Here is a 922,746-nt window from a genome sequence, read left to right on the forward strand (position 1 = left end):
ATGAACCAAGAACAACTTTTTTGGCAACGATTTATTGAATTGGCAAAGGTAAATTTTAAGCCATCTATTTATGATTTTTATGTCGCTGATGCAAAATTACTCGGAATCAACCAGCAAGTTGCCAATATTTTCTTAAATCGTCCATTTAAAAAAGATTTCTGGGAAAAAAACTTCGAAGAGTTAATGATTGCCGCTAGTTTTGAAAGCTACGGAGAGCCTCTTACCATCCAATATCAATTTACAGAGGATGAACAGGAGATTAGGAATACTACAAACACAAGAAGTTCAATAGTTCACCAGGTACAGACACTTGAGCCGGCTACTCCTCAAGAAACTTTTAAACCGGTTCATTCTGATATAAAATCCCAGTACACCTTTGCTAATTTTGTACAAGGAGACAATAATCACTGGGCAAAGGCTGCAGCTTTAGCTGTATCTGATAACCTAGGTGAGCTCTACAATCCATTATTCATTTTTGGTGGTCCTGGTCTTGGAAAAACTCATATTTTAAATGCGATTGGAAATAAGGTTCTAGCCGATAATCCCCAGGCAAGGATAAAATATGTCTCATCGGAAACATTCATCAATGAATTTTTAGAACACCTCCGTCTCAATGATATGGAAAGTTTCAAAAAAACCTATCGCAATCTGGACTTACTTCTAATTGATGATATTCAGTCTCTCCGTAATAAAGCAACAACACAGGAAGAATTTTTCCATACTTTTAATGCGCTTCATGAAAAAAATAAGCAGATTGTACTCACAAGCGACCGTAATCCCGATCACTTAGACAATTTGGAAGAAAGACTAGTAACACGTTTCAAATGGGGGTTAACCAGTGAAATCACTCCACCTGATTTTGAAACACGTATCGCAATTTTACGTAACAAGTGCGAGAACCTGCCTTACAACTTTACAAATGAGACGCTATCCTATCTAGCTGGGCAATTTGATTCGAACGTACGTGACCTTGAAGGTGCCTTAAAAGATATCCATTTGATAGCCACTATGCGTCAACTGTCTGAGATAAGTGTCGAGGTTGCTGCTGAGGCTATTCGATCAAGAAAACAAACAAATCCACAAAACATGGTTATTCCTATTGAGAAAATCCAAACCGAAGTGGGAAATTTCTACGGTGTCAGCTTGAAAGAATTAAAAGGTTCTAAGCGTGTTCAACATATCGTTCACGCGCGACAAGTTGCTATGTTTTTAGCACGTGAAATGACAGACAATTCCCTTCCAAAAATTGGGAAAGAATTTGGTAATCGAGACCATACAACCGTTATGCATGCATACAATAAAATAAAAACTCTCCTCTTGGATGATGAGAATTTAGAAATAGAGATTACCAGTATAAAAAATAAACTTCGTTAACCTGTGTATAACTTTTTTAAAAAACTCTGTTTTTTCCACAAGTTGTGAACAAGTTAATTTCCGCAGTTTTATTGGTCTTTCATCACTTTTCCACAGAATACACAGAGACTACTATTACTATTAACCTTATAGATAATAAATAAAGGAGAATCCATGATTCAATTTTCTATTAATAAAAATATATTTCTACAAGCACTTAGTATTACTAAACGGGCAATCAGTACAAAAAATGCTATTCCAATTCTTTCAACAGTAAAAATTACAGTAACTAGTGAAGGAATCACTTTAACTGGTTCAAATGGACAAATCTCGATAGAACATTTTATTTCTATTCAAGATGAAAATGCAGGGCTTTTGATCAGTTCTCCAGGTTCCATTCTCTTAGAAGCTGGTTTCTTTATTAATGTCGTATCCAGTATGCCGGATTTGGTCCTTGACTTCAATGAAATTGAACAAAAGCAAATCGTTTTGACAAGTGGTAAGTCTGAAATCACATTAAAGGGAAAAGAAGCAGAACAGTATCCTCGTTTACAGGAAGTTCCAACTTCAAAACCATTGGTGTTAGAAACCAAAGTATTAAAACAAACAATTAATGAAACAGCATTTGCAGCTTCTACACAAGAAAGTCGTCCTATTCTTACGGGTGTTCATTTTGTTTTAACAGAAAATAAAAATCTAAAAACTGTTGCAACAGATTCACACCGTATGAGCCAACGGAAATTGGTCCTTGATACCTCTGGTGATGATTTTAATGTTGTCATTCCAAGTCGTTCTCTCCGTGAATTTACTGCAGTTTTTACAGATGATATTGAAACAGTAGAAGTCTTCTTTTCAAATAATCAAATCCTTTTTAGAAGCGAGCATATTAGCTTCTATACACGCTTATTAGAAGGTACCTACCCTGATACCGACCGCTTAATTCCAACTGAGTTTAAAACAACTGCAATTTTTGATACTGCAAATCTTCGTCACTCGATGGAGCGTGCTCGTCTTCTTTCAAATGCAACCCAAAATGGTACAGTAAAACTAGAAATTGCTAATAATGTTGTATCGGCTCATGTAAATTCTCCAGAAGTTGGACGTGTGAATGAGGAATTAGATACTGTAGAAGTATCAGGTGAAGATTTAGTAATCAGCTTTAACCCAACTTACTTGATAGAAGCATTGAAAGCCACAACTAGTGAACAAGTGAAAATTAGCTTTATCTCTTCTGTCCGTCCATTTACATTGATTCCAAATAATGAAGGGGAAGATTTTATTCAATTGGTTACACCAGTTCGTACCAACTAAATAATATTAAGAACGGCTAAACTAGCCGTTTTTATGTTATACTAAAAAATAGCACCTAGCTTATTTTTATATATTTAGTGATGGGGAATAAATGACGTTATATATATTAGCTAATCCTAATGCTGGTAGCCATACTGCTGAACATATCATATTCAAAATAAAAGAAAGTTATCCACAGCTTGCAGTTAACATTTTTATGACAGTTGGTCCTGAGGATGAAAAAAGTCAAATAGAGGCTATTTTAAAGGAGTTTGTCAGTAGTGAAGATCAATTAATGATTTTAGGCGGAGACGGCACACTATCTAAAGCTTTGCGTTTTTGGCCAGCTAGTCTACCGTTTGCTTATTATCCAACAGGATCTGGAAATGATTTTGCTAAGGCAATGAATATAACATCGCTATATAGAAGTGTAGATGCCATTTTAGAGAGAAAAACAAGTCGGATATATGTTTTAAACAGTTCATACGGAACGGTTGTAAACAGTATGGATTTTGGCTTTGCAGCTCAAGTTATCAATGGTTCAACGAATTCAATTTTGAAAAAAATTCTGAACAAGGTAAAACTTGGGAAGTTAACTTATCTATTCTTTGGTATTAAAACATTATTTTCAAAACAAGCTATAAACTTAGAATTAACTCTTGATGAAAAATCTTATCAGTTAGATAATCTCTTTTTTATTTCTGTAGCAAATAGTCTTTATTTTGGTGGAGGAATCATGATATGGCCAACAGCAAGTGCTAAAAAGAAGGAAGTAGATATTGTTTACTTCAAAAATGGAAATTTCTACCAACGTCTACAATCATTGTTAGCCTTATTAACGAAGAGGCATGAATCTTCTCATACGATTCAGCATTTAACAGGGGTAGATGTAGTTTTAAAATCAAAAGAAAAATTATTATTGCAAATAGATGGAGAGACATGCACTGCAAATGAGGTAACGTTAACCTATCAGGAAAGAAGTATGTATCTTTAAGGAGGAAGTATGTACCAATTAGGAACCTTTGTCGAAATGAAAAAGCCCCATGCCTGTGTCATCAAATCGACCGGAAAGAAGGCTAATAAATGGGAGGTTATCCGTCTAGGAGCGGATATTAAAATCCGCTGTACCAACTGTGACCATGTCGTTATGATGAGCCGGCATGATTTTGAACGAAAAATGAAACAAGTTCTGCCAAGTGAAGCCTAGTTGACAGTTTGCAACTACTGGTTGCGAATTTTTCCTAAAAAGTGCTAGTCAACTGTTCCTTTCTAAACTATAATAGACTTAGAAAAAAGAGGAGGAAATGATCATGAAGCAGTTAGCACAGCAAATTCGAGTTTTACGCACAGCCAAGAACCTATCCCAAGATGAGTTGGCAGAGAAACTCTATATTTCCCGTCAGGCTGTTTCCAAGTGGGAAAATGGTGAAGCCACACCAGATATTGACAAACTGGTCCAGCTGGCAGAAATCTTTGGTGTCAGTCTGGATTATCTGGTTTTAGGGAAAGAACCTGAGAAGGAAATTGTGGTGGAACAACGAGGAAAAATGAATGGTTGGGAATTCTTGAACGAAGAATCCAAACGACCTCTTACAAGAGGAGATGTTGTCCTTCTCATTTTTCTTGCAGTTATGCTTTTAGGTGGATTATTTATTAAGCATTATTTTTAACGAAGCTTGCCAAACAGCAAGCTTTTTCTCTACTTTTCTGCTATAATAGTCATGATTGAATTTTTAATTGGAGAGTAAAAAAAACATGTCTTTAACAGCAGGAATCGTCGGTTTGCCAAACGTTGGTAAATCAACCCTATTTAACGCAATTACCAAGGCAGGAGCAGAAGCTGCAAACTACCCTTTCGCAACTATTGATCCAAACGTCGGCATGGTAGAAGTGCCCGATGAGCGTCTGCAGAAGTTGACCGAACTCATCATCCCTAAAAAGACAGTGCCAACGACTTTTGAATTTACTGATATTGCTGGTATCGTAAAAGGTGCTTCTAAAGGTGAAGGACTTGGAAATAAATTCTTGGCCAATATCCGCGAAGTTGATGCGATTGTCCACGTTGTGCGTGCCTTTGACGATGAAAATGTCATGCGTGAACAAGGCCGTGAAGATGCCTTTGTGGATCCAATCGCTGATATTGATACCATTAACCTAGAATTGATTTTGGCGGACCTAGAGAGCATCAACAAGCGTTATGCGCGTGTAGAAAAAATGGCCCGTACGCAAAAAGACAAAGATTCTGTCGCAGAATTTGCAGTTCTTGAAAAAATCAAACCTGTCCTAGAAGACGGAAAATCTGCCCGCACAGTTGAGTTCACAGATGAAGAACAAAAAATCGTTAAGCAACTCTTCCTCTTGACCACTAAACCCGTCCTCTATGTTGCCAATGTTGATGAAGACAAGGTAGCAGATCCTGAGGCTATCAGTTATGTTCAGCAAATCCGTGACTTTGCAGCAACAGAAAATGCAGAAGTGGTGGTGATCTCTGCGCGTGCTGAAGAAGAAATTTCAGAACTCGACGATGAAGACAAGGGCGAGTTTTTAGAAGCACTCGGATTAACAGAATCTGGCGTGGACAAATTAACACGTGCAGCCTATCACTTGCTTGGTCTAGGCACCTACTTTACAGCAGGGGAGAAGGAGGTTCGTGCTTGGACCTTCAAACGTGGTATGAAAGCTCCTCAGTGTGCAGGCATTATCCATTCAGACTTCGAAAAAGGTTTTATCCGTGCCGTTACCATGTCATACGATGATTTAATGACCTACGGCTCTGAGAAGGCTGTTAAAGAAGCAGGACGCCTTCGTGAAGAAGGAAAAGAGTACGTGGTTCAAGATGGGGACATCATGGAGTTCCGCTTTAACGTTTGATTGCTAAACTGTCCTTATTCTTCGTTGTTTTACCTTGCCATACCATCAGTATTGTCTGCGGTTTCAACGCCTAGACTAAGAACAGTTTATCGCATCAAAGAGGATGATTACTTGGTTGGAAAGCTTTTTCCAGCCTTTTGGTATTTAAGGAGAAAAAATGACACGATTGATTATCGGTTTGGGAAATCCCGGAGACCGCTATTTTGAAACAAAACATAACGTTGGTTTTATGCTGCTGGATAAGATTGCTAAGCGTGAAAATGTGACCTTTAACCACGATAAGATTTTCCAAGCAGACATTGCCACAACCTTTATTGATGGTGAAAAAATTTACCTGGTCAAACCAACGACTTTCATGAATGAATCAGGTAAGGCTGTCCATGCCTTAATGACTTATTATGGTCTGGATGCAACTGATATTTTAGTAGCTTATGACGACTTGGACATGGCTGTTGGAAAAATCCGTTTCCGTCAAAAAGGCTCAGCTGGTGGCCACAATGGTATCAAATCCATTGTCAAGCATATTGGAACACAGGAATTTGACCGTATCAAGATTGGTATTGGGCGTCCTAAAGGAAAAATGAGCGTTGTAAACCATGTCTTGTCTGGCTTTGATATAGAGGACCGTATTGAAATCGACTTAGCACTAGATAAACTTGACAAGGCTGTCAACGTATATCTCGAAGAAGATGATTTTGATACAGTAATGAGAAAGTTTAACGGATAATGAATATACTCGATTTACTTCACAAGAACAAGCAAATCAATCAATGGCAGTCAGGATTGAATCAATCAACACGTCAGTTATTATTAGGACTATCTGGGACTAGTAAGTCACTTATAATGGCGACTGCCTATGATTGTTTGGCCGAAAAGATTATGATTGTGACTGCCACTCAAAATGATGCTGAGAAATTAGTTGCAGATTTAACAGCCATTATTGGAAGTGAGAATGTTTACAACTTTTTTACAGATGATAGTCCTATTGCCGAGTTTGTTTTTGCATCAAAAGAACGGACTCAATCAAGGATTGACAGTTTAAATTTCTTGACAGATTCTACCAGTTCAGGAATTTTAGTTGCTAGTATAGTTGCTTGTCGGGTCTTATTGCCGAGTCCTGAGACTTATAAAGGTTCTAAAATACAGCTTGAAGTTGGTCAAGAAATAGAAGTTGACAAACTTGTAAAGAACCTTGTCAACATCGGCTACAAAAAAGTGTCTCGTGTATTAACCCAGGGAGAATTTAGCCAACGAGGTGATATTCTAGATATTTTTGACATGCAATCAGAAACACCTTACCGAATAGAATTTTTTGGAGATGAGATTGATGGCATTCGTATCTTTGATGTTGACAGTCAAAAATCCTTAGAAAATCTAGACGAAATCTCGATCTCTCCAGCTTCCGATATCATTTTGTCTTCAGAAGACTATAGTAGAGCTAGCCAATACATTCAGACAGCTATTGAACAATCGACTCTAGAGGAGCAACAGTCTTACTTACGAGAAGTCTTAGCTGATATGCAGACGGAGTACCGGCATCCAGATTTGCGTAAATTCTTGTCCTGTATCTATGAACAATCATGGACATTGTTGGATTACTTGCCAAAGAGTTCTCCCTTATTTTTGGATGATTTTCATAAAATCGCTGATAAGCAGGCTCAATTTGAAAAAGAAATTGCAGACTTGTTGACAGATGATTTACAGAAGGGTAAAACAGTGTCAAGTTTGAAATATTTTGCCTCAACTTATGCTGAATTGAGAAAATACAAACCTGCCACCTTCTTTTCAAGTTTTCAAAAAGGTTTAGGAAATGTAAAGTTTGATGCTCTTTATCAATTCACACAGCATCCTATGCAGGAATTTTTCCACCAGATTCCACTGTTAAAAGATGAATTGACTCGGTATGCGAAATCAAACAATACCGTTGTTATTCAAGCGAGTTCTGATGTAAGTTTACAGACTTTACAGAAAAATTTACAAGAGTATGATATCCATCTTCCAGTACATGCAGCAGATAAGTTAGTAGAAGGTCAGCAACAGGTTACGATTGGTCAGTTAGCTTCAGGTTTTCATTTGATGGATGAGAAACTAGTTTTCATCACTGAAAAAGAGATTTTCAATAAGAAAATGAAGCGTAAGACACGTAGAACCAATATTTCTAACGCTGAACGTATTAAGGACTATAGTGAATTAGCAGTTGGTGACTATGTTGTTCACCATGTTCATGGTATCGGTCAATACTTAGGAATTGAGACTATTGAAATTTCAGGCATTCATCGTGATTATTTAACGGTTCAATATCAAAACTCCGATCGCATTTCTATTCCTGTAGAACAAATTGATCTTCTCTCCAAATACTTAGCGTCCGATGGGAAAGCTCCAAAAGTTAATAAACTAAACGATGGCCGGTTCCAACGAACCAAGCAAAAAGTTCAGAAGCAAGTGGAGGATATTGCAGATGATTTGATTAAGCTTTATGCGGAGCGTAGTCAGCTGAAAGGCTTTGCCTTTTCACCTGATGATGAAAATCAAGTTGAATTTGACAACTACTTTACACACGTGGAAACCGATGACCAACTCCGTTCCATTGATGAAATCAAAAAAGACATGGAAAAAGACTCTCCAATGGACCGTCTGTTAGTAGGAGATGTCGGATTTGGTAAGACAGAGGTAGCCATGCGCGCTGCTTTCAAAGCAGTCAATGATGGCAAGCAAGTAGCTATTCTTGTACCTACGACTGTTTTAGCCCAGCAACACTATGCTAATTTCCAAGAACGGTTTGCAGAATTTCCCGTCAATGTGGATGTTATGAGTCGTTTTAAAACAAAGGCAGAGCAGGAAAAAACACTTGAGAAGTTGAAAAAAGGCCAAGTTGACATCTTGATTGGTACCCATCGCCTTCTATCAAAAGATGTTGTTTTTGCTGATTTAGGTTTACTGGTTATTGACGAAGAGCAACGGTTTGGTGTCAAGCATAAGGAACGCTTGAAGGAACTGAAAAAGAAAATAGATGTCCTAACCTTGACTGCAACTCCGATTCCTCGGACATTGCAAATGTCCATGCTGGGAATCCGCGACTTATCAGTAATTGAGACTCCACCGACAAATCGCTATCCTGTACAAACTTATGTGATGGAAACAAATCCTTCCGTTATCCGAGATGCAATGCTTCGAGAGATAGATCGCGGAGGTCAGGTTTACTATCTTTACAATAAAGTTGATACCATTGAACAGAAAGTGTCTGAATTAAAAGAATTGGTTCCAGAAGCTACTATAGGATACGTCCATGGACAAATGTCGGAGATCCAATTAGAAAATACTCTCTATGCTTTTGTAGAGGGTGAATATGATATTCTAGTGACCACAACAATCATCGAAACAGGTGTTGATATTCCAAATGCTAATACACTGTTTATTGAAAATGCAGATCATATGGGACTGTCAACTCTTTATCAACTTAGAGGACGTGTTGGCCGTTCCAGTCGGATTGCCTATGCCTATCTCATGTACCGTCCAGACAAGTCCTTGACAGAAGTAGCTGAAAAACGTTTGGAGGCAATCAAGGGCTTTACAGAACTAGGATCAGGTTTCAAGATTGCCATGCAAGATTTGTCCATTCGTGGTGCGGGAAATATTTTAGGTGCTGCTCAGTCAGGTTTTATTGATTCTGTGGGATATGAGATGTATTCACAATTGCTGGAACAAGCTATCTTGGAAAAACAAGGTAAGGCAACCCAACGTCAGAAGAGTAATTCCGAGGTCAATTTACAGATTGATGCCTATTTACCAAGTGATTATATTGGTGATCAGCGACAAAAAATTGAAATTTACAAGCGTATAAAGAATATTGACAGTCGTGTCAACTATCAAGAATTGCAAGAAGAATTGATTGACCGTTTTGGAGAGTATCCTGATGTAGTAGCCTACTTGCTTGAAATCGGTCTACTGAAGTCATTTTTAGACCAAGTTTTCTGTCATACAGTTCTTAGACGACAACATCAAGTGACAGTAACATTCGAACCTATGGCTGGTCAAATTTTCCTAACGCAAGATTACTTTGAAGCTTTATCTGTGACAAATTTGAAAGCTCAGATAACGGAAAATAAAGGAAAACTAGCTGTTGTGTTTAACATTCAACAGAAAAAAGAATATGAAATATTAGAGGAATTGATTTCTTTTGCCGAAAAATTAAAAGAAATTAAAGCAAGGAAGGCAGAATAAATTTCTCAAATACCTTGAAAAATGGTAAAATAATGAACTGAGGTAAAGTATGAGACTAGATAAATATTTGAAAGTATCCCGCATTATCAAGCGTCGAACAGTTGCGAAGGAAGTTGCCGATAAAGGACGAATAAAAGTCAATGGGATTTTGGCGAAATCTTCAACAGATTTAAAAGTAAATGATCAGGTTGAAATCCAATTTGGTAATAAACTACTCACTGTAAAAGTACTTGAAATGAAAGATTCGACTAAAAAAGAAGACGCACTGAAAATGTATGAAATTATCAGTGAAAAAAGGATAGAAAAAGATGAAGAAATCTAAAATTCTACAACTGAATAATGCCTTTATTCAGTCGGAGCGTAAAAAAACTCAGCATCAATTGGCAGAACGCCAACAAAAAAATCGTTTTATGGGTGCAATTCTCATTCTAGTTATCTTTCTTTTTATGTTGCCTGCCTATAATCTTGTTGGGACTTACACTAATATTCAGCAGCAGGAAAAGAAACTTGCTGAATTGGAAAAAAATTACGAAGAACTGACCAAAGAACAGAAGCAGGAAGCAGAGATGGTTGCAAAATTGAAAAATGAGGAATACGCAGCAAAGTATGTTCGGGCTAAGTATCAATACTCTAAAGAAGGGGAATTTGTCTACAATATTCCAGGGTTACCAAAATGACCGAATCTATTTTTAAAATTGTAGAGCAATTTTTACAGCATTCTGATGAAAAATTAGAAGAGTTGAATCAAAAGAATAGAGAATTAAAGTTAGAAGAAAATGAATCGTAGAAAGGAGGGAGTATGCAGAAAAAACTGCTCGTATGGTTATTGCCAGTTTTATTTGGATGGCAGGTGGTCGATAGTACAGAAATACCATTTGAACTCACAGCGCAAGAAGAATACGAATTGACTCATACTATCTATGATCAGTATTTTCAAACTATCCCTCAAAACCCAAATGTTTTTCAAACTGAGAATCTTTATTCGGATGAAGAATTGACTATAGCAGGTGGACAATTACAGCCGAACCAACATTTTTCTATTACGGATGTTCTAGTCAATAGCAAAAAAGAATTGGTTTTCCAAATAGATGACAAGGGTTACATTCTTGCAAGTAGGCATCTACTATTTGATGATGTAATTGTTACAGAAACTACTGTTGAGCAAACTTATTGGACAAAAAAAGGTTTCACATTGTTAACCTCACCAATTGCTAACGAAGCTACGGAAATAAAAAATGATTTACAACCCTATCAAGCTGTTATGGTTTCTAAAATTGTGACAACTTCCCTAGGTGATTTTGCCTATGTTACAGATAAAGGTTGGATTGCAGTAAATAATCTTTCTAAAACGGATAATAGAGTAGAAGCCGTTCAAGAGTTGTTGACTAACAAATATTCCAAAGATACTATTGGTATATATGTGAAACAATTGTCAACAGGTCAAACTGCAGGTGTAAATCAAGAGAAACTATTCTATTCTGCCAGCATTGCTAAACTACCAATTCTTTATTACGTTCAAGAGCAACTGAATGCTGGATATATTGATTTGACTACTAAAGTGAAATATACAGCCGAATCTATATCCTTCCCAGGAGCTTATGTTGCTGGAGGAAGTGGTTCACTGTCAAAAACTCCTGACAACAAAGATTATTCAGTGGAAGAATTGATCAATAAGACTGCTAAAGAGTCAGATAATGTAGCTAGTAATTTACTTTCTTATTATGTAGCTAATAAATTCGATTCTAATTTTTATCAAGTAATAACTGCTAAAACAGGTAGTGAGTGGAGTATGGTTACACGTGAAACTTCAGCTGAGATTGCAGGGAAAATGATGGAAGCCTTATATATTCAAAATGGCTATGTGCTAGAAAGTTTGTTATCTACTCAATTTGATAATCAACGTATTTCGAAAGACATCTCAGTTCCAGTTGCTCATAAAATTGGCGATGCAGACGATGTCAAACACGATGTAGCGATTGTTTACGCAGGGTCTCCCTTTGTTTTATCTATTTTTACAGATAAATCAAATTATGATGAGATTACACAAATTGCAAATGATATTTACAGGATTTTAAAGTAAATGAAAGATAGATTTTTAAAAGTGACACTGGATGGTCACTTTTTTGATAAACATAAGAAAGTACTAGTAGCCGTATCTGGTGGGTTAGATTCTATGAACCTATTCCATCTTTTATACGAATGCAAACAAGTGTTAGGGATTGAACTTGGAATTGCTCATATTAATCATGGACAGAGAGAAGAATCTGTCATTGAGGAAAAATATCTTAGACAGTTAGCAGAAGAAAGTAATGTTCCCTTTTATCTGTCCTATTTTGAAGGTGTTTTTTCAGAAGAAGCGGCGCGAAAATGGCGTTATGGATTTTTTGCTACAATCATGGAGAAGGAAGGCTACACTGCACTAGTGACAGCCCACCATGCAGATGATCAAGCAGAAACTGTCTTTATGCGATTGATTAGAGGCGGGCGTTTACGTCACTTATCAGCAATTCAACCGACTCAGCCTTTTGCAACAGGGGAACTTATTCGACCACTTTTATCTTTTAAAAAGGCAGATTTTGAAAAGCTATTTCATTTTGAAGATTGCAGCAATGCAGATTTCAAATATTTTCGAAATAGAGTCAGAAATGACTATTTACCAAAGTTAAAACAGGAAAATCCTAAAATCGAACTTACTCTCAATAATCTTGCAGTTGATACAAATAATCTATTTCAAGCGCTAAGAGATTTGACACAGGATTTATCCGTTACAGATGTGATGAGTTTTCAACAACAGACACCTGCGGTACAAAGTTATCTATTAGAGGAATATTTGGAAAAATTTCCTGATTTACAGCTCTCTCGTCCACAATTTAATGAAGTATTACACATCTTGCGTTCAAAAGCTAACTACTATCATTTATTGAAAAATGATTACATGCTAGAAAAGGATTATCATCGTTTTCAAATTTATAAAATAGGACCAGAGACGGATAGTCAACCAGAAAAAATCATGATAGAATCAGAGGGGATTTTTTCTTACGGTTCATATATTTTTTCTCTCAATCATCCTTTGGAAGAAGCGGATAGTATTTTATATTTTCCTACAGAAAATCCAATTGTAGTGAGGAGAAGGCAGGCTGGGGATACCATTTTAATAAACGGAGTAAATAAAAAACTCCGCCGTTGGTTTATTGATAATAAAATCTCACAGAAAGTTCGACAAAATGCGCTTATTATCGAGCAGAATGGAGAAATTTATGGAATTACGAATCTTGTTAGCAGTGATTTGAGTAAATCAGTAAAAAATGATATAATCAAAGCTACCTTATATATAAAAATGAAAGAGTAGAACAACTATGTTGGACAAAGATATTAAGAAAATTCTTGTTTCAGAAGAAGAAATCGTTGCAAAATGCAAAGAACTCGGTCAAATTCTAGCAACAGACTATGCAGATAAGAATCCTATTCTTGTAGGAATTTTAAAAGGTTCTATCCCATTTATGGCAGAATTAATGAAACATATTGATGCCCATGTAGAAACGGATTATATGGTTGTTTCTAGCTACCATGGCGGAACGGAGAGTTGTGGTACCGTTAAGATTATCAAGGATTTGGACAATAGTGTTGCAGGTCGACATATCATCTTCGTAGAGGATATTATTGACACTGGTCGCACATTAAAAGAATTGAAAGAACTCTTTGCTTTGCGTCAGGCAGCTTCTATTAAAATTGCCACTCTTCTTGATAAACCAGAAGGTCGTGTTGTTGAAATCGAGCCAGACTACACTTGCTTTACTATTCCAAATGAATTTGTAGTTGGATTTGGCTTAGATTATGATGAAAATTATCGTAATCTTCCTTATGTTGGTGTACTCAAAGAGGAAGTTTACACAAAATAGAAAAAGGTTTCCTACTATATTATGAACAATCAACCAAATAAAGGATTTATAAAAAATCCTTTTCTCATTATTCTCGTTATTGCCACTATTGTTACAGCCTTTCAATTTTTTAACGCTGGTCAGCAAGTAGCAACTCAAGAAATCAGTTATTCACAAGTAGTAACTGAATTGAAAAATAATAATGTATCTGAAATTACTTATCAACCAAATTCAAGTGTTATTGAAATTACTGGTAAGTACAAAACAGAACAGGAAGCTAAAGATGAGTTAGCTTCATCTATTAAGTTATTCCAAGTTTCTAGTAAAGTTAAGTATAAAAACTTTAAGTCGCTAATTTTACCGTCAGAAACGAATTTGTCAGAGCTACAAGCTCTTGCAAATGAAAATGGAGTAAAGGTTGCTATTAAACCTGAAAGTTCTAATGGACTATGGTTGAACATTATCTTTAATTTGTTGCCACTTGTTATTGCTGGTGTATTCTTCATGATGATGATGAACCAGGGTGGTGGTGGAGCACGTGGTGCAATGAACTTTGGACGGAATAAAGCTAAAGCTTTGGAACAAAGTAACATCAAGGTACGTTTCTCAGATGTAGCAGGTGCAGAGGAAGAAAAACAAGAATTAGTTGAAGTTGTTGAATTTTTGAAGGATCCAAAACGCTTTACTAAACTTGGAGCACGTATTCCAGCAGGTGTGCTACTAGAGGGTCCTCCAGGAACCGGTAAAACCTTGCTTGCCAAAGCAGTAGCGGGTGAAGCGGGTGTACCATTCTTCTCCATTTCTGGTTCAGATTTTGTTGAAATGTTTGTTGGTGTCGGTGCCAGCCGTGTTCGTTCATTATTTGAAGATGCAAAAAAAGCAGCACCAGCCATTATTTTCATCGATGAAATCGATGCTGTCGGTCGCCAACGTGGTGTCGGCATGGGTGGCGGTAACGATGAACGTGAACAAACCCTCAACCAACTCTTAATTGAAATGGATGGTTTTGAAGGGAACGAAGGGATTATTGTCATTGCCGCAACCAACCGTAGTGATGTTTTAGACCCTGCCCTTCTTCGTCCAGGTCGTTTTGACCGTAAGGTATTGGTTGGTCGTCCGGATGTTAAAGGACGTGAAGCAATCCTTAAAGTTCATGCGAAGAATAAACCACTAGCAGCAGATGTAGATTTGAAATTAGTAGCACAACAAACACCAGGATTTGTTGGTGCAGATTTAGAGAACGTTCTGAACGAAGCAGCCCTTGTAGCTGCACGTCGAAACAAGACTGTCATTGATGCTTCAGATATTGACGAAGCAGAAGATCGTGTTATTGCAGGTCCATCTAAGAAAGACCGTCAAGTTTCAGCCAAAGAACGCGAAATCGTTGCCTACCATGAAGCTGGTCATACGATTGTCGGCCTTGTCTTGTCAAATGCACGTGAAGTTCACAAAGTAACAATTGTTCCCCGCGGTCGCGCAGGTGGATACATGATTGCCCTTCCTAAAGAAGATCAAATGCTTCTTTCTAAAGAAGATATGAAGGAGCAATTGGCTGGGCTTATGGGTGGTCGTGTTGCGGAAGAAATTATTTTTAATACACAGACCACAGGAGCATCAAACGACTTCGAGCAAGCTACACAGATGGCGCGTGCTATGGTTGCTGAATATGGTATGAGTGACAAAATGGGACCAATGCAGTATGAAGGCAGTCATGCAATGTTTGGTGGACAAACAACTCAAAAACATATTTCTGAGCAAACTGCATATGAGTTAGATAATGAAGTACGTGATTTGTTAAATGAAGCTCGCAACAAAGCGGCTGAAATTATTCAGTCTAATCGCGAAACTCATAAACTAATCGCAGAAGCATTACTTAAATACGAAACCCTAGACAGTGTTCAGATCAAATCTCTCTATGAAACAGGCAAAATGCCAGAGAATATTGAACGTGATGATGAAGATGTTCATCCCCTTTCTTATGAAGAGGTAAAAGAGAAAATTAATACGAAAGAGTAGTATAAAAATACTCTTGGCAAGACATTCCCTCACTCTCAACCACTAAAATAACCACAAAGCCTTCGCTAAGTACATAATCTTGGCGAGGGCTTTTTTACATGATACACATCAGAAACAGGGCATTTACAAGAAAAACGAATCAATAGTTATTTATCACAATCTTAGAACTATACCAAATCACTCCCTTCAGAAGCAGAATGCAATATTTGCCATAGAGTATCAATAGCAAATGTACTTTAAAAAAGAAAAATCAAATAAAGTATGCTAGACAAAAATGTCCTGTAGAAAGACAGCACTTTTCGATAAACTTAAACCATCAACAAAAGGAGATTAAGTAATGGAATTCGAAAAAGTGTACGCAAGCGTCAAAGGTATTGTAAACAAGGCTCGAAAAGAGTTTTACATTAAACTATGGGATCGAGATGATTGGGAACAAGAAGGAATGATGACCTTGTTTGAATTGTTGGAAGCTCAACCGTGGCTAGTTGATGAACAAGTTCAATTATATTGTTATTTTAAAGTCAAGTTCAGAAATCGAATCAAAGATCGTATCCGCAAACAGGAAAGTCAAAAACGCAAGTTTGACCGTATGCCACATGAAGATATTTACGAATTATCTCACGCAATACAATCACCGGGATTGATAAACGATGAATTATTAATGTTGAGAGGTGCCTTGAGAGATTATCGAAAAAATCTGAGCAATGATCAACTTGATAAATACGAAAAATTAATTAGCGGACAATGTTTTAATGGTCGCCGTGAAATGATACGTGATTTACAAATTCATTTGAAAGACTTTCGCTAAAGCTAGTTACTAACATCACGTTAATCGAATTAAGAAATTGGGCAGAAGCACCATAAAAAGTTCTGTTCAGTTTCTTTTTAGATAGGTTATAGCACAGGAAGAAGGAATAGGAGAAAAAACAAAGTATCTACATAGAACTTTCAGTGTAAAAAATCCCAAAAAACCGGTTGACAATTGCCAAAGTAGATGATAGAATAAATGAGTTGTCTCTTGAGGGACTAGTTAACAGAGGAACGAAAAAAGTTTCGAAAAAGTGTTGACAAGACCATCAGAAGATGATAGACTAATGGAGTTGTCTCTTGAGGGACTGGTTAACAGAGGAACGAAAAAAAGTTTCAAAAAAGTGTTGACAAAGTTCACAAGAAATGATAAACTAAGATAGTTGTCGCGAGAGCGCGATAACGACAAGACCTTTGAAAATTAAAGAAGACGAACCAAACGTGCAGGGTGATTTATCTAAAGATAAATCGTCAATGACAAAACAAAACAATAAAACGGAAAGCTAGCAATAGCTTGAGTTTGAATCAAAACTTTTTATGAGAGTTTGATCCTGGCTCAGGACGAACGCTGGCGGCGTGCCTAATACATGCAAGTAGAACGCTGAAGTCTGGTGCTTGCACTAGACGGATGAGTTGCGAACGGGTGAGTAACGCGTAGGTAACCTGCCTCATAGCGGGGGATAACTATTGGAAACGATAGCTAATACCGCATAACAGTATTTACCGCATGGTAGATATTTGAAAGGAGCAATTGCTTCACTATGAGATGGACCTGCGTTGTATTAGCTAGTTGGTGAGGTAACGGCTCACCAAGGCTTCGATACATAGCCGACCTGAGAGGGTGATCGGCCACACTGGGACTGAGACACGGCCCAGACTCCTACGGGAGGCAGCAGTAGGGAATCTTCGGCAATGGGGGCAACCCTGACCGAGCAACGCCGCGTGAGTGAAGAAGGTTTTCGGATCGTAAAGCTCTGTTGTAAGAGAAGAACTGTGAGAAGAGTGGAAAGTTTCTCACTTGACGGTATCTTACCAGAAAGGGACGGCTAACTACGTGCCAGCAGCCGCGGTAATACGTAGGTCCCGAGCGTTGTCCGGATTTATTGGGCGTAAAGCGAGCGCAGGCGGTTTGATAAGTCTGAAGTAAAAGGCTGTGGCTTAACCATAGTACGCTTTGGAAACTGTCAAACTTGAGTGCAGAAGGGGAGAGTGGAATTCCATGTGTAGCGGTGAAATGCGTAGATATATGGAGGAACACCGGTGGCGAAAGCGGCTCTCTGGTCTGTAACTGACGCTGAGGCTCGAAAGCGTGGGGAGCGAACAGGATTAGATACCCTGGTAGTCCACGCCGTAAACGATGAGTGCTAGGTGTTGGGTCCTTTCCGGGACTCAGTGCCGCAGCTAACGCATTAAGCACTCCGCCTGGGGAGTACGACCGCAAGGTTGAAACTCAAAGGAATTGACGGGGGCCCGCACAAGCGGTGGAGCATGTGGTTTAATTCGAAGCAACGCGAAGAACCTTACCAGGTCTTGACATCCCGATGACCGCCCTAGAGATAGGGTTTCTCTTCGGAGCATCGGTGACAGGTGGTGCATGGTTGTCGTCAGCTCGTGTCGTGAGATGTTGGGTTAAGTCCCGCAACGAGCGCAACCCCTATTGTTAGTTGCCATCATTCAGTTGGGCACTCTAGCGAGACTGCCGGTAATAAACCGGAGGAAGGTGGGGATGACGTCAAATCATCATGCCCCTTATGACCTGGGCTACACACGTGCTACAATGGCTGGTACAACGAGTCGCAAGTCGGTGACGGCAAGCTAATCTCTTAAAGCCAGTCTCAGTTCGGATTGTAGGCTGCAACTCGCCTACATGAAGTCGGAATCGCTAGTAATCGCGGATCAGCACGCCGCGGTGAATACGTTCCCGGGCCTTGTACACACCGCCCGTCACACCACGAGAGTTTGTAACACCCGAAGTCGGTGAGGTAACCTTTTAGGAGCCAGCCGCCTAAGGTGGGATAGATGATTGGGGTGAAGTCGTAACAAGGTAGCCGTATCGGAAGGTGCGGCTGGATCACCTCCTTTCTAAGGAAATGGAAACCTGTACGTCAGTCTTCTTTAATTTTGAGAGGTCTTGTGGGGCCTTAGCTCAGCTGGGAGAGCGCCTGCTTTGCACGCAGGAGGTCAGCGGTTCGATCCCGCTAGGCTCCATTAACAACGGAAGTTGTTAAGATTTTGTCCATTGAAAATTGAATATCTATCAAACATTCCTAAACGTATGTAAAAGTACGTATAGAAATAGTAACAAGAAAATAAACCGAAAACGCTGTGAATATTTAATGAGTTTTCTAATTTTTGAAAAAATTAGGTTAAAACAAGTTACGAAGACGTTAAGGAAAACGTATGATTTTAGGAAATCATCGCAGTAGTCTAAGGACTACAAGAGGATTTGTCTAAATCACTAGTTCTAGTCTGAGTACGATTATAAGGTTAAGTTAATAAGGGCGCACGGTGGATGCCTTGGCACTAGAAGCCGATGAAGGACGTGACTAACGACGAAATGCCTTGGGGAGCTGTAAGTAAGCAATGATCCAGGGATGTCCGAATGGGGGAACCCGGCAGGTAATGCCTGTCACTCACTACTGTTAAGGTAGTGAAGAGGAAGACGCAGTGAACTGAAACATCTAAGTAGCTGCAGGAAGAGAAAGCAAAAGCGATTGCCTTAGTAGCGGCGAGCGAAACGGCAGGAGGGCAAACCGAGGAGTTTACTCCTCGGGGTTGTAGGACTGCAATGTGGACTTAAAGAGTATAGAAGAACTACCTGGGAAGGTAGGCCAAAGAGAGTAATAGCCTCGTATTTAAAATATTTTTTATACCTAGCAGTATCCTGAGTACGGCGAGACACGCGAAATCTCGTCGGAATCCGGGAGGACCATCTCCCAACCCTAAATACTCTCTAGTGACCGATAGTGAACCAGTACCGTGAGGGAAAGGTGAAAAGTACCCCGGAAGGGGAGTGAAATAGAACCTGAAACCGTGTGCCTACAACAAGTTCGAGCCCGTTAATGGGTGAGAGCGTGCCTTTTGTAGAATGAACCGGCGAGTTACGATATGATGCGAGGTTAAGTTGAAGAGACGGAGCCGTAGGGAAACCGAGTCTTAATAGGGCGGATTAGTATTATGTCGTAGACCCGAAACCATGTGACCTACCCATGAGCAGGTTGAAGGTGCGGTAAGACGCACTGGAGGACCGAACCAGGGCACGTTGAAAAGTGCTTGGATGACTTGTGGGTAGCGGAGAAATTCCAAACGAACTTGGAGATAGCTGGTTCTCTCCGAAATAGCTTTAGGGCTAGCGTCGACATTTGAGAATCTTGGAGGTAGAGCACTGTTTGGATGAGGGGGCCATCTCGGTTTACTGATTTCAGATAAACTCCGAATGCCAATGATTTATGGTCGGCAGTCAGACTGCGAGTGCTAAGATCCGTAGTCGAAAGGGAAACAGCCCAGACCACCAGCTAAGGTCCCAAAATAATGTTAAGTGGAAAAGGATGTGGGGTTGCACAGACAACTAGGATGTTAGCTTAGAAGCAGCTATTCATTCAAAGAGTGCGTAATAGCTCACTAGTCGAGTGACCCTGCGCCGAAAATGTACCGGGGCTAAAACAATTTACCGAAGCTGTGGATAACACTTTAGTGTTATGGTAGGAGAGCGTTCTATGTGTGAAGAAGGTATACCGTGAGGAGTGCTGGAACGCATAGAAGTGAGAATGCCGGTATGAGTAGCGAAAGATGTGAGAATCCCATCCACCGTAAGACTAAGGTTTCCAGGGGAAGGCTCGTCCGCCCTGGGTTAGTCGGGACCTAAGGAGAGACCGAAGGGTGTATCCGATGGACAACAGGTTGATATTCCTGTACTAGAGTATGAAGTGATGGAGGGACGCAGTAGGCTAACTAAAGCGGGCGATTGGAAGTGCCCGTCTAAGCAGTGAGGTGTGATATGAGTCAAATGCTTGTATCTGTAACATTGAGCTGTGATGGGGAGCGAAGTTAAGTAGCGAAGTTAGTGACGTCACACTGCCGAGAAAAGCTTCTAGCGATGTATCATACTCTACCCGTACCGCAAACCGACACAGGTAGTCGAGGCGAGTAGCCTCAGGTGAGCGAGAGAACTCTCGTTAAGGAACTCGGCAAAATGACCCCGTAACTCGGGAGAAGGGTGCTGGCTTAAAGTCAGCCGCAGTGAATAGGCCCAAGCAACTGTTTATCAAAAACACAGCTCTCTGCTAAATCGTAAGATGATGTATAGGGGGTGACGCCTGCCCGGTGCTGGAAGGTTAAGAGGAGGGTTTAGCGCAAGCGAAGATCTGAATTGAAGCCCCAGTAAACGGCGGCCGTAACTATAACGGTCCTAAGGTAGCGAAATTCCTTGTCGGGTAAGTTCCGACCCGCACGAAAGGCGTAATGATTTGGGCACTGTCTCAACGAGAGACTCGGTGAAATTTTAGTACCTGTGAAGATGCAGGTTACCCGCGACAGGACGGAAAGACCCCATGGAGCTTTACTGCAGTTTGATATTGAGTATCTGTACCACATGTACAGGATAGGTAGGAGCCTACGAAGTCGGGACGCCAGTTTCGACTGAGGCGCTGTTGGGATACTACCCTTGTGTTATGGCTACTCTAACCCGGATAGGTTATCCCTATCGGAGACAGTGTCTGACGGGCAGTTTGACTGGGGCGGTCGCCTCCTAAAAGGTAACGGAGGCGCCCAAAGGTTCCCTCAGAATGGTTGGAAATCATTCGCAGAGTGTAAAGGTATAAGGGAGCTTGACTGCGAGAGCTACAACTCGAGCAGGGACGAAAGTCGGGCTTAGTGATCCGGTGGTTCCGTATGGAAGGGCCATCGCTCAACGGATAAAAGCTACCCTGGGGATAACAGGCTTATCTCCCCCAAGAGTTCACATCGACGGGGAGGTTTGGCACCTCGATGTCGGCTCGTCGCATCCTGGGGCTGTAGTCGGTCCCAAGGGTTGGGCTGTTCGCCCATTAAAGCGGCACGCGAGCTGGGTTCAGAACGTCGTGAGACAGTTCGGTCCCTATCCGTCGCGGGCGTAGGAAATTTGAGAGGATCTGCTCCTAGTACGAGAGGACCAGAGTGGACTTACCGCTGGTGTACCAGTTGTCTTGCCAAAGGCATCGCTGGGTAGCTATGTAGGGACGGGATAAACGCTGAAAGCATCTAAGTGTGAAACCCACCTCAAGATGAGATTTCCCATAACTTTATGTTAGTAAGAGCCCTGAGAGATGATCAGGTAGATAGGTTGGAAGTGGAAGTGTGGCGACACATGTAGCGGACCAATACTAATCGCTCGAGGACTTATCCAAAGAAATAAACTAGAGTCAATATTGACAAGCGATCGGTTTCTTGTTAGAATATAGATATTCAATTTTGAGTTGACAAGACTCAGTAGTTAAGTGACGATAGCCTAGGAGATACACCTGTACCCATGCCGAACACAGCAGTTAAGCCCTAGAACGCCTGAAGTAGTTGGGGGTTGCCCCCTGTTAGATACGGTAGTCGCTTAGCAAATTGGGAGTTTAGCTCAGCTGGGAGAGCATCTGCCTTACAAGCAGAGGGTCAGCGGTTCGATCCCGTTAACTCCCATAGGTCCCGTAGTGTAGCGGTTATCACGTCGCCCTGTCACGGCGAAGATCGCGGGTTCGATTCCCGTCGGGACCGTTGAAACGAATCAATCATATGTTTCAAGTAATATAATTAAGTAAAGACTCGTTAGCTCAGTTGGTAGAGCAATTGACTTTTAATCAATGGGTCGCTGGTTCGAGCCCAGCACGAGTCATATGCGGGTTTGGCGGAATTGGCAGACGCACCAGATTTAGGATCTGGCGCTTTCGGGCGTGGGGGTTCAAGTCCCTTAACCCGCATAGAATGGAAATAGGCCGGCTTAGCTCAGTTGGTAGAGCATCTGATTTGTAATCAGAGGGTCGCGTGTTCAAGTCATGTAGCCGGCATTAGGAAAGATTGCGAACGTAGTTCAGTGGTAGAACACCACCTTGCCAAGGTGGGGGTCGCGGGTTCGAATCCCGTCGTTCGCTTTGAGAGGCCGGGGTGGCGGAACTGGCAGACGCACAGGACTTAAAATCCTGCGATGGCAACATCGTACCGGTTCGATTCCGGTCCTCGGCATGAAGATTATAATAGTTAGCACCCTTAGCTCAACTGGATAGAGTACCTGACTACGAATCAGGCGGTTAGAGGTTCGAATCCTCTAGGGTGCATCACTCGCTTAATGGAGACGTTAGGGGAGCTTTATTTTTAATAGTATCGGGAAGTAGCTCAGCTTGGTAGAGTACTTGGTTTGGGACCAAGGTGTCGCAGGTTCGAATCCTGTCTTCCCGATTATATTATTTTGGCGGTGTAGCTCAGCTGGCTAGAGCGTCCGGTTCATACCCGGGAGGTCGGGGGTTCGATCCCCTTCGCCGCTATATACTCTTGTTTGCTGGACCTTTAGCTCAGCTGGTTAGAGCTCTCGGCTCATAACCGAGCGGTCGTAGGTTCAAGTCCTACAAGGTCCATATATCGGAGGATTACCCAAGTCCGGCTGAAGGGAACGGTCTTGAAAACCGTCAGGCGTGTAAAAGCGTGCGTGGGTTCGAATCCCACATCCTCCTTTTCTACTACCGCGGGATGGAGCAGCTAGGTAGCTCGTCGGGCTCATAACCCGAAGGTCGTAGGTTCAAATCCTGCTCCCGCAATTTCTTTAAGAATTTGGCTCGGTAGCTCAGTTGGTAGAGCAATGGATTGAAGCTCCATGTGTCGGCGGTTCGATTCCGTCTCGCGCCATTAATTTAACTTTGTCCAAGTTTATTATCTTGGGCGCGTAGCTCAGATGGTTAGAGCGCACGCCTGATAAGCGTGAGGTCGGTGGTTCGATTCCACTCGTGCCCATATTATATTGATGGAGAATTACTCAAGAGGCTGAAGAGGACGGTTTGCTAAATCGTTAGGTCGGGTAACTGGCGCAAGGGTTCGAATCCCTTATTCTCCGTAGTGAACGAGATTATCGCTTGATATTCTCGTTTTATTGTATCTTGGTGAGGATATATTATGAATAAATTTTCAAAATTAGTAGTAGTTGTTTCTATCTTTTTATTACTGTCATTTTCTCTTTTGTTTGTGACTTTCTCTAAGGGGTTACAGGTACCATATTTAAATAATATCGTTAGGGTTGTTGTAACGCCAATTCAATCGGTTATTTCAGTACCTACTAGATTTTTTTCTGAGCAGAAAGATGTCTTGACAGATTTGATGAACGCTTACGAGGAAAATAAACAATTAAAGGAAACTATTATGAGCCTTGAAGGGATGGCTGCTGAAAATACTAGCTTGAAAGAAGAGAATGCATCGCTTCGTAGCAGTTTAGGTGTGGTATCTGATTTTCCTGAAAAACAACTTATTCCGGGATCAGTTTTAGTGAGGACTCCTTCATCGTGGTCGGAGCATATTTCAATTAATATTGGTGAGACTAGTGGTGTGACATATAATGCACTTGTGGTTGCTAATGGTGGATTAGTTGGCATCGTGAGTTCATTGAGTTCAGATTCGGCGGTTGTTACCTTATTTACGAATTCGGATGAATTCACGAAGTTACCTGTGAAAATTTCTGTTGATTCTAAAGAAATTTATGGTATTTTATCGGGCTATGATGCAGATACAAATAGTTTTATCATTAATCAGTTGAACTCAGCTGATGAAATTGCAGTGGGTAGCAATGTTGTAACGAGTGATTTGGCTGGTGCGACTCCGGCAAATGTCCAAATTGGTAAAGTTTTATCGGTTAAATCAAATAGTAACAGTTTAAATAGAGAAGTATATGTTGAGCCGACAGCTAGTTTTTCAAACATTTATTCGGTTTTAGTGGTAGGTCAAACAAATGCGCAATAAAATGATAGAAATATTCATGTTTCCCATCTTGTTCTTTATTTTATTACTTGATGGACAGATTTCAACGTTGGTAACAAATTGGTCGGTCGGATTATTTACTATTTCAAGTCATTTGGTACTTATGTTAGCTATTTTTTATGCTAACTATGTATCTCTTGGTTTTTCATTATTCATATTTACTTTGCTAGGTTTGGTATATGATATTAGTTATCTTAATCTGATTGGTATTGCTACTACAACTCTTCCTTTAGTTTTATATTGCATCTATTTCTTCTTTCAAGGTGCTGTCAGCAAGCGAGGAATTAATATTTTGATTTTACTAGTAGCTATTTTTCAATTTGAATTTATTAGTTATTCATTTGCTCGTATTTTTCATATAACAAACTTGTCTGTATTTATCTTTGTTTTTAATAAATTACTTCCAAGTTTACTATTCAATTTGGTCTTATTTTTCGTGTTACAACCATTATTTGAGCGTTTATTTGGAATAACAAACAAGACATAGAAATGTAATAATTGCGTAATATACTTACGCGATTTTTTTGATAAAATGAGAGAGTCAGAAAGTATAGAGGAGTTATGTTCGGATATGAAGAAAAAAATCTTGGCTACAATTATGTTAAGTACAGTCGTTCTATCTAATGCTAATTATGTAGCTGTGATTAGTGCGAATGATGTAGATAGTCAGATTGCAACAAAAAATCAACAGATTAGTGAGTTGACAGCACAACAAGCAGAAGCTCAACAACAAGTTGATGCTATTCAAGGACAAGTTGATGCAATTGTTAGTGAACAGGCGAAATTAACAGAAGAAAATACTCGTTTGGAAGCAGAATCGCAGACATTGGCGGCAGATATTGAGCGTTTGTCAGCTGATATTGTGTCACGTGATGGTGCTTTAAAGGAGCAGGCGCGTAGTGCTCAAGTTGATGGTTCTGCTTCAAGTTACATTAATACAATTTTGGATTCAAAATCAATCATTGATGCTGTTTCTCGTGTTAATGCAATGCGTGAGATTATTTCAGCTAATAACCGTATGTTAGAACAACAAAAGGCTGATAAGGAAGCAATTGTTGAAAAACAAAAGGCAAATCAAGAGGCAATCACTACTTTGGCAGCTAATCGCCAAAAATTGGAAGATGACGCCCAAGTATTGCAAGTGCGTCAGGCTGAATTGGAAGCTGCTAAGTTAAATTTGGCTGTGCAGAAAGCTACTGCTGAAGATGAGAAAAATTCATTGTTGGTGCAAAAGGCAGCTGCAGAAGAAGCAGCTCGTCAAGCGGCAGCTCGTCAAGCGGAGTATCAAGCACAACAGGCAGCTCTAGCACAGCAACAAGTAGCCTCAGTATCAGCACCAGTCGTGTCAACGCTAGTAGAAACTACAGTGACTGAAACGGTTGCAGCCCCTACTCAGACAGTATCACAATCTACACCAACGGTAAGCACACCTACAACGTCTACATCATCAGGTTCAGGTAGTTCAGCGGCAGCAAATAATGCGCGTTATGACGCTTCATCTTACCCAGTTGGTGAGTGTACTTGGGGAGTTAAATCTCAACTTTCATGGGTTGGTCCTTACTGGGGAGATGCTAAACAGTGGTTAGCATCAGCACGTGCTGAAGGTTTTAGTACAGGTTCTACTCCACAAGTAGGTGCGATTGCTGTTTGGACAGGTGGTTATTATGGGCACGTAGCGGTTGTTACGGCTGTTCAATCTTCAACAAGCATCCAAGTTGTTGAATCAAACTACATGGGTCGTCGTTATATTGGTAACCATCGTGGTGGTTATTTCAATCCAACAACGACTTCTGAGGGAGCGGTTTACTACATTTACCCTCCATATTAAGAAATTTTCAAATAGAGCGTGTGGATTTGCGCTCTATTTTTGTTTGAAAAATGAAGGAAAAAGGGTTAAAATAGTAAAGGTAGAAATATATAGGAGGCTGTCATGGCGTTTACTGACTTAAAATTGTTCGCTCTTTCGTCAAATCAGAAGTTAGCTGAACAGGTGTCGAAAAAAATAGGAATTCCTCTGGGAAAATCAAGTGTTCGTCAATTTTCAGATGGTGAGATTCAGGTAAATATTGAGGAATCCATTCGTGGAACTCATGTGTATATTCTTCAATCCACTAGCTCACCAGTTAATGATAATTTAATGGAAATTTTGATTATGGTCGATGCTCTTAAACGTGCATCTGCTGAATCAGTAAACGTAGTAATGCCTTATTATGGTTATGCACGCCAAGACCGGAAGGCTCGTGCACGGGAACCAATTACATCAAAATTGGTGGCTAATATGTTGCAGACAGCGGGGGTCAATCGTTTGTTGACAATTGATTTGCATGCTGCGCAGATTCAGGGATTCTTCGATATTCCTGTTGATCATTTGATGGGTGCTCCATTGATTGCGGATTATTTTGAGCGTCGTGGTATGGTAGGTGATGGCTATGTTGTTGTATCCCCTGACCATGGTGGTGTGACACGTGTCCGTAAGTTAGCACAGTTCTTGAAGACACCGATTGCTATTATTGATAAACGCCGTAGTGTTGATAAGATGAATACATCAGAAGTGATGAACATTATTGGCGATATTAAGGATAAAACTTGTATCTTGATTGATGATATGATTGATACTGCGGGTACCATCTGTCATGCAGCGGATGCTTTGGCAGATGCAGGGGCAACAGCTGTTTATGCTTCATGTACGCACCCAGTATTGTCAGGGCCTGCTATGGATAACATTAGTAAGTCAGCAATTAAGAAATTGGTTGTTCTTGATACAATTGAAATTGCAGAAGATCGCTTAATCGATAAAATCGAACATATTTCAACGGCAGAATTATTAGCGGAAGCGATTATTCGTATTCATGAAAAACGTCCTTTGTCACCTTTGTTTGAGGCAAGTCGTGTTAAATAGGTATGAGAAGAGTCAAATGACTCTTCTTTTTTACATTTATTTTCAAAATGTATTATAATAGTTTTATATGTTTTTGAGGTGGCAGAATGGATTTATTGAATCGTTTTAATAAGAATTTGAATCGGATTGAGGTTTCGATGATTCGTCAGTTTGATCAGTCTATTTCGGATGTTCCCGGGATTTTGAAACTGACCTTGGGAGAGCCTGATTTTACAACGCCTGATCATGTAAAAGAAGCAGCTAAGGCTGCTATTGATGCTGATCAGAGTTATTATACTGGAATGGCTGGTCTTTTGGAGTTGCGTCAGGCTGCAGCTGAGTTTGTGGCTGAAAAATATAATTTACACTACAATCCAGAAAATGAAATCCTCTCTACAATCGGTGCGACAGAAGCTCTGTCAGCGAGTTTAGTTGCTATTTTGGAGGCTGGGGATACAGTTCTTCTGCCTGCCCCTGCCTATCCTGGTTATGAGCCGATTGTCAATATGGTGGGAGCAGACATCGTTGAAATCGATACGACGGCAAATGATTTTGTATTGACACCTGAGATGTTGGAAGAGGCGATTATTGAGCAGGGTGATAAGCTAAAAGCTGTCATTCTCAACTATCCTGCCAATCCAACAGGTGTGACCTACTCACGTGAGCAGATTCAGGCTTTTGCGGATGTCTTGCGTAACTATCCTGTCTTTGTCCTATCAGATGAGGTCTATGCGGAGTTGACTTACACTGGTCAGCCTCATACTTCGATTGCGGAGTTTTTGCCAGAACAGACCATTTTGATTCAGGGATTGTCCAAGTCCCATGCTATGACAGGTTGGCGGATTGGCTTGATTATGAGTCAGGCTCCCATCATCGCTCAAATTATCAAGAGCCATCAGTATCTTGTGACTGCAGCGTCAACTGCTATGCAGTATGGTGCGGTTGAGGCCTTGAAAAATGGTAAGGATGACGCTCTTCCGATGCGGGCGGAGTACGTCAAGCGTAGGGATTACATCATCGAGAAGATGACGGACTTGGGCTTTAAAATTATCAAGCCTGATGGAGCATTTTACATCTTTGCAAAAATTCCTGCGGGTTACAATCAAGATTCCTTTAGCTTCTTGCAAGACTTTGCGAGAAAGAAAGCGGTGGCCTTTATTCCAGGCGCAGCCTTCGGTCAGTATGGAGAAGGCTATGTGCGAATTTCCTACGCAGCAAGTATGGAGAAGATTCAAACAGCCATGGCTCGTTTGAAGGAATATCTAGAAGAAAATGGAACGAATTGAAACCAGGGGATTAGTCCTATATAATCGGAATTTTCGAGAAGATGACAAGCTGGTCAAGATTTTTACAGAGAAGGCTGGTAAGCGAATGTTTTTCGTGAAACATGCCTCTAAATCCAAGCTGGTAGCTTCTATCCAGCCTTTGACCTATGCGGATTTTATCGTTAAAATCAATGATGATGGGCTGTCTTATATCGAAGATTTTCATCAGGTACAGCCCTTTAAGAATATTAACGGTGATATTTTCAAGCTTAGCTATGCTACCTATATCTTGGCCTTGGCCGATGCGGCCTTGCAGGACAAGGTCTATGACCCAGCTCTCTTTGCTTTTTTGGTCAAGACCTTGGACTTGATGGAGTCAGGTTTGGACTACGAAGTTCTGACCAATATCTTTGAAATTCAGCTCTTGGGTCGATTTGGGATCAGTCTGAATTTTCACGAGTGTGCTTTTTGTCATCGGGTTGGCTTGCCTTTTGACTATTCCTACAAGTACAGCGGTGTCTTGTGTCCGCAACACTATCAACAAGATGAGCGACGGGCTTATCTGGATCCAAATGTTCCCTATCTACTTGATCAATTTCAGGCTATTTCCTTTGATGAGCTGGAAACCATTTCCATCAAGCCTGAGATGAAGCGAAAATTACGGTTTTTTATTGACCAGCTGTACGAGGAATATGTGGGGATTCACTTGAAATCCAAGAAATTTATAGATGATTTGTCTTCTTGGGGGCAGATTATGAAACCAAGAACAGAAAATGAGGAAACAGAATGAAACGTATTGCAGTAGATGCTATGGGTGGGGACCACGCCCCTCAGGCAGTGGTAGAAGGTGTCAATCAAGCCTTGGCTGCCTTTCCAGACATTGAAATTCAACTTTATGGTGATGAGGCTAAAATCAAGCAGTATTTGACAGCGACAGAGCGTGTCAGTATCGTCCATACGACGGAGAAAATCAATTCAGATGATGAGCCTGTCAAGGCTATTCGTCGGAAGAAAGAGGCTTCTATGGTCCTAGCGACCAAGGCTGTCAAGGATGGTCAGGCAGATGCGGTCTTGTCAGCTGGAAATACAGGTGCTCTTTTGGCGGCAGGCGTCTTTGTCGTCGGTCGCATCAAGAACATCGACCGTCCTGGTCTTATGTCCACTCTTCCTACTATGGACGGTAAGGGATTTGATATGATGGATTTGGGGGCAAATGCTGAAAATATAGCTCATCATCTCTATCAGTATGGTATTCTTGGCTCATTTTACGCGGAGCACGTGCGTGGTGTCAAACAACCTCGTGTGGGACTTTTGAACAACGGTACGGAAGATACCAAGGGCACGCCAGTTCACCAAGAAGCCTATAAACTCTTGGCGGAAGACAAGTCGATTAACTTTATTGGAAATGTGGAGGCACGTGAGTTGCTCAACAGCGTGGCGGATGTGGTCGTGACGGATGGTTTCACGGGAAACGCTGTGCTAAAAACCATTGAGGGAACTGCAAAATCCATCGTTGGTCAGTTGACTGGCTCAATCAAGAATGGCGGTCTGCGTGCTAAATTGGGAGGCTTGCTGGTCAAACCAACCTTGAAAAAGGCCTTGGGGGCTATGGACTATAAAACTGCAGGTGGTGCTGTCTTGCTTGGTCTGAAAGCACCTGTCATCAAGGCGCACGGCTCTAGCGATGCCCAGTCGATTTTCTATACGATTAAGCAGACGCGTTCGATTTTGGAGGCTGGCATTGTTGAAAAATCAGTGGCCAAATTTTCAGTAGTGGAGGAGAGTCATGACTAGAGAGCAGGTCTATCAGCGGGTTGTTGAATTAATTCAGGATGAAAAGGGAGAAGATTTTCAAGTTCAACCTGAATCTACTTTGGCAGATAATATTGCAGCAGATTCAGTAGAAATCATGGAATTTGTTCTTAATTTGGAGGATGAATTTCATGTAGATGTCCCAGATGCTGCTATTGAGCATTTTGAGGTTCTATCTGATATTGTTGATTTTATTTATAAAGAAGTAAAAAAACGTTCGTAGTTTACGGGCGTTTTTCTTTGTTTTTTCCTAAACAACCGTAAATTTGTTGTGAATGCGAATATTGTGTGTTAGAATAAACGAAAAGACTAGAATATTTCACGAAAGGCGAACATTCTCATGAAAACAGACCTTCTCTATTCAGGAAAAGCCAAAGACATCTACGCTACGGCTGACAGCGACCAGATTGTTGCGGTTTATAAGGATCAGGCGACGGCTTTTAATGGTGGTAAGAAAGAACAGATTGTGGGCAAGGGCCGGCTCAATAATCTGATTTCATCTTTGATTTTTGAAAAATTGAATGAAGCTGGTGTCCCAACGCATTTTATCAAGCGTTTGTCGGATTCGGAGCAGTTGAATAAGAAGGTGGAGATTATTCCTCTTGAGGTTGTTTTGCGAAATGTGACAGCTGGGTCTTTCTCAAAACGCTTTGGGGTGGAAGAAGGGATAACCTTATCTACTCCTATCGTGGAATTTTACTATAAAAAAGATGAGTTGGACGATCCTTTTATCAACGATGAACACATTGCCTTTCTAGAACTGGCTAGTCAGGACCAAATCGCCTATATCAAGGAAGAAACAAGACGAATCAATGAGTTCTTGAAGGACTTGTTTGCTCAGATTGGGCTGACTTTGGTGGACTTCAAACTAGAATTTGGGATTGACTCTTCTGGGCAAATTTTATTGGCGGATGAGTTTTCTCCTGATAATTGTCGTTTGTGGGATGCGGATGGCAACCATCTCGACAAGGATGTTTTTCGTCGGGGGCTCGGGGAATTGACCGAGGTTTACGAGGTCGTATTGGCAAAATTACAGGAAGTGAAATAAGGATTGGAAGATATGGCAAAGCGGATTTTTGTTGAGAAGAAGGCAGCATTTCAGATCAAGGCGGAGGCTCTTCGTAAGGAGTTGACTCATAATTTGCAGTTGACAAGCCTGTCAAGTTTGCGGTTAGTGCAGGTTTACGATGTCTTCAATCTTGAGGAGGACTTGTTAGAGCAGGCCATCAAGCATATCTTTACAGAGCAGGTGACGGACAAGGTTTTGTCGGATGAAGAATTAGGTCTGGAAGGTGCAGTTTATTTTGCTATTGAGGCTTTGCCTGGGCAGTTTGACCAGCGGGCTGCCAGCAGTCAGGAGGCCCTTCTCTTATTGGGCAGTCGTCAGGAGGTGCGTGTCAATACAGGTCAGCTCTATATTTTGAACGGTGATGTGCAGGAAGAAGAATTAGTTGCCATCAAGAATTATTTGCTTAATCCTGTGGATTCGCGATTCAAGGATATGGATGCTCCTTTGGTGGCTCAGGAGTTTTCGGTATCAGATACTGTCATTCCAAGCTTGGACTTTTTTGATAGCTACGGGGTAGAGGAATTTGCGTCTTACAAGCGTGAGGCTGGTTTGGCTATGGAAGTGGAAGACCTGCTCTTCATTCAGGATTACTTCAAGTCAATTGGTCGAGTGCCAACTGAGACAGAACTCAAGGTCTTGGATACTTACTGGAGTGACCACTGCCGCCATACGACATTTGAGACAGAACTTAGGTCTATTGACTTTTCAGCCTCAAAATTTCAAAAGCAATTGCAGGCGACATATGACAAGTACTTGGCGATGCGGACAGAATTAGGTCGGACAGATAAGCCACAGACGCTCATGGATATGGCGACGATTTTTGGTCGTTATGAGCGGGCAAATGGTCGTCTGGATGACATGGAAGTGTCAGATGAAATCAATGCCTGCTCGGTGGAAATTGAAGTGGATGTGGATGGCGTGAAAGAGCCATGGCTCCTCATGTTCAAGAATGAAACCCATAATCACCCTACAGAAATCGAGCCTTTTGGCGGTGCCGCAACCTGTATCGGTGGTGCCATTCGCGATCCTTTGTCAGGTCGTTCTTATGTTTATCAAGCCATGCGGATTTCAGGTGCAGGCGATATTACCCAACCTCTGACAGCTACTCGCTCAGGGAAATTGCCACAGCAAATCATTTCAAAAACAGCGGCACATGGTTATTCTTCATACGGAAACCAAATCGGTTTGGCGACAACTTATGTACGTGAATATTTCCACCCAGGATTTGTCGCAAAACGTATGGAGTTGGGTGCCGTAGTCGGTGCAGCTCCAAAGGAAAATGTGGTCCGTGAAAAACCAGTTGCAGGTGATGTGGTCATCTTGCTAGGTGGTAAAACAGGTCGCGATGGTATCGGTGGAGCAACAGGATCGTCCAAGGTGCAGACAGTCGAGTCTGTGGAAACAGCTGGTGCGGAAGTCCAAAAAGGAAATGCTATTGAAGAACGTAAAATCCAACGCTTATTCCGCAATGGTGCCGTGACTCGCTTGATTAAAAAATCCAATGACTTTGGTGCAGGAGGTGTCTGCGTAGCTATTGGAGAACTGGCAGACGGTCTTGAAATTGATTTGGATAAGGTTCCACTAAAGTATGCAGGCTTGAACGGAACGGAAATTGCCATTTCTGAATCACAAGAGCGAATGAGCGTGGTTGTCCGTCCGGAAGACGTAGATGCCTTTATCGCAGCTTGTCGTCAGGAAAATATCCATGCGGTTGTCGTAGCCAAAGTGACTGAAAAACCAAACCTGGTTATGACTTGGAATGGACAAACCATTGTGGATTTGGAACGTTCCTTCCTTGATACCAACGGTGTGCGCGTGGTGGTGGATGCTAAGGTCGTTGACAGTCCTGTCAATCTACCAGAAACACGTACAACATCTGCCCAAACACTACGAGAGGACTTGAAAGACCTTCTATCAGACCTCAACCATGCTAGTCAGAAAGGTTTGCAGACGATTTTCGACTCATCTGTTGGTCGTTCAACCGTCAACCACCCACTCGGAGGTCGTCACCAGCTGACTCCGACAGAAAGTTCGGTGCAAAAGTTGCCTGTCCAACAGGGTGTGACGACAACGGCTTCGGTCATGGCTCAGGGCTACCATCCTTACCTAGCAGACTGGTCACCTTATCACGGAGCGGCTTATGCAGTCATCGAAGCGACAGCTCGCTTGGTGGCAACAGGGGCTAACTGGTCCAAGGCTCGCTTCTCCTATCAGGAGTATTTCCAACGAATGGATAAGCAGGCAGAGCGTTTTGGTCAGCCAGTAGCGGCTCTGCTCGGTTCGATTGAGGCTCAGATTCAGCTTGGCCTGCCGTCTATCGGTGGCAAGGACTCCATGTCTGGTACCTTTGAGGACTTGACAGTTCCGCCAACCCTGGTTGCCTTTGGTGTGACAACAGCAGACAGCTGCAAGGTTCTATCACCTGAGTTCAAGGCGACTGGCGAGCACATTTATTACCTACCAGGCCAGATTTTATCAGAAGACATTGATTTCACCTTGATCAAGTCTAATTTTAAGGCTTTTGAAAAATGGCAGAGCGATTATGTGATTACGGCTGCTAGTGCAGTCAAGTATGGAGGAGTTCTAGAAAGTCTAGCCCTTATGTCCTTTGGTAACCAAGTCGGAGCAAGAGTTGAGCTTGCCGACTTTGAAACCAGCTTGACAGGTCAACTTGGTGGCTTTGTCTTCACATCGCAAGAAGACATTCCAGATGCTGTGAAAATCGGTCAAACCACTACAGACTTTACACTGGTTGTCAATGGTGTCAACCTTTCTGGACAGGACTTGCAAGTAGCTTTTGAGGGCAAACTAGAAGAAGTTTACCCAACAGAGTTTGAACAGGCGACGGAGTTGCAGGATGTTCCAGCAGTCACAAGTTCAGCGGTTATAAAAGCAAAAGAAACCGTTGAAGTGCCTGTAGTTTACATTCCAGTTTTCCCAGGCACCAACTCAGAATATGATTCTGCCAAGGCCTTTGAACAGGCTGGTGCAAAAGTCAATCTTGTTCCATTTGTGACCTTGGATGCAGAGAGCATTGAAAACTCGGTTGACACTATGGTTGACAATATTGCTAAGGCGAATATTCTATTCTTTGCAGGTGGATTCTCGGCTGCGGATGAACCAGATGGGTCTGCTAAGTTTATCGTGACTATCTTACGAAACGCCAAGGTCCGCTCTGCTATTGACCAATTTATCGAAAAAAGAGGCCTCATCATCGGTATCTGTAATGGTTTCCAGGCCCTTGTCAAATCGGGCTTGTTGCCGTATGGAAACTTTGAGGAGGCGGGTGATACCAGTCCAACCCTCTTCTACAACGATGCCAACCAACACATTGCTAAAATGGTGGAAACGCGGATTGCCAATGTCAACTCACCGTGGTTGGCAGGTGTCCAAGTCGGCGACATTCACGCTATCCCAGTTTCCCACGGTGAAGGAAAATTTGTAGTGACGGACGAGGAATTTGCTACTTTGCGTGATAATGGGCAAATCTTCAGCCAATACGTTGACTTTACTGGTCAGCCAAGCATGGATTCTAAGTACAATCCAAATGGATCCAGCCATGCCATTGAGGGTATTACCAGTCGCAACGGACAAATCATCGGGAAAATGGGGCATTCGGAGCGTTACGAGGACGGTCTTTTCCAAAACATTCCAGGCAAGAAAGACCAAGGACTCTTTGTTTCAGCGGTTCGCTATTTTACAGGAAAATAAATATGACATACGAAGTTAAATCACTCAATGAAGAATGTGGAGTTTTCGGCATTTGGGGACATCCGCAGGCTGCTCAGGTGACCTATTTTGGTCTGCATAGCTTGCAGCACCGTGGACAAGAAGGAGCAGGGATTTTAGCCAATGATGGCGGACAATTGTGTCGCCATCGCGGAACAGGCCTGATTGCAGAAGTCTTCAAAAATCCAGCAGATTTAGAAGCCTTGACAGGAACGGCTGCTATTGGTCATGTCCGCTATGCAACTTCTGGCTCTGCTTCTATCAATAATATCCAGCCCTTCCTATTTGATTTTGCAGATATGCAGGTGGGTTTGGCACATAATGGGAATTTGACCAACGCGGTCAGTTTGAAGGCTGAACTTGAAAAAAATGGTTCCATTTTCTCTTCTTCTTCTGACACTGAGATTCTCATGCACTTGATTCGCCGCAGTCACAATCCAGACTTTATGGGAAAAATCAAGGAAGCCCTCAATACTGTTAAAGGTGGCTTTGCTTACCTGATCTTGTTAGAAGATAAATTGGTTGCTGCCTTGGACCCTAATGGTTTCCGTCCACTTTCAATAGGCAAAATGAAAAATGGTGCCTGGGTAGTTGCCAGCGAAACTTGTGCTTTTGAAGTAGTGGGGGCTGACTGGGTGCGAGATGTGGAGCCTGGTGAAATTGTCGTCATTGATGATTCAGGAATTCAATATGATAGCTATACAAGAGATACGCAACTGGCTGTTTGCTCTATGGAGTATGTCTATTTTGCTCGCCCAGATTCGGTAATTCACGGGGTCAATGTCCACACGGCTCGTAAAAACATGGGTCGTCGTTTGGCACAGGAGTTCAAACATGAAGCGGATATCGTGGTTGGTGTGCCAAACTCCTCCCTATCTGCGGCTATGGGATTTGCAGAGGAATCTGGTTTGCCAAATGAAATGGGGCTGATTAAAAACCAATATACCCAGCGGACCTTTATTCAACCAACCCAGGAATTGCGGGAGCAGGGTGTGCGCATGAAGTTGTCAGCTGTTTCAAGTGTTGTCAAAGGCAAGCGCGTGGTCATGATTGACGACTCTATTGTTCGCGGTACAACTAGCCGCCGCATTGTCCAGCTTCTTCGTGATGCAGGTGCAAAAGAAGTCCATGTGGCTATTGGCAGCCCAGAACTCAAGTACCCGTGTTTCTATGGTATTGATATTCAGACCCGTCGGGAGCTGATTTCAGCCAACCATACCGTTGAGGAAGTCTGTGAGATTATTGGGGCAGATAGTCTGACCTACCTTTCTCTTGAAGGGATGATAGAGGCCATTGGTATCGAAACCGATGCGCCAAAAGGCGGGCTCTGTGTAGCCTACTTTGACGGAGAATTTCCAACGCCTCTCTATGACTATGAGGAAGAATACCTTCGTAGCCTAGAAGAGAAAACGAGTTTCTACATTGAAAATGTCAAGTAAAGACAGATGTGTCAACGTTACTTGACAGACCTGTAAACTGTTGAAAGGAATCAAAATGACAAATAAAAATGCCTACGCCCAATCGGGCGTTGACGTCGAAGCGGGATATGAAGTTGTCGAACGCATCAAGAAGCACGTAGCTCGGACAGAACGCTTGGGTGTTATGGGAGCCCTCGGTGGTTTTGGCGGGATGTTTGATCTAACCAAACTGGATGTCAAAGAGCCAGTCTTGGTATCTGGGACAGACGGTGTGGGCACCAAGCTCATGCTGGCTATCCAGTACGACAAACACGACACCATTGGTCAAGATTGCGTGGCTATGTGTGTCAACGACATTATCGCAGCAGGTGCAGAGCCGCTTTACTTCCTTGACTACATTGCGACTGGAAAAAATGAGCCAGCCAAGCTAGAGCAGGTAGTAGCAGGTGTGGCTGAAGGCTGTGTCCAAGCTGGTTGCGGATTGATTGGCGGTGAAACGGCTGAAATGCCTGGTATGTACGGCGAGGATGACTATGACCTGGCTGGCTTTGCCGTCGGCATTGCGGAGAAATCCCAGATTATCGATGGCAGTAAGGTCCAGGAGGGCGACATTCTCCTCGGCCTAGCTTCCAGCGGCATCCACTCCAACGGCTATTCCCTTGTCCGACGCGTTTTTGCAGATGTTTCTGGGGACGCTCTGTTGCCAGAGCTCAATGGCAGAGCTCTTAAGGATGTCCTATTAGAGCCGACACGTATCTATGTCCAGCAGGTGTTGCCTCTGGTAAAAGCAGGTCTGGTCAACGGCATTGCCCATATCACAGGCGGTGGCTTCATCGAAAATGTTCCTCGTATGTTTGCTGACAACCTTGCAGCTGAAATTGAAGAAGATAAGATTCCAGTCCTCCCAATCTTTACAGCCCTTGAAACATACGGCCAAATCAAACACGAAGAAATGTTTGAAATCTTCAATATGGGTATCGGAATGGTCCTGGCTGTCAGTCCAGGGAAGGTGGAGAAAGTCCGTGAATTGGTAGGCGAAGAAGTCTATGAAATCGGCCGCATTATCACTAAGGAAGACAAGAGTGTGGTCATCAAATGAAACGAATAGCAGTGTTTGCATCAGGCAACGGCTCCAATTTCCAAGTCATCGCAGAACAGTTTGAAGTAGCTTTTGTCTTTTCAGACCGCAGAAATGCCTATGTCTTGGAACGAGCTGAAAAACTAGGTGTACCAACCTTTGCTTTTGAACTAAAAGAGTTTGCGGATAAGCAGGCCTACGAAGAAGCCATTATCCAACTATTAGACCAGCACCAGATTGACTTGGTGGTCTTGGCAGGTTATATGAAGATTGTGGGACCAACCCTGTTGGCTCAATATGAAGGTCGTATCATCAATATCCACCCGGCTTATTTGCCTGAATTTCCAGGAGCCCATGGGATTGAAGACGCTTGGAATGCAGGTGTGGCAGAAAGTGGTGTGACAGTTCACTGGGTTGACAGCGGTATTGACACAGGACAAATTATCAAACAAGTCCGAGTGCCCAGGCTGGCTGATGATATCCTAGAAACCTTTGAAGCTAGAATACATGAAGCAGAGTACCAACTCTATCCAGCAGTTTTGGAGGAGTTAGGGGCAGTGAAAAAATAAGGAGAAATCATGACAAAACGCGCACTAATTAGCGTATCAGATAAAAATGGTATTGTAGAATTTGCCCAAGAATTGACCAAGCTTGGCTGGGAAATCATTTCGACAGGAGGCACAAAGGTTGCTCTTGATAATGCTGGTGTAGCGACTATCGCTATTGACGATGTGACTGGTTTTCCTGAGATGATGGACGGCCGTGTTAAGACCCTGCACCCCAATATCCACGGGGGTTTGCTGGCTCGTCGGGATGTGGATAGCCACTTGCAAGCAGCCAAGGACCATGAAATTGGCCTGATTGACTTGGTAGTGGTCAACCTTTATCCTTTCAAAGAGACCATCTTGCGTCCGGACGTGACCTACGACTTGGCGGTGGAGAACATCGACATTGGCGGTCCGTCCATGTTGCGTTCTGCGGCTAAAAACCATGCCAGCGTGACCGTTGTGGTAGATCCGGCAGATTATCCGACGGTTTTAGGGGAAATAGCAGAGCAGGGTCAGACGACCTACCCAACGCGTCAGCGATTGGCTGCCAAGGTTTTCCGTCATACCGCAGCCTACGATGCTCTTATTGCAGACTACTTTACCAAGCAAGTAGGCGAAGACAAGCCTGAAAAATTAACCATTACTTATGACCTCAATCAGCCTATGCGTTACGGTGAAAATCCGCAGCAAAATGCGGATTTCTACCAAAATGCCCTGCCAACAGACTATTCTATTGCAGCAGCTAAACAGTTAAATGGTAAGGAATTGTCCTTCAACAACATTCGTGATGCGGATGCGGCTATCCGTATTATCCGTGATTTCAAGGACCGTCCAACTGTTGTGGCACTCAAACATATGAACCCTTGTGGTATCGGGCAGGCAGAAACTATCGAGAAGGCTTGGGATTATGCTTATGAGGCTGACCCAGTATCGATTTTCGGAGGCATTGTCGTGCTGAACAGAGAAGTGGATGCTGCGACGGCTGAAAAGATGCACCCAATTTTCTTAGAAATCATCATCGCACCGAGCTACTCGGCAGAAGCGTTAGCTATTTTGACCAATAAAAAGAAAAATCTTCGGATTTTAGAATTGGCTTTTGACGCACAGGATGCAAGCGAAGTGGAAAAAGAGTTCACAGGTGTTGTAGGTGGGCTCTTGGTGCAGGATCAGGACGTGGTGGTGGAAAGCCCAGCGGACTGGCAGGTGGTTACCGAGCGTCAACCGTCCGAGCAAGAGTGGGCGGCCATGGAGTTCGCCTGGAAGTCTTCCAAGTATGTCAAGTCCAACGGCATCATCATCACCAATGACAAGATGACCTTGGGCGTGGGACCGGGGCAAACCAACCGTGTAGCGTCCGTCCGTATCGCTATCGAACAAGCCAAGGATCGTTTAGAGGGAGCCGTTTTGGCGTCGGATGCCTTCTTCCCATTTGCTGATAACGTGGAAGAAATTGCTGCCGCAGGTATCAAGGCTATCATCCAGCCAGGTGGCTCTGTTCGCGACCAAGACTCCATTGACATGGCTAACAAGTACGGCTTGACCATGGTCTTTACAGGAGTCAGACATTTTAGACATTGAGAGTTTTGGATTTAGCTCACTTCGTGTGAGCTTTTTTATTCCCGAACATTACCCTGCTTTTTCTATCAAAACCCGTCTATTTTTGCTATACTATTTATAGAAAATCCGTTTTTGAGGTGTAAAAAATGAAACTTTTGGTTGTCGGGTCTGGTGGTCGTGAACATGCTATCGCAAAGAAATTGTTAGAGTCTGAGCAGGTAGAGCAGGTCTTTGTTGCTCCTGGAAATGACGGAATGACTTTAGATGGTATCGAGTTAGTCAATATCGGGATCTCCGAACATTCTGCTATAATCAACTTTGCTAAGGAAAATGACGTTGCTTGGACTTTTGTGGGTCCAGACGATGCTCTGGCAGCAGGAATCGTTGATGATTTTGAACAGGCGGGACTTAAAGCTTTTGGCCCTAGTCGTCTAGCCGCGGAGCTAGAGTGGTCAAAAGACTTTGCCAAACAAATCATGGTCAAATACGGCATTCCAACAGCAGCCTTTGGCACATTTTCCAACTTCGAAGAAGCCAAAGCCTACATCGAAGAGCAGGGTGCACCAATCGTGGTCAAGGCGGACGGCTTGGCACTGGGCAAGGGCGTGGTCGTGGCGGAAACCGTCGAGCAGGCGGTCGAAGCGGCACGGGAGATGCTCTTGGACAACAAGTTCGGCGACTCGGGTGCCCGCGTGGTCATCGAGGAGTTCTTGGCGGGTGAGGAGTTTTCCCTCTTTGCTCTGGTCAATGGCGACCAATTTTACATTCTGCCGACAGCCCAGGACCACAAGCGTGCCTTTGACGGCGACCAAGGTCCCAACACAGGTGGTATGGGGGCTTACGCTCCTGTTCCCCACCTGCCTCAAAGCGTGGTGGACACAGCGGTTGACACCATTGTCAAGCCGATTCTTGAGGGCATGATTGCGGAAGGCCGGTCTTATCTGGGCGTGCTCTATGCTGGCTTGATTCTGACCGACCAAGGTCCCAAGGTCATCGAGTTCAACGCCCGTTTTGGCGACCCAGAAACCCAGATTATCCTGCCTCGCCTGACCTCTGACTTTGCTCAGAACATCGACGACATCCTCCACAAACGCCCGACACAGCTGACTTGGCTGGATAGTGGCGTGACGCTGGGTGTTGTCGTGGCATCAAACGGCTACCCTCTGGACTACGAAAAAGGCGTAGAGTTGCCAGCAAAGACCGAGGGCGACATCACGACCTACTATGCAGGGGCTCGTTTTGCGGAAAATAGCAGAGCACTGCTTTCAAACGGCGGTCGGGTTTATATGCTAGTCACCACAGCAGACACCGTCCAAGACGCCCAAGAAAAAATTTACTCGGAGCTGAAAAATCAAGATACCACAGGCCTCTTTTATCGGACAGATATTGGAAGTAAGGCAGTAAAATAAGGGATAAAGAAAAGGAAAGACAAGCATGAACATTCCAATTTCCATCATCATGGGTTCTAGTTCCGACTGGAAAACCATGAAAAAAGCAGCCGATATGCTGGACAAATTTGGCGTAGCCTATGAAAAGAAAGTGGTCTCTGCCCACCGCACCCCAGACCTCATGTTCCGTCACGCCGAAGAAGCGCGTGGTCATGGCTTCAAGGTCATTATCGCAGGAGCGGGCGGTGCGGCTCATTTGCCAGGTATGGTAGCAGCCAAGACAACCCTACCTGTCATCGGTGTTCCTGTCCAATCCCGTGCCCTCAGCGGTGTGGATTCGCTCTATTCTATTGTGCAGATGCCGGGCGGCGTGCCTGTTGCGACTATGGCGATCGGCGAAGCAGGTGCCACCAACGCAGCCCTGACAGCTCTTCGCATTCTCTCCATTGAAGATCAAACCATTGCGGCTCAGCTGGCAGATTTTGCCAAGGAACAGGAAAAAATTGCGGAGGCGATGACAGATGACCTCATCTAAGACAATCGGAATTATCGGCGGCGGTCAGCTGGGTCAGATGATGGCTATTTCCGCTATTTACATGGGCCACAAGGTGATCACGCTGGATCCTGCGGCGGACTGCCCAGCCTCCAAGGTCAGCGAGGTCATCGTCGCTCCCTATCACGATGTGGCGGCCCTCAAACAGCTGGCGGAGCGGTGCGATGTCCTGACCTATGAGTTTGAAAATGTTGATGCCGACGGACTGGACGCGGTCATCAAGGACGGCCAGCTCCCTCAAGGGACTGACCTCCTCCGTATTTCCCAAAACCGCATTTTTGAGAAGGATTTTTTGGCAAAAAAAGCTGGCGTGCAAGTCGCCCCCTACAAAGTCGTCACATCTAGCCTAGACCTAGAAGGACTGGACCTCAGCAAAAACTATGTCTTAAAGACAGCCACTGGGGGCTATGACGGACATGGCCAGAAGGTCATTCGAGAAGAGGCGGACTTGGTAGAAGCTAGTCAGTTAGCTAACTCTGCCGAGTGTGTTTTGGAAGAGTTTGTGAATTTCGACCTGGAAATCTCCGTCCTTGTATCTGGCAATGGCTCCGACTACACCGTCTTTCCTGTGCAGGAAAATATCCACCGCAATAATATCCTTTACAAAACCATCGTGCCTGCCCGTATTTTTGACGAACTTGCTGAAAAAGCCAAAACCATGGCCCTGCAAATCGCCGACAAGCTCCATTTAGTAGGCACCCTCTGTGTTGAAATGTTTGTGGCAGGGCAAGAAATTCTTGTGAATGAAATCGCTCCTCGCCCGCACAATTCAGGACATTATTCGATTGAAGCCTGTGATTTTTCACAGTTTGACACCCATATACGAGGCATTTTAGGGGAGCCCCTGCCCCCTATCCGCCTGCTTTCACCAGCAGTTATGATTAACGTTTTGGGACAAGACATGGAAACAGTCCAAACCTTTCTTCAAGAAAACCCTACCGCCCATCCCCACTTTTATGGTAAACTAGAAGCGAAGCACAATCGCAAAATGGGACACGTGACGGTGTTGGGGGAAGATGCGGAAAGTGTGGAGGAGTTTGAAAATTAAGATTGCTTTCTGATTTTTTAGTTATTAAAAAGAGGTTTATGACATGCCATTACCACAAAAAATTCAAGAAGAGATTAAAAGATATTGCAATAATCACTTGCCTAATAATGACTGGTATGAGAAAGAGTTTGATTTTATACATGATGTGAGTCTGAAGAATAGAATTATTAGAGAGTTTAAATCAATTCGGTACGCTTACAAGTTATACGAAGGGATAACGGCTGAGGAGGAACATTTAATTTTTGAAATTCGCAGTCAAATTTTAGCATATGCCTCTATATATGAAGCAGTAGTAGAGTACGTTTTAGAGACATACTATAGTGATACTCAAGTTTATGATGATTTGGTCCATCAAAATAATGTGATGACAAAAATTGACATACCAGAAGAAAAGAGGAAAAAATTAGAAAGAGAATTAATCCATCTAGTAGATAATGGTACAAAAAATATAGAAATACATACATTTTTTTATCAAAGAAAGAGGAAGGCATCAACTTCAATTCGTTTTGATGCAAAGTGTCGTGCAGCAGAGGAATTAAATATAATTTCAAAAATTTATCAAAAAGGAAATAAAGTTGTTGCAGATTTACCATCCGATATTATTGAAATTTATGAGTACAGGAATGCAATCCATTTGATAGCCGAGCAACGTAAAAACATTGACTATGAATTAGAACTTAGTCAACGAGCGTATAGAAGAATGAAACCTTTTATAGAACAAATAAAAGATAGGCTAATTACAGATAATAAATTAATAATAAAAAACACCAAGGATACCTTGACTGACAGCTCTATTAAAAATTGAAAGACTAACTCAATATGATAGGGAGAAGATATTAATTCAGTTGAATAAATAAAAATTTTAGGGAGATATAGGGTGTTAAATAAAGAGTGGTATTTCAAAAATTTTAATATGGTTTCAGAGTTGGATATCTCAGGAGAATTTATATATACTGGTATTTCCATTGTAAATAATATGGATAGAATTGCTCCAGAGATGCCTACGGAATTATTTTTGGCTTTATACAACATTTCTGTAGGAGTCGAAAGACTACAGAAAATAATATTAGTGTTGTGGGAGTTCGATGAGGTTGATTCCATAGAAGACTTTTCTGAAAGTCTAAAGATTCATAATCAAGTTGAATTACATAGCAGAATTGAAAAAGCGATCAATAAAAAGATTTTTAGTAAACAAGAATGCCAATTTTTAGAACTTTTAAAAGAGTTTTATTCTAATGCGAGGTATGATAGATTTTCAGCAGTGGGGAATAGATGGGAATATGAACTTATTAGTAAATTTTTCTCTAATAATCAAATCAGTTATGAAGAATCAGTTTCTGATTCTCAAGTAATTTTAATCAACGATAGTATTAGGAAATTGATAGGGCGAGTGCTCTCTAGAATAGTAAAAAACTACTACCTACTTGTGGAGGAAGGAAGTAATAAATCAGGAACTTATTCATATGAACTCAGAAATGATTCAAAAGCTCAGAAGATATTTTTACATATGGAGAATCGCCGAGGATTAAGTTCCATAAAAATAGATGAACGGATAGCTTTAAGTGAAATTCTTATTTATTTGAGAAATACATCTGATAAATCGTCATATTTAAAATTTATTGAGGGAATATATCCTCTTGATTTTGATAAAATGGAAATTAGTAGATATTTATCAATAATTTTACTAGAGGATAGAATCCCTCAAGACTTAATTGATGAAATTGAATATATTTACGCAGAAAAAGATATTAAGGTAGGAGAGCGAATAGAAAACTTAGATTTATTAACAAAAAATAATATGCAGGTTACATTCGATTATCCTTATTTGAAGGAAGTATATATAATTTTAGAAGAAGTCAAAAAACAGGAAAGTATTAACGATGATACAATAAGTAGGTTAGAGGAGTCTAACTGTTATATTGACGATAGTGATACTCAAGAAATTATAGAATCTATCATTGCTGTTGCTCGCCAATATCGCAATAATAAAATTTTGAAGGAAGAGTTTATTAAAGAATTTAGCAGTCACTACAAAACTTTAGAAGATAATTATACATTAAGTTATATTAGTAACTTGATGCAACTAGAAGTAAGGAGCAAATAAAATGATTGAACGTTATTCCCGCCCAGAGATGGCGGCTATTTGGAGTGAAGAGAACAAGTACGAGGCTTGGTTGGAGGTGGAAATCCTCGCTGATGAGGCTTGGGCTGAGTTGGGTGAGATTCCCAAGGAAGATGTGGCCTTGATTCGTGAGAAGGCGACTTTTGACATCGACCGTATTTTAGAGATTGAAGAGGAAACTCGTCACGATGTGGTGGCTTTCACGCGTGCGGTTTCGGAAAGTCTTGGTGAGGAACGTAAGTGGGTCCACTATGGTCTGACTTCGACCGACGTGGTGGATACGGCTTACGGCTACCTATACAAGCAGGCCAACGACATCATCCGTCGTGACCTTGAAAACTTTACCACTATCATCGCCGACAAGGCTCGTGAGCACAAGTACACGATTATGATGGGCCGGACCCACGGTGTCCATGCGGAGCCAACGACCTTCGGTCTTAAATTAGCAACTTGGTATAGCGAAATGAAACGCAACATGGAGCGTTTTGATGTGGCGGCCAAGGGCGTTGAGGCTGGTAAAATTTCAGGTGCGGTTGGAAACTTTGCCAATATTCCTCCATTTGTGGAAGAATATGTTTGTGGCAAATTGGGTATTCGTCCGCAGGAAATTTCGACCCAGGTTCTTCCTCGTGACCTTCACGCAGAATATTTCTCAGCCCTAGCCTTGATTGCAACGTCTATCGAGCGTATGGCGACAGAGATCCGTGGGCTACAAAAATCTGAACAACGTGAAGTCGAAGAGTATTTCGCCAAAGGCCAAAAGGGTAGCTCTGCTATGCCCCATAAACGCAACCCTATCGGCTCTGAAAATATGACCGGTCTGGCTCGTGTGGTGCGTGGTCACTTGGTGACGGCTTTTGAGAATGTGGCTCTCTGGCACGAACGCGATATTTCCCACTCGTCAGCGGAGCGGATTATCACGCCGGATACGACCATTCTCATCAACTATATGCTCAACCGTTTTGGCAATATCGTTAAGAACTTGACGGTCTTCCCTGAAAATATGAAACGCAATATGGAGTCAACCTTTGGCTTGATTTACAGTCAGCGTGTCATGCTCAGCTTGATTGAGAAAGGCATGACACGTGAGGAAGCCTATGATTTGGTGCAACCAAAAACGGCGCAATCATGGGACAATCAAGTGGACTTCAAGCCCCTTCTCGAAGCGGATGAGCGTGTGACTGCCAAACTCAGTCAGGAAGAAATCGATGAACTCTTCAACCCCGACTACTATGCTAAGCGGGTGGATGACATCTTTGAACGACTTGGATTATAAAAAAATCAAAATTCTTTGGATTTTCCAGAGAATTTTTTTGTTTACTTGCGAATAAATAGGTGAAGGGGAAAACAAGCTCCCTCCGCTAGACAATCATTCGTAAGAGGATGAGCAGAAAGTCCAGCCTAGCTTCTCAGAGTTCGTATCAACATTTCAGCGCAGTGGTTGATTGGCAGATTCGTTCGCGTTTCACGCTCCAAATCTGACCTAATCAACTGTGCGGGGTGGGAAGACGAACTCTTTAGATTGGTCGAGTTCTGTCCCACTCCCAAAATTTTACGAATAGATAAGTGTAGGGGAAGCAAGCTCACAACTTATTCAAAAAAATAAGATTTTTTCAAAAAAAAGAAAACGATTTGCGAATAAGTATAGTGAGAGGGAAAATCCCCCTCAAGGAGATACACACTTGAAAAAAATAAATCATTTTCAAAATGATTTACGAATAAACAAGTGTAGGAAAAATGAAAGGAGAAGAAGGATGAAAAAGAAGTTCAAGATTGTAAACAAACGTACAACGATTGACCTCGGGATTATTAAGTATAGCTACCGTCGTGGTCGTCATACCTTGTAAATCAATCAGTAAATCAAATTGTTAAAGTAATAGGAGGAAATAGAAATGAACAAATTTTTTAAGAAAAATAAACGTGTGACAATCGATCTAGGTATTATCAAATACACCTATCGTCGTGGTCGTCATACTTTGTAAACAGATTAGTAAATCATATTATTTGTAAATTTTTAAAGAAAAAGGAGTAAAAATGAAACAATTATTTAAGAAGAATAAGCGCATCACTATTGATTTAGGTATCATCAAATACACTTATCGCCGCGGTCGTCACACTTTGTAAAAAGAACTTGATAGCTAATTTGATTTAGCTATCAATAAGATGGGAATTTGTTACAGTTCCTATCTTATTGATAAAAAGGGGAAACAATATGAATATGTTTAGGTCAATTTTTAAGTCGGTGATACATCGAAGGGATGTTGCTTTGTTCTATGCTTTTGCGGGTTTGCCAATCTTAGTTCCTATATTGTCCAAATTTTTGGTAGGCGTAAAGGCTGAATATACGGATAATTTTTTAGATTTTCTAGGAGCAGCATTGGCAACACAGGACGGGATAGTGTTACCTGTATTACTGTTATCCTTGATTATTTCAGCAGTCTTTAGGGACGAGATTGATAGTGGCATTCTATTTTTATATAAAGATCTGAATAGAACCCGACTTTTTAATGCAAAAATCATTAGTTTAGTGGTGATGTATGCCTCTTATGTCCTTCTAACAGTGCTGACAAGTGCGATTGCTTATTTTGGCTTCTTGAATGCTTCTGGAAAAGTAGTATCGGATGATTGGAGTAATGTACAGTCCACTTTCCTATCTATTTTTGCAACAATTTCAATCAATGTTATCGGTATTTTATTGGTTTCTACGGTTTCTATCAAAGCCAAATCCTTACAGGCAGTTTTAGCAGGAGTTTTTTGGTCACTGTTTACAACAACTGCACCACTTCTCATTGGAGTTCGTTATGTTGTGCCGAATGGCTATGCTAAGATGAGTCTTGATCAGCCACTGCTTGCATGGTCCTTGGTAGTAGCTATAACGACATTTTATACTGTTGCTACCTATCTCAAAGGTCGTTCGAACTTTGAAAAGCTAGAATTTTAGAGGTGTTTTATGGTAGTGCGCTATATGAGGCCAGTTGCTTTATCGCTTGCTTTGATTGTTTTAGCCTCCATTAGTTATCTTTTGGCAACATCTTTGGTTTTGTTTAGCTCTAGTCAATTTCTACAGCTAGCCTACCTATTTTCTATTATGGTTGGAATGCCAATAGGGTTTATTCTACTTCCATCTATGATAACCAAGCGTTATCAGCTTTGTCAGGAGCTATCGGAAGTGAAGTTCAGTTGGAAAAGCTTTGTTTTGCTGGCTATTGCAATTTTCTTGGTCAATTTCTGGTTTATTCAGAGTGATGAGTATGTGAATCAATTTATTATTGCGACTTGTGAAGAATTCTTGTTCCGTTATCTTATCTATCGTATTCTAAAAAGTGAATATCCTACTTGGCTAGCTATGTTGGTCACTTCTCTCTTGTTTGGAGTTTTGTTGCATATGAATTATTCCTTGCTGGATAATCTAATCATCCGAACTCCACTAGGTTTATTGTTTTCTGTGTTAGCTACTCGTTTTGGCTTGCAGTATGCTATCGGAGGACATTGGATCTACAATCTGTTGGTTTCGAGATTTCCATTTTAATTGTGAGGGTCATGATGATATTTATTCTATTATTGAGTCTATTTTATATTTGTTTAACAGTTGCTAGTTCGCAACTATTGCTAAGTCTCTCTGTTCCTGTTTTATTGTTGTTGACTTATTTGCTACCGCCCATCGTCAATTCAATCTGTATGGGATTACAAAAAGATAAGTCTTGGAAAGCGTGGTCAGCAGGCATTTTCCCAACAATGTCAATGATATTTTATGCCGCTTTTGCCTACATTACGAGTAGCAATGGTCAGTGGGAGCAGTTTGCTCAACTGCATACAGTTTCAGATGATGTCATGAGTGTCGAGCTGGCAGGAGAATTGTTAGTTCCATCACAAATGCTATTTGTTGCCGTACTATATTATGGTACAGCTATTGCCACTTATTTTATTCAGCAGGCAGGTCGTAAGAAAGAAAAAGGAGCTACTTATGCTTAAAATCAATCATTTATCAAAACAGTTTGCAGGAAATGAATTTTACTCACTAAAAGATGTGAGTTTGGAGATCAATAAGGGCGAGATTGTTGGTCTGATTGGAAAAAACGGTGCTGGAAAATCCACGCTTATGAAACTCATGGCCAAGTCCCTAAAACCAAGTTCGGGAACCATTACTTATAAGGGTACGGATATTTTTAGCCAGGATAATTTGTTAGCAGACTTTGGGATTATGATTGATCCAGTATTCTATCCAGAAATGACTGTTATGGACAATCTCAAGTTTTATTTGGACCTGCATGGGAAAAAAGACCTCTATCCAAATATTGAGAAGACTTTGAAATTGGTAGAGTTATGGGATGCTCGCAATCGGAAACCCAAGGGATTCTCGTTCGGTATGAAACAACGGACAGCTTTGGCGATTGCCTTGGTTGCGGAGCCAGATTTCCTGATCTTAGATGAGCCTTTTGTGGGCTTGGACCCGATTGGTGTTCAAAAATTGATTGATATCTTGAAGCAGTGGTCCAGTGAGCGACAAATTTCCATGCTGATTTCGAGTCACCAACTAGGTGAGCTGGAGGCCTTGTGCAGCCGCTATGTCTATATCGAATCGGGAGAATTGGCAGATGCTTTTGAAGGCAAATCTCATCCAAGTGTGCTCGTGCAGTTGGACACGACTAAAAACTTAGATTCTGTGAAGGACTTGCTCAATGACCATGTGGTGCTAGAGGGGGAAGTGTTAGAGATTTCCACTGCCACACCTACAAGTGAGCTAAATCAGATTTTTGGTGTGTTGACTCGTCAAGAATTGATTGTGAAACTAGAAGTGAAAGAGAATCACTTGAAAGAAATCTTTACGAAAGGGTAGTGAGTATGAAGCAAATTTTTCCAGCTGTCTTTAGAACGATTTGGAAGCGAAAGGAGACGCAGGTTTATCTCCTATTCACTTTGTTTCCTTTTATTTATCTAGTTACTTCGTTTATTGAAGGGTCGAATTTTATGCAGATTCATGCTGGTGAGGGCTATAAAGTCAGCCTTGTTGCCTTTACGAATATGATGGTGAGCTCAGCAGATAGTTTCATTCTTCCTAGTTTGACCCTGTATTTCTTGGCTATATCTGTCTTTAGGAAAGAAGTAGATGAACATACCATGTTTTTATACCGGGATCTTGGACGGAAGCAGATTTTCTGGTCTAAATATTTGGGTCTCTTAGCAACAATCGTCATTTTCTATGGTCTCTTCTTTGTAACCTCTGCATTTGTACATTATGTTCGGGTAATCCATCTACCTTTTGGTAGTCCAGCTGTTTTTGAAGCTAGTTTGGCAGAGAGCTTGAGTAATGTATTTTGTATTGTCGCTTATTTGCTAAAAGATATTTTATCGATTAGTTTGGCAACTGCTCTTTGTTTGTATCTGAAAAATATTACCACAATGATCACAGGATTTTTGGTGACGATTACGATGATGATTTTAGCAATTGTTGGCGGTCCAGTTGCGATGCTTTTTCCAACTAGTTATATGACTTTGGCGAGCGAAGGCCTGACAGGAGCGGGGCTTGCTTATTTAGGAGCTATCTGTGTCACAATTATTTACGTACTCGTATTTACTAAAATTGCTGCGAAAAAATTCAAGAATTTGGAGTTCTAGTTATGAATAAAAGACTCGTCGGAGTGTTGTTGAAGTCGCTCAATAAAACGATGTTCTTGTTTGGGATAGTTCTGAGTGCACTTGGGGTTGGAATGGGTTTGTTCCTGCCCCAGTTTATTGGTAAATTGCTAGATCAAACCTATTTGAGCAATCTATTAACACGGCCAGAATTGCTGGCAGGTTTCATCCTTTTCTTTGTATCGGTCTATGCAGTACAGGCTCTATCTAATTATTTCATAGGGCGTAGTGGTAGTAATGCACTCAAACAGTTGCAACAATATATTTATGAATCCTTGTTGACCACATCTGTAAAGGACTTGGATCAGTACCAATCAGGTGATCTTGCTAGTCGTTTGACTAATGATATGTCGGTTGTTCTGAACTTCATCACCGTTATTCTTCCAAATTTCTTGATGAATGGTTTGATGGTTATGGGGTCAATTTATTTTCTGTGGACCATCAGTCCGTGGCTCACGGGTCTTAGTCTCTTCTTGCTTCCTTTGTTGTCAATGGTTATGATTCCGATGAATCAGCGGTTGGAAGGTTACTACTCTGCTTACCAAGAGGGATTAGGGCAGGTTTCTAGTAGAATTAGTCATAAATTTACAACGATTCGTTTGATGAAGGCTTTTCAGGGAGAAAAGCATGAACAGCGAGAGATGGGCAAGTCTTTTCAGTATCTGTCACAAACCTTTGAGAAAATGATTGGACTGTCAGCGGTGCAACATACCTTGGTTAGTAGCTTAATGACGGGATTTATTATCCTGATGTTGCTTATAGCGGGGATAGAAGTAACCAAGGGAGTGATGACCATGGCTACATTGACAACCTTTGTATTGTACATGATGCAACTGATTGATCCAGTCACAGACATTGCTGCTTCCCTAAATGAACTGACGGAGTTTCATGCAGTGTCTAAACGTTTGGTAGAATTGCTGGAACTGAATAAGGAAGAACAGGTAGATACAGAGTTGGTTGATGCTGCTAGTATCCAGTTGGAAAAAGTTCGGTTTTCCTATCATACAGATCCGATTTTGAATGGAGTATCGGTTAGAATTCCTGAGGGAGCTCACGTGGCGATTGTTGGGCCAAGCGGAGCCGGAAAGTCAACGATTTTTGCCTTGCTGATGAAATATTATCAAGACTATAAGGGGAAGATTCGGATTGGTCAACAATGTTTAAGTGATATTTCAACCAAGGAGATGAGAAGATTGATTTCCTTCATACCTCAGGACAATACTCTCTTTCATGGGACGATTAGAGAAAATCTATTGTATGGAAAGAACGAGTCTGTGTCTGAAGAGCGTATTGCTTATATTCTCAAGGAGTTGGGATTGTCTCCTTTAGTAGCTGAGTTGGAAGATGGTTTAGATACTCGGATTTCAGAAAATGGGACAGGCTTGTCGGAAGGCCAAAAACAACGGTTCAGCATTGCAAGAGCCTTACTGCTAGAACATCCGATTTATTTGCTAGATGAGGCGACAGCAAGTTTAGATACTGTCACAGAACGTGTCATTAGCAAAGCGATTGACCGATTAACAGCTGGCAAAACAAGGCTAACCATTGCTCACCGTTTGCATACGGTGCGTGAGGCAGATGCTATTTTGGTTTTAGATAAAAATGGACAAGTAGCTGACTACGGTCATCACCAGCAGTTAGTGGAGAGAAATCATCTGTATCAAGATTTCTTAAGAGGCTTACCGCAAGCCAGTTAGTGAATGGGAGTCAATGGACCGACCAGTCTAAGTCTAGGGTTACCTAATAATAAAATGGAATACTGATGATTACTTGTACAATGAATAGATAGGAGAAGAGAATGAAACAAACAACATATACCTTATCTTTGGGAGGAAGTGACAGAGAGAACTCCAGAGTTTCGAAGATGGAAGAAAAGTTTGAAAAATATATGGAGGGAATCGCAGAGCGGTTACAGCAATCTGGGAAGAAGCGAATTGACAAATGGTTTGTTCATGTGCGAATTGAGGAGTAAAGTAGCTATGACCAAAATTCACAGACGTTTTTATAAATAGTGAAAAATAGAATGAATTCTCTTTTAGTTTCCCTTAAGTTTGGCGAGTTATACTTTATTCAAGCTAGAAATAGCGAGACTTTTACTGAAATAGTTTCAATATCGTCATCCGTAAGAGCTAAAGCTCAAACGGCTGGCATATCTTTTCAATCCTTATCTCTAAGTCGCAAGCGACAAGGACTAGGGATTATATAATCTCCTGAGAATACTGGACTCACTGAGTCTGGTATTTTCATTTTATGCTATAATGGTTTCATGACAAATCGAATTTTAGATATGGAACAAATGCAGGACGAGGAATATGTCGAGCGTACCCTGCGTCCGCAGAAATTAAACGAATACATCGGTCAGGACAAGGTTAAGGACCAGCTCAAAATCTTTATCGAGGCAGCCAAGCTCCGTGATGAAGCCTTGGACCATACCCTTCTGTTTGGACCTCCAGGTTTGGGGAAGACCACCATGGCCTTTGTCATCGCCAACGAACTGGGCGTTAATATCAAGCAGACTAGTGGTCCTGTTATTGAAAAAGCAGGTGACTTGGTGGCCCTTCTCAACGACTTGGAGCCTGGCGACGTCCTCTTTATCGATGAAATCCACCGTATGCCCATGGCGGTCGAGGAGATTCTCTACTCAGCCATGGAAGACTTCTACATCGACATCATGATTGGGGCTGGGGAGGCCAGTCGCTCCGTGCATTTGGAGTTGCCGCCTTTTACCCTGATTGGAGCGACCACTCGTGCGGGTATGCTGTCCAATCCCCTGCGGGCCCGATTTGGGATTACCGGTCACATGGAGTATTACGAACTGGCTGATTTGACGGAGATTGTCGAGCGGACGGCGGATATCTTTGACATGGAGATTACTCATGAAGCTGCTATTGAGCTGGCTCGTCGGTCTCGTGGAACTCCCCGTATCGCCAACCGTCTGCTCAAGCGGGTGCGGGATTTCGCACAGATTATGGGCGACGGCCTGATTGACGATAGCATTACGGATAAGGCCCTGACTATGCTGGATGTGGACCGAGAGGGGCTGGACTATGTGGACCAGAAGATTCTCCGCACCATGATTGAGATGTACGGTGGCGGTCCCGTCGGCCTCAACACCCTGTCGGTCAATATTGCCGAGGAGCGTGAGACGGTGGAGGACATGTACGAACCTTACCTGATTCAGCAGGGCTTCCTCATGCGGACGCGGACAGGGCGGGTTGCGACAGCCAAGGCTTACGAGCACTTGGGTTATCCCTATACGGAAAAATAATGGCAGAGCAGATGAGACAAGCAGCTCGTTTATTTGGAGACTGGCCTGAGACGATTATCTGGACCTGTTTAGAAGGTGTCATGGGAGACATTTATGTTGATGACAGCCAGTTGCCCCAGTCAGCCCTAGCACTCTACGGACGGCAGAGCTTCTTTGGTTTTTTAGCTGGCCAGCCACATCGAGACTTGCTAAAAATCTGCGAAGGTAAGGATATGATTCTAGTCCCTCAAAACCAAAACTGGTCTGACTTGATAGAAGGGACTTACGGAGACGGGATTCGGTCCTTTACCCGCTATGCTACGAAAAAGGACACTGAGTTTGACCTTGGGCATTTACAGAAACTGGTTGATGACTTGCCTGAAAGCTTTGATATGAAACGGATTGACCGTAATCTGTACGAGGCTTGTCTGGTAGAGGAATGGTCACGGGATTTGGTGGGAAATTATATAGATGTGGAACAATTTTTGGACTTGGGGCTGGGCTATGTCATCTTGCACAAGGGGCAGGTGGTCTCAGGGGCTTCGTCCTATGCCAGCTATTCAGCTGGGATTGAGATAGAAGTGGATACCAGGGAAGACTATCGAGGTCTGGGTTTGGCAAAAGCCTGTGCGGCTCAGTTAATTTTAGCTTGTTTAGACCGCGGTCTCTATCCTAGCTGGGATGCCCACACCTTGACATCCTTGAAACTGGCTGAAAAGCTGGGCTACCAATTGGACAAGCCCTATCAAGCATACGAATGGAGATAAGATGACACCGACATTTATTTGGGATTTGGACGGAACGCTGTTGGATTCCTATGAAGCGATTTTGGCAGGGATTCAAGAAACCTATCAAGAATATGTTCTTCCCTTTGACCGTGCAGAAGTAAGAAAGTTTATCCTTCGCTATTCTGTCAAGGATTTGCTGGTGCGTGATGCGGACAAGTACGGTCTGGATAGCGATGAGCTCAATCGTGTGCGTGCGACTTCCTTGAAGGAAAAGAATACGCAGATTCCCTTGATGGCTGGTGCGGTGGAAATCTTAAACTGGACTGCGGAACAAGGTATTCAAAACTTTGTCTATACCCACAAGAGTGACAATGCTTTTCAGGTCTTGGAGGATTTGGGTGTCCGTCACCATTTCACAGAAATCTTGACCAGCGATTCTGGTTTTGCCCGCAAACCAAGTCCAGAAGCTCTGCTATTTCTCATCGAAAAATACGGACTGGACAAGGAAAATACCTACTATATCGGTGACCGTTTGCTCGATGTAGAAACAGCTGTCAACGCAGGAATTCACAGTATCAACCTGCAAATTGATGGTGTGGAGCAGAATTGGAAGATTGTTTCTTTATTGGACATAAAACAAATATTAACAGATAAATCAAGTCATAACAACCTGTGAAAACGGGTGGCTTGTACACCAGCTATAAGCTGTTTCTCTCCAGCGACGTCTAAAGATGTCCGCTGAACTTCGTTCAGGTTAGTGCTATGATTACTTGACTAATGCCCGTAACATCGGGCTTTTGTTTTGTTATGGCTTCAAGCTATAATAAAAATGAGTCCAACCGTCTGTTTTAAGAAGAGCATGATATGGAATTTGTGTAATATATTTGATATAATTTAAAAAGTATATTTGGAGGTGTGGTTTATGAACGATAAGGAATTTGGACAGCGTGTACGTCAATTACGAGAATCTGCTAGTATGACACGTGAACAGTTTTGTGACGATGAACTGGAACTCTCTGTGCGCCAATTAACTCGTATTGAAGCAGGTGCTTCCAAGCCGACTTTTTCAAAGATTCAGTATATTGCAACTCGTTTAGGTATGGGACTTTACGAGCTTATGCCAGATTATGTATCTTTACCCGAAAGATATTCCAAGCTGAAGTTTGATGTGCTTCGCACCCCAACTTATGGTAATGAAGATTTGGCGGAAAAGCGAGATGCCATGATGACAGAAATCTATGACGATTATTATGATGAATTGCCTGAGGAGGAGAAGATAGCAATAGATGCGATTCAATCACGAATTGATACTTTAGAGTCAGGTACAGCAGGCTTTGGAAAAGAGATACTGGAAGACTACTTTGAACAAATTTTTCGCAAACGAAAGTATGAATTGAATGATTTGTTGATTGTTAGGCTCCATCTTGAATATGTTAGGTTATCTAGCTGTGATTCAGAAATATTTAGACAGTTTTTGAAAATTATAGAGCATTTACATGAGCAAATCAATATCATCAACTCAAATGATTTATTTGTTTTACGAGACACGCTATTATCTTGTGTAAATATATTAGGAAGTAAAAAATATTACGAACCAATACCAAAGATATTTGACAGTGTAGATAAGATTATACAGTCGACACAAGATTTTCAGAAAAAGCCCATTGTTAGTGTATTAAAATGGAAATATGCACTTTTTGTGGATAAGGATCGGGATGAGGCAGAAAAGCATTATCTAGATGCGGTGCTATTTGCAAAATTGATAGAAAATAGAGAGTTAGAACAGAAGATTGAAGAAGATTGGAGAGTTGACAATCAATAAAGTGACATTTTTGTCCTGTTGAAGAATTGTGAAATGCATTATACTAAACTCATAAAGATTAAAGGAGATTAGTAACATGTTTAACTATTTGAAATTTTTTGGTCGTCTTGGCGGTAACTGGGGAACATGGGTTGAAGAATAATATTATTAAAAAGGGAGCGGGAAAGACATCCATGATGGCTCCGCCCTCACCCACAGAATAATGAAAACGAACATAAAGCCCTCACTAGGTGTATAATCTTAGTGAGGGCTTTGTGGTTAACGAGTTAATGATGTTAGTCATCGCGGGAAAAACTAACCCACTCTACTGACGAGCACCCCAAAATATGCGATAGGCATGAGTATAAAAATACGACTACAATTCGGTAGATAAGCTCTCTAATTTTTAGAAGGAGGGAATTATCATGGAGGTTCTCTATCAATCTTGTGCAGGTATTGATGTCCATCAAGCCAATATTGTCGTCTGTATCCTACATGGACCACTCACCTCAACTCGTCCAAAGCGTGAGATGGCTACATTTGATACAACGACTAAAGGCCTACGTGCTTGCCACGATTTTCTCAGTCAATTTCATGTGGAAGCTGTTGGTATGGAAAGCACCGGTGTCTATTGGCGACCTGTCTGGCATGCTCTATGTGATGACTTCGAGTTGATACTCGCTCAACCAGCCCACATGAAGGCTATTCCAGGTCAGAAAACCGACAAGAAGGACGCTCACTGGATTGCCAAATTAACACGGATTGGTCTGCTTCCTCGGAGTTTCGTTCCCGATGAAACCATTCAAGAATTGAGGGAGTTGACCAGACAACGAAAACATTATGTGGAAAGTCGCAATCGAGAAACAAACCGTATCCATAAAATTCTTCAGTCAGGTGGTATCAAGCTAACAACCTATATTGAAGATATTATGGGGCTATCTGGTCGCAATCTCCTTCAGCTACTGGTTGATGGGACGCCTATTACACCTCGCATTGTCCATCAATCAGTTTACACCAGCTTGAAGAAGAAAGTGCCGCAGCTTCTGGAAGCCTTGGATGACTATTTTTCTGACCATCACCGCTTTATGTTAAAGCAGTCCTTAGAGATTTATGATTTTTATCAGAAGCAGATTGAGTTGTTGGAAGAGCGAATGAATGTCTATCTATCACAATATGAAAAACATGTAGAAATATTGGATTCCATCCCAGGCATTGATGTCATTACAGCTTCTGTTATCATTTCTGAGGTTGGAGTTGACATGAGTCAGTTTCCGACATTTGGACATTTAGCTTCTTGGGCTGGACTCTGTCCAGGTAATAATGAGAGTGCTGGTAAAAAACGAAGTACCAAGATTCGACACGGAAATTCATATTTGAAGAAATGTTTATGTCAAGCCGCTTTCGCCGCTAGGAACCAGAAAGGAAGTACCCTAGCAGACCGATTTTATCAGATTCAAAGTCGGCGTGGCTCACAAAAAGCAACCATTGCACTTGCGCATCAACTATTAAAAATAGCCTATATCCTTTTAAAAGAACAGATGACTTATCCTGAATTTTTAGCACAAAAAAGACTACTAGGGACGAGCTAGTAGCCTAATATAAAAATTGTTTCACTTTGATTCTATCATAGGGAGGGAGTTTCTGCATTCTTTTGAGTTTTCGTATAAGAACTCGACTGGTCAAAAAGAGTTCGTCAACAAGTCTTTATTTCTAGTTGTTGAGCTGAAACAGTCTATTCCCAGACATCAATTTATGTGAGCTGACTGCCGTCAGCTTATATCTCCCACTTTAAAAGGTCTCCCAGACCTTTTAAACTCCCACCCCCGTATAGCTCCAACAGTCAGAGTAGTGACTGTTGGAGGTTGGAGATAAGGCGAACTCTGTTCGCATCAGTCGTAATGGTCAGATTTGGAGTGTAAAACACGAACAAATCTACCAATCAACCACTGCGCTGAGATGTTGACACGAATTCTGAGAAGTGTGCTGGCTTGAGCCCAATGTCATTAAGTTAAGCATTTAAACAATTAAAGAAACTATTCCCGTCTGAGCAGTTGATGACAAGACGGGAATAGTTTTTGTATTTAGGGCACACAAAAAGGAAGGTTTTTAACCCAATTTTTTAACTATTATGATATTCTATAAGTGAAGCTTACGGGAGCCTGGCTTTTTATCTTTCTTTGGAAGGTTCGATTGGGTCGGATGATGGATAAATGTTTGGCAATGTAGGTTTCTAATTGGAAGGAAGTAAGTTCTTCTCTAAGAAATTTTCGACAGGCATAAACAGCGTCTGAAAAACAAATTTTATAAGTCTGTTTTAACTTTGATGTTTTAATGGTAACGTGTGAGGTTAGCCATTTACAAACATTAAAGTTGATAAAGCGAGCGTAGATTTCTTGCAGAATCCCTTCCTTCTTTTTCGCATGAAAATGAGTCAACCCAATACTGTATTTTAGGTCACGAAAACTGGTCTCTATGCCCCATCTGTAGGCATAGAGATCTTTTAATTTTTCTGGTGAATAATCCGTATTTGTCACCAAAGTCTCAAAGAAACCTGGCTTGATTTCGAGACGCACCATCCGAAAATGAAGGTCATAAAACTGGAGTGGATCCCTTTTTCGGCTAGAGTTTGGTAAAAAGTCAAAGGATGTGTGATTAGGTAAACAGCGATAGTGATTAGGAAAGTCTCGATACAGTTGTTTCATCTCATTGGTTTGTTTTCGACAGATGTTTAGGTCAAATGCCTCATCAAAACAAGGGGTGTCAGGGAGGTTAAATCCTGACTTCATAGAATGATTCCCGACACGAATACGAATAATATAGGACCAATTTCTTTCTTGACAGTGTACCATGACATTGTAGGATTCATACCCCCTATCCATTATCACCAGAGCTTGTTTGAAAGAAGAGGTCTTCAGCATGTCAATAAAAGCTGCTCGTTCATCAAGATTCCTAGTTAGCTGACTTTTCCGACTAAAATCTTTTTTAGGATGAAGTAAAAACTGGTTTGCGGTGGAAACGATGTCGTTAATACTATCAAGTAAATGAGCTTTAATCTGATCTAGCATGACTTTTCCCCTTTTATTTTTAGTGTACTATAGAAAAAACTAACCTACCACAAAACGTGATAGGTTAGTTAACTTAATGACATTGGGCTTTTTGCCCAGCCTCTTTTTTGTTATACTAGACAGTATGTAGGAGGTGGCTATGTTAGAAAATTGGTTAAACACCAAACAAGGTCAGGTGTTTCATTACAAGATGGAAAAGATTGAGTATGCCCTAGAACTGCTAGGGAATCCCCAGTTTGCAGTTCCGGTCATTCATGTCGCTGGAACTAATGGCAAGGGATCGACCATTGCCTTTATGCGCAAGCTATTTCAGGCACATGGTATGCGTGTTGGAAGTTTTGTATCCCCCCACATGGTGAGTGTACACGACAGGATTTGTATTGACAGCCAGCCCATTTCAGACCATGATTTTCAGCACTATTTACAGAAAGTCTACGATTTGGAGCAGGAAATCGCCACTCGTTATGAGCCTTTTCGCTATTTTGAGGTCATGGTGCTCATTATGTTCCTCTATTTCGAAGCTCAACAACCCGATGTGGCACTAGTAGAGGTGGGCATCGGAGGACTTTTGGATACGACCAATGTCGTGGCCCCAGCCCTAAGCGTTATCACCTCCATCGGCATGGACCATCAGGATTTATTAGGCTCGACTTTAAGGGAAATAGCAGAGCAGAAAGCAGGGATTATCAAGGAAAGCGTACCTGTCGTCCTAGGACCGCTTTCTCCAGAAACCACAGCCATCTGTCGCCAAATTGCCCAAGACAATCAAGCACCTGTCTACCAATTTGGTCAGGAATTCACCTATAAAGCAGGACAGTTCAGCAATCCGGACATCGACCTGTCAGAATTGGTTTTGGGTCTGGCTGGCCATCACCAAGAAGAGAATGCGGCCGTAGCCCTACAAACTTTTCTACTCTATATGACCAATATTCAAAAAGACATTCAACCTCAGTTGATTCAACAAGCCCTTGCCCAAACCAGCTGGCCTGGTCGTTTGGAATTGGTAGTTCAAGAGCCAAAAATCTATTTGGATGGAGCCCACAATGTCCCCGCTATCGAACGTTTGCTTGAATTTATTCAGGTTCAAGAAGAGCCTGTCACCATTCTCTTTTCGGCCCTTCGGCGCAAGGACTTTCAAGAAATGCTTGAATTATTAGAAGAAAAATTGCCACATACTCCACTTGTATTAACCAGCTTTGCCTATGATGGTGCCTTGGCTGAGGAAAACCGACAAGGACGAGATTATGTTGAGAATTATCAGCAATTTATAGAAGACTGGCAATCTAGCAAGCAAGGGATTTTGATTGTTACAGGCTCTCTCTACTTTATCTCAGAAGTTCGTCGGATTTTTAAAAAATGAATATCTTTTTGCGAATAAATAGGTATGACACATGCAGAAAAAGTAGCCTTTTTAAAAGAATTTCAAGAGAACAAACGCCATACTTTTCGCCAATTAGAACAGTTTGCAAAAATTTCCAGAACTCCCGATAGGAAATGACATCGGGAGTGCTTTTTGATATAATAAGGAAAGCAAATCCAAGGAGAAGAAAATGACAGAATTAGATGTAGTTTCGGACGTAGTTACTCATCCTGAGGAAACTTATCGGCGTAGTCGTAGAGCATCACGTAGACAGCAAGTGCAACTGAATGGTGAATTTCATGAAAGAGTATTAAAGACAAAGTATTGGCCAGCTCTTGTTTGGAGCTTAGTTTTAAGTGTTTTTAGCGTAGCCAATCCACTGCTAATGCCATTTGCAACCAATATACAAACTCAAAATTTATATGCAGGGATGGCAATGGCAAATGGACAAATCCCTTATGGTGATTTCTTTGGTACAAGCGGGTTATTATTCTACTTACTTGCTTTCTTAGGTCATCTGGGAGGAACTTTCATTATCTTTGGAATCCTCCAGTTTATAGCATTACTGATAGCGGGAGTCTATTTCTATAAGATTGTAGCTTATTTTAGTCAGTCAGAACACCTAGCGATAAGTTCTAGTCATTGGTTCTATGTATTTATTTTTGCACTTGGTTTTGGAGGGATGTATGCAGAAATGTTTGCTCTTCCGTTTCTTTTGACTAGTGTGTGGTTTCTGGTCCGCTATTTTGAAAATGCAGTGCGTGATGAGGCATTTATCCTCTACGGAATTGATGCGGCATTGGTATTTTTAATTTACCCAAAAAGTCTGATCCTTTGGTTAGTTGCGGGTCTAGTTTTATTTATTTTTAATATCCAACACCGCCAAGTTACTCGAGGAATCTATCAATTATTAGCGACCATTTTTGGTTTTCTTCTGATTCTATATGCGGTAGGTTATTATGCTTTTGAGGCGCAGATTCTGGGGACAGCTATTCAACAAACTTTCCTTTATAACTTACAGTTAGACTTTCACCATTCCTATCTATATTTAGCCTTGGCGATTGTGTCTGTATTTTTACTCTTATCTGGATTCTTTAAAAGTTTCATCCAAATGGTGTTTTCTTTCAAACAAGGAAGACATACCTATATCAAAGTTCTCCTATTATTGACTTTCTTAGTTCAATGTGTCTTTATTATTGGGAATGCAAACTTTCAATGGAGCCAACTCATTCTTCTTTTACCGTATGGTTTTGCGATGTCAGTCGTTTACCTGCGTGATGAGGATGTAGAAGATTATAGTGGGTATTTGCGTCGTCAATTCTTTCTTCCGTTAGCTATTTGCTTGGGTATTATCGCTCAACCTGTTTATCTTTATTTGGTACAGGGAGATTTGAGAACTGACCGTGAACAAGTTGCCAATTACATTGATGAACAAACAAAAGATTCGGATAAGATTTATGTTTGGGATAATAGCGCAAGCATCTATCTTTCAAGTCAACGTTTATCTGCTGCAACGATTACTACAGCAGAACCCTATCTGAATACTGACGACAATAAAAATAGCTTGATGTATGACATCAATAAAAATGAGGCAAAATTTGTAGTCGTCAATAAGAATTTGCCAATTCTAGATGAAATCAAGACAAATTTAGAATCACAGTACCAGTCTGTTCAGACAACGGATTACTTTACGATTTATCAAAAGAATGAATGATTGCTCAGGCAGTCATTTTTTCTTTAGCCTATCTGGGAAAAGGAGGGAAAGTGGATATGTGGTATAATGGAAAAATAAGCATTCGGGAAAAATTATTAAAGAAATGTAGGAGAAATGATGTCACATATTATTGAACTACCAGAAATACTAGCCAACCAGATTGCGGCTGGTGAGGTCATTGAGCGACCAGCCAGTGTGGTTAAGGAGTTGGTGGAAAATTCCATTGACGCAGGGGCTAGTCAGATTGAAATTAGTGTTGAAGAGGCTGGCCTCAAAATGATTCAAATTACGGATAACGGTGAGGGGATTGCCCCTGATGAAGTAGCGCTTGCCCTCCGCCGTCACGCCACCAGTAAGATAAAAAATCAATCGGATTTGTTTCGTATTCGCACCCTCGGTTTTCGTGGAGAAGCCCTGCCCTCCATTGCTTCTGTCAGTCATATGATCATTGAGACAGCTACGGCAGACTCTGCACACGGACTTCATTTGGAGGCCAAAGGTGGTGTCATCGAGAAAGAGGAGCCAGTTAGTCGTCCAGTTGGTACGCAGATTACTGTTTCGGATTTATTTTACAATACCCCTGCTCGTCTCAAATATGTTCGCAGTCAACAGGCTGAATTATCACATATTGTTGATGTTGTAAATCGATTGAGTCTAGCTCATCCGGAAATAGCCTTTGTCTTAGTAAACGAAGGACGAGAATTAATTAGAACTGCAGGGACAGGGAAACTTCGTCAGGCAATTTCAGGGATTTATGGGATTGCTTCTGCCAAAAAAATGGTTGAAATTGAGGCAGAAGATCTGGATTTTCAGATTTCAGGTTATGTTTCCTTGCCAGAGTTGACTCGTGCCAACCGCAACTACATTTCCATTTTTATCAACGGTCGCTATATCAAGAATTTTTTGCTTAATCGAGCGATTTTGGAAGGTTACGGCAGTAAGTTGATGGTTGGACGCTTTCCGCTGGCAGTCATTTCTATAGAAATTGACCCCTATCTTGCTGATGTCAATGTGCATCCGACCAAGCAGGAAGTTCGCATCTCCAAGGAAAAAGAACTCATGACCTTGATTCGAGAGGCGATTAGTCAAGCACTTAAAGAGCAGGACTTGATACCAGATGCTCTTGAGAATTTAGCTCAGTCAAGTACTCGACCAAAAGTAAAAGCAGAGCAAGGCACCTTACCACTCAGAGAGCCAAAAATCTATTATGATACGATTAAGCAAGACTTCTTCTTAAAACCAGACGTGGTCGCTGAGGATGTCAAACCTCTCGAAGAGGATAGGCAAGAGATTGTTGAGTCGCCTGTCGAAAATAGACCTACATCTGTTCAATTTGCAGAACGTCAGTCGGTGGAATCAGAAGATCAGGAGCATCCTAATCTAAGTGCAAAAGAATTGGCAAAACTGGCAGATAAATTAGACCGGGAGGAAACATCGACATTTCCAGAGTTAGAATATTTTGGTCAAATGCATGGGACGTATTTATTTGCACAAGGCAAGACAGGACTTTATATCATTGACCAGCATGCCGCACAAGAGAGGGTCAAATACGAATACTACCGTGAGAAAATTGGACAAGTTGACAATTCAGCTCAACAGTTATTGGTGCCGTATATTTTTGAATTTCCGCAGAATGATGCCCTTGACCTCGTCCACAAAATGGATGCCCTTCGTCAAGTTGGTGTCAACTTGGAAGAATATGGATCTAATCAATTTATTCTGCGTGAACATCCTATTTGGATGAAGGAAGAGGAGATTGAGTCTGGCATTTATGAGATGTGCGACATGTTGCTCTTGACGGATCAGGTGTCAATCAAGCAGTATCGGGCAGAACTGGCCATCATGATGTCTTGTAAACGGTCAATCAAGGCCAATCATGCTTTGGATGATTATTCGGCGCGTGATTTATTGAGACAATTGTCTTACTGCCAAAATCCCTATAATTGCCCGCACGGCCGCCCAGTCTTAGTGCATTTTAGCAAATCGGATATGGAAAAAATGTTCCGTCGCATTCAAGAAAATCACACGAGTTTGCGTGAATTAGGGAAGTATTAACATAGTTGAAAAAGTTGACACTTTAGCAAAGGAAGTATATGTACGACTATATTAAAGGAATTTTAACAAAAATAACTGCAAAATACATTGTGGTAGAAACGCAAGGAGTAGGCTATATCTTGCAGGTTGCTAATCCCTACGCCTATTCAGGACAAGTCCAGCAAGAAGTGACTGTCTATACTCATCAGGTGATTCGTGAAGATGCTCATTTGCTCTACGGATTTGCTACAGAAAATGAAAAATCCGTCTTTCTGAGTCTGATTTCAGTATCAGGTATTGGTCCAACAACAGCTCTGGCTATTATTGCTGTTGATGATAATGATGGACTTGTTCGTGCTATCGAGCAGAAAAACATTACCTACCTGACCAAATTTCCAAAGATTGGCAAGAAAACAGCCCAGCAGATGATTTTGGACTTGGAAGGCAAGTTTGTCATGAGCGAAGAAGCGGGTCCTGTTCAACAAGTAGCACCATCCAGTGAAAATATCGCCCTTGAAGAAGCCATGGAAGCCATGGAAGCCCTTGGTTACCGCCCAGCCGAACTCAAGAAAATCAAGAAATTCTTTGAAGGCACCAACGACACCGCAGAAAACTACATCAAGTCAGCCCTTAAAATGCTGATGAAGTAATAAGATACAAAGGACGTAAAGGACAAAGAGAAAATAGACGGCCGAACAGAAATTTTGCTAGAAATTTAGTTGTGAGACCTCCGCAATGACAACTAGGTAAAAGGCGAGTTTTGACAAAGCCTTTTGCCAGATGTCAACTGCGTTATTCGGTGATATTTAGGATTCAGTTTGACAATTTTTCAAAGTATCGTAGCCGTGTTCAACTAACGTACCAGTATGATGGTTAAAAAGTTTTGTTTTGTTACTCAAAGTTTGAGTCAACATTTCAGCGCAGTGGTTGATTGGCAGATTTGTTCGTGTTCCACACATCAAATCTGGCCTAATCAACTGTGCGGGGGCAGGAAGACGAATTCTTTTTCTGCCTGTCGAATTCTTTCCCGCTCCCACTACAGCAATCGCTATTTGCGACTTGCCTAGGTACCTTACTAACTCGCCACAAAAATAATGTCGATTTTTGTGGCTCATGTCGTGTCCAGATACAAAGGGCGTAAAGGACAAAGAGAAAATAGACGGCCGAACAGAAATTTTGCAAGAAATTTCGTTGTGAGACCTCCGCAATGACAACTAGGTAAAAGGCGAGTTTTGACGAAGCCTTTTGCCAGATGTCAACTGCGTTACTCAGTGATATGTAGGATTCAGTTTGACAATTTTGCAAAGTATCGTAGCCGTGTTTCAGTCTGTTTATCCTGATTCGTACTTTAGTTATTCACGAAAAGGAGTTTCTATGTCCCGTTGTGCTTGGGTCAATCCCAACAATCCACTTTATATTGCTTACCATGATGAAGAATGGGGCAAGCCACTTCACGATGAGCAGTCTTTGTTTGAGTTGCTTTGCTTGGAATCCTACCAAGCAGGACTTTCCTGGGAAATTGTTCTCAATAAACGCCAGGCTTTTCGCTCTGCTTTTTTCAACTATGATATTCAAAAGGTTGCGGCCATGACAGATAGCGAGTTAGATAGCCTTCTGACCAATCCAGACATCATTCGTCATAAGGCAAAGCTGTACGCTACCCGCGCCAATGCTCAGGCCTTTCTTCGAGTACAGGAGGAATTCGGTACGTTTGATACGTATCTTTGGGAATGGGTTAACTTTACATCTATCGACAACCCTGTCAAGTCCTTCCGAGAATTGCCGACCAAGAACGACTTGTCTGAGCGGATTTCAAAAGATTTGAAGAAACGAGGTTTCAAATTTGTAGGGCCTGTCTGTATTTACTCCTATTTGCAGGCTGCAGGTCTGTTGAATGAACACGAAGAAACTTGCGAGATTGGAAAGAAATTACGAACTAATTAGATGAGCGAGCAATCGCACCCTAGACAGAGGAGGAATATGAAAGCAGAACTAATCGCCGTTGGGACGGAGATTTTGACAGGTCAAATCATTAATACCAATGCTCAGTTCCTTTCGGAGAAATGTGCAGAGCTGGGAATTGATGTTTATTTTCATACGGCAGTTGGTGACAATGAAGGCCGTTTATTATCAACCCTTGAAGTAGCCAGCAAGCGGAGTAATATGGTCGTTCTTTGCGGTGGTTTAGGACCAACTGAGGACGACCTGACCAAGCAGACCTTGGCGACCTTCTTAGGTAGAAATCTTGTGTTTGATGAGTTGGCTATGGCAAAATTAGACCGTTTCTTTGCCAGTCGCCCAGGTCGTGTCCGTACACCAAATAATGAACGTCAGGCACAGATTGTGGAGGGAAGTCAGGCGCTACAGAATCCAGCTGGTTTAGCTGTTGGTGGTATGATTGAGCAAGATGGTGTAACCTATATTGTTTTGCCTGGCCCACCAAGTGAGCTCAAGGCCATGTTTTCTGAGAGTCTCTTACCTTTACTGTCCCAATCTCAGCAGCAACTTTATTCGCGTGTCCTACGCTTTTTTGGAATTGGCGAAAGCCAGTTGGTGACTGTTTTGGCGGACGTGATTGATAAGCAGACAGACCCAACTCTTGCTCCTTATGCAAAAGTTGGAGAGGTGACTTTACGCTTGTCCACCAAAGCGACCAGCCAAGAAGAAGCAAATCTACGTTTAAATCAGTTGGAAGAAGACATCTTACAACATGACAAACTGGCAGACTATTTCTATGCCTACGGAGAGGACAATAGTTTGGTCAAAACGGTAGCGACTCGTTTGGCGGAGAAAAGACAAACCATCGCTATCGTCGAACAGGGGACAGGTGGTCTCTTGCAAGCTGAATTGAGCCTGGCTTTGGCTGATCAGCCGTATTTTAGCGGAGGAAAAGTCGTCGGTCAGCTAGGGATAGAATCGGGCTGGCTATCAGAGGAAGCTGACTGCATTCGGCAGGAGCTGCAAGCTGATTTAGGTTTGGCTGTGTCTGTGCTTATCAAACCGGAATCAACAGAGGACAACGTACTTGCAAAAGTATACCTCACTTTGGCTACGCCCTCGGGTATTTCCCAAAAAGAGATAGATTTAGGTGGTTATTCGTGGCAATACCTTCGCCAGCTTGCTTGTCTGCAGGCCTGGGATTTTGTACGAAACACTTTGTGAAATAGCAGATATTTGCTATAATAGTTTGACTAAGAAAAGAGGAGAAAATCATTGGCTAAGAAACCAGGAAAAAAATTAGAAGATATTACAAAGAAATTTGGCGATGAGCGTAAAAAAGCGTTGGATGATGCCCTAAAATCAATTGAAAAAGATTTTGGTAAGGGTGCTGTTATGCGTCTTGGTGAGCGTGCTGAGCAAAAAGTTCAAGTCATGAGCTCAGGTAGCTTATCAATCGACATTGCGCTTGGAGCAGGTGGCTATCCTAAGGGCCGTATCATTGAGATTTACGGTCCAGAGAGCTCAGGTAAGACAACTGTTGCTCTACACGCAGTAGCTCAAGCCCAGAAAGATGGTGGTATTGCTGCCTTTATCGATGCGGAGCATGCCTTGGATCCAGCCTATGCGGCGGCTCTTGGTGTCAATATTGATGAGTTACTATTGTCACAGCCAGACTCAGGGGAACAAGGTCTTGAAATTGCAGGCAAGCTGATCGACTCTGGTGCGGTTGACTTGGTTGTTGTTGACTCGGTTGCAGCCCTTGTACCACGTGCAGAAATTGACGGTGATATCGGTGATAGCCACGTTGGTTTGCAGGCTCGTATGATGAGCCAGGCTATGCGCAAACTCGGTGCATCCATCAACAAAACTAAGACAGTAGCTATTTTCATCAACCAATTACGTGAAAAAGTCGGTGTCATGTTTGGTAACCCTGAAACAACGCCTGGTGGACGTGCGCTTAAATTCTATGCATCTGTCCGTATGGATGTTCGTGGAAACACACAAATCAAAGGAACAGGTGACAAGAAAGATCAAAACGTTGGTAAGGAAACCAAGGTGAAGATTGTGAAGAACAAGGTGGCTCCACCATTTAAAGAAGCTGTTGTTGAAATCATGTACGGTGAAGGAATTTCTCGCACAGGTGAATTGATTGAGATTGGTAGCAACCTCGGCATCATCCAAAAAGCAGGGGCTTGGTATTCATATAATGGAGAAAAAATTGGCCAAGGTTCTGAAAATGCTAAGAAATTCTTAGCAGATAATCCAGCAATCTTTGATGAAATTGACCGCAAGATACGTGTTCATTATGGCTTGATTGAAGCAGATGGAGTTGAAGAAGTTGCGACCGAAGAAGCTCCTGTTGTTGCGGAAGAAATCCAAGATGTTATCCTAGATCTTGATGGCGGTATTGAATTAGAAGATTAATTCCTAACAAAATAGATTTAATATTGAACCATTGATGCATATCTGTTATAGGTGTGTATGAAGTTGTTTAGTATAAGAACGAAAAAGTCTGGAGATTCCAGGCTTTTTTCTAATAAAAACCGAATTTTTACCCCAAAATTTAAAGTTTTTTTAAAAAATAGGTCTGCAGACCGAGGGAATTTATGATATAATAGTCTATAATGTGCTTAATAAAATGTAGCAAAGGAGTGACTACATGATTAAAATTTATACTGTATCTAGTTGTACTTCTTGTAAGAAAGCGAAAAATTGGTTAAATGCTCACCAATTATCTTATAATGAGCATAATCTTGCGAAGGAAGCCATTACTAAGGAAGAAATCCTAAACATCTTAACAAAAACAGAGAATGGTATTGCAAGTATCGTATCGTCAAAAAACCGTTATGCAAAGAGTCTGGACTTCGATATTGAAGAGTTGAGTGTGAACGAGGTCATTGATTTAATTACCTCTAACCCACGTATTTTGAAGAGTCCAATCTTGATTGATGAGAAACGACTTCAAGTGGGCTATAAAGAAGATGATATACGCGCTTTCTTGCCACGTGCAGTGCGCAATGTTGAAAATGCTCAAGCTCGTATGAGAGCAGCTCTATAAGATGTACAAAAGGACTCTTTTGGGGTTCTTTTTGCGCATTTTTTGAGAATAATTAAAATTTGTGATATAATGTAAAAAATAGGGAAAGAAGGTGTAAGTATGGGATTTACCGAAGAAACCGTTCGTTTTCGCCTAGATGATACAGATAAACAAGAAATCAGCAAGACATTGACTAGTGTTTATCGTTCGCTGGAGGAAAAGGGCTATAATCCGATTAACCAAATCATTGGCTATGTATTAAGTGGGGACCCTGCTTATATTCCTCGCTATAATGATGCCCGCAATCAGATTCGTAAGCATGAACGAGATGAAATCATTGAAGAATTGGTGCGCTACTATTTGAAAGGGAATGGGATTGACCTCTAATGAGAATAATGGGATTAGACGTCGGTTCCAAGACAGTTGGTGTAGCCATTTCAGATCCGTTAGGTTTCACGGCCCAAGGGTTGGAAATCATCCCAATCGATGAAGAAAAGGGCGAATTCGGTCTGGAGCGTTTGACCGAACTTGTAGAACAGTACAAGGTTGATAAATTTGTTGTAGGCTTGCCGAAGAATATGAATAATACTAGTGGTCCACGTGTGGAAGCTAGTCAAGCTTACGGTGATTTATTGACTGAGCGTTACAAACTTCCAGTTGATTATCAGGATGAACGTTTAACAACTGTTGCAGCAGAACGGATGCTGATTGAGCAAGCGGATATCAGCCGAGGAAAACGCAAGAAAGTTATCGATAAATTAGCAGCTCAGCTGATTTTACAAAATTATTTAGATAGAACATTTTAAAGGAGATTCTAATGGCACATCATCATGACCATGAACACGACCACAACCACGACGAACGTGAATTGATTACTTTGGTAGACGACCAAGGTAACGAAACACTTTTTGAAATCTTATTGACGATTGACGGTCAAGAAGAGTTTGGTAAGAACTATGTTCTCTTGATTCCTGCAAGTGCAGAAGAAGATGAGAACGGAGAAGTTGAAATCCAAGCCTACTCATACATTGAGAATGAGAATGGCACAGAAGGCGATTTGCAACCTATCCCAGAAGACGCAACAGCAGAATGGGATATGATTGAAGAAGTCTTCAACAGCTTTATGGAAGAGGAATAAAAAGGTCCGGGTGGACCTTTTTATCATGAGCATGAAAACAAGAAAGCGAATTAAGGTCCAGTGGACCTTTTTATCATGAGCTGAAAATCAAAGAGCGAATTAAGGTCCGGTGGAGTGAAGCAGTCTGGGGGAGACTGTTTCAGCCCGAGTTAAGAAATAGCAAGGGGAGGAATGAATCATGAGCCAGAAAATCAAAAGGGAGGCCAGATGAAAGATAGTTTTACAGAAAGAAGTAAGAAGCTGAGTGAGGAATTAGAGAGGTGTCTACTGGCTGATAAAAATATTTTGGTCATATTAGACATAATGGATAGACTGAATTTATCAGATTGCTGGCTCTGTGCGGGAACTATCCGTAATTTCATTTGGAATCAATACAGTTTTGATGAAGAAACAGATGTTGATCTTGTGTTTTTTGATGAAAATATTTCTTATGAAGAGACAATGGAAATAGAAAGCAATTTATATCAAAACTATCCAGCCTATCAATGGGAATTAAAAAATCAAGTGTATATGCATATCCATAGTCCGAATACTAAACCGTATCAATCATCAAGGGATGCGATTGAAAAATTTCCAGAAAGATGCACAGCGATAGGTATTTGTCGAACAGAAAGAAATAAATTAGAAATATTTGCTCCTTTTGGATTGGATGACATTTATGCTTACCAAGTACGGCCAACACCACATTTCTTAGCGGATCCTAATCGCATGGAATTGTATCGACAAAGAATTCTTAAGAAACAGTGGAAAAAGAGGTGGCTATCGCTAACAGTAAAAGAGATTTAACTCCCACCAAGTAAGTAGGCCAAAAACAGTATTTTTTATAAACTAAAACAATCAACTACGGGAGATTATGTTATGGAATTTGAAACGGTTTGTTTGAAGGTTAGAAACTTAGGTAGGCTATATTGCTACTTCAAAGTTAAATTTAGAACCCATATCGAGGCTATAATTCGTAAACAGGAAAGTCAAAAATGTAAATTTGATCGTCTCCTCCATGAAGATATTCATAGTTTGATTCAATCACCGAGCTTGGGTAATGATGAGTTGCTGATGTTATGGGGTCTCCTGAGAGATTATCGAAAAAATTTAATCAATGACCGACTTGAAAATATGAAAAATTGATAAGCGGACAGAGTTTTACTGGCAGTCAAAAAAATAATTCGAGACTTACAAGGATATTTGAAAAAAAACGTTGATAGTTAACTCAAATAAAAAATAAGTAATGAAGAATCCTGAAATAAAAGTTTTGGGATTTTTTGAATTTTTGAGTAAAAACTCTTGCAATGGCAAGTGGAATCTGGTAGAATGTTCTAGTGCCGTAAAAATTACGGCTGTAGCTTTGATGCAAGAGGTTGCGACACGCTCGGTTGCATTGCCACGCAACACGTGTTGGTTTTCTTGTGGAGCTAGCCTATTATGTTAAATAGACGAAAAGGAGAAAAAGATGGCAAACAAAAAAATTCGCATCCGCTTGAAAGCGTACGAACACCGTACACTTGATACAGCAGCTGCAAAAATCGTTGAAACTGCAACACGTACAGGTGCTCAAGTAGCAGGTCCAGTTCCACTTCCAACAGAACGTAGCTTCTACACAATCATCCGTGCGACTCACAAGTACAAAGATTCTCGTGAGCAGTTCGAAATGCGTACACACAAACGTTTGATCGACATCATCAACCCAACTCAAAAAACAGTTGACGCTTTGATGAAATTGGATCTTCCAAGTGGTGTAAACGTAGAAATTAAATTGTAATCAAGTCGCGAGCAAAACTCAGAATCTTGATTTGAGCATGAAAAACGCTCGTTAAAAACTTTTTAAATACAAAATAAGAAAAGGAATATTTTTCTCATGACAAAAGGAATCTTAGGGAAAAAAGTGGGAATGACTCAAATCTTCACTGAATCTGGTGAATTTATCCCTGTTACTGTCATCGAAGCAACTCCAAACGTTGTTCTTCAAGTGAAAACAGTTGAAACTGATGGTTATGCAGCAGTTCAAGTTGGTTTTGATGACAAACGTGAAGTATTGAGCAACAAACCTGCCAAAGGCCATGTAGCTAAAGCTAACACAGCTCCTAAGCGCTTCATTCGTGAATTCAAAAACATTGAAGGCTTGGAAGTTGGACAAGAAATTACAGTTGAAACTTTCGCAGCTGGTGATGTTGTTGATGTAACTGGTACATCTAAAGGTAAAGGTTTCCAAGGTGTTATCAAACGCCATGGTCAATCACGTGGTCCTATGGCTCACGGTTCTCGTTACCACCGTCGTCCAGGTTCTATGGGTCCTGTTGCACCTAACCGTGTATTCAAAGGTAAAAACCTTGCAGGTCGTATGGGCGGCAACCGTGTAACAATTCAAAACCTTGAAGTTGTACAAGTTGTTCCAGAAAAGAACGTTATCCTTATCAAAGGTAACGTACCAGGTGCTAAGAAATCTCTTATCACTATCAAGTCAGCAGTCAAAGCTGGTAAATAATAAGGAAAGGGGAAATCAGTCGAAATGGCAAACGTAACATTATTTGACCAAACTGGTAAACAAGCTGGTGAAGTAGTTCTTAACGATGCGATCTTTGGTATCGAGCCAAACCAAGCAGTTGTATTTGATGTGATCATCAGCCAACGTGCTAGCCTTCGTCAAGGTACTCACGCAGTTAAAAACCGTTCAGCAGTCTCAGGTGGCGGACGCAAACCATGGCGTCAAAAAGGAACTGGACGTGCTCGTCAAGGTTCTATCCGTTCACCACAATGGCGTGGCGGTGGCGTAGTCTTCGGACCAACTCCACGTTCATACGCGTACAAACTTCCACAAAAAGTTCGTCGCTTGGCACTTAAATCTGTTTACTCAGAAAAAGTTGCTGAAAACAAATTTGTAGCTGTTAACTCACTTGAATTCACAGCTCCAAAAACTGCTGAATTTGCAAAAGTACTTGCAGCATTGAGCATTGATTCTAAAGTCCTTGTTATTCTTGAAGAAGGCAACGAATTCGCAGCTCTCTCTGCTCGTAACATCCCAGGAGTTAAAGTTGCAACTGCAACAACTGCAAGCGTACTTGACATCGCAAATGCAGACAAACTTCTTGTAACTCAAGCAGCTATCTCTAAAATTGAGGAGGTTCTTGCATAATGAATTTGTATGATGTTATCAAAAAACCTGTCATCACAGAAAGCTCAATGGGCCAACTCGAAGCAGGCAAGTATGTATTTGAAGTTGACACTCGTGCACACAAACTCTTGATCAAGCAAGCTGTTGAAGCTGCATTCGAGGGTGTTAAAGTTGCAAATGTTAACACAATCAACGTGAAACCTAAAACAAAACGCGTAGGTCGTTATGTAGGTCGCACAAACAAAGTGAAAAAAGCAATCATCACATTGGCTGCTGATTCAAAAGCGATCGAATTGTTCGCTACAGCTGACGCTGAATAATCAAAGGAGGAATTAACGTGGGTATTAAAGTTTATAAACCAACGACAAATGGCCGTCGTAACATGACTTCTTTGGACTTCGCTGAAATCACAACAAGCACTCCAGAAAAAAGCTTGCTTGTTGCTTTGAAGAGCAAAGCTGGTCGTAACAACAACGGTCGCATCACTGTTCGTCACCAAGGTGGCGGTCACAAACGTTTCTACCGTTTGGTAGACTTCAAACGTAACAAAGATGGCGTTGAAGCAATCGTTAAAACTATCGAATACGATCCAAACCGTTCAGCAAACATCGCTCTTGTACACTACACAGACGGTGTTAAAGCTTACATCATTGCTCCTAAAGGTCTTGAAGTTGGTCAACGCATCGTTTCAGGTCCAGAAGCAGATATCAAAGTTGGTAACGCACTTCCACTTGCAAACATCCCAGTCGGTACTGTTGTTCACAACATCGAGTTGAAACCAGGTCGCGGTGGTGAGTTGGTTCGTGCTGCTGGTGCATCTGCACAGGTTCTTGGTCAAGAAGGTAAATACGTTCTTGTTCGCCTTCAATCAGGTGAAGTTCGTATGATCCTTGGTACTTGCCGTGCTACTGTTGGCACTGTAGGTAACGAACAACATGGCCTTGTTAACCTTGGTAAAGCAGGTCGTAGCCGTTGGAAAGGTATCCGTCCAACAGTTCGCGGTTCTGTAATGAACCCTAACGATCACCCACACGGTGGTGGTGAAGGTAAAGCACCAGTTGGTCGTAAAGCACCATCTACACCATGGGGTAAACCAGCTCTTGGTTTGAAAACTCGTAACAAGAAAGCTAAATCTGACAAACTTATCGTTCGTCGTCGCAACCAAAAATAATCTATTCTTAGTTACATAGCATTCTATATCATCCGCCAACTCGGTAGGGTTTGTTATGGACTGACTATTCCAGCACCTCAGTTTGATTGAAATGCCAGTTTGACGCAGTGGTTGATTGCAGTTTCTAGTAGCTTAGCTACGTCGAAACTTCTAATCAACTGTGCGGGGGCAGGACAACGAACACGGTAACTGGGGTTCTGTCCATCTCCCAAGCCGCTGTGGTACATATTTTAAAGGAGAAAACACTAAAATGGGACGTAGTCTTAAAAAAGGACCTTTCGTCGATGAGCATTTGATGAAAAAAGTTGAAGCTCAAGCAAATGACGAAAAGAAAAAAGTAATTAAAACTTGGTCACGTCGTTCAACGATCTTCCCAAGTTTCATCGGTTATACAATCGCAGTTTACGATGGACGTAAACACGTACCTGTATACATTCAAGAAGACATGGTAGGTCACAAACTTGGTGAATTTGCACCAACTCGTACTTACAAAGGTCATGCTGCTGACGACAAGAAAACTCGTCGTAAATAATTTAGGAGGAAAACACAATGGCAGAAATTACTTCAGCTAAAGCAACTGCTCGCACAGTACGTGTTTCACCTCGTAAATCACGTCTTGTCTTGGATAACATCCGTGGCAAAAGCGTAGCAGACGCAATCGCAATCTTGAAATTCACACCAAACAAAGCTGCAGGCATTATCGAGGGAGTTTTGAACTCAGCAATCGCTAACGCTGAAAACAACTTTGGTTTGGAAAAAGCTAACTTGGTAGTCAGCGAAGCATTCGCAAACGAAGGACCAACGTTGAAACGTTTCCGTCCACGTGCGAAAGGTTCTGCTTCACCAATTAACAAACGCACAGCTCATATCACTGTAGTTGTGGCAGAGAAATAAGGAGGTAAAAACGTGGGTCAAAAAGTACATCCAATTGGTATGCGTGTTGGCATCATCCGTGATTGGGATGCTAAATGGTATGCTGAAAAAGAATACGCGGATTACCTTCATGAAGATCTTGCAATCCGCAACTTTATCAAAAAAGAATTGGCTGATGCGTCAACATCAACAATCGAAATCGAACGTGCTGTAAATAAAGTAATCGTTTCTATCCACACTGCTAAACCAGGTATGGTTATCGGTAAAGCTGGTAGCAACGTTGATGCGCTTCGTGCTCAATTGAACAAATTGACTGGTAAGCAAGTACACATCAACATCATCGAAATCAAACAACCTGATTTGGATGCACACCTTGTTGGTGAGTCAATCGCTCGTCAATTGGAGCAACGTGTGGCATTCCGCCGTGCTCAAAAACAAGCTATCCAACGTGCAATGCGCGCTGGTGCAAAAGGTATCAAAACACAAGTTTCTGGTCGTTTGAACGGTGCGGATATTGCCCGTGCAGAAGGCTACTCAGAAGGAACTGTTCCTCTTCATACACTTCGTGCGGATATCGACTACGCTTGGGAAGAAGCTTTGACAACTTACGGTAAACTTGGTGTTAAAGTATGGATCTACCGTGGTGAAGTTCTTCCAGCTCGTAAAAACACTAAAGGAGGTAAATAACAAATGTTAGTACCTAAACGTGTAAAACACCGTCGTGAATTCCGTGGAAAAATGCGCGGTGAAGCTAAAGGTGGAAAACAAGTAGACTTTGGTCAATACGGTCTTCAAGCAACTACTAGCTCATGGATTACAAACCGCCAAATCGAAGCTGCCCGTATCGCTATGACGCGTTACATGAAACGTGGTGGTAAAGTTTGGATTAAGATCTTCCCACACAAATCATACACTGCTAAAGCTATCGGTGTACGTATGGGTTCTGGTAAAGGTGCTCCTGAAGGTTGGGTAGCTCCAGTTAAACGCGGTAAGGTTATGTTTGAAGTAGCTGGCGTTTCTGAAGAAATCGCTCGCGAAGCATTCCGCCTTGCTGGTCACAAATTGCCAGTTAAAGTTAAATTCGTAAAACGTGAAGCAGAATAAGGAGAAGACATGAAACTTCAAGAAATTAAAGATTTTGTAAAAGAACTTCGTGGCCTTTCTCAAGAAGAACTTGCTAAGAAAGAAAACGAATTGAAGAAAGAACTCTTCGAACTTCGTTTCCAAGCTGCTGCTGGTCAACTTGAGCAAACTGCTCGTTTGAACGCAGTGAAGAAACAAATTGCGCGTATCAAAACTGTGCAATCTGAAACTAAATAATAGATTGGGAAAGGAGAATTTCAATGGAACGCAATAATCGTAAAGTTCTTGTTGGACGCGTAGTATCTGACAAAATGGACAAAACAATCACAGTTGTAGTTGAAACTAAACGTAACCACCCAGTCTATGGTAAACGTATTAACTACTCTAAAAAGTACAAAGCTCATGATGAAAACAATGTTGCTAAAGAAGGCGATATCGTTCGTATCATGGAAACTCGCCCACTTTCAGCTACAAAACGTTTCCGTCTTGTAGAAGTTGTGGAAGAGGCAGTTATCATTTAATCAACCTGAAAGGAGAAAATTGACATGATTCAAACAGAAACTCGTTTGAAAGTTGCTGACAACAGTGGCGCACGTGAAATCTTGACAATCAAAGTTCTTGGTGGTTCAGGACGTAAATTCGCGAACATCGGCGACATCATCGTTGCTTCAGTAAAACAAGCTACTCCTGGTGGTGCGGTTAAAAAAGGTGACGTTGTTAAAGCCGTTATCGTTCGTACTAAGACAGGTGCTCGTCGTGCTGATGGTTCATACATCAAATTCGATGAGAATGCTGCAGTTATCATCCGTGAAGACAAAAACCCTCGCGGAACTCGTATCTTTGGCCCAGTGGCACGCGAATTGCGTGATGGCGGTTTCATGAAAATCGTTTCATTGGCACCAGAAGTACTTTAATCAAATAGTTTTAGGAAATTTGTTACAAACTAACGAAGTCTGTGACGGGTTTAGTAAACTAGAAAACAAACTAAGTCCCCTGGTTAAATCACTAACCAGGGTGCCCATTAGGGCGTAAGAAATTATAGGAGAAATCAAATGTTTGTAAAAAAAGGCGATAAAGTTCGCGTAATCGCTGGTAAAGACAAAGGCGTTGAAGCAGTTGTCGTAACAGCACTTCCAAAAGTAAACAAAGTTATTGTTGAAGGTGTTAACATCGTTAAGAAACACCAAAAATCAAACAGCGAAAACCCTCAAGGCGCTATCGTTGAAAAAGAAGCTCCAATCCATGTGTCAAACGTTCAAGTTCTTGACAAAAATGGTGTTGCAGGACGCGTTGGTTACAAGTTTGTAGACGGCAAAAAAGTTCGCTACAACAAAAAATCAGGCGAAGTGCTTGATTAATCACGAAGGAAAGGAGAAGTATAATGGCAAATCGTTTAAAAGAAAAATATCTTAATGAAGTAGTTCCTGCTTTGACTGAACAATTTAACTATTCTTCAGTTATGGCTGTGCCAAAAGTTGATAAGATCGTTTTGAACATGGGTGTTGGTGACGCTGTTTCTAACGCTAAAAACCTTGAGAAAGCTGCTCAAGAATTGGCTTTGATCTCAGGTCAAAAACCACTTATCACTAAAGCTAAGAAATCAATCGCCGGCTTCCGTCTTCGTGAGGGTGTTGCGATCGGTGCGAAAGTAACTCTTCGTGGCGAACGTATGTATGAATTCTTGGACAAATTGGTTACAGTTTCACTTCCACGTGTACGTGACTTCCACGGTGTACCAACTAAGTCATTTGACGGACGTGGTAACTACACACTTGGTGTGAAAGAGCAATTGATCTTCCCAGAAATCAACTTCGACGATGTTGATAAAACTCGCGGTATGGATATCGTTATCGTTACAACTGCTAACACTGACGAAGAATCACGTGCATTGCTTACTGGCCTTGGTATGCCGTTTGCAAAATAAGAGGGAGAGAATAAATGGCTAAAAAATCAATGATCGCTAAGAACAAACGCCCAGCTAAGTTCTCTACACAAGCTTACACACGCTGTGAAAAATGTGGACGTCCACACTCAGTTTACCGCAAATTCAAATTGTGCCGTGTATGCTTCCGCGACTTGGCTTACCTTGGACAAATTCCTGGCGTAACAAAAGCTTCTTGGTAAGATAAGATGTGAGAGCGTTTAGCAACCAACGCAAAGATAGGAGATTTTACGACGAAGTTTACTTCTAGGAAAATCTATCTTCTTTGCTAAGCTTGTAGCTCGAACTCAATTAAAACATGATACTAAGGGCGTGACGGACAAAGTGAAAATAGGAACTCTAGCGAAGAACGCTTGCGTTCTAGATAGAGTTATCTTTTTCACACAGGCCGTAGCCCGAGTTCAAATGTTAGGATGCAATAGCATCATACTAGCAAATTCAAACTTTGCATTGCCTATCAGGCACACATTAACTAGCAAGTGATCTAATCAAACTGCTAGTAAGAGGAGAAACAACAAATGGTTATGACTGACCCAATTGCAGATTTTTTGACACGTATTCGTAACGCTAACCAAGCAAAACACGAAGTGCTTGAAGTACCTGCATCAAACATCAAAAAAGGTATTGCTAAAATCCTTAAAAACGAAGGTTTTGTAAAAAACGTTGAATTCATCGAAGATGACAAACAAGGCATCATCCGTGTATTCTTGAAATACGGACCAAACGGTGAAAAAGTTATCACAAATTTGAAACGCGTTTCAAAACCAGGTCTTCGTGTTTACTCAAAACGTGAAGATATTCCTAAAGTTCTTAACGGACTTGGTATCGCAATCATCTCAACATCAGAAGGTCTTTTGACTGACAAACAAGCTCGTCAAAAGAACGTTGGTGGTGAGGTTATCGCATACGTTTGGTAATCTTTTAGCTTCCAATTTCGTCATGTGCCTGTGTTAGAGCGTCTTGACATACTCAAGTATGGTCTGCGTCGCTCTGCCTTGTCACATTTAGAAATTGAAACCTAAAAGCATGATACAAATGCGAGAGGACCAGTTCTTCGTGCGTGTTCAAATCTGACTTACTGATTATTTGGTATCATGCAACCAAACTAGAACAAGATTCACTAATTGAACACGCCTACAACTCTTTGAAAAAAGTGAAAAGTGTTTCAGAAATCCTTACCTTGTTCGTCGTAAACGTCTGAACTTTCTCTGGCCTTCGGTCAGGAAAGTCCTAGTCGTTCTGACGAGGGTGCGTCTGCGAAATCAAAGACTTCGGACTTACCGCTTATTTTTCTTCGAGTTGCTTAACGGCTTTGTATCTTGTTCACCCCGTGAAAACTAGTCGCTTGACGGCTTGATAATTTAACAGGAGAATTAAAAAATATGTCACGTATTGGTAATAAAGTAATTACATTGCCTGCTGGTGTTGAGCTTGCTCAAAACAACGGCGTGGTAACTGTAAAAGGACCTAAAGGGGAATTGACTCGTGAATTCCCAACTGCTATTGAAATCCGTGTGGAAGGTGCAGAAGTAACTCTTCACCGTCCAAACGATTCAAAAGAAATGAAGACTATTCACGGTACTAGCCGTGCTAACCTCAACAACATGGTTGTTGGTGTTTCTGAAGGCTTCAAAAAAGAACTTGAAATGCGTGGTGTCGGTTACCGTGCTCAATTGGCTGGTAACAAATTGACACTTGCTGTTGGTAAATCACATCCAGATGAAGTGGTTGCACCAGAAGGTATCACATTTGAAGTTCCAACACCAACACAAATTGTCGTGTCTGGTATCAACAAAGAAGTTGTTGGTCAAACAGCAGCTTACATCCGTAGCCTTCGCGCTCCTGAGCCATACAAAGGGAAAGGTATCCGCTACGTTGGTGAATTCGTTCGCCGTAAAGAAGGTAAAACAGGTAAATAATAGCTTGCTGAGGTGGCTGGACCACCTGGCTGACTATTTCTCAAATTGTTTCGTAAGAAACAGAATCATACATTAAGAGGTGAATATTGTGATTTCAAAACCAGATAAAAACAAAATCCGCCAAAAACGCCACCGTCGCGTTCGCGGTAAAATCTCTGGAACTGCTGCTCGCCCACGTTTGAACATTTTCCGTTCTAATACAGGCATCTACGCTCAAGTGATTGATGACGTAGCGGGTGTAACGCTCGCAAGCGCTTCTACTCTTGATAAAGAAGTTTCAAAAGGTACTAAGACAGAACAAGCTGTTGTTGTAGGTAAACTCGTTGCTGAACGCGCGGTAGCTAAAGGTATTTCTGAAGTGGTCTTTGACCGCGGTGGATATCTCTATCACGGACGTGTGAAAGCTTTGGCTGAATCAGCTCGTGAAAACGGATTGAAATTCTAATAGGGAGGACACTAAGAAATGGCATTCAAAGATAACGCAGTTGAAATTGAAGAACGCGTAGTAGCCATCAACCGTGTTACAAAAGTTGTTAAAGGTGGACGTCGTCTTCGTTTTGCAGCTCTTGTGGTTGTTGGTGACCGTAACGGTCGCGTAGGTTTCGGTACTGGTAAAGCTCAAGAAGTACCAGAAGCTATCCGTAAAGCAGTTGAATCTGCTAAGAAAAACATGATTGAAGTACCAATGGTTGGTACAACAATCCCTCACGAAGTTCGCTCAGAATTTGGCGGCGCTCGTGTATTGTTGAAACCTGCTTCAGAAGGTTCTGGGGTTGCTGCCGGTGGTGCAACTCGTGCCGTAATCGAATTGGCAGGTATCGCAGATGTGACTTCTAAGTCACTTGGTTCAAACACACCAATCAACATCGTTCGCGCAACAGTTGAAGGTTTGAAACAATTGAAACGTGCTGAAGAAGTGGCTGCACTTCGTGGCATCTCAGTTTCTGATTTAGCATAAGAAAGGAGATACTCATGGCTCAAATTAAAATCACTTTGACTAAGTCTCCAATCGGTCGCAAACCAGAACAACGTAAAACAGTTGTTGCACTTGGACTTGGTAAATTGAACTCTTCAGTTGTTAAGGAAGATAACCCAGCTATCCTTGGTATGGTGAACGCTATCTCTCACTTGGTAACTGTAGAAGAAGTTAAATAATCTAACAAATAGACTAAGTCGCATAGAGAAATCTTTGCGACTTCTAGTCCATTTTACATATTTACATACAGCGAGTTTGTGGAGGAAGACTCTTGTACTTCACAGGCGCTAGCATATAAAAGAGGAGAAATAATAATGAAACTTCATGAATTACAACCTGCTACAGGTTCTCGTAAAGTCCGCAACCGTGTAGGTCGTGGTACATCATCAGGTAACGGTAAAACATCTGGCCGTGGTCAAAAAGGTCAAAAAGCTCGTAGCGGTGGCGGTGTCCGCCCAGGTTTTGAAGGTGGACAAACTCCATTGTTCCGTCGTCTTCCAAAACGTGGATTTACAAATATCAACGCTAAAGAGTACGCAATCGTTAACCTTGATCAATTGAACGCTTTTGAAGATGGTGCAGAAGTAACACCAGTTGTGCTTATCGAAGCTGGAATCGTTAAAGCTGAAAAATCAGGAATTAAAATTCTTGGTAACGGTGAATTGACGAAGAAATTGACAGTTAAAGCTGCTAAATTCTCTAAATCAGCTGAAGAAGCAATCACTTCTAAAGGTGGCTCAGTAGAAGTCATCTAAGAGGTGGCAGCCTATGTTTTTTAAACTTTTAAAAGATGCCTTAAAGGTAAAATTGGTACGTAGTAAAATTCTATTTACTATCTTTATCCTTTTTGTCTTCCGCGTAGGAACCCACATTACAGTACCAGGAGTAAACGCAAAGAGTCTTGAGGCCTTGTCAAACCTTCCGTTCTTGAACATGTTGAGTTTGGTTTCAGGAAATGCTATGCGTAATTTCTCAGTTTTCGCACTAGGTGTTAGTCCTTATATTACAGCTTCCATCATTGTTCAACTTTTACAAATGGATATTTTACCTAAATTTGTTGAATGGGGTAAGCAAGGTGAAGTTGGTCGTCGTAAACTAAATCAAGCAACACGCTACATTTCTTTGGTACTGGCATTTGTTCAATCGATTGGTATTACAGCAGGCTTTAATGCTTTGTCCGGTGCAAAATTGACCAATATGCCATTAAATTGGCAAACATATTTGTTGATTGGAGCGATTTTGACAACAGGTTCGATTATTGTAACCTGGCTGGGGGAACAGATTTCTGAAAAGGGCTATGGTAATGGTACATCAATGATCATCTTTGCAGGAATTATTTCATCGTTACCAGGAACTTTTCACGAGATTTACATTGATCGCTTTGTTAATATTGAATCAAGTCGTTTGGGGGAATCAGCAATCTTTGTTGCTGCACTCGTCGTATTAATATTCTTTGTTGTGTATTTTACAACTTTTGTACAACAAGCAGAATATAAATTACCAATTCAATATACAAAACGTGCACAAGGAGCACCTTCTAGCTCATATTTACCCCTGAAATTGAATCCAGCAGGAGTTATTCCCGTAATCTTTGCAGGCTCAATCACTGCAGTTCCAACTTCTTTGATTCAATATTTCGCAAGTCAAAATAAGAGTGCCGGGTGGTTATTGACGGTTCAGGAATACTTTGATTATTCAACTGCTAAAGGTATGATTGTATATGCAGGTTTAATTATTGCCTTTACATTCTTCTACACCTTTGTTCAAGTAAATCCTGAGAAGACTGCAGAAAGCCTTCAGAAAAGTGCAGCCTATATCCATGGAGTTCGTCCTGGTAATGGCACTGAACAGTTTTTGTCAAAATTATTGACAAGATTGGCAGTAATCGGTGCACTCTTCTTGAGTTTTGTAGCTTTGCTGCCTATCCTTGCGCAAAATCTCTTTGGGCTTTCTTCAAGCATTGCGTTCCTTGGTACAAGTTTGATTATCGTAATCTCTACAAGTATCGAAGGCATCAAGCAATTAGAAGGCTACCTTCTTAAGAGAAAATATGTAGGTTTCTTAGAAATTACAGAATAGAATATAGGTTGACCTAGTCAACCTTCTATTTTGTTTTTAGATAAGTTTGTCAATAATGGCAAATTTATGTGAAAACAAAATAAGGAGTTTGTCATGAATCTTTTAATTATGGGTTTACCAGGTGCTGGTAAAGGGACACAAGCGGCCAAGATTGTTGAGAAATTCAATGTTGCTCATATCTCAACAGGAGATATGTTCCGTGCAGCAATGGCCAATCAGACTGAAATGGGTATTCTTGCCAAGTCGTACATTGATAAGGGTGACCTCGTTCCCGATGAAGTTACTAATGGCATTGTCAAAGAACGTTTGGTTCAGGATGACATCAAGGAAAAAGGCTTTTTGCTTGATGGCTATCCTCGTACGATTGAACAAGCCCATGCCTTGGATGAAAATTTGGCTGACTTAGGAATTGAGTTGCAAGGTGTTATCAATATTGAGATTGATCCTTCAAAATTGGTAGAGCGTCTCAGCGGTCGTATTATTCATAAAGAAACTGGAGAGACTTTCCACAAAGTATTCAATCCACCTGTTGGAGACTACAAAGAGGAAGACTTCTATCAACGTGAAGATGACAAGCCAGAATCTGTCAAACGTCGTTTAGAGGTCAATATCGCACAAGGACAGCCAATCATTGATCATTATCGTGCAAAAGGGCTGGTCCATGATATTGAAGGTGACCAAGACATTGACCTTGTTTTCCAAGCAATTGATACAGTACTATCAAAATTGCAATAAACTAATAGATTTGGCTTGCATTTTTTATACAAAGATGATAAAATAGTCTAGTCTGACTTATAATTGTTACCTCTGTGTTCAGAGGACATCAAATCGATATTTAGAGAGGGGTTACTTTTGCATGGCAAAAGAAGATGTGATTGAAATTGAAGGCAAAGTAGTCGATACAATGCCAAATGCTATGTTTACTGTTGAGTTGGAGAATGGACACCAAGTCCTTGCAACTGTTTCAGGTAAAATCCGTAAAAACTACATTCGTATTTTGGTCGGTGACCGCGTAACTGTTGAGCTTAGTCCATACGACTTGACACGTGGACGTATCACATACCGCTTTAAATAGTCGAAATACTTGGAGGGATTAAACATGAAAGTAAGACCATCGGTCAAACCAATTTGCGAATACTGCAAAGTTATTCGTCGTAATGGTCGTGTTATGGTGATTTGCCCAGCAAACCCTAAACACAAGCAACGTCAAGGTTAAGAAATAGAAAGGAGAAAACATGGCTCGTATTGCTGGAGTTGACATTCCAAATGACAAACGTGTAGTTATTTCATTAACTTATGTTTATGGTATCGGTCTTGCAACATCTAAAAAAATTCTTGCAGCTGCAGGTATTTCAGAAGATGTACGCGTGAAAGATTTGACATCAGATCAAGAAGATGCTATTCGTCGTGAAGTTGATGCAATCAAAGTTGAAGGTGACCTCCGTCGTGAAGTTAACTTGAACATCAAACGTTTGATGGAAATCGGTTCATACCGTGGTATCCGTCACCGTCGTGGACTTCCTGTCCGTGGACAAAACACTAAAAACAATGCCCGCACTCGTAAAGGTAAAGCTGTTGCGATCGCAGGTAAGAAAAAATAAAATAGGAGGTAGAAAAATTGGCTAAACCAACACGTAAACGTCGTGTGAAAAAGAATATCGAATCTGGTATTGCACATATTCACGCAACATTTAATAACACTATTGTTATGATTACTGATGTGCATGGTAACGCTATTGCTTGGTCATCAGCTGGTGCTCTTGGTTTCAAAGGTTCTCGTAAATCTACACCATTCGCGGCTCAAATGGCTTCAGAAGCTGCTGCTAAATCTGCACAAGAACACGGTCTTAAAACAGTTGAAGTTACCGTTAAAGGCCCAGGTTCAGGTCGTGAGTCTGCTATCCGCGCTCTTGCTGCCGCTGGTCTTGAAGTAACAGCAATTCGTGATGTGACTCCTGTACCACACAATGGTGCTCGTCCTCCAAAACGTCGCCGTGTATAATCATACATTCCATACACAGCTTTTCGTTTAAGAGGGAGTAAGAAATGATTGAGTTTGAAAAACCAACAATAACAAAAATTGATGAAAATAAAGATTACGGCAGATTTGTAATCGAACCATTAGAACGTGGTTACGGTACAACTCTTGGTAACTCTCTTCGTCGTGTACTTCTTGCCTCACTTCCAGGTGCTGCAGTAACATCGATTAAAATTGATGGTGTACTCCACGAATTCGACACAGTTCCAGGTGTTCGTGAAGATGTTATGCAAATTATTCTTAACATCAAAGGCATTGCTGTAAAATCTTATGTCGAAGACGAAAAGAAAATTGAACTTGATGTAGTAGGTCCAGCTGAAGTAACAGCAGGAGACATTCTTACAGATAGTGACATTGAAATTGTAAACCCTGACCATTATCTCTTTACCATTGCTGATGGTGCCACTTTTAAAGCTGTTTTGACTGTCAATTCAGGTCGTGGTTATGTACCAGCTGAGGATAATAAGAAAGATGATGCACCAGTGGGAACACTTGCTGTAGATTCTATCTATACGCCAGTGAAGAAAGTCAATTATCAAGTTGAACCAGCTCGTGTTGGTAGCAACGATGGTTTTGACAAATTAACACTTGAAATCAACACAAATGGCACCATTATTCCAGAAGATGCTTTAGGTCTTTCTGCACGTATTTTGATGGAGCACTTAGGTCTCTTCACTGACTTGACTGAAGTTGCAAAATCTGCAGAAGTGATGAAAGAAGCTGAAGTGGCTTCAGATGATCGTATGCTTGATCGTACGATTGAAGAATTGGATCTATCTGTTCGCTCATATAACTGTCTGAAACGTGCAGGCATTAACACTGTATTCGACTTGACAGAGAAAACTGAGCCAGAAATGATGAAAGTGCGCAATCTTGGTCGCAAGAGTCTTGAAGAAGTTAAAGTTAAATTGGCTGATCTTGGTCTAGGATTGAAAAAAGATAAATAATATAGGAGGAAATCATGGCATACCGTAAACTAGGACGCACTAGCTCACAACGTAAAGCAATGTTGCGCGATTTGACAACTGACCTTTTGATCAACGAATCAATCGTTACAACTGAAGCTCGTGCTAAAGAAATCCGTAAAACAGTTGAAAAAATGATCACACTTGGTAAACGTGGTGATTTGCACGCACGTCGTCAAGCAGCAGCATTTGTTCGTAACGAAATTGCATCTGAAAACTATGATGAAGCAACTGATAAGTACACTTCTGCTACAGCACTTCAAAAATTGTTCTCTGAAATTGCACCTCGTTATGCAGAACGTAATGGTGGATATACTCGTATCCTCAAAACTGAACCACGTCGTGGTGATGCTGCACCAATGGCAATTATCGAACTTGTATAAGATCATCAATTTTGTTGAGTGTTATGATGATGGAATCCTATTCTGATTCTTAGTCTAGCTCTGGTCTACCGCTGAGCTTGTCTCAGCGGTAACACTCATCATGTTGATTGGACGCTTGTTTACGAAATTACTCTAAGATAGAATAATTTCGTAAGCAGGCGTTTTTATTTTACTCAAAAATTTTGATATACTGGAGGCATACGAAGAAAATATACAATCTCCGATTAGTATGCCTCTCAGTTTTTCGCCAAATTTCATAAAAAAATCCAAAAAACCGGTTGACAATGTATATAAGTCGTGATAGAATAAATGAGTTGTCTCTTGAGGGACTAGTTAACAGAGGAACGAAAAAAGTTTCGAAAAAGTGTTGACAAGACCATCAGAAGATGATAGACTAATGGAGTTGTCTCTTGAGGGACTGGTTAACAGAGGAACGAAAAAAAGTTTCAAAAAAGTGTTGACAAAGTTCACAAGAAATGATAAACTAAGATAGTTGTCGCGAGAGCGCGATAACGACAAGACCTTTGAAAATTAAAGAAGACGAACCAAACGTGCAGGGTGATTTATCTAAAGATAAATCGTCAATGACAAAACAAAACAATAAAACGGAAAGCTAGCAATAGCTTGAGTTTGAATCAAAACTTTTTATGAGAGTTTGATCCTGGCTCAGGACGAACGCTGGCGGCGTGCCTAATACATGCAAGTAGAACGCTGAAGTCTGGTGCTTGCACTAGACGGATGAGTTGCGAACGGGTGAGTAACGCGTAGGTAACCTGCCTCATAGCGGGGGATAACTATTGGAAACGATAGCTAATACCGCATAACAGTATTTACCGCATGGTAGATATTTGAAAGGAGCAATTGCTTCACTATGAGATGGACCTGCGTTGTATTAGCTAGTTGGTGAGGTAACGGCTCACCAAGGCTTCGATACATAGCCGACCTGAGAGGGTGATCGGCCACACTGGGACTGAGACACGGCCCAGACTCCTACGGGAGGCAGCAGTAGGGAATCTTCGGCAATGGGGGCAACCCTGACCGAGCAACGCCGCGTGAGTGAAGAAGGTTTTCGGATCGTAAAGCTCTGTTGTAAGAGAAGAACTGTGAGAAGAGTGGAAAGTTTCTCACTTGACGGTATCTTACCAGAAAGGGACGGCTAACTACGTGCCAGCAGCCGCGGTAATACGTAGGTCCCGAGCGTTGTCCGGATTTATTGGGCGTAAAGCGAGCGCAGGCGGTTTGATAAGTCTGAAGTAAAAGGCTGTGGCTTAACCATAGTACGCTTTGGAAACTGTCAAACTTGAGTGCAGAAGGGGAGAGTGGAATTCCATGTGTAGCGGTGAAATGCGTAGATATATGGAGGAACACCGGTGGCGAAAGCGGCTCTCTGGTCTGTAACTGACGCTGAGGCTCGAAAGCGTGGGGAGCGAACAGGATTAGATACCCTGGTAGTCCACGCCGTAAACGATGAGTGCTAGGTGTTGGGTCCTTTCCGGGACTCAGTGCCGCAGCTAACGCATTAAGCACTCCGCCTGGGGAGTACGACCGCAAGGTTGAAACTCAAAGGAATTGACGGGGGCCCGCACAAGCGGTGGAGCATGTGGTTTAATTCGAAGCAACGCGAAGAACCTTACCAGGTCTTGACATCCCGATGACCGCCCTAGAGATAGGGTTTCTCTTCGGAGCATCGGTGACAGGTGGTGCATGGTTGTCGTCAGCTCGTGTCGTGAGATGTTGGGTTAAGTCCCGCAACGAGCGCAACCCCTATTGTTAGTTGCCATCATTCAGTTGGGCACTCTAGCGAGACTGCCGGTAATAAACCGGAGGAAGGTGGGGATGACGTCAAATCATCATGCCCCTTATGACCTGGGCTACACACGTGCTACAATGGCTGGTACAACGAGTCGCAAGTCGGTGACGGCAAGCTAATCTCTTAAAGCCAGTCTCAGTTCGGATTGTAGGCTGCAACTCGCCTACATGAAGTCGGAATCGCTAGTAATCGCGGATCAGCACGCCGCGGTGAATACGTTCCCGGGCCTTGTACACACCGCCCGTCACACCACGAGAGTTTGTAACACCCGAAGTCGGTGAGGTAACCTTTTAGGAGCCAGCCGCCTAAGGTGGGATAGATGATTGGGGTGAAGTCGTAACAAGGTAGCCGTATCGGAAGGTGCGGCTGGATCACCTCCTTTCTAAGGAAATGGAAACCTGTACGTCAGTCTTCTTTAATTTTGAGAGGTCTTGTGGGGCCTTAGCTCAGCTGGGAGAGCGCCTGCTTTGCACGCAGGAGGTCAGCGGTTCGATCCCGCTAGGCTCCATTAACAACGGAAGTTGTTAAGATTTTGTCCATTGAAAATTGAATATCTATCAAACATTCCTAAACGTATGTAAAAGTACGTATAGAAATAGTAACAAGAAAATAAACCGAAAACGCTGTGAATATTTAATGAGTTTTCTAATTTTTGAAAAAATTAGGTTAAAACAAGTTACGAAGACGTTAAGGAAAACGTATGATTTTAGGAAATCATCGCAGTAGTCTAAGGACTACAAGAGGATTTGTCTAAATCACTAGTTTTCTAGTCTGAGTACGATTATAAGGTTAAGTTAATAAGGGCGCACGGTGGATGCCTTGGCACTAGAAGCCGATGAAGGACGTGACTAACGACGAAATGCCTTGGGGAGCTGTAAGTAAGCAATGATCCAGGGATGTCCGAATGGGGGAACCCGGCAGGTAATGCCTGTCACTCACTACTGTTAAGGTAGTGAAGAGGAAGACGCAGTGAACTGAAACATCTAAGTAGCTGCAGGAAGAGAAAGCAAAAGCGATTGCCTTAGTAGCGGCGAGCGAAACGGCAGGAGGGCAAACCGAGGAGTTTACTCCTCGGGGTTGTAGGACTGCAATGTGGACTTAAAGAGTATAGAAGAACTACCTGGGAAGGTAGGCCAAAGAGAGTAATAGCCTCGTATTTAAAATATTTTTTATACCTAGCAGTATCCTGAGTACGGCGAGACACGCGAAATCTCGTCGGAATCCGGGAGGACCATCTCCCAACCCTAAATACTCTCTAGTGACCGATAGTGAACCAGTACCGTGAGGGAAAGGTGAAAAGTACCCCGGAAGGGGAGTGAAATAGAACCTGAAACCGTGTGCCTACAACAAGTTCGAGCCCGTTAATGGGTGAGAGCGTGCCTTTTGTAGAATGAACCGGCGAGTTACGATATGATGCGAGGTTAAGTTGAAGAGACGGAGCCGTAGGGAAACCGAGTCTTAATAGGGCGGATTAGTATTATGTCGTAGACCCGAAACCATGTGACCTACCCATGAGCAGGTTGAAGGTGCGGTAAGACGCACTGGAGGACCGAACCAGGGCACGTTGAAAAGTGCTTGGATGACTTGTGGGTAGCGGAGAAATTCCAAACGAACTTGGAGATAGCTGGTTCTCTCCGAAATAGCTTTAGGGCTAGCGTCGACATTTGAGAATCTTGGAGGTAGAGCACTGTTTGGATGAGGGGGCCATCTCGGTTTACTGATTTCAGATAAACTCCGAATGCCAATGATTTATGGTCGGCAGTCAGACTGCGAGTGCTAAGATCCGTAGTCGAAAGGGAAACAGCCCAGACCACCAGCTAAGGTCCCAAAATAATTGTTAAGTGGAAAAGGATGTGGGGTTGCACAGACAACTAGGATGTTAGCTTAGAAGCAGCTATTCATTCAAAGAGTGCGTAATAGCTCACTAGTCGAGTGACCCTGCGCCGAAAATGTACCGGGGCTAAAACAATTTACCGAAGCTGTGGATAACACTTTAGTGTTATGGTAGGAGAGCGTTCTATGTGTGAAGAAGGTATACCGTGAGGAGTGCTGGAACGCATAGAAGTGAGAATGCCGGTATGAGTAGCGAAAGATGGGTGAGAATCCCATCCACCGTAAGACTAAGGTTTCCAGGGGAAGGCTCGTCCGCCCTGGGTTAGTCGGGACCTAAGGAGAGACCGAAGGGTGTATCCGATGGACAACAGGTTGATATTCCTGTACTAGAGTATGAAGTGATGGAGGGACGCAGTAGGCTAACTAAAGCGGGCGATTGGAAGTGCCCGTCTAAGCAGTGAGGTGTGATATGAGTCAAATGCTTGTATCTGTAACATTGAGCTGTGATGGGGAGCGAAGTTAAGTAGCGAAGTTAGTGACGTCACACTGCCGAGAAAAGCTTCTAGCGATGTATCATACTCTACCCGTACCGCAAACCGACACAGGTAGTCGAGGCGAGTAGCCTCAGGTGAGCGAGAGAACTCTCGTTAAGGAACTCGGCAAAATGACCCCGTAACTTCGGGAGAAGGGGTGCTGGCTTAAAGTCAGCCGCAGTGAATAGGCCCAAGCAACTGTTTATCAAAAACACAGCTCTCTGCTAAATCGTAAGATGATGTATAGGGGGTGACGCCTGCCCGGTGCTGGAAGGTTAAGAGGAGGGTTTAGCGCAAGCGAAGATCTGAATTGAAGCCCCAGTAAACGGCGGCCGTAACTATAACGGTCCTAAGGTAGCGAAATTCCTTGTCGGGTAAGTTCCGACCCGCACGAAAGGCGTAATGATTTGGGCACTGTCTCAACGAGAGACTCGGTGAAATTTTAGTACCTGTGAAGATGCAGGTTACCCGCGACAGGACGGAAAGACCCCATGGAGCTTTACTGCAGTTTGATATTGAGTATCTGTACCACATGTACAGGATAGGTAGGAGCCTACGAAGTCGGGACGCCAGTTTCGACTGAGGCGCTGTTGGGATACTACCCTTGTGTTATGGCTACTCTAACCCGGATAGGTTATCCCTATCGGAGACAGTGTCTGACGGGCAGTTTGACTGGGGCGGTCGCCTCCTAAAAGGTAACGGAGGCGCCCAAAGGTTCCCTCAGAATGGTTGGAAATCATTCGCAGAGTGTAAAGGTATAAGGGAGCTTGACTGCGAGAGCTACAACTCGAGCAGGGACGAAAGTCGGGCTTAGTGATCCGGTGGTTCCGTATGGAAGGGCCATCGCTCAACGGATAAAAGCTACCCTGGGGATAACAGGCTTATCTCCCCCAAGAGTTCACATCGACGGGGAGGTTTGGCACCTCGATGTCGGCTCGTCGCATCCTGGGGCTGTAGTCGGTCCCAAGGGTTGGGCTGTTCGCCCATTAAAGCGGCACGCGAGCTGGGTTCAGAACGTCGTGAGACAGTTCGGTCCCTATCCGTCGCGGGCGTAGGAAATTTGAGAGGATCTGCTCCTAGTACGAGAGGACCAGAGTGGACTTACCGCTGGTGTACCAGTTGTCTTGCCAAAGGCATCGCTGGGTAGCTATGTAGGGACGGGATAAACGCTGAAAGCATCTAAGTGTGAAACCCACCTCAAGATGAGATTTCCCATAACTTTATGTTAGTAAGAGCCCTGAGAGATGATCAGGTAGATAGGTTGGAAGTGGAAGTGTGGCGACACATGTAGCGGACCAATACTAATCGCTCGAGGACTTATCCAAAGAAATAAACTAGAGTCAATATTGACAAGCGATCGGTTTCTTGTTAGAATATAGATATTCAATTTTGAGTTGACAAGACTCAGTAGTTAAGTGACGATAGCCTAGGAGATACACCTGTACCCATGCCGAACACAGCAGTTAAGCCCTAGAACGCCTGAAGTAGTTGGGGGTTGCCCCCTGTTAGATACGGTAGTCGCTTAGCAAATTGGGAGTTTAGCTCAGCTGGGAGAGCATCTGCCTTACAAGCAGAGGGTCAGCGGTTCGATCCCGTTAACTCCCATATAAGCGGGTGTAGTTTAGTGGTAAAACTACAGCCTTCCAAGCTGTTGTCGCGAGTTCGATTCTCGTCACCCGCTTTGAACATAGTTCATACCCAAACTTGGTTTGGGCGCGTAGCTCAGATGGTTAGAGCGCACGCCTGATAAGCGTGAGGTCGGTGGTTCGATTCCACTCGTGCCCATTATATGGTCCGTTGGTCAAGGGGTTAAGACACCGCCTTTTCACGGCGGTAACACGGGTTCGAATCCCGTACGGACTATATTATTCGGAGGATTACCCAAGTCCGGCTGAAGGGAACGGTCTTGAAAACCGTCAGGCGTATAAAAGCGTGCGTGGGTTCGAATCCCACATCCTCCTTACTATTATCGCGGGATGGAGCAGCTAGGTAGCTCGTCGGGCTCATAACCCGAAGGTCGTAGGTTCAAATCCTGCTCCCGCAATTTCTTTAAGAATTTGGCTCGGTAGCTCAGTTGGTAGAGCAATGGATTGAAGCTCCATGTGTCGGCGGTTCGATTCCGTCTCGCGCCATTAATTTAATATTATATTTCGGAGAGATAGCGAAGAGGCTAAACGCGGCGGACTGTAAATCCGCTCCTTCGGGTTCGGGGGTTCGAATCCCTCTCTCTCCATACCTTTACGGGCATAGTTTAAAGGTAGAACTAAGGTCTCCAAAACCTTCAGTGTGGGTTCAATTCCTACTGCCCGTGTTATATGGCGGGTGTGGTGAAGTGGTTAACACATCAGATTGTGGCTCTGACATTCGGGGGTTCGATTCCCCTCACTCGCCTATTTTAATATTGGGGTATCGCCAAGCGGTAAGGCAAGGGACTTTGACTCCCTCATGCGTTGGTTCGAATCCAGCTACCCCAGTTCAACTATATGCCGGCGTGGCGGAATTGGCAGACGCGCTGGACTCAAAATCCAGTGTCCGCAAGGACGTGCCGGTTCGACCCCGGCCGCCGGTATAGTTTAAAAGACAAGGTTTCTAAGCCTTGTCTTTTTGTTTTGAGGTTATAAAATTTTCAGTTGAGTTACTAAAAATTACTTAATGTTTTGTTGTATAATAAGTTATATAAGCAAGAGGAGGAGCCATTATATGAAGACACTTTATCATTATACAACAGTTGAAACATTGCTTCTGATATTAAATTATAAAACATTGAGATTCAAAAGTTTACTTTATGTTGACGATCCATTAGAACCTTCAACTTCAGACTTTGGTAATCTAGGTGGATTTAAGTATGTGTCTTGTTGGACTGATACTCCTAATAGTATTCCACAATGGACAATGTATTCTGATAATATGACAGGAGTGTGTATAGGAATTAGTTTTGACAAAGAAACTGATGTCTTTTTAACGGAAAAATTTTCTTTATCTGAATCTTCTGAACCAATTGATATGGTAAATGCATTACATCCTTTAAAATCAGGCTTATTAGTTACAAATAATAAATATGTGCCTTCTTTGGAACAAATAAGGTATACTGATGATATTTCATTGATCACTCCTCGAGTAGTTTCTTCAGATGATAAATCCACAACTATTAATTTAGCTTCAAATGGTATCTATAAGACAACTGATTGGAGTTTTCAAAATGAGCAAAGATTTTCTTTTCAAATTTTTCCATTACCAATAGATTTAGTTTTGGAATTAATGAATGCAAATAAAGGAGATTTGACTGAAATAATTAATAGTTTTATTTCTGTTAAACCTAAAGAATACTTTGATTTAGATTTAAATCCGACTATATTCAGTAATATGACAATTACGTTTGGTAAAAGATGCTCTGCTGAAGATAAGTTGAAAGTATCAAAATTTTTAGAGGATAATAAATTCCATATTCCTTTATTTGATAGTACTGTAAATATAAAGCCTTAAATTAGGTCATCTAATTTATCTGCTAAATCTTTTTGCTTGCTTGGATACAAGTGAGAATAGGTATCGATTGAAGTTGTTATAAAAGCGTGTCCTAGCCTTTCTTTCACAACTAAATAATCTTCCCCTCGATTTATCAATAGAGAAGCGTGTGAGTGCCTAAAATCATGTATGCGTATCTTTTTAAGAGCCGCATCACGTTCAAGAATTTTTTTGTACTGCTTTTCTATTGAATTTTTTGTAATCGTAATGGGACTACTTTGAAACACTGACATCGAACAGACATTAGCTAGAGGGCTGGCTGGACTACAGTTACGAATTGAACAAATTATTCTGGCTCATAACTTACGCTATTTTGAAATGAACTAGCACCACGGGTGGCTTATACCTTTATTAACGTATACAGACTTTGTGATATGAATTGTATTGCTCGAAAGGTCAATGTCTTGCCATGTTAGTGCGAGTGCTTCTCTAAGTCTTAGATCTGTAAAGAATAGGACTGTAAAGAGTAATTTTTATTTACCATTTTCAACTAAACTCTTTAATTCTAAATGTACTTTATTGTTCTCAAGTTCTACCTTATTTTTTCGTCTCAGTCTAGTTTCTAGTTCTCGAGTCAGACTAGTACTTACTTTGAGAATTTAGCTTTTAAATATTTTCCTTGTTTTTTTGTTTTCTATGTGGTATACTTAACAAGTTAATTAAAAGGTTAAGGGGATGCCTATGAATCGTATTGCATTAGAAATTGAGAAGTACCTGCACGAGATTGTTTTGAGTTCGGAGAATCAATTAGAGATTTTGGTTGGTTCTTGTCAAAGCACGGTGAAGTTGACGAATACGCAGGAGCATATTTTGATGCTTATTGAAAAGGCTGCATATACTAATACTGAGATTGCTAAGGAGTTGAATGTTAGTCAGGCTGCGATCACGAAGGCTACAAAGTCATTAGTTGCTCAGGGGTTATTGGTGGCGGTTAGAGATGATAAGGATGCTCGTATTGTTCGCTTTAGTTTGACTGAGGCTGCTAAGCCTATTGCTGCAGAGCATGCTCATCATCACGCGCATACCTTGGAAGCTTATGAAGAGCTTTTGGAAAATTATAGTCTTGAAGAGCAGGAGTCAATTGCTCGATTCTTAAGTGAGTTAGTGGAGAAGATTAGAAAATAGATGAGATATATTACTGTGGAAGACTTGTCGTTTTACTACGACAAAGAACCGGTTTTAGAACATATTCATTATTATCTTGATAGTGGGGAATTTGTGACTTTGACTGGTGAGAATGGCGCAGCCAAGACAACCCTCATTAAGGCGACTTTGGGGATATTGAAGCCCAAACAAGGGAAGGTTTCTATTGCTGAGAAGAGTATAAAGGGGAAGAAGTTGAGAATGGCCTATTTACCTCAGCAAATTGCAAGTTTTAATGCTGGTTTTCCGAGCACGGTTTACGAATTTGTAAAATCAGGGCGTTATCCTCGACAAGGTTGGTTTCGTCGTTTGACAGCTCATGATGAGGAACATGTTCGGATTAGTTTGGAATCAGTTGGAATGTGGGAACATCGGGATAAGCGCTTAGGTGCTTTGAGTGGTGGGCAGAAGCAGCGTGCGGTCATTGCGCGTATGTTTGCCTCTGATCCAGATATTTTTATTCTGGATGAACCGACAACAGGGATGGATGCAGGGACCAAGGATGCTTTTTACCAACTCATGCACCATTCGGCTAAGAAGCATGGAAAGTCGGTTTTGATGATAACTCATGATCCTGATGAGCTGAATAAGTATGCTGATCGAAACATTCACTTGGTTCGTGATCAGCAGTCTCCTTGGCGTTGTTTCAATGTTCATGAAGCGGATGAGGAGGTTGCCCATGTTTGATCTATCTGTATTTCATTATGACTTTATGCAGCGTGCTTTCCTGGCAATCATTGCGATGAGTCTGTTCTCGCCCATTTTGGGGGTCTTCTTGATACTCAGGCGGCAAAGTTTGATGTCGGATACTCTTAGTCATGTTTCGTTGGCGGGGGTTGCATTTGGTTTGGTATTGGGGATTTCACCAACGCTTTCGACTGTTCTTGTCGTTATTGTGGCAGCTGTATTTTTAGAGTATTTGCGGACAATTTACAAGAATTTTATGGAAATTGGGACGGCTATCCTCATGTCGACTGGTTTGGCTATTTCGCTCATTGTCATGAATAAATCTGGTGGGAAATCAGGGCTTAGCCTGGAACAATATCTGTTTGGTTCGATTGTGACGATTAGTCAGGAGCAGGTAATTGCTTTGTTTACGATTGCTGTGATTGTCATCGTGCTGACATTGTTGTTTTTACGTCCGATGTATATTCTTACCTTTGACGAGGATACGGCATTTGTAGATGGGTTACCTGTGCGAGCAATGTCCATTGCCTTCAATGTGGTGACTGGTGTCGCCATTGCCTTAATGATTCCTGCGGCAGGTGCTTTGCTGGTTTCAACAATTATGGTTTTGCCTGCTTCTATTGCATTGCGACTTGGTAAGAGCTTTAAAGCTGTTATCTTTACTGGGATGGGTATTGGCTTTTTTGGAATGGTTATGGGGTTGCTGACTTCTTACTATGCAGAAACCCCAGCGAGTGCAAGTATTACCTTGATTTTCATTAGTATTTTCTTACTGGTGAATGTTGTTCAAAAATTTAAAAAATAAGGAGTTAAGATGAAAAAAGTTGGTTTATTATTCTTGTCTGTCTCAGCTTTGCTTTTGGGTGCTTGTGGCAATAGCACAGCTTCTGAAGATGGGAAGTTGAATATTGTAACGACCTTTTATCCTGTTTATGAGTTCACCAAGCAGGTGGCAGGTGATGAGGCAAATGTTGATCTGTTGGTTAAGGCTGGGACAGAGGTTCATGGTTATGAGCCGTCAGCCAAAGATATTGCTCGTATCCAAGAGGCAGATGCTTTTGTTTATGAAAATGAAAATATGGAAACATGGGTCCATGATGTTGAAAAATCACTTGATACAACAAAGGTTAATGTGATTAGTGCGACGGAGGGGATGTTGCTTTTGCCTGGTGGTGAGGAGGAACATGAAGGTCACGACCATAGTGAGGAGGGGCATAGCCATGCTTATGACCCGCATGTATGGTTGTCTCCTGAGCGTGCCATCACACTTGTAGAAAATATTCGTGATAGTTTGGTAGCTAAATACCCAGAAAAGAAAGATGCTTTTGAAACAAATGCGGCAGCCTATATTGAGAAATTAGATGCTTTGGATGCTAAATATTCTGAAACATTATCTGCTGCGAAACAGAAATACTTTGTTACACAGCATACTGCATTTGCATATTTGGCTTTGGACTATGGTTTGAAACAAGTTTCTATTACAGGTGTTGCTGCAGATGAGGATCCAACTCCATCACGTCTAGCAGAATTGACAGAGTATATTAATAAATATGGTATTAAGTATATCTATTTTGAAGAAAATGCGTCAAAATCTGTTGCAGAAACACTTGCCAAAGAGACTGGGGTTCAGTTGGACGTTCTTAATCCTCTTGAAAGTTTGACGGATGAGGATATGAAAAATGGTAAGGATTATATTTCTGTTATGGAAGATAATCTGATTGCCCTTGAAAAAACAACTTCCCAAGAAGGTTCTGAAATTTTGCCAGAAGAAGGTGCTGAGACTGCGCAAACTGTTTATAACGGTTATTTTGAAGATAGTGCCGTAAAAGATCGTACTCTTTCAGATTATGCAGGTGAGTGGCAATCTGTTTATCCATACTTGCTTGATGGTACACTAGATCAGGTCTGGGATTACAAGGCTAAGATCAAAGGTGGTATGACAGCTGAAGAGTACAAGACTTATTACGATACTGGCTACAAAACAGATGTTGATCAAATTAACATTACAGATAATACCATGGAATTTGTAGTGGGAGATAAGAAAGAAAAATTCACGTATAAGTATGTGGGTTATAAGATTTTGACCTACAAAAAAGGAAATCGTGGTGTTCGTTTCTTGTTTGAAGCAACTGATGCAAATGCTGGTAACTATAAGTATGTTCAATTTAGCGACCACAATATCGCCCCTGTTAAAACAGGTCACTTCCATATCTATTTTGGTGGAGAGAGCCAAGAAAAACTCTTGGAAGAGTTGGAAAACTGGCCGACATACTACCCTGTTGGTTTGACTGGTTTGGAAATTGGTCAGGAGATGCTGGCTCACTAAGAATAATGAGAAGACTGGGCAAGGTGTTCAGTCTTTCTTCTTGACAATTTTTGACTACAAATGTAAACTGAAGTTAGAAAATTATTGTTGGGAGGTGAATGTGTGGAGCAGACAATTTCTGCTGCGGAGTGGCAGGTCATGCGGGTTCTGTGGGCCCATCCTGGTGCGACTTCTCAGGAAATTATTCAGGCCTTGCAGGAAGGCTTTGATTGGCAGGCGACGACTATTAAGACACTTTTAGGGCGGCTGCGGAAGAAAAACTATTTGAGAATGGCTAAGGAAACTAGCAAGTACCACTATTATCCGCTGATTAGTGAAGAGGAACATTTGCAGGGGCAGGTGGAGCTCTTACTAGCTGCCATATGTTCCACAAAACAGGGGCAACTGGTTGAAAAACTGCTAGACACAGGGACATTTTCCAAAAAAAGCCTAGAAAATCTGGCCAGCAAAATCTCGCAGTTACAAAGGACTGCACCTGAGCAAATCGCTTGTCGGTGCTTGGCTGGGCAATGTACCTGCGGGCATCATCATACTCTTCGAAAATCAACCTCAGACGTTGTTGACTTGACTTGATGAGTGTAAAGCTCCTGTGGAGCTTTACAGCCTACTACCTGAAAATGCGAAAGTAGTAGGGTTCTATCTGCTCTTGGAGAAACGAAGACGTTCGCTTTATTTCCAACCTTCAAAGGTTCCCCGAACCTTTGAAGCTAGTCTGAATCTGATTTTCATTGAGTATAAAAAAGGAGAAAGAACATGAAGCAAACTTTGAAATTGAAAAACTTATCGTGCCAAAACTGTGTCAAGCATGTGACCAATCACCTCTTGGACTTGGATGGGGTGGAAGAGGTGAAAATCCAGCTGGAAGAGCAGTTGGCGGAGGTGGCAACCTCTGTGGCCTATGACTTGGAACGGTACCAAGAGGTGCTGGAAGATACTATCTATGAAGTGGAAGAGTTGGTATAAGCGAAAAAGCAGCCGTCGGGCTGCTTTTTATAATGCTTTGAGAAAATGAGTCAGGTCTAGTTGCGCTTGTGCAAGTGAAATTTGGTCCCAGAAGCCGTCTGATCGAAAGCGTGGAATTAGGTGGACATGGAAATGGGTGCCAGCATTAAACAAGCGATCGTTGCAGGCTGTGGTCACACCGTCAATTGCCAATGTTTGACAGAGTTTTTCAGTCAAAAATACTTCCAAGTCCGATAGTTCATAGCGAATAGTAGGTGGGACTTGACTGAGTGTGTCATAGTGGTCTTTGCTGATAATCAACAGATGCCCAGTTTGAATAGGGTCAATGTCCCAGACCACCTTGAAATATTCTGTCTGGTAGAGAATATCTATTTCTTCAATCTGATGGCAAAAAATACAGGTCATAGCTGTTCTCCTATTGATAGAACAAAAGGAAATCATGGTGGATTTCCTTGAAAAATCTTAATAAGTCAACACAGAATACTTCTTCTTCCCACGACGGATAACGGTTAACTCGCCGTCAATCTTGTCACTGTCAGAAAGGGTATAGTCCAAGTCTTGCACACGCTCACCATTGACATAAATGGCACCATTTTGTACATCTTCACGAGCTTGGCGTTTTGAATTGACAATACCAGAGGTAACTAGAAGTTCCACGATGTTAAGGTTGTCTTCAGCCTGTACAGCGTAGTTTGGAACGTTGCTGAGGCCTTGTTTGAGTTCTTTTGCGGATAGGTTTTTGATATTGCCAGCAAACAATTGCTCGGTGATGTTAAGGGCTTGGTTATAGGCTTCTTCACCGTGGACCAATGTCACGACTTCCTTGGCCAAAATCTTCTGAGCCAGGCGTTCATGACGGGCAGCGTCAAATTGTTTCTCGATTTCAGCAATCTCATCTAATGACAAGAAAGTAAAGATTTTCAAGAAACGAACGGCATCGTCGTCCATGACATTGAGCCAGAATTGGTACATTTCATACGGAGAAGTCTTGTCGGCATCCAACCAAACGGCGTTGCCTTCAGACTTACCAAATTTCTTACCTGTTGAGTCGGTGATAAGTGGCACAGTCATCACGTGACCAGACTTGTCAGCCTTGCGGCGAAGCAATTCAGTACCTGCAGTCATATTGCCCCACTGGTCAGAACCACCGATTTGTAGGGTCACATTGTGCTTGTCATTGAGCTCGTAGAAGTCATAGCCCTGCATGATTTGGTAGGCAAACTCGGTGTAGGAAATCCCTGTTTCAATCCGTTTTTTTACAGAGTCTTTGCTCATCATGTAGTTGACCGTGTAGTATTTACCAACATCACGAAGGAAGTCGATAAAGCTGATGTCTGAGAACCAGTCGTAGTTGTTGACCATTTCAGCCTTGTTGTCACCATTTTCAAAATCCAAGAAGCGAGAGAGCTGACCTTGGATTTTTGTTACCCAGCCGTCCACGGTGTCTTTGGTTTGCAAGCTGCGCTCCGCATCCTTGAAGGAAGGGTCGCCAATCAGACCAGTTGCACCGCCAACTAGGGCATAAGGCTTGTGGCCTGCTAACTGCAAGCGACGGCTAGTTAAGATAGCAACCAAGTGCCCCAAGTGTAAACTATCTGCTGTTGGATCGTATCCTGTGTAATAAGAAACCTGTCCTTCTGTCAATGCTTTTACCAAGGCTTCTTCGTCTGTCGTTTGAAAGACCAAGCCACGAGCTTTTAGTTCTTCAAAAATGTTCATGTGGGCTGTCTCCTTTAGGTTTAATATACAGGACCATAAACCATTTTATATGATTTTTGGACCGAACTTCATTTTAAAAAATTCCTCCCTATTATACCACGAAATTGCGGAAAATAAACAAAATTTGGTATAATGGAACGATAAGGAGTTAATATGGCGACTAAATCAGATAAGCAAGATTTTAAAAAGAAAATCAGTGCCCTAGGCTTAGGGGATGTAGTAGGAGTTTTCCTTCGGACGCTGAAATTATTATTCAATTCAGTAGCTGTCTTGGTGTTCCTATTCGGTCTTTTTGGTGCGGGTATAGGAATTGGTTTCGTGGTTAGTCTTTTTGATGACGTTAAGATTCCCAAAACAGAGGAACTGGTAGCGAAGGTTTCAGAAGTTAGTCGGATTTCCACCGTTACCTATTCGGATGGTAGCTTGGTGTCGGAAGTTAATTCAGATCTGCTTCGTGTACCTATTACTTCGGAAGAGGTCTCTAATTATCTAAAACAGGCTGTAATTGCGACAGAGGATGAAACATTTGAAACCCACAATGGGGTTGTGCCTAAGGCTGTTTTGCGTGCGGCACTGGGATCAGTTGGTCTAGGTTCATCTAGCGGTGGTTCAACCTTGACGCAGCAATTGATAAAACAGCAACTTGTCGGAGATGCTCCAACCTTTACGCGTAAGGCTAATGAGATTGTTTCGGCTTTGGCATTAGAGCGGAATATGACCAAGGAAGAGATTTTAACCATTTACTTAAATGTTTCTCCATTTGGTCGAAATAATCAGGGACGAAATATTGCAGGGGTAGAAGCTGCGGCTCAGGGAATTTTTGGTAAACCAGCGAAAGACTTGACTGTTCCTCAGGCTGCTTTTATTGCAGGCTTACCGCAAAGTCCGATTGTTTATTCTCCCTATGCATCAGATGGAACACGTAAATCAGATGAAGATATGGTTTACGGTATTGAACGCTATCAAGATGTTCTCTTTAATATGTATCGGGCGTCATTCTTGACCAAGGAAGAATACGAAACCTATAAAGCCTACGATATTAAACAAGATTTTATTGCTCCAGCTCCTGTAATGGCGGATACGAAAGATTATCTCTATTACAAGGTCATGGAAGAAGCGCAAGAGGTTATGTTTGATTACCTGGTGAAACGTGACAAGGTTTCTAAAAATGACTTGAAAAATGATGAAACAAAGGCATCCTATGAGGAGTTGGCCAAGCAAGAATTGAGCCAAGGTGGCTACACGATTAAGAGTACCGTTGATCAAAAAATCTATGCGGCGATGCAGTCTGTTGTGGCAAACTATGGATCTGTTTTGGATGATGGAAACGAATATGTCGAGACAGGTAGTGTGTTAATTGATAATGCCACAGGGGCCATTTTAGGATTTGTGGGTGGTCGCGACTATGCAACCAACCAAAATAACCATGCCTTTGATACCCTTCGTTCGCCAGCGTCAACCATCAAGCCTCTGTTAGCTTACGGTATTGCGATTGATCAAGGTTTGATAGGTTCTGCCAGCATCCTTTCAGATTATCCAACGAACTTTTCAAGTGGACAACCGATTATGTATGGTTCAGGACGTGGTACTGGTATGATGAACTTACAGACGGCTATTGACCGTTCTGTTAACATTCCTGCTTTTTGGACCTATAAGATGATGAGAAATGCAGGTGTAGATGCCAAAGCGTACATGGATAAAATGAATTATCATATTCCTATGTACGATATTGAAAGTGTACCGTTGGGTGGTGGTGTTGAAATTTCAGTATTGACAAATACCAATGCCTATCAAACTTTGGCAAATGGTGGCGTTTATAACAAACATTACATTGTTGAAAGCATTACTGCCTCTGATGGAACAGTAGTGTATCAGCATGAAGCGACTCCGGTTCAAGTCTATTCTAAAGCAACTGCAAGTATTATGAACCAGCTTTTGAGACAGGTTGTCAACTCTGGTTATACTACGACGTTCAAGAGTCGATTGAGTGGTTTAAACCCACAGGCAGCATCATCTGATTTCGTCGGTAAGACGGGAACAAGTAATGAAGTCAATGACGTGTGGCTCATGCTATCAACCCCTAGAGTAACTTTAGGTACCTGGGCTGGGAATGATGATAACTCAGAAATGTATGTCTGGACAGGCTACCACAATAATTCACAATATGTGGCCCATATGGTTGATGCGCTTTACAATGTTAATGCGGATATGTTCGCAGGAAAATTTGAATTAGACAGTAGTGTTATTGCTTCTAGCGTCGTTGCTTCTACAGGTCAACGTGCAGGGACAACACAGGTAAATGGGCGCCAAGTAACAGTTGGCGGTGCGATGACAACTAGTTATTGGGCTAAAAATGGTGCACCGGTAACGAGCTATAACTTCATGGTTGGGGGGACAGATAGTGATCGAGCACAGGCTTGGAATACAATTATCGGCTCCCAAACGGCAACATCAAGTAGCTCAACCCAACGAAGCAGTTCGACTCGGAGTAGCACGAGTTCTTCAGCTAATAACACGAACCAGTCATCAGAAACGCAAACAGCAACTAGTGAGCAAGCGAATAATGATTCACCTTGATTTTTCCTAGTACTTGTGCTATAATGGTATAAATTATTTGTCGTGTGTCTTGTTTGAAATATTGTCCAAACAAGGCTTGCAGCAGTTAAATCAAACTTTTTCAAAGGAAGATTTAGCTGCTCTTTTTGTGTCTATGAGGAATTTTTTTGAGAATTGTTACCTATTCTTAAAGATTCTAAAAATTCAGAAAAAGGATGAATGTTGGTCATCACATGGCTGTATATAATTGAACTCGGGCTACACTCCTGTAGAACTTTGACTTTGTTTACCCCTTGGCGTCGTAAACGTCTGAACCTTCTTCGACATTCTGTCTAGAAAGTCCTAGTCGTTCTGACGAGGGTGCGTCAACGAAATCAAAGATTTCGGACTTACCGCTTATTTTCTTTTGGAGTGTTAAACGCCCTCGTATCTTTAATTGAACTCGACCTAAAACCTGTGTGAAAAAGTGTATGAAATATTTACTTTGGTTTGTCACTCCCAACGTCGTAAACGTCTGGTCTTTCTTCGACATTCTGTCTAGAAAGCCCTAGTCGTTCTGACGAGGGTGCGTTAACGAAATCAAAGATTTCGGACTTACCGCTTATTCTCACTTTGGTTTTCACGGTCTCGTATCTTATTACAAAGGAGAAAACTTTTGGCAGGACATGAAGTTCAGTACGGTAAGCACCGTACCCGTCGTAGTTTTTCAAGAATCAAGGAAGTTCTTGATTTACCAAATTTGATTGAAATTCAAACGGACTCTTTCCAAGACTTTTTAGATTACGGTTTGAAAGAAGTCTTTGAAGATGTACTTCCAGTTTCAAACTTTACGGATACCATGGAATTGGAATTCGTTGGTTATGAATTGAAAGAGCCTAAATACACATTGGAAGAGGCGCGTGCGCATGATGCGAACTACTCAGCTCCAATTTATGTAACTTTCCGTCTGGTGAATAAAGAAACTGGCGAGATCAAGACACAAGAAGTCTTCTTCGGTGAGTTTCCAATCATGACTGAAATGGGTACCTTCATCATCAACGGTGCAGAGCGTATCATCGTTTCTCAGTTGGTTCGTTCACCAGGTGTCTACTTCAATGATAAAGTAGATAAGAATGGTAAAGTAGGTTATGGATCAACGGTTATTCCTAACCGTGGAGCTTGGCTGGAATTGGAAACAGACTCAAAAGACATTGCCTACACTCGTATTGACCGTACGCGTAAGATTCCGTTCACAACGCTTGTTCGTGCGCTTGGTTTCTCAGGCGATGATGAAATCTTTGACATCTTCGGTGATAGCGAATTGGTTCGCAATACCATCGAAAAAGATATTCATAAAAACCCAGCAGATTCTCGTACGGATGAAGCGCTTAAGGAAATCTATGAGCGCCTTCGTCCAGGTGAACCAAAGACAGCTGAAAGCTCTCGTAGTCTTTTGACAGCTCGTTTCTTTGACCCACGTCGTTACGACTTGGCACCTGTTGGTCGTTATAAGATTAATAAAAAACTCAACCTTCGTACTCGTTTGCTCAACCAAACACTTGCTGAGCATGTGATTAACGGTGAGACAGGCGAAATTGTCTTGGAAGCTGGTACTGTCTTGAGCCGTGACGTGCTTGAAAAAGTAGAAGCACAATTCGATGAGCTCAACTTGGTAGAATACATTCCAAATGACAATGCTGTTCTTCTTGAGCCAGTTCTTTTGCAGAAATTCAAGATTGTAGCTCCTAAGGATCCAGAACGTGTTGTGACGGTGATTGGTAATGCTAATCCTGCAGAAAACGTACGTACAGTAACACCTGCGGACATCTTGGCTGAAATGAGCTACTTCCTCAACTTGGCTGAGGGTCTTGGTCGTGTAGATGATATTGACCACTTGGGTAACCGTCGTATTCGTGCCGTTGGTGAATTGCTTGCTAACCAAGTACGTATCGGTTTGACTCGTATGGAACGTAACTTGCGTGAGCGTATGTCTGTTCAAGACAATGAAGTATTGACGCCACAACAAATCATCAATATCCGTCCTGTTACAGCCGCAATCAAAGAATTCTTTGGTTCATCTCAGTTGTCACAGTTCATGGACCAACACAACCCACTTTCTGAGTTGTCTCACAAACGCCGTTTGTCAGCCTTGGGACCTGGTGGTTTGACTCGTGACCGTGCTGGTTATGAGGTTCGAGACGTTCACTACACTCACTATGGTCGTATGTGTCCGATTGAAACGCCTGAGGGACCAAACATCGGTTTGATCAACAACTTGTCTTCTTATGGTCACCTCAACAAGTATGGCTTCATCCAAACACCATACCGCAAGATTGACCGTGCAACTGGTACAGTTACAAATGAGATCGTTTGGTTGACAGCCGATGAAGAAGATGCTTATATTGTAGCCCAATCAACATCGCCACTTGATGAAAACAACCGTTTCGTTGATAAGATTGTTATGGGACGTCACCAAGGTAACAACCAAGAGTTCCCAGCAGATTCAGCAGATTTCATGGACGTTTCACCTAAGCAGGTAGTTGCCGTTGCGACAGCATGTATTCCTTTCTTGGAAAACGATGACTCCAACCGTGCCCTCATGGGTGCCAACATGCAACGTCAGGCTGTTCCATTGATTGATCCAAAAGCACCTTACGTTGGTACTGGTATGGAATACCAGGCTGCTCACGACTCAGGTGCGGCAATTATCGCTCAACACGATGGTAAGGTTGTTTACGCAGATGCGGACAAGGTAGAAGTGCGTCGTGAAGATGGCTCGCTTGATGTCTACCACATTTCTAAATTCCGTCGTTCAAACTCGGGTACTGCCTACAACCAACGTACCCTTGTAAAATTGGGCGACATCGTAGAAAAAGGCGACTTCATCGCAGATGGACCTTCTATGGAAAATGGGGAAATGGCTCTTGGTCAAAACCCTATCGTTGCCTACATGACGTGGGAAGGTTACAACTTCGAGGATGCGGTTATCATGTCTGAACGCCTTGTGAAAGATGATGTCTATACATCTGTTCACTTGGAAGAATACGAATCAGAAACACGTGATACTAAGTTAGGCCCTGAAGAAATCACTCGCGAAATTCCAAACGTTGGTGAAGATGCCCTTCGCAACTTGGACGAAATGGGGATTATCCGTATTGGTGCCGAAGTTAAAGAGGGCGACATTCTTGTTGGTAAAGTCACACCAAAAGGTGAAAAAGATCTTTCTGCTGAAGAGCGTCTCTTGCACGCAATCTTCGGTGACAAGTCACGTGAAGTACGTGATACCTCTCTTCGTGTACCTCACGGTGCCGATGGTGTCGTTCGTGATGTGAAAATCTTTACTCGTGCCAACGGTGATGAATTGCAATCAGGTGTTAACATGTTGGTTCGTGTTTACATCGCTCAAAAACGTAAGATCAAGGTCGGAGATAAGATGGCCGGTCGTCACGGTAACAAGGGTGTCGTTTCACGTATTGTACCTGTTGAGGATATGCCATATCTTCCAGATGGAACACCAGTTGACATCATGTTGAACCCACTCGGGGTGCCATCACGTATGAACATCGGTCAGGTTATGGAACTTCACTTGGGTATGGCGGCTCGCAACTTGGGCATCCATATCGCAACACCAGTTTTCGATGGTGCAAGTTCAGAAGACCTCTGGTCAACTGTTAAAGAAGCAGGTATGGACTCAGATGCCAAGACCATTCTTTACGATGGACGTACAGGTGAACCATTTGACAACCGTGTATCTGTTGGTGTCATGTACATGATCAAGCTTCACCACATGGTTGATGATAAACTTCACGCCCGCTCAGTCGGACCATACTCACTCGTTACCCAACAGCCGCTCGGAGGTAAGGCTCAGTTTGGTGGTCAGCGTTTCGGTGAGATGGAGGTTTGGGCCCTTGAAGCCTACGGTGCTTCAAACGTCCTTCAAGAAATCTTGACTTACAAGTCAGATGATGTGACAGGCCGTCTGAAAGCCTATGAAGCCATCACCAAAGGTAAACCAATTCCAAAACCAGGTGTTCCAGAATCATTCCGCGTTCTTGTCAAAGAATTGCAATCACTTGGTTTAGATATGCGTGTCCTTGATGAAGACAACAACGAAGTAGAATTGCGTGACCTTGATGAAGGTGAAGATGATGACATCATCCACGTAGATGATCTTGAAAAAGCACGTGCAAAAGCCGCAGCTGACGCAGCCGCAGCCTTTGCAGCAGAAGAAGCAGAAGGCAAAGAATAATTAGAATGGATGGAACAAGTTGGTCCAAACCTCAGAACTGAAAGAGATAAGGGCCAACGGTCTTCCACCGTCTGATTTATAGAAAAATAGCTTACCAGCTATCCATTCTGCTGATTATTGTTCAAGAATTTGAGGTATGGGAATCCATCCTCTCACAAGAAAAGAAAGGGATTATTAGTGGTTGACGTAAATCGATTTAAAAGTATGCAAATCACGTTAGCTTCACCAAGTAAGGTTCGTTCATGGTCTTACGGTGAGGTTAAAAAACCTGAAACAATCAACTATCGTACACTTAAACCAGAACGTGATGGACTTTTTGACGAAGTCATCTTCGGTCCAACAAAAGACTGGGAGTGTTCATGTGGTAAATACAAGCGTATCCGTTATAAAGGGATTACTTGTGACCGCTGTGGTGTAGAAGTGACTCGTGCAAAAGTACGTCGTGAACGTATGGGACACATTGAGTTGAAAGCACCAATTTCACACATTTGGTATTTCAAAGGTATTCCAAGTCGTATGGGCTTGACCTTGGATATGAGCCCACGTGCGCTTGAGGAAGTTATCTACTTCGCAGCTTACGTGGTGATCGATCCGAAAGATACACCGCTTGAGCACAAGTCAATCATGACAGAGCGCGAATACCGTGAGCGTTTGCGTGAATATGGTTATGGTTCATTCGTTGCCAAAATGGGTGCAGAAGCGATCCAAGACCTCTTGAAACAAGTCGATCTTCCAAAAGAAATCGCAGCTTTGAAAGAAGAATTGAAAACAGCTTCTGGTCAAAAACGCATTAAAGCAGTTCGCCGCTTGGATGTATTGGATGCTTTCTATAAATCTGGTAACAAGCCTGAGTGGATGATTCTCAATATCCTTCCAGTTATTCCACCAGATTTGCGTCCGATGGTTCAGTTGGATGGTGGCCGTTTTGCCGCATCTGACTTGAACGAACTCTACCGCCGTGTTATCAACCGTAACAACCGTTTGGCTCGTCTCTTGGAACTTAATGCTCCAGGTATCATCGTACAAAACGAAAAACGGATGCTCCAAGAAGCTGTGGATGCTTTGATTGACAACGGTCGCCGTGGTCGTCCAATTACAGGACCAGGTAGCCGTCCACTTAAATCACTCAGCCACATGCTTAAAGGTAAGCAAGGACGATTCCGTCAAAACTTGCTTGGTAAGCGTGTTGACTTCTCAGGCCGTTCCGTTATCGCCGTTGGTCCAACTCTTAAAATGTACCAATGTGGTGTACCACGTGAAATGGCTATCGAGCTCTTCAAACCGTTTGTCATGCGCGAAATCGTTGCCCGTGATATTGCTGGAAACGTAAAAGCTGCAAAACGTTTGATTGAGCGTGGTGATGATCGTATTTGGGATATCTTGGAAGAAGTGATCAAAGAACACCCAGTTCTTTTGAACCGCGCACCTACCCTTCACCGTTTGGGTATCCAGGCTTTTGAGCCAGTTCTAATCGACGGTAAAGCCCTTCGTTTGCACCCGCTTGTCTGTGAAGCCTACAACGCCGACTTTGACGGTGACCAGATGGCGATTCACGTTCCATTGTCAGAAGAAGCACAAGCAGAAGCACGTATCCTTATGCTTGCGGCAGAACACATCCTTAACCCTAAAGATGGTAAACCTGTCGTAACACCATCTCAGGATATGGTTTTGGGTAACTACTACTTGACCATGGAAGATGCTGGTCGTGAAGGTGAAGGTATGGTCTTCAAGGATGCGGATGAGGCTGTTATGGCTTACCGCAATGGCTATGTTCACTTGCATACTCGTGTTGGTATCGCAACAGATAGCCTCGATAAACCTTGGAAAGACAACCAAAAACACAAGGTCATGATGACAACTGTCGGAAAAATCTTGTTCAACGCAATTATGCCAGAAGGTCTTCCATACTTGCAAGAGCCAAACAATGCTAACTTGACAGAAGGAACTCCTGATAAATACTTCTTGGAACCAGGATCAGATATTAAGGCTGCCATTGCAGAATTGCCAATCAACCCACCATTCAAGAAGAAAAATCTTGGTAACATCATCGCTGAAATCTTCAAGCGTTTCCGTACAACTGAAACATCAGCCCTTCTTGACCGTTTGAAAGACTTGGGTTATTATCACTCAACACTCGCTGGTTTGACAGTGGGTATTGCCGATATCCCAGTTATCGACAACAAGGCTGAAATCATTGAAGAATCTCACGAACGTGTAGAACAAATCAAGAAACAATTCCGTCGTGGTATGATTACTGACGATGAGCGCTATGCAGCTGTTACAGATGAATGGCGTTCAGCTAAGGAAAAATTGGAAAAACGCCTGGTTGAAAAACAAGATCCTAAGAACCCAATCGTTATGATGATGGACTCTGGTGCCCGTGGTAACATCTCCAACTTCTCCCAGTTGGCCGGTATGCGTGGTCTGATGTCAGCTCCGAACGGACGTATCATGGAATTGCCAATCTTGTCTAACTTCCGTGAAGGTCTTTCAGTATTGGAAATGTTCTTCTCAACTCACGGTGCCCGTAAGGGTATGACGGATACGGCCTTGAAGACAGCCGACTCAGGTTACTTGACTCGTCGTTTGGTTGACGTTGCCCAAGACGTTATTATCCGTGAAGACGACTGTGGAACAGACCGTGGTCTTGACATCCGTTCAATCACAGATGGCAAGGAAATGATCGAGCCACTTGAAGAGCGTTTGCAAGGTCGTTACACTAAGAAAACTGTTAAACATCCTGAAACGGGTGCCGTTATCATTGGTCCAAACCAATTGATTACGGAAGATATTGCCCGTGAAATTGTCAATGCAGGTGTTGAACAAGTAACCATCCGTAGCGTATTTACATGTAACACTCGTCACGGTGTCTGCCGTCATTGTTATGGTATCAACTTGGCGACAGGTGATGCGGTTGAAGTGGGTGAAGCAGTTGGTACAATCGCTGCCCAATCGATCGGTGAGCCTGGTACACAGCTTACAATGCGTACCTTCCACACGGGTGGTGTAGCCTCAAACAGCGATATTACGCAGGGTCTTCCTCGTGTCCAAGAGATCTTTGAAGCCCGTAACCCGAAAGGGGAAGCGGTTATCACTGAGGTTAAAGGTGAAGTTATCGCTATTGAAGAAGATGCTTCTACTCGTACCAAGAAAGTCTTTGTTAAAGGTAAAACTGGCGAAGGCGAATATGTGGTTCCATTTACAGCCCGTATGAAGGTTGAAGTTGGGGACCAAGTCGCGCGTGGAGCAGCCCTTACCGAAGGTTCTATCCAACCAAAACGCTTGCTTGAAGTCCGTGATGTCTTGGCGGTTGAAACTTACCTTCTTTCTGAAGTTCAAAAAGTTTACCGTAGCCAGGGTGTAGAAATCGGCGACAAGCACATCGAGGTAATGGTTCGTCAAATGCTTCGTAAAGTTCGTGTCATGGATCCAGGTGACACAGATCTTCTCATGGGTACCCTCATGGATATCACAGACTTTACAGATGCCAATGCGGAAGTGGTTATTGCGGGTGGTATTCCGGCAACAGCTCGTCCAGTTCTTATGGGTATCACGAAGGCTTCCCTTGAAACCAACTCATTCTTGTCTGCCGCATCCTTCCAAGAAACAACTCGCGTTCTTACAGATGCAGCTATTCGTGGTAAACGTGACAACCTTCTCGGTCTTAAAGAGAACGTTATCATCGGTAAGATTATCCCAGCAGGTACAGGTATGGCCCGCTACCGTAATCTTGAACCACAAGCCATCAATGAAGTTGAAATCATTGAAGACACAGTAGCAGAAGAGCTTGCTGCAGAAGCAGAGCTTGAAGCTGTAACTGAATAAATTAAGATGGCACATCTCTCTCTTTGAGGGATGTGTTTTTGATATTCGGAAAGAAACCATATATATGACTTGATAAGGAATTAACAAGCAGAATGTTTTCTTAAATCATACAATTTCGATATAATGTGTACGAAAAAGGAAGTAATATTATGTATCAAGTTATTAAAATGTATGGAGATTTTGAACCCTGGTGGTTCTTAGATGGTTGGGAAGAGGATGTTACCAGTAGGGCTGCTTTTGATCGCTATGAGGATGCACTGAATGCCTTTCAAAAAGAGTGGGTACGGCTATCAGAGGATTTTCCAATGAAGAAAAGTAAGAATGGAACGATGGTGGCTTTTTGGGATGAATCAGACCAGCATTGGTGCGAGGAATGCGATGAATATTTGCAGCGGTATCATTCGCTGATGTTGGTAGAAGCGAGAGAAAATTTACCGGCTGGTTTTATTAAGCAACCTACGCAACCTCGTGTACGCCCCTGCAAATTAAAACAAAATAATTGCGTAAATGAATAATAAAAGAGGATTGACCTTTGCGGGTCAATCCTTTTTAGCTGAATCTGATAGTAAATGCTTCCGCATCAAGTTCAACATGCTCGCCAATCCGAATGGTAAACAGAGGCTGGGTATGGGCAAAGTCCAAATCATAGAGAACAGGGCTGGTTTTGAGAGTAGGGTGCTTGTCCAAAATCGCCAGCAAAATCTCCTCCGTCATCTTGGTCTCTTTAGGAAAACGACCGAAGACAAGAGCCTGTGGATTTGGATAGGCTTGTAAAAGTGCAGTCAAGTGACGAGCGATAATGAGATAATCGTCGTCTTCCGCCTCCTCTAAAAATAGAATATATTCGTCTGGTCTGGGAGCAAACTCTGTTCCAGTCAGTAGGTTGAGATATTTCCACCAATGGCAATACCAGAGGCCTGGCCTGGATTGTAGACTTTCCATTCTGTTGGGTAAAAGGTGCGAGGGGCGTCTGGTAGGTACCAAGCGTCGCTAGACCATTCTGGACTCGGGGTCAAGTCAAAGGAGTCTTGTGTCACAGCCTTGAGCCAGGCCTGAGTCTGGTAATCTTGTCCCTCACGCATCTTAAAGCTGCTATAGAATGGTCCCATGTAAGTCTGTATACCTGTTTTGGCATAGATGGCATTGAGCAGGGCAGTTGTGTCCGAATAACCACAGAAAATCTTTGGATTGCGGGCAATTATGTCAAAATTCAAATAAGGTAATAGCTCATTGCAGTTGAAACCACCAATGGTTGTCAAAATGGCATCGACCGACTCATCCGCAAAGGCTGCTTCCAAGTCCGCAACACGACTGGCAATCGGAGCCGAATCGAACATATCATTTTCAAAATAATGTTCTGAGAAAGAGAGTTTGAAGCCCAGATTTTCTAGTTTTTCCTTGGCGGCAAGATTGGCCTCAAAACCACCAACTCTTTCGATAGAAGATGACGGGCTGACAATGCGAATATGGTCGCCTTTTTTTAATTTTTTCATAGGAAGCTCCAAGCTTTTTTATTATTTTAACAAAAAAGTATGGAAAATCAAGTCTCCTTACGAATTGATAGGGTGAGGAGGTTGTATGATTCAAGAAAAAGCAAGAAAGATGATTGAAGAGGCGGTGGCGGATAGGGTCAGTGACATTTATCTGGTTCCTCGTGGTGAGTGTTACCAAGTCTATCATCGTATCATGGACGATCGGGAATTTGTGCAAGACTTGGCTGAGGAGGAAGTAACAGCCATCATCAGCCATTTCAAGTTTTTAGCAGGTTTAAATGTTGGCGAAAAACGCCGTAGCCAGCAGGGTTCCTGTGACTATGATTATGGGAGCGGAGAGATTTCACTTCGCTTATCAACTGTCGGAGATTATCGTGGCAAGGAAAGTTTGGTTATCCGCCTGCTCTATGACAATGACAAGGAACTCAAGTTCTGGTTTGAGGCGGCCGAGCGGCTTGCAGAAGAAATCAAGGGACGAGGGCTCTACCTTTTTTCGGGTCCAGTCGGCTCTGGTAAGACCACACTTATGTACCATCTTGCTAGGCTGAAATTCCCAGACAAGCAGATTTTGACCATCGAGGATCCTGTTGAAATCAAGCAGGAGGACATGCTGCAACTCCAGCTCAATGAAGCCATCGGAGCCACCTACGACAATCTGATCAAACTGTCCCTCCGTCATCGACCAGACTTGCTCATCATCGGTGAAATTCGGGATGCGGAAACCGCTCGAGCAGTCATTCGAGCCAGCCTGACAGGAGCTACCGTTTTCTCAACAGTTCATGCAAGGTCTATTTCGGGTGTCTATGCTCGTATGTTGGAATTGGGTGTCGGTCCTGAGGAGTTAAACAATGCCCTTCAAGGTATTGCCTATCAACGTTTAATCGGGGGAGGAGGTGTGGTAGATTTTGCAAAGGGAAATTACCAAAACCATTCCGCAGACCAGTGGAATGCGCAAATTGATCGGCTTTTTGCAGCAGGACATATCAGTCTTCGGCAGGCAGAAACAGAAAAAATTACCCTTGGCTCGCCAGCGTAAGGTCATTGAGCTTTTCAATAATCTTTTTGCCAGTGGTTTTCATCTGGGGGAGATTGTTGATTTCCTCAAACGCAGTCAGCTTCTGGCAGATCCCTATACCCAGGTCTTGTCAGACGGGTTGCTGGCAGGCAAACCCTTTTCGAGTTTGCTGGCAGATTTGCGATTTTCAGATGCGGTGGTCACACAGGTGGCTCTAGCAGAAGTTCATGGTAATACCAGCCTGAGTTTGATTCATATCCAGTCCTATCTGGAAAATGTCAGCAAGGTTCGTAAAAAGCTGATTGAGGTGGCGACCTATCCGATTATATTGCTTGGTTTTCTGCTTTTGATTATGCTTGGCTTGAAAAACTATCTTCTGCCCCAGTTGGAGGAAGGCAATGCAGCGACAGTGCTGATTAATCATCTACCGACCATCTTTTTATCTCTAAGTGGACTTAGTTTGGTGGCGGTCTTAGCTGGTATGGTTTGGTTTCGCAAAACCAATAAAATTAAGGTCTTTTCCTGCTTGGCAGCTCTGCCATTTTTCGGAAAACTCATCCAAACCTACCTGACGGCCTATTACGCCAGGGAGTGGGGGAGTTTGATTGGGCAAGGCTTGGACCTGCCGCAGATTGTGGGCTTGATGCAAGAGCAGCAGTCGCAGCTTTTTCGGGAGATTGGCCAGGACCTGGAGCAGTCGCTTTCCAATGGTCAGAGTTTTCACGAACACATTAAGACCTACGCCTTTTTTAAGCGGGAGCTGAGTTTGATTGTCGAGTACGGTCAGGTCAAGTCCAAGTTGGGTAGCGAGTTGACAGTTTATGCGGCTGAATGTTGGGAGGATTTTTTCTCTCGGGTCAATAGAGCCATGCAGCTAATCCAACCGCTGGTCTTTCTCTTTGTGGCCTTAATGGTCGTTCTCATCTACGCAGCCATGTTGCTGCCGATTTATCAAAATATGGAGTTGTAAAATGAAAAAATTAGTTGAAATGAAGGTAAAAGGGTTCACTCTGGTGGAAATGTTGGTCGTTTTAGGGATCATTAGCCTGCTCTTGCTCCTCTTTGTGCCAAATTTGAGCCAGCAGAAGGATGCTATTCAGAAGAAGGGGGATGCGGCTGTTGTCAAAGTAGTGGAGAGTCAGATGGAGCTCTATGAATTGGAACATGACGAGGAAGCAACGGTGGCAGATTTGCAGGCGAAAGGTTATATTACTGAAAAACAAGCAAAACAGTATGCTACGGCGAAAAAATAAGGCTTTTACCCTGTTTGAAAGCCTGCTGACCTTGTTGGTTGTCAGTTTTTTAGCTGTTTCCTTATCAGGAACAGTACAAACGGTCTTTCGGTCTGTTCAGGAAGAAATTTTTCTCTGGGAATTTGAGGCCATCTATAAAGACAGTCAGAAATTAGCAGCCAGTTCCCACAAAAAAGTGAACCTTGCTATCGGTGGACAGGAGGTTACAAATGGTTATCAGGCTGTAGAGGTGCCCAGAAACGTAGAGGTCTTAGAGGAGAAAACTATTCAGTTTGAAGAAGATGGTGGAAATTCTTCTCTGACCAAGATTCGTTTTCACCTTAGTCAAAAAATAGTCACGTATCAATTATATATAGGGAGTGGTCGCTATAAGAAAACAGAAGAATAAGGCTTATATTTTGCTAGAAAGTCTGGTTGCCCTTGCGACTCTAGTGACCATTTGCAGCTTGATTTTATCAGCTGTGGATGCAGGTCGTAGGCGACAGGTTTGGGAATTGGAACAACAGGAGGTTTTCAACTTAGCACAGATGGCTGTCCAGACAAAACAAGATGACCTAGCCTTAAACGGAGTTGCAGTTCAGGTTCAACGAACTGCGGAAAGAGTTGCGGTTTTCCATGAAGGAAAGGAGGTTTTATCGGTTGTTAAAAAGTAAAATTCCTGCTTTTACACTCTTGGAATGTTTGGTGGTTCTAGTCATTCTGTCAGGTAGCCTCTTGATTTTTGAAGGCTTATCCAAATTACTAGTCCAGGAAGCGCATTATCAAGGTCAGACCGTTCAAAAGGAATGGTTGGTCTTCTCTAGCCAATTGCGGTCGGAGTGGGACCAGGCTGAATTGGTCAAGGTTGAAAATGGCAAGGTCTATGTCAACAAAGGTGAACAGGCTTTGGCCTTTGGCAAGTCATGGTCGGATGATTTTCGGAAAACAAATGATAGAGGCCAGGGTTACCAACCCATGCTCTATCAGGTGGATAGCGCAGCCATTTCCCAAGAAAACCAGCTGGTGCGCATCGACTTTAGCTTTAAAAACGGAGAGGAGCGAACCTTTATCTATGCTTTTAAAGAAAAAAGTTAAGGCTGGCATCCTACTCTATGCCCTTTTGATGCTGGCTGTTTTTAGTCTCTTGCTTCAGTTTTATCTCCACCGCCAAGAGGCTGAGAGTCGCTTGGTACAGGTGGCAAGGCAAGAAACGACTGCTTATATCATGGCTCAGATGGTCTTGGACAAGGTCGAGCAGGACCTGCAAGTAGAAAAAATAGTTACGGGAGCGGTAGTGAATGAAAAGGAAGCAAATTTAACCACAGGTTCTAAGCAGAAGGAGAATAGAGGAAGGGTCTCCTTTCAAGAGGGACAGGCTCGTTATCAACTTAAAGGAGACCAACTATTGGTTACAGTTGAGTTAACAAGTGATGGTCTGTATACCTATCAATTTCCTTTTGGGCTATCATCAGAAGGAGGGTGAGTTGACTCGTTCTCCTTTTTAGTGCAAAGTCTGTGAAATTTTGATAAGATAGGAGTATGAATTTTGAAAAGATCGAACAGGCTTACGACCTGCTATTAGAAAACGTACAGACTATCCAAAACCAGCTAGGTACCAATATCTATGATGCCATGATTGAGCAAAATGCTACTTACGTAGCTGGTCAGCATGAGACGGATCTTGTTGTCAAAAACAATCAGACCTTGAAACAACTAGATTTAACCAAGGAAGAATGGCGTCGTGCCTATCAATTCTTGCTCATCAAGGCCAATCAGACTGAGCCCATGCAGTACAATCACCAGTTCACACCAGACTCTATCGGATTTATCCTATCTTTTCTAGTAGACCAATTGGTGCCGACTCAAAAGGTGACGGTTCTGGAAATTGGTTCGGGGACAGGCAATCTAGCTCAGACCATTCTCAACGCCAGCCAGAAAGAATTGGATTATTTGGGGATCGAAGTGGACGACCTCTTGATTGATTTGTCGGCAAGTATTGCGGATGTCATGCAGGCAGATATTTCTTTTGCTCAGGGAGATGCGGTACGTCCGCAGATTTTGAAGGAAAGTCAAGTAATTTTGGGAGATTTGCCTATTGGCTACTATCCAGATGACCAGATTGCTAGCCGTTATCAGGTCGCCAGTCCAAAGGAACATACCTACGCCCATCATTTGCTCATGGAACAATCCCTCAAATATCTGGAAAAAGATGGCTTTGCGATTTTGTTGGCTCCAAATGATTTATTGACTAGTCCGCAAAGCGATTTGCTGAAAGGTTGGTTACAGGAGCAAGCCAATATTGTTGCCATGATTGCCCTGCCACCAAATCTCTTTGGGAAGACTGCTATGGCCAAGTCTATTTTTGTCTTGCAAAAGAAAGCTGCAAGATCGTTGACGCCGTTTGTTTATCCCTTACAAAGTCTTCAAGAACCAGAAGCTATTCAGAAGTTCATGCTCAATTTCAAAAATTGGAAGCAAGAGAATGCAATTTAAGTGAAAATCTGTTATACTAGTTAGGAAAACGCTTTAAAAGAGGTAAGATATGTCAAAAACAATTGCAATTAATGCAGGTAGTTCAAGTCTAAAATGGCAACTTTATCAAATGCCAGAAGAAACAGTATTAGCGGCAGGGATTGTTGAGCGCATCGGTTTGAACGATTCCATCTCAACAGTTAAGTATGATGGGAAGAAAGAAAGTGAAGTTTTAGATATTCCTAATCATACGGTTGCGGTTAAGATCCTCCTAGAAGACTTGCTTAAACACAACATCATTGCTGCTTACGAGGAAATTACTGGCATCGGACACCGTGTTGTTGCAGGTGGAGAGATTTTCAAAGAATCAGTTGTTATTGGACCAAAAGAGGTTGAGCAAATTGAAGAACTAAGTGCTTTGGCACCGCTTCATAACCCAGCACACGTGGCGGCGATGCGCGCATTTGAGGAAGTACTACCAGAAGTTTTGAATGTAGCTGTTTTTGATACAGCCTTTCACACTACGATGCCAAAGCATGCCTATCTTTATCCGATTCCACAAAAGTACTATACCGACCACAAGGTTCGTAAGTATGGAGCGCACGGAACTAGCCACTACTATGTAGCGCATGAGGCAGCAAAAGTTTTGGGGCGTCCAATCGAAGAGTTAAAATTGATTACGGCACATATCGGAAATGGTGTATCCATCACTGCTAACTATCATGGTGAATCTGTGGATACTTCAATGGGCTTCACACCACTAGCTGGTCCAATGATGGGAACTCGTTCAGGGGATATTGATCCTGCTATCATTCCTTATTTGATTGCGAATGTTGAAGAACTGAAAGATGCTGCAGATGTTGTGAACATGTTGAATAAACAGTCAGGCTTGTTCGGTGTATCTGGCTTCTCAAGTGATATGCGTGATATTGAAGCAGGCATCCAAGCTCACAATCCAGATGCAGTGTTGGCCTACAATATTTTCATTGACCGTATTAAGAAATTTATCGGTCAGTATCTTGCAGTTTTAAATGGGGCAGATGCTATTGTCTTCACGGCTGGTATGGGTGAAAATGCACCGCTTATGCGCAATGACGTAGTAGAAGGCTTGTCTTGGTTTGGTATTGAGTTGGACCCAGAAAAAAATGTATTTGGCAACTATGGTGACATTTCAACGGCAGAATCAAGGGTTCGTGTCTTGGTTATTCCGACGGATGAAGAATTGGTTATTGCGCGTGAAGTTGAACGTTTGAAATAAGAAAAACTAACTGGTAGTCGGAGACTGCCGGTTTCTCTTATAGTTTATACCTTTAGAAAGGTATAGTTTTTAGCAAGTGGTCAAAATATATAGTGTGTGATACAATAGACTAGCAAAGAAATTTGCACAGAGTAGATGGTTTGCGTCAAGTGTATGTGGATGGGATGTTGCCACATAACGAAGCTGATCTTTGCTTGCATCTGATGTCTCCTAGAGTAGGAACATTGGATCTGGCTGAGAGTAGCGCGGTAAACCATTGCATCCGCTGTCGAATACACACGACAGCTCCATTTTTTGAAAAGGAGCATTTTTTATGGAAAAGAAGATTCCAAAACTAACGGTGCAGTTGTTGGCTGCTATTGCGATGACTCTTGCCTTGGTCATGATTGCGGAGAACCATTTTTCTGTTCGTCTTTCTGATACCTTGCAGGTCCAGTTTACCTTTATCCCTAATACTATTTTAGGTGCGATTGCTGGTCCTGTTTGGGCTGCTGTATTTGCGGCGATTTCAGACCCAGCTTTTGTCTTGTTTAGTGGACAGAGCATGCTTTTTAGTTTTATCTTGATTGAGGCGGTATCGGCTTTTATCTATGGCTGGTTCTTCTATCGAAAACCGCTAGACACCAAGAACAAGGCTGATTGGCTCTATGTTGCAGGGGTTGTTGTCTTGATTCAGGTTGTGATTTCCTTTATCATGACACCGATTGCCCTCCATTTCCATTTTGGAACACCTTGGATTGTTCTGTATAGCAGTCGCTTGATTAAGGCGGTTTTTGAAATTCCATTACGCATTGTCGTGACTATGCTTGTCTTACCAAGTTTACAAAAAATACCTGAATTGGCTAAGTTAATGGGCATTAAATAAAACAGTATCAAGCAACAGGTCATCCCCCTGTTGCTGCTTTTGTAGAGAGGGAATCATGAATTATCAAGAAACTCGCCGGTGGCTATCTAGTCGTCCTGCATCAGATTTAGAAAATGGCGTTGCACGTGTCAACTGGATTTTGGAACGCTTGGACAATCCCCAGCTTCAAGTGCCGACCGTTCACTTCGTAGGTACAAATGGCAAGGGCTCGACCCTCAACGCCTTACAGTCTATCTTACGGTCTTCGGATTACACCGTCGGTCGCTTTACCTCACCGTCTATCATTGATTTTCGAGAGCAGATTGTATTTGAGCAGGAGATGATTTCGGAGGAAGATTTTGCAAGGATTGTGACAGACTTGCAACCCTTGATTGAGGACTTGGACCAGACGGCTGGACTGGATGCCATCTCGGAGTTTGAGATTGTAGTAGTGGCTATGTTTGTCTACTTTGCCCACTACCAGCGTCCCGACATTCTCTTGGTGGAGGCGGGCATGGGTGGTTTGCAGGATGCGACCAATGTCCTTGCCCCATTGGCAGTAGTTTGCCCGTCCATCGGCTTGGACCATCAGGCTTTTTTGGGAGAGACCCACGCTGCTATAGCCCGTCACAAGGTTGCTGTCTTGCGTGAGCGGGTTCCCCTCCTCTATGCGACCGACCAGTCAGAAGTGGTGGCAGCATTTGAGGATCACGCCAGTCAGCTTCAGAGTCCGACCTATGCGGTGGGACGGGAGATTCTTTTGGAAAATAGCAGAGCAGGCTTTGCTGTTTCAAGTACTCTCGGCCGTGTGGAAGAGTTAACACTGCAGATGCAGGGTCGTCACCAGGAGGTCAATGCAGCCTTGGCAGTGACAACAGCTCAGCTTCTCAGCCCTGATTTTCCAACAATTACCAATGAAACCATCCGCCAGGGCTTGTCCCAAGCCATCTGGCCGGGCCGCTTAGAGTTGATTAGGCCTAATCTCATGATTGACGGTGCCCACAATAATGAAAGTATCGCCGTCCTGACACAACTCTTGGAAGAAAAGTATGCTGACAGGGATATTGAAATCCTCTTTGCGGCCATCAATACCAAGCCAGTGGACCAGATGTTGTCCCAGCTTAGCCAATTTGGACCTGTTAGCGTGACGACCTTTGACGATTTCAGAGCGGTACAGTTAGGAGATTATCCGTCAGGCTATGAACGAGTTCAGACCTATCAGGAGTGGTTGGAGCAGGTGGACTTGGACAATCCCAAACAACTCTACCTGATTACAGGCTCGCTATATTTCATTACCTATGTGAGGAAGTACATTTTAGAAGAACTTGTATAGAAAAAAGGCTTTGCCGGGCATTCAACCCAGCAAAGTCTTTTGTTTTAATAATTTTTAATCAAATCAACCGTTGAGCGGTCTAGTTTTTTAACGATGGTCTGCAAGAAGGCTTGGGCCTCTAAGAAGTCATCCATGCTGTAGAGAGTTTGATGTGAATGGATGTAGCGAGCGCAGACACCGATAGTTGTTGATGGAACACCATGGTTTTTCAAGTGGGCTGCACCGGCATCTGTTCCACCTTTACCACAGTAGTATTGGAATTTGACACCTGCTTCTTCGGCAGTTGTGAGGAGGAAGTCTTTCATGTTTTTTAGCATGATGTGGCCTGGGTCATAGAAACGAAGCAGAGTTCCGTCACCAATTTTTCCTTGGTCGCCATAAATATCACCTGCGGGCGAGCAATCAACAGCGAGGAAAATGTCTGGATTGAACTTGGTTGTAGAGGCATGAGCACCACGAAGACCAACCTCTTCTTGCACATTGGCCCCAGCAATCAACTGATTTGGCAAAGCTTGACCAGATAGGCTTTCTAGTAGTTCGGTCACCATAAGGACACCGAAGCGGTTGTCCCAAGCCTTAGAAATGACATTTTTTCCGTTGGCTGTTAGAATGGTTTCATTTTTGGGAATGAGGACATCCCCCGGACGAACGCCGAACGCCCAAGCTTCGTCATAATTGGCAAAACCAGCATCGAAAATAATATCAGCAATGGCAGGCATGCCAGGAGCGTTAGCCCCTCGTGAAAGGTGAGGTGGTACTGAGCCTGAGATGGCTGGAATGGTACGACCGTCCTGCAACTGAAGAGTGAAGGCTTGGCTAGAAACAACCAGAGGATTCCAGCCACCTAGCTCAACAACACGGAAAGTACCGTCAGGCTTGATTTGGCTAATCATAAAGCCAACTTCATCCATGTGGGCGACCACTAGGATACGAGGAGCATTTTCAACAGCCGTATCCTTGATACCAAAAATTCCACCTAGCCCATCTGTTTCAATGCGGTCTACATGTGGCGTGATTTTCTGGCGGATGTGGTTGCGAACCTGTCCTTCAAATCCCGGTAAGCTTTGTAATTCGGTAACTTCTTTAATTTTTCCAAAAAGAGTCATTCTTCTTCCTCCATGACATGATTACTACTATTTTATCACGAAGAGCTAGACTTGTCTTGAAAATATAGAAAAATATAGAAAAATATGGATAGTATTGACAAGAATGATTGAAGTTTGCTAGGATAGAAATGCCCCTCAAAATAGAGAGGGGAGTGATTGTTAAGTGTGGGAAGCATTTATCGTCATTTAGTTTTTCTTTTATTACTTCGTTAATTCGCCTTGCCTAACTTCAGTTATGTCTGCGGCTCATTGCCTCGTACTAAAAGTAAACTAAAAGACTATATCACAGTTTTTCTTGTATCTTTGTTCGTCAGTTTTCTAACAGTTTTGTTTGAAAGATGGCTCAACAATCGTGACAATAGAGTGGGATTTATGACTTAGAGTTTGTGTCAACATCTCAGCGCAGTGGTTGATTGGTAGATTTGTTCGTGTTTCACACTCCAAATCTGACCTAATCAACTGTGCGTGGGCGAGACAACGAACTCCTTTGTTCTGTCTCGCTCCAAAAGAAAACCCTCAACGCTGGTAACGTTGGGGCATTTTGATTGCCAAGTGTTGACAAACATTTATCACTGTAAGACCATTCTATCTATTTTTAAGTCTTTTGTCAAGTGGTGCGAGTTTGTCTCAACTGTCACAAGTCCAATGGCATTTTTGGGAAAAATCCTGGGAAATATGATAAAATAGTCAACATGAAAAAGAAAAAGACAGCCTTGCTAGCAGGCTTATTGGGGGCAGGTGTGCTCACCGCTAGTGCTCAATTTTACCGTAAAATCCAAGAAGACCGTAAAAAAGCACAGGCCTTGCAGGAGGTGCGTGACTTTTTCGCTGATTTAGGAGAGATTGCCACGGTCTATGTGGATGAAACGGCTTCTACGCAGACCACTCTTATCGGAGGGGTTGTGATGGAGGCAGGACAGGTATTTTTGTTTGAAAATACCAAAGGTTCTATTCAATACAGGGAGGAAGAAAGATGATTTTTCCAACAAATCATGAAGAAGTAGCTGCCTTGATTGAAGATGGCAAGCCAACTGTTTTTCTATTTGTGACGACTTGGTGTGGAGATTGCCACTATATTAAACCGCATGTGCCAGCTATCGAAGAAGCTTTTCCAGATCTCCGTTTTGTGCAACTGGATCGAGATGACTTTATGCCTTTGGCACAGGAATGGGCTATTTTAGGCATTCCAAGTCTGGTTGTTTTGGAAAATGGTAAGGAAATCGGTCGTTTTGTCGATAAGAATCGCAAGACCAAGGAAGAAATCATGAACTTCTTATCTGGACTGGGTAGATAAATTAGCAGAGAAGCTCTGCCATTTCCCAAAAGAAAGGAAAGAACATGAAGAAATCATTAGGAAAAATCCTTCTAGCACCTGTGGTGCTGGGGTTGAGTTTGAGTCTTGCTCCCTTGGTGCAGGCTGAGATTCAAACAGATGTTATCAATGAAAAATGGGGCAAGCCAACACTAGTCTACGGTGGAGGTTTGTCAGATGCGCAGGCGACAGAGGTTAACAATCTATTTGGTATTTCGGATGTCAATAATGTCAGTCGTCAGGTGGTTGTTGGTACGGATATGGACCAATATTTAGGTACATCTGAAGCGGACACAGCCTCCCTCTATTCATCTGTCTTGGTGCAAAAGCAGGACGCTGGCAAAGGGGTTGTGGTGGATATTAAGACGCCACAGAACATCACCTTGATTACCGAAACGCAGTATGCCAATGCGGCTATTACAGCTGGTGCGACAGATGTCTTGATTGATGTAGCTTCTCCGATTCAGGTAACGGGGGAGTCTGCTTTGACAGGTGTTTACAAGGCTCTCGCAGCCAATGGTGAAACAGTTGATACAGCCCGAACTGAAGTAGCCCAACAAGAGCTAGAGACAGTCAATGAAGTGGCGACGGCTCATACAGGTGACACTAATTTTGATAGTTCGGCCTTGGATAAGGCAGTGGCGGAAATCAAGACTGCTCTTGCCGACTACAAAAAGTCCAATGGTCAGGTGGCTTCTGAGGCTGACATCAACACCATCATCAATGATGTTTTGGCCCAAAACGGTTTGGAAAATGTCATCACAGCAGATGAAGTTTCAAAATTAGTTACCTTTGCCAAAGCTTATCAGGAAACCTCTGCTATTGATTCGGCTGAGGTTGCTGCCCAGCTCAACCAGTTCAAGCAACAGGCGGAGCAACAAATTTCAGAAGCCTATAAGAATCTACAAGATTCAGGGATTTTAGAAAAAATCGGTGCCTTCTTTGAAAATCTTTGGAAAGGCTTGACCGGTCTATTTGCATAAAGGAGAAATGAAAAAGAAATGATTTTTACATATAATAAGGAACATGTCGGCGATGTTCTTATGGTGATTGTTGCGGAGGACAAGGGACAGGCTGTCCAGTTTGAACGCAAGGGTCAAGTGGCGCGTGTTTTCCTAGAAGAAACAGGAAAAACAGTGGCCTGGAATATTTTTGAAGCATCAAGTTTGGTTGAACTTGATGGAAATGGTCAAGTTTTCTTGACAGATGAACAAGTTGCGACCTTGAATGCTGAATTGGCTAAGGAAGGTTTTACTGAAAGCTTGGTTAACGACAATGCTCCAAAGTTTGTAGTCGGTCAGATTGTGGAATTGGTTCCTCATCCAGACAGCGACCACCTCAATATCTGTCAGGTCAATGTTGGTGACAAAACAGTGCAAATCGTAGCTGGTGCCCCAAATGCTGCCCAAGGATTGAAAACTATTGTGGCTCTTCCGGGGGCAATGATGCCGAGCGGTAGCCTGATTTTCCCAGGAAAATTGCGCGGTGAAGATAGCTTTGGTATGATGTGTAGTCCGCGTGAATTGGCACTGCCAAACGCACCACAAGTCCGTGGTATTATCGAATTAGACGACTCCGCAGTGGTCGGAGAGGCCTTTGATCCAGCTAAACACTGGAAGGGGTAGAAAAAGAAGAATTGGTCAGGTGGCCAATTCTTTTATGCTGGTTCAATTTTTCCTTCAATAGCCTGTTCGATTTCTTCGGTCGAGGCCTGTTGTGATTTGAGTTGGAAATAAAGACTGGACAGGAAATGCTGGAGATTGAGCCACCGGAAGTAGTCTACTGGTTCTTGATTTGGAAAGTCCAGCTTGCTAATCCATTCCGTCAGCTCTTGGCTTGACACTTTTTCATTCAGCAGGAGGTAGACAGGGATTTGTGCCAGACGGATTTCCTCGCCAGCTGAGAAAACTTTACTTTGTTTAGTTAGACAAGTGACAATAGTTTGCCAGACTTCTTTGCTTTTTTCAGCGGGAAATTGATCATGACAGCTTGTGGCCAGAAGAAAATCTGCTCCGTGGGCAGCGGTATGGATCCAACCGAGTTTTTCATCGTAGCCAGACCAGTCATTTTCAATCGTCAAATAATCCAAGGCCTGCTGGAAGAGTAGCTCATGGTCGTCAGTGCTTAAAAATGCATGATAAATAGACTCTGGCTCATTATCGACAGACAGCAACAGACAGTAAAGTAGGCAAGTAAAACTTCGTTTTTGTGTGGGGCCTTCTAGGGAAAATGGCTTGGTTTCTTGAGAGAATTGCAGTAGCGACTGTGCTTGTTCTCTTGTAATCAAGCCCTCCAAAAAGATATGGCAAAAACTAGCATAGACCAGTTCGTCGCGTATAGTAGGGTCTGGATGGCCGATGTTTTCCAACAACCAATCCAGTTCGGCATTGGTATATGGTTGGGAGGTCTGTATCTTTTCCATCAAAAATTCTTTCATGATTTTCGCTCCTTTTCTAATCCTTCTACGAATAGATAAGTAGGAGGATATAATATGTATAATAAAACAATTTTAATCGGTCGCTTGACGGCCCAACCTGAACTCACTCAAACACCAACTGGCAAAAATTTGACTCGTGTAACTGTCGCAGTCAATCGCCGATTTAAGACAGAAAATGGTGAGCGTGAAGCAGATTTTCTCAATGTTATTTTCTGGGGCAAACTGGCGGAGACACTTGTTTCTTATGGCAGCAAGGGTAGTCTGATTTCTATTGATGGTGAGTTGCGAACGCGAAAATACGAAAAAGACGGCAGCAACCACTATGTGACAGAGATTCTAGGCCAATCTTTCCAATTACTAGAAAGCCGTGCTCAACGTGCCATGCGTGAAAATAATACTGGTGATGACCTAGCTGACTTGGTCTTGGAAGAGGAGGAATTACCGTTTTAAAGCAATATCAGTCCCAAGACCGATGGAGTGTATTGAAAAATAGGCTATACTATAGTCAATCCTAAATATTTTTCATATCTCCTTAAAAACACCGACGAAAGTTGGTGTTTTTGGCTACTTATTTTCTATATTTCCACCATTCTATCAGCATGATAATTAGAGAAAGTAGGAGAACTCCGTAGAAGAAAAAGATGATGTAATGAGGGTGGGAAAAGAGAAGCCACCAGACTAGCCAGAGTAGGTAGGCGAATATCATTTTCCCCCAAAAGCCTAATTTACGTTTTAAAAACCATTCTGCAAAACTTTCGTAGGCTGAAAATCGGCTTTCAAGGTAATCAATTTTTAAATCTCTAAAAAATTTCATGAATACCCCCTAACTTTTTAAAAATAGTATAGCATAATTTAGCGGTAATGGATAGGCAAGTTCTGTCTCGGTCTCAAGATGGATTTTCATGAAAAAGGGATAGAATGTTCTTGACTATTTTTGACCAAGTGATACAATAGGAAATGTGAATTAGCACTCGAATACAAAGAGTGCTAAAAAGACCAGGAGGTAATACCATGTTGAAACCATTGGGCGATCGTATCGCCGTAAAAATTGAAGAAAAAGAACAAACAGTTGGTGGCTTTGTCCTAGCAGGCGCAAGCCAAGAAAAGACAAAAGAAGCAAGTGTCCTAGCGATCGGACAAGGGATTCGGACCTTGAACGGAGACTTGGTTGCCCCAGCGGTGGCAGTTGGAGATACTGTTTTGATTGATGCTCACGCAGGATTGGAAGTCAAAGACGGTGATCAGAACGTTCACATCATCCGTGAAACAGATATTTTGGCAATTGTAGAATAGAGGTAGAAAAATGGCAAAAGAAATCAAATTTGCAGCAGATGCGCGTGAAAGCATGGTCCGTGGTGTCGATATTTTGGCTGACACAGTCAAAGTAACCTTGGGTCCAAAAGGTCGTAATGTTGTCTTGGAAAAAGCTTACGGTTCACCACTCATTACAAACGACGGTGTAACCATTGCTAAAGAAATCGAGTTGGAAGATCATTTTGAAAATATGGGTGCTAAGTTGGTATCCGAAGTGGCTTCAAAAACCAATGACATTGCCGGTGACGGGACAACAACTGCTACTGTCTTGACCCAAGCTATCGTACGTGAAGGCTTGAAAAACGTAACTGCAGGTGCCAACCCAATCGGAATTCGTCGCGGGATTGAAGCCGCGGTTGCGACTGCGGTTGAAGCCTTGAAAGCACAAGCAAGTCCTGTATCCAATAAAGCTGAAATTGCTCAGGTAGCAGCCGTGTCTTCACGTTCTGAAAAAGTTGGTGAGTACATTTCAGAAGCTATGGAGCGCGTGGGAACAGACGGCGTTATTACTATCGAAGAATCTCGCGGTATGGAAACAGAATTGGATGTGGTTGAAGGTATGCAATTCGACCGTGGTTATCTGTCACAATACATGGTAACAGATAATGAAAAGATGGTAGCTGAACTTGAAAATCCATTTATCTTGATTACAGATAAGAAGATTTCTCATATCCAAGATATTTTGCCACTCTTGGAAAGCATTCTTCAGGCCAACCGTCCGCTTTTGATTATTGCTGACGATGTGGATGGCGAAGCTCTTCCTACACTTGTTCTCAACAAGATTCGTGGTACATTCAACGTTGTTGCAGTCAAAGCTCCAGGCTTTGGTGACCGTCGTAAAGCCATGTTGGAAGATATCGCTATCTTGACAGGTGGTACAGTCATTACAGAAGACCTTGGTTTGGACTTGAAAGATGCGACCATTGAAGCCCTTGGTCAAGCTGCCAAGGTTGTGGTCGACAAAGATGGTGCAACCATTGTTGAAGGTGCTGGCAATCCTGAAGCCATTGCCAACCGTGTGGCTGTTATCAAGTCACAAATTGAGGTAACCACTTCAGAATTTGACCGTGAAAAATTGCAAGAGCGCTTGGCTAAATTGTCAGGTGGTGTCGCAGTTATCAAAGTCGGTGCCGCGACGGAAACTGAGTTGAAAGAAATGAAACTCCGTATCGAAGATGCCCTCAACGCAACACGTGCCGCAGTTGAAGAAGGAATCGTTGCCGGTGGTGGTACAGCACTTGTAAATGTTATCGATAGCGTAGCGAAATTGGAGTTGAAAGGCGACGATGAAACAGGACGCAATATTGTCCTTCGTGCCTTGGAAGAACCAGTTCGTCAGATTGCCTATAACGCAGGCTATGAAGGTTCAGTTATCATTGATAAATTGAAGAATTCTGAGCTTGGCACTGGCTTTAACGCTGCGACAGGCGAATGGGTCAATATGATGGATGCAGGTATTATTGACCCTGTTAAGGTGACTCGTTCGGCCCTTCAAAACGCAGCTTCTGTAGCCAGCTTGATTTTGACGACAGAAGCAGTTGTTGCCAACAAGCCAGAACCAGCTGCTCCAGCTATGCCACAAGGTATGGATGGAATGGGTATGGGCTACTAAGAAATAGCAAAATGACACAGCTACTTGGCTGTGTTTTTTTCTTGAAAATTTCAAACATATCTATTTGACAATGGTTTTGGGATGTGGTACTATATTAGACGGTACTTTTTACTTTTGGTCTCTCAAGAGTGTACAGGGACGTGCTGACAAATGTTGCAAAAGTACACACAGATAGGGGTTGTCACCAATGCCCTATCACCAAAAATAAAAAATATATACAGGAGAATGTAGATGCCTACAATTAACCAGTTGGTACGTAAACCACGTAAGTCTAAAGTAGAAAAATCTAAATCACCAGCTTTGAACGTTGGTTACAACAGCCGTAAAAAAGTTCAAACAAACGTTTCATCACCACAAAAACGCGGTGTTGCAACTCGTGTCGGAACAATGACACCTAAAAAACCTAACTCAGCCCTTCGTAAATTTGCTCGTGTACGTTTGAGCAACCTTATCGAAGTTACTGCTTACATCCCAGGTATCGGTCACAACTTGCAAGAACACAGTGTGGTTCTTCTTCGTGGTGGACGTGTAAAAGACCTTCCAGGGGTACGTTACCATATCGTTCGTGGTGCACTTGATACTGCTGGTGTAAACGATCGTAAGCAAGGCCGTTCTAAATACGGTACTAAACGTCCAAAAGGCTAAGAAGGGGGAAATATAAATGAGTCGTAAAAATCAAGCGCCTAAGCGCGAAGTATTGCCAGATCCATTGTATAACTCAAAATTGGTAACTCGCTTGATTAACCGTGTTATGTTGGACGGTAAACGTGGTACTGCTGCATCAATCGTTTACGGTGCCTTTGATCAAATCAAAGAAGCAACTGGTAACGATGCACTTGAAGTATTTGAAACAGCAATGGAAAACATCATGCCTGTACTTGAAGTACGTGCACGTCGTGTCGGTGGTTCTAACTACCAAGTCCCAGTTGAAGTTCGTCCAGAGCGTCGTACAACACTTGGTCTTCGTTGGTTGGTAACAATCGCTCGTAACCGTGGTGAGCACACTATGATCGATCGCCTTGCGAAAGAAATCATGGATGCAGCAAACAACACAGGTGCAGCTGTTAAGAAACGTGAAGATACTCACAAAATGGCAGAAGCAAACCGCGCATTCGCACACTTCCGCTGGTAAGATAGGATATTTTAGCGTTAAACAAATGCTAGCCAAAATAGGAAAATTGACGCAGAAACTTCAGTTTCTAGGAGATTTTATCTTTTTGGCAGACATTTGTAGCTAAAATTCAACTAAGATTAAGATACGAGGGCGTCAAGCAACTCCTAGACAAAATAGGGAAGCGAAGCAGATTGCTGTGCAATCAATGAGGTTCATCTTTTTGTCAGCGAGTTGTAGCCCGAGTTCAATTAGGATGTAAGGACGTTAAGAAAATTCAAGGAAAAATAGGAAATCAGACGATGGACCTTAAGGTCCAAGGAAGATTTATCTTTTTTCCAGAATTTTTAGTTCGAACTCAACTAATTAAGATGTGAGGACGTTAAATCAGTTCTACATAAATCAATTGAGATTATGGTAGCAACTTATCGTTCAACCATCACAAATCGGATTGAGGCTTGCCTCGTCCACTTCACACCATTAGTAAGAACTTAAGCGGGTGGGATTTGCCCACTCGCTTTTCTTAAAATATGGTATAATCAGAATAGAAATCTAAAAATATAGGAGAACAAACCTCATGGCACGCGAATTTTCATTAGAAAAAACTCGTAATATCGGTATCATGGCGCACGTTGACGCGGGTAAAACAACGACAACTGAGCGTATTCTTTACTACACTGGTAAAATCCACAAAATCGGTGAAACTCACGAAGGTGCATCGCAAATGGACTGGATGGAGCAAGAGCAAGAGCGTGGTATCACTATCACATCTGCTGCGACAACAGCTCAATGGAACAACCACCGTGTAAACATCATCGACACACCAGGACACGTGGACTTCACAATCGAAGTGCAACGTTCACTTCGCGTTCTTGATGGTGCGGTAACCGTTCTTGACTCACAGTCAGGTGTTGAGCCACAAACTGAAACAGTATGGCGTCAAGCAACTGAATACGGTGTTCCACGTATCGTATTCGCTAACAAAATGGATAAAATCGGTGCTGACTTCCTTTACTCAGTAAGCACACTCCATGAGCGTCTTCAAGCAAATGCTCATCCAATCCAATTGCCAATCGGTTCTGAAGATGAGTTCCGTGGTATCATCGACTTGATCAAGATGAAAGCTGAAATCTATACTAACGACCTTGGTACAGATATTCTTGAAGAAGATATTCCAGCTGAATACCTTGAGCAAGCTGAAGAATACCGTGAAAAATTGGTTGAAGCAGTTGCTGAAACTGATGAAGAATTGATGATGAAATACCTTGAAGGTGAAGAAATCACAAATGACGAATTGAAAGCTGCTATCCGTAAAGCAACTATCAACGTTGAATTCTTCCCAGTATTGTGTGGTTCAGCCTTCAAAAACAAAGGTGTTCAGTTGATGCTTGATGCGGTTATCGACTACCTTCCAAGCCCACTTGACATCCCTGCTATTAAAGGTGTTAACCCAGATACAGATGCTGAAGAAGAGCGTCATGCATCAGATGAGGAGCCATTTGCAGCTCTTGCCTTCAAGATCATGACTGACCCATTCGTAGGTCGTTTGACATTCTTCCGTGTATACTCAGGTGTCCTTAACAGCGGTTCATACGTATTGAACACTTCTAAAGGTAAACGTGAGCGTATTGGACGTATCCTTCAAATGCACGCAAACAGCCGTCAAGAAATTGAAACTGTTTATGCAGGTGACATCGCCGCTGCGGTTGGTTTGAAAGATACTACAACTGGTGACTCATTGACAGATGAAAAAGCAAAAATCATCCTTGAGTCAATCCACGTTCCAGAACCAGTTATCCAATTGATGGTTGAGCCTAAATCTAAAGCTGACCAAGACAAGATGGGTATTGCCCTTTCTAAATTGGCTGAAGAAGATCCAACATTCCGCGTTGAAACAAACGTTGAAACTGGTGAAACAGTTATCTCTGGTATGGGTGAGTTGCACTTGGATGTCCTTGTTGACCGTATGCGTCGTGAATTCAAGGTTGAAGCAAACGTAGGTGCTCCTCAAGTATCATACCGTGAAACATTCCGCGCTTCTACACAAGCTCGTGGTTTCTTCAAACGCCAGTCTGGTGGTAAAGGTCAATTCGGTGACGTTTGGATCGAATTCACACCAAACGAAGAAGGTAAAGGTTTCGAGTTCGAGAACGCTATCGTCGGTGGTGTGGTTCCACGTGAATTCATCCCAGCGGTTGAAAAAGGTCTCGTAGAATCTATGGCTAACGGTGTTCTTGCTGGTTACCCAATTGTTGACGTTAAAGCTAAGCTTTACGATGGTTCATACCACGATGTCGACTCATCTGAAACAGCCTTCAAAGTGGCTGCATCTCTTGCCCTTAAAGAAGCGGCTAAATCAGCTCAACCAACTATCCTTGAGCCAATGATGCTTGTAACAATCACTGCACCTGAAGATAACCTAGGTGACGTTATGGGTCACGTTACTGCACGTCGTGGTCGCGTTGATGGTATGGAAGCTCGTGGTAACACACAGATTGTTCGTGCTTATGTACCACTTGCTGAAATGTTTGGTTACGCAACTGTTCTTCGTTCAGCAACACAAGGTCGCGGTACTTTCATGATGGTATTTGACCACTACGAAGATGTACCAAAATCTGTACAAGATGAAATCATTAAGAAAAACGGTGGCAATGCATAATTGTCTATCTACACCTACCTTCGGGTAGGTGTTTTTTTGGTACGACGGATATGTCACACATCTGAGCGTGATACTCATACTCTTCGAAAATCAAAATTATCCGTTGTCAACTTGCCTTGATGAACTCCAGTTCTATCTTCGGCTTCGTTTCCTAGGCTACTTTTGATTTTCATTGAGTATCAGTAGTTTATCTTTGATTGCTTCGACGAGCGAGGAAACTTCGTTTCCTTATTTCCAACTTCAAACACTTCACTGGAGTATTTGAACTCGCTTTGTCGTACTTTACAGAAGTGATTTGCGAGGCAAGTCTTATTTCCAACCTAGAACAGCCTTTAGGCTGTTCTAGCAACTTGCAGCTATTGAGACGAACTTGCTTCGCCCTATCTCCAGCCTTCAAAGGTTTCCCGAACCTTTGAAGCGAGTACTAAAAACAAACTAAACGACTACACTATATAAAACAGATATCCGCCAGATTCATTTTGGAAATATACAATGAGAAAGCTACAATTTATAAAAAATTACCCTAATTTAGGTGTGGATGGCTAACAAAAGATCAGGGTTTGCTATTTTGGGATTTCATTGGGTATAAGTTCCTGTTGTCGATGAACTCAACAGTGACTCCCAGGTCCGACTACTGTGAAATAAACGGATTAAAACAGTCTGGGGTTAGACTATTTCAGCTCAACAACTAGAAATTAGGAATTGTTGCCGAACTCTTTTGATCGTTCGAGTTCTCGCCTACTCACACTTAATCAGCTAAAATAAATGTTTTAAATTATTTAGAATTACTTTGTTTGGGAATGGTTATAAAAAATAAGAGAATTAATAGATAGGCTACAGAAGAAAAGCAGATATAAATGTTAGAATCCTTATAAGGTAGATCGATGAAAGAGTAGTTTAGGACCGCTAATTACTAAAGGAGGATGCTTGTATGGTGATGAAATAGTGGTACTAAGCACATTAACAATAAAAAGAAAGGACAGAAACCATGAGAAAAAAACTAAAATTTTTATTAGTAGCAGTCGCCTGTGCGACATTTTTGACAGCCTGTGGCACAAGTAATTCCTCGGCTCCCAAAGCAGGTGAAGCAACACCACAGACGGATTTTCATTCTTATATCAATGCGCAATGGTTGAAAAATACAAAATTAGGTGCCGGTGAATCGCAAATAGATAATCTGAGTCAACTCTCTGAGAAAACGCAAGAAGCGATACAGGAGATGATTGACCAGCTGGATATGGACTATTCCAAGCTGCAAGCTGGTAGTGATGAGAAAAAACTTATTGATTTTTACCGATTGGCAGCCGATTTTGATACTCGCAACAAATTGGGGTTAGAGCCTATTAAGCCTTATCTAGAGGAGATTAAAAAAGCCTCTACCATGGAAGAACTCAACAAGATTCTGGTGGCCCTATACGGCAAAAACATCCGCAATTTGCTTCATATAAACGTTACTCAAGATATAAAAGACAGTAACAAAAACACCATCTACGTTGACCCTCACGAGTTAAGTTTTCCAAAAGAAAATTATGATGGCACAGATGAATTTTCATTGAAAAATCAAAAAGCCTTTAAAGCCTATCTGCAGGAAGTATTTAGCTTGTCAGGAGAAACCTCAAAAGAAGCCTCTTCTAAGGCAGATCTCCTCTTTAATTTGGAAAAAGAGATGGCTGCAGTGCAACGGCCAAAAGAAGAAGCCAATAACTTTGAAGCCATGTATAACGAGAAGACTTGGGATGAGGTCAAAGCACTGGTTCCCAACCTACCGATTGCTGAGTTGGTTTCTGAGTTAGGACTTCAGAATGCCCCAACGACAGTCGTATCAGATCCAGATGCTCTAAAAAAATTAAATGAACTCTATCAAGAAAAGAATTTAGACGCTCTTAAGGCTCTGCTCCAATATCGTGTGATTGCCCATTACAATGCTTATCTGTCAAGCAATTTAATCGAGGCAAAAGCGAAATACGACGGCGTAGCAACCGGTGCGGTAGATACTCCGAGTCAGAAAGAAGTTGCTCAAGCGGCCATTGATGCAAATTTCTCCGATATGATTGGCAAAGTTTACGTTAAACACCATTTTTCAGAAGAATCCAAGGCTAATATCCTATCTATGGTTCAAGAGATTAAAGCGACTTATGCAGAGCGAATCAAAGCAGTGCAGTGGATGTCTGAAGAAACCAAGATGCGGGCCTTGAAAAAACTAGATACATTGGTTGTTAAAATCGGCTATCCAGACCAGTGGAAGGATTACTCACAACTTGCTATCCAATCCAAGGAAGAAGGGGGGAGTCTTCTTTCTAACTTCGATATGGTAAAAACACTTGAATTGCGTGAAGAGATGGGGCAATTTGGCAAGCCTTTTGATAAGTCGCAGTTCGGCATGCCTTCTCACACGGTGAATGCCTATTACAGCCCAACTAACAACGAAATTGTCTTTCCAGCGGGGATTTTACAGGCTCCTCTCTACGATCCAAAAGCTAGTCCCGAAGAAAATCTAGGTGGAATCGGGGCTGTTATCGGTCATGAAATTTCCCATGCCTTTGATAAGGCTGGTTCTCAATTTGATGAAAAGGGGAACCTTGTCAACTGGTGGAAACCAGAAGACCTTGAAAAATTTAATAAAAAGGTTCAACAGGCAGCAGATATCTACTCTAAATTGGAAGTGGCTCCGGGCTACTATGTCAATGGCGAAATTTCAACCGGTGAAATCATGGCGGATCTCGGTGGTTTAACGGTTGCCATTGATATTGCTCAGAAAAAAGGCTACGATACGAAGAAAGTCTTCGAGTCTTATGGTAAAGCATGGCGTGAAGTCACCACCAAAGAATTTGCTATTGCCAACATCAGCGACGAACATCCACCAGCTAAATATCGGGTTAACAACATTGTCAACCAAATTGATCAATTCTATACAGACTTCAATGTCAAAGAAGGGGATCCAATGTATGTGAAACCAGAAGACCGCCTACGAGTGTGGTAAAAGATTATAGAGGTGTCTGCGGTCCAAAATGGGCGGTAGACACCTTTTTAGGTAAAAAATAGAAGTAGCGGTAAACCAAGAATCGGTAAAAAATGTGTCGAGGTATGGCAATGCTATTAAGTTAAGTATTTAACCAGTCATAACCACCCGAGAAAACGCATGGCTATGATTTTTAACTTTTATTTTTTGGCCTTCTATTTTTTACATAAGATGAACCGGTAAGCAGTTGCAATTTTCGGTAAATAGTTATATAATAAAAACGTTGAAAAGATGCTTGTAGGCTTACAAGTTAATATTTTCACAAAAGGATTAAAAGGCTTGCCTTTTAAAATAAAGAACTCGATTTTCATAAGGAGGAAATCATTCATGGTAGTTAAAGTTGGTATTAACGGTTTCGGACGTATCGGTCGTCTTGCTTTCCGTCGTATCCAAAACGTAGAAGGTGTTGAAGTTACTCGTATCAACGACCTTACAGATCCAGTAATGCTTGCACACTTGTTGAAATATGACACAACTCAAGGTCGTTTCGACGGTACTGTTGAAGTTAAAGACGGTGGTTTCGAAGTTAACGGTAAATTCGTTAAAGTTTCTGCAGAGCGCGAGCCAGGAAACATCGACTGGGCTACTGATGGCGTAGATATCGTTTTGGAAGCTACAGGTTTCTTTGCTTCTAAAGAAAAAGCTGAGCAACACATCCACGCTAACGGTGCTAAAAAAGTTGTTATCACTGCTCCTGGTGGTAACGATGTTAAGACTGTTGTTTTCAACACTAACCACGACATCCTTGATGGTACTGAAACAGTTATCTCAGGTGCTTCATGTACTACAAACTGTTTGGCACCAATGGCTAAAGCTCTTCACGATGCATTTGGCGTTCAAAAAGGTTTGATGACTACAATCCACGGTTACACTGGTGACCAAATGGTTCTTGACGGACCACACCGTGGTGGTGACCTTCGTCGTGCACGTGCTGCTGCTGCAAACATCGTTCCTAACTCAACTGGTGCTGCTAAAGCTATCGGCTTGGTAATCCCAGAATTGAACGGTAAACTTGACGGTGCTGCACAACGTGTTCCAGTTCCAACAGGTTCTGTAACTGAATTGGTTGCAACTCTTGACAAGAAAGTAACTGCTGAAGAAGTAAACGCTGCTATGAAAGCTGCTGCTACTGAATCATTTGGTTACACTGAAGACCAACTCGTATCTTCAGATATCGTAGGTATCTCATTCGGTTCATTGTTTGATGCAACTCAAACTAAAGTTATCGAAGTTGATGGCGAGCAATTGGTTAAAGTTGTTTCATGGTACGACAACGAAATGTCTTACACTGCACAACTTGTTCGTACTCTTGAGTACTTCGCAAAAATCGCTAAATAATCCTTAGTGAAAATCGAAGAGGCTTCGGCCTCTTTTTTGTTTTGATTGCTGAAATATAGCTGTTTCCTTATGCTAAGAAACAAGGATGGTATAAGTTGTTTCTGATTTGGCAACTTTAGAATTTGAAAAATCTGATTACGAGGCGATAGTTTTTAGATTTCATAACATTTGTGAAAAAAATATCTTTATGCAAGAAAAAATACAGAAAATATGATACAATGGTAAAGTAAATATAATTTAAGGAGTTCTTATCTAATGGCAAAATTGACTGTTAAAGATGTAGAATTGAAAGGCAAAAAAGTTCTTGTTCGTGTGGACTTCAACGTGCCTTTGAAAGATGGCGTTATCACTAACGATAACCGTATTACAGCAGCTCTTCCAACTATCAAGTATATTCTTGAGCAAGGTGGACGTGCAATTCTTTTCTCTCACCTTGGTCGTGTGAAAGAAGAAGCTGACAAAGAAGGTAAATCATTGGCTCCTGTAGCAGCTGACTTGGCGGCTAAATTGGGTCAAGACGTTGCTTTCATCGCAGGTGCTACTCGTGGTGCTGAATTGGAAGCAGCTATCAATGCTTTGGAAGATGGACAAGTTCTCCTTGTTGAAAACACTCGTTTCGAAGATGTTGATGGTAAGAAAGAATCTAAAAACGACGAAGAACTTGGTAAATACTGGGCTTCACTTGGTGATGGTATCTTCGTTAACGATGCATTTGGTACTGCACACCGTTCACACGCATCAAACGTTGGTATCTCAGCAAACGTAGAAAAAGCAGTAGCTGGTTTCCTTTTGGAAAACGAAATTGCTTACATCCAAGAAGCTGTTGAAACTCCAGAGCGCCCATTCGTGGCAATCCTTGGCGGTTCAAAAGTATCTGATAAGATCGGTGTTATCGAGAACCTTCTTGAAAAAGCTGACAAAGTTCTTATCGGTGGTGGTATGACTTACACATTCTACAAAGCTCAAGGTATCGAAATCGGTAACTCACTTGTAGAAGAAGACAAGCTTGATGTGGCAAAAACACTTCTTGAAAAAGCAAATGGTAAATTAATCTTGCCAGTTGACTCAAAAGAAGCAAACGCATTTGCTGGATACACTGAAGTTCGCGATACAGACGGCGAAGCAGTTTCAGAAGGCTTCCTTGGTCTTGACATCGGTCCTAAGTCAATCGCTAAGTTTGACGAAGCTTTGACTGGTGCGAAAACAGTTGTTTGGAACGGACCTATGGGTGTATTTGAAAACCCAGACTTCCAAGCTGGTACAATCGGTGTAATGGACGCTATCGTGAAACAACCAGGCGTGAAATCAATTATCGGTGGTGGTGACTCAGCGGCAGCTGCGATCAACCTTGGCCGTGCAGACAAGTTCTCATGGATCTCAACTGGTGGTGGTGCATCAATGGAACTCCTCGAAGGTAAAGTGCTTCCAGGACTTGCAGCTTTGACTGAAAAATAGGCGGTAAGTCAGGAATCTATGATTCCGTAGACGCACCCCCGCAAGGCTGAATAGGTTGGTCACAAGCGTAGCAAAGTGAACTGCCATTCAGCTACTGCGTATGAAAGATGAACGATGAAAAGAGTTGGGAGACCAACTCTTTTCTAGTACAAAGGCTAGATTTTCTGTGAACGTAGTGAGTTTAGAAAATCAGCCTAGGTAAAGGCTAAAATGCAACGGATTTCCGTTGCATTTTGTGCATCGCGTAGAGTTTCTACGAAGCTAAGCGAGTTAGAAAGTCTAGCAAGGTGTAAAGTGCTTCCAGGACTTGCGACGGCACGGAGTGCCTAGTGCCATGCCTAGTCTTTCTGGGAAGTGTGACCTAGAAAGACTGGCTAGGTGCTGCCTTGACTGAGAAATAGGCGGTGAGTCAGTTCAACATATCTCCCAGATATGTTGAGGTTAGAAATAGAAGAAACGAAGCTTCTGTCAAAAATGATTCCGTAGATTGTTACTTTGATTTTTCTTGGTGACAACTTCAAATAGTCCACTGGGCTATTTGAACCCCGCAAGGCTGAATCTTGGTCACAACTCCCATTCAGCTACTGCGCTAAAATATAAATGTAAAAAAAGACGTTGTTTTTTGCAGCGTCTATTTGTTTGTCTTACTTCTGGGTTCCTTCTTGCAGCTGATTTAAAGTGGCAGATTATTGGTTTTTCGAAAAGCTGGCGTGAACAGGAGGCTTTTCCAGTCGAGCTTAGGAGAAAAGAAAAGCTGGGCAGGTATTTGCTATTCTATTTTCCGAAATCATGTTAGAATAGAGGCATGTTTAAAAAATATACATTTGATCCAAAGAAATTTCGGTTGGGGATGCGGACGTTCAAATCGGGTTTGGCAGTTTTCCTAGTTATTCTTTTGTTTGGTTTTATGGGCTGGCAAGGGATTCAGATTGCGGCTTTGACGGCTGTGTTTAGTTTACGAGAAGACTTCGATCAGAGTGTCCATTTTGGAGCTTCTCGGATTCTGGGCAATTCTATTGGTGGTTTTTATGCGCTACTTTTCTTTATTTTGGATAGGTTATTCTTAGATCATTTTTGGGTAACTGCGGTTTTTGTTCCGATATTTGTCATGTTAACGATTATGACAAATGTGGCGATGAATAATAAAGCGGGAATTATTGGTGGAGTATCAGCTTTATTAATTATTACATTGTCTATTCCTGCTGGTGATACGATTCAATATGTGTTTATTCGTGTGTTTGAAACCTTTATCGGAGTTTTCATTGCGATTCTAGTTAATTATGATGTGAATGTTATAAAAAAACGTTTTCAGGATAAATGATGTTATAAAATATAACATCACCTATTGACCTCAAAAAAAAATTCTCCTATAATGGTAGGCAGAAAGGAGTTCATTATGAGAGAAAAAGAGTTTCGTCGTTCCTTAGCTATCTTTCCGATCGGTAGTGTGATGAAGTTGACAGATTTAACTGCTCGTCAAATTCGTTACTATGAAGATCAAGGCTTGATTAAGCCCGATCGCAACGAAGGGAATCGTCGCTTGTATTCTCTAAACGATATGGACTTACTTTTAGAAATCAAGGATTTTTTGGATGAAGGTTTGAATATTGCTGCGATTAAGAAGGAATATGCAAATCGGGAAGCGAAAGCTAAGGTCCAAAAACAGCAGAAAACCTTGACTGATGAAGATGTCCGTCGTATCTTACATGATGAATTCAGTCGTCAGGGACGATTTTCAAGTCCTAGTTCCATTTTCCGTTCGTCGTAATTAGCTTTTAAAATAGAGGAGAAAAATAATGACATTCACAGTGGCAGATATCAAGCGCGATATCAAAGAGAAAAACGTTACCTTCCTACGTCTTATGTTTACAGACATCATGGGAGTGATGAAAAACGTAGAAATTCCAGCAACTGATGAGCAGGTCGAAAAGGTTTTGTCAAATAAGGTCATGTTTGATGGTTCATCTATTGAAGGATTTGTTCGTATCAATGAATCAGATATGTATCTTTACCCAGATTTGGATACATGGACTATCTTCCCTTGGGGTGATGAAAATGGCCGTGTAGCTGGCTTGATTTGTGATATTTATACAACAGATGCTAAGCCTTTTGCTGGTGACCCACGTGGAAATTTGAAGAAATCGCTTCGTCACATGGAAGAGGCAGGTTTCTCTTCATTCAACCTTGGTCCAGAACCAGAATTCTTCCTCTTTAAGATGGACGAACAAGGAAATCCAACGCTTGAAGTAAATGATAAAGGTGGTTACTTTGACCTCGCACCAACGGACTTGGCTGATAATACACGTCGCGAAATCGTCAATGTCTTGACAGAGATGGGCTTTGAAGTTGAAGCGAGTCATCACGAAGTGGCAGTAGGTCAGCATGAAATTGACTTCAAATATGCGGATGTCTTAAAAGCTTGTGACAATATTCAAATCTTCAAGTTAGTTGTTAAAACAATTGCTCGTAAGCATGGCATGTATGCGACCTTTATGGCCAAGCCTAAGTTTGGTATTGCTGGCTCAGGTATGCACTGTAACATGTCCCTCTTTGACAAGGATGGAAACAATGCCTTCTTTGATCCAGAAGATCCTCGCGGTATGCAACTGTCTCAAACTGCTTACCATTTCCTTGGTGGTTTGATTAAGCATGCTTATAACTATACTGCTATTACAAACCCGACAGTGAACTCTTACAAGCGTTTGGTTCCAGGCTTTGAAGCTCCTGTGTATATTGCTTGGGCTGGTAAAAACCGCTCACCATTGGTTCGCGTACCTGCATCACGTGGAATGGGAACTCGTTTGGAATTGCGCTCGGTTGATCCAACTGCCAACCCATACTTAGCTATGGCAGTTCTATTGGAAGTTGGCTTGGAAGGTATTCAAAATAAAATTGAAGCACCAGCACCAGTAGAATCTAATATCTATGCAATGTCTGATGAGGAGCGTCGTGAAGCAGGTATCACTGATCTTCCTTCAACTCTTCACAATGCATTGAAAGCTCTTCGTGAAGACGAGGTAGTTCGTGCAGCTCTAGGTGATCATATCTATACGAATTTCTTGGAAGCTAAGAAAATCGAATGGGCAAGCTACGCAACCTACGTTTCTCAATGGGAAATCGACAACTATTTGGATATGTATTAAACAAAGGACCCCGACGGGTCCTTTGTTCACGAGCCGAGAAATTGGAAATCGGGTAATGGTCCAGTGGAGTGAAGTGGTCTGGAAAGAGACTGTTTCAGTCTGAGCTAATAAATAGCAGGGCGAGGGGATAGACATGAGCTTGAAATCTGTCTTTTTTCAAGCTGGGTTATCTTGTTAATATAAAATAAATCCCAGAGGTTTCACCTCTGGGATTTTAGTGTGTTATCGGTCAGGCGTCAGAATCATTGGGATAATGATTGGTTCACGCTCTGTTTTTTCGTATAGGAATGGTCGTAGGGCGTTAACAATGGCGCCGTTGACTGTTTGGATATTTGCGTCTTTGTTGCGCATGGCGATGCGGATAGCGTTGAAAAGGACGCGTTGGCTTTCGCGAATGAGCTCGCCAGATTCTCTCATATAGATAAAGCCACGGCTGAGGATGTCTGGTCCTGCTAATATCATCTTAGAATTAAAATCGACAGTGGCTACTGCAAGGACAACACCATCTTCTGAAAGATCGCGGCGGTCTTTTAGAACAGCTGCGCCGATTTCACCGATGCGGTTTCCATCAACATAGATGTCTTGGGCGTTGAATTGACCTGCGAGACGTGCAGAATCTTTTGTCAGAGCAAGGACATCTCCGTTTTCCATGATGAAGATATTATCTTTGGGAACGCCTGTATCAACAGCTAGGCTGGCATGGATTTTTTGCATGCGGTATTCACCATGGACAGGCATGAAGTATTTGGGTTTGATCAAGCGGAGCATGAGTTTTTGCTCTTGTTGACCACCGTGTCCAGAGGTATGGATGTTGTTGATCTTGCCGTGAATAACATCGACACCGGCTTCAATCAAGATATTGATGAGCTTGTTGACACCTGTGGTATTTCCCGGAATAGGACTGGACGAGAAGATAACCGTGTCGCCTGGCTGGAGTTGCACCTGACGGTGGGTACCGTGGGCGATGCGAGAGAGTGCGGCCATAGGCTCACCCTGGCTACCTGTACAGAGAATCATGATCTCGCTGGCAGGGTATTCTTTGATCTCGTTTGGCTCGATGAAGGTATCCTTAGGCACCTTGATGTAGCCGAGCTCGATACCGTTAACAATGGCTTTTTCCATGGAACGTCCAAAGACAGCGATCTTGCGTCCGGTCTTAACCGCTGCATCAGCCGCCTGTTGGAGACGGAAGATGTTGGAGGCAAAGGAAGCAAAGATGATGCGTCCGTGAATGCCTTCAATCAGCTTCATAATGGACTGACCGACCACTTTTTCCGAGTTGGTGAAGGTTGGGACTTCAGCATTTGTCGAGTCGGAAAGGAGGCAGAGAACGCCTTCTTCACCCAGGGCGGCCATGCGGTGAAGGTCTGCTGGCTCACCAACAGGAGTGAAGTCGAACTTGAAGTCACCGGTACAGACGATTTTCCCTTGAGGTGTATCAACGACGATACCGAGAGGTTCTGGAATGGAGTGGGTGGTACGGAAGAAGCTGACTTTGAGGTGCTTGAAGGTCAACTCTGTATTATGATTGATTTCATGCAAAGTCGCATCACGGAGCAGACCGTGTTCTTCCAATTTGCCTCGAATAAGGGCGAGGGCTAAAGGTCCAGCATAGATTGGGACATTGGCCTGCTTGAGTAAGAAGGGAATGCCTCCGATGTGGTCTTCGTGCCCGTGGGTAATAACCAGACCTTTAACGCGGTCTAGGTTTTCAACGATGTAGGAGTAGTCTGGGATAACGTAGTCGATACCCAATAGGTCATCTTCTGGGAACTTGATACCGGCATCGACGATGAGAATTTCATCCTTATACTCGATACCGTAGGTGTTTTTCCCGATTTCTCCCAAACCACCGATGGCGAAAACGCCAACTTCATGAGGTTTTAGATTGACTGATGACATGGATTAAAACTCCGTAATTTTGAAATCTGCGTGCTCTTTCTCGTATTCAAGATGATTGTCTGATAAGAGGTCGATAAATTCGATATTGTATTCAGGGCGGTTGGTTTCCACCAATTCACGCGCGATAATACGACCTTCCAATTCTGATGCAGCATCGATGTCTAGATAAAGAGCACGTGTCTGCTCGCGACGTGGGCTAATTTTTGATTCTTGATAGAATACTTTATAAATCATGTGTAGTATAGTTCCTTTCTTTTTGACTGGCAACTATGAAAAAAGCCTCAAACAGTTGGGTCTGTCTGGTAATATCTATTCAATTTTCTCGAGTTGTCAATTTATTCAGTCTAAATGTACTCTTCATTATACCATAAAATATGCTGATGGTAAAAGGGTTTGGTAGGAAAATGGAAAAGTGTCATGATTTTCAGAAATTCGGTATTTCAGAAGGGTATAAATCAAAGAAATGAGTTAGGATTCCGAGTGTGTTGGGATTACTAAGACTAAGTTCAATTGTGCTGAGAAATGCCTATCAACTGCCAGATAGTGATGTGACTTACTAGAATGACAAATCGGTTCGATCCATTAACCTACTAGAAATCACACCCCAGTCTTTTCCATTATTTGAAAAAATATCCAAGATAGCTTACAATAGAGAGTAGCATTTAAAAGTCTTTCAGTTTGCTTTTAGTACTAGGCAACGAGCTGCGGGCTGTACTGGAGTACGGCACAGGGAGTTCAAACAATACAGTGTATTGTTTGAAGTGGGAAATACGGAAACGAAGTTTCCTCAAGTGTTGAAGTAATAAAAGCAAACCGAATGACGTAAAGAAAGAGAAACTTATGAAAATACTAGCTTTGGACAGCTCCAATCAGGCCTTATCGGTTGCCTTGGTGGAGGACGGTCGTTTGCAGGCGGAAACCCTGTTGGCTGTCAAGAAAAATCATAGTATCAGCCTCATGCCTGTGGTTGATTTTTTGGTAGCGCAGGTGGGCTGGACACCCAAAGACCTGGATCGGATTGTGGTCGCTCAGGGACCTGGCTCCTACACGGGCCTGCGGGTGGCGGTGGCGACCGCCAAGACCTTGGCCTACACCCTCAAGATCGACTTGGTGGGGCTATCTAGTCTTCAGTCTCTGGTTCCTCCTAGCCTGACGGGTCTGGTGGTGCCTCTCATTGATGCCCGCCGTAACTGCGTCTATGCAGGTGTTTATGAAAATGGCAGAGCAGTCGAGCCAGACCGCTACTGGTCTTTTGAAGACTTGCTTTCTAGCCTGTCTGGTAAGGAAAATATTACCTTTGTCGGAGAAGTAGAAAACTTTATGGAGCAAATCGAACAAGCTCTACCGACTGCTCAGTATCAAGCTAGTCTGCCGTCTGCCTATCAGCTAGCAGTAATCGGTCAAGACTTGCCAGCAGTAGATGTGACGAGCTTTGAGCCCAACTATCTCAAGCATGTAGAGGCAGAAGAAAACTGGCTCAAGGACAACCAAGTTGGCTCAGAAAGTTATATCAAGCGTGTATGATAGAGATTAAACACTACGACGGTCAGGAAAATCTGGCGGAGGCTGTGTTGGCAGTTATGCAGTCCGTCTATGATCAGTCACCTTGGACCTTGGAACAGATTGTTTCAAGCATGACCAGTCAGTATGAGGATTATTATTTGGCCTATGAGGGTCAGGAATTGGTCGGATTTTTGGCTGTGCAGACGGTGCTGGATGAGATGGAAATCTTGCAGATTGCTGTCAAGACTGATTTTCAGAGGCTGGGAATCGCCAGTCAACTGATGGCTGCTGTGATGGACTGGGATGGGGATATTTTCCTCGAAGTGAGAGAGTCCAATAGCGCAGCTCAGGCCCTCTATACACGCCAGCATTTTACCAAAATAGGAAAACGAAAAGACTACTACCGCCATCCTGTCGAGGACGCGGTGATAATGAAGAGAGAACGTGATGAAAGATAGATTGATTTTGGCGATCGAGACCTCCTGTGACGAGACCTCGGTGGCTGTTTTGCGAAATGACGCGGAGCTTTTATCCAACGTCATTGCCAGCCAGATTGCCAGCCACCAGCGGTTTGGTGGGGTGGTGCCCGAGGTGGCCAGCCGTCACCATGTGGAAGTGATAACGGCCTGTATCGAGGAGGCCTTGTTGGAGGCGGAAGTGACGGCAGAGGACCTGACGGCTGTGGCTGTGACCTATGGGCCTGGCTTAGTTGGTGCCCTGTTGGTCGGGATTTCAGCTGCTAAGGCCTTTGCCTGGGCTAACGGTCTGCCGCTCATTCCTGTCAACCACATGGCAGGGCATTTGATGGCGGCGCGGGCGGTCAAGGAGTTGGAGTTTCCGCTCTTGGCTCTTTTGGTCAGCGGTGGGCACACGGAGTTGGTCTATGTGTCAGAGGCAGGTGACTACAAGATTGTCGGTGAAACGCGAGATGATGCGGTCGGCGAAGCCTATGATAAGGTGGGTCGGGTCATGGGCCTGCCCTATCCAGCTGGTCGGGTGATTGACGAATTGGCACATGAGGGGCAAGACATTTATGACTTCCCTCGGGCTATGATTAAAGAGGATAATTTGGAGTTTTCTTTCTCTGGTTTGAAATCCGCCTTTATCAACCTCTACCACAATGCCCAGCAGAAAGGGGAGACCTTGTCCAATGCGGACTTGTCAGCCTCTTTCCAAGCCTGTGTTATGGACATTCTCATGGCTAAGACCAAGAAGGCCTTGGAGCAATACCCTGTCAAAACCTTGGTGGTAGCGGGCGGTGTGGCAGCTAATCAGGGCTTGCGAGAGCGGTTGGCTGCTGAAATTACCGATGTGGAGGTTATCATTCCCCCGCTTCGCCTCTGCGGTGACAATGCAGGTATGATTGCCTTAGCAGCGGTCAGTGAGTACAATAAGGAAAACCTTGCTGGCTGGGACCTCAATGCCAAGCCTAGTCTGGCTTTTGAGAATTTATAGAATAAAAACCTCTTACGTCAAGGATACGTAAGAGGTTTATTTGTGGATTTTTCGCCAGCGATTTGGAGAAATTTGGTAATGTCTTTTAAAAGCAGTTGAAAAATTGAATTGGTTGGAGTAGCCGATTTCTTCAGCAATTTCCTGTAGTGTCTTAGTAGTGTTTTTTAAGAGTTCGCAGGCTTCGCTGAGTCGGTATTGGATGATAAATTGTTGAGGTGAGATGTTCATTTGCTCCTTGAATAGCCGACTGAAGTAGTGGCGATTGAGGTTGCACACTTGTGCCAAATCATCGACGGATATAGCTTTCTCATAATTTCGTTCTACGAAGTTGATAGCTTCTCGTATATAAAATTCCTTGTTTTCATCGTGTTTGCTACTTGTTTTGGTTAGCGAACAGTCAATGAGGCAGGAGATAAAGAGGTAAAGGTGTCCGAGAACTAGAGCGCTTTTTTGATGATGGAGCGCGAGAATTTGTTTCATTTCATGGTAGACAGGGCTAGAGGTGGGCATTTCTCGTTGTGAAAAGATAGGTTGTTCTTTCGAGAGCCCTGCCTGTCTGAGAAAATGCTCAGTTTTCAGACCGTCAAATTCAAGCCAGATATAGGTCCAGGGGTCCTTTTCGTCTGCTTCGTAGCTACAGATGGCGTCTGGGGAGATAAGGAAGCCCTGTCCTGCGGTTAGGTGGTATTCACGTTGGTCGGAGGTATCGTAAAAAGTACCTGAACCAGAGATGATGTAGTGAAACAGGTAGTGTTGTTTCATAGTTGGGCCGAATGAGTGAAGTGGCTTACAGGCTTCCATGCCAAATTGGATGGGGTAAAAATCTACATAGGATCTGTTATTAAAGACGTAAAATTCAGGTTGTATTTTCATCGTATTCTCCATACCAAAAGTGTAAAGGCTTACAATTAGTATAGCATATTTATATGTAAATGTGACATTTTATTTGAAAAAATTAAAAAATATCCCAAAATCATATGGAATATGTCAAATATTCCTATTTGATTATAAAGCGCTTACATGTTATAGTTATAGTAGAAATAACAAAGTTCGTCGACGTATTCGACAAAAGAAAAGGAGTATTATCATGAAGAAAATTGGTCGCTATGTTACCTTGCTTGCGGCTGCAGGCCTGCTGGCAGCGTGTTCTACTTCGACTGAGTCTAGCAAAACTACGGGAGGAAGTAGTTCAGGAAAGACAGAAATATCCTATGCTATTTGGGATTCTGGTCAAGAGCCTGGTTTGAGAAAGATTGCGGATGAGTTTGAGAAAAAGAATCCAGATATTAAAATCAATATTCAAGTATCGGACTGGGATTCCTACTGGACCATGTTAGAAGCTGGTGCGACAGGTGGTTCATTGCCTGATACCTTCTGGATGCATTCAAATGAGATTTATCGCTATGGTTCCAATGAAATGCTATTGCCATTGGATGAATACTTAGCCAAGAGTGAAGATGCCAAACTAGCTAATTTCCCAGATGGTTTGAATGAAATCTACAACATAAATGGTAAGCAGTACGCTATTCCAAAAGATTTCGATACAATCGGTCTTTGGTACAATAAAAAATTATTTGACGAAGCAGGCATTCCATATCCAGATGATACTTGGGATTGGAATAAGTTGAAAGAAGTAGCGAAGAAATTGACCAAGCCAGATGGTAGTCAGTATGGTTTCGGTGCTGGTTTGAGTAACCAAGAGGGCTACTACAACTTTATCTATCAAAATGGTGGTAAGGTTATTACTGATGATTTGAAATCAGGCTATGCTGATCCTAAGACCATTGAGGCTTTGGATTACTACTTTAGCTTTGTCAAAGAAAAAATTTCACCGGCTATTACAGTAGATAAAGAGCGGGCCGAAGCATTCCAAAACGGTCAAGTGGCTATGAGCGTCTTCGGTTCTTGGAATTTATCTGGTTTCACTGCTAATGACTACATTCGTGAAAATGCTGATGTAGCTGTTTTGCCAAAAGGTCCAGATGGAACTCGTGCAACCATCTTTAATGGATTGGGTCATGCCATTGCTGCTACCACTAAACATCCAGATGCTGCTTGGAAATGGGTTGAATACCTCAGCTCAAAAGAGGCACAAGAAATGCAGGCAACACTTGGTGTGGCAATCTCGGCTTATAAAGGCGCGGCAGATACTTGGGTAGATTCAAACAAAAACTTTACTATCAAGAATTATGTTGACATGGTGGATTATGCACAGATTCGTCCATATTCACAAACAACCATCAAGTGGGAAGATAAGGCTTATGAGCTATTGAAACCTGCTTATCTTGGAGAAAAAGCAACTGAAGAAGCTGCCAAAGAAACAGCTGATATGATGAATGCTGAATTAGCAACTGAAAAATAGGTAGGAGGTCTTGGGAAGTTGATTCTTCCCCGGACCTTCTTATTAAAATGAAGAAGGATGGGGATAAGATGTTCCGAAAAAAAGGAAGTTTAAATGAGGCAATTTGGGGATGGGGAATGGTAGCACCGACCATTATTGGATTAATCGTGCTCAATATTATTCCTATTTTCCAAACCATGAAGATGAGTTTTCATAAGAGTGGAGATTTCGGCAAAGGTGACATCTTTGTCGGCTTGGCAAATTACCAACGCATGTTAGGGGATGCGCAAGTGTGGCAGGCGACATGGAATACCTTGAAATATACGATTCTAGTTGTTCCGGCTACCGTTGCCTTGGCCATGTTGCTTGCAGTTTTGCTTAATTCTAAGATTAAAGGTAAGCATATTTATCGAACCATTTTTTTCTTGCCTATGGTGGCAGCACCAGCCGCGGTGACCATGGTTTGGAAATGGCTCTACAATACGGACTTCGGCTTGATTAACTATATCTTGCGTCGTTTGGGACTGGGTGCTGTGAACTGGATTGAAGATCCAAAGATTGCTCTATACTCAATCGCTTTGATTGGAATTTGGAGTACGGTTGGCTATAGTATGATTTTAATTTTAGCTGGTTTGCAAGAAATTCCAACGGATTTTTATGAGGCAGCTCGCATTGATGGAGCTAGTCCGGCCAAGCAATTTTTCTCCATTACCCTGCCATTGGTTTCACCAACCCTGTTCTTTGTTGTGGTAACCAGTGTCATTCAATCCATGCAAGTCTTTGATGTTATCTATATGATGGAGGATGTTCGTAGTCCTGCCTATGATAAGACAGTATCTCTGGTTTATCTGTTTTACAATAATTCCTTTAAATATTCGGATAAGGGCTATGGCTCCACCATTGTCATGTTGTTGTTATTGATTATTCTTGTCATTACTTTCGTTCAGATGAAGGTACAGAAAAAATGGGTGCATTACCGTTAAGGAGGTTCATGTGAAACAATCAGCTTTTAAATCAACAATCTGGATGCATGCCTTCTTGATTTTAGTGGCAATGGGCATGCTGATCCCATTTGTTTGGATGGTGTTGACGTCTTTTAAAACGGTAACCGAATCCACTCAGATGAATCCTTTCCACTTTTTACCAAGTAACTGGATGGTGAGCAATTATACGGAGGCTATTCGGACTAATAATTTTCCGATACTCTATCTGAACACCATTTTGATGATGTTATGGCGTATCTTTAGCTCGGTTATGTTTTCAGCTATGGCAGCTTATGCCTTTGCTCGACTGGAGTTTCCTGGGCGGAATTTCTTGTTTGGTCTGGTCCTCTTTCAAATGATGGTGCCACCTCAGTTATTCGTCATTCCTCAGTATTTGATGATTGACCAACTTGGTATGCGCAATACGATTTTTGCTCTGGTATTCCCAGGAATTGTCAGTGCCTTTGGGACATTCTTGCTCCGTCAATTTTTCATGGGGCTTCCAAAAGAATTGGAGGAGTCTGCGAAATTGGATGGTTGTAATATCGGGCAGACCTTCTTTAAGGTCATGTTGCCATTGGCCAAGTCTGGCTTGATTGCCTTAGCGATTTTTACGGCTTTGTTTGCTTTCAAGGATTTGCTGTGGCCATTGATTATCAACTCAGAGGCTGACAAGGCTACCCTATCTAGCGCACTTTCTAAGATTCAGGGAGCTTACGCTGTTAACTATCCTCAGCTCATGGCTGCAAGTGTTTTGGCTATTTGGCCGATGTTGGTACTGTATGTGATATTCCAGAAGCAGTTCATCCAAGGGATTGCGACATCTGGTGGAAAATTATAGGAGGCTACAATGGGAATTATCTTTCATGAAAAGACAAAGGAATTCCATCTTTACAATGAGTTTATTAGCTATGTGTTGACGGTCTTGCCTAATGGTCATATTGGTAGTTTGTATTATGGAAAGCGTGTAACAGAAACAGCTTCTTATCAGTATGTACGTGAAGATGAGTATCGTGCTTTGACTTCCTTTGTAGAAGACGATGACCGTTTCTTTTCGCTCCAATATGCCAATCCTGAATTTGCTTGTTATGGTACAACGGACTATTTTTCTCCGACTTTTGAGTTGGTGCAGAAGGATGGTAGCAGTCTATCGCACTTTGTGTATCAAGGTCATGCGATTTATGCTGGGCGATCGGCTTTGAAGGGTCTTCCTCATCTCTATCTGGATGAGGAGGGACAGGCAGATAGTTTGGATATTTATTTGTTGGATGAAGATTCGCAGACCCGGCTGGTCTTGTCTTATACGATTTTTCGAGATTATCCAGCGGTGACTCGCTCTGCTCGTTTTGAACAACTCGGAGAAAAATCTGTCTGTTTGAACCGTGCCTTGAGTATGACACTTTGTCTGCCTGATATGGACTATGATTGGTTGCATTTGGATGGGGCTTGGGGGCGTGAGCGGCATCTGCAACTATCGCCTCTTCATCAAGGTTGTCAGTCTATTTACAGTCTCAAAGGGGCTAGTAGTGCGGAGCACAATCCCTTTATGGCTTTGAAACGCCCAACTGCGGATGAGCAACAGGGAGAGGTACTAGGCTTCTCGCTCGTCTATAGCGGAAACTTTTTGGCGCAGGTGGATGTGAGTTCTTTCCAAAAAACAAGAGTGAGTATGGGAATCCATCCTGAGCGTTTTTCTTGGACATTAGATAAGGGAGAAGAGTTCCAGACGCCTGAGGTTGTTATGGTTTATAGCGAGCATGGTTTGAATGGCATGAGCCAAACCTATCACCGCCTCTTCCAAAAACATCTGGTACGTGGCTATTGGCGTGATAGAGAACGACCTGTTCTCTTGAATAACTGGGAAGCCATGAGTTTTGATTTTGATGAGGAAACAATTCTTTCCTTGGCCAAAGAGGCTGCAGGTCTTGGTGTTGAACTCTTTGTCATGGATGATGGTTGGTTTGGCAAGCGAAACCATGACCGAGCAGGCTTGGGAGATTGGACGGTCAACCGAGAGAAATTACCAAGTGGCTTGACAGGGATTATTGACCAAGTTCATGCTATGGGAATGAAATTTGGACTTTGGATCGAACCTGAAATGGTCAATAGGGACAGCGAGCTTTACCGAGCGCATCCAGACTGGATTTTCCATCATCCTCAGCATAGTCAATCGCACGGACGCCACCAATATACGCTGGATTTGTCGAGGGAGGATGTTTATCAAAATATTCATGACCAACTCCATCGGCTGTTGGCTGAGCATGATATTGATTATATCAAGTGGGACATGAATCGCTATATGACAGAGGTCTTTACATGTACACGGGAGGCGGATCGACAAGGTGAGACCTTCCATCGCTATATTCTCAATCTCTACCGTTTATATGATAGCCTGATAGCAGCTTTTCCGACAGTCTTATTCGAATCTTGTTCAAGTGGTGGAGCTAGATTTGATCCAGGGATGCTCTACTATGCACCGCAAACCTGGGTCAGCGATGACACGGACGCCATGGAACGCTTGAAAATCCAATATGGAACGAGCATGGTCTATCCTTTGAATAGTATGGGTTGCCATGTGTCAGCTAGTCCAAATCAGCAGTTGGGGCGTGCTACTCCACTAAACACACGTGCCAATGTTGCATTCTTTGGAAGTTTTGGCTATGAATTGGATTTGTTTGAGTGTAGCCAAGAAGAGTTGGAAGAGATGAAAGAGCAGATTGCCTTTTACAAGACTCACCGTAAGATTTTCCAACAGGGTATTTTCACTCGTCTGAAAAGTCCATTCGATGGAGAAATAACGGCTTGGCAGGTCCAATCCTCGGATGGTCAGCAAGTCATCGTGGGTTATTATCGTCGGTTGACAACGGCTAATCTCTCCTATCAACGCTTGTATTTGCAGGGATTGGAAGAGGAAGCGGTCTATCACCTTGATGGAGAAGTTTATACTGGTAGCCAATTAATGCATACAGGTTTGTCGATTCGACATGGGGACCATGTTGGAGACAATAAGGACTTTACTTCTTGTTTGATGGTCCTTCAGAAACAACAGTAGCATCCCTATTCCTAGGCCCAGCTATCGGCTGGGTCTATTTTATGCAGAAAGTACATCAATAAGGGCAAGACCTCTACTTATACTCTTCGAAAATCAAAATTATCCGTTGTCAACTTGCCTTGATGAACTCCAGTTCTATCTTCGGCTTCGTTTCCTAGGCTACTTTTGATTTTCATTGAGTATTAGATATAAGAATTCTTGAAAAACGGGTTGCAATGTGAGAAAATGAGAGAATAATTCTTCAATCAATTAGTGAGGGGAAGGGAGATAATGAATGAAGAAATATGCTTTTCGTGAAGGGATGCGCGATGCCATTCCCACTGTATTGGGCTATGCCAGTATTGGTCTAGCCTGCGGAGTCGTATCGGTTAATTCGGGCATTTCTACTGTGGAGATGGGGCTGATGAGCCTATTAATCTATGCCGGGAGTGCTCAATTTGTCATGTGTGCCATGATTTTTGCAGGTGCGCCTTTGTTATCCATTGCAGTAACCGTTTTCTTTGTCAACCTGCGTAATTTTCTGATGTGCTTGCATGCGACAACTATTTTTCAAGGAAATCGTTTAGGGTCGAATATCTTGATAGGATCCTTTGTGACGGATGAATCCTATGCAGTTCTTTTGCGTAAGCAGATTGAGCATCATACCATTACTCCAGAATGGATGTACGGAAATAATTTTGCAAGCTATGCCTCTTGGGTTACATTCACGACTCTCGGCAATCTGATTGGTGGTCTCATTCCAAATCCTGAGCAGTTTGGATTGGACTTTGCCTTGGTTGCTATGTTTGTCGGTATTTTTGCAGGTCAGTTAGAGGCTATGGTTCGGACCATTCCGCTGAAAAAAATTGGCTTAATTCTGCTGGCAGTCGGTCTGGCCTATATCGGTCTGTCTATGATGGTGTCGTCCTATGTGGCAGTGCTCTTGGCGACACTACTAGGTTGCTTTGTGGGGGTGATGATTGATGATAAAAACTAACATTTTACTGATTATTCTAATGGCGGCCCTGGTGACCTGGGTGCCACGCGTCCTGCCTTTTGTCCTGACGCAAAATAAATCTCTCCCTCCAAAGTTGGTGAAATTCCTCAGCTTTTTGCCAATCACTATCATTTTTGCATTGACCCTCTCCAGTATTATGGATGAGAAAGTTGGCTCCTTGCCAAGTTTTCTCCCTGTGGAAAGCTTAGCTATTCTTCCGACATTTTTTGTGGTTTTGAAAACAAAAAATATCCTTTTAGCAGTCTTGGTTGGCGTTGTTACAACCGCGTTGTTACGTTTGATATTTTAGGAGGTTTTTATGGTAAAAGAAAATGCCAAAGGTGTCGGACTTTGTTTCCTTTTGGCTTTGGTGGGTCAGTGGTTAGGTCATTTATTTCCACTTGTAGGTGGGCCTGTTTTTGCCCTTCTAATTGGGATGGGTCTGTATCCCTATTTTTCAAGTAAAAATGCATTTCAGTCAGGCTTAACCTTTACTTCCAAGAAAATTTTACAGTATGCTGTGATTTGTTTGGGATTTGGATTAAACTTATCAGCGGTCTTGGCAGTTGGGCGTCAATCTCTTCCAATTATTCTTTCGACCATTAGTTTTGCTTTGATTTTGGCATTTCTGATGTGGAAAATCTTGCCCATTTCATCTCATCTGGCAACCTTGATTGGCGTAGGTACCTCTATCTGTGGAGGCTCTGCCATTGCGGCGACTGCTCCCATTATTCAGGCAGATGATGAGGATGTGGCACAAGCAATCTCGGTCATCTTTCTCTTCAATGTCTTGGCGGCTTTGGTCTTTCCTAGTCTGGCAACTTGGCTTGGGTTTTCGACTGATTCGGGTCAGGCCTTTGGGATGTTCGCCGGAACGGCGGTCAATGACACCTCCTCTGTGACAGCAGCGGCTTCGACTTGGGATAGCTTATATGGTCTAGGCAGTCAGACCTTAGATACAGCAGTGACGGTTAAGCTAACACGAACTTTAGCCATTATCCCGATTACAACGGTTTTAGCAATTTGGCAAACCCGAGGAAAGGGTCTCAAGGCAGACAAGAAGTCCCTCTTGGCAGGTTTTCCGACCTTTATCTTGTATTTTATCTTAGCTAGTCTAATCACAACGATAGCGGGTGGATTTGGTATAGGGGCAGATTGGTTTGCTCCGTTGAAGTCCCTCTCTAAATTTTTCATTTGTATGGCTATGGTGGCGATTGGTTTGCGGACCAATGTGTTTGCCTTGGTGAAAAATGGCAGAGCGGCTCTCATGGTTGGTCTGGTTTGCTGGCTGGGAGTGACGGTGTTGACACTGGTCTGGCAAGCGATTTTGGGGATTTGGTAAGAGAAATGTGAGTGGGAAAGACATCATTTCCTATTTCAAACAATTTTTGAGAAGTAAATCGCAGTGCCGCAGGGCTTTTTGTCGTTCGGTTTTTAGTACCGTTGAACAACTTAAAACTAGTTAGTTTTGTTTAAAATGTAATTGAATTGTCTTTTTAAGTAGGCTGTTTACACGATATTTGTCTTCCTTTATATAAATATGATAGATTTTCAGTAAATTTTTCAAAAAAACCTCAAAAATAACAGATTTTTTCTTGTATCTTTGAGGCATAAGGAGTATAATGGTGACGGTATTCAAGTAGAAATTTTATATACTCTGGATGAAAACATTCTGTCTACTTTAAAATAAATAATCTACTGGGTATCCTTCTGCTAAGTTTTTAAAGCAGGAGGTGTGTTTTTGTACATGGTGTTACAGGAACCAGAAATGATGGCATTCGCCAGTAAAATATAGGAGGATATCATGTCTTATAAAGATATGTTCAGAAAAGAACAACGTTTTTCTTTTCGTAAATTTAGCTTTGGTCTAGCTTCGGCAGTCATTGCAAACGTTATTTTGGGAGGAGCAATCGCAAACAGCCCTGTTGTTCATGCTAACACAGTGACAGAAGCAGAGACAGCTGTAGCACCAGCTAACCAAGACCTTGGAAATGAGACTAAAACGGAAGAAGAACCCAAGGAACCAATCGAAGCAGTTCGCACGGACATGGAAAACCGTGCAGCTGAAATCTTGCCGGAGGCGCTGAATGCTAGTGTAACAAACCAAGCACCAGTTATTCCGACTATTGGAGATCTTCCTAAAGATGCGAGTGGTCAGAATGTTCATGGTAAGGCAACGGATAATAAGATTTATCGTGTTGTATACGTTTTTGGTAATGTAGCAGGGACTACGGAGACAGAAGATGGTAAACAAAATGTTGCTCCAACATTTAACAGAAATGATGCAACTAAAACTTTTCCAATCACAGATCCAGATAGCGACATTCAAACTATTTCATACGAAGTTCCAGCTGATATTGCAAGCTATACCTTGGATGATCCAAACTCAATTGTTACTAATGGCACCTCACCTGGTCCAGTATCTTACTTAGATGGTCCAAATGGGTCAGCCACTCTCACACAAGATGGTTATCTAACAGGAAGTTTCCCTTGGGGAGCAGGAGACCTAGCTGGTCGTCGGATTAAAGTGACGGATGCCACTGGTAATACTACTAAGAGTAATCCGTTCTATATGGTTGCATATACAGTCAAGCCAGTAGATGATAAACCTCTAGCAGTATCAAACTTGACGGAACAGGCTATTTTTGATAAGTTGGTTGTCGATAAGTCTGCTAAAACAACTTCAAATAGCGCTCTTGTAATTGATTCTAGCAACTACAAACATTCAATTGCAGGTTATCGTACCGTAAATTCTGATGGCACAAAAACAGAAACAGTAGAGAAAACAAATCTATCTGATTTCCCAACTGAAGGTAAATACGAAGTTCGAGTAAAAACAACCAATGTTTACGGTCAAACTATCTACAACTGGATTCCTGTAAATGCCTATAAGTTGGACACAGCGAAGGATGCTGAAATTCGGAAGTATACAGACAACCAAGCCCCAATTCATGCTATAATGCAAATTGGTCAAGCTGGAGAAAAGGCAGCAGTTATATTGAAGGATATTCCATCCGATTTCAGTATTGAAAACTTCAATTTGAAAGATGGTGTAGCAGATGAGCTTGCTAAACGTAACTTGGAATTTGTAAGAAATGATGCAGTGGCGACAACTGATACTGATGGAGATGGCGCCAAAGAAGGAATTGTTGGATATATTCAACCAAAAACTGGCGGTGCAAACAGTGGGGTAGCCACTTATACAGGATCAAATAATCTTACTTATGGCTTCACTTACAAAGCTGTTGAGACAAAAGATAAGGCGAATGCCACAGAGGCTAAAACTCTCGAATTAGATTACACCATCTTATTCATAGATACTAAAGCACCAGTCATGACACCTAAATCAGAGTACATCCGTTTTGTTGGTGAAGAGTATACGGTTAGCGTCCCAGGTACGGATAACGCCTTCCTTAATACCGGCAAACTAAATGGAACTCTCTCAATTTTGAAAGATGGAGAGTCAGGTTCTCTTGTATCATCAGACTTAGGTACAAACACTAAGATTACTTCAGAACTGGATCCTACGGGAGCAACTGCAAACCAAGGAGATGACGGTCAATCTTCAACTAAGTTTAACGTTAAGATTACAGGTACCGGACCTGCTACAGAAGGTACCGGCACTTATAAGCTTCGTGTTGGAGAAGATAACTATCCTTTTGGTCCAGAGGGGAAACTTGTTGATGGAAATAAACCAGAAAATGTAGGTTTGACATCTGTAAAAGTTACCTTCGTAAAACATGCTACGGTGTCAACACCAGTTTCTGTTGAAAATCCAGCTAACTTAACGCCAGAAGAAAAAGCCGCAGTTATTGCTCAAATCAAGAAAGACAACGCAGACAACGAAAGATTGAAGGGCTTGCCAGATTCAGCATTTACAGTTAACTCAGATGGTACTGTGTCAGTTGACTACAGTGCCGGTGGTGTCAATGTTGATGGTGCGACAGACATTATTAAGAATGCTACCACAAACTTGGCAGATACACGGAATGAAGCAAAAGCAGAAATCGACACAAAATTAGCTGAACATAAAAAAGCTATCGAAGCAAAACGGGATGAAGCGTTTTCTAAAATTGATGATGACATTTCCTTGAGAGCAGAACAGAGACAGGCTGCTAAGGATGCCGTTGCTGCAGCTGCTGGGGATGCTTTGAAAGAATTAGACAACAAGGCGACAGAAGCAAAAGAAAAAATTGATAAAGCTACGACGGCCTCAGAAATCAATGATGCTAAGACTAATGGTGAGATTAATCTGGACAGTGCAGAAGCAGTAGGCGAAAAAGCTATTAACCAGGCGAAGGAAAAAGAACTGGCAAAAGCAGAAGTTGAAAACAAAGCATTCGAGGCATTGGAAAAAGTTAACAATAATCCAAACTTGTTAGAAGAAGAGAAAAAAGCATACTTTGATGATATTAAAGAATCTAAAGAAGTTGCAGTTGAGAAAATCAATAATGCTGAAAATACTGCTGAAATTACGGCAGCAATTGACGAAGCGGAAATTGCATACAATGAAGATGTTATTAACGCAGCCCAACTTGATGCTTTGAATAAGCTTGAAAAAGATAGCGAAGAAACTAAGGCAGCTATTGATGCTAATCCAAACTTAACTCCGGAAGAGAAAGCGAAAGCTATTGCTAAGGTAGAAGAGCTTGTTAATAATGCTGAATCTGACATTTTGTCGAAGCCTACCCCAGAAACAGTTCAAGCAGTGGAGGATAAGGCTGACAAAGATCTTGCCAAAGTAGAACTTCAAGCAGCAGCAGACGGTGCGAAGAAAGGCATTGAAGCAAATCCGAATTTGACTCCAGAAGAGAAAGATGTAGCTAAGAAGGCAGTAGAAGACGCGGTTAAGGTGGCGACAGACGCTATTGATAAGGCGTCAACTCCAACCGAAGTTGACACAGCGACAAGCGATGGAGTGAAGGCTATTGATGCAGAAGAGTTTAAAGCTACTCAGAAAGATGCTAAGAACAAGATTGCCAAAGAAGCAGAATCAGCTAAGAAAGCGATTGACGACAATCCAAACTTGACTCCAGATGAGAAGGAATCAGCTAAGAATGCAGTGGAAGAGGCGGCTAAGGTAGCAACAGCCGCTATTGATAAAGCATCAACTCCAGATGCAGTTCAAGTAGAAGAGGACAAAGGTGTAGCAGCTATCAATTTGATTACTGCCAAGGCAGATGCTAAAGGTGTCATTGCTGCTAAGTTGGCAGATGAAATCAAGAAGCTCGAAGATAAGCAAGCAGAAGCAGAAAAAGCTATCGATGCGTCAACTATGACTAATGAGGAGAAAGCAATCGCTAAGAAGGCTCTTCAAGATGTTGTAGATAAAGGAAAAGCAGAGCTTGAAGACGCAGCTAGGGTAGCAACAAATGAGATTCATGAAGCTACTACTACAGAAAAAGCGAAAGCGGCGGAACTTGCTGGCGAAAAGAGCTTGACAGACACAGGTAAAGAAGCTAGAGATGCAGTTGAATTGGCTAAGGATAAAGAATTAGCTAAGGAAGCAATCCGAACAGAAGAAGAAGAAGCTACTAAAATAGTAGAGAAACTTGCAGAAGATACGCGCAAAGCTATCGAGGACAATCCAAACTTGTCAGATGAAGATAAGCAAGCGGAAATTAAAAAGCTAACTGACGCTGTGGCAAAAACTTTAGCAACCATTCGTGACAATGCAGATAAGGCTACGCAAGAAGCAGAAAAAGCTCAAGCCCTAGCAGATCTTGAAAAAGCTAAAGAAACACAGAAAATTGCAGATAAAGCTGCGATTGATAGGTTGACTATACTTGTGAAAGATGGTGAGCTTGAAGCTACTAAACAAGATGCTAAGAACAAGATTGCTAAAGATGCAGCCGCTGCTAAAGAAGCAATTGCAAGCAATCCAAACTTGACAGACGCAGAGAAGAAAACCTTCACCGATGCGGTAGATGCAGAAGTAGCCAAAGCTAACGACGCAATTTCAGCTGCAACCAGCCCAGCAGATGTTCAAAAAGAAGAGGATGCAGGTGTTGCAGCCATTGCAGAAGATGTTCTTGACGCCGCTAAACAAGATGCGAAGAATAAGATTGCTAAAGATGCAGCCGCTGCTAAAGAAGCAATTGGCTCCAATCCAAACTTGACAGACGCAGAGAAGAAAACCTTCACCGATGCGGTAGATGCAGAAGTAGCCAAAGCTAACGACGCAATTTCAGCTGCAACCAGCCCAGCAGATGTTCAAAAAGAAGAGGATGCAGGTGTTGCAGCCATTGCAGAAGATGTTCTTGACGCAGCGAAACAAGATGCTAAGAATAAGATTGCTAAAGAATCCGACGCTGCTAAGTCAGCCATTGACGCGAATCCAAACTTGACAGATGCAGAGAAGGAATCAGCTAAGAAAGCGGTAGATGCAGATGCTAAAGCTGCGACAGATGCAATTGATGCTTCAACAAGTCCAGTCGAAGCGCAATCGGCAGAGGACAAAGGCGTAGGCGCCATCGCCAAAGACATTCTTGATGCCGCGAAACAAGATGCTAAGAACAAGATTGCTAAAGAGGCAGAATCCGCTAAGTCAGTCATTGACTCCAATCCGAACTTGACAGATGCAGCTAAGGAAGCGGCTAAATCTGAAATTGATAAAGCTGTTGAGGAAGCGATTGTTTTAATCAATGGTGTTAGAACTTATCAAGAGTTGGAAAAAATCAAACTTCCAATGGCAGCTCTAATTAAACCAGCTGCGAAAGTAACACCAGTGGTTGATCCAAATAACTTGACTGAAAAAGAAATTGCTCGTATCAAGGCATTCCTTAAAGAGAACAATAACCTCCCATAAGGAACAGAGATTAATGTTTCTAAAGATGCTTCAGTGACAATTAAATATCCAGATGGAACTATTGATTTGCTATCACCAGTAGAAGTTGTGAAGCAGGCAGATAAAACTGCTCCTACGGTCGCAAATGATGGCAAAGGTAATATTGTGATTGTACCGTCTGAAAAAGCTGTTGAGCTTGTTGTTTCATACGTAGATAACAATGGTAAGTCGCAAACTGTAGTTGTTACGAAAGGTACGGATGGTTTATGGACAGCAAGTAATACAGTGGTGATTGTGGACCCTGTGACTGGGCAAGTAATCGTTCCAGGTTCTGTTATTAAGCCAGGTACAGTTGTTACAGCATACTCTAAAGACGAGGTTGGAAATAGTTCTGATTCAGCAGAAGCTGAAGTTGTAGCAGTAGACGAAAATAATTCTGCAGCAGGAGTGAAAGTTAAATCAGTTACTACAAATGCTAATAATGTTGAGAAGAAAGCTAAGCAATTACCGAATACTGGTGAGGAAGCAAATTCAGCAACTTCACTCGGATTAGTAGCTCTTGGACTCGGATTAGCACTTCTTGCAGCAAAGAGAAGAAGAGACGAAGAAGCTTAAGATAAGCTCTTCCTCAGAACTCTTTTGGAAGCCGCAATTTTCCTAGAAGATAGTAGTATGATACTCTTTCATAGCAAGGAAATTCCCTCGCTATGATTGGTAGGTATCAGTTATTATCTATCGAACCCCCAAAATCCAAAGTCATTCGACTTTGGATTTTTTTGATACGACATGCTCGTCATACCTAAAAAACAGCCTTCTCTTGCGAGAGGCTGTTTTTCATGCTTTTAATCTAAAAGTCTGCGGAGCTTTTTTCAATAAAATCCAGTAACCGATGCTAACATAGGCAATCATAGCTAGGGAAACCAGCAGGATATAGGTGTGGCTACCTACATTGATTCGGGTGTTGAGATAGGCCACCCAGTAGAGAGCACCGCTAAGAAATTTATAGAGGGGATTGACCACATCCATGTCATTGGTAAAAGGCTGGAGGATATAGTAGATAAAGAGATCGTGGAAGGAAAAGAGAGCGGTCAGACTGATGAGGAGCAGGGCAGTTAGTAGAATGGTTTCCAAACTAAAGGCAAACCGCCCCAGCACCATGATAGCCAAAAAGAGGCTGGTCGCAAAGATGAGATTGAGCTTGCAGGTCTGCAAAAATCGGTAGTTAAAACCAGCGATAATAGTCTTGGCTTCTCGATAGAAGGGATAGTGAAGCATGGAAATATCGCAGTTAACAAAGACCATCTGAGCCACCACCTTGCCCGACGAAGCTACGTACATAATCATGAAGGAAAGCGGTAGGAATTGGAGCAAGTAGGCTTCCGTAAAGGTAAACGGATCTAAAAAGTAACGAATCCCCTCCAGGGCTGCCAGAATCACGACTACTGCCAAGACCCAGTTCTGCACCTTCTTATAGAGGACTTTTTTGTAGCGGTCAAATAGCAGAGCATTTAAGTAGGTCATGCCAGACAGGTGGGACAGGTCCTTTCCTGTTTTCGCATTGAGTTTTGCCTGCATCTGCAAACCCTGGCGAGTGTATTCATTTCCCTTGGTCATCTCAAAAAGTTTCTTATCCATTTGCAAGGACTCGTCCATACAGTAGGAAAGATAGTCTAGGTGGTTGGTTTGTTGCTTCAAATAACCATAGCTAAACCAAATCAGAAATGGTTGGACAAGCAGGATAGGGACTAGCATGCCTGAGGAGAGCTGATTACGGAAGACAATAGCCAAAACATATAAAACAAAAACAAACGCGATCCATAGCCAAGCATGCCACGAATTGCGACGGGAAAAGATACGACGTTCAAAGAGCAGACGATTGAGGGCATGGCCAGCTAGATGACCTGCCAGCACTGTCATCAAACCAATAGGAAAAACTAACCACTCCTTGGTTATCATGCAAAAAATGGTTGAGGCTGGCAGGTAGTAAATAGTGGTCAGGATAGGCTCGATAAAAAGTTGGCTTTGAAGAAAGCTGGATTGTGACAGGCTGAAATTCTGCATAAATTCTCGATCTGCTTTAGAGATAACAGGGTCTAAGCTCTTCCCCAAACGATAGCTTAGTCCGACAAACAAAAGCCAGAACATAAAGCCAAGGAGCCAAGTGTTTGGGAGAATTTTCCAAAAGGTCAGCTCCCCATTGACTAGCATATTCATCCAGAAAGAAGCATGGTAGAAATGAAAGAGCAACCAGAAGCCCTTGATCAGGAAGCGACTGGGGATGGATAAGATGTGCAGGACCAAAAAGAGACTAGACTTAAAGCTGTAAGACTTGAAAATACTCTCTGGAATGCACTTTCCCACAAGCGGCAGTTTCCGAAGATAGTAGAAGAATCCATTGACTGACCGATGGAGGTTATATTTTTCCTGATACCAAGAATAACGTAATATTGTTTTCATAGGTTTCTCCTAATCTGCTGTCAGCAAGGCAACTACTTCCTGTTCGAAGTCAGGATCATGGAGTTTGTCGCTCGGAACTGCTTGCAATTCTTGGTGATGGAGCAAAACAATCTCGTCACAGAGGTCTTGAGCCAGTTGTAAGATATGGGTTGAAAAGATAATAACGGAATCCTTTTTAGCCTCCCGAATCAGCTGTTTGAACTCGTGGGCAGCCACAGGGTCAAAGGAAGTCAGCGGCTCATCTAAGAGAAGGACAGGTGGCTGGACAATCAGGGACAGGAGTAGCTGGACCTTGTTCTGCATACCATGGGAAAAATCCTTGAGCAGACGGTGCTGGTCTTCTTCTCCAATACCGACCAAGTTTAGCCATTCTTCTGGACTGCGAGGAGATTTGAGTTTATCCTTATGAATGTCCATATAGAAGCGGACAAACTCATAGGCTGTCATAAAGGCAGGTAGTTGTGGATAGGTCTGGGTAAAGCCGATGTCCGTATTATCGTAGTCAAGAGTTTCTTCGCCTTTCACAAACTGAATCGAGCCATTATCCAAGGTCAGATTACGGGCAATGCAGTTAAACAAGGTTGTCTTACCAGCCCCGTTCCGTCCTAGCAAGCCGTAAATCTTGCCTTGTTCAAATTGAAAACTGGCATCCTCCAGAATACTCTTGTGATCAAATTTTTTAGAAATAGAAGACAGTTTCAGTTGCATAGCCAATCTCCTTTGTTATATTGTTATGGTTTTATCATACAATAAAAAACAAAAAAATTCAAGCAGTTTTTGCTTGAATTTTTCAGTCATTAAATAATTAGTAGTGTACTACTCAAAGAAAATCGAACTCAGACTAGCTCCAAAGGTTCGGGGAACCTTTGGAGGTTGGAGATAAGGCGAACAAAGTTCGCTACAAAAAGGTTCGGGGAACCTTTGGAGGTTGGAGATAGGGGAACAAAGTTCGTGCCATTAGATGTAGATAGAACGCTGTACCTTTTATTTTCGTGTAGCAGGCTGTAAAGCTCCACTGGAGCTTTACACTCATCAAATCAAGTCAACAACGTCTGAGTTTGATTTATGAAGAGTAGGAACTACCAGCCACCCAGCCAGTCGCAAGGCAGTAGGTAATGTTAAAGCCACCGGTGTGGGCGTTGATGTCCAAGACCTCACCAGCAAAGTGGAGACCAGGCACCTTCTTGCTTTCTAAGGTTTTGGGATTGATTTCCTTGAGGTCAACGCCTCCCTTGGTCACAAAGGACTTGGCCAGGGACATCTTGCCTGTAATCTTGATAGGTAAGACTTTGAGGAGGGTGACCAGTTCAGTCAGGTCTTTTTGGGAAACTTGCTTGACCTTGCTATCGTAGTTTTCAGCGAAAAAGTCTGCTAGACGGTCTGGCATGAGTTCAGAAAGGGTATTCTTAACGGATTTTTCCCTGTTCTTTTCTAAATGTTCAAACAGGTCTTGGTCAGAATGGGTCGGCAATACATCGAGAAATGCGGTTTCGCCGCCTTTGACAAAACTGGACAAGCGAAGAGCAGCGGGTCCCGACAGGCCAAAGTGGGTAAAGAGCAGGTCGTGGGTGATGACGTGCTTGCCGTAGGTCAGGGTGACGTCGTCCAGGGAAATTCCTTGGAGCTTCTTGTGGGGGAAGTCGGTCAGGACGGGGCTTTCAGCGGCTTCAATCTCCGTGACTTCCAGCTTGAAGTGGCGGGCAATGTCGTGTCCAAAACCAGTCGATCCGGTGGAAGGATAGGTCTTGCCACCGGTGGTGACAATCAGCTGGGGAGCTGTAAAGACTTCCTCGCTGGTCTTGACATGGAAGAGGTCATCCATCTTGCGGACGGACACCACCTCAGTTCCTGTACGGATGTCCACGCCATTTTCCAACATTTTCATCTCCAGGCACTTGATAATGGTCTGGGAGCGGTCGGTGGTTGGAAAGACACGGCCGTGGTCCTCCACCTTGAGCTTGACCCCGTTTTCCTGAAAGAAATTCATGATGTCATGGTTGTCAAACTGAGAAAAGACGCTGTACAGAAAGCGGCCATTGCCAGGAATGCCTGCCAGCAAGTCTTCCAGTGTGCCGTTGTTGGTCACATTGCAACGTCCGCCGCCTGTGCCAGATAGTTTCTTGCCCAAACGCTTGTTTTTTTCGAGAAGCAGGGTCTTCTTGCCATAAAAACTAGAAGAAATGGCGGCCATCATGCCAGCAGGCCCCGCTCCGATAATAATGGTATCTACTGTATTCATGCCTTTATTGTATCATATTTTCATCAAGAAAGTAGTTTGAGTCTTTGCTATGATTTGTGGAGTTTTTCCTTGAGATTGCGGAAGACCATTGACGGGTTAGGGGAGTATACTTAAACTAAGGGAAATTAGTTTTTATCAGGAGCCTGTATGTACAAGCAAAGTAATTTTGTGGAAACTGCATTGTGAAACCAGGTTCTAACAACTCCGTCTGTAGCATGAAAGAAAGTAGGTAGAAGAATGGTAACTGAGCAAAGAGAGTATCGTTTTCCAGAAGGTTTTTTGTGGGGATCCTCCACTTCAGGGCCTCAAAGTGAAGGAAGTGTAGCTGGTGATGGAAAGGGGTGGAATAACTGGGATTACTGGTACAGTCAGGAACCTGAGCTCTTTCACCAGCAAATAGGACCGGAACAAACATCGACTTTCTATGAACATTTCCAGTCAGATTTGGATTTGTTGGTGGAAACATGTCATAGTATTTTTCGCACCTCTATACAGTGGTCACGTCTGATTCCGGAAGGGATAGGCGAGGTCAATCCGCAAGCTGTGGAGTTTTATAGGGCTGTATTTGCAGGTATTCGAGAGCGTGGGATAAAGCTTTTGGTCAATCTTTATCATTTCGATTTGCCTTATGTCTTACAGGAAAAAGGGGGCTGGGAAAATAAGGAGATTGTCTGGGCCTATGAGGCTTATGCTCGCCAGTGTTTCAGCCTCTTTGGGGATTTGGTGGATCATTGGATTACCTTTAATGAACCCATTGTTCCAGTAGAATGTGGCTATCTAGGAAGCTATCATTATCCTTGCAAGGTGGATGCAAAGGCAGCTGTGGTCGTAGCGTATCATACGCAATTAGCCAGTTCTTTGGCAGTTCGGGCCTGTCACCAACTACACCCAGACCACAAAATTTCCATTGTTCTCAATCTTACTCCTGCCTATCCAAGAAGTCAGAGTCCAGAAGATTTACAGGCAGCACGGATTGCTGAGCTATTTCAAACGAGAAGCTTTTTGGATCCATCCGTTTTGGGACAATACCCGAGGGAGCTGGTTGACATTCTTGAAAAACACGGTTTACGTCCAGAAACCACAGAGGAGGAATTGACCATTATCAAAGAAAATAGGGTTGACTTCCTGGGGGTGAATTATTACCAGCCCCTGCGCGTGCAGGCTCCTTCAGAAGATGGATGGAACGGAGAGCCTACTTTCCTATCCCAATATTTCCAGCCTTATGATAAGCCTGACAAGAAAATCAATCCCCATAGAGGCTGGGAAATTTACGAAGAAGGGCTGTACGATATTGCTAAAAATATCCAGGAAAACTATGGAAATATCGAATGGTTGGTAACTGAGAACGGCATGGGAGTCGAAGGGGAGGGTGTTTTTGAAGAAAATGGCATGATTCAGGATGACTATCGGATTCACTTCATGGAAGACCATTTGATTCAGCTCCATCGAGGTATTGATGAAGGGGCGAACTGTAAGGGCTATATGGTCTGGACCTTTATTGACTGCTGGTCTTGGTTAAATACCTATAAGAACCGATACGGTTTGGTCTCGCTTGACCTTCAAACTCAGAAGCGTACTGTCAAAAAATCTGGATATTGGTTCAAGCAAGTGAGTGCTAAAAATGGTTTTATTAGATAGAATGTATATTTCGTTTCTGCATAACATTGCATTGAGATAAGATGCTTTTGAGGTTTGTGATTATTCACTAATGCTTGGTAAGAAAATTCCCCTAGATTTGACAGGGATAGGGTTCTGTGGTAATATTTTAATGATACAAACTATGAGAAATGTAAGTACCGAGGATATTATGGGAATCGAAAAAACAGTCAGTGAGTTAGCTGAAATTTTAGGAGTGAGCCGGCAGGCTATGAATAATCGTGTCAAATCACTTCCTGAAGAATTTGTAGATAAAAATGACAAGGGTGTGACCGTTGTAAATCGTGCTGGCTTGATTAAGTTGGAGGAAATCTACAAAACAACCATTTTTGAAGATGAGCCGATTAGTGATGAAGTCAAGCATCGTGAATTGATGGAAATTTTAGTTGACGAGAAAAATGCTGAAATCATTCGCTTATATAGTCAATTAAAAGCTAAAGATAAGCAACTTGCCGAAAAAGATGAACAACTCAAGGTTAAAGATGTGCAGATTGCTGAGAAGGATAAACAGTTGGATCAGCAACAGCAATTGACACTAAAAGCTATGGCCGATAAGGAAGTTCTCAAGTTGGAATTGGACGAAGTTAAAGCACAGGCAGAAGAAGTGCAAGCTAAAGGCTTCTTTGCACGTTTATTTGGGAAATAAAAAGGTCCGGGGGACCTTTTTATCATGAGCTTGAAAACAAGAGAGCGAATAAAGGTCCGGGGGAGTGAAACAGCCTGGGGATAGACTGTTTCAGCCCGAGCTAAAAACTGGAAAATGATATGTGATATAAAAAGATTGGTGGGAACCAATCTTTTTTAGTTTAAGTAGTGAGCACAATTGAATTTTTATTTTTCATTATATTAATTGGGCTCAAAGACTCTAGAAATCAGAAATGAAAAGGGATACAATTAAGACAAGGAGGAAAATATGGTTGATAATCGTACCATGGCGATTCTGATGGAATTGTTTGCGACTCGAAAAGAAAGTTTGTACGAACTTAGTATTCAAACAGGAATTGAAAAGGAGCAGCTACATTCTAATTTGGAACTAGTCAATCAATTGTTGCAAGAACATTCCTTCCCGCAGATACAATACAAAGATAGCGAGTTTGTTATTTCTACGGAGCTTTACAATCAAAAAGAAAGTGTATTTTCGCTCTTTCGCAATCGCCAGATCTATCTTTCGCAAGAAGAAAGACAGCTTCTTATCTATCTTTATACCTTTATCCGAAAAGAATTTGTATCAAACGTTCACTACCAAGAATTATTGAGTGTGAGCCGTAACACAACATTGACGGATATTAAGAATGTAAAGGAACTTTGCTTGGACTTTCAAGTACGATTGGAATATACGAGGGCGAAAGGCTATCATCTAATTGGTCGAGAAGAAGATAAACATCGCTTGGCGCTTTATGCACTCAGTAATTGTTTGCAGTCTTCGATTGGTGTGTGGGCTTTGGATTATATTCTTAAATCTTGGGGTGAGGAAAATCCTATTGAAGAATTGAAAATAGTGAGTCAACAAGCTTGCAATTATTATAAAGTCTCAGCTTTAGAAGAGAGATTGGATGAATATTTGTATTTTTTGATATTTTTATTTATCCGTCAGGCGCGTGTTGGCAACCGTATTAACTGGAATTTTGAAGGAAAGGGAGGGTTTGTAAAAGATTTTCTGCAACGCCTTTGGAAATTATTACGTTTAAAAAGTACTAGCACATTAGAATTAAATGCTGCGACACAAGAGTATCTGTCACATTTACTGCAAGGATGCTTAGAAGGTGAGAGCGGAGAAAAGGATGATCTATTTTACCACTTGACTGTAGAAATAGTGGAAGAGATGGAACGTTTGTCCTTAATTATTTTTGAACATCGCTCGGAAATGATTGAAGGTTTGCAACGTCACCTAATTCCTGCTTACTACCGTTTAACATCTCGTTTGGTAAATGTCAATTCATATACTGAAACCATCAAAGAAGAGCATGCCGACTTGTTCTATCTTGTAAAAAAAGCTTTGCGACCTTTGGAAGAGCATCTAGGTTTTACTATACCAGATAGTGAGGTATCTTATTTTGTCATCCACTTTGGTGGCTACATCGAAGCAGGTCAACAACGTTCATATCGTTATCGGGCCTTGGTTGTTTGCCCAAATGGAGTGAGCTCTTCGCTGATTGTAAAAGAAAATCTACGGCAACTATTTCCTAATATCTATTTTGCCGATACCCATTCCTTACAGGATTGGAAGATGCTAGACATGACAGACTATGACATGGTATTTGGAACTATCAAGCTGAATATAGAGCTACCATTTTTCTTGGTATCCCAGCTGATGACCTCTAATCATAAAAAAGAATTATTTCATTTGGTTAATCAGCATTTCCCAAATGCGGCTTATTTTCCGATTGAGATTGAGCAGTTATTATCACTTGTTGGGAAACATGCAACCATTCATCAGGAGCAGGCTTTAAAATATGAATTGGTGCAGTTTCTCAATCAACGCTCCCATGAGCAAAGGGGAAGGAGTCCTATGTTAGAAGAATTGATTACAAAAGAGACCTTTCAATGGTCTGAGGAAGTTTTAGACTGGCAAAAAGCAGTTGCCCTGGCTGCACGACCTCTGGTAGATAAAGGAGCTATAGAAACTCGATATATTGATGCTATGATAGCGAAGGTAGAAGAGTTTGGTCCTTTTATTGACCTAGGTAAAGGAATTGCGATTCCACATGCACGACCAGAAGATGGGGTTAATGAGGTAGGGATGTCAATGTTGGTATTGGATAAGCCAGTTTATCTATTGGATGACCCTAGTCATGAAATTCGGCTGTTCATTTGTATTGCAGCCGTGGATAATCAAACCCATCTCAGAGCACTCTCGCATTTGACAAAAATTTTGCGAGAAGAAGAAAATATTCAACAACTTGTCGGCACCAAAGAATTCGCCGACGTACAACATTTATTAAAGGAGGAACAGTAATATGTTACGAATTGGAACAGCCTGTGGTTCAGGTTTAGGCTCTAGCTTTATGGTTCAAATGAATATTGAATCCATTTTGCGAGATTTAGGTGTATCAGATGTTCATGTGGAGCATTATGATCTAGGTGGTGCCAATCCGAGTGAAGCAGATGTGTGGATTGTCGGACGTGACCTGGCTGATTCTGCAACTCATTTAGGAGATGTTCGAATATTGAATAGTATTATTGATATGAATGAGTTGAGGGAACTTGTCACGGCTATCTGCCAAGAAAAAGGTTTGGTTTAAATCGTATACACAGGGGATGACCCGCAAAGATAAAATTATAAAGGAGACAGAAAATGATATTGGATTTTCTCATTGATATTGCTAAAACTCCGGCAATTCTGGTTGCTCTCATTGCTATTCTAGGTTTAGCCTTACAGAAAAAGCCTGCAGCAGATTTAGTTAAGGGGGGCTTGAAAACTTTTGTTGGTTTTATTGTTGTTGGTGGCGGAGCGAATATTATTGTTGGCTCGCTTGAGCCATTTGGTCAAATGTTTGAACAAGCTTTCAACTTGAAAGGGGTTGTTCCAAATAATGAAGCTATTGTAGCGATGGCTTTGGATAAGTATGGAACTGCTACATCCTTGATTATGTTGCTTGGAATGGTCTTCAATATTGCTATTGCCCGCTTTACACGCTTTAAATATATTTTCTTGACAGGACACCACACACTATATATGGCCTGTATGATTGCAGTTATCATGAGTGTTGCAGGATTCACTTCTGTCGGCCTAATTGTGATGGGTGGGTTGGCTTTAGGTCTGATTATGACACTCTCCCCAGCCTTCGTTCAAAAATACATGATTCAATTGACAGGAAATGATCATGTCGCCCTAGGTCACTTCAGTGCACTTGGTTACTGGTTGAGTGGTGTAGTAGGCGGTTTGGTCGGTGATAAGTCTAAGTCTACTGAGGATATTAATTTCCCTAAAGGTTTGGCATTCTTGCGTGATTCAACTGTCAGCATTGCCATTTCTATGTCCTTGATTTACATGATTGTGGCTTTGTTTGCAGGCGGTGATTATATTAAGGAAAACCTTAGTGGTGGTACTAACAGCATGATTTACGCCTTGACCCTAGGTGGAACTTTTGCAGCAGGTGTTTTTGTTATCTTATCTGGTGTACGCTTAATTTTAGCGGAAATTGTTCCAGCCTTCAAAGGAATTTCAGAGAAGTTGGTTCCGAATTCCAAACCAGCCCTAGACTGTCCAGTTGTTTATCCTTATGCACCAAACGCCGTGTTGATTGGCTTTATCTCTAGTTTTGCAGGTGGTATTGTCAGCATGATTATTCTTGCCTTGACTGGCGGTGTCGTTATCCTTCCAGGTGTCGTACCACACTTCTTCTGTGGAGCAACTGCAGGGGTCATGGGAAATGCGTCAGGTGGTGTTCGTGGCGCAGTTTGTGGTGCTTTTATGCAAGGGGTTCTCATTAGTTTCTTACCTGTATTCTTACTTCCTGTTTTGGGAGACCTTGGTTTTGCTGGTTCAACTTTCTCAGATGCAGACTTTGGTCTTTCTGGTATTTTCCTGGGAGTGCTAGCTAAGAATGGCGGTATCCTCACAGTTTCGGTTGGTATCTTTGCTGTCTTGGCTTTGATGCTTGGATTGTCATTGGTGAAAAAAGAACAGAAAGAAGGATAATATGACTAGTGGTACAGCTGATTTGAAACGATTTGCCAAAGAAATTCGCTACCATACCTTGGCGACTTTGAATCAATTAGGATTCGGTCATTATGGTGGTAGCTTATCAATCGTAGAAGTGTTGGCTGCTCTATATGGAGAAATTCTGGACATTCGTGTCCAGAATTTCTCTTCTAAGGAGCGGGATCACTTTATTCTGTCTAAGGGACATGCAGGTCCAGCACTTTATAGTACGTTGTATTTGAAAGGCTTCTTTGATAGAGATTTTCTCTTGTCGCTAAATCAAAATGGAACACATTTGCCTTCACACCCTGACCGAAACTTAACGCCAGGGGTGGATATGACAACGGGTTCGTTGGGGCAAGGGATGAGTGTCGCGACAGGTGTTGCTTATGGTAAGAAGATAGAACAGTCACCGTACTATACCTATACTCTGGTAGGGGACGGGGAATTGAATGAAGGTCAATGCTGGGAAGCAGCTCAGTTTGCAGCCCACCACGAACTATCGAAAATGATTCTGTTTGTGGATGACAATAAAAAACAACTAGACGGTCGTACCCATGATATTTGCCAAACCTTTGATTTTGTTGAAAAATTTCAGGCTTTTGGTTGGGAATCAGTGCGTGTGAATGGTGCCGATATAGATGCTATTATAAATGCTATTCTAACAATGAAGTCAAGTAAGTCTCCTCAACCAAAATGTATCGTTCTTGATACTACTAAGGGGCAGGGAGTTACCTTCTTAGAAGAATTAGAAAGCAATCACCATTTGCGTTTGTCGGGTCAATTACGGGAAGATTTAGAGCAAGTAACACTTGTTTTAGCGAGAGAGTTGGAGGTGACGGAATGAGACAGACAAAGGAGATGCGACTGGTTTATAGTGATTTTCTAGCTCAGGTAGGGCAGGAAGACACAACCATAGCAGCTATTGAAGCAGATTTATCCAGTTCAATGGCTACCAACAAATTGTCCTCTGTTCTGGGGGGACGCTATGTCAATGTAGGTATCATGGAGCAGGAAATGGTAGGGGTAGCAGCTGGATTATCTCTTCTAGGATACAAGCCATACATTCATACCTTCGGACCATTTGCTAGTCGTAGAGTCTATGATCAGGTGTTTATCTCTCTAGCTTATGCCCAGCTCAATGCCACGATTGTAGGGTCGGATGCGGGGGTATCAGCGGAGATGAATGGTGGGACTCACATGCCGTTTGAGGAGCTGGGCTTAATGCGGCTCATTCCAAAAGCGCGTGTTTATGAGGTCAGTGACGATGTCCTGTTTCAAGCTGTTCTTAAAGAAACCATCAAGGTAGACGGGTTGAAGTACATTCGTACCATTCGGAAAGCGCCAACGCCTATTTATCAAGGTGGAGAAGATTTTAGCAAAGGCTACTGTGTCCTTAGGCAAGGGGAGGATATGACCTTGCTTGCGAGTGGTATTATGGTAGAGCAGGCATTAAAGGCGGCGGATCAGTTAGAGGCTCAAGGAGTATCTGTTCAAGTCATTGATCTTTTTCGTATCAAACCAATTCATGAAGACATATCAGCTCTATTATCAGGAAGGCCAGTATTAACTGTAGAAAATCATAATCGAATTGGTGGCCTAGGTAGTAGCATTTGTGAATTAATGGCTACAGATTTAACGACCCCAGTACATCGAATTGGTATTGAGGAATCTTTTGGTCAAGTTGGGCAACAAGCTTACTTAATGGATGTATATGGTTTGACAGCAGAATATATTGTTAAACAAGCACAATTAATGTTACAACAATAGTGAGATAGTGATTCGTATTTTATGTAGCCTTTCGATTTACTTTGGCTTGGAAATAGGAAAGCAAATCAAATGTAAGAAATCAAGCTCCACTTAGGAACTTGATTTTTTCTATACTTCATTCATTGCTTTCACAATCTTCCATCCTTGATGAAGGCTTGCAATTCTTGCTAGAATATGGGACACTAGAATCATGAAAAAGATACAACGTGAATTTCAAAAAATATATTACAACTTAGACAAGATTCTCTTGCTCTTCTTTACCCTGTTTACCTTTATGGAATTTGTTTGGATACCGCTCAATTCATGGATTTCTGAGGGACTCTTAGCTATGACAGGGCATGCCTACCTTTCACCGACGAATTTGTTGTCGGTGTTTGCTGAAAATCTGCTCGTGACAGGCTTGTTTATTCTCCTCTTTTTTGTCAACATTGCCATTGCCTATCTAGAATTAGCTCTATTGTTCACAGGGGTTTGGCAACTGTTGGATGAAAAAGTCAAGCACCTCACCGACTATTTACGGGATGTACGAGATAGTATGGTGGCGATTATCCGTCACAGTAGCCTACCAAAGGTTCTATTTCTGCTCTTTTACTCAGTTATTCTTCTTCCATTTTTACGCCGAGTATTAAATATCTATTATTTTAATAAAATCGTAGTGCCCCAATTTATCGTAGATTACCTATCCAACACAGTCTGGCTAGGAATATTGATTTTGATTTTCCTCCTCTTGTTCTTCTGGCTTGCGGCACGCTTCATGTACGCTCTGCCAAACATTTATTTTGAACACAGGGGTGTGAAGGAGTCTATCGCTTATTCTTGGGAGAAGACCAGAGGCAGAAAGCAGATCGGTTCATTGTTCCGTCTAATTTGGTTGGTTACTTTTCCAGTTCTCCTATTTACAGGAGTAGGAGGACTATTCTATCTTGTGCAACTGTTAGCAGAGCATTTTGTACCAAGTGCTTCTTACTGGCTGGCAGTTGTCTGTTACGCACTTCTAAAATTAGCCTACTACGGAGTAGTTGCACTCTTCATGATGGGATTTGTCAGCCTCCTAACAGGAAAACAACTACCAATCTACCGCCGTAAACGCCTCCGTCATCACCTTCGACTAGCCATTTTGCTCGTATCTGGTCTGGTGTTCGGTACCCAAGGAGCGCTTGCCCTCTACTTTCCCTTTGACACTCTGCCGGTTACCATTTCTCACCGAGGTGTCGATGACGGCAATGCTGTCCAGAACTCTATCGAGGCCCTAGAGAAAACCTCTCAGCTCAAGCCAGATTATATTGAGATGGATGTTCAGGAGACGAAGGATGGTCAGTTTATTGTCATGCATGATACGGATTTATTGGCTTTGACGGGCAATCCCGGAGGTACACATGACTATACTCTTGCAGAGTTGACAGGGATGACTGCATCAGAAAACGGCATGGCAGCTCCAGTTCCTTCTTTTGATGAATATCTTGAAAAAGCGGATGAGCTGGGACAGAAATTATTGGTAGAAATTAAAGTGACCAAGGCAGATTCGCCAAAACTCACCCAGAATTTCTTAAAAAAATACGGTCAACGTTTGATTGCCAAAGGACACCAGATGCAATCATTAGATTACCGTACTATTATCGAAATAAAGCAGTATAGCGAGAAATTAGTATCCTTCTTTATTCTTCCGTTCAATTCAATTTATCCGACGACGGTTGCTGACGGCTATACTATGGAGTATACCTCGCTGGATCAAAATTTTATGACCAAGTCTTGGATTCGAGGGAAGTCGGTTTATGCTTGGACACCGAATGAAGAAGAGAGTATGACCAAGATGTTGCTGCTACAAGTGGACGGTATCATCACTGACAACATGACCGACCTCCAAAGTCTGATGGAGGAAATGAAAGAGAATCGACGCTATCCAGACCTCTTTTTCCAGCAATTTCAGTCTTTGATTTATAATTTTGAATAAACAAAGAGACGCGAGGGCCTGGCCCAATCGCGTCTTTTCTGTCTTAAAAAGGTAATTTACCTGCAAAGGCACCTAGTTTTTTCTGAGTTGCCTCGTCAACTTTTGTAAGTGCAGCGTTGACGGCTTGGATTGTCATTTCTTGCAAGGTTTCAAGGTCGTCTGCATCCACAACATCAGCCTTGAAGTCGATAGAAACCAATTTCTTATCTCCAGTAAAAGTAGCAGTAACCAAGTCTTGTACAGAGCTACCAGTAAATTGAGTAGCAGCCAACTCAGCTTGACTCTTCTCCATTTGTTTTTGAAGTTTTTTGAGCTTGGCGCATCATGTTTTGCATGTTCATCATAAGATTTTTAAGATTCCTTTCGTATCAAGGGGTTAGACCCTGTTTGTAAATTTTCCTTGCCTTATGTTAAACTTTTTCAAAGGCAGAGGGGTAGTAAATATTATAACATGTTTTATGTAGATAATGCTACCTTCTTAAAATAAGTTATAGTCAGCAATATCGGATATAAATTTGACATATTAATCTATTTTAAATTGACTTTGAGGGATAAATTCGCTATAATATAAGAAAAACTGGTTATAACCAGAAATCACGGAGGAGGAGCTATGTTCCGTTTAGCAAAAGAAGAACTTGAAAAGTTGGGAGCTATTATTACGGCGACCGAAATTTACCAACAGCCAGGCTTATGGAAGGAAGCGTATCAACTCTATTTTGACCAATTGGAAAAAATCGAGAGTTTTCTAAAATCAATCAAGGAAAAACATGACTTTGTTCACGTTGTTTTTACAGGTGCAGGGACTTCTGACTTTGTTGGGCAAAGTATTGCCAACTACCTCAACCAAGTCAATGACTTGAAACACATTCGTTTTTCTGCCATTGGTACAGTGGAGCTGGTTAGTTGCCCACATGACTATTTACAGGCAGATGTGCCAACGGTTTTGGTATCCTTTGCCCGTTCAGGGAATTCACCAGAAAGTGTGGCAGCAGTTGAAGTCGCTAAGCAATTGGTAGATAAATTGTATCAAGTGACCATTACCTGTGCACCCGAAGGTAAGTTGGCACTAGCGGCTGAAGGAGATGCTGAAAATCTCCTGCTCTTGCAACCGGCTGGATCAAACGATAAGGGCTTTGCCATGACAGGTTCTTACAGCTGTATGGCTCTGACAGCCCTCCTCGTCTTCTCGTCAGCCAGTCAAGAAGAAAAAGCTGCTTGGGTTGAGATCATTGCCCGTCTAGGTCAAGATGTTTTGGACCGTGAAGACTACGTGCAAGACTTGATTAACCTTGATTTTGAGCGAGTGATTTACCTCGGTTCAGGTGGTTTCTATGGTCTTGCCCACGAAGCTCAGTTGAAAATTCTGGAATTGACAGCAGGTAAGATTGCGACCATGTACGAGTCACCACTCGGTTTCCGTCATGGACCAAAATCCTTCATCAATGAAAAGACCTTGATTTTCCTCTTTGCCTCAAACGATGCCTACACTCGTCAGTATGATGTGGACTTGCTTAATGAAGTTCATGGTGATGGCATAGCAGAGCGGATAGTGGCATTGTCGGCTGATAAGTTAGTCGGTACAGAAGCAGCCAACTTTGTCTTGGCAGAAGGCGGAGCAGATCTGCCAGATGTCTTCCTAACCTTCCCTTACATCCTCTTTGCCCAAACGGTATCTATTATGGCAGCCATTAAGTGCAACAACTTGCCAGATACACCATCTCCAACAGGCACCGTCAACCGTGTGGTGCAAGGTGTTATCATCCATCCTTTAGAAAAATAGGCAGATGCATTCAACGATGAAGAAACAGAGCTATTCGGTAGAGTTTTAACACATAAAAAACACATCCGACCACCTGAATATCATGGTACAATAATAATATATAATAAAATATGATTAGGACTTATAGAAATGGAAACTGCAAATAAAAAATTCAGATATAGTATTCGTAAATTTAAAGTCGGCGTAGGCTCGGTGCTGATTGCTACTTGCTTACTTGGTGCGGGAGTCTCGACACCAACCGCTTTTGCGACGACAGAGACTTCAACAGCTACTCAAGTTGAAGCAATGGCGAAAGTTGAAGAAGTTCAGAAGCTTGTGAAAGAATTAGAAAAAGAGCTGGGGGAACTAGATAAGGTTCCAAGTTATGGTGATGCTCAAGATTATTCTTATCAGAAGGCTTTGTGGGAAGAGTTTTTAAGAATTGGAAAAGATAATATGGACTATGCTTCAAAAATGAAAGCAGATGACAAGTTTTTCCATAAGGTTAAAGGGGATTTGAATGATTTTAAATATCAAATAAAAGTGGAAAACTATATCCGTCAGGTTGCAGAATTGCGAAAGAAATACCCTGGTGATAATACAATTGAGGAAGAATATAATGCGCATTTAAAGCAAGACGAAGGCAAGAGTATAGCTAGCCAAGAGGGCGCTACCTTAAGAGACTACGTTGATAGAGAAGCAAGTGAGGCCATGGGCAGAATTAAGCAACGAGTTGCTGAACTGGAAAAATCAAAACAACCCCAGCCAAGTCCCGCAGATGAGCCAGCTCCAGCTCCAAAAGAGGAAGACACTCCAGCTCCAACACCGAAAGTAGAAGATGAAACACAGGAGCCGAAAACAGAAGAGAAGGCACCAGAGACGAAAGAAGAAACTCCAACTCCAACACCAAAAGAGGAAGGGATTCCGGCACCAATTCCAGACGCTCCAGCGCCGAAAGCAGAGGACGAAGTTCCGGCACCAAAAGAGGAAGAAACCCCAGCTCCAAAAGAGGAGGACACTCCGGCACCGGACGCAGCCCCAGCTCCAGCTCCAACACCGGAAGTGGATCCAGCTCCAACTCCAATTCCAGACACTCCAAAGGCAGAGGAAGAGGCTCCAACTCCAGTACCGGACACTCCGGCACCGAAAGAGGACGAAGTTCCGGCACCAATTCCAGACGCTCCAACACCGAAAGTAGAAGAGGAAACACAGGAGCCGAAAACAGAAGAGAAGGCACCAGAGACGAAAGAAGAAACTCCAACTCCAGCACCGGATGCAGAGCCAGCTCCAACTCCGGTACCGGACACTCCGGCACCGAAAGAGGACGAAGTTCCGGCACCAATGCCAGATGCTCCAGCGCCGAAAGCAGAGGAAGAAGTTCCAGCCCCAACTCCAATGCCAGAAACTCCAATGGACAAACCGAAAACTGATAAAGTAGAGTCTGACAAACAGATGCCAGAGGCTAAGCAACCAGAAATGGAGCAACCGAAAGCAGAAGACATGCCGAAGGAGGAAATGCCAAAGTCTGAGCAACCAAAAGCGGAAGACTCTGCACCTAAGACAGCAGTTCCAGAAGTCGCACCAAAAACAGCGGAAAAACCAAAGCTAGACTTCACAACAAAAGAACGCAAGGTAGAAGAAGCTCTCCCTATCAAAGAAGAAATCAGATATGATGCAAGCCTACCGCTTGGCAAATCATACCTTCTTCAAGAAGGAAAAGCAGGTAAAAAAGTATCTGTTTATCAAGATGTCATAGTTGATGGTAAAGTTGTCGCAACCAACCTATTATCAGAAACTGTTGTTGAAGGTCAAAATCGTATCCTTGTAAAAGGTAGCTTGGAAATGAAGAAAGAAGAAGTAAAAACAACTCCTTCAGTACAATCAAATCCGACACTAAGTCATAAGGGCGCACCTTCTGCAAACAAAGCAACCCTACCTGCAACAGGTGAACAGCGCAATAACCTAGCCTTAGTAGGCCTTGGTTTAGCTGGAATTAGCTTGGCGGTAGTCGCTACAGCTATAAACAAAAAATCTAAAGATCAAATCTAAACCATTATGAAATAATAAAGAGGCAGGGCGGAAACGCCCAGCCTCTTTTTAGAACTGAAAATCAATATTATACTCTTCGAAACTCAAAATCAGACGTTGTTGACTTGATTTGATGAGTGTCAAGCTCCAGTGGAGCTTGACAGCCTGCTACCATAAAATAAGAAAGTAGCAGGGGTATATCTGCTCTTGGAGAAACGAACTTCGTTCACTCTATCTCCAACCTTCAAAGGTTTCCCAAACCTTTGAAACTAGTCTGATTTTGATTTTCATTGAGTATTAGTGCGGTAAAATTAACTGTGATTGACTTAAATCAAGGTGGATTTGCCATTGAGAATTATCCCGAACAGTACACTCAAAGTCGGTTGTATAGAGAATCAACTCCAAGACATCGCCTTTTTTCAGCTGATAAATGGTCGGCTGCAGTTTCCAGGTCAGATTCATCCACTGTCCAGGCACCACTTCCTCGACAGTCATCAGGTCGGTGCGGTTTTGCAGGTTCATAAAGCCCTTGGTTACCAAGCGTTGTGGCATCTCCACATAGGGCAACTCCACCAGATTTTCTTGGGCATGGTAACGACCGTTGTCTAGACTCAATCTTGCTTTAGGCGCAGGGATTGGGGCTAGGCGTTTTTTATTTCCCTTGTCCAATAGCTGAGCGGATAAGAGGCCTTTAGCTACACTAGAAGCGACACGGAGTTTCAGCGTGACCTGCCCGTTAAGCAAGAGGCCCTCCGTTACAGGCAGTTCAATGCTGATTTGATTGGCTTTGCCTGCATAGAGGTCTTGGTGGAAGGCAGAGTAGGATTTGCCGTAGCGTTCAAAATCTTCTTGGGTATACTGATTGGCAACGGTCTGGCTTCCAGTACCTAGTGGCAAGACAGTCTCGTTTTCACCGCCAAAGGTGTCCAAGGTCGTCCAAGTTTGCTCACCGCTGTTGTCCTGCCAGATAACCGTTGGCAGTTGGTAGTTGTTCTCGTAGCCCAGTAGTTTCTGACTGAGCAGGGCGTTCATGGACTCGCGGAAGTCGATAGACTGCCAGTTGTTCATATAAACGTGGGCACCGTTGTGGAAGAAGAGGTGCTTCTTGATGTGACTAGGTAGGGCATGGAACATATTCCAGACATGGATTGGCTTGACATTCCAGTCCTGTGAGCCGTGGGTAAAGACCACCTCACACTTGACCCTATCAGCGTGGAGCAGATAATTGCGGTCATGCCAGTATTGATTGTAGTCACCGCTGGTGCGGTCCAGGGCAGCACGCTCGGCAGCCAGTCCTTTTTCGTAGGCTGCTTTATTGCGGAGGAAGTCACCTGCTTGCAAACTCTTGGAGTAGGTCAGGGCGGTCAAGCTGTCCAAATCTTCGCCTGGATAGCCACCAGGGCTGGTCACCAGCCCGTTTTCACGGTAGTAGTCATACCAAGAGGAAATCCCTGCTTCTGCGATGATGACTTCCAATCCGTCCACGCCAGTTGTTGCCAAGGCATTGGACATGGTACCGAGATAAGACAGTCCCGTCGTCGCTACCTTACCATTGGCCCAATCGGCCTTGACCTCAAGCGAGCGAGTGTGGTCTGTGTAGGCCTTGGTGCGACCGTTCAGCCAGTCAATCACCGCTTTATAGCCCTCCACCTGTTGGTAGTCGCCAGATGTCATGTAGCCCGTCGAGCCCAGCGTGCCAACACCAGACACATGGAGGCTGGCAAAGCCGCGAGCGAGGAAGTAGTCATTGAGGGAGTACGAAGTAATGTGCCCCAGTTTTTCAGTAGCAGGGCTGACAGGCAGGTTCCGTTGGTCCAAGTCTAACTTGGTGATGCTGGCCTGCTTGACCTGAATGGTACCGACTTGTTTTTCAGCCAGTTCCCCTTCCATCTTATGCAGAGCCTTATCGCTGGCTACATCGTTAACTCCTTGATGATAAGGACTATTTGTAATCACCGCAGGGATTTTCCCGTCAAAGTGAGGACGGAGGATGGACAGCTTAACAATATCTGTCTGCCCAGTCCCAGCTGTATCAACAGGCGTTTCGACATAGACCACCTCACGAATAAGGTTTTTGGTTGAAAAGGTTGCCATAGATTTGCCGTTGAAGAAGTGGTAGTGATTGTCCTCTGGAATCAGGTCATCGCTGACTAGCTGGTCAATCAAGGTGTTTCCAGACTTGGTGCGAGTATTGAGGAGCTGGTAGAGGTTGTCAATGATGTCCCCATAGACAATCGGGAAGTTGCTTTTCTCCACGAAATCCATGACATCTGTATAATCCATACCAGGCACAAAGCCCAGCAACTGAAAGGCGACTTGATAGAAAATCTGGTCAGTCAACTCACGGTCAGACTGGAAGAAGGTCAGAAGATCTGTGTCCCATTCTGCGATCATGTTTGACAGGGCAAAGTCGGTGTTTGCTGTCAGGAAATGGCACTTTCTGACAAAGGTTTCTAAATTTGTCTTACTACTTGCATCAGGAATCAGTTGAAATCCCAGAGTATCAAGTTCTTGCAAGTAGACGGAGGTCTCTTTTTTTATGAAAGAAAATTGATTAAAGCGCATAAATTCTCCTCTTTTTTAGGATAATAGTCTATAATAGCTATTATATCGGATAAGTCAATGTTTGTCTAAAAATTATCAGTATATATAGAGATATTAATGTATAAAACGACGATACAATTACTTGTAAAATGATGAAAATTTTTATACAATATTGTAGAATGACTGAGGAGTGAAATGTATCGTGTTGAGAAAAAATGAAGCTATAGTCCCTATTTTACGTATTAATAATAGGGCTATTAACCAAGGATTTTTAGAAGAAAATCTAGGAATGAAAACCAAGCTCGAAGATGGTCCTTTTGCTGATTTTGGAGATAGAACAAGTCCAGAAGCGAAGCTCGTTTTGACAGAATCTCCTGGTAATCGCACCCGTGCTGTCGAAGGGCTTAAAAAACTGAATAAAATTGTGATAAAAGTAGACAATGCCTCTGAAATTGAAGCTTTACTGGCGCAAGGGTCACAGTATAGTAAGCTCTACCAAGGAAAAAATGGCTATGGTTTTGAAGCTCTTTCGCCAGAAGGAGACACCTTTCTTTTACACGCAGAAGCATCTGTTGATGACCTAAAAGCAATCCTTCCACCTGTTCCATTTAAGGTGCAGGATGACTTTTCTGGTCTGACCGCTTTTACAGTAGAGTCTGTCTGGATTAATACCCCACAAGCTAGTATTAGTCAAGACTATTATGAGGCTATCCTACCTCAACAAGCCTTTTTGCGTTTTGTTGGAGCAGAAGGTAAGGATTTATTAACTCCTGCAGAACAAGTTTGGGATTTAGAAGGCTTGCGTTTTCCCGTCGAGCAAGACTTTGATTGGGCGCATTTGGAAAGCCGGTTGGAAAGACCATTCTTTAAAGATAAAAAAGCGAGCTTTATCCAAACAGTTGACCCAAGTGGTATTGAATTGTGGTTCGAAAAATGAGACAAGTAATTTTAGACAAGGTTTCAGAGCAGATTGAGCAAGGAGTATATCCTGGTGTCAGTCTGGCTTTTTTTCTGATGGTCAGTGGCAGGAGTACTATCTAGGGACCCAGGATGGGCATACGCCAGTTGAGGCGGGTTTGACCTATGATTTGGCGTCTGTTTCTAAGGTGGTTGGAGTAGGGACTCTTGCGACTTTTTTGGTTAATAGCGGAGCTTTGGAGCTAGATAGGACCTTGCAGTCTTATTATCCAGCTTTTGCGGATAGTGAGGTCACCATTCGGCAATTATTGACCCATACTAGTGGTATTGATCCCTTTATTCCAAATAGGGATAGTCTGGATGCCGACCAGCTCAAGGAAGCGATTTTGAAGATTGCTGTAACGGATAAGAAAGCTTTCCTCTACACGGATATTAATTTTCTCTTACTGGGCTTTTTGTTGGAGGAATTGGGTAGAGACAGTCTAGACCAGCTGATTAGTCGAGACGTTCTAGAGCCCTTTGGTATGTTCCGAACCTCCTTTGGACCAGTCAGTCAGGCGGTGCCGACGGTTCGTGGCGTCAAAGCAGGTGTGGTGCATGATCCCAAGGCGCGTGTCTTGGGCCTCCACGCGGGAAGTGCAGGTCTCTTTTCGACCGTCAAAGATTTGGAAATCTTTTTGGAGCGCTATCTAACTGAGGATTTTGCGGCGAATTTAACGCAGGATTACGGTTTTGATGATAAACGCAAGCGGTCTCTGGCTTGGGATAAGAAGGGGGACTGGTTGTCGCACACAGGCTATACGGGGACCTTTATCATGTATAACCGTCCCTTGCAGAAAGCTGCGATTTTTCTCTCGAATCGTACTTTTGACAAGGATGAGCGCGCCCAGTGGAAGTTGGATAGAAACCAGGTTATGGCCTTGATTCGTCAGGTCTTGGAGGAAGAAGAGGCTATTGACTAATACTCTTCGAAAATCAAAATTATCCATTGTCAACTTGCCTTAATGAACTCCAGTTCTATCTTCGACTTCGTTTCTTAGGCTACTTTTGATTTTCATTGAGTATATATCAGTCATTTAGTTTTTCTTTTATTACTTCGACGATCGAGGAAACATCGTTTCCTTATTTCCAACTTCAAACACTCCACTGGAGTATTTGAACTCGCTTTGCCGTACTCTGCAGGGGGGACTTGCTCCGCAAGTGCTATCTCCAACCTTGCACAGTCACTCGACTGTACAAGCTGTCCGCAGCTCGTTGCCTAGTACTAAAAGTAAACTAAAAGACTATAACTATCCTTCCGCAACACTCAGTAGATTTTTCGACATAGTAAAAGGACCTGCATGTGCAAGTCCTTTTGTGTCTGCTTGATTAAGCTTGACCTGAAACTTCAGCAGCGTGGTCGTCCATTGAAAGAACTTCGTGGAAGACACGTTGAGTCAATTCAGTTTTTTGCTCTTTAGTGAGGTATTTAGTGTTTACGCAGTATCCAGAGATACGAACGATAACATCTTCACCAGCCATGATTTTTTCATAAACGTCGTTCAAGTCCATAACGTTCAAGTTAACGTGTTGACCACCTTGCTCAAAGTAACCATCAAGGATTGTTACCAAGTTGTTTACTTGCTCATCGAATGTTTTACCAAGCGCTTTTGGAGAAACTTGAGTAGTCAATGAGATACCGTCGTTGGCATGTTTGAAGTTGAGTTTAGAAAGGGTATTCAAGTTTTGCAACCAACCACCACGAGCTTTAGAAGTTGGGTTAGCACCTGGTGGGAAGAATTCTACCTTAGTAGTGTTCACAGAACCATCTTCATTGAGGAATACACCACGGTGAACTGGAGAGTTACCTGTTTGTTTAGAGTAAGCAACGTTAGAAGTGATTGTCAAGATAGATACTGTAGCTTCAGCATTCTTGTACAATTTATGTTTGTTCAAACGAGTGAAGAATGCTTCCATGAGCCATTTCGCAATATCATCTACACGGTCATCGTCTTCACCATAGCGTGGGAAGTCACCAGTTACTTCGTAGTCGTAGATAAATCCATCTTCATCACGGATTGGTTTAACTTGTGCATACTTGATTGCTGACAATGAGTCAACAGTGTTTGCGAAACCACAGATACCGAAGCCCATGTTAGCACGAAGGTGAGTTGGCAAGAATGCCATTTGAACTGCTTCGTAGTTGTATTTATCTGTCATGTAGTGGATGATATTCATGGCATCAACATATGTATCAGTCAACCAGTCAAGGGCGATTTCAAAGTTCTTAACCACTTGGTCGTAGTCAAATACTTCAGATGTGTTTGGTTCAACACCGTCGAATACTTTGTAATCTTTGTGAACGTCATCGTAACCGTTGTTCCAGCTTGAAAGAAGGGCTTTAAGGACGTTTACGCGAGCACCAAAGTATTGGATGTTGTGGCGTTGGTCTTCGCTTTCTGGATCAAGTGGAGATACACAGCAAGAGATACATGACATTTCACCATAACCATCTTTCGCCATTGTTGTCACACCTTCATATTGGATAGAAGAGTGTTTGTGGCTCATTGCCATACAGTAGCGACGGAATGAATATGGAAGTTGGTCTGACCAAAGAACTGTCAAGTTTGGTTCTGGAGAGTTACCGATGTTGTCAAGTGTGTTCAAGAAACGGTAGTCCATCTTAGTAACACGGTGACGACCATCGTTACCCATACCTGCCATAGATGTTGTCAAGAATGTTGGGTCACCAGAGTAGATTTCGTCGAAGGCTTTTGTACGAGCGAATTTCACTGTACGAAGTTTCAATACGAAGTCATCAACAAATTCTTGGATTTCAGCCTCAGTAAATGTACCACGAGCCAAATCACGTTCAGCGTAGATGTCAAGTACGATTGGCACACGACCAAGAGAAGTTGCTGCACCGTTGATAACACGACATACAGCCATGAAAGCAATGTTTGTCCATTGGATAGCTTCTTTAGTGTTCATTGCAGGTTTGCGAACATCAACACCATAGTGATCACCTAAGCGTACAACTTGTTGCAATGCTTGGTACTGCATGTTGATTTCTTCACGAAGACGGATTGATTCTTCATCGATTTCAGTAATGGCATTCCAGTCAGCTACTTTTTCTTCCATCAAGTAGTCTGCACCGTAAAGTGCCAAACGAGCGTACATACCGATGATACGACCACGTGAGTATGCATCTGGAAGACCAGAAACGTGGTGTGAGTGGCGAGCACGACGGATGTCAGCGGTGTAGGCACGGAAGATACCGTCGTTTACAGTTGTAGCGTGTTTTGTATAGATTTCATGAAGGAGTGGGTCTGGAGTATAGCCGTTTTCGATAAGAGTTGTTTCAGCCATACGAATACCACCACGTGGCATGAAATTGAGTTTGAAGAGCTCATCGTTTTGGATACCGAAGATGAGTTCGTTCTCTTTATCGATGAAACCTGCTGGAATATCAGCGATAGAAGTAGCACGATCTACGTCCATTGGGAAGCGAGTGTCTTCGTAGCCAGCTTTTGTTTCTTCGATGATTTTTTTGATATGAAGTGAACGCTCAGTTGGGCCTGCGAGGAAGCTTTCATCTCCATCGTATGGAGTGTAGTTGGCTTGAACGAAGTGTGTTACACTTGCCTTATCTTGCCAATCTGTACCTTTAAAGCCTTCCCAGGCTTGGGCGAAAATGTCTTCAGCAACATTTTTTGTTTTAACTTTTGTTGACATGAGGGTTCTCCTTTTATGCTTTTGGGTATCGACTTGCTATCGATACCAACATGTCATTATTATACCATTTGAAAACACTTTCTACAAGACAAAAATACTTGAAAATAAATGAAAAACCTTTCAAGGAATATGAAAAAAATTGAAATATAGAGTTGGTATTTTCAAAATAAATTTCTGCTTGTATTTGTAATAAGGTGATAAGCTGTCGTTTATTGTATTGGTAAGATGGCTGGTTCAACGAATCTAAAGGCTGAAACTTCCTAAGAAATGCGGTATAATATAGCGAGTTAAACTTGTAAACAGGAAGAGGCAGTCATGTTAATTTTTCCCTTAATCAATGATTTATCTAGAAAAATTATTCATGTAGATATGGATGCTTTTTTTGCTGCCATTGAGGTCAGGGATAGCCCTGCTTTGAAGGGCAAACCTGTTATCATTGGGGCTGACCCAAGACTATCTGGCGGTAGAGGAGTGGTGTCTACCTGTAATTATGAGGCGCGTGCCTTTGGGATTCACTCGGCTATGTCCTCAAAAGAGGCTTATGAGCGTTGTCCTCAGGCGATTTTCATTTCTGGCAATTATGAAAAATATCAGGAAGTTGGGCGACAGGTTCGAGAAATTTTCCATCGCTATACTGATTTGGTGGAGCCCATGTCTATCGATGAGGCTTACTTGGATGTAACAGAAAATAAGTTGGGCATCAGCTCTGCGGTTAAGATTGCCAAGCTTATCCAATACGATATTTGGAATGAATTGCATCTGACAGCTTCCGCAGGTGTTTCCTATAATAAATTTTTGGCAAAAATTGCCTCTGATATGGAAAAACCGCACGGTTTGACCTTGATTCTACCTGAAGATGCTGTTGGTATTCTCGCCTCCCTGCCTGTTGAAAAATTTCACGGTGTGGGGAAGAAGACGGTGGAACGCCTGCATGAGATGGGGGTCTACACGGGGCAAGATTTGCTAGATGTACCAGAAATGGTTTTGATAGATAGATTTGGGCGTTTTGGCTTCGACCTTTATCGGAAAGCGAGGGGGATTTCTAATTCGCCCGTTAAAGTGGACCGTGTTCGTAAGTCAAGTGGAAAGGAAAGAACCTATCGCAAACTTCTTTATCGGGAGGAGGATGTCCTGAAAGAGCTAATCAGTCTCTGCCAACGGGTCGCAGCCAGTTTGAAGCGAAATGGAAAAAAGGGTCGAACAATTGTTTTAAAGGTTCGTTATGGTGATTTTTCTACCTTGACGAAACGTCATAGTCTAGAGGTATATACGGACCAGACGGAAACGATTGAGAAAGAGGTTCGTCAACTAATTGAAGAAATTGGGAAGATTGAAAAAGGGATTCGTTTGCTGGGTGTGACCGTGACTAATTTTCAAACTTGAGTTCTGTTTCAGTCTATGATAGACTGAAAAAAAGGAGAAGAGATGCAAATTTCAAGTAGATTTACCATTGCCAGCCATATCTTGGTTCTCTTGGCTCTGGAAGGAGAAAAAGAAAAACAGACCAGTACTAGCATTGCAGGCAGTGTCGGGGTTAATCCTGTCATTATCCGAAATATTTTGTCCCAACTCAAGGAGGCTGGTCTGGTAGAAGTAGCGCGTGGTATTGGAGGTGCTCGCTTGGCACAGGGTCCAGACCAGATTACACTTTTGCATGTCTATCAGGCTGTGGAGTTATTTGGAGAAAAAGGTCAATTATTCGCTTTTCATGAGCAACCGAATCCTTCCTGTCAAGTAGGTCGCAATATTCATCCTCTGCTAGATAGCCGTTTGGAAAATGCTCAGTCAGCTTTGGAAAATGAACTTGCTAAGACAAGGCTTGCTGATCTCTTGGCGGAACTATAGTCGTTTTATTAGGTCAACGTAAGGAGAAACTTTGTTTCCCTATTTCCTACTTCAAACACTCCACTGGACTGTTGAAGTAATCTGTAGAGTGTTGCCCTAGCACTAAAAGACTGGTTAGTGAATCATCCTTGTGATGATTTTTTAAATTTTTGAGTTGTAACAATTGACTTTACAATCAAAAAGATTTATACTTACGTTGTAAATAAAGTTGTTACAACAAAACAAGTGAGGTATCAATATGAAAATTGCTATTATTGCAGCGAATGGTCAAGCAGGTCAAACTATTGCAAAGGAAGCAGTAGAACGTGGTCATCAGGTGACGGCTATTGTCCGTTCTGAAAACAAGAGCGTAGCCCAAGAAGTAATCCAGAAGGATGCTTTTGCTCTTACCAAAGAAGATTTGGCAGGCTTTGATGTAGTAGTTAATGCTTTTGGTGCTTGGACACCAGAAACCTTGCCGGATCACGCCCGTCTTGCTGAGCATCTAGCGACCATACTTGCTGGTAGTCCAACTCGTCTTTTAGTAGTTGGTGGTGCAGGCAGTCTTTATTTAGACGAGAGCCAGACAGCTATGCTGAAAGATACACCAGATTTCCCTGCGGAATACCTGCCAATCGCTGAGGCTATGGGTACTGGTCTAGACCTCTATCGTCAGGCGACAGCGGTCAACTGGACCTATATCAGCCCAGCAGCAGATTTTGATGCAGAAGGTCAAAAATCAGGTGCCTACACTTTGGCTGGCGAGGTTTTCCAAGTCAATGCCCAAGGTGAAAGCTATATTAGTTATGCCGACTATGCTGTGGCTTTGGTTGACATTGCGGAAAAAGGTGGCTACCAGCAGGAACGAATTTCCGTACTTGCATAAAAAATTAAATGGTCTAAAAGATAGCTCCATCGAGGAATTATCTTTTTATTTTTTACTTGCATATAGTATAATAATATAAATAAAAAGAAAAGGAGAACCCCATGATTCACTTGATTTGTCCCAATCCAGCCCTAGACCGCACGCTTCTTGTGGAAAAGATTGAAAAGAATATTCCCCTGAGACCGACGGAAGTGAGGGATTATCCTGGTGGAAAAAGTTTCAACGTAGCCTATGCACTTCGAGAAAATGGAGTGACAGACTACACTATCCATACCATTTTAGGTGGGCAGATTGGTCGCTATATTCAGGAGCTTAATGCTGATGGTGGAAATGCCCTGCGCGTGGTTGAAAATAGCCAGAATACTCGGACATGTAATATCTATGTTGAAACCAGTACAGGCGATGTAGTACTATTTTATGAAAAAGGTTTTGAACTAACAGAGGATTTGCTCAACCAATTCACTCAGCAGATTGAAAATAGCCTGCAAGCTGGCGACATCCTAGTCTTTTCAGGTAGTCTGATGAAGGGGATGTCGGATGATTATATTCAGCGGTTTATTGAAAAATACCCAGAGGTTCTGACCATAGTGGACACCAGTGGACCAGCTTTACGTGCGGCTTATCAAGCTAGACCGGCCCTTATCAAAATCAATAATGAAGAGCTGAAAGATATTTATCCAGAGCTGGATGAAGAAAGTCCTGAAGCTATTTTAGGTATCCTGAAAGAAGTGACTCCTCATGAGAATATCATCATTACCATGGGAGACAAGGGGAGTCTAGCTAAGATTGGTCAGCGCTTCTTCCGTATTCAGTCTCCAAAGAAAGAAACGCGTAATCCTATTGCCGCAGGGGATTTCTACCTGGGCTTGCTAGTCAAAGGAATCAGTCAAGGTCAAGCCCCAGAAATCTTTTTGAAAGAAGCGGCAGCCTTTGCAACAGCCAATTGTTTGAATTATTTTCCAGAGGTTGAAGCAGAGCAGTTTGAAGCGATTGTAGATACAATAGTACTAGAGGAACTGTAGTATTGTATCCCTTTACTCATCGTGCTATAATGGCAAGGAGAAACAAGGTGAGATGGGGGATAGTAGTGGAACAGTTGACGGTTCTTTACCAAAATTTAAAACGGCGATATGGTGAATTTCACTGGTGGAATGATGAAAATCCTATAAAGGATTTGGTATCTATGATCCTTATTCAGCAAACAACGGAAGCAAATGCCAAGCGTGCTTTAGAACAGTTGGAGGGACGGTTGACAATTCATTCGCTTTTAGAGATGCCTGTGGAGGATTTACAAGAATGCATTCGCCCAGCAGGATTCTTCAAGCAAAAATCACTCTACATTCGGTCAGTGGTTGAGTGGGCCAATCAGTTCGATGGAGATTTTTCTCGCCTAGATCGTGTTGAGACAGCAGTACTCCGAAAAGAGCTGCTGAGCTTGAAGGGGGTTGGCAATGAAACTGCGGATGTTATTTTGCTCTATTTGTGTCGAAGAAGTGTTTTTGTGGCGGATCAATATGCTCTTCGGCTATTTAATCGTTTAGGACTTAGCCAGTCTCAGGATTATTTGAGTTTGAGACAGGAATTTACAGAGCAGATAAAAGATTGGTCGGTAAAAGACGCTCAGGAGCTTCATGCACTGATTGATGAACATGGCAAGCAGTTCAGGTTAACAAAGGGGCAGCTTGATGAATCATGGTTGATGATATAGTCATACTCTTCGAAAATCAAAATCAGACGTTGTTGACATGATTTGATGAACCTCAGTTCTATCTGCATTTGCATCGCCTAGCTTGATTTTGATTTTCATTGAGTATCAATTAGTGTATTTTTTATTACTGAAGGGCGAGGAAGTCTCATTTCCTTATTTCCGAGTTTAAACACTCCACTGGACAGTTGAAGTAGCCTGCATATCGTTGCCTTGTACTAAAAGCAAACGAAACGACTATAAAAGAGTAAAACCAGCGGTTCAGTTGGTTGCTCTTTTTTTATATTAATTGGAGTTATTTTCCAAGATAAAATGATTATAGACTGCTAAGGATGCTGCTCCAATTGCACCTCGAAATATATTAAAAGATAAGAATTCAATATCTAAATTATTTTTACTTGGAATAAATTGCAATTGATTGTCAACAAGATTATTAACTTTTTCTGAAAAACCTGGATAATTTAATAACTGGCTATTAATAAAAATTTTTTTTGAATCATAAATGATCAATGTATTTGCGATTGAGGTAGTTAAAAAATCAATCCCTGATTCAATTTTTTCAATAATAAAACCATCTCCTAGTCGGTATGCATTGTATACAACATCTAATGTAATATCTTCTGGTTTTTCAACCAAAGTTTTTATGATAGAACCTTGAACATTCTCAAATAAAAATCTTGCATTATTGATTAACCAAGTATCAGAAATATAAGTTTGAAGGCATCCACGTTTTCCACATTCACAAGAAGGTCCGTTTAAATCAACTACTGTATGACCAATCTCTCCAATATAAAAGTTTTTGTTTTGTAAAATATGTTCACTATCAAAAAATGAACAGAACAATCCAGGTCCAATATGAATAAATAAAAACTGCTCTGGCGAACTTTCGGGATGAAAGAGATATGAACCAATTGCCATGCAATTAATATTGTTCTCTAGAAAAATAGGAATTGAAATACTTTGTTTAATTACGGCAAGATCAAAATAAATCCACTTTACATTATTTGAAATAATATGTCCTGATTTTGAATCAAAGTGACCAGGTACAGCAATACCGAGAGCTCCAAATTCAAGATAGGAAAACTTATCTAGAGTTTCAGTTACTAATTGGATAATTATTTCATTTATTTGTTTGGAATCATATTCTGTAATTTTTATATTGCTATTTGTGATTAGGTTTCCAATAGTGTCTGTGACGGCTAAATAGATTCCATTGGCATTAATCTCGATTCCAATATAATGTCTATATTGAGAGTTTACTGTAATAAGTCGTCTACTACGACCTGATCCAATATAATCTCGAACCTCATCGCCAGTCTCAATAACTTTTTTTTCAGCTACCAGGTAACTAATCATATTCGTAATAGTTGCCGGTGTAATTTTTAAAGATTTAGAAATTCTTGTTCTAGAGCTTTTTTGATGTCTAAATAAAGTTTTTAATATATTTCCAGAAATATTTCGAATGGTTTCTTCTTTTTTTCCCATTTTAGTACCTCACATTGGAAAATAGTATTTTTCAATGTAAGAATAACATATTTTTTATAAAAAATGAAGTAAAAACACTAAACAAATAAATAAATTTCATTTTTTAATTAAAATTTATAAATAAAAACTTGACAATTAAGCGCTTACATGATATCTTTAATTTACAAAATAAAATTAATGGAGGATAAGAAAATGAATGGATTAATGCATTTTCTTGAACATAAACTAGCTCCTTTTGGAACTAAGGTAGGGAATCAACGTCATTTGAAAGCAGTTCGTGACGGTTTTATGATGGCTATGCCTCTTGTATTAGTTGGCTCGTTCTTCCTATTGCTAATCAGTTGGCCGGATCAGGCTTCTGGGGGATTTTCAGTAGTAGGCTTTTTAGAGCAAATTGGTTTGTTGGGGATTTTAAATCGGTTAAATCAATCAACAATGGCGATTATCTCTCTCATAGCTACATTCGGTATTGCATATCGATTATCCGAATCATATGAGACAGATGGACCTTCTGCAGGTGTTATTGCTTTATCATCTTTTATTTTACTTGCGCCAAGATTCTCAACAATGGTTTTCAACGAATCTGGTGAACAAATTAATCAAGTATTTGCTGGAGCAATTCCATTTGGAAGTTTGAACGCAAGTGCATTATTTGTTGCTATTGCTGTTGGATTAGTTTCAGCTGAAATTTATCGTTTCTTTATCCAAAGAGGTATTACAATTAAAATGCCAAAAAATGTCCCAGACGTTGTGGGTAAGTCATTTGCCGCATTGCTTCCAGCATTAACAACATTAATTTTCTGGGCTTGCGTCTTCCAGGGATTAGAAGCTGCTGGTGTTGAAGGTGGACTTGGAGCGGTTTTGGGATTAATTGTAGGTAAACCACTTGGTCTTATTGCAGGAAGTCTCGGTGGAATGGTGCTTGTTGTGCTTGTAAATTCACTTTTCTGGTTTACTGGTGTTAATGGTGGACAAGTGTTAAATGCTTTTGTCGATCCGGTTTGGTTACAGTTTACAGAAGCAAATCAACTTGCAGCCGCCGCGGGAGAAAAATTACCACATATTATTACTTTGCCTTTCAAAGATTTGTTCGTATTTATGGGCGGTGGTGGCGCTACTGTAGGATTAGCGCTTTGCTTACTTGTCTTTAGTAAAAGTCGTACATTTAAGAGTTTAGGACGAATCTCCTTTATTCCTTCTCTCTTTAATATTAATACAGCCATTCTGTTTAGTTTTCCAACTGTTTTGAATCCTATTATGATGATTCCGTTCATTCTAACACCGACAGTTAATGCAATAATTACCTATTTTGCTATGGCAACTGGATTAGTTCCGATGACTACTGGGGTTGTTCTCCCTTGGACGATGCCTCCAATTCTTGGGGGGTTCCTTGCTACTGGCGGCAGTATTCAGGGAGCAATTTTACAAATTATTTTAATAGGTGTCTCATTCATTATTTATTATCCATTTTTCAAAGTGGCCGATAATAAGAATTTAGAGCTTGAAGAATCAGGAGAGTGATCATATGAAATTGACGATTTTTGATAAAGTACAGAATAAGACTTCTCAATTTGCTATAGATGAACTTACATATTACTTGAAAGCCATTTTTGATTTTGAGTTAGGAAAGACAACTGTTGAGGAAGATGCGAATGTTCTTTTGTCAAAAGAATATCTTGACAATAATGATACGATTGGGATTGAAATAAAAAATGGAAATGCAATATTAACAGGTAATTCTGATGTCTCAATCCTTATTGCGGTATATCGTTTACTTAGTGAATTTGGAGCTGTATTCACTAGACCGGGTAGAAAACATGAATTAATCCCCTCATTAACGATAACTGACTGGAATGAGAAAGAGCTTTCTATTCATGAGACTGCAAGTTATAAGCATCGAGGAGTATGTATAGAAGGTGCAGATAGTTACCAGAATACAAAAGAATTTTTGGATTGGTTACCCAAAATTAATATGAATAGCTTTTTTATTCAGTTTGAGAATCCTTATTCATTTTTAAAGCGCTGGTATGAACATGAATTTAATCCGTATGCGGATAAAGAAGATTTCAATACGGAAATTGCACAACAAATGAGCGACCTTTTAGATGAAGAATTATCAAAACGAGGTTTAATACATCATCGTGTTGGCCATGGTTGGACTGGTGAAGTACTTGGATATTCATCTAAGTACGGATGGGAATCTGGGTTAAAACTACCTGAAGAAAAGAAACCGCTAGTCGCCGAATTAAATGGAAAACGTGAGTTATTCAACACAGCGCCAATACTAACTAGTCTATGTTTCTCCAATCCAGATGTTGGTGAAAGAATGTGTGAACTGATTGTAAATTATGCTAAGGAAAGGAAAGATGTAGACTATTTACATGTTTGGTTATCCGATGCACGGAACAATATTTGTGAATGTGAAAAATGTAAACAAGAAATACCCTCAGATCAATATGTACGAATATTAAATCAATTAGATCGGAAATTAAGTGAAGAGGGGCTTAATACAAAGATTTGTTTTTTACTTTATCATGAATTACTTTTTGCACCAAAACATGAAGTTTTAGAGAATCCTGAACGGTTCACTATGATGTTTGCACCAATTACCAGAACTTTCGAAATGAGTTATGCAGATGTAGACTATGAAAACGATGTTCCGCTTCCAAATGAGTATTCAAGAAATAATATTGTTCTTCCTAACTCACTTGAAGAAAATCTCTCATATTTATTTAGTTGGCAAAAAGTGTTTAATGGAGATAGTTTTGTATATGATTACCCACTTGGTCGGGCACATTATGGTGATTTAGGATATATGAAGATCAGTAAAGTAATCTTTAGAGATGTCGTATATCTTAAAAAATTGGGTTTAAATGGTTATATTAGTTGCCAGGAGCTACGCGCTGGTTTCCCTCATAACTTTCCCAACTTTGTGATGGGTCAAATGTTGTGGAACAGAAATTTAGAGTACGATGAATTGAAAGCGCTCTATTTTAGTTCCTTATATGGTTCTGAATGGAAAAGTGTCGTAACTTACTTAGAAAAATTATCAGATTACTCTTCATGTGATTATTTTAATTCAATAGGTGATCGCCAAAATGCAGAATTATCAATGAAATACAATATCTCAAGTAAATTAGCATTTAATTTTATTAATACCTTGGAAGAGAATGTTGCTAAAAATAACGGAATTCAACGTGATGCTTGGCGACAATTAGGTTATCACCGGGAATATGTTGTCAAATTGGCTAATGCCCTTCATCTTATGGCCTCTGGAGACCATCTTGATGGACAAATCCGCTGGAAAGATTTTTTGGATTATATTAGAAACCATGAACCTGATTTTCAACAGTATCTTGATGTCTATCGTATTATTGAAGTTGCTAAGAATTATGCTGGATTCAAATTGTAGTACTGAGTTGTAGAAAAAAGCCAATTCACAATTTATTTTGCGAATTGGCTTGAAGTCTAATATAGATAGAATATTGAATTTATTTGATGTTAATTGATATTTATTTTTGAGAGGATTTTATGAATAAAAAAATTTTTTTAAAATCAGCGATTATTTTGCTCTCTGTCACATGTCTAATTAATGCGATTAAAGCTTTAGATAGTAGTGGTGTGTCATCGAGTACAGGTGAAATAGTAAATCAAGATCGCATATACAACATAACTTTGAAAGTGAAAACAGATGGGGTTTATAATGATCTGGGGGGGAATGTTATTTCGGAAAATAATGTATTGTCAGGAATTAGTGGTACAAAAATAAATTTGAAGGTTAGTACAAATTCAGGATATCGTTTTGTAGGGTATCAGTCATTTTTAGAAAGTGGAAATAGTACAGATGGGTTACTACCAATCGAAAATGATAGTTTTGAAATCTCGGATAAAACGGGTAATGTAACGGTTGTTGCGATGTTTGAGAAGATTCCTATTGATGAGACAATTTATTTTTCGGATGAATTCTCAACTGAAAATATTAATAATTACTTGTTATCTGAAAATCTAATTGGAAAAATTGCGGTAAGTAATGGAAAATTGAACATTCATGCTCCCGGGGTATCATCGATAAAACCAATTCTTTCAAGACAGATTGATGAAAGTTCAACATTGGGGTATGAAATTCAATTTTCCATACAACAAATTGGTGAAGTAAAGCAGTGGAATACTTTTAGAGTAGTATTTAAAGAAAATAGCGATGGATCAGTTTATGCTCTAGAATTTACTGGAAAAGCTGTATCTATAAAAAAACTTTCAAGTATTGATGCACCTAATCAAACTGGTGAAAAATACGCTGAAACAGGCCACAATCTAGGAAGTGAAGAACACAGAATAAGACTTGTAGTAAGAGGGGATACAGTAACTGTTAGTGATAATGAAATTCCGTTATTAAGTTATAGCAGTCCTGAAAATTGGGAAGGTGCAACAGCATCCATTGTTTTTACACCGATTTCAAATAGAAGTGTATCTTTAGACGATATCATTATTCGACAAACACGTGCTTTAAGATCTTTACTAGTTGTGTCTCGTATAGATGGTCAGGAAGTTACAGATATTCAACCCGGATCAATCAGAGGGAATACAAGTCAAGTTTTTGTTGGAGATTCACTTCCTCTGGAGGTCATTGAAAAACCTGGATATCAATTTATTGGTTTTAAAGATGAATTTGGAAATGTGGTCGATTTATCTACTTTCAGTGTTCCTAATGATGAGTCGGATTTGGTTATTTATGCAGACTTTCAGACAGCTGAAGTAGTGAATCGTGAGACAAAGACTTTTTATATTGATAGTATAGAAGGAAATGATACTAATAGTGGAGAAAGTGAGACTAATGCATGGAAAACACTCGAACAATTGCGGAAAAACACACTAATTGCTGGTGATAGAGTGCTATTAAAACGTGGAAGTCGTTTTGTTGGAGAAGATGCGGCATTAACTTTTAAAGGTTCAGGTCTTGAAGATGCGCCTATCCTAATTTCATCTTATGGTGAGGGAGAGCTGCCTTTGCTTGAAGCACAGGGCAAAATTGAAAGTGTAATTAAGTTATATAATCAAGAATATATTACAATTGAAAATCTAGAGATTACAAACTTAGATCCGAACTTTTCAACGAGTTTTGAATTAAATTCAAATAATAACCGTTCAAAAATACTAAGAGGTGTTCATGTTATAGCTGAAGATTATGGGGTAGTTCATGATATCGTTCTTCGAAATATGTATCTACATGATATTAATGGTAATTTGAATTCAAAATGGAATGGAGGTATTTTCTTTGATGTTTATGGAACAACAGTTCCAACCAAATATGATGGCATACTTATTGAAAATAATTATTTAGAAAGAGTTGATAGGTCAGGGATTAAATTGGTCGGGTCCACATGGGCAAACCAAAATCTAAAAAACAACAAAAACATTCCATTAAATTGGTATCCATCAACAAACGTAGTTGTTCGTGGCAATCGTATCGAAAAGGCTGGTGGTGATTCTATAACAGTTAGAGATACAGATGGTGCTTTAATTGAATACAATATCTCGGCTGATGCCAGATACCAAGATACAGGTTATAACGCTGGAATTTGGCCATTTCAAGCTTCAAATACTGTTATTCAATATAATGAATCATTTAGAACCCATGGTGTTCAGGATGGGCAAGGTTTAGATCTAGACCATGTTTCAAATAATTCAGTAATGCAATATAATTACAGTCATGATAATGAAGGTGGTTTCATGTTGATTATGAATTGGTACGAGCAAACATCTCCAACAGTCCGTTATAATATTAGTCAGAATGATAAAGATAAAATTTTTGAATTGGCTAGAGGGGGAGCCCAAGGAACTGCTATATATAATAATACCATCTTCTCCGACTCGAAATTAACAGGGAGAGCTGGCGTTATTGATATGCCGAGTACCTCAGGAGGAACTGGTGTAAAAGATATCTTTTTATTTAACAATATTTTTTACTTTACTGATGGCGAAAAAATGTTTGTAGAAGCAAGCGATGCTGGTAAATATAAAGATAGTATTCATTTTTATAACAATGCATATGTCGGAGTTGAAGTGCCAGATGATCCCAAAGCGATAACTGAAGGTATAACTTTAAAAGGTGTTGGAACTGGACCGACTGAAAATAAATCGATGATTGCAAATGCTGGGAAATTTTTAACAGGACAATTAGATGGGTATAGATTGCCTGAAAATAGTTCGTTAGCTAAGCTTGGTGTGAGCAAAGAGGAAGCAATTTCTTATTTCTATAAAAAACTAGGTGTGCAGCCCACAATTGATTTCCAAGATAATGGCTCCTTAACTATGTCTCCGACAGAAGCTTTTGCCTTGGCTCGTCAAACAAACAGTGTTGACGCGATTGCACGTGTTTATCCTGCAATAGAAGGGGTTACTTATGATACTGATTTCTTTGGAGAAACTTTGTCGAGTGAAAATTTATCTGTTGGTGCAGCTCAAGAGAAAAAATCAGTTTTTGAAGAAAAAATCTCTGATATAGAAATTTCAGATGTGAAAACAGGGATTGGAATGAGATATAAACGTTCAAATCAGCTTGCAGATGTAAATTTAAGTATAAGATTGATAAATAAAGATGAACTTCAATATACTATAAATGCTAATAATCCAACTTTTTCATATGAAATTCAACTTCAAAAAAATTTTGGAGAGTATATGGATTTAAGTGAGAGTGTGACAATCACCATTCCAATTGAGGCGGATAAAAAGATTCTTAATGTTTTGAAAATTAATAAAAATGAACAAACTGAATCAGTGAAAGAACTGCCATATCGAATTGAAAATAATAAAATAATATTAGAAACCGATGAGCTTGGTTCATTTATCATTGAATACCAGATGGAAAAAATTAAAAAAGAAAATAACACAAATGCAACAATAAGTGAAAGTGGAAAAAGTAGTTTAGGGTTGCAAAATAAAGAAAATTCAGATGTGCAAGCTGTAGGCGATAAAGATTATTTTTCTGGTCTTGAACTATCAAATAAAGGTGAAGAGTTAAGTCGTGAAGATTCTAAACTAATGGGGAATTCAATTAATAATTTACAAACAATAAAAGAGTCTGAAAGTATTTTCGAAGGAAATTTGGGTAGGAATAAAGAGTTGAGTGACATGTATCAAAAGTCATTGCCAAAAACAGGAGAAAGTAACCAAGCATATATTGTTTTGATTGGTTTATTTAGCCTCTTCGTAGTCCTAATTTGTCAAATTTTTAAAAAATCAATAGATTAAGGGATTTAGGATAACAAAATGACGAAAAAAATAATATTTATCTTGTTATTCTTCGTAGTTTGTGTTTATTTCTACTCCTTTATTCCCCTCGTTCAGACTGTTCCATCTGTTTTTCAGACACCTTATAGAACATTAGTTCAATCTGAGTTTGAAGCGATATATAAATATAATGGTATTGAAATTTCGGAAAGGAATTTTTGGAATAAACCGATAAATGGTCGTAAACCACAAGATACTCTGAATGAAAAAGCAACGATATTATTTAAAAAATATAATCTTTTAGAAAAAGAAGCGAAAAAACATGAATATAAAAAAGATGCTCTTGATTTCAATAAAGTTGATTGGAAGACAGTCTCAAATCGCTATATTGAATTAAAACAAATTGTTATTGATGAAAAAATTAAAGATATAAATCAAGATGAGATTGAACGATATTACTTAGCAAATACTGAAAATTTTGAACGTCAAGATTTTATAAGCGGTAACATTTCTATATGGAATGATGGGATAATTATTTCTACTGAATCAGTAGATATTACCGAGGAAACAGTAAGAAATATAACTGAAAGATACCCTGATTTAGAATTAGAATTAAAGAATATTGAAGTTGGTCATCAAGTTTCTTGGGGACAGAATGGGGTTTATTATACCTTTACATGTTTGTCGAGAGAAGAAAAGGGAATTATTCCACTTTCTGAAATCACGGATGCGGTTGCTATGCAATGTGCAGAGGAACTTGTTGATAATTGGTTAAATAAAGAAATTGACTCTTTAAAATAATCCTTGATTATTGACAATCTAGAGTTAACAAAAATTTTTTGTTAATTTAAAAGGAATTGGGAATTGTCGTACTGAAAAACTGATTTCAATTATTAAGTTAAGTTTCTTAGTTAAATACTGTAATTTTTGTAGCCATACTAATATATATTTTGTAAAATAGAGTTACATAAATTTATTAAGACGAAACATTTTTTATGTATTTGTAACTATGGGAGGATGAAGATGAAGAGCAACAAAGAACAAAAATATTTTTGGTTGACATTCTCATTGATTGTTGCATTGATGATTTGGTGGTTTTTATCGAATTATGATCGAACCTCTCGTAGTTTTCCAAATATCATTTTGGTTTGGAATGCTTTATTAATCATGATAGACAAAGGATTTATCTTTGAAGATATATTTTCAAGTCTAACTTCAGTTTTCTTCGGGTTCACGTCGGGCTTTCTATTGTCGGCGCCTAATGCACTCTTAATGGCCTGGTATTCACCTTATCGTAATATTGTGAAACCTTGGATACAATTTATCAGAAATATTCCACCTCTTGCATACGTCCCTTTAGTTGTAATTTCAGCTGGGGTTGGGCTATTACCTCAAGTTATTGTAATAGCGATAGCTACTTTTCTGACTATGACTGTAACAATTTATCAAGGCATTATTAATATCGATCCAAATTTAATTAAAGCAGCAAGGATTTTAGGAGCATCAGATTTTGAAATATTTAAAAGAATTTTGGTTCCATCATCTATTCCATTTATTATGACAGCTGTCAGATTAGGTACATCGATTTCTTTAACAACTATCATAGCAGCTGAATCTACTGGTGCAACATCAGGTATGGGAATGAGAATACGGTCCTTAAATAACTCTTTTGATTCCTCGGGAATGCTTTTGTATATCATATTGATTGGAGTGATTGGTTTACTTTTAAATAAGTTAGTTGATTTGATAGAAAGGAAGTTAACTGGATGGCAACAGAAGTAAAAAAAATTAAGGTCAAAATTGAAGATGTTTCAAAATCATTTCAGACAAATCATGGTGAGGTTGTTGCACTAAATCAAATAAATTTAGAAATCTTTGAGAATGAAATAGTTACAGTTGTTGGTCCATCTGGTTGTGGTAAATCTACTCTACTAAACTTGGTTGCAGGTTTGGAACCTGTAACTTCCGGAAAAATTTATTGTGATGATAATGAAATTGTTGGCATTGGAGTTGAGCGTGGAGTTGTTTTTCAACAATATGCATTATTTCCTTGGATGAGTGTACTACAGAATGTAATGTTCGGACCTGAAATGCAAGGAAAATCAAAGTTAGAAGCTAGTGAAATAGCTAACAAGTATATTAAAATGGTTGGATTACAAGAATTTTCCAATCATTATCCGAAAGAATTATCGGGTGGAATGAAGCAAAGGGTTGCTATAGCGAGAGCTTATGCTGTTAACCCGTCAATTCTATTAATGGATGAGCCCTTTGGAGCATTAGATGCACTAACTAGAATTCAGCTTCAAGAGGAGTTGATTGAAATGTTAGGACAAGAACAAAAAACTTGTTTTTTCATAACACATGATATTGAAGAGGCGGTACTATTAGGAAATCGAGTGATTGTTATGAGTCCACGCCCTGGAGAAATTAAAGAAATTGTGAACGTTGATTTACCATTTCCAAGAAATCAGTTGACAAAGTTTGAAAAAAATTTTATGGACATAAAGAACCATATATGGTCACTTGTTTATAAAGATTTTCTAATATAAAAAAGTGAAACAGTAGAATTATTTTGTGAGAGGGTAAAATGGCTAAATATATGAAATATAAAAACTTCATTTGGTTTATTTGCAGCATAATCACTCTGATTTTTCTTTCTTCGTGTAGTTCTATTCAAACCTCCTCTAGTGGCCATTCAGCAAAAGTTGACACAATTAGAATTGCATATATGCCAAATTTTGCAAGTCTTCATGACATTATAACTGGAATAAATTCAGGTATCTTTAAAGAGGAGGGGCTTGAAGTCGAATTGATTGAATTTGCTGATGGTCCGACTATCATTGCATCTTTAGAGTCAGGTTCAATTGATATTGGTAATATTGGTCCGGGTGCCCATAAATTGGCGATTGAAGGTAGAGCAGAAGTTGTTGCATTTAGTCAACTTGGGAATGCTGACGAATTGATTGCTCGGTCGGATAGAGGAATTGATTCAATAGAGGATTTGAGAGGAAAGAAAATTGGAACAGCATCTGGGACATCAGCAGAAACAATTCTAAAGCTTGCTTTGTTAGAAGCAGATTTGTCTGAAAAGGATGTAGAAATTATTGATATGGATGCCTCCGCTATTGTTACAGCAATGTTGTCGGGTTCAATTGATGTAGCTGCAACCTGGTCACCAAATACAACTTTTATAAAGCGAGAATTAAAGGAAAAGGTCGTTGTACTAGCTGATAATTCACGTTATAGAGAACAATCTCCAGCTATTGCTTCATACGTAACTTTTCCGGGGTATTCTGAAAAAAATAATGAAAAAATTTCCAAGTTTTTAAAAGGGTTATATCGTGCAATGGATTATCGAGCTGAACATATGAAGGAAGTTTCAAAATGGGTTGCTACCCAAATCGGTTCAGATATCACAGCTGTTCAAGATCAACTACAAGATGGAGAGTGGTTAACAAGTAGACAAATGATTCAATTGATTAACACTGGGATACTTCAACAGTATTACGAGAAACAACAAAAAAATTTAATAGAATCTGAAATAGTTGATACATCCAGGAACATTAATGAATATGTTCTAATTGATCAAATGAATAGTATATTAATGGAGATTAAATAATTCTTGTGAAACACAATTAGCCATTTTATTTTCAATAAAAGTTACATTGAATCAATAATCATTCATAGTTTTCAAGGAAACATGAGGTAATGCATGATAGAATATTACAATTTTAGTAAAAGTGAATTAGAAAACCATAGTAGAATTCCATTGATTATAAAAAAGAATAATGAGGAAATTTTTATTTCACTTGCTCTAGAAATGGTAGAATTAATAAAAGAAAATAACAAAAAAAATGAGAAAACTGTCATAATTTGTCCTGTTGGACCAGTTGGTCATTATCCCCATTTTGTTAGATTAGTGAATCAATTTAAGATTGATTTGTCTGATGTTTGGTTTATAAACATGGATGAATATTTATCGGAAGATTTACATTGGATAGACGTAGTCCACCCTCTTAGTTTTCGAGGATTTATGCAGAAAACTGTCTACAGTCAAATACATCCAACTCTTATTATGCCTGAAGAACAAAGAATTTTTCCAGATCCTCTTGATATTGACTTGATTTCAAATAAAATCAAAGAGTTAGGTAAAATCGACTTATGTATTGGTGGAATTGGCCTAAATGGGCACATTGCATTTAATGAACCGGATTCAACATTAACAGTTCAAGAATTTTTAAAATTAGAGTCGCGAGTGTTACCTATCTCTGTCGAAACAAAGGTTATGAATTGTTTGACGGAATTAAAAGGGGCTGTAGAAGAAGTGCCTAATTATTGTGTAACAATAGGAATGAGCGAGATTTTTCAAGCGAAAAAAATTCGACTTGCTGTTTTTCGTGATTGGCATCATGCGGTCATACGTAAAACAGTTTGTTCTAAGCCAGATACTGGATTTCCATCAACTCTAATGCAAATCCATACAAATTGTTCTATCTATCTAAATGAATCGTTAGCAAATTAACGGATGTTCAAACACATATGAAACATATATAAGTCTGTTACCCTTTTGATCAGATACCTAATGAGAGAGGATTCTCTCATTTTTTTAATCAAAATCGTTTACAAATGTAATCAAAAAGCATGTGATTTGACTGCAAATGTAGTCAAAAGGAGAGCAGTATTATGAAAACATCCATCTATAATGTCAATGGGATGACTTGCGCAACCTGTGCTCTGACAGTCGAGAAAGCCTTGAATAAGCTAGATGGAATACAAAACGCCAGTGTGAATCTAGCAACGGAAAAAACAAACATTCAGTATGATCCAGCCCATCTGAGCTTATCAGATATCGACAGCTGTTGAAAAAGCAGGTTATAAAGCGGTACTGCCAAAAACACAAGAGTCAGAAGCTCAACCAAGCGGAAAAGAACAACACAAAAATGATTTATGGCGCAGATTTATCTGGTCAACCATTTTCACGCTTCCACTACTCTACATTGCAATGGGACCTATGTTACCAGGTGGGGGATTGCCATTGCCAGCTATCTTACACCAGCCGCTAGTTTTTGCCCTAGTTCAGCTCATTCTTGTATTACCAGTCCTATATGTTGGTCGTGCATTTTATCAAAAAGGGTTTAAAACCCTGTTTGCCGGTCATCCCAATATGGATAGTTTGATTGCCGTTGGGACAAGTGCTGCCTTGTTTCAAGGGATCATTATGACGATTTTGATTGCTACCAACCAAGTAGCCACCCAACATGGACATCCTGAGCTCTATTTTGAATCGGCAGCTGTTATTTTAACCCTTATCACTCTTGGAAAATACATGGAGGCATTATCAAAAGAGCGTACTTCAGAAGCCATCAGTAAACTGATGAATCTCGCCCCTAAAACTGCACGCGTTCTCTGTGAAGGTCAAGAAGTGACCCTCCCCTTAGACCAAGTCAAAGTAGGAGATGTCCTTCAAGTCCGCCCTGGTGAACAGATTCCAGTTGATGGGATAATAGTAGAAGGCCAATCGACAATTGATGAATCCATGCTGACAGGGGAAAGTTTGCCTGTTAAAAAAACATCGGGGATACAGTCGTTGGTGCGACTCTCAATCAACATGGTGCTTTCCAAATGGAAGCGACAAAAGTTGGAGCAGATACCACATTGTCCCAAATTATTCGTTTGGTGGAAGAAGCACAGGGGTCAAAAGCTCCGATTGCGCAGTTGGCTGACCGCGTTTCAGCAGTCTTTGTTCCAATTGTAATGGGATTAGCCGTCCTTTCTGGCCTTGCTTGGTACTTCTTGGGACAAGAGCCCTAGATGTTCTCACTTTCCATTACCATCTCCGTCCTTGTCATTGCCTGCCCGTGTGTCTTGGGCCTTGCCACACCAACCGCTATCATGGTTGGGACTGGAAAAGGGGCAGAAAATGGTCTTTTGTTCAAGTCTGGTCAAACTATTAAAACCCTACAAGGTGTGAACACCATTGTCTTCGACAAGACTGGGACCATTACTGAGGGCAAGCCACAAGTGACAGACATCCACCTTTTGTCTACTAAAAATCGTGAGCAAGTTCTCCAACTGGCAGCAAGCAGTGAACAATACTCCGAGCATCCATTGGCTCAAGCCCTCTTACGTTCAGCAGAAGAGGAATCAATTCCCTTACTTGCCAGCCAAGATTTTCAGGCACTTTCTGGTCGTGGTCTTTCGGTAACAATAGCAGAGCAGACCATCTATCTGGGAAATGAACGGTTGATGCGGGAACAGGGAATTGATGTTTCCAAAGGACGTGCAGTTGCGGAAACATTTGCCCATCAAGCTAAGACGCCTGTTTTCCTAGCCAGCCAGCAAGAATTACTAGCAGTCATTGCCATTGCTGATAAAGTAAAAGAGACCAGCCGTCAGGCTGTCCAGGCTCTGCAAACCATGGAACTAGAGGTTGTCATGCTGACAGGAGATAATGAAAAAACTGCCCAGGCTATTGCCAAGGAAGTCGGCATTGAGCAGGTGGTCAGTCAGGTCCTGCCAGATGACAAGGCCAACCAAGTCAAGTTCTTACAAGAACAGGGCAAGACAGTCGCCATGGTAGGGGATGGCATCACCCTGTCTGATTACTATGACCATGCCTTTGGAAAATCCTACGGTGTGCTCATGCGGGAGTGGAATTTGCTGGCGCGTGCGGTCTTTGTCCTTAATGCCGACAATGAGATCGTCTACGTAGAATACCTAGACAATGTCAACGAACACCCAGATTATAAAGCAGCTTTAGAGGCTGTCAAATAAAAGAATATAACGGTGTTCATCTACTGACTTGCTGGTTTTTATGCTTTAAAAAATTCTTCAATATCTGCCTGTTCTATGCCAATCATGGGGTCGATGGTTAGTAGGTTGTCTACAGTCAAAATGTATTCTGTGGGTTGGGGACTTGTTTTTTCTGGCTGGTCTTGATCAAGAAGGGAGAGTTGTTGGTTGTTTTCTTTGACTACTTTAACCTGTTCTTTTCTGTCTGGCTGAGTAGGGGGCTGGGTTTGCGTGGTTGTAGCTGTTTTGCTTTCGTCTTTTTTAATCAGGCTTTCCTTGCTTTCCTGCTCTGCCATTTCCCCTTGGAAACGTGGGACCAGATAGGTTTTTCGGACGGTGCCGGCGTTTTTGACGGCGTAGTCGAAGGCGGAGATTTCGCCCAGGAGGATGAGCTTGCTCTTGGAGCGGGTGATGGCGGTGTAGACCAGATTGCGCTGGAGCATACGGTGGCTGGTGCGGGTGATGGGGAGGATGACTACCTGAAACTCGCTGCCTTGGGACTTGTGGATGGACATGGCATAGGCCAGGGTAATCTTGTACCATTCGTTTCGGGGATAGGTGACCTCGCTACCGTCGAAGTTGATGGTAATTTCGTCCTGCTTGGAGTCGGTGTACTTGGCAGGAAGGAGGTCGGTGATGTAGCCTAAATCACCATTGAAGACATTGGCCTCGGCATCGTTGACTAAATGAATGACCCGGTCGCCTTGGCGGAAGGCTTGCTCGTTATGCAGGAATTCTAACTCTCCCTCTTCCAGTGGATTGAGCAGGGCCTGGGTCATAGTGTTGAGTTGGTCGATGCCTGCGGCCCCACGGTACATGGGAGCGAGGATCTGTACCTCGTTTGCAGGAATACCTGACTTGATGGCTGCGCCGACAATGCGCTCAATCAGGGCTGGAATTTGTTCATTCTGGGCTTCAAAATAGGAACGGTCAGCCTTTTTCTCACGAAAATCGCTAGGCAGAGCACCCTGTCGAATCTGGCTGGCTAGGGTAACAATGGTCGAATCATCGGATTGACGATAGATACGTTCTAGAGTAATGCTGGGCAGCTTGTCAATTTTCAAGAGGTCAGCAAGTACTTGACCGGGGCTGACAGAAGGCAATTGCTCGGCATCGCCGACAATCAGAACTTGGGTCTGGGAGGAGATATTCTGGAAGAGCTGGTTTGCCAACCAAGTATCTACCATAGAAAACTCATCCACGATGATAAAGTCGGCATCCAAATAATCATCACGGTAGGATTCCTCCTGTCCTTCTACCAGACCGAGATGGCGGTGGATGGTGGCGGAAGGCAGCCCTGTCAATTCATTCATCCGTCTGGTTGCTCGTCCAGTTGGAGCGGCTAGGAGGACTGGGCATTCTTCTCGGTTTCGCGTCAGGTCAATCTTATGCAAGATAGCATAGACTGCGATAATGCCGTTGATAACCGTTGTTTTTCCAGTCCCTGGCCCGCCTGTCAGAATGAAAAGCGGATTGGTAATGGCTTGGACAATGGCTTCTTTTTGAATGTTATCGTAGGTGAGAGAAGATATGCTTTCCAGCTCTGCTATGGCAGCCTCGACGTCTGCGCGTGGGAAGGGCTTGAAGCCGTTTTTTCCCATCAGGCGAGTTAGGTTTGTATGGATACCATGTTCGGCAAAGTAGAGGCTGTTGTCAAAAATCTTTGTGCCTTCTTGCTGTACCTTGTCGTCTGCAATCAGTCCCGTCAATTCTTTGGCAACAGCAGCGGGGTCCAGCTCTGTATGGCGGGATTTTTCCAGCAGTTCAAGGGTTGCTTCCAGCAAGTCTCTGGCCTCCACATAGGTATCGCCTGTTTCCATGGAGCGATGAATGAGACTAAAGAGCATGCCAGCCCGAAAACGTTGGGGTGAATCACTGGCAATTCCTAGATTTTCCGCAATCCTATCGGCAATGGTAAAGCCGAGCCCCTGGACATCTTCGACCAGTTGATAGGGATTTTCTTCAATAATCTGAAGTGTTTTTTCCTTATACTGGTCTTGGATTTGAAAGGCCAATTTATTGGGAATGCCATACTCGGCTAGTTTTGCCAAGATCAACTCGGTTCCATAATTGAGGCGGAGTTTTTCGACAAATGCCTGCATGTTCTTGCTGGATAGGCCTGTGATTTGGGTTAGTTTTTCAGGTTCAGCTAAAATCTTATCAATGGTATCTTCGCCATAGAGCTCAACGATTTTTTCAGCTGTTTTGCGTCCAATTCCCTTGAAATGCTCGCTGGAGAAATACTTGACCAGACCAGCTGAGGTAGGCTTGCTGCGTTCGTAACGCGAAATTTGCAGCTGCTGACCATACTTGGGATGGGTGACCAGATTGCCATAGAAACGATAGTCTTCTCCTTCAATGACATCGGCAATCGTTCCGGTCACAATAATTTCGTAGTCATCATAGTCTGCGTCTGTCTCCTCGATTTCAAGGAGAAGGATTTTATAAAAATTACTAGGATTTTCAAAAATAATCCGGTCAATAGTACCGGTAAAATACACTTCGTTCATAGAGTTTATTTCCAATAATAATGAAAAGGGAGTGGGGAAGAACTCGCATAGACCAAAAAGAGTTCCCCTCACTTCCAAATATGCAGGTTCGGGCTAAAATAGTCCACTGGACTATTTTACTCCCAACCCGCACAGCTCCAACAGTCCAGTGGACTGTTAAACCCAATCAACCACTGCGCTGGGATGTTGACACGAACTCTGAGAAGTGGTGCTGTGCTTTTTGCTCCAAACTTGTTTGTATTAATCAACAGTCCCAATACGGTTGAGAGGCCACATGCGAAAGACAACTTCTCCTTTGATGTTTTCACGGGAAAATGTTCCTACACTACGACTATCTAGTGAGACAAGGCGGTCATCTCCCATCAGGTAGTATTGTCCTTCTGGGACTGTCACGGTAAAGTCTACGTAACCATTGGCATCTTGTGTGAAAGCTTCAGCAGATTGGGCCACAGCTTGGAATTGTTTGTTATAAGAATAGACTTCTTGAAGTTTATCTTTTTGGAATGCAGCTAGATATTCATCTAAGTAAGGCTCGTCCACTTTTTGGTCGTTAACATAGAGGACATCGTTTTCGTAGCGAATGGTGTCACCTGGCATACCAATCACACGTTTGACAATCAGTTTTTCCTTGCCATCGCTGTCTGTTTCGCTGGCTACAACAATATCAAAGCGGTCGATAGAGGATGTTTTGAGCATGATGAGTTTTTCTTGGTGTTGAAGCGTTGGGTCCATGGAATGGCCATCGACAGATACAGGATTCCAGATAAAGTAACGACTGGCAAAAAAAGCTGCCATAAACAGTAAAAAGATGCCCCATTCAGCTAAGAAGGCGACTAGTGGTGAGCGTTTTGTTTTTTGGATTGCTCCCATATTTTTTCCTCATTTCAATAATTTTTGTGCTTTTTGCGTATTGGCAAAGTGGAGTTTGGCAGTTTGGTTGAGACCAGCCATACCATATTGTTTTAAGATGCTTGCTGCGACTTGGTCGGATTTACTGCCCGCACCAGACGGCAGATGCATTCCAACTAGTTGACCAAGCTGGACAAGATTTTCTAAAAACATACTTCTTGCAATAATAGAAGATACTGCCACAGCCAGATACCTGCCCTCAGCCTTTTCTTCTAGAGTGACGGGGTTGGCAAATTGGTTGGCTTCCTTCTTCAAGTACTTTTGATAATTTTGACTGGAAGTGAAGGCGTCAATGACAATCTTCTCAGGCTGGACACCCTTTTGCAAGAGTAGGAAAATAGCCTGATTGTGTAGGGCGACCTTGACAGACACCGCATTGTAGCCTTGCTCGATGACTTCGTTGTATTTTTTCGGTGACAATAGCAGAGCTTGGTGGGGGATTTTCTCTTTTAAGAGAGGGGCGATTTGGCAGATTTTTTGGTCTGTCATTTTTTTGGAATCATCGACACCAAGCGACTTGAGAAAGGAATGGTCTTCTGGGCGGACAAAACCAGCAACGACTGCCAAACCTCCAAAATAAGACCCGTTTCCAACCTCATCGGTACCAATCATGGGCAGGTTTTGACCAGGTATGGTCGCCTGTCCAGAGCTTTCTGGCTCATAGCCCCAACGGCTTGCTTCCTGCTCTGCCATTTCCCCCTGAAAAACGACTTTTCCAGAAGTGTAGATGGACAGGCTGGCACCGGTCAGTTTGAAAAATGCTTCTATGTAAGGATTTTTGCTGGTCTGCCGATAGCGGTCATAGTGAGCCATCATGGCTTGTTTTTGCTGGGCAGATGCCTTTAGTACAACGGTATTCATGTTCTTATTGTAACACAAATGCTAGTTAGAGTGTGCAGAAAAGGGTGGAATTTACTATAATGGTAGAAGAAAGTGAGGTACACTATGGAAGTTCAAATGAAGTATAAATGGGCGACTCTGGGAACAGGTGTCATTGCCAACGAATTGGTTCAGGCCTTGCAGGCTATGGGAGGAAATCTTTATTCGGTAGCCAACCGTACCTATGACAAGGGTGTGGAATTTGCGCAAAAATATGGCATCGAGAAAGTTTATCGAGAAATCGATGAAGTGTTTGAGGATCCTGAAGTAGACATTATCTATATTTCTACGCCTCACAATACCCATATCAATTATTTGAGAAAGGCCTTGAATGTTGGGAAACATGTCCTCTGTGAAAAGTCTATTACGCTTAATTCAGAAGAATTGGCAGAAGCTATTCAATTAGCTGAGGAAAATCAGGTCGTCTTGGCAGAAGCCATGACCATTTTCCACATGCCAATCTATCGACAGTTGAGTGAGGTCATTGCAAGTGGCAAGCTGGGAGATTTGAAGATGATTCAGATGAACTTTGGCAGCTACAAGGAATACGACATGACCAACCGCTTTTTCAATAAGAACTTGGCCGGCGGTGCCCTCTTGGATATTGGTGTCTACGCTCTGTCCTTTGTCCGTTGGTTTATGACGGAAAAGCCAAATCAAGTCCTATCTCAGGTCAAATTGGCTCCGACAGGTGTGGATGAGCAGGTAGGGATTTTGCTCAGCAATGATGCAGGGGAAATGGCGACCATCGCCCTGACCCTCCATGCCAAACAGCCAAAACGGGGTACTATTGCCTACGATAAAGGCTACATCGAGCTTTACGAGTACCCACGTGGTCAGAAAGCAGTCATTACCTATACTGAAGACGGTAGCCAAGAGGTAATCGAAGCGGGCGAGACAGCCAAGGCGCTATCTTATGAAGTGGCGGATATGGAAAAAGCTGTCGCAGGCATCGAAAACACCATGTACCTAGCCTACACCCAAGATGTCATGGAGATCATGACCCAACTCCGTAAAGAATGGGGCTTGGTTTATCCTGAAGAAATGTAGGATCTTGACTAATCCGAAAATAGAAATGAGAGTGAGTTAGTAGCCAATTGTTGGATTACTGCCTTACTCTTATTTTTTACTTATACTCTTCGAAAATCCAGACGTTGTTGACTTGATTTGGTGAACGTTAGTTCTATCTGCATCTGCGTCTCCGAGTCTATTTTTGATTTTCATTGAGTATTATCTAATAATATGACAGTCAGATGACATTTATATTGATTGTGTGACAGAAAAGTCCTAAGATTACATAGTGGAGACAGTTTATTTAAAAGAACGGTTGAAGGCTTGTTTTTCAGATTTAATTTAGGTAAGATAGAACCATCTCAAAAATAATGAAGGAATAAGATTATGAAACGTAAGAGAACAAATAAACCACAACATATGCGTCGCAAGAGAAAAACACCTATCATGAAAAACAATAAGAAGATGTTATACACATCTTCATTGGCTCTTTCCCTCTTTAGTACAGGGATGATTTCGACAAATGTTTTAGCCATCGAATGGGCTCCACGTACTGTTTCTGAAATTAGCCCAGAAATTGTACAAGAAGAAGGAAGGATGACCTATACTGTTCAGTATGGAGATACCTTATCTGCCATCGCCTCAGCTATGAATATTGATATGGACTTGCTGGCGAAAATAAATCAAATTGCAGATGTCAACTTGATTTTCCCTGATACGGTACTGACGACGACTGTTGACCAAAACAATCAAGTGACTCAGGTTGAGATTGAAGCTCCTGTTCAGGGAAACACAAATGAGACCGTTCAGGCAACTGTTGACCTAACAACCAATCAAGTAACGGTTGAGGATACGGTTGTTCCCTTGGATCAAATTTCATCAGTTACCGACTCAGCGCCCGTAGAGGAAGTTGTAGAACAGCCTGTAGCAGAAGCACCTGTAGAGGAAGTTGTAGAACAACCTGTAGTAGAAGCGCCCGTAGAGGAAGTTGTAGAACAGCCTGTAGTAGAAGCACCTGTAGAGGAAGTTGCAGAACAACCTGTGGTTGAGGCACCTGTAGAGGAAGTGGTGGAGCAACCTGTGGTTGAGGCACCTGTAGAGGAAGTTGCAGAACAACCTGTAGTAGAAGCACCTGTAGAACAGCCTGTAGTTGAAACTCCACAAGTGACAGCCCTATCAACTACTACAACAAGTACAAGTGCTTATGATGTCGGTTTGCAACCTCAGGTAGCAGCCTTCCGCGCAGAAGTAGCTAATGCCTTCGGTATTACTTCTTTCTCAGGTTACCGTCCTGGTGATTCTGGCGACCATGGTAAGGGATTGGCAATTGACTTTATGGTGCCTGAGAGCTCAGCTCTAGGAGATCAAGTGGCAGCTTATGCAGTTGCAAACTTAGCTTCTAAAAATATCAACTACATCATTTGGAAACAGCGCTTCTATGCGCCGTATGACAGTATCTATGGTCCAGCCTATACATGGAATCTGATGCCAGACCGTGGTAGCATTACAGAAAACCACTACGATCATGTGCATGTATCTTTTAATTAGACTTACAAAAATAACCGTTTCAGCCTTATCTGAAACGGTTATTGCTTTATATGTAGTAATATAGTCGAATGAATTAACTTTCAGACAAGGAACTGAGGTGCAGGTAGCTAGAACAGCCTAGAGGCTGTTCTAGGTTGGAAATAAGACTTGCGAAACAAGTCACTTTCGTAGAGTACGGCAATCCGAAAGTGACGATGTATCAAAGTTAATTCAAATGACTATAAAAAAAGAAACAACTATCTCCCCCCAGATAGCTGTTTCGTGCGCGAATTACAGTCTAAAATATATTCCTAAAAGAAACCTTAAACCAAGAACTTGCCTTCACAAGTAACCCACTGAGCTGTGAAGGCGGGTTCTAATTTTAGGAAAATTAAAATTGACATGTAGAGTGTTATTTTCGGATGTTTTATCGTTTATTTAACTTGAATCGCCAATGCTTGGTAAGGTTTGAGAATGATTTTTTTGCCTAGTTTGTTGTCAGGATAGTTGCTGATGAGGACTTGGCCGTGGGCATAGTCGTCTGCCAGGTCTAATTCGACCTCTTCTGCAAAGAAATTGTTGAGGACCAACAGTTTTTCGTCATTTAGCAAGCGTTCAAAGGCGTAGACTTTCTGGCTATCCTTGTAGGCTGCCTTGTAGTCCCCTTCTGAAATCAGAGGGAGTTCTTTCCGCAGGCGGATGAGTTCTTGGTAGAAGGTAAAGATTGGGCCTGTTTTTTCCTGTTCAACGTTAATCGTTTGGTAGGATTTGCCAGCTTTCAACCAAGGAGTGCCTGTTGAGAAGCCTGCATTGTCAGAAGCGTCCCATTGCATCGGGGTGCGGGAATTGTCACGGGACTTGGCCTGGATAATCTTGAAGGCCTGCTTAGGCGTGTGACCTTGGTCCAAGAGCATCTGGTAGGCATTGATAGACTCCACGTCCACGTAGTCGTCCATGCTATCGTAGTCAGGGTCGATCATACCGATCTCCTCACCCATGTAGATGTAAGGTGTGCCGCGTGATAGGTGGATAGAGGCTGCCAACATGGTTGCTCCTTCCTTGCGGAAATTCTCCACATCAATAAAGCGGTTTAGGGCACGAGGTTGGTCGTGGTTGTTGTAGAAAAGGGCGTTCCAGCCATTTCCGACGGACATTTCTTCACCCCAAGTGTGGAAGAGGTGTTTGAGTTCTTCAAAGTCAAAGTCCATGATGGTCCATTTTTGCCCGTCCTTGTAATCCACTTTCAAGTGGTGGAAGTTGAAGGCCATGGACAATTCTTTCCGTTCAGGAGCTGTGTAGAGGATACAGTTTTCAATGGTGGTGGCAGACATTTCCCCAACGGTCATGAAGCCCTTTTCACTACCAAAAGTAGCATTGTTCATCATCTTGAGGTAATCGTGGGTAATCGGGCGGTCGGTGTAAGCTGGCTTGCCGTCATTAATTGGGCAATCTTCTAGGACTTCGTCCTTACCAATCAGGTTAATAACGTCGAAGCGGAAGCCTTTGACACCCTTGTCTTTCCAGAAGTTGACCACCTTGAAGAGTTCTTCACGGATATGAGGATTTCGCCAGTTGAGGTCGGCTTGGGTCACGTCAAAGAGGTGGAGGTAGTATTTCCCAGTATCTCCAAAAGGAGCCCAGGCATTGCCACCAAACTTGGACACCCAGTCAGTTGGCTGGTCACGCAGGATAAAGAAATCTTGGTAATATTTGTCGCCGGCAAGGGCTTTTTGGAACCATTCGTGGTCGGTTGAGCAGTGATTGAGGACCATGTCTAGCATGAATTCGATGCCTAGTTCTTTGCCGACAGTCACCATTTCTTCAAAGTCAGCCATGGTGCCAAAATCAGGATTGACAGCTGTATAATCAGAAATATCATAGCCGTTGTCCCGCTGAGGACTTGGGTAGAAGGGATTGAGCCAAATCATATCAATACCTAGCTCTTTTAAATATGGGAGTTTTTCAATAATTCCTCGTAAATCCCCTACACCATTTCCAGTTGTATCCTTGTAAGATTTTGGGTAGATTTGATAAACAACCTTTCGTTTGTCTATTGTCATTTTGCTCTCTCTTTCTTGATTTTTCCTTCTTGCATAAGCAATGATAGGAGGTGCAAGTTACCTTGCGCCCTCCTAGAACATTAATTCTTTGTAACTGTCAGAATAGCTTCGCCTTGTGAGATGGCACGAGGAAGATTTCCGATAACTTGAGTGTCAAAGTCAGTTTGGTTGGTCACGATAACTGGTGTTTCAGCGATGAGACCAGCAGCCTTGATGACATCGATGTCAAAGCTAATCAATTTATAGTTAAATGAAACAAAAACAGTACATTTATGATATAATGTATTTATGGCATATTCATTAGATTTTCGTAAAAAAGTTCTCGCATGCTGTGAGAAAACCGGCAGTATTACTGAAGCATCAGCTATTTTCCAAGTTTCACGTAACACTATCTATCAATGGCTAAAATTAAAAGAGAAAACCGGCGAGCTTCATCACCAAGTTAAAGGAACCAAGCCAAGAAAAGTGGATAGAGATAAATTAAAGAATTATCTTGAAACTCATCCAGATGCTTATTTGACTGAAATAGCTTCTGAATTTGACTGTCATCCAACAGCTATTCATTACGCCCTCAAAGCTATGGGATATACTCGAAAAAAAAGAGCTGTACCTACTATGAACAAGACCCTGAAAAAGTAGAACTGTTCCTTAAAGAATTGAATAACTTAAGCCACTTGACTCCTGTTTATATTGACGAGACAGGGTTTGAGACATATTTTCATCGAAAATATGGTCGCTCTTTGAAAGGTCAGTTGATAAAAGGTAAGGTCTCTGGAAGAAGATACCAGCGGATATCTTTAGTAGCAGGTCTCATAAATGGTGCGCTTATAGCCCCGATGACATACAAAGATACTATGACGAGTGGCTTTTTCGAAGCTTGGTTCAAAACATTCTTACTACCCACTTTAGGTAAACCATCTGTTATCATTATGGACAATGCAAAGTTTCATAGGATGAGTAAGCTAAAAGATTTATGCGAGGAGCAGGGACATAGACTTTTACCACTTCCTCCTTACTCACCGGAATATAATCCCATTGAGAAAATATGGGCTCACATCAAAAAACACCTCAGAAGAGTATTGCCAAATTGCGATACTTTTCTTGAGGCACTTTCGTCCTGCTCTTGTTTCAGTTGACTATATCACCAGCTTTTACCTTGTCGCCTTGTTTGACGTGAGCTGTGAAGCCTTTGCCTTCCAATCCAACAGTATCCATACCAATGTGCATAAGGAGCTCAACTCCGTTTGTAGCAGTGATACCAACAGCATGGTTAGTTGGGAAGAGGACAGATACTTCACCATCGACTGGAGCAACCAAGATACCTTCGCTCGGGTCAATAAGGACACCTTGGCCCATGACACCTGATGCAAATACAGGATCAGTAGCTTGTGACAATTCTTTGGTTTGACCAGTAAGTGGGCTAATCAATTCGATAGCAGCGCCAGTTTCAACAACTGCTTCAGTTGGAGCTACAACTTCTTCAACAGTTTCTTCTTTTTTTGAAAATGCACCTGTACGTTTGAAAACAGCTGTCAAAATCATTGGGACAACAATCGCAACAACCATTGTCATAAAGAATGCACCCCAGTATTCAGCCTTGATAGACAAGATACCTGGAAGACCACCGATACCGATAGAAGCTGCTTGGATGTTGAAGGTTACAGAGAGTAAGCCTGCGATACTTGAACCAATCATAGCAGCTACAAATGGGTAAATGTATTTTACGTTGACACCAAAGAGGGCTGGTTCAGTAACACCAAGGTAAGCAGAAATTGTTGCAGGAAGAGAAACTTGTGCCTCTTTTTCATTTTTACGGTTCATGAGGAAGTAAGCAAATACTGCAGAACCTTGTGCAATGTTAGAAAGGGCGATCATTGGCCAGAGACCAGTACCACCAGCATCCGCAATCAATTGGGTATCGATGGCGTTGGTCATGTGGTGAAGACCAGTGATAACGAATGGCGCATAAAGGGCACCGAATACAGCACCGAAGAGCCATTTCAATGGGCCAGTCAAACCAGCTAATACAACTGTTGACAACCATTGCCCGATTGTCCAACCGATAGGACCAAGGACAGTGTGAGCCAAGATGATTGCAGGAAGAAGTGATAGGAATGGTACGAAGATCATTGAGACCACTTCTGGAACAACCTTACGCCAGAAGATTTCTAGGTAAGACAGTGCCAAACCGGCAAGGAGGGCAGGGATAACTTGCGCTTGATAACCGATACGGGCAATACTAAATGCACCGAAGTTCCAAGACCAGTCGCTGGCAATGGTTGCTGCATCTGTACCAGGTACAGCATAAGCGTTGAGCAACTGAGGAGAAACCAAACAGATACCAAGGACGATACCAAGGATTTGTGAAGTTCCCATTTTACGAGATACGGACCAAGTGATACCTACTGGCAAGAAGTGGAAGATGGCTTCACCTGGCAACCAGAGGAAGTGATTGACACCATTCCAGAAAGGAGAAACCTGAACGATGGTGTTCCATACAGGGTTACCATCAGCATCGAAGACCAACTGCCCATCTTTCATAGCTTGTCCAAGCCATTCCATCTGAACACCTTCCAAGACGTTACGGAAACCGAGAATCAAACCGCCGACGATAAGGGCAGGAATGATCGGTGTGAAGATTTCCGCCAGCATGGTCATGACACGTTGGATGGCATTTTGGTTACTTTTAGCGGCTGACTTTGCAGCTTCTTTTGATACGCCTTCGATACCAGACACAGCTGTAAAGTCATTGTAGAAGATTGGTACATCGTTACCGATGATGACTTGGAATTGACCAGCGTTGGTAAATGTTCCTTTTACTGCTGGAATGTCTTCGATGACTTTTACGTTTGCTTTTTTCTCATCTGCAAGAACAAAGCGCATGCGCGTTGCACAGTGTGTTACTGCATTGACATTCTCTTTTCCGCCAATAGCTTCTAGGAGCTGTTTGGCTTCTTTTTCAAATTTTCCCATATATTTTTCCTTCTAGACGGCTTATGGAATCCGTCACCCTATATTTTTTAGACATCTCTCGAAGCATGTCCTTTTTTGAAATTTGTACGGACAAATTTCTTTTGTGTTATCATTGTATCCGATTTCAAAAAATAATGCAAGCGTTTTTGCTTAGTTTTTTTTAATTTTGAAATGAATTTTGTTATAATGTTGATAGTTGTATGTTATTTGACAGATGAATTTGCGAGGAAATGATGAAAAAATACCAAGAAATTTATAATGACTTAAAAGAAAAAATACGGACAAATGTTTATCCGGCAGAAAGCTCCCTACCGACAGAACAGCAGCTTCAGGAAATCTATGGTGTTAGTCGTGATACGGTTCGTAAGGCGTTGGCGATTTTGACTGAGGGAGGTTTGATTCAAAAAGTGCAAGGGCGTGGTTCAATGGTCCTTAAGCAAGAAATTCTCAATTTCCCAGTTTCAGGTTTAACTTCCTATCAGGAATTGACAAATGTTCTCCAGCTTTCTACCAAGACAGATGTTGTCAGCTTAGATATGATTACCGTTAATAGTAGCCTTTCGCACTTGACAGGCTTTGAGCCGTATAGCAAGGTGTGGAAAGTTGTCCGTACACGTTCGATTGACGGTAAGGTCTCCGTTGTGGATACAGATTATCTTGCTGTCGATGTCGTGCCAGAGTTGACAACTGCTATTGCTGAAAAATCCATCTACGAATACCTAGAAAATAAGTTAGGCCTTGATATTGCTTATGCACAAAAAGAGATTACGGTAGAGCCGACCAATCGAGAAGAGCGTGAGCTAATGCAATCGAAGGATGATTATTTGGTCTTGATTAAATCTCGTGTCTATCTCGGTGATACCCAACAATTCCAATATACAGAAAGCAAGCATAAAATTGATAAATTCCGCTTTGTAGATTTTGCTCGTAGAAAGCATTCTTTATAGGAGAGATTAGCCAAATCAAGTTTTTTACGCTATAATAGATAGAAGAAGAGGTAAGATATGGCAAACTTAAATCGATATAAATTTACATTTGGCGAGAAGCAATTAACTTTGACAACTGAGCATGATAATTTATTCATGGAAGAGATTGAGCGTATTGCACAGGAAAAATACCAAGCCATCAAAGAAAAGATGCCGACGGCGGACCCTGAAACCCTCGCGCTTTTGTTGGCAATCAATGCTCTATCCGTTCAACTAACGCGCGAGATGGCATTTGAACAAAAGGAACAAGAACTTGCAAGCGTCAAAGAAAAGGTTTTGAAAAAGAATGTGACCTTGATTGACTTAGATGAGCTTGAGGACAAGGTATGATTTCATTAGCAATTATTCTCATTTTGGCATGGAGTTTCTACATTGGCTACAGTCGTGGTCTAGTTCTACAGGCCTTCTATAGCATGGGAAGTATTATTGCCCTGGTGGTTGCGACGGCTACTTATAAAAAATTGGCATCCTTCCTTTATCTCTGGGTGCCATTTGCCAATGCTACTCAGGGGAGCTCCAACTACTATTTTGATGAGAAATATCTCTTTGACCTAGATATGGTATTTTATGCGGGATTGGCCTTTCTTTTGATATACGTCTTGGTTTACGCTATTGTGCGTTTCATAGGAATATTTGTCCATCTATTAGAGGCTTTTAATCCTGATACAAAAACGACCAATCTCATAAGCGGCGCCTTGGCTGTCTTGGTGACTTTTATTTCTCTTCAGATTGTCATGGTCTTGCTATCAACTATTCCGTTAGCGATGATTCAAGATAAATTGCACAGTAGTTTTCTTGCCAACATCATGATTCAGTACACACCATTCACTAGTAGCTTTTTAAAATCTCTCTGGTTGAGTAATATAGCAGGGTAAGGTAGGCCTTATCCTTTTTATCGTCATTTATAATACTCTTCGAAAATCAAAACCAGACGTTGTTGATTTGATGAGTGGGAAAGACTATATTTTTATCTTTTATTGTTTTGATAATGAGATAAAGCTAAGGAAAAGACTAAGTAGGAATATATGAATAATAAAATTATTGAAACCCTTGAATTTCACAAGGTAAGACAAAAAATTGAGCCCTATCTCTTGACGGAACAGGGCTTTGAAGAATTACGACAGTTGGAGCCCATGGTGGAAGTCCATCGTATCCAACAGGCCTTCGACGAGTTGACAGACATAGCGCAGATTTTTGTGGAAAATCCCTATTTCAGTCTGGCTGCTACTAGTGACATCGGTCCAGCCATGCGTCGTTTGGAATTGGATACAGACCTCAATATCGCTGAATTATTAGCTGTTAAAAAGGTCTTGGAAGTTTCTAAATCTCTCTTGGATTTTTATGGAAATCTGGAAAATGTCAGTCTTAGCCAGTTGGATAAACTCTTTGAGAAGATTGAGCTTTTTCCACATTTACAGGGCTCCCTCCAGTCCATCAATGATGCTGGTTTTGTAGAGGATTTTGCCTCAGAAAAGCTGGCTCGTATTCGAAGAAAAATCCGTGAAGCTGAAGATCAAGTTCGTCAGGTCATGCAGGATATTTTGAAGACCAAGGGCGACATGCTGTCCGATAGCATTTTGGCAAGCCGTAATGGACGCAATGTCCTTCCTGTTAAAAATACCTATCGCAATAAGATTGCAGGGGTTGTCCATGACATTTCAGCTTCGGGTTCGACCGTTTATATTGAGCCGCGGGCAGTGGTGACCTTGAACGAAGAAATCAGTCACCTACGTGCAGAAGAACGCCATGAGCTCAACCGTATCTTGCAGGAATTGTCGGATATGCTCCGTCCGCATGGTGGCGTGATTCGTAACAATGCCTGGCTTATCGGACATATTGATTTCGTCCGTGCTAAGCATCTCTTTGCGCGTGATCATCAAGCAGTTGTACCCAAACTATCTGAGAAGCAGGATATTGCCCTTCTCAACGTTCGGCATCCGCTCATTGCTAAGCCTGTACCAAATGACCTTTATTTCGGTAGTCAGTTGACGGCTATCGTGATAACAGGTCCCAACACAGGTGGTAAGACCATCATGCTTAAGACCTTGGGATTGACCCATCTGATGGCCCAGTCTGGTTTGCCTATCTTGGCTGATAAGGGCAGTCGGGTAGCTATCTTCAAAGAAATTTTTGCGGATATTGGGGATGAACAGTCGATTGAGCAGAGTTTATCAACCTTCTCCAGTCACATGACCCACACGGTGGAAATTTTAAGAGCAGCTGATCAAGATTCTCTCATTCTCTTTGACGAGTTGGGAGCTGGGACAGATCCGCAGGAGGGTGCGTCTTTGGCTATGGCTATTTTGGATGACCTTCGTCTGCGGGGGATCAAGACCATGGCGACCACCCACTACCCTGAGCTTAAGGCCTACGGGATAGAAACCTCTGGTATTGAAAATGCCAGCATGGAGTTTGATAGCAATAGCCTGCGTCCGACCTATAAGTTTATGCAGGGTGTTCCTGGTCGCTCCAATGCCTTTGAAATTGCCCGCCGTCTTGGTCTATCTGATATTATTATCCAGTCAGCCCAATCTTGGACGGATACAGATAGCGATGTGAACCGCATTATCGAGAAATTGGAAAGTCAGACGGTTGAAAGTCGTCAACGTCTGGATAAGATTCGTGATGTGGAGCAAGAAAATTACAAGATGAACCGAGCCCTCCGCAAGCTCTATGACGAGCTCAATCGTGAGCGGGAAAATGAGCTCAACAAGGCACGCTTGGAAGCCAAGGAAATTGTAGATATGGCATTGGCAGAAAGCGAGGATATTCTCAAAAATCTCCATGCTGCAGCTAGTCTTAAGCCCCATCAGATTATCGAAGCCAAGGCAGAGCTGAAAAAGTTGGCGCCTGAAGTGGTGGATCTGTCTAAAAACAAGGTTCTGAAGAAAGCTAAAATTAAGAGGGAAGCCAAGGTGGGCGATGACATTATCGTTACAGCTTATGGACAACGCGGGACCTTGACCAATCAGCTCAAGGACGGGCGTTGGGAAGCTCAGGTTGGCTTGATTAAGATGACCTTGGCTAAAGATGAGTTTGAGTTAGTCAAGGCGGAAAAGGCAGAGCAGCCTAAGAAACGCCAGGTTCACACAGTCAAACGTGCCAATGTACGAGGACCAAAAGCCCGCTTAGATCTCCGTGGCAAACGTTACGAAGAGGCTATGATGGAGCTGGATGAATTTATCGACCAGGCCCTTCTCAATAACCTAGCCCAAGTCGATATTGTCCACGGTATTGGTACTGGAGTCATCCGAGAAGGGGTGACCAAGTACCTACGCCGCAACAAGCAGATCAAGGAGTTCGGCTATGCTCCACAAAATGCAGGTGGATCAGGCTGTACTATTGTGACGTTTAAATAGCAATCAACCGATGGGAGATTCTTATGATTATCAGAAAATATCAAACCAGTGATGAAAAAGGCTGGGTTTACTGTAAGGCACTCAGCTACCTCTTCTCTCCATTCTTTGATGATAGAGAAACAGAGAAGCCCGAACTAATGACAGACGTTTATGATCATCGTGTGGAATGGGTGGCTGAAGTAGATGGACAAATTGTTGGTCTAATCGACATCGATATTTACACTGAGGAGTGCAGCCAGTCTTATATTTACGCACCAAGTAAGCGAACAGCTTATTTTACTAACCTAGCAGTCCACCCTGATTTTCAAGGGCAGGGCATTGCCCAGGCGCTTTTTGAAAAAGCAGAGCAGGAGTTGAGAGCGCAAGGTGTAGAGAAACTAGCCATCTTTACTCGTGAGGATGATGCAGCCAACCATTTATATCAGAAATGGGGTGGTGAGGTAGTCTGTTCGGATTATCTAGTGGTCGGAGCGCCACAAGATGTTCCAACCTTCCGCTTTGGAATTGATTTAGAGCGAGGTAGATTGTCCTTTTCAGATATGGAAGGTCAGCCAGTTCCCTACTATTTGAGAGAAGGTGTTTATGTAGTCAGCGAAGAAGCTGGCTTGGATCTCTTTGACATAGAAGATGTCTATCAAGAATTAACCTATGTGGTGGATTTAACAGAAAAAAGTTGAAACATTTTCAACTTTTTTCTTTTTGTAAATGAATCTGGTACGTGATTCCCCCCTCGTCCTCCTGCGGTCTAGTTTAGCTATACCTATTTTTTACAACTGAAATTCTTATAGGTACGTTTATCTCATGCTTCATCCCGTAGCAAAAATTCGCTTTCTGTTTTTTTTTGGTGTAGAATGATAGTAGAAAAACAGAAACGGAGAAAATTATGGTTCAAGTTATTACAGATGCAAACTTTGAAGTTGAAACACAAGAAGGCGTAGTCCTTGTTGACTTTTGGGCACCATGGTGTGGTCCTTGTCGTATGCAAGCACCAATTTTGGAGCAATTGGCAGATGAAGTGGACGAAGATGAATTGCGTATTTACAAGATGGATGTTGATGAGAATCCAAACACAGCTCGTCAGTTTGGTATCATGTCTATCCCAACTCTTTTGTTCAAAAAAGATGGACAGGTTGTGAAACAAGTTGCTGGTGTCCACACGAAAGATCAAATCAAAGCTATCTTGGCAGAGATTGGTTAATTGAAAATGAAAGCAAGTGGTGGATCGACTACTTGCTTTTTTTATAATCAGACTTACTTTTGTGATTATTTTCTAATATAGTCTTTTAGTATTTGCTCCAACTATCTGGGAGATAGTGGGAGGTTGGAAATATAGAAACGATATTTCCTAGCTCGTCGAAGTAATAAAAGAAAAACTAAATGACGATATTTGCTAAGATATAAGATTGTGAAGGTTGGCACAAGATGTTATAATAACCTTATCATTGTCATTTTAGAAAGGTTAGATATGTCAACTATTAGTTACAAACCATTAAATCTCTATCGTCAGTTTAAAACAGCGGCTCAAGAGTTTCCAAATGTTGCCATTTATTTTGACAAACCCTACGCATCTTTCCCTGAATTAGGATTGGAAAATACCTATCAAACAGTTTTTGAAGCTATTCAAAAAAGAGCTGCCCAATTTGCAGCAGCAGGTATTGGCTATGGGGACAAGGTAATTCTATATAAGAGTCCAGCCTTTGATACCTATTTGTTAGCAGTAGCGGTAACGGCATTGGGTGCTGTTCCTGTTATGATTTCCTACCATTTGCCATCTTCGAATTTAGATGTGTTTGCGGAGCGATTGGAAAAGTCTTTCATTGTCTACGACCAAGAAACAGAAGAACGTGTAGCAGGAATGACTCGAACTGACCTGGTCACAAAGATATTTTTACCCCAAGTCCTAGTGCAAGAAGCAGTTGCTTTTGAAGAAAATCTCCTGCCAGAAGATGTCATTCAATACATGACTCATACTTCAGGGACGACAGGTGTTCCAAAACTAATCTGCCATACAGCACAGACCATGGGCTGGCGAGTAGCTTGGCAACAAACTATTTTTGACAAGATGACGGAGAGAGGCTTGCTGGCCTTCCATATCTCCCCTGTACATTCACGCTATAATATCGGCGTGTCGTCGGCGATTGGGTTAGGATTCCCCCTCTACCCACTTTCTTCTGCAAGAAAAGATGATGTTGAACGGGCACTTGCTCTTCATCGTCCAAGTGCTCTGGAAACCCATCCTAATAACTTTGTCCAATGGGCAAGATTGGCCAAGGAAAAACCAGAGGTCTTTAGTAGCATTCGTTATTACCATTCAACCTTTGATGCTATCAATATTGGTACGCTTCGCGCCTTCTTGGAGGCTTCTAAAGAGCAAGATCCAGTCTTTATGCAGGTTTATGGTCAAAGTGAATGTGGTCCAATGATTTTACGTTACCATCGCTTGGAAAACCTAGGAACAGTTAGCGGACGAGATATGGGGATTGGTCTGGAAGGTTACACAGAAGCACGTATCACAGATGCCCAAGGGAATCCTCTCCCAGCTGGAGAAAACGGGCATATCCAGTTCCTGTCAAAAGGCCGTGCTGTGACTTACTACAAAGAAGATGCCCGCTTCCAAGATAATGTGTACGGTGCTTGGTGGGATAGTGGTGACTACGGCTGCATGACTCCAGAGGGCACGCTTCTTCTAAAAGACCGTCAGGTTGACCTCATTGAGCACATCGACAGCAACCTTGCCTTGGAAGACTTATTGTTGGATAAATTGGACTTTTTATCAGAAGTCGTGATTATCCGCGATGTCAATGGTGCACCGCAGCCGATTATCGCTCTGGCAGAAGATGCTGAGATGAACTGGGAAGCTTGGTGGGCCATGGTTGCAGACCTACCACTATTGAAAGAGCCCATCTTGATGGCTTATGACGACATTCCACGTACTGCGACTATGAAGGTTCAACGCCTCAAAATGGAAGCAGAAATGAAAGAAAAAAATCTGTAAGAGTGACGAAACCACGCTTGCAGATAAGAAGGAGTTCACATGAAAGAAATTTATCTAGCAGGCGGTTGTTTCTGGGGAATGGAAGGCTACTTTTCCCAGATCGATGGTATTCTTGACACCAGCGTTGGCTATGCCAATGGACAGGTGGAGACGACCAATTATCAACTCCTCAAACAAACAGACCACGCAGAGACGCTCTATCTAGCCTATGATGAGACTCGTATCAATTTGCGGGAAATTCTCCTCTACTATTTCCGCGTCATTGATCCTTTCTCTGTCAATCAGCAGGGACCTGACAAGGGTCGCCAGTATCGGACTGGTATCTATTACACAGATGAGGCTGATTTGCCGACCATCGAGCAGGTCATGACGGAGCAGTCCCAGCTCTTTGGTGGACGCCCCCTAGCTGTTGAAGTGGAGCCACTCGCACATTACATTCCCGCCGAAGACTACCATCAGGATTATTTGAAGAAAAATCCCCAAGGGTACTGCCATATCGATCTTGGGCAGGCAAAAATCCCTCTGATTGATGTTGCGGACTACCAAAAGCCAGACCAGCAAGTCTTAAAAGACAGCTTGACCGACCTCCAGTATCAAGTCACTCAAGAAGCTGCGACGGAAAGACCCTTCGAAAATGAGTTTTGGAATAGTGAACAAGCTGGCATCTACGTCGATATTACGACTGGCGAGCCACTCTTTCTCTCGACGGACAAATTCGACTCAGGCTGCGGCTGGCCCTCCTTTACCAAACCAATCAGCAAAGAAGTTGCGACTTATTTCCAAGATAAGTCCCACGGCATGAACCGTATCGAAGTCCGTAGTCGGGCTGGTCATGCTCATTTAGGTCATGTCTTTGATGACGGACCGCGTGATAAAGGTGGTCTCCGTTACTGTATCAACTCAGCAGCCCTTCGTTTCATACCGAGAGAGGAAATGGAAGAAGCAGGATATGGCCTGTTTTTGGATTTGCTTAAATAAATTTATGAACGCAGAAAGTCTATTCGCAAAGAATAGGCTTTTTGTGTATTAAAATTGTATGTTTAAAAAGATGATTTTGATATAATAATCTATATAGAGATTTTATTTAAGATGTAAATGTACAGAAAGGTTATGAAAATGATTCTTAGTAAACGTTTTAAAAATAGAAGAAAGGAACTTGGCTTTACTCAAAAGGAGCTTGCAGAGGGAATTTGTGAGCAGAGTTTGATTAGTCGAGTTGAAAAATTAGGAGTTGCTCCTACATCGGATATATTATTTGCCTTATCACAACGCTTACAGGTGTCTATGGACTATTTTTTTGATGAAAGTGTATCAGATAAAGCGCCTGATATTACGGTATTTAAACGATTGGTGGACAAAGCTCTGTTCACTCGTTCCTATGATCAACTGGCTTATCTTGTAGAGGCAGAGAAGCAGAAAGAAGCTGTTCATTCGCAGGAAAGCAGTGAATATTTAACTTATCTGGCTTGTATAGTGGACTTTCATCATTATCATAAGGAGGATATTGCAATTGGATGTATGGAAGAACTTAGTCATCGAATCAGTAAGAAATCTAGTTTTTATCTGGATGTATACAACAGCTTGGTTAATTTTTATGCCTTGGCTTCTCGAGATGAGGATTTAGATGGTTTGTATGAGGGGATTTCAGAAAAGCTTAGCCACTTGGATATATCAAACACAGAGTGTTTTCATAAGTATATCAAGATTCGCTACAATCACGCTCACTATCTTTTTAAAAGGAAGAGGCAGTCACAGGCAATTGATGAATTGACAGACCTAATTGAAACATTGCGAGATAAGAAGAGTTGTTATTTTTTGGCAGATATGCTTTGTTTAATCGCAAATGTCGGAGAGGGATTTCTATCAAAAGATGAAATTCTCTCCTACTATAGAGAAGCAGAATGTCTATTCAAATTTTTTGGTCCGCAAAATAGTTATCTCAGTTTAAAAGAATATCTATCAAAGGTTATTTAATAATCAAGTATAGATTCTTTTATAAAAATAATTAAAATGGATTGAAAATCGACTGTTAATATGTTAAGATAAAATAAAAAAGCTATATCAACGAACGTTTGAAAACATGTTGATTTTGGTTACGGGTTCTAATGATAGGGAGGTGGTGGAGTCCACCTCCTTTTTGTGCAAATGGGGTTCGTTATGAAAAAAGTATTTACTTATTTATCTACTTTTAGCGTCTGTCTCTTCTGTATATGGTTAGTGAGTCTGCAACTCGATTCTTTAATTTATCATTACTATCCATCGGTTTCCATATTAAGTCGAGGGGAAGAAGTGACCTATGAAGAAGTGTCGGATGCCCTGACAAATTTAGCTGAAAAGGAAAATAGTCTAATTGCTAAGACAATAACAGAAACAGATGATAGTGGGCGAACTACTACCAGTTATGATGTTTTTGGGAAGGGGGAGCTTCCACAGGGCTTGGTCAAAGCGGATAGGTTAGTAGCTAGTCAGGCCAACTTAGCTGAAAATTACTATGTTGTAAAAGGTAATCTGGACATCAAAGTGGTAGAAAACGTCTTACAGTCACTGGGATTGGTGGATAGCTATATTTATAGACCGACCCTATTAAACAGTTTAAGTCTATTTCTTGGTAGGGGAGCTCCGAGCTTAGGCCTTATTATCTTTATACTCACCAATCTTGCATTGACAGTAGTTGGGCAGATTGTCTACTTGCGGTCGGCAGGTATAGAGATGCTTTCAGGGGTGAGGAGTTGGCAGATTGCTAGTCGTTTTTTAAGAGTGGATGGAAGAGATATAGCATTGGCTACAGGAGGAGCGCTTGTTTTTGGATTAATTGCTATTTTAATTTTGGGTTGGCCAATGGTATATTATCGTTTTGTAGCAATCGGTATCGCCTTTTATGCTTGTTTGCTTTTTTTCCTATCTTTATCGACAAGTATTGGATTCATGATTGCATTAAACATTTCTCAGTTACAAAAGCTAATTAAGGGAGCTTTGCCTCTCAAGGCGATTTTTGCTATTTTACTAGTAGGTCAGTGTTTAGCGGTTTGCATCATCTCTATTGGTGCTAGTCGAACGTTGACATATGTTGGAGTTCTCCATACACTAACGATAGGAGAAAAGGCTTGGCAAGAAAGACAAGATGTTTTTAGTCTGTCTTTGAATCGTGAAGCATTCATAGCTGATGAAGCGATGGCCCAGCAACAAAGAATGGCTTGGTCTCATGTAATTTTAGAATCATATGCGAAAAATAATGTAATGTTAGTCCAGCACCATTTACGGCATAACACAATAAAAGAACATACCATCATTGAATCCAGCAAGGAAATTCCTCTAGAAAGGGTGCTGTATGTGACGCCGAATTATATACAATCAGAAGGTGGACTGTACGATTTCAATCAGCTGGAAGAGATAAAGCAATTAGGTAAAGGAGAAATTGCATTATTATTACCAAAGAGTTTGCAAAATGATGCGAGTGTTTACCAAGCGTATTTTGAGGACATGGTAGGAAAATTGCTTGCGGATGGAGAAGGATCCATAAGTTTGCATTCAAATGTTTATTACATTTCCGATGAGAAGCGATGGTTCATTTACAATCATACCCCGATAAATTATGAGCAATTTTTACAGGCTCCGTTGATTGTTGTTCTATCACCTGAAAGTTTTGAAGAAACGTCCTATTTTTGGGAAAATGCGTTACCAGATTTTGTATTTTTCAAAGATAAAGAGATGCTGGAACAACTGTTGGACAAATACAATTTACAAAACACAATAGGTAGCTTGTTATCTAGCAAGCAACATTACAACACCCTGAGAAAAAATGTTCAACTTGAAATTCTTATGACCCTATCTCCGACAATCCTTGGAATATTCACTTCCATACTATTGTTCAATACGATGAATCTTCTATACTTTGAGACCTTCAAAAGAGAAATAGCCATCAAGCGGATAGCAGGGATGGGTTTTATCGAATTGCATGGTTCTTATCTAGGAGAACAAGTCGGCTCCGCTCTTATTGGGATGGGTTTGGCAATGTTTATGACAAAGTCAGTTATTGTTAGCCTAGGAGTAGTTGTGGCTTTGTTGATAAATAGTTGGATGTTACTGAACAATCAAGCGAAAAGGGAAGAAAAAATCCAGTTGAGTGTATTAAATGGCAGATAGTTAATGAGGTGAAGTTAGAATGAAAGGAAAATTTGTACTTGTATCGACGATCATTCTAGCCGTCTTTATGATTTGGTTGGGCGTCAGTCAAAAGGAGACTATGCTAGTTCATTATTATCCTTCTGTGACTACTTTGTCGGTATCTGAGGACGTGACATATTCAGATGTACGACAGCGATTAGAAGACTATTCTCAACAGACGGATAGTGTCATTGCCAGACGAGTGATTGAGCCAAGTAAATCAGGTGGACGTACCTTTTCTTATGATAATTTTAGTCAATCTCCCCTACCAAGAGGACTAGAGGAATTTCAGGCATCAGAAAAGGTGGAGTCTGCACTTTTAACCAAATATTTTATTTTCCAAGGGAAAGCGACGGTAGAGGAGCTTCGGTCTCTTCTTGTTTCGCTTGGACTTGATGAAGTTCAGATTCGGAAGCCTTCGACTATTGCTACTTTACTCGTATTTCTGACCCAAGGTGGTCAATTCTTAGCCGTACTGGTCTTTCTTATTACGTATATGGCTTTGGTCGTGATTGCTAATGTAAGGCAGTTGCGTACAGCAGGTATCCGTTTGATTGCAGGGGATTCGCGCTGGCATTTATTTCTACTATCTCTACAGGAAAATGCGAAAGAGATAGCTCTAACTATCCCATTTGCGGTTCTTCCAGCAGTTGGACTGGCCTACCTCGTTGGATTAGATGGCTATTCTGTCTACTATCTGGTCGCAGCTCTAGTGGGCTATCATTTCTTGCTTGGTTTGATTGTCCTTTTTTTCGCTGCTACATTTACCTTGGCCATTCGAACCTATCACTTTTTACCCTTGTTAAAAGGGAAGATGCCCCTGCAAGGGATCCTGACCATTATGGTTATGGGACAAATGCTGGCTCTATTGGTGGTGTCATTTGGGATGGCTCAAACCGTCTATTATTCAGGGATTTGGCAGGAATATCAAGCAGGTGCCCAGCAGTGGGAGAATGAAGGGGATTACTATAGTTTAGCTTGGAATATTTCTGCGGATGGTCGCTCAGGACTAAATTCGCCTGAAAATTGGTATCCTTTACTAAGGCAAGCTTTGGAGGAAGACGGCGCACTCTTTGTCAAAAGTAATTTGAATGCCTATTTAATGGGCTTCCAACTGGAAGATGGAACACGCCTTGACAGCTACCATCCAGCTGGAAACACCCTCTACGTTAGTCCAAATTATTTGCAGATACAGGATGTAGACTTAGCAGAAGGAGAAGTAGCGCTCCCTTTACAAGAAGGAGAATTTCAACTTCTGTTGCCTGAAAAATTGCGCCCTGAAAGCGATGCTTATCTCCATCTTTACCAAGATTATATCAATCGTATGGTTAGACCTGCTAATCAAGCACGCTCAGCTACCATTAAGGGAAAAGTTGCCTATTTAAAAATGGGCAGAAGCAGTTTATCTACAATCATCGTTCTGGTCAACATGTGCAATACCTGACAGACCCTATTTTAGTTGTGCTGGCACCGTCAAGTCTGGGAAAAGAATCTGCTGACTTTTGGTTGAATGAAGTAGATAGCAGTATGCTATTTAAAAACAGAGATAAACTTTTACGTGAATTGAAGGCAAGAAATTTGTTTCAGTTTGTCAATGAAGTGAGAAGTAGTTCTTCCCTCTTTACGGAACTTTTAGATCGTATTCGGATAGAGACCATTTCAACATCTATGGGTGCCATTTTAGGGATTGTGACATCAATTGTCCTGTTTAATACCATGAATCTTCTATACTTTGAAGAATTTAAACGTGAGATTGTCATCAAGGAAATTGCAGGGATGGGTTTCTTGGGAATCCATAAGAAATACCTAACGCTTCAACTGCTTTCTCTCTTGTTGGCTCTTGGAGCAAGTATGGTAGTAACAGGTCACATTTTTATAAGTAGCATCAGTTTTGCCTTGTTTATGGTCAATGCCCTCTGTTTATTGAGGTGGCAGGCGAGGAAAGAAGGAGCTTGGAATGTCCGTATTTTGAAAGGAGCCTAGTATGTTTTCTGTCCAATCAATTCAAAAGAAATTTGGGAAGCGCAGCTTGTTTTCTGATGTAACACTAGACTTGCAGGCTGGAAAGGTCTATGCCTTGATAGGTGCCAGTGGTAGCGGAAAAACGACCTTGCTGAATATTTTAGCCAAGTTGGAGTCCTATGATGCAGGTGACATTCTCTACAAGGGAAAGGATTTGAAAAAGTTGAAGCCCCATCTCTTTTTTAGGGAGGAATTAGGCTATCTCTTTCAGAATTTTGGTCTTTTAGAAAGTCAGACAATCAAAGAAAATCTGGATTTGGGACTGATTAGTCAGAAATTGTCCAAAGACGAAAGGAAATCGAGGCAGGAAGCGGCACTTGATGCAGTTGGTCTGTCTTATCTGGACCTGTCCCAGCCTATCTATGAACTCTCAGGAGGGGAAGCCCAGCGGGTAGCTCTTGCTAAAGTCATCCTGAAAAATCCTCCATTGATTTTAGCAGATGAGCCGACGGCTGCCTTGGATCCTAAGAGCTCCCAAGAAATTATGGATATTTTGTTATCCTTGAAGAGCCCAGATCGGTTAATTGTGATTGCGACCCATAATCCTTTGATTTGGGAGCGAGCAGACCTTATCATAAAAATGGAAGACTTGTAAAAATTCATACTCTTCGAAAATCAAAATTATCCGTTGTCAACTTACCTTGATGAACTCCAGTTCTATCTTCGGCTTCGTTTCCTAGGCTACTTTTGATTTTCATTGAGTATCAGAAAATATTCTTGATTTTTTCGTGAAATTAGATTAAAATAAAACTAGATAAAACTGAATAACCGGTTGATATTGGGTAGAAGGGAAACTGACTGTTCAATGGACGGAACTCTGGAGAGACCATTTTGGCACCGAAGGGGCAAGGTAGTCCTGCTTGGAAAAGTAGAGCTACTGAAACTCTCAGGTAAAAGGACAGAGCGTTGAAAAATAGGCTTTTTCTGTATTTTTCACGTTGATTCTAGAGGTTGAAGTGTTCAGCCTCTTTTTGTTTTTCCGGCAGCTTTATCGGGTTAGAAACGCTTAGGAGGAACTATGTTAGAACTATTTAAGGCTATCAACAATCTTGTTTGGGGACCGCCCCTCTTGTTACTATTGGTCGGAACGGGTGTCTATTTTACCCTACGGTTGGGAGTATTTCAGATTGGCAAATTGCCGACGGCTTTTCGTCTGATTTTCTCCAGTGACCAGTCTGGTCAGGGAGATGTGTCCAGTTTTGCGGCTCTGTGTACGGCTTTAGCAGCGACAGTTGGTACAGGAAATATCGTCGGAGTTGCGACAGCTATTACTACAGGTGGTCCTGGGGCTCTTTTCTGGATGTGGGTTGCGGCCTTTTTCGGAATGGCAACCAAGTATGCGGAAGGATTTTTAGCGATTAAATACCGAACCAAGGATGCCAACGGTCAAGCGGCAGGTGGACCTATGCATTATATCACCTTGGGGATGGGACAGAAGTGGAAACCCTTGGCAGTTTTCTTTGCTATTTCAGGTGTATTAGTAGCTCTCTTGGGGATTGGAACTTTTTCGCAAGTTAATTCCATCACTGCTTCTTTGGAAACGAGTTTTGGATTGGAACCGCCACTTGTCAGTGTAATAACGGCTATTTCAATTGCCTTCGTTGTTTTTGGTGGGATTGAAAAAATCTCTGACGTTTCGACCAAAATTGTTCCTTTCATGGCGATTTTGTATATCTTAGCAAGTATTACTGTCTTGGCCGTGCATTGGGATCAACTCTTGCCAACCCTGGCCTTAGTTTTCAAATCTGCCTTTACTCCAGCAGCGGCTGTGGGCGGTTTTGCAGGTGCGACTGTGCAACAAGCAATTCAGCGTGGGATTGCGCGTGGGGTTTTCTCAAATGAATCTGGTTTGGGTTCGGCGCCTATTGCTGCTGCGGCTGCCAAGTCTGATAATCCAGTTGAACAGGGCTTGATTTCTATGACGGGTACCTTTATTGATACACTTATCATCTGTACCTTAACGGGTTTTACGATTCTAGTAACTGACCAGTGGTCGGTAGAGGGCTTGGCAGGTGCTCCTCTTACTCAGGCAGCTTTTGCAACAGTTTTTGGCAATACAGGATCTATTGCCTTGACGATTAGTTTGGTACTTTTTGCTTTTACAACTATTCTCGGATGGTCTTACTATGGTGAACGCTGTATCGAATTCCTCTTTGGCACCAAGTCTATCTTGCCTTACCGTCTGGTCTTTGTAGCTATGGTTGCCTTGGGTGGTTTCCTCAAACTAGACTTGATTTGGACCATCGCAGATATTGTGAACGGGCTCATGGCACTACCAAACTTGATCGCCTTACTAGCTCTCTCTCCTGTTATCATCAAGGAGACACGCCAGTATTTTGCAAAGAAGAAATAAGATAAAAGTCAGCCACTTGGCTGTCTTTTTGTTCTTTTAGGGTGTTTTCTGCTATAATTATCTCATGAATGATTTTATTACCAAGTATTTGTCTCAATTTAATATTGAGGCCATTGTGACAGCAGGTCTAAATAAGGTTTTATCGCTTGTTTTACTCTTTGTTGCATTTTACATTATCAAGAAGATAGCCAAAGCTTCTGTGAAAAAGGTTTTGGTTCCCTCTCTAAAGGTATCTACCCAAGACATTGGTCGTCAGAAGACCATCAGTCGTCTGGTGGAAAGCATCCTAAATTACCTACTCTACTTTATCCTTATCTACTGTATTTTGAGTATCCTCGGTTTACCGGTATCCAGTCTTCTTGCAGGAGCCGGGATTGCTGGGGTAGCTGTTGGGCTGGGCGCACAAGGTTTTCTCTCAGACTTGGTCAATGGATTCTTTATCTTAATTGAACGACAGTTTGACGTCGGAGATGTGGTTAAGTTAACCAACGGGCCCATTACCATTTCAGGAACCATCGTTAGCATGGGAATCCGAACAACACAAGTACGTGATGCAGATGGGACATTGCATTTTATTCCCAATCGCAATATTCTAGTGGTGTCCAATCAGTCAAGAGGGGACATGCGTGCTCAAATCGATATTCCGCTCAAATTTAATACCGATTTGGAACAAGTCTATCGCGTAATAGAAGAGGTCAATTTGAGAGAAATCAGCAATTTTGACCAGATTACAGGTGTGACTGTATTAGGTCCCCAAAACGCTATTTCGGGACAGTTTGTATTTCGTGTTAATCTTTTCGTAGCCAACGGTCAACAGAACAAGATCTATCATCAATTCTTTGGTTTTTATCAAGATGCTCTGCGTCAAGCAGGAATAGATTTACCTTCAAGTGGGCCAACTGTTTTAAAATAAGGAGTTTATTATGCAAACAAAAGATTTTGTCGTTGAAAATGGGCAGATGTATTATAAGAAGAAACCCTTGCACAAACAGCCTCTCTTTTGGACGACCATTGCTGGTGCCGTCCTCTCCTTCATCCTAGGAGTAACCTGTTTTATTTTTATGATCGGCCTAAGCTCAGCAAATTTTGATAATTGGGATACAGGTAGTGACGGATACATTGATGAGACTGTGGAATACACAGAGTATCAAGTTGGTGACTCAGTTGATTTTTCTAACGGTCTTCATGTAACAGTAACATCTATGGGCAAAGACGATAGCATAGAACTAGTGGATAGCTACTACAGCACAGCTTATGTTGTTGAAATGGAAGTTGAAAATTCGACCGCAAAAGAGCTCTATTTTGATGAATACTATTTCAGTCTCATGGATCCCGTTAGTCAGATTCCCTTTACCCTGGATTTGCGGACCTATGATGTGAATCTAGTTGAAAAGTTGAAGCCAGGAGAGAAAGTACAAGTAAAACTTATCTACGGTATAGATAATGAAACAAACTTTGGTTTTACCTACGAAGATGCCATGTGGACGGAATTAGTCGCAGAAGGTATCTAATTGCTGTAGAAAAAGTTTTAAATATTGCACAATTTTGCGGTTTTATAACGCCCCTTGGTTCAGATTGTTCGGCTTGGTAATTGTACTATATCCGACTTATCTGTTATTTTTACATTTAAAAAAGGAGAATATGTTTATCCACTGTTCTCCTCTTCTTTTAATGAAAAATACCCCCAAAATTAGCACGTCAATTTTGGGGGCGTTTTTATTATAGTTTAGTAAACTAAAAGTAAGCTTATACCAAACCTTGGGCAATCATGCTATCCGCAATTTGTTCAAAGGCTGCGATGTTAGCACCTGCAAGGTAGTCTGTACCAAGGTCGTATTTTTCAGCAGTTTCTTTGGCTGTGTTGAAGATGTTGGCCATGATGTCTTTAAGACGGCCGTCTACTTCTTCACGAGTCCATGACAAGCGAAGGCTGTTTTGACTCATTTCAAGGGCAGATACAGCTACACCACCAGCGTTGGCAGCTTTTGCGAGTCCGTAGAGAACGCCATTTTCCTTGTAGACTTTGATGGCATCAAGGTCAGATGGCATGTTGGCACCTTCAGCCACACAGTACACGCCATTTTTTACAAGGGCAGCAGCTTGTTTGCCGTTGATCTCATTTTGAGTCGCACATGGAAGGGCAATATCAGCCTTGCCATCGTAGTTCCATACAGAACCTTTGAAGTACTTAGCAGTTGATTTTTCTGCAGCGTATTCTGTCAAACGAGCGCGGCGTTTTTCTTTGATGTCCACCAAGAGGTCGAAGTCGATACCAGTTTCGTCAATGATGTAACCATTTGAGTCTGAAACAGAAATAACTTTTGCACCAAGTTCAGTCGCTTTTTGAACAGCATATTGGGCAACGTTACCAGAACCTGAGATAAGGACAGTTTGGTCTTTGAAGGATTTACCGTTTGCTGCCAACATGTTATCAGTGAAGTAAACCAAACCGTAACCAGTTGCTTCTGGGCGGATCAATGAACCACCGAAGCCAAGAGGTTTACCAGTCAAGACACCTGCATCAAACTGGCGGAGGCGTTTGTATTGACCGTACATGTAACCGATCTCACGACCACCGACACCGATGTCACCAGCAGGGACGTCAAGTGAAGGTCCGATGTGTTTTTGCAATTCAGTCATGAAGCTTTGGCAGAAGCGCATGATTTCAGCATCAGTTTTTCCTTTAGGATCAAAGTCTGAACCACCTTTACCACCGCCGATTGGAAGACCAGTCAAGACGTTTTTGAAGATTTGCTCAAAACCGAGGAACTTCAAGATGGATTGGTTTACAGTTGGGTGGAAGCGAAGACCGCCTTTATAAGGACCTACAGCTGAGTTGAACTGAACACGGTAGCCACGGTTGACTTGAACATTTCCATCTTTATCTGTCCATGGAACACGGAAGCTGATGATACGCTCAGGCTCAACGATACGAGCCAAGATGTTTTCTTCGATGTATTCTGGGTGTGCTTCAAAAACAGGCTCAAGTGTAGAGAAGAGCTCTTCTACAGCTTGGAGGAATTCTGTTTCATGTGGGTTGCGGGCTTTGACTGCTTCAAAAGAAGCTTGGATGTAAGCTTTGGCATTTGACATGGGATCACCTGATTTCTTTTTTATTTATTAAATTGTCTGACAATTTAATTTATCTGATAATTATTATAGCACCATGATTTTTAAATGTAAAGAAGAAAATGTAAGAATTTAAAAAAATTAATAAATTTTTATTGCAAAATCCGAATGTTAGTAGTAAATGAAGAAAATCCGTTTGTTTCTTATGATATAATCAAGAAAGAATGACCTATATGGAGGATAAGATGGTTTCAACAGTAACGACACTCGGTGGATTTACCTTTGATAATTGTTTGATGAATGCAGCAGGGGTTTGGTGCATGACCAAGGAAGAATTGGATGCGGTTAAGAACTCGAAGGCGGGGACTTTTGTAACAAAAACAGCAACCTTGGACTATCGCGCGGGTAATCCAGAACCACGTTATCAGAATGTTCCGCTTGGTTCTATCAATTCGATGGGCTTGCCAAATCAGGGCTTGGCTTACTATTTGGATTATCTACTAGAATTGCAGGAAACGGAGCCAGAACGCACATTTGTTTTATCTGTAGTTGGAATGTCGCCTGATGAGACTCATGAAATTTTGAGAACTGTAGAAGCCAGTGATTTTAAGGGGCTGACAGAGTTAAATCTTTCTTGTCCCAATGTCCCTGGAAAACCGCAGATTGCCTATGATTTTGAAACGACAGAAACCATCTTGCAGGAGGTCTTCACTTACTTTACCAAACCACTCGGTATTAAGTTACCACCTTATTTCGATATTGTGCATTTTGACCAAGCAGCAGCGATTTTCAACCAGTTTCCTTTGAAGTTTGTCAACTGTGTCAATTCGATTGGAAATGGTCTTTATATCAAGGATGAGTCAGTTGTCATCAAGCCTAAAAATGGTTTTGGTGGTATCGGTGGAGAGTATATCAAGCCGACTGCTCTTGCCAATGTCCACGCTTTTTACCAACGCTTGAAACCGGAGATTCAAATTGTTGGGACTGGTGGCATCTTGACAGGTCGGGATGCCTTCGAACACATTCTCTGTGGTGCCAGCATGGTTCAAGTTGGAACAACCCTGCAAAAGGAAGGTGTGGCAGCCTTTGGACGCATTACGGCTGAATTGCAGGCCATCATGGCTGAAAAAGGCTACGAGACCATTGAAGATTTTCGTGGCAAGCTACAGCACTTAGATGACTGAGATCATCTGTTGAAGACATAAAAAGAAGCTAACATTGTACTGTTCTCCCAGATAGTCTTTTAGGGAGTCGCGAGGGGATAATGTTAGCTCTTTTTAAATGGTCTGTGAAGATCGGTCTGATAATCGTTTGAGGAATGGAATACATAGTCAGAAACATATATTTGTGAGATGGAATTCTGATTTTATTTAGATTTTTTAGCAAAAATATCGTATACTAATATTAGAACCTCTATTTATAAGTGATGTGCTTTTATGGAAGAAATAGTTTTTTGAGGGACTGCTGACTGTATTTTGAACAAAGGTTCTTAAGTAGGGAGTATGAGGGTAAAGGTATGGAGAGAAGGGCGAACTATATTCGCAGAAAACGATATGCGTCCTATCGGACAAAGATGCATTTGTTTTTTATTTGTGGCTTAGCGACTATTATCTTGGCGATTATTATTGTAAGCGAGCACCTAGTTCCTAGGCTGAATCAGGCCTCAGAATCAATGCACTCAGATAATTCTGTTCGCATCATGGCTCATGGGGATTTGCTCTATCACTTGCCTATTCTTCGAGGAGCAGAACAGCCAGATGGAAGTTACGATTTTTCTGAGAATTTTACCTACGTAAAGCCCTGGATAGAACAGGCTGATTTCGCTATCGCAGACTTTGAAGGGACCATTTCTCCAGATATCGAATTAGCAGGTTACCCACTTTTTAATGCGCCTGCCATTGTCGCCAACAATATCCATGATGCAGGCTACGATTTGGTGGACTTAGCCCACAATCATATCTTGGACTCACATCTATCAGGGCTGATTTCCACTGTCAATACATTTAGAGATGCAGGTGTGGATACAGTCGGTGTCTACGCCGAAGGCAATCGGGCAACTGCACCACTCTACATTCGGGAAGTCAATGGTATCCGTATAGCTGTCCTAGCCTATGCTTACGGTTTCAATGGGATGGAGGCTTTGCTGAGTCAGGAGGAATATGATGCCTATTTATCGGATTTTGATAAAGAAAAGATGCGGGCAGAGATTGAGCGAGCTGAGAAAGAGGCAGATATTACCATCGTCATGCCTCAGACGGGTGTAGAATACCAGTTGGAGCCTACGGAGGAACAGACCAGTTTGTACCATCAAATGATTGATTGGGGAGCAGACATCGTTCTTGGTGGGCATCCGCATGTAGTCGAGCCGACGGAAATTCTTGAGAAAGATGGTCAGAGAAAATTAATCATCTATTCTATGGGGAATTTTCTATCCAATCAGCGTATCGAAAGTATGGAAGATACCCCAAATGCCCAGTGGACAGAAAGAGGTGTCTTGATGGACCTTACTATTCAGAAAGAGAATGGGCAAACAAGTATTCAAACGGCTCAAGCCCATCCAACCTGGGTCAATCGCCTTTCAAAAGGGACTTATTCAACAGATGGATACGAACAATTTTCCTACCAGACTTACATTTTGGAAGACTGGGTCGCTGGTGGTCGATACTATGGACAATTGGATCTAGATACACAGGCGCGTGTGGATACAGCCTATCAAGAAATGAAAGACTTTGTCAATTTGGTATGGTGAGGAGAGAGAAGATGATAGTTCGATTAATTGCAACAGACATGGATGGGACCTTTTTAGATGGTCAGGGGAATTTTGATAGAGAGCGATTTTCACGGGTCTTGGATCAACTAGATCAGAAAAAGATTCCTTTTGTTATCGCTAGTGGTAATGGAATTGGGCGATTACTACAATTATGCCAAGGATTTGAAGACAGATTAATCTTTGTAGCGGATAATGGAGCCCATGTGTATCAAAATGGCAAGACAGTAATTCGTCGGGCTATTCAGCAAGTGGAAGTCGAAGCAATACTGCATTTTTTCAAAGGCCGTTGGGCGGATGTATGTCTGATGTTGTCGAACGATGGAAATATTTATATGCAGGCTGGGGCAGGTATGCCGTTTGCAGGAACTGATTTGCCAATAGAACTAGCTCAGATGGCTGCCTTCCAAAATCGTGTGACATATTTAGACAACCTTAGTGCCTATCCAGTTTCAGAGTCAATACACAAGGTTGGTCTCTGGGTTCCTGAAGCGCGTGTAGAATCGATAACGGAAGCCTTTAATCAGGGTTTTCACGGTCAGTTGGTGGCTGTAACCAGTGGTTATGGTTCCGTTGACATTCTACCGCAGGGTATCCATAAGGCTTGGGGCTTGGAACAGGTTTTGACCGGTCTAGATATCGAACCTGAACAGGTAATGGCCTTCGGTGATTCAGACAATGATATTGAGTTATTGTCCTATGTTGGGTATTCCTATGCCATGGAAAATGCGACAGACAAGGTCAAGGCGGTTGCCAAATACATGGCTCCAAGCCATTTGGAAGCTGGTGTGCTTCAGGTCATTGAAGAATATATCTTATAAGTATATAGAAAAAAGCTAGTGCTCTCAATCCAGAGAATGCTAGCTCTTTTAATTTCCAACGCTGGTGAACTTGGTCATACCATAGCGGAAGAGGTTATAATTGATGGAAAATAGGACCACTACCACCAGAGGCAACGCCAGTCCCCACATAGACAAGTCTAGGAAGTAGAGAGCAGGGAAGTAGGCGGTAAAGGCGTAGGGGAAAACAAAAATCAGCAGGATTTGAATGATTTTTGGATAGATATTGAGTGGGTATTGAGCCATCTGATTGAGGGCGAAAATTCCCATAGTCAAAGGAAATGATTCCACAATCCAAAATGCTAGAGCAGTTGGACCGAGCTGAATGGCTGCATAGAGTAGGCCGATACAAATGGCAATAAAGATTAGTAAGGCTAGTTTTCCAAGACTCCATTCCATGCCTAGCTCATTTGAAGCTTGGACTAGTGCAAGGGAACCGATGAGGGTTGTTCCGATTCCTTGTGGCTGGATTCGTTCACAGATAAGTTGAAAAAGTGGGTTCACAGGCATGAGGAGGAGGCGTTCAAATTCGCCTTGTCGGATGTAGCGACTGCCAAACATCCAGAGATTGTCAAAGAATATCAGGTGAATGGAGCGTCCGACGGTCGCTATTCCATAGATAAAAAGCATTTGACCGTAGTTGAAACCAGCGATTTCCTTGATATTTCCAAAGAGAATATTGAGGAAAATCAGGTAGACAATTTGTTCAATCAAAGAGGAGAAAAGCCCGATGAAGAAGTCCACCCGAAAGGACATCTGGGCCATCATGTAGACCTTGATGTTATAGAGATAGAGGCTGATATATTTCTTCATGTTAACCTCCAAAAATGACAATACGACGCTTGGCTTGGGACCAAAGAGCAGCAATGAAGCAGGCTAGGATGGGTATCCATATAACTTGCAATCCCAAAGCAGTTAGATCGCTTTCCTGTCCCAATAAAATGGAAACTGGAACGTTAACCGCATAATTATAGGGAAGGAGCTTCAAAAAGTTTTCCACAGCCTGTGGATAGAAGCTGAGTGGCAAAAGCGCTCCAGAAGCTAGATTGAAAAGTCCCATTCTCAGAAGCATGACTCCCCAGGCATTGACCGTAAAAAATGCTAAGAAGCCAAAAGCCATATCCAGTAATTGAACGATAAACATCCCTAGGATGGAGCTGACTAGAAAGAGCAAAATAGTTTTTCCGTCAGGTAGATAAAAATCCTGATGAACAAGTAAGATGCCGATAAATACGATAGCAAATTTTATCAGTTCCAAGAGCTTATTTCCAAGGTCTTTGAAAAAGAGAGCTAGGATAAAGGAATAGGGTCTGAGAAATTCTCCAGCAATGCTTCCTTTTAAAATGCTGTAGGATAAATCTTCTCCGAGTGAGAAAGAATTTAAACTGGCTAGTAGATTAGCAAAGATGATATATGTAGTAAAGGTTTGTAGGGTAAAGCCATTGACTTCTGATTGAGTGAAGAAAATGGTTTTCCAGACATAGAGAGCTACCAAAATCTTCACTGCCAGTGAAACGAAGGTCGCTAGAAAGAAAGCCTTATACTGCATAGCATTCATCATGGTCAGGCGGGTCATGTAGAGATATTTACGCATGGATACCCTCCTCATAAATCTGACGGACCATGGTTTCAATTTCCAATTCCTTCATGGTGACATCTTCAATTGAATAATGATTGAAAACTTGCTCAATCACCTGGGCGCTGGTCCAGACCTTGCTTTGGTAGTGGATTTCAAAGTGAAAATCATCTTTACGAATAAATTCCCAGCCCTCCAATTGCAAATCTTTTTCAATTGGTTTTTCTGTGGAGAAGAGAATGGTCTTGACTGTGGAAAAGCGTTCTTTGAGGACGGTCAGTGAACCATCGTAGACCTTCTTGCCCTTATCAATGATAAAAATCCGCTCACAGAGGCTCTCGATGTCCTTCATATCATGGGAAGTAATCAAAAAGGTGGTCTGGTATTCTTGATTCATATAGCGGATGAAGGAGCGAATGGTCTCCTTGACGCTGGCATCCAAGCCGATGGTTGGTTCGTCCAAAAAAACAACGGCAGGCTGGTGGATAAAGATAGCCGCAAATTCACAGCGAACTCGTTGGCCGAGTGACAGATTACGGATTGGTTGCTTCATAATATCAGCCAAGTCCAATAGCTCAATCAAGACAGCCAATCGCTCTTTGAATACCTTATCTGGAACATCATAAATTTTTGCGTGAAGGATAAAAGATTCTTGGACAGGTAAGTTCCAATCCAAGTGAGATTTTTGTCCAAAGAGAACGCCGATTTGCTTATTGACAGCTTTGCGGTTTTCTTGTGGATTGAGTCCGTTGATACGAACCTGTCCTTGGTCTGGGAAGAGGACTCCAGTAAGCATTTTGATGGTGGTGGATTTACCAGAACCGTTGGAGCCGATATAGCCGATGATTTTTCCTTTTCCTACCTGTAAGGAAATGTCTTGAACAGCAGGGATTGACTTTTTCTTTGGCTTGAAAAAGGCCTTGATAGAGCCTTTTAGACCGACTTCCTTATCAATGATTGAATAGGTTTTTGAAAGATGTTCTGCCTGAATCATATCATAATCTCCTATTTGAAAACGTTTGCGTAAGATAAGGATATTATAACATATTCCCCAGAAAGTGGCGGTAAAAAGTCGCCTTTAAGGTAACATTTTTATTAGAAAATCGGTCATATATTGAGGAGATTCTTGCTTACCATTTTTAATCCATACCTGCATGATACCGAAGAAGGCATGTGAAAAATAGATGCTGCTGTATTCTTTTTCCAGTTGTGATAAATTCTCTTTTCCTAAGCGCTCCGCTAAATCATTGGCAACAAGAAGTCGGACTTTATTGATAAGAAAATTTTGGATTTCTTGAGTTCCGTTATGGGTCAGTAGGGCAGAAAGCAATTTTTCACGATAGAGCAACTCGAAAATTTCTAAAAATGATGATTGGCGATTGCCATCATAATGGTCAAATATAGCCTCTAATTTGTGAAAAAGTCCCTGTTGATAGGAGTCGATTAATTCATATTTATCCTTATAATGGGTATAAAAACTGGAACGACTGATACCAGCAGTCTGGGCTAGGTGTGTTGTTGTAATGTCATTAAATCCTTGTGATTCCAGGCAGGTTACCATGGCTTCTAAAATTGCCTGTCGAGTTCGTTCTTTCCGACTATCTGTTCTCATAATTTCTCCTTTTGAACATTTTTAGACACAGTGTCTAAAAACAGTTCTTCTGACTTGATTTTGAAATTGATACTTGTATAATGTATTTTATCAGTTTTTGGACAGTATGTCTAAAGGAGTTGCTTATGTTACAAAAAGTAAAGAATATTTTCAAAAAACCAATGACCTTGATTACCATTCTAGGTATTGCCTGTGTCCCAGCTTTGTATAATATTAGTTTTCTAACTTCTATGTGGGATCCATACGGCCGACTAGACCAGCTGCCTGTAGCAGTTGTCAATCAAGACCAGTCGGCGAGCTTTCAAGATAAAACCCTCACAATTGGTGATGATATGGTGGACAATATGAAAGAGAGCAAAAGTCTGGATTTCCACTTTGTATCAGAAAAGAATGCGGAGAAAGGCTTGGAAGAAGGGGACTACTATATGGTCATCACTCTACCAGAAGATTTATCAGAAAAAGCAACCAGTCTCTTGACGAATCAGCCTGAACCGATAACGATTTCTTATCAAACCTCCAAAGGTCATAGCTTTGTTGCTTCTAAGATGGGCGAATCAGCTATGGAGAAATTAAAGACATCTGTTTCAGAGACAATTACCAAAACCTACACGACTGCCGTTTTTGATAGTATGAGAGAAATTCAAACCGGCATGATCGAGGCGGCAGATGGTAGCCAAAAATTAACAAATGGAGCTAGTCAATTGGAGTCAGGCAGCCAAACACTTTCAAATGGACTGACTACTTTAACGACTTCGGGTCAAGTACTCGTGACAGGAGCAAACCAATTGGCCACCGGAGTTGTGTCTTATACAGATGGAGTCAATCAGGCTGCAACAGGCAGTCAAACACTGTCCAGTGGCTTAACGATTTACACAAATGGGGTAGCGAGTCTTGTTTCAGGTGCGGAGCAATTAAATGCCAATTCCTCTCAGCTCATCACTGGGGTGGGACAATTGCAATCAGGAGCAAGCCAGGTTGAACAACTTGTAACGGGAGCCAATCAATTGCAGGCAGGCTTGGAACAACTCGCTAATTCAACTAGTTTGTCTGCTGAACAGTCTAGTCAGATACAAGCACTCTTGACAGGGCTTCCACAGTTGCAGGTGGCTATCAATCAATTAAATGACAGCCTATCAAGTATCGGAGGACTTGCAGTTGATAACTCTACTCTATCTAGCCTCTTGACGGAGATGGGGGCTCAGGCTCAAGGCTTGTTGACAGCAGCCCAAGCTGATAAAACAGCCAGCATCGAAGCCTTGCAAACCACGGCTACCTATCAAAACTTGACAGCTGATCAGCAAGCTGAATTGGTTGGTGCCCTCCAAAATTCACCTTCGGCAACAGCGACAGTAGCCCAAACGATTTTGGATCAATTGTCTCAGCTCAGTCAAACCCTTTCTAGCCTACAAAGTCTTTCTGGCATGGCAACACAAATGAACCAGCTACAATCAGCTGTCGGTCAGATTAACACGGCTGCCAATCAAGCATTGCCAGGAGCTACAACAGCCATTGAAAGCCTATCAAGTGGCTTGAGTCAGGTCAACACAGCTTTGAACCAGCAAGTTCTACCAGGAACTCAAACCTTGACGAGTGGTGTGAGTCAACTTCAAACGCAACTGTCAAGCGGAGCGAGTCAACTCATGTTTGGAGTAACAGCCTATACCGCAGGTGTTGCTCAATTAGCAGCAGGTGGAGCCCAGTTGGTTGCGAATAATAGTAGTATCCAATCTGGGGGTGGCCAGCTAACATCAGGATTGGCAACCTTGGCATCCAACTCCAGTCAACTTGTCAGCGGTTCAGAACAACTGGCTTCTGGTAGTCAGCAATTAATTGCTGGTGCGGATCAATTAGCTAGTGGTGGCCAAGCCTTGACAAGCGGTATTTCTAGTCTTCGTACAGGTAGTGAGACCCTAACGAATTCACTCAGCTCAGCCAGTCAACAACTATCAGTCGTCTCTGTAGAAGACAAAAATGCACAAGCAGTTTCTCAACCAGTCACCTTGGAACACAGTGACCAAGATGATGTGAAGACCAACGGTGTCGGAATGGCTCCTTACATGGTATCAGTCGCACTGATGGTTGCAGCCTTATCAGCGAATGTTATTTTTGTCAAACACATTGATAATCGCTCCTACAAGAATCGTTGGGACTGGGCCAAAGGAAAACTCTTGCTCAATGGTATCATTGCCAGCCTAGCAGCAGTGATTCTGTACGGTGTTCTTCGCTTGATTGGAATCGAACCAGCTCATCCAATGGCAACCTTGGGAATAATCCTCTTAGCCTCTTGGACCTTCATGGCCCTCGTTACAGCCTTGGTGGGCTGGAACAATCGTTTCGGATCCTTCGCAAGTTTAATTATCTTGTTACTACAGCTTGGATCAAGCGCAGGTACCTATCCAATTGAACTCAGCCCACGCTTCTTCCAAGTCATTCAGCCCTATCTTCCAATGACCTATTCTGTTTCAAGTCTTCGTCAAACCATTTCTATGGTTGGAAATAGTAGTCATCAAGTTTGGATGCTAAGTCTCTTCTTAGTAGGCTTTATGGGACTAGGTCTCTTGATTTATAATCAAAAAGATGAATAAGAATAAAACCAACTGCTCCATGTGAACAGTTGGTTTTTGGTTGATGTGGTTATTTGGGGGTCCCTAAATTGATTGTCGCATTGGTGGCTTCAATGGTCAGTTTGTTCTTGCTACCTTTGTTTTCTAGGGTTAGGGTCTGTAGATCGTTTTCAGTCTTGACAGGGAATTTGGTGTACTTATCGCTAGTGAAAATACCGACTTCCCCTAGTCGCTCTTTTAAGTAAGGGTCTTGGTTAACCATCTCTCCCAAATCATTCCCATCTTCATAGTAGTAACCTTGGGCTTCTACTAATTTTTTCTTGTCGATCTGGTTGGTGATGAGCAAGTTGCTATCTGCCAGGCTCTTGTCCGTCACATCCAAAAATGTCGTAGAGGAGTAGGTGTCGGATGGAGTGAAACGATTATCGCCAAGAAGAGTCGTTTGTCTGCTATCCAGCTGGCTATAGCCCTCGATGGTCACATTTTCCAAACTGGTTTCATACAGGCGGACGCTGCTTCCCTGTAGGTTGATGTGCATATCTTTTAGAGTGGATTGTGTCGCTTGGAAGTAGCCTGCTTCAATCTGACCGCTGTCAATAGTCACCTTGTCAAGAGTGACACCACCAGACAGATTTGCCTCTTTGATATGGATATTCTCAATCGTGAAACCGCCAAAATCATAGAAGTGGAGATTGTGTCCCTCTAATTTATCCAGTGTCTTCCCTTTAGGCACTTCAATGGTGACGGAGAAGACATTGATACGACGCTGGGCCAAGCTTTCTCCCAGATACTGCATGATTCCCTCAATGGCAAATTCTAGTTCCTGTGCAGAGAGGGTTAAGACGCCGTCTTTCTCACTGAGTTTTAGAGGGTTTTGGATATTGTTGTCGGAGTTGGCATAGGTCACATGATAGTTGTTATCACTAGACTCTTTGATGTAGACGCTGTGGGGGATAAAATCAATTTTAATGGTATTCAAATCTGTGAAGGTCTTATGGACTTCCGTCGGAGCAGCAACCTCTTCTAAGCGGGTTATGCCTCCGGTGAAAAATCCAATGCCAGCTAGAATTAAGCCTGCAATCAGGCTGACAAAGCCGATAATAATGGCGATGGTAAGTTTCTTTTTCATGCTCGTTTACCTCGTTTCAAAATCCATTTGAAGCAAGCCTTGACCAGTCGCCAAGACCAGTAGGCAAAAAATCCAGTCAAGATGTAGATGAGAATAGCTCCGCCAATCAAAGACAAACCTGACCCAAACCCCATGAGGAAGATATTGAAACCTTCTGACATAAGGCTAAAGGCTTCCCAAATTAGATAGCCACCGCTGGTGAGAAGTCCGACACCCAAAACAAAGGCACCGACAATGAGGGCCAAGATGAGCGCCACCAATCCCAATAGACTAGCTAGGAGAATGAGCAAAAGTGGAATGGCGATAGGCAGGGAAATGACAGCTAGGATAGCCAACCAGAGCGTTCGTTTTGTTTGGCTAAAATTACGGAAGTAGCGACCGAGGAAAAAAGCGCCGAGGATAAGAGTCGCAAACAGAGGAATGACTCCGATAAACTCTCCCATGATAAAGAGTAGGAAGAAAGAGAAGAGACCTGTCATACTTAAGGCTCCCAGACCAACCCAGAGTTTCCAGTTGAGTTGAATAGGTTCTTGTTGATCCTTCTCCTCCTGGATTTGCTTGTTGAGCATGTTGTTAATGAGTTCGCTGGCAGCTTCTTTTGGGGAACCAAGTTCTTCTATAATTTCTGTTTCACGCTCTGGTCCAGCCTCGTCAAAATACTCATTAAAGAAGCTGATGGCTTCAAAGTATTCTTTGTGGGGCAGTTTTTTGAGATATTTTTCTAACTGCTCCATATATTCAGTTCTTGTCATGGCGGACGCTCCCTTCTATGATGCCGTTTATCGTGTTTGTATAGGTATCCCAGTCATCTTTGAGTCGGACCAATTCTTCGTGACCTAACTGAGTTAGGCTATAATACTTTCGCATACGACCCTGATATTCTTGGGAATAAGTAGTCAAAAAGTCATTTTGCTCCAATCGTTTTAGGATGGGATAGAGGGCGGACTCCTTGATGTTGGCAATTAATTTAATGGTCTGACAGATTTCATAGCCATAAGAATCATCGGATTCCAAAATAGCCATGATGAGAAATTCTGTCAGCACTGCGGGGACTGGAAAATGCATAGGACGCTCCTTTCCTTTGTTGTTAGTTAGGTTCGGTTTTGATATATAGTGTTCGGTTGCATATATCAAATTTTTCTATATATTAAATATACACCTACAAAAATAAATTGTCAAGTGATTATGTGCAAAATAAATAAAATAACTTAAGACCAAATAGCTTAGGACAAATTTTTAAGGTGTAAACGTTTTATAGCCTTGAAAAATAATTTCAGAGTAGTAAACTTAATAACAGTACTAACATTAAGGGATTTTCTGGACTAAAAGAGAATGACCTCAGATGGATTAGTAGTATTTAAGGTGGTGTAAAGATGAAACTATATGTTCAGTTTATGATTATTCTGGTATTTTCATTTTTAGGGGAAGCTATTTCGACTATTTTTCATCTTCCTATTCCGGGAAGTATTATTGGCTTAATCCTCCTATTTTTAGCCCTAGAGTTCAAATTGATTCGTCTTCGCCATATTCATACGGTTGGGAATTTTTTGCTGGCTAACATGACCATTCTTTTTTTGCCTGCAGCAGTGGGCATTATGGAGAGATTTGATGCAATTAAAGATTATTTACTTCCTATTATCGTCGTCATTTTAGGCGCCATTTTTTTTAAATATCTTAGTAATTGGTTTTGTTGTTCAATTTGTGAAGCAAAAGTTTGAAGGCGACTACATTGATGCGGAGGGAAATCATGACTGAACTTTTTTCCAATCCTATTTTTGGTATTATGTTATCAATTGCAGCATATTTAATTGGAATGCTGATTTATCGGAGATTTCCTCATCCAATCACAACCCCACTGTTGGTAGCTACAGGATTGATTATTGTCTTTTTAAAAATGACAGGTATTTCCTATAAGGAATATTATGCAGGAGGGTCCTATCTAAATATGCTTATTGTGCCTTCAACAGTAGCTCTGGGTATTCCTTTGTATCGTTCTTTCCATCTAATGAAACATCACATTCGAAGTATTCTTTTGGGAATTTTTGTTGCCTGTATTGTCAATACTGTCTTTACTGCCCTAATTGCAAAATGGTTTGGGATGGATTTTTTTCTAGCAATCTCTCTTTTTCCAAAATCAGTCACCACTGCTATGGCTGTTGGTATTACTGATAAAATGCAAGGAATAGCAACAGTTACTCTTGTAGTCGTTGTTGCAACAGGAATTCTGACAAGTGTTCTTGGTCCAGTCTTTTTAAAGCTACTAAAAATTGAAGACCCGGTAGCTGTTGGTCTTGCTTTGGGAGGAACAGGACATGCCATTGGAACGGGTACAGCGATAAAATGTGGACATACACAAGGAGCGATGGCTGGCTTGGCTATTGGGATTACAGGCATCATGTATGTGGTGATTAGTCCAATAGTTGCGCAGATTATCTTACAATAAAAAACTACGATTGGAATTCCAACCGTAGTTTTTAGTCTACATAAAGTTTGGATTGATTATTCAACCAACTATAAAGAAGTCCGATAAAGAGACCGCCTCCCACGTAGTTTCCTAATCCAGAAAAGAGGAAATTGCTTAGTACACTTAATAGAGTCATTCCCTCAACTGGTCCACCATTTGCAAAAAAGGCCAGGGAGAAGAGTGAAAAGTTCGCAATGACGTGCTCATATCCCAAGAAAGCAAAGATAAAGATGATGAAAATAACGGAAATGAGACGTCCAGCGTCATCTTTGATGCGTAAGAAGGTAAATACGCCGATATTCACGACAATATTAGCAAAAATTCCTTCAATAAATTGAGTCAAAGGTGTCTTTGAAAGCTTGGCCACCGTTGCTTCAAATAGGTAGCTGTGAGCATCAACGTGCTGATAAGGCAGAGTCAGTGAGACCAAGTAACAAACAAGGACAGCACCGACAAAGTTGAAAAGGATACAGGTTGCCAACATCTTGAGGGCTGTTTTAGTAGGAATCGTTTTTCGATGGCTGGCTACTGTCATATACATCATGTTGGATGTTCCAAGTTCGGCATTCATATATAAAATCATGAGTAGCCCCCAACCAAACATCAACCCATAGCTAAATTTCCCGAGTCCTTCTGCGACATGGTTGAGTTTGTCTGCTGTATAAAGAGAAATGACAATCCCCAATCCTAAATAAAGACTGGCTAGTATTGATCGTACAGCGTAGGCAGAAAAACTGTGTTCAAACAAATCTGCTTTTTTCTTGATACTCTTTTCAAGTGTATACATTAATGTCTCTTGGTTAGCTCCCATCCTAATCTCCTTACTGAATCTACTACTTTTTCGAGTAAACGTTTTCTTTTTATCGAATGGCTTTACTTTGTTTATTATACTTGATAAAATGGTTGTTGTCCAAAAAAAATTCAACTTTTGAAAGGAAATATAAGAAAAATATGGATGTTACATGGACAGTGAAATATATCACTGAATTTTTAGCGACTGCACTCCTTATTATCATTGGTAATGGTACAGTTGCAAACGTTGATTTAAAAGGCACAAAAGGAAACAACTCTGGTTGGATTCTCATTGCGATTGGCTATGGTTTGGCAGTTATGATGCCAGCATTGATGTTTGGTAACGTTTCTGGTAACCATATCAACCCAGCCTTCACACTTGGTTTGGCTGTTTCAGGTCTCTTCCCTTGGGCTCACGTTGCTCAATACATTGTTGCCCAATTGTTAGGTGCAATGTTTGGTCAGTTAGTGGTTGTAGCAGTGTATAAACCTTACTTCTTGAAAACTGAAAATTCTAACCATATTCTTGGCTCATTCTCAACTATCAGTGCGCTTGATAACGGAACGAAAGAAAGCCGTAAAGCTGCGACAACTAATGGTTTCTTGAATGAGTTCGTTGGTTCATTTGTATTGTTCTTCGGTGCCCTTGCTTTGACCAAACATTTCTTTGGTTCAGAGTTGGTTGGTAAATTGATTGAACAGGGCTATGATAAAACAGTCGCTGAGACAATGACTGCTCCATATACTTCAGGTTCAATTGCAGTTGCCCACTTAGGCATTGGTTTCCTAGTTATGGCTCTTGTTGCCGCTCTTGGTGGTCCAACAGGTCCTGGTCTTAACCCAGCGCGTGACCTTGGTCCACGTATCGTCCATGCCCTTCTTCCAAAATCTGTTCTTGGTGAAAACAAGGCTGATTCAAAATGGTGGTATGCTTGGGTTGGTGTATGTGCTCCAATTATCGCATCAATTGCCGCTGTTGCACTTTTCAAATTCTTGTATCTATAATATAGAGAACCCGTTTCGTCGGGTTTTTCTTTTTCTCTTGGTATATCCTATATAAAGTTGTCTGCTCTGCTATTTTCCTAAAAGTTATGCTACAATAAGGATAGAAAAATCGGAAAAGAGGCTAGAATATGTCAGATGTTATTGCTTTTGGCTATGGAAGCAGTCGAGCGAAGATGCAGCTCAAGCGGCTCAATCGTCATGGAATCATCGCAGGTGCGACAGGTACAGGGAAGACCGTGACCTTAAAGGTCTTGGCAGAGCAGTTGAGTGATGCGGGAATTCCCGTCTTTCTATCGGACATCAAGGGTGATTTGAATAGTTTGGTTGCGGCCAATACCAAGGAGATTGATCCTAGTCGTCTAGAGAAGACTCATTATCTTGACTATAGCCCAGTCGGTTATCCAGTTGAGTTGTGGGATGTCTTGGGGGAAAATGGGACTCCTATCCGCATGACTATTTCAGAGCTGGGACCTGTCCTACTGACACGTTTGTTGGGCTTGAATGATACTCAGGAGTCCATCCTGAATATTGTTTTCAGCGTGGCAGACGAGCGTGGTCTGCTCTTGATTGATTTGATGGACTTGCGGGCTATGTTAAACTTTGTGGCTGAAAATGCGGCAGAGCTGAGCCAGTATTATGGAAATATTCCAGCTCGTTCGGTCGGTGCTATCTTGCGTAGTCTGGTTGTTTTGGAGCAACAAGGTGGTAAGATTTTCTTCGGTGAGCCAAGCCTTGATATTGCTGATTTGATGCGTACGGCAGAAGATGGTCGTGGTGTTATTAACGTCCTTCAAGCTACTCAGCTATTTAATCAGCCAACATTATATTCAACGGTTCTTCTCAGCCTCTTATCAGAACTCTATGAAGTCTTGCCTGAGGTGGGCGATTTGGACAAGCCTAAGATGGTCTTCTTCTTTGACGAGGCTCATGTTCTCTTCAAAGATGCTCCAAAAGTTCTTCTTGAAAAGATTGAATTGATTGTCCGTTTGATTCGTTCAAAAGGTGTAGGTGTCTTCTTTGTAACGCAGAATCCGACGGATATTCCTGATAGCGTGGCAGCCCAGTTGGGTAACCGCATCCAACATGGTCTTCGCGCCTTTACACCAAAAGAGCTCAAGACAGTTGCTACTGTCGCTGAAACCTTCCGTCAAGAAGGTGATGAGGATTTGGCCAAGGTCATTCAGGAGTTGCAAGTGGGGGAAGCTGTTGTGTCTACCCTTCAAGCAGATGGTACACCAAGCTTTGCGGATCGGGTTTTGATTTATCCACCAAAGAGTATGCTGGGAACGGTGGAGCCAAGCGCCCTCTTGTCAGTTATCAATAATTCTCCTTTGATGGAAAAATATGCTGACGCGGTCAATCGTGAATCAGCCCATGAGCAGATTTTAGCCATGACAGAGGCTAAAGAAGCCGAACTCATCAAAAAAGCAGAGCAGGCCGAGGCGGAAAAACAGGCAGAAAAAGAAGCTAAGGCAGCCGCAAAAATGGAAGAGAAAGCCCAGAAAGAAGCAGCTAAAACTGCACAAAAAACTAGTCAGCCAGCCAGTCGCAAAACAGACTCTATGATGGATCGTTTTACCAAGAACCTGATGAGTCAGGTCGGACGGGAAGTTGGGCGCGTGGTAACTCGTGGCATTATGGGCATGTTAAAAGGGAAATAAACGACTAGACTGGGAAGGAAACTTCTCAGTTTTTTATCTAGACAAAGTTCTTGCCAGATGCCACAAAATTCGTTAAAATAAACACAAATCACTAGTTAGTAAGGAGTTGCCATGACTGATCAATTGCAGGCATTATTGAAAGACTATCAGCCCCAGCCATTGGGTGAAAAACGTTCTTATGCAGTTTTCTTGCCCTTAGTCTGGTCAGACAATCAGTGGCAGGTCTTATATGAGATTCGGAGCGAGTCCATTTCTCAACCGGGAGAAGTTTCCTTTCCAGGTGGCGGAGTAGAGGTAGGAGAAACGCCACAGCAAGCGGCCGTTCGGGAGGTTATGGAGGAACTAAATATTCAACCTGAACAAATTGATATACTCGGAGAAATTGATTATTTGGTTTTGGAGTGCTCAACCGTTCATTGCTTCGTTGGACGGTTAAATCTTGATTGGACGACTATCCTTCCTAATGAAGAGGTTGCTCGGATATTTACAGTGCCTCTATCAACTCTATTAACAACTCAGCCAGTCTATTATCAACTGGATTCACAGATTGTCCCAGATTGTGACTTTCCCTTTGAACGTTTGAGAGGTGGGGTTGACTATCCTTTCAGTCATCACAAACGCTCGGTTCCCTTTTATGAAAATCTATCAGAAAATATCTGGGGAATGACCGCCCAATTTACCCATCGGTTTACGGAAATAGTGAAAAGTAATCTATCGTGAAATGATAGGTTATTTTTGGGAGGAAAAACCAGCCTTTGCGATATGTATCAACGAAAAAAATGGAGACAAAGCTCAATGTGAACCAATGTATATAAAAACACAAAAAAAACAGATGCATGGCAGATAAAAGATAGCTATGGCTGGTATACTTGGTACGGTCCATATTTTGAAGTACCATCATCTATCCAGGAATGCGACAACATTCATGTAAACGCATTCAGTGCTTGTTGTCATTTCCAGTAGGTGAGTGGGAAAATGTATAAATCTATATTTTAAGAAGGAGCCAATTATGAGCAAGCAGAAAGTTGTGTCCAGTTTATTATTAAGCACAGTCGTATTAGGGGGATTAGCCTTTTATTCAACGACAACGGTTAAAGCAGAATCGCTAGAACCAGATGTTACATCAGTTAATGCAAGCGATGCTACTAATAAACCGGTAGTACCAAATGAAGAGGGAGGCGACTTTTTAGCTGAAGAGGAGCTTGAAGATGATGACACTTTGGAAGAAGAATTAAATGAGAAAGCCGAAGAGGTTACTGAGCCATCTTCACCTGAAGCACTTCTCCAACCTCGTGCGATGATGAGTGATTCTGAAACTAGTGGTATGGAAGAAATTCCGATGAATGATGAACCTTCAGATAATACGGAAGAAAAGGTAGAGAAGCAACAGTCGCCATTAATTCAAACCTCAAATGCAGATTATAAAAGTGGTAAAGATCAAGAGAAACTTAGGACATCAGTATCTATAAATCTGTTGAAGGCGGAAGAAGGTCAGATTCAGTGGAAAGTAACTTTTGATACAAGCGAATGGTCTTTTAATGTTAAACATGGGGGTGTTTATTTTATTCTTCCAAATGGTTTGGACTTAACAAAGATTGTTGATAATAATCAACATGATATAACAGCCTCCTTCCCTACGGATATTAATGATTACAGAAATTCTGGTCAAGAAAAATATCGTTTCTTTAGTAGTAAACAAGGTCTTGACAACGAAAATGGTTTTAATTCTCAATGGAACTGGTCTGCTGGTCAAGCTAATCCTAGTGAAACAGTAAACAGTTGGAAATCAGGCAATCGTTTGTCTAAGATTTATTTCATAAATCAAATAACAGATACTACCGAATTGACCTATACTTTAACTGCTAAGGTAACTGAACCAAATCAGCAATCATTCCCTCTTCTGGCAGTGATGAAGAGCTTTACGTATACAAACTCTAAGAGTACAGAGGTTACTTCGCTAGGTGCACGTGAGATTACCCTTGAGAAAGAAAAAACTCTACCACCTAAGGAGAATCCAAAACCAGAGCCAGAAGCTCCAAAACCAGACGCTCCACAAGCGCCATCAGCACCGGAATCTCCAACGGAAGAACCTAAGAAGGAAGACGCTCCAGCGCCATCGACTCCGGAAAAACAACCAGAAGTACCGGAATCACCAAACCCAGAGACACCAGACGCGCCATCGACTCCAAAAGATGAGCCGCAAGTTCCATCAATCCCAGAGGAGCAACCAAAAGAGACTCCAGCGCCAGAAGAACCTAAGAAGGAAGATACTCCGCAAACACCACAAGCGCCATCAACTCCTAAAGAGGAAGCACCGAAGGAAGAAGTTCCAACACCACCGGCTCCATCAGTACCAGAAGAGCAACCAAAAGAAACTCCAACACCAGAAGTTCCAAAACAAGAAGATGTTCAACCGGAAGCGCCAAAATCTGATAAAGTAGAATCTGACAAACAAATGCCAGAAACTAAGAAACCAGATATGAAGCAACCGAAGGCAGACGACATGCCTAAGGAACAAAAGCCGAAAGCCGACGAGCCAAAGGCAGAGCAACCACAAATGGACAAACCACAAATGGAAGCTCCTAAGAAAGATTCGGAAGCGCCAAAATCTGATAAAGTAGAAACTGACAAGCAATTGCCAGAAACTAAGCAACCAGATATGAAGCAACCGAAGGCAGACGACATGCCTAAGGAACAAAAACCGAAAGCCGACGAGCCAAAGGCAGAGCAACCACAAATGGACAAACCACAAATGGAAGCTCCTAAGAAAGATTCGGAAGCACCAAAATCTGATAAAGTAGAAACTGACAAACCAATGCCAGAAACTAAACAACCAGATATGAAGCAACCGAAGGCAGATAAACCAGAAGCAGAGAAAGCTCAAATGCCACGGACAGAGGGTATGAAGCCTGAATCTAAGGCTTCAATGATGCCAAAAGCAGAGGCACCAAAAGCAACTTTGCCAAATACAGGCGAAGCAAGTAGCGCAATAGGCTGGCTAGGTGGTGCTTTAGCCACTCTTGCCACAGGCTTGTATCTATTCAAAAACAAAAAAGAAGAATAGTCATTATTGAATAAGATATAAGAACTTCCCTCTTCTAAGTTCATAAAAGACTCCAGATCATCGCTGTAGAAGCCTTGGTTTGGAGTCTTTTTGTTAAATATTCTTAGAAAATAACAAAATAGATAAATATTAGATACCCTCTAGAAAAAATTTAGTTTAGGATGTTATACTAACGCTAAAACAATAATATCAATTTTTGAAAATACTAGATTGGAATAAAAATCTAATCGCCATATTTTAGAACCTGTACTTACAAGTAAAGAGCTTTTATGTAAGAGATAGTTTTTCGCTAATCAAGTTAATTTTTTGAGGGAATGCTGGCTGTATTTTGAAAAAACGAACGATGAGTAGCTTAAAAATGCCTTAGATGGGAGTGCTAACCTGTAAATACAGGTTCTTAGTAAATTGAAGTAAATAGAGTAAAGGAGCACATTATGAGCAAACAAAAAGTTGTGACAAATCTATTGCTTAGTACAGCTGTACTAGGTGGTTTTCTAATATGTCACGCACCATCTGTAAGCGCAGAAACAGGCAATCTTCAAGAAATACCTACTGAATCTGCTACGGTTAGCTCAGAAAATCAAACTGCGACCGCAGTCGATGGAATTTCACCTACGGATAACCAATTACCTACGTCAGAAGAGGGTGATAAACAGGCTCCAGAAGAAAAACTAGTTTCTAGCGATTCTACGAGAGAAGAAAGTGCTACGCAGGTAGCGACAGATCCGGATGCACCATCTCAATCATTAAGTGTGTCAGGGGCGGAAATTTCAACGGCAGATTCAAATATTCAACAAGCCGAAGAGAAACTGATTCAAGAATCGAATTATTATAGATTTGACACGCATCAAGGTGAACAGATTAGGAAGGCAGTATCTATAGAAAAAATATCGGCAGATAATGACGAAATTAAGTGGAAAGTAACTTTTGATAGAAAAAATTGGACCTTTAGTGGAGAGGGGAGTGGCTATTACTTTATTCTTCCAAAAGGCTTACAATTAACCAAAATTATTGATAGCCAGTCTGAAGAGGATATTTTCAATAAGTTCCCTAAGGATGTCAATAGTGAGGCAAATTCTGGCGGGCAGCCGTATCGCTTTTTTAGTAGAGAAAAAAATGCTAATAATGATGAGCGTAGTTTTGAAAGTCAGTGAGGTTGGTCTGTTGGACGTGTAGGAGGAGAGCTAGAAAAATGGAAGGAAGAAAGTTCCAGCATCTATTTTCTACAAGTACAGCGAGATTCCGTTGCTAAAGAAAAAGCGACATATGAACTGACGGCACAGGTGACAAATCGAGAAATGCAGACTTTCCCGGTTTTAGCTGTGGTGAAGAATTTTAAAGAGCGAATATTTTTCTCCAGAGATGAGATTACTTCTGCTGCTGGTTTGAGATTAAAGGTATCGGAAAGTGCTAAGCCAAATAATGAAGGGATTACTATTATCGGAGATTCATCTCCAGAAAGCGACAGGACTCCTGAACCGCGGGGAGATAGGACTCCGGATATAGATGTACCAAAGGCAGAGGTTCCAAAAGTTGAGCAACCAAAACCAAAGGCCCCTGAAGTTCAACTGCCTGCTCCTAAGGCTCCGGAATCTGTGCCACCAAAAGTAATGCCTCCAGCCCCCAAAGTTCCAGACGTTAAGACGCCAAAAGTTGAGTACCCTGATACAGATGCTCCTGAGATTGAGTCACCAAAAGCTCCTGAAACTGAACGACCAGAAGTCTTACCACCGACGCCAAAAGTCCCAGAAGTTGAGGTTCCGAAAGTAATTCCACCGACCTCAAAAGTTCCAGAAGCTGAGCTACCGAAAGTTGAGCAGCCAAAACCGAAGGTTCCAGAAGTTCACCTTCCTGCTCCTAAGTCTCCGGAAACTGAGCCACCCAAAGTAATGTCCCCAGCCCCCAAAGTTCCAGACGTTAAGACGCCAAAAGAGGCGCCTCTGCCACCAAAAACTCCGGGCGTTGAGGTTCCGAAAGTAATTCCACCGACCCCAAAAGCCCCAGAAGTTGAGGTTCCGAAAGTAACACCACCGACCTCGAAAGTTCCAGAAGTTGAGACACCGAAAGTTGAGCAGCCAAAACCGAAGGTTCCAGAAGTTCACCTTCCTGCTCCTAAGTCTCCAGAAGTTGAGGTTCCGAAAGTAACACCACCAACCTCAAAAATTCCAGACGTTAAGACGCCAAAATCTCCGGAAGTTGCGCACCCAGAAGTTGAGAAACCCGCCGGAATCCAACCAGAAAAGGGTCAACCTGAGGTTAATAAACCCAATATTATCCATTCGGAGGTGCTTCAATCCGAAGTTAAGAAAACGGAATCTGGAGTTTCAATGGCTCCAAAGGTAGGAATACAAAAAGAGACTTTACCAAATACGGGTGAAACGAGCAACACCCTAGTATGGCTAGGTGGTGCTCTAGCTACCCTTGCATCAAGTTTGTATCTTTTCAAACAACACAGGCAAAGAGAAGAGGAATGATTTTACGCTAATGCTATATTTTTGGAACGCCAATAAGGCTTATCTACCATGGACTAAGAAAATTTAGAACAGTTGTAAATAGAAAACGTTCCAAAATCTGAACTGCACCCCAAAAGTTAGAGGTGAAATCTAATTTTTGAGGTGCTTTTCTTGTAAGGTCAAGACACAAAGACAAGATTGAAATTTATCGTTTGCAATGATATGAAGGAGTTGGTTATATATTTTGTTTTATCAATACTAGTTTGAATGTTATTCGAGAATTTGTAGGACATTCTGAGGATGGTAAGGAGATAGTGAAAATCTATCTTCATGTAATACAAAAAGGAAAACGTAAGATTGAACAGGCTATGCTAGATTTAGCAGAAATTATCATTTGATTTATTTTAATCAGTTAAAATTCAGTTATTTTGTCAAAAACAAAAGAAAAAAGCCTTTGAAACGTTGATTTCATAGGCTTTCTGTATGTTGTCTTATTTTACCTCAGTAAAAATCACGTGCTTACGCAATTTTGGTGAGTATTTTTTCAATTGAAGACGGTCTGGAGTGTTACGTTTGTTTTTTGAAGTAAGGTACAAACGCTCACCAGATTCTTTGTGTTCAAGTGTAATATTTACGCGCATGGTATCTCCCTTCTATTATTCAGCTGAAGCAGCCTTGGCAATTTTACGTCCTTTGTAGTATCCTTTCAAAGATACACGGTGTGAACGTGAGTAATCTCCAGTAGTTTCATCAAATTTCACAGTTGGAGCTGCTACTTTATAGTGAGTACGACGTTTGTTTTTCTTCGCTTTTGAAGTGCGACGTGCAGGTACTGCCATTTCTTTCTTCCTCCATTAAATGTCAGGGTCAAGCCCTTTTTAAATCTAAAAATAGTGCGTATGACTTTCGCCAACTTTAACAGTATAACAAAAGTTTTTTGTAAAGTAAAGTTACTTGACAGATTTTTTTCACTTTTTTGGAAAATAGCAGAGCATTTATGGTAAAATAAGGAGGATTGCAAGGCTCGACTGGTAGAGTTTGAGCCCTTATGACTTAATTTGGAAAGGAAGAAGCACAACTTCGAGCGATATAAGTTGGCTCTATACACTTTATTATGAAACTACAAAAACCAAAGGGAACACAGGATTTACTACCGCAGGATTCTGCCAAATGGCAGTACGTGGAAAACTTTACCCGCAGCATTTTCAAACAGTACAATTACGCTGAGATTCGCACACCAATCTTTGAGCATTACGAGGTGATCAGCCGTTCGGTTGGCGATACGACGGACATTGTGACCAAGGAGATGTACGATTTCTATGACAAGGGAGAGCGTCATATCACCCTCCGTCCAGAAGGGACGGCACCGGTTGTTCGCTCCTATGTAGAGAACAAGCTGTTTGCTCCAGAAGTACAAAAACCTGCTAAGTTCTATTACATGGGCCCAATGTTCCGCTATGAGCGTCCGCAGGCAGGTCGTCTCCGTCAGTTCCACCAGATTGGTGTGGAGTGCTTTGGTTCCAATAACCCAGCGACAGACGTAGAAACCATTGCTATGGCCTATCACTTCTTTGAAGAGTTGGGGATCAAGGACATTCGCCTCCACCTCAACAGTCTGGGCAATCCAGAGAGCCGTGCTGCCTACCGTCAGGCTTTGATTGACTATCTGACGCCGCTCAAGGAACAGTTGTCTAAAGATAGCCAGCGCCGTCTAGAAGAAAATCCTTTGCGTGTGTTGGATTCCAAGGAAAAAGAAGACAAGGTTGCTGTGGAAAATGCACCGTCCATCTTGGACTATCTAGATGAAGAAAGTACAGTCCACTTCGAGGCAGTCAGGTCCATGCTGGACAACCTAGGCATTACTTACACAATTGACACCAACATGGTACGCGGTTTGGACTACTATAACCATACTATTTTCGAGTTTATGACAGAAGTGGGTGGCAATGACCTGACCATCTGTGCCGGTGGACGTTACGACGGTTTGGTGACCTACTTTGGTGGACCAGAAACGCCAGCTTTTGGCTTTGGTATGGGCATTGAGCGCCTCATCCTAGTCCTTGAAAAGCAAGGCATCGAGCTCCCTCTCGATACCCAGTTAGATGTTTACATCGCGGTTTTGGGTCAGGAGGCCAATGGCGGAGCGCTTGATCTTGTTCAAGCCATTCGCAAGCAAGGTTTCCGTGCAGAACGTGACTATCTGGACCGCAAGCTCAAGGCCCAGTTTAAGTCAGCAGATGTCTTTGGAGCCAAGGCTATCATTACCCTGGGTGGTAGCGAAATTGAATCTGGACAGGTTGTGGTCAAAAATAACCAGACAAGAAGTCAAGTTGAAACAAGCTTGGAAGCACTTAAAACAGATTTTGCAAGTATTTTAGAAGAATTGGAGAAGCAGTAGTCTAAAGCTGCTTCTTTTTATTTTAGAAAGCAAAAAAGAAGCGATTGGATAATCACTTCTTGAAAATAGTGGAGAACGCATTAGTGTGAGTGGCAGAAGTCTAAGACCATACGACCTTGGATAGTACCGGCAACCATTTCATTGAAGACTGCTTCGGCATCTTCGACAGGGCGTTTTTGAACGACTGGAACAACTAGTCCCATAGCACCGAAGTGGAAGACCTCTTCTAAATCTTTACGAGTACCAACTAGTGAGCCGACCACTTTGATACCGTCTAGCACAGTCTTCACGATACTGAGGTCCATGTATTCAGATGGAAGTCCGACAGCTACTACATATCCACCAGCACGAACACTGTCAATAGCTTGGTTGAAGGCTACTTTGGAAACAGCTGTTACAACAGTAGAGTGTACACCGCCACCAGTAATTTCTTTAATATATCCAGGAACATCTTCTACTTCAAGTCCGTTGATCGTCACATCTGCACCAACTTCTTTGGCGAGTTCCAATTTATCATTATTGATGTCTACGGCGATAACATGAGCGTTGAAGACTTTTTTAGCGTATTGTACAGCAAGGTTTCCAAGTCCACCAGCACCATAGATAGCAATCCATTGACCTGGTTCCAAGTGAGCTTCTTTAATCGCTTTGTAGCAAGTAACGCCAGCACAAGTGATAGAACTTGCTTGAGCTGGATCAAGACCTTCTGGAACTTTTACTGCATAGTCCGCTGTTACAATACATTGCTCAGCCATACCACCGTCAACAGAGTAGCCTGCATTTTTTACGGTACGGCAGAGAGTTTCGCGACCGGTTGTACAATATTCACACATACCACAGCCTTGGAAGAACCAAGCAACGCTGACACGGTCACCAACTTTTAGACTGGTAACACCAGGTGCGATTTCTGTAACAATACCGATTCCTTCGTGACCAAGAACGCGACCAGGAACCTTACCAAAATCACCATTGGCAACGTGGAGGTCAGTGTGACAAACACCACAGTACTCAATTTGGACCAAAGCCTCACCAGCTTCGAGTGGACGAAGTTCCTTTTCGACAACGACAACACCAGTAGATTCTGGATTTACAACGACTGCTTTCATAAGCAGACCTCCTGTTTTAATATTTTATGTACATTTTTGGATGTGTTAATATAGTTGTTTTATATTGTTAAGAATATCACAATGTGAACAAAAATGCAAGAGTAGAAAAGGAGGGACAAATGAATATAAAATTGAAAATTATCACGTAATTACTACAAAATTTTCAAAAAAATCTATTTACATGGAAGCGTTTTCTTGATAAACTAGTATCGTAAATGTTAGAGAAAGAATAAATGATAAAGATTTGTCTTACTTTATGTATTTTTCGACCAAACAAAGCAGAAACAAATCTGAACGTTTTCTGAAAACAGGAAAAAGTAAGCGCTTTCCAAAACAAAACAGAAAAAATGTGAAAAAATTAACAATTTCTCTTTACAAATAAAATAAAAAATAGTAGAATAACATTGTGAAAAAGTTAACAAATAGTTAGCAAGTATATTTGGAGGAACACAATGGCTGATAAAAAAGTAGTATCACCAGAAGAAAAGTTGGTAGAAGCGCGCAAGCACGTCGATGAGCTTGTTCAAAAAGGTTTGGTTGCTCTTGATGAGTTCCGTAAACTTGGTCAAGAAGAAGTAGACTATATTGTAGCGAAAGCTTCGGTTGCGGCCCTTGATAAACATGGCGAATTGGCAATGCACGCCTTTGAAGAAACCAAACGTGGTGTATTCGAAGACAAGGCTACTAAGAACTTGTTTGCCTGTGAGCACGTTGTCAATAACATGCGCCATACAAAAACAGTTGGTGTCATCGAGGAAGATGATGTAACAGGTTTGACTTTGATTGCTGAGCCGGTCGGTGTTGTTTGTGGTATCACACCAACAACAAACCCAACTTCTACAGCAATCTTTAAATCATTGATTGCCTTGAAGACACGTAATCCAATTGTCTTTGCCTTCCACCCATCTGCGCAAGAATCTTCTGCTCATGCAGCTCGTGTTGTCTATGAAGCAGCTGTGGCAGCTGGTGCCCCTGAAAACTGTATCCAGTGGGTAACAAAACCATCTATGGAAGCAACGTCTGAGTTGATGAAACATGATGGTATTGCAACAATCCTTGCAACTGGTGGTAACGCAATGGTGCGTGCAGCTTACTCTTGTGGTAAACCTGCCCTTGGTGTAGGTGCAGGTAACGTTCCAGCCTATGTTGAAAAATCAGCAAACATCCGTCAGGCAGCACATGACATCGTTATGTCTAAGTCATTTGACAACGGTATGGTCTGTGCGTCAGAACAAGCGGTTATCATTGATAAAGAAGTTTACGATGAGTTTGTAGCAGAATTCAAATCTTACAAAACTTACTTCGTTAATAAGAAAGAAAAAGCTCTTCTTGAAGAATACTGCTTCGGTGTGAAAGCTAACAGCAAAAACTGTGCTGAAGGTAAATTGAACGCAGACATCGTTGGTCGCCCAGCTGCATGGATCGCTGAGCAGGCCGGCTTCTCAGTACCAGAAGGTACAAACATCTTGGCAGCTGAGGTTGCTGAAATCGGTGAGAAAGAACCATTGACTCGTGAGAAATTGTCACCTGTTATTGCCGTCTTGAAAGTTGAAGGTCGTGCAGAAGGTCTTGAAGCAGCTCGCCAAATGGTTGAATTCCACGGTCTCGGTCACTCTGCAGCTATTCATACGGAAGACGCAGAATTGGCGAAAGAGTTTGGTACAATCGTACGTGCTATCCGTGTTATTTGGAACTCTCCATCTACTTTCGGTGGTATCGGTGATGTTTACAACGCATTCTTGCCATCATTGACACTTGGTTGTGGTTCTTACGGACGCAACTCAATCAGTGATAACGTAAGTGCTATGAACTTGCTCAACATCAAGAAAGTAGGAAGACGTAGAAATAATATGCAATGGTTTAAAGTTCCTTCTAAAACATACTTCGAACGTGACTCTATCCAATATCTCCAAAAATGCCGTGACGTTGAACGTGTCATGATCGTTACAGACCGTGCCATGGTAGAACTTGGATTCCTAGATCGTATCATCGAACAATTGGACCTTCGTCGTAATAAAGTTGTTTATCAAATCTTCTCAGACGTTGAGCCAGATCCAGACATCACAACGGTTTATAAAGGTACAGAATTGATGCGTACCTTCAAACCAGATACAATCATCGCACTCGGTGGTGGTTCACCAATGGATGCTGCCAAAGTTATGTGGCTCTTCTACGAACAACCAACAGTTGATTTCCATGACCTAGTTCAAAAATTCATGGATATCCGTAAACGTGCCTTCAAGTTCCCAGAACTTGGTAAGAAATCTAAGTTTATCGCGATTCCAACTACCTCAGGTACAGGTTCAGAAGTAACACCGTTCGCCGTAATCTCTGATAAAGCAAACAACCGTAAATACCCAATCGCTGACTACTCATTGACACCAACTGTGGCAATCGTTGACCCAGCACTCGTATTGACAGTACCTGTACACGTTACAGCAGATACTGGTATGGACGTATTGACTCACGCTACAGAAGCATACGTTTCAACAGTAGCTAACGACTTTACAGATGGTTTAGCACTTCAAGCTATCAAACTAGTATTTGAAAACCTTGAAAGCTCAGTGAAGAATGCTGACTTTGTATCACGTGAGAAAATGCACAACGCATCAACTATGGCAGGTATGGCCTTCGCCAACGCATTCCTAGGTATTTCTCACTCAATGGCTCATAAGATTGGTGGACGTTTCCATACCGTTCACGGTCGTACAAACGCTATCTTGCTTCCATACGTTATCCGCTACAACGGTACTCGTCCTGCCAAGACAGCTACATGGCCTAAGTACAACTACTATAAAGCAGATGAAAAATACCAAGACATCGCACGTCTTCTAGGCTTGCCATGCTCAACACCAGAAGAAGCTGTTGCAGCATACGCACAAGCAGTTTACGACCTCGGTGAACGCATCGGTATCCAAATGAATTTGAAAGCACAAGGTATCGACGAGAAAGAACTCAAAGAACACTCTCGCGAATTGGCTCTTCTTGCCTACGAAGATCAATGTACCCCAGCTAACCCACGTCTAGCAATGGTTGACCACATGCAAGAAATCATCGAGGATGCCTACTACGGTTACAAAGAACGTCCAGGTCGCATCAAGTAAGGATTTTCGTCACGATACATCGTTAAAGCTCCTTGCCTAACTTTAGTTATGCCTACGTCGCTTTGCCTTGTCTCGTTTAGAAAATCATTCCTTAGTGATTTAGATTCGCCTTCGTCAATCTGCCTAGAAAGGCTTAGGACTAGAAAAAGTCTAGGTAGGAGTAGTAAATCGTATCCTACTCAGTTGAACGGAGTAGGATTTATAGGTAAATTGCCTCCAAATATCGTAAGACAATCCTCTATTGAAAAATAGGGGATTGTTTGTTTAGAAATAATGGTGGAGATTCTGTAAAAAGCGAAAGTGGTTGGAAAGTTAGGGTTTAGCCGAGAAAAAGAGACTTTTCTATCTATCTTTCACAATTTTCTGTCAATTTGTGGTAGAATAGAAAAAATAGATTTTTTATGAGGGATACCATGACATTAGTATATCAATCAACACGCGATGCTAAAAATACTGTATCGGCTAGTCAAGCGATTTTGCAGGGCTTGGCGACCGACGGTGGTTTGTTTACACCGCTTTCTATTCCAACAGTTGACTTGGATTTTTCTGTTTTGAAAGATGCTTCTTATCAAGACGTTGCCAAGCTGATTTTGTCGGCTTTCTTGGATGATTTTACGGCAGATGAGTTGGACTACTGTATCAATAACGCCTACGACAGTAAGTTTGACACGTCAGTTATTGCCCCAGTGGTTAAGCTAAAAGGTCAGTACAACTTGGAGCTCTTCCGTGGCTCAACCATTGCCTTCAAGGATATGGCTCTGTCCATCCTCCCTTACTTGATGGCGACGGCGACTAAAAAGCACGGTTTGGAAAACGAAATTGTCATCCTGACCGCGACTTCAGGCGATACAGGCAAGGCAGCCATGGCTGGTTTTGCGGACGTTCCTGGCACACAAATCATTGTCTTCTATCCGCGTGACGGGGTATCTAAGGTCCAAGAATTGCAGATGACCACGCAGACAGGGGCTAATACCCACGTGGTGGCTATTGACGGTAACTTCGACGATGCCCAGACCAATGTCAAACACATGTTCAACGATGAGGCACTCCGTGCCAAGTTGGCGGCTAAGAAACTCCAGTTTTCATCTGCCAACTCTATGAACATCGGCCGCTTGGTGCCACAGATTGTTTACTATGTCTATGCCTACGCTCAGCTGGTTAAGACTGGTGAGATTGCGGCGGGCGACAAGGTCAACTTCACCGTTCCAACAGGAAACTTTGGAAACATCTTGGCAGCTTATTACGCCAAACAAATCGGTCTGCCAGTTGGCAAGCTCATCTGTGCGTCCAACGACAACAATGTCCTAACCGACTTCTTCGCGACAGGCGTTTACGATAAGAACCGTACCTTCCGCGTGACCACCAGTCCGTCCATGGACATCTTGGTGTCTTCTAACTTGGAGCGCTTGATTTTCCATCTCTTTGGCAATGACGCTGCAAAAACAGCTGAGCTGATGGAAGCCTTGAACACAGCTGGTCAGTATGACATTCAAGGGGCTGACGCGGAAATCCTCTCTCTCTTTGCTGCCGCCTTTGCGACGGAAGAAGAAACCGCTGCGGAAATCAAGCGTGTCTATGACGAGTCAGACTACATTGAAGATCCACATACGGCTGTTGCCTCAGCTGTCTATAAACAGTATGTGGAGCAAACAGGGGACCAAACTCCGACAGTGATTGCTTCTACAGCAAGTCCTTACAAGTTCCCTGTGGTTGCGGTAGAGGCGGTGACAGGCCAGTCAGGTTTGTCTGACTTTGAAGCCCTTGCAAAATTGCATGAGATTTCAGGTGTAGACTTGCCACCAGCTGTGGACGGCTTGGAAACGGCACCCGTCCGCCACAATACCGTCGTTGCAGCTGCCGATATGCAGACTGAAGTAGAACGCTATTTGGGTGTTTAATTTCGATTTATTTTATGACAAACTGCTCATTTTGAACAGTTTGTTTTCTTTTTGTGGTTTAAATTAAAATTTACAGATAATTCAAAGAATGATATACTATATAGGAATACTGAATAGTGAGGTGGATGATGGCACAAGAGCAGGAGAAAATCTCCAGAGAAAAGAAAAAAGCCCTCTTGAAGCGGCTCAAAGAACGCATCAAACCCAAGATGAAGCTGGTTTATTTGGCAGCCTTTCTATCATGGGTGCAATTTTTGATGCGGATTATTTCCTTTTATCTGATTGCTAAGGGCTTTGTGAGCTACTATGAGGGTGGTCAGGTTGATCTGGTACGCTTTGTCCTCATCTTGCTGGGGCTCAATGCTTTTGGCTATGGTGTGGCTCTGATTGCCAAGCGTTTGCAGGGGCTGGGCTCCCAGTTTGCACGGGATTCGCTCAAGCAGTCTTTCTTTGAGGTTCTTTTGGCCAAGGATGGTCAGTTTGCGTCCAAAGCGACGGCGGCGGATGTTTTTAACATCGCTTCTCAGGGGATTGATAGCCTGGATACCTACTATTCCTACTACATGGCTTCGTCCTTGCGGACCCAGTTCAACTGTGCGACGGTTCTCTTGCTGGTTTTTCTGATTTTCCCGCTGGGTGCAGTCATTTTCATCTTGGCCTTGCCTCTGATTCCCATTTCCATTATCGCTATGCAGAAGCGGTCCAAGCGGATCATGAATCGCTATTGGGGTTCCTATATGGATGTGGGCAATCTTTTCCTGGATGACCTCAAGGGCCTCAACACCCTCTATTCTTATCAGGCGGATGCCACCTACGAAAAGACCTTCAATGAACAGGCCGAGGACTTCCGCGATGCGACCATGGAGTTGCTCAGCTTTCAGTTGCAAGCGGTGGGCTACATGGATGCGGTCATGTATCTGGGGATTGGCTTGTCTGGTTTTGTGGCGGTCAATAGCCTAGCAGCAGGCAATTTGTCCCTCTTTAGTATGCTCTTCTTTGTCCTCATTGCGACGGAGTTTTTTGCACCCATACGGGAACAGGGCTACGGTATGCACTTGGTGATGATGAATACCAAGATGGCGGATCGCATTTTTGGTTTCTTGGACAGTATGACAGCGGAGCAGGAAATCGATTCTGTCCATGTGCCTGCTTTTGACAGTCTAAAACTAGAAGATTTGGCCTTTGCCTACGGAGAAAAGCCGGTCCTAGAAGATATTTCCATGACCATGCCGGCTGGTAAGGTATATGCTTTGGCCGGCGAGTCAGGGCAGGGGAAAACGACCTTGGCCCAGCTGCTCTTGGGACGCTTGCGGGCGGATAAGGGAGCTATTTACTTGGGTGAGCAGGAGATTTCAGGTATCAGTAAGCTTTCTCTGAATGAGCAGGTCCTCTATGTGTCGGGCCAGTCAACCTTGCTTAACCAGTCTATCTACCATAACTTGCGGATGGCTTGTGACTGGTCCAAGGAGGACATCTTGGCTTGGGCAGATCAGCATGGGGTCTTGCAGTTTGTCAAGAATCTGCCAGACGGTTTGGATACGATTGTGGGTGATGACGGTGCTTTCTTGTCGCCTGGTCAACGCCAGCAGGTTATCTGTGCCCGTGCGGTCTTGGCTAAACGCTCCCTTTATATCTTTGACGAGGTGACGTCCAGCGTCGATCAGGACAATGAAGGCTTGATTTACGACCTCATTGACTTGGTGGCCAAGGATGCGATTGTCATCATCATAACCCATAAGATGAAACAGGTGGAGCAGGCAGATGACATCCTCTTCCTGTCTGCGGAGGGAGCTGTGACAGGCAACTATGCCACGCTTTATCAGACTAGCTTGGCTTACGGTCAACTGGTCGATCAACAAAGAGAATTGGAGGAAGCAGTTTATGGATAAGAAAGAAATGCCAACACGAGTGCTGATTCCGAGACTCTTGCAGTCCATGAAGCACCTCTTGCCACGGATTGCGGTTGCGGTTTGCTTTGCGGTCTTGGGACAGGTGGTGACCATTGCTATTCCAGTTATGCTGGTCTATCTGGCTTTCAATGCCCTTACTGGCAATCCTGCTCCGCTATGGACCTTGGGAATCCTCATTCTCCTAGCTCTTTTACGTGGTGCCTTCCGCTATGGTGAGCATTACTTTGGTCATTATGTGGCCTTTCATACGCTGGCGGCTTACCGTCGCTTGATTTTCGCAAAATTGCGGGCCTTGGCTCCTGGGAAATTGGACCGGCAGGACAGCGGTAGCCTGCTTAAGATGATTGGGGAGGATATTGAGGCCTTGGAGGTTTTCTTTGCCCATACCATTGCCCCGATTTGTACAGGGATTTTGGTGGCTCTTGGTTTGACGGTCTATTTTGGTCTATCTAGTTGGGGTTTGGCTTTTCTGGCTCTGGTGACCTATGCTCTTTTAGCGATTGCTATTCCAAATCAGTTTGCTCAGCAGTTACAACCCTTGCTCAAGGAGCAAAATGCTAGCCGTAAGGGCTATGTGTCCTACTTTATTGAAAGTCTTAAGAGCATGAAGGATCTCATGCAGTTCCAGCAGACAGATGCTCGCTTCGCCAATCTGACTCAGAAAAGCCAAGAGGTCAATGGTCAGGAGAGAAGGGTCGCCCAGACCAACTTCATGCAGTATGCCGTCTCCTTCTTGGTGGTCGGCTTGTCTATCATGGGCTTTGCCTGGCTGACCTTCGACTTGGTGGGTAGTCAGAGTTTGGACTTAGCAACAGGAGTAGCCCTGCTGGTTTCTTTCATTAGCTCCTTTGCTCCCTTCTTGGAACTCAGCCGTCTGCCTCTTGGTTTCAAGCGGGCTATGAATGCTGGTCGCAACATCTATGCTCTTTTGGATGAAAAAGAAGCAGAGCGAACAGGTGAGCTTGTTGAGGTCAGCGTGACAGACATTGCTATTGAGCAACTGGACTTCGACTATGATGTCCGAGAAACAGGCCTTTATCGTAACCTGTCTGTCCAGTTTGAACAGGGAGGCATCATTGGTCTGGTTGGTGAGTCTGGTGCAGGAAAATCCACCTTGATGAAACTAATTATGCGGTGGTATGATTGGCAGCAAGGCCAAATCCGCCTGTCTGGCTTGGATAGTCGGCAGGTAGATAAGGCTCATTTGCAGGGGGCTTTTGCCTATGTACCACAGGTGCCACAAATCTTCCGCCAGACCATTCGGGAAAATCTTGTCTTGGGTCGTACGGATATATCGGATGAAACCATCATGGACTTGGCAGAAAAATGCCATATGAAAGAACGGATTTTGGCAGCACCGCAGGGCTTGGATACGCTTGTGGAGGCCAGTGATTTTTCAGCAGGAGAGGGGCAACGCTTGGAACTCATGCGGGCCCTGCTCAAAAATGCGGATTGCTATATCTTTGATGAGCCAACTAGTAACCTAGATTCGCTCAATGAAGCCCGCTTTATCCAACTGGTTAAGGAACACTGCCAGGGCATGGTCTTCTTGATTTCTCATAGAAGCTCGACCATGGCTTGTGCGGATACCATTTTCCGCTTGGAAGACGGACAATTAGTAAAGGAAAAATAAATGAAGAAATTACAAGTAAAAGATCTGATGGTAACAGGGGCTTTTGCTGCCCTCTACTTTGTTTGTGTTGGTCTAGGAACCTTGTTGAGCTTGGTTTTTGATCGTTCGGGTAATATGATGTATGCACCTGCGGGAGCAGCCCTTTTGGCAGGACCTGTTTATATGTTATTGGTAGCCAAGGTTGGTAAATTTGGTTCAATTAGTCTGGTTGGAGCAGTAATGGCCTGTTTCTTTTTCCTATCAGGCTATATGACAGCGGCCTTTCTCCCAAGTTTGACCTTTGGTTTTTTGGCAGAAATGGTAGCGAAGTCAGGTCACTATAAACAAAAATGGACCAATCTTTTTAGCTATATCATTTTCTCTTTTGGAAACTTAGGACCTATTATTCTTATGTGGTTCATGCGAGATGCCTATGAGGCCAATCTTTTGGCACGTGGAAAATCAGCAGAATACATCGCTCGTGTCATGCTTGATTTCACTCCAGAGAATGTGCTATGGTTGTCAACGACCATTATCTTAACAGCTCTTATCAGTGGTTTGTTTGGTCAATATATGCTTCAGCGCTATTTTAAACAATCAGGTTATCTTTCATGAAATTAGATGCTCGTACAAAAATTATTCTCGTCATCTTCACTAGTTTTACCTATGGGATGAGGCTTACAATATTAGAAAATGCAGTGCTGGTCTTAGGCCTTAGCCTGCTTTTCTGGTTTTCTGGAAAGCGGAAAATGGCTATAATGAGTCCGATAGCCTATTCTATTTTTTGTCTGTTGTCCTATATTACATTTTTACCAGCATGGCTGACGCATTTGTTACTTGTATTGACCTATACATGGCCTCCGCTTTTGGCAGGACATCTATTACTGATGACGACAAGTGGTTACGAACTCATTCATGGCTTGCGGAAATGGCACCTGCCAGAGGTATTTCTTTTGACGTTGGGAGTAATGTTTCGTTTCCTACCTGCCATTAAACAGGATGCTCGTACGATTTGTGCCTCTTTGAAGGTTAGAGGAATTTTTTTACGGAAGAGAGATGTGGTTTGTAAGCCACTCCAGTACATGGAGTTTTTCTTGGTTCCCTTGATGATGTCTCTCTTGCGAACAGCTCAGGAATTGACAGTAGCCAGTCTGACAAAAGGTTTGGCTGTGTCTACGAAATCACCTGCATATATTTGGTCGTCTTGGACCGTGCTAGATTGGAGTCTTTGTTTATGTTGTCTCGGTTTTCTGATTCTCGTCCGGCTGTGACGGTAAAAAATGTAGCATTAACTTATTCAGGAGCAGATAAACCAGCCTTGCAGATAGAGGATCTGACCATTCCAGAAGGACAGTGTGTTGTTTTATGTGGGCAGAGTGGTTCTGGGAAGTCTAGTTTTCTCAAGGTATTAAATGGTTTGACGCCAGAATATTATCCTGCTCAGCTTTCGGGACAAATTTTCTTAGGGGACTTGGATTTACAAAAATCTAGTCTGGAAGAAATATCTCGGCACATTGCTTCAGTCTTTCAGCATCCGTCTACTCAATTTTTTCATAGTCAGGTCTTGCAGGAATTGGTTTTCCCTTGTGAAAATCAGGGTTTGTCAAGAGAAGAAATCGAGAATCGCCTGGCTTGGGTTATGGAATTATTTGGTTTGGCTTCTCTTAGCCAGCGAACGATTTCCAGTCTATCAGGTGGTCAGCAACAACGTCTAGCCTTGGCCGTTGCAACTATGCAAGGGACAGATGTCTTGGTTTTAGATGAGCCGACTGCCAACCTAGATCAGGAAGGGATTGTGATTGTAGAGGACATCTTGAAAACTTTAAAAAGCCAAGGCAAGACCATTATTATTGCCGAGCATAGACTGTCTTATCTCAGTCAATTGGCAGATCGCTATTTATATTTTCAAGATGGGCAAGTGGTGACGGATTATCTAGCAGATGAGTTTTTAAGTCGGACAGAAGAATGCCGTCAGGATATGGGACTGCGTTGTTATGACTCGGAGCCTTATGGGCGGGCAATAGCGGAGCTGGCAGACCAGTTTGTTAATGATAAAGAGGGGTTACTTGTTGAAAATTTATCGGTAAGTCAGAAAGAGAATACTCTCTACGAGATTGAAAAACTCTGCTTGGCACCAGGACAGGTGGTGGGTTTGGTTGGAGCGAATGGTTCTGGAAAAACAAGCCTTGCTCGTTATCTGGTCGGTTTAGCGGAAGATAAGAAGAGTAGGATTTCTTGGCAAGGTCAAACCTTATCTAGTCGCCAGAGATTGGAAAAAACAGCCTTTGTTATGCAGGATGTTCGACTCCAACTATTTGCGGAAAGTGTTGAGCGAGAACTTACTCTTGGAAGGAAAAATAGAGCTGTCGATGAACATTTGGTGGCTCGTTTTGGTCTATCGGATTTGTTGGAGAGACATCCGGTCAGTTTATCGGGTGGTGAACAACAGCGCGTGATGATAGTAGCTAGCTTACTGGCAGATAAGGAAATTTTCATTTTTGATGAACCGACGAGCGGCTTGGATTTGAGACGAATGCAACAAGTTGCTTCCGCTTTAGTAGACTTAAAAATGAAGAATAAGTTGGTTTTGTTAATTTCTCACGATGAAGAGCTATTGAATCTGGTTTGTGATAAAATAGTAGATATTAAACAGTTGAAATAGTGATTATGAACAAACAAACCTATAAAGAAATTTTAACCATTGCCTTTCCAGCCATGGGGGAAAACCTTCTCCAGATGTTAATGGGGGTAGTAGACTCTTATCTAGTAGCCAGTATTGGCATTGTAGCTTTGTCTGGAGTTTCCCTTGCTAATAATATTTTAGCCGTCTATCAGGCGGTTTTTATTGCCCTAGCAGTAGCGGTGTCTTCTCGTTTGGCTCAGGCTTTGGGTGAAGGGGGTTCAGAAGGCATTGGAGGAACTGCTAGTGAAAGTGTCAAGTTTACAGTTTTTATCGGTCTCCTTTTAGGAATTTTTTCAGTTCTGGCAGGTCCAATAGTACTTACTAGCTTGGGGGCAGAGTCAGAAGTGGTACAGGCTGGGGGTCTTTATTTGATATTGGTTGGTGGGGGAGCACCTTTTTTGGGACTCATGACAAGTTTGAGTGCAATCTTACGAACCTTGGGGGAACCACGTTTTCCTATGTATATCAGTCTGCTCTCAAACGTTCTAAATGCACTATTTTCAGCATTTGCAGTCTTTGTGCTTCATGCAGGTGTAGCTGGAGTTGCGATTGGCACGGTATTATCGCGGTTGATTGGTTGTAGCCTGCTTTGGTCTCGCTTACCAATTTCTTTAAAACCATGGACCTGGTCCTTTGATAAAGAACTGCTTAGACTTGCCCTGCCAGCAACTGGTGAACGGTTGATGATGCGGGTGGGAGATGTGGTAGTCGTGGCGTTGATTACCAGCTTAGGAACAGCGACGGTAGCTGGAAATGCGATTGGAGAAACCCTGACGCAGTTTAACTATATGCCGGCTTTAGGGATTGCTACCGCAACAATCATCCTTACAGCGAAACACAGACAGGATAAGGCTATGGTTCGACATATTTTTCGAACAAGCTTTGGCCTTTCTTTGCTGTTTATGTTTTTGGTGGCTGGTGTGACTTATTTTGCGGGGTCTTTCCTAATCGACCTTTATACTAAGGATATTCAAGCAGCACAAGCTAGTCAAACAGTATTATTTTATGCCATGTTGGGAGTTCCCTTTACAGCTGGCACTCTTATTATGACAGCTCTTTGGCAAGGTTTGGGAAATGCTAGATTACCCTTTTATGCCACAACTATCGGTATGTGGCTAGTGCGGATTGGCATAGCTTATTTACTTGTAACATTTTTTAAAATCGGTTTGTCAGCCATTTGGATTGCAACGATTTTAGATAATGCCTTCCGATCAGGGGTGCTATTTTTTCAGTATAGGTATTCAAAACAAGAATCAATTTAAGATAAGGCTAAGAAAATTTTCAGTTTCTTTTAAGTTTGTAGCTATATACTATATTCAAGCTAGAAATAGCGAATTTCTTTTTCATATAATCTCCAGAGAACAGTCGACCGCGGTCGGCTGTTTTCGTGTCAAGTTTTAAGAAAATAAGTATGAGAAATTGCTTTAGAAAAATCTAAGAAATCTTTCAGTTTCTTTTAAGTTAGTAGCTATATACTATATTCAAGCTAGAAATAGCGAACAACTTTCTTTTTCATATAATCTCCTAGAGAACAGTCGGCCGCGGTCGGCTGTTTTCGTGTGTTCTATTCTTATGTAAAAATGGTATAATAGTAGTGATTGTGTAAGGAGAAAAGTATGTCGGTAGTAGGAAAAGCAAATGGAAAAATCATTTTGATGGGAGAGCATGCGGTGGTCTATGGGCACCCAGCAATTGCTATGCCTTTTTCTGCTGTTGAAATTATTGCTCAGGTAACTGCTCAAGGGGAAGCGCTGACTGTTGCTTGTGACTTCTATAAAGGCTTAGTTCACAAGATGCCAAAAATCTGGGAAAGCCTCAAGCATGCCATCCGTTTCTCGCTCTATCGTATCGGAGCGCCGACAGACCCAGCTATTCATATCGAGATTAGTTCCACCATTCCTGCCGAGCGTGGCATGGGCTCCAGTGCAGCCGTGGCAGTTGCAGTAGCACGCGCCCTCTTTGCCTATTATGAAAAAGAGCTGACCGACAGCGAACTCTGGGACATCGTCCAGTCTTCGGAAAAAATTGCTCACGGCAATCCCTCGGGTATTGATGCGGCGACCACCAGCGGCAAGTCCCCCGTCTTCTTTATCAAGCACCAGCCCATCGAACCTTTTGAGCTGAAACTCCATGCCCATTTGGTAGTGGCTGACACAGGTGTGACGGGAAATACCTTAGAAGCCATTTCAGACGTGGCAGATTTGTTGGAGAAAAAGCCAGAGGCTATCAAGCTAGTAGAAGAACTGGGGAACTTGACCCGACAGGCCAAGGAAGATTTAGCCACAGACCAGGCAGAGCTTCTAGGCAGCAGAATGAACCAAGCTCATGCCCTCCTGCAAAAATTAGGCGTGTCTGATCCTAGCCTAGATAAGCTAGTCAGCCTTGCCCAAGAAAATGGAGCCCTCGGAGCCAAATTAACTGGTGGCGGACGAGGCGGTTGCATGATTGCCCTGGCAAGAACAGCTCAGGATGCCCAAAAACTTGCACACATCCTTGACCAAGCAGGCGCCCGCCAAACCTGGATACAGTACTTAGGAGAAACCAATGACTAAACAAATAGGCATAGCCCGTGCCCATACCAATATTGCCTTGATTAAATACTGGGGAAAACGCGATAAGGAATTATTCCTACCTATGAATTCCAGTTTATCCCTGACCCTTGACGCATTTTATACGGATACCAAGGTCGTTTTTGACCCAGAATTAACTGCTGATGAGTTCTATCTCAATGGGATTTTACAAAAAGAAAAAGAAATTTTAAAAATTTCTCGATTTTTGGATTTATTTTGCGAATATATAGGTGAAAGGGCATTTGCCCGAGTGGAAAGTCTAAATTTTGTTCCGACTGCAGCTGGTTTGGCAAGCTCAGCATCAGCCTTCGCAGCGCTTGCGCTTGCAACCGCAACTGCCTTGGATTTAGATTTGTCACCAGCCACCCTATCAACCCTTGCTCGCAGGGGTTCTGGCTCTAGTACCCGTAGCCTATTCGGTGGATTTGTTGAGTGGGGCATGGGAACTGGTTCGGAAGATTCGATGGCTCATCCCATTGATGATGCGGATTGGGATATCGGCATGGTCGTCTTGGCGGTCAATACCGGACCGAAAAAGATTGCTAGTCGAGAGGGAATGGACCACACAGTTGCCACCTCACCATTTTACACAGCCTGGGTAGAAACCGCTAAGCAAGACTTGGTGGACATCAAGGCAGCTATTGCCAGCCGTGATTTTGAAAAACTTGGTCAGATTACAGAGCACAATGGCATGAAAATGCATGCAACAACGCTCTCTGCCAATCCACCCTTTACCTATTGGTCAGCCGATAGCCTAGTGGCTCAAGAGGCAGTCCGTCAGGTTCGTGAAGCAACTGGCTTATCAGCCTACATGACCATGGATGCAGGACCAAATGTCAAGGTCCTCTGTCGAGCAAGTCAGATGGATGAGCTAGTAGCTGGATTGGCCAAAGTCTTCCCAAGAGAGAAAATCATCACCAGCAAGCCTGGACCTGCTGCTTATGTTCTCAGTGAGAAGGATTGGCAGGCATCACAAACAGCATTTGAAAAGGGAATCTAGCATGAAAGTGCAAGTAAAGATACCAGGAAAACTCTTTCTGGCAGGGGAATATGCAGTTGTTGAAGCTGGCTATCCTGCGGTGATTGCGGCGGTTGGCCAGTACCTAACCGTCACCATTGAAACAAGTGACCAAGGCAGTCTTCATTCTAGTCAAAAGGCAGACCTTTATCTGACCTGGGAGCGTAAGGAAGGTGCCGTTCGTATTCAAGGTAGCCATCCCTATGCCTTGATTGAATCAGCTATGCAGGTGACAGAAGCCTATCTGACGGCCAAGGGCTATGCTTGTCATGGAACCTATAGCCTATCTGTACAGTCCGACCTAGATGACCAAGCCTCTGGTGCCAAGTACGGTCTGGGGTCTTCAGGAGCAGTAACGGTTGCGACGGTCAAGGCCCTGTTGACCTATTACGGTCATCAAGCGGATGCCCTTTTGACCTACAAGCTAGCAGCTCTGACCCAGTCCAAGCTAGGCATGACAGGTTCCTTTGGAGATTTGGCGGCTTCCAGTTTTGGCGGCTTGATAGCCTATCATTCCCTGGACCGTTCTTGGCTTTTAGGGAAAATGGCAGAGCTGTCTCTGCTGGATGTGGTGGAAAGTGATTGGCAAAGTTTGTCTATCAGCCCTATCCAGTTACCCCAAGGTCTAGACCTCTTGGTTGGTTGGACAGGGTCGGCGGCTTCAACGGATAGTCTAGTTTCCCAGATGGAAAGCCAAAAAAGTCAGACAGAAAAAGAGCAAATTCATAGCCAGTTTTTAGCCGACTCCAAGACTTGTGTAGAGCAGTTGATAGTGGCCTGTCAGACAAATGATTCAGTATCAGCTAGACAGGCCTTGTCAGCTAATCGCAAGCTCTTACAGGACTTTGCGAGAGGAATGGGCTTGGTCATTGAAACGCCTCAACTGAGTCAACTCTGTGATCTGGCCCAAACTTATGGAGCGGTGGCCAAATCATCTGGTGCTGGCGGAGGTGACTGCGGTATTTGCTTGGTAGACAGTAAGGAACAAAAAGCAGCGATAGAGACGGCTTGGCAAGAAGCCGGTATTTTTCCACTCACCCTAAACATCGCAAGTAGAGAATAAGGAGAACCCTATGTTTTATCTAGGAGAATTTGGTTTAGATCGCAAGGATCAACACGTTGGCTTGGCCAATCAGCAATATAGTGCCACGCCGGCCAAGGACTTTACAGAAACTCTGTTTGTCCATCATTCCCTGCCGCAGACCAAGGTGGATGAAGTGGATATTTCGACCAGTGTAGCTGGTTTGGACTTTGCCTTTCCTTTCTTCATCAATGCCATGACTGGTGGAAGCAAGAAGACCCGGGAAATCAACCGTCTGTTGGGAATTATGGGGCATTTTGGCAAGATTGCCCTGGCTTCTGGTTCGGTCAGTGCGGCAATCAAGGATCCGTCTGTTGCGGAAACCTTCTCTGTTATGCGTCGGGAAAATCCTTACGGGATAATCTTTGCCAACCTAGGTGCCCATCATAGTGTGGAAAATGCCAAGCGGGCGGTGGATTTGTTGGAGGCCAATGCCATTCAGATCCATGTCAATGCTCCTCAGGAGATTGTCATGCCGGAGGGGGACCGTGATTTCACTATGTGGTTGAAGAATATTGAAACTCTGGTGCGGGAGATGGAAGTGCCTGTCATTGTCAAGGAAGTTGGTTTTGGCATGAGCCGTGAAACAGTAGCCCAGCTGGCTTCTGCCGGCGTGCAAACAATTGATGTATCTGGTACTGGGGGAACGGATTTCGCCAAGATTGAAAATGCCCGTCGGACCTTCAATGACTATGCCTATTTAGAAGGTTGGGGCCAGTCTACCGTGACTTCCTTGGTGGAAGCTATGTCTGTTTCTGAAGAAGTTTGCCCAAGCCTGATTGCTTCTGGTGGCATTAAAACACCGCTAGATATTGTCAAATCATTGGCTTTAGGTGCAGACCTTGTCGGTATGTCCAATCATTTCCTTCAATATGTCAAGGATGGAAAAGGGCATCGTTTTGACGACGGTTTGCAGGCTATTAAGGTCTATCAATGGCAGATTGCTGAAATCATGACCATGCTGGGTGCTAAGAATATTGCGGAACTCCGGCAGAAAGATCTGGTCTTGGCACCAAATGTCCAGAACTGGTGTGAGGCGCGTGGGATTGATTGGAAAGCCTATGCCCGTCGGTCAGCGAATGTGAGTTAAAGAGAGATAGATTGATGTCTTCAGTTCTCAACAATGTAGAAAAATAAAAAAGCCAGGTCCATTTTGGAACTTGGCTTTTGTCATGGAGTGGTTTCTAGGTTGCTGTTAACTGGCCTGCTTGTAACTGGTACATACGGTGGTAGTGACCCTTGAGGGCTAGAAGTTCTTCATGATTGCCTGACTCGATGATCTTTCCCTTATCCAAGACATAAATACAGTCGGCATCCTGAATGGTCGATAGGCGGTGGGCGATGGCAATGGTTGTCCGCCCTTTTCGCATTTTCTCAAGAGAAGTCTGGACTGTCTTCTCCGTCTCAGAATCGATATTGGCGGTAGCCTCGTCTAAAATGAGAATCTTAGGCTGGCTAGCCATGGTGCGTGCAAAGGCCAGCAGTTGCCGTTGTCCTGTCGAAAAGGCGGAGCCCCGCTCGGTGACCAAGTGGTCGTATTTCTCAGGAAGTTTTTCGATGAAGGGAGCAGCGTCCACAAATCGAGCCGCTTCCTCAATCTCCTCCTGAGAAATATCCTGATACATCTGGATATTGGATGCAATGGTTCCGTGAAATAGAAAGGGATCTTGCAGGACTAGGCCAATCGCGGACCGCAATTCTTCCTGCGAAAAGCTACGAATATCCTGACCGTCAATCAAAATCCGTCCAGATTGGAATTCATAGAAACGCATAAAGACATTGATGATAGAAGATTTGCCTGATCCTGTAGCACCCACAAAGGCGATGGTCTGCCCCTGTCTCACTTCAAAGGAAACCTTGTCCAGAATTTGCCGCTTGCCGTCATAGGAAAAGTAAACATCCTCAAAGACAATATGCCCCTTGTCAATCTTGGCCCCTCGGTCCAGCTGTAGTGGCTCCTCGATGGTCTGGTCCATGAGCGTAAAGACCCGTCCGGCAGATACCATAGAGGTTTGGAGGGTGGAAAAATGCTGCGTGACATCCAGCAAGGGATCGAAAAGACGATTGACATACTGGATGAAAGCATAGATAAGACCAGCAGAAATTCCAGCCTGTGACCAGTCCAAACCAAAATAGGTCATGAGTAGGGCATAGGCCAAAATCTTAACAAGTGACAGGGCAGGGCGGAGAAAGAGACTGTCCAAGGCCATGGAACGACTGGCATAGTCCAGATGTTCCTGGTTGATAGCCTCAAACTCTTCCTTTAGCCTCTCCTCTTGAGAAAAGGCCTGGATAATCCAAATCCCCTCGATGCTCTCTGCCAGTTTGCTGTTGATGGCACTCAACAGACTTCTAGTCTTGGCCACAATGGGAGCTGACCGCTTCCGATACTGATCAACCAGGATGAAAATCACGGGCAGGAAGAGGACAATCAGACTGGTCAATTTCCAATCCAGAGCAAACATGGTCGAAAGAGTCGTGACGATAATAAAGAGAGCTGAGATAAAACTGGATAAAATCCCTGAAAACATCTCTGAAATACTCTCCGTATCATTGGTGATGCGAGAGACAATGGAACCACTAGGAGTCTGGTCGAAGTAAGCCATTCCCAGCTTTTCCATTCTCCCAAAGGCATCCCGGCGAATATCTCTGACAATGCTGTAGGAAACTTTAGCAAACCAGAGATTTCCAAAATATTGAAGTACCATTTGAAGCAGATAGAGGGCGAAGTAGGCAGCTAGAATGGCCACAGCAGTCTCAGAAATAGTAGAAATGTAGTGGTCGATAAAATAAGAGGCTAGAAGGGGAATTAGACTGCGGACCACGGTAGTCAGTAGCAAAAAGCTCAAGGCAAGGACTGTCAGCAGTCGATAGGCTTTGAGATAGGACAAGAGTCGCAAAAAAACACTAGCTTGCTTGGTTTTAGAGAGCATCACTTTCCTCCTTTTCGAGTTGCTGCATCATATAGGTATCGTAGTACCAGCCTTTTTCATCTAGTAATTCTTGGTGACGACCTCGTTCTACGATTTTTCCATCTTCAAGGACCAGAATCAAATCGGCATGGACAATAGCTGACAGGCGATGGGCGGTGATAATGGTGGTTTTGTCAAGGCGTTCTTGCTTGATGGTTTCGAGAATAGCGTGTTCTGTTTTAGCATCCACCGCTGAGAGCGAGTCATCCAAGAGCAGGATATCTGGATTGAGAATCATGGCACGGGCCATAGCCAACCGTTGTTTTTGTCCGCCAGAAAGGGAAATCCCCTTTTCGCCGACCATGGTTTCAAAGCGGTCGGGCATATCCTGAATATCCTCATAGACATGGACAGCCCGAGCGGCCTCTTCTACCTGATTTAGAGATAAATCGGGATTGCCGAAGCGGATGTTTTCAGTAATGCTGGTCGCAAAGAGGAACTGGTCCTGGGGTACATAGCCAATTAAGCGTCGCAGGTCAGCTAGCTTGTAGTTCTTGATATTTTCTTGATTGAGCAAGATCTGTCCATTTATCACATCGTATTCTCGCATCAGGAGCTTGAGCAGGCTTGTTTTCCCAGAACCTGTTAGCCCCACAAGACCAATTGTCTGCCCTTTTTTGATCTGAAACTGGATGTCTTGGAGGACTGGTATGTTATCATAGGCAAATTCGCTAATCTCATAGACAAGCTCTCCATTGCTTGGTGCAGGCAGCGGTTGGTCTGTTTCAATGACCTCTGAGGAAATGCTGAGAAGGGTCTGAATCCGATTGTAAGATACATCACCACGCTGGCTAATATTGACCAAAAAACCAATCGCCATAAGAGGCCAGACGAGGAGATCTAAATAGGTCATGAAAGTTACTAGTTGGCCCAGACTGACCTGACCTTGCGAGATGAAGTGAGAGCCGACCAGAAGGGTCAGCAGGTAGGACAGGCCAATGAAGAAGAGGACGGCAGGGTTGAACAGGGCATCGTAACGCATGGTTTTGATATTCTGCAAGAAGGCTGCTTGGTTGACTTCCTGAAAAGCCGCCGTTTCTTGTTCTTGGTAGCCAAAGGATTTAGTAACCTTTATACCAGAAACAGCTTCCTGGACCTTGTTGTTAAGCTCTGAAAAGGCTGCCTGTGAAGCCTTGAAATTTTCATGAGTGCGACGGCCTAAAAAATTAGTGGTTAGAGTCATGAAGGGTAGGGGGAGGATTGCAACCAAGGTCATCTGCCAGGAAATGCTCAAACTCATCGTAATTAGGGTAACCAAGGCTGTGACCGTTGCATCAACAAAAGACATGACGCCACCACCTGCTAGTCGGGTCAGGGCATTGATATCATTGGTTGCGTGGGCCATTAAATCCCCAGTCCGATGTTGCTGAAAAAAGGATGGAGATAGGTGCATAAAGTGGTCAAACAGCCGAGCCCTCATGATTTTTCCTAGACGATAAGATGTTGCCAGGATGTTCATTCGCCAAAGATAGCGGAGGCCGTACATGGCCAAGGCTGACAAGATGAGCCCAGCTACCCCGAGTAGCAAGCGATGCTCAGTCAACTGTCCGCTGGCAATCTGGTCAATCAACTGCCCCATGATAGAAGCGGGAAGGAGATTGAGGAGGCTGACCAAACAGAGTGATAAAATCCCAATCAGATAGGCCTTTTTCTCAAGGGAAAAGAACCACCACAATTGCTTGATAATCTTCATAAATGTCCTTTCTGAACAAAAGAAAGGTTGGTAGCTTGTCGCAACCAACAAATAATAGAATTCGGTGACACTAGTGTATCACAGACTGGTAGAAATAGAAAGTTTGTAACTTAAAAATTAGGCAACTCTAGCCGTAGCCGAATAGAAGAAACAGTTGGAGTTGTAAACACGTACGATACAGGTAGAAATCAAAAGATTTTTACCTTTTTCTGTCTATTTATGATAAAATATATGAAAATTTAGAAGAGGTGTTCAGATGAAAGCTATTGTTACAGTTGTCGGTAAGGACAAGTCAGGAATTGTTGCGGGTGTTGCGACCAAGATTGCGGAGTTAGGGCTCAATATCGATGATATTTCACAAACTGTTTTGGATGAGTATTTTACCATGATGGCGGTGGTGTCATCAGATGAGAAGAAAGATTTCACCAAGCTTCGTGCAGAACTAGAAGCCTATGGTCAGGCTTTGAATGTGAAAATCAACATTCAAAGTGCAGCCATTTTTGATGCTATGCACAACTTGTAAGGAGAGATTTCATGGATATTAGACAGGTTAGAGAAACCATTGAAATGATTGAGGAGCAGAATTTCGATATTCGGACCATCACCATGGGGATTTCCCTCTTGGACTGTATCGACTCGGATATCGACAAGGCTGCGGAGAAAGTGTATACCAAGATTGTCACCAAGGCCAAGAACTTGGTAGCAGTCGGCGATGAGATTGCGGCAGAACTAGGCATTCCCATTGTCAACAAACGGGTGTCAGTAACGCCTATTGCTTTGATTGGTGCGGCGACGGATGCCACGGATTACCTTCCCCTAGCTCATGCCTTGGACAAGGCGGCTCATGAGATCGGCATCGATTTTATCGGTGGTTTTTCAGCTCTTGCTCAAAAGGGCTACCAAAAAGGTGATGAAATCCTCATCAACTCTATTCCGCAGGCATTGGCCCAAACCTCTAAGGTCTGCTCGTCAGTCAATATCGGCTCGACCAAGACGGGTATCAATATGACGGCTGTGCGGGACATGGGGCGGATCATTAAGGAGACGGCGGAGGCTTCTGATATGGGGGCTGCCAAGTTGGTGGTCTTTGCCAATGCGGTTGAGGACAATCCTTTCATGGCGGGGGCCTTCCACGGTGTCGGCGAGGCGGATGTGGTCATCAATGTCGGCGTGTCTGGGCCTGGTGTGGTCAAGCGTGCCCTTGAAAAAGTGCGTGGTGAGAGCTTTGATGTGGTGGCGGAGACCGTCAAGAAGACGGCTTTCAAGATTACCCGTATCGGTCAGTTGGTCGGCAATATGGCCAGTGAACGCCTGGGGGTTAAGTTCGGTATCGTGGACCTGTCGCTTGCTCCAACACCAGCTGTTGGCGACTCAGTAGCACGGGTTTTGGAGGAAATGGGCTTAGAAACCGTTGGTACGCACGGAACGACTGCTGCCCTGGCTTTGCTCAATGACGCAGTCAAAAAGGGTGGGGTCATGGCCTGCAACCAAGTCGGTGGCTTGTCAGGTGCCTTTATCCCTGTGTCTGAGGATGAGGGCATGATTGCGGCGGTGCAAAATGGCTCGCTCAACCTTGAAAAATTGGAAGCCATGACGGCTATCTGTTCTGTAGGTTTGGACATGATTGCCATTCCAGAAACAACGCCTGCTGAAACCATTGCGGCTATGATTGCGGATGAAGCGGCTATTGGGGTTATCAATCAGAAAACAACTGCGGTTCGTATTATTCCGCTTGGAAAAGAAGGAGACATGATTGAATTTGGCGGCCTTCTGGGAACAGCTCCTGTTATGAAGGTCAATCAAGCTTCGTCTGTGGACTTTATCAACCGTGGTGGTCAGATTCCAGCACCGATTCATAGCTTTAAGAACTAAAAAACGTAGACCGATTGCCACAAGCAGTCGGTTTTTTGTTATACTAATAGTAAGAAATGACAAGGAGAAAAACGAATGGCAGATGTAAGATTATATATTTCTCGTCACGGGAAAACCATGTTCAATACCATTGGGCGCGTGCAGGGCTGGTGTGATACGCCGCTGACCAAGGTCGGTGAGGAAGGAATTCGTGAACTGGGCTTGGGGCTCAAGGATGCGGGCCTTGACTTTAAACTAGCCGTATCCAGTGATCTGGGTCGAACCGTTCAGACCATGACCATCGCCCAGCGTGAGTTAGGAATTTTAGGGAAAATCCCTTATTACCAAGACAAGCGTATCCGTGAATGGTGTTTCGGTAGTTTTGAAGGCATGTACGATGCCGAGCTTTTCCAAGGGGTCCTGCCTCGTTTGAAAGGGACAGTTGATGCGACGGGTATGTCCTTTGCGGAAATCGCAGCAGGTATCCAAGAAGCAGACACCGCTGGCTGGGCGGAATCGTGGGAGGTTTTGAGCAACCGTATCTTGACAGGTTTTGAATCCATCGCCCAGGACTTGGAAAAACAAGGCGGAGGCAATGCCCTTGTGGTCAGCCACGGTATGACTATTGCGACATTGGCTCATTTGTTAGAGCCAGAGCGTGGTGCCAATGTCTTTCTCGATAACGGCTCAATCACCGTCCTCAAATACGAAAATGGCAAGCTTTTAATTGAAGCAGTTGGGGATTTATCCTACCGCAAACGTGGGGCAGAGTTGATTGCCCAAGGGAAATAAGATATAAAATCAGGGAGGATTCTCTGATTTTTTTTCTTGACATCCACCATTCTAGGTCCTCAGACTGATTTTTAGCACTCTAAGCAAAAGAGTGCTAATTTTTTGTCTTTTTCTCTTGACAATCCATTTTTTCGGCGTATAATGGGAGTATAAGTAATTAGCACTCGATATCATAGAGTGCTAACGCTCTTCAAAAATCAACACTATCCGTTGTCAGCTTGCCTTTGTGAACCACAGTTCTACATTCGGCCTCGCTTCCTAGGCTACTGTCGATTTTCGCTGAGCGTAACTAAAACAGTGTTCATGAAAGGAGCGGAGATGATTACCCAACGTCAAAATGATATTTTGAATCTGATTGTTGAATTATTTACGCGCCATCATGAGCCAGTTGGTTCTAAGGCCTTGCAGGAAATGATTGCTTCAAGTTCGGCTACCATTCGTAATGACATGGCCAAGCTAGAGCAGTTGGGTTTGCTGGAAAAGGCCCACACATCAAGTGGTCGTATGCCCAGTCGGGCTGGTTTTCAATACTTTGTCAACCACTCGCTCAATCTGAAACACATCAATGAAGAAGATGTTTATCAAGTGGTTAAGGCCTTTGACTTTGAAGCCTTCAAGCTAGAGGACATCTTGGAGCGAGCAAGTCAGGTCCTAGCGGATTTGACAGGCTACACCTCGGTCATTTTAGATGTGGAGCCGACCAGTCAGCAGCTGACTTCCTTTGACATTGTGCAGCTCAGTAGCCACGATGCTCTGGCAGTCTTGACTCTGGACCAGTCCAAACCTGTCACTGTTCAGTTTGCTATTCCTAAGAACTTCTTGACTAGGGATTTGGAAGTGCTCAAACGCTTAGTTGATGAGCGCTTCGTTGGGCAGACGGTCTTGGCAATCCACTACAAGTTGCGGACGGAGATTCCCCAAGTGGTGCAGCGTTACTTTGCCACGACGGACAATGTCTTGGATCTCATGGACTACATCTTTTCCAATCTTTTCCAAGAATCGGTCTTTATCAGTGGAAAAGTTGCCTCGCTGACCTACGGCAATCTTGCCACCTACCAACTCTTGGATAGTCCTCAGTTATTGGCACCAGAGTTGCGGCAGGGCTTGGCTCCCAACCAGCAGACCAGCATTTCCGTGGCGGAACATAGAGAACCTGCTCTTGCAGATGTGACGGTCATTCATCATCGTTTTCCAATCCCCTATCGGGGCATGGGCCAGATGAGTTTGCTCGGTCCTGTTGACATGGACTACCGTAGGCAGATGAGCTTAATCAACATCATCAGCCGCATCCTATTTATGAAATTAACCGATTACTACCGTTATCTAAGTAGTAATCATTACGAAGTCAATTAGAAGGAGAATGCTTTGTCAGAAGAAATCAAAAACGAAGAAATCGTAGAAGAGGTTGAAGCAACAGAAGAAGTTGTGGAGACACCTGAAAAATCAGAATTGGATTTGGCAAACGAGCGCGCTGAGGAATTTGAAAACAAGTACCTTCGTGCCCACGCTGAAATGCAAAATATCCAACGCCGTGCAAACGAAGAACGCCAAACCATTCAGCGTTACCGTTCGCAAGACTTGGCCAAGAAAATCTTGCCGAGCTTGGATAACTTGGAACGTGCCCTTCAAGTCGAAGGCTTGACAGAAGATGTCAAAAAAGGCTTGGAAATGGTTCAAGAAAGCTTGATTCAAGCCCTTAAAGAAGAAGGGGTGGAAGAAGTCGCAACAGATGTCTTTGACCCAAATCTTCACATGGCCATTCAAACAGTCCCAGCCACAGACGATTGCCCAGCAGAACACATCGCACAAGTCTTCCAAAAAGGCTACAAGCTGCATGAACGCTTGCTGAGACCGGCTATGGTAGTGGTGTCGGAATAGTCGCTCTGCTATTTCCCAAAAAAGAAAACCTGACCGAAATGTCATTAAACTAGGCTAAATTGAACATAAAAAGTAAATTAAAAAGAGGTAACACATATGTCTAAAATTATCGGTATTGACTTAGGTACAACAAACTCAGCAGTTGCAGTTCTTGAAGGAACTGAATCAAAAATCATTGCAAACCCAGAAGGAAACCGCACAACTCCGTCTGTTGTGTCTTTCAAAAATGGTGAAATCATCGTTGGTGACGCGGCAAAACGCCAAGCGGTAACCAACCCAGATACCATCATCTCTATCAAATCAAAAATGGGAACTTCTGAAAAAGTTTCAGCAAACGGTAAAGAATACACACCACAAGAAATCTCAGCAATGATTCTTCAATACTTGAAAGGTTACGCTGAAGAATATCTTGGTGAAAAAGTAACCAAAGCGGTTATCACTGTTCCTGCTTACTTCAACGATGCCCAACGTCAAGCAACCAAAGACGCTGGTAAAATCGCTGGTCTTGAAGTAGAACGTATCGTCAATGAACCAACTGCAGCAGCTCTTGCTTACGGTTTGGACAAGACTGACAAAGATGAAAAAATCTTGGTATTCGACCTTGGTGGCGGTACATTCGACGTATCTATCCTTGAACTTGGTGACGGTGTCTTTGACGTACTTGCAACAGCAGGTGATAACAAGCTCGGTGGTGACGACTTTGACCAAAAGATTATCGACCACATGGTAGCAGAGTTCAAGAAAGAAAACGGTATCGACTTGTCAGCTGACAAAATGGCCCTTCAACGTTTGAAAGATGCAGCTGAAAAAGCTAAGAAAGACTTGTCAGGCGTGACTTCAACTCAAATCAGCTTGCCATTCATCACTGCAGGTGCAGCAGGTCCACTTCACTTGGAAATGACATTGACTCGTGCGAAATTTGACGAATTGACTTACGACCTTGTAGAACGTACAAAAATTCCTGTTCGTCAAGCCCTTTCAGATGCAGGTCTCAGCCTATCAGAAATCGATGAAGTAATCCTTGTCGGTGGTTCAACTCGTATCCCAGCCGTTGTGGAAGCTGTAAAAGCTGAAACTGGTAAAGAGCCAAACAAATCTGTAAACCCTGACGAAGTGGTTGCCATGGGTGCGGCAATCCAAGGTGGTGTGATTACTGGTGATGTCAAAGATGTTGTTCTTCTTGACGTAACACCATTGTCACTTGGTATCGAAACAATGGGTGGTGTATTTACAAAACTCATCGACCGTAACACAACAATCCCAACTTCTAAATCACAAGTTTTCTCAACTGCAGCGGACAACCAGCCAGCTGTTGACATCCACGTGCTTCAAGGTGAGCGTCCAATGGCAGCGGACAACAAGACTCTTGGTCGTTTCCAATTGACAGACATCCCTGCAGCACCTCGTGGTATTCCACAAATCGAAGTAACATTCGACATCGACAAGAACGGTATCGTTTCTGTAAAAGCCAAAGACCTTGGTACACAAAAAGAACAAACTATCGTTATCCAGTCTAACTCAGGTTTGACAGATGAAGAAATCGACCGCATGATGAAAGATGCAGAAGCTAACGCGGAAGCAGATAAGAAACGTAAGGAAGAAGTGGACCTTCGTAACGATGTTGACCAAGCAATCTTTGCGACTGAGAAAACTCTTAAGGAAACAGAAGGCAAAGGCTTCGACGCAGAACGTGACCAAGCCCAAGCTGCTCTTGATGAGTTGAAAGCAGCTCAGGAAGCTAACAACTTGGACGACATGAAGGCTAAACTTGAAAACCTCAACGAAAAAGCCCAAGCCCTTGCAGTGAAACTCTACGAGCAAGCCGCAGCAGCACAACAAGCAGCCGCAGGCCAAGAAGGTGCCCAAACAGCTAACAATGCAGATGATGATGTGGTAGATGGCGAGTTTACTGAAAAGTAGTACTCTTCGAAATTCTTCACTAGGCTTCGTTAACTCTCCTCGATGAACTCCAGTTCAATCTTCGTCCAGTTGCCTAGCCTAGTCTTGAATTTCTTTGAGTATCTAGAACAAGGAAAGTTATCTTTTTTCCGTAGTTCTTAGCTTGAACTCAGTTCTCCTCTTCCCGAGAATAGAAATTATTAGTTAATAAAGATTCCAATCACAGAGGTTGCAACCCAGCCTCTGTTTTTGGGTAAATACCCGTCTAACTTTTACAGAAAGGAAAGTGTTCGTAACTGAACACGGGCTACTTTCTGAGTTTCGTCTATTATTTAACGAAAGGAAATGAACTCGCCCTAAAAGCTGTGTGAAAAAGATAAATCGTCTAGAAAATCAGGATTTTCTGCCGATTTCCTATTTTCACTTTGCTTTTAACGGGCTTGGTATCTTATATGAACAATACTGAATTTTACGATCGTCTTGGTGTTTCTAAGAATGCTTCGCCAGACGAGATTAAGAAGGCTTATCGGAAGCTTTCAAAGAAATACCATCCAGATATTAACAAGGATCCGGGTGCGGAGGATAAATACAAGGAGGTCCAGGAGGCTTATGAGACCTTGAGCGACCCGCAAAAACGGTCTGCCTATGACCAGTATGGTCCTGCTGGTGCTAATGGAGGCTTCGGCGGAGGAGCAGGTGGCTTTGGTGGTTTCGACGGAGCAGGTTTCGGTGGCTTTGAAGACATTTTCTCTAGTTTCTTTGGTGGAGGTGGTGCGACGCGCAATCCTAATGCACCTCGTCAAGGGGATGATTTGCAATATGCGGTCAATTTGAAATTTGAAGAAGCGATTTTTGGTGTGGAACGAGAAGTTTCCTACAATCGTGAAGCAACTTGTCGAACCTGTACAGGTTCAGGTGCCAAACCTGGAACAAGTCCGGTAACCTGTGGGCGTTGTCATGGTTCTGGAGTGATCAATGTGGACACCCAAACTCCACTTGGAACCATGCGTCGTCAAATGACCTGTGATGTCTGTCATGGTCGCGGAAAACAAATCAAAGACCCATGTACAACCTGTCATGGAACTGGTCATGAAAAACAAGCCCATACGGTAACGGTTAAGGTGCCAGCTGGTGTGGAAACTGGTCAACGTATTCGCTTGGCTGGTCAAGGTGAAGCTGGTTTCAATGGAGGTCCATACGGAGATCTCTACGTTGTCATTCAGGTCCAACCTTCAGACAAGTTTGAACGTGAAGGGACCACCATTCACTATAAACTGAACCTCAACTTTGTCCAAGCAGCACTTGGAGATACTGTTCATGTGCCAACAGTTCACGGTGATGTGGATATGGTCATTCCTGAAGGTACCCAGACTGGTAAGACCTTCCGACTCAAAGGAAAAGGTGCACCAAGTGTTCGTGGTGGAGCTATTGGTGATCAATATGTCACAGTAAATATCGTCACTCCGACAGGTTTGAATGACCGCCAAAAAGCAGCTCTTAAAGAATTTGCGGCAGCTGGAAATATTGATGTCAAACCCCATAAAAAAGGATTTTTTGACAAGGTAAAAGATGCCTTTGAGGATTTATAATTCTAAGATGAGACTGGGCAAAAAGCCCAGGACCACTACTCAGAGTTCGTTTCAACATCTCAGCGCAGTGGTTGATTGGCAGATTTGTTCGTGTTTTGCACTCCAAATCTGGCCTAATCAACTGTGCGGGGGTGGGAAGACGAACTCTTTTTATCTTGGTCGAGTTCTTTCCCACTCCCCTTTCTTTTTCAGAAAAAACTCTGGGCATTTTCTCCGACGCATCACAGGCTCTGTGTTAAAATAAGATATAGTAATTTGAAAGAGAACGCTTACGAATGAAATCTTGGGTTGAGAATGTGACCATAAAGAAATACGAAGATCGGTCTGGCTTGACGGGTTTGAAACAGGAGCCACTGGTGTGGACTGAGGTCTTTTTGCGCGAGGTCAATCGTCAGTCCAATACAGGAATTTTACATTTTTGGCCCATGGACCAAACGGTCATTCTGGGGATGATGGATAGTCAGGTTGCCCAGCTGGACAAGGGCTTAGCCAGTATTGGTCAGGCAGGCTACAGTCCTATTATTCGGAGTTTGGGCGGTTTGGCAGTCGTTGCAGATGAAGGGATTTTAAATGTCACTCTGATTTTGTCCAATCCTTCTGGTCACAAGGTTGATTTGCGGGAGTCTTATCAGGTCATGGTGGATTTGATTGCCCAGGCACTTTCAGATTTTCCCTTTGAGGTTGTCAGTGGTGAGGTGGCAACTTCCTACTGTCCAGGGACCTACGACCTTAGTATCAAGGGGCGGAAGTTTGCTGGATTGGCCCAGCGGATTTACCAAGAGGCTATTGCCATTTCTGCCTATATCAGTGTGTCAGGTAATCAAGTCAAACGTGGGCAAGTGGTGGCGGATTTTTATGTGGCAAGTTTTGCTCCGCAAGAAGTATCGGACAGATTTCCGCAAGTAAATCCGGATTCGATGGCCAATCTGTCAGACTTGGTCGGTCAGGATGTGACGGTGGAGGATATGAAGAAACGGATTGAGCAAGTATTGGTTGAAAATGGGACCAGGCTGTCTACTTTTTATCCCTCGTCGGACAACATGGCTGATTTTATGACCTTTGGAAAGACCATCAAGCAGTCTATGGAAAAATATGGTATCTAGGAGATTCTTATGATATGGAAAGATGCGACAGCCATGGCTCAGGCTGTCAATCAAAAACAGGTTTTTGCCAAGGAATTGGTGCAAGAAACGATTGACAGGATTGAAAAGCTCAATCCCACCCTCAATGCGGTTGTCAGCAAGCAGTATGAAGAAGCCTTGAAAGAAGCGGAGAAAGAAGACTATCTGGGCAAGCCATTTGCTGGAGTTCCTTTCTTGTTGAAGGATCTGGGGCAAAATGAAAAGGGGCAGCCATCTTCTGCTGGTTCTCGCCTACTTGCTGGTCGACCAGCAGGCCATACCGACACCTATGTCCAACGCTTGAAAGATTTGGGTTTCATCATAGTCGGTCGAACCAATACGCCAGAATTCGGCTTCAAAAATATCTCAGACGCCAGCCTGCATGGTCCTGTCAATCTTCCCTTGGACCCCAGTCGCAATGCTGGTGGATCAAGTGGTGGTGCAGCTGCAGCACTGGCTTCAGGCATGGTCTCTATTGCTGCAGCATCGGATGGTGGTGGGTCTATTCGCATCCCAGCCTCCTTCAATGGCTTGATCGGGCTCAAAACCAGTCGTGGTCGGATTCCAGTTGGACCTAAGTCTTATCGTGGCTGGCAGGGAGCATCTGTCAATTTTGCCCTGACCAAGTCTGTCCGTGACACCCAGCGTCTGCTCTATCATTTTCAGGACTACCAGCTGGAAGCTCCTTTTCCCCTTGCCAAGCTGAGTGAAGAGGAGGTTTTTGGAAAATTGTCTCGCCCCCTAAAAATCGCCTACTATACCAAATCTCCAGTAGGGAGCAAGGTCAGTCTTGAAGCGGTAGAAGCGGTTCAAAAAGCCTGTCATCACTTGGCAAATTTGGGGCATGAAGTGGTGGAATTAACAGAATATCCTCTGGATGGAGTGGCCCTGATGAAATCCTTCTACCTGATGAACAGCGTGGACACGGCCCAGATGTTTGACGAAATCGAAGCAGCTTTTGGGCGCCAGATGACCTTGGATGACATGGAAGTCATGTCCTGGGCTATTTACCAAAGCGGGCAAACTATTCCAGCCAAATTGTACTCCAAGGCCCTATTGGACTGGGACCAGTTTGGAGCCAGCATGGCGCGTTTCCATGAGGAATACGACTTGCTCCTGACGCCGACAGTGGCTGATGTAGCGCCCAAGCATGGACAATTTGACCTACCAGTAGATTTGCTGGATCGCCTCAAGCAGACCCAGAACTATTCCATGGAAGAGCAGCAGGACCTGATCTGGCAAATGTTCGAGGACAGTCTGGCCTTAACTCCCTTTACGCAGCAGGCCAATATTTGTGGTCAGCCAGCTATTTCTCTGCCAACTTATGTACGTGCTGACAGCCTGCCAATCGGCGTTCAATTGACAGCATCCAAGGGACGAGAGGATTTGCTCTTGCAGTTGGCAGATCAAATGGAGGCAGCTGGTTTACTCAACTTGTAAGGGAATTCATTTTTTCAGTTCAATTATTTGCCAAAACGTTTTCAAAATGTTAACCTGTAAAAGTTGGTGGGTTAACACCGAAAAAGTAAAAAAGGAAGCTATGGCTTCCAAAGGAGATTGTTTTATGTTGAAAAAAGTTTTAGCCTCAGCTCTCTTGGTTTCTACATTGACCTTGGCAGCATGTTCTAGTTCAAGTTCGAATACTAGCAGTTCTTCTGCTGAACAGACTCAATGGGAAAAAATTCAAGAAGCTGGTGTCTTGAAAGTTGCTACACCAGGTACCCTCTTCCCAACTTCTTACTACAATGATGCTAAAGAATTGGTCGGATATGAAATTGACATGATCAATGAAATTGGTAAGCGTTTGAAACTGGAAATTGAATACCAAGAAATCGGTGTGGCAGAAGCCTTTACAGCGGTTGACAGTGGTAAGGTAGATATTTCTGTTAACAACTTTGACATGACAGAAGCACGTAAGGAAAAGTACAACTTCTCTATCCCTTACAAGTATTCAGTTGGTGGCTACATTGTTCGTGAAGATGGTTCATCAGGAATCGAAGCAGCTGACTTGAGCGACTGGACTGGCAAGAAAGCTGGTGGTGGGGCTGGTACTCAGTACATGAAAATCGCTGAAAAGCAAGGTGCAGAGCCAGTTATCTATGACAATGTAACCAACGATGTCTATTTGCGTGATGTATCTACAGGTCGTACAGACTTCATTCCAAATGATTACTATACACAAGTGATGGCTATCAAATGGGCAAATGCCAACTTCCCAGACATCAAGGTAAAAATGGGTGAGGCTAAATACAACCCAACTGAACAAGGTATTGTTATGAGCAAGGCTGACACAAGCTTGAAAGAAAAAATTGACGAAGCACTTGAAGCGATGAAAGCTGATGGAACTTTGAAGGCAATTTCTGAGAAATACTATGCAGGACAAGACTTGACAGTCCCTGTTGAAAATGCTGATAAATTGCCAGTTATCGAAGTTGAATAAGACCTCGTAACAAATTAAATGCATCTTGTATAGACTTTGTCAGTCACAGACTGGCAAGGTCTATCTGGTTTTTAGGAAAGAGGAGAAGATATGGATATTAACTGGCAGGCAGTTTTTAATGCAGATATTGCAAGAGAGGCTATTCCACAGATTTTGGAGGGACTTCCCTACACTCTATCCCTATCCCTAATTGGTTTTGCCTTGGGGACTTTCTGTGGATTTTTTGTAGCCCTCATGCGGATGTCTAAGTTTGGACCCTTGCGTTGGTTGGCTATGGCCCATATTTCTCTCATGCGTGGAATTCCCCTCATGGTTCTTCTCTTTTTCATCTATTTTGGATTGCCTTTCATGGGGCTACAACTAGATGCTATCTCCGCATCTATTATCGCCTTTACCTCCATGTCCAGTGCCTACATTTCTGAAATTATTCGTGCATCTCTTTCGGCCATTGATAAGGGACAATGGGAGGCAGCGCGTTCCCTGGGCTTGCGGACCAATGTGATTCACAGAAAAATCATTATTCCCCAAGCCTTTCGGATTGCTCTTCCACCACTGAGCAATGTTCTCTTGGATATGGTGAAAAGTACGTCCTTGACCGCTATGATTACTGTACCAGAGATTTTCAATAAGGCAAAAATAGTCGGTGGAGCTAAGTCGGATTATATGACGGTTTATATCTGTGTAGCCCTCATTTATTGGGTTATCTGTACCCTTTATGCATTTGGTCAGCTCAAGCTAGAAAAACGCTTGGCGACTTACTAAAAAGAGGTTGGTTTAGCCTTCCGATTAAAATTTGAACAATCAAAAATAGCTTAGAATTAACGTCTCGAATGATGTGGACCTAAGCTATTTTTTATTTTAAAGACTGTTTTTTCGATGTAACTCTCACTCTTCCACATATTCCAAAATATCCCCTGGTTGGCAGTCTAAGATGCGGCAGATGCTCATCAGGGTATTAAAACGAATGCCTTTTGCCTTGCCTGTCTTGAGAATGGACAGATTGGCTTCGGTGATGCCGACTTGCTCCGCCAAGTCCTTGGAAGTCATTTGTCGGTCTTTGAGGACCTTGTCTAAGTTTACGCGAATCATTTCCATATCAGATAAACTCGCTGTTCTCGGTTTCAAGTTGTTGCCCCTTTTGTACTAAGGTCCAGACAAAATAAGTCAAGAAGATAAAGAGGGCGTTGAGGATGAAATCTGACCAACGCAGATTGAGGAAGTTGTTTGGTCCAGCAGCATTTGTCAAGGTGATCAAGCTGGTTAGGCAAAATTGCCCAGCAGTCAGGACGAGCAAACTGATGAAGAGCTTCTGATAAAGTTCCATACTAGCTGAAGCGAAATAATCTTCTTCCAGAAGCAATTTACATAACTTTTGAATCAAGTGGGCAATGTGACTGAGTGCTACTAAGACAACTAGAATCAATCCAGTCGCTAGCAGAATGAGCCAGACACTGATCTGGTCAATGGGTTTGTTAAAGGTGTATTCCCAAGAGCCTATCGCAAAGGAGTCGCCTCCAAGACCAGCCAGGCTAAAGAAAATATAGCTTGCAATTAATAAATAGAAGAAATAGCGAACACAAGCAGCCACAATGCCAGCTGTTTTGAGTAGATTGGTTTTCATAGCAAACCTCCGATTATTATTGTTTTATGATAATATTATCTGTAAAATTATTATAAAACAATAATTTTTGAAATGCAAGCGTTTTTTTAAAAAAAGAATAATAAGAAAACCGCCAACTACCTGGCGGTTTGAAGCTATTTAAAATACAATAGTCTCAACCCATTCAAAATCACCAAAATCGTTGATCCTTCGTGGCCCACCACACCGAGTGGGAGGTTGATAGACTGGAAGAGGTTGGAGATGATAAGAAGGGCAATGACAGATAGCGCAAAGATGATGTTCTGCTTGATGATGCCCCGCATTTTCTTAGAGAGACGAATGGAGTAAGGAATTCTCGTCAGGTCTTCCATGAGTACGATGTCAGCTGACTCCATAGCGATGTCCGTTCCGCTTCCCATAGCATAGCTGACATTGGCTTGAGCCAGGGCGGGAGCGTCGTTGATGCCGTCTCCGACCATGCCGACAGACGCAAACTCGGTTTGTAATTCTTGGATAACAGCAGCCTTATCCGTCGGCAGACAGTTGGCAATCACACGGTCAATACCGACCTGACTCGCCACGTAACGAGCCGTCTTTTCTTGGTCACCCGTCAAGAGAATTGGCGTCACGCCCATTTCTTTCAACTGGGCAATCAGCTGCTTGCTCTCAGGTTTCAAACTATCTTCCACCATGAAGATCGCCACCAGCACATCATTTTGGCTGACATAGACCAGGGTTTTCCCAGTGCTTTCCGCCTCATCGATCTGTGCCAGCAAGCCAGCAGACAGGGGACTCACCAGGCTGTCCGCCACAAATCCCGCCTTACCGATTTTCCAGCTGTCGCCCTCATAGCCTGCCACCAAGCCTTTTCCTGTCACGTCTTCTAGGCTTTGAAGGGCAATAGCAGAGCTGTCAGCCGTATAGGTCATGAGAGCCTGAGCGATTGGGTGGCTTGATTGTTTTTCAACTGCCTGAACAACCTGCTTGATAAGCTCTTCATCGCCAAGATAGGTCGCACCTACAACTTCAGGTTTACCAATGGTCAGGGTACCCGTCTTATCAAAGACGATGGCCTCTAGATTGGCGATGTTGTCCGCAATGTCACCGCCCTTGATAATCATGCCCTTACGTGCCGCACGGCTGATGGCAGAAAGTGTTGCGGGTGAAGAAGAAGCTACGAGGGCACAAGGAGAAGCGATGGTTAAGAGAATCATGCCTCGGTAGAAGGCAGTTAACCAGTCCCAGCCCAGTGCAAAATGAGCAAGGAGGATGAAGAGTGGTACCACCACCAAGACAACCTTGACATAGGTATCTTCCATATTTTCAATGAAAGTCGCTGTTTTTGATTTGGATTCTTGGGCGTTTTCAACCATCTGGACGATTTTATCGAAGAGGGCATCGCCTTTTTCAGCCGTAACTTGTACGGTCACAGTTGGACCTTGGTTAATGGTTCCGCCGATAACAGCATCGCCAGCCATTTTCTCCGCAGGGAGCGGCTCGCCTGTAATCATGGATTCGTCAAAGATGGATTGCGGACTGATGAGGGTAGCATCCAGTGGAACCGTGTCACCCTTGCGGACTTGCAGGAGGTCGCCAATGCGGATGGCTGCGGTGTCTAAGACAGTAATGTCACCATTTTCCTCGATTTTGCGAGCTGTTGGAGGGGTCATGTTCATCAAAGCAGCGATCGCATTCTTGCTTTTTTCCATGGCTAATTCTTCCAGAGTAGAAGAAAGGGAGAAGATGAAGATGAGTAGAGCCCCCTCCATCCAGTAGCCAATTAGACCAGAGCCGATAGCAGCTAAAATCATGAGCAGGTCGACAGACAGGTGCTTGTCGAAAATCAGCTCAGAAATGCCTTCCTTGGCTGATTGGTAGCCCCCGATGACAAAGGCTGAAATGAAGAGGATAGGAGCCCATCCCTGTCCAGTCTGAAACAGAAGGATACCTATTAGAATGAGCGCCAAGCAAAGAGCGGTCGTGATGATGTGGCTGTGTTGTTTGAGGTTGGTTACGAGTGTCATAGTTTGCTCTTCCTTATTTAGAATTATTATCATTTAACTAAGTTAATTATAACAATTATAAAAAGAAAGTCAAGTTATTTATAATAATTCTAAATAATATCATTCTGATAATTCAAAGGGAAATAAAAAAAAGCGACAGAAAGCCGCTTTGATATTCGTCTTTTAGTTCTGGCAATCAGGACAAATGCCGTAGATGGATAGCACCTCTTTTGTAATTTTGTAACCAGTTTGGGTATGAGCTTCCTTCTTCAAGCTCGGGATTTCTACATCCATGAAATCAGTGATTTTTCCACAGACTTCACAAATAACATTGAGGTGCTCGTGCCCCATAAAGTCGTAATAAGTAGTATTATCATTGGTCCGTTTCAATTTGGTCACGAACCCTTCTTCCAATAGAAGTTTGAGGTTGTTGTAAACAGTCGCCAGACTCATGTTGGGGTAGTTAGGTATTAGATCTTGATAAATCATTTCAGCACTAGGGTGGTCATCGCTTTCGATAATGTAGGCAACGACTGCTTTTCTAGTTTCGGTAATGCGTATACCCTTTTCTTTTAGATGTTGGATGACGTGTTCAAAAGCAGTTTGGTTTTCTGCATTGAAGTGAGAATGGAGTTCCATAGTTTCCTCCTTTCGTTATTATTTTATAAAAATTCTAAGATACAATATTCAGTTTCATTATAGTGTATTTGGGAGGTTGTGTCAATTTTGAGACAGGAAATCTGTCATAGTACAGTTTGGTGTCTCATGACTTGTTTACATACTTTTCCTGTGCTACAATCAAAACATGACAAGATATAAGGCAATTATTTCCTACGACGGACATGACTTTTCTGGTTTTCAGCGCCAGCCCCATGCTCGTACGGTTCAGGAAGAAATCGAAAAAACGTTAGTAAGATTGAATAGTGGTCAGCCAGTAACCGTTCATGGTGCAGGTCGTACAGATGCGGGGGTCCACGCTTACGGTCAGGTTATACACTTTGACTTGGCTGGCAGTCGAGATGTGGAGAAGCTCCGCTTTGCCCTGGATACCCAAACCTCTGAGGATATTGATGTGGTCAGTGTGGAGCAGGTGGCGGATGATTTTCATTGCCGCTATGCCAAGCACAGCAAGACCTATGAGTTTCTGGTGGATATTGGGCGACCTAAGAATCCCATGATGCGCCACTATGCGACCTTCTATCCCTATGATTTGGACTTGAGCTTGATAGAAGAAGCCATTCAGGACCTAGTGGGAACCCATGATTTCACAGGCTTTACGGCTTCGGGGACCTCGGTCGAGGACAAGGTGCGGACCATTACAGTAGCAAGTATGGAATATGACCAGCAGCGGCAGTTCTTGATTTTCACCTTTTCGGGCAACGGTTTTTTGTACAAGCAGGTGCGGAATATGGTCGGGACCCTCTTGAAAATTGGCAATGGTCGCATGCCTGTTGGGCAGATTAAAAGGATTTTAGCAGAAAAGGATCGTGGTTTGGCGGGTCCGACTGCGGCAGGCAACGGCCTCTATCTAAAGGAGATTATCTATGAAGACTAAGTATATTTTGGCGCTTTCTGGCAACGATATTTTCAGCGGTGGCGGGCTCCACGCAGATCTGACCACCTACACAGTCCATGGGCTGCATGGCTTTGTGGCGGTGACCTGCTTGACAGCTATGACGGAAAAAGGTTTTGAGGTCATTCCGACGGAGACTGCGGTCTTTGCCCAGCAGCTGGCTAGTTTGAAGGATGTGCCCTTTTCTGCGATTAAGATTGGCTTGCTTCCCTCTGTGGAAATAGCAGAGCAGGCTTTGGAGTTTATCAAGACTCACCAGGAGATTCCTGTGGTCTTGGATCCAGTCTTGGTCTGCAAGGAAACGCACGATACCGAGGTCAGTCAGTTGCGAGATGAAATCTTGAAATTCCTTCCTTATGTCAGCATTATCACGCCAAATCTGGCAGAAGCTCAGCTATTGCTCCAAAAGGATATCAAAACGGTGGAAGAGATGAAGCAGGTGGCAGTGGCCTTGTATGACTTGGGAGCCAAGGCGGTGGTCATCAAGGGAGGCAATCGTCTGGGTGGCTCAGAGGCGGTTGATGTTTTCTACGACGGTCAGGAAGTGGTGGTGCTCCAGTCGCCTCTGCTGTCAGAAAACAATGTGGGGGCAGGCTGTACCTTTGCGTCCAGCATTGCCAGTCAGCTTTTGCTGGGTCAAGAGCCTTTGGAGGCGGTCAGGCTGTCCAAGGACTTTGTCCATGCGGCGATTGAAAAATCAGATGATTATGGGGTGGTTCAATATGAGAAATAAACAAACGCAAGAATTGGTCTTGCTCGCTATCTTAACAGCCTTGAGTTTGGTATTAGCCTTTGTTCATGTACCAACTGCAACTGGTTTTGTCACACTCTTGGATGTTGGGGTATATTTTACAGCCTTTTACTTGGGCAAGAAAGAGGGAGCCATTGTCGGCGGATTGTCAGGGCTTCTGATTGATTTCTTGTTGGGCTATCCCCAGTGGGCATTCTTTAGTCTAGTATTCCACGGGGCTCAGGGTTATTTTGCGGGTTGGACAGGTAAGAAACGGATTCTCGGTTTAGTCTTGGCGACCCTCTCTATGGTTGGGGGCTACTACCTGGCATCTCGACTTTATTTTAATGACCTGAAAGCCATTGAAAGTGTTCTAAGCAATACCTTGCAAAACACAGTTGGTTTGGTAGTTGGTTACGTCTTGGCTCAGGCAATAGAAAGAATTGGTGCAGTAAATCATGTTATTAAGGGAAATTAAAGACCAAACTAAGCAAGTTGTGCAAGAAGTCCTAGAACTCAGCGATCTTCAAAAAGGACAGATATTTGTCCTTGGATTGTCCTCTAGTGAGGTGATTGGAGGGCATATCGGGAAAAATTCCAGTCTGGAAGTTGGTGAGGTGGTTGTTGAAACCATCTTGGAAATTCTGGATCAAAAAGGTATCTATCTAGCTGTCCAAGGCTGTGAACACCTCAATCGTGCCTTGGTGGTGGAGCGTGAATTAGCAATCCAGAAGGACTTGGAAATAGTCAATGTCTTACCCACCCTTCATGCAGGTGGTTCAGGACAGCTGGCGGCCTTCAAGTATATGAAGGACCCGGTGGAAGTCGAGTTTATCACCGCTCAGGCTGGTGTAGACATCGGCGACACAGCTATCGGCATGCACATCAAGCACGTCCAAGTTCCGATTAGACCTAGCCTGCGTGAAATTGGACAGGCCCATGTCACAGCTCTCGCCAGCCGACCAAAACTAATCGGCGGAGTCCGAGCAGCCTATCAGGAAGATGAGATACGGAAAGGTTCATAATGAAAGAATTTACGGTTAAGGATTTAGTGTGGACCCGTCCACCGAGACAATTCACTATTTCAGATGAAGAAATTACCATTACCACCCACCCCCAGACGGATTTGTGGCAGAAGACCTATTACCATTTTGTGAATGACAATGCTCCTGTCTTACAGATGGAGACAGAGGAGGACTATTTTTCTTTTACTGTGAAGACGGATTTTGCGGGTAGTCATACTCGATTTGACCAGTGTGGAATTGTCCTTTATCAAGATTCGGAGAATTGGCTCAAATGTTCGATAGAGTATGAAAATGATGACTTCCAACACTTGGGAAGTGTGGTGACTAATCACGGCTTTTCTGACTGGGCAACTACTGAAGTCAGTTCACAAATCAAATCCATGTGGTTTAGGCTCAGTCGCAGGGGAGCTGATTACTGTTTTGAAAATTCCGAAGATGGTATCCACTTCAAACAAATGCGGGTTTGCCATTTTCATCAAGGGGCGGGGAAAATAGCTTTTGGGCTATATGCCTGTTCACCAGAAAACTCCAGTTTTACAGCTCGCTTTACCAATATGGAATTGAGCGACTGCAAATGGCAGGCCCATGATGGCCAAGAGCCAGATGAAATATAGTGAGAGTTTTAGGTAAGTAGTAACAGAAAAATAGTTGAAACTCATACTCTTCGAAAATCAAAATGTTCCGTTGTCAACTTGCCTTGAAGAACTCCTGTTCAATCTTCACCTTCGTTTCCTAGGCTACTTTTGATTTTCATTGAGTATCAGGAAGTAACTTTCGACTAGTAAGAGAGTTACTTTTTTTATCTTTTGAGCCAAATCCTTGCCAAAAAAGTCTGGCTTTTGATAAACTTGTTTCTGTAAATGATACAAGAACAAAAGGAGAAGACATGACAAAAGGATACCAACAACGATTTTCACTGTCCATTTTATTATGGATGCGTCAGGATAAAGCACGCCAAGAGGGAATGGACTACTGGAGTGGCGGGCATGCACAGATTATTGCAGCTTCACCGGGTCTATTAGAATACCGCCAGCAACATTTGAGTGAGACAGAACATAGTTTTTGGCCGAAAGCGACAGGCTTGGAAACGGCTGTTCCAGAAGATCGTCGGATTGATGGCATTGCGGAAGTGACCTATCAAAAGTTATTGGCACCAATAGGCGGTCGCCGTCAGACGGCCCTGGCCTTTGAAGATGAGGTCAATGTTTTCCGTCGGACTTTGATGCACATGGGCTTCCCTTATTCATCACGTTGGTACCATACTAGCACTCAGGCCCAAACCCAACTGCGTGATGTCCTATACTTCCGTCGCAAAGATGGGGTGAAGAGCGGTAGCTTCAAAAAATTTGTTCAAGATGGACTCGCCAGTCAACTGGCGACAATCTCTGGGGTAACGGAAGTACGAACACAGGTCTATCTTCCTTGGAATAAAGCGACTTGGAATACCCCAAATGTTGCCCATGACAATCCTAAAGAAGACCATCTTCATGCCTCCATCATCCCAGGTTTTGCGGATCAGGCGGCAAGAGAGGCCTTCTATGCCAACCAGGCTCCGCAGTTGAATGCAGAAGTGGTGCAATACTCCTCAGCAGTCCACGCTTATCATATAGAAAAAACCTTGCCATTTGTCCTAGACGGCAAACGCATGTAAGACAAGCGACTTCTTGGTCGAATGCTTTGTTAAAAAAATATAGTCGAATGAATTAGCTTTCAGACAAGGAACCGAGGTGCAGGTTGCTAGCACAGCCTAGTGGCTGTGCTAGGTTGGAGATATAACTTGCAAAGCAAGTCACTTCTGCAGAGTACGGCAAGCCGAAAGTGACGATGTATCAAAGTTAATTCAAATGACTATAAAGCAAAAGACTTGCCAAGAAGTCTAGCTTATGGTAAACTTGTTCTTGTAAATGATACAAGAACAGAAAGGAAACCAGATGGATACAAAGTTTTCAGTAGCCCTTCATATACTGACCATGATCAGTGAGAGTAAGGAAATACTTAGCTCGCAAGCCTTAGCTGAGAGCGTTGGCACCAATGCCAGCTACATCCGCAAGGTGATTGCACTTTTGAAAAATGCAGGCTTAATCACTTCGCACCAAGGCCGTTCAGGCTACCAATTGAGCAAGTCTCCTAAGGATATTAGCTTATTGGAAATCTACCTTGCGACGCAAGAAGTGGAGCATATTCGCCTATTTCAGATACACCAGAATGCCAATCTTTCTTGTCCGGTTGGGCAGCATATAGAAGGCGCAATGGTTCCCATCTTTTCCAGCGTTGAACAAGAACTGGAAAATCAACTCAGTCGTCAATCCTTAGATAATGTGATTACTAATCTCTATCAATCCGCACAAGTAACCCGAATCTGACCTCGGTCAGATTTTATAAACTCAAACATAGACCTGTAAGTGATACAGGAACAAATGATATAATAGAAAAGAGAAGAACATGAAAGCAGCACAACACACATCTTATAACAAAAACAACATCGCCCTTAACCTTACAGAAATTGCTAAGCCACAAATCAAGCCTAACCAAGTCCTTGTCAAAGTGACCGCAGCAGGCGTTAACCCCTTGGACAACATGATTTCACGCGGAGATGTGAAATTGATTGTCCCTTACAAATTGCCCCAAACAGCTGGAAATGAAGTGGTTGGCTTGGTTGAAGAAGTAGGTTCAAGCGTGACGACCTTTGCAGCAGGGGATCGTGTCTTCGGTCGTCTTCCGCTTGATAGTATCGGTGCTTTTGCTGAGTATGTAGCGGTTGACGCTCAGGCTCTTGCTAAGGTTCCTGCCTACTTGACAGATGAAGAAGCAGCTGCCGTTCCTCTGACAGCTCTGACCATCATGCAGGCACTTGACCTTATGGGGGCACAATCTGGCAAGACCATCTTCATCTCAGGCGGAACTGGTGGTGTCGGAGGTATGGCCATTCCGATTGCCAAAGCCAAGGGCTTGACCGTTATCACAAATGGTGATGGGGCAAGTGCAGAGCGGGTGTTGTCATTGGGTGCAGACCGTTTTATCGACTACAAGACAGAAGATTACACCAAAACACTTAGCGATGTTGACTACGTCTTGGACACACTTGGTGGTGCAGAAACAGAGAAACAAATGTCAATCATGAAAAAAGGTGGACAGCTGGTTTCCCTTCGCGCCATGCCAAATGGCGAATTTGCCAAACGTATGAATTTGCCAAAATGGAAACAAATCTTGTTTGGCCTAGCTGGTCGTTCATTTGACAAAATGGCAAAAAAATACGGTGTTCACTACCATTTCATTTTCGTAGAGAGCAATGGTCGCCAACTGCAAGAAGTAGCAGACATTTTCAACAAGCTCGAAATCAAACCGTCAATCGATACAGTTTATCCATTTGAAGAAGTCAACGCAGCACTTGATAAGGTTGCCAACGGTCGTTCACGCGGAAAAACAGTCCTCAGTTTCAACTAAAAAATAAAATATACAGGGAAAAATCATGTCATATATTACAACCAAAAACCAATACATCACCGTTTCAAACAATAAAATCGCCTATCGTGAGCTCAGCAAGGGCAAGTCTGACATTCCTTTGGTCATGCTGGTCCACCTAGCGGCCACCTTGGACAACTGGGATCCCAAATTGCTGGATTTGCTGGCTGAAAAGCACCATGTAATTATCCTAGACCTTCCTGGCGTAGGAGCTAGTCAAGGCAAGGTGGCTCCGACTATTCCAGGAATGGCTGAGCAGGCTGTTGCTATTATCAAGGCTTTGGGTCATGAGAAAATCAATTTGCTGGGTCTGTCTATGGGTGGTTTTATTGCTCAAGAAATCGTTCGTCTGGATAGTCAGCTGGTCAACCGATTGATTTTAGCAGGTACAGGTCCTCGTGGTGGTTTTGAAGTTGATAAGGTAACTGGAAAAACCTTCCGCTATATGCTGAAGGCTGGTTTAGAGCGTGTGGATCCAAAACGCTACATTTTCTACAATCATGATGAAGCAGGTCGTTTGGAGGCAGAAAAAGTCTTGGGTCGTATGGGGCAAAGAAGTGCTGCACATGCAGACAAGGACATGAATGTTCCAGGATTTTTGACCCAGCTGAAAGCTATCAAACGCTGGGGAAGAGAGCCGCAAGATGACATGACCTTTATTACCCAACCAACTCTGATCGTCAACGGTGATAAGGATATGCAAGTTCCGACAGAAAATTCTTATACCATGCATGAAAAAATCAAAAATAGCCAACTGATTATTTATCCAAATGCAGGACACGGCTCGATCTTCCAAAATGCAGAAGAGTTTTCAAAAGCCTTACTAGCCTTTTTGGAGGAAAGCAATGCCTAAAACTATTTTAATCACAGGATCGACAGACGGGATTGGCAAACACCTAGCCATGAAACTAGCTAGTGAAGGCCATGAAGTGATTTTGCACGGGAGAAATAGCGAAAAGCTCCGTGTAGCTCTCAGTGACATTCAGCTAAAAACAGGAAGTAAAAAAATTCATGGCTACCTTGCAGACTTTTCCAAGTTAGCAGATGTCTATCGTTTCAGCCAAGAAATTAAACGCGATTTTGAGCAGATTGATGTCTTGTTAAACAATGCGGGTGCTTACTTTGGTGATGCGCGTGTAGCAACGGCAGAAAATATCGAGATGACCTTTATGCTGTCTGTCCAAGTTCCGTATATCTTGACGACGGAGTTACTTCCCTTGCTGGAAAAAGCAGCAGGCAGGGTCATTCATACCTCTTCCTTGATGCACCATTTTGCACAAACCAGAGGCTTGGATTTTGGTTTAGAGCAGAGCTATTCTGCAGCCATGGCTTACAATAATGCCAAGCTTTACACCATTTGGCTGGCAATAGCTCAGGCAGAGGCCTTAGAAAAGCAAGGTTCATCTGTGACCGTCAATGCCTACCATCCTGGCTTGATTGCGACAAATTTGGGCAATGATGGTATCAAACGCAATCTGAGAAGTCGGATTCTCACCAGTCTGATGAAACCATTTTCCAAGGATTTGGACCAGGGGATTGAAACGGGTTACTACTTAAGCTTGTCACCAGAGGTGGCTGGAGTATCAGGTCGTTATTTTGCGGAGAAAAGGTTGGCTAATGTCAGCTTGAAAGGATTTGATTTGGCAAAGAGCCAAGCCTTACTAGCCTATCTTGATAAGAAAATTCAAGTATTTAAGGAGAGCTACGGTGACTAAGATTTTGTTAGAAAACCTCCAACTGCCCAATGGTCAGGTCTTAGACAATCGCTTTTTCAAATCCGCTATGAGCGAAACCCTGGCAGATAGTCAGGGAGCTCCCTCAGATGACCTGATTGCCTTATATGATTTTTGGGCCAAGCAGGGAGTGGGTGTCTTAGTGACAGGCAATGTCATGGTGGACGGCCGCTACCTTGGTGAGCCGGGCAATGTGGTCCTTGATTCAGACGCTCATCTGGCTCAATTTCGGAAATGGGCAGCCGTTGGGAAAAAGAACGGTGTGCCTATCTGGCTCCAGCTCAATCATCCTGGCAAACAGATGTATCGGTCGATCAATCAAACTCCGATTGCACCCAGTGCCATTCCGATTTCTGGAGGTTCAGCTTCGGCCTTTCGTCCACCGAGAGAAATGACTGTGTTTGACATCAAAGAAGCCAGAGATAAATTTATTGCAGCAGGCCTTAGGGCAAAAGCAGCAGGATTTACAGGTGTACAGTTACACGCTGCACATGGTTACTTGACCAATCAATTCCTCTCACCAGCGGATAATCAGCGGACGGACCGCTATGGTGGCAGTCTGGACAATCGCATGCAATTCTTGGTGGAAGTTTATCAAGGTCTGCGTGAAAAAGTGGGACCAGATTTTACCATTGCCTTGAAATTGAATGCTTCTGATTTTAAGGAAGAGGGTTTTGGTTTTGAGGATTGTAAGCATGTGGTGAAAATCATGTCTGACTTGGGTATTGACCTGATTGAAATTTCAGGTGGCAATTATGAGACACCTGTTTTTGGTAGTGACTATGAGAATGGTGCTGGATTTGTCACCTATGCCCTTGCTCTAGCAGATTTGACTTCTGTTTCTATTGTTTCAACAGGCGGTTTCCGAAAAGTCACTCAGATGGAGGAGGCTATCAAGGATGGTGTGTCCATGATTGGTCTTGCTAGACCCTTTGTCCTTCGTCCAAGTCTTGTCAATGATTACCGTCAAGTCGGTGATTTGCAAGCAGACGGCGAACGGACAGGTCGTTATATTCTTGGCGGTGAAGAGTTGGTCTTGAACAGCAAGGGAGAAAGCGTTATTTCCTATGCAGATTATGCCATTGGTATGATTGACGAGATTGCAACAGGTGATCATCTCAAAGCACGTATCAGCCTTGTCAGTGAGTAAAAGATTGTTATGCAGATTTCAAATAAATTTACCATTGCCATTCATGCCTTGGCTTTTATCCATCTCTTTCAAGACCAGCAACGTGTCACCAGCAAGGTTTTGGCAAACAGTATTCAAGCCAATCCCGTTATCATTCGCTCGGTTCTATCTGGTTTGAAGGAAGCGGGAATTGTAGATGCCAAGCAGGGTAGCGGCGGTTTTCGTTTAGCAAAGACGCTTGATGACATTAGTCTTTATGACATCTTTGTTACGGTTGACAATATTGATAAGAAAGGCTTGTTCAACTTTCATGAAAATCCCCATCCCGACTGTATCGTGGGGGGAAATATCCATGCTGCTGTGGACGACAAACTCGTCCAAGTCCAGACAGCTATGGAGAAAGAATTGAAAACTATGTATATGTCCGATGTTCTGGTTGACCTAGAAAAAGCCATTGAAGAAAAAGTGAAAAGGACTTAAATGGGAGTGGGAAAGAACTCGACCATTCATAGAAGAGTTCGTCTTCCCACCCCCGCACAGTTGATTAGGTCAGATTTGGAGTGTAAAACACGAACAAATCTGCCAATCAACCACTGCGCTGAGATGTTGACACGAACTCTAAGTAGTGGTCCTGGGCTTTTTGCCCATCCTCACTATACACAAAAAGACTTAGAGTGACTGAACATCAGTTGTCTAAGTCTTTTTGCTTGGTTTGGTCAAGAACGTTGACAAGCTTGCTCTATTGCTCACTCATCAACCGCATGATGTCATCAGGGCTTTCCTTACAGCCTCGAGCAACCCAGGTTTTGAGCACTCGGAAAAATCCTCCTACGATAAATTGCAGGTGAAAATCATCAGTCAAGTCCCCCAGTCTTTCTTTGAAATAGCGATCCAAGACCTCCTCGAGCAAGTAGTCCAAATGGTTGGCAGTCAATAAGCGAATCTTATCCTGTTGCTCATACCAAAAGTCAAAAAATTGCCGTAAAGCTAGTAAGAGATGAGCATCTGACCAATCCGACAAGTCAATCTGCCGTTCGGTCAACCAGGCTTGCGATTCCAAGTTGAAGGATCGTTCGAGCACCTCTTCCTTATTGGAAAAGTTTCGGTAAAAGGTCACCCGACCGATGCCAGCTCGCTCCACCAACTCTGACACACTAATCTTTTCAAAAGATTTGTCTTCCAGTAACTCCCACAGAGCCTCCACGACACTCTCCACAAATAATGACTCTTTCCGCTTCACTCTTTCCATGCGAAACACTTCCTTTCCTTTGTTTCCTTTTGGGGAAATAGCAGAGCTGGGACTAGTTTTCCCACTGTCCATCTGCTATACTGATAAAAACGAAACACTTGTTTCTAAAAATATACCATAAAGGACAGAAAAAAGAAAGTATGAAAAAAGTTTTAATCGGCATTGGGATTTTAATAGCTTGTTTTGGTATTGGTTTCCTGTATTTAGCCAGCAAGCCATCAGTGGCTTCTAACTACACAGAAGTAGTTGAAACGGGTGGAGCTGTTGAGAAAAAGTATCTTGGACAGGGCAACTATGACGTTTCCTATCTCGAAATCAATGCTTTACAAAATTTCAAAAAATATGAACTGTACTATCCTACAAATATTGAAACAGAAACCAGAAAATTTCCAGTAGTGATATTTTCTAATGGTACCGGTGTTAGAGCTTCTAAGTATGCGTCTGTTTTGAAACATTTGGCTTCTTGGGGCTTTATTGTCATTGGTACTGAGGAAGAATATTCTTGGAATGGATTTTCATCCGAAATGAGCTTGCGACTTGCTATCAAGCTAAATGATAATAAGACTGTTGAAGGCCTAAAATCAAATCCTTTCTTTAGTAAAGTCGATTTAGATAAGATCGGCCTATCGGGGCATTCTCAAGGAGGAGTTGGGGTCTTTAATGCTGTTACGGAACAAAAGCATGGGCATATGATCAAAACTATTTACGCGGCAAGTCCTGCCAATTTAGAACTTTCTAGTAATTTAGAATGGGACTATGACCCGAGCTTGATTTCTGTTCCGACCTTTCTAGTATCGGGTACGGGAGGTGGATATGAGGATTTGGTAGTGTCTGGCAAGCAGTTGACACAGATTTATGAGACATTACCAGCTACCATCACGAAGGTAATGGCTCGGAGAAAAGAAGCAGGACATGGTGATATGCTTAGACTTCCAAACGGCTATATGGTAGCTTGATTTATGTGGCGGTTACAAGGAGCCCCTGAAGCAGAGACGGCATTTCAAGGAAACTCCCCAGAAATTGTTCAAAACAAACTCTATCAAGATCAAAGAATAATGAACTAGGATTTGTATCATTGACGGTCAAAAGCGAGTTCTGTCTTTCTATTGTTTGTTCTTGTTTTATGTTAGTAGCTTATTCAAAAAATGTGTAAAAAGAGTGTAATTCTTCATGAAAAAATTCAAAAAAATCATCTTATGGACCCTTGGGATTGTAGCCAGTCTCGGTATCATTGCTTATGTGTCTGTTACCAATCATCCGCAGTTGGTAGTCGGTGTCATTCAATCGTTTATGTACAAAGAGAGTTCACCGAACTCTTACAGTCCTCTTTATGATCCCATTGATGGTCTGAAAGAAAATGGTCAGTATTTGAAAAGTGAGATTGCCTATAGTAAGGACTATCCCAACAGTTTTTTAGATATTACCTATCCAGACCAAAATCTTGAAGCTGACCGACCAACCCTCTTCTATTTCCACGGTGGTGGATTCTTTGGAGGTAGCAAAAATATGGGGGCCCCTCTGTCAGCTAGCCAAGCGACCTACCTCATTGATGACATCGTGTCAAAAGGATATAATGTTGTCAATGTGGATTATGCTCTTGTACCAGACCACCATTTCCCAACGCCAGTGATTCAAATGAATCAGGCTATCGCCTACATGAAGGAACACGCTGAAGAATATCACTTGAACATGGACAATGTCGTCTTGATGGGTTCATCAGCAGGTGCCATCATGGCGGCACAATATGGTAGCGTCTTAGCCAATCAAGAGTACGCTCAGCTATTGAATATTGAACCAAGTATTGCAAAAGAAGATGTCAAGGCTCTGGTTATAGACGATGCTCCTTTAGATTATGCCAAATTTAGCCTAGGTACGAAGATCTTGGTTGGAAATTATGTTTCAGAAACCATCTATCTAAGTGAGGAAGAAATCAATGCCTATAACCCTATTTCCCATGTGAATAAAGACTACCCAGCTAGTTTCCTTCTGGGAAGCGAGGATCGAACAGATATGGTGTCGCTCAACAAGGCTTTGAAGCAAGCGGGAGTTGAAAATGAATTGGTCGATCCTTTGGCAGAAGAAGGGCTTGAAAAGCCTCATGGTTTTGTGGCGAATTTACGAACAGACCCTGTGTCTGCCAAAGCATTTGAACGGTTGATGATTTTTATAGACGATAGAACCAAGGAATAGTCGGAGTGTTGATAAGTTGGAAACTGATAGGGATTTGTCCAATCAATCTGTCGCTCTGACAACCATGTTTGTACTCAGAAAGTCTACGCCGAAAAATTCCAAGTGAGAACAATAAGTCCCAGCTCTGCCATTTCCCAAAAGTACGTTATAAAATCGTTGAAATCCTTGTCAATTGTGTTATAATGAAGAGTATGCAATAAAATTTTAAGGAGAATGACAGAATGTCTGTATCATTTGAAGCAAAAGAAACAAATCGCGGCGTTTTGACTTTCACAATCGGTCAAGATGCTATCAAACCAGAATTGGATCGCGTTTTCAACAAAGTTAAGAAAGATATCAATCTTCCAGGTTTCCGTAAAGGTCACTTGCCACGTGCCGTTTTCAACCAAAAATTTGGTGAAGAAGCACTTTATCAAGATGTTGTAAATGCATTGTTACCAGCAGCTTATGAAGCAGCGGTTGCAGAAGCTGGTCTTGAAGTCGTTGCACAACCAAAAATCGACGTTGTATCTATGGAAAAAGGTCAAGACTGGACAATCACTGCGGAAGTTGTGACAAAACCTGAAGTAAAATTGGGTGACTACAAAAACTTGGCAGTTTCAGTAGAAGCTACTAAAGAAGTAACAGACGAAGAAGTTGACGCAAAAATCGAAGCTGCACGCAACAACTTGGCTGAATTGGTTATCAAAGAAGGTCCAGCAGCTGAAGGCGATACAGTTGTTATCGACTTTGTAGGTTCAATCGACGGTGTTGAATTTGACGGCGGTAAAGGTGAGAACTTCTCACTTGGACTTGGTTCAGGTCAATTCATCCCAGGTTTTGAAGCGCAATTGGTTGGTCACGCAGCTGGTGAAGAAGTAAACGTTGAAGTGACTTTCCCAGAAGACTACCAAGCAGCTGACCTTGCTGGTAAACAAGCCCTCTTCGTAACAAAAATCCATGAAGTAAAAGCAAAAGAAGTTCCAGCTTTGGATGACGAATTGGCAAAAGACATCGACGAAGAAGTGGAAACACTTGATGAGTTGAAAGCTAAATACCGCAAAGAATTGGAAGCATCAAAAGAAGTTGCCTTTGACGATGCAGTTGAATCAGCAGCTCTTGAATTGGCTGTAGAAAACGCTGAAATCGTTGAATTGCCAGAAGAAATGATTCATGAAGAAGTTCACCGTGCAATCAATGAATTCTTGGGTGGTATGCAACAACAAGGTATCTCACCAGATATGTACTTCCAAATCACTGGTACAACTCGTGAAGACCTTCATAAACAATACGAAGCAGATGCTGAAAAACGTACTAAGACAAACTTGGTTGTTGAAGCAGTAGCTAAAGCAGAAGGTTTCGAAGCAACTGAAGAAGAAATCAACAAAGAAATCGAAGACTTGGCAGCAACTTACAATATGGAAGTGGCACAAGTTCGTAGCTTGCTTTCACCAGAAATGCTTAAACACGACATCGCTGTGAAGAAAGCTGTAGAAGTGATTACAAGCACTGCAACTGTAAAATAATTATTTGGAAAACTCGACTCTGGTCGGGTTTTTTGTTTAATCATCTTTCGATGTTACAAAGAAACTCTCTGAAAAACCTTGTCCGTCCCATGCAGAAATGGGAGAATGTCATATCTGTTGGTGGAGTCGTCCAAGTTTCACAAGGGGTACGAATAACTGACGGAGAGGTCAGCCATTACCAGTTGCCGTGGTCGGTGCTCCCATGTTTACAAGCTATCGAATATGACTGTTCTTTTTTAGGGAGTAGAATTTTATTGGACTATTTGCAATCCAATCTCATCATATCAGGTGCCTTTGGGTTATTTTACAAGGAGTATGTCATAGCAGTTGGGGGTTATGATAGGCAGACACTGGGAGAAGATATGGAGCTAGTCATGAAATTGCATTATTTCTGTAGAAATAACAATATTCCTTATCGAATCTGCTATGAAACCAGCGCCATTTGTTGGAGTCAAGCACCGAGCTCTATCGGTGATTTATGCAAACAACGCCGTCGCTGGTTCTTGGGACTCTATCAATGTCTAAAAAAAATACCGAAAAATGTTATCGCGAGTTCGTTTTGGGGCGGTGGGATATTTTTCCTATGCTTACTATATGCTATTTGAATTTTTGGCTCCGTTTATAGAGACTTTCGGTTGTTTCGTGATTCTACTTTCGTTGATCTATCATCAACTAAACATCTCATTTTTCATATCGCTCTTTTTCCTCCATAGTGCTTTTTGCTCACTAATCACCTTTGCGTCATTTTTGCAACGCGTCTACTCGCAAGATTTATTTATTGGACCTATGGATTTGTGTAAAGCCTTCCTGGCAACCTTGTTTAGATATTTTTTCTTGCATTGGGTATTGAATATTGTCCGTCTGACAAGTTTTATTGGATATAAAAAGAGAAAGCGTGAATGGGGAGAAATCAAACGAGTGAAACAATTCGTTTAAGTAAAGGTAAGACTGGCTTATAAAAAGAAAGTCTTATCTTTTTTTAAAAAATACTTGACTGGTTAATATTCTTGTGTTATAGTTAACTGGTTAACAAAGGAGGAAGTTATGTTAAAGAAAGTGATAAGAGGCTGTTTTGTTGCCTTATTCGGTTTTGTTTTAGCAGCTTGCTCGGCTCAGAAGGAAGCGAGTCAAGTACAGCCAGGAATGAAAATAGTCACCTCATTTTACCCGATTTATTCACTGGTTAAGGAAGTGTCAGGGAATAAAAATGATGTTCGAATGATTGGCTCAAGACAGGGCATACACTCTTATGAACCATCGGCTGCGGACATAAAGGCCATATACGATGCAGATGTTTTTATCTATCATTCGCGAATTTTGGAATCCTGGGCAGGACGTTTGGAACCTAATTTGCAAGGTTCATCTGTCAAGGTTTTGGAGGCTTCGACAAATTTACCGCTGACAAAGGTTCCAGGGTTAGAAGACATGGAAGCTGGTCAAGGGATTGATGAAGCTAGTTTATATGACCCCCACACATGGCTGGATCCAGTTTTGGTTGGTCAGGAAGCTGTTGCGATTGGTGAACTTTTAGCAGAAAGTGATCCTAAGAATGCGGATTATTATCGTCAAAATGCCGCAACTTTAGAGGGAAAGGCGCAAAAGTTGGCAGACAAGTATAGCCCAATCTTTTTAAAAGCCACATCAAAAACATTTGTCACTCAACACACAGCCTTCTCTTACACTGCGCAACGCTTCGGGTTGAAGCAGTTGGGGATCGCAGGAGTTTCAGAGGAAGAACCAAGTCCTAGACAGTTGGCGGAAATTAAAGAATTTGTTGACACCTACAATGTGCAAACAATTTTTACAGAAAAAGGTGCCTCGGATAAGCTTGCCAAGGCATTGGCGAGTTCGACAGGTGTAGATTTAAAAGTGTTGGATCCTCTTGAAGCAGATCCAGAAAATAATTTAACCTATCTAGAAAATCTAGAGCAAGTCTTAGAAACATTAGCTCAAGAGTTAAAATAAAAGGCCGAATTCTATCGACCGAAAGGAGAAAAAATGAAGAAAAAAGCAGTTGTTGGCTCCGTAGCCGCCCTTGTTTTAGGGATGAGTCTCTGTAGCTATCAGCTTGGACGTTTCCAAGCGATGGAAGAGCAAAAAAATCGTGTGTCCTATATTGAAGATAGTCAAAGTGTGCAAACTACCGTTGCTGAACAATTAACACCTGATCAAGTTTCTGCCAAGGAAAATATTGACGCTGAGCAGATAGTCGTTAAAATTACTGATCAAGGCTATGTGACATCACACGGTGACCATTTCCACTACTATAATGGTAAAGTCCCCTTTGATGCGATTTTTAGTGAAGAGTTGGTCATGAAGGACCCAAACTATGTCTTACAAGACAGTCACATCATTAATGAAGTCCAGGATGGCTACGTCATAAAAGTTGATGGGAAATACTATCTCTATCTAAAAGACCCTAGCAAACATAAAAATGTTCGTAGCAAAGAAGAAGTGGAGCGGCAAAAAGGAATCTCTTCTGCTGACAGCAAAAATCAGGCAGCAGGAAATAGTAAGGATGGCCGCTACAGAACAGACGATGGCTATGTCTTTAATCCGACAGATGTTATTGAAGACACGGGAGATGGTTTTATCGTTCCGCACGGCGACCATTTCCACTTTATTCCTAAAAAAGATTTATCAGCTGCCGAATTGAAGGCTGCTCAAGATTACTGGAATCAAAAAGGAAGTGTGAGCTCGGCTAGTGGTAGTCAATATGGCGATAGAAATAATAGAGCTCAACAGACCACAATTAGTGCGGGGCAAGGTCAGGATTTGGCTAGTTTATTGGCTCAATTGGATGCAACACCCCTATCTCAACGCCATGTAGAAGCGGATGGATTGGTATTTGACCCAAGAACGATTACGAAGAAAACCGCAGCAGGTGTCATCGTTCCACACGGCGATCATTACCACTTTATTCCATACAGCCAGATGTCTCCTCTAGAAGAGAAGATTTCTCGAATGATTGGTGTAAATGGAGCAGGTGTTTCTTCTGGCGCACAAGCAAGTCACTCCCAACATACACCAACACAACCAAATCGTCCAGTAACACCAATCGGCACTGTTACAACGCAACCGGTATCGCCTACACAACCAGTATTACCAACACAACCGAAGCAGTCAACAGGGAAAGTGGTTTCCTATAAGGGACGTCAAATTCCTGCTTACGGAAAAGGGTTAGATGGTAAGGCATATTTTACAAGTGATGGATACACCTTTAGCAAAGACTCTATTACCTCAGTTGATGATCAAGGGTTGATAGCTAGTCATGGAGATCATTTCCATTATGTTGGTTTTGGCGAACTCGAAGATTTTGAAATAAAGCAAGTAGAGGAATGGGTTAATGAGAAGGCGGGCAAACAAGTGCCACCGAAAACATCTGAACAAGTAGGAAACGATGCTAAACCCACAACACCAAGTCAAGGGAATGATTCAAAACCTGTAAAACCAATTCAAGAAGAAAACCGCCCTGCATTTGAATATAAACAAGTAACGGCTAAACGTAAATTGGCTGGAAAAGTTGTTTATGAAATGGAAGTAGGTGGAAAAACTTATACGTATGGTCGTGACGAACTAGATTTGATGAAGATCTCTTTTGCTGAGTTGACTTTGGCAGAAAAAGATAAGCAGTATATCTTTGATATTGCACCGCTTGCAGAAGGAGATCTTAAGCCAGCCATGTTGGTCGGTATGGATCAAATTCCGATGAAGGGAGCGAATGCGACCTATGATACTGGACAATCCTTTATTATTCCACACATTGATCACATCCACGTCCTACCTTACACATGGTTGAGTAAGGAACAAATTGCAACGATCCGCTATATCATGCAACATCCTGAAATTCGTCCATCTGCTTGGACTACAAGTGGACATGGTGATGGAGAAGCAACGGATCTTGTTCCCCCAATTCTAAATGCAACACCTAAAGCAAACCGCTTAGGCTTGAAAAATTGGCAAATCATTCACACAGCAGAAGAAGTTATGGATGCGCGTGCAAAAGGGAAATTTGCGACAAATGATGGCTATATCTTCTCGGCGGAAGACGTACTAGATCCAGCAAGTTTTGTCTTTAGTCAAGCGTTCAGTCTACCAAGAGCGACAGGAGGTTCTCTACGTTCAATTTCCAAGAAAGATTTATCTAAAGAAGAATTGGAAGCTGTACAAACTCTTCTTGATAAACGAGACGCTGAAGAATTGGCGAAAAATGTCACACCAATTGAGAAACGTGCAGGTTTGAAAAATTGGCAAATTGTTCACTCAGCAGAAGAATTGGCAGAAGCTAAGGCAGCAGGAAAATATACAACAAAAGATGGCTATATTTTTGACCCAGCGGACCTATTAGATCCCAAAGTGAAAATAGGTACGGATAACTATCGCATCCCACGTGTGATTACAGATGGTTACCGTCGGATTAACAAGAGTGATTTGAATTACTTAAGCGAGCTGATCCCAGCAGAGGCTATGGTGGCTCAACGTGAGAAATCTAATTCTAGTTTACCGTCAACACCTGCACCAACTGAAACAGGAGCAAGTGCAGGCGAGACAACAACGCCAGAACAGCCACAAGTTGCCAAAGAAACAGCAGAGGAAATTTATAACCGAGTGGAAGCGAAGAAAGTCGTTCCTTTCGAAGCACTGACTTACAATGCTGGCTATGCAACCGAAGTACGCAACGGGACTCTGGTGATTCCGCATCAAGATCACTATCACTATGTATCCTTTAAATGGTTTGACCAAGGTAGTGCAAGAAGTCCTGAAGGGTATAGTTTAGAAGATTTCCTAGCAACGGTTAAATACTACATGACTAATCCACAAGAACGCCCAGTTTCAGACGATGGCTGGGGAGTATTTACACCAAATACACCATCTGAATCAACAGAAGAAACAGAGACGGAAGAAAGTGATGAAGAAATTATTTCTGAAGAAACCGAGGAAATTGACGAGTTTACAGAAGAATTAAAACGAAGAGCAGAAGAGTTTGGCATGGACTTCAAAACCTTTGAACAAAGTCTGGTCACACTCTCAGACCGTTACAAAGTTTCTTTTGAAGCTTTCGAATATGATGCAGCAAGCAAAGTTGTTCGACTTGTAGATAAGGATGGGGTCAAACGGACCATCTCCCTTCCAAGTTTAGAAGAACAAGTATAGTAAACAAAATACCTGTAGCACTGAGCTCTGCAGGTATTTTTTTACAGAAAAACGATAAAGATTATCTTTGACTATTTGCCTTTTTTAGCGTAAAATAGAAAGGAAAGACAAAAAAGGAGAACAGCCTTGGAACTTAACGTATTTGCAGGACAAGAAAAAAGCGAACTTTCCATGATTGAAGTAGCCCGTGCTATTTTGGAAGAACGTGGACGTGACAACGAAATGTATTTCAACGATTTGGTCAATGAAATTCAAAACTACCTTGAAAAATCAAACAGCGAGATTCGCGCAGCCCTCCCAACCTTCTATTCTGATTTGAATGTGGATGGAAGCTTCATTCCGCTTGGCGAAAACAAATGGGGCTTACGTTCATGGTACGCAATCGATGAGATCGACGAAGAAGTGATCACTCTTGAAGAAGATGATGAAGATGCACCAAAACGCAAGAAGAAACGCGTCAATGCCTTTATGGACGGTGATGATGATGCGATTGACTATGGACATGATGATCCGGAAGATGAGGATAACTATCCAGGTAGTGTATCATCAGAATACGATGATGAAAATCCAGATGACGAAAAAGATGAAGTTGAGTCCTATGATTCAGAAATCAACGAAATTATCCCAGATGACGAAAAAGATGAAGTTGAGTCCTATGATTCAGAAATCAACGAAATTATCCCAGATGACGAATTGGATGAAGAGGATGTTGATTTAGGTGAAGATGACGACGAGTATTCAGATGAAGAGGTCGTCGACGAATAAGAATTATATCCCCATAGATTCTTAAAAATAATTTGACAAGACTACTGAATTACGATAAGATATTATCGGGCACCTCTTTTGAGGTCGGAGCTCCCTAGCGATAGGGAGCTATTTTTGTTTTTTCTTCAAGTTAACAGGAAGTATCCCCACAAATTGCTTCCTATTAGCCTGAATCGTAGAAAAGGAGTTTGCATGACAAAGTATATTTTTGTAACAGGTGGCGTTGTTTCCTCTATCGGCAAAGGGATTGTAGCAGCCAGCCTAGGTCGTTTATTGAAGAATCGAGGTCTCAAGGTAACAATCCAAAAATTTGATCCATACATCAACATTGACCCGGGAACAATGAGTCCGTATCAACACGGTGAAGTTTTTGTGACGGATGACGGTGCAGAAACCGACTTGGACCTTGGGCATTATGAGCGTTTCATCGACATTAACCTGAACAAATATTCAAATGTTACAACAGGTAAAATTTATAGCGAAGTCCTCCGTAAAGAGCGTAAAGGGGAATACTTAGGGGCAACAGTTCAAGTTATTCCACACATTACAGATGCTTTGAAAGACAAAATCAAGCGTGCAGCTCGTACTACAGATGCAGACGTCATCATCACAGAAGTGGGTGGTACAGTAGGTGATATTGAAAGCTTGCCATTCCTTGAAGCGCTTCGTCAGATGAAGGCAGATGTCGGTTCAGACAATGTTATGTATATCCATACAACACTCTTGCCTTATCTCAAAGCAGCAGGCGAAATGAAAACTAAGCCAACACAACATTCTGTAAAAGAGTTGCGTGGTCTAGGTATTCAGCCCAACATGTTGGTAATTCGGACAGAGCAGCCTGCTGGACAAGGAATTAAAAATAAACTGGCACAATTCTGTGATGTTGCTCCAGAAGCAGTTATTGAGTCCTTGGATGTCGAACATCTTTACCAAATCCCATTAAATATGCAAGCACAGAACATGGATCAAATTGTTTGCGATCACTTGAAGCTCGACGTACCTCCAGCAGATATGACAGAGTGGACAGCGATGGTAAACAAGGTTCTTAATCTCCAGAAAAAAGTAAAAATCGCTTTAGTTGGTAAGTATGTAGAATTACAAGATGCCTATATTTCTGTAGTTGAAGCTCTAAAACACTCAGGATATGCAAATGATGCTGCTATCGAATTGGACTGGGTCAATGCAAATGATTTGACAGCAGAAAACGTAGCTGAACGTCTAGGACAAGCACAAGGAATTATCGTTCCTGGTGGCTTTGGACAACGTGGTACAGAAGGGAAAATACAAGCCATTCGTTATGCTCGTGAGAATGACGTGCCAATGCTAGGGGTCTGCTTGGGAATGCAGCTGACCTGTGTAGAATTTGCACGTCACGTTCTCGGTTTAGAAGGTGCTAACAGCTTTGAATTAGACCCAGAAACAAAATATCCAATTATTGACATCATGCGTGATCAAATTGGAGTGGAAGATTTAGGAGGAACTCTCCGTTTAGGTCTTTATCCAAGCAAGCTCAAACGTGGCTCCAAGGCTGCAGCTGCTTATGATAATCAAGAAGTTGTACAACGTCGCCATCGTCATCGTTATGAGTTTAATAATGACTTCCGTGAACAATTTGAAAAAGCAGGTTTTGTTTTCTCAGGCGTGTCACCAGACAACCGTTTGGTAGAAATTGTTGAAATTCCAGAAAATAAATTCTTCGTTGCCTGCCAATACCATCCAGAACTACAATCTCGTCCTAATCGCCCTGAAGGTTTGTATACAGCCTTTGTTTCAGCAGCTATGGAGAATGAAAAATAAGTATAACCATTATAGAAGAAGATTGGTATCATTCAATCTTCTTTATATATTTTATATAAAGAAACGAAAAAGGTGTCAGTATTTTATAGAAGAAAATACGAAATACCACCCCCATATGGCATCATTGTCTAGATGGTTTTAAGCATTATATATAGTAGAATATTGCAAAAGAATCAGCTAAATCAATACGTTTTGGCAAAAAAAGGTAAAAATAAAAAATAAAATTCAAAAAAAGTGTTGACAAGGCTAGTTCCTAATGATATACTAGTTCTTGTGTTAAGCGGGGATGGCGGAATTGGCAGACGCGCAGGACTAAGGATCCTGTGACCGCTTTAGGTCGTGTGGGTTCAAGTCCCACTCTCCGCATAGTGGACTAGCTAAGGCTAGTCCTTTTGCTTTGTCTAGATAAGTGCAGAGCACGATATATGCTAGTTCATAAATTACAAGAATGATACGAAACAGGCATTATTATGGCTTTCATGAAAAGATATGTGAAAGTTTTCTCAAAACTAGACGGTTTCAACTAGCATTTTCAAAATAAAAATGGTAGAATAGAAGAGTATGAGGTGCAACCTCAAAAAATATTAGGAGGCTATCGAAATGCCATTAGTTTCAGCAGAAAAATTTGTCCAAGCAGCTCGTGACAACGGTTATGCAGTTGGTGGATTTAACACAAACAACCTTGAGTGGACTCAAGCTATCTTGCGTGCAGCAGAAGCAAAACAAGCTCCAGTTCTTATCCAAACTTCTATGGGTGCAGCTAAGTACATGGGTGGTTACAAAGTAGCTCGTAACTTGATTGCAAACTTGATTGAATCAATGAACATTACAGTTCCAGTTGCTATTCACCTTGACCACGGTCACTACGAAGATGCACTTGAGTGTATCGAAGTTGGTTACACTTCTATCATGTTTGACGGTTCACACCTTCCAGTAGAAGAAAACCTTGCAAAAGCAAAAGAAGTTGTAGAATTGGCGCACGCTAAAGGTATCTCAGTTGAAGCTGAAGTTGGTACTATCGGTGGTGAAGAAGATGGTATCGTAGGTAGCGGTGAATTGGCTCCAATCGAAGATGCAGTAGCAATGGTTGCAACTGGTATCGATTTCTTGGCAGCAGGTATCGGTAACATCCACGGTCCATACCCAGCAAACTGGGAAGGTCTTGACCTTGACCACTTGCGTAAATTGACTGAAGCTGTACCAGGTTTCCCAATCGTATTGCACGGTGGTTCAGGTATTCCGGATGCACAAATCCAAGAAGCAATCAAATTGGGTGTTGCTAAAGTTAACGTAAACACTGAGTGCCAAATCGCATTTGCAAACGCAACTCGTAAGTTTGCAGCAGCTTATGAAGCAAACGAAGCAGAATACGATAAGAAAAAACTCTTTGACCCACGTAAATTCTTGGCAGACGGCGTGAAAGCTATCCAAGCATCTGTTGAAGAGCGTATCGACGTATTCGGTTCAGCGAACAAAGCTTAATGTAACTGCGAAGAAATCTTAGATTTCAAGCAAACAAAGCATAAGTTTCTTAGATTAAACCAAAAAGGATTTTCTTTCGAGAATCCTTTTTATTATAATAGTTGATTAAGTTTGATCTAGTTCTTTGCTATGAAGAAATCTACGATAGAAGTGAGCAGAGAACAGTTAAAATATAAACTGCTCCAAAGTTTTCATGACTGTAATAACTTAGAGAACGAAGAATTATGGATGGGGCGCAAACTGTAGTATTAAAATATTTACCTATGAGTATAGACACTTTAAAAAATAAAAATGAAAATAATTCTTGCCAAGTCCAATCTTTTCTGTTAGAATAATATGGTATGTGGTGCTAGCACATCCGATATATTTGATCAAATGAGGAGGAAGATACAATGGCTAAAGTATGTTATTTCACTGGTCGTAAGACTGTATCAGGTAACAACCGTTCACACGCTATGAACCAAACTAAACGTGCAGTTAAACCAAACCTTCAAAAGGTAACTGTTTTGATTGATGGTAAACCTAAAAAAGTTTGGGCTTCAGCGCGTGCACTAAAATCAGGCAAAGTTGAACGTGTATAATAACAAAGTCGTTAGAAAAATCTAGCGACTTTTGTTTTTGGAAAAAATAGCCTAGATATAAAGTCGGTGAGGAGCAAATTCGACCACTACATAATGAATAGGAAAGAATATCAGCTATATAGCTCTTCACATTGCTGTTGAAAAGTTAACAAAGAAGGAATGTTGTCAAAAATAAACTGTGTATTGATGTGGAAGATTTTTCCAAGTTCGAACATTTAAACTTGGATTGACATTAGGAGTTGTACGAGAGAGCATCCGTACGGGTTCTACAAGAAGGGAATCACGAACTGGAAGAATAGAGAGTGTTTAAAAAAATCCAAAAAATCTCAAAAAACCGGTTGACAATGTATATAAGTCGTGATAGAATAAATGAGTTGTCTCTTGAGGGACTAGTTAACAGAGAAACGAAAAAAGTTTCAAAAAAGTGTTGACAAAGTTCACAAGAAATGATAAACTAAGATAGTTGTCGCGAGAGCGCGATAACGACAAGACCTTTGAAAATTAAAGAAGACGAACCAAACGTGCAGGGTGATTTATCTAAAGATAAATCGTCAATGACAAAACAAAACAATAAAACGGAAAGCTAGCAATAGCTTGAGTTTGAATCAAAACTTTTTATGAGAGTTTGATCCTGGCTCAGGACGAACGCTGGCGGCGTGCCTAATACATGCAAGTAGAACGCTGAAGTCTGGTGCTTGCACTAGACGGATGAGTTGCGAACGGGTGAGTAACGCGTAGGTAACCTGCCTCATAGCGGGGGATAACTATTGGAAACGATAGCTAATACCGCATAACAGTATTTACCGCATGGTAGATATTTGAAAGGAGCAATTGCTTCACTATGAGATGGACCTGCGTTGTATTAGCTAGTTGGTGAGGTAACGGCTCACCAAGGCTTCGATACATAGCCGACCTGAGAGGGTGATCGGCCACACTGGGACTGAGACACGGCCCAGACTCCTACGGGAGGCAGCAGTAGGGAATCTTCGGCAATGGGGGCAACCCTGACCGAGCAACGCCGCGTGAGTGAAGAAGGTTTTCGGATCGTAAAGCTCTGTTGTAAGAGAAGAACTGTGAGAAGAGTGGAAAGTTTCTCACTTGACGGTATCTTACCAGAAAGGGACGGCTAACTACGTGCCAGCAGCCGCGGTAATACGTAGGTCCCGAGCGTTGTCCGGATTTATTGGGCGTAAAGCGAGCGCAGGCGGTTTGATAAGTCTGAAGTAAAAGGCTGTGGCTTAACCATAGTACGCTTTGGAAACTGTCAAACTTGAGTGCAGAAGGGGAGAGTGGAATTCCATGTGTAGCGGTGAAATGCGTAGATATATGGAGGAACACCGGTGGCGAAAGCGGCTCTCTGGTCTGTAACTGACGCTGAGGCTCGAAAGCGTGGGGAGCGAACAGGATTAGATACCCTGGTAGTCCACGCCGTAAACGATGAGTGCTAGGTGTTGGGTCCTTTCCGGGACTCAGTGCCGCAGCTAACGCATTAAGCACTCCGCCTGGGGAGTACGACCGCAAGGTTGAAACTCAAAGGAATTGACGGGGGCCCGCACAAGCGGTGGAGCATGTGGTTTAATTCGAAGCAACGCGAAGAACCTTACCAGGTCTTGACATCCCGATGACCGCCCTAGAGATAGGGTTTCTCTTCGGAGCATCGGTGACAGGTGGTGCATGGTTGTCGTCAGCTCGTGTCGTGAGATGTTGGGTTAAGTCCCGCAACGAGCGCAACCCCTATTGTTAGTTGCCATCATTCAGTTGGGCACTCTAGCGAGACTGCCGGTAATAAACCGGAGGAAGGTGGGGATGACGTCAAATCATCATGCCCCTTATGACCTGGGCTACACACGTGCTACAATGGCTGGTACAACGAGTCGCAAGTCGGTGACGGCAAGCTAATCTCTTAAAGCCAGTCTCAGTTCGGATTGTAGGCTGCAACTCGCCTACATGAAGTCGGAATCGCTAGTAATCGCGGATCAGCACGCCGCGGTGAATACGTTCCCGGGCCTTGTACACACCGCCCGTCACACCACGAGAGTTTGTAACACCCGAAGTCGGTGAGGTAACCTTTTAGGAGCCAGCCGCCTAAGGTGGGATAGATGATTGGGGTGAAGTCGTAACAAGGTAGCCGTATCGGAAGGTGCGGCTGGATCACCTCCTTTCTAAGGAAATGGAAACCTGTACGTCAGTCTTCTTTAATTTTGAGAGGTCTTGTGGGGCCTTAGCTCAGCTGGGAGAGCGCCTGCTTTGCACGCAGGAGGTCAGCGGTTCGATCCCGCTAGGCTCCATTAACAACGGAAGTTGTTAAGATTTTGTCCATTGAAAATTGAATATCTATCAAACATTCCTAAACGTATGTAAAAGTACGTATAGAAATAGTAACAAGAAAATAAACCGAAAACGCTGTGAATATTTAATGAGTTTTCTAATTTTTGAAAAAATTAGGTTAAAACAAGTTACGAAGACGTTAAGGAAAACGTATGATTTTAGGAAATCATCGCAGTAGTCTAAGGACTACAAGAGGATTTGTCTAAATCACTAGTTTTCTAGTCTGAGTACGATTATAAGGTTAAGTTAATAAGGGCGCACGGTGGATGCCTTGGCACTAGAAGCCGATGAAGGACGTGACTAACGACGAAATGCCTTGGGGAGCTGTAAGTAAGCAATGATCCAGGGATGTCCGAATGGGGGAACCCGGCAGGTAATGCCTGTCACTCACTACTGTTAAGGTAGTGAAGAGGAAGACGCAGTGAACTGAAACATCTAAGTAGCTGCAGGAAGAGAAAGCAAAAGCGATTGCCTTAGTAGCGGCGAGCGAAACGGCAGGAGGGCAAACCGAGGAGTTTACTCCTCGGGGTTGTAGGACTGCAATGTGGACTTAAAGAGTATAGAAGAACTACCTGGGAAGGTAGGCCAAAGAGAGTAATAGCCTCGTATTTAAAATATTTTTTATACCTAGCAGTATCCTGAGTACGGCGAGACACGCGAAATCTCGTCGGAATCCGGGAGGACCATCTCCCAACCCTAAATACTCTCTAGTGACCGATAGTGAACCAGTACCGTGAGGGAAAGGTGAAAAGTACCCCGGAAGGGGAGTGAAATAGAACCTGAAACCGTGTGCCTACAACAAGTTCGAGCCCGTTAATGGGTGAGAGCGTGCCTTTTGTAGAATGAACCGGCGAGTTACGATATGATGCGAGGTTAAGTTGAAGAGACGGAGCCGTAGGGAAACCGAGTCTTAATAGGGCGGATTAGTATTATGTCGTAGACCCGAAACCATGTGACCTACCCATGAGCAGGTTGAAGGTGCGGTAAGACGCACTGGAGGACCGAACCAGGGCACGTTGAAAAGTGCTTGGATGACTTGTGGGTAGCGGAGAAATTCCAAACGAACTTGGAGATAGCTGGTTCTCTCCGAAATAGCTTTAGGGCTAGCGTCGACATTTGAGAATCTTGGAGGTAGAGCACTGTTTGGATGAGGGGGCCATCTCGGTTTACTGATTTCAGATAAACTCCGAATGCCAATGATTTATGGTCGGCAGTCAGACTGCGAGTGCTAAGATCCGTAGTCGAAAGGGAAACAGCCCAGACCACCAGCTAAGGTCCCAAAATAATTGTTAAGTGGAAAAGGATGTGGGGTTGCACAGACAACTAGGATGTTAGCTTAGAAGCAGCTATTCATTCAAAGAGTGCGTAATAGCTCACTAGTCGAGTGACCCTGCGCCGAAAATGTACCGGGGCTAAAACAATTTACCGAAGCTGTGGATAACACTTTAGTGTTATGGTAGGAGAGCGTTCTATGTGTGAAGAAGGTATACCGTGAGGAGTGCTGGAACGCATAGAAGTGAGAATGCCGGTATGAGTAGCGAAAGATGGGTGAGAATCCCATCCACCGTAAGACTAAGGTTTCCAGGGGAAGGCTCGTCCGCCCTGGGTTAGTCGGGACCTAAGGAGAGACCGAAGGGTGTATCCGATGGACAACAGGTTGATATTCCTGTACTAGAGTATGAAGTGATGGAGGGACGCAGTAGGCTAACTAAAGCGGGCGATTGGAAGTGCCCGTCTAAGCAGTGAGGTGTGATATGAGTCAAATGCTTGTATCTGTAACATTGAGCTGTGATGGGGAGCGAAGTTAAGTAGCGAAGTTAGTGACGTCACACTGCCGAGAAAAGCTTCTAGCGATGTATCATACTCTACCCGTACCGCAAACCGACACAGGTAGTCGAGGCGAGTAGCCTCAGGTGAGCGAGAGAACTCTCGTTAAGGAACTCGGCAAAATGACCCCGTAACTTCGGGAGAAGGGGTGCTGGCTTAAAGTCAGCCGCAGTGAATAGGCCCAAGCAACTGTTTATCAAAAACACAGCTCTCTGCTAAATCGTAAGATGATGTATAGGGGGTGACGCCTGCCCGGTGCTGGAAGGTTAAGAGGAGGGTTTAGCGCAAGCGAAGATCTGAATTGAAGCCCCAGTAAACGGCGGCCGTAACTATAACGGTCCTAAGGTAGCGAAATTCCTTGTCGGGTAAGTTCCGACCCGCACGAAAGGCGTAATGATTTGGGCACTGTCTCAACGAGAGACTCGGTGAAATTTTAGTACCTGTGAAGATGCAGGTTACCCGCGACAGGACGGAAAGACCCCATGGAGCTTTACTGCAGTTTGATATTGAGTATCTGTACCACATGTACAGGATAGGTAGGAGCCTACGAAGTCGGGACGCCAGTTTCGACTGAGGCGCTGTTGGGATACTACCCTTGTGTTATGGCTACTCTAACCCGGATAGGTTATCCCTATCGGAGACAGTGTCTGACGGGCAGTTTGACTGGGGCGGTCGCCTCCTAAAAGGTAACGGAGGCGCCCAAAGGTTCCCTCAGAATGGTTGGAAATCATTCGCAGAGTGTAAAGGTATAAGGGAGCTTGACTGCGAGAGCTACAACTCGAGCAGGGACGAAAGTCGGGCTTAGTGATCCGGTGGTTCCGTATGGAAGGGCCATCGCTCAACGGATAAAAGCTACCCTGGGGATAACAGGCTTATCTCCCCCAAGAGTTCACATCGACGGGGAGGTTTGGCACCTCGATGTCGGCTCGTCGCATCCTGGGGCTGTAGTCGGTCCCAAGGGTTGGGCTGTTCGCCCATTAAAGCGGCACGCGAGCTGGGTTCAGAACGTCGTGAGACAGTTCGGTCCCTATCCGTCGCGGGCGTAGGAAATTTGAGAGGATCTGCTCCTAGTACGAGAGGACCAGAGTGGACTTACCGCTGGTGTACCAGTTGTCTTGCCAAAGGCATCGCTGGGTAGCTATGTAGGGACGGGATAAACGCTGAAAGCATCTAAGTGTGAAACCCACCTCAAGATGAGATTTCCCATAACTTTATGTTAGTAAGAGCCCTGAGAGATGATCAGGTAGATAGGTTGGAAGTGGAAGTGTGGCGACACATGTAGCGGACCAATACTAATCGCTCGAGGACTTATCCAAAGAAATAAACTAGAGTCAATATTGACAAGCGATCGGTTTCTTGTTAGAATATAGATATTCAATTTTGAGTTGACAAGACTCAGTAGTTAAGTGACGATAGCCTAGGAGATACACCTGTACCCATGCCGAACACAGCAGTTAAGCCCTAGAACGCCTGAAGTAGTTGGGGGTTGCCCCCTGTTAGATACGGTAGTCGCTTAGCATATTCCGCCATAGCTCAGTTGGTAGAGCGCATGACTGTTAATCATGATGTCACAGGTTCGAGCCCTGTTGGCGGAGTAAAGAGAAATCTTTAGTATATGGTCCGTTGGTCAAGGGGTTAAGACACCGCCTTTTCACGGCGGTAACACGGGTTCGAATCCCGTACGGACTATATTTGGAGACTGCTTAAGTCTCTTTTTTTGTTTTTTGAGGTGTATGGGCTTTAATATGGCTCCTTTTTCTTTTCTTGTTACTTTGTCTATTCATTGTTTGTTGATATAATAGAGATATGAAAAGACTATGTGATGAATTATCGGTTTTGCCAGGGATTGGTCCAAAATCGGCTGAAAAATTCTTAAAAATTAGCATTCAGAATATTAATGATTTGCTGACTTACTATCCATTTAGATATGAAGATTTTGAGAGTAAGTCTATTTATGATTTGCAGGATGGGGAGAAGGCAGTGGTAGTTGGGGAGGTGGTATCTCCAGCTAATGTACAGTATTATGGTTACAAAAGAAATAGACTCCGTTTTTCAATGAAACAGGGTGAGGTTGTCTTAGCAGTTTCGTTTTTTAATCAGCCTTATTTAGCAGATAAGATTGTTTTGGGGCAGGATATTGCAGTTTGGGGAAAGTGGGATAAGGCTAAGGCAAGTTTGACAGGAATGAAAATTTTGGCTCAAGTATCAGATGAGCTCCAACCTGTCTATCATGTGGCGCAAGGGATTTCGCAAGTAAATTTGGTTAAGGCTATTAAAACAGCTATTGATCAGGGATATTTGCATTTATTAGAGGAGAACTTGCCATCAGTTTTACGAGAGCGCTATCGGTTAATGAATCGCCGAGAGGCGGTTTTTGCGATGCATTTTCCTACAAATTTAGAAGAGTATAGACAAGCTTTGCGACGTATGAAGTTTGAGGAATTATTTTATTTTCAATTACAGTTGCAAATGCTGAAAGCCAACAATCGTGATATTTTGAATGGTTTGAAGATTGCCTATGATGCTGATAGATTGGCTATGCAAATAAGACAATTGCCGTTTGTCTTAACAGATGCTCAGTCTGGGGCTTTGGCTGAAATACTATCAGATATGAAGTCCTATGGGCACATGAATCGTTTGTTACAAGGGGATGTTGGTTCAGGGAAGACAGTAGTTGCTGGATTGGCTATGTTTGCTGCTGTGACTGCGGGGATGCAGGCTGCAATTATGGTGCCGACAGAAATTTTGGCTGAGCAACACTTTGAGAGTTTGCGCCAGCTTTTTCCAGAACTTTCTATTGCTCTTTTGACAGGTGGAATGAAAGCTGCGGAGCGTCGTACTGCTTTAGAGGCGATTTCTAGTGGTCAGGTAGACATCATTGTAGGAACTCATGCTCTTATACAGGAAAGTGTGACGTACCATAAGCTTGGTTTGGTTGTGACGGATGAGCAACATCGTTTTGGTGTTAAACAGCGCCGTCTGTTTCGTGAGAAGGGTGATAATCCGGATGTGCTTATGATGACTGCTACACCTATTCCTCGGACGTTAGCCATTACAGCTTTTGGAGATATGGATGTATCAATTATTAATCAGTTACCTGCTGGTCGAAAGCCAATTATCACTCGCTGGGTCAAACATCAACAGCTGCCCACGGTCTTAGATTGGTTGGAGCGGGAGTTAGAAGTGGGTGCTCAGGTTTATTTTATCTCTCCGCTGATTGAAGAATCTGAGGCTCTAGATTTAAAGAATGCTGTAGATCTACAATCTGATTTACAGGCGCATTTTGGAGAGCAAGTTACAGTGGATTTGTTACACGGTAAGATGAAGAATGACGAGAAAGATGCCATCATGCAGGCTTTTAAGGAGCGAAAAACGAATATTTTGGTTTCTACCACTGTTATTGAAGTCGGAGTCAATGTGCCCAATGCAACGGTGATGGTTATTATGGATGCTGATCGTTTTGGTTTAAGCCAATTACATCAGTTGAGAGGGCGTGTAGGACGTGGTCATAAGCAGTCTTATGCAGTGTTAGTTGCTAATCCTAAAACAGAGTCTGGTAAGGAACGCATGAAAATTATGACAGAGACGACAGATGGTTTTATTTTGGCTGAAGCTGACTTAAAAATGCGTGGGTCTGGAGAAATATTTGGAACTCGTCAATCAGGTTTGCCAGAATTTCAAGTTGCAAATATTATCGAGGACTATCCAATTTTAGAGGAAGCAAGGCGAGTTGCTAGTCAGATTGTTAGCGTGGAAAATTGGCAGGAGGACCCTAATTGGTCGATTTTGCTTGCTAATTTGAAAGATCGAGAGGAATTGGACTAGTCATATAAAAAAGGCCAACACACATGTGTTGGTCTTTTGACATATTGTATAGTTCGTCAGCGATTAACCTTGGATGTAATCTGCCAAGCTTTGCTCTTCCAAGCCTGCATTGAGAGCGATAAGGAGTTTGAGTCGGGCTTTTTGAGCATTCAATTCTTTAACAAATAGAATGCCGTCTTTCTCCAGTTGGATGCCACCTCCTTGGTAGGCATAGACAGGCTCAGCAATTCCGTTAAAACAGCGAGATACCAGAATAATGGGTATCTTTTGATCAAGGAGTTTCTTAATGGCTGGAAGGATGGTAGGCGGAAGATTTCCGGCGCCGAGTGCTTCAATAACTAAACCGGAAATTGAGCTTGCAGTGAGTGAATCAAGGAGAATGGAGTCCATATCTGCATAAGCTTTTATGATTGGGACCGTTCCTGTGACTGTTGATAAGTCAAATCGAACACGTGGTTCAGCAGTTTTAAAATAGAGAATCTCTCGTTTGGTGACTAATCCCAGTGGTCCATGGGTTGGTGTTTGAAAGGTTGAGACATTGGTGGTATACGTTTTTGTAACATATTTAGCAGCATGAATTTCATCGTTCATGACCACTAGAACACCTTTATCTGCGGATTTATCATCAGTAGCCACACGTAGGGCTGTTCGGTAGTTATAAATCCCGTCGCTACCCAGTTCATTTGAGGAACGCATGGCTCCGGTCAATACAATTGGTTTTTCTGGAATAGCCATTGTATCAAGGAAATAGGCAGTCTCTTCTAAAGTATCTGTGCCATGTGTAATGACAAAACCATCGAAGTTCATTTGTTCTTCTTTGATTTTTTGGTATAGAGTCATCATGTGTTCTAAGCGAATGTGTGGACTTGGAACATTGAGAAAATCCAAGGATGTCACTTGAGTTTCTTCTAGTGGGCTATCAATTTGGGTCATTGGATTGGTTTTACTCGCTGCAACTTCACCCTGATGATTGGTTTGCATAGAAATGGTTCCACCTGTATGCAGTACTAGAATTTTTTTCATAAATTTTCAGTTTCTTTCAAAGTGTGATATACTAATTGTAACATAATTCTTAGAAAGTAGGTGAGTTGGTTGACGATAAAGGCTGTATTTTTCGATATTGATGGTACCTTATTGACCGACAATCGTATGGTTAGTAGTTCAACTATTCTCGCCATTAATGCTTTGAAAGAGAAGGGGATTTTAGTTGGTCTAGCTACAGGACGTGATCCTCGTTTTGTTTTGCAGTATATGGCTAGTTTAGGGCTAGATTTGGCCATTGCTTATAATGGTCAATATATTTTTTCAAGAGAAGAAGTTATTTATAGTCAGAGTTTAGAGCCAAAGCAAATTGAACAAATTATGGAGTATGCGCAAACTCACCATAAGGATTTATCTTTTGGAACTGCTAAAGGCATATTTGGTAGTAAGATTATGAGTGCTGGAACAGGAAATTTTGCATATCGTGTGACGCGTATGATTCCGGAGTCCTGGGCTGGAATCATAAATTTTATTTTCAATCGTTTGGTACGTTGGATTAGTCCTCAACAGGAAACGAATTTGAAAGGTTTTCTCTTTCAACCAATCTATCAGCTGATGTTGCTGACGACGGAAAGGGAGACACAATCATTGGAGGTGCTCTTTCCGAACTTGTCTTTTACGCGTTCGAGTCCCTATGCGACTGATATTATCAGTAAGGGAAATTCAAAATTATCGGGTATTGTAAAGGTTGCAGATCGATATGGTTTTGAGTTAGATGAAGTTATGGTATTCGGGGATTCTAATAATGATTTTGAAATGTTGAATGAAATTCAGCACTCGGTAGCGATGGGAAATGGGACGAAAAAGGTTAAACACGCAGCTTCCTTTGTTACGGATACAAATAATCGTGATGGGATTTATAAGGCATTAATTCATTTTGGTGTGATTGAGGGATAAGATGTTTCAGAGCAAGGACGATAATTTTAATAGGGTAAAGGATTTTCATTTTTTAATGGATGGTGAAACACAAGAACTTCCCAGTGTGTATGATGGACAGACGGCTTTGTATCGCGCTGGTTTTAAATTGGAGGAGTTGGTAGAATTTCTACATGCAGCTTCAGAATCTGAAGTTGAGTTTCATGATTTTATTCAACAACTTCATCAGGATTTAGATACTGCTGCTGCTAAGGTATCTGGCAAGAGAGGTTTCGGGGTTTCGATGCAGGATCAGGTAGATGCTTTGCTGGATATTCTTTATTTTACATATGGTTCGTTTGTTTTGATGGGGGTTGATCCAGAACCAATTTTTCAGATAGTCCATACTGCAAATATGGGGAAAACATTTCCAGATGGGAAGGCCCATTTTGATCCAATTACCCATAAAATTTTAAAACCTGATGATTGGGAAGAACGGTTTGCTCCGGAGGAAAAGATTCAGGAAGAGCTGAAAAGACAGATGAAAAGACTTGATTCGTAAATCAAGTCTTTTGGTTTATAAACTTTTTTCTCCATCGCGAACAATGAGTAAATCGATAGTTGCGTGGCGCATGATATATTCGGATGAGGATCCGATTAGGAGACGTTCAAAGGCGTTTAGACCAGTTGCTCCAAGTAACATAAGATCCGCACCGGTTTCCTTTGGAATATCGATAGCCAGTAGGGTTTTAGGGTTACCGAATTCAATGCGAATCTGTACATCGGTCAGACCGGCGTTGAGAGCTTCTTGTTTGTATTCTTCGAGGAGGAGCTCCGCCTCTCTTTCTAAAGATTCATAGACAGAGGCGTCAAATGCAACAACATTGTGGAGAGCACGGGTGTCAATCACATGGGCGATAATCAGACGTGCTTGGTTGCGTAGTGCAACATGAATGGCTTTATGAAGAGCTAATTCTGCTCCTTTAGAGCCGTCTACAGCGACGAGTATTGTTTTGTAAGATTGTGTCATAATAGTCACTCCTTTCAGAAGAGCTTTGTCCCGAAATAGGTAGAGTAGTTCCTTACATTTTTATTATAAGCCTTTTGAGAGAAAATGTAAAGGATTCTTGTACTTTTTTAGCTTTTACAGTACAATAGAAAAGATAGAAAGTTGAGGTGACGACATGAAGCAATTTAACAAGTCAACAAAATTGGATGATGTAGCATATGATATTCGTGGGCCTGTTTTGGAAGAGGCCATGCGCATGCGTGCCAATGGAGAGCAGATTTTACGTTTGAATACGGGGAATCCTGCAGAATTTGGTTTTACTGCTCCAGATGAAGTTATTCGTGACTTGATTCATAACGCCCGTAAATCAGAGGGATATTCGAACAGTAAGGGAATTTTTTCTGCACGTAAGGCTATCATGCAGTATTGTCAGCTAAAGAAATTTCCAAATGTTGACATTGAAGATATTTATCTTGGAAACGGCGTGAGTGAGCTGATTGTTATGTCTATGCAAGGTTTGCTAGATAATGGTGATGAGGTGTTGGTGCCAATGCCAGACTATCCTCTCTGGACTGCTGCAGTTAGTTTGGCTGGTGGTAAAGCTGTTCACTATGTTTGTGATGAAGTAGCTGAATGGTATCCAGATTTGGCAGATATGGAGTCCAAGGTGACTTCTCGAACCAAGGCAATTGTCCTTATCAATCCAAATAATCCAACTGGTGCTCTCTATCCGAAAGAAATTTTAAAAGGAATCATTGATATTGCTCGTAGACATGAATTGATCATTTTCTCTGATGAGATTTATGATCGTATGGTCTTTGATGGAGCTGTTCATATCCCTATTGCGACACTGGCTCCAGATTTATTTGTTGTGACGATGAATGGACTGTCTAAATCACATCGTATTTGTGGTTTCCGAGTAGGTTGGATGGTCTTATCTGGTCCGAAAAAGCATGTAAAAGGTTACATTGAAGGCTTGAATATGTTGTCCAATATGCGTTTGTGTTCAAACGTTTTGGCTCAACAGGTTGTTCAAACTTCTTTGGGAGGTTACCAATCGGTTGATGAGCTCTTGATGCCTGGCGGACGCTTATATGAACAAAGGGAGTTCATTACCAAGGCGATTAATGATATTCCGGGACTTTCTGCTGTAAAACCTAAGGCTGGTCTGTATGTATTCCCAAAAATTGATCGTGAGATGTACAGAGTTGAGGATGATGAACAATTTGTATTGGATTTCCTCAAGCAAGAAAAAGTACTTTTGGTCCATGGTCGAGGTTTTAACTGGAAGGATCCAGATCATTTCCGTATTGTGTATTTACCACGTGTTGATGAGTTGGCAGAAATTCAAGAAAAAATGTCACGATTCTTGCGGCAATATCGTAGATAATGGGAGTGGGAAAGAACTCAACCATTCATAAGAAGAGTTCGTCAACAAGTCTTTATTTCTAGTTGTTGAGCTGAAACAGTCTATTCCCAGACTGTTTCGCTCCCACCTCCGCACAGCTCAAACTGTCTGGGAGACAGTTTGAGGTTGGAGATGAAGCGAACTCTGTTCGCATCAGTCGTATAGGTCAGATTTTGAATGTAAAACACGAACGAATCTGCCAATCAACCACTGCGCTGAGATGTTGACACTAACTTTGAGAAGCGGTGCTGGGCTTTTTGCCCAGCCTATTTCTTTTTGCTTGGATGAAATTGTTTGTGTTTTTCTAACAACGGTAAATATTCTGATAATTGTTGAAATTTTATGTATTTTTTGCTATACTGAAAGCAATTACAGAGTAAAGAGGAAAATATGACAACATTATTAGAGAAGACACGGAATATTACTTCTATTTTGAAGCGTTCCGAAGAGCAATTGGCAGAAGAATTGCCTTACAATGCTATTGCTGAACATCTATCAGCTATTATTGATTGCAATTCTTGTATTATTAATAGCGAAGGTGAAGTTTTGGGATACCACATGAGTTACGAGACAAACAATGATCGTGTGGAAGAATTTTTCCAAAACAAACAATTCCCAGAAGGATATGTAAAAGCAGTTGCGCAGGTTTACGATACGCAGGTTAATTTGCCTGTCGAGAGCGAGTTGACTGCCATCCCTGTCGAATCACGCTCGACTTATCCAAACGGGCTGACAACGATAGCGCCTATCCACGTAACGGGGATTCGTTTTGGTTCGCTTATTATTTGGCGGAATGATGAGCAGTTTCACGATGATGATTTGATTTTGGTTGAGATTGCGGCAACAGTAGTTGGTATTCAGTTACTTAATTTCCAACGGGAAGAAGACGAGAAGAATATCCGTCGTCGTGCGGCAGTTAATATGGCGGTAAATACGCTATCTTACTCAGAAATGAAGGCAGTTGCAGCTATTTTGGGTGAATTGGATGGCAATGAGGGGCAATTGACTGCTTCTGTGATTGCAGATCGTATCGGTATTACACGATCGGTGATTGTGAATGCACTGCGTAAGTTGGAGAGTGCAGGGATTATTGAAAGTCGTTCTTTGGGAATGAAGGGGACTTATTTGAAAGTTCTCATCCCAGCTATTTTTGATGAAATTAAGAAACGTGACTACTAAAATGACAAAAGCATTGATTATATAGTAGATTTTGTGGCAGATGAAGGAAAGCTGACTGCTGGAAAATCAGCTCAGGCTATTTCTAAACGAATTGCTCAGGTTACGCAAGAAGCTTTTGAAAATGGAGACTATATTTTCTTTGCGATTGATGGTCATGAGGAGGGGGATGAATTTCATCCTGAAGCTCAGCTTTTCCCAAGTCATAATATCATTGGGACGCAAGGGCGTGACTTGTATGGTCCTTTAGCAGATTTTTATCAAAAACATAAAGGGCATGCGCGTGTTCGTTGGATGGATAAACGTCATTATTCTACTTTTTCTGGGACGGATTTGGATGTTCGACTAAGAGAACGTGGTGTAGATACGGTTGTCTTGACGGGTGTTTTGTCTGATATTTGTGTTCTTCATACAGCTATTGATGCTTATAATAAGGGGTATCGTATTGAGGTGGTCTCATCAGCCATTGCTGCATTGACGGAGGAGAATCATCAGTTTGCTCTTAACCATTTGCGTCATGTACTCGGTGCGACAATTATTGATTAATAGTATAGTGACCAGTCTGTGGACTGGTTTTTACAGGAATCTGTATCATTAACACTCTTCGAAAATCAAACTCAGACCTTGTTGACTTAACTTGTAAAAGAAGCGGTGTGATTGACCATGATAAATTTATCAAAATGCTTTACATAGGTGATTACTTGGTGTATAATATAGTCTGTGTGTAATGGACGCACAAAAATACAGTTTATCCGCTGGGTTTAAAAGCACCTAAGATTGACAAAGATAGGAGAATAAAATGAATCCATTGATCCAAAGTTTGACAGAAGGTCAACTTCGTACTGACATCCCTTCATTCCGTCCTGGTGACACTGTGCGTGTTCACGCTAAGGTTGTCGAAGGTAACCGCGAACGTATCCAGATTTTCGAGGGTGTTGTTATCTCTCGTAAAGGTCAAGGCATCTCAGAAATGTACACTGTACGTAAAATCTCTGGTGGTGTAGGTGTTGAACGTACATTCCCAATCCACACTCCACGTGTTGATAAGATTGAAGTAGTACGTTACGGTAAAGTACGTCGTGCTAAATTGTACTACCTACGTGCATTGCAAGGTAAAGCAGCACGTATCAAAGAAATCCGTCGTTAAGATAGTCCTACAGACTATTTTGGTCGGAGAATGGGAGGCAGCGAAAGCTGTCTCTTTTTTTAAAAAAAATCTGTTGAAAAAGTACCAAATTGTGAAAGCATAAAATGGAAATAATATGTTATACTATATATTATTGTAGCGAGTATAGAGGAGGTTGCGGATGAGCGAACAGTTTATTCCATCTGTTTTATCAGATTTACGGCAAGATATTGTTCAGATGCCAGAAGTTATCAAGGAATGTAGTGGAATTCGTATTTATGGTCGTCGCATTCGTTCAGTCTTATTTACAACGGATGTGTCTATTATTGCTAATCACAATGCAGATGCTATTTTGGCTGTTTATCCATTTACGCCCAGTCCAGCTATTATCAAAAGTATTATGTTGGTTGCGTCAGTTCCAGTCTTGGCTGGTGTTGGTGGAGGCTTGACGACAGGTATGCGTTCAGCTAATATGAGTCTCTTGTCTGAGTCGGAGGGAGCATACGCTGTTGTGGTAAATGGACCAACGGATGTAAAAACAATTGAGGCAATCAATAAAGTAGTAGATATTCCTATCATTTATACCGTTGTTTCTGAAAAGTCTGATTTAACCTCACGGATTAAAGCTGGAGTAGATATTTTAAATGTTTCTTGCGGTATGGAAACGCCAAGGGTTGTGAAGAAGATTCGAGAAGCTTTCCCTGACTTTCCAATTATTGCGACTGGTGGTCCGACTGAGGACTCTATTCGTCGGGTTATCGAAGCTGGAGCCAATGCTGTCTCCTATACAGCACCAAGTAATGGGGAGCTTTTTAAAGGGAAAATGGAAAAATACCGCAAACATGCAAAGGATTAGCTCATAAAAAGATAGGCTAAGCAAACAGTAAGTTTTATTGCTAGATGAAACTTGCTGTTTTTTATCGTTTTACGGTGTGAGATTAGGAATACTTCGCAATTTAAAGAATGGATTTTTAGGAGGAAATAGGTAACATATTAGGTCATTTCTACCTTTGTCTGAGGCTGGAAATATGGTATAATGAGAAGATAGATTTCCATTAGGAGGAAAGTAAGAATGAAGATTTCTGAAGCTGAAGTCCGTCACGTTGCCAAGCTGTCTAAGCTGGAATTTTCGGACCAGGAAACAGCGGAATTTGCGACAAGTTTGAGCAAGATTGTCGATATGGTTGAATTGCTCAATGAAGTAGATACGACAGGTGTTGCGGTAACGACCACTATGGCTGACCGTAAGAATGTCTTGCGAGCAGATATTGCCCAAAAAGGTGAGAGCCGTGAGGAGCTCTTTAAAAATGTGCCTGAATCACAAGATAACTTTATCAAGGTACCAGCTATTCTAGACGGGGGAGGAGATGCCTAATGACTTTTAACAATAAAACCATTGATGAATTGCATGACCTCCTTGTCAAAAAGGAGATTTCTGCGGTTGAGTTGACCAAGGCAACTTTGGAAGACATCAAAAGCCGTGAGGGAGCAGTGGATGCTTTCTTGACTATCACAGAAGATGCGGCCTTGGCGCAGGCTGCTGCCCTTGATGAAAAAGGGATTGATGCGGACAATGTTATGGCAGGGATTCCTTTGGCAGTCAAGGACAATATCTCTACTAAGGGGATTTTGACCACGGCAGCTTCAAAAATGCTTTATAACTACGAGCCGATTTTCGATGCGACATCAGTTGCTCAGGCCTACGCAAAGGATATGATTATTGTCGGTAAGACAAACATGGATGAGTTTGCCATGGGTGGTTCTAATGAGAACTCTGCCTTCAAACCGACTAAAAATGCTTGGGACCAGACAAAAGTTCCTGGTGGTTCTTCAGGTGGCTCAGCTGCTGCTGTTGCATCTGGTCAGGTCCGTTTGTCACTCGGTTCTGACACAGGTGGTTCCATTCGTCAACCAGCAGCCTTTAATGGTATCGTCGGTATGAAACCGACCTACGGAACGGTGTCACGTTTTGGTCTGATTGCCTTTGGTTCATCTCTTGACCAGATTGGTCCATTCTCACAGACAGTTAAGGAAAATGCCCAGTTGCTCAATGTCATCTCTGGTCATGATGTCAAGGATGCAACATCAACGATCAATGAAATTGCAGACTTCACTAGCAAGATTGGTCAGGACATCAAGGGCATGAAAATCGCTCTTCCAAAAGAATACATGGGCGAAGGGATTGATCCGCAGGTCAAGGAAACTATTCTCAAGGCGGCTAAGCACTTGGAAAGCTTGGGAGCAATCATTGAAGAAGTTAGTCTGCCACATTCTAAGTATGGGGTTGCTGTTTACTATATTATCGCATCATCAGAGGCGTCTTCTAACTTGCAGCGTTTTGACGGTATCCGCTATGGTTTCCGTGCAGAAGATGCGACCAACTTGGATGAGATTTATGTGAAAACCCGTAGCCAAGGTTTTGGTGAGGAAGTCAAACGTCGTATTATGTTAGGTACATTTAGCTTGTCATCTGGTTACTACGATGCCTACTTCAAGAAGGCTGGTCAGGTGCGGACCTTGATTATCCAAGATTTTGAAAAGGTCTTTGCGGACTATGACTTGATTTTGGGGCCAACTGCTCCGACGGTTGCCTTTGGTTTGGACACGCTCAACCATGACCCTGTGGCCATGTACTTGGCGGACTTGTTAACAATTCCTGTAAACTTGGCAGGTCTTCCTGGTCTTTCTATTCCTGCTGGTTTTGTAGAAGGCTTGCCAGTTGGTTTGCAGTTGATTGGTCCAAAATACTCAGAAGAGACCATTTACCAAGTAGCTGCTGCCTTTGAAGCGACGACAGACTACCACAAGCAACAACCAGTGATTTTTGGAGGTGCTAACTAATGAACTTTGAAACGATTATTGGTCTAGAAGTCCATGTGGAGTTGAATACCAACTCGAAAATTTTCTCACCTTCATCTGCGCATTTTGGTGAGGATCCAAATGCCAATACCAACGTGATTGACTGGTCTTTCCCTGGCGTCCTTCCTGTTCTTAATAAGGGTGTTGTGGATGCTGGTATTAAGGCTGCCTTGGCTTTGAACATGGACATTCACAAGGACATGCACTTTGACCGCAAGAACTATTTCTATCCTGATAACCCTAAAGCCTATCAGATTTCTCAGTTTGACGAGCCGATTGGCTACAATGGCTGGATTGAGATTGAGCTAGAAGATGGTTCAACCAAGAAAATCCGTATCGAGCGTGCGCACTTGGAAGAGGATGCAGGTAAGAATACCCATGGGACAGACGGCTATTCTTATGTGGACCTCAACCGTCAGGGCGTGCCATTGATTGAGATTGTATCAGAAGCGGATATGCGTTCGCCTGAGGAGGCCTATGCCTACTTGACAGCCCTTAAAGAAATCATTCAGTACACTGGTATTTCAGATGTGAAGATGGAAGAGGGTTCTATGCGCGTGGATGCCAACATCTCTCTTCGTCCTTATGGTCAGGAGAAATTCGGTACCAAGACTGAGTTGAAAAACCTCAACTCCTTCAACTATGTGCGCAAGGGCTTGCAGCATGAAGTAGAACGTCAGGCGAAAATCTTGCGTTCAGGTGGTCAAATCCAGCAGGAAACTCGTCGTTACGATGAATCTACTGGTGAAACCATTCTCATGCGTGTCAAGGAGGGTTCAGCTGACTACCGTTACTTCCCTGAGCCAGACCTGCCACTCTATGAGATTGATGATAGCTGGATTGAGGAAGTTCGTGCAGAATTGCCAGTCTTTCCAAAGGCTCGCCGTGCTCACTATGTAGAAAACTTGGGCTTGACCGCCTATGATGCAGGTCAATTGACGTCTACCAAGGCCTTGTCTGACTTCTTTGAAGCAGCGGTGGCAGCAGGTGGCGATGCCAAACAAGTTTCTAACTGGTTGCAGGGTGAAGTGGCTCAGTTCCTCAATGCTGAAGGTAAGACTATTGAGCAAATCGCCTTAACACCAGAAAACTTGGTTGAGATGATTGCCTTGATTGCGGATGGAACCATTTCATCTAAAATCGCCAAGAAAGTCTTTGTTCACTTGGCCAAAGAAGGTGGCTCTGCTAAGGCTTATGTTGAGAAGGCTGGTTTGGTGCAGATTTCAGACCCAGCAGTCCTCATTCCGATTATCCACCAAGTCTTTGCGGATAACGAAGCGGCTGTAGCTGACTTCAAGTCTGGCAAACGCAATGCAGACAAGGCTTTTACAGGTTTCTTGATGAAAGCAACCAAGGGACAAGCCAATCCACAAGTTGCACAACAACTCTTGGCTCAGGAATTGGCTAAGTTGTTGGATTAGTTTTAAAACTATAGAAACTATAGAATACAAAAATCACTCAAAAAGAGTGGTTTTTTGTTGACTAAAATAATAATTATTATTATCATCATGATATAAAGGTATGAGGGGGAATAAATAGATATGTCAAAAGACTTCGATGATTTTTTACGAGAACATGAGGAGAATGTCAATAAGTTAAAGAAACGTGATAAGGAAACTGAGTCGGATAAGGAAAGAGCAAGAGATGAATTTTCTAGAGATTATTCCAGGGTAATCTATTCTAATTCCTTTAGACGGCAACAAGGGAAAATGCAACTGTTTGCCGTTAATGGTAGAGCTTTTCACAGGAACAGGCTGACACATAGTTTTGAAGTGGCACAGATTGCAAGGGGGATTGTTGATTATTTGAAAAAAAATACATCTAATAATATTGATATAGATTTCAATTCGATGTCTGTCGTTGTTGAAACTGGTGCACTTGTACACGACATTGGCAATCCCCCATTTGGTCATCATGGAGAAAGAATTTTAAATGATTTGGCAAAGGATATTGGTTTTGAAGGAAATGCCCAAGGGTTACGGGTATTAAAAAATATTGAAAAAAAGTCTCCAGATCATAAAGGCTTAAACTTAACATATAGAACCCTAGCTTCAATTCTAAAATATTATGTTCCATATAGAAAATCACGAAAGACTGAGAAGTTCATATACAAAGAAGATTATGAGGAATTTAAAAAGAGATTTAAAGAAATGGATGTGTTTGTGAGAACAATTGATGTTCAAATTGTTGATTTGGCAGATGAAATTGCTTATTGTGCACATGACTTGGAAGATGCATTGGCGAGTAACTACTTCACCATTGATCAATTTGTATTTTTGTTGGAACAGAAATTGGGAGAAGATCAAACATTAGAGGATTTTAAGGAATGGATTGAAGAGGCAAAAAATAAGGCAAAAAGAAGTAAATCCAATGATGATTATGATTTTTATTTTAGACGAGAATTGCTTTCTATTATTGTGAATAAATTCATTGAGGATATAGACATTGTAGAACTTAATGAAAAAGACAAGAAAAAATTAGGAACTGATCAGGATCAAGAACTAGGGCTCGGTCATTATAAAAAACTTGCTGGTGCATTGAAGAAAACAATTTTCGAAGGCGTAACAAATTCTGACGATATTATTTTATATGAAAATGTTGGGACGAAAGTGTTGACTAGATTATTTGCTTTATTCATGAATGAAGAATATAATCGGGAGAGTTTTTTGATGCCGATCGAATATCGATTTGAAAAAGACGATACCCAAAGTGACAAGAAAAGAAAAGTACTAGATTATATTTCTGGCATGATGGACACTTACGCAATTGAGATGTATATAAAACATTTTGGTACAGATCCGTTCTTAGAGAAATATGATGCAGCTATATTCAAGAAAGGAACTGGTAAAAAGCTAATAGAATGTTTAGCACAAAATTTCTTACATAAATAGCCATATGTTTAAGAAAACCGAGAGTTCGTGTTGAATTCTCGGGTTTTCTTATGCACTTTTAGTAAGAACTCTCGCGTATTACCAGCTGGGTACCCAACTTAATCTTACGGGGGTGGTGGGGCGTTGGACTTGTTATGATACGGTCCAGTAGCTGCATAGCTTCCTGGCCCATTTCCTCAGTGAAGACGCTGATGGAAGACAGGGCTGGATAGACTTGGCGCGTGATGGCTGTATCGTTAAAGGTGATGAGTTGGATTCTATCTGGCACTGCGATTTGACGTTCTTGTAAAGCACGCAGGGCACCGACAGCCAGAGTATCGTTTGCCATGAAAAAGGCAGGGGGTAGCTTGTCGCCTAGGTCCTCAATAGCCTGGCTCATCAGCTCATATCCCGACTGGGTGGAGAATTTTCCTTGATAGATGTAGTCTTCTTGGAGCATGCCCAAGGTGTCTAGGTAGTCACGAAAGGCAGTCAGGCGGGGGTCTGTTGGCAGTTGGTGTCCATCTGTGGTTTCTTCCTGTCCGACTAGGAGTCCAATATCAGTCAGACCTTGTGAATGGAAGTGGTCGATAACTGTCTGAACAGAGTGTTCAAAGTCAGTTGTGACGCAGGAGAATCCCTCGGTCAGCGTATCAGAGTCCACAAAAATGATTTTAGAAGACAGGCTAGATAGCTCTGCTATTTGTCCAGAAGAAAATTTGCCAACTGCGATGATGCCGTCCACTTCTTGGAGGAGGGGATTGGTCAGGTCGTTGAAGGAGCGGACGATTTGGTAGCCGAGTAAGCTGGCGGTATGCTCAATACTGGCCCGAATGGAGTAGTAGTAGAGGTCGGCCAGCTCTTCGCTCTCGGTGTACCACTGAACAATACCGATGGTGCCTTTTTGTTGAGGTGCTTGTTTTTTGATGTGCTTGGTGTAGCCCAATTCCTGTGCCAAGTTGAAAATGCGGTCGCGGGTTTCTTGGCTGACGGATAGGGTCAGGTCTCCCTTGAGAACGCGGGAAACGGTGGCAGAGGAAAGGTGGGCTTGTTTTGCTATGTCTTTGATTGTAACCATGTTCTTCTCCTGTTTATTTGTCTCTAGTATAGCATAAAAAAACAAAATTAGTAAAAATTTAGTAAAAATATTGACTTTTAAATTGTTGAGTTGTACAATAAAAGAAAACGATTACAAAATCTAGGAGGTTCTTATGAACACAGAACAACTCAAGCAGGCCTTTCTCGATGTGTTTGGTCAAGAGGCAGATGCGACTTTCTTCTCACCAGGTCGGATTAATTTGATTGGTGAGCACACGGACTACAATGGTGGTCATGTCTTTCCAGCGGCTATTACCTTGGGGACCTACGGGGCTGCTCGCAAACGTGATGACCAAGTTTTGCGTTTCTATTCCGCAAACTTTGAAGAACTTGGAATTATCGAAGTGGATTTGAACAATCTGGTCTTTGATAAGGCGGATAACTGGACCAACTATGCCAAGGGGGTTCTCAAATTCTTGAAAGAAGCAGGGCATGTCATTGATACAGGGATGGAAGTCTTTGTTTACGGTAACATTCCAAACGGTTCAGGCTTGTCATCATCAGCTTCCTTGGAACTCTTGATTGGCATTATCGCAGAAGAGTTGTATGGACTTGAATTGACTCGACTTGATTTGGTGAAAATTGGGAAACAAACGGAAAATCACTTTATTGGTGTCAATTCTGGGATCATGGACCAGTTTGCGATCGGTATGGGAGCAGATAATCGGGCGATTTATCTAGATACCAATAGCTTGGAGTATGAATTGGTACCGCTAGATTTGGGTGACCATGTGATTGTGATCATGAACACCAACAAACGCCGTGAATTGGCAGATTCTAAGTACAATGAACGTCGCGCAGAATGTGAAAAAGCAGTGGAAGAATTGAATGCTGTCCTGAACATTCAAACTCTGGGAGAATTGGATGAATGGACCTTTGATCAATATAGTTATTTGATTAAGGATGAAAATCGTATCAAGCGTGCCCGCCATGCTGTTTTGGAAAATCAACGGACCTTGCAGGCTCGTAAGGCCTTGGAAGAAGGAGATTTGGCTACCTTTGGTCGTCTGGTCAATGCTTCCCATGTTTCCTTGGAACATGATTATGAAGTGACAGGTTTGGAATTGGATACCTTGGCTCACACAGCTTGGGAGCAAGAAGGAGTTCTTGGTGCTCGGATGACAGGAGCTGGCTTCGGTGGCTGTGGTATTGCCATTGTCCACAAGGATAAGGTGGAAGCCTTCAAAGAAAATGTCGGCAAGACCTATACAGAGGTTGTGGGCTATGCACCAAGCTTCTATGTAGCGGAGATTGCTGGAGGCTCTCGCGTTTTATCTCGAAAATAGATTGGAGAAATGATGACAGGATTGGTGGATCGTTTTGTTGAGCAGGTTATTGCCAACAGTGATTTTGAGGAAATGGATGCTATCTACCTGCGAAATCGGGTCTTGGCTTTGGTGGGAGACCAGGTTCTGACTGTTCAAACAGATTTAGAGGACTTGATTGAATTAAAAGATGAACTATTGGCACATGGAGTTCGAACTGGTTTTGTGGGTGAATTGCTGGAAGAGCAGGACATGGTTGGGTCTTGTTTGATGGATTTGATGACACCGAGTCCGAGTCAGGTCAATCGTGATTTTTGGCAGACCTATCAGGATAGTCCAGAGCAAGCGATTAGTGACTTTTATGAATTGAGCAAACGTAATGACTATATCAAGATGGCTGCGATTGCGAAAAATATCTATTATCCAGTTTCGACAGAGTATGGGGATTTGGAAATCACGATCAATCTGTCCAAACCTGAGAAGGATCCCAAGTCTATTGCAGCTGCTACGAAAGCTGAAGCAAGCAATTATCCCAAATGCCTACTCTGCATGGAAAATGAGGGCTATCAGGGACGGATTAATCATCCTGCACGCGCCAACCACCGCATTATTCGCTTGGAGCTTGGACAGGAAAAGTGGGGCTTCCAGTATTCGCCCTATGCTTACTACAATGAACATGCTATTTTCCTAAATCAGGAACATGTGCCGATGGTTATTAGTCCGCGAACTTTTGAGCAGCTCTTGGACTTGTTGGATTTGTTGCCAGGTTATTTTGTCGGTTCCAACTCTGACCTCCCTATCTCGGGTGGCTCTATCTTGACCCACAATCACTATCAGGGTGGGCGGCACAGTTTTGCCATGGATCAGGCGCCGATAGAACACCAGCTGGTCTTCGAAGGCTTTGAGTCAGTTTCGGCTGGCATTGTCAAATGGCCCATGTCGGTGATTCGCTTGAGTTCAGCAGACAAACCGTCGCTTCTTGGTTTAGCGGCTAAGATTTTGGAAAAATGGCGGAGCTACTCAGATGATAGCGTTCAGATTAAGGCTGAGACAGATGGAACACCCCATCATACGATTACCCCAATTGCTCGGAAACGAGGCGATTTGTACGAGCTGGATTTGGTTCTCCGCGATAATCAAACTTCAGAAGAGTTTCCAGATGGCATCTATCATCCACATCCAGATGTGCAACATATCAAGAAAGAAAATATCGGCTTGATTGAGGTAATGGGCTTGGCGATTTTACCCCCACGCTTGAAGGCAGAATTGGCTGAAGTAGAAAAATTCTTACTGGGTCAAGATAGTCAGGTGGCTGACTATCATCAGCCTTGGGCGGAAAGCCTGAAAACAGCTCACCCAGATGTGACGGAAGAAACTGTCGAACAAGTAGTTCGTGAGTCAGTGGGACAAATCTTTGCGCGTGTATTGGAAGATGCAGGGGTCTACAAACGTACTCCAGAAGGACAGGCAGCCTTTCTACGATTCGTAGAATTTGTAGGTTTAGCAACATAAATGTAAGAAAGAGTGGGACGGTGTCCTGCTCTTTTTGGTATAATGGAAGTATTCACAGTGTGAGAAGGAGATATGATGGCGGAAAAGAGATTGGGGACACTGATTACAGTAATAGCAGGTATAGCCTGGGGCTTGTCTGGAGTGAGTGGACAGTACTTGATGTCTCGTGGTGTTTCAGTGGATATGATTACCTCCCTGCGTTTGTTGGTGTCGGGACTCTTTCTCGTTGGCCTGGCTTATGCTACAGCGAAAGAACAGCTATTGGCAGTTTTGAAAGATAAAAATGCCTTGCTAGGAATTTTTATCTTTGCCATGCTTGGCTTAGTTCTTAATCAGACAGCCTATTTACAAGCCATCTATCATACCAATGCGGGAACGGCTACTGTTCTACAATATCTCTGTCCTATTTTGGTTTTGGCATATACCTGTTTGAAAAATAGGGAAAAACCATCAGGGATTGAGTTGATTTCAATTATCTTAGCTATAGCAGGCACTTTTTTGATTGCGACTCATGGCAAATTAGATGAATTGGCAGTGACTCCAATCGGTTTGTTCTGGGGAATCTTCTCAGCCTTTACTTATGCGCTATATATTATTTTGCCAGGTAAATTGATTCGTCAATACGGCAGTATAACGGTGATTGGTTTAGGGATGTTAATGGGTGGTTTTGTAGTCACGCTTGGTTTGCAAACTTGGCAGCATCGTCTTCCTATTGATGGTGGAAGTTTCCTGGGCCTGTTAGGTATTGTCGGAGTCGGGACGATTTTTGCCTATACTGCCTTTCTTAAAGGCGTCAGTATGGTTGGTCCTGTCAATGGCAGTCTTTTGGCCTCGATTGAGCCGATTGCATCTGTCTTTTTTGCAGTATGGTTGGTCAATGAACAATTTTATGCAATTGATTTTGTTGGAATGTTGTTGATTTTACTTGCTGTTTTGCTTATTTCTTTAAAAGATATATTGGTTGCCCAAAAGAGTATTGGTTAATATACTCTTTTTTGTTATACTAAAGAAAAAACTTGAAAGGAATAAAGATGATTAAAGAATTTTGTTCCGAAAATCATGTAGGTGTGATGAAGGCCCTATCCCTAGGAGCTAAACGGATTGAGCTCTGTGATAATTTGGCAGTCGGAGGGACGACGCCGAGTTATGGAGTGGTCAAACATGTTTGTCAACTGGCCCATGAGAATGAAGCCACAGTCATGACCATGATTCGCCCTCGCGGTGGAGATTTTTGCTACGATAAAGCAGAGGTTGAAATGATGGTTGAAGCTTGTAAAGCAGCGATTGAACTGGGGGCAGATGGTCTGGTTTATGGTTTGTTAACCGAGGAAAATTGGTTGGACGAACCAGCCTTGGAAAGACTGTTTGCTGTTTCGCAGGACTGTCAGATTGTCTTTCACATGGCTTTTGACCAAATTCCTCGCGAACGCCAATTCGAGGCTCTTGATTGGCTGGTAGAACATGGAGTGACACGGATTTTGATGCGTGGGAGTCTGACAGGGTCTGCCTTGAACAATGTGGAATGGTTACAGGAAATTGTCGCCTATGCACAAGGTAAAATTGAGATTTTGATTGGTGGAGGATTGACTGTGGACAATGTGCCAACGTTATTAGAAGCATTACCAATCAATCAAGTACATGGAACGAGATTATTTTGGTAAGGTAGCTTTGAAAGTGAAATAAATTACAGAGTAATAATCGAAGTTTATTCAGAAATGTTTAGAAGTTAAGGTTTGTTTAAGCATTGGAAGATACAATATATTTATTCTTTTTCATATAATCTCCACGGAAGCAGTCGACATGTTCGGCTGTTTTCATTTTTGTTTGTTAAAGTCCGGTATACAGACTAGAAACTGCTGCGTCTCTATTGAATCCCCTACGTAAAGAATTGAGAACTGTGGCTGTTGAGGTGAGTGATTTAGCTTTGGACTATGCTGTTCGTTTAGCCCAATCCTTGAATAGTACTTTGCGTTATCATAATTATGATAGCTTGATTGCCATTGCTAAAACCAAAGGAGTAGAACCGAAAGGTAAGGATTGTCAATCATTTTCAGAGTACAGACAGCGTTACAGTCTCTATGATGCTAAGAAGTTAATTTATCGCGCTCTCGCGTGGCGTCTATTCGATGATAGTCATGCAGATTATGGACATGCTCTTACCATTTTGGGGTTGGATGAGGATGAGTCAGGAGTAGAGCAAATCGGTTTTGCTTTTTCAAAATTTACTCTTGATATTGATTGATTGCTAACCCATATGATTTTCATTCCGAAAGATTGGATTTTGGAAGAAGGTCAGATTTAATTCACAACTACCATTACATTACCTCCAGAAGGCACTCGGTTGATCCGAGTGTTTTCTGCTATCGATTCGCATTTTTCTTAGAAAAATGGTATAATTATCTGATAAAAAACTTTGGAGACGACAGTGAGTTTAGAAAATTACATGCCGGATTTTGCCTTGGAAAAGGCTTATGACGTGACCGTCGAAAGCTTGAAAAAACATGGCATAAAAGTAGTGTTTGTTGACTTGGATAATACCTTGATTGCTTGGAATAATCCCGATGGTACGCCAGAGATGCGCCAGTGGTTACATGATTTGCAGGACGCAGGTATTCCTGTTGTGGTGGTGTCTAACAATAAATACGAACGTGTCAAACGGGCGGTTGAAAAATTTGGGATTGAATTTGAAGCCTTCGCTCTCAAGCCTTTCACCTTTGGGATTAACCGTGCTTTGAAACGCTTTGATGTCCAGCCGTATGAGGTAATTATGATTGGCGATCAGCTGATGACGGATATTCGGGCTGCTAAGCGAGCTGGTCTCAAGTCTGTCTTGGTCAAACCCTTGATAAAGACGGACTCTATCAATACGCAGATTAACCGTTGGCGTGAGCGACGGACTATGAAAAAAATCATCGCTAAATATGGAGCGATAGACTACAAGAGGGAGATGTAAGTGGAAGAATTATTTTGTATCGGCTGTGGTGCCCAGATTCAGACGCTAGACAAGGCTGTCGCTGGTTTTACACCTCAATCAGCCCTAGAAAAAGGCCTGGAAACAGGGCAACTCTACTGCCAACGTTGTTTCCGTTTGCGCCATTACAATGAGATTTCAGATGTCAATATCTCAGACGATGATTTCTTGAAACTCCTCCATAGCGTAGGAGAAAGCGATGCCTTGGTGGTTAATGTCATTGATATTTTTGATTTCAATGGGTCAGTCATTCCAGGTTTACCTCGCTTTATTTCTGGAAATGACGTGCTTTTGGTCGGCAACAAGCAGGACATTTTACCCAAGTCTGTCAAGACAGGCAAGGTTACTCAGTGGTTGACCGAGCGGGCACATGAAATCGGCATGCGACCGGTTGATGTGGTCTTGACTTCAGCCCAAAATAAGCAGGCTATCAAGGATTTGATTGAAAAGATTGAACAACACCGCAAGGGACGGGATGTCTATGTGGTCGGCGTGACCAATGTCGGCAAGTCAACCTTGATTAACGCTATTATTCAAGAAATCACAGGGGACAAGGATGTCATTACGACTTCACGTTTCCCTGGAACGACGCTGGATAAGATTGAAATCCCTCTGGATGATGGTTCATACATCTATGACACGCCAGGAATTATCCACCGTCACCAGATGGCCCATTATTTGACGGCTAAAAACCTCAAGTACATCAGCCCTCGCAAGGAAATCAAGCCAAAGACCTACCAGCTCAATCCAGAACAAACCTTGTTCTTGGCTGGTCTGGGACGATTTGACTTTGTGGCTGGTGAACGCAAAGGCTTTACGGCCTTCTTTGATAATGAGCTCCAACTCCACCGCACCAAGTTGCAGGGAGCTAGCGAGTTTTATCAGAAACATGCGGGCTCACTTTTAGTGCCACCAACCAGCAAGGAATTGAAAGAATTTCCTGAACTGGTCCGTCATGAATTTACCATCAACGAGAAGACGGATGTGGTCTTCTCAGGACTTGGTTGGATTCGTGTCAATGAAAAAGCCAAGATTGCTGCCTGGGCTCCTAAGGGTGTGGATGTGGTCATTCGCAAGGCGATTATCTAATACTCTTCGAAAATTAAAAGCAGACGTTGTTGACTTGATTTGATGAACTCCAGTTCTATCTGCATCTGCGTCGCCTAGTCTGATTTTAATTTTCATTGAGTATAAGAGGTATTTGATTTCAGTTTTTACAATTAAAGAGAAAGGAAGTTCAAGTCTTCTGATTTGAACACGGGCTAAGTATATCGGCGCAATAAGGAAAAACTTTGTTTTCTTTATTTCCCGATTGTAACAGTCTCCCAGTCTGTTACAACGCCCTTTGTGTATAATAAATTATGCTAACTTCAAAACAACGTGCCTTTTTGAACAGTCAGGCACACAGTCTCAAACCCATCATTCAGATTGGGAAAAATGGTCTAAATGACCAGATTAAAACCAGTGTTCGTCAGGCACTGGATGCGCGTGAATTGATCAAGGTGACCTTGCTACAAAATACGGATGAAAACATCCACGAAGTAGCTGAAATCTTGGAAGAAGAAATCGGTGTGGATACGGTCCAAAAAATCGGTCGCATCTTGATTTTATTCAAACAATCTAGCAAGAAAGAGAACCGTAAAATTTCCAAACAGGTCAAAGAAATCTAAGAAGGAGAGCCTATGGCTATTGAACTCTTAACACCCTTTACCAAGGTTGAATTAGAGGTTGAAAAGAAAGAAACCAATCGCAAACAAGTGGGGATTCTGGGAGGGAATTTCAACCCTGTCCACAATGCTCACTTGATTGTGGCAGACCAGGTCCGTCAACAGTTGAAGCTGGATCAAGTCTTGCTCATGCCAGAATTCATTCCACCTCATGTGGATAAGAAAGAAACCATTGACGAATACCATCGCTATTCCATGCTCAAGATGGCTATTGCAGGTATTGAGGGCTTGGGGATTGAAACCATTGAACTAGAACGCCGTGGTGTCAGCTATACCTACGACACCATGAAATTGCTGAAGGAAAAAAATCCTGATACGGATTATTATTTCATCATCGGTGCAGATATGGTAGACTACCTTCCAAAATGGCATAGGATTGATGAATTGGTCCAGTTGGTGCAGTTTGTTGGTGTCCAGCGCCCTCGTTACAAGGCAGGGACGTCCTATCCGGTTATCTGGGTAGATGTGCCCTTGATGGACATTTCCTCCAGCATGGTGCGTAGTTTTATCAAGCAAGGACGGGTGCCGAATTTTATGGTGCCTCATGAAGTTCTGGACTATATCGAAGAAAAAGGACTTTACCAATGATTGCAGCAGATTTGACATTTGATCGTCAGGCTCTTTTGGAAAAAATCCGTGTAGCCATGAAGCCAGCGCGCTTCCAACATGTTTTGGGTGTGGAGCAGGCGGCGCTTGTCTTGGCAGACCAATATGGCTGTGATCCGAAAAAAGCCAGTCTAGCAGCACTCTTGCATGACTATGCTAAGGAAGTGGAAGACCAAGTTTTTTTGGACTTAATTGCCAAGTATGATTTGGACAAGGACCTGCTCAACTGGGATAATAACATCTGGCACGGTGTGGTTGGCGCCTATAAAATCGCAGAAGATTTTGGTTTGGAAGATGAGGAGATTTTCCAAGCCATTCAACGACACACCGTTGGGGCGGGGCAGATGACCTTGCTGGACAAGGTTCTCTATGTAGCGGACTACATCGAACCCAATCGGGATTTTCCTGGGGTGGACGAGGCGCGTCGTATCGCAAAAGAGTCCTTGGACAAGGCAGTAGCCTATGAAACTGCCCAAACCATTTCCTACTTAGCCAAGAAGGGGATTCCCATTTATCCACAAATTTTGGAAACCTATAATGGCTATGTTGTTTGGTTGAAGGAGTAGGGATGATTACATTATAGTCATTTAGTTTTTCTTTTATTACTTCGTTAACTCGCTTTGCCGTACTCCAGTACAGCCTGCAGCTCATTGCCTAGTACTAAAAGTAAACTAAAAGGCTATAAAATATCTTGATGAACGTTCCTATCAAGCAGTCTTAGACTTGACAGTAGCCGAGGAGGACAAGGGCTTCGTGGCTCCAAACGTGCGTTCCTTGGCGGATGCCTGGTTATATAGAGAGAATGGGAGTGGGAAAGAACTCGATGGGTTCTAAAAGAGTTCGTCAACAAGTCCTTATTTCCAGTTGTTGAGCTGAAACAGTCTATCCCCAGACTGTTTCACTCCCACCCCCCGCACAGCTCAAACTGTCTGGGAGACAGTTTGAGGTTGGAGATGAAGCGAACTCTGTTCGCATCAGTCGTAGAGGCCAGATTTGGAGTGTGTAGCACGAACAAAGCTGCCAATCAACCACTGCGCTGAGATGTTGACTAGAACTTTGAGAAGTGTACTTGCACTAGAACCTTGCCCCTTATGCCATCTGGGCGGATGAACAGGTGGTTGGTTTTGCCTTGATTGACATTGATGAAGACATCCAGCAGTATATGCTCTGGCGATTTATGATTGGCCAAGAGTTTCAAGGAAGGGGCTATGGCCAGGCGGCTTTGGAAGTCGTAATAGCAATGGCTCAATCACATCCTGTCTGCGACCATTTGATTGCAGCCTATGTTAAGGGCAATCAGAAAATGGCTCATCTCTTGGAGAAAAATAATTTTGTCTTGGATAGTGAAGAAGAAAGAGAATTGGTCTTCCGTTTGGAAACGCCTGGTGTTCAGCTATGAAATCTGCATTGTTAGTCATTGACATTCAGAACCTTCTAGTGGAGGAAAAACCTTATGCCATTGAAGAGCGATTAGCCCTCTGGTAAGATAGCCTTGCACAAGCCCGTCAAGCGGGGCTAGAAGTCATCCATGTCCGCCATCATGATCAGGAATTGGTCAAGGGGACTGCTGACTGGGAGATTCACTCAATTGTTGCACCCTTAGCTAGTGAGAAGATTTTCGATAAGTCCTTTAACAGTGCCTTCAAGGAAACGGGGCTTCATGCTTATTTGCAGGAAAAGGAAATTGAGCGACTCATTATCATGGGCATGGCGACCAATTTTTGCATTGATACGACGATTAAAGTAGCCTTTGAACTAGGCTACAAGGTAGCTGTGATCCAGGGCGGAACGACGACAGGTTATTCAGGTAAATTGGACGCCGAAGACTTGATTGACCACTACCAAAACATCTGGTCATGGAATTTTGCCCAGGTGGATAGATTAGAAAATATAATTAGAGGATAAGATGAAAGAACTAGATTTAGTAAAAGTTGTGGTTCAGGCTGCTGATGACAAGCGAGCTGAGGACCTTGTTGTAATTGATGTTCAAGGCGTGACCAGCCTGACAGACTACTTTGTGATTGCCAGCTCCATGAACAGTCGCCAGTTGGAGGCTATTGCGGAAAACATCCGTGAAAAGGTAGCGGATGTTGGAATCAAGAGTAGCCGTGTAGAAGGCGATAGTAACGGTGGCTGGGTCCTATTGGATCTTGGAGGCGTAGTCGTTCATATCTTCTCAGAAGAAATGCGTGACCTCTACAACCTTGAAAAATTATGGCACGAAGGCAGCTTCTTGGAAGTCGCAGACTTTTTAGAAGAGGAATAGTGAAACAGTTTGGGGAACTGTTTCAGCTGGTCACCATAAAACTCGAAAGTGACCAAAGAGAGTTCACTATTATGTAATTAGAAGTGATGAACTTCTTGAAAAAATATGAAGATAGATTTTGATTTGGGTGCACTATTTGAAACTTAAGTCAACATCTCAGCGCAGTGGTTGATTGGCAGCTTTGTTCGTGCTTCCCACTCCAAATCTGACCTAATCAACTGTGCGGGGGCAGGAAAACGAACTCTTTGGAATTGAGGAGTTCTTTCCTGCTCCCTTTTTATGAAAGGAAAAATGGGAAAATATGGCAACTTATGAAACATTTGCTGCGGTCTATGATGAAATCATGGATGACAGCTTGTATGATAAATGGACAGATTTTAGCTTGCGGAACTTGCCACAAGACACCAAGACAATTTTAGAATTGGCCTGTGGGACAGGGATTCAGGCTGTACGTTTTGCTCAAAAGGGCTATGAGGTGACAGGGCTTGACCTGTCCTATGAAATGTTGGAATTGGCCCAGAAAAAAGCAGAAGCTGCTGGTGTCATGATGGAATTGGCCCAAGCAGATATGATGGCTCTGGAAGGTGTGGGAGATTTCGATGCGGTGACCTGTTATTCGGACAGTCTGTGCTATATGTCGGACCGAGAAGCCGTTTTGCGGGTCTTTGAAGGCGTTCACTCGGTTCTCAATCAAGGTGGTACTTTCCTTTTTGACGTTCACTCCATCTATCAAATGGAGGAAGTCTTTGCAGGCTATAGCTACCATGAAAACTACGAGGATTTTGCCTTTGTCTGGGACACCTATGAGGGGGAGCATGCACATTCGATTGTTCACGAATTGACCTTCTTTGTCAAAGATGAAGCCAGTCAAGAGGAGCGGTTTATCCGTCGGGATGAAGTGCATGAAGAGCGGACTTATCCGATTGAAACCTATGTGGAATTATTGAAAGAAGCTGGTTTTGCATCTGTGGAAGTCTTTGCGGACTTTGAAGATGAAGCACCGACAGAAACAAGCCAGCGGTGGTTTTTCAAGTGTAAAAAGTAAGATTTAAAATTAAAGTGAAGTTTTCGGGTCCCACCAAATTAGAGTGGGATTTTGTGATATAATAAAAATAAATATATCTGTAAAGGAAAATGACATGGAGAGTTTACATCGTAAAATCAGTAACTGGGGTCAAAAAATATTCCTTCAGTTCAAAAATAGAACTCCTAATGTGGAAGGGATAAGTTTTAATAGACTGACCTCTAATAAAAATATAGATTTGGAAAGGGAAAATCCAAGCTTTAAACAAGCACTAGATTTTGCAATCCAAGATGATGAGTTAAAAAATGTAGCGATCACGGGAAATTATGGCTCTGGAAAAAGTAGTTTGCTTGATTCTTATGAAGCGAAGTACTCTAATAAAAAATTCCTCCATATTTCTCTAGCTGACTATAAAGAAAATGATTTATCAGGCTATAAAGAAAATGATTCATCAGAGTCAGGAAAGAAACTAAATGTACGACAGATTAATGTGATTGAAGGCAAGATCATAAATCAATTACTTCATCAGATTCATCCAAAACATGTAAAGAAATCGATTTTTAAAACATTGTCTCGAACTCCAAGAAGAATACCGCTTTTATTAACTGTATATATTGTACTATTCTTCATTACACTTTCTTATTTTTTGAAACCCAATTTTTTAAAAGCTTTAGTCACTGCTGACAAGGTATTTGGGTGGGATGCCAATACCGTATTTAGCTGGTTATTTTTGATTCTTCTTTTTATTGGCTCCCTTACAACGATTTGGTATATAGTTGAAAATAAGACGATAAAATCATTGACAATTGGTGGCAAAAATGTTTCATCAGAGATTGATATTTTTTCTGATCAGTCGATGAGAGTTTCCTATTTTGACAAATACCTAGATGATGTGTTGTATCTTTTGAATGAATCAAGAGCAGATGTCATTGTTTTTGAGGATATCGACCGTTTTGAGAATAACACTATTTTTGCCAAGATTAAGGAACTAAACGTATTAGTCAACAATAAGCGAAAAATAGCTAAGAAATCATCAAAGCTAGTGTTTCTTTACCTGATACGAGATGATTTATTCATTTCAAAAGAAAGAACTAAATTTTTTGATTTTATCATCCCAGTCCTTCCAGTTATTACGAGTTCAAACTCTAGCGATAAGTTGACAACTACTTTAAAAGAAATGGGAATAAAATCAGGATTAGCGGATGACTTCCTCTTCAGAATCTCGCTTTATATAGATGATATGAGATTGCTTAATAATATCTGTAATGAATTTTATTCTTATCAGCTTGAATTGACACATGACAAGACGGGTGAGAAAAATGCATTGGATCTTGATTTGAAAAAAATATTTGCAATGATTGTCTACAAAAATATTTTCCCGAAAGACTTTTCTGAGTTGCAGAATAATCAAGGTTTTCTATATTCATTGTTTAATGAGAAAGAAGTTAGAAGAAGTGAAAAACTTACGAAGATTGATAGTGAAAAACTGCATTTAGAGAATAAACTGAGAAAGATTCAGAGTGAGCACATTCAAGATGAAATTGAACTCTATGGAACAATTTTTAAAATTCCAAATGGGAGAAAGGTTGTCAGTGTCAATGACAAATTTCAAGATGAGTTTACTTCTTATCATGATTTTATTTCTGAAATGCTGGTGGAAGGAAGTCGTATCATCTCCTATGTGGATTTTGATGATGCTTACCGTAATGTAGGTATTAAAACAGAAAATATGGATTCAATTTTTCCAGAGAAAGATTCTCCAGAGTTTAAGGAACGCCTTGATACTGTAAGAAGTCGCAATAATAGTAAAGAGTTGCAACAAAAAATTGCTTCATTAAATCAAAAACGGAGCTTTGTTGAAAAACAATTGATTGCGGACATCTATACTAATCAAGAAATACATGAATTTGCTAAGAGTAGAGAAGAATTTATTGATATAGAAAAAAATCAGCAATTTGATATTATTTACTTCTTATTGAAAAACTCTTATATAGATGAAACCTATCCAGATTATTTGACCTATTTTTATGGCAATGTCTTAACTAAGAATGATAAAGAATTTTTGAGAAATATTTCCAGTGGAAGAAGTGCAGGTTTTGATTTCAGACTGGTAAATATTTCAAATATCTATCATCATTTGCAATTAAAGGACTTTAGAAATGAAGAAGTTTTAAATTTTGACTTGATTGAATACATGCTTAAAAATTTGGAGTTGCAGAGTCGAGAAGAAAACTTGAGTGCTATCTTATTACAAGAAGATAACTTGGATTTTTTGGTTGAACTGGCAAAGAAATTGTATGATAGTAAGTCTGAAAAATATAACTTGGAACAGTTTGGGCAGTTGATGGAGTTTTGGCTATCTACTAATCCACAAAGATTTATTGACTATATGAAGTCTACGAAGGTGGAGTATCAAGCTCCACTAAAGAATAAGTTCATTCGAGCTTTGATGAATCAGGTGAACTTAGATAGTGTTGATAATGAAATAAAGGCGTTAGTAGCTCGTTATATCAATGAAAATAATGATTTAATTTCACCAAATGAAGATTTTACATCATTTTTCAAAACAAACCTTAAGGCAATCAATCTTAAATTCACTCATTTTAGAGAGCCTGATGATGATGCTCCCAGAACTACGACCTTCTTGGAGCTTATCGACTTTATCTTTGGCAATAGTTTGTATGAGATAAATAAAGAAAATTTAAGATTTTTTATGCGGTGGTTTAAGGGAAGTACTGACTGGTCAGAGGAAGACTTCAAGCACAAGAATTTTGAACTGCTTCATACAAATGATAATTATTCACCGCTGCTAGAGTATAGTAGATTGAAGATAACAGACTATGTCTATGCATATTTAGAGATTTGTGAGGGGACTATTTTAGATAACTCGGAATATATTGTAGAACTACTTCAAAGAAACGAAGTTTACGAGTCTGGATTTAATTTGGGAACACTGGAGGAAGAACGCCAAATTGATAGAATTTTACAGTTCCTTCCGGATAATAGTATTAATTTCAATAGCGATGATTTCCGTCAACTTGTAGAAGAGGATATTCTTGAAGAGGGGAATTATCTTACCTTGCTAAGTTTACTAGTTCAAACTTCTAAAGCCGTAGTGGATACTGATATTATCTTATCTTATTTTACCGAGAATCAGAATTATGATAATAGTCTTATCAACTTTATCAATAATGCAAGAGATTTAAAATTTGAAGAGGATATATTTAACTTACTTGAGAAAGAAGAACAAAGAAACTTTTTCACCAAAACTGTTGAGTGTATGGAGTTAGATGACACCAAATATGAACTCATACTTAGCACACTTGGTTGGCACTATACCGATACATTTAATAAAAGTGGAATAGAGTCAAGTAAGCTTAGAATATTAATTGATTTGGAAATTATACAGTTTAACTCTAAGAACATTGAATTTTTCAGAGATAATTATCCAGAGGATACACTATACCTAATCAAGAAACACTTATCGGAATATCTAGATACTAAAAGTAAAATATATAAGGAAGATGAGTTGTTAGCATTACTTGATGATGACATTATTTCGGATGATGAGAAAACTAACATTGCAGACCATATTTTAAAAATCAGTATAAAAAATAAACAGTATTCAGAAAAATTGACTGCTCATATTTTGGAAAATCAGTTTGATGAAGAGGATTTGAGTTATATCATCAGTAGTCAATTCTTTGACAACCAGTCACTGAGTTTGAAAGAGCTAGTTAAACAAATTGCAATTGAAAATCTTGATACTATAGCTGAAGAATTTTATGCCCAAATTAGTAATAATTTAATGAGAAAGCTAATCGCTGAAAGTCAATTAAATACATTAAAGAAATTAATTTATAATTACTATGTATATACACCAAATTTGGATGAGAATGAGAAGCGAGAGCAGTTTTCTAAGTATTTGAATCTATTTGCTCTATCGGATAATATTACAGCTTTAAAGGAACTCAATGTATTTGATGAGTGGGATAGTGTATTGAAAACATTAAATAAACCAGGGACTAGATGGGGACAAGTGCAAAAAACAACAATAAACTTGGCATTTGCAAGATACTTAGATAGTAATAATTTTGTAAGCTCAATTAACGAACGAAGTAACGATATCCGCTTAAATAGCTACAAGGATAAAACTATACCTTTGTAGACCTATGTTAGACTATGATAGAGTTGTCGAATTAAAATACAAAAAATAGGAGAAATGCATGTCTATTTCAGGGATAATAGCAGAATACAATCCCTTTCACACGGGGCATAAATACCTGCTGGAACAGGCCGAGGGGCTGAAAATTGTCGTCATGTCTGGCAATTTTATGCAACGGGGTGAGCCAGCCATTGTGGATAAGTGGACACGGGCTCAGATGGCTTTGGAACACGGGGCAGATCTTGTTGTCGAGATGCCCTTTTTGGTGTCGGTCCAGTCGGCTGACCATTTCGCCAAGGGAGCAATCAGCATTTTACACAGGCTAGGTGTGGAAAAACTGGTTTTCGGTACAGAAGAAATGCTGGATTATCAGAAAATTGCGGATATCTATGTGGATAAGTCGGAAGAGATGGAAAATTTTGTGAAAAACTTGCCAGACAATTTCTCTTATCCACAGAAGACCCAGGCCATGTGGCAGGAATTTGCGGGTCTAACCTTCACAGGTGATACGCCAAATCATATTCTGGCTCTGGCTTATGCTAAGGGGGTGGCTGGAACAGGCATTCAGCTCAGCCCTGTTCAACGGCAGGGAGCTGGTTTTCATTCGGAAGAGGTGGAAACGTCCTACGCCTCGGCGATAGCTATCCGAAAGGGTGCTGACCAGCTGGACTTGGTTCGTGACTTTTTACCGTCTGCCAGTCTCTTTGAAGAGGCGACCAAGGTAAGCTGGAGAAACTATTTTCCTCTGCTCCGCTACCAGATTACGACCCACCCAGATCTCAGTCAGGTCTTTCAGGTGAACGAAGAACTAGCCAGTCGTATCCGCTCTGCCATTGGGAGCGTAGCGACCGTGGAGGAGTTAGTGGAGGCCGTTACGACCAAGCGCTACACCAAGGCGCGGGTGCGGCGGGTGTTGACCTACATCCTGATTAATGCGGTGGAAACTCCCTTACCAGATGCGGTCCATGTGCTAGGCTTCTCGGCTCGAGGTCAGGCCTATCTCAAGCAGGTCAAGGAGCGAGTGGGCTTGGTGACGCGGATCGGTAAAGAGCCCTGGGACAGCCTGACCCAGCAGGCGGATTTGGTCTATCAACTGGGCGCTGACGCAATGGCAGAGCAGACCTATGGGCGCGTGCCGGTGAGGGTGGAGTGAGAATCTGAGTTGAAAATAGAAAATTTTTATAATTTTTCCCTTGACTCTAACGCTGGGTCATAGATTATACTGCTATTTATGAGAGGAGATTATCCATGAAAACAGTGAAGGAAATGAGTCAGCTTTCAGGTATCAGTGTGCGCACACTTCATTATTACGATGAAATAAATTTGCTGACACCTAGTTTTATTGCGGAAAACGGATATCGTTACTATGATAATGAGGCGTTTGAAAAGTTGCAAGAAATCTTACTTTTTCGTGAATTGGAATTTCCTCTCAAAGAAATTAAAAAAATTGTAGGGAATGCAGCTTATGATAGAGAGTCAGCTTTGAAAGACCAGATTAGATTACTGGAGTTGAAAAAGAAGCACTTGGAAAAAGTCATAAAGCATGCCAAGTCTTTACAGCAGAAGGGAGAAAATTACATGAATTTTGAAGTGTTTGATAAGTCTGATTTGTTGGCTTTCCAGGAGGAAGCTAAAGAAAGATGGGGTAATACCGCAGCTTTTCAGGAGTTTTCTGCTAAGACGAATCAGGAAGGGTTTGCTCATATAAGTGCAGAAATGTCTGGTATTATGATGGAATTTGGAAAAATGAAGAGTTTATCAGCTGATGATTCTAAAGTTCATAAACAGGTAGAGGTTCTTAAAGCTTATATTAGTGAGAATTTTTATAATTGTACCAATGAAATTCTAGCAAGTCTAGGACAAATGTATATTGCAGATAACCGGTTTACTCAATTTATTGATCAAGTGGGAGGAGAAGGTACAGCGTCCTTTGTCAGTCAGGCAATAGCAGTTTATTGCAAAGAATAAACGAAAGAAGTCTAGTGAGAACTAGGCTTTTTTAGTATTATGAAAACGCTTTATATATGGTATAATAAAACATAGAATAAAGATGGGGATCTAGTATGACAAAGATAAAAATAATCAGCAATCCATTTCATAAAAGTATTGTTTTTCAAAAGCAACAACCGATTACAGAAGTTTGGGAGGAAATTACATTTGAATCCAATCCAAATAGTCGTTTGGTAAGGGAAAATATTCAAAAAGGGGTGCTATCATTTCATATCCAAGAAATAGTAGATATTCTGGTGGCAGAATATGATGATGGAACAGGGATTGACTTGTTATTTGAAGGAAATAGTGATGAATTTCAGGAGTTGAAAACATTTGTCCAATCGTTAAATAATTCTTCTATTTCTTTGAAGAAATCTGCTTATAGCTTGACAAATGCACGAGATATTCTACCTGAAGTTCTTTCTATTTTTGATAAAACTCAGGTCATTCTTCCTGAAGAACTTGAACATGACGCAGCCATACAAAAGTTTCAAGATGCAACAAAACCTCAGATTCCATTATTGGTTTTGGGAAATTATAGTGCAGGGAAGTCTACTTTTATCAATTCATTGGTAGGATATGAGTTATTGCCTGCCAGTGACCAACCTACAACAGCGAAAATTATACAAATTGAGAAATTTGCTGAAAAATGGATTGAAATAGAAGGAACACTTCTAAGAAATAAGGTTTGTATCCGAATTGATGAGGACGGCTTTGAGGTTGAAGGCGACAGGATTGATGAGACAATTATCAAAGATTTAGAATCCATTCGTCAGAGTTTGCCACAAACAACTCCGCAAATACTAGCACGGGCTGTGTTGGCTTATTTGAATGCTAGGGAAGATAGTGATTTGAATATTATCACTGTGAAAACAGCGTTTACCGATAGTCCACTGTCAAAATCTTCTCATCGCTACATCATATTTGATACTCCAGGTTCCAATTCTTCGACCAATATGGAGCATTTGCAGCTTCTTCGTGAGGCTATGGCGGGTATGAGCAATGGTTTGCCTATTTTTATATCGGAATACACTAGCTTAGATACTGTAGACAATGATAAACTCTATCAGGAATTAGAACAAATAGACGGAATTGATTTACGGTATACAATACTAGTTGTTAACAAAGCAGACACTGCGGCCTTATCAACTTTTCAAGATCATCAGGTATTAAATCAAGCCCTTCCAAGAAAATTATCAACAAAAAGAGTTTATTTCCTATCCTCTCTAATGGGCTTGGGGTCAAAAACCAGCGGTCTTTTCCAAGAGCCAGATTATGAGAGAGTTTATCAAAAAAGTTTGGCTGAGTTTACAGACGCTTCAAATCCTTATTATCAACAGTTGTATACTTATAATATTCTTCCAACTCAGCAGAAACTGGCTCAGGAATTGCAGTCTAAGGAGGAGAGAAATCTTCTCTATGCCAACAGTGGACTGTACAGTTTAGAGTCGGAAATTGAGGTTTTTTCAACCAAGTATGCGGCTTATAATAAATGTGTACAGGCGGACCAGTATTTGCAGCATATTATTTCTCAAACGCAGTCAATCATTGAAGATTCCAAGAAAACAATTGAGCAAGAAAAAGATCGTTTAGAGAAAAAGTTGGAGAAAGACAAGCTGGCATTGGTGAATGATTTAAAACGCCAACAAGCTGATTTTTTCAATTCCTCATCGACGGTATACCAACAAAACTTGAATGAGAAAGTAAGGGATGAGAAACATTATGCTCCGTTACAACTGTTCATAAAAGAGCGGGACTCTCTATGGAGTAAGGCAGTTGATGATTTTCAATTGAAATCCTATCAAAAAGAAATGGCAGAATCTCCTAAGAAAGCCCTAAACAATATCAAGAATAGTTTAGGAAAAGCCTGGGATAAGAAAAATATTGAAATCCTAGGTTCAGCATTTGTAAATGGTTTTAACGATACGGGAAAAGTGTTTTCGAAGGTTGATGACTATAATAAAATGAAGACCAAGGCCAAAGGTCAAGTTCGGGATCAGTTAATTACTTTTGCAAGGTTTGAATACATTAAACAAGTGGAAGAGGTTGGAAAAGACTTTACGACTCTGTCAATTCATTATTGGAAGGAGCAGACAGGATTGATTAAAGATAGATTTTCTCAGCTCATTGGTGATGCGTCCGTATTGTCAGATCAAAAGCGGGCGGCTATTAAAGAAATCATTTTCCAATTCCAGCAGCCAGTTTTGTACCATGATTCCAAGCAATTATTTGATCAAAAATCATTGGTAGAAGGATTCCGTTTGGGAGACATCCAGATATTTGGTGATGCCAACAAGATCGATTTACAAAAGCTAGAAAAACGCTATAATAGTTTGTTAAAAACTGCTTACAAGCATATCAATGAGCAATTGATTAGTCACCATCAAGCGACTTTTTATAAATGGGTTGAAGCCTTATTGCATTTGGTAACGGAGAATATTGTAGAGTTTAGTCCAGACCTTCATTCTACGAATTTGTTAATACAGGACAACCGAGTGAAGATTGAGGAATTATCAACCAACTTGCAAAATCTACATGAGTATTCTAAGGACTTGCACGACTTGATGGCATGGAAAGATGATGAGGAAGTAGCAAATGGTTATTAAGAAGATGATAAAAAAAGTAGCTACCAAGGCAGCAGACGGTGTTTCAAAATTATCAGAATTGAGTCCAGAGCAGCTTGAAAAAGTGCAGGCTCAAATGGCGACTTATCGGGATCAAATTCCTGATTTGTCAGGTGAGGCTGCGGAGGAATACTTTAGGAAACAGTTAGCAATTGCTGGCGTAGAAGTCTATAATGCCTATCTACCTCAGTTAAAAGACCTTTATCTTCCGATTGACAATAAAACGGAATTTCGTTTAGAAGATGAGGGAGTTTTGATCGATGAAGGCGAATTTAAGAGTGGTTATAATATCCGCTACATCAACATTACCAAGTGGGTGACGGATAAGCAGGAAAATAGTTTGGAGAAACTGGTCAGTGTTTATGAGGTCTTGTCAACAACTCCTTGTAATATTTCTCTTGTTTTCCACCGTAAACAGGAGGAAACATCTGTATATTTAGCGGTCACTAACACTGAAAATGCGGATAGTAATGCAGATGTTGATAGTTACCGCAAGCGATTGGTCTCAGCTATCAAGGGAAATTTTCCAGGTGCAGCTTGGAAAGAGGAGGTTGGAAGAGGTAGCCTGCCTTGTTTTGAGGACTATATTCCCTACTCAGTAGCAACAGCTTCTAATATTCCAACGGAGAAATCAGAGAAGTTCATCAGTCAGACAATCGAAAAATTATTGGATGGCATTGTACCTGAAAACAAAGAACAAGAATACATTCTTGTCCTCCTGGCAACGCCAGTTTTGGATGTTACAGATAGAAAATTGCATCTTTCTCAGATTTATTCTAACCTATCTCCTTATGCCACTTGGCAGACCCAGTTCCAATTGACAGAATCAGATTCCAGAGGCTCTTCTGCAACTGTTGGGGTTAATATTGGTGCCAGTGTCGGAAGCCAGACAGGTCACAATCTAACCCAAACCCATTCGCAAGGTCAAACTGAGTCAAGAGGAACTAGTGAGACGGAGACCAATACCAAAGGAAGTGGTTGGCAAGCAGGTGTAAATATTAAAATACTCAACGGAGGTCATAATTGGAACAAAAGCAAATCAATCGCCAAAGGCATCACCAATACAATAGGCAAAACAGCCTCGGTTGCCAATGCCGTTGGGAAAACAGTTTCTAGCAGTCTAGGTGCCAATTTTGGAGCTAATTTTGCTCGAACTTCCAGTGTGACTGCTACCATTGGGAAAAATGAAGGCATTAGTCAGTCCTTTGTCAACCACCATGTTCAGCACGCTCTAAAAAATTTAGACAAGCAGATGGAGCGTTTGGAATTGTCTACTGCCTTGGGACTATGGGATTTTTCTGCCTATGTTTTGAGTGAAGATCCAACTATTGCCAATAACGTTGCCCATTCCTATTTGGCCTTGACTCAGGGAGAAGAATCGCATCTGTCGCAAACAGTTGTCAATCTTTGGCGTGGGGATGTTCAAATGGAACGTGATAAGGCTAAAGCACTGACTGCCTACTTGAGAGATTTACGCCACCCTCTCTTTGGTTTCAACCCAGAAATTCTAGAGATTGATGAAGAATTTGCAGTTTATCCAGAAATCGTCACAGCAGCCACGCCACTGTCTGGAAAGGAATTAGCCTATGCTCTCAATTTTCCTCAGAAATCGATTGCCGGTCTTCCTGTTTTAGAGTGTGCTCAGTTTGGTCGTAATATCTCTACTTTTGAGGAGAAAGATGATCAGGAGCAACTTCCTTTGGGAAATATTTTCCACATGAATCATGAGGAAAATACAGCAGTTCAGCTTTCCTTACCTTCCTTGGCCTCCCATACATTTATTACAGGTAGTACAGGTACAGGTAAGAGTAATACCGTCTATCAATTGCTCGCTCAGGCTAGGGAAAAAGGAATTAAATTTTTGGTTGTAGAGCCAGCTAAAGGAGAATATAAGCAGGTTTTTGGCTCAGATGAGGATGTGGCAGTTTTTGGAACCAATCCAACTATCACTCCCTTATTAAAAATAAATCCATTCAGCTTCCCTGAAGGCATTCATATCCTAGAACATTTAGACCGTCTTGTAGAACTCTTCAATGTTTGTTGGCCAATGTATGCAGCGATGCCTGCTGTTTTGAAAAAAGCCATTGAACAAGCCTATCAAGATTGTGGCTGGGATTTGATTTCGTCAGTGAATACTTATTCAAAAACCATTTTCCCAACGTTTGCAGATGTCTTACGGACAATCAGAGAAATTATCGACTCGAGCGAATACGACAATGATAATAAGGGAGCCTATAAAGGAGCTTTGCTGACACGCTTGGAGTCACTGACAACGGGGATTTACCAGTTGATGTTTACAGAAGATGAGATTTCATCCGAGAAGTTATTTGATGAAAATGTTATCGTGGATTTGAGTCGTCTGGGTTCTAGTGAGACCAAATCGCTGATAATGGGTCTCCTCATTTTAAAAATGCAAGAATACCGAATGGTTTCTAGTCAGGGTATGAATCAGCAGCTCCGCCATGTGACTGTTTTAGAAGAGGCCCACAATCTCTTGAAACGTACATCAACAGAACAGGCAACCGAATCTAGTAATTTACTTGGAAAAAGTGTGGAGATGTTGACCAATGCCATCGCTGAGATGAGGACATATGGAGAGGGCTTTATTATCGCAGATCAGTCGCCAGGTCTCTTAGACTTAGCTGTTATTCGTAATACCAATACCAAGATTATTTTGCGCTTACCTGAATATTCCGATAGGGAGTTGGTTGGTAAGTCTGCTAATCTAAATGAAGAACAAATAAATGAATTGGCCAAACTGCCGAAAGGTGTCGCAGCAGTCTATCAAAATGAATGGCTGGAACCAGTTTTATGTAAGGTGGCAAAGTATGACTCAACTGAAATGGTATTTCAACAACCAACCCAATTAGTAAGGACAGAATCACCCTATCACCGCTTGGCTATTTTAGAATTACTGACTACTAGCCCAAACCTAGATAGCACCTTGTCTTTTGAAGAATTACAAGAATTAACTCTAGCAGTAGGTCTTGATAGTTTGACTCAAGTAAGAATCTTTAACTTCTTACGAACAACATCCCCAGATAATTTTAGTATGCATGAACTGGCGCACATTCTCGGGAAAGTATACCCAGAATTAGTCGAGAAAATTCGGTTGAAAGCAGAAAAAGGGTTAGAGCCACCCGCTTTGACACAGGTACTTCAGCAGGAAATTGACAGTAGTATACCTGAGACGATCAGTGAGCAGGCCAGACGGGATTTAGTACAGGGCTTGATGACTTGTTATTATTTATTTGAACTAAAAGACCACAAGGCCATGCAGGATTGGTTACGAAATGGAGACTTAATATGATAGAAGGATTGAAAACTGTTGCGGAGGCAGTTAAGCCTGTCGTAAATGAAGTTGGCAAACGAGCGATAGATGCCTTTGAAAAGCCGATAGATTCAGATAAGCGATTGGAAGCTGCATCTGATAATAAAACCACTTTTCGCTATGATGGTCTGAGCAAGCCTCAAGAATTTCTAGCTCAAGCCCAAGGGTTTCCCAAAGAGATAGCTAAGGATATTTACAATTCTCAGGAACTCAAGCATTATATGGACATAGGAATGCGAGCTGTGCAATTTGGACAGAAAGAAAATGGGGAGCCACGATTTTGTCTTATTCCAAAAGATTTATCGTTTGATAGAGTTGTAGACTCACAGGGGCGAACCAACGCAGAGCGATTGCAAAGTGGATTACTACCGATAAAGGATGGTCAACCTTTAGAAGTTCACCATATCGGTCAAAAAAACGGTGGTCATTATGCCTTATTGACGAAAGAAGAACACATTAAGAATGGGAATAAAGAAATGTTGCATAAGCCAGGTAAATCTGATGTTGATCATGGTTTAGATTTTGCTAGAGATAAGCGATCAATTGCTAAAGTACTTATGGAGGAACAAGTATGAGTCAGTTAGTAGATAAAATAAAAGTAGTCCAAGGTCTTTATAGCGGTAGCCCTGCTAGTGAGCAAGAAGTGGCAGTGGCTGAGAGTAAGCTTCAGTTGATATTTCCAGCAGAGTATAAGGACTATTTGAAAGAGTATGGGGTGATTTCATTCTATGGAACAGAATGGAATGGATTGAAAGGAGATACTTGGACCGATGTAGTTGCAACCACCTTGGAAGCGCGTAGTCTGTATGAAAATTTTCCTAAAGAGAAATTTATTTTAGAGGATCTACATTTTGATGATATGCTTGTTTTAGCGGATTCGACTGGTAAAGTCTTTTTGTGGCACAATGGATTAGAAAAAGAGATTCATTCCTCAATTGCGTCCTATCTGGAAGAATGTGTAGCCAGAAAGGACACCCCATGATTCAACCTATTATGAAAGATATTTTCTTCCTGCAGCAGAAGTCTGAGCCTGCGACTCAGCTAGATGTGCAGGTCGGTCAGGACTTGCAGGACACTTTAGCAGCCAATGCTCATGCCTGCGTGGGCATGGCGGCCAACATGATTGGCGTCAAAAAGCGGATTATCATCGTCAATATGGGTTTTACCAACCTGGTCATGTACAATCCCGTCCTCATCAGCAAGGCCAAGCCCTATCAGACAGAAGAGGGCTGCCTGTCGCTGGAAGGTACTCGCCCGACGACACGCTATCAGGAGATTGAAGTGGAGTTTTTTGATGCTTCATGGAAAAAGATCAGCCTAAAGCTGACAGACTTCCAAGCCCAGATTGTTCAGCATGAACTAGATCATTTGGAAGGGATTATCATCTAAATCTACCGTCAGGTAGATTTTTTTGTATAAAAGTCAAAAAAGGTCAAACAAAACTATTGACTTTTACTGACCAATGATGTAAAATAAGATTCGTAAGGTAAAGGGCCTTACAAATTCTTTGAACAAAAGGTCAGTTTAGGTCAAACAAAAAAGTTTGACCGACAAATTGACTAAATGGTCAGTAAAAGACAAACTTCTAAGGAGGTTGCTATGAAAGACAGGATTATACCCTATTAACTATTTTTTTATCACAAAAAGGTCAGTTTTGGTCAATAAAAACATAACATGAAACGAGGTAAAAACTATGAACAACAATTTCAATAACTTTAACAATATGGACGACATTTTCAATCAACTCATGGGCAACATGGGTGGCTACAGCACAGAACGTCGCCGTTATTCTATCAATGGGCGTGAAGTGACACCAGAAGAATTTGCTATGTACCGTCAGACTGGTCGCCTGCCACAGACAGAAGAAGTGGCTCAAACACAGGCTAAAGGTCAGATAAAGTCAGACGGAATTCTTGCAAAACTTGGTCGCAATTTGACACAAGATGCGCGTGAAGGTAAGTTGGATCCAGTCATTGGACGAAACAAGGAAATCCAAGAAACCTCTGAAATCCTAGCTCGCCGTACGAAAAATAATCCTGTTTTGGTCGGTGATGCTGGTGTCGGAAAGACAGCGGTAGTAGAAGGATTGGCTCAAGCCATTGTCAATGGTGATGTGCCAGCAGCCATTAAGAACAAGGAAATCATCTCCATCGACATTTCAGGCTTGGAGGCTGGGACTCAGTATCGTGGAGCTTTTGAGGAAAATGTGCAGAATCTTGTGGATGAAGTCAAAAAAGCTGGAAATATCATTCTCTTCTTTGATGAAATTCATCAGATTTTGGGAGCTGGTAGCACTGGCGGAGACTCAGGTTCCAAGGGTTTAGCGGATATTCTCAAACCAGCTTTATCCCGTGGGGAATTGACGGTTATCGGTGCCACTACACAGGACGAATACCGCAATACTATTCACAAGAATGCTGCTCTGGCTCGTCGTTTCAATGAAGTCAAGGTCAATGCTCCGTCCGCAGAGGACACCTACCAGATTTTGAAAGGGATTAAGCCGCTTTATGAAGCCCACCACAATATTGAATTGCCAGATGAGGTTTTGAGAGCTGCGGTTGATTATTCCGTCCAATATATTCCACAACGTAGCTTGCCTGATAAGGCTATTGACCTAGTCGATGTGACCGCTGCACATTTGGCTGCACAACATCCTGTGACAGATATTCAGACCTTAGAAGCAGAAATGGCTGAGGCAAAACAGTTGCAGTTGGAAGCAGCTGAAAAAGAGGATTATGAAAAAGCCTTGAATGAAAAAGTCCGTATTGATAAGCTACAAAAACAGATTGATAATCATACGGAGCAACAGAAAGTGGTGGCGACTGTTAATGATGTGGCTCAGGCGGTTGAGCGGATGACAGGAATTCCAGTCTCTCAAATGGGAGCTTCTGACATTGAACGACTCAAGGAATTGAAAAATCGTCTGGCAGCAAACGTTATCGGTCAAGACGATGCGGTGGAAGCTGTATCTCGTGCCATTCGTCGGAATCGTGCAGGTTTTGATGATGGCAACCGTCCAATTGGTTCCTTCCTCTTTGTTGGTCCGACAGGTGTGGGTAAGACAGAGTTGGCAAAACAGTTAGCACTAGACTTGTTTGGTAACAAGGATGCCATTATTCGTTTGGATATGTCTGAATACAGCGATCGGACAGCCGTTTCCAAATTAATCGGTACCACAGCTGGCTACATTGGCTACGATGACAATTCCCATACTCTTACCGAGCGCGTCCGCCGCAATCCGTACTCAATCGTTCTTATGGATGAGATTGAAAAAGCTGATCCACAAGTGATTACCCTTCTCTTGCAAGTGCTAGATGATGGGCATTTGACTGATGGACAGGGCAACCAAGTTAACTTTAAAAATACCATTATTATCGCGACTTCTAATGCAGGTTTTGGTTATGGAATGGCAGAAGGTGAAGAAAATCAAGACATCATGGACCGCATCGCACCATTCTTCCGCCCAGAGTTTCTCAATCGTTTTAACGCAGTCATCGAGTTCAAGCATTTGGATAAAGATGATCTCAAAGCCATTGTAGAATTACTCTTGGCCCAGGTCAATAATACCCTGGCGAAGAAAGGCATCCAATTAACGGTAACGGAAGCTGCCAAAGAATTCTTGATGGAAGAAGGCTATGACAAGGCCATGGGAGCCCGTCCTCTGCGCCGTGTGATTGAAAATCAGATTCGTGATAAGGTGACGGATTTCTATTTGGATCATGTTGATGTCAAATATCTGGAAGCGGATGTGGTTGATGGAAGCATCCAAATAAAAGAGCAAAGCTTTGCTTAAAAATAGTGAAGAATTTGAAAAATCGGATAGAAATATCTGATTTTTTCTTTTTTGTTATTCGCTAACAAATGCTATAAAATAGGCTTTCTAGAGCACATTAAAACTTTTTTTATAAAATCCTTGACAAGTGCAAACGTTTGCGTTAAACTATATTCGTAACCGACAGAAAGGAAAACGTTTTTATGACAAATCGTACCAGTGGAATTTTGATGCATATTACCTCACTTCCAGGTAAGTTTGGTATTGGTACTTTTGGACAGTCTGCCTATGATTTTGTAGATTTCTTGGTGGAAACCAAGCAAACCTACTGGCAGATTTTACCACTAACAACTACAAGCTATGGAGATTCTCCTTACCAGTCTTTCTCTGCTATTGCAGGAAATACACACTTGATAGACTTTGACCTCTTGGTTGAAGATGGCTTATTGGCAACAGAAGATTTCCAAGATGTAAATTTTGGAGATAATCCTGAAAAAGTAGACTATGCTCTTATCTATCAAGTTCGTCGACCAATTTTGGAGAAGGCAGTTCAAGCATTTTTACAAGATGATAAGAAGAAAGCTGCTTTTCTAGAGTTTGAAAAGGCTAACTCATCTTGGTTGACAGATTATGCGGAGTTCATGGCTATCAAGGAATACTTTGGTAATAAAGCTCTCCAAGAATGGGAAGATAAAAAAGTTGTAGCTCGCAATGAGGAAGCTCTTGATAAGTACCGCTTAGAATTGGCAAATCAAATCGACTACTACAAAGTCACACAGTATTTCTTCTTCAGCCAATGGAAACAATTGAAAGAATATGCCAACAAACACCACATCAAAATCATCGGAGATATGCCAATCTATGTTTCTGCTGATAGCGTTGAAGTGTGGACAAAACCCCAACTATTCAAATTGGACAGTGAACGCAAGCCGCTTTATGTAGCAGGTGTACCAGCTGATAACTTCTCGGCAGATGGTCAATTATGGGGAAATCCTATTTACGATTGGCCAGAACATGAAAAAACAGGCTATAACTGGTGGATTTATCGTATCCATGAAAGTTTCAAACTTTATGATGTCCTTCGGATTGACCATTTCAAAGGTTTCTCAGACTTCTGGCAAGTTGATGGTAAGGCAGAGGTGGCAAAAGTTGGAACTTGGGAACCAGGTCCTGGCTACAATCTCTTCAAGGCTGTCAAAGAAACACTTGGAGACCTTCCAATCATTGCAGAAGACCTTGGAAACATTGACGCTAAAGCTCGCAAATTGCTTGCGGATTGTGGCTATCCAGGCATGAAAATCTTAGAATTTGGTTTCTTTGATGTAACAGGTAAGAGTATCGATGCTCCACACCGTTGCATTCCAAATTCAGTTGCCTACACTGGAACTCACGATAATGAGGTTGTCAATGGCTGGTACAACAATCTTGATCCAGAACAACAAGAATACGTGGATGCCTACAGCAACCGTAAGCCGATTGAAAAAGTTAGCCAAGCTATGCTCCGTATGCTGTTTGCAACAGTGAGTGATACAGCTATCGCAACCATGCAAGACGTCCTAGACTTGGGAGAAGAAAGTCGAATGAATATGCCGTCAACTATCGGTGGAAACTGGGAATGGCGCATGAAAGCTGAAGACTTGACCCAAGAACGCAAAGACTTCTTGACAAAAATGACATTACTATACCAACGAGGAAATGAAAACCATGACTAAATTTACAACATTTGCAGAAACAAATACTTCGAAGAAATTAGCTGATTTGACAAATGAAGAAATCTATCTTCAACTGTTGAACTATGTAAAAGATGCAGCAGCTTCAAAACCAAAAAACACAGGAAAACGTAAAGTTTACTATATCTCAGCTGAGTTCCTTATCGGTAAACTCTTGTCAAACAACTTGATTAACTTGGGTGTGTATAAAGACGTTCAAGCAGAATTGGCAGCAGCTGGTAAATCATTGGCGCAGGTTGAAGATGTTGAACCAGAACCATCACTTGGTAACGGTGGTTTGGGACGTCTAGCTTCATGTTTCGTTGATTCTATGTCAACACTTGCTATCAACGGTGAAGGTGTTGGTCTGAACTACCACTGTGGTCTTTTCCGCCAAGTATTTAAGAAAAATGAGCAAGAAGCAGAGCCAAACTTCTGGATTGAAAATGATTCTTGGTTGATTCCAACAACTATCAGCTATGATGTTCCATTCAAAAACTTCACTTTGAAATCAAAATTGGATCGTCTTGATATTCTTGGCTATAAAAAAGAGACTAAGAACTACCTCAATTTGTTTGATATTGAGTCAGTAAACTATGACTTGATTACAGACGGTATTTCATTTGACAAGACTGATATTAAAGAAAACTTGACACTCTTCTTGTACCCAGATGATTCTGATAAGAATGGTGAATTGCTCCGTATCTACCAACAATATTTCATGGTATCAAATGCTGCTCAACTTTTGATTGATGAAGCAATTGAGCGCGGTTCAAACTTGCATGACTTGGCTGACTACGCTTATGTGCAAATCAACGATACTCACCCATCAATGGTGATTCCTGAGTTGATCCGTCTTTTGACTGAAAAGCATGGTATTGAATTTGCGGAAGCAGTTGCCATCGTTAAGAATATGACTGGTTACACAAACCACACTATCTTGGCGGAAGCACTTGAAAAATGGCCACTTGAGTTCCTTGAAGAAGTGGTGCCACACTTGGTTGATATCATCAAAGAATTGGATGCCCTTATTCGTGCAGAAATTAAAGACCCAGCAGTCCAAATCATTGATGAATCAGGTCGTGTACACATGGCTCACATGGATATCCACTTCTCTAACTCAGTGAACGGTGTAGCTGCGCTTCACACAGAAATCCTCAAAAACTCTGAATTGAAAGCTTTCTACGAGCTTTATCCAGAAAAATTCAACAATAAAACAAACGGTATCACTTTCCGCCGTTGGTTGGAATTTGCCAACCAAGACCTTGCTGATTACATCAAAGAATTGATTGGCGATGAATACTTGACAGATGCGACTAAACTTGAAAAATTGCTTGCCTTTGCTGATGACAAGGAAGTTCATGCTAAGTTGGCTGAAATCAAGTTCAACAATAAGTTGGCTCTCAAACGTTACCTTAAAGACAACAAAGGTATCGAGCTGGATGAAAATTCTATTATTGATACACAAATCAAACGTTTCCACGAGTACAAACGCCAACAAATGAATGCCTTGTATGTTATCCATAAATACCTTGAAATCAAGAATGGTAACCTTCCGAAACGTAAAATCACTGTTATCTTCGGTGGTAAAGCGGCACCTGCCTACATCATTGCACAAGACATCATTCACTTGATTCTTTGCTTGTCAGAGTTGATCAACAATGACCCAGAAGTAAATAAATACCTCAATGTTCACTTGGTAGAAAACTACAATGTGACAGTTGCTGAGAAACTCATCCCTGCAACAGACATTTCAGAACAAATCTCATTGGCTTCTAAAGAAGCGTCAGGTACTGGTAACATGAAATTCATGCTCAACGGTGCATTGACACTTGGTACAATGGATGGTGCCAACGTTGAGATTGCTGAGTTGGCTGGTATGGATAACATCTATACATTTGGTAAAGATTCAGATACCATCATCGACTTGTACGATAAGGCTGGATATGTATCTGCGGACTACTACAATGGCGATGCCAATATCAAACGTGCAGTTGACTTTATCGTTAGCGATGAGGTAAAAGCACTTGGTAACGAAGAACGTCTTGGCCGTCTGCACCATGAATTGATTTCGAAAGACTGGTTCATGACCTTGATTGACTTGGCTGAATACATTGAAGTAAAAGAACAAGTCTTTGCAGACTACGAAGATCAAGATTCATGGAACAAGAAAGTTGTTCATAACATTGCCAAAGCTGGATTCTTCTCATCTGACCGTACGATTGAACAGTACAATGAAGATATTTGGCACAGTAACTAATTGAATTCCAACAATTAGTAGGAAAGTTGATTGAACCACTCCAAAACTTATCAGATCAATTCTTCCTATGTGTTGAAGAATAAAAACCGACCAGTTTTTACCATTATTGGTACTCTCCTTAGTATATAAATGCAAAGAATGTCTCTGCAAAAGCAGAGACATTCTTTTTATAACTATAAAATTCTAGAAGTTTTGTACACTTGATCAAAAAAATCGAAAGTTTCCTTTTACCGTTTCGCCATTGATACAAAGCTAACTTTGTCTGGACGGTAACTAATTGTTCCATACTGGAAAGCTTGACCATTTGAAAGATAGGTGATGCTAGTGACCACGACGACCATGTCATAGTCTCCTAAGTCCATCAATTGTTTTTCTTCTTCGTTTGCAAAACGGAAGGAAATTTCACGTCTGGAATGAGAAATTGTTAAATGGAGTTCTTCTTCTAAGTAGCGGTAAATAGAGCTTTCGGCAATTTCTTTGCTGAGATAAGGGACGACCCTACGGTCAAAATAGGAAATGTCATATTCCAACCGCTCACCGTCAATTGTCCGTACCCGACTCACTCGATAGAAATCTACCTTATCATCAACTTCGAAAGTTGACATTAAATCTTCTTGACCTTGAATAATATAAAGCGAAGTAAGCTGGGTCTGAATTTGGTGCTGTGATCTTTTGTTCAATTCGCCCGCTGTTTTAATTTCAGAAAGATATTGGTCCTTCATTAGACCATGTTCGATAACAATAGAAGATTTCCCCTGTTTCTTTTGAATATAACCATCCATTTCAAGAAGAGATAGTGCTTTGCGAATGGTGTCCTTGGAGTAGGAATACACTTCCATTAATTCATTTTCTGTCGGTAGGGCCTGTCCAGTTGACCAAACCTGCTCTTCGATTTTTTTCTTAATATCTTGATAAACTTTTTTATACTTACTCATAGTTTCCTGTCTTTCTACCCATTAGTGTATCATAAAAGAGCTAGAAAGGGGCAATACATCTATTTTATTTAGTAGAATATACAACTTTTACGTAAAAGTTTAAAATATTACGGAAAAGCTATTGACTAATGCAAACGTTTACGCTATACTATTCCTATAAAAGAAAACGGTTACGCATTTTCAGAGAGAGGGGGAGCAATGAAATTACTAACAATTAATGTCCACGCCTGGTTAGAAGAAAGGCAGGATGAAAAACTAGATGTTTTAGCCCAAACAATAGCTGAAAAGGCTTATGATGTCATCGCTCTTCAAGAGGTCAATCAGCTCATAACTGCTGATTTGGTAACGAAAGACTTGAAGGCGGATAATTATGGCTTGATTTTATTAGAAAAATTAAGAACCTTGGGACAATTTGACTATTCATATTATTGGAGCAACTCACATATCGGCTACGATAAGTACGAAGAAGGGATTGCCTTTCTTACCAAGTTGCCAGTTTATGAAGTGGATCAATTTTATTGTAGTCAGAATAAATCTATTGATTCCATCCTATCACGAAAAATTATGGGATTGACGGTCTTCTATCAAGACCAGTTGATCGACCTGTATTCTTGTCACATCAATCTTCCAGGGAGTGAAGAGGAAGACCAGCTTGATAACATTCGTACGATTGTGGAACGGACTGGCAATAGACGTTTTAAGATTCTTATGGGAGATTTTAATACCGATGCCTTCTCAGATCGAGAGGCCTACGAAGCGATTACAGAGCTCGGTCTTTATGATTCATATAATCTAGCGATGGAAAAAGACCAGGGGATTACGGTTGAAAAGGCTATCGATGGCTGGGCTGGTCACAGTCAGGAAAAACGATTGGATTACATTTTCTTAAATCAGAAAAAGGAAGTTTTATCCAGCTTAGTGATTTTCAATGGAGAGAATCGTCCGATTATTTCAGACCATTTTGGTGTGGAAGTTGAAATTAATGTATAAAATGGCACAGAGCCAAAAAATAAAGGAGAAAAAATGAAAAAATTTCTTAGTTTCGAATTTTGGCAAAAATTCGGTAAGTGTTTAATGGTCGTGATTGCAGTTATGCCTGCAGCAGGTCTGATGGTTTCTATCGGAAACTCTATTCCGTTAATCAGCCCAGAATCAGAACTCTTGATTCGTATTGGGAATATCATTGCCCAAATCGGTTGGGGGATTATCGGAAACCTTCACTTGCTCTTTGCCTTGGCTATCGGTGGAAGCTGGGCTAAGGAAAAGGCTGGTGGTGCCTTCTCAGCAGGTCTTGCCTTCATCCTTATTAACTTGATTACAGGTCACTTCTTTGGAGTGACGACTGACATGCTTGCAGATGCAGCAGCAACCGTAACCACTGTTTTTGGAACAGAGATTCCAGTTTCAGGCTACTTCGTCAACATCTTGGGTCAGCCTGCTCTGAACATGGGTGTCTTCGTTGGTATCATCGCTGGTTTTGTAGGGGCAACAACCTATAACAAATACTACAATTACCGCAAATTACCTGATGTTTTGACCTTCTTTAACGGTAAACGCTTTGTACCATTTGTGGTTATCTATCGCTCAGTTCTTGTAGCGCTAGGATTAGCTATCTTTTGGCCAGTTGTTCAAACAGGAATCAACAGCTTTGGTAAATGGATTGCAAGCTCACAGGATACAGCACCAATTCTTGCACCTTTTGTTTATGGTACCTTGGAACGTTTGCTTCTTCCATTTGGTTTGCACCACATGTTGACCATTCCAATGAACTATACATCACTTGGTGGCACCTATGACATCTTGACAGGTGCACAAGCAGGTACACAAGTATTTGGACAAGATCCGCTCTGGTTGGCTTGGATTACAGACTTGATCAACCTCAAAGATGCTGGCGATATGGCTCAGTACAATGACCTTCTTGCAAACATTACTCCAGCCCGTTTCAAAGTTGGTCAAATGATTGGTTCATCAGGGATTTTGATGGGATTGACTTACGCTATGTACCGCAATGTGGATGAAGATAAAAAACATAAGTACAAAGGTATGTTTATTTCTTCAGCACTTGCCGTATTCTTGACAGGTGTAACAGAACCAATTGAGTTTATGTTCATGTTTGCAGCAATGCCACTCTATGTCGTTTATGCTTTTGTACAAGGTGCGGCTTTTGCCATGGCTGACATTGTCAACTTGCGTATGCACTCATTTGGTAATATCGAATTCCTTACACGTACACCGATGGCGATCAAAGCTGGTATCGGTATGGATGTTATTAACTTTATCTGGGTAACAGCCCTCTTTGCGGTTGGTATGTACTTCATTGCCAACTTTATGATTAAGAAATTCAACCTAGCAACAGCTGGACGCAATGGCAACTATGATACAGAAACAACGGATGTGGTTTCAAACTCAAACGTAGATACTGCGGATGCCAATTCACAAGTGGTTCAAATCATCAACTTGCTTGGTGGTCGTGATAATATCGCAGATGTGGATGCTTGTATGACTCGTCTTCGCGTTAGTGTTAAAGATGTGGCACAGGTTGGAGATGAAAATGCTTGGAAACAGGCTGGTGCTATGGGCTTGATTATCAAAGACTCAGGTGTTCAAGCAGTCTACGGACCAAAAGCAGATGTTCTCAAATCAGACATTCAAGACTTGCTAGAATCTGGCGTAGCCATTCCTCGTACGGAAATTGTTGCGACAGAAGAAGTTGCTCCTGAGACTCAGTTCAAAGGTGTGACGGAGACAGTCTACTCTGTTGCTGAAGGGCAAGCCATTGCCATCACAGAAGTGAAAGATCCGGTCTTCTCACAAAAAATGATGGGCGACGGTTATGCAGTTGAGCCTAGCTCAGGCAATGTTTACGCACCAGTTTCAGGTATTGTAACCAGTGTCTTCCCAACCAAACACGCTGTCGGTATTTTGTCTGACAAGGGTGTAGAAGTTTTAGTTCACGTTGGTTTAGACACAGTTGCACTAAACGGTGCTCCATTCTCAACTAAGGTAACAGATGGTCAACGTGTTGAAGCAGGGGATTTGCTCCTTGTCGCAGATTTGGAAGCCATTCGCTCAGCAGGACGTGAAACAACTATCGTCGTTGCCTTCACAAACACAGCTGAAATCAAATCTGTCAGCCTTGAAAATCTTGGACAGGTCAGTCAAGATAGCCAAGTTGCGACAGTAGAGTTGTAAAAAGTAAAAAAGATTGAAAAGATGATTGCAGTCAACTCTTTTCAATCTTTTTCTTTTGGATAGTATGCCATCAGTATTTTTCTAATTTCTTCGCTTCTTTTTTACCTTTTTCAGCGATATGGAGGAAATAAATAGACCAAGCAAGGAAAAATAAGGGAATAATGCCACTTCTAAACAATGCGAATGGGGTTTCAAAGAGAAAACCAAACCAAAAACTGGTACCAGTTCGTTCCCATAGTCCTGGAGTTAGGTACCAGGATTTAGGATTCCAAAGTGTGTATCCATTTTGGAGTCCAACTTGGTAATGGATAAAAAATAAAGTCAGAAATAATCCGAAATAGGAGTAGGCATAATTTTGGTAGCGTGAATAGAATGCTTTTTTCGATTCGGTATCAGAAAAAATTTCTGTGCTTGAAGTTTCGATTGTTTGTTGAAAATAATGGATGCCACATCTACGACTACCTTGTATAGGTTGCCAACCACAGTCTTCAAATAGAGAGAGGTAATTTGAATATTCTCCTTTTGCAATATGTTCATGAAAATCAAGGCGTACGGGATGAGGGGTTCGACTACATTTTTCAAAATGATAGGTTGCTGTCCACGGAGTTACTTTGACAAGCTGATAACCTTCGGATTGAATCGAATTGATCCAATGTTCTTCCTCTTGTAAACTGGTGAATAATTTGTGTCTTATCATGGCTTCCTCCTTAAAAACCTAATTCTTTGGCAATATGATGTAGTTTTTGAATACGCTGTGTTTCCAGTTTAATAATCTCTTGGCCCGTTGCTGTTACTTGATAGACTTTTCTTCTTTTATCGGAACTTGGAACAGAACAAATCCATTTTAGTTTCAAAAGATTCTCAATCGCTCCATACATGGTTCCTGCAGCGATTTTCACATCACCATCACTCATATCCTCTACTTTTTGCATGATATGGTAGCCATGGGCAGGTTCCAAGAGGGCTAATAGAATATAGTAGGTTGTCTCCGTTAAGGGGAGATGCTTGTTCCTTTTCATTTGGTTTCTCCTATGTAGTTCAAATGTATAGTTGTACTATATATTATATATCGGGAAACTATACATGTCAACTGTATAGTGAAGAAGATTTTAAAAATCTTCTCAATCCTTGCCATTTATGGTATAATAAAGCGATTTTATAAAATGTAGGAGGTTCCCCATGGGACGTAAATGGGCCAATATTGTAGCCAAGAAAACCGCAAAAGACGGTGCTAACTCAAAAGTTTACGCCAAATTTGGTGTTGAAATCTATGTAGCAGCGAAAAAGGGTGACCCAGATCCAGAAACAAACTCAGCGCTGAAATTTGTTATCGACCGTGCTAAGCAAGCGCAGGTTCCAAAACACATCATTGACAAGGCCATTGACAAGGCAAAAGGAAACACAGACGAAACCTTCGTGGAAGGTCGTTACGAAGGCTTTGGACCAAATGGTTCTATGATTATCGTTGATACTTTGACATCAAACGTAAACCGTACGGCAGCTAACGTGCGTTCTGCTTTTGGTAAAAACGGCGGTAACATGGGTGCATCTGGTTCTGTATCATTCATGTTTGATAAAAAAGGTGTGGTTGTCTTTGCTGGTGATGATGCAGATGCGATCTTCGAATTGCTCCTTGAAGCAGATGTCGAAGTGGATGACGTAGAAGCAGAAGACGGCACAATCACTGTCTATACAGCTCCAACTGATTTGCACAAGGCAATCGTGGCACTTAAAGAATCAGGAATCCAAGAGTTCAACGTCACTGAACTTGAAATGATCCCACAATCAGAAGTATCACTTGAAGGCGATGACCTCGCAACATTTGAAAAACTCTACGATGCCCTAGAAGACGACGAAGACGTCCAAAAAATCTACACAAATGTAGATGGGTTTTAATATAAAAAAAAGTGCTACGTAGCACGTTTTTTTATATTAAAAGGTTGGAGATTGGAATCGTCGGTAGACGATTCTCATTGTACGTGGGACGTCCTAGAAGGTTGGAGATTGGAACTGCCGTGCCGGCAGGCAGTTTTCTTTATACTCAAAAGTCCGGGGGACAGTCATTTTTATTAAAAGGTTGGAGATTGGAATCGTCGGTAGACGATTCTCATTGTACGTGGGATGTCCTAGAAGGTTGGAGATTGGAACTGCCGTTAGGCAGTTTTCTTTGTATCCAATTGCTCAAAGACGATAGTTGGTTGGAACTAGAGAAGTGGGGATATTTTAGCTTAAGTTTGAATAAGGTACGATGGAAAAATTTGCGGAGTTTTCGGTGGCTGATAGTAGAGTGCTTGATAGATGAGGTATAAGGAAAAACTATAGCCAGGCTTTGGAAATATCTATTTGAATGGTCACGGGTTTTCTGTTATCATAGAACGGTAATAAGATTAGGAGAATGTATGTCAAATAATTTACTTGTTTTACAATCAGATTTTGGTTTAGTTGATGGTGCAGTTTCAGCGATGATTGGTGTTGCTCTCCAAGAATCGAGAGATTTAGTTGTTCACCATCTAACTCATGATATTACTCCGTACAATATCTTTGAGGGTTCATATCGCCTCTTTCAAACGGTCGAATACTGGCCGGAGGGAACAACATTTGTTTCGGTTGTCGATCCGGGAGTTGGTTCAAAACGTAAGAGTGTAGTAGCTTTGACCGAACAAAATCACTACATTGTAACGCCAGATAATGGGACGCTATCCTTCATCAAAAAATATGTGGGGATAAAGGCGGTTCGAGAAATTTCAGAGGTGGCCAATCGCCGTGCCAATACAGAACATTCGTACACCTTCCATGGTCGAGATGTTTATGCCTATACGGGAGCTAAATTGGCTTCTGGACACATTAGCTTTGAAGAAGTTGGTCCAGAATTAAGCGTGGATAAGATTGTGGAAATTCCAACAGTCCCAACGGAAGTTGGTTCGGACTATGTAAAAGGTGCAATTGATATTCTGGATGTTCGATTTGGCTCGCTTTGGACCTCGATTACGAGGGAAGAATTTTACACCTTGCAACCGCAGTTTGAAGATCGCTTTGAAGTGACCATATACAATAACGACATGCTTGTGTATCAAAACCAAGTAACCTATGGCAAGTCCTTTGCGGATGTACGTATCGGACAGCCATTGATTTATATCAATTCCCTCTATCGTGTAGGTGTTGCGATTAATCAGGGCTCATTTGCCAAGGCTTATAATGTCGGTGTAGGTCAAAACTGGCATATTGAAATCAAACGTATTAGTAATTAAAGAAATTTTAGGAGATAGTTATGAAAAATAATTCAATCAAAACAGTCGTTGCTACTGGTATCGGCGCAGCCCTCTTTGTGGTTATTGGTCATTTAATCAATATTCCAACCTTTGTCCCAAATACTTCTATCCAGCTTCAATACGCTGTTCAATCGCTATTGGCAGTTGTATTTGGTCCTGTGGTTGGCTTCTTGGTCGGTTTCATTGGGCACACGCTTAAGGATTCGTTGACTTACGGTCCATGGTGGTCATGGATTTTGGCATCAGGGGTCTTTGGTTTGGTTGTTGGTCTTACCAAAAAACGTCTGCGTATTCAAGAAGGGATTTTTGAAGGGAAGGATATTCTTTTCTTTAACCTTGTTCAGATTGCGGCGAATGTGCTTGCTTGGGGAGTCATTGCCCCAGTTTTAGATATTCTTATCTATAGTGAGGCGGCGAATAAGGTCTTTGCACAGGGACTTGTAGCAGGTATTGCAAACAGTATTACAATTGCTATTGCAGGGACACTCCTTTTGGTTGTTTATGCAAAATCTCAAACGAAGACAGGTAGTTTGTCTAAAGATTAAGTTTTTATTTTCCCTAGAAAAAATTCTAGGGTTTTTTCAATACCAAAAAATACATATATGATATAATAATATAAAACAAACAAAAACATGTGTTCAAGGGGAGAAGTATGGTCTGGACAGAAGAAAAGTTGGGACCGATTATTCATTCTATACTCAATCCTGACGAGGAAGTTTTAAGTCTTTATCAATCGAAAACGACGAAATCAATTTATGGATGTATTCTTTGGAATAATTATTATTATAAGGTTTTTCGAGTTAGTAACCACCCATCACAATCTACATATAAACAGCCGACTTTTTATGATTTCCATGGCGAATTTTATATGAAAGGAGCGATTCGGACCTACCTTTATCACACGAACAGTTGGTATGAACTTAGTAAACAAGGCTATTACCTTCTTCTCTTTTTTCAAAAGTTATGGGATGAAAAGCAAGAGGTGGAGGCGAGTTGGCAAAATGGTAGGATGCAGATTCGCTTAGTGGTTGAAGAAGAGGGGTGGCAAGTTCATTACCGTTTTCCAGATAATCAGGCAAGGGAGGTTGAACGCTTATTGGGCTCAGGCATGCTGGTGGCCATTCGCTCCTCCAGAAATTTTATCAAGATACGGACGAGTCGTTTTGTTGCACCGTATATAGCTCTAATCAAACAGCGTCAACTTTATCGAAAAAAGCCGAGTAAAGCTATGCTCCAGTGGGAAAAATACCAAAGTCAACTTATTGAAATCCAAAGGACCTATCGGCTAGTGGAGGAAAGTGCTCCGCAAACTTTTTTTGGACACTGGTTGAATAAGGTCCAACTCTATCTCTGCTCTGCCATTGCCAGCTATTGGGAAGAAGTTATTAAAGGAGTGGAGTGGCAGGAGGCAAGAGAAATCAAAGAGCAAAGGAAAGCCGAGAAGCCACATAATCCTATTGAAGATAAATGGAAGGAAAATATTGCTAGACGCCATAAGCGAAAAATGGACCAACTTATCGGACATGATACCTTGGAAAAACTCCGACAACTGAAAACAGAATTAGACGACTAAGAAGTTATAGCGAACCTTCAATAAATGCAGTAGCATGTCATTCATGTTACCGTATTTTTTTACATATAAGCACTGAACCTGCGAATACAGGTTCTAAATTTTCAGTTCAGATTTTTGTCTTTTGAGGGGCTAAACGATATAATACGTAAGGTATCATTTATTAGAAATGACAGAGTTTTATCATCTATTGCAAAGATTGAAAAGGAGACACTATGTCAAAAGATATTCGCGTTCTACTCTATTACAAGTATGTTCCAATTGAAAATGCCAAAGAATATGCTGCTGAGCATCTAGCTTTCTGTAAGTCTATCGGACTAAAAGGACGTATTTTGATTGCTGATGAGGGAATCAACGGTACTGTTTCTGGTGACTATGAAACAACTCAAAAGTACATGGACTACGTTCATGCAAACCCATTGTTCAGCGATTTGTGGTTTAAGATTGATGAAGAAAATGAGCAAGCTTTCAAGAAAATGTTTGTTCGTTATAAAAAAGAAATTGTTCACCTTGGTTTAGAAGACAACGACTTTGACAACGATATTGACCCACTCGTGACAACAGGTGCCTACCTATCACCAAAAGAGTTCAAAGAAGCTCTCTTGGACGAAGATACAGTTGTTTTGGATACACGCAATGACTATGAGTATGACCTTGGTCACTTCCGTGGTGCGATCCGTCCAGACATCCGCAACTTCCGTGAGTTGCCACAATGGGTCCGTGATAACAAAGAGAAATTCATGGACAAGCGCGTAGTTGTTTATTGTACTGGTGGTGTTCGCTGTGAAAAATTCTCAGGCTGGATGGTTCGTGAAGGCTACAAGGATGTCGGTCAGCTCCACGGTGGTATCGCAACCTATGGTAAAGACCCAGAAGTTCGTGGTGAATTGTGGGATGGGAAGATGTATGTCTTTGACGAGCGTATCGCGGTCGATGTTAACCATGTTAACCCAGTTGTCGTTGGTAAGGACTGGTTCGATGGCACACCATGTGAGCGCTATGTCAACTGTGGCAATCCATTCTGTAACCGTCGTATTTTGACATCAGAAGAGAATGAGCACAAGTATGTTCGTGGCTGTTCAGCTGAATGCCGTGCTCATGAGCGCAACCGTTACATCTCTGAAAACGGCTTGACTCGTCAAGAATGGGCAGAACGCTTGGAAGCGATTGGGGAAACTCTTACTCCAGCAAATGCTTAGTAATACCAAAATTGCATTGAAAAATCAGTGCAATTTTTTTGTGCAATCAGAATTCTTTATATTTTTTCAGTCCATTCTATACGAAGCCTATCAATTAGAAAAGAGAAGGAGATGAAGTCATTTTGGATGAACTTATCCCCTTCGAAAATCAACATTATCCGTTGTCAACTTGCCTTGATGAACTTCAGTTCTATCTTCGGCTTCGTTTCCTCGGTCACTTTTGATTTTCATTGAGTATTAGCAGTAGCAGACCTTGAATAGCTGGTCGGTTTTATGAAGCAATCGGTTTTGCAGTTGCGACGTTTGGAGATATTAAGTCTGCGACTTTGCCTAAGGGTGGCAACTTGATTTTGATGCAGGCAGATAGCTTTGCTCAACGCGTACCATTTCAGGTAGTAGCGAGTGGCAATGAAGTCTTGATTTCGCTTAATGTGGCGAGTAGGGAAGAAGTAGATAGAATTATCGAGCGTGTTGAAGCAAATGGCGGGCAAATTACAGGATGCCCGACAGATGCCCGTGGCTTTTATGGAGCAAGTTTTACGGACCTTGATGGTATCATTTTAATGTGATTGTGATGTAGGAAGTTAGAATTCATCTGCTCTAGAATCATAGATGAACTTATTTGAAAAGGGAGAAACTGATGATTCTTCCTTTTTTTCAGAGTCAATTTACGCTATAATAGTCCTATGAAAAAAATCATTGAGTTTAAAGATTTTACATTTAAATACCAAGCGCAACAGGAACCCACTTTAAAAGATATTCAGTTAACGATTTATCAGGGAGAGAAAGTTCTGATTATTGGCCCATCTGGTTCAGGAAAGTCGACGATTGGACAATGTCTTAATGGTATTATTCCCAATATTTACAAGGGAGAACATAGCGGAAGTTTACTATTGGATGGTCAGGAAGCATTTAATCTTTCAGTTTATGATAAGTCCTTGCTCGTATCAACGGTTCTCCAAGATACAGATGGTCAATTCATTGGCTTATCAGTTGCCGAGGACCTAGCTTTTGCTTTGGAAAACGACATGGAAAGCCAGGTGGTGATGAAGCAAAAAGTAGGAGATTGGGCAGAAAGACTGTCTTTGACCGATTTGCTGGCACATCGACCACAAGATTTATCTGGAGGTCAAAAGCAACGTGTCAGTCTGGGCGGAGTTCTTATTGATGAGAGTCCTATTTTGTTGTTTGATGAGCCACTTGCTAATTTAGACCCCAAATCGGGCCAAGATACGATTGATTTGATTGACCGTCTGCACAAGCAAGAAGGGACCACAACCATTATTATCGAACACCGTTTAGAGGACGTACTGTATCGTCAGGTGGACCGAGTTGTATTGATTAATGATGGTCGGATTTTGTTCAATGGAGGACCGGATGATTTATTACGTACCTCATTGTTACAGGAAAACGGCATCCGTGAACCCTTATATCTATCGACTCTTCGCGCCTTAGGATATCCGATTGCGCAGGCAGAACGCCTCTCTTCAGTTTGGGAAATTGATATTGAGGCTTTGAATATAGCATCCCTACCGACTCTACACTTTGAAAATGGAGAGAAAGAGGCTTTGTTAGAAGTCAAGCATCTTTATTTTTCCTATCCTAACAAACAAGTTCTTACAGACATTCAACTGACGATTCATAAGGGGGAACGTCTAGCTATTGTTGGAAAAAATGGTGCTGGGAAATCTACTTTAGCAAAGGTGCTTTGTGGTTTTATTCAGGGTGAGGGTGAGATTCTCTGGAAGGGGCAGTCAATCAAAGAAGATTCTGTCAAAGAGCGAGCAGAACGGATTGGTTATGTTCTTCAGAATCCCAACCAAATGATTAGCCAAACGATGATCTTTGATGAGGTTGCTCTTGGTTTGCGCATGCGAGGGGTGACAGAAGAAGAAATTGAACACCGAGTTCACCATATCTTGAAAGTATGTGGCCTGTATCCGTTTCGTAATTGGCCGATTTCGGCACTTTCCTATGGGCAGAAAAAACGGGTAACGATAGCATCTATCTTGGTTCTCAATCCAGAAATTATTTTGCTAGATGAGCCAACAGCAGGACAAGATCAACGACATTATCGGGAAATGATGGAGTTTTTGGATCAATTAAATGCTCAAGGGCACACCATTGTCATGATTACCCATGACATGCAACTCATGCTAGATTATTCAGATAGAGCTGTTGTTGTGGTGGATGGGCAGATTATTGAAGATGCCAGTCCAGCAGAAATTTTATCTGATGATACGGTGATTGAGCGAGCCAATTTAAAAGAAACATCAATTTTTCACTTGGCGGAGAGGGTGGGAGTTAATCCCTTAGAATTAACGACGTTTTATATGCAGGAAGAAAGGAGAGGAAGATGAGTCAACAAAAACTAATTGGTTACCATCCAGGAACTGGCTTGATTCATAGTTTATCGGCTGTCAGTAAATTACTCTTTTTTCTCATAGTTTCCATTCTTGCTATGATTACTTACGATACCCGCTTGATTCTTTTTATCGCAGTATTTTCTCTAGCCTTGTTTAAAATGTCAGGGATTCGTTATAAAGAAATCTCTCTTGTTTTAATTCTGACAATCATTTTTGCTGCAATGAATGCCCTGATGGTTCACTTGTTTGCACCACGGTATGGAGTGGAACTTTACGGAGCAGACACTCCCTTGCTATCAGGTCTGGGAGTTTATTCCTTGACGAGTCAGCAAGCATTTTATCTGGTGAATCTTCTCTTGAAGTATTTTTGTACAGTTCCTTTAGCGATTATCTTTCTCATGACCACTCATCCTAGCCAGTTTGCTTCCAGCTTGAATCAAATTGGGGTATCCTACAAAGTTGCTTACGCCGTCAGTTTGACCATGCGTTATATTCCAGATATTCAAGAAGAGTTTTATACGATTCGAATGTCTCAAGAAGCGCGTGGTTTGGAATTGTCTAAGAAAGGAAAATTGATGGATCGTATAAAAGGGAATCTATCCCTTGTCATTCCTCTGATTTTCAGCTCCTTGGAGAGGATTGATACGATTTCAACGGCTATGGAATTGCGACGTTTTGGAAAAAATAAAAAAAGAACATGGTATACCCAACAGCCTCTACAGAGAATAGATTACGCTGTCTTGCTATTTATTCTTGCTCTAGTAGTGGTGACAATCTATCTATTTTTTGTTAATCAGGGGCGATTCTATAATCCGTGGCGATGATTATTGAGTTTATTGGACTTATCAACCCTTTATCGTTGACATATAGGAAATATACTGTTACAGTAGGGAATGTAAATAAATTTAGAGTTTAAGTATCAGTTTCATCTTTTGTTTTTCCTCTTGATAAGTTTTACAAATAAATAAAAAGAGGTAACACAAATGGTACAAGGTACAGTTAAATGGTTTAATGCAGAAAAGGGATTTGGTTTTATTGCTCAAGAAAACGGTCCAGATGTATTTGCACACTTTTCTGAAATTCAGTCTAATGGTTTCAAATCGTTGGAAGATGGTCAAAAAGTGACATTTGAAGTGGAGCAAGGCCAACGTGGTCTTCAAGCAACCAATATTACAAAAATTGGATAATAAAAGAGCGGGTTTCTTAGTGAAACTCGCTCTTCTTATGTTTAAAGGGGTCTTTTATTTGGCATACCAGCTTTGCGTGGAAACTTATTTGGAGTTTCCTTTTTCTTTTCGACGATGGTCAATGTTCGAGGGTCGCCATTTGGAAGAGTATAGTCGTGGTTTTCGATGACTTTTGCGAAGAGGAGATTGAGTGCGTTTTTTGCTTGGGTCAATTCATCTTCTGCGCTGGACGCCTTAAGTGCGATTAATTTTCCGTGGAGCTTCAAATAAGGAATAGTCAATTCAGAAAGAATCTGCATGCGGGCAACTGCGCGTGCTGTGACAAGGTCAAATTGTGCACGGAAGTTCTTATCTTGTGCAAAGTCTTCTGCACGACCATGATAGAAATGAACACCTTCAAGCTCTAGTTCTTCGGCAAGCAAATGTAAAAAGTTAATTCGTTTATTAAGAGAATCAATGATGGTAACATCTAGTTGCGGAAAGATGATCTTCATAGGTAGGCTAGGAAATCCAGCTCCAGCTCCAATATCTAAAAGCCGAAGAGGTTCGTTCTGAATATGGCCTTGCAGGAGTGGAGCGATAGAATCGTAGAAATGCTTCAGATAGACTTCGCTTTCCTCGGTAATAGCTGTCAGATTGATTTTTTCATTCCATTCCACTAATAGTTGGAAATAGCGATGAAATTGGTGTTTTTGTTGGTCAGTTAATTGAATACCTTGGTCTGCCAAGGTTTTATAAAATACTTCAGGTTTCATAATCTTATCTTATCATAATTTAAGCAAAAGAAAAACCCAGAAGAGTCTGGGAATTTTCTTATTGACCATCTGTCTGTCCCGTTGCGGGATTGTTTCCTGTTGTTGCAGTTTCAGTTGAAGAAGTTGCAGTCTCGGTTGCAGTTCCAGATGATGTTTCGCTTGATGTTGTCGTCGCTTCGGTTGTTTCACTAGTTTCAGTCGAACTAGAAGAACTTGTACTAGAGCTAGTGTAAGTATTATAAGCATTGGAGAGTGAGCGACTACCTCTGAGATAGTAGTTGGAACCGTAACGTACGAGTCCGCTTGGCATCTCCCAATCGGTAGCTGTATAGTCCGAATGCATAAAGAGCATCATATTGTGGTAGACATCTGTTGCAATTCGCATGCTGTTATCAAGGATAGGAGTCATACGATTGGTATATCCGGTCCAAACAGCCATTGCGTACTGACTAGAATATCCAACGAAGTTTTCATCAGGAACGACCATGTAGCTATAATTTGCTTCTGGAATTGAAGCTAGAATAGTATCCGTTTCGCTATCGGTATAGTTTGATGTACCTGTTTTACCGGCCATAGGAACACCACTAACAGAAGCGTTTAATCCATAACCGTAAGACATAACAGCCTTCATCATGTCGGTCATCATGTAGGCTGTTTCGGCAGACATGACTTTGGTCCCTTTAGGAGCATATTCTGTTACTGTTCCATCACTAAAGACAATTTTATTGACATACTGTGGAGCGTAGTAAGTACCACCATTGGCAAAAGCAGCGTAGGCAGCAGCCATTTTTTCACTACTTGCTCCATACTTACTGCTAGTATCGGATGTATTACTTGAAATAGCATTAGAGTAATGAATATCTGGATAATTGATACCAACGCTATTCAAAAATTTCAAGGCATTTTCTAAGCCCGTAGCTTCCAATGCTTTAACGGCGGTAACATTTCGAGAATACTGAATGGCAGTCTTAACAGAGATATTACCGTAGTATTGTTTATCCCAGTTATTGACAGGAGTTGGTGTACCAGGATAGTTATAAGGACCGTCTAAGATTAAATCTGCTGTAGATGTATAAATGCCGTTTTCAAAAGCAGGAGCATAGTCTGTGATTGGCTTCATTGTAGAACCGAAGTCACGGTTGGTTTCAACGGCTTGGTTGGTACCAAATGAGACGTTTGTTTCTTGTTTACGACCCCCTAATTGCGCAACGACTTTACCATTAGAAACATCCACAACCGTTGAAGCTACCTGCAATAAATCATCTGGATAGCTGACATACATATCTGTATTGTAGATATTCCAAAGTTGCTGCTGGGCGGCAGGATCGACGTTCGTATAGACATCCATCCCTGTTGTCAGCAAGTTGTAACCTGTTTTTGCTTCAACTTCTTCAACGACTTGTTTCAGATAGTTGTCCATATAAGCAGGATAAGCAGCTGCATTAGATAGTGGTTGCAAACCATCTGTTACAGGTGTTAGAACAGCTTGTTCATACTGGGTATTATCAATGTACTTTTCTTCCAGCATCTCAGCCAATACCAAATCGCGACGTGCTTTTGCATCTTCTGGATTGGTATAAGGATCATATTGGTTTGGCGCTTGGGGCATTCCTGCTAAAAGAGCTAATTGAGGAAGAGTCAAATCTTTTAACTCTTTTCCATAAAAAGCAAGAGCAGCAGTCTTCATACCGTAATTACCGTTTGACATATACACCTTGTTGATGTAGTAGGTCAAAATCTCTTGTTTGGTATTGCGACGTTCCAATTGAGTAGCTAGCCAAGCCTCTTGAATTTTCCGTTTTAGATTTTGATCTTCTACGGATGTCGAGAAATAAGTCAGCTTGATAAACTGCTGGTCAAGTGTCGAGCCACCCTGCAAACGTCCTCCGCTCAAGTTATTAATCAGGGAACCTGCAATACGAATCACGTCAACTCCTCTATGATTGAAGAAACGTTGGTCTTCGATTGCGACAATCGCATTTACCAAGTCTGTTGGAATTTCTTCAGTCTTGGCACTCGAACGTTTTTCTGCTCCTAAATCTGCAATAAGATTTCCGTTCTTATCATAAATTTTACTTGACACAGTTGCTGTCAAAGATTCTTCTGTCAATTCTGGAGCGCTTTGGATGTAGTAAACAACCAATGCAGCTCCGGCCAGGCAGGCAATGATAGCCCCCGCAAGTAAAATATTTGCAGTGATTAGAAGAGCTTTTTTAATTGTTGTAGTTTTCAAAAGATTCACCACCTAATAGATTTTTTTCAACGATTTCCAGATATGGGATGCTGGGGAAACGCCCCATTTGAATCTCAAAGCCGTATTGTCGAATAAAGGTTAGAGGCATCGACTTACTACCCATGTCTACTTGATAAAATTCGATCAAATGAGTGGCTGGCAAGAGATAGGTTTCTTTTAATGTTGAAAAGTGAAGAAGGACAAAACAAATACCACCTTGTTTAACAACCTGTTTCATGTGTTCAATCTGATGCGCATGAAAATTTTTCATGGGCATGGATGCTTTTTGGCGTGTCTCTTTCGCTTCAAAATCAATATAATGTCTTTTAAAAACACCAGAGTAGTCTGTGGTAGATGCCTGTCGAAAGTATGCTTCGACAATCTTAGCACGGCTCCGTTTGGGGTAATCAACTTTTACAATTTGCACGGGAGTTGGCTTCTTGTGAATGACAGCAATATCGTGCGCAAGGTAATATTGATTGCTATCGTTGATAGCGGCCTCAAAAGACATTCCGCGATTAGCAAAGTTTACTCGCTGGGATGAAATAGGACTGGTTCTATTGATTTTTTTTGACACCTTATGAGGATAATTGACCATAGAACTCCTTCTTGATAAAATAATATCAGCATATTATACCATAATTAGCGAAAAGAGTACAAGAAATGGATACTAAGAGCCTTTTGGTAACAGGTTATAGACATACAGACCTGGGAATTTTTTCAGAAAAAGATCCTCGACTGCACATTATTAAATCTGCAATTCGTAGGAATTTTATTCGTTTTTTAGAAGAGGGTGTTAGTTGGTTTATACTGACAGGTCAATTGGGTTTTGAATACTGGTCCTTAGAAGTCTTAGAAGATTTGCGAGCCGAGGGGTATCAACTGAGTATTGCAACAATATTTCCATTTGAAAATCATGGCGAACAGTGGAATGAGGCTAACCAAGCAAAGTTAGCACGGTTTAAGCAGGTTGATTTTGTAAAGTATGCCTATCCACGCTATGAAAACCCAGGGCAATTTAGAGACTATAACCAGTTTTTACTGGATAATACGACAGGTTGTTATTTGTTTTACGATTCTGAAAATGAAACCAATTTGAAATATTTATATCACATGGTCTTAAAGAAAGAAGGATATAATAGAAAAACGCTTACCTTTGAGGAATTGAATGAGGAGGCTGAAAATTTTTCAAATTCTGAGTGATTTGACTTGATTTTTCCCTATTTTTTTAATATAATAGGAGTAGTGACGTTTTAGATTAGGGAGAGAGATGGCAAGTATTAAATTTACGACAAAAGATATTTTCGAGCAAGATTTTAAAATTGGTTTTCGTGGCTATGATCAAGATGAAGTGAACGATTTTCTTGATGATATTATGAAAGACTATGATGCTTATGAAGCGATTATCAAGGAATTAAAAGGCGAAATTGCTCGATTGAAAGCGCAGGCAGCAAATTCTCCCAAAACAACTCTTCCTACTGAAGAATCGAACGATGTATTGCGTACAGAACGTCCATCTTCAGCGACAAACTTTGATATTCTCCGCCGTCTGAATCGTCTGGAGAAAGAAGTATTTGGAAAACAAATCGTTCAGGATCAAGAATAGAAAATTGTACACCTAAACTGACACTTTATTCGCAGTTATTTTCTTGTGCACAAATACATTCTGTATTTGTGTCAGAGATATTCCTTGATTTAAAGTGGCTTGCTTTGTAGATACAACTTCTAAGATAATTAAGGTGCAATTTTTGGATAATCGCGTGGTAGTTTTCTACCATGAGGAAAGTCCATGCTAGCACTGGCTGAGATGCCAGTAGTGTTTGTGCTAGGCGAATCAATAAGCCTAGGGACGCCCTTGGGCGTTACGGCGGTTAAAATGGCTAAGTCTTTTGATATGTCAGAGTAGATCTGAAAGTGCCACAGTGACGAAGTTTTTATGGAAACGTAAAAAATGGAACGCGGTAAACCCCTCAAGCTAGCAACCCAAACTTTGGTCGGGGCATGGGATGGATGGAAATGAACAGAAATCCTGACTGTTTAGACAGTAGACAGATGATTATCGAAGGTGGTAGAACCTAGTACCACTGGAACAAAACATGGCTTACAGAAAATTGCATAAAATAGGTAGCTAGCTCTGCTAGCTTTTATTGTAGAGGAAAAAAATGAAAAAACAATTTGAGTTGATTGCAACGGCAGCAGCTGGTCTGGAAGCGGTTGTGGGTCGAGAAATTCGTAATCTCGGCTATGAATGCCAAGTGGAAAATGGCCGTGTTAGATTCCAAGGAGATGTAAAATCCATTATCGAAACCAATATCTGGCTGCGTTCAGCAGATAGAATTAAAATCATTGTTGGACAATTTCCAGCAAAGACTTTTGAAGAGTTGTTCCAAGGAGTTTTTAACTTGGATTGGGAAAATTACTTGCCTCTAGGCTGCAAGTTCCCCATTTCCAAGGCCAAATGTGTCAAATCGAAATTGCATAATGAACCAAGTGTGCAGGCTATTTCTAAGAAAGCAGTTGTAAAGAAACTGCAGAAACACTTCTCTCGTCCCGAAGGGGTTCCCTTGCAAGAGATGGGGGCAGAGTTTAAAATTGAAGTGTCGATTTTGAAAGATGTGGCGACAGTCATGATTGATACGACAGGTTCTAGTTTGTTCAAACGTGGTTATCGGGTGGAAAAAGGTGGCGCACCAATCAAAGAAAATATGGCAGCTGCTATTTTGCAATTATCGAATTGGTATCCAGATAAACCGCTTATTGACCCTACTTGCGGATCGGGAACTTTCTGTATTGAGGCAGCTATGTTGGCTAAAAATATAGCCCCAGGTTTGAAGAGAAGTTTTGCATTTGAGGAATGGCCGTGGGTTGAGGATCAATTGGTGGTTGCATTACGCAAAGAAGCACAAGCTTCTATCAAAACAGATTTGGTATTAGATATTACTGGATCAGATATTGATGCTCGTATGATTGAAATTGCGAAGAAGAATGCATTTGCGGCAGGAGTTGAGCAGGATATTGTTTTCAAGCAAATGCGTGTGCAAGACTTGCGTACAGATAAAATTAATGGTGTCATTATTTCTAATCCACCTTACGGAGAACGTTTGTTGGATGATGAAGCCATTGTTACCCTGTATCGAGAAATGGGGGAGACTTTTGAACCACTCAAAACATGGTCTAAGTTTATTCTAACTAGTGATGAGTTGTTTGAAACCCGTTTTGGACAGCAAGCGGATAAGAAGCGCAAACTGTATAATGGGACCCTAAAAGTGGATCTTTATCAATTTTTTGGTCAACGAGTGAAACGTCAAGTGCAAGAAGTGCAAGGATAGGAGGACATCGTGGGAGAAAAAAATAGTCATCATCTTCCTTTGGATGAGGAGAAAGTTTTAGATTTTGAAGTGGCGAAAGATTTAACAATCGAAGAAGCAGTCAAAAAACATAAGGAGATTGAAGCGGGTGTGACAGAAGATGATGGTCTCTTGGATCGTTACATCAAGCAACACCGCGCAGAAATTGAATCTCAAAAATTTGAAACCAAAATCAATCATCTTCCTTTAGTTGAGGTGGCTGATGAGGAAAAAAATCAAGGACATGAAAGCGCGGAAGAGGTAGAAGCAAATGAGTCTTCTCTTACGGAAGTTAGTGAGGAGATTGCTCCTATTGTAGAAGAACTTTCGGTAACTCCGATGGAAACCTTGGAAGAAACAGTGATTGCAAGTACCGTAGCAATGGAGGGGTTATCTTCAGTGGCAGATGATTCTAGTTTAGAATTGGAAGAAGATGAAACCGAAGACTTGGACCATAGTGAGGGCGCAGATAGGGATCAGAAAAAGAAATTTTACTTCTGGTCAGCAGTAGGGCTTTCAATGATTGGTGTAATGGCGACGGCGCTGGTTTGGATGAATTCGGTTAACAAATCGAATACTGCGACTTCTTCAAGTTCAACAAGTACAAGCCAGACGTCATCAACAGCATCAAGTTCGACAGATGCGAATGTGACAGCTTTTGAACAGCTCTATAATAGTTTCTTTACGGATAGTAGTTTGACCAAGCTAAAAAATTCAGAGTTTGGTAAATTAGCAGAACTGAAAGTGCTGTTGGAAAAATTGGATAAGAATTCGGACAGTTATACCAAAGCTAAAGAACAGTATGATCATCTTGAAAAAGCCATTGCAGCCATTCAGGCCATTAATGGTCAGTTTGATAAAGAAGTCGTTGTTAATGGTGAAATTGATACAACGGCGACGGTTAAATCAGGAGAATCTCTTTCTGCGACAACGACAGGGATTAGTGCGGTTGACAGTCTATTGGCATCGGTCGTGAATTTTGGTCGTTCACAACAGGAAGTCGCTTCGGCTACGGTAGCAAGTGAGGCTGCAGTTACAAGAAACCAAGGTGCTGATGAAACTGTATCTACTGGTGTACCAGCGACAACAGAAGTCGCTTCAACAACGGTTTCAGGCTCAACAACCGACTTTGGTATTGCCGTGCCAGCTGGTGTCGTCTTGCAACGTGACCGCAGTCGTGTTCCTTATAATCAAGCGATGATTGATGATGTAAACAATGAAGCATGGAATTTCAATCCAGGTATTCTTGAAAATATTGTGACTATCTCGCAACAACGTGGGTATATAACAGGCAATCAATATATCTTGGAAAAAGTTAATATTATCAACGGCAATGGCTACTACAATATGTTTAAACCAGATGGGACCTACTTGTTCTCTATAAATTGTAAGACAGGCTACTTTGTCGGTAATGGTGCTGGTCATTCTGATGCCTTGGATTATTAAACAAAAAAGCGGTTTATCTGCTTCGGATTGAAGAAAAAGTTCATTTTGGACAATTTCCTTCAATCTTTTTTCTTTGTGTTGAAAATATAGTCATTTGAATTAACTTTGATACATCGTCACTTTCGGCTTGCCGTACTCTGCAGAAGTGACTTGCTTTGCAAGTTATATCTCCAACCTAGCACAGCCACTAGGCTGTGCTAGCAACCTGCACCTCGGTTCCTTGTCTGAAAGCTAATTCATTCGACTATAAAAAAACTCTCAGAAACGCCGAAATATCAATGTTTCTAAGAGTTTAATGATTTGCTATCTTTCGCAAACTTCTTCAATTTTATATATTTTTAGGAGTTTGTCTACGTTCTGAGCGGTGTATCCGCTTTTTTTGTTAGATTGGTTTTCTTTCAAAGGCATCTGTAGAGATTCCCTGAGAAAGGATTAGTTTGGCCCATTCTTTAGCTGAATGAAGGCTGTGGTCTTTGTAGTTACCACATGATTCAATGGTTGTCCCAGGAACATCCTCCCAAGTGATGCCTTCTGCAATTTCTTCCAAACTCGACTTGATGACTTGAGCAATCTTTTCAGAGTCTTGTTTTCCCCACATAATCATGTGGAAACCTGTCCGACACCCGAAAGGAGAGCAGTCGATTAGCCCATCGATGCGCTGGCGAATTAGTTTAGCTAATAGATGCTCGATGGTATGTAGACCAGCTGTATCCATTGCATTTTCGTTGGGTTGGATAAGGCGAATATCAAAGTTTGTAATAATGTCTCCTTTTGGTCCGACTTCTTCAGAAATTAAGCGGATGTAAGGTGCTTTTACAATAGTGTGGTCTAGCTCGAAGCTTTCGACAGTGACTTCTTTTTTCATGGTTTCCTCCAAATAAGTGATGAATTTATTATACCATATTTGACAATTTGGAATTGTGAAATCGTTTCAAATATGATAAAATAGATACAGATTTTGTGAAAATCGAATTATAAAAAAAGAGGTAGAAATATGAATATCATTACAGTAGTAGTGACACTTGTTTCTGCTCTCATTGGTTTAGTATTAGGTTACTTTGCCATTTCTTTGAAGATGAAATCTGCAAAAGAAACTGCAGAATTGACACTTTTAAACGCAGAACAAGAAGCTAGTAATGTTCGTGGTCGAGCAGAAGAGCAAGCTGAGGTTATTCTAAAAACAGCTGAGCGCGATCGCCAGACCTTGAAAAAAGAATTACTCTTGGAAGCTAAGGAAGAAGCTCGTAAGTACCGAGAAGAAATTGCAGAAGAATTTAAGTCAGAACGTCAAGAGTTGAAGCAAATCGAATCACGCTTGACAGAGCGTGCGACCAGTTTGGACCGCAAAGACGATAATTTGACCAACAAGGAAAAGACTTTGGAACAAAAGGAACAAAGTCTGACCGATAAAGCTAAGCACATTGATGAGCGTGAACAAGAAGTTGTAAAACTCGAAGAACAAAAAGCTTTGGAGTTAGAACGAGTGGCGGCCCTCAGTCAAGAAGAGGCGAAGGAAATCATCCTTACCGATACACGTGATAAACTGACGCATGAAATTGCGACTCGTATCAAGGAAGCAGAGCGTGAAGTAAAAGAACGTTCTGACAAGATGGCAAAGGACTTGTTAGCCCAAGCGATGCAACGCATATCAGGTGAATATGTGGCTGAGCAGACGATTACATCGGTTCATTTACCGGATGATGCGATGAAGGGACGGATTATTGGACGTGAGGGTCGAAATATTCGTACCTTTGAAAGTCTCACAGGTATCGATGTTATCATTGATGATACACCAGAAGTGGTTGTTCTATCAGGTTTTGATCCGATTCGCCGTGAGATTGCCCGTATGACCATGGAGACCTTGCTTCAAGATGGTCGTATTCATCCAGCTCGTATTGAGGAGTTGGTTGAGAAACATCGTGTAGAGATGGATAACCGTATTCGTGAGTACGGGGAAGCTGCTGCTTATGAAGTTGGGGCACCAAACCTTCATCCAGACTTGATTAAAATCATGGGGCGTTTGCATTTCCGTACCTCTTATGGACAAAATGTTCTTCGCCACTCAATCGAAGTTGCTAAATTAGCAGGTGTACTTGCTGCTGAATTGGGCGAGAATGTGAATTTGGCACGTCGAGCTGGTTTCCTACATGACGTTGGTAAAGCTATTGACCGTGAGGTGGATGGAAGCCACGTTGAAATCGGTACAGAATTAGCTAAGAAATATAAAGAGAATCCAATTGTTATCAATGCGATTGCTAGTCACCATGGCGATGTAGAAGCAACAAGTACTATTGCAGTCATTGTGGCTGCGGCAGATGCTCTGAGCGCTGCTCGTCCAGGTTCACGTCGTGAATCTATGGAAGCCTACATCAAACGTCTGCAAGACTTGGAAGAAATCGCCAACAGTTTTGAAGGGATTAAACAATCCTATGCTATTCAGGCTGGTCGTGAAATTCGGATTATCGTTCATCCTAACAAGGTCACTGATGATCAGATTACCATCTTGGCCCATGATGTTCGTGAGAAAATTGAAAATAATCTGGATTATCCAGGAAATATCAAAATCACAGTTATCCGTGAAACAAGAGCAACAGATGTTGCTAAGTAAATGTAGAAGAGTCCGAAGGGCTCTTTTTCTACTGGCTCAAAGTTCGTTTTGGGTTGGGAATAGAAAATAGAAAATATTTTAATCGTATTTAAAAGCAGTTGAAATTCATGCTAAATTTTGTTACACTAGAATGAAAGATTTAAAAGGAGATATCATGAAAGAGCGAGGCTTACTCATTGTCTTTTCTGGTCCATCTGGTGTTGGAAAAGGAACAGTTCGAAAGGAAATTTTTGAAAGCTCTGATAATAAATTTGAATATTCTGTATCCATGACGACACGTCCACAGAGACCGGGAGAAGTTGATGGAGTTGACTATTTCTTCCGTAGTCGTGAGGAATTTGAAGATTTGATTCGCCAGGGTCAAATGTTGGAATATGCAGAGTACGTTGGAAATTACTATGGAACACCTCTGACCTATGTCAATGAAACTCTTGATAAGGGAATTGATGTCTTTTTAGAAATTGAAGTACAGGGTGCCCTCCAAGTGAAGAAAAAGGTTCCAGATGGGGTGTTCATTTTCTTGACACCACCTGACTTGGAGGAGTTGCAAGATCGCTTGATTGGTCGCGGAACGGATAGTGAGGAAGTTATTGCTCAACGTATCGAACGTGCCAAGGAAGAGATTGCCTTGATGCGTGAGTATGATTATGCAGTTGTGAACGATGAAGTTCCGTTGGCTGCTGAGCGTGTCAAGCGTATAATCGAAGCAGAACATTTCCGTGTAGACCGAGTGATTGGTCGCTACGATGAAATGATTCGTGAACAGATAGTAGAACGATAAAAGAAAGAAGAGAGAATCGCATTATGATGTTGAAGCCGTCAATTGATACCTTGTTGGATAAGGTACCATCTAAGTATTCTTTGGTTATTCTTGAGGCTAAGCGTGCCCATGAATTGGAAGCAGGTGCCAAACCAACTCAAGAATTCACCTCAGTGAAATCCACCCTACGCGCCTTGGAAGAAATTGAATCAGGTAATGTAGTCATCCATCCAGACCCAGAAGCGAAACGTGAGGCTGTTCGTCGCCGTGCCGAAGAGGCTAAACGTTTGGCGGAAGAAGAAGAGCGTAAAATCAAAGCTCAAATTGCTAAAGAAAAAGAAGAAGGCGAAAAGATTTAGATACAAGACTCGGTTGGGATTGCCATCCGGGTTTCTTTTCACTTTCGGAATGATGAAAGTTTTGACAGAAAGGAGGCAGGTCATTTAGTTTATCTTTTAATATTTGCTCCAACTAATAGTTGAAGGTTATACATAAAGTGAACCTTGTTCGCATCAGTCGTGATATTAGAAGGTAAAATAAATCGAGATGGTATGTTAGCACAGATTATTGTAGACGTCCCTTTGATGCAGACAGATCAAGCTTATTCCTATCGAGTTCCAGCTGAGTTGGAAGAGGGGCTCAAGGTTGGCGTGCGTGTCCATGTACCCTTTGGTAAGGGAAATCGGCTGATTCAAGGGATTGTAGTTGATTTGATTGATGAAGATGATGAAAATAGCTTACAAGACTTGAAAGAGCTTGCCGAGGTTTTGGACTATAGTCCTGTTCTCAATCAAGAGCAATTTTGGTTGGCGGACCAGATGAGAAAGTCGGTCTTCTCCTATAAAATTACTCTCTTAAAATCCATGCTACCCAGCTTGCTCAATTCGACCTATGACAAATTGATCCGTCCAGGGATTGGTTTGGAAATGGCAGAGCAGATTAGTCTGTTTGGTGATAAGGAGCAGATTCGTTTTTCTGACTTGGACGTGACAGAGCAAGGGAAAATCATGCGTCTGGCCCAGTCAGGAAAAATCTTGGTAGACTATGTGGCCAAGGATAAGAAGCAAATCAAGACAGAAAAATGGTACCGAGTTTGTCTGGAGAAATTACGAGAAGCAGACATCAGCAATCGGGCTAAAAAACGGCAGCAGTTAAGGGAATTTCTTCTGGAACAGTCGGAAGACCAGCTCCTTTCAAACCTAAAATCGGACTATTCAGCTGATACGCTCCGCTATTTCCAAGAAAAAGGCTATATAGAAGTCTGGGAAGAGGAAGTGTCGCGGACTCAGGGTGTTTTTGATAAGGTAGAAAAAACGCAGGCCTTGGATTTGAATCCAGAGCAGGCCATTGCGGTTCGGGAGATTGTAGCCTCTATCGGTCAGGAAAGTCAGACATTTCTACTGCAAGGAGTGACAGGTTCTGGGAAGACGGAAGTCTATCTCCAGGTTATTGATAGGGTCTTGAAGATGGGGAAAACGGCTATTATGCTGGTGCCTGAAATTTCCTTGACCCCTCAGATGACCAATCGTTTTATTTCTCGTTTTGGTCAGCAGGTCGCGATTCTTCACTCCGGTCTGTCTGATGGAGAGAAGTATGATGAGTGGCGGAAGATTGAGGCGGGGAATGCCCAGGTGGTTGTCGGGGCCCGTTCGGCCATTTTTGCCCCTTTGACAAACTTGGGTGTTATCATCATTGATGAGGAGCATGAAGCGACCTACAAGCAGGACAGCAATCCACGCTACCATGCGCGTGATGTGGCAAAGTTGCGGGCAGACTATAATCGAGCGACCCTGGTCTTGGGGTCTGCTACGCCGAGTCTTGAAACACGGGCTCGGGCTAGTCGAGGAGTCTATGGAAGACTGACTCTTAACCAGAGGGCCAATCCCTTGGCTCGTATTCCAGAAGTGGAAGTTGTGGATTTCCGTGATTATATCGGTCAGCAGGAGGCTAGTAATTTTACCCCTGTTCTGATTGAAAAGATAAGAGAAAAATTGGCTCGTAAGGAACAGGTCGTTCTTATGTTGAATAGGCGTGGTTATTCTTCTTTTGTCATGTGTCGTGATTGTGGGAGTGTTGACCAGTGTCCCAATTGTGATATTTCCCTAACGCTTCACATGGATACAAAAACGATGAATTGCCATTATTGTGGTTTTCAAAAGGGGATTCCTCAGACCTGTCCAAACTGTCAAAGTCGTTCTATTCGTTATTATGGGACGGGTACGCAAAAGGCCTACGATGAATTGCAGGAGCTCTTGCCAGAAGCTAGAATTTTGCGTATGGATGTGGATACTACCAAGAAAAAAGGTGCTCATGAGGACTTGCTCGAACGGTTTGGTCGAGGCGAAGCGGATATTCTTCTGGGAACTCAGATGATTGCCAAGGGCTTGGATTTTCCAAATGTGACCCTAGTTGGGGTGCTCAATGCGGATACGGCTCTGAATTTGCCTGATTTTCGGTCTTCTGAGCGGACCTTCCAGTTGCTAACTCAGGTAGCTGGTCGGGCTGGTCGAGCTGATAAGGAAGGAGAGGTCCTGATCCAGACCTATAACCCCAATCATTATGCCATTGCTTTTGCCAAAGAGCAGGACTATGAAGGTTTCTATCGTTATGAGATGGACATTCGGAAAAATCTTGGCTATCCACCTTACTATTTTACGGTGGGTCTAACCTTTTCGCACAAGTCAGAAGAATTTGTCGTGAAAAAAGCCTATGAAACTGTAGCCTTTCTCCGTCAACACTTAACAGATGCAATTCAAATCTTGGGACCGACGCCCAAGCCTATTGCCAGAACTCATAATCTCTACCACTACCAGATCATCTTGAAATACCGGCATGAAGACCGTTTGGAAGAGGTATTGAATCAGATTTTGGATTGGACACAGGAGAGAGAAAATCAAGATTTGCGACTGATTATTGACAATGAACCGCAGAATATGATGTGAGGTCACTATTGACCTTGCATTTTTTTGTTTTAAGAACCTTTGATTAAGGAAAAAATAAGCAAAAATGATATAATTAGGGGATAGTATAATTGATATGAATCAGAAAATGAAAAGGAGATGAGAACACGAATATGACAAAGTTGATTTTTATGGGAACGCCAGCGTTTTCAGCGACGGTCTTAAGAGGGCTCTTAGCTGATGGGAATTATAACATACTGGCAGTTGTAACCCAGCCAGACCGAGCTGTTGGACGAAAAAAAGTCATCCAAATGACACCTGTGAAAGAAGTAGCCTTGGAATACAATTTACCAGTCTATCAACCAGAGAAGCTATCTGGAAGTCAAGAAATGGATGAGCTGATGAATTTAGGAGCAGATGGGATTGTGACGGCAGCTTTTGGGCAATTCCTACCAACCAAATTATTGAACTCAGTTGACTTTGCGGTCAATGTTCATGCTTCTCTTCTTCCTAAATACCGTGGCGGTGCCCCTATCCATTACGCTTTGATTAACGGTGATGAACGTGCCGGTGTAACCATCATGGAAATGGTCAAGGAAATGGATGCCGGTGACATGATTTCCAGCGATAGCATTGCTATTGAAGAAAGCGACAATGTCGGCACCTTGTTTGAAAAGTTGGCTGTTGTTGGTCGAGATTTATTATTACAAACCTTACCAGCCTATATTGCTGGTGACTTGAAACCAGTCGCTCAAAATCCAGAACAGGTAACCTTCTCACCAAATATCCAGCCAGAAGAAGAGGTACTGGATTGGAATAAGACAGCTCGTCAACTATTTAATCAGATTCGCGGTATGTACCCGTGGCCCGTTGCCCACACCTATTGGCAAGGCGAACGGTTTAAAATTCAAGAAGCTGTAGAAGCAGAAGGTGAAGGATCAGTTGGTCGGGTTATTGCTCGAAGCAAGAAAGAATTGATCATTGCGACAGGTCAGGGAGCCCTTTCTCTGAAAACTGTCCAGCCAGCTGGTAAGCCAAAAATGACCATTGCAGACTTTTTAAATGGTGCAGGTCGAGATATTGCAGTAGGAGATCAATTTGGTGATCAATAAACATGAAACAGCAAGAAGTCTAGCCTTATCTGTATTGGAACAAGTCTTTGATCAAGGTGCTTACTCGAACATCGCTCTCAATAAGGCTCTAGAATCTTCTCGTTTATCAGCACAGGACAAGGGCTTGGCGACCGAATTGGTTTATGGGACGGTTTCTCGTAAAATTACCCTAGAGTGGTATTTGGCACATTTTATCGAAGATAGGGAAAAGTTGGACACTTGGGTCTACTATCTCCTCATGTTGAGCCTCTACCAGTTGGTATATTTGGACAAATTGCCTACCCACGCAGTTGTCAATGAGGCAGTTAATATTGCCAAGCGAAAGCCTGGAACTGACAAATTTGTTAATGCCATTTTGCGTAAGCTTAGTCAGGATTCCTTGCCGAAACCAGCAGATATTAAAAGAAAGAACAAACGTCTATCCGTTCAGTATTCTGTGCCAGTTTGGTTGGTCCAAACCCTGATTGCAGAATATGGCGATGAACGTGCAGAGAAGATTTTCCAAAGTTTACATGATCGGAATAAGGCCAGTGTACGTGTGACAGATGGTCAACAAGTGGAGCGATTGGCAGAGGAGCTAGGCGCTCAACACTCGCAGTTATCACCAGTTGGGTTGGTTAAGCCTCATGGACACTTTGCGGGGACAGATTATTTCAAGGAAGGACTCATCACTATTCAAGATGAAACCAGTCAATTGGTAGCTCCGACTTTGGATATTCAAGGAGATGAAATCATCTTGGATGCCTGTGCGGCTCCGGGTGGAAAGACCTGTCATATGGCAAGCTATCTTACGGATGGAAAAGTTTATGCGTTGGATTTATATGATCATAAACTAAACCTGATTGAAGAAAACGCACGTCGTTTAGGCCTAGCAGATAAGATTGAGACCAAAGGTCTGGACGCCAGTCGTGTTCATGAGGAATTTGGTCCAGATACCTTTGATAAAATCCTAGTGGATGCCCCTTGTTCAGGTATTGGACTCATCCGCCGTAAGCCAGATATTCGTTATAATAAGGCATCGATGGATTTTGATTCTCTAAAGACTATCCAGTTGCAGATACTGGACAGTGTTTGCCAAAGCTTGAAAATTGGTGGTATAATAACCTATAGCACATGTACGATTATTGCTAAGGAAAACCAAGAGGTTATTCAAGAATTTCTGCAAAACCATCCCAATTTTGAACAGGTGACACTAGAACACCCTCAAACAGATATTATGGTGGATGGTTGCTTGTTGATAACCCCTGAACAGTATAAGACAGATGGCTTTTTCATCGGTCAACTTAGACGAAAATCCTAGAATAAGAGGAGGAAGTTGCTTAGCAACGATAAAAATTATGGAAATTGCATTACTTACTGATGTAGGACAGAAACGTTCGAACAACCAAGACTATATCAATCGCTACAAAAACCGCGCAGGGATTGATTTGGTCGTGTTAGCTGATGGAATGGGTGGTCACCGTGCCGGCCATATTGCTAGTGAGATGGCAGCAACAGATTTGGGAGCTGCTTGGGTTGATACTCAATTAGTGACTTTGAATGATGTCCGTGAATGGATGGTTGCAATCATTGATGCTGAAAACCAAAAGATTCATGAACTTGGACAGACAGAAGAATACAAGGGGATGGGAACAACTCTTGAGGCAGTTGTTGTCATCGACAATCAAATGATCTATGCCCATGTTGGAGATTCACGAGTTGGATTGATTAGAGATGGCGAATATACACGTCTAACTAACGACCATTCGCTGGTAGGTGCCCTTGTTCGAGCTGGTCAGCTCACAGAAGAAGAAGCACAGCGTCATCCTCAAAAAAATATTGTAACGCAGTCCATTGGACAAGCCGAACCAATTGAACCAGACATTGCTTTGAAAACTCTTGAGGTTGGAGATTATGTCCTTATTAACAGCGATGGCTTAACCAATATGATACCAACCGAGGACATTCGTGATATTGTATTGAGTGATGTTTCAATTGAAAGCAAGGTAGAAACACTTGTACGTTTTGCCAATAATGCAGGCGGTCTAGATAATATTACAGTAGGTTTGCTTCACATTACGGAGGAGGCTAGGTAATGATTCAAATCGGTAAGATCTTTGCCGGTCGGTATCGAATCGTTCGGCAAATTGGTCGAGGCGGTATGGCAGATGTTTACCTAGCAAGAGATTTGATTTTAGATGGAGAAGAGGTTGCTGTTAAAGTTCTTCGGACCAACTATCAGACAGATCAAATTGCTATCCAGCGTTTTCAACGTGAAGCGCGTGCCATGGCAGAACTTGACCATCCCAATATCGTTCGTATTTCGGACATCGGTGAAGAAGATGGTCAACAGTATCTGGCTATGGAATATGTCAATGGCCTCGATTTAAAACGTTATATAAAAGAAAATGCACCACTTTCCAACGATGTTGCGGTGCGAATTATGGGACAGATTCTCCTTGCTATGCGCATGGCGCACACGAGAGGAATTGTCCATCGAGATTTGAAACCTCAGAACGTCCTTTTGACTTCCAATGGAGTCGCTAAAGTAACAGACTTTGGTATTGCAGTTGCCTTTGCTGAAACGAGTTTGACACAAACCAACTCCATGTTGGGTTCTGTTCACTATCTTTCACCTGAGCAGGCGCGTGGTTCGAAAGCGACCATTCAAAGTGATATTTATGCGATGGGAATCATCCTTTTTGAAATGTTGACGGGTCGCATTCCCTATGATGGAGACAGTGCTGTGACGATCGCTCTTCAGCATTTCCAAAAACCTCTCCCATCTGTTAGAGAAGAGAATGCCAACGTACCTCAGGCCTTAGAAAATGTTGTACTAAAAGCAACGGCAAAAAAATTAAACGAGCGCTATAAGTCGGTTGCAGAAATGTATGCAGATTTAGCTTCGGCTCTATCCATGGATCGTCAGAATGAACCCAGGGTTGAACTAGAAGGGAACAAGGTTGATACAAAAACCTTGCCGAAACTCTCCCAAGCCAATGTTGAAACGAAAGTACCGCATACAAACAGTTCTGCTCAAGTTTCTGCGACGGATAAGGGGTCTGGTAAGAAAGAAGTGGCGAAGTCGGGAAATAAGCCTGTTTCAAAACCAAGGCCAGGCATACGTACACGCTACAAAGTCTTGATAGGAGCTATTTTGTTAACAGTCATAGCGGCTGGACTCATGTTTTTCAACACTCCACGAACAGTTACAGTCCCTGATGTATCTGGTCAAACCGTTGAAAAAGCTACAGAAATGATTGAAGTGGCAGGATTGGAAGTTGGAAATATCACAGAAGAAGCGACAGCGACTGTAGATGAAGGCTTGGTAATACGGACCTCTCCGGCTGCAAAGACGACCAGACGTCAAGGGAGTAAGATTGATATTGTAGTAGCAACGGCTGCGCTGGCATCTATTCCAGATGTGGTGGATAAGGAGTCTGATACTGCGCGGCAGGAATTGGAGGCCCTTGGTTTCCAAGTGACAATAAAAGAAGAATATAGCGAAAAAGTTGCCCAAGGACTCGTTATCAAAACAGATCCAGGAGCAAATAGTTCTGCTGAGAAGGGTGCAAAAATTACCCTTTACGTTTCCAAAGGAGTGGCGCCACAAGTTGTTCCAAACGTTGTTGGAAAAAGTCAGGAGAATGCTACTCAAATTCTTCAGACAGCAGGCTTCAGCATTGGAACCATTACTCAGGAATATAGCTCATCTGTTACTGCAGGTCAGGTTATCAGCACAGATCCCGTTGCCAATACAGAGTTGGCAAAAGGTTCTATCATCAATCTAGTTATTTCAAAAGGAAAAGAATTGATTATGCCTGATTTAACATCTGGCAATTACACCTATTCACAGGCGCGTAGTCAATTACAAGCCTTGGGTGTCAATGCGGAAAGTATTGAAAAACAAGAAGATAGAAGCTATTATTCAACGACAAGTGACATCGTCATTGGACAATATCCTGCTGCTGGAGCAACAATTGATGGAACAGTTACCTTGTATGTCTCTGTTGCATCAACCAGAACCAGTAGCGATTCTTCAGCAGGAAGTTCCACAAGTACAAGTACTTCAACAGGTAGCGGACAATAAAGATGAATAAGGTTGGGGAGATACCCAATGTCATTAAGTTATCTAACCTATCACATTTTGTGATGGGTTAGTTTTTTTATGTTACACTAAAAATAAAAGGGGAAAAGTCATGCTAGATCAAATTAAAGCTCATTTATACTCTTCGAAAATCAAAATTATCCGTTGTCAACTTGCCTTGATGAACTCCAGTTCTATCTTCGACTTCGTTTCCTAGGCTACTTTTGATTTTCATTGAGTATTACTTGATAGTATAGACAATATTTAGTTTTATAGCCCTTTAGTTTCTCTTTGATTACTTCATCAACTTGCTTTGAACTAAAAGTAAACTAAAACTATATATCAGTCAGTCCTATATTTCCTACTTTGGATGGAGTTCTTTTACTTATTTTTTGTTACAATAGTATAGAAAGGATGGAGAAGATGCGGAAAGTTCAATTTTTTCTACTAATAGAAAGTATGATTTTTACGATGGCAGCCTTTGATGTGGTAGCCAATGAGGCCAGTCGGACCCTGCTACTTTTCTCTGCCTTATTACTCGTCATTTGGTACTTCCTAGGAAGAAAAGTCAACAGTGTTTTACTGGTCAGCTCCTTATCTCTATTATTTTTGGTCTTTGTTTTAAATCCCTTCTTCATTATTGGGATTATGCTACTAGTCGTGTACATGCTGATTAATTTCTTTTCACGTTATGAAAAGAGAAATCAATATACCCACATTGTTTTTAGTGACTATTCTCTACAGGTTCAAAAAGAGAAAAATAGATGGTTTGGCAACCACGACCACTCTCAAGATAGGTTTGGTTTTGAAGATATTAACATTGTACGCTTGTTTGGCAATGATGTAGTTGATTTGGATAAGACTGTATTAGTTGGCAGAGATAATATTGTTGTAATTCGTAAAACGTTTGGACGGACAAAAATTATTGTTCCAATTGATGTTGAGGTTGCACTTTCAGCAACTAGTATCTATGGACGAGTAAGTTTCCTGGGTGAATCATATTGGGATTTGCGGAATGAAAGTATAGCGGTCAATAGTCCCGATTATCAAGAATCACACAAACGTGTAAAAGTCGTTACCAACAATATACTGGGAGATGTGGAGGTGGTTCGCGTATGAGAAAACGTACCTACCTACTCCTCGCCTGGTTTGCCTGTCTTATTGTTTTTGTGGTGATTGCTTCCACCCTCCCACTTTTAAATTATTCATTGCTAGATGTTACGCTCTGGATTTCAACGGAGCAGCTCGTGTTTACTCTCATTCTACTAGTTATTGTTTTGACCCTTTTTCTAGCTGTAATGGTACAAACTGTCAGCCTAGCCTCCACTCAGGTTATGCGGACGAAGTTACAAGCTATCTTGAAGAATAAAAGTATTCGAACAGATACCGAAAGTGATCAGCTCTTGCTCCAGTTGTCTGATAAGGTCAGAAACCTCACGCGTCAGGTGCAGCTGGTTGACAATCAAGATTTAGTCAAGAAAGAAGAGATTGTTGAGGGAGAACGGAAACGGATTGCCAGGGATTTGCATGATACGGTTAGTCAAGAGTTATTTGCAACGAGCATGATTTTGTCAGGATTATCGTCCAATCTATCCACTCTTCCGCAGGAAACCTTGCAGGAACAGCTGATGCTCGTGAAAGACATGATTGAGTCTGCCCAAAGAGACCTACGCATCCTATTATTACATCTACGCCCAAGTGAACTTGAAAGTAAAACCTTGGTTGAAGGATTTGAGTTGATTTTGCGTGAAGTTAGCGACAAAAGTAATATTATCGTTCATTTCCAACATGAAGTAGAGGAGTTACCGAAACTAATTGAAGAACATCTCTTCCGCATTGCGCAAGAAATTATCAGTAATACCTTGCGACATGCCAAAGCCAAGCATTTGGATGTTTACCTCTTGCAGAAGGAAACAGAACTTCAGTTGAAAATGACAGACGATGGTATCGGCTTCCAACAAGGTGCAGATGATGAATTAAGTTACGGTCTTCAAAACATACGTGAGCGGGTTGAAGACATGGCTGGAACGATAAAAATTCGCACAGCTCCAAATAAGGGAGTGGCGATCGATATTCGTATCCCACTATTGAAAGGAAAAGAAGATGAATACGATTCGAGTGATGCTGGTTGACGACCATGAGATGGTTCGCCTAGGATTGAAAAGTTACTTAAATTTACAGCCAGATGTTGAAGTAGTTGCAGAAGCTAGTGATGGCGAGGAAGGTTTGGCTAAAGCGTTAGAGGTTAAACCTGATGTTGTAGTGATGGACTTGGTTATGCCCAAGATGACTGGCGTAGAAGCAACTCTGGCCTTGCTGAAGGAATGGCCGCAAGCGCAGATTGTCATCCTGACCTCCTATCTAGATAATGAGAAAATCTATCCTGTGCTGGAAGCAGGAGCTCGTGGCTATATGTTGAAAACGTCAAGTGCTGACGAAATCTTAGCAGCCATCCGCAAGGTAGCTCTTGGAGAATATGCTATTGAGACAGAAGTAGAGAAAAAAGTAGAGCACCATAAACGCCACCCAGATTTACATGATGACTTGACAGCTCGTGAACGCGAAATCTTGACGCTGTTAGCCAAGGGATATGATAATCAACGAATTGCAGATGAGTCCTTCATATCCTTAAAAACTGTTAAGACCCATGTTTCCAATATCTTATCCAAACTAGCTGTTAGCGATCGTACTCAAGCAGTTGTTTATGCTTTCCAGCATGGTTTGGTGGCGCAAGAGGACCAATAGTGGTATAATGAAAATTAGTTAATTTTTAACCAAAGGATAGTGGAATTATATGGATGCAAAACTCAGATATAAGGCAAAAAAAATAAAAATAGTCTTTTTTGACATTGACGACACGCTACGTGTGAAGAATACAGGCTACATTCCTGAATCAATTCAGCAGGTTTTTAAATCACTGAAAGAAAAGGGAATTTTGACAGGAATTGCGTCAGGACGAACGCCTTATGGTTTGGTGCCAGAAATCAAGGCCTTAAAGCCAGACTTTTTCGCTATGATTAACGGCTCCTACGTAGAAGATGCCAAAGGTCAGGTAGTGTACCATCAGCCGATGCCCCAAAATTTAGTAGAATCTGTATTAAATTGGGCTAAAGAAATTGGAATCGAATATGGTATGCTTAGTAGTCAAAAAGGGACACTTTCTGCACGAACTGACCGTATTAGTCAAGTAATTGACTTGATTTATGAAGGTTTGGAAACAAAACCAACTTTTTATAAAGAAAATGATATCTATCAATTGTTAACTTTCGAGAAAGATGGTCACGAAGTAGAACTTCCAGAAGAGTTGCAAGCAGAATTGCGTAGTGTTCGTTGGGATGCTATTTCATCGGACATTGTGTTAAAAGGCTCTTCCAAAGCAACTGGTGTTGCTAAGGTTGTTGAAAAACTAGGCCTGAAACCTGAAAATGTCCTAGTGTTCGGAGATGGACTCAACGATATTGAGTTATTCGATTATGCAGGAATTAGTATCGCTATGGGGCATTCGCATCCAGAATTGCAAAAGCATGCAGATTATATCACAAAAAAAGTAGAAGAAGATGGCATTTTTGATGCCTTGGAGAAATTAGGTATGGTAGAAAAAGAAAAATATTTCCCGCAATTAGATTTGGAAAATGTTACAGGACCAGTTGCGCATATCAAGACTAACCATGGTAAGTTAACAGTAAAACTCTTCCCTGAAATTGCACCCAAAACTGTAGCAAATTTCGTAGCTCTTTCTAAAGATGGCTATTATGACGGAATTATCTTCCATCGTATTATCAAAGACTTTATGATTCAAGGTGGCGATCCAACCGGAACAGGTATGGGTGGTGAATCTATTTATGGTACTGCGTTTGAAGATGAATTTTCAATGGAAGCTTTTAATCTCAGAGGAGCCTTGTCAATGGCCAATGCAGGACCAAATACAAATGGAAGCCAATTCTTTATCGTTCAAAACCAAAACTTCCCATACAATGCGAAAGAATTAGAACGAGGCGGTTGGCCTAAAGAAGTTGCAGAAGCCTATGTCAAAAATGGCGGGACACCATATCTGGATCAACGCCACACAGTGTTTGGTCATCTAGTTGATGAAGAATCCTTCGTCGTCTTGGATGCTATCGCAGCGGTTGCAACAGATTCAGCAGATTGTCCACATGAAGATGTTGTAATTGAGACCATCGAAATAGAGGATTAAGATGAAAATCGGAGATAAACTCAAGGGGACGGTAACGGGTATTCAACCGTATGGAGCCTTTGTACAATTAGAGAATGGGACGACGGGCCTAATCCATATCTCGGAAATCAAAACAGGTTTTGTTGATAATATTTATGATCATTTAAAATTGGGGCAAGAGGTTTTGGTACAGGTAGTTGATTTTGATGAATATACTGAAAAGGCTAGTTTATCAATCCGGACCTTAGAAGAAGAACAACAAAAAATTCCGTGCCATCATCGTTTTACAAATGAACGGAATAAAATTGGTTTTTCCCCCTTAGCAAAACAACTTCCGAAATGGATTGAGGAAGCTAAAGGCTATCTCAAAGAACACAAAGAAAAGAAGGTATAGGATGCATTCCTAACCTTCTTTCTTTTTAATCATTGAACTCATAAAGAGCTGTTGACAAGTAACGTTCTCCGTTATCAGGCAAGATTGCCAACACTTTTTTCCCAGTTCCCAACTCCTTAGCGACTTCGATAGCAGCGTGAATTGCTGCACCTGAAGAAATACCAACTAAGAATCCTTCTTTTCCACCGATAGCACGACCTGTAGCTAAGGCATCATCGGATTTGACACGAATAATGCCATCATAGGCGCTAGTGTCCAAAGTATCTGGAATAAAACCTGCCGAAATACCTTGGATCTTGTGCGGACCAGGTGCTTCACCAGATAAGACAGCTGATTCATCAGCTTCAACAGCATAGATAGCAATATCTGGATTTGCTGTCTTCAAAACATGCGAAACACCTGAAACGGTACCACCAGTACCAACGCCAGATACAAAGGCATCTAAACCAGTTGTGCCAAAGTCTTCCAAAATTTCCTGTCCTGTTGTATCTTCGTGAACTTTTGGATTGGATGGATTAGCAAACTGGAAAGGAACCCAGCCATTTTTTTCTTCAGCAATCTCTTTTGCTTTGGCGATAGCCCCCTTCATCCCTTCGCTACCAGGAGTCAAGACAAGTTCAGCTCCATAAGCTTGGATAATCTTACGACGCTCAACACTCATGGTTTCAGGCATGACGATAATCACATTATAACCTTTTGCTGCTCCAACCCAAGCAAGACCGATACCAGTGTTACCACTTGTTGGCTCAACAATAGTATCTCCAGGTTTGATTGTACCAGCCTTTTCAGCATCTTCAATCATAGCCAAGGCGATACGGTCTTTTACAGAAGATCCTGGGTTAAAGGCCTCTAATTTCACATAGACCTCCGCTGCCCCCTCTGGAACGATATTATTGAGTTTAATAACAGGTGTTTTTCCAACTAATTGAGTAATGTTTTGATAAATAGCCATATGGCACCTCCAAATAATGTTATTATACATTATATAGTAGAAAGTCAAAAAAGGATAATATAAAAAAACTATCTCGCCGATAGCTTTTTTTAATAGACAGGTACCTCAACGATTCGAGAGTTAGCTTTTTCCGTGGATACTTTTCCGTGGTAAAAGTCAGTGAGACTTGCTAAGGTTTGTTCAAGGAATTCTTTATCTACAAAAATCATGGTTGAAACTTCAGTAGTAAACTGGGTATCAAATTCTTCCAGACCTTGCTCCGCTCGCCAATTGGCAAACTCTTGGTATTGGGCATAGGACATGCTAAGGGAAATCCCTTCCTGCTCCTTAACTTCCACAACCCCGATTTCCTTGACTGCATTAGCCACGGCTCCAGCGTAAGCACGAATAAGTCCGCCTGCCCCGAGTTTGATACCTCCAAAATAGCGGGTAACCACCGTTGCGACATTGGTCAGTTCGTGATTTTCTAAAACCGTCAGCATTGGCACACCAGCAGTACCAGACGGCTCCCCATCATCTGAGGAACGCTTGATTTCCATATTTTCTCCAAGGACAAAAGCAGAGCAGTTATGAGTAGCCTTGTAATGCTCTTTCTTGATTTTGTTGATAAAGTCGCGAGCTTCCTCCTCGCTGGTCACTCGTTTCATAAAGCAGATAAATCGTGACTTTTTAATTTCTTCTTCAACAATACCATCTTCTCTAATTGTTTTAAATTCTTTCATAACCAAATTGTACTAATTTTTTTAAAAACTGACAAGAAATTCCGAATAAATAAGTGATGAAAGAATTAGAAAATTATTATGGAAGATTATTTACCAAATACCAATTGACAGCAAAAGAAAGAGAAATAGCAGAAAAAGTGCCAAGTATTACAAAAAAGAATAACTGCTTTCGCTGTGGAACAACTTTTGAAGAAGAAAACAAATTGCCAAACGATGCTTATTACTGTCGAGCCTGCTTGCTTCTAGGCAGAGTACGGTCAGACGAAAAACTCTATCATTTTCCTCAGAAAGATTTTCCAATCACTAAGTGTTTAAAGTGGAAAGGTCAATTAACTGATTGGCAACAAAGAATTTCAGATGGACTAGTTGCAAACGTGGAAAATAATCGTGCGACATTGGTTCATGCAGTAACAGGAGCAGGTAAGACAGAAATGATCTACCACACCGTTGCCTCAGTGATTGATAAAGGCGGAGCGGTTTGCCTAGCCAGTCCTCGAATTGATGTTTGTATCGAACTCTATAAACGTCTGCAAAATGACTTTTCAGTTCCAATTAGTTTACTACATGGAGAGTCTGAACCCTATTTCCGAACCCCATTAGTTGTAGCAACCACACATCAGTTATTAAAATTTTATCAGGCCTTTGATTTGGTTTTGATTGATGAAGTAGACGCCTTTCCCTATGCAGATAATCCCATGCTCTATCGAGCAGCAGACAATGCGGTCAAGGAAGCTGGTGTTCAAGTTTTTCTGACAGCGACTTCAACAGATGAATTGGATAAAAAAGTCAGAACAGGTAAATTAAGTCGTCTTAGTTTGCCAAGGCGCTTTCATGGCAACCCACTTGTTGTCCCGCAAAAAGTCTGGTTTAGTAAATTCGATGATACCCTAAAGAAAAATAGACTAGTTCCAAAGTTGAAAAAAGCGATTGAAGAACAGAGAAAGTCGTGCTTTCCCTTACTCATTTTTGTCCCAGAAATCTCCAAAGGTCAAGAATTTACCAAGATAATGAAAAAAACATTCCCAGAAGAAACAATTGGCTTTGTATCCAGTCAAACAGAAAATCGCCTTGAAATAGTTGAAGGGTTTCGCAAGAGAAAAATCACAGTCTTAATCTCGACTACTATTCTTGAACGTGGGGTGACCTTCCCATGTGTAGACGTCTTTGTTGTTCAAGCCAATCATTACCTCTACACAGTGTCAAGTCTTGTTCAGATTGCAGGCCGAGTCGGAAGGAGTATGGAACGTCCGACTGGTTTACTCCAGTTTTATCATGAGGGAAGTACAGGAGCCATTGAAAAGGCAGTCGCTGAAATTAAACAGATGAACAAGGAGGCTGGTTATGTCTAATTGCCTATTGTGCGGTCAAGCTATGAAAAATAAAACAAGATTTTCAGATCTCATCTTCTTTAGTAAAGAAAAATCGGGCATCTGTGAAGAATGTTTTTCGACTTTTGAGGAAATAGCAGAGCAACACTGTCCACATTGTTATAAAAATGGGGAATCGGAAAGTTGCAAGGATTGTCAGTACTGGCAGAATCAAGGGAAACCAGTTGTCCACACAGCTTTGTACCAATATAATCAAGCGATGGCGCATTATTTTAGTCGCTACAAATTTCAAGGAGACTATGTTTTAAGAAATATTTTTGCTAAAAAGCTTAGAATAGCGTTAAGCCAATTTCCTGACTACACAATTGTTCCCATACCAATTAGTCAAAAACGACTATCAGAACGCGGTTTTAATCAAGTGGAAGGACTTTTGGATGCTACAAATATTCCCTATCAGTCCCTTCTTGGAAAGTATGAAAGCCAAAAACAATCATCTAAAAATCGTGCAGAGAGACTAGAAGCAAAACAGATGTTCTATCTATTAGATGAAAAAGAAGTGCCAGAAAAAATATTATTATTCGACGATATATATACAACAGGAGCCACAATCCAACTTGCTGTAGAACTTTTCATGAAAATTGGTAGGAAAGAAATCAAAACATTTTCACTAACACGATAAGAAAACGGTTGCAATATCCCTATAATGTGGTATAATAATAGTGAAGAAAGGCGAAAGCCAAGAAAGAGGTACTAATATGATTAAATTCAGTATTCGTGGAGAAAACCTTGAAGTTACAGAAGCACTTCGCACCTATGTAGAAGAGAAAGTGGCTAAGATTGAGAAATATTTCAATGAAGAACAAGAGTTGAATGCTAAAGTAAATCTAAAAGTTTACCGTGACAAGCGCGCAAAAGTAGAAGTGACAATTCCAGTTGGAGCAGTTACACTTCGCGCAGAAGATATTTCACAAGAAATGTATGGCTCTATCGATCTTGTAGTAGATAAGATTGAACGCCAAATTCGTCGTAACAAAACCAAGATTGAACGAAAGCATCGTCAAAAAGTGGCAACTGGTCAAGTCTTTACAGATGAACTTGTTGAGCAAACAGGCGAGGAAGTAAAAGTGGTTCGTACTAAGCAAGTAGACTTGAAACCAATGGATATGGAAGAAGCAGTCCTCCAATTGGAGTTGCTCGGACATGATTTCTTTATCTATACAGATGCTAATGACGGTACAACAAATGTATTGTATAGACGCGAAGATGGAGATTTGGGTCTTCTAGAGGTACGTCAATAAAGATAATAAAACAGTTGCAGTTTTTGCAGCTGTTTTATCATTTTCAAAAAACCGGTTGACAATGTATATAAGTCGTGATAGAATAAATGAGTTGTCTCTTGAGGGACTAGTTAACAGAGAAACGAAAAAAGTTTCAAAAAAGTGTTGACAAAGTTCACAAGAAATGATAAACTAAGATAGTTGTCGCGAGAGCGCGATAACGACAAGACCTTTGAAAATTAAAGAAGACGAACCAAACGTGCAGGGTGATTTATCTAAAGATAAATCGTCAATGACAAAACAAAACAATAAAACGGAAAGCTAGCAATAGCTTGAGTTTGAATCAAAACTTTTTATGAGAGTTTGATCCTGGCTCAGGACGAACGCTGGCGGCGTGCCTAATACATGCAAGTAGAACGCTGAAGTCTGGTGCTTGCACTAGACGGATGAGTTGCGAACGGGTGAGTAACGCGTAGGTAACCTGCCTCATAGCGGGGGATAACTATTGGAAACGATAGCTAATACCGCATAACAGTATTTACCGCATGGTAGATATTTGAAAGGAGCAATTGCTTCACTATGAGATGGACCTGCGTTGTATTAGCTAGTTGGTGAGGTAACGGCTCACCAAGGCTTCGATACATAGCCGACCTGAGAGGGTGATCGGCCACACTGGGACTGAGACACGGCCCAGACTCCTACGGGAGGCAGCAGTAGGGAATCTTCGGCAATGGGGGCAACCCTGACCGAGCAACGCCGCGTGAGTGAAGAAGGTTTTCGGATCGTAAAGCTCTGTTGTAAGAGAAGAACTGTGAGAAGAGTGGAAAGTTTCTCACTTGACGGTATCTTACCAGAAAGGGACGGCTAACTACGTGCCAGCAGCCGCGGTAATACGTAGGTCCCGAGCGTTGTCCGGATTTATTGGGCGTAAAGCGAGCGCAGGCGGTTTGATAAGTCTGAAGTAAAAGGCTGTGGCTTAACCATAGTACGCTTTGGAAACTGTCAAACTTGAGTGCAGAAGGGGAGAGTGGAATTCCATGTGTAGCGGTGAAATGCGTAGATATATGGAGGAACACCGGTGGCGAAAGCGGCTCTCTGGTCTGTAACTGACGCTGAGGCTCGAAAGCGTGGGGAGCGAACAGGATTAGATACCCTGGTAGTCCACGCCGTAAACGATGAGTGCTAGGTGTTGGGTCCTTTCCGGGACTCAGTGCCGCAGCTAACGCATTAAGCACTCCGCCTGGGGAGTACGACCGCAAGGTTGAAACTCAAAGGAATTGACGGGGGCCCGCACAAGCGGTGGAGCATGTGGTTTAATTCGAAGCAACGCGAAGAACCTTACCAGGTCTTGACATCCCGATGACCGCCCTAGAGATAGGGTTTCTCTTCGGAGCATCGGTGACAGGTGGTGCATGGTTGTCGTCAGCTCGTGTCGTGAGATGTTGGGTTAAGTCCCGCAACGAGCGCAACCCCTATTGTTAGTTGCCATCATTCAGTTGGGCACTCTAGCGAGACTGCCGGTAATAAACCGGAGGAAGGTGGGGATGACGTCAAATCATCATGCCCCTTATGACCTGGGCTACACACGTGCTACAATGGCTGGTACAACGAGTCGCAAGTCGGTGACGGCAAGCTAATCTCTTAAAGCCAGTCTCAGTTCGGATTGTAGGCTGCAACTCGCCTACATGAAGTCGGAATCGCTAGTAATCGCGGATCAGCACGCCGCGGTGAATACGTTCCCGGGCCTTGTACACACCGCCCGTCACACCACGAGAGTTTGTAACACCCGAAGTCGGTGAGGTAACCTTTTAGGAGCCAGCCGCCTAAGGTGGGATAGATGATTGGGGTGAAGTCGTAACAAGGTAGCCGTATCGGAAGGTGCGGCTGGATCACCTCCTTTCTAAGGAAATGGAAACCTGTACGTCAGTCTTCTTTAATTTTGAGAGGTCTTGTGGGGCCTTAGCTCAGCTGGGAGAGCGCCTGCTTTGCACGCAGGAGGTCAGCGGTTCGATCCCGCTAGGCTCCATTAACAACGGAAGTTGTTAAGATTTTGTCCATTGAAAATTGAATATCTATCAAACATTCCTAAACGTATGTAAAAGTACGTATAGAAATAGTAACAAGAAAATAAACCGAAAACGCTGTGAATATTTAATGAGTTTTCTAATTTTTGAAAAAATTAGGTTAAAACAAGTTACGAAGACGTTAAGGAAAACGTATGATTTTAGGAAATCATCGCAGTAGTCTAAGGACTACAAGAGGATTTGTCTAAATCACTAGTTTTCTAGTCTGAGTACGATTATAAGGTTAAGTTAATAAGGGCGCACGGTGGATGCCTTGGCACTAGAAGCCGATGAAGGACGTGACTAACGACGAAATGCCTTGGGGAGCTGTAAGTAAGCAATGATCCAGGGATGTCCGAATGGGGGAACCCGGCAGGTAATGCCTGTCACTCACTACTGTTAAGGTAGTGAAGAGGAAGACGCAGTGAACTGAAACATCTAAGTAGCTGCAGGAAGAGAAAGCAAAAGCGATTGCCTTAGTAGCGGCGAGCGAAACGGCAGGAGGGCAAACCGAGGAGTTTACTCCTCGGGGTTGTAGGACTGCAATGTGGACTTAAAGAGTATAGAAGAACTACCTGGGAAGGTAGGCCAAAGAGAGTAATAGCCTCGTATTTAAAATATTTTTTATACCTAGCAGTATCCTGAGTACGGCGAGACACGCGAAATCTCGTCGGAATCCGGGAGGACCATCTCCCAACCCTAAATACTCTCTAGTGACCGATAGTGAACCAGTACCGTGAGGGAAAGGTGAAAAGTACCCCGGAAGGGGAGTGAAATAGAACCTGAAACCGTGTGCCTACAACAAGTTCGAGCCCGTTAATGGGTGAGAGCGTGCCTTTTGTAGAATGAACCGGCGAGTTACGATATGATGCGAGGTTAAGTTGAAGAGACGGAGCCGTAGGGAAACCGAGTCTTAATAGGGCGGATTAGTATTATGTCGTAGACCCGAAACCATGTGACCTACCCATGAGCAGGTTGAAGGTGCGGTAAGACGCACTGGAGGACCGAACCAGGGCACGTTGAAAAGTGCTTGGATGACTTGTGGGTAGCGGAGAAATTCCAAACGAACTTGGAGATAGCTGGTTCTCTCCGAAATAGCTTTAGGGCTAGCGTCGACATTTGAGAATCTTGGAGGTAGAGCACTGTTTGGATGAGGGGGCCATCTCGGTTTACTGATTTCAGATAAACTCCGAATGCCAATGATTTATGGTCGGCAGTCAGACTGCGAGTGCTAAGATCCGTAGTCGAAAGGGAAACAGCCCAGACCACCAGCTAAGGTCCCAAAATAATTGTTAAGTGGAAAAGGATGTGGGGTTGCACAGACAACTAGGATGTTAGCTTAGAAGCAGCTATTCATTCAAAGAGTGCGTAATAGCTCACTAGTCGAGTGACCCTGCGCCGAAAATGTACCGGGGCTAAAACAATTTACCGAAGCTGTGGATAACACTTTAGTGTTATGGTAGGAGAGCGTTCTATGTGTGAAGAAGGTATACCGTGAGGAGTGCTGGAACGCATAGAAGTGAGAATGCCGGTATGAGTAGCGAAAGATGGGTGAGAATCCCATCCACCGTAAGACTAAGGTTTCCAGGGGAAGGCTCGTCCGCCCTGGGTTAGTCGGGACCTAAGGAGAGACCGAAGGGTGTATCCGATGGACAACAGGTTGATATTCCTGTACTAGAGTATGAAGTGATGGAGGGACGCAGTAGGCTAACTAAAGCGGGCGATTGGAAGTGCCCGTCTAAGCAGTGAGGTGTGATATGAGTCAAATGCTTGTATCTGTAACATTGAGCTGTGATGGGGAGCGAAGTTAAGTAGCGAAGTTAGTGACGTCACACTGCCGAGAAAAGCTTCTAGCGATGTATCATACTCTACCCGTACCGCAAACCGACACAGGTAGTCGAGGCGAGTAGCCTCAGGTGAGCGAGAGAACTCTCGTTAAGGAACTCGGCAAAATGACCCCGTAACTTCGGGAGAAGGGGTGCTGGCTTAAAGTCAGCCGCAGTGAATAGGCCCAAGCAACTGTTTATCAAAAACACAGCTCTCTGCTAAATCGTAAGATGATGTATAGGGGGTGACGCCTGCCCGGTGCTGGAAGGTTAAGAGGAGGGTTTAGCGCAAGCGAAGATCTGAATTGAAGCCCCAGTAAACGGCGGCCGTAACTATAACGGTCCTAAGGTAGCGAAATTCCTTGTCGGGTAAGTTCCGACCCGCACGAAAGGCGTAATGATTTGGGCACTGTCTCAACGAGAGACTCGGTGAAATTTTAGTACCTGTGAAGATGCAGGTTACCCGCGACAGGACGGAAAGACCCCATGGAGCTTTACTGCAGTTTGATATTGAGTATCTGTACCACATGTACAGGATAGGTAGGAGCCTACGAAGTCGGGACGCCAGTTTCGACTGAGGCGCTGTTGGGATACTACCCTTGTGTTATGGCTACTCTAACCCGGATAGGTTATCCCTATCGGAGACAGTGTCTGACGGGCAGTTTGACTGGGGCGGTCGCCTCCTAAAAGGTAACGGAGGCGCCCAAAGGTTCCCTCAGAATGGTTGGAAATCATTCGCAGAGTGTAAAGGTATAAGGGAGCTTGACTGCGAGAGCTACAACTCGAGCAGGGACGAAAGTCGGGCTTAGTGATCCGGTGGTTCCGTATGGAAGGGCCATCGCTCAACGGATAAAAGCTACCCTGGGGATAACAGGCTTATCTCCCCCAAGAGTTCACATCGACGGGGAGGTTTGGCACCTCGATGTCGGCTCGTCGCATCCTGGGGCTGTAGTCGGTCCCAAGGGTTGGGCTGTTCGCCCATTAAAGCGGCACGCGAGCTGGGTTCAGAACGTCGTGAGACAGTTCGGTCCCTATCCGTCGCGGGCGTAGGAAATTTGAGAGGATCTGCTCCTAGTACGAGAGGACCAGAGTGGACTTACCGCTGGTGTACCAGTTGTCTTGCCAAAGGCATCGCTGGGTAGCTATGTAGGGACGGGATAAACGCTGAAAGCATCTAAGTGTGAAACCCACCTCAAGATGAGATTTCCCATAACTTTATGTTAGTAAGAGCCCTGAGAGATGATCAGGTAGATAGGTTGGAAGTGGAAGTGTGGCGACACATGTAGCGGACCAATACTAATCGCTCGAGGACTTATCCAAAGAAATAAACTAGAGTCAATATTGACAAGCGATCGGTTTCTTGTTAGAATATAGATATTCAATTTTGAGTTGACAAGACTCAGTAGTTAAGTGACGATAGCCTAGGAGATACACCTGTACCCATGCCGAACACAGCAGTTAAGCCCTAGAACGCCTGAAGTAGTTGGGGGTTGCCCCCTGTTAGATACGGTAGTCGCTTAGCAAATTGGGAGTTTAGCTCAGCTGGGAGAGCATCTGCCTTACAAGCAGAGGGTCAGCGGTTCGATCCCGTTAACTCCCATAGGTCCCGTAGTGTAGCGGTTATCACGTCGCCCTGTCACGGCGAAGATCGCGGGTTCGATTCCCGTCGGGACCGTTGAAACGAATCAATCATATGTTTCAAGTAATATAATTAAGTAAAGACTCGTTAGCTCAGTTGGTAGAGCAATTGACTTTTAATCAATGGGTCGCTGGTTCGAGCCCAGCACGAGTCATATGCGGGTTTGGCGGAATTGGCAGACGCACCAGATTTAGGATCTGGCGCTTTCGGGCGTGGGGGTTCAAGTCCCTTAACCCGCATAGAATGGAAATAGGCCGGCTTAGCTCAGTTGGTAGAGCATCTGATTTGTAATCAGAGGGTCGCGTGTTCAAGTCATGTAGCCGGCATTAGGAAAGATTGCGAACGTAGTTCAGTGGTAGAACACCACCTTGCCAAGGTGGGGGTCGCGGGTTCGAATCCCGTCGTTCGCTTTGAGAGGCCGGGGTGGCGGAACTGGCAGACGCACAGGACTTAAAATCCTGCGATGGCAACATCGTACCGGTTCGATTCCGGTCCTCGGCATGAAGATTATAATAGTTAGCACCCTTAGCTCAACTGGATAGAGTACCTGACTACGAATCAGGCGGTTAGAGGTTCGAATCCTCTAGGGTGCATCACTCGCTTAATGGAGACGTTAGGGGAGCTTTATTTTTAATAGTATCGGGAAGTAGCTCAGCTTGGTAGAGTACTTGGTTTGGGACCAAGGTGTCGCAGGTTCGAATCCTGTCTTCCCGATTATTGTAAGAGAGCAGCAATGTTCTTTTTTTTTTGGCTCTTTGTCAACTGTAGTGGGTAGATGAAAAGCTAACACCTAGAGAGGACGAAATTCGTTCTCTCTTTCTTGTTTTTAGGAGATGAGCTGAAAAGAGCTCTCCTCAGCTTTTCACTGTTCAAAGCATCAAAATCCGTTTTTCTAGTTTCCATTTTCCTGAATCCAAAGGCATTTCTTTTAATGACTTTGATGAGATTGTTAGTTGTTTCTGATTTGGTGTTGGAAATTGTGAGTTTTGTTGTTTTTCATACTCAATAAAAATCAAAAATAGCAAGTCTAATTTACTTATAACATGTAAAACCTTAATTTATAAGTTTGAGTTGAGGATTGTGGATTTCAAGTAGCTGTTTTTTTCTCAAAAAATAACAAAATCAAAATGCTCCATATCTACTTTGAGTGGTAGGTGGCTATTTTTGATTTTAAATGGGTATCAGTGTAGGTCGTAGGGGACTTTTTTCTACACTCAAAAAGGCTCTATATGACCATAGTGGGTTTACCCGTCATAGTCTTATAGTGCCTTTTATTTTTTGCTTAGTTTAACAACCGCCTCGGTCCGTGCTGTGTGGGGAAACATGTCAACAGATTGAATGTATTCTACCTTGTAGGCTTTGCTTAGCTCAACAAGGTCCCTTGCAAGAGTGGAGACGTTGCAGGCTACATAAACCATTTTAGCTGGTTTGTAATTCAAAATGGTTTTGAGGAGCTTTTCGTCGAGTCCAGTTCGTGGAGGATCAACTACCAAGGCATCGGCCCTGTAGCCTTCTTGGTACCACTTTGGAATGATTTCTTCTGCTTTACCTGCCTCATAGTGGGTATTGGATAGTCCCATTCGCTTAGCGTTTGCTTTAGCATCCTCGATGGCTTCTGGAATAATGTCCATACCTCGAACAGATTTGACCTTTTTAGCAAAGGCGAAGCCGATTGTACCCACGCCACAGTAGGCATCAATCAAGTCTTCATCTCCTGAAATATCCAAAGCCTTGACGGCCTCGCCATAGAGAATTTCTGTTTGTTGGGGATTTAATTGGTAAAATGCCCGTGGAGATAGTGAGAATTCGTAATCTAAAACAGCTTCATCGATAGCTTGTTCTCCCCATAAAATTTCTGTTTTTTCACCATAAATATCACTCGTTTTCTGTCTATTCCAGTTTAGAGCAATAGTGATTATACTTGGAAATTGACTGGTGAGTTCATCAATTAATTTAATAAGATTAACCTGACAAGAGGTGATAAATATCACTTGAACTTGACCTGTTTTTCGAGCCTTGCGGACCATGACCGTGCGGATTCCATGTTGCTTGCGCTCATTATAAATAGGAATACGGTGCTTGGTGAGTAGCTTTGCGATTCCGTTGATAATCTCTTGTGTTTCGGCATCTTGGACGTAACAATTCGTAATTCCAATCAAGCGATGGGAATTTTCCGCATAGAGACCGGCCTTGACTTGATCTTTGAAAGATCGAGTCTGGAACTGTAATTTGGCACGATAGTGGCTAGGCTTATCCATACCGATTGTTGGATAAATAGTATAGTTTTCGTAGCCAGCTGGTTTGAACTTTTTTAGGGCCTGCTGCAAGAGATCTTGTTTGAAGTCTAATTGTTTATCATAGCGGAGGTGCATGATTTGACAACCACCACAGGCTCGATAGATGTCACAGGCCGGCTTGACACGGAATTTTGATTCCTTGTTGATTTTTAACAATTTTGCTTCAACGAAATTTCGTTTGACTGAGGTAATTTGACAAAAAATTTCTTCTCCCTTAAGGGCACCAGGGACAAAGACTAGCGTTTTTTGATAAAATCCGATGCCTTCTCCGTTGATGCCCATTCGTTTGATTTTTAAGGGGATTCGTTGGTTTACTTGTAGATTCATATTATTATTTTACCGAAAAATCCTGTATAATGAAAGAATGAGAATTACAAAAATTGAAAAGAAGAAACGTCTTTATTTACTTGAAGTGGATGGTCAGGATAGTTTATATATTACGGAAGACACAATTGTTCGCTTCATGCTTAGTAAGGGAAAGGAAATCACGGAGCAGGAGTTTCGTGAGCTTCGCGATTTTGCTCAGTTTTCTTATGGGAAAAATCTAGCACTTTATTACCTTTCCTTCAAGCAACGTACCAAAAAAGAAGTTAGTAATTATCTAAAAAAATATGAAATTGAAGAAAACAATATTGTCAAGATTGTGACGGTATTAGAAGAGGAAAAATGGCTGGACGATGGGAATTATGTTGATAGCTATGTTCGTCAGAATGCTCTAAATGGAGATAAGGGACCAGCTATGATTCGTCAGAAGTTGATGCAGAAAGGAATTCCTAAAACGCTGATTGATAAAAGACTGGCTGAGGAAGATTTTTCAGAGCTTGCTGGGAAGATTGGGGAGAAATTGGTGGGTAGATACCAAAGAAAATTGCCTCTTCGAGCTTTGCAAGATAAAGTTGTACAGGGATTGATGGGTAAGGGTTTTTCTTATGAGGCGGCCAAACAAAGCCTGGGTCAGTTGGAACTTGTGGCTGATGAGGAAAATGAAGATGATTTAATCGCCAAGGAATTGGATAAGCAGTATAGAAAATATAGTCGTAAATATGAAGGCTATGAATTGAAGCAAAGGTTGATACAGGCTTTGGCTCGAAAGGGTTATGACTTTGATCGGATTCAGGCTGTCCTTCGTGATTATCTGTGAAAAAATTTAGCCTAGGTTAGAAAAATATGATATAATAGTCAAGATAAATTGTAATTGTAGAAAGTTGGTAACAAAGTGAAATTACCAAAGGAAGGCGACTTTATTACAATTCAAAGTTATAAGCATGACGGTGAAATTCATCGCACTTGGCGTGACACCATGGTATTAAAAACAACGGAAAATGCTATTATTGGAGTCAATAATCATACCTTAGTGACTGAAAATGATGGTAGGCGTTGGGTAACAAGAGAGCCAGCAATCGTTTATTTTCATAAAAAATACTGGTTCAATATCATTGCAATGATTCGTGAAAACGGAGTTTCCTATTATTGTAACCTTGCTAGTCCATATGTTCTCGACAATGAGGCACTCAAATACATTGATTATGACCTAGATGTTAAGGTCTTTGCTGATGGTGAAAAGAGACTGCTGGATGTGGATGAATATGAGCGTCATCGTAAGGCGATGAAGTATTCGGATGATATTGATTTTATTTTGAAGGAAAATGTCAAGATACTGGTTGATTGGATTAATAACCAGCGCGGACCATTCTCTCCAGCCTACGTTAATATCTGGTACAAACGCTATTTAGAACTGAGAAGTAGATAAAGTTAGAAAAGAAAATCCTGTTTTACAGGCTTTTTTCTTATTGTAAAGGAGGGGCTTATGGCCTTTGAACAAACAAATGGGCGCTATGCAAGTTTTGGAGTTGTGACTTCGCTTCCTGGGGAAGTGATTGATAGTTTCTGGTATGTTATTGATCACTACTTAAAAGGGGTTATTCCATTAAAAAGTGTAATCCGTTTTTCTATCAAAAATCGTCGTGGTAAGATTACGCTGGTCTTTTCGCAGGAAGGTTATAAAAATGTACTGGCTGTAGATCTAAGTAGTCGTTTTGATCCTTTTTATCCCTCAACAATCTTGGTAATGGACAAGCAGGGAAAAGAGACCATTACTTTGCCAGATGAGGTAACCTTGCTTTAGCTTGAAGAGCTGGTATTTTATCACCCAAGATATTGTTAATATATGAAATTTGGTGTAAAATAGATTTGTAAGCTTATGTGGGTTAGAAAGGAGGAGTCTATGGTTAGTCAAACTGTTGAAAAACCTCTCTATTTGCAGTTGGTTGATGAATTAGAAGTTGCAATTCGTGAGAGGATGGCTCCGAATGACAAGTTATTTTCAGAGCGTGAGTTGACACAGGTTTATGGTGTCAGTCGTATTACAGTTCGTTTGGCTTTGCAAGAATTGGAAAAACGGGGCTTAGTCTATAAGAAGCATGGTAAGGGAACCTATGTATCTGAGATTTCAGATACTGCAGTTGATTTGTCTCAGGCCTATAGTTTTACTGAGCAAATGAAAAAAATTGGGAAAGTACCGAGGACATCTATTTTATCCTTTGAATTGGTTAAGGCGTCAGACTATATTGCGCAGCATTTACAACTTAGTCAAGGTGAGGAAGTGTTTGAAGTTGAACGATTGAGACTTGCCGATGAGATTCCGATGATGCTGGAAAGGACATATGTTCCTGCTTCGGTATTTCCTGGATTAGCTGCTCAGCGAATGAAGTCAACTCCCTTGTATGAAATTTTTTCAGAGGATTATCATCAGGTGATTCGTTTGGCAGAAGAAGAGTTCTATGCAAGTATTGCTTTGGATAATGAAGCTAAGATACTCGGAATTCCAAGCAATAGTCCAGTGCTTCATTTGGTAAGAAAAACGTATAATGATAAGAATAGAATTATCGAGTTTACGTTTAGTATTGCTAGAGCGGACCAGTTTCGTTACAAGATTACCCATCAACGGGGATATTAGAATCAATACTCTTCGAAAATCAAAATTATTCGTTGTCAAGAGCCTTGATGAAATCCAGTTCTATCTTCGGCTTCGTTTCCTAGGCTACTTTTGATTGTTATTGGGTATGAAAAAAACGCGGACGTTAGTCTGCGTTTTTTTAGCGATGGTTGGCTGTAATTTCAAATTTGTAATACTTCCAGTGCTTGTAAGTTTCAGTATATTCCATCACTTCACCGCTAGTACTGTTAGTAGTTGTTTTGTTTTGTAGTACAGCTGGTTCAGTCGCTTTTAATTTCAAATGGGTGGCAACCTCTTTTGGACATGGGCTGACAATTTCATTCGTTTCTACAAATGGTTCCTCGGACATGTGGATATTGTAGTCCAGTTTGAAGCGTTGATAGATTGATTGATAGTGCTCGAGTGGAGCATCGGGATTCTGGATATATCGTTGAGGGATGTATGAATTGTGGAAGATGTATGGAGTGTCTTCTGCTGCGCGGACGCGTACAATTTTATAGTAAAACTCATTCTTGTCAAGATTTAGTTTTTCAAGGATATCGGGTTTATTGCCTTTTTCGCACGAGAGAACAGTAACCTTATCCTTATCCATCGGAAAAATCTCAATATCAGAAAATTCTACAAGACGTCCTTTACGTGAACGAGATACAAAGGTTCCTTTACCTTGTTGGCGAACGAGGTAACCATCTTTAACTAGTTCGTTTACTGCACGGATAACGGTAATGGAGCTAACATTAAATAGTTTTGTTAATTCAGATTCTGTGTAAAATTTGTCGCCATTTTCAAATTTGCCAGAAACAATCTGTTGGCGTAAGTCGTTTTGTATAAGTTGGTACTTCGGTACTTTCATACTTATTTCCTTCCTTTCCACAACTTATTATACTAAATTAGTTGATGAAAATCAAAAAATATAGCTAAAATACCCACAAAAATATACTTTTTCACTTTATAAAGGTGATAAGAAATGGTAAAAAAATTTTTAAAAAGTACTGGACATAACCACAAAGAAGTGTTAGTATATTAATAGAAAGGTAAGCGGTTGCATCGGAGGAAGAAATGAAAGAATTTTATATTGGAGACCAATTTTATTTGGACGGTGAACCCTTTAAGATTTTATCAGGCGCGATTCATTATTTTCGTGTCCATCCTGATGATTGGTACCATTCTTTGTATAACTTAAAGGCCCTTGGTTTTAATACGGTTGAAACCTATGTCCCTTGGAATATGCATGAGCCTCGAAAGGGTGAGTTTTGTTACGAGGGTATATTGGATATTGAGCGATTTTTGAAATTGGCTCAAGAATTAGGGCTTTATGCAATTGTACGACCGTCCCCCTATATTTGTGCTGAGTGGGAATGGGGTGGCCTCCCTGCTTGGTTGATGAAGGAAGAGCTTAGAGTACGTTCGAGTGATTCGGTGTACTTGCAGCACTTAGATGAATATTACGTTTCTCTTATTCCTAAATTGGCCAAGCTCCAACTCGCACAGGGTGGAAATGTACTTATGTTCCAAGTGGAAAATGAGTATGGATCTTATGGTGAGGAGAAGGCATATTTAAGAGCGGTGGCTGGCTTGATGCGTAAACATGGTCTAACTGCTCCCTTGTTTACCTCGGACGGTTCTTGGCGAGCAACATTACGTGCAGGAACACTGATAGAGGACGATGTATTTGTAACAGGAAACTTTGGTTCTAAAGCTAGAGAGAATTTTGCAAATATGACGGCATTCTTTAATGAACATCAGAAGAATTGGCCACTCATGTGTATGGAATTTTGGGATGGTTGGTTCAATCGTTGGGGCGATGAAATTATTCGTAGAGAGCCGGAGGAAATGGTTGATTCAGTTATGGAATGTATCGAATTGGGCTCCTTGAATCTGTACATGTTCCATGGTGGAACAAATTTTGGTTTCATGAATGGTTGCTCTGCTCGTGGTCAAATTGATTTGCCTCAGGTAACTTCTTATGATTATGATGCTATATTGGATGAAGCTGGAAATCCTACTAAGAAGTTTTATATTTTGCAACAACGTTTGAAAGAAGTCTATCCTGAATTAGAGTATGCAGAACCGCTTGTAAAAGAGGCAAAAGCTTTTTCAGATGTGTCGCTTCATGATAAGGTGAGTCTGTTTGCTACTCTAGAAAATGTAAGCGATTGCGTAAAAGGGTTTTATCCTAAGAATATGGAAGAACTTGATCAGTCAACAGGTTATATTTTATATAGAACAGAGTTGGAGCGGGATAAGACAGAAGCAGAACGTTTCCGAGTGGTTGATGCGCGTGACCGTATCCAAATTTATGCAGATGGAAAATTCGTTGCAACTCAGTATCAGACTGAGATTGGTGACGATGTTGAATTGGATTTTAAAGATGACAAGCTAACATTAGATATTTTGGTAGAAAATATGGGACGTGTCAATTATGGGCACAAACTAACGGCTCCTACCCAGTCTAAAGGGATTGGTCGAGGTGCGATGGCTGATTTACATTTTATTGGTCATTGGGAAACCTATCCTTTGCATCTTGAGTCAGTTGAGGACCTGGATTTTAGTAAGGGCTGGGAGGAAGGTCAAGCTGCTTTCTATCGTTATCAGTTTGAACTGGATGAACTTGCGGATACTTACTTAGACATGACAGGTTTTGGTAAGGGAGTTGTTTTCGTTAATAATGTAAATATTGGACGTTTTTGGGAAAAAGGACCAATCCTCTATCTCTATATTCCAAAAGGATACTTAAAGAAAGGAGCGAATGAAATAGTTGTCTTCGAGACAGAAGGAAAATATAGAGAGAAGATTCATTTTTCACAAAGACCCGTTATAAAAGACTTGTAGAAATTTTAATCGGTTTCTGCTCAAAAGATTTATGAAGAAAAGGAGAACACTGTATGGCAATTATTGCTACGCGTATTGATGGTCGTTTGATCCACGGTCAGGTTGCTAACTTATGGACGACGAAATTGAACATCGGTCGTATCATGGTTATCGATGATGCTGTTGCTCAAAATGACATTGAAAAACAAGGACTGAAATTAGCATGTCCTCCAGGCGTAAAATTATCGATTTTACCGATCGAAAAGGCTGCTAATAACATTAAGGAAGGGAAGTACGATAGCCAACGTCTTTTGATTGTTGCCCGTCGTCCTGAAAACTTCCTACGTTTAGTTGAATATGGAGTGGAATTGGCAGAATTGAACGTAGGGAATATGTCTCAAACTCCGGAAACTCGTTCTGTAACTCGTTCTATTAACGTTGTAGATAAGGATATTGCAGATTTTGATGCCTTGGCGGCTAAGGGTGTAAAATTATTTGCACAAATGGTACCTGGCGATTCACCAAAAGACTTTATGCCATTATTGGATAAGGTTAGATAACATTCGGATATTTTTGAAAAATTTAAAGGAGGATCACTATTATGCAATGGTGGCAAATATTACTTCTAACGCTCTACTCTGCTTACCAGATTTGTGACGAGCTGACAATTGTATCGTCAGCAGGTTCACCAGTCTTTGCAGGGTTTATCACTGGTTTAATCATGGGGAACATGGAAGTTGGCTTGCTAATTGGTGCAAGTTTGCAGCTAGTTGTCTTGGGAGTTGGTACTTTCGGTGGTGCGTCACGTATTGATGCAACATCTGGTGCGGTTCTTGCGACAGCTTTCTCAATTTCACAAGGTTTAGATCCAGAAATTGCCATTTCCACTATTGGCGTACCAGTTGCAGGATTGTTGGTTTATACAGATATTTTAGGTCGTTTCACCACTACTTTCTTTGCTCATCGTGTAGATGCAGCAATCGAACGTTTTGACTATGCTGGTATTGAACGCAACTACCTTCTTGGTGCAATTCCTTGGGCACTTTCTCGTGCACTTCCAGTTTTTCTTGCCCTTGCTTTTGGTGGTGGTCTTGTAGAAACTCTTGTCACTACGATTGAGTTGCCTGAATACAAATGGATTGCAGCAGGCTTAACTCTTGCAGCTCGTATGCTTCCAGGTCTTGGATTTGCAATCTTACTTCACTATCTTCCACTTAAACGTAACCTTCACTACTTGGCGGTAGGTTTCGCTCTTACAGCTATGTTGACTGTTCTTTACGGTAACGTATCAGCTTTGGGTGGTGCAGTTGCTGGTATCGTTGGCACTCTTCCTGAAGATGCAGGCGTAAGCTTTGTCAATAACTTCAAAGGTTTGTCAATGATTGGTATCGCTATTGTGGGTGCATTTCTTTCAGTGATTCACTTCAAAAATAGCCAAAAAGTAACTGTGGTTGCTCCATCAAATTCAGAAAGTGGGGAAATTGAAGATGACGAAATCTAATTACAAATTAACAAAAGAAGATTTTAATCAAATCAACAAACGTAGCTTGTTCACTTTCCAACTTGGTTGGAACTATGAGCGGATGCAGGCATCTGGCTACCTCTACATGATTTTGCCACAATTGCGTAAAATGTATGGAGATGGTACACCTGAGTTGAAGGAAATGATGAAATTGCATACTCAGTTCTTCAATACTTCACCATTCTTCCATACCATCATCACAGGTATTGACTTGGCACTTGAAGAAAGTGATGGTGTTGCTTCTAAAGATGCGGTTAACGGTGTTAAGACAGGTTTGATGGGACCATTTGCTCCAATCGGTGACTCAATCTTTGGTTCTCTTGTTCCAGCGATTATGGGGACTGTGGCTGCTACTATGGGTAAAGAGGGATCTCCAGTTGGTATCTTTCTTTGGGTAGCAGTAGCCATTGCCTATGATATTTTCCGTTGGAAACAGTTGGAAGTTGCCTACAAAGAAGGTACTAAGTTGATTACAACCATGCGCGATCGCTTGACAGCTCTCGTTGATGCAGCATCTGTAATGGGTGTCTTCATGATGGGTGCCTTGATTGCAACTATGATTAACTTTGAAGTGACTTGGGCTCCAGCTATTGGAGAAAAAGTGATTGATATTCAAGACATTTTGAATACCATCTTCCCACGCCTAGTACCTGCAATCTTTACAGGATTTGTCTTCTGGCTTCTTGGTCGTCGTGGCATGACTTCGACTAAAGCTATCTTGATTATTATTGTGCTTGCACTTGGCTTCTCAGCAATCGGTCACTTCCTATTTGGTATGGTATAATGGTTAGAAGTTTAGTATTAGTAAGTCATGGTATCTTCTGCGAGGAGTTGAAAAAATCTACTGAAATGATTATGGGTCCTCAAGAGGACATCTACACAGTAGCTTTATTACCAGAAGAAGGTCCAGAAGACTTCCAGAAAAAATTTGAAGAAACAATTGCAGGATTGGAAGATTTTGTTGTCTTCGCAGACTTGTTGGGCGGTACACCAGCCAACGTCGTATCACGAAAATTGATTGAAGGTGGGCAGTTTGACCTTTATGCAGGGATGAATATGCCAATGGTTATCGGTTTCTTGAACGGCGTCCTGCTGGGAGAGGCTGTGGATTATGTAGAATTTGGGACAAGCAACCTAGTTCATGTCAATAGTCTATTAACAAGTGATGAAGATGACGATGAGTGAAACAGTTTGGGAAACTGTTTCCACTGGTCACCTTGAAATGAAAGAGTGACCAAAGACAGCCCGAGCCTAGAAATAAGAGAGTGAGGCTAACTCAGCTGATTGTTACAGACGGATTTGATTTTCGTTAATTATAAAATGTTCTATAGTTGATAGGCTTTAAGTATCCTGAGGAAGTTGCAATAGTGACTCCCTCATTTGGCTTGTGAGGAAAAGAAATGATTGAAGTAAAAACATTTGATGAAAAAGCAAAACTGTATTGCTTGGAAAACAAGAATGGGATGCAGGTAACCTTGACGGATTTTGGTGCCAGAGTGGTGGAAGTGCTTTTGCCAGTAGAAGAAAATGGCGGTCTACGGAATGTCAGTTTAGCTGCCAAGTCGGATGATGATTACCGTAAGACAGATTTGTACCCTGGTTCAACTATTGTCCCAGTAGCGGGGCGTATTTCAGGTGCCCAAGCTGAGATAGAGGGAACAAGCTACCATTTCACAGAAAATGAACCTGGTAGGACTCTACACGGTGGGGTTGACACGGCAAATGAGCAGTACTGGGACGTTGAGCTAGACCATGAGAGAAATCAAGTGACCTTTGGTATGGTCCTAAAAGATGGTTTTAATGGCTTTCCTGGTGATGTGAGGGTCAAGGCTATTTATTGTTTGACGGATAAAAATGAATTGACAGTTGACTACCAGGCTGTATCGGATAAGGATACGATTTTTAATCCGACCAACCATATCTATTTCAACTTGACTGGTGATTTTCAACGGTCAGTTGCCGAGCACCGTATTAAAATTGCTGCCAATCACTATGCTCCGCTTGGGGAGGATAACCTGCCAACGGGTGTCTTAGAAGATGTGACAGGGACGCCGTTTGATTTTAGAGATTTTGCGCCTTTTGCTCAGGGATTTGATAGCCAATATCCTCAAAATGTGTTGGTAAAAGGCTATGACCACCCATGGTTATTGGAAGAGGTGGATATTCCGGTAGAAGTTTTGAGTCCAGATGGGAAAATTGGACTCAGTGTCAAAACCAACCAGCCTGCGGTCGTTATTTATACATATAATTTTCCTGTTGAAGCTTTGGCCTGTTACCATGGTGTCTTTAGTTTAGAGTGTCAGGCCTTGCCAAATGCATGCAATGTCGATGGATTTGGTTCGATTTTGTTAGAACAAGGAGAAGAATTTTTGTCTAAAACGACCTATCGTTTTACTTGGTAAAAAAATGGGGACTCTAACTGTGTTACAGTTAGGGTTTTCTTGTGTTTTCTAGAAAATATGGTATAATAAACCGGTGTGTTTCAATCGAAGCAGGCGAAAGAGGAAAATAATGACAAAAGAACAAGAATTTTTAAAAGAATTTGAGGCTTGGGTCAACACTCAGGTCATGGTAAACGAGATGGCGGTTGAAGAAAGTCGTCGTGTCTTGGAAGAAGACAAGGATGAGCGTGCAGCGGATGCTTATATTCGTTATGAGAGCAAGCTGGATGCCTATCGATTCATTCAAGGGAAATTTGCCAACTACCATGCTGGCAAAGGTTTTCATGATTTGCCAGATGAGTTGTTTGGTCAAAGGCATTATTAAGGAGAGGAGTTAACATGGCAAAGAAAAAAGTAAATCGAAAAAAACAATTGAAAAAACAATTAGCAGACTTGAAACGTGCAGGTCGTGTAGGTCTTGAAAGAGCTGCAGAGGTAGTAGAGACAGTTGCTCACAAGGCTGAGGCTGTAGTAGAGCGTACTGTGGAACAAGTGAAAGAAGTTGTAGCAGAGGTGACTTCTTCAGCGACTTCATTGGAAGACTTTTTGGCGCTTCCTGAGTTGGAAGGCATTGCGGCAGCACGTTTGGAAACCTTCTACGAAGCAGGTATTCAATCTGTGGCTGATTTTGCAAACCATACAGAAAAAGAGCTCTTGGCTCTTAAAGGCATCGGTCCTGCAACTATCAAGCAGTTGAAAGAAAAAGGGATTGAGCTGAAAGCTTAAATCCCTTGCTTTTCAAGGTACAATTTGTTACAATAAAGCCATTCAGAGGTGTTTTGAGCCCCATTTGTCACAGGAAGCGGTGGTACTGAGAAATCCGCACAAATGTCAAAACTGGTTGCTGATGATGTGAATCGAATAAGCAAAGTGCAGATAATGTATCTGAACAAGGGTGGTACCGCGGAATAACTTCGTCCCTGTCTAGCAAGTCTAGGCGGGGATTTTCATTTGGAAAGGAGAAGATATGTTACATCATGTTGAAATTTACGTTTCTGACTTGGAAACTTCGCGTGCATTTTACGACTTTCTCCTGACCAAGCTGGGCTACTCGCTCTATCAGGAGTGGGATAAAGGGCTGTCTTATAAAAAAGCAGAGCAATACCTGGTCTTTGTCCAAACGCCAGAGGACTTCCTAGAGGTAGGCTACCACCGTTGCCGCACAGGTCTCAATCATCTAGCTTTTCATGCAGGGACACCTGATGAGATTGACCAATGGCGGAAGGAATTTTTGACCAGACGAGTCAAACTTCTCTACGACGACCGCTATCCCCACGCAGGAGGACCAGACCACTATGCCCTTTATTTGGAAGATCCAGATGGGATAAAGATAGAGTTGGTGGGGGAGGGGGTATGAATCTAATTATTATTGGAGCACAAGCTTCTGGCAAGATGACCGTTGGGCAGGAAGTTGCGAAATTGACAGGGATGACCCTTTTTCATAATCACGATTCGATTGATTTTAGCCTACGTTTTATTCCTGAATTTTCTGAGGATATGTTTGACCTCAATACACGTATTACATTTGCTGTTTATGATGTGTTTGCTAGGTCAGGCCGTCCACTAATCGGAACTGCCTTGATTAATTTTAAAAATCTCATAGAGGTTCAATTCCTTACAACAGTTCAGACGATTTTTCATCATCATGGCCAGGAAATTTTATTTGTTGAGTTGGAAACCGCTTTGGAAGAACGTTTGCGGCGTAATCGGACAGAAAATCGACTTACCCATAAACCTTTGAAACGACACATTGAAGTTTCAGAGGCTGAGATTCTCTCTACAGCTGATACATGTCGATATACCTCGTTAGGCATTCCAGAGGGCATTCAGCATTATCTCAAAATTAATAATACTCATCTTTCTGCCAATGACGTAGCTCAACTAATTATCCAAAAAATGGAGGAACTTGAGCAAGAACAAACGAAATAGCCAGCCCAAAGGACTGACTATTTCTAGGAGATTATATGAAAAAGAATTGGGCTATTTCTAGCTTGAAGATAGTATAAACCAATTTTTTTAAAGAATACTGAAGGAGAAAAAATAATGTCAAAAGAATTATCACCAAAATACAATCCAGCCGAGGTTGAGGCTGGTCGTTACCAAACTTGGTTGGACCAAGATGTTTTTAAGCCGTCAGGCGATGCGGAGGCTAAGCCTTATTCTATCGTGATTCCACCTCCAAACGTAACTGGTAAGTTACACTTGGGACACGCTTGGGATACAACCCTTCAAGATATCATCATCCGCCAAAAACGCATGCAGGGATTTGATACCCTCTGGCTTCCAGGTATGGACCACGCGGGGATTGCTACTCAGGCTAAGGTTGAGGAACGCTTGCGGGAGCAAGGCGTGACCCGTTATGACTTGGGGCGCGAAAAATTCCTCGATAAAGTCTGGGAATGGAAGGATGAGTATGCAGCGACTATTCGTGAACAATGGGGCAAGTTGGGTCTGTCTTTGGACTACCAACGTGACCGCTTCACGCTGGACGAAGGCTTGTCAAAAGCCGTTCGCAAGGTCTTTGTAGAACTCTACAAAAAAGGCTGGATCTACCGTGGTGAATTTATCATCAACTGGGACCCAGCGGCTCGCACAGCCCTTTCTGATATTGAAGTTATCCACAAGGACGTAGAGGGTGCTTTCTACCACATGAATTATATGTTGGAAGATGGTTCTCGTGCCCTTCAAGTTGCCACAACTCGTCCTGAAACCATGTTCGGTGACGTTGCGGTTGCAGTTAACCCAGAAGATCCACGTTACAAGGACTTGATTGGTAAAAATGTTATCCTTCCAATTGTGAACAAGCCAATCCCAATCGTTGCGGATGAGCACGCGGATCCTGAATTTGGTACAGGGGTTGTGAAAATCACTCCTGCGCACGATCCAAATGACTTCCTCGTTGGACAACGCCACAATCTGCCACAAGTCAATGTCATGAACGACGACGGTACTATGAACGAGTTGGCTGGTGAATTTGCAGGCATGGACCGCTTTGAAGCTCGTAAGGCAACGGTTGCTAAGTTGCAAGAACTGGGTGCCCTTGTGGAAATCGAAAACCGTGTGCATTCTGTTGGACACTCTGAGCGTACAGGTGTGGTAGTCGAGCCACGCTTGTCAACTCAATGGTTTGTTAAGATGGACCAATTGGCCAAGAATGCCATTGCCAACCAAGATACAGCTGACAAGGTAGAATTTTACCCACCACGCTTCAACGATACTTTCCTACAATGGATGGAAAATGTACACGACTGGGTTATCTCTCGTCAGCTTTGGTGGGGTCATCAGATTCCAGCATGGTATAACGAATCTGGCGAAATGTACGTCGGAGAAGAGGCTCCAGCAGGTGACGGTTGGGTACAGGATGAGGATGTCCTAGATACCTGGTTCAGCTCTGCCCTTTGGCCATTTTCAACCATGGGCTGGCCTGACGAAAACGCGGCGGACTTCCAGCGTTACTTCCCAACCTCAACCTTGGTAACGGGCTATGATATTATTCCATTCTGGGTGTCTCGTATGATTTTCCAAGGAATTGAATTTACAGGCAAGAGCCCATTTAAGAATGCTCTGATTCACGGACTTATCCGTGACGAAGAAGGTCGCAAGATGTCCAAGTCGCTCGGAAACGGGATTGACCCGATGGATGTTATCGAGAAATACGGTGCGGACGCTTTGCGTTGGTTCTTGTCAAACGGCTCTGCCCCTGGTCAAGATGTTCGCTTCTCTTATGAGAAGATGGACGCATCTTGGAACTTCATCAACAAGATTTGGAACATTTCCCGCTATATCCTCATGAACAATGAAGGTTTGACCTTGGATGCGGCGCGTGAGAATGTTGCCAAAGTCGCAGCTGGCGAGGCTGGCAACGTGACGGACCGCTGGATTCTCCACAACCTCAACGAAACCATTGCCAAAGTCACTGAAAACTTTGACAAGTTCGAGTTTGGTGTGGCTGGTCACATCCTCTACAACTTCATCTGGGAAGAGTTCGCCAACTGGTATGTCGAACTGACCAAGGAGGTCCTTTACAGCGACAACGAGGCTGAGAAAGTCATGACCCGCTCTGTCCTTCTCTACACGCTGGACCAAATCCTTCGCCTCCTCCACCCAATCATGCCGTTTGTGACGGAAGAGATTTTCGCCCAGTACGCAGAGGGTTCTATCGTGGTAGCGGCCTACCCTGTTGTCAACCCAGCATTTGAAAATGCGGAAGCCCACAAGGGAGTGGAAAGTCTTAAAGACTTGATCCGTTCGGTGCGAAATAGCAGAGCAGAAGTCAATGTTGCTCCTTCTAAGCCGATTACCATTTTGATTAAGACGGCAGATAGCGAGCTTGAAACCTTCTTCAAGGCAAATGAAAACTACATCCGCCGCTTTACCAACCCAGAGCAGTTGGAAATCAGCTCAAGCATCGCTGCACCAGAACTAGCCATGTCAGCCGTTATCACCGGTGCTGAAATCTTCTTGCCACTAGCAGACCTTCTTAACGTCGAAGAAGAGTTGGCTCGTCTAGACAAAGAACTCGTCAAGTGGCAAAAAGAACTAGACATGGTCGGCAAAAAACTCAGCAACGAACGCTTCATTGCCAACGCTAAACCAGAAGTCGTTGAAAAAGAAAAAGAAAAACAAGCCGACTACCAAGCAAAATATGATGCGACAGTAGCGCGGATTGAAGAGATGAAGAAGTTGGTTAAGTAGGTAGAATACGATAAAATGCCCAGCCTAAAATGGCTGGGTTTTGTGGTATAATAAAATTAATACATTAGGAGTTTTATATGATGATTATATTAATTTGTCTTTCCTTATTTATTATAAGTAGAACAATGAATGGCTTTCGATTATTTCTAGATTCTACAATTATTATAGGGTTTATTTGTCTGTTTTTCTATTATTGTTGTTTTGACTTAATTTTTATTAGCTTGACAAATTTGGTTTTAATACTAATTTTGTTAGTTTATTCTTTCTCAGACATCCTTTTTGGAATTAGAATAATAGGCCTAAGTATACCATTTATTAGAAGTATTGTTCTAAAATATATTGACTGTAAGGGATTTTTACAAAATAAAATAAGGAATCACTTAGTTGAAATTAGAGAAATTATATTAGTTACATTCCTTTTTCTGATTTTTGGGGTTCAGGTTCAACTTCAACTACCCTATATCAATTTTACTAATTATAGTTTAATAGAAATATTAGGATTTGATATCGCAATTTTTAGTTTATATGGTATCTATGTAGCTTTTTTACAGTTTTTAACTGAAAATGATAAAGTTTATTACTTAGGTGTTAGTAAGATTCGCTTCATGCTAGATAATTCAGTGTGGTCGCAGCTAACCAGAGCTAAATTATTTCATATTATTCTATTAGTGTCGGTATTAATACCGTTGTTCAGCAAAAGTAATATAGAATTTAATTATCAGCTTCAGAATATAGAATATCTGTGGCAAACCTGTTACATTATTTCTATCGTGGTTTATATCTTTTTGCTGAAACTTAGTATCAGTATTGTATATGGGGTTTTTAGATTAAATTTAGAAAATGTAAGTAAGACGGTTAAAAAGGAAGATGTTAAGGAAAAAGATAGTAGACATAAAGAAAAAATTTTTAATAGATTTGGTATCACTGATAAAATTAATATCTCAGTACAAAGGTCCTTTAAGGATGAGTTTTGGAAAATTTATAAAAATCAAAATCAATATAGGGATGATTATATAAAAGTAAGACTTCAAGAGAGAATTACATTGGTTGAGAAAGCTGATAGGGATGAATTAATTTTTACTATTTTTGGCAGAGAAAATTGGGAAAATTATAACTTATCAGAAAGTATATTTGTATTTATAGAAAATATAGATAGTGATGAAGGCAAACAATTCTTTAGGTTTTATAAGAATTTTTGTATACATAAATGGAATTTTTTAAGAGATTATCAAACCGATATATCCCCTAGAACATGGGTAAAACTAGTAGAGCAGGATATTCTTATTTTTGACAAGTTAGTTAAATCCGATTCTACGTTCAACATATTCAAAATTGAATTTTCAGATAATGCCATATCACGTAATTTGAATCTTGAAAAAAATAAGAAAATAAAAGAATTTTTATTTGAACTTTTACTTGATAAAGAAGGTGTCAATTTAGATGATGTATTAATAAGTATAAAAAAGGAAATACAACGTTTTTCACAGAATAAATCAGATCAATTTTATAGATATACATATGATTTTTTAAAATTTAGATTAGTAACAATTTTAGATAAGTATGAAAATGATGATGTAAATATAAATTTACCAGAATATAAAAGTCTATCCGATGCGTTTCAAAATGGCCAGCGAAATGATTATGAAAACAGTATGCTTTATTCTAAAATTTGTTTCAATTATTTAGATAGAGGAAGAATTGAAGATTTTAGTCATACAAAAGTTGAAGCAGATGATAGTAAAGAGCGGGAAAAACAAAAATTAAAAGCTCAAAAAATACAGGGATTGATTCTGAGCATGAATGAAGAATACCGAATGGCATTTATGCTATATCAATTATTTTATACGGATCGTACTCAATGGGATGAGAATCTGGCATTTTACGATAATAATATTCAAAGTATAATGAAGCATGGTAAGCAATACCATGGTTATTTATTCGATCAAGTGAAAAATATTATTCTAAGTGAGACTGATATTGATCATCGTATTACAGAATCTTTTTTAGACAAGATATGGGAAACAAAAAATGAAACAATTATGGATTTTTCATGGTTTGATCAATTTGGGGATCAACATCAGATGTCGAATTTTAAAATTCTTTACGTACAATGGATATTATCAGGAGCGACAACTTCCTATTTGAAGAGTAGAATTAATTTTGAAAGAGGGTTTCCTATTAAAGTACGCAATTCACTTGTTGGAAAAATAAAAGGAAAAGAAAATAGGAAGATGTCAGTTAAAGATTTGAAATGGAGGATTAGACGTAAAGAAGAAAGGATTGGTCATCTTTGCCGAGACTATCTATTATTAACAGATCAGTTAACGACTATTTTTACAAAAGTACCATCTGATAAACATAATTTACAAATATCAGTTGAATATCTTTTGCACAGTGGTAAAGTGAATTTATCGGATGTTATAGATAATATATCAGTAACAAGTTTACTTCGCTTGGAATGGCTTTTGAGATGGAACTATTATCATTATCATAGGGAGTCAAATTATACTAGCAGAACATTCTTTGACGAAATGACCTCTAATGACCGATATTATTGGTCTGCTGGACGTGGTATTTTAGAATTTTTCATTGCCAAAATTGTTGACAATTTTTATCGTGATTTATACCAAGATAAAGAGTTTATGGCTGGTTTTAAATATCATTTAGAGTCACAATTAAATTCATTAAATAAAACAGTTGAAGAGTATGTGGAGTTGATTGCTGAAAGAGTTTCTGGAATTGATAATCTTTCAATTCTACAGAAAGGACAAATTATTTCCAAATTGAATTATATTTTATTTGGTCAAGATAATAATATTAAAATAAGACAAAAAGAAAATATCGCTATAAATAAATTTTAAGAGCTCCATTGGACATAGAAAAACTTGAGATTTTATCAAGCGTTACCAATCTGGAAATCGTCTAAAAATAAAAACAAGCTGACTACCAAGCAAAATATGATGCGACACAGGAGCGGATTGAAGAGATGAAAAAACTGGTTAAGTAGGTAGAATACAACAAATGCCCAGCCTAAAAAGGCTGGGTTTTGTGGTATAATAAGGTTAGAAATTCAAACAGGAGGAGTCTATGCAACCAACTTACAATATTGATAATCCCAATCTTTCCTACGAAGCCAAGCAAGAACTCTGGGAAACGGGTTTTGGTCTTCAAAAAGTGGATGGGTTGACTCCGTCTGTTTATATGGAGGAGTTGGCGGAAAGGCAAGCTCGTGGAGAGTACACCTATGAGCAGGTGTACGAGGAGATTACGAAATACCACCAGTCAACTGACGCCAGTACGCAAGAGGCAGACATTGTCTCTCTCCGAATTGTTGAAATGCTCTCCCAAAATGGTTTTAGCCTCCGACCAACCACTCTCTTACATATCCACAAAGAGCTCTTTCACGATATTTTTGACAGCAGTATTCCAGTAGTTGAATACCGCACTGTCAATATTACAAAAAATGAATTAGTCTTAAAAGGTGATACAGTGATTTATTCAGATTTTCCCTTGATTGCCGCCACTTTGGACTATGATTTCCAGCAAGAAAGGGATTTTTCTTATGCTAGGTTAGATAAAAAAGCCATCGTCGCTCATATCCAATCCTTTATTTCAGGTGTTTGGCAAATCCACCCATTCCGTGAAGGGAATACTCGAACAATCACCGTATTTCTCATCAAATACCTTCGCTCACTTGGTTTTGAGATTGATAATGAGCCTTTTCAAAAACATGCAAAATATTTCCGTGATGCGCTTGTACTTGACAATGCTAAGTTAGTCAATAAACGCTCAGATTTTTTAACTGCCTTTTTTGAAAATCTCCTCTTGAACGGTCAGAATGATTTATCAAGTGAGAGGATGTACGAGGAGTTGGGGTTAGATGAATATCAATAAAGACAGGATAGTTTTCAAGTCGGAAATAGACCAGTGAATACTTGGGCTTTTGACTTTTCGTTGATAATCTCGTTAGGCAATTTGGAGAAATCGTATGTCCTATTATTATGAAAAATTAACGGGTAAGGTTGCAAAGCATCTTGCTCGTTTTCCCTATTATGCTACCGATAAGATTCTGAATTTAATGCAATTTCAAGATAACAATCAGCAATTTCTGATAAGTGATAAGCATTTGTATGATTACTTTGAAGAACAAAAACATCAACTAAGTACCGATGAAAAACTCTCCATTCTGTTCAACCTATTTAAGGGACGTATAGATGTTTATGCGAAATCTTATATTGATGAAAATGGAAAAATCAACTATTTTCCTTCTTACAACTATGGTTGGAAAAAACGTCCTGTTGAAAAGAGAACTTGTCAACCATTGACCAAACAGGTATTATTGGCTCACCTACGTGGCGAAATCAGTATTGGTATTTTTCCAATGAGTTTATCAGACACGTGTTCCTTTTTGGCGATTGATTTTGATAAAAATAATTGGAGAGAAGAGGTCTCCATTCTAAGAGATACAGCAGAACAACATGGTTTTGAGGGGCATATCGAAATCTCTCGTTCGGGCAATGGTGCTCATCTCTGGTTTTTCTTCGAGGAAGAAATTGCTTGTCAGCAGGCGAGAAATGTTGGAAAAAGACTGCTGGAATTGGCTATGCAGGAGTCAAAAGATATTCGCTTTTCTTCATTTGACCGTATGTTTCCAAATCAAGATATTCTGCCCAAGGGAGGATTTGGCAATCTTATCGCACTGCCCTTACAAGGGGAAGCTTTCAAGAAGGGAAGAACCGTTTTTGTTGATAAACATTTTCAGCCCTTTTCTGAACAATGGACCTATCTTCAACAGGTTCAAAAGATTGGACAGAAGAAAATTCTAGATTTCTTAGGACAGGAGTTTTCGGATACTGTAGATGATACAGTATTAGATTGTAGCTTATCAAACGTTATTCGAGTTGAGAAGAGGGCTATTTCTTCAAAAACAAATTACTTATTGAGAAAGCTGGCATCTTTTCCTAACCCTGAATTTTATCTAAAACAAGCGACCAGACAACCAACCTATCAGACTCCAGAACGCATCTATTTATTTGAAGAAACAAACGAAGCCTTGCATCTTCCAAGAGGAATACTTGCTAAGCTACAGGAAATCTTTGAAACGGTAACTATTAGGGACAATCGCAACAGTTTATCTCCGATTCAGATTTCTTTCAAAGGGAGGTTGCGTTTTGAGCAGGAACTTGCTTTGGCAGATTTATTAGCTAGTGAGAATGGCTTGCTATGTGCTGAAACAGGTTTCGGGAAGACAGTTTTAGGGGCAGCCTTGATTGCCCAGAGGAAATGTAGAACGATTATCTTAGTTCACAATCGTCAACTGTTGGAGCAGTGGTTGGAAAGGTTGGGTGAATTTTTAGAGATTGAAGAGGAAGAGGCAGTTCGCTATACTCCTTCAGGGCGTGTAAAAGTAATAGGGCATATTGGGCAATATGGGGCTTCTAAAAAATGGAGGAGTAAATTGGTGGATGTGGTTATGATTCAATCCCTCTTCCAATTGGACGTGATTTCCGACTTTTTGTCGGACTACGATATGATGATTGTAGATGAATGCCATCATGTGACAGCCTTGCAGTTTGAAAAAGTAGTTGCTCAATTTGCTAGTCAATATCTATATGGCCTAACAGCAACGCCAGAGTGTAAAAATGGACATCAACCGATTGTCTTTCAGCGTATTGGTCCAATTTTACATACTGCTCAATCAGGTCAATACGATTTTAAAAAGAGGTTACTACTCCATCTAACATCTTTTGGGAAATTGGACTTGGAACAGTCGAATAGTACGAACTTTGCATCCCTTAATGATTGGCTTGCCAAAGATTTACATCGTAATACTTTGATCGTGCAAGATATTTTCAAACTATATCAAGAAAAACGAAACATCCTTGTCTTAGTCAATCGACGGGAACATATAGAATTATTGGAAAAGCTACTTATTGAAAAAGAAATGCCCAATATTTTTTGTCTGAGTGGAGCGAGTAAAAGAAGAGATACGAAAGAACTCCTGAAAAGAATCAGTGAGCTAGATGAGAATAGTCCATTTGTTCTCATTTCAACAGGAAAATTTATTGGAGAGGGCTTCGATATGCCAAAGTTGGATACATTAATTTTGGCCGCTCCTTTGTCTTGGAAAAATAATCTCATACAGTATGCAGGACGGCTTCACCGTCCCTATCAAGGCAAAACTGAGGTGAGAATAGTTGACTATCTTGATATACACGTTCCCTATCTTGAAAGAATGTACCAGAAACGTCAGATAGCCTATCGTAAAATGGCCTATCAGGTTGGAGAGAAAGAACAAACCCAAGTATTATTCAGTGGTAGGGACTACGAGGAGAAATTTAGAGAGGATTTGCGGAACACACGTTCAACAGTCTATTTACAATTGCATTCGTTCACTTCTAGTAGGATTCAAGAATTATTGGGACTGCTCCGAGGAAAACAAGTAGTTATTCATGTTTCCAAAAATCATAAGTTAAGTGAGTGGCTAATGGGGTTAAACAGTGACAATGTAAAGGTGAAGCTTGTACCAGAAAGGATTGGTACGACCGCAGTTATCTTAGATAGTAATCTCGTTTGGTATGGCAATTTATCCCCCTTCACATATCAGTCGGATGACCAAGCTAGTTTGTTGAGATTGGAAAGTCAATCTATTGCAACTGAGTTGCTTGAAAAATTTGAGAATTCAAATATTAAATAAAAAAATCCGAATACTGTTCTGTTCGGATATTTCTTTAAAAAAAGAACTGTATTTGTATTAAAATTTAATATTTTGTATAAAAAATATGATAAAATAATGAGAAATGGAGGTGCATATGGAAAAAGAAGTGTTTACTCCCGATCAAAGTCAATCTATTGTAGATGCTATATTGAAGGGATACAAGTCCTATCTTGATGAGCGAATTGAAAAGAGAAGAACAATGCATGTTTCTGCTGGTTATGTTTGGACTAAAGCTAATCATATAGATGGTGCTCTTGCGACTGCAAACCTAAATTTTATTGATAAATTTGAGTTGAAACATGCGAGTCAATCTTGGGAGTTTTTAGAATTTAACTCAGAAAATCAACTATTAGGACGTGTATGTTTTGTTTTAAAAGGTCTTACTCGCTTGCGGCAGGTTTTTCCAACAGCAGTAAAAAGTGGAAAGGGCTATTTATTTGACTATGCTCAAATTAATACAAGTTACCTAGAAAATCTTTCAAGGCATACCGATGAAAGTACGCTTTTCCCTGTTCAGATGGAATTGTTTGATGACAATTTATTTGAACTTTTGAATCGGTCTGAACAATCTATCAATAACTTTTTCTTTATCACATATCAGGCTGATGAATTACATCACTTGACGAATATTCAAGTTATCATGCCTGATTCAAGAACTGGGAAATTGATTGAAATTCAAAATTTATCAACATTTATTTCTACAAGTAATGTCGATTTTAACGATGAAAAATATCAAGAGTTACAAGGCTTATCAGAGATTGATGATGTAGCTGATTTTGAGATTATACCACGTCTTGCTTCAGAAAAAGAAGCTTAGAAAGGCAAAAAAATGTTCAATGGTTCAAGACTGGAAGAATTACGACTTCTGAATGGCCTTACACGTGCAGATTTGGCAAGAGAGCTTGAAGTGACCGAACAGGCTATATGGCAATTTGAAACTGGAGTTACACTTCCAAAAATGAAAAATAAGATAGCAATGGCTCGTTTTTTTCAGGTTGAAGTTGACTATTTTGATGCTGTTGATAAGAATGGTTCATTCTCACTAAGTCGCATTGCCTTTCGGAATGCAGACCTTGAGGCAAAAAAAAACATCCATATCCAAATGGTATATTTGGAAAAAATGAATCAAATGATAGATTATTTGGAGAACTTTGTATCCATTCCTAATCAAATAATTTACCAGTTAGTTGATAGTATTGAGCAAAAACTTCAGCAACATGAATCACTTGAGTTTATTGCTGATCATGTTAGAGAGGTATTGGCAGTATCAGTTGATAATGCCAATCTCCTCTATAGTTTAGAAAAATCTGGGATATACATTTCAGAGAGATTAATCAATGGAAATGCGGATGCCTATAGTGCTTGGTCACGTAATGGTCGACCTTTTATCGTTTTGGGACTGGGAAAATCAGCGGTACGACATAATTTTGATTTAGCACATGAACTAGGGCATCTACTCTTGCACAACCAAGTAGATTTTGAGGAACTGTCAAAAGAAGAATTAGAGGAAAAAGAGAAAGAAGCCAATCAATTCGCCTCCTATTTCCTGTTACCTAGGAAACAATTTTTAATGGATTTTGTGAATATTGTAGGTAAGCGTGTCAGCAATCCTGATCAATATATCTTGTTAAAAAAACGTTTTGGTGTCTCAATTCAAGCGCTTGAATATAGAGCCTACAAGCTTGGCTTACTGACTCCACAGCAAAATTCTTATTTCTATCGGCAGATTTCAAAAAAAGGATATAAAGCAGTTGAGCCACTAGATTTGGAAATTCCCTTAAAGAAACCAAGTAAAATCAGAAGTATCTTAGATGTCATCCTTTCAAACAATCTTTTAACTCTGTCAGATATTGAACGAAATCAGAGGGTGTCAAAGAATTTTATCAGTCAATTATTTTCATTTGATGTGAAATTTTTTGATAAGTATTTGCTTCAATTAGATACGTTTGATAATGTAATTCCATTGTTTTCTAGAAAACAATGATGGGGAGTAGAGTAATGAACAAAATCAATTCTTACAAAATCCACCTCCCCTCTCTCCTCCCTTTCGGTTTCCTTTTCGCCAACAATTGTTACACCTACCGAGAGGTGTTTATGGAGGGGCAGTTTGAGGCGGTGGTGGAGGTTGATGAGGCTGGTCAGCTGTCGTCCTATGTTTGGGATTGTGAGATGGAGGAGGTCTATACCGCCCATCTGGTGACTGCGCCATCTGGGGCTTTTGTGGGGCAGGTGAGAGAAAGCTATCAGTCCATTTTGGATCGAGTAGAGGAGGCCTGCTGTATCGCTCTACCATTTACCAAAGACCAAAGCAACCGCATAGCCCAGCTCATTAAGGAGCAGTGGGGCGACCTTCCTGACTATCCCTTTGCCAAGTTGCCGACCTATGGGGCTTTTCGCCACCCCAACAATAACAAGTGGTACGCCCTGGTCAGTCAGATTCCGAGGGACAAGCTGGATGGGAGCGGTTCTCAAGAAGAGGTGGAGATTGTCAATCTCAAGGTTGCCGGTCGGGAAATAGCAGAGCTGTTGAGTCGGTCGGGCATCTTCCCTGCCTACCATATGTCGAAGAAGACCTGGGTGTCAGTCTTGCTGGATGATACGGTGGAGGATCAGACGGTGTTTGCTCTCCTTGAGAAGAGCCGTTATCTGGTAGGACCAAAATCCTACAAGGCGACGCAAGGGCCTGATTACTGGGTTATTCCAGCCAATCCCAAGGTCTATGATATCGATACCGAATTTGCAGAAAATAAGGTAGTCTATTGGCCACAAAAATCAACCATTCAAGTCGGGGACATCGTTGCCATTTATGTCACGGCACCTGTACAGGCTATTCGCTATGTTTGTCGAGTCTTGGGGGAAAACTTGGAAAATCATGGAGAGTCAGATATTCCAACAGAAAAGAAACTCATGCAGGTGGAATTGCTTGCTCAGTTTTCCGATGATGTTTTGCCGAGAGCGCGCATGATGGACCTAGGAGTGAAAGCTGTCCGTGGACCTAGACGCCTCACAAAGGAGTTGATAGACGTTCTGACATCAGAAGTGATAAATATTTATTAAATTATCAGAATATTTAATAAAAATCTTTACATCTGCAAAAAAAGCGGTATAATAAGACTATTAAAATTTAAGGAGGAGTAGGTATGAAGAAAAGCTTCATTCATCAGCAAGAGGAGATTTCTTTTGTCAAAAATACATTTACCCAGTATTTAAAAGATAAGCTAGAAATCGTAGAAGTGCAAGGACCGATCTTGAGTCGTGTCGGGGATGGTATGCAGGATAATTTGTCCGGTGTGGAGAATGCAGTTACCGTTAATGTGAAGCTGATACCAGATGCTACTTATGAAGTGGTTCATTCGCTTGCAAAATGGAAGCGTCATACCTTGGCTCGCTTTGGATTTCACGAAGGAGAAGGTCTTTTTGTACATATGAAAGCCTTGCGTCCAGATGAGGATTCCTTGGATCCGATTCACTCGGTGTATGTGGATCAGTGGGACTGGGAAAAGGTCATCCCTGATGGTCGTCGGAATTTAGCTTACTTGAAAGAAACAGTAGAGCAGATTTACAAGGCTATCCGTCTGACCGAATTGGCCGTTGAAGCTCGTTATGACATTGAGTCTGTTTTACCAAAGAAAATCACCTTTATTCACACAGAGGACTTGGTGAAGAACTTCCCAGACTTGACACCAAAAGAGCGTGAAAATGTGGTTGCCAAAGAATACGGTGCGGTTTTCCTAATCGGTATTGGTGGAGAACTGGCAGATGGGAAACCACATGATGGACGTGCACCAGACTATGATGACTGGACAAGCCCATCAGAAGCAGGCTACAAAGGACTCAATGGAGACATCTTGGTTTGGAACGAAGCACTTGGATCAGCCTTTGAGTTGTCCTCAATGGGGATTCGTGTGGATGAAGAAGCGCTGAAGCGCCAGGTTGCTATTACAGGTGACGAGGACCGTTTGGAATTTGATTGGCATCGTGCTCTTTTGAATGGTCTCTTCCCGCTTTCAATCGGTGGCGGTATCGGTCAATCCCGTCTGGCCATGTTCTTGCTTCGTAAGAAACATATTGGTGAAGTGCAGTCGAGTGTTTGGCCACAAGAAGTGCGCGATAATTTTGAGAATATTTTATAAGAGATTGGCTTCAATCTCTTTTCTTCTGCTTTCAATCTGCTATCTGAAAACATTTACAACAAGATTATCTGTGATTTTTGCGCCAATCTATGATATACTTTTTTAGTTAAATTAAAATATATAGAGGATATTATGACAAAACTTAGAGAAGACATCCGTAACGTTGCCATTATTGCCCACGTTGACCACGGAAAAACAACCCTCGTTGATGAATTATTGAAACAATCCCAAACACTTGATGAACGTACGCAGTTGGATGAGCGTGCCATGGACTCAAATGACATTGAAAAAGAGCGTGGAATCACTATCCTTGCTAAAAACACTGCCGTAGCTTATAACGGTACTCGTATCAACATCATGGACACACCAGGACACGCGGACTTCGGTGGTGAGGTTGAGCGTATCATGAAAATGGTTGATGGTGTTGTGCTTGTCGTGGATGCTTACGAAGGAACTATGCCACAGACTCGTTTCGTATTGAAAAAAGCCCTTGAGCAAAACTTGACTCCAATCGTCGTTGTCAACAAGATTGACAAGCCATCTGCTCGTCCAGAAGAAGTAGTGGATGAAGTGCTTGAGCTCTTCATCGAATTGGGTGCAGATGATGACCAGTTGGAATTCCCTGTTGTTTACGCGTCAGCTATCAACGGTACTTCATCTTTGTCTGACAATCCAGCAGACCAAGAAGAAACAATGGCACCAATTTTCGATACCATCATCGAGCATATCCCTGCACCAGTGGATAACTCAGATGAGCCTTTGCAGTTCCAAGTATCGCTTTTGGACTACAATGACTTCGTAGGTCGTATCGGTATCGGTCGTGTCTTCCGTGGTACTGTTAAAGTTGGTGACCAAGTTACCCTTTCTAAACTAGATGGCACAACGAAAAATTTCCGCGTTACAAAACTCTTTGGTTTCTTCGGTCTTGAGCGTAAAGAAATCCAAGAAGCAAAAGCTGGTGATTTGATTGCTGTTTCTGGTATGGAAGACATCTTCGTTGGTGAAACTGTGACTCCGACAGATGCAGTTGAGGCACTTCCAGTTCTTCGTATCGATGAGCCAACTCTTCAAATGACTTTCTTGGTGAACAACTCACCGTTTGCAGGTCGTGAAGGTAAATGGGTGACATCTCGCAAGATTGAAGAGCGCCTTTTGGCCGAGTTGCAAACAGACGTTTCTCTCCGTGTTGACCCTACTGACTCTCCAGATAAATGGACTGTTTCAGGTCGTGGTGAATTGCACTTGTCTATCTTGATTGAAACCATGCGTCGTGAAGGCTATGAGCTTCAAGTATCACGTCCAGAAGTTATCATCAAGGAAATTGACGGCGTGAAAATGGAGCCATTCGAGCGCGTGCAAATCGATACTCCAGAAGAATACCAAGGTTCTGTTATCCAATCCCTATCTGAGCGTAAGGGTGATATGTTGGATATGGTTGCGACAGGTAATGGTCAAACTCGTCTTGTTTTCCTTGTGCCTGCGCGTGGTTTGATTGGTTATTCAACAGAATTCCTTTCAATGACTCGTGGTTACGGTATCATGAACCATACTTTCGACCAATACTTGCCAGTTGTTCAAGGTGAGATCGGTGGTCGTCACCGTGGTGCCCTTGTTTCTATCGACCAAGGTAAGGCAACGACATACTCTATCATGCGTATTGAAGAGCGTGGTACCATCTTTGTAAACCCAGGTACTGAAGTGTACGAAGGAATGATTATCGGTGAAAACTCGCGTGAAAATGACTTGACAGTTAACATCACAACTGCAAAACAAATGACCAACGTTCGTTCAGCTACCAAAGACCAAACGTCTGTAATTAAGACACCACGTATCTTGACTCTTGAAGAATCACTAGAATTCTTGAACGATGATGAATACATGGAAGTAACGCCAGAATCTATCCGTCTTCGTAAGCAAATCTTGAACAAGGCAGAGCGTGATAAGGCTGCGAAGAAGAAAAAATTAGCGACTGAGGAATAATTTCTAGGAGAAGAAGCATGTTTTATTTAATCCTCGCCATCATGTTAGTACTTTTTTATATTTTTATTGCACCTAGCAATATTAAGGGGACTATGAATTTGATTGCGGCAGTATTTTTACTGGTAGCATTAGCGATTGCCTTGGTACTTGGATTTTTAAGAATCATGCAATTTCCAAAGGAAATTTGGGTTGGTCTACTAATGATTCTGATTGGTTTTTGGGCGATGCGGGATATTTATCAATTAAATGACGATACAAAATTTTAGCAGAGTCTTTGATTTTTGAATACCGTAATACGATATTACTAAGGAATTTTATCCAGCTTTTTGGACAGTAGTGGCAATCTATTAGCTAAAGAAATTATATTCTGTGATACATCTTGAAGAAGCTCTCGTTATTTATAATAAATGACAAGCGCATTTTCAAGGTGTTTTTATGTAGATAAATTTTAATACTCAATGAAATCCCCAAAATAGCAAGTTTTTAGTACAGTCATTTAAATTAACTCTGATACATCGCCGCTTTCAGCTTGCCGCACTCTACGAAAGTGACTCGTTTCGCATGTCTTATTTCCAACCTAGAACAGCCTCTAGGCTGTTCTAGCTACCTGCACATCGGTTCCTTGTCTGAAAGCTAATTCATTAGACCATACAAGGCAATGAGCTGCCGCCGCCAACTTTTATCAACATCTTAGCAATTTGCGTTTTACAGTCTGAAGCTGATCTCTATAATTGACGGGAGTGGGAAAGACATCCATACATTAAAGTAATTAAAGACAAATTAAATAACTATATTAGTCATTCAAACCTAAATGAGAGGGAATTGTTTTATAAAATATTGCTAACAGTTTTCCCTTAGACAAACTCATATTACTAGACAATAAATGGAAACTATAGTAAAATACCAAGTATTGTTATTAAGTTGTACTTTAACTTAGTTGTATAATATTTTGGTAAAAGAGAGGAAACGCAGATGGATGTAAAAAATCTTCGGAAATTAAAGCGAATTGAGTTATATGAGATTATGTTGGCTCAAAGTGAAGAGATTGATTGCTTGAGAAATCAACTTGAGAAGATTAAAACAGAGTTGGCTGATAGAAGAATTATGATTAGTCAATCTGGCTCCATAGCGGAAGCTTCAATGAAACTGACTAATATTTTTGAAGAAGCGCAAAAAGCTGCGGATCTATATCTCTATAATGTGAAAAACAAAATTGGTGATGTTCATGAATAGTTCAAATCTCAAGGGAAAGGAACTTCCAAAAACTTCAGAATTAAAAGAGCTATATCAGCATGAAAGATATAGACATACATTTTGGAGGACAGTGAAAAGTACAGTGTTTATGTTGGTAGTAGTTGCAGCATTTGCAATACTAATCGCTGTATTATTTTTGCCTATTTTGAGAATATACGGAGATTCAATGAAAGGAACCCTGAATAGTGGGGACATCGTTGTATCAGTAAAGAGCAATGATTTTGAAAGCAGTGATGTTGTTGCTTTTTATTACAATAACAATATTCTGGTCAAGCGCGTCATCGCTGAAGCTGGGGATTGGGTGGATATGGATAAACAAGGAAATGTTTATGTCAATAATCAAAGATTGGACGAGCCATATTTGGCAAATAGGGATTATGGTCATACAGATATTGAGTTTCCCTATCAGGTACCGGAAAATCGAATCTTTGTCATGGGAGATAACCGGAAAGAGTCCATTGATTCGCGAAACAACGCTATTGGTACAGTCTCTAATGAACAGATTGTTGGAAAGTTGGTATTTAAGATTTGGCCACTGTCTGAATTGGGATGGATTGAATAAATGAAAGTGAAAAAATAGAAAGGAGGATCTTGTGAGAGACTGGTTAAATTTAGAAAAAATCCAAGGTTGGCGACGAAAGTACAAGAAGCTCGTGAATATCATTGCTTTCCTCGTAGTATTTGCAACGACCTATGCTTTGATTCTACCCGCTATCACATTAGACCAAGAAAAGGCTGAATAAACTGCTGGGATTGAAGTGCAAGAAACACCAGTAACAACGGAAATTAGTAAATTAACAGAACCGATGGTGACAACTCAGCAAACTCCGATAGTGGGTAGCTCTGCTGATGAAGTTCAATCTCCTGCGACAGAAACGGTTCCTGACCCTGCTGAGCAAGTGTCAACAGAGTCTGCTAGCAAACCCCAGACCGACCAAGAACGGATTACTGAGCCAACTACCATAGTTCACAAAACGAATGATTATGAGGTGACTGCAACATTTGATGCGAGTGCTCAATTTCCCAAAGATGTTGAGTTTAATGTTAGAGAACTAGATAGCCAATCAGAAGAATATCGGACACATTATGAAAAAACCAAGGAGAAGCTTGGAGTAAAAAAACTTGTATATGCCCGATTCTTTGATATTCATTTTTCATCACAGGGCCAAGAGGTCGAGCCTGCCTCCCCTGTGAAGATTACGATTAGAAACAAGGAATTAGTTCAACGGCCAGATGATAGTAAACTGAAAATTGTCCACTTTGAAGAGAATAGCCAGATAGAAGTTTTAGAGGCCGAAACGAAGGAAAATGAACAACAAATCTCCGAGATCAGTTTTGACGCTAGCCATTTTTCTGTTTATGGAGATGTTTTAGCAAACTATTATACTGTCAAATTTACCTACACTGACACAGCAGGTCAAGAACAAGTCATTACGAGTTTGATTGATAAGACTGTGGGGACTTCACTTGGTAGTTTGCCTGAAGCTCCTTTTAAAAACGGTTATGTATTTTCTCATTGGATTAATAAAGATACTGGTGATCGGATTGATGAAAATACGGTGATAACTGGCGACCTGACTGCTGTAGCAGTATTTAATAATATCAATATCTACACCATTGATGTCACGTATTTCTACCACAATGTTTCTAAAAACCAAGATATTACGATTGATAAGGAAACGGTGCAACTGGAAGCAAGTGATGCTCCATATCAACTGACACCACCTGCTTCTACTGAGGTGAGCAACAAAGAGGATACAACTTTACCAGCAGATGCTATTTACTACCCTGAAAAACCACTTCTTGAGTTTACAGCAGATCAACTAGAGCGACTGGACGTAGCAGATGGAGTGGATGATAATTATATTAGCGAAAGAGTACAATATGTTCCTTACAATGCAGAGTATGATGTCATTTATAGGCTAAAGAATTTGACGGGGTCAGGTTATTCTGATATCCAGACTGTTCATGTCCGTGGGGTACTGGGTTCAACTGTTACACCGCAAATTCTAACCTACAACTATGCTGACTTTGAACGTGCTGATACAGCAAAGATTGAGAATACTAGCGGCCAAAAATTGTATGTTTATTATACACGGAAAACCTTTACTCTTTCTTATAATTCCAATGGCGGTAGTAATATTCCCCAACAACAGGGTCTATACGATAGCCAGATTAAGATTTCTACAACTACTCCAACAAAAGAGGGGTATACATTTGAAGGTTGGTATGATAATCCTGGACTGACTGGAAACAAGATTACAGGCTCTCTCACCTTAAAGAAAGATACAACTTTGTATGCGAAATGGACACCGAACAGGGTTCGCTACATCATTGGGTATTACAAGGAAGTCTATGACAACAACACTGGAACAACCTCCTATGTATATGATAGTTCGGCAGCTGGTTGGGGTCTGGTTGGGACTACTGTAAAAGGAACAGATTCAAATATTGGACCTCCTCCGCCAACCCAAACAACCATTGGCAGCATTGGCTACGAGAAGGATGTTACTAAAAGTGCTGCTTCAAGTATTGAAATTGCAGCTGATGGAACATCTGTTTTGAAAGTTTACTATAAACTGAAGCGCTACACTTTTGAATTTTTCTTAAATGATAACAATGCCAATATCACCATAAATGGTAAGACCTACTCTGATAGGAATAGGTACATGATACGTGATGTTGTGCTTGGTCAAGATGTCTCAAAGTTATGGCCAGCTTCTATAACAAATCCTAAAGAAGTATACGATGATAAAGTCTACTATGATAGCTATGGTAGGCCGATAAGATACTTTTTTGACTACTGGATTTTTGGGAATCTACTCTTCAAAACAGATCGGTTCGAAGTTGTTGAGTCTATGTTGCCAACGAGTGGAACAACCAGTAAGTTCACAGCATATTGGAATACCCAAGGTACACAGGCTAACGTTGAATATTGGTTACAACAACCGGATGGTTCTTATAAGAAGTCTGATATATATAGTCAATCTTTCCTAAAGACTGCAGGACTGCTACCGAAAGAAATTTTTGGATATTCTTATTATACAGATGCTAGTTTTACTGAAGCAGGCATTAGGTATTACGGAACTCAAGGAAATACATATCGTTTCTACTATAAACGCCAAGCCTTCAAAATTGACTATTATTACAATAGTACTGGGTTAGATTCAAAGAGTAACATTCTCTTTGAGAGTAACATCAATACAGCAACTTATAATTACCAACCACCACGTTCTACTGGAGTTGATGCTGATTATACATGGGGTGGATGGTATACAGATTCGTTATTGACAGAGAAGTATAACTTTAATAAGATGCCTGCCAATAACTTGGTTCTCTATGCTAAGTGGATTGCTCCAAAATTTAAGGTTACTTTTGATATCAACGGTGGTAATGGAACTGCCCCTGTCGATCAAAGTGTTGAAAAATACAAATACGCTAAGGCCCCTGCTGATCCAACGAGGGAACATTACAATTTCCTTGGTTGGTCTACAGAAGATGGGAAACTCTATAGTTGGAGCGACCAAGTAACCAAGGATGTCAAATTGACTGCGAAGTGGGAATTGAAACCATTAACTTATACTGTTCGCTATCTTGAAGCAGGTACAAATACGCAATTGGCTGCTGATAAAGTGATTACGAGTCCAGCGCTTGTATTGAATCAAGCTATCACAGAAAAGGCATTGGGAATTACAGGTTATCGACCAGATAAGAGTAGTCAAACAATTAACCTGAATTTTAGAGGGAACGAAATAACTTTCTACTATACACCGAAGGTAAAAGATGTTGTTTACACCATCAAGTATGTCTTGAAGGATAACCCAGCTATTGAGGTAGCACCTACAGTTACTCGTAAGGTTGATGGAAGTATCATCCGTGCGAAAGAAGCTGCTGCAGATGTGAATAAACAGCATTTGCAGAGTCAGTCTGGTGTTACTGCTGAAATGCTGGAAATGGATTACTATCCAACTGTAAATACTCAAAGTTTGATTCTAACTTCTAGTGATGCAAATAATGTGATTGTTTTTGAATATGTCGGATTCGATACTCAAACCTTTACGGTAAATTATTTGGATATGGATGGTAAGAAAATCGATGGTCAAGAACCATTGGTAGTTTACCGAAAGAAACCAGGTAGTTTCGTGGTAGATCATAAGACTATAAATGGTTATACCTATGATCATTCGTTAGACAGTGAGAATGCAGCTGATAAGACAGTATACCGTGTAAGTAAGGGTGGTCACATAACCATTGATCTCTATTATAAGAAAAACCTAACACTGACCGCATTAGATAAGTCCAAAGTTTATGATGGCACTGCCCTATCAAGTTCGGGTCTGTCTGATTTAAATCCTTCGTACAGTTCAGAACTGAAAACAGGTGACAAATTGGTTGCCATCAGCTATGATGGAAGTCAAACAAATGCTGGTAGTAGCGCAACGACACCTAAACTTGCTAACATCAGCAATGCATCTGGTGCTGACCGGACGAATTTCTATCACATAACCTATCAACCGGGTAACTTAAGAGTTGACCAACAGCCAGTTGTGGTTGTCATCGACGGTGAAAAGAAATCGAAAATCTATGATGGCAAAGCAGAAGCAGTTGGTTATAAGGTGACGGAAATAAGAGATTCAAGCGGTCTCTATAAAAAAACAGATATCAAATTTAATGGTTCAAGTTCAGAGCAGTCGGTTAAGAAAAAAGATGCAGGAATTTATCCACTCCTTTTAAGTAATAGATTCTCAAATACCAATCAGAATTTCCAAGTAGATTTCTTGATTTCTGATGGGGAATTAAGAATAGATAGACGGCAACTGACCATAACATCTGACTCCGCTAGCAAGGCTTATGACGGTAGCGAGCTTCGTGCTGACAATATCACAGTCTCTGTACCTGCTGGTGTTGACTACACAGGTTTTGTCGATGGCGAAGGGATTATACCAACCTTCTTAGGCGGTCCAATCGATTCTGGAATGATGCCAAACTTCTTTGAATATGCTCTAAAATCTGGCACGAATTTAGCTAATTATGAGTTAGATATCCAGTTTGGCCAGCTCAAGGTCAAAGAAGTCATCAAGATTCAGAAAACAGACCTGGCCTGGCAGGCCCTTTCAGGTGGTAAGTTTGAATTGACCAAGTGGGATGGTTTGAACTGGGCTCAGGTAGATGGGGTGCAGGAATTTGCCATTACCAGCAAAGATGGTATTCGGATACCGGTAGGCTTAGAAGCAGGTCGCTACCGTCTGCAAGAATTGGCAGCACCTGATGGTTTTATCGTCTTGGATAGCTATATCTACTTCAGCATCAAGGAAATCTTTAACGAAGATAAGACATCTTCCTTCTACACAGTTTCCTTGTCTGATGAAGCAGGCAAGGATGCTAGTCCGGAACGAGCAACGCTTACCAAGGTTAGTGGTGATGCCAGTCATCGCATCCAAGTGGCCAATGAGCAGGGCAGAGCCTTGCCAAGCACAGGCGGAGATGGACAGAAGTGGTTTATTCTTTCTGGCCTTGTCCTCATAGCCATCTCCTATCTGATGCATCTGTTTGTTCAACGTCGAAGGTAAAGGAGACAGTAACAATCTCCAAATCCCTTAGTAGTAAATCGTCTCAGCTTTCTAAGTAACGTCCAGTTTCTTAGACCTAATCCAAATAAATAAAAGAAGGAATATTATGAAAAAATTACAACAATTCTTTACATCCCTTGTGGCAGTACTGACAGTCTTCGCTTTTGGTTCCACGGCCTTGGCGCAAACTGTTGATAGCGGAAAAAGTGGAGCAGGCACTATTACTGTCTCTAACGCTTCACAAGGTCAAACTTACACTGCCTATAAACTCTTTGATGCAACTGTAACCACAGATGGTTCTGGTATCTCATACAAACTTCCTGCTGGTAAAACTGCAACGAACTTTGGTGGTGATACTTGGTTCGAAGTGGACAGCAAAGGTAATATTACTGCAAAGGAAGGTGCTACTGTCTCTTCAGAAGCATTTGCGGCTTGGGCAAAGAATTTCGGTACAGAAGTTACAAGTGCTACAGCGAATGATAACTCTCTTGTGTTTACACATTTGACATTTGGTTACTATTTTGTAACATCATCACTTGGTGCAGTGCTTACAGTAGATAGTACAACACCAAATGCAACTGTTATCGATAAAAACACTACTAATCCAACCATTCCAGATTCAAATAATGGTGGCGGTAAGAAAATTCTTAGCAATGGTGCTACAACTAGTGAAACAACTGCAAAAATTGGCGATACCATCAACTTCCAAATCAAGTTTAATGCTACCAACTACGTTACTAAAGATAGACAAACCAAGCAGATTGTTTCTTACACTATCGAAGATAGCCCAACAGCCCTCGCAATTGATCAAAATTCTGTCAACGTTAAAGTGGATGGTGTGGATATCACAGCAAAAATTTCGAAGACTTTTGATGCAACAGGCAAAATGAATCTTGTCATTACATGGGCGGATGCGGCAGCTAGTAATAAAACCATCTATAACTCTCCAGCTGAAGTTATTATCACCTACTCAGCAGTGGTGACTAAAGATGCCAAGGAGGGAGAAGCAACCAACTCAGCGACTATTGGTTACAACACAATTGATAATCCAACAACTCCTCCAACACCAGTTGATCCAGACAAGCCAACTGAAACAACAAAAGTGACTACTCACCGTTTCACTTTGAAAAAAACAAACAATGTAGGTGAAACTTTGACAGGTGCAGAGTTCAAACTCTATGATGCAGCCAACAATGGAACTGAAATCAAGGTTGTCAAGGAATCTGACGGAGTGTATCGTGTTGCGCAGGCTGATGAGCAAGGTGTTGTCATCGAAGCTGGCGAAGTTGTGATTAAAGGTCTGAAACATAGCACGACCTATTATCTTGAAGAAATGAAAGCACCGAATGGTTACAATATCTTGACAGAACGTCAATCCATTGAAGTGAAAGAGAATAACACAGCACAAGCAAATATCGTCAATAAAAAGGGTGGTGTCTTGCCAAGCACTGGTGCGATTGGAACAACTTTATTCTATCTAGTTGGTTCAATCCTACTTTTGGTAGCATTGGTTTATACTATTTCAAAACGTCGTATGAACAATATCTAATTGTCCATACAATACCTAATATTTAGAATCTATCTTCGGAAGTGCAAAAGCAAGAGTGGAAGTATTTCCGAAGATATTTCTTTGGTCTTAACACAAGGAAAGGAGGGGATTTCATGATCAAATGGCTCAAAAAGAAAGGTCCGTCTTTTATCATGCCATTAATTTTTATATTGGGGATTGGACTATTGGCTTATCCATCGGTCAGTGATTACTGGAATTCCTTCCACCAATCAGAGGCCATCATGTCCTATTCTGACACAGTATCAGATATGACAGCTGACCAATACAAAGAAATCATTGATAGTGCGCGCCAGTATAATCAAGAAAAACCCTTAAACTGGAATGTGACTGCATCCGACATTGAAGCCTACAATCAGGAATTGAATTTCAATAAAGATGGCATCATGGGCTATATTGAGATTCCTAAAATTGATGTCAAGTTATCTATATTTCATGGGACAGACGAAACGGTTTTAGAGACTTCTATTGGACATCTAGAAGGAACATCGTTGCCTGTAGGAGGTTTGGGAACTCATAGTGTACTTTCAGGGCATCGTGGGCTCCCATCTGCCCGTCTGTTTTCTGATTTAGATAAGTTGAGAGAAGGCGATATATTTACCATTCACGTTCTCAATGAAACACTAACTTACAAAGTGGACCAGATTCGAGTGGTTGAGCCATCAGATTTATCGGCTCTTACCATGGAACCTCAGAAAGACTTATTGACTTTGGTAACCTGTACACCCTACGGTATTAATACACATAGGCTATTAGTTCGTGGCTATCGTATTGAAAATGTTAATGGTAGTGCTTTGGTTACCTCTGATGCTATCCAAATTAAAGCAATTTTTATTGCTCCATTTATCGCAACTCCAATTCTATTTGTAATCTTAATTTATATTTTTATAACAACTAGTAAAACATTTCGTTCTCGGAATAGGAATCAAGTGTTGGATGATTTTTTAGTTCCCAAGAAATTTTGAACTATTGAAAATGTTTCAAAGTCGATTTGACTCTGGAACATTTTTCTATTATAGACATTAGACAATATGGCTGAATGAGGTAATTGTTCAACTTCTAACCTCCTGTCAACTCAAATCAATTGCCTAGACCGACGATTGAAACGACTTCTTTCTAGTAACTGACCGCAAGGGAAGAGGTGGCAGATGGTGTAGAAATGGCGCTGTGATGTCATACCTAGTTCAGCTTGTAACAAAAGTAAGACAAGGATTGATTCATCTGAAACTTTAACTAAGCCAACATTTCGCCGATATTTGAAGGAATCCGGGCAATAGTTGTTGTAGAAGTGATGACAAATTTGTGATAATTGGCGTACATTCCATTGCAAATGATGAGATTTAGCAGTATACTGTAAGTAGCTCATTTGGACTACCCCTCTGTATGTTTCGTCGCTTACAGTATAGTCCATTTGGGCTTTTTATTGTATTTTGAAATGAACTAGCGCTACGGGCAGAGTTTACTTTTCTGTCCTCTGGCTTGAAAAAGGTCTTCGTAAAGGGTAAAATAAGGTGTTAGAAAGTAAAGGTATTTGAGATGAAGATGATTGATATTGTAAAAAATAAGAAAGTGTTAGTGCTAGGTTTAGCTAAATCAGGGGAATCTGCAGCCCGTCTACTAGATAAATTGGGTGCTATCGTCACTGTTAACGATGGAAAGCCTTTTGAAGAAAATCCGACTGCTCAATCTTTGTTGGAAGATGGTATCCGTGTTATTTGCGGGAGCCATCCCTTGGAATTATTGGATGAAGATTTCGCTTTGATGGTAAAAAATCCAGGAATTCGCTATGATAATCCTATGGTTGAAAAAGCAATTGGCAAAGGAATTCCAGTATGGACAGAGGTTGAATTGGCCTACTTGGTATCAGATGTTCCAATCGTGGGGATAACAGGTTCGAATGGCAAGACAACGACAACGACCATGATTGCAGAAGTCTTGAATGCAGGAAAAAAACCTGCAAAATTATGTGGAAATATTGGCTATCCAGCATCTTCGGTCGCTCAAACTGCGACTGCAGAGGATACCTTGGTGATGGAATTATCGTCTTTCCAGTTAATGGGGACAGAATCTTTCCATCCGCATATCGCCGTTGTGACCAACCTCATTGCCAGTCATATTGATTATCACGGGACTTTTGAAGACTACGTAGCAGCTAAATGGATGATTCAGCGTCAGATGACGGCTGAGGATTTTGTGGTGATCAACTTCAACCAGAAAGAGGCTAAGGAATTGGCTGGACAGACCAAGGCAACGGTTGTTCCATTTTCAACACAGGAAGTAGTTGATGGAGCTTATTTGGCAGATGGAAAACTCTATTTCAAGGGTGAATACATCATGGATGCTGACCAAATTGGTGTTCCAGGTTCACACAATGTTGAAAATGCCTTGGCAACAATTGTGGTTGCAAAATTGTTGGGAGTAGATCAGCAAGCGATTCAGGAAAGTTTGTCTGCCTTTGGAGGTGTCAAACACCGCTTGCAATTTGTAGGTGAAATCAACGGGGTTTCCTTCTACAATGATAGTAAGTCTACCAATATCTTGGCGACTCAAAAAGCTCTTTCAGGGTTTGACAATAGCAAGGTCATTTTGATTGCAGGGGGCTTGGACCGTGGCAATGAATTTGATGAATTAGTACCTGATTTGGTCGGACTAAAGAAAATGGTGATCCTTGGTCAATCAGCTCCCCGTGTTCAACGTGCTGCAGATAAGGCAGAAGTGGAAACGATAGAAGCTCTCGATATTGCGGATGCGACTAGAAAAGCCTTTGCCATTGCGGAAAAAGGAGATATTGTCCTTTTAAGTCCAGCCAATGCAAGCTGGGATATGTATGCCAATTTTGAAGTGCGTGGCGACGTCTTCTTACAGACCTTTGAGGAGTTGAAATAATCATGAAAAAAATTGTTTTTACAGGCGGAGGGACTGTTGGGCACGTGACGCTCAATCTCCTTTTGATTCCGCGATTTTTGGAAGAAGGCTGGGAAGTCCACTATATTGGTGATGGGAACGGTATTGAGCATGAGCAGGTTGTGAAATCAGGTTTAGATGTTCATTTCCATTCGATTGCGACCGGGAAATTGCGCCGTTATTTCTCTTTTCAAAATATGTTGGACGTGTTTAAAGTTGGTTTTGGTGTTCTTCAATCCTTGACCATTATTGCTAAAATTCGTCCGCAAGCTCTTTTTTCAAAAGGTGGGTTTGTATCGGTTCCGCCAGTTATTGCTGCTAATTTGCTGCGGGTTCCGGTCTTTATCCATGAATCAGACTTAACAATGGGACTGGCCAATAAAATAGCCTATAAATTTGCGACTACCATGTATAGTACTTTTGAGCAACCTGCCAGCTTGACTAAAGTAAAACATGTTGGTGCGGTTACAAAAGTGGGGCAAACGAATGACAAAGTTACACCAATTCAGTTGCCAGAAATTCTCAGTCACTTCGATAAAAGTCTGCCGACCCTACTGTTTGTAGGTGGTTCGGGCGGTGCTAAGGTCTTTAATGATTTAATCAGTCAGAATAGTGCTGCCCTGACCGAACGATTCAATATTATCAACTTGACGGGGGACAGTAGTCTCAACAAATTAGATAAAAACCTATATAGAGTTGACTATGTAACAGAACTTTATCAACCGTTGATGGATTTAGCGGATGTCGTTATTACCCGTGGTGGTTCCAATACTCTGTTTGAGTTGATTGCCATGCAACAACTCCATTTGATTGTGCCTCTAGGACGACAGGCCAGTCGAGGAGATCAGATTGAAAATGCTCTCTATGCAGAGAAAAAGGGATATTCTAAGCAGATTGATGAAAGTCAATTGACATTTGCCAGCCTGTTAGTAGAAGTCGATGAGCTATTGAAACATAAGGAATTTTATGTCCAAAACATGGCAAATTCTAATGAAATTCAGTCAGTAGATAGTTTTTACAATTTGCTTAGAGAAGATATGGGAAGGTAGGTTCTATGACGGAAAAAGATTCAAATGTAGAAGAATCAGTGCTAGAAGTGGAACAGGCATCCCAAGTAGAATTGGATTCCGAACAAATTTCACCAGCAGAGAAAGAATCTGTATTAGCCGAAGAGAAAGAATTTTCTACGGATGTAGACATACCTGAGATGACTGCTCCGGATGATGAAAAAAGTGCCTTTTTCGAACAATGGAAAGCACGCCACCAAGCCTACCTTGCTCATAAAGATGAGGCAGATATTCAGGCAGTTGACGAGGGACAGACAGAACAGGAGATCCCAGAAGCTAAAAAGAGTAAAAGGGTCCTTTTTCAGGGAATAGAAAGAAAAACAGAGAGTCTGAAATCTAAAAAGGAAACAGGGGAAAAGGTTCAAACTTTAAAAGTTGATATTCCTTCCAAAGTAGTCTGGAAAGCTATTCCGGTTCTTGTGACGAGTTTGTTACTGGCAGCTCTAGCCTTGTATTTTATTTCTCCAACCAGCAAGAAAAAACAAATAGAGGTTGTCGGAAATGAGCGACTAACTGCTGAGCAAGTAGAAAATTATAGCCTTATCTCTCCGGATGATTACAATGTGACTATAGCTTTGCATGCAGATGCTTACGCAAAGAATATTAAGAAGAATAGTTCGTCCGTTGAGACAGCGACAATCAAGTTCCAGTTTCCAGCTACCTTTACCATTCACATCAAAGAATACGCAATAATAGGCTACATTCAGCAACAAAGTCAGTGGTATCCAGTATTGTCTAGTGGAGAGATTGGCGGTGAACCGATTTCACAGGATTCCTTGCCAGAAGACTATACAACAATCAATTTATCCGACAAGGAATTAATCAAGGAACTGGCCATTGAATTGGGTAAAATAGATGCAGGAATTCGTTCTGCTATTCAGACAATAAATTTAACGCCAAGTAAAGTGACCGCGGATTTGCTGACATTCAATATGAGAGATGGAAATACTGTATTAGTCCCGTTGAGTGAGATTAGCCAGAAGGTGTCCTACTATACAAAAATAGCAGCAGAAGTGACTGTTCCAACAACAATTGATATGGAAGTTGGTATTTATAGATATGCAAGCTGAAATAGATAATTTTGTAAAGAAAAAGTAATAAAAAAATCCTTTAAAAACACCATAATTCGATATAATATGGTATAATGAATGATGACTAATTATACTATTTTTCAAAATGGAAGATGATTTGTTAAAGTTGGAAGTAAGAGAGGACTGATAGAATGGCTAGAAACGGCTTTTTTACGGGATTAGATATTGGTACAAGCTCCGTTAAAGTCTTGGTTGCAGAATATATTGATAACGAAATGAATGTGATTGGGGTCAGCAATGTAAAAAGTGCTGGCGTCAAAGATGGAATTATTGTAAATATTGAGGTGGCTGCTGGAGCGATTAAAAAAGCGATCGAGCAGGCAGAAGAAAAGTCAGGTATCCGCATTGAAAAGGTAAATGTTGGATTACCTGCCAACCTTCTTCAGATTGAACCGACTCAAGGGATGATTCCTGTTACAACAGATTCACAAGAAATTACAGACTTGGATGTTGAGAATGTTGTAAAATCAGCATTGACAAAGAGTATGACTCCGGAACGCGAAGTGATTTCATTTATTCCAGAAGAGTTCACTGTCGATGGATTCCAAGGCATTAAGGACCCTCGTGGAATGATGGGAATTCGCTTGGAAATGCGTGGTATGCTGTATACAGGCCCACGTACCATTCTTCACAATCTTCGTAAAACGGTGGAGCGTGCAGGTGTCCAAGTTGAAAATATTGTAATTTCTCCGTTGGCACTAACTCGCTCTGTATTGAATGAAGGTGAACGTGAGTTTGGTGCGACTGTCATTGATCTTGGTGGCGGTCAAACGACTGTGGCTGTTATGCGTGGCCAAGAGTTGCAATATACAAACATCTACCAAGAAGGTGGAGATTATATCACAAACGATATTTCAAAAGTATTGACAACTTCAAAGAGTATTGCTGAAAACTTGAAATACAACTACGGCATTGCCTATCCGCAAGATGCAAGTGATAAGGAAAAATTTACTGTCGAAGTGATTGGAGAAAACGCTCCAGTTGAAGTGACCGAGCGCTACCTTTCAGAAGTGATTGCGGCACGTCTGCGTCAGATTTTTGACCGTGTGAAACAAGATTTGGAGCGTACACGTGCTCTAGATTTACCAGGAGGCATTGTTCTTGTAGGTGGTGGTGCTATCTTACCAGGAATTATAGAATTGGCCCAAGAAGTGTTTGGTGTTAACACTAAGCTTTTTGTTCCAAATCAAATTGGTATCCGCAATCCAGCATTTGCAAGTGTGATTAGCTTTGTTGAGTATGTTGGTGAGTTAGAAGATGTAGAAAATATTGCCCAACATGCAGTAAATGGTGAAACTACCTTGAGACATAAGCCAGTTGAAATTCCTGTTGCTCGTCCTCGGATTAGTCAGCCAATTCAAAGAGAAATCGTGAACGAATTGAACACAGTTGATCAGGTAGAGGAACAAGTTGCTCCTACTTACCATGATGAGGAAGAAGAAGTTCGTCCAGCTGCTAAGGGAAACATCACAGATCGCATTCGTGGTTTATTTGGCAGCATGTTTGAATAAGAGAAAAGAAAAGGTGATTTAAACTATGGCATTTTCATTTGAAGCAGCAGCTAGTCATGGTGCTGTCATTAAAGTAATCGGTGTCGGCGGTGGTGGCGGGAACGCAATCAACCGTATGATTGAAGAAGGTGTTGCTGGGGTTGAGTTTATTGCAGCAAACACAGATGTACAAGCGCTAAGTAGCTCTAAAGCTGAAACAGTTATCCAACTAGGTCCTAAATTGACTCGTGGTTTGGGTGCTGGAGGTCAACCTGAGGTTGGTCGTAAAGCTGCTGAGGAAAGCGAAGAAGCATTGACTAATGTATTAACTGGTGCAGATATGGTCTTCATCACTGCTGGTATGGGCGGTGGCTCAGGGACTGGTGCGGCTCCTGTTATTGCACGTATTGCTAAAAACTTGGGTGCGTTGACTGTCGCAGTTGTGACTCGTCCGTTTGGTTTTGAAGGAAATAAACGTGGAAACTTTGCGATTGAGGGAATTGAAGGTCTTCGCGAACAAGTAGATACACTTTTAATTATTTCAAACAACAACCTTCTTGAAATTGTTGATAAGAAAACACCGCTTTTAGAAGCACTAAGCGAAGCTGATAATGTTCTTCGTCAAGGTGTTCAAGGAATTACAGACTTGATTACAAATCCTGGTTTGATTAACTTGGACTTTGCAGATGTGAAGACAGTTATGGAAAACAAAGGAAACGCCTTGATGGGTATCGGTATCGGTACTGGTGAGGACCGAGTGATTGAGGCGGCTCGTAAAGCGATTTATTCTCCTCTTCTTGAAACAACAATTGATGGTGCAGAGGATGTCATTGTCAATGTTACAGGTGGCTATGACATGACTCTGACAGAAGCAGAAGATGCTTCAGAAATCGTTAATCAGGCTGCGGGTCAAGGTGTTAACATTTGGTTGGGTACATCTATTGATGAAACAATGAAAGATGAGATTCGTGTGACCGTTGTGGCTACGGGCGTTCGTCAAGATACTGCTGATAAACCAGCCCGCCATCGTACGGAAGCTGTTTCACCACGCCCTTCTCACCGCTTTGATCATTCAGTAGCATCAGCACCAACTCGTGGAGCTGCACAACAAACTGAAGCGCCGAAAGCTTCTGCCTTCGGAGAGTGGGATTTGCGTCGTGAAAACTTGATTCGTCCAACTGACACAGAACCAACATCCACTGTTTCAGTCGAAAAATTTACAATGGATCAAGATGAGGATGAATTGGATACACCACCATTCTTCCGTAATCGCTAAACTAAAATGAATTTTCAAAAGAATAAGGATGCTATCTTTTCAGCAGTTGCAAAAGCTGCTGAGAAGGCAGGTCGTCCAAGTGAATCAGTAAAGGTAATAGCTGTCACCAAATATGTTGACAGCTCTATTGCTAATCAGCTAGTGAATACTGGAATTACTCATATTGGAGAAAATCGAGTCGATCAGTTCTTAGAAAAGTATAATGCCCTAGCAGACAAACAATTGACATGGCATTTGATAGGGACTTTACAGAGAAGAAAGGTCAAGGACATTATTCCATTTGTTGATTATTTCCACGCCCTAGACTCTGTCAAACTAGCTCAGGAAATAGATAAACGTGCGACTAAAATAGTCAAGTGTTTCCTCCAAGTCAACGTTTCCGGTGAGGAGAGTAAGCATGGCTTTGCAGTATCTGAGATTGATGCGGCACTTGCTGAAATTAGTTTATTGGAGAACATTGAACTTGTTGGATTGATGACGATGGCACCGATTGATGCTACAGATGATGAATTAGACGAGATCTTTTCTAAAATGCAGGAAATCCAAGAAGAACTAGCTACAAGGAACTTACCACGTATGCCCTTTACAGAGTTAAGTATGGGAATGAGTGGGGACTTTGAACGCGCCATTGCTCACGGAGCTACATATGTGAGAATTGGCTCAGCATTCTTTGAATAATGGAGAGGAGGAAAATATGGCATTAAAAGATACATTTAAGAACTTATTTAATTACTTTGAAGTTGACGAAGTCAATGAAGTTGAAGAACAGGCAGATGCCTATTCAATGCCTAATGATCGTCCTAAAATGCGTGTTGCCAATACTACAGTTGCACCTGTGCGCGAACAGCAGCCAAAAGTAGAGACGCGTCGGGAAGCACGTTCAGAAAGTCAACTTCAACGCCTACATGAAAGGCAGCAAGAATTGATGACTAATAATAACGAAAAAGAGATTGTCAAAACTACAATTGATATTAAGTTTCCAAAACGTTATGAAGATGCACCAGAGATGGTAAATCTTTTATTAGACAATGCGAGTATTCTCATTGATTTTCAATATATGTCGGAGCAACAAGCAAGACGTTGCCTAGACTACTTGGATGGTGCTCGTTCAGTATTATCTGGAAATTTGAAAAAGGTCTCAAATACCATGTGGCTGTTAACTCCAGTAAATGTCACAGTCAATATTGAAGAATTGCGCAATGCTGGTACAACTACTGGTGTGGCTGATTCAAATTTTGAATTTGATATAAAACGGTAACGCTATGCAAATTTTGATTTTTTTACTATTAAAAATTGTAGAAATTTATTCTTATCTCTTATTGGCATACGCTTTGCTAAGTTGGTTTCCTAGCCTATACACAAGCTCGATTGGTCGTTTGATTCAATGGCTGGTAGCACCGATTTTAAAACCCTTTAGGCGGTTAAATCTGCAGTTTATGGGGTTGGATTGGACCGTAATGGCAGCCATGATTGCGCTTAATATGGGAACACGCTTCTTGGTTCAATTATTGCTCCTGTTAGCATAGTTATGAAAAATGACAAAAACTTATTGCAACATTTTTCTAGGGAAGAAAGAGAGTTTGTAGAGAAAATAATGGATATGTGTCAGCAAGTTGAAGATACGTATTCATACAGATTAACTCACTTTTTACATCCTAGACAAGATGAAATTGTATGCAAAATTGCTAACTACTACCAGTTACAAACGTTTTCTAGTCGTGACCTTGTTTCGACAGAACATTCGCGGGTTATTATTGCCCCGACTTATTATGAGTTGGACATCAAGGACTTTGAGTTAACCGCTCTTCATTTGTCCTATGCTAGAAAATTTCACACCTTATCCCATTCACAAGTTCTTGGAACTTTTCTCAATCAACTAGGGATTAAAAGGGAGTATTTGGGTGATATTTTGATTGATGATGAACGATTGATTGTCTTTATCGATCAGAAATTTGGGCAGATTGCCTTACAATCTATCACTAAAGTTGCTCGTGTCCCTGTTAAGGGAAAGGAAGAAGAATGGACGACTGTTCGACTACCGATTGGACAGGAATGGCGTTCAAAGGATGTGTTGGTTTCTAGTATGAGATTGGATAAATTGATTTCGGTCGCATTTAATCTTTCAAGGGCAACTGCAAACAAGTTGATTGAGGCTGGACATGTGAAGTTGGATTATGTTCTGACAGAACAAACCAGTAAATTAGTTGAAATAGGGCAATTAATTAGTGTTAGGAGATATGGTAGAGTTCGCCTAAATGAATTTTTAGGTTTTTCTAAGCAAGGGAAGATAAAATTAAAGTTAGACATTGTTAAAACTTAGGAGGAAAGATGGCACTTACAGCATTAGAATTAAAAGATAAAACCTTTGCTACAAAATTTAGAGGATACGACGCAGATGAAGTTGATGACTTTTTGGACATTGTAACACGTGATTATGAGGATTTAATTCGTAAAAATCATGACCAAGAGTTAGAATTGAAAAATTTGCGAGAACGTTTGGCTTATTTTGATGAGATGAAAGAATCATTGAGTAAATCAGTTCTTTTAGCTCAAGATACAGCTGAGAAAGTAAAGGTTGCGGCTGAAGATCAAGCGGCAAATATTATTAAACAAGCTGACTATGATGCGGCAACATTGTTACATGAAGCTAAAGATAAGGCAAATGAAATTCTTCGTAATGCGACTGACAACGCGAAAAAAGTTGTCATTGAAACTGAAGAATTAAAAAACCAGACACGTATTTTCCATCAGCGTCTAAAATCAACAGTAGAAAGCCAATTATCACTGGTTAATTCATCTGAATGGGAGGAAATCCTCCGCCCAACAGCAAGTTACATTCAAACAAGTGACGAAGCCTTTCGTGATGTTCTTCATAAGGCTTTGGATGAAGAATTACCTGTTGAAGAAGAAAGTTTGGATTATACACGTCAATTGACACCAGAAGAGATTGCAGAATTAACTCGTCAGGCAGCAGCTTTTGAGAGTGGAGAATCTGTAGTACTTTCAATAGAAGAATAATAGAAATCATAAGCAAAGACAAGGTCGTTAGAAATATTTTAAGCGAGTAGGAGATGGTGGAAGCCCTACAATCTCTTTCTATGGATCATCACTTTGTTTGATCTTTCCTGAAAATAGTAAGGAGAGACGTCCGTTCACGTTACGAACATAGAGGGATAGAGGAAACTCTATCTAAACTAAGGTGGTACCACGAACTTTCGTCCTTATTTGGCGGGAGTTTTTTATTTTTATGATACGATTAGAATTAGTAAACAAGGATAACTTTGAAGTAGTGTTACAAGTTCAACTTGCATCTGAGGACCAACGCCGAGTGGCATCGGTTGAATATTCTTTAGCCCAAGCTTGGTTATATAAAGATTCGGGGATGATTCTACCATATGCTGTGGTATCTGGCAGAAAAGTTGTTGGTTTTGCAATGTTATCTATTGAACCCAAAGATAATAGTTATTATTTATGGCGCTTGTTGATTGATAAGGATTTTCAAAATCGTGGATGCGGAAAAGAAGCCATCCAGCAAATAATTGGAAAGGCGAAGGCGGATCCGCTTTGTCATAAAATTTCGATAAATTATGTCATTGGCAATCATAAAATGCGGTACATTTTAGAAAAAATTGGTTTTCAATCCGTTGGTTTAGAAGGCCAAGAAATGAAAATGGAATTAATTATAAAATAAAGGAGTTATGATGAAACTAAAAGAAACACTCAATTTAGGTAAGACAGCATTTCCTATGCGTGCAGGCTTACCAACACGTGAGCCAGAATGGCAAAAGGCCTGGGATGAAGCAAACTTGTATGCTCGTCGCCAAGAACTCAATGAAGGCAAACCAGCCTTCCACCTCCACGATGGCCCTCCATATGCTAACGGAAATATCCACGTTGGACATGCTTTAAACAAGATTTCTAAAGATATTATCGTTCGCTCTAAGTCAATGTCTGGTTTCCGTGCTCCATTTGTACCGGGTTGGGATACACACGGCCTTCCTATTGAGCAAGTCTTGGCAAAACAAGGTGTCAAACGCAAGGAAATGGACTTGGTTGAATACCTTGAAATGTGTCGTGACTACGCTTTTAGCCAGGTTGACAAGCAACGTGATGATTTTAAACGCTTGGGTGTTTCTGCAGACTGGGAAAATCCATATATCACTTTGACAAAAGACTACGAAGCAGCTCAGATCCGTGTCTTCGGTGCTATGGCAGACAAGGGCTATATCTACCGCGGTGCTAAGCCTGTCTACTGGTCATGGTCATCTGAATCTGCCCTTGCAGAAGCTGAAATCGAATACCATGACATTGACTCAACATCTCTGTATTATGCCAATAAGGTCAAAGATGGCAAGGGGCTCTTGGATACAGACAGCTACATCGTTGTCTGGACAACCACTCCATTTACAGTAACGGCTTCTCGCGGTTTGACAATGGGAGCAGACATTGACTATGTCTTGGTTCAACCTGCTGGCTCTGACCGTAAGTATGTCTTGGCAGAAGCCTTGGTTGATAGCTTGGCAGCCAAATTCGGTTGGGAATCCTTCGAAGTGATTTCAAAACACAAGGGTGCTGAATTTGAATATATCGTGACCGAACACCCATGGGATAGAGAAGTGGATGAATTGGTCATCTTGGGTGACCATGTTACAACGGACTCAGGTACTGGTATCGTCCATACGGCTCCAGGCTTTGGTGAGGATGACTACAATGTCGGTGTCAAATATGACTTGGAGGTTGCGGTAACTGTCAACGAACGTGGCTTGATGAATGAAGCTGCGGGTCCTGATTTTGAAGGGCAATTCTATGACAAGGTTGTGCCAACGGTTAAGGAAAAATTGGGTGACTTGCTTCTTGCTAGTGAAGTGATCAATCACTCCTACCCATTTGACTGGAGAACCAAGAAGCCAATCATCTGGCGTGCAGTGCCACAGTGGTTTGCCTCTGTTTCTAAATTCCGTCAGGAAATCTTGGACCAAATCGAAGCAACAACTTTCAATCCATCTTGGGGTAAAACGCGTCTTTACAACATGATCCGTGACCGTGGTGACTGGGTTATCTCTCGTCAGCGTGCTTGGGGTGTGCCGCTTCCAATCTTCTATGCTGAAGATGGCACAGCTATTATGACCAAGGAAGTAACAGACCATGTAGCAGCTCTCTTTGAGGAACATGGTTCTATCATCTGGTGGAAATCTGATGCAAAAGATCTTTTACCAGCTGGTTTCACTCACCCAGGTTCACCAAATGGCGAATTTACCAAAGAAACAGACATCATGGACGTATGGTTTGACTCTGGTTCATCTTGGAATGGTGTCATGAATGCCCGTGAAAACCTTGCCTACCCAGCTGATCTCTACCTTGAAGGTTCAGACCAATACCGTGGTTGGTTTAACTCATCCTTGATTACCTCTGTTGCTGTAAATGGTCATGCGCCATATAAAGCTATCTTGTCACAAGGTTTTGTCCTTGATGGTAATGGGATGAAGATGTCTAAATCTCTAGGCAATACCATTCTACCAAGTGATGTTGAGAAACAATTTGGTGCAGAAATCTTACGTCTGTGGGTGACATCCGTTGATACTTCAAACGATGTCCGTGTGTCTATGGATATTCTTGGACAGGTTTCTGAAACCTACCGTAAAATCCGTAATACCCTTCGCTTCTTGATTGCCAACACTTCGGATTTCAATCCTGCAAGTGATGCGGTGGCATACGAAGAGCTTCGTTCTGTTGACCAGTATCTCTTGGTGAAATTCAATAAATTGGTAGTTCAAATCCGTGAAGCCTACGACAATTATGATTTCATGGGCATCTACAAATCTGTAGTAAACTTTGTAACCCTTGATTTGTCAGCCTTCTACCTCGATTTTGCCAAAGATGTCGTCTACATTGATGGTGCTAAATCACTTTCTCGTCGTCAGATGCAAACTGTCTTCTATGACATCTTGGTGAAAATTACCAAGCTCTTGACGCCAATCTTACCACATACGGCAGAAGAAATCTGGTCTTACTTGGAACACGAAGCAGAAGAATTTGTTCAGTTGGCGGAAATGCCAGAGGTGGAAACCTTTGCTAATGAAGCGCAGCTTTTAGCTGATTGGGAAAACTTTATGGTCTTCCGTACTCAGGCACAAAAAGCCTTGGAAGAAGCACGCAATGCCAAAGTGATTGGTAAGTCACTTGAAGCTCATTTGACTGCCTATGTCTCAGCTGAAACCAAGTCCTTCTTGGAGAGCTTGAATGCAGACCTTGCTCAGTTGCTCATCGTTTCAAACTTGACAGTAACAACTGAAACTGCCCCATCAACAGCGCTTGTGGTTGATGAAGTTGCCTTTGCTGTAGAACGTGCAGCCGGTGAAGTATGTGACCGTTGCCGCTGTATTGATACTAGTGTTGCAGAGCGCAGCTATGGCGCAACAATCTGTGACCACTGTGCAAGCGTAGTGGAAGAAAACTTTGCTGAAGCAGTAGCTCAAGGTTTTGAAGCCTAAGCAATCACAATACATTTGTTAAAGTCTATCTAGCGATAGGCTTTTTTTGTAATACTTTTCGAAAATCAAAATTATTCGTTGTCAAGAGCCTTGATGAACTCCAGTTCTATCTTCGGCTTCGTTTCCTAGGCTACTTTTGATTTTCATTGAGTATAAATAGAAAAAAAGAAGCCATCTGGCTTCTTACAGAACGTAGACAAACTCCAAAAATATAAAAAATTGAAGAGGTTTGCGAAAGATAGCAAGTGATTAAACTCTTAGAAACATTGATATTTCAGCGTTTCTGAGAGTTTTTTATTTTCAACATAAAGAAAAAAGATTGAAGACAATTGTCCAAAATGGACCTTTTCTTCAATCTGAAAGAAGCCAGATGGCTTCTTACACTTCTGCGATAATGGGAATAGACATTTCAATCAAACGGTCTGTCCACCACGTCCATTATGCCCACCGGCTTGAGTGGGAGGAGTCTGTTCGCGATTTTTTCCAGCAGGGGTATTGCCAGGATAGCCACCTAGGTGATTGAAAAATTCACTAAAGGGATCCATATTGTTAGGATTTGTTAAATCTCCCAACCCACGTAGGATAGCATTATGAGGGTCTGTTTTCATGATTTGGTAGCAGTTGTGACAGAGGTCTACCTGCTGCTGTTTACCGTTTAAGTTGGTGTAGAGATGGATCGTTGCGTCGTTGATATTACAATTTTTGCAGAGCATAATTCTACCTCTTTCTGTGAAAAAATGTGACCTATTGTTAAATAGTCAAAAAAGGTCAGTTCTAGCTTTATTATAACAAGATTCATAGAAAAATCAAGAAACTGCTACGCTTGGAAAAACTTTCTATGAAAAATAGGGCGATAGGAAGAAAATAGGGAAAAAATAAGACTTTTTTGGTAATATGTGGTAAAATATTCCTATAAAAAGGATTAGGAGAACGAATATGGAATCACATTTGGTGAGAATTATCAATCGTCTGGAGGCTATGGCTAATGACGGCGGTACGTTGAAACGTAATTTCGAACGTGATGGTATTGTTGTTGCAGAAGTGGCTTATAGCTATGACGAGGAAAATGGTTCAGTATTTACCTTGCGTGATGTTGCTGCTCGTGAAACGTACGCGTTTGACAGCATCGACTTGATTGCAATGGAAATCTATGAGCTATTGTACTAAGAAGAAGTGAGAGGCACCTAAGGGTGCTTTTTTCTTGTGTAAATTGAATATTATAAACAAAAGTATTGCATAAATATTCAAAAATGGTATAATAGACTCTAAATGACAGAATTGGAGTAAGATGAATGAATTTTTCTTTTTTGCCTGAGTATTGGGCTTATTTTAATTATGGGGCAATTGTTACCCTCATTATTGCATTTTTCTCAGTATTTTTTGGTAGTATTTTAGGTGTGTTGCTTGCCTTTGCTCAGCGTAGTAAGTATAAAGTTTTAGCTTGGACTGCCAATATCTATGTCTGGATTTTCCGTGGGACACCGATGATTGTCCAGATTATGATTGCTTTTGCGATGACACATTTTGTAGCACCAACTTTTCAGCTAGGAATTTTGACGGTTGATTTGACGCGCTTGATTCCAGGTATCATTGTTATTTCGATGAACTCGGGTGCCTATGTATCTGAAACTGTTCGTGCAGGTATTAATGCTGTACCAAAAGGACAGCTGGAAGCAGCTTATTCGCTTGGTATTAGACCAAAGCAGGCGATGCGTTACGTTATCATGCCACAGGCTATCAAGAATATTCTTCCAGCCTTGGGAAATGAATTTGTGACTATTGTTAAGGATAGTTCACTTTTGTCAACCATCGGTGTGATGGAATTATGGAACGGTGCTCAGACAGTTCAATCCACTTCTTATATTCCTTTAACACCACTTGTATTTGCAGCGAGCTATTATCTAATTATGACAACGGTGCTAACAGTGATTATTCAGTCGTTTGAGAAAAAGTTGAACAAGGGAGGGCAGTTCCATGTCTAATGCGATTATTTCTATCAAGGATTTACATAAGTACTTCGGAAAGAATGAGGTTCTAAAAGGAATTGATTTAGATATTCAACAAGGTCAGGTGGTCGTTATTATCGGTCCATCAGGGTCAGGGAAATCGACTTTCTTACGTACAATGAACCTCTTAGAAGTGCCAACCAAGGGAACTGTTACATTTGAAGGTGTTGATATTACTGACAAGTCAAATGATATTTTCAAGATGCGTGAAAAGATGGGAATGGTTTTTCAACAGTTCAATCTTTTTCCGAATATGACGGTATTAGATAACATTACTTTATCACCTATTAAGACAAAGGGAATTGCAAAGGATGAGGCTGAGAAGAAGGCTAAGGAATTACTTGAAAAGGTAGGATTGCCAGATAAGGCAAATGCCTATCCACAAAGTCTTTCAGGTGGTCAGCAACAACGGATCGCTATTGCACGTGGTCTGGCCATGGACCCAGATGTCCTACTTTTTGATGAACCGACCTCTGCACTAGACCCTGAAATGGTTGGTGAAGTTCTTGCTGTAATGCAGGATTTGGCCAAGTCAGGGATGACCATGGTTATCGTGACTCATGAGATGGGATTTGCGCGTGAGGTAGCTGACAGGGTTATCTTTATGGATGGCGGTGTCATCGTGGAGGATGGAACGCCTGAAGAAGTCTTTGAACATACCAAGGAAGAACGGACCAAGGATTTCTTGTCTAAGGTCTTGTAATAAATGAACAAATAAGTACGACTCCGATATTGTTCGGAGTTTTTTGCTATATGCTATATTCTACTTTGTACAAGTATAGTCAGTCGGAGAATTTTAGGGTATAATAGAAAAAACAAAAGGAGTGTAGGTATGACAGTCATTGATGGGAAAGCACTAGGTGTAAAATTGCAGGCTGCTTTGGCGGAGAAAACTGCTCGATTAAAAGAAGAAAAGGGGTTGGTACCAGGTCTTGTAGTTATTTTAGTTGGCGAAAATCCTGCTAGTCAGGTTTATGTACGGAATAAGGAGCGGTCAGCTCTAGCTGCTGGATTCAAGAGTGAGGTTGTTCGCGTTCCAGATACGATTTCTGAGTCAGACTTGTTGGATTTGATTGAGCGCTATAATCAGGATGATGAATGGCATGGTATTTTGGTGCAATTGCCCTTACCAGCCCACATCAGCGAGGAGAAGGTCTTGTTGGCCATTGACCCAGATAAGGATGTGGATGGTTTTCATCCGACTAACATGGGGAAATTCTGGTCAGGTCATCCTGTTATGATTCCATCTACCCCAGCAGGAATTATGGAAATGTTCAAAGAATATCAGATTGAGCTGGAAGGGAAGTCTGCTTTAGTTATTGGTCGTTCTAATATTGTTGGTAAACCGATGGCACAGCTGTTATTGGATGCCGATGCTACTGTAACGATTGCGCATTCTCGCACCAAAAACTTGCCAGATCTTGCTCGTCAGGCCGATATTCTTGTTGTTGCCATTGGTCGTGGTCATTTTGTGACCAAGGAATTTGTTAAGCTAGGTGCCGTGGTGATTGATGTTGGTATGAATCGTGATGAAAATGGCAAGCTAATCGGTGATGTCAAATACGATGAGGTATCAGAAGTGGCAAGTTATATTACCCCGGTTCCAGGTGGTGTTGGTCCGATGACTATTACCATGTTGATGGAACAGACCTATGAAGCTTGTGTCAGAAGTGCAAAATAAGATAGAGAGTTTAATAAAAATAAATATATCCATGCCTGCTTTGGTAAAGCCCTGTTCTTAGAACCTGTATTTACAAGCGAAGTACTCATATTAAGAGACAGATTTAGCTAATCAAGGTAATTTTTTTGGGGGATATTGATTGTATTTTGAAAAAAACTAATGATGAGTAGCTTAAAAACTAGCCTTAGAATAGAAGCGTTGAACTGTGAATACAGGTTCTTAAATTATGCTTGTAGTTTTGGTAGCTAACAGTAATGAGTGCAGTCCCCGTATGAATAAGTCTATTTTTAAACGACTCTACTTATTTTATTAGTCATATTCAATAAATCAGTTTTAAGACGGATGTGACTTTTAGTAATATTGGTTATACTATACCCAATCCTAAATATTTTTCATAATCTCCTGAAAAGCCTGATCGTGTGATCAGGTTTTTTTGTATGCAAAAATGGATCTGTACAAAAAAACAGTACTATTTCTCAAAGTTTGAACAACATCCCAGTGTAGTAAAAACGTTTGGAGACAGATTGTTTCAGCTCAACAACTGGGAATAAAGATTTATTGCCGAACTCTTTTATACTCTTCGAAAATCAAAATCAGACGTTGTTGACTTGATTTGATGAACTTCAGTTCTATCTGCATCTGCGTCGCCTAGTCTGATTTTCATTGAGTATTATCTGTTTAGTTCTTTCTCTCTTTCATTTTGTGTTTATAATGTTTTAGGTGATTGTGGGACGTTTTCAGTGAAACTGCTAATGGAACGGTTTTACTCCTAGCCTTATCTGAGTAATAATAGGATAAAACTCATATACCCACATAAGAGTGATAGAGGTTTGTGAATAGTATTTAGTTAGAAACATTTGTTATCAAATACAGGTTCTACGTTATATTTAAAGAACTTCTCTATCATTCGTTAAATATTTCTTCTCCGATTTATCGCTAGATAGGAGCAGTGTATGCGTTTCTAAAAATCTAAAGTTGGAGGATGTTCAATTTTAAATAAGTTACAATCTGCAAATCACTACTAAAATCAATTTATCCCTTATACAGGGTAATGTAATAAATTGTTTTTTCTTTGTTTTTCGTATGTTTTTTCAAAAAAATATATGAAACAAATGAGGGGAATCTAGTGATGCACTAGCTATGAAAAAAATATTTATATTAATGGAATTGTTTGAGAAATCAGAAGGATGTAGTTTTTCGATTTGCATACATATTTTAACTTAAACATATGTGTGCAAAAAGTTCTGATTTTTTTGTGTTTTTTAAGAAATTGGCATTGTTGACAAACTAAGGATTGGTTTGGTATCACGTACAGGCTAATTTGATCATATTATATTCACAAAAATGTATATGTTTTGATTGATAGGTGATATGTTAGAAGTAAATAAGCATATATTTTGTAGCGAAAGCAATATAAGCAAAAAGGAGAGAGGAAGAAGCAATGTTAAATGCAAAAGACCTTAGAAAAACTGAAGCGTTCTGAATTATTTGAACTCTTGGTTGAGCAGGCAAAGGAAATAGAGTCTTATCAAGCAAAATTAGTAGATTTGGAAAAAAGAATTGAGTATCGCGAAGCGGTTTTGGGAGAAATTGGTTCGATAGCGGAGGCGTCTCTAGCAGTTACTAGGATTTTTGAAGAAGCACAATTGGCTGCAAATATTTATCTTGAACAAGTTCAAAAAGTTACACATAAACAATCTGATAATTGTGAAATAGGGAGAACAGATGAGGATGGCGACTAATAAAAATAAGGATTATGTTACCATATCAGATTTACCCAGTATATCAATAATGTCAGAGGAGCTGGATAAAATACGATATAAAGAGCGGTATTTAGAGACATTAAAAAATACTATTTTCACGCTTGTTACTGTCGTTGCACTTGCAGTATTAATAGCCATGTTATGGTTGCCAGTTCTACATATTTATGGAAGTTCCATGTCTCCTACTCTGAAAGCAGGTGATATGGTAGCAACTGTGAAGACAAATACACTTTCAACTGGAGATATGGTTGCATTCTACTACAATAATAAGGTTTTGGTAAAAAGAGTAGTAGCAACTTCTGGTCAGTGGGTAAATATAGATGAGCAGGGGAATGTTTATGCAAATGGAAAAACATTAGACGAACCCTATGTTAAAGATAAGGCCTATGGTCAAACTGATATTAAACTACCGTACCAGGTTCCAGAAGGTCAATATTTTGTAATGGGAGATCATCGCAGTGTATCTATTGATTCTAGAAATACAGCTATTGGGTCGATTGGTGAGGAGCAACTGGTTGGAAAGTTAACCTTTCGGATATGGCCATTTCATAAAATGGGAGTAATCAAATAAAGGAAGGAGATATAAAACATGAAAATATTATGGGAAAGATTGTTTAAATTTGTTCAGCAATACTTTCGAGAGAAAAAGACTGCAAAAATAACTATGGTGTTGTCAATAATTATGGCTTTTGGAATATCATATTTGCTGATTTTACCAGCCATTACTTTAGAGACAGACAGTCAGGAGAGTGTTCTGCAATCAGTCTATAATCAGCCAACAACAGTAGAACAGCCAGTTCAAGAAGAACAGGCGGAGTCACAATTGGCACAGGTTCAATCTGCTGGAAGCTTATTCGCTGAACATGAAAATATAACTGTACAAGTTAACTATGAGGAGCATACATTTGAACAGCCAGTTCGGTTACAGGTTTTACCCTCAGAAGATAGTACAAAATATATTGGACTTGTTCGGTAACTACATCATCTCATGGTTGATGATACCACAAATCAACTCAGTTCTTAATTCAAACCGTTTTCTACGATTACGATAGGGCTGTGCCATGATTTTAAAGGTTTTAAATTTGGCATTAAAGTGTTCAACTTCAATACGGATTTTAGCTATCTCTCGATTCAACCGTCTATCCTCTTCGGTTAAGAGGTGATGTTTAGAATGCTTAGCAGGAATAAAGGTATTTTCGTGAAATTTCAAGATGCCTAAATACCCTAAATCTACGAAAGCAAGGGTATTTTGGGGCAAACTATAGCCAATACTCTCCTTAAAAAGGGTAAAATCATGCGTATGACCATCTGAAAAAGCCAATTGACAAGCACGATGGCTAGTCAAATCAGGCATGATTTGAGTCTGCTAGTCTTTTTCTTAATAACTGGCCTATTATTGTTATTATATCCAACAGTAAGTGATTATTGGAACTCACATTATCAATCAGAAGCAGTAGCTACTTATTCTGAGAAATTATTGGATATTTCAAAAGAAGAAAAACAAAAAATTTTAGAAAATGTCAGTGCATATAACAACACGCTCGAAAAGGGGACAATACCTAATTTAAATATAGACAGTGTAGCTTTAAAAAAGTATGACTCAATTTTAAATATCACAGATACTGGTATTATGGGCTATGTAGAAATTCCTAAGTTGCAGACAACGTTACCTATTTATCACGGAACGGATGATGCCGTATTGCAGGTAGCAGTAGGTCACCTTGCTGGGACTTCCCTTCCCATTGGCGGTCAGGGAAGTCACGCTGCTATTTCAGGACATCGGGGATTGCCTTCTGCAAAACTGTTTTCTGATTTAGATCAGCTGGTTATAGGGGACACATTTATGATACAAGTTTTAGATAACACTCTGACATACGAAATTGATAAAATTATTACGGTTACTCCAGATGATGTATCTCCTTTGATGATAGATCCGAATGAGGATTTCGTAACCCTTGTGACTTGCACACCTTATGGTGTTAATAGCCACCGATTATTAGTTAGAGGTCATCGAATTGAAAATCAACTACTTGCTAGGCAAGTAGTCTCAGAAGGATCAATTGTAAAACCTATACTGGTTTCTCCTTTTATTGCTTTATGTTTATTAGGACTACTTTGGAGTTTATTTTTTATAAAAAAAGAAGTAAATTTGTTTATGTGACTTAGATAATATCGCAAAGAATGTCAAACCATTCGACTTTGTTCTTTAGCTTTTAAGCTTAGGAAAGGGAGGTTTTTCAACTCCCAATCATCCAAAAGGTGAAATAGAAGATAAACCAAATGACGATATGTCAATGTCCTCTATACGCCAGAAAAAGGTGGCAAGCGAGCGGTCGGCTACGGCATTGAAATTCCCAAAGAATTTGAAGGCAAATTCAAGTTTGCCCGCCAACGCTCCAAACTAGCTGGGGAAATCCGTGGCACTTTCTTCGTTGTCAAGGGTAACTATTTATAGGGGAGAAAATCTGGGGAAACTCAGATTTTTTGTCGCATACTTGACTTCAAGGTATATAATAGATATACAAAACGAAGGGAGAATGAATATGAACATTAAAGAAGTTAGTGATGTAACAGGTCTATCGGCAGATACCATTCGCTACTATGAGCGGGTAGGGCTTATTCCCAAAATTGCAAGAAAATCTTCTGGAGTAAGGGACTTTGTGGAAAATGATGTAGCCGTTTTGGAATTTGTTCGCTGTTTTAGGAGTGCTGGTATGTCTATTGAGCGCTTGATTGAGTATATGGGCTTGGTGCAGGCTGGCGATAGTACTGTGGAAGCCCGGATTGATTTACTAAAAGAGGAACGGGAAGTCCTGCAGTCACGCTTGTCGAAAATTCAGCAAGCTCTAGAACGTTTAGATTATAAGATAGAAAATTACCAGACTATATTAAGAGGTGCAGAAAATCAATTGTTTACAGACGGCAGTGGTTCATGCAAAAAAGACAGAGAATAACTTTCTCTGTCTTCATACTTCATTATTAATTTTTTCTGATAACTTGTTTGGGTTTAAATTTCTTCTTTAGTCCAATTTGAACCAAACGTAGTCCAAGAAAACCCGTCGCACTTGCCAATATGATGGCAATAAAAACAGGAATGCCTACAGATAGATAGACATAACTAGCGATGACTGTTATCAAACTAAAAAATGCGATATTAACAAAAAACAACAATTCCTTTAGACGTTCTTTATTGGCATTTTTTGCTTGATAGGTTTGAAAATTAGCCTTTTTCTCTTTCGGGATATACTCTTCGTACTGGTACTCATGGGACTGATAGTGTCTTAATGGCATATCGTCTCCTTTTCTGCTCTTTAAAGAATACCATATCATTGATGAATTATTATGTCATTTATATTACAATAATGTTACAAGAAGGATATTAGAAAAGTCTGAATATTAAAACACGGCTAGTCACTTATCAGATATTTCTCTTTTTGATATAATTATCCTTATGGAAAAAATTATCATTACAGCAACAGCTGAAAGTATTGAGCAGGTCAAAGAACTGCTTGTAGCAGGCGTTGACCGCATTTATGTAGGTGAAGCTGACCATGCTCTTCGCATCCCAACAAATTTTACCTATGATGAACTCAGGGAAATAGCAGAGCTAGTTCATAGCGCTGGGAAGGAATTGACGGTCGCTGCCAATGCCCTCATGCATCAAGATATGATGGACAATATCAAACCGTTTATGGAGCTAATGAGGGAAATCAAGGTTGATTATCTGGTTGTCGGAGATACTGGAATTTTCTATATCAATAAACGTGATGGCTACAATTTCAAGCTAATCTATGATACATCTGTCTTTGTGACTTCCAGTCGTCAGATTAACTTTTGGAAAGATCATGGAGCAGTAGAGGCTGTTTTGGCAAGAGAGATTCCATCAGAAGAACTCTTTGATATTGCTAAGAACTTGGAAATGCCAGCGGAAATCTTGGTCTACGGCGCCTCTGTTATTCACCATTCTAAACGAACCTTGTTACAGAATTACTACAATTTTACAAAAGCTGATGAGACAGATTTGTCACGTGGACGCGGACTTTTCTTAGCTGAGCCGAGTGACCCAGATAGCCACTATTCCATTTTTGAAGATAAGCATGGCACCCATATCTTTATCAACAATGACATTGATATGATGACCAAGCTGTCAGAATTAGATGAACATGGTTATCATAATTGGAAACTTGATGGTATCTATTGCCCTGGTCAGAACTTTGTGGAAATTGTTAAGCTTTTTGTTCAAGCAAGAGATTTGATTGAAAAAGGCGACTTCACTTATGATCAGGCCTTCCTTTTGGATGAACAGGTACGTAAGCTCCATCCAGCTGAACGTGGCTTGGATACAGGCTTCTACGAATTTGACCGCAATAAGGTTAAATAATAATATTTATAGCAGAATTTATTTACTTTAACCTGACAGAGTTAGCTCTGTCACTTACAATGTAAGGTCAGAGCACGAAAACGCCTTTGGGCGATTTTCTAATCTCTGCCCTAGGTTTCCGAGTGAAACAACATCGTTTACAGTATTCTATCCTGGCAGAGTTAGCTCTGTCACTTACAATGTAAGGTCAGAGCACGAAAACGCCTTTGAGCGATTTTCTAAACTCTGCACTAGGTTTCCACATGGAAAAGTATCGTTTCATGTGGAAACCGTCGCAAATAGAGGAGATTTTACATGATGTCAAAAACATTAAAGCGTCCCGAGGTCTTGTCACCTGCTGGGACTTTGGAGAAATTGAAGGTTGCCATTGATTATGGTGCTGATGCGGTCTTTGTTGGCGGCCAGGCCTACGGTCTGCGTAGCCGAGCTGGTAACTTTACCATGGACGAGATGCGGGAAGGGATTGAATATGCCCATGCCCGTGGTGCCAAGGTCTATGTAGCTGCCAACATGGTCACCCACGAAGGTAATGAAGAAGGAGCAGGAGCCTGGTTCCGCGAATTGCGTGACATGGGCTTGGATGCCGTTATCGTATCTGACCCGGCTCTCATCGTTATCTGTGCAACCGAAGCGCCAGGCCTTGAAATCCACCTGTCAACCCAGGCTTCTTCCACCAACTACGAAACCTTTGAGTTTTGGAAGGAATTGGGCTTGACTCGTGTCGTCCTGGCCCGCGAAGTGACTATGGAAGAGGTGGCTGAAATCCGTAAACGGACAGACGTTGAAATCGAAGCCTTTGTCCACGGTGCCATGTGTATCTCCTACTCAGGTCGTTGCGTTCTCTCCAACCACATGAGCAAACGCGATGCCAACCGCGGCGGTTGCTCCCAATCTTGCCGTTGGAAGTACAACCTCTACGACCTACCTTTCGGCGAAGAACGCCGTTCGATTAAGGGGGAAATACCAGAGGAGTTCTCTATGTCTGCAGTGGACATGTGTATGATCGACCATATTCCAGATATGATTGAAAACGGGGTCGATAGCCTGAAAATCGAAGGCCGTATGAAATCTGTTCACTACGTATCAACAGTGACCAACTGCTACAAGGCTGCGGTAGATGCCTATCTTGAAAGCCCAGAAAGGTTTGAAGCGATCAAGCAAGACCTGATTGATGAGATGTGGAAGGTTGCCCAACGTGAATTGGCAACAGGATTCTACTATAGCCCGCCGAGTGAAAATGAGCAACTCTTTGGAGCCCGCCGCAAAATTCCAGAATACAAATTCATCGCCGAAGTAGTGGCTTTTGACAAGGAAACCATGACTGCAACCATTCGTCAGCGTAATGTTATCAATGAAGGTGACCAAGTAGAATTTTACGGACCAGGTTTCCGTCATTTTGAAACGACTATTCAGGACTTGCATGATTCAAATGGAGAAAAGATTGACCGCGCCAACAAGCCGATGGAACTCTTAACTATTAAGCTGGACCGTGAAATCTATCCTGGTGACATGATTCGTGCCTGCAAATCAGGCCTCATCAACCTCTACCAAGAAGATGGGCAATCTCTAACTATTCGTGCATAAACATATAGACATTTAGTTTTTCTTTTATTACTTCGACGTAAGAGGAAACTCCGTTTCCTTATTTCCAACTTCAAACACTCCACTGGATTGTTTGAACTCGCTTTGCCGTACTCTGCAGGGGTGACTTGCTCCGCAAGTGCTATCTCCAACCTCCAAAGGTTCCCCAAACCTTTGGAGCGAGTACTAAAAGTAAACTAAAAGACTATAAAAAGGCTGAAATTTCAGCCTCAGAACGTAGATAAACTCTTAAAAATATAAAAAAATGAAGAAGTTTGCGAAAGATAGCAAGTCATTAAACTCTTAAGAAACATTGATTAGTTTCGGCGTTTCTGAGAGTTTTTTAATTTTCAACATAAAGAAAAAAGATTGAAGAAAATTGTCCAAAATGGACTTTTTCTTCAATCTGCAAGGCTGAAATTTCAGCCTTTTGTTTGTTGTTGAGAAGTCTTGATGCTATCTGGAACCAAGGTGACTTTTTTGATGTCCTCGATTTTTATAATGCTGGTAACCTGACGTTTGAAATTTTTCATGATAATCCGTTGGCGATCGGTATCATATTTCACAATGTCACCTGTGAAACTACGATCACCATAGATGACATGGACTGCAGCTTTTTTATATAAAGCCAGCTCCAAGTTATTCTTGATTTCTTCCTTGCTATCTGGCTCAATAGACTTAGGAGCTTTGCCATGTTCTAAAAAGATGGTGAACTGCTCGAAAATAACTTCTAAAAACCTCTTCATGGCATAATCCTTTCAAACTTGATATAATTATATTATCTAATTTTTATAAAAATGACAAGCTTTTTCGAATAGATAAGTGAGGAGGTAACAAATGGCAGAATTTACATTTGAAATTGAAGAAAAATTATTGGTCTTATCTGAAAATGATAAAGGATGGACCAAGGAGCTTAATCGAGTATCTTTTAATGGCGCACCAGCCAAGTATGACATCCGTACCTGGAGTCCTGACCATACCAAGATGGGGAAAGGGATCACTCTTAGTAATGAGGAATTTCAAGTTCTACTCGACGCGTTTGCTAATAAATAAATGAAGGAAGCCTAAGCAAAATAGGCTTCTTTTTTGATAACAGGTTGCAATAAACGATGACAAATCATGACTAGTGTAATTTTAGCTAAATCAGGAAGAATGAAAGGCAGAACAGTCCAGCCGATAGTGTCAGTCCAACTGGCACCTGAAACTAGTTTAAATACACAACAGCCGAGAAGGAAACAGATACTTGTTCCAAGTAGGCAGGCTAGAAAAATTGTAACTGGTGAGGAGTCTGATTTAGTGAGGGCAGAAGTGATGATAGTGTAGAGTAGAAACCCCCATAGAAAGCCAGATGTCGGTCCTGTGAGTGCAGCAAAGCCACCAGAAAAACCAGCAAAAACAGGTAAACCGATAGCGCCAAGAACTAGATATAAGCTGACACTTGTAATTGCCTCCTTGGGTTTGTATAGACAAGCTACTAAGCCGATAGCTAAGGTTTGTAATGTAAATGGTACAGGTCCGATAGACAGACTGATTTGTGAAAGGGTGGAAATTAAGGCTGTTCCAATAGCGATATAAACAAGTGATTTGATAGAAGTTGTTTTCATTTGTTATCCTCTTAAAATTTTATGGTTAACAAAAATTATAGTGAGATTGGATAAGAAAGTCAATGCTCTTTCATCGGCTGTAACAACTCTATAGGTGATTTTTATAACAGCTAATAAGAAACTTATATAGTTAAAAGCAATAAATTATATGTAAAACAACCTATACCTATGCTAGAATAATAAAAAAAGAAAGTGAGAATTTCTATGACAGAATTACTTGATATTTACCGTACTCTTAAATCTAAAACTTGGGTAGACTTGACTCACCAAATCAATGAAAAGAGCCCGCATTTCCCTGCGCTACCAGCTCTCGAAAAGAAAGCCCTATTTACTCATAAGGATGGCTTCTTTGTCGAACAATTTACGGTTGTGGGGCAGTACGGAACCCATATTGATCCTCCGATTCATTTTGTAGAAGGGGCTCGTTATCTTGATGAGATTGATTTGAAAGATTTACTCCTGCCACTCTACGTTATTGATAAATCAGCTGCTGTTATAGAAAATAATGACTATGAGATAACTAAGCAGGATATTTTAGACTTTGAGGCTGAATATGGTCCGATAGCGCCAAAATCTTTTGTTGCCTTTCGTTCGGATTTGTCAAAGCGCTGGCCTAGTCAAGATGCCATTCGTAATCTAGACGAAGATGGAGTTCAACGTACACCAGGATGGAGTCATGAAGCTCTAGAATATTTGATTGAAGAACGTCAGGTGAAAGCAGTTGGTCATGAAACATTGGATACCGATTCAGGAGTATCTGCAGCCAAACACGGAGGAAGTTTATCAGAAGAATACTATCTCCTATCAAAAGATATTTATCAGTTGGAAGTATTGGCAAACTTGGATCAGGTACCGCCAACAGGTGCATTGATTTCAATCGCTTTTCCTCATTGGGAGAAGGCTTCGGGTTCACCAGTGCGAGCAATTGCCATATTACCATAAAAAAAGTCCAGACAGTGCTGACCTTCATGTCTGGACTTTTTCAATTGAGTTAACGCATAGTAACAAATTCTTCAGAACCTGTCGGATGGATGGCGACAACGGCATCAAATTCTTCTTTTGTAGCTCCCATTTTGATAGCAACTGAGAATCCTTGAATCATTTCATCGACACCATAGCCAATGCCGTGCAGTCCAACGACTTTTTCATTTTCTCCCACAGTTACTAATTTAAACTTAGCCATTTGGCGATTGTTTTCTAGGGCAGTGTACATAGAAGTAAAGGCTGAAGTATAGACTTTTACATTGTCCTGACCGTATTGGGTAATCGCTTCGTCCTCAGTTAGACCAACGGTTCCGATAGCGGGGTGAGAAAAGACGACAGTTGGGATGGTTGTGTAATCCATTTTTGCGGTTGGTTTATTGTTAAATAAACGTTCTGCCAAAAGGCGACCTGCCTTGATTGCAACGGGTGTTAATTCTTTTTCACCAGTTACATCACCGAGGGCATAGATGCCTGGTACAGCTGTTTCTTGGTATTCATTGACAGAAATATGTCCTGAAGAAGTAAGTTGAACACTAGTTGCTTTCAGGTTGAGTTTGTCAATATTTGGTTTACGTCCAATTGCCCAAAGGACCTTCTGAGCAATATGGTTACTACCGTCAGCAAAGTTAATCTGGATTTGTCCATCATCAGTTTTTTCAAGACTGACAGGAGTTTTCCCGGTATGGAGTGGAAGGTTGGTACGTTGCATTTCTTCCATCAAGGCATCAACAATGTAGGTATCAAAGCTACGAAGAGGGCGATTACCACGAACAAATAGGTCAGTTTGGACACCGAGTCCATGTAGGAGACCGGCCATTTCCACAGCGATATAACCAGCACCAATCACAGCCACAGAAGAGGGTAATTCTTCCCATGCAAAGACATCGTCAGATACAATCCCTAGCTCACTACCAGGAATAGCAGGGACTACCGGTTTGGCGCCAGTTGCGATGACAATGTGTTTTGCACGAATCAGTTCACCATTGACTTCAACCGTTTGATTATCCACAAAACGTGCGAAACCCTGGATAACTTCTACTTCGTTATTGTTAAAAGTATTACCGTAGGATGCGCGTGAACGCTCAATATAGGCTTCGCGATTTTTACGCAAGGTGGCAAAATCAAAGGTCACTTCTTGGCTAGTAAATCCATATTCAGGTCCATAATGCTGAATGGCTTCTGCTACCTGAGAGCCGTACCACATAATTTTTTTGGGTACACAGCCAAGGTTAACACAAGTCCCTCCTAGATAGCTTCCCTCAATAACTGCTGCCTTGGCACCGTACATAGCAGCTCGGTTCATGGTAGCGATGCCTCCGCTCCCACCACCGATAGCGATAATATCAAACACTTTCATAAATTTCCTCCAATAAAGGTCAATAATTATATTCATTGTAACGCTTTTTTGTATGTCAATCAAAAATCTGCTACGTCACCTTACAAAAATGTAAGTGGGAAAATTGCCGAACTTTTTATAAAATAGTTAGGAAAAAACTTGCATTTGTTCTTGTATTTGTGTATTATATAGACAACACAAATAGGTATGTTTTGTAAAGAAAAGGAGTTTGTTATGTTAAAAACAAAGAAAGCAAAAATTGCTTTGTTTGGTGGTCTTGGAGTGGTCGCAGTTGCCTTAGTAGGTGGGGCTTTGATTTTTAGCAATATGCTAACATCACCATCATCTTCAGAAGATGTAGCCATGAGTATGACCTATACTGTTGCTAAAGAAGGCTCAATTGCTTCCTCAACGCTACTTACAGGAACGATTACAGCAGCAGACGAGCAGTATGTTTACTATGATCCTTCTAAGGGAGATTTGAGTGAGGTTTTGGTTGCTCCAGGTGCTAAGGTCGAAGTAGGTACCCCTTTGATTCGCTATGATGCTACAGAATTACAGTCTGCTTTGGATACTGCTGTTCGTGGTCGTGATAAGATTGGTCGCCAAATTGCAGACTTAAGAACCAACGGTCAGACTGTTCAAACAACTGGTGATGCAGAAACAGATGCTGCAGCAACTGCTACTGCACAACGTTCAGTAGATATGCAGTTGGCAGACTTGAATGATTCATACGCAGATGCTCAAGCTGCGGTTGATAAAGCATATACAGCCTTAACAGAAGCGACAGTAACTAGTACCGTTGCTGGTACAGTTGTTGAGGTGAATAAGGCTGTTTCTAAGAATTCTACATCGAGCCAAACAGTTGTACACATTGTAAATCAAGGTAGTTTGCAAGTAACAGGTAGTTTGACAGAATACGATTTGGCTAACATTGCAGTGGATCAAGAGGTCAAGCTGACTAGCAAGGTATATCCCGATAAGACTTGGACGGGGAAAATTACCTATATTTCAAACTATCCATCTAGTAATCAAGCTGGTGCTGCTACAACAGGAACCAGTGGTTCAGGTGCCAAATATCCATTTAAGGCAGCTTTAACTAGTGAATTAGGTGAGTTGAAACAAGGATTTTCTGTAAATATTGAGGTTGTCAATACAAGTAAAAACATTTTAATTCCGGTGTCCGCAGTTGTGCCAGAAGAAGATAAAAACTATGTGTGGACCTTGGTTGATGGGAAAGCTAAGAAAGTAGAAGTTACTCTGGGGAACGCAGATGCTTTGAACCAGGAAGTGACCGCTGGTATAGCAGCAGGAGATAAGGTTATTACCATTCCAACTCCGAATCTCGAAGATGGCAAAGAGGTTGAAGCCAATGAAGAACCAGCTTATTAGACTAACAAGTATCAATAAATCCTACAAAAATGGTGATCAAGAACTCCGAGTTTTAAAGAATATTGATTTAGAGGTGGAAGAGGGAGAATTTCTTGCCATTATGGGGCCCTCTGGTTCAGGGAAATCAACCTTGATGAACATTATTGGGCTTTTGGATCGTTTCAGTTCAGGAAACTATTGGCTGGAAGGTGAAGAAGTCAGTCAACTTTCTGAGAAAAAATTAGCTCAGGTTCGGAATGACCAAATCGGTTTCGTCTTTCAACAATTTTTCCTCTTATCGAAACTTAACGCCCTTCAAAATGTAGAATTACCCTTGATTTATGCTGGAGTTCCATCAAGCAAACGTAAGGAACTAGCAAAACAGTATCTTGAAAAAGTTGAGTTGGCAGAGCGGATGACGCATTTACCATCAGAATTGTCTGGTGGTCAAAAACAACGGGTAGCTATTGCTCGTGCACTAGTCAATACCCCAGCTATTATTTTAGCGGATGAACCTACAGGGGCTCTAGATACCAAGACAGGTGAGCAGATTATGCAACTTCTGACGGAGTTGAATAATGAAGGAAAGACCATTATCATGGTTACGCATGAGCCTGAGATTGCTGCCTACGCAAAACGAAAAATCGTTCTACGTGATGGAGTGATCACTGAAGATAGTCGAAGGGAGGGAGTTTAGATGGAAAATTGGAAATTCGCCCTCAAATCTATTATGGCTCATAAAATGAGATCGCTCCTTACTATGTTAGGTATCATCATTGGTGTGGCTGCAGTTGTCATTATTGTCGCCATGGGAACAGGGGTGGCCAAAAGCATAGAAAAGTCTCTAGCTGGTGATCAAAATAATGTTCAGGTTTACTTTACTGCTTTCTCCAGTTCAGGTACAGCTTTCGGTCCGTTTGGCACAGCGTCGACAGAAGAACCAATTTTAGAGGAAGAGCCGGATTTGACGGATTCTACTTTAAAAGGACTGCTAGAGATTGATGGCGTATCAAACTATTACTCCAGCATCAGCAACATAGCTGAAGTCAGATCGGGCAATAAAAAAGCAGAGAATGTCACTATTACTGGTGTTAGCCAGAATTTCTTTGCTGTGAAAGAGTATGAGATTTTAGCTGGTCGTCAGTTTACAGCTAACGACTATAGTCGTTTTTCACGTATGATTATGTTAGATACGGCATTAGCAGAGAAGTTATTTGGTTCTATAGAGAACTCTCTCAATCAGACGATTAGTGTTAATAGCAATGCCTATCTAGTAATAGGGGTCTACAAAGATCCGAAAGCAGGCACAGCTATTTATGGAATGAATTCAGGTGGAAATGCCGTCATGACTAATACGCAGCTAGCTGCTGAAACAGGCATGAAAGAAAATTCTCAAATCTTTGTCCATGTTGAAGATGTTACTCGGGCAACAGAAGTTGGGAAGGCTGCTGCAGATTACCTGACTAAAGCGACTGGATTGAAAGAAGCGAGATACGAGATTTATGATATGTCAGCTATGTTGGAGGAGTTTAAATCTCAAATGTCTGGCGTTACATTGTTTATCGGTGCTGTTGCAGGTATCTCCTTGCTAGTTGGTGGTATCGGTGTCATGAATATCATGCTGGTATCAGTAACTGAGCGGACTCGTGAAATCGGTCTTCGAAAAGCGCTTGGAGCAACTAGAGGAAATATCTTGATTCAATTCTTGATAGAAGCCATGGTCTTGACCACTCTTGGTGGAGCAATTGGTCTCGCAATCGCTCAGACAATAGTTTTCTTGCTCAATGTGAGCAAGGCGTTGGGCGAAAGAATAGCTGCTGAAATTTCAATTCCTGTTGTGTTAGGTAGTCTGGCTTTCTCAGCAGTAGTTGGTATTGTATTTGGCGTACTACCTGCCAACAAAGCATCTAAGCTTGATCCAATTGAAGCTTTGCGCTATGAATAATCTATTGAAACGATTAGGTTTTCCTAGTCGTTTTATTTTTTGAGCAAATTAATTGAATTTATCACTAATTAGCGATAAAATAAACGCATCAATTAAGAAATAGTGATTTCAAAGGAGAACACATCATGGTAGAATTAGGTATTTCAACATTTGGCGAAACAACTCCACTAGAAAAAACAGGGGAAACTTACAGCCACGACGAGCGGATTCGCCAGCTAGTCAAAGAAATCGAACTAGCTGATGCGGTGGGACTTGATGTTTATGGGATTGGGGAGCATCACCGAGAAGATTTTGCGGTTTCTGCACCTGAGATTGTGCTGGCAGCTGGTGCCGTCAATACCAAGCATATCAAGCTAACATCAGCAGTTTCAATCCTTTCCTCCATGGATCCTGTAAGGCTCTATCAGCAGTACACCACCATTGATGCTTTGTCAAATGGCAGAGCGGAAATCATGGCGGGTCGTGGTTCCTTTACGGAGTCATTCCCCTTGTTTGGCTATGATCTCCACGACTATGAAGAACTCTTCGATGAAAAGCTAGATATGCTTCTGGAAATCGGCAAGGAAACCAATCTCAAGTGGGATGGGCATTTTACCCAGTCAGTCGATAATAAGCCAGTCTATCCACGTCCTGTTCAGGAAGATTTTCCGATCTGGGTTGCAACTGGGGGCAATGTAGAGTCCACCATCAAGATTGCTAAGAAAGGCCTGCCAATCGTGTATGCAGTCATTGGTGCAGGTGCCCATCGCTTTAAACCTTTAGTCGATGCTTATCGCAAGGTTGCTCGCAACTCAGGTCATGATCCAAAGAAAACGAAAGTTGCAGCCCATTCTTGGGGTTGGATTGCAGACGACCATGACAAGGCTGTGGAAGAATACTATCATCCAACTAAAGTAATTACGGACAATATTGCCAAAGACCGCCCACATTGGAGCGAGATGACCAAGGCGCAATATCTCTACTCTCTGACAGACGAAGGAGCAACCATCGTCGGAGATCCAAAACGAGTTGCTGAAAAAATTATCAAGACTATTGAAACACTTGACTTGGACCGTTTCTTCCTCCATCTCCCAATCGGCTCAATGCCACATGAAGATGTCCTCCGTGCTATCGAACTCTACGGAAAAGAAGTTGTGCCAATTGTCCGAGATTATTTTGCAAAAAAAGAAGAGAATCAGTCCCAGGACTGATGAGATAAAAAGGATGGGACGTTATAATAGCCTCACTTCTCTAAAGTGGAGTCAACATCTCAGCGCAGTGGTTGATTGGAAGATTTGTTCGTGTTTTACACTCCACATCTTCCTCTACGGCTGAAGCGAACGGTGTTCGCTTTATTTCCGACCTCCAACAGTCACTATTCTGACTGTTCTGTAGCGAACTCTGTTCGCTCTATCTCCGACCTCCAAAGGTTCCCCAAACCTTTGGAGCTGTGCGGGGGTGGGAGTGAAACAGTCTGGGGATAGACTGTTTCAGCTCAACAACTGGAAATATGAACTTGTTGACGAACTCTCTATGATTATTTGAGTTCTTTCCCACTCCCAATCCTAAATATTTTTCATAATCTCCTGAAAAACCTGACCATGTGGTTGGGATTTTTGAATGCAAAAACACTCTTGGAATTTCCAAGAGTGTTTTACGTAACGGTGTTAAACAGTTTGTAATTTTTATTTCATCGTCGGGAGTGAGAAGGTCTGGTAGACCTTTTCAGCCAATCGCCAAGAAACTGGAGAGCGATTTGAACATCCTAGTGAAAACAAACCTAGCAAGCTACTCTTGCTTACTTCATAGTAGGGAATAGCAACACATCCCGAATAGTAGTTGTATCTGTCAAGAGCATGCAGAGGCGGTCGATACCGATTCCAAGTCCACCTGTTGGTGGCATACCGTATTCGAGGGCTTCGATGTAGTCGTAGTCAACGCCTGTCGCTTCGTCGTCACCGAGTTCTTTAGCCTTGGCTTGGGCTTCAAAGCGTTCCAATTGGTCGATTGGGTCGTTCAATTCTGTAAAGGCATTTCCGTATTCCTTGGTCATGATGAAGAGCTCGAAGCGATCTGTGAAGCGTGGGTCTTCATCGTTTTTCTTAGCCAGTGGAGATACGGCTACTGGGTGACCATAGACAAAGGTTGGTTGGATAAGAGTTGCTTCAACGTATTCTTCAAAGAAGCTGTTGATGATTTGACCAACTTCTGTATGGTGTTTTTCCACAGGGACCTTGTGCTCAGCTGCAAGGGCTTTTGCTTCCTCGAAGCTCATCTCTTGCCAGAAGTCCACGCCAGTTTGTTCCTTAATAGCGTCAACCATGTGGATACGCTTGAATGGCTCGTGGATAGCAATTTCAGTGCCCTGATAAGTCACCGGACCATCACCGACAACAGCCTTGGCAGTGTGCTGGATAATACCTTCGGTCAAGTCCATGATGTCTTGGTAGTCTGCATAAGCTTGGTAAACCTCAATGGAAGTGAACTCAGGGTTGTGGGTCGCATCCATACCTTCGTTACGGAAGATGCGGCCGATTTCATAAACGCGTTCCATACCGCCGACAATCAGGCGTTTGAGGTGGAGTTCTGTCGCGATACGAAGGACCATGTCAATGTTTTGGGCATTGTGGTGGGTGATGAATGGACGAGCTGCAGCACCACCAGCTTCGTTGTGAAGAACTGGTGTTTCCACTTCCAAGAAACCAAGTCCGTCAAGGTAACGGCGGATTTCTGAGATAATTTTTGAGCGGGTCACAAAGCGATCAAAGCTCTCGCGGTTAGTAATCAAGTCCAAATAACGTTTGCGGTAGCGGGTCTCGATGTCTGTCAAACCGTGGAATTTTTCTGGCAATGGGCGGAGCGCTTTAGACAAGTGAGTCAACTTGCGAGCATGGATAGACAACTCACCAACGTTTGTCTTGAAGACATCTCCCTCGACACCGATAAAGTCACCTAGGTCTGCTTTTTTGAAGATTTCATAGTTTTCTTCGCTAACATCATCCTTACGAACGTAGATTTGAATCTGGCCTTCGCGGTCTTGAATGTGAGCAAAACCTGCCTTACCCTTACCACGCTTGGTCATAATACGACCTGCAATGATTGCTGTTTGCCCTAATTCTTCCAAGTCTTCTTTTGATTTGTCTTCGTACTGGGCCTTCAATTCAGCTGAGTTGGCAGAACGCTCAAAACGTTTTCCAAATGGGTCAATGCCTTGTTCAGCAAGAGCCGTCATTTTCTCACGACGGACAATCTGTTGGTCATTTAATTCTTCAAAATGTTCAGTTGACATAAAAATTTTATTCCTCCAAAGTCTGTTATTTCTATTTTATCATAGAAGAGAGAAAAAATCAGTATAAATTGCTAATAGGATAGGAAAAAACAGCAGAAAATTCTACTGTTTTGCTTTATAGCTGGTATCATTCCAAGCTAATTCTGTAAAGTTTTCGAAATCGCTTGTTTCTAAAATAGTAACCGATGCATTATCCAAACCACCTCGGTGACGCAGTTGGGCTGGTGGAAAACCAAGTAGGCGATGGATAGAAGCGGTTAGAAAAGCACCATGGCTGACGATGAGGACTGTTTCCATGTCTTGCCCTTTCAGCGATTGGACAAAGTCCACCATTCGTTGAGTTACCTGGCGAACGCTCTCAGCTTCAAATAAGTCATTGTTAAAAAGTGCTAGATTATGTTTGAGTGCCCAGGCTTGTTTGGGATAGATGGCACGAAAAATTGCCATCTTGCTTCCTTCCAGCGTTCCAAAATTCCATTCACGTAATTGTTGCGTGGTTAGAATGGTTTGGCAATGGTGATTGGCTTTGGCAATTTCTACGGCAGTGCTATGTGCGCGCTGCAAATCACTAGAATAAATAGCATCAAAGGGGATTTCAGCAAGGTATTTGCCTAGTTTTTCTAAATCCTGATAAGATTCAGGCAAGAGAGCTGAATCTCCAGAATAGCCTTGAAAGCGTCCCTCCAAATTCCATTCGGTCTTACCGTGACGGACAAAGTAGATTTTCAAGTCTAGTCCCTCCCCTCGATCAAATCGGCAAAGTCAGCTTTTACAAAATCAGCTAATACCTGACTGTCAATTCGAATCGACCGACCAATTTCTCCAGCAGAGACAATCAAGTGACCGAGTTCAAGGGCAGATTGATCAATGTAGATTGGGAAATTATGCTTCTGACGAATGCCTACGGGATTGTTGGCACCATGGATGTAGCCAGTTGTCTTTTCCAAGTCCTTTTGCGGAATCATACTCACTTTTTTATTGCCAGAGATCTTGGCTAATTGTTTCTCAGACAGGTGTTCTGTGATTGGGATAATGCCGATAATTGGTCCAGTTTTATCTCCAGTTAATGCCAGTGTTTTGTAAATTTCGTGTTCTTCAATTCCTGGTGGAAGTTGACCTTCGAAGGCATTTAAAACAAGGCTATCATGATTGATCTTAGCCTTGTCCAATATTTGGTCCACCAAGGTTTTCTTTATTTTAACCTTTTTTGCCATTATTTATATTTTTCCTCAAGTTTACTCATCCAAAGCCCTAACCATGCTCCTAGTATAAATAGGACAATAGCAGCAATCCATGTAACAAAGTTAGCGCCAGCATAGGAAATAGACTCTTTATTACTTGCTTGTGGAATCAAAATTAGGAGAGTAGAAGATGAAACGATACCAATAATAAAGTGATAAACACGTGAATGGTATACTTTCAGAGCGTGGTCCATTGCTTTTGAAAATGCAACCATTGCAAGAACGCCACCGATTGCGATTGGTAGGAAGGTACCGAATAGATCAAGTGATTTGAAACCATTTAGCATTGGCGTGTAGATACCCAAAATCAATAGTAAGTTTGAAGGGCTGAGTCCAGGAACAAGTACCCCTAAAGCAATCAAGGCACCTGCCAATACAAAACTAGCAAAAGTAGCTGGAAGTGTCCCGACAAGATCGCTCAAATTGTAAAGTAGGAGGCCAGAAATAATGAATGTCCCAATCAACCAAGCCAAATCAATGCTATCTCGTTTGCTCTTTTGAGTTGATTCTTTAAGTAGGCTAGGAATCGTTCCCACGATTGCTCCCGCAAAGGCCCACAAAACTGGGACTTGGAAATGTTGCAATAAAAATTCTACAGGGAAAGAGAAAAGTGCGATTCCCAAAATTCCACCAATTCCTACAGGAACAAAATAAAGAAAGTTTTCCTTGAAATCTTTTCGAATATTTGCTAAAAATCCAATTAGTCGCTCATAGATTCCGAGGATAGCAGCGAGTACCCCCCCAGAGACACCAGGTAAGATAAAGCCGAGTGCGATAATCATACCTTTAATAATTCTTGAAATCCAAGAAGCCATAATTTCCTCCAAAATGTATTATAACGTTCCTATTATAGCATAAAGCAAGTAAAAATAATTAAAAAGACTGCCTGTTAGATAAAATCCAGCAGGCAGTTTTGGTTAAAGATTGTAAAAACCTGGTCTTGCTCTATAGAGTAAAATGAGCAGAATAGAGGCAATTGCTGTGGAAGGAAGAATATAGCTGATATTGTAGGTAAAGGAATAGAACCAGACAGGCATACCATCTGGAGCGTAGTCTGCGTAGAAAATAATTCCTGATAAGAAGGTGGCTAACAATCGGATGCTTCCTCCTAGAAAACTAGCCAGAGTAATGATGAGAGTAGCATTTTTTAGATTGTTTTGTTTGGATAGGGTGGGTGCCACTAAACCTGCTAAACCAATTCCGGCGTAAGAAAATGCGTAGTCGAGAAAAACTTGAAAAACGTTTAGGAAGTAGCCACCGTAGAAAAGTTGAATGGTTCCTACAATACCACCAGTAAGAACTCCTACCCCTAGTCCGTGGCGCAGAGCAAGCAGTAAGATTGGAAGCATGACTAAAGACACAGATCCACCTTGGGGCATTGTAAAGAGCGGGATTTTGTCAAAGACGAGGGCAATGGCAGAAAAGATAGCAACTTCAGCTAGGATGGGTAATTTTGATGTGGGCATAAAAAGACTCCTTTGTAGATGGTCAACAAAGGAGTGTTTATAGCAGAGTATAGTATCATTCTATAAAGCACACAATTCCTACGCTAGTTTTAACTAGATCAGGTTCGAGGATTTCGCAGTTGCGATCTCAGCCGAAGCACTCCTTTGTGTATATGTAATTAGTGAAATTGTATCATTTTATTCGGGTGTTGTAAATAGTTTCTGATAAACTTCATTAGGATCCTTCAGGGTAGTAATAATGTTGAGGTCTAGGTGGTGCTCAAAGCCGTTTACATAACCACGTGAGGTATATTGGTGAAGATCGTAGTTCAAGTCAGTATTTGGAGCGGCATTGTAGTAGCCAGAATCATCACCGTATGTAGGAATCCAAATAGCGTCAAATTTATCCACATTGATGCTGTGGTCTTCCATGAAATAGGTTCCGACGTAAATTCCAATGTTTTTAGCGCCGAGAGTTTCTAACTCTTTTCGAAAAGCCTCCACTCCAGCATTCATATCATCCATGGTATATTCTTCGACGTCTAACCAATAGAAGGTTGGCTTGTACTTATTTGCGGCCTTATAAAAGCTTCGAGCTTCCTCTCGCATGTTCTCAATACTATTTCCCGTGACATAGGCATAGACAGCAACAGGTATATTTCTTGCTTGAAATTCTTTAATATGGGTATCAAAGGATTTATCTAACCCATTTTTATCAGTCGCAGTATTTTCGTTTTTAGTGTGTGATCCACTTTGAATACGAACGATGGCGCCAGAAATGTTTTTGCTAAGGGTATCGTAGTCAATTTCAGACGGTCTCTGCCAAGCAGAAACGTCGATGATAGGTTTCATTTCGAGCGCATTTGCAATGTAATAACTCGAACTAGAATTTGTTGTTTTAGAACTTGTACTGGTGTTTGATTGTGTGACTGCGGGTTCGTTAGCTACCTCCGTCTTATTTACAGTATTTCCAGTCACCCCAGTGATGAAAATAAGAGCAAAGAAGGATAGGAAAAAACCAACAACAATCATCGGATTTAGTTTCTTTCTCATCTCCTCAATTCTACCGTAAAATCATGAAAAAATCAAAAAAATACGATTCAAGAAATAGTAAAAGATTATCTGAACTTGACATAATAAAGGGAATAGGGTAGGCTAAATTGGTATGCATGACAAAAGTGAAAAAGTAAGACGTGTTAGTCAGCTAGTTGTTCTGTCCTCTTTGACGATTGTTTTAAGGGTGGTTTTTGGACCGTTGCCCAATATAAAGCCTCTCACGGCTATTTTCCTCATTGTTCTGTCCTATTTCAGTTTGCTGGAGAGCTGGATATTGATGATACTAGTGATGGTAGGGAGTGGCTTGCTTTTTGGATTTGGCACAGTTGTTTTGTGGCAAGTTCTTAGTTTTGCTTTTATCCAATTTATATGGTGGTTGGCAATCGGTCCTTTTATCAAAAAAGAGAACATTCCCTTGTGGCTACAGAGTCTTCTGGCGGGGATTCTTGTCTTTTTGTATGGGCTAACGATAAGTTTTTTATCTGCTACACAGTTTGGGACTTCTCCTATCGTCTTTTGGCTTAATGGTTTAGTCTTTGATAGTTTACACGCTACTTCAACAGTTTTGTTTTATCCAATTATTGATTATATTTTTAGGAGATTTTATAAATGAAAAAAATTAGTATTATGTTGATGGTTGTCTTCTCGCTCTTCTTGGCTGCTTGTACAAACACTACCGAGAAACAGAACAACTCGGCTATCGAAGTCACTTTGCAGATTACAACCAAGGACAAAGAGAATCGTCAGGAAGTCACTGCGGAAGAAGGTGATAGTGTCATGGATGTGCTTAAAGAACATCATGACATTGTAGAAGACAATGGTTTGATAACAGAAATTGATGGTGTTAGCCAAGATACGAGTACCAATACATACTGGATGTATAAAGTTAATGGCCAAATGGCTGATAAAGGGGCGAAAGACCTTACAGTTGCGAATGGGGATGAAATTGAATTTTATCTTGAAACATTTGAATAGATATGAAAGGCTTCGGCCTTTTTCTTGTCGACAAAAGTCAGTTCCGAATGTTTGCAGAGCAACTTAGAAAGTGATAAGTATTTTTATACAAAGTATGCTATAATAAGAGCTATACTCGAAGAAGGTTGGATAAGCAATGAAGATTGACAAACGCCAGTTGTTGAATTATTCCATACTGATTCCCTATCTCATCTTATCGGTGATTGGGTTGGTCATGGTCTATTCGACAACCAGTGCTACGCAAATTATTAATGGTGGAAATCCATTTAGAACAGTGATTAACCAGGCAGGATTCTGGATTGTCAGCTTGGTAGCAATCTATACGATTTATCGTATGAAATTAAGTTTTTTACGCAAGAAAGCCGTTATCTATTCGGTTATTTTGGTAGAAGTATTTCTGTTAGCTATTTCTCGGTTGTTTCCTCCGATTAACGGGGCTCATGGATGGATTCCTCTGCCAATCGCAGGAACCTTGCAGCCGGCAGAATATTTGAAATTAATTATCATTTGGTATCTGGCACATGAGTTTGCAAAACAACAGGCGGATATTCGGACTTATGACTATGTATCGTTGATTAAAGGAAGTTGGATTCCGAAAGAGTTTACAGATTGGCGGGTGGTCAGTCTGCTCCTCCTAGGTCTAGTTGCGACACTGCCGGACTTGGGAAATGCGACGATTATTGTGCTGATTATGGTCGTGATGATTAGTGTGAGTGGGATTGCCTATCGCTGGTTTTCAACAGCGGTTTTAGGAATTGTGGCCGCCTCAACAGTTATTCTAGGGACGATTCGTATTTTGGGTGTAGAAACGGTGGAAAAAATTCCGCTCTTTGGTTATATTGCTCGTCGTTTTGCTGCCTATTTTGATCCATTTGGTAATGCCACCAACTCAGGTCTTCAATTGACTCATTCTTACTATGCGATGAGTAACGGTGGATGGCTTGGACGTGGTTTGGGAAATTCGATTGAGAAAAAGGGGTATCTACCAGAGGCCCACACCGACTTTGCGTTTTCGATTGTCATTGAAGAACTCGGTTTTGTTGGAGCTAGTTTAATTCTAGCCTTATTGTTCTTTTTGATTATTCGAATTATTATTGTAGGCGTCCGTGCTCGTAGTCCATTTAATGCGATGATGGCACTTGGAATGGCAGGTATGCTTCTGATTCAAACATTTGTCAATATCGGAGGAATTTCAGGAATTATTCCTGCAACGGGGGTAACTTTCCCCTTCTTGTCACAGGGTGGATCGAGTCTCTTGATTATTTCCATCGGGATAGGGTTTGTTTTGAATATTGATGCTAGTGAAAAACGTCGATTAATTGAAGAAGAAATAGAGCGTACGCTAATTTAGAGATAGGAAAGAGGTAGGAGATGGCTATTCAAAAATTAGAAAACTATAACAACAAGGAAGCAATCCGTGAAGAAGTAACGATTCTAACATCTATTTTGGAAGAAGTAGCAGCCCAAATGATGCCTGCAGAGACTTTTGCTAAAATTGTAGAACTATCTCAATTGTCTCGTCAAGATGATTATCAGGCATTGATTGCTATTATCAGTCAGTTGAATAATGATGAACTAGCGGTTATTTCTCGATACTTTGCTGTTTTGCCACTTTTGATTAATATATCAGAAGATGTTGACTTGGCCTATGAAATCAACCATCAAAACAATATTGATCAAGATTATCTTGGTAAGATTTCAACAACAATTGATATGGTTTCCAAACAAGAAAATGCAGCTGAAATCCTTGAAAAGTTGAATGTTGTTCCAGTCTTGACAGCCCATCCTACTCAGGTTCAACGCCAGTCTATGCTTGATTTAACCAAGCATATTCATGAGTTGCTTCGTCGTTATCGCGATGTAAAATTGGGCTTGCTCAATAAAAACAAATGGGAAGATGAGCTCCGTTGTTACATTGAAATTATCATGCAGACGGATATGATTCGTGAGAAGAAGTTGAAGGTAACCAACGAAATCACAAACGTTATGGAGTATTACAATTCTTCCTTTATTAAGGCTGTCACTAAGTTGCAGCGGGAATACAAACGTTTGGCCGCTGAGAAAGGAATCGTCTTAAATAATCCTCGTCCAATTACAATGGGTATGTGGATTGGGGGAGACCGTGATGGAAATCCATTTGTTACTGCAGAGACCTTGAAGCTGTCAGCCTTGACTCAGTGTGAAGTCATTATGAATTATTACGATGAGCAACTCTATAAACTCTATCGGAATTTTTCGCTCTCAACTTCCATTGTAAATGTATCTACAGCGGTTAAGATGCTGGCGGATTTATCTGAAGATAGTTCTGTCTACCGTGAAAATGAGCCTTATCGTCGTGCTTTTCACTATATTCAGATGAAACTTGCAAATACAAGAGATTATTTAGTTCACAATAAGCCGTCAGATGTTCGCTATAGTAATGTAGCCGAGTTTAAAGCTGATTTATTAGCCATCAAACAATCTTTGGTCGAAAATAAATCTATGGCGCTATTGAAAGGTGATTTTACAGAATTGCTTGAAGCGGTTGAAGCGTTTGGTTTCTACCTAGCTAGTATCGATATGCGCCAAGACTCTTCTATTCATGAAGCAAGTGTTGCGGAGTTATTGGCCTCTGCTCGTATCGTAGAAGACTACTCCAGTTTATCTGAGGAAGCTAAATGCCATGTTCTTTTGAAACAGTTGGAAACAGATCCACGCATTCTTTCTGCAACGCACATGCCAAAGTCAGAACAATTAGAAAAAGAATTGGCAATCTTTGCTGCTGCACGTGAATTGAAAGATAAGCTAGGTGAGGAAATCATCAAGCAACATATTATTTCACACTCGGAGAGTGTTTCTGATTTACTGGAATTAGCTGTCCTATTAAAAGAAGTTGGTCTAGTAGATGTCGATAAGGCCCGTGTTCAGATTGTTCCACTTTTTGAGACAATCGAGGATTTAGATAATGCACCTGATACCATGCGTCAATATCTGCAATTAGATTTAGCGAAACGTTGGATTGCAGGCAATAAATACTACCAAGAAATCATGCTTGGCTACTCAGATTCCAACAAGGATGGTGGCTACCTATCCTCCGGCTGGACACTCTACAAAGCACAGAATGAATTGACGCAAATTGGTCAAGACTACGGAGTAAACATCACCTTCTTCCACGGTCGTGGAGGTACTGTTGGTCGTGGTGGTGGTCCTTCCTATGATGCGATTACATCTCAGCCATTTGGTTCCATCAAGGACCGGCTTCGTTTGACAGAACAAGGCGAAGTGATAGGCAATAAATACGGTAACAAAGACGCAGCCTACTATAATTTAGAAATGCTGGTATCTGCAACGCTTGACCGTATGGTCACACAAATGATTACCGATCCAAATGAAATCGATGGCTATCGCGAAACCATGGATGAAATTGTATCAGATAGCTATCGTATTTATAGAGATCTTGTATTCAACAATCCACATTTTTATGATTATTTCTTTGCCGCTAGTCCAATTCGTGAAGTATCAAGTCTGAACATTGGCTCACGTCCTGCGGCTCGAAAAACCATCACAGAAATCGGTGGTTTGCGTGCGATCCCATGGGTATTCTCTTGGTCACAAAACCGTGTCATGTTGCCAGGGTGGTATGGAGTTGGTTCAAGTTTCAAACGCTTTATTGATAAGCACCCTGATAATTTGTCTAAGTTACAAAAAATGTATGAATCTTGGCCATTCTTCCGTTCACTTCTATCAAACGTGGATATGGTATTGTCTAAATCCAATATGAATATCGCATTTGAATATGCTAAAATGTGTGAAAGCGAAGAGGTACGAAATATCTTCCATGTCATTTTAGATGAATGGCAGTTGACCAAAGAAATTATTTTGTCAATCGAGCAAAATGATGAGCTTTTAGCAGAACTACCGTTTCTAAAAGCTAGTCTTGATTATCGCATGCCTTATTTTAATGTGCTCAACTATATTCAGATTGAATTAATTCATCGTCTTCGTCGTGGAGAATTGAGCAAAGAACAAGAGAATCTCATTCATATTACCATCAATGGTGTGGCGACAGGTTTGCGCAACTCAGGTTAATAGGCATAAAACAACTTCTTCGGAGGTTGTTTTTTTTGCTGATAAAAATATATAATAATCATAAGAAAGTGTAACCAAATCATCCCTTATTCGTTCTATTAGTGAAAGGAGGAGATGAGTATCAAACTTGATCAATATGAAAAAGAAGTCATTGGTATTGCTGAGGAGATTTCCTACTATCTACAAAAATCTGGCGCCAACTATGCAGATAGTCAGGACATCGCACAGGATATACTAGTGAAAATTTTAGAAGCAGAGCTTGTCCTTCCTTTCGAAAAACTAAGAGCTTGGCTTTACCGTTCTGCAGTTCGGGCTTACATTGACAAATACAGGCGAGACAAGCGCTACCATGAAATTTTACAAAAGGAGTTTTTTACACCTGAAAATTTTTTGGTCTATGACCAAGAAGATTATGAGGAACTCTATCAAGCTGTTGCAGACCTGCCAGAAAAATACCAGCAAGTGATTGACTTATACTACTTCCAAGATATGAGTATCAAAGAGATTGCGCATATTTTAGGTGCTGGTCAAAGTTGGGTGAAAATCAGCCTTCACCGAGGACGCAAGCAGTTAAGGAAAATACTAGAAGAGAGAGGATATGACTATGAAGACTTTTGAAGAGGTGACAAAAAAGAGTAAGCGGAAAAATTTATGGAAGACAGTTGGACTATCATCGTTCATCGGCTTTATCTTATTGTTGATTGGCATTCAAACTGTAAAAATAATTGTCGGTGCACGAGAAGGTAGTGAGAATTGGAAACAAATTATTTTAATGGAAATCTCTTATCCAAATATAAAACATGACGGTATTAAAATCCAAAGCACGAGTTATGTTTCTGGGAAACTTTACTGCAATTTATATAAGGATCTAGCTGGTGTTCCTATGGCTTTTGGTCAGCACGAAATTTACTATGACCTGTTTGATCGTCACTATGATTTTGCTCAGCATATACCCGGGAATACCTTCAAATATCTATATGATTTCACAACCAATACCAAGATACCTGTTTTTTACAATAGAAAAAAGTCCGTTTGGAGTGTTCAAGACATTGCCAATGAATTGCATTATCTTAAAGACATGAGTGGGCAGCTAGTAGAAGTGGCTATTTCCTTTGATAAGAAGTATAGTTTGGCAGAAATCAAGCAAATGATTCCCAGCAATCTCAAGCAAAATTGGTATTGGATAGGGACAGAAGGGAAGCAGAATACCCATTACTATCGTCCAGAGCAGCTTTTGGGGTTAGATCCAGAGGATATTCAACTAGTCTTTTCGGATATGCCTGGAGACTATATGACAGGTATGGACTTTATGAAAGAGTTCTTAGAATCGGGAGATCAGAAACGAGCGCAGTATCTGGACATACCTGTGGATGACTTGCAAGCCTTTGTTGACAAATTTGGCGATACAGACTTTACTAAACAAGAAGAGATTGATAAGCTAGAATTTGCAGGCATTATCCTAACAGGAAAAGCAGAAGACTTTGCCCAGTTGGAAGGCAAGGACTGGATTTATTCTTCTAGTATTGGCGCGTCCATTCCTATTCAGCCTTATTATCAACTGCATCATTAAGTGAAAATAGTCAATATATTTTCAACACCTATAGCAAGAGGCTTGTCAGGGAGTCGTAGGATAACTGAATGGAGAAAGGTCTGTCGCAGTGGTCTCGTATTTGTGGCACCTTGTAGCTATGGTAACATCAATATTCTTACGGAAATGAGGTGTTTTTAGTTGAGTAATAGGTTAAAATGGGATGATAAAAAAAGTTATAAGCGAAGCTAATAGCCCTTGCAGAAAATGGATAAAATAAAAAACGATAGAAAATGCTTGCAATTCTGCTACAATTTGATAGAATAGTAAGGTAAAGTTAGACTGTATTGCCTACTGTCTATCTATAAAATATATTTTATTGGAGGCTTTTACCAAAATGGCAAAAGAAAAATACGATCGTAGTAAACCACACGTTAACATTGGTACAATTGGACACGTTGACCACGGTAAAACTACTTTGACAGCAGCTATCACAACTGTATTGGCACGTCGCTTGCCTTCATCAGTTAACCAACCTAAAGACTATGCGTCTATCGATGCTGCTCCAGAAGAGCGCGAGCGCGGTATCACTATCAACACTGCACACGTTGAGTACGAAACTGAAAAACGTCACTATGCTCACATCGACGCTCCAGGACACGCGGACTACGTTAAAAACATGATCACTGGTGCTGCTCAGATGGACGGTGCGATCCTTGTAGTAGCTTCAACTGACGGTCCAATGCCACAAACTCGTGAGCACATCCTTCTTTCACGTCAGGTTGGTGTTAAACACCTTATCGTCTTCATGAACAAAGTTGACTTGGTTGACGATGAAGAATTGCTTGAGTTGGTTGAAATGGAAATCCGTGACCTTCTTTCAGAATACGATTTCCCAGGTGATGATCTTCCAGTTATCCAAGGTTCAGCTCTTAAAGCTCTTGAAGGTGACTCTAAGTACGAAGACATCGTTATGGAATTGATGAACACTGTTGATGAGTACATTCCAGAACCAGAACGCGACACTGACAAACCATTGTTGCTTCCAGTCGAGGACGTATTCTCAATCACTGGTCGTGGTACTGTAGCTTCAGGACGTATCGACCGTGGTACTGTTCGTGTCAACGACGAAATCGAAATCGTTGGTCTTCAAGAAGAAAAATCTAAAGCAGTTGTTACTGGTGTTGAAATGTTCCGTAAACAACTTGACGAAGGTCTTGCCGGCGATAACGTTGGTGTGCTTCTTCGTGGTGTACAACGTGATGAAATCGAACGTGGTCAAGTTATCTCTAAACCAGGTTCTATCAACCCACACACTAAATTCAAAGGTGAAGTTTACATCCTTACTAAAGAAGAAGGTGGACGTCACACTCCATTCTTCGACAACTACCGTCCACAGTTCTACTTCCGTACAACTGACGTAACTGGTTCAATCAAATTGCCAGAAGGTACTGAAATGGTAATGCCTGGTGATAACGTTACTATCGACGTTGAATTGATCCACCCAATCGCCGTTGAACAAGGTACTACTTTCTCTATCCGTGAAGGTGGACGTACTGTTGGTTCAGGTATGGTTACAGAAATCGAAGCTTAATTCGATTGAGTTCCCAGAAATAACAATTATAGTCAGACAACTTAATTGTAACTCTCTACTTTCGGGTAGAGAGTTTTTCTGTAAGTATTCATAAAATGCACAGAAATTCTTTAATCTTAGCTAAGTTTATGCTATAATGTACCTTGTAAAATAAATATAGAAGAGGTAAGTGAAATGTCACGTAAACCAATCATTGCCGGTAACTGGAAAATGAACAAAAATCCTCAAGAAGCACAAGCTTTCGTTGAGGCAATTGCAGGAAAATTGCCTGCAGGCGACAAAATTGAAGCAGCTATCGCAGCTCCAGCTGTAGATTTGAACGCTCTCTTATGGTTCGCTAAAGATTCTGAATTGAAAGTTGCTGCTCAAAACTGCTACTTTGAAGATGCTGGTGCCTTCACTGGTGAAACATCTCCAAAAGTATTGGCTGAAATGGGTGTTAACTATGTTGTTATCGGTCACTCAGAGCGTCGTGATTACTTCCACGAAACTGATGAAGATATTAATAAAAAAGCTCATGCAATCTTCCGTAACGGTTTGACTCCAATCATCTGTTGTGGTGAGTCACTTGAAACTTACGAAGCTGGTAAAGCAGTAGAATTTGTAGGTGCTCAAGTTTCTGCAGCTTTGAAAGACTTGACTGCTGATCAAGTAGCATCACTTGTTATTGCTTATGAGCCAATCTGGGCAATCGGTACTGGTAAATCAGCTACTAAAGATGATGCACAAAACATGTGTAAAGCTGTTCGTGACGTTGTTGCTGCTGATTTCGGTCAAGAAGTTGCAGACAAAGTTCGCGTTCAATACGGTGGTTCTGTAAACCCATCAAACGTTGCTGAATACATGGCATGTCCAGACGTTGACGGTGCGCTTGTTGGTGGTGCATCACTTGAAGCAGAAAGCTTCTTGGCTTTGTTGAACTTCTAATAACAAAAAGCATCGGATTTTGAATTCGATGCTTTTTTGATATTTTAAGAGGCTACTTCAGTACCCATTCTCTAAAAGCGTGGGCTACACCGCTCTCATCATTTGATTTCGTAATGTATTTGGCGATTTTCTTCAATTCAGGATTTCCGTTTTCCATGACAACAGGATTACCAACAACTTCCAACATTGGACGGTCATTTTCTTGGTCACCGATGGCCATGGTTTGATCCATAGTTAGTCCAAGCTTCTCAGCTAGATGAATGATAGCTTGTCCCTTGTTAACAGTTTTAGGGGTGATTTCCAAATAAAATGGTGCTGATTTTGCTACGTTGTACTTCTCAGTCAAGCTGGTCGGTAGAAGTGGAATAGCAGCATCAAGAATTTCTGGCTCATCAACCATCATTGTTTTGATGATTTCCTTGTCAGCCATTTCTTCAGGAGTGCGATAGAAAATGGGTGCACTTACTAGTGTGGATTCGTAAATGGTGTATTTACCGATGTTACGGTTGGCAGTATAGATACCTTCCTTGGTGCTGGCATGCATTGGGAGCTTGAGTTTACGGGCAGCAGATTCGATGTCGAGATAATCCTCATAAGTCAAGGTATCTTTGACAATATCCTCACCAGTTGCTGCATCTTGGACTAAGCCACCGTTAAAAGTGATGACGTAGTCACCTGCTTCTGTAAGATTGAGTTCTTCTAAAATTGCTTGAACACCGGAAATGGGGCGACCAGTAGCAATAACAATTTTAACGCCTGCTTTTTTTGCTTCTTGGATTGTTGAGTGTACTTCAGCTGTAATTTGGTGTTGACTATTTAGTAGTGTACCATCAATATCGATGGCGACAAGTTTAATGCTCATTTGATTCTCCAATTATAAAATGATCGTTATGTATGTGGCTGTTAAAATCAGCTATTTGAGGTGCGAAAATTCCTGTTTCTTCTAACATTTCTTTTGGGAAATAGAAGCGGCTATCGCCATGGATTGTGCCTGATAAGGAATGGACAATTGGTGATAGAGAGGATAGTTCTACCAAGGTTTCATCTTTGCGATAAATCTCAATTTGAGTCCGTTTCTTTTCTGCATTCGGTCGGTAAATGTCATACGGCAAATCAAAGTTGTGGTGAATAGCAGTATAGTATTCTGGGTCAAACCCGACGTCTGCGACCAGGCTACGCAGGCGGTCCAAAGCTTCCTCTTCTTCGGCCTTGAAAGTGATGGATTTGAGCACTTTCCTATTGATATAGCGCTGGGCTAAGTCAGATAATATACGATCTGGTCCATCTATCCATGATTGAAAGTAAGTATTCATAACTCCATCATCCAGACTGAGGTAGTCGGTTAGACGGATACGATGCTCAAAAAAAGGTAATAGCCGAGGTGAAGTTCGTGCAAAAAACTCCTGTTCACCAGTATATAGTAGTTTGGCACGATTGAGTAAATTCTGCAATAGGACTTCCATAGAGCGGCTTGCTGGATGAAAATAGACTTGCATGTACATCTGGTAGCGGCTGAGAACGTAGTCTTCTACTGCATGCATACCAGATTCTTTGAAGGCAATTCCATTTTCTGTCGGGCGAATGACACGTAATATCCTAGTTAGGTCAAATTCACCATAGTTCGCACCTGTGAAGTAGGAATCTCGTAATAGATAATCCATCCGGTCAACATCAATCTGGCTCGAAATGAGTTGAACGACCTGTTTATTTGGATAGGTGTGTTTGATAACACTAGCAACCTTGTCTGGAAACTCAGGTGAAACTTGTTTCAACAGAGCATTGATTTCCGTTTCTGGACTAGTAATAATAGCACAGGTCATTTCCTCATGGTCTGTATCAAATAGACGCTCGAAGGTATGAGAATAGGCTCCGTGTCCGACATCATGGAGTAGCGCAGCAACCATGGTCAGTAGGGACTCATTTGTATCCCAGATTTGTGGATACTTGTCTTCAAATTTTTGAGTAATCCGTCTGGCGATTTCGTAGGCGCCAAGGCAGTGCGAAAAGCGGCTATGCTCGCCACCATGGAAGGTATAGGAAGTAGTCCCTAGTTGCTTGATGCGGCGTAGTCGCTGAAATTCTTTTGTATTGATAAGTTTATAAATCAGCTCATGATCAACATGTACATAGTTATGAACTGGATCGCGAAATACTTTTTCTATCATAGTTTCATTATAACAAAAAAGGGAGATAAATTCCTGATTTTTCTAAAACACAAGGATATTGCTATGTACCCAATGGAATCTTTTGGTATAATGGAGAAATGAATAATCAAATTATCTTATTAACTATTCAGGTCTTTATTGTAGCCCTGATTCTTTGGATGCTTTACACAATTCTATCCTATGCTAAAAAGCACGATATTTCTCTAAAAGAGAAATTTTGGACAGGATTTGGGATCGGTTATGTTACTGATTTGCTAGACACCTTGGGGATTGGAACCTTTGCAACGACAACCACTATGTTTAAACTGACAAAGTTGGTGGAAGACGATCGTAAAATTCCTGCGACCATGACAACGGCGCACATCATACCAGTCTTAGTAGAGGCGCTATTGTTTATTACGATAGTTGAGGTTGATATGGTCACTCTGATTGCTATGGCAGCAGCGGCATTTACGGGTGCCTTTGTTGGTGCCAAGGTAACTCAAAAATGGGATACAAAGAAAGTTCAACGAATTCTTGGGATTTTACTAATTATTGCAGCCTGTTTCATGGTCTATCGCATGATTACTAACCCTGGCGCAGATCTTACCAATGAAGTAAAGGGCTTAACTGGTTGGAAACTGGCTGTTGGTATTGCCTTTGATTTTATGGTGGGAATGCTGATGAGTATGGGACTGGGTAACTATGCTCCTGAGTTAATTTTCTTCTCATTGATGGGAATTAGTCCAGCGGTTGCTCTTCCAGTTATGATGTTGAATGCTGCTATGATTATGACAGCTGGTGCCAAGCAGTTTATCCAATCAGGACGAGTAAACTGGCCAGGAGTTCCAGGAATCGTTGTCGGTGGGGTGCTAGGTGTTTTGACAGCCGCTTTCTTCCTATCAAATTTGGATATTAATAATTTGAAAATTTTAGTTGTCTTCATTGCAGCGTATACAGGTTTTACTCTGCTTCGTTCATCCTTTGTTACTAGGATTAAAAAATAGTAGGAGGAACTATGGATATTCATTTACGAAATGAAATTGATCTGGACGGGCAGATTGAGGTAGTGGATCAGCAATTTCAAGTGGAAGTTAAGGAAAAAGATGGGAATCTCTATCTCATTTATAGTAACGATGAAGCTGAAAAAGTTGTCATAAAATGTGACGAAGAAGAGTTAGTGATGACACGCTTTTCCACTCCGAAGTCTATTATGCGATTCATTTCTGGTAAAGAAGCTATTGTGACCATTCCTACACCGTTAGGAATCCAGCATTTTGTGACCGATACAAAACGTTACCAATTAAACCGTTCGGATCAAAGTGTCCAGTTGCAATATGAATTAAAGGGATTGGAGAACCAGCAGCTTTTTGCTTCCTATGATTTGGAAATCTCGTGGAAATAATGGTAAATTCTCAAAGTAAGTTCTAGTTCCCGTCCTTCCAGAAGTTACTCTGAGAAAACTGCATAACATCAACAGAATTTAGTCTCAGACTAAGTTCTGTTTTTGACTAAAAATGTTGATAATAGTGAGTTTTAGGGTTGAAAATGTTGAAAAAAGAGTACACTAAAGTTACTGGCTCTGAGACGTCTCAAAGTAAGTTCTAGCTATCTGGAATTTTGGATGGAACAAGTTCCTTTCTATTTTGAAATTATTTTTTGATAAAAACTAGCGATTACTTATCCAATAATCGAGGTGATTGAATGACGTTCTCAGGGTCAATTTTAGAGATTCCCAAAAGTGTTGCCAATTCCTCACCGTAGGTAAATGTAAAGAGTTCATAGGCTGATTTTCCGTTGAAAGAAGCTCGTTTGACGCTGTTGATATGCGAACAAACCAGGTTGATGTCCTCCTGTGTCAAGTTGTCAAAAGAACTTCTTTTAGGAAGAATATCTCTGATAAGTGTGTGATTCTTCTCAATTCTCCCCTTCTGGTCAGAACGATTGGGGTCACAGAAGAATAGCTTAGATTCTCCGCGAACATCCATTTCGATATCGTCCACTCTAGCGAATTCACCGCCATTATCGGTCAGAATGACAGGAAATATTTCGCAAAAGTCCATCTCTTTCTGATGCAGGTCATTCTTGATAGCGTAGAGATGTTTAGCGACCTCATTAGCTGTTTTATTATCAAGTAATTGAGCGAAGATAAAGTTACAGAAGGAGAGGTTAAAGGTGAGAAGTACCTTTCCGCCGATCCGTCCAGTAACGGTGTCCATTTCCAGCCAATAGCTGATTCCTTTCTCTGTGAGAAAGCGTTGGAAGTCCTCGTAAGACCGTCCTTCTTTGGCGATTTTAGGAATGGGTTGTAGGTTTCTGATTCTCCGCTTTCTGAATTTCACGACACGGGGGAAATCAATGGGCTTTGTGGACAGATAGCCTTTTTCAAGGTATCGGTAGATAGAAGCTCTGGATGCCGACATTTCGTTTGAGGCGATGATGTGGTTGAGGTGTTGTCCCTTTTGGATGGCAGCAGAAACAATCTCATCCATGCGATAGAATTCTTCCTTGTTTAGTGCAACACCTGTTCTCGAATCTGAGAGCTTAACTTCATAATCAAGCTGAGCTCTTTTTGCGTAGTAGAACTGTTTCTGGTATCCGCAGTTGCTTCTCTTTTTCGGACAGGCATTACAAACGTAAGGAGTCTTTTTGAGTAGAGGGCAGGCCTCACAATTGGAGGTACTAGAGTTCTCTTTTATCACCCTATTTCTCCGAACTTCTTTTGAAATTGTGGACGGATCTTTTCCTAACTTAGCTGCTATAGCTGAGAAGGGCTTAAGTTGTTCAATTCCTATTTGAATATCATTGCGATCAGAGAGAGTTAAGTGTTTGTTTTTCATTGTCAGTTACCAACTTGTCCCATAGTAAGTTCTACCTTATTTCTTTGTCTCAGTCTAATTTCCAGTTTTTAAGACAGACTAGAACTTACTTTGGGAATTTACTAAACAAATGAAAGTTCAGGTTTTATGGTAAAATTCTTGTTTTTCTTCAAAAATATGATATGATAGTTAACAATATACCAGACGGAGGTTGTGTTAATAGTGTTGAATGTAAATGAATTGGTCAAAACAGAATTGCATTGTCATTTGGATGGCTCATTGTCCCTCGGAGTCATTCGACAATTGGCACAGATGGCTAAAATCACTATTCCTGCAGAAGATGAAGCATTAAGAAAATTAGTTAGTGTTCATGGAAAAGTTGATAGTTTAATGGCTTATTTAAAGTTATTTGATTTTGTTCGCCCACTCTTACAAACTGCAACAGCTTTAGAATTGGCAGCCTATGATCTTGTACGACAAGTTGCAAGTGATAAGGTCATTTACATTGAGGTTCGTTTTGCACCAGAACTGTCGACGGATCAAGACTTGACTATTTTAGAAGCGGTCTCAGCAGTTTTAGTTGGACTAAACAGGGGGCAGGAAGATTTTGGAGTGGTTGCTAAACTTCTGGTTTGTGGTTTAAAGCAAACGAATACGAATCAAACGAAGGAACTCTTTTTGGCTATTGCTGATTTGGCACCAAAAGGACTTGTGGGATTTGATTTCGCAGGAAATGAAGCAGACTATCCTACGGAAGAACTTCGGGATATTATTCAATTTACTCAGTCTTTAGGTTATCCCATGACTTTCCATGCCGGAGAATGTGGATGTGTGACCAATGTGATTCAAGCTCTTGAACTTGGGATTAGAAGGATTGGTCATGGCACAGCACTTACTCGCAATCCTGAAGCTATCCAAGCTTTTGTCAATAGCGGAGCAACACTTGAAATGTGCCTAACATCGAATCTTCAAACTGGTGCAGCTGATTCGATTGAATATTTTCCATATCGTGAGCTAGTTGAGGCAGGAGCAAACATCACAATCAACACAGATAATCGTACCGTTTCTAATACTACACTTAATAGAGAATATCAGTTATTTGTAGAATATTTTGGGACTAGCAAAGCTGATTTTTACCGCTTCAATCAAAATGCTATTCAGGCAAGTTTTGCCAGCGAAGAAGAAAAGAAAGTTTTGTTGGAACTCCTAGACCAACAGTATTAAGAAAAAAGCTCTATACCGGTCGATTAGACCAGTAAAGAGCTTTTTACTGTAGATTTAATTTCTTTGTCATAATGAAGTGGGTTCCAAAGTAGTAAGCAAAAGCTAGGATAATATTGACTAATGCTAAGACTGGACTTGGATAGAGAGAAAATGGTGTAGAATAAGCTGTTCCTAGGTTACTTAGGACAAAGAAAGTGCTAAATACTCCAGTAACGATGAGAATGCCGATATAAGTCAAGATTGCAAAGAGGAAGCGATGATCCTTGAATAATTGACCGACAGATATAGAGAAGTAGATCAAAAGGATACCAGTGGTAATTTCAATTAAATAATAGACAATCTGACTGAATAGAATTGTCCAGTCGATAGCTTGAACAAAAGTTTGTATTTCTGGCATAATAGCTTCTTCGCTTGCTGCTAGAATGACTGCAAGGATGATTCCAATTGAAAGTAAGCAAGTAATACCTGCCAAGATATACCAAACAATAGAGGCAAGTAGTTTGCTTAAGATAATCTGATGGCTAGATACCGGCAGGGTCATAGTGAGATAACCTTGTCGGCCATAAACATTTTTTCTAAAACGGTTGATTACTAGAACAAATGTTGACAAGAAGAGTGCGGCAATTAAAATACCAAAAGTCATAAAGGATGTTCCCAATAAGACCATCTCTCCACCGCCAGGTTCAGTATTTCCAGCCTGTGTACGGAGGGCCAACGCTTGTAGCCAAAAACCAAGTACTGCTGATAGGACCACAGCTGCAATATAAATTCCCAAATACCATTTACCTACGGATTGAAATTCGTATTTCAATAATTTTTTAAACATAGCAATCTCCTTCTAACTAAGCCTTAAAATCTTGGCGGAAGAGTTCGTCAATAGATTCTCCGCTTTCAATTCGCAAGTCATCTACATTCCCATGGCGAATAACGCTTCCGTAGTGTAGGAAAATAACCTCGTCCAAAATTTGCTCAACATCTGAAATTAAGTGAGTAGAGATAATAACAGAGGCAGTCGGAGAATAGTTGTTGACGATGGTTTTTAAAATGTAGTCTCGGGCGGCAGGGTCAACACCACCAATTGGCTCATCTAAAACATACAGCTGTGCTTGACGGCTCATCACCAGAATGAGCTGGACTTTTTCCTTATTCCCCTTGGAGAGATGTTTCATACGACTGTTTAAATCAATACCCAAATCTTGTAAAAGATGGAGAGCACGCTCCTTATCAAAATCAGCGTAAAAATCTTCAAAAAATGTAACTGCTTCGAGCACTTTCATATGTTCATCAAGATAAGTGGTATCTGGGAGATAAGATACAATCGCCTTGGTTTCTGGCGATGGTGTGCGACCATTGATCAATACTTGACCATATTCTGGCTGCAACAGGCCGTTGATCAATTTAATCATGGTTGTTTTACCCGAACCATTTGGTCCCAAAAGTCCTATGATTTTTCCGGCAGCTAACTTCAAATTAACATTATTTAGGGCGACAGCTCCACCATAAGATTTTGAAACTTGCTGTAGCTCAACCAAAGTATATGCGTTACTCATAAGTAACTCCTTTCAAATAATCATCTAACTGGCTAGTGAGTTCATCGTGTCTAAAGCCCAATTCTAACATATTGTTCACGAAGTTCTCCAGTTCCTTTTGGGCTAAATGTAGGCGAGTTTGTGTAATCAATTCTTGATTATCTGTTACAAAACGACCTGTTGTGCGAACCGAGTAAACAAATCCTTCTGTTTCTAAATCAGACAAAGCGCGCTGAACGGTATTTGGATTGACGCCAGCAATTTCAGCTAAGTCACGAACAGTGGGAAGTTTATCTCCAGATTTTAATTGATTAGTCACAATCTGCAATTTAATAGTATTGCTGATTTGAATATAGATGGGGATGTTATTATCAAATTTCCAAGCCATAATCATTTCCTTTCTAGGATGACACCGTGTTTATGTCTTATCTTAATAATACAATAAACTATATAAATTAGCAAGAAAAATGTTTTGAATTTTTAAAAAATATTTTTGGATAAATATTTGATATAATAGAAGAAACATGAAAAGGAGAATACCATGCTGGCACAATTAGATACAAAGACAGTTTATACCTTTATGGATAGCATGGTGACGATAGAGAGTTATGTAGGCAGGGCTAAAGAGCTTGGTTACCACGCATTGGGGATAATGGATAAAAACAGTCTTTATGCAGCCTATAGTTTTATGGAATCCTGTAACAAAATGGGGCTTCAACCAATTATTGGTTGTGAACTGGACTGGAAATTACAGGGAGAGGAGCAGGACATCACTACTCAATTGATTGCTCTGACAACCAGAGGTTATCGCAATCTATTGAAAATTTCGACTGCTAAGATGACAGGGCAAGATGATTTTGAAACTATTCGTCAATATTTAGTCGACATAGCAGTGGTTGTTCCTTATTTTTCTGGCATTGAGCACCTTGAGTTGGGTGTAAACTATTATATCGGAGTGACAGTTGACACACCGGTTCAAGATTTTAAGCAAGCACCCCTTCCAATCCATACTGTTCGTTTTTTTGAAGAGGAACAATTGGAAAGTCTACAGGTTCTCCATGCTATTCGAGATAATATTCCGCTTAATCAGGTTTCAGATGTAGATAGTCGGCAAAAGCTTTTATCGGCTGATAGCTTAACCAATCTATTTTCTAATCGGTTTCCGCAAGCAGTTGATAATTTACGTGACTTGGTTGCAGGGATTTCTTATCAATTAAATACAGATTTAAAATTGCCGCGTTTTAATCGTGACAGACCTGCAGTGGAAGAATTATACGAGCGCTCCTATCAAGGATTAGAAGAGAAGGGCTTGACTAATTCACTGTATAAGGAACGCTTGGAAAAGGAATTATCCATTATTCATCAAATGGAATTTGATGATTATTTCTTGATTGTATGGGACCTACTTCGTTTTGGACGTAGCCAAGGGTACTACATGGGAATGGGGCGCGGTTCAGCTGTTGGAAGCCTAGTTGCCTACGCCTTAAATATCACAGGTATTGATCCTGTTAAGCATAATCTTCTCTTTGAACGCTTTCTCAATGCTGAACGTTATTCAATGCCCGATATTGATATTGATATTCCAGATATTCATCGAGCAGATTTTATTCGTTATGTACGAGATCGTTATGGTTCAACCCATGCTGCTCAAATTGTAACCTACTCGACATTTGGAGCTAAGCAGGCTATTCGTGATGTATTTAAGCGTTTCGGAACACCTGAATATGAGTTAAGTAATATTACCAAGAAAATTTCATTTAGAGATAGTCTTACTTCTGCCTATCAGCGAAATGCCGCTTTTCGCCAGATTATCAATAGTAAGATAGAGTACCAAAAAGCTTTTGCGATTGCTCAACAAATTGAAGGGCAACCCCGACAGACTTCTATCCATGCAGCAGGGATAGTGATGAGTGATGAGGAGTTGACAGATACCATCCCTCTTAAAATAGGGGATGACATGCTGGTAACCCAATATGATGCACATGCTGTTGAGGCGAATGGTCTGTTGAAAATGGATTTCCTTGGCTTACGAAATCTGACCTTTGTGCAAAAAATGGCAGAAGGAGTACGTGAACGTTATCAGCAGGAAATTGATATTGCCAAGATAGATTTAGAAGACAAGAAAACCTTGGAACTTTTTGCTGCTGGTCGGACTAAGGGAATTTTTCAATTTGAACAGCCTGGTGCGATTAGCCTGCTTCGAAGGGTCAAACCTGGTCGATTTGAAGATATAGTTGCAACAACGAGTTTGAATAGACCGGGGGCTAGTGATTATTCGGATAACTTTGTAAAACGCAAACATGGACAAGAGACAGTTGATTTGTTGGATCCAACCATTGCTCCTATTTTACAACCGACTTATGGTATCATGCTTTATCAGGAACAGGTCATGCAGATTGCACAGGTCTATGCAGGCTTTACGCTTGGCAAGGCGGATTTACTCCGCAGGGCGATGTCTAAAAAGAATGCGCAGGAAATGCAGGCAATGGAAGCGGAATTTTTACAGGGAGCACTGAAAAACGGACATGCTGAAGAGAATGCAAGGGAAATATTTGGCATGATGGCTAAGTTCGCTGGTTATGGTTTTAACCGTAGCCACGCCTATGCTTATTCAGCCTTAGCCTTTCAAATGGCCTATTTCAAGAGTCACTATACGGATGTCTTTTTTGATGTCATGCTCAATCATTCTAGCAGTGCTTATATTGAAGATGCGATGCAGTTTGACTTTGAGGTAGCTCGACTCACGATTAACAATATTCCTTATCACGATAAGTTTGATAAAAGTAAGGTTTACCTAGGATTAAAAACACTGAAAGGTTTGCCTAAAGATTTAGCTTTATGGATATTGGATCATCGTCCCTATAAGTCTGTAGAAGATTTTATTTTGCGCTTGCCAGATAATTTCAAGAAAAAGGATTTACTAATCCCTCTTATTCAGATTGGTTTATTTGATGATTTTGACGCCAATCGAAAAAAGATTATTGAAAATCTAGACAATCTCTTTGTCTTTGCAGAGGCAATTGGTACATTTTTTGCAGAGGAGAGTTATAGTTGGACAGATGTAGAAGATTACAGCGACAGTGAAAAATTTATGCTAGAGCAAGAATTGCTAGGTGTTGGTATTAGTCCGCATCCTTTAGTCAATATTTGTCGAGAGTCTAAGCGTAGTTTTACAGATTTGGCTGATTTAGCGGTTGGCAATCGAGCGACCGTTCTTGTGCAGATTCAAGCTATTCGATTGATTCGTACCAAAAAGACTGGGGAGCAGATGGCATTTCTTCGAGTGACAGATACCAAGAGGACGCTTGACGTGACTCTTTTCCCCGAATCTTATCGCCAATACGCTTCTATTTTGGAAGAAGGGGGAATGGGGTACATCACAGGTAGAGTGCAAGAGCGGGATGGACAGTTGCAATTAGTTCTAGAAAAATTAGAGCCTGTCAGTTTAGAGAAATTTTGGATTCTTTTGGAAAATCGAGAACACGATTATGCTGTTGCTCGTATTTTGGATAAATATAGAGGAAGCATTCCAGTAGTACTTCATTATCAAGATAGTAATCAGACAATTCAGGCTGAGCACCACATGGTTATGAAAACGCCTCAATTAGAAGAAGAGTTAAGTGAATTTGTTATGAAAACGATTTTTCGATAAAAAAATAGCAAAAAGTCAAGCAAGTTTAGGCTAAGTATGTTATAATAGGGCAGTTAAAATGAAAAGTTAAAGGAGCATTAACGAATGAAACGTATTGCTGTTTTGACCAGTGGTGGTGATGCCCCTGGTATGAACGCTGCTATTCGTGCAGTTGTTCGCCAAGCAATTTCAGAAGGAATGGAAGTTTATGGAATCAACGAAGGTTACGCAGGTATGGTTGCGGGTGATATCCATGAATTGTCTGCACGTTCTGTAGGTGATATTATTTCACGTGGAGGAACATTCCTTTGTTCAGCTCGTTATCCAGAATTTGCCAAATTAGAAGGGCAACTTAAAGGGATTGAGCAATTGAAAAAACATGGTATCGAAGGTGTAGTTGTTATCGGTGGTGATGGTTCTTACCACGGTGCAATGCGCTTGACGGAGCATGGTTTCCCAGCTATTGGTGTACCTGGTACAATTGATAACGACATCGTGGGTACAGATTTTACAATCGGTTTTGATACAGCTGTAACAACTGCTATGGATGCGATTGATAAAATCCGCGATACTTCATCAAGTCACCGTCGTACTTTCGTTGTTGAAGTAATGGGACGTCATGCGGGAGACATCGCTCTTTGGGCTGGTATTGCTTCTGGTGCAGATGTTATCGTTGTTCCAGAAGAAGACTTCAATATCAACGATGTTGTTGATCGCATTAAAGCGGGCTACGATAAAGGTAAGAAACATAGCATCATTGTCTTGGCCGAAGGTGTTATGCCAGCGGCACAGTTTGCTGAAGAATTGAAAGCAGCAGGCGATACAAGTGATCTTCGTGTGACAGAACTTGGTCATATCCAACGTGGTGGTTCTCCAACAGCGCGTGATCGTGTACTCGCTTCTCGTATGGGTGCTCATGCCGTTAAATTGCTTAAAGAAGGCCGTGGAGGTCTTGCGGTAGGTATCCGTAACGAGCAAATGGTTGAAAATCCAATTCTTGGAACTGCAGAAGAAGGTGCCTTGTTTAGCTTGACTACTGATGGCAAGATTGTAGTTAATAATCCGCATAAAGCAGATTTGGAGTTGGCTGATTTGAACCGTAACTTGTCAATCTAGGTATCATTGTTTAAAAGTGTTAATTAAGGGTCATATGACCATTGAAATAAAAGGAGTTTTGTTAAGATGAACAAACGTGTTAAAATTGTTGCAACCCTTGGTCCAGCGGTAGAAATCCGCGGTGGTAAAAAATTCGGTGACGATGGTTACTGGGGTGAAAAATTAGATGTTGAGTCATCAGCACAGAAAATCGCTGCTTTGATTACAGAAGGTGCCAATGTTTTCCGTTTCAACTTCTCACACGGTGACCACCAAGAGCAAGGTGATCGTATGGCAACAGTTCGTCGTGCAGAAGAAATCGCTGGTAAAAAAGTAGGTTTCTTGTTGGATACAAAAGGTCCAGAAATCCGTACAGAATTGTTTGAAGATGATGCAAAAGAATACGCATATACAACTGGTGACAAATTGCGTGTTGCTACAAAACAAGGTATCAAATCTACAAAAGAAGTGATTGCTTTGAACGTAGCAGGTGGTTTGGATGTCTTTGACGATGTTGAAGTTGGTAAGCAAATCCTTGTTGACGATGGTAAACTTGGTTTGACAGTTGTTGAAAAAGATGCAGTAAACCGTGAATTTGTTGTTTTGGTTGAAAACGACGGTGTAATTGCTAAACAAAAAGGTGTAAACATCCCTTACACAAAAATTCCTTTCCCAGCTCTTGCAGAGCGTGATAATGCAGATATCCGCTTCGGTCTTGAGCAAGGTTTGAACTTTATTGCTATCTCATTTGTACGTACTGCAAAAGACGTAGAAGTTGTTCGTAATATCTGTAAAGAAACTGGTAACGACCACGTTCAATTGTTTGCGAAAATCGAAAACCAACAAGGTATCGACAACATCGACGAAATCATCGAAGCAGCAGATGGTATCATGATTGCTCGTGGTGACATGGGTATCGAAGTACCATTCGAAATGGTTCCAGTTTACCAAAAAATGATTATCACTAAAGTGAATGCAGCTGGTAAAGCAGTTATCACAGCAACAAACATGTTGGAAACAATGACTGAAAAACCACGTGCAACTCGTTCTGAAGTATCTGACGTATTCAATGCTGTTATCGACGGTACTGATGCAACAATGCTTTCAGGCGAGTCTGCAAACGGTAAATATCCAGTAGAATCAGTTCGTACAATGGCAACTATCGCTAAAAACGCACAGACTCTTCTTAATGAATATGGTCGTTTGAACTCTGATCAGTTTAATCGTGCCTCTAAAACAGAAGTTATTGCTTCTGCAGTAAAAGACGCATGTCACTCAATGGACATCAAACTAGTTGTAACAGTTACAGAAACAGGTTACTCAGCTCGTTCGATCTCTAAATACCGTCCAGATGCGGACATCTTGGCAGTAACATTTACTGAGAAAGTACAAAAATCATTGATGCTTAACTGGGGTGTTATTCCAATTGTAACAAACCGTCCAGATTCAACTGACGATATGTTTGATTTGGCTGAACGTATTGCCAAAGAGCAAGGTCTTGTTGAAGCAGGAGATGACATTATTATCGTTGCTGGTGTGCCTGTAGGTGTTGCAGGTTCAACAAATACTATGCGTGTTCGTACAGTAAAATAATAAAAAGGTCCGCTTGGACCTTTTTGTAGTAATTAGAGAATAAGTTAAATACGTGCTGTTATAGATTTTTTGCCTCTAAATGATTTTGGGATGTTGATATAAAAAATAAATAAGAGTAAGAATAACTTGTTCAAAGAATATAAATATAAACGGAGGAAAGATGAACATTCAAGAACGATTTTCTTTGAGAAAATCCGCGGTTGGCTTGGTCTCAGTCTCTTTGCTATGTGCTATTTATACATCCACTGTTGCTGCCGATACAGTTGTTACAGGAGTGAATGAAATAATTGAAGAATCACAAGTCAAGGATGAGGTATCTATTGAATCAGAAAAAAATGAATCCCTAGATGGTTCTAATATTGAAATTGTAGAGGAAATAGCAGACAACATCCCATCACCTGTTATCGCTGAAGGGGAAGTAGCGGTAGAGATGAAAGTTGACAGAGGGACCGAGAATGTAGTTTCTAGAAATGATACAGAAGTTACGACGAGCGAGCAAAATCAGATAGAGGTTACTGAGACAAAAGAAATTTTGAATCAGACCAGTTATCAAACGGAGAGTGGCGAGCAACGACAAATTATATGGGCCCATGGAATTACTCCTCCTGCAATGGAACAAAGCGGTGGTTTTGTAAAGGAAAAGTATGGAGACTATTTAAACTATACAGCGCCATTTGAGGCTGGAAAAGGCTACTATGATACCAATAAGAGTCTGAATGCTTCATTTATTGACCTTAATCTTTGTTTTGCAGCTGTGTCTTCAAACATGGTACATTGGTGGTTGGAACAGAATAGTTCCTATGTTGAGCGATATCTCAAAGAAAAAAAGGGTACAGTAAATGTTGAAGAAAACTACGCAATAACGGACTTACGGCGCTATATTAATTCATTCCAAAATCAACAAAATAGTCGAGTTTTTGATATGTTCAAAACTTACTATGGTTATCGTACAAATGGTTTTGTATCAGATGCCTTGGTTGACTTGTTTATTAACGGATATAAACCTAAGGCACAGGGCGGTGTCAATCTGGAAGATAGCCAGTTAGTACCAGATAGTAGGGGTGGCTTTTTCTACGACGTTTTCAAAGAGAAAAAACTGACAAATCGAATTTTTAGTGGTAGTTATGAGCGGTTTGGTGAGGATGTTCGAACTGTTTTGGAAAGCAAAGGATTACTCGGCTTAACTTATAGAACATTAGGTTATGCAACGCATATTGTGACGGTATGGGGTGCTGAGTACGACAATCAAGGTAAGATTAAGGCTGTCTATATCACAGATTCTGATGATCAACAAGAACAAATTGGTTTGAAGCGTATGGGAATCACTCGTGATGCTTCCGGAAATCCACGTTTGAATAATCATATGAAAAATAATTCAGCTGGAGCGCTTTTGGATTATGTCCATACAATCCGTCTGGGTCAAGACTTATGGGAAGAATATTTCAATCCGCTTGCAAAAGCCAAAGAAACAGCTAGTCAGACATTAGCCGATACAAAGAAGGCGTTGGATTTGTCTATTCAAGGACAATCTGAATTGCCAGAATCAATGCGACTGATTTATCTTGAAAAACTAAATAATCTCTATAATCAAGGAATTCTATCTATTCAAAAGGCAGAAAGTTCTGAGATGCTAAGTGGTGCATTGGAAAATGGTTTAAATAGTTTAAAGAGTTTAGATTTTCCTATTTCAGAAGTTGGAAATGCTTTGGCACCAGATTTACCAGTAGGTGATCGCTCAACGGTTTCAGATGTTGATTCTCTATCATCTCAAGAAACAAGTTCCACAAATTTGGAAGCAGACACAGAGAATGCAGGTATTATTGCAGATGGTACCAATCAATTGCATTTTCCAGTGGAGGCCCAAACGACATCTTCAGTAGAGGCTGAGGGAGATAATGTTTTTGAACAAGAGGCAGATACATTACCAATAATTATTGAAAACAAGGATGAATTTGGTTCAGAACTATCAAGAAACATGCAAACGTCAGAAACGGATTCGCTAGTAGTAGCTGTTGAAGAAGATGTGAAAAATGATGAGGTAGCCCAAGTTGAAGAGCTTCTTGAATCAGAAAAAGTTGAAAATCAGAGTTCGGAACTTCTGTCAGACACCCTAATCGTAGAGAGTGCAAATGACAAAGAAGAAGATAGAGTGGAGGCGGTTGTTTCTGAACAACCAGACTCAATACCACATCAAAATGTAGAAATCTCTCTTGTAGAACCAACGAATGTCGAAACTGAAACTGTGGTCACTCCTATTAATGATGCAGCTACTCCTCATGGTTCCCCGACGTATATAGATAATTCCGTAACTGAATCTGTAGCTACTCCACTTGAAAAAGACTCCATTCAAGCCGGAGAGACAGAAATTGCAGAACCAACCTCGAGCGAATCAACGAATGTCGAAACTGAAACTGTGGTCACTCCTGTTAATGATGTAGCTACTCCTCATGGTTCCCCGACGTATATAGATAATTCCGTAACTGAATCTGTAGCTACTCCACTTGAAAAAGACTCCATTCAAGCCGGAGAGACAGAAATTGCAGAACCAACCTCGAGCGAATCAACGAATGTCGAAACTGAAACTGTGGTCACTCCTGTTAATGATGTAGCTACTCCTCATGGTTCCCCGACGTATATAGATAATTCCGTAACTGAATCTGTAGCTACTCCACTTGAAAAAGACTCCATTCAAGCCGGGGAGACAGAGATTGCAGAACCAACCTCGAGCGAATCAACTAGTGTTGAAGCTGAACTTGTCGACAATTCTGAAATTCATGCAGCTACCTCTTCAGTTACTCCCTGTGGCTCCTCGGCATATGCAGATGGTTCCACAACTGAATCTGTAGCCACTCCGCTTGAAAAAGACTCCATTCAGACTGGAAATACAGAAATTGCAGAACCAACCTCGAGCAAATCAACTAATGTAGAAGCTGCATCTGTCGACAATTCTGAAATTCATGCAGATGCCTCTCTAACTGCTGTTTCATCAGTTAATCTGGATAATCCAGTGATTGAACCAGTAGCTATCTCCCTTATCGGTTCTAAGAGGGACACGAATGCAGAAGTAGAAGTTTCTTCATTATCGAAAAGAGAGGTTAGAAAAACAAATACTGACGGGCTAATCTCTGTTCAATCAAAAGTTATTAAGAAAGAATTGCTAGAATCAAGCTTAGCAGAAGCAGGGTCTCCATTGCTAGAAGCCACCATTGCTCAGTCTTCAAACTCAAATAGTACTGAGATAGGTATGAGCTATCAGAATACTGTGTTATTAGAGTCTAATAATACAGAGCGTCAGGTGTCTAAAGCAGAAATTGTTATGGAACACAAGGAGACAGAGTTAGTTGAAACGGTTTCATCTGCTTCTGAGCCTGTAGTGCTCGTAGAAAATATCTCACAAACCTCAAATAATACTATTGAATCTGGTAAGAATATGGGAGTTCAATCTCAAGCAGGTGCAAAACAAATTTTAGGCGTAGAACAATCTTCGAAAGTAAGTACACCTACTTCAAGACAGATTATGGGAGTCGGTCTATTGACTCTTGTTCTTGGTAGTGCTTTAGGTTTGTTAAAGAAAAGACGTAAGTAAAAGAAGTATCGTCATTTAGTTTTTCTTTTATTACTTCGTTAACTCGCCTTACCTAACTCCAGTTATGCCTGCGGCTCGTTGCCTAGTACTAAAAGTAAACTAAAAGACTATATTTTCAACGAATTAGGTTTTTAAGTGAATCAGTTTCTATGGTTGCGATAACATGCTATAGATAATCCTTTAATAGCTTGAGACTAGAATGGTAGTATTCTAGATAGAAATAAGCAACGAGGTTCCCCGTTGCTTATTGTATTTATTGGTTAGATAACAACTAGTCTTAGTATCTACATTTAAAGGGTTAGTAGAATCTAAACGTATCGTATCTTATTTTTTGAGAATATATCTATTTGGAGAATATGGTGTACGGTCAAAGTTTGTTTCTTGATTGAGAATTTCTTTAGCAATTTGCCAACCGATAATTGGACCGTTTGTCAGACCGGTGGAGCCTAGACCACTAGCTACCCAGACATTAGGCATATCCTCAATATTTCCGTAGAATGGTGAATAAGTTGAAGTATAGGCGCGCGTTCCAATGCGAGTTCTGGTTACAGGATAGTTTGCCAAATCAGGCATGAATTCAGCTATTTTATCATGCATGGCTTGGATTTTTTCAGGGTCTAGTTCTAAATCGTAGCCCATGTCATCTTCATGAGTTGCACCAATAATGATTTTCCCATTTTCAAATGGTAGGATATCAATCTCTCCGTAAGGCATACAAACTGGCCAATTGTCGGTATCGAATTCTGTATCTAATTCGAACAATTGTCCTTTTTGTGGTCGAACATCCACTTGATAGCCAAGAGGTTCAAGAATATGTGGTAACCAGGCCCCTGTGGCTAAGATAATATGGTCAGCAGTAAGCACTTGATTATCTACTTCGACAGTATGGTTGTCGAGCAGTTTTGCCTGTCCGTAGATACGTGTACCACCATTTTTCAAAAATTGTTCCTGAAGAATATCAATCAAACGCCCACCATCAATACGACCGCCACCTTCTAAATGGATACCAAAATAGTCTGGCTTAAGTAGTGGCAGGTACTGGTTAATTTCCGAGCCTATAAGCGGAGTAATTTCGCCAATAGTCGGAGTATCTACGCGACGTTCCTCGGCAATTTTTTGGATTTTATCAAGTAGTTCAGGCTTACTTTTTAGGCCGATGGTTCCAGTCTGTTTGAATGGAATTTCAGTAGCACCCGATTTTTCCAAATCGGCTACCAATTGACGGTAGAAAACAGCACCATCGGAAGTCAGCTTATACCAGTCTTTATTTTTTTTCTGAGCCATCCATGGGCAGATGATACCTGCGGCAGCTCGTGTGGCTGTTCCGACCCCTGAATCAATGAGAGTAAGATTGACTTGTTCTTCTTGGGAGAGATAAAAGGCTGCAGTAGAGCCAACAATTCCTCCGCCTATAATAATAACTTGTTTTTTCATAAGTTAATTATATCACAAATTCAGAAGTTTATTTATTTTTTTCAACATGATACAATAGAAAATAAGAAAAATTGAGGAGTTCGTGTGTCAGATATAATGTATCCTGAGGTCCTAACTGTTGGAAGTGGGGCCGTAAAAGTTGCAACAGTCGGAGATAGTTTGACTTATGGATATGGCTTGGAGAATCGGGAAAAAGATGCCTATCCTTGTATTCTAGCTGAGAAACTTGGGCATCACTATCAAGTTTCAAATTATGGATTGAGTGGGCGTTCACTTCAGTCAACTGCAGATTTTCCTTACTTTAAAGAGAAGAATGCCCAACTTTCACTTGAGAGTGAAGCAGATATTGTCATCATCATGATTGGTAGTAACGATAGCCGAGGACCATATTGGAATAGGGAGAGGTTTATTCAAGAGTATAGGGAAATGGCAGAGCAGTATATGGATTTACCAAGCCAGCCGGATGTTTATTTAGTCATCCCGCCTTACGTACCAACCAGTCGTTTTGGATTGAATAATCAAATTATTGAAGATGAATTACAAAAAATTATCCCAGCTATCGGAAACGAACTTGGTTTACCAGTTATTAACCTTTACACTGTGACGGAGGGACATCTTGAATACTATAGCGATGGTCTTCATTTGACACCGTTAGGAAATCAAGTTATTGCTGAAGAGATTTACCAGCATCTCAGACACTAATGGCTCTAAATTGTGGTATAATACTAGTGAAATGGAGAGATTATGGTAAAAAGAGATTTAATAAAACAAATCAGTTTATTGGTCTTATTGATTTTTGGAATCATTGGCCTACGATTTTGGTTACTTGAGCCAGTCACGATTACCCCTGAGATGGCAAATAGTTATTTGAAGGAAAATGACTTTATCATGACAGTGCGAAATGTCCGCCCGATTCATGGAGATTTTATTTTGTATAACCATGAGGGAAAAGAGTATGTGAGTCGTGTGATTGCATTGGAAAACGAGACGGTTACCTATATGGACGATGTTCTCTATCGTAATGATATTATTGTTACAGAGAACTATTTAAAAACGCCTCATTCACAAGAAAGTTATACAGATGACTTTACATTGGAAACCTTGACAAATGGAAAGTACAACATCATTCCAGAGGGACACTATTTGGTGTTGAATGATGTACGAACGAATCAACAGGATAGTCGTAGTTTTGGTTTGATTTCTAGTGAGGCTATTGTTGGTAGACTGACTTTTCGGATTAGTCCACTTTCAGAATTTGGTTTTATTAAGACAGGGCTGGTTCAGTAGAATCAGCTTTTTTTATTGTATTGAGATGGCTGGAACTGTATTTTGAAATTAGACTAGACCAATTAAAATGTTGACAAGGATGAAATCTTGTTATATACTGATTTCACTGGTCTTTTTAGATATAAATTAGACTAGACCAATTTTTAAAGAAATGAAAGCCGATGTTAACAAACATCGTAGGTGATATGTATGTGTGGAATCGTTGGTGTTGTAGGAAATACAAACGCAACTGATATTTTGATTCAAGGACTTGAAAAATTAGAATACCGTGGTTATGATTCAGCAGGTATTTTTGTGACGGGTGGTGAGCAAGCTCATCTTGTGAAAGCTGTTGGTCGCATTGCAGAATTGTCTGCAAAAGTTGGCGATAAGACTGAAGGGACAACAGGGATCGGTCATACTCGTTGGGCGACTCATGGTAAGCCAACTGAGAACAATGCTCACCCTCACACTTCTCAAACTGCTGGACATATCCTAGTTCACAACGGTGTGATTGAAAACTACGCAGAAATCAAGGAAGAGTATCTTGCAGGTCATGACTTGAAAGGGCAGACAGATACAGAAATTGCTGTACACTTGATTGGTCAATTTGCAGAAGAAGGTTTGTCAACTCTAGAAGCCTTTAAAAAAGCATTGAAGATTATTCAAGGTTCATATGCCTTTGCTTTGATTGATGCTGCGGATGCAGATACAATCTATGTTGCCAAAAATAAATCTCCACTTTTGATTGGTCTTGGTGATGGCTATAACATGGTCTGCTCAGATGCCATGGCTATGATTCGTGAGACAAGTGAATACATGGAAATTCACGATAAGGAATTGGTTATCGTGAAAAAAGATAGTGTTGAAGTCATGGACTATGATGGCAATGCGATTGAACGTGGTAGTTATACAGCTGAGCTTGATTTGTCAGATATTGGTAAGGGAACTTATCCATACTACATGCTCAAGGAAATTGATGAGCAGCCAACTGTTATGCGTAAATTGATTAGTGCCTATACAAATGAAGCTGGTCAGGTAACAGTTGACGCGGATATTATTAAGGCAGTACAAGAAGCTGACCGTATCTATATCTTGGCTGCTGGAACTTCCTATCACGCAGGATTTGCCGCAAAAGACTTCTTGGAAAAATTGACAGATACACCAGTAGAGTTGGGAATTTCATCTGAGTGGGGCTACAGTATGCCACTTTTGAGCAAAAAGCCACTCTTTGTCATGATTAGCCAGTCAGGTGAAACTGCTGATAGCCGTCAGGTATTGGTTAAAGCTAATGAAATGGGCATTCCAAGTTTGACTGTAACCAACGTTCCTGGTTCGACCCTATCACGTGAGGCAACTTACACCATGTTGCTCCATGCAGGACCAGAAATTGCGGTAGCTTCTACAAAAGCCTACACTGCACAGATTGCGACTTTGGCAATCTTGGCGAAGGCTGTCGGTGATGCAAATGGCAATGCCTACGCGAAAGAATTTGACTTGGTGCATGAATTGTCCATCGTAGCTCAATCTATTGAGGCCAGCTTGTCAGAAAAAGATGTGATTGCTGAAAAAGTTGAAAAACTCTTATCAACCACTCGCAACGCATTCTATATCGGTCGTGGTAGTGACTACTACGTTTCTATGGAAGCCAGCTTGAAATTGAAAGAAATTTCATACATCCAATGTGAAGGCTTTGCGGCAGGTGAATTGAAACACGGTACCATTTCATTGATTGAAGACGGTGTTCCTGTCTTGGCCTTGATTTCAAATCATCCACATCTTGCAAGCCATACTCGAGGCAATATTCAGGAAGTGGTGGCGCGTGGTGCCAATGTCTTGACAATTGTAGATGAAGCAGTAGCTAAGGAAGAGGATGACATCACTGTTACAACGGTTCATCCATTCTTATCAGCGATTGCTATGGTTGTTCCGACACAGTTGATCGCTTACTATGCGACATTGCAACGCGGTTTGGATGTTGATAAACCACGTAACTTGGCTAAGTCTGTTACTGTTGAATAAGAAGATAAGGTTCGGATTTCGGACCTTTTTTTCAAATCAATGAAAAAACATACAAAATTTTGTTAAATTTATTAAAAATTCTGAAAAATTCTTTGAAATTAAGGATATTTTTTGATATACTAGAACCTAATAATTCTTTTAGGAGAGCTCTATGGATTATGTTTTGGAAGTTCTGCCCAGTCTACTAAATGGTGCTGCAGTCTCCTTGCAAGTATTTTTTCTAGTATTGATATTATCCTTGCCATTAGGAGCTGTTTTCGCTTTTTTAATGCAGATTAAATTTAAACCCTTACAATGGTTATTGCATTTCTATGTATTAATTATGCGAGGAACCCCCTTACTTTTACAATTAATTTTTGTTTATTACGTCTTACCAAGTGTGGGTATTACATTTGACCGAATGCCTGCTGTGATTCTGGCCTTTACGCTCAACTATGCGGCCTATTTCTCTGAAATTTTCCGTGGTGGTATTGAAGCTATTCCAAAAGGTCAGTATGAAGCTGCTAAGGTATTGAAATTTACCCCTGTTCAGACCATTCGCTACATTGTCTTACCACAGGTTGTGAAAATTGTTCTGCCAAGTGTTTTCAATGAAGTCATGACTTTGGTAAAGGATACTTCTTTGGTCTATGCACTTGGGGTTAGCGATTTGTTGTTGGCTAGTCGTACTGCGGCCAATCGTGATGCCAGCTTGGCACCTATGTTTATCGCAGGTGCAATCTACCTATTGATGATCGGTGCGGTAACACTGATTTCTAAACAAGTAGAAAAGAAATTTGATTATTATAGATAGGAGGAAGTCATGTTAGAGTTACGCAATTTGTCAAAACGCTTTGAAGATAAACAGATTTTCTCCAACTATGATTTGGTCATTCCAGAAGGGAAAATTGTTGCCATTGTTGGTCAATCTGGCGGTGGTAAGACAACTCTTTTACGGATGTTGGCTGGTTTAGAGACTATTGATTCAGGAACTTTGATGTATAACGGTCAAGAACTGCCATTAGAGGAGTTGGGAAAACGACATTTGCTGGGCTTTGTCTTCCAGGACTTCCAGCTTTTCCCGCACCTATCCGTATTGGAAAACTTGGTTCTCTCTCCTATGAAAACGCAAAATATGTTGCGTTCAGAGGCGGAAGACAAGGCCCTTAAACTCTTGGATACTCTTGGACTTGCTAACCACGCAAATGCCTACCCATTTTCATTATCGGGTGGACAGAAACAACGTGTGGCCTTGGCGCGTGCGATGATGATTGATCCTGAGATTATCGGCTATGATGAACCAACTTCGGCCCTAGACCCTGAATTAAGAAAAGAAGTTGAGAAACTGATTCTTGAAAATAGGGCTACTGGAATCACGCAAATTGTGGTCACCCATGATATGCAGTTTGCTGAGAATATCGCAGATGAAATCATCAAAATTGAACCGAAACACTAAGAAAAGGAACAAATATGATGATGAATATTAAAAAAATGATGCTTGGAGCTCTTGCTCTTGTAACTTCTTTGACTCTTGCTGCTTGTGGCTCCAATGATTCGGCTACTAAGTCTGATAATTGGACAGCCTACGAGTCTGAAAAATCCGTTACGATTGGCTTTGATAAGACCTTTGTCCCAATGGGATTTGAACAGACAGATGGTTCTTACACAGGTTTTGATATTGACTTGGCTAATGCAGTCTTTGAAAAATATGGAATTACTGTAAAATGGCAACCAATTGACTGGGACTTGAAAGAAACTGAATTGAATAACGGGAATATTGATTTAATTTGGAATGGTTATTCTATTACAGATGAGCGTAAGGAAAAAGTTCTTTTCACAAATCCCTACATGGATAACCAACAAGTTCTTGTAACCAAAAAATCTTCCAATATTAGCCAAGTATCTGATATGAAGGATAAGATTTTAGGTGCGCAAGCAGGTTCATCTGGCTATTCAGTATTTGAATCACAACCAGCTATTTTGAAAGATATTGTTCAAAATAACGATGCAAGTCAGTATGCGACCTTCAATGAAGCCTTGATTGACTTGAAAAACGATCGTATTGATGGCCTTTTGATTGACCGTGTGTATGCAAATTATTACTTGCAACAAGAGGGAATTATCGCAGATTACAACATCATTGATGCAGGTTTTGAAAATGAAGCCTTCGCAGTCGGTGCTCGTAAATCAGATACGACACTCGTGGAAAACATTAATAAGGCGTTTGCTGAATTATATAAAGAAGGTAAATTCCAAGAAATCTCCCAAAAATGGTTTGGTGAGGATGTTGCAACCGACACAGTAAAAAAATAATAATGTAAGCAAAAGTGACTGAACAAGACATCCATGATGGTTACACCCTCATCCACAGAATAATGAAAAGAACTCGTGAAAACGGTGGGGTGTACACCAATATCATTAACTTAAGATTCTACGAGGCTGAGCAAAAAGCTCAGCGCCACTTCTCGGAGTTCGTGTCAACATCTCAGCGCAGTGGTTGATTGGCTTAAACAGTCACTATTCTGACTGTTGGAGCTATGCGGGGGTGGGAGTTTAAAAGGTCTGGGAGACCTTTTAAAGTGGGAGATATAAGCTGACGGCAGTCAGCTCACATAAATTGATGTCTGGGGATAGATTGTTTCAGCTCAACAACTTAAAACGAAAAATTGTTGACGAACTTTTTTTCGTCTGGTCGAGTTCTTATACGAAAACTCAAAAGAATGCAAAAATTCCCTTCCTATGATATAATCAAAGTGAAAAAAATTTGTATTTAGGCTACTAGTTCGTCCCTAGTAGTCTTTTTTTGTGCTAAAAATTCAGGATAAGTCATCTGTTCTTTTAAAAGGATATAGGCTATTTTTAATAGTTGATGCGCAAGTGCAATGGTTGCTTTTTGTGAGCCACGCCGACTTTGAATCTGATAATATCGTTCTGCTAATGGGCTGCCTTTTTGTCTTTTGACAGCGAAGGCCGCTTGACATAAGCATTTCTTCCAATAGGAATTCCCGTGTCGAATCTTGGTACTTCGTTTTTCCCACTCCCTAGGATTTTTTATTATATGACTTTTAGTCCATCACAATCCGTAAAGTATGTGACAAATGAACCGAGGATGGGCAAAAAATGGTCCTATAATTTCTGTAGCGGGTAAAACCACTATGGAGCCTTTTAAATGTAAAAGTCATATGACCTATAATGAAAAGCGAAAAAACTTACATTAGAAAGAGGTCATATGGAATAAATCAAGAGTTAGGGGAGTGACTCTTGATTCCTGAGCCTAGAAATAGAAAAGCGAAGATCTTATCACAAATTTTCTTGGAATAGAAGACAAAAATATCGCTATCATGACTGAATATGATGTGGAAACTCACTTAGATTGTGTGTCTCCAAAATGTCTTGCCTGAAAGGGACAAATAGTGAAATACAACTTCCAAAGAGCATCTAAAATCCTTTGCTTAGAAGCAGCTGATAATCCTCTCTCCTTATCCATCTTAGAAAGCGTCGGTTCAAGTGTAAAGGATGCGGGAAAATGGTTGTCGCTGAAATTCACTTATTAAAAAAACGACCAAATCTCTGTTGCTATTAACCAGAAACCCCCCCAATTACTACTCGTTGAGAATCAAGCAATGAGTAAGCAATGTTCACCTGATACTATTGTCATCAAGGATAGCTTTTCTATCCTATTCGGAACTATAAAGTAAGAGTTTTTGAAGGGGGTAGATATTGGTTGCATGTATTGAAAAACTTGTGGTTCCATGGTTTTTAAAGTTACTCTATCTGGCTATATTTTGAACTATGTTATTACACCAGTTTCTGATTATGTAGTGAATTGCTTGTTGGAAGGCTATCAGTAATCTGTGATTTTAGCAGATTTAGTCAGGAGTTTAAAGACAACTTGGAACAGAAGGATAGAACATGGAAGGAGTTAATTAGTATAACAAATGGAGATTATTAGCCATGAGGCGAACCATTGAAACTCGTTTTCTGAATCATACGCTTTGTTTGATATAGAACAAACCTTTGCCAGAGGACTGCTCGGATTACAGCTACGGATTGAACAAATCCTACTTATCTACAATCTAAGCTATTTTGACTTTAACTAGTAGCACGGGTAAAAAAACTGCCTAGTTCAATCAGAACTGGGCAGTACTTATTTTACATTCTAAAAAATGGATTGAAATTTTTCTCATGTCCAACGCTGGTATTTTGACCATGACCTGGATGGACAGTATAGTGATTTGGCAGGGTAAAGATATGTTCTCTGATGCCAGTAATCAGGTCATCAAAGTTGCTGGTTGGCAGGTCTGTGCGTCCCACAGTTTCACGGAAAAGTGCGTCTCCAGTGATGACACATTCATCCTCTGGGAAGATAAAGGAAACACCACCAATAGAGTGACCAGGTGTTGGAACTACCTTGAAATGAAAACCGTCAAACTGGTAGTCTTCTTGGTATTGGAAGATTTTTTCAGCAGGTCGGCAGACTACATTTTCCATATCATCATGACGAGGTAGACCTGATAGATTCATCTCTGGTGTGTAGAGCCAGCTGGCTTCATTTTCAGCCACATAGACAGGCGGGAAATTGTAGGTCTCACGCAGGATGTCCAAACTCATAATATGGTCATAGTGAGTGTGAGTCAGGAGAATAGCCGAAATTGGTTTTCCGATTTTTTCGATAGTTACTTGAATTTTTGTCCAGTCACTCCCAGGGTCAATGATAATCAGATGGGTATCATTTTCAAGGTAGTAGGTATTTTGAAAAGCGACAGGATTGACAGATTTGTGAATAATCATTCTTTTTCCTTCTTCTAACAGTTACTGATGTTACTAGTCTAACAAAAAAACACGCCTTCTTCATGGAATTTGTTTGGAGCTTTTTCCATGAGAGGGAATATGCTATAATGAACAGTATGAAAGACACAAGAACAAGCAATCGGTATGCCGTTGTAGATTTGGAAGCAACTGGTACAGGTACCGATGCAAAAATCATTCAAATCGGGATTGTTCTCGTTGAAAATGGAGAAATCATTGACAGTTATGCAACGGATATCAATCCCTATGAGCTACTGGATGACCATATCAAGAATCTGACAGGTATCACAGACCAACAGCTAAGTCAGGCTCCAGATTTTGGTCAGGTAGCAAGTACCATTTACGACATGATTGGAGATGCTATTTTTGTAGCCCATAATGTCAAATTTGATGCTAATCTCTTGGCAGAAGCACTCTTTTTTGAAGGTTATGAACTGTTGACACCGCGTGTAGATACGGTAGAATTATCACAGCTATTTTTCCCGACTTTTGAAAAATATAGCTTGGGAAACCTTGCAGAGCATTTGGAACTTGGTTTGGACCAGGCACACACGGCCATATCAGATGCCATGGCTACGGCGCGCTTGCTCATCAAAATTCAAGAGAAAATAAAGAGCTTACCCAGGTCTATTGTTGAAAAGATTCTTGATTTGGCGGACAATCTGCTCTTTGAATCCCGTTTGGTCATTGATGAGATGGTGCCTGTTCTGTCAGAAAATCTATCATACGATTTAGAATCTATTCATGACTTGGTCTTGAAAAAGCCAGAAGAAATCAAGTCAGCCTACCGATTATCTGAAGATTTTTCGACCAATATTGCCCTTCTCGGCTTGCATGAACGAAAAAAACAAACTGCTTTTGCTCAAGTAGTAGAAAAACGCTTGGTTGACGAAGAAAAAGTGCATTTTATTCAAGCGCAGGCAGGTTTGGGGAAGACTTACGGTTATCTCTTGCCTTTACTTGCTAAGTCAGACCAGCCTTTATTGGTCACCGTACCGACCAAGCTCCTTCAAGAGCAGATTATGGAAAAGGAAGGGAGCAAGCTTAAAGAGATATTTCGTATTCCCATAGTCTCTCTAAAATCACCCAAGCATTTTATCAAGTTAGACAACTACTGGAAAACCCTGCAGAGGCAGGATGATAATCGCCTGGTCAATCAATTCAAAATGCAGGTGCTTGTCTGGTTATGCGAAACCACGACAGGTGATTTGGATGAGCTTAAGCAAAAACAACGCTATCAAGCTTACTTTGATGAGATTGCCCACGATGGGAAATTGGAGCCTGAAAGTCTTTTTTGGGGCTTGGATTTTTGGCAACGATTGAACCAACAAGCTCTCTCTAGTAGACTGCTCATTACCAACCACGCTTATTTTCTCAGCCATCTTAAGGACCAAGATCCTCACATGGATAAGCGTATGGTGGTGATTGATGAAGCACAAAAGTTTCTCTTGGCTGCTGAAAATCTAGCGACGGCTTCGCAAGATTTGACAAGTATGTTACAAGTATTGCAAAGTAAAAAGGATAGAGCGACGGCTATTTTGGACCAACGTTTGTATGAGTCTTGCCAGTTTGAACTCAACCACTTTTTGAGTCGTTTTCGTCAGCATGGTCAACGAGAGGTTCAAAAGGCTGAACTTCACCAACTTGGTCAGAACCTGGAGGAGCTTGGAGATGTTGATTTGAACGACTTGCATCAGCTCATAGACTATTACGATACCTTTTGGTTGGAGGAGAAAAATTTAGAAGAAAAGCGGCTTGCCTATTTGCGGAGCTCCAAGGATAGCCTCCTAAATGCGACCAACTATCTGCCAGATACTAAGATTTTCTGCATCAGCGCCACCTTGACCATCAGCAAAAAGGTCAGTCTGGCGGATCTGCTGGGCTTTGAGCAGGTCACCTTGGATTTGATACCGACTCAAACTGTGACCAACCAGCGGCTACTTTTTCCGACCCATCTCCCCGACATCCTCGCTTGGACCAAGGAGGAGCATGCAGCATATTTGGCTACTACTTTAGGAGAGATAGCAGAGCTGGGACGACCGATTTTGGTCTTGTTTACATCGATTTCTATGCTCTTGCAGGTGTCGGATTTGTTAGAAGACAATAACATTCCCCACCTAGCCCAGCACAAGCATGGACAGGAAATGACTCTCAAACGCAAATTTGAACGAGGGGAATGCCAAATTTTACTCGGCACAGGTGTATTCTGGGAGGGCGTTGACTTTGCCAGTCAGAATCAATTGATTCAGGTTATTACAAGGCTCCCATTTGACAATCCAAAGGACCGGTTTGTACAAAAAATCAATCACCATCTGCGTGAAGAAGGGAAAAATCCATTTTATGATTACAGCCTGCCTATGATGATGATTAAGCTCAAACAAGCCATCGGTCGTACCAATCGCCATGACAAACAAGATTCACTAGTCTTGGTTTTGGACCCGCGTGTTCACACCAAACGCTATGGACAGCAAATTCTGTCCTTCTTTGAGAAAGATTATTTAATGTTAAGTGTGGATGCGAAAGAAATAGAAGGAGCTATTCAAGATTTTTTTGAATAAGTTGAAAGGGAGCCACAAGGCTTCCTTTTGTTTCCAGCGTTTTTTAATGCACTCATGATTAGGAATCTATTCCCTCTCTCCTTGCCGAATAACAGTGATTTTCTTTATGATTAAAATATGGTATAATTTTCCAAATATTAGTTTTTGTGAGAAGAGATTATGACAGAAAAAACAATTGTATTTAAGGTCGGGACAAGTTCTCTGACGCAAGAAAATGGCAGTCTGGACCGTATCAAGATCGCTCGGATTACCAATCAGCTGGCTCAGTTGCACCAGAAAGGTTACCAGATTGTGCTGGTGACGTCGGGCTCGATTGCTGCTGGTTTTCGGAGATTGGGATTTGACAAGCGACCGACCAAGATTGCGGAGAAGCAGGCTTCTGCGGCCGTTGGACAAGGTTTGCTGATTGAGGAATATACGCAAAATCTAATGAAGGACGGCATCGTATCGGCTCAGATTTTACTGACCCAGGATGATTTTGCGGATGCCAGACGTTATCAGAATGCCTCTCAAGCCTTGCAGGTCTTGCTCAAGCAACGGGCTATTCCTATTATAAATGAAAATGATACCATTGCCATTGAGGAGATTAAGGTGGGGGATAACGATACTTTATCTGCTCAGGTGGCTTCTCTCTTGAAAGCAGACCTATTGGTGCTCTTGACGGATGTGGATGGACTTTACACTGCCAATCCTAACAGCGATCCGACTGCCCAGCACTTGCCTCAAATTAAGGAGATTACGGAAGATTTATTTGCCATGGCAGCAGGAGCAGGCTCGTCCAATGGAACAGGTGGCATGACCACCAAATTGCAGGCGGCCCAGATTGCGACCAAGTCAGGCGTGCCCGTCTTTATCTGCTCTTCAAAAGAGGATACCGCCCTCTTGCAGGCGGTCACCCAAGCCAATCGTGGAACGCTCTTTTTAGCAGATGACCATGCCATGAACCAACGCAAGCAGTGGATGGCCTTCTATGCTCGGACAGACGCGGCGGTTGAAGTGGATGCAGGAGCGGTTGATGCTATGTTGCACCAGGGCCGCAGTTTGTTAGCTACTGGTGTCAAAGCCCTCGAAGGAGACTTTGAAGTGGGCCAGGTCGTAGAAGTTTACAGCCAAGCAGACCATCGTTTGATTGGTAAAGGTCGGGTCAAACTGTCCTCCAAGGACTTGCAGGACCAGTTGGCAAATGGCAGAGCAGAGGGCGTGTTGATTCACCGCAACGATTGGGTGAGCTTATAGTTGTTCAGTTTGTCTCGATTATGTTGACGAACGAGTAAACTGAAAGACTAAATAGGAGAAATTTATGACAACAACACAAGTATTATTAGATAGTTTATTGGCCAACAAGGCTTCTATCAACCTAGCGACAACAGAACAGAAAAACCAGGCTCTATCAGCAATGGCAGACCAGTTGGTTGCTCAGACTGAGGCAATTTTAGCAGGCAATGCCATCGACATGGAACATGCCCAAGGCAAGATTAGCCAGGTGATGCAGGACCGTTTGCTGCTGACAGAGGAACGGATTGAAGCTATGGCAGATGGCATTCGTGCCTTGATTGGCTTGCCAGATCCTGTCGGATTAGTCTTGGAAGAATCCACTCGGGCAGACGGCTTGAACATTTGCAAGAAATCCATTCCCTTTGGTTTGGTGGGAATGATTTACGAAAGCCGACCAAACGTGACTTCAGATGCCGCTGCCTTGGCCATCAAGAGTGGTAATGCGGTCATCTTGCGTGGTGGCAAGGAAGCTTTTCATTCGGCCAAAGCGATTGTCACAGCACTCAAGAGTGGCTTGGAAGAAGCTGGTGTCTCACCAAAGGTCATCGAGTTAGTCCAAGATACCAGCCGGGTCTCTGCGACGGAGTTGATGACCGCAAAAGGCAAGATTGATTTATTGGTGCCACGTGGTGGAGCAGGACTCATTCAAGCCGTAGTAGAAAATGCGACTGTGCCAGTTATTGAAACAGGAACAGGTATCTGCCATGTCTATGTGGACAAGGATGCGGACTTGGACAAGGCCTTGCGGATTGTGGTCAATGCCAAAACCAGTCGTCCCTCAGTCTGCAATGCGGCGGAAGTCTTGTTGGTCCATGAAGAAATTGCCAGCCAATTCCTACCTCGCTTGGAAGAAGCTCTTTCTGGTCAGGTGGAATTACGTGCCGACAGTCAGGCCCAGGCTCTCCTCAACCAAGCCAGACCAGCAGGCGACCAAGATTTTGACACAGAATTTTTGGACTATATCATGGCGGTCAAGGTCGTTTCAAGTGTAGAAGAGGCTATCAGCCATATCGCCCAACATTCGACTGGACATAGCGAGGCGATTGTGACGGAAAACAGCCAGACAGCAGAGCATTTTACACTCCATGTGGACTCGGCAGCAGTCTATGTCAATGCCTCGACCCGCTTTACAGACGGTGGAGAGTTCGGTCTGGGCTGTGAGCTGGGTATTTCCACCCAGAAGATGCACGCCCGTGGTCCAATGGGACTGCGTGAAATGACCACTTACAAGTACATCATCACAGGCGACGGCCACATTCGTTAGGAGGACAAGATGAAGATTGGATTTATTGGACTGGGCAATATGGGAGCGGCCCTAGCCCAAGCGGTCAGCCAGCAGCCAGATACCCAGCTCCTCCTCAGCAACCATAACCCAGCAAAAGCCCAGGCTCTTCAAGAGAAGGTAGGCGGTCAGCTTTTTTCTAATGGACAAATAGCAGAGCAGGCCGAGATTATTTTCCTTGGGGTCAAGCCTCACCTGATTCAGACAGTCTTGTCAGGCTTGCAGGACCAGATTAGCCAGAATCCGTCAGCTATCTGGATTTCCATGGCAGCAGGAGTGCCCCTTGACAGCCTGGCAGCATTTGTATCGGCAGATAAAGTTATCCGTATCATGCCCAATACACCAGTCGCTATCGGCCAAGGCATGACAACCTATAGCCTGGTCAATCAAAATCTCGCTCCGCTATTGGAACAAATCCTAGAAAAATCAGGCAAGGTCCAGCAAGTGCCAGAGAGCCTAATCGACGCAGCAACGGCTATCGCAGGCTGCGGACCAGCCTTTGTCTATCAGATGATTGAGGCTCTGACAGATGCAGGGGTGCAAAACGGGCTGACGGCCCAGGATGCCAAGGTATTGGCGGCTCAGACCCTGGCAGGAACTGCTCAGATGGTCTTAACCAGCGATAAACACCCAGCCCAGCTGAGACAGGAAGTGACCTCGCCAGGCGGCTCGACTATCGCAGGTGTGGTAGCTCTTGAAAAAGAAGGCTTCCGTTACGCCATTATCAAGGCAGTCGCCGCCGCCCTCAAAAAGACTAGAAAATTAGGCAAAAAATAGAAGACAGCAAAAAACGGGACTTTTAATCCCGTTTTGTTTTTTCCTTGATCCATTGACTGACGTTGGACAGGGCCTTGCTTTGCTCTGCCTTGCGTTTTTGTTCCTGGACAAAATCTGCAAAGCTTTGCTTGACGCCGTCCTTTTGAACCTTGTCCTGCAAATCATGCCATTTCTTTTTAAGGTTGCTGGAAGTCCGTTCGTAGTAGTCTTCAAGGATTTCTTCCTTGGACTTGTAATTGCGGTAGAAGGCATTGCGTGACACACCAGCTTTTCGGACCAATTCAGATACCGAAATTTGCTTGAGCTCCTTTTTCTCTAGGAGAAATAGCAGAGCAGTTTCTATTGATTCCTTAGTCAGTTGATTCGCTTCTTTATTTGATTGATAGAGGTTTTTCAAAGATTGGGGTGAAATTTTACGACCTGCCATAGTTTTCCTTTTCCGAGTGTCACATCTGAAAGAAAATGCTTTCAGATGGGGTAGTTTAATGATATAATTGTAAGTAAATAGAGATTTATTGTCAAATAAAAAAATAAAATTGGAAATGAGAATATTATGACAAAATGGAAAATCGTTGCAGATTCGGGCTGCGACTATCGTCAATTAGCTAATCTAGCTCCGGACACTGAATTTATTAGTGTGCCACTTACCATCCAAGTTGGAGAACAAGCATTTGTTGATGATGCAAGCTTGGATATTGATCACATGATGGAGGTGATGGAAGCATCTAAGTCTGCAGCGGGGTCGGCGTGCCCAAGTCCGCAGGCTTATCAGGCAGCTTTTGAGGGAGCTGAGAACATTATCGTTGTGACGATTACAGGTGGGCTATCGGGTAGTTTTAATGCGGCACGTGTAGCTAGGGATATGTATATCGAAGAGCATCCGAATGTCAATATCCATTTGATAGATAGTTTGTCAGCCAGTGGGGAAATGGATTTACTTGTAGACGAAATCAATCGCTTAATTAGTGCAGGATTAGATTTTCCACAAGTAGTAGAAGCGATAACTCACTATCGGGAACACAGTAAGCTCCTCTTTGTTTTAGCGAAAGTTGATAATCTTGTTAAGAATGGAAGACTGAGCAAATTGGTAGGCACTGTCGTTGGTCTTCTCAATATCCGTATGGTTGGTGAGGCAAGTGCTGAAGGAAAATTAGAGTTGCTTCAAAAGGCGCGTGGTCATAAGAAATCTGTGACAGCAGCCTTTGAAGAAATGAAAAAAGCAGGCTATGATGGTGGTCGAATTGTTATGGCCCACCGCAACAATGCTAAGTTCTTCCAACAATTCTCAGAGTTGGTAAAAGCAAGTTTTCCAACGGCTGTTATTGACGAAGTTGCAACATCAGGTCTATGCAGTTTTTATGCTGAAGAAGGTGGACTTTTGATGGGCTACGAAGTGAAAGCGTGATTCACAGAGTAATAATTTTGGGCTGTAATTTCCGCTATAGAATAATCCCCCTCGTCTTCTAAGTTCGAGGGGGATTGTTTGTATGAGACTATTGGATTTCATTCATTCAAATATCTTACGAATTGCTCCAGTTTATCTGCAAAATCTTGTTCAAAGAAGATCTGTAAGAAATCAGCTTTCTGTCCGCTGAAATAATAACATTTTCCAAACATGTGTTGGATGCTAGGAGAAAGAATCCCCTTGCTTAGCTGAAAGGTCACGCTCCCTTTGGAAATTCGATACGGGATGTTTAAAGCGTATTTCTCTAGACAGTCTTTTATTTTATTCCATTGAGCGTGATAAATGTGATGAAGATGCTGTGTGTTCCGCGCAAACATACCGTTATCAATGTAGAGCGAGAGAGCTTTTTGCATGATAAGATTGGTATCGTAGTCGATTAGACTCTTATGTTTGATGAAGATATCACGTAGCTGATTAGGAAGGCTGATTGCACCGATTCGGAGGGCAGGAAAGAGTGTCGGTGTAAAAGATTTTATATAGATGACGCGATTATCTGTATCAAGATAGTGTAAAGGTAGGCTATGACTAGAGTCGAAATCTGCTAAATAGTCATCCTCAATGATGTAGACATCGTATTGCTTTGCTAATTTTACGATGGCTGTTTTTGTTGCTATATCATAGGTTGAACCGAGAGGGTTGTGCAAGCGAGGAATTGTGTAGAAAAACTTAATTTTTCCAGTTTGGAAGATACTTTCCAATTCTTCTAGGTCAATTCCATCTAAATTCCGTTCAATTGTTTGATAGGGGATTCCTTGATGTCGAATGAGCTCTATCATTCGTGAATAGGTAGGGTTCTCTATCAAGATTTCCGTTTTTCCAGCCAAGGTTTCCATTTGTGTGAGAATATATAGAGCTTGTTGACTACCAGCTGTGATAACCAGCTGGTCTTTTTTTGTATAGACATGATAGTCCATTAACAGACTTTGAACGGAGGAAATCAATTCTGCCAATCCCTCTTGCTGGTGATAGTAGTTGAATAGGTAATTTTCCCGCCCAATAAGACTTTCTTTTAGACAAATCCGAAAATCTTCATAGGGTAATTCTTGAAAGTCTGTAGGATTGAGCTCTACAGTATGGTCTTGGAAATCTCTATCCTCTAAGATATAATAACCGCTTTTTTCGACAGCGTAGATCTTATTTTGGTATTTTAATTCCAACATAGCCTTTTGGACAGTGTCTTTGCTACAATGATATTGCTCGCGGAGTTGACGGATAGAAGGTAATTTCTCTCCACGTTTGAATCGATGTTCCTCTATTCCAGTCAAAATATCTTGGATGATAACTTGATATTTTTTCATCTAGGTCCCCTTTTTTATAGACTATGTTACTAGCTAGTATATAGAAAAAATTGAAGAAAGACAATATATGAATAATGGGGTTGAGGTTCAGGAATTAAGCTACTCTATGGTATAATTAAGTGATGAAAATAATTATACCTAATGCAAAAGAAGTAAATACAAATCTAGAGAATGCCTCGTTTTATCTCCTGTCTGATCGAAGCAAGCCGGTGCTGGATGCCATAAGTCAATTTGATGTAAAAAAGATGGCTGCCTTTTATAAATTGAATGAAGCAAAGGCTGAGTTAGAAGCTGACCGTTGGTATCGAATCAGGACAGGTCAAGCAAAAACCTATCCAGCCTGGCAGTTATATGATGGTCTCATGTATCGTTATATGGATAGGCGAGGTATAGATTCGAAAGAAGAAAATTATCTACGTGACCACGTTCGTGTAGCGACAGCCTTATACGGATTGATTCATCCTTTTGAATTCATTTCACCTCACCGCTTAGATTTTCAAGGGAGCTTAAAGATAGGCAATCAGTCTTTGAAACAGTACTGGCGACCGTATTATGACCAAGAAGTTGGTGATGATGAACTGATTCTCTCACTGGCTTCGTCAGAATTTGAGCAGGTGTTTTCTCCACAGATTCAGAAAAGATTAGTTAAAATTCTTTTCATGGAAGAAAAAGCAGGTCAGCTAAAAGTTCACTCGACTATATCAAAAAAAGGCAGAGGAAGATTGCTGTCCTGGTTGGCTAAGAACAATATTCAGGAATTATCGGACATTCAAGATTTTAAGGTGGATGGCTTTGAATATTGTACTTCCGAATCAACGGCAAACCAACTTACCTTCATACGATCAATAAAAATGTGAAATTATGAAAAAGATAACGTTTTCCAGCGCTAAAAAGGGTAGAAAAATATTAATTTCTATGATATAATGGATGCGTTATAGGTAAAAGTCTAGGAAGGTTGTTTATGAAAAAGAGAAGCGGACGAAGTAAGTCGTCCAAGTTCAAATTGGTAAATTTTGCGCTTTTGGGACTTTATTCCATTACTCTATGTTTGTTCTTAGTGACCATGTATCGCTATAACATCCTAGATTTCCGGTATTTAAACTATATTGTGACGCTTTTGCTAGTAGGAGTGGCAGTATTGGCTGGATTATTGATGTGGCGTAAGAAAGCGCGCATATTTACAGCGCTCTTACTTGTTTTTTCACTGGTCATCACGTCTGTTGGGATCTATGGAATGCAAGAAGTTGTAAAATTTTCAACACGACTAAATTCAAATTCGACATTTTCAGAATATGAAATGAGTATCCTTGTCCCAGCAAATAGTGATATTACGGACGTTCGTCAGCTTACTAGTATCCTTGCTCCAGCCGAATACGACCAAGATAACATCACCGCTTTATTGGATGACATATCCAAAATGGAATCTACTCAACTAGCAACTAGCCCCGCGACCTCTTACCTGACAGCATATCAATCTATGTTGAATGGCGAGAGTCAAGCGATGGTGTTCAACGGAGTTTTTACCAATATTTTAGAAAATGAAGATCCAGGCTTTTCTTCAAAAGTGAAAAAAATATATAGTTTCAAAGTGACTCAGACTGTTGAAACAGCTACTAAGCAGGTGAGTGGAGATAGCTTTAATATCTATATTAGTGGTATTGATGCTTATGGACCGATTTCTACGGTCTCTCGTTCAGATGTCAATATCATTATGACTGTCAATCGTGCGACACATAAGATTTTATTGACAACTACTCCACGAGATTCATACGTTGCTATCGCAGATGGCGGGCAAAATCAATACGATAAACTAACACATGCTGGTATCTACGGTGTCAATGCTTCTGTGCACACCTTAGAAAATCTCTATGGGATTGACATTAGCAATTATGTGCGGTTGAACTTCATTTCCTTCCTTCAATTAATCGACTTGGTGGGTGGAATTGATGTATATAACGATCAAGAATTTACAAGTTTACATGGGAATTATCATTTCCCTGTTGGACAAGTTCATTTAAACTCAGACCAAGCATTAGGCTTCGTTCGAGAGCGCTACTCTTTAACAGGGGGTGACAATGACCGTGGTAAAAACCAGGAAAAAGTGATTGCTGCCTTGATTAAAAAGATGAGTACGCCAGAGAATCTAAAAAATTACCAGGCAATCCTATCTGGATTGGAAGGCTCAATTCAAACGGATTTGAGCTTAGAAACGATTATGAGTTTAGTGAATACCCAACTAGAATCAGGAACACAATTTACAGTAGAGTCACAAGCATTGACAGGAACAGGACGCTCAGACTTATCTTCTTATGCGATGCCTGGATCACAACTTTATATGATGGAAATTAACCAAGATAGTCTGGAGCAATCAAAGGCAGCGATTCAGTCCGTACTTGTTGAAAAATAAAGATTTTAGGAGAAAATATGAACAATCAAGAAGTAAATGCAATCGAAATCGATGTTTTATTCTTACTAAAAACAATTTGGAGAAAGAAATTTTTAATTCTCTTAACTGCAGTGTTGACTGCGGGGTTGGCATTTGTCTACAGTAGTTTTTTAGTGACACCTCAATATGACTCCACTACCCGTATCTATGTAGTGAGTCAAAATGTTGAAGCCGGTGCGGGCTTGACTAACCAAGAGTTACAAGCGGGTACCTATTTGGCAAAAGACTATCGGGAAATTATCCTATCACAAGATGTATTGACACAAGTAGCAACGGAATTGAATCTGAAAGAGAGTTTGAAAGAAAAAATATCAGTTTCTATTCCTGTTGATACTCGTATCGTTTCTATTTCTGTGCGTGATGCGGATCCAAATGAAGCGGCACGTATTGCAAATAGCCTTCGCACCTTTGCAGTGCAAAAGGTTGTTGAGGTCACCAAGGTAAGCGATGTGACGACACTTGAAGAAGCAGTCCCAGCGGAAGAACCAACCACTCCAAATACAAAACGAAATATCTTGCTTGGTTTATTAGCTGGAGGTATCTTGGCAACAGGTCTTGTACTGGTTATGGAGGTTTTGGATGACCGTGTAAAACGTCCTCAGGACATCGAAGAGGTAATGGGATTGACATTGCTAGGTATAGTACCAGATTCGAAGAAATTAAAATAGGAGAACAATATGGCGATGTTAGAAATTGCACGTACAAAAAGAGAGGGAGTAAATAAAACCGAGGAGTATTTCAATGCTATCCGTACCAATATTCAGCTTAGCGGAGCAGATATTAAGGTTGTTGGTATTACCTCTGTTAAATCGAATGAAGGTAAGAGTACAACTGCGGCTAGTCTCGCTATTGCCTATGCTCGTTCAGGTTATAAGACCGTCTTGGTGGATGCAGATATCCGAAATTCAGTCATGCCTGGTTTCTTCAAGCCAATTACAAAGATTACAGGTTTGACGGATTACCTAGCAGGGACAACAGACTTGTCTCAAGGATTATGCGATACAGATATTCCAAACTTGACCGTAATTGAGTCAGGAAAGGTTTCTCCCAACCCTACTGCCCTTTTACAAAGTAAGAATTTTGAAAATCTACTTGCGACTCTTCGTCGCTATTATGATTATGTTATCGTTGACTGTCCACCATTAGGACTGGTAATTGATGCAGCTATCATTGCACAAAAATGTGATGCGATGGTTGCAGTAGTAGAAGCAGGCAATGTTAAGTGCTCATCTTTGAAAAAAGTAAAAGAGCAGTTGGAACAAACAGGCACACCGTTCTTAGGCGTTATCTTGAACAAATATGATATTGCCACTGAGAAGTATAGTGAATACGGAAATTACGGCAAAAAAGCCTAATTTCTCAGATAACATAAGTTTGATAAGTAGGTATTAATATGATTGATATCCATTCGCATATCATATTTGGTGTGGATGACGGTCCCAAAACTATTGAAGAGAGCCTGAGTTTGATAAGCGAAGCTTATCGTCAAGGTGTTCGCTATATCGTAGCGACATCTCATAGACGAAAAGGGATGTTTGAAACACCAGAAAAAATCATCATGATTAACTTTCTTCAACTTAAAGAGGCAGTAGCAGAAGTTTATCCTGAAATACGATTGTGCTATGGTGCTGAATTGTATTATAGTAAAGATATCTTAAGCAAACTTGAAAAAAAGAAAGTACCCACACTTAATGGCTCGTGCTATATTCTCTTGGAGTTCAGTACGAATACTCCTTGGAAAGAGATTCAAGAAGCAGTGAACGAAATGACGCTACTTGGGCTAACTCCCGTACTTGCCCATATAGAGCGTTATGATGCTCTGGCATTTCAGTCAGAGAGAGTAGAAGAGCTAATTGACAAGGGATGCTACACTCAGGTAAATAGTAACCATGTGTTGAAGCCTGCTTTAATTGGCGAACGAGCAAAAGAATTTAAAAAACGTACTCGATATTTTTTAGAGCAGGATTTAGTACATTGTGTTGCTAGCGATATGCATAATTTATATAGTAGACCTCCGTTTATGAGGGAGGCGTATCAGCTTGTAAAAAAAGAGTATGGTGAGGATAGAGCGAAGGCTTTGTTCAAGAAAAATCCTTTGTTGATATTGAAAAATCAAGTACAGTAACCTCATAGAAATAGTGGAGGAGCTATGAATATTGAAATAGGATATCGCCAAACGAAATTGGCATTGTTTGATATGATAGCAGTTGCGATTTCTGCAATCTTAACAAGTCATATACCAAATGCTGATTTAAATCGTTCTGGAATTTTTATCATAATGATGGTTCATTATTTTGCATTTTTTATATCTCGTATGCCGGTTGAATTTGAGTATAGAGGTAATCTGATAGAGTTTGAAAAAACATTTAACTATAGTATAATATTTGTAATTTTTCTTATGGCAGTTTCATTTATGTTAGAGAATAATTTCGCACTTTCAAGACGTGGTGCCGTGTATTTCACATTAATAAACTTCGTTTTGGTATACCTATTTAACGTAATTATTAAGCAGTTTAAGGATAGCTTTCTATTTTCGACAACCTATCAAAAAAAGACGATTCTAATTACAACGGCTGAACTATGGGAAAATATGCAAGTTTTATTTGAATCAGATATACTATTTCAAAAAAATCTTGTTGCATTGGTAATTTTAGGTACAGAAATAGATAAAATTAATTTACCATTACCGCTCTATTATTCTGTTGAAGAAGCTATAGAGTTTTCAACAAGGGAAGTGGTCGACTACGTCTTTATAAATTTACCAAGTGAATATTTTGACTTAAAGCAATTAGTTTCAGACTTTGAGTTGTTAGGTATTGATGTAGGCGTTGATATTAATTCATTCGGTTTTACTGTGTTGAAGAATAAAAAAATCCAAATGCTAGGTGACCATAGCATCGTCACTTTTTCCACAAATTTTTATAAGCCTAGTCACATCTTGATGAAACGACTTTTAGATATACTTGGAGCAGTAGTCGGGTTAATTATTTGTGGTATAGTTTCTATTTTGTTAATTCCAATTATTCGTAGAGATGGTGGACCAGCCATTTTTGCTCAGAAACGAGTTGGACAGAATGGACGCATATTTACATTCTACAAGTTTCGTTCGATGTTTGTTGATGCCGAGGTACGTAAGAAAGAATTAATGGCTCAAAACCAGATGCAAGGTGGGATGTTCAAAATGGACAACGATCCTAGAATTACTCCAATTGGACACTTCATACGAAAAACAAGTTTAGATGAGTTACCACAATTTTATAATGTTCTAATTGGAGATATGAGTCTAGTCGGTACCCGTCCGCCTACAGTTGATGAATTTGAAAAATATACTCCTAGTCAAAAGAGAAGATTGAGTTTTAAACCAGGGATTACAGGTCTTTGGCAAGTGAGCGGAAGAAGTGATATCACAGATTTTAATGAAGTCGTTAGGCTGGACCTAACATACATTGATAATTGGACCATCTGGTCAGACATTAAGATTTTATTGAAGACAGTGAAAGTTGTATTGTTGAGAGAGGGAAGTAAGTAAGACTCCTTTAAAACAAAGAATAGTAGTAGGGGATATGAGAACAGTTTATATTATTGGTTCAAAAGGAATACCAGCAAAGTATGGTGGTTTCGAGACTTTCGTAGAAAAATTAACTGAGTATCAGAAAGATAAATCAATTAATTATTTTGTTGCATGTACAAGAGAAAATTCAGCAAAATCAGATATTACAGGAGAAGTTTTTGAACATAATGGAGCAACATGTTTTAATATTGATGTGCCAAATATTGGTTCAGCAAAAGCCATTCTTTATGATATTATGGCTCTCAAGAAATCTATTGAAATTGCCAAAGATAGAAATGATACCTCTCCAATTTTCTACATTCTTGCTTGTCGGATTGGTCCTTTCATTTATCTTTTTAAGAAGCAGATTGAATCAATTGGAGGTCAACTTTTCGTAAACCCAGACGGTCATGAATGGCTACGTGAAAAGTGGAGTTATCCCGTCCGACAGTATTGGAAATTTTCTGAGAGTTTGATGTTAAAATACGCTGATTTACTAATTTGTGATAGCAAAAATATTGAAAAATATATTCATGAAGATTATCGAAAATATGCTCCTGAAACATCTTATATTGCTTATGGAACAGACTTAGATAAATCACGCCTTTCTCCGACAGATAGTGTAGTACGTGAGTGGTATAAGGAGAAGGAAATTTCAGAAAATGATTACTATTTGGTTGTTGGACGATTTGTGCCTGAAAATAACTATGAAGTAATGATTCGAGAGTTTATGAAATCATATTCAAGAAAAGATTTTGTTTTGATAACGAATGTAGAGCATAATTCCTTTTATGAGAAATTGAAAAAAGAAACAGGGTTCGATAAAGATAAGCGTATAAAGTTTGTTGGAACAGTCTATAATCAGGAGCTGTTAAAATATATTCGTGAAAATGCATTTGCTTATTTTCATGGTCACGAGGTTGGAGGAACGAACCCATCTTTACTTGAAGCACTTTCTTCTACTAAACTAAATCTTCTTCTAGATGTGGGCTTTAATAGAGAAGTAGGGGAAGAAGGAGCGAAATACTGGAATAAAGATAATCTTCACAGAGTTATTGACAGTTGTGAGCAATTATCACAAGAACAAATTAATGATATGGATAGTTTATCAACAAAACAAGTCAAAGAAAGATTTTCTTGGGATTTTATTGTTGATGAGTATGAGAAGTTGTTTAAAGGATAAGTTATGAAAAAGATTCTATATCTCCATGCTGGAGCAGAATTATATGGGGCAGATAAGGTTCTCTTGGAACTTATAAAAGGCTTAGATAAGAATGAATTTGAAGCGCATGTTATCCTACCTAATGATGGAGTCCTAGTGCCAGCATTAAGAGAAGTTGGTGCGCAAGTTGAAGTTATTAACTATCCAATTCTACGTAGGAAATATTTTAATCCAAAAGGGATTTTTGACTACTTCATATCATATCATCACTATTCTAAACAGATTGCTCAATATGCCATAGAAAATAAGGTTGACATAATTCACAATAATACTACCGCTGTCTTAGAAGGCATTTATCTGAAGCGAAAACTCAAATTACCTTTGTTGTGGCATGTTCATGAGATTATTGTCAAACCTAAATTCATCTCTGATTCGATCAATTTTTTAATGGGGCGTTTTGCTGATAAGATTGTGACAGTTTCACAGGCTGTGGCAAACCATATAAAACAATCACCTCATATCAAAGATGACCAAATCAGTGTAATCTACAATGGGGTAGATAATAAAGTGTATTATCAGTCCGATGCTCGGTCTGTTCGAGAAAGATTTGACATTGACGAAGAGGCTCTTGTCATTGGTATGGTCGGTCGAGTCAATGCGTGGAAAGGACAAGGAGATTTTTTAGAAGCAGTTGCTCCTATACTCGAACAGAATCCAAAAGCTATCGCCTTTATAGCAGGAAGTGCTTTTGAAGGAGAAGAGTGGCGAGTAGTAGAATTAGAAAAGAAGATTTCTCAATTAAAGGTCTCTTCTCAAGTCAGACGAATTGATTATTATGCAAATACCACTGAATTATATAATATGTTTGATATTTTTGTACTTCCAAGTACTAATCCAGACCCTCTACCAACGGTTGTACTAGAAGCAATGGCATGCGGTAAACCTGTTGTCGGTTACCGACATGGTGGTGTTTGTGAGATGGTGAAAGAAGGTGTTAACGGTTTCTTAGTCACTCCGAACTCACCGTTAAATTTATCAAAAGTAATTCTTCAGTTATCGGAAAATATAAATCTCAGAAAAAAAATTGGTAATAATTCTATAGAACGTCAAAAAGAACATTTTTCGTTAAAAAGCTATGTAAAAAATTTTTCGAAAGTCTACACCTCCCTCAAAGTATACTGATTGGCTGAAGTGAATGCTTTAGTATAGCGATTTATCGTATTATCATTCGATAAAACAAATGTTCAGAAACAGTTATAAGTTATTTCTAAAGGGCACCTCTATAAACTCCCAAAATTGCGAATTTGGAGTTACGAAAGCCTTGTTAAATCAACATTTTAAATTTTAGAAAATTAGTTTTTAGAGCTCCCCTAAAATAGAAGATAACAGAAGGGAGCCTTCAAAAACTTCATTTTTAATTGGATTGTAGAAAAACTGTTAAATCAATATTTAGATTTTTAGGAGTTCAGTTTTTGGGGGGAGAGCTTAATAATCTATGCACTATATTTCGAAAAATATATGGTGTAAAATCAGAACTGATGGTCGTGGCAAAAAAGAGAATGAGGAATTTATGAAAATTATTTCTTTTACAATGGTTAATAACGAAAGTGAGATAATAGAGTCATTTATACGGTATAATTATAACTTTATTGACGAGATGGTCATTATTGATAATGGTTGTACAGATAACACGATGCAAATTATTTTTAATTTGATTAAAGAGGGATATAAAATATCCGTATATGATGAGTCTTTAGAGGCATATAATCAGTATCGACTTGATAATAAATATCTAACGAAAATAATTGCTGAAAAAAATCCAGATTTGATAATACCTTTGGATGCGGATGAATTTTTAACAGCCGATTCAAATCCACGGAAACTTTTGGAACAACTGGACTTAGAAAAGATACATTATGTGAATTGGCAATGGTTTGTTATGACTAAAAAAGATGATATTAATGAATCGTTTATACCACGTAGAATGCAATATTGTTTTGAAAAACCTGTTTGGCATCATTCTGATGGTAAACCAGTTACTAAATGTATAATTTCCGCTAAGTATTACAAAAAAATGAATTTAAAGCTATCGATGGGACATCACACTGTTTTTGGTAACCCAAATGTAAGGATAGAACATCATAATGATTTGAAATTTGCACATTATCGAGCTATTAGCCAAGAGCAATTAATTTATAAAACAATTTGTTACACTATTCGCGATATTGCTACTATGGAGAACAATATCGAAACAGCTCAAAGAACAAATCAGATGGCGCTCATTGAATCTGGCGTGGATATGTGGGAAACGGCGAGAGAAGCCTCTTATTCAGGTTATGATTGTAATGTTATACATGCACCAATTGATTTAAGTTTTTGTAAAGAAAATATTGTAATAAAATATAACGAACTATCCAGAGAAACAGTAGCAGAACGCGTGATGAAAACGGGAAGAGAAATGGCTGTTCGTGCATATAATGTGGAGCGAAAACAAAAAGAAAAGAAATTTCTAAAACCTATTATATTTGTATTAGATGGGTTAAAAGGAGATGAGTATATTCATCCCAATCCATCAAATCATTTGACGATCTTAACTGAAATGTATAACGTCAGAGGCTTACTTACCGATAATCACCAAATTAAATTTCTCAAAGTTAATTATAGATTAATTATAACTCCAGATTTTGCTAAGTTTTTACCGCATGAATTTATTGTTGTACCAGATACCTTGGATATAGAGCAAGTTAAAAGCCAGTATGTTGGTACAGGTGTAGACTTGTCAAAGATTATTTCTTTAAAAGAGTATCGAAAAGAGATAGGCTTTATTGGTAATTTGTATGCGCTTTTAGGATTTGTTCCGAATATGCTCAATAGAATTTATCTATATATTCAGAGAAACGGTATTGCAAACACTATTATAAAAATCAAGTCGAGATTGTGAGAGTTGTTTACTTTTATTTGTAATTTTAAAAGTAATGCAGGCAGATAGGAGAAAAACGTTTGGAAAAATGAGAATAAGAATTAATAATTTGTTTTTTGTTGCCATAGCGTTTATGGGCATAATTATTAGTAATTCGCAAGTTGTTCTAGCGATAGGCAAAGCTTCTGTGATTCAGTATCTATCTTATTTAGTTTTGATTTTATGTATAGTTAATGATTTATTAAAAAATAACAAACATATTGTAGTTTATAAATTAGGGTATTTGTTTCTTATTATATTTTTATTTACTATCGGAATATGTCAGCAAATTCTTCCTATAACAACTAAAATATATTTATCAATTTCAATGATGATTATTTCAGTTTTAGCAACGTTGCCAATAAGTTTGATAAAAGATATTGATGATTTTAGACGGATTTCAAATCATTTGTTATTCGCTCTTTTTATAACTTCGATATTAGGAATAATGATGGGGGCAACGATGTTCACGGGGGCAGTAGAAGGTATCGGTTTTAGTCAGGGTTTTAATGGAGGATTGACGCATAAGAACTTTTTTGGAATAACTATTTTAATGGGGTTCGTATTAACTTACTTGGCGTATAAGTATGGTTCCTATAAAAGAACGGATCGTTTTATTTTAGGATTAGAATTGTTTTTGATTCTTATTTCAAACACACGCTCAGTTTATTTAATACTATTGCTTTTTCTATTTCTTGTTAATCTTGACAAAATCAAAATAGAACAAAGACAATGGAGTACGCTTAAATATATTTCCATGCTATTTTGTGCTATTTTTTTATACTATTTCTTTGGTTTTTTAATAACACATAGTGATTCTTACGCTCATCGCGTTAATGGTCTTATTAATTTTTTTGAGTATTATAGAAATGATTGGTTCCATCTAATGTTTGGTGCAGCGGATTTGGCATATGGGGATTTAACTTTAGACTATGCTATAAGGGTTAGACGCGTTTTAGGTTGGAATGGAACGCTTGAAATGCCCTTACTGAGTATTATGTTAAAAAATGGTTTTATCGGTCTGGTAGGGTATGGGATTGTTTTATATAAACTTTATCGTAATGTAAGAATATTAAAAACAGATAATATAAAAACAATAGGAAAGTCTGTATTTATCATTGTAGTCCTATCTGCAACAGTAGAAAATTATATTGTAAATTTAAGTTTTGTATTTATGCCAATATGTTTTTGTTTATTAAATTCTATATCTACTATGGAATCAACTATTAACAAACAACTGCAAACATAAATTGGCAGGAATAGAGTTTTGAGTTGCTATTAATTTGGTAGAGCATATGTTCTATAGGTGGCAAGATAGAAGATAGTATTTTTTACATGATGATTTTTATGATAGCAAAGCAAGTTACGGCATAAAAGGAATTAGAGGATGGAAAAAGTCAGCATTATTGTACCTATTTTTAATACGGAAAAGTACTTAAGAGAGTGTTTAGATAGCATTATTTCCCAATCGTATACTAATCTAGAGATTCTTTTGATAGATGACGGTTCTTCAGATTCATCAACGGATATATGTTTGGAATACGCAGAGCAAGATGGTAGAATAAAACTTTTCCGGTTACCAAATGGTGGTGTTTCAAACGCAAGGAATTACGGTATCAAAAATAGCACAGCAAATTATATTATGTTTGTAGATTCTGATGATATTGTTGACGGCAACATTGTTGAGTCCTTATACACCTGTTTAAAAGAGAATGATAGTGATTTGTCGGGAGGGTTACTTGCTACTTTTGATGGAAATTATCAAGAATCTGAGCTGCAAAAGTGTCAAATTGATTTGGAAGAGATAAAAGAGGTGCGAGACTTAGGAAATGAAAATTTTCCAAATCATTATATGAGCGGTATCTTTAATAGCCCTTGTTGCAAACTTTATAAGAATATATATATAAACAAAGGTTTTGACACTGAACAGTGGTTAGGAGAGGACTTATTATTTAATCTAAATTATTTAAAGAATATAAAAAAAGTCAGCTATGTAAACAGAAATCTTTATTTTGCTAGAAGAGGTATACAAAGTACTACAAATACGTTTAAAAAAGATGTTTTTATTCAATTAGAAAATTTAGAAGAAAAAACTTTTGATTTGTTTGTTAAAATATTTGGTGGACAATATGAATTTTCTGTTTTTAAAGAGACGCTACAGTGGCATATTATTTATTATAGCTTATTAATGTTCAAAAATGGAGATGAATCGCTTCCAAAGAAATTGCATATATTTAAGTATTTATACAATAGGCATTCTTTAGATACTCTAAGTATTAAACGAACGTCCTCTGTTTTTAAAAGAATATGTAAATTAATTGTTGCTAATAATTTGTTTAAAATTTTTTTAAATACTTTAATTAGGGAAGAAAAAAATAATGATTAACATTTCTATCATCGTCCCAATTTACAATGTTGAACAATATCTATCCAAGTGTATAAATAGCATTGTAAATCAGACCTACAAACATATAGAGATTCTTCTGGTGAATGACGGTAGTACGGATAATTCGGAAGAAATTTGTTTAGCATATGCGAAGAAAGATAGTCGCATTCGTTATTTTAAAAAAGAGAACGGCGGGCTATCAGATGCCCGTAATTATGGCATAAGTCGCGCCAAGGGTGACTACTTAGCTTTTATAGACTCAGATGATTTTATTCATTCGGAGTTCATCCAACGTTTACACGAAGCAATTGAGAGAGAGAATGCCCTTGTGGCAGTTGCTGGTTATGATAGGGTAGATGCTTCGGGGCATTTCTTAACAGCAGAGCCGCTTCCTACAAATCAGGCTGTTCTGAGCGGCAGGAATGTTTGTAAAAAGCTGCTAGAGGCGGATGGTCATCGCTTTGTGGTGGCCTGGAATAAACTCTATAAAAAAGAACTATTTGAAGATTTTCGATTTGAAAAGGGTAAGATTCATGAAGATGAATACTTCACTTATCGCTTGCTCTATGAGTTAGAAAAAGTTGCAATAGTTAAGGAGTGCTTGTACTATTATGTTGACCGAGAAAATAGTATCATAACTTCTAGTATGACTGACCATCGCTTCCATTGCCTACTGGAATTTCAAAATGAACGAATGGACTTCTATGAAAGTAGAGGAGATAAAGAGCTCTTACTAGAGTGTTATCGTTCATTTTTAGCCTTTGCTGTTTTGTTTTTAGGCAAATATAATCATTGGTTGAGCAAACAGCAAAAGAAGCTTCTCCAAACGCTATTTAGAATTGTATATAAACAATTGAAGCAAAATAAGCGACTTGCTTTACTAATGAATGCTTATTATTTGGTAGGGTGTCTTCATCTTAATTTTAGTGTCTTTCTGAAAACGGGGAAAGATAAAATTCAAGAAAGATTGAGAAGAAGTGAAAGTAGTACTCGGTAAGAATGTTGTAATAAATGGTTGAAAGAAAAGGGGATTAAAATGAATCCAACAAATAGTAGAATAGCACTCTTTGATACGATTAAATGTATCATGGTACTTTGTGTTATTTTTACACATCTGGATTGGTCTGTTGAGCAGCGTCAATGGTTTATCTTTCCGTATTTCGTTGACATGGCTGTTCCAATTTTTCTGTTGCTTTCTGCCTATTTTCGAACGAATAAGTGGAATACAAAACAAGAGACGCTAAAGCTCAAGTTCAGCAGTGGTATAAAAGAAAGTATAAACATGCTTTGTCTCTATGCTATCGTGATGGCTGTTAATGTTTTATTGAGCTATTCGAGAACCATCTGATAGGAGTAAAGCCTTTTTCAGGTTCTTCATCGCTCCGTTCATTTGTCCTGTGGCTACTTTCTGGAGAATCGGGTCCAGGGAGTTGGGAGTTACTATGTTCCGTTGTTGATTCAGGTAGTTTTTTTATTACCAATTTTGTATGTTCTTTTCGAGAAAAATAAATGGTTGGGCTTGCTTACTTGTTTTTTAGTAAACTTTTCAGTGGATGCCATATTTGCTAACATGGCTGAACACGGCATATATATATAGACTAATATCACTTCGTTATCTTTTTGTTCTAGGGCTTGGTTTTTTCTTTCAAAGCAGGATGTGCGTTCCAAGGTAGATACTTTCATTGCGACCCTATTTGGGATTATTGGAGCAATTCTGATTTTTGTGAATCATTCTATAGAGCCCTTCTCCTGGTTTTATGGTTGGAAGTCTACTTCCTTTCTATGCGTCCCATTTGCGTATGCTATGCTATTTTTTATGATAAAGTATGGACAGAAGATTCCAGCAATACTGTTGTCAAAATTGGGAGTTGCTTCTTATCATATCTACTTGACCCAGATGCTGTATTTTTCAGTAGTCGCACCATTTTTAGCAGTGCAATTTAAGGTATCTTCGTTGAATTTGTGGAACGGCTTGTTTACCTTTCTAATTTGCCTGTTTGGTGGCTATATTTTCTACAAAGTGGATCTGTTTATGAGAGTACGTGGAAAACGATAATGACTCATTTCAGATTAGCAGATGCCATTTCGTTTATTAGCAGATTCGCATGTTAATATTCCGACAAAGAAATTCAAATAGGTTGACGAGAGAGGAGTGGTATCTGTTTCTAAACCCCAGTATCCCCCTTTATTTTCAAAGCTATATTTATTAACTGAACAAGGAGAATTTTTAAGAGAACTGTTTGTTTAATCCCAGCACGATCTGGTTCGAAAGGCTTACCGAATAAAAACATGCTATTTTTGGACGGGAAACCCATGATTTTTCACACGATTGATGTGGCAATTGAATCAGGTTGTTTTGAGAAAGAAGACATCTATGTCAGTACGGATTCAGAAATGTATAAGGGGGGCACCTCTATAAATTCCCAAAATTGCGAATTTGGAGTTACGAAAGCCTTGTTAAATCAACATCTTAAATTTTAGAAAATTAGTTTTTAGAGGTCCCCAAGGGGATTTGCGAGACAAGAGGCATCAATGTATTGTTAAGACCCAAAGAACTATCTACTTATCATACTCCATCGAATGAAGTCAGTACGCACTTTTTTACGAATCTGGATTTTATGAAGATTGTATATTTGTTCTTCTGCAAGTCACCTCACCGTTACGGACTGGCGAACAGATAAAAGAAGCCATGAATATGTACTTACAGGGGGACTCAGAAAATGTTTTGCATTTCAATGATGAAGGGCAAGAAAGAGTGAATCAGTACATTATCGAAGCTGTACAGGGGTTATAAAAAGGGGTTACTTATCCTTAAAGTCTGTATGTAGAAGGAGAAAAATTGAGACGAATTTATATTTGCCATACGATGTATCAGATCCTGATTTCCTTGTTAAAGATGGACGTTGAGAGAGATAGTTTGATGTCCGTTGATATCATCGGGCATTTTCCAGATGTCAGGGAGCAACTGCAGCAGCATGTTCATCTAATCGAGGAGACGGAGCGTTCATTTGATCTATATTCTTTGATAGCTAGATCAAAAACAAAAGAACGCCTTTCCTTGTTACAGAGCTATGACGAGGTGATCATTTTTCAAGATCACCGTCAAGTCGGTCATTTTTTAAATAAACATCGGATTCCCTATTCTCTTTTGGAGGATGGTTATAATTTTTTCAAGGATAAAAGAGTGTGCGATTTGGAGTCAATTCAATCATCTGTCTGGAAAAGACTCTTTTATCAATGGTATTTTAAACCAACATATTTGATTGGTTCAAGTCTCTATTGTCAATCCATTGAGGTCAATGATCTGTCGCTCGTACAATTTGACGAGGCTTATAAACCCTTTGTAGAAGTTCCGAGAAAGCAATTATTTGATCAAGCATCGCCAGAGAAGGTGCAAGCGCTGCTGCAGATATTTGGAGCAAGGGCGATAGTAGCGGATGAAGAGTCTTCTCAAAAACGATTGCTATTATTGACCCAGCCCTTGTCTTGGGATTATCATGTGACCGAAGAGGAGTTGTTGGAGATTTATGTAGCAGGTCTTGCCCCTTATCGGGAAGACTATACAATCTACATAAAACCGCACCCACGAGATGGGGTTGATTATTCATTTCTGGGTAAGGCTGTGGTGCTTCTGCCTCAAGGTATTCCGTTTGAGTTGTTCGAAATGGCAGGTAGTATCCGTTTTGATATCGGTATGACCTATAGTTCGTCTGCTTTAGATTTTTTAAATTGTTTTGAAGAGAAAGTGTATTTAAAGGACACTTTTCCTCTTCTTTCAAAAAATGATATTTTGCGTGAGGGGATAGAATAGGAGGATTCATGTCTAAAAAATCAATAGTTGTCTCAGGTCTCGTCTATACGATTGGAACCATCCTCGTTCAGGGATTAGCCTTCATTACCCTCCCCATCTATACTCGTGTCATTTCTCAGGAAGTATATGGGCAGTTTAGCTTGTATAATTCGTGGGTGGGGCTAGTTGGTCTCTTTATCGGTCTACAGTTAGGTGGGGCTTTTGGCCCGGGATGGGTACACTTCCGCGAGAAATTTGATGATTTCGTATCCACCTTGATGGTCTCTTCTATCGCTTTCTTTTTACCAATTTTTGGGCTATCTTTTCTCCTCAGTCAGCCCCTATCGCTCCTATTTGGTTTGCCTGATTGGGTCGTTCCGCTTATCTTTTTGCAAAGTTTTATGAGTGTTGTGCAAGGATTTTTTACGACCTATTTAGTGCAGCGGCAGCAGTCCATGTGGACTTTACTCCTATCGGTACTGAGCGCTGTTATCAACACTGCTTTATCTTTATTTCTCATCTTTTCGATGGAGAATGATTTCATCGCTCGTGTAATGGCAAACTCGGCAACGACTGGTGTTTTTGCTTGTGTGTCCTTGTTGTTTTTCTATAAGAAGATTGGGCTTCATTTTCGAAAGGACTATCTTCGGTATGGTTTAAGTATATCGATTCCTCTTATTTTTCATGGATTAGGTCATAATGTACTCAATCAATTTGACAGAATCATGCTCGGCAAGATGCTAACACTGTCAGATGTAGCCCTATACAGTTTCGGCTACACACTTGCGTCTATCTTACAAATTGTGTTTTCGAGCTTGAATACGGTATGGTGTCCGTGGTATTTTGAGAAAAAGAGAGGTGCAGATAAAGATTTGCTCAGTTATGTCCGTTACTATCTGGCGATTGGCCTGTTTGTGACTTTTGGATTTCTAACAATTTACCCTGAATTAGCGATGTTGTTAGGTGGATCTGAGTATCGTTTCAGTATGGGATTTATTCCCATGATTATTGTCGGGGTGTTCTTTGTATTTCTTTATAGTTTTCCAGCCAATATCCAGTTTTATAGTGGAAATACAAAGTTTTTGCCAATTGGTACTTTTATAGCAGGTGTACTAAATATTTCAGTCAACTTTGTTTTGATACCGACGATAGGAATTTATGGTGCTGCTTTGGCAACGACTGCTTCCTATCTGTTGTTGCTAGTCTTGCATTATTTTGTTGCTAAGAAAAAGTATGCTTACGATGAAGTTGCGATTTCAACATTTGTTAAGGTAATTGCTCTTGTTGTCGTCTATACAGGCTTGATGACAGTATTTGTCGGTTCAATCTGGATTCGTTGGTCACTAGGAATAGCGGTTCTAGTCGTTTATGCCTACATTTTTAGAAAGGAATTAACAGTTGCCCTCAATACATTCAGGGAAAAACGGTCTAAATAAGGGCACCTCTATAAACTCCCAAAATTGCGAATTTGGAGTTACGAAAGCCTTGTTAAATCAAACATTTTAAATTTTAGAAAATTAGTTTTTAGAGGTCCCCATATAAAAACGTCCCAAATGAGAGGTGCTCATAAGAATTGACCATCACTGCCATCTACCCAAAGTTCAAGTATTCTCTACCATGAAAATTGTGCTATAATCAAGTATAAAGAAGGGAATGTTTCTTAAAGGACGTATGCGCCTCTGCTTATGCCAGAAGTCATGAGGTAAATCTCCCTAAAAATTGGGTAGAAAAGCAGATTAAACTTCCACCAATCTATTGAAGATCGTGTGAAGAAGCAGGCTTTAGAAGCAACAAGCCCTGAGACTATTCGAAAGAAATCTAGGGCTATTTTTTCTAATCGGCTATCAGAAGTGAAGTAGCGATCTTTATTAGTGTTCTTTTACTACTTAAGGAAAACCAAGCTGCTCCCTCAAGACTTTATGGGAGCGATTTACAGTCATTTTTAGAAAGGAAATAAAATGGTTTATATTATTGCAGAAATTGGTTGTAATCACAACGGTGATGTTCATCTAGCACGGAAAATGGTAGAAGTTGCCGTTGATTGTGGTGTGGATGCCGTTAAATTTCAGACATTTAAGGCAGATTTGTTGATTTCAAAATACGCACCAAAGGCAGAATACCAAAAAATTACAACAGGAGAGTCAGATTCTCAGCTCGAAATGACTCGTCGTTTGGAATTGAGCTTTGAAGAGTATCTTGATTTGCGTGATTACTGTCTTGAAAAGGGAGTTGATGTGTTTTCGACACCTTTTGATGAGGAATCATTGGACTTCTTGATTAGCACAGATATGCCCGTTTATAAGATTCCATCTGGTGAGATTACCAATCTTCCCTATTTGGAAAAAATTGGTCGTCAAGCTAAGAAAGTTATTCTTTCAACTGGTATGGCTGTTATGGATGAAATTCATCAAGCGGTGAAGATTTTGCAGGAAAATGGAACGACCGATATTTCGATTTTGCATTGTACAACCGAGTATCCAACCCCTTACCCTGCTTTGAATTTGAATGTCTTGCATACCTTGAAAAAAGAATTTCCAAACTTAACAATTGGCTATTCAGACCATAGTGTTGGTTCAGAAGTACCCATCGCTGCTGCAGCAATGGGAGCTGAATTGATTGAAAAGCACTTTACTCTGGACAATGAAATGGAAGGACCAGATCATAAAGCGAGTGCTACTCCTGATATCTTAGCAGCCTTGGTAAAAGGAGTGAGGATAGTGGAACAATCTCTTGGTAAATTTGAAAAAGAGCCAGAAGAAGTTGAAGTACGAAATAAAATTGTAGCTAGAAAATCTATTGTTGCCAAAAAAGCAATTGCTAAAGGCGAAGTCTTTACAGAAGAAAACATCACTGTCAAAAGACCAGGAAATGGAATTTCGCCAATGGAATGGTACAAAGTCTTGGGGCAGGTGAGTGAGCAGGATTTTGAGGAAGACCAAAATATTTGCCATAGTGCTTTTGAAAATCAAATGTAAGCGGAGTAAGGATGAAAAAAATTTGTTTTGTGACAGGCTCTCGTGCCGAATATGGGATTATGCGTCGCTTATTGAGCTATCTACAGGATGATCCAGAAATGGAGCTGGATCTTGTAGTGACAGCCATGCATCTAGAAGAAAAATATGGGATGACGGTCAAAGACATCGAAGCGGACAAGCGTAGGATTGTCAAGCGGATTCCATTGCATTTGACGGATACGTCTAAGCAGACAATCGTCAAATCTTTAGCGACCTTGACAGAGCAACTCACGGTTCTTTTTGAAGAAGTCCAGTATGACTTGGTGTTGATTCTGGGGGATCGCTATGAGATGCTACCAGTTGCCAATGCTGCGTTGCTTTATAATATTCCTATTTGCCATATTCATGGTGGTGAAAAAACCATGGGAAATTTTGATGAGTCGATTCGCCATGCCATTACCAAGATGAGTCACCTTCATCTGACATCAACGGATGAATTTAGAAATCGTGTCATTCAACTAGGAGAAAATCCCAACCATGTACTGAACATCGGAGCTATGGGTGTTGAAAATGTTTTAAAACAAGACTTTTTGACAAGAGAAGAGTTGGCGATGGAACTTGGAATTGATTTTGCCGAGGATTACTATGTTGTACTCTTTCACCCTGTTACCTTGGAGGATAACACAGCCGAAGAACAAACGCAGGCCTTATTAGATGCTCTAAAAGAAGATGGTAGCCAGTGTTTGATAATTGGATCCAATTCGGATACACATGCCGATAAGATAATGGAATTGATGCATGAATTTGTAAAACAAGACTCTGATTCTTACATCTTTACTTCGCTTCCAACTCGTTATTACCATTCCTTGGTCAAGCATTCACAAGGTTTAATAGGGAATTCTTCGTCAGGTTTGATTGAAGTGCCCTCATTACAGGTTCCGACCTTAAATATTGGAAATCGCCAATTTGGACGTTTGTCAGGACCGAGTGTGGTACATGTTGGAACTTCTAAGGAAGCGATTGTTGGTGGTTTGGGGCAATTACGTGATGTGATAGATTTTACCAATCCATTTGAACAACCTGATTCTGCTTTACAAGGTTATCGAGCTATCAAGGAATTTTTATCTGTACAGGCCTCAACCATGAAAGAGTTTTATGATAGATAGGGGAGAAAGTTTGATGAAAAAAGTAGCCTTTCTAGGAGCGGGTACCTTTTCAGATGGTGTCCTTCCTTGGTTGGATAGAAGTCGATATGAACTCATTGGATATTTTGAAGATAAACCGATCAGTGACTATCGTGGCTATCCTGTATTTGGTCCCTTGCAAGATGTCCTAACCTATTTGGATGATGGAAAAGTAGATGCTGTCTTCGTCACTATAGGTGACAATGTCAAGCGCAAGGAAATCTTTGACTTGCTTGCCAAAGATCATTATGATGCTTTGTTCAACATCATTAGCGAGCAAGCCAATATTTTTTCCCCAGATAGTATCAAGGGACGAGGGGTTTTCATAGGTTTTTCAAGTTTTGTAGGAGCCGATTCCTATGTCTATGACAATTGTATCATCAATACGGGTGCCATTGTGGAACATCATACCACGGTGGAGGCCCATTGTAACATTACTCCAGGAGTGACCATAAATGGCTTGTGCCGTATCGGAGAAGGCACTTATATTGGAAGTGGTTCAACAGTGATTCAATGTATCGAGATTGCACCTTATACAACATTGGGGGCAGGGACAGTTGTTTTGAAATCGTTGACGGAGTCAGGGACCTATGTTGGTGTACCTGCTAGAAAGATTAAATAGGTGAATTGATGGAACCAATTTGTCTGATTCCTGCTCGGTCAGGATCAAAAGGTTTACCAAATAAAAACATGTTATTTTTAGATGGTGTACCGATGATTTTCCATACCATTCGAGCTGCGATTGAGTCTGGATGTTTTAAGAAAGAAAATATATATGTCAGTACTGATTCAGAGGTTTACAAGGAAATTTGTGAAACAACTGGGGTTCAAGTCCTCATGCGTCCAGCTGACTTGGCGACAGATTTTACAACCTCTTTTCAACTGAACGAACATTTTTTACAAGATTTTTCTGATGACCAAGTATTTGTTCTCCTGCAAGTTACGTCCCCATTAAGATCGGGAAAACATGTCAAGGAGGCGATGGAGTTATATGGGAAAGGTCAAGCTGACCACGTTGTTAGCTTTACCAAAGTCGATAAGTCTCCAACATTGTTTTCAACTTTAGACGAAAACGGATTCGCTAAGGATATTGCAGGATTAGGTGGCAGTTATCGTCGTCAAGATGAGAAAACACTCTACTATCCTAATGGAGCGATTTATATTTCTTCTAAGCAGGCTTATTTAGCGGATAAAACTTATTTTTCTGAAAAAACAGCGGCCTATGTGATGACGAAGGAAGATTCGATTGATGTAGATGATCACTTTGATTTTACTGGTGTTATTGGTCGAATTTACTTTGATTACCAGCGTCGTGAGCAACAAAACAAACCATTTTATAAAAGAGAGTTAAAGCGTTTATGTGAGCAACGAGTCCATGATAGTCTTGTGATTGGCGATAGTCGTCTGTTAGCCTTGTTACTGGATGGTTTCGATAATATCAGCATCGGTGGGATGACAGCTTCGACAGCACTTGAAAACCAAGGTCTCTTTTTGGCTACTCCGATAAAGAAAGTTTTGCTTTCTCTTGGTGTGAATGATTTGATTACTGACTATCCCTTGCATATGATTGAGGATACTATTCGCCAGCTGATGGAAAGTCTTGTTTCCAAAGCAGAGCAGGTTTTTGTGACGACGATTGCCTACACGCTGTTTCGTGATAGCGTTTCAAATGAAGAAATTGTGCAGCTGAATGACGTTATTGTTCAGTCAGCAAGTGAACTGGGTATTTCAGTGATTGATCTAAATGAAGTTGTTGAAAAAGAGGCGATGCTTGACTATCAGTATACCAATGATGGATTGCATTTCAATCAGATTGGACAAGAGCGTGTGAATCAGCTGATTTTGACAAGTTTGACAAGATAATTTGGTGATAGAAGCTATTTCAGTGGCTAGACTATGTTGGTATGTGTTTTAGAGCCAAGGAATAACATCTGTAGAGGATGCTAGCCTTGAGAATTGACAACCATTTAGTTGTTTAATTATATAAGGGGACCTCTAAAAACTCCCTAAATTTCCCAAAAATGAGATAATAGAATAAAAAGTAATGAGGAGAGCTGTCATGCATTTATTCACAGACGATGAAAAAATCTTGTCAAAACTATCAGAGAAAGGCAATCCCTTAGAACGTTTGGATGCCGTTATGGATTGGAATATCTTTCTTCCATTGTTGTCAGAGTTATTCAGTCGTAAAGATAAAGTCATCAGTCGTGGCGGTCGTCCTCACCTAGACTATCTCATGATGTTCAAAGCGCTCTTGCTTCAACGTCTTCATAACCTATCTGACGATGCCATGGAATATCAACTGCTGGATCGTATATCTTTTCGTCGTTTTGTTGGTTGTCATGAAGACACTGTTCCCGATGCGAAAACTATCTGGCTCTATCGTGAGAAATTAACCAAGTCAGGTCGTGAAAAGGAGTTGTTCGATTTGTTCTATGCCCATCTCACAGATGAAGGGGTGATTGCCCATTCAGGTCAGATTGTGGATGCTACCTTTGTCGAATGCCCTAAACAACGCAATTCACGTGAGGACAATCAGAAAATCAAAACTTATCGAAAATTATGAGGTCACAACAGCTAGTGTACACGACTCCAATGTCCTAGCTCCTCTTTGTGATGCCAATGAAGCGGTTTTTGATGACAGTGCTTATGTTGGAAAATCAGTACCAGAAGGTTGTCGCCACCACACGATTCGTCGTGCTTTTAGAAATAAACCGTTGACTGAGACTGATAAGGTCATTAATCGACATATTACCAAAGTCCGTTGTCGCGTTGAGCATGGTTTTGGCTTCATTGAAACTAACATGAAAGGTAACATCTGTCGAGCAATTGGGAAGGCACGAGCTGAAACCAATGTGACCTTAACCAACCTGCTCTACAATATCTGTCGTTTTGAGCAAATCAAACGACTGGGATTACCATCGTGGGCTTAGTGCGCCCAAAAATAGGAAAATAAGCAAAAAGAGGCTGGGCAAAAACTAGTTTCTCACAATAAAAAAACGGCTCTTTGTCAACTGTAGTGGGTAGACGAAAAGCTAACACCTAGAGAGGACGAAATTCGTTCTCTCATTTTTGATGTTTAAAGCGTAACCGCCTAATAACAAGGTATCTATCCAATCACACATTCCTCCATTATATAGTTAAATGAAACAAAAACAGTACATTTATGATATAATGTATTTATGGCATATTCATTAGATTTTCGTAAAAAAGTTCTCGCATACTGTGAGAAAACCGGCAGTATTACTGAAGCATCAGCTATTTTCCAAGTTTCACGTAACACTATCTATCAATGGCTAAAATTAAAAGAGAAAACCGGCGAGCTTCATCACCAAGTTAAAGGAACCAAGCCAAGAAAAGTGGATAGAGATAAATTAAAGAATTATCTTGAAACTCATCCAGATGCTTATTTGACTGAAATAGCTTCTGAATTTGACTGTCATCCAACAGCTATTCATTACGCCCTCAAAGCTATGGGATATACTCGAAAAAAAAGAGCTGTACCTACTATGAACAAGACCCTGAAAAAGTAGAACTGTTCCTTAAAGAATTGAATAACTTAAGCCACTTGACTCCTGTTTATATTGACGAGACAGGGTTTGAGACATATTTTCATCGAAAATATGGTCGCTCTTTGAAAGGTCAGTTGATAAAAGGTAAGGTCTCTGGAAGAAGATACCAGCGGATATCTTTAGTAGCAGGTCTCATAAATGGTGCGCTTATAGCCCCGATGACATACAAAGATACTATGACGAGTGGCTTTTTCGAAGCTTGGTTCAAAACATTCTTACTACCCACTTTAGGTAAACCATCTGTTATCATTATGGACAATGCAAAGTTTCATAGGATGAGTAAGCTAAAAGATTTATGCGAGGAGCAGGGACATAGACTTTTACCACTTCCTCCTTACTCACCGGAATATAATCCCATTGAGAAAATATGGGCTCACATCAAAAAACACCTCAGAAGAGTATTGCCAAATTGCGATACTTTTCTTGAGGCACTTTCGTCCTGCTCTTGTTTCAGTTGACTATACTGTTATAAAAAACAAACTGGAGGATTCATTATGTCACAGCCCGTCGTCCCATTGACTATTCCCCAATCTCGCCGCTTTGAAAAGAAAAGCAGAAACGATATTCTGATGAAAATTCGTCTCGGAAAAACGGAAGTCACATTCTTCCAATCTATCAACCCTGAAGTAATGGAAACAATCTTGGATAAGGTACTGCATTATGACCATCCGACTCAGTGATTTAGGTCAAGTCTTCTTGGTCTGTGGGAAAACGGATATGCGTCAGGGGATTGACTCTCTCGCCTATCTTGTCAAAAGTCAATTTAATCTGGATCCCTTTTCAGGTCAGGTCTATCTCTTCTGCGGAGGTCGAAAAGACCGATTCAAAGCTCTTTACTGGGATGAACAGGGATTTTGGTTATTGTATAAACGTTTTGAAAATGGGAAATTGGCCTGGTCAAACAATGAAGAAGAAGTCAAGGCTCTAACTTCCGAACAAGTAGATTAGCTCATGAAAGGATTTTCTATCATTCCAAAAATAAATGTTTCAAAAAGTCGTGATTTCTATTGAAATCATGGCTTTTCTTTGTGTATAATGAGATAAAAAGAAGGAGGAGCGAGCGTATGGATGAGTTGTTGGCAATTATTAAACAACAGACCTCAACGATTGAACAACTTACCAATGAGCTAACCCTCCTTCGAGAACAGGTTGACTATCTGAGACAGAAACTCTACGGAAAATCATCAGAGAAAGTTGTGTATCAACCCGGTCAGCTGAGCTTGTTTGGGGAGGAAAGCCTCCCTGAAGAAGAAGCTGACTTACCCAGTTGAAACAGAGATCATCACTTATAAACGCAAGAAAACTAAGGGAGTTCGTCAGGCTATTTTTAGTCAGTTCACTCCAGAGATAGTGCATCACGAATTGCAGGGCGAAGACTGCACTTGTCCAGACTGTCATGGTCAGTTGAAAGAGATTGGCTCAGCTGTTCAACGACAAGAGTTGGTCTTCATTCCTGCACAATTAAAGCGGATTGACCATGTTCAACACGCATACAAGTATCAGGCATGTAGCCAGAAGAATCTGAGCGATAAGATTATCAAGGCTCCCGTTCCTAAGGCACCTTTGGCACACAGCTTGGGTTCAGCCTCTATCATCGCTCACACCATTCATCAGAAGTTCAATTTGAAGGTGCCAAATTACCGTCAGGAAGAGGATTGGCATAAGCTTGGCCTGCCCATCAGTCGGAAGGAAATAGCCAACTGGCATATCAAGTCTAGTCAGTATTATTTCGAGCCGATTTACAACCTGTTGCACGAGAAATTGTTGGAGCAGCCTATTCTCCATGCGGATGAGACCGCCTACAAGGTCTTAGAAAATGATGGTCAGTTGACCTTCTTGTCTGGGAAACATGAGGAAAATGGAATTACCCTCTATCATCATGACAAACGACGGAGTGGCTTGGTTGTGGAGGAGGTTCTTGGGGACTATGCGGGCTACGTACATTGTGACATGTGGAGTGCTTATCGTCAATTAGACAAGGCTCAGCTGGTTGGTTGTTGGGCTCCCGTCAAACGAAAGTTCTTTGAGGCGACTCCTAAGAAGACAGACAAGACTTCTTTAGGAGCCCAAGGGCTTAGCCTATTGCGACCGCCTGTTTGCCTTGGAGAGTTGACTGGGCTGACTTGTCTAGCGAGGAGCGACTGCATAAACGCTGGCTCCCTTGATGGACGAGTTCTTTGACTGGTGTCGTGAGCAATCTGTTTTGCCAGGCTCCAAATTGGGTACTGCTTTGGAGTATAGCCTCAAATACGAAACCACCTTCCGAACCGTTCTCTCGGATGGTGACTTGGTCCTGTCTAACAACATGGCTGAAAGGGCTATGAAGACCTTGGTGATGGGCAGAAAAAATTGGTTGTTCTCCCAAAGTTTTGAGGGAGCCAAGTCGACAGCTATCATTTTGAGTCTTTTGGAAACGGCCAAGAGGCACGAACTTGATACAGAGAAATATATGACCTATCTTCTAGACAATCTACCTAACGAGGAAACACTCGCTAAAAAAGAAGTTCTAGAGGCTTATTTGCCATGGGAGAAGAAAATTAAGAGAGCATGTAAATAGAAAAAGGTTCCAGAGTCAACAGGACTTTGGAGCCTTTTCAATATACCTTATTATTGGGCGGTTACAAAGTAGCCTAGGAAACGAAGCCGAAGATAGAACTGGAGTTGGAGTTCATCAAGGCAAGTTGACAACGGATAATTTTGATTTTCGAAGAGTATCAATAAAAATCAAAGATAGCAAGTCTAAGCTACTTATGAAAGTTCTATAATGAAGTCAAACGTGGGACAACTTTACAACAAGTGCGAAAAGGGCTGTACAAAAAAGTCTATTCTGCTGACTATGCACAAACGGTATACCGAACTAATCGAAAACGATCGGTAAAAAAGATAATCCTAACGAAAGAATTGAAAGAGAAAATTTTACACTATACTAAGCAAAAATTTTCTCCTGAAATGATGGTTAAGAAGAAGAAAATGAAAGTGGGTATTTCAACCATTTACTATTGGTTTCATCATGGCCATTTAGGATTGACGAAAGCAGATATGCTTTACCCTAGAAAAGGGAAAAGGGTCAAGAAGCAAGCTAGTCCTAACTTTAAACCAGCAGGAAAATCTATCGAAGAACGTCCTGACGTTATTAATCTTCGCTTGGAAAACGGTCATTATGAAATTGATACAGTTCTACTAACCAGAGGGAAAAATCATTGCCTCTTAGTCTTAACCGACCGACGAAGCAGGCACCAAATCATACGATTAATTCCAAACAAAACCGCCGAATCGGTCAATCAGGCACTGGAGGGAATCTTGAGGGAACATCGTATCCTGTCTATAACTGTAGATAATGGTACAGAATTTAGTCGTCTGGCTGAAGTGTTTCCTGAGGAGTATATCTACTATGCGCATCCCTATTCTTCATGGGAGAGGGGAACGAATGAAAATCACAATCGATTGATTCGGAGATGGTTACCTAAAGGAACCAAGAAAACGACTCCAAAAGAAGTCGCTTTTATCGAACATTGGATCAACAACTACCCTAAAAAATGCTTGGACTACAAGTCGCCGAGTGAATTTCTTATGGGTGGCTAATTTCAACTTGAAATTTGGGGTCTAAGCTACTTATAACATTTGAAACCTTAATTTATAAGTTTGAGTTGAGGATTGTGGATTTCAAGCAGCTGTTTTCTTCTAAAAAAATAACAAAATCGAAACGGTCCATATCCACTTTGAGTGGTAGTTGGCTATTTTTGATTTTAAATGAGTATCACACCCCATCGTCCCATTGACTGTTCCCCAATCTCGCCGCTTTGAGAAGAAAGGCAGAAATGATATTCTGATGAAAATTCGTCTCGGAAAAGTGGAAGTCACATTCTTTCACTCTATCAACCAAGAAACATTAGAAACAATCTTAGATAAGGTACTATTTTATGACCATCCGACTCAGTGATTTAGGTCAAGTCTACTTGGTTTGCGGGAAGTAGTGGTGTGATTTGGTTAAGAGGATTATGCTCACTTAGAATTTCTACCTGCTTGCTTTGAGAGACATGAGTGTAGATTTGTGTTACATTGATGTTACTGTGGCCCAGTAAATGTTGTATTTGTCGAATATCGACGCCATTATCAAGCAACATAGTTGCAAAACTATGTCGAAACATATGTGGAGTGATATGTTTTTTCAGTTGTAGCGAGTGAGAAATATTTTTCAGACTTAAGCGCACACTTTGTTCTTTAAGATGATCATCGTTTTCACACTGGTAAATAGATAACTAGAATGACTACAATGATGCGCTATATAGTCTTCAAGTAACGAAAGTGTTTTATCGTTTCCAATATAGAGTAGTCGCACTTTCTTTCCTTTTCCGAGTATTTGAATGGTTCTATTTTCCAAATTGATATTATCAAGTTTTAAATTACATAATTCAGAGATGCGTAGACCAGTTGATAAAAGTAGCGAGATAAGGAGTAGATTTCGCATAGCTTTCCGATTAGAATGCTTATTTTTAGAATTTTCTATTTGTTGGTGGGCGAAACAATATATTTTTTGTAAATCTTTCAAGGAAATCGTTTTAGGAAGCTTTTTCTCTTCCTTGTAGTGGAGTCGAAGCTGATGGAAGGGATTTTTTGAAATTAGTTTTTCTTCTTCCAGAAATTTATAGTATGATTTAAGACTAGCAATCTTACGTTTTAATGTGCTAGTCTTTTTTATATGTTGGTTGAGAAAAGTAAGATAGGACCTAATATCATTGGTTCTAAAGCTATAATACTAATGTAAATTGGATTTGTATGCTTGGATAGTATGAGAACTAAGTCGTCTTTGAATAGCACAAAAGTCAAGATATCTCTGGATAGTGTCGTAATTCATAATATAATCTCCTTAATATGTCGTAATAAAGCTATTATATACGATAATTTATCAATTTACTAATGATAATAAATTGTTATCGGTAGGAGATCTTATGAAGCAATTGCTACAGTATTATTTACAAAATTTTGATAAAGAGTGCTCTAAGACCAATTTATTTTTAGTTGCTAATTTACAAAAACAAACTAAAAAAATGTCTTATTATACAATTGAACATGCATCTGGTCGTGAATTTTTTTCGCTATCAGAATTTGAGGAAATAGCTTCAGCACTGTTAAAAACTGGTTTATGTTTGAACATTTTTTATACTGAAATAGATTTCGTGGAGTATATATTAAAATACTATTAGCGCTTATCAAAAGAAACTTTGTTAGTTTATAATTTGGCTAGAGACGGTCGAAAAGAAGGAAAAAAATCGCTGATTCCCTCTTTTTGCGATTACTTTAGCATTAATTATACAGGTTCAAATGCACTAACAGTTTCATTATGTCGTAATAAATTTATTTGGGGAGCTATTGCAGATTACTTTAATATTCCAACACCCAAAACTGTTTGTATAAAAGATGGCGAGGTATTAGGTGAGCCTTTTGAAGCTCAAAAATATATTAGAAAAGAAATTTCGGAATCTGCAAGTATTAATCTTTCCAATGATTCAATAATGAATAATTTTGAGTGGAAAAATATAGAAAAAAAGATTTTCTGTTGCAAGAGTGTATTTCAGGAATTGAAGTTGAAGTCCCTTTTTTAATATTAAAGGGAAATATCTTGTATTAGATCCAGTCAAAATTGTCTCTTCTTCAGAAATTATAACAAGCAAACTATCTGATAATAATAGTTATTCATTTGAATGGTTGGAAGATCAACAAATATGTACAAAATTAAAAGAGTCAACAAAAAAACTCGCCAAGTACTTAGGTATAACCACTTACGGACGAGTTGATTTTAGAATAAAGTCAGATGGGAGTTATTTTGTTTTTGATATTGCAACAATGCCTTACACAACTGACCATCGTTCATTTAATTTTAACTTTGAGCAATATGGACTTACAATGACTGATCTTCATAAACTAGTAATATTAAGTAGTTTATAATGCACTAGTATACTGTATATCAGTTAGCATAAGGCCTCTTCGAAAGTAATTCCATTCTCTTGAAGCAAACTTGGATTGTGATAGAAATTCAGAAAATTCCTTTCCTGTTTTTATATTTGATTCGAAAATCTTTTTATAGCGACGATGTTTTTCAATTAATAATTTTTTATTTGAATTGAAAATAATAGGTGAGAAATCTTTTAATTGATTGTATTTATTTTTTGCTTGTCGATGCTTACTCTCTAGTAACAACAAGCAAAATTCAAACCATCCAAAATAATAACGATAAAAATCATCTATTGAGGTATCTTCAAGGTCGGCTAAGTCCTCAACATCCATCAATTCTTCAAGTATCGTTTTATAGCTTCTGTACCCTTTTGTTTTAGAATAATATAGAGAAATTGCACATAAATTTGTATACATTAAGTGTTTACTCACATCATTTAACTCATATTCAGTAAGAATGCTTTCAAACCGAGATTTCCAATAATCAAAATCTCCTTCCATACCTGAAAGAAAGTCCAGTACAACAAAATTATTTTTAGATTTCCAGTATAGTGGGAGATTGTGTTTATCTGATAGTGTTTCTATTTCTTGTTTCACCTGATTTGCTCGCTCATAGTTGGAAGAAACAAGTAATAATCCTAGAAGACTACCAAGTGTATAATACTGTTCAATTTCATCATCGACATCGTTAAAAAATTTTAAAGCTTTATTGGCATCATTGATTGATCTATCATTATCCTTGTATAAAAAACTTTTTCTTAAATATATATTTTCAAGATATTGTGCATTTTGCTCAATATCTTTTGTTGTATAAAATTTTTTGACAATATTTTCATTTAAAACTTGGAATTTATCAATTTCATTAAGTTTATCTATATTAAGTTTATCTATTAAATGAGGTAATAGCATGTAAATACATGAAAGATAGTGAATAGGCTCAACAATAACATCTTTGGCGCTTTCAGCTAATATATTTTCGTAAAGTGTATCACAAAGTGAATGAAAAGAAAAATCTTGTGATGTATTTCCTTGAAAGTTAATATCATTCTTTAATAATATCGAAGATAATAATGAATTTTCGGGTAAAATTTCATTATAAAGAGAGTTAGTACCATTTGTATATTTGTATTTGATACATTTAAAAAATATTGATTTAGTCTCTTCAGTGAGAAATTCAAGTTTATATAAACTCTTTTTTTCGCTTTCTAGTATCTCGTTTTGATTTAATAAATATTCATACCAGAGTAAGTATAGTGATAATAAATATTCTTGACTCTCTTTAAGTCTTGATAAGATTTCTATCTTTAATCTGTAATTAAATGGCTCCTTTCCGCATAGATAATGATAGTACCGTCTATAGATTTCTTTTTGTCCTTTTTCAACCGTTAAAAGAAGCTTATCTTTCATAATCAATATCAGACTATAAAAATTTGTTCTATTTTTTACAGGAATCAAGACTAGTAATTTTTTTAAGATATCAATAGCTTTTTCAATTTGAAAAGTTTTTAAATTAAAGTATTCTTCGGCATCATACGGGTTGAAATATTCAGGAAGGACTGATAGCTGATAAATGAAATCAATTTCAATTTTATTCTTTCTAAAGTCTATTTCAATCGTATTTAACAAATCATCTAATAACTTTTCAATCTTAGAATTATTCTGTGATAGTAAAATAAAATTATAAATTTTTTCCAAGTTTCCCTTTGTTAGAGGATACAGTGTATCCTCTAAGTTATCAGAGATGTTTGAAGTTTGTATAATATTACCTAAAGTATCTTTTAAATCGTTTAATTCAAAATGATGAACATCAAAGTTTTTTGAAAATCTAATATCATTATTTTTTAACTCCGAGCCTCCAATTACAATAATAATCGATTTATTATATTGCTTTTCATAATGGGAGATATTATTGAGAAGGCGTATAAAAAATAATTTTAGTTCACTCCCTAGCCACTCCCAATGTTGGATTAGAAATATTAATCTGTAATTGTTGCTATTATTTAGTATTTTCTTCTCTATCTCAGTTGAATCATATTTTAATGACAGACCAGCTGTTCCAAATCCTTGTATCGAGTTATTAACAGATACTGAAATAGGCTTGAAAAATTTTTCTGCAAATGAAAGTTTATACTCGTCTGTAATATTGTTATCTCCGAAATCACTATACAATACTGTACCATTCCCGTCAATTTCGCTTTCCAATAGTTCCTGTGATATTGTATCAAATGCTAAGGATTTTGATAAAGAATCTTCGAACGGGATATATAGTGAAAGTGACTTTTGATCTGTATGTGCTTGAATAATTGAATAAGTAATTTCTGTTAAAAATTGATTCCAATGAGACATAATTAAACTTTCCTACCGATAACAATTTATTATCATTAGCATACCATAATCTACATTTGTTTTATAGATTTTATTAAAATTTTTATAGTAAATATTTTTAGTTTTTTGTTTCAAAAATGTAATGGAGATTGATTTTTCACAAGTAATTGTCATAAAAATCAGAAAATATTTTATAAATATGATAAAATGAAAGTGATACTAGTTTGAGGTAAGGATATGAAATTAAGAAGAAGCGTAGAAAAACTAAAGGGAACGATTCGTGTCCCAGGTGATAAATCAATCAGTCATCGTTCTATTATTTTTGGTTCCCTTGCAAAAGGTGTTACCCGTTTCCACAATATTTTACGTGGGGAAGATGTCTTGTCAACCATGCAGGTCTTTCGTGATTTGGGTGTAAAAATTGAAGACAATGGTGATATTGTTGAAGTACACGGTGTTGGCTTTGATGGTCTTCAAGCCCCCAAAAATGATTTGGATATGGGAAATTCTGGAACCTCGATTCGTTTGATTTCAGGCGTTTTAGCAGGTCAAGACTTTGAGGCGACTATGTTTGGTGATGATTCCTTATCCAAACGTCCTATGGACCGAGTAACTATTCCACTCAGTCAAATGGGAGTAGAGATTTCTGGACAAACTGAACGTGACCTACCTCCGTTGACCATCAAAGGGAATAAGAATTTAAAACCAATTCGCTACCAACTCCCTGTAGCCTCTGCTCAAGTAAAATCAGCTCTGATTTTTGCTGCCTTGCAGGCTGAGGGAGAGTCGGTCATCGTAGAAAAAGAGTTGACTCGAAACCATACAGAAGATATGATTGTCCAGTTTGGTGGACAGTTAGAAGTCAATGGCAAGGAAATCCGCATCCAAGGTGGTCAGGAGTTTATTGCCCAAGAGATTACAGTTCCAGGAGATATTTCAAGTGCTGCTTTTTGGTTGGTTGCTGGCTTAATCATACCAGGTTCAAAAATTGTCCTTGAAAATGTGGGAATCAATGAAACTCGGACTGGTATTTTAGATGTCATTAAAGCTATGGGTGGTAAAATGACTCTTTCTAACATAGATGAACTTGCAAAATCTGCTACCATTACAGTTGAAACGTCGGAATTGAAGGCTACGGAGATTGCAGGCGAATTGATTCCTCGGTTGATTGATGAGTTGCCGATTATTACCTTACTAGCGACTCAAGCACATGGAACAACGATTATTCGTGATGCTGAGGAGTTGAAAGTTAAAGAAACGGATCGTATTCAGGTTGTTGCAGATGCTCTAAATAGTATGGGAGCAACTATTGAACCAACAGAAGATGGTATGATTATTCACGGACCAACTGCTTTACATGGTGCTGAAATCAATACATTTGGTGACCACCGTATCGGTATGATGACTGCCATTGCCGCCTTGTTGGCCAAAGATGGAGAAGTTGTATTGGAAAGAGCAGAAGCTATCAATACTAGCTATCCTGCCTTCTTTGAACACTTAAATAGTTTGATGGATTAGGAGAACGTATGCCAATCGTTTTACTTGGATTTATGGGAGTTGGAAAAACAACAACAGCACATTTGTTAAATCTCCCCGTTTACGATATGGACCATATCATTGAAGAACGGATTGGTATGCCTATTGCTGACTATTTCAGTCTTGAAGGAGAGGCTTCGTTTAGACAACTGGAGACAGAGGTACTGAAAGGATTGCTGGACTTACCTAGTAATTGTATCGTATCAACTGGTGGTGGTGTGATTAAATCTGAAGTAAACAGGGAATTGCTGTTGGCAAATAGGGAGGACAATGTACTTCTTACTGCCTCCTTTGAAGTTTCCTATCAGAGAATTCGTAAGGATAGACAGTCGCAAAGACCTCTCTTTTTACAGTGTAGTAAGGAAGAGTTTGAAGCCCTCTATCGTGAACGAATGGCACTTTATCAAGGTTTAGCCGATACTGTAATCGATACAGATAAACTGATTCCAGAACAAGTAGCAAGGAAAATTTTATGCAAGTAGCCTATCTAGGACCTCGTGGTTCTTTTACACATCAAGTGGCCCAGCAGGTCTTTCCGACTGCGGATTTGCAGGCTTTTGAGACGATTACAGAGGTTATCAAGGCCTACGAAACGGGGGAAGTTACCTATTCCGTTATTCCAGTAGAAAACTCGATTGAAGGTAGTGTTCATGAAACGATTGACTACCTCTTTCATCAGGCGGAGATTCATGCGGTTGCAGAGATTGTTCAACCGATTGCCCAACAACTGTTAGCCACGAGTGCCGATAAGGCTGTAGAGGTTATCTATTCTCATCCGCAGGCAATTGCTCAGGGGAAGAAATATATTCAGGAACATTTTCCTCAGGCTCGTATTGAAATAACAGTTAGTACAGCCTATGCTGCTCGCTTTGTGGCAGAACACCCTGAACAACCATTTGCGGCAATTGCTCCGCAAGCGGCAGCAGTTGAATATGGACTGGAAGTAATTGCGCAAGACATCCAGGAAATCAGCGAGAATTTTACACGCTTTTGGATTTTGGGGGATAAGGCTCCGTCTATTGCCCTGGAACAAGTAGCTAAAAAAGTCAGTCTTGCACTGACATTGCCAGATAACCTGCCAGGAGCCTTGTATAAGGCCATGTCTGTTTTCTCATGGAGAGGAATCAGCTTAACAAAAATAGAAAGCCGACCCCTGAAAACGGCTTTGGGTGAGTATTTTTTCATACTGGATCTTGACAATCAGTCTGAGGAATTATTAACCTATTCTCAAAAAGAATTGACTAGTTTAGATATAACCTATAAAGTACTAGGGAATTACCTGGTCTATATGACCAGCTAGGATGAAGACAGATGAATAAAAACAATAATATCCTAACCCATCATGAACAATTGAGGTTAGATTATTTGCAAAAAAATATCCACTACTTAAATGACAAAGAAAGTCGCGAGTTGGATTATCTATTATATAAAAAAGAGCTGAGAGAACGGCATGGAAGTCCAAGGCAATCTCTACGTAGCTTCACACCAACGGCTTATGAAGATGACTACTTCGAGGAAGATTATTTTGAAGAGGATGATGAGCAAGAGGAACTGTTGCCTCGCTATCCTGAACGTAAATCCAGAAAAACAAGACAAGCCAAACCTCAACGGTTTCAGTCTCCTCGTATCGGTCCCAAAGCGAAAGTACCTAAACCTAAAAAAGCTCGTAAAAAGGGTGGTTTCAAGCGCTTTATTGGTTTCGTATTGCTTGCTATAGCGCTAGTGATTGTAGCGATGGGCTATAGTTTTTTCAAAGGTATGAATAGCGTGAGTGAGAAGCCAGTAGCTGAGGTCTTCAACGGCGTAGATACATCGAATGGGACAAATATTTTAATTTTGGGAACAGACGGTCGTGTTGGCGAAAGCTCAGGTGAAACTCGAACGGATACCATCATGGTTCTAAATGTGAATAACACGGATAACAAAGTCAAACTTGTTAGCTTTATGCGGGATACCTTGGTGGATATTGAGGGATATGAATATAAACTCAATACTGCCTATACTTTGGGAGAACAGGATAATCAGCAAGGGGCTGAAGAAGTTCGGAAGGCGTTGAAGAATAGTTTTGACATTGATATCAAGTACTATGCGATGGTGGATTTTGCAACCTTTGCGACAACGATTGATACACTTTTCCCTGAGGGCGTAACGATTGATGCACAGTTTTCAACTATTAATGGTGAAGTCGTTAGCTCAGTAGAAGTGCCGAATGATTTACAGCTGGAAGAAAATGCTCCTGCTTATCAAACGATTCAGGTCGGTGTACAGCAGATGGATGGTAAGACCTTGCTTAACTACGCGCGCTATCGTTCGGATGATGAAGGTGATTTTGGTCGTACGAGACGTCAACAGGAAGTGCTATCTGCTGTTATGACACAGGCTAAAAATCCAATGAAACTATTCTCTGGCTCCGAAGCTATAGGTAAGGTTGTGGCCATGACTCCGACAACAGTACCGCAAAGCTTTATGTGGCTACAGGGACCAGGCCTTCTATTGGATGCGGCAAATGGTATCGAACGTGTTACAATCCCAGAAAATGGAGACTGGATTGACGACTATGATATGTATGGTGGTATGGCTCTTCGTGTTGATTTTGAAAAATACCAGCAGCGCTTGGCTGAGTTAGGCCTGCGTTAAGAAATATGGTATACTAGAAGTGACTTCGGTCACTTTTTAGTGGTCCAAAAATAGAAAGTAGAATTATGTTAAAGAAAAACGATATTGTCGAAGTAGAAGTTGTAGATTTGACACATGAGGGGCAGGGTGTGGCAAAAATTGATGGTTTTGTCTTCTTTGTAGACAATGCTCTTCCAGGCGAGAAAATTTCCATGCGCATCTTAAAACTTAAGAAAAATATTGGTTTTGGTAAGGTGGAGCAATGGCAGAGCTTCTCACAAGACCGTAATCAGGACTTGGATTTTACCTATCTAAGAACAGGTATTGCTGACTTGGGGCATCTCACTTATCCAGCCCAACTAGCTTTTAAGAAAAAACAAGTTGAGAATAGTCTACGTAAGATTGCAGGCATTTCAGAAATAGCAGTAGCAGATACGTTGGGAATGGACAGTCCTCTTGCTTATCGTAATAAGGCAGCTGTTCCAGTTCGTCGTGTGAATGGGCAGTTAGAAACAGGATTCTTCCGAAAAAATTCACATGATTTAGTTCCGATTGAGGATTTTTACATTCAACACAAGGAAATTGATGCCTTGGTTCTAGCGACACGTGACCTCTTGAGAAAATTAGACTTGAAGCCTTACGATGAGAAAGAACAGACAGGACTTGTGAGAAATATTGTTGTTCGTCGTGGTCATTATTCAGGTCAGTTGATGCTAGTTTTAGTTACGACTCGTCCGAAGATTTTCCGTGTTGAAACCCTTATTGAGCGTTTGACAAGCCAATTTCCAAATCTTGTTTCTATCGTTCAGAATATTAATGACCAGAATACCAATGCTATATTCGGTCAAGAATTCCGTCTTTTGCATGGCAGTGAAACTATTGCAGATACCATGTTGGGCAATGAATTTGAAATTTCTGCACCGTCTTTCTATCAAGTCAACACAGAAATGGCTGAAAAACTCTATCAGACCGCCATTGATTTTGCAGAATTGTCGGCAGATGATGTCGTGATTGATGCCTATTCAGGTATTGGGACAATTGGTCTCTCCTTTGCAAAACAAGTTAAGCATGTTTACGGTGTAGAAGTCGTTGAAAAGGCTGTCCTTGATAGTCAGAAGAATGCTGCTCGAAATGGGATTGATAATGTTACTTATGTCTGTGATAGCGCTGAATCCGCTATGCAAAAATGGGTGGCAGATGGAGTCAAACCAACTGTGATTTTTGTCGACCCACCACGAAAAGGTTTGACAGAAAGTTTTATCAAAGCAAGTACTTCTGTAAAACCAGAGAAAATCGTCTATATCTCTTGTAATGTGGCAACCATGGCGCGTGATATTAAACTTTATGAGGAATTGGGGTACAAATTGACGAAGGTACAGCCGGCTGATTTATTTCCAAATACGCATCACATAGAAGTTGTGGGATTATTAGAAAAACGCAATTAGATTGTCCAGTATGCTCTCCTGTTTTTTGGCAAGCAGCTTCAAAGGACCCCAGGACCTTTGAACTCTCAAATACGCATCATGTTGACAGTTGCCACACCTACACCAAAATCAAATGCCAACAAGCGTTGAGTCGGGTAATAGCGTAAGTAGCGCAAGGTCATGATAAGCTGCTCTTCCATACTTAGACGGCGTGGGCGTCCTCCTTTTCGGTGTTGCTCTTGATAAGCGTCAGTGAGACAATCAAGCATCAGATGAAACGTCGCTTTTTTACACCTATCAACAATTTGAAATTCTCTGAGTTTAATTTTAAGACTTTTTCGTATGTTGTTTCCATACCTTTAGTATACCGCCTTTGAGTTACCGAACAAGTCTATTGCTAAACTTGATGAAGGTTGTATTGTCTGTTATAATATTGGATATTGCAAGCTTTAAGTGAAAGGTTTTAGGGAAGAGATTATCACAACTCATTCTTTATTAGTTATGAGACGATGGTATTAATGATAGTCTAGTAAAAGATTTGGAGAAATGACTTCCTTAGAAAGTTAAATGTAAAAACAATATGAAAAAATACGATTATCTAGTTGTCGGAGCGGGTCTGTTCGGAGCGGTCTTTGCTCATGAGGCAGCTAAAAAGGGTAAAAAAATAAAGGTTATCGAAAAACGAGACCACATTGCGGGTAACATCTATACAAAAGAAGTAGAAGGTATTCAAGTCCATGAATATGGCGCACATATTTTCCATACTTCTGAAAAAGAAATTTGGGATTATGTGAATCAGTTTGCGGAGTTCAACAGCTATACAAACACACCAGTCGCCAACTACAAAGGTGAGATTTACAATCTTCCCTTCAACATGAATACTTTCAATAAACTGTGGGGCGTGGTGACACCTGCTGAAGCAGGAGCGAAGATTGCAGAGCAACGAGCTGTGTTGGGTGGTAAAACGCCTGAAAACTTGGAAGAGCAAGCCATCTCACTTGTTGGTACAGACATCTATGAAAAATTGATCAAGTCCTACACAGAAAAACAATGGGAAAAACCATGTACGGAGTTACCAGCCTTCATCATCCGTCGTTTGCCCGTGCGTTTGACTTATGATAATAACTACTTTAACGATACTTATCAAGGTATTCCAATCGGCGGTTACACGCAGATTGTAGAAAAAATGTTGGAACATGAAAATATCGATGTGGAGACAAATGTTGATTTCTTTGCCAATAAGGAAGACTATTTAGCTACCTATCCAAAGATTGTCTTTACAGGAATGATTGACGAGTTCTTTGATTACCAACTTGGTGAATTGGAGTACCGTAGCCTTCGATTTGAGACAGAAGTGTTGGATATGGAAAACTATCAAGGGAATGCGGTTGTCAACTATACAGATAGCGAGACACCATATACTCGAATCATCGAACACAAACACTTCGAATTTGGTACACAACCGAAAACCATTATTACACGTGAGTATTCGAAGACCTGGAAACGAGGCGATGAGCCATACTATCCAGTCAACAATAATCGCAATAACCATCTATACACAGCATATAAGAAATTGTCAGAACAACAAGAGAATGTCATATTCGGTGGGCGTCTTGGTCATTATCGTTACTACGATATGCACCAAGTCATCGGAGCTGCCTTACAGTGTGTGAGAAATGAAGTTGGGGAATGATTTTGAGAAGTCATCAAAGTAGTAATTATTCTTGGCAGAAGTCGGAATGCTCTTAAAATGTTAATCAAAAAAACCAGAAATTCTGGTTTTTTTTGATTATTATTGAATTGCTGCCAACAGGTCAGCTACTTGTTGTTCGAGTTTTGTTAGAGTTTCGTCAGATAACTCCAATACACCTGTTCCCCATGCTTCTGGATTGATGGTTGAACCTGTAAATTCACCAGCAATCTGAGTGCGAATAAATGGAAGAAGGTGTTGGAAGTCTTTGAATAGGTGGTCGTGACCACTGTTTGCGACTGCAGAGACAGTTGTGATTTTATCTTGTAGGATAGATGGTCCTTTTGGATTGGATAAATCGAGCGAACGACTGAGCCAATCGAGAGCATTTTTTACGATGCCTGGGATTGCATAGTTATATACTGGTGAGAAAATCCAGATAGCATCCGCAGCGTCTACTTGTGCACGTAGCTCTGCAATTTCAGGAAGGATAGGTGTCTCGATGTCTTGGTTGAATAGGGGAATTTTTGCAAGATCAATGTAAGATACTTGAGCCTTATCAGTCAAGAATGCTTCAGCTTTTTTTGCCATTTGATGGTTAAAAGAACCGTCACGTAGTGAACCAACTAAAAACAATACGTTTGCCATGATGGCCTCCTTTTCATAAAAACATAAATTTAGTATATCGTATTTGTCTTTTGTTGACAATCCTAGGTCTGCTGATTCTTGAATTTTTTAAGTATCTCGGCTAATTGGTCTTGTTCTTCTGAACTAAGGACAGAAAAAATCTCTCCAACGTGATCATAATGCTCTGGAAGGATTTTTTCAATGGTTTCGCGTCCAAGTGGAGTGAGAGCAATCAAGGAAGCACGACGGTCATTTGTATCGATAGTCTTGTAGATATAACCATCTCGAATCATGTTCTTTATAACGACAGTCATGTTGCCAGAAGTGCTTAATAATTTATCAATTAAGTCTTGAATCCGCAGATTTCCTTTGTTGTAGAGTGCCTCCATCACTCCAAACTGACAAACTGTCAGTCCGTATTTTTTGATTGTTTCTAATTCTGATTTTGCGATAGTATTAGCTGCTCTGCGAAAGACGACTAGACTGTGAAGTGCATGCTTGTTCTCGTTTAAAGATTGTTCAACAGTTCTCATGAGAATATTTTAGCAATAAATCGTTCGGTTATCAAGCAAAAAAAGTTAAATCCTATATTCATAGGTAAAGTACTTTTATGGAAAAGATAGTTTTTAGTTAATCAAGTTCGTTTTTTGAGGTAATACTAACTGTACTGGAAAAAACGAGCAATGAGCATTTGAGAAATAGTCTTAGATGGAAGTGCAAAACTGTGAATGTAGGTTTTTATATCCTTTTCTTTGTGTGAAGGAAAAGGAAATTTTATTTATAGTTAAATGAAACAAAAACAGTACATTTATGATATAATGTATTTATGGCATATTCATTAGATTTTCGTAAAAAAGTTCTCGCATACTGTGAGAAAACCGGCAGTATTACTGAAGCATCAGCTATTTTCCAAGTTTCACGTAACACTATCTATCAATGGCTAAAATTAAAAGAGAAAACCGGCGAGCTTCATCACCAAGTTAAAGGAACCAAGCCAAGAAAAGTGGATAGAGATAAATTAAAGAATTATCTTGAAACTCATCCAGATGCTTATTTGACTGAAATAGCTTCTGAATTTGACTGTCATCCAACAGCTATTCATTACCCCCTCAAAGCTATGGGATATACTCGAAAAAAAAGAGCTGTACCTACTATGAACAAGACCCTGAAAAAGTAGAACTGTTCCTTAAAGAATTGAATAACTTAAGCCACTTGACTCCTGTTTATATTGACGAGACAGGGTTTGAGACATATTTTCATCGAAAATATGGTCGCTCTTTGAAAGGTCAGTTGATAAAAGGTAAGGTCTCTGGAAGAAGATACCAGCGGATATCTTTAGTAGCAGGTCTCATAAATGGTGCGCTTATAGCCCCGATGACATACAAAGATACTATGACGAGTGGCTTTTTCGAAGCTTGGTTCAAAACATTCTTACTACCCACTTTAGGTAAACCATCTGTTATCATTATGGACAATGCAAAGTTTCATAGGATGAGTAAGCTAAAAGATTTATGCGAGGAGCAGGGACATAGACTTTTACCACTTCCTCCTTACTCACCGGAATATAATCCCATTGAGAAAATATGGGCTCACATCAAAAAACACCTCAGAAGAGTATTGCCAAATTGCGATACTTTTCTTGAGGCACTTTCGTCCTGCTCTTGTTTCAGTTGACTATACAATCACAGAAAGAATGGAAATATGCTTTAATTTGTAGTATAATGGGACTGTTATGGAAAAAAAGATTTTTCAACTGTTGGAGTGGATGGCTTCCAAGACTGGTCAGTTAGTGATGGGCTCTTTTATCCTTCTCAGTGTTGTGACTTTTTCAATTTTTACTATTTGGGATATTGCTGCTGCCCCTTTCAACAATGCGCGTAGTCATGCAGTTGGAGTAGCTACAGAATATGCTGATTTGCAAACTGTCAATGATTTTTCTATCTACAATGGTACTGAAACCTATTTTTGTGTATTTGGTGTCACCAGTCAGGGAGAAGAGGTTGCAGTTTTGATTCCAGAGGCTTCTAGCACAGTATATGTCTATTCTTTAGCTCAGGGAATTTCGCAAGAAGAAGCGCAAGCTATTGCCAAGAAAAACGGTGCAAGCCAAGTAGAGCGAACTATTCTAGGTTTAAGGGATGGCAAACCTATTTGGGAAGTCAAGTCAGGTACTGCCTACTATTTAGTTGAATTTGAAACAGGGAACTTTATCAAACGGGAGGGCTTATGAGCAAGCTATCAAAACGTGTCTTAGAAATGGAAGAAAGTGTCACGCTGGCAGCGGGTGCACGGGCAAAGGCCTTGAAGGCAGAAGGACGTGATATTTTAGAGCTGACCTTGGGTGAGCCAGACTTCGTTACACCGAAAAATATTCAAGAAGCTGCTATTAAGTCTATCGAAGATGGTAAGGCGAGTTTTTATACGGTAGCTTCAGGTCTGCCAGAATTGAAGGACGCGGTCAATACCTACTTTGAGAACTTTTATGGCTACTCTATCGAACGCAATCAAGTCGTTCTTGCCACTGGTGCCAAGTTTATCCTTTATGCTTTCTTTGCGGCGGTCATCAATCCTGGTGATGAGGTTCTGATTCCCACACCTTACTGGGTTTCTTATGCAGATCAAATCAAGATGAATGATGGGGTGCCTGTCTTTGTCACTGCAAGTGAAGAGCACAATTTCAAGGTAACAGTTGACCAGCTGGAAGCAGCTCGGACAGATAAGACCAAAGTATTCCTACTCAATACTCCTTCTAATCCGACTGGCATGATTTACAGTCGTGAGGAATTGGAAGCTATTGGCAACTGGGCTGTAGAGCACGACATTCTCATCTTGGCAGACGATATTTACGGTCGTTTGGTATATAATGGAAATACCTTCACACCGATTTCAAGCATTTCAGAAAGCATTCGTCAGCAGACTATTGTTGTCAATGGGGTGGCCAAGGCCTATGCCATGACAGGTTGGCGGGTTGGATTTGCCGTTGGTAATCCTGAGATCATTGCGGCTATGAGTAAGATTGTCGGACAAACGACGTCAAACTTAACAACCGCTGCTCAGTATGCGGCCATTGAAGCCTTTACAGGTCCGCAAGATACGGTCGAAACCATGCGTCAGGCATTTGAAGAGCGACTCAATACCATTTATCCCTTGCTGGCAGAAGTGCCTGGTTTTAAAGTGATTAAGCCAGAAGGTGCCTTCTATCTCTTCCCAAATGTCAAAAAGGCTATGGAAATGAAGGGCTACACAGATGTAACTGAATTTACCACAGCCATTTTGGAAGAAGTGGGAGTTGCAATGGTGACAGGTGCTGGTTTTGGAGCTCCTGAGAATATCCGCCTCAGCTATGCGACAGATATGGACACGCTCAAAGAAGCAGTGGCTCGACTACACACATTTATGAAAAAATAAAAAGAGGAAAAATAATGTCTAGAAAATTGATTACCATCAACCAAGTAAAAGATTATGTCGGTCAAGAAGTGACCATTGGTGCCTGGGTTGCTAACAAATCAGGCAAGGGCAAGTTAGCCTTCCTGCAATTGCGTGACGGAACAGCCTTCTTCCAAGCAGTTGCCTTCAAACCAAACTTCATCGAAAAATTCGGTGAAGAAGCTGGTACTGAGAAGTTTGATGTAGCAAAACGCCTTAGCCAAGAAACGTCTGTCTATGTGACAGGGATTGTCAAGGAAGATGAGCGTTCTAAGTTTGGTTATGAGTTGGATGTGACAGACCTTGAAGTGATTGGTGAGTCACAAGATTACCCAATCACACCAAAAGAACACGGTACGGACTTCCTTATGGACAACCGTCACCTCTGGTTGCGTTCTCGTAAACAGGTCGCTATCCAGCAAATCCGTAACGCCATCATCTATGCGACTTATGAATTCTTTGAAAAGAATGGCTTTATCAAGTTTGATAGCCCAATCTTGTCTGGAAATGCGGCAGAAGATTCGACAGAATTGTTTGAAACAGACTACTTTGGTCAGCTTGCCTACCTCAGCCAATCTGGTCAGCTTTACCTGGAAGCTGGTGCCATGGCCCTTGGTCGTGTTTTCGACTTCGGTCCTGTTTTCCGTGCGGAAAAATCAAAAACTCGCCGTCACTTGACGGAGTTCTGGATGATGGATGCCGAGTATTCATTCCTCAGCCATGAAGAGTCACTTGACTTGCAAGAAGCTTATGTCAAAGCCTTGATTCAAGGTGTTATCGACCGTGCTCCACAAGCCTTGGAAACTCTTGAGCGTGATGTGGATGCTCTCAAACGCTACATTGCAGAGCCATTCAAACGTGTGGCTTATGATGATGCTATTACCCTTCTTCAAGAGCATGAAGCTGATAAAGATACAGACTACGAACACATCGAGCATGGTGATGACTTTGGATCACCACATGAAACTTGGATTTCAAACTACTTTGGTGTACCGACTTTCGTTGTTAACTATCCAGCAAGCTTCAAGGCCTTCTACATGAAGCCAGTTCCAGGTAATCCAGAGCGCGTGCTTTGTGCGGACCTCTTGGCACCAGAAGGCTATGGTGAAATCATTGGTGGTTCTATGCGTGAGGATAACTACGATGCCTTGGTAGCCAAGATGGACAAGCTCGGTATGGACAAGTCAGAGTACGAATTTTACCTTGACCTTCGTAAATACGGTTCAGTGCCACACGGTGGTTTCGGTATCGGTATTGAGCGTATGGTAACCTTCGTTGCTGGTACAAAACACATCCGTGAAGCCATTCCATTCCCACGTATGTTGCACCGCTTGCATCCGTAATACAGTCGTTCAGTTTTTCCTTTATTACGTCGACGTATGAGGAAACTCCGTTTCCTTATTTCCAAGTTCAAATAATCTCATCATTATTTGAACTCGTTTTGCCGTACCTTAGTACAGTCTGCAGCTCGTTGCCTAGTACTAAAAGTAAACTGAAAGACTGCGAAATAAATATTCACTGACAGACTACAAACGTGGTCTGTTTTTCTGGTGTCAATTGACATTTTGAACGAATTGTTTTACAATGTATTACAAGAAGAAAGTAGGTGGAATGATGGGAATTGTATCCTTGCGATTAAACGATGCAGAAGAAGAAATTTTCAGAAGCTATGCTATTCATACAGGAAAAAGCCTGTCTGAGCTATTCAAAACTGCACTTGCTGAACAGATAGAAGACCAGTTGGACTATGAAATTGGTATCAAGGCTTTGAAGAAATTCCAAGAAAATCCTGTTACACACTCGATTGATGATGTTCTTGCGGAGTTAGAAGATGGCTTATAAGCTTGTTCTCAGCGATGATGCTTTGAAGCAGTTGAAAAAAATGGACAGGCATGTGGGGATGATGCTTGCTAAGGATTTGAAAAAACGTTTGGACGGTTTGGAGAATCCAAGACAATTTGGGAAGGCCTTGGTAGGAGACTATAAGGGGCTGTGGCGGTATAGAGTGGGGAATTACCGTGTAATTTGTGATATTATTGATAACAAAATGGTCATCCTGGCCCTTGAAATCGGGCACCGGAAAGAAATCTATAAAAAATGAAGTTCTAGGTAACTAGGCTCGGTATCGGTGTACTTCTCAGAGTTCGTGTCAACATCTCAGCGCAGTGGTTGATTGGCTTTAACAGTCCAGTGGAGTGAAGCAGTTCTGGGAACTGTTTCAGCCCGAGTCTTGAAGCAGAAAAGCTAGGTAAAAAGGTTGGAGATAAGGTTTGCGAAGCAAATCTCAGCAATTCGTGTTTTCCACTCCAAATCTGACCTATACGACTGATGCGAACTTTGTTCGCCTTATCTCTAACCTCCAAAGGTTCCCTGAAACTTTGGAGCTATGCGGGGGTGGAGAGATGAACTCCTTTTTGACTTATCGAGTTCTTCCCCACTCCCTGTTTTCTTTCTTTTTCACTGAGTTTTATTTATAATTATTCTAAATAAAATCGTGGAGAGGAAAATGAAGCAAGAAAGTTTAGGAAAAGAAATTATTCGTTTGGCCTTGCCTGCTACGGTGGAAAATATCTTTCAGACCTTAGTTGGTTTTGTGGATACCCTCTTGATTGCACAGCTGGGGCTGGTAGCGGTGACAGCAGTTGGTCTTGCCAATACGATTTTGAATGTCTATTTGGCGGTCTATATGGCTTTGGGAGTTGGGGCAACAGCTTTGATTGCTCGGTCTATTGGCGCAGGAGATAGGGAATCTCTTACCTTTCATGTCCGTCAAGCCTTAGTGCTTTCAGTAGGTGTAGGTCTGCTATTGGGGTTACTATCCCTTGTTTTCGGGCGGCAGATGTTGGTCTTAATGGGAGCAGATGCGGAGAGTTTGGCTGGCGTCCAGGTCTTTTTCTACTGGGTTGGTGGTTTGACTATTTTTCAGGCCTTGATGACTATTTTGGGAACAATCCTGCGGGCATCTGGGGATACAGTATTTCCTATGAAAATGAGCTTACTGACCAATGGTTTTAATGTGGTCTTGGACTATTTCTTGATTTTTGGTATTGGCTCTTGGTCAGGTTTGGGTATTGTAGGGACCGCCTTGGGAACTGTCTTAGCTCGCTTGCTTGGTACTGTCTTGCTTTACCGAAAGGTAAAGCAGACTGACTTGGCAGTTGATCTCAAACAATTGTTCCACTTGGGAAGTCCTAAGGAAATGGTGGTTTTGACCCTACCTGCAGCAACCGAACGCTTGGTTATGCGGTTGGGACAGGTTGTCTATTTCAGTTTGATTGTGGGGCTGGGAACGATTGTCTATGCTTCTCATATGATTGCAGGTAATATCGAGAGTTTTACCTATATGCCTGCCTATGGTCTTGCGACAGCGGCGGCGGTTTTGATCGGTCAAGCCTTGGGAAAGGGGGACATCCTCACAGTTAGACGGGTCGCATTTCTCAGCTCTGCCTATGGAGTAGCCATCATGTCCCTGCTCGGTACCATCTTATTTTTCGGAGCCCCAAGTTTTGCTCTGCTATTTACCAAAGACCTAGAAGCCGTCCGTCAAGTCGTCACAGCCTTACGGATCGATGCTTTCAACCAGCCAGGCCTTGCGGTTTCTTTGATCATGGCTGGCGCTCTGCAGGGCTTGGGGGATACCAAGTCGCCACTCTACTCCACAATGATAGGAATGTGGGGGCTGCGCGTCTCAGGTGTTATCGTCTTAGGTCAGATGTTCGGTTTAGGAATTGCCGGCGTCTGGCTGTCGATTTTGATTGACCTGCTCTTGCGAGCGATTTTTCTGACTTGGAGGTTTATTGTGCAAACACGAAAACTGGCTGAATAGGCTAGTTTTTTGGTATAATATCAGTAGAATGATAAAAAGGAGATAATCAGATGAAAACCATTCACACAGATAAGGCACCTGCAGCAATTGGCCCATACGTTCAAGGGAAGGTTGTTGGAAATTTCCTATTTGCCTCTGGTCAAGTTCCTTTGTCACCTGAAACTGGTGAAGTGGTTGGTGAAACCATTCAGGAGCAGACTGAGCAAGTCTTGAAAAATATCGCAGCAATTTTATCAGAAGCAGGAACAGACTTTGACCATGTGGTGAAGACGACTTGTTTCCTAAAAGATATGAATGATTTTGTAGCCTTTAATGAAGTTTATAAAACAGCTTTCTCAGCAGATTTTCCAGCTCGTTCAGCGGTGGAAGTTGCACGCTTGCCACGTGATGTTAAGGTTGAGATTGAAGTTATTGCAGTTATTGATTAGAAGAGAAAAGGAGGGGATGTCATGTCGGACAAACTCCATTTAGTGATTGTGACAGGGATGTCGGGAGCTGGTAAGACAGTAGCCATTCAGTCTTTTGAGGACTTGGGTTATTTTACCATTGACAATATGCCACCGACTCTCTTGCCAAAGTTTTTAGAGTTGATTCGTCATAGCCAGGATAACAATAAGATTGCTCTTGTTGTAGATATGCGGAGTCGATCCTTCTTCTCGGAGATTCGAGAGGTGTTGGATGAGATTGAGGGGGCAGAGGATTTAGATTTTAAAGTCCTATTCTTGGATGCGACGGATAGTGAATTGGTTGCTCGCTATAAAGAAACTCGTCGTTCCCATCCTTTGGCGGCTGATGGTCGTGTTTTGGACGGGATTCAGCTAGAACGTGAACTTTTGGCTCCCTTGAAAAATATGAGTCAGAATGTCATTGATACGACAGAGCTGACACCTCGCAATCTCCGTAAGGTAATCTCAGAGCAGTTTGCTAGTCAAGATAATCAGCCGTCGTTTCGCATAGAAGTGATGTCCTTTGGTTTCAAATATGGACTACCTCTGGATGCAGACTTGGTTTTTGACGTTCGGTTCTTACCAAATCCCTACTACAAGTTGGAGTTGCGTAATCTGACTGGTCTGGATGCTCCTGTCTTTGACTATGTCATGGAGCATCAAGAATCGGAAGAGTTTTATAGTCATTTGCTCGGCTTGATAGAACCGATTCTTCCTGGTTATCAGAAAGAAGGAAAATCAGTTCTAACGATTGCCGTTGGATGTACGGGTGGTCAGCATAGAAGCGTAGCCTTTGCTAAACGTTTGGCAGACGATTTAGAGAAAAATTGGAATGTTAATCGTAGTCATCGTGATAAGGACAGACGGAAGGAGACGGTCAACCGCTCATGAGAAAACCAAAGATTACAGTTATCGGGGGCGGGACTGGTATTCCAGTCATTTTGAAGAGTTTGCGGGATAAGGATGTAGAGATTACCGCTATCGTGACGGTAGCTGATGACGGAGGATCTTCGGGGGAAATCCGTCAGGCTTTGCAGGTGACCCCTCCAGGTGATTTGCGTAACGTCCTATTGGCTATGTCGGATATGCCCAAACTTTATGAACAAATTTTCCAGTATCGTTTTGCGGATTCAGATGGCCCCTTGGCTGGTCATCCACTAGGGAATCTCATCATTGCTGGTATTTCAGAAATGCAGGGTTCAACCTACAATGCGATGAGGTTGTTGACGCGCTTTTTCCATACGACAGGGCGGATTTATCCATCTAGCGAACAGGCCTTGACCCTTCATGCTATTTTTACAGATGGGACCGAGGTAGCAGGTGAGAGTAAGATTTCCAAGCATAATGGGATGATTGATCATGTCTATGTGACAAATTCTTATAATGATGATGAACCGAAAGCCAGTCGCCAGGTAGTTGAAACGATTATGGAAAGTGACATGATTGTACTTGGACCGGGTTCTCTTTTTACCTCAATCTTGCCGAATCTGATGATTTCTGACATTGGCAAAGCCCTAAAAGAAACCAAGGCTGAAGTGACCTATGTGTGCAACATTATGACCCAACGGGGAGAGACTGAGTTTTTCTCAGATGCGGACCACGTGGCGGTTCTCAATGCACACTTAGCTGAACAATTCATTGATACAGTTTTGGTCAATATTGAGCCAGTTCCACAAGAGTATATGAATAGCAACCAGTTTGATGAATACTTGGTACAGGTAAAACACGATTTTGCAGGTTTGCAAAAACAAGCTAATCGTGTGATTTCTTCGAATTTTCTTCGTTTGGAAAATGGCGGAGCTTTCCATGATGGTGACTTGGTAGTAGAAGAGTTGCTCAAGATTTTGCAGGTGCGGCCATGAGTTTTACAGTACAAGTAAAGGAAGAATTGCTGCTTCAGTCTAGCCAAAATAAGAGCGAGCTATCTGCTATTATCAAATTATCAGGTAGTTTGGGCTTAGCTTCATCAGGTTTGACTCTTTCTATCAGCACGGAAAATGCAAAGATTGCCCGTCACATTTATGAACTGTTACTCCATTTCTACCAGATTAAAGCTGAGATTCGCCATCATCAAAAACCTAATCTCAAAAAGAATCGTGTGTATGCAGTTTTGATAGAAGACGGCGTGAATGAGATATTGAACGATTTGCATTTGGCTGATAGCTTCTTTGGATTAGAGACGGGGATTTCTCCCTTGGTTTTGGAAAATGATTCGTGGAGTCAAGCCTATCTTCGTGGAGCATTTTTAGCGGCAGGCTCTGTTAAGGATCCTGAAAAAGGAAAATACCAGCTTGAAATAGCTTCTGTCTATAGTGACCATGCCAATGACCTGGCCAATCTGATGCAGAAATTTCTTTTGGATGCCAAAGTCATTGAGCGAAGTAAGGGAACCATTACCTATCTGCAACGTGCAGAGGACATTATGGATTTTCTTTTGGTGATTGGAGCAGAAGAGACGAAGACAGAATTTGAGAATGTTAAATTGCTTCGTGAGGCTCGCAATGACCTAAATCGAGCTACCAATGCGGAAGCTGCTAATATTGCAAAGACGGTCAATGCTAGTATGAAAACAATCAATAATATTATCAAAATTATGGATACTATCGGTCTAGATCAGTTGTCAGGTGACTTGCAGGAGATTGCCCAGTTGCGAATTCAGCATCCAGACTATTCCATTCAGCAATTGGCGGATAGTCTAACGGTACCGATCACTAAAAGTGGTGTCAACCATCGTTTGCGGAAAATCAATAAGATTGCGGATGAATTGACTGACTAGATAGGTATACATAGAATGTTATGGACATTTGAATTAACTTTGATACATCGTTACTTTCGGCTTGCCGTACTCTAGTATTGCTTACACCTCAGTTCCTTGTCTGAAAGTTAATTCATTCGACGATACTAAGACTGGTTCGAGAGGACCAGTTTTTTGTATTAGTTGTGATAGTATTCCTCTTCACAGGAATGATCCTGTTTTATGAATTTTTCAGTAATGATTAGCATAGAACGTTAATATATGTTAAAATAGATAGAAGGATACTTTAGCTAGAAAGGAGTTTTGATGATAAGCAACGAACAATATGATTATCTAAGGGCACATCCAACTTTTGAACGTTTGACACGTGATAGCTTTGATCAATTAGCTAAGCATATTCGTTTTCGAAAGATTCCTAAGGGACAAATCTTTTTTTACGCAGAGGATCCTAGAGATTATCTATTTGTATTGTATAAGGGCTATGCTCGGATTGAGCAATATGATGAGACGGATAGTTTTACGTATTTAGACTATATTCGGCAGGGTGGTGCCTTTCCTTTTGGAGATATGTTTCAGGACAAACCTTATCATTATACCGCCATTGCCATAACGGACCTAGAGTATTTTATTGTACCGATGGTCTTGTTTGAAACCTTGTCGAAGATAAATCCGAGTCAAATGGCTTATATCTGTCAAAAATTATCCAAAGTGCTTCGTTTTCAAGAGTTGCGCTTGCGAAATGCGATGCGTTCCAAGGCATCAGATCGAGTCGTTCAAGCCTTGGCTCTTCTTTATTGGGATATGTGCCAGCGAGAGCAGTTTGCTACCTTGCCATTTGAAATTCATATTCAAGAGATTTCGCGTTTAGCAGCTACGACACGGGAAACGGTTAGCCATGTTTTGAAGCAACTGAAGCAGGATGGTAAAATAGCTTATAGCCATAAACAGTTAACTTATTTAGATATTGATTATTTCTTAGAAAATTTGACAGAAACTCATTGAAGTTTCTGTTTTTTATAAAAAAATAAAAATTCATATAATGATATAACGGAAAGAATTATGCAGAATTTAGATGATATAATCGATAATTATTTATAAATAAGGTTAAAAATGTGAAGAATTTCTCAAAATAAATGTGAGCGTTTTCAAGTTTTTGTTTTTTTGCTCTGTTAAACTATGGATGTAAAGAGGAAATGAGAGGCAGGAAAGCGTACGGTCCTCCTCGTTTCCCATCATGTATAAATCTACAAGGAGGACAGATCATGTCAAACCATCCAATTCATGTTTTTTCAGAAATTGGTAAGCTGAAAAAAGTTATGTTACACAGACCAGGTAAGGAAATTGAAAACCTTATGCCTGACTATCTAGAACGCCTACTCTTCGATGATATCCCATTCTTAGAAGATGCACAGAAAGAGCATGATGCCTTTGCTCAAGCTCTTCGTGATGAAGGTGTAGAAGTGCTCTACTTGGAAAAATTAGCTGCTGAGTCACTTGTTACACCTGAAATTCGTGAACAATTTATTGATGAATATCTTGAAGAAGCTAACATTCGTGGCCGGGCAACTAAAAAGGCAATTCGTAAGCTGTTGATGTCTATTGAAGATAATCAAGAACTGGTTGAGAAAACGATGGCTGGTGTTCAAAAGGCAGAATTGCCAGAAATCCCTTCTGAAGAAAAAGGTTTGACAGATTTGGTTGAATCCTCTTACCCATTTGCAATAGACCCAATGCCAAACCTTTACTTCACACGGGATCCATTTGCTACGATTGGTAATGCTGTTTCTCTTAACCACATGTATTCAGAAACACGGAACCGTGAAACCTTGTATGGTAAATATATCTTCACTCATCACCCAGAATATGGTGGAAAAGTTCCATTGGTTTACAATCGTGAAGAAACTACTCGTATAGAGGGTGGTGACGAATTGGTTCTTTCAAAAGATGTTTTGGCAGTAGGTATTTCACAACGTACCGATGCGGCATCAATTGAAAAACTATTGGTAAATATCTTTGAACGGCATGTTGGCTTCAAGAAAGTATTGGCATTCGAATTTGCTAACAACCGTAAATTCATGCATTTGGATACAGTATTTACCATGGTTGACTATGATAAGTTTACTATCCACCCAGAAATCGAAGGTGACCTTCGTGTCTTCTCTGTAACCTATGAAAATGACACGCTTCATATTGAAGAAGAACATGGTGATTTGGCAGAACTTTTGGCTGCGAACCTTGGTCTTGAAAAAGTAGAATTGATTCGTTGTGGTGGCGGTGATATGGTTGCTGCTGGTCGTGAGCAATGGAATGATGGTTCAAATACATTGACTATTGCACCAGGTGTGGTAGTTGTTTACAAACGCAATACGATTACCAATGCTATCCTCGAGTCCAAAGGGCTTCGTTTGATTAAGATTGGCGGAAGCGAATTGGTTCGCGGTCGTGGTGGACCTCGTTGTATGTCAATGCCGTTTGAACGTGAAGACATCTAATGCCAAGTATAGAACGAACAACAATCGGTTCGGAAGAATGGCAACGCGCAGCCTCTATCTATGTCCGCTATAAGGTATTTGTCCTTGAGCGTGGTATTGCAAAGGAAGATGAATTTGACCAGAATGATACGGAAGAAAGAGTTTACGCCAATCTCTTTATTGGTGAAGAGCCTGTTTCAACGGGACGTTTTCTTCCTGTCGGTCCTGGTCAAGCTCGTCTAACCCGAATAGCCACTCTACCGAATTTTCGTGGAAAAGGCTATGGAAAAATGATTATCAGCTCTTTGGAAGCGTATGCACGTGAAGCAGGCTTTCATCAGTTGAATATACATTCGGAGTTAACTGCAAAGACTTTTTATGAGTCAGTTGGCTACCAAGCAACTTCTGAAGTTTATCAAGAAGATGGAGAATGGTGCCAGACATTGACAAAATTTATTTAAACATTAGGAGAAGAGACAATGACAAACGTATTTAAAGGTAGACATTTCCTTGCAGAGAAAGATTTCACACGCGCAGAATTGGAATGGTTGATTGATTTCTCAGCTCATTTGAAAGATTTGAAAAAACGCAATATTCCACACCGTTATTTGGAAGGTAAAAATATTGCTCTCTTGTTTGAAAAAACATCAACACGTACTCGTGCTGCCTTCACAGTAGCATCTATTGACCTTGGTGCCCATCCAGAATATCTTGGTGCAAATGACATCCAACTTGGTAAGAAAGAATCTACAGAAGATACTGCTAAAGTTTTGGGACGTATGTTCGACGGTATTGAATTCCGTGGTTTCAGTCAAAAAATGGTGGAAGAATTGGCAGAATTCTCCGGTGTGCCAGTATGGAATGGTTTGACAGATGCATGGCACCCAACTCAAATGTTGGCGGACTACTTGACTGTCAAAGAAAACTTTGGCAAGTTGGAAGGCTTGACTCTGGTTTACTGTGGTGATGGCCGTAACAATGTTGCTAACTCACTTTTGGTAACAGGCGCTATCCTTGGTGTCAATGTCCATATCTTCTCTCCAAAAGAACTCTTCCCAGAAGAAGAAGTAGTTGCCTTGGCTGAAGGTTTTGCGAAAGAAAGTGGAGCACGTGTTCTCATTACTGACAATGCTGACGAAGCAGTCAAAGGCGCAGATGTTCTCTATACAGACGTTTGGGTATCAATGGGTGAAGAAGATAAATTTGCTGAACGCGTTGCCCTCTTGAAGCCATACCAAGTGAATATGGAATTGGTGAAAAAAGCAGAAAATGAAAATCTCATCTTCTTGCACTGCTTGCCTGCCTTCCATGATACAAACACTGTTTATGGTAAAGATGTCGCTGAAAAATTCGGCGTAGAAGAAATGGAAGTAACAGACGAAGTATTCCGTAGCAAGTATGCTCGTCACTTCGACCAAGCTGAAAACCGTATGCACACTATTAAAGCAGTGATGGCGGCTACTTTAGGGGATCCATTTGTTCCACGTGTGTAATAATTAACTATCTAATAACGCATCGCAACCTCCGGGGGCTGGCACCCAGCCCCCTTATTTTGAGGATAGATGTGTAAGCGATTACTATTTCGCGAAAGTGAGGAAAAAGCAAGAGATATGGCAAATCGTAAAATTGTAGTAGCCTTGGGTGGCAATGCCATTTTATCGTCCGACCCATCGGCTAAAGCACAAAAAGAGGCCTTGGTACAAACAGCCAAGCACCTTGTAAAATTGATAAAAAATGGGGATGACCTTATTATCACGCATGGTAATGGTCCTCAGGTTGGAAACTTACTTCTTCAAAACCTTGCTGCTGATTCGGAAAAGAACCCAGCTTTTCCACTAGACAGTTTGGTAGCCATGACAGAAGGTTCGATTGGTTTCTGGTTGCAAAATGCCTTGGAAAATGAATTGCTCAAGGAAGGCATTGAAAAAGATGTAGCATCTGTTGTGACCCAGGTTATCGTAGATAAGAATGATCCCGCCTTCGAAAATTTGACCAAGCCGATTGGACCATTCTATACAGAAGAAGAAGCGAAAGCAGAAGCAGAAAAGACTGGTGCAACCTTCAAAGAAGATGCCGGTCGTGGCTGGCGTAAAGTCGTTGCTTCGCCAAAACCTGTAGGAATCAAAGAAATTGGTACCATTCGTACCCTTCTCAATGCAGGTGAAGTTGTCGTAGCAGCTGGAGGCGGAGGTATTCCAGTTGTCCAAGAAGCAGATGGCACCCTGACCGGTGTGGAAGCAGTTATCGATAAGGACTTTGCTTCTCAATGTTTGGCAGAATTGGTTGATGCAGACTTGTTTATCGTCTTGACAGGTGTAGACTATGTCTTTGTTAACTACAACAAACCAGACCAAGAAAAATTAGAAACCGTTACTGTGGCTGAATTGGAAGAATATATCAAACAAAATCAATTCGCACCAGGTTCCATGCTACCGAAAGTTGAAGCAGCTATTGCTTTTGTAAACAATAAGCCGCAATCAAAAGCAGTCATTACCTCATTAGAAAACTTAGGCGCTTTGATTGAATCCGATAGCGGCACTATCATTGTCAAAGGCTAAGCAGCTGTATGTATCGTTGAGGCTTCTATTTATTGATGTACTCTGCATGCAAATATAGTTTTTAAACTAGACGGGTTATTTATTGATGGAGTTAGGGGAGTGGAAGTGTTGATAGTCCCACAAGGGTTCCCTTTAATCTAAACATGAAGGTCTGGGCGTCTAAGCTCCCTCCCCTCTCATCCATTTCCTATCAAGTATCTATCTATAAGCAATGATTTCAGATAATAGACTGAAGGAGATAGACATCTCTTGAAGATAGGTGGATATTTGATACGGTTATTACGGATACAATTTCCCTTAAATAGGGGATAAACTTTTAAAATATTATAGGAGGTTTTTGCGATGAGCGAAAAAGTGAAAAAAGGCTTTAAATTGCCTTCGTCTTATACAATATTGATGCTCATTATTGCCTTTATGGCAGTGATGACATGGGTTATTCCAGCTGGTCAGTATCAGGTTGATGAAGCCGGACGTTTGGTGGCTGGTACCTATGAGAAGGTTGCTCAAAATCCACAAGGGATTTACGATGTTTTTATGGCTCCAGTTCGTGCCATGCTTGGTCACGGTGCGACTGAAGCAGCGATTAACGTAGCATTCTTCATCATCATGGTTGGGGCCTTTCTTGGTGTAGTTAACGAAACAGGTGCACTTGATGTAGGGATTGCTTCTATTGTAAAACGCTTCAAAGGTCGTGAAAAAATGTTGATTTACATCCTCATGCCTTTGTTTGCCTTGGGAGGCTCAACCTATGGTATGGGTGAAGAAACAATGGCTTTCTTCCCGCTCCTTGTTCCTGTTATGATGGCGGTTGGTTTTGATAGTATTACTGGTGTAGCCATCATCTTGCTAGGTTCTCAAATCGGCTGTTTGGCTTCTACTGTAAACCCATTTGCGACAGTTGTAGCCTCTGACGCGGCAGGTGTAAGTGTTGCGGATGGTATGATTTGGCGCTTTGTCTTCTTCGTTGTCATTCTCGCGATGGGGGTTCTCTTTGTAGCCAACTATGCTGAGAAAGTGAAAAACGATCCGACTAAGTCCTTGGTTTATAAACAACGTGAAGCGGACATGCAACACTTTAATGTCGCAGCAACTCAAGAAGTGAATGCAGAATTATCACCAGCTCAAAAACGTGTTCTCTGGGTATTTGTACTAACATTTGTTCTCATGATTTGTAGCTTTATTCCATGGGAAGATTTGGGTGTGACTATCTTTACACAATTTAATGATTGGTTGATTGGTCTTCCATTCATCGGTCAAGTGATTGGTTCTTCAACAGCTGCTCTTGGTACTTGGTACTTCCCAGAAGGAGCAATGCTCTTTGGTATCGCAGGGATTGTAGTTGGTTTAGTTTATGGTATGAGTGAAGAACGTTTGGTAAAATCCTTCATGTTCGGTGCGGCTGATATTTTCAGCGTAGCTTTGATTTGTGCTATCGCGCGTGGTATTCAAGTCATCATGAACGATGGTATGATTACTGCCACTATTCTCCACATGGGTGAAGAAGGATTGCAAGGTTTGTCTTCACAAGTATTCATCATTTTGACATATCTCTTCTACCTACCAATGTCCTTCTTGATTCCATCTTCATCAGGTCTTGCAGGGGCTTCTATGGGTATCATGGCACCTCTTGGTGAGTTTGTAAATGTACCAGCGAGCTTGGTTATCACAGCTTTCCAAGCTGCATCAGGTCTCTTGAACTTGGTAGCTCCAACATCAGGTATTGTAATGGGAGCCTTGGCACTTGGTCGTGTTGAAATTGGTACTTGGTATAAATTTGTAGGTAAGTTAATCGTAGGCATCATGATTGCCTCCATAGCTATTTTGGTCATTGCGACATTCTTCTAATCGAAATTCTGGGTCAGATTTTATCACGAATACAGATAAAATTTGGCTCAGTTTTTCCTTTTATGATAGAATAGTGCTAGAAAATATATCATATCTTATTATGTTGAAAGGGGACACAATGAGAACAAGTTTTATTCAGTCATCGCATCAGGAGGCATGTATTCAAGCCATCCAAGAACTGGTTGCTTTTCCTTCTGTTTTGCAAGAACATCAGGCAGATACGCCATTTGGTCAAGCGATTCAGGATGTTCTGGAGCACACGTTGGCTTTGACGGAAAAAATGGGTTTTAAAACTTATTTAGACCCTGCTGGCTATTATGGCTATGCTGAAATTGGGCAAGGCGAAGAATTATTAGCAATCCTTTGCCACTTAGATGTGGTACCTGCTGGTGATCTTAGTCAATGGCAGACGCCGCCTTTTGAGGCTGTGGTAGAGGGAGATTATATTATTGGACGCGGGGTTCAGGATGATAAAGGTCCTTCGATGGCGGCCTTATTTGCAGTAAAAGCACTTCTTGATGCGGGAGTCCAATTTAACAAACGGATTCGTTTCATTTTTGGAACAGATGAAGAGACCTTATGGCGGTGTATGAACCGCTACAATCAGTTGGAAGAAGTGGCAACTATGGGCTTTGCGCCAGATTCTTCCTTCCCTTTGACTTATGCTGAAAAAGGATTACTACAGGCCAAATTGCATGGTCCAGGTCACCCTTGTCTGAGTATCGAAGCTGGAACTGCCTATAACGTAGTACCTGCCAAGGCAAGCTATTCCGGTCATTTATTAGCCGGAGTTATTGCGGAATTAGATCAATTAGGCTTTGATTATGAAATCAAAGATGATCAAGTAACGGTTCTTGGTATTTCGCGGCACGCCAAGGATGCTGCCGAGGGGGTCAATGCCATCGTTCGTTTGGCAAAGGCTTTGGAACATTTCGAAAATCATCCAGCCTTGGACTTTATCGTCAATGCAGTTGGTGAAGATGCCACAGGATTTAAGCTTTTTGGTGATGTGACCGATGAACCATCAGGGACACTCAGTTTCAATATTGCAGGTCTAACCATTAGCGCAAAAAAATCAGAAATTCGCTTGGACATTCGTATTCCTGTCACTGCGGATAAAGAAGCCCTAGTTTCTACTTTACAAGCCAAAGCGCAATCATGTGGCTTGACCTATGAAGAGTACGACTACCTTGCTTCCTTGTATGTGCCATTAGACAGTCAACTGGTATCTACGCTCATGTCTGTTTATCAAGATAAGACAGGAGATTTGACAAGCGAGCCAATCTCGTCAGGTGGGGCTACCTTTGCTCGTACTATGCCAAACTGTGTGGCTTTTGGTGCATGTTTCCCAGATACAGAACAAACAGAGCATCAGGAAAATGAACGCATGCCATTAGAAGACTTATATAAAACAATGGATATTTATGCTGAGGCAGTCTATCGCCTAACTGCGGAATAGCCATTATCAGCATTGAATAGTAAATTACAGTTTAAAAGCTCTTAGTGAAATATCTAAGGGCTTTTCTTATGAAGAATATCATTAAAAAGATGAGAGAGAAATGTGTCACTGTTTACAAGAAGTGGACAAAAATATATGAAAGTGTGACTTATTATATGCTGTTTTAGAAATAGACCCCATCTGCATATAGAATAAGTCAAGTTGGACTATTCTACAATAAAACGCTTACATGTTATATTTGTGACAGAAATGCGATCGCACATCAACCAGTAAACTGAATTTTGAGTCTTGTACGAGACTAAATAGGTTTACAAACTGCTTTATTTTGGCTATAGGTAGGATAAACTTGCAGACTTTATAGGAGGAAATAATGAAAAAAGAAACAAGTAAGTTTACGAAAAAAGTCATCCTTGGTCAGCTTCTCATCTGTACCAGTTTTTTGGTATGGGCAGGGCAGACTGTTGCAGCAGAGGAGGTATCTCAGGGAGAACCAGTAGCAATCAACAATGAAACTCCACCTGTTATTGAAGCAAAACCACTTGTAGAAGCTACTCCATCAACTGAAACAGAACCTTCAACTCCAGAAGAAAAACAGGAGGAACCACAAGTAGCTGGTAAAAATGTGGTAGAAGGGAAAAAGCCAGTAACCAACAGCCAGCATCAGATGGTTTCTGAATTATCAACGGTCCCTTCTGTTTCTATAAAAAATCCAGATGCAGCTACCGATGGGAGTGCTTACGGTAGTAGCGACGATGCCAATAGCAATACCAAAATCATTGCTGGTAAAGAAACTGGCGAACCAGATAACGGTTACTCCAAGTGGGATCATGTTTACGTTCAGTATGATTTTGAAAAGGAAGTTCCCGTCCATACTGTAAAAATTCATCGTAATACTTATGACAATGCAGTGTCTACTTTTAAAGATGTTAAAGTGGAATTGTCTACAAGTGCAGATTTTTCTCCTGAAACCACAGAAGTCATTTTCAAACAGGCAGATGTAGAAGAAACAATTGCAAATAAAGGACAGCCTCAAGTCATCCAATTACCAGCACCAATCAATGCTCGTTATATTCGTATTTGGGGACGGGGGCATTATATCCAAAATACAAACAGTTCCTGGAAGGGATATAGTAATGGCGTTCTCTTTAACGAGATAGAAGTCTTGGCGCAGGTTGAAGCAGATGCTGGTACGAATGAAGAACCACAAACCGAGCTAGTCAACCTCGCTAAATTGAAAAAACCATATTTCTATGGTAAGGCTCCAACTAATCCAGAAGCCATTAACGATGGAAAGTTCGACGAGAATTATACTACTCAAGAATCAATAGGGGATAAAGCTTATCTTCAATATGAATTTAGAAATGTCTATACTATTGAGGAAATCAAGGTTCAGTTAGCTCCTGGAGAGTATCGTAATTTCCGGATAGATTTGGATGATGATTATAATGATGGTAATAATTATAATACAATCTATAAGAATGAAAATTTCACCATTGACAAGGAACAGATTATAACAATTAAAACTCCGAAGAACTCTAAAGCGCGTTATGTTCGCTTTAGAGGTACGCGCGTAGATGATACTCCTCTTCGATATTCAGAAATTCAGATTATGGGACGAGGAAAATCTTATGACGAATCTGCTCCAGAATATGTTCCACCAAAATCTGAATACGATACATTAGTCTGGTCTGATGAATTTAATGGCGACAAGATTGATGAAAGTAAATGGCAAATTATTGATGGCATGTGGAATCATGCGGCTATATACAATCGTAAAGCAGTTTCTATCAAAAAAGATGGCGACAAGAGCTATTTGTCTATCCGTAGCACGAACCATAAGGATAAAAAAACTTTGGTTGAAGCAGTTGGGCACGATCGGTATGATGATAAAGAATTACCAGATAAAGTAACATGGTCTTCTGGTCGCCTAGAATCTAAAGATAAGTATTCTTTCCAATTTGGTCGAATGGCTGTTCGAGCTAAGGTAAATGACTCTAAGGGAATCTGGCCTGCTATTTGGATGTTGGCACAGGATGAGACCGGGCATGACGAAATTGACGTTTTGGAATACCTTGGTCAAAATCCATGGTATGCATGGACAACTAACCATTTTGGTATTTTGGCAAAAAATAAAAAATCTGATGGCTCAGCTTATAAGAATTACGAAGCTTGGAGTCAGGAATTCCATGTCTACGAAGTCGAATGGACTCCAGATGTCATCAAATGGTATATTGATGGAAAATTTGTTTTTCAAACAGACCGTGGTAAGGATCGGGATGGTATGCACACCCGCCCTATGTTCCCGATACTGGAAACCCAAGTTGGTGATGGCTGGGTTGGTGATGTTGATTACAAACGCAACATGACTAAACAGGATAGTGAGTACTTGGTTGATTGGGTTCGAATTTATCAAAAAGCAGATCAAAGTAAGGTACGTTTTGATAATCTAGATGATGCCAAGCCTAATGATTATGTTATTAAGCCGCAGCAAAAACTTGGTCACCTCGTAACAGTCTCTAACGGGAAAGCAGCTCATGAAAACAAAAATAATTTCTACTATGGAGGTCAACCACGTTACGAAACAAGCAGGCTCTATGCTGATGGTGATGGCGAAAATGCACTAGTCTACAAGATTGCTAATCCAGAGGCTTTGCACTTAACGACTTATTACAAAACACTTGAAGACTATTCTGTCTATAATAAAGAAGCAGGGGCTAATGAAGGAAAATCTGTTCGCAAACATTTGATAAATGCAAAAGACGGTGAAATTGACTTCACTGTGTATTCATCTGTTGACGGCAAAAGCTGGAATAAAGAGAATGTTACTGTAGTGGATAATTTTGTAGAAGCAACCCCAGCTTATGCACGCACTACATTTGATATTCGCAACATTCGAAAAGGTACTAAATTTGTGAAGATCGTCTTTCCAACGGTTAAAGGTATTTCCTATAAGTTGGAAGATGGAACAGAGAAAGGCTTGCAAGCCAGTGATGTCCAGTTAGCAAAAGTAACTTTTGTAGCTACTCATCCTGAAGCAGAACCAGAAAAACCTATTGTTGATCAAGAAAAACTAGCCTTGTCCAAAGTTTTTTCACTCGATGCCGGTCGCAAGTATTTCTCTGTAAATCAGATAAAGGAGATTATTGATTTAATTTCTTCTTATGGTTACACGGATATGAACCTCTTATTGGGAAATGATGGTCTGAGATTTTTATTAGATGATATGAATTTGACCGTTGGAGATAAGGTGTATGACAGTGAAGCAGTTAGAAAAGCAATAATAAATGGTAATAAGCATTATTATGACGATCCAAACGGTACAACCTTAAGTCAGAGTGAGATGGATGATATTCTTGCTTATGCTAAGGAAAAAAATATTTCCATTATTCCAACTATCAATAGCCCAGGTCATATGGATGCGATTGTAGAAGCAATGGAAGAATTGGGGATAAAATCGCCAAAATTTAGTTATAATGGCAAAACATCTGCACGTACAGTTGATTTAAAAAATGACCAAGCAGTTGCTTTTACTAAAGCCTTAATTGATAAATATGCTAGTTACTTTGCAGGCAAATCTAAAATTTTCAATATTGGCTTAGATGAGTATGCTAACGATGCTACAAATGCTTCTGGATGGCACATTCTTCAGACACAAGGTGATTATGGTAAGTTTATTCAATATGCCAATGATTTAGCAGCTATCGTCAAGAAGCATGGTTTAGAGCCAATGGCTTTCAATGATGGTATCTATTATAACCACGATACTAGTTCGGGTACTTTTGATAAAGACATTATTGCTTCTTTCTGGACAGGAGGTTGGGGAGGATATGATGTTGCTTCCTCAAAATTCCTTCATGAAAAAGGGCATAAAATTCTTAATACAAATGATGCTTGGTACTATGTTATTGGACGTGAAGCAGAAGGTTTGGGATGGTATAACCTTGATCAAGGTCTTCGAGGAACTAAATCTACAAGGTTTGATCAAGTACCGAAATCTGAGAATACTAAGGTACCCATTATTGGTAGTATGGTTGCGGTATGGGCAGATGACCCAAGCAAGCCTTACAGCTATGACTCAATTAAAAAACTTTTGCACAGTTTTACGGAAAACAATTCTGATTATTTTTTGGCAGAGTACCGAGATTTGCGAGAAGAAGTTGGGAAGATTCCTACTGATTTAAATTCCTATACACCAGAGAGCGTGGCGACTTTAAAAGAGGTCTTGAACAAGATTGATTGGAAACTAAGTAGAAATAACCAAGCGTTTGTTGATGGTTACTTGGCAGAAGTAAAAGCAGCGCGTGAAGCGTTAGTTCCTGTGACAGCAAAGGGAGACAGCGTCAAAGCGGAGCCCTTACCAGAAGGCAAGCTACCTCTGATTACTGCTAAAGGAAAAAGTGTCCAAGCAGAACCACGCCCTGCCTTTAAGGGATACCTGACATCAAACTATGGACCATCTGTCACACCTTTATCCCTCGTATCAAAACCAAGCAGTGAGCAGTCAAATTCCAAGCAAGCAGCTTCTCAGAAGAAAGAATTGCCAAATACAGGAGTAGTAGATGGTCTTGGATTCTCTCTCCTTGGGATGATTGGTCTGGCATTTGCTAGTCGCCGGCGGAAGAAGGAGTAATGTAGCCACTTGAATTAAGGTTCAGGGCTTTCTAATTGTAATTATATAGTTATCTAGTTTTTCTTTCACTCGCTTTGCTGTACCCAAGTATAGCATGTAGCTTATTGCCTTGTACAAAAAGTAAACTAGAAAGCTATGAATAACAGGATAATTTTTTATCGGCTACTAAAAATCCCCCGTAATAAATCTTATTACGGGAGATTTTCGTTTATGAGTATAAAGGGAAGTTATTGATATTTATTTGAAAAATTATCTTTAAAATTAAGTATGTTGTTTGTGAACACAAATTTTTATAATTTACTAAAGAAAAATGGTGGAGTAAACTGTTTCAAGTGCTCGAAGCAAGCTTGTGCCCCCTCGACATCTTCACAAATGATGAGACAGACATCGTCACCGCAGACGGTCGCTACAATTTGAGGAATTTCCATGGCATCCAAAATAGAACCGAATGAGTTGGCCAATCCAGGTAGGGTCTTGAGCACCACTTGATGTTGGATAGGTTTTAGCATGACCAAAGCATCTTCCATATAGAGTCGCAGTCGTTTTTCCCAGCGAGTAGGAGCAATGGGGTTGATGACATAGTGAGAAGAATCATCTTCGTTGACTTTGACAAGATTGAGCATCTTGATGTCACGGGAGAGGGTAGATTGGGTGACGGAGACTCCGTTGACCTCTAGTAATTCTTGCAATTCCTGCTGGGTATGTATTTTCTTCTCCATGATTAGAGATAGGATCAGCTGATGGCGGCTTTCAATCTTGTTCATAGGGCCCTCCAATAAAATCAGAATTCAGAATAATTTGGTGATAACAGCCTATTGAATGAACATTGCATCCCCAAAACTAAAGAAGCGGTAGCGTTCTTCAACAGCATGTTTATAGGCATCTAAGGTAAATTCTCTACCTGCAAAGGCAGAAACTAGCATAACCAAAGTAGATTTTGGCAGGTGGAAATTGGTTGAGAAGGCATCAACGATTCGGAAGGTGTAGCCAGGTTTGATGAAGATATTTGTCCAACCAGAATCAGCTTGCAAACGGCCATCAAATTTATTACCGATGGTTTCGAGGGTGCGGATGGATGTCGTGCCGACTGCGACGATACGACCACCGCTATCTTTGACCTGATTGAGGGTTTGAGCAGCTTCTGCTGATAGGTTATAGAATTCCGAGTGCATTTCATGCTCATCAACGTTATCAACAGAGACTGGTCGGAAGGTCCCAAGTCCAACGTGAAGAGTCAAATAGACTAGCTTCACTCCTTTAGCTTCGATTTTTTCGAGTAACTCTTGGGTGAAATGTAGTCCAGCAGTTGGGGCTGCGGCAGAACCGTTTTCCTTGGCATAAACTGTTTGATAGCGTTCACGGTCTTCTAATTTCTCATGAATGTAAGGTGGAAGTGGCATTTCGCCTAGACTTTCCAAGACTTCAAGGAAGATACCTTCATAGGAGAATTCAACAATTCTTCCACCGTGCTCTAATTCTTCTACGATAGTAGCAGTTAATCGTCCGTCACCAAAAGCGACTGTGGTACCGACCTTCAGACGTTTTGCTGGTTTGGCAAGAACTTCCCACTGATCACCTTGGGTATTTTTCAAAAGCAAAAGCTCAACATGTCCCATAGTTTCAGGCTTGTAGCCATAGAGACGGGCAGGCAGAACACGCGTATTGTTCATGACCAGAGCATCACCGGGATTCAACTGGTCGATGATATGGTCAAAGTGACTGTCAACCATGCTCCGTTTTTCGCGGTCGAGGATCAATAGTTTAGAGCTGTCGCGCTTTTCAAGGGGTACTTGAGCGATAAGCTCTTCGGGTAAATCAAAATCAAAATCTGCAGTATTCATATTCACTCCTTAGACTAAAATAAAATATAGGTAAAATAAATCAATAGGGCAAATGGCAAAGCCACCAATAGACCACCAATCAGGTAGAAAATAAACTTTAGGACCTTTGATTTAGAAATAAAATAGCCAGTAAGGCAGAACAGAATACCAATAAAAAATAAGTAAAAAAGCACATCTGTCATAAATGTATTATATCATAGTTAGACACTTAAGTCTTGATGGATGGGAAGAGAATTAAAATTATTCGTGCTGATGTAATACTCTATAAGTATAAATTCTTGACAAAAATTGGTCTATACCATATAATAAAGAAAAACAAAATGGTATAGACCAAAGAGGTGTGTTATGAAAATTCATGTAGTAAACAATCAAGTTGAAGGAGCAACTGTAGCATTAGACATTTTGAGAGAAAAATTGAACGGAGGTACCAAGGTATTAGGTTTGGCAACAGGCTCCAGTCCGTTAGAATTTTACAGATTGATTCGTGAGTCGGATTTAGACTTTTCGGATGTGACATCTGTAAACTTGGATGAGTATGTTGGTTTAGGTGAGGAGAGCGACCAATCCTATATTCATTTTATGAAGGAAAATCTTTTCAATACCAAACCGTTTAAACAATCTTATTTACCGAATGGTTTGGCGACAGATGTAGTTGCTGAAACAGAACGTTACAATAAAATTTTGGCTGAACATCCGGTTGATTTCCAAATTTTGGGTATCGGTCGCAACGGCCATATCGGTTTCAACGAACCAGGTGCTCCATTTGATGGTCAGACCCATCTGGTTGAATTGGCGCCATCAACCATTGAAGCCAACGCCCGCTTCTTTGACAATCCAGAAGATGTACCAAAACAAGCTATCTCCATGGGCATCGCCAACATTATGGCAGCCAAGACCATTGTTCTCATGGCCTATGGTCAGGAAAAAGCTGACGCCATTAAGGCGACTGTGGAAGGGGCAGTGACAGAAGATGTCCCAGCAAGCGTCCTCCAAAACCATGACAATGTCATCCTCATCCTCGACCAAGCAGCAGCGAGTAAATTAGTGTAGTATGTTGTAAACGATTATTCTTAGACATAAAGTTGGTTGTAACAGTACAATAAGTATAATTTCTGAATGAATCTAGGTTCTTTTTCCATTATGAATTTGACAAAAATTGTGAAAAGGCATGTAACTTATATTTTTAAGGGCATGCCTTTTGCTATTCTGATAATCCATATCAGTTGTTATATATTTGAATGGATTATATATAACATTAAGTTGGATGTGAGAGAAAATTTCAACAAGAGGTATTGCCATCCTTTATCATGTTGAAAATTGATAGGGATAAGTGAAATGGGCGAAATAGTATCATTTTCTCTACGTTTTGTATAACGTTTTCAATTTTTTCAGGTAGTTTTCTGGTTTTTATATAATCTTTTTCTAAAGTTGGTTTTTGAGTTATTTTTTTGTGCTATACTGTTACTACGTTTCCGATAGGAGGAAGCAAATATCTATACAAAGGAGATGTTTCATCATGAAACATATTGTAACAAAACGTAATTATAAAGTTGGCGCATGCGCTATGGCACTTGCATTGTTGATGACTACTGCAGGTGGTGCAGTTGTAAATGCAGAGCAGCACCTTGAGTCATCAGTTGGCTTAGTACAGCGTGGTGATGTACTTCTAAAATTGAAAGAATCAAACCAGTCTTTCAATGAAGGAGAGGTTGGAAATTTAGAGCCTGTCAACCCAACTGTGCCTCCAATGGCTTCTTCTGTACAAAAATCATGGTTTAGTTCATTTTGGGGTGGTGTAAAAACATTCTGGAATGCATTATGTTGTTCTGTGGGACTAACTGGGCTCAAAGTTAGTAAGTAACATAGAGTTATAATCTTGTAATATTTAGTTAATTAATTTGCAAATCCTTCATACTTCACTAGCTTTCTTAAATTATTTAATTTTCTATATATTACCCTCTTAGAAATCTTTTTCATCTATACATTCATAACTTTAATAATATAACTCGAATTAGTATGCCCTCTATGAAAATAGAGGGTTTTAAACATTTTTTCTTTATTACCACAATTATTCGATACAAGTTTTTTGAACCATAAATATAATATTGCATGTGTATTTTTGTTCTTGTGTTAATATGCATATCTTGGAGTTTTATAGTTTTTTATCTAACCTTTTTCTAAAGTTGGAATTTGAGTTGTCTGTTTGTGCTATACTATCATTTGTAGAGACGAATATCGTATAAAGGAGATATTTCAACAATGAAGCAACTTGTAACAAAACGTAGTTATAAAATTGGTTTGAGTGCTATGGCTTTGGTCTTGCTAATGACCACTGCAGGTGGTGCCACTGCACATGCAAGTACGGGTACCTATAGTGTCGAAACTCGAGGTGATGCCAAAGTGTATAGGCTGTTGGAAACTCCGGCGGGGTCTTTTACACAGGGGGGCATAGTTTTGAAACCTGTGAATAATTCTACAACTAAACCATCTGAAACCAAATCATGGTTTGATTCTTTTTGGAGTAGTGTAAAAACATTTTGGGAAGCAATCTGTCGTGGAGTTGGATGGTGTTAAGTAGAATGTTTACTATTTAGAGTTATATTCTTGTAATATTTAGTCAATTAAATTTGCAAATCCTTCATACCTTCATTAATCTTTCTTAAATTTTTAATTTTCTATAATATTACCCTCTTAAAAATCTTTTTCATCTATACATTCATAACTTTAATAATATAACTCAAAATAGTATGCCCTCTGTGAAAATAGAGGGTTTTAAATTTTTTAGGGATATTCTTTTTTATTACTTCGCTTATTCGAGACAAGGTTCTCTTGAAAGGAGCGTATCCTATTTCCTAGTTTTTATATTAATATTTTTATTTTTTGGAATTTAATGGTTTTTTATCTAATCTTTCTCTAAAGTTGGGATTTACGTTATTTTTTTGTGATATACTGGCACTACATTGTCTAAAAAAGGGCGAATATTGTATAAAGGAGATATTTCAAAAATGAAACGTATTGTAACAAAACGTAGTTATAAAGTTGGTCTGTGTGCTATGGCTCTTGCTCTGTTGATGAGCACTGCAGGTGGCGTAACTGCTGGTGCACAGGGGCATAATTTTACTTCATCAGATAGCTCTGCAATGAGAAATACTCAGGTGCTTGTTAAGGGAAATACATCAAATCGGAGTTCTCATGATGGTCCAGTAAAAATTGCGATGCCGAGAGCTGCTGGTTCTAAAAAACAAAAAACTTGGTATGAATCTCTTTGGAGTACCATTAAAAAGTTTTTTGAACAACTTCGTCATGGTTTTCATTTAGAAAGACTGTTTAAAAATGGATAGTAATTCAGTTTTGATTTATTAATCTATTAATAATCTTATAACATTTAGCGCAATTAATTTATAAACCTTCATATTAAAAAAACTAATACTTTGTAAAAGGAGACATTTCATGAAACAAGCTAATTCAAAACTAGTAGCTTTAACACTCATTACAACTCTCGCAGTTACCTCTGTGATTGCGACAACGGTGCATGCTGAAGAGAAAGTAACTGCTGATCAGACTGTAGCAGGAAAACACAAACCGATTACGGGTGAGCAGCTTCAAAAAGCGATTGGAGATAGAAATCCAAATAGTATTCAGATACAAGCTAAATTTGAAAATACCAATTTCAAAAATCAAGGAATAACTTTTATTGGAAAAGCTGAAATTCCATCTAAATCTTCTGAAAAGTCTTCATGGTTTTGGGAACTTTGGACTCGTTTTACAACTTTTGTCAAAGGTATTTTTAGCTAAGGTTTCTATTTTTCGTTGACTTCATATGGATAGAGAACAGTGGTTCATGTGAGCTTTTATTCAAATGAAAAGCGTATGAAATATTGGAGAGATCTAGGCATCTAAACTAGAGATTGTGCAAGAAATTATGTAATAGACCTCACATTTTTTGCGAATGAGATGTTGACACGAATTCCATATTTCTTGAGTCTCAGTTGTAATTTTTCTTAGATAAATTAAAGAGTGAAAAGTTTAGGATGTAATTGTTCTAAACTTTTTATATTGCATTGATAAAAAAATACAGTCTTTGTGTAACAGGTATATTCTTGTATTTTTTAGTGAAAAAAGAAATAAATTGACAAAATTATGGTAAAATATAGGTTGATTTAAAATTAATCATCTAATGAATGGAATGAGTTCGAAGTAAGTCAAGATTGACTAGACATTGTATTTAAAGCAATTCGCAGGAATAAGAGATGGAAGGAGATAGAACATGCAACATCCAGTTGTACGATTTATCTGTAGAACCCTGTTCTATTTTTTTATATTGTTACTACTTTTGTATCTGTATAGTTATTTAGACATTGGACAGGGAGGATTTATCTATAATGAGTTTTAAAGAGGAGAGTATAAAAATGATTAGCAGTATGTTAGAGCGGGTAGAGCATTTTGCGACAGAAAATCCTGACTACCCTGTTTACCATTATCTAGGACAGTTGTATAGTTATGGGGATTTAAAGGCAGATTCAGATTCTTTAGCAGCCCATATTGATAGTTTGGATTTACCAGCAAACTCTCCTGTCCTTGTTTTTGGCGGACAGGAGTACCAGATGTTGGCAATCTTTGTAGCCTTAACCAAGGCTGGCCATCCGTATATCCCTGTAGATAGTCATTCTGCTTTGGATCGGATTGAAGCTATTCTGGAAATAGCAGAGCCGAGTTTGGTGTTTGCGGTAGCAGACTTTCCGCTAGAGACAAGTTTGCCAGTGCTTGGTTTGTCTGAAGTTGAAGCCATTTTTGAGAAGAAGTCGACTTATCAGTTGATACATCCTGTAAGCGAAGATGATACCTACTATATTATCTTCACTTCTGGGACAACGGGTAAACCAAAAGGAGTGCAAATTTCGCATGACAATTTGCTCAGCTTTACTAACTGGATGATAAGGGATAAGGAGTTTGCGCTACCAGAGCGACCGCAAATGTTAGCTCAACCTTCCTATTCGTTTGACTTGTCGGTTATGTATTGGGCTCCGACGCTTGCCCTTGGTGGGACCTTATTTGCTCTACCGAAAGAGTTGACTTTGGATTTTAAGACTTTATTTGCAGCTATTCAAACTTTGCCATTTAAGATTTGGACTTCGACACCATCATTTGTAGATATGGCTTTGCTATCTCGTGAGTTTGATGGGGAACATTTACCAGATTTGACGCATTTCTATTTTGACGGAGAGGAGTTAACTGTAAAAACAGCTCAGAAGCTCCGCGAACGTTTTCCAAAAGCTGTGATTGTTAACGCTTATGGACCGACCGAAGCTACAGTCGCCTTATCAGCAGTTGCCATCACTGATGAGATGCTGGTGAATTATAAACGTTTGCCGATTGGTTATACCAAACCAGACTCGCCAACTTTTATTTTGGATGAGGATGGTCAAGTAGTACCGAATGGTCAACAGGGAGAAATTGTTGTATCAGGTCCTGCTGTCTCTAAAGGATATTTGAATAATCCTGAGAGAACCGAGGCGGCATTTTTCCAGTTTGACGGCTTACAGGCCTATCATACTGGGGATTTGGGTGTAATGACAGATGAAGGTCTGTTACTCTATGGTGGGCGTATGGATTTCCAAATTAAATATAATGGTTATCGTATCGAGTTGGAAGAAGTTGCCCAACACCTAAATAAATCAACCTATATTGAGGCTGCGGTGGCTGTTCCACGTTATAATGCTGACCATAAAGTGCAAAATCTGTTAGCTTATGTTGTCCCTAAAGCAGGGATTATGGAGCAGTTCGATCGAGAGTTGGAGTTAACCAAGGTCATCAAGCAGGAGTTAAAAGAACGGATGATGGATTATATGATGCCTTCGAAGTTTATTTATCGAGACAGTCTTCCTTTGACTGCAAATGGGAAGATTGATATTAAGGGGTTGATCGCTGAGGTGAATGCTCAATGATGGAGTTTTTTAAACAGCTACCTCAGTTAGAGCCTTATGGAAATCCATTGTACTTTTTCTATCTAGTCTTGGCGCTAGTACCAATTTTTATAGGACTCTTTTTTAAAAAACGTTTCCCCTTGTATGAAACAGGTGTTAGTTTAGCCTTCATTGTCTTGATGTTTACAGGTACAAAGACAATGCAATTGCTGTCTTTATTGGCCTATATTATTTGGCAGACAATGTTGATTTTTTTCTACAAGCATTATCGTCAACGGGCAAATCAAAGCTGGGTCTTCTATCTAATCGTGTGTTTAGCTGTTTTTCCGTTGACTTGGGTAAAGTTGGCACCGACTTTTAGTCAGCATGGGGCAATTTTCGGTTTTTTAGGTATTTCTTATTTAACGTTTCGGTCGGTCGGAATGGTGATTGAAATGCGGGACGGTTTACTAACGGAATTTAGTTTGGGAAGTTTTTTGCGATTTTTGCTATTTATGCCAACTATTTCGAGTGGCCCTATTGATCGTTATAGACGGTTTACGGAAGATTACAAACAAATTCCTGAGCGAACTGAGTTATTAAATATGCTCGATCAGACTGTGCATTATATTATGATGGGCTTCTTATATAAGTTTATTCTAGCCTATTTTATCGGGCATACTTTACTGGAGCCTTTAAAGGCAGTAGCCTTGGATCAAGGTGGATGGTTTAACTTACCTACTATTGGAGTTATGTATCTTTATGGTTTTGAATTATTCTTTGACTTTGCAGGCTATTCCATGTTTGCCATAGGTATTTCCAATCTTATGGGTATTCGCTGCCCAATTAACTTTGATCAACCGTTCAAATCGCGTGATCTTAAGGAGTTTTGGAATCGATGGCATATCAGCTTATCTTTTTGGTTCCGTGATTTCGTCTTCATGCGTCTGGTTAAGACTTTGTTGAAACATAAGGTTTTCAAAAATCGAAATACGGTATCTAATGTTGCCTATCTGCTAAATATGCTCTTGATGGGCTTGTGGCATGGTGTAACATGGTATTATATTGCATATGGTCTCTTTCATGCTTTGGGGTTGATCATCAATGATGCTTGGATTCGTAAGAAGAAATCAATTAATTTAGCTCGAAAAAAAGCTGGGCAAGAACCATTGCCGGATAATCGTTGGACGAGTTTCGCTGGTATGTTTGTGACCTTCCATACGGTCATGTTCTCTTTCTTGATATTTTCAGGATTTTTAGATAAATTGTGGTTCAAGTAGACAATAGGTAACGATTGTATGAATCGTAGAAAGGAATAAAAAATGGATGTAAAAGAAACAATATTGAATATTATCGAAGAATTATTTATGGAAGATGTATCTGAAATGATGGATGAAGACCTATTTGATGCGGGTGTTTTGGATAGTATGGGAACTGTAGAACTTATTGTGGAGTTAGAAAGTCGTTTTAATATTACAGTTCCAGTTTCAGAGTTTGGTCGTGAAGATTGGAATACAGCTAACAAAATCATTTCTGGTGTTGTGGAGTTGATGCATGCGTAAGCAATTGTGGCAGATTTTTGGACCTGTGATTTGTGCAACGTTTTTAGTTATTCTCACGTTGTTGTTTTTCCCGAGTTCTTCTCGGTCAAATTTCAAAGAAGAAAAACAAGATGCAGTAGCATTGTCTTATATTAGTTTTAAGAGCAAATATAAGAAAAATAGGGCTCTGGGAGATAAAAATCATCGTTTTGTTCCTTTCTTTGGGTCAAGTGAATGGTCACGTTTTGATAGTATGCATCCGTCAGTGTTGGCAGATGCCTATCAGAGAGAGTATACTCCCTATTTGTTAGGACAACGTGGTGCAGCTTCGCTGACACAATATTTTGGCATGCAACAGATTGGGGCACATTTAAAAAATAGTCAGGCTATCTATGTTGTTTCTCCTCAATGGTTTTCACCCAAAGGGGCATCATCTAAGGCATTTGAACAATATTTTAGTAGTGATCAAGCCACTCATTTTCTGCAAACAAGTGCTAAGGATGACTATGATAGATATGCAGCAAAGCGTTTCTTAGAGCTTAAATCAGACTGTAGTTTGACAGGAATGTTTCAAAAAGTAGCTAGTGGTAAGGAATTGTCGAAATGGGATAGAGAGCAGTTGAACTGGCAAGCCTATTTATTAGAAAAGCAAGATGCCTTATTTAGTCGCTTTGCTGATTCTGGTAGTAATTTAGGATTGGTAGAAACGGAAGCGATGAAACTTCCAGAGACTTTTTCCTATGACCGCTTGAGTAAAGTGGCTAATGAGGACGGGAGTCGTTCTACTCAATCAAATGATTTCCAAATTGATGATAGGTTTTATAGAAATCGTCTTCAGTCAAAAATCAAAAAACTCAAACAATCCCAGACAAAAATATCTTATCTGCAATCACCGGAGTACAATGATTTTCAGCTGGTTTTGAATGAATTTGCTAAACATCAGACTGATGTGCTATTTGTAATTCCCCCGGTTAATGAACGTTGGATGAACTACACTGGTCTCAATAAAGATATGTATCGGGCAACAGTAGCAAAGATTAAGTACCAGTTGACCAGTCAAGGTTTCAATCATATTGCTGATTTGTCGGAGCAGGGGGGGATAGATTATTTTATGCAAGATACGATCCACATCGGTTGGCAAGGCTGGCTGGAGCTTGATAAGTATGTCCACCCATTCTTGACAGAACAACAAGCACCTGTTCATTATCAGTTAAAAAAAGAATTTTTAACTTCCGAATGGGCTGCATATAAGGGAGATTTAAACTTATTTTTGAAATAGTTAGATACAGTTATAATAAAAAGCAAGAAGGCTTTGAATTAGGAAGTCTCCTTGCTTTTTCTACCATTTGTCAAGTTCATCAAGGTATTTGACGAAAAATATTTTGTGTCTCGTCATCCAAATAAGGAAATTGTTTTATTTTGGACTAAAGTTACGTGTAAAAAGTGCATACAAAACCAACACCTTATGTTGAAATTTTTTGATAAGGTGTTACAATGATAGAGCATAAACAGTTTTACCGATTTTGGGTTGAAGCGTAATCGTAAAATTTGTTATGCATAATGAGGTAATACATTGTCCGAATGAGACGATGTATGGAGGCAATCGTGTGCAGCTTCGTTGAAGTCGTTTGCGATTGTCTTTTTCGTTTCTTATAAAAGTCTGCGATATGGCAAGGATTGGTATGATTGGCTGAAGCGATATTGTGGATACACTTGAACAGAATCTTTCTAGCGTAGGGATTACCACGCTTGGTAATGTGTTCCTTAGCGAGGAAGTTACCAGATTCATAGTGTCTCAGGTCAATACCGATAAAGGCATTGATTTGATTGGCAGACTGAAAACGGCGAATATCTCCCAGTTCACCAATAATACTTGTTGCAGTAGTCTCAGCTATTCCAGGAATAGAGAGCAGAATGTCATATTCAGGTAATGGCTGAGCTAGTTCCACCATTTCGTCTAAGACTGCCTGTCTCTGTTCAGAAAGTCTAAGCAATTCTTTTGTATAGTAACGGACCTCTTCCAGTATTGGAGAGGTTTTCTTGACGGCACAATAAGATTGATTAGCTAGTGCTATAAGCTTCTCGGCTAAGTAAGCCACACGCTTGTCAGAAATCCGTTTTGAAGTGGACAGACGGATGCTCTTTGAGAGTTCATCATTGCTTAACTCAAGTACGCAGTCCTTACAAGGAAAAGCTATAACTAAGTTCCAGTATTGTTCGCCAGATGGTGTCGATAAGATATTTTCCAATTCAGGGAAAGTGACCTGTAAGACCTTGTGCAGGCGGTTTTTAGCTCGAACAATATCCTCGGTCAGATTCTGATAGAAACGGCTGAGATCCCGCAAGTTTTGGTAGACTTCTTCTTGGACATAAGTGGGTTTACGATTCAGCACAAATTGAGATTGAGCCAGTTTTTCAGCGTCAATTTGATCTGTTTTCCGCACACGCAAGCTATCCAGTTGCTTCTTAGCTTCTAAGGGATTAAGCCGTGTATAAGCATAGCCATTATCATCTAGAAAAGTTTGGAGACGGCGAGAATAGACACCTGTTGCTTCAAAGATGATTTCTGGCTTATGGACGGTTCTCAAATCGCCAAGTAGCCGAGCAAAGCCGATGGCGTCATTGGATATGGTATAGCCATGAACTTTCTCACCATTGACTAGAATGGCCACTTCTGAACTTGCCTTACTCACATCAATCCCAAAAACTACTCGCATGATATTACCTCTTTGTCTTGAATGATTCCTTGTTTTAGCGATGTCATTTTCAATACTCGACGTCTGGCGTCCCACATACTTTGATAACATTCTTTCTAAAACAGGTGTCTTGCCAGTTTTTGTTGCGACGTCTAGCGTCAAAAGCACCCTCGACTTAACAAGACACCTCTACTTTATCATAAAGAAAAAGTAGTGAGTACTTTCTCCCGTCGGAGATTTCCTCACTACTAATCTTAGTATGTTTTTGTTCTTTTACTGTAATAAACTGAATGATTACATATCTTCTCCCAACAAACTGTGGTTGGCTTTGCCGAAGCGAATAACATGATAGGCAACCATAGCGTGTGAGAGCAGGTTTAAGATAACAAATAGTAGGATATTTGAATGACCATCCAGCAATAAGGCAACATTTCCAATTAGTAAAATGAGAGCATAGATGAACAGCCCTCTCCTGCCAACTTGATGGACTTGTTGATTATAGAAGGAGGTCGAAAGGATACCACTATAGAAGATAAGGTTTCCTACAATCAGCATGGGCAAGGCCAAATCATTATGATGACTAGGGAAAAGCTCCATTGCCACTGTGAAGAAATTCAAGCCAAGAACAATTACCAAGTGAGCGTATAGCAGAACAGTCGCATCTGCCTTGCGGTGATGGTCGATAGTGAGATAGGTTTGAGAAATATAGAAGATGAACAGAGTCGCCATTGCGAAGAAGAGGAGGATTCCTTCCAAAGGAAGTTCTAGAAGCGGGTAATTTTTGATAATAGCTATGACGATCTCACCGAAAGTGATAATGGTAATCAGCTGGCAACGTTCCACCATGTGTGGGAAGTTGATGGGGTCATGACTCATTCTCTTTTGGAAGAAGAAGGAAATCAAGAAGGGAATAATATAGACAATCAGCATCCGTTCATCATTGGTCCATAGCTTGAAGATGACCAACAAGGTTGCACCGGCAAAGACAACAATATAAGTCGCCAGCATCTGCAAGGTTGCCTTGATGTCCTCATTAAAGCCAATCCGTCTTCCTCTTAAGTAATATTGTAGGAGAATAATGACATAAGACAAGGTTAAAAAGGTGTTAAATGGCAGAGCTGTTTGTGCAAAATCGTTGCTAAAATTAAGTGACATATTTCCAATCAGATACATGGATGGAATAATGGTGAAAATATCCAGAAAATCCCGTTCGCCGTATTTATTGAGATAGATGGTTTCATTCATCCACAAGGTCATAATAATCAAGTTTGTAGTGATAAATGTTGTAACTTCCTTGAAACCGATGTGGTTCCCATGTAGCAAGCCAGTCAGTGAAGAAGTGGCCAGGACAAAGACCAGATCATAAAATAATTCATAATTGGAAACACGTTTTGCTGTAATTTCAGACATGTCAATCTCCTTTTAAAAAAATCTGAAATATTATACCATACGAAAAGGGAGGATGTCATCTCTCTTTATATCTTATAGTGTCCAGTCCAAGTCTGGTCCGACTGGGACAATACCTGTTGGGTTAATGGTTTTGTGGCTACCGTAGTAGTGCTGTTTGATATGGTCAAAGTCAACCGTCTCTGCAATGCCAGCATGGTTGTAAATCCGTTTGGTATAATTCCACAAGTTTGGATAATCAACCAAGGCCTTGATATTGCATTTGAAATGCCCAAAGTAAACAGGATCGAATCGCACCAAAGTGGTAAAGAGTCGAATATCAGCCTCTGTCAGCTGATTGCCAACCAGATAGTTCTTATCAGCCAAATGCTCTTCTAGTTTATCCAAGGCAGCAAAAAGGTTCTTGACCTCTTTTTCATAGACTGCCTGACTGGTTGAAAAACCTGCCTTGTAGACTCCGTTGTTGATGTTTGGATAGACAAAATCATTCATGGCATCAATCTCGGCTTGCAGGTTTGCTGGATAATAGTCATCGTAATTTCCAGTAATATCATTAAAAGCAGAGTTAAACATGCGCATGATTTCAGCCGATTCATTGCTGACGATGGTATTGGTTTTCTTATCCCACAAGACAGGCACGGTCACCCGACCAGAATAGTGTGGATCAGCCTTCAAATAGACCTGATAGAGATAATCGCTGTTAAAGAGGGTATCCTTGATAACACCAGGACCATCTTCAAATGTCCAGCCATTTTCTAACATGAGGGGATGAACGACAGACAAGGAAATATGGTCTTCCAAGCCCTTCAATTTTCGCATAATCAAGGTCCGACTAGCCCAAGGACAAGCCAGAGAAATATAGAGGTGGTAGCGACCAGACTCAGCCTTAAAACCACCCTCTCCTGTTGGGCCTGCCTGTCCGTCTGGCGTAATCCAGTTGCGAAATTGTGTGACGCTACGAATAAACTTACCGCCTGTTGACTTGGTGTCATACCATTGATCCACCCATTTGCCATCTTGTAAAAGTCCCATGAATTTTCTCCCTTACTGAAAAAATGGGAAATCCAATAGGATGATTGGATTTCCTTTGTAAAAAAATATATCACTAACTAGTATTATAAACTTTTTTCAAAAAGAGTCAAGCTATATGATTTGTGATAAAATAGTCCCATGAGATTGGACAAATGTTTAGAGAAAGCCAAAGTTGGCTCGCGTAAGCAAGTTAAAAAACTTTTCAAAGCCCAGCAAATCAAGATTAACGGACAAGCAGCTCAAAGCCTAAGCCAGATTGTTGACCCAGAGTTACAAACTATCCAAGTTTCGGGTAAAAAAGTTGCCTTAGAAGGTTCCGCCTATTATTTGCTCCATAAACCAGCAGGAGTCGTTTCTGCCGTGACAGACCAGGAGCATCAGACAGTCATCGACTTGATTTCTCCGCAAGACAGTAGGGAAGGTCTCTACCCAGTCGGTCGCCTGGACAGGGATACCGAAGGCCTAGTCCTCATTACCAACAATGGTCCGCTCGGTTATCGCATGCTCCATCCCAGCCACCATGTGGACAAGGTCTACTATGTGGAGGTAAATGGATGCTTGGCTGAGGATGCTTCAAAATTTTTTGCCTCAGGTGTTACTTTCTTGGATGGAACACGGTGTCAGCCTGCAGATTTGACTGTCTTGGAGGCTTCTTTGGACCATAGCAGAGCGACCATCAAGCTGGCAGAAGGTAAGTTTCATCAGGTCAAAAAGATGTTTTTAGCCTATGGTGTCAAGGTCACTTATCTCAAGCGGATTTCCTTTGGTGGTTTTGAACTGGGGGATTTGGAACGAGGTACATACAGACAACTCACACCAAATGAAATGGAACATTTATTCACTTATTTTGACTAGAGGAGGATATATAATGAGCATTTATGATTTTACAGTACAAAAACAAGATGGCACAGACCAGTCCATGGCTGAGTATCAAGGACAAGTTTTACTTATAGTCAATACAGCGCCAGGTTGTGGATTGGCACCACAATACAAGGAACTACAGGAGCTATATGATAGCTATAAAGACAACGGTTTTGTAGTGTTGGATTTCCCTTGTAATCAATTTTTAAATCAGGCTCCCGGTTCTGCGGAAGACATCAATCAGATCTGTAGCTTGAATTATGGTACAACTTTTCCTCGTTTTGCTAAAATTGCTGTGAATGGATCTGAAGCTAGTCCGCTATATCGCTATCTTAAGAAAGAAAAATCAACCTTATTAGGAGGTCGAATTGAGTGGAATTTTACCAAGTTTTTGGTGGATAGACAAGGGCGTGTGGTCAAACGATATTTACCAACAACTAGTCCATTAAAACTTAAAGAGGATATTGAACTTTACCTAGAAAAATAACAAGAAGGCTGGAGTCATCTAGCCTTCTTGTTTTAGTAACCACAGAAAATAGGGAGCGCCGATAAGGGAGACAATGATGCCGGTTGGGATGCCTGTTCCGACAAGTAGTACTCGTCCTATGGTATCCGCTAGAAGTAGAATGAAGCTTCCTATTATCATAGTAGCTGGAATGATGACACGATGGTCATTTCCTAACCATTTGCGCACTATGTGACCAGCAATGAGACCAACGAAGGTGATATTACCAACTAAAATGACACTAAGAGAGGCTAGGGCGGTAGCCAATATCAAGGTAATCCGCCTTTCACGCTGTAAGTGGAGCCCCAAAGCCATGGCTGTCTGGTCGTTTAGATTCATAATATTGAGTGAGCGACTTCGACTAAACGTTGCCATCCACACCAATAGAAGAAGAGGAGTATAGATTGCGATAGTTTTCCAATCTCCACCATTTACTCGACCGCTGAGCCACTGGACAATGTATTCCATCTTAAAGTCATCTAATTGGCTGATGATGCTGACCATGATACCAGACAGCATGCTCGAAATTCCAACTCCCGTGATAATTAAGCGTGCAGGATGGATGCCGTACAGCTTCTTACGTGCAATCCAGTAAACTAGAAAAATGGTTAATCCACCGCCCATCATAGCAAATAGAGGCATGAGACTCAATAAGACAGGGCTGATTTTTGAAGAGAGACCGACAAATAGTGCCACAACAAGACCAGCTCCTGCGTTGATTCCTAATATTCCAGAATCTGCCAGAGGATTGCGGGTCAAAGTTTGTAGCAACAAACCCGCCAAAGCCAGAGAAGCCCCTCCGATAATGGAGGCGATTATTCTAGGTAAGCGAATTCGTCCAATGATAAGTAGAGTCGATGAACTGGCACGCCCACTCATGATGTCGATGAAATCCGAAAAGGATGAATTGCTATAGCCGATAGATAAGGAAAGTAGGAAAATGATAAATAAAAGGATTAGCAGGAATGTGAATATTTTTAGATAGTTGTGATGTCTTATCAAAAGTGTTTCTCCTTTCTAATCAACCATAGGAAGCAAGGGAGACCAATGATACTGATGACTGCGCTAATGGGAGTTTCAACAGGTGGATTGATAGAACGGCAAACCAAATCTACCCAGATGAGGAAACTAGCCCCTGCAAAGGCAGTTAATGGCAAGAGTAGCTTGTAATTTTTCCCTGTAAACATGCGGATAAAGTGAGGAATAATGAGCCCGATAAAAGAAAGTGAGCCCACAAGAGCTACCGCAGAAGCTGAGAGTAGAAGGACAATTCCCAACAAAACCAAGGTCATCAGTAAGGTTCGTTGACCTAGATTTTTAGCAACGGTTTCGTTGAGACTCAGGATGGTCAGCTGATGCGAAAAGAGTTGAGCAAGGATGAGGCCGATGATGATAAGAGGAGCAATGATGGCCAGCATCTTCCAGTTTACCTGTACCAATCCCCCAGCTTGCCAGCCAATCACTGCAGTTGATAAATCAAAGTAGATAGTAATAGCTTGACCAATAGCAGAAAATAGACTTGCTACCATGGCGCCAGATAAAATTAAACGTAGTTGATTGTAGCCTTTTTGCACCTGATAAGCTAGACCAAAGACTAGGCCGGCTGCCAGACAGGAGCCCAGTAAACATATTAATAAAATTTGACTGTAGTGCAAACCACCGAACAGAGCATAGGCAACAATGAGAGCAAGTCCTGCTCCAGCATTGATTCCTAATAAGCCAGGATCGGCAATCGGATTGCGTGTAATTCCTTGCATCATTGCCCCAGCTTGGGCCATGGCAGCTCCTACCAAGATGGCGGCTACCATTCTAGGCAAGCGTAAATCGATGATAACATCCTGAGCGGAAGAATTTGTCAGTGGATGCTTTAGGGTTTCTATCAGTTGTTGGTGGCTATAAGAAATAGCTCCAAAGCGTAAACTAAGATAGACTCCAGCTATGAAAGAAAGACAGATGATGAAAAAAACAAGCCAAATATTCTTTGGCTTTGTTTTGGGATAACGAGAACTTACTAGTTTGTTCATATATCCAGTCCTTTTACTGAAGTTTTTGAATTTCTGAGACAAAGGCGTCAATTTGTAAATCTAAAGACATCGGATCGGAGAAGTAGAAGAGGTTATAGTCTATCTCGATGACGTGACCATTCTTTACAGCAGGTAGATTTTTCCAAATATCACTTTCTTTGAGAGAGGCAGCTGCTTCTTTTGTTTTATCATTGACGTTAACAAGGACATAGTCGCCAACATATTCTGGAAGAGCTTCTTGAGATACCCCAAACCAGCCTTCTTTATTGATGATGTCTTCTTGAACCTTTGCAGGAGCGGCAAAACCGAGAGCGCGATAGATTAATTCTCCACCACGACCAAAGTTATTACCATAAAGGAAGATGTTCTTATCGAAGAAGTCCATGACAGTAAATGTTGAACTTGTATCAATCAATCCTTTCAATTCCTCTTTTGCAGTAGTAACTTTCTTATCCCATTGATCTAACCAGGCTTGTGCTTCCTTTTCTTTTCCAAAAATCTGACCAATATCTGTCAGCATTTTCAAGTAGTCACTCTTTCCATAAGTGATTTCAATAACTGGAGCAATTTCTTTCAGTGTTTCTAAGTTATCATCACCAGAAAATACTAGAATGACATCTGGCTTTTGTGCGGCAATCGCTTCTGTATCTGCTGTTGTTAATTGTGGAACATCCTTTAGTTTGTCTCCAAAGACGGGACTATTTTTCTCTAAATCTAGACTATAGCTAGATACATCAATTCCTAATTGTAAGAGATAGCCTGTGTAAGAGTAAGCAAAGTTGACAACTTTTTTAGGATTTTTTGGAATGTCACCGTGGTAAGTAATGCCTTCAATCTTTGGCATGCTAGACAGTTCTACGTCTGTTGAAGAGGAAGAGGTAGAGCAAGCTGTTAAGAAAACCAGCCCAACAAATAAACTAAAAATAGCTAAAAACTTTTTCATTTTTTCTCCTTATTATTTTTTTAAATCGTAAGTTAGCAAAATAGGGTAATCTTGACCAGCAACCTGCATCAATTGAGGTTCAATGCTAAAAATGTCCCTAAGTATCTCAGTTGTCATCATATTGGACACAGATCCATGGTAGCGAATATCTCCCTCTTTCATGGCAATCATATAATCTGAAAATCGAGCTGATAAATTGACATCGTGAAGGACCATCACAATGGTTTTCTGTCGGCTTTGATTCAGTTCTTTTAAAAGTTCTAAGACTTCCAATTGATGATTGAGATCAAGATAGGTTGTTGGTTCATCTAAGAAAATGGTATCCGTATCTTGGGCAAGTGCCATCGCAATCCAAACCCGTTGCCTCTGACCACCTGATAAATCATCAACTGGTAACCTAGCGTAGGGAGCGGTCCGGGTGACTTCCAAGGCCCAGTTGATTTTCTCTCTATCCTGATCAGTGAGATGTCCCAGCCCATTTTGATGCGGAAAGCGACCATAGGAGACCAGTTCATAAACGGAAATCCCTTCTGTCGCTTCTAAGACCTGAGGGAGCAGGGCCAATTTTTTTGCAACTTCTTTGGTTGGCAGTTGTGAAATGGCTTGTCCATCTAGATAGATAGCCCCTTCTTGAACAGGAATAATCCTTGTCAACGCCTTAAGCAAGGTCGATTTTCCACAGCCATTGGCACCAATGATTGTCGTTATACTTCCTTTTGGAATACTTGTTGATAATTCATCAATAATAATCCGATTGTCGTAAGAGACTTGGATATTTTCCGCTTGAATCGAAGACACAAACTCCTCCTTTCCAGAATATGATTCATTAATAATTTGTTCCGACCAGTATTATATCAAAAAAATTTACCAAAACAAAGAGTTTTCTGAAAATTTTAATTTAATGAGAATCGTTATAAAAAAGTCCTTGTTTGTGAACAAGGACCGTATGTTACAAATATTGTTTTGCTACTTCCAAATCACCGTCATAGGCGGCCTTTTCGCCGTTTACAATCTGGTAGGCATCGGCTCCCTTGCCTGCGATGATGACGGCATCTTTCGGAGAGCTTGTCTGACTCATGGCTGTGCGAATGGCTTCTTCCCGGTCCAAGATAAAGTTGCTTGTACGGGTCATGTGGGCACGGATTTGTTCAGCAATAGCAGCTGGGTCTTCACGGTTGGGGTCATCAGCTGTCAGAATCACCTCAATCTGCGGATAGTCATTGAGCAGAAGACCGAAGTCTTTGCGGCGACTTTCTCCCTTGTTACCAGGAGCTCCCAAAATCAAAAATACCTTGCCTGTCTGGTGCTCTAAGACGACATCAATCAGCTTCTTGACACTATCGCCGTTATGGGCGTAGTCCACGAATACCTTGGCACCGTTTTGCTGGGTCAGGACTTCCATACGACCAGGGACATTGGTTTGGGCAATCCCTGTGTGAATATCTTCCAGACTTGCTCCCAAACGGAGACAGGCCAGTCCTGCTGCGATGGCATTTTCTTGGTTGAAGCCACCGATCAGCTGGATGTCGTAATGGCCAGCCAATTTGCCAGTCGCTGTAAAATCAAAACCTGCTGACTGACTAATCTGGTTTTCAGAAGTCGGCCCATAAAAGTCATGGTCTTTGGAGCTGACTTGCTCTTTCACGACTTCAAAATGGTCCATTCCAGCATTGACAATGACCGCTCTGCTATTGTCCATCAAAAGGCGCTTGTGATAGAAATAGTCCTCAAAGGTCGGATGCTCAATGGGGCCGATGTGGTCGGGGCTGATGTTGAGGAAGACACCGACGTCAAAGGTCAGCCCGTAAACCCGCTTGACCAAGTAAGCCTGGCTGGACACCTCCATAATCAAGTGGGTCATGCCGTTCTTGACCGCCTCCGCCATCATGGCAAAGAGGTCCAGACTTTCGGGCGTGGTCAGGGTGGACTTGAAGAAGGTCTTACCGTCCAGCGTGGTGTTCATGGTCGAAAGCATGGCAGGTTTCTTGCTCTGTTTAAGGATGTTAAAAGCAAAATAAGCCGCCGTTGTTTTACCCTTGGTGCCGGTGAAGGCCAGGAGTTTGAGCTGTTTCTGGGGATGACCATGAAATTCCATGGCAATCAGGCTCATAGCCTGCTTGATGTCGTGGACGATGATAGCAGGAATGCCGACCTCATAGTTGATTTCAGACACGTAAAAAGCCAGTCCGGCCTCGATAGCTTTTTCCAGAAATTCCTTTTTAAAGGCCAAACCCTTGGCAAAAAAGAGGGTCATTGGGCTAACAGTCCGGCTGTCATAGCTGAGAGCGTCAAACTGGACATCCGTCCATGTGCTGTCAGTTTGGTCATTCTGTTTGATATGGCGGAAGTTAGCATCCGCCTTCAATATTTCTAATACACGTTCAATTGTAATCATGCTTCTATTGTAAACCTATCGAGGATATTTGACAAGTCTGGGATATGTAAATAGTGGGTATTTTGACCGTAAATTTGAATGAATATGACATTTCGCCCTGAAGCAAATTTGTGCTATAATAGGAGGGATTGAAAAAGGAGAAGTTTATGTTTTATTCTTATCTACGAACACTATTAACATTCTTGTTGTGGGCCATCAATGGCAATATTCACTATCATGATAGAGAGAAGATTTTGCCACAGGAGGAAAATTATATTCTTATCGCTCCGCACAAAACCTTCTGGGATCCAGTCTTTCTTGGGTACGCAGCTGCTCCCAAGCAGTTCATCTTTATGGCTAAAAAAGAACTCTTCAAAGACCGCGGTTTTGGTTGGTGGATTTCAAAATGTGGAGCCTTTCCAATTGACCGTGACAATCCTGGCATGGCAGCCATCAAGTATCCAGTTAACATGTTGAAAAAAAGTGACCGTTCGCTGGTCATGTTTCCTTCTGGAAGTCGTCATTCATCTGAGCTAAAAGGTGGTGTGGCGGTCATCGCCAAGTCAGCCAAGGTCAAACTCATGCCAGCTACCTATGTGGGTCCCATGACTATCAAGGGGCTCTTAGCTGGTGAGCGAATCGATGTGGCTTTTGGAAATCCTATCGATGTTTCGGACATCAAGCGTATGGATGATGCAGGTACAGCAGAAGTAACTAGCCGAATTGAGGCTGAGTTCAAACGCTTAGATGACCATGCGGCATCTTTCCAAACCAAGAAAAAACCAAATATCTTGACTTATATCTATCGTATCCCAGTTCTTTTGCTGGTTGCTCTTATCTTGGGATTGACCTATGCCTTTAGCTATATTGCCAGCTTCTTCTGGCAACCAAGTACTCAGTTGGATAAAAATAAGTAAATGAAACTCGCAGCTTGCGGGTTTTTTGTATTTTTTACGAACTATATAGGTGGAGGTAATTTATGGATACGATTAAAACTTATATAGAAATGCTTAAAGAATACAAGTGGCAAATTGCTCTGCCAGCAGTGGCTGGCTTGCTAATGGCGACGTTTTTAATATTCAGCCAACCTGCTAAGTCTGATCAAACAGGACTGACAGATTTTCCTCAAACCGAGCAAGCTTCTAGCAGTCAGGAGCAGACGGAGGAAACCAGTACAGAAGAGAGTGAGGAGCTCAGCCAGCTAACCGTTGATGTCAAAGGAGCGGTGGAAAAGCCTGGGTTATATACTTTAGAAGCTGGTGCGCGTGTCAATGACGCAGTTGAAGCAGCTGGCGGCTTGACCAGTCAGGCAGACCCCAAGTCTATCAATCTGGCTCAGAAGCTCAGCGATGAGGCGGTGGTCTATGTAGCCAGCAAGGACGAAAACATCTCGGTGGTGGCCAGCACGACTGCCAGCTCTGCTATGTCTCCAGAAGAAAAAAGCACCAGTCTGGTCAATCTGAATACGGCGACTGAGGCGGACTTGCAGACCATTTCGGGTATCGGTGCCAAGCGGGCGGCGGACATTATCGCCTATCGTGAGGCAAACGGTGGCTTCAAGTCGGTGAACGACCTCAACAATGTTTCGGGCATTGGCGACAAGACCATGGAAAGCATTCGGCCTTATGTCACGGTTGAGTAAGCTCCCCTGCCAGCCCGTTCACCTGGCAGTCTTGGCGGTGGCAGCTTACTTTGCAGTCCACTCTTTTTCCCTCTTGACAATGTGCCTGCTCAGCTTGGTGTTAGCTGTCTTTGGTGTTCGGCAAGGTAAGACAGTTTTCCTCAAAACGCTGCCGCTTCTAACCCTGTGTGGTCTCTTTTTCGGATGCCAAAAGGTCCAATGGGAGCGGGCAGCTCAGTCAGCCCCAGAGCAAGTGACGACTGTGCAGGTCATTCCAGATACCATAGACATCAATGGCGACAGCTTGTCTTTTCGTGGTCGGGCTGATGGACAAAACTATCAGGTTTTCTACAAATTAACCAGTCAGGAGGAGCAGACCTATTTTCAAAATCTGGCAGACCTGGTCCAGCTAGAAGTGGAAGCAGAGGTCAGCCTGCCAGCTGGTCAGCGGAATTTCAAGGGCTTTGACTATCAGGCCTATCTGAAAACACAGGGCATCTATCGGACTGTCAAGCTAACGGCGATTAAGAAGATTGTCCCTGTCCAGTCTTGGAATGTTTTTGACTGGCTGTCAACTTGGCGGAGGCAGGCCTTGGTCTATGTCAAAACCAATTTTCCGGCTCCCATGAGTCACTACATGACAGGGCTTTTGTTTGGGGAGCTGGATAGTGATTTTGACCAGATGAGTGACCTCTATTCCAGTCTAGGAATCATTCATCTCTTTGCCCTGTCTGGTATGCAGGTGGGCTTTTTCATCGACAAGTTTCGTTGGATTTTGTTGCGTCTGGGCTTGACCAAGGAAACAGTGGATAAGTTACAAATTCCCTTTTCCCTTGTCTATGCTGGTTTGACAGGCTTTTCTGTGTCGGTGGTGCGGTCCTTGGTCCAAAAAATTCTGGGTAATCTAGGCTTGCGGAAGTTGGATAATTTTGCGGTGACGGTCTTTATCTGTCTGTTGATACTGCCCCGATTTTTACTGACAGCAGGAGGAGTGCTGACTTTTACTTATGCTTTCTTGCTGACGGTCTTTGATTTTGAGGATTTGGGGCAGGTCAAAAAGGCTGCGGTGGAGAGCCTCAGTATTTCACTGGGAATTTTGCCGGTGCTTATGACCTATTTCTATGCCTTTCAGCCTCTATCTATCCTCTTGACCTTTGTCTTTTCCTTTGTCTTTGATGTCCTACTCTTGCCAGGTTTGTCAGTCATTTTTCTCCTGTCGCCAGTTGTCAAGATGACTTGGGTCAACGGATTTTTCGTCTTTATGGAGAAAATCATTGTCTGGGTGGCTGATTTGGGATTGCGGCCTTGGATACTGGGCAAGCCGTCTGAGCTGGTCCTCTTGCTTTTGCTGGTCAGCCTCTTCTTGCTCTACGATTTCCACAGGAGAAAGAAATGGCTTCTAGGACTGAGCTTGGTCCTCGCTCTGCTATTTTTCATCACCAAACACCCGCTGGAAAATGAGGTGACGGTGCTGGACATCGGGCAGGGGGACAGCATCTTTTTGCGGGATATGCGGGGGCGGACGGTTCTGATTGATGTAGGCGGACGAGTCGATTTCGCGGCCAAGGAAGCGTGGCAGGAGCGGTCTCGGCAGGCAAATGCAGAGCGGACTTTGATTCCCTATCTGCATAGTCGGGGTGTGGATAGGATTGATAGTTTAGTCCTGACCCACACCGACACAGACCATGTGGGGGATGTGCTGGAAGTGGCGAAGCAGGTCCAGATTGGTCGGATTGTCGTGTCGCCGGGAAGTCTGACGGTGCCTGACTTTGTAGCGACCTTGAAAAAAATCAATGTTCCTGTCCATGTGGTAAAAGTGGGCGACCGCCTACCAATTTTTGACTCCTATCTGGAGGTCCTCTATCCAGACGGGACAGGCGACGGTGGCAATAATGACTCCATTGTCCTTTACGGTCGCTTGTTGGAAACTAACTTTCTCTTTACAGGAGACCTGGAGCAAGGGGAGTTGGACTTGATAGAAACCTATCCCAACCTGCCTGTCGATGTCCTCAAAGCCGGTCACCATGGCTCCAAAGGCTCTTCTTATCCTGAATTTTTAGACCATATCGGTGCCAAGATTGCCTTGGTATCTGCTGGAGAAAACAACCGCTACAAGCATCCTCACCAAGAAACCTTGGAACGATTTGACAGCCGGAATATCCAAGTCTATCGCACAGACCAGCAAGGAGCCATTCGCTTCCGAGGTTGGAAGGAGTGGAAGATTGAGACGGTGAGGAGGTAAAATGATAAATCCTATGCACTTATGGTTCTATAGTTTCAAAGTTTATGTGCTCGCTGCCTTATCTGGCTATATTCTGCACTATGTTACTACGCCAGCTTCTGTTAACGACTTCAAAGAGGTTGCTGCCTTATTGGAAAGATGCTAACAATCTGTGATTGTAGCAGATTTGGGCTATCTCAGTCAGCAGTCTTGCTCATTCCATTGTATTTCAAATAGTCTATATTTTGAATTTAAGAATTGATTTTCATTTCTTTTCATTAAATATTGAAATCGTTTTCGAATTTGTGGTATAATAAAGTATGATTTACCAAAGGAGGAAGTCCTATGTCTGTTAAAGATTTTATGACCCGTAAAGTTGTTTATATTTCACCAGATACAACCGTTGCACACGCTGCAGATATTATGCGTGAACAGGATTTGCACCGTCTACCTGTTATTGAAAATGATAAGTTGGTTGGTTTGGTCACTGAGGGAACGATCGCAGAAGCTAGTCCATCGAAGGCAACTAGCCTATCTATTTACGAGATGAACTACCTTTTGAATAAGACTAAGGTCAAGGATGTGATGATTAAGAATGTTATCACAGTCTCAGGTTATGCTAGTCTTGAAGATGCTGCTTATCTCATGTATAAAAACAAAGTGGGGATTCTTCCAGTTGTTGACAACGGTCAACTATATGGGGTCATTACTGATCGTGATATTTTTGCAGCTTTTCTTCATGTCTCAGGTTATGGAGAAGAAGGAGTACGCGCTCGGTTCCTTGTTGAAAATAAGGCAGGGGAGTTAGAAAAAATTATTCGATTGGTGGCAGATAAGGATTATAATATTGTATCTACTGTGCAACTTGCTACCAAGTCCGGAAAAGTTGTCATCGAAGTGCAGATTGACGGAAAAGTTGATGTTGAAGAAGTTCGAACTCTTTTCGAAGGTGCAGGTATCCAAGTGGATAGCTTGGTTCCGACTGTTGCTAAAAATATTTAAAAACCGAGATTTCTCGGTTTTTTTCTTTAGCTATCATTCTAGTATTTTAGGGGAATGTGATATAATAAAGTATATCATGTGTGAGGAGGCTCTATGGGGCACAAATATAAAAAGTATAAGAAATATGGTAAAAATAATTCAGGACTTGTGGCCCTCCTTGTTTTATTGGCAATCGGTTTTGTCATGAGTTTCTGGTATATCTTATTGCCCACTGGGCTCTTAATTGGCTATTTTTACAAGAGAGAGGCTATCCAGCGTTTTTTGAATAGAGATTCTATAAAACGCTTGCAAGTATTAGCGCTATCTATTCGTTCGGGCTATGAAAAGCATCAAGAGCTCTTGGTGGAAAAGGGTGAGGATAAGGTTGTATTACAGTTGAGAAACAGACTGTTAGGACAATTATTTGAATTAGATCAGCTCTATCAAAAATTTGGAAAATATCTGAATGGATATGAAAGTAAAGAAGTTGTAGATACCTTGCAACTAAAATATCATTTAAAACTGCCAGAAGCTAAAACAGAAAAAAATACTGACACACAGGTTTCTACTGGTGGTAATGCTGTGATGGATGAACAAGGCATGATAGCGGATTTAGCTCCTGAAATTCTAGAAACCTATTGTAATATTCAAAGAGACAATCTTGTTATTCTTGAAAAGCTGGAAAAGGCGACAGATAAGCGGGAAGAATTGACAGCTATCCATGAGGCCAATATGAATCGGTTTAACGATATTTTACAGGGTTATTTGAAAATCAAAAAATCACCGAAAGATTATTTTAACGCAGAAGAACGATTGGTGCAGGCAAAATCAGCCATGGAAATGTTTGATAAGGATTTGGATGATACCATCAAACAATTTAACGAAGCGGATATGAAAGATTTTGAAGTCAGTCTGCGTATGATGAAAAGAGAAGAGGAATAGAGAAGATGTCAGGATTTAATTTCGATATTGATCAGATTGCTAATAATAGTTTATCAACCAAAGATAAGACAACAGAGCTTATTCAAGCGACTCCGACTGGAGATAATTCAAAAGTGTCTTTCTTGGCACAGTTGACACCGGAACAACAAACAGGTATTCGTGCCAAGGCTCCCCAATTGGTGGATAATTTCTTAGCTAATCAAAATGTCCTCTTGGATTTTGGTAAGGAAGCGGTAGAAGAAGTCAATGCCACGGTCAATCACATTTTGTCAGAACAGAAGAAGATTGAAATTCCACAGGTCGATGAGCTTTTGGCCAATACCAACCGTGAATTGAATGGTTTTGTGGCTAAGTATAAGGACATTTCCACAACTGCTGAATTAGAAAAGAAACCTGGTTTCTTCCAACGCCTGTTCAAGCAGACCAAAAATGATTTGCAGGAATTTTATTTCGATTCGCAGACCATTGAAAAGAAAATGGATAGCATGGCAGCCAGTGTGGTCAAGCAGGAAGAGGTGTTGGCGCGCAATATTGTTTCTGCAGAGCTTTTGATTGAAAATAATACCAAGTCTATCGAGAATTTGGTGGGGGTCATCGCCTTTATTGAAGCGACTGGTCAAGAGGCTGCCCAGCGAGCAAAAGCAGAGCAAGAACGCTTGGCAGGTCTGCAACCAACTACGGTAGATTATCAAGTAGCTTCTGAGAAGTTGGCACGTGTAACAGAGGTTGCTAATATCCTCGAACAACAACATTCTGAGTATATGAGTCGCTTGTATGTCGCGTGGACAACGACACCGCAGATGCGTAATCTGGTCAAGGTTTCTTCGGATATGAAACAGCGCCTTGGGATGTTACGTCGCAATACTATTCCAACAATGAAATTGTCCATTGCACAGTTGGGCATCTTACAACAATCTATCAAGTCTAGCCAGACGGCAGATGCGATTGTCAATGCTAATAATGCTGCCCTTCAAATGCTTGCGGATACATCAAAAGAAGCCATCCCGATGATGGAACGCACAGCTCAGAATCCGACCCTTTCAGTAGCATCTGTTACCAAATTGGCAGAAAGTTTGGTTGCCCAAAATAATGGCATTATTGCAGCTATAGATGAAGGGCGTCAGAAACGTCGTGAGTTGGAGGCAGCTATTGTACGGTCAGCAGAGACTATCAACGATTCTGTTAAGCTACGCGATCAAAAAATCATTGCTGCTTTGCTGGAGCAAGGCAAAGAAGCACAGTCTGAGGCAGAGCAACCACTTGAAACCAATCAATAATATAAAACCTGCAGTTCAGCGAAACTGCAGGTTTGTTTAATGGCGTTCTATTGGTTTTTTATCTCGATCTAAAGTAAATCCCTCACCGAGTACTTCATGTGCGTCTGTAATGGTGATAAATGCGTGGGGGTCAATACGATGAATAAGCTCCTTCATCTCTTGGAGTTGGCTCTTATATATGACCGAGTAAATCATGTTGACATCGGCTTTGCTGTAGAAACCTTGTGCTTTGATAAAGGTGACACCACGCTCGATTTCACAATCAATAGCCTGAGCCAATTGGTCAGATTTTTGAGAAACAATCATAACACCCTTGCTACCATATCCGCCCTCCGTGACAAAATCAATAACCTTGGAAGCAATAGCAACCATCATTAAAGTATAGAGAACTGTTCGGAGGTCTTTAAAAACAATAACAATCAGAGTTAGGATGAGGATGTCAACTGCAAGAATGATTTGTCCAATGGAGTAAGGTAGGAATTTATGACCTATACGAGCAATAATATCGCTTCCCCCAGTCGTTCCGCCAGCACGGAAGATGGTTCCTAATCCTAGTCCCATAAGAATCCCACCCAGGATACTAACGAGTATCAAATCTTGTTGTAGATTGATTGAAAAATGGATTTTTTCAAAAATGGCCAACCAAAAGGTAACGCTAAAGGTTCCTAAGATACTGAGATAGAGAGTCTTCTTTCCGAGTATTTTCCACCCGAGGATGAACAATGGAATATTAATCACAATGTTCATTATCCAAGGTTGAATATGAAAAAGGTAGTAAATAATCAGCGTCAATCCAGTTGCGCCACCCTCGAATAGACGATTGGGCATGATTAAATAATTTAGCCCAAAGGCAAATAGCCCTGCACCAAGCAAAATAAGTAAAATATTTTTCAAACGAACCATAAGCATCTCCGAATATGTGTATATATCAATTTTAAAAGATTTTCTCCTTAAAAACAAGTCAATTTTCAAGTGATTTTTTGACTAATTTTTGGTAAAATGGAATGAATATCTAAGAACCAGTCTTCACAAGTGAAGTGCTGAACTGTGCATACTGGTACTAAGAGCGAGGGAAAGATGAGAAACGGTTTTTTTATTACATTTGAAGGTCCGGATGGGGCAGGGAAAACAACGGTATTGCAACAGTTATTGCCAGCCTTGCAGGAATTGGGGCCAGAAGTAGTCACAACTAGAGAGCCAGGTGGGGTGGCTATTGCAGAAGAAATTCGTAATATTATTCTGAATCCTGCAAATACAGCGATGGATGATAAGACGGAGCTGTTATTGTTTATTGCAGCACGACGTCAGCATTTGAAAGAGAAGATTCTTCCACCCTTGGCACAGGGGAAGTTGCTCTTGATTGATCGTTTTATCGATTCCTCTATTGCCTATCAAGGATTTGGACGGGGGTTGGATATAGGTGACATTCATTGGCTCAACCAGTTTGCAACAGATGGTTTAAAGCCAGATTTAACTCTCTATTTTGATATTGATACAGAAGAGGGGCTGGCTCGAATTGCCCGCAATGCTGACCGTGATGTGGATCGCTTGGATATGGAAAAAGCAGATATGCATAGACGGGTGCGTCAAGGCTATCTTAGTATTTTAGAGCAGGAACCAGAGCGGTTTGTAAAGATTGATGCCAGCCAGCCACTAGAGGCTGTTGTTGCAAATGCTCTGGCGGTCATTAAGAAACGGTTTGCAGAAAGAACATGAAGATTGAAGAACTTAGAAACTTACAACCCTATGTATTTCAACGTTTTGTGACAATTTTAGAGCAGAGACGTTTGGCACATGCCTATTTATTTTCAGGTGACTTTGCTAGTTTTGATATAGCAATTTTTCTCAGTCAATCGTTATTTTGTCAGGAGAAAGAAGGCGTCCTTCCTTGTCAGAAGTGTCGGTCTTGTCGTCTAATTGAAGCAAATGAGTTTTCAGATCTTACTGTTATTGCACCGCAGGGAAATGTTATCAAAACAGATACGATACGTGAATTAGTTAAGAATTTTTCACAATCTGGATTTGAATCCAATAAGCAGGTTTTCATTATTCGTGATGCTGAGAAAATGCATGCTAACGCAGCCAACTCTTTGCTAAAAGTGATTGAAGAACCTCAGTCAGCCATTCACATCTTCTTATTGACCAATCAGGAAGAAGCTGTCCTTCCTACTATCAAGAGTCGGACACAGATTATAGGTTTTCCTAAAAATATTCCAGCTATGGAGCGAATGTTAGAAGAGGAGGGCTTGTTAAAAACACAAGCGAATCTCTTAGCTCAACTGGTTTCAAGTCAAGAAGAAGCGAAAAAGTTAGCAGAAAATAAAAACTTTTTAGATTTGATGGGACAGGCAAAGAAATTTACAGACTTGCTCTTGGTGGAGCCTACACGTGCTTATTTGCAAGTTGGAATCCTAGTGTCTTTAGCTGTGGAAAAAGCTGAGCAGGGACGTTTGTTTGACCTTCTGAGTCTGATATTATCTGAGAAAATGATGGAATCGGCAAACGTACGTGAAAAAATGGATGCTGTTCTTAAGGCTAAGAAGATGTGGCAGGCAAACGTAAGTCTACAAAATAGTCTAGAGTATATAACTCTGTAAAATAAAAGAAAGGGAGATAATGGATAAAAAAGAAATTTTTGATGCCCTAGATGATTTTTCGCAGAATCTTCTAACCACGTTGGCAGAAGTGGATGCTATCAAAAAGCATTTACAGGGAGTTATTGATGAAAATACGACCCTCCGCTTGGAAAATTCCAAGTTGCGCGAACGTTTGGAAAAAGAAGATAAGACAGGCCATAAATCTTCCAACTTTGGTAAGGAGAATTTGGAGAATATTTACGAAGATGGTTTCCATATTTGTACCTTCTCTTATGGTCAACGTAGGGATAATGATGAACCTTGTATGTTCTGTGTAGAATTATTGAATCGAGATTAGGATGAAAGTACAAAAATCATTTAAGGGACAGACGAGTTTTGGGACTTTATATCTGGTGCCAACGCCTATTGGAAACTTACAGGATATGACATTTCGAGCTGTTCAGATTTTGAAAGAAGTGGATATAATTGCAGCGGAAGATACGAGAAATACAGGCCTCCTACTCAAACATTTTGAAGTAGAAACCAAGCAAATATCCTTTCATGAACACAATGCCCATGAAAAAATTCCAGTTTTGATTGATTGGCTCAAATCTGGTCAGTCCATTGCGCAAGTTTCTGATGCAGGCCTGCCTTCCATTTCGGATCCTGGTCATGACCTGGTAGGGGCAGCGATTGCGGAGGATATTCCTGTTGTAGCACTTCCAGGAGCATCGGCGGGAATTACAGCCTTGATTGCATCTGGTTTGGCACCCCAGCCACATATTTTTTATGGATTTTTACCGAGAAAATCGGGGCAGCAAAAAGAATTTTTTCAAGAAAAAAAGACCTATCCTGAGACGCAAATTTTCTATGAATCTCCATATCGTGTGGCAGATACCTTAGAAAATATGTTGACAGTTTATGGTGATCGTCAGGTAACGGTTGTTCGAGAATTGACCAAGTTATACGAAGAATACCAGAGAGGGAGCATTTCCGAATTACTAGAGTATTTGGAAGAAAATCCACTTAAGGGAGAATGCTTGATTATTGTCGAGGGTGCTGGTGAAGAAGTCTATCCTTCTGCTGATGAAGTGGACTTGAAGGCTGAGGTAGAAAGGGAAATTGCAAGTGGCATAAAACCTAATCAGGCTATCAAAGAAGTGGCCAAACGCTACCAACTCAAAAAACAAGAAGTATACGATATATATCATGGACTAGGTTAAGACCTAGTTTTTTTGTATGTTTATGCAAGCTTATACTCTTCGGAAATCAAAATTATCCGTTGTCAAGAGCCTTGATGAGTGAAAAGCTCCAGTGGATCTTTTCAGCCTGTTACCTTGAAATGAGAAAGTAACAGAGTTCTATCTTCGGCTTAATGACGCGAACACAGTTCTCTATACTTCCAGCCTTCAACTATATCCCAGCTAAGCTACTTTTGATTTTCATTGAGTATTAATATGCAGATAGCAATTGGTGACACTCCCCAAACAGTCAAATCTGGTCATAAAATTTTCATTGAAACCTGATAAATCCCTGTGAGGCAAGCGCCTCGTTTATGGCTAAAAGTAAGAGGTGCTTTAGAAAGTAGAATAAATATAAGAAATCCGAATATTTTTACAAAATAATCATATTTCATGGAATTGTCTGAATATTTGTGATATAATGAACAGACTAACTTAATGGAGGGATTTTATGACAATCTACAACTTCTCTGCAGGTCCTGCAGTATTGCCAAAACCAGTACTTGAACGCGCCCAAGCTGAATTCTTGGACTACAATGGTTCGGGAATGAGCGTTTTGGAGATGTCGCATCGCTCCAAGGACTTCGATGATATTATTAAAGGTGCTGAGGCAACGCTTCGTGAATTGATGGCCATTCCAGATAATTACAAGGTTATTTTCTTGCAAGGTGGAGCTTCTTTGGAATTCACAATGATTCCCCTTAACTTCGCTCAAGGCAAGAAAGCCTACTATCTTGTAGGTGGCTCATGGGGTAAAAAAGCCTATACTGAGGCTGTGAAGCTGTCTAAAACAATTGCCTTTGAACCAATTTTGCTTGGATCAACGGAAGATATTACCTATGCAGAATTGCCAACCTTCGATAAAAATGATATTGATCCAACTGCTGCTTACGTGCATTTGACAACAAATAACACTATTGAAGGAACAGCAGTTTATGATATTCCTGACACCAATGGTGTGCCAGTCATTGCTGATATGTCTTCAAACATCTTAGCGGCTCGCTATAATGTTGAAGATTTTGCCATGATTTATGCTGGTGCTCAGAAAAATATTGGTCCTGCTGGTGTGACGGTGGTGATTGTTCGTGAGGACTTCCTCAATGATCAACCAATGCTTTCAAGCATGTTGGACTACCGTATTCAAGCAGAAAATGACTCTCTTTATAATACGCCACCAGCTTATTCTATCTATATTTCTAAACTCGTCTTTGAATGGGTAAAAGAAATTGGTGGTGTTGATGAGATGGAGAAAATCAACCGTGAAAAATCTGGGTTGCTTTATGACTATATCGACCAGTCTAATTTCTATACAAACCCTGTTCGTAAAAAAGAAGAGCGTTCAGTAGCGAACATTCCTTTTGTCTCACCAAGTGAAGAATTAGATGCTAAATTTGTCAAAGAAGCAACAGCAGCTGGTTTTAAAAACATCAAAGGTCACCGTTCAGTAGGTGGGATGCGGGCGTCGCTCTATAATGCTTTCCCACGTCAAGGTGTGGTTGAATTGATTGAATTCATGAAAAAATTTGCAGTGGAGAATGCTTAATGGAAATTAGATTAGCACATCCAAATGAGATGGAGGCTATTGTCAATATTCTTGAAGATGCTCGTGCATTTCTAGCAACCTCCGGTATCAATCAATGGCAGGGAGAGTATCCTAATAAAGAGAATATTTTTGATGACATTCTTTCTGGCAGAGGTTACGTTGGTCTAGTTGACGGTAAGGTGGCAGCTTATGCCGCCGTTCATCGTGGTCAAGAAGCAGAATATGAGGCCATATATGAAGGAAAATGGCAGCACAATCATCCTGTATATACAACATTTCATAGAATTGCAGCAGCTGACGAATTTCGTGGTCAAGGAATCATACAAACTTTTTTGCAAGGTTTAATTGAAGGTCAAAAAGGACCGGATTTCCGCTGTGATACCCACGAGCAGAATAAGACAATACAGCACATTCTAAAAAAATTGGGCTATGTCTATTGTGGTAAAGTCCCAATAGATGGAGAACGTCTAGCCTATCAAAAAATCAAGCAAAAGAGCGAGCGGAGTCTTTACCAGGAAATCAGTGAAGACGACCGTTGGTTACTCGGAAATAATTAATGAAATAAAGAAAGAAAAGGCGGCAGCTATTCCGCCTTTTTAGGTAAAAATAAATGGTATTTAGCGTACGTACTTTTAACAATATCAATCAAATTGGTCTTAAGGAATTAGGCAATAAATTCCAGATTGACGGAGATCATGCAGCAAATCCAGATGCCTTTATTATTCGATCTGAAAATTTGCATGGATTTGATTTTCCTGAAAATCTAAAAGCTATTGCCCGTGCTGGTGCAGGGACTAACAATATTCCAATCGAAGAGGCAACAGAGAAAGGTATTGTTGTCTTTAACACTCCAGGTGCCAATGCCAATGCCGTAAAAGAGGCAGTCATTGCTTCCATCCTCTTGTCAGCACGTGACTATATCGGAGCGACTGCATGGGCAAATACATTGTCAGGAGATGATGTACCTAAGCAGGTTGAAGCAGGTAAAAAGCAGTTTGCTGGGACAGAAATTTCAGGTAAGACTCTTGGTGTTATCGGACTTGGTGCTATCGGTGCGCGTATTGCCAACGATGCCCGCCGTTTGGGAATGAATGTTCTCGGTTACGACCCTTATGTATCAGTAGAAACTGCATGGACCATTTCAAGCCATGTCAAACGCGTGGATGACTTGAAAGAAATCTTTACCAATGCGGACTACATTACTGTTCATGTTCCTTTGACAGATAAGACACGAGGACTTTTCAATGCGGATAGCTTTTGTCAAATGAGAAAAGGAACAACCTTGATAAACTTTGCACGCGGTGAATTGGTTAATAATGCTGATTTGTTTGAAGCAATTGAGGCAGGAGTTATCAAGAACTATATCACGGATTTTGGGACAGAAGAAGTGCTCAACAAGGACAACATTATCGTCTTCCCGCACGTTGGTGGGTCAACAGAGGAAGCAGAGCTCAACTGTGCCATTGCTGCAGGTCAGACCATTCGTCGTTTTATGGAGACGGGTGAAATTATCAACTCAGTTAACTTCCCAAATGTGAAACAATTCCTAGATGCACCGTATCGTATTACCTTGATTAATAAGAATATTCCTAATATGGTGGCAACGATCACAACGGCTGTATCTGAGTTGGGAATCAATATCGATAATATCATCAATAAGTCTAAAGGTGACTATGCCTATACTTTACTTGATTTGGATGAAGCGGATAAAGTGAAAATTGAGCAGTTGGTTGCTAAATTTGAAGCAACGGATGCAATTGTCAAAGTGCGTGTCATTCAGAATAAAAACTAATCATGCTGTATAAACAAGTCTATCACAGTCCACTTGGCCCCATGTCATTAATTGCTAGTGATAAGGGATTAAGAGGGGCCTGGTTTGAGGGACAAAAATATTTTGAACGAGGCTTGAATGAGAAAGCTATTTTAGCCTCCCATCCCATTTTAGACCAGACAGCTCGATTGCTTGACCAGTATTTTTCAGGGGATCAGGTGGACTTTTCAAACCTTCCATTAGAAGCTGTGGGAACAAATTTCCAAGAGCATGTCTGGCAATTATTGAAGATTATTCCGATGGGTCAGACGACTACCTATGGACAACTGGCTCAGCAACTGGGCCTTCGTTCTGGTCAGGCAGTAGGAGGAGCAGTTGGGCGTAATCCTTATTCTATTATTGTTCCTTGTCACCGAGTTCTCAATCAGAAAGGACAGTTGACAGGTTATGCAGGTGGACTGGATAAGAAAATCTGGCTCTTGCGACATGAGAATCCAGAATTTGAGGTGAAAGATGATTTTATTTTATGAGTATCCAAAATGTTCGACTTGCCGAGCAGCAAAGGCGGAGCTGAAGAGTTTGGGATTGGAATTTGAAGCTATTGACATTAAGTCAACACCGCCTAGTGCTGAAGAGCTAAAAGCTTGGATGGAGGCGACGGGACTAGAATTGAAAAAGTATTTTAATACTTCTGGGAATAGCTATCGTGAATTAGGCTTGAAAGATAAGTTTGATAGTCTTAGCTTGGAGCAGGCACTTAATCTTCTAGCTAATGATGGTATGCTGATTAAGCGTCCCCTACTGATTCAGGATGGTAAAATCTTACAGATTGGCTATCGAACAAAATACGAAAATCTCGGTTTATAAGCCGAGATTTTGTTTATTATAGTGCATATTCTATTGAAATATATTCATGATGTTTTTTCAAAAGATAGAGCATCTGAGGCTTATCTTCTAAGAGTTTTTGGATAATTTCGTGATGGACATTGTGGAGATTGATTTTAACGCGAATCTTCATGCCTTGTTTGAAAATATGGATTTCGACATCATTGCTATCTTCCTTTAAGTAAGGCTCCAATAGCTGATAGATAGAATCATGTATCTCAGGGAAATGGATCGTTCCGTTGGCGAGTTCCTTGAAAGATGCCACTAATAAGTTCCAAGGTTCCTTAAATGAAATGATTGCTAGTGCTAGTGTCAAAAAGAAGTCGCCAGTATAATGCAGGAAGCCGAACCAAGAGTTGATAGGAACAAGATAGAGCAGAAGAATTGCAATTCCAATTGCACCTGAAATGAGTCCGTCTACAAGGTTGCCTTTTGCTTCTGCTAATATGATAGTAGACAGATGATTGACTTTGGCACTCATATGGCGGTTGTATAGGTAAAGCCCCATACAGACAAAAAACATGGTTATGGTATAAGGGAGAACGGGACCTGTAGTCATTTGATGACCGATTCCATGAACAAAGTAAGCAAAGGCTGTCGCGCTTGTTTCAAGTACAGCAAATACAAGGAGTAGTAGAGTTGCGAGAGATTTCATGATAGCGTAGAGAGGTTCTAGAAAGTATAGTCCTTGAGGAAAAGTCTCGGTTTTCCGATGGCTATTTTTCGATATGTAAACTGCAACTAAGGACGAAATAAATGCTATTAGAGAAAAGACTCCGTCTAGGAGGAGGGCGTTTAGGTCAGTCATGATATAAACGGCAATACCTGCTAGTCCAGATAAACCGTTCACAACAGAGGAAACAGTTAGAGATTTGCGTTCGATAATTTTGTGGTCCATAATCCCTCCTTTTAATATATATCTATATATTTATTTTACCACAAAATGACACCGTTTTCAAATTGAGCGGATTAAAACAAGGTAGAGTGATAAGAAATAAAGGCTCAAAACCCTTGCAATAGATCTACGGGTTTTAAGCCTTTAATATCTGTTATCTGATAATTGAAATCAGGTTAATTTCCACTGTTAGAATGAAATCTCCATCACAATTGGTGTATGGTCCTGACGAGCACCGGAGTCAATCATATCTGACTTACTTACTTTGTCGGCGATGCGGTCGCTGACAAGCCAGTAATCAATTCTCCAGCCTGTATTGTTGATTTTACTGGTGCGGCTACGTTGTGCCCACCAAGTATAGGCGTTGAGAACATCACCGTGCAAGTGGCGGAAGGTATCAGTAAAACCTTTAGCTAGAAGATTTGTAAAACCTTGACGTTCTTCATCTGTAAATCCTGGAGATTGACGGTTACTTGCGGGATTAGCAAGGTCAATTTCCTTGTGAGCAACGTTGTAGTCACCTGTTGCAAGAACAGGTTTGTGGCTATCAAGTTTTGCTAAGTAGTCAGCATACTGTACATCCCAGATTTGACGGTCAGCAAGCCGTTTCAAGCCATCACCAGCATTTGGCGTATAAACTTGTGTGACATAGAAGTCATCAAATTCTAGCGTGATGATACGCCCTTCAGAATCCATGGTTGTTGGAGCACCAATCTCAGGAAAGGTTATGGTTGGAGTTAGATGGTTTTTGTAGAGGAAGAGTGTACCAGCATAGCCTTTGCGAGCTGGTTCTACAGATGAACGCCAGGTATTGGCATATCCAGGGAAGTAGCTTTCCAAAATTTCTAGATGCTTTTTAGTCGGTCCCTTATCTGACAATTTTGTCTCTTGAATGGCGATAATATCAGCGTCTTCTGTCACAAGTGTATCGATGACTGCGCGTGATAATAGGGCGCGAGGAGACTCTGCAGTCAATGCAGCGTTAAGAGAATCAATGTTCCAAGAAATGAGTTTCATAATTTTCCTTTTCTAGTCTGTTACTGTTTTACATTATACCAAAAATAAAAGTTGCAGGCGAATATGGAAACTTGAAAAAAATTTTATAATTCTTGTATTATAACATTAAAATTGTGATACAATAGAACTAATAAATCTGTGTCAAGGAGGTTATTATGAAAAGAAAATTATTTGTTTTTGCCTGGTTAGCCCTAGTTTTGGAAATGCTAATCTACTACTGGTACCAGTTGCCTGCTTTAAATATTTTGAGTGTGGACTTCTGGATATTTTTCCTTCAATCTGTCGGATTGGTCTGGCTCATACTTTCCACGTTCAGCTCCAAAGGTGCTTTTCAAAAGGTGACCAAGATTTCCGGTCGCCAGAGACAAGTAGATACCTATCAGATTAAAACCTCGCAACTACCAGCTTACTTAAAATGGTTGGGACGAATTTGGGTATTGGTTGTCCTGGGTTTGTTGGGGTTGGGGCTTATCAACTCACGTGTATTTCGTGCTAAGGATTACGCTGCTGTCATAAGCGTCAAGGATGCGGATTTTAAAGCAGATTTTCCTGAAACAGACATATCCAAATTGGCCCTCCTAGATCGCGCCTCAGCCGAAAAAATCGGTGATACTTATCTAGGTACCATTGACAAGGTCTCCCAGTTTGGCATTTCGGATGATTATCGCCAGATTACTATCGGTCAGCAACCGTTCCGTGTATCGCCTTTGGAATATAAGAATTTTTGGAAATGGCTGAGCAACCATCAAGATGGGATTGGTTACTACGTGAAGGTTAATCAGACAACAGGGAAGGCAGAACTTGCCAAGTTGAGCAAAGCCATGCACTATTCAGATTCCGAATTTTTGCTGAATGATACCTTACGTCATCTTCGCCTGCAATACCCGACAACTATTTTTGGGAAACCATCCTTCGAAGTGGATGACCAAGGAAATCCATATTATATTGCAACGATTTACGAGCCAAAATTTGGACTTTCATCAAATGATCCGATTGGTGCTATTGTATTGGATGCAGTAACAGGCGAAAGTAAGAAGTATGGTCTGGAAGATATTCCAGAGTGGGTAGACCGTGTTTATTCGGCAAACAATGTTATCAGCCGTGTAGATGACCACTATACTTATCAAAATGGTTTCTGGAATACCATTTTCAGTCAAACTGGTGTGAAAAATACAACAGACAGCTATAATTATATTTCTATCGGCTCAGATATTTATCTCTACACAGGTATCACCTCAGCAACTGCTGATTCATCCAACCTTGGATTTATTCTTGTCAATATGAGAACTCGTGAAATTACCAACTACAAATTGGCTTCGGCGACTGAAACAGCAGCGCAGAAGTCTGCAGAAGGTGAAGTGCAGGAAAAAGGCTATAAAGCCACTAATCCAAGCCTAGTTAAGTTGGCAGATACAGCCTACTATTTAGTATCCTTGAAAGATGATGCCGGCTTGGTTAAATCATACGCTCTTGTTGATGCCGAAGATTATCAACAGGTTACTGTTAACAACGATATTGCGCTCTTAATTTCTCAAGTCACAGGAACGGATGCTTCTAGCCTTTCAGGATTGACGGTGACTGAAAATGGAGAAGTTGGTGAACAGACTGAGGTTATCAGTGGAAAAGTAGAAGCTTTAGCGAGTCAAATAATTGGCGGTGCGACAATCTACTATATTGAGTCTGAGGGCAAGATTTACAAAGTCAAAGCAACGGAAGATAGTACAGATCGATTACCATTTATCAAAGTAGGAGATCACTTTAGCGGTCAGTTAGATAAGAAAAATTATCTTAAAAACTTTAAGGTTAATCCAGAATAATCATAAGAAAGAGTGAGGTAGAAAAGCCTTGCTCTTTTGCTTGTCGTCACCCATGCGAAATATTTCAACTTATGGTATAATGGAGTGTTGTGGTTCTTTGACAGGAATCCGTAGATTATTCTGTCGAGTATCCATATTCTTATTCTGAAGGAGTATTTTGTGAGTTTATTTAGAAAAAAACAAGCAGTCGGTCGCCATAGTCAAATGCGTCGGCATTTAGGCTTAGTTGATTTGATATTTTTAGGTATCGGTTCGATGGTTGGAACAGGTATCTTTACGGTAACTGGTTTGGCAGCAGCCCAGTATGCAGGGCCAGCTCTGATCATCTCAATTGTTATTGCAGCAATTTCAGTCGGACTAACAGCCTTGTTTTACGCAGAATTTGCCTCGCGTATACCGACTAACGGTGGTGCCTATGGTTATCTCTACTCGGTTTTTGGTGAATTTCCTGCCTGGATTGCTGGCTGGCTGACAATCATGGAATTCTTGACTGCTGTATCGAGTGTTGCATCTGGTTGGGGAGCTTATTTGAAAGGACTCCTGGCTAATTTTGGTATCGCTATGCCGACAGCTCTGAATGGAACTTTTAACCCCGCTGCAGGTACCTATGTAGACCTCTTACCAGTTCTCGTCTTGATTTTTGTGGTAGGAGTGGTCTTGCTTAATTCTAAGGCAGCTCTTCGTTTCAATTCAGCCTTGGTAGTTTTGAAATTTTCAGCGTTGGCTTTATTTATTTTAGTAGGGTTATTCTTTATCAAACCAGAAAACTGGTCGAACTTCTCTCCTTTTGGTTTTGGTGCCATTTATGGTGGACAAGCAGGAATTATGGCAGGAGCGTCTCTCATGTTCTTTGCCTTCCTGGGATTTGAGTCTATTTCATTAGCAATTGATGAGGTGAAAAAACCTGAGAAGAATGTACCAAAGGGAATCGTGTTGTCTCTATCCATTGTAACAATTCTTTATATTGTAGTGACATTAGTATTGACTGGTATGGTTCACTATACTAAGTTGAATGTGGCAGATGCGGTAGCTTTTGCACTTCGAGAAGTTGGATTGGATTGGGCAGCGAGTTATATTTCTATTGTAGCAATACTAACATTGATTACAGTATGTATTTCGATGACCTACGCCTTGTCGAGAATGGTCTATTCCATCAGTCGTGATGGTTTGCTACCGAAATCATTGAGCCGATTGACACAAACAAGCAAGGTTCCTAAGAATGCGACCATTCTTGTGGGGATTTTTGCAGCCATTTGTGCAGGTATTTTTCCACTAGCAAGTATTGCTTCCTTCCTCAATATCTGTACCTTAGCTTATTTGATCATGCTGGCGTTGGGTATTATTCGTCTGCGTCAAGTCGAAGGTTTGCCAAAAGATGGACAATTTAAAACACCTCTTGTTCCCTTGTTACCTATCCTCTCGATTATCATTTGTCTTTCATTTATGTTCCAGTATAGTTTAGATACTTGGTTAGCATTCGGAGTATCCTTGGTTATTGGAATTTTGATTTACTTCTGTTATGGCTATCGTCATTCGGAAGCAAAATAATAGATTTCCCTTCTTTTATTTGAAGGGATTTTTTGTACAATTTTTTTATAGAAATAATGGAAAACTTAAAAATAAAATAGTATAATATATATAAATGATACAAATATATCAAAGGAGAAAAGCAATGTCTAATAGCGATATTCGAGCTAAAGCAACGGTTATTCGTGAACAAACAGATAGGATGATAACCTTGTTTTTGGCACCTGTTTTGATTTCTTTTCTGTCAGGAGTGGCAGAATTTGGCTTGAAACAAATCTGGGGGCAAACTGGTACTTTCTCCTGGGGCACAACTATTGTGAAAGACGGTGTTACTTGGACTCATCATTTTATTTCTGTTGGCCCGTCAATCATATTTGATTTTATTGCACAATGTTTAATTGTAACAGCTTGTTTTCAACTAATAAGACTGGTGAGAAAGCAAAGAACCAAGGTTAGCTTTACGGAGTGTTTCACTTTACTAGATGGGGAGAATTTTTTACCAGTTTTTAGTACGACATTATTGAAAATGCTGGTCTTGTATTTAGCAAGTTTCCCTGCTGTTTTTGGAATGATATTGATAGGTTTAGCTTTCTATAGTACTATTGTCATCTTTGGTGCTCCTATTGATTATCAGCCTGATTTTTCAGCTTTTTTCAGTTCGTCTTATTTTCAAACAGGATTAATACTGGTATGTGTAGGGATTATTTGTAGTTTATTCGTAGGATATGGGCTCAGTCAGGTCACTTTTCTTCTCTATGATTATTTGGAAAACAATACCTATTCTTCACCATTTAAACTCTTCAGTTAGAGCTGGCAGTTGATGAAGGGGAATAAATGGCGCCGTTTCCTCTTGGATTTATCTTTTGTTGGCTGGTTTATTGGAGTTCTTTTGACGTTTGGGTTTTTGGGACTTTACGTATATCCATACTATTGGACTTGTCAGACTATATTTTATGAAGATTTGAAGGCCAAGAATCCATTGGTGTTTTCAACATATAAATCAGTTATCTCTTCCATAGTAGCCTAGGGAGTATGGAGATAACAAATTATTAGGAATCCCTTCGTATTTTGGAGGGATTTTCCTGTTTTTAAGAGATGTTCTGGAAAATTAATGGATAAAGTTTTATACTAATAGTAGGATGGTAAAGTAGTCCGATGTAGATATAATATTTGCGACGTGACTTTATAAATAAGGAGAGAAAATTGGAGGGGAATTGTGATGATGACGAGTGATATAGTATCAAGAGCGATGATGACTCGCGAGCGGACAAGAGGTACAACACTACTATTTTTTCCCTCCATTTTGCTATCTATTGTTTATGCTATACCAGCAACAATTTTTCGCCTACTAACATTTCTAGAGCTCCGTCAAAACAGTGCTTTTGTGGAGGGGCGATTGGTATCTTCAATCAGGTTGACCTATTTAGGTGAGTTAGGCTTCGCTCTGTTGTTACAGCTGTTCATCGGTCTGTCCTGTTTTCATTTATTGGAATTGTTGAGAGGGGATAGACAGGAGTTTTCTTTAAAAGATAGTTTTTCATTTTTAAAGACAGAATGGAAGAAGCCTATCTGTACCACTTTTCTTTATTATTATTTGCTTCTTTTTATAGCTGGACTTCCAGCTAATCTAGGGGCTACTTTATTTATTAAAGGCTTCACAATGAGTAGTTTGATGGTCTTATCTCCGGGGGCAATGGCAGAGCTGGCAGTTCATCAGCCTAGTCAATTAATGAAGATAGGGGCTCCGATTTTCCTGCTAGGAATGATTATTTACCTTTTTGTCTACTATACCTACTCACAGGTTGTTTTCGTCTTGTATGACCATTTGGATAATGCTAGTTATACTGGTCCCCTGGCTGTATTTAGGGAAAGTCGTTTCTTGATGAAAGGGAACTATTGGCAACGTATTTGGTTAGATTTATCCTTTTTAGGTTGGTTTATTGGGGAATTATTGACCCTTCATCTGTTATCTTTTTTTGTGACTCCTTACTATCATTTATCCAGGACTATTTTCTACGAAAAATTGAAAAAACAAAGACTGTCAGCTGTAGAGTAGCTAACAGTCTTTTATGATTATAGGGAGCTTGTTTTGGGCTTGAAATAGAGATCGTAAACCAACCAGCAAATCATTATACCTTGGACAAGCAAGCTGATGACGGAGCCCTCTACGCCAAACTTTCCACCAGATAGCCACTCAGGACCAGTGATACCGATTTGAATAAAGGCCTGACCAGCATCGGTGCCGCTGACTGAGAAAGCAAAAACATTCCCTTGGAAACAGTTCCACGCAGCGTGTAAGCCACCAATCACCCAAATGTTGCCTGTTTTGAGCATAATGAGGCAGGCAAGAACGGCAAATAGAGTTAAATCCAAAATTGGAATGAGTGAAATAGCATTGTTTCCGAGGTGGAGAAATGTGAAGAAGAGGGAAGAAACAATGATACCGATAGGAATATTATGTCTAGCAGAAAGTGATGAGAACATCCATCCTCTTGTTAGAATTTCTTCTGTCGTACCTTGGATAGACCAGGCAAGGATAAGGATAATAAATTCTCCGACTAATTTTGTAGAGAACTGGATGCTTGTAAATTCAATCGCGCCTAATCCCCACATGATGAGTGTACAAGTGGTCAGCATTGCAGCTCCGATTCCCCACCCGAGTAGAAAATCTTTTCCTGCACCTTTTTTAGTAAAACCAAGTCCTACCCACGGGCTTTTTTCAATATACCGTGCCCATAAAATGACCATCAGGCTGATAAAAGCGAAAGCGAACAGTTCAAAACTTACAGAAAGGGTCTCGCTAAATGGGAGTAAAAAGCTTATTGGAGTGAAAATAACAGCTCCTAGTGAATCTCCTACTAGCAACAAAATAATAGCTACAATAGGAGAGGTGACGATGTTGAGATTGAAAGCTGATTGAGCCTTCTCATTGATAAATTCGGTTTTCATAGGACCTCCTTTTACTAGATACTTTACTAGTTCACTATTCTATCATATTTTTCAAAAGAAGACTAGACCTAATTTCCTAGTATATGGTAGAATAGTACAAAGCTATATAAGGAGAATAGTATATGGAATTGAGTCAATGGCTGAAGTCCTTTCAACTGAAAGATAATCGACTAGTGGGCCCATTCTTTTATGGCACACCTCTTGCTCTTAGATTTGAAATCGGGCCTGCAGACGAAGCAGAAGAATTATCAAGAGCAATCTATCTTGAAAGAGCCTATGCACGTGCAGTAGAACTTTTTGAGCAGGCTAGTTCAGAATACGACTATGTGCTCCTTTCGCTCCTTCGACAGGAAGATAGGGATATAGACACCTACCTCTGGCATTTTTCATCGAAATTTAACTTCAACAAGGTCCCTGAGTCTGAGTTGATAGAAGTGGAGGATTGGACGGGAGATGTGCTAGTCTTTGAGCGCTATCTCTTTCCAGTTACCGACCAGGACCTAAACGCTTTGTTGAGGGAGATTGTCAAAGCCGACCATGGAGGTTTTAACTATCTATCAAGTTCCGTTCTCTTCCTATCTAGTCAGGACAATATCATCTATCATTGCTACGATAATCGGGGAGTTGATATTGCTGTTTTAGCTGATGACAAACGTTTGGAGCTCTTTACAGACTGCCATGACCTCCTTTTGGACTATGATATGGAGGAGATGGAGAGAAGGGTGAGGGGGTAGGAAACCATTACTAAAGGTGATATACCATCTCTTAGATAAAAGTACTTCACAAGTGAATACAGGTTCAAAAAAATCCACAGTAAAACCTGTGGAAAATATGGTAGAATAGAACAGTAGAAAAGTTCCAAAAGTGGGGCGGAAATCTATTTTGGGAGGTGGCAACTTCATTTTTGATGGAAAGTAAAACTTTCTCATCAAAAAACGAGGCTGGGCAAAAAGTCCAAAGCCACTTCTCAGAGTTCGTGTCAACATCTCAGCGCAGTGGTTGTTTGGGTTTAACAGTCCAGTGGACTGTTAAAGGTTGGAGATAGGATTTGCAAAGCAAATCACAGCAGTTCGTGTTTCACACTCCAAATCTGACCATTACGACTGATGCGAACAGAGTTCGCTTCATCTCCAACCTCAAACTGTCTCCCAGACAGTTTGAGCTGTGCGGGGGGTGGGAGTGAAACAGTCTGGGAATAGACTGTTTCAGCTCAACAACTTAAAACGAAAAATTGTTGACGAACTCTTTTTGACAAGTTGAGTTCTTTCCCACTCCCTAAAAGTTGCACTAATTCGATTTTTGAAAAATATTGTTTCAAAAATCTCATGTCGATGCCAGAGACAATCAGCATCTCTATTGATTTTACTCTAACTAATGTCTGTCGCAGAAGCCTTCGGGCTGATGTTTCAGTTTAGCACGTTGCTAATCGTGCTACTGACATTTATTTTTAACAATCGTAAAAAATAAAAGACAGCCAACCGCTACGAAACTTTGACCGAGTGAACTAGCAGGTTGACTGTAATCTTCATTTGTCCCGTCTTTAAAATGTTCAAACAGTCTGGGAGACTGTTTGAGGTCGTTTCTCGAAAACGGAAGAAAACGATACTGGGATTGAGTTGGCGCTCAATCCCTTTTCCAAAACTATTATACCACAAACCAAAATCGTTTGACAATTTTTTATCTACATCATCAAAAACGGCTTGACAGCCTAAGAAAAGGAGAATACCATGAGCAGAGCAGAGCAGAGCAGAGCAGAGCAGAGCAGAGCAGAGCAGAGCAGAGCAGAGCAGAGCAGAGCAGAGCAGAGCAGAGCAGAGCAGAGCAGAGCAGAGCAGAGCAGAGCAGAGCAGAGCAGAGCAGAGCAGAGCAGAGCAGAGCAGAGCAGAGCAGAGCAGAGCAGAGCAGAGCAGAAGCTTGGAGACTACACTCAAGTTGAAAAGCTAGACCTAAGGTCAAAAGATGTTTTATCAGACAACATTGCAAAAATTGGTCAGCTTTTTCCTGAGGTTCTAACAGAAAGTAGTGATGAAAATGGCAGGTAAACCGACCACCAAGACCCTTCGCCCAGATCTTGAGGAAAGTGTTGACTTTGACAAGTCTGAAAATGTCTTTATAACAGGGGACAACCTGGAAGTCCTCAAGGTCTTGCAGGAGTCTTATCTGGGCAAGATTGATATGATTTACATTGACCCACCTTACAATACAGGAAAGGACTTTGTCTATTCGGATAAATTCCAGATGAGCGAGGAAGAACTGGCAGATGAAATGGATCTGCGTGATGAGGACGGTTTGCAACGGGTGGGCTTGACCAAGAATGAAAAATCCTCCGCCCGCTATCATTCCGACTGGCTCAATATGATGTACTCTCGCCTAGTCCTTGCCCGCAACCTCCTCAAAGATAGTGGAGTTATCTTTAATCTCCATTGACGATAACGAACAAGCCAACCTCAAAGCTATCTGTGATGAGATATTTGGGGAGGAGAATTTTGTTGCTGATGTCATCTGGGAGAGAGCATTTGCACCTGTAAACTTGAAAAAACATTTTTCAGAAAGTCATGATTATATTTTAGTATATGCAAAAAATGTAGAATTTGCTGTCAATCATGGAATACCTAGAAGCGAAGACTCAAATAGTAGATACCAAAATCCTGATAATGATGTTAGAGGACCTTGGACAAGTGGTGATTTATCAGTAGGACCAGCAGTTCCTTCAAATATTTATGAGATAATTTCTCCAAGCGGAAGATCTATTTTTCCTCCAAGCGGGAGAAGTTGGTTGCTGAGTAAAGAAAGATTTGAAGAATTTATTGCTGATAATCGTATTTGGTTCGGGGCTAATGGAGATAATGTGCCTAGGATAAAAAGATTTTTATCAGAAGTAAAAAATACAGTAACTCCAATGACGATTTGGAAGTACGCTGATGTCGGTCATTCTCAGTCTGCTAGCCAAGACTTGAAAAAATTATTTGATGGTAAGGCATATTTCACCTATCCAAAACCAGTTCCGTTGATGAAGCAAATTGTTCAATTGTATTCAGAAAAAGACGGCCTGATCCTCGACTTCTTCGCTGGTTCTGCAACCACTGCTGATGCTGTTATGCAGTTGAATGCAGAAGATGGCGGTAATCGTAAGTACATACTCTGTACGCTGGACGAGCAGGTGGCAGACAAGTCCGCTGCCAAGGAGGCTGGCTATGAAACCATTGACCAGATTTCTCGTGAGCGGATCCGTCGGGCTGCTAAAAAGATTCAAGAAGAACACCCAGAAACAGTCGGCAAGCAAGATTTTGGCTTCAGGGCTTATAAGCTAGACACTTCAAACTTCAAGGATGTTAGCCAAACACCAAACAGCTTTAGCCAAGAAAGCCTATTTGACAGTGTTTCCAACATCAAAGACGGTCGGACAGACCTTGACCTGCTCTTCCAGATTATGCTGACATGGGGCATGGAATTATCTCTTCCGATTACGAAAACCCAGATTGACGGTACAGCCATTTATAATGTAGCAGATGGTGCCTTGATTGCCTGCTTTGCGGATGAGATTTCAGAAAGCGTCCTCTGTCAAATCGCCAAAGCAGAGCCCCTTCGTGCTGTTTTTAAGGACGAATCCTTTGCCAACTCCGCAGCCAAAATCAACCTGGGCCAAATCTTCAAAGAAGAAGCACCAAATACCAAAGTGAAGGTGGTGTAGGAGATGAAACTTCAATTTAAGCAGCAGCAATTTCAGTTAGATGCGGTGGCCTCTGTTGTGGATGTTTTTGTTGGTCAGGGCAAACATAGCGGTTTTGATTACCACATGGATAAAGGTCAGGGAATGGGTGCGGAACTGGACATGAATTTTATCGGTTTCCGCAATGCTCCCATTCAGCTTTCGCAGGAAACTGTCAGCCAGCAGGTTCGAGCTAAGCAGCTCAGCTATGGCCTTAAACCATCTGAAAACTTGTCTATTCAAAAAGTGGATGGTCGTCCGTCTTACAATTTGACTATTGAGATGGAGACGGGGACAGGGAAGACCTACACCTATATCCGTACCTTGATGGAGCTCAATAAGCAGTATGGTTGGCTCAAGTTTATCATCGTGGTGCCGAGCATTGCTATTCGTGAGGGAGTGCTCAAGTCCTTTGAAATCATGGCGGACCATTTCCAGATGGAGTATGGCAAGAAGCCACGCTATTTTGTCTATGATTCTAGCCGTTTGGGCGAGCTGGACAAGTTTGCCAACTCCTCGGACATTCAGGTTATGATTATCAACTCACAAGCCTTTAATGCCACTGGAGCAGATGCCCGTCGTATTCACACCGAGCAGGAAAGTTTCCGCTGGAGAAAGCCGATTGATGTCATTGCGGCGACCAATCCTATTTTGATTATCGATGAGCCTCAGTCGGTTGAGGGGAAAAAGACTAAAGAACGCTTGGAGGACTTCAAGCCCCTATTTACTCTCCGCTATTCAGCCACTCATAAGGACAAGCACGATATGATTTATCGTCTGGATGCCCTGGACGCCTACAATAAAAAGTTGGTCAAGAAGATTGCCGTTAAGACCGTGGAGCAGACTGCAACCACAGGAACACAAGGCTACCTTTATCTGCAAGAACTGGTTCCGCAAAAATCAGGTTCTCCTAAGGCTCGGATTGAGTTTGAAGTGCGGACCAAGTCAGGCGATGTCAAATGGGTGACCAAATTGGTTGAAGAGCCTTTTGCTCTTTTTGAAGAGTCAGGCAACCTACCAGCCTATCAAGGCGGTTGGACCTTGAGCCATTTTGATGCGCGTGAAGGTGAAAATTCCATTCAAATCGGTGCCAATCGCAAACTCTATGTGGGCGAAGTGATTGGGGAAACCAACGAAGATGACATCCGTCGTATCCAGATTCGGGAAACCATTGCCAGTCACCTGCAAAAAGAAGAACGCCTTTACAAACGAGGTATCAAGGTGCTATCCCTTTTCTTCATCGATGAAGTTGCCAAGTATAAGTGCTATGATGAGCAAAATGATGCCTACAATAGCACCTATGCCCAGATGTTTGAAGAAGAGTATGAAGCCCAGGTCAAGGCTTTATTGGCTGATCTCAACCTTCATGGAAGTAACTTTTGGCATTATCTCAACAAGCACCAAGAAGGCAATCCTGTTCATGCAGGTTATTTCTCTGTCGATAAGATAAAAAAATCGGATAAGGTCAAGTTTGTGGACTACAAGTCTGCTACGGAAAAGAAAAATAACCAGTCTAACGACAAGGATGCCTATGATTTGATAATGAAGGACAAGGAACGTCTGCTGTCTTTTGAGGAACCTATTCGCTTTATCTTTTCTCACTCAGCCCTCAAAGAAGGCTGGGACAATCCTAATGTCTTCCAGATTTGTACCTTGAAAAATACAGGTACAGAAACAGAAAAACGACAAAAGATTGGTCGTGGGATGCGTCTAGCCGTCGACCAAAAAGGTGTTCGTCAGGATGAGGAGCTTTTAGGAGCTGATGTTCATAATATTAACAAGTTGACCGTCATCGCCAATGAAAGCTATGAAGATTTTGCTAAGAACTTGCAAAGAGAACTCAGGGAAATCTTGGCTGATCGACCAAGCAAGGTGGAAGTGGATTTTTTTGTCAACAAGGTCTTGGAAAATGAAGCTGGTCAAAAACTGACTGTCACCAAGGAAGTGGCTAAAGAGATTGAACGCCAGTTGATTAAGCAAGATTATATTGACAGCAAGGGGAATCTGACCGCTACTTATTTTGAACAAAAAGAAACAAGTCAGTTTACTCTATCTGAAAATCTGGCAGGCTATGAAGTGGCTGTAAAAGATATTCTAGAAACGATTTACGATGCCAATCGCTACCAGATTGAACGTGAAAATGATTCGGAAGTGGTTTTTGCAAGAGAAATCAACCCTGATAACTACAATCGTCAAGAGTTTAAACGTTTGTGGGAAAGAATTCATCACAAGTCCACCTACTATGTCGAATTTGATGATGAGGAGTTGATTGAAAAGTCTGTTAAGGCCTTGAATGAGTCCTTGTTTGTTAAAAAGCCTAGTTACATGATTACAGAGGCTGAAGCAAGGGAAATGCAGGCGAAACACGGTTTGGATTTCAAGGTAAATAAGAACGGCAAGCGTCAGTCTGTGCTGGATAAGTCTTCTATTCAACTCCGCTATGATTTGCTGGGTGAAATTGCCAGTCGCACGGAGTTGAAACGGAAAACAGTCGCCAATATTTTGAAGCAGATTTCGCCAAGCAAGTTTGATATGTTTTCCTATAACCCTGAGGCATTTATCCAACAAGTTAGTAGGCTCATCAATGAGCAAAAGGCGAGTCAGGTGATTGAGCATATCCGCTACAATATCCTAGAGGAAACTTTTGATAGTTCTATTTTTACGGACAATCCTTTGAGTGGTAAGGTGTCAGATGCAAATATGCTCAAGTCTGAGAAGGGTGTTTATAATTATGTGAAGGTTGATTCTGGAACGGAGAGGAAGTTCAAAGAGGACTTGGAGCGATTCGACGATGTCATGGTCTATGCCAAATTGCCTAGCAAGTTTAAGATTTCCACACCGCTGGGTGATTACAATCCAGACTGGGCCATTGCCTTCCGAGATGGTTCGGTCAAGCATGTTTACTTCGTAGCTGAAACCAAAGGTTCCATGTCTAGTTTGCAACTGAAAGGGGCGGAGTTGGCAAAGATTGAGTGTGCAAAGGCCCACTTCAAAGCCCTAAAAGAAAAAGGATTGATTGCGGATGATCGGATTTATGATGTGGTTGATTCCTATGAAAAATTATTAGAAATCGTGAGAGGATAGGTTGCTGAGCAATCCTTCTCGCCACTGAAGGAGAATATTTATGGGTGCGTTTCTGTTTTTTACATTTGCGATTTGTTATCTGGTGGGCATTGTTGCCATAGTCAAGGCTTTTGTTGTCCCCTGAAAGAGGCTGGGCAAAAACTAGCCGCTCATACATAAAAAACTCCAAACGCGATACAATAAAGGTATTCAAGCCTATTGTAAAGCGAGAGGAGAAAAGTATGGCACAAAAGGCACATAATTTATCACATACAAAGTGGCTGTGTTCTACCACATTGTCTTCACACCTAAGTATAGACGAAAAATCATCTATAATCAATATCGAAGTAGTTTGGGAGAAATATTCCGGCGTTTGTGTAGTTATAAAGGCGTAGAAATTATCGAAGGACATCTGATGCCGGATCATGTTCATATGTTAGTCAGTATTCCTCCGCGATTAAGTGTATCAAGCTTTATGGGATATTTAAAAGGTAAGAGTGCTCTAATGATGTTTGATAAACACGCCAATCTCAAATACAAATTTGGTAATCGTCATTTCTGGGCAGAGGGATATTATGTAAGTACGGTTGGACTTAATGAAGCCACAATTAAGAAATATATACAAGAATAAAGAAATTATCCAGTGGATGATTTCTTCACGAGCTTCAGCTTAAAAAGCGAGTTAAACATGATATAGCACTTGATAAATTGAGTGTAAAAGAGTATGAAGATCCCTTTAGGGATAATGGCAAGTAGTACGAATGCCTCTTTAAGAGGCTAGTGACGAGTCAAAAGCAGTGAGGCTTGAACAAAGTGAAAGCCAGCGTCTTTAGGCGCTGGCTGGTGATGTGGGCTTATAGCCCTTGTTCAAACCACCCGTTTGACGGGTGGTTTGAACTTTCTAATTTATGTGACTCTTACCCAACAAATTCGTTGATTTCTTTTTCGATGTTGGAGATTTTTTCTTCTGCTTCAGCAAGTGTTTCACCAACGGTTGCGATGTAGAATTTGATTTTTGGTTCTGTTCCCGAAGGACGAACAGCGAACCAAGAATCATCTGCCAAGGTGTATTTCAAGACATCTGATGGAGGAGTAGTGAGTTTTTCAATGTTTCCATCTTTGTCTGTCTTAGTTTGAAGGGCAAAGTCTTCAAAGACCGCGATGTCAGTAGCGTTGAATTGTGCTGGTGAGTTATCACGGAACTTAGCCATGATTGCCTTGATTTGTTCTGCACCATCCTTACCAGAAAGGGTAACAGAGATTGTTTTCTCAGCAAAGTAGCCGTATTCTTTGAAGATTTCATCGATACCGTCAGCTAAGGTCATGCCACGTGAACGGTAGTAGGCAGCAATTTCAGCAACCATAAGCACAGCCTGGATAGCATCCTTGTCACGTACAAATGGTTTAATCAAATAGCCAAAGCTTTCTTCGAAACCAAACATGTAAGTATGGTTGTGTTTTTCTTCGAACTCTTGGATTTTCTCAGCGATGAATTTGAAACCAGTCAAGACGTTGAACATGGTAGCGCCATAGCTTTCAGCAATCTTAGTTACCAACTCAGTAGATACGATTGACTTAGCAAGGGCAGCGTTTGCAGGAAGTGTACCTGCTTGCTTGTGGGCTTCAAGGATGTACTTAGCAATGATAGCGCCGATTTGGTTACCAGACAGGTTCCAGTAAGAACCGTCAGCTTGACGAACTTCAACACCAACACGGTCAGCGTCAGGGTCAGTTGCAAGAAGGACATCTGCCCCGACTTCACGGCCGAGTTCTTCTGCAAGGGCAAAGGCTGCTTGGCTCTCTGGGTTTGGTGAAGCGACAGTAGAGAAGTCAGGATCAGCAGTTGCTTGTGCTTCAACAACTTGGACAGATTCAAAACCAGCCTGTGCAAGGGCACGACGCGCCAACATTTCACCCGTACCATGAAGCGGTGTATAGACAATCTTCATGTCTTTACCGTATTCAGCAATCAATTCAGGGTTGATGTTGAGGTCATTGAGTTCTTCAAGATATTTAACGTCAGTTTCTTCGCCAAGAACCGTAATCAAACCATTTTCCTTGCTGGCTTCAAGGTCAGCCAATTCAACTGCAAATGGATTGTCGATGGCACGGATAAAGTTGGTCAATGCATCTGCATCAGCAGGTGGCATTTGTCCGCCGTCTTCACCGTAAACCTTGTAGCCGTTGAATTCTTTCGGGTTGTGGCTTGCAGTCACCATAATCCCTGCGATGGCATTGTAATGGCGCACAGCGAATGACAACTCAGGAGTTGGACGAAGGCTTTCAAATACATAAGATTTGATACCATGCGCTGCCAAAACTTGAGCTGATTCAAAAGCAAATTCTGGCGAGAAGTGACGTGAATCGTAAGCGATGGCAACACCACGTTTTTTAGCTTCTTCACCTTTTGATTCTACCAATTTTGCCAAACCTTCAGTAGCTTGACGGACTACAAATACGTTGATGCGGTTGGTACCAGCGCCAATATAGCCACGCATACCAGCTGTACCAAATTCAAGATTTGTATAGAAGGCATCTTCTTTTGTTTTTTCATCCATTGCGACTAATTCTTCACGCAAGTAATCTGGAAGGTCCGCAAAGTCGAGCCATGTTTGATAGGTTTCTTGATAAGTCATCGCATATCTCCTTAAAAATTTTTCTATTAAACGCTTTCATTATACCATGTTTGAAAAGAAAAATCACGCTTTCACATGATTTTCTGATATTTATTTTTGAATTTTCTGTAAAGTTGGAACAAGCGCTGCAGTTAATACAGAAGAAATGATCATTTCTGCAATTGAATTGGTACCTAAAACGGTTGCTAACATTGCTTGAATATTACCATCAAAGACAGAGGAGAAGAGGAAGAAAATACCTCCAAGTACAAAAATAGTATTGGTCATTGAACCAATTGCACCAGCAATAAATAATCCTTTACGATTTTTTATCCATTTGTAGACGAAATAAGGTGTAATCCCGACTAATATACGTGGGACAACTGCAATGATGATTGAATAAACATTACCATTTTCAACAAATGGGGAGAAAAGATAGCTGGTTGGTAGTAAGATAATAGTATTATGGGTCATACTCATTAAGCCCATGAGAGCCCCCAAACAAGCCCCAACACGTGGCCCGTATATAATAGAAGCAATAATGACTGGGATATGTACGATGGTGGGTTTTATTGGAACAGGCAATATATTAAAAATAATTGAACTCAATATATTGATGACAATCATGACAGCAAAGAAGATTGCAATTGTAGCAATTTGAGTTGATTTATTTTTTTTCATCAAGGGTGTTACTCACTTTCTCTAAAATATCAGTTACCTCAGCCAAGGCCCCAGTTCCAAAATCTCCACAAGCAAGCAGGGCTTCACGCGGTTTGATTTCCTCAAAACCATACTCTATGAGGGTTTTGATATTTTTCTGGGTAGCAGGATTGAGGTACATGTTAGTATTCATAGCAGGTGCCAGCAGTTTTTTAGTACCAATTGGCAGAGCCAGCGCTGTTGCCGTAATAATGTTGTCAGCCATACCATTAGCTAATTTAGCTATCGTATTGGCAGAAGCAGGGGCAACTAAAAATACGTCTGTTTCTTTGGCAATATCGATATGCTTGATAAGAGTAGGATTTTCTTCAATCATGACATCTGTGTGGACCAGATTTTTTGACAAGGATTGGAGAGTCAAAGGTGTGATGAAGTCCATAGCAGAGCGACTCATGAGGACTGTAACCTGATGACCGATCTTGGTCAATTGACTAGTTAGGTCCGCTGCTTTGTAGGCTGAAATAGAGCCAGTAACGGCAAGTGTGATATTAGCCATTTTGTTCTCCTTTTTCTAGGGTATTTAAAATGAGCTGAGCAATTTCATCTTTTGTCTGTGCTTGAATCTCCCTTGTTTTATCAACCAAATAGGCAATGTGTTGATTTTCTCCAATATCCTTCAAGTCATTAGCAAGTATATAATCAGCGCCATTTCGTTCAATGCTTTGGCGAGCTACGGCAAATAATTCCTCCTTAGGAACATTAACCAATAGTTTGAAGCCAAAGAGTGTGATAGCTGGATTCCATTTTTTTACATAGGAAATGACCTTGGGAGTTTTTTTCAAGAAAAGAACTTGGTAGTCATCCTTGGATGAAATCTTACTTTCTGTATTCTGTTTTTTTAGTAGACTAGAAATGTCTTCAGTTGCTCTTAGTTCATCTAAACCAGCCATATAAACAGGTGTATAATCGGATACAGCCATGCTATGAATCAGAGCCTGATGTGTTTTGACTAAAGGTTCTAATGTTTCTTTCAAACTATCAACATTTGTGATTTCGATAATGGTTAAATTCTTCTGAGAATCTGGTTTAACAGCCTGTCTTGTAGTCACAAGAGTAACTTCATGACCGCGTTTCAAGGCTTGTTCGGCAATGATTTTTCCAAGATTTCCAGAAGCATGGTTTGTAATAGCGCGGACTTGATCGATAGCTTCGCTTGTTCCGCCTGATGTAATCAATAGTTTCATGTTCATATTTTACTAGAATTTCTATTTTTCGTAAAGTTTGTACTAATCTATTTGCTAATCAATCTGTGACACTGGAAAATGATGCTGCTAATACAAAAAATATAAGGGCCTGTATTATATAGTGAAGTGTTTTTGTGCAAGAAAGCGTTGGTTTGTTAATCAAGGCAATTTTTAAAGGAATACTGACTCTCTTTTGAAAAAACTAACTAAAACCAGCCTTAGATGGAAGTGTAGAGCTATGATGAGAATGCAGTTTTTAAAAATTTGTATCTGTTTAAGTAAGGAAACCTGTAGTTTTTCTGAAAATTCCGTACGTTAGTGAATAAATAGTAAAAAAATATGCGAAAATAAGTTGTAGTATGGTATAATATCCATAAAAAATAAGGAAATTAGGTACTCTCATGAAAACAGATATTGACATTGCACAAAGTATAACCTTGAAACCTATCACAGAGATCGTTGAAAAAGTTGGTATCAGTTTTGATGATATTGAACTATATGGAAAATACAAGGCAAAATTGTCTTTTGATAAAATCAATGCGGTGAAAGACAATGCGCCAGGGAAATTGATCTTGGTGACAGCTATCAACCCAACGCCAGCTGGTGAAGGTAAATCAACTATTACTATCGGTTTGGCAGATGCCTTGTCTAAAATTGGCAAGAAAACCATGATTGCCCTCCGTGAGCCTTCTTTGGGACCTGTCATGGGGATCAAAGGTGGAGCTGCAGGTGGTGGCTATGCTCAGGTCTTACCTATGGAAGACATCAATTTGCATTTTACAGGCGACATGCATGCCATTACCACAGCAAACAACGCCCTTTCAGCCTTGATTGATAACCATATCCATCAGGGGAATGTGATTGGCATTGATCAACGTCGTATTATCTGGAAACGTGTTGTGGACCTCAACGATCGTGCCCTTCGTAAGGTAACAGTTGGCTTGGGTGGTCCGCTCAATGGTATTCCTCGTGAAGATGGATTCGATATTACCGTAGCTTCTGAAATCATGGCGATTTTATGCTTGGCGACAGACATCAATGACTTGAAAGAACGTTTGGCAAATATTGTTATCGGTTATCGTTTCGATTGCAGTCCTGTCTACGTGCGTGATTTGGCGGTGGAAGGTGCTTTGACTCTTATTTTGAAGGATGCTATTAAACCAAACCTTGTCCAAACCATCTATGGCACGCCAGCCTTTGTCCATGGCGGTCCATTTGCTAACATCGCCCACGGCTGCAACTCAGTCCTCGCTACCACAACAGCTCTGCGTTTGGCGGACTATACCGTCACAGAAGCAGGATTTGGTGCTGACCTTGGAGCAGAGAAGTTCCTTGACATTAAGGTGCCGAACTTGCCTAAGGCTCCGGATGCAGTAGTCATTGTTGCCACCCTCCGTGCACTTAAAATGCATGGTGGTGTAGCTAAGACAGAACTTTCTGCTGAAAATGTAGAGGCAGTGAAAGCTGGTTTTTCTAACTTGAAGCGCCACGTGGAAAATATCCGTAAGTATGGTATTCCAGCTGTTGTAGCCATTAATGAATTTGTGTCCGACACCGCAGCAGAAATTGCTGTTCTCAAAGAACTCTGTGCCGCAATCGATGTACCTGTCGAGTTGGCAAGTGTTTGGGCAAATGGTGCTGATGGTGGTGTTGAATTGGCTGAGACAGTTGTTGCTACTATTGATAACCAAGCAGCCAGCTACCAACGTCTTTACAAGTCTGAGGATAGCTTAGAAGAGAAAGTGACCAAGATTGTTACGCAAATCTACGGTGGTACAGGCGTTGTCTTTGAGAAGAAGGCTCGTAACCAGCTGACTGAATTTGCTAAGAATGGCTGGGATAAGTTGCCAGTCTGCATGGCCAAGACCCAGTACAGCTTCTCAGATGATCAGTTTGCCCTTGGAGCGCCGACAGACTTTGACATTACAGTCCGTGAATTTGTGCCAAAATTGGGTGCAGGCTTTATCGTTGCCTTGACTGGAGATGTCATGACCATGCCTGGTTTGCCAAAAGCTCCCGCAGCTCTCAACATGGATGTGGCAGCAGACGGGACAGCTATCGGCTTGTTCTAACAAGAATGAATATAAAAAATCCGCTCAAAGGCGGATTTTTTGTCTATTCAGATAGTTTCTCAACCGTTCGATAGGCAAGTAAGCCAAGGGAAATACTCAAGATAGGAAACACCGTCTGGAAGATACCAGTGTTGAATGGTGAATTAAAGAGAAAATGGATTCCAAAGCTTGCACCGATCCAAAATACTCCCTGTGCTTTTGACATACCTGTATTTTTCGTGAGAAGGGCTACTAAGCCAATGGCAAAGAGAAGCGTGAAAACCCAATGGGCCCAACCAGCTTGACCAACGCGTTCAAGAATAGTTTCAAAGCCGTCTAATTTATTCATGAACATGTCTCTAAAAACAAAGGTGATGTCTTCCATGATTTGGAAACCTAATCCAACAATCACTCCGCTTACCAATGCATTTTTTAGTGTCATTTTTCTACAAATAAGCAGTACAAGTAGAACAGTTAGCCCTTTACCGATTTCTTCTGCCAATGGACCTGAAATAGCTGCACCCCAGTCATTTAGGAAATCATTACTAGCTTTAACAATTTCGAGCAGGAAATATCCGATAGCTGTATGTCCCAGTTCAGAAAAAGAGATGCTACTTGTTAAGCCTAAAAGCCAGCTAAGCCCTATAACTTGTTTGGAGATGTTATAGCGTTTAGCTAAGGAATATGTCAGTACTAGTAGGGGAATGAGGTAGATAGCGACCAAGGAAATGGTTAGGAGAAAGAGAGAATATTTAGCTTCCATGCCATTTGGCTTACCTAATTCTCCAAAGATAATTTTGCAACCGTTGACAAATCCAATCGTTGCTAAGACGACTGGAAGATAAGTTTTACACATTTGAAATTTTTCTTTCATAGTTTGACCTTTCTGTATTAATAAACTAGTGTACGGATACATTGTATCAAAAATAAGTACATTTTGTCTATTATTCACCTATTTTTTATCTAAACCTTCTCAGTTATTGTAATGTTTTTTCCTGCAACTAGGACTCCATAATAGGCCGTAGCAGAATTGTGCCAAAAATTTTCTTTTTTGATAGACTAATGTTGAAAAAATAAAGGAGTATTTTATGGAACAATATGATTTAGTAGTCATTGGTTTTGGAAAGGCTGGTAAGACCTTGGCTGGTAAGCTGTCAGCAGCTGGAAAAAAGGTTGCCTTGGTTGAGGAAAATCCTGTTATGTTTGGCGGGACTTGTATCAATATTGGCTGTATTCCAACCAAGACCCTCTTGGTAGCAGCAGATAAAAACTGGACTTTTGAGCAGGTAATGGAGCAAAAGGAAACAGTCACCACTCGTCTGCGAAACAAAAACGAGGCAGTCTTGAAAGGCAGTGGTGCTAATCTTTATCAAGGTCACGCGCGTTTTGTTGCGGACAAAGTCGTTGAAGTGTCGGCCGGTGAAGAGTCGATTCAACTGACTGCGGAAACTATTGTCATCAACACAGGTGCTAAGTCGCGCGTGCTTCCAATTCCAGGTTTGTTGGATACAGCTCACGTTTATGATAGTACAGGCATTCAGAACTTGGAAACTCGTCCTAACAAGTTGGCAATTATCGGTGGTGGTAACATTGGATTGGAATTTGCTGGACTTTACAGCAAACTCGGCAGCCAGGTGATGGTATATGAAGCCAGCTCTGCTATTTTACCAAGAGAAGAGGAAGGAGTCGCTCAGCTAGCCAAGGAGTATATGGAAGAAGCTGGCATGACCTTTGTCTTGGGTGCGAAAATCGAGCAAGTCGCAGCTGCGGGCGAGCAAGTTGCTGTGACGGTCAATGGCGAAACAGCAATTTTCGACGCTGTCCTCTATGCGACAGGTCGGGTGCCGAACACTGCTGACTTGGGCTTGGAAAATACGGCGATTGAGCTTTTGGAAAATGGTGCTGTTAAGGTGGATGACTACTGCGAAACGACTGTTCCAGGTGTCTATGCGGTGGGAGATGTCAATGGCGGTCCACAATTCACTTACACATCCCTAGACGACTTCCGTATCGTTTTCGGCAAGTTGACTGGGACTGGAACTTATAGCTTGAGCCAACGTAAGTCTATTCCGACCAGCGTCTTTATCACGCCTGTGCTTTCTCGTGTTGGTCTGACCGAGAAGGAAGCCAAGGAAGCAGGTTACGACTACATTGCCAACGAATTGCTTGTCGCCAATATGCCACGTGCCCATGTCAATAATGACCTCAAAGGCATTTTCAAGGTTATCGTGGATAAGGAAAGTAAGCTTGTTCTGGGGGCGACTCTCTTTGGTCGCAATTCAGAGGAGCTGATTAACTTGATTGCTATGGCGATTGACAATAAGATTCCTTATACCTACTTCAAAACACAAATCTTCACCCATCCGACTATGGCTGAGAATTTGAACGATGTCTTTAATTTTTAATAGTGTAATAACCGTCCAATAGGGCGGTTTTTTGTCGGTCAGCACTTGCAAATATGGTATAATGATTGATAAGAAAAGACTAGGAGAGTTGTATGATAAGAAAGGAACACAATGAGTTTACAAGAGTTCAGTTGCCAGCTGCTTTGCATTTGACTCGGCTTGGATATGACTATCTTTCGGCTACAAGTGAAGACATAAAAAACAGAGACCATTCAACCAATATCCTTCTATCAATTTTTAAGCGACAGTTTTTAACATTCAATAATTACGCAAGTGAAGCTGATTTTGAACAAGAATTTGAAAACATTCGCCTGGAATTAGAACAAGATGATTTAGGACGAAGTTTTTTTAATCGGATTCATGCAGATTCTGGCTACACCTATATCAATTGGGATAATATGGAAGAGAATACCTTCCATATAGCCTTAGAAGTCACCTGTCAAAATGGTGAGGAAGAGTTCCGGCCTGATATCACCGTTTTTATCAACGGTCTCCCTCTCAGTTATATCGAAGTCAAGCAACCAGATGCTATTCGTGATGGAAAAACAGGAATTCACTCTGAAAAAGAACGTGCCAAGCTCCGCTTTGAAAATAAAAAATTCAGACGGTTTAACAATATCACACAGTTGATTGCTTTTTCAGACAATCTTCCCTATGATGATAGCCAAGGACAACAGTTGCAAGGTTCTTATTACTGCACCAATGCTTCATCTGGTACCAAGTTCAACTCTTTCAAGGAAGAGCAGGAGGGACAAGTACAGTCTAGCCTGTCTAGCTTAACAGAAGAGATGATTGATTTGGTTCTCACAGATGTCAATCGTTTTGCCCTCAAGTCGCAAGTTGAATTCCGAACCAACTTGGATCCTGCAAGTCCTTGCAATTCCTTTTTAACTTCCCTTTATCAGAAAGAACGGCTCTTTTTCATGCTCCGCTATGGTCTAGTCTATGTGGAAGAACGAGATGAGCATGACCAGATTCAACTACAAAAACACGCCATGCGCTATCCTCAATATTTTGCGACCAAGGCAATTGAGCGAGGATTGGAAGAAGGGATGAAGAAAGGTGTTATTTGGCATACGCAAGGTTCTGGAAAAACCGCTCTAGCATTTTTCAATATCCGATACTTACGAGACTTTTATGCTAAAAGAGGTGTTGTCCCGCAGTTTTACTTTGTGGTAGACCGATTGGATTTGGCTGATCAAGCCTATAAGGAATTTAGCAAGCGTGGTCTCAAAGTCAAACGAATTAACAAACCAAGCGAGTTAAATCAGATTCAAGACCAGCACCATGTTTCTGTTGTCAACATCCAAAAATTCAAAGAATCCTCTGATTTGACAGATCATTCAGGCTATGACTTGAATCGGCAAAATATCTACTTCATTGATGAGGCTCACCGTTCTTACAATGAAAAAGGTTCCTATCTGCCAAATCTATATAATGCTGATAAAGAAGCTGTTAAAATTGCACTGACAGGAACGCCTTTGATTGCGACAAAGGCTGACGGTAAAACCAAGGAAACAGCTGTGACGACTCGTGATATCTTTGGGGACTATATCCACAAATACTACTATAATCAATCCATTGCTGACGGTTTTACCCTACGGTTGATGAGGGAAGATATTGAAACTTCTTACAAGGAAACTCTACAAGCTGTACACGAAGAGATTCAAAAAGGCTCCATTGAAAAGAAAGAAATTTTTGCCCACCCCCGTTATGTCTCTCCAATGCTAGACTTTATTCTTGATGATTTTACAAGAGCACGAGAGATCTTATTTGGCGACCAGTCTATCGGTGGAATGGTGGTCTGTGATTCTTCAGAACAAGCCCGAGAATTACACAAACAGTTAGAAGACCGTCGAAAAGCAGGGCTTACATCATTCACTTCAACCTTGATTTTACATGATGCTGGGGATAAGGAATACAAGAAAGAAGAAGTGGATAAATTCAAGGACGGTCTGATAGACTTTGTCATCGTCTACTCCATGCTCTTGACTGGTTTTGATGCACCAAGGCTGAAACGGCTCTATCTTGGACGGAAAATCAAGGCCCATAATCTCTTGCAGACCTTAACCCGTGTCAACCGTCCGTACAAGGATTATGCTTTTGGCTATGTCATTGATTTTGCGGACATTTCCAAGGAATTTGACAAGACCAATAAAGCCTATCTGGAAGAACTCAATCGGGAATACCAGGCAGCTTTGACAGAAGAAGACGGAGATAATCCTTTTGGAACTATTTTTGTGTCCCCAGAAGAAGTCCAGGAACAGCTAGCGAGCTCTAACCGAGTTCTAATGAACTATCCGACAGATAACTTAGAATTTTTCGGAAGAGCCATCGATGAAGTCAAGGATAGGAAAGAGTTAATCGCCCTCCGAAAATCTCTTGAAACCATTCGTCAGTACTACAACATGGCACGTTTGCATGGTTACCACGATATTGTCAAACAGGTCAATATAGGAGAAATTGCTAGCCTTTTAAATATGCTGTCCCGCCGCCTCTTGACTTTGAACTTGTTAGAAAAACCAGATAGTTTTTCTAGTCAGCAACTACTGAATCTAGCCATGTCTGAGACTAGCTTTAGTTTTACCAAGATAAAGGAAGAGGAACTACGACTGGCAGCCAATGATTTGGACGATATCCGACGCCGTGTGGCCAATGGTATCAATCTACGGAGAGATGAAAAAGATCCTGAATGGGTAAGTCTTTATGAAGAGTTTCAACGCATCCTAAACAAGCACATGACACAGGAAGTAGAAGGATATAGTCTCTCAACCATTAAAGAAACCAAACAAGCCTATCAAAGTTTATTCGATTCAGTAGAAGACTATAAAACAAGAATGAATCGCTTGGCCATGAACTTTGGTGGAGATACCATGTCTGCCCGTGCCTTTAAGCACATTACCCAATCAACAGTTGTCAGTGACTTCCCAGCTATTTATCAGGTGCTAAAAGGTGCCAAACCTCTGATTGATTATCAAATCGGGCTCAATCAAGGCATTCTGGAAAACGAAGCCTATTTGGTAGCGCAGATCAGGCAACTGGCCCGTAAAGAAATGATGAAAACAGAAGTAGGGAAGCAACTCAAACGAGTCGATTATGATAAGTTGATTCGTTCCCTAATGGAAGTCTATGAAGGAGAATATTAAACAAATGGAAGAACATTATATCGTGCAGGTGCAAAGTCAAGTACAAGGCTTGGTTGATGACCTAAAAGCCGTCTTTACCCATGCAGGACTTGGAGGAGAAGCGGGGGAGTACAAACTTCTGACCCAGTCCTTCCTTTACAAGTTCTTAAATGACAAGTTTTTGTATGAAGCCTTGATCGTTGACAATCGTTATGACTATCAAGGTCTTTTGGACTTGTCTGAAGAAGATTATGACTGGTTTTTAGATGATATTGGGACTAAAACTGCTCATCTAAAACCTGAACAGCTGATTGAAAGCCTACACCGTCAACAGAACCAAGCAGATTTTGCTGAGATTTTTGAACAGACTCTCAATCAGATTGCTATTGACAACAATGCTATTTTCTCTGTCCATACGGACGGTGGAACAGATATTCGCCTCTTTGATCAACGCTTGATTACGGATACGATTTCAGATGCCAGCAAGCGAAATGAAGTGGCAGCTTCTATTATCAATCTCTTGGCGCGTGTTAAGTTTGATCAGCAGATTTTTTCACAGGGCTTTGACTTTTTCTCCACCTTGTTTGAGTACATGATTAAGGACTATAACAAAGACGGTGGTGGAAAGTATGCGGAATACTACACACCTCACTCTGTTGCCAAAATCATCGCGGCCATTTTGGTGGGCAATGACCAACCAAGTAATGTCAAAATCTATGATCCTTCTGCTGGTTCGGGGACTCTCTTGATGAATCTGGCCAGTCAGATTGGTGATGAATCTGGCCAGTCAGATTGGTACCGACCGTACCAGCGTTTACAGTCAGGATATTTCTCAGAAATCCTCCAATCTCTTGCGTCTCAACTTGATTCTCAATGGCTTGCAGCATTCCATTCACAATATCGTACAGGGAAATACCATTCTCAACAATCGTCATGTGGAGAAGATGGACTATATCGTGTCCAATCCTCCTTTCAAATTAGATTTTTCTGAGTGGCGAGATCAGGTAGAAAGCCTGCCAAATAGCAGTGAACGTTTCTTTGCAGGTGTGCCAAAGATTCCCAACAAGAAAAAAGAGAGTATGGCTATTTACCAACTCTTTATCCAGCATATTATCCATAGTTTGAAGGAAGACGGGCAGGCAGCTATTGTCTTGCCGACGGGCTTTATCACCGCCCAGTCAGGTATTGACAAGAAAATCCGTCAGCACCTTGTCGATGAAAAGATGTTGGCAGGCGTTGTGTCCATGCCGTCCAATATCTTTGCGACCACAGGCACCAATGTGTCCATTCTCTTTATCGATAAGAAGAATAAGGACGATGTGGTCTTGATTGACGCTTCTAATCTTGGCACCAAGGTCAAGGAAGGCAAGAACCAAAAGACAGTCCTTAGCCCTGATGAAGAAAGCCAAATCATTCAGACCTTTATTAACAAAGAAGTTGTCGAAGACTTCTCTGTCAAGGTTAGCTATGAAGAGATTAAGGATAAGAACTACTCCCTCAGTGCAGGTCAGTACTTTGACATCAAGATTGACTACGTTGATATTAGCCCAGAAGAATTTGAAGAAAAAATGCAGGGCTACCAAGACCGCCTAGCTAACCTCTTTGCCCAATCGCATGAATTGGAAAAGGAAATAGCGGAGCAGCTGAGGGGGGTGAGGTATGAGTGAGGTAAGATGGCAAATAAAGAGTTTGTCTGAACTGGGAAGATTTTCAAGGGGAAAATCTAAACATCGTCCAAGAAATGATAAAAAATTATTTACTAATGGAACCTATCCGCTAATCCAGACAGGTGATATTAAAAATTCAAATCTTTATGTAACAAAGAATAGTGATTATTATAACGAATTTGGTTTGTCACAAAGTAAGCTATGGAAGCAAGGGACTCTTTGTATTACAATAGCAGCAAATATTGCTGAAACAGCGATTCTATCTTACCCAATGTGTTTTCCTGATAGTGTTGTTGGTTTTAATGCACATAAAAATGAATCAAGTGAGTTGTTTGTTTATTATGTTTTTGAATTAATAAAAAAAGAAATTCAGAAGACATCTAGTGGTAGTATCCAAGATAATATTAATATCGACTACTTAACAAAATTAAAATTAAAGGTTCCCAACAAAGATTATCAAGATAGAATTGTCAACTTATTGTCAACTATTGATAAAAAAATCTTAATTAATAACCAAATCAACGAGGAGTTGGAGGCTATGGCCAAGACGCTTTATGATTATTGGTTTGTGCAGTTTGATTTCCCTGATGAAAATGGTAAGCCCTACAAGTCCTCTGGTGGTAAAATGGTCTATAACGACCAACTCAAACGGGAAATCCCAGAAGGGTGGGGAGTGAAGCAGTTGGGTGAGATATGTGAATTTAGAAATGGAATCAATTATGAAAAATCTGAGACAGGGGATACGCTTTCAAAAATTGTAAACGTACGGAACATTTCAAATTCTAGTACTTTTGTTACTACTCATGATTTGGACTCAATTACTTTAGATAGAAGACGTATTGAAAGCTATCTTGTTACAGATAGAACAATTCTGATAACTCGCAGTGGAATTCCTGGGGCGACTAGGATAGTCTCTGATATTCCAGTTAACACAATTTATTCAGGTTTTATTATTGGTGCAACTGTTGCCAATTTGAATCTATTTTATTATGTATTTTATCATCTAAAGAATATTGAAATGCTCATGTCTAATCAATCTGCGGGAACTATAATGAAAAATATTTCTCAAACTACACTTTCAGAAATTCGCATTGTGATCCCAAATAAAGAAATTCAGAAGGTATTTTCAAATGAAGTCAGAAGTCTTTTAGATGTAATTGAAAATAATTTAAAACAAAACCAAGAACTGACCCAACTCCGTGATTGGCTCTTGCCAATGCTGATGAATGGGCAGGTGAAGGTAGAGGAGTAACGAAAATAGAGGTTTATGCTATGAGTGAATTAAGCAAGGTCACGATCAGAATTTCTGGTAAAGCAATGGATGAATCTAAAGGTTACGAACTTAAATATTTGTTAAAATCTTTGGATAGTTTTTCCAAGTTATCAGAAAAGACGTATTTACATATGATAAGCGAAGATAGGCTCAAAAAGAGTGAAAGTGGTAATTTTGCACTATATATTGACAATTTTCAACATGGTTCTTTCTTAGCTGATTTAGTAATTGTAATGAATTCATATGCCCTTCCTTTACTTGAACATGGTCAAACTATTTGGGGAGCTATCACAACTGTTTATGATTTTATAAAAACAATTTCCTCTGCCAAAGAAGAAGGTAAATCGGTAAGTATTGAGAATGTCGGTGATGGTTCAATAGCCGTAGCGGTAAGTGACAGTTCAAGTGTTGGAGATATTACAATAAATAACTATCTATATCCAGAATATGTAAGAGAATTATCTCCAAAACTTGCTCCCTCTTTCTCCAAATTGGTTCATTCTATTGATGAAAATATTGATGAAATCTCATTTAATTCTAGTGACGGTAGGGGCTTCAAGGTTAGTGAGAAAGATATAAAAATATTTGATAAAAAAGAATTTCTTTCTTCCGAAGAGATTCAAATTTCGGGCACAATTACAGTTTTAAATACACATGATAACACTGGAAAAATACAAATTGAATCAAATGAAATTCCGTTGGGTGAATATAAATTCGATGTTCAAAAACAGATTCGCTACCCTGAATACCTTAGTTCAGCTATGAGAAAGAAATTGAGATATAGATGTTATCCTAAAATAAATTTCGATCCGTCAACTTTGAAAGAGAAAGTTATTGGTGTGCGGATTATTGAAAAATTGTAGTTCAAGAACATTCAATACTTTCAGAAAATACCCCCTAATCATGTTGACTAGGGGGTATTTTTCTAAGTCGTTTCTATCTCTTTTCCTTGCGGTAAGGTTGTTACAATGTTTATTGTAGCGGAGTTAGTTCCTGTTTGATTTTTCTGTCGCGTTCTTTCTGAAAAATCTTGGCGAATATCATTTAGGACTTGCAAGATAACTTTTTCAGGGGCTGTTGGGTCATAGCTGATTTTATTGACCAAGTGACTATAAAGGAGGGTGTACAGATTGAAGGCTGTTTTTCGGACTTCCAAGCTGTTTATTTTTTCGCGAGTGCTGGTGTCCTGACTTCTTTTCAGATAGAGACGATATGTACTTTCATGGCTTTCACGGAGATTGGCAATAGCTTCATCTAACATAAGTAGGCTAACATCTTCTGAGTAGGGTGGCTTCGCCAGTCGGGCTAGCAAAGAATCAATCAAAGCAGATGATTCTTGCATATTGGTAGACCTTGTATTTTTGTATAGTTTGATGAGTTCTTGTAGTCGGTGATAGGCTTGTAATTTCTCGGGTGTCCGAGTATTTTTAAAAAGTTTGAGTCCGTTGACGAAGGCAGAGTAGTCAGCCTTTCGATTCTTTAGAGCCTTGTTTAAGTTACTAGTCATGTCTGAGCCACGTTTTTGTTTGAGACTTTTTTTCAGTAAGGGTAAGGATTCTTCAAGCTGTTTGATTAAGTCCGTTACCATGGGGTCATTGGTGGAAGAACTGTACTGTTTCAAGGTATCAACACTACTTGTGATCAATTGTGTAAATTCTGCTTGATTCAGATGTTGTGCATATAAAGGGATTCGGATTTTCATTTGTGTACCTCACTATCTTTTTTTCCGGTCATCTTATTTATTCGTAAATAAGTAGAAAAAAATAGAATTATTTAAAAAATTTTTTAAAACTTGTCAAAACAGTACATTCACCTATAATAAAATTGTGTTTTTAAGGAATTGCATCAAAACACAATGATATAAATGTTTGGAAATAGCAAATTAGTTTGACTTGCATATTTAAAAATTGTTTTTGGAATAAAATTATTGATTAGGCTTGTTTTCAAATTGAAAGGATATGATCTCAGTTTGTTTATTGAATACCTTGCACACATTTTTCTTTGTTTAGGCAATTCCGTGGTACAATAAGGTATCAACCATTGGAGGTTTTATATGAAATGGAATAAAAAACTAGCACTTAGTGCTGTCTTAGTCGCAAGTTTGTTTACTTTGTCAGCCTGTCAGTCGATTTCAAATTGGTGGAAAAATACCAAGGAAGAATGGATTGGCTTGGAGATGACGGTACGGACTTATGATGAAAATTCTCAGTTGATAGATGAAATGTCTGGTAAGTCCCTATCGATTTCGCGGAATCAGGAATTTGACTCGGTGGATGCCGAAGGCTATTCCAATGCGGATTCTTCTGTCTTGAAGGTGACACTTGGGAATTACGAAATTGACCACGTAGGCTCATCTTTGATTGCGGCAGAAGAAGGTTTGGAAGACTTGTATGCGAAATATCAGACCACAGTAGATATCGCAAATTACGATCGTGCAATTCCGCTTGTTAACCGTATGGTATCTAGTCTCAAAAATGATTTTACAGGTAAGGCAAAGGTGGTCTTGATTCGTTCGCAAAACGGAACCCCGCTTGCTACTTATGTAGGTGATAAAGTATCTCTTTATGCATCTGATGCACCTAAGACTTCTGAACTCTTAATTGATGGCAAGCGGTTGATTATCTACCGCTGTGATTATACAATTTATGATAGAGAATTATTGGAGAACTAAATGATAGACATTCGTTCCGCAAGGATAGAGGATGCGGCAGACCTTGTGGCAATTTATGCTCCTTATGTAGAAAAGACCGCTATTACCTTTGAAACAGAAGTACCGACTGTCGAAGCCTTTGCAAGTCGAATTGAAAAGACCTTGGAGAAGTTTCCCTATCTGGTCGCAGTAGAAGAAGGTAAAGTTGTGGGTTATGCCTACGCTTCAACCTACTATGCCCGTGCGGCTTACGATTGGACGGTGGAATTATCCGTATATATCAAGCAAGAAGCGCGCGGAAAAGGAATTGGAACTCTTCTCTACAATGCTTTGGAAAAGGACCTGACAGCGCGTGGTTTTAAAAATTTCTTAGCCTGTATCGCCCTACCAAACGCAGCCTCTATAGCACTCCATGAGAAGAGGGGCTATGAACAGGTGGCTCATTTCAAAAAAGTTGGTTATAAATTTGATACCTGGCATGATATTGTCTGGCTTCAAAAATCTCTTGTAGGTAAGCAAAATGAAGATTAACGAATTAGAAAAACGTTTGTTGGCCGTGGCGGATGCTAGTCAGGCCCAGCCTATGAAAGCTTATATGAAAAATAACTTTGAATTCTTAGGTGTACGAACGCCTGACCGCCGAAAAGTTGCCAAGCAGTTTTTCAAAGATTTCAAGGCTCAGGGAATTGACTGGGACTTTGTAGAGGCTTGCTGGTCTAAGCCCTACCGTGAATTTCAATATATCGCTATTGATTACCTAGTTACCAAGAAGAAAGACTTGGTTCTAGCTGATTTACCTCGTTTGAAAGAGCTAGCTCAGACCAAGTCTTGATGGGATAGTATTGACGGTCTAGATAAGCTAGTTGGTAAGATTATCTTGGAAAATCCAGAGGCCAAGCAGACAATCTTGGAATGGAGTTTGGATAATGATTTCTGGTTGAGACGGATTGCCATTGACCACCAGCTTCTCCAAAAAGAAAAGACAGATACGAAACTGTTGGAACAAATCCTAATCAATAATCTCAATCAGACTGAATTTTTTATCAATAAGGCAATTGGCTGGAGTTTGCGGGATTATTCCAAGACCAATCCTGAATGGGTACGAGTTTTTCTTACCAAGTACAGCTCACAAATGGCAGGCTTGTCCATTCGCGAAGCCAGTAAGTATATCTAGGAGGAGCCATGTCCAAAGTCTATGAATTTGAAACCCTTATCCATCCAGTACCGGATAAGGGCGGAGCCTATATCATCTTTCCCTATGATATACGAGAAGAGTTTGGTAAGGGGAGGGTAAAGGTACATGCCAGATTTGATTGTCATCCCTATGATGGCTCCATTGTCAATATGGGAGTTAAGGATGAAGCAGGCAATATCTGTTATATTATTGGCGTTCAAAAGGCTATTCGAGCGGCTATTGGAAAACAGGCTGGTGATAGAGTACAGGTAACCATTCAAGAACGAATGGAGTAATCAGGCTTGCAAATCCTTGAGATTATGGTAGAATAGAATCATGCGATGAGCCGAGTAGTGGGGGGATTAAGGTTCAGCACACTTCTAAGAGTTCGTGTCAACATCTCAGCGCAGTGGTTGATTGGCAGATTTGTTCGTATTTTATACTCCAAATCTGACCTAATCAACTGTGCGGGGGTGGGAAGACGAACTCTTGGTTGACAAGTTGAGTTCTTTCCCACTCCCTTCGACGCTAGGGAGGTCTTCATTTAATTGAAACGCAGGAGCGGACCTTGAATAGTTGTGTGAACCTTCTATTCTCATCGGAAACGATGCCCTTGCCCACCTTTATGGTGGGCTTTTTGTATACTAAGTGAGGCTGGGCAAAAAGCCCTGGCCCACTTCTCAGTGTTCGTGTCAACATCTCAGCGCAGTGGTTGATTGGGTTTAACAGTCCAGTGGACTGTTAAAGGTAGGAGATAAGATTTGCGAAGCAAATCTCAGCAATTCGTGTTTTACACTCGAAATCTAACCTAATCAACTGTGCGGGGGTGGGAGTGAAACAGTCTGGGGATAGACTGTTTCAGCTCAACAACTTAAAACGAAAAATTGTTGACGAACCTTTTTTGACTTAGTCGATGTCTTTCCCACTCCCATTTCAGTATGTGATTTCTATAGGAATGCTATTGGCTCAGCCGAGGAAGTTTTTATATTTCTCAAAGTTAGAAATAACAGTTGATATTATGTTTGATGAAGATTGCTTGATAGTCTTTTAAATCTTCTGGATGGAGAGCCTTGACATCGGTCATAGCATAGGTTCGATTGAGAAGCTTATACTTATTTTCTCCAAATTGATGGAAGGGGAGTAGTTGAACTTTGTCAATCTTGAGTTGATTAAAGAGACAGGCGAATTGTTCAGCATCTTCGAGGGAATTATTAAAGTCAGGGATAACAGGGATACGTAGGACGATTTCTTTCCCGATGGAAAAGGCGTATTGGATATTTTGTATGATAAGGTTATTATTGACGCCGGTGACTTTTCTATGAGAAATTGTATTGTAATGTTTTAAATCAGTATAGATAAAGTCAACGTATTGGATAAGGTCAACAAATTTGTGGTGTTCTACGAAAGCGGTGGTTTCAATAGCGGTATGAAGGCCGTGTCTTTTTGCCTCCATAAGAATAGCTTTCGCAAACTCATATTGGGCAAAAATTTCTCCGCCAGACAGCGTGAGCCCACCACCTGATTCTTCATAAAAATCAATATCTTTCATGACTTCGGATATGATGTCATCAACAGATTTTTCTTCTCCCATGATGGTCATTTTTTTACTAACAGCATCAAGCATGGGTTCAGGTTTTCGTTTTTGAGATTCTGGATTTGCACACCAAGGACAACGTAGGGGGCAACCTTTCAAGAAAACCGTCGTACGTATACCAGGACCGTCATGGAGCGAAAAATGTTGAATGTTAAAAATAATGCCTTTTCGTGTATTCATGCTCTTTCTCCTTTTCGATTAATTTGATTTTATCACACAAAAGAAAGTTTTACAATTACGAACGTAAGTTAAAAAGTTGCAAATAGTTGAAAAAGAGTCAAAATTTGATAGAATAATGATGAGGTGATGAAATGGAACGATTAGATAAAATTATACAACTGGTATCACAACATGAAAAAATAGATGTCAATAGCTTGGCGGAGCAACTGGACGTTTCTAAGGTAACCATCCGTAAAGATTTAGATAAGTTAGAATCAAAAGGTTTATTACGTAGAGAACATGGGTATGCTGTTCTAAATAGTGGTGATGACCTTAATATTCGGATGTCCTTTCGCTATGATGTAAAAAAACGAATTGCAAAAGAAGCAGCAAATCTCATTGCCGACAATGAAACGATTATGATAGAGTCTGGGTCAACTTGTGCTCTCTTGGCAGAAGAAATTTGCAAAACCAAGAGAAATGTGACCATCATAACAAATTCTTATTTTATAGCCAATTATGTGCGACAATATGATAGCTGTCAGATTATTTTATTGGGTGGTGAGTTTCAAAAAGATTCCCAAGTAACTGTTGGGCCGCTCTTGCATAAAATGATTCAGTTTTTCCATGTTGATAAGGCTTTTGTAGGAACTGACGGCTATGATAGCGAGCATGGTTTTACAGGTAAAAACTTAATGCGAAGCGAAGTAGTACAGTACATGTCTGACGTTGCTGAAAACATGATTGTGCTAACAGATTCTAGTAAATTTACAAAACGAGGGACAGTACGCAGATTTGGTTTAAGTCAAGTTGCTCAGGTCATTACAGATACGTCGATTTCTGAAGATCTTGTCAAGGAATTAGAAAATGCTAGAGTCACAGTAAGGCTAGTTTAGGTTGGGGGCAGTATGAAGCAAGAAAAAAGAAGGCAGTTGGCAAAAATAGCCTATCTTTACTACGAAGAGGGGAAAAGCCAAGCTGAGATTGCTGCTGATACAGGAATTTATAGAACGACAGTCAGTAGAATGTTGACCAAGGCTAAGTCAGAAGGCATTGTAAAAATAGAAATTCAAGATTTTGATAGGCGCCTATATCGACTAGAAAAATATGTTCAAGAAAAATATGGATTAAAAGGTTTAGAACTGGTTGAAAACAGCACCGATGAGGACCAGCTTGATTTAGAAAATCGTCTGGCACAGGCTGCAGCCGATATGCTTACCAATCTAATTGATGATGGAAAGAAAGTTGGTTTTTCATGGGGGAGAAGCCTCAGTCTTATTGTAGATAAGATAGGGAATCATCGTATGAAAGGTGTCAAATTTGTTCCAATAGCTGGCGGTCCAAGTCATATCCACGCACGTTATCATGTGAATACTCTGATTTACGATATGGCCAATAAATTTCGTGGAGAATGTAGTTTTATCAATGCGACGATTATCCAGGAGAATCAAGAACTTGCTCAAGGTATTCTTTCTTCTAAATATTTCGAGGAGCTACGTGCTGACTGGAAGGACTTAGATGTAGCAGCAATAGGTATTGGCGGTCGAGTCGATGAAAAAAATCGTCAATGGTTAGATATGTTGACGACGGCTGATTTTCAAGCCTTGTCAGATGAAGGTGCAGTCGGTGAAACCTGCTGTCGTGGTCTGAATCAATACGGTCAAGCTGTCGTGGAGGATTTGCAAAAGAGGACCATTGCCATCTCTTTAGATGATTTAAAAGAAGTCCCAGATACAATAGCTCTTGCATATGGGGAGGAAAAGGCTCAAGCCATTTTAGCTGTATTGCGAGCTGGCTACATTCATCATCTGGTAACAGATGAACGAACCATCGTAAAAGTTTTAGAACTGGATAATGATGTGCATGTCCATACAAATTTGTAAGAGAGTACTTCAATCACTTAAAGGTGGTTGAAGTATTTTTTATCCCAAAAAATGCACAAAAGTGCAGAAATAAATTAAAACAGAAAATGTTCTATAAATATATTTACGCTATAAAGAGAAAATGATATGATTTACTTACGAAAGAAATATAATAACTTACAAATAAAACAAATCGGAGGAAAAAGAAATGGAAATGATTGTTGCAGATCAATTGATCATGGGATTGATTATTTATGCTGGAGATGCGAAAAGTCACGCCTACCAAGCTTTGTCGCTTGTCAAAGCAGGTGAAGAAGAGCGAGCAGAAGAGGAATTAGAATTGGCAGATGCAGCATTATTAGAAGCTCACAATATGCAGACAAAATTCTTAGCACAGGAAGCTGGTGGAGCAAAATCTGATATTACAGCACTATTTGTCCATTCGCAAGATCATTTGATGACGTCTATTACAGAGATCAATTTGATTAAAGAAATCATTGATTTGCGGAAAGAACTAAAAAAAGTTGGCTAAAACAAAAAAATTATATTTAGGAGGAAACCGAAATGGTTAAAATCGCTCTATTTTGTGCCGCTGGTTTTTCTACAGGCATGTTGGTAAACAACATGAAGATTGCAGCAGCAGACGCAGGTGTCGAAGTAGAAATCGACGCGCATTCCCAAGGGAAACTTGCAGATTACCTTGACGAAATCGATGTAGCTTTACTGGGACCACAAGTAGCATATACGCTTGATAAGTCAAAAGCGCTCTGTGATGAAAAGCAAGTCCCTATTGCCGTGATTCCAATGGCAGACTACGGGATGTTGGACGGGAAAAAAGTTCTTCAATTGGCACTCAGCATGGTTTCATAAAGGAGTATGGTCATGTCCAAAATTGATACACAAAAAATTATTGTCCCAATCATGAAATTTGTGAATATGAAAGGGATCATCGCTCTAAAAGATGGTATGTTGGCTATCTTACCTTTAACAGTAGTTGGTAGTATTTTCTTAATTTTGGGGCAGTTGCCTTTTGAAGGCTTAAATGCCGCAATAGCTTCTATATTTGGAGCGGAATGGACTGAACCGTTTATGCAAGTCTATAGCGGAACCTTTGCGATTATGGGCTTGATTTCTTGTTTTGCGATCGGCTATTCTTATGCCAAAAATAGTGGAGTTGAGCCTCTCCCTGCGGGTGTACTGTCCTTGTCTTCATTCTTTATCCTCTTGAAATCATCTTATATTCCAGTTGATGGAGAACCAATCGGTGATGCCATCGCAAAAGTATGGTTTGGTGGTCAAGGAATTATCGGTGCGATTATTATTGGTTTGGTAGTGGGCGCTATCTATACGACTTTTATTCAGCGTCATATTGTTATCAAGATGCCTGAACAAGTACCGCAAGCTATTGCCAAGCAGTTTGAAGCTATGATTCCAGCTTTTGTCATCTTTTTGCTATCTATGATTGTCTATATTGTTTCCAAGATGGCGACAAACGGTGGTACATTCATTGAAATGATTTACGATGTGATTCAAGTGCCACTACAAGGTTTGACTGGTTCATTACCAGGTGCGATTGGAATTGCTTTCTTCATTTCCTTCCTCTGGTGGTTTGGTGTACATGGCCAGTCAGTTGTCAATGGTGTCGTTACTGCTTTACTATTGTCAAACCTCGATGCCAATAAGGCCCTTTTAGCAGCAGATAAATTGTCTCTGGAAAATGGCGCCCACATCGTGACCCAACAATTCTTAGATAGTTTCTTGATTATGTCAGGTTCAGGTATTACCTTCGGTATTGTTTTTGCAATGCTATTTGCCGCTAAATCAAAACAATATAAGGCTCTTGGTAAGGTAGCGGCCTTTCCTGCACTCTTTAACGTAAATGAACCAGTCGTCTTTGGTTTTCCAATTGTGATGAATCCTGTAATGTTCTTACCATTTGTTTTGGTACCGATCTTAGCGGCTTTCATTGTCTACGGTGCAATCTCAATAGGCTTTATGCAACCATTTTCAGGTGTGACCCTACCATGGTCTACCCCAGCAATCATTTCTGGTTTTATGGTGGGTGGTTGGCAAGGTGCAGTTGTTCAAATCATTATTTTAGCTGTCTCAACTATTGTTTATTTCCCATTCTTCAAAATCCAAGATAAGATTGCCTATGAAAGTGAAACGAAAGAACCAGTTTAGTCAATGATGTCAGACAAAAGAGTTGCACAAATGTGCAGCCGGCTTCGGAAATCTTAGCGCTCACTAGCATCAATTGACAATAACCCCTATTACAGGATATACTTAATTTACAAACGAAACAAAATTAAGTTTCGAAAGAAAGGGTAAAACTATGAAAACAGTGACTGAAGTAGCTGGCACTAGCATTAAAACTGAGTATTTTGGAAGTCTGACTGATCGGATGAACAAATACAGAGAAGATGTCCTTGATAAGAAGCCCTATATTGACGCGGAACGGGCTGTTTTAGCAACAAAAGCCTATCAAGAACATAGAGAGAAGCCCAATGTATTAAAAAGGGCCTATATGCTCAAGGAAATATTGGAGAACATGACGCTTTATATTGAAGAAGAAAGTCTGATTGCAGGTAACCAAGCTTCTTCAAATAAAGATGCTCCCATCTTCCCAGAATATACCTTGGAGTTTGTATTGAATGAATTGGATTTATTCGAAAAACGGGATGGGGATGTCTTCTATATTACCGAGGAAACTAAAGAGCAGTTGCGCAGCATCGCTCCATTCTGGGAAAAGAATAATCTTCGTTCACGTGCAGGTGTCTTGCTTCCAGAAGAAGTTCAAGTTTATATGGAAACTGGCTTCTTTGGTATGGAAGGTAAGATGAACTCTGGCGATGCCCACTTGGCTGTCAATTACCAAAAGGTATTGGAACAAGGTTTGCGTGGTTTTGAGGAGCGAGTTCGTGTAGCAAAGGCTAATCTCGATTTGACGGATCCTGCAAGTATTGATAAATATCATTTCTATGACTCAATCTTTATCATCATTGATGCGGTGAAAGCATACGCAGATCGTTTTGTCGCCTTGGCTACTGAATTGGCAGAGAAAGCACCAACAGCTCAACGCCGTCAAGAACTACTGGAGATTGCACGGATTTGTGCGAAGGTGCCGTATGAACCTGCTGAAACATTTGCAGAGGCAGTGCAATCGGTCTGGTTTATCCAGTGTATCTTGCAAATCGAGTCCAATGGACATTCTCTATCCTATGGACGTTTCGACCAATACATGTATCCGTATGTGAAAGCTGATTTAGAAGCAGGACGTGAAACGGAAGACAGCATCGTCGAACGCTTAACTAACTTGTGGATTAAGACCATTACTATCAACAAGGTTCGTAGTCAATCACATACCTTCTCATCTGCTGGTAGTCCACTATACCAAAATGTAACCATTGGTGGACAAACACGTGATAAGAAGGATGCTGTCAATCCACTTTCTTACTTAGTATTGAAATCTGTTGCCCAAACACACCTGCCACAGCCAAACTTGACTGTTCGCTATCATGCAGGCCTAGATGCTCGCTTCATGAATGAATGTATTGAAGTCATGAAACTTGGTTTTGGTATGCCTGCCTTTAACAACGATGAAATTATCATTCCCTCCTTTATCGAGAAAGGTGTCTTGGAAGAAGATGCCTATGACTACAGTGCGATTGGCTGTGTAGAAACGGCTGTTCCTGGTAAATGGGGATACCGTTGTACAGGTATGAGCTATATGAACTTCCCGAAAGTTTTATTGATTACCATGAATGATGGTATCGATCCTGCATCAGGCAAACGGTTTGCACCAGCCTTTGGTCACTTCAAAGATATGAAATCCTTTGAAGTGCTTGAAACGGCATGGGAAAAGACACTTCGTCATCTAACACGGATGAGTGTCATCGTTGAAAATGCAATTGACATTGCTTTAGAAAGAGAAGTACCAGACATTCTCTGCTCAGCTCTGACAGATGACTGTATCGGTCGTGGTAAGCACCTGAAAGAAGGTGGAGCGATTTACGATTACATTTCTGGTCTGCAGGTTGGCATTGCCAATTTATCTGATTCTCTAGCAGCAATCAAAAAATTAGTCTTTGAAGAAGGACGATTGACTCCAGAAGAATTATGGCATGCTTTGGAAACAGACTATGCTGGGGAGCGTGGTAAAGAAATCCAGGAAATGTTGATTGAAGATGCACCAAAATATGGTAACGATGATGATTATGCAGACCAATTGGTAACAGCAGCATATGATATTTATATCAATGAGATTGCCAAATATCCAAACACTCGCTTTGGTCGTGGTCCGATTGGTGGTATCCGCTATTCAGGTACATCATCCATTTCAGCCAACGTTGGACAGGGGCGTGGTACTTTGGCAACTCCAGACGGTCGCAATGCAGGAACACCGTTGGCAGAAGGTTGTTCTCCATCACATAATATGGATAAAAATGGACCGACATCCGTTTTGAAATCAGTTGCCAAATTACCAACACATGAAATTGTTGGAGGCGTTCTGCTCAATCAGAAGGTCAATCCACAAACACTTGCCAAAGAAGAAGACAAACAAAAATTAATTGCCCTCTTGCGGACATTCTTTAACCGCTTGCATGGCTATCATATTCAGTACAATGTTGTCTCTCGAGAAACCTTGATTGATGCACAACTACATCCTGAAAAACACCGTGATTTGATTGTCCGTGTAGCAGGTTATTCAGCATTCTTCAATGTATTGTCGAGAGCAACACAAGACGACATCATTGGTCGTACAGAACATACATTGTAAAAGAGGTTATTATTATGGAATTCATGCTGGACACCTTAAATATAGAGGAAATACGAAAATGGGCTGAGGTTTTACCCCTTGCGGGGGTGACCTCAAACCCAACGATTGCGAGGAAAGAAGGTGACATTGACTTTTTTGAACGTTTGCACCTTATCCGTGACATCATCGGTCCAAATGCTTCACTACATGTGCAAGTTGTGGCAAAGGATTATGAAGGGATTTTGGCAGACGCTAAAAAAATTCGTGAATTGGCACCGGAAAATATCTATATTAAGGTTCCGGTAACGCCTGCTGGTTTGGCTGCTATGAAAACATTGAAAGCGCAAGGTTATCAGATTACAGCAACAGCGATTTATACCGTTTTTCAGGGCTTGTTAGCTATTGAAGCGGGTGCAGATTACTTAGCGCCGTACTACAATCGCATGGCCAATCTGAATATTGATTCGAATGCGGTCATCGCTCAGTTATCAGAAGCGATTGATAGGGAGTGTTCGGAAAGTAAAATTTTAGCAGCATCATTCAAAAATGTGGATCAAGTGAACCAAGCATTTGCAAATGGGGCGCAGGCTATTACGGCAGGTGCAGATATATTTGAAGCAGCCTTTTCTATGCCATCCATTGAAAAGGCGGTAAATGATTTTGCAGATGATTGGTCTGCCATTCATGGAAGGTATACTATCTAAACATTTCTATATTATAAAATAGGGGGGCACTATGAAACAATTCTCAGGTCTTTCACGCACTATCCAAGGAAATCATCTTTTAGACACTTGTGCGATTGACATTTTGAAAATAGGTCATCGTCCCCTTGTTTTATGTGCAAAACAGGAGTATAATACAACTGTAGAAAGTTTTGTGAAAGTTTTAACTTGTCATGGACTTATTGTTAAAATAGCCTATATGGAGGAGTGGGACCAGAACTCGGTTGAAGAATATGGGGAAGTTGGTTTCCGACATCGTGCAGACCATATTATTGGCATTGGTAATAGTTCTGTGGCAGCTTGTACAAAGGCTGTTGCAGATTTACTAGACTTGCCAGCTGTTCTTATACCGACTTCACAGTTTACCACTCTACCTTGGGTATCGGTGGAAAATAAGAAAAGAGAGCGACCATTGTTTAATGAGTCCATCCAGCTAATTATAGCGGATAGGGAGCAATTATTGACACAACCTACCTCGGAGTTGATAAATGGAGTGGTCAATACTCTTCTTTATCTAGCAGCCATAAAAGAAGTACAAAGAAATCATCTATTCAGCTTGATAGATGATATTCTTATCAGAGATTTTGAAAGCGTTTTATTAAGAAGTAGTCTTCAAGCTATAGAGAATTTTGAAGCTCGGATATTATCAAAAGAAGTACAAGATGTCTTAGAAGTTCTTTCTACTTGTGTAACATTAGACCTGCCTAGTGATGCTTGGGACGTGATTCAACAAATAGAATCAAAGCTCAGCGAAAGAAGAGAGGATTTGGTGGATGAGCCATTGAAACGAAATGTTGTCCTCTACTTGCTTCTGACCTATTTGACACAGGAATCAGAAGAATTTCAAGCCAGACTGAAGTGGAGTCAACAGTTGCTTTTGTCTGCCAACTCTAGCAATCTATTGTCGCTGGAGGCAGTTTTCAAGGAAATTGCACTAGAGATGGGAGAAGATGGCTCGACACGTTGTTAGTAGGCATCGCTGTACAATGGCAATATTTAAAATGCAGGCTCATACCTCTTACTTTCGGCAATGCTCACTGTCGTTTATTACTCAATATAACACTATCTATTATTTCAAGGAGGAATTCTTATGAAAGTATTTGCAAGTCCATCTCGCTATATTCAAGGTAAACATGTCCTTTTCCAAGGTGCAGAAGCTATCGGAAAATTGGGAACAAAGCCTTTGATTCTTTGTGATGATTTAGTATATGGGATTATCGGTGAGAAGTTTTTGTCCTATCTCGTTGAAGAAGGGATGCAAGTCCATCGTGTTGCCTTTAATGGAGAAGCATCTGACAAGGAAATCCAGCGCGTCGTAGAAATCGGAAAAGAACAGGCTAGTGACGTCGTAATCGGTCTAGGTGGTGGCAAGACGATTGACTCAGCCAAGGCGATTGCTGATTTACTAGGAGTGCCAGTTGTCATTGCTCCAACTATTGCTTCAACAGATGCTCCGACCTCTGCTTTATCTGTCATTTATTCTGAAGAAGGGGCGTTTGAACGCTATATTTTCTATAAGAAAAATCCAGATCTTGTCTTGGTAGATACAGCGATTATTTGTCAAGCACCGCCACGTCTTTTGGCTTCTGGTATTGCGGATGGCTTGGCGACGTGGGTGGAAGCGCGTGCTATTTTACAAAGCAATGGAACAACAATGGCAGGAGGAGGTCAGACACTTGCTGGTATCGCTATTGCACAAACCTGTGAACAAACACTCTTTGAATACGGACTTCAAGCCATGGCCAGCTGTGAAGCCAAGGTTGTGACAGCTGCTTTAGAGAATATTGTTGAAGCCAATACCTTGCTAAGTGGTTTAGGCTTTGAAAGTGCAGGTTTGGCTGCGGCGCATGCGATACACAATGGATTCACCGCCTTGGAGGGAGACATTCACCATTTGACACATGGTGAAAAAGTGGCTTATGGGACCTTGACCCAGCTCTTTTTGGAAAACCGTCCTAAAGAAGAATTGGAAAAATACATCCGTTTCTATCAAGCCTTGAATCTTCCAACAACTTTGGAGGAGTTACATTTGGCTGATGCTAGTTATGAAGAACTATTGAAAGTCGGCCAACAAGCGACGATTGAAGGAGAAACAATTCACGGTATGCCATTTGCTATTTCAGCAGAAGACGTTGCAGAAGCTCTGATGGCAGTTGACTACTATGTTCGCTCATTAGATAAATAAGAAGAGCATTCACAGTTGAGCATGTCCATCTAAACTGGTGAATAGAGGTTCGAAGTAATTGCCTTGGGAAATTCTTTCTCAGGGCTTTTCATTTGAAAAAATTATGATATAATTGTTAAATATAAAATATTTAGAAAATTTTGAAGAATTGACTTAAAGGAGATTTCTATGGCCTATGTAGTAGCTGTTGTTGGTGCCACTGGTGCAGTTGGTGCCCAAATGATTAAAATGTTGGAAGAGTCAACACTTCCAATCGAGAAAGTGCGTTTCCTTGCTTCTGCCCGTTCAGCAGGTAAGACCTTGCAGTTTAAGGGGCAGGATATTGTCATTGAAGAAACAACAGAAACAGCCTTTGAAGGAGTGGATATTGCCCTCTTCTCAGCTGGTGGCTCTACATCTGCCAAGTACGCTCCTTACGCTGTAAAAGCAGGAGCTGTAGTAGTTGACAATACCTCTTACTTCCGTCAAAATCCAGATGTTCCTCTGGTTGTTCCTGAGGTAAATGCTCACGCGCTTGATGCCCACAATGGTATCATTGCTTGTCCAAACTGCTCAACCATTCAAATGATGGTTGCCTTGGAGCCTGTTCGTCAGAAATGGGGCTTGGAGCGGATCATCGTATCCACCTATCAGGCAGTCTCTGGAGCAGGTATGGGAGCTATCTTGGAAACACAAGCTCAGCTTCGTTCTGTCTTGAATGATGGCGTGGAACCCAAAGCGGTAGAAGCGAATATTCTTCCTTCTGGTGGCGATAAGAAGCACTATCCAATCGGGTTCAATGCTATTCCGCAAATCGACCTCTTCACTGAAAATGACTACACATACGAAGAGATGAAGATGACAAAAGAGACTAAGAAAATCATGGAAGATGACAGCATTGCCGTTTCTGCAACCTGCGTCCGTATTCCAGTCTTGTCAGCTCACTCTGAATCTGTTTACATTGAAACTAAGGAAATTGCACCGATTGATGAAGTGAAGGCAGCTATTGCATCCTTCCCAGGGGCTGTTTTAGAAGACGATGTGGCTAATCAAATTTATCCGCAAGCCATTAATGCTGTTGGTAGTCGCGATACTTTTGTTGGTCGCATCCGTAAAGATTTGGACAAGGAAAACGGTATTCACATGTGGGTTGTTTCTGACAACTTGCTCAAAGGCGCTGCATGGAACTCTGTTCAAATCGCTGAAACCCTTCATGAGCGTGGTCTAGTTCGTCCAACGGCAGAATTGAAGTTTGAATTGAAATAATTTTATTAACCAAAAGTACACAAAAGGCTGCACTCAGCCTTTTTTAGCAACAATCAGTAAGAGAGGAAGCCTATGTCTATTCAAGATTTACGTGATGTAAAAATTATTACAGCAATGATTACCCCTTTCAAAGAAGATGGTTCGATTAATTTTGAAGTTTTACCCGAATTGATTGAACATCTGTTGTCCCATCACACAGAAGGGATTTTATTAGCAGGAACAACTGCCGAAAGTCCAACCCTGACACACGAGGAAGAACTGGAACTATTTGGTGCTGTGCAAAAAATTGTCAATGGTCGTGTTCCCCTAATTGCAGGTATCGGTACAAATGATACGCGCGACTCGATTGAGTTTGCCAAAGAAGTGGCGGCATTCGGCGGCTTTGCGGCAGGTCTTGCTATCGTGCCTTACTACAACAAACCCTCTCAAGAGGGAATGTATCAGCACTTCAAGGCTATTGCGGATGCCTCTGATTTGCCAATCATTATCTACAATATCCCAGGTCGTGTCGTGGTTGAAATGACGCCAGAAACCATGTTGCGTTTGGCTGAGCATCCAAACATCATCGGTGTTAAAGAGTGTACCAGCCTTGCTAACATGGCTTACCTAATTGAGCATAAACCAGAAGACTTCTTGATTTATACAGGTGAGGATGGCGATGCTTTCCATGCAATGAACTTGGGAGCAGATGGTGTGATTTCTGTTGCATCTCACACGAATGGTGATGAGATGTATGAAATGTTTACAGCCATCGAACAACAAGATATTCGAACAGCAGCCGCTATTCAACGCAAGTTCATTCCGAAAGTCAATGCCCTCTTCTCATATCCAAGTCCTGCACCAGTTAAGGCGGTTCTTAATTACCTTGGATTTGAAGTTGGTCCACTCCGCTTGCCGTTGGTTCCATGCCCAGAAGAAGATGCTAAACGCATTATCAAAGTCGTAGTGGACGGCGACTACGAAGCGACCAAAGCCACTGTGACAGGAGTCGTAAGACCGGATTATTAAAATAGTCAGGGGAGTGACTATTTTAACGTGAGCCTTGAAATAAGAGAGCGAACAATGTCTGGGGGAGTGAAACAGTTCGGGGAACTGTTTCAGCTGGTCACCAAGAAATATGAAAGTGACCATAGAAGACCCGAGCCAAGAAATGCGAAAGCGAGGATAGTCAGGGGAGTGACTATTTTAACGTGAGTTAGGGCATAAAGAGTGAGGTGTTTAGAAAAATATTAATCTAGAGGAGCTTCTGGCCATCTTCCTCGTTTTATTTAAGTTTACACAAGCACATCAGTTATCTGGTGTGCTTTTCAGTTGCAAGCCTTTTCAATTTTTTGGTCATTCTTGATATAATGACTAAAAACGATAAAAGGATTAAGTATGAATATTGTTATTATAGGCGCCTCCTTTGCTGGTTTAAGTGCAGCTTTAGAATGTCGAAAATTGTATCAGAATGCTCAAATAACACTAATTGATAGAGAAAAAGATGTGGCTTACTTTCCAAATACCTTGAATTGGAAAGTGGCAGGAAAAATTTCTGGTTGGGAAGAAGCGAAGATTTCTTTGTTCAGCGAGGTGCAGCATGCAGCTATTTCTTGTCTTTTTGAAACAGAATGTCTCGCAGTTTATCCCGAAATGCGAAAGGTAAAGATACGGCATCATCAAGATATAGGTGATATTATTTATGACCGGCTAATATTGGCTATGGGAGCTAGTCAAACATGGGAATGGGGAACGGAAGAACTTCAAGACTATCTAATTCGCTCAAAAACGCTATCTCAAGCACAAGCTAGTCTAGAGAAATTGACAAATGCAAAAACAGTTGCAGTGATTGGAGCAGGACAGATTGGTTTGGAAAGCTTGGATGCCCTTAGCCAGTTGGATTTGAATTTGCATGTGTTTGAGGCGCAAGATTCACTCCTTGCAAAGTACGTTGATGAGGATATGATTGCGCCGATTCGTCAAGAGATGAAAAAAAGAGGAATCCAACTTCATTTATCCGAAACAGTCAATCAGATAACGATTGATACTCAGGAAGAACAGCTGGTTTGTCATACAGTCACAGGTAATTATCCAGCTGATTTAGTCTTGCCATCCACCAATTTGACGCCCAATATTCAGCTAGTGAAAGACAGGCTAAAAGTGATTGCAGAAGGGACTGTATGGGTGGATGAGTTTCTTGAAACAAGTCAAGAGAATATTTTTGCTGTAGGTGATTTGGTCAGTCTCCCAGTAGATTATTTTGGACAGGCATATCTTCCGATGATTCATCATGCGATTATGACAGGGAGGATGGCTGCTCGAAATTTGCAAAAGAGGATTGCTCCTATTAAGAGAGCCCAGCGGATTGTTTCTAGTCATGTATTTGGCTATTATATAACTAGCCTTGGCTTGACCGAGAGTGAGGCGAGCTTGTGGTTGGAGAGTAAATCGATTCGGATTAGAAGGTCGTATAGCCAGTGGGAACCAACTTTAGTAGATTTCAAGCTGATTGTCGAAGAAACGAGTGGGCGCATCATAGGGGGGCAACTCGTTTCTACTGCAGATTATATTGAACAGATGGATGTACTGTCTCTAGCGATTTCAAAGGATTTGACCGTCTTTGACTTGGTAGAACATTCTTGGCTCTGTCTTCCTGGAAATACTCCTCTGGTCCCCTTCATCGTAGAGGCCGCTCAAGAGTATATTCGGCAATTTTATCAGGTTGATGGGGAGGGTGTCTATGCGGATTGATTCCTTATTGGAAAAGCGTGAGCTCGCCATTTATCAGCTTCTCCTCTACTTAGAAGATAGGAAAGAGGCGCCATCGCTAAAGGATATTTGTCACTATTTAGAATTGTCAAAATTAACTCTTTTTCGCTATATTGTATCTTTCAATGAAGAAGCAGAAGTAACCGACTTGGGACTCTCTTTTCAACTCGAAGATGAAAAGGTCTTTTTGAAGAAAAAGGCCAGTTTGAGTCTTCATCGTATCCTAGACTATCTCTGTCAAACCAGTACCAAATATCAAATTATTGTTTATTTATCTGATAAGGAAGAGGTTTCTATTCAACAGCTGGCTCAAGAATTGCTGATAAGCGAAGCGACTCTGAATCGCCATCTTGCCTCTTTGAACCAGATATTGGCAGAATTTGGTATTGGAATCAAAAGTGGTCGTCTAAAAGGTAGTGAGCTTCAAATACGGTACTTTTTACATCAAATGTTGAGTTTGACTACTACGAGAGCGGAATTACAAGAAGAGTTTATGCTAGGGAAAATAGAGGCCTTATTGCCGGTTTTCGAACGCTTCTATCAATCGCCGCTAAATCCCAAGCAAGCCCATCGTCTGTTGTTGTGGTTAATGATTTCACAGCAACGCTCTCGATTGCGACAGCTAGATTTTAAGCACCTTTACAAATTGATGGAACCCTATCAAGAACATAAGTTTTACCGACGTTTGAGAAAGATGTATTTTACACTAAGTCAGCAACAATCCACCTCTTTCCAAGAAGGGGAAATTATGGCGTTGTTTGCTTTCCTGTTTAGCCATTTTATTTTAGTACCGCATCAATTAGAGCAGGTTCTTGGTTTCGGTGGACCGATTATGGAAGCTACCTCTTTGGCTCTTCAGAAATTACGGTTATATTTTGAGGGAAATTTACCAGTCTCAGAAGAAGCGCTCTATCATTTGAACCAAATCATGAGCCAGCTATATTTCTTTTATTCTTCCGTTGAACTGGAAGAGGTAGAAGCTTCTAGTTTCTATTCAGAAGCAGAAGACTTGCTAAAAGACGTCTATAAATCAGTTTTTCATAGAAAAGTCGATAAAAAAATAAGGAACTCTTATCTGACAAATATTGCGGATTTGTATATTTATTTTGGTCAGGTCCAGCCTATACAGGTCAAGGTTGCTTTTGCTTCTTCCCTACATGAGGTTCTATCCTATCCTCTCTTGTTGCAACTAAGGGAGAAGTTAGAAGGCAATCGTCAGGTTCTTATTGAGCCCTATCAAGCAGGATATGACTATGATTTGATTATTACAGATTACCTCGAAAATACAAGCATTCCAGTTTATTGCCTAGGAAATCGATTGAAAATCCAAGATATCGTACAATTAAAGGCATGGATACAGGATATATATCATCAAAAGTCCTGTCAATCAGAGATTATGGCGACCAAAACTTCTTTTCCTATCGAGCATCGCTAGATGATGTCAGATAGTCTTTGTGAAAAATGTAAGTGCATTTAACCTTGAAAAATTTATTTTATAAACTCTGATAACAGTTGATAGAATCATCTTTCTAGCCACTGCTTATCAGATTTTTTTATTTTTTTGAAAAAAATGATAGGAAAAATTCACAAGAATGGGTTAGAATAGAATTACCAAGAAAATGGAAGCGTTTTCAAAAAAAGATAAACAAACAGGAGGGAGACCTATGTCTACTGAAAAATATATCATGGCCATTGACCAAGGAACTACAAGTTCACGTGCCATTATCTTCAATAAAAAAGGTGAAAAGGTTGGCAGTTACCAAAAAGAGTTTACGCAAATTTTCCCTAAACCAGGTTGGGTTGAACACAACGCCAATGAAATTTGGAATTCTGTTCAGTCTGTGATTGCAGGGTCCTTTATCGAAAGCGGTGTTCGTCCTGATCAGATTGAAGGAATTGGTATTACCAACCAGCGTGAAACAACCGTTGTCTGGGATAAGGAAACAGGTCTTCCAATCTACAATGCCGTTGTCTGGCAATCTCGTCAAACAGCTCATATTGCTGACCAGCTGAAGGCGGATGGTCATGCAGATATGATTCATCAAAAGACAGGTCTAGTAGTCGACGCCTACTTCTCAGCAACCAAAGTTCGTTGGATTTTAGATCAAGTCCCTGGAGCGCAGGAACGTGCTGAAAAAGGTGAGATTCTCTTTGGAACCATTGATACTTGGTTGGTTTGGAAATTGACTGATGGGAAATGCCATGTGACGGATTATTCAAACGCAGCTCGTACCATGCTCTACAACATTGAAGAGTTGAAATGGGATGATGAAATTTTATCTCTTCTCAATATTCCAAAAGCCATGCTGCCAGAAGTTCGTTCAAACTCTGAAGTTTACGGCACAACAGCTCCATTCCATTTCTATGGCGCAGAAGTGCCAATCTCTGGCATGGCAGGTGACCAACAGGCTGCCTTATTTGGACAATTAGCATTTGAGCCAGGTATGGTGAAAAATACTTACGGAACCGGTTCCTTCATCGTGATGAATACAGGTGAAGAGATGCAGTTGTCACAGAACAACCTTCTCACAACAATTGGCTATGGTATCGGTGGCAAAGTCTATTATGCGCTTGAAGGATCTATCTTTATCGCTGGTTCGGCGGTTCAATGGCTCCGTGACAGCATGCGAATGGTGACTACATCACCTGAGTCAGAAGAGCTTGCTCGTAAGTCTACCAGCAATGATGAAGTCTATGTTGTTCCAGCCTTTACAGGACTTGGTGCTCCGTATTGGAACTCAGATGCGCGTGGCTCAGTCTTTGGTCTCACTCGTGGTACGACTAAAGAAGACTTCGTCAAAGCAACTCTTCAATCCATTGCCTACCAAGTTCGAGATGTTATTGACACCATGCAATTGGATACAGGTATTGATATTTCTGTCTTGAAGGTTGACGGTGGTGCAGCAATGCACAGCCTCCTCATGCAATTCCAAGCAGATATTTTGGGTATTGAAATCGCACGCGCTCAAAACCTTGAAACTACAGCTCTTGGAGCAGCATTCTTAGCAGGTTTAGCAGTTGGTTTCTGGAAAGATTTGGATGAATTGAAAGAACTCAACGCTGTCGGCCAATCCTTCCAACCAACCATGAACGAAGCTCGTAAAGAACAACTTTACAAGGGATGGAAAAAAGCTGTCGCAGCAACTCAACTATTTGCAGAAGTGGATGAAGAGCAATAAAGGACTTGTTAGCTAGGGGAAAGAAGAATTTCTGCTTGCTAGACAGTCCTATTCGAAAGTTAGGAAGTGAATCGTATGGAATTTTCAAAAGAAACAAGACGCTTAGCTATTGAGCGAATGCAGGATCGTCAACTTGACCTCCTCATTATCGGGGGTGGTATTACAGGTGCAGGTGTGGCTTTGCAGGCAGCAGCAAGCGGTATGGAAACAGCCTTGATTGAAATGCAGGACTTTGCAGAAGGAACTTCCAGTCGCTCAACCAAATTGGTCCACGGTGGTCTTCGCTACCTCAAACAATTTGACGTGGAAGTGGTATCCGATACCGTATCTGAACGTGCTGTAGTACAAAATATCGCCCCACATATTCCAAAGCCAGACCCAATGCTTTTACCAGTCTATGATGAGCCAGGTTCTACCTTCAGCCTCTTCCGTTTGAAAGTGGCCATGGACTTGTATGATCTCTTGGCTGGCGTCAATAATACCGATATGGCCAATAAGGTCTTGACAAGAGAAGAAGTACTTGAACGCGAACCAAACTTGAAGCAAGAAGGATTGATTGGTGGCGGTGTCTATCTTGATTTCCGCAACAATGATGCTCGTTTGGTTATTGAAAATATCAAACGTGCAGCCAAGGATGGTGCCTTGATTGCCAGCCGTGCCAAAGCTGAGAAATTCATCAAAGATGATGCTGGAAAAGTTGTCGGTATCGTCGCTCGTGATTTGCTGACAGACCGCACCTTTGAAATCCGTGCGCGTTTGGTCATCAATACAACAGGACCATGGAGTGATGAAGTGCGTAATCTGGGTGGAGAAGGTTCAGGCGTTCTCCAGATGCGTCCGACCAAGGGTGTGCACCTAGTTGTCGATAGCTCTCGCTTGTCTGTACCACAGCCGACTTACTTTGATACTGGCCATGCGGATGGTCGAATGGTCTTTGTCCTTCCGCGTGAAAATAAAACCTATTTTGGTACGACTGATACAGACTATACTGGTGATTTGGCAAATCCAATGGTAACCCAAGAAGATGTTGACTACCTGCTTGATATTGTCAACAATCGCTTCCCAGAAGCAAACTTGACCCTGGATGACATTGAGAGTGGTTGGGCAGGTCTTCGTCCCCTCTTGTCTGGAAATGGTGCTTCTGACTACAATGGTGGAAACAACGGTAAGCTCAGCGATGACAGCTTTAATAGCTTGATTGAAACGGTCAAAGGTTATATGAACAATGAAAAGACACGTGACGATGTGGAACATGATTTGACCCATCTGGAAGGCAGCGTTTCTGAAAAACACTTGGATCCTTCAGCTGTATCACGTGGCTCTGCCCTTGACCGTGATGACAATGGTTTGCTGACTCTTGCTGGTGGTAAGATTACTGACTTCCGTAAGATAGCGGAAGGTGCAATTGAAAAAGTGGCAGACATTCTCAAAGAAGAACATGGTCGCAGCTTCAAACTCATCAATTCTAAGACCTATCCAGTCTCTGGTGGTGAATTGAACCCTGCAAACGTAGCAGAAGAAATTGAACATCTTGCTCAACTAGGTGTGAAGAAAGGTCTCCTTTATGATGACGCCCTTTACTTGGCAAACTTGTACGGTTCAAATGCTCCAAAAGTCTTTGTATTAAACCATAAAGTAGAAGCCGTTTCTGGCTTGAACAAGCGTGATTTGCTTTCCCTTCACTATGCTATGAAGGAAGAGATGACCTTGACTGCAGTTGACTATCTTCTTCGTCGTACCAACTACATGCTCTTTATGCGTGAGCAGTTGGATGCAGTTGCGCTTGAAATCATTAAGGAAATGGCAGCTTATTATGCTTGGTCAGAGGAAGAAGTTGCTCAACAGAAACAATTGTTGGCAGATACACTTGTTAAGAATGATTTGACCTATTTGAAAGAAAAATAGAAAGAGGTGCATGATGACAAATGAATTAATCGGTGAAGTGTTGGGAACCACCTTACTTGTCTTACTAGGTAATGGTGTGGTAGCAGGAGTAGTACTAGATAAGAGTAAGGCCAAGGATGCTGGTTGGATTGTAATCACAATTGGTTGGGGTCTAGCAGTAGCCATGGCAGCTTTTGTGAGTGGTTTATTGGGAACTGCCCACCTCAACCCAGCTGTATCAATTGCAATGGCCTTTGCAGGAAATCTCCCATGGGCTTCTGTAGTCCCTTACATCCTTGCTCAATTTATCGGAGCCTTTATCGGAAGTATCTTGGTCTACCTCATGTACAAAGATCACTACGATGCAACAGAAGACACTGGTGCTGTGTTGGCAACTTTCTCTACTGGACCTGCCATCCGCAACCTTGTTTCTAATACAATTAGCGAAGCAATCGGAACCTTTGTTTTGGTCTTGGGATTACTGGCTTTCGGTCAGTATGATTTTCCAACAGGGATTGGCACTTTAATCGTCGGTGGTTTGATTGTCTCACTCGGAGTTTCTCTTGGTGGTCCAACAGGATATGCCCTAAACCCTGCGCGTGATCTTGGTCCTCGTATCATGCATGCCATCCTTCCATTGAAGCACAAGGGAGATTCGGATTGGGGCTATGCATGGGTACCAGTAGTTGGTCCAATCATCGGAGGCTTGCTTGCGGCTCTCCTTTATGGTCTCATTTTTTAAAAAATATCCTTCTCTAATCAGCAATGGTTAGGGAAGTTTTTTATTACTTGGCTGTCAATCGTGAGCAAAAGATTTTTATTTATCAATAATTAGTGATAAAATATGTCTATCAACATCAGTGAGGTCATCTTATGAACAATACAGGTATTCATCACATTTCAAGCTTGGTAGGAAACATACACCAAGCCTATCATTTTTATCATCATATTCTCGGCTTAAAATTGACCTTGAAAACTGTCAATCAAGAAGATTCAAGCATGTATCATCTCTTTTTCGGTGATGAAGAGGGCCGCTATGGAACGGAATTTACCATTTTTGATATGCCTAACCATCCCAATCATCGAAACGGAACCAATCGTTTGGAAAGAACTGTTTTTCTGGTAAAAAATTTTGAGGCATTAGAATTCTGGCAGAAAAGACTGACAGAGTTTGAAGTGGAGAATGAAGGAATTCAGGCTTTTGGAAATGGGCATATTCTGAATTTCCAAGATGAAGATGGCCAGTTGCTTGGCTTGACCTATCATAACGCTATCGGAGAAATGTTTCCGTATAAAATAGATGAAATTCCGTCGGAATACGCTATTCTTGGCATTGCCAGTCTTCACATGCGAATACGTGAAGAAAAGGCATTACTAAGTTTGCTGACAGAAACCTTCGGATTTGTTGAGGAAAGTCGATTTGTCTTTGAGGATAAGATAGTGATTTCTCTTCTCTTTGATAACACCTTCCAACATCGACTTTATTTGATACTTGACCAAGAGTCGCCAATCAGCGTTATGGGAGTCGGGGCCATTCATCATATCGCATTTGGTGTCTTAGATGAGTCCGACTTGGAAGACCTGATTAGTCGCTTAAATCTCATCAATCGTCCACATTCTGGTATCATTAATCGAGATTTCATTCATTCCTTGTACTTCCGAGCGCCAAATTACCTTATGTTTGAGGTGGCAACCATGACTGGTGAGCGCGAATCGGAAATGCCAGCTCAGAATGAAGAGTTGGATCAGGTAGACCTATTTTTGCCAAGTTTCTTTGAAGAGGATAGACAGGAAATCGAAAAAAATCTCTCCCAACGTTATTAGGAGAAATGAAGTATGGATTATCGCTTTATCAAAGGGACCAGTCCCAGTCTTTTGGTCTTTTTCCACGGCACAGGTGGCAACAAGGAATCCATGCTCTTTCTTCGCTAACAGCTGGATCCAGAAGCTTTTGTCCTTTCCTTAGATGGAAGTTGGGGTCAAGGCAGGGAAAGGCGTTTCTTTGCACCTCTCATTGACGGTCAGCTGGATCTTGTCGATGTTGAAATGCGCTTGTCGGCTTTTCTGGATTTTTGGCAGGACTTGGACATCCGAGATTATCGTCAGATTACTTTCGTAGGTTTTTCAAACGGTGCTAACTTTATCATGGGCTTGTTGGCCAAGCAGTCAAACCTGGCGGACAATTATATCTTGCTCCACCCTTCGGCCTTAGATTACGCTTTTCCTATGGAAAATAGCAGAGCAGAGATTTTATTTACACTGGGGCAGAATGACCAACTCGTCGACCAAGTCGCTCTTGAACATCTTGTAGATGACTGGCAAGCGTCAGCTTTTCCCAGAGCCAACCTAGTTCGTTTTGACAAGGGACATTTTTTAAGTCAGGATGAATTGACCTACGTGGGAAATTGGTATCAAGAAAGAATAGACAAAAAGACCTGAACAAGTTCAAGTCTTTTATGTGTCTTAGATTAGTGTTTCCAATTTATCCACCAATGAACCAACATAGGCAATGGTTTCTTTGAGTGGTTGGTCAGTTGAAACGTCAACACCTGCGTGCTTAGCAAGGTCTTGGGCAGAAAGACTTGCACCGAGTGACAAGGTTTCCAACCATTTTTCAACAACTTCTTCAGGATGTTCTTCCAATTGTTTCGCCATAGCCGTACCGATGGTCAAACCAGCTGAGTAGGTATATGGATACAAACCAATGTAGTAGTGTGGTTGACGCATCCAGATAAGACCTGCATCGTCACCGATTTCAAAGTCTTCACCCCAGAATTCCTTGATGACATCCAACTTGATTTGGCAGAGAATATCACCGTTGAGGTATTCTTCATTGTCCAAACGAGTGTAGACTTCACGTTGGAAGGCTGCTTCAAGCAAGTGAGTGACCATGTTGTGGAAGTAAGTACGGCTGATCAACTCGCTAATCAAGTAAGCCTGGAAGCCAGGGTCTTGGTTGTTTTTCAAAAGGGTGTTACATGTCAAGACTTCATTTGCAGTAGAAGGCGCCTCGATGAAGTAGAGGGATGGATCGTAGCTAAGGACACTTTGTTTCTTAGCCAATTGGAAATGACCAGCATGTCCCAATTCGTGAGCCAATACCAAGACCTCGTTCATCAAGCCTGTCCATGAAAGTAGGATGTAAGATGGTCCATCGTAAAGAGTAGCACAGAAGCCACCAGTAGCCTTACCTTCGTTTTGAGCAAAGTCAATCCAACGCTCATCAAATGATTGTTCAATCATTTTCACATAATCTTCACCAAGAATGCCCAGGCAGTCAATCAAGAATTGTTTGGATTCTTCAGGTGTGATGCGTTGGTTGTATTCAGATGGTAGACTGATTTTCAAGTCAGCATGTGTGATCTTGTCCAATCCATGAGCCTTAGCAACCAATTTTACATAGCGACGCATGTGAGGAGCCAATTCTTTCATGATGACATCAATCTGACGGTCGAAGAGATCACGAGAGACATTTTGACTATGCAAGAGGAAGTCAATCGTATTGTCAAATCCACGCAAGCGAGCTTCGATTTGCTCATTCTTGATATGAGACAAATAAGTTGCTGCAGTTGTATTCTTGTATTTTTTCAAGGTTGAATAGAAACCAGCAGCTGAATTGCGACGGATTTCGGTATCATGGCTGAGCTCATAATCATTTTCAAAGAGCACATAGCTATTGCCGAGCGTTTCGCCATTTGCCTCGAAGTTTTCAAATGTCATATCTTCAAACTTGGTCACACCGTAGTTGTTATAGGGCTGACCAAATGTTGGTGCAAAATTTGATAAAAGTTCTTCTTGAAGTGGGTGCAGTTGATGCGGCTTGTCACGGAGAATAGCATCAAAGAATGCAGCCCATTGTGGTTGTTCTTCTTTTAATTCAAGTAGAAAGGCTTCATCTAATTGACCAAGTTCTGAATAGAGGAAATCTCGTTGAGGACGTGCCTTGGCAGAAACGAGGTCGTATTCGTTGGCCAGGCTCGCCAATTCAGTATTCATCTTATCGACTTCCAAAGGAAGGAAGGCATAGTGGGAAAGTCTGCTATCAAGAATAACGATTTTTTCGTATTCTGTTAAGGCGGAAACGATGGTATCCTTATCAGTTAGCTTTCCTTTGTAATTCGATTCGAAAGCTGTCACTTGCTTAGCGTAGGCTGCCAAATTTTCTTTGTAGTTATCAGGGGTCGGAAATAGAATGTCCGTATCCCAAGTTAATTGCACATCAATTTCTTGACGTTTAGGCATTGCATTTGTCATGATTTTCTCCTTATTTCATTTTAATAGGTCCATTATATCATACTAAAGGGCTTTCAGCGAAAATAAGCCAAGGCAAAATTTATGAAAAAGAATACTTGACAAAATACACAAAAACCTAGATAATGTAAGTATGAAAGGGTTTACTGAAAACCAGAAAGGAGCTTTTATGCAAGTCATTAAACGTAGTGGAGAGATTGTTGAATTTGATCCAGATAAAATCTACCAAGCCATCATTAAAGCTGCACAGACAGTCTATGTCATTGATGAAACTTGGCGGAAAAATCTTGCTCAGGTCACAAAGAAAGTAGTGCTTGACTTGGAAGAAGCTCATACAGAGCGACCAACGATTAGCATGGTTCAGTCGCAAGTTGAACATCGTCTTTTAGATGCAGGGTATATTTCTATTGCTGAGCATTACATTTCCTATCGCTTGCAACGTGATTTAGAACGTAACGGCTATGGCGATAAGATTATTGTACATCTGCGTTTTGAACAAGTACGTTAAGAGAAACCTAGAGAAATCTAGGTTTTTGCTTTTATATATCTTTACATTGTTTAAAGAAAATAGCATTTCAAAAACTTTTTGAAAAAAATGTGATATTCTGAGCATATTTTTTGAAATCGGTAACATTTATATTGTATAATATAGTTCGTAAAAAAATATATTTTCGAAAGTGAGATTTTACATTATGGCTAAAATCGTTGTTGTCGGTGCTAACCATGCTGGTACTGCCGCAATCAAAACTATGTTGACAAATTATGGTCAAGAAAATGAAATCGTTGTATTTGACCAAAACTCAAATATTTCATTCTTGGGTTGTGGTATGGCTTTGTGGATCGGTGAGCAAATTGGCGGTCCTGAAGGACTTTTCTACTCAAACAAAGAAGAGTTGGAGAGCTTGGGTGCGACAGTATACATGGAGTCACCTGTTACAAACATTGACTATGATGCCAAAACAGTTACAGCGCTTGTAAATGGTCAAGAACATGTTGAATCATTTGAAAAACTTCTTTTCGCAACTGGTTCACAACCTATCTTACCACCAATCAAAGGAGCTGAAATCAAAGAAGGTTCGCTTGAATTTGAAGCAACTCTTGAAAACTTGCAATTTGTTAAATTGTACCAAAACTCAGCAGATGTTATTGAAAAATTGAAAAACAAAGACATCAACCGCGTCGCAGTTGTTGGTGCTGGTTACATCGGTGTTGAGCTTGCGGAAGCATTCCAACGTAAAGGTAAAGAAGTAGTACTTATTGATGTTGTGGATACATGTTTGGCTGGGTACTATGACCGTGACTTGTCAGACCTTATGGCTAAAAACTTGGAAGAGCATGGTATCAAACTTGCCTTCGGCGAAACTGTTAAAGAAGTTGCTGGTAATGGTAAAGTTGAGAAAATCATCACTGACAAGAACGAATACGATGTTGACATGGTTATCTTGGCTGTTGGTTTCCGTCCAAACACTGCGCTTGCAGGTGAAGGAATCGAGCGCTTCCGTAATGGTGCCTTCCTTGTAAACAAACGTCAAGAAACTTCTATCCCAGGCGTTTACGCTATCGGTGACTGTGCAACAATCTACGACAACGCTACTGGCGATACAAGCTACATCGCTTTGGCTTCAAATGCAGTACGTACTGGTATCGTAGCAGCTCACAACATCTGTGGCACTGACCTTGAAGGTATCGGTGTACAAGGTTCTAACGGTATCTCTATCTACGGTCTTAACCTTGTATCAACAGGTTTGACACTTGAAAAAGCTACTCGTCTTGGTTTGAACGCTGCTGTTACTGAAGTAACAGACAACCAAAAACCAGAATTCATGGAGCACGGCAACTTCCCTGTCACTATCAAGATTGTTTACGATAAAGATTCACGTCGTATCCTTGGTGCGCAAATGGCTGCTCGTGAAGACATCTCATTGGGTATCCACCTCTTCTCATTGGCAATCCAAGAAGGTGTAACAATCGAAAAATTGGCCTTGACAGACTTGTTCTTCTTGCCACACTTCAACAAACCATACAACTACATCACAGTAGCTGCCTTGGGTGCTGAATAATTAATTGAATACAAAAGCTCAGAGATGACTCTGGGCTTTTTTTGCTTGCCATCTATCACATTGAACTGTCTATCGAGAGATTTTTTGGTATAATGGAGAGAATGATTATAACGAACCTGTATTCACAGTGTAGTACTTCCATCTAAGCCTAGTTTTTCAGCTATTCATCGTTTGTTTTTCAAAAAATACAGTCGGTATTCCTTCAAAAAACTGCCTTGATTAGCGAAAAACTATCTCTTATTTAAAAGCACTCCACTTGTAATACATGTTCTAAGAAAGTATGAGAAAATGAACCCATTATTAAACGGAATGAATGACAGACAGGCAGAAGCGGTACAGACGACGGAAGGTCCGCTTTTGATTATGGCAGGGGCTGGTTCGGGTAAGACGCGAGTCCTGACCCACCGTATCGCTTATTTGATTGATGAAAAAATGGTCAATCCTTGGAATATCCTAGCCATTACCTTTACCAACAAGGCGGCACGGGAGATGAAGGAGCGGGCCTATGCCCTCAATCCTGCCACGCAAGCCTGTTTGATAGCTACCTTCCACTCCATGTGTGTGCGGATTTTGCGTCGGGATGCTGACCATATCGGTTACAATCGCAATTTTACGATTGTCGATCCAGGTGAGCAACGCAGTCTCATGAAACGGATTTTAAAAAATCTCAATCTAGATCCGAAAAAGTGGAGTGAACGTTCTATCCTGGGCACCATTTCCAATGCCAAAAACGACTTGATTGATGACAAGGCATTTGAAGCGCAGGCAGGCGACCTATACACGCAGATTGTTGCTAAATGCTACACGGCTTATCAAAAGGAACTAAGACAGTCAGAGGCCGTTGACTTTGATGATTTGATTATGTTGACGCTCCGCCTTTTTGACCAAAATCCAGAGGTCCTGACCTATTACCAGCAGAAATTCCAGTATATCCATGTCGATGAGTATCAGGATACCAACCATGCCCAGTACCAATTAGTCAAGCTCCTGGCATCACGTTTCAAGAATATCTGCGTGGTCGGAGATGCGGACCAGTCTATCTATGGTTGGCGTGGTGCGGATATGCAAAATATCCTGGACTTTGAAAAGGACTATCCAGAGAGCAAGGTTGTGCTTTTGGAGGAAAACTATCGTTCGACCAAGAACGTCTTGCAGGCTGCCAATGAGGTCATCGAAAACAACCGCAATCGACGTCCCAAAAAACTCTGGACACAGAATGCCCAAGGGGATTTGATTACTTACTATCGTGCCAGAGATGAGAATGACGAGGCGATTTTTGTCGCAGGGCAGATTGACCAGTTGCACCGAGAAGGCAAGGCTTATAAGGATTTTACAGTTCTCTACCGTACCAATGCCCAATCACGTACCATTGAAGAAGCCCTGCTCAAATCTAATATCCCTTATACCATGGTTGGAGGAACCAAGTTCTACAGCCGTAAGGAAATCCGGGATGTGATTTCTTATTTGAATATCATTGCAAATCCATCGGATAATATCTCCTATGAACGCATTGTCAATGAGCCCAAACGTGGCGTTGGACCTGGTACGGTTGACAAACTCCGTGATTTTGCGACCAGCCACAGTATGTCCTTGCTAGAAGCTTCTCAGGATATTATGTTGTCACCAGTCAAGGGCAAGGCAGCGCAGGCAGTCTTTGACCTAGCCAATCTCCTCTATAATCTTCGCAATCAATTAGACAACTTGACGGTTACCCAAGTAGTCGAGGCAGTATTGAACCAAACAGGCTACATCGATGCCCTTGCAGCACAAAATACCCTGGAAGCAAATGCCCGCATTGAAAACATCCAGGAATTCCTTTCTGTTACCAAAAACTTTGATGAAAAGGATGTTGAGGAAGAAGAGACAGGTCTAGATAAATTAACACGCTTCCTGCTTGATTTGGCCCTGATTGCTGACACAGATGATGGCGATACAGAATCTTCAGAAGTGACTCTTATGACCCTCCACGCAGCCAAAGGTCTGGAATTTCCAGTTGTCTTCTTGATTGGTATGGAGGAAAATGTCTTCCCACTTAGTCGTGCAGCAGAAGAAGAGGACGAATTGGAGGAAGAACGTCGTTTGGCATACGTAGGCATCACCCGTGCTGAGCAGACTCTCTACCTGACCAATGCCAATTCTCGACTCCTTTTCGGTCGCACCAACTACAACCAACCAAGCCGCTTTATTCGAGAAATTTCCAGTGACTTGCTTGATTATCAAGGCCTCGCTCGTCCAGCTAATACTAGCTTTAAGGCTTCTTATGTCAATGGCAGAGCGACACAGTTTGGACAAGGCATGAGCTTGCAACAAGCCCTACAAAGTCGAAAAGCATCCGTACAACCATCTGCCAAGCTCGGAGGTAGTATGCCCTTCGCATCAAGCAACCAATCGTCAAGCTCAGGCACCAACTGGTCAGTTGGTGACATCGCAGTCCATAAGAAATGGGGCCGCGGAACAGTCCTTGAAGTATCAGGTTCAGGCAGCAATCAAGAACTCAAAATCAATTTCCCTGATATGGGACTCAAAAAAGTCTTGGCAAGCTTAGCGCCGATAAGTAAAGAAGATTAAATTTAGTTAAAAAATAATTGCAGTAAGCTCGAAAATATGATAAAGTATTTTTGTAAAATTGAATAGAACATTTGGGGTGCCAAGAGGCTGAGATTATACCCATCGAACCTGATGCAGTTAGGACTGCCGAAGGGAAATGTGTATCAACAAATTTTGTTGACAAGTACTATATTTGTATTCTAGTATAGAATACTGTATTTACTGGTCATCAATCATCGTAGGTGTAACTCCATTTGATAAACCATCAGATGGAGTTTTTTCTATTGTCGAATGAAGAGTTCTCAGAAATACGGAATTGAGTGCAGGTAGCTCGACCAGCCTAGAGGCTATACTACGATGGAAATAAGATATGCGCAATAAGTCACTTTCGTAGAGTTCGACAAGGCGAAACTGATGATAAGGCTAATACAATTAATAGTATTTTCACAAATCCCCTTAGCCCCTTCAATTTACATTTTCACCGAGAAAAAGAGAAAGGAGATATAGATGAACAAAATGGTCATTTGGTTTGACCTTGATGGCGTTATCTTTGATTCCTATGGGGTCTGGGATCAGGTGGTTCAAGGAATTTTGAAACATCACGGGGTTGCTTATACCCAGCAGATAAGGGAAGAACTTTGGCGTATTCCAATGGAAGATGTCAACGGGTATTTATTGCAACTTGTGGAGAATTCCTTAGATGAGAATGAACTTGAAAGGCAAAAAATGAATCAACTGCAATCACTATATAGAGATATTTCCTTGATGGATGGTGTGCATGAACTCCTATCTACATTGAAGGCAAAAGGTGCAGTCATGTACGCAGTCACTTCAAACTATCTGGAGCTGGCTGAACTAGGATTGTCATCCCATCATCTTTCAAACTATTTTGTGAAACTATTTAGCAGTTTGAATCTGTTTGGAAGCGATAAAAATAGGGAGTTTTACCAATTCATCCTACATCAGGAACGGATAGATCCAGCCAATATCGTAATGGTCGAGGATAATAAGAACAATCTTTGTATTGGACATGAGTTAGGAATAGCGGGAGTTTATATAGAACATCCAAATTCCCCTTTTTCTGATGAGAATACAGGTATAGTTAGCATCAAGCAATTAAGTGAATTAATACCAATTTTGGAGGATAGAAAATGACATCTTTACATGTAGCATTATCAATAGCAGGAACAGATCCAACAGGCGGAGCAGGCATTATGGCTGATTTGAAGAGCTTTCAGGCTAGATCAGTTTATGGTATGGCAGTCGTGACGAGTGTCGTTGCTCAAAATACCAAAGGGGTGCAACTAATTCGTCATCTTGATCAGGAAATTTTAGAAGAACAATTGAAAAGTGTCTTTCAGGACATTGTTCCAGATGCAATAAAAACTGGAATGTTAGCACAAGTCGAGACCATTGAGCTTGTCGCAAGCTATCTTGCAAAACAGAAGTGTCCATATGTCTTGGATCCTGTTATGGTCGCAACGAGTGGAGACCGTTTGATTGAAGAGGATGCAATCAAAGCGCTGAAAACAAAATTACTGCCCCTTGCTACCATCATTACACCGAATCTACCGGAAGCAGAAGTTCTAGTCGGTAGAACACTGAAAAGTGAAAATGACATCATGAATGCGGGCCGTTGGATTCGGAAAGAACTTGGGGTAAAAAATGTGGTCATTAAGGGTGGACATCTGGCAAAGGCGGCATCTGACTACTTATTTTTAGAAGATGGTGAGATTAGTGTCATCAGTGCAGCACGCATTTCTACGAACCATACCCATGGTACAGGTTGTACCTACGCGGCAGTCATTACTGCAGAGTTGGCGAAAGGTCGGACAGTAGCAAAAGCAGTCGAAACTGCCAAACGATTTATTACAGAAGCAATTCAGACTGCTCTAGAACTGGGGCATGGAAATGGTCCTGTCAATCATACCACCTACAGAGGAGAGTAACTAGATGTATTTGGAAAAATTACGTAGTCAAAATCCCTTGACCATTTGTATTACGAATGATGTAGTCAAAAATTTTACAGCTAATGGCTTACTTGCTCTCGGTGCCTCACCTGCAATGAGCGAGTATCCAGAAGATTTGGAGGATCTACTTCCCTATACAAAGGGGTTATTGATTAATACAGGAACCTTGACCAATGAAACTTGGGAACTATACAAATCTGCCTTGGATATTGCTGAGAAATATGGTGTACCTACTGTCTTAGATCCTGTTGCGGCAGGTGCTGGTGCCTATCGCAAGAAAGTTACCTTGGATCTGTTACATCATCATACTATTTCACTCGTTCGTGGGAATGCAGGAGAAATTGCAGCCTTGATTGGTGAAAGTATTGAAACGAAAGGGGTAGATTCTGCTCAGATTGACAATGTAGGTGAACTTGCTCTCAGAGCCAACCAACAATTAGGAATTCCTGTTGTGATTACAGGAAAAAAAGATGCTGTCGCTGTGAATCATCAGGTTCGGATTTTGGAAAATGGTAGTGAGTTAATGCCACTAGTGACAGGGACAGGATGCCTGCTGGGAGCAGTTCTGGCTGCCTTTATTCACCTGGCTGATGAGGATTCATTATTGGATTGTTTGGAAGAGGTCCTATCGGCTTATTCGATCGCTGGAGAAATGGCAGAGCAGAAAACCTCACTACCAGGAACCTTCCAGATTGAGTTTATAAATAGCCTCTATGCAATCCAATCAGAAGAGGTTGAAGAAAATAAAAAGGTCATTCATTATGAATAGAAAAATGCTTCAAGTTTACTTTATTTGTGGCACGTCAGATTGTCCAAAAGGCAAATTTTTGGATGTACTGGAAAAGGCATTGCAGGCAGGAATCACTTGTTTTCAATTTCGTGAAAAAGGTGAGCAAGGTTTAACAGGGGCTGATAAACTACTGTTGGCAAAACAAGTTCAACACCTGTGTCACCGCTATCAGGTTCCATTAATCATTAATGATGATGTTGAGTTAGCACGTGCCATTGATGCTGATGGAATACACCTTGGACAGGAAGATTTGTCAGTAGTAGAAGCGAGACAGCTCTTCCCAGGGAAAATAATTGGACTATCAGTTGGAACAAAAGAAGAATACCTCAATTCGCCTATTGATCTAGTTGATTATATCGGAAGCGGACCTGTTTTTCCTACTCTATCTAAGGATGATGCTAGCCCAGCCATTGGAATGGATGGATTAAAGCAATTAAGGAAACTCAATTCCGATATTCCCATGGTTGCGATAGGAGGGTTATCTGCTAAAGATTGTAAGGAAGTTCTCCAAGCAGGTGCAGATGGCATAGCTGTTATCTCAGCCATTTCCCATGCTGAAGACCCCTACAAAGCAACCAAGATATTGGTGGATGGGATGCAAGCAATGATTTTAAAATTTAATCAAGTAGAATCTAATAAACAAATACTAAAAAATCCCTAATCAATTTGGGTCTTTTCATTTGATATTAAAACGAATTCTTAGTTGATATTAGTGGCAAGAAAAATAGTTTTTCTACTTTACAAAAATCAAAAGCCTTAAAAATAGCGCAATTTTATTATGTTATATAAATAAGTGTTAAATATTTCAGAAAATCTGACTACTTCACAAAAAATTAAATCATCTTTTGTAATGGAATCCGCATTTAGCAATACAAACATTCATCATTCGAAATGAGTAGAAGTTAAGTAATACAAATTAGAGTTTAAAAGCTCTTGGAATTAGGAAGATTTTATCAAAATTTATTTATAAAGTATGGCTTAGAAATCTGGAACAAATCGTAAAACAAGAAGACATTTGTCCTTAAAATGTTTGTGTATTATGACATTGGATATGTTTTTTTGCTATTGAATCGGACGGAATTCCTTTACTTGCAAAAAAGAAAGCGTTATCATTGTTGTGGTAACAATAAAGAAAGGAGCGTGTATGATTTTGAAAATGCATCTACTATTGGATATAATCGAGATGAATCCAGATGTATATTCATTACTAAAGCTTTGCCCATATGAAATCTTGCGTAAAATACATGTCAAGAGATTCGAAGATGGTGAATTTGAGTTGGAGCAAGGGGAGATCTATCAGTATATGTATATTATTGTTGAGGGGAGGGTCAATGTTTACTCGGAATCGGAAAATGGGAAAAAATATTTTCTTTGTTGTAGTCAGTCTGGTGACTTGATTGGAGAAATGGAAATATTTCAACAAGTTCCGTATATTAGTTATGTGAAAGGAGTTGGTGATATTATCGCTTTGGAAATAGATAAAGATACACTTTCGAGTTGGATGGCATTAGATCAAAACTTTAGTAGTTTGTTTATTAAGAAGATTTGTGAAAATTCCTATCGTATGTGTAATCGTATGAAGCGCAATAGTCTATATGATCTTAGACAGCGACTTGCATACTATTTGCTGGAGCAATTTGGAGGAAAAAAATTAGCATCATTACAGTTTAATTCGGAAAGATTGAGTCAAGAGATGGCGGTTACCCAACGGAGTATCAATCGATTGTTAAAAGAATTTAAAGAAAAGCAAATCATCGATTTAGGTCATGGTAAGATTCAACTATTGGACCACCAAGCTTTAACGAGTTTACTAGATTAGGAGAAAGAAAGATGGTACTACAACCACATATTCGTTGTGACATAGAACAAGGTGCAAGATACGCCATATTGCCGGGCGATCCACAGAGGGTGGACAGAGTAGCAGAGTTTTTAGATAGTGTAGAATTTATAGCATTCAATCGTGAACACAAAACAATGCGTGGAAGCTATAAGGGGGTTCCAGTGTTAGTTACCTCTACAGGGATGGGGGGTGCTTCAACAGGAATCGCGGTAGAAGAGTTGGCACGTATCGGTGTGGAATGTATGATTCGGATTGGCTCATGTGGAGCATTGCAACCGGAGATGCAGATGGGAGATTTGGTCATTTTGAATGGGGCTGTACGTGATGAGGGGACTTCTAGGGCGTATGTTGATCCAATTTTTCCGGCGGTTCCAGACCCTGATGTTTTATTTGCCTTACGAGGAACTGCTATGAACCAAGGTTTTGCCCATCACGTTGGAATTGCTAGAAGCCATGATAGTTTTTATATTGATAATGAGTTGGAAGTTGATCATTTTTGGTCTAAAAAAGGTGTATTAGCTGGAGACATGGAAAGTGCAGCTTTATTTACTATTGGTAGCCTACGTGGGATTAAAACGGGCTCCATTTTAAATACAGTGGCACTATATGATGGTGAATTGAAAGATGAGATCAACCAATATGTGTCTGGCGAAAATCGTGTGACACAAGGTGAAAAAAATGAAATTCTTACGACATTGGAAGCGATTGTGATGCTAGAAGAACAAAGGAAAGGATAGAATCATGAATTGGAGAAATAATAATCCATTATCATTGAAGTTTAATACTGCAGCTTTAGTGTTGATTCCGGCAGGGGTTGGGATTAATTATATTGGTAAATTGATTGCGGGGGTTCTCAAATTACCACTTTGGTTAGATTCGATTGGAACTTGTTTATCGGCTTGTTTGGCTGGTCCAATTGTAGGTGCTGTTGTGGGAATTATGAATAATTTAATTTATGGATTAACGGTGGATCCGATTTCTACAGTTTATGCCTTAACCAATGCAGCCCTAGGAATTGCAGTCGGTTTATTGGCTTATTACGGTAGTATGAAGAACATCAGGGGTGCCTTATTTACAGGAATTGTTGCTGGATTTGCAGCAGTCTTGGTATCAACGCCATTGAATATGATCTTTTGGGGTGGTACAACCGGAAATTTATGGGGAGACTTGGTTTATGCAGGTCTATTAGCTCAAAAATTCCCAGTTTGGTTTGCATCGTTTATGGATGAAATAGTGGTAGATATTCCAGATAAAATAGTCGTATTATTACTTGTGCTAAGCTTGTATAAGAGTTTACCAAAGAGTCTACTATCGCTTTACCAAAGTAATAGTGTGATTAAGAACCTAGATTAAGGAGGTCTCCATGAAAACGATGAGTTTGTTTGAAGACAAGAATTCATTTTTGAATAATTTGTCTCCGTTAACTAAGATGTTGTATGTGCTTGCGACCATTCTGATACCGATTATTGCAGGTGATTTAGCTGTATTTAGCATTACAATTCTTTTAAGTGTCGTTTTGTTAGCACATTCTAAAGTGTTAAGGCAGACCTTACCCATTCTGAGTGTATCTGGGTTTGTTATTTTAACGGTAGGAATTATTCAAGGATTGTTTAGAAGTGGTAATGTCACGCCTGTTTTTCAATTAGGTCCAGTCATTTTTTATAAGGAAGGCTTGATATTTGCAGCTGAGATTGCTTTAAATGTATGTAATATTATTTTAGCTTTCTGTGTTCTGATTTTAACGACAAAATCGTCGGACATGATTGAAGAATTAGTTAGAAAAGGCTTCTCACCTCGAATGGGATATGTGTTTGTCTCCTTGTTCCAATTAATCCCTCAGATGACGAGCCGAATGGCAACAATTACGGATGCACAAAGAAGTCGTGGGATGGAAACAGAAGGTTCGATGTTGGTTCGGCTAAAAGCTTTTTTGCCATTGGTCTCTCCTGTAATTATGAGTTCTTTTATTGATACGAGAGAACGCGCAATTGCCTTAGAGGTTCGAGGATTTAATTCAAAATCTAAAAAGACATTTATCAATCCACCGATTCGTTCGCAATTTGATCGATTGATTCAAATTTTCTGCATTTTTGGAGTTGTGCTAGCAATTGTCTGGAGGGTTCTATAATGGCACATATTAAAATTGAAAATCTAAAATACCAATATCCCTTTGCTGAAAAGTTGGCTCTAGACGGCATCACGTGTGAGATTCGTCCAGGTGAATTCATTGGGGTAATTGGTCGAAATGGTTCTGGAAAATCGACATTCTGTCAATCATTAACAGGACTTGTTCCGAATTTTTACCGTGGTTCGTATGGAGGAAAGGTATGGATTGATCAATCCGAAGTGAAGAGGGTAGAGGTTGATGACTTGTGCCAAAAAGTCGGAAGCGTTTTTCAAAATCCATTTAATCAAATTACAGGTTCTAAGGCGACTGTGTATGAAGAAATTGCTTTCGGTTTGGAGAATTTCGGAGTCCCAAAAGAAGAAATGGAAGTTCGAATTGAGGAAAGTTTACGTTTGTTGGACATTGAAGAGTACCGTGATCGAGCTCCGTTTGACTTGTCAGGAGGACAAATGCAACGAATGGCAATTGCTAGCATTATGGCGATGAAACCAGAGGTCATTATTTTAGATGAGCCAACTTCTCAACTCGATCCACAAGGTAGTGAGGCAGTTTTCAAAGCTATTCAGTCTTTAAGTAAGCAAGGCATCACTGTAATTATGGTGGAACATAAGGTTGAAAAAATCGCAGCTTACAGTGACCGGGTAATGTTGCTTGATCAGGGAAAACTAATTGCCATGGATACACCACAAGCCGTGTTTTCTCGACCAGATCTAGAAAAGTATGGAGTTGTAGCACCTACCTTTACTAGAATATGCAAGCAGTTAGGCATGAAGCTACCAGGAAGTTCCTATTATCCTGTGACACTTGAGGAAGCTAGTCAGTTGTTGGCAAAGAATAGGGGGGGAAATGTATGAATCAAATTAGTATTAGTAACTTAGAATTTTCCTATCATCCGGATAAAAAAATATTAAAAGGGTTGAATATTATTTTAGATGAGCGTTCGACGGCGATTATTGGACAAAATGGTGCTGGAAAGACTACATTTGTAAAGTTACTGAAAGGCCTTATTCGTCCGACGGCTGGTAAAATTATGTTAAATGGACAAGATTTAAGCGAACAATCTGTCGCTAAAATTGCTAAAAGTATTGGACTCATTTTTCAAAATCCAGATGACCAAATTTTTAAACATACGGTATTAGATGAAATTATGTTTGGACCATTGCAAATGGGCATGACTCATTCTCAAGCAGAACAGGCAGCTAGAAAAACTATGTCCTTGCTGGGCTTAGATGGATTTGACAAGGTAAATCCCTACGACTTAGGATTATCCGATAGAAAAATGGTGTCAATCGCTGCAATAGTTGCTATGGATACACAGGTTGTGATTTTTGATGAACCAACGATTGCTCAAGATGATGCAGGAAAAAAACAGATTCAATCGGTGATACAATTGTTGAGAGAACAAGGAAAAATAGTTATTTCCATTTTGCATGATATGGACTTCGTAGCAGAAACGTTTGAACGTGCCCTTGTCTTTGCACAAGGAGAAGTTTTGTTAGATGGAAGTGTTCGAGAGGTTTTTTCACAGAAAGATGTCCTTGAAAAAGCCTATCTATCTCAGCCAACCACGATGCAATTATGTCAAGCACTAGGCTATGATGACGTTTTTCTCACTCCCGAAGAGTTCATAGCTTACAAACAGGAGTGATGTACTTAAATTACAATCTAGGAGATTCCTGGTAACCGCTTGGTTTTTATAATGTTATTCTATACTGCTTCCTAATTATTGAACGATATTAGTCTAATTCTAAGTTTGTGAGAGATTGCAGATTGAGGTAGTTCTGTTTCTATTCTTTTAATCTTTTTGAAGCGGACGAGGTTCTCCTTTCTGTATCACTATAAATTTGTAAATTAAAAATTTGAATCAGAAAATTTTATAATTTTACAAATGTATATATTTTTCCATTTAATTTAGAAGACTTGATTTGTGGATAGAGGGTAAATATTTCACATTGAAACTTTGATGGAAAATTATAGCCTTTGTATTTTTTAGTATGATATAATTATTACTATAAAGATCTAGTTGAATTCAAAAACTTTATCAATAAGATATCTATACTTGAATACTTAGTTGTGCTATCTATCAAGATAATACACACTGATATAAGGGCTATCTGCCGATAAAATACAGAAAGCCAAGATATATCTGAGGCTAAGCGGTTTAAAAAGGAGCGGTTCTTAAAAATGAATTTTACGATGATCACTATAGATTAGAAACGAATTGATTTCACTCAAATAGAGGGTGTTTTTAGAGAGGAAAATCCCAAAATTGCACTACAAACATTTATTATTCGATCTTGACCATACTCTTCTTGATTTTAGCCGTGGAGAAGAAGTAGCCTTAACCCAGTTTTTGACAGCTATGGAGGTTGAAGATATTCAAGCTTTTAAAGAAGTTTATCGACCGCTCAACCAGAGCATGTGGAAGGATTTGGAAAAAGGGAACATTACAAAGAAAGAGCTAATAAACACCCGCTTTTCACGGACCTTTGCCCACTTTGGTCGGCAAGTTGATGGAAGGGAGATGGCCTTGCGCTACCAAGAGTTTATTGGGCGGCAGGGACAAATTTTTACAGGTGCAGATAAGCTTTTGCAGGAATTGACACACCGAGGCTACCAGATTTATGCAGCGACCAACGGCGTGACCTATATACAGGAAAATCGCTTGCTTCACTCACCGATTCAATCGTATTTTAAAGAAGTATTTATTTCTGAGCAGATGGGGACGCAAAAGCCTGCGACTGATTTTTATGAAAAAATAGCAGAGCAGATTGCAGGTTTTCAATTTGCCCAAGCCTTAATGATTGGAGACAGTTTGACAGCAGATATTCAAGGCGGAAATAATGCTGGTATGGATACTGTTTGGTATAATCCGACTCACATGATAAATAATAGTAAGGCAGTTCCAACCTATACCATTCATAGCTATCAAGAATTATTAGATTTGTTATAAGATATTTTAAGAAACTTATAAGGATTTTAGTATATAATTATACAGAAAGAATATATACAAAAATATAAGGAGGAAAAAGTGAAAAGATTACTGAGACGCATTCGTCCAACAAAGCCCCTAAAAGAACTCACTTGGATAGATTTGATTATTATCACAACGATTTTATGTGGTAATGCTATTTATACCTCAACCATGCAATGGATAGCATCATTTTCCGCAACAGAAACCGTTGAAACAGGAGTTCTGTCGTTTAGTCCAGCCGATAATTGGTGGGCTCTAGCCAATCAAGGAAAATTATTCCTGTTTGCCCTGGTGTATTTATTGATTCGGAATTATGATTTCAAGCAGCTAAAAGTAAAATTAGAATGGACCGTTCTACTCTGGGGACCACTGATTTTCATTGGTGCGGGCCTGATTAGCGATTTGACATTTACAGCTTTTTCATATATTCCAGGTCTGTCTGGTGGGTATAATTTCCTCGGATACTTGCCTTACTATGACTGGAATATCATGACAGTGCTCAACCGTTTCCTAGCCGTTGACTACAGCACAGTTATCTATTCCTTGTTTAATGGCTTCTATGAAGAGTTCTTTTTCTTAGGATTATTGTTGAGCACAGATAAGAAAAAGCGTTCGCTGGTCTTACTCTTTTCAACAATTGTCCGTATATCTTTCCATACCTATCAAGGAATGGTATCTGCTCTTGTTATTGGTGTAGCCTTCGGCCTTTTCTATTACTACATGTACACAAGGAAAAATGACAATTTATTGCCATATTTCTTAGGACATGCTCTTGCGGATATGGTTGGTACAAGTTTCTTCTCATTATTTATTGCAGGGTAAACAATGAGAAGAACGGACATCAAGCTAATCGGATAAAATTTCTTTCTCCCTACAGCTGACAAACGGATGATGATACGTAGTTTCTATTAACTTGGTATCATCACCCGTTTTATTGTGCTGATATATTTAATCTATTCAGTCAAATTTCGATTGCTTTATCATATTTTTTATCCCATATTTTTTTGAATTAACGGTTTATTTATGTTAAAATGTATTTTTATACATCAAAAAGGAGTATAGATATGAAACAAATAAAGAATCGTTTAAAAAAACATATGTTTTGGATTGGACTCATTTCGTTGGTATTGATGCTCGTTGATAATGTCCTATTTTGTTATTTTAATATTGAATGTAGTCGTACCTTAAACCAAATCGAGCAGACGATTTGTATCATCCTTAGCATTCTTGTATTTTTAGGAGTGCTAAATAATAAACCGGATGTGAAGGTAGAAGACATCATGAAAAACGGTATGTCATCTAAAAATCAAAAATAATGTTTGTTTAGAAACTACTGATGAGGTATCTAGTTGTACTTACAGTTCAGTATCTCTAGCTAAGATGGATTTTTCAAAATATAGTCAGTATCTCCTAAAAAACTATTTTGTATATAAATCACTTTACTTGTGAATACGACTATTTAACATCATATATGTCCACCAGTCGAAAGGCTGGTGTTTCTATTTATGACATGTATGTTATCAGGAATGCCACTATTTGAAAGGAAAAGAATCGAGAGAAATTCAATGAATACTAAAAATATCAATAGTAGTTAAAATCATAAGCCGTCATTAGACGGGGTCTTATGATTGTGCTACAATAGACATAATTATAAGAGAACGGGGTGATGATAATGAAACGTACTATTCTATTATGCTTGCCGACAATACTGTTACTAGCAGCATGTCATCAAAATATAAATCAGGCCAATACTACAAAAAATTCGTCAACAGTTGTTTCGACTACTTCAAGTCAGTCTGCTTCAACAACTTCGGAGCAGTCAACAAGCAGCTCTACATCGGCGGAAACGAATCAAGAAGTAACAAGTACAGAGACTCAGGTAAATTTTAACGGTTCCTATTATAGTGTACAAGGAAAATATGGCGAAGTGATTATTGTAAATAAAAAGCATCCGCTTGCAGCTGATTATGCACCGGGCGAAAATCCTGAAGCCTTAGCAGCTTTTCAACGATTAATAGCAGATATGCAGGCGCTAGGATTTGGTATCTCCAATAACTATAGTGGATTTCGTTCCTATGAAACTCAGTCAAGTCTCTACCAGTCTTATGTAAATCAGGAAGGACAAGCAGCGGCAGATAGGTATTCTGCAAGAGCTGGATATAGTGAACATCAGACAGGATTAGCCTTTGATTTATTGGATACAAGTGGTAATTTATTAGAAGAGCCTAATGCTTCTCAGTGGTTGGCTACGAATGCACATCTATATGGCTTTGTTGTCCGCTATCTTCCAGGAAAAGAGTCTAGCACAGGCTATATGGCAGAATCCTGGCATGTGCGATATATTGGTCAAGAAGCGACAGATATTTACAATTCAGGCTTGACCTTGGAAGAATATTTTGGTGTACCAGGTGGAGACTACTAATTTTACATTTAGTCAGAAATAAGTCGAAAAATTTGTCCGTATAACTAACTCGTGATATAATAAACCATCATAATTTTGGAGGTCCATCATGCTTAAAGCAATGGAAGTATACTTGGTTACTAATGGTAATGGTTTGGAAGCCATCGAGTTTTATAAAAATGCTCTTGGGGCAACAGTGGAGCAAGTAAATCTATTTAAAGATTTCTTACCAGACTGCCCTGCTGAACTAGAAAATTACGTAATGAATGCACAGTTTCGTTTGAATGGTCAGCGTTTTATGTTGTCAGACAACAACCCAGAAATGCCTTATACAGTAGGTGACAATATTACAGTTGCGCTTATCACAGACGATGCTGAGACAGCGCAGGAACTATACAGCAAGTTATCCGTAGATGCAACTGCTATCAATATGGAACTTCAAGCAGTTCCTTGGTCTCCTGCCTATGGTAATGTAACAGACAAGTTTGGTATCTCTTGGCAAATCAATGCTGAAGTAGAAGGCTACGGTCAGGAATATTACGCAGAAAACTAAAATAGATTGGACAAGGCCTTGTCCAATCTATTTTAGTTTTTGCCAATAAGCTTTGTAGATATAAAGTTGAAGAGCAGCAGATAGAACAAATAGTAAGGTCATCAAGGCTGAGCTTACATAAGCTGCACCAATAGTGCCAGCTAATATGATGCTGACAACTAGAATAATGGCTCCGAGAAACATTGTTCCTATGATCGATCCAGCAATCAACCATTGACCCGCTCCGCGACCAAATAACTGGTTACTATTTTGCCAGTTGAGCATGAGGAGTCGCTGGTCACGCCAGTAATAAATCTGACCAGTTAGCAGGGCTGAAATGATGATGCCGACTGTAAAGAAGACTGCTAGAATGAGTTTGACTTTCATGAAACCTAGAGCCAAAGCAAAGTAAAGTAGAGTTGGTAGTGCGAATTGTACCGCAGCCAATACCCAGAATTTTTGGATGATAAATTTTTTGAAACTAATAGGAAGCGTTCGAATGAAATGATAATTTTCCTTTTCCAATGACATGGCTACTCCGATGAAGGTTGTAGAACCAGCAAATAGACTGCCAAGCAAGAATCCAGCTAATAGAGCAATACCAAAGAAATCCCATTCAACTGAACTTAGACCACCATTCTCCGTGAAACGGCTAAAACTTGGAAAAAGTGCCACCCCCATGATGATAGGCTGTATCATGGTTTGGACCATGAGGTTGCTATCTTTAAGAGTAGATAGGTGGTGTTTCACTAAAGCCTGATTGAGATTGCTAGGAATCTTGGCAGACTTAGCATTATTGGTCCGTTTTGTCGAAGCATTTTCAATCGCCAAAACTTGATTAAAGTAGTTGGGAATGACAGTTTTAAACGCAAACGTAATAAGTCCAAACATCAAAATGAAAGGAAGTCCAAAATGAAGGAGTGTTTCTAGTGATATAGTATGGCTGACCAAGTAATGGAATCCAGCAAATATAGGTATGATAGGAAAATCAACAAAGCCACCGGATTCGAGTGAAACGGTCTGCTGGGATTGCAGGAACATGAGCGCAGCAAAAGCCAGCAAGGAAGAACCTGTCATCAGGATTGTAGAAATCAATGTTTTACGAGGGCTTTTTGTCAGAACTTCCCCAACAAAGTGCATGATAATCAGATTGACTAAATTAACTAAAATCCAGAGAATCAAAAAGGAAGGAATGGAAGCTAAGGCGAGGAGCGGACCGCCAATTTGCCAGTAAGTGATTAGAAGTAAAGACAGACACGGCATGAGGAAGGGTAGGACCATCCCTTGTGCAGAGAGGATTTTAGCGAGGAAGACTTCTTGTGGCTTCAGGGGAAGTGCTAAATACAATTTTGTATCCTTACTATCGTAGAAAACGGAGAAGAAACCTGTAAAACCGTAGACAATGGCAATAATGGTAAAGAGCGCTAGTTGCAGAGAAAAGAAACCGATAGACTGACTATAATCTACTCCCATGAAAAAGACAGAGTAGAGAAGTCCGAAACTCAAAACCATAAATACTTGTTGCAAGAGGACACTTTTATAGGCTGAAAAGGAGGCGTCTTTGCGCTTACTTTGTTTCTTCTTGACGGAAGCTAGAAGTTGAGGGTTGGAATAAAGAATATTAATCTTTACTAGTTCCCAAATGATGGATTTACTCATACTTCCTCACCTGCCTTCACTTGTTGGCGTCCAGCTAATTCCAAATAGATGGTCTCCAAATCTTTATCTGGATACTGTGATTTGAGTTCATCAAGACTTCCTACGAAAATGAGTTGCCCTTTTCGGAGAATAGCAATGCGGTCACAGAGTTGTTCAGCCACTGAAAGGACGTGTGTAGAAAATAGAACGGTGTGACCAGATTGAGCATGTTCTTTCATCATTTGTTTTAGGTCGAAAGAGGCCTGAGGATCCAGTCCAGTTAGGGGTTCATCCAAAATCCAAATATCAGGGTTAGGGATCAATGCACCAATAATAATGGTTTTCTGACGCATACCATGTGAAAAACTGTCAATAGGCTCATGTTGGCGCGCTGTCATATCAAATAGACTAGATAGTTTAGCGATACGGTCATCAACTGTATCCTTTTCTACACCATAGACCTTGCCCATAAAGTGCCAGTATTCAAATGCTGTTAAGTGTAGGAAGATGTCTGGCGAATCTGGAACATAGGCTATCCGTTTTTTGACTTCATCGCGGTTCTCCTCTAGGTTTAAACCATCAACAGAGATAGTTCCATAACTGGCTTCGATTATCGAAGTCAGTAGACTGATTGTCGTTGTTTTTCCTGCCCCATTGTGACCAATTAAACCGAAAATCTCGCCGCTTTCAATTGTCAAATTTAGGTCATCAAGTGCGATTGTTTCGCCGTATGTTTTTGTGATATGGTCAAATTGTATCATAGTAACCTCCTTGTTATTCGTGAACTAAAAGTAGGGGCTTGCTAGGTATTCCAAGCCTTATTCCACTGTTCTTCGAATAATATATACAATTAATTACATTTATTATACTGCTGAATTAGTACAAAAGCAATAGTTTCTATCAATATTTTTGTAGTATGGATGCGGATATATTGCAAGAAGTCGAGTGTAAAATGGAATGCAATAAGCTCGATTATCAGAAAATTTGCTATAATAGATCTATGAACGATTTGATCAAGCATAAATTGGAGTTACTACCAGATAGCCCTGGCTGTTACCTCCATAAAAACAAGTACGGTAAGATTATCTATGTGGGCAAGGCCAAAAACCTACGCAATCGGGTGCGGTCTTATTTTCGTGGTGCCCATGATACCAAGACAGAGGCTCTAGTGGCTGAAATTGCCGATTTTGAATTTATCGTGACGGATTCCAACATCGAGGCCCTCTTGCTAGAAATCAATCTGATTCAGGAAAACAAGCCACGCTATAACATTATGCTCAAGGATGACAAGTCTTATCCCTTCATCAAGATTACCAAGGAACGTCATCCACGGCTGCTCATTACTCGGCAGATTAAGAAGGATGGTGGTCAGTATTTTGGTCCCTATCCAGATGTGGGTGCGGCCAACCAGACCCTCAAACTATTGGAGCGCCTCTATCCTTTCCGCAAGTGTAAATTGCCTGAGAACAAGTATTGTCTTTATTATCATTTGGGGCAATGTTTGGCTCATGGAGACAATATGCCCAGCCTGTCTGACTATGACAAGATGGCCAAGGAAGTGGCCCAGTTCTTGACAGGTCATGATGATAAGATTATCAAGGAAGTGCAGGACAAGATGAAGGCAGCTGCTGGCAATTTGGAATTTGAAAAGGCTGCGGAATACCGGGATGTCCTCCAATCCATTTCAACCCTGCGGACCAAGCAACGTGTGATGGCTCATGACTTGCAGAATCGAGATGTCTTTGGCTACTACGTAGACAAGGGCTGGATGTGTGTGCAGGTTTTCTTTGTTCGGCAGGGGAAACTGATTGAGCGGAATGTCAATCTTTTTCCATACTATAATGATGCGGGCGAAGACTTTTTGACCTACATCGGTCAGTTTTACAGGGACCAGCAACATTTGATTCCCTCAGAGGTCTTGATACCGCAGGATATTGACCAAGAAGCCGTAGAAGCTCTGGTAGATACCAAGGTCATCAAGCCCCAGCGTGGCGAGAAGAAGCAACTCATCAATCTGGCAACCAAGAATGCGCGTGTCAGTCTGGAGCAGAAGTTTAATCTTTTGGAGAAAAATCTGGAGAAGACCTACGGTGCGGTGGAGAATATCGGTCAGCTTTTGGGGATTCCGACGCCTGTGCGGATTGAGGCTTTCGATAACTCCAATATTATGGGGACTAGTCCTGTGTCGGCTATGGTTGTCTTTGAAAATGGGGTGCCTAATAAAAAAGAATACCGCAAGTACAAGATTAATACGGTTGAGGGACCGGATGACTATGCTTCCATGCGGGAAGTTTTGCAGCGGCGGTACAGTCGGGTGCTGCGGGACGGTTTGACACCGCCTGATTTGATTATCATTGACGGTGGTCAGGGGCAGGTCAATGTCGCCAAGCAGGTCATCGAGCAGGAGTTGGGTATGTCCATTCCCATTGCAGGTTTGCAGAAGAATGACAAGCACCAGACACACGAATTGCTCTTTGGTAATCCGCTGGAAGTAGTTGAGTTGCCTCGCAATTCACAGGAATTTTTCCTCCTGCATCGGATTCAAGATGAGGTTCACCGCTTTGCTATTGAGTTTCATCGTCAGGTTCGGTCAAAAAATTCCTTCTCATCCAAATTGGACGGCATAGAAGGCTTGGGACCAAAACGCAAGCAGACTTTGATGAAGCATTTCAAGTCTATTGGCAATATCCAGTCGGCCAGTCTACAAGAAATCGCAGAAGCAGGAGTGCCGTATAAAGTAGCGGAAAAGGTCAAGGAAAGCCTTTCTTCAAAGGATGAGATTTGAAAACATTCCCATAATGTGTTAGAATAAACTATCAATGACTAAATAAGGAGAAAGTAATGGCTTTTGGTGAAGAAAAACACAAAAAAACAACATTTGAGAAAGTGACTTTAGTAATCGTTGTCGTGATGGTTGTAGCGACATTGGCTGGCTTGATTTTACCAGCTATTAATGCATTGATGAATTAAGAACCTGTATTCACTGTTCAGCACTTCTATACTAAGGCTAGTTTTTAAGCACTCATCGTTAGTTTTTTTCAAAATACAGTCAGTATTTTGAAAAAACCACCTTGATTGGCTAAAAACGATTTCTTATATATAAGCACTTCGCTTGTGAATACAGGTCTAAAACGCTTTTAAGCGTTTTTTTCTAGGAAAGAATAGGGTAAATTATGAGTATGTTTTTAGATACTGCCAAGATTAAGGTCAAGGCAGGGAAAGGTGGCGACGGGATGGTCGCCTTCCGCCGTGAAAAGTATGTACCTAATGGCGGTCCTTGGGGCGGTGATGGTGGTCATGGTGGAAATGTTGTCTTCGTTGTAGATGAAGGCTTGCGGACCTTGATGGACTTCCGTTACAATCGTCGCTTTAAGGCTGATGATGGTGAAAAAGGGATGACCAAAGGTATGCACGGTCGAGGAGCGGAAGATTTAATTGTTCGTGTACCGCAGGGAACAACTGTGCGTGACGCTGATACAGGTAAAATCATTACAGACCTGGTTGAGAATGGGCAGGAATTTGTCATTGCCCACGGTGGTCGTGGTGGTCGTGGAAATATTCGTTTTGCGACACCTAAGAATCCAGCGCCTGAGATTTCTGAAAATGGAGAACCAGGTGAGGAGCGCAATCTTGAATTAGAATTGAAAGTGTTGGCTGATGTAGGTCTTGTAGGTTTCCCATCAGTTGGAAAATCAACGCTTCTCAGTGTTATTACAGCAGCTAAACCTAAAATTGGTGCCTACCATTTTACAACCATTGTGCCAAATTTGGGAATGGTTCGGACCAAGTCTGGTGAGTCATTTGCAGTGGCTGATTTGCCTGGCTTGATTGAAGGTGCTAGTCAAGGTGTTGGATTGGGAACGCAATTCCTACGTCATATTGAGCGGACACGTGTTATCTTGCATGTTTTGGATATGTCAGCAAGTGAAGGTCGTGATCCTTACGAGGACTATGTAGCCATCAACAATGAATTGGAAACCTATAATCTTCGTTTAATGGAGCGCCCTCAAATTATTGTTGCCAACAAGATGGACATGCCAGAGGCAGAAGAACATTTGGAAGAGTTCAAGAAAAAATTGGCAACCAACTATGATGAGTTTGAAGAATTGCCACAGATTTTCCCAATTTCTGGTATTGCTCACCAAGGTCTGGAAAATCTACTAGAAGCTACAGCTGAGTTGCTTGAGAAAACGCCAGAATTCTTGCTCTACGACGAATCAGATTTCCAAGAAGAAGAGGCTTACTATGGCTTTAACCCAGATGAACCAGAATTTGCAATCAGTCGTGCAGACGATGCAAGTTGGATTCTATCTGGTGACAAGCTGGAAAAGCTCTTCACCATGACCAACTTCGATCGCGACGAATCTGTCATGAAATTTGCTCGTCAGTTACGTGGAATGGGTGTCGATGAAGCCCTCCGTGCGCGTGGTGCCAAAGACGGCGACATCGTCCGTATTGGCAAGTTCGAATTTGAGTTCGTTGATTAACGTAGCAGTTTGACTGCAAGTTAACTTGCTAGTTAAACTACGCCAAGTCCTATGGGATCTTGGCTAGCTACCTTACTAACTTCACCCAAATGGTGGTATCAACCATTTGGGTTCCGTGTCGTAACTTTGGAATCACATCAAAATCCTAAAGGACTTGATGTGATACGGTAGCCGCTATGGCGGACTACCTACCAACCTTACTAATTCCGCACAGGCAGTGGTATCGACTGCCTGTACTCCATATCGTAACCTGTCCGGTAAGTTAGTCTAGTATGAACTTAGAAATTCGAGAGCAGACTATAGCTTTACAAATTTCGTTCAGTTGGTGACAGTCGTTTGTGAGCAATCTTAAAAAAAATAGTTGGAGGTCTGTATGGGTGATAAGCCAATATCCTTCAAGGATAAGTATGGAAATTTTGTCTCAGCAGCCGATGTTTGGAATGCTGAAAAATTAGAAGAACTCTTTAACAGGCTCAATCCCAATCGCAAACTCCGTTTGGAACGTGAGCGTTTGGCAAGAGAGCAAGAAAAGGAATAACGTCAAAATCTGCTTGTTGTATCAGAAAACAGGCAGATTTTTTTAAAATTTATTGACTATTTATTATTGGTTATATGTATAAGAATACAAGATATGGAGCTAATATTTTTGCGGTGTCGGTAATTTTATAGAAATTCTCAAAAGTGAAATTTCTTAAAAAATATGTAAAAACTATGAATATACTGGTTTCTTCTTGAATTGAAGCGAATTCATAATGTTTTTTTGAGGAATTTTATAATATTACTTGGCATTTAAAGTTATTTGTAGTATAATACCTCGAATGATTGCGGGAGTTTTCAAGGCTTTGATACAAAGAGTAGAAAATTTGTGTAATTAAATTAATATTTATATGGGGGATTTTTTATGCGTAGATCAAATAAAAAATCATTTGACTGGTACGGTACGAAACAACAATTTTCGATTCGTAAGTATCATTTTGGGGCAGCAAGCGTTTTGCTTGGTGTGTCGTTAGTTTTAGGTGCTGGTGCACAGGTTGTTAAGGCTGATGAAACTGTTGCTTCATCAGAACCAACTATTGCCAGTAGTGTAGCGCCTGCTTCAACAGAAGCGGTTGCAGAAGAAGCAGAAAAAACAAATGCTGAAAATACGAGTGCAGTAGCTACGACTTCAACAGAAGTTGAAAAAGCGAAAGCTGTTCTTGAACAGGTAACATCAGAATCACCACTTTTGGCTGGTCTTGGTCAAAAAGAGTTGGCTAAAACTGAAGATGCAACTCTTGCAAAAGCTATAGAGGATGCTCAAACAAAACTTGCAGCAGCTAAGGCAATTTTGGCTGACTCAGAAGCAACTGTTGAGCAAGTTGAAGCGCAAGTCGCAGCGGTTAAAGTAGCCAACGAGGCGCTAGGGAATGAATTGCAAAAATACACTGTAGATGGTCTCTTGACAGCGGCTCTTGATACAGTAGCACCTGATACAACTGCATCAACATTGAAAGTTGGTGATGGCGAAGGTACCCTTCTAGATAGCACTACAACAGCAACGCCTTCAATGGCTGAGCCAAATGGTGCAGCAATTGCTCCACATACACTTCGAACTCAAGATGGAATTAAAGCGACATCAGAGCCAAATTGGTATACTTTTGAATCGTACGATTTGTACTCATATAATAAAAATATGGCTAGCTCAACTTATAAAGGAGCTGAAGTTGATGCCTACATTCGTTACTCTTTGGATAATGATTCGTCAACAACTGCTGTTTTAGCAGAGTTGGTAAGTAGGACAACTGGTGATGTGTTAGAGAAATATACGATTGAACCGGGCGAGAGTGTTACGTTTTCACATCCGACAAAAGTTAATGCTAATAATAGCAATATAACTGTGACTTATGATACCTCATTAGCTTCTGCTAATACTCCTGGAGCATTGAAATTCTCTGCTAATGATGATGTTTATTCAACAATTATTGTACCTGCTTATCAGATTAATACAACTCGTTACGTCACTGAAAGTGGCAAAGTTTTGGCAACCTATGGTCTTCAAACTATTGCAGGACAGGTAGTTACTCCATCTTCTGTTCGTGTATTTACTGGGTATGATTATGTGGCAACTACAACTAAAGCCGTTCAAGGTCCATATCCAAAGGGAACGGTATACCTTGCTGGTACGGTTCAAAAGGATACAGTACAATATAAAGTTATTCGTGAAATTGTGGAGAACGACCAAGCAGTTCTTAAATTCTATTATTTAGATCCTACCTATAAGGGTGAAGTAGATTGGAGAGGAACTGATACGACTGGGTTTATTGAGTTGCTTACAACTTCCCCAACAACCTATAAAGTTGGTACTATATACGATTACAATATTAATTCAAAAATTACAGCTCCATTTACTATTGATCCTACCAAGAATGTTATGGTTTTCAAGGAAAGTGAACAGAACGAGCAAGGTAGCAAATATCGCGTCATTGCTCAATGGTCAGGAGATGAAACCACTAAAGGTATATATGGAAAAATCTATATCGCTACTCAGGTTTGGACGACTAAATTGGGAACAAACGAGTGGGGATGGTTTGACTATTCTGATGACCAAGCTGGTATAAAATTTAATAACAAAGGTTTTTGGCCGGCAGGTGTTCAAAATACACTTCGAAATGCTACTCCGGCTACAGCTGTAGAGACTACTTATATCTACAAAGAAAGTTCCAAGTATGGTGATGTCATTGTTGAGTACTACGATACTGACGGAAAACAAATTGTAAATTCAGTTGTAGATACTCCTAAGTCAGCTCTTGGCACAGAGTATAATACAGATGTGGACCGTAGACCAGCCAGCTTGGTTGCTGCTGATGGGACAGTCTACTTCTACAAAGAAGTTAAGTCTGATTCAGCTAAGACAACCGGTACAGTAGTTGCAGGTACGACAACTGTTAAGTATGTTTACGAAAAAGCTGGTAGCGTTAATGTTAACTTCGTTGACATCAATGGTAAAGTAATCAAAGCTCCTGTTTCAGATGAAAAAGATGCGAAACCTGGTTACAATTATGATACCGACTTGGATCAGAAATTAGCTTCCATCACTTTTGAAGGCAAGGAATACAAACTTGTTCCTGCTGGTGATTATCCGGTTGGTAAAGTTGGCAAGGGAAATAACTTGATTGAAGTTGGTAATAATACTGCGAAAGGTATTGACCCAACAACAGGCAAAATTGAAGCCGGTGTTAACAAAGAAGTTACCTATGTCTATAGAGCAGTGACAGGTTCTGTAGTTGTAAATTACAAAGATACAGAAGGTAATGTGATTAAAGATCCAGAAACGGATGTGTCTGATGCACCGGTTGGAGATGCTTATACTACAACTGACAAGAAACCAAACGAAATCATCACAAAAGATGGATCACGCTATGTTCTTGTTCCATCTAAGACAGATGGTGAGGAAAATGGTAAAGTTATCGAAGGAACAATCACAGTAACTTATGTTTACCAGAAAGTTGCAAACTGGATTCCAGAGATTCCAAATGTACCAGAAACAGACCGTCCAAAAGTACCTTACCCATTTGACCCAACAGAGCCAGACGAGCCAATCGATCCAACGACACCAGGAACAAATGGCGAGGTTCCAAATATTCCTTACGTTCCAGGATATACACCGGTTGATCCTAAGGATAACACGCCGTTGAAACCAATTGATCCAAATGATCCAGGTAAGGGTTATGTACCACCAACACCAGAAAATCCAGGTGTTGATACACCAATTCCTTATGTTCCAGTTAAAAAAGTCGTAACTAACCACGTTGATGAAGAGGGTAACCCTATTGCACCGCAAGAAGAGGGAACAAAACCAAACAAATCAATCCCAGGTTACGAGTTCACAGGTAAAACTGTTACTGACGAAGATGGCAACACAACTCACATCTACAAGAAAACACCAGAAGTTAAGAATGGTACAGTTGTTGTTAACTATGTAACAGAAGATGGCACAGTTATCAAGGAACCTGTAACAGATACACCAACTTCTCCAGAAGGCACACCATACGACACTACAGACAACAAACCTAAGACAATCACTTTCAAAGGTGAAGAGTATGAATTGGTTCGTGTTGACGGTACAGAAAACGGTAAAGTTGTAGAAGGTGAAACAGTTGTGACTTACGTTTACCGTAAAGTCGAAACACCTGCTAAGAAAGTTGTAACTAACCACGTTGATGAAGAGGGTAACCCTGTTGCGCCGCAAGAAGAGGGAACAAAACCAAACAAATCAATCCCAGGTTACGAATTTACAGGTAAAACTGTTACTGACGAAGATGGCAACACAACTCACATCTACAAGAAAACACCTGCTAAGAAAGTTGTGACTAACCACGTTGATGAAGAAGGTAACCCTATTGCTCCACAAGAGGATGGGACAACACCAAAACGTCAAATTTCAGGTTACGAGTATGTGCGTACTGTAGTTGATGAAGAAGGTAACACGACACATATTTATCGCAAACTTTCTAATAAACCAACAACACCTGAGAAGGAAACTCCTGCAAAACCTCAAGCAGGTAAAACCGCTTCAGGTAAAGCTCAATTGCCAAATACTGGTGAGGCTTCATCTGTGGCAGGTGCGCTTGGTACAGCAATGCTTGTCGCAACACTTGCGTTTGCAAGAAAACGTCGTCGTAACGAAGATTAGTCAAAATTCTTTATACAGACTTTATTCCCCCACATAGAAAGTATAAGAATTGTACGTAACATGCAGGATTGCCTTTCCGAAAAAATGAGGCTGGGCAAAAAGTCCAGAGTTACATCTTAGAGTTCGCTCCATTTCCAACCTCCAACAGTCACTACTCTGACTGTTGGAGCTGTGTGGGGGTGGGAGACGAGCTCTTTTTTTATTCGGTCGAGTTCTTTCTCGCTCCCATTTTTTTGTCTTATTTTGATATACTAGATATAGTATATTCAACGAAAGCATGAGAATTTGATATGAAATTAGTCTATACAGATATTCGCAATCCTCTGACGCAGTATTTGACAGAACAGACAGCAACATTTGCCGAGCAGGGCAAACGTGTTTTTTATATTGCTCCAAACTCTCTATCCTTTGAGATGGAACGCAAGGTCTTGGAATACCTGCCTGAACAGGCAACTTTTGATATTATCGTGACCCGTTTTGGGCAATTGGCCCGCTATTTGATGATTGATAGGAAAGAAGCAGGTCAACCGCTGGATGATGTTGGTCTGGCAATGATTTTCTTTCGTGTTCTATCGCAATTTGAAGATGGCGACTTGAAAGTCTATGGTCGTTTACAGACAGATTTTGGTTTCATTAACCAGCTAGTTGCTTTATACAAAGAATTGCAACGGGCAAATATGTCTATTTTGGACTTGGAAGCCATGGACTCACCAGATAAGCAGGCTGATTTGGTAAAGATTTTTCTGGCTGTAACAGACATTTTGTCCAAAGAAGGCTTTGAGCATCAGTCTAAGTTAGCACAGTTGACTGGCTTGGTAGAAACTGGTCAGTTGGATGAGCAGTTGAAGAACATTGTGCTGGTGGTAGACGGATTTTCTCGTTTTTCGGCAGAAGAAGAAGCTTTAGTAAGTGCTTTAAATGAACGGGTGTCGGAAATCCTGATTGGTGTATATGCCAGCAAGAAAGCTGTGCAAGCCACCTATGCGGAAGGCAACGTCTATCAAGCCAACGTTGACTTTTTACGTCAGTTATCAGCGCAGTTCCAGACTAAGGCAACTTATATTGGTCAAGAGCCGGTCTTGGACAGTATCGGTAAATTTTCAAAGAATATGGAAGCCTATTATGACTACAGCGGGACCATGATAGACTTGACTCCAGCAGACCAAGAAAAAATCCAACTCTGGGAGGTTGTTAACCAAAAAGAAGAAGTGGAGCAAGTTGCGACTGCAATTCGTCAGCATGTGCATCAAGGTGCTCGCTATAAAGACATCTTGTTGCTCTTGGGTGACGTGGATAGCTACAAGTTGCAGATTGGCAAGATTTTTGACAAGTATGACATTCCTTACTATTTCGGTAAGGCAGAGGAGATGAGTCATCATCCGTTGGTCCATTTTGTGGAGTCCTTGGAGCGCTTGCGTCGCTATCGTTTTCGTGCGGAAGACCTGCTCAATCTCCTCAAATCTGGTTTGTACGCCAGCATTTCCCAAAAGGAGCTGGACCTATTTGAGTCTTACATCCTTTTTGCGGATATGAAGGGGCAGGCTGCTTTTTCGAGGGCTTTTTCGGTCAATGGCAGAGCAGACTATGATGCTGAAGTCATCAAGGAGAAAAGGCTTGTCTATGATTTGACTGTCTTGGAACCCCTACGTGCTAAGATTATGGAACCTTTGAACCAGCTGTTTAAGGCTGGACCACAATCTGGAACTGCCTTGCTTGAGAAATTTATGGCATTTTTGGAGGCAATTGATCTTCCTAAAAATATGGAAAAAATGTCTCGAAATTTGAGTGAAGTAGAGCAAGAAAAAGAAGAGCAGGTCTGGAAAAGTTTTACCCATCTTCTTGAGAATTTTCATCAGATTTTCGGAAAAGAAAAGTTGAAAATGGATGATTTTCTGGCTATTTTACAGGCTGGAATGCAGGCCAGCCACTATCGTACCGTTCCTGCAACAGTTGATGTGGTCAATGTCAAATCCTATGATTTGATCGAGCCGCACACTGCAAAGTATGTTTATGCTATCGGAATGGGTCAGTCAAATTTTCCAAAAGTTGCCAAGAATACCAGTCTATTGACAGAAGAAGAGATGGAAAAAGTCAATCTTGTCTCGGCTAGTTCCTCACGTTTCGATTTGGTCAGCCGAGAGAATATCAAGAAGAACCATGCTGCTATGATGTCTCTGCTTAATTCTGCGACGGAACAGTTAGTCATTTCTACTCCTCAGATTTATAACGAAGGCGAAGATAGTCTCTCCCCATATATCAAGATTCTCCAAAAAATGGGGTTGAAATCCGAAGAACGTGGTCGGATTAAAACACTTAGTCCACAAGACATCGGTCACTACAAGAGTCTCTTATCCCGTTTGATTGAGTCGGAAAGACCAAGCCTTGAAACAGAGGAGTGGGAAGGGCAGAGGGCCTTCTGGACAGTCTTGGTTCGCCATTTGAAGAAGAAATTGGAGTCGCAAAGCATTGAAATTCCGACCATTACTGGTGATATTGCTTCTAAACAACTTTCAGATGAAACCTTGGCTGCTTTATATCCAGAGGATAAGCCGCTCAATCTTTCTGCATCCAGCTTGACCAATTTCTACAATAACCAATATCTTTACTTTGTCCGTAATGTTCTTCGCCTGCGGGAACAGGAATCCATCCATCCGACTGCCTTTCAGCATGGTTTGTTCTTGCATCGGATTTTTGAACGAGTGGTCATGGACCAATCTGAGCTAGATTTTGATCAAAAAGTGGACAAGGCAATTCTGCGTACGCGTGACGAGGCAGAATTTGCTATGTTTTATAACCAGGATGCGGATGCTCGTTATACGGAGGAGGTGCTGGATAAGATTGCTCGTTCCAGTGCGACTATTTTGCGGGATAATGATTTGGTTGAAATTGATGGCCAGGAAAAGAGTTTCCGTCAGGATAAGGCGCTGGTTTTTGACCTTCAAAATGGCAAGAGTGTGCATGTAAATGGTACCATTGACCGCTTGGATACCTTACAAATCAATCAGGCTGTCGGTGTTGTGGATTACAAGTCCAGCGACCAATCTTTTTCAGTTGGGGATTTTTATAATGGTCTCAAACCTCAGTTGGTGACCTACTTGGCAGCCTTACAAGAGCTGGATGAAACCAAGGATAAACCTGTTTTTGGGGCTATGTATTTGCATTTGCAGGATCCGATTATCAAATTAAAAGACACGAAGAATTTAGAACAGCTAGAAGGAGCTGCCAATACTAGCTTGGTTTACAAGGGGCTTTTCTTGAAGGAGGAAAGTCTGGGGCTCAATCATTTTTATCAGACTCGTAACCAACTCTACACGGAAGATGAGTTTGCGGTTTTATTGAACCACAACCAAGAACTATACAAACAAGCTGCCATGGACATTCTGGCTGGTCGCTTTGCTATTAACCCTTATACCAAAGATGGGCGTTCGGTGGCAGGTGAGCAGCTGAAGGCAATCACTGGTTTTGAGGCGGATCGGCACATGGGCATGGCACGGCGGTTGGTCAAAGAGGCCAAGCGTCAAGATTGGATGGAACGAATGAAAGGAGGTCAGGACTAATGGCTTTTGAACAATTTTTAAGCGCGGAAGAAATCAAGGCTGTGCAGCTGGCGGAAGCCCATTCTGATAAGCAGCAAAAACGCACAGCTGAGCAGATTGAAGCTATCTACACGCACGGTCAGAATGTTCTGGTCTCTGCATCGGCTGGGTCAGGAAAGACTTTCGTCATGGTTCAACGGATTTTGGATAAGTTGAAGCGTGGTATAGGGATTGACCAGCTCTTTATCTCGACCTTTACAGTCAAGGCGGCTGGTGAATTGAAGGAGCGGATTGAGAAAAAGCTCAATGAAACTATTGCGGAGACGACCGATATGGAATTGCGTCGGCATTTGTCGGCCCAGTTGGCAGATTTGACTAAGGCGGATATTGGGACCATGGACTCCTTTACGCAGAAATTGGTGACCACCTATGGTTATAGCCTTGGTATTTCTCCGCAGTTTCGGATTTTACAGGATGAGACTGAAAAAGCGAGTCTGAAAAAAGAGGTTTTTGACCAGCTCTTTGCAGATTATCTTGAAGAGGATGAAAATGGTGCATTCCGCAAACTGGTTCGCAATTTTTCGGGCAACCGCAAGGATAATAGTGGTTTCCGTCAGGTTGTTTATCAGGTGCATGATTTTAGCCAATCGACGAGCAGTCCAACTAAATGGCTGAAAGAACAGGCTGTTCAAGCTGATTTGTACAGTCAAGAGCGTATAGAGCAGATGCTAGAGCAAGGCTTTAAGGAAAAAGTGTTAGACAAGCTCTATCAAGCTGCAGATTTCTTCCGCTACCATGTGGAATGGGGCAGAAATGACTTTGGTTCTGCTAAATATTTTGCAAATGTGGAAGAAGTCTTGGATTTGTTGACAGGTTTAGATAGTCTGGACCAGAAGGACTTGATGGAACGGGTTGAAAGAATTCTTCTCATCAATAATCAGTCCAGAGGCAAGGGCCTGACCAATGCCAATCGACCAAAAGATGAGCATTTGATAGCCTTTAAAGAAGAATACAATGCTGGTAAGAGCCAGATTATCTCAGAACTACGAGATTTGGGTCAGGAAGTTTATGAATTGACCCTGCTGAAAGACTATCAGGTTCAAGCTTTGCCACTACTGATATTATTACGTGACTTTGTCTTGGATTTTTCGCAGGCTTATCTGGATGTCAAAATCAAGGAAGCAGCCTTTGAATTTGGCGACATTGGGCATTTCGCTATTCGTATTTTAGAAGAAAATGCGGACATTCGCCAGTTTTTCCAAGAGAAATATCACGAAGTCATGGTGGACGAGTACCAGGATAACAACCATAGCCAAGAGCGAATGCTGGACCTGCTGTCTAACGGTCACAACCGCTTTATGGTGGGTGATATTAAGCAGTCCATCTATCGATTCCGTCAGGCGGATCCGATGATTTTCCAAGAGAAATTTGAACTGTATCAGGCAAATCCTCAGTCTGGGAAATTGATTTTGCTCAAGGAAAATTTCCGTAGTCAGATTGAAGTCTTGGAGGCAACAAATGCTATTTTCACGCGCCTGATGGACCGTCAAGTAGGGGAAATCAAGTATGACGACACCCACAGTCTAGTGGCTGGTAGTCCTGGTCAAAAAATTGCCCAGCCCAAGAATGAGATGGAATACTTGATTTACGATCAGCAGGATAGCGCAAACTCTTCAACAGATGCTGAGGAAGAAACACCTCTGACTGCTGGTGAAATTGAGGTCGTTGCAAAAGAGATTATTCGTCTTCACAATGAAGAAGGAGCAGACTTCAAGGACATCACTCTCTTGGTACAAAAGCGGACGCACAATGACCTCATTATGTCCATTTTTGAAAAACATGGGATTCCAATTGTGGCAGATGGCGGAGCAGCCTCCTATCTGCAATCTTTAGAAGTCATGATCATGCTGGATACCTTGCGGGTTATCAATAATCCACTCAATGACTATGCCTTGGTTGCCCTGCTTAAATCACCTATGTTCCGATTCGATGAAGATGAACTGACACGGATTTCCTTGCAGGCCGGGACAGGTTTCTTTTACCAGAAAATGGAAATAGCCCAGCAAGCAAGTGGGCAACATCCTGAACTGATGTCAGAAAAGTTGAAGAAGAAAATCACGGATTTCTTGTCTATTTTGGAAAATTGGCGTGCCTATGCCAAACTGCATTCTATTTATGACATGATTTGGAAGATGTTCAATGAAAAATTCTACTATGACTATGTCGGTGCGCTTCCAAATGGCAGCAAGCGTCAGGCCAATCTATACGCACTTGGTCTGCGTGCCAACCAGTTTGAAAAAACAGGCTACAAGGGATTGTCTCGCTTCATCGCCATGATTGATCGTGCCTTAGCAAATGACAAGGACTTGGCAGATGTACAAGAGTTTCTACCGCAAAATGCTGTACAGCTTATGACTATTCACAAGTCAAAAGGTTTGGAGTTCAAGTATGTCTTCCTCATGAACATCGATAAGCGATTTAACTTGGAAGACCATTACCAATCAGTCATCATCAGCCGGAAAAATGGTCTAGGTATCCAATATTTAGCAGATATGAAAGATAAGGTAAATAGCCCATTACCTCAGGTGCGAGTCTTAATGAACACCCTCCCTTATCAAAATAATCTCCAAGAGCTAAAAATTGCCAATCTTTCGGAACAAATGCGGTTGCTTTATGTTGCACTAACGCGTGCTGAGAAGAAGCTGTATCTGGTTGGAAAGGGTAATGCTGACAAGTTAGCTGAAAAATACGATGGCAAAAAGGAAAATGGCGTACTAGCCCAATCAACTCGTGAAAGTATGGCGACCTTCCAAGACTGGATTCTAGCCATTGATGAGGCCTTCTCAGGAGAAGACTTGCACTTCAAGAAAGTCTTTGTGACGGATGAGGATTTGACAGAGGAGAAGATTGGTAAACTTACATTGAAGAGTAAGCTAGAAGACGCCAGCCTTAAAGATATTCGTCAATCAGAAGACATCGCCCAGGCCTTGGACCAGTTGTCTTCTGTCCAAGAGTTGAACGAACGCTATAAGGCTGCTATAGAATTGCCAAGTTTACGGACTCCAAGTCAAATCAAGAAGCTCTATGAGCCTATTTTGGAACAAGAAGGCATGGAAGTTATGGAAAAATACCAGCCCAAACGGACCTTCAACTTGCCAGATTTCTCCAAGAAACCAAAAATCACTGGAGCCCAAGTCGGTTCAGCAGTGCATGAACTCATGCAACGCTTGGATCTGTCTTGGTTGGTGACAGAAGATACGGTAAGAGCAGCCCTAGAAGCTGTTCATGCTGAGCAAGCGATTAAAGATAAAATCAATGTTCAGATGATTTTGGATTTCTTTGATACAGACTTAGGAAGAGAAATTCTAGCCAATACGGACAAACTCCACCGAGAAGCTCCATTTGCAAGTTTGCAGACAGATTCTGTATCTCAGGAAAACTTTGTCCTTCGTGGGATTATCGATGGCTACCTACTGTATGATGATCATATTGTCCTCTTTGATTACAAGACAGACAAATATGACCAACCAATCCAACTCAGCCAACGTTACCAAGCTCAAATGCAACTCTATGCGGAGGCATTGAAAAAAGCCTACAAGATAGATCGTGTAGACTGCCATTTGATTTTGCTTGGTGGGGAGAGAATAGAAGTGGTCGAAGTCAACATATAGTCATTTAGTTTTTCTTTTATTACTTCGTTAACTCGCTTTGCCGTACTCCAGTACTGTCTGCAGCTCGTTGCCTAGTACTAAAAGTAAACTAAAAGACTATAAATAAATTAAAAGCGAGTGGTTAAACTCGCTTTTTCTGTTTGGTTAGATTGAGTCCGAATGGGACAAGGTTCTCTTCTTTTTTCAAAATCCGCTGGATATTTTCCTTGTGACGGATGATGACAAAACTGCCAAGAAAGACGATAATCACTGTAAAGAGCCAGTCGTAGCTTGGCAGGATGATTCCTATTGCTGGAAATAGCAGAGCTCCTAAGATTGCTAAAGCTGCTGCTAAGACGCTAGAGAAGGAAACCATGGACGTCAAGTAGAGTGAACTGGCAAAGATTAGAACGAGATAGAGGCAAAAAGCAGGTGCGACGCCCAGAAGCATACCAGCAGATGTTGCAACCGCCTTTCCACCTTTGAATTGGGCAAAGATAGGGAAAGTGTGTCCCAGTACAGCCATTAACCCAAATACAATCGGAGAAATTCCTTGGGCATGAAAGATCAGCGGAAGCAAGGCTGCCAACGTTCCCTTGAGAAAATCAATTACAAATACAATCGTACCAGCCTTTGGACCTAAAATACGGAATGTGTTGGTTGTTCCAGTATTTCCCGAACCATGCTCACGAATGTTGATATTGAAAAAAGTTTGACCTATCCAAAGTCCTGACGGGATAGATCCCAACAAATATGCAATAAATAGTAAAATAAGATTGACTAACATGTTTTCATTATAGCATATTTTCATCTAATTTAGTCCAAAATCTTATTTTGTGAGCTGTCTCAGCCGATAGGTAACAGAAATATTTTGCAAAAATGCTAAAAAACTTGTAATATAGAAAGGATGATAAGTATGGAGGTCAGTTTTGGCTAAGAAAGAGATTGATATAAATAATTACAATGACGATGCCATTCAGGTATTGGAAGGGCTAGATGCCGTTCGCAAACGCCCTGGTATGTACATCGGCTCCACAGACGGAAATGGCTTGCACCACATGGTCTGGGAGATTGTCGATAACGCTGTCGATGAAGCCCTGTCTGGTTTCGGTGACCGAATTGACGTGACTATTAACAAGGACGGTAGTCTGTCCGTTTCCGACCGTGGACGCGGGATGCCCGTTGGTATGCATGCAACAGGCAAGCCAACAGTTGAAGTCATCTTCACCGTTCTCCACGCAGGTGGTAAGTTCGGTCAAGGTGGCTACAAGACTTCAGGTGGTCTCCACGGGGTTGGTTCTTCGGTGGTCAATGCCCTGTCCAGCTGGTTGGAAGTTGAGATTACCCGTGACGGAGCTGTTTACAAGCAACGGTTTGAGCAGGGCGGAAAGCCAGTCACGACCCTAGAGAAGATTGGTACCGCTCCAAAATCAAAAACAGGTACAAAAGTTACCTTTATGCCTGACGATACCATCTTCTCAACGACGGATTTCAAGTTCAACACCATTGCCGAACGCCTGAAAGAATCAGCCTTCTTGCTCAAGCAAGTCACCATGACTCTGACAGATGAGCGAACAGGTGAGCAGGAGGAGTATCACTATGAAAATGGCGTTCAGGACTTTGTATCCTACCTCAACGAAGACAAGGAAACTCTGACACCTGTCCTTTATTTTGAAGGAGAAGATGCTGGTTTCCAAGTCCAAGTTGCTATGCAGTACAACGACGGCTATTCAGACAATATCCTGTCTTTTGTCAACAACGTTCGGACCAAGGACGGCGGTACCCACGAAACAGGTCTCAAACTAGCCATTACCAAGGCCATGAACGACTATGCTCGTAAGACCAACTTACTCAAGGAAAAGGACAAGAACTTGGAAGGCTCTGACTACCGTGAAGGTTTGTCTGCGGTCCTCTCTATCCTTGTGCCAGAAGAGCATTTGCAGTTTGAAGGACAGACCAAGGACAAGCTGGGTAGCCCGCTTGCTCGCCCTGTGGTGGACGGCATTGTGTCGGACAAGCTGACCTTCTTCCTTTTGGAAAATGGCGAGCTAGCATCTAATCTAGTTCGTAAAGCCATTAAGGCGCGTGACGCCCGAGAGGCTGCGCGTAAGGCGCGTGACGAATCCCGAAACGGTAAGAAAAACAAGAAGGATAAGGGCCTTTTGTCAGGGAAATTAACCCCAGCCCAGTCCAAAAATCCAGCCAAAAATGAACTCTATCTGGTCGAGGGAGATTCGGCCGGAGGTTCTGCCAAACAAGGCCGTGACCGCAAGTTTCAAGCCATTCTACCTTTGCGTGGTAAGGTTATCAATACCGCCAAGGCAAAAATGGCGGACATCCTCAAAAACGAAGAAATCAATACCATGATTTACACCATTGGTGCAGGTGTTGGGTCGGATTTCACTATCGAAGATGTCAACTATGACAAGATTATTATCATGACCGATGCGGACACGGACGGTGCTCACATTCAGACCCTCTTGCTGACCTTCTTCTATCGCTATATGCGACCGCTAGTAGAGGCAGGCCGGGTTTATATCGCCCTTCCGCCGCTCTACAAGATGTCCAAAGGCAAGGGAAAGGCAGAAAAGATTGCTTATGCTTGGTCTGATGGAGAATTAGAAGATCTCCGCAAGGATTTTGGCAAGGGCTTTATCCTCCAGCGCTACAAGGGGCTTGGTGAGATGAATGCCGATCAGCTCTGGGAAACGACCATGAACCCTGAAACCCGTACCCTCATCCGTGTCACCATTGAAGACCTAGCCCGTGCTGAACGCCGTGTGTCTGTCCTCATGGGCGACAAGGTCGAGCCACGTCGCAAGTGGATTGAAGACAATGTGAAGTTTACCTTGGAAGAGAGTACGGTGTTTTAGAAATTGAAATACAATTGTAAGACTACGTTATGAAATTACAAATTTGGAATGAATCTTATAGTCTCCAATGGAAGGGAACCTATTTTCTTGCTTTGTCTGACTATCCTAATATTCAAGATTGGGAATTAGAGAAAATTGTAGCTTTTTTAGCTTATGAGAAACTTTACGGCAGAGAGACGCTAATAGATTGTGAAGACAAAGTAATGCTTGAACAACTTGTCTATTTATCTTGTTGCTCACCCACTGCATTTCCATTTACTCCTTCGAAAAAGATTGTGGCCTCAACATATGATGTTGGTGGTAATTACGTTTATTCGGATTTTTTAAGTCATACGTGTACTGTCGAAACTGCACAAGAGATTTTCATGAGTGGTCAATTATTGTCCGCTGTTCGTGCGTTCAACAAAACTCATCAAGAACTCGTTCAGGATAATCGAAACGCAGCAGGTGATCCAGAAGATTATTTTGATTATGTCATGCTAGGTTGGTCAAATACAAGTTCTGGCTACAGACTTGCAATGGAAAGATTACTAGGTAGAGAACCAACAGAGGAAGAGTTGGGGAATTCTTTTATTCCAGGCGTAAGTTTTCATTTTAAGTACGACGATATAGTCAATGCAGATGGTTATGTTTTTGATGGATACCACCCTGCAAAGGTCAGGGATTGTTTAAGTTTGAAATATTTGTTTGCCTGTATTGTTCCTTCAAGTGAAAAATCTCATTTTGAGACAATTATTCCCCTAGATATGTCTTCAAAAGTTTATTATTTAGACTATGGTCAGGATGGGATGGCAGATTGGTCCCAAAAGGTCTATCAATTTGTTGAAAATATAGCAAACTAATACTATAAACTATTCAATTCGATGATTTGTGATAGGAATCGATTGTTCCTAACGCCGTGTATCTGTCTTTATGGGCGACAAGGTCGAGCCACGCCGCAAGTTGATTGAAGACAATGTTAAGTTTACCTTGGAGGAATCGACAGCTTTTACTAAATAATCTCAGGGAAGTTGAGGTGCCATATGGTTTTAGAAAATAAATTGGAGATTGAAAATTCGGCTGAATTAGCCCGTCTTGAAGAACAAATCAGCAAGAAAAAAGCAGCTCAACTGTTCGAAAATGGTCAGTTATTCCAGATAGAAGTTGGAACCTTTGCCGGTTTGGCACACATTCATCAAGCTTTATTTGAGGATATTTACGACTTTGCAGGTAAGATTCGTGATGTCAACATTGCCAACCAAAGATAATTTTCAATTCGCTCCACGTATCTTTCTTGAGCAGTCTTTGGCCTATATCGACAAGCTACCTCACGAAACCTTTGATGAAATCGTTGAAAAATATGCAGATATGAACATTGCACATCCATTCCGAGAAGGAAATGGACGCAGTATGCGTATCTGGTTGGATTGTATGCTACGGGATAGTTTGGGTAGGGTTGTTGACTGGAATAGCATTGATAAAGATGAATATTTCAATGCAATGGTTAGAAGCCATGTGTCAACAGGAGAGCTTAAATATCTGTTATTGCAAGCCTTAACGGAAGATCTTGGTCAGGCTACTTATTTCAAGGGCATCGACCATTCTTATTACTATGAGGGTTACAACCTATATCGTATTGAGGATTTGTAAATCTAGCATAAACAAATGATGTGAGGTGTTTTATGCCACTAAGAGTAAAATTAACTGACCGTTTTCAAAAACGGTTGTCTGAATGGGCACGAAAGCGCAAGCCATTTAAAAACAAACAGGAGTTGGAAGAGAAATTTGGCCAAGCATTGAAGATTTGGCAATCTTCCAAAACTCGGCAACATGCAGAAAACTTGCTATCTGAGCAAGGAAAATTAGAACATTTTTTACATAGCACGGAACGGAAACTGTCTCGTATGCCTTTTGGCGGAGATAAGTTTGCGGCTATTCCAGGCTTGATTTCCATGGTGCGAAGCTATATCCGTAGAGATTACAGCAAGTTACCCAAAGCGACAATCCTCGCAATTATAGGTGCTTTGATTTATTTTTTCAGTCCTATTGATGCCTTACCAGATTTCATCCTTGGAGCAGGTCTACTTGACGATGCCTTTGTCCTTAATGCCTGTTTGAAATTAATCAAAACAGATGTCGATGACTTTAGAAGCTGGCAAGCAAGCCAGTGGAAGGCGGAAGAGTAGCTATGATAAAGTTTTTAAGAAAAAAGCCAACTATCGAGCAACTTAAGAAAGTTCCTTATGCTTCTCAGTATACAGAGGTTCTACGTTCAATTTGGCGAGCAGATGTGCCTAAATACGGGATTTCTTCTACTTTACAAGGTGAATTACTTCGACAATTAGAAAAACTTCGTTGGGAAGCTCAAGCAAATGGCAATGTCAATTGGTGTGAAGAGCACTCAAACTACTGTCGATTCATAAAGGAGACTCTCTATAAAGGAAAACTCCTTTCTTCTCAACAGAAGCAAGAGTTAGTTTTAATAATGGATTATCTAAAATCGTGTGGTGAATATGCTCAAGCTTATCAAGAAAATTTGATTGATGATGAGGAATTAGAAATTGAGAAATTAGCATATGTTGATGACAATCTTTATGATAGAGTAGGGGATATGATTGCTTTCTTTTATCAGAGAACTTAGGTAAAGAACTAATGTTTAGTTAAGGATATCGCAACAGAAATTGCTATATAAGCTCTCTTCCGTTCCCACTACTTAAGGTGATTATCAAAAAAGTAAAAAAGAAAGAAAATTTAACTTCCCACCAAGAAACAAAGAAAGGAATGTTCGGTTAGTAGAAATAACTGAACACGGGACTGAATCGTCCCTTTGTATCTTAATTTATGTCAAACATTCAAAACATGTCCCTTGAGGACATCATGGGAGAGCGTTTTGGTCGCTACTCCAAATACATTATTCAGGAGCGGGCCCTGCCGGACATTCGTGACGGTCTCAAGCCCGTGCAACGTCGGATTCTTTATTCTATGAATAAGGACGGCAACACTTTTGACAAGGGTTACCGTAAGTCTGCCAAGTCAGTCGGAAATATCATGGGGAATTTCCACCCGCACGGTGATTCCTCTATTTATGATGCCATGGTCCGCATGAGTCAGGACTGGAAGAACCGCGAGATTTTGGTGGAGATGCACGGAAACAACGGTTCCATGGACGGCGATCCGCCAGCAGCTATGCGTTACACCGAGGCTCGCCTTTCGGAAATGGCTGGCTATCTCTTGGCTGACATCGAGAAAAAGACCGTACCATTTGCCTGGAACTTTGACGATACGGAAAAAGAACCCACTGTGCTACCAGCTGCCTTCCCTAATCTCTTGGTCAATGGAGCGACAGGAATTTCAGCAGGGTACGCGACTGACATCCCGCCGCATAATCTAGCGGAGGTCATCGATGCCGTTGTCTACATGATTGATCATCCAACAGCTAAGTTAGAAAAGTTGATGGAGTTCTTGCCTGGACCAGACTTCCCAACAGGTGCCATTATCCAAGGGGCTGACGAAATCAAGAAAGCCTATGAAACTGGTAAGGGCCGTGTCGTTGTCCGTAGCCGTTGTGAAATCGAGCAACTCAAGGCTGGTAAGAAACAGATTGTCATTACTGAGATTCCGTATGAAGTCAACAAGGCTGTTTTGGTCAAGAAGATTGATGATGTCCGTGTCAACAACAAGGTGCCTGGTATTGCCGAGGTGCGTGATGAGTCAGATCGGACAGGTCTGCGGATTGCCATTGAGCTGAAAAAAGATAGCGATGAGCAAACCATTCTCAACTACCTCTACAAATACACCGACCTACAAATCAATTACAACTTTAACATGGTGGCGATTGATAATTTCACACCGCGTCAGGTTGGCTTGCAGAAGATTCTGTCCAGCTACATCGCCCACCGCCGTGAGATTATCATTGCCCGTTCTAAGTTTGACAAGGAAAAAGCAGAGAAACGCCTTCACATCGTAGAGGGTTTAATCCGCGTCGTTTCCATTTTGGACGAGGTTATTGCCCTTATTCGTGCTTCTGAAAACAAGGCGGATGCTAAGGAAAACCTGAAAATCAGCTATGAGTTCAGCGAGGAGCAGGCAGAAGCAATCGTGACCTTGCAACTCTACCGCTTGACCAATACCGACATTGTGACCTTGGAAAATGAAGAAGCAGCCCTACGCGAGCAGATTCAGACCTTGGCAGCTATTATCGGCGATGAGCGGACCATGTTCAATCTTATGAAGAAGGAACTGCGTGAGGTCAAGAAGCAGTTCGGCAATCCTCGTTTGAGTGAATTGCAGGATCAGGCAGAAACGATTGAGATTGATACTGCCAGTCTGATTGTCGAGGAAGAAACTTTTGTCAGCGTGACCAAGGCAGGTTACATCAAACGGACAAGTCCTCGTTCTTTCAATGCCTCAACGCTTGAAGAAATGGGTAAGCGGGATGATGACCAGCTGATTTTCTTGCAGAATGCCAAGACAACTCAGCACCTCTTGCTTTTTACCAATCTTGGAAATGTTATCTACCGACCTGTTCATGAGTTGACAGATATTCGTTGGAAGGACATTGGTGAACACCTGAGCCAGACTCTCATGAACTTTGATACCAATGAAGAGATTATCTTCGCTGAATTGGTAGAGAATTTTGAAGAGGGGACTTATTTCGCGGTGACCAAATACGGTCAAATCAAGCGTGTGGAGCGGAAGGAGTTCACGCCATGGCGGACTTACAAGTCCAAGTCAACCAAGTATGCCAAACTCAAAGATGCAGAGGATGTGGTTATTACTGTATCGCCTGTAGTCTTGGATGACATCATGCTCATGACAGAAAAGGGCTACGCTCTGCGATTTAACATCGAAGAAGTGCCAATCATCGGTGCCAAGGCGGCCGGTGTCAAGGCGGTTAACCTCAAGGACGAGGATGTGGTGGCTGCGGCCTTTATCAGCAATACCAGCTCCGTCTATCTCCTGACCCAGCGTGGTAGCCTTAAGCGGATGGCGACGGAGGAAATCCCTGTGACCAGCCGTGCCAAGCGTGGTTTGCAGGTGCTTCGCGAACTCAAGGCTAAGCCTCACCGTGTCTTTGCGGCAGGTCCAGTCTTGACGGATCAGGGTGATTTTGATCTCTTTAGCACGGCAAATGAAGATGATACGACAAGTCAAATCCTTCACGTGCAGTCCAAAACAGGCAAACTCTATGAGGTTGATGTGACCCAGCTTAGCCTGTCTGAACGCACTAGCAACGGTAGCTTCATTTCGGATACCATTTCCGATGAAGAAGTCTTCAGAGCCTGGATAGACTAAAAAAGATGAAAAGATTGCTCGCAAAGAAGTCTTTTTGCTATACTGTAGAGGAGGTAAATGCTATGAAAATTATCAAATTATTTTTCAGTATAAAAGTCTATCTATGGCTTGTTCTGTCCTTCCTTCTGTTATTGTGTGGTGTATGGGGATACGGCTACATCTCTGGTGAAAAGAGTAATCAGCAGGAAGTGAGTGTCCATGCGGCTATTGAGTCTGTCGAGCAAGTCAATGAATTGGTATTTCTAAATACAGCTGTCCAGAAAATTGTGACCGCTAAAAACTACACGGTCTTATTTGGTCAAGAAATGCCCTTCTCAGAAAAATCAGCCCTCTTAATTATCAAGTACAAAGCAAAATTTGGTATCAAAAGTCCTGTATCCATTGAACATCTTTCTGAAAATCGGTACAAAATTACCCTTCCAGCCTTTGAAGTCATTGGATTGGAATTAGATGCAGAAGAACCTTATACCTTATATGATAAGAGTGGTGAGATACTGAGTTTTGCGACAGAAGAAATCGATACTGCCCAACTCATCACAGATGAATTTCAGTCGGTAGAGCAAGAAAAGTTTTTAGCAGATTATCAGGAAGACATAAAAGAGTCAGCCAAAAACTACTATCAAAATTTATTTAGTGCTATCTCACCTGAAATTCAACTAGAATTTGTTTTTAAAGAGTAAGAGTCTGGTTTACCAGGCTTTTTCTTATATTCACAAAATTTTCTGAATTTTTAATTGAAAATCACTTTCAAAAGTAGTAAAATATTAAAAAATGAATTTGGAGAAACTATATGACAGTGAACATTGACTGGGAAAACCTTGGTTTTTCTTATATGAAACTACCTTACCGCTTCATCGCTCATTTCAAAAACAGCCAATGGTCTGAAGGGCAGTTGACCGAAGATGCGGAATTGCACATTTCAGAAAGCTCACCAGCCCTTCACTATGGCCAGCAGGCTTTTGAAGGCCTTAAAGCCTATCGTACCAAGGATGGAAAACTCCAGCTCTTTCGTCCAGACCAAAACGCTGAGCGCCTGCAACGGACAGCTGACCGCTTGCTCATGGAGCCTGTACCGACGGATCTTTTCATCAAGGCTTGTAAAGAAGTGGTCAAAGCCAATGCAGACTACGTTCCTCCCTATGGAACTGGTGGTACCCTTTATCTCCGTCCGCTCCTGATTGGTGTCGGCGACATCATCGGCGTCAAACCTGCGGAAGAGTACATTTTCACAGTTTTTGCCATGCCGGTTGGTAACTATTTCAAAGGCGGCCTGGCTCCGACCAACTTCCTCATCCAAGACAAGTACGACCGTGCGGCACCAAATGGAACAGGGGCAGCCAAGGTTGGTGGTAACTACGCGGCGTCGCTCTTACCGGGCCAATATGCCAAAAAGCAGGGCTTCTCAGATGTCATCTACCTGGATCCAGCTACCCACACCAAGATTGAAGAAGTGGGGTCTGCTAATTTCTTTGGTATCACAGCTGATAACGAGTTTGTCACACCGATTTCACCATCAATCTTGCCGTCTATTACCAAGTATTCTCTCTTGTACTTGGCAGAGCATCGTCTGGGTATGAAGGCTGTGGAGCGTGAAGTCCTTGTCGAAGAATTAGACCAGTTTGTCGAAGCAGGAGCTTGCGGAACAGCTGCAGTTATCTCACCAATTGGTGGTATCCAGATTGCAGACAAACTCCATGTTTTCCATAGTGAAACAGAAGTAGGACCTGTCACTCGTAAATTGTATGAAGAATTAACAGGTATCCAGTTTGGTGATATTGAAGCGCCAGAAGGTTGGATTGTCGAAGTAGATTAATTTCAGAAGGCTTGCACTTGCAAGCTCTTCTCTTTTTTTGTAGAATAGTAAAAGTGAGGTTTGAAAATGAGTAAAAAAGATAAAAAAATTGAAATTCAGATTGAAGATAGCAAAGTTCTTGTCAATAGAGAAGAGTTCCCTGGCTACCGCCTTGTTATAGGTAAAAAAGTAATTGGAGAAATTGCAGAATTGGCTGAAAATAACTTTGCAGTTATTAAAAACGGAAATACCGAAAGCTTTTACAAAAAATTAGAAAAAGCAGTCGGAAATATTATTGAAAATTATAATTTAAGTCACTAAAAGACTTGTAATAGTCGCTATTTTATGTTAGAATAGTGACTGTTAGTGTACGGAGAGATAGCGAAGAGGCTAAACGCGGCGGACTGTAAATCCGCTCCTTCGGGTTCGGGGGTTCGAATCCCTCTCTCTCCATTGAACAGGATACAAAGGACGTTAAGAAATCCGTACGAAAATAGGAAATTGACGCAGTGTGCTAAACACACAGGGAAGTTTATCTTTTTCACTAGGATTTTAGTCCGTGTTCAACTAAGATACGAGATATGTTCTGGTTTACCAGAAATTTCTGTAGAAAATTAGGAGACTGACGCTGAGTGTTAACACTCAAGGAAGGCTATCTATTTTTCTAAGAAATTAATCTCGAGTTCAATTTCTTATGATTAGTAAATAAATGAATTGTATCTATTTTTTGGGGTATCGCCAAGCGGTAAGGCAAGGGACTTTGACTCCCTCATGCGTTGGTTCGAATCCAGCTACCCCAGTAAAGGTACTAGATATAGTCTAGTTCGTCAAAGATGTCTAATTGTTGTTGTCCTTGCGTGTGCCTTAAATAAAATATATTTTATGTTGGGTCGAAAGACCTGATTGTCGGAGGTTTTTTTATAATGAACGAATTTGAAGATTTGTTGAACAGTGTAAGCGAAGTTACACCTGGTGATGTGGTAACTGCAGAAGTATTGACAGTTGATGCTGGTCAAGCAAACGTAGCTATCTCAGGTACTGGTGTTGAAGGCGTATTGACTCTTCGTGAGTTGACTAACGACCGTGATGCTGATATCAACGACCTTGTAAAAGTTGGTGAAACACTTGAATTGTTAGTACTTCGCCAAGTTGTTGGTAAAGATACAGACACTGTTACTTATCTTGTATCTAAAAAACGTTTGGAAGCACGTAAAGCATGGGACAAGCTTGTTGGTCGTGAAGAAGAAGTTGTTACAGTTAAAGTAACTCGTGCCGTTAAAGGTGGTCTTGCAGTTGAATTTGAAGGTCTTCGTGGTTTCATCCCAGCTTCAATGATCGACAGCCGTTTCACTCGTAACACTGAGCGTTTTGTAGGTCAAGAATTTGATGCCAAAATCAAAGAAGTTGATCCTGCTGAGAACCGTTTCATCTTGTCACGTCGTGACGTTGTTGAAGCTGCAGCTGCAGCTGCACGTGCTGAAGTATTCGGTAAATTGGCAGTTGGTGAAGTTGTGACTGGTAAAGTTGCACGTATCACAAGCTTCGGTGCATTCATCGACCTTGGTGGTGTAGATGGTTTGGTACACTTGACTGAATTGTCTCACGAGCGTAACGTATCTCCTAAATCAGCTGTAACAGTTGGTGAAGAAGTTGAAGTTAAAGTTCTTGCAATCGATGAAGTTGAAGGTCGCGTATCATTGTCATTGAAAGCTACACAGCCTGGTCCATGGGATGGCGTTGAGCAAAAATTGGTAGCTGGTGATGTAATCGAAGGTAAAGTAAAACGCTTGACTGACTTCGGTGCTTTCGTTGAAGTATTGCCAGGTATCGATGGTTTGGTACACATTTCACAAATTTCACACAAACGTGTTGAAAATCCAAAAGACGCTTTGTCAGTAGGTCAAGAAGTAACTGTTAAAGTTCTTGAAGTGAACGCAGCTGATGAGCGTGTATCACTTTCTATCAAAGCTTTGGAAGAGCGTCCAGCAGCAGTTGAAGGTGAAGAAAAAGCTGAAAAACGTGCTCCACGTCCACGTCGTCAAAAACGTGAAGAAAAACGTGATTACGAATTGCCAGAAACTCAATCTGGTTTCTCAATGGCTGATCTTTTCGGTGACATTGAATTGTAATTCATATAAAAACTTGCCTTGTGCAAGTTTTTCCTTTCCACCCTTAGTGTAATGGATATCACGTAAGATTCCGGTTCTTGAGATGGGGGTTCGATTCCCTCAGGGTGGACTAAATTGAAAAGCCTGCATTAACAGGCTTTTTTGTTATATTATATCAAGGAGGCTATGATATGTTACATTTTGAAAATGACTATAACAAAGGTGCCCATCCCGCCTTGCTAGAAGCCTTAGTTGCAAGCAACCAAGAAGGTTTATCTGGATATGGCACTGATAAATATACTGAATCTGCTATCGAAAAAATCAGACTTGCTACGGACTGTCCTCATGCACAAGTTACGTTTTTAGCAGGTGGCACGCAGACCAATCAAATTGTCATTTCGTCTATGTTAGCTTCCTATGAAGGAGTCATTGCAGCGGATACTGGTCATATTGCAGTTCATGAAGCAGGGGCAATTGAATTTACAGGCCATAAGGTGTTGGCCTTACCGCATACGGATGGCAAACTTGTCGCAAGTGAAGTTGAGAACTATATTTCCGATTTCTACGCAGATGCTAATCATGCTCACATGGTTCATCCAGGAATGGTTTATATTTCCCATCCAACAGAGTATGGTACACTTTATAGCAAGTCAGAGTTAGAAGCCTTGTCAACAGTTTGTCGTCATCATAACATCCCGCTTTTTTTAGATGGAGCTCGTTTGGGTTATGGTCTTGCTGCACGCGATACGGATCTTGATTTGAAGACAATTGCAGAGCTGACAGATGTTTTCTACATTGGTGGGACAAAACTCGGTGCCTTGATGGGGGAAGCTTTGGTATTTACAAAGAACAACCAGCCTAAGAATTTCGTATCGATTGTCAAACACCATAGTGCCTTGTTGGCGAAAGGAAGAGTGACAGGTATCCAGTTTGATTGCTTATTTACTGATGACTTGTATCTTGAATTGGGGCGTCATGCTATAGCAATGGCAGAGCAACTGACCCAGATTTTGGAAGAGAAAGGCTTTCAATTCTATCTCAAATCCCCGACCAATCAGCAATTTGTTATTGTTAAGAATGAAGAATTGACTAGATTGACAGAAGTTGGAATTGCCTATGGCTTCTGGGAGAAATACGACGATAGCCACAGTATCATCCGCTTTGCGACCAGCTGGTCAACTAGTCAAGCGGATATTGATGCGTTAAGGAATAGATTATAATTAATAAAAAAGAAAGGGTTAGCCTTTCTTTTTAGTTTGTAAATAATGATAGCGATAAACTGCATAACGTTCAATAAGGCGGTAGCCTATTCCCCCTGCGATTGCATGTACAATCAGGGCAATGTGCAATTCTAGTGGTGCTTTTATAGTGATACCAAATAGAATACCGATTACAGTCCATCCTAGTATCACCCACCATAAGTACTTAAATGGAGCATACTGACCATCCTGGTCTTTAACTTCACTGGAAACCCTGATTGAACAACCGGTCAATACTCCCATGGGGAGCAATGAACGAGTATCAAATGGTTCTGGTAAAAATGACGATAAGGCGAAGATTTGTATAAGCGCAAAAATCAGTAGCCAAACGAAAATCGGCGTTTTTAGAATGACGTATTTCATATTGCACACCTCTTGAAATTAGTATATCAAATCCAAGAATGTAAAACAAATATTTTTGTGCTATTGATTAGAAGTCGTTTCGGATGCCCCACTAGTTACCTCTGTATCAGTACTGGTTTCTGTCCTTGTCTCCAAAGCTTGGGTAGCAGACGTTTCTGTAGACGAGGAAGAGACAGTCGACTCTACTAAAGAGCTGGTCTCGGTTTGGGTTGAGGATGTTGTTTCGGAGCTTGAACTTGTTGAATCTTGTACTTCTGTTAATGGATTGTCGCTTGATGATTGGCTGGGGCTAGTGGCGCTGGATGATGAAATGGTAGTACTTGGAGATGTTGAGGATGTTGCAGGTTTTGCTGTAAAGGTGTAGATAGTGATGCAGGCAGTGATAATCCCTAAAATAGACCCGATAAAGGTTAAATATTTTTGAAAATTAGTTAAACCAGCCGGTTTTTTATTTGTATTCTTACGTGTATTCATGATGTACCTCCACCTTTAGTTTAAGATAGGAAGTTTAAAACTATCTTAAAGATTGCCGAAAGGCATGAAAACATGATAAAATAGGACTATTGCAATAAAAGGAATATAAAAAATGATTTATTTTGATAATGCGGCAACGACACAGGTCTATCCAGAAGTTCTCAAGACCTATACGGAAGTGGCGACAAAAATCTGGGGAAACCCCTCTAGCCTCCATAGTCTAGGCAGTCAGGCAACCCGTATTTTGGAAGCATCTCGCAAGCAAATCGCAGAATTGCTTGGCCAGGATAGCAAAGAAATCTTTTTCACCTCAGGTGGTACGGAAGGTGACAACTGGGTCATCAAGGGAGTGGCATTTGAAAAGGCACACCTGGGCAAGCACATCATCGTTTCGGCTATCGAACACCCAGCCGTAAAAGAATCTGCGCTTTGGCTCAAAACGCAAGGTTTTGAGGTTGATTTGGCTCCGGTCAATGCCCAAGGTTTTGTTGATGTTTCAGCCTTAGAAAGCTTGATTCGTCCAGATACCACACTGGTTTCTATCATGGCCGTCAACAATGAAATTGGTGCTATTCAGCCCATTCAGGAAATATCTCAACTGTTAGCTGATAAGCCAACCATCTCATTCCATGTGGATGCGGTGCAGGCTATCGGCAAAGTGCCGACGGAACGGTATTTGACAGACCGAGTTGATTTTGCCAGTTTTTCAGGTCACAAATTCCACTCTGTCAGAGGAGTAGGTTTCGTCTATATCAAAGCTGGCAAGAAAATCGCTCCGCTATTGACAGGGGGAGGACAGGAAAGCGATAAACGCTCAACCACGGAAAATGTGGCTGGCATTGCTGCGACAGCTAAGGCGCTCCGCTTGACCTTGGACAAGGCAGCAGATAGCCAAAAGCGACTGGCAGCCATGAAGCAGATCCTTGTGGATGAATTGGGCAAATACGACGATGTGACAGTTTTTTCTGGGCTAGAGGACTTTGTGCCCAGTATTGTAACTTTCGGAATTAAAAACATCCGTGGCGAGGTCATTGTCCATGCCTTTGAAGACCACCAGATTTACATTTCGACAACCTCAGCCTGCTCGTCCAAGGCTGGAAAACCGGCTGGAACCCTAATTGCTATGGGGGTTCCGCAGAAGTTGGCTCAAACTGCCGTCCGTATCAGCTTGGATGATGACAACGATATGGGGCAAATCGAACAATTCCTCACGATTTTCAAACAAATTTATCAAAACACACAGAAAGTAAGGTAGAATGAACTATTCAGAAATTATGATTCGCTATGGCGAATTGTCAACTAAAGGGAAAAACAAGATGCGGTTTGTCAACAAACTCCGCAATAATATCAAGCATGTCCTTTCTGTTTACCCAGAAGTGACCGTTTATTTTGACCGTGACCGTGGTCATGTCTATTTGAATGGGGCGGATTATCAGGAAGTTTCAGCTTCTTTGAAGAAGATTTTTGGGATCCAAAATTTCGCACCGTCTTATAAGATTGAAAAGTCTGTTCCAGCTTTGAAAGAAGCGGTTGTGGAAATAATGCAGACCATTTACAAGGAAGGGATGACCTTCAAGATTGCTGCGCGTCGTAGTGATCACAGTTTTGAATTGGACAGCCGTGACCTTAACCAAGTCCTTGGAGATGCGGTTTTTACAGCTATTCCAAATGTACAGGTACAGATGAAGTCACCAGATATTACCTTGCGAGTGGAAATCCGTCCTGATGCTGCTTATATTTCTCATGAAGAAATCAAGGGGGCAGGCGGTCTGCCAGTTGGAACATCTGGAAAAGGAACGCTTATGTTATCAGGTGGTATTGATTCGCCTGTTGCGGGCTATTTAGCACTGAAACGTGGGGTTGAAATCGAAGCCCTGCACTTTGCAAGTCCGCCTTATACTAGCCCGGGTGCGCTTAAAAAAGCCCATGATTTGACTCGCAAATTGACTGCCTTTGGTGGTAATATCACCTTTATTGAAGTGCCGTTTACAGAAATTCAGGAAGAAATCAAGGAAAAGGCACCTGAAGCTTATTTGATGACCTTGACACGTCGCTTCATGATGCGGATTACAGACCGAGTACGGGAAGAGCGTGGTGCCATGGTTATTATCAATGGTGAAAGTCTAGGACAAGTGGCAAGTCAGACCCTGGAATCCATGCAGGCTATCAATGCGGTGACAAATACACCTGTTATCCGTCCAGTCGTTACCATGGACAAGTTGGAAATCATTGATATTGCACAAGAAATTGATACCTTTGATATTTCCATCCAGCCATTTGAGGATTGCTGTACCATCTTTGCCCCTGACCGTCCAAAAACTAACCCTAAAATCAAAAATGTCGAGCAATACGAGGCTCGAATGGATGTAGAAGGCTTGGTGGAACGAGCTGTGGCTGGGATTATCGTAACTGAAATCACACCGAAAGAAGAAGTGAAAGACGAAGTGGATAGTTTAATTGAAGACTTACTGTAGAATTCAATTGTTTTGGCATACATTTAAATCCAGCTATTGCTGGATTTTTTAATACGAATCGTTCGGAAAAATCGAATTTGTATGATATAATAAGACTTCAGAAAAAAACAAAGGAGTTATTATGAAAAAAGGAGCACTAACAGGATTACTCCTGTTTGGTATGTTTTTTGGTGCAGGAAACTTGATTTTCCCACCTGCACTTGGTGTCTTATCTGGTGAGAATTTCTGGCCTGCTATTTTAGGATTTGTCGTTTCGGGTGTCGGTATTGCAGTCATTGCCCTGATTGTCGGAACATTGAACCCCAAAGGTTATGTACATGAGATTTCTCGCAAGATTTCACCGACTTTTGCAACGATTTATCTTGTTGCCTTGTATTTGGCGATTGGTCCTTTCTTTGCCATTCCGCGTACAGCTACAACGTCCTTTGAAATTGGTATTGCGCCATTATTGGGCGATGCGAATCTCGGTCTTTGGTTGTTTGGCTTTACAGCTCTATACTTTGTGGCAGCTTATCTGATTGCCCTCAATCCATCTCAAATCTTAAATAGTATCGGACGTATTTTAACCCCTGTTTTTGCGATTTTGATTGTGATTTTGGTGGTGCTTGGTATTGTTAAGTACGGATCAACAAGTCCGTTACCAGCTTCGGAAGCTTACTCAGCAGGACAGGCATTTGGTACAGGATTTATCGAGGGATACAATACACTCGACGCACTTGCTTCTATTGCTTTTAGTGTCGTAGCAGTAAATACCTTGAAACAACTTGGTTTCTCAAGCAAAAGGGAATATGTATCAACTATTTGGTCTGTTGGCTTAGTTGTAGCCTTGGCATTCTCAGCTCTATATGTTGGTTTGGCTTTTTTAGGAAATCATTTTCCTGTGCCTGCGGATGTTTTGGCTTCCGATACCAACAAGGGTGTTTACATTCTTTCGCAAGCAACACAGGCTATTTTTGGACCAGGTGCACAAATTTTCTTAGCTGCTATGGTTATCGTTACTTGCTTTACGACGACGGCTGGCTTGATTGTTTCTTCAGGTGAATTTTTCGCTGAGCGTTTCCCACGTTTTAGCTACAAAGTATATGCGACTATCTTTACCTTGATTGGCTTTGGGATTGCCAACCTCGGTTTGAACAATATCATCACCTTCTCTGTTCCAGTTCTTTTGGTTCTCTATCCAATCACTATCTGTATTGTCTTGATTACCATTGTTAACAAATTTGTACCGCTTTCGACTTATGGTATGCAATTAACTGTGGGACTTGTGACAGCTTTGTCATTGGTAGAAGTGTTAGCAGGACAATTCAACTGGACTGCTGTTTCAAAAATCATCTCAGCTCTGCCATTGGCAGGACAATCATTAGCATGGTTATTACCAGCTCTTGTCGGAATCGTCCTCTCTCTATTCTTACCAAACAAGCAGGAGAGCGAAGTTTTTGAAATGTAAAAAAATGATACAAAACACTTGCATTTGCAGGTGTTTTTGTTATAATAGGACTGTTGACTATGCACACATCCTGTGCAACCGCACGAATGCCGTTCTTTCGTTGAGAGTAGAGTAAGTGGTTCGTCCCACGGTACTAGGCGAGTCTTCACATCAAATTCGGGTAAGACCCAAAAATCATAGGAGGTGCATAATGAGCACATATGCAATCATTAAAACTGGCGGCAAACAAGTTAAAGTTGAAGTCGGTCAAGCTATCTACGTTGAAAAATTGAACGTTGAAGCAGGTCAAGAAGTTACTTTCGAAGAAGTAGTTCTTGTTGGTGGTGAGAAAACTGTTGTGGGTACTCCACTCGTAGCAGGCGCTACTGTTGTTGGTACTGTTGAAAAACAAGGTAAACAGAAAAAAGTTGTTACCTTCAAGTACAAACCTAAAAAAGGTAGCCACCGCAAACAAGGTCACCGTCAACCTTACACAAAAGTTGTTATCAACGCTATCAACGCTTAATCGCGTAGCTTGAAGCAATCATTACAGAAATTCGGAGGAATAACATATGTTAAACTTGAATCTTGCTAACTTGCAATTTATGGCCCACAAAAAAGGTGGAGGTTCAACGTCAAACGGTCGTGACTCACAAGCGAAACGCCTTGGTGCGAAAGCTGCTGACGGCCAAACTGTATCAGGTGGTTCAATCCTTTACCGCCAACGTGGTACAAAAATCTATCCAGGAGCTAACGTAGGTCGTGGTGGAGATGACACTCTTTACGCTAAAGTAGAAGGCGTTGTACGCTTCGAACGTAAAGGTCGCGATAAGAAACAAGTATCTGTTTATCCAATCGCAAAATAAGTCTGAAAATGGCTTTACAATAGGCTTTCCGAGTTGTTTTCGGAGAGTCTTTTTTGTAATTTGATTTTGCTATTTTTAAAAGTGTACGATAGAAGTGATTTAAGACGGCAATATCTTCTCTATAGGATAAAAATATTTTGCCATCTGCACTGTTGCGCTGCCTATAAGTTCTACGTTCAGTAGTAGATGAAATGTTCAGAGGAAGTGGTATGGGTTCCAACTTAGTAAAATTAGTCATTGATGATTTGGCGAACAGAAATTCCAAAGCCTTTCAAATTGCAGTTGAAGAAGAGAAATTGGGAACCTGGAAGTTATACAAGAAATTAGTTTTGAAGAACAGGACGGGCTAGTCTATTTGCGAAAACGCAAGAGTTCAGCAAATTCTTGCTTTTTTTGATATAATGGTAGAAGCAGTTTTAAGAGGTATCAGGTATGAATATTCAACAATTACGCTACGTTGTAGCCATTGCAAACAGTGGTACATTTCGAGAGGCGGCTGAGAAAATGTATGTGTCCCAGCCTAGTTTGTCCATTTCCATTCGTGATTTGGAAAAAGAGTTAGGTTTTCAAATTTTTAGCCGAACTAGTTCAGGAACTTTTTTGACACAAAAAGGGATGGAATTCTATGAGAAAGCTCAGGCTTTAGTTAAGGGATTTGATCAGTTTGAGCATCTCTATTTGCAACCTGAGGAAGGTGAGAAGACTTTTTCAATTTCAAGTCAGCATTATGATTTTCTTCCCCCATTGATTACGGAGTTCTCTCGTAGCCACCCGCAGTACCCTCATTTTCGCATTTTTGAATCTACTACAGTACAGATTTTAGATGAGGTTGCTCAAGGTTATAGCGAGCTTGGTATTATTTATTTGAACGAGAGAAATACAAAAGGAATCATGCAGAAATTGGATAAACTTCACTTGCAAGCTGTAGATTTGTCTGCATTTCAGACTCATATCTACCTTCGTGAAGATCATCCTTTGACAAAGAAAGCTGAGATTGATCCAGTAGATTTGGTAGGTCTACCTACCGTACGGTTCACTCAAGAAAAAGAGGCTTATCTTTATTATTCCGAGAACTTGATTGATACGTCGGATTCCTCGGTGGTGTTTGATGTGACAGACCGTGCTACTTTGAATGGAATTTTGGAGCGTACGGATGCCTATGCAACTGGTTCGGGCTATCTTGATGACGAGAGTGTCAATGGCATTACCGTAATTCCTCTCAAAGGAAAGGTAGACAATCGCATGGTCTACGTTAAACGAGCTAATGATGAACTTAGTTCTTGTGCCAAAGACTTTATTGAAACCATGCAGGCATATTTTGATAAGAAGAAGGATGAAAATGCGTAAAATTGGATTTCCATTTTTGATGGTAGTATTAATTGGTTTGGACCAGTTTGTAAAAGCTTGGACAGTTGCCAATATTGAATTAGATACGGTAACGGAATTTATACCAGGATTGATGAGCTTAGCTTATCTAAGAAATTATGGTGCTGCCTGGTCGATTTTACAAAATCAGCAGTGGTTTTTCACGATAATGACAATTGTTGCTGTGACAGGCCTAGTGTGGTACTATATCAAACAGATTAAGGGCAATATCTGGACTTTATTCAGTCTGTCTTTGATGATTGCTGGTGCTCTTGGAAATTTTATTGATCGTCTTAGATTGGGATATGTGGTGGACATGTTTCACTTGGATTTTATTAGTTTCCCTGTATTTAATGTAGCAGATGTTTGTCTGACAGTTGGTGTAGGTATTTTATTTATTTGTATTATGAAAGAAGAGAGTAATGGAAGTAAGAGTTGAGGTTGGTGGTATTCGTTTGGATAAGGCATTGTCAGATTTGACGGATTTGTCTCGTTCGGTTGCAAATGAGCAGATTAAGGCTGGTCAGGTTTTGGTCAATGGACAGCCTAAAAAAGCTAAATATAGTGTGCAGGTTGGGGATGTTCTAACCTATCAAATTCCAGAAGTAGAAGAAATCGACTATGTTGCTGAGGATATTCCTTTAGAGATTGTCTTTCAGGACGAGGATGTTGCTGTTGTAAATAAACCTCAAGGGATGGTCGTTCATCCGTCGGCTGGTCACACGTCTGGAACGTTAGTTAATGCTCTCCTTTATCACGTAAAAGATTTGTCAGGCATCAATGGTGTCTTGCGACCAGGTATTGTCCATCGGATTGACAAGGATACATCTGGCTTGCTCATGATTGCTAAAAACGATGATGCCCATACAAAGCTTGCTGCTGAATTGAAAGATAAGAAATCCCTTCGTAAGTATTGGGCCATTGTACACGGCAATCTACCAAACGATCGCGGAGTAATTGAGGCGCCGATTGGTCGTTCTGAAAAAGACCGCAAGAAACAAGCGGTGACTGCCAAAGGGAAAGAAGCGGTGACACGTTTTCAGGTTCTGGAGCGTTTTGGTGACTACACTTTGGTGGAATTGACCTTGGAAACAGGACGAACTCACCAAATTCGCGTCCACATGGCTTATATTGGTCATCCGGTTGCGGGTGATGAAGCTTACGGCCCAAGGAAAACACTAAAAGGGCATGGCCAATTTCTTCATGCCAGAACGCTTGGATTTACCCATCCGAGAACTGGTGAGGTTGTTGAATTTACGGCAGAAGCGCCAGCTATTTTTCAGGAGGCACTTGAAAAACTGCGCAAGGCTGAATAATAGTATGAAAACCTTATCATCTTGCCCATTTTTTCAACAAATGCTATACTAGAACATGAAAAATGTTAAGGAGAGTAAGAATGGAAACTTTACCAAATTGTCCAAAATGTAATTCTGAATATGTCTATGAAGACGGTGCCCTCTTGGTTTGCCCTGAGTGTGCATACGAATGGAACCCAGCAGATGTAGCTGAGGAAGAAAGTGGACCTGTTGCAATTGATGCTAACGGTAATCGTTTGGCGGACGGCGATACTGTGACGCTTATCAAAGATTTGAAAGTGAAAGGGGCGCCTAAGGACCTTAAACAAGGTACACGTGTTAAAGGCATCCGTATCGTTGAAGGTGATCACAATATTGATTGTAAAATCGATGGTTTCGGTGCCATGAAGTTGAAATCTGAATTTGTTAAGAAAATCTAAGAGAGAGGACTGGTTAACCAGTCTTTTCCTGTTTTTGAAAGGATATTATGAAACATCAAAGTATTTTGTTTTACAGTAGATGCCTGTTAGCTATTTTAGCCATCACAGGTACCGCCTTAGAAATCATTAAATATTGTATCGGGATGCTCATGTATTATACGGTACAATCTAATTTATTAGTATCTCTGTTCGCTGTCTATATGGTCTATGCCATGAGTAAGGGTGTGGATTTACAGACGTCACGTTTTCTTCGGATAAAGGCTGCTGTAACCATGTCTATCATGATTACCTGTGTAGTCTATCACTTTATGTTGGCACCTTTGGCAGACGATTTCTGGCGACTTGAAAATCTACTCTGCCATTATATTGTTCCCTTATATTTTTTGTTAGATACCCTAATAGTAGATCGTCAGCAACAGTACAAGTGGTTTGACCCGATTTGGTGGACGCTTTTGCCTGTTCTTTACATGATTTTTGGTCTAGTGAATGGTCTTTTCATAAAAATTCCAATCCCAGATGCTAAGGACAGTCCTTTTGCTTATTTCTTTCTCAATGTCCCTAAGTATGGTTGGACCTATGTTTTGACTTATGCTGGAGTCATCTTTGTCGCCTATCTAGTCTGCGGTTTTCTATTGGCGGGACTAAAATCCATAAACCTTAAGACTTCATTGTCTTTTGGAAAAAATTCTCAGTAAAATCCGATAATTTCTATATTTTTTCAGAAAAAAATTGTCAAGGCTGAGATTTTATGCTATACTCTGCTTAATAAATCCTTTAAAACCTGTCCAGAGAGGCAGACAAGGAGTCGGATGTTAAGCAGGTTGGTTCTAACTAGCCTATATTTTCATAGTCTCCTTGTATAAGGAGACTTTTTCTATACTTTTGGAGGTCTTATGAAGACAAAAGAAATCGTTGACGATATGACTATGAAACGGGCAATCACCCGCATCACTTATGAAATTATCGAACGGAATAAGAATTTGGATAATATTGTCCTTGCAGGGATTAAAACACGGGGTGTTTTCATTGCAAAGAGGATTCAGGAGAGACTTAAGCAATTAGAGGGTATCGACGTTCCGTTGGGTGAGTTGGATACCAAACCGTTTCGAGATGACATGAAGGTAGAAGATGATACGACAAATATGACTGCCAATGTCAACGATCGTGATGTTATATTAGTAGATGATGTGCTTTATACAGGACGAACTATTCGTGCTGCTATTGACAACATAGTGTCCTTGGGCCGTCCAGCTCGTGTTAGTTTAGCGGTACTTGTGGATCGTGGACACAGGGAGTTGCCTATTCGAGCAGATTATGTTGGGAAGAATATCCCAACTAGCCGTTCTGAAGAAATCATTGTGCACATGGCTGAAATCGATGGTCAAGACGCTGTTCTTCTGGTTGAAGGTGCATAGTCGCTTCGTTTACAAATTCTCATTCTACATCTAGATCATAAAGGTAGGTATCATCATGACAATTACAAATGGTAAAGTTTCACTCAAACACTTGGTTACAATGGAGACCCTCTCAAATGAAGAAGTATTGGGACTCATTCAACGTGGTATTGCTTTTAAACGCGGTGAAAAGGTAGAGTTAGATCGGAAGTACTATGCTTCTAACCTTTTCTTTGAGGATTCAACTCGGACGCATAAGTCTTTTGAAATGGCAGAGCTTCGTTTGGATATGGGAATGATTGACTTTGATGCTCGTACCAGCTCAGTCAATAAGGGTGAAACCTTGTGTGATACCATTTTGACCATGTCGGCACTTGGGGTAGACATCTGCGTGATTCGTCACTCGGAAGTGGATTATTACAAGCAATTGATTGATAGTCCTACCATTCAGACTTCAATTGTCAATGGTGGTGATGGTTCAGGTCAACACCCAAGCCAATCCCTACTTGATTTGATGACTATTTATGAAGAATTTGGAACTTTTGACGGCTTGAAGATTGCCATTGCAGGTGATATTACACACTCACGGGTTGCTAAGTCCAATATGCAAATTTTGAAGCGTCTGGGAGCTGAGATTTTCTTTGCTGGACCGGAGGAATGGTACGCAGAGGAATTTGACGTCTATGGTCAGCATTTGAATATTGATGATATTGTGGAAACGGTAGATGTACTGATGTTGCTCCGTGTGCAACACGAGCGTCATGATGGTGATGGTGGTTTTTCTAAAGAAACTTATAACCGTTTGCATGGTTTAACAGAGGAGCGCTACAAACGCTTGAAAGATACTGCAATTGTTATGCATCCTGCCCCTGTTAACCGCGATGTTGAGATTGATGATTCTCTAGTTGAAGCACCCAAATCACGTATTGTCCGTCAAATGCAGAATGGTGTATTTGTCCGGATGGCGATTTTGGAAGCAATTGTCAATGGCAAGGCTTAAAAGTAAGCTGTTCAGGTATCTTAGAACTGAGCAGTTAGAAATTTGTTAGACTTATCTTATTTAATGTCGCCCAGAGAGGCGACGAATAGAAAGGAGAAGGTACAGGTTCGAGTAAGATTTGATTTTTATATTCGAACACGCCCTAAGGACTGTGTGAAAAAGATAAATATCGACTTGACGCCTATAGCGTCGGCGCCGAATTTCCTATTTTCACTTTGTCCTTTTAACGGGCTTTGTATCATAGATTATGTCAAAAAGACGTTTAATTTTGGAAAATGGCACTATTTTTGAGGGGGAGGCCTTCGGTGCTGATATTGATGTGACTGGTGAGTTGGTTTTCTCAACTGGGATGACAGGTTATCAGGAATCCATCACGGACCAGTCTTATAATGGTCAGATTTTAACCTTTACCTATCCCTTGGTAGGAAATTACGGGATTAACCGTGATGATTTCGAGTCGATCAAACCGACTTGTAAGGGAGTGGTTGTTAGCGAGTGGGCTCGTCGAGCAAGTAATTGGCGTAACCAGATGACTTTGGATGAATTTTTAAAGGCTAAGAAAATTCCAGCAATTTCTGGAATTGACACACGCGCCCTAACTAAAATTATTCGTCAGCACGGGACCATGAAGGCGACATTGGCAAATGTTGGTGATTCCGTTGAGCATTTGACAGACCAGTTGAGAGCGACTGTTTTGCCAACCAACAACATCCAGCAAGTATCGACAAAAACAGCCTATCCTGCACCTGGAGTTGGACGTAGTGTTGTTTTGGTTGATTTTGGATTGAAACATTCTATTCTTAGAGAGTTAGCCAAGCGTGATTGCAATGTGACAGTTGTCCCTTATGATACGACTGCTGAAGAAATTCTTGCCCTCAATCCAGACGGTGTCATGCTTTCAAACGGTCCTGGTAACCCAGATGATGTTCCAGAAGCTTTGGACATGATTCGGGGCATTCTCGGAAAAATTCCAATTTTTGGTATCTGTATGGGGCACCAACTCTTTGCTAAAGCAAATGGGGCAACGACTTATAAAATGAAGTTTGGTCACCGTGGTTTCAACCATGCTGTTCGTGAAATTGCGACAGGTCGAGTGGACTTTACCAGTCAGAACCACGGTTATGCAGTGGCTCGTGAAGATTTACCTGAATGTTTAATGATTACTCATGAAGAAATCAATGACAAATCAGTAGAAGGGGTACGCCACAAGTACTATCCAGGTTTCTCTGTTCAATTCCACCCAGATGCTGCACCTGGTCCACATGATGCCAGCTATTTGTTTGACGAATTTATGGAATTGATGGATTCGTTTAAAAAAGGGCAGTAAGGCTTAACTACTATCGAGCTAAACCTTACTGCGTCGGTCAGAGCAAGTCGGACTTCATGCTAACGCATGTGTCCTCCTACGCAAAGTCCAATGGGACCTTTGCTAACTCTGACACTAGTTTAGAATTTCAATTATTATCGAATTGAGATTCTAAACGTCGGACTTATCTTATTTAATGTCGCTCAGAGAGGCGACGAATAGAAAGGAGAAGGTACAGGTTCGAATAAGATTTGATTTTCATATTCGAACACGCCCTAAGGACTGTGCGAAAAAGATAAACGTCGTCTTGATGCTTGAAGCATCAGCGTCGTGTTTCCTATTTTCGCTTTGTCCTCTTAACGGGCTTTGTATCATACATTATGCCAAAACGTACGGATATTAAGAAAATAATGGTGATTGGGTCTGGTCCGATTGTGATTGGTCAGGCTGCGGAGTTTGATTATGCTGGGACTCAGGCTTGTTTAGCCTTGAAGGAAGAAGGTTACAGTGTGGTCTTGGTCAATTCAAACCCTGCGACCATTATGACAGACAAGGAAATAGCAGACAAGGTTTATATTGAGCCAATTACGCTTGAATTTGTCACACGGATTTTACGGAAGGAGCGTCCAGATGCTTTCTTGCCAACTCTTGGTGGTCAGACTGGTCTCAACATGGCCATGGAATTGTCTAAGGCTGGTATTTTAGATGAGCTTGGAGTTGAGTTGTTGGGAACTAAACTGTCTGCAATTGATCAGGCAGAGGACCGCGACCTCTTCAAACAACTCATGGAAGATCTCAATCAGCCTATTCCTGAGTCAACGATTGTGACAACAGTTGATGAGGCTTTGGAATTTGCTGCTGAAATTGGTTATCCTGTCATTGTTCGACCAGCCTTCACGCTGGGTGGTACTGGCGGTGGTATGTGTGCCAATGAAGAAGAACTACGTGAAATAGCAGAAAATGGTCTAAAATTGTCACCAGTGACTCAGTGTTTGATTGAGCGTTCCATTGCTGGTTTCAAAGAAATTGAATACGAAGTGATGCGGGATGCGGCTGACAATGCCTTGGTCGTATGTAACATGGAAAACTTTGACCCTGTGGGAATTCATACAGGAGATTCTATCGTATTTGCCCCAACGCAGACGCTTTCGGATATTGAAAACCAGATGTTGCGTGATGCCAGTCTCAGCATTATTCGCGCCCTCAAAATCGAAGGTGGCTGTAATGTGCAGTTGGCATTGGATCCACATAGTTTCAAATATTATGTCATTGAAGTAAACCCACGTGTGTCCCGTTCGTCTGCCTTGGCATCCAAAGCGACAGGTTATCCTATTGCCAAATTGGCAGCAAAAATTGCGGTTGGCTTGACCTTGGATGAAATGGTGAACCCTGTTACAGGAACAACCTATGCCATGTTTGAACCAGCTCTTGACTACGTTGTGGCAAAAATTCCACGTTTCCCATTTGATAAGTTTGAAAAAGGGGAACGCCGCCTTGGAACGCAGATGAAGGCAACTGGGGAGGTCATGGCCATTGGGCGTAATATCGAAGAAAGTCTGCTCAAGGCCTGCCGTTCTTTAGAAATCGGTGTTTACCACAATGAAATGCCAGAACTCAGCCAAGTGACAGATGACCAATTGGTTGAAAAGATTGTCAAGGCACAGGATGATCGACTCTTCTATCTTTCAGAAGCCCTTCGACGTGGCTATACCGTAGAAGAACTGGCTCAATTGACGAAGATTGATCTTTTCTTCCTTGATAAGCTGCTTCATATCTTAGAAATCGAGCAGGAATTGGCAACGAATTTTGATAATATTGATTTATTGAAAAAAGCCAAGAAATACGGTTTTGCAGACCGCAAGATTGCGGAACTCTGGGGACGGACAGAATCCTACATTCGTCAACTGCGGACAGAACACAAGATTGTCCCCGTTTACAAGATGGTAGATACTTGTGCGGCTGAGTTTGAAAGTGCTACACCTTATTTCTATTCAACTTATGAGTGGGAAAATGAGTCCATCCGTTCGGAGAAAGAATCTGTTTTGGTGCTGGGTTCTGGTCCAATTCGTATCGGACAGGGTGTGGAGTTTGACTATGCGACGGTACATTCTGTCAAGGCCATTCAGGCAGCTGGCTACGAGGCCATTATTATGAACTCAAACCCTGAAACTGTGTCAACTGAGTTTTCGGTTTCGGACAAGCTTTATTTCGAGCCGTTGACCTTGGAAGATGTTTTGAATGTGATCGACCTTGAGAAACCAAAAGGGGTTATCGTTCAGTTCGGTGGCCAGACGGCTATCAATTTGGCAGAGCCATTGGCCAAAGCAGGCATTCCAATCTTGGGGACACAGGTGGCGGATTTGGATAGAGCTGAAGACAGGGATTTATTTGAAAAAGCCCTGAAAGACCTAGGGATTCCACAGCCACCAGGCCAAACCGCAACCAACGAAGAGGAAGCTCTTGAAGCGGCCCGCAAAATTGGTTTCCCGGTACTTGTTCGTCCATCATATGTTTTGGGCGGTCGTGCTATGGAGATTGTCGAAAATGAAGAGGACTTACGTTCTTATATGAGAACTGCGGTCAAGGCTTCGCCAGAGCACCCAGTTTTGGTGGATTCTTACATCGTCGGTCGTGAGTGTGAAGTGGATGCTATTTCAGATGGTAAGGATGTCTTGATTCCGGGTATTATGGAGCATATCGAGCGCGCTGGGGTTCACTCAGGTGACTCGATGGCCGTTTATCCGCCACAAACCTTGTCCAAAGAAGTGCAGGCGACCATTGCAGACTACACCAAACGCTTGGCAATCGGTCTCAACTGTATCGGTATGATGAATATCCAGTTTATCATCAAGGATGAAACGGTCTATGTGATTGAGGTCAATCCTCGTGCCAGTCGTACGGTTCCATTCTTGTCCAAAGTCACAGACATTCCAATGGCTCAGGTTGCAACCAAATTGATTTTGGGACAAAGCCTTGCGGAACTTGGCTACCAAGACGGTCTTTATCCTGAGAGCAACCAAGTGCACGTCAAGGCACCGGTCTTCTCGTTCACGAAACTAGCTAAAGTTGACAGTTTGTTAGGACCAGAGATGAAGTCAACCGGTGAGATTATGGGGTCAGACTTGACACTGGAAAAAGCGCTTTATAAGGCTTTCGAGGCAAGTTATCAGCACCTGGCTGAGTTTGGCAACGTTGTCTTTACCATTGCGGATGAAGACAAGGAAGAAGTGCTTGGTCTGGCTCAACGTTTCTATGAACTTGGTTATGGCCTACTGGCCACGGCAGGAACAGCCACCTTTCTAACAGAAAATGGACTTGCTGTAACAACTGTTGGTAAATTAGGCGATGATTCCTGTCCAGATATTCCTAGTCTTGTTCGGGCAGGTAAGGTTCAGGCTATTATCAATACGGTTGGTAAAAAACGGGTGGCAGATGGTGACGGTCAAGTCATTCGAAGCTCTGCTATTGAAGGAGGAATTCCGCTCTTTACGGCCCTCGATACAGCAGAAGCTATGGTCAAAGTGCTGGAGAGTCGTAGCTTCATGACACAGGCTATATAGAAGATACTATCAGGATGAGCTTTGAATTCGTCCTGATTTTTTGATATACTGAAGAGTATGAAAATGATTGTAACAACTAGTCTTGGGATGGATGAGGGGCTGGTCTATAGGGCTAGACGGATTGCCAGTGAACTGGGAATTGAATACAAGGAAAGAAAGAAGCAGTCGGTTGGAAAAATGTTAGGTACCTACGAGGCTGTCTTGGTTCTTTATAAGGATAAATTGATACTAGAGCAGAGGGGTGGGCAGGTTTTATTTTTCCACCCAGATACTGCCATGTTGCGGATTAAGTCTGGAAGAGATCCGCTTTTAGAATTACTTGGAAAAGAAAAACAATCAATAATAGACTGTACTATGGGCTTGGGATCTGATAGCATTGTGTTAGCAAGTGCCGGTCATCGGGTGACAGCCTTGGAAAGTTCTAAGCTAGTGCACTTTATTGTGAGTCGAGGTTTACAGGATTTTGATAGTGGGCTGCAAGAGGTCAATCGAGCCATGAAATCTATTCAGACAATTTGGACAGATAGTTTGACTTATTTGAAAGGGCAAATAGATAAGTCTGTTGATGTCATTTACTTTGATCCCATGTTTTCAGAAGAAATCAAGGAATCACAAAATCTTTCTGGCTTGTCTACTTTGGCTGACAGAAGCCGTTTAACGGAGGAAATTGTATCTGAGGCTAAACGAGTAGCTAGGAAGAAATTGATAATAAAGGCTCATTTTCGAGATCAGGTCTTTGAAGAATTTGGCTTTAAACGTCATGTCAGACCCAATCAAAAATTTCACTACGGAGAAATTATTTTGGAGGAGGAAGTATGAAAATCATCGTAACAGGCTTTGATCCCTTTGGCGGCGAGCCTATTAACCCAGCCTTGGAAACAATCAAATCTCTACCTAAGACCATTGCTGGTGCAGAGATTATTCTTGTAGAGATTCCGACTGTTTTTGACAAGGCTGCGGATGTTTTAGAGGAGAAAATGGCAGAACATTTACCTGATGCGGTACTATGTATTGGTCAGGCTGGTGGGCGAGTTGATTTAACTCCTGAGCGTATAGCCATTAACCAAGATGATGCACGCATTCCAGACAATGAGGGGCAACAGCCGATTGATAGAACGATTCGAGAAGATGGTCAGCCTGCTTATTTCTCCACCTTACCCATCAAAGCAATGGTTGAAGCTATTCATAGGATTGGGCTTCCAGCTTCTGTTTCTAATACTGCTGGGACCTTTGTCTGCAACCATCTCATGTATCAAGCTCTTTACTTGGCGGAGAAACAATTTCCAAAGACTAAGGCAGGCTTTCTCCATATTCCCTTCTTGCCAGAGCAGGTTGTCGACAAACCAGGACTGGCTTCCATGTCTTTGAACGATATTGTAAGAGGAGTTGAAGTAGCTATAGGAGCGATTGTTGAATATAGGGATAAAGAGGATATTAAAAAGGGTGGTGGCAGTACACACTGATGAAAAATATTATGGAAGCAAGAAAACGTGTAGAGGAAATGGAAAAAATATTTAACAGACAGCTAGAGCTGAACCAGTCCCTTTCCGATAGTATGGCACAACTCAACCAGGAACAATCGACTTATTTACAGTTATTAGATTATTACCAGAGCCAGACCTATATGGAAGATCTTGATTTATCTAATAAGGGTTATTTCAATGGTATTCCTTGCGGAGTATTGAGTGAAGATGGAGTCTATAATTTACTGTTTGACCGTACAAATCTAGCAAGTCAACTGAGAGAACTAGCAGATATGCTCGAACAATAAATTTTTTAAAACCTGTCAAGTTTTTTTCTTGACACCCTGTTAAAGTGTGGTATAATAGAACATGTGCTAAATAGCTCTGCTATTTCACCGAATAAAAATACAAAGAAAAGAGAACATTTAAAAATGGCAGTAAAAATCCGTTTGACTCGTATGGGTTCTAAAAAGAAACCTTTCTACCGTATCAACGTTGCAGACTCACGTGCACCACGTGATGGTCGTTTCATCGAAACTGTTGGTACTTACAACCCACTTTTGGCTGAAAACTCAGTAACTCTTAAAGAAGAGCGTGTACTTGAGTGGTTGGCAAAAGGTGCACAACCATCTGATACAGTTCGTAGCCTTCTTTCAAACGCTGGCGTATTGAAGAAATTCCACGAACAAAAATTCTCTAAGTAAGAACAGTAAGCGAGAACACTTATGGACATGATTGAAAATCTCATTATTGCGATTGTGAAACCTTTGATTTCACAGCCTGATAGCTTGACAATAAAAATTGTTGATACACCTGAATTCTTGGAATATCATTTGGATTTGGATCAATCTGATATTGGACGTATCATTGGTAGAAAAGGACGCACAATTTCTGCAATCAGAACGATTGTCTATTCTGTTCCAACAAGTGATAAAAAAGTTCGTTTAGTGATCGACGAGAAAGAATAGAAAGTCACCGTTTGGTGGCTTTTAACGTTGACAAAGGGGCCTAGCCCCTTTTTAACATATAGAAAGGAAGAAATGATGAATCTGATTTGGACCTATTTGAAAAAATATCCTAAGTGGATTGCCTTAGACTTGTTGGGGGCCTTCTTATTTGTAGTGGTAAACTTAGGCTTGCCGACTTTTTTGGCTAGGATGATTGACCAAGGAATTACAAAGAACGATGTTAGTCAGCTCTATTTCTGGGCGGGGATGATGGGATTGATTGTCCTGCTCGGGATTGTTGGTCGAGTGACACTTGCCTATGCAGCTGGAAAGTTAACTACAAATATCGTCAAGGATATTCGAAATGATCTGTATGAGAAAATTCAGGACTATTCTCATCATGAATATGAGCAGATTGGTGTTTCTTCTCTAGTTGCTCGTATGACAAATGATGCTTTTGTTCTCATGCAATTCTCTGAAATGGTCTTAAAACTAGGTATTATTACCCCCTTGATGATGATTGCTTCTGTCATCATGACCTTGGTAACCAGTCCGAGCTTAGCCTGGACAGTAGCAGTAGCCATGCCGTTTCTAGTTTTTGTTATTTTCTATGTGGCAACAAAAACTCGTCCTCTCTCTGAAAAACAACAAAAACGTTTGGATACGATCAACCAATATGTTCGTGAAAATCTCATGGGCTTACGTGTCATTCGTGCCTTTACTCGTGAGGAGTTTCAAGAGGAGCGCTTTGAGTCGGTCAATGAGGAATATACCGATATTTCCAAAAAGCTCTTTAATCTGACTGGATTGACAGAGCCTCTCTTTGTCCAGATTATCATTGCTATGATTGTGGCCATTGTCTGGTTTGCTTTGGATCCCTTGAAAACAGGTAGTCTGCAAATCGGTGATTTGGTAGCCTTTATCGAATATAGTTTCCACGCGCTTTTCTCTTTCTTGCTCTTTGCTAACTTGTTTAACATGTATCCACGTATGTCGGTATCGAGCCAACGGATTCAGGAAGTCTTGGACATGCCCATTTCCATTTCTAAGAATGAAGACGGCATAACTGAAACAGATACTCGTGGTTATTTGGAATTTGAAAATGTAACTTTTGCCTACCCTGGTGAAACGGAATCGCCTGTGCTGCACAATATTTCCTTCAAAGCTAAGCCTGGTGAAACGATTGCCTTTATTGGTTCAACAGGTTCTGGTAAGTCTTCCTTGGTCAACTTGATTCCACGTTTCTATGATGTGACACTTGGTCGTATCTTGGTGGACGGTGTGGATGTCAGACGCTACAATCTAAAGGCACTCCGCAGCAAGATTGGCTTTATTCCGCAGAAAGCTCTGCTATTTACCGGAACTATCGCGGAAAACTTAAAGTACGGTAAGATGGATGCTAGTCTTGCAGAACTTCATGATGCGACGGATGTGGCTCAGGCTAAGGAGTTTATCGAGAGTAAGGAAGAAAAATTCGACACCCATCTAGCAGAAGGTGGAAGCAACCTGTCAGGCGGGCAAAAGCAACGTTTGTCCATTGCACGTGCTATTGTCAAACAGCCGGATATTTACATTTTTGATGATTCTTTCTCAGCCTTGGATTATAAGACGGATGCGATTTTGAGGAGTCGTTTGAAGGAAGTGACGGAAAATGCGACGGTGCTAATTGTGGCCCAACGTGTCGGAACCATTATGGATGCTGACCAGATTATCGTGCTGAACGAAGGTGAAATCGTTGGCCGCGGCACCCACAATGAATTGATGGAAAGCAATGAGATTTATCGAGAAATCGCCAATTCTCAGCTTAACCGTCAATCGTTAACAGAAGAATAGGAGGAATTATGAAGAATAGATCAGTATTTACCCGTGTTTGGGACTATTTGCGTCGTTACAAATCTTCTGTATTTTTAGCTGTTTTTCTAAAGACCATCAGTGCAGTTATGAATGCCTTGGAGCCCTTTGTACTGGGGCTTATCATTACAGAATTGACCAAGAATCTGTTGGATATTGCTAATGGAGTAGAAGGAGCGCAGATTAACTATTCCTACATTGCCATCATGCTTGCCATCTATGCCCTTCGCGCCCTTCTATATGAAATCGGTGCCTACGGTTCTAACTATTTTATGACCAAGGCAGTGCAGGGAGCAACTAAGGAACTACGTCAGGATTTGAGTCACAAAATTAACAAAATTCCTGTTTCTTACTTTGATAAGCACCAGTATGGTGATTTACTCGGACGTTTTACAAGCGATGTGGAGACTGTTTCAAACGCCCTGCAACAAAGTTTTCTCCAGCTAGTCAATGCCGTTCTGACCCTCTCTCTAGCCATTTTCATGTGTTTCTGGTTGGATGTATCCCTAGCACTTGTAGTCGTAACCTTGGTTCCAGTGACTTATTTTGGTTCTAAGTTTGTCATGGGCAAATCCCAGCCATATTTCAAGCAGCAGGCTGATGCCCTAGGTCGTTTGAACGGCTTTGTCCAAGAAAATCTGACTGGTTTTAACGTTCTCAAACTCTACGGCCGTGAAGAAATTTCTACAGAAGAGTTTCGCCAGATTACCGCAGATTTGCAGGAAGTTGGTTTCAAGGCTAGTTTCATGTCTGGTTTGCTCATGCCCCTGGTACACGGCTTCTCAAATATCGCCTATGTTGTCGTCGCCCTGCTATCTGGATTGAAAGTTCTTGCAGGTACATTGACGGTGGGTAATATGCAGGCCTTCGTCCAATACGTCTGGCAGATTTCTCAGCCAGTCCAAACCTTGACCCAGTTGGCACCACAGTTACAGTCTGCCAAATCTTCCCTTGAACGCATCTTTTCAGTCCTAGATGAGCTTGATGAAGAAGACGCCAATGCGCTGGAGTTGACAGCTGGTTTGACCGGACAAGTCAGCTTTGAACAGGTCGAATTTGGCTATTCAGAAGACAAGCCGCTTATCCGTAACTTTAATCTTGATGTTAAGCCAGGTGAAATGGTTGCTATCGTTGGTCCAACAGGGGCAGGTAAGACAACCCTTATCAACTTGCTCATGCGTTTCTATGATGTCACATCAGGTGCTATCAAGGTAGATGGGCAGGATATTCAAAATCTTTCACGTCAATCCTACCGTAGTCAATTTGGTATGGTCTTGCAGGATGCTTGGCTCTATGAAGGGACCATCAAGGAAAACCTACGTTTTGGACGTCTGGATGCGACGGATGAGGAAATTGTGGAGGCTGCTAAAGCTGCCAACGTTGACCACTTTATCCGTACCCTGCCTGGCGGTTATAATATGGAAATGAACCAGGAATCCAGCAATATTTCCCAAGGTCAGAAACAGCTTTTGACCATTGCACGTGCCTTGTTGGCGGATCCTGCTATTCTGATTCTTGACGAAGCGACTTCTTCAGTTGATACCCGTTTGGAACTCTTGATTCAAAAGGCCATGAAACGGTTGATGAAAGGGCGGACAAGTTTCGTCATCGCTCATCGCTTATCTACCATTCAGGAAGCTGATAAGATTTTGGTCTTGAAAGATGGACAGATTATCGAACAAGGTAACCATGAAAGTCTTTTGGCAGACAAAGGTTTCTATTATAATCTTTATCAAAGCCAGTTTAGTGAATCCAAATAAAAAACGAACTCCCTTGTCAGTGACAGGGAGTTTTCTCATATACATGTTTGTGAAAATTAATAGGAAATTTCGGATAATAGTCCCTCAGCGGTAGTGGTTGGGAGGATGCGGACACGATTGAGAGTCAGTAATCCGTCACTAGCAGAAGCCAAGCCGTTGTTAGTAGTCACACCAAGTTTGTAGCCAGCTTGTTCAGTTAAGGCTACGGTATCTGCTGAGTATCGTCCACCAGGGTAGGCGATAGCGATGGTTTCCTGATTTAATTGGCTGTCAAGATAGGCTTTAGAGGAAGTAAGTTCATTTGTTTGATCCTCGATAGAACTATACTCTAAATCAGGGTGGTTGACGGTATGCCCTTGAAAGGAGAGCCCTGCGGTCTGCATTTCCTTGATTTGATCAAGAGTAAGGTGCCCTGCTTGTCCATATTCAGTAAATCCTGTAATGACATTGTTGGTTGCTTTCATTTGATATTGCTTAAGCAATGGGTAGGCATAACTATAAAAATCCCAGAGGCTATCGTCAAAGGTTAGCCAGACAACCTTTTTGCCAGCAGGAAGGACATTTTCTGTCAATACCTTATAAGCCTCTTCAGGTGATAAAGTATAGTAACCTGCATCTTGCAATGCTTTTAGATGACTTTCGAAAGTCGTTGGATCTACGATAAGATTCGCATTAGCTTCTTCCTCAGGAGCCATTACGTGAATGGCATGATACATGAGGATTGGAAGTTTGATAGGTTCAGTTTGTTGTTCCCAAATGATTTCTGTTTGTACTTCACTACTTTCTGAAGTTATAACACTTGAAGTGGTTGTTGTCTCTACCGTTGAAGCTTTGGAATCACTTTGTTGCTTAGATGGCTGTTTTAGAAAGATTAGAAAAATAGATAGTAGAGTCACTACTAATAATGCGATGCCAAGTAGCATTGGCACAAGTTGTTTCTTTTGTGTGCGGCTTCGACGGGCTCTTCTTGAATGTTTCATTATCTTATCTCCATAATCATATATTAAAACAATTATATCAAATTTTTTGCCAAATAGTCAGAATATTTGTTATAATGGGAGAAATACATTTTAAAGGAGAGCACATGGTAGTTAAGATAGGATTATTAGGATTTGGAACCGTTGCGAGTGGTGTGCCATTTTTATTAGAAGAAAATCAGGAAAAAATAGAGAAAGCTGCGCATGATAGTATTGAAGTTGCTAAGGTTTTGGTCAAGGATGAAGCAGAAAAAGACCGTCTCTTGGCTGCAGGTCATGACTATCATTTTGTAACAAATATTGATGATATTTTAGCTGATGAGGACATTGCCATCGTCGTTGAGCTGATGGGACGTATTGAGCCAGCAAAAACATTTATTACACATGCCTTGGAAGCAGGCAAGCATATTGTAACAGCCAATAAGGATTTACTTGCTGTTCATGGTAGCGAATTGCGTGCCTTGGCTGAAGAGAAAGGTCTTGCGCTTTATTATGAAGCTGCAGTTGCAGGTGGTATTCCAATCTTGCGTACCTTGGTTAACTCATTGGCTGCTGACAAGGTGACTCGTATCCTCGGTGTATTGAATGGTACTTCAAACTTCATGTTGACTAAGATGATTGATGAAGGCTGGACTTACGAAAAAGCTCTTCAAACAGCACAGGAACTTGGCTATGCAGAATCTGACCCAACAAATGACGTTGAGGGGATTGATGCAGCTTACAAGGCTGTTATCCTCAGTCAATTTGCTTTCGGGATGACAGTTGATTTTGAACACGTAGCACACAAGGGTATTTCGAATATCACACCAGAAGATGTAGCAGTGGCACAAGAATTGGGCTATGTCATCAAACTTGTGGGTGATATTCAAGAAACTACCTCTGGTATTGCTGCCGAAGTATCTCCAACCTTCCTACCGAAAAATCATCCACTTGCAAGCGTGAATGGTGTGATGAATGCTGTATTTGTCGAATCTATCGGCATCGGCCAGTCTATGTACTATGGACCGGGTGCTGGGCAAAAACCGACTGCAACAAGTGTTATGGCTGACATTATTCGTATCGTTCGTCGCTTGAAAGACAATACTATCGGCAAAGCTTTTAACGAATATAGCCGCCCACTTCAATTGGCAGCCCCAAGCGATGTGAAGAGCGAATATTATTTCTCAATTGATGCGCCTGATAAAAATGGAAAAATGCTTCGTTTAGCAGAAATCTTCAATTCTGAAGAAATTTCCTTCAAGCAAATTCTGCAACAAGCTGCAGATGGAGAAACAGCCCGCCTAGTGATTGTGACCCATGAAATGAGTAAGACTCAGTTGGAAAATGTAACAGACAAATTGAGTAAAGAAACAGACTTTACTGTCTTAAATACCTTTAAAGTACTGGGAGAATAAGCAATGAAAATTATTATTCCAGCAACTTCAGCTAATATCGGTCCAGGATTTGATTCAGTAGGTGTTGCCCTTTCGAAATATCTAACGATTGAAGTATTTGAAGAGACTGATGAATGGGTGATTGAGCACAATCTTGAACATGTTCCATCAGACAAGAACAATCTTTTGATCAAGACAGCTTTAAAGATTGAAAAAGGATTGCAGCCGCATCGTATCAGAATGATTAGTGATATTCCCTTGGCACGTGGTTTGGGTTCATCCAGTTCCGTTATCGTAGCTGGTATCGAATTGGCTAATCAATTAGCAGGTTTGAATATGACAGCGGATGAAAAATTGCTCAAAGCTACAGAAATTGAAGGACATCCTGATAATGTAGCCCCAGCGATTTTCGGTAATTTAGTCATCTCTAGCTATGTTAATAAGAGAGTACAGGCAGTTGTAACAGAATTCCCAGAAGCAAGTTTTGTTGCCTTTATTCCAAACTACCCACTGCGTACGGTTGAAAGCCGAGGTGTACTGCCTTCTCAGATGGGGTACAAGAAAGCAGTGGCTGCTAGTGCCATTGCAAACGTTGCTGTTGCCAGTTTGATGGCAGGTGATCTGGAAAAAGCTGGGAAAGCAATTCAGTCAGACATGTTCCATGAACCGTTTCGTCAGCTACTTGTTAAGGAGTTTTGTCCAATCAAGCAAACTGCACAGGAGTTGGGAGCCTATGCAACCTACTTATCAGGTGCCGGTCCAACAGTGATGGTATTAGCGCCCAAAGATAGGGAGGACGCTATTGTTCTAGCATTAGAGGAACTAAATCTAGACGGAACTGTCCACCGCCTTCAAGTAGATACCAAAGGGATTGCTATTGTATAGATAGTGAGAATCTGTCATTTGCAAAACTAAACATGTTTATTTATTGGAGTTCGCCATCGCTACTGTAAGCGGTAGAAAGGGAACTCCTTTTTTTTGTGCATTCCATTCTCCATTTCAAAATATTGGGGCAAATTAATTTGGCTTGTGAAAGTATTTTTGTTGAATTTTATTCGTTTTCTCCTGTAATTTTTGGTATAATAAATCCTGTATATCTTAAATTGAAATGAGAAGGTTATGAAAGATAAAATTAGGCTTGAATTAGAAGGCATCGATATTCGATTCGATGAACCTTTAAAAGAATATACCTATACAAAAGTAGGAGGAGCTGTTGATTATCTAGCTTTTCCGCGGAATCGTTACGAGATTGTTCGTATAGTAGAATTTGCTAAACGCGAAGGTATTCCATGGCAAGTATTAGGAAATTCAAGTAATATCATTGTCCGCGATGGCGGTATTCGTGGTTTTGTTATCCGTATGGATAAACTTAACTCCGTTACTGTATCAGGATACACCATTGAAGCAGAAGCAGGTGCCAATCTGATTGAAACAACAAAAGTCGCACTTTTCCATTCGTTATCAGGATTTGAATTTGCTTGTGGTATTCCGGGAAGCATTGGTGGTGCTGTCTATATGAATGCAGGTGCTTACGGAGGTGAAGTGGCACACATTTTAGTTTCAGCGCAGATTTTGACTCCTGCAGGTTATGTCGAGACATTGGACAATCGTGAGTTACGATTTGGCTACCGTTCTTCTATTTTGCAGGAAAACGGTGCGATTGTTTTGTCTGCAAAATTTGCCCTCAGGCCAGGAAATCATACGGTTATTCAACAAGAAATGGCTCGTTTGACACATTTGCGCGAGCTCAAGCAACCTTTGGAATATCCATCTTGTGGTTCAGTCTTCAAGCGTCCACTTGGTCACTTCGCAGGACAGTTGATTATGGATGCGGGTTTAAAAGGTTATCGAATTGGTGGAGTCGAAGTTTCTGAAAAACACGCTGGCTTTATGGTCAATATAGAAAATGGTACAGCATCTGATTACGAAAATTTGATTGCCCATGTGATTCAAGTTGTTGAAAAATCTTCAGGAATTACTCTGGAGAGAGAGGTTCGTATTATCGGCGATCCTGCTGATACACTCTAGCCATCAGGCTCTTACAAAAAAGAAGGAATTTATGAGAATTGAAAAAGCCAATTATTGAATTTAAGAACGTTTCAAAAGTATTTGAAGACAGTGGAACAACTGTATTAAAGGATATTAGTTTTGAATTGGAAGAGGGGAAATTTTATACCCTTTTAGGAGCTTCTGGTTCAGGTAAATCAACGATTTTGAATATTATTGCTGGTTTATTGGATGCTAGTTCAGGTGATATTTATCTGGACGGTCAACGGATTAATGATGTTCCGACCAATAAACGGGATGTCCATACTGTTTTCCAGTCCTATGCCCTTTTCCCACATATGACTGTCTTTGAAAATGTGGCTTTTCCTCTTAAATTACGAAAGATTGACAAGGCTGAAATTGAACGCCGTGTGACAGAAGCCTTACAAATGGTCCGACTTTCTGGTTATGAAAATCGTTCCATTCAGAAATTGTCTGGTGGTCAACGCCAGCGGGTTGCTATTGCACGTGCGATTATCAACCAGCCTCGCGTTGTCTTGCTAGATGAACCACTTTCTGCCCTGGACTTGAAACTAAGAACAGAAATGCAGTACGAACTGCGTGAATTGCAACAACGTCTAGGAATTACCTTCGTCTTCGTTACCCATGACCAAGAAGAAGCTCTGGCCATGAGTGACTGGATTTTTGTCATGAATGAAGGTGAAATTGTTCAGTCTGGGACGCCAGTGGACATTTACGACGAACCAATCAACCATTTTGTTGCTACCTTCATCGGTGAATCCAATATCCTTCCAGGTCGCATGATAGAAGACTATCTGGTTGAGTTTAACGGCAAACGCTTTGAAGCTGTCGATGGCGGTATGCGTCCTAATGAAGAAGTTGAAGTCGTTATCCGTCCAGAAGATTTGCAGATTACCCTACCTGAGGAAGGCAAATTGCAGGTAAAAGTGGATACTCAGCTCTTCCGAGGGGTTCACTATGAAATCATCGCCTATGACGACCTCGGTAATGAGTGGATGATTCACTCAACTCGTAAGGCCATTGTCGGAGAAGTGATTGGACTAAGTTTTGAGCCAGAAGATATTCATATCATGCGTCTCAATGAAACAGAGGAAGAATTCGATGCCCGTATCGAAGAATATGTGGAAGTGGAAGAAGTAGAAGATGGCTTGATTAACGCCATTGAGGAGGAACGCAATGAAGAAAACCTCTAGGCTTTTTGCAATTCCCTATGCCCTATGGGTCTTTCTATTTGTACTCGCTCCAGTTGCCTTGATTATCTTCAAATCTTTCTTTGATATTCATGGCGATTTCACTTTGGCCAATTACCAGACCTATTTTAACTCGCCAAATATGACCTATCTGCGAATGAGTTTTAACTCCATTTTTTACGCAGGTATTATTACTCTGGTCACGCTTTTGGTTTCCTACCCAACAGCCTATTTCTTGACCAAACTCAAGCATAGACAGCTCTGGCTCATGTTGATTATCTTGCCAACCTGGGTCAATCTTTTGCTGAAAGCCTATGCCTTTATCGGTATTTTTGGACAACACGGCTCTATCAACCAGTTCCTAGAATTTATTGGTCTAGGAGCTCAGCAAATTCTTTTCACAGATTTCTCCTTTATTGCTGTTGCAGCCTATATCGAGATTCCGTTTATGATTTTGCCGATCTTTAACGCCTTGGATGATTTGGATAAAAACCTAATCAATGCCAGTCGTGATTTGGGGGCAACTCCTTGGCAGACCTTCACAAAAGTTATTTTTCCTCTTTCTATGAATGGTGTCCGTTCTGGTGTACAGGCGGTTTTCATTCCAAGTCTGAGCCTCTTCATGTTGACCCGTTTGATTGGCGGCAACCGAGTGATCACGCTTGGTACAGCTATCGAACAACACTTTCTCACAACACAAAACTGGGGAATGGGTTCAACCATAGGTGTGGTCTTGATTTTGGCCATGCTCTTGATTATGTGGATGACGAAAGAGAGGAAGAAATAATGAAGAAATTTGCAAATATCTACTTAACAGTTGCCTTTCTCCTTCTCTACTTACCGATTTTCTATCTTATTTTTTATGCCTTTAATGAAGGCGGAGATATGAATGGCTTTACAGGCTTTACCTTAGAGCATTTTTCATCTATGCTTGGCGATAGCCGACTAATGCTGATTCTGGCTCAAACCTTCTTGTTGGCCTTCTTGAGTTCTTTGATTGCGACCATTATCGGAACTTTCGGTGCCATCTATATCTATCAGGCAAAACCTCGTTTTCAAAATGCACTCTTGTCTGTCAATAATATCTTGATGGTAGCTCCAGACGTCATGATTGGGGCGAGTTTCCTAATTCTCTTTACCATGATTGGTTTCCAGCTTGGCTTTGTCTCAGTATTGCTCAGTCATATTGCTTTTTCTATTCCAATCGTAGTATTGATGGTCTTGCCACGGCTGAAAGAGATGAACGCAGATATGATTTCAGCAGCTTATGATTTGGGGGCAACTCAGCCACAAATGCTGAAAGAAATCATGTTGCCATACCTAACACCAGCCATCATTGCAGGCTACTTTATGGCCTTTACCTATTCCTTGGATGACTTTGCCGTGACATTCTTTGTTACGGGAAATGGTTACTCAAACCTATCTGTAGAGATTTACTCACGGGCTCGTCAAGGGATTTCTCTAGAAATCAATGCCTTGTCAACCCTAGTTTTCCTTTTCTCTATCTTATTGGTAGTGGGTTATTATTTCATCTCACGTGAAAAGGAGGCCAACTAATGAAACGATTGTATTCATTTTTTGTAGGAATTATAGCAATTGTCCTAGTTTTATGGGGAATTAGTTATAAGTTAGAAGCTGATTCAACCCAAGGGACAACTGATAAACTTGTCATCTATAACTGGGGCGATTATATTGACCCAGAATTACTCGCAGAATTCACTGCTGAAACAGGTATTCAGGTAGATTATCAGACCTTTGACTCCAACGAATCGATGTACACAAAGATTAAGCAGGGTGGAACAACATACGATTTGACAATCCCATCTGAGTACATGATTTCTAAGATGACAGAAGAAAATATGTTAATCAAGCTAGATAAGTCTAAGATTGAAGGGATAGAAAATATCGATCCACGATTTATGGGCCTTAGCTTTGATAAGAATAATGACTATTCTATTCCATATTTCTGGGGAACCTTGGGCATTGTTTACAATGAAACCATGGTAGAAAATCCTCCTCAGGAATGGGAAGACTTGTGGTCAGAGGAATACCGTGACAATATCATGTTAATTGATGGTGTGCGTGAAGTCATGGGCTTTGGTCTACAATCACTGGGCTATAGTCTCAATTCTAACAATCCTACCGAGATTGAAAAGGCAGCCGAACATCTTTATAATTTAACTCCAAATGTCAAAGCAATTGTTGCTGATGAGATAAAAGGTTATATGATACAAGATGCGGCAGCAATTGCTGTTTCTTTCTCAGGTGAGGCGAGTGAAATGTTAGATGGAAATGAAAATCTGCGCTATGTTGTACCATCAAAAGGTTCTAACCTGTGGTTTGATAACATGGTCATTCCAAAAACAGCAAAAAATATTGATGGAGCTTACGCCTTTATGAGTTTTATGCTTCGTCCTGAAAATGCGCTTCGCAATGCAGAATATGTTGGCTACTCAACACCAATTCCTGCAGCCAAGGCTATGCTGGATGAGGAGACTCAGAACGACGAATCCTTCTATCCTTCAGAAGAAACGATGAAGAAGATGGAAGTTTATGATAATCTTGGACCAGAGATGCTTGGAATGTATAATGACCTCTATCTCCAATTCAAGATGTATCGGAAATAGTCTGATTGGACAGGTAGCAATATAAATAAAAGAATGGGAGTGAGGTTCTTTACTAAGTACTTATTGCTCCTATTTTTTGGTCATGCATACTATAGAAAGGAAGGGAAATCCCAATGGAAAATCACCGGAAAGAAGTTAGTTTTATTTCTCAATCAATCCTCTATTCGGTTCTGCGTGGTAGTTTAGTTGGCATTGTCGCTGGTTTAGTGGTCGTTGCATTTCGCTTAGCCATTGAAAAACTATTTTCTGTCTTTACGCACCTCTATTCTCTGGCAACAGACAATGCAATCTATTTACTTCTTATTGGAGGGCTTTATCTGGTCATAGCTTTACTTGTTGGCAAGTTGATCAAAGACGAGCCAAATGCAAAAGGTTCTGGTATACCTCAGGTGGAGGCAGAACTAAAAGGAATTATGGATTTGAACTGGTGGTCAGTCCTTTGGAGAAAATTTATCGGCGGTGTTTTATCCATTGCATCTGGTCTAATGCTGGGGCGTGAAGGTCCCAGTATTCAATTAGGAGCTGTAACGGCTAAAGGTGTATCAGTTCTTCTTAAATCCAGTGAAATGGAAAGAAGGAGTTTGATTGCTAGTGGCGCTGCGGCAGGTTTGGCAGCAGCTTTCAATGCACCAATAGCAGGCCTTTTATTTGTTGTGGAGGAAGTCTATCATCAGTTTTCACGTCTGGTATGGGTCTCCGCCCTGGCAGCCAGTATCACTGCGAACTTTATTTCCTTACATGTTTTTGGATTAATGCCTGTTTTGCATATGCCGAAGGACTTACAGTTACTATCTCTTGACCAATATTGGATCTATATCTTACTTGGAGTTTTCCTTGGCCTTGCTGGATATGTGTATGAAATTGTTATCCTCAATATACAAGATTTCTATACCCTCCTCTCAAAAATCATTCCTCTCCCAGTTCCATACTACAGTGTATTTGCCTTTTTGTTTATTATACCGATTGGTTATTTTTTCCCTAATCTGTTGGGTGGCGGGCATCATTTGATTTTAGAGCTTCCATATTTGGAACAAGGACTACTGACATTGGCAATCTTGATTTTAATACGATTTGTATGGAGCATGATTTCCTATGGTTCTGGTCTACCAGGGGGCATCTTTTTACCCATATTAACCTTAGGAAGTCTCCTTGGGCTTTTTGTCGCACGGTTCTTCCTTGATATTGGTTTCATCAGTCAGGAGCAGATGCTATTGTTTATTGTATTGGGAATGGCAGGCTTTTTCGCAGCGATTTCCAAAGCACCTCTAACTGCTATTATTTTAGTAACTGAAATGGTTGGAAGTTTGAACCAATTGATGGTCATCGGGTTGGTAGCTTTGAGTTCCTATGTGATGATGGACCTCTTAGGTGGCGCGCCAGTCTATGAAGCAATGTTGGAAAAAATTCTGCCAGAAGAAGTAGAACAGCAAGAACACATGACCTTAATAGAGGTTGTTGTCAACGAAACATTGGACAGAAGATTTGTTAGCGAGTTACGTTTGCCGGATTCATGCTTGATCACCAGTCAAATTCATCACGGTAAGTCAAGGATTGTGAAAGGAAATAGCCAACTTTCTATGGGGGATTCCTTGCTCGTTGCAGTTCCAATCTCTCAAATTCATACCGTTCGTAGGATATTTGAGGGAGATTAGCATTTTTTAGATTGTCTTAACAAAGAGATGAGAAAAGTCCCAATATTATACTGTTTTCGTTGTCTGGTCAACTCCCTCAATTCTTGAATGGTTTCATCGGGAACGAAACTCCGAGGAAGCAGACCAATCCGTGTTAATTTGGCAATCCAGTGAGCGTCCTTCTTGTCGGTTTTCTGACCTGGAATAGCCTTCATGTGGGCTGGTTGAGCAAGTATTAGCTCGAAGTCATCACATAGAGCATGCCAGACAAGTCGCCAATAGACACCTGTGCTTTCCATACCAACAGCTTCTACATGAAATTGACTGAGAAAATCGTGGTAAGCACGTAGACCTTTAGTCGTTGTATCAAATGTAGCTAAGTAACGCTTTGGACAAGTTGAGGGGAATACAAACGACAATATCGACTTGATCTACACATGATTACTATGACAATTCTTTCCTTCTTAAAATTAGAGAGCCTATCTACTGAATTTTAGTCATATTCTTGAGCGCATATTGTGGTTCTTATCAGTAGGGTGGAGCAGTTTTGTCATCATAATTAACATCAATAATGCACCAACCACAAGGCCCTCACTAGGTATATAATCTTAGTGAGGGCTTTATGCTCATTCTCATTATTCTGTGGGTAAGGACGGAGCCATCATGGATGTCTTACTCACTCCCTTTTTAGTGTGTATTATCTGTATCTATGGTTATAGATATTATTGATAGCTAGTTATAGTTTGAATAAATAACTGAATTTTCAGAATATACTTGCAATGCTGATAATTTTATGTTTTAATATATTTATTGGCTTTGCCAATAATAAAGGAGAAAAACTAGGAGGAAAAGTTATGAAAAAGAAAGAAACTTTCTCACTTCGGAAGTATAAAATTGGAACTGTGTCTGTTCTTTTGGGTGCAGTTTTTTTGTTTGCAGGTGCACCATCGGTAGCTGCAGATGAATTGACAAGCCTTGTAGAGACTAAGGTGGAAGCAACTGTTCCTGACGTAATCGTCAGCGAATCAGCCTCAGAAAGTCCCGTTGTCGAGGAGTTAGTTGACACTTCTGTGGAGGCTACCCCAACTGATGTAACCACTACAGATAATGTAGAGGAAACACTTGGCTCAGAAGCTCTTGAAAACATCACAAATACAGAAGTAGAAGCGACTCAACCAGCTGTAGAAACTCCAGCTATTTCAGAGAAAAAAGTAGAAGAAGAGGAGAAGCTTGCCGTAGCAGATGAGACTACTGCTATTACTAATCAGGAAGAAGCGAAACCACAAAACATTGATAGTAATACAATCATTACAGTACCTAAAGTTTGGGATAGTGGTTACAAGGGCGAAGGAACAGTAGTTGCAATCATAGATTCAGGTCTTGACGTTGACCACGATGTATTGCATATTTCAGATCTCTCAACCGCAAAATATAAATCAGAAAAAGAGATAGAAGCAGCTAAAGAAGCAGCAGGAATTACCTACGGCGAATGGTTTAACGATAAGGTTGTATTTGGTTATAACTATGTTGATGTGAATACTGTCTTGAAAGAAGAAGACAAACGTTCACACGGTATGCACGTAACGAGTATTGCCACAGGAAATCCGACACAACCAGTCGCTGGACAATTAATGTATGGTGTAGCTCCTGAAGCGCAAGTCATGTTTATGCGTGTATTCTCAGACCTCAAAGCTACAACAGGCGCAGCATTGTACGTAAAGGCGATTGAAGATGCTGTAAAATTAGGTGCAGATAGCATCAACCTCAGCCTGGGAGGAGCTAACGGCTCTGTTGTTAACATGAATGAAAATGTGACTGCAGCAATCGAGGCTGCTCGTCGTGCAGGTGTTTCTGTTGTTATTGCTGCTGGTAATGATGGAACATTTGGTTCAGGTCATTCTAATCCGTCAGCCGATTATCCAGATTATGGCTTGGTCGGAGCTCCTTCAACAGCTCGCGATGCAATTTCTGTCGCTTCTTACAATAACACAACGGTTGGCAGTAAAGTAATTAATATCATTGGCTTAGAAAATAATGCTGATTTGAATTACGGTAAGAGTTCGTTCGATAATCCAGAGAAAAGTCCTGTATCATTTGAAATTGGGAAGGAATATGAATATGTCTATGCAGGAATCGGTCAGGCTTCGGATTTTGATGGTTTAAATTTGATTGGAAAACTTGCGCTTATTAAACGAGGAACCATCAGTTTCTCAGAAAAAATAGCCAATGCAACAGCTGCAGGGGCAGTAGGGGTCGTTATTTTCAATAGCCGCCCAGGTGAAGCCAATGTGAGCATGCAACTGGATGATACAGCTATCGCAATTCCATCTATCTTCATTCCATTGGAATTTGGTGAAGCTTTGGCATCTAACTCATATAAGATTGCGTTCAATAACGAAACAGATATTCGCCCTAACCCAGAAGCAGGTCTTCTTTCAGATTTTTCAAGTTGGGGTCTATCAGCGGATGGCGAGCTAAAACCAGACTTAGCTGCTCCAGGTGGTGCTATTTATGCAGCCATCAATGATAATGACTATGCCAACATGCAGGGAACAAGTATGGCTTCACCACACGTAGCAGGAGCAGCCGTACTAGTAAAACAATATTTACAGGCAACTTACCCTACTAAGTCCCCTCAAGAAATCGAAGCCTTAGTAAAACACTTGCTTATGTCTACTGCTAAAGCACATGTGAACAAAGAAACAACAGCCTACACTTCCCCTCGCCAACAAGGTGCAGGTATCATCGATACTGCGGCAGCTATTTCTACAGGTTTATATTTGACTGGCGAAGACGGTTATGGCAGCATTACCTTGGGAAATGTTGAGGATATATTCAGCTTTACGGTCACACTTCATAACATTACAAACGAAGATAAGACTTTAAACTACTCAACACAGTTAACAACGGATACTGTTCAAAACGGATTGATTACCTTGGCTCCGTGTCTATTAGCAGAGATTCCTGGCGGTAAGGTGACTGTGAAAGCCAATTCAAGTACAACTGTTACAATTAATGTCGATGCAGCAAGCTTTGCAGAAGAATTGACAGGTTTAATGAAAAACGGTTACTATCTTGAAGGTTTTGTTCGATTTACAGATGTAGCCGATGTCGGTGATATTGTCAGCATTCCATACGTTGGTTTCCGTGGGGAATTCCAAAATCTAGCCGTTCTAGAAGAGCCGATTTACAATCTTATTGCCGATGGTAAGGGGGGCTTCTACTTTGAACCTGTTACAGCACAACCAGATACTGTTGACATCAGCCATCACTACACAGGTCTTGTTACAGGAAGTACGGAGTTAATCTATTCTACAGACAAACGATCTGACTTTGCGATCAAGACTCTAGGTACATTTAAAAATGAAGCAGGATACTTTGTTTTAGAGCTCGATGAGTCTGGTAAGCCTCATTTAGCTATCTCGCCAAATGGGGATGACAACCAAGATTCGCTCGCTTTGAAAGGTGTCTTCTTGAGAAATTATACGGATTTAGTCGCAAGCGTCTATGCTGCAGATGATACCGAACGAACAAATCCACTTTGGGAAAGTCAACCACAGTCAGGCAATAAGAACTTCTATAGTGGTGATCCTAAAAATCCAAAATCAAGCATTATTTACCCTACTGAATGGAATGGGACAGACAGCGAGGGAAATGCTTTAGCAGATGGTAAGTATCAATACGTTTTGACCTACTCATCTGAAGTTCCAGGTGCAGCAGTACAAACTATGATTTTCGACGTTATCATTGATAGAGAATCACCAGTTATCACCACAGCTACCTATGATGAAACAAACTTTACATTTAACCCTCGTCCAGCCATTGAAAAAGGAGAATCCGGTCTATATCGCGAGCAAGTATTCTACCTTGTAGCGGATGCAAGCGGTGTGACAACTATTCCTTCCTTATTAGAAAATGGTGATGTAACCGTTTCTGATAACAAGGTATTTGTGGCACAAAACGACGATGGCTCCTTTACATTGCCTCTTGACCTTGCAGATATTTCAAAATTCTACTACACAGTAGAGGATTATGCTGGTAACATCAGCTATGAAAAAGTAGAGAATCTGATCAGTATCGGCAATGAAAAAGGGTTGGTAACTGTCAATATTCTTGATAAAGATACAAATAGTCCTGTACCAATACTTTTCTCTTACTCAGTCACCGATGAAACAGGCAAGATTGTTGCAGAATTACCACGATATGCCGGCGATACTAGCGTTCTTAAGCTACCATTTGGTACTTACACCTTTGATTTATTCTTATATGATACAGAATGGTCAAGCCTAGCAGGTGAAACCAAAGCAGTCGTGACGATTTCGGAAGAAAATAGCACTGCCGAGGTGAATTTCTATGTGACTTTGAAAGATAAGGCCAACTTGCTGGTAGATATTGATGCATTACTACCTTCTGGTTCAACCATCCAACTGGTAACTGCTGATGGCCAGACTATTCAGCTACCAAATGCTAAATATTCTAAGACCGATTATGGTAAATTTGTACCAGTTGGTACCTACACTATCCTTCCAACCCTCCCAGAAGGCTATGAATTTTTGGAAGAATTAGACGTAGCAGTACTTGCAAACCAGTCAAATGTTAAGAAATTAACCTTGATTAATAAAGTTGCTTTGAAAGAACTGATTGCTGAACTTGCGGGACTTGAAGAAACAGCGCGTTATTACAATGCTAGTCCAGAACTTCAAACTGCCTATGCTAAAGCATTAGAAGATGCCAATGCAGTATATGCCAACAAACACAATCAGGTACAAGTAGATTCAGCACTTGCCAATCTTGTGGCAGCGAGAGAGCAGCTAAACGGTCAGGCTACCGATAAGGAAAAACTAATTGCTGAAGTATCAAACTACACACCGACTCAGGCAAACTTTATTTATTACAATGCTGAAAATACCAAACAAATTGCCTATGATACAGCTGTTCGTTCAGCACAACTTGTATTGAACCAAGAGAATGTAACACAGGCAGTTGTCAACCAAGCGTTGGCGGACTTGTTAGCGGCGAAAGCCAACTTAGATGGTCAAAAGACTGATATTTCAGCCCTTCGTAGCGCAGTATCCGTTTCTTCCGTATTAAAAGCGACAGATGCTAAGTATCTCAATGCATCTGAAAACGTGAAACAAGCTTATGACCAGGCAGTTGAAGCAGCGAAAGCGATTCTAGCTGATGAATCTGCAAGCCAAGCAAGTGTCGATCAAGCTCTAGCCGTTCTGACAAGCGCGCAGGCAGAACTGAATGGTATTGCTACTTCAACAAATGATGCCAAAGAGCCAGCAAATACTGCCACTGACAAAAAAGATGAAGGCACTGTAACGCCTCCACCTATAGACTCAGAAAAAGTTGATGTACAGGCACCTCCTGTAAAAGATACTGGGAATTCAGGGCATGTATCGATCGGTCAGAAGCCAAACCCTCAACCAACTTTACCTCGTCCAGTCACTTTGCAAGCTAGTCTATCTAGCCCTAATCAAGAAAAACAGGTAACTCAACTACCAAATACTGGAGACAATGATACGAGATACTATCTTGTTCTTGGTGTCATTATTGGGCTAGGGACTCTGTTGGTAAGCAAACGACGTCATAAAGAAGAAGTCTAAGAAAATATAGTCATACTCTTCGAAAATCAAAATTATCCGTTGTCAACTTGCCATGATGAACTCCAGTTCTATCTTCGGCTTCGTTTCCTAGGCTACTTTTGATTTGCATTGAGTATCATTTTCTACCATTTGTCAGGCTTTAATCACGAGTTTGTTATATAAAAGACCGCTTAATCATTGATTAGGCGGTTGTTTGTGTTTGAAATTGAAGCATTGTCTTTTGGATGTTTCTTGAGACATCAGTTGGCTTTACAAGATAATAATCTTGAGCCAGTTGGTCGGCAATATAGGAGTGGAGGTAGGTTGCTACAAGGATTCTTTCATATAGTTGAACAAGGGGAAATTGTACAGCAAATCCTGCAATCATACCTGCAAGAGTATCTCCCATACCTCCTGTTGCTTGGTAAGGACCACCAGCTCCTATTGGGGTGACTTGGTTTGGCTGGGTTTTTAGGATTTGAGTAGCGGAACTTTTAGCTACAAGGATTGTATTTTCTTGAAAAGATTGCAAGGCTTCAAGATTTCTTTGGCTTGTTTGGTCAGCAACCGGAATGGCTGATAACCGTTCCCATTCTTTCTGGTGGGGTGTCAGGATGACTTGTTTACACGGGAAGTTCTTTCTGTTTTGCTTTGCGACTAAGGTAAGGGCTGAGCCGTCAAGAACTAAAATCTGCTGGTCAGATAAATGTTCAAAAACAAAGTCCAATAACTGTTCAGCTCTGCTATTTTCCCCAAAACCTGGACCAATCAATACCAAGTCAGCATTTTCTAAGCTACTTATCAGTAAGGCTTGATCGTCAAATGAAAATGCCATGGCTTCAGGCAGATGACTATGTAAGGCTGGTATGTTATCTTTTTCAGTAGCAACAGTTACCAAGCCTGCTCCACTGTTGACGCTTGCTAGTGCGGCCATGATAATCGCTCCACCATAGGGATACAGTCCACCAATCAGCAAGACTCGACCATAGCTTCCCTTATGGCTGTTGCGTGGTCTTGCTTGAATGACCTTTCTACAGAGTTCTTGTAAGTCCATACATATTCCCCCTTTTCTTTTTATTATACCACGAGGAATGAGGTTTATGACAATCCAGATTTTAGATAAATCCAAGTTTTCATGCTATAATGAATTCATGGTATTATCAAAAAAACGTGCAAGAAAAGTTATTGAAGAAATCATCGCTCTATATCCTGATGCTAAGCCTAGCTTGGACTTTCGAAATCACTTTGAGTTGGTATGTGCAGTGCTCTTATCTGCTCAAACTACAGATGCTGCGGTAAATAAGGCAACACCTGGTTTGTTCGCAGCTTTCCCTACGCCCCAAGCCATGGCGGCAGCAGAAGTGAAGGATATTGAGCCTTATATTTCTCGTTTGGGTTTGTACCGAAACAAGGCAAAGTTTTTAAAAGACTGTGCCCAGCAGTTGATGGAACGGCATAATGGCATTGTCCCTCAAACTCGTGAGGAATTAGAAGCCTTGGCAGGAGTGGGAAGAAAAACGGCCAATGTTGTCTTAAGTGTCGGTTTCGGAATTCCCGCCTTTGCAGTTGATACCCACGTGGGACGGATTTGTAAACACCACGATATTGTCAAAAAATCAGCTACACCCCTGGAAACAGAAAAACGAGTCATGGAAGTCTTACCTCCTGAACTCTGGCTCCCTGCTCATCAAGCTATGATTTATTTTGGTCGTGAGGTTTGCCATCCTAAGAACCCTGAATGCGAAAAATTCCCACAATTATATGAATTTGACTAAAAAATCTTCTGTTTTTGAAGATTTTTTTAGTTTTTATGTAAAATTGTTTGAGTAAATTCTGAACATTTTTTTAAATTTTATAAGAATAATAACTCAGAAAAGAATTATACGAATGTTATATTTTATAAACAAGCCTAAAAAGTGATATATCCGAATATTGTTTATATAGGTTTCTTTTTTATTGACAAAACACAAACAATAAGCTATACTATATCTTGTAATAAGGAAAAAATACGAAAAACAAACCGTTTTTCTGTTCCAATGTTAAGAAAAAGAGGTAGAAGCATGTTCAACGAAACTCCAGTTTTTGACTACGAAGATATTCAGCTCATTCCAAATAAATGTATCATCAATAGCCGTTCCGAGGCAGATACAACAGTGACTCTTGGGAAATATAGCTTTAAATTACCAGTTGTTCCAGCTAATATGCAGACTATTATTGATGAAGATGTGGCAGAAATGCTTGCCAAAGATGGTTATTTCTACATCATGCATCGTTTCGATGAAGCTGGTCGTATTCCATTTATCAAACGCATGCACGAGCAAGGTTTGATTGCTTCTATCTCTGTTGGTGTAAAAGAATATGAATATGAGTTTGTGACTAGCTTGAAAGCTGATGCCCCTGAGTTTATCACCATTGATATTGCTCATGGCCATGCAGAAAGTGTTATCAAGATGATTCAACATATCAAGAAAGAACTGCCTGAGACATTTGTTATTGCAGGTAATGTCGGTACTCCAGAAGCAGTTCGTGAACTAGAAAATGCTGGTGCAGATGCGACAAAAGTTGGTATTGGTCCAGGTAAAGTATGTATTACAAAGGTTAAGACTGGTTTTGGTACAGGTGGTTGGCAGTTGGCTGCCCTTCGTTGGTGCGCAAAAGCTGCCCGCAAACCAATTATTGCGGACGGTGGTATTCGTACCCACGGAGATATTGCCAAATCCATCCGCTTCGGTGCAAGCATGGTCATGATTGGTTCGCTCTTTGCCGGTCACATTGAAAGCCCAGGTAAAACAATTGAAGTTGATGGTGAGAAATTCAAAGAGTACTACGGTTCAGCATCTGAATACCAAAAAGGTGCTTATAAAAACGTAGAAGGTAAGAAAATCTTACTCCCTGCCAAAGGACATTTAAAAGATACTCTGGTTGAAATGGAGCAAGATTTGCAGTCATCTATTTCTTATGCAGGAGGACGTGACATTACCAGCTTGAAGCATGTGGACTATGTTATCGTGAAAAACTCTATCTGGAATGGTGACTCTATCTAGTCAAAGAGGACTTGCAATGCAGGTCCTTTTCTTGTTACAATATTTATATAAAATTGAAAGAGAATAAGTATGTACCAAACAAGAAATAACAAAGAGAAGCTCTGGCTCTTTATCAAAATATTTTTGCCCATTTTAATTTACCAATTTGCTAATTACTCCGCATCCTTTATCGATACCATGATGACTGGTCAGTATAGTACTATGGATTTGGCAGGTGTTTCCATGGCAACAAGTCTTTGGAATCCGCTTTTTTCATTTCTTACAGGGATTGTATCTGCATTGGTCTCGATTATTGCCCAATATTTGGGACAAGGAGAGAAGTCAAAGATTCGACAAGAGTTTCATCAGTTTGTCTATCTATCTATTGGATTAACCATTTTACTCTTGTGCTCGATCCTATTTATCGCTGTTCCCGTCTTGGCTCAGTTTGGACTTGATGAATCTGTTTTTCAAGTTGGTCGGCAGTACCTCTATTTTATTTCCATTGGTATCCTGCCTCTCTTGCTCTTTAGTGTCTGTCGCTCTTTTTTCGACGCCCTCGGCTTGACTCAGCTATCCATGTACCTCATGTTGCTCCTTGTCCCATTTAACAGTCTATTTAACTATCTCTTAATTTATGGGAAAATGGGCCTCCCGGCCCTAGGCGGAGCTGGAGCTGGATTGGGTACTGCTTTAGCTTACTGGGCGGTATTGCTAGTAATCGTTATTGTCATGTGCAAAAATAAGACTATTTCTTCTTATCAGATTTGGCGGTGGAGTCCGATTGATGGGTCTTTACTGAAAGAAGGACTGAAAATCGGTCTTCCCATCGGTTTACAAGTCTTTGCAGAAGTAGCAATTTTTGCAGTAGTAGGGCTCTACATGGCAAAATTTTCAGCACAGATTATAGCAGCCCACCAGTCAGCTATGAACTTTGCAACCTTATTATATGCCTTTCCATATCGGTATCCTCAGCCCTAGCTATTGTCATTGCTTATGAAGTAGGCGCTAAACGACCACAAGATGTGAAAGCCTACAGCCGTCTGGGACGCTTAGTAGCACTAGGCTTTGCAGGTTTGACGCTAACTTTCCTATATTTTTTCCGCTCCAAAGTTGCCTACCTTTATGGTAATGACGCAGAATTTATCCGTCTGACCTCGCATTTCCTGAGCTTTGCCCTCATGTTCCAGTTAGCAGATGCCTTTACAGCACCTATTCAGGGGATTTTACGTGGTTACAAGGATACGACTGTTCCATTTATACTTGGTTTGGTTGCCTATTGGTCCATGACCTTCCCAGTCGCATTCTTGCTTGAAAGATTTTTCCAAATGGGTCCAGAAGCCTATTGGATCGGTCTTATTTCAGGGATTTTTGTCTGCGGAATAGCTCTCAATTTGCGCTTGATCAAAATAGCTCATTCTCATTTGTCTGTGAAATAAATTAACTATGAAAGTCGGAGGCATCCGGCTTTTTCTCTCTTGTGAAAATATCTTGCTCATGTTAAAATAAAAGGATAGAAAATCAAATGGAGAAATTATGAATTATTTTAACGTAGGAAAGATTGTTAACACGCAAGGCCTACAAGGGGAAATGCGTGTTTTGTCTGTGACCGATTTTGCTGAAGAACGTTTTAAAAAAGGGGCAAAGCTTGCACTTTTTGATGACAAGGATCAGTTTGCCATGGAAGTGGAAATTGCTAGTCACCGTAAGGCTAAGAACTTTGATATTATTAAGTTTAAGGGCATGTACCATATCAACGATATTGAAAAGTACAAGGGCTTTAGTTTGAAAATTGCCGAGGAAAATTTGACCGACCTTGAAGATGGTGAGTTTTATTACCATGAAATTATCGGCTTAGATGTCTATGAGAATGATATTCTGATCGGACAAATCAAGGAAATCTTGCAGCCAGGTGCCAATGATGTCTGGGTGGTGAAACGAAAAGGTAAGAAAGACCTGCTCTTGCCATATATTCCACCTGTTGTCTTGAACATTGATATTCCAAATAACCGTGTCGATGTGGAATTGCTCGAGGGCCTAGACGATGAGAATTGATATTTTGACCCTCTTCCCTGAGATGTTTGCACCTCTAGAACACTCTATTGTGGGTAAGGCGCGTGACAAGGGTTTGCTAGAAATCAACTACCACAATTTCCGAGAGAATGCTGAAAAGGCTCGCCATGTAGACGATGAACCCTATGGCGGAGGACAAGGTATGTTGCTCCTTGCCCAGCCGATTTTTGATACCATGGATAGCATTGAACAAACCAAGCCACGTGTTATCCTATTGGATCCCGCTGGGCGTACTTTCAATCAGGCCTATGCCGAAGAATTGGCACAGGAAGAGCAGCTGATTTTCATTTGCGGTCACTATGAAGGATATGATGAGCGGATTAAGACCTTAGTAACAGATGAAATTTCTCTCGGAGATTATGTCCTGACAGGTGGAGAGTTGGCAGCTATGACCATGATTGATGCTACCGTTCGCCTGATTCCAGAGGTTATTGGCAAGGAAGTCAGTCATACGGATGATAGTTTTTCATCAGGGCTATTGGAATATCCTCAATACACCCGACCATACGAGTATCGTGGAATGGTAGTTCCAGATGTATTAATGAGCGGTCACCATGAAAATATTCGTAAATGGCGTTTGGAAGAGAGTCTACGCAAAACCTATCAACGTCGTCCAGACTTGTTAGAAAACTACAACTTTACAGCTGAAGAGTTAACTATTTTTGAAAAAATCAAAGCAGAAGACACAGTTGATTAGACTGTGTTTTTCTTGCTAGAAGGAGAAATGATGAAACGCAAGGTATTTGAACATTACCAACCTTATAAAATCAAACAAAAGGCAAGATTTGATTTAGGAAATAACGAAAATCGTATCATTGATTGGGCTTTTTTGCCACAAGAGACTTTGGAAAATTTGGATGTCAATCAATTAAGTTTTTATGGTGATAACACTTACTCCGAACTGATTGAGAAATATGCGACCTATCTTGGAGTTAATCCCAAACAAGTGACGGTAGGTGTGGGCTCTGATCACCTTATTCACATGATTGTTTCCACCTTTATGGAAAAGGATGATACTTTTTTGACTGTCAATCCAGACTTCTTCATGTATGAAACCTATAATCACATGCATGGTAGCCGTTTTGAAGCCATTGATTTAGAAGAAAAAAACGATACACTCGTCCTGCCAGTAGAGAAATTGTTGGCGCGTGCGGAGGAGGTGAAGGCAAAGATAATCATGCTTTCCAATCCTAACAATCCTTCTTCAGTAGCTTATTCACTAGAAGATTTGGAGAAATTGGCTATTTCTTTTAAAGGGCTACTCGTTGTAGATGAGGCTTACATTGAATTTGCAAATGTCGAAAGCTTCATCAGTCGTCTGCAACAATTTGACAATGTTTTAGTTTTACGGACTTTATCAAAGGCTTTTGGACTTGCAGGTTTACGAGTTGGCTTTGCGGTAGGAAGCGAAGAGTTAATTTATGAATTGGACAAGGTCATTCCCCCATTCAGCTTGTCAAACTTGACTGCAAAAATGGCAGCCGTTGCATTGAATTATACAGATAAGGTTTTAGAAACAGTGGAAGTAATTCAGAATTTGCGAGAAGAAATGATTTTATTCTTGCAAGGGTTAGATAACTGTCAAGTTCTACCTAGTCAGGCTAGTTTTGTAACGTTTAAAGCAACGTGGGCAGAAGAATTTTATCAGCAAGCCTTGGCACAGGATTGGAATTTCAAATATTATCCAACAGGTAAATTAGAAGGGCATATTCGCCTGTCTATCGGCCGTCCAGAAGAAATGGACATGATGAAAAAAATGATTGAGAAACTAGTGGAAGCGTAAATTCTGCTAGTTTTTTTGTTTTTTGAAAGAAAATGATAGAAAATGATTGACAATGGCAGAAAATCGTGTATAATGATTTTTGTAAACGGTTGCAGGAGGTGTTGAACATACTCAAATCAGAACGAAAACAGATTATATTAGAGCGAATACACTCTCAACAGTTTGTTCGGCTAGAGGAATTAATCGAAGTTCTTGATACATCTGAGTCTACTGTACGTAGGGATTTGGATGAGTTGGAAAACGAAGGTAAGCTTCGTCGTGTACACGGCGGTGCTGAAGCGCCAGGGAATTTGCAACTCGAAGAGTCTATTCTAGAAAAATCTGTCAAAAACGTTCAAGAAAAACGAGAGATTGCGGAAAGTGCTGCTCGACAAATTGTTAACGGAGACGTAATTTTTTTAGATGCAGGTACAACAACCGGTGTACTGATTGATTATCTTCAGCAGGAAAATCTGACAGTCGTTACCAATTCTATTCACCACGCAGTGAGGCTGGTTGAACGCAAGATAAAAACAATCATTATAGGTGGTTTTGTTAAGCAATCAACAGATGCTTCCGTTGGAGCAGTAGCATTGGAACAAATTCGACAGCTCAATTTTGATAAAGCATTTCTGGGGATGAATGGTATTGATAAAAACTATTTTACAACGCCAGATATTGAAGAAGCGACCATCAAATGCACTATCATAGACAATGCCAAAGAAAGCTATGTTTTGGCAGATGCTTCTAAAATTGGTCAATTCTCCTTTGTTAAAGTTGCGGCAATCGAAAAATCCAACATTATCTGCCAATCTTCAGAAAGCAGTTTGTTGGACATCATAAAAGAGAAAACGAGGGTAATCGAGGTATGATTTATACAGTTACGCTCAATCCAGCGATTGACTATATCGTTCGTTTAGAAGATGTCGAGACGGGCAGTGTCAATCGTATGGAGAGCGACGATAAGTATGCCGGCGGTAAGGGAATTAACGTTAGCCGTGTTTTGAAGCGCTTGGGCTATCCGAATACAGCAACGGGTTTCCTTGGGGGATTCACAGGTCAGTTCATCAAAGATGGATTGATTGCCGAAGGAATTGATACTGATTTTGTTCAGGTTGATCAAGATACACGTATTAACGTGAAAATCAAAGCTGACCAAGAAACAGAAATCAACGGTTTGGGTCCGATTGTGACAGATACACAGTTGGCCGAATTAGAAATGGTCTTAGCAGGATTGACCAAAGAAGACACCGTTGTCTTTGCTGGGTCTGCTCCAGCTAGTCTTGGAAACGAAGTCTACAATAGGCTGATTCCTGTGGCGAAAAAAGCAGGAGCGCAAGTTGTCTGTGACTTTGAAGGTCAAACACTCCTAGACTCACTAGCACACCAGCCACTTTTGGTCAAGCCAAACAACCATGAACTTGAAGCAATCTTCAACGTCGAATTGAATGGCATTGCAGACATTGAAACCTACGCTAAGAAAATCTTAGAAATGGGTGCTCAGAATGTGATCATTTCCATGGCAGGGGATGGGGCTTTGTTGGTCACTCCACCAGCTACTTACTTTGCTAAACCAATCAAGGGTACAGTGAAAAACTCTGTCGGAGCTGGAGATTCCATGGTGGCAGGTTTTACAGGTGAATACGTTCGCTCACAAGACCCAATTGAAGCCCTAAAATGGGGAGTTGCTTGCGGTACGGCAACAGCCTTTTCAGATGATTTGGCAAGTATCGAATTTATTAAGGAAACTTATGAAAAAGTTGAGGTAGAAACACTATGAAAATTCAAGACGTTTTGAGAAAAGATGTCATGTTGCTTGATTTGCAAGCGACAAGCAAGGAAGCAGTTATCGATGAAATGATTGCTAGTTTGGTTGATAAAGGATATGTTACAGATTTTGATGTTTTCAAAACAGGTATCATGAACCGTGAAGCGCAAACAACTACTGGTCTTGGCGACGGTATCGCAATGCCACATGCTAAGAATGCGGCTGTAAAAGAGGCAACTGTTCTCTTTGCAAAATCAAACAAGGGAGTTGACTACGCAAGTCTTGATGGTCAACCAACCGATTTGTTCTTCATGATTGCAGCTCCAGAAGGTGCAAACGATACACACTTGGCTGCCCTTGCTGAATTGTCTAAATACTTGATGAAGCCTGGATTTGCTGACAAACTTCGTGGTGTGTCTAGCCCAGAAGAAGTCATTTCAGTTTTTGACGCAGCTGAAGCAGCAGATAAGACTGCTGAAGAAGTTGTTGCAGCACCAAGTGGTGACCGTCCATTTATCGTTGCTGTGACAGCATGTACAACAGGTATCGCCCACACTTACATGGCAGAAGAAGCACTTAAGAAACAAGCTGCTGAGATGGGTGTTGACATCAAGGTTGAAACCAACGGTGCTTCAGGTGTTGGAAACAAACTAACCGCTGAAGACATTAAGAATGCAGCAGGTGTTATCATCGCAGCAGATAAGGCTGTTGATATGCCTCGCTTCAATGGCAAACCTTTGGTATCTCGTCCAGTTGCAGCTGGAATCAAACAACCAGAAGAATTAATTAACCTTATCTTGGATGGTAAAGCATCAGCCTACACTGCGTCAGAAGGAGCAGCTACTGTGGAATCTTCAGAAAAACTCAGTCTTGGCAAAGCGTTCTATAAACACTTGATGAGTGGTGTGTCTCAAATGTTGCCATTCGTTATCGGTGGCGGTATCTTGATTGCCCTTGCCTTCCTATTCGATGGAGCTCTAGGTGTGCCACAAGACAGCCTTGGTAGTCTTGGTTCATACCATGAAATCGCAGCTATGTTCATGAAGATTGGTGGAGCAGCCTTCGGCTTCATGTTGCCACTTCTAGCAGGTTATATTGCTTACTCGATTGCTGAAAAACCAGGTTTGGTTGCAGGTTTCGTAGCTGGTGCAATTGCTAGTAGCGGTCTTGCGTTCGGTAAAATTCCTTACGCAGCTGGTGGTGAAGAAACGCTTGCTCTTGCAGGTGTATCATCTGGTTTCTTGGGTGCCCTTGTTGGTGGTTTCCTTGCTGGTGGTGTAGTGCTCGTTCTTCGCAACGCTTTGCGCAACCTTCCAAAATCACTTCAAGGTTTGAACGCTATCTTGCTCTTGCCACTTTTGGGAACAGCAATCACTGGTTTCTTGATGTTCTTCGTTAACATCCCAATGGCAGCAATCAACACAGGTATGAACAACTTCCTTGCAGGTCTTGAAGGTAGCTCTGCTATTCTCCTTGGACTTGTCCTCGGTGGAATGATGGCAGTCGATATGGGTGGTCCAGTCAACAAGGCAGCTTATGTCTTCGGTACAGGTACACTTGCAGCAACTGTTGCAGATGGTGGTTCTGTTGCCATGGCAGCGGTAATGGCAGGTGGTATGGTTCCACCGTTGGCAGTATTCGTTGCAACCCTTCTTTTCAAAGACAAATTCACACAAGAAGAGCGTAACTCAGGTTTGACAAACATTGTTATGGGTCTTTCATTCATCACTGAAGGTGCGATTCCATTTGGTGCTGCTGACCCAGCTCGTGCAATCCCAAGCTTTATCGCTGGTTCTGCCCTTGCAGGTGCCTTGGTTGGTTTGTCAGGCATCCAATTGATGGCTCCTCACGGTGGTATCTTCGTTATCGCTTTGACATCTAATCCATTGCTTTACATCGCCTATGTTTTGATTGGTGCGGTTGTATCAGGTGTCCTTTACGGAGCACTTCGTAAAGCTAAATAATTTTGATTGAAACCTTGCTTCTGGCAAGGTTTTTTAGCTATTTCACGAGGATTATGGTATAATGTGAGTATTATTGTTATTAGAGGAGTCTTGAAATGGAAATCATTCGCGATAAAGAATTTGTCAATCAGTATCATTTTGATGCCCGCAATCACGCGTGGGAAAAAGAGAACGGAATTCCGGAAACAAAATTGAAAGTTGACTTTCAATTGATTGAGCAAAATCGTGCAGAAAATCGAACATCTATGATTACCATTTTGCGCTTTATGATTGTACTAGATCATTTTGTGATTTCAGGTGCCATGAGTCAGGCCGTTCACTTACCAAATCGATTGGTAGAAGAGCCAACTGAATTTACTGATGAGGAAAAACGTGTTTTGGTAGAGCCTCTTTTGGACATTTTAAAACGAATGACTTATGAGGTTACTGAAATCGCCTTTGATGCACCAGGAGTGAATTTGGAGTTTTAATATGAAATTAGCGGTTATAACTGACTCATCGGCTGTTTTGAATGTTCAAAGTATTGAGCGGGATGACCTGTTTGTCCTAAGTATTCCAGTCAGCATCGATGGGGAAAATTATATCGAAGGACAAAATTTGACGGTTGAAGAGTTTTATCAAAAAATGGCTTCATCGAAAGAATTACCTAAAACAAGTCAACCGAGTTTGATGGAACTAGAAGAAATTCTGGCTAAATTAACAGAGAAAGGCTATACACACGCACTTGGCTTATTCTTGTCATCAGGTATTTCAGGTTTTTATCAAAATATTCAATATTTGGCTGATGAATTTGAAGGATTAACCGTTGCCTTTCCAGATACCAAAATCACATCGGCTCCTTTAGGTATGATGGTCGAAAATGTTCTCAAATGGGCTGATGCAGGACTTAGTTTTGAAGAGATTACTGGGAAATTGGACCAAGAAATTGGGAAGACTACAGCCTTCATCATGGTTGATGACCTCAATCATTTGGTAAAAGGTGGTCGCTTGTCCAATGGTGCAGCCTTGCTTGGCAATCTTTTGAGCATCAAACCGATTCTGTATTTTACAGGTGAGGGTAAGATAGAAGTGTATGAAAAAGTTCGGACGGAGAAGAAGGCCATTAAACGCCTCTTGGAAATCCTCCAAGAACAAACGACCGAAGGACAGTATCAGATTGCTATCATACACGCCAACGCACCTCAGAAGGCTGAAAACTTTAAACGGCAGTTGGAAGAAGCAGGTGTCGGTAGCGATTTACCAATCGTGTCATTTGGTTCGGTCATCGGTACGCACTTGGGAGAAGGGGCAGTGGCCTTTGGTATTTCTCCCATTATTGAATAGGAGTTTGCATGACAATTAAGGTAATTATCGCAGGATTCAAAGGAAAAATGGGCTCAACGGCTGTTGAGATGGTCAAAGGTGACGCAGCACTTAGTCTGGCTGCCTTGGTAGATCCATTTGCGACAGAAACAGAAGTAGACGGTGTTCCTGTTTTCAAGACCAAAGAAGAAGTTGCCAGTCTGGAAGCTGATGTCTGGGTGGATTTTACAACGCCAAAATTTACCTATGAAAACACCCGTTTTGCCTTGGAAAATGGTTTCGCACCTGTGGTTGGAACGACAGGATTTACCCCTGAAGAAATCGAGGAATTGACAGCCTTGTCAGCTGAGAAGGGCTTGGGGGGCTTGATTGCTCCTAACTTTGCTATTGGCGCTATCTTGCTCATGCAATTTGCAGCACAGGCAGCCAAGTATTTCCCAAATCTTGAAATCATTGAATTACACCACGATAAGAAGAAGGATGCACCGAGTGGTACGGCTGTCAAAACGGCCGAACTCATTTCACAAGTCCGTCAGTCACAGACTCAAGGTGCAGCGGATGAAGAAGAACTGATTGCTGGCGCTCGCGGTGCAGCATTTGACGGTTTCCGTATCCACTCAGTACGCTTGCCAGGCCTTGTTGCCCATCAGGAAGTGATTTTTGGGGCACAGGGCGAGGGATTGACCATTCGTCATGACTCTTACGATCGTATTTCCTTTATGGGCGGTGTCAATCTCGGCATTAAAGAGGTAGTCAAACGCTCACAACTCGTTTATGGTTTGGAACACTTATTATGAAATTAAACAATCTGCCTTCTGAGTTTCAGGAGGCTTTGCCGATTTTAGAGAAAATTAAAGCAGCTGGCTTCGAGGCTTACTTTGTTGGTGGCTCCGTGCGGGATGCCATTTTAGGCAGACCTATTCACGATGTCGATATTGCGACATCCAGCTACCCTCAGGAAACGAAACAAATCTTTTCACGGACTATTGATGTCGGAATTGAACACGGTACGGTGCTAGTATTAGAGGGGAAAAAGGAGTATGAAATCACGACTTTTCGGACAGAGGAGGAGTATGTCGACTTCCGTAGGCCGAGCCAGGTTTCCTTTGTGCGTTCCTTAGAAGAGGATCTCAAACGTCGCGACTTCACAGTCAATGCCTTTGCCCTGGATGAAGAGGCTCAAATTGTAGACCTCTTTGATGGGATGACTGACTTAGAAAACCGCACCCTACGGGCTGTAGGCATCCCGGCTGAGCGTTTCAACGAAGATGCCCTCCGTATCATGCGAGGTTTTCGCTTTGCAGCGACCTTGGACTTTGAGATTGAACCGACGACCTTTGAAGCTATGGTGCAAACCGCACCGCTCTTGGAAAAAATCTCGGTGGAACGTAGCTTTATCGAGTTTGATAAACTATTGATGGCGGATTTTTGGCGAAAAGGCTTGCGCGCTATGATTGATTCCAAGGCTTACAATTTCTTGCCTGATTTAGCTGGAAAAAGTGATGAATTAGAGGCCATGCTAACAAGTCTGACAGAAGAGTTTCGCTTTTCGACATCTGAACAAGCTTGGGCCCTGCTCTTTGTCTGCCTAGGTATTGATAACATCAAGTCCTTCCTGAAAAAATGGAAAACCAGCAATGATTTCCAACGCAGCGTGGTCAAGTTGGTAGAGATTTATCAGCTCCGCCAAGCAGGACCTGTTACCAAGCAAATCTGTTTCAAGTATGGCAAAGAATTCTTATACTTGGTAGAGGAACTTCATCAGGCACAAGGTTTTGTTACAGATTTTGCAGCAATCGATAAGATTGACCAAGCCTTGACTATCCACGACAAGCATGAAATTGTTGTCAATGGAGGACATCTGATGAAGGCATTTGACCTCAAACCAGGTCCAGTATTGGGAGAACTACTCAAAGAGGTGGAATTCCAGATTGTGGAAGGACAGCTGGAAAACGAAGAGCAAGCGATTATGACATTTGTGAAAGGAATCTTAGAGAATGAGTGATTTTATCGTTGAACACCTGACTAAATCTGTCGGAGATAAAACGGTCTTTGCTGATCTATCTTTCATCATCCATCAAGGCGACCGTATCGGGATTATTGGGGTCAATGGTACAGGAAAGACGACTTTGTTGGATGTTCTGTCAAGTCGTATCGGTTTTGACGGAGATGTATCACCTTTTCGTACCAAAAATGCTTATAAAATCGCCTATCTGACCCAGGAACCTGATTTTGATGAAAGCAAGACAGTTTTAGACACCGTTCTTTCATCTGACCTCCGTGAAACCCAGCTGATTCGTGAATACGAGCTGCTCTTATCTCATTACGATGAAACCAGTCAAGCAAGACTGGAAAAGGTGATGGCTGAGATGGATTCTCTCAATGCTTGGGAGATTGAAAGCCAGGTCAAGACTGTCTTGTCGAAACTCGGGCTAACAGACCTCAACAAAACCGTTGCTGAGTTATCAGGGGGTCTACGTAGACGAGTCCAATTGGCCCAAGTCCTCCTTGGCAATGCTGACTTGCTCTTGCTGGATGAACCGACTAACCACCTGGACATTGATACCATTGAGTGGTTGACGACTTTCTTGAAAAATACTAAAAAGTCTGTTCTCTTTATTACCCACGATCGCTATTTCTTGGACAATGTGGCGACACGGATTTTTGAATTGGACCGCGCCAGCTTAACCGAATATCAGGGAAATTACCAGGACTATGTTCGCTTGAAGGCAGAACAGGACGAGCGAGATGCCGCCCTTCGCCATAAGAAAGAGCGGCTCTACAAACAAGAGCTGGCTTGGATGCGCAGACAACCTCAAGCTCGTGCAACCAAGCAGCAGGCTCGTATCAATCGTTTCCATGACCTCAAAGGCGATTTAGCCAACAAGATAGACGATAGCGAATTGGAAATCAATTTTGAAACCTCTCGTATCGGTAAAAAGGTCATTAACTTTGAAAATGTCAGCTTTTCCTATCCTGATAAGCCCATTTTAAAAGACTTTAACCTGCTCATTCAAAACAAGGACCGCATCGGTATTGTTGGTGATAATGGAAAAGGAAAATCTACCCTGCTCAATCTAATCGCAGGCGACTTACAAGCAGACAGCGGTAAGGTAGATATTGGTGAAACCATCCGTATCGGTTATTTTTCTCAGACCATCAAGGGCTTGGACGAAAGCAAGCGGGTCATCAATTTCTTGCAGGAAGTGGCAGAAGAAGCTAAGACGACATCTGGTATGGTTTCTATCGCAGAACTCTTGGAGCAATTCCTCTTCCCACGTAATACCCATGGTACCCTGATTGAGAAATTGTCAGGTGGGGAGAAGAAGCGACTTTATTTGCTGAAGATTCTCTTGCAACGGCCCAATGTTCTCTTACTAGATGAACCGACCAACGACTTGGACATAGCGACTCTGACAGTCTTGGAACATTTCTTGCAGGGCTTTACTGGTCCAGTCATTACCGTTAGTCACGACCGTTATTTCCTAGACAAGGTAGCCAATAAAATCTTGGCTTTCGAAGATAGCGGTATAGAGACTTTCTTTGGCAACTACACAGACTATCTGGATGAGAAGGCCTTTCTGGCTTCCAGCTCTGCCATTTCCTTGGAAAAACCAAAGGAGAAAACCGAGAAAATCAAAGAGAACAAGAAGCGGATGTCCTACTTTGAGAAGCAGGAATGGGCAACCATCGAAGAGGATATTGCTGGCTTGGAGGAGCGGATTGCGGCAATCGAGGCGGAAATGCTGACCTGTGGTAGTGATTTTACAAAATTGTCCGATTTGCAGAAGGAATTGGATGAGAAAAACGACCTGCTCTTGGAAAAATATGAGCGGTATGAGTATCTGAGCAAACTGGAGGGCTAGATGAAAGTTCTTGTCATGTCATATATGGTCATCTATCTCTTGGTGACCTTAGGAGCGGCTTTGTTTAGCTATCTAAAGACCAAAAAAATGAATACATTGCGCTTGATTTTAACTATCCTATCCATGATATTGCTGACAAGCACCTTGTATTTTTATAGTCAGTCTTATCACGACTTGCAGATGGTGGGGTTTGCTCTGGGATTTACCTTTATTTCTACTCTTTTTCTCTATAATGGAACGAAAGAAGGTAGTAATTTTACGACAGTTATGCTCTTTTCCATTGGAAGGTTTATCTTACATATTCAATTTTTAATTTTGCTCTATCTTTTTCGATAGAGCAATTAATTTTTATCCGTACAAATTTTTGAAAAGGCTTTACGCAAACCTTTGCATTGTGTTATAATAAAGAAAATACATTTGAGGTGATGATTATGTCTAAAAAAATTATCGGTATTGACCTTGGGGGAACTTCTGTTAAATTGGCCATTTTGACTACTGAGGGAGAAATTCAAGAAAAATGGTCTATCAAGACAAATATTTTAGATGATGGAAGTCATATTGTTCCTGATATTATTGACAGTATCAAGCAGCGATTTGAAACCCATGGTTTGACAAAGGACGATTTCTTAGGAATTGGTATGGGCTCACCCGGTGTAGTGGATAGTGAAGCTGGCACTGTTATCGGAGCCTATAACCTCAACTGGAAGACCTTGCAATTGGTCAAAGAGCAGTTTGAATCTGCGCTCGGTTTACCATTCTTTATTGACAATGATGCAAACGTAGCGGCCCTCGGTGAACAATGGGTTGGTGCTGGAAACAACAATCCAAACGTTGTCTTTATGACGCTTGGTACAGGTGTCGGTGGCGGTGTCATCGCTGCTGGAAACTTGATTCGTGGTGTCAAAGGTGCTGGTGGCGAATTGGGCCATATCACAGTTGACTTTGATGAGCCATTTGCATGTACTTGTGGTAAGAAAGGTTGTCTAGAAACAGTTGCTTCAGCGACAGGTATTGTCAACCTCAGCCGTCGCTATGCTGATCAATACGCAGGCGATGCAAAACTGAAACAAATGATTGATGATGGGCAAGATGTAACGGCTAAAGATGTCTTTGATTTGGCAAAAGAGGGCGATGATTTGGCTTTGATTGTCTACCGTCACTTCTCAGAATACTTAGGTGTTGCTTGTGCAAACATTGCTGCAGTCCTCAATCCTGCCTACATCGTTCTTGGTGGTGGTGTATCAGCTGCGGGAGAGTTCTTATTGGATGGCGTTCGCAAGGTCTTTGCTGAAAATAGCTTCCCACAAATCAAGGAAAGTACACAAATTGTCTTGGCAACACGTGGTAATGATGCAGGTGTATTGGGCGCAGCATCACTCGTCTTGAAATAATCGTTAAAAGCAGGGGAAACTCTGCTTTTTTCAATTCCGCTGTCACATTTTCTTTATATACATATATTGAAAAATGTAGTATTTAAGCATACAATGAAAGTGTAAAGAGAAAGGAGTGTCACCTTATGAAACAGGTAAACATGTCTAAAATAATCAACTATCTGACCATTCTTGGTTTATTGATTTTGTTATCTGCTTTTTTCCTTGATAACTGGATTCGTGACTGGTTTTTCCCGTCTAGCTGGGGAAACGTAGCAACCATGTTGATTCTCCCTCTACTGGGGGCTCTAATTCTTATACTATCTATCTATTATAAAAAATTGTGGACTGGTTTGATTAGTATCTTCTTAATAATCTCATTTCCTCTGATATTCGGTATTGGCTACTTTATATTTGGCCCCTAGAAGGAGTGGTTATGAACCTGACTTTACTAAAAAGATTAAATCTAGTTTTGTATGGTATCGCAATTTTTCTCTTCGTCATGCTATTTTTGCCAATAGGACAATGGTTTGATATTGTAAATGTGAATTTTAAACTAACATTTTTTATCATTCCATTTTTCGGACTAGCCAGCTTACCAACGGCTATTTACACTAAAAATGTTCGTCAGATATTGTTGAGTGTTCTCTTGGTTGCCTTGTATTTTATATTGTTCAGCCTAATAACTGCCCTATCTGGTTTGTTCCACCTTAATTTTTATTCATTCTTTTTCAAATGAGAACTCCGGTGCAAAACTGGAGTTTTTTGCTAGAATTTGCTATACTAAGACCATGACTAAAGCAGATATTATTTTTAAAGAAAACATTCGTAAGATTATGGAAGAGGGCGTTTTTTCAGAAAATGCTCGCCCACGTTACAAGGATGGAAATGTAGCTAATTCCAAGTACGTTACAGGCGCCTTTGCTGAGTATGACTTGTCTAAGGGCGAGTTTCCTATTACAACACTTAGACCTATTCCAATTAAGTCGGCCATCAAGGAAATTCTCTGGATTTACCAAGACCAGACCAATGACCTGTCTGTCTTACAGGAAAAATACGGTGTCCAGTATTGGAATGACTGGGAAGTTGAAGGAACAGGCACAATCGGTGAACGCTATGGGGCTATCGTGAAAAAGCATGACATCATTTCAAAAATCCTCAAGCAATTAGAGGAAAATCCATGGAACCGCCGTAATGTGATTTCTTTGTGGGATTATGAAGCATTTGACCAATCCGCGGGTCTTTTGCCATGTGCCTTTCAGACCCTGTTTGACGTTCGGCGAGTGGATGGGGAGATTTATCTGGATGCAACTCTAACTCAACGGTCAAATGATATGTTGGTAGCCCATCATATCAACGCTATGCAGTATGTAGCCCTTCAGATGATGATCGCTAAACATTTTGGCTGGAAGGTTGGGAAGTTTTTCTATTTCATCAACAATCTTCACATCTATGACAATCAGTTTGAACAGGCTGAAGAATTACTCCGTCGCACACCATCTGAAGTTGAGCCACGTTTGGTCTTAAATGTTCCTGACGGTACCAATTTCTTTGATATTCGGGCAGAAGATTTTGAATTGGTGGACTACAATCCAGTTAAACCGCAGTTAAAATTCGATTTAGCAATTTAACTGGATTAGCAGTGAAGAACTTCGTTCTTGCTATTTCCAACCTTCAACAGTCTATACTCAGACTTTCGAAGCCAGTTAAACCGCAACTTAATTTTGACTTAGCGATTTAAGATGAGGGGGGCTTTCCAGCACCAGCGAGATTCACATTCTACGAATCTCGGAATCTTCCCTATCTCTGAGGAGTCGGTGATAGTTTCAACATGATAAAAATTTGCGCTTGGCCTACTTGGTAAGTGCATTTTTCATGTTTTTTTGATAGAATGATAGGACGGAAAGTGAGAGAAAATGACTAAAAAGATTGTTGCCATTTGGGCTCAAGATGAAAATGGATTGATTGGAAAAGGTGATAGACTTCCTTGGTCATTGCCAGCTGACTTAGCTCATTTCAAAAAAACGACAACAGGTCACACGATGGTGATGGGACGTATAACTTTCGACGGCATGGGTAAACGTGCTCTTCCTAATCGTCACACCATCGTTTTGACAACGGATAAAACCTATCAACTAGAGAGTGAACGTATTACCATTTTACACAGTGTGGAAGATGTTCTAGATTGGTATAACAAACAGGAGCAGACACTATTTGTGATTGGTGGGGGACAAATTTTTACTGCTTTTGCACCTTACATTGAAACATTAATAGTGACAGATATTCACGGTCAATTTAATGGCGATGTGTATTTTCCGAAAGCATTTCCTATGGAGAAATTTCAGCTACAAAGCGCCAATTTACGTCCAAAAGACGAGAAAAACCCGTATGATTTTACAATAAAAACCTATGAAAGAAGAGATGGTTAGGCATGGAGAGAAGTTTATTCGGTTTATTTACAGCATTTCTCTGTGGGATTTGTGTTCTTTGTGCGATTCAAGCCTTTCGGAAGAAACGTTTTGGTTTAGCAATTTTATTTTTACTGAATGCTTTTACCAATCTGGTCAATAGTATTCACGCCATTTATGGATTTTTATTTAGATAAGAGATATGAAAGAGGAAACACATGGCTGTTAAGCATACACATGAGCTAATCTATTGCTCATTTTGCGGAAAAAATCAAGAAGAAGTTAAAAAAATTATCGCAGGGAACAATGTCTTCATTTGTAATGAGTGCGTGGAACTAGCACAGGAAATCATTCGTGAGGAACTGGCAGAAGAAGTTTTGACAGACTTGGCCGATACGCCAAAGCCACAAGAATTACTCAATATCCTGAACAACTACGTCATCGGACAGGATCGTGCAAAACGTGCTTTAGCAGTAGCCGTTTACAACCACTACAAACGTATCAATTTCCAAGATAGCCGTGATGAGAACGATGTTGATTTGCAAAAATCAAATATCCTCATGATTGGCCCGACTGGTTCAGGAAAAACCTTCCTAGCTCAGACCTTGGCTAAAAGTTTGAATGTCCCGTTTGCTATTGCTGATGCGACCGCTCTTACTGAGGCAGGTTATGTTGGTGAAGACGTAGAAAATATCCTCCTCAAACTTTTGCAGGCTGCAGACTTTAACATCGACCGTGCAGAAAGAGGAATTATCTATGTAGATGAAATTGATAAGATTGCCAAAAAAGGTGAAAATGTGTCCATTACCCGCGATGTATCTGGTGAAGGTGTCCAGCAAGCTCTCCTAAAAATTATCGAGGGAACTGTGGCCAGCGTACCACCACAAGGCGGACGTAAACATCCAAACCAAGAAATGATTCACGTGGACACCAAAAATATCCTGTTTATCGTTGGCGGTGCATTTGATGGTATCGAAGAAATCGTCAAACAGCGTCTCGGTGAAAAAATCATCGGTTTTGGTCATAATAATCGTGCTATTGATGAAAAAGAATCATACATGCAACATATCATTGCAGACGATATTCAAAAATTCGGTATCATTCCAGAGTTGATTGGTCGCTTGCCTGTATTCGCAGCTTTGGACCAATTGACAACAGAGGATTTGGTACGCATTTTGACGGAACCGAAGAATGCTCTTGTAAAACAATACCAGACACTCTTGTCTTATGATGACGTGGAGCTTGACTTTGATGAGGACGCCTTGTTAGCAATTGCAGAAAAAGCAATTGAACGTAAAACTGGTGCTCGTGGACTTCGCTCTATCATTGAAGAAACGATGTTGGATGTCATGTTTGAGGTGCCAGGTCAAGATAACGTTAAACGCGTTCGTGTAACAAAAGCAGCAGTAGACGGTAAAGAAAAGCCTTTACTAGAAACTGCATAAAAAAATAAAGGGTGGAAACTGATTGTTTTCTACCCTTATTTATGAAAGGTATAAAATGGAAATCAACACACATAATGCTGAGATTTTGCTCAGTGCTGTTTCAAAAGCCCAGTATCCGGGCTATGACATTCCAGAAATTGCCCTTGCCGGGCGATCTAACGTTGGAAAGTCCTCATTTATCAATACTCTTCTAGGAAGAAAAAATCTTGCACGTACGTCAGGAAAACCAGGAAAGACTCAACAACTCAATTTTTATAATATAGATGATAAAATTCGATTTGTAGATGTTCCAGGTTATGGCTATGCTAAAGTATCCAAAACGGAGCGCGCTAAGTGGGGCAAAATGATTGAAGAGTATTTGACGACACGAGAAAATCTACGTGTTGTGGTGAGTTTAGTAGACATGCGTCATGAGCCATCAGCAGATGATGTTCAAATGTATGATTTCTTGAAATATTATGAAATTCCTGTTATTATTGTGGCAACGAAGGCTGATAAAATCCCACGAGGAAAGTGGAATAAGCACGAATCGATGATTAAAAAGAAATTGGATTTTGATAAAAATGATCAATTCGTTATCTTTTCTTCTGAGACTCGTCACGGATACGATCAGGCATGGGATGCTATCTTAAGTAACATCTAATAAACAGTTCAGGAGAAAAATCATGGAACGTACTTTCTTCATCATCAAACCAGATGCTCTTAAGCGTGGACTTGCAGGACAAATTCTTTCACGTATCGAACGCAGGGGATTTCAAATCCGAGATTTAAAAATGGTTACAGCGACAGAAGAGCTAATCAGTCAACATTATGAACAGTTGACAGATAAACCTTTCTTCCCGCAATTAGTACAATATATGACGAGCGGGCCGATGATAGCTGGCATTATAGAAGGGCCAGAAATTATCAAATCTTGGCGAGATATGATGGGAGCTACCAATCCAGTAAACGCCCTACCTGGGACTATTCGTGGAGATTTTGCGACAGCGCCCGTTGAGGGAATTGTGGCAAATGTCGTTCATGGCTCAGATAGTGCAGAAGCAGCCGAACGCGAGATCGGTCTTTGGCTGGGAAAATAGCAGAGCAGACACCTAGTTTTCTAGGTGTTTTTCTTTGATAAATTGGTGAAAAAACTGATTAGTGGTATAATGAAAAAAAGCAATAATAGAGAGGTTATTCACCATGGGGCAAGGAACAACGATTAGTCTTATCAAAGAAGAAATTATTCAACAGGAAAAGCAAATTGAAGGTATACTTTTGGAGATTGAGAACTTGCGGATTATGAAGAAGCAGTGTAAAAATTGGTTGTTTTTTGCTATAACGATGCTGTTCTTCTCTGTCATTGTATTCAAAGGGATGTTTCTTGTTATTATGGTATTTCTTTGTTTCATGTATGTAGTAACATCATATTTCCAATCGGATAGATGTGATGGATTAATTAGCCATTATAAAAATGAGATTGATTCTATAGAGGAGGCTATCAATAAAAATAGAGAATTCATTGCTAAGTACAAATATTTTTCGCATTTTTATGTAGCAGGTACGCAATATAGGGAAGATCGTTTTGAGCCAATGAGGGTGTTAAGATGTCTGACGTACGGCGGAGAAACTACAGATGTCAAGTTAGTTCGTGAGCCAGATAATAAGTATGACCCAAATGCAGTTAAAGTACTTGTATGTGGTTATTTTGTTGGCTATATCCCTAAAACTGCTTCTGAGGAAGTTTCCCGACTAATCGATAGAGGGGAAAAGTTGAACTTGTCAGTAGATATGGAAAGACAAGGGAGTTATGATAAAGGTTATCGTGCTTATTACGAACTGACAATTTACGTTTTAAATGATGAAAAATTGTAATTATTAAATTCATTAAAAATATATCGAGTTTATGTGGGACAAGTAATAAAATCAGAAATTAACTCTTTGATATATTAACTGGAATTTATATATCGAAAATTAATGGCTCCATACCTTTAATCAAACAATAATTCCTTGTTTCAGTCTTATTTTATGACCGACTAGAACTTACTTTGGGAATTTACTCGTAACAATAACCTATATTTCTAGGTGTTTTTCTTATGGAAAATTATCACTAAATCTGATATAATGAGGAGTAATACCCTTGTAGAGGAAGAAACATGAATTTAGAAGATTTGAAAAAACGACAGGAGAAAATTCGTAATTTCTCCATTATTGCCCACATCGACCATGGTAAATCAACCTTGGCTGACCGTATTCTTGAGAAGACGGAAACAGTTTCCAGCCGTGAAATGCAAGCCCAGTTGCTGGATAGTATGGACTTGGAACGCGAGCGTGGTATCACAATTAAACTCAACGCAATCGAACTCAACTATACAGCTAAAGATGGAGAGACATACATTTTCCACTTGATTGACACACCAGGACACGTGGATTTTACCTATGAGGTATCGCGTTCGTTGGCTGCCTGTGAAGGAGCGATTTTAGTGGTGGATGCTGCTCAAGGGATTGAAGCACAGACCTTGGCCAACGTTTATCTAGCCTTGGACAATGATTTGGAAATCTTGCCAATCATTAACAAGATTGACCTGCCAGCAGCAGACCCAGAACGTGTTCGTCAGGAAATCGAAGATGTGATTGGTTTGGATGCTTCTGAAGCAGTGCCAACATCAGCCAAGGCAGGTATTGGTATCGAGGAAATCTTGGAGCAGATTGTCGAGAAGGTTCCAGCACCGACTGGTGATGTCGAAGCTCCATTGCAAGCCTTGATTTTTGACTCGGTTTACGATCCGTATCGAGGCGTTATCCTCCAAGTTCGTATCGTCAATGGTGTGGTAAAACCTGGTGACACCATTCAGATGATGAGCAATGGTAAGACTTTCGATGTGACGGAAGTGGGGATTTTCACACCCAAAGCAATCGGTCGTGATTATTTGGCGACTGGTGATGTTGGTTACATTGCAGCCTCTATCAAGACCGTTGCAGATACCCGTGTCGGTGATACGGTAACCTTGGCAGAAAATCCTGCCAGCGAGCCACTAGCGGGCTACAAGCAGATGAATCCAATGGTCTTTGCAGGTATCTATCCAATCGATTCCAACAAGTACAATGACCTCCGTGAAGCCTTGGAAAAACTCCAACTCAACGATGCCAGCTTGCAGTTTGAGCCAGAAACATCGCAGGCACTCGGATTTGGTTTCCGTTGTGGATTCTTGGGCCTCTTGCACATGGATGTTATCCAAGAACGGATTGAGCGTGAGTTTAACATTGACCTCATCATGACAGCACCGTCGGTGGTTTACCATGTCAACATGACGGACGGTGAAATGATTGATGTAGCCAACCCATCCGAATTCCCAGACCCAACAAAGATTGCCACTATCGAAGAGCCTTACGTTAAGGCACAAATCATGGTACCACAGGAATACGTCGGTGCAGTCATGGAATTGGCCCAACGCAAACGCGGTGACTTTGTGACTATGGATTACATCGATGATAATCGTGTCAATGTCATCTACCAAATTCCACTTGCGGAGATTGTTTTTGACTTCTTTGATAAGCTTAAGTCGTCCACTCGTGGTTATGCCAGCTTCGACTATGAGATTTCTGAATACCGTTCATCCAAGTTGGTGAAAATGGATATTCTCCTCAATGGTGACAAGGTCGATGCCCTCAGCTTTATCGTCCACAAGGAATTTGCCTACGAACGTGGGAAAATTATCGTGGACAAACTCAAGAAAATCATTCCCCGTCAACAGTTTGAAGTACCAATACAAGCAGCTATCGGTCAGAAAATTGTTGCCCGTAGCGACATCAAGGCTCTTCGGAAGAACGTTTTGGCCAAGTGTTATGGTGGTGACGTTTCCCGTAAACGCAAACTCCTAGAAAAGCAAAAAGCTGGTAAAAAACGGATGAAAGCCATCGGCTCTGTCGAAGTTCCACAAGAAGCCTTCCTCAGTGTTCTCAGCATGGATGAAGACGATAAGAAATAAACTTGATACAAAGAAACACTCCTGCATTTTCTTGCAAGAGTGTTTTCTCTTATTTACGTTTCATTTCACCTTGTGGGTAGTAGGTCCCTTCAGGCATATCATTGATGAAGACATGAATGGCTTCTTTGGGCGCATTAGTATTGCGTGATACCACCTCAGTTACTTCACGCGCAAGGGCAATTTTTTGTTCTTCTGTGCGTCCTTCAAACAAATCAATACGTACAAATGGCATATATTTCCTCCTTTATTTTTCGTTTATTGTACCATAGTTTTTATGATTCTCCAAGGATATTTTCATAAGATATAACAAAATATATTTATATTTTGTTATAATAATATCGCGACAAACAATAAGGAGAATGATTTATGTTTAAGAAAAAAGCAACTCAGATAGTTAGCGAAACGTCAATTAAAAAATCTAGAAAATTTCTTAATCGGAAAACAGCAGGAATAACTGGTGGCGTCCTACTTACAACATTTATCGGTTCACAATTAATGACTGCTGAACTTCCAAAAAAAGATGACCTTTATGGACAACAGTATGTAACAGTCGTAAAACATCTTCAGGAAGCAGGTTTAAAAAATATTCAGGGGGTGGAAATCACTGATTTAGAATTTGGAAAAATAGGTGAAAGCAATCTTGTCGAACTCGTCTCTGTTGACGGAGAAGATTGGAAGGAAGGACGTACTTTAAAAAACATCCCAATTACAATCTCCTACCATGTTCCCAAAAAAGATGCCGTTGAATTCAACCTACCAGCTTCTAAAAATTTAGCAGATGTCGAGAAAGAGCTGAAAGATTCAGGTTTTATGCAAATCGAACTAACTCCTGTTCTGCTAGTAGAAGAAGGCAATGCGGACAAAAAAGATAAAATTGATCGCCTTCAAATCGGAAATCACACCTATCAATCCAATCATTTTTACTCTACTAGTCTCCCTGTTACATTAACCTATTTTGACGTTAGCAAAGATAACATCAAACTACCAGAAAATCTAGCAGAGGCTAAAACAAAACCAGAGCTCGAAAAACAACTAAAAACAGCAGGATTTACAGACATCAAGTGGACTGCTGTTGCAGACAAGGATAAAGCAAAGCACGAAAAAATTCAAAAAATTAATCTAGGTGGTGCAGAGATTCAATTGCCCACCAAACAGGAGATTATCAGCAAAAAATCAACCCCCATTGTAATTACCTACTACGATTTCTCTAGCTTCGCTGAACTGCCATCATCCATTTCAACGAAAACAGCTGCAGATACTAAAAAATTGTTTACCGACGGTGGTTTTTCTCAAGTATCTGAAGTAGCAACAGAGACCAATGAAATTGCTAAAAACGGACAAATCATTGCGGTCGAGATTGATGGAAAATCTTTTAACGAGATGAACGATAAGGTCATCAAAAAAGATAGCAAAGTCATTGTCAAATATTGGAATGCTGAAAAAGCTATTGCTGAGAAAGCACGTAAAGAGGAGGAAGAACGTCTCGCCGCCGAAGCGCAAAAAGTAGCAGAAGCACAAAGCCAAGTTCAGCAATTTACTGCTACACCATCTCAAAACACATATTATCCAAATTGTAAGGCAGTTAGACAAGCAGGAGCTGCACCAATCTATCATGGAGAACCAGGTTACGGTAGTCATTTAGACCGTGATGGAGATGGAGTTGGGTGTGAGTAAGAAAAAACATTGACAACGTTTACATTGCGTGCTATACTACTCTTATAAGGAGGGATTGCTCATGACCTATAAATACCGTATGATTTTATCGTTCCTACTCACTGGATTATTTTTGTATCTAGTAGTAACTGTTTTTAACAAAAGTGTATGGGAAGGCCCATTGTTTCTTGCATTTTCTTTTTACAGCCTGATATATGGTTGTGTTATGCTCTACAAGTGGAAACCAACGGCAGCTAAAATCATTTTCCGATGTATTGGAGAATTTCTCTCTTTACCATGGTCTTAATATCAAACAAGCTCAAAACGGGCTTGTTTTTCTATTTCCTAAATGGTCAATTTATGATAGAATGGAGGGAGTGAAAATTTAAGATTGGAAAGAGAAAAGTGGCTCAATTATATTATAAATATGGGACAATGAACTCAGGAAAAACCATTGAGATTTTGAAGGTTGCCCACAACTATGAAGAACAAGGAAAACCTGTTGTTATCATGACATCTGCACTTGATACTCGTGATGCCTTTGGTGTTGTATCCAGTCGTATAGGCATGAGAAGAGATGCAGTGGCGATTGACGATGATATGGATATCTTTGGTTTTATTGAAAAAATGGAACCGCGTCCTTACTGTGTTCTCATTGATGAAGCACAATTTCTTCGACGTCATCACGTCTACGCACTTGCTCGCGTAGTCGATGAATTAGATGTACCCGTTATGGCTTTCGGTCTTAAAAATGATTTCCGAAATGAACTATTTGAAGGTTCCCAACATTTGCTCTTATTGGCTGATAAATTAGATGAAATCAAAACAATCTGCCAATATTGTTCTAAAAAAGCGACAATGGTTTTGAGAACACAGGATGGAAAACCTACTTATGAAGGAGAACAAATCCAAATTGGTGGCAATGAAACCTACATTCCTGTCTGTCGCAAACATTATTTTTCACCAGAAATTAAAGATTTACCCTAATTTTTGAAAATGAAATGAGAAGCAACTGTAAACTGAGCAACTATATAGAACTGAATTTGCCTATGACTCTGTGCCAATTTTCATAACTTACATACTACGGCAAAGGAATTGAACACGCCCTACAAGCTGTGTCAAAAAGATAATTTCTCCAAGTGTTTGTAACACTTGGTCAAAATTCCTATTTTGACTGTGCTTGCTTAACGGGCTTTGTATCTTAATGGAATTGAACACGCCCTACAAGCTAACTAGAAGTGTGTGCGGTCAAATATTTAGAAAGGAATTGAATACGGGCTACGAACTGTGCCTGTTTCATGACCTACATATTACAGAAAGGAATTGAACACGCCCTACAAGCTGTGTCAAAAAGATAATTTCTCCGAGTGTTTGTAACACTTGGTCGAAATTCCTATTTTGACTGTGCTTGCTTAACGGGCTTTGTATCTTAATCTTATGAACATCTACGATCAATTACAGGCGGTGGAAGACCGCTACGAGGAACTTGGTGAATTGTTGTCTGACCCTGATGTAGTCAGCGATACCAAGCGTTTTATGGAGTTGTCTAAGGAAGAAGCTACAACTCGTGATACAGTAACAGCCTACCGCGAATATAAGACTGTACTTCAAAACATTGTCGATGCAGAAGAGATGATTAAAGAATCTTCTGGTGATGCTGACTTGGAGGAAATGGCTAAGGAAGAACTCAAACAAGCTAAGGCTGATAAAGAAGCTTACGAAGAAAAGCTGAAAATCCTTCTTTTACCAAAAGACCCTAACGATGACAAAAACATCATCTTGGAAATCCGTGGTGCCGCAGGTGGTGATGAAGCTGCCCTCTTTGCTGGAGACCTTTTGACCATGTATCAAAAATATGCAGAAGGTCAAGGCTGGCGTTTTGAGGTTATGGAGGCTTCATATAACGGTGTCGGCGGTATCAAGGAAGTGGTTGCCATGGTCTCTGGTCAATCCGTTTATTCAAAACTCAAGTATGAATCAGGAGCTCACCGTGTCCAACGTGTCCCTGTGACAGAAAGCCAAGGTCGTGTCCACACCTCGACAGCAACTGTCCTCATCATGCCAGAAGTTGAAGAAGTGGAATACGACATCGATCCAAAAGATCTTCGTGTCGATATTTACCACGCATCTGGTGCTGGTGGACAGAACGTCAATAAGGTTGCGACTGCCGTTCGTATCGTTCACTTGCCAACCAACATCAAGGTCGAAATGCAGGAAGAACGGACTCAGCAGAAAAACCGTGAAAAGGCCATGAAGATTATCCGTGCCCGTGTTGCGGATCACTTTGCACAGATTGCCCAAGATGAGCAGGATGCTGAGCGTAAATCAACTATCGGTACAGGTGACCGCTCAGAGCGCATCCGTACATACAACTTCCCACAAAACCGTGTGACAGACCACCGTATCGGCTTAACCTTGCAAAAGCTGGATACTATCTTGTCAGGTAAGATGGACGAAGTCGTAGATGCCCTTGTTCTCTACGATCAAACGCAAAAACTAGAAGAGCTTAACAAATAATGAATTACGCTCAATTATTTGCAGCATACGAAGAACAATTAGTCGCAATCGGTGAAGAGGCAGAATCCCTGTCCTTCACCTTTCGTGGCTTAAAGGGATTGAACTTTACGGAATTTCTCCTCCTGCTCCGTCAGGAAGTCACACCGACTGACAAAGAAGAGATTGATGCGATTTTTCAGCAACTTTCCCAACACCGACCTGCCCAGTACATTATCGGCAAAGCTGATTTTCATGGCTTGGAGTTTGCGGTGGATGAGCGAGTCTTGATTCCAAGACCTGAAACGGAAGAATTAGTTGATTTGATTTTGCAGGAAAATAGCGGAGCAAGTTTGCGTATCTTAGACATCGGTACAGGAAGCGGTGCCATAGCTATTTCCCTTGCAAAAGCTAGACCTGATTGGGAAGTGGTAGCGGTTGACATTTCAAATGATGCCCTAGCAGTGGCTCAGGAAAATGCAAGAACCAACCAAGTCTCTGTTCACTTTCTAGAATCGGATGTCTTGCAAGCTGTGACAGGGAAATTTGACATCATTGTTTCTAATCCGCCCTATATCTCACCAGATGACACAGATGAAGTTGGACTCAATGTATTGACTTCTGAGCCTCATCTTGCCTTATTTGCGGAAGAAGATGGCATGGCTATCTATAGACAAATTGCGGAGCAAGCAGGGGCATTTTTGAAGGAAAATGGAAAACTCTACTTTGAAATTGGCTACAAGCAAGGGCAAGACCTAACCGACTTACTCGCTCTGCATTTCCCCCAAAAGCAAATTCGAGTCCTCAAAGACCAATTTGGACAGGATAGAAAGGTCGTAGCGGATGACAATGGATAAACTCCGAACAATTCTTGAAAATGGTGGTGCTGTTATCCTTCCAACTGAAACAGTCTATGGGCTTTTTGCCCAAGCCTTGAATGAAGATGCAGTCAATCGTGTCTATCAGTTGAAACAGCGTCCGCGGGACAAGGCAATGAACTTAAATGTCTCAAATCTGAACGATATTTATTTTTTCAGTCAAAATACACCCTTTTTTCTGGAGAAACTGTATAATAGATTTATGCCAGGACCGCTAACGATTATCCTGAAAGCAAACGACAACGTTCCTTTTTGGGTTAATTCTGGACTGGATACTGTTGGTTTTCGTCTTCCTAATCACGAACAAACCTTACGTTTGATTTCAGAGACTGGCCCACTTATTGGACCGTCCGCCAATATTTCAGGAAACGAAAGTGGCAAGAAGTTTTCGGACATCCAGGCACAATTTTCAGTTGATTTGCCTGGCATTGAGGATGACCAAGCTCTAACAGGCATTGATTCAACGATTTTGGACCTTTCTGGACAGAAAGCGCGGATTTTGCGCCAAGGTGCTATCAGCCGCGAAGAGATTCAGAAAGCCATTCCCGAAATAGAATTTGAGGTAGTTTTATGATTCGTCCCATTGAGAAAAGTGACTTGATAGTCATCCGAGAAATCAATGCTCAATCCTTAGGGTATGATTGTTCATTGGAACAAACTGAGCGACAGTTTTTTAGATGCACGAGCACATTGGGGCATATCTTGTTGGTCTATATAGATGACATAAGTGGCGCAGTGCAAGGTTACATTCACGCACAAGTCTATGAAAGTCTCTATTCGGATACAGGCCTCAATATTCTCGGACTAGCTGTTTTGCCTGGTCATCAAGGACAAGGGATTGGAGCAAGCCTGCTGAAAGCCGTTGAGCAAATTGCACAGAAAGAGGGCTACCATTTTATTCGCCTCAATTCTGCTGAAAGTCGTCTCCAAGCCCATCTTTTCTACGAAAAGAATGGCTATCACTCCGATAAAATGCAGAAGCGTTTTATCAAGCACATTTAGCCCAATACAAAGGAGTACCGTATATGATTTTTGACAAAGTTAACTACAAAGAATTTGATAAAGAAGTTTGGGAAGCTATCCAAGCTGAAGAAAAACGCCAACAAAATAATATCGAATTGATTGCGTCTGAAAACGTTGTTTCTAAAGCTGTTATGGCAGCTCAAGGTTCTATTTTGACCAATAAATACGCAGAAGGTTACCCAGGTCGTCGTTACTATGGCGGTACGGAATGCGTTGACGTAGTTGAAAGTTTAGCTATTGAACGTGCTAAAGAAATATTCGGTGCAAAATTTGCTAACGTTCAGCCGCACTCAGGAAGCCAGGCCAATTGTGCTGCCTACATGGCCTTGATTGAGCCAGGAGACACTGTTATGGGGATGGACTTAGCTGCAGGTGGTCACTTGACTCACGGTGCATCAGTTAGCTTCTCAGGACAAACTTACAACTTTGTAGCTTACAATGTTGACGAAGAAACTGGCTTGCTTGATTACGATGCAATTTTAAAACAAGCAAAAGAAGTACAGCCAAAATTGATTGTAGCAGGTGCTTCAGCCTATGCCCGTACAATTGACTTTGCTAAATTCCGCGAAATTGCAGATGCAGTGGGGGCCAAACTGATGGTGGATATGGCTCATATTGCTGGTCTTGTAGCAGCAGGTCTTCATCCGAACCCAGTGCCACATGCCCATATTACAACAACTACGACTCATAAAACTCTTCGTGGGCCACGTGGTGGTTTAATTTTGACCAATGATGAAGAGCTCATCAAGAAAATCAACTCAGCCATCTTCCCAGGCATCCAAGGTGGTCCATTAGAGCATGTCATTGCTGCAAAAGCCGTATCTTTCAAAGAAGTTTTGGACCCAGCTTTCAAAGACTATGCTCAGAAAGTGATTGAGAACAGCAAGGCCATGGCCGAAGTCTTCCTTGCAAACCCTAACTTTAAAGTCATCACAGGAGGAACAGACAACCATCTCTTCCTCGTTGACGTGACCAAAGTTGTTGAAAATGGTAAAGTTGCTCAGCATCTCTTGGATGAAGTAAATATTACTCTCAATAAAAACTCAATTCCTTACGAAAAACTCTCACCATTCAAAACAAGCGGTATCCGTATTGGCTCTGCGGCCATTACTGCTCGTGGTTTTGGAGTAGAGGAAGCTCGCAAGGTTGCACAACTAACTATCAAAGCACTTGAAAATGCAGAAAATGAAAAAGCTCTTGAGGAAGTCCGTCAAGAAGTGCGTGCTTTGACAGATCAATTCCCACTTTACGAAGGTTTATAATGGATATATTTGTAAAAAAAGCCATCATACATCAATTTAGTCCTGATGATACAGAGCTGGTCCTTTCCGACCAGCTTTTGACTGTTAGCCCAAAAATAGAAGAATATTTGCGTAAAAAGATTGAACGTGTCTTTTCTGATGAAGCAAAAACAGGACAATTTAACCCCGACAATCCTTTTCTTGACTATTTAGATGGCGACCTACTGACCAACTCTGTCAAGATTGCTAATCTATGGAAAGAAGAATTTTCAATTTCTGAGAATTTAAAAACCAATGACCTCATTTTCATAGAGTTTGAACGAAATGGTGTTGAACATTTTGCCTTTTTGAGAATCTCACTGCGTGAAAATCTCGCCCACGTTGGTCTGGAAAGCGGAAGTCCTTTAAAAATCACCCAGAATAATTTACCTGGAGCAGGTTCAGCACCTGATGAAGCCTTGATTGTCAATCTTCAAACGCGGAAGTATCATTTGATTGAGAAAAGAATCAAACACAATGGAGCCTTCCTCAATTATTTCTCAGATAATCTTCTGCAAGTTACACCAGCTATTTCTGCAAAAAAATCAATCAAAGCAGTAGAGCAAACTGCACAGAAGATTGCTGACAATTTCCATCAAGGCGATTTTCAATTTCAATCGAAAGTCAAGTCAGCTATTTTCAACAATTTGGAAGAAGATAATGAGCTTTCACCTGAAAAATTGGCTGATCAGTTATTCGATAACAACCTGACCGCTCGTTTAAATTTCGTCGATCAACTGAAAGAGGTCATACCTGATAAGATTTCCTTCGATGAAATTGATAGTAGCCGTCAACTTAAGAAATTTGAAAATCAGAAGCTATCTTTATCAAACGGAATTGAGTTGATTGTGCCAAATGCAATCTATGAGGATGCAGAATCGGTTGAGTTTATTCAAAATGACAACGGGACCTATTCTATTCTTATCAAAAATATTGAAGACATAAAGAGCAAGTAAATGAAAAAACTGATACGTACGCTGATACTTCTTTTGCTGATTTTTCTCGGTTACAAATTCTATCAAACCTACAATGCAGTCAAGCAAGTGATGACCTATCAAACTATGGTACAAGAAGTATTGGCTGAAAACGACACACCAGCTAATGAAGAACTAGTCCTAGCAATGATTTACACAGAAACCAAGGGACAAGAAGCAGATGTCATGCAATCGAGTGAGTCCGCTACTGGCTATGCTAACACTATCACGGATAGTAGAGAGAGTATCAGGCAAGGAATTATCTACCTGACAGAAAACCTACGGTTGGCTGAGGAAAAAGGAGTAGAGGTTTGGACAGCAGTTCAGGCATATAATTTCGGTCCAGCCTATATTGACTATATTGCTGAACATGGTGGAGAACATACACTCTCTTTAGCTAAAGAATACTCCAGAACAGTAGTAGCACCAAGCTTAGGGAATACTACAGAAGAAACATATACCTATTTTCATCCCTTGGCTTTGCTAAATGGTGGGAAGTTATATGTAAATGGTGGAAATATCTACTATGCTAGACAGGTTCGTTTTAATATGCACCTGATGCGCCTCATTAATTTATTTTAATACCTATCAAACTCATCGGAAATCTGATGAGTTTTTAACTACAGCATTTTTACAAACTAGGTAAAATTGTAGTATAATAAAGAGAATAGGAGACAGAGTGATGAAACGAAATGTATTGATTACAGGTGCAAGTAGTGGTATTGGCAAAGCAATCGCTTATGTGTTTGCTGCTAATGGTGATAATATCATCATTACAGGACGAAGATTGGACAAACTAGAAGAAATTAAGCAAGATATTGAAAAGCAATACCATGTTCAGGTGTCAGTTCATTCATTTGATGTTACGAATATGGAACAAACGATTGTAAATTGTCAAAAAATTTTAGAAGAAGTTGGTCAAATTCATATTTTGGTAAACAATGCTGGCCTGGCATTGGGATTGGACAAATTCCAAGACTATGATTTGACTGACATGATGACAATGATTGATACCAATATTAAAGGATTACTAACTGTGACACGTCAGTTATTGCCACAAATGGTTGAAAATAATGAGGGTCATATTATCAATATTGGATCAACGGCCGGTATTTACGCCTATGCAGGAGCTGCTGTCTATGCTGCAACCAAATCAGCTGTCAAAGTGCTTTCAGACGGGATCCGTATTGACACGATTGATAAAAATATCAAGGTAACTACGTTACAACCCGGTATCGTTGAGACTGATTTTAGCCAAGTCCGTTTTCATGGAGATAAAGAGAGAGCAGCGACAGTCTATCAAGGAATTGATGCTCTTCAAGCAAATGATATTGCCAGCTGTACTCTATTTGTTGCAAATCAACCTGCACATGTGCAGATTTCTGATATGACCATTATGGCAACCAAACAGGCAACTGGCTTTACTATTCATAGAGATTAGAGGGGAGATAGCTAGAATGAAAAGAAAATATTTAGCACTCGCTCTTGGCTTGCTCACTATCATGTCGCTTTCTGCCTGTCAAACTGAAAAGAAGGGCAGTTCCGCAAGTACCTCAACTGCTGATACCCAGGTTTCTAATGCCAATACAAGCACGTCATCAACAATCCAACGTGAGATTTCTCTTAGTTCTATGGATATAGATGCTCTAATGCAAGGCAATTACGATAGTATACTAGGCACCTGGCAAAATAGCCAAGGAAATTCACTAGTCTTCAATAGCAAAGGATTAGTAGCAGATAGCCAGTCCTTACTTGGCCGCGGAAAAATAACTGACGGAATTTTTGAAACAGGCTATGTAGACGCAACGATTGGCGATGTAACACTATTAATGATTCCCAAAGGAACACAAGCAAATACAACTGAGACAGACACTACTGACTCTACGCGCGATAGAATGATTGTAATAAGCCAAGAAACAACAGCAGACGTGGTAGATGTCTATTATCGCTTGACCAATTCAGCCACTAGCGGTATAGACCCATTAAAAAATACTGAAACAGGCGTCCAGTTGGATAGTGGACCAAAAACGATTGATTATGCCAACTCAATTTTAGGCGAAAACAATTGGCGCGTCATTGAAGGTAACTACACGCGCACCGAATCTATTCCTTATAATATTTTGGAAGGCGATGATAATGCCCGTTACACTATTTACCAAAACGGTGTTATTATCAATGCAGATTATCAAATTGTTTATCAACCATAATGATTCTCTAGGAGGTTAGATGTGACATTCACATCATTTGAACCAACACGCAATGTGCAAGATTTTCATTTGGCAGCATTTGCCTACTATGATGGACTAGATGTAATCGACCAACTCAAGCCAGGAACACCTGTTCAGCTAGTCGGAGAACCTTCAAACCCACATGACTCAGAAGCTGTAGCAATCTTTTATCAGGGCACAAAGTTAGGATATATCCCATCGGATAAAAACTCACTAATCAGTCGCTTAATCTATTTTGGACACGGCGATATTCTAGAGGCACGTATTCAGATGTCCAATACAGAAAATCATCCTGATCGCCAGTTTCGAGTCGTTGTAAAACTAAAAGATAATCGTAAAAATGATAGTCGGTAATTTACCAACCTACCCATTTTCTACTTAACACGGAGCTGTGCTCTCTGTTTTTGTTCTTCAATAATGCTTAAAAAGGCTGCAAACTCCCTATCTAGGCGATGTTGGTAGGCCTTATTTTTTATTGTGAGATCTTCCAGGAACACTGGATAGGTTCCTTTTTTATACAATTCTCCTTGAAAGAAGAAGCGGTCCGATAATTTATCAACTGAAACAAGAGAAGAACGCCAGCGGCTTTTACGAGAATGAGAAGGTTTCCAAGATATTTTTAATTGCTTCTCATAAAAGTACCAGCCCATAATATAGATTTTAGTAATCTGATTTCGTTTTCTGTCTTGATAGAAACAAGGAACTGCATAAACATTTCCATGCTTTGTTTGCAAAAAAGGATGGAAATCTTTTATCTTTTCGTATTCTTTCTTTGGAATAAGGGTTAATTGATTATCCTTAATAACCTTCTTTTCATCAATAGTATATGAATAACGGTAGGGGTCATAAATGGTTGATTGTCCACGCGCTCTATAACGCTCTGCCATTTCCTTAAAAATAGGTAGACGTCTATAACCATCCATCAGACTAGATAGACTAAGCCCTCGTCGATTATTATTTTTCTTCACACCAAGAATCTGGCAGGTAGACCAATAATTGATAGGAATGGCTCCTAATCCTACCAGAAGACCGGCGCTGTCAAAATGACTGGCAAAGCGTACCTCACGAGTGTGACCAGTCTCATTTTTCAAATCAACAAATACAGGTTGCTTGTCCTGTTCAAAAACAATTATATAATTTCCAGAAGACTCCGTATTTTCTCTAATTGGAACGGTGTAGAAGTGGTGAAAATTTGGTAATTCTAGTAACTTTCCAAGTGTTGATGTTTTCATAACACAAGTATAACAAAAAATATTTTTCAAATCCACAAAAATGTTTAATTCGTTAAACATAGATATAAAGAAGCTGGGAAAGACATCCATGACGACTTTCCCACTCCCACCGTTTATTCAAGGATAGGTGATGATTGTCTTATCTACCGAATCTTCTAAAGCCTGGCGCGATTCTTCTGATAAACGCAAATCCGCAAGGGTTTGTTCTGAAAAATAGTAGGGATTTAGACTATCTACAAATGCAGAAATTGAAATGACAGCTTTCTCCAATATCAGAGATTTTTCAGTGTAAGCAAAGGGAATAGCAGACCAATCATCACTCTCGAACATTTCTAAAATATCTTTTTGAACTTGAATTTCAGCCTCATTTTTAGCTGAAACTAGGATTGTTTTTAGTGTAGCACGAAAACTTTCCTTGTCTTGCACCAAGTCTTCCAAGGTCAACAAGCTTTCATCTGCCTTCTCATAGAAAATATCTAATTCCGTCTCTGACGAAGTAGTCACATGGAGCCAGTCAGCCTTGATACTGGTTTTCATTACTGCATAGGCAGAAGCATTTTCAAAGGGACTGCTGCGCGTTTGAGGATAGAGAACAATCCACTCTTTCTGGAATAGATTGTCAGGTTTAGCTATTTTCAGTTCCTCCTCAGAAGCTGTACCAATCCGCTGGCTGATAGCAGTAGTGTCATCTTGCTGAAAGAATCCAATGATACGCGGATTTTGCGGACCGCCAATGGCATCAATTTTTGTTCCCAGATCATTAATAATGCGTATGTTCAAGGCATGACACTGCTCATTTAATAGTCTATTTTGCTATTTTCCGAGCCAGTAGATTCCAATACAAGATAGACCAGTAGCAATAAGCAAGACAAGTAACAGCACTTTCGAGTATTTCAGCACAGCCATCACACCTTTCTAAAACGCTTTCAGTCATATATTATCATATATAAATATCAAAAGAAACTATTTTAAGGTACCACATTAAACTGTTACACAAGTATATAAATTCTAAGTTTACGACAGGAATGTTTAATGATAAAATATAGGTAAATTCGAACTCATAATTTAATAGGTGTAGATACAACACCGTTGGAGGATACTATGGATGAACAAAATCAATTCAATTGGGTAAACTTTTATAAGGAATTTGCTTGGAAATTAGTAGACTATAAAGATAATAGAGCAGAGCTGGTTGAGAAAGTAAAAGCTATCTATACCAAAACAAAGATACATATGCCCACGTTAGAAAAGGACAATCGACTGATAGATATTGATCCTTTTACGATATTTGGACTCTTCAATAAGCAAATAAAAGAGGAGAATCGCATTAAAATTCTGACAGCTATAGCAGAATTATTCAACCTCCAAACGGAAATCCCATCCTCTTTTGAAAGTATACCAGTACTGATGAATCAGAATGCGACTTTCTATTATTTTATCGGAGATCGTGATGAGAATGATATTGATGACTTATGGGAACTTTTCATTGCTGCTTTGACCTATAGCAAGGAGCCTACGGCTGAGAAGAAAGAAAAATTTTCACACTATTTTGATTTGGCTATAAACAAGAAAGGAAATGGCAACAGCAAGATTACGATGGCCTTGTATTGGATTGCTCCCGACTTTTTCTTGAGCTTAGATAGTCAAAATGAAGCGTATGTGTATGAGTCTGGGGAGATTCCAACTGACATTGTCCAAAAATTACCAAAGATGAAGTCAAAAATTTCTGCCGATGATTATTTTTATATCTCGGACTCTATGCATCATTATTTAAACAGTGCAGAGAGCAAACTGAAAGATTTTAAAGAATTATCATCCATGGCTTGGAAATACTCTAAACAGATCAATCAAGAAGAGAAGGAAAGAAGTGCTGGAACAATTTCTCCACTGGCTGATGAAACTGATACTGGAAACGAGATAGGTAGTGAAGAGGTAGTAGAAGATAGCTATACGAAAAATCACTTCCTATCAGAAGTCTATATGACAGAAGAAGAGTATGATCAATTAACCTCCATACTCCAAATGAAAAAGAATATCATCTTACAAGGAGCGCCAGGAGTTGGAAAGACGTTTATTGCAGAACGCCTAGCATTTTCATTAATGGGTAAACCAGATTTAGAAAGGGTCATGACAATTCAGTTTCACCAAAGCTATTCCTACGAGGACTTCATCATGGGCTTTAGGCCTTCGACAAGTGGCTTTGAGCTGAGAAGAGGGGCATTCTATACTTTCTGCAAAAAAGCAGAGTCTGACAAGAGTCATAATTATTTCTTTATTATTGATGAAATAAACAGGGGAAATTTGAGCAAAATTTTTGGTGAATTGTTTATGCTGATAGAAAATGACAAACGAGGCAAGTCTTTACAGCTCCTCTACTCGGATGAGCAATTCTCAATTCCAGAAAATCTATATATCATCGGTATGATGAATACCGCAGATAGGAGTTTGGCCCTACTTGATTATGCACTGAGACGACGCTTTGCCTTCTTTGACATCAAGCCAGGTTTTTCAACTACGGGATTCAAAGATTATCAAGCAAATCTGAAAAACGAAAAATTCGATAGACTCATTTCCTGTGTAGAAAAGCTAAATCAGGCCATTTCAACAGAGGAAGTACTGGGAGATAGCTTCTGTATTGGGCATAGTTACTTCTGCGGTTTATCGGCAGAAGTACTGGAACAAGGTTTGCTAGAAGCCATTGTTGAATATGAACTGATTCCCCTCTTGAAAGAATATTGGTTTGATGAACCGACAAAAATTTATGATTGGAGTAGTAAGTTAAGGAGTGCCATCCAGTGATACCTGTCCAAAATATCTACTATATGCTATCCTACGCATTCAAAATCCTTCATGAGCAGGAATATAAACGGATCGCTACTGAAGAATTTAAAAATGCTGCAGATCTACTGGCGGAAATAATGATAATCAGCCTCTCGATACAGGTGAAAAGAGGACTTGGTCGAGAGTATCGTTCTCAAACCGAGTCACTCTCGGCACTTAAAGGTAAAATAAATATCTCTGAATCTTTAACACCTCCGAATTGGCGTAGAAAGCAACTTGTTTGCCAATACGATGATTTTTCTCTTGACAGTAGAATGAATCGCATTATCAAAGCAAGCATTGAGATACTGCTAAAAGCTGATATAAGCAGGGACAGGAAAAAGAAATTGAGAAAACTCTTAGTTTTCTTTGGAGAAGTCTCAAAAATTAATCTACACTCAATCAATTGGAATTTACAATACAATCGAAACAATCAATCGTATCAATTACTAATGTCAATCTGCTATTTGGTGGTGAATGGATTAATTCATACAGAGAGGGAGGGGAATAAGAAATTGATGAATTTTCTTGATGAGCGGAGGGAATCCTTGCTATATGAGAAGTTCATTCTTGGATATTATAAAAAGCATTATCCCCAAATACAGGTTACCGCCTCTCAGATACCTTGGGCACTAGATGATGGTTTTGGAGAAATGCTCCCCATCATGCAGAGTGATATTTACCTCAAATATAAAGATACTATATTGATTATTGATGCTAAATATTATTCTAGTAACACACAGATTCGCTTTGATAAGCGCACACTCCATTCAAATAATCTATACCAAATTTTTACCTATGTGAAAAACCAGGCTTATCGCCTGTCAGATTCAAACGATACAGTAGCAGGAATGCTTCTATACGCTAAAACCGATATAGATATTCAACCTAATCAGGTCTACCAAATGCATGGAAACCGGATTAGTGTCAAAAATTTGGACTTAAATCCTGCCGTTTGCAAGTATTGCTGAACAACTGGATGACATCATTACATCGCATTTTGCATCCCCTCCAAAACTGTACTAGTTAGAGCTCTAAGCTAGAAAACAAAAAAACAATCAAAGTAGTAGCACTAAACTACTCTTTGATTGTTTTTTTATAAGACTCTTTCCTATTTTGGAGCGTCTGGTTAATTGATTTCCCAGATCAGCGACACTTTTTTGTTTTTAGGCATCGGGTAAATTAGTCCACTGGACTAATTTACTCCCACTCAACTGTTGCTGGTGGTTTACTTGTTATATCATAGACGATGCGGTTGACGTGGTCGACTTCGTTTACGATACGGACAGAGATTTTTTGAAGAACATCCCATGGTAGTTTGGCAAAGTCAGCTGTCATTCCATCGACAGAAGTGATAGCACGGATAGCGATAGTGTAGTCGTAGGTACGACCATCTCCCATGACACCTACGGAGCGAACGCCAGTATTAACCGTGAAATATTGCCACACATCGCGGTCAAGACCTGCTTTTGCAATTTCCTCACGCAAGATAGCGTCAGATTCGCGAACAGTTTGAAGTTTTTCCTCAGTGATTTCACCCATGACACGAATGGCAAGGCCTGGTCCTGGGAATGGTTGGCGCCATACAACTTCATCCGGCATACCAAGAGCAGTACCGAGGGCACGAACTTCATCCTTAAAGAGAGTATTGAGCGGTTCAATCAACTTGAACTGCATATCTTCTGGCAGACCACCAACGTTGTGGTGAGATTTGATTGTCTCAGCAGTATCCGTTCCTGACTCGATAATATCGGTATAAAGTGTTCCTTGCGCTAGGAATTCAACATCAGTCAACTTGCTCGCTTCATCGTCAAATACGTAAACAAATTCATTACCGATGATTTTACGTTTCTTCTCAGGGTCAGATACGCCAGCAAGTAGGTCTAAGAAACGCTTAGCAGCATCGACGCGAATAATATTGAGGCCAAATTTACCGCCCAACATCTCCATAACCTGATCACCTTCATTCTTACGAAGAAGACCGTGGTCAACGAAGATACAGGTCAATTGGTCACCAATAGCACGTTGAAGAAGGACCCCAACAACAGACGAATCTACACCGCCTGACAAACCGAGCAAGACTTTCTTGTCCCCAACAGTCTGGCGGATTTTTTCAATTTCTGTTTCGATGAAGTTTTCCATTGTCCAGTCGCCTTTGGCTCCACAGATACCAAACGCAAAGTTTTTCAAAATATCGTTTCCATATACGGAATGACGAACTTCTGGGTGGAACTGGATACCGTAGATACGGCGTTCCGTGTTTTCAATGGCTGCGTAAGGGCAGTCAGCAGAAAGACCAACCAGGTGGAAATCAGCAGGAATTTCAGTTACAGCATCCCCGTGGCTCATGAGTACAAGCTGTTCTTCTGGTGTTCCAGCAAAAAGCGCTGATTCAGTCTTCAGTTGAAGATTTGATTGACCATATTCACGATTTCCAGCCTCACCAGCAGGAACAACCTTACCTCCCAATTTATGGGTAATTAACTGCATACCATAGCAAATCCCTAAGATAGGAATACCCAATTCAAAGATTTCTGGATCAATATCAAAGGCATTTTCTGCGTAGACAGAGTTTGGTCCACCTGAAAGAACGATACCAATTGGATTGATAGCACGGACTTCCTCAGCTGTAATTTTATGGTTTTTCAATTCTGAAAAGACACCAAATTCACGAATTCGACGTGAAATAAGTTGGTTGTACTGACTACCATAATCCAATACAATAATTTTTTGGACATCTTGTTTTGTCATGTTTTTCCCTTTCGTTTTGAAAAAAATTCAAATACTAGTAGTTAGTTTAACATAAAAGCGAACATTTTCCAAATTTTATTTGTTAAATATCTGTTTTGCAAACTATGAGTGATAATAAAAATGTTAGTGTTCGTATTTTTATTGTTTTTACTCACTTTATTTTAGGTAATCTGACTTCATTGTTTGCCTAGGAGAATTTTACCAATAGAGTGTGGCCTGAATTAGCCAAACGCCTTTATTTTTGGTAAACTAGAAAGAAGAGAAAGGCTAGATAAATGAAAGCAGCATATATCACAATTCACGATAAAATTAAGGAACAAATCGATAACGGAATCTGGAAAATTGGTCAACGTTTACCAAGTGAACGCGATTTAGCAGATGAATTTGGTGTTTCTCGTATGACGCTCCGTCAAGGAATCACACTTTTAGTGGAAGAAGGTATTCTACAACGCAAGATTGGTTCCGGTACTTATGTCGCCAGTACACGGGTTCAAGAAAAGATGCGAGGCACGACTTCCTTTACTGAATTAGTACAACTCCAAGGAAAGACGCCAAGCAGCAAATTATTGTCCTATACACGAACCAAACCTAATGAAAAAGAAGTTGAACAATTAGGTTTATCCCGTGGCGAGTATGTTATTCGAATGGAGCGGGTCCGCTATGCAGATAATGTTCCCGTCGTGTATGAGGTTGCCAGCATTCCTGAACGCTTGATAAAAAATGTCCCAAAAGAAGATGTTACCAACCATTTCTTTAAAACACTTATGGACAATGGTTATCGAATTGGAACGAGCAAACAAACTATTTTTGCGCGTTTAGCCAATGAAAAAGTGGCTCAATATTTACAAATTTCTAAAAACCAGGCTATTCTCGCACTAAAACAGGTATCTTATCTCGAGGATGGTCAAGCATTTGAATTTGTAAATAGTCAGTATGTTGGGGAACGTTTCGAATTCTATTTAGAAAACAATTAACATAAAAATAATTATGTAAAACATTTTTAAAATCCGTAATCTTTCTAGTGATGACGGATTTTCTTATTTATAAAATATGGAATTTTTGATATAATGAAGTTTATGGAAATTGAAAAAACCAACCGAATGAATGCCTTATTTGAATTCTATGCAGCCTTGCTAACAGACAAGCAAATGAACTACATCGAGCTCTATTATGCCGATGATTACAGTTTGGCTGAGATTGCTGAAGAATTTCAAGTCAGCCGTCAGGCGGTCTACGATAACATTAAACGAACAGAAAAATTACTGGAAGACTACGAGATGAAACTACATATGTATTCTGACTATGTAGTGCGTAGCCAGATTTTCGATGAAATACTGAACAAGTATCCAGAAGATGCTTATTTGAAGGAAAAAATCGCTATTCTAACCAGTATTGATAATAGAGAATAAGAGGAGAAGTATATGGCTTTTGAAAGCTTAACAGAACGTTTACAGAATGTTTTTAAAAATCTGCGTCGTAAGGGAAAAATTTCTGAGAGTGATATTCAGGAAGCAACTAAGGAAATTCGTCTGGCCTTACTAGAAGCCGACGTTGCCTTGCCAGTTGTAAAAGACTTTATCAAGAAGGTGCGTGAACGTGCTATCGGTCATGAAGTCATTGAAACCCTGAACCCCGCTCAACAAATTATCAAAATCGTTGATGAAGAATTGACGGCTGTATTAGGTTCTGAAACTTCAGAAATTATCAAATCACCAAAAATTCCAACTATCATTATGATGGCTGGATTGCAGGGTGCTGGTAAAACGACCTTCACAGGTAAGTTGGCTAATAAACTCAAGCAGGAAGAAAATGCCCGTCCACTCTTGATTGCTGCCGATATTTATCGTCCAGCTGCCATTGACCAGTTGAAGACCCTTGGTCAACAAATTGATGTACCTGTATTCGAGTTAGGCAATCAAGTCCCTGCCCTGGAGATTGTACGCCAAGGTTTGGAGCAAGCCAAGGCTAATCATAATGACTACGTTCTGATCGATACAGCAGGTCGTTTGCAGATTGACCAAGCCCTCATGACTGAACTAAGAGAAATCAAAGAGTTTGCTCAGCCAAACGAAATCCTCTTGGTCGTCGATGCTATGATTGGTCAGGAAGCTGCCAACGTTGCGCGTGAGTTCAATGATCAACTGGCTATTACTGGTGTGATTTTGACCAAGATTGACGGCGATACACGTGGTGGTGCAGCCTTGTCTGTCCGTCACATTACTGGTCAGCCAATCAAATTCACCGGTACTGGTGAAAAAATCACAGATATTGAAACCTTCCACCCAGACCGTATGTCCTCGCGTATTTTGGGCATGGGCGACATGCTGACCTTGATTGAAAAAGCCAGCAAAGAATATGATGAGAAGAAATCACTAGAACTCGCTGAAAAAATGCGTGAGAATACCTTTGATTTCAACGATTTCATTGATCAGCTGGACCAAGTTCAAAATATGGGACCAATGGAAGACCTGCTGAAGATGATTCCAGGTATGGCTGGTAACCCAGCACTTGCCAACTTGAAAGTTGACGAGCGTGAAATTGCACGAAAACGAGCTATCGTATCTTCTATGACACCAGCCGAACGAGAAAATCCTGATTTGTTGACACCAAGCCGTCGTCGTCGTATTGCTAACGGTTCTGGAAATAGCTTTGTCGAAGTCAATAAATTTATCAAGGATTTCAACCAAGCGAAAACCATGATGCAGGGTGTCATGTCAGGCGACATGAACAAAATGATGAAACAAATGGGAATCAACCCAAATAATCTCCCTAAAAACATGCCAAACATGAACGGTATGGATATGTCTGCTCTGGAAGATATGATGGGAGGAGCTGGTATGCCAGATATGTCCCAAATGTTTGGAGGCGGTTTGAAAGGTAAAATTGGTGAGTTTGCTATGAAACAAGCCATGAAACGCCAAGCCAATAAAATCAAGAAAGCCAAAAAGAAGAGAAAATAATCTCTTCTTTTTTACTTTTTATTCGAAGAAGTAAGATATAGCAATATAAAATAGAAGTAGCAAAGCAGGAAAAATGATTTTCAAACTCCAACACTTTCCGTTATAACAGAAATATTCAAAAATGTCCTTTTTAGTGGACAATCTTTATATTGTCCGTTATAATGGAAATATAATAGAAATTAGAGGATAAGTTATGAATTATATCGCAATAATAGGAGATATTGTCAATTCAAAACAGACTTCAAACCGCTCTAGTATTCAAGAGCGGCTAAAACAGCAGCTAAATAGAATCAATCATTCCTTCGCTCAGGACTTCGCATCGCCATTTACCATTACAAAGGGAGATGAATTTCAAGCCTTATGCAAGCCTAACCCTTATATTTTTTTTATAATTGACCAAATCCAACTAGCCTTTCGTGATGAGGTGGAGATTCGATTTGGAATTGGTTTGGGTGAGATTCTAACAGCTATCGATCCCAAGCTAAGTATTGGAGCAGATGGTCCAGCTTATTGGGAAGCACGCAAGGCTATTGACTTCATTCATGACAACCATGACTATGGCACCAGCAAAATTGCATTTTCATCTGAATACAAGCAAATCGATCGTGTGATTAACCCCTTGCTAACTTCTAGCGATTTCATCAAAGCTGCCTGGAATCGTTCGCAAACGGATCTGTTTGAGACCTTAATCTCCAAAAAAATCTATCAAGAAGATTTCACACAAAAGCCAATTGCTGAGAAAATGAAACTCAGTCAAAGCGCCTTTACCAAACGTTTGAAATCCAGCGGAATCAAACTCTACCTGCGTAATCGTCAAACTGCCATGAATTTGATTCTCCAGCTCAGTCAGAAAGAAGGATAAAGCATGTCATTTTCAGTTATTTCTAGCTATCTTATTCAACATCCAGTTTTAACCGCCTTGCTTATTGCCCACTTTTTAAGTGATTTTACCTTCCAGAGTCAAGCACTGGCGGATGCTAAAAAGCTTCATTTGAAAGCTCTTTTCATGCACCTTTTCATTGTTGCTATCCCTCTTCTTATCCTAGCCTTACTTACCCCTATTCAAAACGGAGATTTATTTTTTCAAGTTTGGCTGAGCCATCTTGCGATTGACTATGTCAAATATTTTCTCAACAAACACCATTGGATAAAGGACTCCTGGGAAGCTGGAGCATTCCTAGTTGATCAATTGCTCCATATCATCTCAATCATCATTCTTTATCACACTATCGGTGTTAATGTCGCTTCACACTCACTCTGGATTGAACCAAATTATCTCCTCCTGCAAATCCTTTTTATCCTTCTGATCAGCAAGCCCGTCAATATTCTTTTCAAACTCTACTTTAGCAAATATCAGGTAGCGGAAGGAGAAGAAGAGCAGACTGTGACAGGTGCAGGAGCCTTGATTGGTCAATTGGAGCGCCTCATAATGGGAATTTTTCTGCTTCTGGGGCAATACACAGCTATCGGACTGGTATTTACAGCAAAGTCCATCGCACGCTATGATAAAATATCCAAAAGCCAAGCCTTTGCTGAATACTATTTAATTGGTTCGCTATTTAGTATCATCAGTGTCCTAGTATTGTACGTTTTATTGATTTTATAAAACAAATAGTTTACATAATTTATTTTGTGTAAACTTTTATTATAAAAATAGAAAGAAATACTATATGATTATTTGGTTAAATGGCCCATTCGGTGTCGGAAAGACTACTTTAGCAAATATATTACACAAACGAATAGAAAACTCATATCTCTATAATCCCGAATTACTAGGTGATTTCTTACAACATCAATTACCTCAGACTGTATGTCCTGAAGATTTTCAAGATTATTCCGTTTGGCGACAGAGTACTTATAAAATAGTATTTGATTTAGCGACTAAAACCGATAAGATTATTATTATTCCTATGACAATCTATAAGAAAGAATATTATCAGGAGATTATTCAGCAATTGATACAGGATAAGATTCCTTTGGAACATTATATTTTGTTAGCTGACAAAACAACCATTTTGGAACGTTTAGATAATCGAGTCAATGAAGACAACATCTGGGCCAAAAGACATCTTGATGATTGTTTATACTCAATGAAAATCAAAATCTGACTAGGCGACGTAGATGCAGATAGAACTGAAGTTCATCAAAACAAGTCAACAACGTCTGATTTTGATTTTCGAAGAGTATTAAAATCTTTTGAAAGTCAGATTCCAGGACAAAGGTTTAAAACAGACAGTTTGAAGCCAGAAGAGGTTGCGAAGAAGATTCTAATGCTATGTGAGTTTACCGAGAAATAATCTAGATTTTTAGGATTTTGGACGTGAAAAAAATTTTCTAGTTATCTCGAAAACTAAAAAATTATGAACAATTGACCTAATATAGCCTGAACCCTTGATAATACTGAGATAGAAGCATAAAGTACATTCTTCAAAAAATGTACTTTATTTTTATTTTGTACATTATTTTAGGATTCAATAAGGTACAGGATTAAAGCATATTATTGTATTAGTGTTAGAAATCCAATTGTACAAAATGTAGTAGAAAATAGAGGGGAGGAGATTGGAGCAATTGTACATTTTTAGATGTTAGTCGTAGAGCAAAAATAATAAAATCAGCTAATTTCTCAGATTTTCTTGATAAAAAACTTGACGTATATTCAAATATACTATATAATGAACTTGAAATATCAATGGCCGCCCTTGCTTCAATTGCACAGACATGTTCTGATGGGTGGTTTTTTTTTGTTTAAGGAGTGTTCAAATGAGTAGTTTTTCCCATAAAAGTTTTGAGGAACAAGTTGCTTTGTTAGAATCAAGAGGCATGCTGTTTTCTGGAGAGCAGGACAAGAAAAAAGCTGAGCAAAAGTTATCAATAATTTCTTACTATAAATTAAAGGAATTTGCTAGACCTTTTTCAAAAATTGTGACAGTTGATGGAGTGCGTCAAATAAATTACCAAAACACCCCATTCAAAAAAATTACTGTTAGTATATTATCAAGATAAACGATTGCGTCTCCATCTATTGGATGCTCTCGAAGACATTGAGGTAGCTTTAAAAACCCAAGTAGCATTTGTTTTAGGTTATAGGAGATTAGGGCCATATGGATATTTAAATTTCTCACAGTGGTGCAATAAAAAAGAGTACTGCAAGCATTACCTAAAATATCGAGAAGAGAAATTTAAAAAGCAGCTCAAAGCTGAATTGAAAAGAACAACTTCTCCAGAAATCAAGGAAAAATTGAAAATTGACAATATGAAATATCCTCCAATTTGGTTGGCTATTAACCTAATGACGTTCGGTCAGATAATCAACCTTATCGAATTGATGTCAACAAATAATATTAGACAAATAGCTAAACAATATGATTGCAGTGATGCTGAGTTACTTTCTTGGTTGAAATGTTTGAATTTATTACGTAATATGTGTGCTCATAATTCGAATATTATTGATCTTAAAATGCATACAACACCAATACTTCGTGAAGAATGGAAGGAGCTCTTATACGAACTAAAAGAAGGTGTTTATTCAAACCGCATTGCTCTGCCGATTATTATAGTGAAATATATGATGGATGCTATTGATAACCAATATAATTTTAGAGAAATTTTTGGTTCATTTAGAAAGTTGATTGACAAAAGCCAAAGGCAAGCAAATTACTACGGCCTTAAAAACAAGGAAGTATTGAATTGTCTGCAACATAATTCTTTGTATACTAGAATTTGAAATTAGAATAATCTTTGTTTGCTAAATATTAAGTAGATGCATTAAAAAGTCACTCATATTAAGAAATAATAAAACAGGTCTAAAGTATAGATCTGTTTTAAATTTATGTAAAAAATGGGGGTATCTCTATGTCCGAAAACATAGTTTTAGGTATCAAATTAACTAGAAAAATGTACTTTGGAAAAAATTTCCAGTTTTGTCGTTATTAAAGTACATTTTTAGCTGATTTTTCCTAAAAAATTTTTTTGGTTATCTTTCTAATATCCCCACAAACATTTTTCCGAAAAACTATAATTTTCTTGAAACTTATATAAGGTTATGCTATACTACTCATATAACTAAAAATCAGGAGAAAATGATGAGACGCGAGTTATTATTGGAAAAAATTGATCAACTAAAAGAAATTATGCCTTGGTTTGTTCTGGAATATTATCAGTCAAAATTGGCTGTGCCTTACAGTTTTACTACCTTATATGAATACTTGAAAGAATACCGTCGTTTTTTTGAATGGTTACAGGATTCGGATTTGGTGGCTGTTGAACGGATTGCTGACATTCCGCTGGATGTTCTGGAACATCTGACAAAAAAAGATATGGAAGCTTTCATTCTTTATCTGCGGGAGCGTCCCTTGCTGAACGCCAATACCACGCAGAATGGTGTGTCGCAGACCACCATTAACCGTACCCTCTCGGCCCTTTCTAGTCTCTTCAAGTATTTAACCGAAGAAGTGGAGAATGAGCAGGGCGAGCCCTACTTCTACCGCAATGTCATGAAAAAGGTATCTACTAAGAAGAAGAAGGAAACCTTGGCAGCGCGGGCGGAGAACATCAAGCAAAAGCTCTTTTTGGGCGATGAAACGATGGAGTTCTTGGACTATGTGGACAAGGAATACCAAGTCAATCTCTCTAAACGTGCCCTCTCCTCCTTCCAGAAAAATAAGGAGCGGGATTTGGCGATTCTGGCGCTTCTCTTGGCTTCTGGCGTCCGTCTGTCAGAAGCGGTGAATTTGGATCTTCGAGATGTAAACCTCAATATGATGATTATCGAAGTAACTCGTAAGGGTGGTAAACGGGACTCGGTCAATGTGGCTGGGTTTGCTAAGCCCTACTTAGAAGCCTACATGGGCATCCGTCAGCAACGCTACAAGGCTGAAAAAACGGATACAGCCTTCTTCCTGTCCGAATACCGTGGTCTGCCTAACCGTATCGATGCTTCTTCTATTGAAAAAATGGTTGCCAAGTACTCTGCGGACTTCAAGATACGCGTAACCCCCCACAAACTCCGTCACACATTGGCAACTCGTCTCTACGACGCCACCAAGTCGCAAGTTCTAGTCAGTCATCAGCTGGGCCATGCCAATACCCAGGTCACCGATCTCTACACCCATATCGTCAACGATGAACAGAAAAATGCTCTGGATCAGTTGTGATATCACGTAATATAAATTATGTAAATAAATTAAGGAGTAAGCGAAAACTTACCCCTTTTTCTCTTAAATCTAAATCAATGCTTTCAATTTTTCCTGATTGACTGCTGGGTACTGGTCCAAAAAGGCTGAGAGAGTTCGTAAAACGGCAGGTATGTGTCCAGTCTGGTCATTCTCCACCTGCAAGACCAAGAGCGGCTCGTGGAGGCTCATACGGAGCAAGAGCCAGCCGTCACCATAAGGCTCAGTCAGGTCAAACCGCACTCCTTCTTCGTTTTCTGGGTTAAAAGCAAAGCCTTCGAGGCTGGTTTGGCGGAGGTCAGCAATGACCTGTTCACCAAGCGCTCGATAGTCTGTGGCTTCCAGTTTGAACCGCACTTCTTGGGTTTCCAAGGGTTGCTTGAGCTGGGCAATCAAGTCGTCCAAGGACTTGCCTTCCGCTTGCAGTTTGGGTAAGAGCATGAGAATCTTAGCCGCTACATACGTTCCGTCATCGAGGAAGTAATTTTCCTTAAAGGCAGCATGTCCAGATGTTTCGATAGCCAACTGGCAATCAACTCCTTCTTGATTGGCTAAAATAGCACGGTTTATGACATTACGGTAGCCTGAAATATAGCGAATTTGTTTGCCTCCCAGACTTTCTATAAAGACCTTAAGGTGTTCAGTCGTTGGGGAATTGGTCACAATGCTGGTTCCTGGATGTTCAGCTAGGACAATCTGGCTGAGAACGGCAATCAGGTTGTTACGATTGAGAATTTCTCCTGACTTGGTGACCAGGGCGGCACGGTCAACGTCGGTATCAAAGATAATGCCTAGGTCTGCACCTTGCTTCAAGACAGCCTGACGAATGCTTTCCATAGCTTCCTTGTTATCTGGGTTTGGAACATGGTTTGGGAAGGTGCCGTCTGGGTCTAGGAATTGTGAACCAGTGGTATCTGCTCCCAATTCTGCCAACACTTTCTCAGCAAAGAATCCTCCCGCACCATTTCCAGCATCGACGATGATATTAAGACCTGTCAGTGGTTTTTCTTGTCCACCACAGGCGGTACGAATTTTACCAACCAGATCTTGGGCATAAGGCGTAATCAGGTCTGCACTGGTGATACTTCCAAGGGAAGAAGCTGGCAAGTCTTCACTATGCGAGAGGATGAAGTCAATATCTTCATGTTCTGCTCCGCCATTTTCCGAAAAAATCTTAATGCCGTTGAAGTAATAGGGCAGGTGGCTGGCAGTGATCATGACACCAGCGTGGCACTTGAACTGCGGATACTGGGTGCTCATGAAGAGAGCTGGCGTGGTGGCCATGCCAAAGTCAATCAGCTGAACGCCCAGACAAACGGCTTCTTCTGTAAAGGCTGCGACCAAATCTGGACCGCTGAGGCGGCTGTCTCGACCGATACCGATGGTCAATTGGCCTTTTTGATAGACCTGCGCCAGTTCCGGCTTCTGAGTTAGCCAATGAATAAGTCCGCGAACTACTTCCTGGGTGGCTTGTGGAGTGAGATTGACAGCATATTCGTCTGTAGCGATAGCAATTCCACGAATATCTGATCCATTTTGCAAGACGTGATGATGGGACATAGTAACCTCCTAATTCAAACTAAATTTAGTATATCATATTTTCGAAGCGGTTTCAAAATGAAAAAAGCACAGCTTCTACTGTACTTTTGTAATGCTTACAGTTGTCCCAATTTCCAGTTGACTTTCCACGGAAATAGCTAGTTCCAACTGATTCAAGACCCGCTTGGTCAGATACAATCCAAATCCTGTCGCTTTTTGGTGTTCTCGTCCATTAAAACCTGTAAATCCCTCGTCAAACAGGCGAGGAAGGTCTTCTGCCAGAATCCCAATTCCCGTATCGAAAATGGAAATTCCTCCATTCAATTCAATGGCCACCTTTCCACCAGTCTTATTGTACTTGAGGGCGTTGTCGATAATCTGTGATAGGGCAAAACTAAGCCACTTTCTGTCGGTTTTCAGTAGCCAATTTCCATCGATAATCACTGAAATGTCCTTTTGCAAGAACTGATTGCGGTATTTTTTGACCAAATCCACCACCACTTCTCTTACTTCCACCTGCTCAAAACGAAAATCACTGACATGGTTGGTCAGCTTGAGGTAGTTGAGGAGATTGGCCATGTAATTATCCAAGCGTAAGAGCTGGTGATTGACATCCTGCTGGTTGAGATTGTCAGTCTGGCTCATCAAAGACAGGGCAGCCAAAGGCACTTTCATTTGGTGGGACCACATTTTGACCATAGCTTGCAGGTCTTCTTCTCGTGACTTATAGACCAAAAGCTGCTCCCGTGTCGCCTCCTTCTCTGCCTCAATCAAGTTGAGATAGGCCAAGTCCACAGGCTTATTAAGCAGGGGCAGAGCTTCTTCATGGACATAGTCTTCCAAGGCTCTCATGCGGTTGCGAAACTTCCAGAAAAGCCCTACAGTTAGAAGGATTAAGAAGGTTAGGGACAATAGCAGAGCGTTTTGCAGGAATTCGGTGGGCAGTTGATAGAGAAAGAAGAGCAAGATAAAACTAGTAGCCAGAACAATGTAGGAGAAGTAAAAACTCCGGTATTCGCGGATAAATTTTGCTATCATTTGATCAAGTACCCCACGCCACGAACGGTATGAATTCGTTCAAACCCGACTTCGCTCACCTTCTTACGCAGTCTGGTCATGTTTACATTGAGCGTATTCTGGTCGATAAATTCTTCATTTTCCCAGAGTTTTTCCAAGAGTTCATCCTTGCTGACAATCTGCCCTTGTCTTTCTAGTAAGGCGGATAAAATCTTGGTTTCAGTAGGTGAAAGCTGAACCTGTTCCGATTCGTTTGAAAATCGCCCGTCCAAACTAAGCTGGAACTGATCGATAGACAATTCGCTCGATTTGCTGAATTGATTAACCCGACGCAGGAAGGCTCCGATTTTGGCATCCAAAATTCCTAGAGAAAATGGCTTGGAGACAAAATCATCGCCACCCATGTTCATGGCCATGACCGCATTCATCTCATCATCGCTAGAAGAGATAAAGATAATGGGCATGGTCATGGTTTTACGGATTTCTGTCGTCCAATAAAAACCGTTGTAATAGGGCAAGTTAATGTCCATCAGCACTAAGTCTGGTTTGATTTCCGCAACTTCCTGACTGACAGCTCGGAAATTCTGCACACTTTCTACCTGATAAGATTTTCCCAAATGCTGCTTCAAGAGTTGGACAATCATCTCATCATCTTCAACAATATAAATCTTCTCTTTTTTCATCTTCTTCATTCTGCAAAAGCCAGGACACAGGTCTTGGCTTATATACTTCCATTTCTCATTTTTATGCTTGTCACAATCAATTTATCATCTTCAATATTAACGATAACCCTGTAATTGCCGATACGATAGCGCCATTGGCCAGAACGATTAGCAGTCAAGGCTTTTCCGTATTGTCTAGGGTTGTCAGTCACATGACTGGACAAGTAGTTGGTAATCTGTTTTTGGGTAAATTTGTCCAACTTTTTCAACTGTTTAATAAAACGACTGGTCGGTACGAGTTTATAACAGGTCTTCATCCGTCAACCCCAACTCTTCCAACATTTCCTCCCAGCTAATCGGCTCAATGCCTTTCGCCAAGTCTGCCTCGTATTCAGACAGAGCGATATCTGCCACACGGGCATCATATTCATCTTCGAGAGCTTCAAGGGTTTTAGTCCGAATGAGTTCTGACAAACTGACACCTTCAAACTTTGCCATAGCCTGCATAAAGAGCTTGTCCTGCTCAGAAACTTTCAATGTAATAGCTGCCATTTTCTCACCTCTTCGAGTATTCCTTTGGTATTACCATTGTAACACCATTTCCCTGAAAAAGCAAGAAATCTCGCACAAGGCGAGACTTCTGCTACCGTTCAATAATGCGATAATAAGTGCGACTAGTCCACTTGTAAATGACAAAGTAAATCAGAGTGACTGCCAGTAGGGTGATGCCACTGACTGTGTAAATCATTAGTGATGAGGTAACACCAAAACTTAGTAGCATTTGCTTGAGCATGATAAGGGCGATGACAAAGTGTAGGGTCGCCATGACCAAAGGCATAAAGAAGACCGTAAGTGTTTGGGAGTTAATTGTTTTCTTGACAGCCTTCTGGCTCATGCCTACTTCTTGTAGAATCTTGTAGGATTTCTTGTCCTCATGCCCTTCTGAATACTGCTTATAGTAGATAATCAAGGCTGCACCCAGTAGGAAACTAATTCCCAGCAAGAAACCTGTAAAGAGGAAACCGCCTGTAAAGCCCATCAGTAAATTGTTGAAATCCGTACGTTGCATAACATTTCCAAGATATTCTCCATTTTCATCGAGAATTTCGTATATTTCACCAGATTGCTCTCCAAGAGAGAGTACCTCTTCATCAGTCAAGTCGGTAAAGACACGATAATCTAGGCTAACAAGATAGCCTTGCGGATTATTGGATTCGTAATACTCACGAACAGCATTCAACACTGTGTCATCACTGACTACCATAACGGCGGCATTTAGCGTATTGGTGATGTCTGGGAAAATAGCCTTATCAAGATTGGCTACATTCTCAAAGGATTGATCGCCCAAAACAAGCTTCTTCAGCGATGGTTTTTCGCTCGGACGCATAAAGACCACTTGATTGGCAGCAAGCTCTGGCAGGTCATTCCCCAATTTTCTGAAATCATCTTGGGTGATGAAGTAGGTAAAGGCCATTTTAGAAAAATCTGGATTAGAAATATTTTTTGGGCTAATGACAATCTCTTCGCCACCATCATATACCAGACCAGCTTGGTAGGTCAGATAGGATAGACTGTCATCGGCTTTTTCTGGAAAATGGCTGAGCACCGATTGCTGGAAGGCCATTTCACCTTGACTTCTATCCGAAACTTTATAGGTAATAGATGTTTCCTTGGGATATAGTGCACCTGTCATACTGCTCATACCTGTATAAAGGGAGGTTGTGGTCGCAATGGTCACAAAGGCCATGACCGCAAGTAGCGTAATATTGGCCAAACCCGTTGCGTGCTGCTTCATCCGAAAAATCATCTGCGATGTCGTAATGAAATGCTCTGGCGTATAGAAATACCGCTTGTTTTTCCGACGAGCCTTCAAATACCAAGTCATAAAACTGATGTAGAACAGATAGGTCCCCGCAATGACAAAGAGCACAGCGATAAAGAACCGATAGATAACAGCTAGACCTTCTGCTTTCGATGAAAGCGATAGGTAGTAGCCCATCCCAAGACTAAAAACACCAAGAGCAGCTAGAAGAACATTTCCTTTCGGCTCTCTCTCTCCTTTTTCACTAGCTCGGAACAAAATCAGCGGACTGGTCTTGCCAATGGTCCGAATGGCTAGCAATTCCAAGAGAAAGAAGAAACCAGCAAAGAGAAAGGCAGTCATGACAAAGGCCAGAGGCTCAATTCCAAAATGTAAATCACTATAATGTGTTATATTGACAAAAATCAAGTAGAGAACATTTGCAAACACACCAGCTAAAACAGAACCAAGAACCACAACTAGCAAGAAAATCATCATCAATTCGAGGCTAGCTATCAAGGCTACTTTTTTCTTGTTCATCCCCAGCATGTTATAGAGACCAAATTCTCTCGCCCGTTGTTTCATCAGGAAATTAAAACTATAAATCTCCATAATGACCGAGAAAATGGTCAGAATAATCACACCAAGACCGATAGAAATGGCACCAGAGCCCATGGTCTTCATAACTGGACTCAGCATGATCAAGAACATGGAACAAATCAGGGTAAAGAGGACCAGACTGGCTAAAACGAAGGGAGCAAAAACACCCATGGATTTTCGGATATTTTGCCCAGCAAGTTTGAGGTAAAACATCTACTCACCCCCTAAAAGTGCAGACATATTGAGTGAAATCTCCTTGGCAAAGTCTTGATTGCTCTTGTCTGCCTTGTACAGTTGATGGAAAATACGACCATCTTTGATAAACAAGACACGTTTGGCGTGGCTGGCTGCGTTGGCCGAGTGGGTCACCATGAGAATAGTTTGCCCGTCACGGTTAATCTCTTCAAACAAATTCAGCAAGTCTTCCGAATTGCGATAATCTAGGGCAGCCGTCGGTTCGTCCGCTAGGACAATCTGTGGCTGGGTAATCAAACTACGAGCAATAGCCACGCGCTGCTTTTGTCCACCAGAAAGTTCAAAGGGACGTTTTTTCAGCAAATCTTGAATCCGTAGTTTTGGTGCCAATACTTCCAACCGTTTCTCCATTTCCTGATAGCTCTCACGTGCCAATACCAGAGGTAAAAAGATATTGTCTTGGATGGACAGGGTGTCCAAGAGGTTAAAATCTTGGAAGACAAAGCCAAGATTACGCAAACGGAAATCTGCCAGCTTGCTTTCCTTGATTTTGGTGATGTCTTGATTGTTTAAGATAACAGAGCCCCTCGTCGGCTTGTCCAGGGTTGCTAGAATGTTGAGCAAAGTCGTCTTACCAGAACCACTTTCCCCCATGATAGCGATAAACTCGCCCTCTTCTACCTTAAAATCCACATCTTGCAAGGCACGAGTTTCCTCTTTTGAAAAGCGCGTGCGGTAAACTTTTTCTAAATGATTGATTTCTAATAACATAGTTACTCCTAATTGTTTTCTTTAGCAAAATTAACTTGATTTAGTATAGCTAATTTTCTTTGGTACTAAATCCCATGAAATTGAGTTTCTAATTATCAGCTTTATAAAAGAAATACATGAAATTGTAAAAGGTTTTTATTTACTATTTTCCAAATTCTTGATAGTTAACTGATAAAAAATAAAACTAAACACAATATTCACTGTAATAAATAAGATAAACTCTAAAAATGTCATATCTTGCAATGCCCTACTCCGTAATCCAATCATCGGTTGAGAGTAAGGGAAAAATTTCGTAAAACTTTCATTGATAAAAATTAATACAAAATTAAGCATACTACCAATGGTAGCAACACCGACTCCCTTACTGAAATTTCGAGTTTTTACAGTGATATAGGATTGGAGTGTAATAATTGGAAAGGAAGACAAAAGCGATAAAGCAATCCATTTAACATGTGTGGCTAAACTAAGGTCAAATGAAATGCCGTCAATTTTTGCCGCAACTATAAAAATCAGCAGCAATAAGAGTTGAATTGGAAGAATAAGAAGAAAACTGCTCATTAATTTTCCTAAATATAATTTCCTCATAGAAACTTGATTAGCCTTTAGCATGTCAAGAGTTTTTCGCTCAAATTCAGGAACTAATAAGAGACCTGCAATAATGGCTAACATAGGAGGATAAAGTAAGGTACTATTGTAAAAGGTCAGTTGTCCCCACAGAACCAAAGATTGAGTTCCGTCGATTAAAACATCACGATTAGCAAAATAGATACCCAATCCTATCATACTAGAGAAACTCAAAAAGGCAATCCCAATGACTAATAATTGAATTTTCCTTGTTTTTGTCCACTCAGCTAAGAAGTAATCTTTCATCTTAGTTCCCTTTCTTTCTTAATATTAGAACCGCCAAAAGGTAGAGTATCAAGCAGTAAATGGCATAACAGACGATTTTCTCAAGCAACTGACTATCTAAATTATAGGTAATTGTGCCGTCACCCAGAAATTGATATTTATAAGGCGCAAGACTTCCTGAACCAGTGATTGGGTTAAGTAAACTGGTAAAACCATAACTTTTTGGGTTTAAGATAATTCCTAGAAAACCACCTAAAAGTCCTAGTGCTAGCAGAATCCCCTGCTTTTCAAGAATCATGGCCAAGGTCAGATAAAGACAAATCAATGAAAATATTGCAAGTATCTGCCCAATAAACTGAATACCAATAATCTGCAAAGAAATAGAGATTCCTGCCTGTGTTCCGAAAAGATAAATAATCATAATTTCGATAGCAGACATAATAACAAAGGAAACCAGCATAAAAAAGAATTTATCACGAAAAATGGCTGTTAGGCTTTGACCATTAGCTATTTGTAGTTTAAAGGTCTGCCCTTCATGTTCATTCCCTACAATTCGACTAGCAAACACACAAACTGCAATCGGGAACATAAGTAGATTGACATTCTGATTACTAAACAAGGTTCCAGCCATTCTTAACTCTGGATGTGAAGAGAAAGCAGAGATAAAAGTTGCAATATTCCAAAGTGTGGCAACCAACATCAAAATAATGACAATTGAAATAGATTTTGTTCGTCTACTTTTTAGCCATTCAATGTAAACACCATTCATCTTACGCCTCCTTTGTTAGATTTAGGAAAATATCTTCAAGAGTTTCACTTTCTCTAACCACTCGGAATATTCGGTATCCATTTTCTATTAAATAGCTCACCAGATCTGCTAACCGATCGTTATCCAAATCCCTTAAAGTTACTTGACTTTCGGATGCACTCAAAATTTCTACCGTTCCAAGTTCAACTAAGGTCTGAACAATATTTTTCTGTGAAAAATCACCGCCAATTTCAATCCAAGTATTTGACTTAATAGCTTCAATTTCTCCCTCATAGACAAGACGACCATGATTGATAATCCCAACTCGATCTGCAATGTGTTCAATTTCCGGAAGAATGTGACTGGAAATAAAGACAGTCAGACCTTTTTCTTTGGCTAATTGAACAATTAATTCACGAATTTCATGAATACCAGCTGGATCAAGACCATTTGTGGGCTCATCTAATAATAAGATTTTCGGCTTTTTCACTAAAGCAAATGCTAAGGCAAGTCGCTGTTTCATACCAAGAGAATAGGCCTTAACTAATTTTTTTCGATTTTTTTCATCAGCTAATCCAACGAGCTCCAATGTTGGCCGGATATTATTTTTATCAAATCCCACCATTTTTTGAAACACTAATAAATTTTCATATCCAGTTAAATTAGGATAATAGGACGGTTCTTCTATCATAGATCCAATCTGATTTAGGTATTTTTTGTCATTTCGAATGTCTTTTTTATTAATAAAAATTTCACCTGAAGTCGGAGTGACAAGTGATAGAATCATTTTCATCGTAGTTGTCTTACCTGCACCATTTGGTCCAAGAAAGCCGTAGATTTCTCCTTCTCGTACAGTAATCTTTTCAATATCAACAGTGGTAACGTCTTTGTAAACTTTTTTTAAATGATTGATTTCTAATAACATATAAACTCCTAATTGATTTCTTAAGTAAAATCAACATTCTCAAGTACACTTTGATAGTCGATTCGGTCTGATTCAGCAACATTTTCTTCTAAATCTACCTTATAGTAACCATCCTGGACACCGATGGCCCATTCCTTGTTAGTGGTTACATAGAGATTATTCAAGGATACTGTCTTTTTCACTGCCCCTTCTTCTTTGACAACAGGCCATTCCATAAACTGAACTTCTGTTCCTTGAATACTATCTTCGGCAACTTCCTGTTTGCTAACGGCATAGACTTTTCCCTTGTAATGGAAAGTTTGATAGCCCTCATCAAAGCTAAAACCTGCTGAAGAGGAAGAGCAAGCAGTTAGGATTATGCTTCCCAAAGCCAGCATGCTAATTACTTTCTTTTTCATAGTTTCCTCCCTCTAGTATGCCATAAATCGCATACTTTGCAAATTATGGGCGAGCTCTTCTAAGAATAAGGCTTGTTCCATGAGTTCAGCTTTCTCTTTTTCAGAGAATACCTTTTCTTCTATTCTCTTTGCTTGTAGAAATTTGAATGACATATGATTTCCTTCTTTCTATTTCTTATGAGTCTATTATAGAAAATATTCCTCCTGTACTCTCTTACAGTTCTGATTAAAAAACTTACAGCTTTGTAAGGAAAGAATAAAAGACACCATTTCTGGCGTCTTACAGTTAGTTTTATTTTGTTAGACCAATATAAGCAATCATTTCATCTAACTCTTTCTTGCTTTCCGTTACAAGAAGATAGGCATCATTTCCCTGAAGTTCCGCAAAGGCATCTGGCATCCGTTTGACTGTCTTAATCTTACCAGCGAATGTCTGATGGATATCATCTGCTGAGTGAACATATTCGGTCGTATCACGGCGGGTTGCTACCAAGCAGTATTGTGGTTCAAATCTACGTTCCTCAACTGTACCACCTGTTGCGACATTGGCATAATCACGGAAAAGATCAATGGAATGAGCGTAGTTATAGGCTTCAACTGTGAAACCGCCTGCCATACGGTTATTGTATTCAATGGCAATGTAGTCGTCCCCATCCTTGAAAAATTCAATATGGAAAAAACGCTCTCTCATACCAAAGGCCTTGATAATAGCTCTGCCATACTCAACCAGTTTAAAATCTAATTCTTTTTCGATAAAGTAGGCATTGTCCTTCTTGGTTTGCATCAATTCAAATGGAGTATGAACATAAGTCAAGCCTGTTTCAAAGACAACATTGCCTTCGTAGTCCAACAAACCATCATAAGTAGTGATAATACTTGAATTGACAAATTTTTCGAGGAAATAAATAGTTGCTCCATCCCATGTCTCCACAAACCGATCAAAATCTTCTTTATTTTCGATTTTGAAGGCACCTGATGCTCCAACACCGTTGTCTGGTTTAGCAATCATTGGAAAACCAACATTCTTCAAAGCTCTGCCAAAATCACGTTCCGATTTAACAACCACACCTGGAACAACTGGAACACCTGCTTTTTTGAAATATTTTTTCATTTCAGACTTAAATTTGGTCTTTTTCAGGTGTTTAGGCTTAGCACCAAAAATGTTGAATTGTTCACGGAGGGCTGCATCGTTTTCAAGCCAATATTCATTGTGGGATTCTACACGGTCAATTGGACCATGCTTGTAAATAAGAAAGGCTGCTGCACGCTTGACTTCATCCAAGTTTTCAAGATTCTCAACACGGAAGTATTCTGTTAAGGCATTACGAAGTTCTTCAGGCAATTGATCGTAAGGTTCTTGCCCGATACCTAGAACCGTAACGCCTTCTTTTTTTGCCAATTCAATGGTAAATGGTTGGAAATTTTCTGGATAAAAAGGTGAAATAACGAGATAATTCATAGGTAGTCCTTTCTAGCTTATAGTCCGATAGAATGAAGGAAGAATGGCATTTGCTTTCTCCACCACACCCAGTCGTGGGCCACATCTGTTCCCCAAGTATCAAACCAAGCTGGGATACTCTTCTCTTCAAATGCACGTTTGAGGTTATAGAATGAGTCCAAACCGTCTTGCTCCCAATCGCCCAAACCTGTACAGACGATAATATCAGCCTGACGGTATTTATCAATAAACCAGCCGTCGTTTTGGTTCCAAATGTAATCTGATGGTGAGTTCTGATAAACAACATCATCATTGCCATAATCTTGATTGTTGTTGAAGAAACGAGCATCATAGACACCTGAAAGGGCGATAACTTTCGTGAAAACATCTGGATGTTGCAGGAAGAAATTGAGCGCGTGATAAGCTCCCATAGAACAACCAGTTGTCATCATCCCATCAAACCAACCAGTTTTATGTTTGATAAAGGGAATCGCTTCTTCAATCACATAACGCTCATAGGCACGGTGAGCCTCTGCCTTGTCATGGATGGATTTCCAGTCTGCCAACCAGCTTTCACTATCGTAGCTAGTTAGAGTAAAAAATTGGACCTGACCAGCTTCAATAGAGCCACGACAAGCTTCAATCATACCAAAATCAGCATATTCATTGTAAGAACCACCTGATGAAGCAAATACGACAACAGGAATCCCTACGTGACCATAACGATTTAGATTCATTTCTCGGCCAAGATTTCCAGACCAATGACTTAAAAATTCAACGTGCATAGTAAAGCCTCCTATTTGTATATTTTTGTTTTATGACCAATGTTCGCTTAGGAATCGTAGGCAAGCTGGCAAATAGAGCGCCCAAGCCTCTTCATTATGGACCGCACCTGAAACGACTTCCAAGGCGATATTGTCCAAATCCACTCCGCCAGCGATCAATTGACGATAGTAAGTCAATGAAGAATTGATATAGGCCTGCTTGATATTTCCTGCCATCAATGTTTTATCTGTATCATCTGCTTCTTCTGTCCCAACGTAGATGTAGACTCGTTGCTCTGAGTCTAATTGTTGACGTTCAATATAACGGTCGAAAGCATCTTGATGAAGCCAGTTGGCAGATGAAAATACTCCTAGACAGCCAATCTGGTTCTGATAAGCCAATCCCATAAACTGGGTGATATTGCCTCCCAAGGATGAGCCAATCATTGCAGTGTGAACTTTATCAGATTTTGTCCGGTATTCTTGATCAATAAATGGTTTGACGACATCCATCACAAATTCAGCATACAAGGTTCCCTTACCACCGAACTGCACCCCAGGAATCCCCATCTCACTAAACTTCCAAGCAGCGTATTCATGCATGCGATCAGCACCATCGTTATCAATAGCCACTACGATCATTTTTGCAATGTCTGGATTACGCTTAATAGTTGGGATGACTTTCCATGAATGACCTGAAAAAGCTTCCTTACTGTAGAGTACATTTTGCCCATCGTGGAAATAAACAACGGGATAGGTCTCTTCTGTATTTTCAGCATATCCTTTCGGCAATAAAACACGGACTCGACGTTTTCTTTCTGTAAATGGTACATCTAATTCATGAGTTCTCATGTCCAAATAAAAGTAAGACTTATTCATATCTATCTCTTCCTTACGTATTTTAAGTATTATATCATAGTTTTTCTGGAATATTCAGAAAATTTAGTTATTTATTTGCAATTTTCGGATTTTCCGAACATAGTTAGTCAATGTCACAGAATTTTCTCATACATTTGGCGGTAATAATCTAATTCTTTTTCTTCTTTTTGGGTGATGCTTTCAAAAATATCTAGCAAAATGGTACCTTTATCACGTTTCCAGGTTGCCACAAATCGCCCTTTATAAAATACAACAGGTTTGACAATACCCGTCAACGTATAAATGTTACGGATGTATTTTGGATCGAAAAATGGGTTGTTTTTCTTTTCATAGCCCAAAAGTAATTGATCAAACCCAGCAACGAAAAGACACTGAGGTAAATCTGCCTCATCAAGCACCCCAAGGTAAAACCGCTCCTCTCCAGCTACTTGAATTGTTTTTAAATCTAATTGAGCCATCCACTCTAGAATGGTTGACTTATTTTCTTTGAAATAATAACGAGCATCTGCTAGACTGACTGGCCCAAAGCCTGAAAAATACCGACGTGCTATTTCCAGCTCAGCTTTTTCCCGAGAAAGTGGCTGAAAGTCTGTCAGACGATGAAAACGCTTGGCACCGTACTCTTGGTAGACTTCCCCACGCTCGACCATGTAGCGAAAGAGACCGCCCCAGGCATTAAAGACCAGCTTCTCCTCTTTCTGTGTCATCTTTTCCTCTCGGCAAAGGACCTTGAGATCCTCACGGGTCATAGGACCTTGTTCAAGGGCTTCTAAAATCAGATGGTGATATTTCTGCTTGGTCTGAGGACTAAAACCGTCCCGTCCTTCTGTCTTGAGGTAATCGGTGCTGACCAGCCGCCCCTCATGGATATAGAGAGGAATTTCCGACTCGAGATAGGCATGAACCGTTCGCCGAATGGACCACTGACGAGTCAGTTCCTCCTGCCAGCTACCCTCATGAAAATCCTCCGCTGTCATACGGTTACGAAATCCGACATGAACATAGGGCTGAAACTGAGCCTGCAAACCATTGAGATTTTGGCAGATTTGTTGAACAGACTGGGGGTTCAACAGACCTTGTTTCTGCAGAATAATTCCCTTCCAAGTATTGTGGTGCATCGTATTTCTCCTCCGCTTTCTAATCCCAGTATAACACAAAAGACACCCGAAGGTGTCCTGTACATTATGCTTTCACAATGGGAATCCAGAGTTCCATTTGGTAGTCTGGGGAACTCATGTCTCCTTCAAAATAGTACTCAAAATCTGGTGCACCTGAATGGCGATAGCCGTGTTCAGGAAAAAAAGTTTCTAGCGCATAACGCCATCCTGCATGAATAGATTGAGGAACAGGGCCTGTTAGGGTAAAAATAGCATAGTCAGCTTCGTGAACATCAAGAAGTTCTAAGCCTAACTTAGTCGCTTTTTCACTATCTGTGACATCATAAGCAGCCATATAATTAATCGTCTCGTCCGCTTGAGCTAATGTACAAACTCCAAAGGACTGCCCACTTCCTAGAGCAGCTAACTCTTCATAAGTATGGTTCTTGAACAAGTCTTCCCATACCTGCGGACACACTTCGTTACTGATTGCTGTGCGAAGAAGTCCAGCAACTGTAAAACCAGCCTTCTTTTCAATACGAACATCCATTTCTTTACCTCCTTGGATGGTTAATGATAGTTGCAAGGGTAAGAGGACCTTAAAAGGCAACCCCTTACGCACTTGACTAGGAGAAATCTGATGAAATTGTTTGAAGGCAAAGGCAAAAGAATCCGAAGATTCATACCCATATTTAAGGGCTATATCTATAATCTTTGCCTGTCCTTCACGAATGTCCATAGCAGCTCGCGTCAACTTTCGTAACCGAACGTATTCTGACAAGGACATATCTGTCAGAATCGAAAAGAGACGACTAAACATGGGAACGGAATATCCTGATATGCGCAAAAATTCCCGTTCATCGATTTCGCTTTCTAAAACGGACTCTAGGTAACGTACGGTTGCATTGAACTCTTTTATCATCAACTTCCCCTTTCCCTATCAGTTTACCATCTACCATCCAAGTTTTCCCGATACTTTTCGTCGGAAAACTATCGGCTTAAACCGTCAAAAACTCTTCCAAGTCCTTGAGGGAACGCTCTGCTATTGCCTCATAACGCTCCTTCTTATCGCGGATACGCGGTCCGTCCAGCTCCTTGATGATACCAAAGTTGACATTCATAGGCTGGAAGTGCTTGCTTTCGGTGTGGGTGATGTAAAATGGCAGAGCTCCGATGGCTGTGGTCTGTGGGAAGATGACTGGCTCTTCGCCATGGAAACGGCGAACAGCATTGATACCGGCTACTAAGCCAGAGGCGGCAGACTCGACATAGCCTTCTACTCCTGTCATTTGACCTGCAAAGAACAAATTTGGATTTTTCTTGGTCGCAAAGGTCTGTTCCAATAAGTTTGGCGAATCCATGTAGGAATTGCGGTGCATAACGCCGTAGCGGACAAACTCAGCATTTTCGAGTCCTGGAATCATCTGGAAGATCCGCTTCTGCTCGCCCCACTTAAGGTGAGTCTGGAAGCCAACAATATTGTAAAGGCTACCTGCTGCGTTATCCTGACGGAGCTGGACAACTGCGTAAGGTGTCTTGTATTCGCCATCACGTGGTCCCTTGTAATCTTCTGGATATTCCAGACCAACTGGCTTCATTGGGCCATAGAGCATGGTTTTGATACCACGTTTGGCCATGACTTCAATGGGCATACAGCCTTCAAAGTATTTTTCTTTTTCAAAGGAGTTAAGCGGTGCTTCCTCGGCTGAAATCAAGGCCTCATAGAAAGCGTTGAACTGCTCCTTGTTCATAGGGGCATTGAGATAGGCAGCCTCTCCCTTGTCGTAACGAGACTTAAGATAAACCAAGTCCATGTTAATGGTCGAGCTGTCGACAATCGGTGCTGCCGCATCGTAGAAGTAAAAACCGTCACCACCATTAAGCGCGTGAATCTTCTCCGCCAAGGCGTCAGACGTCAAAGGCCCCGTCGCAATGACTGTAATAGCATCTTCAGGAATTTCGGTAATCTCACCACGGATGACCTCAATCAGCGGGTGATTGTGAATCTCATCAGTAACCGCTTGAGAGAAATTCTCACGATCCATGGCCATGGCACCTCCAGCAGGAACACGGTGAGCCTCTCCAGCACGCATGATAATGGAATCCAAACGACGCATCTCTTCCTTAAGAAGGCCGACAGCGTTGGTCAAACTATCACCACGGAATGAATTGGAACAAACCAACTCCGCAAACTTGTCCGTCTTGTGCTGAGGAGTCGGCTTGACACCACGCATCTCGTAGAGTTTGACAGGAATGCCACGTTTGGCAATCTGATAAGCAGCTTCTGAGCCAGCCAAGCCAGCTCCTATAACATTAATGTGGGTTTGAGACATGAAACTAATACCTCTAGCCAGAATATCTGACTACTGTTTGGGAATACCCAAAAACAGAACCTTTCTAAATTTTATACCTATCTAGTATACCAGAAAATGGCTAGAAAGGACAAAACTACCTTCATTGAAATGAAAGTAGTTTCACCTTTTTACATAATATATTTTATGTATATCCTTTACTGTTCTATCGCTTATTTACAATAGCTCCGCTATATCTCCAACAACCTCAAAATTCCAACCAAGTCTCCTATAAGAGTCGATTTCTTCCTGACTATACGGGAAAGTATTCAGCAAAATGGAATCCATTCCCAATTCATGAGCAATAGCTATATCGGATGTCAAATCATTACCAACCATAACCGTTTCCTCAACATCAAGATTATTTTCCTCTAAAACCAGTTGAAGAAATGCTGGTTCAGGCTTCTTCATCTTAAAGTCAGAAGAGATATAAATTTTTTCCATCAAATCAGCACAACCTGTCTGTTCAATTTCTGCCTGAGTAAAAATTCGTTGAGCATTGGAGAGAATAAATAATCGCACTTCTCTGTCCTTTAATGTCTGTAGACTAGTTAGGGTATTTTCATAAGCCTCTAACTTTTCACGTGAAAGCACGCGGAAAATCGTGGCTACTACTTGTCCAAAAGTCTCTAAATCAGTCGGCTTATTGGTACTTTGGTTTTCATTTGGTGCATCCGTTAATAGACGAATGAAGATTGTTTCTAAATCAATTTCGACATACTGATAACTCACTGTTTCCGCGAGAGAGCTCTCTGCCTCTTCTACAAAACGATGATAGGCATTTTTCAACTGGCGCGGTCGATAGGAACAACCAAAAGCATTGTAAATCTGTGTTAGCTGATTCCAGACCTCTAGTTTATTCTCATCTGTACGAATATCAACCAATGTACCATAAAAATCGAAGATATAGTTTTTGTAACTTTTCATGTCTTTCTCCTAATCTTTAGACATCATTTTTTATATTATACCCCACAACGAAAACGTTTGCAACAATAGAACGAAAAAACCTACCACATTAAGTGATAGGTTTTTATTTTGATTGGAAACTCTATTATTTAAGAGTAACTGAAGCGCCTGCTTCTTCCAATTTAGCTTTGATTTCTTCAGCTTCTGCAGTTGCAACGCCTTCTTTAACCATAGCTGGTGCACCGTCAACAAGCTCTTTAGCTTCTTTAAGACCAAGACCAGTGATTTCACGTACAACTTTGATAACGCCAACTTTTTTGTCGCCAGCAGATGTCAATTCAACGTCGAATGAATCTTTAGCTTCTTCAGCAGCACCACCAGCTGCAGCAACAGCTACAGGAGCAGCCGCAGTTACACCAAATTCTTCTTCGATAGCTTTAACAAGGTCGTTAAGCTCAAGGATAGTAGCTTCTTTAATTTCAGCAATAATGTTTTCAATGTTCAATGCCATTGTGATTTTCCTCCAATTTAGGTTTTTAAATAGTTTGTAGCACTAAGCAGCTACGCTCTGACGCATTAAGCAGCGTCTTCTTTTTCTGCAACAGCTTTGACAGCGTATGCAACGTTGCGAACTGGCGCTTGAAGTACAGAAAGCAACATAGAAAGCATGCCTTCTCGGTTTGGCAATGTAGCAAGTGCTTCGATTTCTTCTTTAGAAGAAACTTTACCTTCTACAGCACCACCTTTGATTTCAAGAGCATCAGCAGTTTTCGCGAAATCGTAAATTGTTTTAGCTGGAGCAACTGCATCGTTTGAGAATGCAACTGCAGATGGACCTACAAACAATTCTGCAAGACCTTCAAGACCAGCTTGCTCAGCAGCACGACGCAAGATTGAGTTTTTGATAACTTTGTACTCAACTTCTGCACCACGCAAGTTACGACGAAGAACTGTATCTTGTTCTACTGTCAAACCACGAGCGTCTACAACAACGATAGATGTTGCAGCTTTCATTTGCTCAGCAACGGCATTTACTAATTCCGCTTTTTTAGCGATAATAGCTTCACTCATTTTTTTACCTCCGTTTTTATTTTGGGCTAGGCACAAAAAAATCGCACCTAAACCTAGACACGAAAGTACAAATACGTTTATCTCAATAATCGTTTTGTGCCTCGGTAGGATGTTTATGAGTCCAGCTCCCCTACTGTCTTAGGTCAGTTTTTTCAAACCTCAATTATCATAACACAGTATTTTCAATAATGCAAGACTTTTCTCCTATTTTTTTAATTTTTTAAACAATTTTTCAAACTGGTATTGCCGTTTAGTTCGTTTTAGTTGTAGAGGTCAGACTTGGAATGTGAAACACGAATTGCTGTGATTTGCTTCGCAAATCTTATCTCCAACCTTTTTACCTCGATTTTTTCATTTCTAAGCTCAGGCTGAAACAGTTCACTGAACAGTTTCACTCCACTGGCCTGTTAAACCCAATCAACCACTGCACTGAGAAGTGACTTTGGACTTTTTGACCAGCCTCATTTAAAGTTGAAAATAAGGAAACGAAGTTTCCTCGCTTGTCGAAGTAAGCTAAGATAAACTAACATGACTATAAAAAACAACTGCCATTCCCTTGAGAATAGCAGTTTAATCTTATTTAATCTTGTCTTCTTCGTAGTCACCATTTGGACAGACAACTTGTTTACCACCACCACGAACTTTTTTCTCGACAAGATAGTGGTCACATTTTGGACAGGCACGACCAACAGGTTTATCCCATGAGGTAAATTCACACTCTGGATAACGGTCACAACCATAGAAAAGTCGATTGCGTTTGCTCTTTCGTTCAATGACCTGGCCTTGTTGACACACGGGGCAAGTTACGCCGATCTCCTTGGTAATTTGCTTGGTATTGCGGCAATCGGGGAAATTACTACAAGCATAGAATTTTCCAAAACGACCTAGTTTAATGACCATTTCATGTCCACAAACATCACAGTCAAAGCCAGCTGGTTCATCCTTAATTTGGATTTTTTCCATCTGTTCTTCTGCCTTAGATAATTCTACCTTGAATGGCTGATAGAAACCATCAATGACCTTCTGCCACTGCTCTTTCCCGATTTCTACATCATCCAATTTTTGTTCCATATCGGCTGTAAATTTGACATTGACAATATCTGGGAAGAATTCAACAATCAGCTTATTAACGATTTCGCCGAGTTCAGTCGGTTCAAATCGCTTAGCAGCTAACTTAACATAGTAGCGTTTCTGAATGGTTTCAATGGTTGGTGCATAGGTTGACGGACGACCAACACCATTTTCTTCCAAAGTCTTAATCAAAGTAGCTTCAGAATAGCGAGCTGGTGGCTGCGTAAAATGTTGTTCAGGATTTGTTGATGTACGTACAACTGTATCACCTTGCTCCATATCTGGCAACATCTTATTCTTGTCAGAATCATTATAGACTGCCATGTAACCATCAAATTTAACTTGGCTACCATTGGCAGCAAAAATCACTCCATTTTGACCTAGACGAACACTCATGGTATCAAAGACCGCTGCAGCCATCTGACTTGCGACAAAACGATTCCAAATCAGTGTATATAGTCGCAACTGGTCCTTGTCCAGATATTTTGCAATTGATTCAGGTGTTAAGTTAACATTTGATGGACGAATGGCTTCGTGGGCATCTTGTGCACCACTGGCATTTTTTACTTTATTACCATGCTTTGAATAGGTAGCACCAAAACGCTCCGTGATAAAGTCAGCAGCTTGTGCTTGTGCAACAGGGCTAATACGTGTTGAATCCGTACGCATATAGGTAATCAAACCTTGGGTACCACCTGTGCCAAGACTGACACCCTCATAAAGTTGTTGGGCAACCATCATGGTTTTACGAGTACGGAAATTGATTTTATTAGCCGCATCCATCTGCATAGTAGAAGTTGTGTAAGGCAGAGGTGCATTTCGTTTGCGTTCCTTACGCTCAACCTGTTCTACTAAGAAATCATCCCCATCAAGTCGGGCGAGAATTTCTTTAACCTGCTCATTGTTTTCAATTTTAGTTTTCTTTCCATCTATACCGTAGAAAGAAGCCTGGAATTTCTTGCTCCCCTTTTTGAAGGTTGCATCAATTGTCCAATATTCTTCTGGTTTGAAATTGCTGATTTCATTTTCACGGTCGATTATTAATTTGAGAGCAACCGATTGAACACGTCCTGCTGACAGACCTTTTTTGACTTTCTTCCATAAAATAGGTGATATGGAGTACCCTACAATACGGTCTAAGACGCGACGAGCTTGCTGGGCATCTACCAAGTCATGATTGATAGCGCGCGGCTCCTGAAAAGCATTTTTTACTGCATCTTTTGTAATTTCATTAAAGACAACACGGTTTTTATCGTTTGCGTCCAATCCCAAAATGTGAGCCAAATGCCAAGAAATTGCTTCTCCTTCGCGGTCCGGGTCACTCGCGAGAAAGACTTGCTTAGCATTTTTTGCTTCTTTTTTCAAAGAATTGATGAGTGGTCCTTTTCCACGTATGTTGATGTACTCAGGTGCATAGTTGTTATCAAAGTCAATAGACATACTAGATTTCTTCAAATCTCGAATATGCCCGACTGAAGCAACGACCTTATAATTTTTACCAAGATATTTTTCGATTGTTTTTGCCTTAGCAGGTGACTCTACAATAACGAGATTTTTCTTGGTTGTTGTTTTTTTCTTACTAACTGTTTTTGTAGCCATTCTTATACCTTACAAATATTTTTAACCTCACAAAGAATATACTATTTTTCAGTCAGTGTCAAGATATTTATTTTCCTATAGGAAGACTTGTTTTAAAATTGATACTCAGAAATGATGTCCAATCCTGATGTAACGCACTTTGCTCCCTCTTGAATCAAATGATGACAACCATCTGATTTTCCGTCCATAATGGAACCTGGAATAGCATAGACTTCTCTTCCTTCTTCCAAGGCACGTTCACAAGTAATCAAGCTGCCAGACCGCATTTTTGCCTCGCAGACTACCAATCCTTCCACCAAACCAGCTATAATGCGATTGCGTTCTGGAAAATGGTATTTGAGTGGCTGAGCACCAGCTTCATACTCTGTCAGCACCAAATGGTGTTTTCCAATATAGGTCTGCAAATCTTTATTTTCTTTTGGATAAATATTATCTAAACCTGTTCCGATTACAGCAATGGTTTGGCCTCCATTTTTCAAACTGGCGATGTGGGCAGCTGTATCAATTCCTCTTGCCAAACCACTAACAATGACAAAACGATTGCTCAATTCCTTGATAATTTTCTGAACAGATTGGATACCATTTTTACTGGCATTTCGTGTACCAACAACTGCCAGCTTTAATTTTTCTAGCAATTCTAAATCCCCTTGATAAAACAAAAGTACAGGTGGATTGTAAATCTGTTTGAGCGCCAAAGGATAGATGTCATCTAAAATTGAAAATGATGGATACTTATTAAATTCCTCGCGACAGGCTTTTGTATCTAGATTCTTATAATTTTCCATAAATAGCACTGGATTTTTACATTCAGACACTACAGCGACATTTCGCAAGGTCAATTTTTTACCGTGTTTTTCTTGATAGGCCAAAACTTTATTCACATTAAGATTGGTCAAACCTGCTTTTTTCCATTTAAACAATTCAAAATTATTCATTTTCTTCACCTCATCTAGTCTATTCGCAAGGCAAAGAAAAAATTCTCCCGAAGAAGAATTATTTTTTAGGTATTTCTTTGATAACACGCGCAGGATTGCCAGCCAAAACGACATTATCACCAAAAGACTTGGTCACAACGGAACCAGCACCAACAACAACATTGTTGCCCAAGGTCACGCCAGGTAAGATTGTCACACCACCACCAGCCCAGAAATTATCACCAATGGTAATAGGAGAGCCATATTCCAAACCAGAATTTCGTTCATCAGGATCTAGTGGATGAAGTGGAGTTAGCAACTGTACATTGGGACCAAGCATGGCATTTTTGCCAATGGTAATGGGACAGACATCCAACATGGTACAGTTGAAATTAGCGTAAAAATCCTCACCAACATGAATATTGCTATCGTAGTCACAGTAGAAATTGGGCTCCATATAGATGCGTTGGCCTGTAGTTCCAAACCAGCTTTTCAATCGCTCAGAGCGGGCTTTTCCATCTAGTTCTTCGTTAAATTTTTTCATCTGTTGGCGGGCAAAGGTTCGCATCTTTCTCAATTCAGCATCTGCTGCCATATAAAATTGCCCAGCTATCATCTTTTCTTTTTCTGTCGACATACCCCTACTCCTATTTTTTTATGATTAAATTGATAGCTTGAGCAAGACGAGCTTCTTGTTCTTCAGGGTTTTCAGATGGATGAGTGATACAATCTTGTACCTTCTGAGCAATAACCATTCCCATCATACTATTAATGCTGGAACGAACAGCACTCAACTGAGTTACAATATCAATACATTCCTGATCTTCTTCAATCATTTTCTGAATGCCTCTGAGCTGACCTTCGGCCCGTTTCAAACGGTTTATCATCTTTTTCTTATCAGTATTCATACCCTATATGGTACTGCTTGAAGTGAAAAATGTCAATTTTTTACCTTGACATCTTTCGAATTCCTTGATATATTTTAGATACCCCGTAGGGTATAAAGGAGTAACAATGTTTAAACAATTATTTTCAGGAATGTTTTCAAACTCAGATAGTCTTCCGATAACTGATGTAGAACAAGCGATACAATCATCGAATGCTATTTTGCTTGATGTTCGCGAAGTCGACGAATTTGCTAGTGGACATATTCCACAAGCTATCAACCAGCCCTTAAGTCAACTTGACCAATTTAAAGGCGACAAAACCAAGAACTATCTTGTCATCTGTCAATCTGGCATGCGTAGCCAACGGGCGACAGAATATCTTAAATCTCAAGGCTATCAAGCAATCAACGTTAAAGGCGGTATGAATGCCTGGACAGGAGGAATAGCATGAAAATAATTATTGTAGGTGGTGTCGCTGGCGGTATGTCAGCAGCTACTCGTCTCCGTCGTTTGATGGAAAATGCTGAAATCATCGTTTTTGAGAAAGGACCTTATGTTTCCTTTGCCAACTGCGGTTTACCTTATTACATTTCTGGAGAAATAGCAGAGCATGACAGTTTATTGCTTCAAACGCCAGAAAGTTTGAAACAACGCTTTAATCTAGATGTCCGCCCCTTCCATGAAGTCATTAGTATCGATGCTGAGCAGCAAACTGTAACAGTCAAAACGCCTACTGGTGAGTTGATTGAAAGCTACGACAAACTAATCTTATCACCCGGCGCCAAGCCTGTCATTCCAAATCTATCTGGTATTGAAGAAGCAAACAATCTCTTTACTCTTCGGAACGTACCTGATTTGGACAAGATTATGATTAAACTAGACCAGATCAAGTCTGGTCATGTTGTGGTAATTGGTGCAGGTTTTATCGGTCTGGAAATGGCGGAAAACTTAGCTTTAAAAGGCTGGAAGGTCATGCTTGTCGAACAAGCTCCCCATGTTTTACCTACTTTTGACTTAGAAATGGCACGATATGTGGAAGCAGAGCTAACCAATAAAGGTGTCGAGGTTATCACTGGGCAGTCTGTTACTGCTTTTCATGAAAAAGGACAGGTTCTAGAATTGTCTAACGGACAAACCTTGTCATCTGATGTGACCATTCTCTCAGTCGGAGTTGCTCCCGACAGTCAACTAGCCAAAGATGCTGGAGTTGAGTTAGGTCTCCGTGGTGGTATTCTCGTAGACCAAAACTACCAAACTAGTCAGAAGAATATTTATGCTGTTGGTGATGCTATTGTTGTTAAACAAGAAATTACAGGTCAAGATGCCTTGATTTCACTGGCTTCTCCTGCTAACCGTCAGGGAAGACAGGTAGCTGATGTCATTGCTGGACTTGATAGAAAAAACAAAGGATCTATTGGAACAGCTATCGTAAAAGTCTTTGACCTAGCTGCCGCTTCAACTGGTTTAAGCGAACGTGCTGTTCAATCACTCGGCTATAAACATGCCGTCGTTCATACAACTGGAAAAGACCATGCAGGTTATTATCCTGGTGCGACTGATATTGTTTTAAAACTCATTTTCTCACCGACTGATGGAAAAATTTTCGGAGCGCAAGCCGTCGGTCAAAAAGGTATTGATAAGCGGATTGATGTCCTTGCCACTGCTATCAAGGCTGGACTGACAATTTTTGATTTACCAGAGCTAGAATTGACTTACGCTCCGCCATTTGGCTCTGCCAAAGACCCTGTCAATATGATTGGCTACGCTGCTATGAACATCGCAGAAGGGATTAGCCAAAACATCCAGTGGTATCAACTAGACGACGAGTTAGCTACTGGTAAAGTTCTATTAGATGTCCGCAATCCTGGTGAGGTCGCAAATGGGCAATTCAGAGAATTCATTCACATTCCTTTGGACCAACTCCGTGAGCGAATTGGAGAACTGGATGCTTCAAAAGAATACATTGTCAGCTGCCATAGTGGACTGCGTTCTTATATTGCCGAACGTATCTTAAAAGAAAATGGTTTTATAGTTAAAAACCTAGATGGAGCCTATTCACTTTATAAGATGACATTGCCTAAAAATATTATCCAACCATAAGCAACTAACCTTCTGTGATTTTGGGTCCAGAAGGTTTTTTCTTGACATTAAATATTGTATATCGTACAATCTAGTTATCATTACTAGATAAAAGAGAGTAGATAATCATGAAACAGACCATTCCCTACTGGCATGAATTACCTGATTTAGATTTGTATTTGGACCAAGTTCTGCTGTATGTTAATCAAGTAGTCAATTCTCAGGAAAGCCTTGAACAGAAGAGTTTATACTCAATGAAAATCAACAGTAGCCTAGGAAACGAAGCTGATGATAGAACTGGGGTTCATCAAGGCAAGTTGATAACGGATAATGTTGATTTTCGAAGAGTATTGACTGCTGCTATGATTAACAATTATGTCAAGCACAAGCAACTTGAAAAACCGGTAAAGAAAAAATACCAGAAACAGCAAGTTGCCCGCTTGATTGCCTTGACTATCTTAAAAAATGTCTTTTCGATTCAAGAAATCAGTCAGACCTTAAATCTTCTTCTCCAATCGAGTCATTCAGAAACACTCTACAATCATTTTGTTGACTGCATGCGAAACGAGGAAAATGAAGAAACCCCTGACATCATTCGCTACGCTTGTCAATCTGTCAAACTTTACTACAAAACCCGTCAACTCACTATGGAGTTAGAAAGGAGTCACCATGAATCCTAGTTTGAAATTGAGCCTGCAACTATCCTTTGGAGAGGAGGTTGCTAACAGTGTCACACATGCAGTCGGAGCCCTGCTTATGTTGGTCTTGCTCCCCGTTACTGCTATTCATTCCTATCAAGATTATAACCTGACCGCTGTGATTGGTATGTCCATCTTTGTCATCAGCCTATTTCTCATGTTCCTATCCTCTTCCATCTACCACTCCATGCCCTATGCTTCTACTCACAAATACATCCTGAGGATTATTGACCATAGCATGATTTACATTGCCATCGCTGGAAGCTACACACCTGTTGCCCTTTCCTTGGTCGGTGGTTGGCTAGGTTATCTGATTGTAGGTTTACAATGGGGATTAACTATTTTTGGTATTCTCTACAAAATATTTGCCAAAAAAATCAATGAAAAATTCAGCCTTTTCCTCTATCTCTTTATGGGCTGGTTGGTGGTCTTTATCCTGCCAGCCATTCTGCAAAAGACTGGAATGGCATTTGGCATTCTCATGCTGGCTGGTGGATTATCTTATACTATTGGAGCCCTCTTCTATGCCAAGAAAAAGCCCTACTTCCACATGATTTGGCATCTCTTTATCCTACTGGCTTCGGCACTTCAGTATATCGCCATTGTCTACTTTATGTTATAAGAAAACAGCTTCTAGTCACCTAGAGGCTGTTTTTAATGCATTAAACTGATGATCACTCCAATCAAGTAAAGGGCTGACACGATGCTCAAAAAGACCAAATGCGCCTTTCGGCTCATGACTACATAGCCTACAAATTCCCGAATGAAGGCATTAAGGCTAAAGTAAAATTTGGTTTTTGCGCCGTAGCCGATACATTTGATTCTCAATTGTCGTGCCAATAGCAGAGCTCTGAAAACGTGATAGTAATTGGTTACAAGTGCAAATCGACTGCCAGGTTTCATCAGGGCATAGGAAAATTTCAAATTTTCTTCTGTGTTGGTTGATTGGTTTTCGATGAGAATGTCTTCAGCAGGCACTCCTTTCTCCAAGGCATAATTTGCCATTGCCTGTCCTTCTGCTATGAGTTCATCAGGACCTTGTCCGCCTGACATGATGAGCTTGCTGCCAGGCTGTTTCTGGTAGATCGCTATGCCTTTTTCAATCCGCGAAGCCAAAAGTGGCGTTACCTTGTCACCAATCAGACCTGCTCCCAAGACCACTACATAATCAAGCTTGCCTGGGAAAAAATTGACCAAATTGACAAAGCTAGACATGGTATAGAGCATGCTGATGATAATGGCATAGGACACAAAAAAACCAACGTACACAAACACCATATTGAAAAAGCTGATGGCTGATAGAGATTGAACCACAAAGGGAGCGATGAAGAGATAGAAAGTCAAGGCTACCGCCAGTCCCATGGATAGGAAATTATGGAAGCGAACCCCTTCTCTCTTCAAAATTTGAAAACCATTTAGATAAAGTGTGAAAAGCAAGACAAATGGACCACTTAACAAGGCTAAAAAGAGCACCATAGCCACTGCTATAGCCAGCAAGCGCAAGATTTCATTGTATTCGAGAATGCCTGTTGAGATAATCCATGCTAAAGCCCAGACGAGGATGTTCAAAGCAAACAGTGAGATAAAAATCGACCGCCGCTCCCAGAAATAGACAAGAGCAAACAGACCGATAGCCGCTAAAAATAACCAGAAAAAGACTGTCAAGACTAGTTTCCCCCTGCTACCATAGACTTAATGGGCTCAAAGGTCTTACGGTGAATGGGCGTGATGCCTAACTTGTTCAAGCCTTCCAAGTGCTCTGTCGTTCCATAGCCAGCATTCTTGGCGAAGCCGTAGCCTGAGAACTCCTTGTCATAGTCCGCCATCATCTTATCCCGCGTCACCTTGGCTACAATAGAGGCCGCTGCGATAGATAGGCTATTGGCATCTCCCTTGATGATGGAAGTTTGTGGTATGGGCGTATCCAACTTCATGGCGTCTATGAGCAAGTGGTCAGGTTTCTGGCTTAATTTCCCCAAAGCCTCCAGCATGGCTAACTTGGTTGCCTCATAGATGTTGACCTCGTCGATGAGAGCTGCATCTTTTATTCCCACACCGACTGCCACCGCTCGCTCCATAACCTCTTGGTAGATTGCTTCATGCTTGGACTTGGGGATTTTCTTGGAGTCGTTGAGGTAGCGGATTTTGCACCCTTTAGGCAAGATAACCGCCGCTGCCACCACAGGACCTGCTAGAGGTCCCCGGCCGACTTCGTCGATACCAGCGATGAACTCCACCCCATTTTCATAAAGGGATTTTTCGTAGAATAGCATAGCTTCTAAGCGGGCATCTTCTACCGCTTCTTTTTCCAGCTCCTTACGGCGTTTCTTGATAGCAGCCTGGACCCCTGCTCGCTCATCCTGAGCCAGTTGGTCCCAGACTGGACTGTCCAGACTGTCTACCTGGGCCAGCAGAGCTGTCACTTCCTTAATCGTTGCCATCTAAGTCACTCACCCTGTCTAATGTATAAGTACCCAAGCGACCGTCCCGAACGTCCTTGACAAAGAGGTTGTAAAAACGGTCATAATCATCACGAAAGCCCAATTTCTTGGTCCAGTCCATGATGAGTTCAGGTGTTTCCTGCTCCAAATCCATCCCCTTAAATCGCTCTTGTAGACGTTCTGGGTAGTTGGCTTTGAAGTAGTCCAAACCAAAAATAGTCACTTCATCCATAGGCAAGAGCTGATCCTTAATGGCTCCTGTCAGAGCCAACTTAAGTCCAACTTCCTGGTCCTCAAATTTAGGCCAGAGTATCCCAGGTGTATCAAGGATTTCAAGGTCCTTGTTGGATTTGAGCCACTGTTGGCCCTTCGTCACACCTGGTTTGTTGCCAACAACGGCGATTTTCTTACCAGCCAGACGGTTCATGAGGGTGGATTTTCCAGCGTTTGGAATACCGATGATCATGGTCCGCAAGGTTTCTTTTTGAATACCTCTCTCGCGGAGGCGTTCAATCTTGTCTTTCATCAGACCCTTGGCTGCGTCGGTCACCTTTTTCACCGTCGCTTGCTCTTTTGAGTTGATGGCAAGGGTACGGATGCCTTGACCTTCAAAGTAGCTCTGCCATTCTTTGGTACGAACAGGGTCTGCTAAGTCGACCTTGTTGAGAATCATGAGCTTGGGCTTGTCTCCGACAATCTTGGTCAACATGGGGTTTTGGCTGGATAGGGGCAGACGGGCATCGACCAAAATGGTCACGAAATCAACGTGCTTGATGTTCTCCTGCACCTGCCTGCGAGCTTTTGACATGTGGCCCGGAAACCATTGAATAATTGCCATGGGGTCCTCCTAAATATGATTCATTGAAAAAAGCCGTAAAAACGGCTTGTTTTTTTATTATTATAGCAGAAAATCAATATTTTGTCTTACTTGTTCCTCTTAAATTCTCTCCCGTAACTTTTCGACAAAGAGATAGGCTGCGGGACAAATCAGAGTATTTTTTATTGTTAAATTGTTGATTTGATAAATCTTCTTGCGGTCAGTATGTGGAAATTCTCGACAGGCTTTGGGACGAGCATCATAGATACTACATAGATTATCGCCTCCAAGGAAGGGACAGGGCATGGATTGAAATACCTTATCTCCGTCCTCATCCATACGCAAATACATATCCTCAAAAACTGGAAGTTTCATGCGCAAATGCTTGGCAATTCGGGTAATATCTGCTTCTGTAAAGAGTGGTCCCAATGTTTTACAACAGTTGGCACACTCTGTACAGTCGATTTCAGAAAATACTTCGGCATGAATATCTTGAACAATTCTATCCAAATTTTTAGGTGTTTTCTTCTTCAAATTTGCTAGAAATTTTCGATGTTCTCCTTGCTTCTGCTGGGCCAATTGCTTGTATCTTTCAATGTCGACGGTCATAATCTCTCCTTTTCGTCCACTATTATACCACAAACGAATGGTTAAGCTCTGCTAATTTTCAAAACCTTCTTCAGAAAAAATCCTGCAGGAAACTTCTGCTACAGGTAGACCAATAATGGTGTGAATATCCCCAGAAATACCTGCTACAAAGCGTGGATCCAGCTCCTGAATACCATAGGCACCTGCCTTGTCGAGTGGCTGCTTTTCACGGATATATGATTGAATAACCTCTTCAAGGGCTGGATAATAGTCGACAAAATCAATCTGTGCAACCGTATAAAAAACATCCAGTGAGTGTCTTGTCCGTAGGCAGACAGATGTAACAACGTGATGACTCTTTCCAAAATAGGAACGTAACATGGTTTCAGCTTCTGTCAAATCTTGAGGCTTGTTAAAAATTTGCCCATCTGACACTACGATTGTATCCGCAGAAATGTAGAGATGACCAGTTACCAAATCCATGTCCGATTTGGCTTTGGAAATTTCACAACAGGTTTTTGCAGCTCGAGTGAGAAAATCATCTGTAGCGAATTGTTTCATAAAATGTTCTTCGATACCACGCTCATCCACTTCAACTGATGCGATTTGTGGTTGTAAAAATCCCAATAATTGTTTACGACGTGGGGAGTTGCTAAGCAGAACGTAAGAACTAATCTGCTCACAATCCCCCTCTTTTTGATATTGAAATACAGTTTGCATGTTTCCTCCAGTCAAAAACAGAGTCCGAAGACCCTGTTTTCAGATGATTGATTAATTTTCTTTTCTACGACCTACTGCCACGGCCAGTCCTGCAAGACCTAAACCAAACAGGCTGAGCGTCAGATTCATCTGATCACCAGTATTTGGCAAGACTCCTGCTTTTGTAGTTTTTGCTGGACTTGCTACTTCTGTTTTTTTATCTCCTACTTTCGGAGAATCAACTGGGGCCTTCTTGTCCGTTGCTGAAGTATTTTGTACTTGATTAGATGGTGAATCCGTATTTTCGGCTGGAACAGTTTCTGGATTTGAGGCTGGATTTTCTGGATCAGTATCCAATAAAATTTCGATAAAGTCTGGGTAGCCATCTTCATCCGTATCAATGCTTGAATTTACAGGAATGATACGTGAATATGGGTTGACAACCTCATAAGCTGATAAGTCAGCTGTCTTTAGGTATTCAGCAAAGACGCTGTCCATTGAAGGACCTTCTTCACGTGCTCCGCCAAGCATTGTGTAGCCATCACCACCAGCAGCAAGGAAGTCATTTGTTGCTAAATAGTACGTTTTTTCAAGATCCAAGGCGTCATATTCGCCAGTCTCTGGATTAAGAATACCGATAAGAAGAACACGTTCTTCTACAGGAAGAGTTGGATCGTAGAATACATTTGCTCCTGAAATGTGTAGGAATCCACCACTAGCTTCAAAGAGCGGCATGCCATTTTCATCTAAAAGCATCTCGCCAGTTTCTGGATTCACTTGCAATGTAGATGATAAAGACTTGGTAAACATATCATAAATTTGCTGACCAGTCACAGTGATTTGAGAAACAATGTTACCAAATGGCAAGACTGCAATAATATCACCTTTTGTAACAGGCTGATCTTTAGCAATTGTTGCACGTAGACCACCACCGTTAGTCACAGCAAGGCTAGTTTTGTTTGAAAATCCTGTTTGACCATAAGCATAGATCGCATCCGTCACTGCATTCCCCAAGTTGGTTTCGCGAACACGCACGTTTGAGCGGTCTCCGTTTAATTCCACTGGGTTATTTTCAATAACTACTTGAGCATTTTCAGCTTCATATTTTGCTTTAATTTCATCAACCAAGGCTGCGATTTTAGCATTTGGCGTCACATTTTTAGTATCCGCAGCAGAAATCAAGCTAGCTTCACCCAATAATTTATCGGATTTCAAGGTTACTTTACCGATATTGTTCAAGTAAGAGCCTGTTTGATTATAAGTAACGTTATCTCCATAGGTAGTCGCTTCTACCGTGTGGGAATGACCGTCGATAACAATAACACGTTTACCAGCTAATTTACTATTTTTAGAAAGTGCTTCAGCAAGAGTTGAACCTCTCCATTCAACAGGCGTTGTAGAATCGACACCTAGGTGAGCTAGAATGATATAGTTCTTGTAAACACGATTATCTGCTAGAGCGCGCGCTTCCACTTCGTCAATCACTTTATTGACTTCTGTGACTGGGTCGGTAAATGTTACTCCCTCAACATTTTTCGGATGGGTTTTTGTAGCAGTTTCAGGTGTTGTTACACCGATAACTACAAATTCATCGCCTACAACAGTTGGAGTTTTATCGACAATAGTTGAAGCTTCAAAAACACGAGCACCATTAACGTAAGTGTTAGCACTCAATAGCGGGAAGTTCAAGGTTTCCTTGTACTTGATTGCTTGATCCATCCCAAAGTCAAATTCATGGTTACCAACAGCCATTGCATCATAGCCGACTTGGTTCATGATATTGGCGCGGTCTTCACCTTTTGTAGAGTTGGAAATTGGAAGTCCTTGGAAGGCATCACCAGCATCTACTACAATTGTATTTTCTACTTTGGCACGTTCTTCTTCAATGACTGCCGCAGCCTTAGCGTCACCGATGACATTCTTTTCTTCAAGAATGCGACCGTGAACGTCGTTTGTGTGGATAATGACTGCCTCTACTGTTTCTTCCGCAGCAGGGACAACAGTTTCCTCCGTTGCTACGTTTTCAACTGACGTTGCTGGTACCGTAGCAGTTGCATCAGTCGTTGCTGGTACCGTAGCAGTTGCATCAGTCGTTGCTGGTACCGTAGCAGTTGCATCAGTCGTTGCTGGCTGATTGGTTGTGGTAGCTGCAGTCGTTGTCTCAGCAGCTTGTACTTGTTGAGCTAAAACAAATGGCGCCAACAAGAGTGTGGACATTACAGGCAACAAGATTTTTTTCTTTTTCATAAATAGACCTTTCTTCGGCATTTTTTATATCTCTATTATACACTTTTTATCAAAAAACAAAAACATTAAAATCGCTTACATGTTAAAAAGGTTCGAAATAAGCGAATTAGCTATCTAATCCGCTCATTTCCTATTTACCAAATACTATTTGTCCATTTGCAATGGTGTAAAGGACCTGTCCTTTCAGACTATCACCAACAAACGGAGAATTTGCAGACTTCGAGGCAAAATCCGCTGTGACCAACCGATTTGCATTTGGGTCAAAAATAACAAGATCGGCTGGGCCATTTTCAGCAAGATAGCCAGCATCAAGACCATAGAGCTTGGCTGGATTAATGGTCATTTTCTCCAACAATTGTACGAGTGTCAGATGCCCTTCTTCCACCAGATGCGTCAAACCAAGTGAAAGCGAAGTTTCCAAGCCTGTCATTCCTGAAGGAGCTTGCGTAAGGTCCTCTACATTTTTCTCATCTGGGTGATGAGGTGCATGGTCCGTCGCAATGACAGAGATAACACCAGATTTCAACCCATCAATCACAGCCAAGCGATCACTTTCTAATCGTAGTGGCGGATTCATTTTAGCATTGGCACCTTTTGTTAGAAGTAATTCTTCTGTTCGTGAAAAATGTTGGGGTGCTACTTCTGCCGTGACGTTTGCTCCGAGACCTTGAACAAATTCAACCACCTTGACCGACTCGGCTTTGGATAGATGCTGGATATGAACACGCGCACCCGTTTCATAGGCAATCATGACATCGCGAGCGACCATACTGTATTCTGCTACGCCTGTTGCTCCACAAACATGAAAATGTTTTTCAGCTACTTGCTCGTTGAGTCCCAAGACACCATTCAGGTCAGGGTCTTCTTCATGCAGACTGATGAGACAGCCCTGCTCTTTGGCTAATTTCATAGCTTTTCTAACCACGCCAGCATTTGTCAAAGGAATACCATCGTCCGAAAAGGCCACCGCTCCAGCTTCTAGCAAAGCAGGAAAATCGGTCAGATTTTGCCCATCGAAATGATCTGTAATGGTTGCCACACTATAAATATGGATGGCTTCTTTTTTAGCAGAATCCAATACTTCTTTTAAGGTTTCAATATTTGAAATCGTCGGACTAGTGTTAGCCATCATGACAACAGAAGTAAAACCACCCGCTGCTGCAGAAAGAGCTCCTGTATGAATATCTTCTTTATGGGTCTGACCTGGCTCCCGAAAATGCACATGAACATCAACCAAACCAGGAGCAACGACTAATCCTGTCGCATCAATCACTTCTTGCTCAACATCTTCTGAAATCGACTCCGCAATCTTAACAATCTTACTTCCGTCCATCAAGATGTCGCAAACCTTGTCTAAACTGGATTGCGGATCCAATACTCGACCATTTTTCACTAATAACATTCATATTCTCCTTTGTAGTACCAAAGCCATTACCATCTACTATCGCAGCCAATCAATTCCTGTTCTGCCTTGTGAAGTCAAGTAGGCATTTGCTTGTGAGAAGGGCTTGCTTCCGAAGAAACCTCGATAGGCTGAAAGAGGGCTTGGATGAGCAGATTCGATAACCAGATGTTTTGGATTGGTTATCAACGCCTTTTTCTTGCGAGCATAAGCACCCCAAAGAATATAGACAACAGGCTGGTCTAAGCTATTGACCACCTTAATAACAGCGTCCGTAAAAGGCTCCCAGATTTGCCCTGCATGTCCATTTGCCTGACCTGCTGGAACAGTTAAACAAGCATTGAGCAAAAGCACACCTTGTTCCGCCCATGCTGTCAAATCATGATCTTGTTTGACGCCAATATCATCCGTCAATTCTTTTAAAATGTTTTGAAGAGATGGCGGAGCTGGTACCGAGTTCGGAACAGAAAATGACAAGCCCTGTGCCTGACCAGGTCCGTGATAGGGATCCTGTCCCAAAATAACTACTTTAACCTCTTCCAAATCCGTTGTTTGAATGGCAGCAAATACCTTCTCACGAGGCGGATAAATGGTTCCACCAGCATAAACATGATCTAAAAACTGATTAATTTTACCAAAATAATGCTCTGGCAACTGTGCCTTTATCAATTCGTGCCAAGCTGAATGTTCCATAAACTGCTCCTAGTTTGAACTTTTCTCTTTAACAATATAAATCGGACGTTTCTTCGTTTCCAAGAAAACTTTTGCCAAATATTTACCGAGAATACCAATGGTCATCAACTGCAGACCTCCCAAAAATAGGATGATACAAATAGTCGACGGCCAGCCAATTGTAGGATCTCCGAACACCAAGGTTTTGAAAACCACAAAAACCATTAGAACTAGCGACAATAGGAAGGTGAAAAAACCTGTATAGGAGGCAATATTCAAAGGTGTATCTGAAAAATTGATGATTCCTTCAATAGAATAAGAAAGCAATTTCCAGAAAGACCAACTAGTTTCGCCAGCGACCCTCTCAACATTTTCATAGGGCAAGTATTCTGTTTCGAATCCTACCCAAGCAAAAATTCCTTTTGAAAAGCGATTGTATTCAGACACAGATAGAATGGCATCTACCATGTGACGACGCATGAGACGGAAATCACGGGCACCGTCTACTACCTCGACCTGGCTGATTTTATTCATCAATTTGTAGAATAATTTTGCAAAAAAGCTACGAATCGGTGGTTCACCATCACGACTGACACGACGGGTTCCAACGCAATCTAAATCTGGATTTCCATCCAACATAGCCTTCATTTCCATCAACATTTCAGGTGGATCTTGTAAATCAACATCCATGACTGTCACTAGCTCACCTTGCGCAGCTTGTAGACCTGCATAGAGAGCAGCTTCTTTCCCGAAATTCCTTGAAAAGGAAAGATAGCGAACAGCTCGGTCTTGACCAGACAATTGGCGTAAAACCGTTAATGTCCCATCCTTTGAACCATCATTGACAAAAATATACTCAAATTGTTCCCCCATCTCCTTACGAACTTTCTCCATAGCATCGTAAAAATAGGGAATTGCCTCTTCTTCATTAAAACAAGGCACGATAACTGAAATCATGTTCTTCTCCTCATACGGTCAATTATTGTATTCTCAAAATACGTTAGAGACTATTATACCATTTTACAGGATAAGTTCCCAGAAATCGTGCGTGGGCTCGTTTTAAATCTAGTCTTCCTGCCAAGTTTCTTGATTTTGACGGAACTTTTTAAGCAGATTCAAACCATCTGCATTGATATATCCCTGTACTTTTGCGACCTTGATTAACTCTGAATAATTGCTAAGCGTCACCAATTTCACGCCAGCATTATCAAAATTACGATCTGCCTTTGGCAATTCATAGGTAAAGATTGCCACAACACCAATAACGTCAGCGCCTTCACGCTCAGCTGCTGCTACGGCATCTAGAACAGACCCTCCAGTAGAAATCAGGTCTTCAACGACAACCATTTTTTGTCCCTTGACGATGCGACCCTCTAATTGATTCCCTGCACCATGATCTTTTGGTTTGCTACGGATATAAGCAAATGGCAAATTCATCCGATCTGCAATGATAGCACCATGAGGAATACCTGCTGTGGCAGTTCCGGCAATCACCTCAACCTCAGAAAATTCTTCTTCAATACGTTGGACAAAGCCATCTTCAATCAAATTTCGAGTTTCAGGATAAGATAGTGTAATACGATTATCTGTATAGATAGGGGATTTGATACCTGATGCCCATGTAAATGGCTTTTCTAGACGCAGATGAACTGCCTTAATATCCAATAAGTGTGATGCGATTTCTGTTGCTAGTGTCATAATAGACCTCCTTCTAAATGCGTACCATTCCAACATGACCATCCCGCCGAATAGCCTGTCACTCCTAAAGTACTGGTTCAATCTATGAACCCTACAAAAAACTATATTTATCCCTGTTGAATTCTTACAGACTTCTCCTAGTCCACCATTTCAATCCATGAATCAAAATACTGGTCAATAAAATTGGTTTTCTCTTTTATTTCTGTCACGGTAAGTTTTTCATCAAGACCTGTCAGAACCCATTTATCCTCGATATCATCTCTGCGATGTATAATCGCGACCAATTTCCCCTCGAAAGCTGTCAAGGGCTGCCGAACAGCTTTGGAAATGATGTAAACATCTTGCTCTTCACCATCTCCAGCCAATAGATTTGGAACATAGCCGTAATTGATTGGATACTGGTTGCCAAATTTATCAATATACCCGAGAGGTCTATCGATTATAACCTGATAAATCTTATCCACGATTCCACTCCTCTTTAATAGACAAATAGGTCTGGTAAGGATGTTCTGATTTTGTAATCGGGCGACCTACCACAATGTAATCACTACCGATTCGAGCAGCATCTGCTGGTGTCATAACTCGTTTCTGATCGCCTACTTCACCGCCAGTCGGACGAATCCCTGGCGTCAGGCACACAAAATCAGAACTTGTAGCATCTTTAATCAAAGCCACCTCATGAGCTGAACAAACCACCCCATCAAGACCAGCTTCTTGTGCTCTTTGAGCATAATGAACAACTGCTTCCTGCAAACTAGTCTGTATATTCTGGTCCGTCCTCATCTGCTCTTCTGAGGTAGAGGTCAACTGAGTGACCGCTATTAAAACAGCATCCTTACCCAATCCCCTTCGTGCTGCCCGCATCATCTCAACACCACCAGCAGCGTGAACGTTGGTCATATCCACACCGAGTTTTGCCAAGACTTTCATAGCAGACTCGACGGTATTAGGAATATCATGCAGTTTCAAATCTAGAAAAATACTGTGACCGCAGTCTTTCAAATAATTGATAATACCTGGTCCCTCCGCATAATACAACTCCATTCCAACCTTTACATAGAGTTTCTCATCTGGTGGGAACTGTTCCAGAAAAGACTGAACTTCTTCTTTACCTGCAAAGTCAAGGGCAATAATTGGTCTTGTTTCTTTCATAAAATCCTTTCATTTACACAAAAATCCCTGCCAAATCGGTCAGGGATGTGCACGAATTCAGCTTGAAAATCACCTTTCAAGCATATTACATGACACCTTCCTAGCCTCTCTGGACTTAGTTAAAGGAGATATTTTCTTTATATTACTCTTTTATTTTACCTTTGTCAACGCTTACCCAAGCTATATCTGATTTCTCGGCGTAAACCTTCCAAACTATCAATACCATAAACTTCCATGCGTTTTGGCAAGTCTTGAATAATCTTTGGACAAGCAAATGGGTCTGTAAAGTTGGCTGTCCCTACCCCAATGGCTGAAGCTCCTGCAACCATCATCTCTATAGCCTTGTCCGCCGTATCCACACCACCCATACCAATAATCGGTAAATCAGTCATCTGAGCAACCTGACGAATGAGTTTGAGAGCAACCGGAAAAACTGCTGGACCTGACATTCCTCCTGTACCATTTGCCAAGATTGGTTGTCGAGTTTTGAGATTGAATCGCATACCAACCAAGGTATTTATCATCGTCAAGCCAGTCGCTCCAGCAGCCTCAGCAGCCTTGGCCAACAGGGTTATGTCTGCCACACTTGGTGTCAGCTTAACGTAAACAGGTACAGATGAGGCTTCGACTGCTGCTTTTACTGCTTGATAGGCTAATTCTGGCACCTGTCCAATCAAGAGACCATTATTTCCGTGGTCCACATTGGGACAGGAAATGTTCAGCTCGATAGCTTTTACGTTTGGAGCCTTTGAAATTTTCCCTGACACATAGGCATATTCCTCATTGGAAAAACCAGCCACATTGGCAATGATGGGCAAATCTGGGAAATGTTGCTCTAACCATGGTAATTTTTCGGATAAGACCGCCTCAACACCCGGATTTTGAAGTCCAATGGCATTGAGCATACCTGCTGGTGTCTCGGCTACACGGGGAGTCGCATTGCCATAACGAGGATGACGGGTAGTCGCCTTAATCATAATAGATCCAAGCTGGTTAAGGTCATAATAATCTGCATATTCCTGACCAAAACCGAAGCAGCCAGAGGCTGGAATGATGGGATTTTTCAAGTCCAAGCCTGGTAAGGAAATCGCTAATCGTTTTGTCATTTCAACCTCCTACAAAATTAGACTACCTGTCGCAAAGACTGGACCTTCCTTGCAGACACGCTTGTTCTCGTGTTCTTGTCCCTCTTTGGGTTTGACAACACAGGCATAGCACGCCCCCATCCCGCAAGCCATCCTAGCCTCCAGTGAAATGTAGGCATGAGGATGTTCCTGAAAGCGTTGGTCAACATAGTTCATCATAGCAGGTGCTCCACAGGAATAAATGGCTGCAAACTCGTTTGTCAGCTCTTCAACGACCGTTGCAACATTCCCCTTACGCCCATAGGAACCATCATCCGTTGTGACATAGACCATCCCATAACTTGCCAGCTCCTCTTCCAAAATGACGGCCTCTTTGGTGGCAAAGCCAATGACTGACGTGACATTGACACCACGGAACGCAGCCTGTTTGGCTACTTCCACCAAGGGAGGAACACCGATTCCTCCGCCAATGATGAGAATGCGGTCACCTTCTTTGAGAAAGTCTACTTCAAACTCTTTCCCAAGCGGTCCCATAACATCCAAATACTGCCCGACCGTCATTTTCGAAAAGACTTCCGTCCCTTGACCTTCCACTCGGTAAATAATCCGACATTGAGACTTATTCCGATCAATCTCGGAAATAGATATTGGTCTCCGCAAGAGCATGGAATCATCTGGGACACGAATATGGATAAACTGCCCCATTTTCATATCTTGGACCATATCACCCTGCAAGGTCATAGCAAAAATTCGTGGCGCTAGTTGGACTTGGTCCACCAGTAACATCTGTTCTTTTAAAATCATCTTTTCTCCTATTCTATATAACAATGACACAGAAAACAAGAAAGTCGATATAGAGAAAAAACCTTGCTGGCTAGCAAGGTTACACGAAAAGAAGGCAGTATTTGCCCTATTTATCACGTTCCCTTCTTCGCCTCTCTGGACTCAGTTAAAGGATATATTTTCAGCATTATACATTTTTTAGAATAATTTGTCAAATCATGTTACAATGGAGGTATGAGAATCCAACAATTATACTATATTATCAAAATTGCAGAAACAGGCAGTATGAATGAGGCTGCCAAACAACTCTTCATTACCCAACCCAGCCTTTCCAACGCTGTACGAGACCTGGAAAAAGAAATGAAAATTAAAATCTTTTTCCGTAATTCTAAGGGCATTACCCTGACAAAGGATGGCATGGAGTTTCTTTCCTACGCTCGTCAAATTGTTGAACAGACAGAGCTTTTAGAAGATCGCTATAAAAATCCTAATGCAAAACGCCAACTATTTAGCGTCTCTTCTCAACACTATGCCTTTGTCGTCAACGCCTTTGTCTCACTTTTGAAAGAAACTGAAATGGAAGATTATGAACTCTTCCTACGTGAAACACGGACCTGGGAAATCATTGATGACGTTAAGAATTTTCGCTCAGAAATCGGAGTGCTTTTCCTCAACCATTTCAACCGTGATGTTCTGCTGAAACTGTTGGATGACAATCGACTATCCTATACAACTCTCTTCACTGCCAAACCACATGTATTTGTCAGCAAAACCAATCCTTTGGCACAAAGAAAGTCAATCACTCTCGATGATTTGGTAGATTTCCCCTATCTCAGCTATGAGCAAGGTATTCACAACTCCTTCTACTTTGCAGAAGAAATTCTAGCCCAGGAACACCATAAAAAATCGATTGTCGTATCTGACCGTGCCACACTCTTCAATCTCTTAATCGGTCTAGATGGCTATACAATCGCAACAGGTATCCTCAATTCAAACCTTAACGGAGATAATATTGTATCAATTCCTCTGGAATTTGATGATGAAATCGAATTGGTCTATATTCAACACGAAAAGGCATTGCTGTCCGACATGGGAGAAAAATTCATCAATTACCTACTTGAAGAGGTAAAATTCGACCAAAAATAAATACCACTTTATATAGACAAACAAAATACAATATGTTATGATACATTTATGAAAGACGTTGAAAAGAAAAATGAAAATAATTCACTTTTCTTTAAGGAAACGCTTTCATTTTTTTATACTCTATGCTATAATACATGTATCATATATATTAAGGAGTGGTTAGATGGCTCAAAATAAAATGTTAGCTATGATTCTTGCTGGTGGACGTGGAACACGTCTAGAAGGGTTGACAAAAAAAGTCGCCAAACCAGCGGTCGCATTTGGCGGAAAGTACCGCATTATTGACTTTCCTCTCAGTAACTGTGCCAACTCAGGTATTGATATTGTCGGAGTTTTGACTCAGTATGAGCCTGTTCTCTTGAACTCATACGTTGCACAGTCTCAACGTTGGGGACTTGATGTACAAGGATCTGGCGTCTTTGTATTACCACCGAGTGAAAAAATCGAAGGTTTCGGACTTTACAAAGGTACAGCCGACGCTATTACACAGAACATTGATTTCATTGATCTTCACGATCCAGAGCACGTATTGATTTTGTCTGGTGACCACATCTATAAGATGAACTACGACAAACTCCTTGATACACATATTCAGAAAAAAGCAGATGCCACGATTGCGGTTATCGAAGTTCCAATCAAAGAAGCTTCACGTTTTGGTATCATGAATACGGACGAAGATTACCGTATTGAAGAATTTGAAGAAAAACCAGAAAATCCTAAGAGCAATTTAGCATCAATGGGTATCTATATCTTCACTTGGAAGACCTTGAAAAAGTACCTTCAAGAAGATGACAAATTGGACACTTCATCTCACGATTTTGGGCACGACATCATTCCGAAATACTTAGAAGATGGTCGCACTCTCATTGCCCATCCATTCCGTGGTTATTGGAAAGACGTAGGTACCGTTAACAGCCTCTGGGAATCCAATATGGACTTGATTGATCACGCTGGAGATTTGGACCTTTCTGACCGCTCATGGAGAATCTATTCAGAGGATAAGGGATCTCCTGCCCAAGTCATTGGTGCAACTGCAACGGTTAAATCTGCCTATATTGATAAAGGGGCAATCATCGATGGTACTGTAGAACATTCTGTTATTTCAACAGATGTGCAAGTCAACCAAAATGCCGTAGTAAAAAATTCTGTCATCCTACCTGGTGCTATTATCGGCGAAGGTGTTGAACTTGACTACGTCATCGTCGCTGAAAATATTAAAATTGCCGACGGAGTTAAACTCACAGGAGACATCGACCATATCCTCTTGATTGACAAGAATGTGACCAAGTAAGAAAGGACTGCTATGCTAAGAAATACTCTCGGAATTGTAAATATTGAAGGAAACAACGTACATTTTGGTGACGTGATGAAGCACCGTGGCGTACAAGCTTTCGGTTTCTTAGGTCGTTATCGCCTAATTGACTTTGCTCTATCCAATATGTCAAACTCTGGAATTACAGAATTCCAAGTATACATGCCTGCCGAAATGCGTTCAACAATTCAGCACGTTGGTACAGGGAAACACTATAATATCAACAGCAAACGCGGTACCCTTCGCTTGCTCAATAGCGCAACAGACCCAAATAGTGTCTATCGTCACGATATTAATGCCTTCACAGAAAACATCCACTACATCGAAAATTCTACAAAAGATTATGTGCTAGTTGCTCCATCTTACTTCATCTATAGCCAGGATTTTTCAAAAGTCATGGATGACCATATCGCAACGGATGCTGATATTACCGTTCTTTATAAAAACGTTTCAGATGCTAAAGAAAATTTCATCGGTTGTCAAACTCTCAAATTTGGTGAAGACCGTCGTGTCGTAGCTTTTGAGGAAAACCATGGTAAATATAAAAACCGTCCCGTTTCCCTTGAAGCCTACATTATGAAACGGACTACATTTATCGACTTGATTAAACGTGCTAACAAAGTGTCGTCTCTCTACTGGTTAAAAGATATTTTACGTGATACAGTTGACCAGTACAAGATTATGGGCTATGCACATCGTGATTATGTCGCATGTATCAATACGACAGCTTCCTACTTCAATACTCAAATTGAATTGATTGACCAAGATACCCGCAAACTCCTCTTCAAACATGATTGGCCAATCCATACTCAAACAAGTGATAGCTCACCATGTTTATATGGTCCATTGGCAGAGGTCAAACGTAGCCTAATTTCAAATGGAGCGAATATCAATGGTCAAGTCGAAAATTCAGTCATTGACCGCGATGTTATCATTGAAGAAGGTGTTGTTATCAAAAACTCAATCATTCTCAATGGCGTGACAATCAAGAGCGGGGCGAATATTGAAAATGCAATTATCGATAAAGCAACTAAAATTATTCACCCAATTGACATCAAGGGAAGCGAAACTTCGCCTTCATACTTGAAACCACACCAAATCATTTAGGAGCTAACATGACAAAAAAATCTGTTCTCTTTGTAGCATCCGAGGGACTTCCATTCATCAAGACTGGCGGATTGGCTGATGTTATTGGCTCTTTACCAAAAGAATTGGTAAAACAGGGTTTAGATGTCCGAGTCGTTCTACCACTCTACAAAAAAATTGCAGTAAACAATCACTCTGATTTCGATTACGTATCAAGTTTTGATGTGCGGGCTGGCGACATCCAATCTATGGCAAATGTTTACAGTCAGGTTGTTGATGGAGTAACATTCTATTTTATTGAACACCGCGATTTCTTTGAACGCGATGAACTATATGGATACGACGATGATGCCATGCGTTTTGGCTATTTCCAACATGCTACATGTCGTCTGTTAGAAGCACTTCATTTCTTCCCGGATGTCATGCACACACATGACTGGCACACTGCTGCCCTTCCATTCCTTTGCCGTACTTTCTATAGCTACCGCGAAGAATTCCGCAATATCAAGCATGTATTCACTATTCATAACTTGGCTTTTCAGGGTATTTTTCACAAACAAGCACTTTGGTCAGCGCTTGGCATGGACTATAGCTACTATTTGGATGGTATTGCACGTTTTCATGATGAATGTATCAGCTTCATGAAGCTGGGTATCCTATACGCTGACAAGGTTACTACAGTTTCTGAAACTTATGCTCGCGAAATCCTAACGGAAGAATTCGGCGAAAACATGCAACATGTACTAGAGTTGCGCAAATATGACTTGGTTGGTATTGTCAATGGTATCGACTATGACAGTTGGGATAGTCAAACAGATCAGTACCTTGTGAGAAATTATAGTCTTGAAACGATTGAAAGTAAAAAGGCTAATAAACTGGCCCTGCAATCACAATTTGCCCTTCCACAAGATGAGAATGTCCTATTGATAGGTATCGTCTCTCGTTTGACATGGCAAAAAGGGTTCTACCTCTTGACCGAGGTACTTGGCCATCTTCTTCAAGCCCATGTCCAATTTGTTATCTTAGGCAATGGTGAGGAAGACATTGAAAATGCCTTTAATCACTTTAAACATGCTTATCCTGATAAATTTGCATTCTACCGTGGTTACAATGAACCACTTGCCCACCAAATTTATGCAGCAAGTGATCTCTTCCTTATGCCTTCTATGTTTGAACCATGCGGCATTAGCCAGTTGATTTCAATGCACTACGGAACACTCCCTCTAGTGCGTGAAACAGGTGGCTTGGTTGATACTGTAGCACCATACAATATGTCTACCAAGGAAGGAACTGGCTTTAGCTTTGGAGGGCGTGACGCTTACAATATGCGACAAGTCTATGATTTAGCCCTTCAAACCTACTATGACCGTCCCGATGACTGGTATGCCATGGTTGAACAAGCTATGAAGCGTGATTTTAGTTGGACAGCTTCGGCAGAGAAATACATCTGGCTCTACCGTGAAATTAGTGGTTAGGAAATAAGATGAAAAAATATACTGAATCGGAGTGGGACCCTAGTCCACTCCTTTTCGGCAATGGAGATTGCTATGACAGAATTTACTGACCTAGATTTATATTATATGAATACTGGTGAGCATACCACTCTTTACGAAAAAATGGGTGCTCATATTATAAAAGAACGAAACAAAATTATCGGAACCCAATTTCGTGTCTATGCCCCAAATGCCAGAGAAGTATTCTTAGTTGGCAACTTTAACGAGTGGCAACGCAGTCACTCTATGGAGCGTGAAATTGATGGAGTATTTCAACTTTATGTAGACGGATTAAAATCCCTTGAAGATTATAAATACCTGATTATCACACACGATGGGCGTGAAATATATAAGGCTGACCCTTATGCATTTTTCAGCCAAGTTCGTCCAGACACTGCCTCTACAACCTACAATTCGCGTTATAAATTCAAAGATGACATCTGGATGTATAATCGTGTTAACTATGATTTTAAAGAACAGCCAGTATCCATCTACGAGGTGCACTTAGGTTCGTGGAAGCAAAAATTTGCTAATAAAAATGAAGGAGGAGCTCCTGTAGAAGCTTTCAATAGTTATAAGGAAATTACTCCACTTCTCATCGAACATATCAAGGAAAATAACTACACACATATTGAGTTATTGCCAATTACCGAGCATCCTCTCGATGCGTCTTGGGGCTATCAGGTAACAGGCTACTACAGTCCAACTAGTCGCTATGGCAAGCCAGATGAACTTAAGTATTTAGTTGACCAATGTCACCAAGCAGGAATCGGAGTGATTCTTGACTGGGTACCACTTCATTTCTGTAAAGATGCTCATGGGCTCTACCAGTTTGATGGTAGTTGGCTATACGAATACTCCTACGAACAAGACCGTGAAAATCACCAGTGGGGGACTGCTAATTTTGACCTTGGAAAAGGACTGACTCGTTCTTTCCTTCTTTCTAATTTAAAATACTGGTTGGAATATTTCCATTTTGATGGCATCCGTGTTGATGCACTATCTTATCTCCTCTATTGGCGTGGTGAAACAGATGAAGATAAGATAAATCATGCCGCAATTGACTTTATCAAACGTGTCAATGCCATGGTCCATACCGACTATAAGGGAGTCTTGATGATTGCTGAAGACTCTTCAAGCTTCCCTAAAGTCACACATCCTCTAGAAGATGGCGGTATTGGATTTGATATGAAATGGGATCTGGGCTGGATGAATGATACACTAAAATTCGTGGAACGCCCTGCTATTTATCGAAAATATCACTCAAATGAAATCACTTTTGGTATGTACTATAACCAAAACGAGCAATTCTTACTACCACTTTCGCACGACGAAGTTGTTCATGGGAAACACTCCATTATCGAGAAGATGAATGGCGACTACGAAGATAAGTTCCATCTGGCTCGAGTCTACTACAGCTTTTACTTTGCCCATCCTGGAAAGAAATTACTCTTCATGGGAAATGAATGGGGTCACATCCGTGAATGGCACGAATATACAGAAATGGACTGGGGACTGCTACAATTTCCAATCCACCATTCTTTCTATCAAATGATGAAAACACTATCTACTTTCTATAAAGAACATGATGCTTTCTGGAAATATGACTACCAAGCCTATGAAAAAGGATTTAATTGGGTAAAAATAGATGAAGAAGCAAGCCTGTATGCTTTTTCTCGCACTAGTGATGTGCAAGAAATCTTGACTATTCATAACTTTAATGATCAAGAACTATTTGATGTACACTTGGATTTGCCAGCTGACAGCGAATATAAACTTGTCTTCTCATCTAATGCTATTCCAATGGACACATTTAGCCTCTATCCCGATGAAAATGGAGCCAGAATTACTGTACCACGTTTGACCAGTTTTTATCTAGAGCGTGTGAAATAATTATCTATAAAAAATGGAGTATTGAACCGACCCAAATTTTCTGTCTAACTTTTGGTGTGTGGCTCACTTACTCCATTCTTTTTTGCATGCAAAAACAACCACCGTTTCCGATGATTGTTCATTTCTCTTATTCAACACTTGTATATGTTGCAGCTTTCTCAAGGAAAGTATCAAACTCACCACTTGCTTTTACTTCTGCGATAACCTTGTCTATCGCAGTTTTTAGTTCTGTACTACCTTTTGGCAAAGCAATGACTTTCGAATTCTCATCAATCGTTGGAAATTCAACGGATGCAACGGCTAAATCTGAATTCTGTGAAACATAACCAGCAGCAACTGGAGAATCCATTAAAATAGCATCAACTTTTCCTGATTTGAGCTCATTTACAGCTTCACCCATCAAGGTTAAAGAAATTAGGTTAGCTTGACTAATGTTTTCCTGTGCATAGGATTCTTGTGTTGAACCCTTTTGTACCGCGAGAGTTTTCCCGCTCATAGCATCAATTGAAGTGAGTGAATTGGCGCTATCTTTTTTGATAAGTAATACATCAGAAATTTGATAGTAACTTTCAGAGAAATCAAAAACTTTTGCACGCTCTTCCGAATAAGATAGACCAGCAATTGCAATATCAGCTTTGCCATTCTGAACGCTAGACAATACATTGTCAAAACTCATTGCTGAAACTTCAAGCTTGACCCCAAGTTCGTCGGCTATTTTTTGAGCCAACATAATATCTGCACCAACAACTTCATTCTTTCCATCAACTAGTGCCTGAAACTCGAATGGAGCATAGTCTGGACTAGTTGCCACTACTAATGTTCCTTTTTCTTTAATTTTATCTAATGCGGATTGTGATGACGTCGAAGAACAAGCTGCCAATGTCAGTCCAGCTAAAACTGTTGCTGCTAATGCCAAGATTTTTTTCATATTTCTTAAATACCTTCTCTTTATTTTAATAAAATACTTATTCTAAAAAACAGAAGCTTATTGATTTTCATTGTATTTTCTTGCAGTTTTTCAGAATGTATTCTCATTTTAATTCATTTTTATACATTTGTCAAGAAAATATTATTTTTATTCACTTTAATTGTATAAAATTTAATTATTAGCAATGGATAATTCATAGGCTTCTTGAACAAATTGATCCATCTGTCCAGATTCCACTAGTTTTGTAATGACAGAGTCAACTTTTTCCTTTAAAGCTGTACTTCCTTTTGGCAAGGCAATAGCATAGGCATCTGAATAGCTACTTTTTATCTCAGTATCTAAAATAACCAAGTCATCATTTTTGGCAACATAAGCTTTCGCAATCGGCTCTTCAAAAATAACTGCTTCTACCTTCTGTGATTTTAATTGATTAATTAGCTCGCCGTTCGAAGCTAGAGCAATAACCGTGGAGGACGGAAGCTGTTCTTTAATAATTTGTTCTTGAATAGAACCTTTTTGTGCTCCTATATTTGCCTCAGCTAGAGAATCAAGCGATGTATATTGTGCAAGATCCTCTTTATTTATAATAACTTTATTGGTTGAGGTGTAGTAAGGAATGGAAAAATCATACACTTTTGCACGCTCTTCAGTGGCTGAAATTCCTGAAATGGCAATATCCGATTGCCCTGACTGGACATTGTTCAAAACATTATCAAAACTCATCGCTGAAAATTCGACTTCTACACCCAATTCTTGACCAATGGCTTTTGCAAGCTCAATGTCAGCTCCAACGATTGTATCTTTTCCATCAACCAGTGTTCTAAACTCAAATGGTGGAAATTCTGGATTCAATGCAACAATTAGTTTTCCCTTTTCCTGAACATCCTTCAAGGAAGTATCTTCTTGAGTAGCATTTCCACTGCAAGCACTTAGGGTCATCGTTGCCAACAAAACCAATCCCATCATAATATATTTTTTCATCATCATATTCTCCTTTAAAATAATCCTGTGCATACTTATACCGTTTTTTATATAAAACATCGGACTTCCATTGTAGTAAAATGCATATTTTTTCTCCTTTTTTGAAAGATAAAAACATTTTATGTCATTTTTATACATTTGTCAACTCATTTGTTGTATTTTTATTCAAACAACATAAAAAAGAAGCTATTCCTAGCTTCTACCTAAAATTCTTGTCCCACTCTCCATCGTCATTTTTTCTAGTATAAAAGAACTCGGACAAATCTGGCTCATCCATGACTTTCAGGATTTCTAGTAAGTCATAGGCCAAATCCATCTGAGGCAGTTCCGACTTCTCAACCCAACGCACCTCGCCTTCTTCAGTTGATCGGATAGTTCCTGTAAACTCTGTTGCCTTATAGAGAAATACAATGTAACGATGCCCTTCCTTATCCGGCCAATGTTTAAGACCAACCAAGCGAGCATCAGTGACTGTTAAACCTGTTTCTTCTTGCACTTCTCTAACAACCGAATCATGGAAATTCTCGCCTTCTTCAATATGTCCACCTGGAAAGGCAACACCAGACCAACGATAACGCTTGGGATCTCGAATCTGTACAACGACCTTCCCTTCCTTATCTTCGATTAGACACATGTTAGTCAAAGTGACCATTTCTTTTCTAGCCATTTTCTCTCTCTTTCTGTTTAAAAATCATTCTATATTCTGTACGTTCTGCACCTAAATTGACCGTTTTTTTGACACCATCAAATCGGAAGCCCACTTTTTCATAGAAGGCAATGGCACGCGCATTCCCCTCCAATACCCAGAGAATAACGGTTTCGTAGCTCTGCAATTTTTCTAAAGCTGCCTGCATGAGCTGGTAGCCTATCTTCTGATTATAATAGTCCGCCAAGACATAGAGGGCGTAGAGCTCCCCTACCCCTTGCAAATCCTCCTGACTAGATGAGCCGTAACAGGCAAAGCCAACGACCTTATCATCCATCACAGCTATCAAGATATTCTGAGGATACCGAACTGCCCAGTCTTGACAGCGTTCTAAAGTGTAAGTATTCTTTAAAAATTCCTGAGGTAACAAGTCAGCATAGGCCTCCTGCCATGATTTCCAATGAACATAGGCCTTGCCTAGCATTTCACTTTTCGTTTCCAGTGGTTTAATCATCATCTAAAGGACCTCCGAATTTTTTCCTCTAGTATACATTAAAAAACAAGTTGGCACAAGACCAACTTGTTAATGATTATTTAATTAAAAATCGATGTTCTGAAGTCATTTGTAGAGTTCATCAAGGCTTGATAAACTTTCACTTTGAGTGCATGAACACGACTGTTGTTCAAGTTGAGGCTGTTCGCTTGGATGTCTGCTTCCATGGCCTCTTTCATCAAGTTTTGCAACTGCTCAAAGCTTGTGATAGTTACTTCCTTGGTTGAATCAGCAACACCAAGTTCATACTGCATGGTAAACGGCTTGAGTTGGCCTGTCGCTGCTTTTTCCAAACGCTCAGTAAACATGGCTTTCTTAAACTCAGCCCATGAAGTATATTGACCTTGGAAGACATATTCTAAGACATGGTCATCCGTAATCAAACCAGTATTCTTCTTGTTCCAAGTATCATAGATGATTGAGCCTTTCTCCATAGCTAGATCAGACAACTGGCCAGAAGCATACGGTACAAAACCATCTGTGTACCCTTTGGCAGCAATTAATTCAAAGGCCATACGGCGGAACATGATGTCGCCTGGAGAACCGTTTGAGTTTGAAAGGGCTGAGAAGTTAGCTGCAAACATTGGAACGCTGACATAACTGTTTCTATCCCACTTCTTGCTTGTGTTAGTTGGATTGTTGACATATTGGCGTTGAACAATAATGCTCTGATCAATCAAATCATTGAAGGACTTCAAGCTTGCCACTTCGGCATCTGTCAATGCACGCGCAGAGTTTCCAGCATGGGTATCAACACCATTATTTTGGACATAGTAGTTTTCAATCTTACGCAACCAAGCTTTCTTGTTAGCATCTGATTGAGCCAAGATGTTTGTACCTTCTAGGTAATCCAGCAAGTAAAGTACATCAAATTGGTTATGGTAATACTCATTGAAATCAGCTTCGCTATTGAAACGTGCAACTGGGTCTCCGACATGGACACGGTTGGCATCATCGCTATTATAGACAGCGTTGAATCCAAGGTTCATCTCAGTAACATTGAAGACATTTTGTAGAAGACCTTGGGCGTAAACTTCCATACCTTGACCAATACGGCGGCCATAGCCTTTCAGATAAATATCACCATCTTGGTTGTGAACCATTTCGTGGGTATAAAGAGCTGTACCGTAATCCGTCAACATATCGTAAGTAATATAGTAGGTCTCACTTCCATCCGCAAAGGCAGTCTTAATAGACGGATGCTCACGATACCACTTATTGATCGGACCGTAGAAATCTTGGATAGCATCAACATCAGCTGTCAAGTTGCGATAAGACTTCGTACCATCTTTACCATACATCACATAACCTTCGTTATTGAGGACAGATCTGAATAGCTTGTCACGGTTGGTTTCATCCAAAATCTTATACCAGAAGTCTGCATTATCACGCTGACGTTCTGCCGCCAAATCAACCATCTGACGAACCTTATCACGATTTTCAACTGTTGAATAATCATCTACATAGTGCTCATATGAACCAATCGCGATGGTATTCATGTTTGTGATGATAAAGATATTTTCTTGTGGCAAAGTCAAGAGTGGCAAGAGCATGTGGTTGTACTTCCAAGTTGGATTGGATACAGTATCATTCACAATCTTGCTATAAGCTCCAACATTGTACTTGCTATATGTATCTGTCGTTTCCTGCTTAGCAGCTACTTCTGGAATCAAGGATTTACCTTCAACAACATAAGCCTTGGTTGTTTGCTTGAACCATTCATTGTTGGTCATTTCTGGCAAGAAGAGCTGACGATAATCTTCCAGCATATCGAAAAGCTTGGTCTGATTATTTTGTTTACCAATGATGGATGCAAAAGTGGTCACGTTATTGTGGGCACGAAGAACATCATAGCCACCATTACCAATTGCAAGAATCATATCTAGGGCAGATGCTGCATCATTTCCGAAGAAGTCAGGTTCAAAGATGGTCAAGTCTTTGGTATTCATCTCTCCGAAGTTGATGTCATACCAACGGTTCAAGTAAGTCAAACCGAGCACAAAGGCTGCTTTGTTGTTGATGATTTTCTCTTTGATGTAGTCTTCAGAAGCCTGACCTTGACCATTTAGACTAGCCACTAAAATCTTACGAACATTGCTTTCTAGGTTGGTCATCACTTGGTCATAGCTTTCACCAAAGTAGAAATCTTTTGCTGTACCAGTCTGAGTATCGGCATTCAAGGTCGTTGGATAATTGATAACAGCCTTCATGGCATCCGAGTCGAGGACAACAGAAGAAAGGCTGCTTACCAAGTCATTGACAAGGGCACTTCTGTCATTCAAGAATGATTCTGGCGTGTAAATCAAGTCCGTACCTGAAATGGTATACTCGACCACATGATTATTCTTGAAGTCTTCTAGATAAGAAACTGTCTTGTAGTCCACAGTGCCATCAGCATAGTGAAGCATAATCTTATTGATATTAGCCTTCTCAGCGTAGACGTCAGCAACTACAGCATTGTCCTTCATTGGTACAACATCCAGCAAACGGACCTTGTTGAGCTTATCGTCTGTCGCAATCTTGTTTCCATAATAGACAAGAAGTTCCTTGTTGTAGAATGGCAAGATTTTCTCCATGTTGTAGTAGGCAGTTTCATGGTCAGCCTGTGCCTTATCCAAGGTCAAGTAGTCTACTGAATAATGATTGGGATTAAGCGGTACAGAATCATCAATTGTCGCTTGAATAGCCATAGCTTCTACTTTTGCTTGCGCTTCTTCATCAGTGATAACAGTGACGTTGGTCAAGCTATCAGATGTTGTAGTGAAACCGTCTTTAATCTTACCAGTTGGATTTGCGGGTTGACCGATAATGCTTTTCGTACCAGTCATATCGCTGACAACGTTGTTGACATTACCGCTATGTGGAGCATAGGCACCTGTTACTTGGTTGGCACCAGCAATTCCGCCGACAATGGCTGCCGATTCAGTCGTCACAATGGAACCAGCTGCATAAGAATTATAGACACTTCCTGGTACATCGTAGACAAGCATTGTACGACCGACGATACCACCAGCTACTTGATTCTCTGTACCTGGGAGGGTTATGGTCGCATCAACCTTGGCATTTCCGACACTTGCCATCGTACCGTTACCCAAGATACCACCAGTTAGACTTGCATTGGTTCCGGTTACTTCGATACTACCCTTGAAGGATACACCTTTAATAGTAGTATTTGTTGCAGAATGAACTAAACCAGATACGTTTTGCGGTCCTTTGATAGATGCTTCTACTGCTACGTTTGTAATAGTTGCTCCATTGGCATTAATCGCAATTGTCGCAAGTGGGTTCTTAGAGCTTGTATTCAGGCTTGCATTTTTGATGTCCAAGTTTTGAACTTTACCACCAAGGTTAAAGAACAATGGTGCTTTCAAGTTGCTGATAGAAAAGGCGTAGCCGTCATTTAAGCCATCCAAGGTACCGCTAAAGTTGGTCACATACGATGCAACATCTCCAACAGGAACTTCACTTGCGTCCAAATGCGCTCCTAGTTTAAAGGTACCACTTGGATTTGCCTTCATAGCGTCGAGCAAAGCTTTGAAGGATGTGTAGGTATTTGCATCAGTCGCCATCTTAGGAATGTAGAATTCACGATTGGCAACGTATTGGGCATCCTTATCCTGTACCAATTCATCAAAGGATGAAACTAGTTTGAAGACTGCCTTGCCATTCAAGGTAGTTTCTTCAATACTTGACACAGGTAGGTATACCTCCTTGAAGCGATCTGAAGTCACCTTGATAAACAATTCATCTGTGGATGCTGGCAGTTCTTCCAAGAATTCTTGACCGATGTAGCTACCATTCTTACGACGGTAAACAGTCACCGCATCAATATCCTTGATTTCAATCTTCTTGTAGACCAAATCAAATTTGCGCATGCTTTCAAGAATAGCTTCTTGTTCCGAACTTTGTTCCTGCTCTGCCATTGTGTAGAAAATCTTAGTCTTAACAGTGTAATCTGTGTAGAAATCAAGATTTTCAAGTGTCAACTGGCCATTTGGATCTGTAATGGTCTGTTCTTGAACCAAGGCACCTGTATTATCATAGAGGAGAGCAACAGCTCGTTGGAAATTAGCGGTTTCGTCTGTCAACTTGTAGCTGATTGTCGCTGACTTGGCATCGTCATTTTCCACCAAATCTGTGATAATCACTTGTGGTACTTTTTCAACCTTTGTACCACGCGCAATGACTTGCTTAACAGGTTGTTTGGTAATTTCTTCTGTTACAGTAGAATTTTCCTGACGAACACCCTTGATAGTCTGGTAAGTTGTTGTAACTGTCTTAGAGCCATTTACACCCGCCGTTACAACTTTGGTCTTACCTTCTAGCAGTGTTGGATCATCAACATACTCTGTTTCAAAGGTAATCTCAACTTGATTAGTTTCGATTTCCGTACCTTCTATTGGTTTTGTTCCTTTGAGAACCTCTTTCGTTGTTGGCTCTTCAAGGACTTTCTCAGTCACTGTTGGGTTTGGTTGACTGACTCCGTTGATTGTCTGATAAGTAGTGGTAACTTCCTTAGAACCAACCTTACCTTCAGTAATGAATTTTTCTTCCCCAACATAAAGTTCTTCTGTTTCTGTGACTGTCGTTTCAAACGGAAGCTCTTCTGTTGTTACAATGGTTTCAGATCCAATAACATCTGTTGTCTTCGTGCCTACTCTTACAACTTCTGTTACTGGTTCTTTTGTCACTACATCTGAAACTTGTTCGGATTTAATCAGTACACCATCGGCATAATAATTCCTAGTCTCGATTGTCCGAACACCATCTTGTCCCTTCTGTTCAACTTCACGACTACCTTCTGCCAAGTTTACATCATAGATTTCTTGCACATCAAAGGCAAAGACTTCGGTATGAGTAACTGTTTCTTCTGTTAAAGAATTCGTCGAGTTTTCATAACTTGGTTCTGTATCTGGTACTTCTGTAACAATATCATCGGTTGCTTGTTTTGTACCAACTTCAACAATCTTTGGAACAGCAGTTTTTGTAACCGTCGAGGAAATCTCTTCTTCCGAAATAATTTGACCTTTTGAATGGACTTGTTTAATCGTTACAATACGCTCCCCATCCTGTCCTTCTTGTACCACTCGCTCTGTCCCCGCAGATAATTGAGGATTTTCTACGGTTTGAATTTCGAATGGAATGGCCTCTGTCTTGTTGACAATAGTTTCTGTACGGATTCCTTCTGAAGCTGGGAATTCCGCTGTTTTTTCCTCTTCCGAAGTAGTTTGTTCAATAGCTTTGCTATCCTTCAAATATCCTACATAAACGTAGCCATCAATCTCAGCTGGGGCCGGTAACGCTTGTCCGGCAGATATTTCGATTGCATGGTTATATCGAGCCAAAATTTGACTCGTCAATGCGGAGCTAGTTGGACCGAAGAAGCTTGCTCCCGTAGCTGTCAAAAGGATGACAGCCAACTCCTTCTTACCTTTTTTACCAAATCTAACAGCCAATAACAGGAGAGACACTCCACCCGCCACCAATAGTTCGGTTTCTACAGAGCCAGTATTTGGCAAAACTTGAGACGTGCTTGTCGATGGAGTAGATGTTGTGCCAGTAGCTGGACGATAGATCAGGTAATAATTTACATCCGTTTCCTGAGCTAAGCCAGGCAAGTCACGAATAATCAACTCCTTTTCTCCATCTGTCAATTCTTGCTCTGTCACATAGGAATAATTGATTGATTGAGCACTAGCAGTCGGTGCTGTTGCCACAGAGGACACAAAAAATAGACTTGTCACTGCCGCTGAGACAAGTCCCACTGACATTTTTCTAAAACCAAAGCGTTGTCGCTTTTCACCTAAAGATCTTTTCATATAAGTTGTTACTCCCTAAAATAGTATAGAAACTATTATACCTATTCAATGATGCTCCTACAAGTTTTTTGTCTTATTCAATGAACTATTTTCAATTCAAATCTGATACAAACTAAGCAATGTTCATAAAAAACGACAGGATGCAGTACCCTGTCGCTTTATTCTTTCGAATCTACATATTCTTCAACTCGATAACCATATCACGAATCTGGGCTGCCAGTTCAAAGTCAAGCACTTCTGCCGCTTCCTGCATCTGACCTTCCAGTTTCTTACTTATGGTCTAACTCAATTCTTCGTAGCTTTTCAAAAGAGGTTATCGATACGGAATACTTGAAGTTTCAACGATAATGTCAGGCTGAATGTAATGGATATAAGGAGCTATATAGTCTACATTTTCAACTTTTGGCCCCAACATAATCTTTGAATATTTTAATGGGACAACATTGATGTACGCATATAAATTACATTTCCCTTGTTCTGTTTTTTCTATGTGAATATATTTTCTGCTGTTCAGATAATTCACATTCTTATTTTCTAACAATCCTATGCCAATATCTAGTTTCCTACGTGTAGCTTCATCTTTTATTCCAGAGTTCAATTTATCAGTGAATTTATCAGTGAATTTGTTAGTGAAATGCGTATCATCTAAGTTTACCAATATACGATATTCAGATTCATATTGATAATCAGAAACCTTAAAAAGATAGGATATCTTAGCAATATAATCAATGATTTCTCGAATTTCATCGGTTGCTCCCTCATCTTCTAAATACTTAATTGTATCTTGAATATATATTAGTTTTTGATCAACTAGTTTATCACCAGTAATATTTTGCTTTTCATCTGTAGTAATATAATGAACTTTAGCAAATTCAATAACATCATGCTTGACAATAGTTTCCAAGTAATCTTGATCATATTCCAGAAATGCTCCCCTAGACTCCTCAGCATATTCTTTCCACATAGGTAAACTATCTTTAACAACTGTCAAGGATGAAAGAAACACATTGGTTGGTTTATAATACTGTTCCATATGGGCATCTAAACCAAGGATGGCGAGTAAGGCTTTTCCTTCCATCGGATCATTCAATTGATTAGCATTTGACAAACGTAAATAGGTTGGACAATTTTTATTTTCTTCCGTCTCTGGTTTAAATAAGAAATTAACCAAGGTGTCTATTGTAGTATAGTGGCCATAAAATTCATTCTCTTTTAATTTCTTTGCATCAATTATCAATGCAGAACGAATTTCATCAATAGCTCCCTTTATTTTCTCAACGATTTCCTCGCTTGAATGAGGTTCGCTAACAGGCAAGATAGTTAAATCTAGTAACTCTATTATCTGACTTTTCATAATGTCAGAATCCGTATACTTATTCAAGTCTTGTAGAACTTTCTGAGATTCTGCAATTGCATCTGCCCCCAATTCCTTTAGATAGTCAAGGTACTGTTGAATAAACTTCTCATTATCCTGTATATTTATTTCTACATATTGATTAATTATACGTAAGTCTTCTCTCTTCAATATTTGAATATGTTTATTGCTGGATAGCAAATAAAATAAGGCCATTTGGTCTAAATACTTATCACATTGAAGTAATTCCTGAATATAGGAATCTATCTGTAATTTAAACTTTTCTTTATCCGTATCAGAAATAAACAAAAAGGTAAATACGAAATATATCAGTATTAGTAAATTGAGTCTGGTTACAGTATGACTCACACTTTCTCTACTTTCCAATAGCGTCCCAAAAATACTTCCCCTATCAACAAAATCTCTAATTTGATCATAAGTGCTAACTCGAACAATTAATTCCCTAAATAATCTAGAATAAGCACTAATGTTAGAGGTATCTCTATAAAAGATTTCCGCCCACACCTCTTCTGTTTTTATTTTTTCATGGAGCAAAGTCAAGAGTTTCTTTAAGTGCTGCGAATCCAAGGATGATCCTGGAAACACCTCAAGAAAAGCATCGACAATTTTAAAAAAACGTTCTATATACTCTTTGGATAGAGAGTCTGCTTTCTCACACTCTTCAATAAACTGTAACAACTCTTTTTCTAGCTCTGTATTTTCCAATTGTCTAATACAGGTTACCACTTGATTAGTTGTTTTCGACGTATCAAAATATTTCATAACTACCTCCATATCTACATATTCTTCAACTCAATGACCATATCGCGAATCTGGGCTGCCAGTTCAAAGTCAAGCACTTCTGCGGCTTCCTGCATCTGACCTTCCAGTTTCTTGATCATGGCCTTGCGTTCATCTTTATTAAGAGCATTGAAGTCCACAACCTCTTCCTTGTCCTGAGTGACAGCCTTGGTCACGCTAATCAGGTCACGGATCTCTTTCTTAATGGTCTGTGGAATAATGCCATGCTCTTCATTATAAGCCATCTGGATTTGACGGCGGCGGGCTGTTTCTTCCATGGCCTTCCGCATGGACTCGGTGACCTTGTCCGCATACATAATCACATGACCTTCAGAGTTACGAGCCGCTCGACCGATTGTCTGGATGAGCCCCCGTTCATTACGGAGGAAGCCCTCCTTGTCTGCGTCTAAGATAGCGACTAGACTAACTTCTGGCACGTCAATCCCTTCACGAAGCAGGTTAATCCCTATCAAAACATCAAAGACACCCAAGCGAAGATCACGGATAATCTCCGTACGCTCCAAGGTCTTGATGTCCGAGTGCATATACTTGACCTTGACGCCCATTTCTTTCAGGTAGTCGGTCAAGTCCTCTGCCATTTTCTTGGTCAGGGTAGTGATAAAGGTTCGCTCGCCTTTTTCAACACGGGCATTGATTTCACCTAGGAGGTCGTCCATTTGGCCCATAGTTGGACGGACTTCCACTTCTGGATCCAAAAGCCCGGTCGGCCGGATAATCTGCTCGACAACGGTCTCTGTCTGCTCCATTTCATAGTCACCCGGCGTCGCAGATACATAGACAATCTGGTGGACATGACTCTCAAATTCTTCCCTGCGCAGCGGACGATTATCCAATGCACTCGGTAGACGGAAACCATAGTTAACCAGCATCTCCTTGCGTGAGCGGTCACCATTGTACATCCCCTTAATCTGCCCCATGGTCATGTGGCTCTCGTCAATCATAATCAGATAGTCCTCAGGGAAAAAGTCCAGCAGGGTATAAGGAGGCTCCCCCTCACTTCGCCCGTCCATGTGTCGTGAATAGTTCTCAACTCCGTTGGTATAGCCCATCTCCCGAAGCATCTCGATATCGTAGTCGGTTCGTTGTTTCAATCGCTGAGCTTCTAAGAGTTTTCCTTCTGCCTCAAAGACCTTGAGTTGCTCTTCTAGTTCCGCCTGAATCTTGGCAATGGCCGTTTCCATGTGGTCATCGTTGGTCACGAAGTGGGTGGCAGGGAAAATGGCCAAGTGGTCCACATCGCCCAAAACCTTGCCTGTCAGGCTTTCAATCTCACGAATGCGGTCGATTTCATCCCCGAAAAACTCCACACGAAAGGCATGTTCGTCACGGGAAGCTGGGAAAATCTCCACCACATCGCCACGCACACGGAACCGTCCCCGTTGGAAGTCGATGTCGTTCCGCTCAAACTGGATATCCACCAAGGCATTGAGCAACTGATCACGGGAAATCTCCTGACCTGGTCGCAGGCTGACCACGCTATCTGAATATTCCTTGGGTGAACCCAAACCGTAGATACAAGAAACAGAAGCTACCACAATGACATCATTGCGTTCTAGCAGAGCTGAGGTCGCAGAGTGACGGAGTTTGTCAATCTCATCATTGACCGAACTATCCTTTTCGATATAGGTATCGCTAGACGGTACATAAGCTTCTGGCTGGTAGTAATCATAGTAAGACACGAAGTATTCGACCGCATTTTCTGGAAAGAATTCCTTGAACTCACTATAAAGCTGACCAGCCAAGGTCTTGTTGTGGGCGATGACCAAGGTTGGCTTATTGACACGGGCGATAACCTGGCTCATGGTATAGGTCTTACCAGTACCAGTCGCCCCCATGAGAATCTGGGCTTTTTCGCCCCCCTCGATGTTATCAACCAAGGTTTCAATGGCTTGGGGCTGGTCACCAGACGGTGCATATTTTGACACAAGTTTAAATTGGTTTTCAGTATTTCGATTGATCATACTCCTATTTTATCATAAGTTCGACTAATGGAGAAACATTCTAAACCATTCACAACTATGTCCAAAATATTAAATTTTCTCACATTTTAATGACTTTGTATGTCAGAAATTCTGACATTATAAAAACCTCAATTTTGCATTAATTTTCAGAATATGATATACTAGGACAGTTATTTTATAATAGAAGGAGTATGGAAATGAAGAAAAAATTACTCATGTTATTGGCAAGCATTCTGCCAGTATTCTTTATTTTTACTGGCATTAAAGCTGACGATACTATTGATGTCGTATTTGACAATGCTTACGCCCCATTCGAGTTTAAAGACTCAGATCAAATTTATAAAGGATTAGATGTTGACATCATCAACGAAGTAGCCAAGCGCTCAGGTTGGACCATGAATCAAAGCTTCCCAGGATTTGATGCAGCTGTCAACGCTGTACAGGCTGGATCTGCGGACGCCCTAATGGCAGGTACAACTATCACCGAAGCGCGTAAGAAAGTATTTACTTTCTCAGACCCTTACTTCGACACCAAAATCGTTATCGCTACCACAAAGGCAAATACCATCTCTTCATATAAGGACCTTAAAGGCAAGACTGTCGGTGTCAAAAACGGTACTGCAGCCCAAAACTTCCTAGAAGAAAACAAAGACAAGTACGGATACAACGTAAAAACTTTTGATACTGGCGATTTGATGTATAATAGCCTTTCTGCTGGTGCTGTTGATGCTGTAATGGACGACGAAGCAGTTATTCAATACGCTATCCAACAAGGTCAAGACCTAAGTATTGACATCGAAGGCGAAGCCATCGGTTCATTTGGTTTCTCTGTAAAAAAAGGTAGCCAATATGAATATCTTGTTGAAGACTTTAACAAGGCTTTAGCTGAGATGAAGAAAGATGGCACCTACGAAATAATCATGAACAAATGGTTGGGAGCTTCTACCACTTCTACCGAAAGTACAGATTACTCATCTCGTTTAAGCTTAACAGGAAACGCATCAGCTAAAGCAACACCTGTCAAATCAAGCTACACAATTGTGGCAGATTCTTCTTTTGCTCCATTTGAATACCAAGATGAATCAGGTAACTATGTCGGGATTGACATGGAATTAATCAAGGCAATCGCTGAACACCAAGGATTTACCATTACTATTCAAAACCCTGGTTTCGACGCTGCACTAAATGCTGTTCAAGCTGGACAAGCTGATGCAGTTATTGCCGGTATGTCTATCACAGATGCTCGTAAGGAAATCTTTGACTTCTCAAACGCCTACTATACTTCAAACATCCTATTAGCTGTTAAAAATGGTAGTGACATCGCTTCTTACGAGGACTTAAAAGGGAAAACTGTTGGGGCTAAAAATGGTACTGCTTCATATAGTTTCTTAGAAGAAAACAAGTCAAAATATGGTTACACCCTAAAAGCCTTCGACGAAGCTTCAAGTATGTATGACAGTTTAAACTCTGGTTCTATTGATGCTCTTATGGATGACGAAGCGGTTCTTCTATATGCCATCCAACAAGGTCGCAACTTTGCAACACCAATTCCTGGCGAAAAATCAGGTGAGTACGGATTTGCCGTTAAAAAAGGTGCCAACCCAGAATTAATTGAAATGTTTAACAACGGCTTAGCTGCCCTAGTTGAATCAGGCAAGTATGATGAAATCCTTAATAAGTATTTCAACTCAACTGAAGAAGCAAGCACAACAACTTCAACTGTTGATGAGACAACGATTGTTGGTCTTTTGAAAAACAACTACGGTCAATTACTCTCAGGTCTTGGTATCACAATTGGACTTGCCCTTCTATCATTTGCTATTGCAATTGTGATCGGTATTATCTTCGGTATGTTTGCTGTCAGCCCAGTTAAAGCACTCCGTGTTACTTCATCTGTTTTTGTAGATGTTGTTCGTGGTATTCCGCTCATGATTGTCGCTGCATTCATCTTCTGGGGTATTCCAAACTTAATCGAGTCGATGACTGGTCAACAATCTCCAATCAATGACTTTGTCGCTGGTACGATCGCCCTATCCCTCAACTCTGGTGCCTATATTGCCGAGATTGTTCGTGGCGGTATTCAGGCAGTTCCAGCTGGTCAGATGGAAGCATCTCGCAGTTTAGGTATTTCCTACGGAACAACCATGCGTAAGATTATCCTACCTCAAGCTGGTAAAATTATGTTGCCTAACTTTATCAACCAGTTTGTTATTACTCTGAAAGATACCACTATCATTTCTGCGATTGGTTTGGTCGAACTCTTCCAAGCGGGTAAAATCATTATTGCACGTAACTACCAATCCTTCCGTATGTATGCAATTCTTGCCATCATTTACTTGGTAGTTATCACACTCTTGACTCGCTTAGCACGCAAACTCGAAAAAGGAGGCAAATAATGGCTCAATTAAAAATCAATGTCCATGACTTACACAAGTCTTATGGTAAAAACGAGGTCCTCAAAGGTATTACTGCTAAGTTCTATGAAGGCGATGTTGTTTGTATCATCGGTCCTTCTGGTTCAGGTAAATCGACCTTCCTTCGTACAATGAACTTACTTGAAACCATTACAAGTGGTCAAGTAACAGTCGATGGATATGACTTAACCGACCCTAAGACAGATGTTGACGCCTTCCGTTCAAATGTCGGAATGGTATTCCAACACTTCAACCTCTTCCCTCATATGTCTGTACTTGACAATATCACATTTGCGCCAATCGAACACAAATTGATGGACAAGTCTGAAGCTGAAAAGGTCGGCATGGAATTATTGGAAAAAGTTGGATTGGCAGACAAACGCGACGCTATGCCAGACAGCCTTTCAGGTGGTCAGAAGCAACGTGTTGCTATCGCTCGTGCCCTCGCTATGAACCCAGACATCATGCTCTTCGACGAACCAACTTCTGCCCTTGACCCTGAAATGGTTGGCGATGTACTCAACGTTATGAAAGACTTGGCTGAGCAAGGTATGACCATGTTAATCGTCACACACGAGATGGGCTTTGCCCGCAAGGTTGCTAATCGCGTTATCTTCACTGATGGCGGTGAGTTCCTTGAAGATGGTACACCAGAGCAAATCTTTGATAACCCACAACATCCACGTTTACAAGACTTCCTTGATAAGGTCTTGAACGTCTAAGCTAAACGAAAAGCCTTGACTTGCATCAAGGTTTCAGATTGAAGAAAAAGTCCATTTTGGACGATTTTCTTCAATCTTTTTTCTTTATGTTGAAAATAAAAAACTCTTAGAAACGCCGAAATATCAATGTTTCTAAGAGTTTAATGACTTGCTATCTTTCGCAAACTTCTTCAATTTTTTATATTTTTAAGAGTTTATCTACGTTCTGAAGCTTTGACTTTCGTCAAGTTTTTTTTGGTATCTCAAAATTAATTTACAATATCATCTTGTAGGACCAACCTTTCTTTGTCTTTTCAACAGCTTCAAAGCCACATTTCTCAAACAGTTTACGGGGGCCTGTATTCCAGTCATATATTTCTTCTACAGGTATTTCCTCAAGCCCCACTTCTCTTGCACGTTCAATCATTCGCTGTAATACCTTGGTTCCAATTCCCTTTTTCCAATACCGCTTATCTCCAATGGCAATGGCAAAATCATCTGCAAACAGCGTCACATCACCAATTGGGATAAACTGATTGTCTTCAAAAATTTCAATAAAGTAACATTCGCCATTTTTAGACAAATAATCATACATACGATTGAGCAAGTCAAGACTATAACGTTCTTGATCACCATCAATCAGCCAGACCAATTCTAGATCTTGGTGCCATTCAAAAGAAAAATCATGCTGACCATCATACCGACGTAAACGGACTTGTTTGTCTATTTCTAAAATATCTGCTTGCTCAATTCCAGTGATTGCCATTTCGGATCCTCTCTCATTTACAATAAGTTCATTTTAACATATATCTCTATCGAAATCTATGAATATTATAGCACGCTGATTGACAAGATTCTATCGATATGCTATATTAAAACAAATAAAGCATGCGAGGTAAGGAGAAATGGACAATAACAAGTAAACTCAATTTAAGTTCTATACTTATTTAGTAGTTTTCTTGCGTCCATTTTTCTGTTTCTCTGTTCCATGAATAGGGTCTTTTTGAGCAGATTTCGACACACTACTAAATAGGTAGTGTGTTTTTTCTTGTAAAGGAGGCCTTATGCTACTAACCACTCATCACCTATCTCTCGACCATCAAAAAGATTTGCGAAATCTAGTTCAGGACCTAAACCTCATTGTTAACCCTGGCGATAAAATAGCTATCATCGGCGAAGAAGGAAACGGAAAATCCAGTCTATTACTCACCTTGATGGATTCCACTCTTGTCGCCGACTACCTGCTTCAATCAGGCAGTATTCACCGATATTTTCACTCACCAGTCTATATTCCCCAAAGTCTTCCACTGGAAATAGCAGAGCTAACCCTGAACGACTACTTCTTCGCTGACTTGGACAGCGACATTGATTACAGCCTACTCTACCTCTATGCTGACCAGCTCCAGTTTGACAGTGAGCGATTTGCCAGTCAACAATTGATTGAAAGCCTGTCAGGTGGTGAAAAACTAAAAATTCAGTTAATCAAATCTCTAGCAACTCCATCTGATATTATTTTTCTGGATGAGCCGTCCAATGACTTGGATTTAGATACCTTACTTTGGCTTGAAAACTATACCATTACTAGTCCTAAAACCATCCTATTTGTTTCTCACGATGAAGACTTTCTTAGCAGAACAGCTACAAAAATCATTCATCTAGAATCGGTTAAAAAGAAAACACTTGCACAGACCAAGGTTGAAGAACTAGATTACCAGGATTACGCATTGAGACGCCAGCAAGCTTATCAGAAGCAGGTCCAGCAAGCTCGGAACGACCAAAAAGAATTTGACAAAGCCATGAATAAGCACCTACGTCAAAAATCACAGGTTCGTCACACCTTGCTCAACACCCATGATGCCACACTAGGACGGCTCATTGCTAAGAAAATGAAAAATGTTCTCTCACGTGAAAAACGCTATGAAAGAATGAAGGAAAATCTTACACAAGTTCCTTTTCATGAAGATGCCATTTCCCTCTTCTTCTCAGACATTTCACCACTACCAGCTAGAAAACAAGTGCTTCACTTAGAAAACTTCCAATTGAACGTTGAAGAACGACAATTAGTTAGCAATATCCATTTCAACATAAATGGACAAGAGAAAATTGGCATCATTGGACAAAATGGAATTGGTAAATCCAGTTTTCTAAAGCTAATCTATCAGAAACTCAGGCACCGAGCAGATATAAACTTGGGATACATGCCCCAGCGCTATTCAGAAGTCCTTGATGAGTCTAAAACTCCACTTGATTTTTTATTAGAAAATGGCAATCGTGAGCAGGAGCAACTTATCTTAACACATCTAGCCAGTCTGCAGTTTACACGACAAGAAGTTCATCACAAGATCTGTGAACTTTCGGGGGGACAAAAAGCCAAGTTACTCTTGTTAAAAATGGTTCTTGATCAAGCCAATTTTCTCTTGTTAGATGAACCCAGTCGAAACTTCTCTCCCACTTCTCAGCCATATATTCGTCAACTATTTGCCGATTATCCAGGTGGTTTGGTATGCGTATCACACGACAGACGCTTTTTGAAAGAAGTTTGTCAAAGAATCTATCGACTAACTGAGAATGGACTGGAAGAACTAGGACAGATATAAAAAAGGAAAATGGCACACACGCCAAATTTCCTTTTATTATTTATTCATAAAGAATGAAGCCAAGCTATTCGATTCACAACCTATAATTTATCAAGAGCAAGTTGCAAATCTTCAATCAAATCATTGATATTTTCAAGACCAACAGATAGGCGGATTTGATTTGGTGTGACCCCAGCAGCAAGTAAATCTTCCGGAGCTAACTGAGCATGCGTGGTTGTAGCTGGATGAACTACTAGTGATTTCGCATCGGCAACGTTTGCTAAATTAGAAAAGATTTCCAAGCCATCAATAACCTTTCGGGCTTCTTCTGCTCCGCCTTTTACTTGGAAAGAGAAAATAGATCCAACACCTTTAGGCAGGTATTTATCTGCCAAAGCCTTATAAGGACTATCTGGAAGTGATGGATAATTGACCGACTCAACATTAGGGTGATTGAGCAAGAAATCAACAATCTTTTCAGCATTTGACACATGACGCTCTACACGGAGAGACAAGGTTTCTAACCCATGCAAAAGCAAGAAGGCGTTGAATGGAGAAAGGGCTGCACCTGTATCGCGAAGTAATTGTACACGAACTGCAACAATAAATGCAGCTACACCAATATCACGAGTATAACTAATGTTATGATAGCTTGGATCTTCTTCAACAAATTGCGGAAACTTACCAGATGCCGCCCAATCAAACTTACCGCTATCGACAATCACACCGCCAATGGTCGTACCATGCCCACCGATAAACTTGGTTGCTGAATGGACGGCAATATCAACACCATGAGAAAATACATTAATCAAATATGGGGTTGCGAAGGTATTATCTGAAACAAGTGGGATGTGGTAGGTGTGTGCAATTTCTGCCAATTTTTCAAGATCAGGAATATTGATAACAGGATTTCCCAAGGTTTCAATAAATACCAGTTTTGTATTATCTTTAATCGCAGCTTCTACCGCTTCAAAATCATCAATATCTACAAAGCTTGTTGTAATACCATAGCGAGGAAGGGTTTCTTTGAATAGGTTAAAAGTCCCACCATAGAGTGTCGTTGCCGCCACAATGTGATCACCAGCATGCGCTAATGCTAGAATAGTGTATGTGATGGCTGCCATTCCTGAAGAAGTGGCCAAGGCACCAATACCACCTTCTAAAGCTGCCACACGATTTTCAAAAGTAGAGACCGTCGGATTAGTGATACGAGTATAGATATTCCCTGATTTACGCAATGCAAATAAATCTTCTGCTTCTTGAGCATCTTCAAAAACATAGGAAGTGGTTTGATAGATGGGTACTGCACGTGATTTTGAAGCAGAATCAACTTCTTGTCCAGCATGGAGTTGAAGGGTTTCAAATGAAAATTCTCTAGTCATAAAGGTACTCCTTTGGTCTTTTTCTGTATTCTACCTCATTTTTACCATCTTGACTAATACTTAAATATTAGAGATATATATAGTTAACAACTATAGCCATAGGATCAGTTATTTTAGAAAAAATAATATTCATTTTCCTTGAATAAAATAAGGACACGATTTACAATAAGATTATGAATACCTTAATAGAATATATCGGTCCGATTATCCTCATAGTACTAATAATCTCTTATAGCATCTATCGCAGATGCCATCCTAATAATATGGACACTAAACAAGCGCTCAAATGTCCAAAATGTAAGTCAATAAAACTGCAAACTTACATTCCAACACAAAAAAGATATTCTCGTAAAGCCGGTATGATTGGTCATGCAATCAATGGCATAGAGGGAGCTATGTTTGCAATGCTCTATGAAGCTGATCGGACTTATTATCGTTGTCAACATTGCGGTTACCGATTTTCTAGAAAGGAGAATCGTTTTATTTCCAACATCGAATAACCTCCCTGATTTTTAGAGAATTTTGCTATTGAAAACGAAGAATTCTCACCCCTTACAAATCCCGTTATATCAACATTTACGAAAATGAAACTTCCATGAAAATGGACTAAAATCCTCTGATTTGGATAAAATCGACACCAATTAACACCATAAAATAGACTAGTCATCAGTAGGTCAAACTAATTTGACCTACTTTATCTTATAGATGGATAATTTATTAATCAAATTCAAAATGATAGGTCAAGTATTTTATAAATTTATCGATATAAGAAGACAAAAAAAACTAATCAATACGAGTTATTCTTCAAGAAAAAATCTTTTCAAAATTATTTCTCTTTTAGGAAGTTCGACTTGTTGCTGATTATCTCTATATAAAAGCATTATATAACTCGATACAAGCCGTATATATGGACTTAATTTCTATAGCCTCAAAATAATAGTATAGAATACCAATGTCTAATCTTTCTGTTGAAAAGACCATCTCTTTATCTAAGTGAGCCAAGAGTTTGTCGCGAAGCAATTTGATTTCATCAATATTTTTTTGTTCTTTATCAATACCCTCTTGAATGGTACTCAAAATTGATAAAAGAGATCTATCTTTGGTACTATGTCTCAACTTAGATAGAATCTTAAAAATACCATTTTTTTCTCTGACATCAAAAATTTTAGTTATACCGAAGACAACTCTATAAAATAAAGATTCATATGTTACATTTCGTACTATATCATATCTAATAGATGATTGCACTACTCTATCATGCCACTCATCGTTTACAATTTTTACTATTTCAAGTGCAGCAATTATTGATCCAAGTTCAAGTATCATAGTATGAAAATGAATCATTATTTTAGAGTCATCATCTGGTAATTCATCAGCGAAATTTTTTCCTACAAAATCTTTTAAATCACAATCATTCATAAGCTAACACCTATTTAATAAATCTTCTTACTTTTACTCAAACTGATAATTCATTCTGCTTCAAAAATATTTTCGAGATTACAAGCATATGTAATGTCCTCTCTCACTAAGTATATCATACCCCATAGGAATACATCTACTACGATTTTTGTATCGCTTTATCATCTCGTAATTAAGTCATTGATAAAGTTTTCTCAAAATACAGCTGAACACCCTGCAACACTTAATTTAATTTTTCATAATATTAAATTAAGCAATAAACCCCACTGACTTATTCAGCCAGTGGGGTTTTTGAGTGTTTTCCGTAGAATATTTAAATTACTTAACTATGGTATTTACTCAATAATAATATCAAAATATTTTGTATCAACCTCTTTTGGAGCGACGTAACTAATATTTCGTTTGGCATTGAATATGTCAGATTCTTCCAGTGATGTAGAGAGTCCGCTCCATGGTTCTAATGCGATAAAGGGACTCTGATTTGTAGTTGACCAAATCACTAAATATGGAAAATCATCAAATGCAATCGAAAGTTTCTTCTGATGATTTTTTGATTTCAAGGTTACCTTTCGTGATGCTAATTGATCCAATGTTATGGCATCATACTCAAACAGTTTATAGGACAAGTCCAAGGTCTTCTGATTTTCCAAGAATGGCCGGCGATCTCGCAGATCAAGTAAGCCAGTTTCTGGAAAACTTCTAGGTACTGTACAAGATTCTACTTTTTCAAATTCTAAATAATAGTCTTCATAACTCTCACCATCCAACAAGGGACAATTAAAACCTGGGTGACCCCCAATAAAGTAAGGTAGCTTTCTATGTCCCTCAAGGTTTTTCACCCGATATTCAATTCGAATTGTTTTGCCAAATAGTGAGTAGTTAATAGAAAGTTCAAATTCAAAAGGGTAATTTTTTACGGTTTCTTCGTTTGATGAAATAGAAAATTCTAAAGAGTTTTCAGTACTTTTTACATTTTTGAACAGCATTTTTCTCACAAGTCCATGCCTTGGAATTGTGCCTGTAAATGTCGGTCTTTCTGCAGGTTCATAGATAGCCCAATCATTTCGTAAACTTCCACAAATCGGAAATAGAACTGGTGCTTGACCGCTCCAATAGGTCGGTTCTCCTTGCCAAAGATATTCGATACCATCCTTGTCTTTAATAGAAATAATTTGCCCACCTAATTCAGAAAATTGTACTGTTAAGTTCTCATTTTTTAATTCGAGCATATAAACTGCCTCCCTTATATGAAAACAAGGATGCTAACTTGAGCTAGGCATCCTTGTATTAGTTTTATTCAATAACCTGTGTTTCCGCTACTTTTTTATACCAATAAGCACTTTTCTTTGGATAACGTTCTTGGGTCTCAAAGTCAACATAGAACAATCCATATCGTTTCTCGTATCCATTTGACCAAGAAAATACATCCATCAAGGACCAGATGAAATAACCTTTAACATTGGCACCATCTGAGATAGCATCTGAAATCACTTCTAAATGCTTTTTCACATAATCAATTCGACCATCGTCGTAGACTGTACCATCTACAAATTCATCTTTATAGCCTAGACCATTTTCAGTGATGTAGATTTTCTTATAGTTTGGATAGTCATTTTTTACACGCATGATTTGATCATAAAGACCTTGTGGGTAGATAATCCAATCCCAATCCGTTTTCGGAATATCGACTGGAGATTCTCTACGACCAACTCCCTTGATTTGATACTTAGAACTTCCCTTTTCACCTTTACCATTATGGATAATTTCCGTTTCTCCATCATGAGCTCTCATCCAATCACTCATATAGTAATTGATGCCCAAGAAGTCGTTCAAATCTTTTGCGGCATCTAAGGCAGCGAAGTCTTCATCACGAAGGTCTAATTCCCCACCATTTACTTTCAGAATATGTCGAACGCCTTCAAGCGTTTTTTCAGAATAGTAACCCAAGTATGTAGCATCGAGGATAAATTTATTATGAATAATATCTTCTAGTTCCGCTGCACGAACATCGTCAGGATTGGTTGGATCATAAGGATATTTCGTTGGCAATGCGTGTACAACACCAATTTCTCCACTATAACCAGCATCCTTGTAAAGCTTAACAGCCTTGGCATGTGAAACCATCATATTGTGGTGAGATTGGAATACCTTAGCTAAGTCATACTGAATCCCTGGTGGGAACTTCCCAACTAGATATTGCCCATCACCAATTGGACCGATTTCATTAAAGGTTGTCCAGTAACTAACTTCAGGGAATTCTTTGAAGCAAAACGCTGCGTAATTGACGAAGTGCTCAATATTTTCTCGATTTAGAAAGTCACCATTAGAATGTAGCGTTTCTGGTGTATCAAAATGGTGAAGCGTTACAAATGGTTCTACGTGACGCTTATGGCATTCCGCAAATAATTTATGGTAATACTCTACTCCCTTTGGATTCACTTCTCCAAAGCCTGTTGGGAAGATACGAGACCACGCAATTGAAATCCGAATGCCATTTACCCCAAACTGTTCACTTAGTTCTAAATCAACTGGATAACGATTATAAAAATCAGAAGCTGGTTCCGCAGTGTACCAGTAATTATCTTCTAGATACTTGTCCCACGCAACACGACCTTTTCCATCTGTCTTTGTGGCACCCTCTGCTTGATATGCAGCAGTTGCTCCACCAAATATAAAATCTTTCGGTAATGTTTTAACCATATGCCTACCTTCTTCTATCAAAAATAAATAAAGGGGTAGGAGTTGGAGATGATAACTCCCTCCCCTTTTGATTAAGAACCTGTATTCACAAGTGAAGTGCTTGTATATACTTGTATATAAGAGATAGTTTTTCGCTAATCAAGGCGTTTTTTTGAGGGAATACTGACTGTATTTTGAAAAAAACTAACGATGAGTAGCTGAAAAACTAGCCTTAGATGGAAGTGCTGAACTGTGAATATAGGTTCTAAAACTGTTGTTTGACAAAGTCAAGAGCACCTTGACCATCTCGTGTGAGTTTAATGTATTGAGCCCCTTCAGTTTTGGCAAGTTTAATACCCAATGCATCGGTTTCTTGTTTAATGTCATCGTAGTTTGATGCTACTTGAGGTGCAAGGATGACTAATTGATACTCTGGCAAAATCTCACGGTGCGCCCCATAGCTTCCTGCTGTAGCTGTAACTGGAACACCATATTCTTTTGCAGCTTTAGTTAGAGCGTTGGCAAGTAATCCACTTGTACCACCCCCTGCACAAAGTACCAAAACATTAGTTTGTTCAGAAATTTCGGTTTCGACTGCAGCCTTTTCAAGAATAGCATCCGCCTTGGCAGTATTAAAATTAGCTGCCACTTTCTCTTTCAAGCTATTTTCAACTTTCCCTGATTGTTCTTCAGCAAGAATTTGCTCATCATAAACTTTCAAGAATGGATAATAGATAAGTACATCGACAAATACCAACAAAATAGCTAGTGCAAAGGCAAGTGGAGCAAAGTTTGTTCCCATTACAATCCCCAATGGTCCTGGAGTTGTCCATGGCAAGTTAACGCTGAAACTGTTCATTTTTAGCGTATCAACAAAGAATTTGAAAATCCATACGTTAGCAATTGGAGCTAAGATGAATGGAACAAAGAATACTGGGTTGAGTACAAGTGGCGCACCGAACAAGATCGGTTCGTTTACACCAAAGAAAGTTGGAACAACTGAAGCACGTCCAATTGCTTTATTTCGTTTAGACTTAGTCAACCACATAAACATGAATGGCACAACCAAGGTAGCACCTGTACCACCCATAGTCACGATAAACATTTGAGTACCTGAAGTCAGGATTTTGTCCGCATGTTGACCGGCTTGTAAAAGCTGGAAGTTGGTTTCAATATTAGCATAAGTAATGGCTGCAATTGCTGGTTCCACAATAGATGGACCATGAATCCCTACAAACCAGAACAAAGCATAGGCACCAAAGATAATTGTAATACCAACATAACCATCTGCAGCTGTAAACAGAGGCTCAAATAATTTCAGAATCGCCTCAGCAACGTTTGTTCCAAGGAATTGACGTGTCACAAGATCAATTCCATACAAGACAAAGATAGACAATGCATATGGAATCACATCTTTAAATGCCTGGGATACATTCGGTGGAACTTCGTCTGGCATACGAATAGTGACATTGTTTTTCACACAGACCTTATAGATATTAACCGTAATGAAGGCTGCTAGAAAGGCTGTCAAAAGTCCCTTAGTTCCCATGTAACCATTGGCAAATCCACCTTCAATACCATCAGAAGCCAGTAATAAGAAACCTGAAATTGAGGCAATCATGGTTGAAATGAAGTTAATCTGATTGGTTTTTGGCAATTGACGGTTAAACGCATCTGTTAAAGATTTTGCGGTCGTTCCTGCAACTAAGACAGCTACAATACCCATTGTATAACCGTAAGGTTTCATGATAGCTGCAACTGCTTCATCTGACCAAGTAAAACCAAAGATATTAGGAACAAAAGCCACCAATAGAAAGATACTTGAGAACAAGATAACCGGCATGGCAGCAATAAAACCATCACGGATAGCCCTTAAATAAGGGTTTCTCGAAATCTTTTCAAAGAAAGGCTTCCCTTTCTCAATGAATTCAATCAATTTATTCATTACTTATCACCTCGTTTGTAAAGTTCAATCATATGACTCATCATATCTTTCAATAACAACGTTGTCATGAGATGGTCTTGACCATGCATGAGCGTCACACTAAAGGCTAAATCCTCACCAGCCGCTTCTTTCTGCAACAAACTTGTCTGAGCATGGTGGGCTTCAACAATACAAGCATTGGCCGCTTCAACTAGTTCTTCTGCTTTTGCATAATCACCTTTTTGAGCAGCAGCCAGTGCCTCCATCAAACGAGAACGAGCATCACCAGCGAATGCAACAATCTCAAAACCTAATAACGTAATTTCTTCTCTGTTCATAATATGAACCTCCTTTTAAAATTGAATTGATTTACAATAACCGTTGAATATGTAACACAATATAGAACCTTTCACTATCATTTACTGGCTCATCAACCAATGATGTAATCATCTCAAAAATCTGACTTCCAACCTGATGGGCTCTTGGATTCTGGAGCTTGATGTACTGTTCCAAACTAGCAATCGATTCATTTGACTGATGGGATCTATCTAAGTAATTCAGAAAATAGGACAAATGAATCATAAAGCGATCATAAAAATTGCTATTTTCTTTTGAGCGTCTAATCCCATTATCTATCAAAATTTGTTCAACCTCAGCAATAATTTTCTTACTGATATCATGTTCTTCACTTGTGGGATGAATTGTTTCACCTTTTGCATTGATTAAGTGAAGTGCAATTTTACCAATCTCATCATTTGGAAAATCATTTAGCAACTTTTCACGAAACATAGCTAAGGCTTCACGCGCCATTTTATATTCCAATGGATATTCGGCTGAAATATTGGGTAGCCTACTTTCTTGATAGGTATTCTTTAAAACCGCCTGATATGCACAATAGATATGATCTGTCAGTGTCACATATAGATATTCTTGTACAGGGTAATGATAAGTTTCTACTAGATGATTAATAACCGTGTAGGTTGCCGAAATAAAATCTAATGGAATATCTTTTAATAAGGTTAGAAAATTTTCTTTGGCTTCATCATTTTTTAGCGAAAAGATATTTTCTATCTTGTCCTTAATAATTAAATCCCCTTTCTTCTTTTGAAAGGTTATACCTAATCCCATCACGACTGCCTGTTCCCCATGTTCATTTTTCACCAGGGCAGCGTTATTATTTAGTGACTGTATAATCCTAAACATATATCCCTCCTATATTTTTAAGCAAAAAAAGACTACAAACAAACCGAGAATATCCTACTCTCAAATCCATTTGTAGTCTTGCCTAATCGAATTAGTTACAATCCACTCTATTCTTGCTGATGAGATTATTATAGCATATTCTCAGAAAATGTAAACCCTTTCTTTTAAGAAAATGGTTATTTTTTCAATTATTTTTCTAGCCAAGAAGTTGCTGTTTGAGACAAGACTACATCAAGTCCCTCGATATTTTCACGACCAACAGTTCGTAACCATTCACGCGCAGCTTCTTCACCATGTTCAATATAGACTGGCACAACACCCGCCCATGTTGCACGACCACAAAGAACACCGTTAAATTTAGCACCTGCTTCATGTGCAAACACTAGTGTATCTTGGAAGAGTTTTGCAGAAACACCTGCACTTAGATAAATATAAGGCAAATGAGTTGATGCTTCTTGTTGACGGAAATATTCGGCTGCTTCTTCTTTTGTATAAACGACTTCCCCTGTTCCAAAGCCTTCTACAAAATTCATGTTCACAGGTACTTCTACCTTGAGAACATCCACTCCAAATCGTTCGTCCGAAAATACCTTCATAGCCTCATTTACTTTTCGAGGTTTGACTTTTGCAAATTCCACACTGGCATTGTCTTCAATCGTTTCATCGTAGCTCAAAATTTCCAAAAAGAATGGCAAACCTTCTGCCTGACATTCTGAACCTAAGCGTTCAATATAGGCATGTTTTTGAAGATTGACGTATGGATCCCCATCAACGTCATAGTAGAGTAGAAACTTAATCGCATCTGCCCCTTCTTCTTTTAGTCGTTTTACAGACCACTCTACTAGGCAATCTGGTAATCGACTAGTAGAGCTGGTATCATAGCCAGTTTTTTCATAAGCTAAAAGTAGACCACATTGTTCATCGCGGGCGCGCGATGCTGGCAAACCAAATTCAGGGTCTAACAGAATTGAGGAAGAAAACTGTGTTAATTCTTCTGAAACTAGTTTCTTTAGTTCTTCCATCTGCTCCACAGTAGGTTCTTCTGTCTGATGTTTTGCCATCATTCTTTTCAGGGCTCCACGTTGGTCAAAAGCTAAAGCTGAAATAATACCTGCTTCATTGCTTACTTTTTCCATGTATTTTCTTTTATCTGCTGTTACTACCATATTATACCTCTTCAACTTCGATTTGAGAATACAACGATTCTGCATTTTCTAAATTGACGTAACCTGTCTGTTCTTCCTGAGCATTTAACATGCCTAAAACATTAGCATTTTTTAATAATTCTGCTTCAGGTAAAGCATGTACCAAACCTGCTGCAATACCTGCAACAGTTGAATCTCCTGATCCTACTGGATTGACAACTTTGATTTTTGGAATTCTGACACGATAGAACTTGTCATTGTGCTTGGCAAAAGCCCCCTTTGCTCCTAATGAGACGACTATCCAATCAATTCCTTGGAAAAGTTGATCAGACAAAACTGATTTCAACTCTTGAATATCATCAGTAACTTCTTTACCAATCAGTTGTGATAACTCTTCTGTATTCGGCTTAATAACTGTCGGCTTCTGCTGGCTTTCTAAAACGTTTTTCAGCGCCTCACCAGAACAATCCAAAACAACAGCTACACCGTATTTTTTACAAAGTTCTACAATCTCAACATAATAATTGCTAGCAAGTCCCTTAGGCAAACTTCCTGAAATGACAACTACATCTACATTGTTCAGGACGATTTCAAGGTGTTCTATAAAATTCAAGGCTTCATGTTCTTGAATAATTGGGCCTTGTTCTAAAATCTCCGTCTGTTTGCCATCATGAAGAATCGCAATGCAATTACGTGTTTCGCTCCCAATTTCCACAAAGGAATTTTTAATATCATTTCGAGTGAGTTGTTTCTTTACATAACTTCCAATCTCACCACCAATAAAACCAGTAGCCACTATATCTTCACCAATTTGTTTCAAAACTCGTGTGACATTGAGCCCCTTGCCTCCAGCTGTTTTTTGAACTTTTTTCTACTCGATTGACCGTATCCAAATGAAAGGTATCCAAGTGATAGGCAATATCAACCGACGGATTTAAAGTGATTGTCAAAATCATGTGAGCCTCCTAGTCGTGGTATTCTCCACGATCCCACTTTTCAAGAAATTCTGTAAAGAACTCTGGATTAGCTTGCTCTTGATTGAGCGTTTCAACTGCAGCAATCTTTTCAATTAAGCGTTTGTTTTCTTCAGTTGGTTTGTATTCTGCTTTAATAAAGGCTTCAATGATGTCGCACATGAGCAGCTCGCCCGTAATCTTTCCTCCAAAACCAATGACGTTGGCATTTAACTCTTCTTTTGCATAGAGTGCAGAGGTCATATCACGAACCAGGGCTGATCGGACGCCAGGTACCTTGTTTACAGCATTGTTGATTCCAACACCTGTTCCACAAATACAAATTCCCAAATCTGCTTGCCCGCTCACAACTGCTTCACCAACTTTTTTACCAAAGATTGGGTAATGAGTACGAACATTGTCATAAGTCCCAAAGTCCAATACTTCATAGCCTTGATTTTTCAAATAATCTACCACAGCGATTTTTTCATAGGTTACAATGTGGTCACAACCGATTGCAATTTTCATCTCTTATTCTCCTTTGTTTACAACCATTAACACATTTTATTTAGCATATCGACACGAATTTGGTGACGGCCACCATCATACTCACCTTCAACAAATCCTTTAACGATATTTTTAGCAATTCCTTCTCCTACAATCTCACTACCGATTGTAATAATACGCGAATTGTTGTGTCCTCTTGTCATATAGGCAGAGCGTTCGTCTGAAACTTCTGCAACGATCATGCCTTTGACTTTAGTTGCGGTCATAAATGGACCAACGCCATAAGCATCAATCACAATGCCAAGATTTCCTTCCTGTTGATTAACTTCTGCAACTACTGCCAAAGTTGTATCAACAAAATCACTTCCATCACTGACATCTTTAAAGTCATATGATTTTTCTAGCAAATAATCTTTAATAACGTCTTTTAGTTTTGAGCCCGCTGGATCAGCACCGATAATGATTGTCATAACTTATCTCCTAACAAAAATAGAAAGTTGTAGCCATATTTGGCAGAAAATCTTTGTTTTGCAAAACTTAGAAAAGCGTTTTCGCTTTTTATGTTTAAATTATACAACCAAACAAACACAAAGTCAACATATTTTATTTTATTTTTGTTTGTTTTTTTCGTATACAAACAAAAAACCAACATTTCTCTGTTGGTTTTGATAACTTTATGATTTTGTAGAAATAATTTCAATGTGATTACTTAATAATTGGTAATTTTCATCCTTTGCATTCATATCTGTCACTAGAGCAGTTGCATCATTCAAATCACAAAAAGAAGTAAAATCATCTTTTCCAATTTTCGTGGCATCCAGCAGTAGATATTTTTCTAAAGAATGTTTAATGGCAATATTTTGCGTATAGGCTTCCGCTAGGGTAGAGGTCATGACATCAGTTCCCTTAAGTCCGTTACCTGAAAAGAAAATCTTGCTGAATCGCATTTTTTCTAAACTTGTATTGGTAATTTCTCCTACAAAAGATTCTGTCACTTGCCGATATTCTCCTCCAAGGAGAAAGACTTGAAAATCCTCTGTCTTCTTTTGTGATAGGATAGTAAAAACAGGCATACAATTTGTGATGACAGTTAGGCGAAGATTTTTAATGGCCTCAGCCAGAAAGGCCACTGTTGTTCCTGGACCTAAAAATACCGTGTCTCCATCTTCTATCAGTTGTGCAGCCCTTTCCGCTATCTCTTGCTTGGCTTCCTTATTCTGAATGTGTTTCTCAGAATGGGAATATTCTCGATATTGAAAAGCCTTATTACTTCTAGCACCGCCATGAATTTTTGTTAAGACACCTTGCTCTTCCAATTCAATGAAATCACGTCGAACAGTCATATCAGTAACATTTAGCAATTCTACTATCTCAGAAATTCGAACTGTGCCTTTTTTGTTTACCAATCGTGTAATTTCTTCTAGTCGTTCTCGTTTATTCATGTTTAATCCTTTGTTGTTTTTTTACATTATATCAAAAATAAACAAGAATATGTTGGAATTTTGAACATTATTTTAAATGATAATTACAACTTTATTATGAGAGCAATCTTCGCGAGCAGGTTTTGCGCAGTTCGCAAAACATCGGTTCGTTAGAACCGACTGCAAGGAAAAAAGAAAGCATTGAGTTAATCCACACTCATCGTACACTCCATAACTATTCAGGTTCATAGCATTGTTTTGCAAAATGGGTTTCAATTAACATTTCGCCAGAACAGTTAATGGCATTAGGTAATGTTGAAAAAGATACGGAAGGTTGGATAGAACTTATCAATCAATACTTACAATATTGTATAGAGATTGGTTTAAGTCCATATACACAAGCTACCTACAAAGTAGCATTGGCCAAAGTTCTCGGAGTTTCCTCAACTAATTTCATCGCTACACAACCACGTACTCGTGCGAATCGTATGAACAATCGTGTATTACATAAAGACTATCGTTTATCCAACAAAAATAACGACTACTGGCATAAAGTAGTTACCTCGACAGGCTTACGCAAAAGTGAATTAATCCACGTCACTGGCGATGCTCTGCAACGCGGCCGTGATGGCCGTTGGTATTTAAATTTAGCCGGCCATAAGCATCACACAAAAGGACGCAGAGATCGCTGGTCTCCAATCATGGCCACTAGTCAAGAGGAGGAAGAGTGGTTAGTCGCTATTTTCCAACGAGCAGGAAAAAAGAAAGTCTTTCATGTTCCCAAAGATTTAATCCTCGACGATTTTGATGGAAAGAAAGTTCCAACAGCATTAAAGTCACACAAATATCCTGCAGAGTATGCAGAGCGTGTTTATCGCAGTGTAGCACGCGAAATTTCCAAGATTAGAAATCGTAAAGAAATTATCCATCTGCGTAAAGAGTTAGTTGGCATCTCGCTCGACAGAAAAGCTTGTAAAATTGTAACAAAGGCTCTGGGACACAATAGACCAGAGGAATTTCCACATTCCTATGCTTATATTTTATTGAAACGTTAGGAAACATTGTACATTTTTCAAAAATCAAGCCTCGATTTGTTGCACATGTGGCATAATACTTATATCTAGAAAATGAAAGGAATTTTATATGTTACCTCAAAATAATTCTCCTCTTCTGTTAAATAGACAACAAGTAGCGGAACTACTTGGAATAGATCCTAAATCATTTGGTAAGTACATTAGAAGTCACCCAGACTTTCAATGCTTTATGGTGGGAAAACAAGAGCGCTATTTGAAGTCAAAACTGGTTAAATTTATTGAAAGCCACTGCGATTGACGGATAATGATTGATAAAATTAGATTTTTCATATATCCTATATGTGACTAGTCTATTTTATCAATCATTTTTTATAGAAAGGCTGATAAAATGTCAACAATAACAAAACGTGGTAACTCTTACCGTGCAACTGTATCACTTTATAAGAAAGGAGAATATAAACGAGAAACTAAAACCTTTAGCAACAGAAAAGATGCTGAGCTTTGGACATTAGAAATGGAACTTGAAAAAGGTCGTGGCAAAAACATTGCCGAACGCTCCACCCTATTTCCTGATTTTTATAGAAATTGGGTCCATACGGTCAAGAAAACTGACGTTCGCGAAGCCACCTTTATTAACTATAAACGAACTCTCGTAATAGTTGATGACCTTTTTGATGGTATTCAACTTAAACACCTTGACGATCTCGTCATGCAAAAGAAAATCGACCAATACGCTGAAACCCACTCTAAAAAAACAGTAAAAGAACTTGTTCTTAAAATCCATGGTTCATTAAAATATGCGTATGCTCGTGGTTTGATTAGTAATGATTTTGGTCATCTTTTGAAATCAAAAGGACAAGAACAACCTAAACGAAATATACCACTATCTATCACAGAATTTAAAAAACTCAGACAATACTGCCTAAGTCATACTGAGGATGAATTTAATGTTCTTGTTGCTCTCGCCCTTGAGACAGGAGCAAGGCGCGGAGAACTTTTAGGAATTAAAAAAGAAGATATTTTTGAATATGGTATCAAAATTCTTCGATCAATTAGTCCAACTAATGACGATGCCCAGCTTAAAACCAAATATTCTAAGCGTGATATTTCCATCAACGAAGATGTTTATCAAGCTGTGACAAAGCTTGCACAAATAAAAGAAGGCTATATCTTTGATTGAAATGGATTCAAGCAAGCTAGTCAACTTCAAAAGCTGTTAAAACAGTTGGGATTAACAAAAACGACATTTCATGGACTTCGTGACACGCATGCCTCATTTCTCTTTTCAAAAGATATTAGCCTAGACTATATTTCTCGTCGTCTAGGTCATAACTCTATCTTAACAACACAACAGTATTATCTAGAATTGATGCCAGAAAAAAGACACCAGCAAGATGCTGAGGCCTTAAATTTATTGAATTCATTAAGCGAGTAAACATTTGAACCAATTTGAACCAAAAAGTCGGCACAAATGTTGTCGCCATAACGTTTGGATTAACGTTTTGAGCTATAATTCAAAAACATTCACTCCAATTTTATTAGCTGAAATATAACCCTATAAACGCATCATTAGACTTCTTTCTTTAAGATTCTAAGCTGATGCGCTTTTTATTTATCTGTTACTCCAATCAGCATGAGATGTTTTCCTACAACTGTATCGGTTAACTGACTAGCTTAAAAATTCCTGTCCAATTTAGAAATGCCTTTCGACGCATTTGTTCGATTTCACAGCGAAATAATCCTGCTAAGGTTGCTCTATTTAAAACAATATCATTCTTACGAGAAAGGCTAGTTACTTTATTTACAAGCGTATCGACTTCTTCACCATCTCGAATTCCCATATCCCATAACTCTTGAAGTACTGATTTTTTATACATTTTCTCATATTCTGCCATACCTTGTAGAGTCCAGTAACGTTCATTATTCTCAACTTCTAACCATTGCCACACAATTTCTGTATCAGCTACATTAGGTTTTTCATGCTGACAGGATAGACATAGGACCATCTGATTAGCCAGGCTCGTATCCTTGCTCCATTTGCTTGATACAATCTGACACATATTTACACCATGAGAACTTTTACATCTCCAGCATTTTCCTTCGAGCAATTCATTAGCGCTCAAAATTCCTCTTTCTATCAAGGTATCATTCCAATACTCTGCAACTTTCGATACTTCAGCTTTCTTATTCAACAAATTAAACATTTTCATTCTCCTACTATAATTACTTTTCTAATATCTGTGTCCGAACCATACTAGCCTACAACATTGCTAACTCAACTACACAAGAATAATGACTCAAATCAAGATTTTCCAACAAACGATAAGATACAAATAACTTCGGTTGCAATCATGTGAGAGGTTTTGACCATATTACCGCTTCTGACTGGAATTGTTTGAGTGCCTGAAAATAAATCTGATTGACTGTAAGATAGGCTCTACCATTTAGTAAATATGCGTAATCTTGTATTAAATCTCTACAAAATGAAGCTACCCAAATAGCTGCGGTCTTCTCAAAATCAGTATCGTAATCGGCTAATAAGTCCAGCGTAATCAGACTTCCTTTTCCAAAATCCTTCGATTTCTGATTTCGCAATTTTTCAGTATTTATCGGAGTCGCCAAACCAAAATGATTAGCATAGGTTTCCCACTCTTTATAAATATCATTCCAAGAAATCTCTGTAATCCTTTTCATTTGCGACTCCTATTTTTCTTTTTGTGAGATTATCATAACACCGTTTTGATTTTTTGTTAAACACGTTAAACAAAATTTGCAAAAAATATTTTTTAATGGTATAATTAGTTAAACAGATAAGGAGACAATCATGATTTTAGGTGATATTTTAAAAGAATACCGAAGCAAGAATAAATTATCAATGGATAAATTCGCTGAATTATCTGGTTTAACAAAAGGTTATATTTCTATGTTGGAAAAGAACCAGCATCCCAAAACCAAAAAAGCTCTCCTGCCAACGATGGATACGCTAGAAAAAGTCGCTAAGGGCATGGCTATATCGGTTGGTGAGCTAATCGAGCAACTAGATTCCAATCAGGATATAGCTTTAACGATTACTCCTTCCCAATTTAAACTCTTTCAACAGCCTATTCATCCAGAGGTTCTAACCTTGGACAATGAACTAAAAGGTGATTTCCATGCACAATGGTTAACTTTTGGTCAAGAACAGTTAGCAGCTATGCAAACTGCCTCAGTTACTCCTTCTGCTTCTATTCTTCACTTGGATGACTATCGGGAGCGAATCGAATTACCTGTTCCTGGTAAGGTTTCTGCCGGTACAGGTTACTGGCAGGATACAGATATGAACAATCTTGTATCATTCTATAACGATGAGATTCCAGATAACCAATCTTATGATACAATCGCTCAGGTTGTGGGAGATTCTATGGCTCCGCATATCGAGGATGGAGACTATCTCTTCATTCGCCTAACTCCTCATATTCCTCTAAATACGATTGGAATTTTTTCAGTCAATGGGGAAAATTTTGTTAAAAAGTTCAAAGGTGACTATTTGCAATCACTCAATTCTGACTATGATGATATCTATTTTAGCCCAGAAGACGATATTCGACCTATTGGTCAAGTTGTAGATATTTATAGTCCAGATTGATTTTTAAGCCTAGTTAATCACTAGTTATATATGCTACATTCATCCATCTAGTTTTGGAAAGTCTGTCCGTATAGCTGGCGTTTTTTCCTACTGAAAACAAATTGAAAAGCACAGTAAAAGGAGGCTATGACAGCCTCCTTTTTATATGTCAAATTGGAAAAGTCCATTACCAGATAGTTATTTGACAACAAGTTAATGATTAAATAATTATTCTGCTACCCTTATGTCTTTGATTGTCCTCTTACTATTTGTCTAAAGTGTGGAG

The 922,746-nt window shown here is 41.1% G+C and carries 794 protein-coding genes, 47 tRNA genes, 12 rRNA genes, 1 other RNA gene, 43 pseudogenes, 4 riboswitches and 3 other annotated features; of the genes and pseudogenes, 712 read left to right on the forward strand and 185 right to left on the reverse strand.

The genetic code is table 11. The annotated features are described in order from the left end of the window. The 68 genes from dnaA (at position 1) to YYK_RS00335 (ending at position 57,880) form a co-directional block, all read left to right on the forward strand. On the forward strand, positions 1–1,374 hold the full coding sequence (dnaA, locus tag YYK_RS00005) for a chromosomal replication initiator protein DnaA (RefSeq protein ID WP_011921628.1): 1,374 nt from the start codon (positions 1–3) through the stop codon (positions 1,372–1,374). A gap of 153 nt (positions 1,375–1,527) precedes the next feature. Continuing rightward, positions 1,528–2,664 (forward strand): DNA polymerase III subunit beta, encoded by a 1,137-nt coding sequence (dnaN, locus tag YYK_RS00010; protein WP_004194538.1) that lies wholly within the window; start codon positions 1,528–1,530, stop codon positions 2,662–2,664. A gap of 91 nt (positions 2,665–2,755) precedes the next feature. After that, positions 2,756–3,637: a diacylglycerol/lipid kinase family protein gene (locus tag YYK_RS00015; protein ID WP_011921629.1), complete on the forward strand. Its 882-nt coding sequence runs from the start codon at positions 2,756–2,758 to the stop codon at positions 3,635–3,637. Positions 3,638–3,646: 9 nt separating this feature from the next. After that, positions 3,647–3,850 carry a DUF951 domain-containing protein gene (locus tag YYK_RS00020; RefSeq protein ID WP_011922523.1) on the forward strand — a complete coding sequence of 68 codons (204 nt, stop codon included), beginning with the start codon at positions 3,647–3,649 and terminating at the stop codon, positions 3,848–3,850. A 103-nt stretch (positions 3,851–3,953) separates the two neighbouring features. Beyond that, positions 3,954–4,313: a helix-turn-helix domain-containing protein gene (locus YYK_RS00025; protein ID WP_012774878.1), complete on the forward strand. Its 360-nt coding sequence runs from the start codon at positions 3,954–3,956 to the stop codon at positions 4,311–4,313. Between the two features lie 85 nt (positions 4,314–4,398). Further along, positions 4,399–5,514 (forward strand): redox-regulated ATPase YchF, encoded by a 1,116-nt coding sequence (gene ychF / locus YYK_RS00030; RefSeq protein WP_012774879.1) that lies wholly within the window; start codon positions 4,399–4,401, stop codon positions 5,512–5,514. A 157-nt stretch (positions 5,515–5,671) separates the two neighbouring features. Then, positions 5,672–6,241, forward strand: a complete 570-nt coding sequence (gene pth, locus YYK_RS00035) for an aminoacyl-tRNA hydrolase (RefSeq protein WP_011921633.1) — start codon at positions 5,672–5,674, stop codon at positions 6,239–6,241. Then, on the forward strand, positions 6,241–9,735 hold the full coding sequence (gene mfd / locus YYK_RS00040) for a transcription-repair coupling factor (protein ID WP_011921634.1): 3,495 nt from the start codon (positions 6,241–6,243) through the stop codon (positions 9,733–9,735). The genes pth and mfd overlap by 1 nt, the downstream gene beginning before the upstream one ends. 49 nt (positions 9,736–9,784) lie before the next feature. Continuing rightward, positions 9,785–10,057 carry an RNA-binding S4 domain-containing protein gene (locus YYK_RS00045; protein WP_004194330.1) on the forward strand — a complete coding sequence of 91 codons (273 nt, stop codon included), beginning with the start codon at positions 9,785–9,787 and terminating at the stop codon, positions 10,055–10,057. Beyond that, on the forward strand, positions 10,044–10,412 hold the full coding sequence (locus tag YYK_RS00050) for an FtsB family cell division protein (RefSeq protein ID WP_004194327.1): 369 nt from the start codon (positions 10,044–10,046) through the stop codon (positions 10,410–10,412). Before YYK_RS00045 ends, YYK_RS00050 begins: the two co-directional genes overlap by 14 nt. After that, a complete protein-coding gene (locus YYK_RS10440; protein ID WP_004194325.1) occupies positions 10,409–10,522 on the forward strand; it encodes an SP_0009 family protein in 114 nt (37 codons plus the stop codon). The genes YYK_RS00050 and YYK_RS10440 overlap by 4 nt, the downstream gene beginning before the upstream one ends. Positions 10,523–10,534: 12 nt before the next feature. Beyond that, positions 10,535–11,815 (forward strand): serine hydrolase, encoded by a 1,281-nt coding sequence (locus tag YYK_RS00060; protein ID WP_011921635.1) that lies wholly within the window; start codon positions 10,535–10,537, stop codon positions 11,813–11,815. Further along, complete coding sequence (gene tilS / locus YYK_RS00065; RefSeq protein ID WP_011921636.1) at positions 11,816–13,084, forward strand: tRNA lysidine(34) synthetase TilS; 1,269 nt, start codon at positions 11,816–11,818, stop codon at positions 13,082–13,084. Between the two features lie 7 nt (positions 13,085–13,091). Then, the gene (gene hpt / locus YYK_RS00070; RefSeq protein ID WP_012775463.1) at positions 13,092–13,634 is read left to right on the forward strand and encodes a hypoxanthine phosphoribosyltransferase; all 543 of its coding nucleotides are present in this window, start codon (positions 13,092–13,094) and stop codon (positions 13,632–13,634) included. A gap of 21 nt (positions 13,635–13,655) precedes the next feature. Further along, positions 13,656–15,629 carry an ATP-dependent zinc metalloprotease FtsH gene (gene ftsH, locus YYK_RS00075; RefSeq protein WP_011921638.1) on the forward strand — a complete coding sequence of 658 codons (1,974 nt, stop codon included), beginning with the start codon at positions 13,656–13,658 and terminating at the stop codon, positions 15,627–15,629. A gap of 337 nt (positions 15,630–15,966) precedes the next feature. Beyond that, positions 15,967–16,437 carry a sigma-70 RNA polymerase sigma factor region 4 domain-containing protein gene (locus tag YYK_RS00080; RefSeq protein ID WP_011921639.1) on the forward strand — a complete coding sequence of 157 codons (471 nt, stop codon included), beginning with the start codon at positions 15,967–15,969 and terminating at the stop codon, positions 16,435–16,437. Between the two features lie 532 nt (positions 16,438–16,969). Then, positions 16,970–18,518, forward strand: a 16S ribosomal RNA gene (locus YYK_RS00085). A 53-nt stretch (positions 18,519–18,571) separates the two neighbouring features. After that, positions 18,572–18,644: transfer RNA gene (locus YYK_RS00090), tRNA-Ala, on the forward strand. Positions 18,645–18,921: 277 nt separating this feature from the next. Next, positions 18,922–21,820: ribosomal RNA gene (locus YYK_RS00095) — 23S ribosomal RNA — on the forward strand. Between the two features lie 86 nt (positions 21,821–21,906). Then, a 5S ribosomal RNA gene (gene rrf, locus YYK_RS00100) occupies positions 21,907–22,022 on the forward strand. Together the 16S, 23S and 5S rRNA genes with 17 tRNA genes alongside form the textbook arrangement of a ribosomal RNA operon. A gap of 5 nt (positions 22,023–22,027) precedes the next feature. Further along, a tRNA-Val gene (locus YYK_RS00105) sits at positions 22,028–22,100 on the forward strand. Positions 22,101–22,102: 2 nt separating this feature from the next. Then, positions 22,103–22,175: transfer RNA gene (locus YYK_RS00110), tRNA-Asp, on the forward strand. 45 nt (positions 22,176–22,220) lie between these two features. Continuing rightward, positions 22,221–22,293: transfer RNA gene (locus tag YYK_RS00115), tRNA-Lys, on the forward strand. Positions 22,294–22,296: 3 nt separating this feature from the next. Beyond that, positions 22,297–22,378 (forward strand) — tRNA-Leu (locus YYK_RS00120). A gap of 14 nt (positions 22,379–22,392) precedes the next feature. Next, positions 22,393–22,465, forward strand: a tRNA-Thr gene (locus YYK_RS00125). Between the two features lie 12 nt (positions 22,466–22,477). Then, positions 22,478–22,549: transfer RNA gene (locus YYK_RS00130), tRNA-Gly, on the forward strand. A 7-nt stretch (positions 22,550–22,556) separates the two neighbouring features. Continuing rightward, positions 22,557–22,640, forward strand: a tRNA-Leu gene (locus YYK_RS00135). 18 nt (positions 22,641–22,658) lie between these two features. Then, positions 22,659–22,732: transfer RNA gene (locus YYK_RS00140), tRNA-Arg, on the forward strand. Positions 22,733–22,779: 47 nt separating this feature from the next. Further along, a tRNA-Pro gene (locus YYK_RS00145) sits at positions 22,780–22,853 on the forward strand. 12 nt (positions 22,854–22,865) lie between these two features. Then, positions 22,866–22,939 (forward strand) — tRNA-Met (locus tag YYK_RS00150). 16 nt (positions 22,940–22,955) lie between these two features. Beyond that, a tRNA-Ile gene (locus tag YYK_RS00155) sits at positions 22,956–23,029 on the forward strand. 6 nt (positions 23,030–23,035) lie between these two features. After that, positions 23,036–23,125 (forward strand) — tRNA-Ser (locus YYK_RS00160). 10 nt (positions 23,126–23,135) lie between these two features. Continuing rightward, a tRNA-Met gene (locus tag YYK_RS00165) sits at positions 23,136–23,209 on the forward strand. A 15-nt stretch (positions 23,210–23,224) separates the two neighbouring features. Then, a tRNA-Phe gene (locus YYK_RS00170) sits at positions 23,225–23,297 on the forward strand. 31 nt (positions 23,298–23,328) lie between these two features. Continuing rightward, positions 23,329–23,402: transfer RNA gene (locus YYK_RS00175), tRNA-Ile, on the forward strand. A 12-nt stretch (positions 23,403–23,414) separates the two neighbouring features. Further along, a tRNA-Ser gene (locus YYK_RS00180) sits at positions 23,415–23,502 on the forward strand. 59 nt (positions 23,503–23,561) lie between these two features. Further along, entirely contained in the window at positions 23,562–24,398 is an 837-nt protein-coding gene (mreC, locus tag YYK_RS00185) for a rod shape-determining protein MreC (RefSeq protein WP_012775464.1), read from the forward strand. Further along, positions 24,388–24,903: a rod shape-determining protein MreD gene (gene mreD, locus YYK_RS00190; protein ID WP_002935339.1), complete on the forward strand. Its 516-nt coding sequence runs from the start codon at positions 24,388–24,390 to the stop codon at positions 24,901–24,903. The genes mreC and mreD overlap by 11 nt, the downstream gene beginning before the upstream one ends. 84 nt (positions 24,904–24,987) lie before the next feature. Continuing rightward, complete coding sequence (gene pcsB, locus YYK_RS00195; protein WP_012774880.1) at positions 24,988–26,244, forward strand: peptidoglycan hydrolase PcsB; 1,257 nt, start codon at positions 24,988–24,990, stop codon at positions 26,242–26,244. Positions 26,245–26,346: 102 nt separating this feature from the next. After that, entirely contained in the window at positions 26,347–27,315 is a 969-nt protein-coding gene (locus YYK_RS00200) for a ribose-phosphate diphosphokinase (protein WP_014917168.1), read from the forward strand. An 86-nt stretch (positions 27,316–27,401) separates the two neighbouring features. Beyond that, complete coding sequence (locus tag YYK_RS00205) at positions 27,402–28,580, forward strand: pyridoxal phosphate-dependent aminotransferase (RefSeq protein ID WP_011922532.1); 1,179 nt, start codon at positions 27,402–27,404, stop codon at positions 28,578–28,580. Beyond that, positions 28,567–29,349, forward strand: a complete 783-nt coding sequence (gene recO / locus YYK_RS00210; RefSeq protein ID WP_002935335.1) for a DNA repair protein RecO — start codon at positions 28,567–28,569, stop codon at positions 29,347–29,349. Before YYK_RS00205 ends, recO begins: the two co-directional genes overlap by 14 nt. Beyond that, positions 29,346–30,353 carry a phosphate acyltransferase PlsX gene (plsX, locus tag YYK_RS00215; protein ID WP_011921644.1) on the forward strand — a complete coding sequence of 336 codons (1,008 nt, stop codon included), beginning with the start codon at positions 29,346–29,348 and terminating at the stop codon, positions 30,351–30,353. Before recO ends, plsX begins: the two co-directional genes overlap by 4 nt. Beyond that, positions 30,346–30,594 (forward strand): phosphopantetheine-binding protein, encoded by a 249-nt coding sequence (locus YYK_RS00220; RefSeq protein ID WP_011921645.1) that lies wholly within the window; start codon positions 30,346–30,348, stop codon positions 30,592–30,594. The genes plsX and YYK_RS00220 overlap by 8 nt, the downstream gene beginning before the upstream one ends. 117 nt (positions 30,595–30,711) lie before the next feature. Continuing rightward, positions 30,712–31,419, forward strand: coding sequence for a phosphoribosylaminoimidazolesuccinocarboxamide synthase (gene purC / locus YYK_RS00225; protein WP_011921646.1), 708 nt, complete (start codon positions 30,712–30,714; stop codon positions 31,417–31,419). Between the two features lie 12 nt (positions 31,420–31,431). Further along, on the forward strand, positions 31,432–35,151 hold the full coding sequence (locus YYK_RS00230; RefSeq protein ID WP_012774881.1) for a phosphoribosylformylglycinamidine synthase: 3,720 nt from the start codon (positions 31,432–31,434) through the stop codon (positions 35,149–35,151). A gap of 2 nt (positions 35,152–35,153) precedes the next feature. Further along, a complete protein-coding gene (purF, locus tag YYK_RS00235; RefSeq protein ID WP_011921648.1) occupies positions 35,154–36,608 on the forward strand; it encodes an amidophosphoribosyltransferase in 1,455 nt (484 codons plus the stop codon). Between the two features lie 55 nt (positions 36,609–36,663). After that, entirely contained in the window at positions 36,664–37,686 is a 1,023-nt protein-coding gene (gene purM / locus YYK_RS00240) for a phosphoribosylformylglycinamidine cyclo-ligase (protein ID WP_012774882.1), read from the forward strand. Continuing rightward, positions 37,683–38,234, forward strand: coding sequence for a phosphoribosylglycinamide formyltransferase (gene purN / locus YYK_RS00245; protein WP_011922533.1), 552 nt, complete (start codon positions 37,683–37,685; stop codon positions 38,232–38,234). Before purM ends, purN begins: the two co-directional genes overlap by 4 nt. A gap of 9 nt (positions 38,235–38,243) precedes the next feature. Next, positions 38,244–39,791 carry a bifunctional phosphoribosylaminoimidazolecarboxamide formyltransferase/IMP cyclohydrolase gene (gene purH, locus YYK_RS00250; protein WP_011921652.1) on the forward strand — a complete coding sequence of 516 codons (1,548 nt, stop codon included), beginning with the start codon at positions 38,244–38,246 and terminating at the stop codon, positions 39,789–39,791. A 125-nt stretch (positions 39,792–39,916) separates the two neighbouring features. Next, the gene (gene purD, locus YYK_RS00255; RefSeq protein WP_014917169.1) at positions 39,917–41,179 is read left to right on the forward strand and encodes a phosphoribosylamine--glycine ligase; all 1,263 of its coding nucleotides are present in this window, start codon (positions 39,917–39,919) and stop codon (positions 41,177–41,179) included. A gap of 25 nt (positions 41,180–41,204) precedes the next feature. Continuing rightward, positions 41,205–41,693, forward strand: a complete 489-nt coding sequence (purE, locus tag YYK_RS00260) for a 5-(carboxyamino)imidazole ribonucleotide mutase (RefSeq protein ID WP_011921654.1) — start codon at positions 41,205–41,207, stop codon at positions 41,691–41,693. Beyond that, the gene (gene purK / locus YYK_RS00265; protein ID WP_012774883.1) at positions 41,680–42,759 is read left to right on the forward strand and encodes a 5-(carboxyamino)imidazole ribonucleotide synthase; all 1,080 of its coding nucleotides are present in this window, start codon (positions 41,680–41,682) and stop codon (positions 42,757–42,759) included. The genes purE and purK overlap by 14 nt, the downstream gene beginning before the upstream one ends. A gap of 43 nt (positions 42,760–42,802) precedes the next feature. Next, complete coding sequence (locus tag YYK_RS00270) at positions 42,803–43,564, forward strand: hypothetical protein (protein ID WP_011921656.1); 762 nt, start codon at positions 42,803–42,805, stop codon at positions 43,562–43,564. Positions 43,565–43,636: 72 nt separating this feature from the next. Then, positions 43,637–44,863 (forward strand): hypothetical protein, encoded by a 1,227-nt coding sequence (locus YYK_RS00275; protein WP_011922536.1) that lies wholly within the window; start codon positions 43,637–43,639, stop codon positions 44,861–44,863. Between the two features lies 1 nt (position 44,864). Next, positions 44,865–46,157: an adenylosuccinate lyase gene (purB, locus tag YYK_RS00280; protein WP_011921659.1), complete on the forward strand. Its 1,293-nt coding sequence runs from the start codon at positions 44,865–44,867 to the stop codon at positions 46,155–46,157. A 936-nt stretch (positions 46,158–47,093) separates the two neighbouring features. Continuing rightward, positions 47,094–47,822, forward strand: coding sequence for a hypothetical protein (locus tag YYK_RS00285; RefSeq protein WP_012774884.1), 729 nt, complete (start codon positions 47,094–47,096; stop codon positions 47,820–47,822). 9 nt (positions 47,823–47,831) lie between these two features. Then, positions 47,832–48,410 carry a CPBP family intramembrane glutamic endopeptidase gene (locus tag YYK_RS00290; protein WP_011921662.1) on the forward strand — a complete coding sequence of 193 codons (579 nt, stop codon included), beginning with the start codon at positions 47,832–47,834 and terminating at the stop codon, positions 48,408–48,410. Positions 48,411–48,424: 14 nt separating this feature from the next. Further along, positions 48,425–48,853, forward strand: a complete 429-nt coding sequence (locus YYK_RS00295) for an Msa family membrane protein (RefSeq protein WP_014636188.1) — start codon at positions 48,425–48,427, stop codon at positions 48,851–48,853. Continuing rightward, entirely contained in the window at positions 48,846–49,718 is an 873-nt protein-coding gene (locus tag YYK_RS00300) for an ABC transporter ATP-binding protein (RefSeq protein ID WP_011921665.1), read from the forward strand. The genes YYK_RS00295 and YYK_RS00300 overlap by 8 nt, the downstream gene beginning before the upstream one ends. A 5-nt stretch (positions 49,719–49,723) precedes the next feature. Continuing rightward, entirely contained in the window at positions 49,724–50,497 is a 774-nt protein-coding gene (locus YYK_RS00305) for a membrane protein (protein WP_012775420.1), read from the forward strand. Positions 50,498–50,499: 2 nt separating this feature from the next. Then, positions 50,500–52,212: an ABC transporter ATP-binding protein gene (locus YYK_RS00310; RefSeq protein WP_014917170.1), complete on the forward strand. Its 1,713-nt coding sequence runs from the start codon at positions 50,500–50,502 to the stop codon at positions 52,210–52,212. A 101-nt stretch (positions 52,213–52,313) separates the two neighbouring features. Beyond that, the gene (locus tag YYK_RS10245) at positions 52,314–52,487 is read left to right on the forward strand and encodes a hypothetical protein (protein WP_011921669.1); all 174 of its coding nucleotides are present in this window, start codon (positions 52,314–52,316) and stop codon (positions 52,485–52,487) included. 294 nt (positions 52,488–52,781) lie between these two features. Continuing rightward, positions 52,782–53,783, forward strand: a complete 1,002-nt coding sequence (ruvB, locus tag YYK_RS00315; protein WP_004195448.1) for a Holliday junction branch migration DNA helicase RuvB — start codon at positions 52,782–52,784, stop codon at positions 53,781–53,783. After that, positions 53,783–54,529 (forward strand): GNAT family N-acetyltransferase, encoded by a 747-nt coding sequence (locus YYK_RS00320; RefSeq protein WP_011921670.1) that lies wholly within the window; start codon positions 53,783–53,785, stop codon positions 54,527–54,529. Before ruvB ends, YYK_RS00320 begins: the two co-directional genes overlap by 1 nt. Before the next feature lies 1 nt (position 54,530). Further along, entirely contained in the window at positions 54,531–55,166 is a 636-nt protein-coding gene (locus YYK_RS00325; RefSeq protein ID WP_011921671.1) for an HAD-IA family hydrolase, read from the forward strand. A gap of 246 nt (positions 55,167–55,412) precedes the next feature. After that, positions 55,413–56,312, forward strand: coding sequence for a helix-turn-helix domain-containing protein (locus YYK_RS00330; RefSeq protein WP_012774888.1), 900 nt, complete (start codon positions 55,413–55,415; stop codon positions 56,310–56,312). A 404-nt stretch (positions 56,313–56,716) separates the two neighbouring features. Further along, entirely contained in the window at positions 56,717–57,880 is a 1,164-nt protein-coding gene (locus tag YYK_RS00335) for an IS110 family RNA-guided transposase (protein ID WP_014917171.1), read from the forward strand. A gap of 537 nt (positions 57,881–58,417) precedes the next feature. On the opposite strand, the gene YYK_RS00345 is transcribed toward YYK_RS00335, so the two are convergent. After that, complete coding sequence (locus tag YYK_RS00345) at positions 58,418–59,356, reverse strand: IS4 family transposase (RefSeq protein ID WP_011921674.1); 939 nt, start codon at positions 59,354–59,356, stop codon at positions 58,418–58,420. A gap of 139 nt (positions 59,357–59,495) precedes the next feature. Here YYK_RS00345 and YYK_RS00350 point away from each other — a divergent pair, with 139 nt between their 5' ends. The 58 genes from YYK_RS00350 to YYK_RS00660 all read left to right on the forward strand — a co-directional run bounded on the left by YYK_RS00350 (position 59,496) and on the right by YYK_RS00660 (position 94,774). Further along, the gene (locus tag YYK_RS00350; protein WP_012774890.1) at positions 59,496–60,716 is read left to right on the forward strand and encodes a bifunctional folylpolyglutamate synthase/dihydrofolate synthase; all 1,221 of its coding nucleotides are present in this window, start codon (positions 59,496–59,498) and stop codon (positions 60,714–60,716) included. 190 nt (positions 60,717–60,906) lie between these two features. Continuing rightward, positions 60,907–62,430, forward strand: coding sequence for a glycosyltransferase family protein (locus tag YYK_RS00360; protein ID WP_011921677.1), 1,524 nt, complete (start codon positions 60,907–60,909; stop codon positions 62,428–62,430). Positions 62,431–62,547: 117 nt separating this feature from the next. Next, positions 62,548–64,485 (forward strand): DNA mismatch repair endonuclease MutL, encoded by a 1,938-nt coding sequence (mutL, locus tag YYK_RS00365; protein WP_012774891.1) that lies wholly within the window; start codon positions 62,548–62,550, stop codon positions 64,483–64,485. Between the two features lie 38 nt (positions 64,486–64,523). Further along, the gene (gene ruvA / locus YYK_RS00370; protein ID WP_011921679.1) at positions 64,524–65,114 is read left to right on the forward strand and encodes a Holliday junction branch migration protein RuvA; all 591 of its coding nucleotides are present in this window, start codon (positions 64,524–64,526) and stop codon (positions 65,112–65,114) included. Positions 65,115–65,838: 724 nt separating this feature from the next. Further along, complete coding sequence (locus YYK_RS00380; protein WP_012774893.1) at positions 65,839–66,408, forward strand: DNA-3-methyladenine glycosylase I; 570 nt, start codon at positions 65,839–65,841, stop codon at positions 66,406–66,408. A gap of 36 nt (positions 66,409–66,444) precedes the next feature. Beyond that, positions 66,445–67,626, forward strand: a complete 1,182-nt coding sequence (locus YYK_RS00385; protein WP_012774894.1) for a competence/damage-inducible protein A — start codon at positions 66,445–66,447, stop codon at positions 67,624–67,626. A 51-nt stretch (positions 67,627–67,677) separates the two neighbouring features. Then, positions 67,678–68,829, forward strand: a complete 1,152-nt coding sequence (recA, locus tag YYK_RS00390; protein ID WP_011922545.1) for a recombinase RecA — start codon at positions 67,678–67,680, stop codon at positions 68,827–68,829. Positions 68,830–69,064: 235 nt separating this feature from the next. Further along, positions 69,065–69,463, forward strand: a complete 399-nt coding sequence (gene spx, locus YYK_RS00395; RefSeq protein ID WP_002939362.1) for a transcriptional regulator Spx — start codon at positions 69,065–69,067, stop codon at positions 69,461–69,463. Positions 69,464–69,562: 99 nt separating this feature from the next. Then, on the forward strand, positions 69,563–69,829 hold the full coding sequence (locus YYK_RS00400) for an IreB family regulatory phosphoprotein (RefSeq protein ID WP_002939360.1): 267 nt from the start codon (positions 69,563–69,565) through the stop codon (positions 69,827–69,829). Further along, on the forward strand, positions 69,829–70,248 hold the full coding sequence (ruvX, locus tag YYK_RS00405; protein ID WP_002939356.1) for a Holliday junction resolvase RuvX: 420 nt from the start codon (positions 69,829–69,831) through the stop codon (positions 70,246–70,248). The genes YYK_RS00400 and ruvX overlap by 1 nt, the downstream gene beginning before the upstream one ends. 11 nt (positions 70,249–70,259) lie before the next feature. Continuing rightward, positions 70,260–70,580 (forward strand): DUF1292 domain-containing protein, encoded by a 321-nt coding sequence (locus YYK_RS00410; protein WP_002939343.1) that lies wholly within the window; start codon positions 70,260–70,262, stop codon positions 70,578–70,580. A gap of 207 nt (positions 70,581–70,787) precedes the next feature. Further along, on the forward strand, positions 70,788–71,366 hold the full coding sequence (locus YYK_RS00415) for a nucleotidyltransferase family protein (RefSeq protein ID WP_012774895.1): 579 nt from the start codon (positions 70,788–70,790) through the stop codon (positions 71,364–71,366). 661 nt (positions 71,367–72,027) lie between these two features. Beyond that, on the forward strand, positions 72,028–72,336 hold the full coding sequence (gene rpsJ / locus YYK_RS00425; RefSeq protein WP_011922546.1) for a 30S ribosomal protein S10: 309 nt from the start codon (positions 72,028–72,030) through the stop codon (positions 72,334–72,336). 96 nt (positions 72,337–72,432) lie between these two features. Next, positions 72,433–73,059 carry a 50S ribosomal protein L3 gene (gene rplC, locus YYK_RS00430; RefSeq protein WP_011921686.1) on the forward strand — a complete coding sequence of 209 codons (627 nt, stop codon included), beginning with the start codon at positions 72,433–72,435 and terminating at the stop codon, positions 73,057–73,059. Between the two features lie 24 nt (positions 73,060–73,083). Next, positions 73,084–73,707, forward strand: a complete 624-nt coding sequence (gene rplD, locus YYK_RS00435; protein WP_004195490.1) for a 50S ribosomal protein L4 — start codon at positions 73,084–73,086, stop codon at positions 73,705–73,707. Then, positions 73,707–74,006 (forward strand): 50S ribosomal protein L23, encoded by a 300-nt coding sequence (locus YYK_RS00440; protein ID WP_004195491.1) that lies wholly within the window; start codon positions 73,707–73,709, stop codon positions 74,004–74,006. Before rplD ends, YYK_RS00440 begins: the two co-directional genes overlap by 1 nt. Positions 74,007–74,023: 17 nt before the next feature. After that, positions 74,024–74,857 carry a 50S ribosomal protein L2 gene (rplB, locus tag YYK_RS00445; protein ID WP_002936663.1) on the forward strand — a complete coding sequence of 278 codons (834 nt, stop codon included), beginning with the start codon at positions 74,024–74,026 and terminating at the stop codon, positions 74,855–74,857. A gap of 250 nt (positions 74,858–75,107) precedes the next feature. Further along, complete coding sequence (gene rpsS, locus YYK_RS00450; protein WP_000533766.1) at positions 75,108–75,389, forward strand: 30S ribosomal protein S19; 282 nt, start codon at positions 75,108–75,110, stop codon at positions 75,387–75,389. Positions 75,390–75,406: 17 nt separating this feature from the next. Beyond that, positions 75,407–75,751 (forward strand): 50S ribosomal protein L22, encoded by a 345-nt coding sequence (gene rplV / locus YYK_RS00455; protein WP_002936662.1) that lies wholly within the window; start codon positions 75,407–75,409, stop codon positions 75,749–75,751. 12 nt (positions 75,752–75,763) lie between these two features. Beyond that, positions 75,764–76,417: a 30S ribosomal protein S3 gene (gene rpsC / locus YYK_RS00460; protein ID WP_002936661.1), complete on the forward strand. Its 654-nt coding sequence runs from the start codon at positions 75,764–75,766 to the stop codon at positions 76,415–76,417. 3 nt (positions 76,418–76,420) lie between these two features. Then, positions 76,421–76,834 (forward strand): 50S ribosomal protein L16, encoded by a 414-nt coding sequence (gene rplP, locus YYK_RS00465; RefSeq protein ID WP_002936660.1) that lies wholly within the window; start codon positions 76,421–76,423, stop codon positions 76,832–76,834. A 9-nt stretch (positions 76,835–76,843) separates the two neighbouring features. Next, on the forward strand, positions 76,844–77,050 hold the full coding sequence (rpmC, locus tag YYK_RS00470) for a 50S ribosomal protein L29 (RefSeq protein WP_014917172.1): 207 nt from the start codon (positions 76,844–76,846) through the stop codon (positions 77,048–77,050). Positions 77,051–77,073: 23 nt separating this feature from the next. Beyond that, positions 77,074–77,334 carry a 30S ribosomal protein S17 gene (gene rpsQ / locus YYK_RS00475; protein ID WP_000440801.1) on the forward strand — a complete coding sequence of 87 codons (261 nt, stop codon included), beginning with the start codon at positions 77,074–77,076 and terminating at the stop codon, positions 77,332–77,334. A 24-nt stretch (positions 77,335–77,358) separates the two neighbouring features. After that, a complete protein-coding gene (rplN, locus tag YYK_RS00480; RefSeq protein ID WP_002936658.1) occupies positions 77,359–77,727 on the forward strand; it encodes a 50S ribosomal protein L14 in 369 nt (122 codons plus the stop codon). Between the two features lie 138 nt (positions 77,728–77,865). Then, positions 77,866–78,171 carry a 50S ribosomal protein L24 gene (gene rplX / locus YYK_RS00485; RefSeq protein WP_011921687.1) on the forward strand — a complete coding sequence of 102 codons (306 nt, stop codon included), beginning with the start codon at positions 77,866–77,868 and terminating at the stop codon, positions 78,169–78,171. Positions 78,172–78,194: 23 nt separating this feature from the next. Beyond that, a complete protein-coding gene (gene rplE / locus YYK_RS00490) occupies positions 78,195–78,737 on the forward strand; it encodes a 50S ribosomal protein L5 (protein WP_002936653.1) in 543 nt (180 codons plus the stop codon). Between the two features lie 14 nt (positions 78,738–78,751). Further along, the gene (locus YYK_RS00495) at positions 78,752–78,937 is read left to right on the forward strand and encodes a type Z 30S ribosomal protein S14 (RefSeq protein WP_002936651.1); all 186 of its coding nucleotides are present in this window, start codon (positions 78,752–78,754) and stop codon (positions 78,935–78,937) included. Positions 78,938–79,273: 336 nt separating this feature from the next. Further along, a complete protein-coding gene (gene rpsH, locus YYK_RS00505) occupies positions 79,274–79,672 on the forward strand; it encodes a 30S ribosomal protein S8 (RefSeq protein WP_014917173.1) in 399 nt (132 codons plus the stop codon). 465 nt (positions 79,673–80,137) lie between these two features. Continuing rightward, the gene (rplF, locus tag YYK_RS00515) at positions 80,138–80,674 is read left to right on the forward strand and encodes a 50S ribosomal protein L6 (RefSeq protein WP_004195502.1); all 537 of its coding nucleotides are present in this window, start codon (positions 80,138–80,140) and stop codon (positions 80,672–80,674) included. Between the two features lie 88 nt (positions 80,675–80,762). Next, complete coding sequence (gene rplR / locus YYK_RS00520; protein WP_002936641.1) at positions 80,763–81,119, forward strand: 50S ribosomal protein L18; 357 nt, start codon at positions 80,763–80,765, stop codon at positions 81,117–81,119. An 18-nt stretch (positions 81,120–81,137) separates the two neighbouring features. Continuing rightward, the gene (rpsE, locus tag YYK_RS00525) at positions 81,138–81,632 is read left to right on the forward strand and encodes a 30S ribosomal protein S5 (protein ID WP_002936639.1); all 495 of its coding nucleotides are present in this window, start codon (positions 81,138–81,140) and stop codon (positions 81,630–81,632) included. Positions 81,633–81,646: 14 nt separating this feature from the next. Next, entirely contained in the window at positions 81,647–81,829 is a 183-nt protein-coding gene (gene rpmD / locus YYK_RS00530; RefSeq protein WP_002936638.1) for a 50S ribosomal protein L30, read from the forward strand. 135 nt (positions 81,830–81,964) lie between these two features. Further along, positions 81,965–82,405: a 50S ribosomal protein L15 gene (rplO, locus tag YYK_RS00535; protein WP_002936637.1), complete on the forward strand. Its 441-nt coding sequence runs from the start codon at positions 81,965–81,967 to the stop codon at positions 82,403–82,405. Positions 82,406–82,418: 13 nt separating this feature from the next. After that, a complete protein-coding gene (gene secY / locus YYK_RS00540) occupies positions 82,419–83,729 on the forward strand; it encodes a preprotein translocase subunit SecY (protein ID WP_002936636.1) in 1,311 nt (436 codons plus the stop codon). A gap of 93 nt (positions 83,730–83,822) precedes the next feature. After that, positions 83,823–84,464, forward strand: coding sequence for an adenylate kinase (locus tag YYK_RS00545; RefSeq protein ID WP_002936630.1), 642 nt, complete (start codon positions 83,823–83,825; stop codon positions 84,462–84,464). A gap of 121 nt (positions 84,465–84,585) precedes the next feature. Beyond that, a complete protein-coding gene (gene infA / locus YYK_RS00550; RefSeq protein WP_002936627.1) occupies positions 84,586–84,804 on the forward strand; it encodes a translation initiation factor IF-1 in 219 nt (72 codons plus the stop codon). Positions 84,805–84,828: 24 nt separating this feature from the next. Beyond that, positions 84,829–84,945, forward strand: coding sequence for a 50S ribosomal protein L36 (gene rpmJ / locus YYK_RS00555; protein WP_001808836.1), 117 nt, complete (start codon positions 84,829–84,831; stop codon positions 84,943–84,945). Between the two features lie 19 nt (positions 84,946–84,964). Beyond that, on the forward strand, positions 84,965–85,330 hold the full coding sequence (gene rpsM / locus YYK_RS00560) for a 30S ribosomal protein S13 (RefSeq protein ID WP_002936622.1): 366 nt from the start codon (positions 84,965–84,967) through the stop codon (positions 85,328–85,330). Positions 85,331–85,347: 17 nt separating this feature from the next. Then, entirely contained in the window at positions 85,348–85,731 is a 384-nt protein-coding gene (rpsK, locus tag YYK_RS00565) for a 30S ribosomal protein S11 (RefSeq protein WP_004195509.1), read from the forward strand. 44 nt (positions 85,732–85,775) lie between these two features. Next, positions 85,776–86,714, forward strand: a complete 939-nt coding sequence (locus YYK_RS00570; protein ID WP_011921691.1) for a DNA-directed RNA polymerase subunit alpha — start codon at positions 85,776–85,778, stop codon at positions 86,712–86,714. A gap of 14 nt (positions 86,715–86,728) precedes the next feature. Next, a complete protein-coding gene (gene rplQ, locus YYK_RS00575; protein WP_012774898.1) occupies positions 86,729–87,115 on the forward strand; it encodes a 50S ribosomal protein L17 in 387 nt (128 codons plus the stop codon). A gap of 643 nt (positions 87,116–87,758) precedes the next feature. Next, a 16S ribosomal RNA gene (locus YYK_RS00580) occupies positions 87,759–89,307 on the forward strand. A gap of 53 nt (positions 89,308–89,360) precedes the next feature. Continuing rightward, positions 89,361–89,433 (forward strand) — tRNA-Ala (locus tag YYK_RS00585). A gap of 279 nt (positions 89,434–89,712) precedes the next feature. After that, positions 89,713–92,616 (forward strand): 23S ribosomal RNA (locus YYK_RS00590). A gap of 86 nt (positions 92,617–92,702) precedes the next feature. Beyond that, positions 92,703–92,818, forward strand: a 5S ribosomal RNA gene (gene rrf, locus YYK_RS00595). Positions 92,819–92,823: 5 nt separating this feature from the next. Beyond that, positions 92,824–92,896, forward strand: a tRNA-Val gene (locus YYK_RS00600). Positions 92,897–92,901: 5 nt separating this feature from the next. Then, positions 92,902–92,972: transfer RNA gene (locus tag YYK_RS00605), tRNA-Gly, on the forward strand. Between the two features lie 30 nt (positions 92,973–93,002). Continuing rightward, positions 93,003–93,076, forward strand: a tRNA-Ile gene (locus YYK_RS00610). Between the two features lie 6 nt (positions 93,077–93,082). Then, a tRNA-Glu gene (locus tag YYK_RS00615) sits at positions 93,083–93,154 on the forward strand. Between the two features lie 8 nt (positions 93,155–93,162). Further along, a tRNA-Ser gene (locus YYK_RS00620) sits at positions 93,163–93,252 on the forward strand. A 9-nt stretch (positions 93,253–93,261) separates the two neighbouring features. Then, positions 93,262–93,335 (forward strand) — tRNA-Met (locus YYK_RS00625). A 15-nt stretch (positions 93,336–93,350) separates the two neighbouring features. Continuing rightward, a tRNA-Phe gene (locus tag YYK_RS00630) sits at positions 93,351–93,423 on the forward strand. A gap of 20 nt (positions 93,424–93,443) precedes the next feature. Next, positions 93,444–93,524, forward strand: a tRNA-Tyr gene (locus YYK_RS00635). A 7-nt stretch (positions 93,525–93,531) separates the two neighbouring features. Further along, a tRNA-Trp gene (locus tag YYK_RS00640) sits at positions 93,532–93,602 on the forward strand. 7 nt (positions 93,603–93,609) lie between these two features. Further along, positions 93,610–93,682: transfer RNA gene (locus YYK_RS00645), tRNA-His, on the forward strand. A gap of 11 nt (positions 93,683–93,693) precedes the next feature. Further along, a tRNA-Gln gene (locus tag YYK_RS00650) sits at positions 93,694–93,765 on the forward strand. A gap of 11 nt (positions 93,766–93,776) precedes the next feature. Further along, positions 93,777–93,860: transfer RNA gene (locus YYK_RS00655), tRNA-Leu, on the forward strand. 131 nt (positions 93,861–93,991) lie between these two features. Continuing rightward, complete coding sequence (locus YYK_RS00660) at positions 93,992–94,774, forward strand: DUF2971 domain-containing protein (RefSeq protein ID WP_014917174.1); 783 nt, start codon at positions 93,992–93,994, stop codon at positions 94,772–94,774. Here the strand turns inward: YYK_RS00660 and YYK_RS10110 are convergent. Continuing rightward, positions 94,771–95,043, reverse strand: a pseudogene (locus YYK_RS10110) (tyrosine-type recombinase/integrase); the annotation flags it as partial. The gene YYK_RS00660 and the pseudogene YYK_RS10110 sit on opposite strands and share 4 nt — an antisense overlap. Here YYK_RS10110 and YYK_RS10115 point away from each other — a divergent pair. Next, positions 95,042–95,140: pseudogene (locus YYK_RS10115) on the forward strand (IS982 family transposase); the annotation flags it as partial. The pseudogenes YYK_RS10110 and YYK_RS10115 overlap by 2 nt on opposite strands. Before the next feature lie 8 nt (positions 95,141–95,148). Here YYK_RS10115 and YYK_RS10510 read toward each other — a convergent pair. Beyond that, positions 95,149–95,286 (reverse strand): annotated as a pseudogene (locus tag YYK_RS10510) (site-specific integrase); the annotation flags it as partial. Between the two features lie 208 nt (positions 95,287–95,494). Between YYK_RS10510 and YYK_RS00670 the strand changes: the two are divergent. From YYK_RS00670 to YYK_RS00700, 6 genes are all read left to right on the forward strand, one after another. After that, positions 95,495–95,938 (forward strand): zinc-dependent MarR family transcriptional regulator, encoded by a 444-nt coding sequence (locus tag YYK_RS00670; RefSeq protein WP_012774904.1) that lies wholly within the window; start codon positions 95,495–95,497, stop codon positions 95,936–95,938. Further along, positions 95,939–96,643 carry a metal ABC transporter ATP-binding protein gene (locus YYK_RS00675; RefSeq protein ID WP_002936595.1) on the forward strand — a complete coding sequence of 235 codons (705 nt, stop codon included), beginning with the start codon at positions 95,939–95,941 and terminating at the stop codon, positions 96,641–96,643. It abuts the gene before it with no gap. Beyond that, entirely contained in the window at positions 96,636–97,448 is an 813-nt protein-coding gene (locus YYK_RS00680) for a metal ABC transporter permease (RefSeq protein ID WP_002936593.1), read from the forward strand. The genes YYK_RS00675 and YYK_RS00680 overlap by 8 nt, the downstream gene beginning before the upstream one ends. Positions 97,449–97,457: 9 nt before the next feature. Further along, a complete protein-coding gene (locus tag YYK_RS00685) occupies positions 97,458–98,969 on the forward strand; it encodes a metal ABC transporter solute-binding protein, Zn/Mn family (RefSeq protein WP_011921705.1) in 1,512 nt (503 codons plus the stop codon). Positions 98,970–99,071: 102 nt separating this feature from the next. After that, complete coding sequence (locus tag YYK_RS00690; protein WP_014636197.1) at positions 99,072–99,542, forward strand: CopY/TcrY family copper transport repressor; 471 nt, start codon at positions 99,072–99,074, stop codon at positions 99,540–99,542. Between the two features lie 180 nt (positions 99,543–99,722). Next, on the forward strand, positions 99,723–99,932 hold the full coding sequence (locus YYK_RS00700; RefSeq protein WP_011921708.1) for a heavy-metal-associated domain-containing protein: 210 nt from the start codon (positions 99,723–99,725) through the stop codon (positions 99,930–99,932). Between the two features lie 27 nt (positions 99,933–99,959). Here the strand turns inward: YYK_RS00700 and YYK_RS00705 are convergent, their stop codons facing one another. Continuing rightward, entirely contained in the window at positions 99,960–100,337 is a 378-nt protein-coding gene (locus tag YYK_RS00705) for an HIT family protein (protein WP_012774905.1), read from the reverse strand. Positions 100,338–100,394: 57 nt separating this feature from the next. Continuing rightward, a complete protein-coding gene (gene tyrS / locus YYK_RS00710) occupies positions 100,395–101,651 on the reverse strand; it encodes a tyrosine--tRNA ligase (protein ID WP_011922558.1) in 1,257 nt (418 codons plus the stop codon). Positions 101,652–101,804: 153 nt separating this feature from the next. On the opposite strand from tyrS, the gene pbp1b reads away from it, so the two are divergent. From pbp1b to YYK_RS00730, 4 genes are all read left to right on the forward strand, one after another. Beyond that, positions 101,805–104,228 carry a penicillin-binding protein PBP1B gene (pbp1b, locus tag YYK_RS00715; RefSeq protein ID WP_011921713.1) on the forward strand — a complete coding sequence of 808 codons (2,424 nt, stop codon included), beginning with the start codon at positions 101,805–101,807 and terminating at the stop codon, positions 104,226–104,228. A 634-nt stretch (positions 104,229–104,862) separates the two neighbouring features. Then, the gene (gene rpoB, locus YYK_RS00720) at positions 104,863–108,435 is read left to right on the forward strand and encodes a DNA-directed RNA polymerase subunit beta (protein ID WP_002936570.1); all 3,573 of its coding nucleotides are present in this window, start codon (positions 104,863–104,865) and stop codon (positions 108,433–108,435) included. 177 nt (positions 108,436–108,612) lie between these two features. Then, positions 108,613–112,260, forward strand: a complete 3,648-nt coding sequence (rpoC, locus tag YYK_RS00725; protein ID WP_012774906.1) for a DNA-directed RNA polymerase subunit beta' — start codon at positions 108,613–108,615, stop codon at positions 112,258–112,260. A gap of 149 nt (positions 112,261–112,409) precedes the next feature. Then, positions 112,410–112,775, forward strand: coding sequence for a DUF1033 family protein (locus YYK_RS00730; RefSeq protein WP_002936568.1), 366 nt, complete (start codon positions 112,410–112,412; stop codon positions 112,773–112,775). 34 nt (positions 112,776–112,809) lie between these two features. Here YYK_RS00730 and YYK_RS00735 read toward each other — a convergent pair. After that, positions 112,810–113,753 (reverse strand): annotated as a pseudogene (locus tag YYK_RS00735) (S66 family peptidase). Between the two features lie 85 nt (positions 113,754–113,838). On the opposite strand from YYK_RS00735, the gene comGA reads away from it, so the two are divergent. The 11 genes from comGA (at position 113,839) to YYK_RS00790 (ending at position 121,907) form a co-directional block, all read left to right on the forward strand. Then, complete coding sequence (comGA, locus tag YYK_RS00740) at positions 113,839–114,789, forward strand: competence type IV pilus ATPase ComGA (protein ID WP_011921718.1); 951 nt, start codon at positions 113,839–113,841, stop codon at positions 114,787–114,789. Continuing rightward, positions 114,701–115,738 carry a competence type IV pilus assembly protein ComGB gene (gene comGB, locus YYK_RS00745; RefSeq protein WP_011921719.1) on the forward strand — a complete coding sequence of 346 codons (1,038 nt, stop codon included), beginning with the start codon at positions 114,701–114,703 and terminating at the stop codon, positions 115,736–115,738. The genes comGA and comGB overlap by 89 nt, the downstream gene beginning before the upstream one ends. 1 nt (position 115,739) lies before the next feature. Next, on the forward strand, positions 115,740–116,021 hold the full coding sequence (comGC, locus tag YYK_RS00750; RefSeq protein WP_011921720.1) for a competence type IV pilus major pilin ComGC: 282 nt from the start codon (positions 115,740–115,742) through the stop codon (positions 116,019–116,021). Further along, positions 116,002–116,409, forward strand: a complete 408-nt coding sequence (comGD, locus tag YYK_RS00755; protein ID WP_011921721.1) for a competence type IV pilus minor pilin ComGD — start codon at positions 116,002–116,004, stop codon at positions 116,407–116,409. The genes comGC and comGD overlap by 20 nt, the downstream gene beginning before the upstream one ends. Continuing rightward, positions 116,381–116,674 carry a competence type IV pilus minor pilin ComGE gene (gene comGE / locus YYK_RS00760; RefSeq protein ID WP_011921722.1) on the forward strand — a complete coding sequence of 98 codons (294 nt, stop codon included), beginning with the start codon at positions 116,381–116,383 and terminating at the stop codon, positions 116,672–116,674. Before comGD ends, comGE begins: the two co-directional genes overlap by 29 nt. Further along, the gene (gene comGF / locus YYK_RS00765; protein WP_011922561.1) at positions 116,661–117,095 is read left to right on the forward strand and encodes a competence type IV pilus minor pilin ComGF; all 435 of its coding nucleotides are present in this window, start codon (positions 116,661–116,663) and stop codon (positions 117,093–117,095) included. Before comGE ends, comGF begins: the two co-directional genes overlap by 14 nt. Then, positions 117,073–117,483, forward strand: a complete 411-nt coding sequence (comGG, locus tag YYK_RS00770) for a competence type IV pilus minor pilin ComGG (protein WP_011921724.1) — start codon at positions 117,073–117,075, stop codon at positions 117,481–117,483. Before comGF ends, comGG begins: the two co-directional genes overlap by 23 nt. A gap of 56 nt (positions 117,484–117,539) precedes the next feature. Beyond that, a complete protein-coding gene (locus tag YYK_RS00775) occupies positions 117,540–118,493 on the forward strand; it encodes a class I SAM-dependent methyltransferase (protein WP_011922562.1) in 954 nt (317 codons plus the stop codon). A gap of 49 nt (positions 118,494–118,542) precedes the next feature. Then, positions 118,543–119,730 carry an acetate kinase gene (locus YYK_RS00780; RefSeq protein WP_012775473.1) on the forward strand — a complete coding sequence of 396 codons (1,188 nt, stop codon included), beginning with the start codon at positions 118,543–118,545 and terminating at the stop codon, positions 119,728–119,730. 125 nt (positions 119,731–119,855) lie between these two features. After that, positions 119,856–120,000, forward strand: a riboswitch (THF riboswitch). Between the two features lie 43 nt (positions 120,001–120,043). Then, positions 120,044–120,595 carry a folate family ECF transporter S component gene (locus YYK_RS00785; RefSeq protein WP_012775474.1) on the forward strand — a complete coding sequence of 184 codons (552 nt, stop codon included), beginning with the start codon at positions 120,044–120,046 and terminating at the stop codon, positions 120,593–120,595. 55 nt (positions 120,596–120,650) lie between these two features. After that, the gene (locus YYK_RS00790; RefSeq protein WP_012775475.1) at positions 120,651–121,907 is read left to right on the forward strand and encodes a bifunctional folylpolyglutamate synthase/dihydrofolate synthase; all 1,257 of its coding nucleotides are present in this window, start codon (positions 120,651–120,653) and stop codon (positions 121,905–121,907) included. 44 nt (positions 121,908–121,951) lie between these two features. On the opposite strand, the gene pepA is transcribed toward YYK_RS00790, so the two are convergent. Next, complete coding sequence (gene pepA, locus YYK_RS00795; protein ID WP_012775476.1) at positions 121,952–123,013, reverse strand: glutamyl aminopeptidase; 1,062 nt, start codon at positions 123,011–123,013, stop codon at positions 121,952–121,954. A gap of 692 nt (positions 123,014–123,705) precedes the next feature. Here pepA and YYK_RS00800 point away from each other — a divergent pair. The 4 genes from YYK_RS00800 to ytpR are packed head-to-tail and all read left to right on the forward strand — an operon-like array spanning position 123,706 to position 125,950. Further along, positions 123,706–123,990, forward strand: a complete 285-nt coding sequence (locus YYK_RS00800; RefSeq protein ID WP_012774909.1) for a DUF4651 domain-containing protein — start codon at positions 123,706–123,708, stop codon at positions 123,988–123,990. Then, the gene (locus tag YYK_RS00805) at positions 123,987–124,307 is read left to right on the forward strand and encodes a thioredoxin family protein (protein ID WP_011921732.1); all 321 of its coding nucleotides are present in this window, start codon (positions 123,987–123,989) and stop codon (positions 124,305–124,307) included. The genes YYK_RS00800 and YYK_RS00805 overlap by 4 nt, the downstream gene beginning before the upstream one ends. A 44-nt stretch (positions 124,308–124,351) precedes the next feature. After that, the gene (locus tag YYK_RS00810) at positions 124,352–125,308 is read left to right on the forward strand and encodes a DUF1002 domain-containing protein (RefSeq protein ID WP_011921733.1); all 957 of its coding nucleotides are present in this window, start codon (positions 124,352–124,354) and stop codon (positions 125,306–125,308) included. An 18-nt stretch (positions 125,309–125,326) separates the two neighbouring features. Then, complete coding sequence (gene ytpR, locus YYK_RS00815) at positions 125,327–125,950, forward strand: YtpR family tRNA-binding protein (protein ID WP_011921734.1); 624 nt, start codon at positions 125,327–125,329, stop codon at positions 125,948–125,950. A 32-nt stretch (positions 125,951–125,982) separates the two neighbouring features. Here ytpR and YYK_RS00820 read toward each other — a convergent pair whose 3' ends face one another. Next, on the reverse strand, positions 125,983–126,762 hold the full coding sequence (locus YYK_RS00820) for a DUF2785 domain-containing protein (RefSeq protein WP_011922565.1): 780 nt from the start codon (positions 126,760–126,762) through the stop codon (positions 125,983–125,985). Between the two features lie 54 nt (positions 126,763–126,816). Between YYK_RS00820 and YYK_RS00825 the strand changes: the two genes are divergently transcribed. Beyond that, a complete protein-coding gene (locus YYK_RS00825) occupies positions 126,817–127,212 on the forward strand; it encodes a single-stranded DNA-binding protein (protein WP_011921737.1) in 396 nt (131 codons plus the stop codon). Between the two features lie 118 nt (positions 127,213–127,330). Here the strand turns inward: YYK_RS00825 and YYK_RS10230 are convergent, their stop codons facing one another. Then, positions 127,331–127,576, reverse strand: coding sequence for a hypothetical protein (locus YYK_RS10230; RefSeq protein WP_014917177.1), 246 nt, complete (start codon positions 127,574–127,576; stop codon positions 127,331–127,333). Between the two features lie 197 nt (positions 127,577–127,773). Here YYK_RS10230 and groES point away from each other — a divergent pair, with 197 nt between their 5' ends. The 11 genes from groES (at position 127,774) to glnA (ending at position 142,413) form a co-directional block, all read left to right on the forward strand. Next, positions 127,774–128,055, forward strand: coding sequence for a co-chaperone GroES (gene groES / locus YYK_RS00835; protein WP_012774911.1), 282 nt, complete (start codon positions 127,774–127,776; stop codon positions 128,053–128,055). Between the two features lie 10 nt (positions 128,056–128,065). Then, the gene (groL, locus tag YYK_RS00840) at positions 128,066–129,688 is read left to right on the forward strand and encodes a chaperonin GroEL (protein WP_012774912.1); all 1,623 of its coding nucleotides are present in this window, start codon (positions 128,066–128,068) and stop codon (positions 129,686–129,688) included. A 231-nt stretch (positions 129,689–129,919) separates the two neighbouring features. Then, a complete protein-coding gene (rpsL, locus tag YYK_RS00845) occupies positions 129,920–130,333 on the forward strand; it encodes a 30S ribosomal protein S12 (protein WP_002940030.1) in 414 nt (137 codons plus the stop codon). 16 nt (positions 130,334–130,349) lie between these two features. Next, positions 130,350–130,820, forward strand: a complete 471-nt coding sequence (gene rpsG, locus YYK_RS00850) for a 30S ribosomal protein S7 (protein WP_002940031.1) — start codon at positions 130,350–130,352, stop codon at positions 130,818–130,820. 556 nt (positions 130,821–131,376) lie between these two features. Continuing rightward, the gene (gene fusA, locus YYK_RS00855; RefSeq protein WP_011921743.1) at positions 131,377–133,458 is read left to right on the forward strand and encodes an elongation factor G; all 2,082 of its coding nucleotides are present in this window, start codon (positions 131,377–131,379) and stop codon (positions 133,456–133,458) included. 988 nt (positions 133,459–134,446) lie between these two features. Beyond that, a complete protein-coding gene (locus YYK_RS00860) occupies positions 134,447–136,438 on the forward strand; it encodes a M13 family metallopeptidase (protein ID WP_014917178.1) in 1,992 nt (663 codons plus the stop codon). A gap of 366 nt (positions 136,439–136,804) precedes the next feature. Next, positions 136,805–137,815: a type I glyceraldehyde-3-phosphate dehydrogenase gene (gene gap / locus YYK_RS00865; protein WP_012775479.1), complete on the forward strand. Its 1,011-nt coding sequence runs from the start codon at positions 136,805–136,807 to the stop codon at positions 137,813–137,815. Between the two features lie 255 nt (positions 137,816–138,070). Further along, the gene (locus YYK_RS00870; protein WP_011921748.1) at positions 138,071–139,270 is read left to right on the forward strand and encodes a phosphoglycerate kinase; all 1,200 of its coding nucleotides are present in this window, start codon (positions 138,071–138,073) and stop codon (positions 139,268–139,270) included. A gap of 805 nt (positions 139,271–140,075) precedes the next feature. After that, on the forward strand, positions 140,076–140,591 hold the full coding sequence (locus YYK_RS00875; RefSeq protein ID WP_011921749.1) for an FUSC family protein: 516 nt from the start codon (positions 140,076–140,078) through the stop codon (positions 140,589–140,591). A gap of 75 nt (positions 140,592–140,666) precedes the next feature. Then, positions 140,667–141,038, forward strand: a complete 372-nt coding sequence (locus YYK_RS00880; RefSeq protein WP_002940041.1) for a MerR family transcriptional regulator — start codon at positions 140,667–140,669, stop codon at positions 141,036–141,038. A 28-nt stretch (positions 141,039–141,066) separates the two neighbouring features. Next, entirely contained in the window at positions 141,067–142,413 is a 1,347-nt protein-coding gene (gene glnA / locus YYK_RS00885; protein ID WP_011921751.1) for a type I glutamate--ammonia ligase, read from the forward strand. A 222-nt stretch (positions 142,414–142,635) separates the two neighbouring features. Here glnA and rnjA read toward each other — a convergent pair whose 3' ends face one another. Both rnjA and YYK_RS00895 read right to left on the reverse strand, forming a co-directional pair. Further along, complete coding sequence (gene rnjA, locus YYK_RS00890; RefSeq protein ID WP_002938522.1) at positions 142,636–144,315, reverse strand: ribonuclease J1; 1,680 nt, start codon at positions 144,313–144,315, stop codon at positions 142,636–142,638. A 3-nt stretch (positions 144,316–144,318) separates the two neighbouring features. Continuing rightward, complete coding sequence (locus YYK_RS00895; protein WP_002938523.1) at positions 144,319–144,549, reverse strand: DNA-dependent RNA polymerase subunit epsilon; 231 nt, start codon at positions 144,547–144,549, stop codon at positions 144,319–144,321. Between the two features lie 606 nt (positions 144,550–145,155). On the opposite strand from YYK_RS00895, the gene tsaB reads away from it, so the two are divergent. From tsaB to tsaD, 3 genes are read left to right on the forward strand one after another with little or no spacing between them, the layout of a single operon-like run. Beyond that, complete coding sequence (gene tsaB, locus YYK_RS00900; protein WP_011921754.1) at positions 145,156–145,839, forward strand: tRNA (adenosine(37)-N6)-threonylcarbamoyltransferase complex dimerization subunit type 1 TsaB; 684 nt, start codon at positions 145,156–145,158, stop codon at positions 145,837–145,839. Continuing rightward, positions 145,836–146,276 carry a ribosomal protein S18-alanine N-acetyltransferase gene (rimI, locus tag YYK_RS00905; RefSeq protein ID WP_011921755.1) on the forward strand — a complete coding sequence of 147 codons (441 nt, stop codon included), beginning with the start codon at positions 145,836–145,838 and terminating at the stop codon, positions 146,274–146,276. Before tsaB ends, rimI begins: the two co-directional genes overlap by 4 nt. Next, entirely contained in the window at positions 146,266–147,273 is a 1,008-nt protein-coding gene (gene tsaD, locus YYK_RS00910) for a tRNA (adenosine(37)-N6)-threonylcarbamoyltransferase complex transferase subunit TsaD (protein ID WP_002938526.1), read from the forward strand. The genes rimI and tsaD overlap by 11 nt, the downstream gene beginning before the upstream one ends. A 36-nt stretch (positions 147,274–147,309) precedes the next feature. On the opposite strand, the gene YYK_RS00915 is transcribed toward tsaD, so the two are convergent. Then, positions 147,310–148,146 carry an AraC family transcriptional regulator gene (locus YYK_RS00915; protein ID WP_009909131.1) on the reverse strand — a complete coding sequence of 279 codons (837 nt, stop codon included), beginning with the start codon at positions 148,144–148,146 and terminating at the stop codon, positions 147,310–147,312. A 214-nt stretch (positions 148,147–148,360) separates the two neighbouring features. On the opposite strand from YYK_RS00915, the gene YYK_RS00920 reads away from it, so the two are divergent. From YYK_RS00920 to YYK_RS00965, 9 genes are all read left to right on the forward strand, one after another. After that, a complete protein-coding gene (locus YYK_RS00920; RefSeq protein WP_012774915.1) occupies positions 148,361–149,635 on the forward strand; it encodes an ABC transporter substrate-binding protein in 1,275 nt (424 codons plus the stop codon). Between the two features lie 68 nt (positions 149,636–149,703). Next, positions 149,704–150,597, forward strand: a complete 894-nt coding sequence (locus tag YYK_RS00925) for a carbohydrate ABC transporter permease (RefSeq protein WP_002939305.1) — start codon at positions 149,704–149,706, stop codon at positions 150,595–150,597. Positions 150,598–150,607: 10 nt separating this feature from the next. Further along, positions 150,608–151,438, forward strand: coding sequence for a carbohydrate ABC transporter permease (locus tag YYK_RS00930; protein ID WP_011921761.1), 831 nt, complete (start codon positions 150,608–150,610; stop codon positions 151,436–151,438). 9 nt (positions 151,439–151,447) lie between these two features. Continuing rightward, positions 151,448–153,649 (forward strand): alpha-galactosidase, encoded by a 2,202-nt coding sequence (locus YYK_RS00935; protein WP_011921762.1) that lies wholly within the window; start codon positions 151,448–151,450, stop codon positions 153,647–153,649. A gap of 274 nt (positions 153,650–153,923) precedes the next feature. Beyond that, positions 153,924–154,625: an AzlC family ABC transporter permease gene (locus YYK_RS00940; RefSeq protein WP_011921764.1), complete on the forward strand. Its 702-nt coding sequence runs from the start codon at positions 153,924–153,926 to the stop codon at positions 154,623–154,625. Continuing rightward, on the forward strand, positions 154,612–154,935 hold the full coding sequence (locus YYK_RS00945) for an AzlD domain-containing protein (protein ID WP_012774916.1): 324 nt from the start codon (positions 154,612–154,614) through the stop codon (positions 154,933–154,935). The genes YYK_RS00940 and YYK_RS00945 overlap by 14 nt, the downstream gene beginning before the upstream one ends. Before the next feature lie 9 nt (positions 154,936–154,944). Next, the gene (locus tag YYK_RS00950; protein ID WP_011922574.1) at positions 154,945–155,967 is read left to right on the forward strand and encodes a YeiH family protein; all 1,023 of its coding nucleotides are present in this window, start codon (positions 154,945–154,947) and stop codon (positions 155,965–155,967) included. A 462-nt stretch (positions 155,968–156,429) separates the two neighbouring features. Continuing rightward, entirely contained in the window at positions 156,430–161,433 is a 5,004-nt protein-coding gene (locus YYK_RS10320; protein ID WP_014917179.1) for a DUF1542 domain-containing protein, read from the forward strand. A gap of 33 nt (positions 161,434–161,466) precedes the next feature. Next, positions 161,467–162,027, forward strand: coding sequence for an LPXTG cell wall anchor domain-containing protein (locus tag YYK_RS00965; RefSeq protein ID WP_011921769.1), 561 nt, complete (start codon positions 161,467–161,469; stop codon positions 162,025–162,027). Between the two features lie 219 nt (positions 162,028–162,246). On the opposite strand, the gene YYK_RS00970 is transcribed toward YYK_RS00965, so the two are convergent. The 3 genes from YYK_RS00970 to aao form a co-directional block, all read right to left on the reverse strand. After that, positions 162,247–163,869 carry a hypothetical protein gene (locus tag YYK_RS00970; RefSeq protein ID WP_011921770.1) on the reverse strand — a complete coding sequence of 541 codons (1,623 nt, stop codon included), beginning with the start codon at positions 163,867–163,869 and terminating at the stop codon, positions 162,247–162,249. Between the two features lie 9 nt (positions 163,870–163,878). Then, a complete protein-coding gene (locus YYK_RS00975) occupies positions 163,879–164,577 on the reverse strand; it encodes an ABC transporter ATP-binding protein (protein WP_012774917.1) in 699 nt (232 codons plus the stop codon). 355 nt (positions 164,578–164,932) lie between these two features. Then, positions 164,933–166,108 (reverse strand): aminoacetone oxidase, encoded by a 1,176-nt coding sequence (gene aao / locus YYK_RS00980; protein WP_012774918.1) that lies wholly within the window; start codon positions 166,106–166,108, stop codon positions 164,933–164,935. Positions 166,109–166,345: 237 nt separating this feature from the next. Here aao and YYK_RS00985 point away from each other — a divergent pair, with 237 nt between their 5' ends. The 8 genes from YYK_RS00985 (at position 166,346) to YYK_RS01020 (ending at position 176,130) form a co-directional block, all read left to right on the forward strand. Continuing rightward, positions 166,346–167,746 carry a glycoside hydrolase family 1 protein gene (locus tag YYK_RS00985; protein WP_011922578.1) on the forward strand — a complete coding sequence of 467 codons (1,401 nt, stop codon included), beginning with the start codon at positions 166,346–166,348 and terminating at the stop codon, positions 167,744–167,746. Between the two features lie 169 nt (positions 167,747–167,915). Then, the gene (locus YYK_RS00990; protein WP_012774919.1) at positions 167,916–168,410 is read left to right on the forward strand and encodes a DUF536 domain-containing protein; all 495 of its coding nucleotides are present in this window, start codon (positions 167,916–167,918) and stop codon (positions 168,408–168,410) included. A 267-nt stretch (positions 168,411–168,677) separates the two neighbouring features. Then, positions 168,678–170,720, forward strand: a complete 2,043-nt coding sequence (locus tag YYK_RS00995; RefSeq protein ID WP_014917180.1) for a BglG family transcription antiterminator — start codon at positions 168,678–168,680, stop codon at positions 170,718–170,720. A 1-nt stretch (position 170,721) separates the two neighbouring features. Further along, positions 170,722–171,006: a PTS sugar transporter subunit IIB gene (locus YYK_RS01000; protein ID WP_002935998.1), complete on the forward strand. Its 285-nt coding sequence runs from the start codon at positions 170,722–170,724 to the stop codon at positions 171,004–171,006. A gap of 53 nt (positions 171,007–171,059) precedes the next feature. Next, positions 171,060–172,406 (forward strand): PTS ascorbate transporter subunit IIC, encoded by a 1,347-nt coding sequence (locus tag YYK_RS01005; protein ID WP_011921778.1) that lies wholly within the window; start codon positions 171,060–171,062, stop codon positions 172,404–172,406. Between the two features lies 1 nt (position 172,407). Beyond that, positions 172,408–173,256, forward strand: coding sequence for a transketolase (locus YYK_RS01010; RefSeq protein WP_002935995.1), 849 nt, complete (start codon positions 172,408–172,410; stop codon positions 173,254–173,256). Continuing rightward, on the forward strand, positions 173,253–174,179 hold the full coding sequence (locus tag YYK_RS01015) for a transketolase family protein (protein WP_012774920.1): 927 nt from the start codon (positions 173,253–173,255) through the stop codon (positions 174,177–174,179). The genes YYK_RS01010 and YYK_RS01015 overlap by 4 nt, the downstream gene beginning before the upstream one ends. Positions 174,180–174,369: 190 nt before the next feature. Continuing rightward, positions 174,370–176,130 carry a glycerophosphodiester phosphodiesterase gene (locus YYK_RS01020; protein ID WP_011921780.1) on the forward strand — a complete coding sequence of 587 codons (1,761 nt, stop codon included), beginning with the start codon at positions 174,370–174,372 and terminating at the stop codon, positions 176,128–176,130. Between the two features lie 43 nt (positions 176,131–176,173). On the opposite strand, the pseudogene YYK_RS01025 reads toward YYK_RS01020, so the two are convergent. Next, positions 176,174–176,474 (reverse strand): annotated as a pseudogene (locus YYK_RS01025) (YbaB/EbfC family nucleoid-associated protein). Positions 176,475–176,740: 266 nt separating this feature from the next. On the opposite strand from YYK_RS01025, the gene YYK_RS01030 reads away from it, so the two are divergent. Together YYK_RS01030 and YYK_RS01035 are read left to right on the forward strand one after the other, a co-directional pair. Next, complete coding sequence (locus YYK_RS01030) at positions 176,741–177,910, forward strand: SIS domain-containing protein (protein ID WP_014917183.1); 1,170 nt, start codon at positions 176,741–176,743, stop codon at positions 177,908–177,910. A gap of 129 nt (positions 177,911–178,039) precedes the next feature. Continuing rightward, positions 178,040–179,938, forward strand: a complete 1,899-nt coding sequence (locus YYK_RS01035) for a GAG-binding domain-containing protein (RefSeq protein ID WP_014917184.1) — start codon at positions 178,040–178,042, stop codon at positions 179,936–179,938. Positions 179,939–180,214: 276 nt separating this feature from the next. Here YYK_RS01035 and YYK_RS01040 read toward each other — a convergent pair whose 3' ends face one another. Next, complete coding sequence (locus YYK_RS01040; protein ID WP_011921783.1) at positions 180,215–182,482, reverse strand: Xaa-Pro dipeptidyl-peptidase; 2,268 nt, start codon at positions 182,480–182,482, stop codon at positions 180,215–180,217. A 181-nt stretch (positions 182,483–182,663) separates the two neighbouring features. Here YYK_RS01040 and YYK_RS01045 point away from each other — a divergent pair, with 181 nt between their 5' ends. Together YYK_RS01045 and YYK_RS01050 are read left to right on the forward strand one after the other, a co-directional pair. After that, positions 182,664–183,398: a CppA family protein gene (locus tag YYK_RS01045; RefSeq protein ID WP_012774921.1), complete on the forward strand. Its 735-nt coding sequence runs from the start codon at positions 182,664–182,666 to the stop codon at positions 183,396–183,398. Next, positions 183,395–184,341 (forward strand): annotated as a pseudogene (locus YYK_RS01050) (serine hydrolase domain-containing protein). Before YYK_RS01045 ends, YYK_RS01050 begins: the two are co-directional and overlap by 4 nt. Before the next feature lie 406 nt (positions 184,342–184,747). Here the strand turns inward: YYK_RS01050 and pflB are convergent. Then, positions 184,748–187,093, reverse strand: a complete 2,346-nt coding sequence (gene pflB, locus YYK_RS01055) for a formate C-acetyltransferase (RefSeq protein WP_011921786.1) — start codon at positions 187,091–187,093, stop codon at positions 184,748–184,750. Between the two features lie 315 nt (positions 187,094–187,408). Between pflB and dinB the strand changes: the two genes are divergently transcribed. The 5 genes from dinB to YYK_RS01080 all read left to right on the forward strand — a co-directional run bounded on the left by dinB (position 187,409) and on the right by YYK_RS01080 (position 191,511). After that, positions 187,409–188,476, forward strand: coding sequence for a DNA polymerase IV (gene dinB / locus YYK_RS01060; RefSeq protein WP_011922586.1), 1,068 nt, complete (start codon positions 187,409–187,411; stop codon positions 188,474–188,476). A gap of 42 nt (positions 188,477–188,518) precedes the next feature. After that, positions 188,519–188,938, forward strand: a complete 420-nt coding sequence (locus YYK_RS01065) for an Rrf2 family transcriptional regulator (RefSeq protein ID WP_011922587.1) — start codon at positions 188,519–188,521, stop codon at positions 188,936–188,938. A gap of 238 nt (positions 188,939–189,176) precedes the next feature. Continuing rightward, on the forward strand, positions 189,177–189,803 hold the full coding sequence (locus YYK_RS01070) for an NAD(P)-dependent oxidoreductase (RefSeq protein WP_002935982.1): 627 nt from the start codon (positions 189,177–189,179) through the stop codon (positions 189,801–189,803). 101 nt (positions 189,804–189,904) lie between these two features. Beyond that, positions 189,905–190,825 carry a 1-phosphofructokinase family hexose kinase gene (locus YYK_RS01075; RefSeq protein WP_011922588.1) on the forward strand — a complete coding sequence of 307 codons (921 nt, stop codon included), beginning with the start codon at positions 189,905–189,907 and terminating at the stop codon, positions 190,823–190,825. Between the two features lie 47 nt (positions 190,826–190,872). Continuing rightward, positions 190,873–191,511 (forward strand): endonuclease III domain-containing protein, encoded by a 639-nt coding sequence (locus tag YYK_RS01080; protein ID WP_014636205.1) that lies wholly within the window; start codon positions 190,873–190,875, stop codon positions 191,509–191,511. Positions 191,512–191,793: 282 nt separating this feature from the next. Here the strand turns inward: YYK_RS01080 and YYK_RS01090 are convergent, their stop codons facing one another. Further along, on the reverse strand, positions 191,794–192,993 hold the full coding sequence (locus YYK_RS01090) for an ROK family protein (protein ID WP_012774923.1): 1,200 nt from the start codon (positions 192,991–192,993) through the stop codon (positions 191,794–191,796). A gap of 192 nt (positions 192,994–193,185) precedes the next feature. Between YYK_RS01090 and YYK_RS01095 the strand changes: the two genes are divergently transcribed. The 9 genes and pseudogenes from YYK_RS01095 to YYK_RS10475 form a co-directional block, all read left to right on the forward strand. Continuing rightward, entirely contained in the window at positions 193,186–194,514 is a 1,329-nt protein-coding gene (locus tag YYK_RS01095; protein WP_012774924.1) for a PTS sugar transporter subunit IIC, read from the forward strand. A gap of 4 nt (positions 194,515–194,518) precedes the next feature. Further along, complete coding sequence (locus YYK_RS01100; protein WP_014917185.1) at positions 194,519–196,405, forward strand: DUF4838 domain-containing protein; 1,887 nt, start codon at positions 194,519–194,521, stop codon at positions 196,403–196,405. 119 nt (positions 196,406–196,524) lie between these two features. Next, the gene (locus YYK_RS01105; RefSeq protein WP_012775423.1) at positions 196,525–200,241 is read left to right on the forward strand and encodes an InlB B-repeat-containing protein; all 3,717 of its coding nucleotides are present in this window, start codon (positions 196,525–196,527) and stop codon (positions 200,239–200,241) included. An 18-nt stretch (positions 200,242–200,259) separates the two neighbouring features. After that, a complete protein-coding gene (locus YYK_RS01110) occupies positions 200,260–201,021 on the forward strand; it encodes a hypothetical protein (protein ID WP_014917186.1) in 762 nt (253 codons plus the stop codon). 222 nt (positions 201,022–201,243) lie between these two features. Continuing rightward, positions 201,244–202,002, forward strand: coding sequence for an ABC transporter permease (locus YYK_RS01115; RefSeq protein WP_014636209.1), 759 nt, complete (start codon positions 201,244–201,246; stop codon positions 202,000–202,002). After that, positions 201,987–202,769, forward strand: coding sequence for an ABC transporter ATP-binding protein (locus YYK_RS01120; protein WP_012775424.1), 783 nt, complete (start codon positions 201,987–201,989; stop codon positions 202,767–202,769). The genes YYK_RS01115 and YYK_RS01120 overlap by 16 nt, the downstream gene beginning before the upstream one ends. A 38-nt stretch (positions 202,770–202,807) precedes the next feature. Beyond that, the gene (locus tag YYK_RS01125; protein WP_011921803.1) at positions 202,808–203,839 is read left to right on the forward strand and encodes an ABC transporter substrate-binding protein; all 1,032 of its coding nucleotides are present in this window, start codon (positions 202,808–202,810) and stop codon (positions 203,837–203,839) included. 93 nt (positions 203,840–203,932) lie between these two features. Continuing rightward, entirely contained in the window at positions 203,933–204,742 is an 810-nt protein-coding gene (locus tag YYK_RS01130; RefSeq protein WP_011921804.1) for a sugar phosphate isomerase family, read from the forward strand. A gap of 182 nt (positions 204,743–204,924) precedes the next feature. Then, a pseudogene (locus tag YYK_RS10475) lies at positions 204,925–206,994 on the forward strand (heavy metal translocating P-type ATPase); the annotation flags it as partial. A 38-nt stretch (positions 206,995–207,032) separates the two neighbouring features. Here the strand turns inward: YYK_RS10475 and recD2 are convergent. The 3 genes from recD2 to rnhC form a co-directional block, all read right to left on the reverse strand. Beyond that, positions 207,033–209,522: an SF1B family DNA helicase RecD2 gene (gene recD2 / locus YYK_RS01150; protein ID WP_012774926.1), complete on the reverse strand. Its 2,490-nt coding sequence runs from the start codon at positions 209,520–209,522 to the stop codon at positions 207,033–207,035. A gap of 240 nt (positions 209,523–209,762) precedes the next feature. Next, the gene (lepB, locus tag YYK_RS01155) at positions 209,763–210,392 is read right to left on the reverse strand and encodes a signal peptidase I (protein ID WP_011921809.1); all 630 of its coding nucleotides are present in this window, start codon (positions 210,390–210,392) and stop codon (positions 209,763–209,765) included. A gap of 9 nt (positions 210,393–210,401) precedes the next feature. Beyond that, a complete protein-coding gene (gene rnhC / locus YYK_RS01160) occupies positions 210,402–211,292 on the reverse strand; it encodes a ribonuclease HIII (RefSeq protein ID WP_012774927.1) in 891 nt (296 codons plus the stop codon). An 84-nt stretch (positions 211,293–211,376) separates the two neighbouring features. Here rnhC and YYK_RS01165 point away from each other — a divergent pair, with 84 nt between their 5' ends. Then, positions 211,377–212,360 (forward strand): Gfo/Idh/MocA family protein, encoded by a 984-nt coding sequence (locus YYK_RS01165; protein WP_014735354.1) that lies wholly within the window; start codon positions 211,377–211,379, stop codon positions 212,358–212,360. Positions 212,361–212,768: 408 nt separating this feature from the next. Then, entirely contained in the window at positions 212,769–213,869 is a 1,101-nt protein-coding gene (locus YYK_RS01170; RefSeq protein WP_428848910.1) for a LysM peptidoglycan-binding domain-containing protein, read from the forward strand. Between the two features lie 413 nt (positions 213,870–214,282). On the opposite strand, the gene treC is transcribed toward YYK_RS01170, so the two are convergent. Beyond that, positions 214,283–215,908 carry an alpha,alpha-phosphotrehalase gene (gene treC / locus YYK_RS01175; protein ID WP_014917189.1) on the reverse strand — a complete coding sequence of 542 codons (1,626 nt, stop codon included), beginning with the start codon at positions 215,906–215,908 and terminating at the stop codon, positions 214,283–214,285. Positions 215,909–215,988: 80 nt separating this feature from the next. Next, positions 215,989–216,150, reverse strand: a pseudogene (locus YYK_RS10200) (PTS sugar transporter subunit IIA); the annotation flags it as partial. A gap of 46 nt (positions 216,151–216,196) precedes the next feature. Here YYK_RS10200 and YYK_RS09805 point away from each other — a divergent pair. Continuing rightward, a protein-coding gene (locus YYK_RS09805; RefSeq protein ID WP_111688386.1) for an IS630 family transposase occupies positions 216,197–217,044 on the forward strand; the annotation gives its coding sequence in 2 pieces (ribosomal slippage) (positions 216,197–216,500 and positions 216,500–217,044; 849 coding nt in all). A gap of 4 nt (positions 217,045–217,048) precedes the next feature. Here YYK_RS09805 and treP read toward each other — a convergent pair. After that, positions 217,049–218,881, reverse strand: a pseudogene (treP, locus tag YYK_RS01190) (PTS system trehalose-specific EIIBC component); the annotation flags it as partial. A 233-nt stretch (positions 218,882–219,114) separates the two neighbouring features. Here treP and treR point away from each other — a divergent pair. The 6 genes from treR to trxA all read left to right on the forward strand — a co-directional run bounded on the left by treR (position 219,115) and on the right by trxA (position 224,424). Then, complete coding sequence (treR, locus tag YYK_RS01195) at positions 219,115–219,828, forward strand: trehalose operon repressor (RefSeq protein ID WP_012774930.1); 714 nt, start codon at positions 219,115–219,117, stop codon at positions 219,826–219,828. 57 nt (positions 219,829–219,885) lie between these two features. Continuing rightward, on the forward strand, positions 219,886–220,197 hold the full coding sequence (locus YYK_RS01200; protein ID WP_002935948.1) for a hypothetical protein: 312 nt from the start codon (positions 219,886–219,888) through the stop codon (positions 220,195–220,197). Beyond that, positions 220,194–220,742, forward strand: coding sequence for a CvpA family protein (locus YYK_RS01205; protein WP_002935945.1), 549 nt, complete (start codon positions 220,194–220,196; stop codon positions 220,740–220,742). The genes YYK_RS01200 and YYK_RS01205 overlap by 4 nt, the downstream gene beginning before the upstream one ends. A gap of 150 nt (positions 220,743–220,892) precedes the next feature. After that, positions 220,893–223,226 (forward strand): endonuclease MutS2, encoded by a 2,334-nt coding sequence (locus tag YYK_RS01210; protein WP_012775425.1) that lies wholly within the window; start codon positions 220,893–220,895, stop codon positions 223,224–223,226. A 23-nt stretch (positions 223,227–223,249) separates the two neighbouring features. Further along, positions 223,250–223,903 carry a GNAT family N-acetyltransferase gene (locus YYK_RS01215; RefSeq protein WP_011921818.1) on the forward strand — a complete coding sequence of 218 codons (654 nt, stop codon included), beginning with the start codon at positions 223,250–223,252 and terminating at the stop codon, positions 223,901–223,903. Positions 223,904–224,109: 206 nt separating this feature from the next. Further along, a complete protein-coding gene (gene trxA, locus YYK_RS01220) occupies positions 224,110–224,424 on the forward strand; it encodes a thioredoxin (protein ID WP_012775426.1) in 315 nt (104 codons plus the stop codon). A 227-nt stretch (positions 224,425–224,651) separates the two neighbouring features. Here the strand turns inward: trxA and YYK_RS10515 are convergent, their stop codons facing one another. Beyond that, positions 224,652–224,702 carry a hypothetical protein gene (locus YYK_RS10515; RefSeq protein ID WP_353735889.1) on the reverse strand — a complete coding sequence of 17 codons (51 nt, stop codon included), beginning with the start codon at positions 224,700–224,702 and terminating at the stop codon, positions 224,652–224,654. Between YYK_RS10515 and YYK_RS01225 the strand changes: the two genes are divergently transcribed. From YYK_RS01225 to YYK_RS01265, 10 genes are all read left to right on the forward strand, one after another. After that, complete coding sequence (locus YYK_RS01225) at positions 224,692–226,221, forward strand: AMP-binding protein (RefSeq protein WP_012774931.1); 1,530 nt, start codon at positions 224,692–224,694, stop codon at positions 226,219–226,221. The two genes, YYK_RS10515 and YYK_RS01225, sit on opposite strands and share 11 nt — an antisense overlap. A gap of 39 nt (positions 226,222–226,260) precedes the next feature. Further along, positions 226,261–227,199 carry a peptide-methionine (R)-S-oxide reductase MsrB gene (gene msrB / locus YYK_RS01230; RefSeq protein WP_011921822.1) on the forward strand — a complete coding sequence of 313 codons (939 nt, stop codon included), beginning with the start codon at positions 226,261–226,263 and terminating at the stop codon, positions 227,197–227,199. A gap of 117 nt (positions 227,200–227,316) precedes the next feature. Next, entirely contained in the window at positions 227,317–228,195 is an 879-nt protein-coding gene (locus YYK_RS01235; protein ID WP_014635840.1) for a helix-turn-helix domain-containing protein, read from the forward strand. A 183-nt stretch (positions 228,196–228,378) separates the two neighbouring features. Next, positions 228,379–230,364 carry a DUF1430 domain-containing protein gene (locus YYK_RS01240; protein ID WP_012774933.1) on the forward strand — a complete coding sequence of 662 codons (1,986 nt, stop codon included), beginning with the start codon at positions 228,379–228,381 and terminating at the stop codon, positions 230,362–230,364. A gap of 19 nt (positions 230,365–230,383) precedes the next feature. Then, positions 230,384–231,829 (forward strand): hypothetical protein, encoded by a 1,446-nt coding sequence (locus tag YYK_RS01245; protein ID WP_228381632.1) that lies wholly within the window; start codon positions 230,384–230,386, stop codon positions 231,827–231,829. An 83-nt stretch (positions 231,830–231,912) separates the two neighbouring features. Further along, a complete protein-coding gene (locus YYK_RS10520) occupies positions 231,913–232,368 on the forward strand; it encodes a DUF1430 domain-containing protein (RefSeq protein WP_044980344.1) in 456 nt (151 codons plus the stop codon). Position 232,369: 1 nt separating this feature from the next. Next, on the forward strand, positions 232,370–233,002 hold the full coding sequence (locus YYK_RS01250; RefSeq protein ID WP_011921830.1) for an ABC transporter ATP-binding protein: 633 nt from the start codon (positions 232,370–232,372) through the stop codon (positions 233,000–233,002). A 212-nt stretch (positions 233,003–233,214) separates the two neighbouring features. Continuing rightward, positions 233,215–233,319, forward strand: a riboswitch (glycine riboswitch). Positions 233,320–233,425: 106 nt separating this feature from the next. Further along, on the forward strand, positions 233,426–234,760 hold the full coding sequence (locus YYK_RS01255) for an alanine/glycine:cation symporter family protein (RefSeq protein WP_011921831.1): 1,335 nt from the start codon (positions 233,426–233,428) through the stop codon (positions 234,758–234,760). A gap of 64 nt (positions 234,761–234,824) precedes the next feature. Then, positions 234,825–235,673 carry a mechanosensitive ion channel family protein gene (locus YYK_RS01260; RefSeq protein ID WP_002937530.1) on the forward strand — a complete coding sequence of 283 codons (849 nt, stop codon included), beginning with the start codon at positions 234,825–234,827 and terminating at the stop codon, positions 235,671–235,673. 10 nt (positions 235,674–235,683) lie between these two features. Continuing rightward, complete coding sequence (locus tag YYK_RS01265) at positions 235,684–236,271, forward strand: DUF4352 domain-containing protein (protein ID WP_014635842.1); 588 nt, start codon at positions 235,684–235,686, stop codon at positions 236,269–236,271. Positions 236,272–236,506: 235 nt separating this feature from the next. On the opposite strand, the gene gdhA is transcribed toward YYK_RS01265, so the two are convergent. Further along, positions 236,507–237,853, reverse strand: coding sequence for an NADP-specific glutamate dehydrogenase (gene gdhA, locus YYK_RS01275; RefSeq protein ID WP_011921833.1), 1,347 nt, complete (start codon positions 237,851–237,853; stop codon positions 236,507–236,509). Between the two features lie 221 nt (positions 237,854–238,074). On the opposite strand from gdhA, the gene YYK_RS01280 reads away from it, so the two are divergent. The 3 genes from YYK_RS01280 to YYK_RS01290 all read left to right on the forward strand — a co-directional run bounded on the left by YYK_RS01280 (position 238,075) and on the right by YYK_RS01290 (position 241,417). Continuing rightward, the gene (locus tag YYK_RS01280) at positions 238,075–239,013 is read left to right on the forward strand and encodes a dihydroorotate oxidase (protein WP_012774937.1); all 939 of its coding nucleotides are present in this window, start codon (positions 238,075–238,077) and stop codon (positions 239,011–239,013) included. Positions 239,014–239,345: 332 nt separating this feature from the next. Then, the gene (locus YYK_RS01285) at positions 239,346–240,578 is read left to right on the forward strand and encodes a CapA family protein (protein ID WP_011921835.1); all 1,233 of its coding nucleotides are present in this window, start codon (positions 239,346–239,348) and stop codon (positions 240,576–240,578) included. Between the two features lie 11 nt (positions 240,579–240,589). Next, the gene (locus YYK_RS01290; protein WP_012774938.1) at positions 240,590–241,417 is read left to right on the forward strand and encodes a Cof-type HAD-IIB family hydrolase; all 828 of its coding nucleotides are present in this window, start codon (positions 240,590–240,592) and stop codon (positions 241,415–241,417) included. Between the two features lie 48 nt (positions 241,418–241,465). Here the strand turns inward: YYK_RS01290 and YYK_RS01295 are convergent, their stop codons facing one another. From YYK_RS01295 to YYK_RS01310, 4 genes are all read right to left on the reverse strand, one after another. Further along, on the reverse strand, positions 241,466–242,248 hold the full coding sequence (locus YYK_RS01295; RefSeq protein ID WP_012774939.1) for an ABC transporter permease: 783 nt from the start codon (positions 242,246–242,248) through the stop codon (positions 241,466–241,468). 1 nt (position 242,249) lies between these two features. Beyond that, complete coding sequence (locus tag YYK_RS01300; RefSeq protein ID WP_012774940.1) at positions 242,250–243,029, reverse strand: ABC transporter permease; 780 nt, start codon at positions 243,027–243,029, stop codon at positions 242,250–242,252. After that, on the reverse strand, positions 243,022–244,005 hold the full coding sequence (locus YYK_RS01305; RefSeq protein ID WP_011922607.1) for an ABC transporter ATP-binding protein: 984 nt from the start codon (positions 244,003–244,005) through the stop codon (positions 243,022–243,024). Before YYK_RS01305 ends, YYK_RS01300 begins: the two co-directional genes overlap by 8 nt. 84 nt (positions 244,006–244,089) lie before the next feature. After that, positions 244,090–244,623, reverse strand: coding sequence for a TetR/AcrR family transcriptional regulator (locus YYK_RS01310; RefSeq protein WP_011922608.1), 534 nt, complete (start codon positions 244,621–244,623; stop codon positions 244,090–244,092). Between the two features lie 125 nt (positions 244,624–244,748). Here YYK_RS01310 and YYK_RS01315 point away from each other — a divergent pair, with 125 nt between their 5' ends. Next, on the forward strand, positions 244,749–247,208 hold the full coding sequence (locus YYK_RS01315) for a YhgE/Pip domain-containing protein (protein WP_012774941.1): 2,460 nt from the start codon (positions 244,749–244,751) through the stop codon (positions 247,206–247,208). A gap of 49 nt (positions 247,209–247,257) precedes the next feature. On the opposite strand, the gene YYK_RS01320 is transcribed toward YYK_RS01315, so the two are convergent. Genes YYK_RS01320 through YYK_RS01330 form a run of 3 tightly spaced genes read right to left on the reverse strand, consistent with a single transcriptional unit; the run spans position 247,258 to position 249,381 of the window. Then, complete coding sequence (locus YYK_RS01320; protein WP_011921843.1) at positions 247,258–248,316, reverse strand: DUF4097 family beta strand repeat-containing protein; 1,059 nt, start codon at positions 248,314–248,316, stop codon at positions 247,258–247,260. Continuing rightward, positions 248,313–249,068 (reverse strand): DUF1700 domain-containing protein, encoded by a 756-nt coding sequence (locus YYK_RS01325; RefSeq protein ID WP_012775489.1) that lies wholly within the window; start codon positions 249,066–249,068, stop codon positions 248,313–248,315. Before YYK_RS01325 ends, YYK_RS01320 begins: the two co-directional genes overlap by 4 nt. Then, positions 249,055–249,381 (reverse strand): PadR family transcriptional regulator, encoded by a 327-nt coding sequence (locus YYK_RS01330; RefSeq protein ID WP_002937550.1) that lies wholly within the window; start codon positions 249,379–249,381, stop codon positions 249,055–249,057. Before YYK_RS01330 ends, YYK_RS01325 begins: the two co-directional genes overlap by 14 nt. 308 nt (positions 249,382–249,689) lie before the next feature. Here YYK_RS01330 and YYK_RS01335 point away from each other — a divergent pair. Together YYK_RS01335 and YYK_RS01340 are read left to right on the forward strand one after the other, a co-directional pair. Next, positions 249,690–250,071, forward strand: a pseudogene (locus YYK_RS01335) (CidA/LrgA family protein). Then, positions 250,064–250,759 (forward strand): LrgB family protein, encoded by a 696-nt coding sequence (locus tag YYK_RS01340; RefSeq protein WP_014636215.1) that lies wholly within the window; start codon positions 250,064–250,066, stop codon positions 250,757–250,759. Before YYK_RS01335 ends, YYK_RS01340 begins: the two are co-directional and overlap by 8 nt. Before the next feature lie 31 nt (positions 250,760–250,790). Here the strand turns inward: YYK_RS01340 and YYK_RS01345 are convergent, their stop codons facing one another. Next, entirely contained in the window at positions 250,791–251,591 is an 801-nt protein-coding gene (locus tag YYK_RS01345) for a formate/nitrite transporter family protein (RefSeq protein ID WP_011922611.1), read from the reverse strand. A 140-nt stretch (positions 251,592–251,731) separates the two neighbouring features. On the opposite strand from YYK_RS01345, the gene gla reads away from it, so the two are divergent. From gla to YYK_RS01380, 6 genes are all read left to right on the forward strand, one after another. Beyond that, positions 251,732–252,577, forward strand: coding sequence for an aquaglyceroporin Gla (gene gla / locus YYK_RS01350; RefSeq protein ID WP_002937554.1), 846 nt, complete (start codon positions 251,732–251,734; stop codon positions 252,575–252,577). A gap of 128 nt (positions 252,578–252,705) precedes the next feature. Beyond that, positions 252,706–254,238 carry a helicase HerA-like domain-containing protein gene (locus YYK_RS01355; RefSeq protein ID WP_012774942.1) on the forward strand — a complete coding sequence of 511 codons (1,533 nt, stop codon included), beginning with the start codon at positions 252,706–252,708 and terminating at the stop codon, positions 254,236–254,238. A 111-nt stretch (positions 254,239–254,349) separates the two neighbouring features. After that, positions 254,350–254,958 (forward strand): NUDIX hydrolase, encoded by a 609-nt coding sequence (locus YYK_RS01360; protein ID WP_011921852.1) that lies wholly within the window; start codon positions 254,350–254,352, stop codon positions 254,956–254,958. Positions 254,959–255,247: 289 nt separating this feature from the next. Continuing rightward, positions 255,248–257,302 carry an LPXTG cell wall anchor domain-containing protein gene (locus YYK_RS01370; RefSeq protein WP_012774944.1) on the forward strand — a complete coding sequence of 685 codons (2,055 nt, stop codon included), beginning with the start codon at positions 255,248–255,250 and terminating at the stop codon, positions 257,300–257,302. Between the two features lie 434 nt (positions 257,303–257,736). Continuing rightward, entirely contained in the window at positions 257,737–258,456 is a 720-nt protein-coding gene (locus YYK_RS01375) for a methyl-accepting chemotaxis protein (RefSeq protein WP_011921854.1), read from the forward strand. Positions 258,457–258,585: 129 nt separating this feature from the next. Continuing rightward, a complete protein-coding gene (locus tag YYK_RS01380) occupies positions 258,586–259,776 on the forward strand; it encodes an LPXTG cell wall anchor domain-containing protein (RefSeq protein WP_011921855.1) in 1,191 nt (396 codons plus the stop codon). A gap of 470 nt (positions 259,777–260,246) precedes the next feature. On the opposite strand, the gene rpmG is transcribed toward YYK_RS01380, so the two are convergent. Beyond that, positions 260,247–260,396, reverse strand: coding sequence for a 50S ribosomal protein L33 (rpmG, locus tag YYK_RS01385; protein WP_002262412.1), 150 nt, complete (start codon positions 260,394–260,396; stop codon positions 260,247–260,249). A gap of 15 nt (positions 260,397–260,411) precedes the next feature. After that, a complete protein-coding gene (rpmF, locus tag YYK_RS01390) occupies positions 260,412–260,594 on the reverse strand; it encodes a 50S ribosomal protein L32 (protein ID WP_002937589.1) in 183 nt (60 codons plus the stop codon). A gap of 275 nt (positions 260,595–260,869) precedes the next feature. Between rpmF and hisS the strand changes: the two genes are divergently transcribed. Further along, on the forward strand, positions 260,870–262,153 hold the full coding sequence (gene hisS, locus YYK_RS01395) for a histidine--tRNA ligase (protein ID WP_011921857.1): 1,284 nt from the start codon (positions 260,870–260,872) through the stop codon (positions 262,151–262,153). An 80-nt stretch (positions 262,154–262,233) separates the two neighbouring features. Here hisS and adhP read toward each other — a convergent pair whose 3' ends face one another. Next, the gene (gene adhP, locus YYK_RS01400; RefSeq protein ID WP_014917196.1) at positions 262,234–263,259 is read right to left on the reverse strand and encodes an alcohol dehydrogenase AdhP; all 1,026 of its coding nucleotides are present in this window, start codon (positions 263,257–263,259) and stop codon (positions 262,234–262,236) included. Positions 263,260–263,711: 452 nt separating this feature from the next. Here adhP and adhE point away from each other — a divergent pair, with 452 nt between their 5' ends. The 12 genes from adhE (at position 263,712) to fni (ending at position 280,225) form a co-directional block, all read left to right on the forward strand. Further along, a complete protein-coding gene (gene adhE, locus YYK_RS01405) occupies positions 263,712–266,363 on the forward strand; it encodes a bifunctional acetaldehyde-CoA/alcohol dehydrogenase (RefSeq protein ID WP_014917197.1) in 2,652 nt (883 codons plus the stop codon). Positions 266,364–266,776: 413 nt separating this feature from the next. Beyond that, positions 266,777–268,261, forward strand: a complete 1,485-nt coding sequence (gene thrC, locus YYK_RS01410; RefSeq protein ID WP_012774945.1) for a threonine synthase — start codon at positions 266,777–266,779, stop codon at positions 268,259–268,261. Between the two features lie 128 nt (positions 268,262–268,389). Then, on the forward strand, positions 268,390–270,150 hold the full coding sequence (locus YYK_RS01415; protein ID WP_012774946.1) for an ABC transporter ATP-binding protein/permease: 1,761 nt from the start codon (positions 268,390–268,392) through the stop codon (positions 270,148–270,150). Beyond that, complete coding sequence (locus YYK_RS01420; RefSeq protein ID WP_012774947.1) at positions 270,143–271,804, forward strand: amino acid ABC transporter ATP-binding/permease protein; 1,662 nt, start codon at positions 270,143–270,145, stop codon at positions 271,802–271,804. Before YYK_RS01415 ends, YYK_RS01420 begins: the two co-directional genes overlap by 8 nt. Beyond that, the gene (locus YYK_RS01425) at positions 271,805–272,398 is read left to right on the forward strand and encodes an MptD family putative ECF transporter S component (protein ID WP_011921864.1); all 594 of its coding nucleotides are present in this window, start codon (positions 271,805–271,807) and stop codon (positions 272,396–272,398) included. Further along, positions 272,395–273,054: an energy-coupling factor transporter transmembrane component T gene (locus tag YYK_RS01430; RefSeq protein ID WP_011922621.1), complete on the forward strand. Its 660-nt coding sequence runs from the start codon at positions 272,395–272,397 to the stop codon at positions 273,052–273,054. Before YYK_RS01425 ends, YYK_RS01430 begins: the two co-directional genes overlap by 4 nt. Beyond that, positions 273,018–274,445: an ABC transporter ATP-binding protein gene (locus YYK_RS01435; RefSeq protein WP_012774948.1), complete on the forward strand. Its 1,428-nt coding sequence runs from the start codon at positions 273,018–273,020 to the stop codon at positions 274,443–274,445. The genes YYK_RS01430 and YYK_RS01435 overlap by 37 nt, the downstream gene beginning before the upstream one ends. Before the next feature lie 5 nt (positions 274,446–274,450). Beyond that, positions 274,451–275,728 carry an MATE family efflux transporter gene (locus tag YYK_RS01440; protein WP_012774949.1) on the forward strand — a complete coding sequence of 426 codons (1,278 nt, stop codon included), beginning with the start codon at positions 274,451–274,453 and terminating at the stop codon, positions 275,726–275,728. A gap of 354 nt (positions 275,729–276,082) precedes the next feature. Beyond that, a complete protein-coding gene (gene mvk, locus YYK_RS01445; protein ID WP_012774950.1) occupies positions 276,083–277,018 on the forward strand; it encodes a mevalonate kinase in 936 nt (311 codons plus the stop codon). Next, positions 277,011–278,036, forward strand: a complete 1,026-nt coding sequence (gene mvaD / locus YYK_RS01450; protein WP_011921869.1) for a diphosphomevalonate decarboxylase — start codon at positions 277,011–277,013, stop codon at positions 278,034–278,036. Before mvk ends, mvaD begins: the two co-directional genes overlap by 8 nt. A gap of 1 nt (position 278,037) precedes the next feature. Continuing rightward, on the forward strand, positions 278,038–279,117 hold the full coding sequence (locus YYK_RS01455) for a phosphomevalonate kinase (RefSeq protein ID WP_012774951.1): 1,080 nt from the start codon (positions 278,038–278,040) through the stop codon (positions 279,115–279,117). A 10-nt stretch (positions 279,118–279,127) separates the two neighbouring features. Further along, positions 279,128–280,225 carry a type 2 isopentenyl-diphosphate Delta-isomerase gene (gene fni / locus YYK_RS01460; RefSeq protein WP_011921871.1) on the forward strand — a complete coding sequence of 366 codons (1,098 nt, stop codon included), beginning with the start codon at positions 279,128–279,130 and terminating at the stop codon, positions 280,223–280,225. A 94-nt stretch (positions 280,226–280,319) separates the two neighbouring features. Here fni and YYK_RS01465 read toward each other — a convergent pair whose 3' ends face one another. Further along, positions 280,320–282,068, reverse strand: a complete 1,749-nt coding sequence (locus YYK_RS01465; protein ID WP_012774952.1) for an ABC transporter ATP-binding protein — start codon at positions 282,066–282,068, stop codon at positions 280,320–280,322. Beyond that, positions 282,058–283,800: an ABC transporter ATP-binding protein gene (locus YYK_RS01470; RefSeq protein WP_012774953.1), complete on the reverse strand. Its 1,743-nt coding sequence runs from the start codon at positions 283,798–283,800 to the stop codon at positions 282,058–282,060. The genes YYK_RS01465 and YYK_RS01470 overlap by 11 nt, the downstream gene beginning before the upstream one ends. A 256-nt stretch (positions 283,801–284,056) precedes the next feature. Here YYK_RS01470 and YYK_RS01475 point away from each other — a divergent pair, with 256 nt between their 5' ends. The 11 genes from YYK_RS01475 (at position 284,057) to YYK_RS01525 (ending at position 296,132) form a co-directional block, all read left to right on the forward strand. Next, on the forward strand, positions 284,057–284,323 hold the full coding sequence (locus YYK_RS01475; RefSeq protein ID WP_011921874.1) for an ACT domain-containing protein: 267 nt from the start codon (positions 284,057–284,059) through the stop codon (positions 284,321–284,323). Positions 284,324–284,334: 11 nt separating this feature from the next. Further along, complete coding sequence (locus YYK_RS01480; protein ID WP_011921875.1) at positions 284,335–285,672, forward strand: PFL family protein; 1,338 nt, start codon at positions 284,335–284,337, stop codon at positions 285,670–285,672. A 75-nt stretch (positions 285,673–285,747) separates the two neighbouring features. Next, positions 285,748–286,443: a histidine phosphatase family protein gene (locus tag YYK_RS01485; RefSeq protein ID WP_011921876.1), complete on the forward strand. Its 696-nt coding sequence runs from the start codon at positions 285,748–285,750 to the stop codon at positions 286,441–286,443. A gap of 318 nt (positions 286,444–286,761) precedes the next feature. Then, entirely contained in the window at positions 286,762–287,796 is a 1,035-nt protein-coding gene (gene hrcA, locus YYK_RS01490; protein WP_012774954.1) for a heat-inducible transcriptional repressor HrcA, read from the forward strand. A 12-nt stretch (positions 287,797–287,808) separates the two neighbouring features. Further along, a complete protein-coding gene (gene grpE, locus YYK_RS01495) occupies positions 287,809–288,321 on the forward strand; it encodes a nucleotide exchange factor GrpE (protein ID WP_002943082.1) in 513 nt (170 codons plus the stop codon). Between the two features lie 96 nt (positions 288,322–288,417). Then, entirely contained in the window at positions 288,418–290,241 is a 1,824-nt protein-coding gene (dnaK, locus tag YYK_RS01500) for a molecular chaperone DnaK (protein WP_011921878.1), read from the forward strand. A gap of 431 nt (positions 290,242–290,672) precedes the next feature. Further along, positions 290,673–291,809: a molecular chaperone DnaJ gene (gene dnaJ / locus YYK_RS01505; RefSeq protein WP_012775428.1), complete on the forward strand. Its 1,137-nt coding sequence runs from the start codon at positions 290,673–290,675 to the stop codon at positions 291,807–291,809. Positions 291,810–292,084: 275 nt separating this feature from the next. Further along, positions 292,085–292,912, forward strand: coding sequence for a lipoate--protein ligase family protein (locus tag YYK_RS01510; RefSeq protein WP_011921881.1), 828 nt, complete (start codon positions 292,085–292,087; stop codon positions 292,910–292,912). Positions 292,913–292,921: 9 nt separating this feature from the next. Continuing rightward, positions 292,922–294,370, forward strand: coding sequence for an amidase (locus tag YYK_RS01515; protein WP_011921882.1), 1,449 nt, complete (start codon positions 292,922–292,924; stop codon positions 294,368–294,370). A gap of 124 nt (positions 294,371–294,494) precedes the next feature. Continuing rightward, positions 294,495–295,370, forward strand: a complete 876-nt coding sequence (locus YYK_RS01520; RefSeq protein ID WP_012774956.1) for a transporter substrate-binding domain-containing protein — start codon at positions 294,495–294,497, stop codon at positions 295,368–295,370. A gap of 90 nt (positions 295,371–295,460) precedes the next feature. Then, positions 295,461–296,132: an amino acid ABC transporter permease gene (locus YYK_RS01525; protein ID WP_011921884.1), complete on the forward strand. Its 672-nt coding sequence runs from the start codon at positions 295,461–295,463 to the stop codon at positions 296,130–296,132. Between the two features lie 123 nt (positions 296,133–296,255). On the opposite strand, the gene YYK_RS01530 is transcribed toward YYK_RS01525, so the two are convergent. From YYK_RS01530 to YYK_RS01545, 4 genes are all read right to left on the reverse strand, one after another. Beyond that, positions 296,256–296,465 (reverse strand): helix-turn-helix domain-containing protein, encoded by a 210-nt coding sequence (locus YYK_RS01530; RefSeq protein ID WP_012774957.1) that lies wholly within the window; start codon positions 296,463–296,465, stop codon positions 296,256–296,258. 1 nt (position 296,466) lies between these two features. Next, complete coding sequence (locus YYK_RS01535) at positions 296,467–296,991, reverse strand: hypothetical protein (RefSeq protein WP_011922625.1); 525 nt, start codon at positions 296,989–296,991, stop codon at positions 296,467–296,469. 134 nt (positions 296,992–297,125) lie between these two features. Further along, entirely contained in the window at positions 297,126–298,994 is a 1,869-nt protein-coding gene (locus YYK_RS01540; RefSeq protein ID WP_012775493.1) for a heavy metal translocating P-type ATPase, read from the reverse strand. A 162-nt stretch (positions 298,995–299,156) separates the two neighbouring features. Beyond that, the gene (locus YYK_RS01545; RefSeq protein WP_012774959.1) at positions 299,157–299,612 is read right to left on the reverse strand and encodes a Fur family transcriptional regulator; all 456 of its coding nucleotides are present in this window, start codon (positions 299,610–299,612) and stop codon (positions 299,157–299,159) included. Between the two features lie 166 nt (positions 299,613–299,778). On the opposite strand from YYK_RS01545, the gene truA reads away from it, so the two are divergent. From truA to YYK_RS01605, 12 genes are all read left to right on the forward strand, one after another. Beyond that, entirely contained in the window at positions 299,779–300,528 is a 750-nt protein-coding gene (gene truA, locus YYK_RS01550; protein ID WP_011922628.1) for a tRNA pseudouridine(38-40) synthase TruA, read from the forward strand. Further along, the gene (locus YYK_RS01555; protein WP_011922629.1) at positions 300,518–301,279 is read left to right on the forward strand and encodes a bifunctional hydroxymethylpyrimidine kinase/phosphomethylpyrimidine kinase; all 762 of its coding nucleotides are present in this window, start codon (positions 300,518–300,520) and stop codon (positions 301,277–301,279) included. Before truA ends, YYK_RS01555 begins: the two co-directional genes overlap by 11 nt. Next, positions 301,269–301,754: an ECF transporter S component gene (locus YYK_RS01560; protein WP_012774960.1), complete on the forward strand. Its 486-nt coding sequence runs from the start codon at positions 301,269–301,271 to the stop codon at positions 301,752–301,754. Before YYK_RS01555 ends, YYK_RS01560 begins: the two co-directional genes overlap by 11 nt. Then, positions 301,735–302,301 (forward strand): TIGR01440 family protein, encoded by a 567-nt coding sequence (locus tag YYK_RS01565; RefSeq protein ID WP_011921892.1) that lies wholly within the window; start codon positions 301,735–301,737, stop codon positions 302,299–302,301. The genes YYK_RS01560 and YYK_RS01565 overlap by 20 nt, the downstream gene beginning before the upstream one ends. Further along, the gene (locus YYK_RS01570) at positions 302,301–302,915 is read left to right on the forward strand and encodes a DUF1349 domain-containing protein (RefSeq protein ID WP_011921893.1); all 615 of its coding nucleotides are present in this window, start codon (positions 302,301–302,303) and stop codon (positions 302,913–302,915) included. Before YYK_RS01565 ends, YYK_RS01570 begins: the two co-directional genes overlap by 1 nt. Before the next feature lie 272 nt (positions 302,916–303,187). Beyond that, entirely contained in the window at positions 303,188–303,952 is a 765-nt protein-coding gene (locus tag YYK_RS01575; protein ID WP_011921895.1) for a hypothetical protein, read from the forward strand. A 280-nt stretch (positions 303,953–304,232) separates the two neighbouring features. Beyond that, positions 304,233–304,664 (forward strand): Rrf2 family transcriptional regulator, encoded by a 432-nt coding sequence (locus YYK_RS01580; RefSeq protein WP_012774961.1) that lies wholly within the window; start codon positions 304,233–304,235, stop codon positions 304,662–304,664. A 79-nt stretch (positions 304,665–304,743) separates the two neighbouring features. Continuing rightward, positions 304,744–305,745 (forward strand): NADP-dependent oxidoreductase, encoded by a 1,002-nt coding sequence (locus tag YYK_RS01585; RefSeq protein WP_011921897.1) that lies wholly within the window; start codon positions 304,744–304,746, stop codon positions 305,743–305,745. A 25-nt stretch (positions 305,746–305,770) separates the two neighbouring features. Beyond that, entirely contained in the window at positions 305,771–306,616 is an 846-nt protein-coding gene (locus YYK_RS01590; RefSeq protein ID WP_011921898.1) for an alpha/beta fold hydrolase, read from the forward strand. After that, positions 306,609–307,478: an SDR family NAD(P)-dependent oxidoreductase gene (locus YYK_RS01595; protein WP_011921899.1), complete on the forward strand. Its 870-nt coding sequence runs from the start codon at positions 306,609–306,611 to the stop codon at positions 307,476–307,478. Before YYK_RS01590 ends, YYK_RS01595 begins: the two co-directional genes overlap by 8 nt. Then, on the forward strand, positions 307,471–308,646 hold the full coding sequence (locus YYK_RS01600) for an NADH:flavin oxidoreductase/NADH oxidase family protein (protein ID WP_012774962.1): 1,176 nt from the start codon (positions 307,471–307,473) through the stop codon (positions 308,644–308,646). Before YYK_RS01595 ends, YYK_RS01600 begins: the two co-directional genes overlap by 8 nt. Before the next feature lie 9 nt (positions 308,647–308,655). Further along, the gene (locus tag YYK_RS01605; RefSeq protein ID WP_011921901.1) at positions 308,656–309,105 is read left to right on the forward strand and encodes an Rrf2 family transcriptional regulator; all 450 of its coding nucleotides are present in this window, start codon (positions 308,656–308,658) and stop codon (positions 309,103–309,105) included. A 259-nt stretch (positions 309,106–309,364) separates the two neighbouring features. On the opposite strand, the gene YYK_RS01610 is transcribed toward YYK_RS01605, so the two are convergent. Further along, positions 309,365–309,874 (reverse strand): TetR/AcrR family transcriptional regulator, encoded by a 510-nt coding sequence (locus tag YYK_RS01610; protein ID WP_014917199.1) that lies wholly within the window; start codon positions 309,872–309,874, stop codon positions 309,365–309,367. 140 nt (positions 309,875–310,014) lie between these two features. On the opposite strand from YYK_RS01610, the pseudogene YYK_RS01615 reads away from it, so the two are divergent. From YYK_RS01615 to recG, 18 genes and pseudogenes are all read left to right on the forward strand, one after another. Then, a pseudogene (locus YYK_RS01615) lies at positions 310,015–310,938 on the forward strand (poly(ethylene terephthalate) hydrolase family protein). 106 nt (positions 310,939–311,044) lie between these two features. Then, complete coding sequence (locus YYK_RS01620) at positions 311,045–312,064, forward strand: alpha/beta hydrolase (protein WP_011921904.1); 1,020 nt, start codon at positions 311,045–311,047, stop codon at positions 312,062–312,064. A gap of 221 nt (positions 312,065–312,285) precedes the next feature. Further along, positions 312,286–313,569, forward strand: a complete 1,284-nt coding sequence (gene tig / locus YYK_RS01625) for a trigger factor (protein ID WP_011921906.1) — start codon at positions 312,286–312,288, stop codon at positions 313,567–313,569. Positions 313,570–313,619: 50 nt separating this feature from the next. Next, positions 313,620–314,174, forward strand: coding sequence for a glycosyltransferase family 2 protein (locus tag YYK_RS10480; protein ID WP_337459650.1), 555 nt, complete (start codon positions 313,620–313,622; stop codon positions 314,172–314,174). 439 nt (positions 314,175–314,613) lie between these two features. Further along, positions 314,614–315,534: a metal ABC transporter solute-binding protein, Zn/Mn family gene (locus YYK_RS01635; protein ID WP_012774966.1), complete on the forward strand. Its 921-nt coding sequence runs from the start codon at positions 314,614–314,616 to the stop codon at positions 315,532–315,534. A 33-nt stretch (positions 315,535–315,567) separates the two neighbouring features. Beyond that, positions 315,568–318,723 (forward strand): pneumococcal-type histidine triad protein, encoded by a 3,156-nt coding sequence (locus YYK_RS01640; protein WP_014917202.1) that lies wholly within the window; start codon positions 315,568–315,570, stop codon positions 318,721–318,723. 126 nt (positions 318,724–318,849) lie between these two features. Next, complete coding sequence (rpoE, locus tag YYK_RS01645) at positions 318,850–319,488, forward strand: DNA-directed RNA polymerase subunit delta (RefSeq protein WP_014917203.1); 639 nt, start codon at positions 318,850–318,852, stop codon at positions 319,486–319,488. Between the two features lie 192 nt (positions 319,489–319,680). Beyond that, on the forward strand, positions 319,681–321,285 hold the full coding sequence (locus YYK_RS01650; protein WP_011921913.1) for a CTP synthase: 1,605 nt from the start codon (positions 319,681–319,683) through the stop codon (positions 321,283–321,285). Between the two features lie 280 nt (positions 321,286–321,565). Beyond that, positions 321,566–321,651: transfer RNA gene (locus YYK_RS01655), tRNA-Leu, on the forward strand. 234 nt (positions 321,652–321,885) lie between these two features. Beyond that, positions 321,886–322,767, forward strand: coding sequence for a class II fructose-bisphosphate aldolase (locus YYK_RS01660; protein ID WP_011922635.1), 882 nt, complete (start codon positions 321,886–321,888; stop codon positions 322,765–322,767). 392 nt (positions 322,768–323,159) lie between these two features. Beyond that, positions 323,160–323,348 (forward strand): 50S ribosomal protein L28, encoded by a 189-nt coding sequence (gene rpmB / locus YYK_RS01665; protein WP_001140948.1) that lies wholly within the window; start codon positions 323,160–323,162, stop codon positions 323,346–323,348. Positions 323,349–323,961: 613 nt separating this feature from the next. Then, positions 323,962–325,510, forward strand: a 16S ribosomal RNA gene (locus tag YYK_RS01670). Positions 325,511–325,563: 53 nt separating this feature from the next. Further along, positions 325,564–325,636 (forward strand) — tRNA-Ala (locus tag YYK_RS01675). 279 nt (positions 325,637–325,915) lie between these two features. Next, positions 325,916–328,819 (forward strand): 23S ribosomal RNA (locus YYK_RS01680). A gap of 86 nt (positions 328,820–328,905) precedes the next feature. Continuing rightward, a 5S ribosomal RNA gene (rrf, locus tag YYK_RS01685) occupies positions 328,906–329,021 on the forward strand. Between the two features lie 4 nt (positions 329,022–329,025). Further along, positions 329,026–329,098, forward strand: a tRNA-Asn gene (locus tag YYK_RS01690). Between the two features lie 22 nt (positions 329,099–329,120). Next, a tRNA-Glu gene (locus YYK_RS01695) sits at positions 329,121–329,192 on the forward strand. A 117-nt stretch (positions 329,193–329,309) separates the two neighbouring features. After that, positions 329,310–331,328, forward strand: a complete 2,019-nt coding sequence (gene recG, locus YYK_RS01700) for an ATP-dependent DNA helicase RecG (RefSeq protein ID WP_012774967.1) — start codon at positions 329,310–329,312, stop codon at positions 331,326–331,328. 63 nt (positions 331,329–331,391) lie between these two features. Here the strand turns inward: recG and YYK_RS01705 are convergent, their stop codons facing one another. After that, entirely contained in the window at positions 331,392–332,351 is a 960-nt protein-coding gene (locus YYK_RS01705; protein WP_012775497.1) for an asparaginase, read from the reverse strand. A 69-nt stretch (positions 332,352–332,420) separates the two neighbouring features. Between YYK_RS01705 and YYK_RS10335 the strand changes: the two are divergent. Further along, positions 332,421–333,786, forward strand: a pseudogene (locus YYK_RS10335) (Cof-type HAD-IIB family hydrolase). A gap of 15 nt (positions 333,787–333,801) precedes the next feature. Here the strand turns inward: YYK_RS10335 and YYK_RS01720 are convergent. Next, a complete protein-coding gene (locus YYK_RS01720) occupies positions 333,802–334,254 on the reverse strand; it encodes a universal stress protein (protein ID WP_004195772.1) in 453 nt (150 codons plus the stop codon). A gap of 154 nt (positions 334,255–334,408) precedes the next feature. On the opposite strand from YYK_RS01720, the gene YYK_RS01725 reads away from it, so the two are divergent. From YYK_RS01725 to YYK_RS01765, 9 genes are all read left to right on the forward strand, one after another. Then, positions 334,409–335,623 carry a pyridoxal phosphate-dependent aminotransferase gene (locus tag YYK_RS01725; RefSeq protein WP_011921925.1) on the forward strand — a complete coding sequence of 405 codons (1,215 nt, stop codon included), beginning with the start codon at positions 334,409–334,411 and terminating at the stop codon, positions 335,621–335,623. Between the two features lie 408 nt (positions 335,624–336,031). Further along, entirely contained in the window at positions 336,032–336,820 is a 789-nt protein-coding gene (gene codY, locus YYK_RS01730) for a GTP-sensing pleiotropic transcriptional regulator CodY (protein ID WP_011921926.1), read from the forward strand. A 12-nt stretch (positions 336,821–336,832) separates the two neighbouring features. Then, positions 336,833–337,363, forward strand: coding sequence for a cysteine hydrolase family protein (locus YYK_RS01735; protein ID WP_029693245.1), 531 nt, complete (start codon positions 336,833–336,835; stop codon positions 337,361–337,363). Positions 337,364–337,616: 253 nt separating this feature from the next. After that, on the forward strand, positions 337,617–337,964 hold the full coding sequence (gene rplS / locus YYK_RS01740; protein ID WP_011921928.1) for a 50S ribosomal protein L19: 348 nt from the start codon (positions 337,617–337,619) through the stop codon (positions 337,962–337,964). 160 nt (positions 337,965–338,124) lie between these two features. Continuing rightward, a complete protein-coding gene (locus YYK_RS01745; RefSeq protein WP_012774968.1) occupies positions 338,125–338,799 on the forward strand; it encodes a hydrolase in 675 nt (224 codons plus the stop codon). 216 nt (positions 338,800–339,015) lie between these two features. Continuing rightward, positions 339,016–339,318: an Asp-tRNA(Asn)/Glu-tRNA(Gln) amidotransferase subunit GatC gene (gene gatC / locus YYK_RS01750; protein WP_011921930.1), complete on the forward strand. Its 303-nt coding sequence runs from the start codon at positions 339,016–339,018 to the stop codon at positions 339,316–339,318. Next, on the forward strand, positions 339,318–340,784 hold the full coding sequence (gene gatA, locus YYK_RS01755; protein ID WP_011921931.1) for an Asp-tRNA(Asn)/Glu-tRNA(Gln) amidotransferase subunit GatA: 1,467 nt from the start codon (positions 339,318–339,320) through the stop codon (positions 340,782–340,784). The genes gatC and gatA overlap by 1 nt, the downstream gene beginning before the upstream one ends. Continuing rightward, the gene (gatB, locus tag YYK_RS01760; protein ID WP_011921932.1) at positions 340,784–342,223 is read left to right on the forward strand and encodes an Asp-tRNA(Asn)/Glu-tRNA(Gln) amidotransferase subunit GatB; all 1,440 of its coding nucleotides are present in this window, start codon (positions 340,784–340,786) and stop codon (positions 342,221–342,223) included. The genes gatA and gatB overlap by 1 nt, the downstream gene beginning before the upstream one ends. Positions 342,224–342,343: 120 nt before the next feature. Then, a complete protein-coding gene (locus YYK_RS01765; protein WP_012774969.1) occupies positions 342,344–343,693 on the forward strand; it encodes a deoxyguanosinetriphosphate triphosphohydrolase family protein in 1,350 nt (449 codons plus the stop codon). Positions 343,694–343,751: 58 nt separating this feature from the next. Here the strand turns inward: YYK_RS01765 and YYK_RS01770 are convergent, their stop codons facing one another. Then, complete coding sequence (locus YYK_RS01770) at positions 343,752–344,750, reverse strand: LacI family DNA-binding transcriptional regulator (RefSeq protein WP_012774970.1); 999 nt, start codon at positions 344,748–344,750, stop codon at positions 343,752–343,754. A gap of 133 nt (positions 344,751–344,883) precedes the next feature. Here YYK_RS01770 and YYK_RS01775 point away from each other — a divergent pair, with 133 nt between their 5' ends. From YYK_RS01775 to glgP, 25 genes and pseudogenes are all read left to right on the forward strand, one after another. Further along, on the forward strand, positions 344,884–346,056 hold the full coding sequence (locus YYK_RS01775) for a galactokinase (protein WP_011921936.1): 1,173 nt from the start codon (positions 344,884–344,886) through the stop codon (positions 346,054–346,056). A 9-nt stretch (positions 346,057–346,065) separates the two neighbouring features. Then, complete coding sequence (gene galT / locus YYK_RS01780; protein ID WP_011921937.1) at positions 346,066–347,547, forward strand: UDP-glucose--hexose-1-phosphate uridylyltransferase; 1,482 nt, start codon at positions 346,066–346,068, stop codon at positions 347,545–347,547. 75 nt (positions 347,548–347,622) lie between these two features. Continuing rightward, positions 347,623–348,531: a DMT family transporter gene (locus YYK_RS01785; protein ID WP_012774971.1), complete on the forward strand. Its 909-nt coding sequence runs from the start codon at positions 347,623–347,625 to the stop codon at positions 348,529–348,531. A 47-nt stretch (positions 348,532–348,578) separates the two neighbouring features. Beyond that, on the forward strand, positions 348,579–349,208 hold the full coding sequence (locus tag YYK_RS01790; RefSeq protein ID WP_014917204.1) for a copper homeostasis protein CutC: 630 nt from the start codon (positions 348,579–348,581) through the stop codon (positions 349,206–349,208). Positions 349,209–349,414: 206 nt separating this feature from the next. Further along, positions 349,415–349,789, forward strand: coding sequence for a hypothetical protein (locus tag YYK_RS01795; protein ID WP_002935151.1), 375 nt, complete (start codon positions 349,415–349,417; stop codon positions 349,787–349,789). Between the two features lie 183 nt (positions 349,790–349,972). Next, positions 349,973–350,500 carry a YqeG family HAD IIIA-type phosphatase gene (locus tag YYK_RS01800; protein ID WP_002935150.1) on the forward strand — a complete coding sequence of 176 codons (528 nt, stop codon included), beginning with the start codon at positions 349,973–349,975 and terminating at the stop codon, positions 350,498–350,500. After that, entirely contained in the window at positions 350,501–351,607 is a 1,107-nt protein-coding gene (gene yqeH / locus YYK_RS01805) for a ribosome biogenesis GTPase YqeH (protein WP_014917205.1), read from the forward strand. A 269-nt stretch (positions 351,608–351,876) separates the two neighbouring features. Further along, complete coding sequence (yhbY, locus tag YYK_RS01810) at positions 351,877–352,188, forward strand: ribosome assembly RNA-binding protein YhbY (protein WP_024379048.1); 312 nt, start codon at positions 351,877–351,879, stop codon at positions 352,186–352,188. 12 nt (positions 352,189–352,200) lie between these two features. Then, entirely contained in the window at positions 352,201–352,833 is a 633-nt protein-coding gene (locus YYK_RS01815; RefSeq protein WP_004195296.1) for a nicotinate-nucleotide adenylyltransferase, read from the forward strand. Beyond that, a complete protein-coding gene (gene yqeK / locus YYK_RS01820) occupies positions 352,830–353,417 on the forward strand; it encodes a bis(5'-nucleosyl)-tetraphosphatase (symmetrical) YqeK (protein ID WP_011921943.1) in 588 nt (195 codons plus the stop codon). The genes YYK_RS01815 and yqeK overlap by 4 nt, the downstream gene beginning before the upstream one ends. Positions 353,418–353,965: 548 nt before the next feature. Next, entirely contained in the window at positions 353,966–354,250 is a 285-nt protein-coding gene (locus YYK_RS01825) for a GNAT family N-acetyltransferase (RefSeq protein WP_011921945.1), read from the forward strand. Continuing rightward, positions 354,247–354,756 (forward strand): annotated as a pseudogene (locus YYK_RS01830) (cysteine hydrolase family protein). Before YYK_RS01825 ends, YYK_RS01830 begins: the two are co-directional and overlap by 4 nt. A gap of 1 nt (position 354,757) precedes the next feature. Next, entirely contained in the window at positions 354,758–355,117 is a 360-nt protein-coding gene (gene rsfS / locus YYK_RS01835; RefSeq protein ID WP_011921947.1) for a ribosome silencing factor, read from the forward strand. A gap of 301 nt (positions 355,118–355,418) precedes the next feature. Beyond that, complete coding sequence (locus YYK_RS01840; protein ID WP_011921948.1) at positions 355,419–356,162, forward strand: class I SAM-dependent DNA methyltransferase; 744 nt, start codon at positions 355,419–355,421, stop codon at positions 356,160–356,162. A gap of 94 nt (positions 356,163–356,256) precedes the next feature. After that, a complete protein-coding gene (locus YYK_RS01845) occupies positions 356,257–360,309 on the forward strand; it encodes a YobI family P-loop NTPase (protein ID WP_014917208.1) in 4,053 nt (1,350 codons plus the stop codon). Positions 360,310–360,367: 58 nt separating this feature from the next. Beyond that, positions 360,368–361,459 carry a nucleotidyltransferase gene (locus YYK_RS01850; RefSeq protein WP_011922652.1) on the forward strand — a complete coding sequence of 364 codons (1,092 nt, stop codon included), beginning with the start codon at positions 360,368–360,370 and terminating at the stop codon, positions 361,457–361,459. 95 nt (positions 361,460–361,554) lie between these two features. Beyond that, a complete protein-coding gene (locus YYK_RS01855; RefSeq protein ID WP_011922653.1) occupies positions 361,555–362,274 on the forward strand; it encodes a MerR family transcriptional regulator in 720 nt (239 codons plus the stop codon). 95 nt (positions 362,275–362,369) lie between these two features. After that, on the forward strand, positions 362,370–364,904 hold the full coding sequence (locus YYK_RS01860) for a dynamin family protein (protein WP_012774974.1): 2,535 nt from the start codon (positions 362,370–362,372) through the stop codon (positions 364,902–364,904). Further along, positions 364,894–368,232: an ATP-binding protein gene (locus YYK_RS01865; protein ID WP_012775498.1), complete on the forward strand. Its 3,339-nt coding sequence runs from the start codon at positions 364,894–364,896 to the stop codon at positions 368,230–368,232. The genes YYK_RS01860 and YYK_RS01865 overlap by 11 nt, the downstream gene beginning before the upstream one ends. Continuing rightward, the gene (locus YYK_RS01870) at positions 368,229–368,828 is read left to right on the forward strand and encodes an HNH/ENDO VII family nuclease (RefSeq protein WP_012774975.1); all 600 of its coding nucleotides are present in this window, start codon (positions 368,229–368,231) and stop codon (positions 368,826–368,828) included. The genes YYK_RS01865 and YYK_RS01870 overlap by 4 nt, the downstream gene beginning before the upstream one ends. Next, positions 368,825–369,235 carry an SMI1/KNR4 family protein gene (locus tag YYK_RS01875; protein WP_012774976.1) on the forward strand — a complete coding sequence of 137 codons (411 nt, stop codon included), beginning with the start codon at positions 368,825–368,827 and terminating at the stop codon, positions 369,233–369,235. The genes YYK_RS01870 and YYK_RS01875 overlap by 4 nt, the downstream gene beginning before the upstream one ends. Further along, entirely contained in the window at positions 369,232–369,642 is a 411-nt protein-coding gene (locus YYK_RS01880) for a peptide deformylase (protein ID WP_012774977.1), read from the forward strand. Before YYK_RS01875 ends, YYK_RS01880 begins: the two co-directional genes overlap by 4 nt. Before the next feature lie 304 nt (positions 369,643–369,946). Next, the gene (locus YYK_RS01885; protein WP_012774978.1) at positions 369,947–372,046 is read left to right on the forward strand and encodes an AAA family ATPase; all 2,100 of its coding nucleotides are present in this window, start codon (positions 369,947–369,949) and stop codon (positions 372,044–372,046) included. Positions 372,047–372,228: 182 nt separating this feature from the next. Beyond that, the gene (malQ, locus tag YYK_RS01890; protein WP_011922661.1) at positions 372,229–373,737 is read left to right on the forward strand and encodes a 4-alpha-glucanotransferase; all 1,509 of its coding nucleotides are present in this window, start codon (positions 372,229–372,231) and stop codon (positions 373,735–373,737) included. Further along, positions 373,730–375,994, forward strand: a complete 2,265-nt coding sequence (glgP, locus tag YYK_RS01895; protein WP_012774979.1) for a glycogen/starch/alpha-glucan family phosphorylase — start codon at positions 373,730–373,732, stop codon at positions 375,992–375,994. Before malQ ends, glgP begins: the two co-directional genes overlap by 8 nt. Positions 375,995–376,221: 227 nt before the next feature. Here the strand turns inward: glgP and YYK_RS01900 are convergent, their stop codons facing one another. Beyond that, entirely contained in the window at positions 376,222–376,929 is a 708-nt protein-coding gene (locus tag YYK_RS01900) for a UTRA domain-containing protein (protein ID WP_004194205.1), read from the reverse strand. Positions 376,930–377,127: 198 nt separating this feature from the next. Here YYK_RS01900 and YYK_RS01905 point away from each other — a divergent pair, with 198 nt between their 5' ends. Together YYK_RS01905 and YYK_RS01910 are read left to right on the forward strand one after the other, a co-directional pair. Then, positions 377,128–377,919, forward strand: coding sequence for an endonuclease/exonuclease/phosphatase family protein (locus tag YYK_RS01905; RefSeq protein WP_011921968.1), 792 nt, complete (start codon positions 377,128–377,130; stop codon positions 377,917–377,919). A gap of 33 nt (positions 377,920–377,952) precedes the next feature. Beyond that, positions 377,953–380,121 (forward strand): PTS transporter subunit IIBC, encoded by a 2,169-nt coding sequence (locus YYK_RS01910; protein ID WP_011922665.1) that lies wholly within the window; start codon positions 377,953–377,955, stop codon positions 380,119–380,121. 70 nt (positions 380,122–380,191) lie between these two features. Here the strand turns inward: YYK_RS01910 and YYK_RS01915 are convergent, their stop codons facing one another. Beyond that, a complete protein-coding gene (locus YYK_RS01915; RefSeq protein WP_011922666.1) occupies positions 380,192–380,818 on the reverse strand; it encodes a DUF2812 domain-containing protein in 627 nt (208 codons plus the stop codon). 10 nt (positions 380,819–380,828) lie between these two features. Next, a complete protein-coding gene (locus tag YYK_RS01920) occupies positions 380,829–381,140 on the reverse strand; it encodes a PadR family transcriptional regulator (protein WP_004194196.1) in 312 nt (103 codons plus the stop codon). 160 nt (positions 381,141–381,300) lie between these two features. Between YYK_RS01920 and YYK_RS01925 the strand changes: the two genes are divergently transcribed. From YYK_RS01925 to YYK_RS01970, 9 genes are all read left to right on the forward strand, one after another. Continuing rightward, on the forward strand, positions 381,301–382,017 hold the full coding sequence (locus tag YYK_RS01925) for a YebC/PmpR family DNA-binding transcriptional regulator (RefSeq protein ID WP_004194195.1): 717 nt from the start codon (positions 381,301–381,303) through the stop codon (positions 382,015–382,017). A gap of 503 nt (positions 382,018–382,520) precedes the next feature. Next, positions 382,521–383,369: an SAM hydrolase/SAM-dependent halogenase family protein gene (locus tag YYK_RS01935; RefSeq protein ID WP_004194192.1), complete on the forward strand. Its 849-nt coding sequence runs from the start codon at positions 382,521–382,523 to the stop codon at positions 383,367–383,369. Between the two features lie 20 nt (positions 383,370–383,389). After that, positions 383,390–383,935, forward strand: coding sequence for an ECF-type riboflavin transporter substrate-binding protein (locus YYK_RS01940; RefSeq protein WP_011921974.1), 546 nt, complete (start codon positions 383,390–383,392; stop codon positions 383,933–383,935). 107 nt (positions 383,936–384,042) lie between these two features. Further along, entirely contained in the window at positions 384,043–384,963 is a 921-nt protein-coding gene (locus tag YYK_RS01945) for a hypothetical protein (protein ID WP_012774980.1), read from the forward strand. A gap of 212 nt (positions 384,964–385,175) precedes the next feature. Then, positions 385,176–386,159 (forward strand): oxygen-dependent tRNA uridine(34) hydroxylase TrhO, encoded by a 984-nt coding sequence (gene trhO / locus YYK_RS01950; protein WP_009909407.1) that lies wholly within the window; start codon positions 385,176–385,178, stop codon positions 386,157–386,159. A gap of 326 nt (positions 386,160–386,485) precedes the next feature. Beyond that, positions 386,486–386,728, forward strand: coding sequence for a VOC family protein (locus tag YYK_RS01955; RefSeq protein WP_011921977.1), 243 nt, complete (start codon positions 386,486–386,488; stop codon positions 386,726–386,728). A gap of 117 nt (positions 386,729–386,845) precedes the next feature. Beyond that, on the forward strand, positions 386,846–388,519 hold the full coding sequence (locus tag YYK_RS01960; RefSeq protein WP_011921978.1) for an ABC transporter ATP-binding protein: 1,674 nt from the start codon (positions 386,846–386,848) through the stop codon (positions 388,517–388,519). After that, the gene (locus YYK_RS01965) at positions 388,516–389,349 is read left to right on the forward strand and encodes an energy-coupling factor transporter transmembrane component T family protein (protein ID WP_011921979.1); all 834 of its coding nucleotides are present in this window, start codon (positions 388,516–388,518) and stop codon (positions 389,347–389,349) included. The genes YYK_RS01960 and YYK_RS01965 overlap by 4 nt, the downstream gene beginning before the upstream one ends. Before the next feature lie 159 nt (positions 389,350–389,508). Next, a complete protein-coding gene (locus tag YYK_RS01970; RefSeq protein ID WP_004195223.1) occupies positions 389,509–389,712 on the forward strand; it encodes a cold-shock protein in 204 nt (67 codons plus the stop codon). A 41-nt stretch (positions 389,713–389,753) separates the two neighbouring features. Here YYK_RS01970 and rsmG read toward each other — a convergent pair whose 3' ends face one another. From rsmG to recU, 3 genes are read right to left on the reverse strand one after another with little or no spacing between them, the layout of a single operon-like run. Next, positions 389,754–390,467 (reverse strand): 16S rRNA (guanine(527)-N(7))-methyltransferase RsmG, encoded by a 714-nt coding sequence (gene rsmG, locus YYK_RS01975; protein WP_011921980.1) that lies wholly within the window; start codon positions 390,465–390,467, stop codon positions 389,754–389,756. A gap of 58 nt (positions 390,468–390,525) precedes the next feature. Then, positions 390,526–392,700 (reverse strand): penicillin-binding protein PBP1A, encoded by a 2,175-nt coding sequence (pbp1a, locus tag YYK_RS01980; RefSeq protein WP_014636231.1) that lies wholly within the window; start codon positions 392,698–392,700, stop codon positions 390,526–390,528. Then, the gene (recU, locus tag YYK_RS01985; protein ID WP_004194173.1) at positions 392,681–393,298 is read right to left on the reverse strand and encodes a Holliday junction resolvase RecU; all 618 of its coding nucleotides are present in this window, start codon (positions 393,296–393,298) and stop codon (positions 392,681–392,683) included. The genes pbp1a and recU overlap by 20 nt, the downstream gene beginning before the upstream one ends. A 65-nt stretch (positions 393,299–393,363) precedes the next feature. Between recU and YYK_RS01990 the strand changes: the two genes are divergently transcribed. The 5 genes from YYK_RS01990 (at position 393,364) to YYK_RS02005 (ending at position 397,493) form a co-directional block, all read left to right on the forward strand. After that, positions 393,364–393,903: an SLOG family protein gene (locus tag YYK_RS01990; protein WP_004194171.1), complete on the forward strand. Its 540-nt coding sequence runs from the start codon at positions 393,364–393,366 to the stop codon at positions 393,901–393,903. A gap of 67 nt (positions 393,904–393,970) precedes the next feature. Further along, positions 393,971–394,306 (forward strand): cell division regulator GpsB, encoded by a 336-nt coding sequence (gene gpsB, locus YYK_RS01995; protein WP_004194167.1) that lies wholly within the window; start codon positions 393,971–393,973, stop codon positions 394,304–394,306. A 138-nt stretch (positions 394,307–394,444) separates the two neighbouring features. Beyond that, positions 394,445–394,809: RNase P RNA component class B (gene rnpB / locus YYK_RS09830), an RNA gene on the forward strand. Between the two features lie 53 nt (positions 394,810–394,862). Further along, the gene (locus YYK_RS02000; RefSeq protein ID WP_011921983.1) at positions 394,863–396,029 is read left to right on the forward strand and encodes a THUMP domain-containing class I SAM-dependent RNA methyltransferase; all 1,167 of its coding nucleotides are present in this window, start codon (positions 394,863–394,865) and stop codon (positions 396,027–396,029) included. A 9-nt stretch (positions 396,030–396,038) separates the two neighbouring features. Continuing rightward, positions 396,039–397,493: a cell division site-positioning protein MapZ family protein gene (locus YYK_RS02005; protein ID WP_011921984.1), complete on the forward strand. Its 1,455-nt coding sequence runs from the start codon at positions 396,039–396,041 to the stop codon at positions 397,491–397,493. A 382-nt stretch (positions 397,494–397,875) separates the two neighbouring features. On the opposite strand, the gene YYK_RS02010 is transcribed toward YYK_RS02005, so the two are convergent. Further along, positions 397,876–398,358 carry an S-ribosylhomocysteine lyase gene (locus YYK_RS02010; RefSeq protein WP_004194159.1) on the reverse strand — a complete coding sequence of 161 codons (483 nt, stop codon included), beginning with the start codon at positions 398,356–398,358 and terminating at the stop codon, positions 397,876–397,878. A gap of 129 nt (positions 398,359–398,487) precedes the next feature. On the opposite strand from YYK_RS02010, the gene YYK_RS02015 reads away from it, so the two are divergent. The 14 genes and pseudogenes from YYK_RS02015 (at position 398,488) to YYK_RS02075 (ending at position 413,507) form a co-directional block, all read left to right on the forward strand. Further along, positions 398,488–400,101 (forward strand): ribonuclease Y, encoded by a 1,614-nt coding sequence (locus YYK_RS02015; RefSeq protein ID WP_011921986.1) that lies wholly within the window; start codon positions 398,488–398,490, stop codon positions 400,099–400,101. A 154-nt stretch (positions 400,102–400,255) separates the two neighbouring features. Then, positions 400,256–400,882 (forward strand): guanylate kinase, encoded by a 627-nt coding sequence (gene gmk / locus YYK_RS02020; protein WP_012774981.1) that lies wholly within the window; start codon positions 400,256–400,258, stop codon positions 400,880–400,882. Between the two features lie 23 nt (positions 400,883–400,905). Then, positions 400,906–401,220: a DNA-directed RNA polymerase subunit omega gene (gene rpoZ / locus YYK_RS02025; RefSeq protein WP_004194153.1), complete on the forward strand. Its 315-nt coding sequence runs from the start codon at positions 400,906–400,908 to the stop codon at positions 401,218–401,220. A gap of 192 nt (positions 401,221–401,412) precedes the next feature. Next, positions 401,413–403,803 carry a primosomal protein N' gene (locus YYK_RS02030; protein ID WP_012774982.1) on the forward strand — a complete coding sequence of 797 codons (2,391 nt, stop codon included), beginning with the start codon at positions 401,413–401,415 and terminating at the stop codon, positions 403,801–403,803. Positions 403,804–403,934: 131 nt separating this feature from the next. Then, the gene (gene fmt / locus YYK_RS02035; RefSeq protein WP_011921989.1) at positions 403,935–404,873 is read left to right on the forward strand and encodes a methionyl-tRNA formyltransferase; all 939 of its coding nucleotides are present in this window, start codon (positions 403,935–403,937) and stop codon (positions 404,871–404,873) included. Further along, the gene (rsmB, locus tag YYK_RS02040) at positions 404,860–406,173 is read left to right on the forward strand and encodes a 16S rRNA (cytosine(967)-C(5))-methyltransferase RsmB (RefSeq protein ID WP_011921990.1); all 1,314 of its coding nucleotides are present in this window, start codon (positions 404,860–404,862) and stop codon (positions 406,171–406,173) included. The genes fmt and rsmB overlap by 14 nt, the downstream gene beginning before the upstream one ends. 37 nt (positions 406,174–406,210) lie before the next feature. After that, positions 406,211–406,948: a Stp1/IreP family PP2C-type Ser/Thr phosphatase gene (locus YYK_RS02045; RefSeq protein ID WP_012774983.1), complete on the forward strand. Its 738-nt coding sequence runs from the start codon at positions 406,211–406,213 to the stop codon at positions 406,946–406,948. Next, a pseudogene (pknB, locus tag YYK_RS02050) lies at positions 406,948–408,618 on the forward strand (Stk1 family PASTA domain-containing Ser/Thr kinase); the annotation flags it as partial. The gene YYK_RS02045 and the pseudogene pknB, both read left to right, overlap by 1 nt. A gap of 108 nt (positions 408,619–408,726) precedes the next feature. After that, positions 408,727–408,942, forward strand: a pseudogene (locus YYK_RS10525) (serine/threonine protein kinase); the annotation flags it as partial. Positions 408,943–409,362: 420 nt separating this feature from the next. Then, on the forward strand, positions 409,363–410,058 hold the full coding sequence (gene liaF, locus YYK_RS02055; protein ID WP_012774984.1) for a cell wall-active antibiotics response protein LiaF: 696 nt from the start codon (positions 409,363–409,365) through the stop codon (positions 410,056–410,058). After that, positions 410,055–411,071: an envelope stress sensor histidine kinase LiaS gene (locus YYK_RS02060; RefSeq protein ID WP_002937028.1), complete on the forward strand. Its 1,017-nt coding sequence runs from the start codon at positions 410,055–410,057 to the stop codon at positions 411,069–411,071. The genes liaF and YYK_RS02060 overlap by 4 nt, the downstream gene beginning before the upstream one ends. After that, positions 411,043–411,684, forward strand: coding sequence for a response regulator transcription factor (locus YYK_RS02065; RefSeq protein WP_002937025.1), 642 nt, complete (start codon positions 411,043–411,045; stop codon positions 411,682–411,684). Before YYK_RS02060 ends, YYK_RS02065 begins: the two co-directional genes overlap by 29 nt. A gap of 49 nt (positions 411,685–411,733) precedes the next feature. Continuing rightward, positions 411,734–413,134 carry a bifunctional Cof-type HAD-IIB family hydrolase/peptidylprolyl isomerase gene (locus YYK_RS02070; RefSeq protein WP_011921996.1) on the forward strand — a complete coding sequence of 467 codons (1,401 nt, stop codon included), beginning with the start codon at positions 411,734–411,736 and terminating at the stop codon, positions 413,132–413,134. Between the two features lies 1 nt (position 413,135). Continuing rightward, positions 413,136–413,507, forward strand: a complete 372-nt coding sequence (locus tag YYK_RS02075) for a S1 RNA-binding domain-containing protein (RefSeq protein ID WP_011921997.1) — start codon at positions 413,136–413,138, stop codon at positions 413,505–413,507. Between the two features lie 25 nt (positions 413,508–413,532). Here the strand turns inward: YYK_RS02075 and cysK are convergent, their stop codons facing one another. Further along, positions 413,533–414,459 (reverse strand): cysteine synthase A, encoded by a 927-nt coding sequence (gene cysK / locus YYK_RS02080; protein ID WP_012774985.1) that lies wholly within the window; start codon positions 414,457–414,459, stop codon positions 413,533–413,535. A gap of 89 nt (positions 414,460–414,548) precedes the next feature. Further along, positions 414,549–415,181 (reverse strand): YigZ family protein, encoded by a 633-nt coding sequence (locus YYK_RS02085; protein WP_014636235.1) that lies wholly within the window; start codon positions 415,179–415,181, stop codon positions 414,549–414,551. A 56-nt stretch (positions 415,182–415,237) separates the two neighbouring features. Between YYK_RS02085 and YYK_RS02090 the strand changes: the two genes are divergently transcribed. The 16 genes from YYK_RS02090 (at position 415,238) to YYK_RS02165 (ending at position 424,028) form a co-directional block, all read left to right on the forward strand. After that, positions 415,238–416,530, forward strand: coding sequence for an ATP-dependent helicase ComFA (locus YYK_RS02090; RefSeq protein WP_014917210.1), 1,293 nt, complete (start codon positions 415,238–415,240; stop codon positions 416,528–416,530). Next, positions 416,523–417,188 carry a ComF family protein gene (locus YYK_RS02095; protein ID WP_004194119.1) on the forward strand — a complete coding sequence of 222 codons (666 nt, stop codon included), beginning with the start codon at positions 416,523–416,525 and terminating at the stop codon, positions 417,186–417,188. Before YYK_RS02090 ends, YYK_RS02095 begins: the two co-directional genes overlap by 8 nt. 76 nt (positions 417,189–417,264) lie before the next feature. After that, positions 417,265–417,807 (forward strand): ribosome hibernation-promoting factor, HPF/YfiA family, encoded by a 543-nt coding sequence (hpf, locus tag YYK_RS02100; protein WP_004194117.1) that lies wholly within the window; start codon positions 417,265–417,267, stop codon positions 417,805–417,807. A 330-nt stretch (positions 417,808–418,137) separates the two neighbouring features. After that, a 16S ribosomal RNA gene (locus YYK_RS02105) occupies positions 418,138–419,686 on the forward strand. A gap of 53 nt (positions 419,687–419,739) precedes the next feature. Then, positions 419,740–419,812, forward strand: a tRNA-Ala gene (locus YYK_RS02110). 279 nt (positions 419,813–420,091) lie between these two features. Continuing rightward, positions 420,092–422,995 (forward strand): 23S ribosomal RNA (locus tag YYK_RS02115). Positions 422,996–423,081: 86 nt separating this feature from the next. Further along, positions 423,082–423,197: ribosomal RNA gene (rrf, locus tag YYK_RS02120) — 5S ribosomal RNA — on the forward strand. Positions 423,198–423,202: 5 nt separating this feature from the next. After that, a tRNA-Val gene (locus YYK_RS02125) sits at positions 423,203–423,275 on the forward strand. Between the two features lie 2 nt (positions 423,276–423,277). Beyond that, positions 423,278–423,350, forward strand: a tRNA-Asp gene (locus YYK_RS02130). A 45-nt stretch (positions 423,351–423,395) separates the two neighbouring features. Continuing rightward, positions 423,396–423,468, forward strand: a tRNA-Lys gene (locus tag YYK_RS02135). A gap of 3 nt (positions 423,469–423,471) precedes the next feature. Continuing rightward, positions 423,472–423,553: transfer RNA gene (locus YYK_RS02140), tRNA-Leu, on the forward strand. 14 nt (positions 423,554–423,567) lie between these two features. Beyond that, positions 423,568–423,640, forward strand: a tRNA-Thr gene (locus tag YYK_RS02145). 12 nt (positions 423,641–423,652) lie between these two features. Then, positions 423,653–423,724: transfer RNA gene (locus YYK_RS02150), tRNA-Gly, on the forward strand. Positions 423,725–423,731: 7 nt separating this feature from the next. Next, positions 423,732–423,815 (forward strand) — tRNA-Leu (locus YYK_RS02155). A gap of 18 nt (positions 423,816–423,833) precedes the next feature. Continuing rightward, positions 423,834–423,907: transfer RNA gene (locus YYK_RS02160), tRNA-Arg, on the forward strand. A gap of 47 nt (positions 423,908–423,954) precedes the next feature. Next, positions 423,955–424,028: transfer RNA gene (locus YYK_RS02165), tRNA-Pro, on the forward strand. A gap of 69 nt (positions 424,029–424,097) precedes the next feature. Here the strand turns inward: YYK_RS02165 and YYK_RS10340 are convergent. Next, positions 424,098–424,301 (reverse strand): annotated as a pseudogene (locus YYK_RS10340) (transposase); the annotation flags it as partial. 284 nt (positions 424,302–424,585) lie between these two features. Next, positions 424,586–425,938, reverse strand: a complete 1,353-nt coding sequence (gene rlmD / locus YYK_RS02170) for a 23S rRNA (uracil(1939)-C(5))-methyltransferase RlmD (RefSeq protein ID WP_014917211.1) — start codon at positions 425,936–425,938, stop codon at positions 424,586–424,588. A 37-nt stretch (positions 425,939–425,975) separates the two neighbouring features. Between rlmD (YYK_RS02170) and recX the strand changes: the two genes are divergently transcribed. The 4 genes from recX to YYK_RS02190 all read left to right on the forward strand — a co-directional run bounded on the left by recX (position 425,976) and on the right by YYK_RS02190 (position 428,567). Then, the gene (gene recX / locus YYK_RS02175; RefSeq protein WP_012774987.1) at positions 425,976–426,752 is read left to right on the forward strand and encodes a recombination regulator RecX; all 777 of its coding nucleotides are present in this window, start codon (positions 425,976–425,978) and stop codon (positions 426,750–426,752) included. A gap of 75 nt (positions 426,753–426,827) precedes the next feature. Continuing rightward, positions 426,828–427,361, forward strand: a complete 534-nt coding sequence (gene ntdP / locus YYK_RS02180) for a nucleoside tri-diphosphate phosphatase (RefSeq protein ID WP_004194106.1) — start codon at positions 426,828–426,830, stop codon at positions 427,359–427,361. A gap of 57 nt (positions 427,362–427,418) precedes the next feature. Next, positions 427,419–427,736 carry a DUF960 domain-containing protein gene (locus YYK_RS02185; RefSeq protein WP_004194104.1) on the forward strand — a complete coding sequence of 106 codons (318 nt, stop codon included), beginning with the start codon at positions 427,419–427,421 and terminating at the stop codon, positions 427,734–427,736. Positions 427,737–427,835: 99 nt separating this feature from the next. Continuing rightward, positions 427,836–428,567: a GntR family transcriptional regulator gene (locus YYK_RS02190; protein WP_012774988.1), complete on the forward strand. Its 732-nt coding sequence runs from the start codon at positions 427,836–427,838 to the stop codon at positions 428,565–428,567. Positions 428,568–428,706: 139 nt separating this feature from the next. Here YYK_RS02190 and YYK_RS02195 read toward each other — a convergent pair whose 3' ends face one another. Then, a complete protein-coding gene (locus YYK_RS02195) occupies positions 428,707–429,417 on the reverse strand; it encodes a GntR family transcriptional regulator (RefSeq protein WP_004194099.1) in 711 nt (236 codons plus the stop codon). 206 nt (positions 429,418–429,623) lie between these two features. On the opposite strand from YYK_RS02195, the gene YYK_RS02200 reads away from it, so the two are divergent. The 26 genes from YYK_RS02200 (at position 429,624) to YYK_RS02325 (ending at position 462,220) form a co-directional block, all read left to right on the forward strand. Then, the gene (locus tag YYK_RS02200) at positions 429,624–431,396 is read left to right on the forward strand and encodes a glycoside hydrolase family 35 protein (protein ID WP_011922008.1); all 1,773 of its coding nucleotides are present in this window, start codon (positions 429,624–429,626) and stop codon (positions 431,394–431,396) included. A gap of 53 nt (positions 431,397–431,449) precedes the next feature. Continuing rightward, positions 431,450–431,935, forward strand: a complete 486-nt coding sequence (locus YYK_RS02205; protein ID WP_011922009.1) for a PTS sugar transporter subunit IIB — start codon at positions 431,450–431,452, stop codon at positions 431,933–431,935. Positions 431,936–431,973: 38 nt separating this feature from the next. Further along, positions 431,974–432,876: a PTS mannose/fructose/sorbose/N-acetylgalactosamine transporter subunit IIC gene (locus tag YYK_RS02210; protein ID WP_024378992.1), complete on the forward strand. Its 903-nt coding sequence runs from the start codon at positions 431,974–431,976 to the stop codon at positions 432,874–432,876. Then, positions 432,863–433,681 carry a PTS system mannose/fructose/sorbose family transporter subunit IID gene (locus YYK_RS02215; protein ID WP_012774989.1) on the forward strand — a complete coding sequence of 273 codons (819 nt, stop codon included), beginning with the start codon at positions 432,863–432,865 and terminating at the stop codon, positions 433,679–433,681. Before YYK_RS02210 ends, YYK_RS02215 begins: the two co-directional genes overlap by 14 nt. Then, entirely contained in the window at positions 433,681–434,082 is a 402-nt protein-coding gene (locus YYK_RS02220) for a PTS sugar transporter subunit IIA (RefSeq protein WP_004194089.1), read from the forward strand. The genes YYK_RS02215 and YYK_RS02220 overlap by 1 nt, the downstream gene beginning before the upstream one ends. 215 nt (positions 434,083–434,297) lie before the next feature. Further along, positions 434,298–435,299, forward strand: coding sequence for an aldose epimerase family protein (locus YYK_RS02225; RefSeq protein ID WP_011922012.1), 1,002 nt, complete (start codon positions 434,298–434,300; stop codon positions 435,297–435,299). Between the two features lie 109 nt (positions 435,300–435,408). After that, positions 435,409–435,663: a DUF1912 family protein gene (locus YYK_RS02230; RefSeq protein WP_002943432.1), complete on the forward strand. Its 255-nt coding sequence runs from the start codon at positions 435,409–435,411 to the stop codon at positions 435,661–435,663. Positions 435,664–435,677: 14 nt separating this feature from the next. Continuing rightward, a complete protein-coding gene (locus YYK_RS02235; protein WP_012774990.1) occupies positions 435,678–436,064 on the forward strand; it encodes a helix-hairpin-helix domain-containing protein in 387 nt (128 codons plus the stop codon). Positions 436,065–436,305: 241 nt separating this feature from the next. Beyond that, positions 436,306–436,695, forward strand: a complete 390-nt coding sequence (locus YYK_RS02240) for a VOC family protein (RefSeq protein WP_011922679.1) — start codon at positions 436,306–436,308, stop codon at positions 436,693–436,695. Further along, positions 436,692–437,267 (forward strand): DEAD/DEAH box helicase family protein, encoded by a 576-nt coding sequence (locus YYK_RS02245; RefSeq protein ID WP_011922016.1) that lies wholly within the window; start codon positions 436,692–436,694, stop codon positions 437,265–437,267. Before YYK_RS02240 ends, YYK_RS02245 begins: the two co-directional genes overlap by 4 nt. Positions 437,268–437,381: 114 nt before the next feature. Further along, entirely contained in the window at positions 437,382–440,033 is a 2,652-nt protein-coding gene (locus YYK_RS02250) for a valine--tRNA ligase (RefSeq protein WP_011922017.1), read from the forward strand. A gap of 77 nt (positions 440,034–440,110) precedes the next feature. Continuing rightward, positions 440,111–442,894, forward strand: a complete 2,784-nt coding sequence (locus tag YYK_RS02255) for a hypothetical protein (RefSeq protein WP_012774991.1) — start codon at positions 440,111–440,113, stop codon at positions 442,892–442,894. A gap of 226 nt (positions 442,895–443,120) precedes the next feature. Continuing rightward, entirely contained in the window at positions 443,121–443,927 is an 807-nt protein-coding gene (locus YYK_RS02260; protein WP_011922020.1) for a Fic family protein, read from the forward strand. A 94-nt stretch (positions 443,928–444,021) separates the two neighbouring features. Then, positions 444,022–446,730: a TOTE conflict system archaeo-eukaryotic primase domain-containing protein gene (locus tag YYK_RS02265; protein ID WP_011922021.1), complete on the forward strand. Its 2,709-nt coding sequence runs from the start codon at positions 444,022–444,024 to the stop codon at positions 446,728–446,730. Between the two features lie 115 nt (positions 446,731–446,845). Further along, positions 446,846–447,568, forward strand: a complete 723-nt coding sequence (locus YYK_RS02270; RefSeq protein ID WP_012774992.1) for a spr1630 family ClpXP-sensitive toxin — start codon at positions 446,846–446,848, stop codon at positions 447,566–447,568. Between the two features lie 12 nt (positions 447,569–447,580). After that, on the forward strand, positions 447,581–448,735 hold the full coding sequence (locus tag YYK_RS02275) for a spr1629 family repressor/antitoxin (RefSeq protein WP_011922023.1): 1,155 nt from the start codon (positions 447,581–447,583) through the stop codon (positions 448,733–448,735). A gap of 14 nt (positions 448,736–448,749) precedes the next feature. Then, the gene (locus YYK_RS02280) at positions 448,750–449,808 is read left to right on the forward strand and encodes an MmcQ/YjbR family DNA-binding protein (RefSeq protein ID WP_012774994.1); all 1,059 of its coding nucleotides are present in this window, start codon (positions 448,750–448,752) and stop codon (positions 449,806–449,808) included. 83 nt (positions 449,809–449,891) lie between these two features. Continuing rightward, positions 449,892–450,884, forward strand: a complete 993-nt coding sequence (asnA, locus tag YYK_RS02285) for an aspartate--ammonia ligase (RefSeq protein ID WP_011922684.1) — start codon at positions 449,892–449,894, stop codon at positions 450,882–450,884. Between the two features lie 132 nt (positions 450,885–451,016). Continuing rightward, positions 451,017–452,864 carry a translational GTPase TypA gene (gene typA / locus YYK_RS02290; protein ID WP_009909450.1) on the forward strand — a complete coding sequence of 616 codons (1,848 nt, stop codon included), beginning with the start codon at positions 451,017–451,019 and terminating at the stop codon, positions 452,862–452,864. Between the two features lie 17 nt (positions 452,865–452,881). Further along, positions 452,882–453,130: a DUF3165 family protein gene (locus YYK_RS02295; RefSeq protein ID WP_011922026.1), complete on the forward strand. Its 249-nt coding sequence runs from the start codon at positions 452,882–452,884 to the stop codon at positions 453,128–453,130. Positions 453,131–453,836: 706 nt separating this feature from the next. Further along, positions 453,837–454,097, forward strand: a complete 261-nt coding sequence (locus YYK_RS02300; protein WP_004194478.1) for a hypothetical protein — start codon at positions 453,837–453,839, stop codon at positions 454,095–454,097. Further along, on the forward strand, positions 454,090–454,680 hold the full coding sequence (gene lepB / locus YYK_RS02305; RefSeq protein ID WP_012774995.1) for a signal peptidase I: 591 nt from the start codon (positions 454,090–454,092) through the stop codon (positions 454,678–454,680). The genes YYK_RS02300 and lepB (YYK_RS02305) overlap by 8 nt, the downstream gene beginning before the upstream one ends. A gap of 31 nt (positions 454,681–454,711) precedes the next feature. Next, positions 454,712–454,861, forward strand: coding sequence for a ribonuclease G (locus YYK_RS02310; RefSeq protein WP_011922028.1), 150 nt, complete (start codon positions 454,712–454,714; stop codon positions 454,859–454,861). A 15-nt stretch (positions 454,862–454,876) separates the two neighbouring features. Beyond that, on the forward strand, positions 454,877–459,688 hold the full coding sequence (locus YYK_RS02315) for an InlB B-repeat-containing protein (RefSeq protein ID WP_011922029.1): 4,812 nt from the start codon (positions 454,877–454,879) through the stop codon (positions 459,686–459,688). Positions 459,689–459,794: 106 nt separating this feature from the next. Continuing rightward, positions 459,795–461,237 carry a SpaH/EbpB family LPXTG-anchored major pilin gene (locus tag YYK_RS02320; RefSeq protein WP_012775505.1) on the forward strand — a complete coding sequence of 481 codons (1,443 nt, stop codon included), beginning with the start codon at positions 459,795–459,797 and terminating at the stop codon, positions 461,235–461,237. Between the two features lie 113 nt (positions 461,238–461,350). Further along, positions 461,351–462,220: a class C sortase gene (locus YYK_RS02325; protein WP_012774996.1), complete on the forward strand. Its 870-nt coding sequence runs from the start codon at positions 461,351–461,353 to the stop codon at positions 462,218–462,220. Positions 462,221–462,333: 113 nt separating this feature from the next. Here YYK_RS02325 and YYK_RS09835 read toward each other — a convergent pair. After that, positions 462,334–462,621, reverse strand: a pseudogene (locus YYK_RS09835) (IS982 family transposase); the annotation flags it as partial. A 170-nt stretch (positions 462,622–462,791) separates the two neighbouring features. On the opposite strand from YYK_RS09835, the gene murD reads away from it, so the two are divergent. From murD to ileS, 12 genes are all read left to right on the forward strand, one after another. Next, positions 462,792–464,141, forward strand: a complete 1,350-nt coding sequence (gene murD, locus YYK_RS02330) for a UDP-N-acetylmuramoyl-L-alanine--D-glutamate ligase (RefSeq protein ID WP_011922693.1) — start codon at positions 462,792–462,794, stop codon at positions 464,139–464,141. 2 nt (positions 464,142–464,143) lie between these two features. Further along, positions 464,144–465,208 (forward strand): UDP-N-acetylglucosamine--N-acetylmuramyl-(pentapeptide) pyrophosphoryl-undecaprenol N-acetylglucosamine transferase, encoded by a 1,065-nt coding sequence (locus YYK_RS02335; RefSeq protein ID WP_011922033.1) that lies wholly within the window; start codon positions 464,144–464,146, stop codon positions 465,206–465,208. 5 nt (positions 465,209–465,213) lie between these two features. Beyond that, positions 465,214–466,296: a cell division protein FtsQ/DivIB gene (locus YYK_RS02340; protein ID WP_011922034.1), complete on the forward strand. Its 1,083-nt coding sequence runs from the start codon at positions 465,214–465,216 to the stop codon at positions 466,294–466,296. 152 nt (positions 466,297–466,448) lie between these two features. Next, positions 466,449–467,828 (forward strand): cell division protein FtsA, encoded by a 1,380-nt coding sequence (gene ftsA / locus YYK_RS02345; RefSeq protein WP_012774997.1) that lies wholly within the window; start codon positions 466,449–466,451, stop codon positions 467,826–467,828. Between the two features lie 25 nt (positions 467,829–467,853). Beyond that, positions 467,854–469,083: a cell division protein FtsZ gene (gene ftsZ / locus YYK_RS02350; protein WP_011922037.1), complete on the forward strand. Its 1,230-nt coding sequence runs from the start codon at positions 467,854–467,856 to the stop codon at positions 469,081–469,083. 6 nt (positions 469,084–469,089) lie between these two features. Continuing rightward, entirely contained in the window at positions 469,090–469,761 is a 672-nt protein-coding gene (locus YYK_RS02355; RefSeq protein WP_011922038.1) for a YggS family pyridoxal phosphate-dependent enzyme, read from the forward strand. 16 nt (positions 469,762–469,777) lie between these two features. After that, the gene (locus YYK_RS02360) at positions 469,778–470,341 is read left to right on the forward strand and encodes a cell division protein SepF (RefSeq protein WP_012774998.1); all 564 of its coding nucleotides are present in this window, start codon (positions 469,778–469,780) and stop codon (positions 470,339–470,341) included. Between the two features lie 4 nt (positions 470,342–470,345). Beyond that, positions 470,346–470,609 carry a YggT family protein gene (locus YYK_RS02365; protein WP_011922041.1) on the forward strand — a complete coding sequence of 88 codons (264 nt, stop codon included), beginning with the start codon at positions 470,346–470,348 and terminating at the stop codon, positions 470,607–470,609. A gap of 2 nt (positions 470,610–470,611) precedes the next feature. Beyond that, positions 470,612–471,403, forward strand: a complete 792-nt coding sequence (locus YYK_RS02370) for a YlmH family RNA-binding protein (RefSeq protein ID WP_011922042.1) — start codon at positions 470,612–470,614, stop codon at positions 471,401–471,403. Positions 471,404–471,411: 8 nt separating this feature from the next. Continuing rightward, entirely contained in the window at positions 471,412–472,101 is a 690-nt protein-coding gene (locus YYK_RS02375) for a DivIVA domain-containing protein (RefSeq protein WP_011922043.1), read from the forward strand. A 6-nt stretch (positions 472,102–472,107) separates the two neighbouring features. Then, positions 472,108–472,309, forward strand: a binding site (T-box leader). A 21-nt stretch (positions 472,310–472,330) separates the two neighbouring features. Further along, positions 472,331–472,774, forward strand: coding sequence for a GNAT family N-acetyltransferase (locus tag YYK_RS02380; RefSeq protein ID WP_012774999.1), 444 nt, complete (start codon positions 472,331–472,333; stop codon positions 472,772–472,774). Between the two features lie 10 nt (positions 472,775–472,784). Then, complete coding sequence (gene ileS, locus YYK_RS02385) at positions 472,785–475,574, forward strand: isoleucine--tRNA ligase (protein ID WP_014917212.1); 2,790 nt, start codon at positions 472,785–472,787, stop codon at positions 475,572–475,574. Between the two features lie 419 nt (positions 475,575–475,993). On the opposite strand, the pseudogene YYK_RS02390 reads toward ileS, so the two are convergent. Continuing rightward, a pseudogene (locus YYK_RS02390) lies at positions 475,994–476,287 on the reverse strand (ATP-dependent Clp protease ATP-binding subunit); the annotation flags it as partial. A gap of 223 nt (positions 476,288–476,510) precedes the next feature. Here YYK_RS02390 and YYK_RS02395 point away from each other — a divergent pair. The 7 genes from YYK_RS02395 to YYK_RS02425 all read left to right on the forward strand — a co-directional run bounded on the left by YYK_RS02395 (position 476,511) and on the right by YYK_RS02425 (position 482,000). Next, positions 476,511–476,741 (forward strand): DUF1797 family protein, encoded by a 231-nt coding sequence (locus YYK_RS02395; protein WP_002938704.1) that lies wholly within the window; start codon positions 476,511–476,513, stop codon positions 476,739–476,741. Positions 476,742–476,866: 125 nt separating this feature from the next. After that, positions 476,867–477,556 carry an amino acid ABC transporter permease gene (locus tag YYK_RS02400; protein WP_002938702.1) on the forward strand — a complete coding sequence of 230 codons (690 nt, stop codon included), beginning with the start codon at positions 476,867–476,869 and terminating at the stop codon, positions 477,554–477,556. After that, on the forward strand, positions 477,549–478,283 hold the full coding sequence (locus tag YYK_RS02405; protein ID WP_002943067.1) for an amino acid ABC transporter ATP-binding protein: 735 nt from the start codon (positions 477,549–477,551) through the stop codon (positions 478,281–478,283). The genes YYK_RS02400 and YYK_RS02405 overlap by 8 nt, the downstream gene beginning before the upstream one ends. Positions 478,284–478,412: 129 nt before the next feature. Next, positions 478,413–479,261, forward strand: a complete 849-nt coding sequence (locus tag YYK_RS02410) for a bifunctional methylenetetrahydrofolate dehydrogenase/methenyltetrahydrofolate cyclohydrolase (protein ID WP_011922050.1) — start codon at positions 478,413–478,415, stop codon at positions 479,259–479,261. Between the two features lie 1,448 nt (positions 479,262–480,709). Then, a complete protein-coding gene (locus YYK_RS02415) occupies positions 480,710–481,003 on the forward strand; it encodes a hypothetical protein (RefSeq protein ID WP_002938694.1) in 294 nt (97 codons plus the stop codon). Further along, positions 480,993–481,595: a signal peptidase I gene (lepB, locus tag YYK_RS02420; protein ID WP_014917214.1), complete on the forward strand. Its 603-nt coding sequence runs from the start codon at positions 480,993–480,995 to the stop codon at positions 481,593–481,595. Before YYK_RS02415 ends, lepB (YYK_RS02420) begins: the two co-directional genes overlap by 11 nt. 18 nt (positions 481,596–481,613) lie before the next feature. Further along, positions 481,614–482,000, forward strand: a complete 387-nt coding sequence (locus YYK_RS02425) for a hypothetical protein (RefSeq protein WP_011922052.1) — start codon at positions 481,614–481,616, stop codon at positions 481,998–482,000. Here YYK_RS02425 and YYK_RS02430 read toward each other — a convergent pair. Continuing rightward, positions 482,001–482,390 (reverse strand): annotated as a pseudogene (locus YYK_RS02430) (transposase); the annotation flags it as partial. On the opposite strand from YYK_RS02430, the gene YYK_RS02435 reads away from it, so the two are divergent. The 3 genes and pseudogenes from YYK_RS02435 (at position 482,358) to nmlR (ending at position 483,978) form a co-directional block, all read left to right on the forward strand. Next, positions 482,358–483,185 (forward strand): class C sortase, encoded by an 828-nt coding sequence (locus tag YYK_RS02435; protein ID WP_012775002.1) that lies wholly within the window; start codon positions 482,358–482,360, stop codon positions 483,183–483,185. The pseudogene YYK_RS02430 and the gene YYK_RS02435 sit on opposite strands and share 33 nt — an antisense overlap. Positions 483,186–483,314: 129 nt before the next feature. Then, positions 483,315–483,479 (forward strand): annotated as a pseudogene (locus tag YYK_RS10345) (phage tail protein); the annotation flags it as partial. An 88-nt stretch (positions 483,480–483,567) separates the two neighbouring features. Further along, a complete protein-coding gene (nmlR, locus tag YYK_RS02440; protein WP_012775003.1) occupies positions 483,568–483,978 on the forward strand; it encodes a stress response transcriptional regulator NmlR in 411 nt (136 codons plus the stop codon). A 25-nt stretch (positions 483,979–484,003) separates the two neighbouring features. On the opposite strand, the gene YYK_RS02445 is transcribed toward nmlR, so the two are convergent. Beyond that, the gene (locus YYK_RS02445; RefSeq protein WP_012775004.1) at positions 484,004–484,315 is read right to left on the reverse strand and encodes a DUF3270 domain-containing protein; all 312 of its coding nucleotides are present in this window, start codon (positions 484,313–484,315) and stop codon (positions 484,004–484,006) included. A gap of 160 nt (positions 484,316–484,475) precedes the next feature. Between YYK_RS02445 and YYK_RS02450 the strand changes: the two genes are divergently transcribed. Together YYK_RS02450 and YYK_RS02455 are read left to right on the forward strand one after the other, a co-directional pair. Continuing rightward, the gene (locus tag YYK_RS02450; protein WP_011922056.1) at positions 484,476–485,405 is read left to right on the forward strand and encodes a peptidase U32 family protein; all 930 of its coding nucleotides are present in this window, start codon (positions 484,476–484,478) and stop codon (positions 485,403–485,405) included. Positions 485,406–485,702: 297 nt separating this feature from the next. Continuing rightward, positions 485,703–486,989 (forward strand): peptidase U32 family protein, encoded by a 1,287-nt coding sequence (locus YYK_RS02455; protein ID WP_014917216.1) that lies wholly within the window; start codon positions 485,703–485,705, stop codon positions 486,987–486,989. A gap of 419 nt (positions 486,990–487,408) precedes the next feature. On the opposite strand, the gene YYK_RS02465 is transcribed toward YYK_RS02455, so the two are convergent. Further along, on the reverse strand, positions 487,409–487,732 hold the full coding sequence (locus tag YYK_RS02465) for a hypothetical protein (protein WP_011922058.1): 324 nt from the start codon (positions 487,730–487,732) through the stop codon (positions 487,409–487,411). A gap of 91 nt (positions 487,733–487,823) precedes the next feature. Between YYK_RS02465 and YYK_RS02470 the strand changes: the two genes are divergently transcribed. Next, on the forward strand, positions 487,824–488,039 hold the full coding sequence (locus YYK_RS02470) for a YdbC family protein (protein ID WP_004194749.1): 216 nt from the start codon (positions 487,824–487,826) through the stop codon (positions 488,037–488,039). Between the two features lie 11 nt (positions 488,040–488,050). Here YYK_RS02470 and YYK_RS02475 read toward each other — a convergent pair whose 3' ends face one another. Further along, positions 488,051–488,590, reverse strand: a complete 540-nt coding sequence (locus tag YYK_RS02475; protein ID WP_011922059.1) for a biotin transporter BioY — start codon at positions 488,588–488,590, stop codon at positions 488,051–488,053. Positions 488,591–488,794: 204 nt separating this feature from the next. On the opposite strand from YYK_RS02475, the gene YYK_RS02480 reads away from it, so the two are divergent. Further along, entirely contained in the window at positions 488,795–489,532 is a 738-nt protein-coding gene (locus YYK_RS02480) for a cyclase family protein (RefSeq protein ID WP_012775006.1), read from the forward strand. A 49-nt stretch (positions 489,533–489,581) separates the two neighbouring features. Here YYK_RS02480 and gorA read toward each other — a convergent pair whose 3' ends face one another. After that, positions 489,582–490,931, reverse strand: coding sequence for a glutathione-disulfide reductase (gorA, locus tag YYK_RS02485; RefSeq protein WP_012775510.1), 1,350 nt, complete (start codon positions 490,929–490,931; stop codon positions 489,582–489,584). Between the two features lie 213 nt (positions 490,932–491,144). Between gorA and YYK_RS02490 the strand changes: the two genes are divergently transcribed. The 4 genes from YYK_RS02490 to YYK_RS02505 all read left to right on the forward strand — a co-directional run bounded on the left by YYK_RS02490 (position 491,145) and on the right by YYK_RS02505 (position 495,416). Next, positions 491,145–492,302, forward strand: a complete 1,158-nt coding sequence (locus YYK_RS02490) for an efflux RND transporter periplasmic adaptor subunit (RefSeq protein WP_012775008.1) — start codon at positions 491,145–491,147, stop codon at positions 492,300–492,302. Further along, positions 492,283–492,978 (forward strand): ABC transporter ATP-binding protein, encoded by a 696-nt coding sequence (locus YYK_RS02495; RefSeq protein ID WP_004194759.1) that lies wholly within the window; start codon positions 492,283–492,285, stop codon positions 492,976–492,978. The genes YYK_RS02490 and YYK_RS02495 overlap by 20 nt, the downstream gene beginning before the upstream one ends. After that, on the forward strand, positions 492,979–494,226 hold the full coding sequence (locus tag YYK_RS02500; RefSeq protein WP_004194760.1) for an ABC transporter permease: 1,248 nt from the start codon (positions 492,979–492,981) through the stop codon (positions 494,224–494,226). It begins immediately after the preceding gene. Positions 494,227–494,351: 125 nt separating this feature from the next. Then, a complete protein-coding gene (locus YYK_RS02505) occupies positions 494,352–495,416 on the forward strand; it encodes an LLM class flavin-dependent oxidoreductase (protein WP_011922068.1) in 1,065 nt (354 codons plus the stop codon). A gap of 587 nt (positions 495,417–496,003) precedes the next feature. On the opposite strand, the gene lysS is transcribed toward YYK_RS02505, so the two are convergent. From lysS to YYK_RS02540, 6 genes are all read right to left on the reverse strand, one after another. Continuing rightward, positions 496,004–497,494 (reverse strand): lysine--tRNA ligase, encoded by a 1,491-nt coding sequence (gene lysS, locus YYK_RS02515; RefSeq protein WP_011922069.1) that lies wholly within the window; start codon positions 497,492–497,494, stop codon positions 496,004–496,006. A 102-nt stretch (positions 497,495–497,596) separates the two neighbouring features. Further along, positions 497,597–498,223: a histidine phosphatase family protein gene (locus tag YYK_RS02520; RefSeq protein WP_014917217.1), complete on the reverse strand. Its 627-nt coding sequence runs from the start codon at positions 498,221–498,223 to the stop codon at positions 497,597–497,599. 2 nt (positions 498,224–498,225) lie between these two features. Further along, the gene (locus YYK_RS02525; RefSeq protein ID WP_014917218.1) at positions 498,226–498,708 is read right to left on the reverse strand and encodes a YbaK/EbsC family protein; all 483 of its coding nucleotides are present in this window, start codon (positions 498,706–498,708) and stop codon (positions 498,226–498,228) included. Continuing rightward, positions 498,708–499,550: a DUF368 domain-containing protein gene (locus YYK_RS02530; RefSeq protein WP_009909486.1), complete on the reverse strand. Its 843-nt coding sequence runs from the start codon at positions 499,548–499,550 to the stop codon at positions 498,708–498,710. Before YYK_RS02530 ends, YYK_RS02525 begins: the two co-directional genes overlap by 1 nt. A 102-nt stretch (positions 499,551–499,652) precedes the next feature. Further along, entirely contained in the window at positions 499,653–500,201 is a 549-nt protein-coding gene (thiT, locus tag YYK_RS02535) for an energy-coupled thiamine transporter ThiT (RefSeq protein ID WP_011922072.1), read from the reverse strand. Positions 500,202–500,259: 58 nt separating this feature from the next. Then, positions 500,260–500,355, reverse strand: a riboswitch (TPP riboswitch). A gap of 23 nt (positions 500,356–500,378) precedes the next feature. After that, entirely contained in the window at positions 500,379–501,233 is an 855-nt protein-coding gene (locus YYK_RS02540) for a glycoside hydrolase family 25 protein (protein ID WP_011922073.1), read from the reverse strand. A gap of 112 nt (positions 501,234–501,345) precedes the next feature. On the opposite strand from YYK_RS02540, the gene YYK_RS02545 reads away from it, so the two are divergent. The 8 genes from YYK_RS02545 to tpiA all read left to right on the forward strand — a co-directional run bounded on the left by YYK_RS02545 (position 501,346) and on the right by tpiA (position 510,328). Then, positions 501,346–501,849 (forward strand): hypothetical protein, encoded by a 504-nt coding sequence (locus YYK_RS02545; protein WP_014917219.1) that lies wholly within the window; start codon positions 501,346–501,348, stop codon positions 501,847–501,849. Continuing rightward, on the forward strand, positions 501,846–502,211 hold the full coding sequence (locus YYK_RS02550) for a DUF4430 domain-containing protein (protein ID WP_011922709.1): 366 nt from the start codon (positions 501,846–501,848) through the stop codon (positions 502,209–502,211). The genes YYK_RS02545 and YYK_RS02550 overlap by 4 nt, the downstream gene beginning before the upstream one ends. 136 nt (positions 502,212–502,347) lie before the next feature. Beyond that, positions 502,348–503,562: a cell division peptidoglycan polymerase FtsW gene (ftsW, locus tag YYK_RS02555; RefSeq protein ID WP_011922075.1), complete on the forward strand. Its 1,215-nt coding sequence runs from the start codon at positions 502,348–502,350 to the stop codon at positions 503,560–503,562. Between the two features lie 20 nt (positions 503,563–503,582). Then, positions 503,583–506,279 carry a phosphoenolpyruvate carboxylase gene (gene ppc / locus YYK_RS02560; protein WP_011922076.1) on the forward strand — a complete coding sequence of 899 codons (2,697 nt, stop codon included), beginning with the start codon at positions 503,583–503,585 and terminating at the stop codon, positions 506,277–506,279. A gap of 114 nt (positions 506,280–506,393) precedes the next feature. Beyond that, positions 506,394–506,897 carry an RNA polymerase sigma factor gene (locus YYK_RS02565; protein ID WP_011922077.1) on the forward strand — a complete coding sequence of 168 codons (504 nt, stop codon included), beginning with the start codon at positions 506,394–506,396 and terminating at the stop codon, positions 506,895–506,897. Further along, the gene (locus YYK_RS02570; protein ID WP_011922078.1) at positions 506,878–507,849 is read left to right on the forward strand and encodes an anti-sigma factor; all 972 of its coding nucleotides are present in this window, start codon (positions 506,878–506,880) and stop codon (positions 507,847–507,849) included. Before YYK_RS02565 ends, YYK_RS02570 begins: the two co-directional genes overlap by 20 nt. 355 nt (positions 507,850–508,204) lie before the next feature. Next, positions 508,205–509,401 carry an elongation factor Tu gene (tuf, locus tag YYK_RS02575; RefSeq protein ID WP_012775011.1) on the forward strand — a complete coding sequence of 399 codons (1,197 nt, stop codon included), beginning with the start codon at positions 508,205–508,207 and terminating at the stop codon, positions 509,399–509,401. 174 nt (positions 509,402–509,575) lie between these two features. Beyond that, positions 509,576–510,328 carry a triose-phosphate isomerase gene (gene tpiA / locus YYK_RS02580; protein WP_011922080.1) on the forward strand — a complete coding sequence of 251 codons (753 nt, stop codon included), beginning with the start codon at positions 509,576–509,578 and terminating at the stop codon, positions 510,326–510,328. A 52-nt stretch (positions 510,329–510,380) separates the two neighbouring features. Here the strand turns inward: tpiA and yidA are convergent, their stop codons facing one another. Continuing rightward, entirely contained in the window at positions 510,381–511,190 is an 810-nt protein-coding gene (gene yidA / locus YYK_RS02585; RefSeq protein WP_014917220.1) for a sugar-phosphatase, read from the reverse strand. After that, the gene (locus tag YYK_RS02590; protein ID WP_011922082.1) at positions 511,180–512,493 is read right to left on the reverse strand and encodes an HD domain-containing protein; all 1,314 of its coding nucleotides are present in this window, start codon (positions 512,491–512,493) and stop codon (positions 511,180–511,182) included. Before YYK_RS02590 ends, yidA begins: the two co-directional genes overlap by 11 nt. A 98-nt stretch (positions 512,494–512,591) precedes the next feature. Here YYK_RS02590 and YYK_RS02595 point away from each other — a divergent pair, with 98 nt between their 5' ends. After that, positions 512,592–513,479: a sulfite exporter TauE/SafE family protein gene (locus YYK_RS02595; protein ID WP_002936180.1), complete on the forward strand. Its 888-nt coding sequence runs from the start codon at positions 512,592–512,594 to the stop codon at positions 513,477–513,479. 11 nt (positions 513,480–513,490) lie between these two features. Then, positions 513,491–513,877, forward strand: a complete 387-nt coding sequence (locus tag YYK_RS02600) for a YwiB family protein (protein WP_011922083.1) — start codon at positions 513,491–513,493, stop codon at positions 513,875–513,877. Between the two features lie 271 nt (positions 513,878–514,148). On the opposite strand, the gene YYK_RS02605 is transcribed toward YYK_RS02600, so the two are convergent. Further along, positions 514,149–515,312, reverse strand: coding sequence for an IS30 family transposase (locus YYK_RS02605; RefSeq protein ID WP_011922710.1), 1,164 nt, complete (start codon positions 515,310–515,312; stop codon positions 514,149–514,151). 201 nt (positions 515,313–515,513) lie between these two features. Here YYK_RS02605 and add point away from each other — a divergent pair, with 201 nt between their 5' ends. Beyond that, a complete protein-coding gene (add, locus tag YYK_RS02610; protein WP_014636572.1) occupies positions 515,514–516,515 on the forward strand; it encodes an adenosine deaminase in 1,002 nt (333 codons plus the stop codon). A gap of 43 nt (positions 516,516–516,558) precedes the next feature. On the opposite strand, the gene YYK_RS02615 is transcribed toward add, so the two are convergent. The 3 genes from YYK_RS02615 to YYK_RS02625 are packed head-to-tail and all read right to left on the reverse strand — an operon-like array spanning position 516,559 to position 518,432. Beyond that, positions 516,559–517,341, reverse strand: coding sequence for a hypothetical protein (locus YYK_RS02615; RefSeq protein WP_011922087.1), 783 nt, complete (start codon positions 517,339–517,341; stop codon positions 516,559–516,561). Positions 517,342–517,357: 16 nt separating this feature from the next. Beyond that, on the reverse strand, positions 517,358–518,065 hold the full coding sequence (locus tag YYK_RS02620; protein ID WP_011922088.1) for an ABC transporter ATP-binding protein: 708 nt from the start codon (positions 518,063–518,065) through the stop codon (positions 517,358–517,360). Next, positions 518,058–518,432: a GntR family transcriptional regulator gene (locus tag YYK_RS02625; RefSeq protein WP_012775014.1), complete on the reverse strand. Its 375-nt coding sequence runs from the start codon at positions 518,430–518,432 to the stop codon at positions 518,058–518,060. The genes YYK_RS02620 and YYK_RS02625 overlap by 8 nt, the downstream gene beginning before the upstream one ends. Before the next feature lie 153 nt (positions 518,433–518,585). Between YYK_RS02625 and YYK_RS02630 the strand changes: the two genes are divergently transcribed. The 4 genes from YYK_RS02630 (at position 518,586) to ide-Ssuis (ending at position 527,949) form a co-directional block, all read left to right on the forward strand. Further along, a complete protein-coding gene (locus YYK_RS02630) occupies positions 518,586–521,696 on the forward strand; it encodes a DNA polymerase III subunit alpha (RefSeq protein ID WP_012775015.1) in 3,111 nt (1,036 codons plus the stop codon). 84 nt (positions 521,697–521,780) lie between these two features. Then, positions 521,781–522,791, forward strand: coding sequence for a 6-phosphofructokinase (gene pfkA, locus YYK_RS02635; protein ID WP_011922091.1), 1,011 nt, complete (start codon positions 521,781–521,783; stop codon positions 522,789–522,791). Between the two features lie 66 nt (positions 522,792–522,857). Beyond that, positions 522,858–524,363 (forward strand): pyruvate kinase, encoded by a 1,506-nt coding sequence (gene pyk, locus YYK_RS02640; protein WP_002935530.1) that lies wholly within the window; start codon positions 522,858–522,860, stop codon positions 524,361–524,363. A gap of 160 nt (positions 524,364–524,523) precedes the next feature. Next, positions 524,524–527,949 (forward strand): host-specific IgM cysteine endopeptidase Ide-Ssuis, encoded by a 3,426-nt coding sequence (gene ide-Ssuis, locus YYK_RS02645; protein ID WP_011922092.1) that lies wholly within the window; start codon positions 524,524–524,526, stop codon positions 527,947–527,949. 324 nt (positions 527,950–528,273) lie between these two features. On the opposite strand, the gene YYK_RS02650 is transcribed toward ide-Ssuis, so the two are convergent. Further along, positions 528,274–529,383, reverse strand: coding sequence for an NAD(P)/FAD-dependent oxidoreductase (locus YYK_RS02650; RefSeq protein WP_012775645.1), 1,110 nt, complete (start codon positions 529,381–529,383; stop codon positions 528,274–528,276). Between the two features lie 84 nt (positions 529,384–529,467). Here YYK_RS02650 and YYK_RS02655 point away from each other — a divergent pair, with 84 nt between their 5' ends. The 6 genes from YYK_RS02655 to YYK_RS02680 all read left to right on the forward strand — a co-directional run bounded on the left by YYK_RS02655 (position 529,468) and on the right by YYK_RS02680 (position 534,963). Further along, a complete protein-coding gene (locus YYK_RS02655) occupies positions 529,468–530,085 on the forward strand; it encodes a GDSL-type esterase/lipase family protein (RefSeq protein ID WP_011922094.1) in 618 nt (205 codons plus the stop codon). A gap of 42 nt (positions 530,086–530,127) precedes the next feature. Further along, a complete protein-coding gene (gene lepB / locus YYK_RS02660) occupies positions 530,128–530,670 on the forward strand; it encodes a signal peptidase I (protein WP_011922095.1) in 543 nt (180 codons plus the stop codon). Between the two features lie 189 nt (positions 530,671–530,859). Continuing rightward, positions 530,860–532,671 (forward strand): glutamine--fructose-6-phosphate transaminase (isomerizing), encoded by a 1,812-nt coding sequence (gene glmS, locus YYK_RS02665; protein WP_012775016.1) that lies wholly within the window; start codon positions 530,860–530,862, stop codon positions 532,669–532,671. Between the two features lie 151 nt (positions 532,672–532,822). Next, positions 532,823–533,464: an amino acid ABC transporter permease gene (locus YYK_RS02670; protein ID WP_002940990.1), complete on the forward strand. Its 642-nt coding sequence runs from the start codon at positions 532,823–532,825 to the stop codon at positions 533,462–533,464. A 9-nt stretch (positions 533,465–533,473) separates the two neighbouring features. Further along, on the forward strand, positions 533,474–534,106 hold the full coding sequence (locus YYK_RS02675) for an amino acid ABC transporter ATP-binding protein (RefSeq protein ID WP_011922097.1): 633 nt from the start codon (positions 533,474–533,476) through the stop codon (positions 534,104–534,106). Between the two features lie 26 nt (positions 534,107–534,132). Next, a complete protein-coding gene (locus tag YYK_RS02680; RefSeq protein ID WP_024379094.1) occupies positions 534,133–534,963 on the forward strand; it encodes an amino acid ABC transporter substrate-binding protein in 831 nt (276 codons plus the stop codon). A gap of 465 nt (positions 534,964–535,428) precedes the next feature. Here the strand turns inward: YYK_RS02680 and YYK_RS10350 are convergent. Beyond that, positions 535,429–535,684: pseudogene (locus tag YYK_RS10350) on the reverse strand (IS110 family RNA-guided transposase); the annotation flags it as partial. Between the two features lie 307 nt (positions 535,685–535,991). On the opposite strand from YYK_RS10350, the pseudogene YYK_RS10355 reads away from it, so the two are divergent. Further along, positions 535,992–536,279: pseudogene (locus YYK_RS10355) on the forward strand (ISL3 family transposase); the annotation flags it as partial. Between the two features lie 523 nt (positions 536,280–536,802). Here the strand turns inward: YYK_RS10355 and YYK_RS02685 are convergent. Next, positions 536,803–537,441 carry an MBL fold metallo-hydrolase gene (locus YYK_RS02685; RefSeq protein ID WP_011922101.1) on the reverse strand — a complete coding sequence of 213 codons (639 nt, stop codon included), beginning with the start codon at positions 537,439–537,441 and terminating at the stop codon, positions 536,803–536,805. Positions 537,442–537,548: 107 nt separating this feature from the next. Between YYK_RS02685 and YYK_RS02690 the strand changes: the two genes are divergently transcribed. The 4 genes from YYK_RS02690 (at position 537,549) to proC (ending at position 543,351) form a co-directional block, all read left to right on the forward strand. Further along, the gene (locus tag YYK_RS02690; protein ID WP_012775018.1) at positions 537,549–540,017 is read left to right on the forward strand and encodes a bifunctional DnaQ family exonuclease/ATP-dependent helicase; all 2,469 of its coding nucleotides are present in this window, start codon (positions 537,549–537,551) and stop codon (positions 540,015–540,017) included. 159 nt (positions 540,018–540,176) lie between these two features. Beyond that, positions 540,177–541,253: a glutamate 5-kinase gene (gene proB / locus YYK_RS02695; protein ID WP_011922103.1), complete on the forward strand. Its 1,077-nt coding sequence runs from the start codon at positions 540,177–540,179 to the stop codon at positions 541,251–541,253. A 64-nt stretch (positions 541,254–541,317) separates the two neighbouring features. Then, positions 541,318–542,556, forward strand: a complete 1,239-nt coding sequence (locus YYK_RS02700) for a glutamate-5-semialdehyde dehydrogenase (protein ID WP_011922104.1) — start codon at positions 541,318–541,320, stop codon at positions 542,554–542,556. Between the two features lie 9 nt (positions 542,557–542,565). Further along, entirely contained in the window at positions 542,566–543,351 is a 786-nt protein-coding gene (gene proC / locus YYK_RS02705; protein WP_011922105.1) for a pyrroline-5-carboxylate reductase, read from the forward strand. A gap of 22 nt (positions 543,352–543,373) precedes the next feature. Here the strand turns inward: proC and YYK_RS02710 are convergent, their stop codons facing one another. Then, positions 543,374–543,778, reverse strand: a complete 405-nt coding sequence (locus YYK_RS02710; protein WP_011922106.1) for a TetR/AcrR family transcriptional regulator — start codon at positions 543,776–543,778, stop codon at positions 543,374–543,376. A 126-nt stretch (positions 543,779–543,904) separates the two neighbouring features. Here YYK_RS02710 and YYK_RS02715 point away from each other — a divergent pair, with 126 nt between their 5' ends. Then, positions 543,905–544,756, forward strand: a complete 852-nt coding sequence (locus YYK_RS02715) for a DegV family protein (RefSeq protein WP_002938910.1) — start codon at positions 543,905–543,907, stop codon at positions 544,754–544,756. 98 nt (positions 544,757–544,854) lie between these two features. On the opposite strand, the gene YYK_RS02720 is transcribed toward YYK_RS02715, so the two are convergent. After that, complete coding sequence (locus YYK_RS02720) at positions 544,855–546,114, reverse strand: aminotransferase-like domain-containing protein (protein ID WP_011922108.1); 1,260 nt, start codon at positions 546,112–546,114, stop codon at positions 544,855–544,857. A 122-nt stretch (positions 546,115–546,236) separates the two neighbouring features. On the opposite strand from YYK_RS02720, the gene yaaA reads away from it, so the two are divergent. The 28 genes and pseudogenes from yaaA to YYK_RS02865 all read left to right on the forward strand — a co-directional run. Then, entirely contained in the window at positions 546,237–546,971 is a 735-nt protein-coding gene (yaaA, locus tag YYK_RS02725) for a peroxide stress protein YaaA (RefSeq protein ID WP_012775019.1), read from the forward strand. Positions 546,972–547,075: 104 nt separating this feature from the next. Beyond that, positions 547,076–548,521: an LCP family glycopolymer transferase CpsA gene (cpsA, locus tag YYK_RS02730; RefSeq protein ID WP_012775020.1), complete on the forward strand. Its 1,446-nt coding sequence runs from the start codon at positions 547,076–547,078 to the stop codon at positions 548,519–548,521. 17 nt (positions 548,522–548,538) lie between these two features. Next, the gene (locus tag YYK_RS02735; RefSeq protein WP_011922111.1) at positions 548,539–549,228 is read left to right on the forward strand and encodes a Wzz/FepE/Etk N-terminal domain-containing protein; all 690 of its coding nucleotides are present in this window, start codon (positions 548,539–548,541) and stop codon (positions 549,226–549,228) included. A 9-nt stretch (positions 549,229–549,237) separates the two neighbouring features. Next, positions 549,238–549,915 carry a tyrosine-protein kinase gene (locus YYK_RS02740; protein ID WP_012775429.1) on the forward strand — a complete coding sequence of 226 codons (678 nt, stop codon included), beginning with the start codon at positions 549,238–549,240 and terminating at the stop codon, positions 549,913–549,915. 38 nt (positions 549,916–549,953) lie between these two features. Beyond that, positions 549,954–550,685, forward strand: coding sequence for a capsular polysaccharide biosynthesis protein Cps4B (gene cps4B, locus YYK_RS02745; protein ID WP_002936359.1), 732 nt, complete (start codon positions 549,954–549,956; stop codon positions 550,683–550,685). Between the two features lie 24 nt (positions 550,686–550,709). Next, positions 550,710–552,089 (forward strand): sugar transferase, encoded by a 1,380-nt coding sequence (locus YYK_RS02750; RefSeq protein ID WP_002936357.1) that lies wholly within the window; start codon positions 550,710–550,712, stop codon positions 552,087–552,089. Positions 552,090–552,123: 34 nt separating this feature from the next. Further along, positions 552,124–553,293, forward strand: coding sequence for a beta 1-4 rhamnosyltransferase Cps2T (cps2T, locus tag YYK_RS02755; RefSeq protein WP_011922115.1), 1,170 nt, complete (start codon positions 552,124–552,126; stop codon positions 553,291–553,293). A gap of 3 nt (positions 553,294–553,296) precedes the next feature. After that, entirely contained in the window at positions 553,297–554,454 is a 1,158-nt protein-coding gene (locus YYK_RS02760; protein WP_002936352.1) for a glycosyltransferase family 4 protein, read from the forward strand. 388 nt (positions 554,455–554,842) lie between these two features. Next, positions 554,843–556,213 carry a glycosyltransferase family 2 protein gene (locus tag YYK_RS02765; RefSeq protein ID WP_002936350.1) on the forward strand — a complete coding sequence of 457 codons (1,371 nt, stop codon included), beginning with the start codon at positions 554,843–554,845 and terminating at the stop codon, positions 556,211–556,213. A 67-nt stretch (positions 556,214–556,280) separates the two neighbouring features. Next, positions 556,281–557,480 carry an oligosaccharide repeat unit polymerase Wzy gene (wzy, locus tag YYK_RS02770; protein ID WP_009909570.1) on the forward strand — a complete coding sequence of 400 codons (1,200 nt, stop codon included), beginning with the start codon at positions 556,281–556,283 and terminating at the stop codon, positions 557,478–557,480. Positions 557,481–557,618: 138 nt separating this feature from the next. Beyond that, entirely contained in the window at positions 557,619–558,617 is a 999-nt protein-coding gene (locus tag YYK_RS02775) for a glycosyltransferase family 2 protein (RefSeq protein WP_002936347.1), read from the forward strand. Beyond that, positions 558,610–559,614: a glycosyltransferase family 2 protein gene (locus YYK_RS02780; protein ID WP_011922118.1), complete on the forward strand. Its 1,005-nt coding sequence runs from the start codon at positions 558,610–558,612 to the stop codon at positions 559,612–559,614. The genes YYK_RS02775 and YYK_RS02780 overlap by 8 nt, the downstream gene beginning before the upstream one ends. A 39-nt stretch (positions 559,615–559,653) precedes the next feature. Then, positions 559,654–559,965, forward strand: a complete 312-nt coding sequence (locus YYK_RS02785; protein ID WP_009909574.1) for a hypothetical protein — start codon at positions 559,654–559,656, stop codon at positions 559,963–559,965. Positions 559,966–560,433: 468 nt separating this feature from the next. Beyond that, positions 560,434–560,673: a hypothetical protein gene (locus YYK_RS10360; RefSeq protein ID WP_226961159.1), complete on the forward strand. Its 240-nt coding sequence runs from the start codon at positions 560,434–560,436 to the stop codon at positions 560,671–560,673. 233 nt (positions 560,674–560,906) lie between these two features. Next, positions 560,907–561,020, forward strand: a pseudogene (locus YYK_RS10530) (cytidylyltransferase domain-containing protein); the annotation flags it as partial. Positions 561,021–561,456: 436 nt separating this feature from the next. After that, the gene (locus YYK_RS02795) at positions 561,457–562,428 is read left to right on the forward strand and encodes a glycosyltransferase family 52 (RefSeq protein ID WP_011922741.1); all 972 of its coding nucleotides are present in this window, start codon (positions 561,457–561,459) and stop codon (positions 562,426–562,428) included. A gap of 8 nt (positions 562,429–562,436) precedes the next feature. Next, positions 562,437–563,843 carry a lipopolysaccharide biosynthesis protein gene (locus YYK_RS02800; RefSeq protein ID WP_002936324.1) on the forward strand — a complete coding sequence of 469 codons (1,407 nt, stop codon included), beginning with the start codon at positions 562,437–562,439 and terminating at the stop codon, positions 563,841–563,843. A gap of 522 nt (positions 563,844–564,365) precedes the next feature. Next, positions 564,366–565,382, forward strand: coding sequence for an N-acetylneuraminate synthase (gene neuB / locus YYK_RS02805; protein ID WP_002936321.1), 1,017 nt, complete (start codon positions 564,366–564,368; stop codon positions 565,380–565,382). Positions 565,383–565,393: 11 nt separating this feature from the next. After that, positions 565,394–566,527, forward strand: coding sequence for a UDP-N-acetylglucosamine 2-epimerase (gene neuC / locus YYK_RS02810; protein ID WP_009909585.1), 1,134 nt, complete (start codon positions 565,394–565,396; stop codon positions 566,525–566,527). Next, a complete protein-coding gene (locus YYK_RS02815) occupies positions 566,517–567,167 on the forward strand; it encodes an acetyltransferase (protein ID WP_011922122.1) in 651 nt (216 codons plus the stop codon). The genes neuC and YYK_RS02815 overlap by 11 nt, the downstream gene beginning before the upstream one ends. An 8-nt stretch (positions 567,168–567,175) precedes the next feature. Continuing rightward, positions 567,176–568,408 (forward strand): cytidylyltransferase domain-containing protein, encoded by a 1,233-nt coding sequence (locus YYK_RS02820; RefSeq protein WP_012775023.1) that lies wholly within the window; start codon positions 567,176–567,178, stop codon positions 568,406–568,408. Between the two features lie 196 nt (positions 568,409–568,604). Beyond that, positions 568,605–569,478: pseudogene (locus tag YYK_RS09865) on the forward strand (IS5 family transposase). A gap of 249 nt (positions 569,479–569,727) precedes the next feature. Continuing rightward, a protein-coding gene (locus YYK_RS09870) for an IS630 family transposase (RefSeq protein WP_094122532.1) occupies positions 569,728–570,575 on the forward strand; the annotation gives its coding sequence in 2 pieces (ribosomal slippage) (positions 569,728–570,031 and positions 570,031–570,575; 849 coding nt in all). 36 nt (positions 570,576–570,611) lie between these two features. Continuing rightward, on the forward strand, positions 570,612–570,797 hold the full coding sequence (locus tag YYK_RS02845; RefSeq protein WP_014635926.1) for a hypothetical protein: 186 nt from the start codon (positions 570,612–570,614) through the stop codon (positions 570,795–570,797). Continuing rightward, entirely contained in the window at positions 570,778–571,065 is a 288-nt protein-coding gene (gene tnpB / locus YYK_RS02850; protein ID WP_011922127.1) for an IS66 family insertion sequence element accessory protein TnpB, read from the forward strand. Before YYK_RS02845 ends, tnpB begins: the two co-directional genes overlap by 20 nt. A gap of 116 nt (positions 571,066–571,181) precedes the next feature. Then, positions 571,182–571,388, forward strand: coding sequence for an IS66 family transposase (locus tag YYK_RS02855; RefSeq protein ID WP_002936301.1), 207 nt, complete (start codon positions 571,182–571,184; stop codon positions 571,386–571,388). Beyond that, positions 571,342–572,674, forward strand: a pseudogene (gene tnpC / locus YYK_RS02860) (IS66 family transposase). Before YYK_RS02855 ends, tnpC begins: the two are co-directional and overlap by 47 nt. A 203-nt stretch (positions 572,675–572,877) precedes the next feature. Further along, positions 572,878–573,699, forward strand: a pseudogene (locus YYK_RS02865) (IS30 family transposase); the annotation flags it as partial. A gap of 359 nt (positions 573,700–574,058) precedes the next feature. On the opposite strand, the pseudogene YYK_RS10450 reads toward YYK_RS02865, so the two are convergent. Beyond that, positions 574,059–574,972: pseudogene (locus YYK_RS10450) on the reverse strand (tyrosine-type recombinase/integrase). A 94-nt stretch (positions 574,973–575,066) separates the two neighbouring features. Here YYK_RS10450 and YYK_RS02885 point away from each other — a divergent pair. From YYK_RS02885 to YYK_RS10535, 3 genes are read left to right on the forward strand one after another with little or no spacing between them, the layout of a single operon-like run. Continuing rightward, the gene (locus YYK_RS02885) at positions 575,067–575,321 is read left to right on the forward strand and encodes a hypothetical protein (protein ID WP_014636268.1); all 255 of its coding nucleotides are present in this window, start codon (positions 575,067–575,069) and stop codon (positions 575,319–575,321) included. Between the two features lie 33 nt (positions 575,322–575,354). After that, the gene (locus YYK_RS02890) at positions 575,355–575,720 is read left to right on the forward strand and encodes a D-alanine--D-alanine ligase (protein WP_228381327.1); all 366 of its coding nucleotides are present in this window, start codon (positions 575,355–575,357) and stop codon (positions 575,718–575,720) included. A 58-nt stretch (positions 575,721–575,778) separates the two neighbouring features. Continuing rightward, positions 575,779–576,063 carry an ATP-grasp domain-containing protein gene (locus YYK_RS10535; RefSeq protein ID WP_257000678.1) on the forward strand — a complete coding sequence of 95 codons (285 nt, stop codon included), beginning with the start codon at positions 575,779–575,781 and terminating at the stop codon, positions 576,061–576,063. Here the strand turns inward: YYK_RS10535 and YYK_RS02895 are convergent. Then, positions 576,058–578,415, reverse strand: coding sequence for a hypothetical protein (locus tag YYK_RS02895; protein WP_012775024.1), 2,358 nt, complete (start codon positions 578,413–578,415; stop codon positions 576,058–576,060). The two genes, YYK_RS10535 and YYK_RS02895, sit on opposite strands and share 6 nt — an antisense overlap. 216 nt (positions 578,416–578,631) lie before the next feature. Between YYK_RS02895 and aroA the strand changes: the two genes are divergently transcribed. The 5 genes from aroA (at position 578,632) to rlmD (YYK_RS02920) (ending at position 583,991) form a co-directional block, all read left to right on the forward strand. Next, positions 578,632–579,912 carry a 3-phosphoshikimate 1-carboxyvinyltransferase gene (aroA, locus tag YYK_RS02900; RefSeq protein WP_012775025.1) on the forward strand — a complete coding sequence of 427 codons (1,281 nt, stop codon included), beginning with the start codon at positions 578,632–578,634 and terminating at the stop codon, positions 579,910–579,912. 8 nt (positions 579,913–579,920) lie between these two features. Next, the gene (locus YYK_RS02905) at positions 579,921–580,412 is read left to right on the forward strand and encodes a shikimate kinase (protein ID WP_011922141.1); all 492 of its coding nucleotides are present in this window, start codon (positions 579,921–579,923) and stop codon (positions 580,410–580,412) included. Further along, positions 580,403–581,230: a prephenate dehydratase gene (gene pheA, locus YYK_RS02910; RefSeq protein WP_009909609.1), complete on the forward strand. Its 828-nt coding sequence runs from the start codon at positions 580,403–580,405 to the stop codon at positions 581,228–581,230. The genes YYK_RS02905 and pheA overlap by 10 nt, the downstream gene beginning before the upstream one ends. 11 nt (positions 581,231–581,241) lie before the next feature. Then, entirely contained in the window at positions 581,242–582,567 is a 1,326-nt protein-coding gene (locus YYK_RS02915; protein ID WP_011922144.1) for an LCP family protein, read from the forward strand. Positions 582,568–582,632: 65 nt separating this feature from the next. Continuing rightward, positions 582,633–583,991: a 23S rRNA (uracil(1939)-C(5))-methyltransferase RlmD gene (gene rlmD, locus YYK_RS02920; RefSeq protein WP_011922145.1), complete on the forward strand. Its 1,359-nt coding sequence runs from the start codon at positions 582,633–582,635 to the stop codon at positions 583,989–583,991. 80 nt (positions 583,992–584,071) lie between these two features. Here the strand turns inward: rlmD (YYK_RS02920) and YYK_RS09880 are convergent. Next, positions 584,072–584,325, reverse strand: a pseudogene (locus YYK_RS09880) (helix-turn-helix domain-containing protein); the annotation flags it as partial. Positions 584,326–584,550: 225 nt separating this feature from the next. On the opposite strand from YYK_RS09880, the gene glf reads away from it, so the two are divergent. After that, positions 584,551–585,663: a UDP-galactopyranose mutase gene (glf, locus tag YYK_RS02925; protein ID WP_011922747.1), complete on the forward strand. Its 1,113-nt coding sequence runs from the start codon at positions 584,551–584,553 to the stop codon at positions 585,661–585,663. 99 nt (positions 585,664–585,762) lie between these two features. Here glf and YYK_RS02930 read toward each other — a convergent pair whose 3' ends face one another. Both YYK_RS02930 and YYK_RS02935 read right to left on the reverse strand, forming a co-directional pair. Next, complete coding sequence (locus tag YYK_RS02930) at positions 585,763–586,308, reverse strand: NADPH-dependent FMN reductase (RefSeq protein WP_012775026.1); 546 nt, start codon at positions 586,306–586,308, stop codon at positions 585,763–585,765. Positions 586,309–586,370: 62 nt separating this feature from the next. Next, on the reverse strand, positions 586,371–586,820 hold the full coding sequence (locus YYK_RS02935) for a MarR family winged helix-turn-helix transcriptional regulator (RefSeq protein WP_009909619.1): 450 nt from the start codon (positions 586,818–586,820) through the stop codon (positions 586,371–586,373). A 293-nt stretch (positions 586,821–587,113) separates the two neighbouring features. Here YYK_RS02935 and YYK_RS09885 point away from each other — a divergent pair. From YYK_RS09885 to YYK_RS10455, 19 genes are all read left to right on the forward strand, one after another. Then, a protein-coding gene (locus YYK_RS09885; protein ID WP_087892711.1) for an IS630 family transposase occupies positions 587,114–587,961 on the forward strand; the annotation gives its coding sequence in 2 pieces (ribosomal slippage) (positions 587,114–587,417 and positions 587,417–587,961; 849 coding nt in all). Between the two features lie 58 nt (positions 587,962–588,019). Then, a complete protein-coding gene (locus YYK_RS02950) occupies positions 588,020–588,517 on the forward strand; it encodes a cell wall elongation regulator TseB-like domain-containing protein (protein WP_011922751.1) in 498 nt (165 codons plus the stop codon). Further along, the gene (locus YYK_RS02955; RefSeq protein ID WP_014917225.1) at positions 588,514–589,695 is read left to right on the forward strand and encodes a pyridoxal phosphate-dependent aminotransferase; all 1,182 of its coding nucleotides are present in this window, start codon (positions 588,514–588,516) and stop codon (positions 589,693–589,695) included. Before YYK_RS02950 ends, YYK_RS02955 begins: the two co-directional genes overlap by 4 nt. 14 nt (positions 589,696–589,709) lie before the next feature. Then, positions 589,710–591,056, forward strand: coding sequence for an asparagine--tRNA ligase (asnS, locus tag YYK_RS02960; protein ID WP_014917226.1), 1,347 nt, complete (start codon positions 589,710–589,712; stop codon positions 591,054–591,056). A gap of 271 nt (positions 591,057–591,327) precedes the next feature. Continuing rightward, positions 591,328–591,555, forward strand: a complete 228-nt coding sequence (relB, locus tag YYK_RS02965; protein WP_002938604.1) for a type II toxin-antitoxin system RelB family antitoxin — start codon at positions 591,328–591,330, stop codon at positions 591,553–591,555. Beyond that, positions 591,545–591,814 carry a type II toxin-antitoxin system RelE family toxin gene (locus YYK_RS02970; protein WP_011922754.1) on the forward strand — a complete coding sequence of 90 codons (270 nt, stop codon included), beginning with the start codon at positions 591,545–591,547 and terminating at the stop codon, positions 591,812–591,814. Before relB (YYK_RS02965) ends, YYK_RS02970 begins: the two co-directional genes overlap by 11 nt. Before the next feature lie 405 nt (positions 591,815–592,219). Then, positions 592,220–593,539 carry an MATE family efflux transporter gene (locus YYK_RS02975; protein WP_014917227.1) on the forward strand — a complete coding sequence of 440 codons (1,320 nt, stop codon included), beginning with the start codon at positions 592,220–592,222 and terminating at the stop codon, positions 593,537–593,539. A 50-nt stretch (positions 593,540–593,589) separates the two neighbouring features. After that, entirely contained in the window at positions 593,590–593,967 is a 378-nt protein-coding gene (locus tag YYK_RS02980; protein ID WP_002937263.1) for a RidA family protein, read from the forward strand. Positions 593,968–593,988: 21 nt separating this feature from the next. Further along, the gene (gene rapZ, locus YYK_RS02985) at positions 593,989–594,876 is read left to right on the forward strand and encodes an RNase adapter RapZ (RefSeq protein WP_011922160.1); all 888 of its coding nucleotides are present in this window, start codon (positions 593,989–593,991) and stop codon (positions 594,874–594,876) included. After that, the gene (locus YYK_RS02990; RefSeq protein WP_002937257.1) at positions 594,873–595,847 is read left to right on the forward strand and encodes a YvcK family protein; all 975 of its coding nucleotides are present in this window, start codon (positions 594,873–594,875) and stop codon (positions 595,845–595,847) included. Before rapZ ends, YYK_RS02990 begins: the two co-directional genes overlap by 4 nt. After that, the gene (gene whiA / locus YYK_RS02995; protein WP_002937252.1) at positions 595,844–596,761 is read left to right on the forward strand and encodes a DNA-binding protein WhiA; all 918 of its coding nucleotides are present in this window, start codon (positions 595,844–595,846) and stop codon (positions 596,759–596,761) included. The genes YYK_RS02990 and whiA overlap by 4 nt, the downstream gene beginning before the upstream one ends. Before the next feature lie 285 nt (positions 596,762–597,046). Next, positions 597,047–597,742: a Crp/Fnr family transcriptional regulator gene (locus YYK_RS03000; protein ID WP_012775028.1), complete on the forward strand. Its 696-nt coding sequence runs from the start codon at positions 597,047–597,049 to the stop codon at positions 597,740–597,742. A gap of 260 nt (positions 597,743–598,002) precedes the next feature. Next, on the forward strand, positions 598,003–599,232 hold the full coding sequence (gene arcA, locus YYK_RS03005; RefSeq protein WP_012775029.1) for an arginine deiminase: 1,230 nt from the start codon (positions 598,003–598,005) through the stop codon (positions 599,230–599,232). Next, on the forward strand, positions 599,232–599,672 hold the full coding sequence (locus YYK_RS03010) for a GNAT family N-acetyltransferase (protein ID WP_011922163.1): 441 nt from the start codon (positions 599,232–599,234) through the stop codon (positions 599,670–599,672). Before arcA ends, YYK_RS03010 begins: the two co-directional genes overlap by 1 nt. 18 nt (positions 599,673–599,690) lie before the next feature. Beyond that, the gene (gene argF / locus YYK_RS03015) at positions 599,691–600,704 is read left to right on the forward strand and encodes an ornithine carbamoyltransferase (RefSeq protein WP_011922164.1); all 1,014 of its coding nucleotides are present in this window, start codon (positions 599,691–599,693) and stop codon (positions 600,702–600,704) included. Between the two features lie 117 nt (positions 600,705–600,821). Beyond that, on the forward strand, positions 600,822–601,769 hold the full coding sequence (gene arcC, locus YYK_RS03020; protein WP_002941719.1) for a carbamate kinase: 948 nt from the start codon (positions 600,822–600,824) through the stop codon (positions 601,767–601,769). A gap of 342 nt (positions 601,770–602,111) precedes the next feature. Beyond that, positions 602,112–603,614, forward strand: a complete 1,503-nt coding sequence (locus YYK_RS03025; protein ID WP_011922166.1) for a YfcC family protein — start codon at positions 602,112–602,114, stop codon at positions 603,612–603,614. A gap of 118 nt (positions 603,615–603,732) precedes the next feature. Beyond that, on the forward strand, positions 603,733–605,073 hold the full coding sequence (locus YYK_RS03030) for a dipeptidase (RefSeq protein WP_012775030.1): 1,341 nt from the start codon (positions 603,733–603,735) through the stop codon (positions 605,071–605,073). Positions 605,074–605,443: 370 nt separating this feature from the next. Further along, the gene (locus tag YYK_RS10455) at positions 605,444–609,703 is read left to right on the forward strand and encodes a family 20 glycosylhydrolase (protein ID WP_011922168.1); all 4,260 of its coding nucleotides are present in this window, start codon (positions 605,444–605,446) and stop codon (positions 609,701–609,703) included. 290 nt (positions 609,704–609,993) lie between these two features. Here YYK_RS10455 and YYK_RS03040 read toward each other — a convergent pair whose 3' ends face one another. Then, positions 609,994–610,467, reverse strand: coding sequence for an arginine repressor (locus YYK_RS03040; protein ID WP_002941715.1), 474 nt, complete (start codon positions 610,465–610,467; stop codon positions 609,994–609,996). Between the two features lie 48 nt (positions 610,468–610,515). After that, on the reverse strand, positions 610,516–611,544 hold the full coding sequence (gene queA, locus YYK_RS03045) for a tRNA preQ1(34) S-adenosylmethionine ribosyltransferase-isomerase QueA (RefSeq protein ID WP_012775031.1): 1,029 nt from the start codon (positions 611,542–611,544) through the stop codon (positions 610,516–610,518). Positions 611,545–611,889: 345 nt separating this feature from the next. Between queA and YYK_RS03050 the strand changes: the two genes are divergently transcribed. The 10 genes from YYK_RS03050 (at position 611,890) to dltD (ending at position 620,267) form a co-directional block, all read left to right on the forward strand. After that, complete coding sequence (locus tag YYK_RS03050; RefSeq protein WP_011922172.1) at positions 611,890–612,594, forward strand: glucosamine-6-phosphate deaminase; 705 nt, start codon at positions 611,890–611,892, stop codon at positions 612,592–612,594. A 466-nt stretch (positions 612,595–613,060) separates the two neighbouring features. After that, the gene (locus tag YYK_RS03055; RefSeq protein ID WP_012775032.1) at positions 613,061–613,405 is read left to right on the forward strand and encodes an SSU0592/SSU0593 family protein; all 345 of its coding nucleotides are present in this window, start codon (positions 613,061–613,063) and stop codon (positions 613,403–613,405) included. A 398-nt stretch (positions 613,406–613,803) separates the two neighbouring features. Then, positions 613,804–614,118, forward strand: coding sequence for an SSU0592/SSU0593 family protein (locus YYK_RS03060; protein WP_012775033.1), 315 nt, complete (start codon positions 613,804–613,806; stop codon positions 614,116–614,118). A gap of 431 nt (positions 614,119–614,549) precedes the next feature. Next, positions 614,550–614,885, forward strand: coding sequence for an SSU0592/SSU0593 family protein (locus YYK_RS03065; RefSeq protein ID WP_012775034.1), 336 nt, complete (start codon positions 614,550–614,552; stop codon positions 614,883–614,885). Positions 614,886–614,994: 109 nt separating this feature from the next. Beyond that, positions 614,995–615,339, forward strand: a complete 345-nt coding sequence (locus YYK_RS03070) for a hypothetical protein (protein ID WP_011922174.1) — start codon at positions 614,995–614,997, stop codon at positions 615,337–615,339. Positions 615,340–615,811: 472 nt separating this feature from the next. Next, complete coding sequence (dltX, locus tag YYK_RS09900) at positions 615,812–615,937, forward strand: teichoic acid D-Ala incorporation-associated protein DltX (RefSeq protein WP_002937209.1); 126 nt, start codon at positions 615,812–615,814, stop codon at positions 615,935–615,937. Positions 615,938–615,953: 16 nt separating this feature from the next. Continuing rightward, positions 615,954–617,489: a D-alanine--poly(phosphoribitol) ligase subunit DltA gene (dltA, locus tag YYK_RS03075; protein ID WP_012775035.1), complete on the forward strand. Its 1,536-nt coding sequence runs from the start codon at positions 615,954–615,956 to the stop codon at positions 617,487–617,489. Further along, positions 617,486–618,727 carry a D-alanyl-lipoteichoic acid biosynthesis protein DltB gene (gene dltB / locus YYK_RS03080; protein WP_011922177.1) on the forward strand — a complete coding sequence of 414 codons (1,242 nt, stop codon included), beginning with the start codon at positions 617,486–617,488 and terminating at the stop codon, positions 618,725–618,727. Before dltA ends, dltB begins: the two co-directional genes overlap by 4 nt. Positions 618,728–618,769: 42 nt before the next feature. Continuing rightward, positions 618,770–619,009, forward strand: a complete 240-nt coding sequence (gene dltC, locus YYK_RS03085) for a D-alanine--poly(phosphoribitol) ligase subunit DltC (RefSeq protein WP_002937198.1) — start codon at positions 618,770–618,772, stop codon at positions 619,007–619,009. Next, complete coding sequence (gene dltD, locus YYK_RS03090; protein WP_011922178.1) at positions 619,002–620,267, forward strand: D-alanyl-lipoteichoic acid biosynthesis protein DltD; 1,266 nt, start codon at positions 619,002–619,004, stop codon at positions 620,265–620,267. The genes dltC and dltD overlap by 8 nt, the downstream gene beginning before the upstream one ends. Positions 620,268–620,502: 235 nt before the next feature. Here dltD and YYK_RS03095 read toward each other — a convergent pair whose 3' ends face one another. The 3 genes from YYK_RS03095 to YYK_RS03105 form a co-directional block, all read right to left on the reverse strand. Next, positions 620,503–621,705, reverse strand: coding sequence for an IS110 family RNA-guided transposase (locus tag YYK_RS03095; RefSeq protein ID WP_012775158.1), 1,203 nt, complete (start codon positions 621,703–621,705; stop codon positions 620,503–620,505). A 273-nt stretch (positions 621,706–621,978) separates the two neighbouring features. Beyond that, entirely contained in the window at positions 621,979–623,094 is a 1,116-nt protein-coding gene (locus YYK_RS03100) for a low temperature requirement protein A (RefSeq protein WP_011922179.1), read from the reverse strand. A gap of 72 nt (positions 623,095–623,166) precedes the next feature. Further along, a complete protein-coding gene (locus YYK_RS03105; protein ID WP_011922180.1) occupies positions 623,167–624,123 on the reverse strand; it encodes a glutathione S-transferase family protein in 957 nt (318 codons plus the stop codon). Positions 624,124–624,261: 138 nt separating this feature from the next. Between YYK_RS03105 and YYK_RS03110 the strand changes: the two genes are divergently transcribed. After that, positions 624,262–624,978 (forward strand): pseudouridine synthase, encoded by a 717-nt coding sequence (locus YYK_RS03110; protein WP_011922181.1) that lies wholly within the window; start codon positions 624,262–624,264, stop codon positions 624,976–624,978. 13 nt (positions 624,979–624,991) lie between these two features. Next, a complete protein-coding gene (locus YYK_RS03115) occupies positions 624,992–625,471 on the forward strand; it encodes a glutathione peroxidase (protein ID WP_012775036.1) in 480 nt (159 codons plus the stop codon). An 18-nt stretch (positions 625,472–625,489) separates the two neighbouring features. Here the strand turns inward: YYK_RS03115 and YYK_RS03120 are convergent, their stop codons facing one another. The 5 genes from YYK_RS03120 to YYK_RS03140 form a co-directional block, all read right to left on the reverse strand. Beyond that, positions 625,490–626,491, reverse strand: coding sequence for a FecCD family ABC transporter permease (locus YYK_RS03120; RefSeq protein WP_011922183.1), 1,002 nt, complete (start codon positions 626,489–626,491; stop codon positions 625,490–625,492). Then, positions 626,488–627,513 carry a FecCD family ABC transporter permease gene (locus tag YYK_RS03125; RefSeq protein WP_012775037.1) on the reverse strand — a complete coding sequence of 342 codons (1,026 nt, stop codon included), beginning with the start codon at positions 627,511–627,513 and terminating at the stop codon, positions 626,488–626,490. Before YYK_RS03125 ends, YYK_RS03120 begins: the two co-directional genes overlap by 4 nt. A gap of 13 nt (positions 627,514–627,526) precedes the next feature. Then, the gene (locus YYK_RS03130; RefSeq protein WP_012775038.1) at positions 627,527–628,456 is read right to left on the reverse strand and encodes an ABC transporter substrate-binding protein; all 930 of its coding nucleotides are present in this window, start codon (positions 628,454–628,456) and stop codon (positions 627,527–627,529) included. Positions 628,457–628,468: 12 nt separating this feature from the next. Continuing rightward, complete coding sequence (locus tag YYK_RS03135; RefSeq protein ID WP_011922762.1) at positions 628,469–629,254, reverse strand: ABC transporter ATP-binding protein; 786 nt, start codon at positions 629,252–629,254, stop codon at positions 628,469–628,471. Positions 629,255–629,405: 151 nt separating this feature from the next. After that, entirely contained in the window at positions 629,406–630,851 is a 1,446-nt protein-coding gene (locus YYK_RS03140) for a UDP-N-acetylmuramoyl-L-alanyl-D-glutamate--L-lysine ligase (RefSeq protein ID WP_011922188.1), read from the reverse strand. A 146-nt stretch (positions 630,852–630,997) separates the two neighbouring features. Here YYK_RS03140 and YYK_RS03145 point away from each other — a divergent pair, with 146 nt between their 5' ends. The 7 genes and pseudogenes from YYK_RS03145 to YYK_RS03175 all read left to right on the forward strand — a co-directional run bounded on the left by YYK_RS03145 (position 630,998) and on the right by YYK_RS03175 (position 637,872). Then, positions 630,998–631,747 (forward strand): lysophospholipid acyltransferase family protein, encoded by a 750-nt coding sequence (locus YYK_RS03145; protein ID WP_012775039.1) that lies wholly within the window; start codon positions 630,998–631,000, stop codon positions 631,745–631,747. A gap of 62 nt (positions 631,748–631,809) precedes the next feature. Further along, positions 631,810–632,472: a helix-hairpin-helix domain-containing protein gene (locus YYK_RS03150; RefSeq protein WP_011922190.1), complete on the forward strand. Its 663-nt coding sequence runs from the start codon at positions 631,810–631,812 to the stop codon at positions 632,470–632,472. Continuing rightward, positions 632,456–634,693, forward strand: a complete 2,238-nt coding sequence (locus tag YYK_RS03155) for a DNA internalization-related competence protein ComEC/Rec2 (RefSeq protein WP_012775040.1) — start codon at positions 632,456–632,458, stop codon at positions 634,691–634,693. The genes YYK_RS03150 and YYK_RS03155 overlap by 17 nt, the downstream gene beginning before the upstream one ends. Positions 634,694–634,709: 16 nt before the next feature. Beyond that, positions 634,710–634,835, forward strand: a pseudogene (locus YYK_RS10205) (IS982 family transposase); the annotation flags it as partial. Between the two features lie 182 nt (positions 634,836–635,017). Further along, entirely contained in the window at positions 635,018–635,674 is a 657-nt protein-coding gene (locus YYK_RS03165; RefSeq protein WP_011922763.1) for a CBS domain-containing protein, read from the forward strand. Between the two features lie 93 nt (positions 635,675–635,767). Further along, complete coding sequence (locus tag YYK_RS03170) at positions 635,768–636,595, forward strand: hypothetical protein (RefSeq protein ID WP_011922194.1); 828 nt, start codon at positions 635,768–635,770, stop codon at positions 636,593–636,595. A gap of 5 nt (positions 636,596–636,600) precedes the next feature. Beyond that, positions 636,601–637,872: a toxic anion resistance protein gene (locus tag YYK_RS03175; protein WP_012775639.1), complete on the forward strand. Its 1,272-nt coding sequence runs from the start codon at positions 636,601–636,603 to the stop codon at positions 637,870–637,872. Between the two features lie 36 nt (positions 637,873–637,908). Here the strand turns inward: YYK_RS03175 and YYK_RS03180 are convergent, their stop codons facing one another. Next, the gene (locus YYK_RS03180) at positions 637,909–638,775 is read right to left on the reverse strand and encodes a YitT family protein (RefSeq protein WP_002935357.1); all 867 of its coding nucleotides are present in this window, start codon (positions 638,773–638,775) and stop codon (positions 637,909–637,911) included. A 174-nt stretch (positions 638,776–638,949) separates the two neighbouring features. Here YYK_RS03180 and tmk point away from each other — a divergent pair, with 174 nt between their 5' ends. From tmk to YYK_RS03225, 9 genes are all read left to right on the forward strand, one after another. Further along, positions 638,950–639,588 carry a dTMP kinase gene (gene tmk / locus YYK_RS03185; RefSeq protein ID WP_012775041.1) on the forward strand — a complete coding sequence of 213 codons (639 nt, stop codon included), beginning with the start codon at positions 638,950–638,952 and terminating at the stop codon, positions 639,586–639,588. After that, positions 639,585–640,469, forward strand: a complete 885-nt coding sequence (locus tag YYK_RS03190) for a DNA polymerase III subunit delta' (RefSeq protein WP_012775638.1) — start codon at positions 639,585–639,587, stop codon at positions 640,467–640,469. Before tmk ends, YYK_RS03190 begins: the two co-directional genes overlap by 4 nt. Before the next feature lie 19 nt (positions 640,470–640,488). Then, entirely contained in the window at positions 640,489–640,806 is a 318-nt protein-coding gene (yabA, locus tag YYK_RS03195) for a DNA replication initiation control protein YabA (RefSeq protein ID WP_002935361.1), read from the forward strand. Between the two features lies 1 nt (position 640,807). Next, a complete protein-coding gene (rsmI, locus tag YYK_RS03200; RefSeq protein ID WP_002935362.1) occupies positions 640,808–641,671 on the forward strand; it encodes a 16S rRNA (cytidine(1402)-2'-O)-methyltransferase in 864 nt (287 codons plus the stop codon). A gap of 469 nt (positions 641,672–642,140) precedes the next feature. After that, on the forward strand, positions 642,141–643,232 hold the full coding sequence (serC, locus tag YYK_RS03205) for a 3-phosphoserine/phosphohydroxythreonine transaminase (RefSeq protein ID WP_011922200.1): 1,092 nt from the start codon (positions 642,141–642,143) through the stop codon (positions 643,230–643,232). Beyond that, the gene (locus YYK_RS03210) at positions 643,232–643,789 is read left to right on the forward strand and encodes a GNAT family N-acetyltransferase (protein ID WP_011922201.1); all 558 of its coding nucleotides are present in this window, start codon (positions 643,232–643,234) and stop codon (positions 643,787–643,789) included. Before serC ends, YYK_RS03210 begins: the two co-directional genes overlap by 1 nt. Before the next feature lie 53 nt (positions 643,790–643,842). Further along, on the forward strand, positions 643,843–645,024 hold the full coding sequence (locus tag YYK_RS03215; RefSeq protein WP_011922202.1) for a phosphoglycerate dehydrogenase: 1,182 nt from the start codon (positions 643,843–643,845) through the stop codon (positions 645,022–645,024). Between the two features lie 2 nt (positions 645,025–645,026). After that, the gene (locus YYK_RS03220) at positions 645,027–645,533 is read left to right on the forward strand and encodes a methylated-DNA--[protein]-cysteine S-methyltransferase (RefSeq protein ID WP_011922203.1); all 507 of its coding nucleotides are present in this window, start codon (positions 645,027–645,029) and stop codon (positions 645,531–645,533) included. Further along, positions 645,517–645,870, forward strand: a complete 354-nt coding sequence (locus YYK_RS03225) for an arsenate reductase family protein (protein WP_002935368.1) — start codon at positions 645,517–645,519, stop codon at positions 645,868–645,870. Before YYK_RS03220 ends, YYK_RS03225 begins: the two co-directional genes overlap by 17 nt. Positions 645,871–645,886: 16 nt before the next feature. Here the strand turns inward: YYK_RS03225 and YYK_RS03230 are convergent, their stop codons facing one another. Both YYK_RS03230 and YYK_RS03235 read right to left on the reverse strand, forming a co-directional pair. After that, positions 645,887–646,786, reverse strand: coding sequence for a cation transporter (locus YYK_RS03230; protein ID WP_011922204.1), 900 nt, complete (start codon positions 646,784–646,786; stop codon positions 645,887–645,889). A 186-nt stretch (positions 646,787–646,972) separates the two neighbouring features. Next, a complete protein-coding gene (locus tag YYK_RS03235) occupies positions 646,973–647,800 on the reverse strand; it encodes an exodeoxyribonuclease III (RefSeq protein WP_012775042.1) in 828 nt (275 codons plus the stop codon). Between the two features lie 155 nt (positions 647,801–647,955). On the opposite strand from YYK_RS03235, the gene YYK_RS03240 reads away from it, so the two are divergent. From YYK_RS03240 to YYK_RS03255, 4 genes and pseudogenes are all read left to right on the forward strand, one after another. Further along, positions 647,956–649,617, forward strand: a complete 1,662-nt coding sequence (locus tag YYK_RS03240; RefSeq protein WP_011922207.1) for a hypothetical protein — start codon at positions 647,956–647,958, stop codon at positions 649,615–649,617. Between the two features lie 159 nt (positions 649,618–649,776). After that, positions 649,777–651,165: an amino acid permease gene (locus YYK_RS03245; RefSeq protein ID WP_011922209.1), complete on the forward strand. Its 1,389-nt coding sequence runs from the start codon at positions 649,777–649,779 to the stop codon at positions 651,163–651,165. Positions 651,166–651,346: 181 nt separating this feature from the next. After that, positions 651,347–652,171: pseudogene (locus YYK_RS03250) on the forward strand (DUF975 family protein). A 192-nt stretch (positions 652,172–652,363) separates the two neighbouring features. After that, a complete protein-coding gene (locus YYK_RS03255; protein WP_014636366.1) occupies positions 652,364–653,200 on the forward strand; it encodes a DUF975 family protein in 837 nt (278 codons plus the stop codon). A 17-nt stretch (positions 653,201–653,217) separates the two neighbouring features. Here YYK_RS03255 and YYK_RS03260 read toward each other — a convergent pair whose 3' ends face one another. Continuing rightward, complete coding sequence (locus YYK_RS03260; protein ID WP_011922772.1) at positions 653,218–654,093, reverse strand: CPBP family intramembrane glutamic endopeptidase; 876 nt, start codon at positions 654,091–654,093, stop codon at positions 653,218–653,220. A gap of 122 nt (positions 654,094–654,215) precedes the next feature. Between YYK_RS03260 and YYK_RS03265 the strand changes: the two genes are divergently transcribed. The 5 genes and pseudogenes from YYK_RS03265 to tnpA all read left to right on the forward strand — a co-directional run bounded on the left by YYK_RS03265 (position 654,216) and on the right by tnpA (position 661,621). Beyond that, positions 654,216–654,827: a DUF3885 domain-containing protein gene (locus tag YYK_RS03265; RefSeq protein ID WP_011922773.1), complete on the forward strand. Its 612-nt coding sequence runs from the start codon at positions 654,216–654,218 to the stop codon at positions 654,825–654,827. A 667-nt stretch (positions 654,828–655,494) separates the two neighbouring features. After that, positions 655,495–655,560, forward strand: a complete 66-nt coding sequence (locus YYK_RS10540) for a putative holin-like toxin (RefSeq protein ID WP_371315362.1) — start codon at positions 655,495–655,497, stop codon at positions 655,558–655,560. A gap of 260 nt (positions 655,561–655,820) precedes the next feature. Then, positions 655,821–657,784 (forward strand): annotated as a pseudogene (locus YYK_RS03280) (site-specific DNA-methyltransferase). Positions 657,785–657,787: 3 nt separating this feature from the next. Then, complete coding sequence (locus tag YYK_RS03285; RefSeq protein WP_014917230.1) at positions 657,788–660,886, forward strand: type III restriction-modification system endonuclease; 3,099 nt, start codon at positions 657,788–657,790, stop codon at positions 660,884–660,886. A 221-nt stretch (positions 660,887–661,107) separates the two neighbouring features. Beyond that, a pseudogene (gene tnpA, locus YYK_RS09920) lies at positions 661,108–661,621 on the forward strand (IS200/IS605 family transposase). 161 nt (positions 661,622–661,782) lie between these two features. On the opposite strand, the gene YYK_RS03295 reads toward tnpA, so the two are convergent. The 4 genes from YYK_RS03295 to YYK_RS03310 form a co-directional block, all read right to left on the reverse strand. Then, complete coding sequence (locus YYK_RS03295) at positions 661,783–663,501, reverse strand: phospho-sugar mutase (RefSeq protein ID WP_002935389.1); 1,719 nt, start codon at positions 663,499–663,501, stop codon at positions 661,783–661,785. A gap of 90 nt (positions 663,502–663,591) precedes the next feature. Further along, a complete protein-coding gene (locus tag YYK_RS03300) occupies positions 663,592–664,161 on the reverse strand; it encodes an ECF transporter S component (RefSeq protein WP_002935390.1) in 570 nt (189 codons plus the stop codon). Further along, positions 664,148–664,696 carry a phosphopantothenoylcysteine decarboxylase gene (gene coaC / locus YYK_RS03305; RefSeq protein ID WP_011922221.1) on the reverse strand — a complete coding sequence of 183 codons (549 nt, stop codon included), beginning with the start codon at positions 664,694–664,696 and terminating at the stop codon, positions 664,148–664,150. The genes YYK_RS03300 and coaC overlap by 14 nt, the downstream gene beginning before the upstream one ends. Continuing rightward, on the reverse strand, positions 664,689–665,384 hold the full coding sequence (locus YYK_RS03310) for a phosphopantothenate--cysteine ligase (protein ID WP_014636373.1): 696 nt from the start codon (positions 665,382–665,384) through the stop codon (positions 664,689–664,691). The genes coaC and YYK_RS03310 overlap by 8 nt, the downstream gene beginning before the upstream one ends. Positions 665,385–665,785: 401 nt before the next feature. On the opposite strand from YYK_RS03310, the gene YYK_RS03315 reads away from it, so the two are divergent. Further along, positions 665,786–667,456, forward strand: a complete 1,671-nt coding sequence (locus YYK_RS03315; protein WP_014917231.1) for a formate--tetrahydrofolate ligase — start codon at positions 665,786–665,788, stop codon at positions 667,454–667,456. A gap of 43 nt (positions 667,457–667,499) precedes the next feature. Here the strand turns inward: YYK_RS03315 and YYK_RS03320 are convergent, their stop codons facing one another. Further along, positions 667,500–668,309, reverse strand: coding sequence for a PrsW family glutamic-type intramembrane protease (locus tag YYK_RS03320; RefSeq protein ID WP_012775045.1), 810 nt, complete (start codon positions 668,307–668,309; stop codon positions 667,500–667,502). A gap of 214 nt (positions 668,310–668,523) precedes the next feature. Here YYK_RS03320 and YYK_RS03325 point away from each other — a divergent pair, with 214 nt between their 5' ends. From YYK_RS03325 to YYK_RS03350, 5 genes and pseudogenes are all read left to right on the forward strand, one after another. Then, the gene (locus tag YYK_RS03325; RefSeq protein WP_014917232.1) at positions 668,524–669,840 is read left to right on the forward strand and encodes an FAD-containing oxidoreductase; all 1,317 of its coding nucleotides are present in this window, start codon (positions 668,524–668,526) and stop codon (positions 669,838–669,840) included. 92 nt (positions 669,841–669,932) lie between these two features. Beyond that, positions 669,933–672,986 (forward strand): DEAD/DEAH box helicase family protein, encoded by a 3,054-nt coding sequence (locus YYK_RS03330; RefSeq protein ID WP_011922226.1) that lies wholly within the window; start codon positions 669,933–669,935, stop codon positions 672,984–672,986. A 4-nt stretch (positions 672,987–672,990) separates the two neighbouring features. Beyond that, positions 672,991–674,632: pseudogene (locus tag YYK_RS09925) on the forward strand (HsdM family class I SAM-dependent methyltransferase). Then, the gene (locus YYK_RS03345; RefSeq protein ID WP_011922229.1) at positions 674,625–675,884 is read left to right on the forward strand and encodes a restriction endonuclease subunit S; all 1,260 of its coding nucleotides are present in this window, start codon (positions 674,625–674,627) and stop codon (positions 675,882–675,884) included. The pseudogene YYK_RS09925 and the gene YYK_RS03345 overlap by 8 nt, the downstream one beginning before the upstream one ends. Continuing rightward, the gene (locus YYK_RS03350) at positions 675,836–676,768 is read left to right on the forward strand and encodes a hypothetical protein (protein WP_014635943.1); all 933 of its coding nucleotides are present in this window, start codon (positions 675,836–675,838) and stop codon (positions 676,766–676,768) included. Before YYK_RS03345 ends, YYK_RS03350 begins: the two co-directional genes overlap by 49 nt. 62 nt (positions 676,769–676,830) lie before the next feature. On the opposite strand, the gene YYK_RS03355 is transcribed toward YYK_RS03350, so the two are convergent. Then, positions 676,831–677,607 (reverse strand): DUF6261 family protein, encoded by a 777-nt coding sequence (locus YYK_RS03355; protein WP_012775631.1) that lies wholly within the window; start codon positions 677,605–677,607, stop codon positions 676,831–676,833. 351 nt (positions 677,608–677,958) lie between these two features. On the opposite strand from YYK_RS03355, the gene YYK_RS03360 reads away from it, so the two are divergent. The 4 genes and pseudogenes from YYK_RS03360 to YYK_RS03375 all read left to right on the forward strand — a co-directional run bounded on the left by YYK_RS03360 (position 677,959) and on the right by YYK_RS03375 (position 680,025). Continuing rightward, the gene (locus tag YYK_RS03360) at positions 677,959–678,576 is read left to right on the forward strand and encodes a DUF5052 family protein (RefSeq protein WP_011922233.1); all 618 of its coding nucleotides are present in this window, start codon (positions 677,959–677,961) and stop codon (positions 678,574–678,576) included. Then, positions 678,577–679,086: a GNAT family N-acetyltransferase gene (locus YYK_RS03365; protein ID WP_011922234.1), complete on the forward strand. Its 510-nt coding sequence runs from the start codon at positions 678,577–678,579 to the stop codon at positions 679,084–679,086. Then, positions 679,076–679,729, forward strand: a pseudogene (locus tag YYK_RS03370) (DNA alkylation repair protein). Before YYK_RS03365 ends, YYK_RS03370 begins: the two are co-directional and overlap by 11 nt. An 8-nt stretch (positions 679,730–679,737) precedes the next feature. After that, positions 679,738–680,025, forward strand: a complete 288-nt coding sequence (locus tag YYK_RS03375) for a DUF1905 domain-containing protein (RefSeq protein WP_011922237.1) — start codon at positions 679,738–679,740, stop codon at positions 680,023–680,025. A gap of 701 nt (positions 680,026–680,726) precedes the next feature. On the opposite strand, the gene YYK_RS03380 is transcribed toward YYK_RS03375, so the two are convergent. Beyond that, positions 680,727–681,503: a glycyl-radical enzyme activating protein gene (locus tag YYK_RS03380; RefSeq protein ID WP_002935416.1), complete on the reverse strand. Its 777-nt coding sequence runs from the start codon at positions 681,501–681,503 to the stop codon at positions 680,727–680,729. Between the two features lie 131 nt (positions 681,504–681,634). Between YYK_RS03380 and YYK_RS03385 the strand changes: the two genes are divergently transcribed. The 18 genes from YYK_RS03385 (at position 681,635) to YYK_RS03470 (ending at position 702,505) form a co-directional block, all read left to right on the forward strand. Continuing rightward, positions 681,635–682,378 carry a DeoR/GlpR family DNA-binding transcription regulator gene (locus YYK_RS03385; RefSeq protein WP_011922238.1) on the forward strand — a complete coding sequence of 248 codons (744 nt, stop codon included), beginning with the start codon at positions 681,635–681,637 and terminating at the stop codon, positions 682,376–682,378. Positions 682,379–682,390: 12 nt separating this feature from the next. Continuing rightward, on the forward strand, positions 682,391–683,365 hold the full coding sequence (locus YYK_RS03390) for a sugar-binding transcriptional regulator (RefSeq protein ID WP_011922785.1): 975 nt from the start codon (positions 682,391–682,393) through the stop codon (positions 683,363–683,365). A 187-nt stretch (positions 683,366–683,552) separates the two neighbouring features. After that, complete coding sequence (locus YYK_RS03395) at positions 683,553–683,876, forward strand: PTS lactose/cellobiose transporter subunit IIA (RefSeq protein WP_011922241.1); 324 nt, start codon at positions 683,553–683,555, stop codon at positions 683,874–683,876. Positions 683,877–683,908: 32 nt separating this feature from the next. Beyond that, positions 683,909–684,214 (forward strand): PTS sugar transporter subunit IIB, encoded by a 306-nt coding sequence (locus YYK_RS03400; RefSeq protein ID WP_011922242.1) that lies wholly within the window; start codon positions 683,909–683,911, stop codon positions 684,212–684,214. A gap of 12 nt (positions 684,215–684,226) precedes the next feature. Further along, positions 684,227–685,528 carry a PTS sugar transporter subunit IIC gene (locus YYK_RS03405; RefSeq protein ID WP_002935431.1) on the forward strand — a complete coding sequence of 434 codons (1,302 nt, stop codon included), beginning with the start codon at positions 684,227–684,229 and terminating at the stop codon, positions 685,526–685,528. 151 nt (positions 685,529–685,679) lie between these two features. Continuing rightward, entirely contained in the window at positions 685,680–688,124 is a 2,445-nt protein-coding gene (locus tag YYK_RS03410) for a glycyl radical protein (protein ID WP_011922246.1), read from the forward strand. 14 nt (positions 688,125–688,138) lie between these two features. Beyond that, on the forward strand, positions 688,139–688,807 hold the full coding sequence (locus YYK_RS03415; RefSeq protein WP_011922247.1) for a fructose-6-phosphate aldolase: 669 nt from the start codon (positions 688,139–688,141) through the stop codon (positions 688,805–688,807). 31 nt (positions 688,808–688,838) lie between these two features. Beyond that, positions 688,839–689,795, forward strand: a complete 957-nt coding sequence (locus YYK_RS03420; RefSeq protein WP_011922248.1) for a dehydroquinate synthase/iron-containing alcohol dehydrogenase family protein — start codon at positions 688,839–688,841, stop codon at positions 689,793–689,795. Between the two features lie 120 nt (positions 689,796–689,915). Next, positions 689,916–691,010, forward strand: a complete 1,095-nt coding sequence (locus YYK_RS03425) for a glycerol dehydrogenase (protein WP_011922787.1) — start codon at positions 689,916–689,918, stop codon at positions 691,008–691,010. A 168-nt stretch (positions 691,011–691,178) separates the two neighbouring features. Beyond that, positions 691,179–692,255: an aspartate-semialdehyde dehydrogenase gene (locus tag YYK_RS03430; protein WP_011922250.1), complete on the forward strand. Its 1,077-nt coding sequence runs from the start codon at positions 691,179–691,181 to the stop codon at positions 692,253–692,255. Between the two features lie 72 nt (positions 692,256–692,327). Further along, complete coding sequence (gene dapA, locus YYK_RS03435) at positions 692,328–693,263, forward strand: 4-hydroxy-tetrahydrodipicolinate synthase (protein ID WP_002935444.1); 936 nt, start codon at positions 692,328–692,330, stop codon at positions 693,261–693,263. A 369-nt stretch (positions 693,264–693,632) separates the two neighbouring features. Beyond that, on the forward strand, positions 693,633–694,985 hold the full coding sequence (locus YYK_RS03440) for an FAD-dependent oxidoreductase (RefSeq protein ID WP_011922251.1): 1,353 nt from the start codon (positions 693,633–693,635) through the stop codon (positions 694,983–694,985). Continuing rightward, a complete protein-coding gene (locus YYK_RS03445; RefSeq protein WP_012775047.1) occupies positions 694,975–696,438 on the forward strand; it encodes an AcpB/EbpR/MafR family transcriptional regulator in 1,464 nt (487 codons plus the stop codon). Before YYK_RS03440 ends, YYK_RS03445 begins: the two co-directional genes overlap by 11 nt. 229 nt (positions 696,439–696,667) lie before the next feature. Beyond that, on the forward strand, positions 696,668–698,182 hold the full coding sequence (gene glpK, locus YYK_RS03450) for a glycerol kinase GlpK (protein ID WP_014917235.1): 1,515 nt from the start codon (positions 696,668–696,670) through the stop codon (positions 698,180–698,182). Positions 698,183–698,257: 75 nt separating this feature from the next. Further along, on the forward strand, positions 698,258–700,087 hold the full coding sequence (gene glpO / locus YYK_RS03455) for a type 1 glycerol-3-phosphate oxidase (protein WP_012775049.1): 1,830 nt from the start codon (positions 698,258–698,260) through the stop codon (positions 700,085–700,087). Between the two features lie 13 nt (positions 700,088–700,100). Then, the gene (locus tag YYK_RS03460) at positions 700,101–700,808 is read left to right on the forward strand and encodes an MIP/aquaporin family protein (protein WP_012775050.1); all 708 of its coding nucleotides are present in this window, start codon (positions 700,101–700,103) and stop codon (positions 700,806–700,808) included. A gap of 131 nt (positions 700,809–700,939) precedes the next feature. Then, positions 700,940–701,890: a 2,6-dichloro-p-hydroquinone 1,2-dioxygenase gene (locus YYK_RS03465; protein WP_011922256.1), complete on the forward strand. Its 951-nt coding sequence runs from the start codon at positions 700,940–700,942 to the stop codon at positions 701,888–701,890. Between the two features lie 222 nt (positions 701,891–702,112). Next, complete coding sequence (locus YYK_RS03470) at positions 702,113–702,505, forward strand: alpha/beta hydrolase (protein ID WP_011922258.1); 393 nt, start codon at positions 702,113–702,115, stop codon at positions 702,503–702,505. A gap of 24 nt (positions 702,506–702,529) precedes the next feature. Here the strand turns inward: YYK_RS03470 and pepF are convergent, their stop codons facing one another. Next, a complete protein-coding gene (gene pepF / locus YYK_RS03475) occupies positions 702,530–704,320 on the reverse strand; it encodes an oligoendopeptidase F (RefSeq protein WP_011922259.1) in 1,791 nt (596 codons plus the stop codon). A 166-nt stretch (positions 704,321–704,486) separates the two neighbouring features. On the opposite strand from pepF, the gene YYK_RS03480 reads away from it, so the two are divergent. The 18 genes from YYK_RS03480 to YYK_RS03565 all read left to right on the forward strand — a co-directional run bounded on the left by YYK_RS03480 (position 704,487) and on the right by YYK_RS03565 (position 721,580). Next, entirely contained in the window at positions 704,487–704,825 is a 339-nt protein-coding gene (locus YYK_RS03480; RefSeq protein ID WP_002935455.1) for an ATP cone domain-containing protein, read from the forward strand. A gap of 184 nt (positions 704,826–705,009) precedes the next feature. Then, entirely contained in the window at positions 705,010–706,377 is a 1,368-nt protein-coding gene (gene nox, locus YYK_RS03485) for a H2O-forming NADH oxidase (protein ID WP_012775051.1), read from the forward strand. 288 nt (positions 706,378–706,665) lie between these two features. Beyond that, positions 706,666–708,945 (forward strand): DNA helicase PcrA, encoded by a 2,280-nt coding sequence (gene pcrA, locus YYK_RS03490; RefSeq protein WP_011922262.1) that lies wholly within the window; start codon positions 706,666–706,668, stop codon positions 708,943–708,945. Between the two features lie 62 nt (positions 708,946–709,007). Then, positions 709,008–709,097, forward strand: a riboswitch (TPP riboswitch). A 334-nt stretch (positions 709,098–709,431) separates the two neighbouring features. Then, positions 709,432–710,079: an HAD family hydrolase gene (locus YYK_RS03495; protein WP_011922263.1), complete on the forward strand. Its 648-nt coding sequence runs from the start codon at positions 709,432–709,434 to the stop codon at positions 710,077–710,079. After that, a complete protein-coding gene (gene thiD, locus YYK_RS03500; RefSeq protein ID WP_011922264.1) occupies positions 710,076–710,873 on the forward strand; it encodes a bifunctional hydroxymethylpyrimidine kinase/phosphomethylpyrimidine kinase in 798 nt (265 codons plus the stop codon). Before YYK_RS03495 ends, thiD begins: the two co-directional genes overlap by 4 nt. Positions 710,874–710,877: 4 nt before the next feature. After that, positions 710,878–711,663 carry a hydroxyethylthiazole kinase gene (thiM, locus tag YYK_RS03505; protein ID WP_011922265.1) on the forward strand — a complete coding sequence of 262 codons (786 nt, stop codon included), beginning with the start codon at positions 710,878–710,880 and terminating at the stop codon, positions 711,661–711,663. Beyond that, a complete protein-coding gene (thiE, locus tag YYK_RS03510) occupies positions 711,656–712,345 on the forward strand; it encodes a thiamine phosphate synthase (RefSeq protein WP_011922792.1) in 690 nt (229 codons plus the stop codon). The genes thiM and thiE overlap by 8 nt, the downstream gene beginning before the upstream one ends. 483 nt (positions 712,346–712,828) lie before the next feature. After that, the gene (locus YYK_RS03515) at positions 712,829–713,503 is read left to right on the forward strand and encodes a Crp/Fnr family transcriptional regulator (protein ID WP_012775629.1); all 675 of its coding nucleotides are present in this window, start codon (positions 712,829–712,831) and stop codon (positions 713,501–713,503) included. An 11-nt stretch (positions 713,504–713,514) separates the two neighbouring features. Continuing rightward, positions 713,515–714,261: a nucleoside phosphorylase gene (locus YYK_RS03520; RefSeq protein WP_011922794.1), complete on the forward strand. Its 747-nt coding sequence runs from the start codon at positions 713,515–713,517 to the stop codon at positions 714,259–714,261. A 34-nt stretch (positions 714,262–714,295) separates the two neighbouring features. Next, positions 714,296–714,877: an ECF transporter S component gene (locus YYK_RS03525; RefSeq protein WP_223375669.1), complete on the forward strand. Its 582-nt coding sequence runs from the start codon at positions 714,296–714,298 to the stop codon at positions 714,875–714,877. A gap of 10 nt (positions 714,878–714,887) precedes the next feature. Further along, positions 714,888–715,652: an energy-coupling factor transporter transmembrane component T gene (locus YYK_RS03530; RefSeq protein WP_014635952.1), complete on the forward strand. Its 765-nt coding sequence runs from the start codon at positions 714,888–714,890 to the stop codon at positions 715,650–715,652. Beyond that, positions 715,652–716,506 carry an energy-coupling factor ABC transporter ATP-binding protein gene (locus YYK_RS03535; RefSeq protein ID WP_011922272.1) on the forward strand — a complete coding sequence of 285 codons (855 nt, stop codon included), beginning with the start codon at positions 715,652–715,654 and terminating at the stop codon, positions 716,504–716,506. Before YYK_RS03530 ends, YYK_RS03535 begins: the two co-directional genes overlap by 1 nt. Continuing rightward, the gene (locus tag YYK_RS03540; RefSeq protein WP_011922273.1) at positions 716,503–717,300 is read left to right on the forward strand and encodes an energy-coupling factor ABC transporter ATP-binding protein; all 798 of its coding nucleotides are present in this window, start codon (positions 716,503–716,505) and stop codon (positions 717,298–717,300) included. The genes YYK_RS03535 and YYK_RS03540 overlap by 4 nt, the downstream gene beginning before the upstream one ends. A 621-nt stretch (positions 717,301–717,921) precedes the next feature. Next, a complete protein-coding gene (gene pynA, locus YYK_RS03545) occupies positions 717,922–718,605 on the forward strand; it encodes a pyrimidine 5'-nucleotidase PynA (protein WP_012775054.1) in 684 nt (227 codons plus the stop codon). Positions 718,606–718,683: 78 nt separating this feature from the next. Continuing rightward, the gene (locus tag YYK_RS03550) at positions 718,684–719,448 is read left to right on the forward strand and encodes a CPBP family intramembrane glutamic endopeptidase (protein ID WP_011922275.1); all 765 of its coding nucleotides are present in this window, start codon (positions 718,684–718,686) and stop codon (positions 719,446–719,448) included. Positions 719,449–719,690: 242 nt separating this feature from the next. Continuing rightward, a complete protein-coding gene (locus tag YYK_RS03555) occupies positions 719,691–719,942 on the forward strand; it encodes a phage holin (RefSeq protein WP_012775055.1) in 252 nt (83 codons plus the stop codon). A 350-nt stretch (positions 719,943–720,292) separates the two neighbouring features. Then, on the forward strand, positions 720,293–721,048 hold the full coding sequence (gene ldcB, locus YYK_RS03560) for an LD-carboxypeptidase LdcB/DacB (protein ID WP_012775056.1): 756 nt from the start codon (positions 720,293–720,295) through the stop codon (positions 721,046–721,048). 88 nt (positions 721,049–721,136) lie between these two features. Then, a complete protein-coding gene (locus tag YYK_RS03565; RefSeq protein ID WP_002935466.1) occupies positions 721,137–721,580 on the forward strand; it encodes a VOC family protein in 444 nt (147 codons plus the stop codon). 27 nt (positions 721,581–721,607) lie between these two features. Here the strand turns inward: YYK_RS03565 and YYK_RS03570 are convergent, their stop codons facing one another. Both YYK_RS03570 and YYK_RS03575 read right to left on the reverse strand, forming a co-directional pair. Further along, positions 721,608–723,218, reverse strand: a complete 1,611-nt coding sequence (locus tag YYK_RS03570) for a permease (protein ID WP_011922277.1) — start codon at positions 723,216–723,218, stop codon at positions 721,608–721,610. Continuing rightward, a complete protein-coding gene (locus tag YYK_RS03575) occupies positions 723,215–723,958 on the reverse strand; it encodes an ABC transporter ATP-binding protein (RefSeq protein WP_011922278.1) in 744 nt (247 codons plus the stop codon). The genes YYK_RS03570 and YYK_RS03575 overlap by 4 nt, the downstream gene beginning before the upstream one ends. Before the next feature lie 239 nt (positions 723,959–724,197). Between YYK_RS03575 and uvrC the strand changes: the two genes are divergently transcribed. The 7 genes from uvrC to addA all read left to right on the forward strand — a co-directional run bounded on the left by uvrC (position 724,198) and on the right by addA (position 739,563). Then, on the forward strand, positions 724,198–725,982 hold the full coding sequence (gene uvrC, locus YYK_RS03580) for an excinuclease ABC subunit UvrC (RefSeq protein ID WP_012775432.1): 1,785 nt from the start codon (positions 724,198–724,200) through the stop codon (positions 725,980–725,982). A gap of 56 nt (positions 725,983–726,038) precedes the next feature. Further along, complete coding sequence (locus tag YYK_RS03585; RefSeq protein ID WP_002935474.1) at positions 726,039–726,167, forward strand: DUF4044 domain-containing protein; 129 nt, start codon at positions 726,039–726,041, stop codon at positions 726,165–726,167. A 203-nt stretch (positions 726,168–726,370) separates the two neighbouring features. After that, the gene (obgE, locus tag YYK_RS03590) at positions 726,371–727,684 is read left to right on the forward strand and encodes a GTPase ObgE (protein ID WP_011922805.1); all 1,314 of its coding nucleotides are present in this window, start codon (positions 726,371–726,373) and stop codon (positions 727,682–727,684) included. Positions 727,685–728,057: 373 nt separating this feature from the next. Then, positions 728,058–728,222 carry a hypothetical protein gene (locus tag YYK_RS10250; protein WP_012775058.1) on the forward strand — a complete coding sequence of 55 codons (165 nt, stop codon included), beginning with the start codon at positions 728,058–728,060 and terminating at the stop codon, positions 728,220–728,222. 363 nt (positions 728,223–728,585) lie between these two features. Then, positions 728,586–732,356, forward strand: coding sequence for a muramidase-released protein MRP (mrp, locus tag YYK_RS03600; RefSeq protein WP_012775059.1), 3,771 nt, complete (start codon positions 728,586–728,588; stop codon positions 732,354–732,356). Positions 732,357–732,646: 290 nt separating this feature from the next. Continuing rightward, positions 732,647–735,913, forward strand: coding sequence for an ATP-dependent nuclease subunit B (gene rexB, locus YYK_RS03605; protein ID WP_011922284.1), 3,267 nt, complete (start codon positions 732,647–732,649; stop codon positions 735,911–735,913). Continuing rightward, on the forward strand, positions 735,913–739,563 hold the full coding sequence (addA, locus tag YYK_RS03610) for a helicase-exonuclease AddAB subunit AddA (RefSeq protein WP_012775061.1): 3,651 nt from the start codon (positions 735,913–735,915) through the stop codon (positions 739,561–739,563). Before rexB ends, addA begins: the two co-directional genes overlap by 1 nt. 121 nt (positions 739,564–739,684) lie before the next feature. Here addA and plsY read toward each other — a convergent pair whose 3' ends face one another. After that, positions 739,685–740,329, reverse strand: a complete 645-nt coding sequence (plsY, locus tag YYK_RS03615) for a glycerol-3-phosphate 1-O-acyltransferase PlsY (RefSeq protein ID WP_012775062.1) — start codon at positions 740,327–740,329, stop codon at positions 739,685–739,687. Between the two features lie 142 nt (positions 740,330–740,471). Between plsY and parE the strand changes: the two genes are divergently transcribed. The 15 genes and pseudogenes from parE to YYK_RS03685 all read left to right on the forward strand — a co-directional run bounded on the left by parE (position 740,472) and on the right by YYK_RS03685 (position 752,809). After that, positions 740,472–742,415, forward strand: a complete 1,944-nt coding sequence (parE, locus tag YYK_RS03620) for a DNA topoisomerase IV subunit B (RefSeq protein WP_012775063.1) — start codon at positions 740,472–740,474, stop codon at positions 742,413–742,415. Between the two features lie 29 nt (positions 742,416–742,444). Continuing rightward, the gene (locus YYK_RS03625) at positions 742,445–743,257 is read left to right on the forward strand and encodes a hypothetical protein (RefSeq protein WP_011922289.1); all 813 of its coding nucleotides are present in this window, start codon (positions 742,445–742,447) and stop codon (positions 743,255–743,257) included. Between the two features lie 52 nt (positions 743,258–743,309). Next, positions 743,310–743,414, forward strand: a pseudogene (locus YYK_RS10550) (toprim domain-containing protein); the annotation flags it as partial. Positions 743,415–743,437: 23 nt separating this feature from the next. After that, positions 743,438–744,044 (forward strand): annotated as a pseudogene (gene fic, locus YYK_RS03630) (protein adenylyltransferase Fic). Between the two features lie 32 nt (positions 744,045–744,076). Further along, positions 744,077–744,580, forward strand: coding sequence for a YkvA family protein (locus tag YYK_RS03635; RefSeq protein ID WP_012775064.1), 504 nt, complete (start codon positions 744,077–744,079; stop codon positions 744,578–744,580). 2 nt (positions 744,581–744,582) lie between these two features. After that, entirely contained in the window at positions 744,583–745,035 is a 453-nt protein-coding gene (locus YYK_RS03640; RefSeq protein ID WP_012775065.1) for a hypothetical protein, read from the forward strand. Positions 745,036–745,235: 200 nt separating this feature from the next. Next, positions 745,236–747,689, forward strand: a complete 2,454-nt coding sequence (gene parC / locus YYK_RS03645) for a DNA topoisomerase IV subunit A (protein WP_012775433.1) — start codon at positions 745,236–745,238, stop codon at positions 747,687–747,689. A 62-nt stretch (positions 747,690–747,751) separates the two neighbouring features. After that, the gene (locus tag YYK_RS03650; RefSeq protein WP_012775066.1) at positions 747,752–748,369 is read left to right on the forward strand and encodes a DUF4230 domain-containing protein; all 618 of its coding nucleotides are present in this window, start codon (positions 747,752–747,754) and stop codon (positions 748,367–748,369) included. A 110-nt stretch (positions 748,370–748,479) separates the two neighbouring features. After that, positions 748,480–749,502, forward strand: a complete 1,023-nt coding sequence (locus YYK_RS03655) for a branched-chain amino acid aminotransferase (RefSeq protein WP_012775067.1) — start codon at positions 748,480–748,482, stop codon at positions 749,500–749,502. A 66-nt stretch (positions 749,503–749,568) separates the two neighbouring features. Further along, positions 749,569–749,802, forward strand: coding sequence for a DUF2969 domain-containing protein (locus tag YYK_RS03660; protein WP_012775068.1), 234 nt, complete (start codon positions 749,569–749,571; stop codon positions 749,800–749,802). Between the two features lie 51 nt (positions 749,803–749,853). Then, positions 749,854–749,934: transfer RNA gene (locus tag YYK_RS03665), tRNA-Tyr, on the forward strand. Positions 749,935–750,209: 275 nt separating this feature from the next. Next, positions 750,210–750,281, forward strand: a tRNA-Gln gene (locus YYK_RS03670). Positions 750,282–750,404: 123 nt separating this feature from the next. Then, positions 750,405–751,610 (forward strand): 30S ribosomal protein S1, encoded by a 1,206-nt coding sequence (rpsA, locus tag YYK_RS03675; RefSeq protein ID WP_012775069.1) that lies wholly within the window; start codon positions 750,405–750,407, stop codon positions 751,608–751,610. 37 nt (positions 751,611–751,647) lie between these two features. Beyond that, positions 751,648–751,719 (forward strand) — tRNA-Arg (locus YYK_RS03680). A gap of 61 nt (positions 751,720–751,780) precedes the next feature. Continuing rightward, entirely contained in the window at positions 751,781–752,809 is a 1,029-nt protein-coding gene (locus tag YYK_RS03685; RefSeq protein ID WP_011922304.1) for a threonine aldolase family protein, read from the forward strand. An 18-nt stretch (positions 752,810–752,827) separates the two neighbouring features. Here YYK_RS03685 and YYK_RS03690 read toward each other — a convergent pair whose 3' ends face one another. Both YYK_RS03690 and YYK_RS03695 read right to left on the reverse strand, forming a co-directional pair. Continuing rightward, positions 752,828–753,211, reverse strand: a complete 384-nt coding sequence (locus YYK_RS03690) for a hypothetical protein (protein ID WP_012775070.1) — start codon at positions 753,209–753,211, stop codon at positions 752,828–752,830. 60 nt (positions 753,212–753,271) lie between these two features. Beyond that, positions 753,272–753,685, reverse strand: coding sequence for a DUF6556 family protein (locus tag YYK_RS03695; protein WP_012775071.1), 414 nt, complete (start codon positions 753,683–753,685; stop codon positions 753,272–753,274). 112 nt (positions 753,686–753,797) lie between these two features. Between YYK_RS03695 and YYK_RS03700 the strand changes: the two genes are divergently transcribed. The 22 genes from YYK_RS03700 to YYK_RS03805 all read left to right on the forward strand — a co-directional run bounded on the left by YYK_RS03700 (position 753,798) and on the right by YYK_RS03805 (position 774,832). After that, positions 753,798–754,940 (forward strand): cysteine desulfurase family protein, encoded by a 1,143-nt coding sequence (locus tag YYK_RS03700; RefSeq protein WP_011922306.1) that lies wholly within the window; start codon positions 753,798–753,800, stop codon positions 754,938–754,940. A 1-nt stretch (position 754,941) separates the two neighbouring features. Beyond that, complete coding sequence (gene thiI, locus YYK_RS03705; protein WP_011922307.1) at positions 754,942–756,159, forward strand: tRNA uracil 4-sulfurtransferase ThiI; 1,218 nt, start codon at positions 754,942–754,944, stop codon at positions 756,157–756,159. Between the two features lie 118 nt (positions 756,160–756,277). After that, the gene (brnQ, locus tag YYK_RS03710; protein WP_032498871.1) at positions 756,278–757,606 is read left to right on the forward strand and encodes a branched-chain amino acid transport system II carrier protein; all 1,329 of its coding nucleotides are present in this window, start codon (positions 756,278–756,280) and stop codon (positions 757,604–757,606) included. Positions 757,607–757,672: 66 nt separating this feature from the next. Then, positions 757,673–757,761 (forward strand) — a sequence feature (ribosomal protein L21 leader region). Between the two features lie 35 nt (positions 757,762–757,796). Beyond that, positions 757,797–758,111, forward strand: a complete 315-nt coding sequence (gene rplU / locus YYK_RS03715; RefSeq protein ID WP_002941330.1) for a 50S ribosomal protein L21 — start codon at positions 757,797–757,799, stop codon at positions 758,109–758,111. Positions 758,112–758,157: 46 nt separating this feature from the next. Next, positions 758,158–758,451, forward strand: a complete 294-nt coding sequence (gene rpmA, locus YYK_RS03720) for a 50S ribosomal protein L27 (protein ID WP_009909754.1) — start codon at positions 758,158–758,160, stop codon at positions 758,449–758,451. A gap of 209 nt (positions 758,452–758,660) precedes the next feature. Beyond that, positions 758,661–758,801 carry a hypothetical protein gene (locus YYK_RS03725; protein WP_014635961.1) on the forward strand — a complete coding sequence of 47 codons (141 nt, stop codon included), beginning with the start codon at positions 758,661–758,663 and terminating at the stop codon, positions 758,799–758,801. Between the two features lie 82 nt (positions 758,802–758,883). Further along, a complete protein-coding gene (locus YYK_RS03730) occupies positions 758,884–759,798 on the forward strand; it encodes a LysR family transcriptional regulator (protein ID WP_011922313.1) in 915 nt (304 codons plus the stop codon). Continuing rightward, positions 759,791–760,255, forward strand: a complete 465-nt coding sequence (gene lspA / locus YYK_RS03735) for a signal peptidase II (protein ID WP_012775073.1) — start codon at positions 759,791–759,793, stop codon at positions 760,253–760,255. Before YYK_RS03730 ends, lspA begins: the two co-directional genes overlap by 8 nt. Then, positions 760,239–761,132, forward strand: a complete 894-nt coding sequence (locus tag YYK_RS03740) for an RluA family pseudouridine synthase (RefSeq protein ID WP_002939451.1) — start codon at positions 760,239–760,241, stop codon at positions 761,130–761,132. Before lspA ends, YYK_RS03740 begins: the two co-directional genes overlap by 17 nt. An 80-nt stretch (positions 761,133–761,212) precedes the next feature. Beyond that, positions 761,213–761,551, forward strand: a complete 339-nt coding sequence (locus YYK_RS03745) for a zinc ribbon domain-containing protein YjdM (RefSeq protein WP_012775074.1) — start codon at positions 761,213–761,215, stop codon at positions 761,549–761,551. A gap of 47 nt (positions 761,552–761,598) precedes the next feature. After that, positions 761,599–762,246 carry a Pr6Pr family membrane protein gene (locus YYK_RS03750; RefSeq protein WP_012775075.1) on the forward strand — a complete coding sequence of 216 codons (648 nt, stop codon included), beginning with the start codon at positions 761,599–761,601 and terminating at the stop codon, positions 762,244–762,246. A gap of 198 nt (positions 762,247–762,444) precedes the next feature. Continuing rightward, positions 762,445–762,966, forward strand: a complete 522-nt coding sequence (pyrR, locus tag YYK_RS03755) for a bifunctional pyr operon transcriptional regulator/uracil phosphoribosyltransferase PyrR (protein WP_011922318.1) — start codon at positions 762,445–762,447, stop codon at positions 762,964–762,966. Positions 762,967–763,021: 55 nt separating this feature from the next. Further along, positions 763,022–763,945: an aspartate carbamoyltransferase catalytic subunit gene (locus YYK_RS03760; RefSeq protein ID WP_011922319.1), complete on the forward strand. Its 924-nt coding sequence runs from the start codon at positions 763,022–763,024 to the stop codon at positions 763,943–763,945. Between the two features lie 247 nt (positions 763,946–764,192). Beyond that, a complete protein-coding gene (locus tag YYK_RS03765; protein ID WP_002939138.1) occupies positions 764,193–765,272 on the forward strand; it encodes a carbamoyl phosphate synthase small subunit in 1,080 nt (359 codons plus the stop codon). Positions 765,273–765,631: 359 nt separating this feature from the next. Beyond that, complete coding sequence (gene carB, locus YYK_RS03770; protein ID WP_012775076.1) at positions 765,632–768,811, forward strand: carbamoyl-phosphate synthase large subunit; 3,180 nt, start codon at positions 765,632–765,634, stop codon at positions 768,809–768,811. Positions 768,812–768,874: 63 nt separating this feature from the next. Beyond that, positions 768,875–769,630 carry a class I SAM-dependent methyltransferase gene (locus YYK_RS03775; protein WP_012775077.1) on the forward strand — a complete coding sequence of 252 codons (756 nt, stop codon included), beginning with the start codon at positions 768,875–768,877 and terminating at the stop codon, positions 769,628–769,630. After that, positions 769,627–770,274: a pyroglutamyl-peptidase I gene (gene pcp / locus YYK_RS03780; RefSeq protein ID WP_002940685.1), complete on the forward strand. Its 648-nt coding sequence runs from the start codon at positions 769,627–769,629 to the stop codon at positions 770,272–770,274. The genes YYK_RS03775 and pcp overlap by 4 nt, the downstream gene beginning before the upstream one ends. Next, positions 770,274–770,582 carry a DUF4298 domain-containing protein gene (locus YYK_RS03785; protein WP_014635963.1) on the forward strand — a complete coding sequence of 103 codons (309 nt, stop codon included), beginning with the start codon at positions 770,274–770,276 and terminating at the stop codon, positions 770,580–770,582. The genes pcp and YYK_RS03785 overlap by 1 nt, the downstream gene beginning before the upstream one ends. A 123-nt stretch (positions 770,583–770,705) precedes the next feature. After that, entirely contained in the window at positions 770,706–770,978 is a 273-nt protein-coding gene (gene rpsP, locus YYK_RS03790) for a 30S ribosomal protein S16 (protein WP_002940682.1), read from the forward strand. Between the two features lie 21 nt (positions 770,979–770,999). Then, the gene (locus YYK_RS03795) at positions 771,000–771,242 is read left to right on the forward strand and encodes a KH domain-containing protein (protein WP_012028079.1); all 243 of its coding nucleotides are present in this window, start codon (positions 771,000–771,002) and stop codon (positions 771,240–771,242) included. Positions 771,243–771,317: 75 nt separating this feature from the next. After that, the gene (locus YYK_RS03800; protein WP_012775079.1) at positions 771,318–773,054 is read left to right on the forward strand and encodes an ABC transporter ATP-binding protein; all 1,737 of its coding nucleotides are present in this window, start codon (positions 771,318–771,320) and stop codon (positions 773,052–773,054) included. A gap of 8 nt (positions 773,055–773,062) precedes the next feature. Beyond that, positions 773,063–774,832 carry an ABC transporter ATP-binding protein gene (locus YYK_RS03805; RefSeq protein ID WP_012028081.1) on the forward strand — a complete coding sequence of 590 codons (1,770 nt, stop codon included), beginning with the start codon at positions 773,063–773,065 and terminating at the stop codon, positions 774,830–774,832. A 56-nt stretch (positions 774,833–774,888) separates the two neighbouring features. Here the strand turns inward: YYK_RS03805 and YYK_RS03810 are convergent, their stop codons facing one another. Next, complete coding sequence (locus YYK_RS03810) at positions 774,889–775,812, reverse strand: polysaccharide deacetylase family protein (RefSeq protein WP_011922329.1); 924 nt, start codon at positions 775,810–775,812, stop codon at positions 774,889–774,891. A gap of 104 nt (positions 775,813–775,916) precedes the next feature. Between YYK_RS03810 and YYK_RS03815 the strand changes: the two genes are divergently transcribed. The 8 genes from YYK_RS03815 to YYK_RS03850 all read left to right on the forward strand — a co-directional run bounded on the left by YYK_RS03815 (position 775,917) and on the right by YYK_RS03850 (position 784,679). Beyond that, on the forward strand, positions 775,917–777,203 hold the full coding sequence (locus YYK_RS03815) for a homoserine dehydrogenase (RefSeq protein WP_011922330.1): 1,287 nt from the start codon (positions 775,917–775,919) through the stop codon (positions 777,201–777,203). A 3-nt stretch (positions 777,204–777,206) separates the two neighbouring features. Continuing rightward, on the forward strand, positions 777,207–778,067 hold the full coding sequence (gene thrB / locus YYK_RS03820; RefSeq protein WP_011922331.1) for a homoserine kinase: 861 nt from the start codon (positions 777,207–777,209) through the stop codon (positions 778,065–778,067). Between the two features lie 234 nt (positions 778,068–778,301). Next, the gene (gene murB / locus YYK_RS03825; RefSeq protein ID WP_011922332.1) at positions 778,302–779,210 is read left to right on the forward strand and encodes a UDP-N-acetylmuramate dehydrogenase; all 909 of its coding nucleotides are present in this window, start codon (positions 778,302–778,304) and stop codon (positions 779,208–779,210) included. Positions 779,211–779,248: 38 nt separating this feature from the next. Beyond that, the gene (locus tag YYK_RS03830; RefSeq protein WP_002938664.1) at positions 779,249–780,403 is read left to right on the forward strand and encodes an ABC transporter ATP-binding protein; all 1,155 of its coding nucleotides are present in this window, start codon (positions 779,249–779,251) and stop codon (positions 780,401–780,403) included. Continuing rightward, entirely contained in the window at positions 780,387–781,187 is an 801-nt protein-coding gene (locus YYK_RS03835) for an ABC transporter permease (protein WP_012775080.1), read from the forward strand. Before YYK_RS03830 ends, YYK_RS03835 begins: the two co-directional genes overlap by 17 nt. Beyond that, positions 781,187–781,957: an ABC transporter permease gene (locus YYK_RS03840; protein WP_002938656.1), complete on the forward strand. Its 771-nt coding sequence runs from the start codon at positions 781,187–781,189 to the stop codon at positions 781,955–781,957. The genes YYK_RS03835 and YYK_RS03840 overlap by 1 nt, the downstream gene beginning before the upstream one ends. Then, a complete protein-coding gene (locus YYK_RS03845) occupies positions 781,957–783,027 on the forward strand; it encodes an ABC transporter substrate-binding protein (protein WP_011922335.1) in 1,071 nt (356 codons plus the stop codon). The genes YYK_RS03840 and YYK_RS03845 overlap by 1 nt, the downstream gene beginning before the upstream one ends. Before the next feature lie 113 nt (positions 783,028–783,140). Beyond that, positions 783,141–784,679, forward strand: a complete 1,539-nt coding sequence (locus tag YYK_RS03850) for a ClC family H(+)/Cl(-) exchange transporter (protein WP_011922336.1) — start codon at positions 783,141–783,143, stop codon at positions 784,677–784,679. A gap of 47 nt (positions 784,680–784,726) precedes the next feature. On the opposite strand, the pseudogene YYK_RS03855 reads toward YYK_RS03850, so the two are convergent. Continuing rightward, a pseudogene (locus tag YYK_RS03855) lies at positions 784,727–785,059 on the reverse strand (IS110 family transposase); the annotation flags it as partial. Between the two features lie 453 nt (positions 785,060–785,512). Here YYK_RS03855 and YYK_RS03860 point away from each other — a divergent pair. Further along, entirely contained in the window at positions 785,513–790,270 is a 4,758-nt protein-coding gene (locus YYK_RS03860; protein WP_014917238.1) for a S8 family serine peptidase, read from the forward strand. 181 nt (positions 790,271–790,451) lie between these two features. On the opposite strand, the gene YYK_RS03865 is transcribed toward YYK_RS03860, so the two are convergent. Beyond that, complete coding sequence (locus YYK_RS03865; protein ID WP_012775082.1) at positions 790,452–791,303, reverse strand: NAD(P)H-hydrate dehydratase; 852 nt, start codon at positions 791,301–791,303, stop codon at positions 790,452–790,454. A gap of 97 nt (positions 791,304–791,400) precedes the next feature. On the opposite strand from YYK_RS03865, the gene nth reads away from it, so the two are divergent. The 25 genes and pseudogenes from nth (at position 791,401) to lepA (ending at position 815,198) form a co-directional block, all read left to right on the forward strand. Beyond that, positions 791,401–792,024, forward strand: a complete 624-nt coding sequence (nth, locus tag YYK_RS03870) for an endonuclease III (RefSeq protein WP_012775083.1) — start codon at positions 791,401–791,403, stop codon at positions 792,022–792,024. A 285-nt stretch (positions 792,025–792,309) separates the two neighbouring features. Then, the gene (gene guaC, locus YYK_RS03875; protein WP_012775084.1) at positions 792,310–793,293 is read left to right on the forward strand and encodes a GMP reductase; all 984 of its coding nucleotides are present in this window, start codon (positions 792,310–792,312) and stop codon (positions 793,291–793,293) included. Between the two features lie 69 nt (positions 793,294–793,362). After that, a pseudogene (locus YYK_RS03880) lies at positions 793,363–794,711 on the forward strand (MATE family efflux transporter). Positions 794,712–794,808: 97 nt separating this feature from the next. Then, a complete protein-coding gene (gene rimM, locus YYK_RS03885) occupies positions 794,809–795,327 on the forward strand; it encodes a ribosome maturation factor RimM (protein WP_011922346.1) in 519 nt (172 codons plus the stop codon). Next, complete coding sequence (gene trmD, locus YYK_RS03890) at positions 795,317–796,042, forward strand: tRNA (guanosine(37)-N1)-methyltransferase TrmD (protein ID WP_011922347.1); 726 nt, start codon at positions 795,317–795,319, stop codon at positions 796,040–796,042. The genes rimM and trmD overlap by 11 nt, the downstream gene beginning before the upstream one ends. Positions 796,043–796,072: 30 nt before the next feature. After that, positions 796,073–797,128: a pyridoxal phosphate-dependent aminotransferase gene (locus tag YYK_RS03895; RefSeq protein ID WP_014636388.1), complete on the forward strand. Its 1,056-nt coding sequence runs from the start codon at positions 796,073–796,075 to the stop codon at positions 797,126–797,128. A gap of 101 nt (positions 797,129–797,229) precedes the next feature. Beyond that, on the forward strand, positions 797,230–797,979 hold the full coding sequence (locus YYK_RS03900) for a DeoR/GlpR family DNA-binding transcription regulator (RefSeq protein ID WP_012775085.1): 750 nt from the start codon (positions 797,230–797,232) through the stop codon (positions 797,977–797,979). Continuing rightward, entirely contained in the window at positions 797,976–798,887 is a 912-nt protein-coding gene (gene pfkB / locus YYK_RS03905) for a 1-phosphofructokinase (RefSeq protein WP_011922350.1), read from the forward strand. The genes YYK_RS03900 and pfkB overlap by 4 nt, the downstream gene beginning before the upstream one ends. Then, a complete protein-coding gene (locus YYK_RS03910; RefSeq protein WP_012028091.1) occupies positions 798,884–800,839 on the forward strand; it encodes a PTS fructose transporter subunit IIABC in 1,956 nt (651 codons plus the stop codon). The genes pfkB and YYK_RS03910 overlap by 4 nt, the downstream gene beginning before the upstream one ends. Before the next feature lie 95 nt (positions 800,840–800,934). Next, complete coding sequence (locus YYK_RS03915) at positions 800,935–801,309, forward strand: DUF1149 family protein (RefSeq protein ID WP_002934959.1); 375 nt, start codon at positions 800,935–800,937, stop codon at positions 801,307–801,309. A 1-nt stretch (position 801,310) separates the two neighbouring features. Next, the gene (locus tag YYK_RS03920; RefSeq protein ID WP_011922353.1) at positions 801,311–802,162 is read left to right on the forward strand and encodes a DegV family protein; all 852 of its coding nucleotides are present in this window, start codon (positions 801,311–801,313) and stop codon (positions 802,160–802,162) included. A gap of 8 nt (positions 802,163–802,170) precedes the next feature. Then, positions 802,171–802,938, forward strand: a complete 768-nt coding sequence (dapB, locus tag YYK_RS03925) for a 4-hydroxy-tetrahydrodipicolinate reductase (RefSeq protein WP_011922354.1) — start codon at positions 802,171–802,173, stop codon at positions 802,936–802,938. After that, positions 802,935–804,146, forward strand: coding sequence for a CCA tRNA nucleotidyltransferase (locus tag YYK_RS03930; RefSeq protein ID WP_011922355.1), 1,212 nt, complete (start codon positions 802,935–802,937; stop codon positions 804,144–804,146). Before dapB ends, YYK_RS03930 begins: the two co-directional genes overlap by 4 nt. Then, a complete protein-coding gene (locus YYK_RS03935) occupies positions 804,139–806,007 on the forward strand; it encodes an ABC-F family ATP-binding cassette domain-containing protein (protein ID WP_012775435.1) in 1,869 nt (622 codons plus the stop codon). Before YYK_RS03930 ends, YYK_RS03935 begins: the two co-directional genes overlap by 8 nt. After that, positions 806,008–806,343 (forward strand): hypothetical protein, encoded by a 336-nt coding sequence (locus YYK_RS03940; protein ID WP_002934966.1) that lies wholly within the window; start codon positions 806,008–806,010, stop codon positions 806,341–806,343. A 95-nt stretch (positions 806,344–806,438) separates the two neighbouring features. Further along, positions 806,439–807,398 (forward strand): ROK family glucokinase, encoded by a 960-nt coding sequence (locus tag YYK_RS03945; RefSeq protein ID WP_012775086.1) that lies wholly within the window; start codon positions 806,439–806,441, stop codon positions 807,396–807,398. A 125-nt stretch (positions 807,399–807,523) separates the two neighbouring features. Further along, entirely contained in the window at positions 807,524–807,802 is a 279-nt protein-coding gene (locus tag YYK_RS03950; RefSeq protein WP_012775087.1) for a hypothetical protein, read from the forward strand. Between the two features lie 11 nt (positions 807,803–807,813). Beyond that, the gene (locus YYK_RS03955) at positions 807,814–808,116 is read left to right on the forward strand and encodes a hypothetical protein (RefSeq protein WP_012775088.1); all 303 of its coding nucleotides are present in this window, start codon (positions 807,814–807,816) and stop codon (positions 808,114–808,116) included. A gap of 52 nt (positions 808,117–808,168) precedes the next feature. Continuing rightward, entirely contained in the window at positions 808,169–809,008 is an 840-nt protein-coding gene (locus YYK_RS03960; RefSeq protein WP_011922359.1) for a thymidylate synthase, read from the forward strand. Between the two features lie 285 nt (positions 809,009–809,293). After that, a complete protein-coding gene (locus YYK_RS03965) occupies positions 809,294–809,806 on the forward strand; it encodes a dihydrofolate reductase (protein ID WP_011922360.1) in 513 nt (170 codons plus the stop codon). A gap of 197 nt (positions 809,807–810,003) precedes the next feature. After that, a complete protein-coding gene (gene clpX, locus YYK_RS03975) occupies positions 810,004–811,230 on the forward strand; it encodes an ATP-dependent Clp protease ATP-binding subunit ClpX (RefSeq protein WP_002934974.1) in 1,227 nt (408 codons plus the stop codon). A 55-nt stretch (positions 811,231–811,285) separates the two neighbouring features. Further along, complete coding sequence (gene yihA, locus YYK_RS03980) at positions 811,286–811,873, forward strand: ribosome biogenesis GTP-binding protein YihA/YsxC (RefSeq protein ID WP_012775089.1); 588 nt, start codon at positions 811,286–811,288, stop codon at positions 811,871–811,873. A gap of 22 nt (positions 811,874–811,895) precedes the next feature. After that, positions 811,896–812,309, forward strand: a complete 414-nt coding sequence (ndk, locus tag YYK_RS03985) for a nucleoside-diphosphate kinase (protein ID WP_012028095.1) — start codon at positions 811,896–811,898, stop codon at positions 812,307–812,309. Between the two features lie 103 nt (positions 812,310–812,412). Continuing rightward, entirely contained in the window at positions 812,413–813,084 is a 672-nt protein-coding gene (locus tag YYK_RS03990) for an HIRAN domain-containing protein (protein WP_012775626.1), read from the forward strand. Positions 813,085–813,365: 281 nt separating this feature from the next. Beyond that, entirely contained in the window at positions 813,366–815,198 is a 1,833-nt protein-coding gene (gene lepA / locus YYK_RS03995) for a translation elongation factor 4 (protein WP_002943192.1), read from the forward strand. A gap of 49 nt (positions 815,199–815,247) precedes the next feature. Here the strand turns inward: lepA and YYK_RS04000 are convergent, their stop codons facing one another. Then, entirely contained in the window at positions 815,248–815,430 is a 183-nt protein-coding gene (locus tag YYK_RS04000) for a 4-oxalocrotonate tautomerase (RefSeq protein WP_002934978.1), read from the reverse strand. Positions 815,431–815,564: 134 nt separating this feature from the next. On the opposite strand from YYK_RS04000, the gene YYK_RS04005 reads away from it, so the two are divergent. The 12 genes from YYK_RS04005 (at position 815,565) to YYK_RS04065 (ending at position 826,081) form a co-directional block, all read left to right on the forward strand. Further along, on the forward strand, positions 815,565–816,872 hold the full coding sequence (locus YYK_RS04005) for an excalibur calcium-binding domain-containing protein (RefSeq protein WP_012028097.1): 1,308 nt from the start codon (positions 815,565–815,567) through the stop codon (positions 816,870–816,872). Between the two features lie 384 nt (positions 816,873–817,256). Continuing rightward, entirely contained in the window at positions 817,257–817,838 is a 582-nt protein-coding gene (locus YYK_RS04015) for a thymidine kinase (RefSeq protein WP_012028098.1), read from the forward strand. A gap of 450 nt (positions 817,839–818,288) precedes the next feature. Beyond that, the gene (gene prfA / locus YYK_RS04020) at positions 818,289–819,368 is read left to right on the forward strand and encodes a peptide chain release factor 1 (RefSeq protein WP_012775090.1); all 1,080 of its coding nucleotides are present in this window, start codon (positions 818,289–818,291) and stop codon (positions 819,366–819,368) included. Then, entirely contained in the window at positions 819,368–820,201 is an 834-nt protein-coding gene (prmC, locus tag YYK_RS04025) for a peptide chain release factor N(5)-glutamine methyltransferase (RefSeq protein ID WP_011922371.1), read from the forward strand. The genes prfA and prmC overlap by 1 nt, the downstream gene beginning before the upstream one ends. Continuing rightward, on the forward strand, positions 820,194–820,796 hold the full coding sequence (locus YYK_RS04030) for an L-threonylcarbamoyladenylate synthase (RefSeq protein WP_012775091.1): 603 nt from the start codon (positions 820,194–820,196) through the stop codon (positions 820,794–820,796). Before prmC ends, YYK_RS04030 begins: the two co-directional genes overlap by 8 nt. Continuing rightward, the gene (locus YYK_RS04035) at positions 820,793–821,224 is read left to right on the forward strand and encodes a GNAT family N-acetyltransferase (RefSeq protein WP_011922373.1); all 432 of its coding nucleotides are present in this window, start codon (positions 820,793–820,795) and stop codon (positions 821,222–821,224) included. The genes YYK_RS04030 and YYK_RS04035 overlap by 4 nt, the downstream gene beginning before the upstream one ends. Positions 821,225–821,247: 23 nt before the next feature. Further along, the gene (gene glyA, locus YYK_RS04040) at positions 821,248–822,507 is read left to right on the forward strand and encodes a serine hydroxymethyltransferase (protein ID WP_011922374.1); all 1,260 of its coding nucleotides are present in this window, start codon (positions 821,248–821,250) and stop codon (positions 822,505–822,507) included. After that, the gene (locus YYK_RS04045) at positions 822,507–823,481 is read left to right on the forward strand and encodes a nucleoid-associated protein (protein ID WP_002943200.1); all 975 of its coding nucleotides are present in this window, start codon (positions 822,507–822,509) and stop codon (positions 823,479–823,481) included. Before glyA ends, YYK_RS04045 begins: the two co-directional genes overlap by 1 nt. After that, positions 823,482–824,081 (forward strand): lysozyme family protein, encoded by a 600-nt coding sequence (locus YYK_RS04050; RefSeq protein WP_011922375.1) that lies wholly within the window; start codon positions 823,482–823,484, stop codon positions 824,079–824,081. A 100-nt stretch (positions 824,082–824,181) separates the two neighbouring features. Beyond that, positions 824,182–824,940: an SDR family NAD(P)-dependent oxidoreductase gene (locus tag YYK_RS04055; protein ID WP_002943202.1), complete on the forward strand. Its 759-nt coding sequence runs from the start codon at positions 824,182–824,184 to the stop codon at positions 824,938–824,940. A 16-nt stretch (positions 824,941–824,956) separates the two neighbouring features. After that, positions 824,957–825,706, forward strand: coding sequence for a DUF6287 domain-containing protein (locus tag YYK_RS04060; RefSeq protein WP_012775625.1), 750 nt, complete (start codon positions 824,957–824,959; stop codon positions 825,704–825,706). Between the two features lie 21 nt (positions 825,707–825,727). Next, entirely contained in the window at positions 825,728–826,081 is a 354-nt protein-coding gene (locus YYK_RS04065) for an HIRAN domain-containing protein (RefSeq protein ID WP_002943204.1), read from the forward strand. Positions 826,082–826,101: 20 nt separating this feature from the next. Here the strand turns inward: YYK_RS04065 and YYK_RS04070 are convergent, their stop codons facing one another. Together YYK_RS04070 and YYK_RS04075 are read right to left on the reverse strand one after the other, a co-directional pair. After that, the gene (locus YYK_RS04070) at positions 826,102–827,049 is read right to left on the reverse strand and encodes a hypothetical protein (RefSeq protein ID WP_011922378.1); all 948 of its coding nucleotides are present in this window, start codon (positions 827,047–827,049) and stop codon (positions 826,102–826,104) included. 27 nt (positions 827,050–827,076) lie between these two features. Continuing rightward, positions 827,077–827,865, reverse strand: a pseudogene (locus tag YYK_RS04075) (hypothetical protein). Positions 827,866–828,060: 195 nt separating this feature from the next. Between YYK_RS04075 and YYK_RS04080 the strand changes: the two are divergent. Beyond that, complete coding sequence (locus YYK_RS04080) at positions 828,061–829,758, forward strand: AAA family ATPase (RefSeq protein WP_012775094.1); 1,698 nt, start codon at positions 828,061–828,063, stop codon at positions 829,756–829,758. After that, positions 829,755–830,805: pseudogene (gene mcrC / locus YYK_RS04085) on the forward strand (5-methylcytosine-specific restriction endonuclease system specificity protein McrC). Before YYK_RS04080 ends, mcrC begins: the two are co-directional and overlap by 4 nt. Before the next feature lie 174 nt (positions 830,806–830,979). On the opposite strand, the gene guaA reads toward mcrC, so the two are convergent. Beyond that, positions 830,980–832,530: a glutamine-hydrolyzing GMP synthase gene (guaA, locus tag YYK_RS04090; protein ID WP_002934999.1), complete on the reverse strand. Its 1,551-nt coding sequence runs from the start codon at positions 832,528–832,530 to the stop codon at positions 830,980–830,982. 275 nt (positions 832,531–832,805) lie between these two features. On the opposite strand from guaA, the gene YYK_RS04095 reads away from it, so the two are divergent. The 9 genes from YYK_RS04095 (at position 832,806) to xerS (ending at position 840,643) form a co-directional block, all read left to right on the forward strand. Beyond that, the gene (locus tag YYK_RS04095; RefSeq protein WP_002943214.1) at positions 832,806–833,504 is read left to right on the forward strand and encodes a GntR family transcriptional regulator; all 699 of its coding nucleotides are present in this window, start codon (positions 832,806–832,808) and stop codon (positions 833,502–833,504) included. A 102-nt stretch (positions 833,505–833,606) separates the two neighbouring features. Continuing rightward, a complete protein-coding gene (locus tag YYK_RS04100) occupies positions 833,607–833,939 on the forward strand; it encodes a putative DNA-binding protein (protein ID WP_002935001.1) in 333 nt (110 codons plus the stop codon). 12 nt (positions 833,940–833,951) lie between these two features. Then, entirely contained in the window at positions 833,952–835,490 is a 1,539-nt protein-coding gene (ffh, locus tag YYK_RS04105; protein WP_014917241.1) for a signal recognition particle protein, read from the forward strand. Positions 835,491–835,683: 193 nt separating this feature from the next. Next, the gene (locus tag YYK_RS04110; protein ID WP_011922395.1) at positions 835,684–836,352 is read left to right on the forward strand and encodes a SatD family protein; all 669 of its coding nucleotides are present in this window, start codon (positions 835,684–835,686) and stop codon (positions 836,350–836,352) included. A gap of 3 nt (positions 836,353–836,355) precedes the next feature. Beyond that, complete coding sequence (locus YYK_RS04115) at positions 836,356–837,096, forward strand: DUF3307 domain-containing protein (RefSeq protein WP_011922396.1); 741 nt, start codon at positions 836,356–836,358, stop codon at positions 837,094–837,096. A gap of 64 nt (positions 837,097–837,160) precedes the next feature. Further along, complete coding sequence (locus YYK_RS04120; RefSeq protein ID WP_011922397.1) at positions 837,161–837,598, forward strand: AAA family ATPase; 438 nt, start codon at positions 837,161–837,163, stop codon at positions 837,596–837,598. A gap of 652 nt (positions 837,599–838,250) precedes the next feature. Further along, entirely contained in the window at positions 838,251–838,493 is a 243-nt protein-coding gene (locus tag YYK_RS10390; RefSeq protein WP_014917242.1) for an Abortive infection bacteriophage resistance related protein, read from the forward strand. A gap of 4 nt (positions 838,494–838,497) precedes the next feature. Further along, entirely contained in the window at positions 838,498–839,214 is a 717-nt protein-coding gene (locus tag YYK_RS04130; protein WP_014917243.1) for an Abi family protein, read from the forward strand. Between the two features lie 358 nt (positions 839,215–839,572). After that, complete coding sequence (gene xerS / locus YYK_RS04135; protein ID WP_012775101.1) at positions 839,573–840,643, forward strand: tyrosine recombinase XerS; 1,071 nt, start codon at positions 839,573–839,575, stop codon at positions 840,641–840,643. A 69-nt stretch (positions 840,644–840,712) separates the two neighbouring features. On the opposite strand, the gene YYK_RS04140 is transcribed toward xerS, so the two are convergent. The 25 genes from YYK_RS04140 to YYK_RS04260 all read right to left on the reverse strand — a co-directional run bounded on the left by YYK_RS04140 (position 840,713) and on the right by YYK_RS04260 (position 863,164). After that, positions 840,713–842,221 (reverse strand): phosphohexomutase domain-containing protein, encoded by a 1,509-nt coding sequence (locus YYK_RS04140; RefSeq protein ID WP_011922400.1) that lies wholly within the window; start codon positions 842,219–842,221, stop codon positions 840,713–840,715. 75 nt (positions 842,222–842,296) lie between these two features. Continuing rightward, a complete protein-coding gene (locus YYK_RS04145; RefSeq protein WP_012775102.1) occupies positions 842,297–843,238 on the reverse strand; it encodes a sensor histidine kinase in 942 nt (313 codons plus the stop codon). Next, positions 843,235–843,900 carry a response regulator transcription factor gene (locus YYK_RS04150; RefSeq protein ID WP_012775103.1) on the reverse strand — a complete coding sequence of 222 codons (666 nt, stop codon included), beginning with the start codon at positions 843,898–843,900 and terminating at the stop codon, positions 843,235–843,237. Before YYK_RS04150 ends, YYK_RS04145 begins: the two co-directional genes overlap by 4 nt. Before the next feature lie 38 nt (positions 843,901–843,938). After that, positions 843,939–844,196 carry a type II toxin-antitoxin system RelE family toxin gene (locus YYK_RS04155; RefSeq protein WP_011922404.1) on the reverse strand — a complete coding sequence of 86 codons (258 nt, stop codon included), beginning with the start codon at positions 844,194–844,196 and terminating at the stop codon, positions 843,939–843,941. Further along, entirely contained in the window at positions 844,180–844,431 is a 252-nt protein-coding gene (relB, locus tag YYK_RS04160) for a type II toxin-antitoxin system RelB family antitoxin (RefSeq protein WP_012775104.1), read from the reverse strand. Before relB (YYK_RS04160) ends, YYK_RS04155 begins: the two co-directional genes overlap by 17 nt. A 91-nt stretch (positions 844,432–844,522) precedes the next feature. Beyond that, positions 844,523–846,493 (reverse strand): ABC transporter permease, encoded by a 1,971-nt coding sequence (locus YYK_RS04165; RefSeq protein ID WP_012775105.1) that lies wholly within the window; start codon positions 846,491–846,493, stop codon positions 844,523–844,525. Beyond that, positions 846,494–847,246 (reverse strand): ABC transporter ATP-binding protein, encoded by a 753-nt coding sequence (locus tag YYK_RS04170; RefSeq protein ID WP_011922409.1) that lies wholly within the window; start codon positions 847,244–847,246, stop codon positions 846,494–846,496. A 135-nt stretch (positions 847,247–847,381) separates the two neighbouring features. Next, entirely contained in the window at positions 847,382–848,116 is a 735-nt protein-coding gene (locus tag YYK_RS04175) for an ABC transporter permease (protein ID WP_011922410.1), read from the reverse strand. 1 nt (position 848,117) lies between these two features. Beyond that, entirely contained in the window at positions 848,118–848,864 is a 747-nt protein-coding gene (locus YYK_RS04180; RefSeq protein ID WP_011922411.1) for an ABC transporter permease, read from the reverse strand. 1 nt (position 848,865) lies between these two features. Further along, positions 848,866–849,768: an ABC transporter ATP-binding protein gene (locus YYK_RS04185; RefSeq protein WP_011922412.1), complete on the reverse strand. Its 903-nt coding sequence runs from the start codon at positions 849,766–849,768 to the stop codon at positions 848,866–848,868. 20 nt (positions 849,769–849,788) lie between these two features. Then, positions 849,789–850,166, reverse strand: coding sequence for a NisI/SpaI family lantibiotic immunity lipoprotein (locus YYK_RS04190; RefSeq protein ID WP_011922413.1), 378 nt, complete (start codon positions 850,164–850,166; stop codon positions 849,789–849,791). 12 nt (positions 850,167–850,178) lie between these two features. After that, on the reverse strand, positions 850,179–850,319 hold the full coding sequence (locus YYK_RS10255) for a hypothetical protein (RefSeq protein ID WP_012775106.1): 141 nt from the start codon (positions 850,317–850,319) through the stop codon (positions 850,179–850,181). 139 nt (positions 850,320–850,458) lie between these two features. After that, the gene (locus tag YYK_RS04200) at positions 850,459–851,625 is read right to left on the reverse strand and encodes an ATP-grasp domain-containing protein (protein ID WP_011922414.1); all 1,167 of its coding nucleotides are present in this window, start codon (positions 851,623–851,625) and stop codon (positions 850,459–850,461) included. 17 nt (positions 851,626–851,642) lie between these two features. Beyond that, a complete protein-coding gene (locus tag YYK_RS04205; RefSeq protein ID WP_011922415.1) occupies positions 851,643–852,389 on the reverse strand; it encodes an esterase family protein in 747 nt (248 codons plus the stop codon). A gap of 30 nt (positions 852,390–852,419) precedes the next feature. After that, complete coding sequence (locus YYK_RS04210; protein WP_011922416.1) at positions 852,420–853,247, reverse strand: alpha/beta hydrolase; 828 nt, start codon at positions 853,245–853,247, stop codon at positions 852,420–852,422. A 113-nt stretch (positions 853,248–853,360) separates the two neighbouring features. Beyond that, a complete protein-coding gene (locus YYK_RS04215) occupies positions 853,361–854,365 on the reverse strand; it encodes a DNA glycosylase AlkZ-like family protein (RefSeq protein WP_012775107.1) in 1,005 nt (334 codons plus the stop codon). A gap of 64 nt (positions 854,366–854,429) precedes the next feature. Further along, positions 854,430–855,266 carry an AraC family transcriptional regulator gene (locus YYK_RS04220; RefSeq protein ID WP_014636394.1) on the reverse strand — a complete coding sequence of 279 codons (837 nt, stop codon included), beginning with the start codon at positions 855,264–855,266 and terminating at the stop codon, positions 854,430–854,432. A 76-nt stretch (positions 855,267–855,342) separates the two neighbouring features. Continuing rightward, on the reverse strand, positions 855,343–856,677 hold the full coding sequence (gene trmFO, locus YYK_RS04225; RefSeq protein ID WP_011922419.1) for a methylenetetrahydrofolate--tRNA-(uracil(54)-C(5))-methyltransferase (FADH(2)-oxidizing) TrmFO: 1,335 nt from the start codon (positions 856,675–856,677) through the stop codon (positions 855,343–855,345). Positions 856,678–856,872: 195 nt separating this feature from the next. After that, positions 856,873–857,622, reverse strand: a complete 750-nt coding sequence (locus tag YYK_RS04230) for an HAD family hydrolase (RefSeq protein WP_011922420.1) — start codon at positions 857,620–857,622, stop codon at positions 856,873–856,875. A 124-nt stretch (positions 857,623–857,746) separates the two neighbouring features. After that, on the reverse strand, positions 857,747–858,112 hold the full coding sequence (rplL, locus tag YYK_RS04235) for a 50S ribosomal protein L7/L12 (protein ID WP_002936483.1): 366 nt from the start codon (positions 858,110–858,112) through the stop codon (positions 857,747–857,749). Positions 858,113–858,177: 65 nt separating this feature from the next. Beyond that, positions 858,178–858,672, reverse strand: coding sequence for a 50S ribosomal protein L10 (rplJ, locus tag YYK_RS04240; RefSeq protein WP_002936486.1), 495 nt, complete (start codon positions 858,670–858,672; stop codon positions 858,178–858,180). A gap of 26 nt (positions 858,673–858,698) precedes the next feature. Continuing rightward, positions 858,699–858,833, reverse strand: a sequence feature (ribosomal protein L10 leader region). A 415-nt stretch (positions 858,834–859,248) separates the two neighbouring features. Further along, complete coding sequence (gene topA / locus YYK_RS04245) at positions 859,249–861,342, reverse strand: type I DNA topoisomerase (protein ID WP_012775596.1); 2,094 nt, start codon at positions 861,340–861,342, stop codon at positions 859,249–859,251. 92 nt (positions 861,343–861,434) lie between these two features. Next, positions 861,435–862,277 (reverse strand): DNA-processing protein DprA, encoded by an 843-nt coding sequence (gene dprA, locus YYK_RS04250; protein ID WP_012775129.1) that lies wholly within the window; start codon positions 862,275–862,277, stop codon positions 861,435–861,437. Between the two features lie 58 nt (positions 862,278–862,335). Next, positions 862,336–862,893 (reverse strand): sugar O-acetyltransferase, encoded by a 558-nt coding sequence (locus tag YYK_RS04255; RefSeq protein WP_014917244.1) that lies wholly within the window; start codon positions 862,891–862,893, stop codon positions 862,336–862,338. 10 nt (positions 862,894–862,903) lie between these two features. Beyond that, entirely contained in the window at positions 862,904–863,164 is a 261-nt protein-coding gene (locus tag YYK_RS04260) for a metal-sensitive transcriptional regulator (RefSeq protein ID WP_009909865.1), read from the reverse strand. 106 nt (positions 863,165–863,270) lie between these two features. Here YYK_RS04260 and YYK_RS04265 point away from each other — a divergent pair, with 106 nt between their 5' ends. From YYK_RS04265 to trhA, 4 genes are all read left to right on the forward strand, one after another. Beyond that, entirely contained in the window at positions 863,271–863,594 is a 324-nt protein-coding gene (locus tag YYK_RS04265) for a rhodanese-like domain-containing protein (RefSeq protein WP_012775130.1), read from the forward strand. After that, the gene (locus YYK_RS04270; protein ID WP_012775595.1) at positions 863,591–865,243 is read left to right on the forward strand and encodes an FAD-dependent oxidoreductase; all 1,653 of its coding nucleotides are present in this window, start codon (positions 863,591–863,593) and stop codon (positions 865,241–865,243) included. The genes YYK_RS04265 and YYK_RS04270 overlap by 4 nt, the downstream gene beginning before the upstream one ends. 107 nt (positions 865,244–865,350) lie before the next feature. Next, the gene (locus YYK_RS04275; RefSeq protein WP_011922482.1) at positions 865,351–865,902 is read left to right on the forward strand and encodes a DUF1836 domain-containing protein; all 552 of its coding nucleotides are present in this window, start codon (positions 865,351–865,353) and stop codon (positions 865,900–865,902) included. Further along, positions 865,892–866,542, forward strand: coding sequence for a PAQR family membrane homeostasis protein TrhA (trhA, locus tag YYK_RS04280; protein ID WP_002936498.1), 651 nt, complete (start codon positions 865,892–865,894; stop codon positions 866,540–866,542). The genes YYK_RS04275 and trhA overlap by 11 nt, the downstream gene beginning before the upstream one ends. Before the next feature lie 32 nt (positions 866,543–866,574). Here the strand turns inward: trhA and YYK_RS04285 are convergent, their stop codons facing one another. The 14 genes from YYK_RS04285 to YYK_RS04350 form a co-directional block, all read right to left on the reverse strand. Then, positions 866,575–867,585, reverse strand: coding sequence for a YdcF family protein (locus tag YYK_RS04285; protein WP_011922483.1), 1,011 nt, complete (start codon positions 867,583–867,585; stop codon positions 866,575–866,577). Positions 867,586–867,587: 2 nt separating this feature from the next. Further along, positions 867,588–868,361 carry a ribonuclease HII gene (locus YYK_RS04290; RefSeq protein WP_011922484.1) on the reverse strand — a complete coding sequence of 258 codons (774 nt, stop codon included), beginning with the start codon at positions 868,359–868,361 and terminating at the stop codon, positions 867,588–867,590. Beyond that, positions 868,348–869,199, reverse strand: coding sequence for a ribosome biogenesis GTPase YlqF (gene ylqF, locus YYK_RS04295; protein WP_011922485.1), 852 nt, complete (start codon positions 869,197–869,199; stop codon positions 868,348–868,350). The genes YYK_RS04290 and ylqF overlap by 14 nt, the downstream gene beginning before the upstream one ends. Before the next feature lie 99 nt (positions 869,200–869,298). Beyond that, positions 869,299–869,787, reverse strand: a complete 489-nt coding sequence (locus YYK_RS04300; RefSeq protein WP_012775131.1) for a YkgJ family cysteine cluster protein — start codon at positions 869,785–869,787, stop codon at positions 869,299–869,301. A 51-nt stretch (positions 869,788–869,838) separates the two neighbouring features. Continuing rightward, positions 869,839–870,486, reverse strand: a complete 648-nt coding sequence (locus YYK_RS04305) for a Maf family protein (RefSeq protein ID WP_012775132.1) — start codon at positions 870,484–870,486, stop codon at positions 869,839–869,841. 51 nt (positions 870,487–870,537) lie between these two features. Beyond that, positions 870,538–872,712 carry a cell surface ecto-5'-nucleotidase Nt5e gene (gene nt5e / locus YYK_RS04310; RefSeq protein WP_032537267.1) on the reverse strand — a complete coding sequence of 725 codons (2,175 nt, stop codon included), beginning with the start codon at positions 872,710–872,712 and terminating at the stop codon, positions 870,538–870,540. Positions 872,713–872,842: 130 nt separating this feature from the next. Then, on the reverse strand, positions 872,843–874,114 hold the full coding sequence (locus tag YYK_RS04315) for a dihydroorotase (protein ID WP_014917246.1): 1,272 nt from the start codon (positions 874,112–874,114) through the stop codon (positions 872,843–872,845). Between the two features lie 39 nt (positions 874,115–874,153). After that, entirely contained in the window at positions 874,154–874,807 is a 654-nt protein-coding gene (locus YYK_RS04320; RefSeq protein ID WP_002939547.1) for a uracil-DNA glycosylase, read from the reverse strand. Between the two features lie 9 nt (positions 874,808–874,816). After that, positions 874,817–875,743: a glycosyltransferase family 2 protein gene (locus tag YYK_RS04325; protein WP_012775134.1), complete on the reverse strand. Its 927-nt coding sequence runs from the start codon at positions 875,741–875,743 to the stop codon at positions 874,817–874,819. 108 nt (positions 875,744–875,851) lie between these two features. After that, entirely contained in the window at positions 875,852–876,484 is a 633-nt protein-coding gene (gene pyrE / locus YYK_RS04330; RefSeq protein WP_012775594.1) for an orotate phosphoribosyltransferase, read from the reverse strand. Positions 876,485–876,621: 137 nt separating this feature from the next. Then, positions 876,622–876,948, reverse strand: a complete 327-nt coding sequence (locus YYK_RS04335; protein WP_011922495.1) for an inorganic diphosphatase — start codon at positions 876,946–876,948, stop codon at positions 876,622–876,624. Then, positions 876,941–877,636: an orotidine-5'-phosphate decarboxylase gene (gene pyrF / locus YYK_RS04340; RefSeq protein ID WP_011922496.1), complete on the reverse strand. Its 696-nt coding sequence runs from the start codon at positions 877,634–877,636 to the stop codon at positions 876,941–876,943. Before pyrF ends, YYK_RS04335 begins: the two co-directional genes overlap by 8 nt. A gap of 164 nt (positions 877,637–877,800) precedes the next feature. After that, complete coding sequence (locus YYK_RS04345) at positions 877,801–878,742, reverse strand: dihydroorotate dehydrogenase (protein ID WP_012028173.1); 942 nt, start codon at positions 878,740–878,742, stop codon at positions 877,801–877,803. A gap of 9 nt (positions 878,743–878,751) precedes the next feature. Further along, the gene (locus tag YYK_RS04350) at positions 878,752–879,525 is read right to left on the reverse strand and encodes a dihydroorotate dehydrogenase electron transfer subunit (protein WP_012775136.1); all 774 of its coding nucleotides are present in this window, start codon (positions 879,523–879,525) and stop codon (positions 878,752–878,754) included. 213 nt (positions 879,526–879,738) lie between these two features. Here YYK_RS04350 and YYK_RS04355 point away from each other — a divergent pair, with 213 nt between their 5' ends. From YYK_RS04355 to glgB, 5 genes are all read left to right on the forward strand, one after another. After that, a complete protein-coding gene (locus YYK_RS04355; RefSeq protein WP_012775137.1) occupies positions 879,739–880,650 on the forward strand; it encodes a LysR family transcriptional regulator in 912 nt (303 codons plus the stop codon). Positions 880,651–880,813: 163 nt separating this feature from the next. Further along, positions 880,814–881,941, forward strand: a complete 1,128-nt coding sequence (locus YYK_RS04360; protein ID WP_011922500.1) for a glucose-1-phosphate adenylyltransferase — start codon at positions 880,814–880,816, stop codon at positions 881,939–881,941. A gap of 12 nt (positions 881,942–881,953) precedes the next feature. Then, positions 881,954–883,069, forward strand: coding sequence for a glucose-1-phosphate adenylyltransferase subunit GlgD (glgD, locus tag YYK_RS04365; RefSeq protein ID WP_011922501.1), 1,116 nt, complete (start codon positions 881,954–881,956; stop codon positions 883,067–883,069). An 8-nt stretch (positions 883,070–883,077) separates the two neighbouring features. Next, entirely contained in the window at positions 883,078–884,523 is a 1,446-nt protein-coding gene (gene glgA / locus YYK_RS04370) for a glycogen synthase GlgA (RefSeq protein WP_011922502.1), read from the forward strand. A 72-nt stretch (positions 884,524–884,595) separates the two neighbouring features. Continuing rightward, positions 884,596–886,434 (forward strand): 1,4-alpha-glucan branching protein GlgB, encoded by a 1,839-nt coding sequence (gene glgB, locus YYK_RS04375; RefSeq protein ID WP_012775138.1) that lies wholly within the window; start codon positions 884,596–884,598, stop codon positions 886,432–886,434. Positions 886,435–886,561: 127 nt separating this feature from the next. Here the strand turns inward: glgB and YYK_RS04380 are convergent, their stop codons facing one another. The 8 genes and pseudogenes from YYK_RS04380 to uvrB form a co-directional block, all read right to left on the reverse strand. After that, positions 886,562–887,362 (reverse strand): transporter substrate-binding domain-containing protein, encoded by an 801-nt coding sequence (locus YYK_RS04380; protein ID WP_011922504.1) that lies wholly within the window; start codon positions 887,360–887,362, stop codon positions 886,562–886,564. Positions 887,363–887,533: 171 nt separating this feature from the next. Then, entirely contained in the window at positions 887,534–888,349 is an 816-nt protein-coding gene (locus YYK_RS04385) for a transporter substrate-binding domain-containing protein (protein ID WP_280176503.1), read from the reverse strand. Between the two features lie 193 nt (positions 888,350–888,542). Next, complete coding sequence (locus YYK_RS04390; RefSeq protein ID WP_012028182.1) at positions 888,543–889,010, reverse strand: 8-oxo-dGTP diphosphatase; 468 nt, start codon at positions 889,008–889,010, stop codon at positions 888,543–888,545. Continuing rightward, on the reverse strand, positions 889,003–889,506 hold the full coding sequence (locus YYK_RS04395; protein ID WP_012028183.1) for a GNAT family N-acetyltransferase: 504 nt from the start codon (positions 889,504–889,506) through the stop codon (positions 889,003–889,005). Before YYK_RS04395 ends, YYK_RS04390 begins: the two co-directional genes overlap by 8 nt. Before the next feature lie 77 nt (positions 889,507–889,583). Beyond that, positions 889,584–895,361, reverse strand: coding sequence for a ZmpA/ZmpB/ZmpC family metallo-endopeptidase (locus YYK_RS04400; RefSeq protein ID WP_014917247.1), 5,778 nt, complete (start codon positions 895,359–895,361; stop codon positions 889,584–889,586). Between the two features lie 172 nt (positions 895,362–895,533). Then, positions 895,534–895,632, reverse strand: a pseudogene (locus tag YYK_RS10460) (UvrB/UvrC motif-containing protein); the annotation flags it as partial. 42 nt (positions 895,633–895,674) lie between these two features. Continuing rightward, complete coding sequence (locus YYK_RS04410) at positions 895,675–897,498, reverse strand: DUF2971 domain-containing protein (protein WP_014636397.1); 1,824 nt, start codon at positions 897,496–897,498, stop codon at positions 895,675–895,677. Positions 897,499–897,512: 14 nt separating this feature from the next. After that, complete coding sequence (uvrB, locus tag YYK_RS04415; RefSeq protein ID WP_012028187.1) at positions 897,513–899,498, reverse strand: excinuclease ABC subunit UvrB; 1,986 nt, start codon at positions 899,496–899,498, stop codon at positions 897,513–897,515. A gap of 197 nt (positions 899,499–899,695) precedes the next feature. Here uvrB and YYK_RS04420 point away from each other — a divergent pair, with 197 nt between their 5' ends. Both YYK_RS04420 and YYK_RS04425 read left to right on the forward strand, forming a co-directional pair. After that, positions 899,696–901,894 (forward strand): ABC transporter substrate-binding protein/permease, encoded by a 2,199-nt coding sequence (locus YYK_RS04420; RefSeq protein ID WP_012775143.1) that lies wholly within the window; start codon positions 899,696–899,698, stop codon positions 901,892–901,894. Then, the gene (locus tag YYK_RS04425) at positions 901,894–902,634 is read left to right on the forward strand and encodes an amino acid ABC transporter ATP-binding protein (protein WP_002940438.1); all 741 of its coding nucleotides are present in this window, start codon (positions 901,894–901,896) and stop codon (positions 902,632–902,634) included. The genes YYK_RS04420 and YYK_RS04425 overlap by 1 nt, the downstream gene beginning before the upstream one ends. A gap of 253 nt (positions 902,635–902,887) precedes the next feature. On the opposite strand, the gene YYK_RS04430 is transcribed toward YYK_RS04425, so the two are convergent. Further along, positions 902,888–903,379: a GNAT family N-acetyltransferase gene (locus tag YYK_RS04430; protein WP_011922516.1), complete on the reverse strand. Its 492-nt coding sequence runs from the start codon at positions 903,377–903,379 to the stop codon at positions 902,888–902,890. 298 nt (positions 903,380–903,677) lie between these two features. On the opposite strand from YYK_RS04430, the gene YYK_RS04435 reads away from it, so the two are divergent. After that, positions 903,678–905,210: an ATP-binding cassette domain-containing protein gene (locus YYK_RS04435; protein WP_011922517.1), complete on the forward strand. Its 1,533-nt coding sequence runs from the start codon at positions 903,678–903,680 to the stop codon at positions 905,208–905,210. Positions 905,211–905,290: 80 nt separating this feature from the next. Here the strand turns inward: YYK_RS04435 and YYK_RS04440 are convergent, their stop codons facing one another. Beyond that, on the reverse strand, positions 905,291–906,571 hold the full coding sequence (locus YYK_RS04440; protein WP_011922519.1) for an O-acetylhomoserine aminocarboxypropyltransferase/cysteine synthase family protein: 1,281 nt from the start codon (positions 906,569–906,571) through the stop codon (positions 905,291–905,293). A 359-nt stretch (positions 906,572–906,930) separates the two neighbouring features. Between YYK_RS04440 and YYK_RS10260 the strand changes: the two genes are divergently transcribed. After that, positions 906,931–907,071: a hypothetical protein gene (locus tag YYK_RS10260; protein ID WP_014635984.1), complete on the forward strand. Its 141-nt coding sequence runs from the start codon at positions 906,931–906,933 to the stop codon at positions 907,069–907,071. 367 nt (positions 907,072–907,438) lie between these two features. Here the strand turns inward: YYK_RS10260 and YYK_RS04450 are convergent, their stop codons facing one another. The 11 genes and pseudogenes from YYK_RS04450 to YYK_RS04510 all read right to left on the reverse strand — a co-directional run bounded on the left by YYK_RS04450 (position 907,439) and on the right by YYK_RS04510 (position 917,843). Then, positions 907,439–907,990 (reverse strand): AbiU2 domain-containing protein, encoded by a 552-nt coding sequence (locus YYK_RS04450; RefSeq protein WP_011922520.1) that lies wholly within the window; start codon positions 907,988–907,990, stop codon positions 907,439–907,441. A 335-nt stretch (positions 907,991–908,325) separates the two neighbouring features. Next, the gene (locus YYK_RS04455) at positions 908,326–909,219 is read right to left on the reverse strand and encodes an aldose 1-epimerase family protein (RefSeq protein WP_012027019.1); all 894 of its coding nucleotides are present in this window, start codon (positions 909,217–909,219) and stop codon (positions 908,326–908,328) included. Between the two features lie 64 nt (positions 909,220–909,283). Then, positions 909,284–910,690: a 6-phospho-beta-galactosidase gene (lacG, locus tag YYK_RS04460; RefSeq protein ID WP_012027020.1), complete on the reverse strand. Its 1,407-nt coding sequence runs from the start codon at positions 910,688–910,690 to the stop codon at positions 909,284–909,286. A gap of 244 nt (positions 910,691–910,934) precedes the next feature. Next, a complete protein-coding gene (locus tag YYK_RS04465) occupies positions 910,935–912,614 on the reverse strand; it encodes a lactose-specific PTS transporter subunit EIIC (RefSeq protein WP_012027021.1) in 1,680 nt (559 codons plus the stop codon). Continuing rightward, entirely contained in the window at positions 912,614–912,931 is a 318-nt protein-coding gene (locus tag YYK_RS04470; RefSeq protein WP_003048451.1) for a PTS lactose/cellobiose transporter subunit IIA, read from the reverse strand. The genes YYK_RS04465 and YYK_RS04470 overlap by 1 nt, the downstream gene beginning before the upstream one ends. Positions 912,932–912,962: 31 nt before the next feature. Continuing rightward, on the reverse strand, positions 912,963–913,796 hold the full coding sequence (locus YYK_RS04475; RefSeq protein ID WP_012027022.1) for a PRD domain-containing protein: 834 nt from the start codon (positions 913,794–913,796) through the stop codon (positions 912,963–912,965). Positions 913,797–913,984: 188 nt separating this feature from the next. Then, positions 913,985–914,962 carry a tagatose-bisphosphate aldolase gene (gene lacD / locus YYK_RS04480; protein WP_012775145.1) on the reverse strand — a complete coding sequence of 326 codons (978 nt, stop codon included), beginning with the start codon at positions 914,960–914,962 and terminating at the stop codon, positions 913,985–913,987. A gap of 1 nt (position 914,963) precedes the next feature. After that, a pseudogene (locus YYK_RS04485) lies at positions 914,964–915,897 on the reverse strand (tagatose-6-phosphate kinase). 9 nt (positions 915,898–915,906) lie between these two features. After that, positions 915,907–916,422, reverse strand: a complete 516-nt coding sequence (gene lacB / locus YYK_RS04495; protein WP_012027025.1) for a galactose-6-phosphate isomerase subunit LacB — start codon at positions 916,420–916,422, stop codon at positions 915,907–915,909. Positions 916,423–916,448: 26 nt separating this feature from the next. Then, positions 916,449–916,871, reverse strand: a complete 423-nt coding sequence (lacA, locus tag YYK_RS04500; RefSeq protein WP_012027026.1) for a galactose-6-phosphate isomerase subunit LacA — start codon at positions 916,869–916,871, stop codon at positions 916,449–916,451. A gap of 204 nt (positions 916,872–917,075) precedes the next feature. Continuing rightward, on the reverse strand, positions 917,076–917,843 hold the full coding sequence (locus YYK_RS04510; protein ID WP_012027028.1) for a DeoR/GlpR family DNA-binding transcription regulator: 768 nt from the start codon (positions 917,841–917,843) through the stop codon (positions 917,076–917,078). Positions 917,844–918,121: 278 nt separating this feature from the next. Between YYK_RS04510 and YYK_RS04515 the strand changes: the two genes are divergently transcribed. The 3 genes and pseudogenes from YYK_RS04515 (at position 918,122) to YYK_RS04525 (ending at position 920,291) form a co-directional block, all read left to right on the forward strand. After that, positions 918,122–918,877: a hypothetical protein gene (locus YYK_RS04515; protein ID WP_012027029.1), complete on the forward strand. Its 756-nt coding sequence runs from the start codon at positions 918,122–918,124 to the stop codon at positions 918,875–918,877. Positions 918,878–918,965: 88 nt separating this feature from the next. Next, the gene (locus YYK_RS10395; RefSeq protein WP_012775147.1) at positions 918,966–919,154 is read left to right on the forward strand and encodes a helix-turn-helix domain-containing protein; all 189 of its coding nucleotides are present in this window, start codon (positions 918,966–918,968) and stop codon (positions 919,152–919,154) included. A 90-nt stretch (positions 919,155–919,244) separates the two neighbouring features. Then, positions 919,245–920,291, forward strand: a pseudogene (locus YYK_RS04525) (site-specific integrase). A gap of 226 nt (positions 920,292–920,517) precedes the next feature. Here the strand turns inward: YYK_RS04525 and YYK_RS04530 are convergent. Together YYK_RS04530 and YYK_RS04535 are read right to left on the reverse strand one after the other, a co-directional pair. After that, positions 920,518–921,060 carry a hypothetical protein gene (locus tag YYK_RS04530; protein WP_012775148.1) on the reverse strand — a complete coding sequence of 181 codons (543 nt, stop codon included), beginning with the start codon at positions 921,058–921,060 and terminating at the stop codon, positions 920,518–920,520. A gap of 145 nt (positions 921,061–921,205) precedes the next feature. Further along, positions 921,206–921,550: a hypothetical protein gene (locus YYK_RS04535; RefSeq protein WP_014917248.1), complete on the reverse strand. Its 345-nt coding sequence runs from the start codon at positions 921,548–921,550 to the stop codon at positions 921,206–921,208. Positions 921,551–921,680: 130 nt separating this feature from the next. Between YYK_RS04535 and YYK_RS04540 the strand changes: the two genes are divergently transcribed. Further along, positions 921,681–922,481, forward strand: coding sequence for a helix-turn-helix domain-containing protein (locus YYK_RS04540; RefSeq protein WP_012027034.1), 801 nt, complete (start codon positions 921,681–921,683; stop codon positions 922,479–922,481). The last annotated feature ends 265 nt before the right edge of the window (positions 922,482–922,746 follow it).

Source organism: Streptococcus suis S735 (assembly GCF_000294495.1).
Classification (GTDB): Bacteria; Bacillota; Bacilli; order Lactobacillales; family Streptococcaceae; genus Streptococcus; species Streptococcus suis.

What these genes read in the sequence shown, in the direction of transcription:
- dnaA (WP_011921628.1), top strand. Translation starts at nt 1, where the DNA reads ATGAACCAAGAACAACTTTTTTGGCAACGATTTATTGAATTGGCAAAG.
- dnaN (WP_004194538.1), top strand. Translation starts at nt 1,528, where the DNA reads ATGATTCAATTTTCTATTAATAAAAATATATTTCTACAAGCACTTAGT.
- YYK_RS00015 (WP_011921629.1), top strand. Translation starts at nt 2,756, where the DNA reads ATGACGTTATATATATTAGCTAATCCTAATGCTGGTAGCCATACTGCT.
- YYK_RS00020 (WP_011922523.1), top strand. Translation starts at nt 3,647, where the DNA reads ATGTACCAATTAGGAACCTTTGTCGAAATGAAAAAGCCCCATGCCTGT.
- YYK_RS00025 (WP_012774878.1), top strand. Translation starts at nt 3,954, where the DNA reads ATGAAGCAGTTAGCACAGCAAATTCGAGTTTTACGCACAGCCAAGAAC.
- ychF (WP_012774879.1), top strand. Translation starts at nt 4,399, where the DNA reads ATGTCTTTAACAGCAGGAATCGTCGGTTTGCCAAACGTTGGTAAATCA.
- pth (WP_011921633.1), top strand. Translation starts at nt 5,672, where the DNA reads ATGACACGATTGATTATCGGTTTGGGAAATCCCGGAGACCGCTATTTT.
- mfd (WP_011921634.1), top strand. Translation starts at nt 6,241, where the DNA reads ATGAATATACTCGATTTACTTCACAAGAACAAGCAAATCAATCAATGG.
- YYK_RS00045 (WP_004194330.1), top strand. Translation starts at nt 9,785, where the DNA reads ATGAGACTAGATAAATATTTGAAAGTATCCCGCATTATCAAGCGTCGA.
- YYK_RS00050 (WP_004194327.1), top strand. Translation starts at nt 10,044, where the DNA reads ATGAAGAAATCTAAAATTCTACAACTGAATAATGCCTTTATTCAGTCG.
- YYK_RS10440 (WP_004194325.1), top strand. Translation starts at nt 10,409, where the DNA reads ATGACCGAATCTATTTTTAAAATTGTAGAGCAATTTTTACAGCATTCT.
- YYK_RS00060 (WP_011921635.1), top strand. Translation starts at nt 10,535, where the DNA reads ATGCAGAAAAAACTGCTCGTATGGTTATTGCCAGTTTTATTTGGATGG.
- tilS (WP_011921636.1), top strand. Translation starts at nt 11,816, where the DNA reads ATGAAAGATAGATTTTTAAAAGTGACACTGGATGGTCACTTTTTTGAT.
- hpt (WP_012775463.1), top strand. Translation starts at nt 13,092, where the DNA reads ATGTTGGACAAAGATATTAAGAAAATTCTTGTTTCAGAAGAAGAAATC.
- ftsH (WP_011921638.1), top strand. Translation starts at nt 13,656, where the DNA reads ATGAACAATCAACCAAATAAAGGATTTATAAAAAATCCTTTTCTCATT.
- YYK_RS00080 (WP_011921639.1), top strand. Translation starts at nt 15,967, where the DNA reads ATGGAATTCGAAAAAGTGTACGCAAGCGTCAAAGGTATTGTAAACAAG.
- mreC (WP_012775464.1), top strand. Translation starts at nt 23,562, where the DNA reads ATGAATAAATTTTCAAAATTAGTAGTAGTTGTTTCTATCTTTTTATTA.
- mreD (WP_002935339.1), top strand. Translation starts at nt 24,388, where the DNA reads ATGCGCAATAAAATGATAGAAATATTCATGTTTCCCATCTTGTTCTTT.
- pcsB (WP_012774880.1), top strand. Translation starts at nt 24,988, where the DNA reads ATGAAGAAAAAAATCTTGGCTACAATTATGTTAAGTACAGTCGTTCTA.
- YYK_RS00200 (WP_014917168.1), top strand. Translation starts at nt 26,347, where the DNA reads ATGGCGTTTACTGACTTAAAATTGTTCGCTCTTTCGTCAAATCAGAAG.
- YYK_RS00205 (WP_011922532.1), top strand. Translation starts at nt 27,402, where the DNA reads ATGGATTTATTGAATCGTTTTAATAAGAATTTGAATCGGATTGAGGTT.
- recO (WP_002935335.1), top strand. Translation starts at nt 28,567, where the DNA reads ATGGAACGAATTGAAACCAGGGGATTAGTCCTATATAATCGGAATTTT.
- plsX (WP_011921644.1), top strand. Translation starts at nt 29,346, where the DNA reads ATGAAACGTATTGCAGTAGATGCTATGGGTGGGGACCACGCCCCTCAG.
- YYK_RS00220 (WP_011921645.1), top strand. Translation starts at nt 30,346, where the DNA reads ATGACTAGAGAGCAGGTCTATCAGCGGGTTGTTGAATTAATTCAGGAT.
- purC (WP_011921646.1), top strand. Translation starts at nt 30,712, where the DNA reads ATGAAAACAGACCTTCTCTATTCAGGAAAAGCCAAAGACATCTACGCT.
- YYK_RS00230 (WP_012774881.1), top strand. Translation starts at nt 31,432, where the DNA reads ATGGCAAAGCGGATTTTTGTTGAGAAGAAGGCAGCATTTCAGATCAAG.
- purF (WP_011921648.1), top strand. Translation starts at nt 35,154, where the DNA reads ATGACATACGAAGTTAAATCACTCAATGAAGAATGTGGAGTTTTCGGC.
- purM (WP_012774882.1), top strand. Translation starts at nt 36,664, where the DNA reads ATGACAAATAAAAATGCCTACGCCCAATCGGGCGTTGACGTCGAAGCG.
- purN (WP_011922533.1), top strand. Translation starts at nt 37,683, where the DNA reads ATGAAACGAATAGCAGTGTTTGCATCAGGCAACGGCTCCAATTTCCAA.
- purH (WP_011921652.1), top strand. Translation starts at nt 38,244, where the DNA reads ATGACAAAACGCGCACTAATTAGCGTATCAGATAAAAATGGTATTGTA.
- purD (WP_014917169.1), top strand. Translation starts at nt 39,917, where the DNA reads ATGAAACTTTTGGTTGTCGGGTCTGGTGGTCGTGAACATGCTATCGCA.
- purE (WP_011921654.1), top strand. Translation starts at nt 41,205, where the DNA reads ATGAACATTCCAATTTCCATCATCATGGGTTCTAGTTCCGACTGGAAA.
- purK (WP_012774883.1), top strand. Translation starts at nt 41,680, where the DNA reads ATGACCTCATCTAAGACAATCGGAATTATCGGCGGCGGTCAGCTGGGT.
- YYK_RS00270 (WP_011921656.1), top strand. Translation starts at nt 42,803, where the DNA reads ATGCCATTACCACAAAAAATTCAAGAAGAGATTAAAAGATATTGCAAT.
- purB (WP_011921659.1), top strand. Translation starts at nt 44,865, where the DNA reads ATGATTGAACGTTATTCCCGCCCAGAGATGGCGGCTATTTGGAGTGAA.
- YYK_RS00285 (WP_012774884.1), top strand. Translation starts at nt 47,094, where the DNA reads ATGAATATGTTTAGGTCAATTTTTAAGTCGGTGATACATCGAAGGGAT.
- YYK_RS00290 (WP_011921662.1), top strand. Translation starts at nt 47,832, where the DNA reads ATGGTAGTGCGCTATATGAGGCCAGTTGCTTTATCGCTTGCTTTGATT.
- YYK_RS00295 (WP_014636188.1), top strand. Translation starts at nt 48,425, where the DNA reads ATGATATTTATTCTATTATTGAGTCTATTTTATATTTGTTTAACAGTT.
- YYK_RS00300 (WP_011921665.1), top strand. Translation starts at nt 48,846, where the DNA reads ATGCTTAAAATCAATCATTTATCAAAACAGTTTGCAGGAAATGAATTT.
- YYK_RS00305 (WP_012775420.1), top strand. Translation starts at nt 49,724, where the DNA reads ATGAAGCAAATTTTTCCAGCTGTCTTTAGAACGATTTGGAAGCGAAAG.
- YYK_RS00310 (WP_014917170.1), top strand. Translation starts at nt 50,500, where the DNA reads ATGAATAAAAGACTCGTCGGAGTGTTGTTGAAGTCGCTCAATAAAACG.
- YYK_RS10245 (WP_011921669.1), top strand. Translation starts at nt 52,314, where the DNA reads ATGAAACAAACAACATATACCTTATCTTTGGGAGGAAGTGACAGAGAG.
- ruvB (WP_004195448.1), top strand. Translation starts at nt 52,782, where the DNA reads ATGACAAATCGAATTTTAGATATGGAACAAATGCAGGACGAGGAATAT.
- YYK_RS00320 (WP_011921670.1), top strand. Translation starts at nt 53,783, where the DNA reads ATGGCAGAGCAGATGAGACAAGCAGCTCGTTTATTTGGAGACTGGCCT.
- YYK_RS00325 (WP_011921671.1), top strand. Translation starts at nt 54,531, where the DNA reads ATGACACCGACATTTATTTGGGATTTGGACGGAACGCTGTTGGATTCC.
- YYK_RS00330 (WP_012774888.1), top strand. Translation starts at nt 55,413, where the DNA reads ATGAACGATAAGGAATTTGGACAGCGTGTACGTCAATTACGAGAATCT.
- YYK_RS00335 (WP_014917171.1), top strand. Translation starts at nt 56,717, where the DNA reads ATGGAGGTTCTCTATCAATCTTGTGCAGGTATTGATGTCCATCAAGCC.
- YYK_RS00345 (WP_011921674.1), bottom strand. Translation starts at nt 59,356, where the DNA reads ATGCTAGATCAGATTAAAGCTCATTTACTTGATAGTATTAACGACATC.
- YYK_RS00350 (WP_012774890.1), top strand. Translation starts at nt 59,496, where the DNA reads ATGTTAGAAAATTGGTTAAACACCAAACAAGGTCAGGTGTTTCATTAC.
- YYK_RS00360 (WP_011921677.1), top strand. Translation starts at nt 60,907, where the DNA reads ATGACAGAATTAGATGTAGTTTCGGACGTAGTTACTCATCCTGAGGAA.
- mutL (WP_012774891.1), top strand. Translation starts at nt 62,548, where the DNA reads ATGTCACATATTATTGAACTACCAGAAATACTAGCCAACCAGATTGCG.
- ruvA (WP_011921679.1), top strand. Translation starts at nt 64,524, where the DNA reads ATGTACGACTATATTAAAGGAATTTTAACAAAAATAACTGCAAAATAC.
- YYK_RS00380 (WP_012774893.1), top strand. Translation starts at nt 65,839, where the DNA reads ATGTCCCGTTGTGCTTGGGTCAATCCCAACAATCCACTTTATATTGCT.
- YYK_RS00385 (WP_012774894.1), top strand. Translation starts at nt 66,445, where the DNA reads ATGAAAGCAGAACTAATCGCCGTTGGGACGGAGATTTTGACAGGTCAA.
- spx (WP_002939362.1), top strand. Translation starts at nt 69,065, where the DNA reads ATGATTAAAATTTATACTGTATCTAGTTGTACTTCTTGTAAGAAAGCG.
- YYK_RS00400 (WP_002939360.1), top strand. Translation starts at nt 69,563, where the DNA reads ATGGGATTTACCGAAGAAACCGTTCGTTTTCGCCTAGATGATACAGAT.
- ruvX (WP_002939356.1), top strand. Translation starts at nt 69,829, where the DNA reads ATGAGAATAATGGGATTAGACGTCGGTTCCAAGACAGTTGGTGTAGCC.
- YYK_RS00410 (WP_002939343.1), top strand. Translation starts at nt 70,260, where the DNA reads ATGGCACATCATCATGACCATGAACACGACCACAACCACGACGAACGT.
- YYK_RS00415 (WP_012774895.1), top strand. Translation starts at nt 70,788, where the DNA reads ATGAAAGATAGTTTTACAGAAAGAAGTAAGAAGCTGAGTGAGGAATTA.
- rpsJ (WP_011922546.1), top strand. Translation starts at nt 72,028, where the DNA reads ATGGCAAACAAAAAAATTCGCATCCGCTTGAAAGCGTACGAACACCGT.
- rplC (WP_011921686.1), top strand. Translation starts at nt 72,433, where the DNA reads ATGACAAAAGGAATCTTAGGGAAAAAAGTGGGAATGACTCAAATCTTC.
- rplD (WP_004195490.1), top strand. Translation starts at nt 73,084, where the DNA reads ATGGCAAACGTAACATTATTTGACCAAACTGGTAAACAAGCTGGTGAA.
- YYK_RS00440 (WP_004195491.1), top strand. Translation starts at nt 73,707, where the DNA reads ATGAATTTGTATGATGTTATCAAAAAACCTGTCATCACAGAAAGCTCA.
- rpsS (WP_000533766.1), top strand. Translation starts at nt 75,108, where the DNA reads ATGGGACGTAGTCTTAAAAAAGGACCTTTCGTCGATGAGCATTTGATG.
- rplV (WP_002936662.1), top strand. Translation starts at nt 75,407, where the DNA reads ATGGCAGAAATTACTTCAGCTAAAGCAACTGCTCGCACAGTACGTGTT.
- rplP (WP_002936660.1), top strand. Translation starts at nt 76,421, where the DNA reads ATGTTAGTACCTAAACGTGTAAAACACCGTCGTGAATTCCGTGGAAAA.
- rpmC (WP_014917172.1), top strand. Translation starts at nt 76,844, where the DNA reads ATGAAACTTCAAGAAATTAAAGATTTTGTAAAAGAACTTCGTGGCCTT.
- rpsQ (WP_000440801.1), top strand. Translation starts at nt 77,074, where the DNA reads ATGGAACGCAATAATCGTAAAGTTCTTGTTGGACGCGTAGTATCTGAC.
- rplN (WP_002936658.1), top strand. Translation starts at nt 77,359, where the DNA reads ATGATTCAAACAGAAACTCGTTTGAAAGTTGCTGACAACAGTGGCGCA.
- rplX (WP_011921687.1), top strand. Translation starts at nt 77,866, where the DNA reads ATGTTTGTAAAAAAAGGCGATAAAGTTCGCGTAATCGCTGGTAAAGAC.
- rplE (WP_002936653.1), top strand. Translation starts at nt 78,195, where the DNA reads ATGGCAAATCGTTTAAAAGAAAAATATCTTAATGAAGTAGTTCCTGCT.
- YYK_RS00495 (WP_002936651.1), top strand. Translation starts at nt 78,752, where the DNA reads ATGGCTAAAAAATCAATGATCGCTAAGAACAAACGCCCAGCTAAGTTC.
- rpsH (WP_014917173.1), top strand. Translation starts at nt 79,274, where the DNA reads ATGGTTATGACTGACCCAATTGCAGATTTTTTGACACGTATTCGTAAC.
- rplF (WP_004195502.1), top strand. Translation starts at nt 80,138, where the DNA reads ATGTCACGTATTGGTAATAAAGTAATTACATTGCCTGCTGGTGTTGAG.
- rpsE (WP_002936639.1), top strand. Translation starts at nt 81,138, where the DNA reads ATGGCATTCAAAGATAACGCAGTTGAAATTGAAGAACGCGTAGTAGCC.
- rpmD (WP_002936638.1), top strand. Translation starts at nt 81,647, where the DNA reads ATGGCTCAAATTAAAATCACTTTGACTAAGTCTCCAATCGGTCGCAAA.
- rplO (WP_002936637.1), top strand. Translation starts at nt 81,965, where the DNA reads ATGAAACTTCATGAATTACAACCTGCTACAGGTTCTCGTAAAGTCCGC.
- secY (WP_002936636.1), top strand. Translation starts at nt 82,419, where the DNA reads ATGTTTTTTAAACTTTTAAAAGATGCCTTAAAGGTAAAATTGGTACGT.
- YYK_RS00545 (WP_002936630.1), top strand. Translation starts at nt 83,823, where the DNA reads ATGAATCTTTTAATTATGGGTTTACCAGGTGCTGGTAAAGGGACACAA.
- infA (WP_002936627.1), top strand. Translation starts at nt 84,586, where the DNA reads ATGGCAAAAGAAGATGTGATTGAAATTGAAGGCAAAGTAGTCGATACA.
- rpmJ (WP_001808836.1), top strand. Translation starts at nt 84,829, where the DNA reads ATGAAAGTAAGACCATCGGTCAAACCAATTTGCGAATACTGCAAAGTT.
- rpsM (WP_002936622.1), top strand. Translation starts at nt 84,965, where the DNA reads ATGGCTCGTATTGCTGGAGTTGACATTCCAAATGACAAACGTGTAGTT.
- YYK_RS00570 (WP_011921691.1), top strand. Translation starts at nt 85,776, where the DNA reads ATGATTGAGTTTGAAAAACCAACAATAACAAAAATTGATGAAAATAAA.
- rplQ (WP_012774898.1), top strand. Translation starts at nt 86,729, where the DNA reads ATGGCATACCGTAAACTAGGACGCACTAGCTCACAACGTAAAGCAATG.
- YYK_RS00660 (WP_014917174.1), top strand. Translation starts at nt 93,992, where the DNA reads ATGAAGACACTTTATCATTATACAACAGTTGAAACATTGCTTCTGATA.
- YYK_RS00670 (WP_012774904.1), top strand. Translation starts at nt 95,495, where the DNA reads ATGAATCGTATTGCATTAGAAATTGAGAAGTACCTGCACGAGATTGTT.
- YYK_RS00675 (WP_002936595.1), top strand. Translation starts at nt 95,939, where the DNA reads ATGAGATATATTACTGTGGAAGACTTGTCGTTTTACTACGACAAAGAA.
- YYK_RS00680 (WP_002936593.1), top strand. Translation starts at nt 96,636, where the DNA reads ATGTTTGATCTATCTGTATTTCATTATGACTTTATGCAGCGTGCTTTC.
- YYK_RS00685 (WP_011921705.1), top strand. Translation starts at nt 97,458, where the DNA reads ATGAAAAAAGTTGGTTTATTATTCTTGTCTGTCTCAGCTTTGCTTTTG.
- YYK_RS00700 (WP_011921708.1), top strand. Translation starts at nt 99,723, where the DNA reads ATGAAGCAAACTTTGAAATTGAAAAACTTATCGTGCCAAAACTGTGTC.
- YYK_RS00705 (WP_012774905.1), bottom strand. Translation starts at nt 100,337, where the DNA reads ATGACCTGTATTTTTTGCCATCAGATTGAAGAAATAGATATTCTCTAC.
- tyrS (WP_011922558.1), bottom strand. Translation starts at nt 101,651, where the DNA reads ATGAACATTTTTGAAGAACTAAAAGCTCGTGGCTTGGTCTTTCAAACG.
- pbp1b (WP_011921713.1), top strand. Translation starts at nt 101,805, where the DNA reads ATGGCGACTAAATCAGATAAGCAAGATTTTAAAAAGAAAATCAGTGCC.
- YYK_RS00730 (WP_002936568.1), top strand. Translation starts at nt 112,410, where the DNA reads ATGTATCAAGTTATTAAAATGTATGGAGATTTTGAACCCTGGTGGTTC.
- comGA (WP_011921718.1), top strand. Translation starts at nt 113,839, where the DNA reads ATGATTCAAGAAAAAGCAAGAAAGATGATTGAAGAGGCGGTGGCGGAT.
- comGB (WP_011921719.1), top strand. Translation starts at nt 114,701, where the DNA reads ATGCGCAAATTGATCGGCTTTTTGCAGCAGGACATATCAGTCTTCGGC.
- comGC (WP_011921720.1), top strand. Translation starts at nt 115,740, where the DNA reads ATGAAAAAATTAGTTGAAATGAAGGTAAAAGGGTTCACTCTGGTGGAA.
- comGD (WP_011921721.1), top strand. Translation starts at nt 116,002, where the DNA reads ATGCTACGGCGAAAAAATAAGGCTTTTACCCTGTTTGAAAGCCTGCTG.
- comGG (WP_011921724.1), top strand. Translation starts at nt 117,073, where the DNA reads ATGCTTTTAAAGAAAAAAGTTAAGGCTGGCATCCTACTCTATGCCCTT.
- YYK_RS00775 (WP_011922562.1), top strand. Translation starts at nt 117,540, where the DNA reads ATGAATTTTGAAAAGATCGAACAGGCTTACGACCTGCTATTAGAAAAC.
- YYK_RS00780 (WP_012775473.1), top strand. Translation starts at nt 118,543, where the DNA reads ATGTCAAAAACAATTGCAATTAATGCAGGTAGTTCAAGTCTAAAATGG.
- YYK_RS00785 (WP_012775474.1), top strand. Translation starts at nt 120,044, where the DNA reads ATGGAAAAGAAGATTCCAAAACTAACGGTGCAGTTGTTGGCTGCTATT.
- YYK_RS00790 (WP_012775475.1), top strand. Translation starts at nt 120,651, where the DNA reads ATGAATTATCAAGAAACTCGCCGGTGGCTATCTAGTCGTCCTGCATCA.
- pepA (WP_012775476.1), bottom strand. Translation starts at nt 123,013, where the DNA reads ATGACTCTTTTTGGAAAAATTAAAGAAGTTACCGAATTACAAAGCTTA.
- YYK_RS00800 (WP_012774909.1), top strand. Translation starts at nt 123,706, where the DNA reads ATGAAAAAGAAAAAGACAGCCTTGCTAGCAGGCTTATTGGGGGCAGGT.
- YYK_RS00805 (WP_011921732.1), top strand. Translation starts at nt 123,987, where the DNA reads ATGATTTTTCCAACAAATCATGAAGAAGTAGCTGCCTTGATTGAAGAT.
- YYK_RS00810 (WP_011921733.1), top strand. Translation starts at nt 124,352, where the DNA reads ATGAAGAAATCATTAGGAAAAATCCTTCTAGCACCTGTGGTGCTGGGG.
- ytpR (WP_011921734.1), top strand. Translation starts at nt 125,327, where the DNA reads ATGATTTTTACATATAATAAGGAACATGTCGGCGATGTTCTTATGGTG.
- YYK_RS00820 (WP_011922565.1), bottom strand. Translation starts at nt 126,762, where the DNA reads ATGAAAGAATTTTTGATGGAAAAGATACAGACCTCCCAACCATATACC.
- YYK_RS00825 (WP_011921737.1), top strand. Translation starts at nt 126,817, where the DNA reads ATGTATAATAAAACAATTTTAATCGGTCGCTTGACGGCCCAACCTGAA.
- YYK_RS10230 (WP_014917177.1), bottom strand. Translation starts at nt 127,576, where the DNA reads ATGAAATTTTTTAGAGATTTAAAAATTGATTACCTTGAAAGCCGATTT.
- groES (WP_012774911.1), top strand. Translation starts at nt 127,774, where the DNA reads ATGTTGAAACCATTGGGCGATCGTATCGCCGTAAAAATTGAAGAAAAA.
- groL (WP_012774912.1), top strand. Translation starts at nt 128,066, where the DNA reads ATGGCAAAAGAAATCAAATTTGCAGCAGATGCGCGTGAAAGCATGGTC.
- rpsL (WP_002940030.1), top strand. Translation starts at nt 129,920, where the DNA reads ATGCCTACAATTAACCAGTTGGTACGTAAACCACGTAAGTCTAAAGTA.
- rpsG (WP_002940031.1), top strand. Translation starts at nt 130,350, where the DNA reads ATGAGTCGTAAAAATCAAGCGCCTAAGCGCGAAGTATTGCCAGATCCA.
- fusA (WP_011921743.1), top strand. Translation starts at nt 131,377, where the DNA reads ATGGCACGCGAATTTTCATTAGAAAAAACTCGTAATATCGGTATCATG.
- YYK_RS00860 (WP_014917178.1), top strand. Translation starts at nt 134,447, where the DNA reads ATGAGAAAAAAACTAAAATTTTTATTAGTAGCAGTCGCCTGTGCGACA.
- gap (WP_012775479.1), top strand. Translation starts at nt 136,805, where the DNA reads ATGGTAGTTAAAGTTGGTATTAACGGTTTCGGACGTATCGGTCGTCTT.
- YYK_RS00870 (WP_011921748.1), top strand. Translation starts at nt 138,071, where the DNA reads ATGGCAAAATTGACTGTTAAAGATGTAGAATTGAAAGGCAAAAAAGTT.
- YYK_RS00875 (WP_011921749.1), top strand. Translation starts at nt 140,076, where the DNA reads ATGTTTAAAAAATATACATTTGATCCAAAGAAATTTCGGTTGGGGATG.
- YYK_RS00880 (WP_002940041.1), top strand. Translation starts at nt 140,667, where the DNA reads ATGAGAGAAAAAGAGTTTCGTCGTTCCTTAGCTATCTTTCCGATCGGT.
- glnA (WP_011921751.1), top strand. Translation starts at nt 141,067, where the DNA reads ATGACATTCACAGTGGCAGATATCAAGCGCGATATCAAAGAGAAAAAC.
- rnjA (WP_002938522.1), bottom strand. Translation starts at nt 144,315, where the DNA reads ATGTCATCAGTCAATCTAAAACCTCATGAAGTTGGCGTTTTCGCCATC.
- YYK_RS00895 (WP_002938523.1), bottom strand. Translation starts at nt 144,549, where the DNA reads ATGATTTATAAAGTATTCTATCAAGAATCAAAAATTAGCCCACGTCGC.
- tsaB (WP_011921754.1), top strand. Translation starts at nt 145,156, where the DNA reads ATGAAAATACTAGCTTTGGACAGCTCCAATCAGGCCTTATCGGTTGCC.
- rimI (WP_011921755.1), top strand. Translation starts at nt 145,836, where the DNA reads ATGATAGAGATTAAACACTACGACGGTCAGGAAAATCTGGCGGAGGCT.
- tsaD (WP_002938526.1), top strand. Translation starts at nt 146,266, where the DNA reads ATGAAAGATAGATTGATTTTGGCGATCGAGACCTCCTGTGACGAGACC.
- YYK_RS00915 (WP_009909131.1), bottom strand. Translation starts at nt 148,146, where the DNA reads ATGAAAATACAACCTGAATTTTACGTCTTTAATAACAGATCCTATGTA.
- YYK_RS00920 (WP_012774915.1), top strand. Translation starts at nt 148,361, where the DNA reads ATGAAGAAAATTGGTCGCTATGTTACCTTGCTTGCGGCTGCAGGCCTG.
- YYK_RS00925 (WP_002939305.1), top strand. Translation starts at nt 149,704, where the DNA reads ATGTTCCGAAAAAAAGGAAGTTTAAATGAGGCAATTTGGGGATGGGGA.
- YYK_RS00935 (WP_011921762.1), top strand. Translation starts at nt 151,448, where the DNA reads ATGGGAATTATCTTTCATGAAAAGACAAAGGAATTCCATCTTTACAAT.
- YYK_RS00940 (WP_011921764.1), top strand. Translation starts at nt 153,924, where the DNA reads ATGAAGAAATATGCTTTTCGTGAAGGGATGCGCGATGCCATTCCCACT.
- YYK_RS00945 (WP_012774916.1), top strand. Translation starts at nt 154,612, where the DNA reads ATGATAAAAACTAACATTTTACTGATTATTCTAATGGCGGCCCTGGTG.
- YYK_RS00950 (WP_011922574.1), top strand. Translation starts at nt 154,945, where the DNA reads ATGGTAAAAGAAAATGCCAAAGGTGTCGGACTTTGTTTCCTTTTGGCT.
- YYK_RS10320 (WP_014917179.1), top strand. Translation starts at nt 156,430, where the DNA reads ATGTCTTATAAAGATATGTTCAGAAAAGAACAACGTTTTTCTTTTCGT.
- YYK_RS00970 (WP_011921770.1), bottom strand. Translation starts at nt 163,869, where the DNA reads ATGAAAACAATATTACGTTATTCTTGGTATCAGGAAAAATATAACCTC.
- YYK_RS00975 (WP_012774917.1), bottom strand. Translation starts at nt 164,577, where the DNA reads ATGCAACTGAAACTGTCTTCTATTTCTAAAAAATTTGATCACAAGAGT.
- aao (WP_012774918.1), bottom strand. Translation starts at nt 166,108, where the DNA reads ATGAATACAGTAGATACCATTATTATCGGAGCGGGGCCTGCTGGCATG.
- YYK_RS00985 (WP_011922578.1), top strand. Translation starts at nt 166,346, where the DNA reads ATGGTAACTGAGCAAAGAGAGTATCGTTTTCCAGAAGGTTTTTTGTGG.
- YYK_RS00990 (WP_012774919.1), top strand. Translation starts at nt 167,916, where the DNA reads ATGGGAATCGAAAAAACAGTCAGTGAGTTAGCTGAAATTTTAGGAGTG.
- YYK_RS00995 (WP_014917180.1), top strand. Translation starts at nt 168,678, where the DNA reads ATGGTTGATAATCGTACCATGGCGATTCTGATGGAATTGTTTGCGACT.
- YYK_RS01000 (WP_002935998.1), top strand. Translation starts at nt 170,722, where the DNA reads ATGTTACGAATTGGAACAGCCTGTGGTTCAGGTTTAGGCTCTAGCTTT.
- YYK_RS01005 (WP_011921778.1), top strand. Translation starts at nt 171,060, where the DNA reads ATGATATTGGATTTTCTCATTGATATTGCTAAAACTCCGGCAATTCTG.
- YYK_RS01010 (WP_002935995.1), top strand. Translation starts at nt 172,408, where the DNA reads ATGACTAGTGGTACAGCTGATTTGAAACGATTTGCCAAAGAAATTCGC.
- YYK_RS01015 (WP_012774920.1), top strand. Translation starts at nt 173,253, where the DNA reads ATGAGACAGACAAAGGAGATGCGACTGGTTTATAGTGATTTTCTAGCT.
- YYK_RS01020 (WP_011921780.1), top strand. Translation starts at nt 174,370, where the DNA reads ATGAAAAAGATACAACGTGAATTTCAAAAAATATATTACAACTTAGAC.
- YYK_RS01030 (WP_014917183.1), top strand. Translation starts at nt 176,741, where the DNA reads ATGTTCCGTTTAGCAAAAGAAGAACTTGAAAAGTTGGGAGCTATTATT.
- YYK_RS01035 (WP_014917184.1), top strand. Translation starts at nt 178,040, where the DNA reads ATGGAAACTGCAAATAAAAAATTCAGATATAGTATTCGTAAATTTAAA.
- YYK_RS01040 (WP_011921783.1), bottom strand. Translation starts at nt 182,482, where the DNA reads ATGCGCTTTAATCAATTTTCTTTCATAAAAAAAGAGACCTCCGTCTAC.
- pflB (WP_011921786.1), bottom strand. Translation starts at nt 187,093, where the DNA reads ATGTCAACAAAAGTTAAAACAAAAAATGTTGCTGAAGACATTTTCGCC.
- dinB (WP_011922586.1), top strand. Translation starts at nt 187,409, where the DNA reads ATGTTAATTTTTCCCTTAATCAATGATTTATCTAGAAAAATTATTCAT.
- YYK_RS01065 (WP_011922587.1), top strand. Translation starts at nt 188,519, where the DNA reads ATGCAAATTTCAAGTAGATTTACCATTGCCAGCCATATCTTGGTTCTC.
- YYK_RS01070 (WP_002935982.1), top strand. Translation starts at nt 189,177, where the DNA reads ATGAAAATTGCTATTATTGCAGCGAATGGTCAAGCAGGTCAAACTATT.
- YYK_RS01075 (WP_011922588.1), top strand. Translation starts at nt 189,905, where the DNA reads ATGATTCACTTGATTTGTCCCAATCCAGCCCTAGACCGCACGCTTCTT.
- YYK_RS01090 (WP_012774923.1), bottom strand. Translation starts at nt 192,993, where the DNA reads ATGGGAAAAAAAGAAGAAACCATTCGAAATATTTCTGGAAATATATTA.
- YYK_RS01095 (WP_012774924.1), top strand. Translation starts at nt 193,186, where the DNA reads ATGAATGGATTAATGCATTTTCTTGAACATAAACTAGCTCCTTTTGGA.
- YYK_RS01100 (WP_014917185.1), top strand. Translation starts at nt 194,519, where the DNA reads ATGAAATTGACGATTTTTGATAAAGTACAGAATAAGACTTCTCAATTT.
- YYK_RS01105 (WP_012775423.1), top strand. Translation starts at nt 196,525, where the DNA reads ATGAATAAAAAAATTTTTTTAAAATCAGCGATTATTTTGCTCTCTGTC.
- YYK_RS01110 (WP_014917186.1), top strand. Translation starts at nt 200,260, where the DNA reads ATGACGAAAAAAATAATATTTATCTTGTTATTCTTCGTAGTTTGTGTT.
- YYK_RS01115 (WP_014636209.1), top strand. Translation starts at nt 201,244, where the DNA reads ATGAAGAGCAACAAAGAACAAAAATATTTTTGGTTGACATTCTCATTG.
- YYK_RS01120 (WP_012775424.1), top strand. Translation starts at nt 201,987, where the DNA reads ATGGCAACAGAAGTAAAAAAAATTAAGGTCAAAATTGAAGATGTTTCA.
- YYK_RS01125 (WP_011921803.1), top strand. Translation starts at nt 202,808, where the DNA reads ATGGCTAAATATATGAAATATAAAAACTTCATTTGGTTTATTTGCAGC.
- YYK_RS01130 (WP_011921804.1), top strand. Translation starts at nt 203,933, where the DNA reads ATGATAGAATATTACAATTTTAGTAAAAGTGAATTAGAAAACCATAGT.
- recD2 (WP_012774926.1), bottom strand. Translation starts at nt 209,522, where the DNA reads ATGAACGAAGTGTATTTTACCGGTACTATTGACCGGATTATTTTTGAA.
- lepB (WP_011921809.1), bottom strand. Translation starts at nt 210,392, where the DNA reads ATGGGAGCAATCCAAAAAACAAAACGCTCACCACTAGTCGCCTTCTTA.
- rnhC (WP_012774927.1), bottom strand. Translation starts at nt 211,292, where the DNA reads ATGAATACCGTTGTACTAAAGGCATCTGCCCAGCAAAAACAAGCCATG.
- YYK_RS01165 (WP_014735354.1), top strand. Translation starts at nt 211,377, where the DNA reads ATGGAAGTTCAAATGAAGTATAAATGGGCGACTCTGGGAACAGGTGTC.
- YYK_RS01170 (WP_428848910.1), top strand. Translation starts at nt 212,769, where the DNA reads ATGAAAAACAATAAGAAGATGTTATACACATCTTCATTGGCTCTTTCC.
- treC (WP_014917189.1), bottom strand. Translation starts at nt 215,908, where the DNA reads ATGACAATAGACAAACGAAAGGTTGTTTATCAAATCTACCCAAAATCT.
- treR (WP_012774930.1), top strand. Translation starts at nt 219,115, where the DNA reads ATGAAAAAATACCAAGAAATTTATAATGACTTAAAAGAAAAAATACGG.
- YYK_RS01200 (WP_002935948.1), top strand. Translation starts at nt 219,886, where the DNA reads ATGGCAAACTTAAATCGATATAAATTTACATTTGGCGAGAAGCAATTA.
- YYK_RS01205 (WP_002935945.1), top strand. Translation starts at nt 220,194, where the DNA reads ATGATTTCATTAGCAATTATTCTCATTTTGGCATGGAGTTTCTACATT.
- YYK_RS01210 (WP_012775425.1), top strand. Translation starts at nt 220,893, where the DNA reads ATGAATAATAAAATTATTGAAACCCTTGAATTTCACAAGGTAAGACAA.
- YYK_RS01215 (WP_011921818.1), top strand. Translation starts at nt 223,250, where the DNA reads ATGATTATCAGAAAATATCAAACCAGTGATGAAAAAGGCTGGGTTTAC.
- trxA (WP_012775426.1), top strand. Translation starts at nt 224,110, where the DNA reads ATGGTTCAAGTTATTACAGATGCAAACTTTGAAGTTGAAACACAAGAA.
- YYK_RS01225 (WP_012774931.1), top strand. Translation starts at nt 224,692, where the DNA reads ATGTCAACTATTAGTTACAAACCATTAAATCTCTATCGTCAGTTTAAA.
- msrB (WP_011921822.1), top strand. Translation starts at nt 226,261, where the DNA reads ATGAAAGAAATTTATCTAGCAGGCGGTTGTTTCTGGGGAATGGAAGGC.
- YYK_RS01235 (WP_014635840.1), top strand. Translation starts at nt 227,317, where the DNA reads ATGTACAGAAAGGTTATGAAAATGATTCTTAGTAAACGTTTTAAAAAT.
- YYK_RS01240 (WP_012774933.1), top strand. Translation starts at nt 228,379, where the DNA reads ATGAAAAAAGTATTTACTTATTTATCTACTTTTAGCGTCTGTCTCTTC.
- YYK_RS01245 (WP_228381632.1), top strand. Translation starts at nt 230,384, where the DNA reads ATGAAAGGAAAATTTGTACTTGTATCGACGATCATTCTAGCCGTCTTT.
- YYK_RS10520 (WP_044980344.1), top strand. Translation starts at nt 231,913, where the DNA reads ATGCTATTTAAAAACAGAGATAAACTTTTACGTGAATTGAAGGCAAGA.
- YYK_RS01250 (WP_011921830.1), top strand. Translation starts at nt 232,370, where the DNA reads ATGTTTTCTGTCCAATCAATTCAAAAGAAATTTGGGAAGCGCAGCTTG.
- YYK_RS01255 (WP_011921831.1), top strand. Translation starts at nt 233,426, where the DNA reads ATGTTAGAACTATTTAAGGCTATCAACAATCTTGTTTGGGGACCGCCC.
- YYK_RS01260 (WP_002937530.1), top strand. Translation starts at nt 234,825, where the DNA reads ATGAATGATTTTATTACCAAGTATTTGTCTCAATTTAATATTGAGGCC.
- YYK_RS01265 (WP_014635842.1), top strand. Translation starts at nt 235,684, where the DNA reads ATGCAAACAAAAGATTTTGTCGTTGAAAATGGGCAGATGTATTATAAG.
- gdhA (WP_011921833.1), bottom strand. Translation starts at nt 237,853, where the DNA reads ATGTCAAATGCCAAAGCTTACATCCAAGCTTCTTTTGAAGCAGTCAAA.
- YYK_RS01280 (WP_012774937.1), top strand. Translation starts at nt 238,075, where the DNA reads ATGGTTTCAACAGTAACGACACTCGGTGGATTTACCTTTGATAATTGT.
- YYK_RS01285 (WP_011921835.1), top strand. Translation starts at nt 239,346, where the DNA reads ATGGAGAGAAGGGCGAACTATATTCGCAGAAAACGATATGCGTCCTAT.
- YYK_RS01290 (WP_012774938.1), top strand. Translation starts at nt 240,590, where the DNA reads ATGATAGTTCGATTAATTGCAACAGACATGGATGGGACCTTTTTAGAT.
- YYK_RS01295 (WP_012774939.1), bottom strand. Translation starts at nt 242,248, where the DNA reads ATGAAGAAATATATCAGCCTCTATCTCTATAACATCAAGGTCTACATG.
- YYK_RS01300 (WP_012774940.1), bottom strand. Translation starts at nt 243,029, where the DNA reads ATGCGTAAATATCTCTACATGACCCGCCTGACCATGATGAATGCTATG.
- YYK_RS01305 (WP_011922607.1), bottom strand. Translation starts at nt 244,005, where the DNA reads ATGATTCAGGCAGAACATCTTTCAAAAACCTATTCAATCATTGATAAG.
- YYK_RS01310 (WP_011922608.1), bottom strand. Translation starts at nt 244,623, where the DNA reads ATGAGAACAGATAGTCGGAAAGAACGAACTCGACAGGCAATTTTAGAA.
- YYK_RS01315 (WP_012774941.1), top strand. Translation starts at nt 244,749, where the DNA reads ATGTTACAAAAAGTAAAGAATATTTTCAAAAAACCAATGACCTTGATT.
- YYK_RS01320 (WP_011921843.1), bottom strand. Translation starts at nt 248,316, where the DNA reads ATGAAAAAGAAACTTACCATCGCCATTATTATCGGCTTTGTCAGCCTG.
- YYK_RS01325 (WP_012775489.1), bottom strand. Translation starts at nt 249,068, where the DNA reads ATGACAAGAACTGAATATATGGAGCAGTTAGAAAAATATCTCAAAAAA.
- YYK_RS01330 (WP_002937550.1), bottom strand. Translation starts at nt 249,381, where the DNA reads ATGCATTTTCCAGTCCCCGCAGTGCTGACAGAATTTCTCATCATGGCT.
- YYK_RS01340 (WP_014636215.1), top strand. Translation starts at nt 250,064, where the DNA reads ATGACTGAACTTTTTTCCAATCCTATTTTTGGTATTATGTTATCAATT.
- YYK_RS01345 (WP_011922611.1), bottom strand. Translation starts at nt 251,591, where the DNA reads ATGGGAGCTAACCAAGAGACATTAATGTATACACTTGAAAAGAGTATC.
- gla (WP_002937554.1), top strand. Translation starts at nt 251,732, where the DNA reads ATGGATGTTACATGGACAGTGAAATATATCACTGAATTTTTAGCGACT.
- YYK_RS01355 (WP_012774942.1), top strand. Translation starts at nt 252,706, where the DNA reads ATGTCAGATGTTATTGCTTTTGGCTATGGAAGCAGTCGAGCGAAGATG.
- YYK_RS01360 (WP_011921852.1), top strand. Translation starts at nt 254,350, where the DNA reads ATGACTGATCAATTGCAGGCATTATTGAAAGACTATCAGCCCCAGCCA.
- YYK_RS01370 (WP_012774944.1), top strand. Translation starts at nt 255,248, where the DNA reads ATGAGCAAGCAGAAAGTTGTGTCCAGTTTATTATTAAGCACAGTCGTA.
- YYK_RS01375 (WP_011921854.1), top strand. Translation starts at nt 257,737, where the DNA reads ATGAGCAAACAAAAAGTTGTGACAAATCTATTGCTTAGTACAGCTGTA.
- rpmG (WP_002262412.1), bottom strand. Translation starts at nt 260,396, where the DNA reads ATGCGCGTAAATATTACACTTGAACACAAAGAATCTGGTGAGCGTTTG.
- rpmF (WP_002937589.1), bottom strand. Translation starts at nt 260,594, where the DNA reads ATGGCAGTACCTGCACGTCGCACTTCAAAAGCGAAGAAAAACAAACGT.
- hisS (WP_011921857.1), top strand. Translation starts at nt 260,870, where the DNA reads ATGAAACTACAAAAACCAAAGGGAACACAGGATTTACTACCGCAGGAT.
- adhP (WP_014917196.1), bottom strand. Translation starts at nt 263,259, where the DNA reads ATGAAAGCAGTCGTTGTAAATCCAGAATCTACTGGTGTTGTCGTTGTC.
- adhE (WP_014917197.1), top strand. Translation starts at nt 263,712, where the DNA reads ATGGCTGATAAAAAAGTAGTATCACCAGAAGAAAAGTTGGTAGAAGCG.
- thrC (WP_012774945.1), top strand. Translation starts at nt 266,777, where the DNA reads ATGACATTAGTATATCAATCAACACGCGATGCTAAAAATACTGTATCG.
- YYK_RS01415 (WP_012774946.1), top strand. Translation starts at nt 268,390, where the DNA reads ATGGCACAAGAGCAGGAGAAAATCTCCAGAGAAAAGAAAAAAGCCCTC.
- YYK_RS01420 (WP_012774947.1), top strand. Translation starts at nt 270,143, where the DNA reads ATGGATAAGAAAGAAATGCCAACACGAGTGCTGATTCCGAGACTCTTG.
- YYK_RS01425 (WP_011921864.1), top strand. Translation starts at nt 271,805, where the DNA reads ATGAAGAAATTACAAGTAAAAGATCTGATGGTAACAGGGGCTTTTGCT.
- YYK_RS01430 (WP_011922621.1), top strand. Translation starts at nt 272,395, where the DNA reads ATGAAATTAGATGCTCGTACAAAAATTATTCTCGTCATCTTCACTAGT.
- YYK_RS01435 (WP_012774948.1), top strand. Translation starts at nt 273,018, where the DNA reads ATGTTGTCTCGGTTTTCTGATTCTCGTCCGGCTGTGACGGTAAAAAAT.
- YYK_RS01440 (WP_012774949.1), top strand. Translation starts at nt 274,451, where the DNA reads ATGAACAAACAAACCTATAAAGAAATTTTAACCATTGCCTTTCCAGCC.
- mvk (WP_012774950.1), top strand. Translation starts at nt 276,083, where the DNA reads ATGTCGGTAGTAGGAAAAGCAAATGGAAAAATCATTTTGATGGGAGAG.
- mvaD (WP_011921869.1), top strand. Translation starts at nt 277,011, where the DNA reads ATGACTAAACAAATAGGCATAGCCCGTGCCCATACCAATATTGCCTTG.
- YYK_RS01455 (WP_012774951.1), top strand. Translation starts at nt 278,038, where the DNA reads ATGAAAGTGCAAGTAAAGATACCAGGAAAACTCTTTCTGGCAGGGGAA.
- fni (WP_011921871.1), top strand. Translation starts at nt 279,128, where the DNA reads ATGTTTTATCTAGGAGAATTTGGTTTAGATCGCAAGGATCAACACGTT.
- YYK_RS01465 (WP_012774952.1), bottom strand. Translation starts at nt 282,068, where the DNA reads ATGCTCTCTAAAACCAAGCAAGCTAGTGTTTTTTTGCGACTCTTGTCC.
- YYK_RS01470 (WP_012774953.1), bottom strand. Translation starts at nt 283,800, where the DNA reads ATGAAGATTATCAAGCAATTGTGGTGGTTCTTTTCCCTTGAGAAAAAG.
- YYK_RS01475 (WP_011921874.1), top strand. Translation starts at nt 284,057, where the DNA reads ATGAAAGCTATTGTTACAGTTGTCGGTAAGGACAAGTCAGGAATTGTT.
- YYK_RS01480 (WP_011921875.1), top strand. Translation starts at nt 284,335, where the DNA reads ATGGATATTAGACAGGTTAGAGAAACCATTGAAATGATTGAGGAGCAG.
- YYK_RS01485 (WP_011921876.1), top strand. Translation starts at nt 285,748, where the DNA reads ATGGCAGATGTAAGATTATATATTTCTCGTCACGGGAAAACCATGTTC.
- hrcA (WP_012774954.1), top strand. Translation starts at nt 286,762, where the DNA reads ATGATTACCCAACGTCAAAATGATATTTTGAATCTGATTGTTGAATTA.
- dnaK (WP_011921878.1), top strand. Translation starts at nt 288,418, where the DNA reads ATGTCTAAAATTATCGGTATTGACTTAGGTACAACAAACTCAGCAGTT.
- dnaJ (WP_012775428.1), top strand. Translation starts at nt 290,673, where the DNA reads ATGAACAATACTGAATTTTACGATCGTCTTGGTGTTTCTAAGAATGCT.
- YYK_RS01510 (WP_011921881.1), top strand. Translation starts at nt 292,085, where the DNA reads ATGAAATCTTGGGTTGAGAATGTGACCATAAAGAAATACGAAGATCGG.
- YYK_RS01515 (WP_011921882.1), top strand. Translation starts at nt 292,922, where the DNA reads ATGATATGGAAAGATGCGACAGCCATGGCTCAGGCTGTCAATCAAAAA.
- YYK_RS01520 (WP_012774956.1), top strand. Translation starts at nt 294,495, where the DNA reads ATGTTGAAAAAAGTTTTAGCCTCAGCTCTCTTGGTTTCTACATTGACC.
- YYK_RS01525 (WP_011921884.1), top strand. Translation starts at nt 295,461, where the DNA reads ATGGATATTAACTGGCAGGCAGTTTTTAATGCAGATATTGCAAGAGAG.
- YYK_RS01530 (WP_012774957.1), bottom strand. Translation starts at nt 296,465, where the DNA reads ATGGAAATGATTCGCGTAAACTTAGACAAGGTCCTCAAAGACCGACAA.
- YYK_RS01535 (WP_011922625.1), bottom strand. Translation starts at nt 296,991, where the DNA reads ATGAAAACCAATCTACTCAAAACAGCTGGCATTGTGGCTGCTTGTGTT.
- YYK_RS01540 (WP_012775493.1), bottom strand. Translation starts at nt 298,994, where the DNA reads ATGACACTCGTAACCAACCTCAAACAACACAGCCACATCATCACGACC.
- YYK_RS01545 (WP_012774959.1), bottom strand. Translation starts at nt 299,612, where the DNA reads ATGGAACTCCATTCTCACTTCAATGCAGAAAACCAAACTGCTTTTGAA.
- truA (WP_011922628.1), top strand. Translation starts at nt 299,779, where the DNA reads ATGACAAGATATAAGGCAATTATTTCCTACGACGGACATGACTTTTCT.
- YYK_RS01555 (WP_011922629.1), top strand. Translation starts at nt 300,518, where the DNA reads ATGAAGACTAAGTATATTTTGGCGCTTTCTGGCAACGATATTTTCAGC.
- YYK_RS01560 (WP_012774960.1), top strand. Translation starts at nt 301,269, where the DNA reads ATGAGAAATAAACAAACGCAAGAATTGGTCTTGCTCGCTATCTTAACA.
- YYK_RS01565 (WP_011921892.1), top strand. Translation starts at nt 301,735, where the DNA reads ATGTTATTAAGGGAAATTAAAGACCAAACTAAGCAAGTTGTGCAAGAA.
- YYK_RS01570 (WP_011921893.1), top strand. Translation starts at nt 302,301, where the DNA reads ATGAAAGAATTTACGGTTAAGGATTTAGTGTGGACCCGTCCACCGAGA.
- YYK_RS01575 (WP_011921895.1), top strand. Translation starts at nt 303,188, where the DNA reads ATGACAAAAGGATACCAACAACGATTTTCACTGTCCATTTTATTATGG.
- YYK_RS01580 (WP_012774961.1), top strand. Translation starts at nt 304,233, where the DNA reads ATGGATACAAAGTTTTCAGTAGCCCTTCATATACTGACCATGATCAGT.
- YYK_RS01585 (WP_011921897.1), top strand. Translation starts at nt 304,744, where the DNA reads ATGAAAGCAGCACAACACACATCTTATAACAAAAACAACATCGCCCTT.
- YYK_RS01590 (WP_011921898.1), top strand. Translation starts at nt 305,771, where the DNA reads ATGTCATATATTACAACCAAAAACCAATACATCACCGTTTCAAACAAT.
- YYK_RS01595 (WP_011921899.1), top strand. Translation starts at nt 306,609, where the DNA reads ATGCCTAAAACTATTTTAATCACAGGATCGACAGACGGGATTGGCAAA.
- YYK_RS01605 (WP_011921901.1), top strand. Translation starts at nt 308,656, where the DNA reads ATGCAGATTTCAAATAAATTTACCATTGCCATTCATGCCTTGGCTTTT.
- YYK_RS01610 (WP_014917199.1), bottom strand. Translation starts at nt 309,874, where the DNA reads ATGGAAAGAGTGAAGCGGAAAGAGTCATTATTTGTGGAGAGTGTCGTG.
- YYK_RS01620 (WP_011921904.1), top strand. Translation starts at nt 311,045, where the DNA reads ATGAAAAAATTCAAAAAAATCATCTTATGGACCCTTGGGATTGTAGCC.
- tig (WP_011921906.1), top strand. Translation starts at nt 312,286, where the DNA reads ATGTCTGTATCATTTGAAGCAAAAGAAACAAATCGCGGCGTTTTGACT.
- YYK_RS10480 (WP_337459650.1), top strand. Translation starts at nt 313,620, where the DNA reads ATGTTACAAAGAAACTCTCTGAAAAACCTTGTCCGTCCCATGCAGAAA.
- YYK_RS01635 (WP_012774966.1), top strand. Translation starts at nt 314,614, where the DNA reads ATGTTAAAGAAAGTGATAAGAGGCTGTTTTGTTGCCTTATTCGGTTTT.
- YYK_RS01640 (WP_014917202.1), top strand. Translation starts at nt 315,568, where the DNA reads ATGAAGAAAAAAGCAGTTGTTGGCTCCGTAGCCGCCCTTGTTTTAGGG.
- YYK_RS01650 (WP_011921913.1), top strand. Translation starts at nt 319,681, where the DNA reads ATGACAAAGTATATTTTTGTAACAGGTGGCGTTGTTTCCTCTATCGGC.
- YYK_RS01660 (WP_011922635.1), top strand. Translation starts at nt 321,886, where the DNA reads ATGCCATTAGTTTCAGCAGAAAAATTTGTCCAAGCAGCTCGTGACAAC.
- rpmB (WP_001140948.1), top strand. Translation starts at nt 323,160, where the DNA reads ATGGCTAAAGTATGTTATTTCACTGGTCGTAAGACTGTATCAGGTAAC.
- recG (WP_012774967.1), top strand. Translation starts at nt 329,310, where the DNA reads ATGAAAAGACTATGTGATGAATTATCGGTTTTGCCAGGGATTGGTCCA.
- YYK_RS01705 (WP_012775497.1), bottom strand. Translation starts at nt 332,351, where the DNA reads ATGAAAAAAATTCTAGTACTGCATACAGGTGGAACCATTTCTATGCAA.
- YYK_RS01720 (WP_004195772.1), bottom strand. Translation starts at nt 334,254, where the DNA reads ATGACACAATCTTACAAAACAATACTCGTCGCTGTAGACGGCTCTAAA.
- YYK_RS01725 (WP_011921925.1), top strand. Translation starts at nt 334,409, where the DNA reads ATGAAGCAATTTAACAAGTCAACAAAATTGGATGATGTAGCATATGAT.
- codY (WP_011921926.1), top strand. Translation starts at nt 336,032, where the DNA reads ATGACAACATTATTAGAGAAGACACGGAATATTACTTCTATTTTGAAG.
- rplS (WP_011921928.1), top strand. Translation starts at nt 337,617, where the DNA reads ATGAATCCATTGATCCAAAGTTTGACAGAAGGTCAACTTCGTACTGAC.
- YYK_RS01745 (WP_012774968.1), top strand. Translation starts at nt 338,125, where the DNA reads ATGAGCGAACAGTTTATTCCATCTGTTTTATCAGATTTACGGCAAGAT.
- gatC (WP_011921930.1), top strand. Translation starts at nt 339,016, where the DNA reads ATGAAGATTTCTGAAGCTGAAGTCCGTCACGTTGCCAAGCTGTCTAAG.
- gatA (WP_011921931.1), top strand. Translation starts at nt 339,318, where the DNA reads ATGACTTTTAACAATAAAACCATTGATGAATTGCATGACCTCCTTGTC.
- gatB (WP_011921932.1), top strand. Translation starts at nt 340,784, where the DNA reads ATGAACTTTGAAACGATTATTGGTCTAGAAGTCCATGTGGAGTTGAAT.
- YYK_RS01765 (WP_012774969.1), top strand. Translation starts at nt 342,344, where the DNA reads ATGTCAAAAGACTTCGATGATTTTTTACGAGAACATGAGGAGAATGTC.
- YYK_RS01770 (WP_012774970.1), bottom strand. Translation starts at nt 344,750, where the DNA reads ATGGTTACAATCAAAGACATAGCAAAACAAGCCCACCTTTCCTCTGCC.
- YYK_RS01775 (WP_011921936.1), top strand. Translation starts at nt 344,884, where the DNA reads ATGAACACAGAACAACTCAAGCAGGCCTTTCTCGATGTGTTTGGTCAA.
- galT (WP_011921937.1), top strand. Translation starts at nt 346,066, where the DNA reads ATGATGACAGGATTGGTGGATCGTTTTGTTGAGCAGGTTATTGCCAAC.
- YYK_RS01785 (WP_012774971.1), top strand. Translation starts at nt 347,623, where the DNA reads ATGGCGGAAAAGAGATTGGGGACACTGATTACAGTAATAGCAGGTATA.
- YYK_RS01790 (WP_014917204.1), top strand. Translation starts at nt 348,579, where the DNA reads ATGATTAAAGAATTTTGTTCCGAAAATCATGTAGGTGTGATGAAGGCC.
- YYK_RS01815 (WP_004195296.1), top strand. Translation starts at nt 352,201, where the DNA reads ATGGCTATTGAACTCTTAACACCCTTTACCAAGGTTGAATTAGAGGTT.
- yqeK (WP_011921943.1), top strand. Translation starts at nt 352,830, where the DNA reads ATGATTGCAGCAGATTTGACATTTGATCGTCAGGCTCTTTTGGAAAAA.
- rsfS (WP_011921947.1), top strand. Translation starts at nt 354,758, where the DNA reads ATGAAAGAACTAGATTTAGTAAAAGTTGTGGTTCAGGCTGCTGATGAC.
- YYK_RS01840 (WP_011921948.1), top strand. Translation starts at nt 355,419, where the DNA reads ATGGCAACTTATGAAACATTTGCTGCGGTCTATGATGAAATCATGGAT.
- YYK_RS01845 (WP_014917208.1), top strand. Translation starts at nt 356,257, where the DNA reads ATGGAGAGTTTACATCGTAAAATCAGTAACTGGGGTCAAAAAATATTC.
- YYK_RS01850 (WP_011922652.1), top strand. Translation starts at nt 360,368, where the DNA reads ATGTCTATTTCAGGGATAATAGCAGAATACAATCCCTTTCACACGGGG.
- YYK_RS01855 (WP_011922653.1), top strand. Translation starts at nt 361,555, where the DNA reads ATGAAAACAGTGAAGGAAATGAGTCAGCTTTCAGGTATCAGTGTGCGC.
- YYK_RS01860 (WP_012774974.1), top strand. Translation starts at nt 362,370, where the DNA reads ATGACAAAGATAAAAATAATCAGCAATCCATTTCATAAAAGTATTGTT.
- YYK_RS01865 (WP_012775498.1), top strand. Translation starts at nt 364,894, where the DNA reads ATGGTTATTAAGAAGATGATAAAAAAAGTAGCTACCAAGGCAGCAGAC.
- YYK_RS01870 (WP_012774975.1), top strand. Translation starts at nt 368,229, where the DNA reads ATGATAGAAGGATTGAAAACTGTTGCGGAGGCAGTTAAGCCTGTCGTA.
- YYK_RS01875 (WP_012774976.1), top strand. Translation starts at nt 368,825, where the DNA reads ATGAGTCAGTTAGTAGATAAAATAAAAGTAGTCCAAGGTCTTTATAGC.
- YYK_RS01880 (WP_012774977.1), top strand. Translation starts at nt 369,232, where the DNA reads ATGATTCAACCTATTATGAAAGATATTTTCTTCCTGCAGCAGAAGTCT.
- YYK_RS01885 (WP_012774978.1), top strand. Translation starts at nt 369,947, where the DNA reads ATGAACAACAATTTCAATAACTTTAACAATATGGACGACATTTTCAAT.
- malQ (WP_011922661.1), top strand. Translation starts at nt 372,229, where the DNA reads ATGACAAATCGTACCAGTGGAATTTTGATGCATATTACCTCACTTCCA.
- glgP (WP_012774979.1), top strand. Translation starts at nt 373,730, where the DNA reads ATGACTAAATTTACAACATTTGCAGAAACAAATACTTCGAAGAAATTA.
- YYK_RS01900 (WP_004194205.1), bottom strand. Translation starts at nt 376,929, where the DNA reads ATGAGTAAGTATAAAAAAGTTTATCAAGATATTAAGAAAAAAATCGAA.
- YYK_RS01905 (WP_011921968.1), top strand. Translation starts at nt 377,128, where the DNA reads ATGAAATTACTAACAATTAATGTCCACGCCTGGTTAGAAGAAAGGCAG.
- YYK_RS01910 (WP_011922665.1), top strand. Translation starts at nt 377,953, where the DNA reads ATGAAAAAATTTCTTAGTTTCGAATTTTGGCAAAAATTCGGTAAGTGT.
- YYK_RS01915 (WP_011922666.1), bottom strand. Translation starts at nt 380,818, where the DNA reads ATGATAAGACACAAATTATTCACCAGTTTACAAGAGGAAGAACATTGG.
- YYK_RS01920 (WP_004194196.1), bottom strand. Translation starts at nt 381,140, where the DNA reads ATGAAAAGGAACAAGCATCTCCCCTTAACGGAGACAACCTACTATATT.
- YYK_RS01925 (WP_004194195.1), top strand. Translation starts at nt 381,301, where the DNA reads ATGGGACGTAAATGGGCCAATATTGTAGCCAAGAAAACCGCAAAAGAC.
- YYK_RS01935 (WP_004194192.1), top strand. Translation starts at nt 382,521, where the DNA reads ATGTCAAATAATTTACTTGTTTTACAATCAGATTTTGGTTTAGTTGAT.
- YYK_RS01940 (WP_011921974.1), top strand. Translation starts at nt 383,390, where the DNA reads ATGAAAAATAATTCAATCAAAACAGTCGTTGCTACTGGTATCGGCGCA.
- YYK_RS01945 (WP_012774980.1), top strand. Translation starts at nt 384,043, where the DNA reads ATGGTCTGGACAGAAGAAAAGTTGGGACCGATTATTCATTCTATACTC.
- trhO (WP_009909407.1), top strand. Translation starts at nt 385,176, where the DNA reads ATGTCAAAAGATATTCGCGTTCTACTCTATTACAAGTATGTTCCAATT.
- YYK_RS01960 (WP_011921978.1), top strand. Translation starts at nt 386,846, where the DNA reads ATGAAAAAAATCATTGAGTTTAAAGATTTTACATTTAAATACCAAGCG.
- YYK_RS01965 (WP_011921979.1), top strand. Translation starts at nt 388,516, where the DNA reads ATGAGTCAACAAAAACTAATTGGTTACCATCCAGGAACTGGCTTGATT.
- YYK_RS01970 (WP_004195223.1), top strand. Translation starts at nt 389,509, where the DNA reads ATGGTACAAGGTACAGTTAAATGGTTTAATGCAGAAAAGGGATTTGGT.
- rsmG (WP_011921980.1), bottom strand. Translation starts at nt 390,467, where the DNA reads ATGAAACCTGAAGTATTTTATAAAACCTTGGCAGACCAAGGTATTCAA.
- recU (WP_004194173.1), bottom strand. Translation starts at nt 393,298, where the DNA reads ATGGTCAATTATCCTCATAAGGTGTCAAAAAAAATCAATAGAACCAGT.
- YYK_RS01990 (WP_004194171.1), top strand. Translation starts at nt 393,364, where the DNA reads ATGGATACTAAGAGCCTTTTGGTAACAGGTTATAGACATACAGACCTG.
- gpsB (WP_004194167.1), top strand. Translation starts at nt 393,971, where the DNA reads ATGGCAAGTATTAAATTTACGACAAAAGATATTTTCGAGCAAGATTTT.
- YYK_RS02000 (WP_011921983.1), top strand. Translation starts at nt 394,863, where the DNA reads ATGAAAAAACAATTTGAGTTGATTGCAACGGCAGCAGCTGGTCTGGAA.
- YYK_RS02010 (WP_004194159.1), bottom strand. Translation starts at nt 398,358, where the DNA reads ATGAAAAAAGAAGTCACTGTCGAAAGCTTCGAGCTAGACCACACTATT.
- YYK_RS02015 (WP_011921986.1), top strand. Translation starts at nt 398,488, where the DNA reads ATGAATATCATTACAGTAGTAGTGACACTTGTTTCTGCTCTCATTGGT.
- gmk (WP_012774981.1), top strand. Translation starts at nt 400,256, where the DNA reads ATGAAAGAGCGAGGCTTACTCATTGTCTTTTCTGGTCCATCTGGTGTT.
- rpoZ (WP_004194153.1), top strand. Translation starts at nt 400,906, where the DNA reads ATGATGTTGAAGCCGTCAATTGATACCTTGTTGGATAAGGTACCATCT.
- YYK_RS02030 (WP_012774982.1), top strand. Translation starts at nt 401,413, where the DNA reads ATGTTAGCACAGATTATTGTAGACGTCCCTTTGATGCAGACAGATCAA.
- fmt (WP_011921989.1), top strand. Translation starts at nt 403,935, where the DNA reads ATGACAAAGTTGATTTTTATGGGAACGCCAGCGTTTTCAGCGACGGTC.
- YYK_RS02045 (WP_012774983.1), top strand. Translation starts at nt 406,211, where the DNA reads ATGGAAATTGCATTACTTACTGATGTAGGACAGAAACGTTCGAACAAC.
- liaF (WP_012774984.1), top strand. Translation starts at nt 409,363, where the DNA reads ATGCGGAAAGTTCAATTTTTTCTACTAATAGAAAGTATGATTTTTACG.
- YYK_RS02060 (WP_002937028.1), top strand. Translation starts at nt 410,055, where the DNA reads ATGAGAAAACGTACCTACCTACTCCTCGCCTGGTTTGCCTGTCTTATT.
- YYK_RS02065 (WP_002937025.1), top strand. Translation starts at nt 411,043, where the DNA reads ATGAATACGATTCGAGTGATGCTGGTTGACGACCATGAGATGGTTCGC.
- YYK_RS02070 (WP_011921996.1), top strand. Translation starts at nt 411,734, where the DNA reads ATGGATGCAAAACTCAGATATAAGGCAAAAAAAATAAAAATAGTCTTT.
- YYK_RS02075 (WP_011921997.1), top strand. Translation starts at nt 413,136, where the DNA reads ATGAAAATCGGAGATAAACTCAAGGGGACGGTAACGGGTATTCAACCG.
- cysK (WP_012774985.1), bottom strand. Translation starts at nt 414,459, where the DNA reads ATGGCTATTTATCAAAACATTACTCAATTAGTTGGAAAAACACCTGTT.
- YYK_RS02085 (WP_014636235.1), bottom strand. Translation starts at nt 415,181, where the DNA reads ATGAAAGAATTTAAAACAATTAGAGAAGATGGTATTGTTGAAGAAGAA.
- YYK_RS02090 (WP_014917210.1), top strand. Translation starts at nt 415,238, where the DNA reads ATGAAAGAATTAGAAAATTATTATGGAAGATTATTTACCAAATACCAA.
- YYK_RS02095 (WP_004194119.1), top strand. Translation starts at nt 416,523, where the DNA reads ATGTCTAATTGCCTATTGTGCGGTCAAGCTATGAAAAATAAAACAAGA.
- hpf (WP_004194117.1), top strand. Translation starts at nt 417,265, where the DNA reads ATGATTAAATTCAGTATTCGTGGAGAAAACCTTGAAGTTACAGAAGCA.
- rlmD (WP_014917211.1), bottom strand. Translation starts at nt 425,938, where the DNA reads ATGAATCTACAAGTAAACCAACGAATCCCCTTAAAAATCAAACGAATG.
- recX (WP_012774987.1), top strand. Translation starts at nt 425,976, where the DNA reads ATGAGAATTACAAAAATTGAAAAGAAGAAACGTCTTTATTTACTTGAA.
- YYK_RS02185 (WP_004194104.1), top strand. Translation starts at nt 427,419, where the DNA reads ATGGCCTTTGAACAAACAAATGGGCGCTATGCAAGTTTTGGAGTTGTG.
- YYK_RS02190 (WP_012774988.1), top strand. Translation starts at nt 427,836, where the DNA reads ATGGTTAGTCAAACTGTTGAAAAACCTCTCTATTTGCAGTTGGTTGAT.
- YYK_RS02195 (WP_004194099.1), bottom strand. Translation starts at nt 429,417, where the DNA reads ATGAAAGTACCGAAGTACCAACTTATACAAAACGACTTACGCCAACAG.
- YYK_RS02200 (WP_011922008.1), top strand. Translation starts at nt 429,624, where the DNA reads ATGAAAGAATTTTATATTGGAGACCAATTTTATTTGGACGGTGAACCC.
- YYK_RS02205 (WP_011922009.1), top strand. Translation starts at nt 431,450, where the DNA reads ATGGCAATTATTGCTACGCGTATTGATGGTCGTTTGATCCACGGTCAG.
- YYK_RS02215 (WP_012774989.1), top strand. Translation starts at nt 432,863, where the DNA reads ATGACGAAATCTAATTACAAATTAACAAAAGAAGATTTTAATCAAATC.
- YYK_RS02220 (WP_004194089.1), top strand. Translation starts at nt 433,681, where the DNA reads ATGGTTAGAAGTTTAGTATTAGTAAGTCATGGTATCTTCTGCGAGGAG.
- YYK_RS02225 (WP_011922012.1), top strand. Translation starts at nt 434,298, where the DNA reads ATGATTGAAGTAAAAACATTTGATGAAAAAGCAAAACTGTATTGCTTG.
- YYK_RS02230 (WP_002943432.1), top strand. Translation starts at nt 435,409, where the DNA reads ATGACAAAAGAACAAGAATTTTTAAAAGAATTTGAGGCTTGGGTCAAC.
- YYK_RS02235 (WP_012774990.1), top strand. Translation starts at nt 435,678, where the DNA reads ATGGCAAAGAAAAAAGTAAATCGAAAAAAACAATTGAAAAAACAATTA.
- YYK_RS02240 (WP_011922679.1), top strand. Translation starts at nt 436,306, where the DNA reads ATGTTACATCATGTTGAAATTTACGTTTCTGACTTGGAAACTTCGCGT.
- YYK_RS02245 (WP_011922016.1), top strand. Translation starts at nt 436,692, where the DNA reads ATGAATCTAATTATTATTGGAGCACAAGCTTCTGGCAAGATGACCGTT.
- YYK_RS02250 (WP_011922017.1), top strand. Translation starts at nt 437,382, where the DNA reads ATGTCAAAAGAATTATCACCAAAATACAATCCAGCCGAGGTTGAGGCT.
- YYK_RS02255 (WP_012774991.1), top strand. Translation starts at nt 440,111, where the DNA reads ATGATGATTATATTAATTTGTCTTTCCTTATTTATTATAAGTAGAACA.
- YYK_RS02260 (WP_011922020.1), top strand. Translation starts at nt 443,121, where the DNA reads ATGCAACCAACTTACAATATTGATAATCCCAATCTTTCCTACGAAGCC.
- YYK_RS02265 (WP_011922021.1), top strand. Translation starts at nt 444,022, where the DNA reads ATGTCCTATTATTATGAAAAATTAACGGGTAAGGTTGCAAAGCATCTT.
- YYK_RS02270 (WP_012774992.1), top strand. Translation starts at nt 446,846, where the DNA reads ATGGAAAAAGAAGTGTTTACTCCCGATCAAAGTCAATCTATTGTAGAT.
- YYK_RS02275 (WP_011922023.1), top strand. Translation starts at nt 447,581, where the DNA reads ATGTTCAATGGTTCAAGACTGGAAGAATTACGACTTCTGAATGGCCTT.
- YYK_RS02280 (WP_012774994.1), top strand. Translation starts at nt 448,750, where the DNA reads ATGAACAAAATCAATTCTTACAAAATCCACCTCCCCTCTCTCCTCCCT.
- asnA (WP_011922684.1), top strand. Translation starts at nt 449,892, where the DNA reads ATGAAGAAAAGCTTCATTCATCAGCAAGAGGAGATTTCTTTTGTCAAA.
- typA (WP_009909450.1), top strand. Translation starts at nt 451,017, where the DNA reads ATGACAAAACTTAGAGAAGACATCCGTAACGTTGCCATTATTGCCCAC.
- YYK_RS02295 (WP_011922026.1), top strand. Translation starts at nt 452,882, where the DNA reads ATGTTTTATTTAATCCTCGCCATCATGTTAGTACTTTTTTATATTTTT.
- YYK_RS02300 (WP_004194478.1), top strand. Translation starts at nt 453,837, where the DNA reads ATGGATGTAAAAAATCTTCGGAAATTAAAGCGAATTGAGTTATATGAG.
- lepB (WP_012774995.1), top strand. Translation starts at nt 454,090, where the DNA reads ATGAATAGTTCAAATCTCAAGGGAAAGGAACTTCCAAAAACTTCAGAA.
- YYK_RS02320 (WP_012775505.1), top strand. Translation starts at nt 459,795, where the DNA reads ATGAAAAAATTACAACAATTCTTTACATCCCTTGTGGCAGTACTGACA.
- YYK_RS02325 (WP_012774996.1), top strand. Translation starts at nt 461,351, where the DNA reads ATGATCAAATGGCTCAAAAAGAAAGGTCCGTCTTTTATCATGCCATTA.
- murD (WP_011922693.1), top strand. Translation starts at nt 462,792, where the DNA reads ATGAAGATGATTGATATTGTAAAAAATAAGAAAGTGTTAGTGCTAGGT.
- YYK_RS02335 (WP_011922033.1), top strand. Translation starts at nt 464,144, where the DNA reads ATGAAAAAAATTGTTTTTACAGGCGGAGGGACTGTTGGGCACGTGACG.
- YYK_RS02340 (WP_011922034.1), top strand. Translation starts at nt 465,214, where the DNA reads ATGACGGAAAAAGATTCAAATGTAGAAGAATCAGTGCTAGAAGTGGAA.
- ftsA (WP_012774997.1), top strand. Translation starts at nt 466,449, where the DNA reads ATGGCTAGAAACGGCTTTTTTACGGGATTAGATATTGGTACAAGCTCC.
- ftsZ (WP_011922037.1), top strand. Translation starts at nt 467,854, where the DNA reads ATGGCATTTTCATTTGAAGCAGCAGCTAGTCATGGTGCTGTCATTAAA.
- YYK_RS02355 (WP_011922038.1), top strand. Translation starts at nt 469,090, where the DNA reads ATGAATTTTCAAAAGAATAAGGATGCTATCTTTTCAGCAGTTGCAAAA.
- YYK_RS02360 (WP_012774998.1), top strand. Translation starts at nt 469,778, where the DNA reads ATGGCATTAAAAGATACATTTAAGAACTTATTTAATTACTTTGAAGTT.
- YYK_RS02365 (WP_011922041.1), top strand. Translation starts at nt 470,346, where the DNA reads ATGCAAATTTTGATTTTTTTACTATTAAAAATTGTAGAAATTTATTCT.
- YYK_RS02370 (WP_011922042.1), top strand. Translation starts at nt 470,612, where the DNA reads ATGAAAAATGACAAAAACTTATTGCAACATTTTTCTAGGGAAGAAAGA.
- YYK_RS02375 (WP_011922043.1), top strand. Translation starts at nt 471,412, where the DNA reads ATGGCACTTACAGCATTAGAATTAAAAGATAAAACCTTTGCTACAAAA.
- YYK_RS02380 (WP_012774999.1), top strand. Translation starts at nt 472,331, where the DNA reads ATGATACGATTAGAATTAGTAAACAAGGATAACTTTGAAGTAGTGTTA.
- ileS (WP_014917212.1), top strand. Translation starts at nt 472,785, where the DNA reads ATGAAACTAAAAGAAACACTCAATTTAGGTAAGACAGCATTTCCTATG.
- YYK_RS02395 (WP_002938704.1), top strand. Translation starts at nt 476,511, where the DNA reads ATGGAATCACATTTGGTGAGAATTATCAATCGTCTGGAGGCTATGGCT.
- YYK_RS02400 (WP_002938702.1), top strand. Translation starts at nt 476,867, where the DNA reads ATGAATTTTTCTTTTTTGCCTGAGTATTGGGCTTATTTTAATTATGGG.
- YYK_RS02405 (WP_002943067.1), top strand. Translation starts at nt 477,549, where the DNA reads ATGTCTAATGCGATTATTTCTATCAAGGATTTACATAAGTACTTCGGA.
- YYK_RS02410 (WP_011922050.1), top strand. Translation starts at nt 478,413, where the DNA reads ATGACAGTCATTGATGGGAAAGCACTAGGTGTAAAATTGCAGGCTGCT.
- YYK_RS02415 (WP_002938694.1), top strand. Translation starts at nt 480,710, where the DNA reads ATGCAAAAGACCTTAGAAAAACTGAAGCGTTCTGAATTATTTGAACTC.
- lepB (WP_014917214.1), top strand. Translation starts at nt 480,993, where the DNA reads ATGGCGACTAATAAAAATAAGGATTATGTTACCATATCAGATTTACCC.
- YYK_RS02425 (WP_011922052.1), top strand. Translation starts at nt 481,614, where the DNA reads ATGAAAATATTATGGGAAAGATTGTTTAAATTTGTTCAGCAATACTTT.
- YYK_RS02435 (WP_012775002.1), top strand. Translation starts at nt 482,358, where the DNA reads ATGGCTAGTCAAATCAGGCATGATTTGAGTCTGCTAGTCTTTTTCTTA.
- nmlR (WP_012775003.1), top strand. Translation starts at nt 483,568, where the DNA reads ATGAACATTAAAGAAGTTAGTGATGTAACAGGTCTATCGGCAGATACC.
- YYK_RS02445 (WP_012775004.1), bottom strand. Translation starts at nt 484,315, where the DNA reads ATGCCATTAAGACACTATCAGTCCCATGAGTACCAGTACGAAGAGTAT.
- YYK_RS02450 (WP_011922056.1), top strand. Translation starts at nt 484,476, where the DNA reads ATGGAAAAAATTATCATTACAGCAACAGCTGAAAGTATTGAGCAGGTC.
- YYK_RS02455 (WP_014917216.1), top strand. Translation starts at nt 485,703, where the DNA reads ATGTCAAAAACATTAAAGCGTCCCGAGGTCTTGTCACCTGCTGGGACT.
- YYK_RS02465 (WP_011922058.1), bottom strand. Translation starts at nt 487,732, where the DNA reads ATGAAGAGGTTTTTAGAAGTTATTTTCGAGCAGTTCACCATCTTTTTA.
- YYK_RS02470 (WP_004194749.1), top strand. Translation starts at nt 487,824, where the DNA reads ATGGCAGAATTTACATTTGAAATTGAAGAAAAATTATTGGTCTTATCT.
- YYK_RS02475 (WP_011922059.1), bottom strand. Translation starts at nt 488,590, where the DNA reads ATGAAAACAACTTCTATCAAATCACTTGTTTATATCGCTATTGGAACA.
- YYK_RS02480 (WP_012775006.1), top strand. Translation starts at nt 488,795, where the DNA reads ATGACAGAATTACTTGATATTTACCGTACTCTTAAATCTAAAACTTGG.
- gorA (WP_012775510.1), bottom strand. Translation starts at nt 490,931, where the DNA reads ATGAAAGTGTTTGATATTATCGCTATCGGTGGTGGGAGCGGAGGCATC.
- YYK_RS02490 (WP_012775008.1), top strand. Translation starts at nt 491,145, where the DNA reads ATGTTAAAAACAAAGAAAGCAAAAATTGCTTTGTTTGGTGGTCTTGGA.
- YYK_RS02495 (WP_004194759.1), top strand. Translation starts at nt 492,283, where the DNA reads ATGAAGAACCAGCTTATTAGACTAACAAGTATCAATAAATCCTACAAA.
- YYK_RS02500 (WP_004194760.1), top strand. Translation starts at nt 492,979, where the DNA reads ATGGAAAATTGGAAATTCGCCCTCAAATCTATTATGGCTCATAAAATG.
- YYK_RS02505 (WP_011922068.1), top strand. Translation starts at nt 494,352, where the DNA reads ATGGTAGAATTAGGTATTTCAACATTTGGCGAAACAACTCCACTAGAA.
- lysS (WP_011922069.1), bottom strand. Translation starts at nt 497,494, where the DNA reads ATGTCAACTGAACATTTTGAAGAATTAAATGACCAACAGATTGTCCGT.
- YYK_RS02525 (WP_014917218.1), bottom strand. Translation starts at nt 498,708, where the DNA reads ATGGCAAAAAAGGTTAAAATAAAGAAAACCTTGGTGGACCAAATATTG.
- YYK_RS02530 (WP_009909486.1), bottom strand. Translation starts at nt 499,550, where the DNA reads ATGGCTTCTTGGATTTCAAGAATTATTAAAGGTATGATTATCGCACTC.
- thiT (WP_011922072.1), bottom strand. Translation starts at nt 500,201, where the DNA reads ATGCCCACATCAAAATTACCCATCCTAGCTGAAGTTGCTATCTTTTCT.
- YYK_RS02540 (WP_011922073.1), bottom strand. Translation starts at nt 501,233, where the DNA reads ATGAGAAAGAAACTAAATCCGATGATTGTTGTTGGTTTTTTCCTATCC.
- YYK_RS02545 (WP_014917219.1), top strand. Translation starts at nt 501,346, where the DNA reads ATGCATGACAAAAGTGAAAAAGTAAGACGTGTTAGTCAGCTAGTTGTT.
- YYK_RS02550 (WP_011922709.1), top strand. Translation starts at nt 501,846, where the DNA reads ATGAAAAAAATTAGTATTATGTTGATGGTTGTCTTCTCGCTCTTCTTG.
- ftsW (WP_011922075.1), top strand. Translation starts at nt 502,348, where the DNA reads ATGAAGATTGACAAACGCCAGTTGTTGAATTATTCCATACTGATTCCC.
- ppc (WP_011922076.1), top strand. Translation starts at nt 503,583, where the DNA reads ATGGCTATTCAAAAATTAGAAAACTATAACAACAAGGAAGCAATCCGT.
- YYK_RS02565 (WP_011922077.1), top strand. Translation starts at nt 506,394, where the DNA reads ATGAGTATCAAACTTGATCAATATGAAAAAGAAGTCATTGGTATTGCT.
- YYK_RS02570 (WP_011922078.1), top strand. Translation starts at nt 506,878, where the DNA reads ATGACTATGAAGACTTTTGAAGAGGTGACAAAAAAGAGTAAGCGGAAA.
- tuf (WP_012775011.1), top strand. Translation starts at nt 508,205, where the DNA reads ATGGCAAAAGAAAAATACGATCGTAGTAAACCACACGTTAACATTGGT.
- tpiA (WP_011922080.1), top strand. Translation starts at nt 509,576, where the DNA reads ATGTCACGTAAACCAATCATTGCCGGTAACTGGAAAATGAACAAAAAT.
- yidA (WP_014917220.1), bottom strand. Translation starts at nt 511,190, where the DNA reads ATGAGCATTAAACTTGTCGCCATCGATATTGATGGTACACTACTAAAT.
- YYK_RS02590 (WP_011922082.1), bottom strand. Translation starts at nt 512,493, where the DNA reads ATGATAGAAAAAGTATTTCGCGATCCAGTTCATAACTATGTACATGTT.
- YYK_RS02595 (WP_002936180.1), top strand. Translation starts at nt 512,592, where the DNA reads ATGAATAATCAAATTATCTTATTAACTATTCAGGTCTTTATTGTAGCC.
- YYK_RS02600 (WP_011922083.1), top strand. Translation starts at nt 513,491, where the DNA reads ATGGATATTCATTTACGAAATGAAATTGATCTGGACGGGCAGATTGAG.
- YYK_RS02605 (WP_011922710.1), bottom strand. Translation starts at nt 515,312, where the DNA reads ATGAAAAACAAACACTTAACTCTCTCTGATCGCAATGATATTCAAATA.
- YYK_RS02615 (WP_011922087.1), bottom strand. Translation starts at nt 517,341, where the DNA reads ATGTTTAAAAAATTATTGAAATACGAATTTCAATCCGTAGGTAAATGG.
- YYK_RS02620 (WP_011922088.1), bottom strand. Translation starts at nt 518,065, where the DNA reads ATGAGTAACGCATATACTTTGGTTGAGCTACAGCAAGTTTCAAAATCT.
- YYK_RS02625 (WP_012775014.1), bottom strand. Translation starts at nt 518,432, where the DNA reads ATGGCTTGGAAATTTGATAATAACATCCCCATCTATATTCAAATCAGC.
- YYK_RS02630 (WP_012775015.1), top strand. Translation starts at nt 518,586, where the DNA reads ATGCTGGCACAATTAGATACAAAGACAGTTTATACCTTTATGGATAGC.
- pfkA (WP_011922091.1), top strand. Translation starts at nt 521,781, where the DNA reads ATGAAACGTATTGCTGTTTTGACCAGTGGTGGTGATGCCCCTGGTATG.
- pyk (WP_002935530.1), top strand. Translation starts at nt 522,858, where the DNA reads ATGAACAAACGTGTTAAAATTGTTGCAACCCTTGGTCCAGCGGTAGAA.
- ide-Ssuis (WP_011922092.1), top strand. Translation starts at nt 524,524, where the DNA reads ATGAACATTCAAGAACGATTTTCTTTGAGAAAATCCGCGGTTGGCTTG.
- YYK_RS02650 (WP_012775645.1), bottom strand. Translation starts at nt 529,383, where the DNA reads ATGAAAAAACAAGTTATTATTATAGGCGGAGGAATTGTTGGCTCTACT.
- lepB (WP_011922095.1), top strand. Translation starts at nt 530,128, where the DNA reads ATGGTAAAAAGAGATTTAATAAAACAAATCAGTTTATTGGTCTTATTG.
- glmS (WP_012775016.1), top strand. Translation starts at nt 530,860, where the DNA reads ATGTGTGGAATCGTTGGTGTTGTAGGAAATACAAACGCAACTGATATT.
- YYK_RS02670 (WP_002940990.1), top strand. Translation starts at nt 532,823, where the DNA reads ATGGATTATGTTTTGGAAGTTCTGCCCAGTCTACTAAATGGTGCTGCA.
- YYK_RS02675 (WP_011922097.1), top strand. Translation starts at nt 533,474, where the DNA reads ATGTTAGAGTTACGCAATTTGTCAAAACGCTTTGAAGATAAACAGATT.
- YYK_RS02685 (WP_011922101.1), bottom strand. Translation starts at nt 537,441, where the DNA reads ATGATTATTCACAAATCTGTCAATCCTGTCGCTTTTCAAAATACCTAC.
- YYK_RS02690 (WP_012775018.1), top strand. Translation starts at nt 537,549, where the DNA reads ATGAACAGTATGAAAGACACAAGAACAAGCAATCGGTATGCCGTTGTA.
- proB (WP_011922103.1), top strand. Translation starts at nt 540,177, where the DNA reads ATGACAGAAAAAACAATTGTATTTAAGGTCGGGACAAGTTCTCTGACG.
- YYK_RS02700 (WP_011922104.1), top strand. Translation starts at nt 541,318, where the DNA reads ATGACAACAACACAAGTATTATTAGATAGTTTATTGGCCAACAAGGCT.
- proC (WP_011922105.1), top strand. Translation starts at nt 542,566, where the DNA reads ATGAAGATTGGATTTATTGGACTGGGCAATATGGGAGCGGCCCTAGCC.
- YYK_RS02710 (WP_011922106.1), bottom strand. Translation starts at nt 543,778, where the DNA reads ATGGCAGGTCGTAAAATTTCACCCCAATCTTTGAAAAACCTCTATCAA.
- YYK_RS02715 (WP_002938910.1), top strand. Translation starts at nt 543,905, where the DNA reads ATGACAAAATGGAAAATCGTTGCAGATTCGGGCTGCGACTATCGTCAA.
- YYK_RS02720 (WP_011922108.1), bottom strand. Translation starts at nt 546,114, where the DNA reads ATGAAAAAATATCAAGTTATCATCCAAGATATTTTGACTGGAATAGAG.
- yaaA (WP_012775019.1), top strand. Translation starts at nt 546,237, where the DNA reads ATGAAAATAATTATACCTAATGCAAAAGAAGTAAATACAAATCTAGAG.
- cpsA (WP_012775020.1), top strand. Translation starts at nt 547,076, where the DNA reads ATGAAAAAGAGAAGCGGACGAAGTAAGTCGTCCAAGTTCAAATTGGTA.
- YYK_RS02735 (WP_011922111.1), top strand. Translation starts at nt 548,539, where the DNA reads ATGAACAATCAAGAAGTAAATGCAATCGAAATCGATGTTTTATTCTTA.
- YYK_RS02740 (WP_012775429.1), top strand. Translation starts at nt 549,238, where the DNA reads ATGGCGATGTTAGAAATTGCACGTACAAAAAGAGAGGGAGTAAATAAA.
- cps4B (WP_002936359.1), top strand. Translation starts at nt 549,954, where the DNA reads ATGATTGATATCCATTCGCATATCATATTTGGTGTGGATGACGGTCCC.
- YYK_RS02750 (WP_002936357.1), top strand. Translation starts at nt 550,710, where the DNA reads ATGAATATTGAAATAGGATATCGCCAAACGAAATTGGCATTGTTTGAT.
- cps2T (WP_011922115.1), top strand. Translation starts at nt 552,124, where the DNA reads ATGAGAACAGTTTATATTATTGGTTCAAAAGGAATACCAGCAAAGTAT.
- YYK_RS02760 (WP_002936352.1), top strand. Translation starts at nt 553,297, where the DNA reads ATGAAAAAGATTCTATATCTCCATGCTGGAGCAGAATTATATGGGGCA.
- YYK_RS02765 (WP_002936350.1), top strand. Translation starts at nt 554,843, where the DNA reads ATGAAAATTATTTCTTTTACAATGGTTAATAACGAAAGTGAGATAATA.
- wzy (WP_009909570.1), top strand. Translation starts at nt 556,281, where the DNA reads ATGAGAATAAGAATTAATAATTTGTTTTTTGTTGCCATAGCGTTTATG.
- YYK_RS02775 (WP_002936347.1), top strand. Translation starts at nt 557,619, where the DNA reads ATGGAAAAAGTCAGCATTATTGTACCTATTTTTAATACGGAAAAGTAC.
- YYK_RS02780 (WP_011922118.1), top strand. Translation starts at nt 558,610, where the DNA reads ATGATTAACATTTCTATCATCGTCCCAATTTACAATGTTGAACAATAT.
- YYK_RS02785 (WP_009909574.1), top strand. Translation starts at nt 559,654, where the DNA reads ATGAATCCAACAAATAGTAGAATAGCACTCTTTGATACGATTAAATGT.
- YYK_RS10360 (WP_226961159.1), top strand. Translation starts at nt 560,434, where the DNA reads ATGATAAAGTATGGACAGAAGATTCCAGCAATACTGTTGTCAAAATTG.
- YYK_RS02800 (WP_002936324.1), top strand. Translation starts at nt 562,437, where the DNA reads ATGTCTAAAAAATCAATAGTTGTCTCAGGTCTCGTCTATACGATTGGA.
- neuB (WP_002936321.1), top strand. Translation starts at nt 564,366, where the DNA reads ATGGTTTATATTATTGCAGAAATTGGTTGTAATCACAACGGTGATGTT.
- neuC (WP_009909585.1), top strand. Translation starts at nt 565,394, where the DNA reads ATGAAAAAAATTTGTTTTGTGACAGGCTCTCGTGCCGAATATGGGATT.
- YYK_RS02815 (WP_011922122.1), top strand. Translation starts at nt 566,517, where the DNA reads ATGATAGATAGGGGAGAAAGTTTGATGAAAAAAGTAGCCTTTCTAGGA.
- YYK_RS02820 (WP_012775023.1), top strand. Translation starts at nt 567,176, where the DNA reads ATGGAACCAATTTGTCTGATTCCTGCTCGGTCAGGATCAAAAGGTTTA.
- YYK_RS02845 (WP_014635926.1), top strand. Translation starts at nt 570,612, where the DNA reads ATGTCACAGCCCGTCGTCCCATTGACTATTCCCCAATCTCGCCGCTTT.
- tnpB (WP_011922127.1), top strand. Translation starts at nt 570,778, where the DNA reads ATGACCATCCGACTCAGTGATTTAGGTCAAGTCTTCTTGGTCTGTGGG.
- YYK_RS02855 (WP_002936301.1), top strand. Translation starts at nt 571,182, where the DNA reads ATGGATGAGTTGTTGGCAATTATTAAACAACAGACCTCAACGATTGAA.
- YYK_RS02885 (WP_014636268.1), top strand. Translation starts at nt 575,067, where the DNA reads ATGAAGCAATTGCTACAGTATTATTTACAAAATTTTGATAAAGAGTGC.
- YYK_RS02895 (WP_012775024.1), bottom strand. Translation starts at nt 578,415, where the DNA reads ATGTCTCATTGGAATCAATTTTTAACAGAAATTACTTATTCAATTATT.
- aroA (WP_012775025.1), top strand. Translation starts at nt 578,632, where the DNA reads ATGAAATTAAGAAGAAGCGTAGAAAAACTAAAGGGAACGATTCGTGTC.
- YYK_RS02905 (WP_011922141.1), top strand. Translation starts at nt 579,921, where the DNA reads ATGCCAATCGTTTTACTTGGATTTATGGGAGTTGGAAAAACAACAACA.
- pheA (WP_009909609.1), top strand. Translation starts at nt 580,403, where the DNA reads ATGCAAGTAGCCTATCTAGGACCTCGTGGTTCTTTTACACATCAAGTG.
- YYK_RS02915 (WP_011922144.1), top strand. Translation starts at nt 581,242, where the DNA reads ATGAATAAAAACAATAATATCCTAACCCATCATGAACAATTGAGGTTA.
- rlmD (WP_011922145.1), top strand. Translation starts at nt 582,633, where the DNA reads ATGTTAAAGAAAAACGATATTGTCGAAGTAGAAGTTGTAGATTTGACA.
- glf (WP_011922747.1), top strand. Translation starts at nt 584,551, where the DNA reads ATGAAAAAATACGATTATCTAGTTGTCGGAGCGGGTCTGTTCGGAGCG.
- YYK_RS02930 (WP_012775026.1), bottom strand. Translation starts at nt 586,308, where the DNA reads ATGGCAAACGTATTGTTTTTAGTTGGTTCACTACGTGACGGTTCTTTT.
- YYK_RS02935 (WP_009909619.1), bottom strand. Translation starts at nt 586,820, where the DNA reads ATGAGAACTGTTGAACAATCTTTAAACGAGAACAAGCATGCACTTCAC.
- YYK_RS02950 (WP_011922751.1), top strand. Translation starts at nt 588,020, where the DNA reads ATGGAAAAAAAGATTTTTCAACTGTTGGAGTGGATGGCTTCCAAGACT.
- YYK_RS02955 (WP_014917225.1), top strand. Translation starts at nt 588,514, where the DNA reads ATGAGCAAGCTATCAAAACGTGTCTTAGAAATGGAAGAAAGTGTCACG.
- asnS (WP_014917226.1), top strand. Translation starts at nt 589,710, where the DNA reads ATGTCTAGAAAATTGATTACCATCAACCAAGTAAAAGATTATGTCGGT.
- relB (WP_002938604.1), top strand. Translation starts at nt 591,328, where the DNA reads ATGGGAATTGTATCCTTGCGATTAAACGATGCAGAAGAAGAAATTTTC.
- YYK_RS02970 (WP_011922754.1), top strand. Translation starts at nt 591,545, where the DNA reads ATGGCTTATAAGCTTGTTCTCAGCGATGATGCTTTGAAGCAGTTGAAA.
- YYK_RS02975 (WP_014917227.1), top strand. Translation starts at nt 592,220, where the DNA reads ATGAAGCAAGAAAGTTTAGGAAAAGAAATTATTCGTTTGGCCTTGCCT.
- YYK_RS02980 (WP_002937263.1), top strand. Translation starts at nt 593,590, where the DNA reads ATGAAAACCATTCACACAGATAAGGCACCTGCAGCAATTGGCCCATAC.
- rapZ (WP_011922160.1), top strand. Translation starts at nt 593,989, where the DNA reads ATGTCGGACAAACTCCATTTAGTGATTGTGACAGGGATGTCGGGAGCT.
- YYK_RS02990 (WP_002937257.1), top strand. Translation starts at nt 594,873, where the DNA reads ATGAGAAAACCAAAGATTACAGTTATCGGGGGCGGGACTGGTATTCCA.
- whiA (WP_002937252.1), top strand. Translation starts at nt 595,844, where the DNA reads ATGAGTTTTACAGTACAAGTAAAGGAAGAATTGCTGCTTCAGTCTAGC.
- YYK_RS03000 (WP_012775028.1), top strand. Translation starts at nt 597,047, where the DNA reads ATGATAAGCAACGAACAATATGATTATCTAAGGGCACATCCAACTTTT.
- arcA (WP_012775029.1), top strand. Translation starts at nt 598,003, where the DNA reads ATGTCAAACCATCCAATTCATGTTTTTTCAGAAATTGGTAAGCTGAAA.
- YYK_RS03010 (WP_011922163.1), top strand. Translation starts at nt 599,232, where the DNA reads ATGCCAAGTATAGAACGAACAACAATCGGTTCGGAAGAATGGCAACGC.
- argF (WP_011922164.1), top strand. Translation starts at nt 599,691, where the DNA reads ATGACAAACGTATTTAAAGGTAGACATTTCCTTGCAGAGAAAGATTTC.
- arcC (WP_002941719.1), top strand. Translation starts at nt 600,822, where the DNA reads ATGGCAAATCGTAAAATTGTAGTAGCCTTGGGTGGCAATGCCATTTTA.
- YYK_RS03025 (WP_011922166.1), top strand. Translation starts at nt 602,112, where the DNA reads ATGAGCGAAAAAGTGAAAAAAGGCTTTAAATTGCCTTCGTCTTATACA.
- YYK_RS03030 (WP_012775030.1), top strand. Translation starts at nt 603,733, where the DNA reads ATGAGAACAAGTTTTATTCAGTCATCGCATCAGGAGGCATGTATTCAA.
- YYK_RS10455 (WP_011922168.1), top strand. Translation starts at nt 605,444, where the DNA reads ATGAAAAAAGAAACAAGTAAGTTTACGAAAAAAGTCATCCTTGGTCAG.
- YYK_RS03040 (WP_002941715.1), bottom strand. Translation starts at nt 610,467, where the DNA reads ATGAACAAGATTGAAAGCCGCCATCAGCTGATCCTATCTCTAATCATG.
- queA (WP_012775031.1), bottom strand. Translation starts at nt 611,544, where the DNA reads ATGAATACTGCAGATTTTGATTTTGATTTACCCGAAGAGCTTATCGCT.
- YYK_RS03050 (WP_011922172.1), top strand. Translation starts at nt 611,890, where the DNA reads ATGAAAATTCATGTAGTAAACAATCAAGTTGAAGGAGCAACTGTAGCA.
- YYK_RS03055 (WP_012775032.1), top strand. Translation starts at nt 613,061, where the DNA reads ATGAAACATATTGTAACAAAACGTAATTATAAAGTTGGCGCATGCGCT.
- YYK_RS03060 (WP_012775033.1), top strand. Translation starts at nt 613,804, where the DNA reads ATGAAGCAACTTGTAACAAAACGTAGTTATAAAATTGGTTTGAGTGCT.
- YYK_RS03065 (WP_012775034.1), top strand. Translation starts at nt 614,550, where the DNA reads ATGAAACGTATTGTAACAAAACGTAGTTATAAAGTTGGTCTGTGTGCT.
- YYK_RS03070 (WP_011922174.1), top strand. Translation starts at nt 614,995, where the DNA reads ATGAAACAAGCTAATTCAAAACTAGTAGCTTTAACACTCATTACAACT.
- dltX (WP_002937209.1), top strand. Translation starts at nt 615,812, where the DNA reads ATGCAACATCCAGTTGTACGATTTATCTGTAGAACCCTGTTCTATTTT.
- dltA (WP_012775035.1), top strand. Translation starts at nt 615,954, where the DNA reads ATGATTAGCAGTATGTTAGAGCGGGTAGAGCATTTTGCGACAGAAAAT.
- dltB (WP_011922177.1), top strand. Translation starts at nt 617,486, where the DNA reads ATGATGGAGTTTTTTAAACAGCTACCTCAGTTAGAGCCTTATGGAAAT.
- dltC (WP_002937198.1), top strand. Translation starts at nt 618,770, where the DNA reads ATGGATGTAAAAGAAACAATATTGAATATTATCGAAGAATTATTTATG.
- dltD (WP_011922178.1), top strand. Translation starts at nt 619,002, where the DNA reads ATGCGTAAGCAATTGTGGCAGATTTTTGGACCTGTGATTTGTGCAACG.
- YYK_RS03095 (WP_012775158.1), bottom strand. Translation starts at nt 621,705, where the DNA reads ATGCGAGTAGTTTTTGGGATTGATGTGAGTAAGGCAAGTTCAGAAGTG.
- YYK_RS03100 (WP_011922179.1), bottom strand. Translation starts at nt 623,094, where the DNA reads ATGTCTGAAATTACAGCAAAACGTGTTTCCAATTATGAATTATTTTAT.
- YYK_RS03105 (WP_011922180.1), bottom strand. Translation starts at nt 624,123, where the DNA reads ATGGGACTTTTACAAGATGGCAAATGGGTGGATCAATGGTATGACACC.
- YYK_RS03110 (WP_011922181.1), top strand. Translation starts at nt 624,262, where the DNA reads ATGAGATTGGACAAATGTTTAGAGAAAGCCAAAGTTGGCTCGCGTAAG.
- YYK_RS03115 (WP_012775036.1), top strand. Translation starts at nt 624,992, where the DNA reads ATGAGCATTTATGATTTTACAGTACAAAAACAAGATGGCACAGACCAG.
- YYK_RS03125 (WP_012775037.1), bottom strand. Translation starts at nt 627,513, where the DNA reads ATGAACAAACTAGTAAGTTCTCGTTATCCCAAAACAAAGCCAAAGAAT.
- YYK_RS03130 (WP_012775038.1), bottom strand. Translation starts at nt 628,456, where the DNA reads ATGAAAAAGTTTTTAGCTATTTTTAGTTTATTTGTTGGGCTGGTTTTC.
- YYK_RS03140 (WP_011922188.1), bottom strand. Translation starts at nt 630,851, where the DNA reads ATGATTACAATTGAACGTGTATTAGAAATATTGAAGGCGGATGCTAAC.
- YYK_RS03145 (WP_012775039.1), top strand. Translation starts at nt 630,998, where the DNA reads ATGTTTTATTCTTATCTACGAACACTATTAACATTCTTGTTGTGGGCC.
- YYK_RS03150 (WP_011922190.1), top strand. Translation starts at nt 631,810, where the DNA reads ATGGATACGATTAAAACTTATATAGAAATGCTTAAAGAATACAAGTGG.
- YYK_RS03155 (WP_012775040.1), top strand. Translation starts at nt 632,456, where the DNA reads ATGTCACGGTTGAGTAAGCTCCCCTGCCAGCCCGTTCACCTGGCAGTC.
- YYK_RS03165 (WP_011922763.1), top strand. Translation starts at nt 635,018, where the DNA reads ATGTCTGTTAAAGATTTTATGACCCGTAAAGTTGTTTATATTTCACCA.
- YYK_RS03170 (WP_011922194.1), top strand. Translation starts at nt 635,768, where the DNA reads ATGGGGCACAAATATAAAAAGTATAAGAAATATGGTAAAAATAATTCA.
- YYK_RS03175 (WP_012775639.1), top strand. Translation starts at nt 636,601, where the DNA reads ATGTCAGGATTTAATTTCGATATTGATCAGATTGCTAATAATAGTTTA.
- YYK_RS03180 (WP_002935357.1), bottom strand. Translation starts at nt 638,775, where the DNA reads ATGGTTCGTTTGAAAAATATTTTACTTATTTTGCTTGGTGCAGGGCTA.
- tmk (WP_012775041.1), top strand. Translation starts at nt 638,950, where the DNA reads ATGAGAAACGGTTTTTTTATTACATTTGAAGGTCCGGATGGGGCAGGG.
- YYK_RS03190 (WP_012775638.1), top strand. Translation starts at nt 639,585, where the DNA reads ATGAAGATTGAAGAACTTAGAAACTTACAACCCTATGTATTTCAACGT.
- yabA (WP_002935361.1), top strand. Translation starts at nt 640,489, where the DNA reads ATGGATAAAAAAGAAATTTTTGATGCCCTAGATGATTTTTCGCAGAAT.
- rsmI (WP_002935362.1), top strand. Translation starts at nt 640,808, where the DNA reads ATGAAAGTACAAAAATCATTTAAGGGACAGACGAGTTTTGGGACTTTA.
- serC (WP_011922200.1), top strand. Translation starts at nt 642,141, where the DNA reads ATGACAATCTACAACTTCTCTGCAGGTCCTGCAGTATTGCCAAAACCA.
- YYK_RS03210 (WP_011922201.1), top strand. Translation starts at nt 643,232, where the DNA reads ATGGAAATTAGATTAGCACATCCAAATGAGATGGAGGCTATTGTCAAT.
- YYK_RS03215 (WP_011922202.1), top strand. Translation starts at nt 643,843, where the DNA reads ATGGTATTTAGCGTACGTACTTTTAACAATATCAATCAAATTGGTCTT.
- YYK_RS03220 (WP_011922203.1), top strand. Translation starts at nt 645,027, where the DNA reads ATGCTGTATAAACAAGTCTATCACAGTCCACTTGGCCCCATGTCATTA.
- YYK_RS03225 (WP_002935368.1), top strand. Translation starts at nt 645,517, where the DNA reads ATGATTTTATTTTATGAGTATCCAAAATGTTCGACTTGCCGAGCAGCA.
- YYK_RS03230 (WP_011922204.1), bottom strand. Translation starts at nt 646,786, where the DNA reads ATGGACCACAAAATTATCGAACGCAAATCTCTAACTGTTTCCTCTGTT.
- YYK_RS03235 (WP_012775042.1), bottom strand. Translation starts at nt 647,800, where the DNA reads ATGAAACTCATTTCTTGGAACATTGATTCTCTTAACGCTGCATTGACT.
- YYK_RS03240 (WP_011922207.1), top strand. Translation starts at nt 647,956, where the DNA reads ATGAAAAGAAAATTATTTGTTTTTGCCTGGTTAGCCCTAGTTTTGGAA.
- YYK_RS03255 (WP_014636366.1), top strand. Translation starts at nt 652,364, where the DNA reads ATGATGACGAGTGATATAGTATCAAGAGCGATGATGACTCGCGAGCGG.
- YYK_RS03260 (WP_011922772.1), bottom strand. Translation starts at nt 654,093, where the DNA reads ATGAAAACCGAATTTATCAATGAGAAGGCTCAATCAGCTTTCAATCTC.
- YYK_RS03265 (WP_011922773.1), top strand. Translation starts at nt 654,216, where the DNA reads ATGGAATTGAGTCAATGGCTGAAGTCCTTTCAACTGAAAGATAATCGA.
- YYK_RS03285 (WP_014917230.1), top strand. Translation starts at nt 657,788, where the DNA reads ATGAAACTTCAATTTAAGCAGCAGCAATTTCAGTTAGATGCGGTGGCC.
- YYK_RS03295 (WP_002935389.1), bottom strand. Translation starts at nt 663,501, where the DNA reads ATGACTTATCAAGAAACCTATCAAACATGGCTCGACTTTGCGGACCTT.
- YYK_RS03300 (WP_002935390.1), bottom strand. Translation starts at nt 664,161, where the DNA reads ATGAAAAAAAATAAATCAACTCAAATTGCTACAATTGCAATCTTCTTT.
- coaC (WP_011922221.1), bottom strand. Translation starts at nt 664,696, where the DNA reads ATGGCTAATATCACACTTGCCGTTACTGGCTCTATTTCAGCCTACAAA.
- YYK_RS03310 (WP_014636373.1), bottom strand. Translation starts at nt 665,384, where the DNA reads ATGAAACTATTGATTACATCAGGCGGAACAAGCGAAGCTATCGATCAA.
- YYK_RS03315 (WP_014917231.1), top strand. Translation starts at nt 665,786, where the DNA reads ATGAAAACAGATATTGACATTGCACAAAGTATAACCTTGAAACCTATC.
- YYK_RS03320 (WP_012775045.1), bottom strand. Translation starts at nt 668,309, where the DNA reads ATGAAAGAAAAATTTCAAATGTGTAAAACTTATCTTCCAGTCGTCTTA.
- YYK_RS03325 (WP_014917232.1), top strand. Translation starts at nt 668,524, where the DNA reads ATGGAACAATATGATTTAGTAGTCATTGGTTTTGGAAAGGCTGGTAAG.
- YYK_RS03330 (WP_011922226.1), top strand. Translation starts at nt 669,933, where the DNA reads ATGATAAGAAAGGAACACAATGAGTTTACAAGAGTTCAGTTGCCAGCT.
- YYK_RS03345 (WP_011922229.1), top strand. Translation starts at nt 674,625, where the DNA reads ATGAGTGAGGTAAGATGGCAAATAAAGAGTTTGTCTGAACTGGGAAGA.
- YYK_RS03355 (WP_012775631.1), bottom strand. Translation starts at nt 677,607, where the DNA reads ATGAAAATCCGAATCCCTTTATATGCACAACATCTGAATCAAGCAGAA.
- YYK_RS03360 (WP_011922233.1), top strand. Translation starts at nt 677,959, where the DNA reads ATGAAATGGAATAAAAAACTAGCACTTAGTGCTGTCTTAGTCGCAAGT.
- YYK_RS03365 (WP_011922234.1), top strand. Translation starts at nt 678,577, where the DNA reads ATGATAGACATTCGTTCCGCAAGGATAGAGGATGCGGCAGACCTTGTG.
- YYK_RS03375 (WP_011922237.1), top strand. Translation starts at nt 679,738, where the DNA reads ATGTCCAAAGTCTATGAATTTGAAACCCTTATCCATCCAGTACCGGAT.
- YYK_RS03380 (WP_002935416.1), bottom strand. Translation starts at nt 681,503, where the DNA reads ATGAATACACGAAAAGGCATTATTTTTAACATTCAACATTTTTCGCTC.
- YYK_RS03385 (WP_011922238.1), top strand. Translation starts at nt 681,635, where the DNA reads ATGGAACGATTAGATAAAATTATACAACTGGTATCACAACATGAAAAA.
- YYK_RS03390 (WP_011922785.1), top strand. Translation starts at nt 682,391, where the DNA reads ATGAAGCAAGAAAAAAGAAGGCAGTTGGCAAAAATAGCCTATCTTTAC.
- YYK_RS03395 (WP_011922241.1), top strand. Translation starts at nt 683,553, where the DNA reads ATGGAAATGATTGTTGCAGATCAATTGATCATGGGATTGATTATTTAT.
- YYK_RS03400 (WP_011922242.1), top strand. Translation starts at nt 683,909, where the DNA reads ATGGTTAAAATCGCTCTATTTTGTGCCGCTGGTTTTTCTACAGGCATG.
- YYK_RS03405 (WP_002935431.1), top strand. Translation starts at nt 684,227, where the DNA reads ATGTCCAAAATTGATACACAAAAAATTATTGTCCCAATCATGAAATTT.
- YYK_RS03410 (WP_011922246.1), top strand. Translation starts at nt 685,680, where the DNA reads ATGAAAACAGTGACTGAAGTAGCTGGCACTAGCATTAAAACTGAGTAT.
- YYK_RS03415 (WP_011922247.1), top strand. Translation starts at nt 688,139, where the DNA reads ATGGAATTCATGCTGGACACCTTAAATATAGAGGAAATACGAAAATGG.
- YYK_RS03420 (WP_011922248.1), top strand. Translation starts at nt 688,839, where the DNA reads ATGAAACAATTCTCAGGTCTTTCACGCACTATCCAAGGAAATCATCTT.
- YYK_RS03425 (WP_011922787.1), top strand. Translation starts at nt 689,916, where the DNA reads ATGAAAGTATTTGCAAGTCCATCTCGCTATATTCAAGGTAAACATGTC.
- YYK_RS03430 (WP_011922250.1), top strand. Translation starts at nt 691,179, where the DNA reads ATGGCCTATGTAGTAGCTGTTGTTGGTGCCACTGGTGCAGTTGGTGCC.
- dapA (WP_002935444.1), top strand. Translation starts at nt 692,328, where the DNA reads ATGTCTATTCAAGATTTACGTGATGTAAAAATTATTACAGCAATGATT.
- YYK_RS03440 (WP_011922251.1), top strand. Translation starts at nt 693,633, where the DNA reads ATGAATATTGTTATTATAGGCGCCTCCTTTGCTGGTTTAAGTGCAGCT.
- YYK_RS03445 (WP_012775047.1), top strand. Translation starts at nt 694,975, where the DNA reads ATGCGGATTGATTCCTTATTGGAAAAGCGTGAGCTCGCCATTTATCAG.
- glpK (WP_014917235.1), top strand. Translation starts at nt 696,668, where the DNA reads ATGTCTACTGAAAAATATATCATGGCCATTGACCAAGGAACTACAAGT.
- glpO (WP_012775049.1), top strand. Translation starts at nt 698,258, where the DNA reads ATGGAATTTTCAAAAGAAACAAGACGCTTAGCTATTGAGCGAATGCAG.
- YYK_RS03460 (WP_012775050.1), top strand. Translation starts at nt 700,101, where the DNA reads ATGACAAATGAATTAATCGGTGAAGTGTTGGGAACCACCTTACTTGTC.
- YYK_RS03465 (WP_011922256.1), top strand. Translation starts at nt 700,940, where the DNA reads ATGAACAATACAGGTATTCATCACATTTCAAGCTTGGTAGGAAACATA.
- YYK_RS03470 (WP_011922258.1), top strand. Translation starts at nt 702,113, where the DNA reads ATGCGCTTGTCGGCTTTTCTGGATTTTTGGCAGGACTTGGACATCCGA.
- pepF (WP_011922259.1), bottom strand. Translation starts at nt 704,320, where the DNA reads ATGACAAATGCAATGCCTAAACGTCAAGAAATTGATGTGCAATTAACT.
- YYK_RS03480 (WP_002935455.1), top strand. Translation starts at nt 704,487, where the DNA reads ATGCAAGTCATTAAACGTAGTGGAGAGATTGTTGAATTTGATCCAGAT.
- nox (WP_012775051.1), top strand. Translation starts at nt 705,010, where the DNA reads ATGGCTAAAATCGTTGTTGTCGGTGCTAACCATGCTGGTACTGCCGCA.
- pcrA (WP_011922262.1), top strand. Translation starts at nt 706,666, where the DNA reads ATGAACCCATTATTAAACGGAATGAATGACAGACAGGCAGAAGCGGTA.
- YYK_RS03495 (WP_011922263.1), top strand. Translation starts at nt 709,432, where the DNA reads ATGAACAAAATGGTCATTTGGTTTGACCTTGATGGCGTTATCTTTGAT.
- thiD (WP_011922264.1), top strand. Translation starts at nt 710,076, where the DNA reads ATGACATCTTTACATGTAGCATTATCAATAGCAGGAACAGATCCAACA.
- thiM (WP_011922265.1), top strand. Translation starts at nt 710,878, where the DNA reads ATGTATTTGGAAAAATTACGTAGTCAAAATCCCTTGACCATTTGTATT.
- thiE (WP_011922792.1), top strand. Translation starts at nt 711,656, where the DNA reads ATGAATAGAAAAATGCTTCAAGTTTACTTTATTTGTGGCACGTCAGAT.
- YYK_RS03515 (WP_012775629.1), top strand. Translation starts at nt 712,829, where the DNA reads ATGATTTTGAAAATGCATCTACTATTGGATATAATCGAGATGAATCCA.
- YYK_RS03520 (WP_011922794.1), top strand. Translation starts at nt 713,515, where the DNA reads ATGGTACTACAACCACATATTCGTTGTGACATAGAACAAGGTGCAAGA.
- YYK_RS03530 (WP_014635952.1), top strand. Translation starts at nt 714,888, where the DNA reads ATGAAAACGATGAGTTTGTTTGAAGACAAGAATTCATTTTTGAATAAT.
- YYK_RS03535 (WP_011922272.1), top strand. Translation starts at nt 715,652, where the DNA reads ATGGCACATATTAAAATTGAAAATCTAAAATACCAATATCCCTTTGCT.
- YYK_RS03540 (WP_011922273.1), top strand. Translation starts at nt 716,503, where the DNA reads ATGAATCAAATTAGTATTAGTAACTTAGAATTTTCCTATCATCCGGAT.
- YYK_RS03555 (WP_012775055.1), top strand. Translation starts at nt 719,691, where the DNA reads ATGAAACAAATAAAGAATCGTTTAAAAAAACATATGTTTTGGATTGGA.
- ldcB (WP_012775056.1), top strand. Translation starts at nt 720,293, where the DNA reads ATGATAATGAAACGTACTATTCTATTATGCTTGCCGACAATACTGTTA.
- YYK_RS03565 (WP_002935466.1), top strand. Translation starts at nt 721,137, where the DNA reads ATGCTTAAAGCAATGGAAGTATACTTGGTTACTAATGGTAATGGTTTG.
- YYK_RS03570 (WP_011922277.1), bottom strand. Translation starts at nt 723,218, where the DNA reads ATGAGTAAATCCATCATTTGGGAACTAGTAAAGATTAATATTCTTTAT.
- YYK_RS03575 (WP_011922278.1), bottom strand. Translation starts at nt 723,958, where the DNA reads ATGATACAATTTGACCATATCACAAAAACATACGGCGAAACAATCGCA.
- uvrC (WP_012775432.1), top strand. Translation starts at nt 724,198, where the DNA reads ATGAACGATTTGATCAAGCATAAATTGGAGTTACTACCAGATAGCCCT.
- YYK_RS03585 (WP_002935474.1), top strand. Translation starts at nt 726,039, where the DNA reads ATGGCTTTTGGTGAAGAAAAACACAAAAAAACAACATTTGAGAAAGTG.
- obgE (WP_011922805.1), top strand. Translation starts at nt 726,371, where the DNA reads ATGAGTATGTTTTTAGATACTGCCAAGATTAAGGTCAAGGCAGGGAAA.
- YYK_RS10250 (WP_012775058.1), top strand. Translation starts at nt 728,058, where the DNA reads ATGGGTGATAAGCCAATATCCTTCAAGGATAAGTATGGAAATTTTGTC.
- mrp (WP_012775059.1), top strand. Translation starts at nt 728,586, where the DNA reads ATGCGTAGATCAAATAAAAAATCATTTGACTGGTACGGTACGAAACAA.
- rexB (WP_011922284.1), top strand. Translation starts at nt 732,647, where the DNA reads ATGAAATTAGTCTATACAGATATTCGCAATCCTCTGACGCAGTATTTG.
- addA (WP_012775061.1), top strand. Translation starts at nt 735,913, where the DNA reads ATGGCTTTTGAACAATTTTTAAGCGCGGAAGAAATCAAGGCTGTGCAG.
- plsY (WP_012775062.1), bottom strand. Translation starts at nt 740,329, where the DNA reads ATGTTAGTCAATCTTATTTTACTATTTATTGCATATTTGTTGGGATCT.
- YYK_RS03625 (WP_011922289.1), top strand. Translation starts at nt 742,445, where the DNA reads ATGAAATTACAAATTTGGAATGAATCTTATAGTCTCCAATGGAAGGGA.
- YYK_RS03635 (WP_012775064.1), top strand. Translation starts at nt 744,077, where the DNA reads ATGCCACTAAGAGTAAAATTAACTGACCGTTTTCAAAAACGGTTGTCT.
- YYK_RS03640 (WP_012775065.1), top strand. Translation starts at nt 744,583, where the DNA reads ATGATAAAGTTTTTAAGAAAAAAGCCAACTATCGAGCAACTTAAGAAA.
- parC (WP_012775433.1), top strand. Translation starts at nt 745,236, where the DNA reads ATGTCAAACATTCAAAACATGTCCCTTGAGGACATCATGGGAGAGCGT.
- YYK_RS03650 (WP_012775066.1), top strand. Translation starts at nt 747,752, where the DNA reads ATGAAAATTATCAAATTATTTTTCAGTATAAAAGTCTATCTATGGCTT.
- YYK_RS03655 (WP_012775067.1), top strand. Translation starts at nt 748,480, where the DNA reads ATGACAGTGAACATTGACTGGGAAAACCTTGGTTTTTCTTATATGAAA.
- YYK_RS03660 (WP_012775068.1), top strand. Translation starts at nt 749,569, where the DNA reads ATGAGTAAAAAAGATAAAAAAATTGAAATTCAGATTGAAGATAGCAAA.
- rpsA (WP_012775069.1), top strand. Translation starts at nt 750,405, where the DNA reads ATGAACGAATTTGAAGATTTGTTGAACAGTGTAAGCGAAGTTACACCT.
- YYK_RS03685 (WP_011922304.1), top strand. Translation starts at nt 751,781, where the DNA reads ATGTTACATTTTGAAAATGACTATAACAAAGGTGCCCATCCCGCCTTG.
- YYK_RS03690 (WP_012775070.1), bottom strand. Translation starts at nt 753,211, where the DNA reads ATGAAATACGTCATTCTAAAAACGCCGATTTTCGTTTGGCTACTGATT.
- YYK_RS03695 (WP_012775071.1), bottom strand. Translation starts at nt 753,685, where the DNA reads ATGAATACACGTAAGAATACAAATAAAAAACCGGCTGGTTTAACTAAT.
- YYK_RS03700 (WP_011922306.1), top strand. Translation starts at nt 753,798, where the DNA reads ATGATTTATTTTGATAATGCGGCAACGACACAGGTCTATCCAGAAGTT.
- thiI (WP_011922307.1), top strand. Translation starts at nt 754,942, where the DNA reads ATGAACTATTCAGAAATTATGATTCGCTATGGCGAATTGTCAACTAAA.
- rplU (WP_002941330.1), top strand. Translation starts at nt 757,797, where the DNA reads ATGAGCACATATGCAATCATTAAAACTGGCGGCAAACAAGTTAAAGTT.
- rpmA (WP_009909754.1), top strand. Translation starts at nt 758,158, where the DNA reads ATGTTAAACTTGAATCTTGCTAACTTGCAATTTATGGCCCACAAAAAA.
- YYK_RS03725 (WP_014635961.1), top strand. Translation starts at nt 758,661, where the DNA reads ATGGGTTCCAACTTAGTAAAATTAGTCATTGATGATTTGGCGAACAGA.
- YYK_RS03730 (WP_011922313.1), top strand. Translation starts at nt 758,884, where the DNA reads ATGAATATTCAACAATTACGCTACGTTGTAGCCATTGCAAACAGTGGT.
- lspA (WP_012775073.1), top strand. Translation starts at nt 759,791, where the DNA reads ATGCGTAAAATTGGATTTCCATTTTTGATGGTAGTATTAATTGGTTTG.
- YYK_RS03740 (WP_002939451.1), top strand. Translation starts at nt 760,239, where the DNA reads ATGGAAGTAAGAGTTGAGGTTGGTGGTATTCGTTTGGATAAGGCATTG.
- YYK_RS03745 (WP_012775074.1), top strand. Translation starts at nt 761,213, where the DNA reads ATGGAAACTTTACCAAATTGTCCAAAATGTAATTCTGAATATGTCTAT.
- YYK_RS03750 (WP_012775075.1), top strand. Translation starts at nt 761,599, where the DNA reads ATGAAACATCAAAGTATTTTGTTTTACAGTAGATGCCTGTTAGCTATT.
- pyrR (WP_011922318.1), top strand. Translation starts at nt 762,445, where the DNA reads ATGAAGACAAAAGAAATCGTTGACGATATGACTATGAAACGGGCAATC.
- YYK_RS03760 (WP_011922319.1), top strand. Translation starts at nt 763,022, where the DNA reads ATGACAATTACAAATGGTAAAGTTTCACTCAAACACTTGGTTACAATG.
- YYK_RS03765 (WP_002939138.1), top strand. Translation starts at nt 764,193, where the DNA reads ATGTCAAAAAGACGTTTAATTTTGGAAAATGGCACTATTTTTGAGGGG.
- carB (WP_012775076.1), top strand. Translation starts at nt 765,632, where the DNA reads ATGCCAAAACGTACGGATATTAAGAAAATAATGGTGATTGGGTCTGGT.
- YYK_RS03775 (WP_012775077.1), top strand. Translation starts at nt 768,875, where the DNA reads ATGATTGTAACAACTAGTCTTGGGATGGATGAGGGGCTGGTCTATAGG.
- pcp (WP_002940685.1), top strand. Translation starts at nt 769,627, where the DNA reads ATGAAAATCATCGTAACAGGCTTTGATCCCTTTGGCGGCGAGCCTATT.
- YYK_RS03785 (WP_014635963.1), top strand. Translation starts at nt 770,274, where the DNA reads ATGAAAAATATTATGGAAGCAAGAAAACGTGTAGAGGAAATGGAAAAA.
- rpsP (WP_002940682.1), top strand. Translation starts at nt 770,706, where the DNA reads ATGGCAGTAAAAATCCGTTTGACTCGTATGGGTTCTAAAAAGAAACCT.
- YYK_RS03795 (WP_012028079.1), top strand. Translation starts at nt 771,000, where the DNA reads ATGGACATGATTGAAAATCTCATTATTGCGATTGTGAAACCTTTGATT.
- YYK_RS03800 (WP_012775079.1), top strand. Translation starts at nt 771,318, where the DNA reads ATGAATCTGATTTGGACCTATTTGAAAAAATATCCTAAGTGGATTGCC.
- YYK_RS03805 (WP_012028081.1), top strand. Translation starts at nt 773,063, where the DNA reads ATGAAGAATAGATCAGTATTTACCCGTGTTTGGGACTATTTGCGTCGT.
- YYK_RS03810 (WP_011922329.1), bottom strand. Translation starts at nt 775,812, where the DNA reads ATGAAACATTCAAGAAGAGCCCGTCGAAGCCGCACACAAAAGAAACAA.
- YYK_RS03815 (WP_011922330.1), top strand. Translation starts at nt 775,917, where the DNA reads ATGGTAGTTAAGATAGGATTATTAGGATTTGGAACCGTTGCGAGTGGT.
- thrB (WP_011922331.1), top strand. Translation starts at nt 777,207, where the DNA reads ATGAAAATTATTATTCCAGCAACTTCAGCTAATATCGGTCCAGGATTT.
- murB (WP_011922332.1), top strand. Translation starts at nt 778,302, where the DNA reads ATGAAAGATAAAATTAGGCTTGAATTAGAAGGCATCGATATTCGATTC.
- YYK_RS03835 (WP_012775080.1), top strand. Translation starts at nt 780,387, where the DNA reads ATGAAGAAAACCTCTAGGCTTTTTGCAATTCCCTATGCCCTATGGGTC.
- YYK_RS03840 (WP_002938656.1), top strand. Translation starts at nt 781,187, where the DNA reads ATGAAGAAATTTGCAAATATCTACTTAACAGTTGCCTTTCTCCTTCTC.
- YYK_RS03845 (WP_011922335.1), top strand. Translation starts at nt 781,957, where the DNA reads ATGAAACGATTGTATTCATTTTTTGTAGGAATTATAGCAATTGTCCTA.
- YYK_RS03850 (WP_011922336.1), top strand. Translation starts at nt 783,141, where the DNA reads ATGGAAAATCACCGGAAAGAAGTTAGTTTTATTTCTCAATCAATCCTC.
- YYK_RS03860 (WP_014917238.1), top strand. Translation starts at nt 785,513, where the DNA reads ATGAAAAAGAAAGAAACTTTCTCACTTCGGAAGTATAAAATTGGAACT.
- YYK_RS03865 (WP_012775082.1), bottom strand. Translation starts at nt 791,303, where the DNA reads ATGGACTTACAAGAACTCTGTAGAAAGGTCATTCAAGCAAGACCACGC.
- nth (WP_012775083.1), top strand. Translation starts at nt 791,401, where the DNA reads ATGGTATTATCAAAAAAACGTGCAAGAAAAGTTATTGAAGAAATCATC.
- guaC (WP_012775084.1), top strand. Translation starts at nt 792,310, where the DNA reads ATGTTCAACGAAACTCCAGTTTTTGACTACGAAGATATTCAGCTCATT.
- rimM (WP_011922346.1), top strand. Translation starts at nt 794,809, where the DNA reads ATGAATTATTTTAACGTAGGAAAGATTGTTAACACGCAAGGCCTACAA.
- trmD (WP_011922347.1), top strand. Translation starts at nt 795,317, where the DNA reads ATGAGAATTGATATTTTGACCCTCTTCCCTGAGATGTTTGCACCTCTA.
- YYK_RS03895 (WP_014636388.1), top strand. Translation starts at nt 796,073, where the DNA reads ATGAAACGCAAGGTATTTGAACATTACCAACCTTATAAAATCAAACAA.
- pfkB (WP_011922350.1), top strand. Translation starts at nt 797,976, where the DNA reads ATGATTTATACAGTTACGCTCAATCCAGCGATTGACTATATCGTTCGT.
- YYK_RS03910 (WP_012028091.1), top strand. Translation starts at nt 798,884, where the DNA reads ATGAAAATTCAAGACGTTTTGAGAAAAGATGTCATGTTGCTTGATTTG.
- YYK_RS03915 (WP_002934959.1), top strand. Translation starts at nt 800,935, where the DNA reads ATGGAAATCATTCGCGATAAAGAATTTGTCAATCAGTATCATTTTGAT.
- YYK_RS03920 (WP_011922353.1), top strand. Translation starts at nt 801,311, where the DNA reads ATGAAATTAGCGGTTATAACTGACTCATCGGCTGTTTTGAATGTTCAA.
- dapB (WP_011922354.1), top strand. Translation starts at nt 802,171, where the DNA reads ATGACAATTAAGGTAATTATCGCAGGATTCAAAGGAAAAATGGGCTCA.
- YYK_RS03930 (WP_011922355.1), top strand. Translation starts at nt 802,935, where the DNA reads ATGAAATTAAACAATCTGCCTTCTGAGTTTCAGGAGGCTTTGCCGATT.
- YYK_RS03935 (WP_012775435.1), top strand. Translation starts at nt 804,139, where the DNA reads ATGAGTGATTTTATCGTTGAACACCTGACTAAATCTGTCGGAGATAAA.
- YYK_RS03940 (WP_002934966.1), top strand. Translation starts at nt 806,008, where the DNA reads ATGAAAGTTCTTGTCATGTCATATATGGTCATCTATCTCTTGGTGACC.
- YYK_RS03945 (WP_012775086.1), top strand. Translation starts at nt 806,439, where the DNA reads ATGTCTAAAAAAATTATCGGTATTGACCTTGGGGGAACTTCTGTTAAA.
- YYK_RS03950 (WP_012775087.1), top strand. Translation starts at nt 807,524, where the DNA reads ATGAAACAGGTAAACATGTCTAAAATAATCAACTATCTGACCATTCTT.
- YYK_RS03955 (WP_012775088.1), top strand. Translation starts at nt 807,814, where the DNA reads ATGAACCTGACTTTACTAAAAAGATTAAATCTAGTTTTGTATGGTATC.
- YYK_RS03960 (WP_011922359.1), top strand. Translation starts at nt 808,169, where the DNA reads ATGACTAAAGCAGATATTATTTTTAAAGAAAACATTCGTAAGATTATG.
- YYK_RS03965 (WP_011922360.1), top strand. Translation starts at nt 809,294, where the DNA reads ATGACTAAAAAGATTGTTGCCATTTGGGCTCAAGATGAAAATGGATTG.
- clpX (WP_002934974.1), top strand. Translation starts at nt 810,004, where the DNA reads ATGGCTGTTAAGCATACACATGAGCTAATCTATTGCTCATTTTGCGGA.
- yihA (WP_012775089.1), top strand. Translation starts at nt 811,286, where the DNA reads ATGGAAATCAACACACATAATGCTGAGATTTTGCTCAGTGCTGTTTCA.
- ndk (WP_012028095.1), top strand. Translation starts at nt 811,896, where the DNA reads ATGGAACGTACTTTCTTCATCATCAAACCAGATGCTCTTAAGCGTGGA.
- YYK_RS03990 (WP_012775626.1), top strand. Translation starts at nt 812,413, where the DNA reads ATGGGGCAAGGAACAACGATTAGTCTTATCAAAGAAGAAATTATTCAA.
- lepA (WP_002943192.1), top strand. Translation starts at nt 813,366, where the DNA reads ATGAATTTAGAAGATTTGAAAAAACGACAGGAGAAAATTCGTAATTTC.
- YYK_RS04000 (WP_002934978.1), bottom strand. Translation starts at nt 815,430, where the DNA reads ATGCCATTTGTACGTATTGATTTGTTTGAAGGACGCACAGAAGAACAA.
- YYK_RS04005 (WP_012028097.1), top strand. Translation starts at nt 815,565, where the DNA reads ATGTTTAAGAAAAAAGCAACTCAGATAGTTAGCGAAACGTCAATTAAA.
- prfA (WP_012775090.1), top strand. Translation starts at nt 818,289, where the DNA reads ATGAACATCTACGATCAATTACAGGCGGTGGAAGACCGCTACGAGGAA.
- prmC (WP_011922371.1), top strand. Translation starts at nt 819,368, where the DNA reads ATGAATTACGCTCAATTATTTGCAGCATACGAAGAACAATTAGTCGCA.
- YYK_RS04030 (WP_012775091.1), top strand. Translation starts at nt 820,194, where the DNA reads ATGGATAAACTCCGAACAATTCTTGAAAATGGTGGTGCTGTTATCCTT.
- YYK_RS04035 (WP_011922373.1), top strand. Translation starts at nt 820,793, where the DNA reads ATGATTCGTCCCATTGAGAAAAGTGACTTGATAGTCATCCGAGAAATC.
- glyA (WP_011922374.1), top strand. Translation starts at nt 821,248, where the DNA reads ATGATTTTTGACAAAGTTAACTACAAAGAATTTGATAAAGAAGTTTGG.
- YYK_RS04045 (WP_002943200.1), top strand. Translation starts at nt 822,507, where the DNA reads ATGGATATATTTGTAAAAAAAGCCATCATACATCAATTTAGTCCTGAT.
- YYK_RS04050 (WP_011922375.1), top strand. Translation starts at nt 823,482, where the DNA reads ATGAAAAAACTGATACGTACGCTGATACTTCTTTTGCTGATTTTTCTC.
- YYK_RS04055 (WP_002943202.1), top strand. Translation starts at nt 824,182, where the DNA reads ATGAAACGAAATGTATTGATTACAGGTGCAAGTAGTGGTATTGGCAAA.
- YYK_RS04060 (WP_012775625.1), top strand. Translation starts at nt 824,957, where the DNA reads ATGAAAAGAAAATATTTAGCACTCGCTCTTGGCTTGCTCACTATCATG.
- YYK_RS04070 (WP_011922378.1), bottom strand. Translation starts at nt 827,049, where the DNA reads ATGGATGTCTTTCCCAGCTTCTTTATATCTATGTTTAACGAATTAAAC.
- YYK_RS04080 (WP_012775094.1), top strand. Translation starts at nt 828,061, where the DNA reads ATGGATGAACAAAATCAATTCAATTGGGTAAACTTTTATAAGGAATTT.
- guaA (WP_002934999.1), bottom strand. Translation starts at nt 832,530, where the DNA reads ATGACAAAACAAGATGTCCAAAAAATTATTGTATTGGATTATGGTAGT.
- YYK_RS04095 (WP_002943214.1), top strand. Translation starts at nt 832,806, where the DNA reads ATGAAAGCAGCATATATCACAATTCACGATAAAATTAAGGAACAAATC.
- YYK_RS04100 (WP_002935001.1), top strand. Translation starts at nt 833,607, where the DNA reads ATGGAAATTGAAAAAACCAACCGAATGAATGCCTTATTTGAATTCTAT.
- ffh (WP_014917241.1), top strand. Translation starts at nt 833,952, where the DNA reads ATGGCTTTTGAAAGCTTAACAGAACGTTTACAGAATGTTTTTAAAAAT.
- YYK_RS04110 (WP_011922395.1), top strand. Translation starts at nt 835,684, where the DNA reads ATGAATTATATCGCAATAATAGGAGATATTGTCAATTCAAAACAGACT.
- YYK_RS04115 (WP_011922396.1), top strand. Translation starts at nt 836,356, where the DNA reads ATGTCATTTTCAGTTATTTCTAGCTATCTTATTCAACATCCAGTTTTA.
- YYK_RS04120 (WP_011922397.1), top strand. Translation starts at nt 837,161, where the DNA reads ATGATTATTTGGTTAAATGGCCCATTCGGTGTCGGAAAGACTACTTTA.
- YYK_RS10390 (WP_014917242.1), top strand. Translation starts at nt 838,251, where the DNA reads ATGAGTAGTTTTTCCCATAAAAGTTTTGAGGAACAAGTTGCTTTGTTA.
- xerS (WP_012775101.1), top strand. Translation starts at nt 839,573, where the DNA reads ATGAGACGCGAGTTATTATTGGAAAAAATTGATCAACTAAAAGAAATT.
- YYK_RS04140 (WP_011922400.1), bottom strand. Translation starts at nt 842,221, where the DNA reads ATGTCCCATCATCACGTCTTGCAAAATGGATCAGATATTCGTGGAATT.
- YYK_RS04145 (WP_012775102.1), bottom strand. Translation starts at nt 843,238, where the DNA reads ATGATAGCAAAATTTATCCGCGAATACCGGAGTTTTTACTTCTCCTAC.
- YYK_RS04150 (WP_012775103.1), bottom strand. Translation starts at nt 843,900, where the DNA reads ATGAAAAAAGAGAAGATTTATATTGTTGAAGATGATGAGATGATTGTC.
- YYK_RS04155 (WP_011922404.1), bottom strand. Translation starts at nt 844,196, where the DNA reads ATGAAGACCTGTTATAAACTCGTACCGACCAGTCGTTTTATTAAACAG.
- relB (WP_012775104.1), bottom strand. Translation starts at nt 844,431, where the DNA reads ATGGCAGCTATTACATTGAAAGTTTCTGAGCAGGACAAGCTCTTTATG.
- YYK_RS04165 (WP_012775105.1), bottom strand. Translation starts at nt 846,493, where the DNA reads ATGTTTTACCTCAAACTTGCTGGGCAAAATATCCGAAAATCCATGGGT.
- YYK_RS04170 (WP_011922409.1), bottom strand. Translation starts at nt 847,246, where the DNA reads ATGTTATTAGAAATCAATCATTTAGAAAAAGTTTACCGCACGCGCTTT.
- YYK_RS04175 (WP_011922410.1), bottom strand. Translation starts at nt 848,116, where the DNA reads ATGAAAGATTACTTCTTAGCTGAGTGGACAAAAACAAGGAAAATTCAA.
- YYK_RS04180 (WP_011922411.1), bottom strand. Translation starts at nt 848,864, where the DNA reads ATGAATGGTGTTTACATTGAATGGCTAAAAAGTAGACGAACAAAATCT.
- YYK_RS04185 (WP_011922412.1), bottom strand. Translation starts at nt 849,768, where the DNA reads ATGTTATTAGAAATCAATCATTTAAAAAAAGTTTACAAAGACGTTACC.
- YYK_RS04190 (WP_011922413.1), bottom strand. Translation starts at nt 850,166, where the DNA reads ATGAAAAAGAAAGTAATTAGCATGCTGGCTTTGGGAAGCATAATCCTA.
- YYK_RS10255 (WP_012775106.1), bottom strand. Translation starts at nt 850,319, where the DNA reads ATGTCATTCAAATTTCTACAAGCAAAGAGAATAGAAGAAAAGGTATTC.
- YYK_RS04200 (WP_011922414.1), bottom strand. Translation starts at nt 851,625, where the DNA reads ATGAATTATCTCGTTATTTCACCTTTTTATCCAGAAAATTTCCAACCA.
- YYK_RS04205 (WP_011922415.1), bottom strand. Translation starts at nt 852,389, where the DNA reads ATGCACGTTGAATTTTTAAGTCATTGGTCTGGAAATCTTGGCCGAGAA.
- YYK_RS04210 (WP_011922416.1), bottom strand. Translation starts at nt 853,247, where the DNA reads ATGAATAAGTCTTACTTTTATTTGGACATGAGAACTCATGAATTAGAT.
- YYK_RS04215 (WP_012775107.1), bottom strand. Translation starts at nt 854,365, where the DNA reads ATGCACCACAATACTTGGAAGGGAATTATTCTGCAGAAACAAGGTCTG.
- YYK_RS04220 (WP_014636394.1), bottom strand. Translation starts at nt 855,266, where the DNA reads ATGATAAAAGAGTTCAATGCAACCGTACGTTACCTAGAGTCCGTTTTA.
- trmFO (WP_011922419.1), bottom strand. Translation starts at nt 856,677, where the DNA reads ATGTCTCAAACCCACATTAATGTTATAGGAGCTGGCTTGGCTGGCTCA.
- YYK_RS04230 (WP_011922420.1), bottom strand. Translation starts at nt 857,622, where the DNA reads ATGAAAAGTTACAAAAACTATATCTTCGATTTTTATGGTACATTGGTT.
- rplL (WP_002936483.1), bottom strand. Translation starts at nt 858,112, where the DNA reads ATGGCATTGAACATTGAAAACATTATTGCTGAAATTAAAGAAGCTACT.
- rplJ (WP_002936486.1), bottom strand. Translation starts at nt 858,672, where the DNA reads ATGAGTGAAGCTATTATCGCTAAAAAAGCGGAATTAGTAAATGCCGTT.
- topA (WP_012775596.1), bottom strand. Translation starts at nt 861,342, where the DNA reads ATGGCTACAAAAACAGTTAGTAAGAAAAAAACAACAACCAAGAAAAAT.
- dprA (WP_012775129.1), bottom strand. Translation starts at nt 862,277, where the DNA reads ATGAATAATTTTGAATTGTTTAAATGGAAAAAAGCAGGTTTGACCAAT.
- YYK_RS04255 (WP_014917244.1), bottom strand. Translation starts at nt 862,893, where the DNA reads ATGTCGACAGAAAAAGAAAAGATGATAGCTGGGCAATTTTATATGGCA.
- YYK_RS04260 (WP_009909865.1), bottom strand. Translation starts at nt 863,164, where the DNA reads ATGAATACTGATAAGAAAAAGATGATAAACCGTTTGAAACGGGCCGAA.
- YYK_RS04265 (WP_012775130.1), top strand. Translation starts at nt 863,271, where the DNA reads ATGTTTAAACAATTATTTTCAGGAATGTTTTCAAACTCAGATAGTCTT.
- YYK_RS04270 (WP_012775595.1), top strand. Translation starts at nt 863,591, where the DNA reads ATGAAAATAATTATTGTAGGTGGTGTCGCTGGCGGTATGTCAGCAGCT.
- YYK_RS04275 (WP_011922482.1), top strand. Translation starts at nt 865,351, where the DNA reads ATGAAACAGACCATTCCCTACTGGCATGAATTACCTGATTTAGATTTG.
- trhA (WP_002936498.1), top strand. Translation starts at nt 865,892, where the DNA reads ATGAATCCTAGTTTGAAATTGAGCCTGCAACTATCCTTTGGAGAGGAG.
- YYK_RS04290 (WP_011922484.1), bottom strand. Translation starts at nt 868,361, where the DNA reads ATGGCAACGATTAAGGAAGTGACAGCTCTGCTGGCCCAGGTAGACAGT.
- ylqF (WP_011922485.1), bottom strand. Translation starts at nt 869,199, where the DNA reads ATGGCAATTATTCAATGGTTTCCGGGCCACATGTCAAAAGCTCGCAGG.
- YYK_RS04300 (WP_012775131.1), bottom strand. Translation starts at nt 869,787, where the DNA reads ATGACCGTCGACATTGAAAGATACAAGCAATTGGCCCAGCAGAAGCAA.
- YYK_RS04305 (WP_012775132.1), bottom strand. Translation starts at nt 870,486, where the DNA reads ATGCAAACTGTATTTCAATATCAAAAAGAGGGGGATTGTGAGCAGATT.
- nt5e (WP_032537267.1), bottom strand. Translation starts at nt 872,712, where the DNA reads ATGAAAAAGAAAAAAATCTTGTTGCCTGTAATGTCCACACTCTTGTTG.
- YYK_RS04315 (WP_014917246.1), bottom strand. Translation starts at nt 874,114, where the DNA reads ATGTTATTAGTGAAAAATGGTCGAGTATTGGATCCGCAATCCAGTTTA.
- YYK_RS04320 (WP_002939547.1), bottom strand. Translation starts at nt 874,807, where the DNA reads ATGGAACATTCAGCTTGGCACGAATTGATAAAGGCACAGTTGCCAGAG.
- YYK_RS04325 (WP_012775134.1), bottom strand. Translation starts at nt 875,743, where the DNA reads ATGATTTCAGTTATCGTGCCTTGTTTTAATGAAGAAGAGGCAATTCCC.
- pyrE (WP_012775594.1), bottom strand. Translation starts at nt 876,484, where the DNA reads ATGACACTAGCAACAGAAATCGCATCACACTTATTGGATATTAAGGCA.
- pyrF (WP_011922496.1), bottom strand. Translation starts at nt 877,636, where the DNA reads ATGAAAGAAACAAGACCAATTATTGCCCTTGACTTTGCAGGTAAAGAA.
- YYK_RS04345 (WP_012028173.1), bottom strand. Translation starts at nt 878,742, where the DNA reads ATGACAAAACGATTAGCGATTTCCTTACCAGGCTTGGACTTGAAAAAT.
- YYK_RS04350 (WP_012775136.1), bottom strand. Translation starts at nt 879,525, where the DNA reads ATGATTTTAAAAGAACAGATGTTACTGGTGGACCAAGTCCAACTAGCG.
- YYK_RS04355 (WP_012775137.1), top strand. Translation starts at nt 879,739, where the DNA reads ATGAGAATCCAACAATTATACTATATTATCAAAATTGCAGAAACAGGC.
- YYK_RS04360 (WP_011922500.1), top strand. Translation starts at nt 880,814, where the DNA reads ATGGCTCAAAATAAAATGTTAGCTATGATTCTTGCTGGTGGACGTGGA.
- glgD (WP_011922501.1), top strand. Translation starts at nt 881,954, where the DNA reads ATGCTAAGAAATACTCTCGGAATTGTAAATATTGAAGGAAACAACGTA.
- glgA (WP_011922502.1), top strand. Translation starts at nt 883,078, where the DNA reads ATGACAAAAAAATCTGTTCTCTTTGTAGCATCCGAGGGACTTCCATTC.
- glgB (WP_012775138.1), top strand. Translation starts at nt 884,596, where the DNA reads ATGACAGAATTTACTGACCTAGATTTATATTATATGAATACTGGTGAG.
- YYK_RS04380 (WP_011922504.1), bottom strand. Translation starts at nt 887,362, where the DNA reads ATGAAAAAAATCTTGGCATTAGCAGCAACAGTTTTAGCTGGACTGACA.
- YYK_RS04385 (WP_280176503.1), bottom strand. Translation starts at nt 888,349, where the DNA reads ATGATGATGAAAAAATATATTATGATGGGATTGGTTTTGTTGGCAACG.
- YYK_RS04390 (WP_012028182.1), bottom strand. Translation starts at nt 889,010, where the DNA reads ATGGCTAGAAAAGAAATGGTCACTTTGACTAACATGTGTCTAATCGAA.
- YYK_RS04395 (WP_012028183.1), bottom strand. Translation starts at nt 889,506, where the DNA reads ATGATGATTAAACCACTGGAAACGAAAAGTGAAATGCTAGGCAAGGCC.
- YYK_RS04400 (WP_014917247.1), bottom strand. Translation starts at nt 895,361, where the DNA reads ATGAAAAGATCTTTAGGTGAAAAGCGACAACGCTTTGGTTTTAGAAAA.
- YYK_RS04410 (WP_014636397.1), bottom strand. Translation starts at nt 897,498, where the DNA reads ATGAAATATTTTGATACGTCGAAAACAACTAATCAAGTGGTAACCTGT.
- uvrB (WP_012028187.1), bottom strand. Translation starts at nt 899,498, where the DNA reads ATGATCAATCGAAATACTGAAAACCAATTTAAACTTGTGTCAAAATAT.
- YYK_RS04420 (WP_012775143.1), top strand. Translation starts at nt 899,696, where the DNA reads ATGAAGAAAAAATTACTCATGTTATTGGCAAGCATTCTGCCAGTATTC.
- YYK_RS04425 (WP_002940438.1), top strand. Translation starts at nt 901,894, where the DNA reads ATGGCTCAATTAAAAATCAATGTCCATGACTTACACAAGTCTTATGGT.
- YYK_RS04430 (WP_011922516.1), bottom strand. Translation starts at nt 903,379, where the DNA reads ATGGCAATCACTGGAATTGAGCAAGCAGATATTTTAGAAATAGACAAA.
- YYK_RS04435 (WP_011922517.1), top strand. Translation starts at nt 903,678, where the DNA reads ATGCTACTAACCACTCATCACCTATCTCTCGACCATCAAAAAGATTTG.
- YYK_RS04440 (WP_011922519.1), bottom strand. Translation starts at nt 906,571, where the DNA reads ATGACTAGAGAATTTTCATTTGAAACCCTTCAACTCCATGCTGGACAA.
- YYK_RS10260 (WP_014635984.1), top strand. Translation starts at nt 906,931, where the DNA reads ATGATTGGTCATGCAATCAATGGCATAGAGGGAGCTATGTTTGCAATG.
- YYK_RS04450 (WP_011922520.1), bottom strand. Translation starts at nt 907,990, where the DNA reads ATGAATGATTGTGATTTAAAAGATTTTGTAGGAAAAAATTTCGCTGAT.
- YYK_RS04455 (WP_012027019.1), bottom strand. Translation starts at nt 909,219, where the DNA reads ATGCTCGAATTAAAAAATGAGAACTTAACAGTACAATTTTCTGAATTA.
- lacG (WP_012027020.1), bottom strand. Translation starts at nt 910,690, where the DNA reads ATGGTTAAAACATTACCGAAAGATTTTATATTTGGTGGAGCAACTGCT.
- YYK_RS04465 (WP_012027021.1), bottom strand. Translation starts at nt 912,614, where the DNA reads ATGAATAAATTGATTGAATTCATTGAGAAAGGGAAGCCTTTCTTTGAA.
- YYK_RS04470 (WP_003048451.1), bottom strand. Translation starts at nt 912,931, where the DNA reads ATGAACAGAGAAGAAATTACGTTATTAGGTTTTGAGATTGTTGCATTC.
- YYK_RS04475 (WP_012027022.1), bottom strand. Translation starts at nt 913,796, where the DNA reads ATGTTTAGGATTATACAGTCACTAAATAATAACGCTGCCCTGGTGAAA.
- lacD (WP_012775145.1), bottom strand. Translation starts at nt 914,962, where the DNA reads ATGGTAGTAACAGCAGATAAAAGAAAATACATGGAAAAAGTAAGCAAT.
- lacB (WP_012027025.1), bottom strand. Translation starts at nt 916,422, where the DNA reads ATGAAAATTGCAATCGGTTGTGACCACATTGTAACCTATGAAAAAATC.
- lacA (WP_012027026.1), bottom strand. Translation starts at nt 916,871, where the DNA reads ATGACAATCATTATCGGTGCTGATCCAGCGGGCTCAAAACTAAAAGAC.
- YYK_RS04510 (WP_012027028.1), bottom strand. Translation starts at nt 917,843, where the DNA reads ATGAATAAACGAGAACGACTAGAAGAAATTACACGATTGGTAAACAAA.
- YYK_RS04515 (WP_012027029.1), top strand. Translation starts at nt 918,122, where the DNA reads ATGGCATTAGGTAATGTTGAAAAAGATACGGAAGGTTGGATAGAACTT.
- YYK_RS10395 (WP_012775147.1), top strand. Translation starts at nt 918,966, where the DNA reads ATGTTACCTCAAAATAATTCTCCTCTTCTGTTAAATAGACAACAAGTA.
- YYK_RS04530 (WP_012775148.1), bottom strand. Translation starts at nt 921,060, where the DNA reads ATGTTTAATTTGTTGAATAAGAAAGCTGAAGTATCGAAAGTTGCAGAG.
- YYK_RS04535 (WP_014917248.1), bottom strand. Translation starts at nt 921,550, where the DNA reads ATGAAAAGGATTACAGAGATTTCTTGGAATGATATTTATAAAGAGTGG.
- YYK_RS04540 (WP_012027034.1), top strand. Translation starts at nt 921,681, where the DNA reads ATGATTTTAGGTGATATTTTAAAAGAATACCGAAGCAAGAATAAATTA.